This is a genomic window from Neorhizobium tunisiense, assembly GCF_039631515.1.
In the GTDB taxonomy this organism is placed as follows: domain Bacteria; phylum Pseudomonadota; class Alphaproteobacteria; order Rhizobiales; family Rhizobiaceae; genus Neorhizobium.
The window spans coordinates 1-901868 of sequence record NZ_JBDIUU010000001.1; the positions used below are offsets into that span (position 1 = coordinate 1).

The following is a 901868-nucleotide window of genomic DNA, read 5'->3' on the forward strand; positions in this document are numbered from 1 at the left end:
TCCGCGGCGATCGACTGTTCCGTCCCGGTCGCGTCAGTCCCGCCGGTTCGGGTCGTCAGGGTCGGGCTGCAGCTTGCCAGCAAGAACAGCGTCACGAGCAGCGACCGCCTTATCCACGCGCTTTCCATGGAGGTTCTCCAATTGGGCGAGCACCGCCGTTTCGATTTCCTTCTGCTTCGCCCGCTGCGCAAAGAACGCAGCGAGGGAGAGCAGGAGCTTGAGGATCGTCAGCGACGTGGAGATGGTCATTTTTCGACCGGCGGCTGCGGCTTGGCCAGGCCCGAGACGCCATCGCGGAAGACGTTGATGACCGTCTTCAGGACCGCCAGGGCCGTCACGGCAATGGTGGTATAGGTCGGGCTGATCCAGGAGGCGGAGCATTCGAGCGCGCCAGTCGGCAGCGTGGTGCAGCCGGTCGCCATCAAGAAGGCGGTGACGGCGCCCAGAACGGCGATGACGATATTGAGGATGTTGTGCCAGGCATTGGAGTTGAACACGGGATTTCCTTTCAGGCTTCGTTGCTGGATACCCGGCCGTCACTATTGACGACCGGAAGGTTGAAACGCTCTTCGTAGGGATAGATGCCAGGCCAGCGGTAGCCGGCCACGCGAGCGGTAGAGAACGGCTTGATATTGACGGCATCGCCCTGATTGCCGCCGAGCACCATAAGATTACCGTGCTGATCCTTGCCGACGACAAAGCCGACATGACCGCTCGCAGGGTTAGGAGGGCGATGGAAGACGACGACGCAGCCGACCGCCGGCTTGTCCAGCTTGACGGGGAGCTTCAGCCACGCCTTGGCCGACGCCCCACCAGAGACTGGCTTGATGCCAACCTCCGAGAGAACGCCGCCCGTGAACGCGCCGCACCAAGCGGTTTCATCGTCTTTGAAAGGGGCGCCAATGCTCTTCCACCATTTCAGGATATGAGGGTTGTGATGCGGGCCTTTGACTTCCTTGAGGCCAAGGTAAGCCTTCGCCGCTGCAATCCATGCAGGGTCGCTCATGTGTTTTCCTTTGTGTTGTGAACGGAAGTGACCGGGATCTGCCCGGTAGACGCTAGACGCAGGCCCTGATAAAAAGCCCCCTCAACCTCAGGAGGCCCATATGCAGGACACACAGCCGAAAGCGCAGGAGCGCACTCTGGAATCCATTTTCAGGGACATTCTTGCCGTGAACGACCGCCAACGGGATAAATGGTCTGATGACCATGCACTGAAGAACATCCTTGATCACCGGCCTACGATCGGGGAAATCCGGGCGCTCGTCGAACAATCCGGCGAGACAAAGACGACAAAGTGAAACTTGGCTACCGTCCGGACATCGATGGGCTGCGTGCGATCGCCGTTGCCGGGGTCGTTCTCTATCACTACGGCGCTACCTGGCTCCCAGGTGGCTTCACCGGCGTCGATGTCTTCTTTGTAATATCCGGCTTTCTCATTACATCGATCCTGCGAGCGGAGATCGAGCGAGATAAGTTTTCGCTCAAAGTCTTCTATCTGCGAAGACTGAGGCGGATTTTCCCGGCACTGCTGGTAATGTTGACCATACTCCTAGCGGCTGGCTGGTGGCTCTTGATGCCTGCCGACTATGTTGCCCTTGCGAAGAGCTCGAAATATTCAGCGCTCGGGTTGGCCAACTTCTATTTTCTTAGGAATACCGGATATTTCGATACGGCCGCTGATTTGCAGCCCCTTCTCCATATCTGGTCGTTAGGCGTCGAAGAGCAATTCTATTTTGTGTGGCCCCTGCTGCTATTTTTGGGGATGCGTACGCTTGGAACAGGAAGATCGTTCGTTGCAACTCTCGCGACGGTGGTCCTGTTCGGCTTCGCTTATGCGGTATGGAACGTCAGCCTCGATCCAAAGGGGGCGTTTTATCTCCCGCACGCAAGGGCTTGGGAACTTGCAATCGGGGCGTTGGTTGCGTTCCTGCCTGCCATCCAGTCTTCGCGTCTATCCAGGGTCGCCGCGGCCATTGGGGCACTGTTTGTGATCATCAGCCTCACCGCAATTCGTTCGAATTATGTGTTTCCCGGTATGAATGCAGGGTGGGCCGTTGTCGGCGCAGGCCTGATTGTGTGGCCGAAACGAGCGAACGCCGTGTCTTCGGTGCTGGCATGGCGCCCCTTCGTCGCGCTTGGCCTGATCTCCTATAGTCTGTACCTCTGGCACTGGCCGATCCTGGTGTACTTCCGTTACTTCAACCTGGAGCGCTCGCCGTCACCCACAGAAAGCGTGGTTCTCTTGACAATCGCGATTGCAGTGAGCATCGCAAGTTACTTCTTGGTCGAGAAGCCGTCTCGCCGCCAGATGCTCATCAATGCGATTGCTCCGAGCCTTGGCGCGGCCGCTGTAATCGGCGTGAGCATCATCATCCCATCGGCGAAAGGTTTCCCAATGCGAATGCCGGCTGACGTCGCACGGCTGGCGGATGCTGCGAATGACTTCAGTTCGCAACGATCCAGGTGCCACCGCGGCGACGACTTCACGCTTCCCCTTCAGGACAGCTGCAAATTTGGCATGAGTGAAACGCCTGATGTCGCCATGTGGGGCGACAGTCACGGTGTTGAGTTGGCCGAAGCAATCGGGTCGCAACTAGCAGCCGAACACAGATCAATCGTTAATTTGTCGTACAGCTCTTGCCCTCCGTCCATCGGGTATAGATCGCCGCTCCAAAAAGGATGCGAGGCATTCACGACGTCCGCCAGAGATTATCTGACGGCTAACAAACAGATCAGAACAGTGGTGCTTGCTGCGCACTATGAACTCTACTTCAGGGAGCCCGGAGGCGAGTTCGAACGAGGGTTCAGCCGAGCTGTTGAAGACCTTTTGGCATTCGGAAAACATGTCGTCATTATTGCGTCCACACCGAAAACCGGATTCTCTATCCCTCTGGCTGCCGCTCGGTTGGAAAGGATCGGACGGCTTGACCAATTGGTTCTTCCCATGGCGGAGCACCGAAAAGCCACGCGTCAGGCTTCCGACATGCTAAACAAGATCGCCGCCAAATTCCCAAGCGTTACAATCGTAGACCCCACAGATGCGCTTTGCTCTCGCGGCATTTGCAATATGGTGCAAGATGGACACCCCATCCTATTCGATGACAACCACCTAAGCCGTGCGGCCGCCTCGCAAGTGTCGGCTAAAATCAGCATAGATCGCATCTTCGCAAGCCGTGGAGATTGAGCGGTCGCCAGAGGCCACATCACGTATGGGCCTCTGGCGGTTCCGAGTTTATCGGACCTGATTATTCGGCGTAGATGAGGACGCCGTCAGGGCCGTCCGGCTGCGCAGTCGGGTTTGCCTTGAAGGCATTGATCAAGACCTGGGTCTGTGCTGCCGTCGCTTGGCAGATGATCGCGCCAGTCGTCAGCATGCCGATGACATTCGCCTCGTTGGGGATCGTGTTCCAGACCCATATCGGCTTACCGGGGGCGCCGTCGGGCTCGGTCTTGAGCTGCTGGTGCGCCACATAGCCCTCAAGTCCCGAATAGCAGGTCGGAATAACCGGTTGCATTTCGCCGTTGATCATCTTTTCCAGTACGAGCTTGCTCATTTCCATTTCTCCAACCTCAGAGGTTATAAAGCGAAAAGCCGAAGTGTGCGGGCGTGATAAGAGATCCCCCGGCGTGATCTCGAATTTCAATGGTTGCAAAGTCCCCGCCCCACTCGGCTACCGAAATGCTGACGCCGTTATTTGAGACGGCGAAAGGTTCGGCCTCCCCTAGGTGCTGGGTAAAGATCACGATGACCGTGCCGACGTCTGGCATCCACATGGCCGCGATGCGGAAAGACCCACCGAACCCGGTGACGTCCCCGCCGTCTGTGATGGCGTGAAGGACGCAGGCGATCTGGACTGGCGGCACGTCCAATGCCGGAACCTCCAAAATCGACCATGTTTCCGTGTCGAAGTCCCAGATCTGCCGAGCGTCGTCTGGCGCGGATGGAACGGCATGAAGGCCCGGAGGCGGGGTTGACCCGTCCCATCCTCCCTGATGCACGCCGTCGTCATTGACATAGTGAACGGTGCTCATGACAGCTTGGCCCTTATCACCAGACGCCAGCTCGAATTTGTAAGGGCGACGCCTGTGCCGGTTGTCTTGTTGGGGAGAGCAAACGTCGTGGCGGTCGAGCCGTATCGGACGTAGATGTTCGTCGCATCCGCCGTGATCACACACCCGCGCGACGTGTCGCCGAAATCAACGCACATCAATGGGACGATATCGTTGATCGAATAGCCATTTTCAGCCGTCGTGCAGACAAGCTCGGCCTGGAATATCGTCGGCCTCGCGCCCAATCCGTGGGCAAGCGTGAGCGCGCCAGCAGCCGTAATGGTCTGCTGCGAACTCACGAATGGTGCGGCGGCACTCCCAAGAGCGGCAATCGCAGCCGCGATCTGGGCGGGCGTAGGCATCCCTGGGGTCGTCTTGGTTCCCGTCGTCCAGTCGCTCGTCACAAGAGCGCCGCGATACCAGAGGATTCGCCAGATCGTCGTGCCTTCCGAGATGGCGAACATGACGTCATCCGCGGTCGTCGTGATATTCGCCCCGGTCGGGATGATGATGTTGGCGTTGTTCGTCAGCGTGAGAGCGGCAGCGAACTTGACGAGACGCACGGTGCCTGCGGTCGCGGTGCCCAAAGACGTGATGGTAGTTGTGCCGGTGATCCGCACACTCTGAGAAGCCACGCCTGCGATCGTGGTCGTGGTTGCGCTGGCGATGTCGGTGAAGGGGTTGAGCAAATCCGCCTTGGTGCTGATGCCTGCAGCGACAGCGGCCGCGATTGCCGCCGGGATGGTCGTTGACATTTTGTCGCTGAAGAAGGCTGATCCGGTAGAGACGATCAGGGCCGTATAGCCGTCCGGTATGGTTAGAGTTGCCGAGCCGTCGATGGTCTCGGCGGCATTCGGGTCGATGACGACGGCCCCGCCTTGGGCTGAAACCCACATGTGCCAATTCGCATCCAAGGTGGCTACGGCATCAATGGCGATCGTGATGGCCGCAGTGCAGCGCTGGAACGAGTCGTTGTCGTCGTTGCCCGCCGTGAACCCGGCCGCGCGGGACACGACAGTCATCTCCTGCGCTTCCGGCAAGACAATGCCATCCGAGAACGTAATGTCATCGGTCCCGACGACAACCGGGTTTTCTGCCGATACAATCCAGAGGGTGGTAGCGTTCACCGTCCCGTTGGTCACATAGACGATGGAGCCCTTGACGACATCCCGCGTCTTGTTGAAGTCCGTCGATCTGCGCCACTGGCCGGTGTCCACGACATAGACCCCGTTCTCCGAGGCGTCCGTCTGGTTCTTGACCAGCACCCGGTCGTCCTGCGCGAGCGCAACGCCGTCGATCGTCTGCAGGCCATAGAGGCTGATGTTTGCTGTCGTCGCGACCCGCGCGGGGCCTTTGATGGCAGCCGAAGACGAGAGCCCGTCGAGACGGTCAATTGCGGTAGAGGCCATTTGATTTTCCCATGGAAAAGGCCCCCGGAGAGGGAGCCTTGAGTTTCTTCAGGTTGTCGGGTAATTTCGGTCTACGAGGCGGCGATCTTGTTTGACCCTAAAGGGAACGCATGAACCATATGATCGCCAGTTTCGACTTCATCCCAAATCCGGTAGGCACGCCCTTGGACGACAGGACATTCCAGTCCTCCGCCATGGCGCAGCAGAGAGAACGCGAGATCGACGGGCAATATGTCCTGATGGTGCCGCTGCTTCTCGCGGTCCTGGCATTGTTCCTCCTCGTCCGGAGGTTCGGCCGGAGATGAGCAAGGACGTTTCGCAGTTCGCCAGATTTCTGGCTGCCATCTTCATTCCCGCCCTGATTTCCGGAATCATGCTCGACGCCGGAGCAAACGGCGGGGTCATTGCCGCCTTTTGGCTCGTGACCACGCTGCTTGCGGTCGGATACGTGGTTGACGGTCTGAAAGGCGCCAAAGCCCTATTGACCGGAACCCTGCATAGCTGGGCGATCCTGGTTATCGCAGGGCTTCTGATAGGGTTGCTGGCAATGGCGAAGTTTGGCCATAGTCCTTGAGGCGCGTCTTCCTCTGCCGGTTCGTATAACCGGGACTCGCCCAATTCTTCAGCGAGTTGATGAACAGGACGTCGAGCGCCGGACGGGTGTAGGCAAGGTTGATGAACGGCGTGTTGCTGAGTGCAAGGTTCAACAGATCGCCCGCCATCTTCGGCTTCTCGCCCTTCTCGATTGCAGTGCGCGCCTTCAAGGGCAGGTTGATCACGTCGCTCAATGTCCCGATGAAGGGGCCGGAGAATGTTTCGAGCGCTCCGGATCCGAACCGGTTTGCCTCTCCGAACAGGAAGTCGCCATAGATGCCGAGCGCACCGCCCTGCGTCAGTGCTGCTGTCATCACCTTCGGGTCGAGCGGATCGCGTGGCGGCCAGTATCCCTTTGCAGCGTCCTTCATCGTCATGGCCATGTAGCCGGCGACGGTCAGACCAGCCATAAGCGCCCCGAGGTGCGGGGCATTGTTCATGATGCGCTCGTATTTGGTCGCTCCCTTGCCGCCGAACAGCGCACGCCCGAGGATGCGTTGAGAGAACGCGATCGGAAACCCCTTGAACTGCATGACAAAGCGCGCTGCCTCGCCAGCGAACGTTCCCGGCCTTGTCCCGAGGGTAGAGATGCGCCGGCTTGCGGCGTCGGTCTCGACGATCGCGTAGTTGGTCTCGTCGGCCACGAAGCGCAGAAGATCGAGTTCAAGCTCCCGGCGCCCGTCGTTGAGGATCTCGGCCTTGCGCTCATCTGTCTTTGCCGTTGCCAGACGGTCCGACACGAGCGGCTCGATAGCGGTGTCCGGCAGATCACGGATTGCGTCAGGAGTGATATAGGACTTCCCGTCGATCTCGCGGGCGCCTGCCTGGCGCAGCGCTTCCCATTTCGGTTCGGTAATGCCATGCAGCCCGAGAACGTGGCGGTAATTGGCCGGCAAATCCCCGAAGGACGATCTGGATCGCATGCCCATCTCGGCCGCAACCGTGCGCCCCACGACAGAGCGCCCAACATCGGTCCACCAGTTGAGGCCGTTCCACTTGAAGAACGTCTCCTGCAGGCGGCTCAGTTTCCCGACCGGGCCATCACTGGCCATGCCGCGCGACATGACTTCCCCGATCAAGCTGTCAAAACCTTCGCCGAACAGGAATGAAATCTCTGCCTGCTCATTCTTCGGGCGTCCGCGAAAGATGCCGCTGACCTGTTCAACCATACCATTCCAGAAGCCGGAGCCGCGGAACATGGCGGATTGCGCAGCGCCGACGATATCGGTCGGCATTGCGGTCAGCACCGCGCCGCCCAGCTTGGCCATGCTCTGGACCGCCCGGATGTCGCCGGCAATCTTGGCGACCTTGACGCTGCCCGGCCTGGAGATGGCGCCGGACATCACATCGAAGGCACCGCGAAGCGCGCCGGCCTCGGCATTGAGCTTTTCGATCTCCTTGACCTTTTCGGACGGCGATAGTGTCTCGCTATCCCGAAGCTTCCGACGTTCCGCCTCGACGAGGCTGTTGAACATGATCTCCGGGTTAGGGCCGAAGACTTCCATCTGGCCGGCCATCTGTGCGGCGCGGCGCTGGTGGGCCATGACGCCATAGATGGAATTGCCGTAACCGAAGGCATCCCGGTAGACCAAGGCGCTTTCCGCATCCTTGAAATGCATGACACGGTTCTTGCCCAGGCTCTTGGCGAGATTGGCCGGGTTGACGCGCTGGCCCTTCTCTTTCCCCGTGGCTTTGTTCGGAACGCCCGTGATCAGGGTATCGTAGACGTCCCCGAGGATTTCCTTTACCTCGTTCGGGCCGCCGGCATCCGGAAAGGTGCGGTTGAGGTCGAGCAGCGGGGCGATGCTTTCGACCCAACTATCCTTGCCTGCCGCAATCATCTTCATGTCGTCATGGACCTGGGCGCCTGCCCATCCGTCCAGCTTGCCGATCGAGGCGCCGAGCTTGTTCAGTTCCGTGCGGCTCATCTCCGCATATTTGGCGAAGACGCCGGCCAGATACCTGGCATCGTCATTCCCGGTCACCCCCGGCTTGCCGCCTTCGCGAAGCTCGCCCATCTCACGGAAGACGTCGTCGGAAAGGCGCTTGTCGGATAGGGTGTTGACCAGATGCGGGCGTTCCCGCTGGATCTCGGACATCATGCCGCCGACATAACGGGCCTCATATCCAAGCGTGCGGGCATAGACCGAGTTGCGGGCGCCTGCCACGCCCTGCTGTGTGCCTTCCATGACGGCAAGCAGTGCATTGCGAGGGGAGAGGCCGGCAGCCTTGAAGGCTTCGATGGTCTGGTCAAGCTTGTCCCGGGCCAGAATGTTCAATGCGGCATGGCGCTTCTGGAGGGCGGCGGCGATCCGGGTTCGTTCAGCCAGACGCTCGGCGGCTTGCCTCACCTTCTCGTCAACCCCATCGGTCACGCCGGCATCCCGTAGGCGCTGGCGTTCCTGCTGCGCGGCGCGATAGGCAGCGGCCATGTCCCGTTCGGACAGTTCTTCGCCTGCCGCCTTTGCAGCATTTGCCGCAGCGGAATAGCAAGCGGAGCCTTTGAATTCATCAGCCATTCTACACCGCGCAGTTCGCGAAGGCTTTGACGGCTTCACCGTAAGCGTTCGCGGATTTCAATGTCTCGTCTGCGCTGTCGAGCGCGGCTCGGTCTTCTTCGGTGATCCGGCCGGCGGCGATAAGCTGGTCGAGCTCACCCTGTTCCGCGAACTCTCCGGTTTCCGGATTGACCCGATACTGCTCCGCGGCTTCGCGCGGCGCTTCCGGGCGTCCGACCCTTTTCATCGCTTCTGCAGGAGCGGGGTCGATAACAGGTGCCGGGGCGGCCTGTGCATTCGAAGCTTCCGCCGCCCGACGAACAGCCGGCGCCGGTCGCTCTGCCCAATAGCGCGCCTGTGCTTCAGATCGAAGCGCTGCAGCCTTGGCCGTTAGTTCGGCCCTCTCCCGGGCAACGGGTTCATTTGCGGTCCGTCGCGCGGCAAGAGCTGCGTCCACATCTTCAAGCTGCTGGACGGCGTTGTCATCGATCGTCGCAAGATGGCGGCGAAGATCCTCACGGGCCTTTTCCGCTCTTGTCGTTTCGATCTGGCGCTGTTTCTCTGTGGCCGCCTTCTGGAGCGCGTCGTCGGCATTCCGAACGCGTTCCGCCAGTCTGTCGGCCTCGATCATCGCGGCGCGCACCGGACCAAAGCGCCGGTTGTCCATCGTCTCGCCCTGAAGGCGCCGGATTTCAGCGTCGTTGATTTCGAATGTGCGGTTCAGATTGTCGAGGCGCTCGAATGCCGCCGTGTCGGCTTCCCGGGCCATCCGCTCGATAACCACCTTGGGGAGTTCGAGGTCGGCAACGCGAGCCACGACATCAGCACTTGCGGGAGAAACCTCAACCTCGCCCTTGTTGATCATCCCATCCAGGGCGTCATTCAGGGCGACACGCGCCTCCTGCACGTTCTGGAGCGTGGCGAGCTTGCTTTCCGCCTCCGCCCTTAATTCCGTTGGCGTTGCCCGCCCAAACCGACCAGCGACCGCGCCAAACGCCCCGCCGATCACGGCCGCCATGGCAACCTGAGAGATCGTCGATTGCCACGAGACATCGTCGCCAAGCGATTGCCGGATCGGGGCTGTGGCCAGTCCTGCAATCGCGGTATTCGCGGCCGCATCGATGGAGCTTGTCAGCGCTCGACCGGCAACCCGACCGAACCGCGCGACATTTGCCGCAGCCACCACCTCGCCGGCAACCGGGATATAGTTGATCGGGTCGAGAGCCTGGCCCCCGAGATTGCCGAAGAACGACGTGATCGGCCGTTTGCTGGCGTAGAACTGCCGGACCTTGCGGTAATCGTCCTGTTCAGCCAGTGCCGCGGCGCGCTCGGCCGTCATGCCGTTCTGCCACGGGATATCCTTGCGGAAGAATGGCGATGCCTTGTATGCATCCTCGCTCAATGCGCCGGCTTCCTCCTGCCGCTTCTGGAGTTCCTGTGGCGCTTCCGGTCTCGCCTGCAGGCTCAGCTCAGGATTGACGGATTCGAAGACCGTTCGCCGGCGGCGCATCTGCGGAGTATCAGGCACGAGAACGGGGCCGGTTCCTTCCGGTGGAGTGATCATCAGTTCGGGTTTCGTTGGCGCTTCCGCCGGCAGACTTCCCTCGCGGATAGCCGTGCCGAGGCCAAAGCTTTCGAGAATGCCGCCCTTTGCCTGATCGAAGAAGGTTGACCCGAGAGACATCGGCTGATCAAGGGAGGATTCGATCAGTGATGCGTTGTCGAGACCGGCGCCGAGCGGGTTCTGGATGAACTGGAAACTCACTGGCCTGTCCTGTTCTGGCGAGCGCGTCCGGCCCATCCGCCAAGAGGCCTTCCGGTAGTTGGCTGCGTGCGCTGGCTATCGTCCCAACCGGGAGCCAGCGATATCACTTCCTCCATGGAGAGCGTCAAAGGCTTGCCGTCTGGTCCGGCGACGAACTGCCCGGTATAGGGATCACGCAACCCGATACCGCCGCCGGTCTGGACGAAGACGCCATTGCTGACGATGTCGTTGATCCGGTTTTCGGTGGCGGTGTCGAGGATAGCCTTCTGCCCATCGGCGGCCGGAGCGTTCGTTCCTGAGACAATGCGGTCGCGCTGAGTGGCCAGAGCCTCGCGAAACACGTCTTTCGAGGCATTGAGGCCAGAATTCAAGGCTGCCTGGTCCACATCGGGATCAACTGCGATATCGGCATTCACGCCAGAGAAGCCGTCAAACACGACCTTGTCGCCGAACAGGTCTTTCTTCGCCCCGTCAACCGCCGTCTGCATATCCTCGCCTCGGGAAATCCGGAGACGGACGGCCTTGTTCAGGAGTTCCGTTCCGCGCTGGGCACGCTCCAAGCTGGACGCATCCCCATAGGAAAGGCCATAGGCGGTATACCCAACCTCTCCGGGAGCCCAGACATTGCTATAGATGTTCTCCGTGATGACGGCCGGCGTGTTCTCTCCACTGTTGGGGAGCTTGGCCGGGTCAACCGTGACCGCCTCCATCAGGCGGGTTGCCGCCCCCTGGTCACCGCGGGCGACGGCCTCGAAGACACCTTCCATGGTCTGGGGTAGCCCTGCATCGACGAGCTGCTTGAATACGGCCTGGCGCTGGGTCGGGTCCGGAGTGGAGAACACAAGGCCGGTGACAGCGTTCAACCGGTCCTGACCGGGCAACGTGCCATCCTTGAAATTGTTCACCGACTGATCGGCAACCGCCTTCGGCAGAAGCTGCATGTTCTGGATGCCAAGTTGCTGTTGCGCTGCGGCCATTGCCGTCATCGCCGGCTGATAGTTACCGCTGGCCTCTGCATCTTCCCAAGCTCTCCCTACACTCGGGAATACCTGCATGGTGTAGGCGGAAGGGTCGGCTTTGCGAGCCGCCAAAGTGGTCGCTGCTGCCTGCTGGAGAGCGCTGTATCGGGCGCCCTCCAGTGCGGCGTCATTGCCGCTTGACGTCGGAACGGCAGCTTCCACGACCTGCTGGATATCCTGTGCTGACAGAGTGCGGAAGTTGTACGACTGGTCAGCCACTTCAAGCGCGGTCGAGAACTTGGCATATCTCTGGGCACCCTCTTGCGGGCCATAGGCCTCCATGAATTGCTGCATGGAAGGCGTCGATCCAGAATAGCTGCCGGTATTCTGGATGGCGGCCGGGGCGTTCTGCACGACGTTTTCGATTGCGCCCTGCTGCTCCGCAGAAATCTGCCGCTTCCTAGTCTCCGCGGCATTCGTGGCAATCTGCCTCTGCTCCGGTGAGAGATCGTTCCACCATGAAGGCGCGGCCGACGCAACCCTTGTTCCTCCGCGAGTACCGGCATCCTCGATATGCCAATTTTCATTCCCGAGCGGGAACTTCAGTCCATACTGTGGGGCGTTTTCATGAACCCACTTGACGACTTCGGGCGGAGCGCCGGCAAGAGACTGACCGTTGTAAGACAGGTCGGCCGCGGTCCCATGATTGTGCTCGCTCTTGCCCGGAGGCGCTACCCACTTGCGGGCAGCTTCAGGCGAGCCGTATTTCTTCAAGGCCTCGTCCCATAGTTCCTGCTGACGATCGATCGTGCGAGCGCCGGAATAGATGCCGAGGCCAGCCTTGATTTCCGGAGGCGCGGCATCGAAGAACCGGGCGAGTTTGACGGAAAAGGTGTCGTTCAAACCCTGGATATGCGAGGCATCCTTGTCTGTGCGAGTCTGCAGGAAGGCCTTGGAGCGCTGGACGTCGGACGGGGAGATATCCATCTTGGATACACCGGTATTCGCCAGAACCTTCTTGTAATAGTCGGCGCTCTCCTTTGGGATGACCGAGTCATCGCGGCCGGACGATAGCCAATCATCCGCACGCTGCGCCCCGCCATTGTAGGCGATAAGCGCCGCTTCGGTGTCGCCGTCATAGCGTGCCAGCATCTTGCCGAAGTAGTGTGTGCCGTATTGGCGGCTGACCGTGGGGTTCTTGAGGTAGGCCTTCTGCTGCTCGATCGTGCCGCCGACCGGGAAATTCTTGTCTCCAAGCTCCCGCGCGATTTCGGCGCCGGTCTCCGGCATGACCTGCATAAGGCCGGACGCTCCCTTTGGGGATTCGGCGCCTGCATTCCCCGTGCTTTCGACCGTGGTGATGGAGTCAATGATGGACGGGGTTTTGCCGGACCAGTCCAGGATAGCGGAAGGATCTTTCTCAGCAAACAGCTTCGCCCGGCTGAACTCGGCGTTCTTGACATACTGGTCCCGGCGAGCGGCAGCCTGTTCAGGTGTCAGCAGTCCCTTCTCTTCGCCGATCTGGATAGCGCCCTCGATATCGGCGCGCGCCTTGGCTTTCGCCTCCTCAGGGGTCTCCGGATCGACATAGATGCGGCGGTTGGTTTCGAGCGCATCGTCGAAGGCTACTGTTTCCGCCTGCCGCCCGAGCGCGCGACCGCGGTCTCCGATGGAGTCGTTGGTGCGAACCGCGTCCGTCTCGGCGTTGATCTTCCACTTCTCGCGGAGCGCCGGGTTGCGGATCAGGTCGGCCGCCGTCTTGACGACGGTTCCCGTCCTTTCCGGAGCGCGCTTGTTGAACGTCGAATAGTCGCCGTCTTCGGAGAATTCGTTCGTGACGTCGATAAAGCCCTTGGTCTTGTAGGCTTCGGCGCGCGCGAGATCGACGGTATCCCGCTGCTGCTGGATTTCAGCACCGAGACCCTGCAGCGAGCCGCCAAGACTGGCGAGCCCTTTGCCGATCGCGGACGTATCGTATTCCGCAAGCATGCGCCCAGAGCGGCCGGAAGGCTGCTGACTGATGTCGTATCGGGTTGGGAGTTTTGCCATCAGCCGAAGCTTCCTTTCGGGAAGGCTTTCCCAATGCCGCTTGCAGCCTGGCCGAAGCCGGAGAGCACGCTACCCATCAGAGACGCCTTGCCGGCTGCCCTGCGGCCCTTGGCGCTGTCGTACAGCCCGGATCTGCGAGAGATGCCGCCATACATGGTCGTGCCGGCGTTCAACTCGCCCTGCCCCGCCGTGTCGCTCATGATCTTGACGATGGTCGGCGCATCCGTTCCAGCGCCACCACCGGAAGAGGCTGCGAGAGCCTGGGCGCGGGACATGGCAAGATCGGCTTCCTTGCGCTGCTGCCCGGCTTCGCGCTGCGATGCGGCAAATTCTTCCTGGCCGCGCATCTCTTCCTGCTTCGCCAGATAGTCTTGGTTCTTTTTCTCAGCCTGCCCGGCAGCAATCGTGCCAGCCGCGCCGAGGAGGGAGCCGACGAGTTCAAGTCCTGACATAGCGCCAAATCTCCACAGCCGGTCCATCAACAATTTGTTCGATGCCAAAAAACTCGAAACCGAGTACTTTCAAAAGCTTCTCCGATGTCGCATAGCAAGAGTCACGGGGCGTATAGACTTCCGTGTCGCCGAATTGGCGGGCTGTTTTGATCAAGGCCTTTGTCTTCCGCATCAGAGGGATTGCATATTCCGGCTTTGGCTTGTCGATCTGGAGCCAGATCCAGCATCGGCCCCCGCCCCAGGCGAGCCCGCCAACGCCCACGATATCGCCGTCATCCACGCCTACGAACGCGAGCGCCGGCAGATCCACCCGCACGCCAATGTTCGGAAAGGTCGGAGGAACCTGTTTGATCTCGAGCATCAGTTCGTTGTCAAAGCGAGCACGATCCCCAGGATGGTTGCCGGGTACGGGCTTTGTGTCTTGATGTGGAGGCGGGAGTCCGTGTTCCATTCCCCCGCAAAGGTGACAGGCTCTTCATCCCGGATGCTGCTCAGCACGATCTCAGGCTGCGTCTCGCCATCGGTCATCAATGGCAGGCTGTCCATGAAGTCGAAGGACGGGCCATATTTTATGCCGGCCCGCGCGAAGTCGGTCAGGATCAGGCCAAGCGAGTTGATTGCCTTCTTCTGGAGCATCGCCGTTCCCGCATCCCCGCCGTAAGCGAGGCGCGCGGACTTGTATCGAGCCTCGTATGGAAGGCCGGCGACCCAATCCGTCACCGCTTCTGGCACAGTGATGTTGCCGCTTCCATCCACAGTAAAGGTCGCAGGGACGCCATAGCTTGTCTCGATCGGAGCGCCATCGGCCCAGACCACGACGGATTCGCCGATAAGGTGGGTTCCGACATTGATCGTCGTCGAGGCCGGACCATTCGTCCCGGAGGCGAAGGCATCCATGATCTTGCACGTCGTGTCAGGCCGGGCTTCGGTATCGAGGGCCATCTTCTCGATATGCCTGACCGTGTTTCCGTTGACCGTGCGGCGGATGGAGAAATAAACCCGGTCCTGCACAAGAGCCGGGAGCACCGCCACGCTTTCGAAATAGCCATCGGTCTCGATCGGGATGAAGGCAAGCACCTGCTGATCCGGTTCATAGACCATGCAGACGCAGGAACCATCATCCATCACAAGCCAGATGCGGGTATCGGGGCGGCGCTGGATGGCCGTTGCCTTTACTCCAGACGAGAATATGTCCGTGGTCAGTTTGCTGATCTGGGTGGCGATGTATTCCGACGAGGAGCCGTCGAAGGTGAGTTCGAGCAAGGCAGTACCGGCCCGCTCGACAAAGATGCCGCGGGTATCGACCTTGATCGGGTCCAGCGAGGCGGCGCCGGTTGTCGAGGAATCCCTGATGCCGAAGTTCGTGGGGGTGAGCGGCTCATCGAGCGACGACGATTTGACCGTCGCAACCGTTCCCTCTGTCCCGACCAGAAGCCGTTGCAGAGACAGGAGCCACTTTGTTTCGTTGACACCGCCGGTCGCGATCGATCTTGAGATCGGCCCGCTGTCGCCTTCCTGTTCCTCGTCGAAGGAGGAAAAGGCATCGGAGATCGAGCCCCAGATACGATCTGCCCCAGACCACCACAGGCGCCCATCGGAGAGCGCGACGGCGGCCGGCCAGCCGAACCGGTCGGACCATTCGCCGGCCTGCCAATCGCGGGTGTAGACGGTGTTCTTGAACGGCGTCAGGACTTCCGCATCGACGGACGTCTCGGAATTGTAGGCCGTGATCCGGCAGATACCGAACCCACCACCACCGTCATAGGTAATGGTTATTGTCGCTTCGCCCGACGTCCAATTTCCAGGCAACACCGCAGCCCGGTAATAGTAGATCGCGTTGCTCGCCTGGTCGTCCTGCGGCCCCGACGTGTTTCCGGTAAAGTTCTGGATGGCGACATACCCGGCGTCCGGCTCGTCATAGGAACGCTGGAGGCTGACGGTCCCTGTCCATGTCCCCGTGATCGCGAACGTAAAGTCACGGTCACTGAGGCCGACAGTATAGATGCCAGTCACGCGGATCGGGTCTGAATAGACGTCCTCCTGGCCAAGCTTTTGAATGACGTTCTGGCCCGTATGGCTGAGCTTGAGCAGGCTCCCAACGTCGTCCGCCGTGAAATAGGGCGTGCTGGCGGTAATGGTGATGTTGCCTTCCAGCGCGCTCGGCTTGAGGCGCACCCGGCTTGTGTTGCTGACACGGAACGGCCCGTCGTCGGCCTGATACAGGCATACCGACCATGACCGCTGCGCCCGGCGCTCAATCCGTCTCTGCGCATATCCGTCGCATGCGACGAAACAGACGTCGGCCGATTGGGAAACCCTGATGTTCTCAATGTCCGCGAGAACCCAGGGGGTCGGCAATTCCATGATGCCGGCCGCTTCGACCTGAATGCTGTCCACGATCTTGTTGGACCGGGCTTTTGAGGCGAACTGGACGTAATAGGTGCCTGCCGGCGTGAAGGCCAGCGAATGTGTGCCGGTCGGCAGTTCCGTTTCCGAGATATAGTCGTCGCTGGTTGCCGCCGATCCGCACCGAAACACCACGGGGCCGCGGTCCACGATGATGCGCAGCGCATGCTCCGTGCCGGCGGTCGCCGTCGTGACCGAGCGCGAGCATTGCGCCACGCCTTCGACCGTCACGGCATTCATCGTCAGTTTGCCACCGGAGATCGTCGATGTGCCGCCACCGATGCCGGTCGTGGTCCAGCCGGCCGCAGACGAGAAGTCGCCGTTGGTCACGGTGCTGGAAACCGACGCGCGGGTGATCGGAACGTCATCGAGGACGACGCGAAAGCTCTGGTCGGTGAATTCCATCAGGGCGGCATCAGCAGCCCCAAACACGAATTCCTTTATCCTGGCTTCTGCGTTTCCGTCCGTGTTCGTGATGTATTGGAGGCCAGGCCGCAGAAAACCGGGACCGGTTGCCATGCACAACCAGTTTGTCTGCTCCTCGGCGGCAAGACGCATCCGCTCAAGATCGATACGAGGAAGCGCGCGCGCGTCCTGCTGTCCGACAGCCATGCTGTGGAGATAGGTTGAGACTTTACCCACGATAGCGGTCTCGCGGGCCGTTGGCAAAGCGGGCTCGGGTCCATCTGCCGGGGGGCTTCTCCCGCACCCGCTCGTCTACCGCGTCCTTGGACTTGGCATCGGAAAGGCGTTGCTTGAAGAGGTTGAACAGATCGTTCCGGTTGCCGCGATCGGAAGAGATGGGCAGCCCGCATTCGAACGCGAGATAGGCTTCAAGAGCCTTGGCAAACGCTTGGCGCCATGCCCCGACGTTCCAGCCATAGGCCTCGTCATTCGAGACGTAGCGGATATAGATCGTCTCCGGGTCGGCATGCCAGTAATTGGTCTCGTCCTCATAGCGGCGGATGCCTTCGCAGAAATCCGCAGTCTCCGAGATCGAGACCGTGCGAACCCAATCGGTCGGCTTGGAGAAAGCATGCTGGAACCCGAACAGCGGATCGACATCCTCGTCATAGGAAAGCTCGACAGTCCGGATGGAGAAGTTCCACATGCCCTGTTCGAGCATATAGTTGACGCTGTCGGTCCATGCGCCGTCCAGCGCCCGCTTCTCGGGAAGGTTTTCCGTGAGCGAGGCCAGATTGGAGGGACCGAGGAGTCGGAGGGCACCGCGGTAAATCGAGAGGCGGTCTGCCATAGCTTATTCCTCTCGATTGCCAGGTATGAGGTGGAGAATGCTCACGCAGCAATCCCGCTGGCACGCATGGCGTGGGCAACGGCCGTGTCGACGGCCTCGCTGCGAGTCTTGATGTCGCGCTTGACCTCGACACCGCCATCCTTCAGGCGAACACGCCAGAGGGTTTTCGGAGTGTGATCGACCACGTAGCCTTCGGGAACGTCCAGGTCCGGTGCGGGTTTGGAAGCAACGGCGACGTCGTCTGTCCATTTGCGCAGCAGCCGGGTTTCGACATAGCCGATGCCCTTGCCGGTGGCGCGAAGCTGAATATCGAAGTCCTGGCCGATGATATCGATCAGGTCGTTGATGCGGATCTTGTCGGTATGATGCGCCCAGAAACCGGGAACGAGCACGTCTTCGACGGTCACGCCGGGATCGACGACGATGTGCCAGATCGAGCGGGCATATTCGGCGGAATTGCGCAGTTTCGTGGGGTGGAGAGTTTTAGCCATGTCTTTGCCTCTTGCATGGGTTGGGAGGGGCCGGAGGACGAGCGGCAGCCAGGGAGGAAAGGCTGCCGCTCGTTTCCGGATCGGGTGGAGGCGCACCGCGAACCGAATTCGCGATGCTGCTATCAGGTAATGGCGGTCGGAGCGGCGACAGTCGAAAGACCGGTCGTCGCGCTGGAGGCCGAGCACTGGTAGAGCTTGTATTTCGGGCCGGTCGTCGCGATGACGTGCACGAGGTCGCCCGCGCGCATGCCCTTGCTGTAGCCGTCCGAGAAGTAGCCGGCGCCGACAATGGTAGCGTCGGCATCAGCAGCCGTGGAATACCGCCAGATGCGAGGGCCGTAGCCGCTGATCTGGGTATCCAGGAGGATCAAGGTGTCCGGAGTATAAGCCATCGTCAGATCTCCTTACGTGGCAACGAACGCAGAGCCGTCGTGAGTGATCTTCACGATGCCGTTGTTCTGGAGGATTTTGGCGCCGTGATAGACAGTCGCGCGGGACCACGAGGTGTCCTGCTTCTTGTCGTAGTCGGCCTCGATCTTTTCTTCGCCCACGTTCACTGCGTAGCCGATGGCGTTGCGGTGATACATGTAGCAAATCTCGGAAGCAGTCCCGAGACCGGTGATGCGGCTGGAGACGAGCCAGTTGATGCCCATCCAGCGGAACATCTTGCGGGCCGGACCGTTGAACGGCTTCATCTCGACATAGTCGCCGGAAGCAAATTCCGTCGTCTGCATGAGATAGCCGCGGAAGGCCGGGGAAATGACCGCGAACATGTTGTCTTCTTCTTCGACATCAACATCGTTGTTGCCGAGGATCGCCTGGGCGCCGGTCACGGTTGCCAAGGTGGCGGTGCCGGTACCGAAGTCCTGCGTTGCGTTGGCCAGTTCGGTCAGGAGCGTCAGGTCGATGTCACGGTTGATGACCGCGATCGACGAGTTGCGCATGATCTGGATCTGGTTGCCCTGCGAGGCGAAGACGTTGAAGCCGGTGAGCTCGTAGGGAGCGTGCTTCTCGACCAGGGTTGCCGTGACCTGGTTGTTCGTCGGGTTGCCGTAGGGGATCTGACCGTTCGTGCCGCGGGTGACAGCGGTATCACCGCCGGAACCTGCGACGAGGAAGGTAGCCTGGTTGCCGTTGAGAACGGATTCCTTCGTCGTGGTCAGTTTGAGCAGGCTCTGTTTCTGCTCGAACGCCGGAACGAAGTCTTTCCGATATTGGATAATCGCGGCTTCAATGGCCATGATCGTTTCCTTTCGAAGACTTGTTGAGGGGGTTGGAGCCGGAGCAATCGAGGGTGGCCGGAGGACATGCGGGGCCGTTGCCGGGGTGGCCGCTGTCGTTCCGGGGCTTTCACGCTATGGCGGGGTAGAGGGGTGCCGTTAGTCAGGGGCCGTTGCCGGGGTGGCCTTCATGCAGGCATAAAAAATCCCGCTCGAAAGCGGGTGATCACTGACGGGCTGTCAGATGAATGGGTGTCAGCGCTTGCCGCGCGCGAGTTCTTTCTCGATGATCTGGCGCATTTCCTTGTCCAGACCTTCGCTTTCGTAGCGTTCGAAGTTCGTATCGCGGATCTTTTCGATTTCCGCCTTACGGTTGTTGAACTTGGTCTCAGCGTCTCCCGAGGAGAACACGACGTCGCCGAAGCGCTCGCGGCCCTGATCGGACGACCACATGATGAATTCCGGAATGTTCCCGAGCTTACGGCCATCGGCAAGGCGGGCTTCCGAGAGACCTTCGACGCCGGAGGCTTCCCAGAAGCGCTTGGCGAGCTGAAGGCCGGGCTTGTATTCGTCGCGCGCCCAATTCTCGCGCAGCACGTCGTCGGCCTCCTCCTTGGCCTGCTCGTCACGCTGCGTGATCTGCTCGCCCATCTTCTCCTGAAGCTCGACATACCATTCGGTAGCCATCTCCACGAAAGAGGCCGGCGCGTTCTTGCTGTGGGCGAACTCGGTGAAGTCGGCCAGGATCGGCTTGTCTTCGTCGATGAGGCGCTTCTGGATGGGCTCCGGAATGACGTAGCCGTCCGGCTTGTCAGGGATACCCTGCTCCTTGCGCCATTCCGCCATTCCTTTTTCGTCTTTTGGATCAGGCATATCGCGCTTGATCTTCGCAGTCCGGATGAAGTCGTCCTTCTCCAGGAGAGCCTTGACGACGCCGCCGAGCGAGCCATAGCGGCTGATCAGCTTTTCGGCGCGGTCCTTCTGCTCCTTGTTGAAGCCGGCGCCTTCGAGACCAAGCTCGCGCCAGTTATCCGGAAGGGCTGGCTTGCCAGCGTCATCGGCCTTCTTGTCGGCACCGCCAGCGTCAGCATTGCCGGCGTCGGCCGCTGCACCATCGGTGACGGCCGCTTTATCCTGCGCCTTGTCTGCATTCTCGTTCGCGGCGGTATCGACGACCGCCTTGTCTGCGTGGCCGGTCTCGACCACTTCGATCTTTTCTGCTGCCTCAGTCATTCTTTGCCTCTGCTTTGGCCTTTCTGGGGGTGATGAGAGCCAAGGCCTCGGGCTCCCTCAGTCTCGCGATCTGCAGTCCTACGGAGCGCTCCCCCTCAAGGAATGCCGTTTCGCGGTCCGTTTCTGAAAAGCTGGCCATGCCGATGTGGCAGAGGTTCAGCAGCAACCATTCCATGGCCCGCTTCTGCTGCCCGTCGTTCGCCTTGCCATCGAAGAGCGCGCGGAAGGCGTAGAGCACTTCCTTGTCGTAGGCTGCCGGCTTGATCGTCATGCCGAAACCATCTTCATAAGCTCGGCGTAATCATCCTTGTGCATGATGACGGACGCCGAATGGTCCTTGCCGATCGCAATCGTCCAGATCATGTGATCGGCGCCGCTCGCCGGGATGAGAGCCCCATCCCTGTACGATGCAAATTCGATCTTGTCGGGCGCTCGGCTCGGCTGGCATGTCGAGACCAGGTAGCGAAGTAGCTCTTCCGTCATGCCACATGATCCGGAAGAATGAGCCGGCTCGATGCCGCGCTCCCGGTGATGGCCTGCGTGCCGTAATCCACGTTGGCGTCGGCCATCTTGCGAAGCTGGAACCGGTCACCCCTTGTCTTTGCCTGCCCGATTGCCGCGCCTGTCGTGAATGCAAGGCATCCGACGATCATGTCATGGGGCATCGGGTGTTGCTGCGTGAAGTGCTGGATGGTTTCGCCGAGAGCGAGCATGAGCTTTTCATGCCGCTCATCGACTTTGACTTTGGTGATTGCCATAGCTTTGCCTCTCTATGGTGTGGTAGAACTGGGCCTCCCTAATTCAGAGGCTTTGAACATGCTGTTCCGCGAACATCGCGCCGGATTGAGCCAGTCAATGGAGACCGTCGTTTCCTTTGAAAACAAAACCGACCTTATCCATGTGATCAATTCCCGCTATCCAGAGCTATCGCCAGTGGCTCTCGACGATGTCGAGGCGAGACCATATGGCTTTGATGGCCGGCTTGGCTGGAACACCCACATAGTTATCGTTCGTGGGCAAGCGGTTGGGTTCACTGATGCTACGGTTTAGACTACCGGGACTCCAGCAGCCTTAAGGCTCTGTGCCGCATCGCCGACCTGCTGGCCGACAGACGCGCCGGTCTGGAGCATGGCAGCCGCTGCAGCCAGGTTATCCACCTGCTTCTGCCTGTCGGCTTCCTCTGTCGCTTCCACCTCGTCCTTGAACCAATCCGCCGGAGCTCCCGTGCCCTTGACCGCATCCTTGGTCATCTTGGCGAAGTCCATGGTTGCCGGAATGGTGTCGTCGAACTGCGACGAGCCGGCCAGGATCTGCACGCTCTCCTGGAACGATGCGACGAGCGCCCGGCCTTCTGCCGTGTTCAGCGGGCTTTCGAACGTGAACGTGGTATCCGCGTCCTCCAGCTCGTCCGGCATGTCGCCGAAATCCATCTGCTGGTTGTGGATGGCAAGCTGGAAGCCGACGTCCAGAAGCGGCAGATGATATTCGCTTTCGATCGGGCCGAAGAACGGCAGTGCCGCACGGCGGAATTCCGCAACGCGCTGGCTTGTCTCGTATGCCGTCATTTCCCTTGTATCCGGAAGGAACAGCTTGTTGAGCAGGAACGCCTCGGCGATCATCTCGCGAACGTCCTGCTTCATCTCCATGCCGATCGAGACGTTGCCGCTCTCTATCGTCTGGAACACCTTGCGGATATCGTCGTCGTCCGTCAGATCGACGTGCGTATGGCCGCCGGCATAGAGGTTGATGGCGTCCCTGAAGATATCACCCTTGCCGATCGTCGGCGGGTCTACGGCCTTTTCACCCTGCTCAAGCAGGATGCGGGCCATGGACTGGATCATCCGGCCGTCCGGAAGCGAATTGATGGTGGCAGGCGAGAAGCCCTGTGCTATGTGGGACAGCGTGCGCCAGCGGGGAACAACATAGGTGAAGACGGGAAGGCCGCCCTCGCCCAGCAGATCATCATGGTCAGCATCGATATAGAGCGACAGATAGGGCGACTTGGCGAACTTCCTGCGCATCGCCTTGTCATCGCCGTACAGTTCCTCCATCGGCAGCACGACATGACGGATGTTGAATTCCTTGGACGGATCCTTCTCGGCAGCCTGGACTATGTCGGCGTGGACCTTGCCCTTGTATTTCCGATTGAGGTTGCGGGCCGTCATCTTCATCTTGCGCTGGAGATGGTCAACCTTGCCGATATCGTTCAGCATCCATGCGCAGTCTTTCGGATGCCATGCGTTGAACAGCATGTGGTCGCGGGTCGGGGATTCTCCGACCGACAGGACCGGATTGCCGAACGTCACCCAATCATGATCCGCCTCGATCGTTGCCGCGGTGAAGTTCGCCCGGCGATCATAGACCAGACGACGGTAGCGCTTCGTCGCAGCCTCAAGCCAGCGTGCATTGGAGGGGTTCTCGTCCACCTCTTCCACACCGGTCTTGATTGCGAACCAGTCGCCCTGCCGAAGCATCGCGTTGATCGAATTGCCGAGTGTCTCACGGGCCTGGACCGGATAACTTTCCATCAGGCCGGTCGCGAAGTCGTCGCCAAGCTCAAGCGTGCGGGTGAAGTCGCTGCGGAGCGGGTAATAGTTCTCGGCGATATCCTGGCACAGTGAATCGTACTGCTGCTTCTTCGAGAAGAGTGACGACCCGATCTGGCAAAGCGACTTGGCGCGGCTATCCACGATCAGTTAGCCTGGCCTAGAAGCGAGTTGTTGTACGCCCCGGTGCCTGGTGTTCCGCCCGTTCCACCCGCATTTGCGGCCGGCCGGCGCGTCAGGACGGTGGACGTCCGACCGGAGCGAGCCTGTTGCTGCTGAGCGGCGCGGCGCTTGGCTTCGAGCACTGCCGGGTCTTGCTCATCCGGCATGCGTGTCGGGGGTGTAGGCTGAGGCGTGGAACCGCCGCCGAAAAGTTTGCCCATGGGCTATCTCCTGTTTTTCAGTCGTGCATGGCCGAGATTAATCGTCGGCGGCCGGCGGGTATCGCGCCTGTCCTGCGCTGCTTTCGGGCGCTTCAAGCAGGCAAGACCAGATGCCGACAGCATGATTGTCGTATCGCCCTTGTCTGGGGATCGGCCGAGCTGTTCCCTCATTTCCTCCTTTGGAAGAACGAGGATCTCACCACCGCCTTTTTGACCGCTTGGCGTGAATTCGTATCGATACGCGCACAGGTCAGCCAACAACTCAGCATCGGGAGGGAGCGCGATCTGGGAACCGAAGTCCGGATCGAGCAGCTCCCTGAACTGCCACACGACCTGCGCCCGGAGGTTCTTGAACCGGTACAGACCGTTACGGGATGCAGACGACGACCCCTGCGAACCCTTGAAGCCGAAGCAATCGATATCCGCGTGGGCGAGCTGTGTAAGCGTATCACCGCCGTAACCACCGCCGGCATCGACGATAACCCGACAGCGGTCCCTCATCTTCTTGACGATCAGGGCCGCGACACTTGGCCCGTCTGGCGTATCGGCGCCCTTGTAGCTGTCGAACTGCGAGTACCAGTCGCCGTAGCGGGCCTGTATCTGCGTCTTGTCGCTGCCACCCTGGGCAACGTCCGCGGCGACTGCTGTCATCGGCATGGCTGGCGGAGCGGAAACCCACCGGGCCTGCGCCGCCCTCACCCATTTCGTTGGGATGGCCTGCCATTCATCGTCTTCGGATTCGCCGTCGAACTCGCCGTAGCGAAGCCGATCGCGCAATTCCTTCGGGAGCGCCTCAAGGTTGGAGGCATATCCCGTTGCCATCAGATCCGGGTTGTCTTCCAGACGAGACCTGATGAACGTCCTTGACCGAGGCAGTTCACCGCTTGGGCCCACGTAATCCTTTTCAACCTCGACATCTTCACCGTCGATCGTGGTGAACCACCGCAGTTCGCCGGGCTTGGCGGGGTTGGGGTGGGCCTTGTCGAGCCACGGACCCCAATAGCGCCGGACCCATTCGCCTGCGGCACTCGTCGGGGGGTTTCCCGTAGCGACGACACGACACCGCCGTCCCTGGGCATCACGCAGCCAGCCGATGATGTACCGGTATTGGCTTTCCGTGAACTGCGTTATCTCGTCGAATCCCTTCAGACGATGCGGCCGGCCCTGGTATTTCTCCTTGTCCTTTTCATTCGGGACACCGCCAAGCTCGATCGTCGCTCCGCTTGGGAGGCGCCAGATGTGGCTTTGCGAGTTGTAGCCGCCCCGTGTCCCGAGGATCCGCTCCAGCTCGTCCTCGATGCCTTTGACCTGCGTTGCTTCCCGGCGAAGGATGAGAGCAGGCTGATACTCGTCGATGGCAAGCCCGCAGAGCAATGCGGTTTTACCGCCGCCGGCCGCGCCACCGTAGAAGGTTTCATCAGCTTCCGAAAACCATGCCTCCGTCTGCGGGCCGACATTCGGAACGAACAGATTGCCCCTTGTCCCTTCGAGGGCGAGCGCCTCTAGTTCTTTCCGCTCATCGGCAGGCAGCGCATTGAAGGCCGCCAGAACCTCATTCAGGTTCATTCTGTTTAGCCTGGAGGCCCTTTGCCAGCATGAAGGCGATACGACGCGCCATTTCGTTGTCGCTGACTTCCTTGGTTTCTATCGGGCCGCCGTCTTTACCAGTCACTTCCGATCGGTCGGCGAGGCCAAGATCTCGCGCGATGATTGCCGGGTTCAGCAGGTCAGCAGAGGCGCCTTCGAACTTCTGGGCGCGGATTGTTTCCTCTACCTGGCCACAGACTACAGTAAAATCTTTGTTCTTCCGGTATTCGTCCCATGTCGGGCGAGCGATATCGAGGAAGATGCACAGCCCGCCGATCGACATTGCCCGCATCTTTGGGAACGTCTCTTTCGTCACGACGCCTTGGAATGCAAAGCCCTTCACTTCGTACAGTGGGTTGGCTTCTACCCATTCGAAATATTCAAGACATGCCGTCATCAGGTCATCGGGAGATGCGAAGATCGGCTTTCGGCCGTGAGAGCTCCGGGCCTTCCAGAACTCGTTACCGACAGGTGCAGACATCAGCGAACGGCCTTTTCTGCCTGCGGTCTATCGTACCATGCGACCCGGTAGCTTTCCGGATCTGGGGACTGACCGATGTGCGCCAGGTAACGACCCAACGCGAAGTGGAGATCCCTTACGGCTTCTTCGCTGCGCAGGCTCACCTGAACGCGCTCGACGTCATACCCAACACGCATTTCCAACGTTAGCTGCCCGTCCTGGCCTGTGAGAACGATGCGATCGAAGTCGCCTCCGATTGTCTTGGACCAACTGGTCATAGCTTGCTTTGCCTCCAAGCCGGTTTATTTGCGGGGCTGCGTGTGCTTCACGATGATCTGCATGTCAGACCATTGCCGGTCCTGGGACTGGCACGAGGTGAGGAGAATGATGATTGCCAGGACACGGGTCATTGGCTTCTCCTGAAGGCTCTGCCGAGAATGGTTTACCCGGCAGAGCATAGGGTGCCGCGCGTTAGGCGTTCGTGAGGGCCGAGGACATGACGATCCGACCGTTCGGGAGCCTTAGGCCGAGGTAGGCTGCCTCTGTGCCCGTGTCTGTCCACGTCAGATCGATATCGCCATCCGCTTCGGAGGTGGCGAGGAAGTATTTCTTGGCGACGACGGCCAGGAGCGCCCCATCCGTGCCGATCGCGATACCGGTAGAGCCGCCGGTGACGACGAAAGCCGTGCGCGCCGCATTGAGGAACATGATGATCTCGACAGTCTCGACGTAATTGATGTCGTTCCCGTCCGCGTCCTTGAGCTGGATCGTGATCGCCCGCGCATCGGACGCTTCAGCGCCGACCGTGATACTGGCATCGACACAAGGACGAGAAATGTCGATGCCCTTGGCGACGAGCTGTCCTTTGTCACCAAGACCGAGGCGGCGGCCGTGAATGGATGTGGTAACGCCCATTGGTATGCTCCTTTATGGTTGCTGTTGCTTGGAGGGGGCTAGTAGAGCGCCACGATGCCGGTGGCCGTGGTGCCGGTGACGCGGACCGCAATGATGGCGATGTCATAGACAACGCTGGCGGCAAGCGTGAGAGAGACGTCCGCGGAGTCGTCGGCGAACCTGACGGCCACAGTCCCGGCCCCGGAGCAGACGATGCCACGGGTCGGGGTGAATGTGGTCGAAGCGTGCGGGGTGATTGCGATGCCACTGGTCTTTGGCCCGAGGGCAGCGCCGGAACCACGGGCGATAGGACTGTTTGCCATCGTTCAAACTCCCCTTTGAGGGCAACTGGATTTGGTAGCTCTGAGACTTCGCCCGATCGGGCTTCAGGATTTCACGCCCGCCGACTTGAGAAGGGATTCGGCGCCCCGGATAATCCGGCCCCATTCCCGCTTGTTCTCGGGCTTCGCCTTCTTGGCTGCGGCAAGCTTTTGCTTCGCCTTGGCCAGTGATGGATTTTTCATGGCATATCCGCGCTCATTAGAATTCGGTTTCGCGTCTCCTGGTCCAGGCCCGGCGATTTTTGAGACTTGCTGGAATGGCTTTCTACCGGAGCAGACCGCTTGATGCGAGAATAGCTCCTATCGCCACCGGCGCCGCGGCAGACACCATCGCCATGAGCATGCAGAAACCCCGCTGCTGGCGTAGTTTTTCACTACGAGCCCGGATTGCCGCAAGCTTCGGGGCGTTCTCACGCCTAACAGCGTCAAGACGAGCCTGAGCCGCATCTGTTCGATGCCTTGCGTCAATAACATCCTGCCACGTTGTGGTCATTGTGTTCTCCGCCCTGTGAAGCGTTAGCTCCTGGCGTGGGATATCAATGGCTTAGGAGGCGTATCGGATGATGTTGACGATCTCTTTGCCGTGCATGATGACGGCCATTCCTTCCGGAACCATATCGTTTGCAACTACCTTGACGCCACAGAACTCGGCGCCTTTGATCGGCTTTTCCGCCGGGACAAGATCCACATCCTTCGACAAGGCGCCGACGAACCTGTCGAGATTATCGACCTTGATCGATACGTCGCTGGGCCGCTCGAACATGAGGCCGTTGATCTCGCGATGAATGTCAGCGAATGGGAAGCTCATGATATCCGCCTTTCGGCTGTGGTGGGTGGATATTCGCTAAAAAGGCGAAGGGCGAGGTTTCCCCCGCCCTTTAAGCAAGACCTACCCCGGCTCCATGCGCCGGATCAGTCGAGCGATACTAAGATAGTCTTTATCTTCGATATGGCAACCGAATCATGCGGTTGCCAACTAGTACTCATCACCAGCCGCCTGCTCTGGCGTGGATGCTGCCTCAAATGCCTGATCGCAACATCTGCAAGGCATGCCAGGCCCGCAATCACATGCTCTCTTGCTCGGGGAGCAGATTGCGGTGGGAAGATCCGGATGGTTCTCGCATACCCAGCCGCAGTCTTCGCAGTTATCGCATTTGAAGGTCATGGGCTTGGATAGGTCCCGCGGTTATTGCTTCGTCACAGCTTCCGGGAAAATGTCGATGAACAGAAAGCCATATTCCGGGTGCTCGACAATGCACTGGTCAGCGTCCTCTCCATCGTCGATCTCCTCATCGAGGCTGAGGTATGTGTCAATATCCAGCTTAAGACCGCCACGAAACAGAACGTATCCCTCGATAACGTCGATGACCTCTATGTCGATCGGGAAGCCTTCTGATGTCTCCAGGGGGTAAGCCATGTGCTGCTCTTGCATCGTAGGCCTCAGTGGCTTGCCGTTGTACCTTTAACGTCTTCCCCATCCTTTAAAACGGGGATTTCCTTCTTGGAATCAGGCCGCGGTGGCCTCCACCTCAAGTGTAGATTTACGCTTCGCGGCTACCCGTCGATCCTGCGCAGGCCGCGTTCCGGCCCGTAGAATGTTGATCGCAGCGTTGGTGTCGGCGCTCATAGCTGAACCGCAACCTGCGCATTCGTAAACCGCTTGGCTCTTGCGGTTCGTTTTTTCGTTTAATCCGCAGCATGAACAAGTCGTGCTGGTATATGCAGCGTTCACATGGCGGATTTCCCCGCCGGCAGCTACAATCTTGTAGGTCAGAAACTGCTCGAACTGATACCAACCAATCTCCATGATCGATCGGTTCAATCCTCTCTTCTGCGCAACATTCGTGCCAGGAGCATCAATTGTCCCACGAGCGCTGGCTGTCATGTTCCTGATCTTCAGTGCCTCTAGGCATATCACACCGAACATCCGTGCGAGGCGCGCTGTCTCGACATGGTTGAAGTGCGTGCGCACTCTGGCCAGCTTGGCTCGGTTTGCCGCCACACGCGCCTTTGCGACCTTGCGGCGGTTGGAACCCTTCTTGCCGCGAGAAGCCACCTGAGCCGCCTTGCGAGCCCTTTTGTCCAGCGCCTTGATCCGCGCAATCGGGAAATCAGCGAAGGTTCCGTCAGAGTAGGCGATCGGTTCCACGATCCCCCGATCGACACCGAGGGCGGGACGGAAGTTCGAAAGGACTTCGACATCCTGCTCCGTGGAGAAACTGACGTGCCAGCCGAGAGGATCGAGAATGATCGTAACGTTCTTGAGTTTGCCGGGAATGTCGCGGGTCCAGCGGAAACGGACGTCGCCTATCTTGGGCAGCTTTACGATGCCCCAAGACTTGTTGAGTCGGCGGAACGACACCTCCCGTCCTTGGAAGCGGAAGCTCTCGTTTATCCCTTTTTTGCGGAAGGACGGGTATTCAGATCGACCAGAAAAAAAATTCTGATACGCGCTTTGGACATCGCGCAGAGCCTGTTGTTGCGCCGTTAGTGATACGGCAGACAACCACTCGAATTCTGCGCGGAGTTTGGTCAACTCAAGACACTGCGTGGCAAAGGAAATAGGCCTGCCCATCGCCCTTTGGAATTGGCGATAATGGTCTCGTCGTTGTTCGACAGCGAGGTTATAGATCAATCGGCAGATGCTGGCGTGTTGCTCCATAGCCGCCATTTGGACGGATGTTGGCCGGAGCAAGAACTTGTAGCCGCGGTTGATCTGCATAGATCGACATTTCCCCGTGACATCTGTTAATGGGGTCGGGGGCCGGGATGCACTCCGGCTGTCAGACCCAATCCGGGGCGCGCTGCTGATGAGGCAGTCATGCCGGTTCCGGATTAATGGGCCATGGCTCACTTGCCAACCCCGATATCGTGAATGGGCTGACGGCAGCGCTGATTCTCTCCCCAGAGGCACGCTGCCGTCACTGCAACCTAACCATAGGGCGGCTAGGCATGAAGACACTTAGGGCCGCCAAACCCGGCAGGATTCGAACCTGCGACATCTCCTCAAGGAGCACTCTAACCAGACTGAGCTACGGGACCACCAGCTGATCAGGCTGGTGTGCGATATCTACCGCTTATGCGGCTTTGTTTGGCTCGGGAAGACCGGCTTTTCATGCCTAACGTCTGGCCAGACTAGGGGGCAGTTCCCGCATCAGTCTTCCAGATTGGCTTTGGAAAGAGGGAGATAGACCGCCAGCCGCCGAACGCCTTCACCTGCGGAGCCCTACCCTTTATGTCTCGTTTGTCTGCCCGCTAAAGCCAACATCGCGAGAACCATAAACGCCGAAGCGCCATTCCAAACTCGAAATTTAGGCGGTCTTTTCCCATGTGTCCCGGATCATCACCAGGACGTGGGCCGGCGATAACCGCTCTGCAACACCCACGATACGTTACGCGCAAATCAACTGCGCACAATCTAACTCGCCTGACGCAAACTTTCAAGCGGGATGTCAACACTTGCGAAGCCATTCAGTGTGTCAATCACAGCTTTCACCTTTCCGCGCGACGACGGCCCCAGAACGCGGGCTAGCATCCCCTCGAATGGGGCTCCATCCGCGATCCTGGCGATACTGTTGGCCGGGAACATCTCTTCCACCTCACGGCGCGTCACCTTGTTCAGGGCAGCTGCTTCCCGTTTGATGCGCTGCTCTCGACGGGCAACGAAGTTCTGATGGGCCTCGTCTTCAGCATCGCGTAACGCCTTGATGTCGCCGATGCTGAACCGGACGGGCGGCATATCCTTGACTGGCTTGAGGAGACACATAACCCCGTCGATCGCCCTCACCTCCTCGAAATTCATCCGAGGTAGGTGGACAAAGGTGTAGCCTACCAGCATCGGGAAGCGCTTCTCCATCCACTGTTTGGTGCGATGATGCTTTGTCTCGATGCTGAAGGCGGGCATGAAACACTCGACGCTCGCCTTCCTGAGATTGCGCTCGATCATGGTCTCCAGACGATATTGCTCATTCGCCGCATCCCACTTGGACGCCATGCGCTGATAGCCTGGTTTCGTTCGTATTGCGTACCAATGGGTATTTGCCGCCGCCATGGTGTTCCTCGCTGTTATGCCTGGTTCAGTTCGCCAAATTCATTGACATATTCGTTCGCGATCATCTTCGCGGCACTGGGCGTCCAGTCGTAATCCTTGTGCCCGAACGGCACTTCGATGTATTCTCGAAGCCACCGGACGGCCTCTTGTTTGGGAACGTCAGGCCATTTTTCCCGGAGCGCGAGTGCGAGCGCCCAATTGAAGCCGACTTCGCTCAGCGGGTCGTCCGGCTTATTCTTGAACCGATCAGCCAAAATTTCTTCGATGATGCCCGGGAGGCGACGGTCCAGTTCCTTTTCAAAGACTTCCTTCACCATGCCGGGGATGGCTTTTCTCAGGGCGCCCTCTGCGGCCTTCCGTCCCCACGATGCGAAGATGCTCATGCTACTCTCCTTCCTTGGGCTGTAGGGCGCGGAGGATGGCTATGCAGAGGGCGATGGCCGGCGTGGATTTGTGCCAATCGCTGCAAATACTGCTGTCATCGCTGACGACCGTTGCTCCGTAATCAGAATCGCCTCCAGCTTCCACAAGCCACAGCCACCCAGGCAGCACCCGTTCGCAGAGTTGCACTGCGGCGTCGATGGAGGATGTAAACATCCCGATCCCCAGATACCCGGCGCATATAAGAACGCCGTGATCGTTCTTGGTGCCAAAGAGCTCCGTGATCGCCTTGTCGATATCCCGATCCGGACAAGTTGCCTTCTCCAGCTTCTCGATAAGCTCTGGAATGGTCATGCGATCCACCCGTTACGAAGCGACTTCGCCACCAGATTGACCTTGTTGTAGGCGTTGATCTTGTAGCCGGCGCGCTGGGTGATGGTCCGCACTATGTCTTGGGAGATGCCCATGATAAGGCCAGTCTCGCCGGCTGTCTTTCCTTCGGCAGCCCACTTGATTACCTCGATCTCCCGCTCGTTGAACGGGCATTCGGTAGACTGCTCCTCGAAATGTATCTTCTGCGCTGCACTCATTTCCAAACTCCGATTTCTCTAAGCTTCTGCTGCGCCTGCTCGTCCCCCTTGCTTGCCTTGATGAAGAGCTTCATCTTCCAAGGGGCGACCGGTGGCGAAGAGGGCTTCTCCCTTGCCGGCGGCTCTATCTTCGGCCGGCGCTGGGCTGCGATCATGTTGGCCTCGTCTCGGCATCGATCGGCAAACTCTGCACAGGAAGGGGCGAAGCGGTTGTCTTCCCGCTTCACCTTGCCCTGCATGAAGGCCTTTGCCGCGTTCCTGATGGCCTCGTGCTCGACGCCATCGACCGCGACCATGTAGGCCCGGATCTGCATATCGACGTCAGTGCCGGCCGATGCTGGGAAACCCGAGAGCATCGCCGCGATAATCGAAACTGGCTTCAAGGTCTCTTGCTGCATCGCGAATTGTCCTGCGGTGGTTATTGTTAGCTGGGGGCTGGGGCTCATCGCTCCAGCGCTCCTGATTGAGCCATGTGGCCGGGTGCGGGATGAACTGCTGTTCCCTGCTGGCGTAATAAGCGAGCTGCCGGCGTATCCCGGCCATGATCTCTTCGAAGCTGGTGATCTTCAGCGCGCGCTCGAACTTTGATCTGGCGGCGCCCTTGCCGATGCGGCGCGGATACGTGCGCCAGAACGTCTCGAACTGATCCAATTGCTCTTTCGTCATGCCGCTTCCTCGTTCCATTCAAGTTCAACCTTGACCATCCCGGCTTTCTCGATCGGGCCGGCCAGCTTGTAAGTCGTCGTCCATTTGCTATCATCGACGCCAATCGCCATTGCGATCCCGTCTTGACCCGCCTTCATGCGGCCAATGAGGTTGTCCAGATCGAACCTCCTCCTGCTGGGAGGATAGAAGGTGTACCGTGCGGCGACCGTGTCCGCGGCGATCTTGCGGAGGCCAGCTTCCATGGCACGATAATAGGAGAATTCCTTCGTCTGCTTCTTCGCCCTCGCCAATGTCCGCCAATGAACCCGGGCGTTCGGGCTCAGCTTCTTGTCTGGCCATGGGAGGAAGAACTCGGCGTTCATCGGCTCTGCCCTCGCTCGATTTCGGGAGCGGTCTCGACGTACCGTTCAAACCGACCGAACCTCATCCGCATCTTCCCATCAACAACCGCAGTTGACAGCCACTTTCGTTTCGCACGCTTGTGGAAGTGTATTAGATACCGCTTATGGTCTTCGTTCAGCGGGAACCCATATTGGATATCGACTTCACGGAACGGCATTTTGGCGCCCCTCCCAGAACATGCGCGGCGTATAGCTTGCGCCCTTGCTGCCCCATACATACCAAGCATGGTCTTCAGTGCCGGTCGTGTCTCCGGGGAACCACTGGATTCTATCCACGAGGGCAATCTTCGCCCAGAACCGTTCGTTGCCTGAGAAAAGATCCGCCCGCGTTTTGCCGAAATCGAATTTTGCTGTAAGAAGAAGGGCGACTAAACCTTCGCACCGCTCCAGCGCCAACCGGGCGAATTTGACGGCGTCGCGGTTCCCCTTCCCGTATGGCGGGTTGGTAATGATGGCCTGAATGGTCGGCTCGTTGTGCGGACGATCGTTCAGGAAATCGAATAGTGCGTCATGCTGCCGATCATAGACCACGATGCCGGATGTCTTCACCGTCGCGCCTGCATCGCGCATAACGTCGGCCATGAGGTGGTTGCCGGCGGCCGGCTCCCATACCTTCAGGCCATTAACCGGGAACCGGCGCAGAAATGCTTCCGTTGCCCATGGCTCGGTTTGGTATAGGTCGTTTTCCTTGCGGGCGTAGTTCGATGCTACCACTGTCATTTGCTTGCCGCCTCTACGGTGACTGTCTTCTCTGTCGTGGATATGAGCCTGGTCATGCAAACATCTCCTCTTGCCGAGCGTCGTTTCGATCGAGCATGCGGAGGACCGTTTCGCCGCGATGGGCATTATCCCAGATGAACCAAGCGTTGAGCATCGGCGGTGCGCCCTGCCCCGTGAAATCGATCTTCCAGCGCATGAGGTAGACGCGGGCCGGCGGGTGAGCCGCATAGAAGTGCTTGAGGCCACCTGCCCCAGGCCATCCCCAATTCATCAGAAGGCCCATGTAATCGACCTTCAGGACGTCGAGCGCATGCTTCAGCCAGCGGGCTTTGCCATTGCCCCACCCGCATTCTGCGAACGGCGGATTCTCCAGGATTGCCGGCGCTGGAGCGGTGGTGTAATCATAGAAGCTGCGGATTTCAGCCCCCGCGCCGCGGTCGATCAGGTCGCTATCATAGGTCTGCAGGCCATGGTGCCGAAGCTCCTTGCCGATGACGCCAGTACCGCAAGCCGGTCCCCAAATCATCGGGAAGTCGCGTAGACGGTCCATCTCGGCATGAATGATTGCCCGAATCGGTTCTGCTGGCGTCGGATAGAATTCGTTAGGCTCACGCTCAAGCGCATCAACCTTGACGATCTCGCCATCCAGCAGAGTGAACACCGGCTTGCTGGTCTTGCCGGTCGCTCGAAACAAACCTCTCGCTGATACTGTCATCCGCATGCGCCTCGTTGATATGAAGGGGTAGAGGGGGTTAGGACTAGCTGCAGAGCCGTTCGAGCCGTCGAAGCGCACCCATAGCCATGCTCATGTCGGACGACGCCCGACGCGCTTCCTGGGCAATCTGCGGAAGAAGCCCGTCAGGCTCATATTCTTTGGTAGGGCTGGGGTCGGCCGTCGTCTCTGGCTGGCAACCGCACAGTTGATTGACGAGCGATTGAGCATAGCTCGAAAGTTCCCGAGCTTGCCGAAGAGCAGATCTTGCGATATCAAGCTCTGTCTCGCCCCTGGCGCCTATCGTCGCCGTGTTCGCCTTCATGAGTTCTTGCGAGTAGTGATCGTTCAATGTCGACATTGGCATGGTGATTTACCTTTCCTGTTGGGATTGATTGCTTCGGTTGGTTAGGGGAGATCTGAACCTTCCCCCTAAAGTTTCGGGTCGGCTTGTTTCTCATCCTTGATTTCCGGCGCGATGCGATAGGCCAAGTCTCTCGACAATCGCAGCAACGATCTCGCCAAGGAGATGCGAATTCTTGCCCCCAAGGAGAGCATCGGCTCGTTCGATTGCGTGTTCATGTTCCCGCATCTCCTCTCGTGCGTAGGTAAGACCGCTGACCGCCTCGACACGGAACAGCTCTTCAGGCTTGATCGAAATTCTGGGGTCGCCGTACCAAGCGTCCTTGGTGCGGGTGTACGACCATCCGAGTTCGCGAGCGGCGGACCTGATCCGCGCCTGCACGTTCCCGATGCTTGGCGGAGAAATTTCCGTCCTCAACGTTTGCTGGCAAAAGAACTCAACAGTAGACATTTCTGATTTCTCCGAAGCCTTTTTGGGCATTTCCGAAAACTCCTGTGCGATTGATCTCCTTGTGAAACGGAGGTGCTTTCAATGCACAGCACTCAAATCAATGACGAGGACACTGGCGCTCTTGCCGGAGTTTCAGTGCCCTCGTCCCGGTCCGCCTGGGCCGATAACGTAATTCCATTCCCCACCCTTTCGCCGCCGCCTTGGGCTGGGGATGACGAGGACGCCGATTGCTGGGAAAGCGTTGGCGTCCTCGCTGTCAGACTGCTAGGAACTTTTCAGTTCCCTCGATTGTTAGTGGTGCGACAGGACCTGGGGGCAGGTTGTGATCCCATCGCACCACCGTTCTGATCGCTCTGGGCGGGAGGAGGAGGGCCCGGCGATCAAACTGGATGGTGGAAAATCGGTACTTCCGTGCCAGTATCGGAGCCGGCCGACTTGGAGCGCTTCTTGGCGAACCAGACGGCACAGGCTGCAACGATGATGACCCATGGGAGGGCGATAAGAGCAGTCGTGAATGCACCGTAGGCGTTCATGGTGTTACTCTCCGTTGGTGAAGTGGTTGGGGGAAGCAAGCCGATAGGAAAGGATGTCCCCGCCGGAGCCTTTGTGGTCCCATCGAAGGGATCCGGCTCGCGACGGCGCGGCGAACCCGAAGAGCTTTCTCCAAAGCGCCTCATTCCGGCACTTGATGTCGACAAATGTTTCTTCGTCTACCGGCATCTCGCTTCCGTCGTGCTCAATCCAGTCGGCAGCTTCGAGCGCCTTCTCGTGTCTCTCGTTAGTCATGGTTCAGCTCTCCTCTGTGGAGGATGTTCGGTCGCCAGACCGGATGGAATTCGCTATTAATGCAGCCGCGAACCGCGTTTGACCGCCATTTCTCAGGTCCGTGGAGATGGCGCTGGCGATCTTGGCGCAGGCTTCACGTTCAGCAAGAACTGCCTCGTCGATCAATGCCTGGCAGGCGATATCACCACGGAGGTAATTGATGCGGACTGCTGCAGGGTCCTTGAGGAGGGCAAGCATCTTGGCCTCGGTTGTCTCGCGTTCAGCAAGGAGGGCACCATGAACGACGCTGATCGCAACCTGTCGCAACAGGTCCTTGTTGTCCGAAGCCTTCGCCAGCAGCAGATCCTCGCGGGCCGCGTCTACAGCCCGGATTGCTGCTTCCATCAGATCGTCGCTCTTCCCCTCAGGCATCGTTTGTATTCCTGTGTTCTTGGTCGGGTTGGTCATGCGGCGATACCGACAGGCTCTTGAAACGAGATGTGCGGAAGAAATCTCAAAGGCCTTCTTGAGGCAAAAACGACTTGGTTTTCACTCTCGGCGAGGACGCGGCAGGCATGGGCTCTAACCAGATAAAACCCCTTGGACCGAAGTCTCTCGATCTCGTCGGGGAGGAACCACTTGCCTATTCCAGAATGCCCTCGCGCGCCGCAGCCGATACTCCACCCGCGCAAGTCGGCCTGCGCCACAATCTTGGCGATGTCCTTGAATTCGTCCTGAACGGTCGGAGGAAGCGGACGAGCGCCTTCATCTTGGTTGACCCAAGATTTGGAGAACCCAGGCCTCCAAGGGCCTCGCCCGTACTTGTCTTGGATGCGGAGTATCCACCTCTCGCTCATTGGTCCTTCTCCACCTGCTTTGCTTTGGAAGACGAAAGATCGTGAACAACGCGATACGCGAAGATTTCTACGTCGAGCGGCGCCCCAGGACGCATCCAGTCCCAGCTTCTGGACCAATAATAGGCCCGATCCGGCTTAAGCGGATTGCCTTGGTAATCGTGCGTGTCTTCATACCCGTCGGGGAACCTTACATGGACCAGTATCTCGCCATCCACCGGCATCCCGTTGCCATCATGTTCGATCCACTCGCTCATTTCGCTTGCTCGTCTTTCTTGGCCTGCGCGGGAGGGGCGTCAGGATGAGACGGCCAAGCCTGCCATGCGCGGATTTCTTCACCGGCCTTGAAACCAGCCCACCGATTTTCCTTGGGGAGCCAATACGACTTGATGACCTTGCCGCACTTGCTGGCGAGGATGACGTCGTCGGCTTCGAATACCTCGAACGTCCTGGCCGAGCACTCGTCTCCGGCCTCCTTGCCGGGAACAAGCCTCTGATGAGAAACCGTCTTACCCTTCGGGGCTCTGGAGATATCGAAATCCCAATTGCCGTAGACGACAGGATGAACAGGGCCGTTGAATGCTTCGTACTCAGATATCTCGCTCATTCGTCCACCTGTTTGGTCTTGGCCTGCGCGTACCTGCTCGGGCCTTTTGGGTTATGAGGGTCTCTGGAGGTCATGCGCGCCCGCTCACCACTTGAACCAGTTGGTGAAATTCATGGCTAAGGCGAAGCCGAGACCAACCACCAGAAACGACGCCGGAAAGATGATCGCTTGAAACGTCTCGCTCATAGTTCGGCTGCCTCTGATTGCTTTGCTTTGGAGGCCCTTGGCTTGTGATGGCGCATGAAGTCCCTCACCCGCTGTTCAGTGTCGCTCTGGATGGGTCGGCCATCTCGAAGGCGCTTGACCAGTTCAGAGTTTTTCGCTGAGCGCTTGCCGAAATATGAAATGCTCATCCCCGTTTGAGAGAGATACGCTTCAATGTCAGCCAAGAGTTTTTCGGAGAATTGTGTTGCCATGTCCGCCATCATATCCTCTTTAGCGGATAGGTCAAGTGTCCGCTATGAAGGACGTGCAAAAATATCCGATTTAGCGGATATTGCCGGCATGGCAAAAGACGATTGGAAGAGTCGCCTTCTAGCGACCATCGAAGAAAGAGGCACATCGCAGCGCCGCGTATCGTTAGATGCGGGGCTTGGGCCTGGCTATGTGAACTCGTGGTTCAACAAAGAGCAGAAGGAACCGACTGTGGAAAACCTGCTAAAGGTTTGCGCGGTTCTGAATGTCAGCGTTTCCTATATCCTTTTCGGCGTCCAGATGTCGGCCGAGACGGAAGAGATCCTTCACCTTCTGGAGAAGAATCCTGAAACACGAGACGCTGTTCTGAAGATCCTGCGACCTGCAGCCTGATTTCCCGAAGACACTGCACTGCTTTTTCTGGGGTGAGGCCGTTTAATACGGCTATCAGCTCAGAGACCTTCATGGTGACCTCCCGCTAGGACTATTTTCTTATCATCGAACATAAAGAGAACAGACGCAAGCGGTTTTAGGAATAAAGCCCTCTCGGTCGAAATTCATTTATCTGATGGTTTTTTAGTCCGATCTCATATCACGCATATTCGGTTCGTCCGGTGCAAGACACAAATAGCTGAAGTTAGATCATATTAAACGGCTGGTTAATTTGTGTTCCAGCCAGTTATTTCAGGACATAGCTATCAATAAGACGAGGCTGAGGTTAGCAGTCCTCTCGTCCTATTCCATCGTTTACGCATGACTGGACACCGGCGCTTTATCGACCAGGATCTATCCCGGATGCTCCCGGGGTAAGTTAGGGTCCTGCACTCCCGTTGGTCGGCATTTGCGCCGGAACCTCAGCTCGATAGTCGTTTATCTCTGGCATTGCCTACCAGATAGGGCCGTCTTGATGCCCGCGCTTCCTTCCATATGCCTTTCCTAGATCCGGTTAGCCCGAAAACCGCGGCGTCTCGAATCCGTATGCCCCGAAAATTAGAAGGCTTCGGAACCTGGGGGGAGGTTTTTGGTTTGACGTAGACATTTGTGTATTGTAAAACACATATGTTCTTTGGCGGCGGAAAAACTTCCCGGTTCAAACCGCAACCAACGCCCCGGCAGGATCACTTCCTGACCGGGGCTTTCTCTTTTCTACGCCCTCCGAAAATGATTTGCAAATATTTTGTCCGTTTTAGCGGATGACTATTGCAATTGTCCGCTTTGGCGGATACATTCAAATCATCGAAGCGAAACAGACGCGCGGCAATTCCGCCAGCGCCGCCAGCCTTAAGGAGGCTCTCATGTCCGTTCCTTCCTTCTCCCGCACCGCTTTCTTCGTGAAGTCCGCCAACGAATGGCGCGGCCTCTCACGTCGCAAGAGCGTCGAGGGCGCGGCCAAGGCTTTCGCCAAGGCAAACATGGTCGCCGTCATCCATCGCGCCGACGATGGCGCGGTAGGTTTCTTCTACGACGTGGCGAACGATCGGGTCGCCAAGGTCACTTACTCACACGTGGAGTGGTCCGCTTAGGCGGAGTCTCTAAGGAGATTTGAAAATGTCGACCCCAATAAAAATCAAGAAGAAGTTGCCTAAATCCGATTTGATCTGCGTTCGTTGGAACCAGTGGTCGCACTGGACTCGCTGGTATGTGGCTCGTTTTAGACTTGCCAATGCCGTTCGCTACGACATTGGGCCTGTCACCGTCATGCATAGGGCTCCGTGGCTTGAGAATTCTTCTCGGCAACTTTACCCGCATCTCTTCGACACATTCGATCAGGAAGGAAATAACATGCCTACTATGACAACAACCCGCACGGCATCAGTTTCTGAAATCACGGCGGAAATGGACCGCCGTGGGTCTGTAATAGAGGCTTTGGAAGCAGAGCGGGACCGCTACCTTGAGGCACTCAAAAATATAGACTCGGTTGCCGTTGACTTCGGTCACTTCGAGACGGCAGCACGGACAATGCAAGAGCATGCCAGGAAGGCGCTGTCATGACCATTCGGATTCTCGTCAGGATCGATGACGCCAATATGGCCGCGCACGTAGGCGGCCCGGTCGTCACATCATACCGAACATTCGACATTATAGCGCCAGAGCTGGAGGAAGTCTTGCTCGGGGGCGGAAGGTCAAGCAACGAATTTAGCTACCGATCGGTCTGCGGTGCAGAAGTCATCGCTCCACAGATCTCCAATGACCATCAATAATTCGTCCGCTATAGCGGATATTTATGTTGACCGCATCCGCTAAAGAGGATACATTCATCTCAACACCACAGCGAGGCAAGACCTTCGCAAACGAGGAGATGACGATGAGCCACTGGGTTGACTACCTCCCCGAAGTAGGCCGGCCGACACAGAAGCTCGGTGAAGAGCAGATGCGCATCTCGGCTGAGATCGCCGCTCTCTACAAGCAGATCCAGGCGCTCGAACAGCAGCACCAGAAAGGCAAGGAAAATCTCCTAGCCCACGTGCGCCAGTTCTGGACGGCTGAGGAAATCGTCAAAGCCGAAACCCAGTGGGGCAAGGAGTTCTAGCTATGAGCAAGACCAATCCTAACCACAAGGCGCGCTTCACAATCATCGTCAATTGCGAATGCTCTTGTGGCTGGAAGGGCGCCGGTTGGTGCAATTCTGGAGCGAAAGCAAACGCGGCGGCAGAATGGCGCGGACATCGCGAAAAGTGCGAAGCGACCAGCGAGGAAAAGTCATGAAGACCGTCAAGTTAAGCCAGTTGTCCTCGCTCAAGATGGTCTCTGGCGGAGAGACGAGGCACCCAAAGGTGATCCTCGACGGCAACCTCAAGGAATGGGTCGGCTTCGGATGGATCGATGAAGGCCCCGCCTCTCCGGCTGACGAGAAGAAATACCCGACAGTCATCACGGATTAAACCCCCACCGGTCTGCAAGACCAGATCGATAAACGGAACTGGAGATGAAGATGGCAGCAACGGCCACATACCAGTGCAAGGAATGCAAAAAGCCCTTCGAGGCCCGCGCTGCAGACCGCGCTAGAGGTTGGGCGAAGTTCTGCTCCAAGTCCTGCAAGGCGATCAAGCAGACGAAGGCCAAGACCCGCAGAAGCAATTATCCCCGCCACGATGGGGTTTCGCCCATGAAACACAAGTTCTGTGAGGATTGCGGAGCGCCTGCGGTCAACGGCGTCCACGGCATGGACGGTCGCATTACCTGGCATTGCGCGCGCCACATGTTCGACGCGCAAGAGCATCCATTCAGTTCTGACGCCCTCGGGCAATGGTAGCCACCCCCTCCCTCGTAAGGAACGACACGATGTCAGACAGCAAGCAGCTTATCGGCGCCGACGATTTCCTCCTGAAGCTGGAGGAGTACAGCAGCGGTCGCCAGTTCATCAACGAGAGCCCGTTCAAGGGGCAGATCTTCGACAACGAGGACTTGATCCGCGAGCTTGGCGATAATGTCATCCGCGTCTTCAAGCTCAACTCGAACACGTTCGGCAAGCCGGTCGAGATTACCGAGGACTGCGCCATGGAATACCTCGTCCAGCGCTACCTTCACCTCTCCCAAGCCCGTCTGTCCGACGAGGAGACGTTCCCCGATTACGTCAAGAATAGCAGTGTATGGAGGGATTTCAAGGACGACGTGTCCATGCGCTGGCCTATTGAGGCACGCGATCACAAGCGCCGTCTGCGCGCCTATATCGACGCCGGTCCTCCCGCCCTTCCCCGTGGTGCCTCTCTTGCTGAGGAGGTGGCCCGGTGAGCAACGTAACCGTGACCAAAAAAACGACGATATCGGTTAGATCCGATGAAATCTCGGCGATCCTGAGAAACCACTTCAAGACCCCAGACGACGCTTGGGTGGAATACATCATCGTTGATTACGGCGATACGTTCGACAGAGCCGAAATGTCTTGGACAGTCGAGGACATCATCACCTCCCCCACCCTTCCGGTAGGAGGAAGCGATGAGTAACCCGGTTCAGAAGTTCAAATTTCCGACCGCCGAAGAGATCACGCGCGACTGGGGCGAACGATGCCCAGATGTCGATCAGGACTGCGGTTGCTGCCAGATGTGGAACACGTTCGATCTTCTCGCCGCCAAGGATGCTGAACTCGCCAAGCTGCGGGAGGCTCTGAACAGGCAGGCCGACAATATGGCATTCGTCATCAACCATGTGACATTGCCCGGCCAGTGGCTGGAAAAGTTCATGGTGGAACTGGATGCCGACCGCTCCGCTCTCAATCAGGGAGCTTCAGATGCGTAACCGGTTCCCAGGAATTTGCTATCGGTGCGGGAAAGAGGTTGGAGCCGGCGAAGGACATTTCGAAAGGTTCCGTGGCGCTTGGCGGACGCAACACGCTGAGTGCGCAATCGAGTTTCGCGGGGTTCCCGACCCGGAGCGCGATGCCGACCAGCATAGGCGATGGGAGCGATTGGCTGCAGGAACGGGGCGCGCTGCACAACGGGCTAGACGCCGGCTTCGCGATAAGGAGCAGACCGATGCGTGACACCCTCACCCAACAGATAGCCCTCGTCGGAACGTTCGCTCTCGTAGGCGCCCTTATCTGCTTAGGAGCTTCCTATGGGGCTGCTGAAAGCAAGAGGCTGGCACTCGTACATCAGGAGGACTCGGTTCATGTCCCGCGCCGCTGAAGCCCACATGGAAGGCGCTCGTGCCGCCCTGAAGCTGGCTGCGGAATATCGCGCCGAAGCTTTCGAGACGACCGACGAACACCGCCGCGCAGTGTGCGAATGGGAAGCCGAAGAGGCTGAGAAACGGGCCGCTTGGTATTCCGCACATGCCGCGATGTTCACCCCGAAACAGAAGTATAGGAAGGCAGCATAATGACCGGCTTTATCTTCCGTGACGCCCAGATCGTCAGAAACCAGATCAACGCGCTGATCGCAATCTATCCCGAACTGGAGGAGGACGCCACCCTTTTGGCCGACACCCTGTCTGGTGAGACCGAGCTTGAGCGCGTTATGGAAAAGCTCGTGTCGTTCGTCCGCGATGCCGAAACCATGGCGGCAGCAGTCAAGGCCCGCAAGGACGAGATAGCAGCCCGTCAGGAGCGTTTCGAGCGTCAGGGCAACAGCGGCCGCAAGATCATCCAGCAGCTCATGGAGGCTTCGCACCAGACGAGGCTGACGCTCCCTGAAGCAACCATCTCGATCACTGCGGCGCGGGAGAAGGCAGAGATCATCGATGCCGACGCCCTGCCCCAGGGCTTCTTCAAAACCGAGCGCAAGCCGCTCTCCAAGGAAATCCTGTCGGCCCTCAAGGCTGGCGAAAAGGTTCCCGGTGCCGAACTGGTGATCGGGGAAAGCGGATTAATGATCCGCACCAAGTGAACGGCCAAGCTCATCGCTACGGCCACAACCAAACCCAAAGGAACTCACATGAACATCAACGAAGCATTCCCGAGCAAATACCTCAAGGCTGCAGATATCGACGGAAACCCCACGGTCATCATCGACCAGATCGTCGAGGAAGAAGTAGGCAAGGACAAGGAGATGCGTCCGGTCCTCTACTTCCAGGGCGAGGACAAGGGGATCATCCTCAACAAGACCAACGCGACCAACATTTCGAAGCTCTACGGCTACGAGACGGACGATTGGGTTGGCAAGCGCGTGGTTCTCGGAACGACTTATGTCGATTTCCAGGGCCAGTCGGTCGAGGCCATTCGCATCTATCCGCCGAAGCAGCAGAAGGCGGCGCCCAAGCGGGAAATGGCAAGCGCCGGCGGCTTTGATGAGCGCAATCCCCCACCGCGCGATCTCGACGACGACATTCCTTTTTGATGCAGTGCAGCAGGAGGCGTCGGAAACGATGTCCGCCGCCTCCGAAGCTTTTCAGTTATCGCCCGTCTCTCTCAAGGTCATGATTTATGTCTACGATCAACCGAAGCATAGAAAATGAATATGAAAAGGAACTGCTCATCAGTTTCCTGCAGGCGAAAACGCCGCCGTTCACTGTTTCGATAGCGGATGGCAAGCACCGTTCGATAAAGCAGAACAAGACGCAGCGGCTATGGATGAACGAGATCTCGTCTCAGCTCAATGACCGGACACCAGAAGAAGTACGCGGCGAGTGCAAGCTGACGCTCGGGGTCCCAATCCTGAGAAACGAGAACGAAGTGTTCCGCATCCAATACGACAGGGTGGTCCGGCCGCTATCCTATGAGCAGAAGCTGGCGATCATGATGGAGCCGCTGGATATGCCGATCACCCGGCTCATGACCACGCGCCAGCATGCCGCATACCTCGAAAGCATCATCCGCCACTATTCGGCGCAGGGCATCGTTCTGACGATCCCGCCGGATATCGGCCTCACCATCTCAGGAAAGGCTGCAGCATGAACAAGATCCGCGTAGGAGCCTATGAGCGTTCCAAGCCAGAGAGGAAGCCAGATCCGTTGGCTTCGATGATCGAGGCCCGCAAGGCCGTTCTTCTCGGCAGATACCAGCCCATCCCGAAACGGGAGCAAAGCCGTCTACGCCGCACTCTGTTCTGGCTTGGCCGGATATGGGGGAAGTGATGGCCCGTACCGAATTCACCCGCAAGACCAAGCATCAGGCTCTTGAGCGCTCCGGCTATCGCTGCGAAGCGCAGGGCACTCGCTACGGCTTCGAGGAAGGTCAGCGCTGCAACTGCTCGCTCTCTGTCGGCGTCCAGTTCGACCACAACGTTCCTGATCAGCTCGGGGGCGACAACGGCCTGGATAACTGCATGGCGATCTGTGTGCAGTGCCATAAATTTAAGACCCGGAACGATGTCCGTCAGATCCGAAAGTCCGATCGCCAGAGGGACAAGGCATCCGGGGTCCTCCGCGCCGCCGGCAAGATCAAGTCCGCTGGCTTCCCCAAACCCGCAAAGGCTGAGCGCATGAACAAGCCGTCATTGCCGCCTCGCCAGCTATATCAGGAGCAGCCATGACCGCTACACCAGACCAAGTCATAGAGCAGATCCGGGAGGCTTTGGATTACGCCTGCAACAACGAGGGCACGAGCTCGCTAATATCCGAGTTCCTCCTTGTTCGCGACCAGCAGACGTCACAAGACGAACGGGACGAAGGCGAACGGGAGACCAGCGCCTTTTATATCGCTCAGATGGTGCGCCGTGATGCAATGAAGGCGATCCGAGAAAAGGTCAGGCCGATCCTCAAGGAGGCCGAAGCCGAAAGAGATGCGCTGCTGAAGGCGCTGGAGCCTTTCAGCAAGATTGCCGGCGAGATGTTCGCCCGCAACTGGAACGCCAAAGCCATCGTCGTCGCGCTCGATACACCAGAGGATTCCCACCGCCTCCTGGCCGGCGACTTCTTCCGCGCGCGCACTCTCTCAGGAGACAAGTCATGAAGATCACGAACGAGATGATCGCTGCGGCCGAACTGAAATTGGCCAAAGTGCTTTCCATGTGGCACTATGAAATGCCTCGCGACGGGATGGAGCAAGTTCTTTCCGCCGCCCTCCAGTCTGTCGTGACGGAAGAGATGGTGGAGAATGCCTGCCGTGCGGCGTACCCCGGCTGGGACGAGATCATTAGGGAGGCGGAACGAGTATGGAAGCGAAAGCAGATGCATTCTGCCCTCGCCGCCGCCCTCCAGTCAGCGGCAGACACACCCCCATCACCCTATGCACATGCGGCATCGACACAGACCGTCAAAAGCCTCTGCGAACTGCACGATAAGCTCCTTCGCGCATTGGACGAAAAGGTCGGCTTCAAGATGTTTTGGGCGAACGAAATGTCTGACATGGCGAGCCTAATTCTTGACGCTGCAACAGAGCTTGATAAGGCTTTTCGGCAGGCCCCATCGCCGCAACCGAGGGAATCTCCCCTTCCCCCTTCCAAGGTAAGGGAGGAGTAGATGAGCGATATCGTTGACCGATTGCGCCATGCAGACATCCACTCTCAACAACGGGTGTGGGGAAGTCGCATATTCGGGGAAGCCGCCGACTGTATCGAATCCCTCCGAGCAGAGCTTGCCCAGGCGAGGAACGCTGTGCTTGAGGAAGCGGCGAAGACCGTTGAAACCATGACCTTCCCAGATGGGGGAAATCCTCTTGAGGCAGGGATCATTCTCGCGGGGAAAATCGTGTGCCGCAACGCTGCTGCCGCTATCCGCGCCCTTCGAGAGGAGGAGTAGATGACAGATCCGGCTCTCGTCACGTCTGGCCCCAAGCGCGTCCGCGCCAGTGATCGTGCTTTGCGCATTGCCCTTAAGGCCATCCAGGACGCGGGGCTGCCTGTGGATAAGGTGTGCGTATCCGGTGGACAAATCGAGATCCACTGCGGCGCTCTTGAAGAGAAGCCGACGCGCAAAAAGGATGGCGGCCTCAAGCAATGGTGAGACCGTCCATGAAAGTGAACTATGCAGGGCTGTTGAGGGAGAAGATGCCTTCCGGCCAATACCGGTATCGGGTGCGACCCGAAGGAAAGCGGAAGCAGCGAATCCGCATCTATTGCGGGCCGGGCGACGAGGATTTCCAGCGCCAATATCTGGCAGCGCGCCGAGGGGAGCAACCGGAGCCGCTGAAGAAGGCGTCCGAATATGCGAAGCCGCGCTCGATCGCATGGCTCGTGAACAGCTATTATGAGTATCTGGAGGAGCGGGTCAAGGCCGGCACGACCAGTGCTAAAACCCTCAAGAAGAAGAAAAATCTCCTGAACCGACTGACCGTCGATCCCGACATGGTGATGCTCATCCCGAGGGAAAAGCTCATCGAGAAGCAAGATGAGATGGGGGCAACGCCTGCCCAAGCGGATGCCCTGATCGAAGCCATCGGCGTAATGTACGATTGGGCAATGGAACGGAAATACATAAATGAAAACACGGCTCGCGGGATAAAGCCGATCTACCGGAAAGGTGGTGGGGCTATTCCTTGGAAGGCCGCTGACGTGAAGAAGTTCTTTGCGTGTCACCAAGTGGGGACGAAGCCCTACGCCGCCATGTCCGTGCTTCTGTGGACCGGATGCCGGATCGAAGACCTGACCATTCTGGGCCGGAAATACGAATGCGTCATCGACGGCTTCGAAGCTCTACGGTGGACCCCGCTCAAGAAAGGGTCGTCCGAAGTCTGCATCCCTCTCCTGCCACCACTCAAGACGGCAACGCGCGCCGCGACGGTACAGGGGAACACATATGTCCTGGCGAAGGGAGGCAAGCCATTGTCCAGCGGGGACAGTGCATCAGCGATGTTCAAACGCTGGTGCCAGGATGCGGGCTTGGGGCATCTTTCTGCGCACGGGGTCCGCAAGGGACTGGCAGAAGTTCTCGCAGAGCTTGGCTGCAGCCAATACGAGATCATGGCGATTCTCGGCCATTCGGAAGCGAAAACCAGCGAGGTCTACACGAAGCGGGTCGAGCGCTGGAAGCTGGCGAAAGTCGCCTTGGACAGAGTCGAGGTGTCCCGCGCATGGTCTTGACGTGGGACACAAAGGCACAAAAAAAGCCGGAAAACCGGCTCTTTTCATGTTAAAATGGTGCGGTCGAGAAGACTCGAACTTCCACGTCTTGCGACACAGCGACCTCAACGCTGCGCGTCTACCAATTCCGCCACGACCGCATCGTGGTAGAGCCGACTTGCGCCGGCGGGGCTGCATGTAGCAAAAGCATTTGGGGTGCACAAGTCCGCCGTGACAGATTTTTGAAGGATAAAAATTCTTGCCCCGAATGCCTATATAAACAGGACCGAAAACCGGCCTCTTGCCGCACCCTTTTGTTTTTGCCAGAAGATTTTCCATGCTCACACGCACCGACCTCAATCTGTCCATGCTGCCGCAAGCCGGCGCCCCGCCGGTGCGCTGGCGAATCTCCGATGGCCTGGTTCCTTACGAGGAGGCGGTGGCCGAAATGGAACGGGAGGTGGCGGCGATCGCCGATGGCCGCGCCGACGAATTGGTCTGGCTGCTCGAACACCCGCCGCTCTATACCGCCGGCACCAGCGCCGACACGGCCGACCTGATCGAGCCGGACCGGTTCCCGGTGTTTTCCACAGGCCGCGGCGGCGAATACACCTATCATGGTCCCGGCCAGCGGGTGGCCTACGTGATGCTCGACCTCAAGCGCCGGCGCCAGGACGTGCGCGCCTATGTGGCGGCGCTCGAGGAACTGGTGATCCGCACCCTCGGCATGATGAACGTGCGCGGCGAGCGGCGCGAGGACCGCGTCGGCGTCTGGGTGCGCCGGCCGGAAAAACCGCTGCTGCCGGATGGCTCGATGGCGGAGGACAAGGTGGCCGCGCTTGGCATCCGCCTGCGCCGCTGGGTCAGCTTCCACGGCCTGTCCCTCAATGTCGATCCGGACCTCTCGCATTTCACCGGCATCGTGCCCTGCGGCATCAGCGCCTATGGCGTGACGAGCCTCGTCGATCTCGGTCTTCCTGTGATGATGGCCGATGTGGACATGCGCCTGCGCGAAGCCTTCGAGGAAATTTTTGGAGCCACAGCTTCCGATAGCGCCTCCTCCTGATCGCGCCTTGAACATTGCCGAACGCTGTGGTTGAAGAACCCGGTTCCACGAAAGTGCCGGGCATGCGCTCTTCCACATCTGAAAATCCGCTGAAGGGCATGGCCATCATGGCCACCTGCATGGTCATCCTGCCGCTGATGGATGCCATCGCCAAATACATGGCGACCTTCGAGGCGATGTCGCCCGGCCAGGTGACATTCTACCGGTTCTTTTTCCAGCTCGTCTGCATCCTGCCGCTCGCCGCCTTTACCGGGGCTGCCATCTTCCGGCCGAAACGCCCCTGGATGAACCTGTTGCGCGGCGGGCTGCATGCGGCGGCCAGCCTGATGTTCTTCGCGGCGGTCAAATACATGCCGCTTGCCGATGTCTTCGCCATCTATTTCGTCGAGCCCTTCATGCTCACCATGATGTCGGCGATCTTCTTGCGGGAAAAGGTCGGCTGGCGGCGGTGGCTGGCGATCGTCGTCGGTTTCGGCGGTGCCATGATCGTCATCCAGCCGAGCTATGCGATCTTCGGCTGGATGGCGCTGCTGCCGGTCGCCTGCGCCTTCCTCTTCACGCTCTACCTCTTCCTCAACCGCGCGATCGGCGAGGCTGATTCACCGCTCGTCATGCAGACCATGGCGGGCGTCGGAGGAACGCTGTTCATGGCCGCAACACTGGTGATCGGGGATGCCGCAGGGGCTGAGGATTTTGCGCCGTCGCTGCCCGCCTCCTGGCTCGGCCTCGTCCTGCTGATGCTGCTCGGCTCGATCTCGGGCTACATGCATCTGCTCGTGGTTCGGGCCTTCCGGCTGGCGCCGCTTTCACTGCTTGCGCCCTTCCAGTATTTCGAGATCATCTCGGCGACAGTGCTCGGCTACGCCCTGTTCGGCGATTTTCCGACCGCTTCCAAATGGCTCGGCATCGCCGTCATCGTCGCCTCCGGCCTGTTCATCATCTGGCGGGAGCGTTCCAAATCGAAGCAGCTGGAGACGGTTTGACGGCCTTGTTTCCTGCCCATTAACCCCGCTTCTTTGCCGCCCCTCAACTTCTCTCATTTATCCCCCACATTCAGTTTCATGATGAAACGGAGAAATGAAGATGAGCGGATTCCGCTTTTCTTTTCCGGCATGTGTCATCGCCGGGAAGGGTCGGATTGTGGCCGACGATATTCTGATGCTGCGCAAATACGCGTTCCCGGATGGCATTTGCTCCTCCGAAGATGCGCTCGCCCTTCTTGCGCTGAATGATTCCTGTTCCGAACAAAGCCCCGAATGGTCGACCTATTTCGTCGAAAGCCTGACGGCATATCTCGTGCGTGGAACGAAGCCGCCGGGACGCATCGACGACGCCAAGGCCAGCTGGCTGATGCGCACGATCGCCGCCGACGGCGCCGTTCATTCGGCCGTCGAGCTCGAACTGCTGCTGCATGCCATGGAAGTCGCGTCCGAGGTGCCGGAAAGCCTCTCGGCCTTTGCCCTCGACCAGATTCGCCTAGCCCTCGAGCCGGGCGCGCGCGGCGCCTACCATGCCACTCGTCCGGCCTCTGCCGGCATCACCACCTTTGATCTCGCCTATGTCTGGCGGGTGTTGCGCGGCGCGATGGAGCGTGGCCGGCTGATGCTTTCACCGCTTGAAGCGCGGGGCCTGCGCGAGATCGACGAACTGGCCGATCCCGAGGCCAATCATCCCGCCTGGCGGGAGATGATCGCGGCGGTGGCGACCTATGAGAGGCCGAGGGAGGTGCTGCGCTCCGGCCCGTGGCTGGTAACCGATGCCGGGCATCGCCTGACGCAAGAGGTGGCGGCCTCACGAATCGTCAGGTAGCAACCCGCGCACGGCGGCTCGTTCGCATTTTAGCGATTGGCTAAACCCCGTGGAAAATCAATCGGCCTAATGGTGTCTGTGATGATCGGCCAAAGCCAAGCCGACAGGCTCCGGAGGTCGACATGACGCCCATTGTTTCAGCCATCTTGCTGCTGACGATCAATCTCGGCCTTCTCTGGCTGCTGATGGCCGCACCCGTCGGCCGCCGCACCATCACGCTGCACCGGACACTTGAAGTCTCCCCGGAGCGCCTTTGGGGCGCCTTTCACCCGGGCGGCGAGGAGGCGAGCTGGAACCCTTCGGTCCTCTCTTCCGGATTGGAACAGAACTGCGGCGGCATCGAGATCGCCTACAGCCATCCCGACCGCCACGGCGCGCCGATCCGGCGGGTCTTCAAGGTGGAGGAGAATGTCGATCGCTTCAGGCACAGTTACGAGAGCCGCGCACGCGTGATCGACGATACCGCGCTCGATATTTCCGTCTGGCGCAATTTCGAGGAATATCGCGCCGTGTCGGCGGCGTCGGGCGGCTCGACGCTCACCCTTGCCCAGACGGACACCTATCGCGGACTGGCAGTCTACCTGTTTCGCTATTTCATGATCCGTCGCGAGCTTTCGTCGCTGACCGCCTGGCTGAAGAGCGGCCGGCCGAAGGCGGGCGGCATGATCGAACACCCCCTCACCCAGATATGCCTGGCCGTCCTGTCCACGCTGCTGCTCTGGCCGTTTTTCGGGCTCACTCCTGCCGGCCTGACGATCTCGGTCATCCTCACCCTGGTCATCGTGCTGCACGAACTCGGACATCTGGCGGCCTATCGCGCCTTCGGGCATGAGACGGTCCGGATGATCTTCGTGCCGCTGCTCGGCGGCCTGGCGATCGGCGGCAGGCCCTATAAGAGCCGATTCGAGGTGGCGACCTGCGCGCTGATGGGCGCCGGCATGTCGGCATTCCTGGTCCCGGTCGTGGTGTCCGCTTGTGACCTCGCAAACAGCCGCATTTTTCCCGTGGCGTTGCGGGAACCGGCGCTGGTTTTCCTGCTGATCCTCGGCGCCTTCAACCTCCTCAATCTTCTGCCCATGTACCGGTTCGACGGCGGCAGGGTGCTGAGGCAGATCTTTCCGACCCGCAGCCTGCTCGTCGCCGGCAGTTTCGGTATCACGCTCTTGATGCTCTGGGTCGGTTACCGGATCGGGCTGTCGCCGACCGCCCTGATCGCGGCACTTGCCGTCTTTACGCTGATGAGCCTGATGGGCATTTCGTCGGTCAAACCGCGCGAAAGCCTCGACCCCATGCATCCCGGCGAGCGGCTGATGGCGGGACTCGGCCTCTATGCAGCCGTCGCCATCCATTCCTATGGTATCATATACGCCTGCGACCGCCTTTTCGGCTGATCACCCGCTCTCGATATCACTTGCCATCGACGTCTCCGCCCATTGACATCAACCCGCCAAGCGGCTCCAAAGGTTACATGAAAAGCGAAAACCCCACTCTACCATCCGGCTATTCCGCCGTTCCCCCAGGCAAGATTGCGACCGTCGTGACCTGCCTCGAAATGCTGGGCAGGCCGCGCAGGAAAACCGCGCCCGCGCCGGACACCCTCACCCTGGAACGCTGGCAGTCTCCCGCGCTCGATGAATACCGCGCGCTGTTTCGGGCGGTCGGCGAGAACTGGATGTGGGTCTCCCGGCTGGTCATGGGGGATGACGAACTTGCCTCGGTCCTCAATGATCCGCAGGTCGAGATTTACGTGCTTCTAGACGGCGGCCGCCGCATCGGCCTGCTGGAACTCGATTTCCGGGAAAAGGGCGAATGCGAACTCGTCTATTTCGGTCTCGTTGCCGGTGCGATCGGCAAGGGCGCCGGCCGCTTCATGATGAACTGGGCAACCGAGAGGGCCTGGGCGCATCCGATCCGCCGTTTCTGGGTGCATACCTGTCATTTCGACCACCCCGCTGCCATGCAGTTCTACCAGCGCTCCGGGTTCACGCCCTACGCGCTGATGGTCGAAGTCCTCGACGATCCACGCCTGACCGGCCTGACACCGCGTACGACCTCGCCGCAGGTGCCCCTCATCGGACCTTGATCCGCTCACTGAAATGCGACCGCCGACGGCTGGTTCCGGCTTGAGCCGGTCCCCTCGCTTGTGCCAAGGTCGCGCCGAATCTATAAAGCCTCAAGGGAGAACATCATGGATGTCCGCGCCGCCGTCGCCGTTCAGGCTGGCAAACCGCTCGAAGTCATGACCGTGCAGCTCGAAGGCCCCCGCGCCGGTGAGGTGCTGATCGAGGTGAAGGCGACCGGCATCTGCCACACCGACGATTTCACCCTGTCCGGCGCCGATCCGGAAGGCCTCTTCCCGGCAATCCTCGGCCATGAAGGCGCTGGCATCGTCGTCGACGTCGGCCCCGGCGTCACCTCGGTGAAGAAGGGCGACCACGTCATCCCGCTCTACACGCCCGAATGCCGTGAATGTTATTCCTGCCTGTCGCGCAAGACCAATCTGTGCACCGCGATCCGCTCCACCCAGGGCCAGGGCCTGATGCCGGACGGCACCTCGCGCTTTTCGATCGGCAAGGACAAGATCCACCACTATATGGGCTGCTCGACCTTCGCGAATTACACCGTGCTGCCCGAAATCGCGCTTGCCAAGGTCAATCCGGCCGCTCCCTTCGACAAGATCTGCTATATCGGCTGCGGCGTCACCACCGGCATCGGTGCGGTCATCAATACTGCCAAGGTCGAAATCGGTTCGACCGCCATCGTCTTCGGCCTCGGCGGCATCGGCCTCAACGTGCTGCAGGGCCTGCGCCTTGCCGGCGCCGATATGATCATCGGTGTCGATATCAACAATGACCGCAAGGCCTGGGGCGAACGCTTCGGCATGACCCATTTCGTCAACCCGAAGGAAATCGATGGCGACATCGTCCCCCATCTCGTCAACATGACCAAGCGCAATGGCGACATGATCGGTGGCGCCGACTACACGTTCGATTGCACCGGCAACACCAGGGTCATGCGCCAGGCGCTCGAATCCTCCCATCGCGGCTGGGGCAAGTCGGTGATCATTGGCGTTGCAGGCGCCGGTCAGGAAATCTCCACCCGCCCGTTCCAGCTCGTCACCGGCCGCACCTGGATGGGCACGGCCTTCGGCGGCGCCCGCGGCCGCACCGACGTGCCGAAGATCGTCGACTGGTATATGCAGGGCAAGATCGAGATCGATCCGATGATCACCCACACCATGCCGCTCGAAGACATCAACAGAGGTTTTGAGCTGATGCATGGCGGCGAATCGATTCGCAGCGTAGTGATTTACTGAGCGATGTTCCAACACGCTCCGATACTGCGAATGGACCTAGGATTTAACTCCGTTTAATGTGAGGGACGCAGAGATGTACAAATTCGAAATCTACAAGGACAAGGCCGGGGAATACCGTTTCCGCTTCAAGGCCGCAAACGGTCAGACCATGTTCTCGTCCGAAGGCTATTCGGCCAAGGCTTCGGCCGTTTCGGCGATCGAATCGATCCAGAAGAACGCGCCCGGCGCAGCGATCGACGACCAGACGACCGCCGTAGCCTGAGGCGGCTTCCTGCACGCAGCCCGCCCTGTCGGGCTGCGTGGCTTCCCGCCGTTTGAGGCGCCGACCGGGCCGGGGCCGGAATATCCATCCATGATCTATGTCGACGCCGATGCCTGCCCGGTCAAGCCGGAGATCCTGAAAGTGGCTGAACGCCATGGCCTGGAAGTGACCTTCGTCGCCAATTCCGGCCTTCGTCCATCCCGCGACCCGATGGTCCACAATGTCATCGTCTCGGCGGGCTTCGATGCCGCCGACAACTGGATCGCCGAACGCGCCGGACCCGCCGACATCGTCGTCACCGCCGATGTGCCGCTGGCCGTACGCTGCGTTGCCGCCGGCGCGCTGGTGACCGGCCCGACGGGCCGTGTCTTCGACGAAACCAATATCGGCATGGCGAGCGCCATGCGCGATCTTGGGGCACATTTGCGGGAAACCGGCGAGAGCAAGGGCTACAACGCTGCCTTTTCGCCGCGCGACCGGTCGAAATTCCTGGAAACGCTGGACAGGCTCTGCCGCCGCGCCAAATCAGCCACGTGAGCGATCGGAAGACCTTGATGCCGAGCCCCTGGCACAGATTGACCTATCACCGGCATGGACCGTTCTTCGCCGGCACGATCGCCTCGCTCGCCTGCCTGCCGTTCCTGATCTTCTATGTGCCGGAGCTCGCGCCGGGTATTGCTGTCATCGTTTTCTTCCTGATCTATCTTGTCATGATGGCCGTGCGCATCCCCAAACTCGATGGCGGCACGCTGCGGGGCAAGGGGCAGAACGACGACGAGCCGGCGCCGGTCATTCTCGCCGTGACGTTGCTTGCGGTCGCCGCCGCCGTCGTTTCGCTGTTCGAGGCGTTGAACCGTTCGCAACCTGCGGGTCTTGCCGCCGTCTCGCTCGCCTTCGGATCGGTCGTACTCGGCTGGCTGACCATCCACACCATGTTCGCCATGCATTATGCCCATCTTTTCTGGCGGCCTGACGAGCAGGCGCAAGAGAACGAAGGAAAGCGCGGCGGGCTCGATTTCCCCGAAACAGACGAGCCCGGGGCCTATGATTTTCTGTATTTTTCCTTCGTGATCGGCATGACCGCCCAGACCTCCGACGTCCAGATCACCACGACCGGCATGCGCCGCATCAACCTTCTGCACGCGGTCGTATCCTTCTTTTTCAACACCGTCCTTGTCGCCGCGGCCGTCAACGCCGTCGTGTCGATGGGCAACTGATATCTTTCGAGGAGCACCGATGAAGGTCCTTTCCCAGAACACCGCCTTCGGCGGCATGCAGGGCGTGTTCATGCACCCGTCCGAGGCCTGCAAATGCGAGATGACGTTTGCCGTCTTCGTGCCCCCGCAGGCGATCAAGGAGCCCTGCCCGGTTGTCTGGTATCTCTCCGGCCTCACCTGCACCCATGCCAATGTCATGGAAAAGGGCGAATACCGGCGGATGGCCGCCGAACTCGGCCTCATCGTCATCTGCCCGGACACCAGCCCGCGCGGAAACGACGTGCCTGACGAGCTCACCAATTGGCAGATGGGCAAGGGCGCCGGATTCTATCTCGACGCCACGGAGAAGCCCTGGGCCGAAAACTACCAGATGTACACTTACATCACCGAGGAACTGCCGAATTTCGCCAGCCAGCATTTTCGCATGGACATGGACCGCCAGGGCATTTTCGGCCACTCGATGGGCGGTCACGGCGCGATGACGATCGCGCTTAAAAATCCCGACCGCTTCAGGAGCTGCTCCGCCTTCGCGCCGATCGTCGAGCCTTCGACCGCCGACTGGTCGGCCCCCGCCTTCGAGAAATATCTGGGGTCGGATCGCTCGGCCTGGCGTCCATACGACGCCTGCGCGCTGGTGGAGGACGGTGCCCGTTTCCCGGAATTCCTGATCGACCAGGGCAAGGCGGACGGTTTCCTGGAAACCGGCCTGCGCCCCTGGCTGTTCGAGGAGGCGGCGAAGGGAATCGGAATCGACGTGACGTTGCGCCTGCACGAGCGCTACGACCACTCGTATTATTTCATCTCGACCTTCATGGACGATCACCTGCGCTGGCACGCGGAGCGGCTTGCCTGACCCTCACTGAAACAGCGCTGTTGCCATCGTCGGGCGCCGTGTCCCGTCGAGGCGGAATTCGCTGGAGATGCGGTCGGCGATCTTTTCGGCGAGGTCACGGTCCGCCGTATCTCCGTCCAACAGGAAGATCGACGTCTTGAACGTCCCCTTGGCGATCGGTTCGCCGCTGTTGACCGAAATCGCCTGCACCGTCACCTTCGCCCCATGCCGGCTGCCGATCAGCATCGGAACATGCGACATCTCGTCGATCCGCACCGAGATGATCGTCCTCGGAAGGGCGATCGATCTGGTAGTCGCCCGGATCGCCTCGTCGACCAGCATGTCGGTGGCGATCACCAGCCCCTTCGGCACGTCGGGCCGTGCGGTCACGAAGGCGCCGCGCACGTCATAGAGAAGTTTTTCCTGCGCCGTGTTTGCCTGTTCCAGACGGAACGACATCAGCGGCAGGGCCGTCAGCACAATGAAAGCGAAACGAAACAGGCGACGGAACATGAACGGACCCGGAAAACGGCACGTCCCGATGTTCCAACGAACAGGGTTATAGAAGCATTAAACGGCGGGCTTCAAAGCAAGAAAAGTTTCGGTTGCTGCCCGCATTTCTTCAAGCCGTTTCGCTCGACGATGTTCGGCTTCCGCGTCCGTGCCCCAGTGCTCGTTGGTCCAATCCTCGTCGAGATGCGCAAGCGCCCAGGCCTCCTCGGCAGTGAGCTGGCCTTCCGCGAAGGCAAGCGCCAGGATTGCAGAACCGGTGAGCGTCGTCACCGTATGCAGGACGGCCAGTTCGATCGGCGTGTCGTATTTCTTCAGCGTCACCGCGAAGGCAGCGGTCGCCTCCTTCGGTTGCTCCTGCGGCATCACGCCTTCGACCAGGATGAAGCGCGCGCCGCGTTCGTTCGCGATCCAATCGACGACCGGATCCCAGAGTTCGTTCTGGCGTGCGACCAGGTTTTCCGGTGCCTCGGCGCGGTAGCAGAGCAGATCGCTCGAAGAGAACCGCAGGATATCCTCGAACACAGCCTGCGGGTCGGCGGCGATGCCGTCGATCGCGGTATTGACGAGCCGGGTCACCGGCATGGTGCCCGGATCGATCACGTCCACCTGATTGGCCCATTCGTCGCGGATCAGTTCGGCAAGCCGTGCCGTCGGGGCGACGAGGCCGTTCTTTGCCGGTGTTCTGACGGGCCGGCCATCAAGGTGGATGGCATGGCCGCCCTCGCCCTGGCCAATCGATACTTCCTTGTAGAAGCGCTTCGGCAGCGGCTTGTGCATCTGGATCTGAGCCCGCCGCGTCGGGTCGGGATGGCTCAGCGCCTCGGAGGGATCGGGAAACATGTCACGCATGGAAATAAAACCTCAGCCGATATGGCTCAGCAACTCGCTCGGATGATGGATGATCGCGTCGGCGCCGGCCTTGTTCAGCTCGTCCACCGAGGCATAACCCCAGGAAACGCCGATCGCCGTGGCGCCGGCCGCCTTCGCCATCTGCATATCGTAAATCGCATCGCCGATGACAAGAGTGTCGGAAGGTTTCATGCCGGTCTCGTCGCAGCATTCGGTCACCATCGCCGGGTGGGGCTTCGACGGGCAATCGTCGGCGGTGCGCGACACGGTAAAATACTTGTCGAAACCATGCGTCTCCATCACGAGCTTCAGGCCGCGCCGTGATTTTCCGGTCACCGCGCCGATCAGCAGGCCCTCGCGCGGACCGATCGCGTCGATCAGCTCGCGAATTCCTCCGAACAACGGCTCCTTGAAGCCGAGATCCTGGCGCACGACGGCAAACAGCGTCTTGTAATAGGCCATCATCTCGACGGCTTCGTCGTCCGCATGCGGCTTGCCCTGCATGCGGGCGATCGCGATGTCGAGCGTCAGCCCGATGATCGCCTTGGTGTCTTCCACCATCGGTTCCGGCTTGCCGAAATGGGCGAAGGTACGGCGCATGGTTTCATGGATCAGGTTGGCGCTGTCGACCAGCGTGCCGTCGCAATCGAAAAGGACCAGTTTCATTCGTCTTCGTCCCTGCGGCCGTTTTCCATGTCGAACCCGAGAAGGTTCCAGCTCTGCACCATATGCGGCGGCAGCGGTGCCGTGACCTTCAGCCGCCCTCCGTTCGGGTGCGGAATGTCGATATGCCGTGCATGCAGATGCAGCTTCTTCTGGATACCGCCCGGGAAATCCCAGTTGTGATCGTCGTCGAAATATTTCGGGTCGCCGATGATCGGATGGCCGATATGCAGGGCATGGACGCGCAACTGGTGGGTGCGGCCGGTATAGGGTTCCATCTCCAGCCAGCAGAGCGTCTGTGCCGCCATTTCCAGAACGCGGTAATAGGACACCGCGTGGTCGGCACCGTCCTCGCCATGTTTGGCGATCCGCATGCGGTCGCCATCCGGCGTCTGTTCCTTCACCAGCCAGGTGGAGATCTTGTCTTCGTGTTTGCGCGGCACGCCTTTGACCAGTGCCCAATAGGTCTTCTTGGTATCGCGCTCGCGAAAGGCGGCCGTCAGCTTCTGCGCAGCACCACGGGTGCGGGCGATCACCAGCACGCCGGATGTGTCGCGGTCGAGCCGGTGCACCAGCCGTGGCTTTTCGCCCTTCGGGCTGATCCAGCTGTCGAGCATCTGGTCGATATGGCGCGAGACGCCGGATCCGCCCTGCACCGCAAGGCCGGCCGGCTTGTTGAGCACGATGACCTTCTCGTCCTCGTGCAGAACCATGCGTGACAGCAGTTCGAAATCGCTGGAATGCTTGAGATCCTTGCCGGCGATCGGCCCCGCCTTCTTCGCATCCACATCCAGAGGCGGAATGCGTACCGTCTGTCCCGGCTGCACGCGGGCGTCGGATTTCACCCGTCCGCCGTCGACGCGCACCTGTCCTGAGCGCAGCAGTTTCTGGAGTGGCCCGAAGCCGAGGCCGGGGTAATGGATCTTGAACCATCGGTCGAGCCGCATGCCCGCCTCGTCCGCTTCGACGCGGATATGCTCGATGCCTGCCATCAAAGCTCTTTCATATCTGGATGTGGGCCAACGACCCTTTGCGCGGTCTTTAGAGCATTGCCCGCCCGAGCGCCAGTCCGGCGAAGACGGCGCCGAGCGAGATCGCCACGCTCGCGACGATATAGGTGACGCCGACCATGGTCGCGCCCCGCTCCAGCAGCGACACGACATCCAGCGAAAAGGCCGAGAACGTCGTAAAGCCGCCGAGAAAGCCGGTGATGATCAGCAGCCGCATCTCGGGCGACGCATCGAACCGCCGGACGATGAGTTCGGCGAGAAAGCCGATCGCGAACGAGCCGACGATGTTGACGGCGAGCGTTCCCCAGGGAAATGCCGACCCCCAAAGGCGTAGCGTCCAAAGCCCGACAAGATAGCGGCAGACGGAGCCGATCGCTCCGCCGATGGCGACGAGAAGCATGTTGGTCATGGAACTTTCTCTAGAACAGAAACGAGAATCGTCAAATCGATAAAATGCCGACGTTTTGTTTAAAGGGGAACAAATCAGGTCGCCGTAATTATATGTTTTGGGAAAACGGTGACAGGCGACATGACACAACTGGTCAGCATATCGGCGAGCACCGCCGCACTCGCCATCGAGGCCCTGAAGCCCGGCCGGCGCATCTCGGCCAAGGACCAGGTCAAGGACATCAAGGCCGACGCGGACCGTAACCAGCGCCGCGCTGAAAACGCCGGCGATCCCGGCGATACCGAATTCATGATCCCCGCCACCACCGTTTCGCTCGACATGCTCACCGCCGACCAGAACCCGCGCCAGCAGGTCACGTTCCGCCAGGCCGAGTCGGCCTATCGCGATCTGGAAGACTGATCTCATCCGGCCGGCCCTCAGGCCGCCACGCACCGGAAATTCTCCCGCCCGCTCCCCGAGCGGGCTTTTGCATTCCGGTGATAGTCGATGAAATCTGCGGCCGGCAGCGGTTTCGAAAACAGCCAGCCCTGGCCGAAATTGACGTCGTGGGCCTTCAGATAGTCCGCCTGCTCTTCCGTCTCCACGCCTTCGGCGACGATCTGCAGGTCGAGCGTCTTCGCCATTTCGATGATGTGACCGGTGACCGAGCTGGTGGCGCTGTTGCGGCCGATCGTATCGATGAAGGACTTGTCGATCTTAAGCGCATCCATCGGCAGCCCCTGCAAGTATTGCAGGCTGGAATATCCCGTGCCGAAATCGTCGATCGCCACCGAGTGGCCTCTCTGCCGAGCCTCTGTCAATGTCGTTCGCGCAGCCTCGATGTCGATGAAGCCGCGTTCGGTCGCCTCCAGCCAGATCTGCCCCGCCGCGATCCCAGTCTTCGCAAGTTTCCTGTCGAGCACATCTAGAATGCGGCCCGAGGTGACATCAGCGGCGGAAAGGTTGACGGCGATATGCAGCGAACTTTCCGCCCTCAGCAATCCCCCGAGATCGGTAATGATCGCTTCGATGACCTGGTCGGTGATTGGCTGAATGAGCCCGCTCTCCTCCGCAAGCGGAATGAACAGGTCCGGGCGCACCAGCGAGCCATCCGGCCGCCGCCACCGCACCAGTGCCTCGGCGCCGATGCAGATGCCGGTCTTGAGCTCGATGATCGGCTGATAGTGGACGATGAATTCGCGCTTGCGCACCGCGATCGCCAGCTCACCGAGCGGCGATAGTCTTTTCTTGGACAGCCAGACTACCACGCCGACGACGAAGATGGCGACGAAGGCGCCGACCGGCAGCAGCAGGAGCTGTTCCTCCCGCAGCCTGCCGGTCAGGTTGGAGCGCGGCTCCATCGCGATCGCGATCAGCCCGTTGTCGTGCGCCGCCGCATAGAGCGCCGATGAGGTCATGCCGTTCTTCGGCTCGTCGATCAGCGCCTTGACGAGGTCCGTTTCGGGGGAATTGAGTTCGTTGAGGACCATGCCCTGCTGATTGGCGAGCGCCAGGGATATGTCGGCGTCCGCCAGGATATCGACGAAACGGGCCGGATCGACCAGCACGTTGTAGGGGCCGTAATGGAGCGCCATCATCGGATTGCCCATGCTGACTGCCGGCTGCACGCGGGTCGCCACTTCCACACCGTCTAGCGTCATGTAGTCGATCCACGGCCTGTCGACCTTGCGCTCCTCGATCCCCCAGGAGGTGCATTTCAACAGTCCGTTCTCGAAATAACCGACTTCCTTGACCGAGGGCGTATTGAAGGCGATCACCCGCATGCGGGCGATATGCTGGTCAGAACAGGGCACCAGGCGCGGATAGGCGAGCGAATCGAGCGCCGCCCGCGCATCCTCGAACGTCCTGCTCGCACGCATGATCGTCTGCTCGGCGAGCCGTTCAAGATTGTTCTGCTGTTTCTCGACCGTGATGATCCACGAAATATAGACCATCGCGACAATCGGAACGATTGCCCCGAGCAGGCCGAGAAAAACGGCCGCCGCAATCACCCGAGAACGTCGCAGTTCCATTGCCGAAACCTTTGATGAGAGGTGTTGGGCGACATTCATCGCCGACTTCTGTTAAGATTCCTTGATGCAACTCGATCAGGTTGTATCGAAGCAACTTCTAAAACCCTGCCGGTTGCGGACCGCCGACGCAAATCGGGCCGAGTGCGCATCTCCGCCCGGGAAACCCGGGCAGCATGTTTATGTTCGCCTGCCCGCGAAACGCAGCGGAAGCCCGCCGAAAGCTTTGATTTCCTTCAGGACGAAGGTCGTCTGCATTTCCTTGATGCGCGGCAACCGCCGCAGCGTCGACATGGCGAAATCCGCATAGGCGTCGAGATCGGGCGAGACGACCTGCAGCAGGAAATCTGCGTCGCCCGCGATACTGTAACAGGCGACCACCTCGTCCAGGCCGATCACCTCCGCCGCGAACGCTTCCGCTTCTTCCTCGCTGTGGCTGTCGATCTTGACGCGGATGAAGGCAAGTACGCCGAGGCCGATCGCCTTTCGGTTCAGCACCGCCTTGTAGCCCTCGATAACCCCCGTCTCCTCCAGATGCCGCACGCGCCGCCAGCTTGGAGAGGTCGAAAGCCCGATCTTGTCGGCCAGCGCCTGATTGGTCAGGCGGCCATCGTCCTGCAACGCTTCCAGAATTCGTATATCGGCCGGCTCGACGTCGTTTTCCATCAAATTCTACCCATATCTCCAAGTCAGGAGGTAGACCCTACCCCAAAACCCAAAAAGAGAGAAGTAAAAGGCAGGATCGACCGGGCGATCCGGAGTAATCTGCAGGCCCTCTTCCACTGACGGATATCCTGCCTGCCCATGACCGACGACACCCGTATTGCCATTATAGTCAACCCAACCCTGCCGCTCGGGCTCCTTGCCAACACGGCCGGCGCCATCTCGATCGGCCTCGGCGCTCGCCTGCCTGCGCTCGCGGCTCGCCGGCTCACCGATCGCCAGGGCCGCACGATCGATATCAGTTCTTCCCTGCCGGTGCCGGTCCTGCAGGCGCAGGCAGATACGATCCGATCCCTGATGCTGAAGGCCATGAATCAGATCCAGCACCACGCAGTCGTGCCCTTTCCGGCTTTCGCCAGATCGCTGCACGACTACCGCGATTACGAGGCCGCCTTCCCCGATCGCGATCTCGCGGAAGAGGAGATCGACGGCCTTGGTCTCGCCGGGCCTTCGAAATGGATAAAGTCGCTGACCGGCAGCCTCAAGCTGCTGCGCTAGAGACGAAGAGCCCGCTCCGCAGAGCAGGCTCCATCGAATTTTACTTGTGCATATGGCCGCCCGGCCCCGCCGCCTCGACCGGCAGCGTGATATCCACCTTGCCGGCCTTTTCGAAGGTCAGTGTCACCGGCACTTTGCCGCCCTGCTTGAAGGGTTCCTTGACCTTGATGAACATCAGATGCAATCCGCCGGGCGTCAGTTCGACCGTCTTGCCAGCCGGGATTGATATGCCGGTATCGAGCTTGCGCATTTTCATCACCTCGCCCTGCATCACCATCTCGTGCATCTCCACGGTGCCCGAGGCCGGCGACGATACTGACACCAGCATGTCGTCGGACTTGCCGCTGTTCTTGATGGTGAGATAGCCGCCGCCAACCGGCTGGCCGGGCAGCATCGCCTTGGTGAAGGCGCTGGTGATTTCGAGGTCGGCGACCTTGGCGGGGGCATCTTGAGCGGCCGTAGCTCCCGCAATGACGATGCCGGTCGCAGCGAAAATGCCGAGGAAGGCGAGTTTGGTGAAAGTCTTCATGGAATATCCCCATACGGTGACAGCATCTGTGCCGATCGACCGCGATTGATCTGAGAGAGTTAGAACATCAGATCGAGATCGGCGGGGCACGAGACTTAGGCCGGGCGACGGCGGTCGTACCGAGCAGTTCGGAAAACTGGCGAAGGGGATTGGCAAGCGACGCGCGCGCTGTCGCAAGCCAGGCCTCGTCGTCCGGCGGCGGCAGGATGACCGACGCGGCAAGCAGGCAGACTTCGCAGAGCGGTTTTGCCGCCGGCATGGGATGCCCGCGTTCGCCTTCCGAGCAGATGTCGGCAAACGTGCTGTCCGGCAGGCGATAGGCCTCGCTGTAGGAATCGAGCGGCGCTGCCGCCTGGACCGGCTGATGGGCAAACCCCAGCAAAAGCAGGAGCATCGCGCAGAAAACGCGCGTTGGGTTCGCCGCCGTGTTGAGCCGTGCCGTCATCGTCTCGCCTGTCCGTATGCTTGCCGGAATAACCCAAATCGCGGCAAAGCGCAAAAGCCCTTTTTGCCGCGTGGTATCCGGCCATTTCGCCAGCCATTGCATTAGGTCAAATTGCGTTTGCTGCGCTGCGACAAAAATATTGTCCGGCGCGACATGGAGGGCTTGCCAAATGGCGATCCAGGCCGATAATACCGCCCAGACTCGCTGGGAGAAGCCGCTTCAATGCGGTGCCGAAGGAGCAACCGCCCCGGAAACTCTCAGGCAAAAGGACCAGCAGTCGACCGACAGGAACTCTGGAGAGAAGCCCGAACGGGGCTCGCCGAAGGGATAACAATCTCAGGCGACAAGGACAGAGGGGGCTCATAAACCGGTGCGTCACTGCGCCTGAATCTGAGCCGGCGCTTGGAAGCGCCAACCCTGGAGGCGTCCTTGGACGATCAGACCGTTCTCAAGACCACCCCGCTTCACGCCCTCCATCTGTCGCTCGGCGCCAGGATGGTACCATTTGCCGGTTACGACATGCCGGTGCAATATCCGGCCGGCGTGCTGAAGGAACACCTGCACACCCGCACTGCGGCCGGCCTGTTCGACGTCTCCCATATGGGCCAGGTCGTCATCCGTGCGAAGTCCGGCACTTACGAAGACGCGGCCCTTGCACTCGAAACCCTGGTGCCGGTCGATATCCTCGGCCTGAAGCCCGGCCGCCAGCGTTACGGCTTCTTCACCGAAGACAACGGCGGCATCCTCGACGACCTGATGATCACCAACCGCGGCGACCACCTGTTCGTCGTCGTCAACGCGTCGTGCAAGGACGCCGACCTCGCCCATATGCAGGCGCATCTGATCGGCTGCGACGTTACCCTCCTCGACGACCGCGCCCTTCTTGCCCTTCAGGGTCCCCGCGCGGAAGAGGTGCTGGCGGCGCTCTGGCCGGATGTGGTCGACATGAAGTTCATGGATGTGCGCGACGCGTCTCTTCACGATGCCGAGTGCATCATTTCCCGCTCCGGTTATTCCGGCGAGGACGGGTTCGAGATCTCGGTTCCGGCAGACCAGGCAGAGCAGATCGCCAAGGCGCTGCTCGAAGACCTGCACTGCCAGCCGATCGGGCTTGGCGCCCGCGATTCGCTGCGCCTCGAAGCCGGCCTCTGCCTCTATGGCAACGACATCGACACCACCACGTCGCCGATCGAGGCAGCGCTCGAATGGGCGATCCAGAAGCCCCGCCGCCTGGGCGGCGCCCGCGCCGGCGGTTTTCCGGGCGCTGCCCGCATTCTCGACGAACTGGCGAACGGCACCTCCCGCCGCCGCATCGGCTTGAAGCCGGAAGGCAAGGCGCCTGTCCGCGCTCATGCCAAGCTTTATGCGGACGCCGAAGGAACGACCGAACTCGGCGAAGTCACCTCCGGCACCTTTGGTCCCTCGGTCGAAGGCCCCGTCGCCATGGGCTACGTCCCGACCCGCTTTGCCGAACCCGGCTGCCAGATTTTTGCGGAGGTGCGCGGCAAATACCTGGCCCTCACCGTCTCCGCCCTTCCCTTCATCACCCCCACCTACAAACGATAATCCTCCGGAGAGAACCATGCTGAAATTCACCGCCGAACACGAATGGCTGAAGCTTGAGGACGGTGTCGCGACCGTCGGCATCACCTCGCATGCCGCCGACCAGCTCGGTGATCTCGTTTTCGTGGAACTGCCGGAGGTCGGCGCCGAGCTGACCAAAGACGGCAATGCCGCGACCGTGGAAAGCGTCAAGGCCGCCTCCGACGTCTATTGTCCGCTGGATGGCGAAGTCACCGAGGTCAACCAGGCGATCGTCGACGACCCCTCGATCGTCAATTCCGACCCCCAGGGCAAAGGCTGGTTCTTCAAGCTGAAGCTGAAGAACACCGCGGACGCCGACGCGCTGATGGACGAGGCCGCCTACCAGGACCTGATCGCATGACCACCGACAGCACCGATTTCCATTTCACCGACTACCAGCCCTACGATTTCGCCAACCGCCGCCATATCGGCCCCTCGCCGACCGAAATGGCCGAGATGCTGAACGTGGTGGGCTACAAGAGCCTCGACGCCCTGATCGACGCCACAGTTCCCGCCTCGATCCGCCAGACGGCACCGCTTAGCTGGGGGCCGGCGCTCACCGAACGCGAGGCGCTCGACAAGCTGCGCGATACGGCGAACCGCAACAAGGCGCTCGTCTCGCTGATCGGCCAGGGTTATTACGGCACCATCACGCCCCCCGTCATCCAGCGTAACATTCTTGAAAACCCCGCCTGGTACACCGCCTACACGCCCTACCAGCCGGAAATCTCTCAAGGCCGTCTCGAGGCGCTGCTCAATTTCCAGACGATGATCTGCGACCTCACCGGCCTCGACGTCGCCAATGCCTCGCTGCTCGACGAGGCGACCGCCGCCGCCGAAGCCATGGCGCTCTGCCAGCGCCAGGCGAAATCCAAGGCGACCGCCTTCTTCGTCGATGCCGCCTGCCACCCGCAGACCATTGCCCTCATCGAGACCCGCGCCGCGCCGCTTGGCTGGACCGTCGTCATCGGCGACCCGATGACCGATCTCGACCCGGTCGATGTGTTCGGGGCGATCTTCCAGTATCCCGGCACCAACGGCCATGTCCGCGATTTTTCAGGCCTGATCTCCCGCCTGCACCAGACCGGCGCGGTCGCCGCCGTCGCCGCCGATCCGCTGGCGCTGACGCTGTTGAAATCCCCCGGCGAAATGGGCGCCGACATCGCCATCGGCTCCTCCCAGCGGTTCGGCGTGCCGGTCGGTTACGGCGGCCCGCATGCGGCCTATATGGCGGTCAAGGATGCCCACAAGCGCGCCATGCCCGGCCGCCTGGTCGGCGTTTCGGTCGATAGTCGCGGCAACCGCGCCTACCGCCTGTCGCTGCAGACCCGCGAACAGCATATCCGCCGCGAAAAGGCGACCTCGAACATCTGCACCGCCCAGGTGCTGCTGGCCGTGATGGCCTCCATGTACGGTGTCTTCCACGGCCCGGACGGTTTGAAGGCGATCGCCCAGCAGGTCCACCGCAAGGCCGTGCTGATGGCCAAGGGCCTCGAAAAGCTCGGCTATGTCATCGAACCCGATACTTTCTTCGACACGATCACCGTCGAAGTCGGCCACATGCAGGGCCTGATCCTGCGCGCCGCCGTCGCCGAGGGCGTCAATCTCAGGAAGGTCGGCGAGACCCGTATCGGCATGTCGCTCGACGAGCGCACCCGCCCCGTGACGCTCGAAGCCGTCTGGCGGGCTTTTGGCGGCAATTTCAAGGTTTCGGACTTCGAGCCCACCTGGCGCCTGCCGACCGCGCTTCTGCGCAAATCCGACTATATGACCCACCCGATCTTCCACATGAACCGCGCCGAAAGCGAGATGACCCGCTATATCCGCCGGCTCTCGGACCGGGACCTGGCGCTCGACCGGGCGATGATCCCACTCGGCTCCTGCACCATGAAACTGAACGCCACGGCCGAAATGCTGCCGATCACCTGGCCGGAATTTTCCGACATCCACCCCTTCGTGCCCGCGGACCAGGCCCTCGGCTACAAGGAAATGATCGACGACCTGTCGCAGAAACTCTGCCAGATCACCGGCTACGACGCCTTCTCCATGCAGCCCAATTCCGGCGCGCAAGGCGAATATGCGGGCCTGCTCACCATCCGCAACTACCATCTCGCCAAGGGCGACACCCACCGCGACGTCTGCCTCATCCCGACCTCCGCGCACGGCACCAACCCGGCCTCGGCGCAGATGGTCGGCATGAAGGTCGTGGTCGTGAAGGTCCGCGACAACGGCGATATCGACCTCGACGATTTCCGCGCCAAGGCCGAGCAATATGCCGCCAACCTCTCGGCCTGCATGATCACCTACCCCTCGACCCACGGCGTCTTCGAGGAGACGGTGCGCGAGATCTGCGAGATCACCCATAAGCATGGCGGCCAGGTCTATCTCGACGGCGCCAACATGAACGCCATGGTCGGCCTGTCCCGCCCCGGCGACATCGGCTCCGACGTCTCCCACTTGAACCTCCACAAGACCTTCTGCATCCCGCATGGCGGCGGCGGTCCCGGCATGGGCCCGATCGGCGTCAAGTCGCATCTCGCCCCGCACCTCCCCGGCCACCCGGCGACGGACGGACGCGAAGGTGCCGTCTCGGCCGCCCCCTTCGGCTCGCCGTCGATCCTGCCGATCTCCTGGTCCTACTGCCTGATGATGGGCGGCGAAGGTCTGACCCAGGCGACCAAGGTGGCGATCCTCAACGCCAACTACATCGCCGCCCGCCTTAAAGGGTCCTACGACGTGCTCTACAAGTCGGAGGCCGGCCGCGTCGCGCATGAATGCATCATCGACACGCGCCCGCTCAACGTCTCGGCCGGCGTTTCCGTCGACGATGTCGCAAAACGCCTGATCGACTGCGGTTTCCACGCCCCGACCATGAGCTGGCCGGTCGCCGGCACGCTGATGATCGAGCCGACCGAAAGCGAGACCAAGGCCGAGATCGACCGGTTCTGCGATGCGATGCTGGCGATCCGCGAGGAAGCCCGCGCCATCGAGGACGGCCGCATGGACCGGTCGAACAATCCGCTGAAGAACGCCCCGCACACGGTCGAAGACCTGGTCGGCGAATGGGATCGCCCCTATTCCCGCGAACAGGCCTGCTACCCTCCGGGCGCCTTCCGCGTCGACAAATACTGGTCCCCGGTCAACCGCGTCGACAACGTCTATGGCGACCGCAACCTCGTCTGCACCTGCCCGCCGCTGGAGGCTTACGCGGAGGCAGCCGAATAAACGCGGGCGGCGGGCTTAGTCTGGCCCCCTCTTCACTCCGCCGCAGTCGTCACGCCGCAGCAGGCACCAGCCCGTAACGCGTCATGATCTCCTTGACCGTTGCGGGATGGGGCGGCCCGCCGGCGGCCATCAGTTCGGCGAGTTCCCGGAAATAGGCGGGCCCGAGCACGCCGGGCGTCAGGACGCTGAGCACGACCGCCGGCTCGTCGCCGTGATTGCGGAAGGAATGCACGACGCCGCGCGCAATGAAGACCGAGCCGCCCGGCCCGATCGCGTGGTCGGTTCCGTCAATCCTGAGAACCAGCGTGCCGGCAAGCCCGTAGACCGCCTCATCCCGGCTTTCGTGATAATGCGGCGCCGGCATTTTTGCCTTGGGCTGTACGGTCATGCGGAAGAGGTCCAAGCTCCCGACCGTATCGTCCTTGCTGTGCAGAAATTCGAGCGTCAATCCGCCGATCTTGATTGCATCCATGAGCATCCCCCTGTCCGGTTGCGGTCTCTGCAACCACCACGACACAGCATGCAGCGCGAATGCGACTGCCAATAACATCGCCAATGCCGAGACCGGCAGTTAGAACCGGCTGGCGGCCGAGTTCTCCTCGTTGCCGAACAGCAGCGTCTCCTTGAGCGTCACACCCTCCACCTCCCCGACTTCCCCCAACGGCTCCAATGTCGATTTGACAAGCGAAATGCTCGACGTCCTCGGCGCCGAACAAGGTTTCGCCGCCAATGCCTCGGTCTTCGAGACCGGCGCGGATGTCTGAGAGGTTTTGATAACGATGGTGCGGGATTAGGGTTTCGCAGGTCGGTGCGGCCCGCCGAGACCTCTCGCCGCCTGAAAGCTTTCGTCGATGATCTGCGGTTTGCGCTCGGTTGTCCGGCGTCTGCGCCAGGCCTCCCTTTCGCCTACTTGCTTCCAGGAGGGCGAAGGCGCAAAATGTGCTGCGTCGGACATTGAACCCCAACTGGGAGGAGACTATGATGAACGACGCTAAACTCATGACACTGCAGACCGGCCAGACCACGCTCAGCGGCGCGGCCATCGAAGCCCTCGCCATCCAGGAGCGCGGCCGGGTGCTCGCGCCAGACGATCCGGGCTACGATGAGGCGCGGACGATCTGGAACGCGATGACCGATCGCCGACCGGCGCTTATCGTTCAGTGCTTCGGCTGCGCCGACGTCATCCATGCCGTGGAACTCGCGCGAGATAACAATCTGCTCGTTGCGGTCAAGGGCGGCGGCCATAACATCGCCGGACATGCCGTTTGCGACGGCGGCCTGATGATTGACCTCTCGCCCATGAACCATGTGCGCGTCGATCTTGCCGCCGGCTGTGTCCGGGTGGGACCGGGCGCTACGCTCGCCGACATCGACAAGGAGACCAGCGCCTTCGGCATGGTCGTGCCGACCGGCATCAACTCTACCACGGGCGTCGGGGGGCTGACGCTCGGCGGCGGCTTCGGCTGGCTTACCCGCAAATACGGCCTCACCCTCGACTGCCTGATGTCCTGCGACGTCGTGACCGCAGACGGCCGGCTGCTGCGGGCGAGCGAAACTGAAAACAGCGACCTCTTCTGGGCGCTGCGCGGCGGCGGCGGCAACTTCGGGATCGTCACATCCTTCGAGTTCAAGCTCAATCCGCTCGGGCGGCAGATCATGGCCGGGCTGGTCGTTCATCCCTTCGCCGATGCGCGGCACGTCCTTGCCGAATATCGAAAGGCGCTCGAAGCCGCGCCCGACGAACTGACCTGCTGGGCCGTCATGCGCAAGGCACCGCCGCTTCCCTTCCTGCCCGCGGAGTGGCACGGCAAGGAGATCCTGGCACTTGCCATGTGCTATTGCGGCGGCATGGCGATCGCCGAAGAGGCCTGCGCGCAATTGCGCGGCATCGGCCAGCCGATCGCCGATATCGTCGCGCCGATGCCCTTCACCCAATGGCAGCAGGCCTTCGATCCGCTCTTGGAAAAGGGTGCGCGCAACTACTGGAAGAGCCACGATTTCGCATCGCTTTCGGATGCGACGATCGATATGCTGCTCCAGGCGATCGGCAAGCTGCCCGGTCCGGAATGCGAGATCTTTATCGGCCATGTCGGCGGGGCAGCGGGCCGCGTGCCGTCGGATGCCACTGCCTTCCCGCAGCGCAGTTCGCATTTCGTCATGAACGTGCATGCCCGCTGGCGCGACGCCTCGATGGACAAGGCGTGCATCGCGTGGGCTCGCGACCTCTACGAAAAGGCCAAGCCGCATGCGATCGGCACCGCCTATATAAACTTCATGCCGGCCGACGAGACCGACCGCGTGGAAGCCGCCTATGGCGGCAACTATCAGCGCCTGTCGCGGATCAAGAAAATCTATGATCCGCAGAACATGTTCCGGATGAACCAGAACATCTCTCCGGACATGGGCATGGCGCATTGAAGGGAACAAGACGGCGGCGTCCCGGCGGGCGCCGCCTTTCGTGGGCGTACGGCTATTCGGCGGCGTGAACCGTCGCCGCATCGATACCGACCGCCGCAAAGGCGGCCGCGATGACTTCCGGTCCGGCGCCCGGCCGGGTGGCGTCGGTGGAGAGGATCTGGCGAAACCGCCGCGCGCCGGCAAAACCCTGGAACAGCCCGACCATATGCCGGGTGACATGATGCAGCCGCCCGCCCCGGCCGATCAGTTCCGCCGCATAGGCCATCATCGTCTCGCTGAGCGCCAGCCAGTCGATGTCGGGGGTTCGAGCCGTCTCGACCGCACCAGACTTCAAAAACGCATCCACCCCGGCCAGCAATCCGGTATTGTGATAGGCGGCGCGGCCGAGCATCACGCCGTCCATGTGGCCAAGATGCCGGGCCGCCTGCTCGAGATCGGCGATGCCGCCGTTGATGCCGATGAACACGTCCGGGTTTTTCCGCTTCATGGCATAAACGAGGTCGTAGTCGAGCGGCGGGATTTCGCGGTTTTCCTTCGGGGACAGCCCCTGCAGCCAGGCCTTGCGGGCATGGATCCAGACGCCATCGGCGCCGGCGCCGATCACCCGGGCGAGGAAATCCGGCAGCACCTGCGTCGGCTCCTGGTCGTCGACGCCGATCCGGCACTTGACGGTGACCGGCACGCTCGACACCCGCTTCATCGCCGAAACGAGCTCGGCGACATGCCCCGGATCGCGCATCAGGCAGGCGCCAAAGGTGCCCGACTGCACCCGGTCCGACGGGCAGCCGACATTGAGGTTGATCTCGTCATAGCCGAAATCGGCCGCGATCCTGGCCGCCTCGGCAAGCTTTGCCGGATCCGAACCACCGAGCTGAAGCGCAACGGGATGCTCCTGCGGCGAATAGGACAGGAGCCGGTCGCGCGGCCCATGGATGATCGCGTCCGCCACCACCATTTCGGTATAGAGCAGCGCCGACTTCGACAATTGCCGATGCAGGAAACGGCAATGCCGATCGGTCCAGTCGATCATCGGGGCGACGGCAAAAACTGGAGCCTTGAAATATTCAGCTTTCTTAGCTGTTTGTGTCACTTTTTTCACCGTCTTCTTGACGCCCGGCCTCGCCCCGATCCGCCGTTTCGGGCCTGGATCCGGCGCAATCCGGCAAATGGAATTACCATGTGCCAAACGAGCAATCGGTCATCGGCACCACTGCGCCGAAGCAACCGCAGGCATGCCGGGTCGGCTTTCCCTACTCCATCGACCCCGCCTGGGTCAATTTCCGAGCTGCGCGGGATCTGCGGGAAAAATCCAAGATCGTCGTTAAATACATGGGAGAGACCGTTGCCCTCATCAGGCATCCGAAATGCCCTCCTCCTCGACGAATATTCCCCAGGCGGCGATGAAGAGAGCAGCGACGAGCGGTCCGATGACGAACCCGTTGATACCCATCAGAGAGATTCCGCCAATGGTGGAAATGAGGACGACATAGTCGGGAAGCTTGGTTTCCCTACCGACCAAGCGCGGTCTCAGAAGATTATCGACAAGACCAATGACCAGAGCGCCCACCGCGACCAGCACGATGGCCTTCACCCAAAAGCCGGCAAGCGCCAGGTAAACGGCCGTGGGCATCCAGATCAATGCAGCACCGACCGCCGGCAGCAGCGACAGGACGCTCATCAGAACGCCCCACAGCAAGGCCGGCTCCACCCCGAGTGCCCAGAATGCGATACCGCCGATCGAGCCCTGGATGATGGCGATGATGATGTTGCCCCGCACGGTGGCGTGGATGACAGCGGTGAATTTGGAGGTGAAGCGGCGGGTATGCGCGTCGCTGAGAGGCAGTGCTTTTCTGATCGTGCGGGCGAGCACCCGCCCGTCCCGGAACATGAAAAACAGCAGATAGAGCATCACGCCGAAGGCGACGAAGAACTGCAGGGTGTTCTGGCCAAGGCTCAGGGCGCGCCCGGCAAAGAAACCGCCGCCCTGCATCAGCGCCGTGGAGACGCGCTCCCGAAGCGTGTCGAAGCCCTCCAGCTCGATCCGCTCGATCCAGCCGCGGACGAACAGGGGCAGCGTCTCCTGCAGCTCCTGGAAAAACCTCCGCACGTCGATCTCGCCGTTGTCGATACGCGCATAAAGAAGGTTACCCTGCTGGATGAGCGAGCTGAGGACGATCAGCCCTGGAATGATGACGACGCAAAGGCAGATCAGGACGGAGAGCGCCGCCGCGATATTTCTGCGCCCACCCAGCCAGGCCTCGATGCGAGCATGAAGGGGGAAGAAGATGATAGCGAGGACGATTGCCCAGAATATCGCTGAATAAAACGGCAGGACGACTGCGACGAACGCAATGGTCACCAGGACCAAAAGCACATAGAAACTGACACGCTGAAGGGGCATTCGACCTTTCCGCTTTGAGACCGCTGGAATGGTAACACAATCCGGCGGCGACGTGGCCTCCGGTCTTTACCCCACTGTCCGGTTTTCGCGCGCACCACGATGGCCGCCGCATAGGCGACGAGAACCAGATCAGGTTGGAAACGCAGGAAACCTGCGTCTCGCACCGGATCGCGAAAGGTTGCTGACGCGATCCGGTCTCCCGGCCTTGCACCGTGATATACGTTATTCGTTGATCTCAGGCTCGACGACCCTTGCCAGGTTCCGCAGCGACTCCTGCCAGCCGAGATAACAAGCCTCGGGCGGGATGACGTCCGGTACGCCTGCCTGGGTTATATCCACCTCGGTGCCGACCGAAACCTTCTTCAGTTTTACCGTGACTTCCATTTCGCCCGGCAGGTTGGGATCGTCGAATTTGTCTGTGTAGCGGACGCGTTCGCCTGGGACGAGTTCGACAAATTCCCCGCCGAAGGCATGACTGTTGCCTGTCGTGAAGTTCCTGAAGGACATCCTGAACTTGCCGCCGACTTTCGGCTCCAAGTGATGCACGGTGCACAAAAAGCCGTTGGGCGGAAGCCATTTGGCGAGCGCGTCAGGCTCGATGAAAGCGCGATAGATCTTCTCCGGGCTGGTTGCCAGAACGCGATGCAGGCGTATGGTGTTCGGCATGGCCGTGATCCTTCTGATGGGGTGAAGTAGACGACTCTAGGACGAACGAGACTTTGCCGATCCGACATCCTATCGTCTCGAAAAAACGCTCCGTCTTCCGGGAATACCGGACGATGGCCCCCGATACCCGCCGGCCAGACCTCAGCCTTGAAAAAGCAATAGATCCCGGCAATTGTGTTAGCTGGCTAACATCTTGCGGCGCCAGTTCGATTCTCCGTCCGGCTGATTACTTACGGAAATACCATGCCCTTCATTATTGCAATCATTACCCTTGCCGGACACATAGCCCTCCTTCTATGGGGGACGCGGATGGTGCAGACGGGCATCCAGCGTGCTTTCGGCCCCAGTCTCAGGTCTTTTCTCGGCCGCGCTCTAAACAATCGGATAAAAGCCTTCTTTTCCGGACTGGGCGTCACCGCAATTCTTCAGAGCAGTACGGCGACCGGGTTGATGGCATCGGGGTTCGCGGCCGACGGGCTGGTCGATCTAGTCCCGGCGCTTGCCGTCATGCTGGGTGCCAATGTCGGCAGTACGCTCATCGTGCAGGTCCTGTCCTTTGACGTGGCCGCCGCGTCACCGGCTCTCGTATTGCTCGGCGTCCTGATGTTCCGCCGCACCCAAAATCCGCAGGTCCATGACCTCGGTCGTGTGTTTATCGGCCTCGGCTTCATGTTGCTCGCCCTGCATCAACTGCTCGGTGTGCTGACGGAATATGCCGATACGCCGGCCTTTGCCGCAGTTCTTTCAGCCATATCGACCACGCCGCTCCTCAGCCTTCTGCTCGCCGCCGCACTGACCTGGGCCGCCCATTCGAGCGTCGCAGTGGTCCTGCTCGTCATGTCGCTTGCGAGCCAGGGGCTGATCGATCCCTATCAGGCTTTCGCACTGACCCTCGGCGCCAACCTGGGGACGGCGATCAATCCGGTCGTCGAGGGGCAGTCCGCAAATGATCTTTCGGCCAGACGGCTTCCGATCGGTAATCTGATTACCAGAATTCTGGGCGTTTTGGCAGCGTTTGCGCTCCTCTCCCCGATTACGGCGCTGATGATCCAGATCGAGGGCGATGGTGCCCGGTTGGTCGCGAATTTTCACACGGCATTCAATCTCGTGGTCGCGGTCGTCTTCATGCCGTTCCTCTCGCCGTTCGCAAACGCTCTCGTCAGGCTGCTGCCGCGGCGGATCGACGAGAGCGATCCTGGCCATCCGCGATATCTCGATCCGTCAGCGAAGGAAACGCCGGTTGTCGCGCTGCAGGGAGCGGCGCGGGAAGTCCTGCGGCTGGTCGACGTGCTTGAGGAAATGCTGGCGGGAACGAAGGCTGCCTTGACGAGTACCGATCGCCGCGCCCTGGCGGAATTACGACGGAAGGACAATGTCCTCGACCGCCTGAATACGGCAGTCAAACGATATCTCACATCCATCGACCCGGAAGAACTCAGCGATATCGACCGGAGACGCCTTGACGAGATCCTGCTGTTCTCGACCGGCCTGGAACACGCAGGTGACGTCATCGACCAAAACGTGCTTCCCCATCTTGTCAAAAGACTGCGCCGAGGCATGACCTTTTCGAAGGAAGGCCAGCATGAGCTCAGCGGCCTGCTGGACCGCCTCTCCAACAATCTGCGCGCCGCCGCTGCGCTTTTCATGTCGCAGGACGAGCGCGTCGCACGCATGCTCGCCGACGAAAAAATCGTCTTCCGGCGGGCGGAGCGTGACGGAACCAACGCCCATTTCCAGCGGCTGCGCGAGGGCGATTTCGATACGGCGGAAACCAGCTCTGTGCACCTGGACCTGTTGCGGGATTTCAAGCAGATCAATTCGCACCTTGTCGCAGCCACGGCCTATCCGGTCCTGGAACGGCAAGGCGAGCTGCTGCAAAGCAGGACCACCCACCAAAGCGTCGGCGATCAGGTTCAGAATTAGCCGCGGTTGCGCTTCTTGCGACCCTGCGGCTGAAATTCGACGAGCAGCGACTTGAGCTCGATCTCGCGGACGCGTCGCGCCGCTTCATCGCGGCTGACCCATTCGAGAATGCGCTGCCCCTGTTCCTTGAAGCCAGCCGCGACCTCCGTGACTTCGATCTGGAATACGTCGACGATACAGGGGGCCACGTCGCCGTTGTCGAGTTCTTTCAGGTAGGTATAGCGGCCAACCGGCTTCTTCTTCACCGTCCCGCTCACGCCGGCTTCCTCCCAGGCTTCGGTCGCCGCCGCCTCGAACGGCTTTTTCCCCTTCATCGGCCAACCTTTCGGGATGACCCACCGCCCGGCCTCGCGCGAGGTGATCACCAGGACTTCAACATGGGGGCCGTCAACCCGATATCGAAAGCACAAAGCGCCATATTGTTGGCGAAACGCGCCGGCGAACAGGCTGCCGGGAACTGCCGCGAGTTGCTTGAGCAGCGTCTGGGATCTGTCCGGTCGCGGTTTGCCGCGTTTTTTTGTGGATTTCATGCGGATCAAACTGTCGATTTTGCGTGTTGCTTCAATTGCCAGAGCGTGTTTATGACACATTTATGACAGTCAGCCGCATGGAAGGTCGCACGGTATGATGAGTATTTTTCGGAAGCTGATGCCGCGTGAAGACCGATTCTTCGAAATGTTTTCCCAGCACTCAAAAACGGTCGTTGCAGCAGCCCACGCGCTTGACCAGCTCCTGAAAGGCAATGAGGTCGAGAAAAACTGCGAACTCATCGTCACCTTGGAGAATGAGGCCGACGACATCACACGAGACGTTCTTCTTGCCGTCCGGCGGAGCTTCATCACGCCCTTCGACCGCGGCGACATCAAGGACCTCATCCAGTCGATGGATGACGCGATCGACATGATGCATAAAACGGTCAAAACGATCAGGCTGTTCGAGCAATCCGGCTTCGATCCGCTTATGCAGCAGATGGGTGGCGAAATCGTCAAGGCGGCGAACCTCATTTCGGAAGCAATCCCCCTTCTCAACAAGGTTGGCTCCAATGCTCAACGCCTTGCAGCGATCGCTGAGGAGGTTACCCGCGTGGAAGGCCGGTCGGACGACCTTCATGACCAGGGCCTGAAAGACTTGTATCGGCGTCACGGGGCGAGCGGCAATGCGATGGCCTACATGATCGGCAGCGAGATTTATGGCGAGTTGGAGAAGGTTGTCGACCGTTTCGAGGACGTCGCCAACGAGATCAGCGGCATCGTTATCGAGAACGTTTGATGGATATCTCTCTCGCCTTGCCACTTCTCTTCGGGCTGATCGCACTCGCCCTGTTCTTCGATTTCCTCAACGGTCTTCATGACGCGGCCAATTCCATCGCGACGATCGTGTCGACCCGCGTCCTGCGGCCGCAATATGCGGTCGCGTGGGCGGCGTTCTTCAATTTCATCGCCTTCCTTTTCTTCGGCCTGCACGTGGCGGAAACACTGGGCACAGGCATCATCGATCCTGGAATCGTTTCGCCCCAGGTGATCTTTGCCGCCCTCATGGGGGCAATCATCTGGAATATTCTCACCTGGATTTTCGGAATACCGTCCAGTTCCTCGCATGCGCTCGTCGGCGGACTGGTGGGAGCCGGTCTTGCAAAGGTCGGCTTAAGCTCGATTGTCTGGAGTGGTCTCGGGAAGACCATCGGAGCGATCTTCCTGTCGCCAGCCATCGGCTTCCTGCTGGCGCTGCTGCTCGTGCTCCTCGTCTCCTGGCTCTTCGTTCGGCAAACGCCGTTCGCGGTCGACCGGACATTTCGCGTGATGCAGTTTATCTCCGCGTCGCTTTACTCCCTCGGCCACGGCGGCAATGACGCGCAGAAAACGATGGGCATCATCGCGGTGCTTCTGTTCAGCCAGGGATATCTCGGTTCGACCTTTTACGTGCCCTTCTGGGTGGTACTTTCCTGCCAATCCGCAATGGCGCTCGGCACTCTTTTCGGAGGATGGCGGATCGTCCATACGATGGGCTCGAAGATCACCAGGCTCAACCCGATGCAGGGTTTCTGCGCCGAAACGGGCGGAGCGCTGACACTGTTCGGCGCGACCTGGCTCGGCATTCCTGTCTCGACGACACACACGATCACCGGAGCGATCGTCGGCGTGGGCGCCGCCCGCCGGGTTTCAGCTGTACGTTGGGGGCTCGCCGGCAACATCGTGATCGCCTGGATCGTGACGATGCCGACAGCCGCAGCGATATCGGCGGCGTTCTACGGCCTCGCGGATTTGCTGCAATAATCGCACTGGGCCTACGTTATTCCCTGGCATCCGGGATGGTTGCCCGGAGTGCCTCCGAAAGCTGCCGCAGACTGTAGGGTTTCGGCAAGATCTCCACGCCTTCCGCGGTGGCGGCGCTCTTGAGCGCGTCCGCATAACCCGATGTGAGCAGGATTGGCAGTTTTGGATGTCTTTGTTTGACCTCCTTGGCGAGGTCCACCCCATTGATGCCGCCAGGCATCATGATGTCGGAGAACATCAAATCCGGCTCGGCATCGGACGCGAGCACGCTCAGCGCGGCGGCTGCCCCGTCGACGCGGGTTACCGAATAGCCAAGCTGGTCGAGCATGTCGTTGACCAGCATGGCGACGCTGTCGTCATCTTCCACGACCAGGATTTTTCCGGCGACGCTCCTGTCCGCCTCGCCGTGGGCGCGGGATGAATGGTTGCCGCTCGCCTCCAATGACGCCTCACTCGACCGGGGAAGCCAAAGGTCTACGGCCGTTCCGACCCCTGGTTCGCTGTTGATCTCGACCGATCCGCCGGAGGCTTCGACGAAACCGTAAACCTGCGCGAGCCCCAATCCTGATCCTTTGCCGACTTCCTTGGTGGTGAAGAACGGCTCGAATACCCGCTTGAGAACCTCGGGCTGCATTCCGATGCCGCCATCGGCGACGGTGATCTTCACAACCTCACCTCGTTTGCCCGAGGCATCGACGACGGAATTGGAGGCGCTGATGACGATCGTACCGCCCGTCGGCATTGCGTCGCGGGCATTGACGCAAAGGTTCAAAAGCACGAGCTCGAGTTCGGACGGGTCTGCCTGTACCGGCCACACTCCCGTATCGACGTCGACTTCGATGGTGATGTCCCCGCCGAGTGTCCGGTCGAGAAGTTCGCGCATCTGGGAAATCTGGTGGCGAAGATCGACGGGCTGCGGCTTCAATGGCTGCCGCCGGGCAAAGGTCAGCAATTGCCTTGTGAGCGATGCTCCGCGATTGACTGCCTGCAGCATGCCGCTTTTGATACGCTCCCGCCGCACCGGATCGTCGCGTTTGTCGAGGACATCCAATCCACCGGAGATGACCATCAGGAGGTTGTTGAAATCGTGCGCGACACCGCCGGTGAGCTGACCGATCACCTCCATCTTTTGAGCCTGGCGCAGCGTTTCCTGCGTCTTCCTCAGCTCGTCGTCGCGCGTCTTGTGGTCGGTGACGTCGCGAGCGCTGGAATAGAGCTTGTCATCGACGACGACAGCCACCCAGGAGAGCCAGCGATAGTCGCCTTCCCGGGTCAGACACCGGTTTTCGAAGTGAAGCACGGGCACGCCGCGTCGCGCCGCCTGCAGCGTAGTTTCGCTCGCGACAACGTCGTCCGGATGAAGAAGCGTCCGCAAAGGCGTACCCAGAAGTTTCTCCTCGTCCAAGCCGAGGGTTTTCTTCCAGGCGGGATTGGTCTTTTCGAATACACCTGTCTCGAAGTCAATCACCGAGAGCAGGTCCTGGCTATATTGCCAGGTCCGCCCCCGCTCGCGCGAATGTTCAAGAACGCGGCGCTCCAGATCCGCATTCAGCTCCTGAAGGCGCGCGGCGGTTTCTCTCAAAAGCATCTCGCGTCGATCCCGCGATAGCCTGATCAACGCCGCAATGCGCGCCACCAGTTCCCGGGCCGAAAAAGGCTTCACCAGGTAATCGTCTGCACCGGCGCCGATACCCTCCAGCCTGGCCTCTTCGCCGGCACGGGCAGACAGCAGGATGAAGGGCGTGTCCTTGAGGTCGCCATCCGCCCTTATCCTCGACAACAGACCAAATCCGTCGAGCCCAGGCATCATGACGTCGGAAACGATGAGGTCCGGCCGCCTGAGGCGCGCTGCGTCAAGTGCCACCTCGCCATCACCGGCTGTCTCGACCGTAAAGCCGGATATCGACAGCAGCCGCTCCACATAGGCACGCATATCCGCATTGTCGTCCGCCAGGAGGACATGCCCGGTCGGAGCGAGCGTTTCGGCCGTCTCCGTGCTCGCGGCTGGCGATATCGACACGGCGCCCGCAGCAGCGCCTGCCGAGAGCCACGACATGGCTTCATCGACGAAAGCCTGGGTTCTGCCGGCATTGCTCTCGACCGGCTGGGAAGTCCGCATCTGTTGCGAAGGGATATGCGCCTTTCCGAAGGGTATCGAGATCGAGAAGGAGGTGCCTTCACCAAGCCGGCTTTCGGCACGGATTTCTCCGCCCTGAAGATGCACCAGTTCCTGCACCAGGGCGAGGCCGATGCCGGAGCCCTCGAATGACCTTCCTTTTGCCCCCTCGATGCGGTGAAAGCGCTCGAACAGGCGCGGCAATTCTTCGGCCGCTATTCCCGTGCCGGTGTCGCGGATCGTGACTTCGGCATGTTCCATGTCGTCCGACGGCCGAACGGCTATGCGTATCTCTCCGTCGAACGTAAATTTAAACGCATTGGAAAGCAGGTTCAGGACGATCTTCTCCCAGAGATCCCGGTCGAGATAGACCGGCTGGGGCAAGTCAGCGATATCGACAACGAGCTTGAGCCCGGCCTGCTCGCACGCGGACCTGAAATTCGATGCCAGTTCGGCGGTCAGGATGCCGATATCGATCTGTTCGAAGGAGGCTTGCACGCGTTGCGCCTCGATCCTCGAAAAATCCAGCAGCGTGTTGACCAATTTCAACAGGCGAAGGCCATTGCGCTGGGCGACAAGAATTCGCTGTCTGTCTTCGAAGGAAAGCCCCTCGGGCTGTTGAAGCACGTCGGCGAGCGGCCCGAGTATCAGCGTCAACGGGGTGCGGAACTCATGGCTGACGTTCGAGAAGAACATGGTCTTGCTGCGATCGATTTCCGCCAGCGCCTCGGCCCGCCGCCGCTCGTCCGCACGCGCCCGCACGGCGTTTACGGCGGCCGAGATCGCGGTCGAAAGCAGTTCGTAGAAACCCATATAGGCATCATCGAACGGCAGCCGCGGCGAAGCTCCGGCCACCACGAAGACCGGAGGCAGATCCAGTCCGGGGACAGTGATCGGAAGAAGGAGCACACGCTCCGGAGGCTCCTGATAGGGGCCGGCACCCTTGAAGAGATCGGAAAACTCGGTGATCCCCAGAGTACTGTCCGTAGTCAGCACTTTCGCCATCAGCCAGGGCGTATTGGAATGTGCGTCGATAGCGGTGATGGATGCCAGGCTCCGAGCCGGCAGACCGTGATGCGCCGCCAGCACATAGGCGCTTCCATCCGGGGACAAATGGTAGAGAAGAAGAACCGGCAGATCGAACTCGAACTGGGCGAGCACTTCGACGATGCGCCGCAACAGGTCGTCCATGTCTTCTGCCAAAGTCACGCTGGCATTCAGATCCCGGAGCGCCCGCGTTCGTCGTTCCGACAACATGGTCGCAGTCGTCTCCGTCACTGGATGGAACAGGCCGCCGATCTCGTCGGTCTCGTCGCGGATCGGTGAAAGCGAGAAGGTGAAGAATGTTTCCTCCAGATAGCCGTTGCGGGTCAGAAACATCCGCTGGTTTTCGAGGAATGACGTATTGCCCTGGCGCGCTTGACGAAATGGCTCACCGATCGCGGGCCAGGCGCTCGACCACGTGACGCTGTAATCCTCCCCGAGCGCGCGTGGATGAGCCGAGCCGCACACGGTGCGATACCCGTCATTGTAGATCTGGACGTTGTCGTCGCCCCAGATCACGTTGATCGGAAAATTCGAGGCGAGACAAAGACTGACGGTTGTCCTGAGGCTTTGGGGCCATCGATCGATGGGCCCGAGCGGCGTGTTGCTCCAGTCCTTTGTCCGGACGAGCTCGGCCATTTCGCCACCGCCCGCCAGGAAGTCGCCGGTGAGTATCTGCTGTGTCGACAACCAGGTAGCCCCGTTCTGGCACCGGCTTGGGAACCTAACGCTTGATACAATGAGCCCCTCAGCTCAGCCGTTGTAATCTCCAACTGTGTTCGTGAGGCCGCTTGGATACCGCGGATCCAGGGCGCTATTGTTGACGAGTTTGGCCGCCGAAAGACCCGGCCAGTTTATTCAACGAATCACTGAAATAACCTAGCATGAACTATCGAGGGTTGAAATTGCGCTTCATGAAACCTTCCGCCGCGGGGCGCAAGCTTTTCCTGCGGTCTTGAAAAAGTGCTAGGATGAATCAGCGAATTGGGAGACAAAGGGCGCCGTCTTCATCGCCCGCGCACCACAGTTTTCCAGGATATCCTCCATGCTTGCGACCGTGATCCCCATGTCCGAAACCGTTCTTCTGCCGGTCGAGGGGCTAGCTGAGCGCTTTCCGGTGCGGCGGGTCTATTGCGTCGGCCGCAACTATGCCGACCACGCGATCGAGATGGGCGGCGATCCGTCCCGCGAACCGCCTTTCTTTTTCCAGAAGAATGCCGACAATCTTTATGTCGGCGACAGCTTCCCCTACCCCGCGCAGTCGAGCGACGTGCATTTCGAAGCGGAACTGGTGATGGCGCTGTCCGGCGGCGGTGCGGATATCGCACTCGAGGACGCGCTTTCCAAGGTCTACGGTTATGCCGCGGGCATCGACTTCACCCGCCGCGACCTGCAGGACAAGGCAAAAAAGATGAGCCGTCCCTGGGAGGCAGCCAAGGCCTTCGAGAAATCGGCCCCCGTCTCCGCCCTGGTGCCGGCGGCCAGGATCAGTCATCCGCAGGCAGGCGCCATCTGGCTCGACGTCAACGGCGCCCGCAAACAGTCCGGCGACCTGAACCAGATGATCTGGAAACTGCCGGAGATCATCGTCGAACTGTCGAAACTCTTCGTGCTCGCACCCGGCGACGTGATCATGACCGGCACACCGGCTGGCGTCGGCCCGGTCCTGCGCGGCGATCAGGTCACCTGCGGGATCGACGGAGTCGGAAAACTGTCGCTGACCGTCGTCTGACGCAAAAGCCCCGATACCAGATCGGCTGACGCACCAGCCTGGGAGGAGAACCATGCCGCTTTATGCTCTCGGAGAATTCGAACCGAAAACCCCCGGCCCCGATCGTTTCTGGCTGGCGCCGGACGCGATCGTCATCGGCAAGGTGGAACTCGGCGAGGATGTCGGCATCTGGTTCGGCTCGGTGCTTCGCGGTGATAACGAGCCAATCGTGGTCGGTGCGGGAACCAACATCCAGGAAGGTGTGATGATCCATACGGATCCACGCTATCCGGTGACATTGGGTGAAAACTGCACGATCGGCCACCACGCGATCATCCATGGCTGCACGATCGGCGACAATTCGCTGGTCGGGATGGGTGCGACGATCCTGAACGGCGCGAAGATCGGCCGGAACTGCCTCGTCGGCGCTAATGCGCTGATCACCGAAGGCAAGGAATTTCCCGACAATTCGCTGATCGTCGGCTCGCCTGCAAAGGTCATGCGGGTGCTGGACGATGAAGCCGTCGAGAAGCTGAAGCAGTCGGCAGTTCGTTACGTCGCCAACTGGAATCGGTTCGCCCGCGACCTGCGCCAACTTTAGGCGGCGCAGGCGCCGCACAGCCCGCGGATTTCGATCGTCGTCTTGGCAGGCTTGAAATTCTTCGCCTTCGCCCAGTCGCCGAGGCGGTGATCGACCTCGTGATCGTGGAATTCCGACACGTGGCCGCAGCTCTCGCAAATGGCAAACGCAACGGTGCCGTGCCCGTGGCCGTGCCCCTGGCCGCAGCATTCGCTTTCCGGATGGGCGCAGGCGACGAAGGCGTTGAGGCTCTCAAGCCGATGCACCATGCCGAATTCCAAAAGCTTGTCGAGTGCCCGGTAGACTTGCAGCGGGGCGCGAAAACCGTGGTCGCGCAGCCGGTCGAGGATCGTATAGGCGCTCATCGGCGCATCGGACCGGGTCAGAACGTCGAAGACGAGCGACTGGTTCTTGGTCAGCGCCGGAGCGGAGGTCGGTGTCGAGACTGGTGCGTTCATCATCGCACTCCTTGGTTGCCGGCCTTCTCGGCCGTGTTTTTACCCGCTGCCGGGAGCAGGCTTAATATGAAAAGTAAGAGCGCCGCCACCACAATGGAAGGGCCGGACGGCGTATCGTAGTGCAGCGAGCCGAACAGGCCGCCGATCACGGCGAGCGCGCCGATCACCGAGGCGAGCACCGCCATCAGCTCCGGGCTTGCCGAAAACCGCCGGGCCGTCGCCGCCGGAATGATCAGAAGCGCCGTGATCAGCATGATGCCGACGATCTTCATGGCGATGGCGATCACAAGCGCCATCAGCAGCATGAAGAGCAGCCTGGTCTGCGCCGGCTTCATGCCTTCCGCCTCCGCCACGTCCTCGCTGACGGTGGATGCGATCAGCGGCCGCCAGAGCCAGACGAGCGCCGCCAGCACCAGCACTCCGCCGCCCCAGATCAGCACGATATCGGCGCGCGTCACGGCGAGGATGTCGCCGAACAGGAAGGCGATCAGGTCGATCCTGACCCAGGTCATGAAGGCGACGAGCACGAGGCCGATCGCCAAAGCCGAATGGGAGAGGATGCCGAGCAGTGCATCCGCCGACAGCGACTGGAGCCGCTGCAGCGCCAGAAGCAGCAATGACACGACGACAGCGACGCCGAAGACGGCGACCAGCAGGTTGATCTGGAAGAACAGCGACAGCGCCACCCCGAGCAGTGCCGAATGCGCCATCGTATCGCCGAAATAGGCCATCCGCCGCCAGACGACGAAACAGCCGAGCGGCCCGGCGGTCAGTGCCACGCCGATCCCGGCGATGAGTGCCCGGGTGAAGAAGTCGTCAAGCACGGCCCTCTCCCTTCGCCTCGGCATGATCGCCGTGATGGTGGTGGTGATGCGAATGGTCGTGATCATCGCCGTCGTGATGATGGTGCCCGTCATCGGGATGGCAGTGATCGGTGACCGAACCGTCGCCATGCATCACCCGGCCATCCGGCAGATGCGTGTGATCGTGATGATGGCTGTAGACCGCCAGCGACCGCGAATTGCCGAAGAGTTTCAGGTAGTCGGCGCTCTGGCTCACCACTTCCGGCGTGCCGCGGCAGCAGACATGGCCGTTGAGGCAGATGACGGTGTCGGTTCCGGCCATCACCATATGCAGGTCGTGCGAGATCATCAGGATGCCGCAGCCGGTCGTGGTGCGGATCGAGCGGATCAGATCGTAAAGCGCGCTTTCGCCGGCGAAATCGACGCCCTGGACCGGTTCGTCGAGCACCATCAGATCCGGCTTGCGGGCGATCGCCCGGGCAAGCAGCGCCCGCTGGAACTCGCCACCGGAGAGGTGACGGACCTCGGCATCGATGAGATGGGAAATGCCAGTCGATGCCAGCGCCGCCAGAAGATCGGCGTCATTAAGCGGGCCGGTCAGCCGCATCAGCCGGCGCACGGAGAGCGGCATGGTCCAGTCGATCGACAGTTTCTGCGGGACATAACCCACGCGCAGGCCAGACAGTCTTGCGACAGATCCCTCGTCGGGGCGCAGCACCCCGATCGCCAGCTTTGCGGTCGTCGACTTGCCGGCGCCGTTCGGGCCGATCAGCGTCACCACCTCGCCGCGGCGGATCGAGAAATCGACGCCCCGCACCAACCATCGGCCATCCCGGCGAATGCCGGCATCGGCAAGCGATACCAATTGGCTTTCGGTTTTGGGGGCGCGAGCCCGATTGGACATCAGCATGTTTTTCCAGATTCCCTGTTGTCAGTGGCTATGACACACGTTATAGCATAACGCAATTGATGTAATAACATTACGATGCAATGCAAGGACGTGGCATGAAACTCGCTTCGATCTCCCTCCTCTCCGCCGTGGTGTTTTCCGCAGGCGCCGGCCCCGGCTTTGCAGCGCCGGACGTGGTGGTTTCGATCAAGCCGATCCACTCGCTCGTCGCCTCGATCATGAAGGGCGTTGGCGAGCCGAAACTGATCGTCGACGGCGCCGCTTCGCCACATACGTTCTCGCTGAAGCCCTCCAATGCAGCTGCCATCGAAGGCGCCGACGTCATCTTCTGGGTCGGCCCCGGCATCGAGGCCTTTCTCGAAAAGCCCCTGGATGCGCTGGCGGCCTCGGCAACGGTGGTCGAGCTTGAGGATGCACCTGGACTGCAAAAACTGTCGTTCCGCGAAAGCGGCGCCTTCGAGGCCCATGACGACGGGCATGAAGCGGCGGAGGCACACGAAGATGACGACCATCCACATGGCGACCATGACCAGCCCGCCGACGATCACGCGGACCACGACGATGACCATCATGATCACGGCGGCTTCGACACGCATCTCTGGCTCGATCCGATGAATGCCAAGGCGATGGCGGCGGAAATCGAAAAGACGCTGGTCAGTGCCGACCCGGCGAATGCCGCCGCCTATCAGGCAAACGGCGCCGCGCTGATGAAGGACATCGACGCGCTCGATACCGAGCTCAAGGCGACGATCGCTCCGGTCAAGGACAGACCTTTCATCGTCTTCCACGATGCCTATCAATATTTCGAGCATCGTTATGGAGTGAGCGTCGCGGGGTCGATCACCGTCAGCCCGGAGACCATGCCCGGGGCCGAACGCGTGGACCAAATCCACAAGAAGGTGAAGGAACTAGGCGCCACCTGCGTCTTCGCCGAACCGCAGTTCGAGCCGAAGCTTGTGGCGGTCGTGACCGAAGGCACGCCTGCCCGCTCGGGCACGCTCGATCCGGAAGCAGCGACGCTGAAGTCGGGTCCCGGCCTTTATTTCGAACTGATGCGGGGACTTGCCCGCTCGATGAAGGAATGCCTGTCGCAAGGGACCTGAGATCAGGCACCGAGAAACACGATCGCCGGTCGCATAGCGGCGAATGTGTGAGGCCTGCGGGAGGGAAGGCAAATACCCCCGCAGGCCGATCTTTCTCAGCGAGCCGCGATGAAGCTCGAAATCACGCCGCTTGCGACGCCGACCAGCAGGAAGTCGTTGTCGACCTTGACCCAGTGATAACCGCGCGGCGGGGCCGACAGGCGGTAACGGCGGTAATCCCGGATCTCCGCCATGCGGCGACGCTCGGCGGCCGTCATGCGATGCCCCTTCGACCAACGCGGCTTCACGACCACGACCTTCTTCTGAACCGTCACCGTGCGGGTCACGGTCCTGGTCCGCTCCGGACCGGAATGACGATCCTGCGCCTGGGCGGCAAGCGGAGCAGCAAGCACGGTTGCGGAAAGAAGGATTGCAAAGAACTTCTTCATCGGGTGTCTCCTCGTGTTGACCACGCCCGGAAACTAGGACCCGAATGATGAACCGTATGTGAATTGCCGCATTACATTTCGGTAATGAAATTATGGAGTTGTTGTAATTTTTTGATGTTCTGGATCGACTATTAGCGCCTCATAAACGAAACGGCCGAAATCCGCCGTCCTTGCTCGCCCCGACGTATCGAAGGCAAACATGCCCGCAAAGGCGCCGGTGAAGGAGCCGTGTTCGCCGCGGCCGCCTTCGTCCGAGATGACGCCGGCATCGAGTTTGGGGCCGAGTTCCTGCCACTCGTTGGAGCCGCCGGCGCGCCAGAGAAATTGCAGGTCGTTGTCACGGATCTCCATGGCGAGATGCACCGGCCCATCGGGGACGGAAACGCCGCTTCCGGCCGGAAAGCTCATGCGCCCATGCGGGAAATCACCGGGGCAGGAGAAGATCGTCACGACCCGGCCGAGCTTTTCGTGCAGGGTTACCACCAGCGAATGGAACTTGTGGCGATTGTAATAGTGGGTCAGGCCGGCGACCTGCTGATAGGTGTCGGGTGAAAAATCGACCACCGTCTCCGCCCGGAAGGAATGCTGCTCCTGGCGGCGGGCGACCAGCGATTGCTCGAACCAGGAACCGATGCTTTCGCGGCCGAAAAGGCGCAGATGCCCTGGGCGGTCGGCCAGGCTGAACAGACGTTCCGGATGCGGCGTGCGCAGCCACTGGAATTCCGGCGGCAGGGCCAAATCCTCGAAAGTGCGCTCGATGCGAGCGGGCCTCTCGATACGCCTGGCATCGCCCGGTGCAGGCACCTCGACATCCGGTACAACGCCGCCCTGGGCGAGATAGAGCCAGTCGTCCTCCCAGATGCAGCGCTGCAGCGCGGTCTCCCGGCCGAGCGTGCAGCGGCGTTTCGGGGCGAGCGGCCGGCCGCAGAGATGGGTGTGGTATGCGTCACCATCCGGCGTTTCGACATACTGCCCATGGCCGGCGCGCTGCAGCACGGCCTTCGGATGGTCCTTGGATGTGATCAGATGTGTCTGTGGATGCATTTCGTACGGCCCGTCGATCGAGCGGGAGCGGGCCATGGTGACGGCATGGTCGTAGCCCGTGCCACCCTCGGCGGTCGTCAGGTAATACCAGCCGTTGCGCTTGAAGACATGCGCTCCCTCGACCAGGCCGAGCGGGCTGCCGGCAAAGATGTTTTTGATCGGGCCTTTCAGCGCCTTCGTCTCGAAATCCCATTCCTGCAGCAGGATGCCGTCGAAGGCCGGATGTTTCGGCGCGCCGCCGTAACTCTCGGTGCGGTGGTTCCACTGCATGTTGAGGAACCACTTGCGGCCGTCGTCGTCATGGAAGAGCGTCGGATCGAAACCGGAGGAATTCACGTAGATCGGATCTGACCATTCGCCCTCGATGCTCGGCGAGGTGACGATGTAATTGTGGGCGTCCTTAAAATTGCCGTCGAAGCGCTTGACGTCCGTATAGACCAAGAAAAACAGCCCGTCGGAATAGGAAAGGCACGGCGCCCAGATGCCGCAGCTGTCGGGATTGCCACGCATGTCGAGCTGGCTCGCCCGCTCCAGCGGCCGACGCACCAGCGTCCAGTTCACCAAGTCGCGAGAGTGATGGATCTGTACGCCGGGATACCATTCGAAGGTCGAGGTGGCGATATAATAATCCTCGCCGACGCGGCAGATGGACGGATCGGGATTGAAGCCCGGCAGGATGGGGTTGTGGATCATGTCCTGTCTTCCTCCCAGTGACACATGAAAATGCCCGGCGGCGTTTGCCACCGGGCATGGGGATTAGCGTTGCGGCCCTGCCCGCTCGGCCGACTTGGCCCAGAGGTTGATGTCCGCATCCTTGGCATAGGTGTCGATCTCGGCGAGTTCGGCTGCCGTGAACTCCAGATTGTCGAGCGACTTGACGCAATCCTCGACCTGTTCCGGGCGGCTCGCGCCGATCAGCGCCGTGGTCACGCGGCCGCCGCGCAGGACCCATGCGAGCGCCATCTGCGCCAGCGTCTGGCCGCGCTTTTCGGCGATTGCGTTGAGCGCCTTGAGGTTGGCGATGTTCCGGTCGTTCAGGAAGGCCGGCCGCAGCGACTTGCCCTGCGCGGCGCGGCTGCCCTCCGGAATGCCCCCGAGATATTTCGAGGTCAGCATGCCTTGCGCGAGCGGCGAAAAGACGATCGAACCGATGCCCAGCTCTTCCAGCGTATCGAGCAGTCCGTCTTCCTCGACCCAGCGGTTGATCATCGAATAGCTCGGCTGGTGGATGAGAACAGGCGTGCCGAGTTGCCTCAGGATCGCCGTCGCTTCCCGGGTGCGTTTTGAATTGTAGGACGAGATGCCGACGTAGAGCGCCCTGCCCGAGCGGACGATATGATCGAGAGCGCCGCAGGTCTCTTCGAGCGGCGTATCCGGGTCGAAGCGATGCGAATAAAAGATGTCGACATAGTCGAGACCCATGCGCTTCAGGCTCTGGTCGCAGGAGGAGATCAGGTATTTGCGGCTGCCCCATTCGCCATAGGGGCCGGGCCACATGTTGTAACCGGCCTTCGACGAGATGATCAGTTCATCGCGAAAACCCTTGAAATCCTCGCGCAGGATCTGTCCGAAAGCGGTCTCGGCGCTGCCGGGCAGCGGGCCGTAATTGTTGGCAAGGTCGAAATGGGTGATGCCGAGGTCGAAGGCCTTGCGGGCGATCGCGACCTTGCGGTCATGCGGCGTGTCGTCGCCGAAATTGTGCCAGAGGCCGAGCGAGATCGCCGGGAGTTTTAGTCCCGAACGGCCGCAGCGGTTGTACTTCATGGTTTCGTAGCGGTTGGACGCTGGTTGCCAGGTCATGATCGTTTCCTCCGAATGAAATGCGGCGCACCTGGTCTCAAGCCGTGCGCGCCGCATTCATAACCGATCAGCGCAGAAGCGCCAGCGCCTCGTCGATGCCGAGCGCCGCCGGCTGGGTGCAGGTGGTCGAAAGTTCGATGAACCGCCCTTCCTCGCCGGATTTCAGGATCGAGGTCATCACGTCGACGCCGTGGAGCGTGCGCTCCAGCGAGCAGCGGGCATCGCGGCCTTCGATCAGGGCCATCGCCATGTCCGCCAGACCCGCCGTGCGATAGTTGGCGCGTGGCCCCTGCGGATGTTCCTGATTGTTGATGCCGAAGGGATGATCCCAGGGCTCCAGCGGCTGAATGTCCTTGTTGCGGCCGCTCGCCTCGACGGTGCCGCCGAAGAAGTTCGGATCGGGCACGAAGATCGAGCCCTCGGTGCCGTAGAGCTCCATATTGGCATGGCGGTGCGACCAGACATCCCAGCTTGCCGAGAGCGTGATCGTCGCGCCGCTGACGAATTCGAGCAGCGCATGGATGTTGGTCGGCGTCTCGACCGGGATCGATTGTCCTTTGAACGGTCCCTCACTGGTGACGTTGCGCGTCGGGCTCGCCATGGAGGTGAGTGCGCCGACCCGCTTCACCGGACCGATCAGGTTGATCAGGTTGGCGATGTAATACGGCCCGAGATCGAGGATCGGCCCGCCGCCTTCGAGGAAGAAGAATCCCGGATTGGGATGCCACATTTCCATGCCCGGGCTCATCACGTGGCAGGTGCCGGAGGTGATGCGCCCGACGCCGCCCTCGTCGATATATTTGCGGGCGAGCTGGTGCGCGCCGCCGAGAAACGTGTCCGGCGCGCAACCGACCGACAGGCCCTTCTCCTTGGCGAGCGCCTGCAGCGCCTTGCCTTCCTCCAGCGTGATCACGAGGGGCTTTTCCGAGTAGACGTGCTTGCCGGCTTCGAGGATCGCTTTCGAGACTGCGAAATGCGCCGCCGGGATGGTCAGGTTGACGATCACGTCGAGCTCGTCATTGGCAAGCATCTGCTCGATCGACTGCGCCTTGACGCCGTATTCCTCGGCGCGCATTGCGGCTGCCTGCTCATTGAGATCCGCGCAGGCGAGAACCTTCAGGCCTTTGAAGAGCGGCGACAGCTTGAAGTAGGTGGTGGAAATATTGCCGCATCCCATGATGCCGACGCCAAGTTCCTTGGGCATGGAAAACTCCGAAAATGCTGTGATCAATAGGTCTTGAAGGAAGCGATCGAGCGCGTCAGCAGCCGGTCGAGATCCTTCGGATTGTCGTGTTCGAGGACGTAGTGTTTTGCGGAGGTCTTCTTCAGCGCCGCCATCAGGTCCTTCCATGGAACGGTGCCGTGGCCGACATCGGCCCAGCCGTCCTCATCCTTGTTCTCGCCGGCCGGCGCGATGTCCTTGACGTGAACGGCGGTGATCCGCTTGGCATAGCTCTCGATCCAGGCAAACGGATCGGCGCCGCCGCGGATGACCCAGGCGATGTCCGCTTCCCAGGCAAGATCCGGCCCGCCGGCAAGAAGCTGTTCCTGAGGCGTCGAGCCGTCCGGCAGCGCCTTGAACTCGAAGTCGTGGTTGTGCCAGCCGAACGTGTAGCCGGCATCCCAATACCGTTTGCCGACACTCTGCAGCCGCTGGCCGAAAGCGAACCAGCCGGCGGCATCGGTCGGGCGCTGCTCGGCGATGAGATGCGGGCAATAGATCGCTTGGACGCCGAGCGTCCTGGCGATCAGCAGCGCCTGTTCCGGCTCCTTTTCGAGAAGGTCGATGCCGAAATGACCGGTCGGCATGGTCAGGCCGTTGGCATCGAGATCACCCTTGAGCGCCTTCAGGCCTGCTTCGTCGAGCGTCGCATAGATACCGCCAAAACCTTCCACCTCGGTATAACCCGCCTGGGCAACCTTTTTCAGGACATCGGAAAGCGGCGGAAAATTGCGGGCGCAATAAAGCTGAAAACCGAGTTTCGTCATGGTGTTCCTCCTTGATAAAGACCTCAACCTGCTGCCTGGCAGGAATAGAGGTCGTAGATGCGGAATTGCGGGGTCGCGTCCGTCGGTTCGGCGGGCGTGAAGCGGATGCTGCGGCTTTCGCCAGCGGCGAGATCGAAGGCGTTGTCGGAATAACGGCCGGGCGTGATACTCTCGACCAGCACGAAAAGGGCCAGGCCCTGGGCAGTGATCTTGAGCTCGAAGGCGCTGTCATCGGACGGAGATACGAGAAGCTCGAGGCCGGCCGGTTCAAGCTCCAAAGCCTTGTAATTGCCCGGGACATGATGCCCCTCGCCGCCCATGCCGTTCGATGCGGTGAAGGTCCAGGCGAGGATCGTTCCATCCGGAACATCCGCGGCCGGCAAGGTGAGCACGGTAACTGCGGCATCCGGCGTGCAGCGAGCTTCGAGGCTCCGAAGCGAGCTACGATAGCCCCTGAGGGTCAGCAGCGACAGGTTGAGCGTCGCCGTCACATCTTCCGCTGTGTCATTGACGACCGAGAAGCGAATTTCGCGGCCGTCGTCCGACAGAATCGCAGCGACAGCCACGAGCTGGAAAAAGCGCCGTGCCATGTAATGCAGCACCTTCCAGCTGCCGCCATAATCGAGGCTCGACCACGAAGCCACCGGCCAGGTGTCGTTGAGCTGCCAGTAGAGCGCACCCATGGTGTGCGGCTTCAGCGACCGCCAGAAATCGACGGCAGTCTTGATCGCCAATCCCTGTTGTACCTGGCTCAGATAGACGAAATTGGCGAAATCGGTCGGGAAGCGAAAATTGCGGAACATCGTGCCAGCAATGCGCTCGTTGCCGCCGGCATTCTTCTGATGGTGTTCCATGACCGGCGAGGCGATATTCATGTCCTTGAGCGCAGCATAGGTCTCGATGACCGGCAGCGAGGTATAGGACTGGAAGCCGAATTCAGAGCAGAAGCGCGGGCGAACGGAGCGGTAATCGGCGAACGGTTTGTTCTCGTGCCAGACGGACCAGTAATGCATGTCGCCCGAACCATCCGCATGCCAGGCGTCGCCGTAGTCGAGATAACCGGACGCAGGGCTGGACGGCCACCAGATCGCGTCGGGCGCGGCTTTGCTCAGGGCCTGTTCGATCACCCGGTTCAGCCGGTCGTAGGAGACCAGGTAACGGTCGCGGTTCTCGCGGGATTCCGGAAACCATGTCAGCGCACCGACCAGTTCGTTGTCGCCGCACCAGAGCACGATGGAGGGATGCGAGATCAGCCTGCGGGCCTGATAATCGACTTCCGCCGCGACGTTTTCGAGGAAATCGGTCGTCGAGGGATAGAGGTTGCAGGCGAACTGGAAATCCTGCCAGACCATCAGGCCGAGCTGGTCGCAGAGATCGTAGAACCAGTCCGCCTCATAAAAACCGCCGCCCCAGACGCGGATCATGTTCATGTTGGCGTCGATGGCGGAGCGCAGCAGATCCTCGGTTTTCTCCCGGCTCGAGAGAGAAAACAGCGCGTCGGCGGGGATCCAGTTGGCGCCGCGGCAGAAGATCTCGCGGTCGTTGATACGGAAGGCGAAACGGCTGCCTGCTTCGTCCGGATCGGTCAGCAGTTCGACGGTCCTGAGGCCGATCCTGCGGGTGACGGATTCTGTCGGGGTGCCCACCTTCAGGTCGTAAAGATCCTGCTCGCCACTGCCCGAAGGCCACCAGAGTTTCGGGTTTTCGACGTGGAAGACGTGGCTAACGACCGTCTCGCCGGCGCGCACGCCACAATCGAGCCGGACCCGTTCTTCACCGAGCGAAAAGAACACCGGCAGCACGCCCTGCCCTTCGGCATGGAACGTCACGCTGACTACGAGATCGACCGCGCCCGCCTCATGTCTCTGGCTGGTGACGACATGTTCGATACGGGCGGTATCGAGCCTCTTCAGGGCGATTTCGCCGTAGAGGCCGAGTGGCGCCAAAGCGACATTCCAGTCCCAGCCAAAATGGCATTGCGGTTTGCGCAGCATATTGCCGTTCGGGATCGGCGAATTGGTTTTGGAATAAGGAATGTAGAAGGGCTGCCGCGCCTGCCGCGCCGCCCCTTCCGCGATGCTGGAATGGAAAAGGATGCGGATCGTGTTCTCGCCAGCCTTCAGCGCCTTCGATACGTCCGGCCTGTAACGGCGGAAGCAGTTGTCTGCCTCAAGCACCGGGATGTCGTTGACGAAGACGGTCGCGACCGTATCGAGATCGGTGATGTCGAGATACCAGGAACCGGCCGGATCATCGAGCGTGAAACGCCGCTCGATCGTCCAGTCTGCGTTTGCGACCCATTGGACGTCGTTCTCGTTGCGGCCGAAATAGGGGTCGGGGATGATGCCGGCCGTCTTCAGCGCAGTATGAATGTCGCCGGGGATCGGCATCCCCGTGCGATGCGTTCCGTCGGCAGATGCGAGCTGCCAGGGGCCGGAGAGGTCGATATCCATTAGGATGCCCGCCCGCAAAATTCAGGGCGTGCCGGAGCAGCCCCCCTCTGCCCTGCCGGGCATCTCCCCCACAAGGGGGGAGATTGGCTGGGCGCGCCCGAGTCACTTCGACCGTGAGCCTCGAAGAGGGCGAGACTTTGCCACGAGTCGATCTCCCCCCTTGTGGGGGAGATGTCCGGCAGGACAGAGGGGGGTATTACCTGCCGCAACGACAATTGCCCCAAGGGCGATCGGCCCACCTGCAACTGGCTCGACGAAAACATCAGATGCGCTCTTCCGTCTCTGCATCGAACAGCGAGGCCATGGTCATGTCGAAGGCGAGGCGCACCTTGGCACCGACGGCGTAACGCCGTGCGCCGCCGATGCGAACCGACATCACGTGACCGGCATGCTTCAGCCAGAGCAGGTTGTCGGCGCCCATGGGCTCCTCGATATCGACGATCGCCTCATGCACTTCGCCGCCGGCGATGTCGCCATCCACCTTGATGTGTTCCGGACGGACCCCGAGGATGACCTTGCGTCCGCCCTTCAGCGGCTCGTAAGCATCGTAACCGTCGAGCGAGAAGCTGACGCCATTGGTCTTGAAGACGGTATGGCCGCCCTCCTCCGCCAGCTCACCGTTCAGGAAGTTCATCGACGGCGAGCCGATGAAGCCAGCGACGAAACGGTTCTTCGGCCGGTTGTAGATCGTCACCGGATCGTCGAGCTGCTGGATGACGCCGCTCTTCATGATGGCGATGCGGTCGGCCAGCGTCAGCGCCTCGATCTGGTCGTGGGTGACGTAGATCATCGTGTTCTTGAGCGCCTGGTGCAGCCGTTTGATCTCGACGCGCAGTTCCGAGCGCAGCTTCGCATCGAGGTTCGACAGCGGCTCGTCGAACAGGAAGACATCCACGTCGCGCACCAATGCACGGCCGATCGCGACGCGCTGGCGCTGGCCGCCGGAGAGTTCGGAGGGTTTGCGTTTCAGCAGCGGTTCGATCTGCAGGATGCCGGAGGCGCGTGCCACGCGGCGATCGATCTCGTCCTTCGGAACCTTGGCGACGCGCAGGCCGAAGGAGAGGTTTTTTTCCACCGTCATCTGCGGATAGAGTGCGTAGGACTGGAACACCATGCCGATGCCGCGGTCCTTGGGTTCTTCCCAGGTGACGTTCTTGTCCTTGATGAAGATTTGGCCTTCGGTGGGCTCCAGAAGGCCGGCGATGCAGTTCAGCAGCGTGGACTTGCCGCAGCCGGACGAGCCGAGCAGGACCAGGAACTCGCCGTCCTGGATGTCGAGGTTGAGATTTTCGAGCACCTTCACCGAGCCGAAGGACAGCGACAGTTCGCGGATGGAAACGCTGCTCTGAGTGCGCGCGGAAACATTGTTGAGCATCAGGCTTATCCTTTGACTGCGCCGGCCGCGATGCCGCGGACGAAAAGCCGGCCGGAAACGAAATAGACGATCAGCGGAACCGCACCCGTCAACAGCGTCGCCGCCATGTTGACGTTGTATTCCTTCACGCCCTGAACCGAGTTGACGATATTGTTGAGCTGCACGGTCATCGGGTAGGTATCCGGCCGGGTGAACACCACGCCGAACAGGAAGTCGTTCCAGATACCGGTGGTCTGCAGGATCATCGAGACGACGAAGATCGGCAGCGACATGGGCAGCATGATCCGGAAATAGATCTGCCAGAACCCCGCCCCGTCGATGCGCGCGGCCTTGAAGAGTTCTTCCGGCAGCGAGACGAAATAGTTGCGGAACAGCAGCGTCTGGATCGGCATGCCGAAAATCGAATGCACCAGGATGAGGCCGTAGAGCGTGCCGTAGAGGCCCATTTCGCGCAGCACGATGACGATCGGATAGATCATCACCTGATAGGGAATGAACGCGCCGACGATCAGGATCGTGAAGAAGATCTCCGAACCCTTGAACCGCCAGTTGGCAAGCGCATAACCGTTCACCGAGGCGATCGCGATCGACACGATCACCGATGGCACGGTGATCCGGACCGAATTCCAGAAGCCACGCGAAAGACCGTCGCAGTTCAAGCCCGTGCAGGCCTGCGCCCAGGCCTTCACCCAGGGCTCGAAGGTGATCTCCATCGGCGGCGAGAAGATGTTGCCGAGGCGGATTTCCGGCATGCCCTTCAGCGAGGTGACGACCATCACATAGAGAGGAATAAGGTAATAAATTGCCGCAAGGCCGAGCGCGCCATAGACGATGATATTGCGCGACGAGAGCGTTTTGCGGGGGCGTTTCCCCTGCGGTCCGGTTTCCAGCCGGGAACCGGCCGGATTGGAGATGGCGGGCATCGTGAGCGATTTATCCACGCTTGCGTCCTCCGAATTCGAGATAGGCCCAGGGCACGATGATGATGGCGACGGCGAGCAGCATCATCGTGGATGCGGCAAAGCCCTGGCCGAGGTTCTGGGCGAAGAACATGTAGTCGTAGACGTATTTGGCCGGCACGTCGGAGGCGATGCCGGGGCCGCCGCTCGTCTGTGCCACGACAAGGTCGTAGATCCTGACGATGCCGCTGGCGATAATGACCAGCGTGGTGACGAAGACCGGCCGCATCATCGGGATGATGATGAACAGATAGGTCTTCCACATCGGGATGCCATCGACGCGTGCGGCCTTCCAGATGTCCTCGTCGATGCCGCGAAGCCCGGCGAGCATCAGGCACATGACGAGCCCCGTCCCCTGCCACAGCGCGGCGATCAGGATGCCGTAGATGACGATGTCGGAGTTGTAGAGCGGATCGAAGGTGAAGCTCGTCCAGCCGAGCGAACGGACCACCGACTGCACCCCGAATTCCGGGTTGAGGATCCATTGCCAGACAAGGCCTGTGACGATGAAGGACAGCGCGAACGGATAGAGGAAGATCGTCCGGAACGTGTTTTCGAACCGGATCTTCTGGTCCATCAGCGCCGCCAGCAGGAAACCGATCGTCAGGCTGAAGATCAGCGACAGGCATCCGTAGGTCGCCAGGTTCTGGATCGAGACGATCCATCGCGGCGTATCCCAGAGCCGCTCATACTGCTCCAGGCCGACGAAGGACAGGCGTGGCAGGAGCTTGGAATTGGTGAAGGAATAAACAACGGTCCAGATCGTGCCGCCGAGAAAGATCACCACGGCCGTCAGCATCATCGGGATCGAGGCAATCTTCGAATTGAGATTGCGGAACAACTGGTTGGGTCGGCCGGGCTGAGTATGCGCCGCCATGGTCAACTCCTCTGGATAACAAAGGCTGCCGGAAGCAAGCCACCACCGGCCCCGCCCCTCTCGGACGCGGAGCCGGCTGTTGGATCGCTGTCTGTCGGATCAACCGGCCTTGGAGAAAATGGCGACGAAGCGCTTCTGGGCTTCCTCGGCCGTGATCGACGTATTGGCGAAGAACTGCGACATCAGGTCTTCCAGCTGCTTTTGCGTATCCTGCGTGATCAGCTGGTCGGTGCTGGTGACGACGTTGCCCTTGGCGAGGATTTCGAGACCCTTCTTCATGCAGTCGTTGGCGGCCGCAAGATCGACGTCGCCACGCACCGGCAGCGAGCCTTTCTTGAGGTTGAAGGCGACCTGCGTCTTGGCGTCGAGCAGCGTCGAGGCGAGCGCTTCCTGTGCCTTCGTCTTCGCCGCGTCCTTGAGGACCGGGAAGTAGAAGGCGTCGCCGGCCGTCGAGATCACCTCGTTGACGCCGAGGCCCGGCAGGCAGGTATAATCGACGCCGGCCTTCTTGCCGGCAAGCTGGAATTCGCCCTGCGCCCAGTCACCCATGATCTGACCGCCGGCCTTGCCGGTGATCACCATGTTGGTGGCCTGGTTCCAGTCCTGGACGTTGGTGCCCTTCGACATCTTGCGGGCATCGTCGGCCGCCTTGAAGACCTTGGCCATTTCCGGACCGGCCGCGACCTTTGCGTCCTTGTCGCCATAGACCTTCTGGTAAATCTCCTTGCCACCGATCGCGACCGTCAGCACGGCGAACAGACCGGTCGATTGCCAGGCCTGGCCGCCGACTGCGAGTGGCACGATGCCGGCCTTTTCAAGCGCCGGAGCGGCTGCGACATACTCGTCCCAGTTCTTCGGAACCGCAACGCCCGCCTTCTTGAAGGCGTCGTTGGAAAGCCACAGCCACTGCCAGGAATGGATGTTGAGCGGCACGCAGTAGATCTTGCCCTCGAACGTGCAGGATTTCAGCAGGCCCGCGGGACGGACGATCTTGTCCCAGCCTTCCTTCTTGGCGAGATCGGTGAAATCGCGCATCAGGCCTGCCTGGACCAGCTCCTCGGCTTGGCGGCCATGGTTGAACTGGGTGGCCGACATCGGATCGCCGCCGGTGATACGGCTGATCATGATCGGGCGGGCGGTGCCGCCGGAGCCGGCAATCGCGCCGTCAACCCACTTGTTGCCGGTTGCGTTGAAAGCCTTGGCGAGTTCCGCGACTGCGGCAGCCTCGCCTCCGGACGTCCACCAATGGGTGACTTCGAGATCTGTGGCATGAGCCGCGCCTAACGGCAGCATCACGGTTGCGGCAAGAACAGCCGCCATAGAACGAATATTCATGAGTCTCCTCCCTCACTGAAACGTTGCCGTAAAAACGTAAGGCAATCCCCCATGTCACGCAACCTGTTTTGGGAGAAAAAATTCTGGAGTCGCGAAAATACAATCTTAAGAAGAATCCAGAGAGGTATCGGCGACGCCGAAGCTCTGTCAATTCCTAGCAATATTGCCCGGTGTGTCCGACATAACGGGCAATATCAGGAAACCTAGCATTCGCGCCTGCACAAATCCATTTCGCATATGCGTTGTACAACCCAAGGCTATGGAACTCTGGCATTGATCAAAATTCCACTCGACTTTTTACCTGTATCGTTTCAGTTATTGATTTCGAGTGGAGGACAAGGGAGGTGTCGCGACGTTTCCGGGCAAGCTTCAGCCCTTTATAGTGGGCAACTGACTCGGGCAGCGACGGCAAACAATGGACGATAGCGGAAGATCAAAGACGGGCGGAACGCAGACGGCGGTCCGTGAACGTCCTACCTTGAAAACGATCGCCTATATGACGGGCCTCGGCATCACCACGGTCTCGCGTGCGCTGAAGGATGCGCCGGATATCGGCGCCGACACCAAGGAACGCGTCCGCCTCATCGCCAACCAGCTCGGTTATCAGCCGAACCGCGCCGGCGTGCGCCTCAGAACCGGCAAGACCAATGTCATCGCGCTGGTGCTCAGCATCGACGAGGAGTTGATGGGCTTTACCAGCCAGATGGTGCATGGCATTTCCGAAGTGCTGGGCGGCACGCAATATCACCTCGTGGTGACGCCGCATTCCTTCCAGAAGGACCCGATGGTGCCGGTGCGCTATATCCTCGATACCGGCTCGGCCGACGGAGTGATTATCTCACGCATCGAGCCCGACGACGCGCGGGTACGACTGATGACGGAGCGCAACCTGCCGTTCGTTACCCACGGTCGCACCGACATGGGGATAATCCATCCCTATCACGACTACGACAATGAGGCTTACGCCTATCAGGCCGTCCGCAAGCTGGTGGAAAAAGGCCGCCGGAGGATCGCGTTTCTGTCGCCGGGAAGCCGCTTCTCGTTCTACGTCCACAGCCGCATCGGCTTCGAACGCGGGCTTGCCGATTTTGGTGCTACCGAAGTGCCGATGGGCCGGGTGACCAGCGAGACGCCACTCGAAGAAACCCGCGCCTATGCGGAACGCATGATGCGCGCGGCCGAGCCTCCGGACGGGATCATCTCGATCAGCGGATCGGCGACGATCGCACTGGTGGCCGGGATCGAGGCCGCGGGCAAGAAGCTGGGGCACGACGTCGACATTGTATCGAAACAGTCGGCCGATTTCCTCAACTGGATCCGGCCGGAGATCTATACGGTGAGCGAGGATATCCGCCAGGCGGGACGGGAGCTCGCCAAGGCCCTGATGGCACGCATCGACGGCGTCGGTCCCGAACTGCTGCAGAGCGTCGCAAGCCCCGTCTGGTCGAAGATGGCGCCCAAGGACTAAGGCCTAAAAACTAGGGACCGAAAACAAAAATGCCCGCCGGATCCGGCGGGCATTTTTCGTCATACCGATGAAAATCAGGCGAACTCGCTCAGACCGCTGCCCCACGGGCCGTGGTGCTTGTCGACGCCGTCGAGGCGGTCGAAGCCGTGGGCGCCGAAGAAGTCCCGCTGCGCCTGGATGAGGTTCGCCGTGCCGCGGCCGCGACGATAGGCATCGAAATAGGAGAGCGCCGAAGCGAGCGCCGGAACCGGCAGGCCCGACAGAGCGGCGTAGGACACGACGCGACGCAATGGGGCGTCGGTATCCTTGACCATCTGCGCGAAGGCCGGCGTGACGATCAGGTTCGCCACATGCGGGTCCTTGGTGAAGGCCGAGGTGATCTCGTCGAGGAAGGCCGAGCGGATGATGCAGCCGGCGCGCCAGATCTTGGCGATCGTCGGCATCGGCAGGTTCCAGTTATATTCGACCGACGCCGCAGCCATGACCGCGAAGCCCTGCGCATAGGCGCCGATCTTGGCGGCGAGCAGCGCGCTTTCGAGGTCGGCGATGAAGGCCGCCTTGTCCTTCGGCGCTTCCGCGACCTTCGGCAGGCCGAAGATCTTTTCGGCAGCGAGGCGTTCGGTTCTCTGGGACGACAGGATGCGGCCGGCGACGGCGGCTTCGATGGCGGTTGCGGCAACGCCCATGTTCTGGGCTTCGATGACCGACCACTTACCCGTGCCCTTCTGGCCGGCGGCATCGACGATCAGATCGACCATCGGCTTGCCGGTGATCGGATCGGCGGCCTTCAGAACCGTCTGGCTGATCTCGATCAGATAGGAGTTCAGGCGGCCCTCGTTCCACTTGCCGAACACGTCGCCGATTTCGGACGCGCTCATGCCGAGGCCATCGCGCAGGATGCCGTAGATTTCGGCGATCATCTGCATGTCGGCATATTCGATGCCGTTATGGATGGTCTTGACGAAATGGCCGGCGCCGTTTTCGCCGAGCCAGGCGACGCAGGGCTCGTCGTTGAACTTGGCCGAGATCGAGGTCAGCACCTTCTCGACGCGCTTCCAGCTGTCCTCGGTGCCGCCGACCATGATCGACGGGCCGTGGCGCGCACCCTCTTCACCGCCCGATACGCCCATGCCGATGAAGGTCAGGCTCGAGTCTTTCAGATTGTCGAAGCGGCGCATCGTATCGCGGAAATTGGCATTGCCGGCATCGATCATGATGTCGCCGGCTGAGAGATAAGGCTTCAGGAGCTCCATCTGCTGATCGACCGGGTCGCCGGCCTTGATCATGATGATGATCGGCCGCGGCGGACGGATGGCGGCGACGAATTCTTCGAGTGTCTCGCAAGGGATAACCTGGCCCTGCAGTTCGCCGGCTTCGGCGTAGAACTTGCGGGTCGCTTCCGGAGACCGGTTGAAGACGGCGATCTTGTTGCCTTTTTCGGCGATGTTGAGGGAGAGGTTAGAGCCCATGACGCCGAGCCCGATAAGGCCGATTTCTGCCTGTTCCACGGATGTGCCTCCATATTGAGATTCGAGGGTGTTGTCGCATTCATATAGGGAAACGGCAAGGCGATGGCGACGCTAAACGATTAAATTTCAATGACACTCCGTCTTCTCCGTGGCAAGGCAGCGACCTGTTTTTTCCAAGCGGAACCGCGTCTTGCGACTGCCCAATTCGGATGCGACAAGGAGGGTACGAATACGGCCAGAGATATGCGTAGGGATTTGCCGATACTGGCTAAAGCCGGTTATGCCGATCAGGCGCATATGACGCGCGACGTGAAGGATCTGACCACTTTGACGCCGGGAGAGATTCGCGGGCAACTTTGCGGCTGATTGTCCGTTTTGTTCAAGAACCGCTGTTTCTCATCGGCTAGACCGAGGGAAAATCGAGGATCCCACCATATGACCACCCTGCCCGCCCGTATCATTCATATCGGCATCGAGAGACCTTGGCAGCATGTCTACGCCTTCGCGAGCCGGCCGGAAAACATGCCGCTCTGGGCATCCGGCCTTGCCGCCGGGCTGACCCGCGACGGCGACGACTGGATCGGCGACGGCGGACCGGTCGGCCTGGTGCGCGTGCGGTTCTCGCCTGACAATCCGTTCGGCATCCTCGATCACACGGTGACGATGGGAAACGGCCTCGTCGTCGAAAACCCGTTGCGCGTCGTGCCGAACGGCGATGGTGCTGAAGTCATGTTCACACTTTTCCAGCGCCCCGATCTTGACGACGCGGCTTTCGAGGCAGATGCCGCCCATGTGCGGAACGATCTCATGGCACTGAAAAGCCTGCTGGAAGAAAAGAAACAGGAGGGCCCGATGGGCACCAAGGAAGCCGATCGCAAGATCGACTATATCGAGTTCAACGTGAAGGATATCGAAGCCGCCAAGGCGTTCTACGGCTCGGCCTTCGGCTGGACTTTCACGGACTATGGACCGGACTACTGCGAATTCCAGGACGGAAGGCTGACAGGCGGCTTTGCGAAGTCGGCGGATGTAACGGCCAAAGGCGGTCCGCTCGTCATTCTTTTCGCAAACGATCTGGAGGATGCGCTATCGCGGGTCGAAAAGGGTGGCGGCAGGATCGTCAAACCGATCTTCTCATTCCCCGGCGGGCGGCGATTCCAATTTACCGATCCGGAGGGCTACGAGCTGGCCATCTGGTCCGACAGGTAAGGGTTAGGCAGCGGGGCGCCGGCGCCGGTCGGCGGTTTCCTGCATGACGAGAAGCGCGCCGATGAGCTGCGACGAGCCCGAAACGCAAGGTGACATGCGGCAGCGAAAGACGACCGTCTGGCCGTCGATCTGATCCGCGTAGGTGAGCGATATGCTCTCGCCGGCAAAGCATCGGTCGAGGTTGGGTTTGAAATCGTTCTTGAAGCGGTGGAGGCCGATAAATTCCGCGAAATGCCGGCCGATCAGATCGTCGCGCGCCAGATCGAGCCGGCGTGCGTTGGTCTCATTGGAATAAAAGATCCGATAGCCGGGTGCGATCACGACGATCCGGTCGGAGATGCGATTGAGCAGAGCGTCGTCGAGAAAACCGTCAACTGTCGCTTCGGCGATCACCGCATGCTCGGGCGGCTCCGGCTCCGGGCGGCGATTGGCCGACAGACCCATTTCCGGGACGACATAACGCTCCACAAGCATCTGCAGCAAATGTCCGTTGCGGCGGACGCAGCCGCGGTCATCGGCCTCCTCGTTCAGGAGGTCCAGCGCGAAGCGGAATTGAGCCTGGATGCTGGCCGGATCCTTGCTCTGGCTCGAAAAGACGGCCAGCAGAAGCGGATCGAGTTCACGATCGAGCAAAGCGGTCGCGGACACGTCATTGCGCTCGACCGCCTGCCGCAGGTCGGCATATTTTGACCAGAACAGATCGATCAACGCTTCCAAAATGCCCTCCCCTTGGTGCCGGAGATTACCGCCGATTCTTCCCCAAGATCGACGCCTCCAAATATTTAAATGCGAATCAGATTAATTTATCCCTCAAAAGCAGACCCGATTTGTAGCCGGTGACTTAAAGTAGAATGCAGTAACGCGGTCCGGAAAAGCTCAAAATCCGATTACAGATACCGTTTGATATGCCACCGGTCGTGGTACCAGAGCCATTGTTCGGGGTATTCGCGAACCCAGGTTTCCACCTTGTCGTTGAGGAGCTGCCCGGTGGCCTGGAGGTCGAGTTTGCCGTTCGCGTCGCGCGGCAGTTCGATCTTCGGCTCGATCTCCAGCCGGAAGCGGTTGCCCGGCAGTCGGATGCAGCGGGCCGGATAAACTTCCGCATCGAACTGCCGGACCAATTTTGCGAGCAAGGGGCTCGTTTGGACGGGCTGTCCGAAAAAGCTGGTCTTGAGACCCTTGCGGAATTTCTGATCCACAAGGACGCCAACGCCGCCGCCCGTTTCGAGCTTGCGCGCCAGAGCAAAGGACGAGCCGGCATGCGAAGGCACGAGCTGGCCCATGCGGGCGCTGCGGAAGGCAAAAACCTTGTCGGCGATATAAGGATTGTTCGGCGGCCGGAAAAGAACCGTCACTTCGAGGCCGAACGCATTGCCGGCGACCGGCAGCAGTTCGAAATTGCCCGTATGGGCCGTGAAGACGATGAACGGGCGCGGATTGTCGCGCAGGTCCACGAAGATCGGCACGCCCGAGACTTCCACCCTGCCCGGCTTGTCCTGTTCGGGATCGAAATCGAACAGCCTGTCGAGGAAAACGTATTCGGCGGCGAGCCGGCCCATATGGCCCCAGCTCGCTATGGCGATCTCTTCAAGTTCCTCGTCTGTCTTTTCCGGATAGGCATTGCGCAGGTTGACGAGCATCAGCTTGTGGCGGCCGAGCTTCGGCCCGATACGACGCGCCATCCGGTCGGCGAACCGGATGCCCGGATCCGCCGGAAAGATCTTCAGGAAATTGAGGAGCCCGAACGCGCTCTGCGCCACCAGCCATTGCTGGAAGTGGAGTAACGCCAGAGCGATCCGGGTCAGGAACATCTTCACGGGGGACGCCTCAGTCCATCCGGAGCACGATCTTGCCGAACACCTGGCGGGTTTCCATCCGTTCCAGCGCCTTGTCGATCTCGGCGAAGGTGACCTCCGTGTCGATCACCGGATGAACGATGCCTTGCGCCATCTTCTGCATGGCATTCGCCATGTTCTCCATGCGGCAGCCGAACGAGCCGAACAGCTTCAGCTGCTGCTGGAAGAGCATCATCAGGTTCATGTCGGTCGAGACGCCGGATGTGGAACCGCAGGTGACAAGGCGGCCGCCGCGCTTCATGCACAGCATCGAGCCGGCCCAGGTATCCTTGCCGACATGTTCGAAGACGACGTCGACGCCCTTCTTCTTGGTGAGCTTGCGCACGACGCCCTCGAAGCGGTCGGTGCGGTAGTTGATGACGTGATCGGCGCCGAGCGCCTTGGCCCGTTCGATCTTGTCGTCCGAGCCGACCGTGGTGATCACCGTACAGCCGATCTTCTTGGCGAGCTGGATCGCAGCCGTGCCGATGCCCGAGCCGCCGGCATGGACGAGAATGGTTTCGCCCGGCTGCAGCTTGGCATTGTCGAACAGCATGTGCTCTACGGTGCCGAAAGTCACCGGCGCCAGCGCTGCGGCAACCGCATCGACGCCCGGAGGGGCCGGCACCAGCAGGCGGGCCGGCAGGTTGGCCTTTTCCTGTGCAAAGCCGTCCAAATGGAACCCGTGCACGCCCGAAACGTGTTCGCAGAGATTGTCGCGCTTCTCGCGGCAGGGCTTGCAGAGACCGCAGGTGCGCGCGCCGTAGATCGACACGAGCTGGCCCGGCAGGACGTTCGAGACACCCGGACCGATCGCTTCGACCACGCCGGACGCTTCCGCTCCGATCGTCAGCGGCATCTTGCGCTTGGCGAATGCCATGCCGCGCCAGCCCCAGACGTCGATATGGTTGAGGGCGACGGCCTTGACCCGCAGCGTTACCTCGCCTGGGCCTGGGGCCTCCGGCTCGGGAATGTCCACCGCTTCGAGCTTCCGGTCATCGATCAGTTGCAGAGCGCGCATAATAGGTCTTCCTTCGCCCGGAGGCGTCCCAATTCGTCAAACGTGATTGGCGACGGTCTCTAAGCCGGTTCCAGCGTCATGACAAGGCTGGCGTTCTGTCCACCGAAGCCGAATGAGTTGGAAAGCACCGCCGTCGGCTGCCCGTCCCGCTTTTTGTTCGGCACGACATCGAGCACGATGGTCGGATCGGGGTTGGTATAGTTGATGGTCGGCGGCAGGGTTCCGGTCAGCATCGTCTGGATCGAGAACACGGCTTCGACGGCGCCGGCCGCAGTCAACGTATGGCCAATCATCGACTTGTTGGAGGAAACCGGGATTTCCTTCAGCCGGTCGCCGAAGACGGCGAGCATCGCGCCATATTCCATCTTGTCGTTTTCCGGCGTCGAGGTGCCATGCGCGTTGATGTAGCCGATGCCGCTTTCGTCCATGCCGGCATCCGCCAGCGCAGCACGAATCGTGGCGATCGCAGGGCCGCCGTCAGGCGACGAACGGGTGCGGTGGAAATGGTCGGCCTTCTCGCCGCAGCCCTTCATGATGCCGAGCACCTTGGCGCCGCGAGCGATCGCCGATTCGAGCGATTCGAGCACCAGGGTCGCCGCACCTTCGGCGATGACGAACCCGTCGCGGTCCTTGCTGAACGGCTTGGAAGCCTTTTCCGGCGGATCGTTCTGGGTGGACAGTGCCGAGAGAAGCGAAAAGCGGATCAGCGCCTCGGCGCTGACCGAACCGTCGGTCGCAACCACCAGCGAGCGGTCGGTACGGCCCTGGCGGATCGCCTCGACGCCGAGCTGGATGGCGGTCACGCCCGAAGCACAGGCCGTGGAAAGGGTGACGGGCAGGCCGCGAGTTCCGAACTTGTCAGCGAGGCGTTCGGAGATCGAGCCGAACTGGACGGCTTCGAGGAAGACCGGATCCGGACGCTCGCGCATGGCGGCGAGGAAACGGTCATAGGCGTCGCCCTCGGCCTTCGACGGCGGAGCGCGGTCGGCAAGCGCGAAACGATCGCTCCATTCCGGCTCGACCGGCGGTGCGGCAAGGAACAGCGGTCCGTCGAAATCGCCTGAAAGGCCCGACTGGGCGAGCGCCTCGGTAGTGGTCTCGCGGGCGAAGGCGAAGGAACGTTCGACGGAGTTTTCGGCCGGAACGGCGATGAAATCCACCGTGCCGCTGATCCGGGTGGACAGGCCCTCGGTCGGAAAACGGGTCACCTTGTGGATGCCGGACGTGCCAGACGTTAGCGCAGCCCAGTTGTCGGCCAGCCCCTGGCCGAGCGAGGTGATGACACCCATGCCGGTGATCGCGATGATCGGGCGGCCGAGATGATCCTTGAAGCGGTTGTCGCTCATCAAAATCTCCTTTACGCGGCCGAGAGGACTGCAAGGCCCTCGCCGCGCGTATAACCGACGGTCGTCACGACGGCGTGCTTCGCGGGCGCAGCCATCGGCTTCTCGTTCTCGGCGTCGAATGTGGGTACTGTGGACGCACCATCCAAGGTCAACGCCGCGAGCGCCAGACCCAGCGGGAACTGGGCTTCCATGCCGTGCCCGGTGACACCGCCAAATCCGCGGATCGCCGCTCCGGGGAATTCGGTCTCCAGCAGCGCCTTTTCCCGCGTCGCGAGATCGACGACGCCGCTCGCGCCGGAAAACACGATCGTATCGGCCTTCGAAATGCCGGAAGCATGGCCGGCAAGACGGGTGAGGCGCTTTTCGAGCCTGCCTTCATCGCGATTGCCACGATCGCCTTCGATCGCGTCGATAACGGCATAGATATGGGCGCCACGCGCTTCCGCATGGGCGCGCGATTCGAGCACCAGGAAGGCACCGACCGTGCCCATGATCATGCCGCCGCCGTTGTCGGCGGAACGCGACCAGAGCGGATGCCAGCCGCCCGTCGCATGCGCCTGGATGCCTTCGACCAGAAGGATGATGTCGGCGCGTTCAGCGACGAAGGCGCCGCCGACCAGGCTGTGGGTCGATTGGCCGGCCTTGATGCGGTGGAAGGCGGTCTCGACGGCGGAGATGCCGGCCGCCTCTTCGCCCATGAAGGTGCGCGACGAACCGGTGACCTTGTGGACGATCGAGATATTACCGGCGACGAGGTTGGAAAGCTGGGCTAGAAACAACGTCGGGCGGAGCTCGGTGGTCAGCTTCTCGTTCAAAAGCATTTCGCGGTCGTTGCGCTTCAGCGCTTCGTCGACGATCAGCGAATCGACCTTGATGTCGCGCTCGCCGCCGCCGGCGGCGACGATCATGTCCATGGAGGCGCAGGCTTCGGCGTCCGTCTTCAGGCCTGCGTCGTCGAGGGCAAGGCCGGCCGAAAAAACGCCTAGCCGCTGCCAGTTCTCCATCTGGCGCTGGTCGCCTCGCTTGGCGATCTGCGCCGACCAGTCGATCTCGGGCATCGGATGCACCGGATAGGGCGCGAAGCGGTCGGTTTCGACTTTCGGAGCGCCGGCTTCCGTCGACGACAGGAGCGCGATATGCGGCTCCTTGCCAACGCCCTGGCTGGTGACGATCCCGATACCGGTGATCACGACATCATTGTCAGACTTCATAATGTCCTCTTTGACCCACCGGCTTGAACGGGCGGGCTTTTATGCGCTTGCAGCAATCGCATCCATCAGGCCGACCTCTTCCGCGCGCTTGCGGATGACCGGCGCCAGCGGGATCTCGCTGAACGGCATGGTGCGCAGTTTGAGCTGCGCGTCACAGACCTTCTTGCCGTTACACGTGATCTTTGCCTTGGTCACCGCGTAACCGGATCCCTCATGCTCCAGAAACGCCTCGATGTCGAGAACCGCGTCGGGTTCCACAAAGGCGCGCATCTTGGCGCCGTCGACCGACATCAGGAACGGCATGGCGGCGAAATCGGTGGCGGCAAGCACCAGGAAACCGGAGGCCTGCGCCATGGTTTCGATCAGGAGCACACCCGGCACCAGCGGCATTCCGGGAAAATGGCCTTCGAAGACAGGGCTTTTGGACGGCACGACAGACCGCGCCTTCAACACCTTGGCCCCAAGATCGACCGCTTCGACGCGGTCGATCATCTGGAAATATTCGAGCAGCATGAGTTTGCCGGCCCGGGATGATCGGAGACGATCAGCCCTTGGCCGCCTTCAGCTCGTCGATCTTGGCACACAGGTTCTTCAGAACGAAGTACTCTTCGGTCGAAACCTTGCCTTCGTTCACTTCCTGGGTCCACTGTTCCAGCGGAATCTTGATCCCGAATTCCTTGTCGATGGCGAACACGATATCCAGGAAGTCCAGGCTGTCGATGCCCAGGTCATCGATCGTGTGGCTTTCCGGCGTGATGGTTTCGCGATCGATTTCGCTGGTTTCAGCGATGATGTCGGCAACTTTATCGAATGTAGCTGTCACGCCCATGTCCTTTGTCGAATATCAAAATCAAGGTTCCACATAGGGAAATCGATCACAAATGCCAATGGCCTCGTGTTCCCGCATGGAAATTTGCACCGGAACTGTTGCCTAAACAGCAATCGCCTAGGCTCCGGAGGCCCGGCTCTCGACCAGCGCGGCCCGGATCACCTCCAGAACCTCGCCTGATCGGATATCAGTGCAGACCCACTGGCTCGGCTGGCCGTCCCAGGCCGTGCCGACGAACTTGCGGGCGTTGTCCGGCGCCTGGATGGTTTCGCCGTCGGCAATGCCGCCGCAGACGACTCGCACCGGACCAGTGCGGAGGATGAAGAGATCAGGCCGTACCAGATAGACGCAGGCCGTGCTGTCATGCACCGCCATGCCGGAAATGCCGACACGGCTCTTGTAGAATTCGATATAATATTGCGACAGGTCGGAGAGCAGCTGCACCGACTTCTCACCCGACTTGGCCATGTCGGCGAGATACTCCCCGGTCATGATCGTCTTCATCGTCACGTCCAGACCGACGATCGTCACCTTCCACGGCGTGGTGAATATGATGTCGGCGGCTTCCGGATCGCCGTGGATATTGGCTTCCGCCGCCGGCGTGACGTTACCGTTCACATCGAAGGCGCCGCCCATGACGATGACTTCCTTGACGAGACCGGCGAAATCCGGATCGGCCTGCAGCGCCAGCGCCAGGTTGGTCATGCGGCCGACGGCGATCAGCGTCACCTCACCCGGATTGTCGCGGACGGTGTCGATTATGAACTGGTAGGCGGGACGCGGATCGAGCGGCCAGTCGATCGTCTCCGGCAGACCGATATTGCCGAGACCGTCGAGGCCATGCACGACGGAAGCGGCGCGATCGTCGCTGCGCAACGGATCGATCGTCCTGTCGGCGCCTTTGGCGATGGGGGCTGAAATCCCCCATTCCTGATGCAGGAACTGCGCATTGCGGGTCGTGAGATCGAGCGGAACATTGCCGAAGACGGTGGTCACGCCGAGAAGGTCGACCTCCGGGTGCCGGTGCAGAAAGAGCAGCGCCATTGCGTCGTCAACGCCGGGATCCGTGTCGAAAATCACCTTATGCATATGCTTTTTCCTCATTCCGGCTCTTCGAAAGCGGCGCACAATAACGCCAAACCGCTGATGCGCAATCCCGGAAGCGACATGGCTGCAGTTCGCGGAAGGCGGTTGCGATGACGACCGTTCGATGCGAAAAGCCCGCCGTGCCCGTCCGGGTGCGCTTCCGCTTACAGAGTCTCCTCCCCTTGACCGACCTCGCATTCCAGTTCCTCTTCCTGCTGTTTCTTGCAGCGATTTTTGCCGGTTTCGTCGATTCGATTGCCGGCGGTGGCGGGCTCATCACCATCCCGGTCATGCTGATCGCCGGCATTCCGCCGCTCGAATCGCTTGCCACGAACAAGCTGCAGTCGCAGTTCGGATCGGCTTCAGCGACGATCGCCTACGCCCGGCGAGGTCACGTGAACCTCAAAAGCCAGTTGCCGATGGCGGCGATGTCGCTGATCGGTGGGGCCGTCGGCGCCACCCTCGCGTCGCTGGTGCCGGCAGGCTGGCTTGCAGCGGCAATCCCGTTCCTGCTGATCGCCATCGCGCTGTTCTTCGCGGTCAAGCCCAACCTCAACGACGTCGACAGTCACCGGCGGGTGACGCCCTTGGTGTTCGGCGTGACGGTCGTGCCGTTGGTCGGCCTCTACGACGGCATATTCGGGCCTGGCGCAGGCTCGTTCTACATGCTGGGTTTCGTGCTGCTTGCAGGCTTCGGCATGCTGAAGGCGACCGCTCATACCAAGCTGATCAATCTTGGCTCGAATTTCGGCTCGTTCCTGGTCTTTGCGGCAACCGGGTCGGTACTGTGGAAGATCGGCCTGATCATGGGCGTTGGCCAGTTCCTCGGCGCCCAGGTGGGTTCTCGGCTGGCCATGAAGAACGGCGCGAAACTGATCAAGCCGCTTCTGGTCGTCTCCTGCCTGGCCCTGGCGCTGAAACTGCTCGCCGATCCGGCCCATCCCGTCCGAGTCTGGCTCGGCTTCTAGCCCTTCATCCTGAGGGGCAGGCCGGCGGCGATGAAGAAGACCTCGTCGGCCGATGCCGCGATCCGCTGATGCAGCCTTCCGGCATGATCCCTGAACTCCCGCGCCATCCTGTTGTCCGGCACGATGCCAAGGCCGACCTCATTGGAGACAACAATCAGTTTCGCCGAGAGGCTTTCGGACTGCCGTACAAGTGCGGCGGCGGCGGTGTCTATATCGCGCTCGTCCATCATCAGGTTGGTGAGCCAGAGCGTCAGGCAATCGACGAGGACGACCCTGCCCGGCGCATCGATGTCGCTCAGTCGCTCCACCAGATCGAGCGGCACTTCATGCGTGGTCCAGCCGTCTCCGCGATCGGCACGATGTCGGGCGATGCGCTCGCGCATCTCGTCGTCATAGGCACGACCGGTGGCGATGTAGTGCCGTTCCAGGCCGCTCTCCTTCGCAAGCCTTTCCGAAAAGCCGGATTTGCCTGAGCGGGCGCCGCCGAGGACAAGGGTAACGTGACCGTTGCGTGTCATGGAGAAAATGGCCTGAACCAGAGGGGACCGGACGATTCGTAGACAGGAGGCGTCCGGCCCTGTTGGTGATGATGTCTCTGGATTCGCATTGCCGGTAGATGGTGCAGCCATATACGCCGAGTGTCAACCAACACCCACTTGGCCGTCGCTCGGATTCATCGACGAAGGCAGCCTCGGCTGACCGGTCCGGTCAGCCGATTTCGGCCGCAAATCCGCATATTTGGCAAAGGAGGCCGTGGCCCCTATTTGACAGTCGCGAGTTTGACAACGATCGGAAGATGAAGTGTCCGCGGGCCAACAAACAGGGCCTGCCATCGGACGGCAAAGGCGACCGGTACGCACTACCTGATCCGGCGCCAAGCGCGAGCTAACCGCCCGCATGAAAAGCAATAACGCCACATTCTTACCGGATGGTTAGTGAACTCCGTAAGCTACGCGATTTTCTCATTTTTCCGTTCTTTTCCGAAAGAATGATGGAGTGGATAGCGGCGGCTACCGGAAAAAAGGCCCAGCCTGACGCGACACAACTTCGCAATCGGTGAATGTCTGCGTCCTTGGAAGTGGTGATCCTAGGAGGCGAAAACGTTGACCAGCGCAGATTGCGCCAGCCCGCGCGTGTTGATTTCTGATGAGGAAGACGTACCGTGATTTGAACTGACATAATAAATGCACACTATCCATGGAATGCTGTCGCAGATGCGAACGAGACCTATACTCGCGCAGGCCTGCTCAGACTGGATCCAACAGTGGCCACCACCTCGCGCTCGATTGAAGTCAACAGTGAAAGGAAAGACCGGGAGGTCCCTGAATGAAAAAAATCCTCGCTTCCACGGTCTTTGCTGCCGGTCTCTATGCTTTCGCAGGGTCAGCCTCGGCGGACTGCGGTACTGTCTCGATCGCCGAAATGAACTGGGCTTCGGCCGGCATTGCGGCCAATCTCGACAAGATCATCCTCGAACAAGGTTTCGGCTGCACGGTCCAGCTTGTCCCGGGCGACACGCTTCCGACCTTCACGTCCATGAACGAAAGAGGTCAGCCGGATCTCGCGCCGGAATTCTGGATCAACTCCGTGCGCACCACACTCGACAAGGCCGTTGCCGAAGGCCGCTTGGTGGTCGGTGCGGAAATCCTCTCCGACGGCGCCGTCGAAGGCTGGTGGATTCCGAAATTCCTGGCCGACGCCCATCCCGACATCAAGACCGTGCAGCAGGCACTGACCCATCCGGAACTTTTCCCGGCACCGCAGAAACCCGGAAGGGGGGCCGTCTATAACTGCCCTTCCGGTTGGAGCTGCCAGGTTTCGAGTGCCAACCTTTTCAGGGCGCTTGGGGCCGAGGAAAAGAAATTCGAGCTGATCGATACCGGCACCGCCGCTGGCCTTGACGGTTCGATCGCGGCCGCCTTCGAGAAGAAGACCGGCTGGCTCGGCTATTACTGGGCTCCGACAGCTTTTCTCGGCAAATACGAGATGGTGAAGCTCTCCTTCAACGTACCGCACGACAAGGCGGATTGGGACGCCTGCACCGCAGTACCGAACTGCCCGAACCCGAAGGTCAACTCCTATCCGACGTCTCAAGCCTTCACTCTGGTCACCAAACAATTCGCTCAGAAGGCCGAGGTGGCGATGGACTATATCAAGAGGCGCAAGTGGACCAATTCCGCGGTCAACAGCGTGCTTGCCTGGCAGGAAGCGAACAAGAGCACCAACGAAGCTGCCGCCAAACATTTTCTGGAAATCAGTCCGGATATCTGGACCAAGTGGGTCGCTCCCGACGTCGCCGACAAGATCAAGGCATCGCTCTGACGCGATTGTTCGAACCGGCGTTGCTGAAGCCGCCGGCGTCGCGAAGAGGCATGTGGCTGCGAGTTGCAATCATATAAAGGTTTCTTTATATGATATTTTCCTTGCAAGGAGCGCCGCCATGCCGACCGCCAACGCACTGACCGAACTTCTGGCCGAAAAGGGCGTGCTGCTGGCCGACGGCGCGACCGGCACCAATCTCTTCGCCATGGGCCTGGAAGCCGGCGAAGCGCCGGAACTGTGGAACGAGGCCGCGCCTGAAAAGATCGAGAAGCTGCATCAGGATTTCGTCGATGCGGGCGCCGACATCATCCTTACCAATTCCTTCGGCGGGACGCGCCAACGGCTGAAGCTGCACAGGGCGGAAGGCCGGGTGCACGAGCTCAACAGGCTTGCCGCCGAGATTGCCCGTAAGGTGGCAGACGGAGCGGGTCGCAAAGTGATCGTCGCGGGTTCGGTCGGACCGACCGGCGAGCTGCTCGTGCCGCTCGGTGCCATGACCTATGAGGATGCAGTCGCCGCCTTCGCGGAACAGATCGAAGGCCTGAAGGCCGGCGGCGCCGATATCGCCTGGATCGAGACCATGTCCGCGCCGGAAGAAATCCGCGCGGCGGCCGAAGCTGCCGTCAAGGTCGGATTGCCCTATATCTATACCGGCTCTTTCGATACGGCCGGCAGGACGATGATGGGTCTCGACCCCAAACAGATCCACGGCGTCGCCAAGGACGTCGGCGAAGGCCCGGTCGCGGTCGGCGCCAATTGCGGCGTCGGCGCATCCGATATCCTCTCCAGCCTGCTCGACATCACCGCCGCCGATCCTGACGCCGTCACCATCGTCAAGGGCAATTGCGGCATTCCGGAATTTCGCGGCTCCGAGATCTTCTATTCCGGAACGCCACCGCTGATGGCCGAATATGCGAGGCTCGCCCGCGATGCCGGCGCAAGGATCATCGGCGGATGCTGCGGCACGTCCTGCGAACATCTAGCCGCCATGCGTGCAGCACTCGATAGTTATACACCGCGGCCGAGGCCGACGATCGAGGAAATCGTCGACAAGATCGGCCCGCTGCGCAATAAGACCGCCAGCGAATCGGGCGGTGACTCCGGCCGGGAAAGACGACGCCGCCGCGGCTGACGCGTTGGGCTGAAGGACACAGACATGGCAAACATATCCCCGATCGGCAGCCGGGAAACGGTAGCGGAAAGCCTTTCGAGTTTCTCGGCCGAGAACCAGTCCTGGCTGACGCTGCTGATGGACAATCCGACATCCGACGAGCTGTTGCTCGACGGCCTGCATCTCTATCTCGACCAGGCTTCGGAAGCAAAATTCCTGAACTCGCTGAAGCTGCAGAAATGCGGCGAATGGATCGGCAATGCCGCCCCTGCCCGGCTGCAGATCCGGCTGATGGAAGCGGCCAAATCCAGCCAGCATCCGGCTTATTCGGCGTTTCGCGACGGACTGACCCGCTCCGGCGGCCTGGAGCGGGCGTACCCCAAGGCCTGATTTATCGGCGGTCGAGGGTCTCGGCGACCCGCACCAGATCGAGGAACCCGCTGCGATATCCGAACGCGTCCTCGCCGCGGGCATTGCGCGCCATATCGAGGATCAGGCGATAGGGATAGGCATCGAGCGCATCGGTGCCGCGCAGTTTCTGACCGAAGGCGGCAACGGCCGTGGCGAAACGCACGTCCTGTGACGCCGCCGAGAAGTCGCGCACCGCATTCATCTCGGTGACAACAGTGGTGATCAGCTTGCTGGTGTCGCCATCCGGCTGCTTGTAGCGGATTTTGACGAACGCCATTTCATCGGAGACCGCAACCGGCGCGGAGGGCGCTGCTGGGCCGTAACGCAGTGGCTCGTTGAGTGCCGAGGCGCTGCCCTTCGGCGTCACCTCGTAGATCGCCGTCACCGCATGGCCGGAGCCGATATCGCCGGCGTCCACCCGGTCATTGTTGAAATCCTCGCGTTTCAGCGCCCGGGTCTCGTAGCCGACCAGGCGGTATTCGGAAATCTGCTGCGGGTTGAACTCCACCTGGATCTTGACGTCCTTGGCGATCGGGAAAAGCGTCGAGCCGGCCTCGTCGACAAGCGCCTTCTGTGCCTCCGCAAGCGTGTCGATATAAGCGGCCGTGCCGTTGCCGTTCTGGGCGAGCGTCTGCATCAGGCTGTCGTTGAGATTGCCCTTGCCGAAGCCAAGAACCGACAGAAAAATGCCGTCCTTGCGGCGCTGCTCGATGATCCGCTTGAGCTCTTCGTCGCTGGAGGCGCCCACATTGAAATCGCCGTCGGTCGCCAGCATCACCCGGTTGACGCCGCCCTGGATGAAGGCCTGGCGGGCCAGCCGATAGGCCGCATCGATACCTTCAGCGCCAGCCGTCGAGCCGCCTGGCCGCAGATTGTCGATCGCGGCGAGGATCTTGTCCCGTTCCCGGGTAGACGTCGGTTCCAGCACCGTCCCGGCATTGCCGGCATAGGTGACGATCGAGACCTTGTCCTCCGGCTTCAGTTTGCCGACCAGCAGGCGGAAGGCGCTTTTCAGGAGCGGCAGCTTGTCCGGCGCGTTCATCGAGCCTGAGACGTCGATCAGGAAAACGAGATTGGCGGCAGGCTGCGAGGCCGGCGCCGTCTCGAAACCCTTGATCGCCACATGCATCAGCCGCGTGCCGGTATTCCACGGTGTCGGCGTGACGGTGACAGTGGTGCGGAACGGCTCGTCAACCGTCTGCGGCCGCGGCCAGTCGTAGGGGAAATAGTTGATCATCTCCTCCACCCGTACGCTGTCCCGATCGGGCAGCCGCCCTTCCATCAGCGAGCGGCGGACGAAGGCATAGGATGCCGTATCGACGTCGACCGAGAAGGTCGAGACCGGATCGGTTGCAACGCTTTTCACCGGATTGGTGTCGGCATTGGCGAAACGGTCGCGGCTTTCTTCGAGCGGCGGCAGGATTTCATGCTCAGTGGGCGCATAACGTGGAGCCGCCGCCAATGGCACCGCACGCTCAGCCAGGACAGGCGGCGGTGCCATGGGAGCGGGCGCTACGCTTCGTTTGGCCGCACCACCGGTGGCCTCCTGCTTGTTCAGCAGCCGGGCAATGTCCGACTCGACAAAATCGCTTTGTCTGGAGGGTTGAGCCGTTTGCGCAGCGTCACTCCCCCGCCCCGCTTCCGGCTGGCGCGGTTCAGCCGGCGCCGCGACTGACGGCACCGGAACCCGTTCTGCGGCAGGCTTCGGCGCGTCCAGGACTTGCGGCAGGGTGACCTGGCCCGAGTTCGGCAGGTTTCCGCGCGTCAGTTCGAAGGTCAGCAGGGCGGCTGCAGGGATGATCAGCATCGTCGCAAGTGCGGAGCCTGCGAGATAACGGTGTTGGGTGACCATGGGGGTGCTCCAGATCCGGTTGAGAACGGAGTTTGGACGCTGCCACCAGGAACTTCCTTTGCTGCGCGCTGCATTTTTTTCCGTCTCGTCGAACGCCTGCATGGCGGCGGCAAGCGCGCGGGCGCGTGCCGTGCTGGAAGCGCGGGGTGCCGGGGCTAAATTGCCGAGCTGGTCGAATTCGTCCGTCATGGTCAAACCGCCTCCTTCTTCAGAAGGTCCTTCAATCGTTTGCGAGCCTCGTGCAGATGCCAGGAGACCGTATTTTCACTGCACTCGAGAATGCCCGCCGCAGCCGCATGGGACAGTCCCTCGCTATGAACCAAGAGGACCGCATCCCGCTGCTTTTCCGGCAGCCGGCGCACCGCGGCCCACAGCCAGTCGCCGCGGTCGTCTTCCTCCGGCTCCAGGTGCGAAAAGAAGATCGGGTCGTTTGCGAGCCGGTTCTGGTCGCGCCGCTGCCGGGATAACCGGCGCTGATGGTCACGCACCGCATTCAGTGTCAGCGTGTAGAGCCAGGTGCGGAACGCGGACTGTCCCTTGAAGCTGCGGATCGCCTTGCCAAGCCGGATACAGACGTCCTGGGCAATGTCTTCCGCATCGCTTTGCGTGCCGCACCAGCGCCAGGCGACGGCGTGAATGAAATCGTAATGCGTCTCGACGAGCGCTGAGAACGCATTGCGATCGCCCTGGCATGCCTTATCGAGGATTTCCGCGCTCACTTATCCGCCCGCTTTTCCGTCGCTTAAGAGCTTAGACGTTTCGCTCAGGGAATTCCTTGGGGGAGCAAGAAAAAATTTTAAGTTCAGCGCATCAGCGCTTCCATGTGGAATTCGAGCTGCTTCGGCGGGTAGCGATACCTTGCACCGACCGGACAGGCATTGCGGGCGACACAGCCGGAAACCATGCACGTCGCCTTGCCCAGGTCGCTGGCAAGATAGGCTCGGCATCGAGGAATGTCGAAGCCCGACAGGCTGATCGCATTGACGGGACAGGCTGACACGCAGGGCTTATCCGCGCAGCTCTCGCAAGGATGCTCGGCCCCAGGCGAATTCTCTATCGCAAAGGGAAAACCGAGAGCGCCGCGATAACCGTGCCAGAGCCCGAACTGCGGATGGATGAGGATGCCGAGCGGCGACGACTTCAGGCCTTCGGCCTTCATCGCCCATTGCTGGAACGGCTGCCAGGGCGGATCGGACGGAAAATAGGCGGCGGCTCCCAGTTGTTCGGCGAGCGGCCGGATCAGCATCTTCGACCACGTATCGAGGGGATCGGGACCGTCACGGCCTTTTCGCCATTCCGTAAACGCCGGCCAGATCGAACCGCCGACATTGCCAAGCAATATGACGGCCCGCGCAAGGGAGCCGTCGCCCAGCAACGGTCCCTCGCCCGGCCCGAAATTCACCACGCCGCGGATCAGGATGCCGTGCCGTCCGAGCGACGCGGTAATCCGATCGAGAACTGAGGATGGCGGCCTCACCTAGGCCCCTGGTATCTGTAATGCGGTCGCCAGACCCCCTCCTGGATAAAATCGGCGACCAGCCTGGCCCCGCCTTGCTCCCTGGCGGCATCGGGCTCTCTTCAGGTGAAGGCGTCGGGCATCGAATCCTTGCGATCCTTGATGAAGGCGAGCAACGCCTCGTCGATCGCGGGATCGAGCGGCGGTGCTTCATAGCTGTCGAGCCAGGAGCGGCAGAGCGCGTTGGCGCGCTGCTCGATCCGCTTCTCGCCCTCGATCTCCCACTGTTCGAAGGAATTGTTGTCCATCAGTGCCGAACGATAGAAGGCCGTCTGGAAATGGGCCTGCGTATGGGCGCAGCCGAGATAATGGCTGCCCGGACCAACTTCGCGGATGGCATCGAGCGCCTGGCCTTCTTCGGACAAATCGATGCCCTGCGCCATCTTTTGCATCATCCCGAGCTGGTCCTGGTCGATCATGAATTTCTCGTAGGACGACACCAGGCCGCCTTCCAGCCAGCCGGCGGCATGCAGGACGAAATTGGTGCCGGCGAGCAGCGTCGTGTTCAGCGTATTTGCTGATTCGTGCGCCGCCTGGGCATCGGGCACTTTCGAGCCGCAGAGCGAACCGCCGGTACGGAACGGCAGGCCGAGGCGGCGGGCAAGCTGCGCCGCGCCGTAAGAGACCAGCGACGGTTCCGGCGTCCCGAAGGTCGGGGCACCGGACTGCATCGAGATCGAAGCCGCAAACGTACCGAACAGCACCGGCGAGCCCTTGCGGATCAGCTGCGTCAGCGCGGCACCGGCCAGCACTTCGGCAAGGATCTGCGTCAACGTGCCTGTCACCGTCACCGGGCTCATGGCGCCGGACAGGATGAAGGGCGACACGACGGAGGCCTGGTTGTGCCGCGCATAGACTTTCAGCGCACCAAGCATGGTTCCGTCGAACACCATCGGCGAGTTGGCGTTGATGAGGTTCAGGGTGACGCAGTTGTTCTCGACGAACTCGTCGCCGAACACCAGCTTCGCCATCGCGACCGTGTCTTCGGCGCGCTCCGGCGCGGTGACCGATCCCATGAACGGCTTGTCGGAATATTTGATATGGCTGTAGACCATGTCGAGATGCCGCTTGTTGACCGGCACGTCGACCGGCTCGCAGACCGTGCCGCCCGACGAATGCATCGACGGCGCCATATAGGCGAGCTTCACGAAATTGCGGAAATCCTCGATCGTCGCATAACGGCGCTTGCCGTCGAGGTCGCGCACGAAGGGAGGGCCGTAGACCGGCGCAAACACGGTCGCCTTGCCGCCGATCTGGACATTGCGCTCCGGATTGCGCGCATGCCAGGTAAATTCGCTGGGCGCGGTCTTCAGGAGTTCGCGGCAAAGCCCCTTGGGGAAATGCACCCGGTGGCCCCGGACATCGGCACCCGCCTTCGCCCAGAGATCGAGTGCTTCCTCGTCCTCGCGGAATTCTATGCCAATCTCTTCGAGAATGAGATCCGCATTGCGCTCGATGAGAGTAAGGCCCTCCTCGTCCAGCACCTCGTAGACGCCGATTTTCCGGGTGATATAGGGCAAGGAAAGGCCGGGACCGTTGCCTGCGCGGGCCGCGCGGCGGCCTGCCGCTCCGCGCTCGCCGCGGCCGCGTCTGGCCCCGCTGCCTGCCGGTTCCGTCTCTGGGGTCAAATCGTCCATGATGTTCCTCGCCTCCGCTTTGAAAAGCGCCTCAAGCTTTTTGATGCGCCATGCTAGGCTCAAGCGCAAGCACAGCCCCGCCTTTCTGCGTCACGGGTTTGTACAGGACAGACATCGCGCAGCGATCCACCGTCGTTTTTCCGACGCGCCGCTGTCGCATACGAAAGAAATTGCCAGACGAAATAAAGGTACAGATAGTCGGGACGGTAAACGTCTGATTTGCCGGCCTTCGAACCGGCCCCTCGAACGAAGGGAAACATTGCATGTCCGACGACGAAATCATCCTGGCGGAACTTTCCGACGAGGAACTCGTGCAGCAGATGCACGACGATCTTTACGACGGCTTGAAGGAGGAGATCGAGGAGGCGACCAACATCCTGCTCGCACGCGGCTGGACGCCCTATGACGTCCTCACGAAGGCGCTGGTCGAAGGCATGCGCATCGTCGGCATCGATTTTCGCGATGGCATCCTGTTCGTGCCGGAAGTGCTGCTGTCGGCGAACGCCATGAAGGCAGGCATGTTCATCCTACGGCCACTTCTGGTCGAGACCGGCGCTCCGAAACTCGGCAAGATGGTGATCGGCACCGTCAAGGGCGACATCCATGACATCGGCAAGAACCTCGTCGGCATGATGATGGAGGGTGCGGGCTTCGACGTCGTCGATCTCGGCATCAACAATCCGGTCGAAAACTATCTCGAGGCGATCGAGCGGGAACAGCCGGATATTCTCGGAATGTCGGCACTTTTGACCACGACCATGCCCTATATGAAGGTCGTCATCGATACGCTCAAGGAAAAGGGCATGCGCGACGACTATATCGTGCTGGTCGGCGGCGCACCACTCAATGAGGAATTCGGCAAGGCGGTCGGCGCCGATGCCTATTGCCGCGATGCGGCGGTCGCTGTCGAAACGGCAAAGGAATATATCCGCCGCAAGCACAACAGCCTTGCCGCCGGCGCCTGAGCGCCGAACGGCTTGCTGACGGCGACCTCTTAGCGCGCAGCGCGATCGACCCGGCGTCCCGCATCCTGCGTGGCATTGACGGTATTGGCCGCATCCTTGCCTATGCCGCGGATGGTATTGCCGCAGGAGGTGAGTGAAACCACCGTCGCGAGAAGAGCGGCGATTACCGTGACTGTCTTGACCGTCATGTTAGAATACTCCGATGGAGAGAGATGAAATCGTGGCGGAAATGAATTTTCCGGCAAAGGAACGTTCAACTCGCGAAAAAGTTCACGTGATCGCGTGCGGAGCGATCGCCAGGGAAATCCTTGCTGTTTCCAGGCAGCATGGCCTCGGTCATATCGATCTCAACTGCCTGCCGGCAATCTGGCACGCCTATCCGCAGAAGATCGTGCCGGGGCTCGAAAAAGCCGTTGCTCAGGCGCGGGAAGCAGGGTTCGAAAAGATCTTTTTCGCCTATGCGGATTGCGGAACCGGCGGCGACATCGACCGGCTCTGCGAACGCGAGGGTATCGCCCGCATCGAGGGCCCGCACTGTTATTCCTTCTTCGCCGGAAACGACGCTTTTGCCGCGAAAGCGGACGAAGACCTGTTCTCGTTCTTCCTGACAGACTTCCTCGCCCGCCAGTTCGAGGCCTTCGTCATCGAACCGCTCGGCCTCGACCGTCATCCGCAGCTGAAGGACATGTATTTCGGCAATTACCGAAAGCTCGTCTATCTCAGCCAGGAGGAGGATAAGGCTCTTCAGGAAAAGGCGCGTGGCGCCGCCGATTATCTCGGTCTGGAATACGAATATCGCTTCACCGGTTACGGCGACCTCACGCAGGCGTTACGCTCGGTTTAACCGTTTCTTCGGGCCTTCGGCGGAAAAGTGCGGCCCTGCGGTTGTGCGGAGGGATCGATGCAGGACGGGAATTCTCGGATCGTGGTGATGACATCAGGCGGGGCGAACCCGCAGGTGATGATCAATGCATTGGCAAAACACTTTCCCGACCTGCATGTTGTCGAGGAACAGCCGGAATCGAAAGGCACGCTGCTGAAACGCCGCGCCCGGCGGTTCGGCTGGTTCACCGCGCTCGGCCAGCTTGCGACGATGATCGCATCGCGGCTCACCAAAAGCGTTGCGGCAAGGCGCTCCGCCGAGATCATCCGCGACTACGGCCATTCCGCCGAACCGAACCCGGCGATCCCCGTGACGCACGTGCCCTCTCTCAACGATCCGGATTGCCACGCAGCGGTGACAACTCTGAAGCCCGCCGCCATCTTCACCATATCCTGCCGCATCCTGTCGCCCGCAACACTTGCCGCAATGCCCTGCCCCGTCATCAACTTCCATGCGGGCATCAACCCGATGTATCGCGGCCAGATGGGCGGCTACTGGTCGCGCGTCGAAGGTGACGAGAAGAATTTTGGAGCGACCGTGCATCTGGTCGACAAGGGCATCGATACCGGGGGGACGCTCTACGAGAACCGCGTGGACCCCGCGCGAAGCGACACGCTCGCCACCTATCCGCTGCTGATGACCGCCTCTTCCGTCGGTATCAGCGTCCGCGCGCTTCAGGATGCCATCGACGGAACGCTGAAGCCGTGCCAGCCGCAGGGCCCGTCCGCACTGCGTTTCCCGCCGCCGATCTGGACCTGGATATACCACGGGCTGACCCGGAAGATCTGGTAACCGGCATCCCGCCCGGCATCCGGCAAGGCAATCCCATCGCCGCGTCGTAATTGGCCGTGTGCGACGTCGTCGCAAGCGCAGTCTTATCCATCGTGCCCGTGCATGCTGCATCCAACACGGAGGAGTTCATGGCCGACCGAATCGTCGTCTTCTGGCGGGATATTCCGGCTCAGGTGATCATCAAGAAGGGCCGCCAGACCGCCAAGCGGGAATTGTCGCTGCGCTTCACAGAGGCGATCGACATGTGCGCGATGCGCAGCGGCGCCGCCGGCACCGACGACTACCTTGCAGAATGGCGCAAGGCCGAGCCGACCGCCGTTTCCGACGATCTTGAAGCCGAAGCCGACAGGGCGGCAGCCGAGCTCGAGGCAGCCTACGACAGGGAAAAACTCGTCGCGCTGCTGAAGACGGGCGGCCGCGAAACCGCCTGACGTTCAGACAATCACATCGTTTCGGCGCCGCATCGCGCGCCTGGAGGAAGACATGACCCGCACCATCGTCGCATCCGCAACCCGGGAGATCGTGATCGGCTTCGACCAGCCCTTTTGCGTGATCGGCGAACGCATCAACCCGACGGGCCGCAAGAAGCTCGCCGCGGAGATGATCGAAGGCAATTTCGACACGGTCATCAGGGATGCGCTGGAACAGGTCGCGGCCGGCGCCACCATGCTCGACGTCAATGCCGGGGTCACCTCGGTCAATCCCAACGAGACCGAACCGGGCCTTCTCGTGCAAACCCTCGAAATCGTCCAGGGCCTCGTCGACGTGCCGCTGTCGATCGACAGTTCGGTGACAGCCGCCATCGAGGCGGCGCTGAAAGTCGCCAAAGGCCGGCCGCTGGTCAATTCGGTCACCGGCGAGGAGGAGAAGCTCGAGGCGATCCTGCCGCTCTGCAAGAAATACGACGTGCCGGTCGTGGCGATCTCCAACGACGAGACCGGCATTTCCATGGATCCCGACGTGCGTTTCGCGGTCGCCAAGAAGATCGTCGAACGCGCCGCCGACTACGGCATCAAGCCGCACGACATCGTCGTCGATCCGCTGGTCATGCCGATCGGCGCGCTGGGCGATGCCGGCCGCCAGGTCTTCGCGCTACTGTATCGCCTGCGCAACGAACTCAAGGTCAACACCACCTGCGGGCTTTCCAACATTTCCTTCGGCCTGCCGCACCGCCACGGCATCAATGCCGGCTTTATTCCGATGGTGATCGGGGCCGGCATGACGTCGGCGATCATGAACCCCTGCCGGCCGCAGGAAATGGAAGCGGTGCGCGCCGCCAACGTGCTGAACGGCACGGATCAGAATTGCGGTAACTGGATTATGACCTATCGCGACTACAAGCCCGTCGAAGGCGGTGGAACTGCTGCGACGGCGGTACCTTCCGCTGCCAGCGGCCGACGCGGCGGCCGGGCAGCACGGGCCGGCGCCGGAGCGAGTATGGAGTAAGTACAGGTATCATGGCGGATATTTCCAAGAGAGATCCCCTCGTCCTCTTCATGCCATCCGGCAAACGCGGCCGGTTTCCGGTCGGCACCCCGGTGCTCGATGCCGCGCGCCAATTGGGCGTCTACGTGGAAAGCGTCTGCGGAGGGCGAGCGACCTGCGGGCGATGCCAGGTCTCGGTCCAGGAGGGACATTTCGCCAAGCACGGCATCACCTCGTCCGATGATCACCTCTCGCCGGTCGGCCCGAAGGAAGAGCGTTACGACCGCGTGCGCGGGCTGCCCGAAGGCCGCCGCCTCTCCTGCTCGACCCAGATTTTGGGCGACCTCGTCATCGACGTGCCGCAGGATACGGTGATCAATGCGCAGGTGGTCCGCAAGGCGGCCGACGAGCGGGTCTTCGACCGCAATCCGGCGATCCGCATGTGTTATGTCGAGGTGGAAGAGCCCGACATGGAAAAGCCGCTCGGCGATCTCGACCGGCTGAAGGCAGCGCTTGCAGCCGACTGGCATTTCGACGATCTCGACGTGGATTTCCATCTGATTCCCAAAGTGCAGCAGATCTTGCGCAAGGGCGAATGGAGGGTCACGGCGGCAATTCACAAAGATCAGGACGACGATCGCGCCCGCCTCGTCGCGCTCTATCCGGGCCTCAAGAACGAGGCCTATGGGATTGCCTGCGATATCGGCTCGACGACGATCGCCATGCATCTCTCCTCGCTTCTGTCAGGCCGCACCGTGGCGTCCGCCGGCACGTCGAACCCGCAGATCCGCTTCGGCGAAGATCTGATGAGCCGCGTCTCCTATGTGATGATGAACCCGGACGGCCACGAGGCAATGACATTGGCCGTGCGCGAGGCGCTGGACGGGCTGATCGACAAGGTCTGCACCGAGGGCGGCGTGTCGCGCACCGACATTCTCGACAGCGTCTTCGTCGGCAATCCGATCATGCACCATCTGTTCCTCGGCATCGACCCGACCGAACTCGGCGGGGCGCCGTTTGCACTTGCCGTCTCAGGCGCGGTCAGGGTGAAGTCCTCCGAGATCGGCCTGTCGATGAACGAGGGCACGCGCACCTATCTCCTGCCCTGCATCGCCGGCCATGTCGGCGCCGATGCCGCGGCGGCAACCCTGTCGGAAGGCCCGCACCGGCAGGAAGAGATGATGCTGCTGGTCGATATCGGCACCAATGCGGAAATCGTGCTCGGCAACTCGACCCGCGTCGTCGCAGCCTCCTCGCCGACCGGCCCTGCCTTCGAAGGCGCCGAGATTTCCTCCGGCCAGCGGGCAGCACCCGGCGCCATCGAGCGTATCCGCATCGATGCCGTTACCCTCGAACCGCGCTTCCGGGTGATCGGCGTCGAGCCCTGGTCGGACGAGCCGGGTTTTGCGGAGGCTGCTGCGGCGACCGGCATCACCGGCATCTGCGGCTCGGCAATCATCGAAGTGATTGCCGAAATGTACCTCGCGGGATTGATTTCGGAGGACGGCGTCGTGGACGGCGCAATGGCGCAGCGCTCACCGCGCATCCTGCAGAACGGCCGGACCTTCTCCTATCTCGTTCATGACGGCGAGCAGCGCATCACCGTGACCCAGAACGACGTGCGGGCCATCCAGCTCGCCAAGGCGGCGCTCTATGCCGGCGTCAAGCTGTTGATGGACAAACAGGGCGTCGACCATGTCGATCGCATCAGCCTTGCCGGCGCCTTCGGCACGTTCATCGATCCGAAATATGCAATGGTGCTGGGTCTCATCCCGGATTGCGACCTGGCCCGCGTCAAGTCGGTCGGCAATGCGGCCGGAACCGGTGCGCGCATGTGCCTGCTGAACCGCGGCTACCGTCGCGAGATCGAGGAGACCGTCCGCAGGATCGAAAAGATCGAGACGGCGCTCGAACCGAAGTTCCAGGAGCATTTCGTCCATGCCATGGCCCTGCCGAACAAGGTCGATCCCTTTCCGCATCTGGCATCGGTCGTGACGCTGCCCGAGCGCAAGGGGATGGCCGAGGCTTCGGGGGATGGCGGCCGCAGGCGTCGCCGCGGCCGCGAATAACATCAGGCCGCAGCGGCGACCATGGAGCCGAAGGCCTCGCGGATGCTCTCCGCCACCGCTTTGCCAGGCACCGAAAGCTGCGGTGCCGTCAACAGCCGGATATCGAAGTTGATCAATTCCGGCAGGCCTTCCTTGGGGCCGAGTATCTGCATGTCATCGGTGACGTAGGAACGCGGGAACGGCGCGATCGCGAGGTCGGACAAAACGGCGGCGCGCTGCGCCATCGTATGGGCGCTCGCATAGGCGATGCGATAGGTCCGCTTGTGCTTCTCGAGCTGGGCGATCGCATCCTGGCGCCAGACGCAGCCGTCCTCCCAGACCGAAATCGGCAGCGGATCGCGCAGGTAGGCCGTGCCGCATTTCGCGCCGGCCCAGACCAGTCGCTCCGTATGGATCATCTCGCCGGCCGTCGAGAAAGGCCGGGTGGCGCAGTTGATCAGCGCCAGATCCAGCCGCTGCTCGTCCATGCGCTTCCTGAGCGCCAGGCTCATGTCGACGGTCACATCGACCATGATGCCCGGAAAGCTCTCGCCGAAATCCTTGAGGACCTTCGGCAGAAGGCGTTCGGCGATATCGTCCGGCGCACCCAGGCGCACCACGCCGGAAAGTTCCGGCATGACGAAACGTGACACGGCTTCGTTGGAGAGCGCCAGCATGCGCCGTGCATAGGAGAGCAGCATCTCACCGTGCTGCGTCAGCGACACCGAGCGGGCATCGCGCAGGAAGAGCACCGTCTTCAGCTGCTCTTCCAGTTTCTTGATCTGCATCGAAACGGCCGAGGGCGTGCGCAGAACCGCATCGGCGGCGGTGGAGAAATTGCCGGTTTCGGCAATCGCCACGAACGTGCGCAATACATCGTTATCGAGCAGCGGAAGCGGCGGGCGGAATGGAACAGTCATATCAGCCTCTATCAATAATTCTGAACTTAATGACCATATCATTTCGTTTGATTGAATGTCAAACGCGCGGCATAGTCAAAAGCATCGGAAGCGAGCGTCGATACAGCACAGAATTTCATGAGACGCACAACACGCATCCGATTGATTGATGGATTGATGGCGTTCATTGTCCCGATTGAGCGTTGTCCCGTGAGACACCCAAGGAGAACCGACATGACTATGATCACCTATCAGGAGAGCGATCGCTCCCGGTTCCGGCCGTCCTCGTTCGCCTCGCTCATCCACCCTGCCCTGACTGTGGTGGTACGGCTTCGCGATCAATGGCGTCGCCGCCAGACCGAAAGAATGCTGGAAGGTTTGCCGGCAGAAATCCGCAAGGACATCGGATGGCCGACGACCAATGCCGCACCGCATCGCCGATAACCCTCCCGCTCCATGGCCCGCCCACGCATCCGTGAGACGGGCCATGCTGCCTGCGACACGCTTTTAGCCTACTCCCTCCGGCAATTACGTCTGCGACCCGCCCATGTCGCAAAAATGTTATCAGCCTGTCGTCAAAAGCCCTTCTCCGCCGACTTTCCCCGTGCCAATGTCGCTTTTGAAGAAAAGCGGGCCGCAATGCACGGCCACCAACAAGGGGAATGACGGCATGAATGTGATGACCAAAAACCCGGCGGCAAAGCGCTCTCTCGTCTTTTTTCTTGTTCCCCACTTCACCATGCTGCCTTTTGCTGCAGCGGTGGAGACCCTGCGAATCGCCAATCGCATGCTCGGCTACTCGGCCTATACTTGGCGGCTCTGTTCCGCCGACGGCGAAAAAGTCTATTCCTCGAGCGGCATCGGGATCGAGGTCAACTCCTCTCTCGCCGACGAACGTCGCAACCTCTCCGGCGAAAACCGTCCCAACATGGTCCTGGTCTGCTCGGGCGTCTACGTCGAGGAATTCAACAACAAGTCGGTCAACGCCTGGCTGAGAGAAACCTATAACCGCGGCATTGCCGTTGGAAGTCTCTGCACCGGGGCGCATGTGCTCGCCCAGGCCGGGCTGCTGAACGGCAAGCGTTGTGCGATCCACTGGGAGAACCTGCCGGGCTTTGCCGAGGCATTCCCGCAGGCGGAAGTCTATGCGGATCTCTACGAGGTCGATTCAAACCTCTATACCTGCGCCGGCGGCACCGCCTCTCTCGACATGATGCTGAACCTGATCAGCCAGGATTTCGGCGAGAACCTCGTCAACCGGGTCTGCGAACAACAGCTGACGGACCGCGTCCGCAATCCGCACGACCGCCAGCGCCTACCGCTGCGGGCGCGCCTCGGCGTCCAGAACGCCAAGGTCCTGACGATCATCGAGGTCATGGAAAACAACCTCTCCGAGCCGCTGTCGCTGGTCGAGATCGCTGACGACGCCGGTCTCTCCCGACGCCAGATCGAACGCCTGTTCCGCCAGGAAATGGGCCGCTCGCCGGCGCGCTATTATCTGGAGATCCGGCTCGACCGGGCGCGGCACCTGCTCGTACAGTCCTCGATGCCCGTGGTCGAGGTGGCGGTTGCCTGCGGTTTCGTGTCCGCGTCGCATTTCTCGAAATGTTATCGTGAGGTCTATAACCGTTCGCCGCAGCAGGAACGGGCCGAGCGCAAGCTCAACATGAATACGTCGCGCACCGGGGTCGTTGCCTGAACCGGGGATAACGGCGGGTCAGCCTGCCGTCTGCAGCGCGATCGTATAGTCGGAGAACACTCTATTCCGGCCATGGCTTTTCGCCATGAACAGGAATTGTTCTGCGGCATTGAGATAATTGTCGAACGTCTCCGGGCCGCAGACCTCGGCCAGTCCGATCGAAACGGTCATCGAAAAATCGACATCGCCGGACATGATCCTGACGTCGGCGATATCAAGCCGCAGCTTCTCGCAGAATTCCGTCGCAGCGGCTACGTCGAGACCGACCAGCAGCATGCCGAATTCTTCGTCACCCAGCCGCGCAAGAAAATGTCGGCTGCCGCGACACGCGGAACCAAGCCTGGCGGCGGTGGTCTTGACGACCTGAGCGACGGTTTCTTCGCAATGGACAACGTTCAACCGCCGGAAATGGTCGATGCTCACGATCGCGACGGCGCAGGATATCCCCTCGGAAAGACATTCCCTCACTACCGGTTCGCCAAGCCGGTAAAATTCCTTCAGGTTGGCAAAACCGGTCAACGGATCGGCAGTCGGACGGGCCGCCTCCATCTGGATCGGCAACGGCGCCGCCAAACCGTGGGTCAAGCGCTCCTTCTCCCGGAAATGCTGGCTTAGAAGGTACGGCATACGGAGTTCCTCTGGGATCAGGCGACGTTCTTCACCGCCGTTTCCTGACGTCTTGCCTGCATCGACCGGATCTGGATGAGCGTATCCAGGTTCTGGTTGACGCGGCAGTAAAATTCCTCGTCGATAAAGGGGCGCAGCATGAAGTCATTGCCGCCGGCCTTCAGGAAACGGGCCGAAAGCAGGCGGTTCGAAGAGGATGACACACCGATGATCCTGAGTTCGTGCGAACCGCGCACCGAACGAATGCGGCGGGTGAGTTCGAAACCGTCGATATCGGGCATGTTGTAGTCGGTAACGACGAGGCCGATATCCGGGTTCTTCTTGAGGATATCCAAGGCCTTGGCACCGTTCTCCGCAACGCTGACGCGGAAATTGTAGCGCTTCAGGCGGCTCGAGAGCAGCGCCCGGGCGGTCGGGCTGTCGTCGACGATCAAGACGTGGTGGCGATGATTGGTGAGGAACCGGCAGACCGATTCGGCCAGCATCTCAACCGCGAAGACATTGTCCTTGAGGATATAGTCGACAATGTCCTTGGTCAGCAGCTTGTCGCGGGTTTCTTCATGGAAGGTCCCGGTAAAGACAATGGTCGGGATCGACAGATCGACGAGATACTCCAGCGCTTCGCCATTTTCCGCGCCTGGCAGGTTGATATTGGAAATCGCCAGCATCACCGGCTCGACGGAGCGGTCATAAGCGAACTGCAATTCCTCGAAGTTGCGGCAGATCTCGACCTCGATGCCGAACAGCTCCTTGAGCCGGGTCCCGATCATCGACGTGAAGACGTTGGAATCCTCCGCAAGCAGGATGCGGGAGTTTGCCAGTGATTGGCCGGAATACTGCATCCCGGAGATACCGAGGAATGTCATGGTGCCCCTTATCGAATAAGATATTATCCCCTCTGATAACATCCGTAGTGGAAACGGTTTGCAGAACCGTTAATCGGAGCGGCGCTACGGTATCAAAACGGGACGGGCGGCCCGAGGACCGCCCGCTAATGTCAACGACTTCTTACTTGCAGTCGGTTTTCAGGCCCGTAGCGCCGTGTTGTCGGCGTCGAACGGGCTTTCCGGCACGACGCTGGCATTGTAGAGGCTGCCGAGAATCTTGATCTTGAGCCTGGTGCCGGTCTCTGCATAACCCGGCTTGACCATCGCAAGCGCCAAGGACTTGCCGATACGCCAGCCGTAGGCGCCGTTGGTGGCGCGGCCGATCAATTCGCCCGATTCGTTGTAGATCGCCTCCGAACCGCGGGCATCGACATCATTGGCGCCTTCGATGATCAGCGTGCAGAAATTCCACTTCAGCCCCTTTTCCCTGTAGGAAAGCAGGCCCTCTCTGCCGAGGAACTCCTTGTCGGTCTTGATGAACCGGTCGAGACCGGATTCAAAGGCATTGTACTCGATCGACATTTCGCGCGGGATGAGCCGGTAGGATTTCTCAACCGACATGGAGAGCATGGCACGGATGCCGAAAGGCTTGATGCCGAATTCGGCACCGGCTTCCATCAGCTTGTCGAAGATGTAGTTCTGCATCTCGATCGGGTGATGCAGTTCCCAGCCGAGTTCGCCGACGAAGTTGACGCGCAGCGCATGGGCTGACGCCATGCCGACAGATATCTCCTTGCCGGAAAGCCAGGGGAAATCCTTGTTGTCGAGGCTGGTGCGGGTGAGCTTCTTCAGAACCTGGCGGGATTTCGGCCCGGCCAGAACCAGCACGCCGAGCTTCTGGGTGATCTGGGTGAGCTTGACCGAGCCATCTGTCGGCGCGAGCTTACGCAGGTAGTCCTGGTCATGCGCCTCATAGGCACCCGCCGACACGAGATAGAAACGATTGGGCGCCCATTCGTAGACGGTGAATTCGGCGCGCACGCCACCCTGTTTCGTCAGAAGGTGGCAGAGAGCGATGCGGCCGCGCTTTTTCGGGATCGCATTGGCGAAGATCGAGTCGAGGAAAGCGCGTGCGCCGGGGCCTGAGACTTCCATCTTGGCGAAAGCCGACATGTCGAGCACGCCGACATTCTCGTGGACATTTTTGACCTCGTTGCCGACGTGGTCGAAATAATTCGAGCGGCGGAAGGACCATTTCTCGACGATCCGGCCATCTTCCAGCGCCGGCGCGTGATTGTGGGCCGTCAACACGTCGACGCCGACGCCGAGGTCTTCCGCAGGCACTTGATAACCTTCAGGCGCGAACCAGTTGGCGCGTTCCCAGCCGTAGACGGAGCCGAACACGGCACCCATCTTCTTCAGCCGGTCATAGACCGGCGTGGTCTTCAAGGGACGCGCGGCCGAACGCTCTTCATCAGGATAATGCATCGTGAACACATTGGCATAGGCCTCTTCGTTCTTCTCGATGAGGTAGCCTTCCGTTGCGTAAGGCCCGAAACGGCGCGGATCGACGCCCATCATGTCGACGGTCGGCTCGCCATCGACGATCCATTCCGCCAGCTGCCAGCCGGCGCCGCCGGCCGCAGTGATGCCGAAGGAATGGCCTTCGTTCAGCCAGAAGTTCTTGAGGCCAGGCGCGGGACCGACAATCGGCGAGCCGTCCGGCGTATAGGCGATCGCGCCATTGTAGACCTTCTTGATGCCGACCTCTCCAAACGCCGGCACCCGCACGATGGCAGTCTCGATATAGGGCATCAGCCGGTCGAGTTCCTCGTTGAAGAGCTCGTATTCGCTCTCGTCGGACGGACCGTCGACGTAACAGACGGGTGCTCCGACCTCGTAAGGCCCGAGCAGCAGGCCGCCATTCTCCTCGCGCATGTACCAGGAAGAGTCCGATTCGCGTAAGACCCCCATTTCCGGCAGGCCCTTGGCCTTGCGCTCCTGGATCGCCGGATGCGGCTCGGTGACGATGTACTGGTGTTCTACCGGGATGACCGGAATGTTGATACCGACCATCTCGCCGGTCTTGCGGGCGAAGTTGCCAGTGCAGGAAATGATGTGCTCGGCGGTGATCTCGCCCTTGTCGGTCGTCACCTTCCAGAGCCCGTCCGGCTGCTGTTCGATGGCGGTGACGGTCGTGTTGCGATAGATCGTGGCGCCGAGGTCGCGCGCACCCTTGGCAAGCGCCTGGGTGAGGTCCGCCGGCTGGATGTAGCCGTCGTCCGGATGCTGGATGGCGCCGAGAATGCCGTCCGTCTCACAGAGCGGCCAGATCTCCTTCACCTGTTCCGCCGTCAGGATATTGACCTTGACGCCGATCGTCTCGGCGATCCCGGCATAATACATGTACTCTTCCCAGCGGTCCTTGGTGCGGGCAAGACGGATGTTCGAGACTTTCGAGAAACCGACATTCATGCCGGTCTCCTCCTGCAGTTCCTGATAGAACCGCACGGAATATTTATGCAGCTGGCCGACCGAATAGGAGAGGTTGAAGAGCGGCAGGAGACCCGCCGCATGCCAGGTCGAACCGGAGGTCAATTCCTTGCGTTCGATCAGGATGGCATCGCTCCAGCCCTTTTTCGCCAGATGATAAAGCGTCGAAACACCGACCACGCCGCCGCCGATCACCACCGCCCGTGCATGTGTCTTCATGGAAAGAACCCCTCTTCGGCCTCGTGCGGCCTTTTCGCAAACTGCAGGGACTATGCAATTCCGACAGGCGGGCCAAACGCCTGATTACGACATGGCAAGAGCCAGCCCGCGACGGTTTTCAGAATGGCCGCGCGGGCTCGACCGGAGGGACGGTCATGCGCCCCCTCTTGCATCGCTCTCCGCCGGCAGGATCGGCTTGCCGCGATGAAAGATGATTTCCTGCTGCGGGAACGGGATCTCGATCCCCTCCTCCTTGAACCGCCTGAGGATGGCGATCCTCAGATTGTTGCGGATTCTCAAGCCCTCGCCCATGTCGGCCAGATGGAACCTCAGTTCGAAATTGAGCGACGACGGCCCGAAGCTCAGGAACTCCACATGCGGTTCCGGATTGCGCAGCACTTCCGGCACCTGATCGATCAGTTCCAGAAGGATATCCATCACCTTCTGCGGGTCGGCATGGTGGCTAACCGCGACCGGCACTTCGGAACGCCCGATCTTGTTGCGATGCGTCCAGTTGCCGACCGGCGAATTGATCAGGTCGGAATTCGGCACGATGATCGACTGCTTGCGGAACGTCTCGATCTCGGTGGCGCGCACCGAAATGCGCTTGACGATACCTTCCGTCGCCCCGGTCACCACATGGTCGCCCACCTTGAAGGGCCGTTCGACGAGCAGGATCAGACCGGACACGAAGTTCGAGACGATATTCTGGAGACCGAAACCGATGCCGACCGACAGGGCGGACGCGACCAGCGCGAAACTCGAGAGATCGATGCCCGCGGCCGAGACGCCGACAATCACCGCCAGCCCGATGCCGAGGTAACCGATACCGGTCTTGACCGAATTGCGCACGCCGAGATCCACCTGGCTGCGCGCCAGCACGTTGCCGTCGATCCACTTCTGTATCCAGCGCGTGACGACGAAACCGAGGCCGAAAAGCAGAATGCCGCCGAGAATGCCGACGATCGAGATCGAGATGTTGCCGATCCGGATCTGCGTAAAGAAGCTGTAGATCCAGGCTTCGATATCGGCGATCTGGAAACCCCAGGTCAACAGGATGAGGGGAATGCCGAGGATCAGCGCAAACGCATAGATGCCAAGTCCCGCGACAAGCCCAGCCTGGTCGAGCGAAACCTCACCGAAATCGAAGCTCTCGGCGAGCCGGCGACCGACAGCCGTATCCGTGAACGACCCCTGTTTCGAAATCGCCCTGCCCGACAGGAGCCCGATATAGATCAGCACGATCACCGCACCTGTCAGCACGATCTGGGTCGAGGCGAACCGGGCCAGCCCCACATATCCCGTCAGCACCGACAGGATCAGGAGCAGGCCCATGATACGAAGGAGCAGCGGAAAGAAGCGCGGCCACCGATGCCCGGGGCCGTCGGGATCCTCCCCCTCGACAAGCCGCGGCTGGATGAAGGAGATGGCGATCAGGATGAGGCCGATGATCACCGACGCGAGCAGGCTCTTGACGATGGTCAGAACCAGCGGCGAATTGAGCGCCTCGCTGATCGCGCCGAGCAGATAGTCGAGGCCGTTGACAATCGCCATGGCGAGTACGGCGAGCGTCAGCAGGCGGGCACCGCGATTGGTGATGCGGACGAGCCGCCACTCCGGCTCGCCCGGCGCCAATACCCCATAGGTGAGCTTCCAGACGAAATTGACGAACCAGACGAATGCGAAGAAGGTCACCACGATCGGCGTGATATCCGTCCGCAGCACGTTGAAGCCGTCGAGGAACAGGAAGGAAGCGAGCAGAAAAGCCGCCAGCGCCACGGTCTGGATCACCGTCGACCAGAAGGCCACCGACAATCGCCTTATATAGGAGGGATGTTCGTGGTCGTTTCGCCGGATGAAGCGCCCGAACAGCCGGTATCCTCCAGACAGGAAGAGCATGGCCGCGCCGAGCGACAACGCCAGGGCGCCCAGCAGCTGCAGCTTCTTGAATTTCCAGACGAAACTGATCCAGCCGCTGAAGGTGGAGCCGAAATTCCTGACCTCGGCGACGAACGCGTGGCCGGCATCGGCGAACAATTCCCCCGACAGCTCGGTGTGGCGGAACAGCGTCTGGGTAAACAGCGTGCGGCGCAGATTGGTGATCGTGTTGGCGACCTGGTTCGCGCTGTTGGAAAGCTGGCCGGCGTCGTCGACGATAAGATTGAGCTCCGAGCGCTCGTTCAGCAGCCGGTTGCGCTCCTCAACGACCGCGGGCGCTTCCGGCGGCTGGCCGGCTGCGGGCGGCTCGCCAAGTCCCTTGAGGCGGGCCTCGATCTGTTCGACACGCGTACGCATGGCATCCGATGCGGAGCGCATTTCGCCGACGATTGCTTCCGCCCTAACCCTGAGTTCCGCAAGACGTGCGTCGTCGTCGGCATCGCTCTGGATCCGGTTGCGGAAGGAATCGAGCTGCTGGCGGATCGCATCGATCTTGCCCTTCATGTCGGTATTGATGGAATCGACCGTGACGTCGGGCGCCACCTGTTCCTGTCGCTGTCCTTGTGCCTGCTGCTGCGCCTGTGCCGCCGCTTGCGACGGCAAGCCGAGCGGGGCGGCGATCATGAGTGCCGCCAGGAGCGCGCGCGCTATCCGCTGAATGGTCGAAGGGCCGGTCGTGCGAAGTTCTGTCAAAGGTCTGCTCTTTTGTCTTTCGATCGGATTCGCGCGCGAAAATAGAGTGACTTCTGGGCGAAGAAAAGGAATGCTGCAATCAGGTTCCAGGAATTGGAACAATTCCTGGAACCTGGACCATTTCTTCGCGTTTCCCCGTCCCAACAACCACTGAGGGTAAGTCATGGAACAGGCAGGTATCGGCTGGATCGCAGCCATCATCATCGGCGGCATTGCCGGCTGGCTCGCCGAAAAGTTCATGAAAAGCGACATGGGCTTGATCATGAACATCATTCTCGGCATTGTCGGCGCCATCATCGCCAATGCCATTCTCGGCGTCTTCGGCGTCGCGCTCGGCGGCTGGATCGGCTACCTGATTGCCGGCTTCATCGGGGCATGCATCCTGATCGCCGTCGCACGCATGTTCCGCCGATAGTTAATACAAGATCAGAAACCGGCGCCGGGCTTGGCCAGATATTCGAGTTCGGCGGCGGTCGATTCCCGGCCGAGCAGCGCATTGCGATGGGGGAAACGGCCAAATTCGCGGATCACCGTACGGTGACGTTCCGCATAATCCAGATATTCCGCATCACCCAGCAAGGCGAAGAGTTCCACCGACCGATCCTGATCGGCGAGCGTTTCCGAGTGTTCGAAGGGAAGGTAGAAGAAGCCACGCTGCTCGGGCAGAACCGCCATATCCGCGCCAGCCTCGATCGCCAGTCTGGCCTCGCGCAAAGCCAGCCAATCCGTTGCGAAGGCTAGCGGGGTGCCGCGATAGAGGTTGCGGGAAAGCTGGTCGAGCACGATCACTGCCGCGAGGCGATCTTCCGGCGACGTCCGCCAGGCGTCGAGCCCGCCGCGGGCGAGCGAAAGATGAGTCGCCGCGAAATGCCTGCGCATCGCCTCGTCGAGCGCCTCGTTCTTCTCGAACCAGTCCTTGCGGGTCAGTTCCCTGAACCAGAAGGTGAAAACTTCCTCGGGGGTTTTTATATCGGCCTGTGCCATTGCATATCTCCTTAGCCGAGACGGAGTGTGGAGATATCCTTGCCGGTCATCCGGGCAAGGGCTTCGACGACCATATTGTGATCCTCGCGCTGCGGCAGCCCGGATACGGTCACCGCCCCGATGCAGCCGACACCGGCGACCTTGATCGGAAAGCTGCCGCCATGCGGCGCGTGGTCCGCCGCGGAAATGCCGTATCGGTCTTCCACCGTATCGCCCTGGAGATCGAGCTTCCGTCCGATCCCGTAGCTCGATTGGAAAAAGCGGAGCACCAGATTGCGCTTGCGGCGTACCCAGTTTTCGTTGTCTGCGGTCGTGCCCGGCAATGCCGTGTAAAAGGCCGACATCGAGTGCAGCCGCACGTCGATGACGACGCTCAGGCCCCGCTCGACGGCCGTGTGGCGAAGCAGTGATCCGAGATCCCAGGCAGTCGTCAAGTCGAACCGGTCGAAGACGAGTGCCCGCTCCTGTTCCGCGATCTTCGCCATGTCTTCTTCGATCGTCATGCGCTCCCCTCCGATTGCGATGGCGGGGATTGATGACGACAAATCCGGCGAAAGTAAAGTTACTCGGCGGCGGCGAGTTCCCGGACGGGGAAGAAGGCGGCAAGCTCACCGACGGCAAAACCGATCCGTTGCTGCAGGGACTCCGAGACTATCCAATAATCGGCGAAATCGCGATCGGACGCGTAGACGGCCGTCGGCAATGTATGGGCCATGAAGAAGCCGAAGAGCGGCCGAAGCTGATGTTCGACCATCAGCGCGTGCCGGTCGCCGCCACCGGTTGCGGTGATCAGGATCGGCTTGGCGCGCAATTGTTCCGGATCGATCAGGTCGATGAAATGTTTGAACAGGCCGGGATAGCTGCCCTTGTAGGTCGGCGAACCGACGATCAGGAAATCCGCCTCCACCACATCGGCGAGCACGCTGGCGGCTGCCTCGTCGAGATCGCTCTGACGTTGTGCCTGACCGAGAGACGGCCCGACATCGGCGAGGTCGTGAAGCCGGACGTCGAATCCATAACGTTCGGCAGCAACGGCGGCGATATGTTCCACCAGCGCAAAGGTCTTGGATGGGCGGTTATAGCTTCCCGTAAGACCGACGAGTTTCAGGGCCATGGAAATTCCTCTCTGCGCAACGACTTTCCCCAGATTAGCGTCGGTACCGCAGCATGGAAGCAAGGAACCTGCCGCAGATATCCCGCCAGGAGAAAATCATGCTCAGGGAAAACCTGATCACGCGATGCGGGCCGTCCGCGGAGCAGCCCGGGCGACCTCCGTTCTGATCGTCTCGGCCAGCGCCTTCGCCTGGACCCGGATATCCGGCACCGCCGTGATCTCCCAGAACTGGCCGGCCGTGAGCGCTCCGGCTGCAAACAGGCCTGGTTGCGGCCGGCCGTCCGGATCGAGAACCCGAGACTGCTGATCAACGGAAATGCCGAGTCCGAGTTCGTCCATGGAGATCATCTGTCGATTGTGCATCTCGGTGAGCAGCGGCGAATGGCCGATTCCGGCGCGCTCCATGCCGGTGCAGTTGACGATCCAGTCGGCGTGGAGGGAGACGAGGTCCCGCGTGCCGCGCCGCCTGAACTGGACGCGCGCACCGTCGCCGTCCCTGTCTATCGAGCGGAGGAAGCCTGCATGCACGGTCACCGTGCCATCCTTCAGAAGCGCGTCGAAGCGCGCAAACACCTCCGGCGCGATACGGTGGCGGTGGACGTTCCACCACGCAAGCGCGTGCCGAAGGAAACGGGAGCGCTGAACGGCACTGAGGCTCTGCCACAAAGCCTGTGTCTGCGGTCGCAGGCCGTCGACGACGCCCCGCCAGTCGGCACCGTTCTCCACCTGCCGTCGCAAGGCGTGAAGCAGCGCGCTGATCTCCCGCGTATCGGGCAGGTCCGGCGTGACCGGAGCGGCGCGCCGGGTCGGATGCGAATGCGGCACCAGTCCGCGCCGCGACAGGACATGAATACGGCCGCGATGGCCTTGGGCACGCAGCGACAGGACCTGGTCGATCATGGTCAGCCCGGAGCCGAAGATACAGAGTTCGTCGGTGCGGCCGACACGCGAAAGCCAGCCCAGGCGCCAGGGATTGTCGACGATGCGGGCGCTGACGGCCGAATCGATACGATCCTTCGGCAGAGGCAGATCGGCATTGCCGACGCCGAGTGCAAGGATAACGGTACGGGCGCGCAGTTCGCCGGCATTGTCGAGATGGAAGACGAGCCCGTCCTGTTCGCAGTGGACGCAGGCGGTGGCTTTCGCCCGGATGAAATCCACATGCGCGCGCCGCTCGCGGGGCCTCAGCAGCGAGGCCAGCGTGTCGCGCAGGTAAAGACCGTAATCACCGCGGGAGGCGAAATCCTCCGGGAAGGCCGCCCTGCCCTGGCCGCGCAGCCACTCGACGAAATCGTCCGGCCGATCCGGAAACACGCTCATCCGCGCCGCCGGCACATTGAGGCGGTGCAGGTAAAATTCGGTGCGGTAGGCGGTGCCCCGCCCGAAGCCGGGATCATCGCCGACCACAGCGATCGAAGCGGAAGCCGGCAGGAAGCGAAGGAGATTGATAGTAAGGGCGATTGCGGAAAAACCGGAACCGACGACGGCGACATCATAAGTCATCAAGCACACTCCTCGTCCTTGTTTGCTTTGGGCGAAAGGCTGTCTTGGACGCCACAGGAAGCCGGTTTTGGATCTGCTTCCGTGGCCGTTTCAATGTCTACCAATTTAATAGAGATTGACGCAGAGTAAAGGCGTTTTCGCGTCTCTCTCAGTTGCATGCCTGTTCAGGGCGCGGCAGCGCGGGAGATTCGGCGCTTGGATTTGTATTGCTGGGCGTCCCCGGCGGCTGGCAGTGATCCTCCTGGTCGACGGTGCCCGTCGTGCTGTTGGTCGTCGTCGGATCGGCAACGCCGGGAAGCGTCGTGACCGTCAAGGTGCCGGCATTGGCTTGGGGTGGGGTCGTTGTCGTCCGGGGCAAGGTGGGAGTAGCTCCCGCGCCGGATGTCTGGGCCAAGACGGGTGCTGCGAGCGACAGCGAGAGGGCGGAAAACGCGATGAGCCTCTTCAGCATCTGAAAATTCCTCCGGTTGATCGGAGGAGATAACCGGAAGCGATGCCACTTGTTCCGGCGGTTCGTCTTCGACCCGGCACCTTCAGCCCGGCATCATCTCATGAATCGAGGACAGCAGCAGGTCGTGCTGATAGGGTTTGGGCAGGAACACCGTGTTGGCCGGCAGAAGCATCGGATCCAGGCTGACAACGCCCGACGTGATGATGATGCCGATGCTCGGGCGGATTGCGCGGATGCGCTGAGCAAGCTGAATGCCATCCATGGACCCGGCCATGTTGACGTCGGTGAAGATTATGTCGATATCGTCACGGTTGCGGAACAGCACCATCGCCTCGTCGGCATTGCCGGCTTCCAGCACGAGATGCCCGACCTCTTCCAGCGCATCGAGCGTGGTGAAGCGGATCAGCGGTTCATCCTCGACGACAAGCACAACGGCCTTCTGCGCCATAACGTCTCCTTCATCCTTTGGACCTTGTCCCACAGCTTCAACAGGCGCAAACGCTCCGTGAGTGGCAGGTTGGGACCCGCTCCGCCGTAAGGCCATATAGGAGACAGGTGAGTCGCGGCAAGTGGAGGCGAAGCCGGGGAAGGCCGCTCCTCACTCCCGGCCTTCCCTGGCACCCGGCTGTTTCAATAATGGACAATGCCATTTGACAGAATGCAAAATGGACTTGCCAAGCGCCCCGAAATATCCTGTAGCAATCTGCATAAACGTGACTAGCAGATCAGCATAGCCTCATACCCTCAATCTACTCCCGATTCAGGTTCACGCTTCATGATGGAACTCTTCACCGCAGGCGGCTTTGCGGCGCTTCTCGAGGTCATTGCCATCAACCTCGTTCTTTCCGGCGACAATGCCATCGTCATCGGCCTTGCTGCCGCCGGTCTTCCAGCCGCACTCCGCAAAAAAGCGATCATCTTCGGCATTTCCGCCGCCACCGTGCTGCGCCTCGTGTTTGCCGTCGTCGCCACCTATCTACTGGCGATCAAGGGGCTCCAGCTTGCGGGCGGCCTGCTGCTCGGTTGGGTCTGCTGGAAGATGTGGAGCGAACTGCGCGTAAACCAGAGCGGCGATGCACATGCCGCCGCCGAAGCAAATCAAAAGGCCGCCAACAAGACCTTTTTCCAGGCCGCCACCCAGATCGTCGTCGCCGACGTCTCCATGTCGCTCGACAATGTACTTGCCGTCGCCGGCGCCGCCAAGGAACATTCCATAGTGCTGATCGTCGGCCTGATCATCTCGATCGCGCTGATGGGCGTGGCGGCCAACTTCGTCGCTAAACTACTCTCCCGTTTCCGCTGGATCGCCTATGTGGGCCTGGCCGTCATCGTCTACGTGGCGCTCGACATGATTTACCAGGGCTCGATTGAAGTCCTGCCGCTGATCCAGGGCGTTTAAGGCTCCTTCAGGGACCGACCTCGGCGGCAACGGCTAACGCGGTCCGGGATGCAACCGGTAAGCGGCTGTTTGATCTGCCACTCACGCGGGAGAGGGTAAAGAAGGCCATCGGCGCGTGACAGTGCGTTGATTTGAAACAGGAAAGTTATACTTTCCTCACCAAGTCTTTGACATTTGTGACGTTCCCATTGATCATGTTCCTCAAGCAAAGCTACGTGGCCGCCAGCCGGCATGAAGCCGGTTAGGGGCTCGCGGACCCCCTACTCGCAAGAGTTGGTGAGCCCCGTCCTAGTCAATGAGAACGATCTTGAGTCATAGCCACGACGATCATCACCACCCTCATGACAATGACCATGACGGTCATTCCAACGTCGATTGGCGCGAGCACGGCGTGAAGGTCATTCCCGGCAATTCGCTCGATCCCAACACCGCCCAGACCCCGGGCATGAACCGTGCGACCGCGATCAACAACGCCCGCGCGGGCGCCGAGAAAATCTGGGCCGGAACGGTGACCATCCATGCCAACGCCAAGACCGGTGCCCATCACCACGGCGATCTCGAAAGCATCATCTACGTGCTGAAGGGAAAAGCGAGGATGCGCTGGGGCGACCATCTCGAATTCGTCGCGGAGGCCGGCCCCGGCGATTTCATCTACGTGCCGCCTTATGTGCCGCATCAGGAGATCAATGCCAGTCCGGACGAGACGCTGGAATGCGTGCTTTGTCGCTCCGGCCAGGACCCGGTCGTCGTCAACCTCGATATCGAACCCATCGAGAAGCCGGAAGAAGTCCTGTGGAAGGACCCGATCCACAAATAGGGACGGCATCTTCATGGTCTCATGCAGGCAGGTCGGCAAAAGCGCTGATTTCAGAGCCGCAATGCCGTGATCGGCGCAAATGCCGCCGCAATCTGCCGGTACGCTCCCGGCCTACTGGAGATTGACCGCCTCGAACCTCTCCTTTAGAAGGCGGCATTCCGTTCCGAAGCAAAGACTTCGGGATTTTTAACGCTCCGGAGCTGATGCGGATGGCGCTGTTTCCGCAGGACAAGCGGACGAGAGACCGACGCGAACAGGAAAGCCACCTGTCGCGCTGGCCGGTCTTTGCCGCCGCTCTGCTGATCGCCGCCCTGTTCGGCCTGCTGTCGAGCGTCGTCAAGGACGTGCAGTTCCCCCGCGGCATCCTTTCGGCTGACAGGACCAGCGACACTCCGCACCTGACCAAGCGCGAACCTTTGCGCGCACTGGCGGCCATGGACCGCAAGGACGCAACAGGCGCCCATTGGCACACGGGCGGCGGTGCGCTGGAAGCCCGTGCCATCGAGCTCACTTTCCCGATTTTCGTCCCGGCCTTCGCCTCGAAGCCGTCTTCCCATCCGGCGGCCTCCCCGTTCTGGCATGGTTCGCTGCCGCGCGCGCCGCCGGCCCGCGTCTGAGATATCGCGCGCCAAGCGCTTGAACAACATCAGCATTCTGCCCTAACCGCTCGACAGAGCGAGGCTTGGGCCCAACAGGATTAAACATATGAGAAATTCCCCATGGCTGGTGGCGAGCTATGCCGTCATCATCATTCTCGGCATTCTAGTCGCTCTACCGAACGTGATTCCCCAGTCGGCGCTCGACCGCATGCCGTCGTGGCTGCCGCATAGCCGCGTGGCACTCGGCCTCGACCTGCGCGGCGGCTCGCATCTCGTGCTCGAGGTAGACCGTCCCGACCTGATCAATGAACGCGTTCAGAGCCTGCTGCAGGACGCCCGCCGCGTGCTGCGCGACAAGAACATCAACACTTCGGCGATCCGCCGGTCCGGCGATACGATCACCGTTGCGGTGCGCGACGCGGCCCAGCGCGATGCAGCCGTGACGGAACTCCAGACGCTCGCCAACCCGATCGGCCTCGGCACGAGCGTCGGCGGCAGCGATCTCGCGATCACCACGCCGACCGACAACACGATCTCGATCGCCCAGACGGAAGCGGGCATCAACTCGCACATCACCGCGGCTGTCGAGCAGAGCCTTGAAATCATCCGCCAGCGCGTCGACCAGGTCGGGGTCGCGGAGCCGACCATCCAGCGCGTCGGTTCGGACCGCGTCCTCGTGCAGCTTCCGGGCGAGCAGGATCCGTCCCGCCTTCGCCAGCTCCTCGGCTCGACCGCCAAGATGAGCTTCCATCTGCTCGGCCAGCAGGGCGAGGCTGGCGTCACCATGCTCGCCGACGAGCGCGGCAACCAGTATCCGGTCCTCGACCGCGTCGAACTTTCCGGCGACCGCCTGACGGATGCCCGCGCCGCCTTCGACCAGCAGACCAACGAACCCGTCGTCAACTTCCGGTTCGACAGCGCCGGCGCCAACCGCTTCGCGCAGATCACCCAGCAGAATGTCGGCCGTCCCTTCGCGATCGTGCTCGACAACAAGGTTCTCAGCGCTCCGGTTATCCGCACGCCGATCACCGGCGGTTCGGGCCAGATCTCCGGCGGGTTCTCGGTTTCGGAAGCCAACACGCTGTCTGCGCTGCTGCGTGCCGGCGCCCTGCCCGCCAAGCTGACCGTCATCGAGGAACGCACAGTCGGTGCCGACCTCGGCGCCGATGCCATCGAAATGGGCATTTTCACCGGCATCATCGGCTTCGGCCTGGTGGTCGCCTTCATGCTGTTTCTCTACGGCACCTGGGGCATCCTCGCGAACGTCGCGCTGTTCATCAACGTCATCCTGACTTTCGCCGGCCTGACGCTGATCGGCTCGACGCTGACCTTGCCCGGCATCGCCGGCGTCGTGCTCGGCATCGGCCTTGCGGTGGACGCCAACGTCCTCATCAACGAACGCATCAAGGAAGAGACGCGCAAGGGCCGCAGCGCCTTTGCGGCGATCGACGCGGGCTTCAAGCGCGCCTATTCGACCATCGTCGACAGTAACGTCACCAGCTTGATCGCCACGGTCCTGCTCTTCTGGTTCGGTTCCGGTCCGGTGCGCGGTTTCGCCGTCACCATGGGCCTCGGCATCATGATCTCGATGTTCACGGCCGTGTCGGTCGTTCGCGTCGCGATGGTGTTCATCACCGCCCGCAGGAAGCTGAAGAAGATCGACATCAGGCCGCTGCTGCCGATCAAGCTCGTTCCGGACGGCACCCATATCCACTTCATGAAGGGCCGTTTCCTCGGTATCGGCGTCTCGGTCATCCTGTCGATCGCCTCGGTCGTGCTGTTCTTCACGCCGGGCCTCAACTACGGCGTCGATTTCCGCGGCGGCATCCAGATGGAAGTCACCACCGCACAACAGACCGACCTTGCGGCCTTCCGCTCCGGCCTTGGAGAGCTTGGCCTCGGCGAAGTGGCCCTGCAGGAATTCGGCGGCAACAACCGCGTGCTTGTCCGCGTCGAGCGCCAGCCCGGCGGCGAGCAGGCCCAGACGGAAGCCGTCGAGAAGCTGAAGGCGGAGATTACCAAGATCGACCAGACCGCCAAGGTGGAACGCACCGAAGTCGTCGGCCCGAAGGTCAGCGGCGAGCTTGCCACCGCCGGTTTCCTGTCGGTCGGTCTCGCCTCGATCGCCATGATGATTTACATCTGGGCGCGGTTCGAATGGCCGTTCGCCGTCGGCGCGATCGCGACGCTCGTCCTCGACGTGACGAAGACGATCGGCTTCTTCGCGCTGACCGGTCTCGACTTCAACCTGACGGCTATCGCAGCGCTGCTGACGCTGGTCGGTTATTCCGTCAACGACAAGGTCGTGGTCTACGACCGCATGCGTGAAAACATGCGGCTCTACAAGAAGATGTCGTTGCGCGACGTCATCGATCTGTCGATCAACGAAACGCTCGCCCGAAGCCTCTATACTTCGGCAACCGCCTTCCTGGCCCTGCTGCCGATGGCGATCTGGGGTGGTAGCGCGGTGGAAAGCTTCGCGGTGCCGATGGTCTTCGGTATCGCAGTCGCAGCGCTTTCGTCGGTCTTCATCGCAGCACCAATCCTGCTCTTCCTTGGCGACTGGCGCACCCGCCACAAGGCGCAGGCCGAAGCCGCCGTCGGCGACGGCGAGCGTCCAAGCCAGGCCTGAGTCTCCTTGTCATGAAAACAGAAAGGGCGGTTTTTCATCCGCCCTTTTCGTTTGCTCCGCTATAGGTCGACCATGTTCGATTTCGCCGCCTATGCGGGACTGTTCTCCGCCGCCTTCATTGCCGCCACGATCTTTCCGATGCAGTCGGAGGCGATCCTGGTCGGCCTTATCCTGGCCGACCGGTATTCGCTCGTCGGTCTGCTGCTGGTTGCCTCGGTCGGCAACACGGCGGGCGCCGCGGTCAACTGGCTGCTCGGTCGGGGCGTCGAGCGATTTCGCGACAGCCGCTGGTTTCCGGTCAGCGAGGAAAAACTGGACAAGGCGCAGGCCTGGTATCGAAAATATGGAAAATGGTCGCTGTTGCTGAGCTGGCTGCCGATCGGCGGCGACGCCATCACGGTCGCGGCGGGCGTGCTGAAGGAGCCGCTTCCGACTTTCCTGATCCTGGTGTTCATCGGCAAGGCGCTGCGCTACGTGGTGCTCGCCGCGGCGACGCTCAGCGTAATCTGATCAGCGCCCCTGCCCCTCGTTGCCGAAATCGGCAAGCGTCTTCCAGAAATCGCCGAAGAACTGATGCGCGAAGGTTTCGAGCGAGGTGCCCGGTGGTTGTTCGTTCCAGAGTTCTCCGGCCGCCCGCAAGGCGCCTATGACCACAGCGGCGAGCAGGCGCGCGCGCAGCCGCTCCTCGTCGCTCCGGCTTCGAGCCTTCAGCGCTTCCGTGAGTTTCATCTCGAGCTTGGCATATTTGAGCTGGTCGCGGGCCTTCAGCGTCGGCGTGCGGCGGATGAGTTCTCCGAGTGCCATCGCTCTTTCGTCAGTCGCCGAGACGATGGCGTTGACGAGTCCGTGTTGCACGGCCTTCACCGCCGGCTCGTCCGCCGGTCTCGACGCGATGGTCGCCATCAAGCGATCGGCAAAGCCATCCTGCCAGGCGAACACAACCTCTTCCTTGGAAGGAAAATAGTCGAAGAAACTGCGCTTCGAAACTTCGGCGCGCTCGGCAATTTCCTCGATCGTCGTGGCGTCGAAACCGCGCTCGAGGAACAGGCTCATCGCCGATTCCTCAATGCGTTCCCGGGTTTGCCGGCGCTTGATTTCCCGCCGGCCTTCCTTCGCGCCATCAATCGTCCTGGTCATTGCATCCGATTTTTTTAGCCGCCCGCTTCGTCGGCATTGTGGACCGGTCCAGCCTCTGCCTCGGCGCGATATCTGGAACGCTCCCGCGTCAAGTCCAGCGGCCTGCGGCGAGAAATCCGGTAAACGGCCGCCGGTGGCAGGTTGCGCACGGTGTGGCCGATATGCACGGCCTTCAGGCCGAGCCGGTCGAGAATCGGCCGCGGCACCGGGCAACGCGGACCGTAGGTGAACTGATAGAAGGAACCACCCGGGCGGATATAGGTAAAGGCGCCGCCGAGGATCGCGGTAATCTTGCGCGGCGACATGGAGAGCAGCGGCAGACCGCTGATGACCGCGCCGACCGGCTGGCCCTCGAAAATATCCTCATGGGCGAGCTTCGCCGCATCCATCTGCAGCACCCGCGCTTCCGGAAACCGCCGCTGCAGGCCCGGCACGAATTCCGGACCATATTCGATCAGGGTGAGGTCGGATTGGGCAACGCCGCGCGCCAGCAGCGCGCGTGTGAACACACCGGTGCCCGGACCGAGTTCGATAACCGGGCCGTCCAGCGGCGCGATCTCCTGGGTCATCAGCCGCGCGAGCGAATCCCCCGAAGGCGCCAGCGCCGCAACCCGCAATGGATTGCTGATCCAGGAACGGAAGAAATGCAGGAAATCGGAGAATGCGGCATCTGCTGTCATGGTCAGAGACTCACCGGTTCGAAAATGCAATCGAGTATTCCGCCGACCTTCACAGCCCGCATGGCAATTCCAAGGCATGGGAGCCTCCGTTCAGGAAAAATACGCAATCGGCTGCAGAATTGTCCAGTGCAGCCCCGACGCCCCCACACTTAAGCGATATTTGCATCGAGTGCAAGATTTTAGTGAAATTTTGCGTCAAGCCTTCGGGCTGAAGACGGAACGGCCTGAAACCTCTGCATTTTTCTCAGGAACAACCGGCGCTTCGACCCAGCCCGCCTGATGCCTAACCCTTGAGACGGACCGAAAGCCGTCCGTCCTCGCCGATATGCGGCACCACATCGAGGTAGCCGGGTATTTGCGAATGCCCGGTTTCGATGGGATGGGAATGGGTGGCGGTGATGACCATGACGTCGGCCCCTGCCGCCTCGCCCGCCTGGATGCCGGCAGGTACGTCCTCGAATACCAGCACGTCCGACGGGCTTACCCCGAGCCGTTCCGCACCCAGAATATAACCTTGCGGGTTGGGCTTCCCCACGGTGACGTCTTCAGCGGTCACCATGTAGCGCGGTTGCGGAATGCCAGCCGCGGCAAGCCGCACCTTGGCGAGTTCGATCGGAGAGGACGTGACGATCGCCCAGCGCTCCGGAGGAAGGGCCGACAGGAATTCCACTGCGCCCGGGATCGGCACGACCCCTTCGACATCCTCGATCTCGCCGCGCAGGATGCCCTCGGCCTCGGCGACCGGATCGATGCCGGGCAGGTTCAGTGCGCTGATCGTGTCGATCCCGCGCTTGCCATGCATGGTCGGCAGGAACGCCTCCACGTCGAAACCCATCTTCGCCGCCCAGCGTCCCCAGACGCGTTCGGCGGATGCGATCGAATTCAGGATCGTGCCGTCCATGTCGAACAGGAAAGCAGCATAGGTCTTTTCGGGAAGGGAGAGTTCGGCAGCAGGAAGAGGCACGGAAAATTCCTTTGGCGTCGCATTCCGACTCGGGAGATGGCCGGAACTGCCCTTTTCCGAGTAGATGCAATGATGCGGAAAGGCAATTCCTCGCAAAGAACCTCCGATCTGGGTGACGCTATTTCGATCGCGAACGCAGGAACTGGGAGACGGCGACGCCGATCGCGATGCCGACGGCAACACCGATACCAATGTTGTCGAAAACGGCTGTCCCGAGCACTGTACCAAGCCCGACGCCGACGGCTATTCCTGTCGCGATGGTCATGGCTCGACCATCGCGTCTTCAGATGGCGAGAGTTTGTCGGGCGTCCTTGTCTTCGCGCCTCGAAGCGTTAGAACTTGGCGACCAAGCCGGGCAAGGAGGGTATTTTGGCCGAAATTTCTATAACGCACGCGGATCTGGCCGATCGTGGCGTGCTGATCACCGGGGGCGGTTCGGGCATCGGCGCCGCCTTGGTGGAAGGTTTTGCGGCACAGGGCGCCAAGGTCGCATTCATCGATATTGCCGACGACCCTAGCCGCGAATTGGTGGAACGTCTTTCCAGGACCGCCCGGCATCCAGTCGTCTACCTTAAAGCCGATCTGCGCAACGTCGCGGAAACGAAAGCCGCCGTCGATAGGGCTGTGCAAGAACTCGGGTCGCTCTCGGTGCTGGTCAACAATGCCGGCTGGGACGACCGCCATGAATTCGAGACGGTGACCGAGGAATACTGGGACAACGCCCAGGCGATCAACATCAAGCAGATGTTCTTCGTCTCCCAGGCCGCGGTCCCGCACCTGCGCGAGGCCGGCGGCGGCGCGATCGTCAATTTCTCCTCGATCGCCTATCTGCTCAACATGGGCGGGCTGCCCGCCTATGCGACCGCCAAGGCCGGGATCATCGGCCTGACCAAGAGCCTCGCCGGAAAGCTCGGGCCGGAAAACATCCGCGTCAACGCCATCCTGCCGGGCATGATCGTCACCGAACGGCAGAAGAAGCTCTGGCTGAATGACGACAGCATCACGGCGATGGTCGCGCGCCAGTCCTTGAAGCGGGTGCTGGTGGCTGAAGACCTGGTCGGCCCCTGCCTGTTCCTCGCCTCGAATGCCTCCGCCGCCATGACGGCCCAGACGATGATCATCGATGGGGGTGCACTTTAGGCATAAAAATACCGCGCGGGTTCCCGGTGGAAAGAACCCGCGCGGCGCCGGAGGTAGACCTTACTCCGCTGGAGAGAGAGCGGGAGCCGCCTCCTCCGTACCGTGCTGCCGCAGAGGGCGGCTGCCGGTAAGCAAACGTGCCAGCATGTAGAAGACCGGCGTCATGAAGATGCCGAAGAACGTCACCCCGATCATGCCGGAGAACACCGCGATACCCATGGCGGAGCGCATTTCCGCACCCGCACCGGTCGATACCACGAGCGGTACAACACCCATGATGAAGGCCATGGACGTCATCAGGATCGGACGCAGCCGCAGCCGGCTTGCCTCGACCGCCGCCTGGAACGGCGTCCTCCCCTGGAACTCCAGTTCCCGGGCGAATTCCACGATCAGGATCGCGTTCTTCGCCGAGAGACCCACAAGGACCACGAGCCCGATCTGGGTGAAGATGTTGTTGTCTCCACCGGTGAGCCAGACCCCGGTCAAGGCAGCAAGGACACCCATCGGCACGATCATGATGATCGCGAGCGGCAGCGTCAGGCTCTCATACTGGGCAGCGAGCACCAGGTAGACGAGCAGCAGTGCCAGCGGAAAGACCACGATACTGGAATTGCCGGCGAGGATCTGCTGGTAGGTCAGGTCAGTCCATTCGTAGTCGATCCCCGAAGGCAGTGTCTCCGCGACAATCTTTTCGATCGCGGCCTGAGCCTGGCCCGACGAGAAGCCCGGTGCCGGACCGCCGTTGATATCGGCGGAGAGGAAGCCGTTGTAGCGGGTCGTCCGTTCCGGACCGGTCTGCGCGTCCACCTTCAGGAGAGCCGAAAGCGGGATCATCTGGCCGGACTGCGAACGAACCTTCAACTGGCCGATATCTTCCGGCTTGGCGCGGAATTGCGCATCCGCCTGAACCCGGACGCTGTAGGTGCGGCCAAAGGCGTTGAAGTCGTTGACGTAGAGCGAGCCCAGATAGACCTGCAGCGTTTCGAAGACATCGGTCACCGACACTCCGAGCTGTTCGGCCTTGGCGCGATCGAGATCGGCATAGAGCTGCGGCACGTTGATCTGGAAGCTCGAGAAGATGCCGGCGAGTTCCGGCGTCTGGTAGGCCTTGGCGATGACCGCCTTTGCCGCCTCGTCGAGCGTCTGGTTGCCCAGACCGGCGCGATCCTCGATCTGCAGCTTGAAACCACCCGTCTGGCCGAGGCCGTTGACCGGCGGCGGCGGGAACATCGCGATGAACGCATCCTGGATGCCAGAATATTTCTGGTTCAGCGCCATGGCGATGGCGCCGCCCGAAAGCTCCGGCGTCTTGCGCTTCTCGAAATCGTCGAGGATTGCGAAGACGATGCCGGCGTTCGAGCCGATCGTGAAGCCGTTGATCGACAGGCCCGGGAATGCGATGGCGTGCTCGACGCCAGGCTGCTCCAGGGTAATGTCGCTCATCCGCTTGATCACATCTTCCGTACGGTCGAGGGTTGCGCCGTCGGGAAGCTGAGCGAAACCGATCAGGTACTGCTTGTCCTGCGCCGGCACGAAACCGCCCGGCACCGCGTTGAACATGCTGTAAGTCATGGCGACAAGCGCAAGGTAGATGATCATCACCAGGCTCTTGCGTGACAGGAGCCCGCCGACTGTCCAGCCGTAGCCGTTCGAGGCGGCCCCGAAGGCGCGGTTGAAGCCGCGGAAGAACCAACCGAAGACCGCGTCCATGAACCGCGTCAGCCAGTCCTTCTTGGCGTGGTGGTCCTTCAGCAGAAGGGCAGCCAGCGCCGGCGACAGGGTGAGCGAATTGATCGCCGAGATGACCGTCGAAATGGCGATCGTCAGCGCAAACTGCCGGTAGAACTGGCCGGACAGGCCGCTGATGAAGGCGAGCGGCACGAAGACCGCGACCAGCACCAGCGCGATCGCAATGATCGGGCCGGAGACTTCCTTCATGGCCCTGTAGGTCGCGTCACGCGGACTGAGGCCGTTCTCGATATTGCGTTCGACGTTTTCGACCACCACGATCGCGTCGTCGACGACGATACCAATCGCCAGCACCAACCCGAACAGCGTCAGCGCGTTGATCGAGAATCCGAAGGCGTACATCACCGCAAACGTGCCGATGATCGATACGGGGACGGCAATCAGCGGGATGATCGACGCCCGCCAGGTCTGAAGGAAGAGGATGACGACGAGCACGACCAGCGCGATCGCTTCAAGCAGGGTCTCGATGACCTTCTCAATCGAAGCGCGCACGAACTTGGTCGTATCGTAGACGATCTCGTATTTGACACCTTCCGGCATCACCTTCTGCAGTTCGTCCATCGTGGCGCGGACGTTATCGGCGATTTCGATCGCGTTGGAACCGGGTGCCTGAAGAACGGCAACGGCGACGGCCGGCTGGCCATCAAGTAGCGAGCGCAGGGTATAATCCGCCGCGCCGAGCTCGATGCGGGCGACGTCGCGCAACCGCGTGATCTCGCCGTTTTCGCCGCTCTTGACGATAATGTTGCCGAATTCCTCCGGGGTGCGCAGACGCCCCTGGGCATTCACGTTGAGCTGCAGGTCGACACCCGGCCGGCTGGGCGATGCGCCGATAATGCCGGCCGCGGCCTGGACGTTCTGGCTCCGGATCGCGTTCGAGATGTCGCTTGCGGCAAGCGAGTGCTCGGCAGCCTTCTGCGGATCGATCCAGACGCGCATCGAATAGTCGCCGGCGCCGAACACCTGAACCTGGCCGACGCCCTGGATGCGGGTGAGCCGATCCTTGACGTTCAGCGTCGCATAGTTGCGCAGGTAGGTGATGTCGTAGCGGTCGGAGACGAGATTGACGACCATGATGAAGTCGGGCGAGCTCTTGACGGTCGTGACACCGAGCGCACGCACTTCCGCCGGCAGGCGTGGTTCCGCCTGGCTGACGCGGTTCTGCACTAGCTGCTGCGCCTTGTCGGGGTCAGTGCCCAGCTTGAACGTGACGGTCAGCGTCAGCACGCCGTCGGACGTCGCCTGGCTCGACATGTAGAGCATATCCTCGACGCCGTTCACCTGCTCTTCGAGCGGTGTCGCGACGGTCTCGGCGATGACGGTCGGGTTGGCGCCAGGATAGACGGCGCGCACGACGATCGATGGCGGCACGACTTCCGGATATTCGGAAATCGGCAGCGACCGCATGCCGATCAGGCCTGCGACCACGATGAGGATCGACAGCACGGCCGCAAAGACCGGTCTGTCGATGAAAAACCTGGAAATATTCATGTCAAAGCCCTCTCTCCGGGGTTGAACAAGAGGCGAAACGGCCCCGGCTCGCGGCCGACAAGGCCGCAAGCTCCACGAACCGGAACTGGATGAGTGTTGGAAAGCGGCGGACTAACCGCCGCTCAGAGCATTACTTGTTGGCGACTTTCGCCTCTTCCTGAGGCTGGACAACCGCGCCCGGACGGATGCGCTGCAGGCCGTTGACGACGATCCGGTCGCCCGGATTGAGGCCCTTCTCGACGATCCGCATGCCGTCGACCGCCGTGCCCAGCTCCACCTGCCGGTACGCAACGGTATTGGCTGCATCGACCACGAAGACGAACTTCTTGTCCTGGTCGGTGCCGACGGCCTTTTCGCTGACCATCAGGTGATCCTGCGCCTTCGGCTGGCCCATGCGGACCCGCACGAACTGGCCCGGGATCAGCTTGCCGCCCGGATTGTCGAAGACGGCGCGCACACGGATCGTGCCGCTCGAGGCGTTCACTTCGTTGTCGATCAACTGCAGCTTGCCGCGGATCGGCGTGCCGTTGGTAGCGAGCGTGCTCACCTCGACCGGCACCTGTTCGATCGCCGGTACGCCATCGACGAGTGGAAGGTCGGCGAGCGTGCGGGACACCAGTTCTTCACCGGCATCGAAGCTCGCATAGATCGGATCGGAGGAAACCAGCGTCGTCAGCGGGGCGGAGGCGGAACCTGCCGCGACCAGATTGCCGACCGTTATTTCCAACCGGCCGGCCCGGCCGGCGATCGGTGCCCTGATCTCGGTATAGTCGAGATTGAGCTGCGCCGTCTTCAATGCCGCCTTGGCGGATTGGAGATTGGCCAACGCCTCGCTCTGGGCGCTCTGGCGCTGGGCAAGATCGCTCTGAGAGATGGTGTTCTTGGAGACGAGGTTCTTGCCGCGATCGAGTTCGGTATTGGCAAGTTCGACCCTCGCCTGCGCCGAAGCCACCTGGCCTTCGGCCTGAGCGACCGCCGCCTGGTAGGGCTCCGGATCGATGCTGACGAGCAGGTCGCCCTGCTTCACCAGTCCGCCTTCGCGGAAATGTACCGACTGGATGGTGCCGGTGACCCGCGGCCGGACCTGGACGCGGTCGACAGCTTCCAACCGGCCGGAAAATTCCTGCCAGGTGGAAACGTTGCGCGGCTCGACGGTGGCGACCGTCACGGGGACGGCCGGAGCCGCAGCAGCAGCCGTCGCAGGCGCAGCATGGGCACCCTGCGGCAGATCGAGATAGACCGAGGCGCCGGCAATCAGTGCGGCCGTGCTCAGTCCAGTGCCCCAAAGGGCCCAGCTTTTGATCTTCGATGTCATCTGTAGTCTCCTTACGGCCTTGGGAGTTAGCCGTTATTTACCTTCAAATATGCTATGCTTCGGACTTAATTCTTGGACGAAATCAGTGAATTCGGCGCAGAGCGTCTTCATCCACTCGCCGTCGCCTTCTCTATAAATACCCGTCCAGCCGCAGCTGGCCGGGAAAATTTTCCGCCTGACCGAAACGCCGGCCTCACTCAGACGAACTGCATAACCGAGCGTTTCATCGCGCAGCGGATCGTCCTCCGATGTCACGACGAGTGCCGGCGCGACACCCGAAAGCCGCGAACAGAGGCAGGGTGCCGCATAAGGATGCTGGAACCCGCAATGGGAACCGAGATAATGGCTCCAGCCTTCCGCCCAGCGTTCGCCCATGCCAATCGCGTCCGCCTTGCGGAAAGACTGCGTCGTCATCATCGGGTCGATCATCGGCGACAGCAGAATCTGGCCGCTCAGTTCACCCGGCATCAGGTCGCGCGCCTTCAGCGCCACGCCCGCCGCGACATTGCCGCCCGCTTCGTCACCTGCGACGAAAAGGAGGGACTTCGCGCTGCCGAACTGCTTGCGTCGGCCGGCCAGGCACTGAAGCGCCGCAAACGCGCATTCCATCGCTTGCGGAAACATGTTTTGCGAGACGCTGCTGTAATCAGCTTCGAGTACGACGGCCCCGGATTCGGCCAGTGCTTTTGCAACTGGACGTTCGTTTTCGCCGCGCTGCTCATTGAGAAACGCCCCGCCTCGCAGATAAAGAACCAGCGGCGGAGCCTTAGCCTTGGCAGCTCCTTCGTAGACACGCATCGGAACAGCCGGCAGGCCCGACTTGTCAAATGCGATGTTTTCCCACTGCGCGGTCATTGAAAAATCCTCGGACAAACCCCCAGTTAAAGCGGGGTACTTGCCGTCAATCTTGGACCTGATATTATTATTCGGGTGAAAACACACAAGCTCACGGCATTCGACAACACTATTCCATATTTCGGAACAATGTTGCGGCGCAGCAGGAATCAAGACAATGGATCAGCTTTCGGCAATGCGGGTGTTCGTCCGCGTCGTGGAGACCGGTAATTTCACCCGGGCTGCGGCGACCCTCAACATGCCCAAAACGACGGTGACCAATCTCGTGCAGAGCCTCGAGAGCCATCTGCGCACGACGCTGCTCAACCGGACGACCCGCAAGGTGATGGTGACGACCGACGGCGCGCTCTACTATGAGCGGGCGATGCAGATAATCTCCGAACTCGACGAACTCGATGGCAGCATGTCGAATTCGCAGAGTCAGCCTTCCGGACGGCTGCGGGTGGAAATGGCCGGCGCCTTTGCCGATTTGCTGGTGATTCCGAATTTGTGCGATTTCCATACCCGTTTTCCGCAGATCAGGCTCGATATCGGCGTCGGCGACCGGCTGGTCGACTATATCGCCGAAAACGTCGACTGCGCCTTACGCGCCGGCACCCTGACCGACCAGTCGCTGATTGCCCGCAAGGTCGGCGAGATCAGCATGTCAGCCTATGCGGCACCGCTCTACATCCGCAAATTCGGCGCACCTGAACGCCCGCAGGATCTGGAGGAAGACCATCTAGCGGTCGGTTACCTGAATGCCCAGTCCAGCCGGGTGAGGTCACTGGAATTCCATCGCGACGATGAAACCGTGGAAATCACCCCCCGTTACGTGGTCTCAGTCAACGATGCCCGGACCTATGTGAACGCGGCCATCTCCGGCATGGGTATCGCCCAATCACCCCGATTTATGGTCAGGGAGGCAGTGGAGAAGGGCGAACTTGTCGAAGTGCTCTCCGACTGGCACTGCGGATCCCTGCCCCTCTACATCGTCTATCCGCAGACGCGCCACCTTTCCAACAAGGTGCGGGTCTTTGTCGATTGGCTCGCCAAGCTGGTCCAGAACCTCAAGGTCGAGGAGAGCCGCGAGCAGATGCGCAAAGCAGGTTAGGCGCAACTTACGAATGAGGCGGCGACGACCCTCAGTCGTTGCCTCGCCGAAACGGCGCATTACCCTGAACGCGATCCAGCCTTCGTTGAAGCTGCCGGAAGGGCGGTCACGTCTTGCCGTCGACCACCTCCACCCTGATCGGCTTTCGGAGCACCTCGATAGACAAGAATTCCGCCAAGGCGGTGGCCAAAAAATCATGCCCTCCGCGCAGGAATTTATGCCTCGACACGTACGGGGATGATAGAGCCCTGGGGAGTTTGTTCGATGATTGGAATACCGACAGCATGACTCGTTGGGGACATGTCACAATCGCTGTTCTCGGTGGCATCGCCGCTGCCCTGCATGTGGGCAAGGTGCCGCCCGCCATCCCCCTGCTGCGTTCAGAACTCGGCATCGATCTCGTGGCCGCCGGCTGGCTGATGGGGCTCTCAAGTGCGCTCGGCGCCGCCTGCGGCATTCTGATCGGCCGCTTCACCGATTACCTGACCCATCGTCGCGCCATGATCCTCGGTCTTGCCCTGCTGATCGCCGGCAGCCTGACCGGGGCCCTCACCCATTCGGAAACCGTGATCTTCGCCAGCCGCGTGCTCGAGAGCGTCGGCCTCATCATGGTCTCGGTCGCCGCCCCCGGCCTGATCGCTGCTTCAGTCGAGCTGCGCGACACCGGCCTTGCCTTTGCGCTCTGGGGTATCTGGATGCCGGTCGGCGTCGCGGTGATGATGATGATCTCGCCCTTCCTGCTTCCGAGCTTCGGCTGGCAGGGCTCATGGATTTTCGCCGCCATGCTCAGCGTCATCCCGATGGTCGCGCTGCTGACGATGAGCGTGCCGAAACCGCAGGCTGCAGGACATCCGGCAACCTCGCTGCTGACGGCCGTCAGCCTCACTGCCTCCCGGCCGATGTCGTGGATACTGTCAGGTATTTTTGCCGCTTACAGCGCCAGCTTCATGTCAGTCTTCGGTTTCCTGCCGACGCTGCTGATCGAGGAAATGGGGATCGGCCTCACGGCTGCATCCATCATGACCGCCTTCGCAGTGCTGGCGAACGGCGTCGGCAACGTCGTCGGCGGCGTCTTCGCCCGTTGGGGCGCCCCGCGCTGGGTACTGATCGCCGGCCCCTGCGTGATGCTGACGCTCACCGCCTTCGTCGTCTTCGGCCACAGTTTTCCGCTTTGGACGCGCTACGGAGCCTCGGTGCTTTACGCCGTGTCGGGCGGTGTCCTACCAGCCACCATCATGGGCTCGCTGCCCGTCTATGCGCCGCGCCGCGACCTCGTCGGCACGTTCAGCGGCTTCGTCATGCAGGGCTCCAATATCGGCCAGGTCTTCGGACCGATGCTGCTCGCCTCGATCGTTGCAGCATCCGGCTGGCAGGGCGCCCCGTTCTACATCGCCGCCGCCACCGGCCTCGGCCTGGTACTGGCACTCTTCCTGCGCCAGACCGAACGCCGCATCGCGGCAACGAGGCCGGAAATCGCCAGAACTGCGTGAGAACGACCGATCCACCAGATCAGGCGTCGCGGGCAAGCCGGGCGAGATTTGCGGACTGGCGTGCAAAGTAAAATCGGCTAGTCTCTCGCCTGACCAAACAAGAGAGCCAGCCATGAAACATCACGTCGCCGCCTCTTCCAAAACCTGCGCCTGGGGTTATTTCGATGCTGACCGGGAGCCGGTGCTGACCATCGACAGCGGCGACACGGTGGTGATCGATTCTGTATCCGGCCCTGCGGAAGTTCTGCCCAAGGAAGGGTTCACCATTCTTCCCGAACATCTCGAAATTCACGAAAACTGCCGGCCGATCATGCAGGGACATATCCTGACCGGCCCGGTCGCCGTGCGCGGAGCCAAGCCCGGACAGGTCCTGGAGGTGACGATCCTCGATGTCGAGCTGCGCCAGGACTGGGGCTACAACGTCATCCGTCCGCTTGCCGGCACCCTCCCTTACGATTTCGAGACGCCGCGAATGATCACCATCCCGCTCGACAAGCAGAGGAATGTCGGCCACCTGCCCTGGGGCCTCGACCTGCCGCTTGCGCCCTTCTTCGGGGTCATGGGCGTCGCTCCGCCGCCGAACTGGGGCCGCATTGCCTCGATCATGCCGCGTTCGCACGCCGGCAATATCGACAACAGGAACTGGTGGCCGGCACCACGCTTTATCTGCCGATCTTCAACGAAGGCGCGCTGTTCTCCTGTGGCGATGGCCATGGCGCCCAGGGTGACGGCGAGGTCTGCATCACCGCCATCGAAACTGCACTGCGCGGTACCTTCCGGCTCACCGTTCGTGAGGATCTCGATTTCATCTATCCCCGCGCTGAAACGCCGACGCACTACATCACCATGGGTATGGATCCGGATCTCGACCAATGCGCCGTGATGGCACTGCGCGACATGATCGTGCTGCTCGGCGAAAAAGGTGGCCTGTCGCGGGAAGATGCCTACACGCTCTGCAGCCTCGCCGGGGACCTTCGCATCACCCAGACCGTCAACGGCTGCAAGGGCGTGCATATGATGATGTCAAAAGCCCTCGTCGACCGCGCGATCTGAAGCCGCCCGTCAGCCGAAAGGCGATTGGCATTGGCGGCGCGGGCCGCCGGCAAAAGGCTGATAGCTGTTGTCCTCGGCCTGGTAGGACCGGTAACGGGCAAAACACCATTCCTCATGGGATCCGGCCGGAACGTCGGCATCGATTGCCTGCGACTGTGCATAGCCCGCCGCTCCGTCGTCGGCTCGTTGATTGGCGCGGGCAGCCGGCGTCTCCGGAAGCGGCTGCAATTCGTCTTGTATCTGCGGGGCTTGCGGCTGGTCAGGCACCGGTGCGGCGGCAACAGTCCCGGTCGCGGCAGCGCCCGGCGCCCGGCATTGCCGACGGGGGCCGCCCCTGAAGGGCTGGTAGCTGTTGTCTTCGATGCGATAGGACCTGTATCGCGCGAAGCACCAGTCCGCCTGCGCGGGATCGACCATGGCTTTCCGCTCTTCCTGCGTCTGCGGCAAGGTGGCCTGCGGCTGCGGCACGGCGGCCGGCTGCTGCGGATTGATGGACCCGGTCACTGTATTGTCGACGGCTACCCCTGCGGCGGCCTGCTGGACAGCTGGCGTTTCCGGCGTATCGGCTGCAACCGAAGCCGGAGGCGTCGCAGTAGGCAGGCGCTTATAATCCCGGCCGGCGGTGTCCACGGCCTTCGGTTTTGAAGTCCACAGATCGGGCGTATCCATATTGGCGAACTTATGGGGTTCGGGTTTGGCGATCACGTTGGCGGTGATGATCACGCCGCTCAGGAACACCAGGACGAGCAGGACAAGGCTGCCCAAAAGCAAAAGGATTGGCTTCATGACCGCGCTCCCATTTCGTCTTGCGGACCAAATGCCGATCAGGCGCCGGAGTTCCCGTCGGGGAGAAAAAGAAACAGGGTTGGAGATCACGGATGGATACAGGGCGACATGCCGCCCCTCTTCGTCCAACTCTTCGAAAGAGGAGATGGTGGGTGATGTAGGGCTCGAACCTACGACCCGCTGATTAAGAGTCAGCTGCTCTACCAACTGAGCTAATCACCCAAGAACCGGCTGTGCGAGGCGTGCTCGCCAGCGGTGTGAGGGGCGTATAAAGGGGATCGTTCGGCTTGTCCAGCGGCTGGGCCAAAATTATTCGCCCGACCGGGCAAAAAATCCGTCGGGGCGGATTTTACGTCTGAAGAACCGTCGCCACAGCTCAACAAACTGCGGGAAAGCGAAAAACTTCAAGGTCTTAGTGCGTCACAATATCGCAACCTTCGACACGACAGCGAAATTCAAAGATAGAGCGTGCCTTCCGCGACCTTGATTGCCTGGCCGCCAATGCGCGCCCTGGCGATCTCTCCCTCCTTCACGTCGATATGCAGATGGATCAAGGACGGCCGCCCCATCTCCACCCCCTGCTCCACCAGCACCGGGTGATGGCCGTCCGGGAGTGCATCGAAATGCCGGATCGCGCCGGAGAGTGCGGCAACAGCAGCGCCCGTGGCCGGATCCTCGGAAATCCCCATGTCCGGCGAGAACATCCGGGCATGGAATTTCGCCTGATGGTTCACGCCGCTGCGGCAATAGACGTAAGCCGACGCAAGCGAACCCTCGACGAACGGCGCTGCCTTTTCCCACAAAGCCGTGTCGAATTCGAGATTCTGCACCGTCGCCAGATTGTGCAGCGGAATCATCAGGAACGGCACGCCGGCGCTCCAGATGGAGGCGGCATGATTCTCGAAGCCGATATCCGTGGATTTTACGCTCAACGCATCGGCGAGCCCCTGCCGGTCGAGCGGAAGCTCGATCTGCACCGGCTTTCTCGGCAGGTCGAATTCGGCAAATCCCGCCTCGCCGGCACGAAGCCGCACGGCGCAGCGCACAGGGCCGACATTTTCCTCCAGCACGCAGACGAGATCCATGTCCGGCTGCCCGCCCCCCTGCCCCGAGCCATGATTGAGTTCGGCGAGCGCCACCGCCGTTCCAACGGTTGGATGCCCTGCAAAAGGCAATTCCCGGCCCGGTGTGAAAATGCGCAGACGGGCTGCATAGGCTGTATTCGCGGAAGGCTGAACGAACACCGTCTCGGAGAGATTCATCTCCCTGGCGATCGCCTGCATTTCGTCGTCGGCAAGGTCGTCTCCGTCGAGAATCACCGCCAGCGGATTGCCGGCAAGTCGTCTGTCGGTGAAGACGTCATAGATGCTGTAGCGACGGGCCAACCACACCTCCCCTTATTTCGATGGCGCCAAACTGCCCGACCGGTCGGCTCAAAGCAACCCTGTTCAGCGCATCGGCTGGCCGAAAAACAGGTCGAGAATCGGGAACATCAACGGGCTGTAGGGATGGGCGCCGCGATCGGCAGAGCGGATCGCCACGGCTCCGGCAATCTCCTGTTCCTCGTCGTGCACCATATGCTCGGCAATGCGCGCCAGCATCTCCTGCGCCGTAAGGTCGAATCGATAGAAGCGGAAGCCGACGACCCGGTGCCCGCTATAGCTGGCGAAGAGCTGCCGGTCCGCCTTTGCCTCGGCGAGATCGAGGCCGGTTTCTTCCCGCACTTCGCGGTGCATGTTGGCCTCGAGATCCAGCTTGCCGTCGACGATGTCCTGGAGATCAAGCGAACCGGCGGCGCAATAGACCTGGCCAGGATTGGCGGTCCTTTCGCTCATCCGGACGGCTATGATCGCCCCATCGGACGAGACGGGCACGGCGAAGCCGAAGAGGTGAAAGGCGCCGGTCGGATCGGGCTGTCTCCGCCACCATAAAAGCGTCGAATAGGGGATGACATGCGCCTCGCCGATGATCACGCCGTCCCGAAACGAAAGCCTGTTCTGCAGCACCATCTGGCCGTTGAACAGATACGGATTGGCCGCCGCTTCGCGCACCCAGTTCTCCTCGATCTCGTCCCGATGCGCGAGATAGATGGGATGCGCTCCGGGAAGGACCGAAAGATCGAAAGCCTCGACCTCGAAGACGGTATTTTCGGCGGGCCAGCCGCTGATCGCCTGGATGGTCATCGAAGCTCCAGCGACATCACGACGGGGCAATGGTCCGATGCCTTCGGCCGGTCCCAGCCGATGCGCGGAAACCGTTCGACTTCCTGTCCCGGCGGAAAGACGGTGCGATAGGGTTGGCCGCCGCGAATGATTTCCGGCACGCTATCGGCGTTGTGCTCGGCGAGCGTCGGCGACAGCCAGATATAATCGAGCTGGCAAAGATGCTGCTCCTCCGGACCGCGCGCATGGTAAAGCGTCCAGCGATCCATCACATCCCGACGCGTCGTCGGGTTCACCACGAAGTCGTCGTCGGTGAAGACGTTCAGCGCACTCACCTCTTCGCGCCGCGGCTCGAACCGGTATCCCTCGCGGCGGGTGCCGATCACCTGCACCTTTTCCTGATAATCGTTCATGTCGCCGCAGATGGCGAAGTTCTTGTCCGCCGTTCGCCCCTCGCCGAAACGGCGCTCAACGATCTGGCGCACCGCTTTCGCCTCCGCCATGCGGATCGCCATCGTGCCGGTACGGCCATCCTGGCCGTCGCGGGCATTGCCCATGGATTTGAAGTGCACGACGAACAGCGAGAATGGCTTGCCCCCGATCGTCAGCTCCAGTTCGAGGCAGTCGCGCTTGAAGATCTTGTCATGCGCCTGGTTGCTGAGTGCCAGTTCGTCGTTGAAGAGGCCGAGGTCCTGATAAGTCAGCATGGCGTGGCTGCGCACGTCCTGCACCTCGATTTTCTCGCCGCTGCGGGTCTCCTCGCGCATCAGCACGGCGACGTCGATGCCGCGCGAATCATTGCCCTCGACCAGGAATTTCTGGCGGTAGCCGTTGCCGACCATGCGGTAGAGATAGCCGTATTCGAAGGCCTGCAGCGCCGGCATGCTGTCGACCTCCTGGAGGCACAGGATGTCGGCGTCCGCCTCCGCGATCGCCAGCGCCGAAAGCTGCCGCGTGTCGTCGGTCTCGGCGATCATCCGGGCCTGTTCGAGCTGCTGATAGACCGCCTTGTCCTGCACGTCGTAGAGCCGCAGCACGCGGTCCTGCCGGAGCTGATTGCGCCAGCCGGAGAAATCGAAGCGCGTCATCAGGTTTTCGATGTTGAAGGTGCCGAGACGCAGCGACATGGGAGGGATTCCTTTTCTCGCCAGTACCATAACCATGGGAACGCCTGGCTACAATCTCCAGGCCGCGCGGATCACGATCGACAGACGATCGCCGACCTTGACCGGCTGGCGGCTGAAAGCACGCAATGCCTGTCCGTCCGGCAGAGCGAGACGCAGCGCATAACGCTCGCCCTCGAACAGCACCGAGAGAACGGTGGCCACCTGTCCTTCCGCCGCAATTTCGACGTCCTGCGGACGGACGAGGATATCGGCACGCGCTTCCTGTGCTGGCCCGGCGAGGATGTCCTGCATGGCGGGCCAGTCGAAAAGCCGCCTGTCACCGAACGGTGATGGAAGCGAGAGGATCGCCCCCTGCCCGACGAGACCGCCGACCAGCCGGCCCTCCGGGCGCGCATAGATCTCCTCCGGCGTCGCCACCTGCAGCAGCTTACCCTCGGACATCACGGCAACGTCGGTCGCAAGCGCCATCGCTTCCGCCTGGTCATGGGTGACATAAATCATCGTCGCGCCAGACCGGGCGTGAAACTCCCGGAACGTCTCTTCCATCTCCTGGCGCAGGTGCCGGTCGAGATTGGCGAGCGGTTCGTCGAGCAGCACCACGTCCGGCTCGGTAACGAGGCAGCGGGCCAGCGCCACGCGCTGGCGCTGGCCGCCGGAGAGATCGGCGGGGCGGCGGTCCGCATAAGTTTCGAGGTGGACGGCGGCAAGCGCCTCCCTCACCTTGCGGTCCCGCTTCTCGCCCGAAATGCCACGCACCTTCAGGGGATAGCCGACATTTTCCGCGACACTCATATGGGGCCAGAGCGCATAGGACTGGAAAACCATCGCCATGTTGCGGTGTTCGGGGGCCACCATCTCGCTCGCATCCGCGAGCACCCGCTCGCCGAGCAGGATCGAACCGTCACTCGGCTGTTCGAAGCCGGCGATCATCCGGAGCACCGTCGTCTTGCCGCAGCCGGAAGGTCCGAGCAACGCCAGGAAACCGCCTTCGCGCACGGTGAGCGACACGTCGTTGACGGCCGCCCGGCCACCCAGATCGAATGTCTTGGAGAGACGGTTGAGGATCAGCTTCGCCACGGGACCACACCTTTCGGCAGACGTTTCGCCATCAACTCCAGCACCACCATCATCGCGATCACCATGATGACCACGAGGACGGAGAGCGCGGCGGCGATGTTGAAACTGCCGCTGTCATCGAGATTGTAGATCAGCACGCCGAGCGTCTGCGTGCCTGCCGACCAGAGGAGCGCCGAGACTGTCAGTTCGTTGCAGGCGATCAGGAATACGAGGATCACCGAGGCGCCCGCCGCCGGCGCCACCAGGGGCACGACGATATCGGCAAGCCGGCGCGCAAAACCCGCTCCGGAAAGCCGCGCCGCCTCCTCGAGCGAAGGATCGAGCTGGCGGAAGGCGCTGACCACGGGCTTGAGGCTGACGGCGAAGAAACTCGAGAAATAGGCGATCAGGATGATCCAGATCGTCCCGTAGATCGAGATGCTGATCACCGGAATGGGGGCGGCGAACAGCAGGATGAAGGCGACAGCCAGCACGATGCCCGGCAGCGCATAGGGGATTTCCGCGAGCGCCGAAATGAGGCCCACAAAGCGGCTCTTGCTGCGTACCAGGAAATAGCCGGTCAGCACCGTCACCACCAGGAGACCGAAGGCGGTGGCAAGCGACAGCGAGAGGGAATTGGTGAAAGCGATGCGGGTCGCCGCCTGGCGGAACAGGATTTCCTCATAGGCCTTGATAGTGACGGTCGCGGGGCTGAGCGGCACGCCGTAAGCCGGCGCCAGCGAACTTGCGACGAGCGCGATCAGCGGCATGGCGAGGATCAGGAAGATCGTCAGCCAGAGCAGGAGCTCGGCAAGCCAGCGCCACGCGCCGAGCCGAAAGACGGCGACCTGCCCCGACAGGCCGATGACGCGATAGTCGCGGCCGCGCAGTACCCGTGCCTCGACCATCAGGCCGATCACCGACAGGATCGCAATCAGGCCGGACAGGACCGAGATATCGGCGAACGTGCGGGGACCAAAAGCCGCGAATTTCGAATAGATCAGGGTCGGCAGTGTATAGATCCCGGCCGGGATGCCTAGGATCGCCGGAATGCCGAAATTGCCGACGCAGGAAACGAAGGCGATTGCCGCGCCCGCCGCGAGACCCGGCAGCGACAAAGGCAGAATGACATCTTTCAGCACCTGAAAGGAGGATGCGCCGGAAAGCCTCGCCGCCTCCACCGCATCGCGCGGCAGCGCCAGAAGCCCGGCCCGGAGCGACAGGTAGACGAGCGCAGCATTCTGCGCGCCGTAGAGCAGCGCGATGCCGCCGATCGAATAGAGCGGCTGCGGTGAACCGAGCGGCGGCGCCAGCCCGATCGCCTTCAGCAGCGCGCTCGAAGGCCCGGTCATGCCGATCCAGGCAAGTGCCGTCACCTGCGGCGGGATCATCGTCGGCAGCATGAACAGGAAACCGAGGAGAGCCTTGCCACGGATGTCAAACAGCGTCAGCAGCAACGCAAAGCCGCCCCCCAGGACGACGGCGGCGATCATGCCGAAGAACGAGGTGGACAACGTGTCATAGACCGATCGCCACAGGCCCGGATCGGACAGAAGTTCGCTCGCCCCACCCCGAAAGGCGGACATGATTCCGGTCGCGGCGAGCCGGCCGAGCGGCAGCACGCTCAGGCAGAAGATCACGGTTACGACAAAAGGAAACAGCCAGCGTGGCTGGCTGTTTCCCCGATTCTGAGGTCGCATCATGAGGCGCTTATATCAGCCTTTGATGCCGAAGATATCCGCGAAACCCTTGACGTCCTTCTCGGAGTTCTTGAGCGCCTCGGCGGGATTGATCGGCAGGACCTTGATCGTCTCGCGCGCCGGGAAGCCGGCCGGTACGGCCATGCCGTTGCGGGCCGGAATGTAACCGAGCTTCAGGAAGCCTTCCTGGCCCTTCTGGGAAAGCACGTAGTCGATGAACTTCCTGGCATTTTCCGCGTGTTTGGTGGAAGCAAGGATCGCTGCCGGCTCGGTGACGGCGGATACGCCTTCCTTCGGGAAGACGAACTCGACGGGCGCACCTTTCGCCTTTTCGCGGATCGGCAGGTAATCGACGACGAAGCCGTAGGCCTTCTCGCCGGAAGCGACGGACTTCAGGATCGCGCCGTTGCCGCCGGCTGCCATCGCGCCGTTTGCCTTGAGGTTCTTGTAATAGTCCCAGCCGAGGCCGGGGACGCCGGAGAGCGTCTGTGCGTGGATGAGGGCCGCACCCGAGGCGAGCGGGCTCGGCATGGTGACGAGGCCTTTGGCTTCCGGCTTGGCAAGGTCCGCCCAGCTGGTCGGCTTCATCGCCGCCTGGGTGTTGTAGACGATGCCGGTGGTGATTAGCTTGGTCGAATAATAGAAACCGTCGGCGTCGTAGAGTGCCTTGTCGTAATTGGCGGCTTCCGGCGACTTGTAGGCCATCAGCTGGCCTGCCTGCTTCATCCGTTCGAGCGTCACCGTGTCGGCGATCAGGAGAACGTCGGCGGCCGGATTGCCGGCCTGGATCTCGGCATTGAGCTTGGCCATGATCTGCGGTGTCCCGTCACGCACCCACTGCACGTCGAGCCCCGGATTGGCGGCCTTGAAACCGTCGACGGTCGCCTGCGCGTCCTCGTTCGGCTGGCTGGTATAGAGCACGAGATCGGCGGCCTCGGCGGTGCCGGCAATCATGCCGAAGGCCACGAGGGCTGTGAAAGCGGAGAGAAGGTTCTTCATCGGAGCGTCCCTGTTCGAACAAAAGCTGCGGACGATAAGCATTCCTGCTTGACAGCCATGTGACAGACTGGAGGGCAACGCCGATCTTCCGGCGTGTTTTACCAGCGGCCGCCGAAATACGAAGACTAAATTTACTGTTATCCGATCATTCCCTCACGGTGGCGCCGCCGACCCCTCGACTTCAATTGTTTCGCAACCTAATCCTGCCATCTCGTGCTCCAGGGTATATTTTCGGGGGCACAGAATGAAAAACCGGGACAACTGGGGCGCACGATTGCGCTATGGGTTCGACAAGAGCATGGCGGGCGGCGCGATCGCGCTGATCGGCTGGCTGGCGCTGATATCGCTGATCGTCATCGTGATCGCCGGCGCGATACTCGCCGTAACCGGCATCGCTCCGGAAGGCGCCGAGTCGCTCGGCTTCATCGAAGGCACGTGGGAATCGCTGATGCGCACCTTCGATGCCGGTACGATGGGCGCCGACCAGGGCTGGAGCTTCCGCATCATCATGCTGCTGGTCACGCTCGCCGGCATCTTCGTCTTCTCCGCGTTGATCGGCGTCATCTCGTCCGGCCTCGAGGAAAAGCTCGACGAGCTGCGCAAGGGCCGCTCGCGGGTGCTCGAAACCGAACACACGATCATCCTCAACTGGTCGCCTTCGATCTTCGATGTCATCTCGGAACTCGTCATCGCCAACCAGAGCCGCCGCAATCCGCGTATCGTCATCATGGCGAACAAGGACAAGGTGGAGATGGAAGACGAGATCGCCACCAAGGTGACTGACCGTAAGAATACCAAGATCATCTGCCGCAGCGGCGACCCGACCGATCTCTACGATCTCGGCATCGTCAACCCGCAGACCTCGCGGTCGATCATCGTCCTGTCACCGGAAGGTGAGGACGCGGATCCTCAGGTAATCAAGACGGTGCTTGCGCTGGTCAACGATCCCAACCGACGGCCGGAGAAATACATGATCGCTGCGGAAATCCGCAACGCAGACAATGCCGAAGTGGCAAGGATCGTCGGCGGCGGCGAAATGCAGCTGGTGCTCGCCGACGACCTGATTGCCCGCATCGTCGTCCATACCAGCCGGCAGGCGGGCCTGAGCGCGGTCTATTCCGAACTGCTCGATTTCGACGGCTGCGAGATCTACACGCTCGAACAGCCCGGCCTCGTCGGAAAATCCTTCGGCAATGCGGTGCTCGCCTACGAGAACAGCACGCTGATCGGCCTCTGCGACAAGGACGGCGCCATTCATCTCAACCCCAACCCCAACCAGGTGATCGTCGCCAGCGACCGCGCGGTCATCATCGCCGAAGACGATGGTGCGATCAAAACCTGGTCCGGCGACATGGGCATCGACAAGAACGCCATCAAGGCTATCGTCAAGCGAACCAAGACCGCGGAGCGTACGCTGATCCTCGGCTGGAACCGCCGCGGCCCGATCATTGCGTCCGAACTTGTGCGCTACGTGGCGCCCGGCTCGCGGCTGACGATCGCGGCCGACACGCCGGAATTCGAAGACGAAATCGCAGCACTTAAACTCGACAAGGCACGGCTCGCCGTCGATCATCGAGTGATCGACACCAGCAGCCGCTCGGCGCTCGACGCACTCGATATCCCGTCCTACGACCATGTCCTGGTTCTCGGCTACAGCGACAGCATGATGGCGCAATCGGCCGATACGCGCACGCTGATCACCCTTTTGCAGCTTCGCAAGATCGGCGAGACGGCCGGCAAGCATATCAGCGTGGTCAGCGAGATGATCGACGTGCGTAACCGCGAGCTTGCGGAAGTCACCCGCGCCGAGGATTTCGTCGTCAGCAACAAGCTGGTCAGCCTGATGCTCGCCCAGGCCTCCGAAAACGAATCGATGGCGGCTATCTTCGACGAGCTTCTGGATGAGGCCGGTTCCGAAATCTACATGCGGCCGATGGGCGACTATGTGGATATCTCGAAGCCGGTGAACTTCTTCACCGTGGCCCTCGCTGCCCTTCGCCGCGGCGAGATCGCCATCGGCCACCGCCGCCAGCGGCCGGGCGATGCCGATACCAGAAATCTCGGCGGCGTGGTCGTCAATCCGCCTCGCTCCGAGAAGACCACCTATGCCGAGGGCGACATGCTTATCGTGCTGGCTGCCGACTAGCCGGACAGCGGAAAGCCTATATACCAACAAAAAAGCCTGCCGTTCTGCGGCAGGCTTTTTTACGCTCGAATGTCTTGATGATCAGGCCGCAGCGCGGATCGCGTTGGAGATCAGGCGGCCGAGCCGCTTGATACCCTCGTCGATCATCGCCTCGTCGGCGCAGGAGAAGCTCATGCGCAGCGTATTGGCATTGCTGCCGTCCGCATAGAACGCCTTGCCCGGAACGAAGGCGACCTTTTCGGTAGCAATCGATTTCGCCAGCAGTTCGGCGCCGTCCATGCCTTCCGGCAGTGTCACCCACACGAACATGCCGCCTTCCGGGCGGGTCCACGTCGTGTTCTTCGGCATGTATTTGTCGAGTGCCGAAAGCATCGCATCTCGGCGCTTGCTGTAGACGGCCCTGATCTTGGCGACCTGGGCGTCGAAACCGCGCGAGGCGACATGTTCGATGGCGATCTGGTTGATCGTCGAGGAATGCAGGTCGGCCGCCTGCTTCATCAGCACCAGCTTGCGGATGACCGGCATCGCCGCGACCACGAAGCCGACGCGCAGGCCCGGTGCCAGCGTCTTCGAGAAACTGCCGCTGTAGATCGTGCGGGTGTTTTCGATGCCGCCCCTGCGGGCAATATCGAGCGCCATGATCGGCGGAATGGCCTCGCCGTCATAGCGCAGATGCTGATAGGCGGCGTCCTCGAGGATCGCGATATCGAGTTCGTCGGCAAGTGCCAGCAGTTTTTCGCGGGCCGCCAAGTCGATCGTCTCGCCGGTCGGATTGGAGAAATCCGCAGACAGGTAGGCGAACTTGACGCTGCCGCCGGCCTTTGCCGCGGTGTCGCGATAGGCCTCCGGCGTGCGATTGCCGTTCAACGACAGCTGGTCGTAATTCGGCTCATAGGCATTAAAGGCCGACAGCGCGCCGAGATAGGTCGGCCAGGTAACCAGCGCCGTGTCGTTCGGCGACAGGAACAGCTTGCCGAGGTAATCGAGCGCCTGCTGCGAGCCCGACGTGATGAAAACGTTGTCGGGCGTGCAGTCGATGCCGATCTTGGCAACGTCCTTGGCGATCCACTCGCGCAGCGGCTTGTAACCTTCGCTGACGGAATATTGCAGTGCCGCGTTCACCTGCGGGCCGGAAAAAATGTCCGAATAGGCTTCCTTGAAGGCCACATCCGGAAACAGCGCCGGATCCGGAATGCCGCCTGCGAAAGAGATGATATCGGGCTGGTCGAGCAGCTTCAGCAGTTCGCGGATTTCAGAGGCGCGCATGCGGCTGGAGCGCGTCGCAAAGATCTGTTCCCAATCAAGCACGGGATGTTTCCTCTTATTTCAATTTTGTATGCGTCATCTTTACACAAAGATCGATAGGTCAGCAAGGCTGACCTATCGTGTTTTTTTCTGATTTTCCTTTGTTTAGCACCACCCGGACAGGCTTGCCAGAAGACCGAAGAAAAGACAGGTTCGGCACGAAGCGACGCAGTGCGCCCGAGGAGGAAAATATGCTCAAGAACATCGATCCGATATTAAATGCCGACGTGCTTCATGCCCTGCGCTCCATGGGCCACGGCGATACCCTGGCGCTCGTCGACACCAATTTTCCAGCCGATGCGGTGGCCCGGCAGACGATGCTCGGCAAACTGCTGAGGACGGACAACATCTCCGCGGCACGGGCGATGCGCGCAATCCTATCGGTACTGCCCCTCGACACGCCTCTTCAGCCTTCCGTCGGCCGGATGGAAGTCATGGGGAAGCCTGAGGAAATTCCCCTCATTCAACAGGAAGTTCAGGCTGAGATCGACGCCGTCGAAGGAAAATCGGCGCCAATGTACGGCATCGAGCGTTTTGCCTTCTACGAAGAGGCAAAGAAGGCCTATTGCGTCATCGCAACCGGGGAAACTCGCTTCTACGGCTGCTTCCTCCTCACCAAGGGCGTGATCCCCCCGGAAACTTGATATCGATGTTCGATGGATAAAAGTCGGCCACACCAATTAAGTCCGACAAACACAGCATATCTAAAAAAAGGCTCGGGAATCCGCCCGAGCCTTTTTCATTTCGCCGAATATTTGGGGCTTAGTTGACGCTCTTGTCGACCAGCTTGTTCTTGCCGATCCAGGGCATCATGCCGCGCAGCTTGGCGCCGACTTCCTCGATCTGGTGGCTGTCGTTCATGCGGCGGATGCCCTTGAAGCGCGAGCCGCCGGCGCGGTATTCCTGCATCCAGTCCGAGGTGAACTTGCCGGTCTGGATGTCCTTGAGGACACGCTTCATCTCGGCCTTGGTTTCTTCAGTGATGATACGCGGACCGGTGACGTATTCGCCCCACTCGGCCGTGTTGGAGATCGAGTAGTTCATGTTGGCGATGCCGCCTTCGTAGATCAGGTCGACGATCAGCTTCACTTCGTGCAGGCATTCGAAATAGGCCATTTCCGGTGCGTAACCGGCTTCGGTCAGGGTTTCGAAACCGGCGCGGATCAGCTCGACGAGACCGCCGCAAAGAACGACCTGTTCGCCGAAGAGATCGGTTTCGCACTCTTCGCGGAAGTTGGTTTCGATGATGCCTGAACGGCCGCCGCCGACGCCGCAGGCGTAGGAGAGCGCGAGTTCAAGCGCGTTGCCGGAAGCGTTCTGGTGAACGGCAACCAGGCAGGGAACGCCGCCGCCCTTCTGGTATTCGCCGCGAACCGTATGGCCCGGGCCCTTCGGCGCGATCATCACGACGTCGACGGAAGCTTTCGGCTCGATGAGGCCGAAATGGATGTTGAGACCGTGCGCGAAGGCGATCGCTGCGCCGTCGCGGATGTTGCCGGCAATCTCGGCCTTGTAGATGTCGGCCTGAAGCTCGTCCGGGGTCGCCATCATCATCAGGTCGGCCCACTTGGCGGCTTCGGCGACGGTCATCACCTTGAAGCCGTCGGCTTCGGCCTTCTTGATGGTCCCGGAACCGGCCTTGAGTGCGATCACGACGTTCTTGGCGCCCGAGTCCTTGAGGTTCAGCGCATGCGCACGACCCTGGCTACCGTAGCCGATGATGGCGACGTTCTTCGCCTTGATGAGATTGATATCGGCATCCCGATCATAATAAACGCGCATCGTTTTTCCCTTCCCTATGCTGAGGTTTGTTGATGTCTGTCATCGTCCAGCGGAGACGCCACGCGCGTCCGCCGATTGTTTTTGCGTGCCGTGCAGCGCGAGAAAGGCAACTACCGCCCTCTCCGCCTGGCGCGCATTGTCCTTGAGGCCGGGCTCGCCGAGCAGCATGCGGACATGCAGGTCGGACACGATCAGGCCGTAAAGCGTGTGATAGGCGGCGTCCGCATTGTCGAAGCGCAGCAGCCCTGCCCTTTTTCCCTGGTCGATCAGCGCCATGGCACGGCGGTCGATCTGGCGGCGGCCGTGTTCGAGCAGAAGCTTGCCGAGCTTCGATCCTTCCCGGGTCGCCTGGCCGATCGCCAGCCGGTTCAGCGCCAGTGAAACGTCGCCGGCCAGAACTTGCAGCAGATCGCGGGCAAAAAGTTCGAGGTGGTCACGCAGGAGATCGGCGGTCAGCCGTTCGCCGGAGCGCTCGAACGTGCGCACCTTGCTCGCCTGATGGGCAATCATCGCCGCCAGCAGGCCTTCGCGATCGCCAAACCACTTGTAGAGGCTTTCCTTGGAGCAATTGGCGGCCCGGGCAAGACCGGAGGTGGTCAGTGCCTTCTCGCCGCCTTCCACGAGCAGCCGAAGCGCCTGTTCCAGAACGGCGTTCTGGCGCGGCGAAAATTCGGGCATGTCGGTGGTATCGGCTCTCACGTTCTCAAATCCTTTTGCGTACCGTACGGTACGGTTCTGCCCGTATAAAGCATCCGCCGCTGCCGTCAAGCCTGTTTTTCGACGGTCGGTCATCAAGGATGAAGGATTTTAGGCTAGATCTTCTCAGACGCGATGCAATCGCCCGAACGATCAGGGGAGGATTCATGAACCGGGTACACTGCGCCTTTGCAGCCTTCGCTCTTCTCGCCCTTCCGGCTATGGCCCAAGCCGCCGAAAACCGCTGCGGCTGGATCCAGAACCCGACACCGGGCAACTGGTGGCTGGACGATGCGGAGGATACCTGGACGATCCGCACTCAGGGAAGCGAGGATGAACCGGAAGGCATGGACCTCATTCCGGATATTTCCGAACGCGACTACGTCAAGACGAACGGCAGCTATGGTTACGCCTGCGCCTGCATGAAGGTCGATACGGACGACAACGGGCAGATCACCAGAATCTATTCGTTCAAGCAGCTCAAGCTTGCCCAGTGCCGCAACGACAAGGCCCTGAAGTTCCCAGGCTGATCGCAGGCCTCTCGGATCTCTTCATTCCGCAGCAGCAAGGATCGCATCCACGTCACGCAGCGGTGACACGCCGTAGAGCCGGCTGTATTCGCGGCTGAACTGCGACGGGCTCTGATAGCCGACCCGGTGGCCGGCGCTGCCGACATCCAGCCCCTCCAGCAGCATCAGCCGTCGCGCCTCGTGCAGGCGCAGCTTCTTCTGGAACTGCACCGGCGTCATCGCCGTCACCGACTTGAAATGATGGTGCAGCGAAGACGGGCTCATGCCCACATGGTCCGCCAGGTCCTCGATCCGCAGCGTCCGGTGGAAATTCGCGCGCAGCCAGGCGACGGCGCGAGCGATGCGATTGCTGCGGCTTTCGGATGTCGCGATATGCAGAAGGCGCGCGCCGTCCGGGCCGGAAAGGACCCGATAGAGGATTTCCTCCTCGATGAGCGGCGCCATCGCCGCAATATCCGCCGGCCGGTCGAGGAGGCGAAGCAGACGCGTCGCCGCGTCGAGCAGTTCGGGCGGTGCGACATTGGAGACGATGCCGCGCATCGCGCCGGTGTCGGAACCCGGCCGCGGAACCTCGACCCGCTCCAGGAGCGCCGAAAGCCTTTCCGGATCGATGGCGAGGGCGAAACACAGATGCGGCATGTCCGGGCTTGCGACCGTGACGCGCGATGTCACCGGCAATTCGATAGAGGTGATAAGACAATCGCCGACGCCATATGCGATCGTCTCGTCCCCAAGCCTGACGCTCTTGGTGCCTTGCAGAACCAGGCAGATGCAGGGCCGGTAATCCATATAGAGCGGTGCGGTCGGGACCGACCGCCGCCCGAGCACGAGGTTTCCGATGGGCGTAAACACCTCCCCGTCCTTCTGAACGTGCCGTGCGGCAATCGAGGCGGCCTCGTAGTAGGGATTGAAGGGCAGTGTCATGGTGCCTCCGGGATCGGCGAGTGATTACTTTTCCTAAGCCGAATTCAGCCTCCGAGCCAACAGGCCGGCCATCACTTTTGCAGGATCGTGCAAAAACCTAGCAGGATCGCTCTAACGCTGTTGCGCGGCCGGGAGGCATAGTCCGCCCGTCCAATTTCCCTCCCAACCCAACAGATGAATGGAGCTTACCATGGCTATTGCAAGAGGCTATGCCGCTACCGACGCGTCGAAACCGTTGACGCCCTTCACCTTCGAGCGCCGCGAACCGAACGACGACGATGTCGTCATCTCGGTGCAGTATTGCGGCGTCTGCCATTCGGACATCCACCAGGCCCGCAACGAATGGGGCAATTCGCGCTTTCCGATGGTGCCGGGCCATGAAGTGGCCGGCGTCGTTTCGGCCGTCGGTTCCAAGGTCACCAAGTTCAAGGTCGGCGACCGCGTCGGCGTCGGCTGCTTTGTCAATTCCTGCGTCGGCTGCGCTACCCGCGATCTCGATTATGAACACTTCCTGCCAGGCCTGGTCCAAACCTACAACGACGTCGAGGCCGATGGCACGACGCCGACCTATGGCGGGTATTCGGATCAGATCGTCGTCAAGGAAGGTTATGTCCTCTCCTTCCCGGACAATATTCCGCTCGACGCCGGCGCCCCGCTGCTTTGCGCCGGCATCACGCTCTACTCGCCGCTGCGCCACTGGAAGGCCGGACCCGGCATGAAGGTCGCGATCGTCGGCATGGGCGGCCTCGGCCATATGGGCGTCAAGCTCGGTGCGGCCATGGGCGCAGATATCACCGTGCTCAGCCAGACGCTGTCGAAGAAGGAAGATGGCCTGAAGCTCGGCGCCAAGGATTATTACGCCACCAGCGATGCCGAGACCTTCACCAAGCTCGCCGGCACGTTCGACCTGATCATCTGCACGGTCGGTACGACGATCGACTGGAACGCCTATCTCGGCCTTCTGAAATTCGACGGCTCGATGGTGCTGGTCGGGGTTCCGGAACATGCGGTCCCGGTCCATGCCTTCTCGGTCATCGGCGGCCGCAAGAGCCTTTCGGGCTCGATGATCGGCTCGATCAAGGAAACCCAGGAAATGCTGGATTTCTGCGGCGAACACAACATCGTTTCGGAAATCGAGACGATCAACATCCAGGATATCAACGAAGCCTACGAGCGCGTCATCAAGAGTGACGTGCGCTACCGCTTCGTCATCGACATCGCCTCGCTGGCAGCCTGAAATAAAAAACGTCGAAACAGAAAGGGCGGTCCGCGGACCGCCCTTTCTTGCTATGCCGACCATTGCCGGCGCTGAGATGCCGGCGCTCGGCGTTCGAGGCGATTCCTTGATCGCTTCCTCGGCTGCGCCGGCCGCTTCGCTTCACTTCGGCAGCTTGTCGTCCACGCCCTCGATGTAGAAATTCATGCCGAGCAGGACACCGTCCTGAGCCTTTTCGCCGGCGGCCAGCCACGCCGTGCCGTCCTGCTTGTTGATCGGGCCGGTGAACGGATGCAGTTCGCCCGATTTGATCTTGGCTTCGGTCTCTTCCGCCATGGCCTTCACGTCGTCCGGCATGTTGGTATAGGGCGCCATGGTCAGGATGCCATCCTTCAGGCCGTCCCAAATCTGCTCGGACTTCCAGGTACCGTCGAGCAGCGCCTTGGCGCGTTTGATGTAGTAGGCGCCCCAGGTATCGACGATCGCGGTCAGCTGCGTCTTCGGACCCGCAGCGATCATGTCGGAAGCCTGGCCGAAGGCGAGGATGCCGCGCTCGGCGGCGACCTGCATCGGAGCGGTGGTATCGGTGTGCTGGGTCAGGATATCGACGCCCTGGTCGATCAGCGCCTTGGCGGCATCGGCTTCCTTGCCGGGGTCGAACCAGGTATTGGCCCAGACGACCTTCAGCTTGAAGTTCGGGTTGATCGACTTGGCGCCGAGTTCGAAAGCGTTGATGCCCATCACCACTTCCGGGATCGGGAAGGAGGCGATGTAGCCGGCGACGCCCTTCTTCGACATTTTCGCGGCGATCTGGCCCTGGATATAGCGGCCTTCGTAAAAGCGCGAATTGTAGGTCGCAAGGTTCGGCCCAGCCTTGAAGCCGGTCGCATGCTCGAACTTCACATCTGGGAATTTCGCAGCGACCTTGACCGTGGCATCCATGAAGCCGAAGGACGTGGTGAAGACCAGCGAGCAGCCGGAACGGGCCATGCGCTCGATGGCGCGTTCTGCATCCGGGCCTTCCGGCACGTTTTCGAGGAAGGGCGTTTCGACCTTGGCGCCAAGTGCCTTGTCGAGCTGCTGGCGACCGAGGTCATGCGCCTGGGTCCAGCCACCATCCGTCTTCGAACCGACGTAGATGAAACAGACCTTCTTCTTCTCCTGGGCCTCGGCGCCGGTCGAAAAACCGCCCATCAGGGCGGCCGATGCGGCAAGGGCGATAATCAGCTTCTTCATTTCCTAACCTCTATTGGCTTGAAGACGTTTTGTTTTTGGTTCCGCGGTCACCGGTCCGGGACAAAGGGTTTCCCGAGCGCGGCCGGCGTATTGATGAGCGTCGTGCGACGATTATGCGAAATGATGATCAGCACCACAATAGTCGCCGCATAAGGAAGTGCGGACAGGAACTGCGACGGGATGACGATGCCGAGGTTCTGCGCCACGATCTGCGCGTGCAGCTGGCCGATCCCGACGGCGCCGAACAGGTACCCGCCGGCCAGGACCCGCCATGGCCGCCAGGAGGCGAAGACGACGAGCGCCAGCGCGATCCAGCCACGGCCGGCCGACATGTTCTCCACCCATTGCGGCGTGTAGACGAGCGAAAGCTGAGCGCCGGCAAGTCCGGCACAGGCGCCGCCGAACATGACCGCCAGGTAACGGGTGCGGATGACGTTGATGCCGAGCGCATGGGCGGAGGCATGGCTGTCGCCGATCGCCCGCAGCTTCAGTCCGGTCCGGCTCCTGAACAGGAACCAGCTGATGCCGACGACAAGCGCGATCGATACGTAGAAGATCAGGTCCTGGCGAAAGAGGACGCGACCGAAAAACGGGATGTCCGAAAGGAACGGAAAGACGATCGGCTGCAGCTTGATGCCCGGCTGTCCGACGAAGGCCTCGCCGATCTGGCCGGAAAGCCCGAGACCGAGGATGGTGAGCGCAAGGCCGGTCGCGACCTGGTTGGCCACCAGCGTCAGCGTCAGGAAACCGAAGAGTAGCGAAAAGACCCCGCCCCCCAAAATGCCGGCGAGGATGCCGATATAAGGGGAGCCTGTCAGCTGCGCTGCCACGAAGGCGCAGGCAGCGCCCATGATCATCATGCCCTCGACGCCGAGGTTCAGGACGCCGGAGCGCTCGGTCACCAGTTCGCCGAGCGCGGCGACGACCAGCGGGGTCGATGCGGTGATGACGGTGAGAAGGATGGCCTCGAACATCAGCCCCTTACCTCCGCTGTTTTCGTGCCCGCAAAGATCAGCCGGATCCTGTAGTGGATCAGCGTATCGCAGGAGAGCACGAAGAAGAGCAGCAGCCCCTGGAAGACGCGGCTGACCTTGTCCGAAATGCCGATCGACAGCTGCGCCGCCTCGCCGCCGAGATAGGTCAGCGCCAGCACAAGGCCGGAGGCGATGATTCCGAGCGGATTGAGGCGCCCGAGGAAGGCAACGATGATCGCGGTGAAGCCATAACCGGGCGAGATGACCGGCTGGACGTGGCCGATCGAGCCGGAAACTTCGGAAATGCCGGCAAGCCCGGCAAGTGCGCCCGAGAGCAGCATCGAGAACCAGACCATGCGGCGGGCGGAGAAGCCCGCGAAACGCCCTGCCCGTTCCGATTGGCCGAGTACCGAGACCTCGAAGCCCTTCAGCATGAAGCGCATCATGAACCAGAGCGCCACGGCAGCTACGATCGCGAAGATGAACGCCCAGTGGGCGCGGCCGGACGAGGACAGAATTTCCGGCACGACGGCTTCGATCTGAAACGTCTTGGTGATCGGGAAATTATTGCCCTGCGGATCGCGCCAGGGACCGCGCACCAACCAGTCGAGATAGAGTTGGGCAATATAGACCAGCATCAGGCTGGTCAGAATCTCGTTGGTGTTGAAACGGGTCTTCAGGAGCGCCGGGATGCCGGCGTAAAGCGCGCCGCCCACCATGCCAAGGATCAGCATCAGCGGCAGGATGAGCGGCGAGTGCCAGGTGGGATACATCACCGGCAGGATCGAGCCGGTGATCGCGCCGATGGTGAACTGGCCTTCGGCACCGATATTCCAGTTGTTGGACCGGTAGCAGACCGACAGGCCGACCGCGATCAGAATAAGGGGTGCCGCCTTGATCGCCAGCTCGTGCAGCGACCAGACTTCCAGCAGCGGCTCGACGAAGAAACTGTAGAGAGCGCTCACCGGGTTCTTCCCGAGCAGCCAGAACATGATGGCGCCGAAGACGAGTGTCAGCGCCAGCGCCAGCAGCGGCGACAGGACCGAAAAAAGCGTCGAGACGCGGGCGCGCTTCTGGAGCTCAATGCGCATGCGCCGCCTCCGCAACAGAGTGGCTTTCATGGACGCCGCCCATCAGCAGACCGATGCGTTCCAGCGTCAGCGTGCCGGCCGGATAGGCCTCGGAGAGACGGCCTTCCGAGATCACGGCGATATTCGTCGCCACCTCGAAAATCTCGTCGAGATCCTGGCTGATCACCACAACCGCCGAGCCGGACCTTGCAAGATCGATCAGCGCCTGGCGAATGCGGCTTGCGGCACCGGCATCGACGCCCCAGGTCGGCTGGTTGACGATGAGCACGGAGGGCTGCCGGTCCAGCTCGCGCCCGACGATGAACTTCTGGAGATTGCCGCCCGAGAGCGAGCCTGCCTGCGGATTCTCGCCGCTCTTGCGGACATCCATCGCCTCGCAGATGCGGCGGGTGGCGGAGCGGATCGCATCGAAGCGGATGACGGAAAAGGCGCCGCCGGACAGGAAGGCCTTCTTGTCCGACTGGCTGCGGGCGAGCAGGAGATTGTCCGAAAGCGCCATGGCGGAAACGGCGGCATGTCCATGGCGCTCTTCCGGCACGAACCCGGCGCCAAGCAGGCGGCGGCCGTTGATGCCGGTGCGGCCGACCGCCTTGCCGCGGATGCGGATCGCCTCGTCTTCGGCGACCGGATATTCTCCCGAGAGCGCATCGAAGAGTTCGCCCTGGCCATTGCCCGCAACGCCGGCGATCGCCAGCACCTCTCCGGCGCGGACCTTCATGGTGATGTTCTTGAGCGATACGGCAAAGGGCGTGCGCGCCGGAACCGAAAGATTGCTGACCTCGACGCAGATATCGCCGAGTGCTGCCGCATTGTCCCGATGGACTTCGGCGACGTCGGAGCCGACCATCATGCGGGCGAGCGAGGCTGGGGTTTCCTGTTTGGGGTCGCAGGCGCCGGTGACCCTGCCATGGCGCAAGACCGTGGCACGATCGCAGATGCGGCGCACTTCCTCCAGCCTGTGGCTGATATAGAGAACCGACCGCCCCTCGGCCTTCAGCTTGAACAGCGTCTCGAACAGCCGGTCGGCTTCCTGGGGTGTCAAGACAGACGTCGGCTCGTCGAGGATGATCAGCTTGGGATTCTGAAGCAGCGCCCGGACGATCTCGATGCGCTGGCGTTCGCCGACGGAGAGGTCCGCCACATGCGCCTGGGGATCAAGCGGCAGGCCATATGCCTTGGAAAGCGACGCCGCTTCGTCCGAGATCCTGGCAAGGGAAATCTTCGGGTCGAGCGACAGCGCAATGTTCTCCGCGACCGTCAGCGCCTCGAACAGCGAGAAATGCTGGAAGACCATGCCGATGCCGAGCCGGCGGGCCTCGCCCGGCGAGGCGATCGTCACCGGTGCGCCTTGCCAGAGGATCTGGCCGGCGCTCGGTTGCAGCACGCCGAAGAGCATTTTCACGAGCGTCGATTTGCCGGCGCCGTTTTCACCGAGCAATGCGTGAATTTCACCGGGAGCGATATCCAAATCGATCGCGTTGCAAGCCGCGAAGCTGCCGAAAAGCTTGGTCAAACCTCGAACCGACAGAAGCGGAACGGTCGCCGGACCCTCGGATAACGTCACTGAACCCCCTCGTTCACCGCGGGCCTACCTTCTTCGAGGTTTTTCAGGGCGACGCAGCGTATTGACTTTGACGACATCCGGCGATCACTCCGGACATTCGACTGATATTGATACCGTTTTTGTTGCTTCGCACAACATTAAAAAAGGGGGTTTGCGGAACGCCCAACTATTTTCCAAGACTGGGGAAAAGCTGCAGAACACCGCCGATGCAATAGAGATAGATGCCGCTCAATACGACACCGTAGACGATCCAGTCGGGTGTCTCGAAATGCAGGAGCAGCGAGTAGCCGCCGAGTGCGCACCAGATGAGGCAGACGGCCAGATTGAGCGGACGGAGCCGCTTGACGCGGACGGGATGCAGGAAGTTGATCGGCAGGAAGGTCAAGACGACCGAGACAGAGACAACGACCAGGGCCGCCGTGGCGCTCGCATCGATGACGAATAACGTGAACACGACCATGTTCCAGACCACCGGAAAGCCGGAGAAAAAGTACTCGTCCGTCTTCATGCCCGTGTCGGCATAATAAACCGCGCTCGAAACGACGATCGCGCCCGCTGCCACGAAGGACCAGGGCTCGCCGATCATACCGCTCTGGTAAAGCGCAAACGCCGGCAACAGCACGTAGGTCACGTAATCGATGATGTTGTCGAGCGTATCGCCGGACCAGTTGGGCAGGACTTCCTTGACCCGCACCTTGCGGGCGATCGGTCCGTCGATGCCATCGACGAGGAGGGCCAGCCCCAGCCACCAGAACATGTCGACAAAGCGATGCTCGGCTGCCGCGACGACCCCGAGAAAAGCAAGGAACGAACCGGATGCCGTCAGGAGGTGAACCGAGAAGGCGCGAATTTCGGCATACGGAACTTTTCTGTAATTGAAGATTCGTCTAATCACGCGTCAGTCCCGCCTTTCCCTCATCCGGCGAGGTATGCGGCCAATCACCGCGCATTGCAACCGGCTTGGCCCCGCCACAAGACATGGAGCGTTGCTTTTTCCATGCTGCGCAGCCGTGCCCCATGGATATGCCCGCCGCGAAGCTCTAGATAATCGAGAGTACATTTTGAAAGAGCAGGACGACGGACATGCAGCATTTCGAGATCGCCGTGGTGGGCGGGGGACTGGCCGGATCGGTTGCCGCACTGGCGCTCGCGCGTGCCGGCCGCAAGGTGGCGATGATCGCGCCCTCCTCCGCGAAAACCGACGAGCGTACGACCGCACTGATGGACCACTCCATTCGCTTTCTTGAACGACTTGGCGTCTGGGAGGAGATAGCGCCTTCCGCCGCGCCGCTTTCGGTCATGCAGATCGTCGACGGCACCAAGCGGCTCTTGCGCGCGCCGACGGCACAGTTCCGGGCGCAGGATGTCGGCCTCTACGCCTTCGGCTACAACATACCGAACCGGGCGCTGTCGGAAACGCTGGATGCGGCGGTGGCAGCAGAACGCAATATTACCAACGTCGCCCAAACCGTCGAGACCTTCGATTTCTCGGCCGAGAGAGTGATGCTCACACTGTCGGACGGCACGATTGCCAGCGCCGATTTCGTCGTGGGTGCGGACGGGCGTCAGTCGAAAGCGCGGGAAACGGCCGGCATCGGCGTGCGCCGCTGGTCCTATCCCCAGTCAGCGGTGGTATTGAACTTCACCCATACCCTGCCGCACGGCAATGTCTCGACCGAAGTCCATACGGAAAGCGGACCGTTCACCCAGGTTCCCCTGCCCGGCCTGCGCTCCAGCCTCGTCTGGGTGGTGAAGCCGGATGAAGCCCGCCGTCTCGTCGAGCTTCCAACCGAGGACTTGTCGCGGCTGGTCGAAGACCGCATGCAATCGATGCTCGGCAAGGTGAAGGTCGAGGGCAAGGCACAGGCATGGCCACTCTCCAGCCTGATGGCGGAGCGGTTCGGCAAGGGTCGGCTGGCGCTGATCGGCGAGGCCGCGCATGCCTTTCCGCCGATCGGAGCACAGGGCCTCAACCTGTCGCTGCGCGACATCATCGCGCTTTCGGACCTGCTCGCCGCAGCCGGCGACCGGCCGATCCCGGCCGATGCCGGCGACCGCTTCAACCGGCGCCGCGGCCCAGACATCGTCAGCCGCACGGTCGGCGTCGATCTCCTCAACCGTTCGCTGCTGTCGGATTTCCTGCCCGTCCAGATGCTGCGCGCGGCGGGCCTGCACATCCTCACCAACGCGCCGCCGCTGCGAAACCTGCTGATGCGGGAAGGCATCGAGCCCGGCCGGGGGCTGCGCGCCGTCGTCGACGCCTTACGGAAAGAGATCCGGCGGTAAGGTACCGGAATTGATGAGGTAAAGCAGCACCGGCAGTGTTGCCACCGATGCGGCCGTAATAATCAGGATGCTCGCCGACGCCCTCTCCTGCCAGACGCCGTATTGCTGGCTGATGACAAAAACGTTGGTCGCCGTCGGCAGCGCCGAAAGCAAAGTCGCAGAATAGATCCACACGGGATCGAAATTGCCGATCAGCGACAGGACCGCATAGGTCGTCATCGGCAGCACGATCAGCTTGGAGACCGCGATATAGCTGATCTCCACCGGCACGCGCTTGATCGGCCGGAGCGCCAGCGTCACCCCCATGGCAAACAGCGCGCAAGGAGCCGCCGCCTGGGCGAGATAGTCGATGAGCCGCTGGAAGGCAGCGGGCGGCTGCACGGCAAATGCCGCGAAGCAGAATCCGAGCGCCGTCGAGATGATGAACGGGTGCAGTACGACTTTGCGGACGATATCGGCGACCACATGGCTGGCCGGACGTCTGTCGCCGCCGGCCACCGCCATCATCGCAGGCGCGACGATGAAATGCGCGGCGTTCTCGAAACAGACGATCAGCGCGACCGGCACCGCTGCCGCCTCACCGAAAGCCAGCAGCGCCAGGCCCGGCCCCATATAGCCGATATTGCCGTAAGCGCCGGCAAACGACTGGATGGTGCAATCTGCAAACGAATTGCGACGCAAGAAGAAGCCGATCAGGAAGAGAACGAAGAAGACCAGGTAGGTCGCCCCGATCTCGCCGAAGATGAAGTCGGCCCGGGTCAACTGCTCGACCGGAGTGCGGGAAACGAGCTTGAAGAAGAGCGCCGGCAGGGCCGCGTAGATGATGAAGGTATTCATCCAGCCGAGCGCTTCAGCCGGCTGCCTCGTCACCTTCGCGGCGAGATAACCGATGAAGATCAGGCCGAAGAAGGGCAGCAGCAATGCAATGATATCGGCCATCGGTTCCCTGCCCGAATGACCGGGCCGTATTGGAAGACGCTTTTCCGTTAGCCGATTTGCATCAGGATTGGAAAGGTCTGCTGGAACCAGATTGCGGCCGAAGTGACGAAACCGAAGATGAAAGCGAGCCCGGTCAGGATCAGGAAGACCCCCATGACCTTCTCGACCATGCCGAGATGGCGGCGGAAGCGGGTGAGGAACCGCATGAAGGCACCGGAGAAGCCGGCGGCGATCCAGAACGGCACGGCCAGGCCCAATGAATAGATGGCGAGCAGCGCCGCCCCCTCGCCGACCGTATCGCGGGATGCGGCAACGCCGAGGATGGCGCCGAGCACCGGGCCGATGCAGGGTGTCCAGCCGAAAGCGAAGGCAAGTCCCATGACATAGGCGCCGGAGAGCGTCGCCGGCTGGCCGCCGCCCTGGAAGCGCGCCTCGCGGGCGAGAAGGCCTATCCTGAAAACACCCAGAAAATTCAGGCCCATGACGATGATGATCAGGCCGCCGAGCTTCGACAGGAGATCGAGATGCTGACGCAGCAAAACGCCGATCGTCGAGGCGCCGGCCCCGAGCGCCACGAAAACTGTGGCGAACCCTAGCGTGAAGAACAGCGCCGACTTGAGTACCGCCCGCCGTGTTCCGCCTCGCGAATCGATCACCGCGACACCTCCGCCACCGCGGAACTGCTCGACCGAAATGCCGGCCATATAACAGAGATAGGGCGGCACGAGCGGCAGCACGCAGGGAGAGAGAAACGACAATGCGCCGGCAAGAAGCGCACTCAGCAGGGATATTTCGGCAATCGACACGTGTGGCTCCGAATGGCGGGCTTTCGGGAGCCCGCGTCCTTGCGCTTGAAGTAATGGCCGAACGCGGCGAAAGCCAATCACCTTTTCGCACCGCGGCGGAAAAGCGTCAGATAGCCGCATTTTTGCTGTTTTTGCGGGTTGACCGCAAGGGGGCACCTGCCTATGTTCCGCGCACTTTCAAGGACGCGCTTACCCGCGGCCCGCGGGAGAGCGTAGCTCAGTCGGTAGAGCAACTGACTTTTAATCAGTAGGTCCAGGGTTCGAATCCCTGCGCTCTCACCACAAATATATCTAATAAAATCAGTAATTTATGACAGTCTCCTGAGACGTTATATGCCGTTGATTTGTACCCCTAAGGGTCAGCAGTCTGAAAACCGTACATTATCCGCAGGCTGTTTAAGGGACCCAGCAACGAGCGAATCTCAGGCTTTTTGGTCGTGTTGACCGCTTGCCAACCTAGGCAGTCCAGGCAGCAACAAAGCCTGGCATATCAGCGGAGTCCTGGATTCCGAAGATTTCCTGACCCTTTTCTGGAGTCAGAGTGCCGTCGAGGATACCACGTCCCTCGGACGAAACCGGATTTCCACGTCATGTTCGCGAACAAGCCGTAGAGGTATCCGTAAGATCGCGCGCCTGTCCGGCGGCGAGCTTCGTGGCCGGATATAACGCCGCGCCGCCATGCGTCCGGACGTCCGCGACCTCACTCATAGCCGAGCCCCTAAAGCCACTGGCAAGCCACGTCATTCCTATAATAACCAAGAGCGTCCCAGCCACCGAAGCATTGCAGCCTCGGTAACTCCAGCCTTTCAAGAAAATTTTCTCGCCAGGAAAATTGGACGGCGGGCGTTGTCGATCATCGACCGCGTGACGCCGCCGAGGATGCGCGGGAAGCGCTCGCCCACCCGGCGCGCTGAAAAGCCCCCTTGGTCTTTTGGGAGAATGATAAAGTCCAACCGGAAAAGGCCATGATGCCCGTCCTGAACGGCGGCAACATCATTGGCTGCAAAATAGGCGAAGCTGGACGATCAGCCTCGCGCCACCGGACGGCGCATCGTCGATTTCCAGCGTCCCCCCGTGGGCTTCCGCCAGATTTCGGGCGACCGCGAGGCCGAGGCCGGCGCCACCGGTCTTGCGGGCTCGGGAGGTCTCGAGGCGCACGAAAGGTTCCATCAGGATCTCGCGCCGATCGGCGGAAATGCCCGGCCCCTCGTCATCAACCGTTACCCGCAACCACTCGGCTTCGATCGCGAGCGCCAGATGCGCTGCACCGCCATATTTGAGCGCGTTGTCGATGAGGTTGGCGAAAACCCGCCTGAGCGCCAGCCGGTCGCCGATCACCAGTGCCGTCTCGGGCGGCAGGGCGGCCAAGGTTATACGCGCACCGGCCGCGCGGCGGTCTGTGACCTCCGCTTCGAGAAGCGGCACAAGGTCCAGAAGTTCCTCGTCGAGCGCACCGACACCGGCGCGGCCGGCCAGCAGCGCATTGTCGAGAAGCTCGATCATGTCGTCGATGTCGGTCGCCGCCTTCTCTCGCTCCCTGACGTTCGGGATGTGCTCGACACGAAGTCTCAACCGGGTTGCGAACGTGCGCACGTCATGCTGGATGCCGCCGATCAGCGCCAGCCTGGCGCGGACGATGGCATGCAGGCGCGTCTGCAGCCGGTCGAAGGCTTTCAGCAGCGCCTGGGTTTCGGGCGCCGCGCCTTTCAGCTTCGGCAGGGCAACCGGCGCGCCGACTGGGTCGATCCGGTCGACAGCGGCTGCGAGCCGGGTCAGCGGGCGGATTTCCCGATGGAAGACGATCAGCGCCGCAACGCCGAACAACGTGCCAATCAGCCCGGCGCCGAGCCCCGCCGGCAGGCCGAACCAGGAGACGATGAACGGCGTGCGGGTTTCCATCACCAGAACCCGATCCGGCGCAAGGCGGACCCGGAACTGGACGGGGTTGAGCACACCTTGCAAGAGGCGCGGCCGCCGGAACCTGCGCTCCGGAACCAGAAGGCGGATCGACAACAGGTCGTCGCCGAGAACCTCCCGATAGATCCGGTATTCCGGATCTTCCCACAGATCGAGGGTGTTTTCGGGGGCCAAATCAATCCCGACAACGCTCAGATCGAGGATAGGCGAGCTCACCGCGTCGATCAGCGCCGGCCAACGAACGGAGGGTTCGGCCTTCAGGAGCGTGACGATCGCGGCGATCTGGCCGGGCGGTGGGTTGGAGGCGGTGCGGCTAAGGCCGTTTGCAAGATAGTAGAACGAAATCAGCGCAATCCACAGCGCCAGGAAACCCGCTCCTCCGATCGCCACGAGCCGCCTGGAAAGGCTCAGGCGAAACATCACGTCACCTGCCGCACCGGCACCGTCAGCAAATAGCCGCCGTTGCGCACCGTGCTGATCAGGTTGCTGCCTGGGCTTGCCGCCTCCAGCTTCTTGCGCAGCCGCGAGACGAGAAGGTCGACCGTGCGGTCGAAGGAATCGGCGGTGCGGCCATGGGTCCAGTCGAGGATCTGGTCGCGGGAGAGAACCCGGCGCGGCCTCAGCACGAAACAGGAGAGGAGTTCGAATTCTCCGCTCGTCAGCGAAACGACGCCTTCGAGCGTGGTCTCCAGTTGACGTGCATCGAGATCGGCGATGAAGCGATCGAAGGCATAACGCCGGCTCGGCGGCTGGAATACCTGCGGCGCAGCACGGCGCAACAGTGCCCGCACTCGCGCCAAAAGTTCGCGTGGGCCGAACGGCTTGACGAGATAATCGTCGGCGCCGAGTTCGAGGCCGACGACCCGGTCGGTCTCGTCGCTTTTCGCCGTCAGCATCAGGATCGGCAACGGCCGCGTCGCGCGGATGCGCCGGCAGACGGAAAGCCCGTCCTCGCCGGGCATCATCAGGTCGAGAATCATCAGGTCCGGCTCGCGCCGCCGAAGCACCTCGTCCATCGCACGCGCATCCTCGGCCGTTTCGATGGCAAAACCTTCGCGCGACAGCAGATCGCCGACGAGCTGCCTTATGTCGGCATCGTCATCGACGATCAGAATGGTGGGCATGGATCGGTCCATGGCGCGACCATGAACAAGCAATTTGCCGAAATCAAGCGCCGGCGGGCCGTTGATACAAAACGCTACAAATCGGCGACAAAGACCTACAAATCGAAACCGGCGCGACATAACCGGCATACATCGCGCCGCCATCCTCACCCATGTCGACGATCGATCCCCTGCTTTCGTCAACGCGGCGATCCACTTCGAAACGAGGATGAAACGATGACCAAGACACTGACGGCCGGCCTGCTTGCCTGCACTTTCGCTCTGCTTTCGGTCGGTCAGGCGAATGCCTGGACCCGCGACGGCTCGATCAGTGGTCCGCGCGGCACGGCATCCGTCCATGCGAATGGCGGCTGCGCCGGCGGCTCGTGCTCGCGCAGCATCAATCGCACCGGGCCGAACGGATACAGCATGTCGCGCAACGGCTCTGTGTCCTGTGACGGCGGTTATTGCTCCGGCTCCCGGACCACGACCGGCCCCCGCGGCAATACGGTTACCCGCTCAGGCAGCTTTCATCGCTACTGACCTGATGCGCGGCGCCCGGCGGCTTCCCGCCCCCAGCACGGGCCGCCGGGCAATCCTTTTCACGAGGCCCTCCCATGTTCCAGAGTTCCGTCGAACCATCGCTGCGTGTCGGTTTCCTCATCGTCGCGGTCTCCTTCATGCTGCTCGAATACCTGATCGGCAGGCTGGCGCGGCACGACACCCATAACCTCAAGGAATCGGCCGCGTCCTTCGGCGTCGCGGTGATCCATGGCCTGGTGCGTCCCCTCGAAGCCACCCTCGTCGCCATACCCTTCATGCTCGCCTATCGGCACCGCCTGTTCGACATCGACATCACCTCCGCGGCCGCGCTGCTGGCGCTCTTCGTGGCCGTGGAGTTCGTCTACTATTGGCATCACCGAGCCTCGCATCACATCCGCTGGCTCTGGGCAACCCATGCGGTGCATCACTCGCCGACCAAACTCAACCTGACGGCGGCGATCCGGCTCGGCTGGACCAGCAATATCTCCGGCCATTTCCTGTTCTTTCTGCCGCTTGCGTGGGCGGGCTTCCATCCGTTCGGCATCGTTGCCATGCTCGGTCTCAACCTCGCCTATCAGTTCTTTATCCATACGGAGCTTTCGCCGCGTCTCGGCCCGCTCGAATGGGTGCTGAACACGCCGGCGCACCATCAGGTGCATCACGCCTCCAATGCCGGCTGCCTCGACAAGAACTTCGGCGGTATCCTGATCGTCTTCGACAGGCTGTTCGGCACTTTTGCCGAGGCGCCGAAGACCGAGCCTTTGCGCTACGGTCTGCGCGGCCGCTCGACCTCGCTCAATCCGGGGCGGATCGCGCTTGGCGAGTGGGCCATCCTCTGGCGGGATTTCTGCCGTGCAACCGGCCCGGCCGCCAAGCTCCGGGTACTGTTCGGACCAGTCAGTCCCGCCCCGCGGCCAATCGAAAGACCTGCGAATGACAGTCTTCCGACACACGACAACACCACCACGAGAACCGAAGGACTATCGCCATGATCCGCAAACTCCTCGTTGCCCCAAGCCTGCTTGCCCTCTTCCTCGCGGCGCTTGCCGGCACAGCCTCGGCCCAGATGCAGGTCTCGCCCGAAATGCGGCAGCAGGCGATCAAGGTCGCCCGCGCCTGCCGCACCGACCTGAAAACCTATTGCGACGGCGTCGAGCGCGGCGAAGGCCGCATCGCCGCCTGCCTCAGAGACAATGCGCAAAAGCTCTCTCCGCCCTGCCGCACGGCATTGAACGACGTGATGCAGCACTGAGCTCTCACCATCGAAAGGACAAATCCGATGTTCAGGAAACTGCTTCTCACGCTCGCTATGCTTGCCGGCATGACCTCGGCCGCCGCCGCCGCCACGGCAGCGATCGCCACGGGCAACGTCAATCTGAGGGCCGGCCCCTCGACCGCCTATCCGGTCGTCACCGTCGTGCCGGCCGGCGCCCGCATCATCACCTACGGCTGCCTTGACGGCTACAGCTGGTGCGACATCGGGCTCGGCACCACGCGCGGCTGGGTTTCGGCAAGCTATATCCAAGTCGTCTATCGCGGCGCGCCCGTGGTGCTGACGCCGGCGCTTGCTCCCCGTATCGGCGTCGTGGTCGTCGGCTACAATCGCGCCTATTGGGATCGCTACTATGTGCGCTATCCGTGGTACTCGGCCTGGCGTTACCACCCGCCGGTCGTCGCGCCACGCGTCAATTCCTTCGACCGGACGGTGGAATGCGCAAACGGCGCCTGCACCGCCACACGCTCGACGACAGGCATCTATGGCGGCACGGCCACCCATAACCGCACCTGCGCCGGCGGCGAATGCACGGCGACCCGCGAAGTCGTCGGTCCCCGCGGAAACACCGCTTCGAGGGTGCGCAATTGCAGCCGGGCGGAACAGTCCTGCTCCGTCACCCGCACCGGCCCGCGCGGCAACAGCCATACCCGTTTCTTCGAGCGGTGATGCGGTGGGAGAGACCATGCGATCCCTACGTGCCGCGAGCCGCGGAATGCAGCGTCTCGCTACCCTCCTTCTGTTTGCGGCAGCCGGGACTTTCTCATCTCCGGCGGTCGCAGACGACTTCGAGGATGAACCGTTCGACGAGTTCTGCCTTCCGCAGGAAGACGGACCACAGATCTGCATAGCATTTTTCCTGGACGACGACGGGTACGAGCTCTGCCTGATGGATGAGAAAGACCGGATTGCCCGGTGCATGCGCTCCTGGCGCCTCGTACCGGACCAGAGGCCCGATAGCGATCCGCTTCGCACCGCTGCCTTGTTCGCCGTGGCGGGCAGGCTCGGTGGGTCGGCTTCGTCACAATGTGGGTGGACGAAATCCCGCCCATCTGTCAAAAGCCGATCCGGACGCGACTGCCGTTAGCTTTAGAACGGGGTCGGGCGACCGATTGACGTCACGTCGCTGCCACGAGATCACGTCGGCCGTCCATTCTTAGATCCGGCACGCGAAATCGCATCGCCAAAAGCCTCCCGTATCCATTACAATTTGCTCATCTTCGGGGCGAACGCCGTTCATTACAGCCAAGTCACGTTTGCAGCGGCAAAATGCGGACAGGTGAAAAGCCGGGTGGCGGCCTCAAGCCATTGAGATATCTCAATTTCGCGAGATGGTGAACATCCGTGGGGGCTAGGATTTGGCCGAAAATTCGGCAGATGAGGTCCTCCAAACCTTATTTATTGTTAAGCTGACCTTCGGCGTTTCGGGGCGTATTGCTGTCTTCAGGACTGAATGATGCCGACGGTCGGCAGTGCCGCGGCGGCAGAGCCAGTTTCAGAACCGTTCGCAGAAGGTGGAGCCCAGATATGCGCTCGCTTGCCCCAATAAATCAGCAATCCCCGGTGCCGCCGGCGCCCTGCCCGGTCATGCACCTCACCGGACCGCCCGGCAACCGACTTCGATAGTCAGGCGTTCAAGCCGCTTCCTGCCTCCCGGCGAACCGGTTCCTGAAGCAACGGTTTCCCCAAACGCCGGCTTTTCAGCTTCGTAAATCTCTAGAACCCCATCGACCGGCCGTGCTCCCTCGCGCGGCCCCGATCCTCTTCGCCCAATGCGCCGTCTCCCGGCGTCAGGGCCGCAGATTTGAAAGGAAGACCTCCATGTCCAATATCCTTCGCAGACATCGGATCGCGGCACTTCTTGGCGCCGCCATCGTCGCGGTCCCGCTCTCCGTGCCGGTCATTCTCGGCACCAACGCGGCGCATGCCGCAACCACGGCAACGTCCGTCACCGGTTCCGTTTCGGGCATCGTCGCACCGGGTGGTTCGTTCGCGCCGATCGTTTCAGCCGACAAGCCGGCCGTCGTCACCATCACAACCACGATGAAGGCTCAGAACGTCGCCTCGGACGACAGCTCGCCCCTCGACGACAATTCGCCGTTCGACGAGCAGTTCCGGCAGTTCTTCGGCCAGCAGGGCATTCCCATGCCGCGCCATATGCCGCAGCAGCGCCAGGCCCCCAGAACCGAAGCCCTCGGCTCCGGCTTTGTCGTCACGGCCGACGGCTACATCGTCACCAACAACCACGTGATCGACAACGCGATCGATATCAAGGTGACCCTTGACGAAGGGACGGAAGTCCCTGCCAAGCTCGTTGGAGCCGATCCGAAATCCGATCTCGCCGTCATCAAGATCAACGCGCCGAAGCCCTTGGCAACCATCGCCTGGGGCGATTCCGACAAGCTCAATGCCGGCGACCAGATTCTGGCGATCGGCAATCCGTTCGGCATCGGCACGACCGTCACCGCCGGCATCGTTTCGGCCCGAGGCCGCGATCTCCATAGCGGTCCCTATGACGATTTCATCCAGATCGACGCGCCGATCAATCACGGCAATTCGGGCGGTCCGCTGGTCGATCTCGAAGGCAAGGTCGTCGGCATCAACACGGCGATCTATTCCCCGAACGGCGGCAGCGTCGGCGTGGGCTTTGCCATCCCGTCCGACCAGGCTCAAAAAGTCGTCGCCAAGCTGATGAAGGACGGCACGATCGAGCATGGCTTCATCGGAGTACAGATCCAGCCGGTGACGGCGGATGTGGCAGGCGCCATAGGCCTCGACAAGCCTGAAGGCGCGCTGGTTGCCAATGTCAACGACGACACGCCGGCTGCCAAGGCCGGTATCCAGACCGGCGACGTCATCACCGCGCTCGGCGGCCAGGCGATCAAATCTCCACGCGACCTGTCGCGCATGGTCGCCGACCTCAAACCCGGCGCCAAGGAAGGCCTGACCGTCTGGCGCCAGGGTCAAAGCCGCAACCTGAGCATCACGGTCGGCGGCAACGAGCCCGACCAGCAGCAGGCTTCGGCCGACAATGGCGACAAGTCCACGCAGGGTGCGCAGCGCGTTCCAACCATCGGTATCGGCCTTGCGGACATCTCGCCGGATATCCGCCAAGCCCTCAACCTGCCGCGCCGGGAAAACGGCGTGGTGATCGAAAGCGTCGCTCCCGACAAGCCGGCTGCCGATGCCGGCCTGCAGCCTGGGGATATCATCCTCTCGATCAACCAGCAGTCCGTGAAGTCTGCCCGGCAGGCCAAGGCGGCGGTCGCGGAAGCCGGCAAATCAGGGCGCAAGTCCGTCCTGTTCCTGATCCAACGTGGCGAGAACCAAACCTTCGTCGCGGTCCCCTTCTCGATCGGCTGAACCTCGGCCTCGCCTTATCTTCTCGGCGCCGCCCGGTGTGAGCCGGGCGGCGATCGCTTTGCCCCGCCCATGTTCCGTGCGTCCTCCAGCGCGGCAACGAGTTCCGCAAATCTCGCCCTCGCCCGAGCAAGCACCGATGAATGGGCGATCGGTTTGTCCACCACGTCCTCCAGGGCCTGCACCTTCTGATGAAACCGCCACCGGAACCTTCATCGGCACAAGGCGTTTGCCCGGCCGAAGGAGCGTCTTTATGCGCATTATATTCGTGGTCATGATCGTTTCGGTGCTCAGCATCCTGGCATTCAAATATGCCGACCAGTCGCTTGGCGGTGGCGATATCCTAGCCTCTCCCATGGAGCTCTCTTCCCAGAACTGACCCGCTCGCGTGAAGCGGTTGATCTTTTCCGCGTGCTCCTCGGATCGGCTTGACCGCTCCGGCCTCATCGCCATATTCCTGCGGTCCCGCCCCAATCCATTTTCCAAACACGAGAGGTTTTCATGGCCAAGCCAAAGATTGCGATCATCATCAGCAGCACACGTGACGCGCGGTTCGGCGACAAGCCGGCACATTGGATCTATGATACGGCGTCCAAGCGCGACGACATGGAATTCGAGATCGTCGATCTGCGCGACTTCCCGTTGCCTTTCTTCAACGAAAGGGCATCGAACGCCTGGGTTCCCACGGAAAACGAAGTCGGCCAGCGCTGGCAGAAGAAGGTTGCCGAATTCGACGGCTATATCTTCGTGATCGCCGAGTACAACCGCTCGATCACGGCAGCGCTCAAGAATGCGCTCGACTATTCCTATCCGGAATGGAACCGCAAGCCGGCGGCAGCCGTCGGGTACGGCAGCGTCGGCGGCGCCCGTGCGGTCGAACACTTCCGCACGATCGCGGTCGAGCTCCAGATGGCTCCGACCCGCCCGGGCGTGCACATCCAGGGCGCCGACTTCTTCGCAGTCTGGCAGCAGGGCAAGGCGCTCTCGGAACTCACCCATCTGGAACCCGGCGTGAAGACGATGCTGGACGACCTTTCCTGGTGGGCCACCGCCCTCAAGACGGCCCGGGAAAAGGCCTGATCGGCCGTCGCGCCACATTGATCTCAAGGCTCCGGTTCCGGCCGGAACTTTCCGGTTTTCCGGGTGTTGTCAGGCTATGGAGGAGCTGTCGCCATGAGCGCCCAGAATGTCCTGATTGCCTTGGGATCCGCCATTGCGGGCGGCCTTGTCGTCGCCCTTCTAATGCATCCCGCCGGACCGACCGCCACCGCGAAATCGGATCGCCTCGGCGGCCCTCCGGCGGAGACCGCCTTCCTGCCGGAACGGTTCGGCGTTCCTGGTTCGACGCAGTGATCGCGCGGGATCTGAAATACGAACGGCCGGCGTCTCTTTCCAGGCGCCGGCCCTTTTTCATTGTACCCGATTAGTGAACGGCCTTGCCGCCCTGCTCCTCTTCGAATGTCACGGCGACATCGCCGTCTGCCGACAGGCGAACTCTGTCACCTTCGATATCGGCGACCAGCTCCAGCGGAATGAAGTGATGGTGGCCGCGATGGCCGCCCTCACCGCTGTCCTTTCTGGTCAGCTTGATGCGGCTGCCTTCGACGCGATCGACCGTTCCAACATGGACGCCATCCGCGCCGATGACTTCGGCGTGTTCCTTGATTCTTGCAGCATCGATCATGGGAAATCTCCTTTTCTGCGTTTCGACAACGCATGAATGAAGATATCGATGCATTCTCTTCGAAAATGGGGGCTATTCACAAACTCCCCCGCGGAGAACGACCGGAACTATTGGTACAGGGTATAGGTGCCCATTTTGCAGAAGTCCTGCGTATCTTCCATGTCTTGGAATCCTCCGAGAATTCGAAGCGCATGTCGTATTTGCAGGAACGGCGGCCATCGCGGATGGTGATCTTGATGCTCTGGCCCGGCTCCAGTACGTCATCGCCGAAACGTCTTCTTCCCAGTTATCCACGCCTTCCGGCGAGGTATAAAAGCGCCTCAAGTGTGCCCTTGGTTTTATTGATCAGGGTGAACACAAGATCGTTTGCGGCGTGGGCGGGCGTCAGAATAACTGCGTAAATGCCAGCCAACGCCGAGAATTTCTTAATCACAACACTACGCCTCTACCCGTCATTGCATGCTTTATTACTATCACTCGGTTCCTAAGGCATGGTGAAACGGCGGGTATTCAGACGTGCCGCAGGTTACCGATATTTAAGTTTTACCGCTTCCGGTTTTATGCCATTGAGAGAGAAGACGAATTCCGTCTGGCGACCACGCTTCCGACGGATTGCGCCGCATGACGGCGCGGCGGGAGATTTAGCCCCGGCTGTATCGCACCCCAGCAAAGGACGAACCGTTGAACGTGCAGAACACATCCGACCCGGCAACAAAGACCAGCGGCACGCCCGATCTCGCCGCGATCCTGGCCGCTTCGGGAAACCAGCGCAAGAAGCGCCGCTGGGTCTGGCCGACGGTCCTGATCGTTCTCGTAACTGCGGCGGCAGGCGCCTACAGCTATTTCGGCAGCAACGGCCCGCGCTACGACTACACCACCCAGCCGGCGAAGAACGGAGGCCTCTCGGTCATCGTCACGGCGACCGGGTCGGTCCAGCCGACGGATCAGGTGGATATATCGAGCGAACTGTCCGGCACCGTCCGCAAGGTCAATGTCAGCTATAACAGCGCGGTCAAACAGGGCGATGTGCTCGCCGAACTCGACACCAACAAGCAGGAAGCGGACGTTCAGAGCGCCCGCGCCCAGTTGGCTTCGGCAAGGGCCAACGTGCTGAAGGCCGAAGCGGAAGCGGCCTCGGCCAAGAATTCGCTCGACCGCCTGACCGGCCTCGTCAGCAACCGCATTTCGACCCAGCAGGAACTGGATGCGGCGAAATTCACTTATGATTCGGCACTTGCCACCAAAGCCGTCAACGAGGCCTCCGTTCTTTCCGCCGAAGCCAATCTGCGGCTGTCGGAGCTCAACCTTTCGAAGCTCAAGATCGTGTCGCCGATCGACGGCATCGTGCTGACCCGCGACGTGGACCCGGGCGCGACCGTCGCCTCTTCGCTGAATGCGCCGGTGCTCTTCACCATCGCCGGCGACCTGAAGCGCATGGAACTGCAGGTCGCCGTAGACGAGGCGGATGTCGGCCATGTCCAGGAAGGCCAGACGGCGAAATTCTCGGTCGATGCCTATCCCGATCGTAATTTTCCGGCCACCATCCAGGCGGTGCGCTTTGCATCCGAAACCGTCTCCAACGTCGTCACCTACAAGGCGATCCTGACGGTCGACAACGCCGATCTGCTGCTGCGTCCCGGCATGACGGCAACAGCCGACATCACCGTGCAATCGGTCACCGATGCGCTCCTCGTGCCGAATGCGGCGCTGCGCTATTCGCCGCCGACGACCGCGCGCAGCCGCGGCAATTTCCTCACCCGGCTTTTCACACCGCCGCGTCCGCGCGGCAATCGGGGGAGCGACAATGCCTCGAGTGCTGGCCGTGCCGTCTGGGTCCTGCGCGCCGGGGTGCCGACACGGGTTCAGGTCGAAACCGGTCCGACGGACGGGAAGTTCACGGTGCTGAAATCCGGCGAGGTCAGACAAGGCGATCTGCTGATCACGGACGCCGTCGCCCGGGCGAACTGAGGAGGGTTTTGATGACGCTCCCTCCCATCATCGCCTTCAGGCAGGTCTCGAAATTCTACGGGCACGGCGAAGCGACGATCCGTGCTCTCGATCACATCGACCTGTCGATTGCGGCGGGAGAGTTCGTATCGATCATGGGTCCGTCCGGCTCGGGAAAATCCACGGCGATGAACATCATCGGCGGGCTCGACGTCCCTTCATCCGGCGAATATCTGTTCCAGGGCATTCCGACGAGCGGCTTCGACCGCGCGCAACTGACGCTGCTGCGGCGTCACATGCTCGGATTCGTGTTCCAGGGATTCAACCTTCTCGCCCGCACATCCGCCGTGGAAAATGTCGAACTGCCGCTCGTCTATCGGGGCATGGATCACCGCGAGCGGCGCAGCCGGGCAATGACCGCGCTGGAACAGGTGGGCCTCAAGGGCCGCGAAGGCCATACGACCCAGGAACTTTCCGGAGGCCAGCAGCAGCGCGTGGCGATCGCGCGCGCCATCGTCACCGATCCCGCCGTGCTGCTCGCCGACGAACCGACCGGCAATCTCGACACCAGGACCAGCGCCGAGATCATGGAACTGATCACCCGGCTCAATCGCGACAACGGCATTACCATCATCATGGTCACCCATGAGGAGGATATCGCAGCCTATGGCAAGCGGCTCCTGCGGTTCGTCGATGGCCATCTCGCCTCCGATCAGGCGCAGGTGAAGGAGCATACCCATGTTCTTTGAGACGGCGAAACTGGCCTGGCGTGCAATCAGCCGCAACATGCTGCGCTCCTTCCTGACCGTGCTCGGCGTGGTGATCGGGGTCGCGGCCGTCATCGCCATGGTGACCGTCGGCAATGGCACGACGGCAAAGGTGCAGGCCGAGCTTTCCCGCCTCGGCACCAACACGCTTTTCGTCCGCCCCGGCCAGTGGGGGCCGGGACGCGCCAGCAGCGAGGCCAAGCGCTTCAGCGACAAGGATGTCCTGGCGATCCAGCAACAGGTGACCGGGCTTCGCGCCGTGGCGCCGCTGAACCGCGGCACGGCGACCGTGATTGCGGGCGGCGCCAACCATTCCTCGAGCGTGATCGGCACCACCAACGACTACCTGATCGCCCAGGACTGGGATCTGTCGCTCGGCCGATCGTTCCTTGCCAACGAGGACCGCGGCGGCCAGGCTGCCTGCATGATCGGGGAGACGGTGCGCAAGGAACTGTTTGGCGCGGCCAACCCGGTCGGGCAGAGTATCCGCGTCAGCAATGTCGCCTGCCCGGTCGTCGGCGTGCTTGCCGTCAAGGGCCAGTCCGGCATGGGCGACGATCAGGACGACACGGTCATCATGCCCTTGAAGCTCCACCAGCGGCGGATCGGCGGCACGACGACGATCAGCAGCATCATCCTGTCGGCGCAGGACGGCGTGGCGACCACCAAGGTCCAGTCGGACGTCGAAAGCCTGCTGCGCGAACGGCGCAGGATCGCCATCGGCCGCGAGGACGATTTCTCGGTCAACGACATGTCGCAGATCGCCGCGGCGATGACCGGCACGACGGTGCTGCTGACCGGCCTTCTCGGCGCCGTCGCTGCCGTCAGCCTGCTGGTCGGCGGCATCGGCATCATGAACATCATGCTGGTGTCGGTCACCGAGCGCACCCGCGAGATCGGCATTCGGCTGGCGATCGGTGCCCTCGAGCGGCAGGTGCTGACCCAGTTCCTCGTCGAGGCGGTGATGCTGTCGATCTTCGGCGGCGTCAGCGGCATCATTGCCGGCCTTGCGCTTGCCTATGGCGTCGTGAGCTTCCTCGGCGTGCCCTTCGTCGCAAGCCCGACGATCATCCTGCTCGCGTTTGCCTTCTCGGCAATGATTGGCATGGTGTTCGGCTACTTTCCGGCCCGCCGCGCGGCGCAGCTCAACCCGATCGAGGCGCTCCGCCACGAATGAACGGCGGCGCCTGGCGCTTCCACCGGATCGCCGGCAACTGTATCCCCTTGCCTGATATATCAGCTACCCTTGCTATTTCGAATGCGACATGGCACTCTGTGATATATCAGAGGGGGACGAGGCGCATGGCATCCGAGGCGGAATCGCTCAGCCGACAGGCCTATCGCCGGCTCGAAAACCTCATCGTCACCCTTCAACTTGCACCCGGCGCGCTGGTCACGGAAAAGCAGCTCATCCGCCTGGCGGGCCAGGGCCGAACGCCCGTGCGCGAAGCGATCCAGAAACTCGAATGGCAGGGGCTGATGCGGGTACGGTCTCGCGTCGGGCTGCAGGTCACCGAGATCATCGAGAGCGACCATGAAGCCATCATGCAGGCGCGGCGCCAGCTCGAACCGGTAGCCGCAGCGCTGGTCGCCGAACACGCCAACGAAGAGCAGCGCACCGCCCTGCTCGATTGCGCCAAGGCAATGGGCGCCGCTGCGGCGACCAGCGACATTCCCGGATTTCTCGAAGCCGACAAGCGTTTCGACGATATCCTGGAGGAAGCCTGCCCCAACCGGTTCCTGACGTCGGCGCTGGCGCCGCTCCAGACCCATTCCAGGCGGCGATGGTTTTCGAACGCCTCCATCGAGCGGATGGATCAGTCGGTCACGCAGCATGTCGCCGTCATCCGTGCTATCCGGTCGGGCGATGTCGAAGCGGCACAAAGAGCGATGGAAACGCTCCTCGCCTATCTCACGAATTCATAAGGGAAAGATCAGACGCGGGCTTCCGCTTCGCGCTGTTTTGCGAGCGCTGCAAGGTCCGCAGGTTTCAGCTCGACCGACTCGCCGCAGCCGCAGGCGGACGTCTGGTTGGGATTGACGAAGGTGAAGCCCGATCGCATCTGCGTGACTTCGAAATCCATCTGCGTGCCGAGGAGATAAAGCACGGCGGAAGGTTCGATCCAGACGCTCGCGCCGTCGTGCTCAATCATGTCGTCCTTGGCATTGGGTTCGGTGACGAGATCGACGGTATATTCCATGCCGGCACAGCCGCCCTTCTTGATCCCGACCCGCAGGCCCTTGGCGTCCGGTCCGGAATTGGCGACAAGCTGCTTGACCCGGGTCGCAGCGGCATCGGTCATGGTCATAATGGCGAAGCCCATCGGCTCATTCTCCTTCCGCACACGGATTCAAGGTCCGGTGTTTCATTCAACTATTTAATGTCGCCGCCCGATCAAAACAAGCAGACTTTAATTTTCCGTGGAAAGCGGCCAACGTTGAGCGCCGTGCAGAACGCGCAGAATGGCAACGTCATCCCCGACGGCATAAACAATCACATAGGGCGTTCTCAGAACGGGTAGTTCGCGTGTCCCCTCGACACGGCCAGTGCGACCCGAATAAGGGAATTCCAGCAAACGACTGGCCTGCCCATGGATTTCGTCGACGATCCTGATCGCCGCAGAAACGTCAAAGCCGGAAAGGTAATTCGCAAGGTTATCAACGTCGGCGTCGGCCTCTTCAGACCAGCGAAGTGCGATCATTTTCCGCCGCCGGCCCTTGCCAGAAGCTCAGCACGCCTGGTCCGCCAGCGTGAAAGGTGCTCCTCATGCGACATGAGGCGGGTCGCGCCGCTTGAAACACGATCCAGCGTATCCCGAACTTCCTTGCTGAACCAGGCATCGTGCTCTTCAGGCGTCATGGCCACCTTTGGAAAGAGTGAGCTGCTCTCCGTCTGCCTTTCCGCCCATTCACGCAAAGCATGCGCGATCACTTCATCCGCAGAGGCATATTCACCGGAATCGACCGCTTCGCTTACGGCCGCGGCGAGTTCGGGGGAAATATCGACGGTGATGCGATAGTTGTCGTCCATGCCACGACCTCCCGCAGGGATTCTATGTCATCTTGCAGCCGGCGGCAATCGACGATCCCTGGCAATCAATACCACCCGACGGAAACTTGCGCTTCTTCGGACATGCGCTCCGGTGTCCACGGCGGATCGAAGGTCATCTCGACTTCGACGCCGGACACGCCTTCGACGGCGCCGACGGCGTTTTCCACCCAGCCCGGCATTTCGCCGGCAACCGGGCAGCCGGGCGCCGTCAGCGTCATCATGATCTTCACCATGCGGTCGTCTTCGATATCGATCTTGTAGATCAGACCGAGTTCGAAGATGTCGGCCGGGATTTCCGGATCATAGACCGTTTTCAGCGCTCCGATGATGTCGTCGCTCAGGCGCGCCAGTTCATCGGCCGGGATGGCGGATTGGATGATCCCTTCGCGGGCATCCCATTTCAGTTCCGTTTCGTCGACAGCCATCACAAGGCTCCCCAAACAAGAAATTAGCCAAAGAAATTGCGGGCGTAGTCGAGCGCATCGGCCAGCGCATCCACTTCGGCACGGGTATTGTACATGCCGAACGATGCCCTGCATGTGGAGGTGACACCGAAGCGCTTCAAGAGCGGCATGGCGCAATGGGTGCCGGCGCGGACCGCAACGCCCTTGCGGTCGATCACCATCGAGACATCATGCGCATGGATGCCCGCAAGCTCGAAGGAGAAGATGCCGCCCTTGCCCGGCGCATTGCCGATGATGCGCAGCGAGTTTATCGCACCCAGGCGCTCCGCCGCGTAGGCGGCGAGATCCGCCTCGTGGCGGGCGATCGCCGCGCGGCCGATCTTGTCCATGTAGTCGAGCGCATAACCAAGCCCGATCGCCTGGACGATCGGCGGCGTACCCGCTTCGAAACGATGCGGCGGATCATTATAGGTGACGATGTCCTCGGTGACTTCGACGATCATCTCGCCGCCGCCCTGGAATGGACGCATCTGCCTCAGCCGATCCGACTTGCCGTAGAGTACCCCGATACCCGATGGGCCGTAGAGCTTGTGGCCGGTCATCACGTACCAGTCGCAATCGATGTCGCGGACATCGACCGGCATGTGCACGGCGCCCTGGCTGCCGTCGATCAGCACCGGGATGCCGCGCTCATGGGCGATGCGGCAGACCTCCTTGACCGGGACCACGGTGCCGAGCGCGTTCGACATATGTGTGATCGCGACCAGCTTGGTCTTTTCGGTCAGGCTTTTTTCGAAATCCTCGATATGGAAAGCACCCTCGTCATCGACCGGCACCCAGACCAGCTTGGCGCCCTGCCGCTCGCGGATGAAATGCCAGGGCACGATGTTGGAATGGTGCTCCATGATCGTCACGACGATCTCGTCGTCGGCACCGATATTCGGCATGCCCCAGCCGTAGGCGACCGTATTGATCGCCTCGGTCGAGTTCTTGGTGAAGACGATCTCGTCCACCGAACCGGCATTCAGGAACCGGCGCACCTTTTCGCGCGACGCCTCATAGGCTTCGGTCGCCGCATTCGAGAGGTAATGCAGGCCGCGATGGACGTTGGCATATTCGCTGGAATAGGCGTGGCTGATCGCGTCGATCACCACCTGCGGCTTCTGGGCCGAGGCGCCGTTGTCGAGATAGACCAGCGGCTTGCCGTGCACCATCGTCGACAGGATCGGAAAATCCCGTCGGATTGCTTCCACATCGTAGGTCATCGAGGGTGCACTCTGGTCCATATCAAGCCCCTTATCAGGCATGTCTTTCAAGCCAGGCCGAGATGACGCCTTCCAGCGCCTCGACCAGCGTCTCTTCCTCGAGTTCCTCGACGATCTCGGCGACGAAGGCGTTGACCAGCATGGCCCGCGCCTTGTTTTCCGGAACGCCGCGCGCCATCAGGTAGAAGAGATGGCTGCTCTCGATATCGGCAACCGTCGCGCCATGGCCGCAGACCACGTCATCGGCGAAAATTTCGAGCTCGGGCTTGGCCGAGAACCCGCCATCGTCGGTCAACAACAAGGTGTTGCAGGACATCTTGGCATCGGTCTTCTGGGCATCCGGAGCGACCCGGATCATGCCCTGGAAAACGCCGTTGGCGCGGTCGAACACGACATTGCGGATGATCTCCGTCGAATTGGTGTGCGGCACGTTGTGGCCGAGCACCAGCGTGACATCCGTATGGCTTTCGGCACCGAGAAGGTTGACGCCGCGCAGCATCAGTTCGGCACCCTCGCCGGCCACGTCGATCCGCAATTCCTGTCGCACCAGCTTGCCGCCGGCGTTGACGACGAACAGCCGCAGTTTGGCATCGGTGCCGAGCCGCACGCGGATCTGGCCGAGATGGGTATCGGCAGCCCCCTGTTGCTGCAGGATGATCCAGGTGATGTCGGCGCCGTCTTCCAGCGCAATGTCACTGATCGAAGATACGAGTGCGGCATCTTCCGTCACCGACTGGTGACGCTCGATGACCGTTGCCTTGGATGCGGCGCCGAACGAAACCGGGAAACGCGTATGGACCTGGCCCGCAGCATGCCGCGCCTGCAGTTCGATCGGTGCCTCAAGTTCGGTATTGGCCGGCACCGTGATCGCAAAACCATCGCGCACGAAGCTGCCATTGATGCGGCCGATCGCATCGTCCTTGTCGAGCGCCGTCAGGCCGGCAGCGGCCGAACCGTCGGCGAGCCTGTCCTTGAAGAGCGCGATCTCGATGCCTTCCACGGCGGCCTTTGCATCGGCAGCACCCTGCAGGATCGAAAGGACCCTCGATCCCTCGACCAGCGGCGCGACCGGATCGATGGCGGAAACCAGCGTGACCTCGGGTACGCTGCGCAGCAGGTTCTTGAGGTCGGTGTAATGCCAGGCCTCGATGCGGCGGGTCGGCAGGCCGGCCTTCTTGAGCTCGTCCAGAAGCCGGTCGCGCGTGCCGATCACCGCGCCATCGCCCGGCAGTTCACCGATCTGGGCGCCAAAGGCTTCGACCAACGCGGTTTCGGCAGCCGTGAGACGGCTTGTCGTCTGCATGTTCATGACAACATCCTTCCTCGGGCCGCTTAAGCCGCTTCCCCGATGATATCGGCATAGCCGTTCTCTTCCAGCTCCAGCGCGAGCGCCTTGTCGCCGGAACGGATGATCTGCCCCTTGTAGAGCACATGGACCGTGTCCGGCACGATATAGTCGAGCAGGCGCTGGTAGTGGGTGATGACGATGGTGGCGCGATCCGGCGACTTCAGCGCGTTGACGCCGTCGGCGACGATCTTCAGCGCATCGATGTCGAGGCCAGAATCCGTTTCGTCGAGAATGCAGAGCTTTGGCTCCAGCAGTGCCATCTGCAGGATTTCGGCGCGCTTCTTTTCGCCGCCGGAGAAACCGACGTTGAGCGGACGGCGCAGCATGGCCTGGTCGATCTTCAGCTTCTCGGCGGCGTCCTTGACACGGCGGATGAAGTCCGGCGTCGTCAGTTCCGCCTCGCCGCGCGCCTTGCGCTGCTCGTTCATTGCAACCTTCAGGAACTGCATGGTAGCGACGCCCGGAATTTCGAGCGGGTACTGGAAGGCGAGGAAGATGCCCTTCGACGCGCGTTCGGCCGGATCGAGCTCCAGAATGCTCTCGCCGTTATAGAGGATGTCGCCCTCGGTGACTTCGTAATCCTGGCGGCCTGACAGGATGTAGGAGAGGGTCGATTTGCCGGAGCCGTTCGGGCCCATGATGGCGGCGATTTCGCCGGCCTTCACAGTGAGGTTCAGGCCGCGGATGATCTCGGTGCCGTCTTCGGCAATACGGGCGTGCAGGTTCTTGATCTCAAGCATGGTCTCGTCTTTCGATTTTCTTGGGGAGCCGGGGAGGAATTAGTCCACCAGGTCCAATCTATTCTCGATACGGTCCAATCGGACCTTGATAGCCGCGATGTCGCTGTGGTCATGATCCTGAAGACTTGCAACACCGGTCATATGTGCGCGCATCGCAATCATTTCCGCACGAAGCGTGTGAATGTCGTCCGCCATCTTGCGCATGTCCGCGCGCATGGCCCGAAGATGTTCCAGGATCAGGTTTTCGACCTTCTCGTTCATCAGCCGACGCTCCCTTCGAGCGAGATGCCGATCAGCTTCTGGGCCTCGACGGCGAATTCCATCGGCAATTGTTGGATGACGTCCTTGACGAAGCCGTTGACGATCAAGGCGATAGCTTCCTCTTCGGGAATGCCGCGCTGCATGACGTAGAACTTCTGGTCCTCGGAAATCTTCGATGTCGTCGCCTCGTGCTCGATCTGCGCCGATGCGTTCTTCACGTCGATATAGGGCACAGTATGGGCACCGCACTGGTCGCCGATCAGGAGACTGTCGCAATTGGTGAAGTTGCGGGCATTCGAAGCCCGACGGTTGATCGATACCTGACCGCGATACGTGTTGTTCGAATTGCCGGCGGAAATGCCCTTGGAGATGATGCGGCTCGACGTGTTCTTGCCGAGATGGATCATCTTGGTGCCCGAGTCGATCTGCTGATAACCGTTGGAAACGGCGATCGAATAGAACTCGCCGCGCGAGTCGTCGCCGCGCAGGATGCAGCTCGGATATTTCCAGGTGATCGCCGAGCCGGTCTCGACCTGCGTCCAGGAAATCTTCGAACGGGCGCCGCGGCAATCGCCGCGCTTGGTGACGAAGTTGTAGATGCCGCCCTTGCCTTGCGCATCGCCCGGATACCAGTTCTGCACTGTCGAATACTTGATCTCCGCGTCGTCGAGGGCGATCAGTTCGACCACGGCGGCGTGCAGCTGGTTTTCGTCGCGCTGCGGCGCCGTGCAGCCTTCCAGATAGGAGACGTAAGAACCTTCTTCGGCGATGATGAGCGTGCGCTCGAACTGGCCGGTATTCTTTTCGTTGATGCGGAAATAGGTGGAAAGCTCCATCGGGCACCGTACGCCCTTCGGCACGAAGACGAAGGAGCCGTCGGTGAACACGGCGGCGTTCAGGGTCGCATAGAAATTATCCGAGGTCGGAACGACCGAGCCCAGATATTTCTTGATCAGCTCAGGATGTTCCCGGATCGCCTCGGAGATCGACATGAAGATCACGCCGGCCTTCTGCAGTTCCTTCTTGAAGGTGGTGACGACCGAGACCGAGTCGAAGACGGCATCGACGGCGACCCGCGGCGTCTCGACGCCAGCCAGAATTTCCTGTTCGCGCAGCGGAATGCCGAGCTTCTCGTAAACCCTCAACAGTTCCGGATCGACCTCTTCGAGCGACTTCGGGCCGGCGCTGCTTTTCGGAGCGGCGTAATAATAGAGGTCGTTAAAGTCGATCTTCGGATATTCGACGCGCGCCCAGGTGGGCTCTTCCATGGTCAGCCAGCGGCGATAGGCGTCGAGACGCCATTCCAGCATCCATTCCGGCTCCTGCTTCTTGGCGGAGATGAAACGGATGATATCTTCCGAAAGACCCTTTGGCGCCTTGTCCACTTCGATGACGGTTTCGAAACCGTATTTGTACTGGTCCACATCGATTAGGCGAACCTGATCGATCGTTTCCTGCACGGCAGCCATGTTCATACTCCAAATCTTGCCGGTTCAAATTCCGGCAATTCTTGTCATCAATCCGGGGGGACAGTTGCCTCCCTTATGTAGGCGCCAGAAGGCGGTTTTCATACCTTTTGGCAAGCGGAAATTTGCGCATGCGCAATTTTGGAGGCGGTCACGCCGCCTCGCCCGCCGGTTTTCGCCGGCCGGCAATCTTGGCGAAGGCGGCCAGCGCCCGCGCGATATCGTCTTGCGTCGTCTCGGGCCCGAGCGAAATCCGCAAAGCACCGAGCTTCGGATCATGCCCCATGGCCGTCAAAACATGGCTCTCGCCGACTTTTCCTGCCGAGCAGGCGGAGCCGGCGGACAACGCGATACCTTCGAGATCGAAAGCAATCTGGCCCGTCTCCGATTTCAGCCCCGGCAAAGTAAAAAAGCAGGTATTCGCTACGCGCAGAACTGCCTCGCCATGGATGACGGCATCGGGAGCGGCCTTACGCATTCCCGCCTCCAGCCGGTGGCGAAGCTCTTCGATCACCGCATTGCGTTCAGCGAGATCGTCGCGGGCAGCCTGGGCTGCGGCACCGAAGCCGACAATGGCATGGAAATTCTCCGTACCGGAGCGATGACCCTTTTCCTGGCCGCCACCGCGGATCAACGGCTTGGGCATCAGCACTTCGCCACGCGAGACGAGAGCCCCGACGCCCTTCGGGCCACCGATCTTGTGCGACGACAGGATCAGGAAGTCCGCATCCAGCGCATTGATGTCCACCGGAATGCGACCAACAGCCTGAACAACGTCTACCACCATCAAGCCGCCATGGGCATGGGCGATGGCGGCCGCTTCTGCCACGGGCTGAACGATGCCGGTCTCGTTGTTGACCAGCATCACTGCGACCATCGGCATGCCGGCGGTCCGATCATGTTCGGCGAGCAGCGCCTGGAGCGCAGAAAGATCGACGACACCCGCCGGCGTCACCGGCACCTCGGTCACCTGGGTCGGATCGAAGCGACCGCCCTCGCGGATCGCCGGATGCTCGATCGCCGAGACATAAACACGGCTCATCGCCAGGGGCGCCCGGCCCATGCGGAAATCCGGGGTCAGCACATGATTGGCCGCCTCCGTCGCGCCACTGACGAAGGTCACATGCGCAGGCTCCGCGCCGACCAGCGCCGCCACCTGCCGGCGCGCCTTGTCGACCGCGGCCCGGGCCGCCCTGCCCTCGCCGTGGACCGACGAGGCATTTCCGGGCAGTTGCAGCGCATCCAGCATGGCGGCGCGGGCCGGCGCACTCAAGGGCGCGGTCGCATTCCAGTCCAGATATGTGCGGTTCAGCGCCATTGCCTGATCGGCTTCCGTTTCTAGATAGAGGTTGAATTACACATGGGCAGACAGGGGACCCGCATTTTCCTTGAAATTTCCGTCAGCCTTGCCGTAAGAGACATCGCATCGGGCGCGCATCTGAATGCCGCCCAAAGTTTCGAATGGTTCTAAACTGAGTTTAGAAAAGCTGAGCGTCTTCGTCAAGTCAAACTCGACGCGATACTCGTTTGGAACCTGAACATATTGACCGGAGTACCGATGCCCGAAGTCATTTTCAACGGCCCAGCCGGCCGCCTTGAAGGTCGTTACCAGCCATCCAAGGAAAAGAGCGCCCCGATCGCCATCATCCTGCACCCGCATCCGCAGTTCGGCGGCACGATGAACAACCAGATCGTCTACCAGCTCTTTTACATGTTCCAGAAGCGCGGTTTTACGACACTCCGGTTCAATTTCCGCGGTATCGGGCGCAGCCAGGGCGAATTCGACCACGGCGCCGGAGAGCTTTCGGACGCAGCGTCGGCGCTCGACTGGGTGCAGAGCCTGCATCCCGATTCGAAAAGCTGTTGGGTCGCCGGTTATTCCTTCGGCGCCTGGATCGGCATGCAGCTGCTGATGCGCCGTCCCGAGATCGAGGGTTTCATGTCAATCGCGCCGCAGCCGAACATCTACGACTTCTCGTTCCTCGCCCCCTGCCCGTCATCCGGTCTGATCATCAACGGCGACAGCGACAAGGTTGCACCCGAGAAGGATGTCAACGGACTCGTGGAGAAGCTAAAGACGCAGAAAGGCATCCTGATCACCCACCGCATGGTCGAGGGCGCCAATCACTTCTTCAACGGTCAAGTGGAAACGTTGATGGGCGAATGCGAAGACTACCTCGATCGCCGCCTCAACGGCGAACTGGTGCCGGAACCGGCAGCCAAGCGCATTCGCTGATCGCTTTCAACCCCCCCTGGGAACGGCCGCTTCGGCGGCCGTTTTCATTTGACGGCTTTGATCGATTTCGGCTCTGGAGAGCCGATATGCCGCGCCTGCCTGACACGATTGCGGCCGGAGCGCTTGGCTTCATAGAGAGCGGCATCGGCGTCCCGCATCGCCCCTGCAAGATCGCCGCCCGGCGCAAGCTCCGCCACGCCGAAACTCGCGGTCACCGCGAAGGTGGACGGAAGCCCGCTTACAGCAATCTCCATCGTCCCGCCCCGGAGCGCCTGCGCAGACAGTGTCGCCATATCAAGCGTCGTGCTCGGCAGGAAGATCGCGAACTCCTCGCCGCCGATACGGCCAACCACGGCATTCTTGGAAGCGGTTGTCTGCAACAGATCGCCGAAGGCCTGGATCACCAGGTCGCCACCGTGGTGGCCATAGGTGTCGTTGATGCGCTTGAAATGATCGAGATCGCAGATGATAACCGCGTGCGCGGCCTTCGGCGCCAGCGCCATCGCGGCCTTGACGCCATTCTCGAAGCCGCGGCGATTGGCGAGACCGGAAAGCGCATCCCTTTCGGAATTGCTGCGCTCGTCCGCCATGATCTCCAGGACGAGAACCGACAGCAGCGTCAATCCGACCGCGACCATGAGCACCGCCGTCGAGCTTTGCGAGATCAGCGCGTAATTGGTGCCGATATAATCCTTGGCGGTCGTGCCCGCCCCTGCAATCACCGCAAGGCTCGCCTTGACGAAGAAATGCAGGCCGGTCGCCAGCAGCAGATAACCGAGCGCCCGGTCGATCGCCAGCCGGCGGGTCGATGAAAAGATGGCCGCCCCACTCGAAAGGAGCGCCAATGCAAACGGTGTCTGGTAGGAAAAGGCGTGTGCGGCCGTTCCGCGCGGCAGGTCGTAGATCAGCAGGTCGAGGCAGATGCCCGTCACCAGGAAACAGCCCGCCCAGACGGGCGCGACCTTCCGGCCATAGAGACTGCCGATACCGACCCTGAGCAAGGTCATGCCGCAGAGCACCGATGCGAAGGCGCAGATTGCCCAGAATTTCGTAAGATACGCATAGGCGACCAACAATTCACAGACTGACGAGAGCGAGGCGACGGTAAAAGCGGCGGCAAACCAGAGCGCAGCCGTCCGCGAGCGGCTGCGCGTGGAAACCACAACGAAAACCGCACCAAAGCATATGGCGATGATAAAATTCACCGCGAGGAAAAAGGCAGCCCCGTTCATCAGCCCATCAAGCAGGAGACCTGCACACCACCCGGTTACCGTATCCGGGCCGGATGTTAAAAGCGCATGAAACAAGAAACCGTTAATGCATAGTTGTCCTTCTCGCACCCGCAATTGCGTCCCGCGAAAACTGCCTGACCCGTTATTCGCTGCCGTCCATTCGGAGCGCTGATCACACCCAACATCACTTTTGAAGTGATTACCGGCAAAAACAGTGCTAGAGGCGCGGCCACATATCCCAAAACCCCACCCTGCCAGAGTTAGATCATGTCCAGGTTCAAGTCCGATTTCCTCCGCACGCTCGACGAGCGCGGTTTCATCCACCAGGTCTCAGACGAGACCGGGCTCGACGAACTGTTTTCCAAGGAAATCGTCACCGGCTATATCGGCTTCGACCCGACGGCGCCAAGCCTGCACGCCGGCAGCCTGATCCAGATCATGATGCTGCACTGGATGCAGCAGACCGGTCACCGGCCGATCTCGCTGATGGGGGGCGGCACCGGGATGGTCGGCGATCCCTCGTTCAAGGACGAAGCACGCCAGCTGATGACGATCGACACGATCGAAGGCAATATCGCCTCGATCAAGCGCGTCTTCTCGAACTACCTCGCCTATGGCGAAGGTCCGAGGCAAGCGCTGATGATCAACAACGCCGACTGGCTGCGCGGCCTCAACTACCTCGAGTTCCTGCGCGACGTCGGCCGGCATTTCTCGGTCAACCGGATGCTGTCCTTCGAGAGCGTCAAGACGCGGCTCGACCGCGAGCAGTCGCTGTCCTTCCTGGAATTCAACTACATGATCCTCCAGGCCTATGACTTCGTGGAACTCGCCAAGCGGACCGGCTGCCGGCTGCAGATGGGCGGCTCGGACCAGTGGGGCAATATCGTCAACGGCATCGACCTCGGTCACCGCATGGGGACGCAGCAGCTCTTCGCGCTGACCTCGCCGCTTCTGACCACGTCATCCGGTGCCAAGATGGGCAAATCGGCGACGGGCGCCATCTGGCTCAACCCGGACATGCTGTCGGCCTATGACTTCTGGCAGTACTGGCGCAATACCGAGGATGCGGACGTCCCGCGCTTCCTGAAGCTCTACACGACGCTGCCGATGGACGAGATCGCGAGGCTTTCGGCGCTCGGCGGCTCGGAGATCAACGAGGTCAAGAAGATCCTCGCGACCGAAATCACGGCCATCCTGCACGGTCGCACAGCGGCAGACGAAGCAGCAGAGACCGCCCGCAAGACGTTCGAGGAAGGTGGGCTTTCCGAAAACCTGCCGTCGGTCGAGGTTTCCACGGCTGATCTCGAAGCCGGGATCGGTCTGTTGTCGCTGATCGTGCGCGCCGGCCTTGCCGGTTCGAACGGCGAAGCGCGCCGTCACGTTCAGGGCGGCGCCGTGCGCATCAACGACCAGGCCGTCAGCGACGAACGCATGGTGATCGGCACGGGCGAAATCACCGGCGACGGAGTGATCAAGCTTTCGCTCGGCAAGAAGAAGCACATCCTGGTGCGTCCGGCCTGAACCGCCCCCGACTACGAATTGAACGGGCCGCATTTCGCGGCCCCTTTTTATTGGAATTCAAAGATCTGGCGGAAAATGCCGGGTGCGATCAGCGACAGCGGGTTGACGGTCAGCCTCGGCTTCTCGAACGGACCTTCGAGCTTGAAGGTGATGCCGAGCAGGCCGCGATCGCGGCCATTGCCGAGAATGGCGCCGATCAGCGGCAGCTCGCCGAAAAGCCGGTTCAGGCCGTAAGCCGGCATGAACGTTCCGGTCATCTCCATGTTGCCCTTGGCATCGCGCACCAGGCCCTGGAAGGTCGCACCGATCTGTTCGCCGCGCACAACACCGTTTTCTATGGCAAACGAACCATTCCGATAAAGCAGGCTTGCAAAACCGCGCTGGAACTTTGCCGAATTGACATCGATGTTCTTTTTCGTTGCCGTGTTCAGGCTGCGACCCTCCTGGTCCGGCGTCGCGACAAGAGACTGAAGCTTGGCTTCGTTGACCAGCGCGAAATTGCGCAGATCGATGGCTCCGGTCCACGCGTCGCCCTGCGCCTTCAAGCGCAGGTTCAGGAGCCCGCCGCGCATGTTGTCGTAGAGGTTCATGAAGCGGACGATGGCGCCCGCGTCGCCGCTGGTGATCGAGATCGTGTCGCCTGCATTCATCTCGCTGACGACCGCCTGCCCGCTTTCCGTCGAGCCGGAAAAATCGGCCGTCGAGATCTTGCCGCCGCGGCTTGAAAACAGGAACGACACGTTCGAGAGGGTCTGGTCGTTGAAGCCGATCATGCGGTCGAGCTTGCCGCGCACGGTGGCGTTGCTCGTATCGTCGTCACCACGCTTGGCGCCGCTGCCGGTCTTTCCGCCTGCCCGGATCTTGGTGACGACGGGCCGCATGTCGACGACGGAGCCGCTGATCGAGACGTCGAAATTGCCCTTGGCGCGTTTGACGCTCACCGCATAATTGTCGGAAGGCGAGAGCTGCATATGCGAGAAGTCCGCCGACGTCAGGCTGCCGCCATTGAGCGCAAGGCTGCCGCGCGCGCCAAAACCGTCGCCCGAGAGTTCGAAATTGCGGATATCGGTGCGCTCTCCCGTATCGGTCAGCTCGAATTGGGCCTTGGCCGGAATGCCCCCGCCCTTGGTCCAGCCAAGCCATGGCACGGAAAGAGTGGCCCGGCTGAGGTCGAGCGATACCGCCTGGCGGGTTTCGTCGATCCGCGTCAGCTGAGCCGTCACCGTACCGTCGATCACCTCGGAAAGACCGGGTGCGAGTTTCTCCCGCTGATCGTTGTTGAGAACGGTCTTGATGATCCGCTCGCGCTTTGTCGGAGATGCCGGATCGACCGGTTCGACCAGCGTGATGTCAGCCGGCACATTATCGATCGTGCCCTTGGCCCCGAGCCGCGCCGTCTGGTTGTCGATATTGAGCGTGCCATCCAAACCGGCGATCTTGCGACCGGAAAACTGCGGGCCGAGCGTGACGTCGTCCAGCTCGATATGGGCATTCCAGGTGGGCTTCGGCGGGTTGTGAGCCAATATCAGGCCCATGCGGGCCTTGAGATCGACGCGTGCATGGCCGGAAAAATCCTCCGGCTTGAACTCGGTCCCCTTCAAGGCATTGATCGGCCGGAAATTCGCAAGCTCCGTTATAGCATCGGCAGGCCCCGCAATCTTCAGCGAAAGGTCCGCCATCAGCGGCTTGGCATAGGTGGACGGGATCGAGAACCGGCCGCCTTCGATGGCGACGAACCGACCGGATGGGAAGAAGGACGAGGCGCGCGCGACATCGACCTGCATCACCTCCCCCTTCAAATCGAAGCGCCCGTCGATATCGCGCAAGGGAGGGACGTCGCCGGGCAGATTGATGCGGGCATTGGCAAGATCGAAACCGATCTGCAACTCGTTCTTGTCGAGTTCCATCGGAATGCCAGGCCCCTTCATCCGGCCGGCCGGAATGAAGACGGCGATCGAACCGTTGGTAATGGTGCCGCCGAACATATTGTCCATCACCCAGTCGCGTGGTTTCCGCGCCATCCAGAACGGCCAGAGCTGCTTGACCCCCGTCACTTCCATATGCGGCAGCTGCGCCCCGAAGCTGATCTCGGGAGACTGGTTGCCGAACCGTACCTTCAGGGAGCCGGCCATGCGGCCGAGGGGGCTGGAGACCGCCATTTCATCGAACTGAAGCTCGCGATCGGCCGACAGGTAACGCCCGTTCGCCTTGAGATCGAAGCGCGCCGGCTGCTCGCTTGTCGAGGCGCCAACAGCTGTTGCGCCGCTGATCAGAACGTCGAGACCGAAACCGGGACGCTTGTCGGCCGGATTGAGCCGGTTGAGATCGATCATCGCGCCTGTGAACGGCAGGATGGTCAGGCCGAAACGGGCCTCGGATTTCAGCAGTTCGATCGAATTCTTCGAAAAGTCGTAGGCCACATTGATATTGGCGCCGCTCAAGGTCTGCTGGATGCCGTCGAAATAGAAATGGCCGGGAGACTGGCGAAGCGTTGCGGTGATAGCCGGCTTTACGGCCTCGCGTGAGCGAACCGCCGAAAGATCGAGATCGAGGGAGCCTTCGATCCCCTCGCGCGGTTGACCGTTCTCTGTTCGCTGCAGCATGAAAGATGTCACCTCGAGGCCGGTCAGTTTGGCCGAGAGTGACGACGTGACCCCTTCGACGGTCTTCGACGCTGCCACCAGAACCGCCTTGCGGCCGTTGAGGCTGATCGCACCGTTGATCTCGACCTCGCCTTCGGCGCTCTGCGTCAGCTCGATATCGTCGACGACCAGCACGATCGGCTTGCGCCCAGGTGCTGCCGGCAGCAGGATTTCGATACCGGCGATGCTGACGGAACCCGTCCCGGTTCGCTCGATAAGCGCACGAGCTTCGTCGAGGCGCTGGAAAATCTCTTCCAGCAGCGCCGGCATGGCGTCGATGCGGACTTCCGAGATCGGCAACGGATCGCCGGATGGCAGCTGCGTGGTGTCGAGACGGATATGTTCCGCCTCCATATGCTTGATCGACACGCGGCCGCCGAGAAGCGCCAGCGGATCGACGGCCATGCGCATGGCACCGGCGCGGCTCAGGTGTTCGCCGGTCGCCTGTTCGACGATATCGACGTCACGCGCCTCCAGCGCAAGGCGTAACCCCGAATCGAACCGGATGGCGGTCGAGCCGACGGTGGCGACGTAACGCGGACCGATGGCATTGTTGATTGCGCTCTGGGCGCGCGACGAGAGTGTGCTGTCGACCATGCCGCTCTCGATCGCGAAAACGGCGCTGCCGATCGCGAGAAACACCAGCAGGAGGAAAAGCAGCACTGTCTTGGCGAATCGCCTGCCCCGCCGGCTTGGTAGCGGGCAATGGACGATGATCGGATCCTCGACCTGCGCGGAGGGCAATTCATGCAGCGGAACGAGTTCTTTCCGGCTGAAACTGACCCTTTCTCCGCGAATTTCCGACATCAGGTTGAGAACTCATCTTTCTGCATTCGCATTGGTGCCGGGTGCAACGGCTCTGGACGTCGCCCGGGCGACTATATACCGATTGCGGCGAATATCACTCAAGATACCGGCGAAAGAAAGGAAATCCATGGGCGACTTGACGATCGGCAATATCGCACCGGACTTCGAACTCCCGCGCGACGGCGGCGGCACCGTTTCCCTCAAGGCGTTTTCGGGAAAACGCGTCATCCTCTATTTCTATCCCAAAGACGATACCGAGGCCTGCACCAAGGAGGCGATCGCGTTTACGGGCCTTTTGCCGGAATTCGAAAAAGCCGGCGCTTCGGTCATCGGCGTGTCGCCCGACAGCGTCAAGAAGCATGACAAGTTTGCCAAGAAGCATGGCCTTTCGGTCATCCTCGCCGCCGACGAGGACACCTCTCTTGCCAATCTCTACGGTGTCTGGAAGGAGAAGAGCATGTATGGCCGCACCTATATGGGTGTGGAACGCACGACCTTCCTGATCGGCGCGGACGGGCGCATCGCTCGGATCTGGCCGAAGGTGAAGGTGGCGGGTCATGCCGAGGAGGTGCTTGAAAGCCTCAAGGCGTTGTAGGCAGGAGACAAATCAATGGCCGGCGAGTTTTCGATCACCTCGTTGAGAGGCGGCGCAACGGCGGCAATCCTGTCGGCCGATCTCGATATCAAGACGCGGCTGGCGCAGGAGACCGCCACCCGCTGGTTCGAGCGTCGGCTGTCGCTCCGCTCGCCGCTCGATCCGCCCCTGCCCGAGCGGCCCGGCCGGCCGGCGAAACCCGAACTGGTGCCGCCCAAGGCGGTCGGCAAGCGTTCGCTGCATACCGTCAACGGCCGCATCGCGACGCTGCATGCGATCGCCCATATCGAACTCAATGCCGTCGATCTGGCGCTCGACATCGTCGCCCGTTTTGCGACCGAGCCGGTGCCGAACTCCTTCTTCGACGGCTGGATGCAGGTGGCTTTCGAGGAGGCCAAACATTTCCGCATGGTGCGGGCTCGCTTGAACGACATGGGCGCCGACTATGGCGACATGCCCGCCCATGACGGGCTTTGGCAGGCGGCGCACTCCACCCGTAACGACCTCACCGCCCGCCTCGCCGTCGTACCGCTCATTCTGGAAGCCCGCGGGCTCGACGTGACGCCATCGCTGCAGGCCAAGATGCGCGAGACCGGCGATTTCGAAAGTGCGGCGGTTCTCGACGTGATCTACAATGACGAAAAGGGCCATGTGGCAATCGGTGCGAAATGGTTCCGCTTCCTCTGCGCCCGCGAACGCAAGGACCCGGCAGCGACTTTCCAGCAGCTGGTGCGCGCCAATTTCCGCGGATCGCTCAAGGCACCATTTAACGATATCGCTCGCGCCGAGGCGGGTCTGACGCCGTCATTTTACCGGTCGCTGACCTCCACCAGCTACGCCTGAGCGCCTCGATTAAAGCGTTCGTTAACCATATCCATGTGTAATCCCGACAATGGGAACAGCGGCCGGACGAGTCGCATCTCCGGGAGATCCGCGTGGCGAAGGGAACCGAAAACCGGGTATTTGGGAAGCGGGCACCTCAGCACGTTCTCATTTTCGCCAGCGGTGAAACGATCCGCCACATGACCATCCGGCCGTGGATGGCCGCATTGACCTTCTGTTTTCTCGGTGTTTTCGCGATCGGCTATCTCGGTGCCACCTCCTATCTGGTAATCCGCGACGACCTGATCGGCGCGACCATGGCGCGGCAGGCCCGCATGCAGCACGATTACGAGGATCGGATCGCCGCGCTGCGCGCCCAAGTCGACCGCATCACCTCGCGCCAACTTCTCGACCAGCAGGTGGTCGAGCAGAAGGTCGAGAAGCTGCTGGAACAGCAGAACGCCCTCTTTTCGCGCCACGGCAAACTCGGTTCGCTTCTGAACCGCGCCGAGGAGTCCGGCCTCACGACGCCGGAAACACCGGCACCGACCATGCTGCAGCCTCCGGCCAAGGAACGTCAGGCCTCGCTTACCGGTGGCAGCGGTGGCGTCAAGGCGATCGAGAAACTCCTCTCCGGCGAAACCTCCGCCACGCCGCTCCAGACGTCGACCGCGCTTGGTTATGCGCCGTTGCGCGAAAACATCGCCGACAGGGCCGATCGGGTCTTTTCCAAGGTGACACTGTCACTGAAGACCATCGAGAAGGAACAGCTTGCCAAGATCGCCAACCTGACGACGGGCGCCTCGGAAACCGCAGACGCGATCGCCGCAATCCTGAAGCGGACCGGCGTCGAGGTGGCATCCGCAGACAGGGTGACGGAAGACGCCGTGAACGGCGTTGGTGGCCCGTATGTCGCGCCGCAAACCAATATCGGTGCCTTCGATGCCTCGCTGGACGAGCTCGATGCCGCACTCAGCCGGCTGGAAGCCGTGCGCGAGACGGCGCGCGACCTGCCCTTCGGCAATCCCGCACCCGGCCGTCCGGTCACCAGCCGCTACGGCAACCGCATCGATCCCTTCCTCGGCCGGCTTGCGCTGCATGCGGGCATCGATTTTCAAGCCTCGACCGGCGACGACGTGAAAAGCACCGGCGCCGGCAAGGTGATTTCGGCCGGCTTCGCCAGCGGTTACGGCAATATGGTCGAGATCGACCATGGCCAGGGCATCACAACGCGCTACGGCCATATGTCGAAAATACTGGTCAAGGAAGGCGACGAAGTGGCCACCGGGGACTTGATCGGCAAAGCAGGCTCGACCGGCCGCTCCACCGGACCGCACGTCCATTACGAGGTCCGCCGCGACGGCAATCCGATCGATCCCGTTCACTTCCTCAATGCCGGCATGAAGCTCACGACCTACCTCAATTGAGCCGGGCATTCGGCAAGAAAGCAATTCTTTGCAGCCGGAACGGTAGCCGGCCTGCCCCGCGAGCGTCTTCATTCACCAATCCGGCGGCCAATCGCCTTGCTTTCCTTGACTTTTGGACATTTTGGTCCTATGTCGCGGGCCAGTTGTCGAGCAGCCATGCATCGGCTCCCATAGTGTTCGTACAGAACCGGAACGGAAACAGAATTCCCTTTGACCACATTTGCTGATCTTGGCCTGAGCCAGAAAGTCCTCTCCGCTGTCACAGACGCGGGTTATACGATCCCCACGCCCATCCAGGCAGGGGCGATCCCGCATGCGCTGCAGCGCCGCGATATCTGCGGCATCGCACAGACCGGCACGGGCAAGACGGCCTCCTTCGTTCTGCCGATGCTGACGCTCCTGGAAAAGGGCCGCGCCCGCGCCCGCATGCCGCGCACGCTGATCCTCGAGCCGACCCGCGAGCTCGCCGCCCAGGTCGCCGAAAATTTTGAAAAATACGGCAAGAACCACAAGCTCAACGTTGCGCTTTTGATCGGCGGCGTGTCCTTCGACGACCAGGACCGCAAGCTGGAACGTGGCGCCGACGTGCTGATCTGCACGCCCGGCCGTCTGCTCGACCACTGCGAGCGCGGCAAACTGCTGATGACCGGCGTCGAGATCCTCGTCATCGACGAGGCCGACCGCATGCTCGACATGGGCTTCATCCCGGATATCGAACGGATCGCCAAGATGATCCCCTTCACCCGGCAGACGCTGTTCTTCTCGGCCACCATGCCGCCGGAGATCCAGAAGCTCGCCGACCGCTTCCTGCAGAACCCGGAACGGATCGAAGTCGCCAAGCCTTCGTCGACCGCCAAGACTGTGACGCAGCGCCTCGTCGCTTCCCACAACAAGGACTATGAGAAGCGCGCCGTGCTGCGCGATCTCATCAAGGCCCAGGACGACCTGAAGAACGCGATCATCTTCTGCAATCGCAAGGTCGATGTCGCCGATCTTTTCCGTTCGCTCGAGCGGCACGGCTTCTCGGTCGGCGCGCTGCATGGCGACATGGACCAGCGTTCGCGCACGACGATGCTGCAGAATTTCCGTGACGGCAATATCCAGCTGCTGGTCGCCTCCGACGTTGCCGCACGCGGCCTCGACCTGCCCGATGTCGGCCATGTCTTCAACTTCGACGTTCCGATCCATGCGGAGGACTATGTCCACCGCATCGGCCGGACCGGACGCGCCGGCCGCTCGGGCCGTGCGTTTACCCTCGTCACCCGCTCCGACACCAAGTATCTCGACGCCATCGAAAAACTCATCAACGAGAAGATCGAATGGCTGAACGGCGACATCTCAGCGCTTCCTGCGCCGATGGAAAGCCATGAGAGCGAACGTGGCCGCAAGGGCCGCGATCGTGATAAGGAGCGCGGCCGCGGCAGACGAAGCGATTCGGGACGCGCGGATTCTGGGCGCGGCGATTCGAGTCACAAGGCTGACACGAAAATCCAAGATAATCCGATTGAAGCAGTCGAAGAGGCATTTGTGGAAGCTAGGGTGGAAACCGTGAAACCGGAACGCAAGGCAGACAGGAAGCCGCAGAGCAACGGCGGCAACCGCAATTCGCGGCCGACACCTGCACCGGCACCCGCAAACGACGACAATCGCGAGCGTCGCCAGCGTTACCACCGCGACCACGACGACGGCCCGACCCCGGTCGGCTTCGGCGACGACATCCCGGCCTTCATGCTGATCGTCGCGAACGCCGCCAAGGCTTAAATTTCCGTGGCCACACCCGGCATTGATTTTCCTGGCGTCGGTGCCGGGCTCGTCATCGTGCGTGACGACGGCAAGGTTCTGCTTTGCCGTCGCCTCAAGGCGCCGGAAGCGGGCTTCTGGAACATTGTCGGCGGTAAGGTCGATCCGATGGAACCTTCCTCGGAAGCCGCCCGCCGTGAGGCGGAAGAAGAGACGGGCCTGAAAATTGGCAGGGTCGAACTTCTCTGCACGGCCGAAGAGATCATCGAGGCCGACCGGCAGCACTGGGTCTCGCTGATTTATATGACGCGCGATTTCACCGGCGAGCCTTCGCTCACGGAGCCCGACAAACTGTCGGACATCGGCTGGTTCGATCCGAATGATCCGCCCCAGCCGCTCTCGGCCTTTTCTGCCAGGGCCTTTGCCCATCTTCCAAAATGAACCCAAACGAAAGCCGCTCCGGAGAACCGAAGCGGCCATCTTGATGAAATCATTTTGACAGAATTTCCGGACGCGACCCTGGTCGAGAGATTCGGCAGCCCACGCCCCTCAATACGAGGCGGACGGTATGCGCTTCGCATTCTGTCGAGCAAGATGCTAAATTTAGCACTGGGGGCCAGGTTCAGGATTTCGAGTTTGCACGCACGGCCGCGTCGAATGCAAGCCGCACCCATTTGCGCATCTCGTCGGGATCGTCGAAAGCGTCTTCCGGCACCGACCAGTAGGGCATCAGCACCGGTTTCCCCTTCTTTCCCTCATAGGACCATTGCCTGGCACCGGCCGCTTCGAATTCCGGCGCGCTGACCGCATCCACCTTCAGCATGATCTCGCCGCGCAGATCGATCGCGACGATCAAACCATCGTGATAGATGCCCTTGCCGCCGAACATGCGGCGGATGGAAACGGGGCCGAGCCCCTCGAACATGTCCTCGATGTCGGAATTGTCCATTCGGCTACCTTTTCAAAATCCCGCCGGCGGCGGTCACCGCCTCGGGTGTATCGACATCCAAATGCGCGGCGGGCCCTATGTCCACGTCGATCACCGAAAGCCCAGAGTTCTCGATGATCGCGCGGGCCCCGACATCGCCTTCCAGCCGCAATACGGCATCATAGGCAATTCGCGGGAGAATGATCGGGTTGCCGCGTTTTCCGTCCGAGACCGAACGGACCACGACACCGCCGCCGGCCTGACGGAAGGCGGCGATCAGCATGTTCAGATGATCCGTGGTGACGCCCGGCATGTCGGCCAGCATGACCAGGATGCCGTCCTTCGAGGTCAGTTCCGAGCTTGAAAACCCGGCAACCAGCGAGCTTGCCATGCCGGACCCATAGTCCGGATTGAAATGAGGGCGCAGATCGAGGCCGGCAAGCGCCGTCTCGATCTCGTCGCGCCGATGGCCGGTTACCGCGACGACCGGCGAAGCCTCCGACGCCAGCACTCTCTCTGCCGTGCGGCGGACGAGCGGGATGCCGTCGAATTCGGCGAGCAACTTGTGGGGGCCGCCCTTGCCCATGCGCCGCGCCTGGCCGGCGGCGAGCATCAGAGCGCCGACCGACAAGGTCGCCGCCTTTTCCGCCGTGGCATCGCGCGGGCGCGGTCGGGTCGGGATTTCCATCAGCAGTCCGCCTACCCCCATGCCGGTAATATCGAAGGAGGTCGGCGTCTCGCCGGCCATCAGCCGGTTCAGCACCCAGTCGAAACCGTTTTCCTTCGGCGAACGGGCGCAGCCCGGCGCACCCAGCACCGGAACATTGCCAATTCGCCCGAGAACCAGGAGATTGCCGGGATCGACGGGCATGCCGACCTGATCCACCCCGCCGCCCGCGCGGCGGATGGCGGCCGGAATGACGTCATCCGGATCGGCCACAGCCGATGCTCCGAAGACAATAATCATAGCCGGCTCATTAATTTTCTCGGGTCGAAGCTGCTGTAGAACCTCGGTAAGACGTTCGGCGGAATGGGGAATGCGGATCTCTTTTATTAGCCGGCTACCGGATGGCGCGAGCCTCTGCTCCAGCAGCTTCGCTGTCCGATCCATGACCGACGCTTTCAGCGAAGGAAGCTCGGTTGCGACCAGCGTCACCGCACGGGGACGGAAGGCTTTTACCTCAAAAGCGATCGATTCTGCCAGCAGAGCCGCCGCCGCGGCGACCTTTGCGCCGCCGACGGCAAGCGGAATGATCTTGACGGTCGCCACCATGTCGCCGGTCCGCACCGCCACATGGTCGGCAAGACAGGCAAGCGTGATCGCCGGGTCGATGCGGTTCAGCGCATCGACCACGACCTTGTTAGCGACGAAGAGCCCATCCACCTTGGCATAGATGTTGACCCGGCCGGTGGTCGCCTCCGAGAAACGCAGATTGTCCGGCGCGATCGCCTCGACAATCGCCTGGGCGGCGGCGTCCTCCAGCATGTCGCCCGGTTCGAGCCGGACCGCGACGACGGATTGGACGCCTTCGTCCGAAAGCCGGGCGATATCATCCGCCGACAACATCTGCCCTTTCGACATGCGGCCGGCCGGGAGCCGTATGCTATGCGCAAGGACCACGCCTTCCGCCTCGCCGAGTCCGAACGTCCCGTATCTCATGATGTCACCCTGCAGCGACAAGGTCGCGCCGGCGGAACGCCTGGACGATCTGGGCCAGCGTGGCGAGCGCGATTTCGGCAGGGCTTGCGGCCCCGATGTCGAGGCCGATCGGCGCGGCGATGCGGCCAATCTCGTTGTCGGTGCGGCCCATTTCCTTCAGCCGCTCCACACGCTTCGCATGGGTTTTCCGGCTGCCGAGCGCGCCGACGTAAAAGCACCCGACCCGCAGTGCTTCGGAGAGCGGGAAATCGTCGATCTTCGGATCGTGGGTGACGGCCGCCAGTGCCGTATAGGCGTCGAGCGGGCGATCCTTCAACACGTCTTCCGGCCAGTCGGCGATCAGTTCGACGCCCTCGAAACGTTCCTCCGTCGCGAAAGCCGTACGCGGATCGATGATCGTCAGGTCATACCCGGCGACCGGAGCCAGCCGGGCCAGCGCCTGGCTGATATGCACGGCGCCGATCACCACGATACGCGGCGGCGGCAGGTGCACGTTGAGGAACAGCGATCGACCCTCGACGTCGACCGTTCCCGCCTTGCCGCTGCGAAACGTCTTGGCGATCTCCTCGCCGAGCGGACCGGAGGTGGCCTCGCCCTCCAGGACGACCCGCGTGTCATCGCTCGCAAGATCGGTGACGACCACGGCAGCCCTGCGGGAGCGCCTTGCGGCGTTGAGTTTCGTCAGTACCTCGAGCTGCATCAGCCGAGCCTTTCCACATAAACCTGGATCCGGCCGCCGCAGGACAGGCCGACCCGCCACGCGGTCTCGTCGGCAACGCCGAATTCCAGCATTTTCGGGGCGCCGCTCTCGATGACGTCGAGCGCCTCCGTGATGACAGCGCCCTCGACGCAGCCGCCGGAGACTGAGCCTTCGAAATTGCCATCGCCGTCGATGACGAGATGGCTGCCGGTCGGCCGCGGCGCCGAACCCCAGGTCTCGATCACCGTGGCTATCGCCACGTCGCGGCCAGCCTGCTTCCAGCTCTCGGCGGTCAGCAACGGGTCCAGAATTTCGGAAACAGTCATGTGACCCTCCTCATGTCAATATAGCGCCGCGGGTCCGCGGCCTTTGTGTGATCACCCGACAACGCAATCGCCAAATCGGCAAGCGACTGCAGGTTATGGACGGCGCGAAACTCGTCCACATGCGGCAGCATGGCGCGCACGCCACGCGCCCGGGCCTCGAAACCATCGAAGCGCAACAGCGGGTTCAACCAGATCAGGCGGCGGCAGGAGCGATGCAGCCTATCCATTTCCCGTTCCAGTTCTTCGACGCCTTCACGCTCCAGGCCGTCGGTGATGAGCAGCACGACGGCACCCTGCCCCAGCACGCGGCGCGACCAGAGCCGGTTGAATTCGGCAAGCGTCGCGCCGATCCGCGTTCCGCCGGACCAGTCGCGCACCGCGTCGGTGCAGCCCGACAGCGCTTCGTCCGGATCGCGGCGGCGCATCTGGCGGGTGACGTTGGTCAGCCGGGTGCCAAACAGGAAGGTATGCACCCTGGTGCGCCTTTCCGTCAGCGCATGCAGAAAATGCAGAAAGATGCGGGTGTACTGGCTCATCGAGCCGGAAATATCGGCGAGCACGACCAGCGGCGGCGGCGCGGTCTTGCGTTCGCGAAACCGCGGCAAAATGAGATCGCCACCGCTCTTCATCGCCTGACGCATGGTGGCGCGCGGGTCGATCCTCGGCGGGCGGTTGGACGGCCGGAACCGGCGCGTCGCCACCTTGTCCAAAGGCAGAGCGAGCTTCATCAGTTGGCGCCGGGCTTCGGCCAGTTCGGCCGCGCTCATCTGGGCAAAATCCATCCGTTTGAGGATCTCGCCGGCAGAGGTCGTCAAGCGGGAGTCCACTTCGATCTCCGGCGGTTTCTTGCGGTTTGGGGACTCCGGCTGGTCGGCGGTGAGCGCCTCGCTGACGCGGGTGGCGCCGGCCTTCTGCTTTTCCCGTTCCCGATTGTCGGCGGCCTTCGGCGACATCATCGAGATCATCTTGCCGACCAGATCGCGGGAGCGCCAGAACAGGCGAAAGGCCTCGTCGAAGACCGGCTGGTCCTCGTGCCGCCTGACGAAGACGGCCGACAGCGCCGCGTGGAATTCTTCCCGCGAGCCGATGCCGATCGCATCGACGGCGGCAATCGCGTCGCCGGCAGCGGCCGGCCCGGTCTTCAGCCCGGCACGGCGCAATACGCGGGAGAAATAAACGAGGTTGTCCGCAAGCCGGCCATCGCCCGCGCCAAAGCCTCCAGCGCCCGCCGGAACCGGCGGGACGATCATTCCGTCGTCGCTCAAGCCTGCCATGGCCCCTATCCCGCTGCCAGCAATTCGGCCTTCACCTCGGAAAGCACCCGTTCGCCTTCTCCGCCTTTGATGCGGGCGATATCGTCCTGATATTTCAAAAGAGTCCCAAGCGTATCGGCGATAGTTTCAGGATCGAGCGCGATCCGGTCGAGCTCGGTCAGCGCCGTCGCCCAGTCGATGGTTTCGGCAACGCCGGGGTTCTTGAAGAGATCGACCGTTCGGAGCTTCTGCACATAGGCGACCACCTGCCGCGACAGCGTTTCCGAACATTGCGGCACCTTGCGGCGGATGATCTCCAGTTCCTGGGCCGCATCCGGATAATCCACCCAGTGATACAGGCAGCGCCGCTTCAGCGCGTCGTGGATCTCCCGGGTGCGGTTGGTGGTGATGATGACGATCGGCGGCTCTTGCGCCTTGATCGTGCCGAGCTCGGGGATCGTCACCTGGAAATCGGACAGCACTTCGAGCAGAAAGGCTTCGAAAGCCTCATCGGTGCGGTCGAGTTCGTCGATCAGGAAGACCGGCGCCGGGCCACCCGGCTGGCCAAGCGCCTGCAGCACCGGCCGGCGGATCAGGTGGCGTTCGGAAAACAGATCCGCCTCGATGCGGGTGCGATCCTTGATACCGGAGGCCTCCGAAAGCCGGATGTCCAGCATCTGGGCCGGATAGTTCCATTCGTAGACCGCCGAGGAGATATCGAGGCCTTCGTAACACTGCAGCCGGATCAGCGGCCGGTTCAGGGCCTTGGCCAGCGCCTTGGCGATCTCGGTCTTGCCGACGCCGGCTTCGCCTTCGAGGAAGAGCGGGCGCTTCATCTTCAGCGCCAGGAAGATCACCGTGCCGAGCGAGCGCCCGGCAAGATAATCCTCGGCGCCCAAAAGCGCGATCGTCTCGTCGATCGAGGTCGGCAAAGCGCTCGTTTTTCCTTCAGGCATGTTCACACCCTTTCAAACGGCATCCTATAAGCTACGAAAGCCGCGATCCAGATAGATGAGCGAGGGGTTCGCCTCGCCGAAATGCATGGCCTTCACCTCGCCGAACATGACGAAATGCGTCGAAACCCGTTTTATGTCGGTCAGCCGGCAATCAAAGCTGACGACGGCATCGACCAGTACCGGAGCGCCGGTCACCAGCGTCTTCCAATCTCCGAGCGCGAACCGCTCTTCGGCGGGAATGCCGCTCAACCCCGCAAAGCCCGTCGCGAGCGCCTGATGATGCGCCGCGAGCGAATTCAAAGCAAAGACGCCGCTCCTTTCAAAGATGGCATTGTTCACGTTGCTGCCGTTGAGGCAGACAAGCACGGTCGGCGGGTTGTCCGAGACCGAGCAGGCTGCCGTCACCGTCACGCCGCGCCGCACGCCTTCGAATTCCGTCGTCACAACCTGGACGTGGCCAGCATATCGTGCCATGCCGTTCCGGTAGTGGACGGGGTCGAGGAAAGGCTGGTCCGTCAAAGGCATCTCTTGAAAGGCATCCGAGGGCTGCTGTCAGCCCCGCATTACTCTTCGAGATATGGTGGCAAAAACCCTTGATGTCCACCGGAGTTGCGGCTTTTTACTTTCAAAAGCCGATTCTCTTTGACGGCTGCGATGAGAAAGCTAAATGTCGCTTCGAGAAAGAATCCCAGGAAAAACATGACAGCACGACGTTTCATCATCGCCGGACTGCTGGCTTCGTTTCTCGGATGCGGATCGGCACCGGCGGCAGTGATCGGAGTCGTCGCGCCGCGCTCCGGCCCATACGCACCGCTCGGCACCCAGGTCTTTCAGGGCGCACGCGCAGCAGCTGAAGCCGGCGGCGACACCCTCGTCGAGATCGATGAAAGCTGTGACGAAAACGGTGGCATTGCCGCGGCCAAAAACCTCACCGCTGCCAAGGTGTCCGCCGCTATCGGCTTCCTCTGCGTCGAAACGCTCTCCACCGCATTGCCACTGCTGAAGGCGGGCCAGATTCCGGCCGTCACCATTTCGGTGCGCTCGAAAATCCTGATGGAAGACACGCTGCGCAACGGCTGGCCGTTCTTCCGCATGGCGCCGGCCGAAGGCGACGAGGCGAAAAAACTGTCCGAAACCATCCTTGGCATCTGGAAGGCGGAGCCGATCGCGCTGGTCGAGGACGGCACGATCTACGGTCGCGAGCTTGCCAGCGCAATCCGCCAGCATCTGGAACCAATGGGCATCACGCCGATCTTCACCGACACGTTCCGACCTGGTCAGGAGCAGCAGGTGGCGCTGGTGCGCCGTCTCGCCAAGGCGGGCGCAAGCCACGTGTTCGTCGGCGGCGACCGCAACGACATGGCGATCATCGCCCGCGACGGCGCTTCCGAAAACTTTCCCCTCACCTTGCTGGGCGGCGACAACTTGCGTGCCGCCAACCGTCCGGTGCCCCTGCGCGAGGGCGTCCTGGCCGTCGCCCTCCCGGATTATGCCACCCTGCCCTCCGCGACCCCCGCTGTCGCAGCCTTGCGTGCGAAAAATCTCGACGCGGACGGCTATATGCTGCCTGCCTATGCCGCGACCGAGCTTGTTCACCAGGCGGCGACTGCTGCAGCAGGCCAGCCCCTGGTACAGACGATCGGCAGCCGCTCCTTCAATACCGTGATCGGGCCGATCGGCTTCAATCGGGGCCACGAACTGAAGGAAAATCCGTTCCGCCTGCTCGAATGGCGTGGATCGACGTTCGTGCTCTCGCGCGCCGCGACTGACTGACGATTGTTCCGCCCACGCCGCAATGTTAGAGGGACCTTCGACAACCGGAGACTTTCGACCCATGACGCTCGCCACCGCCCTGCCGATCCGTATCGCCCCGTCCATTCTCGCAGCCGATTTTTCAAAGCTCGGCCAGGAAGTGCGCGACGCCGTCGATGCGGGAGCCGAATGGGTCCATCTCGACGTGATGGACGGGCATTTCGTGCCGAACATCTCGTTCGGACCTGACGTCATCAAGTCGTTGCGATCTTACACTACAGCCTTTTTCGACTGCCACCTGATGATCTCGCCGGCCGATCCTTACCTCGAAGCCTTCGCCAAGGCCGGATGCGACGGCATTACCGTGCATGTCGAGGCCGGGCCGCACCTCCACCGCTCGCTTCAGACGATCCGCTCGCTCGGCAAGAAGGTCGGCGTCACGCTCAACCCGGCAACTCCGCTCTCGGCGATCGAAAACGTGTTGGACGATATCGACCTGATCCTGATCATGAGCGTCAATCCGGGCTTCGGCGGCCAGAAGTTCATTCCCGCAATGACGGACAAGATACGCGCTGCCAAGGCGATGATCGGCAGCCGGCCGATCGAGCTTGAAGTCGATGGCGGCATTACCGCCGACACGATCGGCGCGGCAACCGCTGCGGGCGCCAATGTCTTCGTTGCAGGATCTGCGGTTTACAAAGGCGAAGGAATCGCGGCCTATCGTGAGAACATCGCGCGGCTGAAAGCCGCGGCGGAGGACGGACGCAGATGATATCAGCCTTGCGATCTTCGGTTCCGGCATTTGCGGCGATGTTGTTCGCCGGCTCCACGTCCGCGGCCGATATCGCAAGCGTCCGCCCGATCGGCTTTTCCTCCGACGGCGCCGTTTTCGCCTTCGAGGAATACGGCGTCCAGGACGGATCCGGCTTTCCCTATGCCAATATCTACGCGCTCGACCTCAACAAGGATACCTACCTGCCCGGAACACCATACCGGGTTCGGCTGGAACAGGATGGAGCGACGATCGCCAAAGCCCGCTGGCAGGTCCACAATGACGCGGATGTGATGGTCGAAACCCACGAGCTCGCCAATCATCCGGGCGAACTCGTGGCCTTCAACCCGATCACCGAGATCGACAACGACCCCCATCAGCTCCGCTATCGCAGCGTGCCGGCCGTGCCGCCGGTCGGAGAGGCCAACACGCTTGTCCTCGACGAGGTCCCGCAGCCACTCGGCCCGCAATGTGAAGGCATAGTCGAAAAGACGGTCTCCATGCGCCTTCGTTTTACCGAACGGAACGGGAAGCCTGTCAATGACGTGGTCCACGAAGACCGGCGCATTCCGGCCTCGCGCGGCTGCGTCACCGGTTACCGGCTCGCCGGTGTCGTCAGCGGCTCGTCGCTCGAAGGCGCTCCGGTCGAAGTCGCGTTCATCATGGTCCTCAGCGCCGGTTTCGAGGGTCAGAACGGACGCTGGATCGCCGTTCCGATCAAGACGGCGCCCTAATCCTGTTTGATTGCCTCAAAAACTTGAGCTTGGCCGCGCTTCTTGCTACAGCGCAGCCAGCACACGTGAAGGAAACGACAAGCCCATGATCCCCCGTTACTCGCGGCCCGAGATGGTCGCCATCTGGTCGCCCGAAACCAAGTTCCGCATCTGGTTCGAGATCGAGGCTCATGCCTGCGATGCGCTTGCGGCGATCGGCGTGATCCCGAAGTCGGCAGCGGAGACGATCTGGGCAAAGGGCGGCTCGGCCACGTTCGACGTTGCGCGCATCGACGAGATCGAAGCCGTCACCAAGCATGACGTCATCGCCTTCCTCACTCATCTCGCCGAATTCGTCGGCCCGGACAGCCGCTTCATCCACCAGGGCATGACGTCCTCCGACGTGCTCGACACCTGCTTCAGCGTCCAGCTGGTGCGCGCCACGGATCTGCTGCTCGCAGATATCGACAAGCTGCTGGAAGCGCTGAAGCGCCGCGCCTTCGAGCACAAGGATACGGTCACGATCGGCCGCAGCCACGGCATCCATGCCGAGCCGACGACGTTCGGCGTCAAGCTCGCCCAGGCCTATGCGGAATTCGACCGCAACAAGACCCGCCTGCTCGAAGCCCGCGACGAGATCGCCACCTGCGCGATTTCCGGCGCCGTCGGGACCTTTGCCAATATCGATCCGCGCGTCGAGGAGCATGTCGCCGCCGCCATGGGCCTGAAGCCGGAGCCGGTCTCCACCCAGGTCATCCCGCGCGACCGCCACGCCATGTATTTCGCGATCCTCGGCGTCATCGCCTCGTCGATCGAACGGCTGTCGATCGAGGTCCGCCACCTGCAGCGCACCGAAGTCCTCGAAGCGGAAGAGTTTTTCTCGCCAGGCCAGAAGGGCTCGTCGGCAATGCCGCACAAGCGCAATCCGGTGCTGACCGAAAACCTGACCGGCCTTGCCCGCATGGTGCGTTCCTACGCATTGCCGGCCATGGAAAACGTGGCGCTCTGGCACGAACGCGACATTTCCCACTCCTCCGTCGAGCGGATGATCGGCCCGGACGCGACGGTAACGCTCGATTTCGCGCTGGCGCGCATGACCAGCGTGATCGACAAGCTGCTCGTCTACCCCGAGAACATGATGAAGAATATGAACAAGTTCCGAGGGCTTGTTCACTCGCAGCGGGTTCTGCTTGCGCTTACGCAGGCCGGCGTCTCCCGCGAGGACGCCTATCGTCTCGTGCAGCGCAACGCGATGAAGGTCTGGGAAGAAGGCAAGGATTTCCTCGAGGAGTTGCTGGCGGATCAGGAAGTCCGTGCCGCGCTGTCCGAAGAAGACCTGCGCGAGAAATTCGACCTCGGCTATCACACCAAGCATGTGGACACGATCTTCCGCCGGGTTTTCGGCGAGGCTTGATCTTGACCCTCGGCGAACACAGATAGGCGCCATGAAGGCATCCGAAGCAGATATATTGATCGTCCCCGGCTACACCAATTCCGGGCCGCATCACTGGCAGACCCGTTGGGAGCAGAAACTCACGACAGCCCGGCGGGTCGAGCAGGAGGAATGGTCGAAGCCGGTGCGCGAGGACTGGGTCACACGTGTCGCCGAAGAGGTGAACCGTGCGACACGGCCCGTTGTCATCGTCGCGCATTCGCTCGGCATCCCGACGGTCGTCCACGCCGTGCCGCTGTTCACGAAACCGGTGGCTGGCGCCTTTTTCGTGGCCCCGCCGGAAGTGGACAATCCCTCCATCCGGCCCAAACACCTGCTGACCTTCGGCCCCTACCCGCGTGATCCGCTCCCCTTCCCGTCGCTGACGGTCGCAAGCCGCAACGATCCATTCGGCTCCTATGAACATGCGGACGACATCGCATCCGCCTGGGGTTCGATGCTCGTCGATGCCGGGGAAGCCGGCCACATCAACCAGGAATCCGGTCACGGCCCCTGGCCGGAAGGCACAATGGTCTTCGCACAGTTCATCAGCCGCTTGAAGCCTTGAAAGCACAGTGGAAACGGCGTTGACCCATAATTTCCGGGTGCGTTAATTCGAACAGCATTTTTAAGCTGGATTTAATTGACACTTGTTAAGATGCCCGCTCGTTTTCCAGCGAGCCAGGCTGTGCCGATGCCGTCAAATGTTCTCTCACGCCTATTGGACTCCGGCCCAGGAGACGAGATCGGCGTTCTTGAGACGGTATTCCAGGCAGCTCCTTTCCCGATTGCCATCATCGATCATGCCGCTCGGCTGCTGTTCGCAAACAGCACATTCAAACGCGAATGGATTGGCGAAGGCCTGCCACCGACTGCCTTGTCGGCCCTCCTGCATCGCGATGACCAAGACAGTATCCCTCGGGCGATCCAGGGCCTGAACATCGATTCCCCGGCGGAACACCTCGAACTGCGCATCATGAACCCGGCCGGTTCGCAGCGATGGGTGGTGGCGACCGTCACGCCGCTCGGAAGAAATTTCAAAGACCAGTGTCTGTTTGCAGCCCACCTGACGGACATCACCGCCCAAAGACGGCAGTTCGAAGAACTTGCCGAACGCGAAAGCCGTTGGAACAACGCGCTGGTAAGCTCCGTCTCAGGCGTCTGGGACCATAACTACGCAACCGGCCAGAAATATTACTCGCCGGTGTGGCGGCAGATTCGGGGAATGTCGCCGGAGGACCCGCTGGCCGCCAGCACGGAGGATTGGCTAAAGCTTGTCCATCCTGACGACCATGCGCGTGTCGTCCATGCCATGGAGCGGCAGACCGCCGGGGATCCTGCCTACGCCGTTTTCGACTATCGCGAACGCCACAAGCAGGGGCATTGGGTCTGGATCGAATGCCGGGGCGCCTGCGTCGAATGGGACGCGAACGGCAAGGCCACCCGCGTCGTTGGCACCGACACGGACATCACCGCCCGCAAGGCCGCGGAGGAAACCACGGCGCAGATGTCGCGGCGGCTCGACATGGCACTCGAAATATCCGGCATCGGCGTCTACGAATCCGACTTTGCCACCGGCGAGGTTGAATGGGACGAACGGATGTTCCGGATCTACGGGCTGGCAAAGAGCGAGGAAGTGAAGATCGGCGGGCTCTGGGAAAGCTTGCTGCACCCCGACGATGCCGCGCGCGTTCAGGCAAACGTCCTTGCCAATATCGAAGAGGGCAAGCGCTTCTCGGACCAATACCGCGTGATACTGCGGGACGGTTCCGAACGCGTCGTGCGCACGCGCACCATGTCTTTCGTCGACGGCAACGGTCACCAGAAAATGGTCGGCGCCAACTGGGATGTCACGGCTGACGTTACGCTTCACCGCGAACTCGAACGGGCAAAGACGCTTGCCGAGGCCCGCAACCGCGAACTCGAGGCCGCCCGCACCAGCATCGAGCACAATGCGATGCACGACTACCTGACCGATCTCCCAAACCGGCGTTACCTCGACGAGATGCTGGACCGCGTTGCGGCGGAATGTGCCCGCGACGGACACGGCATCGCGATCCTCCACATCGACCTCGATCGCTTCAAGCAGATCAACGACACGCTTGGCCACAGTGCCGGCGACATGATGCTGAAGCATGCGGCGAAAATCCTCAAAGGCACGATCCGCAAGGGGGATTTCGTCGCCCGTATCGGCGGCGACGAATTTGTCATCCTGTCGAAATTCGAAGGCTCGCCGCGCAAGCTTTCGCATCTGGCCGACCGCATCATCAGGGAATTGCGCAAGCCGGTATCCTATGAGGGCCACGACTGCCGTTTCGGCGCCAGCATCGGCATCGCCTGCCATACGGGAGCGGATGTCGATGCGAGACAGCTTCTCCTGAACGCCGATATCGCCCTCTACAGGGCCAAGAACCGCGGCCGCAACCGGCACGAATTCTTCTCAGCAGACACCCAGAACGAGATCATCAGCACCAAGCGCATCTCAGACGAAATCCTTCTTGCTCTCGAGCGCGACGAATTCATTCCCTATTATCAGCTGCAATTCGATGCGCAGACGCTGGAGATCGCCGGCGTGGAAACGCTGGCGCGCTGGATGCACCCGGAACGCGGCATCCTGTCCCCGGACAAATTCCTCGATATGGCCGAGGAGCTCGACGTCGTCTCGGTGATCGATGGGACCATCCTCGACAGGGCGCTTGCCGATTTCCGGGACTGGCGCGCGCATGGCCTTTCGATCCCAAAACTTTCGGTCAACGTTTCCTACCGGCGGCTGCGCGATGCTTCGCTGTCGCGCAAGCTCAAGAAACTCAAGATCGAGCCGGGCACCGTATCCTTCGAGCTGCTCGAATCGATCTTCCTCGACGACTGCGACGAGGATGTCCTGAGCAACCTGGCGCACCTCAGGAAGCTCGGCATCGAGATCGAGATCGACGATTTCGGCACCGGCCACGCCTCGATCATCGGCCTCCTGCGGCTCAATCCGCGCGCCCTGAAGATTGACCGCGAACTGGTCCGCCTCGTCTCGCAGTCGCAAAAGCAACGGAAAATGGTCGGATCGATCATCGAGATCGGCAAGTCGCTGAATATCGAGGTTGTCGCGGAAGGCGTCGAGACCACGGAACAGATCCGTATCCTGCGCGATCTCGGCTGCGACGTCCTGCAGGGGTATGCGCTCGCAAGGCCGATGGCCCGCGCCGGCATTCCGGACTTCATACTTTCAGGCCGCTGGCGTCCCGGCGAAAGCCTACCAGCGGACAGCCGCAAGCGGCATCCCAGTGGCAGCTGAGAACCTGATTTCATCCACAGACAGAGAAAGCCGCGCCCACAGGACGCAGCTTTTATATATGAGGCGCTGCAATACGGCTTACTGGTTCTCGATCTGATCGACCGCCTGAGCCAGAAGCTCTACCATCTTGGTACGGATATCCTGGTCGGAGATGGAGACGCCGGCGGCATCGAGATCGCTGCGCAGCTTGCGGAATACATCCTCGTCGCCCGCCTCCTCGAAGTCGGCAACGACGACTTCCTTTGCATAAGCGTCAGCATCCGCCTTGCCAAGCAGACCGGCAGCCCAGAGGCCGACGAGCTTGTTGCGGCGGGCGAGCGCCTTGAACTTCAATTCCTGGTCCAGGGCAAACTTGTTTTCAAAGGCTTTTTCGCGATCGCTGAGGCCACTCATCTCGGGTCTCCCAAAGTGAACTTATATGGGACCCCATTAATCAAAAGACGAGCCAAGCGCAATCGGCGGGCTGTCGATTCCGGTCCGGACGGAAGCGGAATCGTGGCAGGCAATTGACGAATGCGATTTCCGCCTTGAGGAAAGCAGGCCTGGCATCGCCAATCGCAGTTCGTCACCTGGAATTGCGACACCGGCTGCGTCGAAATCATGACGCAATTTGATGGCTAAGTCCTGCTGAGCCTTGCCGTCGAGGGTGGAAAATCCCAAATCGCGGGCATAGGCGCCTGCATCGGCAATGCCGAGCAGCGATGCGGCCCATCGGCCCCTGCGGCGAGTTTGCGCGCGAAACCGCAAGCTTTGGTTACAGGTAAATTGGTCCTCAACGGCTTTGGCCCTGTCACGAAGAGCATATATGTCATGGGTCCCTGCTTTTCCTGTTTATTATTGCCCTTTCGGCCCGGACACCCCAGTTGCTAGAGCAAAACCTTCGAGAACCCGTGTAATCTGAAGCTCACTGATTCCTGGTTGAGCTTCGCCAACCCCTCGCCCACAAAGGTTTTGGAGCCCCGCATTGTGAAACCCTTTCTTTTCCGATAAGGGACCGCTCAACATCATCCATTGCGTCCGTCAGGGGCGCCAACAACGAGACAAGAATCATGAACCGTCGCCGCCGTATCTACGAAGGCAAGGCCAAAATCCTTTATGAAGGCCCCGAGCCCGGCACGCTCATCCAGTTTTTCAAGGACGACGCCACCGCCTTCAACAAGAAGAAACATGACGTCATCGACGGCAAGGGCGTCCTCAACAACCGTATCTCGGAATACCTCTTCACCCATCTGAACAAGATCGGCATCCCGACGCATTTCATCCGCCGGCTGAACATGCGCGAACAGCTGATCAAGGAAGTGGAGATGATTCCGCTCGAGATCGTGGTGCGCAACGTCGCCGCCGGATCGCTCTCGACCCGACTCGGCATCGAGGAAGGCATGGTCCTGCCGCGCTCGATCATCGAGTTCTACTACAAGTCCGATGCGCTCGCCGACCCGATGGTTTCCGAGGAACACATCACGGCTTTCGGCTGGGCGAACCCCGCCGAACTCGACGACATCATGGGGCTCGCCATCCGAGTCAACGACTTCCTCACGGGGCTCTTCCTCGGCGTCGGCATCCAGCTCGTCGACTTCAAGATCGAATGCGGCCGCCTGTTCGAAGGCGATATGATGCGCATCATCCTTGCCGACGAAATCTCGCCGGACAGCTGCCGCCTCTGGGATATCGAGACCCGCGAAAAGATGGACAAGGACCGTTTCCGGCGCGATCTCGGCGGGCTCGTTGAAGCCTATTCGGAAGTCGCTCGGCGTCTCGGCATCATCAATGAAAACGAACCGATCCGCGGGACCGGACCGGTTCTCGTCAAGTAATCTGGGGGTTGGATCAGTGATCAAGGCACGCGTAACGGTCACGCTCAAGAACGGCGTTCTCGATCCGCAGGGCAAAGCCATCGAAGGCGCGCTCGGCAGTCTCGGTTTTTCCGGCGTCGGCCATGTCCGCCAGGGCAAGGTCTTCGACCTTGAACTCGAGGGCACCGACAAGGCGAAGGCCGAGGCGGACCTCAAGGCCATGTGCGAGAAGCTGCTGGCAAACACTGTGATCGAGAACTATACTATCGCCCTCGACTGAAGGTTGCGGAGCGTGTGATGGCCGAGATCACAAGTGAATTGATGTATGAGCTCATGAAGCGCATGCACGCAGATATTACTGATTTGAAGATCGGTCAGCGCGAGCTCAAGCCTGAAATGAATGCGATGCGTGGGACAATGGTCTCCATGCATCAGGATATTCATAACATCTACATGACTTTGGAAAGGCACGGACAGCGCCTTGACCGTATCGAAAACCGCCTCGAACTGCGCGAGCTCGCCGAGGCCCAGGCAAGGTTTGAACCGCACCCATGAAATCCGCCGTCGTTCAGCTTCCCGGTCTCAATCGCGATCGCGACATGATCGCCGCCCTCACCAAGATTTCCGGCAAGGCGCCGATCACCATCTGGCAGACCGAGACCAATATTCCGGATGATGTCGACCTCATCGTCATTCCGGGCGGTTTTTCCTATGGCGATTACCTGCGCTGCGGAGCGATCGCGGCCCGCATGCCGGTCATGCAGGCGATCAGGGACAAGGCCGACAAGGGCGTCAAGGTGCTCGGTGTCTGCAACGGTTTCCAGATTTTGGTCGAAGCCGGCATGCTGCCCGGCGCCTTGATGCGCAATTCCTCGCTGAAATTCGTCTGCAAGGAAGTGAAGCTCGAAGTGGTCAATGCCGACACGGACTTCACCCGGGCCTATGAAAAGGGCCAGGTGCTCCGCTGCCCGGTCGCCCATCACGACGGCAACTATTTCGTCGATCCGGACACCCTGGCTGGCATGGAAGATCGTGGCGAAATCGTCTTCCGTTATGCCGAAGGCACCAACCCGAACGGCTCCCTGAACGACATCGCAGGCGTCATGAACACCCGCGGCAACGTGCTCGGCATGATGCCGCATCCGGAAAACCTGATCGAAGCCGCCCATGGCGGCAATGACGGGCGCGGCATTTTCGCCTCGGCACTCGATGTGATCGCGGCGACCGCCTGAACCTTCATCTTATCCGGATCGATCCCCAGAACGATCAAAACCACGTCAGGACGCTTGATGCCGTTCACTTATCGCCGGCTTGCTGCATTTCCTCTCGCCGCCCTCGGAATGGCGCTTTCCGCCTGCCAGTCGGATCGGCCGGCGGCGGTGACGGCGAACCGTGCGGCGCTGCCGACGATGGAGCGCGTGGCGATTGCCGCCAATAGCTGCTGGTTCAAATCGGGCGACGCGGCCTTCAAGCCCTATCGACTGGCACCGGAACTCAACTCCTTCTCCGGCCGGCCGCGCATTCTCGCCGTGCCGCGCAACAGTCCCGAATCGCGCCCGATGCTGGTGGTTCAGGCCGAGGGCAATCCGGCCCGCCTCGACGCGTTCGGTCCGATGATGAGCGGCCCGGATGGCGAGAGAATCAAGCGCGACGTGCTGCGCTGGGCCGGCGGCGCGAGCGGCTGCTGATATTAACCATTTGAATTTACATCTCTGTAAACAATCTGTTGCAGCTCTGCACCGGCCCGCCGAATCTTTCCATTTTTTTGCCACAAGTCATAATGGTCTGTGAACCGGCGCTGGACGGGGGCTAGCCGTCATTGTACCACTTTCGTCATCGAGAAGCGGGCGGCCCGTATCGGGATCACGCCAGCCGCAAAAATCGCGGCGCGTATGAGGGCGATGGAATGAACAAGGCATTTTTCGGATCCGTGGTCGGCGCAATCGTAGCGGCGTCGGCTCTGTTTTCTCCGGCCTTTGCGCAGGAGCGGCTGTTCGATGAAGTGCGAATCGGCGTTTCCGGTTCGATCCAGAGCAAGAGCACCTTCGAGAAGGGCGCATTTCCGTCCGCCACCGTCTTCTTCGACCCCTTCGACCAGCGCCATGCCCAGAGCTTCATGGACCATATGCTGCGTCCGCGCGTCCATGTCGGCGCGATCGTGTCGACGGCAGGCGAAGCGAGCCAGGTGTTCGCGGGCTTCACCTGGACGGCACCGATCACTGACAAGATCTTCGTTGATCTCGGCTTCGGCGGCGCCTTCAACAACGGCAACCTCGACAAGCCCAACGACGGTCCGAAGCTCGGCTGCCATGTGCTCTTCCATGAATCGCTCGGCCTCGGTTACAACATCACCAACAACTGGCGCGTTCTTGCGACCGTCGAGCACTCTTCGAACGCCGATCTTTGCGATCACAACGACGGCCTCTCCTACGCAGGCATCGCGGTCGGCTACAAGTTCTGATCCAGATCGCGTATTTTCTAACTGAGGCGCCGGTTTTCCGGCGCTTTTTGTTTTCCGGCCGCAACGCGGTAGCGCCGCATGGCAGTATTTTCCTGTCGCGCCGCTTAGCGACATAGGTTAAAGAGCGCCAAGAGCTTGGCCCTTCAATCCAGAGAAGATCATGACCATCCCGAACAGTATCGCGATCACCCCCGAACTCGTCGCCTCACATGGCCTGAAACCCGACGAATATCAGCGGATTCTCGATCTGATCGGTCGTGAGCCGACTTTCACGGAACTCGGCATCTTCTCGGCCATGTGGAACGAGCACTGCTCCTACAAATCCTCGAAGAAATGGCTGCGAACGCTTCCGACCAAGGGACCGCGCGTCATTCAAGGACCGGGCGAAAATGCCGGCGTCGTCGACATCGACGATGGTGACTGCGTCGTCTTCAAGATGGAGAGCCACAACCACCCCTCCTATATCGAGCCCTACCAGGGCGCGGCGACGGGTGTCGGCGGCATCCTGCGCGACGTCTTCACCATGGGCGCCCGCCCGATCGCGGCCATGAACGCGCTGCGCTTCGGCGCGCCCGATCATCCGAAGACCAAACATCTCGTGTCCGGCGTGGTTGCCGGTGTCGGCGGTTACGGCAATTCCTTCGGCGTACCGACGGTCGGCGGCGAAGTGGAGTTCGATCCGCGCTACAACGGCAATATCTTGGTCAACGCGTTTGCGGCCGGGCTTGCCAAATCCAACGCGATCTTCCTGTCGGAAGCTAAGGGCGTCGGTCTGCCGGTCGTCTATCTCGGCGCCAAGACCGGCCGCGACGGTGTCGGCGGAGCGACGATGGCGTCGGCCGAATTCGACGAGTCCATCGAGGAGAAACGCCCGACCGTTCAGGTCGGCGACCCCTTCACCGAAAAATGCCTGCTGGAAGCCTGCCTCGAACTGATGGCGACCGGCGCGGTGATCGCGATCCAGGACATGGGTGCGGCCGGCCTCACCTGCTCTGCCGTCGAAATGGGCGCCAAGGGCGACCTCGGCATCGAACTCTACCTCGACAAGGTGCCGGTGCGCGAAGACCGGATGACGGCCTATGAAATGATGCTTTCGGAGAGCCAGGAGCGCATGCTCATGGTGCTGCAGCCGGAAAAGGAAGACCAGGCCAAGGCGATCTTCGTCAAGTGGGGCCTCGATTTTGCGATCGTCGGCAAGACCACCGACGACCTGCGCTTCCGTGTGCTGCATCAGGGCGAAGAAGTCGCCAACCTGCCGATCAAAGATCTCGGCGACCAGGCCCCGGAATACGATCGGCCGTGGGTCCAGTCGAATGCCCGCGCGCCCCTGCCCGCCTCGCAGGTCGCGGCACCCGCTGACTATAATCAAGCCCTGTTGAAGCTCATCGGTTCGGCCAACCAGTCCAGCCGCCGCTGGGTCTGGGAACAGTATGACACGCTGATCCAGGGCAATTCGCTGCAGCGCCCGGGAGGCGATGCCGGCGTTGTGCGTATCGAAACCCATCCAACCAAGGCACTCGCCTTCTCCTCCGACGTCACGCCGCGTTATGTCGAGGCCGATCCGTTCGAAGGCGGCAAGCAGGCGGTCGCCGAATGCTGGCGCAACATCGTCGCCACCGGCGCCGAGCCGCTCGCGGCCACCGACAACCTCAATTTCGGCAATCCGGAAAAGCCCGAAATCATGGGCCAGCTGGTCGGCGCCATCAAAGGCATCGGCGAGGCCTGCAGGGCGCTGGATTTCCCGATCGTTTCCGGCAACGTATCGCTCTACAACGAGACCAACGGCGTCGCGATCCTGCCGACCCCGACGATTGCCGGCGTCGGCCTGCTGCCCGACTGGCAGAAGATGGCGAAGATCGGTTCTGCCAACGACGGCGACAAGCTGATCATGATCGGCGCGGACGGCAGCCATCTCGGCTCTTCGGTCTATCTGCGCGACATTCTCGACACGATCGATGGCCCGGCCCCGGAAGTCGATCTGAAGGCCGAGCGCCGCAACGGCGATTTTGTCCGCTCGCTCATCCGCAATGGCCAGGTGACGGCCTGCCACGACATTTCCTCGGGCGGCCTTGCGATCACGCTTGCCGAAATGGCGATGGCCTCGTCCAAGGGTATGAAGGTCAGCCTCAAGGAGCAGCGCGGCCCGGCCCATGCGTTACTGTTCGGCGAAGACCAGGCCCGCTACGTGATCGCGGTGCCGGCTGATCTCGCCAATTTCGTGCAGGCGAATGCTGAAGGCGCAGGTGTACCCTTCCGCACGCTCGGCACGGTCGCGGGCGACAGCCTCGTGGTCGACGACCTCATCAACGTTGCGGTCTTGCAGCTCACGGAAGCGCACGAAAGCTGGTTCCCGGCCTTCATGGCCTGATACCCGGCCCGAACGCACCGGTGCGATTTACCGCGGTCCAGGCATCGCGGTTTATCTGCACGCGTGAACAAACGTGAAGCGCAAGGGATTGATGGACTCGGGCTATCCGGGTAAGCATCGCTGTTTTCTGACATAGGAAAGTAAGCGCGCAAAAATGCTTATGCCGATTTTGACCTGGTTGAGGTCATCGGGCCCGACCTGGCACTACAAGCGCATCTGGCTCGATGCACTGATCATCACCCTTTGCCTGAACGTCCTGGCTTGGATGGCTTTTTCGAAGATGGGTATGACCACCCGCGATATCTTCAATGAAGACGGCCCCATCGAAGACATTCAGTCTGCTTCGCTTGCCATCACCGTCCTTTTTGCCGTCATGGCGGCATTGGGGACCCGGATACTGGCGCGTTTCGTCGCAATCACGACGGCCTGCATCTCCATCGTCTTCTTCATGCGCGAGATGCCAATATGCCGCGGAAGTGTGACAGTTTTTTGCGTATCGAAGACCTGGCTGCCGATTATTATCGGCGCAGCCGCCCTGATCCTGCTGATTGCGACGATCGTGTTCGAATATCGCCATAGAGGAGGTCTTCTCCGGGCCATTCATCCGCGCCTTTCCTGGCCGCTAGGCCTGGTTGCCGCCGTTCTCGGTTGCAGCCAGCTCGCCGAGCATTTCGATATTGTCGTGATGGAGGAGAGCATCGAATCCTACGGCTTCATGATCCTGACCCTCAGTTCCATCTGGCTTTTTCGCTTCTCCCGCACGCAGCATCTTCCCCCGCTCAGAACCCGGGCCAAAGCCAGCCTCCACAAGGTGAAACACGTATTCTTGCACCATTGAGGCGGAGCCGCTCGATCCTGCTTTGACCGGCGAGCAGCTTTGAGGCAGTGTATCCTGACAAAAGGTTCCGCGGTTTTGAGTCCGCGGAGGAGAAAAGGGATGACGTCATGGCTATGAGACCCGGTGAAATCGAAGACCTGATCAAAGCCGGCATTCCCGGTGCCAAGGTCACCATCCGGGATCTTGCTGGCGACGGCGACCATTATGCCGCGGAAGTGGTGGCGGAAGCGTTCCGGGGAAAGAGCCGGGTGCAGCAGCACCAGATGGTCTACGAGGCTCTGAAGGGCAATATGGGCGGCGTGCTCCATGCGCTGGCATTGCAGACTTCGGCTCCGGCGGAGTAGGCGATGGCTGACCTGATCAAGGAGATCGTGACCGGCCTTGTCGAAACCGCCCTGAAGGAACTTCTCGGCAAGTCGCACGGCCGCACGCCCGCCAAACGCAAGAAGCGGCAGGTCCGCTCGGCCACTACCGGACGTTTCGCCAAGAAGACCGCACGCACCAAGCCCGCAAGCACCCGTGCGGCGAAGCCGGCGACGAAACAGGTGAGCCGCCGGCGCACGACGGCAAGCCGCAGCAAGCAGCGCAGCCGCTGACCCTAACGTAACGGCCTAAGGCTTAGACAGCTGTCCTGCGACGCAATAAGCGCGTTCCTGCGGACTATTCCGCTGGAATTCCCGATGCCACATTGCTATTTAAGGGAAATGACGCAGCGCAGCGGCCCTTGAAACCGCATGTGAAAGGATAGGACATGAGCGGAATTACCGATTTTATCGCCAACGAAGTGAAGACCAATGACGTGGTTCTCTTCATGAAGGGCACCCCGCAGTTCCCGCAGTGTGGTTTCTCGGGCCAGGTCGTGCAGATTCTCGACTATCTCGGCCTGGACTACAAGGGCGTCAACGTGCTCGCCGATGCGGAAATCCGCCAGGGCATCAAGGACTATTCCAACTGGCCGACCATTCCGCAACTTTACGTCAAGGGCGAATTCATCGGCGGCTGCGATATCGTCCGCGAGATGTTCCAGTCCGGCGAACTGCAGACTCACCTGCAGGAACAGGGCATCAGCGTCCGCGGCGCGGCCTGAGATCTTCCGGGCTCGGTCCGGGATTTTTAGAAGACATTTTCAAGGCGCCGCTCCCAACGGCGCCTTTCACGTTGTTTTTAGGAAGCTGCTGTGACCAATCCCTCACAAACGGCCCCGGACCGCCTGCGTGGCATGGGCCGGGTCGAATTCATCGCGATGATGGCGATGCTGATGGCCATCAATTCGCTTGCCATCGACATCATGCTCCCCGGCCTGCAGGAAATCGGCGCCTCGCTCGGCGTCGCCAACGAGAACCATCGGCAATACGTAATCTCGGCCTATCTCTTCGGTCTCGGCGCCGCGCAGATCATCTATGGATCGATCTCCGACCGTTTCGGTCGCAGGAACCCGATGCTCTTCGGCCTCGGCCTCTATTTCGTCTGCGCGGTCGGCGCCGTCATCGCGCCATCATTCGGCGCACTGCTGGTCCTTCGCTTCATCCAGGGTGCAGGAGCGGCCGCAACCCGGGTGATTTCCGTTTCGATCGTGCGCGACGTATACGGTGGCCGCGCCATGGCGGAAGTCATGTCGCTGATCATGATGGTCTTCATGGTCGTGCCGGTCATCGCGCCAGCAACGGGCCAGGTGATCATGCTGTTCGGCAACTGGCACCTGATTTTCGTGTTCATGGCAATCGCCTCGCTCTGCATCGGCTTCTGGATGTATTCGCGCCTTCCGGAAACGCTCGATCCGGCCGATGTCCGTCCCTTCACCCTTTCCTCTATCCTGCGCGCCTTCCAGATGGTTCTGACCAATCGCCTCGCCCTCTGCTACACGATTGCCAGCACATTCATCTTCGGCGCCATGTTCGGTTTCATCAATTCGGCGCAGCAGATCTACGTCGGGATCTACGACCTGGGCGTCTGGTTTCCGCTGGTCTTCGCCTGCGTGGCGGTGTTCATGTCTGCGGCATCCTTCCTGAACGCCAGGTTTGTCGGGCGTTTCGGCATGCGGCGTCTTTCGCACGGCTCGCTGCTTGGCTTTATCGGCATCACATTGGTCTGGATGCTCGTGCAGATCTTCGGGCCTCAACCCATGCCACTGGCGATCTTCATCGTGTTTTTCGGGCTCGCCATGTTCCAGTTCGGATGGATCGGCTCGAACTTCAATTCGCTTGCCATGGAACCACTTGGACATGTCGCCGGAACGGCGTCCGCCGTCCTCGGCTTCATGAGTACGGTCGGCGGCGCGCTGATCGGCGTTGCGATCGGCCAGGCCTTCAACGGTACGGCGCTGCCCCTAGTCGCAGGCTTCTTCACCGTCTCGATCATCGGACTGATCTTCGTGCTGATCGGCGAAAAGGGAAAACTCTTCCAGCCGCATAATCCGAAGATCTGATCTCCCCCATTAAAAAGGCCGGAAAAAATCCGGCCTTTTTAGTGGAAATCGCCATTATTTCAGTGGCCGATGATCTCGTTGCGCAGCATCTGCCAGCTTTCCTTGTCGGTCGCGAGCAGCAACCCGCCATCGACATGGTGCGGCATGTAAGGTGAGCCGTCGAAGCGCGCCACGTAACCGCCCGCCTCCGTGCCGATCAGCGTGCCGGCAAGATGGTCCCAGGGCATCAGCTTGTTGTAGAGGACGAACTGCACGTGGCCGCCCGCAAAGGTTCGGTATTCATGGGCCGAGCAGCGATAGTTGGCGAAGAACCGGACCTTGGCGAGATTGCCGAGGATCCGCTCGCGCTCGCCGCCGAAGAAATATCCGGGCGACGCCATGCCGATCATCGCTCCGATCGGGCGGGATTCGGCGACAGAAAGCCGGATCGCCTCGCCGTCAGGCCGCCTCATGAATGCACCGGCGCCCTTTTCCGCCATCACCCAGTCGTCGCCCATCGGATCGTAGATGATCCCGGCGACCGTTTCGCCCTTCCAGACGACGGAGGCCATGACGCCGAAGGCCGGGATGCCCGAGGCGAAGTTGAAGGTGCCATCGACCGGATCGACGACCACCGCAAATTCCGCATCGACGAGCTTGGCGAGCAACGACGGATCGGCCGCCACCGATTCCTCGCCGACGAAGAGCGCGCCGGGCGCGAAGGCTTCGAGTTCGCGGCGGATCATCCGCTCGGCAGCCTCGTCGGCCTCGGTCACCAGGTCGGACGGCTCGCTCTTTGACCGCACATCGCCGCTGCCGAGCCGCCGGAACCGCGGCAGGATTTCCGCCTTGGCGGCAAGGCGCAGGAGATCGGCAAGCTTCGTGATGTCGAGCGGAAGGGTCATGGCAACGGTCTCTTGGGGGATGGTGCGGGAAGGCTGGGTTCGGGAAAAATTCAGAGGTTTTGAGCGGCTTGCAGGCCGGAGAAGTCGAAGAGTTTCGGATCGAGCAGGTGCGACGGGTTCACGTGGGCGAGCGCGCGCAGCATCGTGTCCTTGCGGCCCGGCATGCGGGCCTCGATATCGGCGAGCATCGCCTTCATGGAATTGCGCTGCAGCCCATCCTGCGAGCCGCAGAGATCACACGGGATGATCGGGAACTGCATGGCGGCGGCGAATTTGGCCAGGTCGTCCTCGGCGCAATAGGCGAGCGGCCTAAGCACCATTACGTAGCCCTCGTCGTTCAACAGCTTGGCCGGCATGCCGGCAAGCCGCCCACCATGGAAGAAGTTCATGAAGAAGGTTTCGAGTATGTCTTCCCGGTGATGGCCGAGCACCAGCGCATCGCACCCCTCTTCGCGGGCGATCCGGTAAAGGTTGCCGCGCCGAAGCCTGGAACAGAGCGAGCAATAGGTGGCGCCTTCCGGCACCTTTTCCTTCACGATCGAATAGGTATCGCGATATTCGATGCGGTGCTTCACGCCGATCGAAGTGAGGTAGTCCGGCAGAACGTGCTTAGGGAAATTCGGCTGGCCCTGGTCGAGATTGCAGGCAATCAGTTCGACCGGCAGCAGGCCGCGCCATTGCAGGTCGAGCAGAACCGCGAGCAGAGAATAGGAATCCTTGCCGCCCGAGAGGCCGACCAGCCAGCGTTTCTGGCCATTCAGCATGCCGAAATCGTCGAAGGCCTGCCGCACCTGACGCAGCAGACGCTTGCGCAGCTTGTTGAACGAGACGGAGCTCGGCGCATCCCGAAAGAGCGCAGGCACGAGGCCGTCGACGGCATCGTCCAGCTCATCGTCGATTTTGGCCGTCACGCCCATTCGCTCTTTCCTTGAAACCGAAAAGCGGGCCAAGCCCGCTTTTCCTGTCGATGATCAGGCGCCGAGAGCGGCTGCCACCGCGTCGAGCGCCTCGCTCGCCTTGGCGCCATCGGGTCCACCGGCCTGAGCCATGTCCGGACGGCCGCCGCCGCCCTTGCCGCCGAGCGCCACGGATGCGATGCGGACTAGGTCCACCGCGCTGAAGCGGTCGACCAGGTCAGGCGTTACCGCAACCACGGCGCTTGCCTTGCCGTCTTCCGAAACGCCGATCAGCGTGACGACGCCGGAGCCGAGGCTTGCCTTGCCTTCGTCTGCCAGACCCTTGAGGTCCTTGGCGTCGATGCCGTTGAGCGCCTTGCCCATGAACTTGACGCCGCCGATTTCGCGGAAGTCGTCAGCCGAACCGCCCTGCCCGCCGCCCATGGCAAGCCGGCGCCTGGCGTCCGCCAGTTCCTTCTCAAGCTTGCGGCGTTCGTCGATCAGCGCTTCGACGCGCGAAACCAATTCCGCCGGCTGCACCTTCAAGGCGCCGGCGAGCGTTTTCACCCGCTCATCCTGCTCGGCGAGATACAGACGCGCGGCCTCGCCCGTCACCGCCTCGACGCGGCGAACGCCGGCGCCGACCGCGCTTTCGCCAAGAACGCGGACAAGGCCGATATCGCCGGTCGCATTGACATGCGTGCCACCGCAGAGCTCGATCGAATAAGGCTTGCCGGCCTTCGGACCTTCGATCGCCTTGCCCATCGCTACGACGCGAACTTCGTCGCCGTATTTTTCACCGAACAGCGCCATGGCGCCCTCAGCGATCGCGTCGTCGACGCTCATCAGGCGGGTCGTGACCGGCGCGTTCTGAAGGATGATGGCATTTGCCATGTCCTCGACCTTCTGCAATTCCTCGGCCGACATCGGCTTCGGATGCGAGACGTCGAAACGCAGGCGCTCGGGCGCTACCAGCGAACCCTTCTGGGCCACGTGCGTGCCGAGCACCTCGCGAAGTGCCTCATGCAGCAGATGGGTGGCCGAATGGTTGGAACGCAGGCGCGAGCGACGGTCGTGATCGACCGTCAGCGCTGCGGCATCACCAACCTTCAACGTGCCTTCAGCGACGGTCGCGATGTGGACGAATACGCCCTCGCCCTTCTTCTGGGTATCCGAGACATTCAGCTTGGCATTGTCCGTCGCAATCACGCCGGTGTCGCCCATCTGGCCGCCGGATTCGCCGTAAAACGGTGTCTGGTTGACAACGATCTGGACCTGATCGCCGGCCGAAGCGCTGTCGATAGCCTTGCCGTCGCGGACGATCGCCTGCACGACGCCTTCGGCCGTTTCAGTGTCGTAGCCGAGGAACTCAGTCGCGCCGTGCTTTTCCTTAAGCTCGAACCAGATCGTTTCCGTCGCCTTGTCGCCGGAACCGGTCCAATGCGACCGGGCTTCCGCCTTCTGGCGCTGCATGGCGTCGGTGAATCCGGATATATCGACACCGATTTCGCGGGCGCGCAAAGCGTCCTGCGTCAGATCGAGCGGGAAACCGTAGGTGTCGTAGAGCTTGAAGGCGGTCTCGCCATCGAGCATGTCGCCCTTGTGAAGCGTGTTGGTCGCATCCGAGAGCAACGAAAGACCGCGCTCCAGCGTCTTGCGGAAGCGGTTTTCCTCGAGCTTCAGCGTTTCCGAAATCAGCGATTCAGCGCGCACCAGTTCCGGATAGGCGCGGCCCATCTGCTGGATGAGCGCCGGCAGCAGTTTCCAGAGCAGCGGATCGCGGGCGCCGAGCAGCTGCGCATGGCGCATGGCGCGGCGCATGATGCGGCGGAGCACATAACCTCGGCCTTCGTTCGAGGGCAGTACGCCGTCGGCGATCAGGAACGCGGAAGAGCGCAGGTGATCGGCGATGACACGGTGGCTGCCGCGATGCTCGCCTTCCGCCTTGACGCCGGTCGCTTCTTCCGAGGCCGAGATCAGCGCCCGGAACAGGTCGATGTCGTAATTGTCGTGCTGGCCCTGCAGGACGGCGGCAACACGCTCCAGGCCCATGCCGGTATCGATCGACGGGCGCGGCAGGTCGATCCGCTCTTCCTTGGTCACCTGCTCGTACTGCATGAAGACGAGATTCCAGATCTCGATGAACCGGTCGCCATCCTCCTCCGGCGAACCGGGAGGGCCGCCCCAGATATGCTCGCCATGGTCATAGAAGATTTCCGAGCACGGGCCGCAGGGACCGGTATCGCCCATCGCCCAGAAATTGTCGCTGGTCGGAATGCGGATGATTCTGTCGTCCGAAAGACCGGCGATCTTCTTCCAGAGGCCGAAAGCCTCGTCGTCGGTGTGATACACCGTCACCATGAGACGCTTGGCGTCGAGGCCGAATTCCTTGGTGATCAGGTTCCAGGCAAGCTCGATGGCGCGTTCCTTGAAGTAGTCGCCGAAGGAAAAATTGCCGAGCATTTCGAAGAAGGTGTGATGGCGGGCGGTATAACCGACATTGTCGAGGTCGTTATGCTTGCCGCCGGCACGAACGCATTTTTGGGCCGTCGCCGCCGTCGAATAGGGGCGTTTCTCAAGACCGGTGAAGACGTTCTTGAACTGCACCATGCCGGCATTGGTGAACATCAGCGTCGGATCGTTGCGCGGCACCAGCGGACTGGAGGAAACAACCTCGTGCCCGTTCTTTCGGAAATAGTCGAGGAAGGTCGACCGGATTTCATTCACGCCGCTCATGCTACGCCCTTTTTACCGCCGGATGCGGTCCTATTATTCGAAAACCAAAGGCTTGTATCGCCCACACCCCCAACTGTCCAGCCGCCCCGCCGCCTCACCGAACGAGAAACCGGCCGCGCATCTTTCCATGCGCGGCCGGTTCAAAAGCAATCAGCCGGAGAAAACTCCGAGTGCGGCGGGAAGGCTTACATATCTGCAGCCATGTCACCGTCGTCAGCGTCCGGGCCGCCATTCTGCAGGAAGCGGTCGGCGATGAGGCCGGCATTCTGGCGGAGCGACGTCTCGATCTCCCGGGCAAGCTCCGGATTATCGCGCAGGAACGTCTTGGCGTTCTCGCGGCCCTGGCCAAGGCGCTGGCTGTTATAGGAGAACCACGCACCGGACTTCTCGACGATGCCAGCCTTGACGCCGAGATCGATCAGCTCGCCGGTCTTGGAAACACCTTCGCCATACATGATGTCGAATTCGACCTGCTTGAAGGGCGGAGCCATCTTGTTCTTGACGACCTTGACGCGGGTCTGGTTGCCAACCACTTCCTCGCGTTCCTTGACCTGGCCAATGCGGCGGATGTCGAGGCGAACCGAGGCGTAGAACTTCAAGGCGTTGCCGCCGGTGGTGGTTTCGGGGGAACCGAACATCACACCGATCTTCATACGGATCTGGTTGATGAAGATCACCATCGTATTCGACTTGGAGATCGAAGCGGTGAGCTTGCGCAGCGCCTGGCTCATCAGGCGGGCCTGAAGGCCCGGCAGGCTGTCGCCCATCTCGCCTTCGATTTCGGCGCGCGGCGTCAGGGCTGCAACCGAGTCGATAACGAGGACATCGACGGCACCGGAACGGACCAGCGTGTCGGTGATTTCGAGCGCCTGCTCGCCGGTATCCGGCTGCGAGATCAGAAGGTTCTGGAGATCGACGCCAAGCTTGCGGGCATAGACCGGATCGAGCGCATGTTCGGCGTCGACGAAGGCGCAGATGCCGCCCTTCTTCTGGGCTTCAGCAATCGTCTGCAGCGCAAGCGTGGTCTTGCCCGAGCTTTCCGGACCATAGATTTCGATGATGCGGCCCTTTGGCAGACCACCGATTCCCAGCGCGATATCGAGGCTGAGAGAGCCGGTCGAAACCGTCTCGACCTCAACGATGCTCTCGTTCGCACCGAGCTTCATGATCGATCCCTTACCGAAGGACCGTTCGATCTGCGACAATGCTGCTTCCAGCGCCTTGCTCTTGTCCACGCCTTTATCCTCTACGAGCCGCAAACTATTCTGTGCCATCTGGTCCCACCTTTAGGTTATTGCCGCCGCGCGCGCAATGAAGCAGCTGATAAAGGTGATGTACCTATTTTGTTCTCATTTGGCAAGGGTCACTCAAGAGATTGAGTCAAAATAGATATTTCGATTTCGTTCTCAGGATGTTCACGCCCGCCTGGGTGTGGAAAATCCCCGTTTGAAATCAAGGCTGCGCCGCAATTCGACGAGGGAATCGCGGCGTTTGAAATTTATGAGAGACAATCCGATTCTCACTCCGAATCGAGCATTTCCCGGACCGCCACGGCAAGCTGCTTCAGCGAGAATGGCTTCGGCAGGAAGCCGAACTTGGCGTCGGCCGGCAGGTTGCGGGCAAAGGCATCCTCGGCATAGCCCGAGACGAAGATGAACTTCATGTCCGGATAGATCTTGCGCAGCTCGGTCAAAAGCGTCGGCCCATCCATTTCCGGCATGACGACGTCGGAGACGACGATATCGACCTTGCCCTGGAGCTCTTCCATGATGTCGAGCGCTTCGGTGCCGGAACCCGCTTCGTGCACGGTATAGCCGCGGGTTTCCAGCATGCGCTTGCCGCCGCGACGGACGGCCTCCTCGTCCTCGACAAGCAGGACGACCGCCGACTTGCCGGTGAGGTCGAGGTCGTCGGAAGCGGAGGTCGACACGACAGGCGCGAGAGCGGCCGGCTGCGCCTGCGGACCGGTTGCGGGAGCATCCTGGACGACGACAGGCGCTTCGGGAATGTGGCGGGGCAAGAAGATGCGGAAACTCGTGCCGCGTCCGACTTCCGATTCGGGATAGATATAGCCGCCGGACTGTTTGACGATGCCATAGACCATCGAGAGACCGAGGCCGGTGCCCTTGCCCACTTCCTTGGTGGTGAAGAACGGCTCGAAGATCTTGTCCATGATTTCAGGCGGAATGCCCGTGCCGGTATCGGAAACCTCGATCATCACGAAATCCTCGGCCGGCAGGTCCGTCTGGTGGAAACCGCCCGCGTCCTCGGCGGACACGTTGCGGGTCTTGATCAGGATCGTGCCGCCCTGGGGCATGGCGTCGCGCGCGTTGACACAGAGGTTGATCAGCACCTGCTCGAACTGCGAAAGATCGGTGCGCACCGGCCAGATATCGCGGCCGTAATCCACTTCGAGCTTCACATTGGTGCCGGAGATCAGCCGGTCCACCAGCATGCGCAGGTCGCCGACGACGTCGGTCAGGTTCAGCACCGCCGGCCGCATGGTCTGCTTGCGCGAGAAGGCCAGCAGCTGGCGCACCAGCACGGCGGCGCGGTTGGCGTTGCGCTTGATCTCCATCAGGTCGGCAAAACTCGCATCGGAGGGCCGCGCCTGCAGCAGAAGATGATCGGAGGACAGAAGGATAGCCGTCAGCACGTTGTTGAAGTCATGGGCGATGCCGCCCGCCAGCGTGCCGACCGCATTGAGCTTCTGGGTCTGGGCCATCTGGGTTTCGAGCGCCTTCTGCTCGGTCGTTTCGACGGCATAGACGATCGCGGCCTCTTCCGGCGCCTCGTCGCTTTCGTCGATCACGGCGTTCACATAGAAGCGTACATAGCGGTTCTCGTCACCCGGGTGGCGCGAATCGATCGGGGCGATATCGCCCTGTCCGTCCTTGGCAGCGGCAATCGCCTGCATCAGATGCTGGCGGGAATTGTCGTGCACGATGCGGTCGAGTTCGATACCGGCATCCACGTCGTCGCGGGAAACGACGCCGGCAAACAGTTTGAGGAACGGCGCATTGATGCGCAGGATCCGGCCTTCGCCGTCGACGGAGGCGATCGCCATCGGCGTGTTGTTGAAGAAACGCGTGAAGCGCATCGCGGAGGCGGACTGGTCGCCCTCGCCGCCCTTCGGCCGCGCCAGCACGATGGTGCGGCTTTCGCCCGGCGCGCCGTCGCGGGTGGCGCTGACATTGTGCACGAGGCGCACGGGCAGGCTCTGGCCGTTGGCGCGGCGCAGATCGAGGTCGAGCGTTTCGGTGCGCTTCAGACCGGGTGCTGCCTGCACCGACTGGATCAGCGCCATGCCCTCGCCCGCCACCAGATCGGCGATCGTCACCGAGCGCGGCACGAACTTGGTCAGGTCGATGCCGAGCCATTCCGCAAGCGTGGCGTTCAGGTAGAAGATTTCGCCCTTCTTGCCGGCGGAGAAGAAGCCGGCGGGCGCATGGTCGAGATAGTCGATGGCGTTCTGCAGTTCGCGGAAGAACCGTTCCTGGTCGTCGCGTTCCGAGGTGATGTCGGTGATCTGCCAGATATCGAGCTGGCCCTTGCGGCTGTCGGCAGGCGTCAGCAGCCGTGCCTTGAGACGGTACCAGTGGGCACCGGAACCGTTGCCGGTCGTGCGTCCGATCGGCTGGAGAAGCCGGAACTCCTCATGGCCTTCCCGGCCTTCGCGCAGAGCCGTCGTCAGCCTGTAAAGCGCCTCGGTCGATTCGCGGGTCTTGGACAGAAGCGCTTCGAGCGACTGCACGTTGCTCGCCTTGGTCGCGCCGGTCATCCGGCCATAGGCGGCGTTGGCGTAAAGAATACGACCCTTGGCATCGGTGATCAGAATGCCGTCGGGATGGTTGGCGAGGAAACCGCGGGCCAGCTCGTCGGAACGCGACTGCGGCATGACCTCGACGAGGCCGATGATCGACGACACCAGGAAGAAGATGCCGACCATCGCGAGAATGCCGAGCAGGCCGAGCACCAGCTCGTTGTCGAGCGCATGCTGGAACAGTACGAATCCGGCGGCCACGCCACAGAGAACGAGCGCCAGAAGGACGATCCGGATGATAGTGCCGCCACGCGTCCCTTTTTCCACCAGGGGCGCCTCGTAGTTGCCGCTCTGCTGCAACTTCGTCATCAATTCCTCGCATTTCGACCGGCGCCGCGGCCATGAACATTCAGGGATCAGGAATCCCGCGATTCCTTATTAGCAAGTTGCAGGTTAAGCAAAAAGCTCTGCTGAGCCACAAAACCCGGGACAGTTTGGCGGAGTGACCTATCTTTGCTTTTCTACGCTGTCTTTCAGCGCGGGACAGTGACAGTTAGCAGCTTGCTTCGGTAGGAAAAAAGTCGTTTTTTACCGCGGCTTTCACATGAGGAGTGGCAAGATATGTTGAATGACCTGATAGGCGCCTATGGAGGCAACCTCCTGATCGCAGTCGTCGGCGTCGGCATCGGGCTTCTCGTGCTCATCGGCGTGCTCTGGCTCATCCGCAGCCGTACTGGCCCTTCGCCCTTCGTGCGCGGCGGCAAAAACCGCCAGCCGCGGCTGCAGGTGCTGGATGCGGCAGCCGTCGATGCGCGGCGTCGGCTGGTTCTCATCCGCCGCGACGGGGTCGAACACCTGATCATGATCGGCGGGCCGACCGATATCGTCATCGAAAGCGGAATTTCCACGGCGGTACCTGCCATGCCGGCAACCCTTGCGACAGGGGCCAACCGGTTCCAGCCAATGGACATGACGGTTCCCGTCCAAGCGGCACCCGCCATGGAAGCCCGACCGGCTGCCGTTGCCGAACCACGCCCTGCCCCGATCCCACGTCCCGCAGCTCCGGAACCGCGCGTCGAGCCGGCCCGGGAAAGCGCCTTGCCGCAGCGAGAGACGCCGCGTGCGGCACCGGCGGCGGCTCCCACGACGGGGCCCATACCGATGAGCGGGACACTCGCCCCGCGCCCCGCGCCGCCTGCCCCGGCTCACAATGCCGCATCTCCCGAGCCGACCGCCGCCCCGAGGATCGAACCGCCGGCCCGTCAAGCCCCGGAGATAAAACCCGAACAGTTGCGGCCGATCGCGGCACTGGCGGCAGCTGCTGCACCGCCGCCTACCCCGGCTCCCGTCCAGGTTCCGGCCTTCGACGACGCAGCCGATGTGCTCGACGCCGCCCGTGGGCGGGTCTTCCAGGAAGCACCCGAGCCGCGCGTCGTGCCGGTCAGCGCCGCGATCGTGCCACCTGCCCTGCAATCGGCCGCCGACAAGCCGAAACAGCTCGGCAGCGACTTCGAACGGATTCTCGAAGAGGAAATGGCCAACAACCTCGCGGCCCGCGAGACTGCCGTCATCCCCCAGCCGAACCGTCAGATGCAGCCAAGGAACCCCGGCGTCCCGCCCGTCACCGGCGCCACGCCGGAACCGAGCCTGCAGTCGGAAGTCGCCCGCATATTCGGCGAGATGTCCGTCACCCGCGACAAGTGAGCCGGCCCGAGATTTGAATTTTCGGCCAAGAAAAAAGGCACGGAAAACCGTGCCTTGAATTCGTTTCCGACTGATCGGGCGGATTATTCGTCCCGATAGACCTTTTCGCGGCGCTCGTGGCGTTCCTGCGCCTCGATCGACAGCGTGGCGATCGGACGGGCGTCGAGACGCTTGAGGCCGATCGGTTCGCCCGTTTCCTCGCAGTAACCGTAGGTGCCGTCTTCGATGCGCTGCAAGGCGGCATCGATTTTGGAAATCAGCTTGCGCTGACGGTCACGGGCTCGAAGTTCGATGGCTCTGTCGGTTTCGGAGGAAGCCCGGTCGGCGAGATCCGGGTGGTTGGCGCTCTCTTCTGCCAAGTGACCCAGCGTTTCGCGCGCTTCTCTCAGGATATCGTTTTTCCAGGCGATAAGCTTTGCCCGGAAATACGCCTTCTGATTTGCATTCATGAACTCGTCGTTTTCCGAGAGCACATAATTGCTAAGATCGATCTTCTCACTCAACGCGATTCTCCTGAAGAACATCTCATGCGGCGCTCTATATCCTATCCCCCCATCCCGATTCAAGCCTCGCGCTCAGTATTAAGGCATTTTTAAAACTGTCATAAAAATCCGCTAAACGGCTATTTTTTAAGCTTTTATTCTGAACATCCGAAACTCTTCTCCACAGGAGGCTGCGGTCGGGCAGGCTATTTCAGAATATCTGCGGCAGTTGACGAGTCTCGTGCCGAAAGGCTACCCATCGCTTCCATCCTCTTAACAGCGGTGCCGGGCATGACGACGATCACTCCTCCTCCTTCCCGCATCTACCTGCTGCGCCATGCCAAGTCCGGCTGGGCGGAGCCCGGACAACACGATTTCGATCGGCCTCTCGACAATCAGGGCTTCGCACAGGCCGAGGTCGTTGCCGACAAGGCTGCCGATCGCAACTACCGGCCTGATATTCTTATCAGTTCCACCGCCACGCGATGCCGCCAGACAGCGGACGCGATCCGACGCGCGATCAGCGAGGAGATCGAGCCCGTCTTCATCGACGAACTCTACAACGGCTCGCTCGGCACCTATCTCGCCATCCTTGCAGGCCAGCGGGACAGCGGCTCTGTCATGCTCGTCGGCCACAACCCGACCATGGAAGAGGTCCTGGAAGGGTTGATCGGCGCCGACCAGATGGTGGCGGCAATCCCCGGCGGCTACCCGCCTGCCGGCCTTGCGGTGCTCGATTATCGCGGTTTTGTCGCCGGCTCGGATGCCGCCTGGACACTGACCGACTTCCTGACGGCCTGAACTGGACTCGCGCGACGGCTTTGCGGCCTCGCGACGGCTCCCTATATAGGCGTAAACTCTGGACCCGGAACGACGCCTTGCCGCCTTCGCTTACCAGCTTCTCGGATGACGCGCGCATCGCGCTCGACAATCTCGCCGACCGCGCCTCGGGCCTCGTGCATCCGACGATCAGGCTCGGCGTGACCGGCCTGTCGAGGGCCGGCAAGACCGTGTTCATCTCGTCCCTCGTCCACAATCTGCTGAACGGCGGGCGGCTGCCGCTCTTCGAAGCCATGCGCTCCGGGCGGATCTCGGCGGCGCGGCTCGAACCGCAGCCGGACGACGCCATCCCGCGCTTCCAGTACGAAGACCATATCCAGGCCCTGGTGCGCGACCGCACCTGGCCGGATTCGACCCGCGCGATCTCGGAACTGCGAATCACCCTCGACTACCAGAGTGCCAGCGGTTGGGGCCGGATGTTTTCGCGCGGCCGGCTGTCGATCGACATCGTCGACTATCCCGGGGAATGGCTGCTCGACCTGCCGCTGCTGGCGCAGGATTTTCGCACCTTCAGCGACAATACCGTAACCCTTGCCGGGACCGGCATCCGCGAGGAACTGTCGCGGGAATGGCTCGCCCTCGCAAACGGCATAGATGCGGACGCCCCGGCTGACGAAATGACCGCGAGGCGGTTGTCGGACGCCTTTGCGGGCTACCTCAAGGCCTGCAAGGCGGACGAACGGTCACTTTCGACCCTGCCGCCCGGCCGTTTCCTGATGCCCGGAGATCTCGAAGGCTCGCCGGCGCTGACCTTCGCGCCGCTGCCGAACATGCCCGAGACCAAAGCGCCGAAGGGCTCGTTGCGGGCGATGATGGAGCGCCGCTACGAGGCCTACAAGAACGTCGTGGTCAAGCCGTTCTTCCGCGAGCATTTCGCGCGGCTCGACCGCCAGATCGTACTGATCGACGCGCTGCAGGCGATCAATCGCGGGCCGGAAGCGGTGCAGGATCTCGAACGGGCGCTGACCGACGTGCTCGCCTGTTTCCGTCCCGGCCACAACAGCTTCTTCTCCTCCCTGATCGGCCGCCGGATCGACAAGGTCCTGGTCGCGGCCACCAAGGCGGATCACCTGCACCACGAAAGCCATGACCGCCTGGAACGACTCACCGGCCGGCTGGTCGATCGCGCCGTTCAGCGCATCGGCATGGCCGGCGCCGGCATCGAGGTGATGGCGATCGCATCGGTGCGCGCCACCCGCGAGGCGACCGTCAAGGAAGACAACCACCTCCTCCCGGTCATCGTCGGCACGCCGATTTCCGGCGAGATGATCAATGGCGAGCGCTTCGACGGACTTAAGAAAACTGCTATATTTCCCGGTGACTTGCCGGAAGATCCTGAAGCATTCTTTCAAAAACTCGATTCGGCCGGCGCCGAGCTTCCCGAGATCAATGTGGTGCGCTTCCGCCCTCCGGCGCTGGAGGAGGCGAATGGCGGTCTGAAGCTCTCCGTGCCGCATATCCGGCTCGACCGCGCCATGCAGTTCCTGTTCGGAGACCGCCTCGCATGAGACCGCCCGAATCACCTCAGAACAACAGGCGCAGACCCGCATCGTTCTCGGTCGAAGAGGAGAGCGCGTCCGGAAGCCAGGCCCTGCCTGTCCCTCGCCGCAGCCCGCGCAGCTTCGAGGATGGCGTCGTGGTGACGCCCGACGAAGAGGATCCGTTCGTGACGCCGCCTGAGCTCGCAGCAGAGGCGATCCCGGTCGCCGAGCCCCGGGCGCGCAAAAAATTCTCGTTCGTCAACCTGGCGGCGGCCGCCTTCGGTACCTTCCTGTCGCTCGCCTTCGGCCTGTGGGCCGATAGCGTCGTCCGCGACCTGTTCACCCGCGCCGACTGGCTGGGATATGCGGCACTTACCGCGCTTGCCATCGGGCTCCTCGCCGTCGCCGTGATCGTCGGCCGCGAAATCTTCGGCATGATACGGCTTTCCGCCGTCCAGACGCTGAAGGCCCAGGCGGAAGAGGCAATCCTTTCCCCTCGCCCGGCCGCTGCGCGTACCATCGTCACCACGCTCACCAAGATCCTCAGTCACCGGGCGGAGACCGCCAAGGGGCGCGCCAATCTCGACGCGACGAAGGACGAGATCATCGACGGGCCGCAGCTCATCGAACTGGCCGAACGGGAGCTCCTGGCACCGCTCGACCGCAAGGCCCGGGCGCTCATCCTCGGATCATCCAAACGTGTTTCGATCGTCACCGCCGTCAGCCCGCGCGCCATCGTCGATCTCGCCTATGTGCTTTTCGAAGTGACGCGGCTGATCCGCGCCATGGCCGAGCTTTACGGCGGCAGGCCGGGCACGCTCGGGCTCTTGAGGCTGATGCGGGATGTGATCGCCCATCTCGCCGTCACCGGCTCGATCGCCGTCGGCGACGGTGTCGCGCAACAGGTTCTGGGGCACGGTCTTGCCTCGAAGCTATCCAAGCGTCTGGGCGAAGGCGTGATCAACGGCCTGCTGACCGCGCGAATCGGCATCGCCGCCATGGACCTCTGCCGGCCGCTGCCCTTCCGGGCGGTCAAAAGGCCCGGAATCGGCGATTTTATCTCGGATATCGCGACTATAGGCGGGCGAAAAGATGAACAATAGAGTACCTGACCATGGCTCAGACCGGGTCATCGTCACCACTCGTTAACCATTCCCACCTAAATTACGGGATACTTAAAGTTGCTGCTCGTCAGGGGAAAGTTCATGTATTCGCGCTTCTTTTCGCTTCTCGGCGGGTTCGCCATTCTGACTGTCGCGGCGACCTCCGCCGTGGCGCCGCAGGCCGAGGCCGCTCCGCGCGACAAGGCTTTCTTCCAGTCGGTCGCGGGCGTCTGGAAGGGTCCCGGCGAAATCGTCGCCGGGAAGTACAAGGGCACCAAATTCAACTGCAACCTCACGGGTGCCGCGATCCCGGACAGCAATGTCGGCATCAAGCTCGACGGTACCTGCCGTGTCGGCGTGTTCCAGCAGCCGATGTCCGCCACCATCACCCAGAGCGGCCGCGGTTACACCGGCAAGTTCCTGGATGGCGCCGAGGGCAAGGGGCTGGACATCATTTCCGGTTCGGTCAGCGGCGACAAGGTCGTCATGGGCATCAACCGCAATCAGCTCAACGGCGCGATGGTCGCGAGCCTGCGCGGCGAGAACAAGATGAACATCACCATCTCGATCAAGGTCGAAGAGCAGATGGTTCCGGTGATCGGGCTCAGCCTCGACCGCGACATGGATTCGATCGCCGTCGGCTCGATCCAACAATAAGACACCAAGGGCGCCTCAGGCGCCCTGCCACCAGTCCTGGCTGTCCCGCGCGACCTTGATGCCGGTAATATCGGCTCCACCAAGCCAGTCGCGCACTTTCCTTCCCTTCACCAGAAGATTCGGGGCGATATCGGCAAGCGGCAACATCACGAAGCCGCGGTCGGTCATGCGCGGATGCGGCACTTCCAGTTTTTCGCTTCTCTGTTCCCGCGTCCCATAAGTCAGGATATCGATATCGATGGTGCGTGGTCCCCAACGCTCCAGGCGAACGCGCTTCATGCCGCGCTCTATCGACAAACAGACGTCCAGCAGGTCCTCCGGCTCCAATGAAGTCTCCACCAGGACGCAGCAGTTGAAGAAATCCGCCTGGTCGGTCTTGCCCCAGGGCGGGGTCGAATAGAGTTTCGAGACGGCGAGAACGCGGCAGTCTTCGCGCCCGTCGAGCTGCCTGAGCGCCTCGGCCATCGACGACGGCGGATCGCCGATATTGCCGCCGAGCCCGAGAGCCGCGACCTCGAACGTCATTTCAGGCGAAATGCTCAACACGCACCTCCGCATAGTCCAGGATGCCGGGGATTGGCACGCTCGGCTTGCGCACGGCGATCTCCACCCGGCGGATCTGCGGCGTCCAGGCACAGAGCGCCTTGGCGATTTCCTTGGCGAGCGTCTCGATGAGGTTGCGACGGTGGCCGGTCACCACCTTCTCGACGATTTCGTAGGCAATGCCGTAATGCACCGTGCTCGTGACATCGTCGTTTTCGAGTGCCTCGTCCGCCTCGACGTCCATGATGACATCGATGAAAAAACGCTGGCCGAGCGCGGCCTCCTGCTCGAAAGCGCCATGCTTGGCGTAGAACGCACAGTTCTTCAGCGTGATCGTGTAGGTCGCCATCAAAGGCCCTCTCTTGCGTTGTAAGCGGAGGCTGCGGCGAGAACCGCATCGGCCATCGCCAGCGCATCGCGGTTGGCGGCAACGTTGTGGACGCGGAAGATCGAGGCCCCCGCAAGGCGCAGGATTGCCGTGGTCGCGGCGGTGCCGACGTCGCGTTCGTTCGCCTTCTCGCGTCCCGTCAAGGCGCCGATGAAACGCTTGCGCGAGGTGCCGGCGAGCAGCGGAAAACCAAGCCTATGCAATTCGGCAAAACGCGCCATCAATTCGATGTCGTCGTCTCGGTCCTTGGCAAAGCCGAAGCCGGGATCAAGCACGATCGCTTCTTCGGAAATGCCGGCGCCGCGAGCGATCTCGAGCGATTGCCGCAGGAAAAATTCCTGGTCCGCGATACGATCGGGCCGCTTTTCCTGCTCGCGCCCGCGGCCGGTATGCATGATGCAGACGCCGGCAGATGTTTGGGCGGCAACGGTCGCGATCTCCGGCTCGCGCTGCAGGCCGTGGACATCGTTGATGATATGGGCTCCCGCGGCCATCGCCAGACGGGCGGTTTCGGCGCGGTAGGTATCGATCGAGATCAGCGCATCGGTCTCTGCGGCAAGTTTTTCGATCACCGGCAGGACCCGGTCCTGCTCTTCCGCCGCCGTCACCTCGGCCGCGCCAGGCCTTGTCGATTCGCCGCCGATGTCGAGGATAGCGGCGCCGTCGCTGACGCAGGCAACGGCATGAACCACCGCGGCATCCATGTTTGCGTACCTTCCGCCGTCGGAAAAGGAATCAGGCGTGATGTTGATGATCGCCATAATCTGGCCTTGGCGACCGAGTTCAAGGGCACGGCCCCGCCCGACACGCCAGGTGCTGTTGCGCTGCGATATCACCGGCCGGCCGTCTTTCGAAGGGTAACGCAAAATTTGATGCCTTTGTGTTGCGCTCAGGCTGGCTATGCCCCAAGGTCCCCATAAGTTCAACGTCGCAGGCCATAGAATGTTCTCCATGCGCAGAGTCCGCCGGTTTTTCGGTGTTTTTCTTCTCCTCTGCGTGTTCCCTGTGACGGCCATGGCAGAACCGATCATCAACAAGACCTATTCCTATTTCCGGATCGGCGGCCGCACGGCCGAGGACCTCGACAAGGAACTGGAAAACCGTGGTCCCCTCACCCGCGGCACCGGCCATCGCCATCCCGGCGCCACCGAAATCAAGTTCGGCGGCGACGTCACCTATGTGGAAAAGGGCGGGCGCTGCTCGGTCGGCGGCGCGCGGGTGACACTTCGAACCCATATCATCCTGCCGCGCTGGGGCAATCGCGGCCGTGCCACGGCCGATCTCGGCTTCATCTGGGATACTCTGTCGAAGGACATCAAGCGCCACGAGGAGCGGCATGCGGAAATCGCCCGCAACAACGCGCGCCAACTCGAACGGGAACTGCTTAGCCTCCCCGCCAACAGAACCTGCGATGCGCTGGAAAGACAGGTGGCGGAGACGACCCGCCGTGTTCTTGAGGCGCATGACCGGGAGCAGCTGCGGTTCGACCAGATCGAGGCGGCCAATTTCGACGCGCGGATGATGCGGCTGTTGCAGTACCGCATGAAGCGACCCGGCAATTAATCCGCTTTTGGGGGAGGTGAATCAGCCCCACCAACCGTCACCGAGCTTTTGCGAGGCTTGCGCTACCCCCCGTCAATGACGGGTGATTTATGGTGATAGTCTAAAATACGAATCTCGGATACAACCTAGGACATAGCTTATCTACCAACGCTCCGAAAAACGAAGCAAACGAGGTAGATAGCCGCAAGATCCAGCGTGCCCTTCCGGTCTCTGACCGACGTATCGCACGCAGTTGCTTCAGGTGTTCCTGAATTTTGGTTCCCTGTGTTTTTAGTTCCCCGTGTTTTTAGTTCTCCTGGCGCGTCTTCAAGCCGCAGGTGTTTCCTCCCTCCCCTGCCGGTGATGCGCCCGACTTGCCTCGCTTGCCCTTTGTGCGGAGCGAGGCTTTTTTTTGCCTGGAAACAGGAAAGCGGGAAATGAGGATCAGTCAGGCCTGTTGGTCAGGCCTGACGCTCTGGCACGTTGACCACGAGCCCGTCGAGATCCGCCTTGATCTTGATCTGACAGGAAAGGCGCGAGTTCGGCTTCACCTCGAAGGCGAAGTCGAGCATGTCTTCCTCCATGGGCGCCGGCGGGCCGACCTTTTCGGTCCAGGCCTCGTCGACATAGACATGACAGGTGGCGCAGGCGCAGGCGCCGCCGCATTCGGCCTCGATGCCGGGGACGGAATTGCGAACCGCATTCTCCATAACGGTGGAGCCTGGCTCGGCTTCGATATCGAAGCGTGTTCCGTCAAAGGCAACGATGGTCAGTTTCGTCATGATAGGGAAATCCGGGATGTTGAAGGGTCAGGGCAGATTATTTAAGCGCGCTGTCTTCCGATAAAACCCCGGCGCAGTCAACATTTTCGGGCGCCGCCGGCTATTCCATCGGCGCCGTGCGGAGCTGATTCGCCGAATCGCTTCAGCGGCAGAGCTTGTTGATGAAGTTTTCGGCCTCGACGACGGCGGCAGCGACCGCAGCCCGCAACGAAGCGTCGGAGCCATTGTCCTCGACGCGCTCGGCAGCGGCCGAAACCTTGAAAGCGCCGACAGCACCGGCAGCACCCTTCAGGCGATGCGCGGCCGCCATGACCTGGGCGGTATCGGCGTTCGCCATGTCATGGAGTGCGCGGCGCGCCTGGCGTGCGAACATCTGGAGCACTTCGACTTCCAGGTTCTTGTCGCCCATGGTCTGGGTCGCGAGATGGACGAGATCGATCGGACGGGACTGAGAAGGGCAACCGCCCCTCAACGTTTCTGGAGCTTCGAACGCGATACTGACCGCTGCCATTGCCATGAACCTGTTTTCCCTGTTGTTCTTCTGATAATGTCCCGAATTGTGCGGGCCAATCGCAGCTATCCCGTTAAATTCCGGCACAATCTGGGCCGGTTTCTTCCGGCATGGTTAATTTCTGCTAAGCTCCCGGGATTTTAGGAGTTTTGCATCTTCACATGGTTTAAATTCTGTTAACAACATTCCACGGCATCGTTCGAAGGCAGGCGTCATAATTGTGCAGGGTGGCCGAATGTGCCACTACAATACGCCTAAGGTGGCGAGGAATATCGTCCTTTTGCCCCGGATGGTAGGTTGGTAAGCTTTCATTATCATCCGTTTGAAAGAACGGCCATCCGACTTGAAAATGAATAGGAAACTGGAATTCCGCTTTGTGGGTGGAGAGTTTCCGGCAGGCAGCGTTCCATCTGTCGGTCTGCGGGCGGCAGCGCGTCAGATGGGATTTGCCGGGCGAGTATGTAACGAGGCGTAACCGCATGGCAAAGAACCCTAGCAGCGAGTCGATCGATGAGACGGCGTTCCAGGCGTTGGAAGATGCCCTAAAAATCAACTTCAACGATGATCAGTCGCGCCCTAGATCAGTGCCCCATGCCTCGGAGGCAAGAGTGTCAGACACTAACAAACCGCGTCAGACCCAGTACCAGGACGATGCCGCCGAATCATACAGATCGGCAGCCACCGAAACCGCCGCCAAGTCTCCCACATTCCAGCCCGCCAACGATGCGGGCAAGCGCAGTTCGACGGCGATCCTGCGGACGCTGGAAGGCGGCGCGATGCGCTCGTCGATCCGCAATGCGGTGATCGTCTCGATCCTCTGGGCAATCGGCGGCATCGCGCTCGGGCAGATGATCTACGGCAACCAGCTCTGGCAGATCACCTCGGTCGAAGGCGTTCTCGCCGCTCCCGGTATCGTCGCGCTCGCGGTCTGCATCCTCATTCCCATCATGCTGTTCTTCGCCTTTGCGATCATGATGGCCCGCGCCCAGGACTTGAGAACCGCCGCCCGTTCGATGGCCGAGGTGGCGCTTCGCCTGTCCGATCCGGAAACCGTCGCCTCCGAGCGAATCATGAGCGTCGGCCAGGCCGTGCGCCGCGAAGTCTCGGCAATGAACGAAGGCATCGAGCGCACCATCGCCCGCGCTGCCGAACTCGAGACGCTGGTCCATTCGGAAGTGAATGCGCTGGAGCGGAGCTTCACCGACAACGAATTGCGCGTTCGTGGCCTTGTCCACGAACTCGGCGCCGAACGCGACGCGATTGTCAACCACGCCGAGCGCATTCGCTCGTCGATCGTCGGAGCCCACGATCAGCTCAAGGAAGAGCTGTCGCTTGCGACCGAAGAAATCTCCATTCGCCTGGCGACATCCGGCGAAGCCTTTGCCTCGATGATCGAGACGCGCGGCGCGGCGCTGATGGAGAAGTCCAACGCCGCCGGCGAAGCACTCGGAAGCTTGCTGACCACAAAGACCGAAAACCTGCTGCAGACGCTCAACTCCTCCGGCTTCGCGCTGGCTCACGAGTTCGACGAGCGGATGGATGCGATCAACACCGTGCTCTCGCAGCGCGGCCAGGAGCTTCTCAACGAATTCCAGACGCGCGCCTCCTCGCTCGACGCCAATACCGAAAGGCTCAACGCAGCGCTCGCAGACCGCACCCGCCAGCTGAACGAGACGCTGCTTGCCAGGACCCGCGAGATCACCGACGGGCTTGCCGAAAGCGAACAGACGCTCACCGGTTCGCTCGGCGGCATCCTTGCGGCACTCAACAGTTCGCTCGAAGAAAAGAGCTCTTCATTCCGCCAGAGCCTGCAAAGCACCGTCGAAGACGTGGTCCTCGACCTCGACATGCGCTCCGGCTTCTTCGAAGAACGCCTGCAGACGACCGTCGGCCTGCTCAGCACGACCTTCGACGACAGCATTTCGCAATTCACCTCCGCCTTCGACCAGCGTGCAGGCACGCTCGACAGCAAGCTGATGGACAGCCTCGCCCGCATCAACGAGACGGTGGCAAGCGGTTCGGATGCGATTGAAAACATCCTCTCGTCCAGCGTCGAGCGCATCAGTTCCTCGCTGACCGACCAGTCGCTCGCGCTTGAGACGACGCTCGGCACCGGCCAGGAAATGCTGGATGCCATGCTCGGAAGCCGTTCGCGCGAACTGTCCGACGCATTGTCGGCCCGCAGCACCGAAATTCAGGATACGCTGGCCTCCCGCGCTACCGAGATCCAGGATGCGCTCGTGACGCACACGGGCGAACTCCAGGAGGTCCTCGGATCGAGGACCAGCCAGCTTCGGGATGTACTCGGGACACGCACCAGCGAACTCCAGTCCGTGCTCGTCTCGCGCACCGAGGAACTTCAGGAAGCCCTTGAAGCACGCACCAGCGAATTCCAGGACGTGATCGCCACGCGCACCGGCGCACTCCACGAAACACTGGAAACACGCACCACCGAACTCCAGGACGTGTTGACGACGCGCACCAGCGAACTCCAGGGCGTGCTCGCCTCGGGTACAGGGGAACTGCACGGAGTGCTCGGAACGGGCACCACCGAGCTTCAGGATGCGCTTGCATTGCGCACCGGCGAACTCAAGGACGTGTTTGCATCCGGCACCGGCGAACTTCACGCAGGCTTTGCCAGCGCGCGTCAGGACATCGAAACAACGATCGCCGACCGCAGCAGCAGCCTTCTCAGCACGCTTTCGGAAAACCAGGCGAAGTTCGAACAGAGCCTGGCCATCCGTTCGGGCGCCATTGTCGCTGCCCTTTCCGGCAGCCACGATCATCTGACAGAGGTGCTGAGCCAAAAGTCCAGCGCGATCGAAACGCTGATGTCCGGCGCGCCGGAGCGGCTCGCCGGCATGTTCGACGAAAAGTCGGAGCACATCTCCCGCACGCTCATTGCCAGCGAGCAGCGGCTCGGTGACGAGCTGGGTCGGCGCGCTTCCGAAATGCAGACGTCGCTCGATGCCAATCGCGAGCGGCTTTCCGAAATCCTCGAAGACAAGTCGATGGAGATCGCCACCTCCTTCGCGCTCGGCGAAGATCGCCTCGCCGGCATGCTCGAAGAGAAATCGGACTCCATCACGCGCGCACTTTCGGAAACCGAACAGCGCATGAGCGGAGACCTGGCCCGCCGCACTTCGGAAATCAACGAGGCGCTGAGCGTAAACCGGGACAGGCTCGCGGAAATCCTCGACGACAAGTCGATGGAGATCGCCACCTCCTTCGCGCTCGGCGAAGACCGCCTCGCCGGCATGCTGGACGAAAAGTCGACGGCAATCGCCAACACCTTCATCGATGCCGACGTCCGCATCGAGCAATCCTTCGCGGACCGGGCGGAAGCGATACGCAACGCCTATGCCGACAATCAGCTCAATCTCGACCTGTCGCTCGAAACCCGGACGGCCGAGCTCGCACGCCTCCTCGAAAGCGGCGGCGAACGCCTCGAACAGACCGTCGGCGGTGCAAGCAGCCGCATCGAAACGGCGCTCGCAACCGGCGCCCAGCGTTTCGAAACGGGCATGGCGGACGGACTGGAGCGCGTCGAAGCCGTGCTCGGCTCGACGCAGGAGCGCATTGCTGCAACCATCGGCCTTGGCCATCAGCAGCTCGAAACGACGCTCGGCTCCGGCTACGAGCAGATTCGTGATACTCTCCAAGAGCGCACCCACTCGATTGCCAGCACGCTCGGCGACGCACAAAGCCGGATCGGCTCGCTGATGGAAGATCAGGTGACGTCGCTTGGCACCTCGATTGCCGCAAGTGCCGGAATGCTGGAAATGTCGCTCGAAACCCAGCAGACTGCCCTACGCGACGCGATCGATACGGCAGGCCAGTCTCTCGAAGAACGTCTGCGCGACAATGTCGGCACGCTTGCCGAGCGGCTTTCCGACGCCGCCGGCGAGATCGGCCGCTCGGCCGACGCCTTCTCCAACCGCATCCGCCAAACCGTCGGTGGTGTCCAGGAGGCACTCGAGGAAACCGGCGGCCGCATCGAATCGACCTTCGGCGGGCTCGAAGGCCGGATCCGGGGCGAGATCCTCGAAGCGGCTCAGCTCGTCGACGAGGCCGGCGTCAATCTTTCCAGCACGCTCACCAACCGCACGGCCGACCTGGAACGTGTCGCCGCCGAGGCTTCTGACCGCATCACCGAGACCATGGACGGCCGCACCGCCCGTATCGAGGAGCGCCTCGGCACGATCGACCGCGCACTGACGATCGGCCTCGACAACGTCACCAAGACCATCGAAAGCAAGGCCGTCGGCCTCGCCTCGACACTGCGCGAAGCGGTCGGTGCCGCGGCCCAGAGCATGGACAGCGAAGCCACCCGCTCCGCCGAAGTGCTGGCGCGTGCCGGTGCGGAATTCACCGAGGAACTCACCAACCGCAACGCCGAATTCACCAAGGCGATCGAGGAACGTTCGACCCAGATCGTCGGCCGGATTTCGGAAACCCAGAACCGGCTTGCCGGCCAGGCGGCAACCGTAGCGCTTGCCTTCTCGGAAGCCGGCAATGCGATCGTCCACAAGGTCGCGGAGGCCGACAGCCTGGTGAAACGCCAGGTGACGGCAATCTCGGAGGCGCTGGACGAGGCGCAAAAGGCGCTCGACTCGCGCGGCGACGGCATCCGCGCCACGCTCGCCGATACCGCAAGCCAGCTCGACACCGCCATGGACGCCGTCGATCGGGCACTCGCGGCCCGCGGCGACGCCATCCACACGGCCCTCGATGACCGTGCACGCGATCTGAACTCCATGCTTGCCGGCCGCTCGGCGGAACTGGCGCGCCTTCTCGATGAGAAGGCAAAGCCCATGGTCGAGGAATATGCCGCGACCGGCCGCACCGCCATCGAGCAGATGACGACCGCTGCCCAGCAGGGTGCGGAGCGGCTCTCGGCCGTGGCGCAAGAAACGACGGCACGGCTGTCCTCTGCCGCAGACGAGACGACCGCGCGGCTTTCTTCCGCCACGGAAGAATCGACGGCACGCATCCGCAATGAGAACTCCGCGCTCGTCGATGCGATCGCCGCGCGGACCAACGAGACGCTCGCCGCCATCACCCAGCGGACCGAAAGTGCCGCCGGCACCATGCGTCACGTCGAACAGGGCCTGTCGTTCAGCGTCAACAGCCTCATCGACAAGCTGGCGGAAAGCAATTCGAATATTTCCGCGATGGTCCAGGAGACAGCGAAGGAACTCGGCAGTACCGCCGATGCCGTCGCCCACCACCTTTCGGAAGCCGATCGCAAGCTCAGCGTCACGGCCAACCGGTTCGTTCAGTCGGCAACCAACTCCGCCGATATCGTTTCCGGCTCGACCCGCATGCTCGAAGACAATATCGGGCGGATGTCGGACGTCTTCGGCAATACACTCGAGCAAGTCAGCAGCCTCGTCGGCCGTTTCGACGACCACTCAAGGGTGCTTGTCGAAGCATCCGAGCTCCTCGGCGCAGCACAGTCCAACCTCGTCAGCACGCTGGACGAACGCCAGAACGCGCTTCGCATCCTGTCGACCGGCCTGGTCAAGCGCTCCGAGGAAATCGAGACGACGATGCGCAGCCTGACGACCCTCGTCGACGGCGCTTTCGAACGGGCGGAAGAACGTTCGCTGCAGGTCGGCTCGCGGCTTCGCGAAAGCCTGCACGCCTCGTTTGCCGATATCGGCCGGACGCTCGGGGAAACCCAGCATCGCGCCGAAGTGACAGCCGATGCGATGCGCGAAGCGCTGATCAGTGCCGGCAGCGACGCCAACCACGCCATCGAGACGACGCTGGCGGACGCCGAGAGGCGCACCCGCGATCTTTCCGAGCGGATGCGCGGCAGCATTTCGCAGTCGCTGAGCGACGTCGAGCAGCTTCTCTCTGATGCGACCAGCCGCTCCGGCAGCGCCGCCGAACAGCTGCGCGATACGCTCAGGGAATCGGTCGAGGAAGCCATCAACCGCTTCGCCGGCGCGACCGACGAAATCCGCCGCTCGGCGCAGGATATCCGCCGCGAGCTGGATACGACCCGCACCGAACTCAAGCGCGGCGCGTTCGACCTGCCGGAAGAAGCCAAGGAAAGCGCAGCCGCGATGCGGCGTGCCGTCGCCGAGCAGATCAAGGCGTTGCAGGACATCTCGGCGCTGGTCGGGCGTTCGACCCAGAATTTCGAGATTTCCGAAGCTTCGGCACCGCGCCAGGCACCTGCTTCCGTTCCGCAGCCGGCCCCTGCCCGCCCGCAACCGCAGCCCGCAGCCGCGGCCATCCCGCAGCCGGCTCCGCCTGCACCCCGCAACGATCCGTATGCCGGAAACGCGCTGCGCGGCACGCTGCCGCTCGATCGGCAGGCGCCCGTTGCCCGCGCACCGGAGCCGCGCGGCACCGACGGCGGCTGGATCAGCGACCTGTTGCGCGGCGCATCGCGCGACGAGGTGACGGATACCCCGGCGGCACCCCGCCAGCAGCCACAGCCGGCACCGCGTGCCGCCGAACCGGCCCCCGCTCCACGCGGCGGCAATGGCGACAACCGCAACCCGCGCCATATGGTGGAATCGCTGAACTCGCTGTCGGTCGATATCGCCCGCGCCATCGACCACGACGCATCGGTCGACCTGTGGCGGCGTTACCAGCGCGGCGAGCGTGACGTCTTCACCCGTCGCCTCTACACGCTGAAGGGCCAGCAGACTTTCGACGAGATCAAGCGCAAGTACGACCGCGAGCCGGAATTCCGCACCGCCGTCGACCGCTATATCGCCGATTTCGAAAAGCTGCTCGCCGACGTCGCCCGCACCGACCGCGACAAGACTGTCACCCAGAGCTACCTCACCTCGGATACGGGCAAGGTCTACACGATGCTGGCCCACGCCGCCGGCCGGTTCAACTAAGAGCCGGATCGGAACAGCCGATAACTTAAAAGCCGCCTTTCGGGGCGGCTTTTTTGTTTGGAGCTAACGAAGTCTGGATCAGCGATTGATGTCGAGGAATGGCAAAGGCAGGCCGGATTTCCAGCCTCCTGGCAAAAAAGACATGCAAGGCTCCCGGAGGAGGCCTTCATGACCCGCCTTCGATCACAGAGCTTTGCCACTTGGCACCGATAGCATCGGCATGGACAAGCCACGGATGATGCTGCGAAGAGGTCTTCCTCTTTCGCACATTCATAAGAACGATTTTGCGGGATTGGACGCCGTCACTCGTCGCGTCGATCCGACGAGACAGGCGTCCCCGTCGGCGGTGTACTGGATCAAGTAGGGCCGGCCCGTGGAACTCAGAATATCCGCGAACCTGACTTTAGCCGTTGATGCCTCACATCGACTTCAGCGACCAGTCGACGATCTGGGCGCCGACCTTGGCGAAAGCGCGGTCCAGCGCCTCGATGAAATCGCGGTTCTCGGCGCCAGAGACCGGAGCGGTCGCCTTGAACACGCTCTGGGCGCGCACCGTGCCGTTGCGGTCATTGAGGATTTTTGCCGAGATCTCGACATTGGCGAGACGCGGGCTGCCGGCGGTGACCTCGAAGGCGCGGATATCGGTGACGACCTGGTAGTCGATCGCAAGGCCCTGCCCCGGCTTGCCGACGCCGCCGAGGCGGCCGGAGTTTTCGAAGGCTTCGACCAGCTTCGACTGAACGAGCGCCGGCAGGCGGTCGCCCCAGCGGGAATCGGCGAGATACTGGATTTCGGACGGCGAGACGCGCACCACGACCTGTTCGCTGTTGAGCAATTTCAGCGCCGTCGGTTCGGGCACGAGGATCTGCCGGTTGCGGGCGGAAACGCCCTGGCCGGACGGCGTAATCGACAGGTCGAACGTATCGTTGTTCGCCTTGCTGCCGCAACCGCTCAGCAGCGCCGCCACGAGCGGCAGCGCGAGCAGAACCGAGCCGCGGGCCGCCGCACGTCGCATCAAGAACCCAGAACCGGTCATCAAACCCCACTCTCCAACACTGGAAACGCCCAGCTTACCGCCGCGTCCTGCCGTCATATTCTTTCACCGTCTCGCCGCCGAAGATCAGCCGCTGCGGATTCTGGTCGAAATTGGTGATCGTCTGGTCGAGCGACTGCACCGTGCGGCGCGCGTCGTTGACCAGCGTCTGGATATCCCTCAGGCCGCTTGCCGAAAAGCGCGACAGATTGTCGGCGATCGGGCCGACCCGAGCATTGATGTTGTCGGCCACGGTGCGGAAGGATTCGAGCGTCTTGCGCGCCTCGGCGAACAGGCCTTGCGAATCGTCGCTCGAAACAAGCCCGTCCACCTTGGCGAGAATGCCGTCGACACGGCTCGAAGCATCGTTGAGCTTCTTGGCCAGATCGGTGAAATCGCCGATCGCGCGGTCGATATCGTCCTTGCGATGGGCGAAATTGTCGACAACGCTGCGGGCCGAGCCGATGGTCTGGCGGGCATCCTCGGAGGCGGCGGTGATATTGCGGATCGTCGTCGCGACCTGATCGGTATTGACGGCACTCAGCACGCCATCGGCACGCCTCAAAAGGGTCTGGGCGTCCGAACCCACCTTTTCGAGGTTGGCGGCAGCATTCCTGACATTGATCACCACGTCGTCAAATTTATCCGAGGCGATGGCGACATTGCGGGTGGCGCGCTCGGTATTGGAGACAACGGCGTTGATCTTTTCCGCGTCGATCGCCTTCACCAGCCGTTCGGCTGCGGCAAGGGTGGAGTTGAGCGTTCCGGAGACCCGGTCGATCGTCGCTGAGAGCGTCGAGAGGCTGTTCAGGAACTTGTCGATGCTGTCGGAATTCTGGGCGAGCGCCGAGGTGAAGGTTTCCACATTGCGGATGGTCTGGGTCAGCGGACCGCGCGCATCGGCGACAAAGCCCTGGATATCGCCAATCGCCGCGTCGGCGCGGTCGAGGATCTTGTCGGCGGTGGCGAGCAGGTTGGTGACGCTCGATTGCTCGGCGATCAGCACGGCCGGCCGGCCGTTCTCGATCGATTTCTGGAGGATGTTCTCTTCGCCCTTGGCGCCGCCGGAAAGCTCGATATAGGCAGCCCCCGTCAGGCCCTGCACTTCGAGTGCTGCCTGCGTGGACTGATAGACCGGCGCATCGGCGCGCACTTCGGTGAAGGCGATCGAATAACGGGGATCGTCCGGGTCGATGGTGAGGCTGCGCACCGAACCGACCGGAATGCCGTTGAAGCGAACCGGAGAGCCGACCGACAAGCCGTTCGCCGAGCCCGGGATGCGGATCGCCAGTTCGGCCGTCGGTCCACCGCGGCCGGATTGCGCCATCCAGTAGACGAAGCCGAACGCGGCAGCGATCACCAGTAAGGTGAAGAAACCGACAAGGGCGTAGTTGGCTCTGGTTTCCATAGATCAGGTCACTCTTCTACTTCTGCCGCAGGCTGCTTTTCTTGGACCACGACTGACCGCGCCCGCTTGCCGCGGAAATAGGACTGTACCCATGGATCGTCACAGGCAAACATATCCTCAAGCGTACCCTCGACCAAGACCCGTTTCTCTCCGAGCACAGCAATTCTGTCGCAGACCGAGAAAAGACTATCGAGGTCGTGTGTCACCATGTAGACGGTCAAGCCCAGCGTATCGCGCAGCCTGGCGATGAGCGCGTCGAAATCGGCAGCGCCGATCGGGTCGAGGCCGGAGGTCGGCTCATCGAGGAAAACGAGGTCCGGATCGAGCGCCAGAGCACGTGCAAGTGCGGCGCGCTTGATCATGCCGCCTGACAGTTCGGACGGATATTTGTCGGCCGCATCGGGCGGCAGGCCGACCATCTCGATCTTCAGGTAGGCGAGTTCGTCCATCAGCGACTGCGGCAGATCGAGATATTCGCGCATCGGCAGCTGGATGTTTTCCTTCACCGTCAGGGCCGAGAACAGCGCTCCGTGCTGGAAGAGCACGCCGAGCCGCGTGTCGAGCGCCATGCGCTCGTCTTCCGCGACAGTGTCGTAATCGGCGCCGAGAATGTGGATCGTGCCGGAACGGTGCGGCAACAGGCCGAGCACCGTTCGCATCAGCACCGATTTGCCGGTGCCGGACGCGCCGACGAATCCCAGGATCTCGCCGCGATAGATGTCCAGGTTCAGGTGGTCGAGCACCAGCTTCTCTCCGAAGCCGACCGTCAGGTCGCGGACCGACAGCACCACCTGCCGGCCATTCGACTTGTCCCTGATCACGGTCTGCGGCACCTCTTCCAAACCGTTCTCCATCAGAAATCGATTGCGGAATAAAAAAGCGCGAACATCGCATCCATGAAGATGACGGCGAAGATCGATTTTACCACCGAGGTGGTGACATGCTGGCCGAGCGATTCGGCGCTGCCGCCGACCTTCATGCCCTCGACGGCGGCAACGATGCCGATCGCCAGCGCCATGAACGGCGCCTTGATCATGCCGGAGGCGACGGAGGTGTGGTCGATCGCCTCATGAAGGCGCGACAGATACGTATCGAAGGTGATGCCGGAATAGGCAAGAGCGACGACGGCCGCCCCGAACAGGGCCGAAAAGTTGGCGATGATCGTCAAGAGCGGCAGCGCCACGGTCAGCGCCACGAGCCGCGGAAAGATCAGCACGCCGACCGGATTGAGGCCGATCACCGTCAACGCGTCGATCTCCTCGCGCATCTTCATCGAACCGATCTCGGCGGTAATCGCGCTGCCGGAACGGCCGGCGATCATGATCGCGGTCAGCAGCACGCCGATCTCACGAAGCTGCAGGATGCCGACCAGATCGACGACAAAAATCTCGGCCCCGAAATACCGGAGCTGGAAGGCGCCCTGCTGGGCGATGATCGCGCCGATCAGGAAGGACATCAGCACGATGATCGGCACCGCGCGCACGCCCATGCGGTCGATATGGGTGACGACGGACGCCGGCGATACGCCTGCGCCACGGCCGAGCTTCATCTGGGCACCGCGAACCGCCGAGCCGAGAATATGCATGGCCGCATAGAAATCACCGCCGAGCGAGACTATGACTTCGCCGACCGGAGCAAACAGGCGTTCGAACAGGTTTCCCTTAGCTCCGCCGTCCGCAGGCGGCGCAGGAACGTGTTCCGGCAAGACGCCGATCAATTCCCGGATCGGGCCTTCGCCGCCCACCAGGGCCGCTTCTGCGCCCTGCCCGCCCTTGGCGGTCATCAGCCGGCGGATGAGCCAGGCGCCGGCTGTATCGACGCCGGTGATACCGGAAAGATCGATCTCCACCTTGCCCCGTTTTGCGGCATTTTCGAACCGCTCGAACTCCTTGAGCACAGGTGCTATCGTCGGGCCGCGCCATTCGCCGGCCAGCACGTACCGTTCACCGCCGTCGCCGGGCAGATTTTCGGCCTTGATTTCGGCTGGCTGGAACGTCACGTGTTTCTTTCGCGCTTCAAGCTTGTCAGGAGTTTCAATACGATGCGGTTGATCGCACTTTCGAGACCGGCAATATAGCTGCGTCATAGGGATTTGCCACAACGGGACGCGTAAAACCATGAGCCGTCACCTCGAAGCCACAATAGAGACGTTTCCGATCTCCGGTTCCTTCACGATTTCCCGCGGCTCCAAGACCGAGGCGGAAGTCATCACCTGCATCGTCAGCGAGAACGGCTTTTCCGGCCGCGGCGAATGTGTGCCTTACAAGCGCTATGGCGAAAGCCTGGACGGTGTGATGGAGGATATCACGGCCATTGCTGACGCAATCCGCGCCGGTTTGACACGCGCGGAGCTGCAGAGACGGATGCCGCCGGGTGCTGCCCGAAACGCCGTCGATTGTGCGCTCTGGGACCTGGAGGCGAAGCTGAGCGGGCAGCGTGTCGCCGATGTGATCGGCGCTACCAGCCGCAAACCCTTCGTCACCGCCTTCACGCTGTCGCTCGGTGAACCGGAGGTCATGGCAGCGGAGGCGGCCCGGAATGCCTACCGACCGCTTCTCAAGGTCAAGCTCGGGACGGACAATGACGAAATGCGGCTGAGGGCCGTTCGTGACGCCGCGCCGGCCGCGCGGATCATCGTCGATGCCAACGAAGGATGGACCGAGGAAAACCTCGCCCACCACATGGCGATCGCCGCGGAAACCAATGTGTCGTTGATCGAGCAGCCATTGCCGGCCGGCCGGGATGCGGCGCTTGCCCGTATCCGCCGCCTCGTTTCCGTCTGCGCCGATGAAAGCGTGCATGCCACGGAGGACCTGGCAAACCTTCGCGACCGTTATGACGCCGTCAACATCAAGCTCGACAAGACCGGCGGACTGACCGAAGCGCTGGCGATGAAGGCGGAAGCACAGCGGCTTGGATTTGCCGTGATGATCGGCTGCATGGTCGGCTCCTCGCTCGCCATGGCGCCGGCCGTGCTGCTTGCCCAGGATGCGGACTACGCGGATCTCGACGGACCGCTGCTGCTTTCCCGCGACCGGCCGGACGGGCTGCGCTACGAGGGTTCCCTCGTCTACCCGCCGGAAGCGACCCTCTGGGGCTGAAGTCTTGCCGCAAGCGCGATGATCGACAGGCCAAGCAGCGCCAGGACAGACATGGCCACATAGCTCGTCGGGCCGAACTGGCGGTAAAGTACGCCGGAGAGCACCGTCGAAAGCGCGAGAAAAACGCCGTTGTAGAAGACATAGGCGCCCTGCATCGAGGCTTCCTGGTCCTCGCGCACCGCCTCGACCAGCCGGTGCTGGATGCCGATGTGGACAAAGGCGAAGGTGAACGCGTGGGTGGCCTGCAGCGCCAGATATCCCCAGAAATCGAGCGGCATCGGAAACAGTGTCCAGCGCAGCACCGCCACCGCACAACCGATTCGCATCAGCGTCCAGGGCGAGATCCTTCGGGCGATCCAGCCCGCTGCGAAGAAGACGATGATCTCCGACACGACGGCTGCGCTCCACAGGACGCCGATCGAGCCGCTCGAAAACCCGATCTGCTGCCAGTGTATGGTGCCGAACGTATAGAACATGCCGTGCCCTGCCTGCGCCACCGACGCTCCGATCATCAGCACGTGCAGGTCGAGCCTTTTCAGCGAGCTCGGCTGAGGCACCTTGTCCGGGTCAGGCCTTGCAACGGCCCGGCCGAGCTTGGGAGCCGCGAACGCAACGGCGACGGTCAGAAGAAAACCGACCGCTATCGCCGACGGTACGGCCTGGAAACCCCAGAAGCCGAGGAGCTCGCCGACGAATAGCACCACGGCCACGAAGCCGACCGACCCCCACACCCGCATCGAGCCATATTGGAAACCCCAGCGCCGGACCCCGCTCACGGCGATCGATTCGACGATCGGCGCATAGGGCGCGAAAACCGCCGCCTGAACGGCGACGACGATGAGAACCGGCCAGAAGTCGCGGGTGAAGAACATGGCGAATGCCGTCAACAACGACAGCGCGCCGGACCAGGCGAGCATCAGGGTGCGTTCCGTCATGCGGTCAGCAAGCAGGCCGGCAACAGGGGCTGCCACCACGCGCAGGAAAAGCTGCGAAGCGAGCACGATGCCGATTTCAAACTCGGTAAAGGCAAGCCCGTCGAGCCAGACGGGCAGATAGGGCAGAATCACGCCATTCACCCCGAGCGGCGCCCCATAGGCGATCGCACAGCGCAACTGGAAGAACCGGGGCGCTGTCTGCGCCGTATTTAAGGGAATCACGATTTCACGGGTGGGTTGCTGAAGTTTCAGCTTACCTAACACACACCCTTGTGCCTGCCTATGGCAAGATGTAGCCCTCTGACCGGCCTGTCCATCTGTCGCAGGCCACTCAGGCGGCCCGCATGTCCTCGATGGATTGTGGCGCCGGCAAGGCCTTGATCTCGGCCGTGGCGGCGATGTTCTGCCACGAGATCATCTCCAGAGTGCCGTCGAAGTTCTCGGCGATCGCCGTACAGCTTTCCACCCAGTCGCCGGTATTGACGTAGTGGATGCCGTCGATGTCTTCCATGACGGCGTGATGGATATGGCCGCAGATGACGCCATCGACATTGTTGCGGCGGGCTTCGTCGGCGACGACCCGCTGGAACTCGCCGATGAAATTCACGGCGTGTTTGACCTGCAGCTTGGCCCAGGCCGAGAACGACCAGTAGGGCATGCCGAGGCGTCGGCGGATGGCGGCAAGGCCGATATTGATGACGATGGCCGCGTCATAGGCCCAGTCGCCGAGATAGGCGAGCAGGCGGGCGTTGCGGACCACGACGTCGAATTCGTCGCCATGCAGGACCAGGTATTTCTTGCCGTCGGCCATTTCGTAGATTTCGCGCTCCGCGACTTCGATGCCGCCGAAATGGGTGCCCGGGAAGGAGCGCAGGAATTCGTCGTGGTTGCCGGGGATGTAGACGATGCGGGTGCCCTTGCGCGCCTTGCGCAGCAGCTTCTGGACCACGTCGTTGCAGCCCTGCGGCCAGTACCAGTTGCGCTTCAGCCGCCAGCCGTCGACGATGTCGCCGACCAGGAAGATGGTATCCGCTTCGTGACAACGCAGGAAATCCAGGAGGAAGTCTGTTCGGGCCGCCTTGGAGCCCAGATGAACGTCCGAAATGAAGAGCGTTCTGAAATGCCTTGTATCCATCTCACCGGTCACGAAGTCGTCCTTTCGCTGCCGCTTCTGGTGGCTTCAAAACCAGACTCGTGTTTCAGGATGATGACAGGGCGGGGAAAAGCCGGCCCCGGCGTTCCGATCGGCCATGTTCCAATTTCCGCCATCACCCCAAATTAGCTGCTGTCGCTGCCGATCGATTGATGTAAGGAGAGGTCTCTCCTTTCGACCCCTCAAAGACAGAACAAGCAAGCCAGGAGGAAACATGAACGCGCAGGACAAACCGAAGGCGCCGACCATGCCGGTCAGCGGCGATCTCGACGAGCAGGCGCTGTTCTTCCACCGCTACCCGCGGCCTGGCAAGCTGGAGATCCAGGCGACCAAGCCGCTCGGCAACCAGCGCGACCTGGCGCTTGCCTATTCTCCGGGCGTTGCAGCCCCATGTCTGGCGATCCGCGATAACCCGGATATGGCTGCGGACTATACCGCCCGCGCCAACCTCGTCGCCGTCGTCTCGAACGGTTCGGCCGTGCTTGGGCTCGGCAATATCGGCCCGCTGGCTTCAAAGCCGGTCATGGAAGGCAAGGCCGTCCTCTTCAAGAAATTCGCCGGCATCGACGTCTTCGACATCGAGATCGACGCGCCCGGCATCGAGGCGATGGTCTCGACCGTCTCGGCGCTCGAGCCGACCTTCGGCGGTATCAACCTCGAAGACATCAAGTCGCCGGAATGTTTCGAGGTCGAGCGCCGGCTGCGCGAAAAGATGAACATCCCGGTCTTCCACGACGACCAGCACGGCACCGCCATCATCGTCGCTGCCGCGATCCTGAACGGGTTGGAACTGGCGGGCAAGAACATCGCCGACGTGAAGATCGTGACGTCGGGCGCGGGTGCCGCGGCGCTGGCCTGCCTGCATCTCCTCGTTTCGCTCGGCGCGAAAAAGGAGAATATCTGGGTCCACGACATCGAAGGCCTTGTCTATGACGGGCGCAATACGCTGATGGACGAGTGGAAGGAAATCTACACCCAGAAATCCGACAAGCGCGTCCTTGCCGACAGCATCGGCGGTGCCGACGTGTTTCTCGGCCTCTCCGCCGCGGGCGTGCTAAAGCCCGAACTCCTGGCGCAGATGGCCGAAAAGCCGCTGATCATGGCGCTTGCCAATCCGACGCCGGAAATCATGCCGGAGCTCGCCCGCGCCGCCCGCCCCGACGCGATGATCTGCACCGGCCGTTCGGACTTCCCGAACCAGGTCAACAACGTGCTGTGCTTCCCCTACATCTTCCGCGGTGCGCTCGATTGCGGCGCCCGGACGATCAACGAGGAGATGAAGATGGCAGCGGTCAAGGCGATCGCAGCGCTTGCCCGCGAGGAAGTCTCCGACGTTGCCGCGCGCGCCTATTCCGGCGAGACTCCGATCTTCGGAGCCGACTATCTCATCCCCTCGCCTTTCGATCCGCGCCTCATCCTGCGCATTGCCCCGGCGGTTGCCAAAGCCGCTGCCGAGACCGGCGTCGCATCCCGGCCGATCCAGGATTTCGAGGCCTATCTCGACCAGCTGAACCGCTTCGTGTGGCGCTCCGGTTTCGTCATGAAGCCGATCTTCAGCGCCGCCAAGGTTTCGGAAAAGAACCGGGTGATCTTCGCCGAGGGCGAGGACGAGCGCGTCTTGCGCGCCGCCCAGGTTCTGCTCGAGGAAAAGACGGCGACCCCGATCCTGATCGGTCGTCCTTCCGTCATCGAGGCACGGCTTGCCCGTTTCGGCATCCGCATCCGCCCGAATGTCGATTTCGCCGTGGTCAACCCGGAAGACGATCCGCGCTATCGCGACTATGTCGACGAATATTTCGCCCTGGTCGGCCGCGAAGGCATCAATCCGGAAGCGGCGCGCACCATCGTGCGCACCAACAACACGGTGATCGGCGCGCTCGCGGTCAAGCGCGGCGATGCGGACGCGCTGATCTGCGGCGTCGAAGGCCGTTACGACAAGCATCTCAGCGACGTGAACCAGATCATCGGCAAGCGGCCGGACGTCTGCGCCTTCTCGGGCCTCAGCCTGGTCATCTCCCAGCGTGGTGCGATGTTCTTCACCGACACCTTCGTCAACTACAACCCGTCCGCGCAGGAAATCGCCGAGATCACGGTTCTGGCGGCCGAGGAAATCCGCCGCTTCGGCATCACCCCGAAGGCGGCGCTGATCTGCCATTCGAATTTCGGCTCGCGCGATTCGGAAAGCGCCCAGAAGATGCGGACCGCCCTGAAGCTGGTGCGCCAGCGGGCACCGGAGCTTGAAGTGGACGGCGAAATGCAGGGCGGTTCTGCCCTGTCGGAAACGCTGCGCAAGCGGGCCATGCCGAACAGTTCGCTGACCGGCGAGGCCAACCTGCTGGTTTTCCCGAACCTCGACGCGGCAAACATCTCGCTCGGCCTCGTGCGCAACCTGACGGACGCCTTGCATGTCGGCCCCATTCTTCTGGGAGCGGCCCAGCCGGCGCATATCCTGTCGTCCTCGGTCACGTCGCGCGGCGTCGTGAACATGGCGGCGCTGGCGGTTGTCGAAGCATCGCAGCCAAATCTGCAATTTCAATCTTAAATTGCAGATTCACCCGCACAGCGGTTTGAGCCCTGAACAGGGCTCGAACTCCCTGCTGCAGAAATGACCTGCGCCGGGTATTGCCCCGATTTTTGAGGGCGATGCCGGCGACTTTATGAGATTGTCAACCGGAACGTTCCATGATGCCATCTCCACTCTGGAGAGGATGCCGGAATTGCCGATACCGCTTCGCGGCCTGCTGACCATACCTCTGTTTTTTCTGCCGGCCGCAGCGCTTGCGGGGGACCCCGCCGTTTGTGCGGCACTCTACCGGAAACTTGGAAACAGCCCGCAGATCATCGGCAGCACCTCCGTGGCGCGCAGCTATGCCCAGCAACTCGGCGAATACAATGCCGATATCCGGGAGCTCAGGATCGACATGCGCCGCGCCGGCTGCGGCAACGGCAGCGTCGTGGTTCTGGGCGGCCCGAATGCCGAGGTCTGCGGCCAGATGCGGGATGCGCTGGACAGAATGGAGCAGAGCCGCGACGCGCTGGCAGCGGAACGGAACAGTTCGCGGCAGATGATCCTGCCCTCGGAAGAGCGCAATGCCATTCTCGCCGCCATTCGCGAACAGCGCTGCATCCCCTCTTTCGAGCCTCTGCCGCCTGTCGTCGACGACCGCCGAAAGGTGCCGGGGATCGAGCTGCCCAGGCAGGAGGAGCCCTATTCCGGGATCACCAAATTGCAGACGCATCCGCCGCAGGCCGCAGTCCAGCGGCCAGTGCTCACACCGCCACCGGAGCGAGCCTACGATCCGAACAAGAAGGTGCGCACCGTCGGGCCGACCTTCCTGCCCGATGAGAGTATCGATCTCAGCAATCCGCAATCGGCAGGACCGCAGCCGCAGCAATAGTCAGCGGTTTTCCCATCGGTCCTCAAAGATCAGTTCGTCCAGGGTCAGGCGCTGGCGCCAGCCCTTGAGCGCCAGCTCCGGCTCGCCATAGAGCCGGTCGACATAACCGAGGCAGAGCCAGGCGACGATCTCGATGCGGTCGGGAATGCCCAGCAGCCCGCGCACGTCCTCGTCGCGAAAAATGCTGACCCAGCCGACGCCGACGCCTTCGGCCCTGGCAGCAAGCCAGAGGTTCTGCACGGCGCAGACGGTCGAATAGGCGTCCATGCGCGGATTGTGGGTGCGGCCGAGCACGACCGGGCCTGCGCGATCCGGATCACAGGTGACGCAGATCGACAGCGGTGCCTTGCGGATGCCTTCGAGCTTGAGGCTGCGGTACAAATCACGGCTTTCCTCCGCAAACATTGCCTCCGCTTCGTCATTGGCGCGCGAAAAGGCGGCCCACGCTGCCTCCCGCACCGCCTGGTCTCGGATGAGGATGAAATTCCACGGTTGCATGAAACCGACCGAGGGGGCTGCATGCGCGGCGCCAAGCAGCCGCTTTACCAAGTCGTCCGGCAACGGATCGGGCAGGAACTGGTCGCGCACGTCGCGTCGCGTCTCGATCGCCTTGTAGACGGCCGCACGATCGGCCTTCGAAAATTCACCGGCAGGCAGCAAGGCATGCGCGAAAGGGTCAGGTCGCATCGTTTATCCCCAACAATGCCGTCGCTCCCCAACCTTTCGAAAGCAAGGAGAGGTCCGAAACCTTTCCGCCGTCCGCGCGGGTTCGGTCTATCGTGTCAGGCCGGTCTTCTGACTTGGCTTCGTCCGCTTCCCGCCGCAGCCTTCCCGGTTTCCCAGTGGCTAAATTCCTGCGGCCGGGCGTCCACCTCACAGCGTTGGGCACGTTCCGGATCCACCCCGGATTCCCGATTCTCCGGCTTTTGGCCGGCACCTGACAGGATCGGTTATGCCCTTACCCAATCCCCGGCGCAAGACGCTCATGCGACGGCGAAATAGCGCACCTAGGCGAATTCACTGCTGCGGGTGACCAGTTGGGCGCCTCGATCTGCGCGGGGCCATGATCCCTCTCCTACCGATCGCGGAAACGGTTGGTGATCGGGTAACGCCGGTCGCGGCCGAAATTCTTCTTGGTGATTTTGACGCCCGGCGCCGATTGGCGCCGCTTGTATTCGGCGAGATAGAGAAGGTGCTCGATGCGGTGAACGGTCGCGATGTCGTGGCCGCGGGCGATAATCTCCTCGGTGCCCATCTCCAACTCGACGAGGCACTCGAGAATGTCGTCGAGCACCGGATAGGGCGGCAGCGAGTCCTGGTCGGTCTGGTTGGGCCTCAGTTCCGCGGATGGCGCCTTTGAGATGATGTTCTTCGGGATCACCTCGCCGCTCGGGCCGAGAGCCGTCGGCGGCAGGTGTTGGTTGCGCCAGGCGGCCAGCGCATAGACCTGCATCTTGTAGAGGTCCTTGATCGGATTGAAGCCGCCGTTCATGTCGCCGTAGAGGGTCGCGTAACCGACCGACATTTCCGACTTGTTGCCGGTCGTCACCACCATCGAGCCGAACTTGTTGGAGATCGCCATCAGGATCGTGCCGCGCGCGCGGCTCTGGAGGTTCTCCTCGGTGATGCCCTCCTCGGTTCCCTCGAACAGCTCGGCCAGCGCCGACGAAAAACCATCCACCGGCTCGGCGATCTGGACGATATCGTAACGGCAGCCGAGCGCCCTGGCGCAATCGGCCGCGTCCTTCAGCGAATCCTCGGATGTATAGCGATAGGGCAGCATCACGGTGCGCACCCTCTCCTCGCCGAGCGCATCGACGGCGATCGCCGCGCAGATGGCGCTGTCGATACCGCCGGACAGGCCGAGCACGACCGACTTGAAACCGTTCTTGTTGACGTAATCGCGGAAGCCGAGCAGGCAGGCGCGGTAATCCGCCTCCTCCTTTTCCGGAATGCGCGCCATCGGGCCGCGTGCACAATGCCAGGTCTCGCCAATTCGTCTCCACTCGGTGACGGCAACGGCCGGCTCGAACTGGCTCATCTGGAAGGCGAGCGACTTGTCCACATTGAAGGCGAAGCTGGCGCCGTCGAAGACCAGTTCGTCCTGGCCGCCGAGCTGGGCCGCGTAGATCATCGGCAGGCCGGTCTCGATCACCTGTTTCAGCACGACCTGGTGGCGGATATCCACCTTGCCGCGATAGTAGGGCGAGCCGTTCGGCACGAGCAGGATTTCCGCACCGCTTTCCGACAGCGTCTCGCAGACGCCGAGATCGCCCCAGATATCCTCGCAGATCGGGATGCCGAGCCGGACGCCGCGAAAATTCACCGGTCCGGGCATCTCGCCGGCGATAAAGACGCGCTTCTCATCGAACTCGCCATAGTTCGGCAGGTCGATCTTGTCGCGCACGGCGATCACCCTGCCACCGTCGAGCACGGCGATCGAGTTGTGCCGGCCTTCCTCGCCCTGGCGGGGAAATCCGATGATGACACCGGGGCCACCATCCGCCGTATCGGCAGCAAGCTCCTCCACCGCCTTCAGGCAGGCCTTCAGGAAAGCCGGTTTCAGGACAAGGTCTTCCGGCGGATAACCGGACAGGAAGAGCTCCGTAAACAGGATGAGATCCGCCTCCTCGCGGGCAGCATCTCTTCGGGCTTCTCGGGCCAACGCCAGATTGCCGGCGATATCGCCGACGGTCGGGTTGAGCTGCGCGACGGCGATACGGAAAGTCTGGCTGATGTCCTGGGTCATGGTACCGATTTAGCGTCAGCCGCAGGCGGCGGCAACGTCGTTGCGAGAGTTTTTTGTCCGTCAGGCGGATGCAGGACGATCGCCCGGATAATGCGGCACGTCGTCCTCGGGCAATTCATAGAAATCCGCCTTCTCGGCGCAATAGATATGCTCGCCCATGACAAGCCCGCTCGGCTGGTCGAAGGCGCCCGCCAGGATCGAAATGCTCTGCGCGCCCTCCGCCTGCCAGAACAGCGCCGAGCCGCATTGCGAGCAGAAGCCGCGCCGCGCTTCGTCGCTGGCACGATACCAGCTGAGCCTGTCCTCGCCTTGAAGCGTCATGTTCTCGACGCACACGCTGGTGGCCGCATAATAGAGCCCGGTCTGGCGGCGGCATTGCGAACAATGACAGGCCGTGATCGTCCGCAACGGACCGACCGTCTCAAACCGGATCGCGCCGCACAGGCAACGACCGCTGTTTTTCTGCTCCATGCAACATCCCCGACGAAAGCAAGACGCAGTGTCGCGAGCGCGGGCCGCGGGGTCAAATCTATTCGGCTGATCATGCCATCAAAGGAAATAATAATAAAAAGGCCAGCGTCACCGCCGGCCTTCTCCGATTTTCAGCCATCGTGTGTGGCGGTTCAGCCGTTGACGACCATCCGCTTCTCGTCGCGGCCGCTCTTCATCCGCTCGGCGAGCAGGAAGGCCAACTCCAGCGCCTGGTCGGCGTTGAGACGCGGGTCGCAATGGGTGTGGTAACGGTCCTGCAGGTCGCCGGCCGTGACGGCACGAGCGCCGCCGGTGCATTCGGTGACGTCCTTGCCGGTCATCTCGATATGGATGCCGCCCGGATGGGTGCCTTCCGCACGGTGGATCTGGAAGAAACTTTCGACTTCCGACAGGATCCGCTCGAACGGCCGGGTCTTGTAGTTGTTGAGCGTGATCGTGTTGCCGTGCATTGGGTCGCAGGACCAGACGACCTTTTTGCCCTCGCGCTCGACAGCGCGGATCAGCTTGGGCAGGCTCTCGGCAACCTTGTCATGACCGAAACGGCAGATCAGCGTCAGGCGCCCGGCTTCGTTCGCCGGGTTCAGCGCGTCGATGAGCTCGATCAGGTTGTCGGCCTGCAGCGACGGGCCGCATTTGAGACCGATCGGGTTCTTGATGCCGCGGAAATATTCGACATGCGCGTGGTCGAGCTGGCGGGTGCGGTCGCCGATCCACAGCATGTGGCCGGACGTCGCGTACCAGTCGCCGGACGTGGAGTCGACGCGGGTGAAGGCTTCTTCGTAGCCGAGAAGCAGCGCCTCATGGCTGGTGAAGAAGTCCGTCTCGCGCAGGCTCGGCTGGTTTTCGGCGGTGATGCCGATCGCGGTCATGAAGTCCATGGTCTCGCTGATGCGGTCGGCGAGCTTGCGGTAGCGTTCGCCCTGGGGGCTGTCCTTGACGAAGCCGAGCATCCACTTGTGGACGTTTTCGAGATTGGCGTAGCCGCCCATCGCAAAGGCGCGCAAAAGGTTGAGCGTCGCAGCAGACTGGCGATAGGCCATCATCTGGCGTTCCGGATCGGGAATGCGCGACTCCGGCGAAAACTCGATGCCGTTGATGATATCGCCGCGGTAGGACGGCAGTTCGACGCCTCCCTGCACCTCGACATTCGACGAACGCGGCTTGGCAAACTGGCCGGCGATACGGCCGACCTTGACGACCGGAAGCTGGGCGCCATAGGTCAGGACGACGGCCATCTGCAGGAACGAACGGAAAAAGTCGCGGATATTGTCCGCACCGTGTTCGACGAAGCTTTCTGCGCAGTCGCCGCCCTGCAGCAGGAAGGCATTGCCTTCCGCGACGCTTGCGAGCTGCTTCTTCAGGCGGCGGGCTTCACCGGCGAACACGAGCGGCGGAAAGGTCGCGAGCTGAGCCTCAGTCGCCGCCAGCGCGGCCTTGTCCGGAAATTCAGGGACCTGCTGGATCGGTTTTTGCCGCCAACTGCTCGGGGTCCAGTTCTGTGCCATCTCGCTCACCTGTTTCAGCCTCGGCCATCCTCTGCCGGGCAAGTCTTTAAAATCGAGGCGGCTTATAGACCTTAACAGCCCCGTTGCATAGCCGTTTTGCCTGCTTTCACCGCCGGCTCGTCCCCCGCGATATGCCACGAATATCAAGCTGACGCCGCATCCGATCGGATCGCATGCAGTGTGAATTCAGGACATGGCGTGAATTTTAGTCCCGTTCTTAGCCACAATTTCACGAATTTGCGCGACGTTTCGCGCAGGGTTTTCTTGCTGGGGAGCAGGCGATGCATCCGATGACACGTTTCTGGAAGGATCGCCGCGGCAATTTCGGCGTCATGACCGCCTTTCTGTTGGTTCCGCTGATTGGAACAGCCGGCATGGCGCTTGATTTCGGCTATGCGCTCACCGTCAAGCAGCAACTCGTGGGCGCAGCCGATGCGGCCGCCGTCGGCGCCATTGCCGAGAAATCAAAGGCCGTCGCCCAGGCGATGCAACTGCCGGGGGATGGGAGCGTGGCGCTCGATCCGGCCGAGGCCCGAAGCATCTTCCTCGGTCAGATGTCCGGCGAGCTTTCCTCCCTGCCGGTCAATGTCGATATCGCGGTCGCGAAGAACAACGGCATCCTGACCTCGCGCGTATCGTTCAGCGCCACTTTGCCCACCACTTTCATGACGATCCTCGGCAAGGACGACATCACTGTTTCCGGCCAGGCCACCGCGCAGTACCAGACGCCGTCATTCCTCGACTTCTACATGCTGCTCGACAACACGCCGTCCATGGGCGTCGGGGCCAACTCGAAGGCCATCGACGACATGAAATACGCAACTCGCAACGGTGATAGCAAGGGCAACAACAAAGAGTGCGCCTTTGCCTGCCATATCGTTTTCGAGGACGGAAAAGAAGATCCAAACAGCTATTACAACGTCGCCAAGCAGAACCGCATCCCCATTCGTATCGATGTCGTCGCCGAAGCAACGGAAACTTTGATGAAAACGGCAACGGATACGCAGACCGTGCCCGGCCAGTTTCGTATGGCGGCCTACACCTTCGGGGAACGGGCGCAGGACGCAAAGCTCTTCAAGGTCGCCGAACTGAACGAAAACCTCACTACGGTCGGTGAAGCTACTGAAAAGATCAAGCTGATGAGCATTCCAAAGCAGAACTACAACAGCGATCAACAAACCAGCTTTGATGACGCTCTGACGCGCATTGGGGATGAGATCCTCAGTAAACCAGCGTATGGCCTACCGGGAAACGGCACGAGTAAGGCCGACCGCCAGAAGATTGTTTTCCTGGTGGCCGACGGTGTAGGCGATAGCTACAAACCGAACGGTTGCACCAGCGAGAAAGGTCTGGTGACGAACACAGCAGGCCGTTGTATCGAGCCTATCGATACAAAATTCTGTCAGAAACTGAAGGAAAAGAACATCCGTATTGCGGTGCTCTACACCACCTATCTGCCGCTACACAGCAATGACTTTTGGAAAAGGTGGGTAGAGCCGTTCGATGACAGCATTTCTACGAAGATGAAGGAATGCGCGAGCCCCGGTTATTTCTTCGAGGTCTCGCTCGAGCAGGGCATCGCGGACGCCATGAATACCCTTTTCCACAAGATCGTCAGCGCGCCGCGCATCACAAGCTAGCCCAGCGCCGAAGCCGGGAGCGCGTCAGACGCGCTCGCCATTCTTCACCCGGTAGCTCGGATTGTACATGGTGACCAGCTCTTCCGCTGCCGTCGGATGGACGGCCATGGTGCGGTCGAAATCATCCTTGGTGACGCCGGCCTTCAGCGAAATACCGAGAAGCTGCGCCATTTCGCCGGCGTCATGGCCGAGAATGTGGGCTCCGACCACCTTACGGCTTGCCGCGTCGACGACCAGCTTCATGATCATCTTCTCGGCCCGTCCCGAAAGCGTCGCCTTCATCGGCCGGAATTCGGCGCGGTAGACCTCGATCTCCGGATAGCGCTTGGCGGCCTCCTCTTCCGACAGCCCGACCGTGCCGATCTCCGGCTGCGAGAAGACGGCGGTGGCGATCAGGTCGTGGTCGGGAGCGGTCGGATTACCCTTGTATTCGGTTTCGATGAAGCACATCGCCTCGTGGATCGCCACGGGCGTCAGCTGTACCCGGTCGGTGACATCGCCGAGCGCATAGATATGCGGCACGCTGGTGCGGGAATATCTGTCGACGACGATGGCACCACGCTCGTTCATCTCGACACCGGCGGCCTCCAGGCCCAGCCCCCTGGTATTCGGATCGCGTCCGAGCGCCAGCATGATGGTGTCGACAGCGATCGTTTCGCCGCTCATTGTCCTGGCAACAAGCCCGCCGGCCGGCGCCTTGGTGACCTCCTCGATCACATCCGTCAGCACGATGCGGATGCCCTTCTCGACCATCGCCTTGTGCAGGCCCTGGCGCATGTCGTGGTCGAAGCGCGAGAGGATCTCCTTGCCGCGATAGATCAGCGTCACGTCGACGCCGAGGCCGTGGAAGATGTTTGCGAATTCGACAGCGATGTAGCCGCCGCCGGCGATCAGGATGGAGCGCGGCAGTTCCGGCAGGTCGAAGGCTTCGTTGGATGAGATGCAGAGCTCGTGGCCGGGCAGCGCCGCATGCGGGTTGGGCGCGCCGCCGGTCGCGATGACGATCTTTTCGGCGGTCACCGTCTTGCCGGTCTTCACGAGCCGGATCGTATGCGCATCGACCAGCTCGGCGCGGGTCTCGAGGATTTCCGCGCCGTTGTTTTCAAGACCCTTCCGATAAAGGCCTTCGAGGCGGGCGATCTCCCTATCCTTGGCGGCGATCAGCTTCTTCCAGTCGAACGTGCTTGCTCCGACCTCCCAGCCGTAACCGACCGCGTCCTCGAAATGCTCGTGATATTGCGATGCATAGACGAAAAGCTTCTTCGGCACGCAGCCGCGAATGACGCAGGTGCCACCGAAACGATATTCCTCAGCGATCGCCACCCGCTTGCCAAGCGATGCCGCCACGCGCCCGGCCCTCACGCCGCCCGATCCGCCGCCAATCACGAAGAGATCATAGTCATAGGCGGTCATAATATTCTCCTTGAGAGCAGGCGGCTGGATGTGGCTCACATATAGGGATGAGAGGCCCAAAAGGAAAAGCCCGGATTGCTCCGGGCTTCCTTAAAAATCGACAGATCAACGATGCTATCAGGGCTTCGGTGCGGGCGCCGGGGCCGGAGCAGGCTTGGCAGCCGGAGCGGCGGGCTTTGCCGGAGCGGTGGCGGCCGGAGCAGCGGGCTTGGCCGCAGGCGCAGCAGCGGGCTTGGCCGGGGCCGGCGGAGTAGCAGGCTTGGCCGGTGCGGGTGCGGCAGCCTGTGCTTCAGCCGGAGCCGGATCGACGACCGGCGCCTGGATCGGGTTTGCGTCGATGATGCCGCGCAGCTTTTCTGAGCTCTGGTTGGTCAGGTCGCGGGAAATCCCGTTTGCCCAGATTTCAGCGGCCTTGGTCAATTCACGGCTGACGAGCGGCTGGTTGGTCAAGAGCTTCTTGCCGGTATCCGTGTTGAAGAAGGTGGAAATCGACTTCAGTTCATCGATGGAGAAGCTCTTGGCGTAGATCGTCGCGGCTTCCCTTTCCAGATCGGCACGGCGCGGCGCAAGCGCGATTGCCTGCTCATCGACGACGTTGGAGATCTGGCCCTGGAAGTTCGGAGAGGCCTGGATGAACTGGGCCTTCAGACGCTCTGCCAGGTTGGGCAGGATATTGTCGTAGCGATCCGTGACGTTGAGTGCTGAGATCGCGTTGCGCGCAGCGGCAAGTTGGGCTTCCGAAACTTCCTGCGCGCGAGCCGATACCGTGAAGGCGCCGGAGAAGAGGATGGCCACAGCGGCGGCACGGCCGAGAAGCGCGAATCTGATCATGAGTTGGTTGCTCCTAGTTTACTTCGCCTCAAGCGTCCGCGCTCCAGCCTTACCGGCAATGATCGCTAAGGACGCCATATGAATGAACAGCCCGTGTTCCACGACACCGGGAATGAAATTAAGCTCCGCCGACAGTGCGTCTGCATCAGGAATGCGGCCAAAAGATGCGTCGAAAATGTAGTGGCCGCCATCTGTCGTGAAGACTTCAGCCCCCGATTTGCGCAGCTTCAACTCACCGGTCAATCCTAACCGGGAAGCGGCCTTTTCGATGGCAATCTGCGTCGCCGTCTGGCCGAAGGGATTGATCTCGATCGGCAGCGGATAGGCTCCGAGCATATCGACCAGCTTGCTTTCGTCGGCAATCACGATCATGCGGGCAGACGCCGCGGCGACGATCTTCTCGCGCAACAACGCGCCGCCGCCGCCCTTGATCAGGGTCAGGTTGGCATCGACTTCGTCGGCACCGTCGACCGTCAGATCAAGCTCCGGAAGCTCGTCGAGCGATTTCAGCGGGACACCGAGCTCGACGCAGAGCCTCGCGGTACGCTCGGATGTCGGCACGCCTTCGACCTTGAAGCCGCCGTGGACCTTTTCGGCGAGTAGCCTGACGAATTCGTCCGCCGTCGAACCGGTGCCGATGCCCAGCCTCATGCCGTCCTCGACATAGGCCAGTGCCGCCTGCGCCGCCTTGACTTTCATTTCCCGGGCGTCCATCCGCCAAAAGCTCCCGCTGTTTTCGCCGACCCGCTGTGTACACGCCTCTCCCGCCAAACGAAAGTCCCCTCGCGGCGGGTTTTACGAAGCCCCGGGTTTTAGGTAGCTATGGGTTTTACGAAGGTGGGCGAATCTCGCATATTTGCATTTCACGGCAGCATTGCTTAATCCGGGGCATCTCCCGAACGACGTTCACGAGGTTCCATTGATCGCTCCACTCGTCATTTTCGACCTCGACGGCACGTTGATCGACACCGCACCGGATCTTATCGACAGCCTCAATTATACGATCGAGGACATCGGCCTCCAGCCGGTGACCTTCGAGGACCTCACCCATCTCGTCGGCCAGGGCGTACGCGTGATGATCCGCCGCGCCTTCGAACTTCGCCGGGTTCCGCTCGACGAGCCGACGGCGGCAAGGCTGTTCGACCGCTATATGGAGCACTACGAGGCGCAGATGCCGGGCAGAAGCCGCCCCTATGACGGCGTCGTCGCGTGTCTCGACCGCCTCTCGGCGGCCGGCATGCGGCTCGCGGTCTGCACCAACAAGTCCGAACGGCTCGCCTTCCCGCTTCTCGAAAAGCTCGGCCTTCTGGATCGCTTCGTCGCGATGACCTGCGGCGATACCTTCGCCGTCCGCAAGCCGGATGCCCGGCATATTTTCGGTACCATCGAACGGGCCGGCGGCGATCCCGCGACGAGTATCATGATCGGCGACAGCGTCAACGACATCCTTGCTGCACAGAATGCCGGCATTGCCTCGGTCGCCGTGACCTTCGGTTATTCCGACGTCGCGGTCGACATGCTCAACCCGGATCGGGTGATCTGCGGTTATGACGAGCTGACCTTGGAGATGGTGGAAACGCTGATTTCCGCCGACGTGAAGCGGCTGACGGCGGCCAAATAAGAAGGCGGCACGAGGCCGCCTTCTTCTGCAATCCGAAACTCGTTTCAGCCCAAAAGCTGATCTTAACTCTGGGCTGCGCGGACCTTGGTCGTCGCGGCAAAAGCCTTGGCCGTCGCATCGTCGCGGCCATAGACGTCGTCGAAATACTCGACCTTGCCGTCCTTGTTCGGCCAGGCGGTGAAGTAGGCGACGTAGACCGGGATCCTGACCGGCACCTTGGCTGCGACGTTCTGGCCGGCGGCGATCCGTCCGTTCACGTCGTCGATCGTCGTGCCGAGTACGGCGGCCGCCATCTTGCGCGGTTCCGCGAGCCGCACGCAGCCGTGGCTCAGCGCCCGCATGTCGCGCTGGAAGAAGCTCTTCGAGGGCGTGTCGTGCATGTAGATCGCGTGGCTGTTCGGGAACAGGATCTTCAGGTCGCCGAGCGCGTTGTCACCCGACGGCGGCTGGCGCACGGAGATCTTCTCGGTGGAGCCGAACCAGTTGACGCTGCTCGACGGAACCGCCCTGCCGCCGATCGAGACCTCGTATCCCAGCCGATCGAGATAGCTCGGATCCTGGCGCAGATGCGGCAGCATCTCGTTGATGATGATCGACTGCGGCACGCCCCAATAGGGATTGAACTCGACCGTTTCGATTTCGTCCTGGAAGAAATAGGTCTGGTTGGACTTGCTGCCGACCACGACGCGCATCGAAAACTGTTCGGCACCACGGTCGTGATAATAGACCATGAAGGCCGGCTGGTTGATGAAGACGTAACGCTGGCCGAGATCGTCCGGCAGCCAGCGCGCCTGTTCCATCGCGACTTCGACCTTCTCGATCTTGTCCTTCGACGTATGCCCGACCATCTTGCGCACCGTCGCATTGCCGATGACGCCGTCGGCCTTGAGGCCCACTTCCGCCTGGAAGGATTTGACGACGTCGACGAGCTCCGGCGTGTAGTCGGGGGTCTGCTGGTAGGCCGTCAGCGTCGCCGCATGCTTGGTCTTCAGCGCTTCCGAACCGGTATGCTGGATGGCGGCGATGATGTTCGCCATATCCGCGCTGCTCTTGCCCGGCTTCAGGAGAATGTCGCTCGGCAGCGAGATCTGCGGACCGTCGTTGGCGGCTGCCGCGCGCAGCGTTGCAAGCTCGGCCTTCAGCGCCTGGAATTGAGATCCCTGTGGTGCCAGGCCTTCAAGATAGGCCGCGACGTCCGTGCCGGTCTGGGCGAAAGACAGGACGAGCGAGAGCTTGACGTCCTTGCGCTTGAAGTCGTGGAAACCGGACAGCTTGTTCGGGTCGATGCGGCCGCGCATCATGTCCTGCGCGAACGTCAGCACCTTTTCCGAGAGCGCCAGCTCGAACTGCATCAGCGCGCGATCGTGGCTGTCGGCGGCGGAAACCGGCGCTGATGTCGTTGCGGAGACATTGATGGGGGTCGCAGAATCCGTCGGCGCCGCGACGCTTGCCGTGGTCAGAGCCGGGACCGGAAGGATGTAGTCAGCCGGTTCGAGACCGTATTCGCCGGCCCGCTCGAAGAGCGACAGCACGCCCCTCGCCTTCTCATTGACGTCGCCTCCGGAAACCCACAAAGGCTCCGCGGCCTTGCTGTAGAAGGCTTCGAGAGCCGTCGCGATTTCCGCCGGTGCCGAAACACGCGCCTCGGTGAGGAGGCGCGTGCCGTCGGTCGCGGAGGCTGCAGCAAAGCCGGCCGTTTTTACAGCCCGCTCGGCATCCGGCTTGTAGGTGTAATATCGAGGACCGGAGACTTTCGGCAGCGGCTCGGGATCGGCGAGGCTTCGCTCGGTCGGCATGCCGGAATTGCCGCCGACGCCCGGCAGGCCGTTATCGGCGCGTCCTGCACGTTCTGCGCCCGGACCGCCGCGCAGGAGGTCGAGAAGTGTCACGGCATGGGCGGGAACGGCCGCACCGGTAAACATCGAGATGCCGGAGACGAGCGCCAATGCGATCGAAGTTTTTTTGTGTTTGTGCTGCAATGTCGTCCCCGTCACCTGCATCCGCGTCTTGATCCGCGGGCTCGAATATGTATCACGCCATCTAACCGATCACGTGAGGGATGGAAAGAAACGCCCGAGTGACCGGCGGGTTTCGGCTCCGCCGGAAACAGCATCGGTGCGCAGCCGGAAGGTTAAGAAACTATTCGTTAAATTTTTACTGACGGCGGCCAACAAGCACCCAACCGGAGAGTGGATTTCCCTATATAATTCCGCGGTCCGTGTCATAAAAGGCACGACGAAAGCGTACTAAAAAGCCTGTTTCGGCGACTTGCGGACATCCACCAATCGTATAGTAATGCCGCCGGCCGGCCCCGACGCGGTAACGCGTTGTTGATCTTGCAAGACACCGGCAGCGACCACGAGCAAAAAGAGGCAGCGAAGATGGCATCGACCCGCACCGAAACCGATACGTTTGGCCCGATCGAAGTTGCGAGCGACCGGTATTGGGGCGCCCAGGCGCAGCGCTCGCTCGGCAACTTCAAGATCGGTTGGGAAAAGCAGCCGCTTCCCGTCGTGCGTGCGCTCGGCATCGTCAAGCAGGCCGCCGCCCGCGCCAACATGGAACTCGCCGGCCTCGACGCCGGCCTCGGTAAGGCGATCATCGACGCGGCCCAGGAAGTCATCGACGGCAAGCTCGACGACCATTTCCCGCTGGTCGTCTGGCAGACCGGCTCCGGCACCCAGTCGAACATGAACGCCAACGAGGTGATCTCCAACCGCGCGATCGAAATGCTCGGCGGCGTGATGGGCTCCAAGAAGCCCGTGCACCCGAACGACCACGTCAACATGAGCCAGTCGTCGAACGATACCTATCCGACGGCCATGCACATCGCCTGCGTCGAGATCATCGTGCGCCACCTGATCCCGTCGCTGAAGCACCTGCACGAAGCGCTGGAAGTGAAAGTCAAGGCCTTCTCCCACATCATCAAGATCGGCCGCACCCATACGCAGGACGCCACCCCGCTGACGCTCGGCCAGGAATTTTCCGGTTATGCGGCGCAGGTCGGCTCGGCGATCGCCAATATCGAACTGACGCTGCCGGCGCTTTCCAAGCTCGCCCAGGGCGGCACGGCGGTCGGTACCGGCCTCAACGCCCCGGTCGGCTTTGCCGAAAAGGTCGCCGAGGAGATCTCGAAGATCACCGGCCTGCCGTTCGTCACGGCTCCCAACAAGTTCGAAGCACTCGCCTCGCACGACTCGATGGTTTTTGCGCATGGCGCGATCAACGCCGCCGCCGCCGCTCTCTTCAAGATCGCCAACGACATCCGTTTCCTCGGCTCCGGCCCGCGTGCCGGCCTTGGCGAGCTGTCGCTGCCGGAAAACGAGCCGGGTTCGTCGATCATGCCGGGCAAGGTCAACCCGACCCAGTCGGAAGCGCTCACCCAGGTCTGCGCCCACATCTTCGGCAACCATGCGGCGCTCACCTTCGCCGGCAGCCAGGGCCATTTCGAACTCAACGTCTACAATCCGATGATGGCCTATAATTTCCTGCAGTCGGTGCAGCTGCTCGGCGACGCTGCTGTCTCCTTCACCGACAATTGCGTGGTCGGCATCGAGGCCCGGGAAGACAATATCAGACGCGGCGTCGAAAACTCCCTGATGCTCGTCACCGCCCTTAACACGAGGCTCGGCTACGACATCTGCGCCAAGATCGCCAAGACCGCGCACAAGAACGGCACGACGCTGCGCGAAGAAGCGGTGGGCGGCGGATACCTGACGAACGAGGAGTTCGACCAGTATGTCCGCCCCGAAAACATGATCGGCCCTAAATAAGCCGATCCGCCTGACAATATAACGAGCAAGCCCGCCTTCCGAAAGGCGGGCTTTCTCTTTCGGTTAGCCCAGACGGGTTAATTCCGACAATATATCAACATTCTGCCGGTGAATAACTTTTCGGGATCGAAGTCTGTAAACCCAGTAATTTTGAGGGAAAAACGGGTATTTCAGAAATGCGAAATAAATTTAAGAACAAGCTCTTCATCTCGTACCCCTTAATTCTTTTCGAACATTTTTCACATACTACTTCATTTCATAGCATACAGGTGGGACCTAGTGGGGATCGTCGATGACGACGGCAGCGGCGCCGAGAGCGCAATCTAGCGATCTGATCGGCCAGATCATCTATGCGGTGCGATCGATGGGGGTCGCGCCGATCCCTCGCAATTATCAGCTTTTTTACGAGGCCTATATCGGTTCCAATCCCGACCTGACCCGCGATCTGGCGGCGCTCGGAAGCCGTGCCACACAGGAGGAGCTGGACGCACTTTCGCATCGCTATCTTGGAACCGGACAGGTGGCGGTCATCGAAGACGCCCATACCAGGCTTCTTGGCGAACTCGACGCGCTCCTGAAACTGTTGCGTCAGGAACAGAGCTCGCTCGAAAGCTATGGCAAACTGCTTGGCGAAACCGCTCAGCGGATCAACTCCAAGAGTAATTTTTCGAACGACCTGCTGACCAGCGCGCTGGCGCTCCTGAGCGAGGCGACGGGCAGCACCATGGCGCATGGCGAAACGACCGTGGGCGGCGTCGTCCAGCGCAGCCAGGAAATGGACCAGGTTCGCCGGGAACTCGATGAATACAAGCGTATCGCCAACACTGACTCGCTGACCCGGATCGCCAACCGCCGCGCCTTCGACGAGCGCCTTGCGGTGACTTACGACAATACGGCCCTCCTGCCGGTCACCGCGCTGGTGCTGGCCGATATCGACAACTTCAAGAAGATCAACGACAGCTACGGCCATCCGGTCGGCGACAAGATCCTCGCAACGGTTGCTTCCGTGATCCGCTCGAACGTCCGCAAGGATGTCTTCGTCGCCCGCTCCGGGGGCGAGGAATTCGCGATCATCGTCGAAGGCAATACGCCGGAAGAGGTGATGATCATTTGCGAGCGGATTCGCCGGGCGCTCGAAACCCGCATCTTCCGCAATTCGCGCTCCGGCATCGACTACGGCCCGGTCACCATCTCTCTCGGTTTTGCGATGGGCTCGCAGGCGAGCGATCCCGGCGAACTCTACGCCAATGCCGATACGGCCCTCTACAATGCCAAGAATTCCGGCAGGAACCGCTCGGTCTTCTTTGATGACGGCATGAAGAAGGATTATGTCGGCAAGAGCTGGCTGATCTACAGGAAGTAGATCTTCCCTGGGCCGCAGGTCGAGACGCCTGCGTCCTTCATGATCAGCCTGCGGTCGCGGCTCGCGTCGATCATCTCGGGATAGGCTTCGCGAGGGCCGCGATCTTCTCCCCCAGGAGCAATTCGCGCGGTGTCACCCGGGCTGCAGAAAACCCGGGCTGCAGAAGAGGACCGGCGGCACCACGGATGCCGCCTGAAGGACGAAACCCGCTAGCGGACCAGGACATTGACGTAGTCGCCACGGGGACCACGGAAAATCTGCACGTTGATCATGACATTTCCGCGAAGAATGGCGCTGCGGGCGCCGCGATCGATGGTGCCGCGGCTGATCATGCGCTCCACCAGTTCGCGATTGCCTGCATCGTCGAAGAAGCTGTCGCTCTGGTCGCCGCGCTGCGAGACGCCGAAGCGGTGAAAATTGGCGCGGTCCTGGCGGATGATCTGCCAGGGCTCCTGCAGGCGCACATTATTGGAATTGTAGAGGTCGTCCTCGCCGATGAAGGCGTTGTATTCCTCGATCAACTGGTCGGCCCGCACCGCATGGGCGCCGAACATCGTCGCGGCCACGATCACCGCCGCAAGGCCGGTTCCAAACTTCATCAAATCCCCCGTGCCCGTCCCCATCGGCGGGCCATTTCGATTGTCGCCCCGGCTGCCGGAAATGTCCATCCGGACACCTGGCAACCCTTTTCCACTTTTCGCCGAACAGCCGACCGAATGTCGTACCAAACTACCACATGGTCCTGGCGGCGCGCTCCGGCCATTCGCGGTCGTAAGTTTCCTTGTCGAAATCGGCCTTGGCGGCCTTCAGAAGCGTGCCGGGCGTCGGCAGGCTCTTGGGATCGACGAAATGTTCCGGGTTCCAGAGCTCTGCCCGCATCAGTGCGCGGGCGCATTGGAAATAGACCTCGTTGATGGCGATGACCGTGACGCTGCGCGGATGCCGGCCATCCATCTCGAAGCTGCCGAGCAGCGCAGGGTCCACGGAGACGACAGCGCGACCGTTGATGCGCATCGTCGTCGTCGAGCCGGGGACCAGAAACATCAGCGCCACGCGCGGGTCGCGGACGATATTGATCAGCGAATCGATGCGGTTGTTGCCGCGCCAGTCGGGCAGAAGCAACGTCGCTTCGTCCTGGATACGCACCGCGCCGCCAAGATCGCCGCGCGGCGAGCAGTCCAGCCCTTCCGGCCCGACGGTCGCGAATGCGACGAAAGGCGAGGCTTCGATCATCTGCCGGTATTCCGGGGTCAGCGTCTTCGTTACCTTGGCGAGCGAAGCTTCCGAGACACCGTCATAGATCGCCTTCAGTTCCTCGACGGATGTGATGATGGTCATGGCTCGCCCTTTCGATATCGGCGGGCCTTAGCCCGCGCGGGCGACACTATGATGACGTCCCCTGTGGATCAAGCAGCCGCGTCGTCGCCGGGATTTCCGACGGCGGAGGTCCCGCGCATCGGACGGCCATCATCCGCCAGGAAGCCGGCAATCGTCCTGATCACGCCGCGATCACTGACGATGCGGCGATGCCCGAGGCCATTTGCCCATTCGAGCCTTGCCGTGGCGAGCCCCTCGAAGCGCCGGGCGTGGTCGGCAGCAACCTCCTTGTCCTCCTCGGCATGCACGACCAGCAGGGGCGTTCCGAGCCGCGCGGCGCTCGCAACCGTATCGAAGTCGTCGAGCGAGGCGCCGGCTACCTTCTCCGCCCGCCGGATCAGCTGCACCTTGACGCGCGGCGGCAGGCCGACCATCCGCGAAAAATCATCGAACAGCCAATGGATATGGCTCGGTGCGCCGATCACCACCAGCTTCGAGGGGGAGATCGCGCCGGCCTCCTGCATCACCCCGCCGGCGGCGAGCATCATGCTCGCCCCGCCGAACGAATGGCCCACGGCCGCATCGAAATGGCCGAACCGCTTCTCCGCCGCAACGATCGCCTCGACGGCCTGGCGCATGTTGAGGCTGCGGCCGCTGGAAAGCCCGTGGCCTGGAAAATCGAGCACCACGACCTCGGCTCCGGTTTCGGCAAGACCCGCCGGCAGGGCAGCGATATAAGCGGCACTGGAGCCCCAGCCGTGCACGACCAGGTAACGCGGCCGGCCGGGCTTGCCGTCGCCGTTGAAGCGATAGGCCATCACGGTCGATCTTCCGACGGCAAGCGGGATCTTCTGGGCGGCCGAGAGCCGGGCCCTTCCCTCGTTCTCCATCGCCCTCGCCTTTTCGCCCTTGGCACGGCGCGAGGGCGTCAGGCAGAAGAGCCTAAAGGCGAGCCTGGCAGCGGTTCGGGGCAAAGGCCGCCCCACAACAGCAAATCCGAAACGGGTGACCTTGAGTGCAAAGGATGGCATAGTGTGAAAATCCGAAAATGTTCAATGCTGAACAATAAAGTACAACGATGAACAAAAATCAATCCCTCCCCTGGGATCATCCGCGTTTTCGCAGTTGGATTGCCGTCGCGCGCGCCTGCCAGTTGATGCAAACCGTGCTGACCCGCGAGCTCACCGAACTCGACATCAAGCCGCCGCATCTCGATATCCTGATCAATCTCTACCGGTTCGAGGGGATCTCGCAGCAGGAGCTTGCCCGCAAGCTGCTGGTGGGGCGCTCCAACATGAGCATGGCGCTGCCGCTGATGGAAAAGCGCGGGCTGATCGAACGGCGCGGCGACAAGCAGGACAAGCGCGTGCTGCGCCTCTACCTGACCGCAGAAGGCCGCTCTGTAACGGAAGCGGCGATGGGCATCCAGACGGCGCTGATCGAGCGGACGCTCTCCTCCGAGCCGCTGGATCAATGCATGGCAATGGCGGAGTCCATGGAACGACTGATCGTCACCCTGCAATCGGAAATCCGCGAGGACAGCCGCGAACCGGCCTGATCAACGCTTACCGCGTTCTCTGCGGCGGATCGCGGGAGAGGCCCTTTTCGGCGAGATCTCGCTCATAGTCGGCAAACAGTTCGGCTCCGCGCTCGCCGAGTTCGCGCAGGTATGGCCAGGTGAAGATGCCGCTGTCATGGCCATCGTCGAAGCGGATTCGCACCGCGTAATTGCCGGCCGGCGTGATCGCCGCGATGCCGACATTGCGCTTGCCGGGCACAGTGACCTTCTGGCCGGGACCATGGCCCTGCACTTCCGCCGAAGGCGAGAGCACGCGCATCGTTTCGGCCGGCAATGGAAAAGCCGCGCCGTCGCTGAAGGTAACATTCAGCGTGTGGCGGTCCTTGGAAACCCGCAGTTCCGTCGGCCAGATGTCGCTCATGCTTTTCAGGCTCCCGATTGTCATATGCCTGGCGGAGGATTATGAGCTACGACGTTTCGCCGCAAGCAGTTTTATGGCCGGCCTGTTCATCCAGACCAACTGTCGTATACTTGACGCCAAGGCTCGAAGCCCCCACTTTCGGGGTAAGGGAGATTATCACGTGAACAGTTTTGCAGGACCGGTCGCAGGTGCAGCGCCCATTATCGCCGACAAGGCGCCGATGATCGATCCGTTCGGCCGCGCGGTCACCTATCTGCGCGTCTCGGTCACCGACCGCTGCGATTTCCGCTGCACCTATTGCATGGCGGAAAACATGACTTTTCTGCCGAAAAGGGACCTGCTGACGCTGGAAGAGCTCAACCGGCTCTGTTCCGCCTTCATTTCCAAGGGTGTCCGCAAGATCCGCCTTACCGGCGGCGAGCCGCTGGTGCGCAAGAACATCATGTTCCTGGTGCGCGAGCTCGGCCAGCACGTGAAGGCTGGCGCTCTCGACGAACTGACGCTGACCACCAACGGCTCCCAGCTCGCGAAATACGCCGACGAGCTTTATGACAGCGGCGTGCGCCGGATCAACGTCTCGCTCGACACGCTGAACCCGGAAAAGTTCAAGGCGATCACCCGCTGGGGCGACTTTCACAAGGTCATGGAAGGCATCGATGCCGCCCAGAAGGCCGGGCTGAAGATCAAGCTGAATGCCGTGGCGCTGAAGGATTTCAACGAATTCGAGATCGCCGACATGCTGCGTTTCGCGCATGGCCGCGGCATGGATATGACGGTGATCGAGACCATGCCGATGGGCGAGATCGACGAGGACCGTACCGACCAGTATCTGCCGCTCTCCAAGCTGCGCGCCGATCTCGAAGAACAGTTCACCCTGACCGAGATCCCCTACAAGACCGGCGGCCCTGCCCGCTATGTCGAGGTGAAGGAAACCGGCGGCCGCTTGGGCTTCATCACGCCGATGACCCATAATTTCTGCGAGAGCTGCAACCGTGTGCGCCTCACCTGCACCGGCACGCTCTACATGTGCCTCGGCCAGAACGACGCGGCGGACCTGCGCACGGCACTGCGCGCCTCGGAGAACGACGACTATCTCTCGGCCGCGATCGACGAGGCGATCACCCGCAAGCCCAAGGGCCACGACTTCATCATCGACCGTACCCACAAACGCCCCGCCGTCGCTCGCCACATGAGCGTCACCGGCGGGTGATATCCGCGCCGACGTCAGGATCGCAGCGGCGACCGCTGCCGCCGGGGATCATCGCGATATATCGACATGGTGCACTCCGTGCGGCAAAGCCACCCGCCCGATCCGTTGCAGCGACGGCGTATCGCCCTTGATCACCCTGAAGACCTCGAGCCCTGCCCCGGCCTCGGGGCCTGCACCTTCATGTCCCTGAAAAACGGTTGCGAGCAAGTGATCGCCCGTCAGGTCGAAGGTTCCGCCTTCGGGCAATACGCCCTCGAATGTGTAGTCGCCAACCTTGTGCAGCCTGCCCGCGCCCGGATCGAACGTCAGAAGCGATACGGCCGCCTCGCGGCCATGACGCGCAGATCCGGGCGGAAAGGACGTTCCGCGCATGTTGATCGTCGCGACCAGCCGGCCATCCGGGCTCACCGCCATTCCTTCGGCCGAGACGCCGGTGTCGACTGTCATCAACCGCTCGTGCCGGGCTTCGGGCGCCTCGGGATCCGCCAGCCGAACCACGCTCATGGTGGAGGACGCATTCGGGATGCGGCCTTCGAGGGTGGTCGCCGTGAAATCGCGCCCCCAGTTCGATGTCAGATAGTGGCGGCCATCCGGCGTGAAGCGGCCGACAAAGGGATCCCTGCCCACCTCCACGACGTTGCCCCAGGGCTGCAAGGCAGGCTCCTGGTCGCTATCGGCAAATTCGAAGAACGCGACACGGTTCTGCGTGTTGATATTGGCCGCCAGAAACCGCCCGGAAGGATGCCATTGGACATTGGTCGCCGTCACGCCGCCCCGCGGAGCGTCCGCCGATCCGGAAATGCCGAGTTCGGCCAGATCGAAGCGGGCGACTTCGCCGAAGCGGCCACGGGCAAATTCGACGATCTGAAGCAGGGCCGCATCGGCGGTATTGGAGACGACCGCCACGCGCCGTCCGTCCGGGCTGACGGCCAATGCCTCCGGATTGCTGCCGATCTCCACCGTATCGGCGAGCCTCGGCATCGATGGATCGGAGAGATCGACGGCAAACAGCCGCCTGCCGGGCGGCAGATCCCTGACCGTTCGGCCGCCATCCGGCCGCTCGCCCAATCGCTCGGTCACGAAGGCCGTGCGCCCGTCCGGCGTCAGTTCCAGGATTTCGGGCGCCGCCGTCACCGAGTTCGAGATGGGGAGCGAACCTCTCGTCACGCGGCCATCGGTGATCGAAAGGATGGTGAGCAGGTCCCTGCGCCCGGCCTCCTTCGGAGCCAGTACGGAATCGGCATAGGTGCGCGCCAGATAGTCCCCGTCGGAGATGACGGCGACCCGACCGGCCGAGATCGCGCCCAGGATATCCGCCGATTGTGCGGCAGCAGTACCGGGCGCCACGGTCGCCAACGATAGGGCTGTGCCCGCGAGAAAAACCAAAGCCTTCATGATCCATTTTCCTTCCGAGAGGCGGCGACATTTGCCGCCTATTGCCTGAAGGGAGGATAGGATCCACTCTGATAGAGTTCCAATCGGAATTCCATTCTCTGTGATAGGCAAAACACATCAGGAATGTCGATGGATATACGCTCCATGGCCTGCTTCGTGGCGGTCGCCGAAGAATTGCATTTCCGCCGGGCGGCCGAGAGGATGCACCTCACCCAGCCCTCGCTCAGCCAGCGCATTCGTGCCCTCGAGCTGGAGATCGGCACGGACCTCTTTGCGCGCGATCGCCGGAGCGTCGCGCTGACGCCGGCCGGCCAGGCGTTCCTCGAACCCGCCCGGCGGGCGATCGAAAATGCCGACGTCGCCCGGCAGCAGGCGTTACGAGCCTTTCGTGGCGAAGTCGGCCGGCTGCGGCTGGGTTTCACGGTCATTGCCTTCTACGGCATCCTGCCGGAAGCGGTGCAGGCATTCCGGAAACGCTATCCACAGGTCGAGATAGAGCTTGTCGAGCTCAATTCCCCGTCGCTGGAAACCGCACTGATGACGGGGACGATCGATCTGGCGGTCCTGCATCCGCCGCTCGCCAATCCTGAACTCGCGATCCATGATCTGCCGGCCGAGCCTCTGGTGCTCGCATTGCCGGAAAGCCACCCCCTTGCGATGCGAACCGAGATCCGGATATCCGACCTGGCCAACGAACCTTTCCTCCTCGCACCCCGCTCCATCGGACCGAGCATCTACGACAGGGTCATCGCTCTCTTCCGGGATCAGGGCCTCAGCCCGCGCATCGTGCAGGAGGTTACGCCCATGACCACACTTGCAGGCCTGGTGGCGGCAGGGGTCGGAATGGGGTTCGTTACAGGCGGCCTGTCCCGCCTGCCGCGTCCCGGCGTCGTTTTCCGGCCAGTCACGCCGACGCCGCCATCCTTGCCGATGGCGGCGTCCTGGTTGAAACCGCAGCTTTCCGCAATCGGGCAGCGCTTCCTCGAAACGGTCTCGGCGCTTGCCTGACTGTCCGGAGCCTCAGGCCGCGTCGCTGCGGCGGAAGCCTCCCCGGCGTTCGTTGGCGCCGGCTTGGAAATTGAGGTTCGGATCGCGCGTCTTGAAGCGTTCGATCTTTTCCGACAACATTTCCACGCGCCGGCGCAGGCCATGGATCTCGGCATTGTTTTCCTCGACCATCGCCGCATTGCGCTGGGTGATCAGCTCGACTTCCTGCACGGCCTTGGTGACTTCGTTGATGCCCGTCGACTGCTCGCCGGTGGCCGCCGAAATCTGGGACACCAGTTTGCGGACATCGGTGATGTGCGTGATGATCTCGGTGAGGGCCGTACCTGTCTCCTCGACGAGATGCACGCCGTTGCTGACCTGTGTCGAGCTCGCCGAGATGAGGCCCTTGATTTCGCGGGCAGCACCGGCGCAACGCTGCGCCAGTTCGCGGACTTCCTGGGCAACGACCGCAAAGCCGCGGCCTGCCTCCCCGGCACGAGCTGCCTCGACGCCGGCATTCAGTGCCAGCAGGTTGGTCTGGAAGGCGATCTCGTCGATAACGCCGATAATGGTCGCGATCTTTTCGGAAGAACGGCTGATCTCGCCCATGGCGTCAACGGCGCGGGACACGACTTCGCCGGAGCGGACCGCGAAATCTTCCGTCTCGTTGACCGAGACGGATGTCTGCTTGGCGCTTTCGGCCGTCGAGCGGACGATCTCACTCAGATGGCGCAGTGCGCGCGAGCTCTGTTCGAGTGCTGCCGCCTGCTGTTCCGTGCGGCGGGCAAGATCGTCGGCCGAGGCGGCGAGATTGCCGGTGCCGCCGTCGATTTCTTCCGCGGTCGAGCGCACGTCGGCGAGCGTGGCACGGAGCGCCTCGACAGCCTGGTTATAGGTGCGCGCCATCTCGATGAAGTCTTCCGGCAGGTTTTCGTCCATGCTGCGCTCGAGGTCGCCCTCGGCAAGTTTGCCGAGCATGTCGTTGAGCGCGGTCAGCGCCTGGCGCTGTTCGCCGGCAATGCGGGCACGCTCGGAGGCGCGGCGCTCGGACTCGGCCGTCGAGAGCTCTCGGGCTGCGGCGGCGTCCTGTTCGAGACGGACATTTTCGACCGCGGCATCGCGGAAGACGGTGACCGAGCGAACCATGTCGCCGATCTCGTCGCCACGTTCGCGGCCTTCGATCTTGACCTCGAGATCGCCGTCGGCGAGCCGCTTCATCACTTCGGTGACGCGACGCAGCGGGCCGCGCAGCGTTTCCACCAGCATCAGGCCGCCGGCAATGGCAAGCAACGTACCGACCACCATGGCCACGAGCGACAGCTGGGCGGAACGCTCGCTGTCTTCCTTGCCGACCTCCTGGGCCTGGGCCACGAAATTCTTGAGGCCGGCCATGCCGCCCGTCAGAGTTTCGCCGGCGGCGGCGCGGGCTTTTTTCCATTCTGCGGCGATGGACAGAAGCTTGGCGGTATCCTCCTCGATCGACTTCAGGCGGGGCTGAAGCGTGGTCGAGAAGTCGCGCATGGCCGGGTTTCTGGCGAGTTCGGAAACTTCCGCGCTGGCAGCCTTCAGCTTTGCCATGACGTCGAGGACGACCTTGCGCGCGTCCTCCGTCTGGTTGGTGCGCAGCCGCTCGACGTAGAGCTGCATGGCGTCGATGAGGCGCAGCGATTCAGCGCTGCGATCGAGGAGCGTGCGCAGGCTCGCGACTTCGCCCTCGATGCTGGCGAAACGGCTGGCCGCGTTGCCGGCCTTGCTGGTGACCTCCGCTTCCATCTTGGCCTGGAACGTCTCCATGCCGGAAACGGTGTCACGCACGGCCTTTGCCTTTTCCGGAACGTCCTGACTACCCTTGATGGTGGCAGCAAGAGCAGCGATCGCATCGTTGATCGGCTTCAGCTGCTTGATACCGTTCGGGGTGAGGAAGGCCTGAACTTCCTGGAAGGTCTTGTCCAGAATGCCGAGATACATGTCGGCGGTGCTGATCGCGCCGTCGTCGGTACCGGTCTCCTTGACGGAATTGCGAAGCTCGCCGATCTGTTCGGCGATCGCCTTGTAGGCATAAGCTTCCAGCACCATGCCCTTTGCGAATTTTTCCTTGCCTTCGAACTGCTTGCGGACGTTGGCAACCTGATCGGAAACCCCCGTCGCGACGGTGCGGACATTGTCGATGCTGTCGTCGAGCGCTGCGGCGTTTTCGTCGCGCCTCTGCTTTATCTTCCAGAGCATGTCCGTATCGGCGCGCATCCTGGGCGCAAGCCCGGTCACCACGGCGATGCGCTCTCGGTCGCCGGCTGTCACGAGCAGCCCGCCGAGCACACGGACGCCGCTCTCCTGCTTGTCGATGGCCGCCTTGAGTGCTGTAAGCGATGCATTGTCGGGCTTGCTGTTGAATTCCTGGAGAACCGCCTGGAGATTTTCGAAATCGCCGATGTTCTCGATCGTCGCACGCGTCACCGTCATATGGCCGTTCAGCATGCTCGCGGTATAATAACCGGCCAGGCCGACGCCGGCGATCAAAAGCACCAGCGGGATGACGAACAGGAGGACCTTGGTGACGATCCTGCGGCTCTGAAGAAGACGATCGATGAAAGACATTTTTCCCCCAACTGCAAACCAGAAGCGGCTTCGCGTCAGCGCATTCGCGAAACGGCAACGGCACGATTCCAGCTTCATGCGGGAATGAATGGCCTTCACAATCGTCAAATTGAGTTGAACAACGGTTAATTCGGGACCCTTACAATTCATATTGTTACACAGTGTCGGATATCCGATCTTGCTGCCGCCATCCAAAAGAGTACCGCCCGGGAGGCAATCGGGCTGGCGACGCGTAAGCCGTTGCTTTAAGAGACCCGGTACCGGAGGAATCTCGCAGATGGCATGGTCTGAAAATTCGCGGGGCGCACTGTTCATGTCGCTCGCCATGGCGGCTTTCACCTGCAACGATGCGCTGGTAAAGTCGGTCACCCCGGAACTCAGCATCCCCCAGATCATGGCAGTACGCGGTGTCATGGCGACACTGCTGATCTACTGCGTAGCGCGCTACATGGGCGTCACCCTGTCGGCCAGGGCGGTCATGCATCCGCTGGTGCTGCTGCGCACGTTCTTCGAGCTCGGAGCCACCCTGACCTTCCTCTCGGCATTGGCCCTTATCGAATTTGCCGCGATTTCATCGATCTTGCAGGCACTGCCGCTCGCCGTGACGTTGGGGGCGGCACTCTTTCTGGGCGAGCCGGTCGGCTGGCGGCGCTGGACGGCGATCGGCATCGGTTTCCTCGGCGTGCTCATCATCATTCGCCCAGGCCCGGAAGGTTTTACGCCGGCAGCCCTGCTCGCCGTCATCGCCTGTTGTTTTACGGCATGCCGCGATCTCACCACCAAACGCATCAAGGCCGACATTCCTTCGTTGACGGTGACGCTCTTCACCTCCCTCGCCAACACCGTTGTCGGGGCAATCCTGGTTGTGCCGATGGGCGGCTGGCAGCCGGTCAGCGCTTATGCGCTGGGACACTTGGCATTTGCGTCCGTGCTGGTTTTCGCTGGCTACCAGGCGATCATCCAATCGATGCGGACGGGCGAGATCTCCTTCATCGCGCCCTTCCGCTATACCGGTCTGCTCTGGGCCTTGATCATTGGCATTTTCGTCTTCGGCGAACATCCGAACACCTATATGCTCGTGGGCGCGGCAGTCGTTATCGGTTCCGGCCTTTACACCTTCTATCGCGAGCGTAAGCGGCAGGGCATCACCACCGACAAGGCCGCTGCCGCCCCGCCGGCCTGAGGAAGAGCCGGAATGGAAGAACCGAAAGGCGGGCGTAAAAGGACAAGACGACGTGCAGCAAAGCCGATTTCTGGATAGACGAACCCCGCCCCATATCCTGACGCTCGTCGTCTGCGCCGGACTTGCCGCCCTGTCGCTGAATGTCTTCCTGCCGTCCCTTTCCGCCATGGCGATCCATTTCGGCACCGACTATGCCGTCATGCAGCTGGCCGTCTCCGGTTATATCGCCGGCACCGCCGTGCTGCAGCTGGTGCTCGGTCCGCTTTCCGACCTCTTCGGCCGCCGCCGGGTGATGATCGGCAGCATCCTGATCATGCTGCTCGGCACCGTGATCTGCCTGATGGCCGCAAACGTCACCGTCTTCATGATCGGAAGGCTGCTGCAGACGGCGGTCGTTGCCGGCTTCGTCCTGCCGCGTGCGATCATCCGCGACACGGTGCCGATGGAGAGCGCCGCCTCGATGATCGCCTATGTGACCATGGGCATGTCGCTGGTGCCGATGATCAGCCCGACGATCGGCGGCGCGCTCAACGACATGTTCGGCTGGGAGGCGAATTTCGCGCTGATGCTCGGCCTTGGCCTTCTGACCCTGACGCTCGTCTTCACCGATCTGGGCGAAACGAACCACGCACCGGCCGCCAGCTTCACCGCCCAGTTCCGCAGCTGGCCGGACCTTTTTCGCTCGCGCCGCTTCTGGGGCTATACATTCACATCGACATTCTCGTCGGGCGTGTTCTTCTCGTTCCTCGGCGGCGCGCCCTTCGTCGGCACGGCGATCTATCATCTGTCGCCGACCATGCTCGGCGCGCAATTCTTCCTGATCGCGGCCGGCTACATGATCGGCAACTTCATTTCGGGCCGCTATACCCGCCAGTTCGGCACGATGACGATGATGATCTCCGGCAGCCTGGTCAGCCTTGTGGGCGTTCTCATCACCGCCGGATTCCTCGTCGCGGAAGCGCCCTGGCCGCTCGCCTTCTTCGCGCCTCTGGCACTGACCGGCGTCGGCAACGGCCTCACCCTTCCGAGCTCCAATGCCGGCATCGTCAGCGTGCGACCGCACCTCGCGGGCTCCGCTTCCGGCCTCGGCGGCGCGATCACCGTCGGTGGCGGTGCCGCGCTGTCGACACTTGCCGCGGCGTTACTTAAGGAAGAGAGCGGCGCCATGCCGCTTCTCGTGGTCATGGGCGTCACGACCGTGCTTGCGCTCGCCGCCACCGTCTATGTCCGGCAGATCGACCGCCGCGAAGGCGCGATCCCGACCAGGGACGACGGCTGATGACAGCACCTGCCGCCCCTCCCATCCTGCCTCCCTGCCTGGTCCTTGCCGGCGGCAAATCGAGTCGCATGGGCACCGACAAGGCTTTTCTCACCATCGGCGGCGACACGATCCTCGGCCATGTGGTGCGGCGGCTGTTACCCCAGGTCTCGGAGATTGCCCTGAACGCGCCTTCGGGTTTCCCCAATCCGCTCGGTTTGCGCCTCCTGCCGGACCAAATTCCCGGCCAGATCGGCCCGCTTGCCGGCGTGCTCGCCGGCCTGCGCGACATCCGGACCTGCGGCCTTCAGGCAACCCATCTTCTCACGGTCCCCTCCGACAGCCCCTTTGTACCCGCCGATCTGGCGCGCCGGCTCGAATCTGAGGCGGGCGGTCCGAACGCGATCGTCATCCCCGCCTCCGACGGCCGAGATCATCCGGTCTTCGGGCTCTGGCCGGTTTCCATCTCCGACGATCTGGAAACCTGGCTCTCCGACCCCGGCAACCGGCGGATCAAGGCGTTCCTGCAGCGTCACCCCACGGTGCCCGTCGAGTTCCCGATGGTCGAGACGCCACAGGGATTGCTCGATCCCTTCTTCAACATCAACACGCCCGAGGATCTTCAAGAGGCGCGTCGTTTCGCCGAGGAGCTTTCATGACCCCTCCCCGCATCTTTGGCATTTCCGGCTGGAAGAACTCCGGCAAGACAGGGCTGGCGGTGCGGCTGGTGGCGGAGTTCACACGCCGCGGCTACGCGATCTCGACGATCAAACACGCCCACCACGATTTCGACATAGACAAGGTGGGGGCGGACTCCTTCCGCCACCGCCAGGCCGGAGCCCACGAAGTGGCGATCGTTTCCGGCACCCGCTTTGCGATCATGCACGAACTGCGCGGCGCGCCGGAGCCGAGCTTCGAGGCAATCCTCTCCCGCCTAGCCCCCTGCGATCTGGTGCTGATCGAGGGCTACAAACGCGAGCCCGTCCCGAAGATCGAAGCCCGCCGCCTCGAGGCGAACAACCGTGAACCGCTTGCGCCGAGCGATCCCCATATCGTCGCCATTGCCGCCGACCATCCGGTCCCGGATGCCGCCATCCCCGTCTTCGACCTCGACGATACGAACGCGATCGCCGATTTCATCGCACAGGTGACGGGGCTTGGCAGTTAGGCCTTGCCCTGGGCTCTACAAGGAAGCGTTCAATGTTTCAAACGCGGAGCAGCCGAGGTCGCCGCCGGAACACGCTCCGAGTCAGTCAGCCCCACGCCGAAGTGCGCCGCCACATCATCGAGCACATGCCGCAGATTCCCGATTGCACCGTCGAGCTTGTCCTGGTCAGGCCGGTCAGGAAGGCGCCCGGCATCCTTGGGGTAACGGTACGTTGTCGCATAGGCGGTCAAAAAAAGTAAGTTCGACGAAGCGTTGCTTGAACGTGTTCGCGTCTGGAAGCAGATCCCGCAAGACGTCGAGGCGGTGAGAATCCTTCCGTTCCGCACGGATACCTTCCGAGGTCAAAAGGGCGATCAGGATTTTCTCGGCAGCCTGCTGAGCATGGTAAGCATCATTTCGGTTACGGATTTTGGCGAGTGCCTCCGCGGCCTCGAGATCGTCGTGAGCCAGCCGAAGAGAGTTTGCGATGTGAAGCTCAGCGGACATCGAGGACGATACCGTCCTGCACGATATGACTCGCTGCAGAGTTAGCCACTTCCAGATCCGAGCGAAACTCGGATAGCCGCGCGCACGAAACGTCGGCATATACTCCGGAACCTTCTTGAATTTTCCACCCGAACATCGGGGAGAACAGACGATCTGGTGAGTCATCTGGAACGATGACCTTCAAGTCCCAATCACTGGTGCTCGTGGCTTCTCCCCGCGCACGGCTTCCATAGAGGATGACATCTATTGGCCTATATGCCTCTTCGATGCGCTTCAGCAACTTCGCCAGCTCAGGAAACTCGCCGGCCGGCAAGATCCTGCCATCCAAATGCTCGGCAACAACGCTCACATGGCTGCTCCATACCACTTTCCTGAATACCCAATATAGCCGCCCGGCCGCTATTTTCCAACGGCCGCAGCATATGACGCCATCACCTACGCAAAAAACCGCCGGATCGCTCCGGCGGCTTTGGCTTGAGGTACCCGAACCTTACTGGTTCGAAGCGACCGGTTTGACCAGCGGCGTGATGCGGCGCACGGTCACGCGGCGGTTTTCCTGTTCCGGACCGTCGGTGCGGACCTTGAGGTAACGTTCGCCGTAACCCTGGGTCGCCAGGTTTTCCGGCGGGATGCCGAATGCGTCCGTCAGCACCCGCGCAACGCTTTCGGCGCGCTCGTCGGAGAGGACGAGGTTGCTGTCGTCAGAGCCGACGGCATCCGTATGACCTTCGATCAGGAAGGTTTCGGAAGGATCCCGCTTCAGAACCTTGTTGATCGCATCGGCTACCTTGCGCAGCGAGCTCGCCTGGTTCATCGGGATTTCGGCACTGCCGGTGGCAAAGGTGATCGTATCCAGGTCGATACGCGGCACCTTGTCCCGGATGCGGGCGGAATAGCGGACTTCGTCCATCGAATAGACCCGCTCGACCCGCTCGACCGGCGGCTGCTCCAGGAACTCGTAATAATCCCGGTCCGGGTCGGTCGAGGTGTCGATGATGTAGTCGTCGAGCGGCACGCTCAGCCGCATCGGCGGCAGGTCGTCGCCCGGATCGCGCCAGACGTAGTCGCGGCCACGGCGGTTATCCATCAGCTCCGGCGAATAATAGAGAACGTATTCCTCGCCGCCCCTGACGATACGCGAGCGCTGGACGATCTCGCCATAGCTGTTGCGGACGGTAACGATCCGCGTACCGTCGTCGCGCACGATGATTTCGCGCACCCGGCCGTCGCGGAGCTGCTCGTATTGCGGCGCCCGATCGCGATCGTTGTAGAAGCGACGGCTGTCGTCATGGCGAACCACGGTCTGGTTGTCGATCGAGATGATCACGCGGCCGCCATCCCGGTCGCGGTCGCGAGCGCCGTTGCGGTCACGACCCGCCGTATCGCGGAACTCCCAGCCGCGGGGCCGTTCGAACTGCGGACGCTGGTCGAGGCGCTGGCCGCGCTCTTCGGACAGCTGACGAAACTCCTGCTGCTGCTCACGGGTGACACGCGTGCTGCCCTGAGCCTCTGCATCGGACTTCGGCGGTGCAAGCTGCTGCTGGTCGGCCTGCTGCGGAGCTTGACGGCGCGGACGCTCTCCATCCCGCAGCGGGCGTGCGGAAGGCGCCTCCTTGGCGCTGTCGAGCACGGCGGCACCGTTCTGAACGGGCAACACGACCTGCTCTCCGCTCTTGGCCGCAGCGGGATCCTTCGCGAGCTCCTTGGCGCGTTCGACCTGCTGGGGCGTAGTCGCAGTCTGGGGCGCGGTCGGCTGGGTGCCCGGCTGGGCTCCGGTCGCCTGCTGGCCCTGCGGCTGGCCCGGCACCGGCTGACCCTGAGGCACCACTGGCTGTCCGTCGGTGGTCTGTCGGCGCGGCGTCTCGCCGGCAGGCGGCTGGCCCGGGGCGGCCTGGTCATTTACCGGCGGCTGCTGGTTGCGCCTGTCCTGCGCGGTTCCGGTGCCCGGAGCCTGTCCGGGAACTTGTCCAGGTGCCTGGCCGGTTGCGTTGCCGCGAGCCGGATTTTCAGGTGCTGCCCCCGGAGCCGTGGCGCGATCGGTAGCCGGCGGCTGTGTCGGCTTTGGTGTTTCGGCCTGCTTTTCAGCGGGAGCTGCCTTGGGCTGCTGGGCATTGCCGCTGGCCGGCTTTTCAGGTGTCGCTTCCGGCGTCGCGGCACGATTGGTGGCAGGCGGCTGGGGCTTCGGGGTTTCGGCCTGCTTCTCGGCCGGCGCAGCCTTCGGCTGCTGGGCGTCGCGGCGCAAGGGAGCCTCAGGTGCTGCTTCCGGGGTTGCGGCGCGATTGGTTGCGGGCCGTTCCGGCTTCGGCGTTTCGGCCTGCTTTTCAGCCGGAGCTGCCTTCGGCTGTTGGGCTTCCTTTGCGGCCGGCGGCTCGGTCTGGGGTGTCGCCTGCTCGCGCTGGCGGCGCGGCTGAGCGTCGTTTCCGCCCTGACCTTGACCCTGGCCGGTCTCCTGCTGCTGGCGGCGCGGACGTTCCTGAGCGGGCGCCTCGGCTGCCGGACGCTCGACCTGCGGAGCCTGGCGAGGTGCGGCTTCGCGCGGAGCAGCCTCACGTGGGGCAGCCTCACGCGGGGCGGCTTCCGGCTCAGCCTTGCGCTGGCGCTGCGGCTGTTCCTGCTGTTGGGCCTGGGGCGGTGCCTGCGGTCGTTCGGCCTGCGGGGCCTGCTTTTGCTCCTCCTGCGGCTTGCGGCGCGGACGCGGCTGCCCCTCGCCTTCCTGCGCTTCCGGAGGGATGATGATCTGCTGCTGGACTTCGATGACGCCCGGCATCCGGCCCGCCTCGATGGCGGGTCTCGTCTCCATCGCGGGTTTCAAGGGGACAGCACCGGCCGGCTGAAGCATCAGCGGCAGCGACACGAAAGGTGCTGCGACACTGGCGAACAGTCTGAATTTTTTCGACATGGACATTTCCTCTTCTAGGGTGTCATCCCTTTCATGCGTGTCCTTTATTGCCGTTTTTCGGCGGACTTGCGCGGCGGCTCAACTGAATTGCACCAAAATGGTTCCCTTGCAGCCTGTTGCGGCGGGCCTGAACCTCGCATGAATGTGTTGTTCATCGACTGAGGGCAACTAGACGTGCACGTAAAATGCCGTTGCAATTTTTCCCGAGCAGGTATCTAAAAATCCATTCGGAGCGCGCCTCTACGCGTGCCCCGTCTCCCTGCGGCCGAAAAAGACCAACACCGCAGGTTGCCAACAGAGAGGATCAACATGAACATTTCCACCCGATTCCTTGCTGCCGCCTCGATCGCCGCCCTGTCGCTTTTCGCCGGTTCGGCGATGGCGCAGGAGAAACTCGTGATCGGCACCGAAGGCGCCTACCCGCCCTTCAACAACCTGGAAGCCAACGGTCAGCTCACCGGTTTCGACGTCGATATCGCCAAGGCGCTCTGCGACGAGATGAAGGTCACCTGCACCTTCGTCACCAATGACTGGGACGGCATCATCCCGGCGCTGCAGTCGAAGAAATTCGATGCGATCATCGCTTCCATGTCGATCACCCCCGAGCGGAAGGAGCAGGTCACCTTCTCCAAGAAATATTACAACACGCCGCCGGCCATCGCCGTCCCGAAGGATTCGCCGATCAAGGAAGCGACCGCCGCCGGCCTCAAGGGCAAGACGATCGGCGCGCAGGGCTCCACCACCCATTCGAACTATGCCGAAAAGCATATGCCCGACTCGGAGCTGAAGCTGTATCCCACGGCTGACGAATACAAGCTCGACATCACCAATGGCCGTATCGACGCCGTCATCGACGATATCGTCGTGCTGTCGCAGTGGATCAAGTCGGACGCCGGCAAGTGCTGCAAGATCCTCAGCCCCCTGCCGATCGACGTCGAGATCAACGGCGAAGGTGCGGGCATTGCGGTCCGCAAGGGCGAAACGGCGCTGGCCGACAAGTTCTCGGCCGCGATCCTCGCGATCCGCGCCAACGGCAAATACAAGGCCATCAACGACAAGTATTTCGATTTCGACGCCTACGGCCAGTAATCGACCGGAGAACCCGGTTACCGCGCGGCGGGAGGCTTGCCCTTCCGCCGTTTTTCTTTTTAATGGCGTCAACACAAGACAAAAGCGGCACACAAAAAGGCCGCAGGGGAAAACGACCTTATGAGCGGATTCTTTTCCGCCCTCTTTTCGGCGCTTGATCCGCTTTGCGGGCCTGTCGGGCTTTTTTCACTCCTTGGTTCCAATAGCCTGGTGGCCTGCGGCGAAGCCGGATGGGGCGACGAGATTGCGTTCGGCGTCAAGGTGACCATCACGCTCGCGCTGGCCACCCTTCCCGTCGGCCTGATCATCGGCTTCCTGATCGCGCTGGCCGCCCAGTCGGAAGAAAAGCTGCTCCGGCTTGCCGCCGGCATCTACACGACGATCTTCCGCGGTCTGCCGGAACTGCTGACCCTGTTCATCGTCTATTACGGCCTGCAGATCCTCATCCAGGCGGTGCTCGCCTTCTTCGGGTACGAGGGGCGCGTCGAGATCAACGCCTTTTTCGCCGGCATGGCGGCGCTCGCCGTCGTCTTCTCCTCCTATTCCTCCGAGGTCCTGCTGTCGGCCTTCAGGGCGATCCCGCGTGGCCAGTACGAGGCAGGCGATGCACTCGGTCTCCATCGTTCGCGCACCATGCTTCTCGTCATCCTGCCGCAGCTCATCCGCATCGCGCTGCCCGGCCTTACCAACCTCTGGCTGATCCTGCTCAAAGACACCTCCTATGTCTCGGTCATCGGGCTTGCCGACATCCTGCGCCAGACCGGCATTGCGGCGCGCGTCAGCAAGGAAGCCTTCTTCTTCTACAGCATCGCATGCCTGCTCTATCTGATCCTTGCGATGATCTCGTCCGTCGGCCTCGGCTTCGTCGAGCGCTGGGCGAAACGCTCGGAGGGGCCGCGATGAGTTACGTCAGGGAACTGATCCCGCCCCGCGCGCCTCCGGCCCTGGCCGTCAGGTCGCTAGCGCCGGCGCGTGTTGCCGGCATCGCCGTCCTCTTGCTTTGGGTAGCCCTTGCGATCGCGCTCGCCTTCATGATGATCAACGGCTGGGATCAGGACAAATTCCAGCGCTACGGCCCGCGTTACCTCCACGGCCTCTGGACCACCATCTCGCTGGTCGGCCTCGCCGTCATCCTCGGCGCCATCCTCTCGACCCCGATCGCCTTTGCGCGGATGTCGAGAAGCAAGACGCTGAACGGCATCGCCTATGCCTATGTCTACGTGTTTCGAAGCACGCCGCTGCTCGCCCAGCTCTTCCTGATCTATTACGGGCTGGGCAGCTTCCGCCCGCAGCTCGAATCCGTCGGCCTCTGGTGGTTCTTTCGCGAAGCCTGGTATTGCGGCCTTTTCTCGCTGACGCTCAACACCGCGGCCTACCAGGCGGAAATCCTGCGCGGCGCGATCGAAAGCGTGCCGCGCGGCCAGCACGAAGGGGCGGCCGCACTCGGTCTCTCGAAACGCAATGCTTTCCGCAAGGTCATCCTGCCCCAGGCGCTGATCGTCGCGCTGCGCCCTTACGGCAACGAGATCGTGCTCTTGATCAAGGGATCCGCCGTCGTCGCGATCGTTACCGTCTATGACCTGATGGGCGAGACGCGCTATGCCTTCTCGCGCACGTTCGACTACCAGAGCTACCTATGGGCGGCGATCTTCTATCTCGCCATCGTCGAGGCGCTGCGGCACCTCTGGGCCTTCATCGAGGCCCGTCTGACGCGCCACCTGAAGCGTTAGCAGCACTCACGGAGAAGAGCTGCTAACATACTGTAAATTATCGCGAATATGCTCTTAAGGTGCAATTGTAAAGCTTCGGTTAACCGTGGCATGCTCCCCTATCGGGTGACGCAACGACGTCAACTCGAAACAACAACGGGAACTGCTGCATGTCTGAAATGGAAATGATGCTGAAAGGATACGGGCTGACGACCGCCCAGATCTTCTACCGCATGCCGGACCATCCCGCGCTGCTGCAAAGCTATGTCTGGCAGAACTACGACCTCGCCCCGGATTTTCCGGAGATGAACGGTTTTCTGAAATTCTGGCAGGAGAAACTCGACGGCCCGCTGCATTCCGTCCGCTATGTCCACCGCAAGCTGATTTCGGCCAGCGAATGGCGGGCGGTGAAGGGCGAGATCATCCTGCACTAGAGAATAGCGGCCTCGCCCTTCAGACGTGCACTTCGCCATGGGCGAGTTCGCCGTCGTCCGGCTCGCGATGCAGGGCCGAGAAAATCACGGCGGCATAAAGGGCCGCGACGAGCGCAATCACGCTCCATCCCGGCAGCGGACCGAGTGCTGCGTTGTTGACCGCCTCCGACCATGAGAAGACGACATCCGCCTGGGTATCGTTGGGCAGGAGTTTGGGTGTCGAGATCTTCAGAAGCCACGCCATCAGCAGGATGGCATACATCCACACGTAATTGCGCCTTACCCGGCGAAACAACGCTTCCCGGTAGCTGATCAGGAAACAGGGATTGCGCAGGCTCGTGGCGATCGCCTGTGCCCAGTCTGGCTTGAGGTCCGCCTGCGGATAAAGCGCCTGCGCGAAATAATGGCGTTCCAACCTGCGAACCCTTGCGCGGTAGACGTCGAAAAAGCGGTAGCGCCGTGCTTCGATCAGGAGAAGCAGCGAGATCAGCAGCATCGCAAACAGAACCACGCCGTGATGCGAGGTCGGCGTCGACAACGAGACCGACAGCAGCGCTGCCACCACCGTGATCGACCAGTTCGTGGTGCGATCGATCCGATCGCGCCAGCTGGTCATCCGGCCAAGCTCGCCGCGATAATAATGGATGATCATGTTGGCCTTCTCGGCAGAGGTAATCGGCAGCGACGGCGCGCGTCGTTCGACATTCTGCTCCAGCACGCTCTGAGCCTGATCGGCAGGCATGACGTTCTCCCGAAGGCGTTTCCCAGATCTATCTCTTCAACGAATGAGCACCCGCCCTGTTCCGGCTGATGGACAAATGCCGGCCATCGGCTTAAAGCCGCTTGCGAAACGAAGGACGCGAGCCATGAAGAAGATCGACGAGGAAGCCCTGGCAGAGGCCTATAACCGTGCGCTGGCGCTGGAGAAGGCGGGCGATATCGACGCGGCCGTCGAGGCCTACGAGCAGGTGCTCGAACTCGATCCCGAGGACCATGGCGGTGCCGCCGTGCGCATCGCCGCCATGGGCCGCGGCGAGACGCCCCCCAAGGCGCCGGACGCCTATGTCGAAACTTTGTTCGACCAGCACGCCGAAAGCTTCGAGGACATTCTCGTCGAGCAGCTGGGTTACGCCGTGCCTGTGATCGTGCGCCAGCGCCTACAGGAGCTGAAGCTCGGGCCGTTCAAGCGGATGCTCGATCTCGGCTGCGGCACGGGGCTTACCGGCGGCACGCTGCGCGACATGGTCGACGACATTACCGGCATCGACATTTCCGAAAACATGGTTGAAATCGCGCACGAAAAGGATCTCTACGAGACGCTTTACGTCGCGGAAGTCGAGGATTTCCTCGAAGACAATGACGACGAGCCCTTTGACTTGGTGACCGCCACCGACGTGCTGCCCTATCTCGGCGCCCTGGAGCCGCTGTTCTTCGGCGCGGCAGAAAACATGGCTCCCGGCGGCCTGTTCATCTTCTCCTCGGAGACCCTGCCTGACGAGAGCTTTGCCGGCCGGCCCTACATCGTCGGCCCGCACCAGCGTTTCGCCCATTCCGAAACCTATATCCGCGAACGCCTCGCCGCCACCGGCTTCGATCTCCTCGAAATCTCCGACATCAACGTGCGGATGCAGGACGGCAACCCGACCCCGGGCCACCTAGTGATTGCGCGGCTGATCGTGAAGTCTTGATAATCGCGGGCTGAATCTCGGCCCATGATGTTCTCGATTGCTGGCCGTCACCGCAAACGGAGCAACTGACAGGCTTCCGGCGCGCGGATATCCGCGCCGGCCTTGACTTGCTCTATTTCCGGGTCGACACCGTCGGCCCGGCAAGCCTTCTGCCCGCGACATCATAAGCTCAGCAACCCATCTTCTCATCGTCCCTCTTCATCGATAGTTTGCCTCCGCAACGGAGGGATTCGGATGACGCCGCAGCGCTATCTTCTTGCCCAGGCCTATAACAATGCCTGGGCCAACCACCGGCTGCTGAAAGCCTGCGGAGAGCTTTCGCGCGAAGAGCTGGATGCGACGCGGGTCAGCTTCTTCCCGTCGATCATCCATACCCTCAACCATATCCTGACCGTCGATTGGCTCTATATCAGCGCGCTCGAAGGCAATTGCCTCGGCCCCGCCGCCTTCGAGCCGGAAATCCCGTGTCCCCTGTTTGCCGATCTCGATCGCGAACAGCGCGCCGCCGACCGCCGCCTCATCGATCACTGTCGAAGCCTGGATGAGAAAACCGTCGCCGAGGAAATCCGCATTCCCCGGGAGACCTTCGTGCAGGTCGAAGCTGCCGATCGCCTGCTGATGCATCTCTTCCAGCACCAGATCCATCATCGCGGCCAGGTTCACGCTATGCTGTCGGGAACCACCGTTCAACCGCCGCAGCTCGACGAGTTCTTCTGCGCGGGCGAAGACCAATTGAGAAAACAAGATTTTGCCGAACTGGGCTTCACCGAAGCCATGATCTGGAGTTGACCATGCTGTATTTCGTCATCAAGGCCCTGCACATTCTGTCCGACTTCCTGCTGATCGGCGGCATGCTGATCAACGCCTTCGTCATCGGCATGGTGCCGCCGACCATCCGCACCGGCGTGATCTCGGCGCTCAGGAAATACGACCGCACCGTCACCACGGCCGCTCTCGGCGGCGCCTGGCTGTTCGGCCTGTGGCTCGCCTTCGGCTACGGCTTCTATACGTCCGGCTGGTTCGGCTTTAAGTTCCTGATCGTCCTCATACTGTCGGCGCTGCATGGCATGCAGGGCGCCTGGATGCGCCGCATGGAAGCCGATCCGCATCTCGACCCGCCAGCCTTCGTGCGCGCCGGCCTGCCGATCGTGCTCGGCTCGGTCGTCGTCATCGTCGCGCTCGCGGTCATCAAACCGTTCTGAGCTGCGGCGGCCGGTCTCTGGCAATTTTCAGCGTCCGGCCAACGGAACCACCGCTCGAAATCTGCGCTTTTCACCGAACTGCGCTTTTCCGGACGGCCGCTTTGCTCTAATCCTCTGCCCAACAAAATTGTGGAGGTTCAGCATGGCGAAAGTGGCATTCATCGGTCTCGGGGTGATGGGTTATCCCATGGCCGGGCATCTCAAGGTCAAGGGCGGCCATGACGTGACCGTCTACAACCGCACGGCTGCCAAGGCCGATGACTGGGCAGCCAAGTTCGGCGGCAAGGCAGCAGCCACGCCGGCCGAAGCGGCCACGGATGCCGATTTCGTGTTCGTCTGCGTCGGCAATGACGACGATCTCCGCTCGGTGACAATCACCGAGACCGGCGTTCTCGCCGGCATGAAACCGGGCGCCATCCTGATCGACAACACCACCGCCAGCGCCGAAGTCGCCCGCGAGCTCGACGCCGCGGCACGGAAAAAGGGCGTCGGCTTTATCGACGCACCGGTCTCCGGCGGCCAGGCGGGTGCCGAAAACGGCGTGCTCACCGTCATGTGCGGCGGCGACGAGGCGGTGTTTGAAAAGGCCAAGCCGGTGATCGACGCCTATGCCCGCATGGTCGGCCTCATGGGTCCGGCGGGCAGCGGCCAGCTCACCAAGATGATGAACCAGATCTGCATCGCCGGCCTCGTCCAGGGGTTGGCCGAATCGATCCATTTCGGCAAGCAGGCCGGCCTCGACATCGAAAAGGTCATCGAGGTGATTTCCAAGGGGGCGGCCGGCTCCTGGCAGATGGAGAACCGCTACAAGACCATGAATGCCGGCAAATACGATTTCGGCTTTGCGGTCGACTGGATGCGCAAGGATCTCGACATCGTACTGACCGAAGCCCGCCGCAATGGCGCCAAGCTGCCGGTCACGGCCCTCGTCGACCAGTTCTACGGCGACGTTCAGGCGATGGGCGGCAAACGCTGGGATACGTCCTCGCTGCTCGCACGGCTCGAAAAGAAATAGGCCGGCCGTGCTCGGCCCCTCCTCCGACGTCGCCGGGATCATCGCGCATCTCGAAACGCTGCGCTCGGAGGAGAACATCTTGGGGATGGCCCGTTTCGGCATCGTCACCGACCGGGCCGTCGGCATTTCCAATCCCGACCTGCAGAAGATCGCGCGGGCGATCAAGCGCGACCACGGCCGGGCGCTGGATCTCTGGCGCACCGGCGTTCGCGAAGCCCGGATGCTCGCGATCTATACCGCCGATCCCGCGTCGCTGACGCCAGCCGAGGCGCGTGGATGGTCGGAGGATTTCGCCTCCTGGGAAATCGTCGATACCGCCGCCGACCTTTTTACCGAAACACCGTACTGGCAGGAACTGATCGCCGAATTCGCCGGGGACGAGCGCGAATTCATCCGCCGCACCGCGTTTGCGATGATCGCCGGTGCCGCCGTGCATCGCAAACAGGAGCCGGACGAAACCTTCATCGCCTATCTGCCGCTGATCGAGACGTGTTCTACCGACCCGCGCAATTTCGTCAGGAAGGCGGCCAACTGGGCGCTCCGCAATATCGGCAAGCGCAACCGCACCTGCCACGCCCCTGCCCTCAAGCTTTCCGAAAAACTCGCCGCTTCGAGCGACAAGACCGCCCGCTGGATCGGCAAGGATGCGGTGAAGGAATTGTCGGGCGAGAAGCTTCTGGCGCGGCTGAAGGCTTAGCCGGTTTTTCCAATCCGGTATTGCCGCGGCGTCGCACCTGCAAACGTCCTGAAGGCTTTGATGAAGGAACTCGTGCTTTCGAACCCGCAGGCGAGGCCGATTTCCGTGATCGGTTCCCGGCCGGCCAGCAACATTTCCTTGGCCTTCACCATCCGCGCCCGATGCCGGAAATCGCGAAAGCTCATGCCGAGCTCCGCATCGAACCGCCGCGCCAGCGTCCGTTCCGAAAGACGCGACGCTACCGCGAGGGAGCCAAAATCGAGATCCCGGTCGAGATGTTCCAGCATCCGGTCGATGGCGACCGCCATGCCAGGTGACCGCGGTTTCGGCAACCATGTCTCGTCCTCCTCCGCAGCCAGATTCCCCGCGACGGACGCGAGCGCCTTGAAGAAGGCATTCGCGGCTTCGCCGCCTGTGTCACGCCCGGCATCCCAGCGCATGACGTGCAGGATCATCTGCCGCGCCAGATCGGAAAGACCGAAGACACGGCAGGCCGGCAGCGGCGCTTCGAATTCGCTGTCGCCGAACAGGACGGAGGACGCCGTGGCCCGCCCCTTGCCGCGCACCGCAATTACCGTTCCCCGTGCGATCAGCGCCGCCCTTTGCGGCGGCAGCATCCAGCGGCGGTGGCCGATATCGAGAACGAAGGTGCCGGCCGATGCGTAGAGCAGGTAATCGGCATCGAAGGCCCGTTCGATCTCGAACGGCTCGTCGAACACCCGATGATAGGCATGAGAAATCATCGCCATCGCTGCCGGACTTTGCCCTATGCCGCCTGCTGTCCCCGCATCTGCTTTAGCAGTTCAGCGGTGTCGAGCAATGCGGAATGATGGACGATCTTGCCGTCCTTCAAGACGAAGGACCGATAGGCCCGTACCCGGATGGCATTGCCGGAGGGTTCGACGCCCTTGAAAGCCGCCTGGTGCGTGCCGCGCAATGTCAGCTCGCACATGACGCTATCGTCTTCGGCGGCCATCCGCTCGATCGTCCAGACAGCATCCGGCATGATCCGCTTCTGCACCGCCACCATGGCGCAGTGCCCTTCCGAACTGGCCGGCGAATAGGCGACCTCCTGATAGTCGGCTGCGAAAAAATCCCCGAAGCGGTCGATCAGGCCACGGTTCCAGATCTCTTCGATATATCCGCGGATGATCGCTTTATTGGCCCTGGCTTGGTCCTGCATGTCGAGCTCCATCTGTTTCGATGAAGCCCATGTAAAACCCAACGGGCCGTTTCAACTCGGCCCGTCCTGCCAGAAAATGATCCCGATCCGCCAAACGGCGAACTATTCTTCGCCCGATTTCTGGTTGTCCAGCATCATGTAGTCGAGCGGCAGTTCGGTCGTGTACTTGATCTGCTCCATCGCAAACACCGACGAAACGTCGCGGATTTCGATCTTGGCGATCAGCCGCTTGTAGAAGGCATCATAGGCGCCGATGTCCGGCACGACGACGCGCAGCAGGTAATCGACGTCGCCGCTCATGCGGTAGAATTCGACCACTTCCGGGAAATCGACGACGACTTCCGAAAACCGCTTCAGCCATTCGATTGAGTGGCTGGCGGTGCGGATCGAGACGAAAACCGTGACCTTGGTATTGACCTTGACCGGATCGAGCAGCGCGACGCGGCGACGGATGACGCCATCCTCTTCCATCTTCTGGATGCGGCGCCAGCAAGGCGTGGTCGAGAGGCCGACCTTCTTCGCGAGGTCCGCGACGGCGAGAGTGGAATCTTCCTGCAGAATGCGCAGTATCTTACGGTCGAGGCGGTCCATCAGAGTCCTTTCGAAATGATTTTTCGTTATACACCGAATTCGCGGCAGTTAACCGAAATTTGTTTCTCGTATCAAGCTATCCACATGCTGTCGCAGCACCGGCAGCAGATCCGCCTGGAACCACGGATTCTTTTTGAGCCAGCCGGTATTGCGCCAACTCGGATGCGGCAGCGGCAGGATCCTCGGTCCCTGGTTGGCAAAGAGATAATCGCGCCAGTTCTGGACCGTTTCCGTCATGCCTTTCCTGCGGCGGTCGCCCAGATGCCAGCCTTGAGCATAACCGCCGACCGCGAGAACCAGCTCGACCTGCGGCATCGCGGCGATCACCCGGGCGCGCCACAGCGGGGCGCATTCGAGCCGCGGCGGCAGGTCGCTGCCCTTGGCATCATAGCCCGGAAAACAGAAGCCCATCGGCACGATCGCAAACTTTTCCGGATCGTAGAACTCTTCGCGGGTCACCGCCATCCAGTCGCGCAGCCTGTTGCCGGAAGCGTCGTTGAAAGGCAGCCCGCTCTCGTGCACCCGAAGCCCCGGCGCCTGCCCGGCGATCAGCACCCGCGCCGTCTTCGATAACACGGCGACCGGCCGCGGCTCATGCGGCAGACGGTCGCCCTCGCCTTTCGCCGGCGCGTCGCGACAGATACGGCAGGCCGCGATCGCGCGGGTCAGCGCGTCGATATCCTCCTCGCTATCGACCATGCCATCCATGCTCATTGCCAGCCCGTCATCCGCTTCACCCAATCCATGAACGCTTGCACGAAGCTCATATCATCCATCATGCCGCGGCTGGCGCGCCAGTCGTGCGGGCTTTCGAACTGGCCGGCCCACAGCCCCAGCCGTTCTCGCCTCGCTGCCACCTGTTCCTGCGTGTAACGTCCCGAGGCGATGGCGAGGCCTTGCCGCACCAGCGTGCCGTTGATGCTGGTCGCGCCTGAATGGCAGCGCACCAGGAGCCGATGGTATTTGTCGCGCTCTCGGCCGAGGCACTCGACCTCGCCGCCTGCGACAAGGCGGATCAGCAGCCTTCTCGCTTCTACTCCGCAGGCCCATGGCCTGCCGCGGTCGTCCTCGCAGGTCTGGTCGAGTTCCGGTGCATCCATTCCCTGAAGCCTCAGACGCTCACCGCCCGCCGCGAGGGTATCGCCGTCGATCACATGGAATGGACCGCGCACGGTGCTGTCGGCCGCCTTGTCCAGCTTCGCGGCGATCAGCACCAGAAGGATGAAGAAGGCGGCGAGAACCGCGCCATCGCGAAAAACCCTGAACGTTCTGGCCACAATCCAGCCTTATTGGAAAACGGAAGCTTCAGGAAAATGGCAAACAAAACCTTTCCCGGCAGTACTCTCTTAAGGTTTTGGACATACTCTCTCAACACCCGGGGTATCAGTTTAGTGGCCATGAGTAGCGGCGTCAGCACATCGACCGACAAGAACATCGTTGATCGCTCGCGCGGCCACCGCAACAAGGCCGTCTCCAAAGCTGTTCGCGCCACCCGCGAACGCCTGCAGTCCAGCTCCCAGGGCAATCAGATCTTCGACCGCGACATGATCGCCATGCACGTCAACACCGTGCTGCAGGGCGCATCCGTCATGCCTCTCTTCATCGTCGTGGTGACGGCGATCGGCGTTTACCTCAATCCGAATGCCAATCTCTTCGCCTGGGCGCTGCTGATGTTCAGCGTCCATGCCATCAACGTGCTGCTCGCCCGCCGCGCGAGCCGCAAGGACATTACGGCGGCAGAGGTGCAGAAATGGCGGCGCAGGCTGCTTGCCGCGCAGATGATTGTCGGCAGCGGCTGGGCCCTGTTTGCGCTGCAGAACTGCGATGCCTGCTCCGGCGACAGCTATTATTTCTACAAGGGAGCGGTGCTCCTCTTTGCGATCTCGATCACCGCCATGAGCAGTTTCATGCTGCGCCTCGGCGTGCTGTTCGGCTTCCTGCCGATGATTCTCGCGCTGCTCGCCACCGCCATCCTGACGCGGAACGTGCTCGACATCGGCATGATCGCGATCTGCGCCACGGCGGTCGTCTTCTTCCATTATATCGCCGACCGGCTCTATCGTTCCAACCTGACGCTGATGTCGTATCAGTCGGAGAAGGACGACCTGATTGCCGAGCTGGAAGTGGCGAAATCCATGTCGGACGAGGCCCGCCGCCGCGCCGAAGAGGCGAACCTCGCCAAATCCCGCTTCCTCGCATCGATGTCGCACGAGCTGCGCACACCGCTCAACGCCATTCTCGGCTTTTCCGAAGTCATGAGTTCGGAGGTTCTGGGACCGCTCGCCAACCCGACCTACAAGGAATATGCCGGCGACATCCACCGCTCCGGCCAGCACCTCCTCAACCTCATCAACGAGATCCTGGACCTGTCGCGCATCGAAGCCGGCCGTTACGACCTTGCCGAGGAATCGCTGTCGCTGCTGGAGATCGCCGAGGATTGCATCGGCATGGTGCAGCTGCGTGCCAGCGCCAAGAACATCTCGATCAGCCAGCAGTTCGAACCGCAGCTGCCGCAGGTCTGGGTCGATGAAAAATCGATGCGCCAGGTCCTCCTCAACCTGCTGTCGAACGCCGTCAAGTTCACGCCCCAGGGCGGCGAGGTCACCGTCAAGGTCGGCTGGACTGCCGGCGGCGGCCAGTATGTAGCGATCAAGGACAACGGACCCGGCATTCCCGAGGAAGAAATCCCCGTCGTGCTCTCGGCCTTCGGCCAGGGCTCGATCGCCATCAAGAGCGCCGAGCAGGGCACCGGGCTTGGCCTGCCGATCGTCCAGGCGATCCTTGCCAAGCACGACGGCCAGTTCATCCTGCGCTCCAAGCTGCGCGAAGGCACCGAGGCGATCGCCATCCTGCCGGCGACCCGTGTTCTCCAGAGCGTGCCGGCCGTCGCCGACGCCCAGACGGTCGCCCGCCGCCGCAAGAGCTTCGCCTGAGGCGATCGACCTCTTTTGCACCGGCCGGTTTCGGTGCATAATGCGGCCATGACCAAACTTCTCGACCGCGCCATCGAAGCAGCCAAGGAGCTCCCTGCCGAAATGCAGGATGAGATTGCCAGGGTGATGCTCACACTCGTTGGCAAGGGAGAGCCGGTGCATCAGCTCACCGCCGAAGAGGAAGCGAGTTTCGCTAAATCGCTGGAACAGGCCGCGCGGCGCCAATTTGCGCCAGCCGAGCAGGTCCAAGCCATCTGGTCGAAATACACAGGGTGACGATTCGCTTCACCCCTGAAGCGGCCATCGAACTTGAGGACGTCCTCAGCTATCTAGCCGCTCATTCACCGGGAGGCGCCCGCAATGTGGGCGCGCGGATTCAGCAGGTATTGAGCAATCTCTCGGAATATCCACTGACCGGTATGCGCACCAGCCTTGAGCCGATGCGGCGTGTAGCCGTGACACCCTATCCCTATCTGATATTCTATCTGCCCGGCGAGGATGAGATCGTTGTCGTCGGCATCCGGCATGCCGCCCGTGATCCATCCTCAATGCCGGACCAATCCTGACGGGCGGTTACAACCACACGCTCCGCACCGCCACATAAAGCGCGAAAAACCCGTTGGCGCACAGCAGGCAGAAGACCGCGAAGGAGCCAAGGTCCTTGGCGTGGCGGCCGACGGTGGAGATTTCCGGGGATATGCGGTCGACAAGTTCCTCGATCGCGGTATTCAGCGATTCCACCGCGAACAGCACCAGCATCAGAATACCGAAGACGAAATAGTCGAGAGCGCCGGCGCCAACGACCGCAAAGAGCACGAGGGCTGCCGCGAAGGCGATCACCTCGTGGCGAAAGGCTTCCTCCTGCCACAGGCGCGCCAGCCCCTGCATGGAATAGCGGAATGCCGCGATCACCCGGCGAATGCCGGTCGCCCTTTCGATATGGCTGTCGATCGGCGTCTTTTCCATTCAGGGCTCAGTGGCTCTTATTGCTGACGCCGGCCTGCTCGAAGGTCGCCATGCCGGAATGGCAGGCGGCCGCCGCCTTGACGATGCCGGCGGCGAGCGCCGCACCGGTCCCCTCGCCGAGCCGCATGCCGAGCGCCAGAAGCGGCGTCTTGCCGAGCTGTTCGATCGCACGCAGGTGTCCCGGTTCGCCGGAGACGTGGCCGATCAGGCAGTGGTCGAGCGCCGCCGGATTGGCGGCCTTGAGGATCGCGGCCGCTGCCGTCACCACATAACCGTCGAGCAGGACCGGGATCTTTTCGACGCGCGCCGCCAGGATCGCACCGGCGATCGCCGCGATCTCACGGCCGCCGAGGCGGCGCAGGATTTCCAGCGGATCGCCCAGGTGGTCCTTGTGGAATTCGACGGCCGCCTTCACTGCGGCGATCTTGCGCTCCATGAACTCGCCATGCGAACCGGTGCCGGGTCCGACCCAGTCTTCCGCCTCGCCGCCATAAAGCGCGAGGTTGATGGCGGCTGCGATCGTCGTGTTGCCGATGCCCATTTCGCCGATGCAGAGAAGATCGGTACCGCCGGCGATGGCCTCCATGCCGAAGGCCATGGTCGCGGCGCAGTCGCGCTCGGACAGGGCTGCCTCGCTGGTGATGTCGCCGGTCGGGTAATCGAGCGCCAGATCGAAGATTTTCAGGCCGAGGTCATGGGTGACGCAGATCTGGTTGATCGCCGCACCGCCGGCTGCGAAATTCTCGACCATCTGCTGGGTCACCGACGACGGGAACGGGGTCACGCCATGCCGGGTCACGCCGTGATTGCCGGCAAAGATCGCCACCAGCGGCCGGTTGACCGCCGGCGCCCGGCCCGTCCAGGCGGCAAGCCAGAAGGCGATTTCCTCAAGGCGGCCCAGAGCCCCCGGCGGCTTGGTGAGCTGCGCATCGCGCTCGCGCGCCGCCACCAGCGCCCGCGGGTCCGGGCCGGGAAGGTTCTGCAGCAGGACACGGAAATCGTCGAAAGGCAGGCCGCTCACGCTCATGGAAAGTCTCTCTTGTAATTCGGTCTCGTATCGCGGCAGGAAAACTTGTCTTTCCCGGCAAATCGCGCTTCTGTGCGCAAACTCATAGTCGGGTCGCAACGGAGGAACAACTGCCAAACGCAACGGAATTCATCGCGGACCTTGCCCGATCGATCGGGTTCCTCAGCCGTGTGCCGGTCCCGGACCGGTTCTTCCGCGGCCATGACGGCACGATTTCGCGGGCAGTGCGGGCCTTTCCCGTCGCAGGGCTGATCATCGCGGCCCTGCCGGCGCTCGTTCTCCTCGTCCTTGAGTCCGGCGATCCGCTGCTCGTCAGCCTGCTTTCGCTTGCCGCGCTGACGGTCATGACCGGCGCGCTCCACGAAGACGGCCTCGCGGATGCGGCAGATGGTCTCGGGGGCGGGCGTGACAAGGACCACGCGCTTCTGATCATGAAGGACAGCCGCATCGGTGCTTACGGCGTCGTGGCGCTGGTGCTGTCTTTTGGCCTGCGCGCCTCGGCGCTCGCGGCATTGTTCCACGAGGATGCGGTCACTGCGGCACTCGCCGTGCTTGCCGTTGCAGCCGTCAGCCGCGCGATCCTGGTTGCCCATTGGCGCGCGTTGCCATCAGCCCGGGAAAACGGCGTCGCAGCCAGCGCCGGCTTTCCGGAGGATGGCGCCCGCAATATCGCGCTGTTTACCGGTGCCGCCTTCGCGCTTGTCCTGCTCGTCCCCGTTCTCGGCCTGCCGAAGGTTCTGTTGTCGCTGATCGTGGCAGCGCTCGCCGGTTTTGGCTTCACCCGTCTCGTGCGCCAGAAACTTGGTGGCCATACGGGCGATACGATCGGCGCCACTCAACAATTGAGCGAGATCGCCATGCTGGCCACTCTTGCTCTTGCCGCGTGAAACCCCGATATACTGGGGCATGATTTCGCCCTGTACCCTCGTCTGTTCGATCGACCTGAAGACCGGCTATTGCTTCGGATGCGGGCGGACGCGCGACGAGATCGCCGCCTGGATGGACTATACCGACATGGAGCGCCGCACGCTGATGGAGACGCTTCCTGCGCGGTTGGAAACCGTCGAGCGAAAGCCGCGGCGAGAGACACGCCGCCAGCGTCTCGCAAAGGAACGCGATACGGCATGAACGCGCTCACCGGCATCCTCATCGTCCTCGGCATCGGCCTGGCGTTCTTGATCTTCAATCACGATGCCGGGCAGACCTTCGGCATCGACAACGACGATTTCGGCCAGATCCTCTACCTCCTGCCGATCGCCGGCCTGCTCGCGGCCGGCATTCTCGCCGGCCGGCGCGGCCATGCCGGTGAGGTGCTGCGCAACATCGTCCTCTGGTTGCTGATCATCCTCGCGCTGGTCACCGCCTATCTCTACCGCGACGACGCCCGCAATGTCGCCGCAAGGGTGACCGCCGGCCTGCTGCCCGGCACGGCCGTGATCACGACGACGAGTGAAGGTCTCAATGAGGTCATCATTCACAAGACCCGGGGCAGCCATTTCCAGACCAATGTCAGGGTCCAGGGCAAGGTCCTGCCGATGCTGGTCGATACCGGCGCCAGCACCGTTGTGCTTTCCTACGACGATGCCCGCGCCATCGGCCTTAATCCGCAGAGCCTCGATTTTTCAGTGAGCGTGATGACCGCCAACGGCCGGGCGATGGCGGCGCCCGTCCGCCTCGACGAAATCGCCATCGGCCCGATCGTGCGGAAAAACGTCCGGGCGATGGTGGCGGAAGACGGAAGGCTTGGCGAGAGCCTGCTCGGCATGAGCTTCCTCTCCACCCTCGGCTCCCTGCAGATGCAGACCGACGAGCTGCGATTGCGGGACTGACCTCAGCCGAAATCCCTGACAGTTTCCACGTCACCCTTGTTGCGGAAATGGCTCGGCGGCGTGCCGATGATGCGTTTGAAGGCGCGGCTGAAGGAGGCTTCGGCATCGTAGCCGAGCCGTTCGGCGACCGTCGCGACCCGTTCGCCGTCACGCAGCCATTGCCGCGCCTGGTGCATGCGCACCCGCGCCACGTAGCGCGCCGGCGTTTCCCCGACCACGCGCAGAAACCGTTCGGCGAAACCCGACCGGGAAGCGCCCATCAGCCGGGCAAGCGAGGCGATGTTCCAGTCGCGTTCCGGCTGAAGATGAATGGCGGCCAGCACCCGGCCGACGTCGGGATTGCGCACCGCGGCGATCCAGCCGGTCGTGTCGCCGCAGCCGTGTTCGACCCAGGTGCGGATCAGCGTGGCGGTCAGGACGTCGGCGAGCCGCGCCAGAATACCGCCGGCGCCGACCCGGTCCATGTCCACCTCGCGCGCCATGGCATCGAGAAGATGCGGGATCGACGGCTCGTTCCTGGCGAGATCGCTGGTCAGCATCGCCTCGGGCATCAGTTGCAGCAGCGGATGCAGCTTGTCGATGTTGAAGCGCATCGAGGCCGTCAGCGCCACCGTGCCGCCGCAGGCATCGGCACATTGCACGTCGAAGACGCCCTGGCAGACCTCCTTGCGACCGAACCGGTCGAAGGGGAGCGGCGCCAGGCCCGGAAGGCTTGCGATCACATGTGCATCGCCGCGCGGCAGAAGCGCCGCATCGCCAGGCCGCAGTTGCAGCCATTCGCCAGACGGCGTCTGCAGCCATGCGTTGCCAGACGAAATGAAATGGAACCGGGCCGCCTCCTGGGCCGGAAAGGAGGTCGCCCAGGGCTCGGCGAGCCGGCAGCGTCCGTATTCGACGCCGTCGAGCCGTAACCCCCGCAACATCTCGGTGAGCGGATCGGAGACGTCTGACGGGGCTTCTTTGGACGAACGGTCAAGCATATCGGATTTTCTAGCATGGAAAGTACAGGTTGTCACGCCTAAGTCTGGTCCATCCTCCCGGTACGGTCTGCCGTGCCACCTCCCAAGACAGGACATGACCATGACTGACAGCACTTTCGAAGAGGACGATGCCGTGCGCGACGCATCGTCCCCGAACACATCGGCCAAGGCCCGTTGGGACGCGGTCATCGCGCTCACCCTCGGCGTTTTCGGCCTCGTGACGGCGGAGTTCCTGCCGGCGAGCCTGCTCACTCCCATCTCCGCCGATCTCGGCATCAGTCCCGGCGTCGCCGGCCAGACGGTGACGGTGACCGCCGTCGTCGCGGCGTTCGCCGGCCCCGCAGTCGTGATCGGCACCCGCAGCTTCAACCGGCGCTGGACGCTGTTCGGGCTGACCGCCCTTCTCATCCTCTCCTGCGCGCTTGCCGCCCTTGCCAATGGCCTGACCGTGCTTCTCGTCTCCCGCGTGCTGCTCGGCGTCGGGCTCGGCGGCTTCTGGGCCATGGCCGGGGCGCTTGCCATGCGGCTCGTACCGATGAACCACCTGCCGCGCGCCATGGCGATGATCTTCACCGGCGTCTCGGTGGCGACCGTGATGGCCGCACCGCTCGGCGCCTATATCGGCTCCACGCTCGGCTGGCGGGCGGCCTTCATGCTTGCCGGCGCGGTCGGCATACTGGCGCTGCTGGCGCAGGCCGTCACCGTGCCCTCGCTGCCGCCTGCCGGCCACGCCGGGCTCGGCACGCTGGCGGAGGTCCTCAAGCGGCCGAAAATCCGGATCGGCCTTATCGCGACGCTGCTGATCGTCGCCGGCCACTTTGCGGGCTTCACCTATATCCGCCCCTACCTGGAAGACGTTCCGCGGCTTAACGTCGAGATGATCTCGCTCGTCCTGCTCGCCTACGGCGTCGGCGGCTTCTTCGGCAATATCGCCGGCGGCATCATCACCGAACGCAGTTCGGCGCTCGGGGTCGTCTTCGCCTCCGGCCTGATCGCCGTGTCCGCCGTGATCCTCGTCTCGCTCGGAGCATCGACGACGGCCGCAGCTGTCGCCATCACGCTCTGGGGTTTTGCCTTCGGCGCGCTGCCGGTCAGCATCCAGAGCTACATCACCCGGGCCGCCCCCGACGAGGCGGAAAGCGCCGGCGCCCTGTTGCTGACGACCTTCCAGATCGCCATATCCAGCGGCGCCGTCCTCGGCGGCCTGCTGATCGACGCGCAAGGACCGCTCGGCGTCATGACCTTCCTCGGCATCGCATCCATCCTCGGTGCATCGGTGATGGTCGTGCGCGGCGGCCGCCAGGTGCAGCTCAGCCAGGGCTGAGCCGGCTTCAAACCGTTATCGGCTGCGGTCAGCTGCGCAGCCGATAACCCGTCTTGAAGATCCAGCCGAGGATCGACAGGCAGATGACCAGGAACAGGCCGATCATGCCGAGGCTGATCATCGGATTGACGTCGGCGATCTCGTAGAAACTCCAGCGGAAGCCCGAGACGAGATAGAGGACCGGATTGAAATGGCTGACCGTCTGCCAGAACGGCGGCAGCATGTTGATCGAATAGAAGCTGCCGCCGAGGAAGGTCAAGGGCGGCACGACCAGCATCGGGATGATGTTGAGCTGCTCGAAATTCTTCGCCCAGATGCCGATGATGAAGCCGAACATGCTGAAGGTGATCGCCGTCAGCACCAGGAAAAGCACCATCATGAACGGGTGTGCGATGCGGATCTCGACGAAGAAGGAGGCGGTGGCGAGGATGATCACGCCGATGATCAACCCCTTGGTCGCGGCCGCACCGACATAACCGATGATGATCTCGGTCATGGCAACCGGCGCCGACAGGATCTCGTAGATCGTGCCGGTGAATTTGGGGAAATAGATGCCGATCGAACCGTTGCTGATGCATTGGGTCAAAAGCGTCAGCATGATCAGGCCGGGCGTGATGAACGACCCGTAGGAGACACCCTCGACCGTCTGGATGCGCGAACCGATCGCGGTGCCGAAGACGATGAAATAAAGGGAGGTGGTGATGACCGGCGAGATGACGCTCTGCAGCAGCGTGCGCTGCAATCGAGCCATCTCGAAGACATAGATCGACTTGATCGCTTCGAAATTCATGCGTCTTCTCCAACCAGCGCCACGAAAATATCCTCGAGCGAGCTCTGTCGCGTGGAAAGATCGCGGAAATGAATGTTTGCTGCGGCAAGCGTCGACAGCAGCGCGGCGATCGTGCCCTGCCCCTCTTCGCCTTGGTATTCATGCACCAGTGCCGCTCCGTCTTCGGAAAGCGTAAGGTTATAGGCACTGAGGCTTTCGGGCAGTACCTTCAGCGGCTCCGACAGTTCGAGCCGGAGCTGCTTGCGGCCGAGCTTCTTCATCAGCGCCGCCTTTTCTTCGATCAGCAGCAGCTTGCCACCGTTGATGACGCCCACCCGGTCGGCGATCTCTTCCGCCTCCTCGATATAATGGGTGGTGAGGATGATGGTGACACCGCTCGCGCGCAGCTTCTCGACCAGCTGCCACATCTCGCGGCGCAGGTTGACGTCGACGCCGGCGGTCGGCTCGTCGAGGAAGAGGATTTGCGGCTCGTGGGCGAGCGCCTTGGCGATCATCACCCGCCGCTTCATGCCGCCCGAAAGCTCGCGCAACATGTTGTCCTTCTTGTTCCAGAGCGACAGTTCCTTCAGCACGCTCTCGACCAGCGCCGGATTGGGCTTCTTGCCGTAGACGCCGCGGGAAAAGTTCACGGTATTCCAGACCGTCTCGAACATGTCGGTCGTCAGTTCCTGCGGCACCAGGCCGATCAGCGACCGCGTCTGGCGAAAATCCCTGACGACATCATGGCCGCCGACCAGCACCTTGCCGGTCGAAGGATTGACGAGACCGCAGATGATCGAGATCAGCGTCGTCTTGCCAGCGCCGTTCGGGCCGAGAAGCGCCAGGATCTCGCCCTCCTCGATCTCCAGGTCGACGCCCTTGAGCGCCTGGAACCCGTTCTCGTAGGTCTTGGTGAGTTTATCTATGGAAACGACGGAGGCCATGCGGGACGGTCTTTTCAAGGAATCGATTTGCGGGATGCGCCGCGAATATAGGCACCCAAACCTTCGAAACCATCCCTCGTGGAAGAATATTGCTGACGGTTTCAGAGGATAATCGACGTGAAGAACTGCGCCGAGATGACGATCAGGAAGATGCCGAAGCCGATTTCGAGCTGCCGCTTCGACATGACATGCGCAAGCCGCGCACCGATCGGCGCCATGTAGAGCGTGATCGGAATCAGCAGCGCCACGGCAAGCCAGTTGATATAGCCGGTCGAGAACGGCGGCAGGCCCGGCTTCCCCCAGCCGCCCCAGACATAACCGGCAAGCCCCGGCAGCGAAATCAGCACGCCGACGCCCGAGGAGGTCGCCACCCCCTGGTGGATCGACCGGCCGTAGAGCGTCATGAACGTGTTGTTGAGGATGCCGCCGCCGATGCCCATCAGGCCGGACAGGATGCCGATGCCGGTACCGACCAGGAACTTGACGGGATTGCCCGGCAGGTCGTCGCCAAGCTTCCAGCTGGCGCGGTTGAAGATCATCCGGAAGGCGAGCACCAGCGCGATGACCGCGAAGATCAGCTGCAGTTCGGCGCTGGTCGCCTTGGCGGCGATAACGGTTGCGATCAGCGTGCCGAGGGGCACCGCGACGATCCAGCCCTTGAGCAGATCGGTATCGACCGCGCCGCGCTGCCGGTGCGCCATATAGGAGCGGATCGAGGTGGGCACGATGATCGCCAGCGACGTGCCGAGCGCCAGCTGCATGCGCACGTCCTCGGGAACGCCGAGCAGCCCGAAGACATGGAAGAAGATCGGCACCAGGATCGCACCGCCGCCGATTCCGAACATGCCGGCGAGAATTCCAGCGACCGCGCCGCCGGCCAGAAGCGCCAGTATGAAGGGGAAAAACGCTGCGATGGACAAGTTCCGGTCTCCAGTCCGACATCGGGTCCGAAGAAGGAGGTTCATCCACTGCCGTTGTCATTTTTCCGTGACGTTCTTACAGCATTGTCCCCATCAGGCAAGCAACGGTCCCGTCTTTTACGCCGCACGTAACCTCTCGCGCGACCGTCATGACCAGAGTGTTTCAGTCCTTTTCGTTTCCGCTTGCCGCATGTGTAGTGTTTTAAAGTACAAGCTCTTGAGTAACCGGAAGCACGGCTCCTCCCCGCGAGCCCCACCTCCACCCTCGCCGGCTCCCTGAGCCGGCTTTCTTTTTTGAAGGTGCTTCAAGCCGATCCGGTTCAGATGTGAGACCCGGCGTCTGCCATGGGCATAGGTCCGCACGCCGGGTCTCGTGCCGCAGCAGGGGTAAGCCGGGGGGCGGGCTGCGGCGTCACCACTCTTGCGTCGCAGCCGCTTATGGTTCCAGTTTGGTTGCCGGATATGGTTTATGGACGATTAATGTCCACAGGCTCACGGCCGCCCGTGTCTCGGGCGTATCGGGCCGGGGCAGTTCAGGCTCGGCGTCTGCCCGGAAGCGCATGCCGCCACGCCGTTTCCAGCGCGTCGCGGAGATCCGGCTCTTCCAATTCCGAAAGAACTGCCGTCGTCCAGCCCTGACGACCCCAAGCATTCTGTACCGGCGAAAAGGCGTTCGGCAGCATCTCGCATTTGATCTGCTGCTCGTCCGGCGTGAACTTGAAATTCGCGGTCAGGCCATCGGCCGCCAGCGTCACGTAGATGCGCCTGACCTTGAACGCCGCCCTGTCGAAATGCGGCGCTTCGGAGGTTCCCTCCAGGGAGAGGGCCAGGCTGCGGAGCATGTCGGCATCGGCCATCGTCGGACCTCAGTTGCAGTAGCGCTTGCCGCTCCTGCGGGAGCGCAGGTCGAAGTGGAAATGGTTCCAGTGTTCCGCATTGCTGCCGGGACCGAGCACGGTGTTGAAATATTTGCAGCTGTCGTTGCGCACCGCCTTCAGGAGACCGCCTTCGCGCATCGAGAACAGGCCCTTCTTGCGCACGTCGATCTCGTGGCCGTCCTTCAGCACGATCTGGCCGATATCGATGGCGTTGCCCTTGGCATGCTCGGACATCGGATTGTTGCGTTGATTGCTGTTGTTCATCCGCCGGCAGGAATAACCGCCCATCGGCACGATCTTCTGGATGCCGGTGAGATAGCGGTAACGGGCGGAGGGCGCGAGCTCATTCTTCACCCATTTGGCAAAGGCGAGTGTCGTCTGGCAGTTCAGGGTAACCGCCGGCTTGACGTCGATATTGCCGGAGAGGCCGGAGAGTTTCACCGGATAGGGCACCCTGCAGCTCGGGCCTGCGTCGATGGGCGGCCGGTCGTCGAATTCGACGCCGAGGCGCCTCAGTTCTGCGCGGCAGCTCACTTCCGACCGGGGCATCACATCGCGCTGCCAGGGCATGTCGCGCTGGCTCATCGGGCCGCTGTCGCTCATCGGGTTGTTGGGGCGCAGCATCGCCACCTGCTGCGTGCCGGCAGGCGCTCTGCTTGGCGGAATGACGCGCGACCCGTCGCTCCACGTCATATCATTGTTCGTCAGGTCGCCCTGCAGGCCGGCGCCCTGGCGCTTCGGCGGCACCAGCACGCGGTCGTCGTTCATGGGCTGCGAGATCGGCTGGCGGCGGGGCTGCAGCGCACGCGGATTGTCGGTGCCGATGCCGTCGACGACGGGCTGGTCGCCGACACCTTCGGCGATATCGGAATCCTCTTCCTCGGCAAGCCCCGTCACGTCGCTCTCGTCTGGGCCGAAACCGAGTTCGGCATCGATATTGACGCCCCCTTCCGGAATGGTCATCGGTCCGGCATTGCGGGTCGTGTTGCGGGTCGTATTGCGCTGGCCGGCGGATGCCTGCTGCTGCATCGCCTCGTCGCTGTCGATCATCGGCAAGCGGCCCTGACGGGCTGCAGGTGCCTGCTGCGACGTCGGCGCGTTCAGGGGCGCGGACTGCACCTGAGCCGGCGCCCGCAGATAATGGCCGCCGTCACTGGCGCCGGAACCTGGATAGGCCGAATTGGAATAGCCGGTGCCGGCGAGGTTCGGCGTGTTCGCGTAGTCGACGGCGCTCGCCTGCGAAACCGGAGCGGAATTTGTCGGATAAGGCTGCTGCGAGACGGGTTCGCGGGGTATGTCGCGCATCGGCTGGATCGCCCCGACGCGGCCGTTGTCGATCGGCGCGGGCGGAACGAGATCCCCGGCGGAACAGGCGGCCAGCATTGTCGGGATCACCAGCGAGCCGATCACCCGCCGAGAAAAGGAAGCATACGCCATACCAGTTGCCACTCTTCCGGTGCCGAAATGACACACGCTTCGAGTTTAGGCAAAGTCGGTAAATGAACCTTTGAGAAATCAAGGCCCTTTCGTGACCTTTCGGTGCAATTTGAGATCGTTTCAGGACGCCCGCCTCCCCATGGCCTCCATTCTGGCGATCCATTTCGCGCCATTGAAATTCCCGGCATTGACCGTGCCCACAAAGGCCGCGCGTACCGGGCGGATGCCGGCGAAGTGCAGGATGCCGATTTTCAGCGCCTTCAGGCTGTGGCAGCCGTAGACGATCCGGTAATACCAGGCGGGCATGCCCATGGTGATCACCACCCGCGCCGACTTGCCGCGCAGAAGGCCGCTGTCGAACGGTCCCCGCGACGTGTCGTAGGCAAAGCCCGGCCGCGCCACCTGTTCCAGGAACGCCTTGACCAGCGCCGGCATGCAGCCGAGCCAGAGCGGATAGACGAAGACGAGGTGATCCGCCCGTCTGATCTTCACCTGCGCGTCGAGGATCGGCGGGTTGAGCGTCCCGTGTTGCTGTTCCTTCTGCGAGGTCAGGAACGGCACGCCGATTCGGGCGAGCTCGATGCGCTCGACCGAATGCCCGCCGGCCTCGGCTCCCCTGGCATAGGCGTCGGCCAGCGCATGACAGAGGTGCGGCTCCGAGGCGTCCGGGTGTCCCTGGATGATCACGATCCTCGTCATCATAGTCTCCGTTGAAGGTGCCCCAGCGTTAGGGACAACGGAGGTTCGCGTATTTGACCCTGGTCAATGCGGCCGACATCAAAAGGCCGCCGGGCTTGTCGCGCCGGCGGCCTTTGTTTCTCAGCGGTGATCGGTGCTGATCAGGCGGCGCGGGCGCGCGACACATGACCGGAGGTCGCCCCACGGCCGCCGTCGGCAAGCCTGAAGGCCGAAAGAAGGCCCTGCAGGTGCAGGCTCTGTTCGGCAAGCGTCTGGCTCGCCGCGGTGGTTTCCTCGACCATCGCCGCGTTCTGCTGGGTCATCTGGTCCATGTGGTTGACGGAGGAATTGATCTCCTGAAGCCCGGTCGCCTGTTCGCGGGCGGCCGTCGCAATCGTGTCCACATGGGCGTTGACCCGCTCGACCAGGGTGGCGATCTCCACCAGCGCGTCGCCGGTGGAGCGCACCAGCGCCACGCCGCCTTCCACCTCGCGGGCGGAATTGCTGATCAGCGTCTTGATCTCCTTGGCGGCATTGGCGGAGCGTTGCGCCAGTTCGCGCACTTCCTGCGCCACGACCGCAAAACCGCGACCCGCCTCGCCCGCCCGCGCCGCCTCGACGCCGGCATTCAGCGCAAGCAGGTTGGTCTGGAAGGCGATTTCGTCGATCACCGAGATGATCTGGTTGATGCGGCTGGAGCTCTCCTCGATGCGGCCCATGGCGTCGATCGCATTGCGGACGATCTCGCCCGAACGGCCGGCGCTGTCCTTGGTCTCGCTGACCATGGTGCGGGCCTCGACCGCCCGTTCCGACGCGGTGCGGACGGTTGCGGTGATCTCGTCGAGCGCTGCTGCGGTCTCTTCGAGCGCCGCCGCCTGCTGCTCGGTGCGCTTGGACAGATGGCCCGTCGCTCCGGAAATGTCGGAAGCGCTGTCGCGTACGACAAGGCTGGTCTCGGAAATCGCCGCGATCGCCTGGTGCAGCGAGCTGACCGCGGCATTGAAGTCGTGGCGGAGTTTCGCATAGTCCTCGCCGATATCGGCAAGCGCCACGGAAAGATCGCCCCCGGCCAGCGCCTCGAGCGCCCGGCCGAGTTCGTTGATCGCGCGTCCCTGGCGTTCGGCGGCGGCCGTCATCGTGCGCTCGTTGTCGGAGCGCTCGCTGGCGATCATGCGGGCCTGTTCGGCCTCGCGCGCCTGCAATTGAGCGCGTTCATCGACCGAATCGCGCAGCACGGAAAGCGCCCGGGCCATGTCGCCGATCTCGTTCTTCTGTTCGGTGCAGGGCACGGTGACACCCGCCTCGCCCGATGCGATCGACTGCAGGGCCTGCTTGATCTTGCCGATCGGTCCGGTCACCGTCTTGACCACGAAGGTAGCGCCGGCGATCAGGACCAGCGCGCCGATGCCGAACATCGAGGCGAAGTTGATCGCGTCGCGACGGAACATGGCGTGCAGGTCGTCGACATAGACGCCGGTGCCGACGATCCAGCCCCAGGGCGCGAAACCGGCGACATGCGAATATTTCTCGACCGGCTGCTCGGCGCCGGGCTTCGGCCAGTAGTAGTCGACGAAGCCCTTGCCGGTCGAGCTTGCCTTGACGGCGTTGACGAACTCGACGAACAGGAACTTGCCATTCGGATCCTTGTCGTTCGACAGGTCCTTGCCGTTCAGCTCAGCCTTGATCGGATGCATGATCATCCGCGGATGCATGTCGTTGATCCAGAAATAGCCGCTGCCTTCGCCGTAACGCATCACCGAGATGACGGCCTTGGCCTCGCTCTGGGCCTGCTCGCGGGTCATGGCACCCGAAGCCTCCAGAGCCTGGTATTTCTTGAGCACCGTCAGCGCCACATCGTTCATCTGGGCAAGGCCCGCCTTCCGTTCCCGTTCCGACGAGGCGTAGCTCTGGAACAGGCTGAAGGTCATGGCGCCGCCCAGAATGACGAGCGACAGCAGCACGAGACTATAAAGGCGCCAGGAAATGGCGAGACGTTGCATGGGACCCCCCTTATGTGCAATTCGCCTTAAATTCTAATGGCCGATGGTTACCAGGTGGTGAAGCGCCCACAAATCGCGGCGAACGCGAATTAGCTCACCCTAAATTATTGATGTTGCACCATTTTTTCTTGGAGTTTCCTTCGCCCTCGCGTCCGGTTAGTCTCGCGGCGGGAGGAATCGCCCTGGCAACCGCTTCGAAAGAGAGATGACGATGACCGAAAATGCCAAGCCGACCGGCGAACTGACGCTCCGGACGCTCGCCATGCCGGCGGATGCCAATGCGGCCGGCGATATTTTCGGCGGCTGGGTGATGGCACAGATGGACTTGGCGAGCGGCATCCGCGCCGCCGAACGCGCCCGCGGCCGCGTGGTCACCGCCGCGGTCAAGGAAATGGCGTTCGAACTGCCGGTCAAGATCGGCGACACGCTGAACATCTACACGGAAATCACCCGCGTCGGCCGCTCGTCGATCACGCTGATGGTGGAGGCCTGGGCGCAACGGGCGCGCCACCGGATGATCGAGAAAGTCACCGCAGGAACCTTCATCATGGTGGCTCTCGACGAGGACGGCCGCCCGGTGCCGGTGCCGGCCGAGGAATAAAGCGAGGAACAGCGATGGACGCCGCCGCAACCGCCGCCGAGACCTTCACGCATATCCGCGTGGTCATGGGCATGGTGGTCAGCCTCAGCCTGGCACGGCTGCTGAACGGCCTCGCCGGCATCGTCCAGCATCCGCGCGCCGCCCGCATCTACCCCGTCCATCTCGGCTGGGTGGCGTTCATGTTCCTGTTCCTGGTGCATTTCTGGTGGTGGGAATACCGGCTGCACGCCCTGCCGGTCATCGGTTTTGCGGCCTATCTGTTCCTGATCGCCTTCTGCGCGCTGTTCTTCTTCCTCTGCGCCCTGCTCTTCCCGACCTCGATGCAGGATTACGATAGTTACGAACATTATTTCCTGTCGCGACGGACCTGGTTCTTCGGTTTCCTGGCGGGGATGCTCGTCACCGACATCATCGATACGGCGCTGAAGGGCTGGGATTATTTCACCTCGCTCGGGGTGGAATATCCGGCCCGCACGGCAATCTATTTCCTGCTCGCGATCATCGCCGCGACGACCGCAAACCGGCGCTATCACGCCGGTTTTGTCATCTTCGCGCTGGTCTACCAGCTCTACTGGATTTTCCGCGTCTACGATTTCCTGACCTAGGCGGGCTACCCCTTCAGATAGGCTGAGGACGTATCGAAGCTCAGCCCCGGAAACACCTTGGCCGTGAGAGTGTCGGGCTCGATGCCGAACTGCCTGGAGAGCATGGCGGCAGCGACCTCGCGCACGTCGCCGGTCGGCATCAGGTCGCGGCGGTCGAGCAGCTTGTCTTCGGAAAGGCCCGGCCATTTGCCCAGAACCTTGCCGCCCGGGATCGCCCCGCCGGCAAGCACCGCAAGCCCGCCGGTTCCGTGGTCGGTACCGTTGGTGCCGTTTTCGCGCGCCGTGCGGCCGAATTCGGTCATCGCCAGCACGACGGTCTTCTTCCAGGCGTCCTCGCCGAGCGCTGCCTTCAGCGCCACGATCGCGGTCGAAAGATCGCCCACCGCCTTCTTGAACTGCCCCTGCTGGCCCACATGGGTATCCCAGCCGTTGATCGAAAAGCTGGCGATCCGGTAGTCCTCGCGCAGCATGCCGCCGGCGAGTTTCGCCATATCGGCAATGCCGGCGCCCCGCTTGGCATCGCCATAAAGCGAGTCCGCCGACATGTCGGTCTTCTTCGCCTCCTCCATCGCCTTGGCAAACGCCGGGTCGCCGGCATACAGCCGGTCGAGAAAGGCGATCTCGTCCTGCGCCAGCGCGAAATTGCTCTGTGACGACCAGGAGTCGGCCTCGTTCGGACCACTGAGGATCAGTTCCATCGAGGTGTTGATGTCGATCGCCTTGCGGGCGTTCGAGCGCGGGATAACCGCCAGCGTGCGGTTCAGCCAGCCGGTGCGTTCGCCCTTGCCGTTGCCGCCGGTCTCCAGCATGTCCTGGCCATCGAAATGGCTGCGCTGGTCCCGATAGGGCGTCGAGACCGCGTGCACGAAGGAAAGTTCGCCTGCCTGCCACAACGGCATCAGCGCGGAGGCTGCCGGATTGAGTCCGAAGAAACCGTCGAGATCGATGAGGCCGGTATCCGGCCTCAAGCCGAGCTTCGGCCTCAGTGCCGCATAGGCCGGATCGCCGTAGGGCTGGACGAAATCGAGGCCGTCCATCGCGCCGCGCAGGATGATCGTCACGAAGCGGTTGTCGCCGGGCATGGCCGCGAAACTCACCGGTGTCAGGATAGGAGACGCCGCCACGCAGCAGGCGCCGGCCAGGAAGCCGCGGCGGGACAGCCGGAAGCCATTGTCAAAGCTCATCGTCTACCTCCTGTTGAACTCTGCGGACGCCAGCACCATCGTGATGCCGTGCACCTTGTTGGGCGCCTGGGCGATGATCCTGCTGGTTTCGGGATGGGCGGCATCGGCAAGTGCGGCCTGAAGGAAAACGGATGGCTCCATCTTCTGTCCGAAGATGCGCGCGACCATTCGCGACCATGAAATCCGCTCGCTCAGCTGGCTCGGGGTCAGCCATACGCTCGCTTCGTCCGCGAAACCCGCGGGGCTCGGCGGCTGCCAGATCGGCTGTCCCATGCGCTGCAGGGCGCCGAGCGTCAAGGCATTGGCGCGCCCCGCCTTTTTCTTGGTGTCTTCCCTCGCCGCCATGCCGGTCAGGTCCATGGCTTTCTGGACCGGACCTTCGTCTTCGTCGCCATCGTCCATGTCGCGCAGCAGATTGCCGAAATTCCTCTCCGGCAGATCGAGCGCGCGGAAACCGGAGACCACGAATTCGAACGGCTGCTTGATCTTCTGCCCGGGATCCGACCAGGCACGCGGATGGGCGAGCATGGCGCGATAAACCTCGGTCAGATTGCCACGGCTCTTCGTCCAGGCGGCAACCATCGCCGCGACCATCTCCGGGGGCGCGTCGTCGGCAATGAAATGCCGGACGAGCTTGCCGCAGATATGCTGCGCGGTCTTCGGGTTGGCGGCCAGATCTTCGAGCATCAGCACGTGGTCCTGACCGTCGCCCTCGTCGTCCCGATAGGTCCGGCCGAGCAGATCGACAGGCCCCGCCTCGGCGAACCGGGGCTGATAGACGACCTGCATGGCGCGATTGTCGACGGAAAGTCCCGTCAGGATCAGCGCCGCGGCCCGCACATCGTCCTGGGTGTAGCCGCTGCCGGCGCCCAGGGTGTGGAGTTCGAGCAGCTCGCGGCCGAGGTTTTCATTGAGCCCGCGGCCGTTCCTGCGGGCGGCAACGGAATCGGGTCCGACGCTCTGGTCCTGGTCGAGATAGATCAGCATGGCCGGGTGCAGGATGGCGGCGGACAGCAGCCTGGTGAAAGAACCGCCGAGATTGGGGCGGATCGCCTGCGCCTCGTAGAGCGGCACGATCATCCGCATCGGCAGCGACTTCATCACGCTGGTCGAAAAATGGTCGGTCCAGAAACTCGCGAGGCGCTCATAGAAGCCGAGCGGCGAATGGATCGCCTGGGCAAGCCGCGCCATGGCATCCTGCCGATAGATGTGTCGCGCCTCGTTCTGGGTTGCCTTGCGGACGTCTTCATTCGGATTGCCGGCCTTGCGGGCTTTCGCCTCGGCGGCGAGCAGCGAGACGACACGGGTTGCCGTGTCTAGCCGGCCAGCTATACCCTCGCGCGGGAAACGGGGCTTTTCGATAGCCCCTTCCTCGATCTGCCCCAGCAGCGCCTCGACATCACGGGGCGGCTCTTCGCCGGGACGAAGACCATAACCGTATCGGATGGCGGCCAGGGTCGGATTGGGAAGAGCCATTGAATCACTCCTCGTTGGACCCGCTCAGAGTCCCGAACAAATGTGGTGGAAACCAACAGGAATTGCGGCCATTTCGTGACATGGACAATTTGTAATTCGTGGCCGCCCTGGAAGTTCCAGCGCTGCACGAAAATTCGAATTTATTGCGGGATTTACCGAGGGATCGGAACAACCCGAAGGCATTCGCTCAATATCGAGGCGCGGACGGCGGACGATTACATCTTCATTTAGGATAAATTGGTCGGCGTGAGGAGGATCTCCCGAAAGCAAGACTTTCTTATCGTCGCCGTTCGATAGTGCTGGGATTGATCAGGAACTCCAGCCCGAGCAGATCGATGGAAGCCGAATTCAGAGCAGGTCAAATCGACCCGGCCCTCGCACTTGACGTGAAGCGTGCACAGGCTTCGACCATGCTCGAACGCCTCACCTCGACGCTCGCCACCAATGCCGCGATATCCGCTTCGGCGCTGTTCGTCACCACGATCGACCGCGGCCTGACCTTTTCGGCCGGCATCTGGTTCATGGCGGTGATCGCAAGCCTGGTCCTGCGCGTCATTCTGGCCTCGATCCTGATGCGTTGGGAGACCGTGGAACATGCTCCGCAACAGGCACTGCACGTCCTGACCTTCGGGGCGCTGGTCAGCGGCCTCGCCTGGGCGGCTCTTCCGCTGACCGTGCCCGATTTCAGCGCGCTTGGCGGAGATAGCGGCCTCTATCTGATCATGTGCGGCATGGCGACCGGCGCGGTGCTGATGGGCGTGGGACACAATCCGGTTTCTCTGGCCTTCGCGATACCGCCCAACATCTCCGTGATGGTCTCGCTTGCTGTCAGCGGCAGCGCGGGCGGCTGGCTCCTCACCATCGACGTCGTGGCGCTGACGCTGGTGCTGATCCGCAGCAGCCGCACCAGCGAGGCGACCTTCGTCGGCAACGTGCTCGGCAAACTGAAGGCGACGGCGCTTGCCGATTCGCTCTCCTGCGCCAACTCGGACATCCTGCGCGCCAACTACCGGCTGGAAGTACTCGCCAATTGCGATCCGCTGACCGGGCTTGCCAACCGTGCCGCCTTCAATGCCGCCCTCGGTGCGGGGATTTCCACCGCCCGGGCCACGGAGGAGCAGCTCGCGCTCCTCATCCTCGATCTCGACCGTTTCAAGATGGTCAACGATACGCTCGGCCACAGCGCCGGCGACGCCCTCCTCGTTGAAGTCAGCGACCGGCTGCGCTCGGCCGTCGACGGCAGGGGTACCATCGCCCGGCTCGGCGGCGACGAGTTCGCCATCATTCTCGGCGGTCCGGATGCGGGGGAACGCGCTCGCGATCTGGCCGCGCGCATCCTCGATCGCAGCCGGCAACCGGTCATGCTCGAAGGCCAGCCGACCGTGGTCGGCGCCTCGATCGGACTTGCGTTCTTCCCGCTGCATGCGGATACGTCCGAAGACCTGTTCATCAGCGCCGACATGGCGCTTTACAGGGCCAAGGACGGCGGCCGGCGCCAATGGCGCGAATTCGAGCCCGCCTTCCGCTCCCAGGCCGACCGCCAGAACCAGATCGAGCACGAACTCGCCGACGCGCTTGATGCCGGCGACGTCGAGGCCTGGTTCCAGCCGCAGGTCGACCTCGCCTCCCAGCAGATCACCGGTTTCGAGGCGCTGGTGCGCTGGCACCATCCCTATCTCGGGCCGATCGCGCCGCCGGAAATCGTCGCCGCCGCCCAGGCCGCCAATCTTGCCGACCGGCTGACCGCGACCATCGCCGAAGCCGCCTGCGGTCTCCTGAACCGCCTGCCTTCGCTCGGCCTGCCGCGCGCGACGGTCGCCATCAACGTCTCGCCGCGCGAGTTCGACCTCTATTCGGTCACCGACGTGCTCGACCGCATCACCAGTGCCCACCGCATCGACCCGGCGCTGTTCGAGATCGAGATCACCGAGGAGGCGATCCTCGATACGCTGGTCGCCGGCGAACAGCTGAAACGCATCGAGCGCTCCGGCTACAAGCTGGCGGTCGACGATTTCGGCGCCGGCCATTCCTCGCTCGCCTATCTCGTCGCCCTCAAGGTCGATCGGCTGAAAATTGACCGGCGCTTCATCACCGGCGTGCATCTCAGCCGCCAGAACCAGGAGATCGTCGGCGCCCTGGTCGGCCTCGGCCGGGCATTGTCGATGGAAGTGGTGGTCGAAGGCGTCGAGAGCGAGGAGGAGGCCAACTCGCTCTCCGCACTTGGCTGCGAGATCGCCCAGGGCTATTTCTTCGGCCGCCCGATGCCTGCCGAACGCATCCCCGGCTGGATCGAGAGCCGTCGCATGCTCGCCGAACGCCGGGTGGCGTAGGAAAACTGTCCAAACCTCATAGCAAGCCCTTGAGGTTGGCCGGAACCTAACGATAGGTTTGGCTCAACCAAGTATGGACACGGTATGGTCAAAGCCATTTTCTATCACAAACCCGATAGCGCGTATAAGGATGTAACCGGAGTCCAGTATCACTTTCCGAAGATGTACTTATCCAGGGTGCTCCAAACTGTCGGGGACTGGATCGTCTACTACGGCCCGATCCCCGGGATGGACAGCCGCTATTATTCCGGCCTTTCTCAGGTCGTTGCTGTTGAACCCGATCCGGATATGCCTGACCATCACTATGCGTTCCTCTCTGGCTACATGGATTTTGACCGGCCAATCGGCTACGTCGAGCAGGGCGGCTTCGAGAAAAAACTCGTCATGCCTGACGGCTCGATCAACAGCGGCCGAAGTGTCCAAGCCGTAAGGCTCATCGAGGATCGAGAATTCGCAGCCATTGTTGCAACCGGATTATCTGACCCAGACGAATGGCCGCAACGGACCGACTCGATCGATGGAGTCCACTCACCGGACGCGATGGAAGAGCCGGAACAAGCGCCCTATCTGGCAGGCGCCTATGAACGCCCAATCATCTCGCAGACCATCCACCGTCCATTCCGGGAGGCGAAGTTCCGCCAACATGTGCGCAAAATCTACGACCGAACATGTGCTTTTACCGGCCTACGCCTCATCAACGGTGGTGGGCGCCCCGAAGTTGAAGCAGCTCATATCATTCCGGTAGAACGTGGAGGCAACGATTCCGTGCAGAACGGTATCGCGCTCTCCGGCACCGTCCACTGGATGTTCGATCGCGGCCTGCTGTCGCTTTCGGACGAATATAGGATACTCTGCTCGCGGCAGCTAAATGCAGATGTGTCCCATCTCCTTGTCAGTGACTTGATGGCAAGAGTTCCATCAGAGAAGCGGCTTCGACCTCATCCGCACTATCTTGAATGGCACCGCGGGAATGTCTTCAAGCAATAAGGCTTTTGGGCCGACGAACGTCGGCGGCTACCCGTCTTACCCCCCAAATCCGTTTCCCTTTTGTACTCGTTTTGTGACTTGCCCCTCTTCACTTTCGCGACGAGTCTCTCCATATTCGCGGCATGGCCAGATCACCGAAAAAATCGCCCGCCTCGAACCCGGAAAACAACAGCGGTTTCGAGGAAGCCCCTCAATCGTCGTTCGAGGGCGCCCCCCTCGCCGGCAGCGTGTCCGACTGGGTGAGGCAGCTCGAAGCGGAGGCGGAGGCCTCCGGCGTCGAGACGCAGCGCGAGATCGCCTCCAAGGCCGGCAAGCACCGCAAGAAGATCGAGATCGAGGCGCGCAAGGAGGCCATGAGGGCTGCCTCGCCGACCACGGCCAAGAACACCACGGCCTCGAAGACCGCCCGCGGCGTGTCGATCGGCGCCTCCTCCGATCCGAAGACGCGCGCCCGCGCCGGGCTCAACCCGGTCGCCGGCATGGACACGTCGCTGGAGGATGCCGAAAACCTCGCCTCCGGCGCGGTCACCGCCACCGTGGAAGCCCTTTCGGCGCTGATCGAGAGCGGCAATCCGCTGTTCAAGGACGGCAAGCTGTGGACGCCGCACCGCCCCGCCCGGCCGGAAAAATCCGAGGGCGGCGTCACCATCCGCATGGCGTCCGACTACGAGCCTGCCGGCGACCAGCCGACCGCCATCCGCGACCTCGTCGAGGGGATCAATTCGGGCGAACGTTCCCAGGTCCTGCTCGGCGTCACCGGCTCGGGCAAGACCTTCACCATGGCCAAGGTGATCGAGGCGACCCAGCGCCCGGCCGTCATCCTCGCCCCCAACAAGACGCTGGCGGCGCAGCTCTATTCCGAGTTCAAGAACTTCTTCCCGGACAACGCGGTCGAATATTTCGTTTCCTATTACGACTATTACCAGCCGGAAGCCTATGTGCCGCGCTCCGACACGTTCATCGAGAAGGAATCCTCGATCAACGAGCAGATCGACCGGATGCGCCACTCCGCCACCCGCTCGCTGCTGGAGCGCGACGACTGCATCATTGTCGCCTCGGTCTCCTGCATCTACGGTATCGGCTCGGTCGAGACCTATACGGCGATGACCTTCCAGATGTCGGTCGGCGACCGATTGGATCAACGTCAATTGTTGGCGGACTTGGTGGCCCAGCAATACAAGCGCCAGGACATCAATTTCGTGCGCGGCTCCTTTCGCGTGCGCGGCGACACCATTGAAATCTTCCCGGCCCACCTGGAAGATGCCGCCTGGCGCATCTCGATGTTCGGCGACGAGATCGATTCGATCACCGAGTTCGACCCGCTCACCGGCCAGAAGACCGGCGACCTGAAATCGGTCAAAATCTACGCCAACTCGCATTACGTCACCCCGCGCCCGACGCTCAACGGCGCCATCAAGGCGATCAAGGAAGAGCTGAAGCAACGCCTCGCCGAGCTCGAAAAGGGCGGCCGCCTGCTCGAAGCCCAGCGGCTGGAGCAGCGCACCCGCTACGATATCGAGATGCTGGAGGCGACCGGCTCCTGCGCCGGCATCGAGAACTATTCGCGTTACCTGACCGGCCGCAATCCCGGCGAGCCGCCGCCGACCCTGTTCGAATACATCCCCGACAACGCCCTGCTGTTCATCGACGAAAGCCACGTCTCGGTCAGCCAGATCGGCGGCATGTACCGGGGCGACTTCCGCCGAAAGGCGACGCTTGCCGAATACGGTTTCCGCCTGCCCTCCTGCATGGACAACCGGCCCTTACGCTTCGAGGAATGGGATGCGATGCGCCCGCTCACCGTCGCCGTCTCGGCCACGCCCGGCAACTGGGAAATGGAACAGTCCGGCGGCGTCTTCGCCGAACAGGTGATCCGCCCCACGGGCCTGATCGACCCGCCGGTGGAGGTCCGTTCCGCCCGCTCCCAGGTCGACGACGTGCTCGGCGAAATCCGCGAGACCGCCGCCAAGGGGTATCGCACGCTCTGCACCGTGCTCACCAAGCGCATGGCGGAAGACCTCACCGAATACCTGCATGAACAGGGCGTGCGCGTGCGCTACATGCACTCGGACATCGACACGCTGGAGCGCATCGAGATCATCCGCGACCTCAGGCTCGGCGCCTTCGACGTGCTGGTCGGCATCAACCTTCTGCGCGAAGGCCTCGACATTCCCGAATGCGCCTTCGTCGCCATCCTCGACGCCGACAAGGAAGGTTTTTTGCGCTCGGAGACGTCGCTCATCCAGACCATCGGGCGTGCCGCGCGTAACGTCGACGGCAAGGTCATCCTTTATGCCGACAAGATCACCGGCTCGATGCAGCGCGCCATGGACGAAACCGCCCGCCGCCGCGAAAAGCAGATGGAATACAACACCGCCAACGGCATCACGCCGGAATCGGTAAAGGCACGGATCTCCGACATCCTCGACTCGGTCTACGAGCGCGACCACGTCCGCGCCGACATTTCCGGCGTCTCCGGCAAGGGTTTTGCGGATGGCGGCCACCTGGTCGGCAACAACCTGCAGGCCCATCTCAATGCGCTCGAAAAATCGATGCGCGACGCCGCCGCCGACCTCGACTTCGAAAAGGCCGCCCGCCTGCGCGACGAAATCAAACGCCTCAAGGCCGCCGAACTCGCCGTCATGGACGACCCGATCGCCCGCGACGAGGCCCGCGCCGTCGAAGGCGGCGCTGGCAAGGGCGGAAACGGCAAAGGCGGCGCAAAAGCCCGCCGCGAGTCTCCTTCTCCCCAGCGGGGAGAAGGTGCCCACAGGGCGGATGAGGGGGAAGCCCCACCCTCGACCTCCCTCTTCGCCAAACCCGGCCTCGATGACATGGGCCCGGGCACCGACACCGCGACTCCGCTCTTCCGTAAGCCGGACCTTTCCGACATGGGCCGCGACATCGCCGAGCCCTCAGCCTCGGGCCAGGCCCGAGGATCGCTGTTCCGCAAGAACGACCTCGACGAAATGACCGTCGGCCGCACCGAAAAACCGGTCATGGGCAAGGTTCCGCCAAAGCCCGTAACCTCAACCTCTCCGTCGTCATCCTCGGGCCCGACCCGAGGATCCACCGACGACCCCCGCCCTCTCGTGCGCGGCAAGGTCGGCGCGGGCAGTTATGAGGACGCTGGGGAGCAGAAGCGGAAGAGCCGGACGAAGGGGAAGACGGGGCGGCCGGGGCGGTAGTGGATGAAGGGCGCACCTCCATCTACCTTCGTAACGTCGCGTCCTGACTTATTCCTTCTTGTACATCAGAATGGCCCGCTACTCCTCAATCAAATTTGCGAGCTCACGATCGGATGAGGGTGTCTTCATCAAATCAAGTATCTTTTGCGAATCCACGTCGCTGAAGCGTGCCATGGTATCTGCGGCCACCTCTGCGAATAGACTTTTGTCTTTAGCAGAATCCCGCTTCCAGAAGGCTCGCATTATAAAATATTGCGCTACGCCAGTTCGGACAAAGCGGCTTGACGGAAGATGCTTTATATCTTTCTTAAGAAGAGGTACGCCTCTATCTGGATTTATTTCGCAGAGCCATATTGACCGCATCAATTCCTCAACTTTAGTAGAAGTCTCGGATTCCAGCACGCTCTTAAACAGGATAGCGCTTCTTGCGCCCTCACCAAGAGACGAAAGGATGAATGCGAAAGGTCGACTCATCGCCTCTAGTTCTGCAAAGTGAAACAATCGCTCCACCATTACCATGAACTCCTCGGAATCCTTCTTTCCCGCCTTGTCCTTATACTTTTGGAAGAAGGCGGAAGATCGAAAACCTTCCACAGCCCTTTCAATATCGAGTTCGTGTGTCCTCTTGAGCAAGAATGCTGTAATATAGCCGCCCAATCTAAGTATGACCCTAACTAGTTCCCGCTTATCCGTTGCTGACAGCGTCTCCGAGCCTGCCGATAATGTTATTATCGCTACCAGGTACTTGCTCACCGCAGAAACTACGAAATCGAAGTCCGTGTCTTCATCATCCGTCTTTTCGGCGTGACTGGCCATAGCGATGGAAGCTTCCGCTCTCGCTTCTTCATAAGCGTCGAGCATCTTCTGCTTTTCTTCGGTCTGCCCAGTGCCATCAACTAAGCGATGCAGACTATCGCTCATGGCTTTCTCTAACCGATCAGCCAGCGCGCTATCCCGTAAGATCTTGGGATTGATTTTTTCGGAGAAGTACATCTCAGGATCAAGCCCCTCCATTGCCTCAAACGTCTTGACGCATTTCGAAACGGATTCGAGCAACCGCTCGTAGAGTTGGTCCGATCTTCCCATCTCGCAGAAAACGTCATATGTCTGATGATCAAAAGCCGGTGAATCAAAGTCAAAATACTTCAGCGCATCAGCTTCCTTTGCCTTAAGCTCTTCAGCAAGAAGATATGACTTCACGAAAGGGAGGCTAAAGCTAACCCTCCCGGCCGCGTTACTTTCTAATATTCCAGCGGAATAGAAGCTATCGATGAACTTCATGATATCAATATCAAAGTCCATCTCGCGAGCATACTCCGTGGCATCTGCCACAAGAGACCCGGTAGTGATTTCTTTCAACTCCACATAGAGATCTGCAGCGAGCTTTCGCAGGAATTCTCGGCGAGTAGTAATACTTAGCTTCGTTCGTCCCTGATCAAGCAATCTTGAGTGAGTTATGTACCCAGAAACAGCAAGATTGATTAGCTCGGCCCGTCGATGTGCGCTAATTAATGCAGAGAGAGCTTCTCTGGAGATGGCAGCAAAGTAGGACGGATGCGGAGTTAGATCGAATTGAGCGAATGTTTCCTTTAAACGTAGAGCAATTACTTCCGCTTCAATTAGCTGAATCTCGAAATTCGATGAGAGGAATTTCGTGAGCGCTAGAAACGATACGTCCACGACGTTGTAGCTTTTCCTGAGTGTCGCCACTAATTGCGCGCTTGATATTTGTTCAAGCTCTGCAGTTGTGCCGAATAGAATAAATTTACTACTAGAGGAGCTAACAAATTCAGAAATGATGAACTCTAGCTTCTGCCTCCCCACCTCCTGAATGTTATAAATCAAGTATACAAATTCTGTCTTTCCGTTGATCTTTAGCCGATCAAGTTCACGAGAGAAACCTTTTGCCGGCGGACCTAGTGTCTCATAGTCAATGATAACTGGTAAGACGATCTTTCCATCCCATCCTCCTTTTATGAAGAAATCCGCGTAGATCCAGGGGAGACTCTTCTCAGGATAATTTATAGGAATCTCTATCAGCGATAGCCGACTTTTTGCAATTACTTCTCCTGGCTCTAGTGATTGTACGTTCTTCGACTTAGCGCTGATTTCCCGTACGCGAGGAACAGGAAGCTTGTACCCTTTCGGTTTTGCGCGATACTCCGCACTGTACTTCTTTAATTTTTCTTCAATTTCCTCCGTTAGTGAGGTTACGACCTCGTCAAACTTGTCGACTGGATCAGTTTTTACCTTTTCCGAGGCTGTTTCGACGAGAGATTTCAACTCCTTCTGGAAAAATTCATTTTTTAGGATGTTCTGGATAAGGAAACTGGCAGCGTTACGCGCCGCCACAGCTCTGAGTGCGTTCTTGAACTTTCCTTCAGTCTTGTTTTTGCTCTCATCGGCTAGATCTGAAATTCCTCGAATAGTTAGCATCGGGATGTTCTTTCTGGCCGCAGCGCGCGCTACCCCACCAGACTCCGTTTCAAGCGCAAGCATCTTCCGCTTTATCGCTCGGGCTTGTCTCTTGAACTTGCTGCTCTGCCCGACAGGGCCGGATAATATGGCACCGATCAAAAAGTTCGCACCATCGCTACATAAAGCTCGTGCGTCGGCTTCGTCTTGTACTCCAAGCTTGGCTTCCCTGAGAAATCTGTCCAAATTATTTATGGTATCAAGTTGCCATTCCCCTAGTAGCTGCGATAACTTTGGATGGGAGTGTAGAAAGGCTATCCGCTGGGCTAATTTCTCTGCTGGTTGGAATATATCGGTGTCGAAATGAGCGCCTTTATCCGTCAGTTTTTGTCTCTCTGACACATCGAAGATGGCATTCGACACAGCCACGTCTCCAATGTTCAAGTCGTCCGATATCGCTCCCGCGATACCAACGCAAAATATCACCCTTGTTCCTGTCCTCTCCAACAGCTCTTGTACAAGCATCTGGGATTCTGCGTTGCCCCACATTCTCGGCTTACAGAGCAGAAATCTCAGATCAAGGGGGGGTAATGTGGCAGTGTAACAGATCGTGTCAAACTCGGCGCTTAAGTCTTCCTCAAGTTTAAAGTAGGATGCAATCTGCGCGAATTCCTCGTCCATCGGAACAAAGATCATAACCTGGCAATTAATAGAAGACATCCAAGACCCCCGTACACATGGCTGATGTAAAAGGAGTAGCTGGGAGGTTGTCAATCGCTACCACTGGATGCAGACCGTAAATTTCTTGCACGCCAACAGAAATATTTATCTCTGCTTCGTCCCCTTCCCGATCCGTGCCTACAATCCCCCATTCCGTCTCGGAGTACCGCCATGCGCATGCCGGCCCTCGTCTTCGCCCTGCTCTTCCCCCTGCTGGCCGCAACCGCCGCCGAAGCCCGCACCTACGCCTCGCCGCAGGCGCTGATCAAATCCCTGTATGCCGACACGATCGACCCGGCCGAGGACGATGCGCCCTCGCCCTATTCCGCCTATTTTTCCGAGGCGCTCAACGAGAGCCTGGCGGCGAATGGCGAGGCGGTGGATTTCGATCCGATCCTTGCCGGGCAGGATGGCGTCGCCAGCAATGTCCGGCTTTCCCCGCCGATCATCCTCGGCGACACGGCCGAGCTGGAAGTGTCTTTCCGCAACGGCAAGCGATCGGCGACGCTCTTCTACACGCTGGTGCGCGAAAACGGCGGCTGGAAGGTGGACGACATCGCCGACCAGTCCGGCGACGACCCCTGGAGCCTTCGGGAGCTTTTGGGGCAATAGGGGGCGGGGTTTTACGCGGGGGGCGACTCGCCCTCTGTCTTTCTTTTGGGGCAGCATTTCTCCTCCGTCATCCTCGTCCTCGGGTTAAACCCGAGGACGACCCGAGGATCCAGCAGCGCCGCGTCGGCGGCGCGAGAGACTCTCTCGGACGCGACGCCTGATAAAAGGGGTGTCGCCGTGCGACCGCACGGCGACTGGATCCTCGGGTCAAGCCCGAGGATGACGGTGGAAAACGTCAACCCTGCCCCTAAGCGGGGATGCTCCCAAGCACCTCTTCCAACCCTTTCAACGCCTTACCCAAAATCTCCACCCTCTCTCATCCCCGCCTCCCAACCCGTGCCTACAATCCACCCGTTCCGTCACGGATACACCGGCAGGCGTGCCGGCGAGGCGGGACCGGCGCCGGGTGGCAGGAAACGACGTAAGTCCTTCCATTCGGGGTTCGCGGAAAATGGTCTCCCTCCGGCGACACGGGGAGAGACGAAGGCAAACGGACCGAGCCTTCGTCTCTTGAAGCCCGAAACAGCGCGCCGGGCGTGCCTGTGCGGCACACAGGGTGGCAAACCGGATGGTTTCGCCGGGCTTTGACAAGTCCGACCGATCCTCGGGATTAACCCGAGGGAATCGGAGAAACCGGCGGAGACCTGTGGAAGCCTTGCCGATAACTTGGTTCGGACGGGCGCCACGGGTCAGACGAACACCGTCCGGGAAGGCCACGGCAGAGGGGCCGAAGTCGCGGGCATAAACTGCCGAACGGGGCGCTGAGAGGTGTCACTTATTACTTACCTTACGAGGCAGCTTTCAGCGCCCCGTCCGAACTGAAAAATATCGGGATCGCCAAGGAGTTACCATGCCTTACGAAAAGCCGCCCATCGAAACCTATCTCGCCGCCCGCACCGCGGAAATGCTCGCCCTGCCCCACATGGCCTGCCGCCGACGTTCATGCCGCCGGCGGAATGCCTGCTACTGGCATTTCAAATCGAACAACGAACCCTGCTGCCTGCAGAACCTGGACGCCGCGCAGCGCCAGGTTTTCGATGCGGTCTACGATGAGGCGCGCGGCGCCCGCGATCACCTCGGCCGAAACGGCCTGATGTTCGCCTCGCGCCGGCCCGGCTTGCGGGCGCTGGAGGATGCCGGCGTCGAGATCGCCCGCACCGCCGTTCCGAAACCGGAGCGCAAATGCTGGAACGCCTATCGGCGCGAGCGGGAAAAGCTGCCGCCGCCGGAGGGAGGGTGATCAGGAATGTCGGGGAATGTGGAAATGGTGCAAGGGGGTCGAACATGCCGCACCGCCCCCCGGCCCTTCGCTTTGGCTCAGGGCGTTCGAGGCTCAAAACGCTCCACTGGAGCGTTTTGCCGGCCGCAGGCCGTCGCCTCTCACCCTACAAACGCCCTCTCGATGACGAACTCGCCGGGCTTGTTGTTAGACCCTTCGACGAGGCCGGCCTTTTCGAGCAGGTCCTTGGTGTCCTTCAGCATCGCGGTCGAGCCGCAGATCATGCCGCGGTCGACGGCGGGGTCGAGCGCAGGCACGCCCAGATCGGCGAACAGTTTGCCGTTCTCGATCAGGTCGGTGATCCGGCCCTTGTGGGAAAATTCCTCGCGGGTCACGGTCGGGTAGTGCTTGAGCTTGTCCCCGACCAGCTCCGCCAGGAATTCGTGGTTCCTGATCTCTTCCATGAGGTCGAAGCCGTATTTCAGTTCGGCGACATCGCGGCAGGTATGGGTGAGGATGACCTCCTCGAATTTTTCGTAGGTTTCCGGATCGCGGATCAGGCTCGCGAAGGGCGCAATGCCGGTGCCGGTCGAGAACATGTAGAGCCGCTTGCCGGGCGTCAGCGCGTCGAGCACCAGCGTGCCGGTCGGCTTCTTGCGCATCAGCACCGTGTCGCCGGGCTTGATCAGCTGCAGGTGCGAGGTCAGCGGACCGTCCGGCACCTTGATCGAGAAGAATTCCAGCTCCTCGTCCCAGGCGGGGCTTGCGATCGAATAGGCGCGGTAGACCGGCTTGTCGCCGACCATCAACCCGATCATCGCGAACTCGCCCGAACGGAAGCGGAAACCGGCCGGCCGCGTCATGCGGAAGCGGAACAGGCGGTCGGTATAATGCTCGACGTCGAGCACCGTCTCGGCGTAGACGCCGTCCGGGATCTTGGCCGGAGCCTGGGCCACTGCGAATTCTTCCGTCTTTGCTGGAGCGTTCATGCCTATCGGTCTCTTCGTCTGATCGTTTTTCGCACAAGCGAAATATACCATATGGGCCCGCATTTGAAGGCATCCGCGTGCCTTTGTCGCGGAGCTTCAGGAAAATACGTGCGGGAAATTCACCTTTCGGCGGGTTCGTCCCCTGGGCCTCAGGCCGTCACAGTGCGGCGCCGCCAGCTGTAACCCTCGCCCTTTTCGGCGTGGCGGGCCGTCGGCTGGTAGTGCTCGGCGATGCCCGGCAGCCGGCCCTCCTCGAGCCGCTTCAGCGCCGTGGCGTTCTTCACCGAAAAACTGTCTATGCCACAACGCAGCATCAGTGGCACCTGGTCGATCAGCACGTCGCCGACCGCGCGCAGCTCGTTCCTGTAGCCGAGCCGGTCGCGCAACAGCGAGGCGTGGCTAAAGGCGCGTCCGTCGTTGAAGGCCGGGAAATCCACCGCGACGACCTCGATGCGGTAGAGATAGGGTTCGAGCTTGCGCACGTCGTCCGCCGGGCGGATCAGCACGCCGAGGCCGACGTCGTTGCTCTCCTCGGCCCTTGCGATCATCTCGTCGAGCGGCAGCAGCGCCTTCTGGTCTTCGGTCGCCTTCACCTCCTCGGTCTCGATCACCCAGGGGTCGTTCTCGACGAAGCCGGTTTCTCTCCAGATACGGGTCATTTATGCGGCCTCCGCCTTGGCATCACCGTAGAGCGCATCCTTGAAAGGTTGCGGCCCGACGCGGCGATAGGCTTCGAGGAAGGTCTCCTCCTTCGAGGTGCGAAGGCCGAGATAGGTGTCGACGATGGTTTCCACCGCGTCGGTCACCTTGTTCGGCTCGAAACCGCGGCCGATGATTTCGCCGATCGAGGTGTTCTCGTCGCCGGAACCGCCGAGCGTGATCTGGTAGAGCTCGGCGCCCTTCTTCTCGACGCCCAGCAGGCCGATATGGCCGACATGGTGATGGCCGCAGGCATTGATGCAGCCCGAGATTTTTATCTTCAGCTCGCCGATTTCGGCCTGGCGCTCGGCCGCGCCGAACCGGGAGGAGATTTCCTGCGCAAGCGGGATCGAACGGGCGTTCGCCAGCGCGCAATAGTCCAAGCCGGGACAGGCAATGATATCGGTGATCAGCCCGGCATTGGCAGTCGCGAGGTTGTGGGCCACCAGCGCCCGGTAGAGCGGCTCAAGGTCGGCCAGCGCCACATGCGGCAGGATGACGTTCTGCTCGTGGCTGATGCGGATCTCGTCGAAGGCGAATTCTTCCGCCAGATCGGCGATCGCGTCCATCTGCACGTCGGAGGCATCGCCCGGAATGCCGCCGATCGGCTTCAGGGAGATGGTCACCATGCCGTAGTCGGGATGCTTGTGCGGTTGCACGTTCTGATCGACCCAGCGGGCGAAGTTTTCGTCGCTCTTTTTCCAGCCGGCGAGCTGCGGCCAGCCCTCGGCACGGTCGGCCAAGGCCGGCGGCGCGAAATAGGCGGCGATCGCCTGGATGTCCGTCTCCGGCAGCTTCAGCTCGGTGCCCTGCAGATGGGAAAATTCCTCCTCCACCTGGCGGGCCAGCTCCTCGGCACCGGTCTCGTGGACGAGGATCTTGATGCGCGCCTTGTACTTGTTGTCGCGGCGGCCATGCAGATTGTAAACGCGCATGATCGCGGTCGTGTACGAGAGCAGGTCTTCCTCGGGCAGGAAATCCTTGATCTTTTTGGCGATCATCGGGGTACGCCCCTGCCCGCCGCCGACATAGACGGCAAAGCCGATTTCGCCGGCCTCGTTCTTCTTCAGATGCAGGCCGATGTCATGCACCTGGATCGCGGCACGGTCGCGCTCGGCGCCGGTGACGGCGATCTTGAATTTGCGCGGCAGGAAGGAAAATTCCGGGTGGACCGAAGACCACTGGCGCAGGATTTCGGCGTACGGCCGCGGATCGGCGACCTCATCGGCAGCAGCGCCGGCGAAATGGTCGGCCGTGACGTTGCGGATGCAGTTACCCGACGTCTGCAGCGCGTGCATCTCGACGCTGGCGAGCTCGGCCAGGATATCCGGCGTGTCCGAGAGCTTCGGCCAGTTGTACTGGATGTTCTGGCGGGTGGTGAAATGGCCGTAACCGCGGTCATACTTGCGGGCGATATGGGCGAGCATCCGCATCTGCTTGCCGTTCAGCGTCCCATAGGGGATCGCGACGCGCAGCATGTAGGCGTGCAGCTGGAGGTAGACGCCGTTCATCAGGCGCAGCGGCTTGAAGGCATCCTCGGCCAGTTCGCCGGCGAGGCGGCGGCCGACCTGATCGCGGAACTGCTCCACGCGGCTCGAAACAAAAGCGTGGTCGAATTCGTCGTAACGGTACATGACTTCCTCAAACTGCGATGAAGGCCGGGTCGGCGGGGCGGTAGCCGGCAGCATATTCCATGGTCGGGCCCTGGGCACGGATCCGTTCGCGAAGGCGCAGCGGCCAGAGCTTGCCGTCCTGTTCCTGCACGTCGACGACGGCAACGTCAACGACACGGTTTTCGGCAAAGTCGCGCTTGCCGATCGCCTCCAGCGAGGCCACGGCCTCGGCGTGGCGTGCGACGATCGCGTCCTGCAGGTTTTCGACCCAATGGCCGTTCGCGTCGAGCCACACGGCGATGCCGTCGGACAGGCGGTTGGCGGTCAGAACCTTGTCGGTCATCTTTTACAGTCCCACTTCCTCGCGAACCAGAACCTTCCCGGCGGAAAGCGGTTCGGACTTCTTGAAATTCGCACCGGCGACGGCTTCGCCGATGATCACCATGACCGGGCCGGAAAGATCGTCGCGGGCTTCCAGATTCGGCAACTCGCTCAAGACCCCGTGAAAAAGCCGGCGGTCGGCGCGGCTGGCATTTTCGATCACCGCGACCGTGGTTTCCGGGGCAAGGCCGGCACCCATCAGGCGTTCGGCGACAGAAGCTGCGACCGTGCGGCCCATATAGACGGCAATCGTCGCGCCGGAGATCGCAAGGCTTACCCAATCTGGGAGGACGTCGCCGGTGAGATCATGGCCGGTGGTGAAGATCAGCGACGAGGCGACGCCGCGCAGCGTCAGCGGCAGGTCGAAATCGGCGGCGGCGGCAAAGGCAGAGGTGATACCGGGCACGATCTCATAGGTGACGCCGGCTTCGCGCAGCGCCCCCATTTCCTCGCCGGCGCGGCCATAGACGAGCGGGTCGCCGGACTTGAGGCGCACGACGCGCTTGCCTTCGCGGCCGAGCCTGACCAGCAGCTTGTTGATCTCGTCCTGGGACTTCGAATGGCAGTTCTTGCGCTTGCCGACCGACAGGCGCTCGGCGTCGCGGCGGCCCATGTCGACGATCGCCTGCGGCACCAGCGCGTCATAAACGATCGCGTCGGCTTCCATCAGCACGCGCTGGGCCCGCAGCGTCAAAAGATCCTCGGCGCCCGGGCCGGCGCCGACCAGCCAGACATGGCCTGCGGCGCGACCGCTGGTCGATAGCAGCGCATTGGCCGAGCGGCGGGCGGTGGCGATATCGTTGGCAGCGACGGCGCTTGCGACATCGGCGGAGAAGAAGCGGCGCCAGAAGATGCGGCGCGATACGCCGCGCGGCACCAGGCGTTCGGCAGCATCGCGATATTCGGCTGCAAGGCGCGCCAGAAGCCCAAGCGACGGCGACAGCATCTGGTCGATGCCGGCACGGATCATCTGGGCGAGTACCGGGCCGGCACCTTCCGTGCCAATGGCGATGGCGACCGGTGCCCGGTTGACGAGTGCCGGTGTATAGAAATCGCAGAAATCCGGCTGATCGACGGCATTGGCGGGCACTTTTTCGGCGCGGGCGGCAGTGACGATCGCACGATCCAGCGCGGCATCGCCGGTCGCGGCGAACACCATTACCGCGTCCTTGATCTGGTTTGAGACCTGATCCGGCGAGAAGTCCGAATGAACGATCTCGATGCCCTGAGCGGCCAGCCAGCCGGCATAATCCTGATCCGGTGCCGAGGCATAGGCAACGATGTCCGCATCGGTGTTGCGCAACAGCCGGGCCTTGGCATAGGCTTCGTCACCATTGCCAAATACGACAACGCTCCGTCCGCTGACGCGGAAGAAAGCCGGAAAGACCGACAGGCGTTGTTGGCTTGGAGACATGCGCATATCCTGAATCATATGACAGCAATATCCACAATAACGCATCGGAATTGAAGGAATGGATATTCGAAGTGGATTGCGAGCCGGTATTTCTGTTTTACGATCAACCGGTTCTTGAGCAAAAGCCACCGCGAACGATATTTCTCTAGTATTTCTGTAGACTAAAGTGTTTTTTGCCTCGATCCCCTCGTTCCGAGCCATAAACTGCCTAGACACCTTGCAACAAAGAGTTCCCATGACAATCGCCGCCCGCCTTCTCGACGTCATCGAAAGCGACATATTGCCTCTCACGGAAAAGGGCGTTGCCACCGGCAACAAGGTTTTCGGCGCGGCGATCCTCCGGAAATCCGATCTGTCGCTGGTGATTGCCGAAACCAACAACGAGCTCGAAAATCCGCTGTGGCACGGCGAGGTGCATACGCTGAAGCGCTTTTATGAAACCACGCGAGATCTTCCCACCAAGGATTTGATTTTCCTATCGACTCACGAACCGTGCACGATGTGCATGTCGGCAATCACCTGGGCCGGGTTCGACAATTTCTACTATTTTTTCAGCCACGAGGATTCGCGCGACGCCTTCGCCATCCCGCATGACCTGAAGATCCTCAAAGAGGTGTTCGGGCTGGAGCCCGGCGGCTACCGGCGCAACAATGCCTTCTGGCATTCCTATGCCATTGCCGACCTCGTCGAGAGCGAAGACGAGCCGCTTCGCACCGCGCTCAAGGCGCAGACGACCCGTATCAAGGCGCGCTATGAGGGGCTTTCTGGCGTCTACCAGTCGTCCAAGGACAAGAACAGCATTCCGCTCGCCTGACATTCCGACATTGAAGGACCAAGAAGATGGAAGCATCGAAGGATATTTCGCGGCTGATCGAGATCATGGCTGCACTACGCACGCCGGTCACCGGCTGCCCCTGGGACCTCGAGCAGAATTTTGCGACCATCAAACCCTATACGATCGAGGAGGCCTATGAGGTGGCCGATGCGATCGAGCGCAACGACATGGACGATCTTTGCGAGGAACTGGGCGACTTACTGCTGCAAGTGGTCTTCCATGCCCGCATGGCCGAGGAAGCCGGCGAATTCGCCTTCGGCGACGTGGTGCAGGCGATCACCAAAAAGATGATCCGCCGGCACCCGCATGTCTTTGCCGTTTCGGATGCCGCGACGCCGGATGCCGTGAAGCTGCAATGGGACGACATCAAGACGGAAGAGAAGCGCGAGCGGGCAGAGCGGCGGGCACGACGGGGCATTACGGAAGATTTCAAGGCTGGTTATCTCGGCAGCGTCCACCGCGCCCAGCCGGCGCTGACCGAAGCGCTGAAGCTGCAGCAACGGGCGGCGAAGGTCGGCTTCGACTGGTCTGAGGCCGAGCCCATCCTCGACAAGATCGAGGAAGAGGTCGGCGAACTGCGCGAGGCGCTGCGCGACGGAAACCAGGGCAAGATCTCGGACGAACTCGGCGACCTGATCTTCGCGCTGGTCAATATCGGCCGGCATGTGAAGGCCGATCCGGAAGAGGCGCTGCGCGGCACCAATACGAAATTCAGGCGGCGATTCAATTACATCGAGACCTCACTTGAAAAGTCGAGTCAGACGCTGGAAGAGGCAACCCTGGAGCGCATGGAAGAGCTCTGGCAGGCGGCAAAGGCGATCGAGCGGCAGATCGGCTGACGGTCCGTTCCGACCTCTTGATCGCCGCGGTCAGAAGATTATCTAGATTTCGCTCATTAGATCTGGACAGTGACATGCAGGAGCAAAGCAATCGGCTCGGCCTGCGAACGGCCAAAGTCACCGCAATCTTCATGGCCTTCCTGGCAATCCTGATATTCGCTTGCGCGGGCACATTGGACTACTGGCAGGCCTGGCTCTACCTGGCAAACTTCACCGCATGGACGATCGGAACGGGCTGGTATGTGGTGACGCACAGCCCCGAGCTTGCGGAGAAGCGGCTGAGCGCCGGGCCGGGTTCGGAAACGCTGCCCGCGCAGAAGCGCATCCAGGCATATAACAGCGTGGTGATGCTAGCGCTCTATGTGGTCTCCGCTCTGGATTACCGCTTTTCATGGTCGTCCACGCCGGTTGGCCTCGTCATCATCGGAAACATCCTGACGGCGCTCGGATTTGCAGGCTGTCTCGCCGTCTTCCGGCAGAACTCCTATGCCTCGGCGACCGTGGACGTCCAACCCAGCCAGAGCGTCGTCTCCGACGGCCTCTACGGTCTTGTGCGACATCCGATGTACAGTTCCGCCATGTTTCTTTTCGCAGGCGCCCCGCTGGCGCTCGGATCGCTCTGGGGACTGCTACTCGTGCCACCCATCGTCGGCGGGCTGGTCGCCAGGCTGATCGGCGAGGAAAGGCATCTGCGGGCCGAGTTGCAGGGTTATGCCGCCTATTGCGAGCGCGTCAGATACAGGCTGGTCCCGGGGGTCTATTAGGCCGCTATCTGCGGCTCCCTATGCTGTTCGGCCGGCGGCGACGACTTTCTCCATGCGGTTCTGGAAGAGACGATTGAGCGCCTTCCGTGAGGGTTTCTCCACGAGATAAAAGCTCGCCAGCGCGGTTGCCAATGCAGCCAGAAGCAACACAGGCGTCGGCGCCGCCCCTTCGCGGTAGAGCTTGTAGAAGGGCTGCTGCCACAGATAAAGCGAGAAGGACCATAGTCCGGCATAGGTGAGCACCTTGGTCGACAGCACCTTGCGGAAGACCGGCGCCGCGCTGTCGATCGTGGTGATCGATAATGCCAGCATGGCGGTCGACAGGCCGAATGAGAGGACCTGGAATGGCATACCCTTCGCCGCAACCGCGATCAGCAGCGCCAGCGGCGAGACCCACCAAGGGGCCTGGCGGTTGCGCAGGAACAGCCAGAGACCGCCGGCGATGAATATCCCGGCAACGGAGACGTCGCTGCGCCAGTGGGTATAGAGAACGCTGGCGCCGAGTTCGGTGCGGACGATTCCGTTCAGCATGGCAGCAGTGCCAAGCGCTATGATGATCGCTGCGACGGAGAACAGCCGGCGGCGGGACAGGAAGGCGATACCGGCCAGAAGAATATAGGCATGTTCCTCGACGCATAACGACCAGAGGTGATCAAGCAGTGCCACCGGATGCGTATAGACCATGGCGTAGTTGAGCGTGAACGTCAGGGCCAGCACCGCCGCGACAGGGCCGTGCGAGATCCCGGTGCCCTGGAAGGCAAGCGTGGTGATGACGACGAATGCGAAGAGTGCCGGGTAAATTCGCGAGAAACGCCTGAAGAAGAAGGTCGGCAGCTCCGCCCGTTTGACGAACAGGATTTCCGACATCAGCCGGCCGGACAGAACGAAGAACAGGTCGACCCCGAACGTACTCGCCCCCGGCCAGAAATCATCGAGCCAGAAATGGCCGACGATCACGCAGATGACCGCAATACCTCGCCACCCATCGAGATAGTCCAGGTGCTTTCCGGTCTCTTCGTGCGGCCGACTCTGCATCATTGCGCCACCCCTGTTGCCGGCCGGTGAATGATATTGCGGGAATCGTGGCCGTCCTCGTCGGCTCATGTTGCACCGCAAAAAGCAGGCAACATCATGGCGCCCGCTCGACGCGGCAATCGCGTATGGCGCGCTCGTTACCGTTCCCAGTCTTCCTTGGCTGCCTTCGGGCCGTCGCCGAGCTTGCGCTCCGTCGTCGGCAATCAAATCCGGATAAACCGAGTCACTTCAAGCCAACAGGTTCCGAACCCTTTGGACAAATGGGTAGTATTCGGCAGATCATAACCACTTCGATCCGCCCGTCTTCAGATGGGACCAAGAAGATTGTTTCCTTTTCTTTGGTAACTAAAATTGCAGATCCGGAGGTGATGTAGAGATGAGCCCCATCTTCCAACTGCTTCTTTATGTCATTGGGATCAACTGAAGGCCCAGTCTTACCAAAAACTCCGTAGACTGCTTCTAATTGGCTTGAAGACCCTGATAAAGCAGTTACCTGAGGCTTGTACCCTGAAAGATCACCCAGGAAACTGCTCTGCGCGAACGCCAAAGAGCAATTCGCTAAAAGCGCGAATAGTGCTAAGATATATCCTTTCATTTCGGCACTCTCCTTGTTTGAAGAACAAACCAAACACCTATGCAGAAAATCCCAACAAACCCAGCGACCAAGTCGATCCAAACAAGAACCAACAAATACTTTCGATGACAATTCATAAAAAATGTAGCCGGCTCACCATCCGTCGGCAGCTTGCAACCGCTAAAAGGTGTAGTACGCAACAGTTCCACCGAAAAATTAAGAGAGACGTTCTGAGCAACAAATCCAGCAACGACCATTGCCAAGCCACTAATACCGGCGGCCAGTATCAGCTTTACGTTGGCAATCTTTGCAATTCCATCATCGCTCACCAGTCCGAACGCCCTGACTATAAGGAAAATAGCAGCACCAAAAATCGCGCCTCCAAGTGAGGACGTCGTTTCAAAAAAACGAAGATACCCCTCCAACGCTGCTTGCAAAGTATCGGAAAGCTCACTCTTCACCTGCCCTCCAATTGCTGAATTACGCAACCCTAGGAGAGGATATACTTAGTATACAATTAAAAAAAAGAGCTATCTGAAGGATTCAGAAATTAGTGCCGTCATGCGAACAGGTGGATCTCTGACTGATCCGACCTTACCGCTCCCAGTCTTCCTTCGCCGCCTTCGGTCCATTGCCGAGCTTGCGCTCGAATTCGGCGGCCTCGGCTTCGGACATGCGGACGTCCAGGGTGACGGAACCGTCCTCGTTGTCCTCGCGGCCGTCGACGACGGCATTGCTGTAGACCCAGGAGACGATGGAGAGCTGATCCGCCGGTATGACGATCGAGGTTTCGGTGAGCACGCCGGAGAGACGTTTCGAGATCTCGTCCATCAGGGCATCAACGCCCTCGCCCGAGATCGCCGAGACCGCCATGACGTTCTCGCGACCAGCAGCGCGCTCGGCAATCGCCTCATGGGCTTCCGGGTCGAGCCGGTCGATCTTGTTCCAGACCTCGATGATGCGTTTGGCGGCTTCCTTCTCGTCGATGCCGAGATCGGAAAGGATGCGCATGACGTCGCCGGCCTGGGCGGCGTTGTCCGGGTCGGACATGTCGCGCACATGCAGGACGAGATCGGCTTCCAGCACCTCTTCCAGCGTGGCGCGGAAGGCCGCGACCAGATGGGTCGGCAGATCGGAGATGAAGCCGACCGTATCGGAGAGGATCACCGTGCGGCCATGCGGCAGCTTCATGCGGCGCAGCGTCGGATCGAGCGTCGCAAACAGCATGTCTTCGGCCAGCACGCCGGCACCGGTGATGCGGTTGAACAGCGTCGACTTGCCGGCGTTCGTATAACCGACCAGCGCCACGATCGGGTGCGGCACCTTGCGGCGCTTGGCGCGGTGGAGCTGGCGGGTGCGCACGACCTGTTCGAGCTCGCGCTCCAGCTTGACGATGCGCTCCTGCAGCAGCCGGCGGTCGGCCTCGATCTGGGTTTCACCCGGGCCGCCCATGAAGCCGGCACCACCGCGCTGGCGTTCAAGGTGGGTCCAGCTGCGGACCAGACGGCCCTTCTGGTAATTCAGATGCGCCAGGTCGACCTGCAGCGTGCCTTCCTTGGTGGAGGCGCGGCGGCCGAAGATTTCGAGGATCAGGCCGGTCCGGTCGATGACCTTGGCCTGCCATTCCTTTTCGAGATTACGCTGCTGCACGGGCGTCAGCGGATGGTCGACGATGACGAGGCCGGCATCGTGCTCGTCGAGCAGCGCCTTGATCTCCTCGATCTTGCCGCTGCCCATCAGCGTGCCCGGACGCGGCTGGCTGATCGGCACGATCAGCCCCTGCATGATCTCAAGGTCGATTGCCTTGGCAAGGCCGATCGCCTCTTCGAGGCGGGCTTCGTTGGAGCGCTGCGGTGCGGGCGCCTGGCTTGCATCGCCCTGCCCCGCCTTCGACCGTCCCTGCTTGAGGACCGGCACGATGACGAGTGCGCGCATATCGTCCCGGTGCTTTTCAGCCTCCGGGACCATGGATTCGTTGGAAGTATCGCGATTTGAAATCTGTTCTGTCCTGTTAGGCCGCATTCTCTTCGGTTTCGAACATCTGCATGGGCTGGCCCGGCATGATGGTCGAGATCGCGTGCTTATACACGAGCTGAGAGTGGCCGTCACGGCGAAGAAGGACGCAGAAGTTGTCGAAAGAGGTTACGACACCTGTCAGCTTGACCCCGTTGATCAGGAAAATCGTCAGGGAAATCTTCTGCTTGCGAACGGTATTAAGAAATAAATCCTGCAGGTTCTGAGAACGTTCCGCCATAGCGCCGCTTCTTTCTTTTTTGCCGGCCGATAGCCGGGATCATGATCAAGCTTGATAAAAGACGACCGGAAAGCGCCCCGTGCTTTCCCTTCCCCGATGTTTGACTATCAAATCGCCGTCTTTTCCGCAACGTCGAAAAAGGCGTCGCGAATACTTGACGACACGGTGCCCGGATGGCCGTTGGCGACCGGCTTGTTGTCGATTTCGACGATGGGCACGCAGATTCCGGTGGCGGAGGTGAAAAACACTTCGCGGGCCGCCAGCATCTCCTCCGTCCCGAACTCGCGCTCCACCACCTTGAGGCCGAGCTTCTTGGCGACATCGATGAGCGTCGTGCGGGTGATTCCCTTGAGGATGCCGTGTTCGGCCGGCCGGGTAACCAGCTCGCCATCCCGCGTCACGATCCACACGTTCGAAGAGGCGCCTTCCATGACGATGCCGTTGCGGTCGATGAAGATCGCGTCCTGGGCGCCGGCCTCCTTCGCCTGCTGCTTGGCGAGCACGTTCGGCAGCAGGCCGACCGTCTTGATGTCGACGCGGTCCCAGCGGTTCTCGGGCAGCGTGATGACCTTGATACCGTTCGCATATTTCTTCGCGGCAGCGGAGGGATCGGTGCTTTTGGCGGTAATCGTGATGGTCGGCGGCGTGCCTTCGGCGGGGAAAAAGTGATCGCGGCGGGCGGCACCGCGGGTCACCTGCATGTAGAAGATGCCGTTCGTCACCCGGTTGCGGCGCAGCACCTCGCGGATGACGAAGGTCAGTGCGGCGCGGCTCATGGGCGACGCCATCCTCAGTTCGCTCAGCGACCGGTCGAGGCGGTTGAGATGCCGGGTCAGATCGACGATCATGCCGTGACGGACTTCGCAGACCTCGTAGACGCCGTCCGCGAACTGGAACCCGCGATCCTCCACATGCACCGCGGCTTCGGAATGGCGAACATATTGTCCGTTCACATAGGCAATTCTCGACATCGATATCCCCTGCTCTTTCAGAAACGCTGGTCAGAAATACTGGATGGAAACGCGGAAAAGCTGCTCCACATGGCGCACGGCTTCGGCGGTGGCAAACAGCACCACCCGGTCGCGCGCCTTGATCTTCGTGTCGCCGTTCGGGCGGATCACCGCCTCGCCCCGGTATATGGCGCCGATACGCACGCCGTCGGGCAGGTCGAGTTCGCGGAACGGCCGGCCGACCAGCGGCGACGTTTCCAGCGCCTCTGCCTCGATGATCTCGGCCGCCCCGTTCTGCACCGCATAGACCGAGCGGATGCGGCCCTTGCGGACATGCTGCAGCACGCGCGAGATCGTCACCGCGCGCGGATTGATCTGCGCATCGATGCCGAGCGCGTCGGTGACCTGATGGAACGAGGTGGAGTTGATCAGCACGAGGTTCGACTTGCAGCCGAGCGATTTGGCCAGGACGGCGCCCAAAATGTTGATCTGGTCGCTGTTGGTCAGGGTTATCATCAGGTCCGTGTCCTGGATATCGGCCTGGGTCAGGATGTTCTGGTCGAGCGCCGAACCGTGCAGCACGATCGTGTTGCGCAGCTTTTCGGAGACGACCAGCGCCCGCTCGCGGTCGCTCTCGATGATCTTCAGCCGCGTTTTCGGCTGGTGTTCCTCGATGGTTCGGGCGACGTAATATCCGATATTGCCGCCGCCGGCGATGATGATGCGGCGCGCCTCCTGCTCCTCGTGGCCGAACAGGCCGAGGGTGCGGCGGATGTGTTCGCACTGGCAGACGACATAGGCGAGATCGCCGACTTCGAGCTGATCGACGGAGCGGGCGACGGTCAGGACGCCACCCCGGACGATGCCGACCACCGTCGCCATCAGGTCAGGGAAGAGATCGGAGAGCTGATGCAGTGGCGTCGCGACGACCGGGCAGTCCTCCATGCACTCGATCGCCACCATGGCGATGTGATCGTCGGCAAAACGGACGACATCGGTGGCGCCGGGAAAGGAGATCCGTCTCAGCACCATCTTGCCGACCTCGATCTCCGGCGAGATCGTCACGTCGATCGACATGTTCTGGCGGCTGAAGAGATCGGCATATTCCGGCTTCAGATAGTTCTGGGCTCGGATGCGGGCGATCTTGGTGGGCACGGAAAACAGCGCCTGCGCGACCTCGCAGGCGACGATGTTCACCTCGTCGTAGAGCGTCACGGCGATGATCATGTCGGCGTCCTCGGCACCGGCCTTTTCCAGCACGTCCGGATGGGCGCCGTGGCCGACATAACCCTTGACGTCGAGGGTTTCGGTGATCGCGGCGATCAGGTTCGCCGAGGTATCGATGACGGAGACGTCATTGTCCTCCTGAGACAGCCGTTCGGCAATGCCGTAGCCCACCTGTCCCGCGCCGCAGATAATCACTTTCATAGGCTACACACCGAGCGATTTCAGCTTGCGGTGGAGTGCCGAGCGCTCCATTCCGACGAATTCCGCGGTGCGGGAAATATTGCCGCCGAAACGGTTGATCTGGGCGATCAGGTAGTCGCGCTCGAACATTTCGCGCGCTTCGCGCAGCGGCAGCGTCATGATGTGGTAGTCGCCCTTGGCGGAAACCTTGGGCAGCATGTCGCCGAGATCGGTCGGCAGCATGTCGGCGGAAATTGGCGAATCCGGGCCGTCGGAGCGGGCGAGGATCATCAGCCGCTCGATATTGTTGCGCAGCTGGCGGATATTTCCCGGCCAGTCATGGGCCTGGAGGACCGCCATGGCATCCTCGCCGATCTTGCGGGGGCGGATACCGGCCTGTTCGGAAATCTGGCGCATGAACATGTCGACGAGGAACGGAATGTCCTCGCGACGCTCGGCCAGCGCCGGCACCTTGACCGGCACGACGGCCAGACGATGGTAGAGATCCTCGCGGAACGAACCGTCGGCGATCAGGCTTTCGAGATTGTAGGCGGTCGACGAGATGATGCGGACATCGACCTTGACGCGCTTGGAACCGCCGACGCGCTCGAACTGCTGATCGACCAGCACACGAAGGATCTTGTTCTGGGTCTCGCGCGGCATTTCGCCGACCTCATCGAGATAGAGGATGCCGCGATGGGCCTCTTCCAGTGCGCCGATCTTGCGCGCCTGGCCGGGGCCACCTTCGGTGCCGAACAGCGCGATCTCCATGCGGTCGGGCGTGATCGTTGCGGCGTTCAGCGCCACGAACGGACCGGCCGCGCGTGAAGAACGCTTGTGGATCATCCGCGCCACCAGTTCCTTGCCGGAACCGGAGGGGCCGAGGATCATCACGCGGCTGTTGGTCGGCGCGACCTTTTCGATCGTCTGGCGCAGCTGCGAAACGGCAACCGAGGTGCCGACCAGTTCGGCCGCGTCGCCAGTGCGCTTCTTGAGCTCGGTCACCTCGCGCTTCAGCTTGGAGTTTTCGAGCGCCCGCTCGGCGATCAGGATCAGCCGGTCGGCCTTGAACGGCTTTTCGATGAAGTCAAAGGCGCCGCGCTTAATCGCGGACACCGCAGTCTCGACATTGCCGTGGCCGGAGATCATCACGACGGGCAGATCGGGATGCCGGCTCTTGACTTCGTCGAGCAGCGCCAGGCCGTCGAGCCTGGAGCCCTGCATCCAGATGTCCAGGAAAACCAGCCGCGGCACACGATCGGATATCGCTGCCAGAGCGCTATCGCTGTCGTGCGCCGTGCGGGTTTCATGGCCCTCATCGGACAAAATACCTGAAACGATATCGCGGATATCCGCCTCGTCATCTACGACCAGAATATCAGACGCCATAAGCCAATTCCTTGTTATTATCCGTTCCCGGCACCGCCGCCTGCTCCAGATGCGGCAGCAGCACCCTGATCATGGCGCCCTTGCCATGATCGAAATCGGCGGGAGCATCGTGGAGTTCGAGCTGCCCGCCGTGTTCTTCGATGATCTTCTTGACGATGGCGAGCCCCAGACCGGTGCCCTTGTCGCGCATGGTCATGTAGGGCTCGAGGATGCGGTGCCGGTTTTCGGTCGGAAGACCGCTGCCATTGTCGATGATGTCGACCACATAAGTGTCGCTGGCCTCATCGTAGACCGAGCGCACCTTGACCTTTCGGCCATCGCGTTCCTGATCGCTCGGGACCGCCTCGATCGCCTCGACGGCGTTCTTGATGAGGTTCCCGAAGGCCTGGCCGAGCATCCGCGCATCGAACATGCCCTTCAGCGGCTCGTCACCCAGCTCGCGGATGAAATCCACATGGGTCGTGCCCATTTCGCGCAGGAAGATCGCGTCGCGCAGGATATCGCGCAGGTCGGCCTCTTCCTTGGCGGGTTTGGGCATGCGGGCGAAGGAGGAAAACTCATCGACCATCCGGCCGATATCGCCGACCTGACGCACGATCGTATCGGTGCACTGGTCGAAGACGGCGCGGTCGTCCTCGGCGATCTGCTTGCCGTAGCGACGCTTGAGGCGTTCGGCCGAAAGCTGGATCGGGGTCAGCGGGTTCTTGATCTCGTGGGCGATGCGGCGGGCGACATCCGCCCATGCGGTCGAGCGCTGGGCGATGACGAGATCGGTGATATCGTCGAGCGTCACCACGTAGCTGTCATGGGCGGCGCGCTGTTCCTCGCGGGTAACCTGGACCGACAGCGTCCGCTCCTTGCCGCCGCGGATCAGGTTCACATGCTTGCGGAACTCGCCGCGGGCTCTGCTGCGCGCCTCGGTCAGGACCTGGTCGATTTCGGGGGCGACATCCTGCAACTTCTCGCCCATCAGCTGTTCGGCGGGAACGCCGAGGAAATGCTCCGCCGACGGATTGACGATGGTAATGCGGCGGTCTTCCTCGACGCCGATGACGGCGGCGGTGACGCCCGACAGCACTGCCTCGATGAAGCGGCGGCGGTCGTCGACTTCATCCTTGGCCTCGAGGATCTCGTCGCGCTGGCTGCGGATTTCCGAAATCATCTTGTTGAAAGTGCGCGACAGGCTGCCGACGTCGCCATCGGCGGCGCGCACCGGCACCACGACATTGAGATTGCCGGTCGCCACGCTGTCGGCGGCGCTGATCAAGAGCCGGATCGGCCGGACGATGCGGTCGGCGACCGCGATCGCGGTCCAGATCGCCGCGAGCAGCACGATCAGCGCAAAACCGAGGTAGAGCACGGCAAAGGCGATCTGCAGCGAGGTGCGGCCGGCCTCCATCGCCTGGTATTCGGCGGTGTTCTCCTCCATCAGGCGCATCGCCGAGATGACCTTCGGATCGACGGCGCGGATCGTATAGAGATAGGAGCCCGGAATGGCGTCGAGCTTGATGACGGCGCCGACGAGGTTGGTGACGCCTGGCGGGATCAGGGTCGGCTGGCCGGCCGCCGCCGTCTTCAGCGCATCCTCCGGAATCGCCGGCAGCGGCTTTTCCGTCTTGATGTCGGCCTGGACGATCGCCTGCCCGTCTTCGCGCACCAGGAAGGCTCCGAGCATGCCGCGGCCCCGCGCCTGGCGGGTCATCAGGTCCACGAACCCCGTACGATCGAGATAGAACATCGGCCGGTTGCGCTCGAGGTCGTTCGACATCGACACGGTCTGGCCCTGAAGGTAGCTGGCATTCTCGAGCATGTAGGCACGTGCCACGTCCTGGGACGACTGCACGATCGACTGCGTCCGCAGCGAAAACCAGCGATCAAGGCCGACATTGAGCGTGAGGCTGGCGAAAATCGCCACCAGGACGGCCGGCGTGATCGCCACGATCGAGAACAAAACGACGATACGGACATGCAGGCGGGCGGCGGCACGGCCGCGGTTGCGCGCCTTCACCAGCCGGACGATCTCGCGGCCGATCAGATACATCAGGCCGAGGATGAAAAGCGAATTCAGTGCAGCCGAGGCGATCACGACATTGGTGGTCGGGGCGATCGGCGTCAGGCCGAGCAGGATGAACAGCGTCACCGACGCGCAGATCAAGGCTCCGCCGGCGAGCAGAAGGCCGGGGAGCGCAAACGACGCGCGCCGATCCTGCACTGACACCGCTGGCTCGTCTTCGGCCGTCGGCGCTGTTACGCCTTCCGTCATCGAATCCACTCCGATCCCCAAAACCCTCGCGGGAGATCGATCCAACCCGGTCAGACCGGGCGAAGCGACAGCCACTTTCCAGAAAAGGGCTGGCCCTACCCCATCAACGGCCGCCACTCCGTCGAGCCTTCACCAAACCCTGCGTGACCTTTAAGCAACGCAATGTGGCGAAAATGCAACGATGAGCGGATGGTGTCAAGCAGTCGGGAACAAACTAACCATCAAGCGCCACGAGAGCTGCGATAGACCGAGACGCCCAGTTCCCGGATCTTCTTGCGAAGCGTGTTGCGGTTAAGGCCGAGGAGATCGGCCGCCTTGATCTGGTTGCCGCGGGTGGCCGTCAGCGCCGCCAGGATGAGCGGATATTCCAGTTCCGTCAGCACGCGATCGTAGAGGCCCGGCGGCGGCAGGTTTTCGCCGAAGCTCGCGAAATAGGTGCGCATGTTTTCTTCCACGGCCTGCGCGATGGTGAGCGAACCGCTGCGGGTGCCCATCTTGTCGATCGGGCTGTCGGGAACATCCGAGCGCAGTTCCGATTCGATGATCTCGCGGCTGATGACCTCCTGCGGATAAAGCGCCATCAGGCGGCGGACGAGGTTTTCCAGCTCGCGGACGTTGCCCGGCCAGGCATAGGCCTTCATCAGATCCAGCGCTTCGCTGTCGAAACGCTTGGCGTCCAGCCCTTCCTTTTCGGCCATCTGCATGAAGTGGCGAACGAGGTCCGGAATGTCCTCGGCGCGGTCGCGCAGCGGCGGCAGGCGCAGCGGCACGACGTTGAGGCGGTAATAGAGGTCCTCGCGGAAGAGGCCCTGATTGATCAGGTGCTTCAGATCCTTGTTGGTGGCCGCCACGATGCGCACGTCGGTGCGGATGGGCGTCCGGCCGCCGACGGTGGTGTATTCGCCCTGCTGCAGGACGCGCAGGAGACGCGTCTGGGCGTCCATCGGCATGTCGCCGATCTCGTCGAGGAAAAGCGTGCCGCCCTCGGCCTGCTCGAAGCGGCCGGTGGAGCGGTTCTGGGCGCCGGTAAAGGCGCCCTTCTCGTGGCCGAAGAGTTCCGATTCGATCAGGTCGCGCGGAATGGCGGCCATGTTGATGGCCACGAACGGACCGTTGCGGCGCTTGCCGTAATCATGCAGCGCGCGGGCGACCAGTTCCTTGCCCGTGCCGGACTCACCGGTGATCATCAGCGTCAGGTCGGTCTGCATCAGGCGCGCCAGCACGCGGTAGATTTCCTGCATGGCGGCGGAGCGGCCGACGAGCGGCATGCCGTCCTGCATGTCGTCGTCGAGGCGGGCAGGCTTGCGCTTCGGCTCGGCGAGCGCCCGGCCGATGATGGCGATCAGCTCGGTCAGGTCGAAGGGCTTCGGCAGATAGTCGTAGGCGCCTTTCTCGGACGCCTTGATGGCGGTCATGAAGGTGTTCTGGGCGCTCATGACGAGTACGGGCAGCTCGGGCCGCGCCTTCTTGATGCGCGGCAAAAGGTCGAAGGCGTTCTCGTCGGGCATGATCACGTCGGTGACGACAAGGTCGCCCTCGCCGGCCGAGATCCAGCGCCACAGGGTGGCGGCATTGGAGGTGATGCGCACTTCATAGCCTGCCCTGGTCAAGGCCTGGTTGAGAACGGTGCGGATGGCCGCGTCGTCGTCGGCGACAAGGATCGTGGCAGTCATTTAACGTTTCCTGTGGAGTTCAAGGCGCGGCCGTCCATGGCCTCTTCCTTGTGCATGGGCATCAGAACACGGAATATCGTCCGGCGCGCCTGGCTGTCGCATTCGACGATGCCGCCATGGCCGCCGATGATCTTGGCGACCAGGGCGAGGCCCAGGCCGGAGCCGTTCGTCTTGGTGGTGATGAAGGGATCGAAGAGATGCGGCACGAGATCGGTCGGAACGCCCGGGCCGTTGTCGATGACGCAGAATTCGAGCGGCAGGGAAATCTTGTCCCGCGTGCCGGCAACCGAAAGCTTGATGCCGGGGCGATAGGCGGTGGTCAGCATGATTTCGCCGTCCGGCTGGTCGCCGACGGCTTCTGCCGCATTCTTGATGAGGTTGAGGAAGACCTGCACGAGCTGGTCGCGGTTGGCGAAGACCGGCGGCAGCGACGGGTCGTACATTTCGGAAATCTTGATATTCCGCGCAAAACCGGCCTTGGCGACCGCCTTCACGTGATCGAGCACCGAATGGATGTTGAGGGCTATGCGATCGACCGGCCGTTCGTCGGAAAAGACTTCCATGCGATCGACCAGCGAGACGATCCGGTCGGTCTCGTCGCAGATGAGCTGGGTCAGCGCCCGGTCGTCGTCGGGAACGACACTTTCCAGAAGCTGGGCGGCGCCGCGAATGCCCGAGAGCGGGTTCTTGATCTCGTGGGCGAGCATGGAGGCCAAACCGGTCACCGAACGAGCCGCGGCGCGATGGGTGAGCTGGCGGTCGATCTTGTCCGCCATCGACCGCTCCTGGAAGACGACGACCACCGAACCCGGCTCGCTGACAACAGGCGCAACATAGAGATCGACCAGCTTGTCCTGGCCGAGACGTGGCGACGACAGGTCGACGCGGTATTCGTTGACGGGCGCCTTTCGCTCGCGCACCTGGTCGATCAGGGCGAGCAGCGGGCTGCCGAACGGAATGAAGGTGGAGATCTTGTTCTTGGCAAGATGGGAGGCGCTGGCGCCGAAGAAGGCCTCCGCCTCCCAGTTCGCGAACGCGACCTTGCCCGCCGCATCGACCAGGATCACCGGGTTCTGCACCGAGTTGAGGACAGCCATGGCGAGCGCGTTGCCAATCGTGGCATCCTGCGCCTGGGACTTGCTCATGCGGCCTCCTTCTGAGCGGCGGCGGCTTGCCCGCCAAGCGCTGCAATCATCCGGCGCGAGACATCGGCCGGGTCTTTCGAAATCATGATGGCGGCCTTTTCTTCGACCGGCAGATCCACTGCATAGCGATCGAGATACCAGCCGAGCTGTTTTCGTGCATGCCGAAGGCCGGCCTCGCGGCCGTAGAGTTCCAGCATCGCTTCATAGTGTTCGACGACCAGATCGGGTATCTCGGCCGGCGACGGCGCGGCATGACCGGCAAGCCAGCCGATATGCCAGGGCCTGCCTTGCGCGCCGCGGCCGACCATGACCGCATCGGCGCCGGAGCGCGAAAGGATACCTTGAGCATCCTCGGGCGTTTCGACATCGCCATTGGCGATCAGCGGGATGGAGATCGCCTCGCGCACCGCGCGGATCGCATCCCAGTCCGCCCTGCCCTCGTAGAACTGCATGCGGGTGCGGCCGTGGATGGTCACCAGCCGGACGCCGGCCTGCTCGGCGCGGCGGGCGATCTCCGGCGCGTTGATGGAGTTTTCGTCCCAGCCGAGCCGCATCTTCAGGGTTACGGGCACGCTGACGGCGTTGACGGTCGCCTCGATCATGGACAGCGCGTGATCCGGATCGCGCATCAGCGCAGAGCCGGAATAACCGCCCGTTACCTTCTTGGCCGGACAGCCCATGTTGATGTCGATGATGTCGGCGCCGTTATCGGCGGCGATCTTCGCGGCCTGAGCCATCGGCTGCGCCTCGCGGCCAGCAAGCTGGACCATGTGCGGCGAAATGCCGGCGCCCTTCAGCCGCGCCCATGATTCGCCGCGGTTGAGAATGAGTTCACCGCTGGCAACCATTTCCGTCACCACGAGCCCGGCTCCATAACGCCAGGCAAGCTGCCTGAACGGCAGATCGGTGACGCCGGACATCGGTGCCAGGACGACGCGATTGCGAATGGCGACAGGCCCGATCTGAAAAGGCTTGGCGAGATCTTGAAAACTCAAATGATGATCTTTCGGGCACATGAGGTAGTTGCACTATTTTTATTCAGGTCTCGGGCGTTTGCCAAGAGCAATTCCGGAACTGCGTTATTTTTGAGCGGCGTGCTGGAATTCAGGCTTTTGGTCCTATAGTTCTGCGCCTGTCAATCCAAAACGAATTACGGGTCGGGGACGACAAATCCATGACAATCGGTTCCAAGACAATCGGTATCGTCATCGTCGCCGCAGGCCGCGGGGAACGGGCAGGCTCTCCTGAGGACGGCCCCAAACAGTACAGGCGGATCGGCGACAGACCGGTCATTGCCCATACGCTCGAACGGTTTCTGACCTGGCCCCGCAGCGGCCCGATCGTCGTCGTCATCCATCCGGACGACGAAGCGCTGTTCGCCGCGGCGACCGTTGGCGTCAGGGGGGCGGCGGGCGTGATCACCACGTTCGGCGGCGAAACACGGCAGCGCTCGGTCTATGAAGGGTTGCGCGCCCTTTCCGGTACCGAGGCCACACACGTGATGATCCACGATGCGGCGCGACCCTTTGTCGACCACGGCGTGCTCGAGCGGGTGGCGCGGGCGCTCGACGAGGGACAGGACGGCGTGCTGCCGGCCGTTCTGGTCAGCGACACGCTGAAGCGCGGCGGTTCCGACGGGCTGGTACACGAAACCGTACCGCGCGCCGGCCTTTATGCCGCCCAGACGCCGCAGAGCTTTCTTCTCTCCGAGATCCGCACCGCCCATGAAAAGGCGGCGGCACTGCGGCGCGAGGATTTCACCGACGATGCTTCGATCGCCGAATGGGCCGGCCTGCCGGTGACGCTGGTGGAAGGATCGGTCGACAATATCAAACTCACCGTGAAGCGGGACATCGCCATGGCCGACGAAAAACTCTCGCGGAACCGGGCCACGGCCACCCTCCCCGACGTGCGCACCGGCAACGGCTATGACGTGCACCAGCTGGAGCCCGGCGATGGGATGACGCTCTGCGGCGTGTTCATTCCGCACGACCAGAAGCTCAGCGGCCATTCGGATGCCGATGTCGCGCTGCATGCGTTGACAGACGCGTTGCTTGCCACCTGCGGTGCCGGCGATATCGGCGACCATTTTCCGCCGTCCGACATGCAGTGGCGTGGCGCGCCGTCGAAGATCTTCCTCGACCATGCGGCAAAGCTCGTCCGCGAACATGGCGGCACGATCATGAATGCGGATATCTCACTGATCGCCGAAGCGCCGAAGATCGCCCCGCACCGCCAGGCGATGCGCGAGACCCTCTCCGAGATTCTGGGCATTTCGCTCGATCGCTGCTCGGTCAAAGCGACCACCAACGAGAAGATCGGCTTCATCGGCCGCCGCGAGGGTATTGCCGCCATCGCCACGGCGACTGTCGTTTATCGCGGAGACGCCGCGTGAGCCTGTTTCCCGCCGATATCGAGGACCAGGCCAGGCGGATCATCACGGATTTTACCGCGCGCGGACTGATGGTCTCGACCGCGGAATCCTGCACCGGCGGACTGATCGCCGGGGCGCTGACGGAGATTTCGGGGTCGTCGGCCGTCATCGATCGCGGTTTCGTCACCTATACGAACCAGGCGAAGATGGACGTGCTCGGGGTAACCGCCGCCACTCTGGCGACGCATGGGGCGGTATCGAAGGAAACGGCGCTGCAGATGGTGCATGGTGCGCTTTATCGCTCACAAGCCGCCGTGGCGGTCGCGGTGACCGGGATCGCGGGACCCGGCGGCGGATCAGCGGAAAAGCCGGTCGGGCTGGTGCATCTGGCTGCGAAAAGCCGATCGGGGAAAATCCTGCACCGGGAAATGCGCTACGGCGATATCGGCCGAACCGAGGTCAGGCTTGCAACGGTGCGCACTGCGCTCGCGATGCTGACCGAGGTGGCCGCTCAGGCATAGATCTTGTCGGCCCGGGTCTCGAAGGCTTCGGCGAACATGCGGAAGGCGCGGTCGAACATCGAGCCCATCAGGGCGCCCAGGATCATGCTCTTGAATTCGTAATCGATGTAGAAATGCACGATGCAGCCCTCCGGGCCGGCATTCGGCGAGCCGTCGGCCGCCGGCTCGAAGCTCCAGCGGTTGTCGAGATATTTGAACGGTCCCTCGATATATTTCACGTCGATGATCCGCTCCGCCGGGTTGAGCAGGACCTGGGTGGTGAAGGTCTCCCGGATCGCCTTGTAGCCGACTGTCATGTCGGCCACGAGAAGCGTCTTGCCGTCGCGCTCCTTGGAGGAACGTACGGTCAGCGCTTCGCAGAGCGGCAGGAATTGCGGATATTTTTCGACATCGGCAACGAGCGCGTACATCTTTTCAGCGCTGTGCTTGACGGAACGGCGGATTTCGAACTTTGGCATGATTTTCAGTTAAGCGCCCGCTCCGACAAGATCAAGAAGATCGCGCATTTCACGACGGGATTTCAACACCAGAACCGGCTTCCGGCAACGTGCGCCGCCAACCCGGCAAGTACGCGCGGGCCATAAACCTTCTCCCAGGTCCAGACGAAGCGGAGGAAATCGAAATCTATCTTCTCCGGGCAACCAGGTGCCATCTCCGGACGGATACCGCCCCTGTTCGCGATCCAGCGGCTGAGGATACCCCAGACGCACAGCCAACGCGGCATGCGCACCCAGATGACGAGATCGCTGCGCGGCACGCGAATGTCGAACGTAGAGGTATTGGTGCCGTCCATGATCCAGCGTTCGCCGGCGGTCAGCGCGACGATGAGCCGGTGCTGTTCCGGTTTTTCCCTCTGCACCCAGCCCGGCAGCCAGAGCACGTCGCGATCGATCGAAATATAGGCGAGCCCGAAGCGGCGGGCGATCTTCTGCGACAGCGTCGATTTACCGCCACCGGAACAGCCGACGACCAGGATTCGGTCGGCATTCCGGACCTTGTCGGCCGCTGCCGTAATTCCTACGTAACGGATCGCATTCGGGCCAGATTCTATGTCCATCATGATCTCCCGTGAATCAGGATCGCGGTATTGTGACTGGCGGTAGCCGCCGATGATGACAGGAGGATTTCAATGTCAGGCAGACGACGCTATAGAGATTGCCGAATGCGTTTGTGACAGGCCGTCGACAGGGCCTCAAATCGGCCGGTTCAACCGCCAGTCAATTTGTTGATGTCAGATGGCATTCAGATTGATAAGATTTAATGTAGGATCTATTCGGTTGCATGATCTATTGCCGCTCACGAGCGTACAATAGCAATCTTCAACCGACACCAGAGCGGGCGCACCCGAAAGAAGCATCCATGGACGATTTCTCGCAGATGATAAAGCTGCTCGAATCCGCAAAGCAGCTCGCAGACATGAACCAGCTCCCGATGCTGGTCTATCTTATTGAAATGGCGAAGAGTGAGGCGCGCGGACACCGTTTCACGCTGCGCGAACGCCGGCGTGGCCAGGACAGACACGAAAAGGTTCAGGCCGCCGAATAAGACTTACACCCGGCTCGCCGCCCTACTCGGCGGCGGCCAGGATCTTCTTCTCGCGTGCAGCCCTGAGGCGAGCGAAATCGTCGCCGGCATGATGCGAAGACCGGGTCAGTGGGCTCGACGACACCATCAGGAAACCCTTGGCATAGGCCACCGTCTCGTAGGACTTGAATTCGTCCGGGGTGACGAAGCTCTCTACCTTATGGTGTTTGCGGGTCGGCTGCAGATACTGGCCGATGGTCAGGAAATCGACGTCCGCGGTGCGCAGATCGTCCATCAGCTGCAGCACTTCGTTACGTTCCTCGCCCAGCCCCACCATGATGCCCGACTTGGTGAACATGGTCGGATCCAACTCCTTCACCCGCTGCAGCAGCCGGACGGAGTGGAAATACCGGGCGCCGGGGCGCACCGTCAGATAGTTGCCGGGCACGGTTTCCATATTGTGGTTGAACACGTCCGGCTTGGCGGCGACGACTCGCTCCAGCGCACCGGGCTTCTTCAGGAAGTCGGGCGTCAGGATTTCGATCGTCGTTGCCGGCGACGCGGCACGGATCGCCCAGATCACCTTCTCGAAATGCTCTGCGCCGCCATCTGCCAGGTCGTCGCGGTCGACGGAGGTGATGACAACGTGGGACAGGCCCATCTGCTTGACCGCCTTGGCGACGTTTTCGGGCTCTTCCATATCGAGCGCGTTCGGCTTGCCGGTCGCCACGTTGCAGAAGGCGCAGGCGCGGGTGCAGATCTCGCCCATGATCATGAACGTGGCGTGCTTCTTGTCCCAGCACTCGCCGATATTGGGGCAGCCCGCTTCCTCGCAGACCGTCACCAGCTTGTTTTCCTTCACGATCGAGCGGGTTTCCTGGTAGCCCTTGGAGACCGGCGCCCGGACGCGGATCCATTCGGGCTTGCGCATCACTTCCTGGTCGGGACGGTGCGCCTTTTCCGGGTGACGGACGCGCTTTTCATCGCCGGATGCGATCGTGTCGAGAATGGTGACCATAGATACCTGCTTTCAACCGCTTGGAACGCGGGTTTCGTCAACGCCTGACGAGCTTGGCAACAAATAGCAAAATGCAGGAGCCGATGAAACCTGCAACCAGGTAACCCAGCCATCCGTCTGCAACATGGATGTTGAACCTGTTGAAGATGCCGTTGGCGAGAACCGCGCCGACGATGCCGATGACGATGTTCATGAAAATGCCGAAACGGACATCCATCAGCTTGCCGGCGAGCCAACCCGCCAGGCCGCCGATGATGATCGCCGCAATCCAACCTACACCCATGAGAACCCCCGTTGAAACCAAGTTCGAAAGATATGGGCGGTTACCCGCCCGTTCGCAATATTGGTGGACAGGCCGGCCCCACCTAAATCGTCACCCTCGGGTCAAGCCCGAGGACGACGGCGGATGGGGCACCTCCCCACCCATCCCAAACGCAGGTAGCGGGCAATGCAGAGCCTATTACGCGTTCAGCGCCCGGCCATAGGCGTCGAGCACGCTTTCCTTCATCGTTTCGGAGATGGTCGGATGCGGGAAGATCGTGTGCATCAGGTCCTCCTCAGTCGTCTCCAGGTTCATGGCGACGACGAAGCCCTGGATCAGTTCGGTGACTTCGGCGCCGACCATGTGGGCGCCGATGAGTTCGCCGGTCTTCTTGTCAAAGATGGTCTTGACGAGGCCCTGATCCTCGCCGAGCGCGATGGCCTTGCCATTGGCGACGAACGGGAACCGGCCGACGCGGATATCGCGGCCCTGCTCCTTGGCCTTCGCTTCCGTCAGACCGACCGAGGCGACCTGCGGATTGCAATAGGTGCAGCCCGGGATTTTCAGCTTGTCCATCGGGTGAACGTTGGGCAGGCCAGCGATCTTTTCGACGCAGATGACCGCTTCATGCTCGGCCTTGTGGGCGAGCAGCGGCGGGCCGGCGACGTCGCCGATCGCATAGAGGCCGGGCACGTTGGTCTTGCCGTAGCCGTCGATGACGATGAAGCCGCGGTCGGTCTTCACGCCGACGGCCTCAAGGCCGATGCCTTCGATATTGGCCTGGACGCCGACCGCCGAGATCATCCGGTCGGCAGTGATCTCTTGCGTCTTGCCGTCCTTGAGTTCGATCGTCGCGGTGACCGAGTTGGCACCCTTCACGACCTTGGCGACCTTGGCTTCGAGCAGGATCTTCATGCCCTGGCGCTCGAACTGCTTCTTGGCAAGTGCGGAGATGTCCGCATCCTCGACCGGCATGACCTGGCTCATGATCTCGACGACTGTGACCTCGACGCCCATGGTGCGGTAGAAGCTTGCGAACTCGATGCCGATGGCGCCCGAGCCCATGACCAGCAGCGATTTGGGCATCTCTTCCGGTTTCATCGCCTCGAAATAGGTCCAGATCAGCTTGCCGTCCGGCTCGATGCCCGGAAGCGCGCGCGGGCGGGCGCCTGTCGCGATGATGATGTGCTTGGCGGTATAGGTGCCCTCGCCGAGTGTGTTCTTCGGGATCGGCCCCTGCGGCTGAACAACCGGCTTGGTCGACTTGCCGACAACGATTTCACCGGGCTTGGTGATCTTCGCCTCGCCCCAGATGATGTCGACCTTGTTCTTCTTGAACAGGAAACCGACGCCGTTGTTCATGCGGTGGGCAATGCCGCGCGAGCGGTCGACGATCGCCTTGACGTCCGGCTTGATCGTGCCTTCCAGCGTCAGGCCGTAGTCTTTCGCATGGGTCGCGGTATGCATCACGTCGGCGGAGCGCAGCAGCGCCTTGGTCGGGATGCAGCCCCAGTTGGAGCAGATGCCGGCGAGGTGCTCGCGCTCGACGACCGCGACCTTCAGCCCGAGCTGGGATGCCCGGATGGCGGCGATATAACCGCCCGGACCGGAACCGATAACGATGACGTCGTAGGATTGAGCCATTGCTTTCCTGCCTTTAACTTGGGGGGCCAGCTTCAAGCGGCCCGCCTCGGGAAATCTTGTTCTACAGGCCCAGCATCATCCGGACGACAGGCTCGAGGCCGCGTCCGATGGCACGGGTATTTTCTGCATCGAGATGCACGCCGTCGATCGGCGTCGTTTTCGCCACCGATCCCGCATCGAAGAAACCGCAGCCGGTTTCATCGGCGAGATCCCGGTAGAGCGATGCGAGCATCGACGACTGCTCGATGCCGCCCCGAAACAGCGCTCCGGTCATCGGGTTTGCGGTTTCGCACAGCGTCGGCGGCGACACGATGAGGATTTCCGGCGTCTCGCATTCGCGCCCCCAATCGTGGAAGCGAACGAGGCTGACCAGCTTTTTCACGCCTGCCCGGGCGCCGATCGCCGTGCCGTGGATGATCGGCTTCAGGTCGTTGGTGCCGAGCATGATGATCACCAGCTCGAGCGGACCGTGGCTATGAAGGACGGTCGGCAACAGCCGCGCGCCGTTGCGGTCGCAATCGGCAAGCCCGTCGTCATAGGCCGTGGTGCGGCCGCCGAGACCCTCGGCGACCACATTCACCGTGGGACCAAGCGCTGCCTGCAGAACGCTCGGCCAGCGATCCTCGAAGGCATGGCGACCCCCGGTCGCGGCATCCGTGCCCCAGGTCAGTGAATCGCCGTAGCAGAGAACGGTTTTCATCGAAGTGCTCACAGTTCCCCTCCCTCTTGCGGGGAGGGGCTAGGGGTGGGGGTGGCAAGGGCTACCGCCAGATTTCTCAGCACGGACGGCATCTCCCGCATCACCTTTTCGTTCGAAAACCTCAGCACGCGAAAATTCTCACTCCGCAGATAGGCATCACGCTCGGCATCTCGAAGTCGTTGATCGGGCACATCGTGAAATTTCCCATCTACCTCGACAATAAGCCGATGCCTTAGACACACAAAATCTACCACATACGGCCCAATCGCCATCTGTCGCCGGAAATGCGTACCTGGTGTTTCCGGCATTTCCTTCCGAAGCGCAGTCCAGAGACGGCGCTCCGCATCCATCATAGATTTACGCAGGCGCGGGCATTGCTTGCGGCGCTGGTGCTGGGCGGATTTGGATTTTCTCGGTTCCAGGCCATCAGCGTCACCGCGTGTTGCACCACCCCCCGTCCGCTGACGCGGACACCCTCCCCGCAAGGGGGAGGGATAGTCCCCATATAAGTCGCGCTAGACCAGCATCGCCATCGGGTTTTCGATGTAGCGCTTGAAGGCGGATGCGAGTTCCGCACCGAGCGCGCCGTCGATGACGCGGTGGTCGAAGGCGAAGGTTGCGGTCATCACCGTGCCCACCTTGATCTCGCCGTTCTTGACGATCGGCTTCTCGACGCCTGCGCCGATCGAGACGATCGAGGCCTGCGGCAGGTTGACGATCGAGGTGAAGTTGGAGACGCCGAACATGCCGAGGTTCGACACGGATGTCGTGCCGCCCTGGTATTCTTCCGGCTTCAGCTTCTTGTCGCGGGCGCGCCTGGCGAGATCCTTCACCTCGTTGGAGATAGCGGACAGCGTCTTCGTTTCCGCCTTGCGGACGATCGGGGTGATCAGCCCGTCCGGGATGGATACGGCCACGCCGACGTCGGCATGCTTGTGCAGCACGCGGGCCGTCGAGGTCCAGGAAGCATTCGCCATCGGGACATCGCGCAGAGCGAGCGCCATCGCCTTGATGATGAAGTCGTTGACCGACAGCTTGAAGGCCGGAACCTCGCCCTTGTCGGTCTTCTTCATCGGCGAAGACTTGTTGATCTCGGCGCGCAGCTTCATCAGCGCGTCGAGCTCGCAATCCATCGAGACGAAGTAGGACGGAACCGTCTGGCTCGACTCGGTGAGGCGCGAGGCGATCGTCTTGCGCATGCCGTCATGCGGCAAAAGCTCGTACGAACCCTCGGGGAAAAGCTTCAGGACGGTATCGTCCGCCGGCCCCTTGGCAAGGGCCGGAGCCGGTGCGCCGGCAGTTGGCTGAGCTGCAGCCGGAGTAGCCTTCGCGCCGCCGGAGGCAACTGCCTTTTCGATATCGGCCTTGACGACACGGCCGTGCGGGCCGGAGCCGGAAACGGCCGAAAGATCGAGCCCTGCCTCCTTCGCGAGGCGACGGGCGAGCGGTGAGGAGAAGGTCTTTGCGCCGGACGACGATGCCGGCGCAGCGGCCGGGGCCGGTGCGGCGACAGCAGGTGCCGGCTCGGACACCTTCGGAGCCGGTGCGGCTTCCGCCTTCGGGGCGGGTGCAGCCTCGGCCTTCGGAGCCGGGGCAGCAGCGCCACCGGCGGCGGCAGCAGAGACATCCTCTCCATCGGCGGCGAGGATGGCGATCAGCGCGTTGACCTTGACGCCCTCGGTGCCGGCCGCAACGACGAGCTTGGCAACGGTGCCCTCATCGACGGATTCGACTTCCATGGTCGCCTTGTCGGTCTCGATCTCGGCGAGCACGTCGCCGGACTTGACCTTGTCGCCTTCCTTGACCAGCCACTTGGAAAGATTGCCCTCTTCCATGGTCGGAGACAGGGCAGGCATGGTGATGTTGATCGGCATCGAAACATCCTCCCCTTATTTGTAGCAGACGGTTTTCACCGCCTGGACGACTTCGCCGACATTCGGCAGCGCCAGCTTTTCGAGATTGGCCGCATAAGGCATCGGCACGTCCTTGCCGGCGATCGTCAGGATCGGCGCATCGAGATAGTCGAAGGCCTGCTGCATGACGCGGGTGGCGATTTCGGTGCCGACCGAGTTCTGCGGATAACCCTCCTCGACCGTGACGAGGCGACCGGTCTTCTTGACCGACTCGATGACGGTCGGCAGGTCCATCGGGCGCAGCGTGCGAAGATCGATCAGCTCGACGTCGATGCCTTCCTTTTCCAGCTCGGCGACCGCCTTCACGGCATAGGTCATGCCGATGCCGAAGGAAACGATGGTGACGTCGTTACCCTTGCGGTGGATGCGCGCCTTGCCGATCGGCAGGACGAAATCGTCGAGCTTCGGCACTTCGAACTGGTGACCGTAGAGGATTTCGTTTTCCAGGAAGACGACCGGGTTCGGATCGCGGATGGCGGCCTTCAGCAGGCCCTTGGCGTCGGCAGCCGTGTAGGGCATGACGACCTTGAGGCCCGGGATCTGGCTGTACCAGGAGGCATAATCCTGGCTGTGCTGGGCGCCGACGCGGGCGGCGGCACCGTTCGGGCCGCGGAACACGATCGGCGCACCCATCTGGCCGCCGGACATGTAGAGCGTCTTGGCGGCCGAGTTGATGATCTGGTCGATCGCCTGCATGGCGAAGTTGAAGGTCATGAACTCGACGATCGGCTTCAGGCCCGCCATGGCGGCACCGACGCCGACGCCGGCAAAGCCGTGCTCGGTGATCGGCGTGTCGACGACGCGGCGGGGTCCGAATTCCTGCAGCAGGCCTTGCGTGATCTTATAGGCGCCCTGGTATTCGGCGACTTCCTCGCCCATGACGAAGACGTCCTCGTCGCGGCGCATTTCCTCGGCCATCGCGTCGCGGAGCGCTTCGCGAACCGTGGTCATGACCATCTCGGTGCCGGCCGGGATATCCGGGTCGGCGGCGGCCTCCGCCTTGGGCTGGGCCGGGACCGAGGCTTGAGCCGGAGCAGCGGCCGGCTTTTCTTCCGGGGCAGGCTGTGCTTCAGCCTTCGGAGCCTCCTTGGCAGGAGCCGAAGACCCGATCGCATCGGCGCTCTCGCCATCTTGCAGGAGCACGGCGATCTTGGTGTTGACCTTGACGTTTTCGGTGCCGGCGGCGATCAGCAGCTTGCCGATCACACCTTCATCGACGGCTTCCACTTCCATGGTCGCCTTGTCGGTCTCGATTTCAGCGATGACATCGCCGGAGGTGACCTTGTCACCTTCTTTTTTCAGCCACTTGCTGAGCGTGCCTTCCTCCATGGTCGGAGAAAGGGCGGGCATCAGGATATCGATTGGCATTGGGTTCCCTCCCCGCGATCAGAGCAGAATGTCGGTGTAGAGCTCGGACGGATCCGGCTCCGGATCGGCCTGGGCGAAATCGGCGCTATCCGAAACGACGTCGCGGATATCCTTGTCGATCGCCTTCAGCTCGTCCTCGGTGGCCCAGCCCTTTTCGAGGAGGCGCAGGCGCACCTGCTCGATCGGGTCGTGCTCGGAGCGCATCTTCTGCACTTCGTCCTTGGAGCGATATTTCGCCGGGTCGGACATGGAGTGACCGCGATAACGGTAGGTGAGCATTTCGAGAATGATCGGGCCCTGGCCGGAACGGCAGTGCTCGAGCGCCTCGTCGCCGGCGGCCTTCACGGCGCGAACGTCCATGCCATCGACCTGGATGCCGGGGATGCCGAAGCCGGAACCACGCAGCGAATAGTTCGACTGCGCCGTCGCACGGGCCGTCGAGGTGCCCATCGCATAACGGTTGTTTTCGACGATATAGACGATCGGCAGCTTCCAGAGGGCAGCCATGTTGAAGCTCTCGTAGACCTGGCCCTGGTTGGCCGCGCCATCGCCGAAATAGGCGACCGAGACGCTGTCATTCCCGCGATACCTGTTGGCGAAGGCGAGACCGGTTCCGAGCGAAACCTGGGCGCCGACGATGCCGTGGCCGCCGTAGAAATGCTTCTCCTTGGAGAACATGTGCATCGAGCCGCCCTTCCCTCGGGAATAGCCGCCCCTGCGTCCTGTGAGTTCCGCCATGACGCCACGCGCACTCATGCCGGTTGCCAGCATATGCCCATGGTCGCGATAGGCGGTGATAACCTGATCACCCTCCTGCTGCGCCATCTGCATGCCGACGACGACAGCTTCCTGGCCGATATAGAGGTGACAGAAACCGCCGATGAAGCCCATGCCGTAGAGCTGGCCGGCCTTTTCCTCGAAACGGCGGATGAGCAGCATTTCACGATAAGCGTGAAGATCCTGATCCTTGCCGAAATCCGGGGTGTTCTTGCCCGTAAACTCCTTGGCGGAGGATTTCGAGGCCGATTTGATTGCAGACTTTGCCGCTGGTTTGCGGCCGGATACAGACGCGGTTTTTGTCGGCGCCATTCATCCCTCCCTTTGAGTTCTGCGTTGAGAGCGAGATTGCGCCCTGACGTGTATCGCCAGATTCCCACTCTGGTTTCGGGGCGTACCATAGGCAAGAAAGCCTGCCCCAGCAATGCCATAAATGCATGGCTCACATTCCGCACAACCCACTGAAAAGGTTATAGAAATGTAAAATTAACTGAAATTCGGTTAATTTAGAAGTAGTTGTTGAAGATGACGATTTCGTCGCTGCGGGAAATATTCAGCTGATAGCGGGCGATCTCGTCCAGCATGTCCTTGTCGAGCGAACCGTCGCTCATCAGCTGAACCTGCCGCTCCAGCGTTTCGCGCCGGGCGGTCAGCTTGGCCAGTTCCTCCGCACGCGCCTGCCGCTGACGCTCGAATTCCTCCGTGGCGATCAGACCGAGATCACCATGGATGGAATGATAGCCGAAGTAGGACAGAAACGCGACTGTGATGGCGGGAAGGACAAAACGGCCGAATTTTCTTTTCTTATGATGCTTTGTCCACATGCCGCTCTAACGCCTTGCCACGCTTACGGGATCTCAAATCGGATCCGAAACAGAGCTTCAAATTCGCAGAACTTGCTTAAGCAATCGTTGACCAGAATCGAGTCCGAAAAAAGCCCGCGTCTTTCGGCGCGGGCTTTGGAATTATGATGCAATGATTTGCTGGCCCTTCGCTTGGGCTCAGGGCGTACGTCCTTCGAAACGATCACTGGATCGTTTCGTCGGCTTCGCCAAACAGTCCTTAACCCTTCAGGATGCCGCGACCGGCATAGACCGCCTGCGGGCCCAGCATTTCCTCGATGCGGATGAGCTGGTTGTACTTGGCAAGCCGGTCGGAGCGCGACAGCGAGCCGGTCTTGATCTGTCCGCAATTGGTGGCGACGGCGAGATCGGCGATGGTCGAATCTTCCGTTTCGCCCGAGCGGTGCGACATGACGGCGGTATAGCTCGCCTTATGTGCCGTCTCGACGGCATCGAGCGTTTCCGACAGCGAGCCGATCTGGTTGACCTTGACGAGGATGGAGTTGGCGACGCCCATCTTGATGCCGTCGCGCAGGCGGGCCGAATTGGTGACGAACAGGTCGTCGCCGACCAGCTGGCACTTAGCGCCGATCTTGTCGGTCAGGTACTTCCAGCCGGCCCAATCGTCTTCGGCCATGCCGTCTTCGATCGAAATGATCGGATACTTGGCTGCAAGCTCGGCCAGATAGTCGGCCATGGCTTCCGGCTCGAGCGTGCGGCCTTCGCCTTCCATTTCGTACTTGCCGTTCTTGAAGAATTCGGTCGAAGCGCAGTCGAGCGCCAGGCATACGTCGTCGCCCGGCTTGTAACCGGCCTTTTCAACCGATTTCATGATGAAGTCGAGAGCTTCGGACGCACTCTTCAGGCCCGGTGCGAAACCGCCTTCGTCGCCGACATTGGTGTTGTGGCCCTGGGCCGCCAGTTCCTTCTTGAGGACGTGGAAGATCTCCGAGCCCATGCGCACGGCGTCCTTCAGCGTATCGGCGCCGACCGGCATGACCATGAATTCCTGGAAGTCGATCGGGTTGTCGGCATGGGCGCCGCCGTTGATGATGTTCATCATCGGCACCGGCAGGACATGGGCGTTCGGGCCGCCGACATAACGGTAGAGCGGCAGGCCGGACGTTTCGGCGGCGGCCTTGGCGACGGCGAGCGAGACGCCGAGGATGGCATTGGCGCCGAGGCGCGACTTGTTCGGCGTACCGTCGAGCGCGATCATCGTCTTGTCGATATGGATCTGGCTTTCGGCATCGAAGCCGCCGATCGCATCGAAGATCTCGGTATTGACGGCTTCGACCGCCTTCTCGACGCCCTTGCCGTGGTAGCGCTTGCCGCCGTCACGCAGTTCGACGGCTTCGTGCGCGCCGGTGGAGGCGCCCGACGGAACGGCCGCGCGGCCCATCGATCCGTCTTCCAGATAGACATCCACCTCAACGGTCGGATTGCCGCGGCTGTCGAGGATTTCGCGGGCGATGATATCGGTGATGGCGGTCAAGGGTCTCTCCCTGGGTTTGGACTTGACGTCACGAGGTCACTGAAAATGTCTCATAATCAATGACGCGAAAATTACAATCGAAGCAGTTTGCGCGCTTTTAGTGAGCGGGCTCAAGCCGCCTTGGCGATGGCATCGAGAGCGAGCAGCTTTTCGAGCAGCCGCGGCATGTCCTTCAGATACACCATGTTGGGGCCGTCCGAGGGCGCGTTGTCCGGATCCTGGTGGGTTTCGAGAAAGACGCCGGCGACACCGACCGCGACGGCCGCGCGCGCCAGCACCGGCACCATGGTGCGGTCGCCGCCCGTCGAAGCGCCCTGCCCGCCCGGCTGCTGCACCGAATGTGTCGCATCAAAGATGACCGGAGCGCCGAGCGACGCCATGATCGGCAGCGAGCGCATGTCGGAGACCAGCGTGTTGTAGCCGAAGGAAGCACCGCGCTCGCAGAGCAGCACGTTCGGATTGCCGCTCTGGGTGAACTTGGCAAGCACGTTCTTCATGTCCCAGGGCGCCAGGAACTGGCCCTTCTTGACGTTGACGACGCGACCGGTCTTGGCGGCTGCGACAAGCAGGTCCGTCTGGCGGGAGAGGAAAGCCGGGATCTGCAGGATGTCGACCGTCTCCGCGACAACGGCGCATTGCTCTTCCGTGTGAATGTCGGTCAAAACCGGAAAGCCGAATTCCTTCTTGAGGTCGGCAAAGATCTCCATGGCGGTTTCGAGCCCGATGCCGCGCTTGCCGGAAATCGACGTGCGGTTGGCCTTGTCGAAGGAGGACTTATAGACGAGGCCGATACCGAGCTTGCCGCAGAGTTCCTTCAACGCGCCTGCCATCATGAAGGCGTGGTCGCGGCTCTCCATCTGGCAGGGGCCGGCGATCAGCGACAGCTTTGCATCCTGCGCGAAAACCACCTTGCCGTCTCCTTCGCCGACGGAGACGCGTGGATTGGCGGTAACTTCCATGAACCTATTCCTCGAAGCCGAACAAAACACCCTGGCCGGGCGCCGCCGAGACGAGAACACGGCCCTCCCGGCGGACGAATGCGACGTCATTAGCAGCAAGGGTGATCTCTGTCACGGCAAGATCGGTCGTCTTGAAGATGATCACCCGGCCGCGCAGCCCCTCGGCACCCGGCGTCGACGGCAGGGCGAATTCCGCTTCGAGTTGGTGATCCTGCAGGATGCGAATGCGGGCATTGGCAGCGGCAAGCTCGATCGACGCGGCCTCCGGCTTGGCCTTCGTCAGCAGCACCTGCTCCGCCAGGGGTACGAAGTCGGAGGGTGCCGAGGCCGACAGGATGATCTTGCTCAGCCCCGTGACGGCATTGGAATGGCGCTCCAGTTCGCCGCGATCGGCCGGCAGGGGATTGATCCGCTGGCACGAAAACATCAGGAAATCAGGTGCGCGGTCATCACCCGCAAAAGCCAGCCGGAAGCTCGCCTGCGTTTCGGAACCATCGGCCAAGGTCATGCCGCGGGAAAATTCCAGCACGTCGCCTGCCGAGATGCCACGCATCTTGAAACGCGCGTGATCGGCCATCGCGTCACCCGTGGCGATAACGAGCGCGGAGAACCCCTGCCTGTCGCGCCCGTTGCGGAAGGCCAGATCGCGTGCCGTAAAAACGTTACCGCGTTTGGCGGCAGCGCTTGCATGGCGGCGATTGGCAAGAGCCAGCGGCTCCAGGTAGCTGCCATCCGAGAAGAACACGCAAGCATTGGCTGTGCCGAAAGGATGAAAAGCGTCCGGCGCAACTGTAAAACCAAGCTTCGTGAGCCGGGAACGCGCAGCGGCAAGTCCCGCCACCGGCAGCACGAGATGATCGATCGGTCTTGCGTTCAAGCGAGGCCCCCCGGAATTGGAATCGCAAAGCTACTTTGGCAGCGGGCTCGCGCCGCGCAAGTGGTGTGACACGAGATATCTGGCACGCATCTATGAAGAAAAAATCTTCATACTTCACAGAAATTTAGGGACTTGCAGAACACATATGGAACATATAGTGTCCGTTCTGGATTTGTTTCCGACTCTGAGGGTGCCAAAAGATGCTCACGCGCAAACAACAGGAATTGCTTCTGTTCATTCACGAACGCATGAAGGAATCCGGCATCCCGCCGTCATTCGACGAAATGAAGGACGCTCTCGACCTCGCGTCCAAATCCGGCATCCACCGGCTGATCACGGCCCTCGAGGAACGCGGCTTCATCCGCCGCCTGCCGAACCGGGCCCGTGCGCTCGAAGTCATCAAGCTGCCGGAAGCCTATTCGCCGAGCATCCAGCCCCGCCGCGGTTTTTCGCCGAGCGTCATCGAGGGCAGCCTCGGCAAGCCGCAGCCCGTCGCGGTGCCTCCAAAGCCCGCCGCCAACGACGACCCATCGAACGCCACGACCGTTCCGGTCATGGGCCGCATCGCTGCCGGCGTGCCGATCTCGGCGATCCAGAACAATACGCACGACATTGCCGTGCCCGCCGAAATGCTCGGCTCAGGCGAACATTATGCGCTGGAGGTCAAGGGCGACTCGATGATCGAGGCCGGCATTCTCGACGGCGATACGGTGATCATCCGCAACAGCAATACGGCCAATCCGGGCGATATCGTCGTGGCGTTGGTGGACGACGAGGAAGCGACGCTGAAGCGTTTTCGCCGCCGCGGCGCTTCGATCGCGCTCGAAGCCGCCAACCCCGCCTACGAAACCCGGATTTTCGGGCCGGACCGGGTGAAGATCCAAGGCAAGCTCGTCGGCCTCATCCGCCGGTATCACTGATCATCTGCCGGACCGGTTCCGGCAATGACCTGTCAAAACCACGGCTTCGCCAATCATAGTGGCGGTGCCTGCTCCAGGGTCGATCCTCGCCCGCCATGGCGGCACGGATCTGCCAGCGCCGAACGTCGGTCGCGCCGTTGAGGAATATCTCCATGGCGCCCGCCTTGCGAAGCGTGGCGCCGTTGATCATCGGCGCGCCGGACCGGCATTGGTCGAAGCGGGCGCGCGGGGCAATGACAAGATTGGCGGCGTCGCAGGCGGCACCGGCATAACGGCTGTCCTCGACAGCGATAACGATGCCCTTGCCCGTGCGTGCCGCGCACCAGGCCTTCTGCTCACAGGTGAAGCGGCCGGCAGGCGCTCGTTTCATTTGCGACTTTGCCGTTTCGAGTTCCGCTGGGGCCAGCTCGCGCCGCTCGTTGGCTTTCTCGCCGGGAGGCTTGTCGTCGGGCGGCTTTTCCCTGGATGGCGACATTTCAGGCTTGGTGGGATCGCCGAGCAAAAGGGCCCTCTTCCATTGGTCGTAGATGAAGTCGGGCGGGCGGGCGCGATTGATGGCGACCCCCTCCCCATCTAGAACGGCGACCGTGGTCCCGTCTTCCGAGATCAGTATATCCGGCAGGGGCATCGACCGCTCATGCCAGGAAAGCAGCAGAGCAGTCATCATCAGTGGCAGCCCGATCAATCTCAGTCTCGTCCTCAGCAGCGTCAGCAGCAGAAAACCTGCGGTCGAGACGGTCAGGAACCAGGGATGCTGTCGTCCTGTGCCGACATCGCCGCCCCAGGCGGCAACGTGGTTGGCAATGGCGATCACCCACTCCAGGCCGAGGCCCATGAGCTTCATGAAGGGAGCATCGAGGCCGAACGGCATCAGCAACATGCCGGCCAGCCCGGCCGGCATGACCACGAAGGAGATGATCGGCATGGCGGCGAGGTTCGCTGCAAGGCCGTAGGTGGCGATACGGTGGAAATGTTCGACCGAGAACATTGCGGTCGAAATGCCGCCGATCAGCGAGGTCACGAAGATGCCGGCCGCGAAATTCCAGGACGTCAGAACGGGCGTCACCAGAGGGTGACGGAACGGCAGAGGTTCGGGATCGCGGCCTTCCGCCCTATGTTTCCAGAGCGCGTAGCCGGCAACCAGGGCAGCGGTGGCGGCAAACGACATCTGAAAGCTCGGCCCCAGTATTTCCGAGGGCGACATGGCGATGATGGTGAGCGCAGACAGCGCCACATTGCGCAGGCTGATCGATGGCCGATCGAAAAGGACCGCCACCAGCATGATCGCCATCATGATATAGGCCCGCTCGGCCGAAACGCCGAAACCAGAGATCAGGTAGTAGGCCGTCGCCATCATCAGGGCACCAAGTGCGGCGATCTTCTTGACCGGATAGGCCTGGGCGAAGCCCGTGAAGACGGAAAGCACGGTACGCACGCCGACAAAAAAGATGCCGGCAGCGAGCGCCATGTTCAGCCCGGAAATGGCGACGATATGGGCGAGGCCCGACAGTCGCAGCGCCTCGGTGGTGTCTTCGGAAATCGCCCGGCGCTCGTCCGTGACGATCGCCGCGGCAAAGGCGCCGGGATCTCCGGGCACGGTCTCCCGGATACGGGTTGCGATTGCGCTGCGCAGATCGAAAAGCCGGGTTTCGACGTCCGCAATCCAGCCCCGGGTTGAATGGGCGGCAGCCTGCTTTTTCGGTGCTCCATAGAAAAACCCAACAGCGCCGATGCCGTCGAAATAGGACGAAAAGGCAAAGTCGTTGAGGCCCGGCAGGGCCGGTCCCGACGGGGGTGAAATGCGGGCGCGGCCGCTGATCGTTTCGCCGGTTTTGGCCGGTTCATGGCGGGACCTTGAAAGCAGAGATACACGCTGCGGTGGGCGCCTGACTTCCGGATTGGAGGTCCGCGCGATGCGGACGATATAACGCCAACGACCCTGGGCATCGATCTCTCGACGCTCGACCACGCCGGCAAGCTCGGTCGTCACCGGCGTATCGAGAATGACAGTGGAGCGCCTCCAAGTCTCGAACTGCGCCAGCATCATGCCTGCCAGAAAGAGTGTGAGAGCGAGCGGCAAGAGGTGCGTGGTACCGGACCGGTAGCGCGAGGCGATCACAAATATCGCGCAGTCGCAAAGGAGGAGGAAATACGGCCAGAAAGCCGGGGTCTGCGGCAGCGCGAACCAGCAGGCGGCCCCTGCCCCGACGACAACGGGCAGAAAAAGGAAGCCATGGCCATAGACCGCCTCCTCCTCCAGCATGACCGGCAGACGGCGCCGCAGCCGGTCAAGCCGTCGGCTCGTGGAGCGGCGAAAGGGGCCGCCTGACGTATGAACCGGCGGGCGGCGTTCGATCGCGGGAAAAAGCTCGGCCAGATCCCGGACCTTGACCGAGTCGGATGCGCCTCCATTTATGCGGGGGTCCGGCGGCCGGGATATCAGCTTCCCTGCCTCGGCACGCGTCGGAAATGCATTTTCCTCCGGCATGAAACGCTCTATTCGCCCCACCGCCAAACATGCGGCAATGCAACCTGCGCGCTTCCTCCCCGGCCGTCAACCGGCGGTTAAATATCGGGAATTCCGAAGCGTGAAAGAGGCCTGCAACAGGAAGTTGGACATCCAAGCAAACGCCGCTGCCCAATAATTTTTCGCGCTGCACAAAATGCCGTCACGACAGCTTGGCATCAGCTTTCGGATCATATAGCTAAACTGTGGACGCTTAATTCTTGTGGCGCTTTTAGGGCGCCATGCCGCCAAAAGGTTGGAGGATCAGCATGACGGAAACAAGCGCAAATCTGGTAATCGGTGACAGAAAAGTCGATCTGCCGGTCAAGTCGGGCACCATCGGTCCCGACGTGGTCGATATCGGCGCTCTTTACAAACACACCGGCACCTTCACCTACGACCCGGGCTTCACCTCGACGGCGTCTTGCGAATCCAAGATCACCTATATCGACGGCGACGCGGGCATCTTGCTGCATCGCGGCTATCCGATCGAACAGCTGGCCGAGCATGGCGACTTTCTGGAAACCTGCTATCTGCTGCTTTACGGGGAACTGCCGACCGCAGCCCAGAAGAAGGACTTCGACTATCGCGTGACCCATCACACGATGGTGCATGAGCAGATGAGCCGCTTCTTCACCGGCTTCCGCCGCGACGCCCATCCGATGGCCGTCATGTGCGGCTGCGTCGGGGCACTGTCGGCCTTCTATCACGACTCGACCGACATCACCGATCCGCACCAGCGCATGGTCGCTTCGCTGCGCATGATCGCCAAGATGCCGACGCTTGCCGCGATGGCCTACAAGTACCATATCGGCCAGCCCTTCGTTTATCCGCAGAACAACCTGGACTATGCGTCGAATTTTCTGCGCATGTGCTTTGCCGTTCCGTGCGAAGAGTATGTGGTCAATCCGGTTCTGTCGCGCGCCATGGACCGCATCTTCATCCTGCATGCCGACCACGAGCAGAACGCTTCGACCTCGACGGTCCGCCTCGCCGGTTCCTCGGGTGCCAACCCGTTCGCCTGCATCGCGGCCGGCATTGCCTGCCTCTGGGGCCCGGCCCATGGCGGCGCCAACGAAGCAGCGCTCAACATGCTGACGGAAATCGGCTCGGTCGACAAAATCCCGGAATACATCGCCCGCGCCAAGGACAAGAACGATCCTTTCCGCCTGATGGGCTTCGGCCACCGCGTCTACAAGAACTACGATCCGCGCGCCAAGATCATGCAGAAGACCACGCATGAAGTGCTCGGCGAACTCGGCCACAAGGACGATCCGCTCCTGCAGGTGGCGATGGAACTGGAGCGCATCGCGCTCACCGACGAGTATTTCATCGAGAAGAAGCTTTACCCGAATATCGACTTCTATTCGGGCATCACGCTGAAGGCGATGGGCTTCCCCACCACCATGTTCACCGTGCTCTTCGCTCTCGCCCGCACCGTCGGCTGGATCGCCCAGTGGGCCGAAATGATCGAAGATCCGCAGCAGCGCATCGGCCGCCCGCGTCAGCTCTATACCGGCGAAGCGCAGCGTGACTACGTTCCGGTTTCCAAGCGTTAATCGAACGCTGAACCCAACAAAAAACCCGGTCAGAGATGGCCGGGTTTTTTAGTGTCCAGAACCTGGAGAACGATGCCGGCGGCGGCCTCGCCGGGCGGCACGGGCACCTGCAGCCGCTCCCAGGTGAGATCGAAACCTTCGATCATGGCGCGACGCTGCAACGTGTCGGAGGACAGGCGTTCGGCCCAACGGCAAAGACTTGCCGGACGCACCACGTCGTTGACGTATTCCGGTACCACCGCGTAATCGGCGATCAGGTTCGGCAGGGCGCCGGACCAGGTCTTGATGCGTTTCGCGAGCATGGTGATCAGCCAGTCGGTCTTGTAGGCCGAGACGACCGGAATTCCGGCAAGGCCGAGTTCGAGGATTACCGTGCCCGAGGCCGCAAGCGCTGCATCGGCCTCGGTGAAGGCTGCCCATTTGCCATCCGAACTGACGCTGATCTCCGGCTTGACCTCGAAACCGGCGGCGATCTCGCGCACCAGCTTTTCTAGGCGGGGAACCGTCGGCAGCACGAAGCGGGTCGGCCCGTTGCGGGCGACGAACTCGCGGGCCGCCTCGCCGAAAACCGGCAGCAGCGCCTTGATTTCCGCCGAACGGGAGCCCGGCAAAAGCATGATCGTCTTTTCTTCCCCCGGCTCCTTCACCGGGCGTCCGGCCCGGATGCCGCGGACCTTGAGGAGCGACGGATCGGCTGTCAGACGGTGGCCGACGAAGGTGGTTTCCGGCCCGCCGAGGCGCTTCATGGCCTCAGGCTCGAACGGCAGCACAGCCAGGACATGATCGACATAGGCGAGCATCGCCTTGGCGCGGTATTCCTTCCACGCCCAGACGCTCGGGCAGACATAATCGACGATGGGCAGGTCCGGCAGAGCGGCGCGCACTTTCCTGGCGACGCGATGGGTGAAATCGGGGCTGTCTATGATGATCAGCACATCCGGCCTTGCCGAGACGATGGCCGCCGCCGTCTGGTTGATCCGCCTGATCAGGTTCGGCAGGCGGGCGATTACCTGGGTCAGACCCATGATCGACAGTTCGGAAAAGTCGAAAAGCGAGGTGAGGCCTTGTGCCTCCAAACTTTCGCCACCGACGCCGACGAGGTCGACCGGGCCGTCATGGGCTGCCTTCAAGGCTGCGATCAGATCGCCGCCGAGCAGATCGCCGGATACTTCGCCGGCGATGACACCAACCTTCAAGGTCCTGACCATCACAATCCTCCTTGCGGCAGGCCGGGATCTATGCCGCAGACGAAAATACCGGCGGCATCGGCCGCGGCAATCATCTTGGATTCTTCCAGCACCAAAGCGCGTCCCGCCTCCACGGCGATGCCGGCGAGACCGGCATTGATGGCGTTTTCGATGGTCGACGGGCCGATCGTCGGCAGATCGGCGCGCATGTCCTGCTGCGGTTTGCAGAGCTTGACGAGCACGCCCTTGCGGCGGGCCGAAATGCGGCCTTCGGCGCGCAGTGCCGCCACCCGCTCCAGCATCCGGTCCGTGCCCTCGACGCCTTCCAAAGCCACGACGCGGCCGCCGACGCTGACCGCGCCCTGGCCAATGTCGAGTTCGCCGAGACGCTTGGCGGCTTCGGACGCCCGGTCGATGTCGCGGCGGTCATCGTCCGAGGGCACATGGGCGCCGAGCGGTCCGGTCTTGGCAAGCAGGCCGGGCACGATGTCGTGGGCCCCCAGCACCTCGCAACCCATCGCCTCGATGAGCTTGATGACCATCTGGAGCACCGAGTCGTCGCCGCCGGAAAGGAGCGTGCGGACAACCGAGGGGACTTTCAGGATCGTCCGGAAGGTCGGATGGATGTCGCGCCAGTCGGGCCTTCGGGCGACACCGCCCGACAGGATGACGCGGGTGATACCCATTTCGCGGAACAGACGTTCGATTGCCGAAAGATCGCCGACGCCAACGGAAACCGCTTCGAAACCATCGAAGCTCTGATCGGATTCATTTGCGAGTGCTAGGATCAGCGGTGTTTCACCGGCCTGCTGCGCTGCTTTCGCCACATAGAGGGGCAAAAACCCCTTCCCGGCGATGATTGCCAGCCGGCCCTTCGGCGCAAGGCTCGGGAGGCCGGCCATGCGGGATCAGCCCTTGCCGCGGAAGGTCGAGGAAATGGCACGATCGCTCTCGACCGCGATGAAATCGAGGATTTCCATCGCTTCCTTGCAATCGGCGTAGTCGTTGCGGATCGCCGCGGCGTTGGCGCGGATGTTGCTCTCGCCCTCGAATATCTGCTTGAAGGCACGGCGAACGGTATGGATCGTTGCGCGCTCGATGCCGGCCCGGGTCATGCCGACCACGTTCAGGCCGCCGAGGACGCCCGGATTGCCGTTCAGCATGCCGTAGGGAATGACGTCGTAGTTGACCGCCGAAAGCCCGCCGATAAAAGCCTGGCGGCCGATGCGGGTGAACTGGTGCACGGCACAGCCGCCGCCGAGGATTGCTCGGTCCGCCACATGGACGTGGCCGGCGAGCATGACGTTGTTCGACATGATGATGTCGTTGCCGAGCTGACAATCATGCGCGACGTGCGAATTGGCGAGAAACAGGCAGTTGTTGCCGACCACCGTCTTGCCGCCGCCGCCGACCGTGCCGCAATTCATCGTCACGCCTTCGCGCATGACGCAATTGTCGCCGACCGTCAGCGTCGAATCCTCGCCTGCCTCATGAAGGCTCTGGGAAACGCCGCCGATCACCGCCATCGGAAAGATACGGCAGTTGCGGCCGATCTCGGTGCGACCGCTCACCACGGCATGCGACAGCAGTTCGACGCCATCCTTCAGCACCACCCGCGGGCCCACATGCGAAAACGGTCCGACGACGACGTTCTCGCCGATGACGGCGCCGTCCTCGATCAAAGCTAACGGATGGATGCGCGCGCTGGCTGCAATGCTGCTCATTCTTCTTCCTTGCGCCGGATCATTGCGCCGATATCGGCTTCGGCAACAAGTACGCCGTCCACCTTCGCGTCACAATGGAATTTCCAGATATTGCCGCGCTGTTTCTGCTTGGTGACGTGGAACTCGACCCGGTCCCCGGGCACGACCGGCTTGCGGAAGCGGGCATTGTCGATGGTCATGAAGTAGACGAGATTGCCGCCCTCGCCTTCCTTCCTGGCGCAGATGGCGCCGGCGGTCTGCGCCATGCCTTCGACCAGAAGCACGCCCGGCATGATCGGCCGCTCCGGGAAATGCCCGGTGAAATGCGGCTCGTTGGCGGTGACGTTCTTGATGCCGATCGCGGAATTGTCGCCGTCGATCTCGACGATCTTGTCGACCAGGAGAAAAGGATAGCGGTGCGGCAGCAGCTTCATGATTTCCTGAATATCGGCCGCGCCGAGCATCGGCTTGGTCTCATCAGTCATTCTTTTTCTCTCCTCTGCGTTTCGCCCGCTCATCCGAACGCATCAAGACTTCCGCGGTATCGCGGAGGAAATCCGGCATCGGGCGGGCAGGAATACCACCATAACGCGCGCCAGCCGGAATATCCGACACCACGCCGCTCATCGCAGCAATCTGAACGCCGTCACCAATCGAGATGTGTCCATTAATACCGGATGCGCCGCCGATCAATACGCCGTCGCCAATCCGTGTCGAACCGGCAATGCCGGCCCCGCTCGCAATGCCGCAATGACGGCCGATGCGCACGTTGTGGGCGACCTGGACCTGATTGTCGATCTTGGTGCCTTCACCGATCACCGTATCGTCCATGGCGCCGCGGTCGACCGTCGTGTTGGCGCCGATCTCGACATTGTCCTGGATGATGACGCGGCCGATCTGGACGATCTTCAGCATGCCTCGCGGACCCGGCGCAAAACCGAAGCCGTCCTGGCCGATGCGGACGCCATTGTGAATGATCACGCCATTGCCGATCAAAGCCGCGACGACGCTCGCCCCTGCGGCGATCGTGCAATCCCGGCCGATCTTGACGTCGGCACCGATGACAGTCCCAGCGCCGATGCGGGTGCCGGCGCCGATTTCCGCCCGCGCGCCGATCACGGCCATAGGCTCGATTTCGACGCCGGGTTCGAGCCTGGCGGTTGGATCCACGAACGCAGCCGGCGAAATGCCCGGCGGAAACGAGGTGATTGGAGACGGCCGCATCGCGATCGGGTGCAGGAGAGCACCCGCCTGTGCAAACGCCGTGTGTGGCGTCTTGGTCAGCAGAACCGGGATATGGGCCGGAATGATCGAACGGATCGCCGTGTCACAAATAATCGCGGAAGCCTTGCAGCTTTCCAGTTCGTGCCGGCTTTTCCGGGACAGGATATAACAGACTTCACCCTCTCCGGCCCGCGCAACGGGTGCAACGGAACGGATCAGCCGATCGCCGGCGCTGCCATCAAGCAGTTCAGCCCCAAGAAGGGCGGCCAACTCGCGCAGGCTCACGCCATCATGGGGCGGAAAGAATTCATTGTGGTCCATAAAGCCAAAGCTCCAGAACAGATTTCCGCCCGCCATCGCGAGCGGAAATAATCAGAACTGGTTCGCCATGCTGAACCGGAATTCCTGGGTTTCGTCGAAATCTTCCTTCACGACGGGATGCGCGTAGTCAAAGCGGATGTTGCCGAACGGCGACGCCCACATGATGCCCGCACCAACCGAAGCACGCCAGTTCATGCTGGTGCCCTGCGCGGTGCTGGTGCCGAGCGGAACATCATTGCCGTAAAGAGTGCCGGCATCGGCGAAGACGGCAGCACGCAGACCGAAGTCTTCCGGAACAGCCGGCATCGGCATCGACATTTCGGCGGAAGCCGTGAAGTAGGTCGTACCGCCGAGTGCGTCGCCGTGATCGGTCGTGCGCGGACCGATACCGTCATTCTCGAAGCCGCGGATCTGACGACCGCCGATCGTGAACTGGTCGAAGACATGCAGATTGTCGCCGGTGGAAACCACATGGCCGGCGCCTACCGCGATGGATCCGATCAGATCGGCCTCGGTCGACAGAAGCTGGAAATAACGGGCACGGCCGGAAATCTTGTAGAAGTCGGAGTCGCCGCCGAGACCGGCATATTCATGCGTGATCGTCGCGTAGATGCCTTCGCGCGGCAGCGTCTGGCTGTCGAGCGTGTTGTAGGTCAGCGTCTGCGAAATCGACGACTGAACGAACTTGCCGTTATCGATCATCGAAATGTAGGGCGACGAAAGGTTATCGTCAGCGGTGCCGGGAAGACCGTCACTACCGAAGGCGCCGTCGTTCTCGTACTGAATTTCCTTGTAGGTGTAGCGGAATGTGGTTGCCAGATCTTCGGTGATCGGCGCCGTCACACGCAAGGTGACACCCTGTTCTTCATAGTCGTAATAGCTGTTCGAAGAGGTCGAGCTCTTGAACAGGTCGAAACCGGCCGCCAGACGGTAACCGAGGAAGTAGGGCTCGGTGAACGAAAGGTTGTAGCTGCGGGCTTCGTCAAGACCACCGCCGACTGCGACGCGGATGAACTGGCCGCGGCCGAGGAAGTTCTTTTCTTCGATCGAAGCTTCGAGCAGGAAGCCGTCGCCGCCAGCAGAATAACCGGCGCCGATACCGAACGAACCGGTCGGCTGGTCTTCGACATCGACAACGATGACGACGCGGTCAGGCGAAGTGCCCTGCGAGGTCGAGATATTCACGGAGGTGAAATAACCGAGTGCCTCAAGGCGACGCTTGGCGCGCGAGATCATTTCCTGGTTGAAGGCGTCGCCTTCGCTGAAATCGAATTCGCGGCGGATGACATAGTCACGCGTGCGGGTGTTGCCACGGATCTCGATGCGTTCGACATAGGCGCGCTCGCCCTGGTCGACCAGGTAGGAAACACCGACCGTGTGGCTTCCCATGTTGCGGTCGCCGCGCGGCGTGACGCGGGCGAACGGATAACCGGCCGCAGCGACGCGCTTGGAGATCGCTTCCATCGTCTTCTGGATCTCGCGGGCATTATAGACGTTGCCGGCGCGGGTCTGAACCAGGCCTTCGAGGTCCTGGCTGCTGATGCCCTCGACCGTGGATTCGACCGAGATGTTGCCGTACTCGTAACGCTGGCCTTCCTCGACCGTGAAGGTGATGTTGTACTTGTTGCCCGATGCGTCGAGCACGGCTTCCGACGAGATGACGCGGAAGTCCGGATAACCATGGTTGTAGTAGAACTGACGCAGCGCTTCCTCGTCGGCGCGCAGCTTGTCCTCGCTATAGACGTCCTTGCGGGTCAGGAAGGACAGCGGACCGGATTCCTTGGTGATGATCACCGACTGCAGGCGGCCATCGCCATAAGCCTGATTGCCGACGAAATTGATGTCAGCGATCTTCGTGCGGTCACCTTCGTTGATGACGAAGGCAAGGTTGACGCGCCCCTGGCCGACGTCGGCGGTCTGGGTGGTGATCTGAACGTCGCTGCGGCCGATCGCGCGATAGGCTTCACGCAGGCGCTGGATATCTGCATCGACCAGTGCCTGATTGTACGGGCCGAGCGGCTGGGTCTGAACCACTGCCTGAAGCTTGTCGTCGGTGATCTTGCGGTTGCCGTTGAACACGACCTGGTTGATGAGCTGGTTTTCGCTCACCGACACGACGAGCGTGCTGCCGGAAACACTGATTTTGACATCCGAGAAATAGCCGGTCGAATAGAGCTTGCGGACCGATTCATCGATGTCGTTATTGGAGAAGTTGACACCCGGGCGGATGGTCAGGTTGGAACGGACAGCCTCCTCGCCGGCGCGCTGTGCGCCGCGGACCTGAACACTCCGGATAACCGCCGCTTCGGCAGAAAGTGCGGAAGCAAGTACCAGTACACCTGCGCCCGATGCAACAACACTAGCAGACAGCGCAAACGCCGACACTGCGTTCAAAAACTTTGAACCAGCCTTCATTTCAATTCTTACCTTTTCCCGTTGTCCCTCGGCGGGTGGTGCCCGACTCCGGCCACGTGTGTCGTTTTACCTTCTTTTGACCTACAAGCAAGGCATCGCGTTAATTTCTGTTTACTTACTTCCCTTGCGTGACCCAATGGCCACGCAACTGTTGGAAACATGGTGAATAAACGGTTTCTTTTACGATTTGAAGGACATCAACCGATCAGATTGCTGATGTCGTTGAAGGTGGCGAACACCATCAGGCTCAAAACCATCGCAAGCCCGATACGGAAGGCGATCTCCTGCGCACCCGCGCCGAGCGGCCGGCCGCGGATGGCCTCGATCGCGTAGAAGACGAGATGGCCGCCGTCCAGAACTGGCACAGGCATGAGGTTCAAAAGCCCGATCGAGACGGAAAGAACCGCCGCAAGCTGGACCACCGCCGCAAAGCCGAGCGTCGCCATCTGGCCCGATGCCTGAGCGACCCTAACCGGTCCGCCGAGCTGGTCCGCCTTCATCCGGCCGGTCACCAGATTGCCGATATAGCGGAAGGTGCCGGTGACGATATGGCCGGTCTCGGTGACGCCTTCGGCAACGGCCTGCAGCGGCGTGAAGGTCTCGAGGCGGAAATTGCCGCGCTGTTCGTTGGTGACGATGCCGATCAGGCCGAGCTCGACCTTGTTGCCGAACTGGTCGGTGACCTCGGAGCGCTTCGGCACCATCGGCAGATCGAGATCCCGGCCGTTCCGCTCGACCGTCACGACGATCGGAGTGTCCGGCCTGATGCTGACATAACGCCGTACATCGTCGAAAGTGCGGATGCGCGAACCGTCGAGCGCCACCAGACGATCACCGGGCTCAACGCCGGCGGCAAGGGCGGCGCTGCCCGGCTGGACTTCGGCGACCACGGGATCGGCGACAACCTTGCCATAAACGCTGAAGAGCACGGCGAAGATGGCAATCGCCAGGATGAAATTGGCGATCGGGCCGGCCGCGACGGTGGCGGCCCTCTTCCAGAGCTTGGCGCCGGCCAGCGTCTGGGCCTTTTCTTCCTCGCTCATGCCCGCAAGTCCGCTCGCATCCGGCAGGCTCACGGCATCCTCGTCGCCGAAGAACTTGACGTAGCCGCCAAGCGGGATCGCCGATAGCTTCCAGCGGGTGCCATGACTGTCGGTGAAGCCGACCAATTCGGGACCGAAGCCGACCGAGAAGGCGGTGACCCGGATGCCGCACCAGCGTCCGATAAGATAGTGGCCCATCTCATGCACGAAGACGAGCAGGGACAGGACCAGCACGAAGGGGATGATATAGCCGGTAAGGAAGCTGAGGATGGCCATCAAAATTTCCGTTTCAACATTGTACCGGCCGCCCAGTCCTCAAAACCCGAAGAGGAAGCCCGCAACCGATACATTAAGATGGCCCGTCGTGGCCGTATAAACAAGCGTCAGCAGGAACGCTGCGAAACAGGCGAAAACGAGGCCATCGACACGATCCATGACGCCGCCGTGCCCCGGAATGAGGTGGCTGGAATCCTTCACGCCGAACCGGCGCTTGATGAAGGACTCGAACAGGTCGCCGACCTGGCTTGCGACGGAAAGCAGAAACGCGATCGTCACCGTCCAAATCGACAACCGGGAAAAGACGCCGAGCGTCAGGGCGGAGCTTGCGATCACGCCCGACACCGTGCCGCCGATCGCACCGGACCAGGTCTTGCCGGGCGAAATGCGCGGCGCAAGTTTCGGCCCCTTGAGAGCGCGGCCGACGAAATAGGCGAGGATATCGGTTGCCCAAACGACCGCGAAGATGAAGAGGGTCGCGACGAACCCCGCCTGGTCCTCGGCACGGATCGCCGCCAGCGAGATGCCGCTCAAGCCGGCGTAAAAGATGCCACCCGGCAGCCACCAGCTGCCCTTGCGCAGCAGCACGAGAAGAAGGGCGGTGACGGTTGCGCCGCCGAGGATCGGCACCGAGAGCTCACCTTCGTCAACCAGCAGGTCGATGGCGATCAGAAAAACCGCAACCCAGCCGAAGGCGTTCGCACGAAAATCGCGCTCCGCCAGCCGGGTGATCGTCGACCATTCGTAGTAGATCAGCACCGCAATGGCGGCGGCCACGACGCGGAACGGCAGGCCGCCATACCAGGTGGCCGTCAGGACCACGACCGCCAGAACCAGTGCAGATGCGATGCGGCGCTTCAGTTCAGCGCTCATCAACCACCCACCGCTATCGTCTTGTTCGACAGGCCGCCGAAGCGCCGGTCGCGGGACGCGTAGATCTTCAGGGCGTCAAGGAAGAGTTTCCGATCGAAATCGGGCCAGTAGTCGGGCAGGAAGACAAGTTCGGAATAGGCCGCCTGCCAGAGCAGGAAGTTCGAAAGCCGCTCCTCGCCGCTGGTGCGGATGATGAGGTCCGGATCGGGAATGCCGGCGGTATCCAGCTTTGCGCTGATCTTGTCCGGGTCGATCTCGGAGGCCTTGAGGATACCGGCCTCGACGTCCCGGGCGAGCATGGCGACCGCACGGGCGATCTCGTCTCGCGCGCCGTAGTTGAAGGCGATGACCAGCGTCAGTGCCGTATTGAACCTTGTCGTTTCCTCGGCTTCGAGAAGAAGCGGAAGGATGTCGCTGCGCAGCTTCTCGCGTTCGCCAATCACCCGGATGCGGACGTTCTCGCGGTGCAATTCGGCCAGATCCTGGCGGATGAAGCGCCTGAGAAGACCGAGGAGATCCCTCACCTCGGTTTCAGGCCTGCTCCAGTTCTCCGAAGAAAACGCAAAGAGCGTCAGATATTTGACGCCAGCGTCGCCGGCAGCCCGCACCGTTTCGCGAACCGCTTCGACGCCCTTGCTGTGTCCGACCGTACGAGGAAGCCCGCGCTTGTTGGCCCAGCGTCCATTGCCATCCATGATAATGGCCACGTGTTGGGGAATGATTGCAAGCTCGGGGTTCACCATATTCTACGCGGCTCCTTTGGCCGCCGGAATATGGCGGCAAACCAGGCCTAAATTAGACCTGCATGATTTCCTTTTCCTTGTCGCCAAGCAAGCGGTCGACTTCGGAAATCGTATCGTCCGTCATCTTCTGCACTTTTTCCGACTGCGAGCGGCTCTCGTCCTGGCCGATGTCGCCGTCCTTTTCGGCCTTCTTCAGGCCGTCCATGCCATCGCGGCGGACGTGACGGACAGCAACCTTCGCCTTCTCCGCATAGTCATGCGCAACCTTGACCAGAGACTTGCGGCGCTCTTCGTTGAGCTCGGGGAGCGGAATGCGCAGGTTCTGGCCATCGACGATCGGGTTGAGGCCGAGGTTTGATTCGCGGATCGCCCGATCGACGGCGCCGACCATCGACTTGTCCCAGATGGACACGCCGAGCATGCGCGCCTCCGGCACGGTGATGTTGGCCACCTGGTTCAGCGGCACGCGCGAACCATAGGCTTCGACCATCACCGGATCGAGAATATTGGCCGAGGCGCGGCCGGTACGCAGCGACGCGATATCGCTTTTGAACGCGTTGATCGCGCCTTCCATGCGGCGCTTGATGTCGTTGAGGTCGATTCCACTCATCCGTCTACTCCCGTATGTTGTCTGGGCGGCCCGCGACGCCGCGCCTCAATTGTCCGCTACGATGGTCTTGCGGCCGCCGCCGGTCAAGATTTGGGCGAAGCCGCCCTTCTCATGGATCGAAAAAACAATGATCGGGATGGAATTTTCGCGGGCAAGCGCCACCGCCGCCACATCCATCACCGCCAGACCCTTTTCGAGCACCTCGCCATGCGTCAGCGTGTCGAACCTGGTTGCCGTCGGGTCCTTCTTGGGATCGGCCGAATAGATGCCGTCCACCTGGGTTCCCTTGAAGATCGCTTCCGCACCAATTTCCGCCGCACGAAGCGCGGCCGCCGAATCGGTCGTGAAGAACGGATTGCCGGTGCCGCCGGCGAAGATCACCACCCTGCCCTGCGCCATGTGGTGCACCGCCTGGCGCTGCGAAAAGCTCTCGCAGATCTCCGGCATCGAGATCGCCGACAGAACCACGGTGTCGACGTTCAGCTTGCGCAGCGACGTGGCGAGCGCCAGCGCGTTGATCACCGTGCCGAGCATGCCCATATGGTCGCCGGTCACCCGGTCGCCACCCTTGGACGCGACGGCGACGCCGCGAAAGATATTGCCGCCGCCGACGACCACGCCGACATCGACGCCCATGGCGCGCGCTTCGGCGATATCGGAGGCGACCCGGTCGGCAACTTCAACATCGATGCCGAAACCCTGGCTGCCCATCAGAGCTTCACCGGAGGCCTTGAGCAAGACACGCTTGTAGAGAGGCTGAGGCGACATGGGGGCTCCTTGAAAATCGAAATGCAATGCGGAGGGTCAAACGGGTTGCGGATACACGAAGGGCACCGGCTTGTCACCGGTGCCCTTGCGGTTTCGACATCTTTCGCTAACGAATATCAGCCTTTGGCGACCGCTGCGACTTCAGCGGCGAAATCCGATTCTTCCTTTTCGACGCCTTCGCCGAGCAGCAGGCGAGCCATGCCGGTGACTTCGATCGAAGCGCCGGCGAGCTTTTCAGCATCCTTGACGGCCTGGCCGACGGTCACGTCCGGGTTGATGACGAAGGCCTGCGACAGAAGGGCAACTTCCTCGAAGAACTTGCGCATGCGGCCATCCACCATCTTTTCGATGATCGCTTCCGGCTTGCCGGAAGCGCGCGACTGCTCGATGAAGACGTTGCGCTCGCGCTCGGCCACGGTTGCGTCGACTTCTTCGGCGCGGATGGCGAGCGGGTTGGTGGCGGCGATGTGCATGGCGACCTGACGGCCGAGCGAGGTCAGGACTTCCTTGTCGCCGACCGACTTCAGGGCGACCAGAACGCCGAGCTTGCCGATGCCGTCGCCGGCAGCGTTATGGACGTAGGTCGCGACGACGCCATGCTCGACCTGCAGCAGGGCGGAGCGACGCAGTGTCATGTTCTCGCCGATCGTGGCGATCGCGTCCTTGATCGTGTCGGCAACCGGCTTGCCGGAAGCCGGATAGGTGGCAGCCGAGATCGCTTCGACGGAACCGTCCGTCGTCAGGGCGACGCTGGCGATACCGCGAACGAGGTCCTGGAACGCGTCGTTGCGGGCAACGAAATCGGTTTCCGAGTTGAGTTCGATGACGACGGCCCTGTGGCCGGCGCTGGCGATGCCGATCAGGCCCTCGGCTGCGGTGCGGCCGGACTTCTTGTCGGCCTTGGAGATGCCCTTGGCGCGCAGCCAGTCGATCGCCGCTTCGATGTCGCCGTTCGTTTCAGTCAGCGCCTTCTTGCAGTCCATCATGCCTGCGCCGGACTTTTCGCGCAGTTCCTTTACCAGTGCAGCGGTGATTTCAGCCATTGTTTTGCCTCTTGTCGGTTCAAGTGCTTGTCGCCGGAAAAACGTCGGCGGACTCAAAAGTTTTGGGACGAATGTACCCGGAATCATGACAGCGTGATGAAGACATCACGCAAGCGATCGCCTCAACGACGGAGCGGTGGCGGCTCGCCTTGAAACGACCAAGGCCAGGGATCGGTATCTCTGGCCTCGATCGAATTTCAGAAAGGAGGAGCGGGCAAGCCGCTCCATCCCGCCTTTAAGCTTCAGCTTCTGCTTCGCCTTCGAGCGCCGGCTCGATCGGAGCTTCGGAAGAAGCGCCGATGTCGCGGCCCGAAGCGCCCTGCTGACGAGCGATGCCGTCGATGGCAGCGCGGGCGATCAGGTCGGTATAGAGAGCGATGGCGCGCGAGGCGTCGTCGTTACCCGGGATCGGGTAGTCGATGAGGTCCGGATCGCAGTTCGAATCGATGATGGCAACGACCGGAATACCCAGGCGCTTGGCTTCGTCGATGGCGATCTTTTCCTTGTTGGTGTCGATGATGAACATCAGGTCCGGAGTGCCGCCCATGTCGCGGATACCGCCGAGAGCCTTGTCCAGCTTCTCGCGTTCGCGCTCGAGGTTCAGGCGTTCCTTCTTGGAATAGCCGGACTGTTCCGAGTTCAGGATCTCGTCGAGCTTGCGCAGACGCTGGATCGAGTTCGAAATGGTCTTCCAGTTGGTCATCATGCCGCCGAGCCAGCGGGAGTTGACGTAGTACTGGGCCGAACGCTTGGCCGAGTCGGCGATCAGTTCGGACGCCTGGCGCTTGGTGCCAACGAACAGAACGCGGCCGCCGCGGGCGACGGTGTCGGACACGACCTGAAGGGCGCGCGACAGCATCGGAACGGTCTGGGCCAGATCGATGATGTGGATGTTGTTACGGTCGCCGAAGATGTACGGCTTCATTTTCGGGTTCCAGCGGTGAGTCTGGTGGCCGAAGTGAACGCCTGCCTCAAGAAGCTGGCGCATAGAAAAATCGGGCAATGCCATGCCTAGTTATCCTTTTCCGGTTGAACCTCCGCAAGGCGAACAGCACCCTCTTCGAGAATGCCACCGGGCGGAACGGTCCGGATTTCTCCCGGACAATCCCATGCCTTACGTGTGGAATGCGGCTGGCCATACATTCGATTTGCCGCAAAAGCAAGTGCTTTGCCGGAAATTGCCTCAGCGGGCCGGCGAGTGACTGGCAATTACCGAAGGATAGCTATTTGGCCGGCGCCGGGCACGGGTCCTGCTGCGGCTTCAGAAGCTCCAGCTTGACCAGGCTGCCGGACAGCACGAAGTCGCCGTAGTCCATGGTGAGATCGCGGGTGATACCGTTTTCATAGAGCTTGAACGACATGTTGTAGACAGGGGTCGGGTCACCGACCGCGTTCTCGTTGAAATAGGCGATCGTCACCGGCCAGAAGGAGGTCTTTGCAAACTCGCCCGCCTTGTCGGCATCGACGTCATCGCTCTGCGCTGTCTGCGGCTTGCCGATCACCGTCGTGGTCAGCAGCGCCTGGTCGCCGTTTTCCGAACCGTCGAAGACCCGCGCCTCGAAAAAACTCTTGCCCTGCTTGGCATTCGCGATGACGTCGAGCATATGGCTGGTTGGGAAATCGCTCGACGGCAATTCGATCTCACGGCCGTCGGGCTGGGTGATTTCCACCTTGACGCCCTTTTCGACGATCGACGCATCGCCGCTCAGCTGCTTGTCGAGCTGCTCGTCGGTGAAGGACTTGGTCTCGAAATGGAACTGGTTTGCGGCCATGTCCTCGAAGGTGGTGGTCTGCTGGTCGCTGAGGCGCGTCTCCTCGCCCGTATTGATCTTGGTCACCAGCCGGAAATTGGTGGAAAAACCGGTGCAGGCCGAGCCCGTGAACTCATAGACCATGCGGCCGAACATGCCTTCGATGCCGGAGCGTTCCGAGGCTTTCTTGAGCTTCAGGTCGTAAATGGCGCGATGCGGGACGAGCAGCCGGGCAGCAGCGTCGGTAGTCGCGTCCGCGGAGGTGGCGCCCAAAAGGCTCAGACCGCCGGCAAGGATCACCCCGAGGCTCATTCGCAACATTCACATTCTCCTGTTGGACTCAGTTGGTGATGTTATAAGAACGCCATCTGACCAAGCTAAGGCCTTGATGCAGGATTTTTGAAGATTTTACAACAAAACGGGAGTCGAAAATGACCGAAGCCATCGAAGGCCGTCTGCAGGAACTGGGGATCGTGCTTCCCGTCGCGGCAGCACCCGCCGCCAATTACCTGCCCTATGTGATCACCGGCAACCTGCTGTTCATCTCCGGCCAATTACCGAACGAAAACGGCAAAGTGGCCGTCACGGGCCTTGTCGGTACGGACGTCGACGTGGCGGCAGCCAGCCGCGCTGCAGAGCTCTGCGCCATCAATATCCTCGCCCAGGCGAAGGCGGCGTTGGGCGGCGATCTCGGCCGGATCAAGCGGGTGGTCAAGCTTTCGAGCTTCGTCGCCTCGGCGCCGGGCTTCGCCGAACAGCATATCGTCACCAACGGCGCATCGAACCTGATCGCCAACGTTCTCGGCGACGCCGGCAAGCATGCGCGCGCAGCCGTCGGCATGGCCGCGCTGCCGCTCAACGCTTCCGTGGAAATCGAAGCCATCATCGAGATCGAAGCATGACCGACGCCACCTGGATCAAGGACCTTCCGGTCGCCCATCGCGGCTATCACGACATGAACCGCCAGGTCTGGGAAAACACGCTCTCGGCGTTTTCCCGGGCAGTCGAAGCCGGCTTTGCGATCGAATGCGACGTGCAGCTCGCCGCCGACAGCGTGCCGGTGATCTTTCACGACCATGACCTCGAACGGCTTTGCGGCATCAAGGGCGACATCCGCGAGAAGACCTCTGCCGAGCTCGGGATGCTCGCTGTCGGCGGTACTAAGGATAAAGTCCCGACCCTGAAGCAGATGCTCGCGCTCGTTGCCGGCAAGGTACCTCTCGTCATCGAGATCAAGGGGCGCGAAGGCGACGGCGAGGACGACGGGTTTGCCGAGGCGGTGCTGGAGGTTCTCGAGGATTATCAGGGCAAGGTGGCGCTGATGAGCTTCGACTACCACATCCTGCGCGACCTGAAGACTGCCGGCTCGCCCTACCCGCTCGGCCTCACCGCCATGGGCGACAAGCCGGAAGAGTTCTTCGAGCATGACGAAGCCATGCAACTTGGCCTCGACTTCATTTCCTACCACTATCCTCACCTGCCAAACACGTTCATCACAGCTCAGCGAGCAACCGGAATTCCGGTCATTACCTGGACCGTGAGGGATGCAAACGGCCGCGAACATACCTATAAATATGCCGACCAGATGACCTTCGAAGGTTTTGATCCGCGGGAGGCTCCCTCCCCCTCCCTGTAAAGCAGCGTATGACCGGCAATCTTACCATCCGTATCGAAAAATCGTTCTGCGCGATCAGCCCGGCAAGCTGGTCGCGCCTTTCGGGCACCTCCAAGTCCTCTTCTTCGGAAACGCCCTACAATCCGTTCCTGTCGCATGCCTTCCTGTCTGCGCTCGAAGAATCCGGATCCGCAACCGCCAAGACAGGCTGGCTCGGCCATCATCTGCTGCTCGAAGACGACAAGGGCACGCTGATCGGCGCGGTTCCCGGTTACCTCAAGAGCCACAGCCAGGGCGAATATGTCTTCGACCACGGTTGGGCCGATGCTTTCGAGCGGGCCGGCGGGCGTTATTATCCGAAACTGCAATGCACCGTGCCGTTCACGCCGGCGAGTGGACCGCGCTTGCTCGTCTGCGAAGGTTACGACAGGGATTCGATGGAGCTGACGCTTGCGGCCGGTCTCCAGGAGGTGACCCGCCAGCTCGGCATCTCGTCGGCACATGTAACCTTCGTCGCGGAAGACCAGGTCGCCGCCTTCGAGGAAGCCGACTACCTGCATCGCACCGACAAGCAGTTCCATTTCATCAATAAAGGTTACGAGAACCACGATGCCTTCCTCGAAACGCTTGCCTCGCGCAAGCGCAAGGCGCTGAAGAAGGAACGGCGGGCGGCCTTGGAAAACGGCATCAGCATCGACTGGCTGACCGGCAAGGACCTGACCGAGGACATCTGGGACCAGTTCTTCGAGTTCTACATGGATACCGGCGGCCGCAAATGGGGCCGCCCTTACCTGACGCGAAAATTCTATTCGCTGATCGGGGAGCGGATGCCCGAAGACGTCCTGCTGGTGATGGCGAAACGCGAGGGCAAATATGTCGCGGGCGCGATCAACTTCATCGGCGGCGACGCGCTTTACGGCCGGCACTGGGGCTGTATCGAGGACCACCCCTTCCTGCATTTCGAGGTCTGCTACCATCAGGCGATCGATTTCGCGCTCGCCAAGGGCTTGAAGCGGGTCGAAGCGGGCGCGCAAGGGGAACACAAGCTGGCGCGCGGTTACCTGCCTGTCACCACCCATTCGATGCACTATATCGCCCATGCGGGACTGAGGCGCGCGATCGCCGACTATCTGGAGCACGAGCGCGAAGACGTGGAGCAGATGACCGATTATCTTGCCGGGCACAGCCCGTTCCGCAAGGGCGAGCGCCAGCAGGAACAGGACTAGAGCCCGGATAGATCGGGCCGAAAAACAAGGAGAGGACATCGCGATGAGCGGCCAAGTTTACGACAGCAACAATATTTTCGGAAAGATTCTTCGCGGCGAAATCCCGTGCCACCGGGTCTACGAGGATGACGATACGCTCGCCTTCATGGATGTCATGCCGCAGTCTCCCGGGCATCTGCTGGTCGTTCCAAAGGCGCCGTCGCGCAATATCCTCGATGCCGATCCCGCAGTGCTCTCCAAGGTGATCCCGGTGGTGCAAAAGCTTGCCAAGGCCGCCAAGGAGGCTTTCGAGGCAGACGGCATCTCCGTCATCCAGTTCAACGAGCCGGCCGCCGGCCAGACGGTCTACCACCTGCATTTCCACGTCGTTCCGCGCTACGAGGGACAGCCGCTGAAACCTCATTCGGGCCAGATGGAGAATAATGACGTGCTGGCGGCAAACGCCGAGAAGATCATCGGCGAACTGGGCAATTAAGGCTTTCTAAAAGCCGCCCCACCAGAGGCCGGCGACCAGCAGCGCCATCGGCACCGCAACCCCGATCCAGACCTTGCGGCCGGTCGCCAGGAAGACGGCAAAACCGATGCCGGCCGCCCCCAGCCTCAGCCAGAGCGGCGAGCCGGCGAGCGTGCCGTTCGGGAAGACAATCAGTTTGGCGGTGACCGCCATGACCAGCGCGGTCGCCACCGCCCTCACCCAGTAAAGCGCCTCGGAATCCTCGTCGAGGCGATTGCCGGTGAAGACGCCCAGCCAACGCCAGATATCGGTCGCCAGGAAGCCGGCGATCACGATCACGATAAAGGTCCAGTATTCCGCAATCATCGCCGGTCACCCTTGCCCGCGCGCAACCTCTCGCGCCGTATCCGATCGACAAGATAAGCGATCGTTCCGCCGCCAAGACCCGCGCACAGCACGTCGAATTTCGGGGTGACCAACGCCAGCGTCGGGCCGAGAACGACGCCCATGACGAATGCGATCTTGACCACAGGCTGGCGGGCGCTCGCCCATATGGAGGCGTTGAAATAGACCGGTGTCAGGAAGAAGAGTACGCCCGCGACGACCGGCGGAAAGGCTGAGACGATATCGTAGAAGACCGCAACGACCAGCGTGCCGGTCAGGGTCAGCGTCACGCCGAAACCGGCGAAATAGATCGCCCGATGCTCGCGCGGCACGTTGCGAAGCGTGGTGATCGCGAAGACCCAGGACGTGATGGCGATGAAATGCGAAAGGATCAGCAGCAGCCAGATCGGCGTGCGCCTTGTACGCATTTCCGGAATAACCGAGGCGACCATCGGCGTCATGCGGATCGAGGAGAGCGTCACCGCCAGGAAGCAGGCGGCGATGTTGGCGCCGCTTGCCATCGTGCCGACCAGGATGACCTGCGCCGGCAGCGCCCAGATCGCAAAGGACATGAACACGGCCTCCGCGCGCGTCAGGCCCGATTCCAGCGCAAAGGCGCTGAAGCCGACGATCGAGGTGAGCAGGATGAGCGCCGGCAGGGACAGGAGGCCCCGCATGCCGGTAAAGAACCAGGATAGGGCGTTGCGGTCGTCACTGTCTGGAGACATCGGTATTCCGGATATGCGCGAAACAAAGGCGAGTCGTCAAAAACGACGATGCCGGGACAAGCCCGGCATCGCAAGAGCTCAATCCGAAAGCCTATTTGGTCTTCGGCACGCGCGGCACCGTGGTGCCCTTGCGTGGCGTCTTGGGCGCGTCTTCCGAAGCGATCACGTCCGCATCGACCATGGCGCGAGCCCGTGTGTGACCGCCGTCCTTGTCCTTCGGCGCCGACTTCTTGGGCGCCTTGGGCTTCACGACCTTGGCCTCGGCCTCCTCGGCGGCCTCTTCCACCTCGGCCTCCGGCTTAGGCTTCACGGGCGTCGCTTCGGAAATCGAGTCGAGGATGAGCTTGTCCTTGCCATCCTCGCCCTTGCCGACGGTAACGCGAACCACACCACCCTTGCGCAGCTTGCCGAACAGGATCTCGTTGGCGAGCGGCTTCTTGATGTATTCCTGGATAACGCGCGAGAGCGGGCGGGCGCCCATCTTCTCGTCGTAACCCTTTTCCGCAAGCCAGGCGATCGCGTCCTGATGCAGGTCGAAAGTGACGTTGCGTTCCGAGAGCTGCGTCTCGAGCTGCATGACGAACTTCTGCACGACCTGATGGATGACGTCCGTCGGCAGCGGTGCGAACTGGATGATCGCATCGAGGCGGTTGCGGAATTCCGGCGTGAACAGGCGGTTGATCGCCTCTTCGTCTTCGCCGGTGCGCTTGGACGAACCGAAGCCGATGGCGGCCTTGGCCATTTCCGACGCGCCCGCATTGGTCGTCATGATCAGGATGACGTTACGGAAGTCGATCTTCTTGCCGTTGTGGTCGGTCAGCGAACCGTGGTCCATGACCTGCAGCAGGATATTGTAGATATCCGGGTGCGCCTTCTCGATTTCGTCGAGCAGGACCACGCTATGCGGATGCTGATCGACGCCATCGGTCAGGAGACCGCCCTGGTCGAAGCCGACATACCCGGGAGGTGCGCCGAGCAGCCGCGAGACCGTGTGGCGTTCCATATATTCCGACATGTCGAAACGCAGTATCTCGACGCCGAGCGAGGCGGCAAGCTGCTTGGCGACTTCCGTCTTGCCGACGCCGGTCGGGCCGGAAAAGACGTAGGAGCCGATCGGCTTGTTCGGTTCGCGAAGGCCGGCACGGGCAAGCTTGATCGCCGTCGACAGGGCTTCGATGGCCGCATCCTGGCCGTAGACGACCGAACGCAGTTCCTTTTCCAGGTTGGCGAGAACCATCTCGTCATCCTTGGAGACGGTCTTGGCCGGAATCCGCGCCATGGTGGCGATCGTTGCCTCGATCTCCTTCTCGGTGATCAGCTTGCGGCGCTTGGAGGCCGGCAGCAGCATCTGGGCCGCACCGGTCTCGTCGATCACGTCGATCGCCTTGTCCGGAAGCTTGCGGTCGGAGATGTAGCGGGCCGACAGCTCGACAGCCGACTTGATCGCCTCGTTGGTATAACGCAGCTTGTGATAGTCCTCGAAATAGGGCTTCAGGCCCTTCATGATCTCGATCGCATCCTCGATCGACGGTTCGTTGACGTCGATCTTCTGGAAGCGGCGAACCAGAGCGCGGTCCTTTTCGAAGAACTGGCGGTATTCCTTGTAGGTGGTCGAACCGATGCAGCGGATCGCGCCCGAAGACAGAGCCGGCTTCAACAGGTTGGAGGCATCCATCGCGCCGCCGGATGTGGCACCGGCACCGATGACCGTGTGGATCTCGTCGATGAACAGAACCGCACCCGGATACTCTTCGAGTTCCTTGACGACCTGCTTCAGACGTTCTTCGAAGTCGCCGCGATAACGGGTACCGGCCAGGAGCGTGCCCATGTCGAGCGAGAAGATGGTGGCGTCGGCGAGAGCCTCCGGCACTTTGCCTTCGATGATCCGCTTGGCCAGACCTTCGGCGATCGCCGTCTTGCCGACGCCCGGATCACCCACGTAGAGCGGGTTGTTCTTGGAGCGGCGGCACAGGACCTGGATGGTGCGGTTGACTTCGGCATGGCGGCCGATCAGCGGGTCGATCCGGCCGTCGCGGGCCTTTTCGTTCAGGTTGACGCAATAGGCCTTGAGGGCATCCTGCGGCTTCTTGGCGGACCCTTCTTCCTGGTCGCGGGAAGAGGGCTTGGCTTCCGGCTCGCTGTCGTCGGCGCCGCGCGGCGTGCGGGTCTGGGAGGAACCCGCGCGCTTGCCGATGCCGTGAGAAATATAGTTTACCGCGTCGTAGCGGGTCATCTCCTGCTCCTGCAGGAAAAAGGCCGCATGGCTTTCCCGTTCCGCGAAGATCGCGACGAGAACGTTGGCGCCGGTCACTTCCTCGCGGCCGGAGGACTGGACGTGGATGACGGCGCGCTGGATGACGCGCTGGAAGCCGGAGGTCGGCTTGGAGTCTTCGTCATAACCAGTGATCAGGTTGGCAAGTTCGTTATCGACATAGTCGGTGACGGTCTTGCGCAGTGTTTCCAAATTGACGTTACAAGCTCCCATGACCGCGGCTGCATCGGCGTCGTCGATCAACGCCAAAAGCAGGTGCTCGAGCGTGGCATATTCGTGATGCCGCTCGTTGGCAAAGGTCAGTGCCTGATGCAGCGCCTTTTCTAAACTAGGCGAAAATGTTGGCACGTCGGGTTCCTCACTTCTTTTCCATGACACATTGCAGCGGATGCTGGTGTTGCCGGGCGAAGTCCATGACCTGGGACACTTTGGTTTCCGCTACTTCGTATGTAAATATTCCGCATTCTCCCACGCCGTGATTGTGGACATGGAGCATGATACGCGTTGCCGCTTCCCTGTCCTTCTGAAAGAAACGCTCCAGAATGTGGATGACGAACTCCATGGGCGTATAATCGTCATTCAGCAGCAGTACGCGGTAGAGATTTGGCTTCTTGGTTTTTGGCTTCGTGCGGGTAATGACGGAGGTGCCGCGATTTGCGTTGTCTCCGTCGCCACCCTTTTCAGCTTGCATCAAGATCGGCAGTGCGATCATCTTCATTCATTCCCCAGTCATCCGGCGGGTTCGTCCGAATGGCCGAACGGCCGGACTTCAGTCTTCCTAACTTAGTTCATTGAACGCGGATTTTAAGCCCCCTTTGCGGCCACGCAATCACTATTCCGCTAAAGAGATCATCGAACATGCCGAAAATCGGGAATTTCCGCATTGGCATGAATCAAAAAGGCCGGCAGCGCTGAACGCCGCCGGCCTTCTGTGGTGAAGGCGTCGCTTGGAGGGGCCGCTATGCGCGTTACGCGGCGTTTTTTGCGGCGACCACGGCGGTCGACTTGGCGACCGGCGTTTCGTAGGGTTTGTAGGCCGTCTTGGCGAGATCGGCATACATGTCGGTGATCTTGGCCGACTCGGCAATAAAGCCTTCGTAGGCCGACTTCACGTACTTGGTCTGGAGTTCGAAGACCGCCTCGACACTGCGGGTGGAAGCGAGCGCCTCCACGAAACCCGCCATGTCCTGGAAGGACTTCTTGGAATAATCGGTGGTCTCGGTCGCAATCGCCTGAAAACCCTTGGCGATCTCGGAATAGCTCTTCAGCATGCCGTCCATCGCTTCCTTGCTCTTCTTGTTGGCTTCATCAAAATTGAACATCGCCTGTCCCTTTTGTTCTATTCGGATTTGCTGATTGAAGGCGGCCCGCCGATAAAAGTCAAGGCGAATTGTGCATCGCAAAATCACCTTTGGTTGCAACGGAATCCATGCAAATGCATGGATCGATTCAGGCTTCTGATTTTGCGAAGATATATCAGCGCATAGCACACCGCCGCGCAAAAACGCCGCAGCCATTTTCTTTCGAGGCGCCACCGCTCACCGCGAATCAAAAACGGGCCCGTGAGCCCGCCTTCAAGCCTTGCGATCACGCCGGTCAGAGATCGACGTGGAGGAGATCGATCAAAGATCGACGTCCAGGATCGCCATGGAAAAGTTATAGGAACGGTCGCCGTCCTCGTCATCGATGTAGATGACGCCGAGAAACTCGTCGCCGAGGTAAACTTCGGCCGAATCGTTCTTGCGCGGACGCGCCTTGACGATCGCCTGCGGATTGATCACGCGCTTGAAATAGGCGTCGAGCTTCTTGATTTCGTCCGGTTTCACGTTTCTCTCCGTCAGCGGTTCTCGGTTGCGGCGCTTTTGGCATGGGACGAAGGCGAAAGTAAAGCCGCCAGAAATAGCCTTTACCGCTCTTTTCGATGTTCGTTGGGGCCGATGTTCAGCGCGCCCCAAACGTCGACAAGCGGCAGGCAAACGCAGACGAATCAGTCGTCGGCACCAAGAATCTGGTCCATCAGGCGCGACGGCTCCGAACACCCGGCACTCCCGACCACCTTCGCCGGCACGCCGGCGACGGTGGATTTCGGCGGTACGGCCTTCAGGACCACCGAGCCGGCGGCGACGCGCGAGCACGACCCAACCTCGATATTGCCGAGGATCTTGGCGCCGGCGCCGATGAGGACGCCGTTGGCGATCTTCGGATGCCGGTCGGCGCCTTCCTTGCCGGTGCCGCCGAGCGTCACGCCGTGCAGGATCGAGACGTTGTCGCCGATGACGGCAGTCTCGCCGACCACGAGGCCGGTGGCGTGGTCGAGGAAGATGCCCTTGCCGATGCGAGCTGCCGGGTTGATGTCCGTCTGGAAGACGCTGGAAGAGCGGCTCTGCAGATAGAGGGCGAAGTCGCGGCGGCCGCGCATGAACAACCAATGCGCCAGCCGGTGCGTCTGGATCGCGTGAAAGCCCTTGAAATAGAGAACCGGCTCCATGAACCGCAGGCAGGCAGGATCGCGGTCGTAAACGGCCTGGATGTCGACGCGCATGATGGCGCCCCATTCCGGCCAGTCGGCCAGCATTTCCATGAAGGTCTGGCGCAGAAGGACGTCCGGAATATCCCCATGGGCGAGGCGTTCGCAGATGCGGTGCACGACGCATTCCTCGAGCGAGCGATGGTTGAGCACGGCAGAATACAGAAATGCGGCGAGTAGCGGGTCCTGCTCGGTTGCCGCGCGCGCCTCCTGGCGCAGCGTATCCCAGATGGGATCCATCGTCGCGACCGGCTCCTGGCGGATTTCAGTTCTTGCGGCCATCGCCGTCTCCTCGTTTGCCTACGGCAGAGCTTCGTGCAGCACTATATAGAATAAGTTTACGCCAAGACCAATGGCCGCAAAACCGCATTCCGTTGATCGTAAGAATGAGGAAACCTACGGCCTTGCGGAGAGTTCCGCGTAGAACTCCAGAACCGCCTTCTTGAACACGCGGTCGCCGACAGCAAGCATGTGGTCGCGGCCGGGGATATCCAGCGCAATCGCATGCGGCATCAAGGCCGCCAGCTCCTGCGCGGAACCGGCGATGTCGTCCGTGGTGCCGACCCCGATCAGCGTCGGCGCGTCGATACGCCCCATGTCTGCGCGGCTCACCAGATCCCGCGAACCACGGATACAGGCGGCCAGGGCTTGCTTGTCGCTCTTCGTCTGGTCGGCAAAGGCGCGGAACATGCGGCCGCGGGCATGGGCGACGTCATCGAGGGACGGAGCGAGCAAGGCGTCGGCGATCGGGTCCCAATCCCCTACCCCGTCGGTCATGCCGATACCGAGACCTCCAAGGACCAGGGAACGTACCCGATGCGGATGGGCGAGCGCGGAAAAGACCGAGATGCGGGCGCCCATCGAATAACCGAAAAGATGCGCTTCCGGGATCCTCAAGTGATCGAGGAGCGCCATCGAATCGTCGGCCATCACCCATGGCCGATACGCTTCCGGATCACGCGGCTTGCCGCTTGCCCCATGCCCGCGATTGTCCATGGCGATTACCCGATAACCGGCGTCGCCAAGCGTCTTCAGCCAACCCGGATGTACCCAGTTGACCAGCGCACTCGAGGCAAACCCGTGGATGAGCAGTACCGGATCGCCCGACGGATCGCCCTCGTCGAAATAGGCAAGATCGAGACCGTCATGGGAAAACGTGGAAAAGGCAGGCGCGTTGAGATTCATCGGGGCAGTCCTCATTGACGCCGGGAACATAAGGGATGAACCGCGGCGTTTGAACCCGTGACCAAGACGAAATCGACGCGCCTGCGGCGGTTTTCCCACTACACAATCGCCAAGCGGGCGGCTAATGTCCGGCGCAAATCAGACACGCCGCATTTCAGTATCGGAGACCAGCATGGCCGGGCACAGCATTCCCCACTTCCAGAACGATGGCGGGCATCGCTTGATCCAGATCGGCGTCAAGGAATTCATGTGCACCGGCGCTTCGGTTCCCTTCGACCATCCGCACATCTTCATCGACATGGGCGACGACAACGAGAAAGTCTGCTCCTACTGCTCGACCCTCTACCGCTACAATCCGACGCTGAAGGCCGAGCAGACCGATCCGCCGGGCTGCGTCTTCCACGTCAAGGCCGCCTGATCGGCATTCCGACATGTCCATTGAAAGAGTAGCGATCATCGGTGCCGGCATGGCCGGGCTGACGGCCGCGCTCTCGTTTGCCCGCCATGGCGTCGCGTGCGACGTTTTCGAGGAGGCCGCCGCCCTGATCGAGGTCGGTGCCGGCCTGCAGGTCTCGCCGAATGCATCGCACGTGCTCTCCGAACTTGGCGTCCTGCCCGCGATAGAAGCCGTCTGGACCGAGCCTGAGCGGATCGCCCTCGTTTCCGGGACCTCGCTCAGACCGCTTGCGCATGTGCCGGCCGGGCGTTTTGCCCGCGAGCGCTGGGGCTCACCTTACGGCGTCCTCCATCGCGCCACGCTTCAACAGGCATTGCTTGCCGCGGTCGAACGGAACCCGCTTTGCAGCATCCATCTGGACACGCCTGTCCGCAAGAATCCGCACGGGACGCTGACTGGGATAACGGACAGAACCTATCCCCTGATCGTCGGCGCCGACGGCGTGTGGTCCAATCTGCGCGCCGCCATACCGGACAGTCCGGAGCCGGATTTTTCGCGCAATGTCGCCTGGCGCTTCACAATCCCCGGCAGCGCCAGGCCCGACTGGCTGGACGCGGGCCAAGTCACCGCCTTTCTCGGCCCCTCGACCCATGCGGTTGCCTATCCGCTCAAGGAGATCGACGGGTTCAATATCGTCGCAATCGCGTCGGGCATCAGCCCCGGCAAGACATGGGACGCGCAAGCCGGCGACGCCCAGCGGCGCATGCTGCTCGGCCAGTTCCATCGCTGGGACAGGCGCATCGTTCAACTGATCGAAACGGCCGACCGGCCGACCTTCTGGCCGCTTTACGAGGTGGGTGCCGGGCGCTGGCACAATGGCCGCGACATGGTGCTGATCGGCGATGCGGCGCATGCGATGATGCCGTTCGCGGCCCAGGGCGCATCGATGGCGATCGAGGATGCCTTCGTGCTGGCAAACCGGGTGGCCGGCCCCCTGCCCCTTGCGCAGGCGCTGACGGAGTTCGAGAGCGAACGTACGCAGCGGATCGCCAAGGTGCGTGCCCGCGGCCTGTTCAACCGTTTCGCCTATCACGCCCGCGGCCCGATCCGGCTCGGCCGCGATATCGTCCTGTCGCTGCGTCCGCCGCAATCGCTCGCGGCGGATTTCGACTGGCTTTACGGCTTCAAGGCGCGGTGATCAGATCTCGGCCGCGGCCGCGAAACCGATTTCCAGATCCTTCTTGAGGTCAGCCACATCTTCGAGGCCGATCTGCAGGCGGATGACCGGCCCCTCCGGCGGCGCCTTGCGGATGGTGCGATCCGACAGGTTGACCGGCACGGCGAGGCTCTCGTAACCACCCCAGGAATAACCGAGGCCGAAGAAGGACAGCGCATCCAGGAAAGCATGCGCCTTGGCTTTCGCCTTGTCGCCCTGCGCCTTCAGCACGAAAGAGAAGACGCCGCTGGCGCCCTTGAAATCGCGCGTCCAGATCGCGTGGCCAGGAAAGCTCGGCAGCGCCGGGTGCAGGACCCGCGCAACGTCGTTGCGGCCCTCCAGCCATGTGGCGATATCGAGCGCGCTCTTCTGATGATGTTGGAGACGCACGCCCATGGTGCGCAGGCCGCGCAGGATCTGGTAGGAATCATCCGGTGAGCCGCAGATCCCGAGGGAGATACGGGCTTCTTCGAGCTTGGGCCAGTGCCTGGCATTGGCCGAAACCGAGCCCATGATGATGTCCGAGTGGCCGGACGGATATTTCGTCGTCGCATGGATCGAGACGTCCGCGCCGAAATCAAGCGGCCGGAAATAAAGCGGCGTCGCCCAGGTATTGTCCATGGTGACGACGCAGTCATGCCGGTGGGCCACCTCGGCGATCGCCCTGATATCCTGCATCTCCATGGTGTTGGAGCCTGGCGCTTCGGTGTGGATCAGCCTGGTGTTCGGCTTGATCAGCGCCTCGATGCCCGCACCGATCTCCGGATCGTAATACTCGACCGTGACGCCCAGGCGCTTCAGCATCGTGTTGCAGAAATTGCGGCATGGTGTGTAGACGGAATCGACGATCAGAGCGTGGTCACCGGCCGAGAGATAGGCCAGAAAGGGTATCGAGATGGCCGCAAGCCCCGAAGGAACGAGGATGGTGCCGGCCGAGCCTTCCAGTTCGTCGAAGGCCGCACAGAGCGCATCCGTGGTCGGCGTGCTCCGGGTCCCGTAGGTGTATTTCTGGGCCCGCTTCTCCATCGTCGCCGCATCGGGAAACAACACGGTCGAAGCGTGAACGACCGGCGGATTGACAAAACCGTGGTAGTCGGAGGGATCGTTGCCCATATGGGCGAGACGCGTGTTGGGGCCAGCACCGGTGAACAGGGACTCGTTGGTCTTTTTCATGTCGGGGAGAGCTTTCATTGGCAACGGAGGCGCAAAGTTTTGCCGCCGGAGCACGGCTCGGTCAACCCCGCGAAACGAGCTTGGATCAGATACATCAGGCTGCCTGCCACATCGCGGAAAACGCACGTCTTTTGATCATGCGCTGCCCAAACTTTGGGTAAGTGGGCGTTTTCTGAGCCGGGTTAACGAATTTACCTCATTTCGGACGCAATTCGAAAAGGCGACACTTGACCCTGCGTTGTTTTGCGAATGAGATAGCAACGCCTGCACCGGGAGGGTTAGCGGGCGGCCGGCCGTATTCGAAAAAACAGGGGAGCGGCCCGGTGCCATCAAGTCACAGAAAACCACAGATAAAGGTTGGGAAAATGAAAAAGACGCTTCTGTCAGCCGCGATTGGCGCAGCGGTCCTTGGCTTCGCATCGGCGGCATCGGCCGCTACGCTTGATACCGTCAAGTCCAAGGGTTTCGTTCAGTGCGTCGTCAACACCGGTCTCGCCGGCTTTGCCGCACCGGACGCATCGGGCAACTGGTCCGGTTTCGACGTTGACTACTGCAAAGCCGTTGCAGCTGCCATTTTTAATGACGCAACGAAGACGAAATATACCCCGACCACTTCGCAGACCCGCTTCACGGCGCTGCAGTCGGGCGAAGGCGACGTCCTGTTCCGCAACACGACCTGGACGATCAACCGCGATACCGCGCTCGGCTTCAACTTCCGTACCGTCAACTACTACGACGGCCAGGGCTTCATGGTGCCGAAGAGCCTCAACGTGAAGTCGGCTCTGGAGCTTTCCGGCGCTGCCGTCTGCGTTCAGTCCGGCACCACGACCGAGCTTAACCTTGCCGACTACTTCAAGGCCAACAAGCTCGAATACAAGCCGGTCGTCTACGAAAAGCTGCCGGAAGTGAACCAGGCCTATCAGGAAGGCCGTTGCGACGTTTACACCACCGACCAGTCCGGCCTCTATTCGCTGCGCCTGTCGCTTTCAAACCCGGATGAACACATCATCCTGCCGGAAATCATCTCCAAGGAGCCGCTCGGCCCGGCCGTTCGCCAGGGCGACGACCAGTGGTTCGATATCGTTTCGTGGACGCATTACGCACTGGTGCAAGCTGAAGAGTTCGGCATCACCAAGGCCAATGTCGACGACATCCGCAAGTCCTCCACCAACCCGGATGTCCGCCGCTTCTTGGGCGTCGAGAAGGATACCAAGATCGGTACCGATCTTGGCCTGACCAACGACTGGGCCTACAACATCATCAAGGCCGTCGGCAATTACGGCGAAGTGTTCGAGCGCAACATCGGCCAGAACACCCCCCTCAAGATCCAGCGTGGCCTGAACGCGCTCTGGACCAAGGGCGGCCTGCAATACGCTCCGCCGGTTCGTTAATCGGCCAGACCAGGACGGGATAAGGCGGCCGATGCCGCCTTATCCCCGCAAAAAACAAAACGCATAAAAAGAAAAAGATCTCAAAAACGAGGTCACAGGGGAAAAGGCCAGCATGACAGATCACGCTGCAATTGCGCCTTCCGAAGCGCGTACTCTCAGATCCTACGTGTACGACCCCAAGATCCGGGGTATTTTTTTCCAGGTCCTCACGCTCGTCGTCGTCATCGGTGTCGGCTGGTCGATTTTCGACAACACCGTCGCAAACCTTGCACGTTCCGGTACCGCTTCCGGGTACCAGTTCCTGAAAGGCCGCGCCGGTTTCGATATCGGCGCCTCGCTGATCGAGTACTCGAGCGATTCGACCTACGGCCGCGCCATCCTCGTCGGCTTCCTCAACACGATCCTGGTGGCGTTCTTCGGTATCGTCACCGCCACGGCCATCGGCTTCATCATCGGTATCGGACGTCTTTCGAAGAACTGGCTGATCGCCAAGCTCTGCACCGTCTATGTGGAAGTCTTCCGCAACATCCCGGTGCTGCTGATCATCTTCTTCTGGTACAAGGGCGTGCTTTCGTCGCTGCCGCAGGTTCGGGACTCGCTCAAACTGCCGCTGGGCATGGTGCTCAACAACCGCGGCCTCGCCTTCCCGAGACCCGTCTGGGGCGATACCGCGTGGGTCATCCCCATCGCATTGCTGATTGCCATCGTTGCGGCTTTCATCGTGGCGCGCTGGGCAAAACAACGGCAGATGCGGACCGGCCAGCAGTTCCATACGATCTGGACGGTGGTCGGGTTGATCATCGGCCTGCCGGTCCTCGCCTTCCTTGCCGCCGGCGCTCCGCTGACCTTCGATTTCCCGATCGCGGGCCGCTTCAACCTGTCCGGCGGATCTGTGATCGCCCCGGAATTCGTGGCCCTCTATCTGGCCCTGTCCTTCTATACGGCTTCGTTCATCGCCGAGACGATCCGCGCCGGCATCCGGGCCGTGGCCAAGGGACAAAGCGAAGCGGCGGCAGCACTCGGATTGCAGCCCAGCACCACGACCCGTCTCGTCGTCGTGCCGCAGGCGATGCGCGTCATCATCCCGCCGCTCACCAGCCAATATCTCAACCTCACGAAAAACTCGTCGCTCGGCATCGCGGTCGGGTTCCCGGAACTGGTCGCCACCGGCGGCACCACGATGAACCAGACCGGGCAGGCAATCGAAGTGGTGTCGATCTGGCTCGCCGTCTATCTCAGCATCAGTATCACCACCTCGCTGTTCATGAACTGGTTCAACGCCAAAATGGCCCTGGTGGAGAGGTAAGATCATGAACACGAAAAACCTTGCCTATGTCCGTAGCGAGATGATTAGCCCGGCGCCTGCCCCGCTCAGCACCAAGAGTGCCTCGGGCTGGGTGCGCACCAATCTTCTGGCCACGCCGAAAGATGCCGCGCTGACGATCCTTGCGGTTGCCCTCCTGGTCTGGACGCTGCCAGGCATGATCAACTGGCTGTTCGTCCAGGCGGCGTGGTTCGGGACCGACCGTTCGTTCTGCACCACCGCCGTGCAGGGCGGCATCAAGCCGGACGGCTGGAGCGGCGCCTGCTGGGCTTTTGTCGGCGACCGCTTCCAGCAATTCATGTTCGGGCGCTATCCGATCGACGAGCGCTGGCGGCCGATGCTGGTGGCGATCCTGTTCATCGGCCTGCTCGTGCCGATCCTGATGCCGAAACTGCCGCGCAAGGGCCTGAATGCGCTGCTGCTCTTCGTCGGCCTGCCGATCGTCGCATTCTTCCTGCTGCATGGCGGCGTGTTCGGGCTCCAGAGGGTCGAGACACCGCTCTGGGGCGGCCTGATGGTGACGCTGATCCTGTCCTTCGTGGGCATTGCCGTCTCGCTCCCCGTCGGTATTCTGCTGGCGCTCGGACGACGCTCGACAATGCCCGTGATCCGGGTCATCTGCGTCACCTTCATCGAGGTCATCCGTGGCGTGCCGCTGATCACGGTGCTGTTCATGGCCAACGTCATGCTGCCGCTCTTCCTGCCGACCGGCTGGACGATCGACAACTTCCTGCGGGCGCTGGTCGGCGTGGCGATCTTCGCCTCGGCCTACATGGCGGAAGTCGTTCGCGGCGGCCTGCAGGCCATCCCGAAAGGACAGTTCGAAGGCGCCGATTCGCTCGGTCTCAGCTATTGGCAGAAGATCCGGCTGGTCGTTATGCCGCAGGCGCTGAAACTGGTCATCCCGGGCATCGTCAACACCTTCATCGGCCTTTTCAAGGACACGTCGCTGGTGTCGATCATCGGCATGTTCGACCTTCTCGGGATCGTGCAGCTGAACTTCACCGACACGACCTGGATCAGCCCCGTCACACCGATCACGGGCCTCATCTTCGCAGGCTTCATCTTCTGGCTGTTCTGCTTCGGCATGTCGCGCTACTCCGCCTTCATGGAGCGGCATCTCGACACCAACCTGACGCGTTAAGCGGCCACAAACGATAACAAAGGGGATAAAAATGGCAGATGCCCAACCCAAGAAAATGACCGTCTCGGCTACCGACGTTGCCGTCGAAATCATCGGCATGAACAAGTGGTACGGCGATTTCCACGTGCTGCGCGACATTAACCTGAAGGTGATGAAGGGCGAACGCATCGTCATCGCCGGTCCGTCCGGCTCCGGCAAGTCGACGATGATCCGCTGCATCAACCGCCTCGAGGAACATCAGGCCGGCAACATCATCGTCGACGGCATCGAGCTCACCAACGACCTGAAGAAGATCGACGAAGTGCGCCGCGAAGTCGGAATGGTGTTCCAGCACTTCAACCTCTTCCCGCACCTGACGATCCTGGAAAACTGCACGCTTGCGCCGATCTGGGTCCGCAAGATGCCGAAGAAGCAGGCGGAAGAGATCGCCATGCATTATCTCGCCCGCGTCAAGATCCCGGAACAGGCCAACAAATATCCGGGCCAGCTCTCCGGCGGCCAGCAGCAGCGCGTGGCGATCGCCCGCTCGCTGTGCATGAAGCCGAAGATCATGCTGTTCGACGAGCCGACCTCGGCGCTCGATCCGGAAATGGTCAAGGAAGTGCTGGATACGATGGTGAGCCTTGCCGAAGAAGGCATGACCATGCTGTGCGTCACCCACGAAATGGGCTTTGCCCGCCAGGTCGCCCATCGGGTGATCTTCATGGACCAGGGCCAGATCGTCGAGCAGAACTCGCCGGCGGAATTCTTCGACAACCCACAGCACGAGCGCACGAAACTCTTCCTCAGCCAGATCCTGCACTGATCGGCCTTACGGGGACGCAATCATGGGGCGCTTCGGCGCCCCATTTTCGTTTCACCAGCGGAAGGAATAACGGGCGTTGACGCTCGTGACAGGTCCGGGCGCATCGGAGGTCCGATCGAACGCGCCGCTGACCGTCATGTACCGGCCGAGCCGCTTTTCCACGGCGACGCCTGCTGCGAGCGTGCGAAACCCGTTGCTGCCGCTTGCCCGTCCGACCAGCGCCGTGCGGCTTGGACTATGTGACAGGCGAACCGACTGGCTCGCATCGAGGCCGCGCCATTCTCCCGAGGTCCCGTCATACCGCAGGCCGTAGCTGCTGCGCCTTTCGATATCGATCGTCGACGTGGCGATTTCCTTTTCGTAATAATTCATGGTGATCCCGGCGCTGCCGGTATTGCCGTCGAGATCGACACCGACGTCGCGGTTCAGCTGATAGGCGGGCGTCTGGATCTTTTCCGCCGTGAAATTGCTCCAGAATTTGATGGGCGTATCCAGCGGGGTTCCGCTCGCCGACGTATCGACGCCCATCGACACGCCGGCTTCGGTTTCGAGCCGGGTCGGCAGCTTCAGGCCCAGCTTGACGGAGTAGCTGGTATCGGAATTGCGGATCGGGCTCCAGATCAACGGCTTGTCTTGCGCAAACCCTGGACCCGCCGTCAGAAAACACGTGAGCGCCAGAACCACGCCACGGGATGATATCCTTATCATATGAATCCCACTCGAAGCTCAAAACAAGCAAAGGGTCCGGGCAATTCGAACTGCCCGAATGAAACCATTTCAATGTGTTGAAGGCGTTTGCCGAGGGGCCATGGCCGCTCTATCGCCGGTCTGTCTTCCGCCCGCATAACGCCACGGGACTGACAACACCCATCATACGAAACAATGCGGCCATTCCGAATCCGCAATGCGGCAAGAATGGGGTTTCGCAGGCACCGCCATTTTTTTGGCGGCCGCGGCGGACTACCTTTCAGGTGTTACTCAAAACGCTCGTCTATGTGTTGCACCGACGCCGATATGACATTGTCGATGACGACGTGGGACAGAAGTATTGGTCCTACGGCCCAAAGCGCTCGCATATGATCGGTATCCTCATGTCGACGGTGAGCTTCCTCACTGGTGAAGGCTTCCGCGAGCAGGATCTTGTCGGGATGATCCGGCATCGGCACCAGTTCGATATAAAGACAATCGGGATCGAGCCGGCTTTTCTCCAGATGATCACGCGCCGCCTCGAGATATTGCTCACGCTTGCCAGGTTTGGTTGTGAAAAACCCAACGATGCACTTCATCTTCCCCTCCCAAGGCAGAACCACGCCAACCGGCGATACGCCGGCTTGGAGTATAGGCGCACACAGCTCAGGAACAAATCGCCTGACATCGCGTTCAACGCGGCATCCTATCAAGCGGAGAGCGAACAGATGAACCTAAAGCTCGCATTGGGCGCGGCACTTGGCCTGGCCTGCACATCGATGGCGGCTGAAGCCCGGTCGGATTTTCGGCTCTACGGAGCCGTGCCTGTGGAAAGCAGCCCCCGGCTCATGCAGGCCTACAACAGGGCGCTGGCGCGATGCCTCCCCGAAGCCGGCCTAGCAGAGGCCGGAGCGATCGCTGAGGCCAGCCTGCCTGCGGTGCGGCTGCGGGGTTGTTTGTATCGCAAAGGGTTCTTCTACCGGGGCGTCTATGCATACCCGGTGGCCATGTCTGTCTACCGCATCAGGTAGTCTCGCGGGGGGGGCCGTGGCCTGACATGGCCTCAAATTGCTATCTGAAGGGCGATAAGAGGACACGATCAACCACCATGAAGAAGACGTCGACACTCGGCAGTAAGAACAGCCCCGCACCAAAGATCATCAAACCGTTGCTGAGAATGCTCGCAAACCACCGGGTCCTATTCATAGCTTCGAAGTAGGCTGCCAAACCGGGAGAAACCGTGCCTTGCGGTTTCGCCCCACTGAAAACTTCGTACCGAGACCTAAAACCTAGTGTGAACCTCACAGCGTTGTAGATTGCCTGAGCAGGGAATTCGTTAAAGTAAAGCTCGTCACCCTCTTTCGGTTGCCCCTCTAGCAGCGATACCATTGCCCGGTTCATGTCACCGATCTGCCGGTAATCCGAGGTTTCCATGACGTGGCGGATATATTCTGTGCGAGTTTTGTACTGCCGTATGATCGACGGGCAGAAGACGTAGAAGATGATCAAGCCAGCCAACACACAAAGGCCTCCGGCATAGAGGAGGCAGATACGCTGAAACGGCGTGAACAACACGTCAGACCCGAGCGACGTAAACTGCATGACAAGGTTCTGGAATTGATCTCCATACAGAATGGCGTACCCCAGCACGGGAACGAGGCTGACCACCTGCGGAAGCTTTGTCTGGGCGAGCGCCGCATTCGTTGACCACCTCACCGAATAATAGTCCGTATCCTTCACGATGTGCTTTCCGAGCGAGGGGCTTTGGGGAGTGAGCACTTCGGGCGAGGCCCTATCTCTTCCTGAAAGCCGTGAAATCGATTTTAACAGGTGTGGGGGAGACTGGCCCGAACCTATTCTATTATATGACCGATCTATCTTGACCCCTGTAAGAAATAATAGAATGGAGCTTGGCCAGTCTAATTGTGGGTAAAGATAAGATCGGTCATTCTTCGATGCAGCGGCTCAACCGCCTAGGTGGGGGGCTGTAGCCTGCTCCTGTCGGTCCATTACGTATAGCTCTACCGCCTCTCCGCCCACCCGCTGCGCATATCGCGACGTTCTCACCCGCCATGAATGCGGGCCAGTCAGCTAGCACGGTCTCGATAATATCGATCTGGGATACTGCGATGACGAGACATGCAAGCGTGGCGACCCCTGCAGGACTCGAACCTGCGACCTGCTGCTTAGAAGGCAGTGAATCGGACCCTTCACGACCCTTCATAGCTTTTCAACAGCTTTGCTGAAGCCCCTGATTCATAAGGGCTTGCGCTGGTAATGATCGGTCGTGCATTGTCACGACCTTGCACGGCCTGCCGGCCAATTCTGTTACCCCAGCGTTACCCCGAGAATTCCCCAATGGCAAAAGCTCTGACCGCAAAAGCAATCGAGGCGATGAAGCCGACCGCAACGAGACAGGAAATCCCTGACGGCGGTTTGCCGGGGCTCTACCTGATCATTCAGCCGAAGCGCGAACGCCACGGGAAGGAACTGCCGGCGGCGATGAGCTGGGCAATCCGATACCGCTTTGACGGCCGGCCGAAGAAACACACGATCGGATCATATCCAGCCTATTCGCTGGCGCAGGCTAGGGAGGAAGGGGGGAAAGCGCTAAGGGCCGTCTCTGAGGTGCGAGACCCGGCCGCGGAGAAAGCCGCAAGGAAGGAGCGCAAGCTTGACCTTGTGGAAGACGCGATTGACGAATTCATCAAGCGTCACGTCGAGAAGGAGAACCGCCCGAACACGGTCAGGGAGCGAAAGCGGCTATTCGAGAAAGAGGTCAAACCGAAATGGCGCGGCCGGAACATGCAGACTATCACCCGCCTGGAGATTATCCAGTTCATAGACAAGACTGCCGATCGGGCGCCCGTGCTGGCGAACCGGCTGCTTGCCCTGCTTCGGAAGTTCTTCGGCTGGGCCGTCGAGCGCGACATTATCGAAGTGTCGCCTATGAACAAAAAAATAAGGCCCCCAGGTCAGGAGACCACAAGGGACCGGATCTTGACCGACGATGAAATCAGGCTGCTGCTGCTGGCTGCCGACAAGCAAGGCTATCCTTTCGGCCCCATGGTCAGGATGCTGCTTTTGACCGGCCAGCGGCGCAGCGAGGTAGCAGACGCTGAATGGATCGAGTTTGAGCTAGGCGGCAATAATCAGCTATGGGTGATCCCGCCTGAGCGCTCGAAGAACCGCAAGGAACATTTCGTTCCCCTGCCAGCCTTCCTGCTTTCGATCATCGAAGCCCTGCCCCGCATCAAGCCGTCAAACGACGACAAGGCAAAGCCGGTCTACCTGTTCACGACAAGCGGCACGACGCCCGTGTCTGGCTTCTCCAAGGCCAAGACGCTCTTGGATGCCGCCATGCTGGAGATAGCCAGGAAGGAGGCCACAGAGCGCGGCGATGATCCGAAGGCCGTGACGATCGAGCCTTGGACGTTCCACGACCTGAGACGCACCGCGGCGAGCGGAATGGCCCGCCTGAGTGTCCCGGTTCATGTCGTCGAGGCCGTGCTTAATCACCGATCGGGATCGATCAAGGGGGTTGCCGCCGTCTATAACCGCTATGACTATGCCGATGAGAAGAGGGCCGCGTTGACCGCCTGGGCCGCGCGCGTTGCCGAGCTTATGCCCCAGCCTTAGGAGAGACTACCGGCCCGGGCGCCCCTGCTGCACCGCCTCCATCCGAAGCAATATCTCTTTGACCACCTGAAGATCTGAGGCCTGCTTGTTGAAGCCGGTCTGGAGGTCTTTAATGGATGATGTGACGCTGACCGCCGATTGTTCCGCCACCGTGACGCGATAGGTGAGGTTATCGATCTTCCGCTCTACCTCGTTGCCCTTGACTTCCTCGGCGCGAAGCCGCTCGTTGACACTGGCAGCAATGGCCCTTGTCTCTGCCAGGCGCTCCTTGTGGTATTCCTCATGGGACAGGCGCCACTTCATGAGGTCTTCGATGTCGCGCGTCGTGTTGGCCCAGATATAGACACCGCCCGCCAGCATGCCGACAAGCGTCAGCAGGTTCAGGATCGTGTTCAGGTTCCAATTGTGCCAGGTAGGCGACTTCTTTGGAAATTGCATATCATCTGGTCCCGCCATCCAACTTTCTTCCATGCCATGCTTTTTAATGAATACGGAACCAGTCGCAGGATAACGTTTATCCAGCCGTCTGCGATCCAACGAATCTCAGGTGGTCAGATCCGGCGCGATGCTCTAACAGCGCGTCGGGTCGTCTCGTTCTCAAGCAGAGCAGTAAGCCTTTCGCGCCTCGTTGTTCGCGCGTACCTGAAGCTGTGTCTCCGGAGTGTCCCGGCTGGAATAGCTCACTGCCTTCCATGCGCGGCAAACGTCCGCGGCGATCGACTGTTCCGTCCCGGTCGCGTCAGTCCCGCCGGTTCGGGTCGTCAGGGTCGGGCTGCAGCTTGCCAGCAAGAACAGCGTCACGAGCAGCGACCGCCTTATCCACGCGCTTTCCATGGAGGTTCTCCAATTGGGCGAGCACCGCCGTTTCGATTTCCTTCTGCTTCGCCCGCTGCGCAAAGAACGCAGCGAGGGAGAGCAGGAGCTTGAGGATCGTCAGCGACGTGGAGATGGTCATTTTTCGACCGGCGGCTGCGGCTTGGCCAGGCCCGAGACGCCATCGCGGAAGACGTTGATGACCGTCTTCAGGACCGCCAGGGCCGTCACGGCAATGGTGGTATAGGTCGGGCTGATCCAGGAGGCGGAGCATTCGAGCGCGCCAGTCGGCAGCGTGGTGCAGCCGGTCGCCATCAGGAAGGCGGTAAGGGCGCCAAGAACGGCGATGACGATATTGAGGATGTTGTGGAAGGTATTCGAGTTGAACACGGGATTTCCTTTCAGGACTCTTTGGTTGAAATTCTGCCGTTGAACACGGTCAGCGGCATTTGCTGGGTTGGGAACGGGTAGGTCGCCGGGAAGCGCATCCCGGTAATCTGGTCCTTGCGGATCTTCACGACGCTGATGCTGTCGCTCTGATTACCGCCGGCCGCGTGAACGTGCGTCTTGTCGTGGCCGACGATGGTAAAGACGTGATTTCCGCCCGTGCGGGCTTTCACGCCAATGGCGCCGAGGTAATATTCCCCCTGCTTGACCGGGACGCCGAAGCGCAGCCAGTTCGCAGCCCAATAGGGGTTGGCAATCATCGGCTCTTTCGGGAGCGATACGGCGATGATGGTTTCCATTAGGTCGCCGCACCAGGGCAGCTTTGCCGGATCGCCCAGGGCGTGGCCGTCACTCTTAAGGAACTCGCTCAGCTCCTTCTTGTCGCGGGTTTCATGCAGGCCCATCTTGCGCTTGACCAGATCGACCCATGGCGGGACCAAGGCGGACGGAGGATTATCGATCTCCAGCGCCTTGAGCGTCTTCGGACCGATGGTTCCCGGATACTTGATGTCCAGCTTTCTATCGGCCTGGAACTTGGCAACAGCCGACGCCGTGAAGCGTCCGGTATCACCATCAGCGCCACCCGGGCCGAGGTCATAACCGAACGCAATCAAGCGCCGCTGCACCGCTTGCACGGTGGCGTTCATGTCTTTTTCCTTGTGGGGATTGGGTAGTCTCGAAGCCCTAAGGCTTACTCGGCGTAGATGAGAACGCCATCAGGACCATCGGGCTGGGCGGTCGGGTTTGCCTTGAAAGCGTCGATCAGCACCTGGGTTTGTGCTGCCGTCGTCTGGCAGATGATTGCGCCTGTGGTCAGCATCCCGACGACCTGCGAAATATTGGGAATGGTGTTCCAGACCCAAATAGGCTTTCCAGGCGCACCGCCGACTTCATTCTTGAGCTGTTGGTGCGCGGCAATCGCCTCGACGCCTGAATAGCATGTCGGTGTCACCAGCACGGTTTCGCCGTTGACGGTCTTCTCTAGTACGAGCTTGCTCATTGTCATGGTTCTCCAACCTCAAAGACTGTAGAGTGAAAAGCCGAAGTGCGAGGGCGTGATAAGAGACCCTCCGGCATGGTCTCGAATTTCTATGATTGCGTAGTCTCCGCCCCACTCGGCAATCGAGATGCTGACGCCATTGTTCGATATGGCGAAAGGCTCGGCGTCTCCGAGATGCTGGGTGAATATCGTGAGAACCGTTCCAACGTCGGTCATCCACATGGCCGCGAAGCGATAAGACCCCCCAAACGCCGAAATGTCTCCGCCTTCTGTGATGGCATGCAGGACGCACGCGATTTGCACCGGCGGCGTGTCGAGCGCAGCAGGGGGAGGATCTTCCGGGAAGACAATATCCGCGATGCTCTTGATCTCGTAGCCGAGCCCCGCAGGCACGTCCTTGGCGGCGATATCCTCAATCGACAACGCGCAATCTTCCGGGCGGGGAAGATAGATAACATGCTGGTTTCCTTCGAGGTCGAGGAAAACGATTGCCTTGCTTTGATCGATCGCAGTCATCTCAGGATCTCCACGCTGATATCGTCCATGTCGATGACCGTTGGCCCCGAGCTGTTCGTCACAAGGATTTCGACCCATGCGACATTTTTGGCGAAGGTCTTACCGGCCTGCGCAGCGGTAGAGGCGCTCATGCCAACGCTGATAAAAGTGGCGTAGTTTGTGTCAGCCATGGACGCGGTGAAATTCACTCGGAAGTACCCCGTTCCGAGATCGGTGATGGACGAGACATTGCGGCTGCTGCGAATTGCGGGCGTACCTGTTCCGTTGAAATTCACGAATGCCTTGATGTCAGGCGTGATGATATCGCCCAAGTTGACGTTCGCGTTGGGCATCGTGATTGCACGATCGGCCGTCAGCGCCGTGGTATCGAAGGTCAGGGCTCGCGGAGTGCCGGCGGCGTTGAAGAGCTTAAAAGACGCGCTTGCGAACTGTGCACTTGCGATAGTCCGCGCCGTGGTGAAGATGCTGGAAATGAGCCCCAAAAGGGTGCCCCTCTTCGCCGTCGCGCCGTCCAGGTAGATAAGCTCGTTTGCGTCGGCAAAGGTATCGTCCGAGGTCGCGCCGGTAAGAACTGCAGCCGCCGCACTGGCAGCATTCGACGCACTCGTTGCAGCCGCGCTTGCTGATCCAGCAGCGAGGCCGGCAAAGCCAAAGGCGTTCGTCTCACTCGTTGCGGCGGCCGAGGCGCTGGCAGCAGCAGCGGCGACGTAGGCGTTCAGGCCCGCGATCGAGAACACGACCACGAACTTGACGCCATCGAAGAGCAGGACGCTTTGCCGCCCCGTTGCGAACTCGCCAGACAGCAGATCCGAACCGTCACCATACTTTGCTGCATAGGTTCCGACGCCCGCGACTTGGATAGTTACCGCGGTCGTATTGTTGGCAGTCGGGGTGATGAGATAGAGCCGATCGGCCTTGAAGCCAGACGGCTCAGACACGACAACCGCGTTCCCCGTGCCGCCTGTCACGGTAAGAAGTCCGACAGCCGCGCGGCCGAACAGGCGATCGAACGTCATCGGCACCCAGGAGGCGCCGGTTGCGTCCCATTCCTTCAGAACGGCAGGATCAAAGTTCTTGTCGAGCCACAGCTTATCGGTCGCTGGCGCGCTCGTTCCATCGACCATATTATCAAGGACGCCGGCCGCCCTCAGGGCAGCCAAGGTCAGTTCTGACATTCGGACCCGCATAACCGTGGTGGAGTCCAGCCGGTTCGGGTTCGTCAGAAACAGGCCATAGTGTTCTGAATCGTCAAATTCAGTTACGGGCATCGTTTACCTCAACGGGAAATAGGCCGGGGTGCGACCTTGCATTGATGGGGATTTCGGAGTTTTATGGCGCCTTCCACAAAGGAGCCTTTGAGAATGGTCGCCTTAAGCGCGTTACTGATCGCTCAGATTACAGATCCGATCCGCATTGCCGGCGTTCTGCTCGGGATGTGGTTCGTTTGGAGTTCCTACGAGGGCAAGCGTCGGTTACTCCCGCTTGTCGTCGCGCTTGTCGTGGTTGCAGTTCTTTCCGCATTGATGCTTAGCCAGATGCGAGAACTTCGGCTTCCGTTCTCCTATCATGCCTTCACCACGGCCACGGGCTTTGTTGCAAATTGCATCATCGCTGGAGCGGCCTACGGCATCACGCGGCTTTTCAAATCAAAATCTAAAGTCGCGACGAGGCGTTAGTTCCCCGTCCCTTCCATCAGCGCAGGCTTGAGGCCTACGTTGATTCCAGTTCTGAACCCGGGCAGCGTTGCGCCGGGAAGCTGACGAACAGCGGCATTCACGCCGGACTTCTTAATGTCCCCGCCGATGAGCTGGTCAAGGATTGTCGTCAGATCCTCGAACGTGCCGACCGTTGGACCGGCAATTGCGCCGAAGCGCCCCCGGCTGGCATAGCGGGAAGCCCCGCCACCCTGGTCCTTGTCGCCAGCAATGAGCTGTGACGCCGAGGTAATGCCAGGAACGCCCCACTTCTCAACCGTGTTGCTGATCTCGAAGGGTATGGACAGGACGCCCGATCGATCGACGCCGTTTGCGATCCAGAGCCCGGGGTTTTCAAGCAGGCGTTCGGCCTCGTCGAAGTCCCCACGCTCTACATATTTCAGGTAGCTGATTAGCATCCCCAATGTCGTGCCAAAGATGAGCTGTTCAGCAAGCCTGTGCTGGCGCTGCTGCAGGCCGGCGATCAATACCCGCTGATGGCTGGCGAGCATGAAGCTTTTGAACTGGAAAAACAGCTTGCCGACGTTGGATTTCATCCAGAGCGGGTTATCGGCTACGCCCTTCATGATGATGGTCATGTCAGCGCTCTTGTTCAGAGCCGCCGCCCAGGTGCGGGCCGCCAGGTCGTCTTCCCATTGTGTTGCGTTCGGGCCATAGATGCCGTCTTCGACCATCCCGAATTTGCGCTGCTGGTCAGCAATCCGAGCCGCCATGTTCTCGTCTATACCGAGGCTGGCAAGATGGGCCTTCTCTGCAGGGTGGATCTTGGCGAAGTCGATCCGGCCGGTTGCCTCGTCCAGGGCGCCGAAGATGTTTTTCATCAGGCGGTTTTGCGACATGACGCCGACGATCGAGCGAAGCCCGTCATTCCAGTAGCCGAGGCCGGTTGCTTTCGTGAACACGTTGGAGGTGTTCGATAGGAACCGCTCAAAGGTGGAGCCGTAGCGGTATGGATCTTGAAGCTCCGCCAGGTTCGCAAGCCGGGACTGAAGGACGCGCTCAGTCACGACGCCAAGTTCCCTAGCGTCTTCCATCGAGATCCGGAGCGCCTTGTTGCCCTTGAGCTTTGCCGCGAACATCTTGGCCGGTTCCGTCAGGGTCGCCCGCATCCCGAACTTGCCGAGGACTGAGGCAGCGTCCGTTATGCTGGTCAGGGTTACGCCGCCCATCATCCGGATATAGTTCCAGGTCAGGGCCGCCCGGGTTATTGCACTCCAGGAACTTCCCTCGTCCGCCGCGCGGTAGGTGCCGCGGATCATGTCACGGAAGGCCTTGAGGTTGCCGAGGTCCCGCCTTTCCGCCTCGTTCAGCTTCTCCAGATCGGCCGCCGACTTGGCGCCCTTGCGAAGCTCCGCATATTCCCGAACGATTTCGTCAAGCTGCTCCTGCATGTCGGCGCGGCCGAACCGGTCGGTCAACTCGACTTCCGCCGCCATGGTGCGGGCATAGCGGCGCAGGATCAATTCCGCGTCGTTCTCCAGGAAGTCTTCGACCTGATCGTCAGCGATGTTGAAAACACGATCCTTGAGCGGCCCACGCTTTACCGGGACAAGCCATTCCGGAACATCGGTCGCACCCTTGCCAGTCAGGTTGTTGAAGACCGACGAAACGATTTCCTCGACATAATCGGCGCGGTCGCCCTCATCCACGAAATCCGGGATTTCCTCTTTCTGCTTCGGAAGGAAGGGCTTCAGCTTTTCGGAAGTCGCGTTGGCCTTGGCAAGCCGAACCTCAACCTCCTTGGCCTCCTTTGCCAGGACGTTCAGTTCCGCTTCAAGCTCAGGCGTCAGACGGCCTTCAGCGTCCACGCGTTTGATTGCGTCGGTCCTCGCCTTGATCCGGGTTTGGTCATAGCGGGCCTTGCCATAGTCGCGACGGGAGCGGGCATAATCGACCATGCGCTTGATGGCCGGCGACTGCTTCACCTGGTCAACGTTCGCGTTGATCTCGTCCTCAAGATCCTGAAGCTCTTTCGCAACGTTCTTGGCCTGGGCTTCCGACACCAGACGCTCATTGCGAAGCCCGTCAGTCGCCTTGTCGAAGTCGTCGATTTCCTGGTTCAGCCGAGAGATGCGGCTGTCCACGTCATCCAGCACCTTTTCGGGCCGCAGCTTTTCGGCCATGATTTCGCGGATCTCCCGGATAGTCGAGTTTTCGTCGATCCCCACGCTCTTCAGCCATTCCGAAACGTTGGCGCCGAGGGCGTCGGCATTGGCAAGCTCGTTCTCCTGGGCCGCCGATCGGAGAGCGTTGCCGCTGACTTCAGCACGAATAGCATCCATCAGGGCGTTTTCATCGACATAGCCGTTGGCATCAGTCGGCAGGCTATCGAATAGCTCGAATTCAGACCCGACGATATTGTCAGCAGAGCCGCGCCCGCCTTCCTTCTTGAAGAGACCGGGAACAGTCTTCGGTGTAACGCCCATGGCCCGCAGGTTCGCGTCAAGCGATGAGCCGATCCGGACACCGCCGCGGCGCTTGAGGATCGTCAGCACAGGGGTTTTCGCGAGACGCACGTTCTCAGCCGTCCGAGCTTCCTTCACGGCCTTGACCAGGCTATCGCCGGCCTGTGCTTCGCGCAGCGCGGTCACAACCTCTTTCGGCGCCCGATCCTTCAGCACATCGAAGCGGCGGCTTTCCTCGCCACGAACGCGGCCGAGCATCGCATCGCGTGTCTTCTGGCGAGCGGCAAGACGATCCTCAACATTCTGGAGTCGGGTGAACGCCTTGTTATAGCGGTCATCGACAAACATCGTGTCAACGACCTTGTTGCCGATCTTGCGCTCTTCCTGCCTCAGAATGGCCTGGTCTAGCTGTTCCGAGAAATAGCGACGGGCAATGTCACGGAAGCGGGTTTCCTCGCCCATGAGACGCTGACGGTTCCAGAGGCGCGTCACGTAGCTTGCCGCGGTCGTTACCTTCACGTCTTCCGGCAGCAGGCCAGAGCGTTTCGCACGTTCGAGGAGCGGATCGAAGACCTTCGAGCGGGCTTCCTGTGCAGCGCGGGTGACGAACTCGTTCCCGCCCTCGTCGATATCGCCACGACGGCCGGCCCGAGCTACAGCCGTGTTGAACTCGCCTATCGTCCCCGTGAAGCCATTCTTTCGAGCATCGCGATAGAGAGCCCTGGACGACTTCAGCCAGGAGGCAACCGCGCCGCGCTCATAGAGCTTCACAAGGTTTTCCACGTCGGCGCCGAGCGTCTTCCCTTCCATGTTCATGCGCGTCATGATCGGGTTATCGACCATCTTCGCATAGACTTCGCGGACCCGCTTGGAGGGGGAAAGCATGGTCTGAACGCCGGGATTGATTCGAGCCGCAGCAGTCGCCCGCGCGACCAGCTCCGCAGCCTTGGAACCGCCGATCCCTAGATCTTCGAGATTGATGTTATCGGAAGCAGCGGCACCGGCCGACTGCATGCGCTGCACAATCGTTTGCGTCAGCTCCTCAGGATTGGGAACGTCATCAGCCAAATCTGTTTCGAGCTGGCGAGCCGCCGCGTCCCACTCCCCTTTGCTGAAGAACTTCGCGCCGGCCATCCCAATGACGCCACCCAGGATAACCGAACCGCCGATATTCATAGCGCTTTCGCCGGCAGTGCGGGTTTCTTGCGTTGCCTGCAGCGCGCCTTCCTGGACAGCAGCCCCGACGCCAGCAGCCACGCCCACGGAAGCCGCCGAACGCACACCACTGTAGCCAAGGCGAGCGCCCTTCACGAACTCACCGCCAGGAAGGAGGATTGTCGGGTCGAGAACGGTAGAAATCGCAGCAGCGCCGAGCCAGGGAACCCAGCCGCTTGCCTTGAGAGTGGCGGCATCCTGCTTTTCTCGTTCGATATCCAACCGAACGACATCCGCCGCCTTGCGGTTATAGATCGTTTCGAAGCGTTCCGGATCTGCCTTCACCAGGTCGGCAAAGTCAGGGTCTTGATAGACGTTGTACGTCTGATCAATCTTCGAAAGCTCTTCAGCGGAGCCATCGAGATACGCACCTGACGCCGCCGATCCAAGAGGGTTATTCAGGCTCAGGGTAGACTTCAAGGTTTCGAGGAACGTCGGGTCCGGCTTGTCATACTGCGAGAGGATAAGCGGGCCGGCACCTTCAACCATACTGTTCATATCGAGAGGCATCAGTAACCACCCCCGCCGCCGGCCTTGTCATTCGTCGATGGGCTTTCCTTCATGATCGGCCCACCGAACGCCTTGTCCATCCGCTGTTTTTCGACAGCCGTTTCAGCCGCCCGCGCCTTCATCCAGTCTGTTCCGACCGGATCGGCAAGAGCGCGATCGACCGCCTGCTGTTCGTTCACGTCCTGAGTGCGCTGTTCAATCATGCGGGTTTCGGCATCCTTGATTTGCTTGGCAGCCTCTTCCTTGGCCTTGGCTTCAGGAGCCGCAGGATCGGCCTGGAAATATCGCGGGGAAAGCTGCAGCCCCTCGTCTGTCTCGACAAACACGCGATAGCGTGGCGGCCGACCGGCACGAATATCCTTTTCCGTCTCCCCGTCAGGCTGGAGATAGATGTTTTCCACGTTCTGCAGGCCGAGGCCCTTCATGTCTTCGATTGCCTGTTCCCGGATATAGTCGTGGGTTCCGTCAGCCGCAGCCGGATAGCTCGCCTCAGGCGGGTTGCGAATGATGACGTTCGAGCCGAACACAGTGAACTGAGAAGGCCCGTGCCGCTTGGCAAACCGCTTCTTGGCAACCTCTTTCGCCGCCGCCTCGTTGCCGTTGGTATCAACCAGCGCCTCACGGAACGCTTCACGGTAGTCTTCCACCAGGACGGCTTCAGCTTCGGAATTGACCCCCACCTTGATTTGCTCAGGAGTTGCCAGCCCACCCACGGAAGGCGAAGACCAGCCCTTTGAAAACTCGCTCGCAACCGTGTCCGCGTCGATCCCGTCAATCAGCTTCTTGATCGGCTTCGAATCCAGGAGGGCGTCACGTGCCCGCACCTTGTCAGGGTCGTTGCCGTCGATGAGGCGCCGAGCGGCTTCCTCAGGCGTAAAGCCGAGGTCATTCGTATATGTCCGGAACAGATCGAGGTTCTTCCGCACCGCCTCGCCACCAGGGAAGGCACCGAACGCGATCGGGGCGTTCTTCTGCAGAACGTTGGCCGCAGTCATCGCCTGCCCCATGGAGGCAACGTCGGTCGATGCGGCACCGCGGCGCAAGTCCGCCTGAACCTGCTTCGGAATGTATTTCGTGCCGGCGACGAACCCGGAGGCAACAACCGCCTGCTGGTCATCCGGAGCGCCGGCAACCATCTTCTCATAAGCCTTGTCCGCGACCTTGGTTTCGTCGGGATCGAACGGGTTGACGTTCGCACCGCCGCCAGCCAGAGAGCGGATAAAGCCGTTGACCTCCCCGGTATCCTTCATGGCGGTGCGGAGCGAGTTGATCAGCGCGGCCTTGTCGCCGTCGTCGATCGTGTTATCCCGCAGGATGACATTCGCATCGACTTCCTCAGGCTTGGACGCGATCAGGAGGTTATAGCTATCCTTTACCCTCGTCCGCTCAAGAGTGCGTTGCTGGCTGTATTCCGTCTCGCCCCAATTCGCGAGCTGTTCGCGCCGGTCATAGGGAATGGCATCGAGATCCGGATCAACAGGCGCCGCCTTCCCGCCCCGAGTGCTGGCGTCTTCGATATGCCAGTTCTCATTCGCAAGCGGGAACTTCAGGCCATATTGCGGCGCATTCTCATGGACCCATTTCACGACGTTCGCGGGCGCATTCTTCAGCGATTGGCCGTTGAACGCGACATCGGCAGCCCGTGCTTTTTGGCCGTCCTTTGCGTTGTGGTTGCTGTGGCCTGGAGGCGCTACATTCCTTCTGGCTTCGTCGATCGAGCCATATTTCGCAAGGGCTTCCTTCCAAAGCTCAGCCTGTCGCTCATTCGACCGGGCGCCGGAATAGATTCCGAGGCCTGCCTGAATTTCAGGGGGCGCAGACTGGAACATGCGGGCCAGCTTGACGGAGAAACCATCGTCCAGCCCGTCAATGTGTGTCGCGTCCTTGTCCGTCCGAGACTGTAGAAAAACTTTAGCCTGGGAAGCGTCCTGTGACGTGAAGGTGGAGACCTTGGCCTTGCCCAGCACCTTCTTGTAATAGTCGGCGCTTTCCTTGGGGATCACTGAATCGTCACGGCCGGCGGCAATCCACGCGTCCGCCCTCGTCTGTCCGCCATTGTAGGCGATCAGCGCGGCTTCCTTGTCTCCGCTATAGCGGGTGAGCATCTTCTTATAGAAATGCTCCCCATACTTTTTGCTGACATCGGGATTTTTCAGATAGGCCTTCTGCTCTTCGACCGTGCCGCTTGTCGGGAACGCACCGTCGCGCAGCTCGCCCGCAATCTCGGCGCCGGTTTCCGGCATGACCTGCATCAGGCCCGAAGCGCCCTTGGACGACTCCGCATTCGGATCACCGGAGCTTTCAACTTCCTGCATGGACGCCAGGACGGCATCAGTCCCGCCCGTGCCGCGGATCTCGTCTAGCGCCTGCTGGGGAGCGTTCTGGAACTTCCAGCGCCATTTGCTTTCGGCCGCGTCGGCTTCCCATTCCTGCCGGCGGATAGCCTTCCAGGTTTCCGGCATGTCGGCGCTGTTGATCGCTTCGAGGCCCTGAACCTTGAGCTGGTCGAAAGGCGCAGCGCTGTTGCGGATCTGCTTGCGAACGTTATCCAGGCTGCTGTTTGTGTTCCGGTCGTAATAGAGCGTTTTCGCCTTGGTCTCGTAGTCATAGGCCTTTTCATAAAGGCTGTTGCCACGGCCCAAAAGCGTGTTGTTGTACTTCGTCTGATCGTCGTCGTTGAGACCGGCAAAGTTTGCCTTGGCGAAGTCATCCGCCCGCTTCTGATACCCTTCGATATACTGGCGAGTGAAGCCGATCCCGCTTTCGGTCGAGCCGTCGCGAGCCTTCAGGAACCCTTCTTCCTCGCTATTGAGGAAGTTCGTCAAGGCGGTTGAAACGTCGTTGCCGCGCTTGTTGCTAAGCTCCTGGACTTCCTTGTCCGCCAGGTCTTTCAGGTTGAAGGCGGATTGAACAAGATCCTGCCCAAAGCCGGCCATCGCCGCCCCGACGTTTGAGACCGGACCAGAATTCGCAATGCGGCCTGAGCGGGTACTATCGCGCGAAATATCTCGTGCTGTAGGGATTTTCACTATCAGCTATCCTTAGGACTTTGAGCCGTATGGAGTGCGAACGCTGGGAGACGGAGCGCTCTTCTGAGGAGCCCCGAACCTTGAAAACATGCTGGTCACGCCGCTGAAGAGAGCGCCGGCCGCATTGTAGTAGGAAGCCTGTCGCGCCGCCTTCCCCTCGTATCTGGAGACCTTGGCAGCGTCGTTATAGCCGCGCGCCTGCTGCTCGCCCTTGTAGATCGAGGTCTCTGCCGAAAGAGCCGTTTCGCCGGCCGTCTCGCCCATCATGTCGATAACGGACGGATCGTTTACGCTGCCGCCGCTGCCGGCAATCGCCGCGCGCTGCTGGCTAAGCATGTACTGGCCTTGGCGGTACTTCTCGGATGCCTCCCGCTGCGAAGCCGCTTGAGCTTCATCGGCCTGCTGCTCTTGAACCTTGGCCTCGTATTTGGCTTTCGCTTCGGCGTCCTTGCCCTGCTGGAGCGCGCCGGAAACGGACATGATAGTCCCGGCCACCCCGGCAATACCCGAGACGATCGAACCGATTGCGGCTAGTTCTGCCATTTCCAAAGAACCTTTCCGTTGACTGTCTCGTCGGTCGGCTCGAAGCCAAGCCGCCGCATCAGTTCCTCAGCGCGGGGGATTGAGGTGTCGCAAACTGCCTTGATGACCGTCGCCCCCTCCTCTTTCACCCGCTCGAAGCCTTCGAGCACGTGCCGGTACAGAGACGGCTTCCGTTCCGAGTTGGGGATTTCGAGGAAGGCGACCCATTCGCCAGCAGCCGTTTCGATCGCGCCGCCGAAGCCAGCGACCAGGAGGCCGCGCCGCATCGCCTTCCCGATCCATCGAGCTTGACACTCGTTGCCGTGATAGTACCGGGCAAAGTCTTGGTCATTCGCCCAGGCTATCTTAGCCATTGGTGCGGGTATCCAGAACGAGAGCCGAGGCTGTGAAGGGATAGGGAGCCCGACACTCAATGCAGATCCGGCTATCCGTGTCCCAATCGCTGCTGATGCTCATCAGGTCGGCATCGAAGTTTGCGAAAAGCTGGCCGGCAACAATCGGCTTGTCGCCCTTCGTGGTCGTGAACCGCCGCAGCGTGTCGAAATCCTTGCCGACCCGGAGGCCGTCGAGAACCGTGTTCAGCAGGTACAGACCTAGCTTGGAAATCTTCTTGCGCTGGAATAGCGCCGTGCCGCCTGCAGCCCCATAGGCAAGTTTCGTTGACCGCCACCGCGCATTGTAGGGCAGCCCGATCACGACGTTGCTCGCAGCCGTTTCAAGAACGACCTGACCCGAGGCGACCGTATAGAGGTCATCCTGATCATGCACAGCGGCGCCATCGGCCCACACAACCACGTCCAGCCCGTCCAGTTGAGGAACTGAAAACGTCGTGGTTGCCGAACCCGTAAACCGAGTGAAGCCATCAGCAACGCAGTTGATCGCGCCGCCCCTGCAGTCATTGAGGTTTGCTAGCCGTTCGAGCCTTTGCGTCCCGTTCCGGACGACGGCGAAATAGACCGAATCCTGGTTGGAGCCGCGGCTTGTCGAAACGCTCTTGAACTCGCCATCCGTCAGGACGCGGGACCAGGCTATGACCTTTTCGGCCGGCTCATAGGTCAGTGCCCGGGCTTCACCGTTCGCCAGAATGAACCAGACGACAGTATCAGGCCGGCGCTGGACTGCCATGTCCACGACCTGCGACCCGTCAAACAGCTCTTCGTGCATCGCGAGCAGATCAGTTGACGTGTAATCGACGCCCTGGGCATCGGGGGAAATGCGGAAGACGCCCGTTCCCGAGGCCTGGACGAACACGCCGTCCTTGTCCGCCTTCACCGCCCGAATGCTGGCACAGCCACGCGTCGAGGCATCGACGGGGAACCAGCTATCGGCGGTAAGAGGTTCATCGAAGGAGGAGGCCTTGACCGAGATTTCGGACATGTCGGTTCCGGCAATCAACCGCTGCAGGCCGAGCAGCCACAGGATGCCCCGCGCCGAGCTGGAGTTGACGGATCGGGCAATCGGAGCCGACGCCCCTTCGACTTCATCGTCAAAGCTCTTGAAGGCATCGGGAACGGAACCATGGATGAGATCCACGCTCGCCCAATAGAGGCGCCCGCCGAACGTCTCGACAGCGGCCGGCCAGCCGTCATGATCCGACCAGGTAGAGCTATCCCATTCGAAGGACGCGACGGTCGAATAGAGACGGCTAAGGACTTCGGCCGAAACCACGGTCTTGCTCGTGTAGCCTGTTACGCGGACGACGCCGGACTGGCTGCCCCCGCTATAGGTCAGGTTGGTGACGATCGAGCCGCTGGTATAATCGCCGCTGCCGAGGGCGAAGCGGAAGAACTTGACCACGTTATTGTCAGGATCGGTATAGGTGGAGCTGACAGCCCCCGTATGGCTCGATAGCGTGGTCCAAGCGGTAGGATTGCCCGAGCCGTCATCAACCGAAACCTGCAGCCTAGCAGTTCCGGAAAAGGTTCCCGAGACCGAATAGCTGAAGGCGCGAGCGCTACCGACGCCGGCCACCCGGATAAAGGCGCCGTTTGCCGGAGCACTCGTGAACGTTTCGTCGATCGTCTGCCCGCTCTGGAAAAGCCGGAAGAGCTTCCCGACCATCGTTGCCGCGAAATAGTCGCGATTGGCCGTGAGCGTGATGTTGCCGACAAGCCCGCTGGGCTGGAGAGAGACCAGACCGTCAGAGGTGACGAACGGCCCGTCGCTCACCTTGTAGCGCTGGATACCCCATGACGCATCGCCGCGGCGCTGGATTTCACGCTGCTGGTAGACGCCGGAAGCGACGTACAGCACGTCTTTGTTCTGCTTGTAGCGGAGGATGTTGTCTTCGAGGTCGTCGTCAGTCCAAGGCGTCGTCAGGACCATGACGCCAGCCGCTTCAATCTGGCAGGACGACATAATCGCAAGGCGCGGCTGTTCGTTGATCAGTTCAAGGAAGATGCTTGCCGTCGTCGGAGTGAAGGCGATCGAATGAACGCCATCGTCTAGGACTGCTTCAAGGATAAGGTCATCTGAACCGGCAGTGGAGCCCAAACGAACCTTGATCGGGCCGCGCGTCACGTCGAAGCGCATGGCGTGTTCAACATTCCGATCGGCCAACGCGACGGAAATCGTCTGTTTCGCCCATGCCCTGGACTGTGTTGCGCCCGTAAGCTGGAGATCCCCGCCCGAGACCGAGGCGGAAGCCGTGCCCGTGCTGGCATTGGTCCAACCGGTGAAGGAGGCAAAAGCCCCATTCGTCACGGTCGTGGCTACGGCAGCGCGAGAGATCAGCGCATCGCCCTTTACGACCCTCAGAGCCTCATCGGAGAGAACCGGAACGAAAGTCGAGCCGCCGGAATAGGAATGTTCGAGAAGCTGGACCTGTCCAAAGTCGATATTGGTTATATGTTCGAGGCCCGGGCGGAAGGTCATGGAGCCAATCACGCGCGGCAAGGCGTTCTCATAGAGCGAGCCCGCAAACTGCTGACCTTCGAGATCGAGACGGGCAAGAGCCTCGTCACCAACCTCGCCACCGTTCAGCGAATAGACTGGAGCGTTTACGGTCGGCATTAAACGTCACCCTCGCCCGGGCTGATTTCGCCGCCGACAAGCGTTCCACCGCGACCATAGCCGTCACCGTACCCATAACCACCTTGACGCGCTCGCAGCCAGGAGCCGGTTCCGATAACCTTGTTGTTCTCGTTGCGGGCATCGACGCTTTTCGCCTTCCTCAGAGCCTTGTCGAGCTTCTTGTCTAGCTTCGCTTCGAGCGTGTCGCCGGACGTGAGCTTACCCACCGTCTCAAAGGCGAGCTTTACCGCCACATAGCGCCAGAACATGGTCGGCCACGTGTCAACATCGGTCATCTTGGTCTTGGAAATGTACCGCAGGAACATCGGGTTCGTGTTCGAGTGCAGATAGCCGCCCTCGTCCGCATACTCCCGGAACCCGCTGCGAAAGTCCGGCACGTTGGAGACGGCGACAGTCCGAGAGTAATCGTCCGGATAGTCGAAGACATACGCCCAGCCGAGCGCCGCCGTCCCCGTTACGCTTTCCTCCAGGGCAACAGAGACCTTGAACGCGTTCCAATCGCCCGCGCTGAAAGCCTCCTCGACAACGCCGGTCCAGGCATTATCGAGAACATAGCGAGCCTCGACATCATCCGTCAGGGTGACAATGGATGCCGCCTGAAGGTGAATGAGCGCCTGTTTGTAGACCTGGAGTTTGTCGACCATTACTGACCCTTCAAAATCTCGAAGTATTTCGTGGCAGCGGTCTCCGCATCGGCCTTCGAATGGAAGCCGTGTTGGATAACCTCCCCGTTATGGATGAAGCGCCACTGGTGTTTCGGTCCACCGTGGGAGACCACCGGCTCCTTGACATCGGCGGCCCGAACTTCCGGAGCGTTTTCGGCATCGAACACCCGCAGGACGCGGACCTTTGCCGAGGTTTTGGTCACGGATACGACCCGGAGGTCACAGTCCAGCGCCATGTCGTCCGAAACCACGGCGATGTGCATACCGGGCTTCAGAACACTGAGGTGGTTGGAGAAGAATTGCGGATGCGTCACGTCGTCGAGCGTCGTTTCGGACGGGACAGTCGCTGCATAACGGCCGATCGAGTAATCCGCCTGCATGAAGCGGCCACCCGAAAGCTTAGGATTGCTCACTGGCAGATCCATGATTTTCACCTATGGGAAAGAGAAATGGAAAAGGGGTACGCTCAGGTTCGAGCGCACCCCCGGGACACGTTAGTCAGTGTCGGTTGCGGTGACGGCCAGGCCGTCAGTCAGATCCACGCCGAGCGTATCGGTGCCCGTCGCTTCGTCGATGACCCAGCAGATATGCACTGCCGTCACAGCGCCCGACAGCGTGCTTGTGCGGGTACGGACCAGCACAATGTCACCCTGCCGAGCGCCCTTCTTGTAACCGTCCGACACATAGTTGGACGTGTTGACCGTCGCGATGGCGTCGGTCGAGTCGAGCAGCCAGATATTGGTCATCCCAACACCGGAGAGGCTGCCAATGAGGAGCTTGAAGCCCTGAGATACATAAGCCATGTGTGCGCCTCCTTAGCTGAACGCTGCGGTGTCGTCGGTGACGACTTCGATCACACCGGCCTGCTGCAGGATGGTGGCGCCGTCGAAAATGGTATGACGCGAGAACGAATAATCGTCCTCGTCGTTGTACCCGACGCCGACCTGGATATTGTCCTGAGCAATGGCATGACCGACTGCCGGCTTGGCGAAGATGAAGTTCGAAGCCGTAGCCGTGCCCTTGCCGGGAAGGCCGTTGTGCATGATGTGCTTCGCGCCGAGCCAGATCTTCGGACGGTCAAGCGTCATGCCGACGAGAACCTTTTCGTCAACATAGTCCGCCGACTTGAATTCCTGGAACGTCAGAAGCCGCGCCCATGCCTTCGGGGTCCAAAGGCATGTGATCTGGTTGCCGACCATGACATCTGCTTCGAAGAGCTCGGAGAGCGCATCGACGGTCTTGCCATAGGTCAGGGTGATTGCAGAGCCGCTGTTGTACTGGTTCGTTGCGGTCGCGAGGGCATCGATGATGGTGTAATCGATTTCGCGAGCTGCAGCGTTGGCGCCGGCATTCTGCATCGCTTCGCGAACGTTCGCGGGAGCGGTGAACACGTCGAAGCCGGTGCGGGTTTCCTTCGAATGCTTTTCTTCGAGGGTAACAGTCGGCTGCGTGTCGGTGCGGTTCCGGGACGGAATGAGACCGTTCGTGCCGCGGGAGGTCATGCGGCCGGCGGCTGCCTGCAGAGCAAACTTTGCAGTGAGGCCGGAAAGCACTTCTTCGGTTGTGACCGATTCCTTGAGGTAGGTTTCGCCCCGCTGGAAGGCGACAACCCATTCTTCAACGAACTGGTCTTTAGTGATGGGATAAGCCATGCACCTAGATCCTTGTATTGATTGATGGGATTGGGGGTTTCCAGCCGTTGGACAGGGTGCCGTCATGCTCTTTTGCGGGATGCCCTGGACATGCCAGAGGGCCGCAAGGCCGAGCCAGACGGGGCTTTCTCATCAGCTTTTCATTTCAGAAGGGTTGCGGGGCCGTTGCCGGGATGCCGCGGGGTAGTCAGAAGGGACCGCTTACTTGCGGGCCTTAAGCTTGGTGCGTTGAGCATAGAGCTTCGTAAGTTTGCCCTGCACTTCATCGCTGAAATACTTCTTCGAATCCGAAGCGCGGAGCTGCATAAGCTCGTTGATTCGTTCTTCGACGGTCTTGGACGTGGTTTCCACATCGCCCGTGATAATGGCGTTGCCGCCGTAATAGTCGGAGCCGATCTGCGCCATCATCTTGACGAACTCGGGCTTGTCCTGGAGCCGGGAGCCGTCCATGAGGCGTAGCCCCATCATGTTTTCGAAGCCCTCTTCCCCGAGGTGCGTCGTCATGATCTGCGCTGCGGCGCTGACATTGCCGTCGTATTCGCCGCCCCATTCAGTGCGGAGAGCCGCTTGCGTGGCCTTGGCCGTCTTCGCCATGTTGCCGTCAAGCTCTTGGCGCTGCGCAACCGCGAAGTCCTGGAACCAGTCGATCGCAGCCGCCGCCGTCTTCGGATCAGCATGCTTTCCGTGCATGTGTTCCTTGAAGGAGGAGAGCGCTTCCGTGTCGAACTCGGAGGCCTCGAAATCCTGCCTGAAGGATACCGGATAGGCCGCCGGATCGTCAGGGATGCCGACCGCCTCGCGATAGGCCTTGATTTCCTCAGGCGTTGACTTGTCCGTCAGGGGAGAAACGCCCTTGCCGGCATTCTTCGCCACCTGGGCAGCTTCGCGAACGGCCTTGGAAATCGCTTCCTTGGACTTGTACCGTTCGAGCTGCTTCAGAAACTTCTCATCACCGCCCGCCAGCATCTCGCGGAAGGTCTGCAGCTCGCCCACGTCAGAGGCACCAGCAGCGCCGGCATCATCGGAAGCGGCAGCAGCAGCCCCAACAGGCTCTTTGCCCGCCTGTGCGCCAGGCTTGGCAGCAGTGGCAGCGTTGCCGCCCTTGCCGGTATCAGCCGACCCGCCTTGAACGGGTGACGTTGCGCTCGTCTGCTGGTCGTCCGCTGCTGCGGTCGTGTTCTCGTCCGTCATGTTTCTCACCTGTGAGCAAATTCAAAGGAAAAGTGACGAGCTTTCGAAGCTGAAAGCCCACGTGCTGCTTGCCGCCGGCAAAGGTGGTGTCCCTATCGCCGCCAAGCTCTTCCGGCATCCACACCATGTCGTTGCACCCTGTAATGAACAGGATCGCCGCCCATGCGCGTTTCTGCTGGTCTTCACTCGCAACGCCGGCCGCGAGCGCCTGGAGCGCCACGCAATCAGCTTTGCGGATTTCGAGATTGTTTTCGGGCGCCATGTTGTCAGGTCTGACCTGGACAGGATGCCACGGACGATAGGCGCGCTTGGTTTCACGGTCTGCCATCGATCACCTATGAAACGGAAAACCGGGATACCGACCCGGCACGGTCAAACGACTTCGGCCGCCTGGAGCTGCTGGGCAGCGTTGCCGACCTGTCCGGCGACTTCGGCGCCCTGCCCTACCTGCTGCATCATGGATTGCTGCGCTTGCGCTGCTTGCGCTTGAGCGCGGCTTTGAGCAGCCTGTTCAGCATCGACCAGCCAGTCAGCATGACCGCCGGGAACGGACTGGAACGCATCACGGAAGGACTGGCGAGCGTCCACCTCGACGACCATCGTCGGATCAAGCTGCATGGCCTTGGCGATCAGTTCGCCGCTTTCATGGTATGCGTTGATTGTCTGGCGGTCGCGGGCTTCCTTGAGCGAGTTGTTGAACTCATACACGAGGTTTTGCCCCAGCAGCTCTTCGGGCATATCGACGGGAACGCCGTTCGCATCGACGGGGCCATAGCCGCCCGCCCGCATAACCTTCTCTGTGACGAGATCCAGCGTCCGGCCGGTCCATTCGTCCTCGATGGGCTCGAACAGCGGCAGAGCATTGCGGATATACTCCGCCACGACCTGAGACGCCTGATAGGCGGTAATGTCCCGGCCCTGAAGTGAAGCCATCGGCTGAAGCTTGTTAATGTAGAAGGCATCCGCCAGCAGGCCACGGGCATCCGTCAGGGCATCGACGCCGAGGCCTGGGTTCTTCCCGAAATCAACGGTGCGGATCGCAGGGCCAAGGCGTTCGTCATACTCGCTATCGATGTATGTCACGCCGCGGGAACTGAGGTCGATCGGAGAAGTCACGACATCTTCCATCGCGATAACCGGAGGATCGAGCGTCTTTTCGGCCGCTTCGATGATGGACATCATCATGCGTTGGATCATGCGAGCCTGCGGCAAGGCAATGATGGTTGCCGGCGAGACAGCGTAGAACGCGCCGCTCACGGTCTGCCAACGTGGGACGATGTAGTCAAAGGTGAAAGCCGGCTGCTCCTGAAGGATCTTGCCCCCCTCAGTTACATAGACATCGGCCCATTTCGCGCCTTTCGGGAACTTCCGATAAGGATCGTATTTGTCAACGGGGATGAAGATATGACGCAGCTTGAACTTGCTGGTCGTGTCCTTCTTCTTCAGCGCGTTCTTGACCGGCTGGGGCAGCTCCGATTCACCGAACCAGTATGCCATTGCATGCGCCGTCATATCGCATTTGCGGTGCACGTGATCAACACGACCGTCAGGCCCCTCAGAGCCGGCGCAGTCCTTGCCGTGGTGCGTCCTGAACATCAGGTTATCACGGGCTTTGTTGTACGACACCTGCGTCCAGCCCATGCCGAACGTTGCAAAATCATGCTCGTTCTGACTGGCGGCTTTGCGATAATTGCTGTCGTTGGAATAGAGGATCGAGCGGTTGACCGTCGTCATGAACTCCAGGAACATCGAGGGACCGCGGCGCCGAGCAACATCGGGATTGGATGTTGCGGCCTTGAACCATTCCCGGTCAGCAGGCCGGACCATGGTGCCGATAGCGTTCCCAAGTTCGCGACGGACCAGGACCGGATAGAAGTCCGTCAGGTGAGAAGCGAACTCCTGCCCATAGGTGATTTCTTGCGTGAAGTTCGCCCGCTCTGGATAGAAGAACTCGGCAATCTCCTGATGGAGGCTGTCAATACTCTCCTTGGCCGCGAACATGCGACCGTCGATTTCCAGCAGATCACGGCCGGCCTTGTCGAACGACATCAGCGAGCACCAAGCGTTGAGCGCGAGAACTCACGGCCGATCGTGCCAGGCACAGGGGCGAGCCGATCGGCCGCCTGAGAACTGCCCGTCCGAATCTGCCTGTTGTTCTGCTGGCGCTTGCGCTTTGCCAGCGGATCGTCCGCGTCCGGCATCGGAGCCGGCGGCTCGGGATCGGGCATCTTTGCTGAAGCTGGCTTGGAGAAGAGTGCACCCATCTAGCGTTTACCTCGCAGTTTGTCTTTCATGGCACTGTTGGACGTGACGGATTTGAATTGCCTCTGGCGCATATCCCGGCGCTCTTGTGCGGCTTTCGGGCGTCTGAGGCCCCCCATCTTCGAGGCCGACAGCATGACAGTCGTGTCGCCCTTGTCAGGCGAGCGGCCGAGCAGTTCCTTTTGCTCTTCCTTCGGCAGGACCAGGATCACTTCACCAGCGCCAGAAGGCACAATGTCGAAGCGGTATGAGCAGAGGTCCGCCACCATTTCAGGATCAGGCGGAAGAGCGATGCGAGAGCCGTATTCAGGATCAAGCTGCTCACGTAGCTGCCAGACCGCTTGCGCCCTCAGGTTCTTGAACCCGTACATGCCGTCACGAGTATGCGACGTTGAGCCCGAACCGCCTTTGAAGCCGTAGCAATCGACATCGCTATGAGCGAGCTGGGTAAGCGTGTCCCCGCCATACCCGCCGCCAGCATCGACGACGACGCGGCAGCGGTCCCGCATTTCCTTGACGATCAGACCGGCAACGGTTGGCCCGTCCGGAGTGTCAACGCCCTTGTAGCTGGTAAACCGGGAATACCACCAATCGCGCCGGGACTGGATTTGCGTCTTGTCAGGGCCGCCCTGGGCAACGTCGGCGGCAACGGCAGTCATCGGCACGTCTTCAGGCGGAGTTTCCGTCCAGCGAGCTTGCGCAAGCTTTATCCAGCGTGTCGGGATAACCTGCCAATCGTCATCGTCGCCATCGACAGAGAAGTTACCATCCCTCAGGCGGTCTCGAAGCTCTTTCGGCAGCGCTTCCAGGGTAGAGGCATAGCCGGTTTCCATGAGATCCGGATTGTCTTCGAGCCGCGACCGGATGAAGGTTCGCGACCTGGGAAGCTCACCCTTCGGGCCGATGTAATCCCGGCCGACTTCAACGTCTTCCCCGTCGATCGCCGTGAACCATCGCAGTTCGCCGGACTTGGCAGGATTTGGATGCGACGGCTCAAGCCATGGCGCCCAATACTTGATCACCCATTGGCCTTGCGAGGAGGTCGGAGGGTTGCCCGTTGCGACCACGCGGCACCGCCGGCCGAGAGCATCGCGAAGCCATGCGATGATGTAGCGATATTGGGATTCCGAGAACTGCGTTATTTCGTCGAAGCCTTTGAGCCTATGCGGCCGACCCTGATACTTCTCTTTGTCCGCCTCGTTCGGGACACCGCCTAGTTCGATCGTGCCGCCACCAGGGAGGCGCCAGATATGTGACTGGCTGTTGTACCCGTCACGAGTGCCGAGGATGCGGGAAAGCTCGTCCTCAATGCCCTTGACCTGCGTCGCCTGCCTTCGGAGGATCAAGGCCGGCTGGTATTCGTCTGCAGCCAGGCCACAGAGCAGCGCCGTCTTGCCCCCGCCAGCCGAGCCACCATAGAAGGTTTCATCAGCTTCGGAGAACCAGGCGTCGGTCTGAGGCCCGAGGTTAGGAACGAATATCTGATCCTTTGTCCCCTCAAGGGCCAGCGCCTTCAATCCAGCCTGTTCTTCCGGTGACAGCGCGTTAATCGCCGCCAGAACATCGCTAAGCTCCACTGGACGCCTTGGCCGACATCAGGCCTTTTGCGAGCATGAAGCCGATACGACGGGCCAGTTCATTATCGCTGACTTCCTTCGTCTCGATCGCGCCGCCATCCTTGCCGGTCACTTCCGACCGATCAGCCAAGCCGAGGTCACGGGCGATAATCGAAGGGTTCAGCAGGTCGGCAGAGGCGCCTTCGAACTTCTGGGTCCGGATAGTTTCCTCTACAGCCTCACAGACTGGCAGGAAATCTTCGCGCTTGCGGTACTCATCCCAGGATCGCCGGCCGATATCGAGGAAGATGCAAAGCCCACTGATCGACATTGCCCGCATCTTCGGGAACGTCTCTTTCGTCACGACGCCCTGAAAGGCAAAGCCCTTCGTCTCATAGAGAGGATTAGCTTCGACCCACTCGAAATATTCGAGGCATGCCGTCATCAAATCATCCGGGGAGCCGAAGATTGGCTTCCGACCGTGTGAGCTGCGAGCCTTCCAGAACTCGTTACCGATAGGCGCGCTCATTAGGAGGCGTCCTTGACGATGCTGACCATATGGCGGCGCATGACTTCCCGGAGGGCGATAAGCCGTTCAGGCAGATAGATGGTCCAGTCCCCGGAGGCGTTCGCCGCTGCGATCAGTTTGGACGCCTCGATAGATGCCGCCTGATACGACAAGCCCGCATATTCGCGAAAGCTGTGTTCGATAGGTCCAGCGAGGCCCCCGAGAACCTTCGGTGAAAGCGGCCGGGGCACGTCCTGGATTATAAGAAAGTCGTCGCCATCGGGCATTGCGGCTGCTGTTGCATCCGTCATCTCATCACCTCGTAAATTGAAAACCGCTTTGCCCGCGGCAGGGCTTAGATTGCCAACCCCTCAGATTGAGGAGTTGCAATGCGTCCACTTCCGGACACATCACCCGAACGCTATCGGCTCTCGCTGTCTTCGATCTCGTCGATGATGCGGCCGAGGGCGTATTGTAGATCCTTCAGGTCTTCGAGCTGGAGACCGTGGATTTCCTTGTCGCCGTCGCTACGGATCGTGATCCATACCGGATGCGGCTGCGATGCTTCCACTTCGAACCGGCCGACGCGCTTCTTGGCGGGGAGCGACATCAGAGGAAGTTCCCGCATGGGAAGGCGACGACCATCGAGGCGCCAGGCTTCAGCGTCACGCGACCAATGCGGCAGCGCCAAGCCGGATCAGCGAGCATCATCGAGAACGCAGTCATGTTCAGCCCCCAGGCGCTTAGCCAAAGCTATTGCAGCGAAGACGTAGGAGAACGGGCCGAGGCGTAGATTCGCGTACATGATTTCACGCTCTGCCCTGCTCTTCCCCCGCGCATGCTGGAGGATCACCCGAGCGTTCGACCGGATGATTTCCCCCTTGTCTGTCATGGTCGGACGAGGATGGCGAACGCGGCGGAAAAACCTGTCGCCCAGGACATCATTGCCAGAGCAGCGCCGGCCGTCAGCAGTTCGCTATAGTAGTCGCTGGCATCGCCGCGGCGGGAAGCCGTGTTGCGAACCTCTTCCGAGAAGAACGCGAGCGCGGCTGTGATGCCGGCGAAGATCCATGCCGTATCGATCCCCTTGACCAAGCCGGCAGCGGCGATGATCGAGAGAAGGAGAGCGCTGAAGATTGCCTGAGAGGTCTGCATGTCGGTCTCCAAATTTAAAGGGGGTGTAACGCGTTACGTGCGTTACGGTCACGTTACCGTAACGTTACAAGGCGCTTTCGCTCGGCTCAGTTTTGAGCCCGTCGATTGCGTGGCCTTGGCTATCGGCAATGAAGGAGACGAACATTCCGCCGCCGATGCCGGTAAGCTCACGAGCGATGCCGGGAAGGATTCGCCGGGACTTGCCCACCGCCGCCTTGTCCTTGTGGCTGTCCTTCGAGACATGAAGCCATCCAGGTTCGTCCGAGGTGACGAGCATCAGATCATGAGAGCCGGGAAGCTTTACGCCGAATGCGCCACTGGTTAGCTCGATCGGCTTTGGACCCATGGCCGGGAAGCCCCGTCCGCCAGCATGTCCGAGTTCGAGGAAGCATGTCATTGCGCTATTCCCTTCTTGGGCTGCGTATGATCGATGACCGTTGCCACGTCACTCCAATATCGATCCTCTGCCGACTGGCAGGCGCATAGGGCGATGAGAATGCAGATGACGATTAGCCGGACGGCCATGTCTTCACCTCGCGGCTATGGAGATTTTCGGGTTGTCAGGAGGGTTCGCAATCTTTGCGAAGGCTCGACTGCAGGTGCCCCCAGATCTGGGGAGAGCTTACGAGCAGAATTTTGGGCGCATTTCTGGGGAGGGTGGAAAGGCGACTAGCCTTCCCGTGGCCCCGTGGGTGATCCTTAGACCCCCAACTGCAAATCAGGCCAAATCAAGTTGTGCACAATCTAAGCTGCAAGCCTCAGATTTGCAATACGGAGTTCAATTTCCCGCATGTTCTCAACATTTTCGATGATTGCCATCACGGCGCGCTTGCCGGAGCCCTTGGCTCTGGTGACGCGGGCGAAGGCGCCGGCGAGCGGGCCGGACTCAATCTTGACCCTGACATCGGCCGCGAACGAGGAGGCCGGTGGCGGGCGCAGGATATCGTATTCGCCGCGGTTCTGCGCCTCGCATAGAGCAATGACGTTTTGCGTCGGGATCGGGATCGGCCCATCACTTCCGCCGAGGACCGCCTGAACATGATCCATCTTGCGGAGAACATCGAAATCAGCCTCGCCATGGAGGCAGGCGAACACATAGCCGCCGAACAGTGGAAACCGCCTCATTGACCAGCTCTTGGTCTGATAATGCATGACTTCCCGCCTGATGACCGGGGCGATTGCATCGATGCCGATTGCTTCCAATTCATCGAGAGCCTGGGATTGACGGCCTGGAGCCGTCCGCAAGACAAACCACATTCTGAACCTCTACCGTCCCGTTATGATCTAACGTTACCATAACAAATTCCCAGCAAAATGATAGCAAAAGCTTGGCATTTGCTGGGATTCGCACCTTTGTTTTCAGTGGGTTAAGCTAAAAATCCCCGATCATTCGGCCATCAGTCGGCGGTACTCTTCCGACAGATAATCACCGATTTCCTCAGGCTGTCCCGGGACTGTCACGTGACATAGCGTGATGTCACGTGACGTAACGTGACCTATGCCCATCATCGAAAGCTCGTCCGCCCGTTCGTTGCCGACGATACCGCTATGCCCTTTGCACCAGGTCAGCTTCAGGGGGTAGATCGTCAAAACCTCGTCCAGGGAGCGCCAGAGCCCCGGGTTCTTGATCTCCTCCTTGCCGCGCTTCCAGCCCTTGGCCTTCCACTTGTGCCGCCAGTCGTTGCAGCCATCGACCACATAACGCGAATCCGAGAGCAAGGACGCCTCCCGGCCGGCGCAGTTCACCGCCATCCAGGTCAGAGCCCGCAGGGCGCCTTCCAGTTCCATCCGGTTGTTTGTGGTCTCGGGATCGCCGCCGAACTCGCTATGGATCTCTGCTCCATCCTGATAGGCGACGAAACCCCAGCCGCCTACGCCGGGGTTCGGTTCGCATCCGCCGTCCGAAAAGACTTCGATCAAAGCTCAAGTCCTTTCAAAGCGCGGGGACCGGGCAGTTCGCCCATCATCTCCGAAAAGAGCAGGACGTTCGAATAGGCGTGGCCCCAAGCCCCGTTCGCCCGGATCTTCACGACGTTGCCCGACTTCTTCATCTCCAGCTCTGCGAAGATTGATTCCCCCGATCGGAACCACTGCTTGAGAATGTCTATGTTGCCAGCGCTGAAGAACTGCCTGGTATCCGCCGCCAGGTTGCGCAGCTCGGGGAGCCTCTTCAGCAACGAATAGGCCTCCTTGCCCCGCTTCGTGATTTCGTCGAAGGTCGGATGATGGCCGGTTCCATCCACGGGCAGCGGCGGCAAGTCCTTTTGAAGGTCCGCAAGTATCCTGCTGATCTTCACCAGTTCGGAGACAGGCCGGAAGCTCGGGCGAACGAACTCGAAGCCGGCCAGCGTTCCGATGCTGCCTTTCTGCAGCACCTTCCGGCCGCTGCCGTCCCGAATGTTGAAGTCTTGCGCGATGCGGATTTCGCCCTGGCTCCACTTCAGCTCCCTGTAAAGACGCTCGGCAAACAGGGGCGCGTCTTTGTCCAGGCGTTCCCGTACCCACTGGACAGGCTTTAGAACCCGCTCGACTTTCGAAAAGTAGTCGGTCAGATCCGGGAGCATCTTTTGCAGCTCAGGCCACGCCCGCGCGAAGCGCCGGCTTTCGCTCTGCTTCCGCCATAGGTCATCGGCCTTCTCATAGTCGCTGATATGCGTCGAGGCGCATCGATGCCCGATAATCGCGACGGTCTTTTCGTGGGGGAAGTAGCTGAGCCGCCCGCGCCGGAACTTCGGCGTCGTCGGGCTGCATAGCGGACACGGGATCTCCGATCGGAACCGGGTTATCTCGGTCAGCAGAACTAGGCCGTCCATATTCGCCGGCTTGTCGGTCGAAATCCCCTCAAATTCCACGGGATCTCCGCCGTGATCGACATGCGACCGCCACCGCTCGACAAACGCGATCGAAGGGGTTGCATCAAAGATTGCTAAATGGCGAGCTTCGGTCATGAGGCACCTCCAGGCAGATCGTTGTTCCCATGCGGCCGCTCGTAGGACCGCTTCAGCATCTCCGCATCGACAGCCAACCAGAATGCCCGAACGTGCTTATCGATTTCCGACGAGGCCACACCACACTTGGCAAGGCCGTCCGACATCTTTCGGGTTTGGGCTTTCCAGTAGCCGTCCGCGTCTGGGCCTCGCTTGCTTTCAAGCACTTCTGCAGCGCGGCGAATTTTTCCGACGCGGGCTGTTAGGGGGAAAACGATGACTTTCGTCGGCGCTTTCCAGTCGAACAGTGGAAGAGAAGGATTGCAGTCACGCTCCATGACGTTGTGCTCCTCGCTTCAGAGGGTCGGCACTGCTCCAGAGAGATCCCCGGAAGATCCTGACCGTATGGTAATATCTATATGTGTCCCGCTGATCGTACTGTTCATCACCAGAAATAGGCCTGACGGTCCCTGTAATCGTACTGTCAAGCATTGGCAGCCTCCCTTTTAAGGTCCCACTGTCCCTGTGGTCGGACTGTGTGTCCCTGTGGCCGTACTGTTGTTTTTTCCGACGCCTCTTTTGACCACCTCATGAAATCTTTGGTCGGCAGTTCGCCTGTGACGTTGCAGACGTATTCCGTCAGCCGCCATTCTGCGGTCTCACGGCTCTTCATACTGAACCCGCTGGCCTTCACCTTGGCGATGAGGCCGAGTTGGGCGAGGTGATCAAGCGCGCGCTTTCCAGTGTCCTTGCTGGACTTGCCAATCGCCGCTGCTGCCTCACGAGCGCCGAGGCCAATCTTACCGTTGTTGTTTCCATCGTAGCGCCATTTGATTTCCAGATAGACGGCTTTGTCATTCGCGGTCAGCTCAGGCCAGACCGGGGATTTGACGACATAGCTTTCGATCATGATGAACTTGGCGCGGCGGTTCTTCTTCCACTTGCTGCTCACGCGTGAGTACCCCGCCCGATTCGAATTTCCTGTGCTACTCGGCAAGCCTCACAGGCCTGCAGGGCGTTGAGCGAGAATTTCCCGCGAATGGCAGTTATGGGGTTGGGCGGTGCGACCGTCTGCTCTGAGAGCCAGCGCGCCGCGGCGCTGACCCCGCTGTTGTCCTGGGCGTCAACCATCAAGCCGCAGCCCTCACCATGTCGGACAGGATATGAAGCTTGCTATGAAGCTTGTACCGAGCATGTGAGCCCGGGAAATCGCCCCCATGCTTTTCATGCACTGTCTCGATCGCGAACCCGTATCCGCGAAGCTTGTAGACGTAATGTGATGTGCGAGGCCCGATGTTATCCAGGCTGGACACGCCTTTGTCGGCGGCATCGATCAGCTTGCGGAGAGTCCAGCACTCCCGGCCGATGACTGTGATTGGGCTGCTGGTAACCTCGTTATTGTCGTCCAAAATCTGGACTCTCATCGAGAACGTGTTATTACGGTCTGGCATCGATGGTCCTTCCGTTGATGCATTGGGAGTGACGCCGGAAACGGCGTTATTGCGATCGAGGCAGCGGGGCTTTGCTTGCAGGCTGGTGCCCTGCTGCCTTTCGTTGTTGAGGCTCTTCATGCAGCCTCCGGGGAGCGTCTCTTCTCCCATTCAGTCAGCTTTGCTTCATCAAACAGCTTGCGCCGCTTGACCTTCATCGGCTGTGGGAACTCCAGATCCTTGTCCCGGGTCCACCGAAAAAGCGTGGCATCCGAAATCTTGAACCGGTCGCGCACTTGGGCGCTCGTCATGTAGGTCATCAGTCTGATCTTCCTTTCTTGGACTGTGATCGGTCAGCAACATTCTTAATCTATCATAAACGATTTGCGAGAGACTGGATAGAGTCGCGCTATCCCCAGATAATTGATTTCCAGTGGGAAAACCCTCAAATATTTCCGGTAGATAGGCCGGTTTCGTGAACCAAAACCGAACGACGTTCGTTCAAGGTTTGTTCTTCGGAGATTTCGAGTCGATTCGAATGTCAATCGGCCTTCGGTTTCGCCAGCCGGACGCCAACGCCGCCACCATTTTCAGAGATGAAATTAACGCCGGCCGCTTCGAGCGCCTTCCTCACCTTCTGCACATTCTCTAGCGAACTCCTGCCCGTGTCCTGGACTTCCATGCGCTTGATCGTCGGGACGGATAGCCCCGCAGCCGCCGCCAGCTCCGTTTGCGTGATCCCAAGCAGAGCCCGCGCCGCCTTCATCTGATTACCCGTCATCATTGCTATAAGTCCCTTCCGTGATACCAGTCGTATCTTTTATTACACTAATGTGTTGACAGCCGCAATGGCTCGTCTATGATCCCTAAAGCATCACGGATGATGCGTCTAGGATGATTGACGATTATCAAGTCGGGAGTTGAGACTATGGTTAATTTTCTGGGAAGCGCCTTCAACATCAGCGCTCGCCGCGTCGGCGGGATCAGGTTTCTGAAGGTCGGAAGACTGACGTTCGCGTTCAGCGTCTCGCGCGCTTATCGCCCCATCGGAGCCCGCTAAAGCGGAGCGGATCAGGAAGTGGTTGCACCCGCTTCCCGATCCAGGATCACAACGAAACCCTTCAAGGAAACGAACATGACCAGCAACAAAGTTATCACAATCGCCGCCGCCCTGGAACCCACGATGAGCCGCCGCCGCCTGCTTACCGGCATCGCCGCCGCATCGGCTTCCGTCGCGGTCGTCGCAACGCCTGCCCCGGCGAAGTCTGCAGCCGCTTCCACCGCCGAGAACCCGGAACTGCTGCAGGCTCACGCTGAACTGCTGGCAGCCCGCGCCGAGCATGAACAGGCAAAGACGGCGCTGGAATGGCTTGTCGATGAATGGCGGCACCTGTGGCCGCTCGCACCCGAAGACCTGCTGGGCTGCGCCAATGCGCATTCCGGCTATGGCGCGAAGAATATTGGCGAGCGAGACATCGCCGGCCGGTATCTTCTGCGGGACACGACTGTCCTCACCAAGCGGCTTACCGCCAAGCAACGCGCAAAAGGGGAAAAGACATGTTTCGATGTGCTGACCGCGGCGGGCGTCGAGGACAATCTTTCCTATTGGCAGGAGACCAAGCCAACCGGCCGGACTGAAAGGTCTCGCGCTCGCAACCGCGCCACCAAAGAGGAAATGATCCGAAAATATCGGGAGCTGTTGCCGGTAGCCCAAGCCTATGAGGCAGAAACCGCCCGCCTTCGGGAGGCATCAGGCGTCGAGCTTGCCAAACGAAGAGTGACCCTCGCAGAAGCAGAAACCATCATAGCCGCTTCGAAGGTATGCCGCGCTCCAGCATTCACCCATGAGGGATTGAGCCTCCAGGCGGCGGCGCTGTCGTCTAGCCCGATATTCTCAGTCGATCATACCGGCATCCTTGGGGATCTCGCACGGTTCATCCAGGCAGTGCAAAAGATGGGCGGGAGGGCGTGAACATGAAGACCAACGACGCCATTACTCAGGATGATGTAGCCCGCAGCTATCTCATAATCGCCTTGCTGCAGGTTACCCGGGATGCGGCGGATTATCTCAACGACCACGGGGAGCCCGTGGGCAAGCTTGGGGAACGCTCTGGCAGCATCGCGGCGGTTCTCGACCATATAGGTGAACTGCAGGGCGAATTGCACGACGCCTTGGAGCGCGCCACCCGCGAAAGCGATGGAGAAGCCGAATGAGCATCGGCCTGAAGAAGCGCAAGCAGCTCGACCAGTTCATGAGCCACGTCATGGAGCCCCTTCCCCAGGGGGCTCTAACCGACTTCGAATATAACCGCCTGCTTCGGGACGCGCGCCGGACGGCATGGCACAAGGGCGAAGCCACTCTGAGGCTCCATCATGCGCGCCTTGAAATCCATGACGCCATGCTGATCTTTGATCGCGTCGTGGCCGAGCAGCATCTAACGGATGAGGATGAGGTTGCGATATACAGCAAGCGCGATCGGATGCTTGCCAACATGAAAGCGGCGACCGAGAGACAGATCAGGACGCCCGCGCCAGATCAGGCCGCTATTGAATGGAAGCGGCGGAGGATGGCAGACCTGTATTCGACCGCTCGAATCAGTCGGGAGGAGATTGCCGAGTTGATCGCGGCCGACGAGGCGTTCCTTGCGGCCCATCCGATCAAGAAGGGCCGAGCCTCGTAAGTCGCCAAGTTGGCGACTTACATCAGCCTAACCGTTCCCTGCCCTGCCCGCTTCGCGAATGGAGCGGGCTTTTTTTCGCCGTCGTTACCCCAGACGTTACCCCAAAATTGACGCCTAAGTTTTCAGGGCTGCTATCTGCTTGATATTGTTGGCGACCCCTGCAGGACTCGAACCTGCGACCTGCTGCTTAGAAGGCAGCTGCTCTATCCAGTTGAGCTAAGGGGCCGATCTCGGCAGCGGCGCCCGGGAAAGCCCGAGCGGCTAAAATCAATGCGTCCAGGGCTGGCTGCGGTTGAAACGGAAATTGTCGGTGTAGGAAACGATCTGGCGATTCGGATCCTTCGGCTGGATGACGCGGTATTCGATGCCTTCGCGCTTGGCATAGGCTTCCGCCTGTTCCTGGCTCTCGAAGGTCAGGCGAAGCTGCTGCTTCATGTCGCCGGACGACGTATAGCCAAGGATCGGATCGATGCGGCGCGGCTGTTCCTGGTCGAATTCCAGCACCCAGAGATGGGTCTTGGCCTTGCCGGACTGCATGGCGGTCTTTGCGGGACGATAGATCTTGGCGGCCATTCCTGTAACGCTCCATGGGCTGGAACGGATGAGGAGCTCTTCCTGAAAGCGTGGTCGGAGTGGAGAGATTCGAACTCCCGACCCTCTGGTCCCAAACCAGATGCGCTACCAGACTGCGCTACACTCCGTTCCTACGTTGGTTGCGAGATACACGGTTCCCCCCTGTGCCGCAACAGCAAAATGGAACCGCGATGCCGCTAAAGCAAACAAGCCGAGGATAACCACAGGCGATAACCACTGGGGATCACCACTGATTGCCGATGCGTTTGCTGATCACCTTGTCGCCCACCTTGATCCCGAGCGACTTCGCGCGGCCGGCATTGAGCTCCAGCACAAATTTCACCGGTCCGCGCGAATCGATGATGTCACGCGAATAGGGCACAGCGTTCTCGCGGATATGCGAGATCGTGCCGTCGCCCTGGATGAACAGCATGTCGAGGGCGAGGATAGTGTTCTCCATCCACATCGAGACCGGCCGCGGTGTGCCGAAATCGAAGAGCATGCCGGCATCCGGCGCCATCACCTTGCGGTACATCAGCCCCCGCTCGCGCTGGGCATCGGTAAAGGCCAGCTCGACGGAGAACTTGTAGGTCTGGCCGGCTGCCGTCTTGATCGAAAGCTCGTCGCGCGGAAAAGTCACATCCTGCGCAACCGCGCCGCCCGCCAGGATGAGAAAAAGCGCCGCAAGGGCGCTTTTCAGAAACGATGGAAACGAGAAACGCATCAGTGCGACCGGCTCACGGGATTGGGATTGTCGGGGTGGATTTCCGCCGCCATCAGGCCCTTGTCACCCGGTCCGAAGCGCACCAGCACGACCTGGCCCGGACGAAGCTCGGTGAGGCCGAACCGGCGCAGCGTTTCCATGTGGACGAAGATATCTTCCGTCCCCTCGCCGCGCGTCAGGAAGCCGAAACCCTTGGTGCGGTTGAACCATTTCACCAGAGCCCGCTCAAGGCCGCTGGTTGCAGTTACCTGGACGTGCGTGCGCACCGGTGGAAGATCCGAAGGGTGGACGGCGGTGGACTGATCCATGGACAGGATGCGGAACGCCTGGTAGCCGCGATCCCGCTTCTGGATCATCGCGACGATGCGCGTGCCTTCCAGGATGGTCTGGTATCCGTCTCGGCGAAGGCAGGTGACATGCAGAAGCACGTCCTGCATGCCGTTGTCCGGAACAATGAAGCCGAACCCCTTCGCCACATCGAACCATTTGACGACGCCGGTGATTTCGATCAGCTCGACCGGTTCGCCCGGAAGCTCCTCGAAACTGCCAACGTCCTTCGATGACATTCTGTCTGCCATATCCTGTCGGCCCCTCGATTACGCGTTACGACGTGACGATCAACTGATTCTTAGAGGATAGATTAACATCCTGCTAACCATGCAGCGCAAGTCCCTGCCTTGGTTTTATCCACGTTCATCTCTATCCAGAATGGCTTGCTCCGGGCTTGCGTCTGCGCCATATCCAGCACGGACCCGAACGCGGTCTATCGGCGACTGGATTTATCGGAGGAAGACACCATAATGCGTTATCTTCATACCATGGTCCGGGTGAAAGACCTGGACGCCTCACTTCATTTCTACACCACCGTTTTCGGCCTGAAAGAGATCCGGCGCATCGACAACGAGAAGGGCCGCTTCACGCTGGTCTTCCTCGCGGCCCCCGACGATCTCAGCGAAGCCAAGGACGTTCTCGCCCCCTGCGTCGAGCTGACCTACAATTGGGACACCGAGGATTATACCGGCGGTCGCAACTTCGGTCACCTCGCCTATGAGGTCGATAACATCTACGATTTCTGCCAGCACCTTTCGGACAACGGCATCACCATCAACCGTCCGCCGCGCGAAGGCCGGATGGCGTTCGTCCGCTCGCCGGACGGCATTTCGATCGAACTCCTCCAGAAGGGCGACAACCTGCCGGTCGCCGAACCCTGGGCCTCAGCACCGAATATCGGCAGCTGGTAAAACTTTTCAACGCGGCGGCTTCTTTTTTACTCAACCGCCGCGTTCTTTCCCAACCTTGCCCCAGGCTGACCTCGCCTGCCCCGGCCGGCTTGTCCATGGCGCCCTTCCGCGAGATGCTCGGGCACGATGATTCGCGGCATGACGGCCGCGATACGAGCCGACGGGGCATGCCTTTGCCAAAAACGCCTTTCCTTTGTTCGAACGTTCCCATGACGCTGGCGATCGTCTGCCTTTCCGCGCTGACGATCAGCGGCTGCACCACCACCAAAAAGACCGCTGACGCCACGACGCCGGCGCCGCGCACCACGGTGGCGGCAAGCGCCAAGGGCATCCTCGCCAAGGGCAGCACCACGGCCTCGAACCGCCGTACCGATCCGGCCGTCCCCAAGGCGGAGGCGCAGGCAGCCCAGGCACCGGCGGCAATCGCACCGGCCGCCGTTCCCACCGCGGAAAATACGTTCCCGCCGGCACCTGCACAGCCACAGCAGGCCTCGATCGCCGGCCTTGCCACGCAATCGACCGGCGTGCGCGCCGACAGCGCTACGATCTTTTCGGCGAACCCGCCGATGGCTGCGGCCGCCCCATCCGGCAACGGCCCGGTTCCGGCCAATCTGCCGCGGCGGAATTTCAACGCCACCACCGCCAGCGTCTACAGCATGCCGCAGGCCACGCCCGCCGCAGCCTGCGGGACAGACGCTCAGGGCACTCCTTTAAGCTGCTGATTTGACGCAGTTTTCATTCGAACAGCCGGCGCGGGAAAAGCCGTCATTTTTTTGTAAAAAAGATGGCTTTGGCGCTTGCAGGAAAGAAATCCCCTCTCTATAAGAGCGCCACGAAGCGCAGGCGCCCTTCGTCTATCGGTTAGGACACCAGATTTTCATTCTGGGAAGAGGGGTTCGACTCCCCTAGGGCGTGCCACTTCCACCTCCCCCAAGCTTTTGTTTTTGTTCCTGTATCCAGCCTTCGCACGCCATTTTGCAGCTGCGCGATTTTTTGCGTCTGCAAGCGCTGGAAAATGCAATTTTGCGCTTGCGGGATAGAAACACCCTGACTATAAGGGCGCCACCACGAAGCGCACGCGCCCTTCGTCTATCGGTTAGGACACCAGATTTTCATTCTGGGAAGAGGGGTTCGACTCCCCTAGGGCGTGCCACTTCCTCTCTCCGCAAAAGCGGACACCACCCCAAAAAATAGACCCGCATCCTACGGCGCCTTCACGGCGTCCAGCAGGCGAAGCTGCATACGCCGCGTGCCCTGCCATTGGTCGGCGCTGAGGCAGCCGGCGGCGTGGATCTGCGCGCCTCTGGAATTGAGCAGCATATTGCCGAGCGGCGTTTCGGCGGCGCGGAAGGCTATGCCTTCCAGCCGTGAGCCGTCGGCCGCTTCCAGCGTCACCTTGATATGCGCGGTCCCGACCAGGCGGGCATCCTTCAGCCGGTGGGCGGGGATGGCAAAGACCGGCTGCGAATGACCGGAACCATAGGGGCCGGCCTGTTCGAGCTGGTCGAAGAGTTCGAGTGTCGCGCCGGACGCAGATAGCGCACCGTCGATCTTCAGAACATGATTGGCAACCAGTGCCGGCACGCCCTCGCCTGCCATCTCCTCGAAGAAGGCACGCAGACGGCCCAAATTGCTGCGCTCGACCGTCAACCCGGCTGCCATGGCGTGGCCGCCGCCCTTGACGAGCAGGCCCGTATCCACCGCCGCGCGCACCATGCGGCCCATGTCGAAGCCATTGATCGAACGGCCGGAACCAGTCCCCTTGCCGGACGGATCGAAGGCGATCGCGAAAGCCGGCCGCTTGAATTTCTCCTTCAGCCGCGCCGCGATCAGCCCGACAATGCCCGGGTGCCATTTGTCGCGCGCCGTGACGATGACGTTTGCCCCCTCGCCGTTGCCGTATTCAGCAAGCACCTCGGCCTCGGCCTCGGCGAGCATGGCGGCCTCCATGGCCTGCCGCTCGCGGTTGAGATCGTCCAGCCGGCCGGCGATCTCCTCCGCCTCGATCGGATCTTCCAGTGTCAGCAGGCGGCTGCCGAGAGCCGCATCACCGATGCGTCCGCCGGCATTGATGCGCGGGCCGATCAGGAAGCCGAAATGATAGGGCGTCACGGGGCCGCCAAGCCCCGCCTTGCGAAACAGCGCCGAAAGCCCGGCATTGCCCATATGGCGGGCCGCAAGCAGCCCCTTGACCACATAGGCGCGGTTGAGCCCCTTCAGCGGCACCACGTCGCAGACGGTCGCCAGCGCGACGATATCGAGCCAGGCGAGCAGGTCGAGCGATTTGGCGCGCGGATCGCCGATCTGGCGCATGTGGCGCGCGGCCGCTACCAGAACCAGGAAAACGACGCCGGCGGCGCAAAGATGACCCTGGCCGGAAAGATCGTCCTCGCGATTCGGATTGACGAGCGCCAGGCACGGCGGCAGTTCGTGGCCGAGCTGGTGGTGATCGATAACCACCACGTCGCAGCCTTCGTCGCGGGCCGCAGCAAGCGCATCATGGCTGGTGGAGCCGCAGTCGACGGTGACGATCAGGCTTGCGCCATTGGCGATCAGCTGGCGGATCGCCGTCGGATTGGGGCCGTACCCTTCGAAGATGCGGTCGGGAATATAGATTTCCGCCTCGACGCCGAAATGGCGAAGGAACCGGTAGAGCAGTGCCGAGGAGGATGCGCCGTCCACGTCGTAATCGCCGAAGATCGCCACCTTCTCATGGCCGGCGATCACAGCGGCGAGCCGCAGCACCGCCTTTTCGCAATCGGTCAGCGTATAGGGATCCGGCATCAGCGAGCGGATGGTCGGATCGAGGAAAGCCGGAGCATCGTCGAGCGCCACGCCGCGGCCGGCAAGCACCCGGGCGACGAGATCGGGAATGCCGTGGATCTGGGCGATCGCCAAGGCCCGGTTCTGGGCTGCCTGATCAAGACGCGATACCCACCGCTGATCACCCGCGGAGCGTTCGACGCCGAGGAATGCGCGCGGGACGGGATCAACCGTTTCCGCCGAGGATGAAAGCGCGGAGAAAATTCTGGTCATGGAGCGCTTCTAGCGTATCGCGGGTGCGAGAGGAATCGATTTGACGAGATCGGCGGATGGATCGGGCCGTCTTTCGATTGGCGACCCATCACAGCAGCGACCAGACAAATGCCGAGCCGCTGATGCTGGCCGCAGCCGCGAAGAAGACAAGCAGGAAGGCAAAACTCCATCGCCCGTCAAAACCGTCGCCGCTCGCCTGATCGTTGGCGTGGACAAGACGAACGGGCCGGCAGCCATGTGGCCCGGGTCGGGCCTCGCCGAGTTGCAGCCGGTACCCCTTGTTCCGCGTGCTGATTTTCCGCGTATCCATAGCCCGCGTATTCATGGGATCGCGCAAGCCTCCTCGACGGTGATTGCCACTGACAATCTACGCCCGGAGGCCCCTCAGCAGCCAGCCGGGGAGCCTTTGCGGCATTCGTTTTCGCAGACGTTCTTGAAAGGTTCCTGCGTTTCCCACAGGAAACGGCAGGATCGGCTTGGGAACGCTGCCGTTTTTAGAAAGCCTTGGGCCGCTCGATGCGAATCACCTGGGGCTCGCCGACGAGATAACTCTCGGCCTTGATCGCATCGACCGCCTTGCGGACCGAATCCTCGGTGGTCGCATGGGTGACGAGAATGATCGTCTTGGGCGTGTCGGTCGCGGCATCCGGCTTGGGGCGCTGCATGATCGATTCCAGCGAGATGCCGTTTTCCGCCATGCGGGTGGCGATGCTGGCAAAGACACCGGTGCGGTCGGCGACCGTCAGGCGGATGAAGTAACCGCCCTCGTGGCTCTGCATGCGGGCGCGCTTGTAAGGCGCCAGGGAAGCAGCCGGGGTGCCAAGGACCGGAACGCGCTGCGCGCCCGGGCTGCTCTTGGCGATGTCGGCGATATCGCCGAGAACGGCAGAGGCGGTCGCATCGCCGCCGGCGCCGGGGCCGACCATCAGCAGTTCGCCGAGGATATCGGACTCGATCGCCACCGCATTGGTGACGCCGTCGACCTGGGCAATGACCGAGTCATGCGGCACCATGGTCGGATGGACGCGCTGCTCGATGCCGCTGTCGGTCAGTTGGGCGACGCCGAGCAGCTTGATGCGGTAACCGAGGTCGGCCGCGGCGTGGATATCCTCGATCGAGATATTGGTGATGCCTTCGAGATAGATCTCGTCGGCGGCAATCTGCGTGCCGAAGGCGAGCGTCGTCAGGATGGCGAGCTTGTGGGCCGTGTCGTTGCCCTCGATGTCGAAGGCCGGATCGGCCTCGGCATAACCGAGCCGCTGCGCTTCCTTGAGGCAATCGGCAAACGACAGGCCTTCCTTCTCCATCCGGGTCAGGATGTAGTTACAGGTGCCGTTCATGATGCCGTAGACGCGCGACACCGTGTTGCCGGTCAAGGACTCGCGAAGCGCCTTGATGACCGGAATGCCACCGGCGACGGCCGCTTCGAAATTGAGGAGGACGCTCTTCTCTTCGGCGATCCTGGCGAGTTCGACGCCAGAAGCGGCGAGCAGCGCCTTATTGGCCGTCACCACATGGAGACCGCGGGTCAGCGCTGCCTTTACGGAATCGGCGGCAGCGCCCGAGGCACCGCCTATCAATTCCACGAAGACGTCGATATCGGCCTCGGCGGCCAGCTTTTCAGGCGTGTCGAACCAGGTGATGCCGGAAATGTCGATACCACGGTCGCGAGACCTGTCGCGTGCCGTGACCGCAGTAATCTCGATCGCACGGCCGCATGTGGTCGCCAATTCGTTCGCGCGGTTCTGGATGATCCGGACGAGGGAGGCACCCACAGTGCCGAGACCCGCAATGCCGACTTTGAGGGCATCTGCCATGCTATTCTTCCTGATTGCCTGGGAGGTGGCGGCCCGCATGGGCCGCCGGAAATGCTGGTCCGATCAGCGGCGCGTGTTGAGCGAGATGACGTTGTGCATCGTCTCGTCGGCCGTCGACAGGAACTTCTTGATGCTGCGGGCCGCCTGGCGGATGCGGTGTTCGTTCTCGACCAGTGCCAAACGAACGTAGTCGTCGCCCATTTCGCCGAAACCGATGCCCGGTGCGACCGCGACGTCGGCCTTTTCGACGAGAAGCTTCGAGAACTCGAGGCTGCCGAGGTGGCGGAATTTTTCCGGGATCTTCGCCCAGGCGAACATGGTGGCGGCCGGCGGCGGCACTTCGAAACCGGCCTTGCCGAAGCTGTCGACCATCACGTCGCGGCGGCGCTTATAGACGTTGCGGACTTCCGCGATGTCGGAACCGTCGCCGTTGAGCGCATGGGTCGCGGCAACCTGGATCGGCGTGAAGGCGCCGTAGTCGAGGTACGACTTGACGCGGGTCAGCGCCGAGATCAGCCGCTCGTTGCCGACCGCAAAACCGATGCGCCAGCCGGGCATGGAGAAGGTCTTCGACATCGAGGTGAACTCGACGGCGATATCCATCGCGCCCGGCACCTCCAGCACGGATGGTGGCGGCTCGCCTTCGAAATAGATTTCCGAATAGGCAAGGTCCGACAGCACGATGATGTCGTGCTTCCTGGCGAAGCTTACCACCTCTTTATAGAAGTCCAGCGAAGCGACATGCGCCGTCGGGTTGGACGGGTAGTTGAGGATCAGCGCCAGGGGCTTCGGGATCGAATGCTTCACCGCGCGTTCGAGCGGCGGGAAGAAGCTATCGTCCGGCTCGACCGACATGGAGCGGATCACGCCGCCGGCCATCAGGAAGCCGAAGGCATGGATCGGATAGGTCGGGTTCGGGCAGAGGATCACGTCGCCAGGCGCGGTGATCGCCTGCGCCATGTTGGCGAAGCCTTCCTTGGAGCCGAGCGTCGCAACGACCTGGGTATCAGGATTGAGCTTCACGCCGAAACGGCGGGCGTAATAGGCGGCCTGGGCGCGGCGCAGGCCCGGAATGCCCTTGGAAGAGGAATAACGATGGGTGCGCGGATCCTGCACCACTTCGCACAGCTTGTCGACGATCGCCTTCGGGGTCGGAAGGTCGGGATTGCCCATGCCGAGATCGATAATGTCCGCGCCACCCGCTCGCGCGCTGGCCTTCAAACGGTTGACCTGTTCGAAGACGTATGGCGGCAGGCGTCGGACTTTATGAAACTCTTCCATCTTTCTCCCCGTGGAGGGCGCGCAGCGTCGAACGCGACGCGCCGGTGTCGCATGATTGGCGATTTTTTGCTTTGCGACCAAAAGCGCCGAAACGCAAGTGCTAATTGCCGATACCGATCGCCCAGATGACCTGGTTTGTCCGGACTACTTGGCGATATTGGCCAATGCGTCCTTGCCGTGCTCGGCGGCGAGCTTGCGATATTCGGCGACCCGGCGCTGATATTCGGCTTCCGAGATCGAGCCCGACCTGCGCAGGCGGGCGAGCGACGCAAGGCGCGGCTCGGTCTTGTTGTAATCCTCGTCCTCGATCTGCTCGGCCGCGGCGCGCAGCGTCGGATCGAAGCTCGGATAGACACCGGTGTTCTGCCTGGTGACAGGGCCTGGTGGCGGCGCGGTCTTGTTCTGGACGATGACGGCCGGCGGTGCGGTGTTTGGAATACCGTCATCCAGAGCAAAGGTGTTGCTGTTGCAGCCGGCCAGCAGAGAGAGCGCGCCAAGACCGATGAAAAGCGGTAAGCTGCCGACCCGATGCCTCAGTTTTTCCATTTCCGTAACCCAGTTTCCGTCATCGGCCAATGCACCTGAAGGCGCCGATCGCTGGCACTTGTATTCGCTTTCAGGCACAATGTACAAACGAAAACAACCAACAAACTGTGGGGAGGCTGCACGTGGCGGAAAAGACCGACGATAAAGGGCAGGCCGGACAGGAATTTCCGGGATTCGACCCCAAATCGGTCGAGGCCTATGTGATCAAGGACCCGCAGGCGCTCGCCATGAACTTCGCCCGGGCGCTCGAAAATCTCGGCAAAGCGGCATCGGAATGGCTCGGCCCCCGCGAACGCGGCGAGATCGGCGATTCGGTCGCGGATCCGGTGACCGACCTTGTGAAGACCCTTTCCAAGGTCACCGAATACTGGATCTCGGATCCAAAGCGGACGCTCGAGGCGCAGACCCTGCTCTTCTCCAGCTATATCGGCATCTGGACGCGCACGCTCAATCAGTTTTCGGGGCAGCCGGTCGCGCCTGAAGCCGATACCCTGCCGAAGGACAAGCGTTTCGCCGACGATGACTGGATGAAGAACCCGTTCTTCGCCCTCCTGCGGCAGCTCTATCTGGTCACCGCCTCCTGGGCAGACAAGTTGGTCACCGAAGCCGACGGGCTTGACGAGCACACGCGCCACAAGGCCACCTTCTACGTGAAGCAGATCACCGCTGCCCTTTCGCCGGCCAATTTTGCGCTCACCAATCCGGAAGTCTATCGCGAGACGGTAGCCAGCAACGGCGCCAACCTGGTGGCCGGCATGAAGATGTTCGCCGAAGACATCGCCGCCGGAGGTGGTGACCTCAGGCTGCGCCATACCGACGCGACCAAGTTCGCGATCGGCCGCAACATGGCGCTGACGCCGGGCAAGGTGATCGCCCAGAGCGAGGTCTGCGAGGTCATCCAGTACGAGCCCTCGACCGAAACGGTGCTGAAGCGCCCTCTCCTCATCTGCCCGCCGTGGATCAACAAGTTCTATATTCTCGACCTCAACCCGCAGAAAAGCTTCATCAAGTGGTGCGTCGACCAGGGACATACGGTGTTCGTGATCTCCTGGGTCAATCCGGATGAGCGGCATGCGAAGAAAGACTGGGAATCCTACATGCGCGAGGGGATCGACTTCGCGCTGACGACGATCGAGAAAGCGACCGGCGAAAAACAGGTCAACGCGATCGGTTATTGCGTTGGCGGCACGCTGCTTGCCGCAACCCTTGCCTATCATGCCCAGAAGAAGAACAGCCGCATCGCCTCGGCGACCTTCCTCACCACCCAGGTGGATTTCACCCATGCGGGGGATCTCAAGGTCTTTGTCGACGAAGAGCAGATCGCGGCGATGGAAAAGCAGATGAACGCGGTCGGTTATCTCGACGGTTCGAAGATGGCGACCGCCTTCAACATGCTGCGCGCCTCCGAGCTAATCTGGCCCTATGTCGTCAGCAACTACCTGAAGGGCAAGGAACCGATGCCCTTCGACCTGCTCTACTGGAATTCCGACAGCACGCGCATGGGGGCGGCCAACCACGCCTACTACCTGCGCAACTGCTACCTCAACAACAACCTCAGCAAGGGCGAGATGAAACTCGCCGGCAAGACGATCTCGCTGAAGGACATCAAGATTCCGATCTACAATCTCGCAACCCGCGAAGACCACATCGCGCCGCCGAAATCGGTTTTCCTCGGCTCCTCGCTGTTCGGTGGACCTGTGGATTTCGTGCTGACCGGTTCGGGCCACATCGCCGGCGTCGTCAACCCGCCCGACAAACAGAAGTACCAGTACTGGACCGGCGGCAAGGCCGAAGGGCAATACGAGGACTGGACGGCGGGTGCGAACGAGAACAAGGGCTCGTGGTGGCCGCACTGGCATGCCTGGGTCGAGGCCAAGGACGACAGCCGTGTGCCGGCTCGCAAGCCCGGCGGCAAGGCGCTGAATGCGATCGCGGATGCGCCCGGCACCTATGTGCTCGAACGCATCTGATCATTTCGCCGATGCGCTTCGATCCGCCGCTGGTGCCTGCGACCCTCCTGCAACGCTACAAGCGTTTCCTGTTCGACGCCGTGCTGGAGGACGGCACGCCGTTTACCGGGTCCTGCCCCAATACCGGTTCGATGCGCGGGCTGACGACGCCGGGCTCGAAAATCTGGGTGTCGTTGCATGACAGCCCGACCCGCAAGTACCGGCACATGTTCGAGATGGTCGAGGTGGACGGCGAGCGCATCGGCATCAATACCGGCCTGCCGAACCGGCTGGCGGAAGAAGCGATCCGCGCCGGGCTGATCTCGAGCCTTGCCGGCTACGAGACAATCCTGCGCGAACAGCGCTACGGCCGCAATTCCCGCATCGACTTCCTGCTTCTGGGCGGTGAATTGCCGAACGCCTATGTGGAGGTCAAGAACGTCCATTTCTGCCGCGAGCCCGGTTTGGCGGAATTTCCCGATACGGTCACCAAGCGCGGCGCCAAACATCTGGAGGAGCTGGGCGACATGGCGGAGGCCGGTCACCGGGCGGTGATGATCTACCTCATCCAGCGGCACGACTGCTCGCGTTTCCGGATCTGCGGAGATCTCGACCCGTTCTATGCGCTCGCCTTCGAGCGTGCCAAAGCCCGCGGCGTCGAGGCCTATGCGGTGCATTGCCGCGTTTCGCCGGAGGAAATAACGCCTGCGGGGCTGATCCCTGTCGAGGATCTTGGCTATCGCTTTTCGGCCGCCTTATAGACCGCGTCTCGATCTCGCCGGCCGATGGCGATCACCAGTACGACTAGTTGCGTATCTCGAACCTCATAGACGAGACGATAGCCAATCGCGCGCAGCTTAATCTTGTAACGGTTCGTGGATCCATGAAGCTGGGCGGCAGCGACGCGCGGATTTTCGAGACGCTCGGTCAATTTCTTCTTGAACTGCTCACGGATATTTGAGTCCAGCTTGCGCCATTCCTTTAGCGCGACATCCAGAAACGCGAGCTCATAGCTCATCCAGCGTTACCTTGATGACAGTCTCGCTTGCGCGGCTGTCGGCCAGTGCGTTCAGCTCAAGGTCCTCCAACCGGTCCATCATCGCTTCGTAAGCCTTTGCAGGCACACAGTAGAAGGCGGGCTCGTTGCGATTGAGGATGGCGACGGGAGCTCCGTCTCCTGCTGCGACGGTACCCATAGGATTGCGCTTCAATTCGGAAACGCTGGCGGTGACTTCGGCGAGGACGATGCTGACCATGATGGCTCTGATGCTCCAAATCGCACTTTATATAAACCTATGAGAAGCACTTTAAAAGACTCGCTTCAGATCATCCCGTTCGGATTATCGGGAAGAAAAGCGCTGAAATCTCCGATCTAGATGGACGAACCGGGCCCGGCTGCTTTATGAACGGAGAGATTGCGAGAGAAGAACCATGGTCAACTATATCGAGGCGGTTTCCGCCCCCCTGAAGAATACGGGTGCGATCCGCCTCTATAGCGCGGAGGACTTCGCCGGCATGCGCAAGGCCTGCCTGCTGACGGCGCGCTGCCTCGACGAGCTTGCAACGATCGTGCAGCCCGGCGTCACCACAAACGCGATAGACCGCTTCGTTTTCGAGTTCGGCATGGACCACGGCGCGCTGCCGGCGACGCTGAACTATCGCGGTTATACGAAATCCTCCTGCACCTCGATCAATCACGTCGTCTGTCACGGCATTCCGGATGACAAACCGTTGCGCGAAGGGGACATCGTCAATATCGACGTCACCTATATCCTCGACGGATGGCACGGGGATTCGAGCCGTATGTATCCGGTGGGCGGGATCAAACGCGCCTCCGAGCGCCTGCTGGAAGTCACTTATGAATGCCTGATGCGCGGCATCAAGGCCGTGCGTCCCGGCGCCCGCACCGGCGCGATCGGCGAAGCGATCCAGACCTATGCGGAAGCGGAGCGCTGCTCGGTGGTGCGCGATTTCTGCGGCCATGGCGTCGGCCGGCTTTTCCACGATTCGCCGAACATCCTGCATTACGGCCGCGCCGACGAGGGTCCGGAGATGAAGGAAGGGATGATCTTCACCATCGAGCCGATGATCAATCTCGGCAAGCCGCACGTAAAGGTGCTTTCCGACGGCTGGACGGCGGTCACACGTGACCGCTCGCTGTCAGCACAATACGAACACGCGATCGGCGTCACCGCCACCGGCTGCGAGATCTTCACCTTGTCGCCCGGAGGTTTCGACCGACCCGGCCTGCCGCCGCTTTCGAGGTAAGGGATGGCCAGCCGCTCCGCTCCTCCACCGGACGAACAGACGTCCTTCATCGAGGACGAGCGCGGCTTTTTCGCCGAACAACTAACCAAGCCGAAAGCCATAAAGAAACCGGCCTCGATGGACGACGACGAGCCGGGCGCGCATTACCACGGTCACCGCGAGCGCCTCAAAACCAAGTATCGGGAACATGGCGATACCGGGCTTGCCGACTACGAGATCCTTGAACTCCTGCTGTTCCGGTCGATCCCGCGCCGCGATACGAAACCGCTTGCCAAGGCGCTGATCGCCCGGTTCGGAACGCTTGCCGGCGTTCTGGGAGCACCGCTCGGATTGCTGCAGGAGGTCAAGGGTGTCGGCGAGGCGGTGGCGCTCGACCTGAAACTCGTCGCGACCGTCGGTCATCGGATGCTGAAGAGCGAGCTGCGCGGCAAGCAGGTCCTGTCGTCGTGGTCTTCCGTCATCGATTACTGCCACGCGATAATGGCCTACGAGCCTCGCGAACAGTTCCGTATCCTCTTCCTCGACAAACGCAATGCGCTGATCGCCGACGAAGTGCAGGGCCACGGTACCGTCGACCATACGCCGGTCTATCCGCGCGAAGTCGTGCGCCGGGCGCTCGAACTATCGGCGACCGCGATCATCCTCGTCCACAACCACCCGAGCGGCGATCCGACGCCATCGCGCGCCGATATCGACATGACGAAGACGATCGTCGACACCGCAAAACCTCTCGGCATCACGGTGCACGACCACATCATCATCGGCAAGGACGGGCATGTCAGCCTGAAGGGGCTGAGGCTGATCTGAGTTTTCACGGCCTCAGGCCCCCCGCCCTCACGCCACCTGCACCATGTGGCCAGCGGAAACCTCGCGATACTGGCGCGCCAGCGGCTGGAAACCCATCGGACGAACCGGGCTCTTCAGCTCGTCGTTGGAAATGCCCCGGCGGATGCCGCGGCGGGCCGGATCCGGCACTGGGACGGCTGCCATCAGCTTTTTCGTATAGGGATGCTGCGGGTTGTCGAAGACCGCGGCTCGCGGGCCGATCTCGACGATCTCGCCGAGATACATCACCGCGACGCGATGGCTGACGCGTTCGACCACCGCCATGTCATGGCTGATGAACAAGAAGGCGAGGTTGAGGCTCTGCTGCAGGTCGAGGAGCAGGTTGCAGACCTGCGCCTTGATCGAGACATCGAGCGCCGAGACGCTTTCGTCGGCGACGATCACCTTCGGATCGAGCGAGAGGGCACGGGCGATGGCGATGCGCTGGCGCTGGCCGCCGGAGAACTCATGTGGATAGCGGCCCGCCATATCCGGCGACAGGCCGACCTTGCGGAGCAGGTCGGCGGTCTTTTCCTTTGCGTCCTTGGCGTTGCCGAGCTTGTGCTTGACGAAGGGTTCGGAGATTGCGGCGCCGACCGTCATGCGCGGGTTGAGCGACGAGAACGGATCCTGAAAAATCATCTGGATGGTCTTGCGCATGTCGCGCAGGCCGACCTGGTCGAGGCGCAGGACATCGTAGCCATCGAGTGCCACATCGCCGCTGGTCGGCTCGATCAGCCGCATGATCGAGCGGCCGGTGGTCGACTTGCCGCAGCCGGATTCGCCGACCAGTGACAAGGTCTCACCCTGAAACAGATCGAAGGAAATATTCTCGACGGCATGGACGGCGCCGGTCTGCGTCGCAAAAAGGCCGGAACGGACCGCGAAACGGGTGACGAGGTTCTTAACGGCCAGAACCGGGGTCTTGCGGGTATCGACGGTGCCGGCAACTTCCTTCGGCTCGGTGGCCTCGCCGGTATTGATGTCGACCACCGGGAAACGGGTCGGCCATTTGCGGTTCTGCATCGAGCCGAGCCGCGGCACGGCGGAAAGGAGCGCGCGCGTATAAGGGTGCTTGCCGCGGTGGAAGATTTCCTCGGTCGGACCGCTCTCGACCGCCTCGCCGCGATACATGACGATGGTACGATCGGCGATTTCGGCGACGACGCCCATGTCATGGGTGATGAACAGCACCGACATGCCCTCCTCTTCCTGCAGCACCTTGATCAGGTCGAGGATCTGTCCCTGGATGGTGACATCAAGCGCGGTGGTCGGTTCGTCAGCGATCAGCAGCCTCGGCTTCGATGCGAGCGCCATGGCGATCATCACGCGCTGGCGCATGCCGCCGGAGAACTGGTGGGGATAGTCGTCGAACCGCGCGCCGGCATTCGGGATACGGACCTTTTCGAGCAGCCGCACGGTTGCGGCGCGTGCCTCGGATTTCGACATGCCCTTGTGCCGTGTCAGCACCTCCGAGATCTGCCGCCCGATCGTGAAGATCGGGTTGAGCGATGTCATCGGCTCCTGGAAGATCATCGAGGCGTCGTTGCCGCGCACGCCGCGCATCTCTTTTTCGGAGATCGACAGAAGGTCCTTGCCGGAGAGCATGATGCTGCCCTCGATCCTGCTGGTGCTTGCGGCCAGCAGCCGCATGATCGACAGCGAGGTGACGCTCTTGCCGGAGCCGGATTCGCCAACGATCGCAACCGTCTCGCCCGGGTGCACGTCGAAGGAGATGTCGCGGACGACGCTTTTCCATTCGCCATCGACCAGGAAGGATGTCGTCAGGTTCCTGACGGAAAGAACAGGTGTCTCGGTCATCGGGGCTTGCCTCATTGGGGCTTCCAGGGGGTGGCAAAGGAGGCGGACGCGCGGCCTTCCGCCTCGCGGGCGGCTTCCAGCTCGGCGATCTTCTGGTCGATGACCCGGCGGTCGATCATGCCATGCGGGTTTTCGCGGGTGGGCATGGTCTCCGTGACATGCAGGAAACGCTCCTGCGCTACCGCATAAAGCCGCCGCAACTCACCGAGCGGATCGCTATGGTCGTCGGCATTGATGCGCAGCCAGGGGTAATCCTGGTCGCGATAGAGAACCATCGCGGCGGACTGCCTGCCGCGCTTGTCTCCGCCGGCTGCCTCGCCAGCATCCATGGCGGCGAGCAGGCGCTCGGCAAGAGGCGCACCTTCTGCGGCCTTTTCCTTGTAGACCCGCAATGTCTCGGCGATCACCTGCGGGCCGGCCAGCATGTTGCCGGCGACAGAGACGTTGTCGTCAACCAGATGGCCGGCCCAGTCGACGCAGATCTCGCCGGTATAGGCGGCATTGCGGCCATTGGCGTCGATCAGATGAAACTGGCGCTGGCGGCGGCCATCGTCGCGCGCTGTCAACGTCTCGATGATCTCTTCCGGCGACTTGCCCTCTTCGAGCAGTTTCAGCCCATCCGTGCCGTAGAGGGGGCTGACGAAGGCCTGGGTTGCGACGGCGCCCACCCTGCCCTTGATATGCGGCACCGCGGCACCGACCGCAAAGAAGCGGCTGGCAACCGAGATCCCCAAATGACCCGTCTCCGGATCGCGTGCGACGATCGACCATGTCATGGCTTATCTCCCGACCGCATAGGCCTGCATGAGGCGCGGCGTTGCGGCTGCCCGCATCAAACCGTCCGCATCACGGCGCGCCGCGGTCAAACGGCCGACACTCCAGGGATCCGCGACCGTGATCTGGTGGCCGCGGCGGCGCAGCTCGGCGAGCACGTCGGCGCCGATATTGCTTTCCACCATGATGTTTGCCGGCTGGCTGGTGCGCGGATAGAACGAGCCCGGGAAATGGGTGGTGTGGAACAGCGGCATGTCGATCGCCGCCTGCAGGTTCGGCTTGTGGTGGACATAACGCAGGAAGAAAGGCAGCTGCCACTGGTCCTGCTGGTCGCCGCCGGGCGTGCCGAACACCAGCGTCGGGCGACCCTGATGCAGGGCGAGCGACGGAGTGAGCGTCGTACGCGGACGTTTTCCCGGTTCGAGCGAGGTTGGCAGGCCGGGTTTCAGCCAGAACATCTGGGCGCGGGAATTCAGGGCGAAACCGAGGCCGGGCACGATCGGCGAGGACTGCAGCCAGCCGCCCGAAGGCGTGGTCGATACCATGTTGCCCCAGCGGTCGATGACGTCGATATGGACCGTATCGCCGCGCTTTTCCGTGAGATGCGACATGGTCGGCTCGTAGACCGCGCCCTTGCCGCTGACTTCGGCGAGCATTCCCATGGTGAGGTCGAACTGGTGGTCGTAACCGGGCACGCGACCGGGGCGCAGCTCGAGCGAAGCTTGGCTGCCGATCAGCTTGCGGCGCTCGGCATTGTAGCCTTCCGACAGCAGATATTCGGTCGGGATCTGCGCGAAATCCGGGTCGCCGTAATAGACTTCGCGGTCGGCGAAGGCGAGCTTCATGGCCTCGACGACAACGTGCACGAAATCCGGTCCGGCGGGATCCATCGCCGAGAGGTCAAAGCCCTTCAGCAGCGCCAGCGATTGCAGGAGTACAGGCCCCTGCCCCCAGGCCGGTGTCTTGGCAACGGTCCATTCGTGATAGTCGTAGGTCTGCGGCGCCTCGACGGTCGCCCGCCAGTTGGCCATGTCGTCTGCGGTCAGCACGCCCTTGTGGCGGGCGCCGCTCGCATCCATCACCTCAGCCGTCGAGACATAACGGTCGATCGCCTCAGCGACAAAGCCGCGATAGAAGGCATCGCGGGCGGCTTCGATCTGGTTTTCGCGGCCAGTCCTGGCTTCGGCCTCGGCGATGAGGCGCTTCCAGGTCTCGGCAAGCACCGGGTTCTTGAAATTGCTCTGCGCTTCGGGAGCGACGCCGCCCGGAAGCCAGGTCGCGTGGGAGGTCGGCCACTCGCTCTCGAAGAAGCCCGCCAGCCCCTTGATGGTCGCGGAAACGCGGGCAAGCATCGGGTGGCCATGCTCGGCGTAATAGATCGCCGGCTCGAGCACGTCGCGCACACTCATCGTGCCGTAGTCGCGCAGCATCAGCATCCAGCCGTCGAAGGCACCGGGGATGACGGTCGCGAGCAGGCCATCGCCGGGGATCAGCTTCAGGCCTTCCGACGTGTAGTGCTCGATCGTGGCACCCGCCGGTGCAGGCCCCTGCGCGCAGATGACTTCGACCTTGTCCTTTTTCTTCGAATAGAAGACGGCCGGCATGTCGCCGCCAGGGCCGCAGAGGTGCGGTTCGACGATCTGCAGCACGAAGCCGGTCGCGACGGCCGCATCGAAGGCATTGCCGCCTTTTTCGAGGATCGCCATGCCGACGGCCGAAGCGATCCAGTGGGTCGAGGTGACGACCCCGAACGTGCCGAGGATTTCCGGCCGTGTGGTGAACTCAGTCATGGGTATTGGTCCTTTCAAATCATGCTTGGCGCGGCCGTCATGCCTCGCGAGGATCCAGCGCATCGCGCAGGCCATCGCCAAGGAGATTGAAGCCGATGACGACGAGAAAAATCGCCGCGCCGGGCCACATCGCCATCCAGGGCGCCTGGCTCAAGAAATTCTTGGCAACGTTCAGCATCGAGCCCCAGGAAGGGGCCGGCGGCTGCTGGCCGAGGCCGAGGAAGGAGAGGCTCGCCTCGGCGATGATCGCCGTTGCGATCGTCAGCGTCGCCTGGACGATGATCGGCGCGAAAACGTTGGGCAGGATGTAGCGGGTCATGATTTCGAAGTGGTTCAGGCCGACGGCGCGCGCGCCTTCGACATAATCCTCGGTCTTGACCGCCAGAACCTGGCCGCGGGTCAGCCGCACGAAGATCGGCATGGCGGACAGGCCGATGGCGATCATCGCGTTCATCAGGCTCGGGCCCAGAAATGCCGCAAGCGCGATCGCCATGATCAGGAAGGGCATAGCGAGCAGCGCCTCGGTGATCCGCGAGATCACCATGTCCACCCAGCCGCCGAAATAACCGGAGATGAGGCCGAAGGGCACGCCGATGCCGACGGCAATCGCGACCGAGAACACCCCGGCCATCAGCGATGCCCGAGCGCCCCAGATCATGCGGGACAGAATGTCTCGGCCAAGATCGTCGGTGCCGAGCCAGTACATGGCTGACGGCGCCTTGCGGATCGCCGTCCAGCTCGTGGCGACCGGATCGATGATCGGCAGGACCGGCGCGCAGGCTGCCAGGATCGTGAAGAACAGCACGATGACGGCGCCGACGAGCGCGCTCCTGTTCTTCTTCATCTTGCGCCAGGCGCGGCTCCTGTCGCGCTTGGCTGCCGCCACGGGCGGTGCTTGGTCGATCGTGGTCATAGGGTGGCCCTCAGACGCGGATTGAGGAGGACATAGAGGACGTCGGCGAACAGGTTCATCAGAATGAAGCCGACCGCCGTGCACAGCACGACGCCCTGCACCACCGCATAGTCGCGGTTGAAGACGGCGTCGACGATCAGCTTGCCGAAGCCCGGGATGGTGAAGATCTGCTCGGTCAGCACCGCGCCGGCGAGCAGTTCCCCGAACAGCAGCGCCGACAGCGTCACGACCGGCAGCAGCGCATTGCGGAAACTGTGGCTGAGGATGACTTCCCGCGGAGAAAGCCCCTTGGCGCGGGCGGTGCGGATATAGTCAGCGCTGAGCACGCCGATCATCGCCGAGCGGGTATGGCGCATCAGCGTCGCGGCGAGCGCATTGCCGAGCACGAAGGCCGGCATGATCATAGTCTGCAGGGATCGGACGGGATCGACGAAGATCGACTCGAAGCCCGAGGCCGGCAGCCAGCCGAGCTGCACCGAGATCAACAGGATGAGCATGATGCCGAGCCAGAAATTCGGGATCGACAGGCCGGTCAGCGCCAGCACGTTGGCGATGTAGTCGATGAACGTGTTCTTCTTGACCGCCGCCAGGATGCCGATCGGAATGCCGATCAGCATGGCAAAGAACATTGCCATCACCGCCAGCTGGATCGTCACCGGCAGCTTCTGGAGGATCAGTTCCAGGACCGGCTGGTTGGTGCGCAGGGAAATGCCGAAGTCGCCGGTCAACACGCCGCCGAGCCAGTAGAAATATTGCACCACGACCGGATCATTCAGCCGGTATTTGTCGCGCAGGAATTCGATGACCGCAGGGTCGCGCTCCTCGCCGGCCATCGCCAGGATCGGATCGCCGGGGAGCAGTTTCTGCAGTGAGAAGACAAAGATGGAGATGATCAGCAAGGTCGGGATGGCGACCAGCAGACGCTTTCCGATGTAGACAGGCATGACGCCGTCCCCCGTTGAGCAGTGTTGCTACAAAGTGATGCGGGAAAAAATGCCGCATGGGTCCACTCCCATGCGGCACGGGAGGTTTAGCCCTTCTTGACGCCTTGCAGGCGGATCATGCCGTCCGGGCTGGCCACGAAACCGGTAATGTTCTTCTTGTAGGCCCAGATCCAAGACTGATGACCGAGATAGATGACCGGCATGTCTTCGTTGAGGATCACGGAAGCTGCATCGTATTTCTGCTTGCGGACCGTATCGTCGGTCGAGGCGCGTGCTTCGTTGAGCAGCTTGTCGACGTCCGGATTGCAGTATTTCACGTCGTTGATGCCGCCCTTGCAGCTGACGAACTGATGGATATTGCCATCAGGATCGACACGGCCGGACCAGTCGGAGCGGCTGAGCTGGAAGTTGCCACGGGTCTGCTCTTCAAGCAGGGTGGCGAACTCGGTCGACTTGAGGCTGACGTCGAAACCTGCTTCGGCAACCATGGACTGCAGGATCTGCATCATCTGCTGGGCGACCGGGTTGTTCGGGATCTGCAGCTCGACCGGGACGCGGTCGAAGCCGGCGGCCTTGATCAGAGCCTTGGCCTTGGCGACGTCGCGGGCGGGAACCGGGATCGCCTTGTTGAACCACGGGCTGTTCGGCGGGAACGGCTGGTTGCCGCCGACGGCGGTGCCTTCGTAAACGATCTGGTTCATCGCATCGCGGTCGATCGCCAGCGAGAAGGCCTGGCGCAGGCGCTTGTCCTTGCCGAACGGGTTGTCGGCTCGGGGACCGTTGCCGACGTTGGCGTAGAGAGCCATGTAACCGATGTTGACGGTCGCGTCGTATTTCAGGCCCGAATTGCCCTTGACGGCGGCAACGTCGGTCGGAGCCAGGCGCTCGATGAAGTCGAGATCGCCCGACTGCAGGTTGGCGAGGCGGACGGTCGTATCCGGGATCGGCAGGTAGGTAACCTTGTCGACGAAGATCTTGTCCTTGTTCCAGTAATCCTTGAATTTTTCGAGCACGATACGGTCCTGCTGGACGCGCTCGACGAACTTGAACGGGCCGGCGCAGACCGGCTTGGAGCCGAAATTGGCGCCGAGCGCCTTGGCGGCGGTCGGCGATACGATCATGCCGGCGCGGTCGGAGAGCTGGGCGAGCAGCGTCACATCCGGGGACTTCAGCGTGAACTTGACTTCCAGCGGGCCGGCCGCCTCGACCTTGGCGACGGAGGTCAGTTCGCTCTTGCGGCGGGATTCCGGCAGCGTCATGTTGCGTTCGATGGTGGCAACCACGGCTGCGGCGTCGAGCGGGGTGTCGTCATGGAACTTGACGCCCTCCCGGAGCTTCATCGTCAGTTCCTTGCCGTCGGCGGACCATTTCCACTCGGTGGCGAGCTGCGGAACGATCTTCAGGTCAGGCGAAACATCGACCAGCTTGTCGCACAGCGCGGTGTAGACGATACGGCCGACGAAGGTGCGGGACTGGGCCGGGTCGAGAACGTCGGCATCGTCCTGCAGGCCGATGCGCAAATCGACCGCAAGCGCCGGAAAGGCGAAAAGCGCGCCGGCCAGCAGCGCGGTCGTAAGCTTGGTAATTCGCTTCATTATGTGAATTCCTCTCTGTTTTCAGGTTCCTGTTTTTAGTCTTGACCGGTTTTCCGGCTTCTGGTCGGGGCGGCCGCGCGACGGCCGTTCAGCTTACCTGGCTCAGCGGCCCCGGCTCCATGGAGCCGAGGGATGTTGCCCGAATCAGCCGCTCCTGGAGCATCAGCAGATGTTCGCGCATCGCCTCCCCCGCCCGCACCGGATCACGGGCGGCGATCGCCTCGATGATGGTCTGGTGCTGAGCAAAGGAGATGTTGACCGCATTGCCGCTCGAACGGGCGCGTTCGCGGATCACCTGCCATGCCTCGTCCTGGCGGACACGATTGATGACGTCGAAGATCGACAGGAAAAGCTGGTTGCCGGCGCTCTGGGCAATCAGCCGGTGCAACGTCCCGTCCCACAATTCGCGGGCATCGGCATCGCTGCTCTCGGTGATCTTCAAGGCGATGTCGTGCATCTTGGCGATATCCGCCGGCTTGGCCCGCATCGCAGCCAGCTGGGCGAGTTGCGGTTCGATCCTCAAACGGACTTCCATGATCTCCATGAAGTCCGTGCCGGCGACGATCGCGCCCACATGGTTGCTCCATTCGCTCGGTCTTTCGCCGACAAAGGTGCCTGAGCCCTGGCGACGCCAGATGAGACCTTCGGATTCAAGCACTTCGAGTGCTCGCCGGACCGCGCGGCGGCTGATGCCGAGCATATCGCTCAAAGCCCGCTCGGTCGGCAGGCGGCCCTCGGAACCGAATTCCCCCGCCCTTAGAAGCTCTCTCAAGCGGTCCAGCGCGTAGCTCGAATTATCATGAGCCTCGCCGGCCTTATCCTGTACCATTTTTCGTACCAATTTCTAATTGGTCCAAATGGACGGCATTTCCTGACTTGCCGTCAAGTTAATTTTTCGGCAATTTCTGCAATGCACAAAATTGATGCATTGAGGTTGAAATCAAGGCTTGGACGAGCCGCAATCAAAACTTTAGAATAGGCGGCTACAAAGGGATTCGTGAGTGCTGCTGCATCGCGGCAGCCGTCAGATTCGGAGCGGAGCATCCCATGAACCAATACGACCTCATCGTCGTCGGCAGCGGACCGGCCGGTCGCCGCGCGGCCATCCAGGCAGCCAAGCTCGACAAAAAGGTTCTGGTCGTCGAACAGGGCAAACGGGTCGGGGGCGTTTCTGTCCATACGGGCACGATCCCGTCCAAGACCCTGCGCGAAACGGCCCTCAACCTGTCCGGCTGGCGCGAACGCGGGTTTTACGGCAAGGCGTACCGGGTCAAGCAGGAGATCAGTGCAGAGGACCTGCGCCGTCGCCTGCTGATCACGCTCGATCATGAAGTCGAAGTGCTCGAACATCAGTTCGCCCGCAACCGCGTCCAGAGTATCCGTGGCAAGGCGACTTTCGTCACGCCCGACACGATGGCGATCGCCAAGGACGACGGCGACGTCATGCACGTCATGGGCAAGTCGATCCTGCTCGCGGTCGGCACGAAGCCCTTCCGCCCCGATTACATTCCCTTCGACGGCAAGACGGTTCTCGACAGCGACGAGCTGCTCGAAATCGACCAGCTCCCTCGTTCGATGGTGGTCATCGGCGCCGGCGTTATCGGCATCGAATATGCGACGATCTTCAGCGCGCTGGATACCGCAGTCACCGTCATCGACCCGAAATCGACCATGCTGGACTTCATCGACAAGGAAATCGTCGAGGACTTCACCTACCAGCTGCGCGACCGCAACATGAAGCTGCTGCTCGGCCAGAAGGCGGACAAGGTGGAGCGCCTGGACGACGGCAAGGTTATGGTGCACGTCGACAGCGGCCGCCGCATCGTCACCGACATGGTGCTGTTCGCCGCCGGCCGCATGGGCGCGACTGATACGCTGAACCTCGCCGCAGCCGGCCTCGAGGCCGACAGCCGCGGCCGCCTCAAGGTCAATCCGGAAACCTTCGAGACCTCCGTTTCCAACATCTATGCCGCCGGCGACGTCGTCGGGTTTCCGAGTCTTGCCTCGACCTCGATGGAACAGGGACGCGTCGCGGCGCGCGTCGCCGTCGGCGCGATCGCCAAGGAACCGCAGAAATATTTCCCCTACGGCATCTATGCCGTGCCGGAAATCTCCACCTGCGGACTCACCGAAGAAGAAATGAAGGAGCGCGGCATTGCCTATGAATGCGGCATCGCCCGCTTTCGCGAGACCTCGCGCGGCCACATCATGGGCCTCGACACCGGCCTTCTGAAACTAATCTTCTCCTTGAAGACCCGCCGCCTGCTCGGCGTCCATATTGTCGGCGAAGGCGCTACCGAACTCGTCCACATCGGCCAGGCGGTGCTGAACCTCAAAGGCACGGTCGAATATTTCGTCGAGAACACCTTCAACTATCCGACGCTCGCCGAAGCCTACAAGATCGCCGGCCTCGACGCCTGGAACCGCATGGGCGAAGGTCCGAAGGAAGCGCCAGTCGCAACTTCGCAGTCCACAGACACGACCGCGACCACTACGGAACCTGCCTTCGAGAAGAAAAAAGCCGCCTCAAAGTGAGGCGGTCGTTCCGACCAACCGTCCGATCAAACGAAAAAAGCCGCCCCGAAAGGCGGCTTTTCTTTGGTGTCGCTGAACCGCCCCGAAGGGCAATTCATCAACGCGAGTAGAATTCGACGACCAGCTGCGGTTCCATGATGACGGCGTAGGGAACGTCCGTCAGGCCCGGAACGCGGGCGAAGGTGGCAACCATCTTGTTGTGGTCGACTTCGATATAGTCCGGAACGTCGCGTTCAGCGAGCGAAACGGCTTCGAGAACCGTGACGAGCTGCTTCGACTTCTGGCGGACTTCGATGACGTCGCCAGCCTTGCAACGGTAGGAACCGATGTTGACGCGGACGCCGTTGACGGTGACGTGGCCATGGTTGACGAACTGGCGGGCAGCAAAGACCGTCGGAACGAACTTGGCGCGGTAGACGATCGCGTCGAGGCGCGATTCGAGCAGGCCGATCAGGTTCTCCGAAGTGTCGCCCTTGCGGCGGTTGGCTTCGTCATAGATGGCGCGGAACTGCTTTTCGCGCAGGTCGCCGTAATAGCCCTTGAGCTTCTGCTTGGCGCGCAGCTGCACGCCGAAGTCGGAAAGCTTGCCCTTGCGGCGCTGGCCGTGCTGGCCAGGGCCGTATTCGCGGCGGTTCACCGGGGACTTCGGACGGCCCCAGATGTTTTCGCCCATACGGCGGTCGATCTTGTATTTGGACGATTCGCGCTTGCTCATCGTATTTCCTTATCAAACGGTTACACCGACTTGTTGCCAAGCCGGATCAAGGAAACACGCCCTCCTCTGAGCTCTGATTTAAGAGCTCTGACAGGTCTCTCACGAAAGCGTCCGGAGAAAACCACGGGACATGTCAGTGAAACACCGGGTCTTGTCGCCCGGCGTTGGCGCGGTGTTTAGGCGGATGTCACAGGAATGTCAACCGCACCACGCTCTTAACCTTTCGGCAAGGCTGTCTGCAGGCTTTTTTGACGCGGCATGGCGTTGGCACCATCTTAAGGAAAGGAGGTGTCGTGTCATGAAATCGAAACTCTGGAGCAGCCCGATCAGGATTGAAAACCCCGAAACCGGCGTGGTCCGCACAGTCAAGACGGCACGCGATGCGAAGACTGTCCTCGACCGCTTCTGGCCAGCCTATCACGGCAGTCAGCATCATCTGGCGGAACAGGTCTGCGACGAGGCGCTGAAGGGGAAATCGAAGCCTTCGGAAGCGCGGCGCGCCTTTATCGCCGCGGCGGTGGAAGCGCATTTTCACATCCACTGACGGCCTATTCGGCGGCGGCCCTCGCCTCGCCCTCATCCGGCGCGTCGGCACTACCCGGCGCGGTTTCCGCCTGAAGATCCGGGAAGGCAACGATGCGTTTGCCCGAAAAGTCTGAATGCACGACGATCAGACCCTGTTCCTCGAAATAACCGAGCAGGCGACGGGCGCGACGTGCCGAATGAGTGCCGTAGGCACGGGCAATCCGTGCGTCCGATGGGCATGGTTCCCCGCCGATCGCCGCCTTCGCCATCAGCAGGAATACGCCCTGGAGGTCGTCCGAGACGCCCGATGACAGCGACAGCGCCGTCGCCCAGGCCTCGCTCGAAGCAGTTTCAACATCGACGCCGGAGCGCGCTATCGCCACGCGGCGGCGGAATTCGCCGAGCGACAGCGGCGGTCCGGGCAGGCGCCGCATCCGGGCGCGCACCAGAAAATCCTGATAGAGGACGGAATCCGTCCGATAGGCGGATTGCGGATCGTCGAGAACTTCCGAAAGTACGGCGGACAGCCGTTCCTCGCGCTCTTCGGCAGACAATTCCGGTTGGGCGACGCGCGGCTCCTGCGGCGCCGGCATGGCAGACGGAGTCGAGCGCGACAGTTCGGCGAGGATATCCGTTGTCGGCCGCGGCGCTGGCGGAGCACGGCGGACGATCGGCCGGGTGAATTCCTCCGGATCCGGGGTGAAGATCAGGTCCTCGACGTCCTGCGGGGCGTCCGGCAGCGGCATCAGCTTCGGGCTCGAAGAGCGCGCCGACGTCTCGACCGTGCCGATGACGATCGGCAAGGGACGGCGCGACAAAGCCGGGCCGAGGGCGACGAAATTGCCGCGCTTCAGGTCACGGAACATTTCCGCCTGGCGGCGATCCATGCCGAGCAGGTCGGCGGCGCGGGCCATGTCGATATCGAGGAAGGTGCGGCCCATCAGGAAGTTCGACGCTTCCGCCGCGACGTTCTTGGCGAGCTTTGCCAGCCGCTGGGTGGCGATGACGCCGGCAAGCCCGCGCTTGCGGCCACGGCACATCAGGTTGGTCATCGCACCAAGTGAAAGCTTTCTGGCGTCTTCCGACACATCGCCGCCGACCGACGGCGCAAACATCTGCGCTTCATCAACCACGACCAGGACCGGATACCAGTATTCACGGTCGGCATCGAACATGCCGTTCAGGAAGGCGGCGGCAGCGCGCATCTGTTCTTCGAGATCGAGGCCTTCGAGCGTCAGGACGCAGGAGACGCGATTCTTGCGGATACGGTTGGCGATGCCGGCAAGCTCGGCCTCGCTCCGCTCGCCATCGACCACCACGTGGCCGAATCTCTCCGACAGCGTGACGAAATCGCCTTCCGGATCGATCACCACCTGCTGCACCCAGGGAGCGGATTGTTCGAGCAGGCGCCGCAAGAGATGCGACTTGCCGGAGCCGGAATTGCCCTGCACGAGCAGACGGGTCGCCAGCAGCTCTTCGATATCGAGCTTGGCCGGATCGCCCCCGGACACAATTCCCATATCGATGCCGACCTGCAATGCACTTACCCCGTATGCTGTCTCTTCGCGGTGACCGTTAGAAGCCGCGACTCCTGAACTCTAACAGAGATCGGGATTCGTTTCGCCGGGCAAGATCGAAAATGCACAGGCCTTTGCGAAACCACTCAGGATGCGGCGCGACGATAGAATGCCAGCGAGCCGGCAAGCGCCAGAAGCGCCCCGCCGCAGAGCCTGTCAAGCCAGAGCGCACCCTTCTTCTTCAGGAGATGCACAGCCCGCGAGCCGAGCAGCGCATAACCGAACATGACGGCGAAATCGATCAGCGCGAAGACGAGCGCCAGGATCGCATATTGCTGAAACTGCGGCGCATCGGGGACGATAAATTGCGGCAGGAAAGCCGAGAAGAACAGGTACCCCTTGGGATTGGTCACCGCCACGAGGAAGCTCTTCAGGAAGACTGATGTTGCGGCACCCGAACCGGCTGCAGCATCGCCTGGCGTTACGTCAAGCGAGCCTTTCGAGCGCAGAAGCATGAACCCGAGAAACGTGAGATACCCGGCGCCCAGCCATTTGACGACCGAGAACCAGAATTCGGAGGCCGCCAGCAATGCGCCAAGGCCAAGAGCCACGGCGCCGATCAATACGAAATCGGAGATCATTGCGCCGGCCATACCCGGCAGAGCGCGGCGAAGGCCATAGCGCGAGCCATTGGTGAGCGCGAGAAGCACGGTCGGCCCGGGTGTGGCGATGCCGATGAACGCAACGATCGCGAAAGCAAGCAGGGTGACTTCATTCATCGCTCGTCTCCTACCAGAGGTGCCGGCCGTCGATGACCGTATGAGGCCATTCCTCGGCGTCGAAATCGTCGAACAATCGGGCATTCACGCCAATGCGCCGGGTCTTGCCGTCCCAGGTGCCGTCCATCTGGAAATCCGGGCTGTCGCTATAGGTGGTGCAGCCGCAGGTGCCGCAGAAATGATGGGCTACCATTTTCGAATTCCAGCGATAGACCCTGTCACTCGCGGCATCGGCCGTAACCTTCACCTGCTTCGGCTCGTAATAGGCATGCAGCGCGCCGCGCCGCGAGCAGAAGGTGCAGGTGCAGCGGGTAAGCGCCTGCGGCAGTTCACCCTTGATCTCGAATACGGTCTCGCCGCAATGGCAACGCCCGGTGATCATCCGCTATTCCTCCCCTACGAAGCTCACGCGGCCGCGCGCTTGAAGCCGACCGACAGCAGCCCGGCACCGATCATCAACGAGCCGCCGGTGCGGTTGACGATCCGCTGGACCTTCGGCTTGCGGATCGTGTTGCGCGCCATCGAGGCCAGCAGGCCGTAGAGCGTGGCGTTCAATGTCGCGAGCACCAGGAAGGTCACTTCGAAGACGGCCATCTGGAAGAACAGCGGCTGGCTGAGATCGAGGAACTGCGGCAGGAAGGCCACGAAGAAGACGATGCTCTTCGGGTTCAGTGCGGTGACCACATAGGTGTGCAGGAAAATCCTGAAAGGCTTTACCGATGTCACCTCGGTCTCGCCGAGATCGGCGGCCCGTTCAGAAACCGGCGCGCGCCAGAGCTTGATGCCCAGATAGATGAGGTAGGCTGCACCCACCCATTTCAGCACGGTGAAGAGCGCAGCAGAGGTCGCAAGCAGCGCGCCGAGACCAAGCATGGACGCGGTCATCGCCGTGAAGTCGCCAAGCGCCGTGCCAGCCACGGTGGCGGACGCCACCTTGCGGCCATGGCTCAGCGCGTAGGAAATGACGAGCAGGATCGTCGGCCCCGGAATGGCCAGGAGAACCGACGAAGCGGCGACGAAAGCGAGCCAGTGTTCAAGCGACATGCGGATTCTCCTCCATAACTGAAGCGAGCAAGCCACCGATTTTTCCGGTTTGCAAGCGGTGTTTATTCAGTCGTTATGCGCCAGCGATAGAGCACGTCGGGCTCTTTTTCTTCGTTGGCCGTGCCATCGGTCTGCCTGATCTCTACAAAGCCGCGCGCTTCATAAAAACGGCGGGCGGCGGCATTGCGCTGGAAGGTCCAAAGGGAGAGCTTCGGATATGCTGCCTTGGCGATATCGACAAGTCGGGTGCCGATCCCCTGCCGTTGCGCGTTCGGCAGGATATAGAGTTGGTCGATCCAGTCCTCCCGAAAGGCGATGATGCCGAGCAAAGCGCCGTCCCGTTCGGCACCCCAGATGTCGCACGTCGCGAAGAGATGTCCGCTCCAGTGTCCGCGGTCCTCCTCCGGCGTGTGAAGCTGAGCCAGCCAGGGTAGCCGCATATCGAAGGAAGTGCGATGAACCTTAGCCGCGGCGGGCATATCGTCACGGTCAAGTTTACGAAATACGACCATCATTTTCTGAGCCCCAAAGCCTCGCATCCTCGCAGGTAAGGTCCCGGCGGCGAACCGCCGGAGACCCGGTGCCTGTCCACTCACAGCCGGATATCCCAAGGGGTGAACCGGACATTTCGGCGGTCGTCCTCGAGTTCGGGGAACCCGACATCGCGGCGCATCCGATTGGAAAGATCAGAGATTTGGTTCTTCTCCGCGCGGTGTCTCCAGGCTGCCAGGAGCAATGCACCAGCAGTCTTCCAGACGCCATGTTCGCGGCAGAGTTCATGAACCGCAGCCGAAAGGGTATCAGCAACTATAAATTGTGATTCACACATGATTTTATGTCCCGGCGCATGTCGCGACCAGGTCCTCTGAGATGAAGGAAGACGTGCGGATGCGGACGAGGAAACGCGGTAAACCGCGTCGTCAGCCGGTCACGTCAGATCAATGGGAAAAGTGCCAAAACGGCGGAAATCCAGTCTTATACAGCCTGGAAGCACATGCCGGCCGGCATCGATGTGCGAGACACCGAGGCCACAATAGCCGCTCCGCCAGAAAGGCGCATAAACATGGTAATGGACTTCATTTCACGCCTCCTGTGTTCGATTTGCGGAATGGATAAATAATACACGAGATCGCCGCATGAGCAAGCGCACAATCGCGAATTGCAGTCATCACGAAAAAAGCGTGGCAAATAAGCCACACCGCTGGTTGGCGCTCAGGTCCTCAGACCAAAACCCTGCATCAGGCGGCGGGTGGCGAAGTCGGGATTGCCGGAGGTGAAGACGGCAAAGTCGTAGTTGTCGGGGTGCTCGGCGCCCTCGACCAGCGGCACTTTTCGACGCGCCTGCCGTGCGATCGCCTCGGCGGGGTCGAGCCAGTCGACCGGCCAGGGGGCAAGCCGGCGGAAGACATTTGCCATGAAAGGATAGTGGGTGCAGGCGAGCACGACGATATCGGTTTTCCTGTCGTCCTTCTCGACGAAACAGGGGGCGATCTCGGCCAGAACAGCTTCGTCGGAAATCGTCTCGCCGCGGATATAGGCTTCCGCCATGCGCGCAAGGTTCTGCGAACCGACGAGGCGCACGTGACATTGGGTGGCGAAGAACTGGATGAGATCGCGAGTATAGGCGCGTTTGACCGTGCCCGGCGTGGCAAGCACGGAGACGAGGCCGGAGCGGGTGCGTTCGGCCGCGGGCTTGATCGCCGGAACGGTGCCGACGAAGGTCATCTTCGGAAAGGTTTCGCGCAGATCCGCGCCGACCAGGGTGAAAGCGGTATTGCAGGAGATGACGCAGACTTCGGGATCGTATTCGTCAAGGAGCTTTGCGAAGAGCGAGATGATCCTCTCGCGCAATGCCGGTTCCTCCCAGTCACCATAGGGAAAACCGGCATCGTCGGCGACATAGATGAAGCCGCGCTCTGGGATCAGCACGCGTGCCTCGCGCAGCACCGTCAGCCCGCCAATGCCCGAATCGAACATCAGCACAGGCTTCGATTCATTCGTTTTCGTCATTCCCCGTCTTCTCCCCCGGTACCCCTTTGGACAGATCAGCCTTTTCAGGCTTCGGCCCGTCCTTTTTCGACCATCCGCGGGGAAAGCGATCGAGCGAGTTGATAACGCCCCGGAACACGCTGATCTCCTGTTCCGTAAAACCGCGCCGCGAGATGACGGCGCGGAGGTTGTCGATCATTCTTGGCTTTTTCGCGGGCGGATGGAAATAATTGCGGGCGTCCAACGCCTCTTCCAGGTGTTCGAACAGACCGATGACCTGTTCCTTGGTGGAAGGACGCTGCTCGATCGGCAGAAAGACCGTCTCGGCAAGATCGTCGATGCCGGATTTCATCCATTCATAGGACATTAGCAGCACGGCCTGGGCGATGTTCAGCGAGGCGAAGGCGGGGTTGACCGGAAAGGTGACGATCTCGTCGGCGAGCGCCACTTCCTCGTTGGTGAGGCCCCAGCGTTCGCGGCCGAAGAGAATGCCGGTCTTCTCGCCCGCCTTGAACTTGGCGCGCAGGGTCTCGGCGGCGGTCACCGGCGAGCGCACCGGCTTGAAGCCGTAACGCTCGCGCGCCGTCGTCGCATAGACGAAGTTGAGGTCGGCGATCGCCTCCTCCAGCGTCTCGAACACCTTCGTGCCGTCGATCACATGATCGGCCTTGGAGGCGGCGGAGCGGGCTTTTTCGCTCGGCCAGCCGTCGCGCGGGTTGACGAGGCGCAGTTCCGCGAGGCCGAAATTGGCCATGGCGCGCGCCACCATGCCGATATTCTCGCCGAGCTGCGGCTCGACCAGGATGACCGCTGGTCCTTCGGCTATGAGTTCGCGCTCGCTATTGGTGCCTGACATTTCTGTTTCCGTATCCAAATCCAGGGCCGCAATACCGGTGACCAGGGCAATCGGCAAGCCTTATGCGGCTGCGGGATAAAGCCTGCCCAGCATGGTGCCGATCATTTCGACACCAACGCGGCTGCCGTGCTTGAAGATCGGCAGATGGCGGCTGGCGCCTCGATTCAGTTTGCGCTTTACCACGAAACATTCCGAACCGCGGGCCGAAAGCGCCCCGACATTGTTCAATACCTCCTCCAGCGCGGCCAGCACCTCGCCTTCCGGCTTGTGCCCCGCCTGAACCGCGTTGCGGGCGAAGATCCGCGCCCAATAGGTGGCGCCGAGGAAGATGGCGAGCGTCTGGCGGACCTGTCCCGGCCGAGTGACCACCGACCAGCTCGTGCCGAGCGGGCGGGCGGCGAGCGTGACTTCGCGGTAGGCGGCATCGAGTTTACGGGAGAGAGCGATGATCTCGAAACCGCTCCTGCCCTCTTTCACCGCGGAAAGAAGCTCGCGCAGCCCGTCGAACCAGCGCCCGAGCGCGAGATCGAGGGACGAGCGGGTCGGTGCCGGGAAGACGAGGAAGGCAACGACGGTGCCCGCGAGCGCGCCGATCAGCGTTTCCTCGATCCGGAGCCGCAGGAGGTCTAGGGTCAGCACGCCGGTCATGCCGTAGACCAGGCAAAGCACGATCGAGATAAAGAAGGTCATCCCCGCGTAGGAAATCTGCAGGCAATAGAAGCCGAGAAAGATGGAGAGCACAGCGATCGGTGCGGCAAGAAGCGGATAACCGCCGATCAGGGTCGCAAGCACCAGACCGGCCGCGATGCCGAGCAGCGTTCCGATCGAACGCTGCAATGCCCTGATCGCCGTATCGCCACGGGACTTGGTGTTGGTGAAGATCAGGAAGGCGGTCAAAACGGCCCAGAACCATCGGTCACGCGACAGCATCAGGCCGAAGACCATTGCAAGGCTTGAGGCAACAGTGATCTGGACCGCGGACCGCATCACCGGATTCGTCAGCGAGAAATCGATGTTCACCGGGGCCGGCGAGGCCGCGGCATCCGCGATCGAGCGGAAGCGGTCGCGCCGCCCTTCCTCGATGGATTCCGCCAGCGCCGCCCTCGCTTCCTGCAGCCACATCAGGGCGCGGGCGCTCTCCGCCGCCCGGTCGTCGCCAGTAACCGCGGTGCTGGCCGCGATCTTCTCGGCCATATCCTGATCCTCTTCGATCAGCGCGTGGACGAGCATGAAGGGCGGCAGCGCTTCGAACGACAGAACGATCGCGCTTTCTGCAGCGAGATGCACGTCGAAAATCCTCATCGTGAGGGCGGTGACCGCCTCGTCTTCCGGATCGATCGTGCCGTCTCCCGTGCGCGGCAGGAACCCTTCCGCCATCAGCACCACGTCTTTCAGCCGCTCCTCGAGCTGCCGCAGGTCGCGCCGGTCGCCGTCGGTCATGGTCCCGCCGCTCGACAGAACCGCGAGCTTCATCAGGATGTCGCCCACCCTGCCCTGGATCGCCACCAGCGACTGCAGGAGATCACGCCGCCAGTCGTCCGGCAGGAGATAGGTGCGGACCTGATGGCCGGTGACGACGGCGATCACCGGACCGATGGCCCCGAGCGGAAGGTCGGAAAGGTTTGGTTTCAGGTAGGCGCCCATGAAATAGGACGTAAATGCGAACATGCCGACTGCAAATCCGCGCGGCCCGTAGACGCGCCCGACGGTAGCGCCGGCAATGACGACCAGGAACATCGCATCGGAAATATAGCGGTAGTCTTCGAGGACGGTAGCCAGCCCGACGCAGACGAGGCTGACCGCGCCGCCGATCAGACGTGTCTTCAGCTGGTCGGACGGCAGCCGGTCGCGCACCGCGACGCCGCCCTCGATCGAGAGGATGATCGCAAGCCCGTAAGCGATCGTCGGCAGCGCAAGGCCGGCGATGTGGACGAGCGCAAGGCAGGCCACCGAGGCGATGACGGTCAGCGTTACGCGTCCGCCCATGCGCAGGCGCGACAGCGCCGGGTCGTTGGCGAGCAGCCAGTCTCGGATCTTAGCGGCAAAGGTCATCGACCACCCCTGGCGGGTGCCGACACCCGCTTCTGGCCGCCGAATATATCGCCGGGGCAGAGTTTGGCGATACCGTGCATAGGCCTGGGGGCTACGATCGAGAGAGCGGCGCGCCGCCCGATCACCGGCGAGTTACTCGCCCTTGGCGATCGACTGCATCTCTTCGATCACCGAATCCCGCTCGCCATCTGCGACACGGTGGATGTCGTCGATAACAGGCTTGCCGGCTTCCTGGATAACGTCGAAATGCAGTTCGTTGACGCTGTCCTTCACCGCCGCCTCGTCGACGCAGGTCCACATCTTGAAGGTCACGGTCACATCGGTCATGCCGTTGGCGCCCGGCGCCGAGGTCGTCTTGATGTCCTTCAGCGGACAGCCGTCCTGCGACGAAGTGATGACGTCGTAGCCGAAGGGGTCGCCTGGCTGGTTGTTCTCCGTATCATAGGCCGGGTGCTTGGCGGCTTCCGCATAGGCGCCCCGGAATTTCTTGCTGAACAGGCGCGCCAAGGGATCGGCCTCGAAGATGTATTTCCATTCGCTATCGACGGTATTCCAGTTGTCCTCGGTGATCTTCATCACCTCTTTCACGGGATCGGTAACATCGGTCGCCGCGGCGAAGGTCGAGACTAGTGAAAAGGCAAGGGCAAGCGGCAAGGTCCGCATAAGATCAGATCCGGCTGTTGGAGAGCGATTTGGCGGGACATTAATCTGGCTTTGTGGTTTGGCAAGGGCAATCGTCCGCCGGTCCGAAGGCATGGCGATTTCTCGCACGAAAAGCCGCATATGATGGCCTCAATGCCTTTGCGTTCCAGCCCGGCGATGTTATAGCGCACCCACTGGTGTCCACCCCTCGGGACCTTGAGGTCCCTTCTACGTCCAAGAGGAATTCCATGCAAAAGATCAAGGTAGCCAACCCGGTCGTCGATCTCGACGGCGACGAGATGACCCGCATTATCTGGCAGCTCATCAAGGACAAGCTGGTCCTTCCCTATCTCGATCTCGACATCGAATATTACGACCTCTCGGTCGAGAACCGCGACGCCACCAACGACCAGGTGACGATCGACGCCGCCAACGCCATCAAGAAGCACGGCGTCGGCATCAAGTGCGCGACGATCACCCCGGACGAAGCGCGCGTCAAGGAATTCAACCTCAAGGAAATGTGGAAGAGCCCGAACGGCACGATCCGCAACATTCTGGGCGGCGTCATCTTCCGCGAGCCGATCATCTGCAAGAACGTGCCGCGCCTGGTTCCGGGCTGGACCAAGCCGATCGTCGTCGGCCGCCACGCCTTCGGCGACCAGTACAAGGCGACCGACTTCAGGTTCCCGGGCAAGGGCACGCTGTCGATCAAGTTCGTCGGCGAAGACGGCCAGGTGATCGAGAAGGAAGTGTTCAAGGCTCCGGATGCCGGCGTGGCCATGGCCATGTACAACCTCGACGAATCGATCCGCGATTTCGCCCGCGCTTCGTTGAACTATGGCCTGATGCGCAAGTGGCCGGTCTACCTGTCGACCAAGAACACCATCCTCAAGGCCTATGACGGCCGCTTCAAAGATATCTTCGAGGAAGTCTTCAACAACGAGTTCAAGGCTCAGTTCGACGAACTGAAGATCACCTACGAACACCGCCTGATCGACGACATGGTCGCAGCTGCGCTGAAGTGGTCCGGCGGCTACGTCTGGGCCTGCAAGAACTATGACGGCGACGTCCAGTCCGACATCGTCGCCCAGGGCTTCGGCTCGCTCGGCCTGATGACCTCGGTTCTGCTTTCGCCGGACGGCCGCACGGTCGAAGCCGAAGCAGCCCACGGTACCGTCACCCGCCATTACCGCCAGCACCAGAAGGGTCAGGAAACTTCGACGAACTCGATCGCCTCGATCTTCGCCTGGACCCGCGGCCTCGCTCATCGCGCCAAGCTCGACGACAATGCTGCCCTTGCAAAGTTTGCCGCGACGCTCGAAAAGGTCTGCGTCGACACCGTCGAAGCCGGCTACATGACCAAGGATCTGGCGCTGCTCATCGGTCCGGATCAGCCATGGCTCTCGACCACCGCCTTTCTCGACAAGGTGGACGAAAATCTCAAGGCGGCCATGGCTGCCTAAGTCCGAAAAATCGGCTAATCATTCGACGGCGGGGAGCAATCTCCGCCGTTTTCTTTCGTGAGGGAGTTTCGCATGACCATCACCGTCCGCCCGCTCGAGCCGTCCGACCATGCCGCCTGGGAGCCGCTCTGGGAAGCCTATCTGCGCTTCTACGAGACCGTATTGCCGAAGGAGATGTACGATCTCACCTGGAGCCGGTTTCACGATCCGGCCGAGCCGATGCATGCCCTCGGCGCGTTCGACGAGACCGGCAAAATGATCGCCATCGCGCATGTCATCTTCCACCGATCCTGCTGGCTGCCCGAATGGACCTGCTATCTGCAGGACCTTTATGTCAAGAACACCCTGCGCGGTCGGGGAACCGGCGCAGCCCTGATTGAAGCGGTGGCAGACCTCGCACGGGCAAACGGAGCCGGCCGGCTCTATTGGCTGACGCAGGAGAGCAATGCCGCCGCGCGGCGGCTCTACGACCGCATTGCCCAGAATTCCGGCTTCATCCAATACCGAAAGGCGCTCTAATTCGCCCTGGCGCCTTGATTGAAAGGCAATCTGCCCCAGAACATAGCCATTCACCGCCCGGAGGACCACATGTCAGATGAACTTGTGCTTTACACGAATCCGATGTCTCGCGGCCGGATTGCCCGCTGGATGCTGGAAGAGGTCGGCGTCCCTTATCGGACTGAAATCCTGCATTTCGGCACCACGATGAAGGGCGATGTCTATAAGAGCGTCAACCCGATGGGCAAGGTGCCGAGTATCGCGCACGGCAAGACCATTGTAACCGAATGCGCGGCGATCTGCGCCTATCTGGCGGATGCCTTTCCGCAGGCGGGTCTTGCCCCCGCCCCCGCCAAGCGAGCCGATTATTACCGCTGGATGTTCTTTGCTGCCGGTCCGCTGGAAGCAGCCGTCAGCAACCGCGTGCTCGGCTTCGAAGTGCCGAAGGAACGCGAGCGGATGGTCGGTTACGGCACCTATCAGGACGTGATGGATACGCTGGAATCTGCCGTCCGGGCGAACGCCTATATCGCCGGCGATACGTTCAGCGCCGCAGATGTCTATGTCGGCTCGCAGCTCGGTTACGGCCTGCAGTTCGGCACGATCGAAAAACGCGCCGCATTCGAACAGTATTTCGGACGGCTCGCTCTGCGGGAGGCTTATCGGCGGGCCAACGACAAGGACAATGCCGCGGCTGCCGAGTTGCAGAAGGTAGGGTAAGCTTTTAGCGATCAGCGGTCGACACCGGCTGGCGATCGTTTTGGCGACGGTGTCGGTATCGGTTTGGCGTTGCCGGTGTCGAAACGCAGCATCCACTCATTGCTCATGGAGCTGGCAAGGATCACAGGCGCGACAGAAGGCTTTGCAGGTTGAGTTCCGGCCGGCTGGATGCTGGCGGAACGGATCGCCAGGGGATCCGGCCGTTCGATCGGAACCGGCACATTCATCGCCACCATCGAATCCGGGCCGGGGGCCGTCGTCGCCGGGATCGACGCAACGTCGATTTCCTTCGCCTGGATCAGGCTGAACGGGTCGGGATTGCTCTGCACCAGCGCGAGCACGTATTCATCTACGGGCTTCGGCGGTGGCGTTTGCAGGTCCCCGTCCCTGTCGCGCTTCTCGTAGAACGCATTGCCGCCGGCAACCGTGACATAATGCATGTTCTGGTAGGGGAAGCGTAAGCCGGCCGTGTGAAAGAACATGGCATCCTTGACTTCCGGGTTCCGCTCGCCGCGAATGATCGCATCGACGGCGGCATCGAGTTCCGGAACCGTTGCCTCGTTCATCGCCCGGGTCAATACGCCCGGTGCGAATTGCCGTTCCTGGGCGACGATGCCGCAAATAGTGGGTGGGTAGGCATCGGAGGTCAGCCTGTTCATGATCACGGTGCCGACTGCCATCAACCCTTCACGACTCGACCGCTGCGACTCGAAATACATTGCCCGCTTCATGCAATCGCGATCAGCCGGCGTGTAGTGGTAGACCTGTTTCTTCGAGACCGGTGCCGGTTTCACCGTCGTGGTGGCGGGAGAAATGGACGCCGTCGTCTGCGCCGACGTGCATGCCGACAGGAACATCATTCCAACCAGACCGATTGCCGGTCGGAGAAAGGCCTTATCGCTCGCCGTCATGAATATCCCCCCTTGCGGTATAATTCCAGAAATCGCTACGGCGCGAAAAGGGATACCTTAAAAATTGATTCAGATCAAACGACATATGAGACAATCAAAACTGTGCAGAAAATCGTTCCGGATGCAGGTCGGCCTTACGGTAAGCCCCTTCGAACCGAGGTCTTTCCGCGCGTGCCGGAACGACGTCTTACGACGGTCTTCCTAACGGAGAGTTGACTTCCCGCCCTGCCGTTCACGGATATCCGGCGTACAACAGTTCTGGATCCAAAGCGTCCGGAGTTGGGATCCGCGGCGACAAGCGATAGAGGGAGGCAGACGCTCCGCCTCTGCCTTGACCCTCAGCTCCGCAACCCCGGCGCCTCGTAACCGGTGCGTTCCACATATTCCGTATAACCGCCGTCATAACGGTGGATGCCATCGGGTGTCAGTTCGAGCACGCGATTCGACAGTTCGGCGAGGAAATGCCGGTCGTGGCTGACGAACAGCATGGTGCCTTCGTATTCCGACAGTGCCTTGATCAGCATCTCCTTGGTATCGAGGTCCAGGTGGTTGGTCGGCTCGTCGAGGACGAGGAAATTAGGCGGGTCGAACAGCATGGCCGCCATCACCAGGCGCGCCTTCTCGCCGCCGGAAAGCACCCGGCATTTCTTCTCGACGTCGTCGCCTGAAAAGCCGAAACAGCCGGAGAGCGCCCGGAGTGCACCCTGCCCCGCGCGCGGAAACTGTTCCTCCAGCCATTCGAAGACGGTCAGGTCGCCGTCGAGCAGATCCATGGCGTGCTGGGCGAAATAGCCCATCTTGACGCTGGCTCCGATCGCAACGCTGCCTTCGTCCGGCTCGGTCGAGCCCGTTACCAGTTTCAGCAGCGTCGACTTGCCGGCACCATTGATGCCCATGATGCACCAGCGCTCGCGCCGCTTCACCATGAAGTCGAGACCTTCGTAGATCGAGCGGCTGCCATATCGCTTGGCGACATTCCTGATGTTGACCACATCCTCGCCGGAACGCGGCGCCGGCTGGAATTCGAAGGCGACTGCCTGGCGGCGCTTCGGCGGCTCGACGCGTTCGATCTTGTCGAGTTTTTTCACCCGGCTCTGCACTTGGGCTGCATGGCTGGCGCGCGCCTTGAAGCGCTCGATGAACTTGATTTCCTTGGCCAGCATCGCCTGCTGGCGCTCGAACTGGGCCTGCTGCTGCTTTTCGTTCTGGGCCCGCTGCTGCTCATAGAAACCGTAGTCGCCCGAATAGGTGGTGAGCGACCCGCCATCGATCTCGATGATCTTGGTGACGATGCGGTTCATGAACTCGCGGTCGTGCGAGGTCATCAGCAACGCGCCGTCATATCCTTTGAGGAACTGTTCCAGCCAGATCAGGCTTTCGAGATCGAGATGGTTGCTCGGTTCGTCGAGCAGCATGACGTCCGGGCGCATCAGCAGGATACGGGCGAGCGCTACGCGCATCTTCCAGCCGCCGGACAGCTTGCCGACATCTCCGTCCATCATCTCCTGGGTGAAGCTCAGGCCGGCGAGCACCTCGCGTGCGCGGCCTTCGAGGCCGTAGCCGTCGAGCTCCTCGTAACGCGCCTGCACCTCGCCGTAACGCTCGATGATCTGGTCCATCTCGTCCAGGCGGTCCGGATCGACCATCGCCGATTCGAGCTCGTGCAGTTCGGCGGCGACGGTGCTCACCGGACCTGCACCATCCATCACCTCGGTGACCGCGCTGCGGCCGGCCATTTCGCCGACATCCTGGTTGAAATATCCGATCGTGACGTTCTTCTCGACGGAGACTTGCCCCTCGTCCGGCATTTCAGAGCCGGTGATCATCCGGAAGAGCGTCGTCTTGCCAGCGCCGTTCGGGCCGACGAGGCCGATCTTCTCGCCACGGTTCAGCGCCGCGGAAGCCTCGATGAAGAGGATGCGGTGGCTGTTCGATTTGCTGATATTTTCGATACGGATCATGGGCGGCGAACTCGGGAGGTTTCATCACAACAAAAAGCCGGGTCGTCGCCGACCCGGCTTTCCTACACAATCAATGCGAAGCTTATTCGGCGCTGTCTTCAGCAGCCTTCTTCTTCGGTGCAGCCTTCTTCTTCGGAGCGGCAGCTTCTTCGCCTTCGGCGGCTTCGCCAGCAGCCTCGGCCTTCGCGGCCTTCTTCGGAGCAGCCTTCTTCTTGGCCGGCTTTTCAGCGCTTTCCGAGCCTTCCTCGTCTTCAGCCATCAGCTCTTCCTTGGTCACGACCTTGTCGGTGACCTTGATCTCGGAGAGCAGCTTGTCGACGACCTTCTCTTCGAAGATCGGCGCGCGCAGCGAAGCCGATGCGCCGGGGGTGTTGCGGAAGAAATCGAGGATTTCCTTCTGCTGGCCCGGGAACTGCTGGAGCTGCGCATAAAGGGCGCGCTGCATTTCTTCCTCAGTCACTTCGACGCCGGCCTGTTCGCCGATCTCGGAGAGAACCAGGCCGAGACGAACGCGACGTTCGGCGAGCTTGCGGTATTCAACGCGCGCATCTTCCTCGGTCGTCTCTTCGTCTTCGAAGGTCTTGCCGGACTGCTGCAGGTCGGTGTTGATCTGGCGCCAGATGTTGTCGAACTCGGCGTCGACCAGGCCCTGCGGGGTGTCGAACTGGTACATGCCGTCGAGCTGGTCGAGGATCTGACGCTTGACCTTCTGGCGGGTGACGTTGCCGTACTGGCTTTCGATCTGGCCGCGGACGATCTCCTTCAGGCGATCAACGGATTCGATGCCGAGCTTGGAGGCGAGTTCGTCGTTGATCTCAAGGGCGGCAGGAGCCGCGACTTCCTTGACGGTAACGTCGAAGGTGGCTTCCTTGCCGGCAAGGTTCGCTGCCGGATATTCGGCCGGGAAGGTCACGGTGATGGTCTTCTCGTCACCGGCCTTGACGCCGACGAGTTGGTCTTCGAAGCCCGGGATGAAGCGGCCGGAGCCGAGAACCAGTTCGGCATCTTCGGCGGTACCGCCATCGAAGGCAACGCCATCGACCTTGCCGAGATAGTTCATCGTGACGCGGTCGCCATCGGCGGCCTTGCCGGTCTTGGTTTCGAAGGTGCGGGCGCTTTCGGCGATCTTCTCGATCTGCTCGTTGACTTCGTCTTCGGTGACTTCGACGACTTCACGAATGACGGAAAGACCGTCGGTCGGCTGCAGTTCGATCTCCGGAATGACTTCGTAGGACAGCGTGAATTCGAAATCGACCTCGGCGTTGAGGATCTTTTCCGCTTCCTTCTCGTCCTCGGTCATGGCGACCGACGGCTGGGTCGCCGACTTCTCGCCGCGGTCGGTGAGGATCTCGGTCGGGCGCTCGCGAACGATCTCGTTGACGAGATCCGCCATGATCGACTTGCCGTACATCTTCTTCAGATGGGCGATCGGCACCTTGCCCGGACGGAAACCGTTGATGCGGACCTTGTCCTTGGCGTCGGCGAGGCGCACGTTCAGCTGCGCTTCCATTTCCCGCTGGGGGATAACAACCTTGATTTCGCGCTTCAGCCCTTCAGCGAGCGTTTCGGTAACCTGCATTTTCATACCTTCATATCGTGGCGGCGGTGCTCAGACAGCCGTTGGTTTCAATGAGCACACGCCGGAATCTATTGACCGGCCGCGGCAAGCGCTCACCAGATACCTTCCCGATCGGCTCGCGCCACTATCGTGAGCATCTGGTGCGGGTAGAGAGACTCGAACTCCCACGCCGAAGCGTTGGTACCTAAAACCAATGCGTCTACCAATTCCGCCATACCCGCGCTTCAAACCGCGTCGAAAACCCTCGCGCTGAGGCCTTCCGGAGCGCGCGTCTCTATATCACCCGTTTCAGCCCACGCAAAGGGAAAATGACGCTTTTTTGGCAGTTCAAAAAAAGCCCGGGAAAGCGGCAATTCGGCACCTCTTCCGGCATGCCGAAGTCGTGCCGAGAACCGGATCATTAACTTTTTATTAAATTCTAATGTGTACATTGGAACCTATCGGCAATGGGAGTCATGCAAGGTTCGCATATCATCCATTCTGATATTGCACTGCACAATGTCGCTGAAATCTCATAATGTGCAAATGCAGGGATTGATTGGAAGGTTTCGATCTCTCTGTTTCGGACGGCTTGGCACCCGTGCGAATGTGCAAGCGCCCTCGGGAAGTTTCCCGTGACAGGAATTCGAGCCGCGCACTCCTCCTCCCAGCGCGGGCTTGATGGGACTGGCGATCCTCCTCCTCCCAAATCGCCGGTCGTTACAAATGACGCCCACCGGACCTCCTCCCCCGGTGGGCGTTATTTTTTTGCTCTGCAAAATGCGAACTGCCTAAAACGCGCGCAAAATTTCAGCACTCCTGCATGGTAAACGATCTCGTAATGCACCGAATGCATAGGTGGCATACCGAATAGGCGCTGTTACTTTTTGCGGCGCAACATATATTACCGGTCATGAGATTGAAGTCAGCGCCGAACGGGCCGCTGGCAAGGGCCTAGAAAGGGACAAGATCATGAACATCGCACAGAAGCTCACCACCTGGCGCAAGTACCGCGAAACCGTCAACGAGCTCGGCCGCATGAGCGACCGCGAACTCAGCGACCTCGGCATCGGCCGCGCCGATATCCGCCGCGTTGCCCGGACTGCCGTCGGCTTCTAAGCCTCGCGCAGACATCGCTGCACCGTTCCAAAAGCGCCTCCTTCGGGGGGCGCTTTTCTTTTTGTTCATGCAAATTTAACGCTTCAAATACCTGCCTGATTTTCAGACTGAGCTGTAAAATTCGGCAATCCCCTGCACATTTGCATGGCAGTCGCACATTTTTTGCACTGCACATTCTTATTATGCGGATGTATAAGACCCTCATCGCTGATGACGACAGAGCATCAGGAAAATCTTGAGGAAACAACCATGAACCCGATCCGTATCGCCAAGAACTGGATCAGCTACCGCCGTACGATGAATGAGCTTGGAAATCTTTCGAGCCAGGCCCTCAGCGACATCGGTCTGACCCGCTACGACATCCGCCACATCGCGGCCCGCTCTTTCCGCTAATCCGCGTCTCGCAGGCGGACCCGCACGGTATGAGGCCGCTGCGGCGAGAATATGCGGCCCGAGAGGACACCCAAGGACGTATCGAAGGCACCTTCTCGGGTGCCTTTTTGATTCCGGTCCGGCAAATGGCGTGATAATGAGCCGGCCATGAGCAACATTTCTTCCTCCTCCACCTATCCTGCCATCCATGTCGTCGGCGGCGGCCTTGCAGGTTCCGAAGCCGCCTGGCAGATCGCCTCGGCCGGCGTGCCGGTGATTCTCCATGAAATGCGCGGCGTGCGCGGCACCGACGCCCACAAGACGGACGGACTTGCCGAGCTCGTCTGCTCGAATTCCTTTCGCTCCGACGATGCGACGGCGAATGCTGTCGGCGTCATCCATGCGGAGATGCGGCTTGCCGGTTCGCTGATCATGGCATGTGCCGACAGACACCAGGTGCCGGCGGGCGGCGCACTTGCCGTCGACCGCGACGGGTTTTCCGATGCGGTCACCGAAGCCATCGAAAAACATCCGCTGATCACCATCGTGCGCGAGGAGATCCAGGGTCTGCCGCCGAAGGAATGGGATCTGGCGATCATCGCCACCGGCCCCCTCACCTCGCCGGCGCTTGCGGCCGCGATCCAGGCGGAGACGGGCGAGGACCATCTCGCCTTCTTCGACGCCATCGCGCCGATCGTGCACCGCGATTCGATCGACATGAATATCTGCTGGTACCAGTCACGCTACGACAAGGTCGGCCCCGGCGGCACCGGCAAGGACTATATCAACTGCCCGATGGACGAGGCGCAGTACAATGCCTTCGTCGATGCGCTGATCGCAGGAGACACGGTCGGTTTCAAGGAATGGGAAGGCACGCCCTATTTCGACGGCTGCCTGCCGATCGAGGTGATGGCCGAACGCGGCCGCGAAACGCTGCGTCACGGGCCGATGAAGCCGATGGGCCTCACCAATGCCCACAATCCGACGGTCAAGGCCTATGCGGTCGTGCAGCTGAGGCAAGACAACGCGCTCGGCACGCTCTACAACATGGTCGGCTTCCAGACGAAGCTGAAATACGGTGCCCAGGCGGATATCTTCCGGATGATCCCCGGGCTGCAGAATGCCGAATTCGCAAGGCTCGGCGGCCTGCATCGCAACACCTATATCCACTCGCCCGTGCTGCTCGATAAATCAGTGACGCTGAAAAGCCGGCCGGGCCTCAGATTCGCCGGCCAGATCACCGGCTGCGAAGGTTATGTGGAAAGCGCGGCGATCGGGCTTCTCGCCGGCCGGTTCGCGGCTGCCGAACGCAAGGGCGAAACGCTCTCCGCACCGCCTGCGACGACCGCACTAGGCTCGCTGCTCGGCCATATCACGGGCGGACATCTGGTTTCGGAGGACGAGCCCGGCAAGCGCTCGTTCCAGCCGATGAACGTCAACTTCGGGCTGTTTCCCGAGCTGGAGCCGGGATCGATCGTCAAGCCGGAGGGCGTCAAGCGTTTCCGCGGCAAGGACAAGACGGTGATGAAACGGCAGTTGCTCTCCGCCCGCGCGCTTCAGGATTGCGCTAATTGGCTCGGTCGGGGCTGACATCCCCGGAAGGCGTCTCCGGCTTTTCCTCCAGACCGCGATCGGCAACGCTGACATAGTTGTCGAGCAGCCAGAGGGCGACTTCGGCCGCCTCCTTTTCCGTGGAAAAGAGGTAGGTGCCGTTCTGTGTCGATGCGTCGAGGAACTCGACGGTGAATCCTTTGGCATCTGGGAGGGGCGAGACCCGCACCCGGCCTGGCTCGATCAGAAAGCAGGCGTAATGATTGCGGTGGCTGCGCATGAAGCCGGCCTTGTTGTCGTGCAGGCGTACGAAGATCGCTTCGCCGTTGGCCGTCACATGCAGGCTGCGGATGGCTTCATTGGGGAAGGCTCGGCCGAACTCGAGGATGGCCATGCCCGTATCGTGCAGGTTACCGTCCTTGTCCCGGTCCTTGCCCGACATCCGCGTAATGTAATAGGCGAGCGCCATGAGGAGCACGAAGATGATCGACCAGACGACGATGGGGCTCACACCATTTCTCCTTACGAGGGCACCGGATTTCTATTTCGTTCCTTAGGCGGCGAGCCTTGCGCGAATTTGGCGTCCATCAAAAGCGCCTGGTGACGGAAGCCTTCATGAGCCGCAATTGGCGCCGCCACTGCGGCAGCTGCAGGGTCGAATCGAGTACCGAGGCACCGGCGCGCGCCGCGCGGCGCAGCACCGGTTCGGCAAGCGCCACGGGCAGATAGGCCGGAAAGACCGCCGCCGGAATAGTTCCGGACTTTCTCGCCTTGGCCAGATGCTCCAATCCAAGTCCGGCAAAGGCCTCGATTGCGGCCGAAATGCGCGGCCTGTCCTCGCCGCGCAGAAATGTATCACGGTCGAGCCCGGTCGCCGAGAGAATATCGAGCGGCAGATAGAGCTGGTGACGACGGCGATGGATCGGCATCAGGAGCAGGAAACCTGCGATCGCCTGCGCAACACCCGCATGGCCTGCCGATTCCGCAGATCTTGCCGCATCGGCGGGAGAGAGAATCAGGCTCGCGAGCTGGATGAGTGCGGAAGCGGTCTCGCCGGCATAACCTTCGAGCGCGTTCCGATCGGTCAATGGATCGTCGTAAAGATCGAAAATACGCGCCTCGATCATGTCGACGAGCGTCTGGCGCGGCAGGCGGTAGGTCTCTATTGCCTCAAGCAGCCCGGCGGCAATCGGGTTGCCGGTGCTGTCGCCCTGGGCGTTCCCTTCGAGGAGGTCGCGCCACCATTGCAGGCGGATTTCACCTGGCAGCGGTTCTCGCACCACATCGCGGACACGGGCGATCTCGGCGTTGAAGGCATAGAGGGCCGCAAGCGTGCCGCGTTTGTCCTGCGGCGACAGAAGACAGGCGAGATAACGGTCACGGTCGGTATCCCTGAGCGTCGCGAGGCAGATATCGCCGTTCTGTCTGGCTGAGTCGGCCATCTGTCAGACGGCAATCAGGGCTGCCGCGACGGCGCGCGATTCGGCCAGCATGATGTTGAAGGTGCGCACGGCGGCACCCGTGCTCATCGGGTCGGAAGCGATGCCCCTGGCCTTCAGCGCCGCCTTCACATCAGGCGGAATGGGCTTGAGGTTGGCGCCCATGCCGACAAGCAACACTTCGATCTCAGCTGATTCGGCGAGCACCTTCATCAGTGAAGCGACCGTCAGCGGTTCGCCTTCCTGCAGTTCCCAGCCGTGGATACCCGAGGGAAGGCAGAGCAGTGAGCCTCGATGCGACATGTCGGCAAAACGGAAACCGCCATTGCCATAGGCATCGATCGGAGCACGACCGGGGAAATGGGCGTCGCGGATTTCGATGCCTTTCGCCATGGGTCACATGCCTTCTCGAAGAGGTTGCGAGCCGGAGATGATCCGGCTCTTTGAGTCCAAGGCCCCGTAGCAAACAGGGCCTTGCCTCGGCGAAGCTTTAGGACGCCGTTCCCGTCTTTGCCGGTTCGGTCTTGACGGGCTCGCCCTTGACACGGACTTCGGCGATATAGGCGCGCATGGCACGGATTTTTACGCCTTCGGCGATTTCAACTTCCACTTCGGCGTCGTCGATAACCTTCGTCACCTTGCCGGTGATGCCGCCACCGAGAACGACCTGGTCGCCGCGGCGGACGTTGGACAGCGTTTCCTGGCGCTTCTTGGCCTGGGCGCGCTGCGGACGGATCAGGAAGAAGTACCAGACCACCATCAGGGGCGCGAAGAGGAAGAGCATCTCAAGGCCGGAGCCGAACGCGGAGGCTCCCGGTGCTGCGGCTGGGGCCTGGGCGAATGCTTCGGTAATGAACATCGAAAACTCCTAAGATTACCGGAGACGCCAGGCCCCCGTTACAAGCCGCCGGAATATAGTTGCGATAAGCCGGAATGCAACAGAAACACGCCGTCCGGCGTACCGAATCCACGGCTCTCAGGCTTTTGATGCACTAACGAGCATGTTACCGCAGCGAAAAGGCTCAAGAACTGGCCGATGCGACTGGAGAAACACCATGAGCGAAGACTTCAACACCCTGATCCTTGCAGAGGTCCGCAGACTTGCGGATGCGCTGGAACGGCTCGCCGGCCCCCCACCCGCCGTCAACGACTGGAACGCTGCCGACTGCTTCGTCTGGGTACCGGCAAACCAGCGCCTGCAGCCGGTGCCGCGTCCGAACCGGGTGGCCCTGACGCTGATCCGCGGTGTCGACCACGTGCGCGACATCCTGCATGAAAACACGCTGCGGTTCGCGGAAGGTTTTGCGGCCAACAACGTGCTGCTCTGGGGCGCCCGCGGCATGGGCAAATCCTCCCTGGTGAAAGCCGTCCATGAGGACGTGCGGGCCGCGACCGGCATTTCGCTGAAGCTCGTCGAGGTGCATCGCGAGGATATCGCCTCGCTCCCCGCCCTGCTCGATATCCTGAAAGCTTCCGGCCAGCGCGTCATCGTCTTCTGCGACGATCTCTCGTTCGATCATGACGACACCGCCTACAAGTCGCTGAAGGCAGCGCTCGACGGCGGCATCGAAGGCCGGCCCGATAATGTTCTGTTTTACGCGACATCCAACCGTCGCCACCTCCTGCCGCGCCACATGATGGAGAACGAGCAGTCGACGGCGATCAACCCGTCGGAAGCGGTCGAGGAAAAGGTATCGTTGTCGGATCGTTTCGGCCTATGGCTCGGTTTTCACAAATGCAGCCAGGACGACTATCTGACGATGATCGATGGTTACGCCGAATATTTCGAACTTGGTCTCGACCAGGAAACCCTGCATCACGAGGCGCTCGAATGGGCGACCACCCGCGGCGGGCGCTCGGGCCGTGTCGCCTGGCAATATATCCAGGATCTCGCCGGGCGGCTGAGGAAGCCGCTTTCCCGAGATTGAAACCCCAAAAAGCGCTGAGAACGCAAAAAGCCCGGCACTGCCGGGCTTTTCTCCGTCCCCTGAAACGCACTACTTATTCAAGGAAGGTAATCGGGTTGACCGGGGTCGCGTCCTTGCGGACCTCGAAGTGGACCTGCGGGCGCTTCGCGTCGCCGCTCATGCCGGAGGCGGCGACCGTCTGGCCGCGGGTGATCTTCTGCCCGCGCGTGACGTTGATGCTGCCGGCATGGCCGTAGACGGTGACCTTGCCGTCGTCGTGACGGACGAGAACCGTGTTGCCGAGCTGCTTCAGACCGTTGCCCGCATAGATGACCACGCCGTTTTCGGCAGCCTTGATCGGCGTGCCTTCCGGAACCGAGATGTCGATACCGTCATTGCGGTTGCCGTCGACGTTCTGGCCGTAGCCGGCGATAACCGCGCCGTTGACCGGCCAGCGATACTTGCCGATGCCGGTCGACTGCGGCGCCACCGAGGCGACGTCCGACTTCTTCTCGACGTCGGAGACGGAAGCGTTGTCGACGGCGGCCTTGGCTGCGGCCGGTGCCACAGACACCTGGGCGACCTGCGCAGGTGCTGCGGCGGCAGCCGGCTTCGGCGCGGCGGCCGCGGCCTTTTCGACCGGCTTCTGCGGAATGGACGCTGTCTTGACCGAATCTGCAACCGGAGCCGCAGTGCCGTTCGCGACCTTGAGCGTCTGACCGATCCGTACGCCGCCCGATGTCAGGTTGTTGGCGGCCTTCAGCTGATCGATCGGCGTGCCGGTTTCGCGGGCGATCTTTGTGATCGTGTCGCCCGGCTTGACCACATAGGTGCCGCCGACGGGCTTGCCGCCCGGAGGCGTCAGCTTGGCGGGTTCGGCAATCGCCTTGTCGCGCGCCGGGGTCGGCAGGACAGCGAGTTTCTGATCGGGCTCCCGGGCAGGCGCCGGACCCTTGTTCTGAAGGTCGATCGTGCCGGCGGCGTTCTTGGCCGAATTCTGTGCCGTGCCGAAGGTCGGGATGAGGACGGATTGGCCGGGGGCAACGGCGCCGCCGTTTGCCTTCAGGATTTCCTTTTCCGGAACGCCGTAACGCTTGGAAAGCGTGGAAACCGTTTCGCCGGGCTTCAGCGTCACCTTGGGAGCGTTGACCGTGGACCAGCCGGACATCGGCTTCGGAGTAGCACCGGTGACGACATTGTCGGCCTTCAGCGTCGAGGCGGACGGAGCGACAAGCGTGTTGGCGGCCGGCTGACGGCCCGGAAACGGCTGGGCGAGCGCCTCCTGGCGGGTCGCCGGATCGCGACCCAGCGGAGCGGCGTTACGCTGCGCCGTGGCGCCGGTCGGGGCAGCGAGTTCGGAGCGTTGCACGGCAACAGGAGCGGATGCGGTGCGCGCCGGAGAGGTGTAGCCGCCGGAATTGCCGGGATAAGGCTGGGCCATGGCGGCGTTGCGCGAGCCATAGTCGTTCTGCGGGATCGGCGGCAGCGCCTGAGCCTGGCCGGATCCGAGATCGGCCTGCGGCGTTGGTGCGCGGCCATAGGCCCCACCGCCCTGTCGCTGGGGAATGGACGCCGTCGTTATGTTGTCGGATTTCGAAAAGAGCCCCGAGAACCGCGTTGCGTCCGAACTGCACCCGGTCGCCGCACTGGCAAGCAGTGCCGCAACGGCAAATTTGATTACGGATTTTCCGAATTTCGGAGAACTCTTCATACGCATGACTCGCCTACACAGATACGCCACCATCGTGAGAGTCATTAAAACGCGTTAGTCTTACTGCACCGTTAAAGGGCAGACATTCTCCTAAAATTTTAGGGAAATTGATAACCATGACGGCCCGAAGCGCCGTCTCGGCATGGAGCAAAGCGGCCTAAAGCGCCGCCGCGATATGCGGAATGATCGGCAGAAAGGGCACGGGGAACAGATCCTCGCGCTCGAATCGGCTGCCGGTCTTGGTCAGGCGCACCATCATGCAGTCTTCGCCATCCATCAGCGGGGCGAGCATCGAGCCGCCATGGGTGAGCTGCTCGGCATAGAATCGCGGCAGTGACGGGAAGGCTGCCGTGACGAAAATGCGGTCGAACGTGCCCTCACCCGGCATGCCGTTGCCGCCGTCCGCCTGGCGCACGACGACATTGCGCAGTCCCAGCGCATCCATGCGGCTCTGGGCGGCGGTGACCAGGGTGCGGTATCGCTCGACGGTCAACACCCGCTCGGCAATCCGGGCGATGACGGCAGCGGTGAAGCCGCTGCCGGTGCCGATTTCGAGCACCCGATGCCCGGGCTTGACCTGCAGGCGATGCAGCAGCCGCACGGCGAGATCCGCGCCTTCCATGAAGGAACCGCAATCGATCGGCACGGTGCGGCTGGAATAGGCGTCCTCGGCAAGCGATGGCGGCACGAACTGCGAGCGCGGCGTCTGTTCAACGGCCGTCAGCAGATCGAGGTCGGAAATGCCTTCCGACCTGAGGCGCAGCACGAGCGCGGCAAAACCCTCTTTTTCGACCATGCCCGATTTCAATCGGCAGCTCCGAATCCCAATGCTCTCGCCACGCGATCCTGAACCGAATGATCGGTCAGGTCCAGTTTCAGCGGCGTTACGGAGATCTTGTTTTCCTTGACCGCTTGAATATCGGTGCCGTCGCGGAAATGGCCCGTCCGTTCGCCGAATCGCAGCCAGTAATAGGGCAGACCGCGACCGTCATTGCGGGCATCGATCGTCAGGCCGAAATCGAGCTTGCCCTGCGACGTCACTTCGACACCCTGCACATCGGCGGGTTCGCAGTTCGGGAAGTTCAGGTTGAGGAAGGTACCGTCCGGCAGGTCCACGTCGATCAGCTTGCGGATGAGGTCCGGAGCATAGGACTCGGCGACTTCCCAGGGGGCGTAACGACCGTTCTCCCGACGCACCGCCTGGCTCAGGGAGAAAGAGCGCACGCCCTGGAGCGTCCCCTCGATGGCGCCGGCAATCGTACCGGAATAGGTGACGTCATCGGCCATGTTGGCGCCGTCGTTGACGCCGGAAAGCACCAGGTCCGGCCTTTCGGGCAGGATTTCGCGGATGCCCATGATGACGCAATCGGTCGGCGTGCCGCGCAACGCGAAATGCTTCTCGCCCACCTTGCGAAGGCGCAGCGGCTCGGAGAGCGTCAGCGAATGGGCAAGCCCGCTCTGGTCCGTTTCCGGCGCAACGATCCAGACGTCGTCCGAAAGTTTGCGGGCGATTCGCTCGAGAACGGCGAGACCCTCGGCGTGAATGCCGTCATCATTGGTCAGAAGTATCCGCATCAGACCGCCCGCTCGATCTTGGTCAGGCCACCCATATACGGCAGGAGCGCGTCCGGAATTGTGACCGAACCGTCCTCGTTCAGGTAATTTTCCATGACGGCGATCAGGCAGCGGCCGACCGCGACGCCCGAGCCGTTCAGCGTGTGAACGAACTTCAGCGCCTTGTCGTCCTTGGCCCGATAACGCGCATTCATGCGGCGCCCCTGGAAGTCGCCGCAGACGGAGCAGGACGAGATTTCGCGATAAGTGTCCTGGCCGGGCAGCCAGACCTCGATGTCATAGGTCTTGCGCGCGCCAAACCCCATGTCGCCCGTGCAGAGCGTCATGGTGCGGAAATGCAGGCCGAGACGCTTCAGCATGTTTTCGGCGCATTCGGTCATCCGTTCGTGCTCGGCGATCGACGATTCCTGGTCGGTGATCGACACGAGTTCGCACTTCCAGAACTGGTGCTGGCGCAGCATGCCGCGCGTGTCGCGGCCGGCGGAACCGGCTTCCGAGCGGAAGGACGGCGTCAGCGCCGTGAAGCGCAGCGGCAGCTTTTCCTGTTCAAGCATTTCCCCGGCAACGAGGTTGGTGAGCGTCACCTCCGCCGTCGGGATCAGGTAACGGCCGTCCGTCGTCTTGAACAGGTCTTCCTCGAACTTCGGCAGCTGGCCGGTGCCATACATGGCGTCGCCCTTCACCATCAGCGGCGAAGAGACTTCCGTATATCCGTGCTCTGTCGTGTGCATGTCGATCATGAACTGTCCGAGAGCCCGCTCAAGCCTGGCGAGCTGGCCGGTCAGCACCGTGAAACGCGAGCCTGAAAGCTTCGTGGCACGCTCGAAATCCATCATCCCGAGCGCTTCGCCGATCTCGTAGTGCTCCTTGGCCGCATGGTTCCAGCGCGGCTTTTCGCCAACGACGTGCTTGACCACGTTGTCGTGCTCGTCCTTGCCGACCGGTACGTCGTCAAACGGTATGTTCGGGATACGCGACAGGGCGTCTTCGAGGGCCGCAACGGCGTCGCGCTCCTCCTGCTCGGCGACCGGCATCGTCTCCTTGATGGTGGCGACTTCGGCCTTCAGCTTTTCGGCAAGCTCTGAATTCTTCTGTCCCAGCGCAATGCCGATCTCCTTGGAGGCGGCGTTGCGGCGGGACTGCATGTCCTGGAGCTTCTGGATGACGGAACGGCGCTTGTCGTCCAGCGCCAGGAGGGTTGCCGCCATGGGCTCTGCGCCGCGCTTGTTGAGCGCTGCATCCAAAGCCCCTTCGTTTTCACGGATCCATTTGATATCGAGCATCTTGCCTTGCCTTTAGAGCGGAACGCCGCGGACTCGCGAGGCAGGCCGGAAGGCTTCAGGCCTTGTCCGTCTCCGCAACATCCGAAGGTTCCTGCTCCGAAAGCTTGTCCTCGGCACGTTTGCGCTCGACGAGTCGTGCGGCGTAGATGGAAATCTCGTAGAGAAGGATGGTCGGCAGTGCAAGACCGATCTGGGACATCGGATCGGGCGGGGTCAGCACGGCCGCGACCACGAAGGCCAGCACGATCGCGTATTTGCGCTTCTCCCGCAGCCAGTCGCTGGTGAGGATGCCGACGCGGGCGAGCAGCGTGGTGACGACCGGAAGCTGGAACACCAGGCCGAAGGACAGGACCAGCGTCATGATCAGGCTCAGATATTCCGAAACCCGTGGCAGAAGCGAAATGCCGACTTCACCTTCGGTCGGCGCCTGCTGCATGGCAAGGAAGAACCACATGACCATGGGAGTGAAGAAGAAATAGACCAGCGCCCCGCCCATCAGGAAAAGGATCGGCGAAGCGATCAGGAACGGCAGGAAGGCCGCCCGCTCGTTCTTGTAGAGGCCCGGCGCCACGAACTTGTAGATCTGCGAAGCGATCACCGGGAAGGCGATCACCAGCGCGCCGAACATCGCCACCTTCACCTGGGTGAAGAAGAATTCCTGCGGCGCCGTATAGATCAGTTCGGACTTGGCAAGATCGAGATGGGCCCAGAGGACCGCCCATTTGTAGGGAACGACAAGCAGGTTGAAGAGCTGCTTGGCGAAGAAGAAACAGACGACGAACGCGACGAAAAATGCGCCGATCGACCACATCAGCCGGGTGCGCAGTTCCATCAGATGCTCGATGAGCGGCTGCGGCTTGTCTTCGATGTCACCGCTCATGCGTCGTCCTTCGGAGTATCGGTCTTTTTCGGCGTGCGCTTGCGGACCGGAGCCTTGACGATCGCCTCATCCACGGCCTGGGCGACCGGTGCCGGTTTGGCCGCCGCGCGGGCACGCTTCGGTTTTTCGACGACGGCGACCGGAGCCGCGGCGGTCTCGACGACGGGTTTTACCCTGGCGGCGGTCTTGCGGACCGGCTTCGGCTTCTCCACGACGGTTGCCGCCGCCTCAGGTGAGGCAGGCGCGGACTTGGCTGGAGCCGGAGTCGGGACAGGTGTCGAGGATGAAGGTGCTGCCGACGGGAAGTTTGCGGGGATCTCGGGCGTATCGGCGGTCGACGTGCCCTCGACAGCCTGCTGTGCCTCGATATCGGTCTGGCTCACGGGTGCCGTTGGCATCTGCGTCGCCTTCTGCAGGTCGGCGCGGATTTCCTGGCCCATCTGCCGGAGCGGGTTGATCGCATCTCTCAGCGCATTTGTCGGGTTCAGCCGCTGCGCATCCGAAATCGTCTTGCGCACGTCGTCGAGTTCCGACTCCTTCAGCGCCTCGTCGAATTGCGAGCGGAATTCCCCGGCCATCTTGCGCAGATTGGTCGTCATCTTGCCAAAGGCCCTGAGCATGGGCGGCAAATCCTTCGGACCAACCACAACGATCAATACGATCGCAATGACGAGAAGCTCGGTCCAGCCGATATCTAACATTCAACGAGGCTCCTGGAACCCGCCACTCGGACATTACGACCGAGTGGTTTCCTTGGCCTCTTCAGCCTTGAGATCAACGGTCTTCGTCGTGGTCGTCGCGCCGTTCGCCTCCGGGGCGTCCTCGTCGCTCATGCCCTTCTTGAAGCTCTTGATGCCCTTGGCGAAATCGCCCATCAATTCCGGAATCTTGCCGCGTCCGAAGAGGACAAGCACGATGACCAGAACGATCAGCCAATGCCACACACTGAAAGAACCCATAAGTCCAACTCCATTAGTACCGTTTCATCGATGTAAGCTCTTTATGATGCTTTTTCAAACACCAAAATGTCGTCGATGGACACCGTTGTCGGGACGTCCTTAACCCTGAGCGACAATTCGTCGGCGCCGATCCAGCCACGACCCGGCTGACCGGCCCCTGCGAACCACGAGCATCAGGAACTCGACGCCGCCGAGGAACCGTGGCGGCAAGATGCGCGCCGCGATCTACCCGCTTTCGAGCGTTACGCCGGCATCGCCCAGCATCGGTTCGGATCGTGTCCTTTAGCCGAGAAACGAGGCCGGAAAAGGGCTCGCAGCATTGCCGCGTGCCGCAGGCGAGCGCATTCGGGCGTTTCTGCGCATGGTGCGACACACCGACGCGCACCAGGGCCGCACTCGCTTCGGCGGGTCATTCCTCCGCTTCGCCGCCCGGCGTCAGGAGGCCAAGTTCCTCGAGGTCGAGTTGCGTGATCGGGTCCTCGTCCTCGGAAAGATCGTCGGCATTGATCGGGAGGGGTATCGCAAAGCCTGGCGGGATGCGGCCGGACAGCAGACCGGCGCCCTTCAATTCTTCGAGACCGGGGAGATCGCGCAGCTCCTCAAGGCCGAAATGGTCGAGGAAATCGGGGGTCGTGGCGAGCGTCACCGGCCGTCCCGGGGTGCGGCGGCGGCCTCGGAAGCGGACCCAACCCGCCTCCATCAGCACGTCGAGCGTGCCTTTGGACGTCTGCACGCCGCGGATCTCCTCGATCTCGGCGCGGGTGACCGGCTGGTGATAGGCAATGATGGCCAGCACTTCGAGTGCGGCGCGCGACAGCCTCTTCGTCTCGTTGTCTTCGTTACGGATGACGAAGGAGAGATCGGCAGCAGTGCGGAAGGCCCAGCGGTCGCCGGTCCGGATCAGATTGACGCCGCGCGGCGCATAGACCTCCGCCAGCCGCTGCATGACGGCATTGACATTGGTGCCGCGCGGCAGGCGTTCGGCCAGAAACGCCTCGGAGACCGGCTCGGCGGAGGCGAAGACCAACGCTTCCGCGATCCGCTCGACTTCCGCCGACGAGAAGGATGGGAGCTCCGCCTCTTCTTCCGCAGCAATCGGCAGATCGTCGTCCTCTTGCGGCGTCAATCAACGCCTCCCTCGGCGGGCTGCGGCAGAGCGGGCTGTTGCGGTCCGGTTCCCTTGCGCAGAAAGATCGGCTGGAAGGCGCCGTCCTGGCGGATTTCGAGCTTGCCTTCGCGCACCAGTTCGAGCGACGCGGCAAAGGCACTGGCGGTTGCCGTGACGCGATCCTCCGGCGGCAGATAGGGCAAGAGATAGTGTTGCAGCGCCGTCCAGTCGACGATCTCGCCGAGCATGCGGGTCAGCAACTCGCGGGCATCGACCAGCGACCAGACCTTGCGCCTCTCGATCGTCACCTGGGTGACTGCCGTGCGCTGGCGCAGGTTCGCATAGGCCGAGAGAAGGTCGTAGAGCGTCGCGTCATAGGCGGATTCGACGCGATGGGGGATATGTTCCGGTGCCCCGCGGGCAAAGACGTCGCGGCCGAGGCGATTGCGGTTGACCAGCCGGGTCGCCGACTCCCGCATCGCCTCAAGGCGCTTCAGGCGGAAAGCGAGCGTTGCGGCCAGTTCCTCGCCGCTCGGGCCGTCGTCGCCCTTGGCCTGCTGCGGAATGAGCAGCTTCGATTTGAGATAGGCGAGCCAGGCGGCCATGACGAGATAGTCGGCGGCAAGCTCGATGCGGACCCGGCGGGCGCTGTCGATGAACAACAGATATTGCTCGACCAGTGCCAGAACGGAGATGCGGGCGAGATCGACCTTCTGGGTGCGAGCCAGATGAAGCAGCAGGTCGAGCGGACCTTCGAAACCGCTGACATCGATGACAAGCGCCGGATCGTCCGTCGCGCGTTCGGCGCCGGCATCCTGCCACAACTTGTCCATCGGAATGGCGTTCTGCGGTGTCGTCGTTGCCATTCCCCAACCTCTTGCTGTCGACCGCCGTCAGGAGACGGCGAGAAGACCCTGGAACTCCGCGCGGACCGCCTCCTCGCTCAAGCCGTCGCCCCGGCCGAAGGCCGCTTCCACCGCCTTCGCACGCCGCAACGCTTCGCCGCCGAGCGGTATCGCTTCCTTCACGACGGCCTTCATTTCGTCCATCACGCCGTTGCAATGCAAGACAATATCGCAGCCGCCCCCAACGATTCTTGCCGCGCGCTCGCCGATCGTGCCCTTCAGTGCATTCATCGACGTGTCGTCGGACATCAGCAGCCCGTCGAAGCCGATATGGCCGCGGATGATTTCGTCGATCACCTTGCGTGAAATGGTCGCCGGCTCGTTCGGGTCGATAGCGGTGAAGACGATATGGGCGCTCATCGCCATCAGCTCGTCCTTCATGGCGACGAAGGGCAGGAAGTCGTGCGCTTCGAGTTCTGCGCGCGAGACAGTGACCACCGGCAGTTCGTGATGGCTGTCGGCCATTCCGCGGCCATGACCCGGCATATGCTTCATCACCGGCAGCATGCCGCCCGCCTTGAGACCGTCGGCGGCAGCCTGACCCATTTCGGCAACCGTCTTCGGATCGAAACCGTAGGCGCGATCGCCGATGACGTTGCTTGCCCCTTCGATCGGTACGTCGAGTACGGGCAGGCAATCGACATTGATGCCGAATTTCATCAGGTCGAAGGCATGCAGGCGCGACATCAGCCAAGCTGCCCGCAGTCCCTTCTCGCGATCCTGCCGGTAAAGCTCACCGAGCACGGCGGCCGAGGGATAACGCTCGATCATTGGCGGGCGGATGCGCTGGACGCGGCCGCCCTCCTGGTCGATCAGCACTGGCGCATCCGGCCGGCCGACGGCATCGCGCATGGCGGCGACGAGATCGGTGATCTGCGACGGCTCGACGCAATTGCGGGCAAACAGGATGAAGCCCCAAGGTCGTTCATCCCGATAAAGCGCCACTTCGTCTGCGGTGAGGGTCGGGCCGCTGGAGCCCAGGATCATTGCTTTTGATTCGCTCATGGCTCGATCTTAGATCATTGGGGGGCCAACGAAAAACGGGGCGCCCAGGCGCCCCGTCCGGTTTCTTCGCTTTTTCGGCGCTTACCGGCCGACCAGGCAGGTGCCGCCGGCGGCGCGATACCGTTCGCAGAGTGCCACGGCGTCGTTCTTGCTGCCGGCCGGAATACGGACGCGGTAGAACGTGCCCTTGCCGGCGATCTCAGCAGCCTTGATATCGACACCGCGCCCGCCGATGACGCTGCCGAACTTGGCCGACAGGCTCTGGTAGGATTTCTGGGCTTCCGCCTGGGACGGCAGCGAGGCGATCTGGATTATGTAGTCACCGGAACCCAGCGAAGCGACCTGGTTTTGTGCAGATGCCGGAGCGGCGGCTGACTGCTGGCCCGGAGCACGGACATTGCCCTGATCGGTGACGGCTGCGACCACATTGACCGGCTGTTCGGACGGACGTGCGATCGGAACCGGAGCCTTCGCCGCAGGTGCAGAAGCCTGAACCGGAGCGACAGGCGCCGGAGCCTGCGCGGCAGCAGGGGCCGCGGCGACCGGGGTCGGCTGGGCGGGAGCGGCTGCGACGGGCGGCGTGACCGGGTTCGTTCTCACCACGTTGACATGCTCGGCCGGAGCCGCCGGATTGGCGGGTGCCGAAACCGGAACGATACCCCCAGTGCCGGCATTCGAGTTGGCCGGCTGGGGTTGCGTACGGACCGGTGTCGCCGGCACGGACGCCGGGACCTTCTCGGGGAAGGCAGCCGCCGTTTCAACCGGCTTTGCGCCGGCGGCGGGCAGCTTGGCGGTTTCCGGCGCGGCAAGCGCCGGGGCTGCAATTTCCTGCTCGACCAGCTTGCCGTCGGGGCGGACGATCATCGTCTTGACCTTGCGCGGCATGACGGTCACGGGCTGCTGCTCGGAAGAGGCATTGTTTTGCGCGGTCTGATCTTGCGGCAGGAGGCGCGGATCCTGCGTCTCGCCGACATCGGTCGGCTCGATATCGTTCTCGCCTTCGAGCGGCAGCGTATCGGGCATCAGGGTCTTCTGTACAACGTCGATAGGCTCCTCATTGGAGGAGATCAGGGTGCGTTGCTTCGGATCCTTCGGCGAAACGCCGGCGACGCGGTCGTAGACCGCCTTGTCCTGGTTGGGGACGGTCTTGCCGCCCGGATTTTCCGGAGCAATCTTGATCGGTTCGTTGTCGGCCGCAATGATGACCGGTTCGCCGCCTGATACGACACCGGACACGCTGCTGCCGAAGAACGCGTAGGCGCCGACACCTCCAAGGATCACAACCCCGGCAAGGACCAGCGGCACGGCCCAACTGCGGACGGAACGACGGGCGTTCTCGACGGTCGCGACATAGTCGGCGTCGGAATAGTGCAGTTCCTCATGCTCGGCGGCCGGCAGCGGCGTCGTCAGGCTGCGGCGGAAGTCCTCTTCCAGAGCCCGCTCGAAATCGTCGAGATCGGTATAGGCCGGCGAACGGCCGGCTTCGGCCGCAGCCTGCTGGCCCCTCGGCGCGATATCGATCTCCGGCTTGCGTGCCGGCGCCGAGGCCGGCTTGCCGGGCGCGGCCAGCAGCGTCGCAAGCTCGGCATCGATGTCGAGTTCGTAATCGGGACGATAGGCCGGCGGCTGTTCCGGCTCCTCCGCCGGCAGCGACGGTACGTCGAGTTCGGCGATGGCCTCCACCTGGTCTTCCGAATCGGCAATCTGGGTCGGATCGAACGGCAGGTCGGCAATCGCTTCAGGCTCTTCTACGACCTGCGTCTCCACGACCGGTGCCGCCATAGCGGGGACGGGCGCAACGCGCGCGACCGGCACCATGGAAGGAGCGGCGGCAGGCGCAGGTTCCGCTATCGCAGGGGCAACCGCCGGAGACGGTGCCTGAACCTGATGTGCCTGCGCTTCTTCGACAACGATCTCGGCAAGGTCGAGTTCGAGACCATCGAGCGCCAACTCGAATTCTTCATCGGAGAACGGATCCGTCTCGTCCAGAGAATTCAGTTCGGCAACCGGGGGCTTGGCAACCGGCGCATTGGCAACAACGGGGGCAGCGGACGCCACGGATGCGGCGGGGTGCGTGACGGCCGGCTCTGGCCTAGCCGCAGGGGTCGCGAGCGGCTGCCCGTTCGAGGTGGGCAGCGTATAGCGCTGGACGTCGTAGATCAGTTCGTCAAGCGCGGAGAACCTATCCTTTTGCGGCGCAGCGGCTGGTATGGCGGCGATCGGCGCAACGGTGACGGGCGCAGGCTGCAGTTCCTGGGCCTGCGGTTCCGGGGCTTTTACGGAAACCTGCGGACCGGCAGCCGGTGCCGGCTCGATCTTCGGGCTATCTTCCAGAACCTGAGGCTCGAAAGCATATTCGTTCGGTGCAGGTGCTGCCGCTTGAGAAGTGGTTACAGCCGCCTGTGCGGAAGCCGCAGAGACGTCTCGTGCCACGCTGAAATTGCTGAGCGGCATCCGGAAGCCGGGAATGTAGGCACCCTTGCCCCTCTCCGTCTTTGGCTCCGGCTCAAACTTCGCTTCGGGTTCTAATTTCGCTTCAGGCTCGAATGCCGCCTCGGGCTCAGGGGCTGCCTCGGGTTCGAATGTCGCCTGAGGCACGAACCGGACCTCCGGCTCGAATTTCGCTTCGGGCTCGAACGTCACTTCGGGCTCGACTGCCGCATAGGGCTCCGCCGCGATCGAGGTTTCCAACTCCGCAGCGAGATCGAACTCCTCCGCCGGGTCTTCCATCGACGCGGCGGGCGACATCGAACCTGCTGCGGGGAAATCGGGCAGATCGAAAATGGGCTCCATGCGCGCGGTTTCGACAGCCGGCTCGAATTCCGGCTCCGCAGCAACACTCTCGTCGATGGCATCAACCGCCAACGGCGGTTCCTCGTCACCGAAAAGCTCAGCGCGCGCGCCGACAGCACTATCGGCCGGCAGGAAGGCCTGCGGCACTTCTACCGCGGCAGTTTCTACCGCGGCAGTTTCGGACGGAACGAACTCCAGTTCCTCCGGCTCTACCGGTGGCGCGGCGACCGCGATATCGGGCGCAGGCTCAGTGAAAAACTGAGGGACATCGTCGATCGCAATATCGTGAACGGGATCAAGGTGCGGCGCGTCATAGCGTTCGAACTCCTGAAGAAGCTCGTCTTCGAGATTAAACGCCGGCTCCCGCCGCGCAGATGATAACGTATCCGCAGAAGATGATCCGGGCCTGGCTGCGACGGGAAGATCGTCGTAGCCTACGATGCGGGCGAGTTCTGCCAGCGGGTCATCATCGGCAAAGAAGTCCGGTAAATCATTCCGGCTACGCGCAAGGTTGTTATCGGCCATTACCTCGTCCACTCACCTACATTACAACGCATATGCCAGTGCAATGTGGGGAAATGGTGGCGATATCTACCGCATTTCTTCCGGTGCCGCGGTGCCCGTGATCCCAAGTCCTGACTTCAAAACAGAGGCGACAGCATGCACCAGCCCAAGCCTGGCAATACTCAATTCTCGGTTTTTATCGTTAACAAAGCGTAATTCCGGTTGTTCTTTACCTTTATTCCAGTGCGCATGGAAGAAACTTGCCAGATCGTAGAGGTAAAAAGCAAGCCGGTGCGGCTCCTGCGCCTGGGCCGCAGCCTCAATGATCCTGGGGTATTCCGCAAGCTTGGCTACCAGCTGCATCTCGTTCGGATCGTTGATCAGGCTGCTTGAGCCTTTGAGGTCGAGCGAATCAAAATCGAGACCCGGGAAGGCTTCCTTTGCCTGCCGGAACACCGACGAGCAGCGCGCATGGGCATACTGCACGTAGAAGACCGGATTGTCCTTCGACTGTTCGGTCACCTTGGCAAAGTCGAAGTCGAGCGGCTCCGAGCTCTTCCTGTAGAGCATCATGAAGCGCACCGCGTCGCGGCCGACCTCGTCGACCACCTCGCGAAGGGTCACGAAGTTGCCGGAGCGCTTCGACATCTTCACCGGCTCGCCATTCCGGTACAGTTTGACGAGCTGGCAGAGGAGCACGGTGAGCTTGGCCTTGCCGGCGGAGACGGCGCGCGCGACGGCTTCCAGGCGCTTGACGTAGCCGCCATGGTCGGCGCCGAGCACATAGATCATCTCGTCGTAACCACGATCGAACTTGTCCTTGAAGTAGGCAACATCGGCCGCAAAATAAGTATAGCTGCCGTCCGACTTGATCAGCGGCCGATCCATATCGTCGCCCACATCGGTGGAGCGGAACAGCGTCTGCTCGCGGTCCTCCCAGTCTTCCGGCAATTGGCCCTTGGGCGGCGGCAAGGTGCCCTTGTAGACGTGCCCCTTGAAGGTGAGGTCGTTGATCGCCTGGCGGATGCGCTGCGCGCCATTGGCATGCAATGCCCGCTCCGAATAGAAGACGTCGTGATGGACGTTGAGGGCTTCAAGATCGTCGCGGATCAGCGCCATCATCGCGTCGATCGCCTTGTCCTTGACGATCGGCATCCAGGCATCTTCCGGCATGGCGTGTAGACGCGGGCCGTATTCCTCTGCGAGAGCCTGACCGACCGGCACGAGGTAGTCGCCCGGATAAAGGCCCGAGGGGATTTCGCCGATCGTCTCTCCGAGAGCCTCGCGGTACCGCAGGAAGACGGACCGGGCCAGAACATCGATCTGGCTGCCGGCATCGTTGATATAGTATTCCTTGGTCACGTCGTAGCCGGCGAATTTCATCAGGTTCGCCAGGGCATCCCCCACCACCGCGCCACGGCAATGGCCGACATGCATCGGGCCGGTCGGGTTGGCCGAGACGTATTCGACATTCGCCTTTTTCTCTGCACCAACCTTGGAACGGCCGTAGTCCGTGCCCTCGGCAATCATCGAGGCGAGCAGGCGCTGCCAGTAAGGGGCGCCAAGACGGATATTGATGAAGCCGGGACCGGCGACAGAAACCTCGCTGACATCGGCATCCGTACGCAGCGCTTCGGCGATGATATCGGCAAGCGCACGCGGATTGGTGCCGAGCGGTTTTGCCAGAACCATGGCGGCATTGGTCGCCACATCGCCGTGGCTCTGGTCCCGCGGCGGCTCAACTGCGATACGGCTAAAATCAAGCTCGCTTCGCTTTTCCTTGATGATATCAAGGCTTTCCAAAGCGTTCTTAATTCTTGTTTCGAAGTCGGCAAAAAGATTCATGTTCAATCATCCCCGAGACGCGCCCGAGGACCCTTGCTGGCCAGTGTCATTGGTGGCGGTGCCTAGCGCAAATCCGGAGTCTGGTCAAACAGCTCCCCATGCGCCTTGATCGCAAACGTATCTGTCATTCCCGCGAGATAATCGCCCACGTGGCGCGCCCTCGCCGTCTCGCCGAGCCCGGCAATATGGTTGACCCAATAGTGGCTGCGCATCAGCGACGGATCATTCATATAGGCACTGAAGAGATCGGTGACGATCTGCGAGGCGCCAGCGCGGATGCGCATGATGTCCGGATGCCGGTAAATGCGCGAGAACAGCAGCTTCTTGATGCAGCGGTCGGTCTCGGCCATCTCCTCAGAGAACGTGGCGATGACATGCCCCGCGGCACGGACGTCGGCGGCGCTCTGCGGATCCACCTTGCCGAGATTGTTCTGTGCCACGTCGATGACGTCCTCGACCATGTGGGTGATCTGCCGGCGCATGATCTCATGGGCGAAACGGCTCGGTTCGAGATGCGGATAACGCGCCCTCACCTCCGCCATCAGTCTGGCGAGGAACGGAACCTCATCCAGCATCTCGAAGGTCAGCAGGCCGGAGCGCAGTCCGTCGTCTATGTCATGGGTATTGTAGGCGATATCGTCGGCGATCGCCGCGACCTGCGCCTCCAGGCTGGCATAGCTGGCGAGCTCCAGGTCATGCAGCTCGCAATAGTCGCGGATCGGCTGGGGCACCGGTGCGCTCGTCCCTTCACCAGTCTGGGTCAGGAGCGGACCATTGTGCTTGACGAGGCCTTCGAGGCTTTCCCAGGTGAGGTTGAGCCCATCGAAATCCGCATAACGGCGCTCCAGCTTGGTGACGATGCGCAGCGACTGGGCATTGTGGTCGAAGCCGCCATAGGGCTTCAGCATCTCGTCCAGCGCGTCCTCGCCGGTATGGCCGAATGGGGTGTGGCCGAAGTCGTGGACCAGCGCCACACCTTCGGCGAGATCCTCGTCGAGTTTCAGGGCACGGGCGAGCGCCCGGGCGATCTGCGCCACCTCAACCGTGTGGGTGAGCCTTGTGCGGTAATGGTCGCCGTCGGGGCTGATGAAGACCTGCGTCTTGTGCTTCAGCCGCCGGAATGCGGTCGTGTGGACGATGCGGTCGCGGTCGCGCTGGAATTCGGAACGCGTCAGGCTGCTATCCTCGGGAAACAGCCGACCTCGCGATGCCCAGGGATTGGCGGCATAGACCGCCCGCTCGCCACTGCCGAAACCCAGTGCCCTGGTATCGATCGTCATGCCGTCACCCGTTTGTTCATCCGCAGCCTGCCGCCCATTGACGTGCCCTTCACGTCTTCATACCTATAGTGAAGCTGTGCGCAATGCCGGTGACAGGAATCTCTCCGGGCCTTGAACCCGGCAGGAGGCGGATAATATGGAAACAAATGTAACTCTTTCGAATGCGGCGGCCAAGCGCATCGCCGAAATCGTCGGCAACGAAGCCGGCAAGCAGGCGCTGCGCGTCTCGGTCGAAGGCGGCGGCTGTTCGGGCTTCTCCTACAAGTTCGATCTCGCCGAGGCGCCCGGGGACGACGACGTGGTGATCGCCAATGGCGACGCCAAGGTGCTGATCGACAGCCTGTCGCTCGTCTACATGGCTGGCTCCGAGATCGACTTCGTCGACAACCTGCTCGGCCAGTCCTTCCAGATCAAGAACCCCAACGCGGTCGCCAGCTGTGGCTGCGGCACCAGCTTCTCGATCTGATAACCCTTCTTCCCACGCAGTTCGCCCTTCCCAACGCTTCCTCTTTCGCTAAAAGAGGAAGCGAACATGGAGGCAAGGGCCGATGAAGATCGCCACCTGGAACATCAACGGCGTCAAGGCGCGTATCGACAACCTGCGCCAGTGGCTGACCGATTCCTCCCCGGACATCGTCTGCCTGCAGGAAATCAAATCCGTCGATGAAACCTTCCCGCGGCTCGAGATCGAGGCGCTCGGCTATCACGTCGAGACCCACGGCCAGAAGGGTTTCAACGGCGTCGCGCTGCTGTCGAAGACCAAGCCCGACGAGGTGATGCGCGGCCTGCCGGGCGGCGAAGGCCCGGACGGACAGACGGACGAGCAGTCGCGTTACATCGAAGGCGTGTTTTCGGTGCCGGGGGGCGCGATCCGCGTCGCCTCCATCTACCTGCCGAACGGTAACCCGGCCGACGACCCGGTCAAATATCCTTACAAGCTCGCCTGGATGGAGCGGTTGCGCCAGCACGCGCAGAACTGCCTTCTACTTGAAGAACCGCTCATCCTTGCCGGCGACTACAATGTCATTCCCGAGCCGCATGACTGCTTCGACCCGGCCGTCTGGGCAACGGACGCGCTTTTCCTGCCGCAGACCCGTGCCGCTTTCCGCAGGCTCGAAAATCTCGGTCTCATCGATGCCGTCCGCGCCACGACCGACGCGACCAAGCTCTACTCCTTCTGGGATTACCAGGCCGGTGCCTGGCAGAAGAACAACGGCATCCGCATCGACCATCTCCTGCTATCGGCGGAAGCCGCCGACAGGCTGAAATCCACGGCGATCGAGAAACATGTCCGGGCCTGGGAAAAGCCGTCCGACCACGTACCCGTCATTGGTATGTTCGATTTTAGCTGACCGTCAAGAATAACGGCGAGGCGTCGGTTATTCGACGCCTCGGGCGAACTCCTGCGACAGGGCGACCGCACCGCGGCGATCCTCTTCGCCGACGACCGAGAATGCCTGTTCCTGCAATTGCTGCATCCAGATACATTCCTTGGCGGTGCACTTGTCCAACGCCGCGGTCATGAAGGCGAGCCCGCGCACCGTCTGGCCTTCCTGGAAGAGGACGTTGCCGAAAACTGCCATGGCGCCCGGGTGGCCGCTCTTGCGGGCCTGATTCAGCCATTTCTTTGCCTGCTGGATATTGGCGGTTCCGCCCTCGCCGGCCAGAATCATCCGGGCGAGCTGAAACTGTGCTTCCGCCACGCCGAACGTGGATGCCGCCTGGAAATAGAGTTGTCGCGCCTGCGACAGATCGGGCTTGACCGGGCTGCCGGGAATGCCGCGTCGATAATAGTTCGCCAATGACAGAAGCGCGTTGATGAAGAAGCCGGTATCTTCCGAGCCGGGTTCGACACCTTGCGATGCAATTTCGTTATAGATCTTGAAGGCCTCGAAATCGTCCTTCGCGACGCCGTCGCCATAGGCGTACATATTGGCTAGCGCCCAGCGCGAACCGGTATGGCCTTTTTCGGCGGCGTAGCGATAGGCTTCGACCGCATCTTCCTTCTGGCCGTTCTTATAGGCTTTGAAGCCGAACTTGAAGAGATCGAAAGGGCCCGACTCCTTCGTCACGCCGGACTTGATGTCGAAGGCCGCCGCCGATCCCGCCAAAATCGAGGCGAGCGACGCTCCAAGAAGCAATACTCTCATGGATCCAAAAACAGACTTCGACATGGTTCAGTTTCTTTCACTCCGCGCGCGACGACCCGCCGCAGCCCGAGCATCGCTCGCTGCCGGAACAAGATTTGTCCGGGGATATCCCGTGCCTGCTCCTCCCGAGAGACGAATGAAACTGTAGCCGCCGTTTTCGGCAAGACTAGGACCCAGAACCGCAACAATTGCGGCAGGACAGCACGGCATCAAAATCCGCCTGCCTGAGCGCAAAAAGCCCGGCTTTTCATAAAGAAACCCGCCCATGATACTCCAATTACGCGCCCCGCCCCCGCGTTCCGCGCCTGTTCTTCCTCTATCGCTGCTCCCCGTTTGTGGCGGGAAGTGGACAGAAACGCCCCTCGCAAGAGGCCTGACAATAGTCTCGAAAAAGTGTTGCTAAATCGTCACAAGACGGAATGACTAAATCCGGGCCGGCCGACTTGGACAACTGTTCAGAAACCGTGCGGCCGACAATCGGCGCCGGATAGGATAGTCTGGCTATCCATGCCCGACACCGATCTTCATCTCAGACTTCTTAGAACTTGATGTTGTAGCTGGCCGCCAGTGCATAAGCCCAGTCGCCATCTGCCGTGGCGTTGAAGCCCGCGCCCTTGGCGACCGATTGGCTACCCGAGGTCAGATAGCTGATACCACCTCCGACGCGGAGCTGACCCGGGCCACAGTCAATGGAAGCACCGACGCCAAGTGTCCAGGTGTCGGTCATGATGTCGGCGCCGCTACCGACGCCCTTGTCCCAGCGAACGTTAACCGTGCCCGCGATCTTGTCCGTGAACTGGTGACCGACGCCGCCCACAATGGTCCAGCCGTCACGCCAATTGTAGACGTCCTGGCGAGCCCCGAGAACATTAATGTTATAATTCAGCGTCTGCAGAACGCTCCAATCTGTCCATTCTACTGAACCGTAGACCAACCAACCGGGCGCGACACCGCTTTGCAGATTAAGCTTTACCGACTGAGGCAAGGAACCATAGCCAGTGGCACCAAGTACTGCCCCGCTGCCAGCCACAGTAAAATCGCCATCTGCCTCATGTTTGACTTGCGACCGATACATCAACTGCGCACGAAGCGCATATTCAGGGATGTCGTAGCCGATGCCTATGCGGTAGCCGAAGGCCGAATCGTCTTGGAGCCTGAGAGTTCCGATGTTAGCAACCGCTTCGTAGTCGAAATCCTGCATGAAACCGCCGCCGATGAAATGCAGCCGGCCCTTGCCGAGTTCGAAACTGACGTCGCATGTGCCGCCATACTCATTGGTATGGAACTTCTTGCTGCTATAAGCTGTTGGCGGGCTTGAAGCCAAATCAGCCGCTTGCGCCTGAGGGCCGTATTTCGAGTCGCCGCCGAACGGTCTTGTATAAGTGAACGCACAAGCAAAAGTATCCGAGAGACGCCCCATGACAGCGATATCCGGAATGAAATAATCCTGCGAGAAACGGCTGTCAGAAGCACTTGCACCGCTGATCGTATCGTATTTCCGATGTGGATTGACGTAGATCACACCGGCTTCGACCGCCACGTTCTTCCGCTCATACAGAATGTCCGTACTAGCCTCGCCCCAAGAGAAACCACCTGCGTGGGCCTGAGTTTGCCCGAAACTCGCCGCGGCAAGAGCTAGGAGGCTCCCCGTGATAAACTTGCTTACCATAAAATCTCCCACTCCCTGGTAAGTGACCGAAATCACTCTAGATGGTTCGCTCTAATTGACAACTTTCGGCTGTCCGGCGCTTCGCGGCGCAAACGCCCAACGGATTTACGTAAGCAAACCAGGAACCTGGGCTTTGATGCCGATTTCGGCACAAAATTGCTCTTTCTCTCTAAATGGATTCGGTAAAATTAGAATTTTATTATTTTAAGCCGGCTATCTGTGTCAATGTGGCAACAATGCGGCTTTCTGCAAGTGAGCAGTTGCACACATGGAAGACAGGACCAACAATGGTTGCGAAAGCGAAATGCCGCGTCCGTTTCCGGCGCGGCTATTCCCCTGATTCACAAATGAAGACCGTCAGCCAGCTTCGCTGATGCGCAGCAGAGCGGTCTTCAGGTTCGCCATCTGAACTTCGAGCTCCGCGAAGCGTTCGCGCTCGGCAGCAACCACCTCGGGATCGGCATTGGCGACGAACCTCTCGTTGGCCAGTTTCTTGCCGATACGGTCCATCTCGGCCTCGGTCTTGCCGACTGCCTTCTCGATGCGCGCCTTCTCGGCCACGAGGTCGATCAGGTTGCCGAGCGGCAGGCAGGCGGTTGCCTCGCCGACGACGATCTGGGCTGAACCCTTCGGCGCTGCATCGGCAAGCTCGATGGTCTCCACGCGCGCAAGGCGGCGGACGGCCGCCTCGTGACGGCGCAGACGCGCCTGGGTCAGCTCATTGGCGCCGACGACGATCAGCGGCGCAACGGCCGATGGCGGCACGTTCATCTCGGCGCGGGCCGAACGCAGGCCGGTCACCAGGTCGACCAGCCAGTTGATCTCCTCCGCAGCCGCCGGATCGGCGAATTCCGGTGCCGGCCAGTCAGCGTGGCAAAGCAGGCCGTCGCGCGTTTCCGTATGGGCCCAGAGTTCCTCCGTCATGAACGGCATGAACGGATGCAGGAGCTTGTAGGTTTCTTCCAGCACGTAGGCCGCACAGGCCTGGGCCTCCGCCTTGGCCTTCTCGTCTTCGCTCGCGAAGATCGGCTTCAGGAGTTCCAGATACCAGTCGCAGACCTGGTTCCAGACGAAACGGTAGAGCGAACCCGCCGCTTCGTTGAAGCGCTGGGTCTCGATCGCCTCCGTGACGTCGCGGATGGTCTCGGAAAGCTCCGTCAGGATCCAGCGGTTGACGGTCAACGCCGTCGTCTCCGGCAGGAAGGCCGGATCGCGCTTGACACCATTCATCTCGGCAAAGCGGGTAGCGTTCCAGAGCTTGGTGCCGAAATTGCGGTAACCGGCGATGCGGGCCGGATCGAGCTTCACGTCGCGTCCCTGGGCCGCCATGATCGCCAGCGTGAAACGCAGCGCGTCGGCGCCGTATTCGTCGATCAGGTCGAGCGGATCGATGACGTTGCCCTTCGACTTCGACATCTTCTGACCGTTCTTGTCGCGAACGAGCGCGTGGACATAGACGGTATGGAAGGGCTCGACCGGATTGCCGTCCTCGTCCTTCATGAAGTGAAGGCCCATCATCATCATGCGGGCGACCCAGAAGAAGATGATGTCGAAGCCGGTGACCAGCGTGCTGGTCGGATAGTATTTTTCGAGCTCCCTCGTCTGGTCGGGCCAGCCGAGCGTCGAGAACGGCCAGAGCGCCGACGAGAACCAGGTATCGAGCACGTCCTCGTCGCGGGTCAATATCTCGCCCGGCTTGAAATTCTCCAGGAGATCCTCAACGAGGGCCTTCATCGGGCCTTCGTGCGAGAGGTAATGCTGGATGGCGGCCTGCAGCGCCTCCTCCTCGGTCTTTTCAACGAAGACCTGGCCGTCCGGACCGTACCAGGCCGGGATCTGGTGCCCCCACCAGAGCTGGCGCGAGATGCACCAGGGCTGGATGTTCTCCATCCATTCGAAATAGGTCTTGTCCCAGTTCTTGGGCACGAACTTGGTGCGCCCTTCCTTGACGGAAGCGATCGCCGGCTGCGCCAGGGTGTGGGCGTCGACATACCATTGTTCGGTCAGCCTCGGCTCGATCGGCACCCCCCCGCGGTCGCCATGCGGAACCATGTGCTTGTGCGGCTCGACCTTGTCGAGCAGGCCTGCTTCCTCGAAAATCTCGACGACGATCTTGCGGGCGGTGAAACGATCCTGGCCCTCGAGACGGTCCCAGGCGCCGTGAAGAGCGGCTGGATGGTCGAGGCCTTCGAGGAAGTCCTCGTTGTCCTTGAGGGTGATCGTGCCGTCGATATTCATGATGTTGATGGCGCGCAGCCGTGCCCGCTTGCCGACCTCGAAGTCGTTGAAGTCGTGCGCGGGGGTGATCTTGACGGCACCGGTACCGGCGGTCGGATCGGCATAGTCGTCCGCAACGATCGGGATCCTGCGGCCGACGATCGGCAGGATGACGTGCTTGCCGACGATAGCCCTGTAGCGCTCGTCCTCGGGGTTCACCGCAATGCCGGTATCGCCGAGCATGGTTTCGGGACGCGTCGTCGCGACGACGATATAGTCACGCGTCTCGAATTCGGTCGCATTGCCGTCTTCGTCGAATGTGACCGGATACTGGTAGGTGACGCCTTCTTCCAGCGGATAGCGGAAATGCCAGAGATTGCCGTTGACCTCGTGCTGCTCGACTTCGAGGTCGGAGATCGCCGTCAGCAGCTTCGGGTCCCAGTTGACGAGGCGCTTGTCCTTGTAGATCAGGCCCTGCTTGTAGAGCGTGACGAAGACTTCCAGGACCGCGGCCGACAGGCCCTCGTCCATGGTGAAACGTTCGCGCGACCAGTCACAGGAGGCGCCGAGGCGCTTCAGCTGGTTGAAGATCAGGCCACCGGATTCCTCTTTCCATTCCCAGACCCGGTCAATGAAGGCCTCGCGGCCCATTTCGCGGCGGCCCGGAAGCTGGCGCTCCATCAACTGGCGCTCGACGACCATCTGGGTGGCGATGCCCGCATGGTCCATGCCCGGCTGCCACAGCACGTCCTTGCCGCGCATCCGCTCGAAGCGGATCATGATGTCCTGCAGCGTGTTGTTGAGCGCGTGGCCCATGTGCAGCGAACCGGTCACGTTCGGCGGCGGGATCACGATCGTGAAGGTTTCCGCGCCCGGCTTGGCGTTGGCGCCGGCGCGAAAAGCATCGGCCTCGTCCCAGGCCTTGGCGATCCTCGGTTCTACTTCTGCGGAATCATAGGTCTTTTCGAGCATTTCCTGACCCGTTTTTGTTCTTTGAGAGCTATCGGGGTGTAAATAGGATGGGGTGTTCCAAGTCAATAAAAAAGCCGCCCCGTCGCCGGAGCGGCCGTCTTGGTCGACCTCAAGAACGGTTTAGCGGCGCGTGCCGCGGGACACGCGTTCGATTTCCTCGCGCACGAGGCGCTCGACCAGCGTCGGCAGGTTGTCGTCAAGCCATTCCTGCAGCATCGGGCGCAGCATGTCGCCGGCCATGTCTTCGAGCGAGCGGCGCTCCATGCCGTTGAACACCGAGGCGAGCTCGCTGAAGGATTTTGCGACCTGGGCGCCTGCCTCGGCGGACAGCAGGTTCGCGGTCTCCTCTATCTTCGCCGGCAGGCTGCGCGGGGCCGGTTCTGCGGCGAGTTTCGGCTCAGGCTTCGGTTCAATCTTCGGTTCCGGCCGAACCGCCGTTTCAGCTCTGAGCGGGGCCGACAGCGGCGGGTCGAAGACCGGCATCATGACGCGCTGAACCGGCTCCGGCTGCGGTGCAGCCGTCTGCGAAGCCGGAGCGGCCTGCGTGACGGGGGCGGCCTGGGCGACCGGTTCGCGGAATTCGGGCATGCGCGGCATCTGCGGACGAAGCGGAGCCGGCTCCTGACGTGCCATCGGTGCGGGCGAAGACAACGTCTGTGCCGAGGGGGCCGGAGCCGGCGCAGTCGAGGCGGACGAAAGGCGCACCGTGCCGGTCTCCTGCTGGCGGGTCGAAGCGGCCCGGACCCTTGCGGCGACATCGGCGAGCGACAGTGTACGATCCTGCTGCGCCGTCTGGCCGGGCGATCCGGACGCGTAGTTCATCGGCTCGCTGCGCGATGGAGCGCCGCGGTCATTGGCAGCCATCTCGGGAACAAAGCCCGTCTCTTCGCCGTCTTCCATCTCATCGTCGCCATACACGGGGGGGAGCTGGCCGCTGGGCGCGTTCTCGGCATTCGGCTCATTGCTTTCAATGATCCGGCGAATGGACGCCAAGATTTCTTCCATGGAGGGTTCACGCGCTACATTTGGCTGAGCCATTTTCATCCCCGCTGTTACCGGCACTCGAATCGGCCCCGTGGAGGGTGAACCGAATCGACGTTACTCTAAGGTGTTGGGGGGGCTGGAAACAATGACAAGTGCCCCAGGCCTTCTACCGATACACAGTTTTGTTGGCCTTGTGAATCCCGTAAGTCACACTTGCCGGAAACAGGTGACACTGGCGTGAAATAAACAGATGGCACCGCCGGAAACGACAAAGGGGCCGCAAGGCCCCTTCCCGTTCATGCCGTTCGAACCGCGCCGATCGATCAGAACACGAATTCCTTCGCCTTGCGGAAGCCCGGAAGCGGCTTCACGGAGGCGTTGAAATAGGTGTTCTCGGAGATCGCACCCTGCTCCTTCACCAGCACCTTTGCCTGCGCGGCATTGCCATAACCGACGACCGCGACCAGCCGGCCGCCATCGCGCAGCTGTTCCAGAAGAGCGGAAGGCACTTCCTCGACGGCGCCGTTGATGAAGACCAGATCATAAGGGGCCTCGGCGGCAAATCCCTTTTCGAGCTCGCCGTTGACGATTGCAACATTGTCATAGCCGAGCGCGGAAAGCGTTGCAGTTGCCTGCGCGGCCAGCGCCTCATCCGCCTCCAGCGAGACAACCGAGCCGGCGATCAGCGACAGGACGGCGGTCGCATAGCCGCTGCCGGTGCCGATTTCGAGCACGACGTCGTCCTTGGTGATTGCCGCAAGCTGCAGAAGCTTGGCAAGCGGCGAAGCCTCCATAAGATAGCGACCGGGGGCAATTTCGATGTCCGTATCGATATAGGCGAGCGACTTTGCCTTTGCCGGCACGAAGGCTTCGCGCGGAACATTGTAAAAGGCCCGCAGAACCGAATGCGACGTGACATCGGTGGTGCGGATCTGATTTTCGACCATCTTCGTCCGTGCTGCTTCGAAATCCATCATTTCAGTCGTCCCAAATCATTCGGCGATGCGCCGGTTCACGCATGACCGTCTTACTGACGGCAAGACATGCTTTCAAGACACTGGCCGGTTTCGAAGCAAAAAAGCGCAGGAGACAGCCTCCCTCTCCGCGGGCGCAACCCTGGCGGGCCAGGCTCAAGCGTAGGCCGGCGGCGCTTCTTCCAGCTTGCGGATGGTCACGTAGTCCCGACCATAGGAGGAACGCAGGCTGTGGTCCTTGTCGAAGGCGGACTGCTCGGCGGAGGTCAGCGGGAACATGCCGTCGGCGAATGTGCCGGTGCCTTCGACCTCGTTGGTCGCCTGACGGTGTACGTTGATTATCCTGGTGATCATGCGCCTTCCCTCCGTTCCACCCCGTAATTGCTGAGCGGGCCTTTCTGTTCCGAGCCTAGGAGGAGAAAGTTAAAAATTAACCATGTTGCAGTGCACACAAAAACGCGTGGTAAATGCTTGGTATTAAAGCACGTTTGGATTTGAGGAATAGGTCCGCACAGAAGGGGAATTGGAGGCCTCGCCGAGAATCGAACTCGGGTGCAAGGATTTGCAGTCCTCTGCGTCACCACTCCGCCACGAGGCCGTCCGAACGCATAAAGAGCGAGTGGTGTCGGGCGTTTAGAACGAATCGAATAACGGCGCAAGCGGGTTTGGCCCGTTTGTCATTTTTTTCCTGCATGAGGCGAAAAAGGCCGCTGCCGACAGGTCGATAATCGCCTCGCAGCCGGCGCCCGGCGTACCCGGGGACGAGCGCCGGCGGCATCCCCGGGCGGGTTTCATAAAAAATTCACCAAACCCACGGAACCAAATCCGTCCGGATGAGTTCTCCACGCCGCAATGCAAGGTGTGGACATGACGAGTAGCGTAACTGAAACAGATGATGCCGTGTGGAGTTCCCCGGTCAGAGTACGCGTTGGATACGGTTTCCCCGAGACGATCCACGGGCCAAAAGAAGCCCTGGAGTACCTCAACTGGCGCTGGCCGGTGCGCGAAGGCACCTATTACATCAAGGCCCTGAAGGAATGCGCCGCCTGCCTGCAGCGCAAGCTCCCCCTGGAAAAGGTGCGGGAAACCTTCATTCTCGCCAGTATCGAAGCGAAGATGCTGAACTGACTTCGATCCGATGCGGGTTCATGAGGCGAAGCCTTCGGCCGGCGATGATTCAAATTGAACCTCGGTGTTTCTAACGCCGTAGCGGCGTGCGCAATCGTTGGTTCGCTTTCCGGCATTCCGCATGTAGGGCATCTTTTCATGACCCTGTTTTAAAGCCTGCCGATCGCACGGCGGCGCTTACGCCGGCCAGTAGTAGTCGGAACGATAATCAGCCGGAATGTCGGCCAATCTGGCGATGGCTTCGGCCACGAAACCGATCTGCATGGCCAGATAACGGATTTCGCGCGGCACCGGTATGCCGGTCATTGTTTCGCGATTGCGCCAGGTTTCGTACCCGGTCGACCTGATCCGCCGCTCGGCCTCGCGAAGCACGTCATCGCGGCTCGGCGTGTTGCCCTCAGCCAGATCGGCAGGCGTCGCCGCGCAGGCCACAAGCCCGCCCTCGATCACTCTCAGACCCATGTTCACCCTCGTCTTCAATCCCGGCAGCAATCCTAGTGATTCGAGGAGAGATGCGCCAGAGTCCCTGCGGTAACACTAAAGTAGCGACAGCTCAGCGACTATGGTACAATTAGGTTGTTGCCGGGTGGGGGAGCACCGGGCGGCGAACATGCGGTAGGAGGAGACCGTGCTGCAGTATCTGGAATTCATCACCACGCTCAATCCGGTGGTCCTGGCGGTCCTCGCAATCGTGCTGGCCTGCGGCGCGTACGATTATTGGGCACAGTCCTGATAGCCGACTGCCGGACTGCGTAGCCTTTTGATTTCATGAGACGCCGGGCGTTCACGTTTCCGGCAGGTTGTGGCTCGCGCCTTTGCGAGGACACGGTTTGTTGATATCCATGCCGCTCAATTGAAGCGGAATGGAGAAACGAAGAGTGAGCGCAAGCATCGAGTTCGACGATACCTCAACCTCGCTGAGCGGCACGCTGCGGCAGCTTATCGACGGCATCACGGGTCAGTCGGTGACGCTGCGCCAGTTGATGGATGCGGTCGGCGAACAGGGGCTGCTGCTCATCTGCGCCGTCGCCTCCCTGCCCTTTCTCCTCCCTGTGTCTATCCCCGGCGTCAGTACCGTGTTCGGGGCGGCGATCATCCTGATCAGCCTGGCGATCACCGCAAACCGGCTGCCGTGGCTGCCGAAGAAAATCCTCGACCGTGAGCTCGATACGAAGAAACTGCTGCCGGCGCTGGAAAAAGGCGTCAGCATCGTCTCGCGGCTGGACCGGTTCCTGAAGCCGCGCATCTCCGCCTTGACCACCGGGCGGCTCGTCAACCGGGTGAACGGCCTGGCGATCACGGTCGGTGGCGTGCTCCTGATGTTTCCGCTGGGTCTGGTGCCCTTCTCCAATACGCTGCCGGCGATCGCAATCCTGCTTCTGTCGACCGGCATGATCCAGCGCGACGGGCTGGTCGTGCTCGGCGGCTACCTCTTCAACGTCGTGACGGTGATCTATTTCGCCGTGCTTGCCTACCTGGCATTCAGCGCCGGCCAGGGTATCGCGTCAATGTTCGCCTGATCGGGCAGCCTCACGGCTCCCCGGTCTTGGACGCCCGCCGCCTTGCCCACCAGAGCGCCACGCGGCGCCGCTGACGCCGCACGAAGGGCAGATCGTGCGAGAGCACCAGGAAGCCCAGCGGCAGCATCCAGAAGCCAAGGATCGGCAGGAAGCCGAGCACACCGCCGGAAATCAGGCCGAGACCGACGACGACCCGGCCGATCCGCGAGCGCGGCATGGGAATCTGTGCGCTGCCGACCGCCAGCTTGCCGCTCTGCGGGTCCATTCCAAATCGCTTCGGTTTCCGTTCGCCTGCCACTCTCGATTATCCTCGCCGGTTCAAGGCCTTTCTTTGCCCGGGAAATGGGGCTTTACCGGGGATAAAACAATCAAGTTTGATTTTTTTGCAAAAACCGCTTGGCAAAAGCGAAAAGCATTTGTATTACCCGCCGCACACGCCGCGGCCCTTCGCGGATGATCCCTGGTAGCTCAGCGGTAGAGCATTCGACTGTTAATCGACAGGTCGCCGGTTCGAATCCGGCCCGGGGAGCCATTTTCAACAAAAGCGCGCTTTTTGGCGCGCTTTTGTCGTTTCAGGCCCGATAAATTCCGGCTTCTACTCCCGTCCCTGCCATACTGACCGGCGCGGTATCGGCGTCCGGACCTCGATGAGATCGTGATTCTTCAGCATTTTACACGGGGCCTGATCGCAATCCGGCTGCCGAACAAATCGGTGCTCGGTTCGCTCAGAGTTCCAAGACGAGATAGTCGTCATCGACGGAGATCTTGAAGACCTCCGCGCGATAGGTCCCCTCGACGAGCCTGGCGCCGTGTTCCACGGCGACGTCGTAGCTCTTGACCCTCGTCCGCGCCGGGTCGCACCAGGATTTTCCCGAACGCAGGTCGAATTCCCAGCCGTGCCAGGGACAGCGCACCAGCTCGCCGCGACGGCTCATCCTGACGACACCAGGCTCGTCGGACTCGAAGAGCGAGAGGAGCTTGCCCTTGCACAGGTCAGCCCCTTCGTGCGGACAGCGGTTGGCGATGGCCATGAACTCGCCCGCGACATTGAAGATCGCGATGTCCCGGCCTTCCACATGCACCAGCCTGGAAGCGCCCGACGCGATCTCGTCGACACGAGCGACTACGTGGCGGGCGGGCGGGCGCTTTTCCCGGGTCGGGTTCTCTGCCGTGCTCATTTCAGGCCAAACAAGTCCACCGCGTTGTCGCGGAAGATCGCGGAGCGCTCGGCCTGCGTCAGCGGCACCTTGAAGGCGAAGCGTGGGTCGTCGAAATCCCAGTGCGGATAGTCGGTCGAGAACATCAGCCGGCCGGTGCCGATCCAGCGCAGGATATCGAGGAGATGCCGGTTGTTCTCCGGCTCCTCGATCGGCTGGGTCGTGTACCAGAAATTCTCGCGCACATATTCGGACGGCTTGCGCTTCACATGCGGAACCTCGTCGCGCATGCGCTTCCATTCGCGGTCGAGGCGCCAGACGAGCGACGGCAGCCAGGAGAAGCCGCCTTCGACCAGCACGATCTTCAGCTTCGGGAACTGCTCGAACACGCCTTCGAGGATCATGCTCGATAGCACGGTCTGGAGGCTGTTGGAGGCGGCATAGTGCTCCTCCAGATAAAACGAGCTCCAGCCGGACGGCGTGTTGGGGCGGTAGCCGAAGGCGCTGGTATGCAGCCCGATCGGCAGGCCGTAATGCTCGGCCGCCTCGTAGATCGGCCAGTAGCGGCGGCGGCCGCAGGGTTCCAGCGTGCGCGGCGGCATGGCGATCTGCACAAAACGGCGGTCGGTGACGCGCCGGTCGATTTCCGCAACCGATTCCCTCGCGTCCTCCTGGGGTACGCAGATAGACGCTTTCAGGCGCGGCTCAGGTCCGGCAAACTTGTCGATCTGCCAGTCGTTGAGGGCCGCACAAAGCGCTGCCCCGAGCTCCTGGTTGAAGGCGACACTGCCGGCGGCGAGCGGCTGAAGGATGCCGTAGTCGATGTTGCACTGGTCAAGCAGCTGTTGCTGCAGGAATGCCAGATCCGATGCCGGCGGGCCGCCGTTCGGCGGCCAGGAATCGCGGCGCATGCCGTTGCCCGGCGTCATGCGCGGATAGGGCAGCGTGCCGAGCAAAGGGTTTGCCGTGCGCACCGCGAAATCCCGCACATGCGTTTTCCACCGTTCGGGCAGGTAGTCGAGCAGCTGGTCCGGCCGGGAGAAGGCCGGATGGACGTCGCAGTCCACGACACCCTGTGTCTGGGCTTTTTCCTGGCCGCGTTCGAGTACTGGGGTTTCCATGGGAATCAGCCTCCAAATCTCGGATAAGTAGCGAGAACGTTGTCGCGAAGGATCTTGTTCACCTTCGCTTCCGGCAGGCCCTCGGGCAGCACGTCCAGTCCCTCGAAATGCCAATGCGGATAATCCGAGGAGAACAGCAGCATATCATCGCTGAGCAGATGGTCGAGCGTCTTGGCGACATCCTCGACGTCGTCCGGTCCGTCGAAGGGCTGCGATGTCATGCGGATATGCCGGCGGATGATGTCGGCAGGCGCGTCCTTGACCCAGGGCACCTCGATGCGGGTACCGCGCCAGTCCTTGCTCATGCGCCACATCAGCGCCGGCATCCAGGTAACACCGGATTCGATCATCACGGCCTTCAGCTTCGGATATTTGACGAAGACACCCTCGGAAATCAGGCTCGCGACCTGAGTGGAGAAACCCTGCGGCTGCACCACATGGTCCTCGATCAGGAAGGAGTGGAAGCCGCTATGGCTCGGCGCATGGCGGAAATTCGATCCCGCATGAATGCCGATCGGCAGGCCGTGTTTTTCGGCCGCCTCGTAGATCGGCCAGTAGGTGCGCCGGCCGAGCGGAAGCTCGGTCATCGCGAGCGTCAGGACCTGCACGAAGCGCTTGTCCTCGGCGCGACGCTCGATCTCCTCGACCGCGGCCTCGACATTCTGGAACGGCACCAGCATCGATGCCCTGAGGCGCCTATCGCGGCTCAGCCACTTGTCGGCGAGCCAGTCGTTGGTGGCGCGGCATATGGCGGCTGCGAGGTAAGGATCGAACAGGGCGTGGGCGCCCGAAACCACGTTGAGGATGGCGCCTTCGAGGCCGAGCGGGTCAAGAAGGTTCTTCTGCATCTGCGCGAGCGGATCACCACTCCACGTCCAGTCCGGACGCATATAGGGACGCGTTCGCTCGGGGTATCCCATCAGCTCCAGCACGTCGACTTCGCGTGAAGTGACGATCTCCTGCCAGTAGTCGTCGAGATAGGGAATGAGGTCGGCGCGACGCGGTGTCGGCGGATGGACGTCGCAATCGATCGCCCCGGCGGTTTCGAATCTAGCCATTTTCGTATGCGTCTCGCTCATCGTTGACATCTGTGCTGCTTTCCTGAGCCCGGCTCATGCCGCCTGCGCCCCCGCCTTTTCCTCGCGGATGAAATCCGCCGCCTTTTCCGCGATCATCACGGTCGGGGCCTGGGTATTGCCGGAAACGATGGTTGGCATGATCGAGGCGTCGATAACGCGCAGGCCTGTGAGGCCGTGTACCCGCAGCCGGTCGTCCACCACCGCCATCCGGTCGCGGCCCATCTTGCAGGTGCCGACGGGGTGGAAGGTGGTATTGAGGGTTTGGCGGGCGTAATCGAGCATGTCGTCGTGGGATTGCACGGCTGCCGTCGGCGCGATTTCCTCCGGCTCGAAAGGGGCCATGGCGGGGCTCGCAGCGATCCTCCGGACTGCCTCGATCGACCGTATCAGGATCTCCCGGTCGGCCTCCTCTTTCAGGAAATTATGCAGGATGCGCGGCTGGGCCGAAGGATCACTCGTCCCGACATGGCAATGACCGCGGCTTTCCGGCCTGAGGATGCAGGCCGACGAGGTAATGCCCGGAAACGGATGCATGGCGCCGCCGAAACTCGGCGAGGTGGAGCCTGAGACGTGGATCTGGATTTCCGGCGCCGGCGCATCCGGCGTGGTCTTGAGAAAGGCGCCCAATAGCGTCGGCGAACCGCCGAGCGGCCCGCGTTTGGTCGCAAGATACTGCATGCCGAGCAGCATCCTCCCGAGCCGCGTACGGGCGCGGGTATTCAGCGTATGGGTGTTGTAAAGACGGTGCTGTACCCGGATGTGCCAGTGGTCCTGCAGGTTTTCGCCGACACCCGGCAATGCGTGAAAAACCTCTATCCCGGCAGATGCGAGCACATCCGGCGCACCGACACCGGAGCGTTCGAGAATGGCCGGCGAGCTATAGGCTCCGGCCGACAGAATGACCTCGCGCCCGGCCCTCGCCTCCTTGGCCTGGCCGTCGAGGCTGAACATGACGCCGCTGGCCCGGCTGCCGTCGAAAGTGACGCGATCGACCAGTGCGCCGGTGACGACGGTCAGGTTGCGGCGTTTGCGGACCGGATCGAGAAATGCGCGGGCGGTGGAATGGCGCATACCGTTCCTGATGGTGGCGACGAAGAAGGCGACGCCTTCATTGTCGCCGGAATTGTAGTCGGCGGCGGCGGGGATACCCTGCTCTATCGCCGCCCGGCGATAGGCCTCCAGGGCCTCCCAGCGCACATTGGGATCGGAAACCGCCCATTCGCCCTGCGTGCCGTGAACCTCCGAATCGTCCCGATGGAAGGTTTCGGAGCGCTTGAAATAGGGCAGCACGCTTTCCCAGGACCAGCCGCGATTGCCGAGCTGCGCCCATTGGTCGTAATCGTAAGCATGGCCGCGCACATAGATGAGGCCGTTGATGGCGGAACTGCCCCCGAGCATTTTTCCACGCGGTAGTGCGAGTTGACGGCTGTTGAGATAGGGTTCGGGTTCGCCCTTGTAGAGCCAGTCATATTGGGGCCTGCCGATGAGATAAGCGAGACCGAGCGGCATGTCGACGTAGAAGCCCCGCCCCTCGCCGCCGCCCTCGATCATCAGCACCTCGACCGTCGGGTCCGCCGATAGCCGGTTGGCCAGAACGCAGCCTGCCGTACCGCCGCCCACGATGACGTAATCGTAGGTACGGGAATGCTCGAACGCACCCATGATCTCTCCTCCACTTTCCGCAGGCACCGCCGCCTGCCTCGCGGTTGCGGTGCCGGACCAAGCACCGAAAGAGCAAAGGACACAGCGGCCGCGCCATCGCAGCCTCCCATACAACCATGGCACATGGGCCGGTGGGAAGGAAGTCATTTGCTGCAAAAACCGAATGCAAAAGTATACATCAGCTTCCTCCTGATGTAGGTTTTCCCTACGGCACGTTGTCGCAATTCGGGAGGAGGAAGCCGAATTGCGGGCGCAATGTATGCATCACCGGCCTTGCCGGCAGGAGTTTGTTTCATCAATTCGTTTCATTGGGGAGGAGCCCAAAGATGAGCAAGACGAAGGACGGCGTGCCGTCCATCATCCACAACGGCAGGATCAACCGGAGAACGCTTCTGGCGTCCGGCGCGACGCTGGGAGGCGCGCTGCTGCTGCCCGGGAAGATGTTTGCCCAGACGCCGCAGCCCAAACCGGGCGGCACCTTGCGCATCGCCATGCCGTTCAACCCGGCCGCGCTCGACCCGATGACCGGTCGCAACGTGCCGGACTTCAACGCGCTTTATGCGCTGTTCGACGCGCTGATCGCTTTCGACCCGGCGACGCTCGAGTTGAAGCCGATGCTCGCCAAGGACTGGACCTTCGCGGATCCAACGACGCTGGTGCTCAACCTCGTCGATGGCGTGAAATTCCATGACGGCACGCCTTTCAACGCCGAGGCCGTGAGGTTCAACCTCGACCGCTTCATCAGCGACCCGCGCTCCAACGTGAAATCGGACTTGGTCTCGGTCGCGTCGGTGGCCGTCACCGGTCCCAGCCAGGTGACGCTCAAGCTCAAGCAGCCGAACTATTCGCTGCCGACCATCCTCACCGGCCGCGTCGGCTGCATCGTCTCGCCCGCCTCCATCAAGGCGGCCGCCGACGGCAATGTCGATCGCAATCCCGTCGGCACCGGACCGTTCAAGTTCGCCGAGTGGCGCGACAACGACCTGATCCGCGTCGAGAAGAACCCGAACTACTGGCAGCCGGGGCTGCCCTATCTCGACGGCATCAATTTCCGCATCATCAACGAGCTGAACACGGCGGCTCGCACGGTGACGGCCGGCGAAACCGATCTTGCGCTCAACATGGCCGCGCAGCAGATCGCGACCGCGCGCCGCGTGCAGGACCTCACCGCCGAAGCCAATCCTTCGATGATCTTCTTCACCCTGATGATGAACTTCGCCAAGCCGCCGCTCAACGACATCCGGGTCAGGCAGGCCATGAACTACGCCATCAACCGCGACGAACTGAACCAGATCCTGATGCTTGGCCTGGGCGAGCCGACGTCCACCATGTTCCCAAAGGATTTCTGGGCGGTGGATGCCGATACGGCGCATTTCTACAAGCATGATCCCAACAAGGCGCGCAGCCTGCTGGCCGAGGCCGGGCATCCGAAGGGCTTGGAAGTCGAAACCTGGAGCTGGCCTGACCAGACATCGATGCAGCGCATGGAACTGGTCGGCAACCAACTCGAACAGGTCGGCATCCGCCTCAAGGTCACTCCCTCGCCGCCGCAGGTGGTCAACCAACGCTTCTACATCGAGGGCCAGGGCGCGATGATCCTCAATCCGCAGGGCGGCTGGCTCGACCCGAGCCAGACCTACGAGCGGCTGTTCGGGGCGACCGGCCAGTTCAACGCCGGCAAAATAGAGGATCCGCAGTTCCGCAAGCTACTCACCGCGACCGGCACCTCGGCTGATGCCGGCGAACGCAAGAAGGCATTTGCCGCGCTTCAGCGCTTTGTCGTTGAGCAGGCCCTGCATCTGCCGCTGGTGACCTCGGCCGCCATGTCCATCCGCAACAAGAAGGTCAAGGATTTCAAGTACGACCGGCTGCACTCGCCGCGGTTCCATCGCGTCTGGCTCGACCAGACCGCGTGATCGGCCAGGACATGATTGACGCAACGAACAGCCCGGCCGCGAGGCCGGGCTATTTCGCATCTAAAATTGGGAATTACCGACGCTTGATGGTCGGATCGAGAAGGACGCGGATCGACTCGCCGAGCGTGTTGAAGGCGAGCGCCGTGAACAGGATGGCAAACCCAGGCGCATACATCTGCTCGGGCGCCACCTCGACATAGTGGTAGGCGCGCGCCAGCATGCCGCCCCAGCTGGATTCCGGCGGCTGGACGCCCAGCGACAGGAAGCTCAATCCGGCTTCCGCCAGAAGCGCCACGGCCAGCATCAGGGTCACTTCGACGATCACGGGCTGGATCGCATTGGGCAGGATATGGCGCAGGATCAGATGCAGGCGCGAGGCGCCAAAACCGGTCGCCGCCTCGACATAGAGCGCATTCTTCACCACCACCGTCTGCGCCCGCATCGTGCGGGCAAGCACCGGCGCAAAGGCGAAGCCGACGGCGATCATCGCATTGGTTAGGCCGATGCCGAGCGCGCCGGTCACGGCGACGGCCAGCACGAGCGGCGGAAAGGCAAGGACGCCATCGATGATACGGCTGCCGACCTGGTCGACCCAGCCGCCGACAAAACCGATGAAGACGCCAAGCGGCACACCGATCGCCACGCCGATGCCGACGGCAAGGCTCGCGGCATAAAGCGCGTTGTAGGAGCCATATATCAGCCGGCTCAGCGTATCGCGGCCAAGGTCGTCGGTGCCGAGCCAGTGTGCGCCGCTCGGCGGCGCCAGAAGGTCCATCAGGTTCTGCTTGTTCGGCGCATAGGGCGCGATCACCGGCGCGAAGATCGCCGCCAGGACCAGAACGGAGAGATAGGCAAGGCTGATCAGCGCGCGCTTGTCGCCCCACAGCCAGGCCCAGAAGCGGAAGCGGGCGGGAGGCGGCAGGGTCTGCCGGGTAACCGGCGCGGCAGCGGTCTGGGTCATCGCGGTCATGTTCGTATCGGTCATGTGGAGGCTGCCACTCTGGGGTCGAAAGTCGCGTTGAGCACGTCGACCAGAAGATTGGTGAGGATCACCACCAGCACGAGCACGAGCGCCACGCCCTGCACGACCGGGAAATCCTTGTTGAGCGCCGAATAGCTGATGAGGTTGCCGACGCCGGGGATGGCGAACACGGCCTCGATGATGACGGCGCTGGAAAACAGCCGGTTCACCTGCAGGCCGGCAATCGTCAGCATCGTCGCCGCCACGTTGCGGAGCCCGTGCTTCCACAGGATGGCGCCGGAACCGAGCCCCTTGGCGCGCAGCGTGCGGATATATTGCGAGCCCAGCACCTCGAGCAGCGCGCTACGCACCTGCCTTGCCAGAACGGCGACCACGCCGGTCGAAAGCGCTATCGCCGGAAGGGTCGCGTAGTAGAGCGACTCCAGCGGCTTTTCGAAGACGGATACCGCGCCGGTCGCCGGAAACCAGCGATAGCCGAGCGAAAACAGCGTCACCAGAATGATGCCGAGCCAGAAATTGGGAACCGCAACGCCAAGCGATGCCACGCTGGTGATGATTTTGTCGAGCGTGGTGCCCTGGCGGGTGGCGGCAAGAATGCCGAGCGGAATGCCGAGCGCCGCACCGAGAACCAGCGCATAAAGCACCAGCAGGATCGTATGCGGCAGGCGAGAGAAGATCAGCCGCAGGACGGATTCGTTCGAGAACAGCGAATGGCCGAGATCGCCCTGCACGGCATTTCCCAGCCAGAAGAAATACTGCACCAGCATCGGCCGGTCGAATCCATAAATCTGGCGGATTTCCGCGATCCGTTCCGCCGTCGCATAGTCGCCCGCGATCATCATGGCCGGGTCGCCGGGCATCATGTAGACGAGGGAAAACACCACGAACGTGGCCACGATCATCACGGGCACGAGCTGCAAGAGCCTTTGCGCAATCATCCCGGGAACGCCGTACATCATTGATACTCCGTCAATCCGCAATTGACGCCGGCCAGTTCAATGGCCCGCGCGGGAACACCGGAGGAACAAGCCCTGCCTTCCGATGCGGCCGGAGCGGCAGGGCGAACCCATTCCGCTCCGTTTTTCGGGCGATCTCCCGACGCAACCGGCGCATCGGGAATCGCATCCTGGGCTCAGGCCTCCATCCAAACCTTGTGGAAGCGCGGGCGCTGCAACAGGCTGAAGTTGAAGCCGTGCACTTTTGGCGTACGGATGATGATCCCGGCCGACGAGAATTGCGGAAGATGCAGCGCGTTCTCCAGCACGAAACGCTGCATCTTGAAGAGCACGTCCTTGCGCTTGGAGTTGTCGAACGTGTTCATCGACGCATCCATCAGTTCGCGATAGCCCGGCAGTTCGATCTTCGCCGCATTGCGATAAGCCGTCGCCGAGAACTGGCGATCATAGGCGGTTGCCGGATCCGGAAGGCCGCCGGTCGGGGTCATCAGCATGTGACCCTTTTTCTCGGTGAGGAAGTACTGCATCGTCTGCGCCGGCTGCGCCGGAGTGACCTTCAGCCGGATGCCGGCTTCGGCAAGCTGGGCGCCGAGGACTTCCTGACGCTGCACCGCCGCCTGGTCGGCCCAGGTGAAAGTGGAGATCTCGATGCCGTTAGCAAAACCTGCCTCCTTCAACAGCGACTTGGCGCGGTCGAGGTCCAGCTTGTAATAGTTTTCGGTCGCCGGATCGTTGGCCCAGAACCCAGACGGGAACATGCTGCAATGCCCGCCACCGAGGCCGCCCCACAGGACCTGATTGAGCACCGGCCGGTCGAGCGCCCAGTTCATTGCCTGGCGAACACGGACGTCTTTCAGCGGCCCCTCGCCGTAGTTCAGGAAAGCGGTGTAGTAGATCATCGACGGCGTCGCTTCGGCGACCAGTTTCGGGTCGCGCTTGGCCACGGCCATCTGCTGCGCGCTCATGTTGAGGACGATATCGGATTCACCGGCGGTCACCGTGCGCACAGCCGTATTGAACTCGTTGACGATGCGCATGTCGACGCCGTCGAGATAGGGCTTGTCGCCCCAGTAGTTGGCGTTTTTTACCACCTTGATCAGGGTGTTGTCCTGCCATTCGACGAACTTGAACGGCCCGGTGCCGACCGGCGCACGGTCGACATTGCCGCCGGCGGCGGCCTTGACCGAAGCGGGCGACAAGATGAGGCCGGCACGGTCGGTCAGGATAGCCGGCAGGGTGGCGTCCGGATATTTCAGCTTGATCGAGACCTGATAGGGGCCGGTCGCTTCGACCTTGTCGACGACAGCAAGGTCCGATTTCACGTTCGAGCGATCGTAGGTGCTGCAGCGCTGCAGGTGGAAGACCACCGCCTCGGCGTTGAACGGCGTGCCGTCATGAAACTCGACGCCCTGGCGCAGTTCGAGAACCAGCGTGGTGGGGTCCGTGAACTTCCACGAGGTCGCCAGCATCGGCTGCAGTTCGAGCGTCTGCGGATCGAAGCCGATCAGCGCGTCGAACATCAGGAGAAGGGCATTGAAGTCGGGATTGTTGCGACCCGTCAGGGGGTCGAGTGCCGCCGGATTGAACGGCATCACGGCCCTTAGCGTCCCGCCGGATCTCGGCTGGGGGGCCTGAGCCCGCGCCATTGCCGGCAACAGGACCAGGCCGCCTGCGGCGGCCGTGCCGGCGAGCAGCGAACGACGGGTAATATCCGGTATCTTTCCAAATAGATCTGTGGTCACGTCTTCTCCTCCATCATCCATGACCGGCCGTGCTCGACCGCTATATCAGCGTCACATCATGTCAGCGCCCTGTGTGGCGGTGGCGCCTTGATGGGCGCCGCCCCGTCCCGCAAGATCAAGACTTCTCCTCTCCTTTTCGCCCAGCATTTCCTCGGCGAAATGGCATGCGACATGCCGCCCGGGCAGCAATTCCCGCTGCCGGGGTTCTTGCGTGCGACAGATGTCGCGCACCCGCGGACAGCGCGTATGAAAGCGGCAACCGCTCGGCGGCGTGATCGCGCTCGGTATCTCGCCCTGCAGGATGATCCTCTTCCGGGCGCCAGCCGCCGCCGGGTTGATCTCCGGTTCGGCCGAACGCAGCGCCTCCGTATAGGGATGCAGCGGCGTTTCGATCACGGCGTGGGCGGGGCCGACTTCGACGATCTTGCCGAAATACATCACCGCGACACGGTCGCTGATATGGCTGACCACCCGCAGATCATGGCTGATGAAGACGTAGGTGAGGCCGAACTGCTCCTGCAGGCGAGCAAAGAGGTTGAGCATGTCGGCCTGGATCGACACGTCGAGCGCCGCCACCACCTCGTCGCAGACGATCACGTTCGGATCGAGCATCAGCGCCCGCGCGATATTGGCGCGCTGCTTCTGGCCGCCGGAAATCTCATGCGGATAGCGGTTGGCCATCTCCGCCGACAGCGACACCCGGTCGAGCATCGCGAAAGCCTTTTCGCGCCGCTCGGCTCTCGTCCCCTCGCCGGCTATGTTCAGGGGTTCGCAGATGCTCTGGAGGATGGTCATGCGTGGATCGAAGGCCGCATTCGGGTCCTGCGAGACGATCTGATACTTGCGCCGGTGGCGGTTGAGTTCGCGGCGGGAGAATTTGAACGGATCGATACCGTCATGCAGAACGTCGCCGCCGCTTGGGCTGAGCAGGCCGACGAGACAGCGGCCGAGCGTCGATTTGCCGGAACCGGACTCGCCGATCACGCCAAAAATCTCGCCCTTGCGGACGCTGAAGCTGACGCCGTCAACCGCGCGGATCAGCGAGCCGCGCCGGGGATTGCCGAAGCTGACATGCAGATTATCGACCTTGAGCGCGGTCTGATCCGAAGCAGCGCCGGCACTCATGCTCCTACCCCCCTCAATTCGAGTTCTTCCCAACGGTTGCAACGCACTTCCCGGCGATCGACGTCCTCGATGCCCTCGTTCTCTATGCTCTGGGGCAGTTCGCAGGGCTGCGTGGAATAGGAACAGCGCGGCCCGAAGCGACAGCCCTTCGGCATGTGACGCAGGGACGGAACACGGCCGGCGATCGAGGGCAGCGTGCCCCGCGCGCGGTTGCTGTCGGGGATGGAATGCAGAAGTCCGGCCGTATAGGGGTGGCGGGGGCCGGCGATGACGCCCCTCACCGGGCCACCTTCCACGACCTGCCCTGCATACATCGTCACCATCCGATGACAGCTCTGCGCCACCAGTCCGAGATTATGGGTGATGAACATGATGGCCGTACCGGTACGGTCGGCGAGGCCCAAAAGCAGGTCCATGATCTGCGCCTGGATGGTTACGTCCAGCGCCGTGGTCGGCTCGTCGGCGATCAGCAGGCGGGGCTCGCAGACCAGCGCCATGGCGATCATCACCCGCTGGCGCATGCCGCCGGAAAGGTTCATCGGATAAAGCGTGGCGACGTGGCGGGGCGATGCGATGCCGACCGAATCCAACGCCGCGACGGCGCGCTCGGTCGCCTCTTTGCGATCGAGCCTGAAATGCCGCCGAAGGGTTTCTTCGATCTGGTAACCCACAGTGAATACCGGGTCCAGCGCGCTCATCGGCTCCTGGAAAATCATGCTGATGTGCCGGCCACGAATACGATTCATCTGCGATTCAGAACAGGAGACGAGGTTCTGGCCGCCGAACATGATCTTGCCGCCAAGACGGGAATCGCGCGGCGGCAGGAGGCGCAGGATCGAGAGCGCGGTCATCGACTTGCCGCAGCCACTTTCGCCGACCACACCGAGAATTTCCTTCGGCTTTACCGAAAACGAAACATTGTTGAGGACTTCGACCCAACCCGATTGGTCACGCAGTGACAATGTCAGGTTCTGGATATCCAGAAGCGTGTCCTGGCTGGCCGTCGTGGTCTCGGCAAGCTGCTGCATCCGCCCTGATCCTCCCTTATCGGCCCGCTGCCCGCGTGGTCAGCATGTGACATGCAGGCAGCTAATATGCATTCTCCTCACCGCGCCAAAGACCCCATCAGGGATCCTGATACGCGATGCAGACTCCTCCCGAGAGCCTAGCTGTGTATACATTACACGTCACGATGGCGAAAGCCAGAATGAAAATCACTCTCCTCCGAAAGCCCGGTTTTCACCCCAGGCTTTCGCGAATAGCCTCCCAGCTCGCCGCATCGGGCGCAAGCAGCAGCCGCCCTTGCGTCATGGCGGGCCGATAGGCCGCGCCGCTCAGGAGGCCGCTATGGCCGCCCGCTTCGCGGTGAATCAGCTCGCCCGCCGCATGGTCCCAGGGGTTCATGTCGGCATTCAGCGAGAAGCTCATCGCTCCGGTCGCCACCATCCGGTATTCGAAGGCGGAGCATCGCCACGTAGTGGTGCGGCCGAACCGCAGGACCCGCGGCGCGAACACCGCCCGCTCTTGCGGAGAGAACATGTGCAGCGGCACGAAGCCACTCATTTCGGCGACCGGGACTGCGGCGGCAACGCTGAGGCGGGTGCGGGCGCCATCACGGGCGATATGCCAGGCGCCCTCGCCCGGACGGGCCGCGAGAAAATCGCCGGTCAGCGGATAGTGGATCAACCCGGCGACGGTCTTTCCCCCGGACACGATCGCCACGATCATGCCGAACAGCGGCACGCCATGAGCGAAATTCCAGGTCCCATCGACCGGATCGATGATCGCCGCAAGTTCGGCATCCGCCAGACGGTCGAGCAGCGTCGGATCGGCGGAGACCGCCTCCTCGCCGACGATCAGCGCTTCGGGAAAATGTACGGAGAGTGCCGCGGAAAGCCGGCGTTCGGCTCCCAGATCGGCATCGGTGACGATGTCGTCCGGGACGGTCTTGGCGCGGATCCCTTCGGCAGTGACGCCGAGGAAACGGGGCAGAACCTCCGCCAGCCCCGCCTGGCGCATATCCTCCATCAGGGACCGGAGGGTGGCCTCGGAAATGATCGTCATGCCTGGCGAGCCTTTATGTAGGATTTCAGCGCGGCGGGCTGGTCCGTCTGGATGACGCTGATGCCCGCGTCCATCAACCGACCCCAGATGAGATCGGGGTTGGCGAGAGCCGCACTGTCCGTCCATTCGCCGCTGCCCGGCTGGTCGAGCGTGTTGACCCAAAGCGCCATGCGGGCTCTCGCGAAAGCCTCGCGATGGTGGGCGATCGTTTCGAGACTGTCGAAGCGGATTTCGCACATGAAGGGCGCGAGTTCGGCGAGTATGGCAAGTGCGTCGCCGGTGTTTTCGGCGGTGAAGCGCGCCATGCCCATGAACGGCACGCCGTCGATGTTCTGGTCGCGCACCCAGTGGACATCCGCCAGGCTGTGGACTTTGGTCTTGAGATCCACGCCGGCTTGGGCGCCCATTTCCCGCGCGCAGGCGGCGACTTCAGAGAAAAGGCCGCGATCCTTGAGATCGAGATCGGCGAAGATGCGACCGCGGATGACCTCCAGCGCCTGTTTCAGCGTCGGAATGGGCTGGTCGCTTGCGGCACGCCCTTCGCCGCCGTCGCTCTCGCGCAGCCTGATCGCCTGAAGTTCAGCCATGGTCATGCTCTCGGCGTCGCGGTCGATGCCGGCCATACGTTCGAGCGTATCGTCATGCATCAGGAAGAGCTCGCCGTCGGCGCTCTTGCGCACGTCGAGTTCAACGATCTCGCAGCCGAGCGCAATGGCGTTCTCGATGGCCGCCAGGCTGTTTTCCGGGGCGTTGTGCCAGGCACCACGATGGGCAACGACGGCGCAGCTGCGCGCCGGATCGGCGATGAAGTCTTTGTAGTTCATATGGGCTTCTTTCATATGGCGCCTTTGGCGCCGGGCTTTCATTGGGCGCCGAGGGCACCGGGTATGGCCCGGCCCGTCGCTGCATCGAAGAGATGCAGTCGCGAGGTCGGGAAGTTCAGGAGAAGTTCGAGCCGGTCGACGATATCCATGCCGAAGGGCGTCGCGATGCGGACAATCGAGCCGCCGAGATCGGCGGCCAGCACCGAATGGGAACCGAGATCCTCGCGGAACCGGAGTGCCGCCTTGACGGCATGGCCATCCGCCTTGCCGTCAACGACAATATCCTCGGGCCGGATGCCGAGCTGATAGGCGCCGGTCAGCGGGGCGTTCGCCACCACCTGCCCGTCGGCAAGCCTCAGCGCCGACCCGTCTCCAGTCACAGCTAAGATGTTCATCGGCGGGGCACCGATGAACTTGGCGACGAAGACCGAGGCCGGATGGTGGTAGATCGCCTTCGGAGTATCGAACTGCTCGATACGGCCCTTGTTGAGGATGAGGATGCGGTCGGCGAGCGTCATCGCCTCCACCTGGTCATGGGTGACGAAGACGGTGGTGGCGCCGATGCGGCGATGCAGGTCGGCCAGTTCGACGCGCATGTCGTGCCTGAGCTGCGCATCGAGGTTGGACAGCGGCTCGTCGAACAGCAGCACGCCCGGCTCTCGCACGATTGCGCGGCCGATCGCGACACGCTGGCGCTGACCTCCGGAAAGCTGTCCCGGCTTGCGGTGCAGATAGTCGGCGAGGCCGAGCATCCTGGCGACCGCCGCCACCCGCTCGGCGCGCTCCGCCTTCGGCGTGCCGGAGACCTTGAGGCTGTAGGCCATGTTCTCGAACACGGTCATGTGCGGATAAAGCGCATAATTCTGGAACACCATGGCGCAGCCGCGATGTTTCGGCTCGAGATCCTGCACTTCGCGGGTACCGATCAGGATCTTGCCGCCCGTCACCCGTTCGAGCCCGGCGATCATCTGCAGCAGCGTGGACTTGCCGCAGCCGGAAGGGCCGAGCACGACGGTGAATTCGCCCGCCTTCAGCTCGACATCCATCGGCGGAATGACCACCGTCTGGGGATCGTAGGCCTTGGTCAGATCCTTGACCGTGATGCTCGCCGCGGCGGCGCGGATGGCTGTATCGATGGCGTTCATCGTCATTTCTCCGAAAGCACGAGGCCCTGCACCAGATACCGCTGCAAGAGCGCGATCATCAGGAGGGGCACGAGGGAAACGATCACGGCGCCGGCCATGATCATCGGAAAGTCCGGCACTTCGCCTTCCGAATCCGGCAGCAGCCGCGCCAGGCCGACGACGGCGGTCTGCATGTCGGGGGTGGAGGAGGCGACGAGCGGCCAGAGATACTGCGTCCAGCCGCTCAGGAAGGTCAGCACGAACAGCGCCGCGAAACTGGTGCGCGACAACGGCAGCAGGATATCGACCATGAAGCGGATCGGCCCCGCCCCATCCATGCGGGCGGCCTTGAACAGATCGCCCGGCAGGGTGCGGAAAAACTGGCGGAACAGGAAGGTTCCGGTGCCATGCGCTGCCAGCGGCGCGATGAGGCCGAAATGGGTGTTCAGCACGCTCAACTCGAGCTGCACCGGTGCGCCGAAAATCCCTGCGATCAGCCCGTTGAGGCCCGAGACGTCGAGCAGCGCATTGACCGGCGAAAACACGTTCGACGCCACCTGATAGGTGGTGATGACGCGGATATCGACCGGCAGCATGATCGTCGCGAGGATCAGCGCGAAGGCAACGCCCGCCCAGCGGATTCGGAAATAGACAATCGCATAGGCCGACAGGAAGGATAGGATGCAGGTGGCGATCGCCAGGCTGAATGCCACGGCAAGGCTGTTGAACATCTGGATCGGGATACGCGTCTCGGTGAAGATGCGCGCCACGTTGTTGAAGAACTGGTCGCCGGGATACCAGGCAAGCCCGTTGCGCAGCAGGAATTCGTAGGATTGCGTTGCCGTCGCGAGCGTCAGGTAGAGTGGCCCGAGAATATAGACCATGCCAACGAGCAGGATCAGGCTGGCTACGATGTTGAGGGAGCGTGCGTTCTCGATCATCTGTCAGCGCTCGTAGTTGATGCGCCGGCCAAGGAAGACGAACTGGGCGGCGGTGAGAAGGATGACGAAGACCATCAGGATCGCGGTCTGGGTGGAGGCGCCCGACAGGTCGTAGCCGCTAAAGCCGTCCTTGTAGATCTTGTAGACGAGCAGCGTCGTGGCGCCGCCCGGACCGCCATGGGTGATCGTGTCGATCAGCGCGAAGGCCGAGGTGACGCTTTCGGTAAATTCCAGCACCAGCGTCAGGAAGAGCTGCGGCATGATCAGCGGCAGCTGCACATCGAAGATCCGCCGCCAGGGCCCTGCCCCGTCCATCGCCGCCGCCTGGTGCATGGTGCGCGGGATCGATTGCAGCCCGGCCAGAAGGATGACGAAATTGAACGGGATGCCGCCCCAGACATGCGCGGCGATCAGCGTGATGAAGGCGTCCGTGCCGTCGATGCCCGGTGCCCAGATGCCCGGAAAAGCCTTGTTGAGCGGTGCGAGGATGCCGACGAACGGATTAAAGACGAAGGCGAAAACCACGCCGATCGAGGCGCCCGCGACGCCCTTCGGCCAGACCAGCACGTTGCGGGCTGGCAGCGACAGGCGGATCCTGCGATCGGCAGCGACCGCTAATATCAGCGGGATCAGCACGGCGAGCGACGACGCCGTCACCATGAATACGATGGTGCGCCAGCCCGCCTGCCAGAATTCCCGGTCGGAAAGGACACGCGCGAAATTGTCGAGGCCCACGAACATCGATCCGCCGCCGAACGGCTGTTCGAGAAAGAAGGACCAGTAGAAGGCCTGGAAGATCGGCACGTAGAAGAAAAGGACGATCAGCAGCATGAACGGCGCGACCAAGAGGACCGGCAGCCAACGATTGCTGAAGAGAGTGGATTCGGAGGTCATGGGAAAAGCCCGCAGTGAGGGATCGGCACGGACAGGACTTGTCCCGCCCGCGCCGATCAAGCTTGGATCAAGGCAGCTTGACGCCCTTGTAGGTCTGCTCGAAGCGGCGCAGCAGCTCGTCGCCACGCTTCTTGGCATTGTCGAGCGAGACCTGCATGGTCTGCTGGCCGCCATAGGCCTTCTGGGTCTCTTCCATGAAGATCTCGCGGAACTGCACGTAGAAGCCGAGGCGAATGCCGCGGCTGTCGGCGGTCGGCGGCTGGTTCATCGATTCGATGCCGATGGCCGCGGTTGCGTATTTCGCAGCCTTCGCATCGCCGCTCTTGTTGATTGCGTCGAGGACGTCGTTGGTGACCGGCACGTAGCCGGTCGCGGCGGTGAATGCCATCTGCTGCTCGGGCTTGCGCAGGAAGTCGAGGAAGGCCTTGGCGCCTTCGACTTCGGCCTGGTCACGACCCTTCATGACGTAGATCGAAGCGCCGCCGACGAGCGTGTTATGGCGCTCGTAGCCCTTGTACATCGGCGCCATGTTGACGGTAAGCTGGTACTTGCCGTCGAAAGCCTTGGTGGAGGCGGCGTAGGAGCCGGAAGAGCCTTCCATCATCGCGCATTCGCCTGCGTTGAAGGCGGCCGTATAATTGCCGGCCTTGGTATCGGCGTTGAGCCTGACGAGGCCTTCCTTGCGCCAGTCGACCAGGTTCTGGAGGTGCTTGGCGACGAAGGTGGTATTGAAGACATATTCGGCGTCGAGGCCGTCATAACCGTTGTGCCTGGAGGCGATCGGCAGGCCGTGGCGGGCGGAGAACTGCTCCAGCACGCGCCAGGTATCGCCATCGGTGACGAACGGGCATGCATGGCCGGCAGCCTTCAGCTTGCGGGCCGCATCGATCACCTCTTCCCACGTGGTCGGGGTCTGGGTGATGCCGGCCTTCTCGAGCTCGGTCCTGTTCGTATAGAACAGCAGCGTCGAGGCATTGTAGGGCTGCGCGAAAAGCTTGCCGCCGGACGTTTCGTAGTAGGCGCGGGTACCGGCGATATAGTTGTCCCACTTGACGTCGGGCAGGATCTCCTGGACCGGAACCACGGCGTTCGACAGCATCAGGTCGAGCGTGCCGGCGTCGAAGAACTGGATCAGCACCGGGTGGTTCTTGGCGCGATAGGCGGCAATCGCCTTCTGCATCGACACTTCGTAGCTGCCCTGGCCGACGCAGGTGACCTTATGCTGGGTCTGTGCGGCATTAAACGCATCGCACTGGGCCTTGATGGCCGTCTCGACGCTGCCCGTGTTGCCGTACCAGAATTCGATATTGGCGGCCTGCGCGGAACACGCGCCCGCCATCAGGGCGGCCGCGGCCGCCAGAATGGAAATCTTCATCATTGCCCTCGCCTGTTTTGGATCGGCCGAGTGAGCTCGGCATCGGAACGACGGGATTACTACACTTTATGTGTAACAATTGAATGACGGATGGAAGCCCTTGTCGCGAAAGGGATTTCCATTTAGTCAAAGGAAAATTCGAGGTAGATGGTGGCGAGGTCGCCGCAAATATTACACCTCTATGGTAATTGTTGGCGACGGAGGTGGATCAATGGCCTATTTCCCCGAAGCTCAGATCCCGCCGCAATTCCTGCGCGCCGGCGAAGGTGTCGTCTCTTCGAACGAGCGCAGTCTGCTCAAGCTTATCTGGCGTCACCCCGGCCTTTCCCGTTCGGAAGTGACGGATCATACCGATCTCACCCAGCAATCTGTCTATCGGATCATCGATCAGCTGGCGGAACGCGGCGTCGTCTCGCTCGGCTCTCCGAAACCGGGTGTCGGCCGCGGGCAGCCGAGCCCGACGATCCGGCTGAATGCCCGCTACGCCTATTCCTGCGGCATCTCGGTCAACACCGACGTCATCGGCATCTGCCTGATGGATCTTGCCGGAAATGTTCTGGCCGAAAGCAGCGTGACGCTGCGCGAACACACGATGGCCCAGTCTCTCGATCTGGTCAGGGCGCGGCTCGTGGAGGCGCAGAAACTCAACGACCTATCCCCGGAGGCCTTTTTCGGCATCGGCTTTGCGATTGCCGGCTATCATGTCGGCGGAACCCGCTACAACGCGCCCTTGCCGCTGCACGAATGGTCACTGATCGAGCTCGGTCCGCTGCTGGCCGAGTATTTCGGCAAACCGGTCTGGGTGCACAATGGCGCCAATACTGGGTCGATCGCCGAAGCCATGTTCGGCGTCGGGCGTTATATCAAGCATTTCGCTTATCTGAGCTTCAACTACGGTTTCGGCGGCGGATTGATCAGCGACGGGGAACTGCTGCTTGGCGGCAATGGCAATGCCGGGGAATTCTCCGGGATTTACGACGCGGAAGAATCGAAACACCGGCCGGCGCTGCAGTACCTGATCGAGCGACTGAACCGCAACGGCGTCGACGTGCCGTCGATCAGCTACATGCGCAAACATTTCGACCGGAACTGGCCAGGCGTTACTGAATGGGTGGACGAGGTGACGCCCGCCTACAATCGCCTCATCAATGCCATCCGGGCTATCGTCGATCCGCAGGCGATCGTGTTCGGCGGCCAGATTCCGTCGGACCTGGCGCAGATGATGGTCGATCGGACGCGCATCTATGATCGACCGCGCTATGGCGTGCACCGCCCCGGCCCCAAGCTGATCATCTCGGAAATCGCCAGCGACGCATCTGCGATGGGCGCTGCGGTGACCCCGTTCCACTCGACCTTCTACTGAGACACGGGCGGAAGGCCTACCTTTCGTGTGCCCGGATCACCTCCAGGAAGGCATCGCCGTAACGCTCGAGCTTCGACTGTCCGACGCCGGAAATGCCAAGCAGCGCGTCCCGGCTGGTCGGACGCTCAGTCGCAAAGGCGACCAGCGTCGTATCGGGAAACACGACATAGGGCGGCACCGCAAGCTCCTTGGCGATCGCCAGGCGCGCGACCCGCAGTGCCTCGAAGAGTTCGGCATCGGCCCCTTCCAACGCGGACCGGGCGCTCGCCGCACTCGACGATGCGCTTCTCGATGCCTTGCCGGTCGTCGGGCGGTCCTTGCGGAAACGGACCTCGCGTTCACGCTTGAAGACGGCACGCGCCTCCGGTTCCAGCTTCAGGGCGCCGAAGGCAGCATGATCGACGCTGACCAGGCCGGCGGCCAGCAATTGACGGTAGACCGACTGCCAGGTCTTTGACGGGATATCCTTGCCGACGCCGAAGACCGGCATGTCCGCATGGCCGAAGCGGGTGGTCTTTTCGTTGCGGTTTCCGAGCAGCACGTCGATCAGGTGGCCCGTCCCGAAACGCTCGCCGGTCCGGTAGATCGCCGCCAGCGCCTTGATGGCGGCCTCCGTCCCGTCCCAGGTTTCCACCGGCTTGAGGCAGGTGTCGCAGTTGCCGCACTGGCCGCCATGCGCCTCGCCGAAATGCGCCAGGATCGCCTGTCTTCGGCAGCCGGGCGTTTCGCAGATGCCGAGCAGCGCATTCAGCTTGGCGCGTTCGACCCGCTTCACATCGTTGCCCGACGTGCCCTCGTCGATCATCCGGCCGCGCTGGATGACATCGGCCATGCCATAGGCCATCCAGACGTCGGACGGCAGACCGTCGCGACCGGCTCGGCCTGTCTCCTGGTAATAGGCCTCGACGGAGCCGGGCAGATCGAGATGCGCGACGTATCGCACGTTCGGCTTGTCGATGCCCATGCCGAAGGCGACGGTGGCGACAAGGCAGAGATCCTCCTCCTTCAGGAACGCGTCCTGGTTGGCGTCGCGGATGCTGCGGTCCATGCCGGCGTGATAGGCAAGCGCGCGAATGCCCTGCCCGTTCAGCCATTCGGCCGTATCCTCGACCTTGGCGCGCGACAGGCAATAAACGATGCCGCTCGAGCCCTTGTGACGGGAGAGGAAACGCAGGAGCTGCTGGCGCGGCTGGTCGCGCTCGACGATTTCATAGGCGATGTTCGGGCGGTCGAACGAGGTGGTGAAGACTTCGGCGGAGCGCAGCGCCAGCTTGTCGATGATGTCGTCGCGGGTGTGCGGGTCGGCCGTCGCGGTCAGCGCCATGCGCGGCACGCCGGGGTATAGCTCGGCGAGGTTGCCGAGCTCGCGATATTCCGGGCGGAAATCATGGCCCCATTGCGAAACGCAATGCGCTTCGTCGATCGCGAACAATGCAATCCTCGCATTGCCGATCATCTCCTTGAAGGCAGGCGTGACGATACGTTCTGGCGTCACATAGAGAAGATCGAGATCGCCATTGACGATCGCCCGGCGAACATCGAGAAATTCTTCGCGTGTCAGGGATGAGTTGAGGGCGGCGGCCCGCACGCCGAGCTGCTTCAAGGCCTCCACCTGATCGCGCATCAGCGCGATCAGCGGTGAAACGACGATGCCGACGCCATCGCGGCAGAGGGCGGGGATCTGGAAGCAGAGCGACTTGCCGGCACCGGTCGGAAACAGCACGACGGCGTCGCCGCCCGACACGACCTGTTCGACGACCGCGGCCTGCTTGCCCCGGAACGAGGAATAACCGTAGACGCGTTTCAGCACATCGAGCGGGTTTTTCGTGCCCTCGTTGTCGAACAAGGGAGCGAGGCGGTTTTGGGTCGGCTGCATGGAATCGCTTTCATGAGAGAGCGTGGACTATGGCACAGGTCCAGCGCCCGTCGCGAGTGTATGCGAACATTGAGCTTGGATGGGCATGGCATGGATGAAACCTGATGCCACTATACCGCTGCCACTTCTGCTTGCAAGTCATGCGGCTTGAAGCGTCTTCCGCACACGTATAAGCCTCGTCTACCGTTTCTCGCCCCTTCACTCATATCGATATCCAGCATGGCCGCAGACTCCGAACCGGATCAACGCAATGACGACAAACGCGATCATGCCCGCGTGGCGATCAAGGTCGATATCGTCGTGATCGGAGCAGGCCAGGCGGGTTTGTCGTCGGCCTATCATTTGCGGAAGCTCGGCCTCGCACCGGACAGGGACTTCGTCACCTTCGACCAGTCGCCGGAGCCCGGCGGGGCCTGGCAGTTTCGCTGGCCGTCCCTGACGCTCGCAACCGCCAATCGCGTTCACGATCTTCCCGGAATGCGCTTCGACGAGGTGGTCGATACTTCAGCCAACCTGGTGAAGGCGTCAGTCGCCGTGCCGCAATATTTTGCGGCTTACGAGCAAGCCTTCGATCTGCGTGTCCATCGTCCCGTCAAGGTGACGGTTGTCTGCAACCGGGGAGAGCGGCTGAGGGTCGAAACCGACCGCGGCGCCTTCTCGGCGAAAGGCTTGATCAACGCCACCGGCACATGGGAATCACCCTATATTCCCGATTATCCCGGCGCTGACCGTTTCCATGGGCGACAGCTCCATACGCGGGATTATCGCACCGCCGAGGAGTTCGCCGGCCAGCATGTCGTGGTGGTCGGCGGCGGGATTTCGGCGATCCAGCTGCTCGACGAAATCTCCCGCGTCACCTCGACCACCTGGGTGACGCGACGGGAACCGAAATTCCGCGACGAGCCGTTCACGCCGGAAGCGGGACATGCTGCCGTTGCGCTGGTGGAAGATCGCGTCCGCCAGGGCCTTCCGCCGGGCTCGGTTGTTTCGGTGACCGGCCTGCCTGTTACGCCGGCGATCCAGGCGGCGCGCGAACGGGGCGCACTGAAAAGGCTGCCGATGTTTTCCGAAATCACCGAATACGGCATCCGCTGGGCGGACGGCTCCGAGCAACGGGCCGACGTGATCCTTTGGTGTACGGGTTTTCGCAGTTCGCTCGACCATCTCGCCCCGCTGCAACTGCGCGAGACGAGCGGCGGCATCCTCATGACCGGCCGGCTGGCGACGCAGGTCGCCAGGGATCACCGCATTCATCTGGTCGGTTACGGCCCATCCGCTTCAACCATCGGGGCGAACCGGGCGGGCGGCGCGGCCGCGCGGGAATTGACGGGCTTCCTCGGCAATCCAGTCAAGACATAGTCAATGATGCAGCCTAAACAGAGCGTCTCGCCAGCTTACCCTCTTCCGCCTTGTAGAAATACTGACTCGCCACCAGCCAGCCTTTGAGGGGCCGAAGAGGCGGGATACAGGTCAGAAGCATGAAGGGCAGTGTCACCAGCAGGTGGACCCACCAGGCCGGCTGGAACTGCACTTCCAGCCAGACGCCGAGAAGCACGCTCGGCACGCAGGCAAAGCACATCACGAAAAAAGCCGGGCCATCGGCGGGGTCGGCGAAGGAATAGTCCAGTCCGCAAGCTTCGCACTTCGGCTTGAGCGTCAGGAAGCCGTTGAACAGATGCCCCTGACCACAACGCGGGCAGCGCCCGCGGACACCGGTCTGCATGGGCGGGAGAGGAGGCCATTCGTGATCCATGATCATCGTCCTTGGGAGCAAAGCGATCAAGTTTAGTATTGATTGCATTCATTATATAGATTGATGCATTCAATGCGTCGATTAGCCAGAATGCCGCAGGCATTCCGGCCACGGATCGCGGAGGATGGATCAGAAGAAGGAGCCGGCCATTTCGGGCGAACTTTCCAGCGCATGTCCCATGAATTCCAGGGCGGCCTTCAGCACAGGCCGCTGGATAGGACCGCCGAGGCATACGCGTACCGCTTCGGGAGCCGGGCCGTCGACGGTGAAAGCGTCGCTCGCCACAACCCCGATGCCGGCGGAGCGCATGTGGCTGCCGAACGTAGAGCGGGTCCAGCCCTGCGCCAACGGCAGCCAGATATTGAAGCTGAGCGGGTCGCCGCGATAGCTGCCCTGCGGCAGTATGCCTGCGACCAGCGCCTGGCGGGCCATCGCTTCGGTCCTGACGAAGTGCAGGATATTGTCGGCCGTGCCGTCCTCGATCCAGCGGGTGGCGAGCGCTGCCGACAGCGGCGACGCCATGACGTTGTTGGCGCGCATGGCGCTGACGAACGGCCAAGCGGCCCTGGTGTCCGGGGCGACGACATAGGCGAGCCTGAGCCCGGCGCCGAGAGATTTGGAAAGCCCGCCGATGTGCCAGGTCAGGTCCGGAGCTATCGCCGCCAGCGGTACCGGGGCACGCAGAGGCATGAAGCCGTAGGCATCGTCCTCGACGATGGGCACGCCATATTTTCGCGCCACGGCGCAGATCTCCTCGCGACGCCGTTCCGGAACGGTCAGCGTCATCGGGTTCTGCAGAATCGGATTGAGATAGAGTGCCTTCGGTGTGTTTCTCTCGCAAGCCTCGGCAAAGGCTGCCGGCAGAATGCCTTCGTCATCCATCGGCAGGCCGACAAGGCTCAGCCGGAGCTGCGCGGCGATCGAACGCATGCCGGGATAAGTGATGTTTTCCGCCAACACCGTCTCACCCGGCTTTGCCAGCATCCCGAAGATCGCCAGCAGCGACGGATGCGCGCCGGGCGTGAGGAAGATACGCTCCTGCGACGGGACCAGGCCACGACGGCCGAGCCAAACCGCCGCGGCCTCCTTGTCGATGCCAGCACCGCCGAAACCCTGATAACGCAGCAAAGGCACGAGGTTGGTGGCGACGGTGGTTAGCCCTCCCTGCATCCGGGCAATCAGTTCCGGATCATCCGGTTCCGGCGGCATGTTCATGGAAAAATCGACGATCGAGGCTCGGCGCGGATCGGGCGCGGCGTCGGAGATGAAACCCCGGCGCTCCTTGTCGGCACCGCCGGTCACGAAGGTGCCGCGTCCCACATGCGAACTGACCAGACCACGCTTCTGGGCTTCCAGATAACCGCGCGCCACGGTGGTAAAGTCGACGTTGAGCACCTTGGCCAGCTCGCGCTGCGGCGGCAACCGATCACCGACCACGAGGTTGCCGCTCCTCAGGTCCATCTCGATGACATCGGCGATCGCCATGTAGCGCGGGGAGCGGCTGCGGGTCAGGTCAGGCTTCCAAGTCTTCATCCGTGACGTCCGATAGTTGGTCCTGGATTGACTGTATATTGTTGCTCACTGAGTCTGTCATCAGTAAAGAACGGGCATTGCGCCGCAGCCCACGGACCGGAGATATCGACAGCCACCAACCGTTGCCGGGCGCCCTACCCGCTCCGGGTATCGCTCTCGCTTAGGACGTCCCGGGCGGCCTGGCTCTTGTTCGGTTTGTCCGGAACATTGCCGTTGTCTTCCGCACGATCGCGGTGGAGAGCCGCGCGGGCGAGCAGCATGAAGGTGATCGGGGTCGTCACCGTGACGAAGATGCCGATCAGCAGTTCGTGGATGACCGGACGCCCCGAAGACACCGTGAAAAAGATCATCGAGGCCAGCATGACGCCGCCGATCCCCCAGCTGGTGCCGAGTGTCGGGGCGTGGATGCGCTCGTAGAAGGTCGGCAGGCGCAGGAAGCCGATCGCGCCGATCAGCGCCAGACCGGAACCGATCAGCAGGAAAAATGCAACCGCAATTGCTGCCCAGACGGGCATGTCGGCGGCGGACTGCATCATTCGATCACCTCCCCGCGCATCAGGAATTTTGCGAGCGCCACGGTCGCCACGAAGCCCAGCATTCCAATGACCAACGCCGCCTCGAAATAGATCACCCGGCCGGTGCCGACGCCGAAGGTCACCAGCAGCAGCATGGCGTTGATATAGAGCGTGTCGAGGCCGATGATGCGGTCCTGCGCCCTTGGGCCCCGGAACATGCGCACCGAAGCGATCGCCATCGCTGCCGCCAGCATCAGCTGGGCAAGCGAGACCGCACTGAAGAGAATGATGGCGCTCATGCGAATATCTCCATCAGCAGCTTCTCATACCTGTTCTTGATCGTGTTGCGCCATTCCGCCTCGTTGTCGATATCGAGCACATGCAGCAGCACCGTCCGGTCGTTGGAATCGTATTCCAGCCAGGCCGATCCCGGCGTGCTGGTCAGCACCACGGCGAGTACCGCAATCGCAGTGTGGTTCTCGATGTCCAGCGGGACCGTCAGGAAGCCGGGATTGTGGCTGCGCCGGCTGCCCCTGAGAATAATCCGCGCCACCGCAATATTCGATTTGGCAATATCGTAGAGCACGATCCCGAACAGTTTCGGTAGCAGGTACCATTTGGCGAGCTTCGGCTTGTCCGGGCGCAGCGACGCCATCGCCCAGGAGGCGAAGACGACGACCAGGACGCCAAGCACGAGATGGCCAGCCGTAAAACCGTTGAGCAGCAGCCACATCAGGATCAGCGACAGGGTGAGCAACGGATAGGGCAGCATCACTTGCTCCCTGCATTGGTCGAGGCTACCCCGTCGTAATCGGGAACGGGCGCTGCATTGCGCACGGCGTCGATATAGATCCTCGGGTTGCCAAGGCTGCGGATCGTGGTGTCCATGTACTGCATCGCGGGTCCGGCCTGGACAGTCAGAGCCAACGTCAGGAAAAGCAGGAACATTACCGGCACAATCTCGATGACGAGGACGCGCGGGACGGTTCCTTCGATCGAGCTCCAGAAGGTGCGGATGCCGGCGCGTGTCATCGAAATCAGCGCTGCGATGCCGGAGAGGATGACGAGGAAGACCAGGACCCAGACGGCCGCCGTCGGCGGCACGCCGATCGCACCCGTGCCCATCATCGCCGACAGCATCGCGAACTTGGCAACGAAGCCCGAGAGCGGCGGCAGGCCCGAGAGCAGGATGCCGCAGGCGGCAAAGCAGATGCCGAGGATCGCCATCGTGCCCGGCATGGTGACGCCGTCGCCCTCCTCCGGTTCGTCCTCGTCCGCGTCGCCATAGGCCTCCATGGTGACGGCGAGCACGATCGCGCCGGCATCCTGGCCGCGTTCGACAAGCTCGATCAGCATGAAGAAGGCGCTGATCGTCAGCGTCGAGCTGACGAGATAAAGCAATGCGCCGGACGAGATCGCCCCGTCATTGATGCCGAGCACCATCAGCAAGGTTCCGGACGAGACGAGAACCGAGAAGCCCGCAAGCCTTCCGAGCGCCTGCGACGCCAGCACGCCGATCGTTCCGAATATGATGGTTGCCATCCCGCCGTAGAGCAGCACGTCGGCGCCGAATCCGGCGGACGGGCCCTCGCCGAAAAGCAGCATCGTCAGCCGCAGGATGATGTAGATGCCGAGCTTGCTCATGATCGCGAAGATGCCGGCGACCGGAGCCGACGCCGCGCTATAGGCTGTCGGCAGCCAGAAGCAGAGCGGCCACATGCCGGCCTTGATGAGGAAGGCGATGCCGAGCACGCCCGCTCCCGCCTCCATCAGCATCCGGCGGTCCGGCTCGATGTCGGGAATGCGGGCGGCGAGATCGGCCATGTTGAGCGTGCCGGCGGTGCCGTAGATCAGGCTTACCCCGATCAGGAACAGAAGTGCCGCGGCGAGGTTGACGGCGATATAGTGCATGCCCGCCTTGACGCGCAGCGGACCGGAGCCGTGCAGCAGCAGCCCGTAGGATGCCGCCAGCATCACCTCGAAGAAGACGAAGAGGTTGAAGAGATCGCCGGTCAGGAAGGCGCCGTTCAGCCCGACCAGAAGAAGCTGGAACATGGTGTGGAAATGCGCGCCCACCGCATGCCAGCGGGCAAGCGAAAAGACCAGTGCGGCGACCGAGAGCAGTGCCGTCAGCAGCAGCATCAGCGCCGAGAGCGCATCGAGAACGAGCACGATGCCGAACGGCGCGGCCCAGTTTCCGAGAAGGTAGACGCCGTTGAAATCGTTCGGTCCGCTTTCGATCCGCAGAAGCGCGAGCGAGACCCCAACCAGGATCAGCGTCGATGCGAGGCTGATCATCGCCTTTACGACGCGCTGGCGCTCGTCGAAGAACAACAGGAGCGCGGCGACGACCAGCGGCACGAGGATCGGCGCGATGATGAGGTGATGGGTCCAGCCATTCATTTCGGCTCGTTCCTCCCATCGACATGGTCTGTGCCGGTCAGTCCCCGGGAGGCCAGCAGCACGACGAGGAACAGAGCGGTCGTCGCGAATCCGATGACGATGGCCGTCAGCACCAGAGCCTGCGGCACCGGATCGGCAAGCGTCGCATTGGGAACTCCGTCGACGAGGATCGGCGGGACATTGGTCTTCACGCCGCCGACGCCGAAGATGAACAGGTTGACCGCATAGGAGAGAAGCGAAAGGCCGACGATGACCTGATAGGTGCGCGGACGCAGGATGAGCCAGACGCCGCAGCCTGTCATCACGCCGATTGCAGTGGCAAGAACGAGTTCCATCAGCCCTCCTCCGTCCGCGCCGCGTCGATCGCCCGCAGGCGGTTAATGCGGATCGACTGGTGCGCCAGCGCCACGAGAATAAGGACCGTGGAGCCGACCACCAGCGAGAACACCCCGAGATCGAAGAGCAGTGCCGTGGCGGCGGGCATCTTGCCGATCAGCGGCAGCTCGACATACTGGAAATGCGAGGTCAGGAACGGGTAGCCGAAGAACCAGGCGCCGATGCCGGTGGCGGACGCGGTGAGTATGCCCGCCCCCATCCAGCGCAGCGGCAGGATGCGCAGGCGATCTTCCGCCCAGCGCGTGCCTCCGGCCAGATATTGCAGCAGGAAGGCGATCGACAGCGTCAGCCCGGCCGAAAAACCGCCGCCCGGCATGTCGTGACCGCGCATAAAAATGTAGACGGCAAAGGTGATGATGACCGGGAAAAGCCAGGTCATGATGACGGAGGGCACGAGCAGGTAGTCGCGCACCGTATCGCCGGCCGAACGCTCGGGACGATCCTCATCGAAACTGTTCTGGATCCGCTGCTGTTCCGGCAGGTCCATGCTGTCGTCGGCGGGGCGGAAACGGCGAAGCAATGCGAAGACCGTCAACGCGACGACGCCGAGCACCGCGATCTCGCCAAGCGTGTCGAAGCCGCGGAAATCCACCAGGATGACGTTGACGACGTTGCGCCCACCGCCTTGCGAATAGGCGTTTTCGAGGAAGTAGTTGGCGATCGCATCCGGCACCGGCATGGTCATCACGGCATAGGCGATGAAGGCCATGCCGATGCCGCAGACGACGGCGAGCGCCAGGTCCCGGAAGCGGCGGAAACGGGCGCGCAGGGTGATGAACTCGGCCAGTCCCTCCGTCCGCTTCGGCAGCCAGCGCAGGCCGAGAAGGATGAGGACCGTCGTGACGATCTCGACGAGGAGCTGGGTGATCGCAAGATCCGGCGCCGACAGCCAGACGAAGGTGATGCAGACGATCAGGCCGACGCCGCCAAGCATGACGAGTGCTGCGAGGCGATGATACTTGGCGAGATAGGCGGTGCCGAAGGCAAGGCAGATACCGAGCAGCCAGATCGCCGCGAAGGCGGGATCGATGCCGGAGAAGGCGATGTCGCGCGTTTCGAAACCGGAGAGGTAGAGCGGCAGCAAACCGGCGAGGAAACCGGTCGCCACCACCCAGCGAAGCTGCGGCTGGAGATTGCGGGTGCCGAAGCGCCGTTCCAGCGTCCTGGCCCAACGCCAGGACACTTCAACGAGAATACGCTCGAAGATGCGCTGGCCCTTGAGGTTGCGCAGGATCGGTGGCCCGTCTTCGCAGGTGGCGAGATATTTCCGGAGCGCCAGGTAAAGCAGCGTGCCGCCGACCAGCGCGATCGCGCTCATGATCAGCGGCAGGTTGACGCCATGCCAGATGGAGAGGCTGTATTCCGGCGTCTCGGGGCCCAGCACGCTGACGACGGCGGTATGGAGGAAAGGTCCGATCGAAATCGCCGGGATGATGCCGACGATCAGGCAGGCGACGACCAGAAGCTCGATCGGAGAGCGCATCCAGCGCGGCGGCTCATGCGGCTTCGGCTTCGGCAGATCGGTCGGCGGCGGTCCGAAGAAGACGGTGTGGATGAAGCGCAGCGAATAGGCGACGCTGAAGGCGCTGGCGAGCGTCGCCACATAGGGCAGGATGCGGTCGAGAATGGAATCCGCATGGGTTTCGACCGCTTCCGCGAAGAACATTTCCTTCGACAGGAAGCCGTTCAGCAGAGGAACACCAGCCATGGCGGCACTTGCCACCATGGCCAGCGTGCCCGTGATGGGCAGATACCGGAAAAGCCCGCTCAATCGTCGCATGTCGCGCGTGCCGGTCTCATGGTCGATGATGCCGGCCGCCATGAACAGCGATGCCTTGAACGTCGCGTGGTTGACCATGTGGAAGATCGCCGCGACCGTCGCGAGCGGACTTCCGAGGCTTAAGAGCGTGGTGATGAGGCCGAGATGGCTGATCGTCGAATAGGCGAGCAGGCCCTTCAGGTCCTGCTGGAACATGGCGAAATAGGCGCCGAGCACCAGCGTGATGACGCCCGCCAGTCCGACCAGATAGAACCATTCATAGGTTCCAGACAGGGCCGGCCAGAACCGCACCAGCAGGAAGACACCGGCCTTCACCATGGTCGCCGAATGCAGGAAGGCCGACACCGGGGTCGGCGCCGCCATGGCATTGGGCAGCCAGAAATGGAACGGAAACTGGGCGCTCTTGGTCAGTGCGCCAAGCAGAATGAAGACCAGCGCCGGCACGTAGAGGGAATGGCCGCGGATGACGTCACCGGCGACGAGGATCTTGTCGAGGTCGTAGCTGCCGACGATGTTGCCGAGCAGCAGCAGCCCGATCAGCAGGCAGAAACCGCCGATCCCGGTGATCGTCAATGCCATGCGGGCGCCGTCGCGGGCGGCGGCATTGTTGTGCCAGTAGCTGATCAGCAGGAAGGAGAAGATGCTGGTCAGTTCCCAGAATACCGACAGGAGGATGACGTTGCCGGAGATGACGATGCCGAGCATCGCGCCCATGAAGGCGAGCAGGAAGGAGAAGAAACGCGGTACCGGATCGTCTTCCGACATGTAGTAGCGGGCGTAGACGACCACCAGAAAGCCGATGCCGGCAATCAGCATGGAGAAAAGCCAGGCGAAACCGTCCATGCGCAGGGTAAAGTTGAGGCCGAGTTGCGGCAGCCATGTGCCTTCGAAGCGCAGCACGCCGCCATTGGTGACGCCCGGATAGAAGGACGCGACGATCAGCAGGGAGAGGAGCGCGGTGGCGCCGGCCACCCAGGACGGCAGGACGCGCGAACGGGTTCGCAGCAGAAATACGGAGACCAGGCTTCCAAGGAAAGGCAGGACCAGAAGGATAAGAAGAAGATATGGTCCTGACGTTATCCCAATGCTCCGGCCTTTCCATGTGCTGCGCTTCGCCCAGCGCCTGCTGCGAAGATGCCTGCGAATGCCCCATCTAGCAATCGAATCCAAATTGCCATATATGAGAGATATTGACCAATATGGGCAGTTTGGTGAGATGGGTCAAGCCGCAAAGAATGCAATTTTGACGCCGGCCCTGTGCCGCGCCGCCCGGGGGTTTCTGGATTGGACGCAGACCGATCTCGCCGACCGTTCGGGCGTGTCGCGCAGCACCATCCGCGATTACGAGGGCAGCCGGCACGACCTCCACCGCGCGACGGAGGCGCAGCTGCGCCTCGCCTTCGAAGAGGGAGGCGTTGCCTTCGTCCATATGGAAGGTGGCCATTTCGGCGTCTGCCCGAGAGCCGCGCAGACACCGCAATAAGTCGAGCGGAGCGCGGCTCTAAGCCGGCATCACCAGTTGGTGACGGAGCCATCCCGGCGCTTGAGATGCGGAGCCCTCCACAATTGACGCCCCGTTCCGTAGAGGACCCGAGAGGCGCCGCTCAAACCCTCGGCATGCCTTCCGGCCGAAGCGCCTTCTTGAGCGCGGCGATGCGGAAGATGGCGTTCGGGGCGCCGTAGCCGCGATAACCGCGCCGTTCGACGATCTCGAAGAAGAAACCCTCGCCATAGGTCATGCTGTAGAGCTGGAAATATTCGCCATGCTCGTCGCGGTCGTAGAGGATGTTCTCTTCCTTCAGCCGTTCCGAAAGCTCCGCATCGAGACCGAAACGGGCTTCGACGTCGCCGTAATAGTTGGGCGAGATGGCAAGCGGCTTGAACCCGTTCTTGCGCAGTGCCGCGGCCGTCGCAAAGATGTCGTCGGTGTGGAAGGCGAGATGCTGGACGCCGGAACCGAATTTTTCGGCAATGAAATGCCCCGCCAGCGTGCGGCGGTTCTCGGCGCCGTTCAAAGTGATCCTGAGCGTGCCGGAGGCGTTTTCGACCACCTGGCTGCGCACCACCCCGGCCGGATCGATGATGTCGACCATCGGCGTCTTCTGCGTTTCGAAGATCGAGGTGTAGAAGAGCAGCCAGGTGAGCATCTCCTCGTAGGCGACCGTCTGGGCGATATGGTCCACATGCCTCAGATGCGCCGGCGCCACCTCGGCCTTGCCCTCTTCGCTGACGGGCTGGAAGTCGATCTCGGAAAAGCGGCCGAGATTGCTGTTGTCGTCGATCAGGTAAACGAGCCCGCCGCCGACGCCGCGGATTGCCGGTATCTGCACCTCGCCCTCTGCGACCTGCTGCCGGAACGGTTCGGCCCCGAGCGCCACGGCCCGCTCGAACGCCTGCGCGGCATCCTCGACGACGAGCGCCATCGCATAGGCCGAGGTACCGTGGACGGCAAACGAAGCATTGGCGAACCCCTTTTCGTCGGTGTTGACGAGGAGGCGGATATCGCCCTGGCTGTAGAGGCTGACCTTCTTCGTCCTGTGTTTCGCCGTCTTGCGGAAACCGAGCGTTCGAAGGATCGCGGCAAGATCCGCTGCATCCTTCTCGTCGGAAGAGAACTCAACGAAACCGACGCCTTTGACTTTTGCGCGGTCCGGCATATCCGGTACGGTCAATGCCGATGCATTCGGGCTGCGCCGCACCTGGTCGCCGAGATAGATCAGCGAACGGTAGCCGTCATCGGCAATCGCCCGGCTGGAGCCGCCGCGGAACTGGTCGTTGAAGATTTCCAGCGAGAAATACCCGTCGTAGCCGGTCTCGGCGATCGCGGTGGTAAAGGCGGTCACCGGCAGATCGCCCTCGCCCGGCATGTTGCGGAAATGCCGCGACCAGTAGAGCAGGTCCATGTCGATCAGCGGCGCATCGGCGAGCTGGACGATGAAGATCTTGTCCTTGGGGATGGAGCGGATCGAATTGATGTCTATCTTACGCGACAGCGTGTGAAAGCTGTCGAGGATCAGGCCGATGGCGGGATGGTCGGCACGCCGCACGATCTCCCAGGCGTCGCGGTGGTCGTTGATATGCCGGCCCCAGGCGAGCGCCTCGTAACCCACCTTCAACCCGCGCCTGGCGGCCCGTTCGCCGAGTTCGTGGAAATCGGCGGCCGCCCGGTCGATGCCGCCAAGCGACACCGGCGAGACGTTGGAGCAGACGAGCACGAGATCGGTGCCGAGTTCCTGCATGACGTCGAACTTGCGTTCGGCGCGATCGAAGGTGCGGCTCCGATGCGAGGCGGGCATGCCCTCGAAGTCGCGGAACGGCTGGAACAGGGTGATCTCCAGCCCGAAATCCCGGACCATCCTGCCGACATCCTTCGGGCTGCCGTCGAAGGCGAGGAAATCGTTCTCGAAGATCTCCACCCCATCGAAACCGGCCTTGGCAATCGCTTCCAGCTTCTCCGGCAGTTCCCCGCTGATCGAAACCGTGGCTATCGACGTTTTCATGGGTTCGCTCCCTCCCTGCCCTCCGATTTGCTGCGGAGGCTCCTCGGTTGGTCCGGCGAGCGACCTCCCGCTCCATGCCGGCACCAGATGCGCCATTTTGTACTAAATAGTTCGTAACATCAAATGGAAGATTTTGGGGACCGCTTTTCTCGATGTCACCGACTGGAGATTTCCGCACCCATGCTCCCTGCGCACCATCAACGTAGCGGGATGAGAGACTTTAACCCGCTCAGATCTTCAACTTTCCCGTCCAGGCGAGCACGGTTTCCGCCATCGCCGCGAGATGGTCTGCGGTGGAAAAGCCGGAAATTTTCTTGCGCGGCTTCAGGTCGTGGTCGCCGTCCTCAAGCCAGCGGATTTCGATGGTTTTCGAGAGTTCGTAGCCGCTTACCTCTTCGCGGGTGCCGAATTCATCGCGGGTTCCCTGGCAGATCAACGCAGGAGCCTTGAGACCTTTCAGATGTTGGGTGCGCAGCTGCTCCGGCTTTCCCGGAGGATGGAACGGGTAACCGAGGCACAGCAGACCGGCGATCTTACCTCCTGCGTATAGCTCGTCGGCGACCATGCTCGCCACCCGTCCGCCCATCGACTTGCCGCCGATGATCAGCGGTCCTTTCGCGCCGAGTTCGACGACCGCCGCCAAGTATTCGGGATTGAGTGTCTCGGCCCGCGGCGGCGGTTTGCGGTCACCGGAGGTACGCCGCGCCGCCATGTAGCCGAACTCGAAACGCGCCACGCGAAAACCCTTGGCCGACAGGGCTTTCGCCGCCGCCGTCATCGATGCGGAATCCATCGGCGCCCCGGCGCCGTGCGCAAACAGGATCGTGACATGTGCGTCTTCCGGTCCCTCGATCAGAAATCGCCCTGGCATCTTGCTTCCTCAATTCAGATTCACTTTTCACAGGCGCCTGTCGGACCACACCGTTGACGCACGTCCTTTGTATGGGCGAGCCATGGCCGCCCGCAATTTGGCGACTATATCAACGAGAGCAAGGCCAAGTCTCCTGCCCGACCATTACAGATGGAGGAATGTCATGGATATGCAGAGCCTCACACCAGCAGTCGAACTCGCCAAGAAGAACGGCGTTCACTTCCCCAACGAAAGCGCGGCCTACAGGGAGGCGCGGGATGCGCTTCTTGCCGAGGAAATCGAGCTCCGCCGCCATATCGAGCGCGTCGCCGAGCAGAGACGCCACCTGCCGCCGGGCGGGCATGTGCCGAAGAACTACACGTTCGAGGGCGTGAACGGCACGATCTCGTTCGAAGAACTGTTCGCGGACAAGGAAACGCTGGTCATCTACAGCTATATGTTCGGCCCGGAGCGCGAGCGGCCCTGCCCGATGTGCACGTCGCTGCTCTCCTCCTGGGACGGCGAGGTTCCCGACATCCAGCAGCGCGTCGCGTTCGCGGTCGTCGCACGTTCGCCGCTGCAGCGCCTCACCGATTTCGCACGCGAGCGGGGCTGGCGCCATCTGCCGCTTTATTCGGATACGAGCGGCGAGTTCAGCCGGGATTACCATGCGCTCGGCAAGGACGGCAGCGATGACGCCGCCTTCAACGTGTTCACCCGCCGGGACGGAACGATGCGGCATTTCTGGAGCGGCGAGATGGGCGGCGCCACCGCCGACCCGGGCCAGGACCCGCGCGGCGCACCCGATCTGATGCCGATCTGGACGATCCTCGACTCTACCCCGGAAGGCCGGGCGCCGCATTGGTATCCCAAACTGTCCTATTAGGACTTAAGTCCGGTGCGCCCATCGCAGCGGAACGAAAGATGATGTCGTCACGTTCTCCGGCCACTTCAACCGAAAGGAAGTGACCATGAAAAAGCTCATCATTTTCTCCGTCGCGACCGGTCTCCTGGCGACCGGCGCAATGGCCCAGCAGAGCACCGTCAACGGCGCCGTGGGCGGTGCGGTCACCGGTGCGATCGTCGGCGGTCCGGTCGGCGCTGCCGTGGGTGGCGTGGTCGGCGCAGTCGCCGGCACGGCGCTAGATCCGCCGCCGGAACGGGTCGTCACCTATGTGCGCCAGCAACCGGTAGAGCAGTCCGTCGTGGTGCAGGAGCGCGTCGTCGTCGGCCAGCCGATCCCGCAGCAGGTCGTCCTAACCCCCATCCCGGAATCGCCGACCTATGCCTATGCGATCGTCAACCAACAGCGGGTCATCGTCGATCCGCGCACCCATACGGTGGTTCAGGTCGTCGAGTGATCGTTTCCGCATTGCTGATGGAAAGCCGTCGTACCGAGAGGTGCGGCGGCTTGTTTCTTGAGATCATTTGCGGCGCGGTCAAAAAATTTTAAAATCTGACGGAACCAAATGCCGGCTGGCTCGTTTTTCAAGGTTGGTATCCAGGGAGGAAACGAAAGATGCCGCAGGCAAGTTGGCAAAAACCGGTGCGCGTCGCCTTCGGGCAACTCGGTACTGAGGTCATCAACGGACCGTTCGAGGCGCTTGCGCTGTTGACGGATCGGTGGCCGGACATGCGCGGACCACACTTTGTCAAGGCGCGCAGCGTCTGCCGGGCAGCGCTCGATGGGCGCAGATCACCGGAGGAAGCGCGCCAGCAATTCGAAGAAGCGGTCAGCGAAGCGCAACTGCATCTGAACTGAACGAATGGGCTGGCGGTCGCCGGCCTTGATGGTTTCAGAGACCGATGAGATCGCCGAAAAGCCGGAGGGTGGAGCCGGAAAGGGCGATCGGCGCAAACAGCACGGAGAAACACAGGCACGGCCCGCGCTTACCCGCGATCGGCCGATGGTTGAGCATTTCGTCTGCGATCGAGACATCACCCTCGCCGAAATTGCCGCGATGGTCGTGAAATTCGCCCTCCAGCACCAATGTCAATTCAAGCCCCTGATGGCCGTGCTGGGGCAGCGCCCTTCCCGGCCGTACCCATAAAAGGATTGCCTCGACATCCTTCGACTTTTCGATGACGTGGTGACGCAGTCCCGGGAGTTTCGTTTTCCATCTGATATCGGCGAGGTCCCTGCCGGCATAAGCACGCAGTGACGCGGGAAACTTCGATTTTTCGAAGATTCTTGCGGGAGGCTCCGCTGGGCCAGCGGAGGCGAAAATCTCGGCCAACCGTCGCTTGCGGGCCGACAATGCCACGGGCGGTGTCGTATGCAGGGTCTCACCGGCAAAGCCCTCCAGGAGACGGGCCAGTTTCGCGGCCGAAGCCTGCATTTCCAGATGCGAACCGACGAGAACGTGAGCCGGCTCCGGAAGAGAGCCGGACACGTAATGCGCGATCAGAAGATCCAGCCGTTCGAGGTTCTGCAGCATGTCCAAATGCCAGTTTTACGCAAGAAATCCGGTTAAAACGCAGTCCAATCGACGCGCAACACAGTTCCGTATCTGCTTTAATTGTATGTCTATACGCATGGAGAGAAATTTGGATTACTACTTCCAATATAATAGGGCCGATTTTTTTAAGGGCTTGTCGATACATTAGAGGATGGTGCTCGCAGCCCTCTTTCGGCCGTCCCTCGCAACCGCAGATCCGGCTCCGGAAAGATGGATTTTACCGGGGCCAACCCTTTCCGGAAACAGAATTTCTTGCCCTCGGGTCCTTGTCCGCCGAAAAGACCCTGTTTACATGTGCGATGAACAAGAAGGCACTCCCGATGACCTCCCATTCCTCCGTCCTCGACGTGATCGGCAACACGCCCCTCATCCGGCTGAACGCCGCTTCCGAAGCGACCGGCTGCGAAATCCTCGGCAAGGCGGAGTTTCTGAACCCCGGCCAGTCGGTCAAGGACCGCGCCGCGCTCTACATCATCCGCGACGCTGAGAAGAAGGGCCTGCTGCGCCCCGGCGGCGTCATCGTCGAAGGCACGGCCGGCAATACCGGCATCGGCCTGACGCTGGTCGCCAAGGCGCTCGGCTACCGCACGGTCATCGTCATCCCGGAAACCCAGAGCCAGGAAAAGAAGGATGCGCTGAAACTGCTCGGCGCCGAACTGGTCGAGGTGCCGGCGGTCCCTTACAAGAATCCCAACAACTACGTGAAGATTTCCGGCCGGCTTGCCGAGGAGCTGGCAAAGGCCGAGCCCGCTGGCGCGATCTGGGCGAACCAGTTCGACAACGTCGCCAACCGGGAAGCGCATATCCAGACTACCGCACCCGAGATCTTCGAGCAGACCGGCGGCAAGGTCGACGGTTTCATCTGCGCGGTCGGTTCAGGCGGGACGCTTGCCGGCGTCGCCTTGGGCCTCAAGGCCCGCAACCCGGATATCAAGATCGGCATCGCCGATCCGGAAGGTGCCGCCCTTTATGAGTTCTATGCCCATGGCGAGTTCAAGTCGGAAGGCAATTCGATCACCGAGGGCATCGGCCAGGGCCGCATCACCGCCAATCTCGAAGGTTTCAAACCGGACTTCGCCTACCGCATCCCGGATGCCGAAGCGCTGCCCTATATTTTCGATCTCGTCGAGCACGAGGGTCTTTGCCTCGGCGGTTCGACCGGCATCAATATCGCCGGCGCCGTTCGGCTCGCCAAGGATCTCGGTCCCGGCCACACGATCGTGACGGTGCTTTGCGACTACGGCAACCGCTACCAGTCCAAGCTCTTCAACCCGGACTTCCTGAAGTCGAAGGGCCTGCCGGTGCCGGCCTGGCTGACGCAGAAGCGGCAGATCGACATTCCCTTCCAGACGGTCTGATACCTTCAAAGAACAGAGTGATGCATGCCCGTTGAAGCTCTCTACCGCGACGATTTCTATCTATCGACAGCAGAAGCGGTGGTGACGGCCATCCACGAGGATGGCGGCATCGAGCTGGATCGCACCTGTTTTTATGCGGCATCCGGCGGCCAGCCGGGCGATACCGGCTTTCTCGAACGCGCCGACGGCACGAAAATCCGGCTCGGCGAGACCCGGCACGGCGCCACCAAGGATATCGTCATCCACGTGCCGCTCGAAGGCGAGGCGCAGCCGCTGGCCGGTGAAAATCTGGTCATGCATATCGACTGGCAGCGCCGCTACAGGCTGATGCGCATGCACACCGCCTGCCACCTTCTCTCTGTCGTCTGCCAGTATCCGATCACCGGTGCCGCGGTCGGCGAGGAGGAGTCGCGCGTCGATTTCGACATGGCCGACACGATCGACAGGCAAGAAGTCACGGCCAAGCTGATGGAGCTGGTTGGCCAGAACCACCCCGTCTACGTGCAGTGGATCACCGACGAAGAGCTTGCCGCCAATCCGGGCATCGTCAAGTCGAAGAACGTCCGCCCGCCGATCGGCCTCGGGCGCGTCAGCCTCGTCTGCATAGGCGAAAATTCCAGCGTTGACAGCCAGCCCTGCGGTGGAACACATGTCTCCGAAACGCAGGAGGTCGGGGCGATTCACATCGCCAAGATCGAGAAGAAGGGCAAGGAAAACCGCCGGTTTCGCATCCGGTTCGGCGAGCCCGGCGCAGAGGCCTGATATCGGGCCCAAAGGAGATTTGACATGAGTGAAACCAGCCGTTTCGTCGTTTCGTCCGAGTGGCTTCACAACGAGCTCGGCAGTCCCGACCTCAAGATCCTCGACGCTTCCTTCTACCTGCCCGCGCAGAACCGCGATGCCGACGCCGAATATGCGGCCGGCCATATCCCCGGCGCGATCCGCTTCGACCACGACAAGGTCGCCGACCATTCGACCGGCCTGCCGCACATGGTGCCGGCGCCGGACGTGTTTGCCGAGGCGGTCGGCCGGATGGGCATCTGCGAGAACGACCGGATCGTCATCTATGACGGTCCCGGCATCTTCTCCTCGCCGCGCGGCTGGTGGCTGTTCCGGATCATGGGCGCCGGCCAAGTCTTCGTACTCGACGGCGGGATCGACGGCTGGAAGGCCGAAGGCCGTCCGCTCGACACCACCGTCCCCTCGCCCGAACCGGTCACCTTCACCCCCAATTTCCGGGTGGACAAGGTGATCGACTTCCAGACCATGCTGTCGATCGTCAGCGACGGCACGCGCCAGATCGCCGATGCGCGGCCGGCCGGCCGCTTCGCCGGCACCGACCCGGAACCCCGCGCCGGCATGCGCTCTGGCCATATGCCCGGCGCCGCCAGCCTTCCGTCCGGCACGTTCTCGGTCAACGGCAAGCTGCGTTCGCTGCCCGAACTGCAAAAGGCGATCGAGGATGCCGGCATCGATTTCGGCCGGCCGGTGGTGACGAGCTGCGGTTCGGGCATCACCGCCGCCATCATCACTCTGGCGCTCGAATCGCTGGGCCATGAGGATAACGCACTCTACGACGGCTCGTGGACCGAATGGGGCAGCCGTCAGGATACGCCAGTGGTCACCGGTCCGCCCTCTCCAAAAGCGGCTTGAGCACCATGGCCAAGAAGCCCGTTGCCCTCAAAGCCCATGTCACCAGCCTGGAAATGACCGCCCCGCCGAAAACCAGCCTGGCGGTGCCGGTCAACATCCAGACGGCGATCATCCGCGCGCCGGAAATCCCGCTTCACTATTACCGCTATCTCTACCGGCAGGTGGGAAAACGCTGGCACTGGTACAAGCGGCTGCGCATGAGTGACGAGGAACTTGCGGCGACCATCCACAATCCGCGCACTTCCGTTACGGTGCTCTACGTCAACGGCGCGCCGGCAGGCTTTTTCGAGCTGTTCAAGGAAAGCGACGAGATCATCGAACTCTCCTATTTCGGGCTGTTCGAGCGGGCGATCGGGCTCGGCATCGGCAAGTGGTTCCTGCTGCAGGCGCTCTATGCCGCCTGGCAGGACAATCCGCAGAAGGTGACCGTCACCACCAATACGCTCGACCATCCGCGCGCCCTGCAGCTCTATCAGATGATGGGCTTTTCGCCGGTTTCGACCTATGAGGCGCTGGTTCCGCCGATGACGGATGCCGAGCTCCTGAAAGCGCTCGACGGCTGATGTCGACACCTTTGCCGACCGATCTCGTCCCTGCAAATCTGATCCGCCCGCCGGTAGCCGGCAATTGACACCCGTCCACCGGCGCGACGGATTTTCATATTCTTGACCGGCGGCAAGTATCGGGTGGCGGGGCGCGTCCTGCAGGCGCATCTCTTGTGTAACACGCACAGGAGAAAGCCATGACCATCGCCTTCATCGCCATGCCCACCGCCGATGCCGAGCACCTCTGGAACGGTGGCGCCGATGCCTACGGCCGCCAGCCCGAAACGATGACCTCCGACGGCCCCGGTTATCCCTGCCGCCACTGCCTCAAGAATATCGGTGCCGGCGAGGAATTGCTGGTTCTCGCCTACCGGCCCTTCCCCGAGTTGCAGCCCTATGCGGAAACCGGCCCGATCTTCCTGCACAAGCAGCCCTGCCGGCGTTACGCCGCGGAAGAGGTCCTGCCGCCCATGCTGGCGAGCACGGACTATATCGTCCGCGGCTACGGCCGGGACGACCGGATCGTTTATGGCAGCGGCGCAGTCACGCCGACAGAGAGGATCGCGTCGCGCGCCGAGGAACTACTCTCCCGCGACGACATCGCCTATGTGCATGTCCGCTCGGCCCGCAACAATTGCTACCAGTGCCGGATCGACAAGGTCGATATACCGGCATTCGCGGATGCCGCACTGGCGATCTGAAATGCGAAGGCGCGCCGTTCTACCGCAACGGCGCGCCATCATGGTCGTCCTCAGGCCTGCTCAGGCTTCAATTCTGGGTATTGTCGCCCTGCTCGTCGTCGCGTTCGAGGTCTTCGGCGAAATCGAGCAGCAGCCTGACGATCTCGCCGCCCTTCTTTTCGTCACCCTCGAGCTTGCGGGCGATCACCTCGCGAAGGTTGAGCAGGGCGGAATCGACGCTGCGCGGCAATGACGGACCGCTGTCGCGGCCGCGCTCGTGGCGTTCCTGCCGCTGCTTGATGCGCTCGGCAAGCTGCGACAGCCGGTCGAGGATGGTCGCGGCAAAGCTGCGGTTCTCGTCGAGATATTTGCGGCCTTCGTCGGTAATCGCATAACGCTTCTTGTTCCCGTCGGCCTCGGCGACGACGTAGCCCGCCTCTTCGAGATAGGTCAGCGTCGGGTAGATGACGCCGGGGCTCGGCGCGTAGAAGCCATAGGTGAGATCCTCGATATGCTTGATGATCTCGTAGCCGTGGCGCGGCTCCTTCTCGATCAGCGCCAATACGACGAGGCGCAGGTCGCCCTGCATCAGGAAACGGCCGATACGGCCATCGCCGTCGTCGCCGAAACCGCGGCCGCCGGGACCGCCCCGGCCGCCGCGTCCAAATCCTCCGCCAAACGGGCCGCCGCGCGCGGCGAACACTTCCTCGAAACCCTTGCGGTCGCCGCGATCGCCGCAGCCATTTCTTCCCTCAAACCTATGCTTGAACATTCTTGTCTCCTCAGACTGTCTTTCGATATATCTAAAGATAGCAGGCGCCAGGTTTTCGTCAATGACTTAGATATATCTAAATCATATCTGATTGATTTTGAACATAGAAAAACGCCGGACGCATAACGCCCGGCGTCTCTCAGCCCCCTAACTGATAGCTCGGCCGCCCTCAGCTCTTCCGGTCACGCGACGCTGAGCAGGCTTTCCGGCGCAAAGGCCTCGTAGCCCAGAGCTTCCGCGACCGGCTTGTTGGTGACGCGGCCCCTATGGATGTTGAGGCCGTTGCGCAGGTGCCTATCTTCGGCGATCGCCCGCAGGCCACGGTCGGCAAGTGCCAGGCCATGCTGCAGCGTCGCATTGTTCAGCGCATGCGCAGACGTTACCGGAACGGCGCCCGGCATGTTGGCGACGCAATAATGCACGATGCCATCGACCTCGTAGGTCGGCTCGGAATGGGTTGTCGCATGCGAAGTCTCGAAGCAGCCGCCCTGGTCGATCGCGACATCGACCATGACCGCGCCCTGTTTCATGCCGGACAGCATTTCGCGGCTGACTAGTTTTGGAGCCGCGGCGCCAGGGATCAGCACGGCACCGATGATGAGGTCGGCAGAGAAGACCTCCTCCTCCACTGCATCGATTGTCGAATAGCGGGTGTGTACGCGGCCGTTAAAGATGTCGTCGAGCTGGCGAAGACGCGGCAGCGACCGGTCGATGATCGAGACATCGGCGCCGAGGCCGGCGGCCATCCGGGCCGCATGCAGGCCGACGACACCACCGCCGATGACAGCCACCTTGGCCGGCAACACGCCGGGCACGCCGCCGAGCAGGATGCCGCGGCCGCCATTGGCCTTCTGAAGCGCAGTCGCGCCCGCCTGGATTGCGAGGCGTCCGGCGACCTCCGACATCGGAGCGAGCAGCGGCAGGCCGCCGCGGTCGTCGGTCACGGTTTCATAGGCGATGGCGGTGACGCCGGACGCGAGCAGGCCCTTGGTCTGTTCCGGATCGGGCGCGAGATGGAGATAGGTATAGAGAAGCTGGCCGTCGCGGAGCTGCGCCCATTCGGAGGGCTGCGGTTCCTTGACCTTGACGACCATGTCGGACTTTTCGAAGATTTCCTTGGCCGAACCGACGATCCTGGCCCCGGCTGCCATATAGGCGCCGTCATCCGCGCCGATGCCGGCGCCGGCCTTGGTTTCGATCAGCACTTCATGGCCATGGGCCACGTATTCACGTACCGCGCCGGGGGTAAGCCCTACGCGATATTCATGGTTTTTGATTTCCTTCGGGCATCCGACACGCATTCAGCGTTCCTCTCAGTTGTGGCTCTCGCCGTTGATGTTCCCGACCCAAAGCAAACCAGAAAATCGCCGGAATGTCCTTGCGAAGACGAATTGCGGAATATCGAATTTTCGCAGATAATTGCAAAACTGAACAATTTTTCGAAGGATCTGCGAATGAGCGCATTGGATGCCATCGATCTTGCGATCATGCGGACCTTGCAGCAGGAAGGCCGCATCTCCAATGCCGAGCTTGCCGAGCGGGTCGGGCTGTCGCCATCCGCCTGTTCGCGTCGGCTCGACATCCTCGAAAAGAACGGCACGATCAGCGGGTATCACGCCCGACTTTCCAACAAGGCGCTCGACTACAAGATGATGGTGATCGTCCACATCTCGCTGTCCGGCCAGTTCGCAAAGACGCTCACCGAGTTCGAGGCGGCGGTGAAACTCTGTCCGAACGTGCTGGTCTGCTACCTGATGTCGGGCGAATACGACTACATCCTGCGGGTCGCGGCCAAGGATCTCGAAGACTACGAGCGCATCCACCGCGACTGGCTGTCAGCGCTGCCGCATGTGGTGAAGATCAATTCGAGCTTTGCGCTGCGCGAAATCATCGACAAGCCGAATGTGGGGCTATGATCGGAATCGCTCGACTTTTACGGATCGTCCTAAAGGGATTTCAAGAGGGGGCGTGTATCCTTCGCCCTTAAGAAATAACGAGGAACAGGACCATGGCCGCAATCACCGGACGGATGAAGACCCGCAGCACCGAGCGCAAGAAGACCCGTATCCTGGGGACGGTCAAATATTTCAACCAGGCGGTCCAAGGTCGCGTCACCAACCTTTCGGCGACCGGCATGGCGCTCGATCTGGGCGGACGCGTCCTGCATGCCGCCGACGGCAGCCCGGTCAGGGTCGAAAGCGAGGAGCTTGGTATCCTGGAAGGGACCGTGAAGTGGCGGCGCAGCGGCCGGCTCGGCGTGCAGTTCAGCGTCAACAGCAACGCGATTGCGCAGGTCTCGTCCTATTTCCGCTTTTTTCACAAGGAAGTCCCGGCCTCGCGTTGAGACGGACTGCAGTCTTTTTCGCAGGACATCCCATTTTCAACACATTCGCGATCCGGCGAATCACCCGATGCATAAACTTGATCAATGTAAAGGCCGCCAGAGCGTGAAATATCTAACCGTCACTGGCATTTACCGAATATTTACTACTTGCCGTTGAGTCCACAAGTGATAATGTCCTAATTTATTCAGAGCAAACAAACTAAAAACCGTCCTCGTTAAGAGTAGCGGCTGTTCAAGCGTCCACGTTTTTCCCGCCTGCATTGAGCTGATAGCCACGGCGCGCAGGCAAGACCAAGGATGCTTCGATGGTTGCAGTTCCCTTTACCTCACCGTCCCCGACATCGCGGGCGCCCCGCCGGCTCGCGACCCTCGTTATGTGGTTGGCAATGGCGCTGCTGGCGCTGGGCCTTCTGGCCGCCTCCGACGGATCGACCCATCCGGGCTTCCCTTTGGGGGAGGTAATCGTTCTCCTGGCGCTTGCAACTGCTTTGTTCGCAGCCTCTGTCTGGGCAAAGCGGAAGATACAGCGCGATATCGATGCAAAACTCTATCGGCTCGAAAGGTTCACGCAGGCGTTCGGGCAGACCCAGGGCACGTTGCGCAGCCTCGACGGCAGGATCGTGTTCTGGGGGATCGGCGCTGAACGCCTGTACGGCTATTCGGAAAAAGAGGCCCTGGGAAAAAACGCGCTCGACCTCCTGCAGACCCGCTGCCCAGTCTCTCTCGTGGAAATCAATGCAATTCTCGTCCGCGACGGCGAATGGCAGGGTGAGCTTACGCGCCGCCACAAGGATGGCAGTGAGATCCATCTCATCAGCAAATGGTCACTGGACCGCGACGACGCCGGAGAGCCGGAAGTTGCAATCGAGATCAGCACCGACATCACCTCCATCAAGCTCGCCGAACGACAACTCCATCAGACCAATGCCCTCTTGCGCGCCATTCTGGAGACTGCGCCGGGGCTGATCTATGCCAAGGACATGCAGGGCCGCCTCATCCTGGCCAATGTCTCGACGCTGGATTTGATCGGCAAGCCATGGTCCGAAGTCGAGGGCCGCACGGACCTCGAATTCCTGGACAGCAAAACCCAGGCCGAGTTCGTGATGGCCAATGACCGCCGGATCATGGATCAGGCGAGAACGGAAGAATTCGAAGAGGCCATCAGCCGCGAGGGCCGCCATCCCCGGGTCTGGTCGTCTACCAAGGCCCCCTTGCGCGATGCCGATGGCAAGGTCATCGGCCTGGTGGGCGTCTCGGTCGAGATCACCGAGAGAAAACGGATCGAAGAGCGGCTGCAACTCATGGTCAACGAGTTGAACCACCGCGTCAAGAACACGCTTGCGACCGTCCAGGCCATCGCCTCCCAGACCCTGCGGGGCGGCGACCCGATCGTGCGCCAGAATCTGGAACGGCGCCTCATGGCGCTGGCCGCTGCCCATGACGTGCTCACCCGCGAAAATTGGGAGGGGGCCAATATCGATGACGTGGTGAACGGTGCGCTGGCACCGTTCGGCGAGGGCGGGGACTATCGCTTTGCCGTCTCCGGGCCGTCGCTCCGGCTGCTGCCGCGGGCAGCACTCGCGCTTGCCATGGGTTTGCACGAACTGACGACCAATGCCCTCAAATACGGCGCGCTCTCGACGATTACAGGCCAGGTCGCGATAAACTGGCAGATTATCGAGGGCGCCAAACCTCTGCTGCGATTGACATGGACAGAAAGCGGTGGCCCGCTGGTGATTGCGCCCTCGAGACGGGGGTTCGGCGTCAGGCTGATCGAGCGCAGCCTTGCCCAGGATCTCGGCGGCAAGGCATCGGTGATATTCGATCAGCCTGCGGGAATCATCGGTACGATCGAAGCCCCGCTGGCCGACGTCGCCGTTTCGGCGGAGGTGACGCCTTTCGTGCAAATGGGTGCAAGGTGAACGACACCCATATCTTCGCCGGAATTCGCGTCCTCATCATCGAAGACGAGGCACTGGTTTCGATGATGCTCGAAGAATTCCTGGAGCAGATCGGATGCAAGATGGTCGGCACCGCCTCGCGGCTCGACGATGCGATCATCAAGGCCCGATCGCTTCCCGTAGACATGGCGCTGCTCGACGTAAACCTCGCCGGCGAAGCCAGTTTTCCGGTCGCCGAGATTCTCACCGCGCGGGACATTCCGTTCATTTTCGTGACCGGATACGGCGCGCTCGGCCTGCCCGCGGAAATGCGCCATATCCCCGTCCTCCCCAAACCCTTCCATATGGCGCAACTGATCGACGCGATGCGCATGGCGGCCTATTGACGCCTGGCTTTCGGATCTCATCCGGGCGGCATCCGGGATAGAGACGGCGACCGTATATTCCTCTCCTCCAACGCTTCAGAATCCGCTTGGAAATACAATGCACGCGGGTCAATATGGCGCCGAATTGTCGCTCACCGGTCCGTTCCAAGGAGGCTGCCCATGTCGTCGCTTAACGATCTTCATCCGATCACCCGCCGCTCGCTGCTCGGAGGTTTTGCCGCCTCCTCGGCGCTCGTGATGCTGCACCCGTTTGCCGCCCGCGCGGCCGGCAATCAGGCGCATCTGCGCATCATGGAAACGACCGATATCCACGTCCACGTCTTCCCCTACGACTACTACGCCGACAAGCCGAACGACACGCTCGGCCTTGCCCGCACCGCCTCGATCATCGACGCGATCCGTGCCGAAGCCGGCAATTCCATGCTGATCGACAATGGCGACTTCCTGCAGGGCAATCCCATGGGCGACTACATGGCCTATGAGCGCGGCATGAAGGACGGCGACAAGCATCCGGTCATCAAGGCGATGAATGTGCTCGGCTACGACGCGGGCACGCTCGGCAACCACGAATTCAACTATGGACTGGACTTCCTGTTCAAGGTCCTGGCCGGTTCCGGCTTTCCGTATGTCTGCGCCAACCTCACCAAGGGCCAGCTCGCCTCAGACGCCAAGAAGGACGAGCTTTTCCTGAAGCCCTACGTGATCGTCGAAAAGCAGATCCGGGACGGTTCGGGCGCCACGAGCCCGGTCAAGGTCGGTTTCATCGGCTTCGTGCCTCCGCAGATCATGACATGGGACGCAAAGAACCTCGAAGGCAAGGCGCAGACCCGAGACATCGTCGATGCGGCCAAAGCCTGGGTGCCGGTCATGAAGGAGGAAGGCGCCGACATCGTCATCGCCCTCTCCCATTCCGGCATCGACGGAGGCGGACAGAGCGAGCGGATGGAAAACGCCTCGCTCTATCTCGCGGGCATCCAGGGCATCGATGCGATCTTCACCGGCCACCAGCATCTGGTCTTCCCCGGCACCAAGGATTTCGACGGCATTGTCGGCGCCGACACCAAGAAGGGCAAGCTGATGGGCAAGCCCGCCGTCATGGGCGGCTTCTGGGGCTCGCATATGGGCCTGATCGACCTTTTGCTCGAAAAGGATGGCAAGACCTGGAAGATCGTCGATTCGACCTCCGAAGCCCGGCCGATCTACCACCGCGACGAGGCTCGCAAGATCGTCGCCGACGTCAAGGACAAGCCGGAAGTTATCGCCGCTGCCAAGGAAGAGCATGAGGCCACACTTGCCTACGTGCGCCGCGCCGTCGGCAAGAGTTCGGCACCGCTCTACTCCTACTTTGCGCTGGTCGCCGATGACCCCTCGGTACAGATCGTCTCCAATGCCCAGACCTGGTACATCAAGGACATGCTGAAAGAGGGCCAGTACAAGGACCTGCCCGTCCTGTCTGCTGCCGCTCCCTTCAAGGCGGGCGGCCGCGGCGGCGCCGAATATTTCACGGATGTCCCGGCGGGCGACATCGCCATCAAGAACGTCGCCGACCTCTATCTCTATCCGAACACGGTGCAGGCGGTGCTGATCACGGGAGCGCAGGTCAAGAACTGGCTCGAAATGTCGGCCGGCATGTTCAACCAGGTGACCTCAGGCGCCAAGGACGCGCCGCTGCTCAACAACGATTTCCCGTCCTACAATTACGACGTCATCGACGGCGTGACCTACCAGATCGACCTGTCGCAGCCGACCCGGTTCGACAAGGACGGCAAGCTGATCAATGCGAACTCCAACCGCATCGTGAACCTGCAGTACAACGGCAAGCCGATCGATCCGGCGCAGAAATTTGTGGTCGCGACCAACAACTACCGCGCCGGCGGCGGCGGCAAGTTCCCGGAGATCGCCGGCGACAAGGTGATCTTCGTGGCGCCCGACACCAACCGCGACGTGATCGTGCGCTATATCGTCGAACAGGGCACGATCAACCCGTCGGCCGACGCCAACTGGTCGTTCAAGCCCCTGCCCGGCACAAGCGCCATCTTCGAAACCGGCCCCAAGGCCCGCCAGTACGCGACCGCGGTCAAGGGTGCCAAGATCGAGGATGCCGGCGACGGCGAGAACGGTTTTGCGAAATTCCGGCTCGTTCTGTAACGGCCGATATCACCTTCCGGCAATATTTGGACGGCAGCCTTGGCTGCCGTCTTTCTTTTCAACTGCATGAGGCAAGGCAATGCCGAAATTCTCCTTCCAGCAGGTCGACGTCTTCTCCAGCCAGCCGATGCGCGGTAATCCGCTTGCCGTAGTGATCGGCGCCGACGCATTGAGCGACGCGCAGATGCAGTCCTTCGCCAACTGGACCAATCTCAGCGAAACGACATTCCTGCTCGAGCCGACCGATCCGAAGGCAAACTACCGGGTCAGGATTTTCACACCGTCGCAGGAACTGCCTTTCGCCAGCCATCCGACGCTCGGCAGTGCGCATGTCTGGCTCTCGCAGCAACAGACGTCACCGGCCGGGGATATCGTGCAGGAATGCGGCGCGGGCCTTATCCGCATCCGCCGTGACGGCAATCGGCTTGCGTTTGCGGCACCGCCGCTTACGCGCAGCGGCCCGGTGGAGCCGGCGCTGGTGGAGCGGATCGCCAAGGCGCTCAGCCTGCCCACCAGCCTGATCGAGGATTCCAACTGGTGCGAGAACGGCCCGGACTGGATCGGCGTGCGTCTGCCCTCGCGCGCCGATGTGCTGGCGGTCAAGCCGGACTATTCCGCTCTCGCAGGCAGACGCGTCGGGCTCGTCGGACGCTTCAACCCCGACCTTGACGGCAAGGACGCCCAATTCGAGGTGCGTGCCTTTACCCGCAACGGCTACGAGGATCCGGTCACCGGCAGTCTGAACGCCGGCCTTGCCCAATGGCTGATCGGATCCGGTGTCGCCCCGGAAAGCTACGTTGCGGCCCAGGGCACCGTGCTTGGCCGCGCCGGCCGGGTGTATGTCGACAAGGTCGGCGACGATATCTGGATCGGTGGAGACGTGGTCACATGTATTCAGGGTGCGCTGGAACTCTGATCCTGTCGGAGATGCCATCGGCAGGGAAAATCCCGACCGATGGCTTACGGTTCCCGATGTAGACCGTCCGCAATGGGCCGACTAACGGTTATGCCGCCTTTGCCCTGGCGGGACCGATCCGAGACAACAGCAGCTTCAATTCCGCCGGCGGTTTCTGCTCGATCCGGCGGTATTCCCGGCCGTCGCGGGTGCGCTGGACGAGACCGAAGTCGAAGAGGTCGCGACGCAGCATTGCGGCATCGCCGAAGAGGTGCAGCGTGTTCAACAGCTCGCTGATCTGGCGCTCGTTGAAATCGCGGCCCGCCGGTATCTTCGACCACAGGAACCAGAGACAGATTTCCTGCTGCCCCCGCTTGCCGGGCCAGCGAATGAGCCTGCCCTCCTCGTCGAAATGCCGGGCGGTCTTCAGCACCCGCGCCTCATCGGGCGGCGGTGTGTCGTCCAGCACCGGGCGCCATTCCGCGAGGACGTCGGCCGTCTTGGCGATGGCGCGAAAATGCTGGTAGTTGCGGAAGCCCGCGGCCCGGGTCAGGAGATTGAGCATCTCCAGATGGCTCGGCTTGTGATCGAATTTGTCGATCTCGCCGCGGACGGATCTGGCGAAAGCCGAAAGGTCGGCGATCTCCATGGGAAAGATGGATCTCGGCATGTCTTATCCTCGAACGCGCCGTTCCCCAAAAAATCGGGGTGTCGCTGGTCGCCGGCTTGTCGACTCTGGCACGGGATAAGTGCTGATCATCTTTGTCTATGCAGGTTTAGCTTCCCTTTCGGGACGGCGACGCCTCGGTGAACTGCAGACCGTGGCGCCGTTATAGCAGAGGTTGAAACAGCGTCAACTCGCAGCCGATGCGCTTCGCTCGTTCCTCGTTCTGAAGGGAATGGTTACACTTCTTGGGCAAGATATTTGCTGGTAAAATCGATCGAAAACCGCGTGAGGAGGAGGCCCATCGATGCTTGATAAGGCAAAGACCGCGGTAAGCTACGGAGACGAGCCCGGCCTGCGCTTCGCCCTTGTCCTTGACGGGCACGGCGGCTGCAGGACGATGAACATGGCCGAGGCCTGCAGCTGGAAGCCGGGAGACGGTCTCGTCTGGCTGCATTTCGAGCGCGATCATCCGGCAACGGCGGATTGGATCAATACCAATGGCGGCTTCGATCCGCTGGTGGCGGAGGCGCTTCTTGCAGAGGATTCTCGCCCGCGTGTCGAGCCTCTGGACGACGGGTTGCTGATCATCCTGCGCGGTGTCTGCGCCGCTCCGCCGGAAGAGGCTGAGAAAAGCTCCGACGAGATCGACCTCGTCCCCCTGCATATCTGGGTGGACGAGCACCGACTGGTGACATTGCGCGACAGCGGTCACTATATCACCGCGCTGCGCGATATCCGGCGGGCGCTTGACAACGGCAAGGGTCCCCGGCAGGCGGGAGAACTGCTGGCTCTCGTCAGCGACAAGCTCGTCCGCGATCTGGAGCCGGTGCTCGACGACATGGACGAAGAGGTCGACGAATTAGACGAGCTGATTTTCAAGGGGGAAGCGAGCGAGGTCCGCCAGAGGCTCAAGCTGCTGCGCCGTCGCGCCGTCCAGCTACGCCGTTACCTCGCGCCGCAACGCGATGCGCTCAACAGGATCGAGCACGACGACGCGCCATGGCTCAAGGAACGGGACAAGCTCCGCTTTCGCGAGGTGATCGACAAGCTGATGCGGTTCATCGAATATCTCGACGCGATCCGCGACCGGACCGGCATCCTTCACGACGACCTTTCCACGGTGATCAGCGAGCGGATCGCGCGCAATTCCAACAGGCTTGCCGCGTTGGCAGCCCTGCTCCTGCCGCCGAGCGTCGTCGCCGGCCTGTTCGGCATGAATGTCGGTGGCGTTCCCGGCGTCAACGAGACTTGGGCTTTCCTGATCATCGTTGGGCTCGTCATCGTTATTTCCGCGGGCACGCTGTGGATCCTCAAGCGTATCGAGTGGCTTTGAACTCCGCTTCGGTAAGCCCCGGCCAGCGCCGCTTCGGCTATTCGGCGGCTTGAGGGATTCCTTCCCGAGGTTCGATGCCGAGCATCTGCTTGAAGTCGTCATGGCTCGGGCAGGTGGAAAGCCGGCGCTCCATGGCATCGACTAGCCACCGGCCCGCAGGTCCCAGCGGATTTGCGGCCTTGCGCATGGCGTAGAGCGGGTACTGGCTCTGCTCGTAGGCTTCGAGATCGAGCGCGACGAGAGTTCCGTCCATGATGTCCCTTCCGGCGACAGACGCGGGCAGACCGCCCCAGCCGAGACCACCCTTGATCAACTGGTGCTTTGTGGCGATGTCGCTGACGTGCCATGTCTTGTAGGACAAGACATTGAAATCGCGGCCTTTCGTCAGGCCGGACGTATCCGTGACCACCATCTGGACTTCCTCGCGCACGTCTGCAAGCGTCAGGGGCCGGCCCAATTTTGCAAGCGGATGTTCGGCGGCGGCGACGGGAATCATGAACGAATAGCCGATCTTCTGCATCACCAGGGCGTCGTCCTGCCGAAGGATCGACCCGCCTATGCCAATATCGGCCTTTCCGGCGATCACCATCTCCATGACCATGCCCAGCTCGCCGACATTGAGGTTCAGCGAGACGCTCGGAAACCGGTCGCGAAATTCCCTGAGCTCCTCGACGACGGCATCCGAGGGCACCATCACGCTCAGCGCCACCGACAGTTCCGCTTCCAGCCCCTGCTTGATGCTCTTTGCCCGGGCGCGCATCACCTGCAGGTCGGCGACGATCCGGCGTGCGTCAGTCAGCATCGCCTTGCCGGCTTCCGTCAACTTCGGCTGGCGGGCGCCGCTGCGCTCGAAAAGCGGCACTTCGAGCTGGGTTTCCAGATTGCCGATCGTATAGCTCACCACCGATTGGGCCCGGTTCAGCACGCGTGAGGCGGCGGAAAAGCTGCCTGTCTCGGCAACCGCCAGAAATACCTGCAACTGATCGAGGGTGGGGTTGGCATCCATGGTCATCATCCAAATTTTCGATAGATAGCTTCGAGATTATCTCAGTTTTATCGATGGGCGTCCACGCCTATCTAAACTCTCGAACACTGCGGATCCACCCGCTCCCGAATCCTTCTGCGAAGCCCAAGACTGCAGATAAGATCTCCAGATAAGGAAAAAAGCATGTCCTCCATCCTCCTCGTCACTTCCAGCCCCCGCGGCGACGATTCGCTCTCCAGCAAGGTCGCCCACGACCTCGCCAACGAACTGAGCGCCCGCGACAACGGCACGTCGGTCGTCCATCGCGACCTCGGCGCCAACCCCATCCCGCATCTCGACAGTGTCACCACCTCCGCCATCCGCAAGCCTGCGGCCGACCGCACCCCGGCAGAAGCTGCCGCCGCGGACTATTCGGACAAGCTGGTCGCCGAACTGCTGGCAGCCGATACGGTGGTCATCGCCACCGGCCTCATCAACTTCAACATCTATTCGACGCTGAAGAGCTGGATCGACAACATTGCCCGCGCCGGCCAGACGTTCCGCTATACGGCTGAAGGCCCGGAAGGCCTCGCCAAGGGCAAGAAGGTCTATATCGTGCTCGCATCCGGCGGCGTCTATTCCGAAGGCCCAGCCACCGGCATGAACCATGCCGTCCCCTACCTGACGACCGTGCTCGGCTTCCTGGGTATGACCGATGTGGAAGTCATCTATGTCGAAGGCCTCGCCTTCGGTCCGGAGGCTGCTGAAAAGGCGATCGCCACCGCCCAGCAGCGCAATAGGCAGCTCGCTCTCGCCGCTTAAGCCGTCCCTGCGCCTGACGGGGCAAGCCTGCCATGACGGCCGTGGACATTGTCCCGGCCGTCATTTTTTGCGCGGTAGAGCCGTTCGTCGGCGCGCCCGAGCAGCGTATCGAGGGCGTGTCCGTCTTCCGGAGCCGTGGCTACGCCCATCGATACCGTCACGCATTGGCCGTCGGGACGAATGACCGAACGGCCGATTGCGGTCCGCATGCGTTCTGCGATTATCAGGGCGCTGTCGTGGTCGGTATCGGGCAGGATCAGCACGAATTCCTCACCGCCAAAGCGGGAGAGATGGTCGCTCGGGCGGGAGCCGGCTTGCAGGCATACCGCAACCTCCTTCAGCACCTCGTCCCCCTTCAAATGCCCGAAAAGATCGTTGACCTGCTTGAAATGATCCGCATCGACGATGATCAGGCTGAGCCCTGTTCCCCGATCGAGACAGCGGTGAATGAGCTTTGGAACATCCGCCTCCAGCCGGCCGCGGTCGAAAAGACCGGTCAGGCCATCAACCCCGCTCTTGGCGAGCAGCGCCTGATAACGTTCGCGAAAGGTCAGGTCGTTGAAGATATCGGCAAGCTCGCGCGTCGATCTGGCAAGCCGCGGGATCTGCTCGATCTTGAGATAGACGGCAAAGAGCAGCGAATAGAGCACCACGGACAGGAGCTTGGCATACCACCCGCCGAAGAAGACCGAAGGCGGCGCACCGAAGAGGATGTTCAGCCCCGCGTAAAAGCCGATCTGGTCGAAGGTCAGGACAGCTGCGCCGCTGATCGCGAAACGCAGCACGACATTGCTGTGCAGCACCCGGCCCAGCCGTTCGTAGAGCAGGATAATGCCGATTGCATCGACATAGAGCAGCGCCGTGCCCCACACCATCAGCCAGCCCATCTCGCTCAAGAACACCATGTCCGCGGCGCGGCCGCCCGGCAGCGCCACGACTTCATGCGCCTGGAGAAGCTGGGCGATGCCGACCGTCAGGAGATTGCCCAGGAAAAGCCCGTAGATCGGCTGGCGAACAACCGCCGCGTCCTCCTTCAGGTAGAGGAGCAGGATCATCATCAGCTTTCCGGCAAAAAAGACCGATGAGCCTGGTGAAACGGTGCCGAATGGAAGATCGATGTAGAAGACCGCGGCAAGGTAGGTTTCCATGAAATGCATGACGCCGAGTGCGGTCAGGAACACGCCAAGGCCGAGCTGACGACGGAAATGCAGGAACGTCGTCATGACAGAGAAGTAGATCACCGCTTCCAGAAGGAAGAGGGCCAGATTGAACGCTTGCATCTCGATCCGTTCCACCCCCTGAAGGTGCTATACCGCTGTAACGGCTATCGTTTTACGTGCTCCAACCCCATGAGGATTATGGCCATTATGCATGACTATGCAATAACGGCTGGTAGGTTTCCCCTTCGAACGTCGGGTAATCCTGGATCTCGGGCAGCTTCTTCGGCACGTTACGGAGCTGAGTGGCGATCGCCGGATCGATTTCGCGCGTGATCTCGCTTAGTTTCCGGGGCTTGCCGAGAAGATAACCCTGCAGTTCGTCGCAGCCCGCATGAGCGAGGAACAGCGCCTGCTCCGTCGTTTCGACGCCTTCCGCCACCACCTTCATGCCGAGGCCGGTGCCCAGGTCGATGATGGTGCGCACGATGATCTGCGCGTTATCGACCAGGTTCAGGTTGTTGACGAAGCTGCGGTCGATCTTGATCGTGTCGAACGGGTAGCGGCTGAGATAGCTCAGCGACGAATAACCCGTGCCAAAATCGTCAAGTGCGATGTGGAAACCCATGCGCTTCAGATCGTTGAGAATCTGCACGGCGCGCTTGTCGTCCTCGATCAGCACGCTTTCGGTGATCTCGAGCTCGATCCGGCGCGGATCGGCGCCGGTGCTTTTCAGCAGATCTGCAAGATCGGCGACGAAATCCGCATGGCGGAACTGCAGCGGGCTGACGTTGACGCTGATATGGCCGTCGATATCGTCCAGGATCCTGCAGGCTTCGGCGAGCACCCACGCGCCGAGCCGGATGATCTTGCCGGACGCTTCGGCGACCGGAATGAAATCGGCGGGGCTGATCATTCCGCGCTTCGGATGAACCCAGCGCAGCAGCGCCTCGTAACCGATGATGATGGCGCTTTCCGCCTCGACGCGCGGCTGCAGGTACAGTTCGAATTCGCCCCGCTGCAGGGCGATCTCCAGATCGACTTCCAGTGCCCGTCGCTTTTCGATCAGTTCGTTCATGCCGGGCTTGAACGTTCGGCAGGCGTTCCGGCCGGCATTCTTGGCGTGATAGAGCGCGACGTCGGCGCAACCGATCAGCGCGTCCACGTCCCCTGCATTGTCGGGGCACAGGGCACCGCCGATGCTGACGCTGATATTGACCTGTTCGCCATGGCCGATATCGATCGGATAGGCCATCGCGGCAAGCAGCCGATCGCCGAACCTCTCAAGCTCATCGATATCGGACCTGTGGCCAATGATGACGGCGAACTCGTCTCCACCCAGCCGGGCGACGATGTTGTCCGCACCGGCATCGGCCGCAAGGCGTGCGGCGGTCTCGCGGATCACCGCGTCGCCGGCCTGGTGGCCATGGATGTCGTTGATGTCCTTGAAGCGGTCGAGATCGACCATCAGGACGCCGCAACCCTTGCCGTTTCCGGCCTCCTTCACCAGTTCGGTCAGCCGCTCGGAAAACAGCACGCGGTTCGGCAACCCGGTCAGCGGATCGTGCAGCGCGAGGTAGCGCATGCGGCTCTCCGCGAGCTTCCGCTCCGTAAGGTCGACCAGGCAGCCGATACGAGCTTTTTCGCCACGATAAAGGATGTCGCGGCCACGCGCCTCGACCGGGATTTCCTCGCCGTTCGCCAGCCTCACGACGATCTCGTGGCTGTTGTCGTCGTTGAGCTTCATCAGGTCGGCCACGCGGATCGTCTCGCCGTCGTGCAGGATATCGAAAACGGACCGGCCGATGATCTCGATAAGCGGCAGGCCGACCATCTTGCCGAGCTGTTCGTTGCCGTCGACGATGATGCCGCCCCGGTGGATCAGGATCGCTTCGAACGTGGCATTCGCAAGCGCTGCGACGCGCTCGGAATCCTCGTTGTTGTGGCGGAGCTCCATCAGCTCTCCGCGGCTGCGTTCCTCTTCCTCGATGTTGTCCATCAGCCGGTTGAAGAGCCCGGTCAGCTTTTCGGCCTCGTCGCCCTTCACCACGGGGAGGCGTTGGCGCAGGTCGGCATTACCGCCGAGAAGATCGGCCAGAGCGTCCTCCACATGTCCGACGCCGAGGCGCGTCGCATGTTCGGCAAGGTTCAGCCCGTCCTCTTCCTCCTTGGCCGAAACGCGGATCCGCATCAGCCGGTCCGCTGCCCAGAAGAAGGCATAGCCGAGACCGAAGGACCAGTAGAAATTGACGCCGACGCCGACGAGCTGCACGTGCAGCTGCGCCAGCCTACCGCCGGCCGGCAGCTGATCGACCGGGGCGAGCAGCGCCAGAAGCAGTGTACCAGTGACGCCGGCGAAGGCGTGCACGCCGATCGCGCCGACCGCGTCGTCGATCCTGAGGGTTCTCTCGACGAACGCATTGCCGAAGATCGCCACCGCGCCGCCGATCGCGCCGACCATCAGCGCGTTTGCCGGATCGAGGATATGGCAGCCGGCGGTGACGGCAACCAGACCGCCGAGCATGCCGGAGTTCGACTTTTCGGGAAGGATGACACCGTCCTGGTAGAAGCCGATGACATAACCGACGCAGGTGCCCATGCCGCCGGCCAGAACCGTGTTCATGATGATCGGCGCCACATGGTCGGAAACGCCGAGCGTCGAACCGCCGTTGAACCCGATCCAGCCGATGAAGAGCAGCAGCGCGCCGGTGGTCGACAGAACCGGGCTATGGCCGGCGATCCTGACCGGCGTGCCGTCGGCATTGAACTTGCCGATACGCGGGCCGATAACCATGCAGGCCGCAAGCGCCACCCAGCCGCCGGTCGAATGAACGACCGTGGAGCCGGCGAAATCGACGAAACCCATCTGCGACAGGAAAGCCGATGCATTCGGGAACAGTGCCGAACCCCAGGCCCAATGAACGAACACCGGGTAGATCAGCGCCGACATGAACAGCGAGCCGAAAACGTAGGCGGACAGCTTCATGCGCTCGGCAACGGCACCGGATACGATCGTTGCCGCCGTGCCGCAAAACATCACCTGGAAGACGAAAAACGCCGACTGCCAGCTGTCGAGATCGCGCAGGAAATAGAACTCGCTCTGCCTCCCGAACAGGAAACCGTTCGAACGGCCGAAGGCGATCATGAAGCCGACCGCGGCGAAGGCGACGACGCCGAAGACGAAATCGAGAAGGTTTTTCTGGGCTACGTTGATCGAATTCTTCGAGCGCACCATGCCGGCTTCGAGCAGAAGGAAACCGACCTGCATCATCATCACCAACCCGGCGGCGACGAGCACCCATGTCATATCCAGCCGGGAGGTGCGCGAAAGGAGATCATCCGCGAAGGCAAAGCGTGGAACAAGGCTGCCGGAAGCGCCGGAGCCGATAAAAAGCATAAAATATAACCAGCGAGATCGCATTAACAGTCGACCGCAGAAAAGACATCGGAACAGATGCTTCAAGCTATCGCTAATGCTTTAATTTTGAGTGTGACTCGCAATATCTGCAATCACAATGCGGAACGCAGGTCACGCGGAGCGCGACTTCTCCCCATCCGAAAACAGCGACGGACCATTCTGGTCGATGATCTGCTGCGCCTTGCGGACGGTATATTCGACCGCGTCGTCCATGGAGGTGAAGACGTCGGCGCGGACGAAATTGCGCACCAGCGTCTCGCCGTCGACGTCCTTCTCGATCCGTCCGGCCAGCCGGAACTGCGAACCTTCGCGGATCGGCGCCGGGTGGATGATGCAGCCGCCATGCTCAACAGGCTTGGCGGAAGCAGCAGGTGCCTCGGCGGATTTGCCGCTACCGGAGAATATCGAGAATATATTGGACAGAAACGAAGCCATGTCGGCTGCCTAGCATATTCCTGCACGGGCCGGAAGCAGGGTACCCAAGGAAAAGTCACGGTCCAGCGTCTCATAGCCACCCGTACGATTTAGGAGCCCGACCGCATGAAATGGAAGATCGCCACAGCATCCCTCCTCGCTGTCATCGCCGCGCTTTGGGTCGGCAATACCTCCCTGTTCTCCCGTTTTCCAAACGACAAGCCGCTCAGGATCATTGCCCACCGCGGCCAGCACCAGCTTTTCGATGCCGCCGATGTCAGGAACGACACCTGCACCGCGAGCCTGATGCTGCCGCCGACGCATGCCTATCTGGAAAATACCGTGGCAGGCATGAAGGCGGCCTTCGATGCGGGTGCCGACGTGGTCGAACTCGACGTACATCTGACGCCGGACAGACAGTTCGCCGTCTTCCACGACTGGACGCTCGATTGCCGCACCGAGGCCAAGGGCGTCACGGAACAGACACCGATGCCGGTCCTGAAAACGCTCGACATCGGCTACGGTTACACAGCCGATGGCGGCCGGACCTTTCCGTTCCGCGGCCAAGGCAAGGGGTTGATGCCGACCTTGCCGGAGGTTTTTGACGCCCTGCCGGGGGGCCGTTTCCTGATCAATTTCAAGAGCCGCCGGGCGGAGGAAGGCGAAGCGCTCGCGACCGTTCTCAATACCGACCCCGCCGCCCGGGCCGCGGCTTTCGCCGTCTACGGCGGCAACGAGCCGACCGAAAGGGCGGTCGCGCTGGTCGCGGACCTTCCCGGTTATTCCAATCGCACGGCAAAATCCTGCCTCCTCAATTACCTGGCTCTCGGCTGGAGCGGACACGTGCCGGAGACATGCCGCAATACGCTGGTGCCGGTCCCCGCCAATCTCGCCTTCCTGCTCTGGGGCTGGCCGGAGCGCTTCTACGACCGGATGCGGGCGGCCGGCTCGGATGTGGTGCTGATCGGCCCCTTCGAGGCCGGAGACGCCGGCTCGTCCGGCATAGACGACCGCGACACGTGGGACATGGTGCCCTCCGGCTTTCCGGGCCTCGTCTGGACCAACGTGATCGAGAAGACCCGGCCGGAGGTGGAGCGCCGCGGTTTCTGCGCGCTGCCCTCCAAGCCGCTGATCTGCAGCAGATAGACTTTCCGCCGTCACGAAGCCCGCTTATGATCTCCATTGCTTCGGAGGGAGTGCCGGATGCGGAGGAGATTCTTGTCATGGCGGACGCTCGGTTATGCCTGCGCGATCCTGATCACCGCCTTCGGAGTGCTATTGATGCCCGGCCCGCGCATGCCCGCTGACGGTTTTCCGGCTTTCGACAAGGCCCGCCTCGGCGCCGACATCGATGCTTACCTTGCCGCGAGCGAAAGCCGCTTCACCGATATCCGAACGGGTGCCGCAAAACGCATCATCTGGGCCGATCCGGCGACCAAAACGAAGACGCCTTTCGCCGTCGTCTACCTGCACGGCTTTTCGGCTTCGGCCGAGGAGATACGCCCCCTGCCCGACCGGGTCGCGGCAGCGTTCGGCGCCAATCTCTATTTCACGCGGCTTGCCGGCCACGGCCGCAGCGGCAACGCCATGGGCGAGCCAAGCCTCGACGACTGGCTGGCGGATTTTTCGGAGAGTCTCGCGATCGGCGAAGCGATCGGCTCCGGGGTGATCGTCATCGGCACCTCGACCGGCGCCTCGCTCGCGACGCTCGCGCTTGCCGACCCGAAGATCGCACCGCGCATCTCGGCGGCCGTGTTCATATCGCCGAACTACGGCATCAACAGCTTTGCCGCGTTTCTGCTGACAACACCGGTCGCGCCGCAGCTATCACGGCTGCTGCTCGGCGAAAACCGCGGCTTCACGCCCTATAACGACCGCCACGGCGCCCACTGGACGACCCGCTATCCGACAAGCGCGCTGCTGCCGATGGCCGCCCTCGTCAAGCTCTCAGTCAAAAGCCCGGTCGAGCAGGTGAGGACGCCGGCGCTTTTCCTCTATTCGTCGCTCGACCAGGTCATCCGGCCCGACAGGGTGCGCGCGGTTGCCGGCCGCTGGGGCGGCCCTCATGAGATTTTCGATGTCGGCAGGACCGGCGATCCCGGCAACCACGTGATTGCCGGCGACATCGTCTCGCCGGCCACGACCGGGCCGCTTGCGGACCGGGCCGTCGCCTGGCTGCAGACCACGCTCAGATGACGAGGTTCGCCAGGATTTCGTTCTCGGTGATGTCCTGATAACCCATGCCGGCGGCATCGAACCTTTCGAGCAGGCCGGCGAAATTCTCCGGTCTTGCGGTTTCGATGCCGATCAGGATCGAGCCAAAATTGCGCGCCGATTTCTTGAGGTATTCGAAGCGGGCGATATCGTCTTCCGGGCCTAGGAGATTGAGGAAGTCGCGCAGCGCGCCGGGGCGCTGGGCAAGCCGCAGCACGAAATATTTCTTGAGACCGGAATAGCGCATGGCGCGTTCCTTGACGTCCGGCAGGCGCTCGAAATCGAAATTGCCGCCCGAGACGACGCAGACCACCGTCTTGCCGACAAGCTTTTCGCGTCCCAGCATCTCCAGTGCGGTGATCGACAGGGCGCCCGCCGGTTCCAGCACGACACCTTCGACATTCAGCATTTCGATGATGGTGACGCAGATGGCGTTTTCCGGCACCAGCAGGACCTGATCCGGCGAAAAGCCCTTCAAAGCCTCGAAATTCAGGTCGCCGATCCGCGCCACCGCCGCGCCATCGACGAAATTGTCGAGCTTGGCGAGCGTGATCGGCTCGCCGGCTTCGAGGCTCTTCTTGAGGCTCGGTGCCCCCTCCGGCTCGGTGAACAGAAAATCTTCCCGCGCAACGATATCCTTCAGGTAACCGGTCGTCCCCGACGAAAGCCCGCCGCCGCCGACCGGCAGGATGACCAGATCGGGCGTCACGCCTTCCGGCAATTGCTCGACGAGCTCGGCCGCGACGGTTGCCTGGCCCTCGATGATGTCGGCGTCGTCGAAAGGCGGCACCATGACGCCGCCGGTCTCTTCCACATGGGCGCGGGCCGCCGCATAGCACTGGTCGAAAATGTCGCCGACCAGCCTGATGGTGATGAACGGGCCGCCGAACATGCGGGTCTTGTCGATCTTCTGCTGCGGCGTCGTCACCGGCATGAAGACCACGCCCGGCACCTCGAAATGCCGGCAGACGAAGGCGAACCCTTGCGCGTGATTGCCGGCCGAGGCGCAGACGAAGGTCTTGCCCTTCGCGCCCGAGGCGATCGCCTTGCGCAGGAAATTGAAGGCGCCGCGGATCTTGTAGGAGCGGACCGGCGACAGGTCCTCGCGCTTCAGCCAGATTTCGGCACCGTAACGGCGGCTGAGGTGCTCGTTCATCTGCAGCGGCGTTTCGGGAAAGATCTCCCGCATCGCAACTTTCGCTTCGTCCACCGCCGCTTTCGTCACGCCTGCCTTGGTCACACCTGCCTTGGTCACATCGGCCATCCATTGAATTTCAAGAATGGTCCCGCTATGCCATAGGCCTACGGCTGAGACAAAGCTTCTTTCAGTTGCCGCGAACTTCGGGACAACCATTTTTTGAACGCCAATCTTCTTCGGTCGGTCATCTACATGACGGCGCTCTGCGCGCTCTACCTGTCGCTCGCCATGTTCCTGCCGGCGATGGTGGACCTTTATTACGGGCATCGCGACTGGCAGGTGTTTGCGATGTCCGGCTTCATGGTCGGCGGGCTTGCGGCGGCAGCGGCGCTCGCGACCCATGGTCCCCCGCCGGTCTTCAACAAGCGTCTCGGCTTCCTGCTGGTCAACGTCCTTTGGGCGATGTTTTCCGTGGTCGGCGCCATCCCGCTTTTCCTTGCCGAACACGAGCTCTCGTTTGCACAGGCGCTGTTCGAATCGATTTCCGGCATCACCACCACCGGCTCGACCGTGATCGTCGGGCTGGACAACATGCCGCCCGGCATCCTGCTCTGGCGCTCGCTTCTCTGCTGGTTCGGCGGCATCGGCATCGTCGGCCTGGGTCTGTTCGTCCTCCCGTTCCTGAAAGTCGGCGGCGCTTCGATCTTCAAGCTCGAATCGTCGGAGACCAACGACAAGCCGTTCGCCCGCCTTGCGAGCTTCACCCGGGCGTTCCTGATCGTCTACGTCCTGCTGACGCTTGCCTGCACCATCGCTTACGATCTTGCCGGCATGGACCATTTCGATGCGCTGAACCATGCGATGACGACGATCGCCACGGCCGGTTTCTCGACCCACGACAATTCCTTCGCCTTCTTCGACAGCAGCGCAATCCTGGTGATCGGCACGGTCTTCCTGGCAATCTGCAGCATGCCGTTTTCAGTGCTGATCCTGCTTGCCGTGCGAGGTCGGCTGGATACGCTGCGCGATCCGCAGATCCTGGTTTTCCTCGGTTATCTCTGCGTCATCTCGATCGGCGTTGCGGTCTATCATCACCTGAGGAACGGCATCGAACTCGACGACGCGCTGATACACTCGTTCTTCAACATGACCTCGATCCTGTCGACCGGCGGCTTTGCCAGTGACGACTATACGCTGTGGGGGCCGTTCGCGGTGCTCGTCGCCTTCTTCGCCACCTTCATGGGCGGCTGCTCCGGTTCGACGGCCGGCGGCATCAAGGCCTATCGTTTCGTGGTGATGGTCAACGTCATCCGCGCGGGGCTCAACAAACTCGTCTATCCGAACGCCATCTATCCCGTGCGTTACGGCAGCCTGACTGTGGATGCCGAAACGCAGCGTGCGGTCTTCCTGTTCGTCAGCCTCTATATTTTCCTCTGGGTGGTCGGCAGCATCGGCATGACGCTGTTCGACTACGACATCCTGACCGCCACCTCCTCGGTCATCACCGCGCTGTCGAATGTCGGCCCCGGCATCGGCCCGATCGTCGGTCCTGTCGGCAATTTCTCGACGATCAGCGATCCCGCCCTTTACCTGCTCTCGCTGATGATGCTGCTCGGCCGTCTCGAAATCCTGACCGTGCTCGTGCTCCTCACCCCGGTCTTCTGGCGCTACTAGCCGGACACGCGCAGGAACCGGATCGGCCCGCCCGGCTCGTCGTCGTCGAAGACCGCGCAGGTCAACTCGCCGCCGAAGACGCAGCCGCTGTCGATATTGGTGCGGTTGCCGATCGTCTGCGGATTGCCGGGAAGCGGCGTGTGGCCGTGGCACAGGTGTCGACCCCAGAATTCGCCGCCCTCGTCGCTGGCAAACCGCTTCCAGATCAGGTCGCGCTCCCGCTGCCCGTCCAGCGGCAGCGTCTCGTCGACGCCGGCATGTACGAAAATGCGGTGCGCGTCGACATGGATCAGCGGACGATGCGCGCACCATGACAGCATCTGCGGCGGCACGTAGCCGTCGAAGGAAACCATCGTCTCGCGGCCGCCATTGTCGAGCCACATGATCTCGTCGTGACCGCGGTTCTGGTGCGCGCGGACCATCATGTCCTCATGATTGCCCTTGAGCGCCGTCCAGCGCCAGCCTTCCTTCTTCGGCCCGGCCATGACGAGGTCGAGCACGCCCCGGCTCTTCGGACCGCGATCGATATAGTCGCCGATGAACACCACATGTCCGGAGGGCGCGTGATTCTCCACCTGGCCGAGCAGTTCCTTCAACTGCGCCAGGCAGCCGTGGATATCGCCGATCGCAAAGGTAAAGCTCAAAGCACGCCTCCATCGAAGTGGATATCAAACGGTCTTCATCGCAAACGGTTGCAGACAGGGTCAGGCCTGGTGCGGACGGCGGGGATCGAACCCGCATGACCAAAGGCCGAGAGATTTTAAGTCTCTTGCGTCTACCAGTTTCGCCACGTCCGCCTGGGCGTCCTGTTTCTTGAACTTGCGGCGCGTCGTCAAGCACCCAAATTGCGGAAGCGGTTCGCCCGCCGTGAAAAAACATGGCACGACGCAAAAGGGCGCGGCGATATCCCGCCGCGCCCTTCCCATTAGGTGTATGTGAATTCGATCAGCCGGCGAGCTTGGCGGCCAGCTTGGCGACGTAGGCGCCCTGGAATTTCGCGCCTTCGAGTTCGATCTCCGAAGGCTGGCGCGAACCGTCGCCGTTGGTGATCGTGCTGGCGCCGTAGGGCGAACCGCCCTTGACTTCCTCGGTGCCCATCTGGCCTGCAAAGGCATAGGGCAGGCCAGCCACGGCCATGCCCTGGTGCAGGAAGGTGGGCAAGAAGCCGAGGATGGTCGATTCCTGGCCGCCGTGCTGGGTGGCGGACGAGGTGAACACCGAGCCGAGCTTGCCGACCAGCTTGCCCTGCGCCCAGAGGCCGCCTGTCTGATCCCAGAAATTGCGCATCTGCGAGGCGACCGTGCCGAAACGGGTGCCGGCGCCGACGATGATCGCGTCGTATTCGGTCAGTTCCTCGACGGTCGCGACCGGTGCCTGCTGGTCCATCTTGTAATAGGAGGCCTTGGCGACCTCTTCCGGAACCAGTTCCGGGACGCGCTTGACCGTCACGTCGGCGCCTGCCGACTTCGCGCCTTCCGCAACGGCATAGGCCATCTTTTCGATGTGGCCGTAAGCGGAATAATAAAGCACGAGAACCTTAGCCATGATCTTCTCCATTGGAATGTCTGATGTGTGAACAAGGCCGTCTGCGGCCAGAACCGAGCTCACATGTAACGGCTTCACGCGGGAACGACAGCCCTCGCCGGGTCTACGCACTGTTCAGCATCTGGAGACGATATTTCGCTTGCGGATCATAAATTCGTAACAGACGCGGTTTCTGCGTCCCTCACGACAAAATTGCTTCTGCCTTGAAAAAATTGGGCTTAGGAGTGTGGCACTTACGGAGGAATATCCATGTCTGAAGCGTCGCAACCGTCCTTGATCGTCACCGCCGCCATGCTCGCCATCGGCGACGAACTTTTGTCGGGCCGGACCAAGGACAAGAATATCGGCCATCTCGCCGATCTCCTGACGCTTTCCGGCATCGACCTCAAGGAAGTGCGGATCGTTGCCGACGAGGAGGATGCGATCGTCGAGGCGCTGAATGCGCTGCGCTCCCGCTACGACTACGTCTTCACCTCGGGCGGCATCGGCCCGACCCATGACGACATCACCGCCGATGCGATCTCGAAGGCTTTCGGGGTACCCTGCATCCACGATCCCGATGCGATGAAGCTGCTCGCCGACATGTACAAGCGCCGCGAGATGGAATTCACCGAAGCCCGCCAGCGCATGGCCCGCATGCCCGAGGGCTCCAAACATATCCCCAACCCCGTCTCGACCGCACCGGGCTTCATCATCGGCAATGTCTATGTGATGGCCGGCGTGCCGCAGGTCTTCCAGGCGATGGTCGACAACGTGCTGCCGATGCTGCGATCGGGCGCGAAAATGCTGTCGCGGGCGCTGCCCTGCCCCTATGGCGAAGGCGATATCGGCACGCTGCTGTCGGCCGTGCAGAAGGCTCATCCTGAGACCAGCATCGGCTCCTATCCGAAATATGACGGGCAGCGGTTCTCGACCGAGATCGTCGTGCGCGCCCGCGACCCGCAGGTCCTGGACGCGGCCGCCCAAGCCGTGGCGGAGATGATCGCCAGCATCGACCGGGCCAAGATCGCCACCAATCCGACGGCGGATGCCTGACCCGCGGCACCCTGCCTTTCCTTCTATCGACGGCCACTCCTTGACCGGGATCAAGGCGCGACACACGTATTTATCAGATACTGGCTCCCAATTCCGCAGAACCAGTTGATGAGGAGATACAGCCATGGCCTACAAGACCATTCTCGCCGTTCTCGACACCCCTCAAAACGCCCGGCCGATCACCGATTACGGGATCGCGCTCGCCGAACGCTTCTCCGCCCACCTGATCGGCGTCCACGCTGAAACCCTGGCAGCCGTGCCGCTGATCGCGCCGATGGAAATTCCGGACCCTTCCGCCGTGCAGATCCTGCAGGAGGCGGCGCAGAAAGAGACGGCGGAGGTGGAGCGGATCTTCAGGCGGCAATCGACCCGCGAGGGGCTTTCCGTCGAGTGGCGCAGTTTCATGTCGTCGGCGGGTTACGGCTCCCATTCGGTGATGGACACCGCCCGCTCCGTCGATCTGATCCTCGCCAGCCAGAGCGATCCGGCGCATGCCGATCACCGCGCCGATCTGGAGACTTTCCTGTTCGACAGCGGCCGGCCGATGCTGCTCGTCCCCTATACGATGAAAGTGCCTCAGCCAATCAAGCGGGTGATGGTCGCGTGGAACGGGTCGCGGGAAGCGGCGCGGGCGACCTTCGATTCGATGCCGTTCCTCAAAGCAGCCGACAGCGTCGAGGTATTCTGCGTCGATCCGAGCGACCGTGGCGGCCAGACGCCGGAAATGGCAGGCGCCGAAATCGCGACGACCCTTGCCCGGCACGGCGTCAACGTGACCCTGTCGACGCAGGGAAAGAGCGGCATCTCTGCGGCAGCGGCGATCGAGAACCACCTGTCGGAAGGCAGCGTGGATCTTCTGGTGATGGGCGGCTATGGCCATTCGCGCTGGTGGGAAATGCTGTTCGGCGGCGTCACCCGCAGCCTGCTCGATTCGATGACGGCGCTGACTTTGCTTTCCCGCTGACAAATCCTTGCGTCACCGGGCGAATTGCCGCTATTAGCGAGAGCCAACAACATGCTTTCGCTAATGGTGGCCAGCCTCATGTCTCTTCCCGAAAAAGCCTTCCCCGTTTCCTGGGATCAATTCCACCGCGACGCCCGGGCGCTTGCCTGGCGTCTTGCAGGCCTGAAACAGGATTTCCGCGCGATCGTCTGTATCACCCGCGGCGGCCTGGTGCCGGCGGCGATCATTTCGCGCGAACTCAATATCCGCCTGATCGAGACGGTCTGCATCGCCTCCTACCACGACTACGTCAATCAGGGCGAGATGAACCTGCTCAAGGGAATCACCCCCGAACTGACGGTCGACGAAGGCGCCGGCGTGCTCGTGATCGACGACCTGACCGATACCGGCAAGACGGCATCGGAAGTGCGCACCATGTTGCCGAAGGCGCATTTCGCCTGTGTTTATGCGAAACCCTCAGGCGTGCCGACCATCGACACTTTTGTCACCGAAGTCAGCCAGGACACCTGGATCTATTTCCCCTGGGACATGGGCTTCACCTATCAGGAGCCGATCGCCAAGGCGGACCGCGGCTAACCTGTAGCGGCCAGTTTCAGGCGGGCGCGAGCCGGGTTTGTGGATGGCAGGAAAAGGAGCGGCAGGGAACCCTCGCCGCAGGAGCGCTTGGGCGCGGGCCAGCGGCGGATTCGGCGCGTTCGGAAGGACTGCCGTTAATAGTTCATTTCGGCATCGCCGAGCTCGATGAGGCCTCCGCGCGGCTCGAATTTGGCATTCATCAAGGAATTCGCGCCGATTTCGTCCCAGGCGCTATATTTCTCCGCTTTCCTCATGAGGGCGTCCTAATTTTATTTTTTCTTCATATAAAGAAGGAACACTGTCGTCCGTAGGCTTTGCCTGGCAATGGCGACGCGGGCATGATGCCTGCCGTGTAATACTCTCAGCGTACGATGTCCGAGTTCAATCCGCCAGACTGGGATCTCCCGGTCGCGTCTGCATGACATCGAGGCCCTGGATGCGTGATTTTTTGAATAGGATGCCGCTCACCACCAAACTGGCGGCGCTTATCGTCGCGGTCAACATTTGCGGCGTTTCCGCATTGGCAACCTATACCTGGATATCGGAAACACGCTTGCTGATCAGCACGGCGACGACACAGTGGTCACGCGGCGCGGAGCAATTCGCATCGGTTGCGGCCGGCGGCGTGAAATGGGGCAAGGTCAATGCGGTGCGGGAAGCCTACGCCTTGTCGCGCGACAATCCGGCACTCAACCTGGTCCAGTTCGCCGCGTTCAACGCCGAACTCGCCCCGGTCGACATCTGGGCACGCGAAGGCGTGCCAGGCGTCCTGTCCTCCGCCGAATTGGCCCAGGCGATCAGTCGGAAACCCGACGAAACGGTTGTCGATACGACACTGGCTTCCAGAGGTCTGGTCGGGATCATTGTGCCCCTGCCTCCAGACAAATCCGGCAAGGTCACAGGCTATCTCTTCACCGCCTGGTCGGTGGCGAAAATCCTCGCCACGGCACAGCAGGAGGTTTTGAATACGCTGCTTATCCAATTGCTCGTCATCACCGTAGCGGTAACAGCTTTCCTCTTTGCAATGCGCAGACTTGTCGGACGCCCCGTCAGGAACCTCAGTGCGCGCATCATCGCTTTGCAAGCCGGCGACCTCACCTCCCCGGTCGAATACCAGCGCAATGGCGACGAGATAGGCGTTCTCTCGCGCGCGCTGGAAGTGTTCCGCGGCGAGGCTATTGCGAAGGTCGAAGAAGAGCGTATCGCCGCCGAACAGCGCCAGTCGCTTGACGAGGAACGCGCCCGCAATACGAGGATCACCGAGGAAACCAGCAACACGCAACGGGCCGTCATGGCACAGCTCGGACACGCGCTGGAGAGGCTTGCCGGAGGCGACTTTTCGACTCATCTCGATGGTCTCGGCCCGGATTTCGAAAAACTGCAGCAGGACTTCAACAACATGGTCGAGGCGGTTGCCGCCGCCCTGACGGAGATCAAGGAAGCCTCTCACCAGGTGGAAGATCGCTCCAGCGAGCTTGCCGGCGCCGCCGACCAGCTGGCCCAGCGCACGGAACGGCAGGCCGCGGCTCTTCAGGAGACCGCCGCCTCCCTTGGCCAGGTCACAACAACGGTCAAAACCTCTTCACAGAAGGCCGAGAGCGCCGGGCACCTCGTCGAGGAGACGAAGAAGGGTGCTCATTCGTCGGCAACCGTCGTCCGCAATGCGATCGGCGCGATGGACCGTATCCAGGCCTCGTCCAGCCAGATCGGCCACATCATCGGCGTCATCGACGAGATCGCCTTCCAGACCAATCTCCTGGCGCTGAATGCCGGCGTCGAGGCGGCCCGCGCGGGCGAGGCCGGCAAGGGTTTTGCAGTCGTTGCTCAGGAAGTGCGCGAGCTGGCCCAAAGATCGGCCAATGCGGCCAAGGAAATCAAGGTTCTGATCACCAGCTCCAATCAAGAGGTCGCTGCCGGCGTCGGGCTTGTCAACGACACGGGCGACGCCCTTCTCCAGATCGGCGACCAGATCAACCGCATCAGCGACAGCATCGTTTCGATCGTCCAGTCCTATCGGGAACAGGCCATGGGTCTGCAGGAGATCAACACCGCCATCAATCAGATGGATCACGCGACGCAGCAGAATGCGGCAATGGTGGAAGAAACCAATGCCGCCTGCCAGGAACTGCTTTCTCAAGGCCGTCTGCTGCTGAGTTCGGCCAGCAGTTTCATCGTCGGACAACCAGCCGGGAATGGCGCCCAGGTCCATCCCGGATCGGGGAGGCATCAATCTCTCTCCGACGAAAGAGCCAGCTTTGCCGCTCCGTTCAGACAAGCGTCCTGAAGACGCCTCTGCGGCGGCATGACCTCATAAACGTCAGCAACCTATGGAAGGGAAACATCTATGCATAAAATCATCGTCATGCTCCTTCTCGGCAGCACCGTACTCGCCCTGCCCCTTGGCACGGCTCTGGCGGAGGAGGCCCACGTCGCGCCGGTGACCGAATATGTCACCGCTAAAGTAAAGCCCTGGCTCACCGACACCGTGGTCATCTCGGCGATCAAGGCCCAGAATGCGACCAATGCCAAGCTGAGCGACGCCGATATCCTGGCGCTCGACAAGAAATGGCGCGCCGAGGTCGACAGCTCCAATCGTGCGACCATCGACAGCGTGCTGAACAACGCCTTGTCGAAACTTCTCGTGGAGAAGAAGGAAAAGTCCGAAGGGGCGATTACGGAAATCTTCGTCATGGACGCCAAGGGCCTCAATGTCGGCCAGAGCGACATAACCTCCGACTATTGGCAGGGCGACGAGGCAAAGTTCAAGAAGTCCTTCGGTGCCGGCAAGAACGCGCTCTTCGTCGACGAGGTCGAAAAGGACGAATCGTCCCAGACGCTGCAATCGCAGGCAAGCGTGACGATTTCCGACGAGAGCGGAACGCCGATCGGCGCCGTGACGATCGGGATAAACGTCGATTCTCTCTGAGCCGGGCGAGATTGCTTCGGCGCTGTGGCACCGTTGAGGCCGCAGCGCCGGGACACATAAACCAGACTCTGGACCCGCCGATGACGAACGTGTTCGGCAAACGTCCTCTAAGCGGCCAGCGTTCTTGGGCCTAAGCCAGTCAAGACGCCTGAGTCTGTTTCCTGGACGGAGCTCCACCCCGTCAGGGGCCGTTCGCCAAGGACTGATTCTCGTCAGCCCCTTCCAAAAATCCCGGTATTTGTCATCAGCCCGCGCGGTCCAAAACCGGCGCGGGCTGATCTATTACTAGTGGCTGTGGATTCTTGAAGTGCCTCAATATGGTACGGCCGGACCTTCAAAACCCCGCCGAGCCGGGTTTGTCGTAGGGTATGGCTGTCACGAAATATTTCGGCACCTTCCTACGCAAGCTTCAAGCCATCCTCGCAACTGCCTGAGATTCCTTGGCTATTTTTCCATCCCCGTTATCCACAGCCTGATAGGCACAATATCTTGTGGTTATAAAAGCGTAGCGATCTACGCCTTGACGAATCTCTCGGGTCGTCCGACAGTGTTCCTTACGTTGCGGCGGCGACTGGACCGGAATTACGAGGCCGGTTCTTCTTCGAGTTTGACGGGAAAAGACCATGCAGTCCGGCTATGAGGGGCGGGCTGCAAGAACGGTCTCCGTGCGTGCTCGATTTTCCGCTCCGGAACAACGGTTGGGACTGGCGGAAAGATTCTGTTAATACTATATGTAGTAGTGTTGCAGCCGTTATCACCACAACATACAGGTTGGCATCTACGGATGATCACCTGGGATCGGGAACATTCAACCGGCTGCGCGCGTCGAACGTGTGGGCTGGAGCGGCACATCTGCGCCTTACCAACGGGCGCCAACTGACGAGGGATTTAAGGCAATGCGCATCGAACGTCGTTTCACCAAGCCGGCCACAGGCGCTTACGGGGAAATCGAATTCCGCAAGGGGATCAGCGAGATCCGCAATCCGGACGGCTCGATCGTCTTCCGGCTTGCCGACATCGACGTGCCGGCGCAGTTCTCCCAGGTCGCGACGGACGTTCTGGCCCAAAAATATTTCCGCAAGGCCGGCGTTCCCAAGATTCTGAAAAAGGTCGAAGAGAATGACGTCCCCTCCTTCCTGTGGCGCTCCGTCGCTGACACGGAAGCGATGAAGGCGCTGCCGAAGGAAGAGCAGTACGGTTCCGAAACCGATGCGCGTCAGGTTTTCTCCCGTCTTGCCGGCACCTGGACCTATTGGGGCTGGAAGGGCGGTTATTTCACCTCCGAAGAAGACGCGGCCGCCTTCATGGACGAGCTTGCCTATATGCTCGCCACCCAGCGCGTCGCGCCGAATTCCCCGCAGTGGTTCAATACCGGCCTGCACTGGGCCTATAGCATCGACGGCCCCGGCCAAGGCCATTTCTATGTCGACCCGTTCACCGGCAAGCTCACCAAGTCCAAGTCGGCCTATGAGCATCCGCAGCCGCATGCCTGCTTCATCCAGTCGGTCGAGGACGATCTCGTCAACGAAGGCGGCATCATGGACCTGTGGGTGCGCGAGGCGCGCCTCTTCAAATACGGCTCCGGCACCGGCTCCAACTTCTCGATGCTGCGCGGCGAAGGCGAAAAGCTGTCCGGCGGCGGTCGTTCTTCCGGCCTCATGAGCTTCCTGAAAATCGGTGACCGCGCGGCGGGCGCCATCAAGTCGGGCGGCACCACCCGCCGCGCCGCCAAGATGGTCGTGGTCGATATCGACCATCCGGATATCGAGGAATACATCAACTGGAAGGTCAAGGAAGAGCAGAAGGTGGCGGCCCTCGTCACCGGCTCGAAGATCGTCTCCAAGCACCTCAAGGCGATCATGAAGGCCTGCCTCAACTGCGAAGGCGGTGGCGGCGACGATTGCTACGATCCCTTGAAGAACCCTGCCCTCAAGCGCGAAATCAAGGCCGCCAAGAAGGACCAGGTTCCGGAAAACTATATCGGCCGCGTCATCCAGTTCGCCCGCCAGGGCTACAAGGACCTGGAATTCAAGACCTATGACACGGACTGGGATTCGGAAGCCTACCTCACCGTCTCCGGCCAGAACTCCAACAACTCCGTCTCGCTGAAGGACGACTTTTTGCGCGCCGTGGAGCAGGATGGTGACTGGAACCTCACCGCCCGCAAGGACGGAAGGGTGATGAAGACGCTGAAGGCCAAGGACCTCTGGGAACAGATCTCCTACGCCGCCTGGGCGTCCGCCGATCCGGGCATCCACTTCAACTCGACGATGAACGACTGGCACACATCGCCGGCCGGCGGCCCGATCCGCGGCTCGAACCCGTGCTCGGAATACATGTTCCTCGACGACACGGCCTGCAACCTCGCCTCCATGAACCTGCTGCAGTTCAAGGACAAGACGACTGCCCGCATCAACATCGCCGACTACGAACATGCGACCCGCCTGTGGACCGTCGTGCTCGAAATCTCGGTGATGATGGCGCAGTTCCCCTCGCGCCAGATCGCCGAACTCTCCTACCAGTACCGCACGCTCGGCCTCGGCTACGCCAATATCGGCGGCCTCTTGATGTCGACCGGCATCGCCTATGACTCTCCGGAAGGCCGTGCCATCGCCGGCTCGCTGACCGCGATCATGACCGGCATTTCCTATGCGACCTCGGCCGAAATCGCCTCCGAGCTCGGCCCCTTCCCGAACTATGCCCCGAACCGCGACAGCATGCTGCGGGTCATCCGCAACCATCGCCGCGCCGCCCATGGCGAGACCTCCGGTTATGAGGCGCTCTCGGTCAACCCGGTCGCCCTGATCCATTCGGAAAACCCCGACCAGGATCTCGTCGCCCATGCCAAGGCTGCCTGGGACAAGGCGCTCGCGCTCGGCGAACAGCACGGCTACCGCAACGCCCAGGTCTCGGTCATCGCCCCGACCGGTACGATCGGCCTCGTGATGGATTGCGACACGACCGGCATCGAGCCCGATTTCGCGCTCGTCAAGTTCAAGAAACTTGCCGGCGGCGGCTACTGGAAGATCATCAACCGCGCCGTTCCGGAAGCGTTGCGCACGCTGGGTTATTCGGAAAGCCAGATCGCCGAGATCGAGGCCTATGCCGTCGGCCACGGCAACCTCAACCAGGCGCCCGGCATCAACCCCGGCTCGCTGCGCGCCAAGGGCTTCACCGACGACAAGATCGAAGCCATCAACGGCGCCACCAAGGCTGCCTTCGACATCAAGTTCGTCTTCAACCAGTGGACGCTTGGCGCCGACTTCCTGAAGAACACGCTGAAGGTCACCGACGAGCAGCTCGCCGACATGAGCTTCAACCTGCTCGAACATATCGGCTTCTCGAAGAAGGACATCGAAGCCGCCAACATCCATGTCTGCGGCGCGATGACGCTGGAAGGCGCGCCCTTCCTGAAGGCCGAGCATCTTCCGGTCTTCGATTGCGCCAATCCCTGTGGCAAGATCGGCAAGCGTTACCTCTCGGTCGAAAGCCACATCCGCATGATGGCGGCCGCCCAGCCGTTCATCTCGGGTGCGATCTCCAAGACGATCAACATGCCGAACGACGCGACCGTTGAGGATTGCGGTTCCGCCTACATGCTCTCCTGGAAGCTCGGCCTGAAAGCCAACGCGCTTTATCGCGACGGCTCGAAGCTTTCCCAGCCGCTCAACTCGTCGCTGATTGCCGATGATGACGCGGAAGACGCCGTCGAGGAACTGCTGGCCCAGCCGGCAGCCGCCCAGGCCGTGACGATCACCGAAAAGATCGTCGAGCGGATCATCGAAAAGGTCGTCCGCAGCCAGGAAAAGCTGCCCGGCCGCCGCAAGGGTTATACCCAGAAGGCAAAGATCGGCGGACACACGATCTTCCTGCGCACCGGCGAATACGACGACGGCCGCCTCGGCGAAATCTTCCTCGACATGAACAAGGAAGGGTCGGCGCTACGCGCCTTCATCAACAACTTCGCGATCTCCGTCTCGCTCGGCCTGCAATATGGCGTGCCGCTCGAGGAATATGTCGACGCCTTCACCTTCACCAAGTTCGAACCGGCCGGCATCGTCACGGGCAATGACGCGATCAAGAACGCCACGTCGATCCTCGACTACGTGTTCCGCGAACTGGCGATCTCCTATCTCGGCCGCCACGACCTCGCGCATGTCGACACGTCGGACTTTTCCAACACCGCGCTTGGCCGCGGCGTCTCGGAAGGCAAGGCGGACGTGGTCTCCAAGGGCCTGACCCGCGGCTATAAGCCGACCCTCGTTTCCGGCACCGGCGGCGACCGCCCGGCAGCCGACATCAAGGGTGCAGCCACCGCCGCCCCTGCCCGCGCTTCGACCGGCACCAACGTAACCGCCTTTGCCGGTGCCGCCGCCCGCAAGCTGGAACCGACGGTCGCCATCTCCACTTCCGAAATCGTCTCCTTCAAGCGGGACTATGAGGAGCGCGCCAAGGAACTCGCCGAAGAGATCGTCGAGGAACTGGCCGAGGAACAGGCGGCCACCACCGCCCTCTTCTCCGACAAGGCCGCCGACGAGGCAGCAACGGCGAAGACGGAAGCCAAGAAGGTCGAAAACGAACGCCGCATGCGCTCGATTGCCCAGGGGTATACGGGCAACATGTGCGGCGAGTGCCAGAACTTCACGATGGTCCGGAACGGGACTTGCGAGAAGTGCGACACTTGCGGTGCGACGAGCGGTTGCAGCTGATTTTTGTGAATAGCTGAAGGAAAACAGCCCGAAGGAAACTTCGGGCTGGACTACTAAAGAGAACAAAACGAGACTCAGGTGAAGTGATTTGCGTGCATTGGAAATGACAAAGCCGGAGTCCTTGGACCCCGGCTTTGGATACCGCGAAAAAGCCGAAGCTCACGCGGGGCGAAGAGACTCACATCCCTTGCCTGTAGCATGGTTAATATATGGGATTTGAGAAATCAGAGTCGAGGTAGCTTTGGCAGTTTAGAGCCATCGGAGATGATCATGGCACGAAATACTGGTGATAACTTTCGACGTGGTGCGGTTACCGGACGCACTCAATTCGAACGCCCTGACGGGCATTTCCAGAAGCGCGATGAGCGCACTGGCCACTTCATGGAAGTGAAGCAATCCGACGGAAAGTTTAAAGGTGTGGCGACGGAGCCTGATGGTCGGGATACCGACAACTCCTAGCGACAAACTACTGGAAACCCGTAGTTTCCCATGCTAAACTTCGAATGGGATGATCAGAAGGCTGCGGCAAACCTCGCTAAACACGGCGTTGGCTTTGCCGCGGCCACTGCCGTTTTTCGCGATCCATTCGCCTTCGATACCGAAGACAGATCGATGGATTACGGTGAGATCAGACGACGCATCATCGGACTCGGCAACGGTCGCTTCCTGACTGTTATCTATACCGAGCGCGGTGAAACGATCCGGCTCATATCGGCCAGAAAAACAACGCGGGCGGAGCGTCGGGAGTATGACGATGCCAGGTAATAAAAAACAACAATCGAACTGGGCTCGCTTTGACGCCATGAGCGACGATGAAGCGGAAGCCAATGCGCTCGCGGACCCGGACAACCCACCTATGACGAGCGAGCAGCTCCGCTCCGCTCCCCGCATGCCGCAGGTCAAGGTCATCCGACGCGCACTCGGCCTGACCCAGGAAGAGTTTTCCGGCCGCTACCAGATCCCGCTCGGGACGTTGCGCGACTGGGAGCAAGGCCGATCCGAACCGGACCAGCCGGCAAAGGCATATCTGAAGGTGATTGCGGTTGACCCGGAAGGCACGGCGAAGGCGTTGGTAAAAGGCGCTGCATAGTTCATAGCCCGCAATTGCAGGCAGCAGACGCCCTATCCCCCCTGTCGGGGAGATAGGAATTTCAACATCTTAGCGCAGCTAAGTGTTAGAAATTCCAAGAGAGGGGCCCGACATCTGCGCCAACCGCAAATCCCTCACCTGAAAAATCTGCGGCACCGTTGCGGCAAAATGATGAAGCAGCGTGAGACGAGGCATCGCTGCCCAGCAACCAGCCAACCTCAAAAAAACCATCTGTGGCTGTGGTCGGTTCGTAGAGCCACGCATCGGAATCGCTTAGCTATTCCCTCGTCTAGCGACGGGAGGACGGATATGGCGGCGTGCAGGGATACGAATGGTGACACCTGGGAGATTTACCAGAGCGGCACCCAGTGGCGTTGGAAGCGTACAGCATCCAATGGCAAGGTCGTCGGGGCCTCGACGGAATCTTACGTGAATAAAGCGACTGCATTGCCAATGCCAAACGGAACGGCATGACGTGTAGCCCGGTCTGAGCGGTCGGGTGTCGGTCTCTCTTGAGGCACCCAGCCAACTTGGTACATCCTCATTCCTGTGCTTGTCACAGGAATCCAGCAGCGCCGCGTCTGCGGCGCGACAGACTCTCTTCAAATTTGGCAACGCGAGAGACGGAGACGTCCCTTCCCGCCGTGCAGACGCGCGGCGGCTGGATCCCTGTGACGAGCACAGGGATGAGGGAGGGGAGCTCATCTCCCGTCAACAAACAGCCCACCTGCCTGCTTCGCCCCGCTCGCCCCCATGAGACCAAGGTCCCCACCCCACCGGACCTTGGTCCCGAATGCAGGCTCATTGGTCCTAATCCCATGGATTTATATCGGCCGCTGCTCCAGAATGCGCGGAATCTGAAAAGCACCCAAGCGCGGAGCGTCTCCCGGCTTGGGCAGGGCATATGGAGATCGGTAAATATGAACAAGGTCCTCAAGAACGGCATCGTTGTCCTGGCGCTTGCTGCAGTCTCCGTCGGCGGGGTAACCGGATTTTCAGACCTCGCTTTCGCCAAAGACGGAAATGGCGGCGGCAACGGCGGCGGTAATGGTGGCGGCCATGGCGGTGGAAACGGCGGCGCCGATCGCGACAATCTCTCGAACCACGGCCAATCCGGCAAGAGCCGGTCGACGTCGGCCAGTCTCGGCTCCGGCAAGGAGCGGGCGAAGAAGGATGCCGACCGCAAGGTCTCCAAAGCAACGCCAGCGGAGAAAGCCAAGCCGCAGGCCGCAAAAGTGGCAGGCCTCAGCTCCCTGAAGCGCAATTACCACGCCTATCTCAACACAAGCGATCCGCGGATGGCCTCGCTCTCGGCCTACGTGAAGGCCTATGCCCAGTACGAACTGACAAACGGCATCGATCCTGCCGTCACGGATCCCGAGCTCGGCGAAGCTGCGCTGCGCGATGCGCTGGAGGATTTCGCGGGCGCCCCGGTGAGCGACGAGGCCTTCGGATGGGCGCAGGACCAGCTTGGAGTAGGCCCCGCAGTCGGCAAGATCGACCAGGTCCGTGACCAACTCGATACGGACGCGGCTCTCTGAGAGCTTCCCGTCGAAACCGGCAGCGCCGTACGCCTCCCGGCATACGGCGCTTTGCAGATTGTCGAACCGCAACGATACCGTCTCCAGATCCGATGGATCCGGAGAGTCTGCGGCACTAGAACTTGTAGTTCACGCCAGCCTTGAGCGTCTGATCCCGCACATCGGTGCGGGAGGAAACACCGCCCGACGAGCTACGGACGTCATTGGTCATGGTGTAATTGTATTCGAAGCGGGCCGACAGGTTGTCGGTGAGCTTCTGCTCGACGCCGGCGCCCAGGACCCAGCCCGGCTTCCAGCCGTCCGGACCGGACGTACCGTTCTTGCCGCCGAAGCTGGTGAGCGCGACGCCGGCGGTGCCGTAGACGAGCGTCTGGTTCAAGCCGACGCCGGCCTTGGCCTTGGCGGCCACGCGGCCCTTTTCAGTGATCTTGCCGCCTGGCACGCGGCTTTCCACGTTGCCGAGATGGGAGGCTTCGATTTCCGCGCCGACGACGCCGGAATCGAGGTCCATGTTGTAACCGCCGTGAGCGCCGAGAACGAGGCCCTTGTCGCCATCGAACGGGTTCAGCTTGCGGGATGCCATGCCGAGATCGGCACCGACATAGGCACCGCCCCAGCCGGCCTTCGGCGCGCCGGCAGGTTCGTTATAGGCCGGAGGTTCGGAATAGGAGGTAAGGTCGGCAGCCCAGAGGGGCGTGGCAGCGAATGCGGCGAAGATCGCCAGGGCGAAGGGCTTCTTGTTCATGGTCTTGGCTTTACTCCGTACAGCACCTGCGTCGCGAACACATGCAGGCGGTTACTCAAAGGTTACGCACCGCGCGGCAGTCACGGTCACACCACCCAAGCCCCTCAGGCCCGGACTGCCGGCAAGTATCCATTCATTTTTCACGAATTCATAAACACTTCCTTAACTTGCCGACCGCTTCCGCGGGCCACGCGATCAACAAGTGTAACAGTGTCGAGAGAGGAACCGGAGTCGCGGATAAAAACCGCCGAACGAGGCGCTGGGAGGTGTCACTTATTACCTACCTTACGAGGCAGCTTTCAGCGCCCCGTCCGATCCTCGGGTCTCGTTTTGCTCGCCCGAGGATCACGAAAGGGAACCGAGGATCGCCAGGGGATGAGTGTGTCTGATGAAACCGTCCACCCGCTCCTCCTCAATCCGTTGCAGCCGCGAGAATCTGGCCGCCGTTGCGTTCCTGAACGATGACAGCCCGTTTCTGGCCGGATTTTCCCGAAGCGACCGGCAGGCTTTGCGCCTTGCCGTTCCAGAACCCGAGATGCGTCAGTTCGCGCACCACATGCGCGTGCGGCAAGGTCTCGCCGGCGTTTTCGCCGCGGGCGACAGGAACCTTCACGAGGCCCGCATCGTAACGGACCAGCCAGATATCAGCGGTCGAACCGGGTTTGCCGCCGCCGTCGATCGAGACCGTATCGCCCTTCAGGCTGACCGCAGGCCCGGCGAGCGGCTTTTCGGCGGCGATCAGCCCGCGAACCTCGCCGAGATCCTGGCCGACTGTCGAGGTGCGGCCATTGATGACCATCTGCGGCGTGAACGGGCTCGAATGCCCCAGCGCCGGCTCGTAGGTCACCTGGCGCCGGGTGAATTCCTCGCGGCCGAAGATGTCTTTCCAGCCGAGATAATCCCAGTAGGTCACGGCGAAGCTGAGCGCCAGGATGTTGGGATCGCCGCTCAGCTTGACCAGATTGGCATTGGCGGGCGGACAGGACGAGCAGCCCTGGCTGGTGAACAACTCGACCACGACCGGATTTTGCGCGCCGGCCAAGGCAGGGGCGGCGCCGATCAGGCCAAGCGATGCGGCGGCGATCGCGATACGGAACGAATTCAGGTTTTTCACGGGGATGCTCCTTGCAGCATTGCCATCGCAGCTTCATTCGCGCGGGCTCGCGCCCCGGTTACAGGCTCACGGTTTAGTGACCCCTCGGAATCCGGCCGAGCCGTTCGCAAGCGCCGCCGCACGTCGTGCCGGCGGCCGGCAAACCATCCGGCGGTTGCGAAAAACCCTAAATATTCACAGGTCAGGAACCAATGGGCAGCCGGCGTGTTGGAAGAGCGCAATTTCAAACCAACAAACCCTTATCTTTCAGGAGGTTCACCATGGGACGCGGCATTCTGCTCTGGCTTCTCGGCATCCCGCTGCCGATCGTCATCCTTCTCGTTCTCTTCATGCGTTGAGGAGGCGGGAAATGCCCATTTCATCCATAGGCTCCGCGGTCGCAACTCCCGTGGAATCGTCGAAATCCGCGATCGCGTGGGGGCCGATTTTCGGCGGCGCGGTAGCTGCCACCGGTATCAGCCTCATCCTCATCCTTTTCGGCTCCGGTCTCGGTCTCACCATGGTCTCCCCCTGGTCGGGTGAAAGCAGTTCGGCCGCCACCGTCGGCATCAGCGCGGCAATCTGGCTGGTGGTGGTGCAATGGCTGTCGGCAGCGCTCGGCGGATATCTGACCGGCCGGCTGCGCACCAAATGGGCCGCCGTTCACACCGACGAGGTATTCTTCCGCGATACCGCCCATGGTTTCGTATCCTGGGCCGTGGCGACGGTCTTCGTCGCGGGCTTCCTGGCCTCGTCGCTCGGCTCGCTCGTCGGCGCCGGCGCACAGGCCGTGGGTTCGGCGGCGGCAACCGCCGGAGTTGCGGGATCGGCAGCGGCGGCGTCCGCCTCCGGCGATGCGTCGGGAAGCACAGACATGGCGACGTCCTATTTCACCGATGCGCTCCTGCGTCCACAACAGGCCCAGGCCCGCGCCCAGAACGACGATGGGGCGGCAACCGCGGAAGTGTCGCGCATTCTGCTCAACGGCGCCGTCCAGGGCGGCGTGCCGGAAGACGACAAGGCCTATCTGGCAACGATCGTCGCGGCCCGTACCGGCCTTTCGCCGCAGGATGCCCGCGCTCGCGTCGATGCGGTCCTGAAGCGGATCGAGGATGCCAAGGTCGCCGCCCAGAAGGCCGCGGACGAAGCCCGCAAGGCAGCCGCCACGACCGCAATGGTCGGCTCGCTGTCGCTGCTCGTCGGCGCGTTCATCTCCTGCGCCGCCGCCGCACTCGGCGGCCGTCAGCGGGACGAGGAGGAAGACCTGCTCGTCGCGACACGCTACTGAACACCACGATCACGATGGAGCGGTCGTGTGGAAACGCGGCCGCTCTTTTTTCGTCTCAAGGCTTGCCGGCGCGGATATGCAGGAAGATCGGCGCAACGCGGGTATCGGCGACGACCGGTTCTGCCAGCGCCAGTTCTTCCGACGCCATCGGCTCGCCAAACGCCTCGATCACCAGCCCCGCCTCGACGATCATCGAAACCCAGGTGGTCAGCGTCCGGTGGAAACGCGGCACCGAAAAGGGCGTCAGCTTCGCCTGCTCCTCGGCGGGGATTTCGGAAAACAGCCAGCGCTCGATCCGATCCGTCTCGTCGAAATAGTCGGCGATCTGCACGGCCACCGCCTCGCCCGCATCATCGCGGATATTCTTGCGCGTCGGCGGCACGAAGCAGGGATGCAGGATCGAGAACTGCAGGAAACCGCCGGGCTTCAGGACGCGATAAACGCCCTTCAGCACCTCGCGCTGGTCGGCCATGTCCATCATCGACATGAAGGCGGTGACGAAATCGAAGCTCTCGTCCGGAAAATCAATCCCCTGCCCGTCGCCGAGCACATAAGTGATGCCGAGCGGTTCGCTCTCCTCGGTTTCGCGGGCATAGCGGATGAAGGTCGGGGCGATGTCGAGGCCGGTCATCTCCGCCCCGCGCCGGGCGACGTCGCGGGTATTGGTGCCCTCGCCGCAGCCGAGATCGAGGCCCTTCAATCCGGCAACCGGCGGCAGCATGTCGAGAAAGGCCGGCGTGTTCAGCGCATCCCGATATTTGTCGTAACCGGCCCGCGAATAGATCGTCCAGGTCTCGGCATTGCTCTCCCAGTGGGCGCCGACAACAGTCGCATCCATGCTCGTCTCCTCTCAATCGTCGGTTGGGGGGCGAGCTATATCCGCGACGGAGGACAAAGGGAAGACGGCGAAAGCAAAAGAAAAACCTTCCGGCAGCACAACCGCCGAAAGGTTCTGATTGGAACGGTCTAAGGGTCAGACCCCGGAAAAGCGGTCGCGGTGGAAACGGTACACGTCTTCGCGAAATCCGATATCCCGAAGCAGGTGCTCGTCGATCATGGGCAACCTCTTGAGCCTCGCCCGGCCGCGCTCGCCATCGGCATCCTTCACCGTGGCGAGCGGACTGAGCCAGCGGCCGGAAATCACGGCGATGGCGCCCAGCAATGTCGTTGCAGGCATGCTCCTCCCTCCCCCTCAGGCCGCGACCGCCGGCAGGCAGGCGTCGCAGATCGCCTGCAGATGCCGATGGTCGGTGCCGCAGCAGCCGCCGAGCACCCGCATTGCCGGATAGTTCTGCCGGAGCGAGCGGTAGCGGGCGCCGAGGTCGAGCGGGTCGCCGATATCCAGTTCCGTCGACTCGTCGAGTTCCTGATGGCTCTTGGCGGACGCGTTGGCGCGGATGCCGGAGATCCGCTTCACCCAGTTTTCGCCGCGGGAAAGCGCGTGCTCGAAATGGGTCGGGTGGGCACAATTGACCATGTAATAGGCCGCGTAGCCCTCCGTCGCCGCATCGGTCTCCTCGATCGCTGCCCGCAATGTCTTGCCGTTCACCAGCCGGCCGTCCGTCTCGACTGTGAAGGACACGATACAGGGCATGCCGACGCGCCTCGAGGCCCGGACGATGCCGATCGCCTCGCCGATATTGTTCATGGTGATCGCCGAGATCATGTCGGCCTCGCTCTCGGCAAAGGCTTCAGCCTGGAAAGCGTGATAGTCTTCCGCCGCATGAGGCTCCATGTTGCCGTCCTTGTAGCCGTCGCCGCGGGGTCCGATGACGCCGTTGAGGACGATCGGCCGGCTCGGCCGCTCCCAGAGACGGCGCAGCTTTTCGACGTATTCCACCGAGCGGATATTGACCGCCCTCAGAGCGTCGCGATCGTAACCGAGCTGCGGCCCCCAGTCCGCATTTGCCCGCCAGGTCGGCGTATCGAGGATGAAGCCGAGGCGGTGTTCGCGGGCGATCGCCAGATAGGTTTCATAATACGCGGTCAATTCTTCGCGGCCTGCCGCGTCGTCGAGCAGCGGAAAAGCCGCGAAGGCCGGAAGGTCGATGACGCGATGGAAGACCAGCGTCGTTTCCAGCCCTCCGTCAGAAAGAAAATCGCCGCTCTTGATCTGCGGCAGGTCGTGGCGATACTTGGCCATCGTCTGTCTCCTGTGGTAAACATGGCAAGCGGGTCCGGATGTTGTTCCCGGCCGCTCGGTGAATGACCGTTTTTCGCAGGTTTAGGTGCGAGGCTTCTAGTAAGCTCATGGTACAGCCGAGCACGTTTTTAAAATTTGTCTGAATTTACGGGAGGTTAGCATGTCTGAAAGGGCGGAAGATCTCGACGCTGCCGCGCTGAGGCAGCGCGAAACTGTACCAACGGTCAAGTCTTCGGAAACGCGCAAGGGCGCAGCCACCCGTGATCGCATCATGGAAATTGCGGAAGCGTCCGTGCTCGCCAAGGGGTTTGCCGCCACATCGATCGACGAACTGATCGCCGAAGCCGGCATTACCAAGAGCGGGTTCTTCTACCATTTCAAGGACAAGAACGAGCTGGCGCGCGAGATGCTGCGCCGCTATGTCGCCGAAAACGACCAGGTCTTCGACGACATGTTCGGTCGGGCCCGGGAACTCAGCGACGATCCGCTGCAGGCTTTTCTATTGGGGCTGAAGTTCCTGAGCGAGCTGGTGCGCGATCTGCCGGGCGGCCATCCAGGCTGCCTGATCGCCGCGGTCTGCTATCAGGAGCGGCTCTTCGATCATGAAGTATTGAAGCTGAACTCGGATTCGATACGGTCCTGGAACGCGCGGTTTCTCGAATATATCGAGGAGATCGCAGAGGTCTATTCGCCCCGCGAACCGGTCGCTCTGGCAGATGTGGCGAACATGCTGTCCTGCATCATGGACGGGGCGATCATCATGTCGAAAGCGCTGAAGGATCCCCGGCAACTGGAGCGGCAGATTCTTGCCTACCGCTCCTATATAAAACTGCTGTTCTCGAGATAAGCGAACCGGGACGTTACTGCAGCGTACGCTGGAAAGTCTGCATGTCCGCCGGGGTGCCCGGAGCCACGCCCGCTTCGCCGCCATCGAGGCCGGTCGCCACCACCGAGACCCGGAACTTGCCGTCGAGGCTGCGGTCGAAGATCGCGCCGACGACGATGTCGGCATCGTCCATCACCTCGTCGCGGATGCGGCTTGCCGCTTCGTCCACCTCGAACAGCGTCATGTCGGAGCCGCCGGAGATCGAGATCAGCACGCCCTTGGCGCCCTTCATCGAGATGTCGTCGAGCAGCGGGTTGGCGATCGCGGCTTCGGCGGCGAGCAGTGCGCGGCCGTCGCCGGAGGCTTCGCCGGTACCCATCATCGCCCGGCCCATGCCCTTCATCACCGATTTCACGTCGGCGAAATCGAGGTTGATCAGGCCTTCCTTGACGATCAGGTCGGTAATGCAGCCGACGCCGGCAAACAGCACCTTGTCGGCGGTCATGAACGCGTCGGCAAACGTGGTCTTGGCATCGGCGATGCGGAACAGGTTCTGGTTCGGGATGACGATGACGGTATCGGCAGCGCGGCGCAATTCCTCGATGCCGGCATCGGCCGTCTTCATGCGGCGGTTGCCTTCGAAGGTGAAGGGCTTGGTGACGACGCCGACGGTGAGGATGCCGGCATTGCGGGCAGCATGGGCGATGACCGGTGCGGCACCGGTGCCTGTGCCGCCGCCCATGCCGGCGGTCACGAAGCACATGTGCGAGCCGGAGAGGTGATCCATGATCTCATCGATCGACTCTTCCGCGGCAGCCCGACCGATCTCCGGCAGCGAGCCTGCGCCGAGGCCTTCGGTCACATGGGCGCCGAGCTGGATACGCCGCGATGCCTTGGACGTTGCGAGAACCTGCGCGTCGGTATTGGCAGCGATGAAATCGACGCCCTCCAGCTCCTCGGCGATCATGTTGTTGATGGCGTTGCCGCCGCCGCCGCCGACGCCGATCACGGTGATCTTCGGCCGCATTTCGGTGATCTGGTATTTTTTGGCGTCCGTCATCGCAATCTCCTTGGCATCGGCACCCGCCGGCCGGGCGGCCTCGTGGCACCCGAATCACTTGTATTTTAGCTCGGCAACAAGGCAGAGGCTTGGCGAAAGAACAAGCTTGGTGTTGCAGAAAGCGGCCGAATGAAATTTTCCACAGGTTGGGTGGAACCTTTTCCGGTCATAGCAATTGTGAACAGTCGATCACAAAAGAGAGAGGAGCACCGCGTACCATGCCTACGTCCGCTGCACGTACGTCCATCGCCCCGCCGGATGACCATATCCTCACCGTTCAGGAGGCTCTCGAACCGCTCTTTCTTGCGCTCGAAGAGGAAGCGGAGATCAAGATGATCGCCGCCGCCGTCAAGGCCGGCTGGTCGGTGGAGGACGCTGTCACGGCGATCGACGAGCTTCGCCGGACAGAGCTCGTGTCCGACAGCTGGGCCCATTGATCCATCACAAAAACTCGTTCGCCCGCGCGCCGAAGATGTCCTAGACCTGCGCACCGCATATAGCTCTGGCGAGGACATCATGACCATCAGGAATATCTGCATCTATGGGGCCGGCGCTCTCGGGGGCGCCTTCGCGACGAAGATCGCGAGCGGCCTCGGCGCGGAGGCGAATGTCTCCGTCGTGGCGCGCGGCGCACATCTTGCCGCCATTCGCGAAAATGGCCTGACCGTCGAGCGGGGCGGCGATGCCGCGCCGCTCCATGCGCGTGTCACCGCCACCAGCGACCCGTCGGAACTGCCGAAACAGGACCTGATCGTCACCGGCCTCAAAGGACACCAGCTTGCGGATGCAGCCGAGGGCCTTGCCGGCCTTCTCAAGCAAGGCACGCGGGTCATCATGATCCTCAACGGCATTCCCTGGTGGTATTTCCATCGGGATTCCGAAAGCGGGCACGCGGAACGACAGCTCCCGGAACTCGATCCGGAAGGCAAGCTCTGGCGGCTGGTCGGCCCGGAACGCGTTATCGGCTGCGTTGCCTATCAGGGCGCCGAGGTCACCGAACCCGGCACCATTCGCCTCAATGGCGACGGGCGCTTTTTCCTCGGCGAACCTTCCGGCGAGCTTTCGCCCGACCTGGCGTCGATCTGCGAGCTTCTTGGACGCGCCGGCCTCAATATCATCCCGACCGAGCGGATCCGCGATGCGATCTGGACCAAACTGATGGGCAATGCCGCCTACAACCCGATCAGCGCGCTTACCCGCGGCCGGATGAACAGCATCATGGACAATGCGCCGCTCGCCGCACAGATCGGCAAGGTGATGACCGAAACCAGGGCGGTCGGCGAGGCGCTCGGCGCGATATTCAGCGGCAGCGTCGAAGAACAGCTCAGCCGTTCTGGCGGTTTTGGTCCCGTCAGGACTTCGATGCTGCAGGACCTGCTTGCCGGAAAGGCGCTGGAGATCGTGCCGCTGACCGGCATGGTGGTGGCGCTCGGCAAGCTCGCCGGCGTGCCGACACCGACCTGCGAAACGGTGCTGGCGCTGGCCATCCAGCTCGACCGCGAAAACCTCAGAAACTGATTCAAGTCCTTCCGAACGAGATTCCGCAGATTCCGGCAAGTGCTTGAAACCGCAGCCATGCCAGCCTTTCGGCCGGCATGGCATTGACTACGATTTACTTCTTCACCTGCTCCGCCCAGTTCGGCGCGTTGCTCTTGCCGTCGAGGAAAGGCAGCACGGTCGGCGCCAGGGCCGGCGATGCAAATGCCTCGTAATGGGTGAGATCGGGCAGGATCGCCAGCCGGTTCCTCGGCATGTTTTCCCGCATCCAGCCGGCATCCTTCAGGCCGCCGCCGAGCTTCTGATAAAACTCGACGATATGCTCCGGGCGCACCATGTCGCTGTCGCCGAAGACCAGCATGACCGGCATGGGCAACCTGGCGACCGTATCGGAGAAATCGTAGTCCCGGCGCATCAGGTCGCCCATCGCATCGAGGAGCCTTGGGAATTCGGAAACATCCGGAGCCACGGCCTTGTAGGAGATGAACATCGGCGTGTCCTTCATCATCTCGGCCATGGCACCGGTGACGGACTCCTGCTGCGGGATCATTTCCGGAAAGAAGCCGCTTTTCGCGAAAGGCGCCGAGGCGATGACGAGCCGCCGCACCTTTTCCGGCGCCTGAGCCGCCATCTGCAGGGCGATGCCGCCGCCCATGGAATAACCGAGCACATCGACCTGGCGGTAGCCGAGCTCGGAGACGATCTTGCCCATGTCGGCGCCCATGGCTTCCAGGCTGATCGGACGCTTGCCGAGCGAGGTGCGGCCATGGCCCTGGAGGTCGACGGCGATGACCTGGCGGTGCTCCGTCAGCGCCGGCATGATCGGTGCGAACATGTCGATGGAGCCGAGACCGCCATGGAGCAGCAGGAGCGGTTCGCCTTCCCCGCGGACCTCGTAATAATAGCTGATGCCGCCGGCCTCGACACGGCCCTTCTTCGATGGCTCGGCGGCGGTGGCCTGCGGGGCGGCCGATCTCGGCTCCTGCGCTTCGGCGAATGCTGGAACGAGCGATGCGGCAAGGGCTGCGATTGCGGTGGCGATTATCCTGATCGACATGACGTCCTCCTCGGGAATTTGGTTGGTGGTGATGCCCCAAGGACGAAGAGGAAGAGCCCGGGCCTACAATCCGCGCCAAAAACTCTGGCGCAAAGAAAATCCCGCCGCGAGGAGACGGCGGGACAGGCAGATTGGAGGTCAAAATATTATTCTTGTACGGCGGTTGCAGGGGACCAAAGCCGCCTGATTGTCTTCGGCGCGGCATGGGGATTGTGCCGGCTGAAGTTGGTCTTCAGAGAACTAAACACATAGGTAACCGCAATGTTCCACCATTCGTTAACGACACATTGTTAAGATTGATGAACTTCTATGCTGGCATCAATGAGGCAGGAATGGCCGTCCCGAATTTCCGCTTTACCCACTACGATCTCAAACCGCAGCGCGCGGGGACGACGATCGAGGTGACGTTGAATGCGGTGAATAACGTGCGCCTGATGAACGCCGCCAATTTCCAGCGCTTTACCGAACTTCTCGATTTCAAATATGTCGGGGGCGTTGCCAAGCGATCCCCTATCCGCCTGGTGATCCCCGAGGCTGGCCACTGGCACGTCATCGTCGACATGGAAGGTCATCACGGGCTGGCGGAATCCTCCGTCAGGCTGATCGGGGCGCCAGCCAACGTCGTGGCCCAGAAACAGGCCTCCTGATCGGTTTCAGCAGAGGGTCTACTTGGGGTTTCGTTCCTTGCGAAGCTTGGCCCACCAGTCGAGCCGCTTGCGGATGTCACGCTCGAAACCGCGCTCCGGCGGGTCGTAGAACGTCTGCCGGCCCATTTTCTCCGGAAAATAATCCTGACCTGAAAAAGCATCCGGCTCGTCGTGGTCGTAGCGATAACCGTCGCCATACCCCTCGCCCTTCATCAGCTTGGTCGGGGCATTCAGGATATGCTTGGGCGGCAGAAGCGAACCGTTTTCCTTGGCGGCCCGGGTTGCCGCCTTGAAGGCGGTATAGACCGCGTTGGATTTCGGCGCGGTCGCCAGATAGACGCAAGCCTGAGCGAATGCCAGTTCGCCTTCCGGTGAACCGAGATAGTCATAAGCATCCTTGGCGGCATTGCAGACGACCAGCGCCTGCGGATCGGCAAGGCCGATATCCTCGACCGCCATGCGCACCAGCCGGCGGCCGAGATAAAGCGGATCCTCGCCGGCATCGAACATGCGGGCCAGATAATAGAGCGCAGCATCGGGATCAGAACCGCGCACAGACTTGTGGAGCGCCGAGATCAGATTGTAATGCCCGTCCTGCGCCTTGTCGTAGACCGGGGCGCGGCGCTGGACGATCTGGGTGAGGCCCGTCGTATCGAAGACCTCCCCTTCCCGCGCGGCGCGCCAGACTTCTTCGGCAAGCGTCAGCACCGCGCGGCCATCGCCATCGGCCATGCGGATGAGGCTGGCGCGTGCATCCTCGTCGAGCGGCAGCGGCCTGCCTTCGGCCTGTTCGGCGCGGGTGAGAAGCTCGCTCAGGCTTTCCTCGTCATGGCTGCGGAACGTCAGCACCCGGGCCCGTGACAGAAGAGCGGCGTTGAGTTCGAAACTCGGGTTCTCGGTCGTCGCACCGACCAGGATGACGGTGCCGTCCTCCATGACGGGCAGGAAACTATCCTGCTGGGCGCGGTTGAAGCGATGGATTTCGTCGACGAAGAGCAGCGTCTGGCGGCCGTCCATGCGGCGCAGGCGCGCCGTCTCGAACACCTTTTTCAGGTCCGCAACGCCGGAAAAGATTGCCGAGATCTGTTCGAAGGCAAGTCCCGCCTCACCGGACAGCAGCCTGGCGACAGTGGTCTTGCCCGTGCCGGGCGGCCCCCAGAAGATCATCGAGCCGAGCGAGCCGCTGTCGATCATCCGCCGCAGCGCCCCGTCCTCGCCCGTCAGGTGCGGCTGGCCGGTCACTTCGGCAAGCGACTTCGGCCGCAGGCGATCGGCGAGCGGCCGCCGGTTGGCGACCTCTTCCGGAACCTTGGGCGCGAAGAGATCACCGTTCATCGGAAGAACTGCCTTATACGCTGGCCGCCACGCTCGATCTCGACACGCCAGAAACCCGGATCGTCGTCGAGCATGGTTTCCATGCCCTTGGTGCTGGTGACGGCGGTGCCGTTCAGGGAGATCAGGATGTCCTTCGGTTCGAAACCGAGGCGGGCGGCGGGAGAGTTGCGCGTCACGTCGGTCACGACCACGCCGGTCTTTTCAGCCGGGATGCGCAGTTCGGTCGCGAGCTTCGGCGACAGGTTGGCAACGCGAAGGCCGGCAAACGGATTGCGCCCCTCGATCAGCCGCTCGTCGCGCGGCGTGGTTTCCGGGGCGGTGTTGAGCGCCAGGTTCACCTGCCGCTGGCCGTCGGCGGTCTGGACGGTTAGCACCGCCTGCCTGCCGAGACCGGCGGTGGTCAGCCGGTAACCCAGCGCATCGGGATGCTCGACCGAAATGCCGTTGACGGCGGTCACCACTTCGCCGGGCTTCAGGCCGGCCTTGTCCGCCGGTCCGCCCTCGACAACGCGTGTCACCAGCGCGCCGCGGGCGGTCTTGAGGCCGAGCGCTTCGGCCACATCCGAATTGACGGCATCGAAACTCGCGCCGACGAATGGGCGTTCGAAGCTTGTCTTGCCCTGGGAAGCGGCGGCCAGAAAGACTTTCACGAGATTGGCGGGGATCGCGAAACCAATGCCGTTCGAACCGCCGCCGCGTGAAAAGATCGCGGTGTTGATGCCGATCAACTCGCCGTTCATGTTCATCAGCGCGCCGCCGGAATTGCCCGGATTGATCGAGGCGTCGGTCTGGATGAAGAAGCCGAAATCGCCCGTGGTGACCTGGTTGCGGGCAAGTGCCGAGACGATGCCGCTCGTCACCGTCTGGCCGACGCCGAACGGGTTGCCGATCGCAAGCACCAGATCACCCACTTCAGTCCGATCGGAATCACCGACGGCGAGAACCGGAAAATGCTCCTTCGACTTGATGCGCAGCACGGCCAGGTCGATGCTCTCGTCCTTCAGCACCACGTCGCAGGGGAATTCGCGGCCGTCGGCGAGCGCGATCTTGATATCGTCGGCACCTTCGATCACGTGGTTGTTGGTAACGACGAGGCCGTCCGCCGCAAGGATGACGCCGGAGCCGAGCGACGACTGCTTTTCCGAACGGTTCGGCATGCGCTGGCCGAAGAACTGCTCGAAGAAGGGGTCCCCCGCAAACGGATTGAGGCGCTGCACCACCCGTTCGGCATAGACGTTGACGACGGCGCCGGCGGTCTGCTTGACCAGCGGCGAGAAGGAGAGTTGCATTTCCTGGCGGCTCTGCGGCACGACCTTCTCCTGGGCGAGTGCCGCCACGGGCATCAGGAGAGCAAGGGCGAGAAGGCCGGTCGACACGCGTTTCGGCATGGTCAGCATGTAAGTCCTCATGAGAAAATCCGGATCGATTTGTAGCGCGGGACGCTAGAAAGGAAAGGTGGCGGAACAACGGAAATGATGGCGAAAACCGTCAAGCTTTTCACACTATATAGGGCCGATATGCGGAGAAAGACATGACTTGGTTGGCACGTGCAAAAGGCTGGGCGAAACGGCTGAAACGCGACATCCTGGCGTTGTGGCTCGCTTCGCGCGATCGCCGCGTGCCTTGGCATGCCAAGCTGATCGCGGGCTCGGTCGCAGCCTATGCGCTGTCGCCGATCGATCTCATTCCCGATTTCATCCCGGTTCTCGGTTATCTCGACGACCTGCTGATCGTGCCGCTCGGCATCATGCTCGCCGTCAGGCTCGTCCCGGAGCCGTTGATGAGCGAGTTCCGACAAGAGGCCGAGCGTTGGGCGGAACGCCCTACCAGCCGTACCGGTTTCGCCTTCATCATTGCCGTCTGGCTCTGTTGTCTCGCCTTCGCCCTCTGGAGCCTCTGGGAACTGAGGTGATCTCCAGGCGTTGCGCATGGAGATCTGGAGTGCTGCCATGAGACGTTCTACCATCGCAATCGCCTTGACGACCAACCTTCTTCTCGGCCTGACGCTTTCAGGCCTGCCCCGAACCGCAGCCGCGGCGAGTTTCGACTGCGAACGGGCAGACCTTGCGGCCGACGAGAAGGTGATCTGCGACACGCGCACACTCAACGATGCCGACGTGAAAATGGTAACCACCTTCGACATCCTCACCGGCCTGATGGCGATGGGAAACCGCGGCAAATTGCAGGACGAGCAGAGCTCCTGGCTGAAGAGGCGGCAGGCATGCGGCGAGGATGTCGAATGCATCCGGGCGGCCTATGGCGAGAGGCTGAGGCAGCTCGACGAGGCTTACAAAAATTTGAACCGGCCGCTCTAGGATATCCAACCCTCACAAGCGTCAGAATTATCATTGACAACATGCTGTCAATTTGACAGTATGCTGCCATGAAAGACGATGTTGATGAAATGGTCACCACGCTTGCCTTGACGGTTTTTCGCGCCAATGGCGCACTGATCGCCGCGGGCGACAGTCTCACCGCTCCTTTCGGCTTGTCCAGCGCCCGCTGGCAGGTGATGGGCGCTGTCGAGCTTGCTGGCCAACCGCTCACGGTCGCGCAGATCGCCCGCAACATGGGCCTCGCACGGCAATCGGTACAGCGGTTGATCGATGAACTCGAGCGGGATGGCATCGTGGCGCTTGACGAAAACCCGCATCACAAGCGGGCGCGGCTCGTTCGCCTCACCCTCCAGGGACGGGAGGCCTATGCGGCGATCATGAAAGAATGGCATGCCATGGCCGCCAGATTGGCGGAAGGAATGAATGCCACCGGGCTTCGTGCCGCGATCGGCAGTCTCGAACAGCTTTCAGCCGGCCTCGACGCCCAGCGCCCGCCGACTAACCTCCTCTAAGGACCAAATCGATGAAAGTTCTTCATCCCGCCGCCGGGGCACTGGCGCTGGCGACTATGCTCGCCTTCTGGTTATCGACCGCATTCGGCGAAATCTCCGGCAATATGGAAGTGATCCGCTCGGTCAAGCTTGCCATTCCCTGGGGATTGCCGTTGCTGATCCCGGCGCTCGCCTTTGCGGGGTTCAGCGGCTTCCGACTCGGCGGGCGCTGGAATCATCCGGCCGTTGCCGCCAAAAAGAAGCGGATGCCCCTCATCGCGCTCAATGGATTGCTCGTGCTTGTTCCTTGCGCGCTTGTATTGCGGCAGCTTGCGGTCAACGCTGACTTCGGCGCGATATTCTATGCCGTGCAGGCACTGGAACTCTGTGCCGGCGCGACGAACATCGTCCTTCTGGGGATGAGTTTTCGAGACGGCTTGCGACTCAAACGCAGGATACGCGCCTGAGCCGCGATACCCGATTTACTCCGGCAAGATCCGCACGGCGCCCTTGTCAGCGCTCGCAGCAAACGCGGCGTAGGCCTTCAGGGCCGTCGTGACATTGCGCTTGCGGGGATGCGAGGGCTTCCAGCCCAAGGCGTCCTGCTCTTTGCGGCGCTCGGCGAGTTCGGCTTCCGAGACCGCCAGGTTGATCGTGCGGTTCGGGATGTCGATCTCGATCTTGTCCCCTTCCCGCACCAGGCCGATCGTGCCGCCATTGGCAGCTTCGGGAGAAGCGTGACCGATCGACAGGCCGGACGTGCCGCCGGAGAAACGTCCGTCGGTGATGAGCGCGCAGGCCTTTCCGAGGCCCTTCGACTTCAGGTAGCTGGTCGGATAGAGCATTTCCTGCATGCCTGGGCCGCCCTTCGGGCCTTCGTAGATGATGACCACAACGTCGCCCGCGACGATCTCGTTGGAGAGGATCGCCTTGACGGCGGCATCCTGGCTCTCGAAGACGCGGGCCGGACCGGTGAACTTCAGGATCGAGTCATCGACGCCGGCCGTCTTCACGATGCAGCCGTCGATGGCGATATTGCCCTTGAGGACTGCCAGGCCGCCGTCCTTCGAGAACGGATGTTCGACGGACCGGATGACGCCCGCCTCGCGGTCGGTATCGAGCTCGTCCCAGCGGGCGTCCTGGCTGAAGGCGACCTGGGTCGGGATACCGCCCGGCGCCGCACGGAAGAAGTTGCGGACGGTTTCGCTGTTGGTGCGGGTGATGTCCCAGCGGTCGATCGCATCGCCGAGGGTTTCGGCATGGACCGTGTAGCAATCACGGTTGAGCAGCCCGCCCTTATCCAGTTCGCCGAGGATCGACATGATGCCGCCGGCACGGTGGACGTCCTCCATGTGGACGTCGGCCTTGGCCGGCGCGACCTTGGAGAGGCACGGCACCTTGCGCGACAGCTGGTCGATGTCGTCGAGGGTGAAATCGACCTCGCCTTCATAGGCGGCAGCAAGGATGTGCAGCACGGTATTGGTCGAACCGCCCATGGCGATATCGAGCGCCATGGCGTTCTCAAAGGCCTGCTTGGTGGCGATCGAGCGCGGCAGGACGGAATAGTCTTCCTGCTCGTAATGGCGGCGGGCGAGATCGACGATCAGGTGGCCGGCCTCGACGAACAGGCGCTTGCGGTCGGCATGGGTGGCGAGCGTCGAGCCGTTACCGGGCAGCGACAGGCCGAGCGCTTCGGTGAGGCAGTTCATCGAATTGGCGGTGAACATGCCCGAGCACGAACCGCAGGTCGGACAGGCCGAGCGCTCGATGACCTTGACGTCCTCGTCGCTCATCTTGTCGTCGGCGGCCGCGACCATGGCGTCGATCAGGTCGAGCGAATGGGTCTTGCCCTTCAGGACGACCTTGCCGGCCTCCATCGGGCCACCCGAGACGAAGACCGCCGGGATGTTGAGGCGCATCGCGGCATTCAGCATGCCGGGAGTGATCTTGTCGCAGTTGGAGATGCAGACCATGGCGTCGGCGCAGTGCGCGTTGACCATATATTCGACCGAGTCGGCGATGATTTCGCGCGACGGCAGCGAATAGAGCATGCCGTCATGGCCCATGGCGATGCCGTCGTCGACGGCGATCGTGTTAAATTCCTTGGCGACGCCGCCGGCCGCTTCGATCTCGCGGGCAACGAGCTGGCCCAAATCCTTCAGGTGCACGTGGCCGGGCACGAACTGGGTAAACGAGTTGACCACCGCGATGATCGGCTTGCCGAAATCGCTGTCCTTCATGCCGGTCGCGCGCCAAAGCCCGCGCGCGCCTGCCATGTTGCGGCCGTGGGTCGTGGTTCTCGAGCGGTAAGCTGGCATGGTGTTGTCCTCGATCTCTTGTTCGGGCCGGCGCAGTCTACCCCTTTCGGGAGACGCGCGCAAAAGCCCATGGTTTTGCGGCTTTCCTAGCGCAAAGTGCCCAGAGTGTCACTATCACGACAGGCCAAAGCGGTACGGTTGGGAAGACCGGTGGAGGGTGCTGCCTCACCTCTCCCGCAGTTCGTCGGGATGGATGCCGAAGTGGTCGAGGATCATCTGGACGTTGCGGCGGTGCGACTTGAAGAACAGGTCGAAGACGTCGCCCGCCAGCGGCACGCTGCCGACGATGGAATCGGTGGCGATATTGCCGAGCATCCGGGCGAGTTTTGCGGGTGGCAGGCCGAGCCTGCGGGCTTCGTTGACGATGTAAAGGCCGACCAAGGCGCCGCCCGCATCGCCCACGAGCGGGATCAGGCCGAAGACGGAATCGGCGCCGAAACGGATGCGGGTGCCCGGAATGCCGATCGCCGTGTCCATCAGCCGCGCGATGCCGGAAAGGCGGCGCAGGCGCCGCAACCTTTCGGCGCGGTCGGCGAATGTTTCGTTGCTTCCGGCATCCCATGTGCGTGCCGTCATCTGCAATCTCCTCTTATTCGGCAAACGGCCCTGCGATGAGAACTGTAGAACTCGAAATGGGGTTCCATCGATTGCATTTCCATCCGCAACCCTCCGGCTTTTTTCACGCAAACGTGGTTCGAACCAATCTTCGCACCGCTGTGAAACCTTTCGGTTCCGCGTTACGTATAGGAGCAAGAAGGCACCCGTTGCCGCAGAGGAGATTTTCGACATGCCCGCCTATCGTCCGCCGCATATTCCGGCTTCCGAAATCACCCCCCGCGACATCTACATGTCGCGGCGGTATTTTATGGGCGCTGCGGCCGTCGCCGGACTTGCCTTTGCGGGCGCCGACAGCGCATTTGCCGCACCGCTAACGGCCAGCCCCAGCGCCTACAAAGTGGACGAGAAGCTGACCCCGAAGGAGGCGGTCACCACCTACAACAATTTCTACGAATTCGGCGTCAACAAGGACGATCCCGCCGCCAATTCCGGCGACTTCAAGCCGACGCCCTGGTCGGTGAAAGTGGATGGCATGGTCGGCAAGCCGAAGGAATTCGGGCTTGAGGAACTGATGAAGATGAACCTCGAGGAGCGTACCTACCGGATGCGCTGCGTCGAGGGCTGGTCGATGGTGATCCCGTGGATCGGCTTCCCGCTTTCGGCTCTTCTGGATCAGGTCGACGTGCTCGGCAGCGCCAAATACGTGGCGTTCGAGACCGTGGTGCGGCCGGAGGAAATGCCGGGGCAGAAGGGCTTTTTCCAGCCGCTGCCCTGGCCCTATATCGAGGGCCTTCGCCTCGATGAGGCCCGCCATCCGCTGGCGATCCTCGCGGTCGGGCTCTACGGAGAGACGTTGCCGAACCCGAACGGCGCGCCGATCCGGCTCGTCGTGCCGTGGAAATACGGCTTCAAGAGCATCAAATCGATCGTCAGGATCTCGCTTGTCGAAAAACAGCCGGAGACCACCTGGAAGAACGCCAACGCCCGCGAATACGGTTTCTACTCCAACGTCAATCCGGCGGTCGACCATCCGCGCTGGAGCCAGGCGACGGAGCAGAGGATCGGCGAAGGCGGCTTCTTCGGCGCCAACCGCCGGCCGACGCTTCCCTTCAACGGTTATGCGGACCAGGTGGCAAGCCTCTATAGCGGGCTCGACCTGAAAGCGAATTACTGATGGCCTCGATCCCCGCCCTGCCCCGCCGCTACCACAAGGCAAGCGTCTGGGCGCTCTACGTGATCGGGCTCATTCCGGCCGTCTGGTATTTCTATCTCGGGCTGACGGGCGGGTTGGGCTTCAATCCGGTCAAGGAGTTCGAGCATCAGCTCGGCATCTGGGCGCTGCGCTTCATCATCGCGACCCTCACGATCACGCCGTTGCGCGATCTCGCGGGGATCAACTGGGTGCGGTATCGGCGGGCGCTCGGGCTGATCGCCTTCTACTACGTGCTCCTGCATTTCTCGGTCTATGTATCGCTTGACCTGCGCTTCAATTTTGGCGCGGTGGGCGGCGATATCGCCAAGCGGCCCTATATCACCATCGGCTTTGCCTGCCTGCTGATGCTGATCCCGCTTGCCGTCACCTCCAACAACTGGTCGATCCGCAAGCTGTCTCAGGCCTGGAACAGGCTGCACAAGCTGATCTACCTGATCGCCGCCGGTGGGGCGCTTCACTACGTGCTGGCGGTCAAATCGGTGACACTGGTGCCGTTCATTCACATCGCGCTGATTGCCCTGTTGCTGGTCTATCGATCCCTCAGACGACCGATCCTGAACTGGAAAAGGGGCAATAACAAACCGACAAAACCCGTCGTTTCCCAGAGGGCAAGGCAAATCGGTTGACGCGACGGGCGGATCCGGTACCGCCGTCCGCATGAATGCCCTCAACGCAAAAGAGCCGGATCCATCGATCCGACTCATCTTATATTCGGCAGCCGTTCGGGCTACTCAGAAGTGCTTGCGGAAAAGCAGCTTGTCGAGCGACAGGTAACCTCCTCCGAAGGCGGCGTAGAGGAAGGCGCCTCCGGTCCAGAACAGCGATGCCAGTTCTGCCTTACCCTGAACCTGCTCCAGGAAGACATGCCCGCCGTCCTTCAGCCGCACCAGGGCCTGCGGCGTGAACAGTTGCTGGCCGCCGGCTTTCAGCGCCTCGATGCCGGCAGGCGTCAGGAAGGCCTCGCCATAGGGGTGCGTGACGTGGAACCAGAGCGTGATGGCCAGCATGACGCCATTGGCGAGCGCCACGGGCCGGGTGAACAGGCCGGCGGCGATGAACATGCCGCCGAAGAACTGCAGGGCGGCCAGGAAGGGCGACCAGAACCAGCCGGGATACATGCCGAGATTTTCGACGAAGCCGACCTGCGCGAACGGCGCGATGATCTTCGGCCATCCTTCGATCACCAGCATGCCGCCGACCGCCAGCCGGAATATGCTCCAGGCCATGGGCTGCGCCAGCTTGTCATAGACAGGGGCCAAAGCGGGAATGACGAGTTCGTCCTTTGCGTTATCAAAAACTACCTGTTCAACCATTTTCCTTACCTCACGATTTTGTCTCAATGCCGAGACCTTATCGCTTTGGCGGAGGAAGCTCTTGACACAGGTCAAGCTGTGCGGTCGATCGGTGAGGTGGCTACCATGGTTGGCCCGAAACACGAAAAAGCCGGGCGTCTCCACCCGGCTTTTTCAATTCCGACGACGCAGAAAATTATGCGGCTTCGGCAGCGTCTGCTTCAGCGGCAACACGAGCCTTGTCGGCTGCGCCCTTGGCGTCAACATCGCGTTCAACGAACTCGATGACGGCCATGGCAGCGTTGTCGCCCTGGCGGAAGCCGGCCTTCATGATGCGCAGGTAACCGCCGTTGCGGGTTGCGTAACGCGAAGCGATGGCGTCGAACAGCTTCTTGACGGCGTCCTGGTCCTGTATCTGCGAGATCGCCTGACGACGAGCGTGCAGGTCGCCGCGCTTGCCCAGCGTGACGAGCTTTTCAACGATCGGACGGATTTCCTTCGCCTTCGGAAGGGTCGTGACGATCTGCTCATGGGTGATGAGCGAAGCCGCCATGTTGGCGAACATCGCCTTGCGGTGGCTGGCGGTACGATTGAGCTTGCGGCCGGCTACTCCGTGGCGCATGGCTATTCTCCTTTAATGCAGGGACCCAGTTCTTTTCGGGCCTGCCGTTTCCTGGCACATACGGGCACTCATCTCTTCCGATCAGAGGCCCGCTGTTTGACGGGGAAAGGCAGTCAAAACCTGCCTTTGTTGATTTCAGTACTGGTCTTCGTAACGCTTGGCGAGATCTTCGATGTTTTCCGGCGGCCAGGCGGGAACTTCCATACCCAGATGGAGGCCCATGGATGCCAGAACTTCCTTGATCTCGTTCAGCGACTTGCGACCGAAATTCGGAGTGCGCAGCATTTCCGCCTCGGTCTTCTGGATGAGGTCGCCGATGTAAACGATGTTGTCGTTCTTCAGGCAGTTGGCCGAACGGACAGACAGTTCCAGTTCGTCCACCTTCTTGAGAAGCGCCGGGTTGAACGCGAGTTCGGTAACCGATTCTTCTTCGACGTCCTTCTGCGGTTCGTCGAAGTTGACGAAGACCGACAGCTGGTCCTGAAGGATACGGGCGGCGAAGGCAACGGCGTCTTCACCCGTGACCGAGCCATCGGTTTCGATGGTCATGGTCAGCTTGTCGTAGTCGAGAACCTGGCCTTCGCGGGTGTTTTCCACCTTGTAGGACACTTTCTTGACCGGCGAATAGAGGCTGTCGACCGGGATGAGACCGATCGGAGCATCTTCAGCACGGTTACGATCGGCCGGGACATAACCCTTGCCGTTGTTGACCGTGAATTCCATGCGGATTTCAGCGCCCTCGTCGAGGGTGCAGATGACATGGTGCGGGTTGAGGATCTCGATATCGCCAACCGTCTGGATGTCGCCGGCGGTTACCGAGCCCGGGCCTTGCTTGCGCACGACCATGCGCTTTGCGTCATCGCCATCCATCTTGATGGCGATTTCCTTGATGTTGAGCACGATGTCCGTCACATCTTCCCGGACGCCCGGGATGGAGGAGAACTCATGCAATACGCCGTCGATCTGCACGGCGGTCACAGCCGCGCCGCGCAGAGACGACAGAAGCACGCGGCGAAGCGCGTTACCGAGCGTCAGGCCGAAGCCGCGCTCGAGGGGTTCGGCAACCAGGGTTACCTTGGTACGGCCGGAGGAGGAAAATTCCACCTTGTTCGGCTTGATCAGTTCCTGCCAGTTCTTCTGAATCATCACTTGATACCTTCCGTTCGTTGCCACCATCCAATCGTGGCAACCGAGCATGAGGAGCACCGATCGGGACAACGCCCACCGGCGATATGGGTAAAGCCGCCGAACCTCCAGGGAGGGTCAGGCGGCTATTCCCGAGTTCAGGCAGAGGCCGCCCCAATCCCAAAACGAGATCCGGCAGCCTCTCAATTTCCGACGATCAGACGCGGCGCTTCTTGCGCGGGCGGCAGCCGTTGTGCGGGATCGGGGTCACATCGCGGATCGAGGTGATCATGAAGCCGGCAGCCTGCAGAGCGCGCAGAGCCGATTCACGGCCGGAACCCGGGCCGCAGACTTCGACTTCCAGCGACTTCATGCCATGCTCCTGCGCCTTCTTGGCGCAGTCTTCGGCAGCGATCTGAGCGGCGAACGGGGTCGACTTGCGCGAACCCTTGAAGCCCTTTGCACCAGCGGACGACCAGGCAATCGCATTGCCCTGAGCGTCGGTGATGGTGATCATCGTGTTGTTGAAGGTAGAATTGACGTGGGCAACGCCCGACGTGATGTTTTTACGCTCGCGTCTACGGACGCGGGTGGCTTCCTTGGCCATTTTATCCCTTTCGTTGATCTCTGCACCGCCGTAATTCCAGCGGCTCCACCTTGGAGTGAGCAGTCATTGATCGTCAGTGCGCGGGATCAGATCACCACCCACCGACGACTGCTCCCCCAAAATTACTTCTTCTTACCAGCGATCGCCTTTGCCGGGCCCTTGCGGGTGCGGGCATTGGTGTGCGTGCGCTGACCGCGGACCGGGAGGCCACGGCGATGACGCAGGCCGCGGTAGCAGCCAAGGTCCATCAGACGCTTGATGTTCATCGCGGTTTCGCGACGAAGGTCACCTTCGACCTGGTAGTCGCGGTCGATGGTTTCACGGATCTGCAGGATTTCCGAGTCCGTCAGCTGATGGACGCGCTTTTCAGCCGGAAGACCGACCTTCTCCATGATTTCCGATGCGAATTTCGGGCCGATCCCGTGAATGTAGGTCAGCGCGATGACAACGCGCTTCGCAGTCGGGATGTTGACGCCAGCGATACGTGCCACGCCTATTCTCCTTGTTCCAGTTGCCATCCGGCAAGTGGTACTTCTTCCATGAAAGCAGCCGAGTATGGCCGCCAGTTCAAACACCATACGGAACAGGCCAAAACGACCAGTCCCGGATGTCCTTGCGGGAAATCCGCGCCGATCGCTTAAAGCTGTCGCGAGTTGGCGCGGTGTTTAACGGAATCAGCGCTCAAAAGCAACCGTTCCGCCCAAGATTCTTTAACAGATCGATGACGGCTCAAAGAGCCGCCAGGATATTTTCGATATCGGCCGTGACCTTGTCCATGTCCGCCATGCCATCGACAGCCTTGAGCTTGCCCTTGGCATGATAATAACCGATCAGCGGCGAGGTTTCCTTGTAGTAGACCTCGAGGCGCTTGGTCATGGTCTCGGCATTGTCGTCGGGACGGCGCTTGAAATGCGTCGAACCGCACTTGTCGCAGACGCCCTCCTGAGACGGCTTCTTGTCGGTATCGTGATAGGTCGTACCGCAGTTCGCGCAGGAATAACGGCCGGAGACGCGACGCACGAGTTCCTTGTCGTCGACACGCAGTTCGATGACCACGGAAAGATCAAGGCCCTTCGCCTTCAGCATCGCCTCGGTGGCATCCGCCTGCACCAGGGTGCGCGGGAAACCATCGAGGATGAAGCCGTTGGCGCAATCGGGCTGGTCGATACGCTCGGAGACGATCGCATTGACGATCTCGTCGGAGACAAGGTTGCCGGCATCCATGACGGCCTTGGCGCGCTTGCCGACTTCCGTCTCGGCGGCAACCGCTGCACGCAGCATGTCGCCCGTGGAGAGCTGCGGGATACCGTGCTTCTCCACGATCCGCTGGGCCTGGGTCCCCTTACCCGCGCCCGGCGGCCCCAAAAGAATCAGTCTCATCGTCCCCTCTTTCCTCCGCGCAGTTTCGACTTCTTGATCAGACCCTCATACTGCTGCGCAATGAGGTGCCCTTGAATCTGTGCTACCGTATCGAGGGTTACACTGACAACAATCAAAAGCGAAGTACCACCAAGGGCTAATGGCACGCCGCTGCGGGCCACCAGGAATTCCGGCAGGATGCAGACGAAGACAAGGTAGATCGCGCCGACAACCGTGATGCGGGTCAGCACGTAATCGATGTATTCGGCCGTGCGTTCGCCCGGACGAATGCCCGGAATGAAGCCGCCATGCTTCTTCAGATTGTCGGCGGTGTCCTTCGGATTGAAGACGATCGCCGTGTAGAAGAAGGCGAAGAAGGCAATCAGCAGGCCGTAGAGCAGCATGAACAGCGGCTGGCCGTGGCCGAGCGCCGAGATGATCATCGTCGCCCAGTCCGGCAGCCCGCTATTGCCGGCAAAGCCCGCAGCGGTCGCCGGCAATAGCAGCAGCGACGAGGCGAAGATCGCCGGAATGACGCCCGAAGTGTTGAGCTTCAGCGGCAGGTGCGACGTATCGCCCTGGAACATGCGGTTGCCGACCTGGCGCTTCGGATACTGGATCAGAAGGCGGCGCTGGGCGCGTTCGACGAAAACGATGAGGGCGATAACGCCGATCGCCACCACGATAACGGTGAGAATCAGCGCAGTCGGGAGCGCACCGGTGCGGCCGAGCTCCAACGTACCGGCCAGCGCGGTCGGAAGACCTGCGGCGATACCTGCGAAGATGATCAGCGAAATGCCGTTGCCGATGCCGCGCGAGGTGATCTGCTCACCGAGCCACATCAGGAACATGGTGCCGCCGAGCAGCGTCACGACCGTCGAAATCTTGAAGAACCAGCCCGGATCCAGCACCAGGCCCTGGCCGCTCTCGAGGCCGGCTGCAATGCCATAGGCCTGCAGCGTACCGAGCAGCACCGTGCCGTAGCGGGTGTACTGGTTGATGATCTTGCGGCCGGCTTCGCCTTCCTTCTTGAGGTTTTCAAGCGAAGGAACGACCGAGGTCATCAGCTGCACGATGATCGATGCAGAAATGTAGGGCATGATGCCGAGCGCGAAGATCGCCATGCGCTCCACTGCACCGCCCGAAAACATGTTGAAAAGTCCGAGGATGCCACCGGCCTGGCCGCGGAAGGCCTGCGCATAGGCTTCGGGGTTCAAGCCCGGAAGCGGAATATGGGTACCGAGGCGATACACGAGAAGTGCCGCGAGGGTAAACCAAAGCCGCTTCTTGAGATCCTCCGCTTTTGCGAAAGTCGCAAAATTCAGATTGGAGGCAAGTTGTTCCGCTGCAGAAGCCATGCAATTCTCCGCCTGACCAATTCTCCGGCGGCGGGGGGAATGCCGGGTCCGGAAAGCAGTCTAAAAATTCTGGTTCAAAAAACCGGGCGCGCGAGATTGCCAATGCAATCGGATGCCTCACCCTGTTTTCCGTATGATCCCGGTCAGGCGACCAACAGGATCGCTTCGGGATCGTGAGGCTCACATATGGAGATAAAATCGCCCGGTGTGAAGCACAAACCGGGCGATTTCAAAACGATTTATTCGGCCGCTGCTTCGGCTACGACGAGCAGCTTGATGGAAGCGCCGGCCTTCTCGATCTTCTCGACGGCAGCCTTGGAGGCGCCGGCAACTTCGATCGAAACCTTCGTCGTCAGCTCGCCGTCGGCGAGGAGACGAACGCCGTCCTTGGGACGACGGATGACGCCTGCAGCCTTGAGGGCAGCAGCATCGATCGTTGCCTTCGGGTCGAGCTTCTTGGCATCGATCGCGGTCTGGATACGGCCGAGCGAAACGGTGGCGTAGTCAGTCTTGAAGATGTTGGTGAAGCCGCGCTTCGGCAGGCGACGATAGATCGGCATCTGGCCGCCTTCGAAGCCCTTGATGGCGACGCCGGAACGGGCCTTCTGACCCTTCACGCCGCGACCACCGGTCTTGCCCTTGCCCGAACCGATACCGCGACCTACGCGGATACGGTCCTTGGAAGAGCCTTCGTTGTCCTTGATCTCATTCAGTTTCATGGTCAATTCCTCCGTCTCACTTCTCGTCGACGACGCGAACGAGATGCTGGACAGCCCGGATCATGCCACGAACGGAAGGAGTATCTTCCAGCGTACGGGTCCGGTGCATCTTGTTGAGGCCGAGACCGATCAGCGTCTGACGCTGTACGGCCGGGCGGCGGATGGGGCTACCGGTCTGCTCGACCGTAACCGTCTTCTTGGCTTCTGCCTGAGTGGCTTTCTTGGCCATTATCGCTCTCCTTATTCTTCCTGCGCATTGCCGGAAGCGGCGCGGCGAGACTGCAGCGTTGCATACTTGATGCCGCGCTGAGCTGCTACGTCCTTCGGATGCACCTGATGCTTCAGGGCGTCGAACGTGGCGCGAACCATGTTGTAAGGGTTCGACGAACCGGTCGACTTGGCAACGACGTCATGGACGCCGAGCGTTTCGAATACGGCGCGCATCGGGCCGCCGGCGATGATGCCGGTACCAGCCTTGGCCGAGCGCAGCAGAACCTTGCCGGCGCCGTGACGGCCGTTGACATCATGATGCAGCGTACGGCCATCACGCAGGGGAACGAAGATCAGATCGCGCTTTGCACTTTCGGTCGCCTTGCGGATGGCTTCCGGCACTTCGCGTGCCTTGCCATGGCCGAAGCCGACGCGGCCCTTCTGGTCGCCGACGACGACGAGAGCTGCAAAACCAAAACGACGGCCGCCCTTGACGACCTTGGCGACGCGGTTGATCGCGACCAGCTTGTCGACGAATTCGCTATCGCGCTCTTCGCGGCTCTGGCGATCTTCGCGCTGGCCTCTTCTTTCTTGTGCCATTGTTCTTTTCCTTTTTCTTTTCCGGGTGCAATGGGCAATTTCCGGGAGCCAACCATCCCCTGCCCATGAAGGACTAGGATGGGACGACTGATGCGTGCGGCGAACCGCATTTCGCCCGCCTCCCCTTCTTCAGGGATGCGGGCGAAAATTCTTAGAAGCTCAGGCCGCCTTCGCGGGCAGCTTCGGCCAGGGCCTTGATACGGCCGTGATAGATGAAGGCGCCGCGGTCGAACACGACTTCCGTCACGCCGGCCTTGGTGGCGCGTTCTGCAACCAGCTTGCCGACAGCGGCAGCAGCCGCAACGTCAGCACCGGTCTTCAGCGACGTGCGCAGACCGGCATCGAGCGTGGAGGCGGCAGCAAGCGTGCGGCCGGCCACGTCATCAATGACCTGGACATAGATGTTCTTGGACGAGCGGTGAACCGACAGACGCGGACGGCCGTTTGCGACCTTCTTGATCTGGCGGCGAACACGGCTCGCACGCTTGGTGAGTGCTTCTTTTCTGGTAGCCATGATCCGTCGTCCTTACTTCTTCTTGCCTTCCTTGCGGACGATCCGTTCCTCAGCGTACTTGACGCCTTTGCCCTTGTAAGGCTCTGGACCGCGGTATTCACGGATCTCCGCGGCAACCTGACCGACCTGCTGCTTATTGATGCCGGTGACGACGATTTCCGTCGGCTTCGGCACGGCAATGGTGATGCCTTCCGGGGTCTGATAGACCACGTCGTGGGAAAAACCGAGCGCCAGCTGCAGGTTCTTGCCCTGCAGAGATGCGCGGTAACCAACGCCGTTGATTTCAAGCTTACGCTCAAAACCGTCCTTCACACCCTTGAAGATGTTTTCGATCATCGTGCGGGACATGCCCCACTTCGAACGAGCATCCTTGCTGTCGTTGACCGGGGTCACCGAGACAGCGTTGTTTTCGAGTTCCAGCTTGATCTCGTCGTTTGCGACGAAGAAAAGCTCACCCTTCGGGCCCTTGGCAGTCACTTTCTGGCCATCAACAGTGGCCGTGATCCCTGCAGGAACCGGAACGGGTTTTTTACCGATACGAGACATGTTTCAATCCTGTCTGTTCGCTATGGAGTTCCCCTACCCTGCCTTAGAAGACAGAGCAGAGAACCTCACCACCAACGTTCTGTTCGCGAGCCTGGTGATCGGCCATCACACCCTTCGGAGTCGAAAGGATGGTGATGCCGAGGCCGTTCGCGACCTGCGGAATGGACTTTACCGAGACATAAACCCGGCGGCCCGGCTTGGACACGCGGCCGATCTCACGGATCACCGACGCGCCTTCGTAGTACTTGAGTTCGATTTCGATCTCGGCCTTGCCGTTACCGTAGTCGATTTCCGAATAACCGCGGATATAGCCTTCAGCCTGCAGAACGTCGAGGACGCGGGCACGCAGCTTGGAAGCAGGCGTGGAAACGGTCGACTTGCGGCGGGCTGCGCCATTGCGGATACGGGTGAGCATATCGCCCAAGGGATCAGTCATGGTCATCTAACGATCTCCTTACCAGCTCGACTTGACGATGCCCGGCACCTTGCCGAGATTGCCGAGCTCACGAAGCGCGATACGCGACATCCTGAGCTTGCGATAGAAAGCGCGCGGGCGACCGGTGACTTCGCAACGGTTGCGGATACGCGTCTTCGAGCCATCGCGCGGCAGAGAAGCGAGCTTCAGGGTTGCCTTGAACCGTTCTTCGATCGAAAGTTCCTGGTTCATGATGGTCGCCTTCAGGGTCGCACGCTTGGCGGCCTGGTTGGCAACTGTCTTGCGGCGGCGCTTGTTCTTTTCAACTGCGCTGGTTTTCGCCATATGGGAGTTCCTTCTAAACGCTCGTCGTTACGGTTACTGGCGGAACGGGAAGTTGAACTCTTTCAAGAGAGCCCGTGCTTCGTCGTCCTTGGTAGCCGTCGTGCAAACGATGATGTCCATGCCCCACATCTGATCAACCTTGTCGTAGTTGATCTCTGGGAACACAATGTGCTCCTTGATGCCCATGGCGAAGTTGCCACGGCCGTCAAAGCTTTTCGGGTTCAAGCCACGAAAGTCGCGAACGCGCGGAAGCGCGATGTTGATCAGACGGTCCATGAATTCGTACATGCGGGCGCCGCGAAGCGTGACCTTTGCACCGATCGGCATGAATTCGCGAACCTTGAAGCCCGCGATGGAATTCCGTGCCTTGGTGATGATCGGCTTCTGGCCGGCAATGGCGGCTAGGTCGGCAGCAGCCACGGAAGGCTTCTTCGAGTCAGCCGTCGCTTCGCCAACACCCATGTTGATGACGATCTTGTCCAGCCTGGGGATCATCATGTCGTTGGAGTAGGAGAACTGCTCCTTCAGCGCGGCGCGGATACGGGAATTGTATTCCACCTTGAGCCGCGGCTCATATTTTGCCTCAGCCATCGATCACATCTCCCGTACGCTTGGCTACACGCACCTTCTTGCCGTCGATGACGGAGAAGCCAACGCGGGTCGGCTTGCCGTCTTTCGCGACGATCGCGATGTTCGACAGGTGAATGGACGCTTCCTTGTTGATGATGCCAGCTTCCTGCGTCTGAGACTGACGCTGGTGGCGCTTCACCATGTTGATGCCACGCACGACGGCGCGGTCTTCCTTCGGCATAACCTGAAGGACTTCGCCGGTACGGCCCTTGTCCTTGCCGGCGAGTACGACGACGCTGTCGCCCTTCTTGATCTTGTTCATCGCATGAGCTCCTTACAGTACTTCCGGAGCCAGCGAGATGATCTTCATGTGGTTCTTGGCGCGAAGTTCGCGCGGAACCGGTCCGAAGATACGGGTGCCGATCGGCTCTTTCTTGTTGTCGATGAGGACCGCTGCGTTGTTGTCGAAGCGGATGACGCTGCCGTCCGGACGACGGATGTCCTTGGCGGTACGCACAACAACCGCCTTCATCACGTCACCCTTCTTGACGCGGCCGCGCGGGATGGCTTCCTTGATCGAAACGACAATGATGTCGCCGATGGAAGCGTACTTGCGCTTGGAGCCGCCCAGCACCTTGATGCACATGACACGACGTGCGCCGGAATTATCCGCCACGTCGAGGTTTGTTTGCATCTGAATCATGTCAGGTCGCCTTTTTCTAATGACCGAAACGACCGGGCGTTAGAAACGCCCCGTTTCGGCTTATGGACAGAATCTCGTTGTGCGCGGGTGGGGTCTTGCCAAGGCGGTTTCCTCAAAAGGACCTTCCCTGCGCTCAAAGCAAAAGAACGCTCGTTTCCGAGCGTCCTGCGCCAGTGGGGTGCTTCTTACAGGATTCTACGCCGGGCGCAAGGCCCAGACGTAGGTCCGAAGCAAATTAAGCCTGGGCGGAAACGACCGTCCAGGTCTTGTCCTTGGAGATCGGCGCGCATTCCTGGATGGAAACGACGTCACCTACCTTGTACTGGTTGTTCTCGTCATGCGCCTTGTACTTCTTGGAACGGCGGACCGTCTTCTGAAGCAGCGGATGCGCGAAGCGGCGCTCGACCCGGACAACAACGGTCTTCTCGTTCTTGTCGGAAACTACGACGCCCTGCAGAATGCGTTTCGGCATATTATTTTTCCTTAGGCCTTGGCTTCTGCCGCCTTCTGGCGGGCAATGGTTTTCACACGGGCGATGTCCTTGCGAACTTCGGTGATGCGCGAGGACTTCTCGAGCTGGCCGGTTGCCTTCTGGAAGCGCAGGTTGAACTGCTCCTTCTTCAGGTCGGCGAGCTTGTCCTTGAGCTGATCGGCCGTGAGGCCGCGAACGTCTTCGGCTTTCATGTGCCTTGCTCCTTACTCTGCGATGCGCTGTACGAAGCGCGTCTTGACCGAGAGCTTGGCAGCACCGAGACGAAGCGCCTCGCGGGCGAGCTCCTCGGAAACACCGTCGATCTCGAACATCATGCGACCGGGCTTGACCTTGCAGGCCCAGTATTCGACGCCGCCCTTACCCTTACCCATGCGGACTTCGGTCGGCTTTGCGGTGACCGGAACGTCCGGGAACACGCGGATCCAGACACGGCCGGCGCGCTTCATCGCGCGGGTGATCGCGCGGCGGGCCGCTTCGATCTCGCGGGCGTTGACGCGGTTGGGTTCCTGGGACTTCAGACCAAATTCACCGAAGGCCAGGTCGAAGCCGCCCTTGGCCACACCCTTGATGCGACCCTTGAACTGCTTGCGGTACTTGGTACGCTTTGGCTGCAACATTTTCTTACTTCTCCGAGCTTATCTTTCGCCAGCGTTGATCAAGCGTTTTCGCGGCGGCGATCGCCACGGTCACCACGATCGCCGCGTTCGCGGCTTGCGGGACCCTGGGCATCGCCTTCCATGGCGCGACGTTCAGAAGCCATCGGATCGTGCTCAAGGATTTCGCCCTTGAAGATCCAGACCTTGATGCCGCAGATGCCGAATGCGGTTTCGGCTTCCGCCGTACCGTAGTCGATGTCTGCACGCAGCGTATGAAGCGGAACGCGACCTTCGCGGTACCATTCGGTACGGGCGATTTCAGCACCGCCGAGACGGCCGGCGCAGGTGATCTTGATGCCTTCGGCGCCGAGACGCATGGCCGACTGAACGGCACGCTTCATCGCACGGCGGAAAGCCACGCGACGCTCGAGCTGCTGGGCGATCGACTGGGCGACGAGCGTCGAGTCGATTTCCGGCTTGCGCACTTCAACGATGTTGAGATGCGTTTCCGAATTGGTCATCGTCGCGATCTTCTTGCGAAGCTTCTCGATGTCCGCACCCTTCTTGCCGATGATCAGACCCGGGCGAGCCGAGTGGATCGTGACGCGGCACTTCTTGTGCGGACGCTCGATGACCACCTTGGCGATGCCGGCCTGCTTCAGCTCCGACATCAGGTAGGCGCGGATCTTCAGGTCCTCATGGAGGAGCTGACCGTATTCCGCGTTGTCGGCGAACCAACGGCTGTCCCAGGTGCGGTTAATGCCGAGGCGGAAACCGATCGGATTAATTTTCTGGCCCATTATGCAGCCTCCCCTTTTTCCTCGACTTCGCGAACGACGATCGTCAGATGCGAGAAAGGCTTCTCGATCCGCGATGCACGGCCGCGGCCGCGAGCGTGGAAGCGCTTCATCACGATCGACTTGCCGACATAGGCTTCCGAAACGATCAACGCGTCGACGTCGAGGTCATGGTTGTTTTCGGCATTGGCGATTGCAGACTCAAGGGTCTTCTTCACCGTGCCAGCGATGCGCTTGCGCGAGAATTCGAGTTCTGCAAGCGCGCGTTCGACCTTCTTGCCGCGGATCATGGCGGCAACGAGGTTCAGCTTCTGGGGGCTGACGCGGAGCGTGCGGGCAACTGCCTGCGCCTCGTTATCCTTCAGCCGGCGTTCGGTCTTAGCCTTCGCCATGATTACTTCCTCTTCGCCTTCTTGTCCGCGCCGTGACCGTAATAGGTACGGGTGGGAGCGAATTCACCGAACTTGTGTCCGACCATGTCTTCGTTGACGCTGACCGGAATGTGCTTGCTGCCGTTGTAGACGCCGAACGTCAAGCCAACGAACTGCGGCAGGATGGTGGACCGACGGGTCCACATCTTGATTACTTCACTCCGTCCGCCTTCGCGCACCTTCTCAGCCTTCTTGAGAAGATAGCCGTCAACAAACGGACCTTTCCATACTGAACGAGCCATTAGTGACTTCCTCTCTTACTTCTTGCGCTGGTGGCGCGAACGCATGATGAACTTATCCGTGGACTTGTTCGAACGTGTGCGCTTGCCCTTGGTCGGCTTGCCCCAGGGGCTGACCGGATGACGGCCACCCGAGGTGCGGCCTTCACCACCGCCGTGCGGATGGTCGACCGGGTTCATGACGACGCCGCGGTTATGCGGACGCTTGCCGCGCCAGACGGTACGACCGGCCTTGCCGTCATTGATGTTGCCGTGGTCCGGGTTGGAAACCGCACCGATCGAAGCCAGGCAGGAGCCCGGGACGAGGCGCTGTTCGCCGGAGTTGAGGCGCAGGATCGCCATGCCGGCATCGCGGCCGACGAGCTGAACGTAGGTGCCGGCGGAGCGAGCCATCTGGCCACCCTTGCCCGGCTTCATTTCGACGTTGTGAACGATCGAGCCGACCGGGATGTACTGCAGCGGCATGGTGTTGCCGGGCTTTACGTCGACGGCCTTTTCGGACGCGATCACCTTGTCGCCGGCAGCAAGACGCTGCGGAGCCAGGATGTAGGCCTGCTCACCGTCGGTATAGGTGACGAGAGCGATGAACGCCGTACGGTTCGGGTCGTATTCCAGACGCTCGACCGTGCCTTCGACGTCGAACTTGCGACGCTTGAAGTCGATCAGGCGATAGGTACGCTTGTGACCGCCGCCGATAAAGCGGGCGGTGATGCGGCCGTAGTTGTTGCGACCGCCGCTCTTGGAGAGACCCTCGGTGAGCTTCTTGACGGGCTTACCCTTCCAGAGGCCAGACCGGTCGACGATGACCAGCTGACGCTGGCTCGGGGTCGTCGGGTTGTAGCTTTTCAATGCCATTATCTTATACCTCAGAGACCGGTGGAGACGTCGATCGTCTGACCTTCGGCCAGGGTGACGACAGCCTTCTTGACGTCCTTCTGCTTGCCGATGAAGCCGCGGAACCGCTTCACCTTGCCCTTGCGGACAAGCGTGTTGACGGCCGTGACCTTCACACCGAACAGCGCCTCTACGGCAGCCTTGATTTCCGGCTTGGAAGCAGTCTTGGCAACGTTGAAGACGACCTGGTTCTGTTCAGATGCCATGGTCGACTTTTCGGTGATCGAGGGAGATACGATCACATCATAGTGGCGGATGTCGGTCACTTGAAACGCTCCTCTAGAGCTTCCACCGCGGCCTTGGAAAGCACCAGCTTGCCGCGACGCAGGATGTCGTAAACATTGATGCCCTGAACCGGCAGAACATCGACGTTCGGGATGTTCTGGGCTGCGAGCTTGAAATTGCTGTCGAGCTCAACGCCGCCGATGAACAACACGTTGGTTAGGCCGAGCGAAGCGAACGAACCGGCAAGTGCCTTGGTCTTTGCTTCGGCGGCAACCAGGTTGTCGACGATGATGATGTCTTCAGCCTTCATCTTTGCAGAGAGGGCGTGACGGAGAGCCAGCGCACGAACCTTCTTCGGAAGGTCATGCTCGTGGCTGCGAACGACCGGGCCGTGAGCCTTGCCGCCGCCGCGGAACTGCGGAGCGCGAGCCGAATGGTGACGAGCGCGGCCCGTACCCTTCTGCTTGTACATCTTGGCGCCGGTGCGGGAGACTTCAGCACGACCCTTGGTCTTGTGCGTGCCCTGCTGCTTCTTGGCGAGCTGCCAACGAACCATACGGGCCAGAATGTCTTCGCGGGGATCGAGGCCGAAAATCTCGTCCGACAGGGCTACCTTGCCGGCGTCTTTTCCCTCGAGGGTCTTGACGTTAAATTCCATGTGCTTGGCTCCCTTACTTCGCGGCCGACTTGACGGCATCGCGAACGACGATCCAAGCGCCCTTGGAGCCGGGAACGGCACCCTTGACGAGGATCAGGCCACGGTTCTCGTCGGTGGAAACGACTTCGAGGTTCTGGGTGGTGATACGCGTCTGGCCCATATGACCAGCCATGCGCTTGCCCTTCCAGACCTTGCCCGGATCCTGGTTGTTACCAGTCGAACCATGCGAACGGTGCGAAACGGACACACCGTGCGTGGCGCGGAGACCACCGAAGTTATGGCGCTTCATGGCGCCGGCGAAACCCTTACCGATCGAGGTACCGGTGACGTCCACCAGCTGACCCGCGGTGAAGTGACCTGCCGTCAGCTCGGTGCCGACGTCGATCAGGTTGTCTTCGGAAACGCGAAACTCGACGAGCTTCGCCTTCGGCTCGACTTCGGCAACGGCGAAATGGCCGCGCAGCGCCTTGGTCGTGTTCTTCACCTTGGCGGTGCCGGCACCCAGCTGAACGGCAGTGTAGCCGTTCTTGTCTACGGTGCGCTGAGCCACGACCTGGCAGTTTTCCAACCGCAATACGGTTACAGGGACATGCTCGCCTGCGTCGTTGTAGACGCGCGTCATTCCCACCTTCTGTGCAATTACACCTGAACGCATCGGTTCAATCCTTCTCACTCAGCCCGAGACAAAAGTCTCAGAGCTTGATCTCAACATCGACACCAGCGGCGAGGTCGAGCTTCATCAGCGCGTCCACCGTCTGCGGTGTCGGGTCAACGATATCGAGAAGGCGCTTGTGCGTGCGCATCTCGAACTGCTCGCGGCTCTTCTTGTCGATGTGGGGGGACCGGTTTACCGTAAACTTCTCGATGCGGGTCGGAAGCGGAACGGGGCCCCGGACGCTTGCGCCGGTGCGCTTCGCCGTCGACACGATCTCGCGCGTCGACGCGTCGAGAATGCGGTGATCGAACGCCTTCAGGCGAATGCGGATATTTTGGCCGTTCATTCGACGTTATCCTTGTTGTCTGTTTATCCACGTGCCAACCCAATAGGGCACGGGTTGTTCTCTTACCTTAAGGCGGACCACCGGTTTCAAAGATCGAAGGGGACACCGAAATACGGCGTCCCTTTCCAGTCTTCGGGCCTCTGGCCCACCTTGTTTGTTCCTTGCCCGCCTCGAACCCGAAGCAGACGGCAAATCACGCTCGCGCGCCATTTGCTACATTTTTGTGTCATACGCAAGCGGCCAGGGCCGCTTGCGTTAAAACTTACTCGATGATCGAGGCGACGATGCCGGCGCCGACGGTGCGGCCGCCTTCGCGGATCGCGAAACGCAGCTTTTCTTCCATCGCGATCGGAACGATCAACTCGACGGCAACCGTGACGTTGTCGCCCGGCATGACCATTTCCGTGCCTTCCGGCAGCGACACGATGCCCGTCACGTCCGTCGTGCGGAAGTAGAACTGCGGACGGTAGTTGGTGAAGAACGGCGTATGACGGCCGCCTTCTTCCTTCGTCAGGATGTAGGCTTCGGCCATGAACTTCTTGTGCGGCTTGACCGAACCCGGCTTGCAGAGAATCTGGCCACGCTCGACGCCGTCACGGTTCACGCCGCGAACCAGTGCACCGATGTTGTCGCCGGCCTGGCCCTGATCGAGCAGCTTGCGGAACATTTCAACGCCGGTCACCGTCGTCTTCGAGGTCGGACGGATGCCGACGATCTCGACTTCTTCGCCAACCTTGACGATGCCGCGCTCGACGCGGCCGGTCACGACCGTACCACGACCCGAGATCGAGAACACGTCTTCGATCGGCATCAGGAACGGCATGTTGATGGGACGCTCAGGCGTCGGGATGTAGGCGTCGACGGCAGCCATCAGCTCGCGGATCGAATCCTCGCCGATCTTCTTGTCGGAATCTTCGAGGGCGGCCAGCGCCGAACCCTTGATGATCGGAATGTCGTCGCCCGGGAAGTCGTAGGACGACAGAAGTTCGCGCACTTCCAGTTCGACGAGCTCGAGAAGCTCGGCGTCGTCGACCTGGTCGACCTTGTTGAGGAACACGACGATCGCCGGAACGCCGACCTGACGGGCGAGCAGGATGTGCTCGCGGGTCTGCGGCATCGGGCCGTCGGCCGCCGAGCAGACCAGGATCGCGCCGTCCATTTGGGCCGCACCGGTGATCATGTTCTTGACGTAGTCGGCGTGGCCGGGGCAGTCGACGTGGGCATAATGGCGGGCAGGCGTCTCATATTCGACGTGGGCCGTCGAAATGGTGATGCCGCGAGCCTTCTCTTCAGGAGCCGCGTCGATCTGGTCATAGGCCTTGTACTCGCCGAAGTACTTCGTGATCGCGGCCGTCAGCGACGTCTTGCCATGGTCAACGTGACCGATCGTGCCAATGTTGACGTGCGGCTTGTTGCGCTCAAACTTGCTCTTTGCCATTTCCGGCTTCTCCGTTCTTATCCCCGTCAGGGGTTATTCTCTAATTGATTGGGCGGGGTTACCCCGGTCACTTCTGACCGGAGTACTTAGCCTGGATTTCGTTTGCGACGTTGGTCGGAACCGGTGCGTAGTGATCGAAGGTCATCGAGTACTGCGCGCGGCCCTGGGACATGGAGCGCAGGTTGTCGACGTACTTGAACATGTTCGCGAGCGGCACGTGGGCGTTGATCACGACGGCGATGCCGCGCGATTCCTGGCCCTGGATCTGGCCGCGACGGGAGTTCAGGTCGCCGATGACGTCACCGACGTAATCTTCCGGCGTGACGACTTCGACCTTCATCATCGGCTCGAGGAGCTGGGCACCGGCCTTCTTGGCTGCTTCACGGAAGCAGGCGCGGGAGGCGATTTCGAATGCCAGAACCGACGAGTCGACGTCGTGGAAGGCGCCGTCGATGAGGGTCGCCTTGACGCCCAGCATCGGGAAGCCAGCCAGCGGGCCGGAAGACAGAACGCTTTCGATGCCCTTCTGGACGCCCGGGATGTATTCCTTCGGAACAGCACCGCCGACGATCTTGGACTCGAACTTGAAGTCGTCGCCATCCGGGTTCGGTTCAAAGACGATCTTGACGCGCGCGAACTGGCCGGTACCACCGGACTGCTTCTTGTGCGTGTAGTCTTCTTCATGCTTGCGCGTGATGGTTTCGCGGTAAGCAACCTGCGGAGCACCAACGGTGGCTTCGACCTTGAACTCGCGACGCATGCGGTCGACGAGAATGTCGAGGTGAAGTTCACCCATGCCGGCGATGATCGTCTGGCCGGATTCCTCGTCGGTCTTGACGCGGAAGGACGGGTCTTCGGCAGCCAGGCGGTTGAGCGCGAGGCCCATCTTTTCCTGGTCGCCCTTGGACTTCGGCTCGATGGCGATCTGGATGACCGGCTCGGGGAATTCCATGCGCTCGAGGATGACCGGCTTCAGCGGATCGCAGAGCGTGTCGCCCGTGGTGGTTTCCTTGAGGCCTGCGAGAGCGACGATGTCGCCGGCGAAGGCTTCTTCGATGTCTTCACGGGAGTTCGAGTGCATCTGCAGCATACGGCCGACGCGCTCGCGCTTTTCCTTGACCGTGTTCAACAGAGCGGCACCCTTTTCGAGCTTGCCCGAGTAGATACGGCAGAAGGTGAGCGAACCGACGAAGGGGTCGTTCATGATCTTGAAAGCGAGCATCGAGAGAGGCTCGTTGTCATCGGCATGACGGTCGATTTCGGCTTCGGTCTTGACGTCGATGCCCTTGATCGCAGGAATGTCTGCCGGGGACGGCAGGAATTCGACAACCGCGTCGAGAAGCGGCTGAACGCCCTTGTTCTTGAAGGCGGAACCGCAGAACATCGGGAAGAACTTGACGTCGATGGTGCCGCGACGGATGAGCGCACGGATCTTATCGTTGTCCGGCATGACGCCGTTCAGATAGTTTTCCATGGCTTCTTCGTCGATGTCGACAACCGTCTCGATCATCTTTTCGCGGAATTCTTCGGCACGAGCCTTCAGGTCTTCCGGGATTTCGACGACGTCCCACTGGGCGCCGAGCGACTCGTCGCGCCAGACGAGAGCGTTCATCTCGATCAGGTCGACGATGCCCTTGAACTCGGTCTCAGCGCCGATCGGCAGCTGGCAGACAACCGCAGTCGCGCCGAGGCGCGTCTTGATCATCTCGACCGAGCGATAGAAATCGGCGCCGGTCTTGTCCATCTTGTTGCAGAAGATCAGGCGCGGAACGTTGTACTTGTCGGCCTGGCGCCAGACGGTTTCCGTCTGCGGCTCAACGCCGGCATTGGCGTCGAGAAGAGCGACAGCACCGTCGAGCACGCGCAGCGAACGTTCGACTTCGATGGTGAAGTCGACGTGGCCGGGGGTGTCGATGATGTTGAAGCGGCGCATCTTGCCGTCGCGACCCTTCCAGAAGGTCGTGGTCGCGGCGGAGGTGATCGTGATGCCACGCTCCTGCTCCTGCTCCATCCAGTCCATCGTGGCTGCGCCGTCGTGAACTTCGCCGATCTTGTGCGACTTGCCGGTGTAATAAAGGATACGCTCGGTGGTCGTGGTCTTGCCGGCGTCGATATGCGCCATGATACCGAAATTGCGGTAGTCTTCGATTTTATATTCGCGAGCCATAGGACTGCCTTTCGAAATTCGATCGGGTGAAGATTACCAACGGTAATGCGAGAATGCGCGGTTGGCGTCGGCCATCTTGTGCGTGTCTTCACGCTTCTTGACGGCGCTGCCACGGTTGTTTGCAGCATCCATAAGTTCACCGGAAAGGCGATCGACCATCGTCGTTTCGTTACGCTTGCGGGCAGCAGCGATCACCCAACGGATCGCGAGAGCCTGACGGCGCTCGGGACGAACGTCGACCGGAACCTGGTAGGTCGCACCACCAACGCGGCGCGAACGAACTTCGACATGCGGCGCGACATTGTCGAGCGCCGAATGGAAGATACCCAGCGGGTCGGCCTTGGCCTTGCCCTGCACGACGTCGAACGCGCCGTAAACGATGTTTTCAGCTACGGACTTCTTGCCGTGGAGCATGATCGCATTCATGAACTTCGTGACGACCAGATCGCCGAACTTCGGGTCCGGATTGATCTCACGCTTCTCTGCACTATGGCGTCGGGACATACTTCTCGTCTCTCAATTGTTGCGGGCGCTTTACCACGCGGAGAACCTCGCGCAGCGCCGGATAATCAGAATTCCGAATTACTTCGGACGCTTCGCACCGTACTTGGAACGGCGCTGCTTGCGGTTCTTGACGCCCTGGGTGTCGAGAACGCCGCGGATGATGTGGTAACGAACGCCCGGCAAGTCCTTGACGCGGCCGCCGCGGATCATCACGACGGAGTGTTCCTGCAGGTTGTGGCCTTCACCCGGGATATAGCCGATGACTTCAAAGCCGTTGGTCAGGCGGATCTTGGCGACCTTACGCAGAGCCGAGTTCGGCTTCTTCGGGGTCGTCGTGTAAACGCGGGTGCAAACGCCGCGCTTCTGGGGGTTTTCCTGCAGAGCAGGAACCTTGTTACGCTTTACGTTCGCCTGGCGAGGCTTGCGGATCAGCTGGTTTACGGTAGGCATTCAACCATCCCTTACGTTTTTCTCAGTACCCTTTCGGGCCGATCTGATGCCGTTTCCGGCGGCGGCACACACATTTCCTCATGCGCAAAACGTGGCCCGATCCGCTTTTCGGATGGACCACAGAAAGCAGAGGACGCATTCCTCATGCGTCGTGCGTGCAGCATTCGTGTCTTCAACGTGCGTATGGAACCGTGTCTGAGGCGTACTCCGGGACGAGTCGTTCCGAACGGGCAAGCCTCACATCGCTTCCGATGCGGGGCGTTTACTGTTTTCCCCCCTGCCCGTCAAGACCAAATCCTAAATTATTGCCCCAAACCCTTGGTTTCGGGGCCAAATGGAGGGTTTTGAGACAGGGTTTCCAGAAATATGAGATGGCCTCGCGGATAATGTTTGGGAATCATCGCCGATCACACTAAAGAGTGCGGGAACCTTCCGTTCCGCCTCGTCTTCGGACGATACCAGGGAATCGCTTGCGGAGATGACCATGATCGCCACACCCGACAATGACAACAACCTCGACGGGCCGATGGTCTTCATCATCATCGGCAAGGGCTACGAGACGAAGGGCGCCGAAGGCATCGAGCTGCATATCATGCTGCGCGCGCCGGACGACGATTCCGCCGTCCGCGAGGCACTCAACGCCCTCTCGGAAGAAGGCTTCATCGAGGCCGACCTCGACCAGATCGGCGTCCTGACCGACGAACCCACCGAGGAACCGCATGCCTCGGCCTACCAGGGCGCCCTCGAAGGCGAAGTGGCGATCATCCGGTTCGAGTAGTCTCGATCTTCGAAGAAGCGTGGGCCCTCGCCTCTTCCCCGCTTGCGGCTTGCAAGAGTGCGGACGTGTCCGTTCCAGCCTATCCCTTCCTCCCCTCGCCGATCGCGACGCTTGCGCGTTTCGCCAAAGCATGCACGAAGCCGCCGAACTATTCCGGCGGCTTTTTTGATGTCCGCTCCCTCACCACGCGAAAAGAAAAAACCGCCAGGATCGCTCCGGGCGGTTTTTGATTTCAATCGGCAGCAGCCGGATTATTCGGCGGCCGGAGCCTTTTCGCCGGCGAGGTCCTGAAGCATCGGGGTGGCGGACGATGCGCCCGAACCCTTCTTGCGTTCTTCCAGGATGAGCTCGTCGCGCGACGTGGCGATGCGGCGGATCTGGGTCATGGTGCCGCCGGTACCGGCCGGGATGAGACGACCGACGATGACGTTTTCCTTGAGGCCCTGCAGCGTGTCCGTCTTGCCGGCGATTGCAGCTTCCGTCAGCACCTTGGTCGTTTCCTGGAAGGACGCGGCCGAGATGAAGGACGGGGTCTGCAGCGACGCCTTGGTGATGCCGAGCAGAACCGGTTCGCCGTAAGCAGGCTTCTTGCCTTCTTCGACGAGACGCTCGTTGGCTTCGTCCAGTTCGATCCGGTCGACATTGTCACCGACGATATACTGGCTGTCGCCGGCATCGGTGATCTCGACCTTCTGCAGCATCTGACGGACAATCACCTCGATGTGCTTGTCGTTGATGACAACGCCCTGCAGGCGGTAGACTTCCTGGATTTCGTTGACGAGGTAGGAAGCGAGTGCTTCCACGCCCTTGATCGCCAGGATGTCGTGCGGCGCAGGATTGCCGTCGAGGATATAGTCGCCCTTTTCGATGTAGTCGCCTTCCTGAAGATGGAAGGGCTTGCCCTTCGGGATCAGGTATTCGACCGGTTCGACACCGTCTTCGGCAGGCTCGATCATGACGCGACGCTTGTTCTTGTAGTCGCGGCCAAGGCGGATCGTACCATCGATCTCAGCGATGATGGCGTGATCCTTCGGACGGCGGGCTTCGAAGAGCTCGGCGACGCGCGGCAGACCACCGGTGATGTCCTTGGTCTTGGCGCTTTCCAGCGGCACGCGGGCGAGAACGTCGCCCTGGCTGACCTTCTGACCCGGCTCGACAGACAGGATGGCGTCGACCGAGAGGTTGAAGCGGGCTTCGCCACCGCGGGCCAGCTTCATGATGCTGCCCGAAGCGTCCTTGATGACGATCGCCGGCTTCAGGTCGACACCGCGCGGCGTCGAACGCCAGTCGATGACCTGACGCTTGGTGATGCCGGTGGATTCGTCGGTGGATTCCGAAACCGAGATCGAGTCGACCACGTCTTCGAACTGAACCGTACCTTCCACTTCCGTCATCATCGGGCGTGTGTAGGGATCCCACTCCGCCAGACGCTGACCGCGACGAACCTTGTCGCCATCATCCACGAACAGCTTCGAACCGTAGGCGACGCGCTGCGAGGAACGCTCGACGCCGCGCTCGTCAAGAATGGTGACCGCCATGTTGCGGCCCATCGCCACGAGAACGCCTTCGGAGTTCCGCAGCATGTTGCGGTTCTTGATCTGGATCGTGCCTTCGTACGATGCTTCCAGGAACGACTGGTCGACCACGTTTGCCGTACCGCCCAAGTGGAAGGTACGCATGGTGAGCTGGGTTCCCGGCTCGCCGATCGACTGAGCCGCGATGACGCCGACCGCTTCGCCCATGTTGACCGGCGTACCACGGGCCAGATCTCGGCCGTAGCAGACCGAGCAGACGCCCGTCTGGACTTCGCAGGTCAGTGCCGAACGGATACGGATCGACTGGATACCAGCCTTTTCGATCTCGATGACATCCGGCTCGAGGATCATCTTGCCGGCATCGACGATACGGGCACCCGTGACCGGGTGATCGATATCGTCGAGTGCGGTACGACCAAGAACACGAGCGCCGATGGAGGCCACGACCTGGCCGGCGTCAACGATCGCCGTCATGGTGAGACCGCTTTCGGTGCCGCAATCGACCAGGTTGACGATGCAGTCCTGCGCCACGTCGACGAGACGACGGGTCAGGTAACCGGAGTTCGCGGTCTTCAAGGCGGTGTCTGCAAGACCCTTACGGGCGCCGTGGGTCGAGTTGAAGTACTCGTTCACGGTCAGGCCTTCCTTGAAGTTCGAGATGATCGGCGTTTCGATGATCTCGCCCGACGGCTTGGCCATCAGGCCACGCATGCCGCCCAGCTGGCGCATCTGGTTCGGAGAACCACGGGCACCCGAGTGCGACATCATGTAGATGGCGTTCATCTGCTTCTGGCGACCGGTTTCCGGATCGAACTCGACGGCCTTAATGCGGGCCATCATGTCTTCCGCAACCTTTTCGGTGGCCTTGCCCCAGGCGTCGACGACCTTGTTGTACTTTTCGCCCTGAGTGATCAGGCCGTCATTGTACTGCTGCTCGTATTCCTTGACCAGGGATTCGGTATCACCGACGATCTTCGCCTTGGTTTCCGGGATGATCATGTCGTCCTTGCCGAACGAAATGCCGGCCTTGCACGCATGCGTGAAGCCGAGCTGCATGATCCGGTCGCAGAAGATCACCGTGTCCTTCTGGCCGCAGTGCCGGTAGACCGTGTCGATCATCTTGGAGATGTTCTTCTTGGTCATTTCCTGGTTGCAGGTCTCGAACGGCACGTTGACGTTCTTCGGCAGAAGTTCGCCGATGATCATGCGGCCGGGGGTCGTTTCATAGATCTTCGAAACCAGCTTGCCGTCGGCATCCATGGTCTTGAAGCGACCGCGGATCTTGGCATGCAGGGTGACGACCTTGTTCTCCAGGGCATGGTGCAGTTCGCCCATGTCGGAGAAGGCCATGCCTTCACCCGGCTCGTTCTGGTTCATGATCGCCAGATAGTAGAGACCGAGAACCATGTCCTGCGACGGAACGATGATCGGCGCGCCGTTTGCTGGATGCAGGATGTTGTTGGTCGACATCATCAGCACACGGGCTTCGAGCTGGGCTTCGAGCGACAGCGGCACGTGAACGGCCATCTGGTCGCCGTCGAAGTCGGCGTTGAAGGCCGTGCAGACGAGCGGATGCAGCTGGATGGCCTTGCCTTCGACCAGGATCGGTTCGAAGGCCTGGATGCCCAGGCGGTGCAGCGTCGGTGCGCGGTTCAGGAGAACCGGATGCTCGCGGATGACCTCGTCGAGGATATCCCAGACTTCCGGCTTTTCCTTTTCAACCAGCTTCTTGGCCTGCTTGACGGTCGAGGAATAACCCTTGGCGTCGAGGCGGGCGTAGATGAACGGCTTGAACAGTTCGAGCGCCATCTTCTTCGGCAGGCCGCACTGGTGCAGCTTCAGTTCCGGACCGGTCACGATGACCGAACGACCGGAATAGTCGACGCGCTTGCCGAGCAGGTTCTGACGGAAGCGGCCCTGCTTGCCCTTCAGCATGTCGGACAGCGACTTCAGCGGGCGCTTGTTGGCGCCGGTGATGACGCGGCCGCGGCGGCCGTTGTCGAACAGCGCGTCCACAGATTCCTGCAGCATGCGCTTTTCGTTGCGGATGATGATGCCCGGAGCGCGCAGTTCGATCAGGCGCTTCAGACGGTTGTTACGGTTGATGACGCGGCGATAGAGATCGTTCAGGTCGGAGGTCGCGAAGCGGCCGCCATCCAGCGGAACCAGCGGGCGCAGGTCCGGCGGGATCACGGGCACGACCTTCATGATCATCCATTCCGGGCGGTTGCCGGATTCCATGAAGTTCTCGACGATCTTCAGGCGCTTCATCAGCTTCTTCTGCTTCAGATCCGACGTCGTGTCGGCCAGTTCCGAACGCAGGTCGCCGGCGATCTTTTCGAGATTCATCGAGGCCAGCATCTCATAGATGGCCTCGGCGCCGATCATCGCCGTGAACTGATCTTCGCCGAACTCGTCGACGGCGATCATGTATTCTTCTTCGGAAAGAAGCTGGTTTTCCTTGAGCGAGGTGAGACCCGGCTCAGTGACGATGTAGTTCTCGAAATAGAGGACGCGCTCGACATCCTTCAGCGTCATATCGAGAAGGGTCGAGATGCGCGACGGAAGCGACTTCAGGAACCAGATATGGGCGACGGGAGCGGCGAGCTCGATATGGCCCATGCGCTCGCGGCGAACGCGCGACAGCGTCACTTCGACGCCGCACTTTTCGCAGATGATGCCCTTGTACTTCATGCGCTTGTACTTGCCGCACAGGCACTCGTAGTCCTTGATCGGCCCGAAGATGCGGGCGCAGAAAAGGCCGTCGCGCTCAGGCTTGAAGGTACGGTAGTTGATGGTCTCCGGCTTTTTGATCTCGCCGTAGGACCAGGAGAGAATCTTCTCCGGAGACGCGATCGAGATACGGATCGAGTCGAAGTGCTGTGCAGGCACCTGCGGATTGAAAAGATTCATGACCTCTTGGTTCATGCCTATCTCCTTTAGGGGCGGAAGCCCTCAGCTTGCGATCGGAGCAGTCCAAATTCCCGGGACGGACCGTCCGATGCTTTAAAACGGTATTAGCCGCGAAATGCGGCGAAAGTTTCCCTATCCTGCCGGCGGATACCGGCGGAGGGAGCAGCGCGCGCCTTCAATCGGCGCGCGCCTTGTTATGATCATTCGGCTGCGTCGGGCAGCTGGCCGGCGTTCGCGTCGTCGATCTTCGAGTTCTCGAGCTCGACGGACAGGCCGAGAGAGCGCATTTCCTTGACGAGAACGTTGAAGCTCTCCGGAATGCCTGCCTCGAACGTGTCGTCGCCGCGCACGATCGCTTCGTAGACCTTGGTACGACCTGCCACGTCGTCCGACTTCACGGTCAGCATTTCCTGCAGCGTGTAGGCGGCGCCGTAGGCTTCGAGCGCCCAGACTTCCATTTCGCCGAAGCGCTGGCCGCCGAACTGCGCCTTGCCACCGAGCGGCTGCTGGGTGACCAGCGAGTACGGACCGATCGAACGCGCGTGGATCTTGTCGTCCACGAGGTGGTTCAGCTTGATCATGTACATGTAGCCGACAGTCACCTTGCGGTCGAACTGTTCGCCGGTACGACCGTCGTAGAGGACGGACTGACCGGACGGGTTGAGGCCTGCCCTGGTCAGCATCGCTGCGACGTCCGGCTCATGCGCGCCGTCGAAGACCGGCGTTGCGATCGACAGACCACGCTTGGACTGCTCGGCCAGACGAACGAGGGACTCGTCGTCGAAGCTGGCAACTTCAGCGTTTGCCTCACTCTCGTAGGCTTCGGTCAGCTCTTTCTTCAAGTCCGTGATGTCGTTCGACTTCCGGTACTCTTCAAGCAACGCACCGATGCGCTTGCCCATGCCGGCGCAAGCCCAGGCCAGGTGCGTCTCGAGGATCTGGCCGACGTTCATGCGCGAAGGCACGCCGAGCGGGTTCAGAACGATATCGACATGCGTGCCGTCTTCGAGGAACGGCATGTCCTCGACCGGTACGATGCGCGACACGACGCCCTTGTTGCCGTGACGGCCGGCCATCTTGTCGCCCGGCTGGATCTTGCGCTTCACAGCGACGAAGACCTTGACCATCTTCATGACGCCCGGAGGCATTTCGTCGCCGCGCTGCACCTTTTCGACCTTGTCCATGAAGCGCTGTTCAAGGCGCGACTTGGATTCGTCGTACTGGCCGCGGAGCGCTTCGATCTCGCCCTGCACCTTTTCGTCCTCGACTGCGAACATCCACCACTGCGAGCGGGGGTATTCGGAGACGACGGCATTGGAGAGCTCGACGCCCTTCTTGAAGCCCTTCGGACCGGCAACCGACATCTGGCCGCGCAGCATGTCCATCAGACGGCCGTAGACGTTACGGTCGAGGATGGCCTGTTCGTCGTCGCGGTCCTTGGCGAGGCGTTCGATTTCCTCACGCTCGATCGCCATGGCGCGTTCGTCCTTCTCCACGCCGTGGCGGTTGAAGACGCGAACTTCGACGATGGTGCCGAAGGTCCCCGGAGGCATGCGCATGGAAGTGTCGCGGACGTCGGACGCCTTTTCACCGAAGATGGCGCGCAGAAGCTTTTCTTCCGGCGTCATCGGGCTTTCGCCCTTCGGGGTGATCTTGCCGACCAGGATGTCGCCCGGCTGGACTTCGGCGCCGATGTAGACGATGCCGGCTTCGTCGAGGTTCTTCAGCGCTTCTTCCGACACGTTCGGAATGTCGCGCGTGATTTCTTCCGGACCAAGCTTGGTGTCGCGCGCCATCACCTCGAATTCCTCGATGTGGATGGACGTGAACACGTCGTCGGCAACGATACGCTCGGAGAGCAGGATCGAGTCTTCGTAGTTGTAGCCGTTCCAGGGCATGAACGCGACGAGCGCGTTGCGGCCGAGCGCCAGGTCACCGAGGTCCGTGGACGGGCCGTCGGCGATGATGTCGCCCTTGTTGAGGATGTCACCGACGGAAACCAGCGGACGCTGGTTGACGCAGGTGTTCTGGTTCGAACGCTGGAACTTCATCAGGCGATAGATATCGACGCCAGACTTCGACGGATCGAGGTCTTCGGTGGCGCGGATAACGATACGGGTCGCGTCGACCTGGTCGACCACGCCGCCACGACGGGCAGCGATGGCGGCGCCGGAGTCGCGGGCGACGACCGGTTCCATGCCGGTACCGACGAACGGAGCTTCAGCGCGTACCAGCGGCACGGCCTGACGCTGCATGTTCGAGCCCATCAGAGCGCGGTTGGCGTCGTCGTTTTCCAGGAACGGGATCAGAGCGGCCGCAACCGAGACAAGCTGCTTCGGCGAGACGTCCATCAGGTTGATGGTGTCGCGCGGGGACAGCATGACTTCGCCGGCATGACGGCAGACGACGAATTCTTCGACGAAGGCACCTTCCGGCGTCAGCTCCGAATTGGCCTGGGCAACGTAGTACTTGGCCTCTTCCATGGCGGAGAGGTAAAGCACTTCCTTGGTCACGACGCCGTCGATGATCTTGCGGTACGGGCTCTCGATGAAACCGTACTTGTTGACGCGGGCAAACGTCGCAAGCGAGTTGATCAGACCGATGTTCGGGCCTTCCGGCGTTTCGATCGGGCAGATACGGCCGTAATGGGTCGGGTGAACGTCGCGGACTTCGAAGCCGGCGCGCTCACGGGTCAGACCACCCGGGCCAAGCGCCGAAAGACGGCGCTTGTGGGTGATTTCCGAAAGCGGGTTCACCTGGTCCATGAACTGCGACAGCTGCGAGGAGCCGAAGAATTCACGAACCGCGGCAGCAGCCGGCTTCGCGTTGATCAGATCCTGCGGCATGACGGTGTCGATTTCGATCGACGACATGCGTTCCTTGATGGCGCGCTCCATGCGTAGCAGGCCGAGGCGATACTGATTTTCCATCAGTTCGCCGACAGAACGGACGCGGCGGTTGCCGAGGTTGTCGATGTCGTCGATCTCGCCCTTGCCGTCGCGCAGTTCGACCAGCATCCGGACCACGGCCAGGATGTCGTCCTTGCGGAGCGTGCGGACGGTGTCGGCGACTTCGAGGTCGAGACGCATGTTCATCTTGACGCGGCCGACGGCGGAGAGGTCGTAACGCTCCGCATCGAAGAACAGCGAGTTGAACATCGCTTCGGCCGATTCCATCGTCGGCGGTTCGCCCGGGCGCATGACGCGGTAGATGTCGAACAGAGCGTCCTGACGGTTCTCGTTCTTGTCGGCGGCAAGCGTGTTGCGGATATAGGCGCCGACATTGATATGGTCGATGCCGAGAACCGGAATCTCGTCGAAACCTGCATTGAGGATGATCGGCAGGGTCTTTTCGTCGATCTCGTCGCCGGCTTCCAGATAGATCTCACCGGTCTGGAAGTTGACGATATCTTCGGCCAGATAGTTGCCGTAGAGGTCGTCGTTGGTCGCCTTCAAGGCCTTCAGGCCCTTGTCCGTCAGCTGACGGAGAATGCGCGGCGTGAGCTTCTTGCCGGACTCGACGACCACTTCGCCGGTATCGGCGTCGATCATGTCGGAAAGGGTCTTGGCACCCTTCAGGGTTTCCGGCTGGAACGGAATCCGCCAGCCGTCGCCGTCACGCTGGTAGGACGACTTCGTATAGAAGGTCGACAGAATTTCTTCGCCGTCCATGCCGAGCGCCATCAGCAGCGAGGTCACGGGAATCTTGCGACGGCGGTCGATACGGGCGTAGACGATATCCTTGGCATCGAACTCGATGTCGAGCCAGGAACCGCGATACGGAATGACGCGGGCTGCGAAGAGCAGCTTGCCGGAAGAGTGGCTCTTGCCCTTGTCGTGGTCGAAGAAGACGCCCGGCGAACGGTGCATCTGGGAGACGATCACGCGCTCGGTGCCGTTCACGATGAACGTACCGTTGTCGGTCATGAGCGGCATGTCGCCCATGTAGACCGACTGTTCCTTGATGTCCTTGATCGACTTCGCGCCCGTATCCTCGTCGATATCGAACACGATGAGGCGCAGCGTCACCTTCAGCGGCGCTGCATAGGTCAGATCGCGCTGACGGCATTCTTCCACGTCGAACTTCGGCAGTTCGAATTCGTAGGACACGAATTCGAGCATGGAGGCACCGGAAAAATCGGTGATCGGGAAGACCGACCGGAAGACAGCGTTCAGACCTTCGTCCGGACGACCGCCTTTCGGCTCTTCAACCATCAGGAACTGGTCATAAGATGCCTTCTGAACCTCGATGAGGTTCGGCATCTCTGTGACTTCGGGGATTTTTCCAAAAAACTTGCGTACGCGCCTGCGACCATTAAAGGAAAGGGTCTGAGCCATCGTCGCTCCTTCAAACTTGCATCCGGGCCTGCAACGGACGGGGTTCGCTGGCCAGTCGATCCCGTCGATCAATGGGTATTCTCAATCTCGTCCCACCTCTCGAACACGCCAGGCCGGATTGCCTTTTCGGTTCGATTCGGGACCATCCTCTTGAGAACCCATTACCCAGGAACCGTTTTGACGGTTCCTGGGTAATATGTTCGGAGGAAACCGGCGGGAGAGGAGACCTCTCCCGCCGCATTCCGATATTACTTAACGTCGACCTTGGCGCCGGCGTCCTCAAGCTTCTTCTTGAGGTCAGCGGCTTCAGCCTTGTTGACGCCTTCCTTGACAGCCTTCGGAGCGGCTTCAACGAGATCCTTGGCTTCCTTGAGGCCCAGGCCGGTGATGGCGCGGACTTCCTTGATGACGTTGATCTTGTTGGCGCCGGCATCAGCGAGGATGACGTCGAACTCGGTCTTTTCTTCTTCAGCCGGAGCAGCGGCACCAGCAGCGCCACCAGCAGCAGCAACAGCTACCGGAGCAGCTGCGGAAACGCCCCACTTCTCTTCGAGCAGCTTGGAAAGCTCAGCAGCTTCCAGAACGGTCAGAGCAGAGAGGTCTTCAACGATCTTTGCGAGATCAGCCATTTTGATAGTTCCTTATATTCGGTTCGAACTTGATTTGGGTATGAACAGCGAAAAACCGCCTTAAGCGGCTTCCTCGTCCTTCTTGGCGTAGGCCGCGAACACGCGGGCAAGCTGGCTTGCCGGTGCTGCAACAACCGTAGCGACGCGGGTGGCCGGGGCATTCAAGAGGCCCAGCAGCTTGCCGCGAAGCTCGTCCAGCGAAGGCAGGGTCGCAAGCGACTTGACCGCATCCGCAGTGAGCGTGGTTGCACCCATGGAACCGCCCAGGACAATGATCTTGTCATTGGTCTTGGCGAAATCCATGACGACCTTCGGAGCCGTTACCGGGTCTTCGCTGAATGCGATCAGCGTCTGACCCTTGAAGAGATTGGACATCCCTTCCGACTCCGTACCCTGAAGAGCGATCTTGGCCAGACGGTTCTTCGCGACTTTGACGGTGCCGCCAGCAGCGCGCATCTTCGAACGAAAATCGTTCATCTGCGCAACTGTGACACCAGCATAGTGGGCCACGACAACCGAACCGGAAGCCTTGAAGACTTCGTTCAGCTCCGTGACAAATTCGCGCTTTTCCGCTCTTTCCACTGTCTGTCTCCAGTTGACGGGACCGCAATCCTGCAGGCCCCATCGGGTTGCCTTTGCCTCAAGGGATCCCTTGTTTAGGACCCCAAGCGACGCTTGAGGATCCTGTCCCCTCGCTCTGTCGCCGTAAGGCTCCAGGCACAAGGCACACTAGGCTCGAACCGAACTTAGGAGGCGCATAGCACCTCAAAAATCTCGGGTCTTACCCGTCTCATGCAGGCAAAAGTGATTAAGGTATAACCACCTGCAATCTCGGACAGGAATTCCGGATTTCTCCGGAAATTCCCGGTCCCGAAGGACCGGGAATTCATGCGACCGGAGCCCGAAAGCTCCGGCAAATCTTTAAGCCGTGACCGTCGACGGGTCGATCTTGACGCCCGGGCCCATGGTCGAAGAGATGGCTACGCGCTTGACGTAGTTGCCCTTGGCGCCAGCCGGCTTGGCCTTGATGACCGCATCGGCAAAAGCCTTGATGTTCTCTTCGAGAGCCTTGGCTTCGAACGAGGCCTTGCCGATACCGGCATGGATGATGCCAGCCTTCTCGACGCGGAACTCGACAGCACCGCCCTTGGAAGCCTTGACGGCGCCCGTGACGTCCATGGTGACGGTTCCGACCTTCGGGTTCGGCATCATGCCGCGGGGGCCAAGAACCTTACCGAGACGGCCGACGAGCGGCATCATGTCCGGGGTGGCGATGCAACGATCGAAGTCGATCTTGCCGCCCTGGACGATTTCGACGAGGTCTTCGGCGCCAACGATGTCCGCACCGGCAGCTTTCGCTTCGTCAGCCTTGGCGCCACGTGCGAAAACGGCGACGCGAACGTCACGGCCGGTGCCATTCGGCAGGTTGACCACGCCGCGGACCATCTGGTCTGCGTGACGCGGATCGACGCCGAGGTTCATGGAGATTTCGACGGTTTCGTCGAACTTGGCGGTGGCACGAACCTTGACCATCGAGATGGCTTCCGTCAGGGCAACCAGCTTGGTCGGATCGACGCCTTCGCGGATCTTCTGAATACGCTTTGCAAGCTTTGCCATGTTAAGCCACCACTTCCAGGCCCATGGCGCGGGCGGAGCCCTCGATCATGGCCATTGCGCCTTCGAGATCGGCAGCGTTCAGATCCTTCATCTTCGCCTGGGCGATGGTCTGGATCTGAGCCTTGGTCAGAGTGCCAGCCTTGGCGCCCTTGCCCGGGGTCTTGGAACCCGAAGTGATCTTCGCTTCCTTCTTCAGCCAATAGCTGACCGGAGGCTGCTTCATCGCAAACGTGAAGGACTTGTCCTGGAAATAGGTGATGACGACCGGGATCGGCATGCCCTTTTCCATTTCCTGCGTGGCGGCGTTGAATGCCTTGCAGAATTCCATGATGTTGATGCCGCGCTGACCAAGTGCAGGACCGATCGGCGGGGACGGATTGGCCGACCCTGCCTTTACCTGCAACTTGAGCTGGCCCATAACTTTCTTAGCCATTACTCTCTGCCTTTCGAGAGACCGGTTACCCGGCTCATTAGAGACCGGTTTCCCGGCCCGACATGCCGGCTTTCGCCGGCGGCTGCGGTTGCGTGGTTCGGCCAGAGTGCCCGGCTAAGGCACCGCTCCTCCCACGCGCTTGCGGCAAACGCCGCACGAGGCCCGCTGAACAAACAGCAGGCCCCATTTCGAAACTCATCAGACCTTTTCGACCTGAGCGTATTCCAGCTCGACCGGGGTCGCACGGCCGAAGATCGAGACCTCGACCTTGAGGCGCGAACGCTCCTCGTCAACGTCCTGAACGGTACCGTTGAAGGACGCGAACGGACCGTCCGATACGCGAACCTGCTCGCCGATCTCGAAAGTGATCGACGACTTCGGCCGCTCGACACCTTCCTGGACCTGACCCAGGATACGCTCGGCCTCGAAGTCCGGGATCGGAACCGGCTTGTTGTCGGAGCCGAGAAAGCCGGTGACCTTCGGCGTGTTCTTGATCAGGTGATAGGCTTCATCGGTCAGGTTGGCCCGGACCATGACGTAACCCGGAAAGAACTTGCGCTCGGAATCGACCTTGCGGCCGCGACGCACCTCAACCACCTTCTCCGTCGGCACTAGGATCTTCTCGAACAGATGCTCAAGCCCCTTCTGGCGAGCCTTGTTCTCGATGTCCTCAGCCACCTTCTTCTCAAAATTAGAATATGCGTGGACGATGTACCAACGCGCCGCCATCTTTATTCTCCAGAAATCAAACGCTGACGTTCAGTACGAGACGGAGCAACCATCCCATGAGCTGGTCTGCAGCGAAGAAAAACAGCGCGGCGAACACAACCATAACCAGAACCATGGCCGTGGAAATCATGGTCTCGCGACGCGAGGGCCAATGGATTTTCGACGCTTCGGATCGCACCTGGCGCAGAAACGCAACTGGATTGGTCTTGGATGCCATTGATTGCCCACGCAATTACGGCGCGTAAAGCTGAACTTGCTCAGCCCCACGCACCGCGTGTCTGTTTTGACCTACATAAACACCCCTTCCCCTTTACACAAGAGGGAAAACAGTGTTCGATGAAATTTCGCCGTTTTGCACGGCAGCCATTTTCCGACAATTCCGCTGCGGATAATCTCGCGCCAATCATCTGAAAATGGCAGGGGCGGCCGGGCTTGAACCGACGACCTGCGGTTTTGGAGACCGCCGCTCTACCAACTGAGCTACACCCCTTCAACCCTGGCGGAACCGAAAACCGGAAACTCCGGCTCGCCGCCAACTGGCTAGGCGCTCCCTTTAAGGGGATGCGCTGCGCTTTGCAAGAGCATTTTTGATATCCGGACCGTTCTATCCGAGCTTTCCCCCGTACCCGTCAGGTGCGTCGGCAGAGCGAACGCCTGGAAGCGCCGTTCCGGCGCGGCCTTCGCCTATTTTCGCCCGGGAGCAGGCCGGAGGAACGGGTCTTCAAGGCCGGGAGCCGTCAGAAAGTTGCGACCGCCGCTCCGCAGAAGCTTCCGAATGATCGACAGAGGCTCCCCGGGAATCGGCCGGCGGACGATTCGCAACGGGAGGCGGTTGATGGCGCCGCGCTTACACCCGTCGAATTGCCCCCCCCGACGGGCATTTGCGCTTTCTCCGCTATAAGTCACCGGGCGGCGACCTGTCGGTTCGGCGCATGCCTGCCGCCTGCCCCGCCGGAATTCGTCAATGGCACGCTCGGTCTGACAGCGCTTGGCTGAAGCGGACCTGTCATCGCCTGAGGCCCGGCAATCTGCGACCTGCCGGACCGCGGCAAAACGCATTTCCGTTACCGAAGCGAGCTTTTTCCAAGACTGACTCAGGGTGAGCCGCGCGATTGACTCAAGGTCAGGGCTTAAAAGCGAAAGGCCCCGCCGTTGCCGGCAGGGCCTTTGCTATTTGATGTCGCTATCGATTACTCGATGATCGAGGCGACGATGCCGGCGCCGACGGTGCGGCCGCCTTCGCGGATTGCGAAGCGCAGCTTTTCTTCCATCGCGATCGGAACGATCAGCTCGACGGCAACCGTGACGTTGTCGCCCGGCATGACCATTTCCGTGCCTTCCGGCAGCGATACGATGCCCGTCACGTCCGTCGTGCGGAAGTAGAACTGCGGACGGTAGTTGGTGAAGAACGGCGTATGACGGCCGCCTTCTTCCTTCGTCAGGATGTAGGCTTCGGCCATGAACTTCTTGTGCGGCTTGACCGAACCCGGCTTGCAGAGAATCTGGCCACGCTCGACGCCGTCACGGTTCACGCCGCGAACGAGAGCACCGATGTTGTCGCCGGCCTGGCCCTGATCGAGCAGCTTGCGGAACATTTCAACGCCGGTCACCGTCGTCTTCGAGGTCGGACGGATGCCGACGATCTCGACTTCTTCGCCAACCTTGACGATGCCGCGCTCGACGCGGCCGGTCACGACCGTGCCACGACCCGAGATCGAGAACACGTCTTCGATCGGCATCAGGAACGGCATGTTGATCGGACGCTCAGGCGTCGGGATGTAGGCGTCGACAGCAGCCATCAGCTCGCGGATCGAATCTTCGCCGATCTTCTTGTCCGAATCTTCGAGAGCGGCAAGCGCCGAACCCTTGATGATCGGAATGTCGTCGCCCGGGAAGTCGTAGGACGACAGGAGTTCGCGCACTTCCAGCTCGACGAGTTCGAGAAGCTCGGCGTCGTCGACCTGGTCGACCTTGTTGAGGAACACGACGATTGCCGGAACGCCGACCTGACGGGCGAGCAGGATGTGCTCGCGGGTCTGCGGCATCGGGCCGTCGGCAGCCGAGCAAACCAGGATCGCGCCGTCCATCTGCGCCGCACCGGTGATCATGTTCTTCACATAGTCGGCGTGGCCGGGGCAGTCGACGTGGGCATAGTGGCGGGCCGGCGTCTCATATTCGACGTGCGCCGTCGAAATGGTGATGCCGCGGGCCTTTTCTTCAGGAGCCGCGTCGATCTGGTCATAGGCCTTGTACTCGCCGAAGTACTTCGTGATCGCGGCCGTCAGCGACGTCTTGCCATGGTCAACGTGACCGATCGTGCCAATGTTGACGTGCGGCTTGTTGCGCTCAAACTTGCTCTTTGCCATTGAATGCTTCCTGTGAACATAAGGGTGGACCCGGCGACCGGGTTTGGTGTCGCCGTTTAAGGCTTTCCACTAGAATGCGCAAGACATAATTACGACGCGCGTCCGGACAAGGGGAGCAGGCGAAATCGGCTTGAAAATGCCCCGGAGACGACCGCTTGAGCGCGCGCTCGGTTCAAGTTCCAGACCGGCTCCAACTCCGGGCTTCATCAAGCCGCGCGATCACCCGACCTGCTTCGGCAGGGACGCAGGAAAGCGCTGCACCGAATGGCACGTCGTCTTTATAATCATGGAGATTATGGAGCGGGTAGCGGGAATCGAACCCGCGTATTCAGCTTGGAAGGCTGCTGCTCTACCATTGAGCTATACCCGCGGTGTGGTGTCCGATCAGAGACGAATGGTGGAGAGAGTTGGATTTGAACCAACGTAGGCTGAGCCAACGGATTTACAGTCCGTCCCCTTTAACCACTCGGGCATCTCTCCAGTTTTTCGTCCGGATCGTGAGACCAAGTTCGTCAGATCTTGGAAGCTTGCCGCCCCTCGATCTGCGCCGCGTATATGACCGCCTCGTTCTCGTCTGTCAACACGAGGAAGACGCAAAAATGACGAAAATAAATCAGTCGCTCTTTCGACCCGCCTCCCCGTCGAGGGCTTTGCCCGGAGAGCGAGGATGGCTATAAGGCCTGATGAGCAAGGACGACAAACAAGACAAATCCACCCGCGACACGCATTACGCAACGCTCCGGCGCGCCGTGCGCGATGCCAAGCGCGAACGCGGAGATATTCCGACGCCACCGCTGAAGCGGCCGAAATCCAACAAGGACTGGAAACCGCCGCAGCTTCAGCCGGAACAGGTCTTCCTTTATGGCCTGCACACGGTGCGTGCCGCCCTCGACAACCCCGAGCGCAAGCTCATCAAGCTGTCGGTGACGCAGAACGCCTTCGCGCGGCTCGATATCGGCGAACCGGAGACGCTGTCCTTTCCGGTCGAATTCGTCTCGCCCCAGGATATCGACAAGGTGCTCGGCCCCGAGGCCATCCACCAGGGTGTGATGCTGGAAACACGCCCCCTGCCCGTGCGCCGGCTGGAAGCCTTGAAAGCAAGTCCGCTGCTGCTGGTTCTCGACCAGGTGACCGACCCTCACAACGTCGGCGCGATCATGCGCTCGGCCGTCGCCTTCGGGGCCGGCGCAATCGTCACCACCCAGAGACACAGCCCGACCGAATCCGGCGTGCTCGCCAAATCGGCGTCCGGGGCGCTTGAGCTGATACCTTATATACAGATTACCAATCTCGCCGACGCGATCGAGGAACTGCACCGGCTCGGCTTCCAGACGATCGGGCTCGATTCGGAAGGCCCCGCGCCGCTCGAAGGCACGTTTGCCGGCGGCCGGATCGCCCTGGTGCTCGGCTCCGAGGGCAAGGGCCTGCGCCAGAAGACCCGCGAGACGGTCAACGCGCTCGCCCGCCTCGACATGCCGGGCGCCATCAAGTCGCTCAACGTTTCGAACGCCGCCGCCATCGCCCTCTACGCGACACAGCAGCATCTCGCCAAGGTGAGTTGACCTGCGCCGTTTAAGACTCCCAAGCGCGGGGCAAACGTGTCATGGGAAGTCTACGCAACCGACGTGACCAGCCGCCATGGAATTCATGCTCGCTACATTCGAAAAAGCCGCGCTGCTCGCGGGCAAGGCCATCCTGGACATCTACAGGGCCGGGCCGAACACCAGCTACAAGGCCGATCGGTCCCCGGTCACCGAGGCGGACGAGCGGGCTGAAGAGATCATCCTCGCCGAACTCGCCCGAGCCTTTCCGGAGATTCCGGTCATCGCGGAAGAATCGGTGGCGATGGGGCGTATCCCGTCGATCGAAGGGGGGGCTTTCATCCTTGTCGATCCGCTCGACGGCACCAAGGAGTTCATCAACAACCGCGAGGATTTCACGGTCAACATCGCACTGATCGAGAACGGCGCGCCGATCCTCGGCGCCGTTTATGCCCCCGCCCTCAAGGTCGCCTATCTCGGCGGCGGGGGACAGGCGGAAAAACTCGTCGTCGACGACGATTTCGCGGTGACGAGCCGGGAACCGATCGTCGCAAGGCCGGTCGGGAGCCGGCCGATCTGCGTTGCGAGCCGCTCCCACAATTCCGCGGAGACCGAGGCCTTTCTCGAAAAGGCCGGGGCTGCCGACATCCGCTCGATCGGCTCCTCGCTGAAATTCTGCCTGCTGGCGGAGGGTGTCGCCGATCTCTATCCCCGCTTCGGCCGGACCATGGAATGGGACACGGCCGCCGGAGATGCCGTATTGCGCGCTGCGGGCGGCAGCACGGTCACGCTCGACGGGGCGCCGCTTACCTATGGCAAGACCGGCCGCGCAGACATGCTGGATTTCGCCAACCCGGATTTCATCGCCTGGGGATCGCGGCCTGCAAAGTCGTAGCCGTCGTCCTGTTGTCGTCACCCGGTAACATTGGCCAGTCAGGGCGACCGGCTGGGGTAACGCCTGGCCCAAGCCTGATGCGGACAGCCAAGCCGACGCGTTGCATTCCCTTTCGGATGCGCTTAGGAAACCGCTGCGCGTGAGATTGCCGGACAAGGATGAGGATTATTGATGCGTATCGTGATGGTTGGATCGGGTTATGTCGGCCTCGTGTCGGGAGCCTGCTTTGCGGATTTCGGACATGACGTGATCTGCGTCGACAAGGCGGCCGAAAAGATCGAGGCCCTGAAAAAGGGCGTTATCCCGATCTTCGAGCCGGGCCTCGAGGCGCTGGTCGAATCGAACGTCAGATCCCGTCGCCTTTCCTTCACCACGGATCTCGGCCCGGCCGTGGCCGATGCCGATGTCGTCTTCATCGCGGTCGGCACGCCGTCGCGCCGTGGCGACGGCCATGCCGATCTCGGTTATGTCCATGCCGCCGCACGCGAGATCGCCGAGGCGCTGACCGGCTTTACCGTCATCGTCACCAAATCGACCGTGCCGGTCGGCACCGGCGACGAGGTGGAGCGGATCATCCGCGAAACCAATCCGGATGCGGATTTCGCCGTCGTCTCCAACCCCGAATTCCTGCGCGAAGGCGCTGCGATCGAGGATTTCAAGCGTCCGGACCGGATCGTCGTCGGCCTTTCCGACGAGCGCGCCCGCGGGGTGATGACCGAAGTCTACCGTCCGCTCTATCTCAACCAGTCGCCGCTCCTCTTCACCAGCCGCCGCACGTCCGAACTGATCAAGTATGCCGCGAACGCCTTCCTGGCGATGAAGATCACCTTTATAAACGAGATGGCCGACCTCTGCGAGCGCGTCGGCGCCGACGTTCAGGACGTTTCGCGCGGTATCGGCCTCGACGGCCGCATCGGTTCGAAATTCCTGCATGCCGGCCCCGGGTATGGCGGCTCCTGCTTCCCGAAGGACACGCTGGCGCTCGCAAAGACCGCCCAGGACTACGACAGCCCTGTCCGCCTGATCGAAACCACCATCGCCGTCAACGACACCCGCAAGCGCGCCATGGGCCGCAAGGTGATCGCGGCCGCCGGCGGCGACGTGCGCGGCAAGAAGGTCGCTGTCTTCGGGCTGACCTTCAAGCCGAACACCGACGACATGCGCGACAGCCCCGCCATCGCCGTCGTCCAGACGCTGCAGGATGCGGGCGCGATCGTCTCCGGCTATGATCCGGAAGGCATGGAAAACGCCAGGCAGATGATGGATATCGAATTCGCGAGCGGTCCCTACCAGGCAGCGGAGGGAGCGGATGTCGCGGTTCTGGTCACCGAATGGAACGAATTTCGCGCACTCGATCTCGAGCGGTTGAAGTCCGTCATGAAGAGCCCCGTCCTCGTCGATCTGCGCAACGTCTATCGCGCCCGGGAAGTCGAAGCGCACGGCTTTGCCTATTCCGGCGTCGGAAAACTGCGCTAGAATAGTCGCCAAGACGGCGGGCCGGCGGGAACCTCGGGCTCAGCCCAGGGATTGTGTCGCATGACCACGCAAGCGAAAATCGTCTGGGCCACGGCCGCGGTGCTGACCGCATCGCCGTCGGCGCTGGCCCAGACCCAGCCGATACGCTCTGCCGAACAACACATATCGTGTTCGGCCTTCTATTCGATGCGCAAGATCATGGCCAAGGAGTTCGGCAAGAGCGACACGGCCGAGGGCAGCGTTTCCCGCGACGAAGAGCATATGCATGCGGCGCTGATGATCCTGCAGGACAATCACTATCCGCGCGACAAAGCGACGGCGCTTTTCGAGAGACAGACGCAGCAGATGCTGGAAAAGACCCAATCGATGGCGGAAGCCGATTTCGTCGCGTTGGACCAGTCCTGCCAATCTCTTCTGGAGCAATCCAGGCGATAGGCATTCCGGTCGCCTGTTCCTGCCGCCGAAGGCTTTCAAGCCGGGACGTGATTGGGCATATTGCATGTCGATGATGTTTCGCCGTCTCATGCAAACAGGTTTGGGCCAAACAGGTTTGGGCTTGTCTTTGGCCGTCGCTCCCTTTGGCGGGAGCATCCATGCTGCGGAAGAGACGGCCGCCCCCGAATGCCGATACGAGCGTGCGGCGTCGGATGAGGTCGGCCGATTGTGCATTCGCCCCCACGCCTACAACGAGGATCTCTGCCACGTCATGGAGCGGCTGGCGGTCATGAACGGGCTGCCGCCGGAATTCTTCGCGCGCCTGATCTGGCGGGAGAGCCTGTTTCGGCCGAACGCGGTGAGCCCGAAAGGCGCCGAAGGCATCGCGCAGTTCATGCCGGCGACCGCGAAGATCCGCGGCCTGCAAAACAGCTTCGATGCCATAGAAGCCCTTGCCGCGTCCTCGCTCTATCTCAGGGACCTGCGCGACCGTTTCGGCAATCTCGGCCTGGCCGCTGCGGCCTATAACGCCGGCGAAGCCGGGCTGGAAACATTCCTGAAGGTCGGCCGGCTGCCGATCGAGACGCGCGACTACGTGTTTGCGATTACCGGTCACTCGGCAGAGACATGGAGGGATAATCCGCCGAAGACCGCGGCTCAGGCCCTCACCCCGCAAAAGAACTTCATCGACGGATGCGTACAGCTCGCAGCGACGAGGCGCCTCAACGAGACCGTCCTGATCGCCTCGGCGGATTGGGCGCCGTGGGGCGTGCAGCTTTCCGCGCACTATAATTCGAACATCGCCAGCCAGCTGTTTGTGAAGACGATCGGTCGGCTGCCGGCGCCGCTCAACTCGGAACGGGCGCTCGTCGTGCGGCAGAAACGCGGCAATTTCGGCTATCGCCCACGCTATGCGGCGCGGATCGGCCGCGCCACCAGAGCCGAGGCGACCGACTTGTGTTCGAAGATCAGGGCACATGCCGTGCCCTGCACGGTTTTCAGGAACTGAAGCGGCATGCGGCAAGCAGAAGAAGGCCTTCCACTTGCCGCACATGGTTCTCGATCAGCAGTTTTGTGCCTGCCCGGGCGCGAGAGTTCCATCCGCATTCGGGGTCGCGGAGCCGGTGCCCTGCGGCAGGTTGTTGGTCGTGGCGGAGCCGGAACCCTGCGACAGATTGCCGGGCGGGCATTTCGAACCGCCGGAATCGCCGGTCGTGCTACCGGTCGTATTGGAATCAAGCGCGCCTGACCCGGCGCCATTCAGCGGAGTCGTGGTATTGCCGTTGAGCGTGCCGGAACCGCTGGCGCCCGAACCCGGAACGGCTCCGCTGGTTCCCGCAGAACCTGAGCCCGAAACGCTGCCGGATCCTGATCCGGTTCCCGAGCCCGACTGGGCGACCGCGGCAGTGGCGAGACCGAGCGACAGTGCGCCAACGGTGAGTATCTTTACAAACATTGGGTTTCCTCTCGTGGGACTTTCCAAACATGCCCTACGGCTGCCTAACCCCGCCGACCGCATAAGGTTTCCGATATTCTGCACAGACCTCTCAGGTCTGCGGGCAATGGCGAGGCAAAAGCCGGCGCTGCCGCAGGCATCGGCAGGTCCGCCGCAGACGCTACCGCGACCTCGATGAGGAGAAATTGACACTAATGCCAGGAAAGAAATGGTGCCCCCGCCAGGGTTCGAACCCGGGACCCCCTGATTACAAATCAGGTGCTCTACCAACTGAGCTACAAGGGCACTTTCGACTGGGGAGTTACCAGATTTTCCCCTCCTGTAAAGAGAAAATCGCTGCAACATGAGATACCGTTCATTCGAGCTGCGTTGTTTCACTCACCGGCGATGGCGCAAGGCGCTTGTCCAAAAGCCTGTTTTTCCTGTACTTAATGCCGTCGCGCCGGCATGCTCCTGTCACAGGATCGTGTTAGCTCACCTGGTTACAGCCTCCCTTGCGCGCCCCATCGGGCGGCGGCACCCTTAAAGGCCCGTGTTCATGTCGTTCCAGACGAACAAGCTCTCCATCATCGCCTCCACCGCCCCTGAAGCACAATCGGCGCTGGAAGAGCTTGTGCGGCTTTATGGCAACGTGCCGACCGCGGATGCCGACGTCATCGTCGCGCTCGGCGGCGACGGTTTCATGCTGCAGACACTGCACGACACGATCCATACGGGCAAACGAGTCTATGGGATGAATTGCGGCTCGGTCGGCTTCCTGCTGAACGACTATCGCGCCGAGAAACTCCACGAACGGGTGGCCGAATCGGTCGAGAACGAATTTCATCCGCTCAAGATGACGACAGTGAACGAAGATGGCTCGACATCCGTGGCGCTTGCCATCAACGAGGTCTATCTTTTCCGGCAATCCTATCAGGCGGCAAAGCTCAGGGTCGAGATCGACGGCCATGTGCGGCTGGAAGAGCTGATCTGCGACGGGCTGATGATCGCGACGCCCGCCGGTTCGACCGCCTACAATTTGTCGGCACACGGGCCGATCCTGCCGCTGGAAGCGCCGCTGCTCGCCATGACGCCGGTCTCGGCCTTCCGTCCGCGGCGCTGGCGCGGCGCGCTGCTGCCGAACCACGTCTGCGTCGATATCCACATCCTCGAACCGGAAAAGCGGCCGGTCAATGCGGTTGCCGACAATACCGAGGTGAAGTCGGTGCTGAAGGTGCGGGTAGCGCAATCGACTGAAATCACCGCCCGCATCCTGTCCGATCCCAACCATTCCTGGTCCGACCGGATTCTCGCCGAGCAGTTCAACAACTGACTCAGCGTCAGCGTGCGTGACACAGCGTCAACGCATGCGAATAAAGCCCCTTGCGCTGACGTAAAGCTCAGCGCCTCGGGGCAAAGGCGCGCAAAAAAGTGCGGGTGGCGTTCGCAGCCATCTGGTCGATTTCCGATTCCGGCGTCTGGCGGCCCATCTGCTGGTCGTAGCGAAGGTCGGCCGCCAGAAGCGCCATATACTGGCGGGCGGCGAGCGTCGGATCGTCGATCTCGAGATAACCGCCATGGGCGAGTTGCGCCAGACGTGCCGCAATCGCCGGATATTTCTTGCCCGGCCCGTATTCCTTCCAGGTTTCGAAAAGCTCAGGGAAGCGGGCGCCCTCCGTTTCGACCACCTTGCGCAGCCAGCGGCCGTTCGGGTCGCAGATCGCCTTGCGCAGGAGCTGGGCCGAGAAATGCGTCAGTTCCGTCTCGATATCCTGCGGTGCCACGGGGAAAGTATCGAGCACGCGAAAGAAACCGGCGCTGGAGCGGTCGGTGATTTCGGCGACCACGACCTTGAAAAGATTATCCTTGTCGCCCAGCTGATTGTAGATGGTCTGGCGCGACACCCCTGCCCTTGCCGCGATCGCGTCGATGCTGGCGCCGCCAAAGCCTTCCTGGGCAAAAACATCGGCCGCAGCGTTGAGGATCGCCTGGCGCTTGTTCCGCGCCGGCGGCCAGGTGTCGTAATCGCGCGGAAGTTCGGCAGACGAATTTTTCATGACATCACTATAACGGGGCTTGACGGATTGGACAATTGTGTCCAAAATATTTTACATGATTGTTTAGGCCTATCCTCCCAAACGCGGCCGGCTCTCATATTCATCTCCCATAATCGTCCTCGCCCTGCCGTTACCACGGCAGATGTGGTGACGGGAAAGGTATTTTCCAAATGCAAAGCAGAGCTCCTTCGCATGCCCTGTCGCTCGGGCTGCTCTCCGCTATAGGGCTTTTCGCCCTCGACATGTATCTCCCGGCATTGCCGACCATCAGCGTAAATCTCAATGCCGACAGCCATGAGGTGCAGGCGAGCCTGATCTCCTTCTTCGCCGCCATGGCGGTTTCGCAGATCGTCTACGGTCCGCTCTCCGACATGTTCGGCCGCAAGAAGCCGCTCTATGTCGGTCTCGCCCTTTATGCCATCGGGGCTGTCGGCTGCGCGCTGTCGCCGTCGATCGAGTGGCTGATCGCCTTCCGGTTCCTGCAGGGCATGGGGGCGTGCGCCGGCGTTGTCATCTCCCGCGCCATCGTCCGCGACCTGCATACCGGTCCGGCTGCGGCCCAGCTGATGTCGCGGCTGATGCTGGTGTTCAGCGTCTCGCCGATCCTCGCCCCGCTTGCCGGCAGCATCGTCACCGTGTTCGGCGACTGGCGGCTGATCTTCTGGGTCATGGTCGGTGCAGGTGCCGTCGGGGCCGTGGTTGCGGTGTTTTTCCTTGAGGAAACCCGCCTGCCCGCCGCGCGCAGTGAAAGCAGTCTCGCCGGCGCGCTCAGGTCCTATGGCACGCTGCTGCGGGATCCCTACTATCTCGGGCTGGTGCTGATCGCCTCCTTCGGCATGTCGAGCTACATGATCTACGTGGCGAACTCGTCCTTCGTGCTGATCCAGCATTACGGCCTGTCGCCGACCTTCTACAGCATCGTCTTCTCGTGCAATGCGGTCGCCTTCATCGGCATGTCACAGCTGAACGGCTGGCTCTCCCGCAAGATCGGGCTTCGCAAAGTGATCCGCGGCGCGGTGTTCGGTTATTCGACGATGATGATGCTGCTGGCACTGGTCACCTCGCTGGGCGTCGATCGTCTCGACGTCATGGCAGCCTTCCTGTTCGGCGGCTACGGGTTCCTGGGCATGATCATTCCGACGGCGGCGGTGCTGGCGCTCGAACACCATGGCCGGATCGCGGGAACGGCGTCGGCGATGATGGGTACGATCCAGTTCGTGACGTCTGCGGTCGTGATCGGCCTCGGCGGCATGTTCGTCGACGGAACTTCGCTGCCGATGGTCACGGTCATCGCGGTGTGCTCGGTCATCGTCTTCCTGCTGTCGCTTGTCGTGCTGCGCAGCCGCCAAGGCGCCATGGCGGCCGCGGCGGAATAACCAGCCTACCCATACAACGGAAAGCGGCCGGACTTTGCTAAGTCCGGCCGCTTTCGTTTGTGATTCTTCCACGGATCGTCAATCGACGTCAGCGACGTCCACATCCGGCTTGCCGCTGATGCGATGCGCCAGGGCCGCTTCCATGAACGGATTGATATCTCCGTCCAGCACGTCGTCGGGGGCGGTGCTGGTCACGCCCGTGCGCAGGTCCTTGACCATCTGGTAGGGCTGCAGAACGTAGGAGCGAATCTGGTGACCCCAGCCGATATCGGACTTGGAAGCCGCCTCAGCGTTCGCCGCGTCCTCGCGCTTCTTCAACTCCGCTTCGTAGAGCCGCGCACGCAGCATGTCCCAGGCCTTGGCCTTGTTCTTGTGCTGCGAGCGTTCCTGCTGGCACTGCACCACGATGCCCGAGGGAATGTGGGTGATGCGCACCGCCGAGTCGGTGGTGTTGACGTGCTGTCCGCCGGCGCCCGAGGACCGGTAGGTGTCGATGCGGCAATCGCTCTCGTTGATCTCGATGTTGATCGAGTCGTCGATGACCGGGTAAACCCAGATGGACGAGAACGAGGTGTGACGACGGGCGTTGCTGTCATAGGGCGAAATGCGGACCAGGCGGTGAACGCCCGATTCGGTCTTCAGCCAGCCATAAGCATTGTGGCCCTTGACGAGGATGGTCGCGGACTTGATGCCCGCTTCTTCGCCGTCATGCACTTCCAGCAGCTCGACCTTGAAACGCTGGCGTTCGGCCCAGCGGGTGTACATGCGCAGAAGCATGTTCGCCCAGTCCTGGCTTTCCGTGCCGCCGGCGCCGGAATGGACTTCGACATAGGTGTCGTTGCCGTCCGCCTCGCCCGAGAGCATGGCTTCCACCTGGCGCCGGCCGGATTCCGCCTTCAGCGCCTTCAGCGCGTCCTCGGCTTCCTTGACGATCGCTTCGTCGCCTTCTTCCTCGCCGAGTTCGATGAGCTCGATATTGTCGTTGAGCTGTTGCTCCATGGCCTTGACGCCATTGATGCCGTCTTCGAGCTGCTGGCGCTCGCGCATCAGCTTCTGCGCCTCGGCGGCATCGTTCCAGAGGTTGGGATCCTCCGACTTGTTGTTCAACCAGTCCAGTCGTCTTACCGCCTGATCCCAGTCAAAGATGCCTCCTCAGCAGGCTTATGGCCTGCTTGATTTCGTCGACTACATTGATGATTTCCGCACGCATGGCGCTTGTTCTTCGCTCTTTGTGTTGGGGTTTTAGATTGCCCGTGGACATAGTTGTACCAGACCCGGATGTAAAGGCCCGGGCCTCTGGCGCAATCCGCTTCGAATGGGATCAGAAGAGACCCGGCATGCCCGAGGTGACGGCCTGCTGCGCCTGGGGCGAGTTGGTGAAGATCTGGTCCTGGGTCATGTATTCGCCGTCGCCGATGACCTGGAAGACGTCGGCCGGGCCGGTGCCGGGCTTGAAGGCCTCGACGATCGTGTCCGGCTGGCCTTCCATGGCCGCCATGCCGGTCTTGCGGTTGACGGCGACGAGCTGCATGCCCTCCGGCACGTGGAACTTCTCGGCCGGCGTCAGCTTGGCCGCCTGGGCGAGAAACTCGCCGAAAATAGGCGCGGCAAGGCCGCTGCCGGTGCCCGCACGGCCGAGCGGTGCCGGCGTGTCGAAGCCGATGTAAAGACCGGCGACGAGGTTCGGCGTGAAGCCGACGAACCATGCATCCTTTTCATCGTTGGTGGTGCCGGTCTTGCCAGCGACGTCGCGGTCCTTGACCGGGATCTTGCCGGCGGCCGTGCCGCGCAGGACGACGCCCTGCATCATCGACGTGATCTGGTAGGCGGTCATCGGGTCGAGAACCTGCTCGCGGTTGTCGACGATGCTCGGTTCTTCCTGGTTGGCCCAGTCATTGAAGTTGCAGCCGTCGCAGGCGCGTTCCTCGTGACGGAAGATGGTCTTGCCGTAGCGGTCCTGGATGCGGTCGATGACGGTCGGCTTGATCTGCTTGCCGCCATTGGCGATGACCGCGTAGGCGGAGACCATGCGCATGACGGTCGTTTCACCCGAACCAAGCGACATGGCGAGAACCGGCAGCATCTTGTCGTAGATGCCGAAACGCTCGGCATATTCGGCAACCAGTTCCATGCCCATGTCCTGCGCCAGGCGAACGGTCATCTGGTTGCGGGATTTTTCGATGCCGGTGCGCAGCGTCGAGGGGCCGCCCGAGTCGCCGCCGTAATTGTCCGGCCGCCAGACCTGACCGCCCGAGACGATCTCGATCGGCGCGTCGAGAATGACCGATGCGGGCGTATAGCCGTTATCGAGCGCGGCCGAGTAGACGAAGGGCTTGAACGACGAACCCGGCTGGCGCATTGCCTGGGTGGCGCGGTTGAATTCCGATTGCGCATAAGAGAAGCCGCCGGCCATCGCGAGAACGCGGCCCGTGTTCGGATCCATCGCGACGAGGCCGCCCTGGACCTTCGGCGGCTGGCGCAGCCTGTAGGTCTTGGCCTGCGGATTGATCGGCTCCACGTAAACGACGTCGCCCGGCTTCAGCACGCCGTCCGGCGATTTCGCCGGCTTGCGGGTATCGGTCGAGTCCCGATAAGCCCACTTCATGTCGTCGGCATTGATCGTGCCCGTCTCGCGGGCCGCATCGACCTTGCCGGCCGCATCCGTCGAGGGCTGCAGGCCGATCGTGGCGGACTTTGCCGAAACCTCGATCACCACCGCGAGCTTCCATTCCGGCACGTCCGAAAGCGACTTCTGCTTGGCGAGTTCCGGTCCCCAGTCCGAGCTTCCAAGGGCGCCGGTCATGGCGATCTGAGCGATCGGTCCATGGAAACCACGGCGCTGGTCATATTCCACCAGACCGTTCTGGAGGGCGCTGCGGGCGATGACCTGAAGGTCGGGATCGAGCGAGGTGCGCACCGAAAGACCGCCTTCGTAGAGCGACTTGTCGCCGTAACGCTCGATGATCTGGCGTCGCACTTCTTCCGAGAAATAATCCGATGCGAAGACATGGGCGCCGGTACGGCGCTGCTTGACGCCGAGCGGCTGCTTCTTGGCGTCCTCGGCATCGGCCTGGGTGATGTAGCCGTTCTCGGCCATGCGGTCGACGACCCAGTTGCGGCGCTCGAGCGCTGCCTTTTCGCGGCGGAAGGGATGGTAGTTGGCAGGCCCCTTCGGAAGGGCGGCAAGATAGGCGGCCTCGGCCGTGGTCAGCTCGGTCACCGACTTGTCGAAATAGGTGAGTGCTGCGCCCGCGATGCCGTAGGAGTTGAGGCCGAAGAAAATCTCGTTCAGATAAAGTTCGAGGATCTTGTCCTTCGAATAGGTCTGCTCGATGCGGAAGGAGAGGATTGCTTCCTTGACCTTGCGGTCGATCGTCTGGTCGGCAGAGAGAAGGAAGTTCTTCGCCACCTGCTGGGTGATCGTCGAGGCGCCTTCGGGGCGACGGCCGGAACCGAGGTTCTGGAGGTTCGAGAGGACGGCTCGCCCAAGACCTGTGATGTCGATGCCGGGATGGCTGTAGAAATTCTTGTCTTCAGCAGACAGGAAGGCCGCCTTGACCCGATCCGGCACCGCCTGAATGGGCAGGAAGAGGCGCCGTTCGCGGGCATATTCCGCCATAAGGGCACCGTTGCCGGCATGAACGCGGGTAGCGACCGGCGGCTCGTAGGAGGCAAGTACCTCGTAGTTCGGCAGGTCCTTGGTCATCCCGGTGAGGTAGATACCCACGCCGGCAGCCACGACCAGAAACAGGACGCAGGCCAAACCAAAGAGATAACCAATCAATCTTACCATATCGGAGCTACCGTTCAGCTTTCATTCGGCGCGTGAAACACACCATCGCATGGTTAGAGGCGTTTTGCACGGTGATTGCACCAGCGCAAGGCGAAAGCGGATCAATTGCCCCTCGTCCATTGCGCCTGGTAATCATCGAGTAACCGCCCGAATGTGAGTAAAATAGGGCTCTTATCTGCAATTTCCGGTAACCGGCATCCCCTGCGCCATATTCGCAAGCGCCTGTGGCACCCGCGCCACGCGCGCCAGCCAGAATCAGCCGCCGTTCGCCACCGCGCGATCCCGATAGCGCCTGATCGCATCGACCATGCGGTCGATCACCTTCGAGCGCCACGACTCATCCAGCAACAGCTTTTCATCCTCGACATTGGACAGGAAGCCAAGTTCGAGGAGCACGGAGGGAATGTCCGGCGCGCGCAGAACCTGGAAGCCCGCATAACGGTGGGGATTGTTGATGAGCCCGATCTGCCCTTCGAAGGACTGGACGACATTGGTGGCGAGCGCGATCGAAAACGCCTGGGTCTCGCGCCGGGTCAGGTCGAGCAGGATATCGGCGACCTCGGGCGGGCCGCTCTGGAGCGTGTAGCCCGCGAGCTCGTCGGACAGGTTTTCGCGCGCGGCAAGATTTTCGGCCATGCGGTCGGAGGCCTTGTCAGACAGGGTATAGACGGTCGCGCCGCGAATGTCCTTCTGGCCGAGCGTATCGGCATGCAGGGATACGAAGAGATCGGCATGGCCCTGGCGGGCAAGCGTCACACGCTCGGAGAGCGACAGGAACGTATCGTCGTCGCGGGTCAGGAAGACCTTGATCCCCTCGACCTTCTTCAATCGCTCGGCAAGCGTCCTGGCGAACGCAAGCGTGATGGTCTTCTCCGGCGTCTTGGTGCCCGCCCCCGTCGCGCCGGCATCGATCCCACCATGCCCGGCATCGACCGCAACGGTAAAGACATTGTCCTTCTCGGTCATCATCAGCGCGTCCGGAGCCGCCGCAGTCGATATTGCCCAGTTCTGGGTCTTCACCAGATCGGCAAAAACCTCCTTGGAGGCCATTTCCGCATCGAGGACGAGCCGGTAGCTGCCGTTGTCATTCGACTGAACCTCGGCGATCGACAGTTTCACCGGCCTCTTGGCGGTGAGCACGATACGGGCGCTCGACTCGCCCATCGTGCCGTAGCGGATATCCTTGAAGAGACCCCGCGCGGACAGATCCTCGGCGGGAAAACCGAAAGCGGTCGCCGGCAGGTCGACGATCACCCGTTCCGGCGCGGCGACGTAGTGGACGGAGAATTCCGGCTTTTTCTCGAACTCGATGACGATCCGGGTGCGCGCCTCGTCGCCAGCGACCCGCGCGCTGAAGGCGAGAAGCGGCGGTTGGGGCGTAGCGCGGGCGGAACTCAGGGGAAAGGTCACGGCGAAGGCTAACAAGAGAAGAACCGCGCAAGCGATTCGCGCAAAAAAACGCTGCGGGCTTCCGCCGCAGGCTGTCGCTGCGCTTGCCTTTACATCCGCCCTCAAAACGCCACTCGCATTCAAAGCCCCGCCGCCTGTCGGACAACCCGCATCAAAGTGCCCGTTTTAGAAGGCATTTGCATGTCAAAAGATGCGAATCATCCACCCATTCCCTGCCATCCATAAGGGGTCTAATTCCATCGAGAATATGGCAAACTTGGCTTTTCCCTTGCTATTGTGACAGATAAACCATACAACGCCCGTGAGGGTTAAAGTGTTGACGGGATAGTCTGCCGATAGGCTGGCCAGCCTCTTCAGGACCTGGCGCCGAAGACCGACAGTCATCCGCCGTCGCTACACTTTTTCCTGATACACGATCCAACCGGCGGTGGCCGGAATAATACCGGGTGGCACGCCACCCACCGCTCATGCGGAGCACATTCATCGGGCCCATGCGGGCCTATGGTATCGTCATTCTCGTTTGGTTTTTGATGTCGCGGCACAATTTTCAGAACCTGGAGAGACCGAGGGAGCAACACGCCCCGTCATCTTTCCGGTTGCCGTCACAAACGCGCCCGGCGGGAACATCTTTATCCGGCGCAACGACCGCATTGCATGACAGGCCCGTCCTTGTGGCAGCCTTTTCTGCACTCCCCCGGCGGCGCCGAGGAGCAGAATTTCAATGGCAGACAAAATGCTTATCGACGCGTCTCACGAAGAGGAGACGCGCGTAGTTGTCGTTCGCGGTAACCGGATCGAGGAGTTCGATTTCGAATCGCAGCATAAGAAACAGATACGCGGCAATATCTATCTGGCGAAGGTGACGAGGGTCGAACCCTCACTGCAGGCCGCCTTCGTCGACTACGGCGGAAACCGTCACGGCTTCCTCGCCTTTGCTGAAATCCATCCCGACTATTATCAGATCCCGCTTGCCGATCGTCAGGCGCTGATGCAGCAGGAAGCCGAGGATCAGCGCAAGATCGCCGAGGCGGAAGCTGCTGATCCGGTAGTCGACCTTGCCCACCAGGAACAGCCGGATATCGGCATTTCCACCCCCCCAGCCGCCGCCGAGCCTCTAAGCGAAGCCGGCGCGGAAGCAACGGAAGCGAGCCCGGCCGAGGCCGTCGCTGCTGAAGAGGCCGAAAAGCCGAAGGCCAAGCCGCGCCGCAGTCGCGCCCGCAAGAAGCCGGCAGACGAAGCGCCCGCCGCGGAAGCCGCAGCATCCGAGGGCGAAAGCGCCCCCTCCTCCGAAAACAATGACGTCGACGGCTCGACGCCCGGCGAAATGGCCGCGATGGTCGATACCGATTCGATTTCGGAAGATGTCGATGCCCGCCGTGGCGGCCGCAACGACGATTTCGATGACGACGACGATGACGATCACGGCGAGAAGGAAGTGATCGAGTCGGTCGGTGCCGAAGACGCCATGGAAGAAGTTCCGGACCGCGTCGTGCGCAAGCCGCGCAAGCAGTACCGCATCCAGGAAGTCATCAAGCGCCGCCAGATCCTGCTCGTGCAGGTCGCCAAGGAAGAGCGCGGCAACAAGGGCGCGGCTCTCACCACCTATCTTTCGCTCGCCGGCCGTTATTCGGTGCTGATGCCGAACACGGCGCGTGGCGGCGGCATTTCCCGCAAGATCACCCAGCCGCAGGACCGCAAGCGCCTGAAGGAGATCGCCCGCGAACTCGACGTGCCGCAGGGCATGGGCGTGATCCTGCGCACCGCCGGTGCCAACCGCACCCGCGTCGAAGTCAAGCGCGACTTCGAATACCTGATGCGCCTTTGGGAAAACGTCCGCACTCTGACGCTGAACTCGACCGCGCCCTGCCTGGTCTATGAAGAAGGCTCGCTGATCAAGCGCTCGATCCGCGACCTCTACAACAAGGACATTTCCGAGATCATCGTGTCCGGCGAAGAAGGCTATCGTGAAGCGAAAGACTTCATGAAGATGCTGATGCCGAGCCACGCCAAGGTGGTCCAGCCCTATCGCGACCTGCATCCGATCTTTGCCCGCTCCGGCATCGAAGCGCAGCTCGACCGCATGCTGCAGCCGCAGGTGACGCTGAAGTCCGGCGGCTACCTGATCATGAACCAGACGGAAGCTCTCGTCGCCATCGACGTCAACTCCGGCCGTTCGACCCGCGAACACTCGATCGAGGAAACCGCGCTCCAGACCAACCTGGAAGCTGCCGAGGAAGTCGCCCGCCAGCTTCGCCTGCGCGACCTTGCCGGCCTGATCGTCATCGACTTCATCGACATGGAAGAGAAGCGCAACAACCGCGCCGTCGAGAAGAAGCTGAAGGATTGCCTGAAGAACGACCGCGCCCGCATCCAGGTCGGCCGCATCTCGCATTTCGGCCTGCTCGAAATGTCGCGCCAGCGCATCCGCGCTTCGGTTCTCGAATCGACGACGCAGATCTGCACCCATTGCGGCGGCACCGGCCATGTGCGCTCGCAGTCGTCGGTCGCCCTGCACGTGCTGCGCGGCGTCGAGGAATATCTGCTCAAGAACACCACGCATGACATCACCGTGCGCACCACGCCGGAGATTGCGCTCTATCTCCTCAACCACAAGCGTTCCAGCATCGTCGATTACGAGAACCGCTTCGGCGTCTCGATCTTCATCGAATCGGATGTCAGCATCGGCTCCAGCCACTTCGCGATCGATCGCGGCGAGCCGGTCGAAAACCCGGTCAAGATCGAAAGCCTGATGCAGTTCGCGGCCATCCCCGTCGAAGAGGACGATGACGACATCATCATCGAAGCCGACGAGGAAGAAGAAGATGAGACGGTCGCAGCGCCGGCGCAGCCGGCAGCTGCCAACGCCGAGCGCACCCAGCAGCAGGGCGATGACCCGAACGGCCGCAAGCGCAAGCGCCGCCGGCGTCGTCGCAACCGTGGCGGAGAAAAGGGCGGTGACGCCCAGACCGCCCAGGGCGGCAATGACGACATGGCCGACGGCGACGAGGACGGCGACGAAGGCGAGGACGACGTTTCCGAAGCCGGCGAAGCTTCCGACGCAACGGTTGCCGCCGATTCGGACTCGGAAGAAAACCGCCGCAAGCGCCGTCGCCGCGGCAAGCGCGGTGGTCGTCGCAATCGCAACGGTGAGGACGGACAGGAACTGAGCGCTTCGGAGGACAGCGAAGCAGCCGACGAAGACGCATCCAGCGAAGACGTCGCCGCCGTGCCGGCAGCAGCCGTAGCGGAAGCCTCTGAAGAGGTCGCAGCCGAGGCTGTGCCGGCTCTCGCAGCGGTTGAAGCGGCACCTGGCGGCAAGCCGGAAGCCAAGCCGCGCCGTTCGCGTCGTGGCAAGGCGGCGACTGCGGCCGACGCATCGGCTGCGGAAGAGGTCCCGGCTGCGGAAGAAGTTCAGGTGACTGTCGCCGCTCCGGCTCCGGTGGAAACCGTCGTCGAGCAGGTCGAGGCAGCACTCGGCGAAGAGCCGCAGGCCCCCGAGGCAGCTCCGGTCGCACAGACTCCCGTCGAAGAGACTCCCGCCGCAGCAGCCGAGCAGGCAGATGCCGGCGAAGCGAAGCCGGCCCGCGCCAACCGCGCGTCCAACATCTCGTCCTCAGCCGAGGCGGTGGTGAAGAGTTCCGACCCGGTGGCAGCGCCCGAGGCCGAAAACGACCCGTCGAAGCCAAAGAAAGCCGGCTGGTGGCAACGCCGCGGCTTCTTCTGAGCCTAACGAGAATCGATGAAACGGCCGCGCAAAACGCGGCCGTTTCTGTTTTTACGCCGCCTTCAGACTGAGAAACTGCATCAACGTCCTGCAGCAGCGAATCCGAAAACGCGGCCAGCCCCTTGAAATCAGACTCCATTCCCCGTCGGGTCCACCGGCCGGCCAAGCCTCATACGCAGTTGTGAACAGGTGGAAACCGGGCGGAAATGATTTTGAGGTTTTTTGGAAAGCCCGACTGGCTTACTTTGGGCACAAATCGCAACAATGGTGCGCGGGATTCGTGTGCCCGACCCAAGAGGATATGGATGACCCGCCTGTTCAAGACGCCCGTTTTCAAGACATTGGCCGCCGGCTCGATGCTGGCCCTGGCACTTTCCGCGGCCGCCCCGGCCGTCGCCCTGGACGACCAGCAGAAGAAGGAAATGGGAGAGTTCATCCGTCAATACCTGATCCAGAACCCCGAGGTGCTGGTCGAGGTCCAGAACGCGTTGGAAGCCAAGCAGCAGACCCAGCGCGTCGACCAGTCGACAAAGGCCATCGCTGACAACAAGCAGGAGATCTTCTCCTCGCCGAGCGACATCACGCTGGGCAATCCGAAAGCCGACGTCACGGTCGTCGAGTTCTTCGATTACAATTGCGGCTACTGCAAGCGGGCGCTTTCCGACATGGACGGCATCCTTTCCAAGGACAAGAACGTCCGCTTCATCCTGAAGGAATTCCCGATCCTCGGTCCGGACTCGATCGCCGCCCACCGGGTCGCCAACGCCGTACGCCTGGTCGCGCCTGAGAAATATGCGGAGTTCCACCGCGAACTGCTCGGCGGCAAGCCTCACGCCTCGGAAGCGACGGCCATCGCGGTCGCCAGTGCGCTCGGCGTCAAGGAGGCGGCGATCCGCAAGTCCATGGCCGACCAGCCGAACGACGACCTAGTGCGCGACGCCTACCGGCTCGCCAATGCGATCGGCATCACCGGCACGCCGACCTACGTGGTTGGCGACGAAGCCGTGTTCGGCGCTGTCGGCCTCGAGGCGATCGAGCAGAAGGTCGCAAACGTACGTGCCTGCGGCAAGGCGACCTGCTGACAGGGCAAGCCCTGACCAATAGATGTTCCATCGCAGTGGACTTGCGGCCTTTCGGCGCAGCGGGGGGCTTTCCCTTGCCGCGTCGGCGGTCTATAGGTGGCCCCTGAATTTCTGCATGGAACAATAGATCAGTGATGAGCAAGACGATCTTCGTCCTCAATGGCCCCAATCTCAATATGCTGGGCAAGCGCGAGCCGGGCATCTATGGCGCGGCCACGCTGAAGGACGTCGAGAAGGATTGTATCGCTGCCGGCAGGGAACTCGGCTTCGATGTCGATTTCCGCCAGAGCAATCACGAAGGCGTGCTGATCGACTGGATGCACGAGGCCAATGAAAAGGCCGTCGGCGTCGCCATCAACGCAGGCGCCTATACTCATACCTCGATCGCATTGCACGACGCCATCAAGGCGATCTCCGTGCCGGTGATCGAGCTTCATATCTCGAATGTCCACGCGCGGGAGGAATTCCGCCATCATTCGATGATCGCACCGGCGGTAAAGGGCGTGATCTGCGGTTTTGGCACCGCGAGCTACATTCTGGCGCTGCACGCCTTGAAAACCATTACCGCCTGACAAGATAAACAGAACAATAGGGTTTGCCATGTCTGACAAGAAGAACGGTATCGACAAGGGACTGATCCGCGACCTCGCGAACATCCTCAACGATACCGACCTCACCGAGATCGAAGTCGAACAGGACGATGTGCGTATTCGTGTGTCGCGCGTTGGTACGACTCAATATGTCCAGGCCCCGGTCGCAGCGCCCGCCTATGCCCCGGCTGCAGCGCCCGTAGCCGTCGCAGCGCCCGCAATCCAGGATAACAAGAACGCGGTCACTGCGCCGATGGTCGGCACCATCTACCTCTCCCCGGCCCCGGGTTCGCGCGCCTTCGTCGAAGTCGGTGCCACCGTCAAGGAAGGCCAGACGCTGCTGATCATCGAGGCCATGAAGACGATGAACCAGATCCCGTCGCCGCGCTCCGGCAAGGTCACGGAAATCCTGGTCAACGACGCTCAGCCCGTCGAGTATGGCCAGCCGCTCGTCGTCATCGAGTAAGGCGCATCCATGATTTCCAAGATCCTCATAGCCAACCGCGGTGAAATCGCGCTTCGCGTGCTTCGCGCCTGCAAGGAACTCGGCATCGCGACCGTCGCGGTCCATTCCACCGCGGACGCCGACGCCATGCACGTCCGGCTCGCCGACGAAAGCGTCTGCATCGGCCCGCCGCCGTCGCGCGACAGCTATCTGAACATCCATCAGATCGTCGCCGCCTGCGAAATCACCGGCGCCGACGCCGTGCATCCGGGCTACGGCTTCCTGTCGGAAAACGCCAAGTTCGCGGATATCCTCGACGCGCACGGCATCACCTTCATCGGCCCGACCGCCGACCATATCCGCATCATGGGCGACAAGATCACCGCCAAGCAGACTGCGCAGGAACTCGGCATTCCCGTGGTTCCCGGCTCGGATGGCGAAGTGAAGCCCGAGAACGCCATGGAGATCGCCCGCAAGATCGGTTTCCCGGTACTGATCAAGGCGACGGCCGGCGGCGGCGGACGCGGCATGAAGGTCGCCAAGACCGAGGCCGATCTCGACGAGGCCGTATCGACCGCCCGTTCCGAAGCGCTGGCCGCATTCGGCAATGACGCCGTCTACATGGAAAAGTATCTCGGGAAGCCCCGCCATATCGAAATCCAGGTGGTCGGCGACGGCGAAGGCAATGCCATTCATCTGGGCGAGCGCGACTGCTCGCTGCAGCGGCGGCACCAGAAGGTCTGGGAAGAAGCCAATTCCCCTGCCCTCAATGTCGAACAGCGGATGAAGATCGGCGAGATCTGCGCCGACGCGATGCGCAAGCTGAAATACCGCGGCGCCGGCACGATCGAGTTCCTCTACGAGAACGGCGAGTTCTATTTCATCGAAATGAATACCCGCCTTCAGGTCGAGCACCCGATCACCGAAGCGATCACCGGCATCGACCTCGTCCACGAACAGATCCGCGTCGCCTCCGGCGGCGGCCTGTCCGTCAAGCAGGAAGACATCGTGTTCTCCGGCCATGCCATCGAATGCCGCATCAATGCCGAGGACCCGCGCACCTTCGTGCCGTCGCCCGGCACGATCACGCATTTCCATGCACCGGGGGGCCTTGGCGTGCGTGTCGATTCGGGCGCCTATGCCGGCTACAAGATCCCGCCCTATTACGACAGCCTGATCGGCAAGCTGATCGTGCATGGACGCACCCGCGTCGAGTGCATGATGCGCCTGCGGCGCGTGCTGGACGAGTTCGTCGTGGACGGCATCAAGACGACGCTGCCGCTTTTCCAGGACCTCGTCGACAATCCGGATATCGCCAACGGCGATTATGACATACACTGGCTGGAGAAATATCTCGCCGGCGACAAGACGCATTAGGGAGATCGATGGCAGGGCGACGCGGCAGATATTACCCGGCGATAACCCCGGAAATCCTGTTGCGCGCCTATTCCATCGGCCTTTTCCCGATGGCCGAATCCGCCGATGACCCGGAAATCTTCTGGGTCGAACCGGAAATGCGCGGCATCCTGCCGCTCGACGCCTTCCATCTCTCCAAAAGTCTCGCCAAGGCGGTTCGCAGGACACCGCTCGACATCCGCTTCGACACGGCTTTCGAACGGGTGATCGCCTTCTGCGCCGAGCCGGCCGGCGACCGGCCGAGCACCTGGATCAACTCCACGATCCGCAAGCTCTACAACGAATTGCACCGCATGGGCCACGCGCACAGCGTCGAGGCCTTCGAGGGCGATGAACTGGTCGGCGGTCTCTATGGCGTCTCGCTCGGATCGGCCTTCTTCGGCGAGAGCATGTTTTCGAGGCGCACGAACGCCTCCAAGATCTGCCTCGTACATCTGGTGGAACGGCTTAGGAAAAACGGCTTTACCCTGCTCGATACGCAGTTCACGACCGAACATCTGAAGACGTTCGGCGCAATCGACATCCCCAAGAACGACTATCTCAAGCTGCTGAGGGTTGCGGTCGATTCACCGCACCTGAAATTCTAGAGAAAATCAGTTGGTCGCCTTTGGTGGCGGCACGTCGGATTTCTGTTTGCAGCCGGTCAGCCAGACGTCATAGATCGGATGTTCCACTGCATTGAGGCCGGGGCTGTCGGCGAACATCCAGCCGGTGAATATCCGGCGGATCTTGCGGTCGAGGGTGATCTCGTCGACTTCCACGAAACCGTCGATCTTCTGGGCTTCCGTCTCGTCGCGGGAATAACAGACCTTTGGCGTCACCTGCAGAGCGCCGTATTGGACGGTCTCGTTGACATAGACGTCGAATGTGGTGATGCGGCCGGTGATCTTGTCGATGCCGGCAAAGACCGCGACCGGGTTGTTCAGCCGCGCCGCAGATACACCATCCGCCGCAAGCACGGATGCCAGCGCGATCAACGCGCCGATCATTTGCTTGCGTGGAGAAACCGTCATCAATCCCATATGCTTCCCGTCCCGGCGATCCCGTCGGCGTCGAGACCTAGAGTGCGATTGTGGCCAAAACAGGTGTCAGTTGCCAGGCGTCCAGGCGTCGTAGTCGCCGGTGACGCGGGGGCGTTCGCCGGTGGCGGCAAGCGAGCCCTGCGGACGATAAGCAAGCGGCGTGCCGGTGCCGTTAGCCTTGTGCGCCTTTTCCCATTCGCGGGCCTTGTAGTCTTCCTTGGACGGCGGGACATCCGTGCGATAGTGCATCCAGCCATGCCAGCCGGGGCCAATCGCGGAGGCTTCGGCGTAATCCTTGTAGATCACCCAACGCTTCGGCTTGCCCCAGGAGGTCATCGGACCTTCGTAATAGACATTGCCGAGCTCGTCTTCGCCGACCTTCTTGCCGAAACGCCAGGTGAAGAACCGGGTGCCCATGGTCTGTCCGTTCCACCAGGTGAAGATCTGCAGCAGGAGGTTTTTCATGGATGTTCCGTCGGCTTGGCAAACAGGATGACGATCGAATTGGTTGATCCGCTTATGCCGCTTGGCGCCTTCGATGTCCAGTGATTCCAAATGTCGCGCACGGTCATTTGAGCTTCATCTTGAAGCCGAAATGGCTTTTGGCGAAACCGAGCCGTTCATAGAAGCGATGCGCATCGGTGCGGGCCATATTGGAGGTGAGTGCGACCTGGCGGCAATCGCGGCGCCTGGCTTCCTCTATCGCCTGTCCGATCATCTGGGCGCCGATGCCCTTGCCGCGCATGTCGCCGCGCGTCTGCACCGCCTCGATGATCATCGACAGCGATCCCCTGCCCGTCAGCGTGCGATTGAAGAGGATCTGGAACGTGCCGACCACCTCGCCTCCCAGCTCGGCGACGAAAAGCTGTTCGTTCTGAGAGGCATCGATGACGTTGAAGGCGCGCAGGTAGTCGTCGAAGGCGGCCTCGTCGGTCGTGTCGCCATGGCCGCCGAGATTATCCGCCGCAAACAGGGCGATGAGTTCGGGAAGATCGGCTTGCCGCGCCCTGCGGATCACGATGTCGGCCATGCAGGCTCCTCTTCGGGGTCAGGATCTAGCGCGACTCCAGCCGCTTCTCCATGATGATCGCCGGCAGACCGGAATTGGGAGCGCCCCATTCCTCCATCCGGTCGACCTCGGAAAACCCAAGCCGCTCGTAGAAATACATCGCGCGCACATTCGGCAGCGCTACCTCGACCCGCATGATCTCGGCATCCGGAAAACAGGTTTCGAGCTCGGCGAAGATATCGCGGCCAATGCCTTCGTTCTGGCAGGACGGCTTGACGTAGAGTTGGTGCAGCATCGCCGTCTTTGCCATTTTCGGATACATGGCCGCATAACCGATGCCGCCGATATTCTTGCCGTCGTCGGCGACCAGGAACTCGCCACCGCGCTTTTGGATGCGCGCCTTGACGGCGCCAGCAGAATGCCAGCCGTCGACCATTCTCCTGACCTTGTCGGCCCCGTAGAACGGATCATAGGTATCGTGAAAGGTCGCCGCCAGCAGCGCACGGATCTGCTCGACGTCAGCTTCACCGGCGGTGCGGACGAAGTAGACCATCGGGCCTACTCCTCTTCGATCCCGAGCTTGGCCTTGACGAGCGCCTGGACGGCCTGCGGATTGGCCTTGCCGCCGGTCGACTTCATCACCTGGCCGACGAACCAGCCGGCGAGCGTGGGCTTGGCCTTGACCTTGGCGACCTGGTCCGGGTTGGCGGCGATGATCTCGTCGACAGCGGCCTCGATTGCGCCGGTATCGGTCACCTGCTTCATGCCGCGGCTCTCGACGATTTCGGCCGGGTCACCGCCTTCGTTGAGCACGATCTCGAACAGGTCCTTGGCGATCTTGCCGGAGATCGTCTCTGCCTTGATGAGGTCGATGATGGCGCCGAGCTGGGCCGGAGAAACCGGAGTCTCTTCAATGTCTTTGCCGGTTCTGTTCAAGGCGCCCAGCAGGTCGTTGATCACCCAGTTGGCGGCAATCTTGCCGTCGCGGCCTTCGGCAACCGCCTCGAAATAATCGGCGATCGCCTTTTCGGACACCAGCACCGAGGCATCGTAGATCGACAGGCCGAGTTCGCGCACGAACCGGGCCTTCTTGTCGTCCGGCAGTTCCGGCAGGTGCCGTTCCAGCTCGGCGATGAAGGCATCGTCGAATTCGAGCGGCAAGAGGTCCGGGTCGGGGAAATAACGGTAGTCGTGCGCGTCTTCCTTGGAGCGCATCGAGCGTGTTTCACCCTTGTTCGGGTCGAACAGCCGGGTTTCCTGGTCGATCGAGCCGCCGTCCTCGAGAATGCCGATCTGGCGGCGCGCCTCGTATTCGATCGCCTGGCCGATGAAGCGGATGGAGTTGACGTTCTTGATCTCGCAGCGGGTGCCGAATTCGGCGCCCGGACGGCGCACCGAGACGTTGACGTCGGCGCGCATCGAGCCTTCGTCCATGTTGCCGTCGCAGGTGCCGAGATAACGCACGATCGAGCGCAGTTTGGTCATATAGGCCTTGGCTTCGTCGGAGGAGCGCATGTCGGGCTTGGAGACGATCTCCATCAGCGCCACGCCGGAGCGGTTCAAGTCCACATAGGACATGGTCGGATGCTGGTCGTGCATCGACTTGCCGGCATCCTGTTCGAGATGCAGGCGCTCGATGCCGATCTCGATATCCTCGAACTGGCCCTGGCGATCCGGACCGAGCGAGATGACGATCTTGCCCTCGCCGACGATCGGGTCCTTGTACTGGGAGATCTGGTAGCCCTGCGGCAGGTCCGGATAGAAATAGTTCTTGCGGTCGAACAGCGAGCGCTTGTTGATCGCGGCCTTCAGACCCAGGCCGGTGCGGACCGCCTGCTTGATGCATTCCTCGTTGATCACGGGCAGCATGCCGGGCATGGCCGCATCGACGAGCGAGACGTTGGAATTGGCCGGCTTGCCGAACTCGGTCGAGGCGCCGGAGAAGAGCTTGGAATTGGAGAGAACCTGGGCGTGCACCTCCATGCCGATGATGACTTCCCAATCGCCGGTGGCGCCGGGGATGAAGCGTTTCGGATCGGGCGTGCGGACGTCGACAAGGGTCATCTGATGCTCGTGAAATGGTCTCGATTGGGTTTCTGGAGGTAGAGCAAATGGCGCGGAGGTGCAAGGCTTGCTGCGCGTCGGTATCACTGTGGAATACCACAGTTCAGCCGGCTTTAACCAGACTCTGGTGAAATCGCGCAATGGAGCCATCAACCCCACTCGCGCTGTTTATCCTGTATCTCCTCCTGAACGTCCTCGCATTCTGCGTTTACTGGTGGGACAAGCAGGCGGCTCTCGATGGCACATGGCGGATCAGCGAGCGCACACTCCTGGGTATAGCCTTCGTCGGCGGCAGCCTGGGCGCCGTAACCGCACAGCAGATGCTGCGACACAAGACCCGCAAGGAACCTTTCCGTACGTTGCTGATGATTATAGTCACCCTTCACACGCTCGGCGCGGCGTCATGGCTGCTTGCTCCGGACTTGACGCGGCGGGTGGTCGCGGTCATCGCCGGGGCGATTTAGAAGCTCGGCCCGTAAGTGTCGGGCGCTTCCGCGACGAGGCGCTTCGACAGGCCGACCGACTGAACGTCCCGGTCGATCTTCGGCGAATAGATGGTCGAGAGCCAGTTGATGGAATAGCCCAGCTTCTCGAAGAAGCCGACCGCCTCGGCATTGCGGGCGTGGGTCTCGATACGGGCGACCTCGAACCCCTGGTGGACGATCTCGGCCTCGATCTCGACGAGAAGCGCCCGGCCGAAGCCGTGGCCCTGGAAGGCCGGATCGATCCAGAAGTCGGAGATCAGCTCGTCGAGCTTTTCGCGCGCCGCCCAGCCGGCAAGGTTGCCGGCCTGCTCGACGACGGTGATGGTGAGCCAGGAGGAGCGCGTGAAATTCTGGAAGGCAGTACGGGCGCTGGAGCGCATATCGGTCATCTCGCCGATCGAAATCATGGCCTTCTCCCAGGAGCGGAAGCCGATTTCCGCCAGGATATCCACCTCGTCCTCACGCGCATTGCGAATATGGGCCATAGCTTCCCCTGTTGGAGATGGCAGTAGAACACTGAGTCTGCGCTTTGACCAGTGCAACATCTAGGGCGTTTCGGTCAGGTGCTTGACGGCTGGGGAAAACCCGCCTAGTGCGGATTTCGCATTGATGGAGTTTTGATGTTCTCCTCCGTAGAGACCCGCTAAGGGGCCGGCCCCGCGTTAAGCCGCGCCGGCCCAGACAAAAACGAGAGCCCCGGCGTTTCGCGACGCCGGCAACGTTTTTGCGCGCTCCTCTCCGAGCGCTTCTCCGGACATCAAGACAATGGATATTTCCCGCGCCGAACAGCGCATCCTCCACCTGCTCGCCCAGGGCGGCAGGATCGAGATCACACGCGACGACAATAGAAAAATCGAAAAGCTGCTACTCGTCACCCGCGAAGGCTGGGCTTTTTCCGGTTTAGACCTCGTCACCTTCCGCAAGCTCAAGCAGAAGAAGGCGATCAAGTCCCAGGGCGGCAGGCCCTACCGCATTACCGAAAGAGGACTGGTGCTGGTGAGGGCCGAGCAGGATAATCGGTAGGAAGACGAAAGCCGGTCTCCATTGCCAGGAGATCGGCTTCCGTCGACGAGCAAATGCGATTGGACTTTGGCGCTATTCGCGTTATTTTACAGGGATGAGCGATCTACGGGAAAAAATCAGCTTCAAGGAACTAACCGAGCCTCACGCGGCTGCGGCCAGCGACGAGCAGTACGATTCCTGGAAGGAAGAAAAAATCCGGCACGCGCTCAAGCAGTCCGAGGACCGCTCCAAGATGACCCCAGCGCGAAAAGTCTGGGAGCGCTTCGGCTTTGAACGTTAATTTCACGCCGCAAGCCATCGCGGACCTCAGTGAAATTCATACCCATATCGCACAATTCGACCGAAATGCCGCCGATCGCGTCTTATCGCGCATCCGGCAAGTTATCGAGATATTCGAGAGTTTTCCGCTTCTCGGTCGGGAAGGCGGTGTCGAGGATACGCGCGAATTCGCCATTTCCGGCCTGCCTTATACGATTGTTTACCGGATACTGTCGGCAAGCGATCTCGATATCCTGACGATCGTCCACCAGCGCAAGCTCTATCCTCCATTGGAAGATTGAACGGTCCTCAGGCCTGAGCCGAAATCTCCGCCCGCATCGCAGCCCACTCGTCGGCCATCGAGCCCGAGCGCTTTTTGCCCGCGCGGCGGTACCAGTAGTCGGCGTTCCAGTCGTCGCCTTCAATGCGGTGGCAGAGGGCGTGGCCCCAGTCAAAGGGCTGCTCGCCTTCATGGGCCTGGCAGATCTCGTGCACCGCCTGCCAGTCGGCACCCATGGTGAAACCATTGGCCGCGAGGCGATCAAACGCCTCGATCAATCCTGCCAGATCCGTCTTAGCCATGAACCACCCCCCTGGCGACCGCCCGATGATCGGCGGACGTCATTTTCCGGATGATCCGCTTACCACCACTTCGCCGGCGTGAACCGGCCGGCGGCCTGTTCGATGACATGGGCGGTGCGGAACAGTGTTTCTTCCTCGAACGGCTTGCCGATCAGCTGCAGGCCGAGCGGCAGGCCCTTGGCGTCGAGGCCGGCGGGAACGGCGATGCCCGGCAGGCCGGCCATGTTGACCGTCACCGTGAAGATGTCGTTGAGGTACATCTTGACCGGATCGGAAGCGAGGTCCTCGTCGGCGATGCCGAAGGCCGAGGACGGCGTGGCGGGCGTCAGGATCGCATCGACGCCGGCGTTAAAGACGATCTCGAAGTCGCGCTTGATGAGCGTACGGACCTTCTGGGCCTGCAGATAATAGGCGTCGTAATAACCGGCCGACAGAACATAGGTGCCGATCATGATGCGGCGCTTGACCTCGGTGCCGAAACCGGCGGCGCGGGTCTTTTCGTACATGTCGACGATGTCCTTGCCGTCGACGCGCAGGCCGTAGCGAACGCCGTCGTAACGGGCGAGGTTCGACGAGGCTTCGGCAGGGGCGACGATATAGTAGGCCGGCAGCGCGTATTTGGTGTGCGGCAGGGTGATGTCAACGATCTCGGCACCGGCATCCTTCAGCCAGGCGATGCCCTGGGCCCAGAGCTTCTCGATCTCTTCCGGCATGCCTTCGACGCGGTATTCCTTCGGAATGCCGATCTTCATGCCCTTGAGCGACTGGCCGAGCGAAGCTTCGTAATCCGGCACCGGCAGGTCGACCGAGGTCGTGTCCTTGGCGTCGACCGATGCCATCGACTTCAGCATGATCGCCGCGTCGCGCACGTCGCGGGCGATCGGACCGGCCTGATCGAGCGAGGAAGCGAAGGCGACCGTGCCCCAGCGCGAGCAGCGGCCATAGGTGGGCTTGATGCCGACGGTGCCGGTGAAGGCGGCCGGCTGGCGGATCGAGCCGCCGGTATCGGTGGCGGTAGCACCAGCGCAGAGGAATGCGGAGACCGCAGCGGCCGAGCCGCCCGACGAACCGCCCGGCACCAGCTGCTGGTTCGAGCCGTTCGCCTTCCACGGGTTGATCACCGGGCCGTAATGGGAGGTCTCGTTGGAGGAGCCCATCGCGAACTCGTCCATGTTGAGCTTGCCGAGCATGACCGCGCCGTCATCCCAGAGGTTCTGGGTGACGGTCGATTCGTATTTCGGCAGGAAGCCGTCGAGGATGTGGCTGCAGGCCTGGGTATGGACGTCGCGGGTGGCGAACAGGTCCTTGATGCCGAGCGGAATGCCTTCGAGCGCACCGACCTGGCCGCTTGCACGGCGCGCGTCGGAGGACTTTGCCATGTCGAGCGCCTTTTCCGGCGTCACGGCCACATAGGCGTTGAACACCGAGTTGGCGGCATCGATCGCGGAAAGATAGGCCTCAGTCAGCTCGACCGAGGTGAATTCCCTGGCTTTGAGCTTTTCGCGGGCTTCGGCAATGGTAAGGCTGGTGAGTTCGGTCATGGTCTCTTCAAACGGTTCGAAACAAGGAGGAGGTTCGGCGGGGCGCTATCCAGCGCTCACTCGACGACCTTCGGCACCAGGAAAAAGTTATGGTCGGTAGAAGGCGCGTTGGCGACGATATCGTCGGCCTTGTCGCCGTCGGTGACATTGTCGGTGCGTTTGCGCATGTCCATCGGGGTGACCGAGGTCATCGGCTCGACGCCTGAGACATCGACTTCGGAAAGCTGCTCGACGAAATTGATGATGCCGTTCAGCTCGCCGACCATGCGATTGGCATCTTCCTCGGTGACCGCAATGCGGGCAAGGCGCGCGACGCGCTTGACGGTGGCGAGATCGACGGACATGGCATAACTCCGATGGGAAATTTCCCCTTCGCTATAATGGCCATGCCCGCCCTTCGCAACAGGGAGCGCGCCTCAATTTGCGAAGGCGCGCCGACTGAAAGGATGCGACTTAGAAGGTCAGGCTGCCGCCCGGCACCGGTGTCTCGACCCGGGTGCGGGAGCCTTCCATGCCCTTGACGAACTTTTCCGGCGTCTGATCGACGCCCGGCAGGCCGTAATGGCAAGGCAGCGCATGCTTGAAGTCGAAGAAGCGCTGGCAGGCCAGTGCCGCCACGGCCCCGCCCATGGTGAAACGGTCGCCGATCGGCACGATGCCGATATCCGGCTGGTGCAGCTCGTTGATCAGCGCCATGTCGGAGAATATGTCGGTATCGCCCATGTGAAGGACGGAAGGCTCGTCGTCGAAATGCAGCATCAGGCCGTTGGCATTGCCGAGGCAGTGCGAAACGCCGTCTTCGGTCAGCGAGGCGGACGAATGCAGGGCATTGGTGAAGGTGGCGGTGAAACCCTCGAAACCGATCGTGCCGCCGGTATTGCCCATTTCGAGCTTCTCGACGCCCTTCTTGGCCAGCCAGACGCCGAGGTCGTAGTTGGCGAGAACGACGGCACCGGTTTCCTTGGCGATCTGCACGGTATCGCCAATGTGGTCGCCATGGCCGTGGGTGAGGAGGATATGGGTCAGGCCCTCGGCGGCGGCCTTGATGTCCTGGCCGGCAAAGGCCGGATTGTAGGTCAGGAAGGGGTCGATCAGGATCTTGGCCTTGGCGGTCTCGATGCGGAAGGCGGAATGGCCGAGCCAGATGATCTTCATGGAAAACTCTCCTTCAATATATGCGGGATGGTAACGACACATAGCCGATATGAGGCTAAAGGGAAGTGGGACAGAGGGTGGGACAGAACCCTCTCCGGCCCACCCTATTGTATCCCGGGGATGAAGAACGCATGACAGTGATGACGATCGAGGAACTGGCCGAGGCCCTTCAACCTGGACAGGCGATTGCCGGCCTCGACCTCGGCACCAAGACGATCGGGCTCGCCATGTCGGATCTCGGCCGGCGTTTCGCCTCACCCCGCCCGGTCATCAAGCGGGTGAAATTCACCAAGGATGCCGAAGTGCTGCTTGCCTTTGCCGAAAAGGAAAAAGTGGCGGGCTTCGTCATCGGCCTGCCGACGAACATGGACGGCTCGGCCGGGCCGCGCGTTCAGGCGACGCGAGCCTTCGTGCGCTCGATGTCGGAAAAGACCGCCCTGCCCTTCGTCTACTGGGACGAACGGCTGTCGACGGTCGCTGCCGAGCGGGCGCTTCTGGAAATGGACGTGTCGCGGGCCAAACGTGCCGAGCGGATCGATTCCGCCGCGGCAAGCTTCATTCTTCAGGGCGCTCTGGACAGGCTCTCGTCGCTCGGCAGGGAGACGGATTTCGCCAGTTGACGCTTCCCCCACCAGGCGGCGATCTCGCGGCGCTTGCGGAAGGCGACAATCGCAAACACGACCAGACTGTCGAACGCGATGGCGCGCGCCACCAATGGCGGAATGGTTTCCGGCGGGATACCGAGAATATTGCCGTAGACCTGGAAGACCAGGTCATGTGTCTGGCGGGTCAGCATGAAGAAGCCGAAGCTCATGTCGTAGTAGGAAAGCCCGTACCAGCTGGCCAACAGCAGGACCGGACCGGCCCACAAAATCAGGAACCACTTCATGCAGTTCTTCCTCTCGGCTCTACCGGATACAGTTCCACAGACACAAGCCATCTCGATAGAGCCATAAGGCTCAGGGCCACGGCAGGGATGGCAATGTCCATGGCTAGCGCCGCGAAGACCGTCGTCATGACGATCAGCAATGCTATATTCCGGATTTCAGTTCCCATACGCGGATACTCGGCGAACGTCGTAGTTAACAGTGCGTTAACGCCGAACTTAAGCCCGCAGGGATTTACCGCAACGGAAACCGGGGGAGATGGTTAATTTCGCAAGGCCGCCTGTGGATAAAGCAGGTCAGGCTGCCGGCGACTTCGGTTTCTTCGGAATATAGGGACCGCCGGTTTCGCCCCATCCCCATTGCGGCATCGGCGCATGTTCGTAAACCTTGGCTCCGGGCTGCGAATTGGCGACCGCAAGCCGCGTTCCCCATTCGAGATAACCGACCAGCGCGGATGTGAACTCCGGGTCTGCCGGAAGTTCCAGATCCGTATAGGTATCCAAGAGGATATTGATCCATCGCCGGCGCATCGGCTCGTTCAGGTGCCTTTCAAGATGATGGCGTACCATCGCCGGATGACCGCCACGCTGCTCCGAGTAGAGCTTTGGTCCGCCAATGACCTCGGCGATGAACATGGCGACGTGCTGCGGATGTTCCTGGTCCATCCCGGAAAAGACCGGACCGAGCAGTTCATCCGTCGGAACGCGCCGATAAAATTCGGTCGTGAGACGCAAGAGTGCGTCGAAGCCGCCTATCCATTCGTAAAGCGTTGGCACCGTCATGGCGTTCCCTCCCGTATCTCTACAAGAGATACGGAGCGTCGATCATCGCTTCAATCCCTGACTTCGAGCAACGGACGAACGTCTGCGGCGAAAAGGTCAGCCGTAGATCGCGCGGACCAGGCGGCGGAGCGCGTTGCCGACCTTGTCCCAGTCCTTCTCGGTCTTGAGCGTCAATCCGGCGAACTGGCCGCTGACGGCGGCTGATATCACCAGGTGCTGGATGGCTGCAAACAGCAGCGCATTGGTGGTCGCGGCATCGACGCCCTTCGGCGGCGTCAACGAGCCGCGCATCTTTTCGAGCCATTTGCCGAGCGCCTTGGTGCGCGCTTCCGACAACCGGCGGACCTGCGGCGTGTCCTGCGAGACCTCCCAGGCGACGATCTTGCAGACCAGCGGGTCGTCACGCAGCGCTTCCATGAAATAGATGGAGAGCTTTTCCATCAGGTCGCCATAGGTCAGCAGGAACATGCCGCCGGTATCTTCCGGGATGCGATCCCTGACCCAGGTGCCGAGATCGGCGCCGATCGCCTCGATCAGCCCGTCGAGGCCGCCGTAGTACCGGTAGATGAGCTGCTTGTCGCAACCGGCCCGGCGCGCCACCGCATTGATGCCGAACCCCTGAAAACCCTGCTCCGCTAGAAGGGCGCGGGCCGCCAGGAAGATCGCCCGCTCGGTGCCGGCGCGGCTGCGCACTTTCGCGACCGAACCTTCTTGCGCTGTGACTTCAGGGATCTGGAGCATTTTTCGCCTGTTTCGGTTTCAATCTTGATCAACCGCGATAGTCCGGGCGATCAGCCGCCGCAAGCAGTCTTGATGCCCATGCACAGGATTGCGCGCGCAGCACTTGAATTCGCAGGGTCTTGCATTGCACTATCGGCATGGGAGGACTAACGAGATCCTGTTCTCCCACCGACGTGCCCTCCTCCATGCTCATCGTCTTCCAAAGCGTCCTGCCGATTTTCCTGCTGGTTCTCCTCGGCATGGGATTAAAACGCGCGCCGATCATCAATCCCGATTTCTGGGACGGGCTCGAACAGTGCAGTTACTGGGTGCTGTTTCCGGCCCTGCTGTTTTCCACCATGGCCAAGGCTGATTTCTCCAATACCGAGAACCTGACGGTCAGTTTCGCAGCGATCGTTTCTGTTCTGGTGATGTCGGGCGGGTTGCTGCTGGCATGGCCTCTGCTGCGGAACCTGCGCGTCGGCGGGCCGGCCTATACCTCACTGTTTCAGACGGCGACGCGCTGGAACGCGTTCATGGCGCTGGCGATCGCCGCCAAGACCTACGGCCAGCAGGGGCTGACCATGGTCGGCCTGGTGATGGCGGCAATCATCATTCCGCTGAACTTCATCAATGTGACCGTGCTCCTGTGGTTCTCCGGCCATGACCGGAACTACAGGGCTATTCTCTATAGGGTCTGTACCAATCCGCTGATCCTCTCGACGGCGCTCGGCATCGTCGTCAACGTTGCCGGCGTTCCGATCTACGAACCGGTGATGGTGGCGGTCGACCTGTTGTCGCAGGCGTCGCTCAGCCTCGGCCTGATCACGGTCGGCGCAGGCCTGCGGGTCATGGACGCGCTCAAGCCGAGGCCGATCACTCTTCTCGCCGTCTTTTTGAAGCTGATCGCTTTCCCGATCGTCGCAGTCGGTGTCGGCGCGCTGTGCGGAATCCAGGGCAGCGCCCTCGTGCTTCTGGCACTGAGTGCCGCGGTTCCGACCGCGATGAACGGTTATCTGTTGGCAAAACAGTTGAACGGCGATGCGGACATGTATGCGGCGGCGGCGACCCTGCAGGTCGTCGCCTCGTTCCTCACCATTCCGGTGGTGATGACGGCGGTCGCCTACGTCGCGGCGGGATAAAGCAGGTCGACGATGTAGCGCGCGTCGAACCGGGCATCCAGCATGCCGTAGGTCGAGCGCCAGCCGCCGGCGAGGCGCGTTTCCAGGAAGGCATCGGCGATCTTGCCGGCGCCAAGCCGCACCAGCTCCGACGCCGCTGCCGCAAGTGCAAGCTGCTCTACGAGAAGCCGGGCAGCACCTTCGTCGGTTTCGCAGAGCGCCATCGCGGCGCGCAGAACCTCGACCGTCTTGCGGCCCGCAGGACCGAGATCCCGTTCGAAACCGGCGAGCACCGTGTTGAACAGGTCCCGCCCACGCGACAGCACCCGGAGCACGTCGAGTGCCATCACATTGCCCGATCCTTCCCAGATCGCGTTGACCGGGGCCTCGCGGTAATGCCGGGCGATCGGGCGTTCCTCGATATAGCCGTTGCCGCCGATGCACTCCATCGCCTCGTAGATCAGCGCAGGCGCGATCTTGCAGTTCCAGTATTTGATGACCGGCGTCATGACGCGGGCGAAAGCCGCGTCGGCCGGGTTGCTGGCCGCCCGATCGAAGGAGTCGGCGAGCCGGAAGCTGAGCGCCGTCGCCGCGGCGACATCGAGCGCCATGTCGGCCAGGACACGCGTCATCAGCGGCTGATCGACGAGCTTCTTGCCGAACACGCTGCGGCCGCGGGTGTGGTGAACCGCTTCGGCGAGCGACGCGCGCATGATGCCGGCGGATGCCAGCGCGCAATCGAGCCGCGTCAGGGTGACCATGTCGAGAATGGTGCGGATGCCGCCGCCGGGCTCGCCCAGCAGATAGCCGAAGGCATCGGTGAATTCGACTTCGGAGGATGCGTTCGAGCGGTTGCCGACCTTGTCCTTCAGGCGCTGGAACTGCAGGCCGTTCGCCGACCCGTCCTCCAGCAGCCGCGGCACAAGAAAACAACCGATCCCGTCGCCGGTCTTGGCCAGCATGACGAAGCCGTCGCTCATCGGCGCCGACATGAACCACTTGTGGCCGGAGAGCCGGTAGATGCCCTCGCCGACCCGCTCGGCGGTCGAGCGGTTGGCGCGCACGTCGGTGCCGCCCTGCTTCTCGGTCATGCCCATGCCGAGGGTCACCGCGCTCTTCTGCAAGGCCGGACGATTCGTCGAATCGTATTTGCGCGACAGGATCTTTGGCGCCCATTCCTTCTGGACGCGCGGCGAGGCCATCAGCGCGGCAATCGAGGCGCTGGTCATGGTCAGCGGGCAGAGATGGCCGCATTCGAGCTGCGCCGAGAGATAGAATCGCGTCGCCCGCGCCTTGTGCTCGTGGCCCTTGGCTTCGGGGATGTTTTCCCAGACGGAGGAATGCAGGCCGGTCTGCATCGAACGACGCATCAGCGCGTGCCAGGCGGGATGGAACTCGACGACATCAAGCCGTTCGCCGCGCGGACCATGGGTCTTCAGCTTCGGCGGGTTCTCGTTCGCCATGCGCGCCAGTTCCTGCGCCTCCGGCGAGGTGACGTAACGGCCGAGCTGGTCGTATTCCTCGCGGATAGTGCGGTTCAGCGTGCTCGTCAGGTCGACGACCAGCGGATCGGATCGGTAGGCATTGATGCCCGACCAGGGTTTAGGCTGGTTCAGTTCGGCAAATTTTTCTTCGGCGCGCGACATCTGGTTCATGAAACGGGTTCTAGCGGAAGTTACCGGGCCTGGGAACGGCGCCCAATCAGGAATCCGGGCGTTCTCAACAAAAGGCCGCACCCGCGTCAAGAAACCTTCTTGTCGCTATCCTCTCAAACAAGCAGTGAGATAAGTCCCTCGCCCGCTTGCGGCTCCTGCCGTCAGACCTTATAGACCGCCGAACGCAAGCGGAGACGTGTCCATGGTCTTCTTCCCTCATCGCCATCTGATTGGCATCAAGGGCCTTACCGAACAGGATATCACCTTTCTTCTCGACAAGGCCGACGAGGCCGTGAAGATTTCCAGGCAGCGGGAGAAAAAGACCTCCACGCTGCGGGGCCTCACCCAGATCAACCTGTTCTTCGAAGCTTCCACCCGCACCCAATCGTCCTTCGAGCTCGCCGGCAAACGCCTCGGCGCCGACGTGATGAACATGTCGGTCGGCAATTCCTCGGTCAAAAAGGGCGAGACGCTGATCGATACGGCGATGACGCTGAACGCCATGCGCCCGGACGTGCTGGTGCTGCGCCATTCCTCGGCCGGTGCCGCCGCGCTTCTGGCGCAAAAGGTTGCCTGCTCGGTGATCAATGCCGGCGACGGCCAGCACGAACATCCGACCCAGGCGCTGCTCGACGCGCTGACCATTCGCCGCTCCAAGGGCAAGCTGTCGCGGATCATCGTCGCCATCTGCGGCGACGTACTGCATTCGCGCGTGGCGCGCTCCAACATACTTCTTCTCAACGCCATGGGCGCGCGGGTCAGGGTCGTGGCGCCTTCGACGCTGCTGCCCTCCGGCATCAGGGACATGGGCGTCGAGGTCTTCCATTCGATGGAAGAGGGTCTGAAGGACGCCGACGTGGTGATGATGCTGCGCCTGCAGCGCGAGCGCATGGCCGGCGCCTTCGTGCCGTCGGTGCGCGAATATTTCCGCTTCTACGGGCTCGACGCCGAAAAGCTTAAAGTCGCCAAGCCGGATGCGCTGGTCATGCATCCCGGTCCGATGAACCGCGGCGTCGAGATCGCCTCCGAAGTGGCGGACGGCCCGCAGAGCGTCATCGAGGAACAGGTGGAAATGGGGGTCGCGGTGCGTATGGCCGTGATGGAGGCCCTGCTCGTCTCCCAGAACCATGGAGAACGCGCATGACCCCGACAATCCTCAAGAATCTGCGCATCATCGACCCGTCGCGCCAACTCGACGAGACCGGCACGATCATCATCGGCGCCGACGGCCGCATTCTCGCGGCAGGCAAGGGCGCTCAAAATCAAGGCGCACCGGAAGGTGCGACGGTCCGGGACTGCAAGGGCCTCGTCGCGACGCCGGGCCTCGTCGACGCCCGCGTCTATGTGGGCGAACCGGGCGCCGAACATACCGAGACGATCGAATCGGCAAGCCGGGCTGCGGCTGCCGGCGGCGTCACCTCCTTCATCATGATGCCCGACACAGATCCGGTGCTCGATGACATCGCCCTGGTCGAATTCGTGCAGAAGACCGCCCGCGACAAGGCGGTCGTCAACGTCCATCCGGCCGCCGCCCTTACCAAGGGGCTTGCCGGCAAGGAGATGACGGAGATCGGCCTCCTGCAGCAGTCCGGCGCCGTCGCCTTCACCAACGGCAGGCACGGGCTTTCCGACACGCTGCTCTTGCGCAGGGTGATGACCTATGCCCGCGAATTCGACGCCGTGGTTTCTCTGGAACTGCGCGAAAAATATCTCGGCAACGGGGTGATGAACGAAGGCCTGTTCGCAAGCTGGCTCGGCCTGTCGGGCGTGCCCAAGGAAGCCGAGATCATCCCGCTTGAACGGGACTTGAGGATCGCCGGCCTGACGCGGGCGAAATACCATGCGGCCAAGATTTCCGTGGCGGAATCGGCCGAAGCGATGCGGGTCGCCCGTGCCCGCGGGACCAACGCCACCTGCGGCGTCTCGATCAACCATCTGGCCCTCAACGAGAACGACATCGGCGAATACCGCACCTTCTTCAAGCTCTCGCCGCCGCTGCGCTCCGAAGACGACCGTGTCGCGATGGCCGATGCGGTGGCCGACGGCACGATCGATATCATCGTCTCCTCGCATGACCCGCAGGATGTCGACACCAAGCGCCTGCCGTTTGCCGATGCCGAGGACGGCGCGATCGGACTGGAAACGCTGCTCGCCGCCGCCCTTCGCCTGCATCACGACGGCCGCGTGCCACTGATGCGGCTGATCGATGCGATGTCGACCCGGCCGGCGCAGATTTTTGGCCTCGATGCCGGCACGCTGAAGCCCGGCGCCAAGGCCGATATCACGCTGATCGATCTCGACGAGCCTTGGATCGTGTCGAAGGATATGATCTTGTCGAAGTCGAAGAACACGCCGTTCGAGGACGCGCGATTCTCGGGCCGCGCCGTCGCGACGTATGTGGCCGGCAAGTGCGTCTACACGCTTTAAGGGGAGCAAGGGCGTGAATGAACTCTTCAACTGGCAGATCACCCTGCCGATCGCGCTGGCCGCACTGGCGTTCGGTTATCTGCTCGGCTCCATTCCCTTCGGCCTGATCCTTACCCGGGCGGCGGGGCTCGGCGACATCCGCTCGATCGGCTCGGGCAATATCGGCGCCACCAACGTGCTGCGCACCGGCAACAAGAAGCTTGCCGCAGCCACCCTGCTGCTCGACGCGCTGAAGGCCACCGTCGCGGCGCTGGTCGCCTGGTATTTCTTCGGGAAGGAAGCGGGGCTGCTTGCCGGTTTCGCGGCCTTCATGGGCCATCTTTTCCCGGTCTGGCTCGGCTTCAAGGGCGGCAAGGGTGTCGCCACCTATATCGGCACGCTGCTCGGCGTCGCTCCCTGGATGGTGCTGGTGTTTGCTGCAATCTGGCTCGGCGTCGCCAAGATCAGCAAATATTCGTCGCTCTCCGCTCTGGTTGCAACCCTTGTCATTCCGGTTGTGCTGTGGTTCTTAAACGAACCGAAGATCGCGCTCGTGATGGCGGTCATGACCGCCATCTCCTGGTGGAAGCATGAAGAAAATATCAAGCGGCTGATCGCCGGCACCGAAAGCAGGATCGGCCAAAAGGGATAGACCGGGGGAAACAATGCCGGACGGCAGCGCGAGACGAACAGGAATTGCGCTGACGGAGAGGCAGAGGATCGCCTGGCTGCGGCTGATCCGCTCCGACAATGTCGGCCCCGCCACGTTTCGAGATCTCATCAATCATTGCGGCTCGGCGGAAAACGCTCTTGCCATGCTGCCCGAACTCTCTGCTCGCGGCGGAGCGACGAGGGCGATCCGGATTGCCGGCGTGCAGGAAGCCGAACGCGAACTCGAAGCGGCCCATCGGTTTGGCGCCCGCTTCGTCGGCATCGGCGAACCCGACTATCCGCCGGCGCTGCGCCAGATCGAAGGCGCGCCACCGCTTCTTGCCATGAAAGGCGACCTTTCCGCCGCAACTCGTCCGTCAATCGGGGTCGTCGGATCGCGCAATGCCTCGATATCGGGCGCCAGGTTCGCGGCGATGATCGCAAGGGATTGCGGCCGAGCCGGTTATACGGTGACGTCAGGTCTTGCCCGCGGCATCGATACCGCAGCCCACCGCGCCAGCCTTGAGACCGGAACGATTGCAGTGCTCGCCGGCGGTCTCGACCAGCCCTACCCGCCGGAAAACATCCCCCTTCTCGACGAGATCACCGAGGGTGCAGGCCTTGCCGTCAGCGAAATGCCGTTCGGCTGGGAGCCCCGCGCACGGGATTTTCCCCGTCGCAACCGGCTGATATCCGGCATTTCGCTCGGCGTCGTCGTGGTGGAGGCGGCGGAGCGTTCCGGCTCGCTGATTACCGCCAGGATGGCGACCGATTTCGGACGGCTCGTCTTCGCCGTTCCCGGCTCGCCGCTCGATCCGCGCTGTCACGGCACGAACGGGCTTCTCAAACAGGGCGCGATCGTCACAACCGGGTCGGCCGACGTAATCGAAGCGCTGGCGCCACTCTCGCAACTTGATCTCTTCAACGGTCCGGTGGTGGAAGAGCCAAAGAAATTCAGCGAGATACTGCCGCCCAATGATGACGACCGGGCGATCATCGTTTCGGCGCTGGGGCCGACGCCGGTCGAGGTGGACGACATCATCCGCCATACGGGACTGCCCGCCTCCACCGTTTATCTCATCCTGCTGGAACTCGATCTCGCCGGCCGGCTGCATCGGCATGTCGGCGGTCTCGTCTCAATCGCGATGGATGCCTGAGTCGCGATGGAAGACTGAGCGGGGACGTCGGCCTGCCTGTACGTCCCCCGCCTCCACATAGGCCATCTCGATGAGATAACAGAGCATATCGGCTCCCTCTCCCAAGGCGACCTGCCGGAGTTCCCCGAGCATCTGCCTTATATAGGCGATATTTTCCCTGGTATCGTCCTCGCGCCGGCCGTTTGTCTCGCTCCGAGAAATCATATTCGATCCTGTCAAAAAAGTCGGCCACCGGTCCAAATAAATTCACCTTGAGGTATGCGAGGGACCATATCGCATTTATTTAAGATTGCAACCAATTGCAAATCTTCTTCAGGTTGCATCTCGTTGTACCCTATAATTTGGCATACGCCCCTTGACCGCGAGGCAAACGCCCTCCATGTCGGGAGGTCAAGATTTCCGCCTGGACCGCAAGGGTTCCGGGCCAAGCCTCTATTGCAGAGAAGCAAAATGAATGTTGTCGTCGTAGAATCTCCCGCCAAGGCCAAGACAATCAACAAGTATCTCGGCTCCGGCTACAAGGTTCTCGCCTCTTTCGGCCATGTACGCGATCTTCCGGCCAAGGACGGTTCAGTACTTCCCGACCAGGACTTCGAGATGCTGTGGGAAGTCGATAGCGCCTCCCAGAAGCGCATGAAGGATATCGCCGACGCCCTGAAAGGCTCGGACGGCCTGTTCCTCGCGACCGACCCGGATCGCGAAGGCGAAGCCATTTCCTGGCACGTGCTCGACCTCCTGAAGAAGAAGAAGCTGATCGGCGACAAGCCGGTCAAACGCGTCGTCTTCAACGCCATCACCAAGAAGGCGGTGCTCGATGCGATGGCCAATCCGCGCGATATCGACGTGCCGCTGGTCGACGCCTATCTCGCCCGCCGAGCCCTCGATTATCTTGTCGGCTTCAACCTTTCGCCGGTTCTGTGGCGCAAATTGCCAGGCGCCCGCTCCGCCGGCCGCGTGCAGTCGGTTGCGCTGCGCCTCGTCTGCGACCGCGAGTCGGAGATCGAGCGTTTCGTCTCCGAAGAATACTGGAACCTGTCGGCGCTGCTGCGCACCCCGCGCGGCGACGAGTTCGAGGCCCGCCTCGTGTCTGCCGACGGCAAGCGGTTGCAGGGCCGCTCGATCAAGAACGGCGAGGACGCCAACCGCCTGAAGGCGCTTCTCGACGGCGCGACCTATGTGGTCGATACTGTCGAGGCCAAGCCCGTCAAGCGCAATCCCGGCCCGCCCTTCACCACCTCGACCCTGCAGCAGGCCGCCTCCTCCAATATCGGCTTCAACGCCTCGCGCACCATGCAGGTGGCGCAGAAACTTTATGAAGGCGTCGATATCGGCGGCGAGACGGTCGGTCTCATTACCTATATGCGTACCGACGGCGTGCAGATGGCGCCGGAAGCGATCGACGCTGCCCGTAGCGCCATCGTCGATCAGTTCGGACAGCGTTACCTGCCGGAAAAGCCGCGCTTCTATTCCACCAAGGCGAAAAACGCCCAGGAAGCCCACGAAGCTATCCGCCCGACCGATTTCACCCGCACGCCGGACCAGGTACGCCGTTATCTCGATGCCGACCAGGCCCGTCTTTATGAGCTGATCTGGAAGCGCGGCATCGCCAGCCAGATGGCGTCCGCTGAGATCGAGCGCACCACGGTCGAGATCCTTGCCGACTACAAGGGCGAGAAGGCGGGCCTGCGCGCCGTCGGCTCGGTGATCCGTTTCGACGGCTTCCTTGGCGCCTACGTGGATAACCGTGAGGATGCCGAAAAGAGCGAGGACGACGATGAAGATGGTCGCCTGCCCGAGATCAACGCCCGCGAAAAGCTCGACAAGAACAAAGTGAATGCCAGCCAGCACTTCACCGAGCCGCCGCCGCGTTATTCGGAAGCCTCGCTGATCAAGAAGATGGAAGAGCTCGGCATCGGTCGGCCGTCCACCTATGCCGCGACGCTGAAGACGCTGAGCGACCGCGAATATGTGACGATGGACAAGCGCAAGCTGATCCCGCATTCCAAGGGCCGGCTGGTGACGGCGTTCCTGGAAAGCTTCTTCACGAAATACGTGGAATACGACTTCACCGCCGATCTTGAGGAAAAACTCGACAAGATTTCTGCCGGCGAGCTCGACTGGAAGCAGGTTCTGCGCGAATTCTGGCAGGATTTCTTCGCCCAGATCGAGGACACCAAGGAACTGCGTGTCACCAACGTGCTCGATGCGCTGAACGAGACGCTCGCGCCACTGGTTTTCCCGAAGCGGGAAGACGGCAGCGATCCGCGTATCTGCCAGGTCTGCGGCACCGGCAACCTGTCGCTGAAGCTCGGCAAATACGGTGCCTTCGTCGGCTGCTCGAACTATCCGGACTGTAACTACACCCGCCAGCTTTCCTCCGAAGGCGGTGCGGACGCGGAGGCGAATGCCCTCAGCGAACCGAAGGCGCTCGGCGCCGATCCGCATACGGGCGAGGAACTGACGCTGCGTTCGGGCCGGTTCGGGCCCTATATCCAGCGCGGCGAAGGCAAGGAAGCCAAGCGTTCGTCGCTGCCGAAGGGCTGGAAGCCCGAGGATATCGACCACGAAAAGGCGCTCGCCCTGATCAACCTGCCGCGCGACGTCGGCAAACATCCGGAATCAGCCAAGATGATCTCGGCCGGGCTTGGCCGTTACGGACCGTTCCTGCTCCATGACGGCAGCTATGCCAATCTGGAAAGCATCGAGGACGTGTTCTCGATCGGCCTCAACCGCGCCGTGACCGTGCTCGCCGAAAAGCAGAGCAAGGTGGCGGCTGGCGGCGGCCGCGGCCGTGGCACGCCCGCGGCGCTGAAGGAACTCGGCGACCATCCGGACGGCGGTTCGATCACCGTGCGCGATGGCAAGTACGGCCCTTACGTCAACTGGGGCAAGGTCAACGCGACGCTGCCGAAGGGGCTCGACCCGCAATCGGTGACGATGGAACAGGCGATGGCCTTCATCATCGAAAAGGGTGGCAAGGCACCATCGGCCAAGGCAAAGCCGAAGAAGGCCGCCGCCAAGGCAACCACCGATACCAAGAAGGCGGCGCCGAAAGCCAAGACGGCCGCGAAGGCTAAAGCTCCGGCGAAAAAGACTGCAGTTGCACCGAAGGCGAAGAAGACAGGCACGTGAGAGAACCACGCGATAGATCGAGACATCAGGGAAAACGCCCCGAAAAGGTTGCCCGCGGTCACGCCGCTTCCGCAACGGAGAAGCCGGTGATCATCCACGGTGCCGTGCCGCCGCGTGATGTCCTGCTCGAATTCATCGCCGAAAATCCGGACAAGGGGTCGAAGCGGGAGATCGCCAAGGCCTTCGGGCTGAAGGGCGACACCCGCGTCGAACTGAAAGACCTGCTGCGGACGCTGGAGGAGGAAGGCCTTCTCAAGAAGAGCCGCAAGTCGCTGACCCGTCCCGATGCGCTGCCGCCGGTCACCGTGCTCGACATCACCACCCGCGACAAGGACGGCGAACTGATCGCCCGCCCGGCCGAATGGCCGGAGGAACTGGGCGCTGCACCGGCGGTGCTGATCCGCCAGTCGTCGGACAGCCGCGGCAAAGGCAGGGTGACTGCCGCCGGGCTCAACGACCGGGTGCTGGCAAAGATCTTCCCGAACAAGGACCGGACCGGTCCTGCCTATACCGCCCGCGTCATCAAGATCATCGACAAGCGCCGCGGCGCCTCGCTCGGCATCGTCCACAAGCTTGACGACGGCGAGCTGCGCCTGCTGCCGATCGACCGGCGTGGCGAGGAAATGGTGATCGAGCCCGCCGATATCGGCGAGGCCAAGGACGGCGACCTGGTCGAGACGGAAGTCGTCCGTTCCGGGCGTTTCGGCCTGCCCCGCGCCCGTGTCCTGTCGATCGTCGGCACGATCGGCTCGGAAAAGGCAATCTCGATGATCGCCGTCTATTCGCACGGCATTCCGCATATCTTCCCGAAACAGGTGATGGACGAGGCTGAAGCGGCCAAGCCCGCCACCATGGCGCAGCGCGAGGACTGGCGCTCGCTGCCGCTGATCACCATCGACCCGGCGGACGCCAAGGACCATGACGACGCGGTCTATGCCGAGCTCGATCCCTCGCCCGACAATCCGGACGGCGTCATCGTCACCGTCGCGATCGCCGACGTCTCCTGGTATATCCGCACCGGTTCACCGCTCGACCGCGAGGCGCTGAAGCGCGGCAACTCGGTCTATTTCCCGGACCGCGTCGTGCCGATGCTGCCCGAACGTATCTCCAACGACCTCTGCTCGCTGCGCGAAGGCGAGGACCGGCCCGCACTTGCGGTGCGGATGGTGTTTTCGAAGGAAGGCCGCAAGGCCGGCCACACCTTCCACCGGATCATGATGAAGAGCGCCGCCAAGCTGTCCTACCAACAGGCGCAGGCCGCGATCGACGGCAAGCCGGACGACAAGACCGGGCCACTGCTCGACCCGATCCTGAAGCCTCTCTGGCATGCCTATGAGGTGATGAAGCGCGGCCGCGACCGCCGCCAGCCGCTCGAACTCGACATGCCAGAGCGCAAGATCATCCTGAAACCCGACGGCACCGTCGACCGGGTCCATGTGCCGGAACGGCTCGATGCGCATAAGCTCATCGAGGAAATGATGATCCAGGCGAACGTCGCCGCCGCCGAGACGCTGGAAAAGAGACGGCAGGCGCTGATCTACCGCATCCACGACACGCCCTCGCTCGCCAAGCAGGAGACACTGCGGGAATTCCTCGCGACATTGGGCATCCCGATGGCCAAGGGCGGCCAGATGCGCGCCAACTCGTTCAACGGCATCCTCGCCAAGGCCGAAGGCACCGCGCACCAGGTGATGGTCAACGAGATGGTGCTGCGCTCCCAGAGCCAGGCGATCTACAGCCCCGAAAATATCGGCCATTTCGGCCTCAACCTGATGAAATACGCACATTTCACCTCGCCGATCCGCCGTTATGCGGATCTGATCGTGCATCGCGCTCTGGTCGGCTCGCTCGGCTTGGGCGAAGGCGGCATCAAGCCGGAAGAAGAGGCGCAGCTCGACGATATCGCCGCCGAGATCTCGACCTTCGAGCGCCGCGCCATGGCCGCCGAGCGCGACACGATCAACCGGCTGATCGCCCACCACTTGAGCGAGCGGATCGGCGAGGAATTCGTCGGCCGCGTCTCCGGCGTCACCAAGGCGGGACTATTTGTCTCGCTTCCGACCTATGGTGCGGACGGATTCATCCCTATATCCACGCTCGGCAACGACTACTTCATCTACGACGAGGCGCACCAGGCGCTTTCCGGAGAGAAGACCGGTCTCGGCTACCAGATCGGCGATACGGTCGATGTGCGGCTGAAGCAGGCCATCCCGCTTGCCGGCGCGCTGCAGTTCGAAATGCTGAGCGAGGGCAAGAAATTGCCGACCGCGATCCGCTCCTTCCATAAATCGGGGCGGCGCGGCCGGACCCAACCCGGCACGCGGCCTCCGCGGAGCGGCCGAAGGAGATAGGAATGCAGAAACAGGGCGAACAGACCGTCCGATATGGTGGGACACAGGAGGCGGAAAGGCCGCTCGGCCGTTCCATCAAGCGGGGCTTGCTCTCTACCTGTCCTGCCTGCGGCACCGGCCGCCTGTTCCAGGCCTTCCTGAAACCGGTCGATACCTGCGCCGTCTGCGGCGAGGAAATCCATCATCACCGCGCCGACGACCTGCCGGCCTATCTGGTCATCGTCGTCGTCGGCCATGTGCTGATGACCGGCTACATGCTGACCGACATGACGCTCAGGGTCTCGCCATGGGTGCATCTCGCCATCTGGGTGCCGCTGGCGATACTCGCGGCGCTTCTGACCATCCAGCCGATCAAGGGCGGCGTCATCGGCTTCCAGTGGGCGCTGAAGATGCATGGCTTCGGTGGCAAGGAGGATGAGGCAGTCGATCCGGGTCGGGGCGGACCGATCGGATGACATCGTCTGCCGAGGAACACGCTCCGTTCGCTATGGACGCGCCGAAGCATGCGCGCGTTGCCGGCGTGACGCCAAAGGACGCGGCGTCGCTGATCCTGATCGACCGCTCGGACGCGGCTCCCCGGGTCCTCATGGGCCGGCGCGGCAGCGGACATGTGTTCATGCCGGACGTCTACGTGTTTCCCGGCGGCCGGCGCGATGCCCGCGACCACGCCCTTCCCTTCAGCGCCGATCTCGACCGGCTCGTTTTCGAAAAGCTGGCTGCCGGCACCACGGCCCGCATGACCTCGGCCCGCGCCCGGGCCTTGGCGCTCGCGGCGCTTCGGGAACTCCATGAGGAGACCGGGCTTTCGGGAGGCGGCGCCGCCGATCTCTCCCGCCTGCGCTATGTCGCCCGCGCCATCACGCCACCCGGCAATGTCAGGCGCTACGATACGCGCTTCTTTCTCGCATTCACCGACGAAACCCTCTTCGACATGGCGCGCCTAGGCGACTCAAGCGAACTTCAGGACGTGCGCTGGCTTGACATTGCCGAGCTTTCGGGTCTGAAACTCCCGCGCATCACCCAGGCGGTTATGGAGGACGTGAAAAACCTGATGGCATCCGATCCGTCTTTACCGTTTGGAAGCCCGGTGTCCTTCTACTTCATGCGTCATGGACGATTCGTCCGCAGCCGACTGTAAGGAATATTGAATGGCTCAGCCGACGACAGACGCCAACGGCCATGTCGAAAAGATTCACTGGCCATCGCTGATCGCCGCCATATCCGCCATCAGTGCCGTGGGCATCGCCATCGGCCTCGGCCTGCCGCTCCTCAGCATCATTCTTGAAAAGCGCGGAATTTCCTCCACCCTGATCGGCCTCAACGCCGCCATGGCCGGTATCGCCTCGATGGTCGCGGCGCCGATCACCACCAAGATAGCCCATGACTGCGGCGTGGCGCGGACCATGATGTTCGCGGTACTCGTCGCCGCCATCAGCGCCATCGGCTTCTATTACGCGGATGCCTTCTGGATGTGGTTCCCGTTGCGCTTCACCTTCCACGGCGCCACGACGACGCTTTTCATCCTGTCGGAATTCTGGATCAACGAGGCGGCCCCGCCACGCCGCCGTGGGCTCGTTCTCGGCATTTATGCCACGGTGCTCGCCATCGGCTTCGCGATCGGCCCCCTGCTCTTCTCCGCGCTCGGCAGCGACGGCATCCTGCCCTTCCTGGTCGGGGCGGCGATCATCATGCTGGCGATCATCCCGATCTTCATTGCCCGCAATGAAAGCCCTGTCCTGGACACCAAGCCCGACCGGCATTTCTTCCACTATATCTTCCTGGTCCCGACCGCGACGGCGGCGGTGTTCGCCTTCGGCGCGGTATCGGCGGGCGGACTGTCGCTGTTCCCGATCTATGCATTGCGTTCCGCACTGACCGAACCCCAGACCGCCGTGCTGCTGACGGTGATGGGGATAGGCAACATGGCCTTCCAGATCCCGCTCGGTCTCTATTCCGACAAGCTGAGGGACCGGCGGCCGCTCCTGACCGCCATGGCCGTTCTCGGCGTTGCAGGGTCGCTGGCACTGCCCTTCCTGATCCAGAACTGGATCATGATGGCGGTGGTCCTGTTTTTCTGGGGCGGCTGCGTCTCCGGCCTCTATACGGTAGGCTTGGCGCATCTGGGGTCGAGACTCAGCGGCGCCGACCTTGCCGCCGCCAACGCAGCCTTCATCTTCTGTTATGCGGTCGGCACGGTTGCCGGTCCGCAGGGCATCGGTGCAGCCATCGATATCGCCGGCAATGACGGTTTTGCCTGGGCATTGGCGGGATTCTTCGGCTTCTATGTGCTGGTTTCCCTCTGCCGGATGCTTTTCCGGTCAAAACGGAGTTGACTTTTCGGGCGCGATTTGTAATTTCGCGCCAGATTTTGCCGTGGACCCAACCCGCGTCCGCGGCTTCATTTTTTCTTAGAGGCAGAACACCATGGCGAAAGCTACGACCATCAAGATCAAGCTGCTGTCGACGGCTGACACCGGTTTCTTCTACGTCACCACGAAGAACAGCCGCACGATGACCGACAAGATGACCAAGACCAAGTACGACCCGGTCGCCAAGAAGCATGTCGAGTTCAAGGAAACCAAGATCAAGTAAGTCTTGACCTAAGGGTTTGTCGAAGGGCGCCAGCCGATAGGGCTAGGCGCCTTTTCTTTTGGGCTTCACCCTGGTGGCGTGATCCAGAGCGGGACAGGCTGCGTAGAAACGGAAAAGCGCCGCTCCAGAGACTGGAAGCGGCGCTTTCAAATGGGGGTCGACCAGCCTGCAATCACGGCACGAGGAACCGCTTTGGTATGCCTGCCAGTCGACCGACCCCACGACCCAGGAGATGCGGCGGACCTGAGCATCATGGGGTATCTGTGTACCATCTGAGGTACACTGTCTGGTCGCGGTCAAAATTGCGCAAAACGAAAAGAAAATCAACACAATCTTAATCTCAAACCGATTCCATCACTGTTGTTGGTTAAAATCCGCGACTGCTACTGATATTTCTCCGGTTTTCCTGGCATAAATCCGAAGTTACTCCCGCCGCTTTATATGCTTACTTCGATCTAGCTCTTAGAAATGCCTTCTAAGTTTCAAGCACATCCTGGGCGAGCGCTGTCTATCTTCTCAGCCATGCAAAAAATTCAAAGCCAATTCAAACAGCTATTCTCTATCGGCAGACCTGAAAATGCGCCGATACATTCGAAATTTCTTGAATGCGCTGCAGCAGTCCCGTTAACTGACTGCTGTTCATGAAATTCTTCCATTAATTAGCACCTGTAAAAAGTTGGGTTCCGTCCAAAAATAACTGGGGACCGGATGCCTTGTCTCGGTGTTTTCGCCGTCAGGGAAGGCGGACGGGAATTTCAGGATTTACTGATTCTCTACGCGGCCGCGGCAACCACTCGGTTGCGCCCGCCGTTTTTCGCTTCATACAGCGCGCGGTCGGCCTGCTTCAGGAGCTGTTCCGGCGTCTCGGCGCCCTGCATGCTGCAGGCGAGGCCGAGCGAGGCGGTGATATTGAGCATGATACCCGCCGCCTTCAGATGGAAAGGCTGGCTCTCGATGATGCTGCGCAGCCGTTCGGCAATCGTGGCGGCCGACGTAGCGTCGGTATCGGGCATGACCACCACGAATTCCTCACCTCCGTAACGGCAGGCAAGATCGGCTCCCCTGACCGTCGAGCGCACGCGGGCAGCGAACTCCTTCAGCACTTCGTCGCCGGCATCATGGCCGTAGACGTCGTTGACCGACTTGAACCGGTCGATATCGGTGATGCAGACGGACAGCGGCCGTGAGCGTGCGGCAGCCCGGTTGAACAGCACCTTCAGGTGATTGTCGAGATAACGCCGGTTGTTGAGGCCGGTCAGCCCGTCGGTGACGGCAAGCTCGATCGTCTGGCGCACGCTCATGCGCAGGCGGTCGTTGTAGCGCTTGCGCTTGATCTGGGTGAGCACGCGGGCCACGAGCTCGTTCGGGTCGATCGGCCGGACGATATAATCGTTGACGCCGAGGTCGAGCGCCCGCACGATCAGATCGTCGGCGCCCATTTCGGTCACCAGCAGCAGCGGCAGGAAGCGCGTGCGCTCCAGCGAGCGCAGCTGCGAGCAGAGCCTCAGCGGATCATATTCGTCGAAATTGGCGTTGACGATCACCATATCGACCGGGCTCTCCGCCGCTTCGAAAAGTGCTGCCTGCGGATCGGACATGGCAATGACGCCGGCGACCGGCTTCAGGGCCTTGATGATGCGTTCCTGCGAGCTTGCGCGTCCATCGACGAGCAGAACCTGGGCCGTCTCTTCACGGCCGTCGGCGCCCTTGAGCATGTCTTCCAGCCCGATATTGCTGGCAGTGTCGGCGCGGATGCGCAGTTCGTCGCTGAGCGTCTTCAGCCTTACCAGGCTTTTCACGCGCGAAATGAGCTGCAGGTCGTTGACCGGCTTGGTCAGGAAATCGTCGGCACCGGCCTTCAGGCCACGCACGCGGTCGGAAGGCTGGTCGAGCGCGGTGACCATGACGACCGGAATATGAGCGGTACGCGGATTGGCCTTCAGCCGTTCGCAGACCTCGAAACCGTCGATGCCGGGCATCATGATGTCGAGCAGGATGAGGTCCACATGAGTGCTGTCGCAGATCGCCAGAGCCTTGTAGCCGTCGTCGGCGGTCAGGACGTCGAAATATTCGGCGAGAAGCCTGGCTTCGAGCAGCTTCACATTCGCCGGAATATCGTCGACTACCAGTATCCGCGCCGTCATGAGTTCCGTCCCGTTTTCACGCGTCGCCGAGATATGTTTTTATTGTCTCGATAAACTTCGGCACTGAGATGGGTTTCGAGACATAGGCCTCGCAGCCACCCTGGCGAATGCGTTCCTCATCGCCCTTCATGGCAAAGGCGGTGACCGCGATCACGGGGATGACGTGCAATTCATCGTCTTCCTTCAGCCATTTGGTGACTTCCAGGCCCGAAACCTCGGGCAGCTGGATGTCCATCAAAATCAGGTCGGGGCGATGTTTGCGCGCAAGATCAAGCGCTTCCATACCATTGCGGGTCTGGATGGTATCGTATCCCGATGCTTCGATCAGGTCGCGGAAGAGCTTCATGTTCAGCTCGTTGTCCTCGACGATCATGACCCGTTTGGGCATGGCGATCCGTTCCTTAAATCCCGGCTTGCATGAGTGCCTTCAGTATATAAGCTCCCGGAACGGCCGATTCCACGGAGCGCCTATCAGGCACGGTAAAGCCAACTAGTTGAAAAAGAGGTAACTCGGCGGACAATGCGGCGCGATCCCGGTAATGCTCGAAGCAACGAAGCCAAGGCTGAAGAGACGGCGGGCGCCATTCTCGGATGGCTCGCCAACGAACCCGACATGCTGGGCCGGTTCCTCGCCCTTTCCGGCGCACAGCCCAACCAGTTGCGCAATGCGGTAAACGATCCGGGCTTTCTCGCCGGGATGATCGATTTCCTGATGGGTCATGAGCCGACACTGCTGGCCTTCTGCGAGGCGACGGGTACAAAGCCCGAGATCGTGGCGGCGGCCTGGCAGCATTATTCCGGTCCAGGGCTCGATTCCGGCGACTATTGAGATGACCGGGATCCTCGACCTTTCCCATGTGCGCCTCGGCGACCGGCCGCTCGTCGTCTGCGATGTCGACGACGTGGTGCTGCATTTCGTTGTACCCTTCCAGGAGTTCCTGCGGGGCGAAGGTCATGAGCTCTTGCCGCGCTCGTTCCGGCTCACCGGCAATATCGTTTCCATAGAGACCCAGATCGCGCTCGAACATCCGGACGTGCGTCGGTTGATCGAGGCTTTCTTCGAGGCGCAGGAGAACTGGCAAATCCCCACCGACTTCGTCGTCCAGACGCTCGACGCGCTGTCGAAGGATGCCGACGTCGTGTTCCTCACCGCGATGCCGCCGCGCTACCGGGATCACCGCCGCCGGCTTCTCGACCAGATCGGCCTCACCTTCCCGATGATCGCCAGCGAAGAGCCCAAGGGACCGATCATGCAGCGCCTGCATGCCGGGCGCCCCCTGCCCTCCGTTTTCATCGACGACATGGCGCATAATCTTCATTCCGTGCGGGATCATGTCACTGAGTGCCTCCTCCTCCACATGATGCCCGACTCACCCTTGCACCTGCTTGCGCCGAAACCGGACGAAGGCATCGTCCGGGCAACCGACTGGGCTCATGCCGCCGAGCTGATCCGTCGCCATATCCAGCCCAAAGCCGCCTGACATCTAAAGTTCCAGCCGCATCAGCGGCCGTCCGTCCTTGCGGCGCTCCATCACCTCGAAGCCGGCAGCGTCGAAGATCGCCGTCGAGCCGATGCACAACGTCACCGATTTCGACTGCTTCACGTGATCGATCGGACAGGCATCGACGAAACGTGCTCCCATATGCCGAGCATATTCCACTGCGCCGGACAGCAGACGGTGGCTCAGTCCCTTGCCCCTGAGTTTCGGTTTCAGGAAAAAACAGCTGACCGCCCAGACCGAGGGATCGGTTGCATCTGCCTCCTCCAGCGGACGCGAGACCGTGCGCGGCGAATTGAACTGCGGCACATCGTGGCGCGGCCCGACCTGCACCCAGGCCACAGCTTCACCCTCCGAATAGGCCAGAATGCCGGGCGGCGGACCGGCGGATATGCGGCCGCGGATATGGTCCTTGCGCTCCTGCGGCTGCATTTTCGTGCGCACCGCATGCGGCAGCCGCAGCGCCACGCACCAACAGTTATAGAAGGCGCCTTGCGGGCCGAAGAGCATTTCAAAATCCTCCCAGCGCTCTGCCGTTACAGGTTCGAAACGAAGACCGATATCCACTCCAGACCTCCCTGCTCTCCCTTGTGACTCATAAGTTTAGGGCTTAACGTCGAAGTGTTCAATCTTTGTTCTCAGCCATGACGCCCACGCCTGACAAGACGCCCGGCTTCTGTCGCGACTGCCTTGCGGAGCAGAAGGCGGAAGTGCGCCGTTGCCGCGCCTGCGGCAGTCCGCGTCTCGTCTATCACAAGGAACTCTACGCGCTGACGCTGGCGCATATCGATTGCGACGCCTTCTATGCGACGATCGAAAAACGCGACAACCCGGAACTCGCCGACAAGCCCGTGATCATCGGCGGCGGCAAGCGCGGCGTCGTCTCGACGGCCTGTTATATCGCCCGCATCAATGGCGTGCGCTCCGCGATGCCGATGTTCAAGGCGCTGGAACTCTGCCCCGACGCCGTGGTCATCCCGCCGAACATGGAGAAATATGTGACCGTGGGGCGGCAGGTGCGCTCCATGATGCACGATCTGACGCCGCTGGTTCAGCCGCTGTCGATCGACGAAGCCTTTCTCGAACTTGCCGGCACCGAACGACTGCACCATGCCCCACCGGCGCGAATTCTGGCCAAGTTCGCCAAGCGGGTGCAGGATGAGATCGGCATCAGCGTTTCGGTCGGCCTCTCCTATTGCAAGTTTCTCGCCAAGGTCGCCTCGGACCTGCAGAAACCGCGCGGTTTTTCGGTGATCGGCCAGGAAGAGGCGCTGGAATTCCTGGCGACCCGGCCCGTCACCACCATCTGGGGCGTCGGCAGGGCGTTCAACGCGACGCTGGAAGCGGACGGGATCCGCACCATCGGCCAGCTCCAGACCATGCAGGAAGCCGACCTGATGCGCCGCTACGGCTCGATGGGCCAGCGGCTCTATCGCCTCTCGCGCGGCATCGACGATCGCGAAGTGCATGTCAACGACGCCGCGAAGAGCGTTTCGGCCGAGACTACCTTCTTCGATGACATATCTCGTTACGACGACTTGGTACCGATCCTGCGGCGGCTTTCGGAAAAGGTCTCGGCACGGCTGAAGAAACACGGCATCGCCGGGCAGACCGTCGTCCTCAAGCTGAAGACCGCTGACTTCAAGAGCCGCACCCGCAACAAGCGGCTGGAGGACCCGACCCAGCTCGCCGACCGGATTTTCAGGACCGGCCTGTCGCTGATGGAACGCGAAACCGACGGCACCAAATTCCGCCTGCTGGGCATCGGCGTCACCGATCTCGGCGATCCGACACTTGCCGATCCGCCCGACCTCGTCGACCGCCAGGCCGGCCGCCGGGCGGCCGCGGAAGCGGCGATGGACAAGCTGCGCGACAAGTTCGGCAAGGCTGCGGTCGAGACCGGATATACTTTCGGAAGCCGCCGGCGGGATCAATGAAACGTGATCCGTTATTAACCATAACGTTAAAACTACTCGCGACGCGGATAACCTTCCTTAAACCTCATACGCTAATGTGCCGGTCCATGTATTGCGTATGGGGTCGGTCATGTTGCGTCGCCTGGTGTTCGGGTTAGGTCTTTTGTCTGCGACCATGTTGTCGCATGCGGCTTTTGCGGAAGGTGCCCGCACGCTGCAGATCATCGTTTCCAAGGACAAGCAGTCGCTCGTCGTTTATGACGGCGAAACGGTCCTCACGACCTCGAAGGTATCGACCGGCAAGCAAGGCCACACGACGCCGAGCGGGATCTTTTCGATCCTCGAAAAACAGAAATATCACGAATCCAACCTCTATTCGAACGCGCCCATGCCGTGGATGCAGCGCCTGACCTGGTCGGGCATCGCGCTTCACGAATCCAACAGCGTGCCGAATTATCCGGCCTCGCATGGCTGCGTGCGCATGCCGGGCGCCTTTGCCAAGTCGCTCTTCCAGATGACCGAGCGCGGCGCCCATGTGATCATCACCGATGCGCAGGTCGTGCCGCAGCTGATCGAGAACGCCAACCTGTTCCTGCCGCGCAAGCCGCTGCCGAGCGGGCCGCTGCTTTCCGATGTCCAACTGCGAACCTCGTCGATCGGCAGCAGCCAGAAGCCGGTCGAAGTGGCGATGAACGTCGTTCCGAACAATCCCTCGATCGTCCATCCGACGACCGACGCGCGGCCGGCTCCGACCCAACCGGCCATTGCCGCGAAAGAGGATGTCGCACCGCTGCGCATCCTCATCACCCGCCGCGGCGAGCGCGAGACATTGATGGATGCCCAGATCCTGCTGCAGCAGCTCGGGTTCGACACCGGCGGCGGCGACGGCTTTGCCGGTCCGATGACCCGCAGCGCGATTGCCGGCTTCAAGCGCTGGAAAAACCTGTCGCCGAAGGGCGCGCTGGTGACGCCGGAATTCCTGGATTCGCTTTACGAGACCGCCGGCAAGCCGCGGCCGCCGATGGGCCAGATCATGGTGCGCCAGAATTTCCAACCGCTGTTCGAGGCCCCGGTCGGCATCAAGGATCCCGAAATCGCGCTCGGCACGCATTTCTTCAGCGTCGACAAGGTCGAGCGCAAGGAAGAGACGGCCGAATGGCACAGCGTCACGGTTCCCAACGGCCTCAGCCCCGCGATGAAACAGCGGCTCGGGATCACCGTCGCCGACGATCCTTACGCGCCGGGCGCCGCGGCACAGGCTCTAAACCGTATCGAAATCCCGGCCGACATCCGCGACCGGATCGAAACGCTGATCAGCGACGGATCGTCTCTGACGATCAACGATCAGGGCATCGGCCAGGAAACCGGCGACGGCACCGATTTCATCACCGTCACCCAGCCGGTGCAGCGGATGGCCGAAGCGCAGGCCTCCATCACCAGGCCGCAGCCGGTCAGCCAGCGGCGGACGGCGGCAAGGCCCCGCGCCTACGGTCTCTACTGAAGTTAGACCAGCTCGACGTCCAGAACGCCCGGCGCTGTCCGAAGCGCCGCGGCGATTTCCGGCGAGATGCGGTATTTTTCCGTCAGCTCCACCTCGATTTCCCGCTTGCCGTCATCCTTGATGACCACAAAGGACACCAGCCCGTCGCCCCGGGCGTTAAGGTGCCGCGCGACGGCGCGCAAGGGGCCTGAATCGCGCACGAAAACGCGCAGCGCCTTCTGCATCTGTACCGACTTTTCCTCGAGCGACTGCGCGGTCTGGATGCGCAGGCCGATACCTTCCGGCCGCTCTTCCGCCTGCACGGTGATGACCAGCGACTTGCCGGGCTCCAGCAGGTCGCGATATTGCGCCAACCCTTCCGAAAACAGCACCGCCTCGAACTGGCCAGTCGCATCCGAGAAGGTGACGATGCCCATCTTGTTGCCGGTGCGGGTCTTGCGCTCCTGCTTGCCGGTCACCGTTCCGGCCAGCCGGCCGGCGGTAGCGCCCTGTTTCACGGCCGCCGAAAAATCCGCGAAGTTCTGGACGCGCATCTTGGCGAGTACATTGGCATAGGCATCGAGCGGGTGGGCGGAGAGATAGAAGCCGAGCACCTGGTATTCGCGCATCAGCATTTCGGAGGGCATCCATGGCGTGAACGCCGGGAAGATCAGCGTTTCCGGCCCGGAGGCGGAGGACGAGCCGAACATGTCGTGCTGGCCGCTGACCTTCTCCCCTTGCGCACGCTGGGCATAACCGATGATGCGGTCGAGGCCGCCGATCAGTTCCGCACGGTCGCGGCCGAAACAATCGAAGGCGCCCGCCGAAATCAGGCTTTCCATGACGCGGCGGTTGACCTGTTTGGGATCGATCCGCAGGCAGAAATCCTCGATGCTGACGAACGGCACGTCGCCGCGCACCTCGGTGATGTGATCGACCGCCGACTCGCCAACGCCCTTGATGGCGGCCAGCGCATAATAGATCCGGTTGTCGCCGGTCTCGAACTGCCGGAACGAAGTCTGCACCGACGGCGGGATGACCGCGATGCCGAGGCGGCCGGCATCCTGCCGGAAGTCGTTGAGCTTCTCGCTGTTCGACATATCGTAGGTCATCGAGGCGGCGAGGAACTCGACCGGGTAATGCGCCTTCATGAAGGCGGTCTGGTAGGAGACGATGGCGTAGGCCGCGGCGTGCGATTTGTTGAAGCCGTAATTGGCGAACTTGGCGAGCAGTTCGAAAATGTTGTTGGCCTGTGGCTTGGAGACGCCGTTCTTGATGGCGCCGGAGACAAAGCGTTCGCTCTGCTGGTCCATCTCCGCCTTGATCTTCTTGCCCATTGCGCGGCGCAGCAGGTCGGCCTCGCCGAGCGAATAGCCCGAGAGCACCTGGGCGATCTGCATGACCTGCTCCTGGTAGACGATAACCCCCTGGGTCTCCTTCAGGAGATGGTCGATCATCGGATGAATCGACTCGATCTCCTCCTCGCCGTGCTTGCGGGCATTGTAGGTCGGAATGTTTTCCATCGGGCCGGGACGATAAAGCGCCACCAGCGCGATAATGTCCTCGATGCAGTCCGGCCGCATGCCGATCAGCGCCTTGCGCATGCCCGCACTTTCCACCTGGAACACGCCGACCGTCTCGCCGCGCGAGAGCATTTCGTAGGTCTTGGTGTCGTCGAGCGGGATCTTGGCGAGATCGATCTCGATGCCGCGCTTGCGGCAGAAATCGACGGCGGTCTTCAGCACCGTCAGCGTCTTCAGGCCGAGGAAGTCGAACTTCACGAGGCCCGCCTGCTCCACCCATTTCATGTTGAACTGGGTGACCGGCATGTCCGAGCGCGGGTCGCGATACATCGGCACGAGCTTAGACAGCGGCCGGTCGCCGATGACGATGCCGGCGGCGTGGGTCGAGGCGTGGCGATAGAGGCCTTCGATCTTCTGGGCGATATCGAGGAGGCGGGCGACGACCGGCTCCTTGTCGGCCTCCTCCTGGAATTTCGGATCCTCCTCGATCGCCTTCGAGAGCGGCGTCGGGTTGGCCGGGTTGTTCGGCACCAGCTTGCAGATCTTGTCGACCTGGCCATAGGGCATTTCGAGTACGCGGCCGACGTCGCGCAAGGCGGCGCGCGCTTGCAGCGAACCGAAGGTGATGATCTGCGCCACCTGCTCGCGGCCGTATTTCTGCTGCACGTAGCGGATCACCTCTTCGCGGCGATCCTGGCAGAAATCGATGTCGAAGTCCGGCATCGAGACGCGGTCGGGGTTGAGGAAGCGCTCGAACAGAAGCGAGAAGCGCAGCGGATCGACGTCGGTAATGGTCAGCGCATAGGCGACCAGCGAGCCCGCACCGGAACCACGGCCGGGGCCGACCGGAATGCCCTGCTGTTTCGCCCATTTGATGAAGTCGGCAACGATCAGGAAGTAGCCCGGGAACTTCATTTTCTCGATGACGCTGAGCTCGAAATCCAGCCGGTCGCGATAGTCCTGTTCCGTATAACCGCGCGTCATGCCGAGCGTCGCGATACGCTCTTCGAGACCTTCCACGGACTGGCGGCGCAGTTCCTCCGCTTCGGCGCGCTCGGCTTCCGCCGGATCGTCGGTGGCGCCGGTGAAGCGCGGCAGGATCGGGTTGCGGGTCTTCAGCACGAAGGAGCAGCGGCGGGCGATCTCGACCGTGTTTTCGAGCGCCTCAGGAAGGTCGGCGAACAGCTTCGCCATCTCGGCGCGGCTCTTCAGATAATGGTCCGGCGTCAGGCGGAAGCGGGTGTCATCCGAGACGATCGCGTTGTGGGCAACCGCCATCAGCGCGTCATGGGCATCGTAATCGGCCTTGGTGGGAAAGAAAGCCTCGTTGGTCGCGACCAGCGGCAGGTCGTGGTCGTAGGCAAGCCTGACGATCTTGTGCTCGTGGCGCCGGTCGTAGGCGCCATGGCGCTGCAATTCGACATAAAGCCGATCGCCGAAGATCTCCTTGAGCTTCAAGAGCCTTGCCTCGGCAAGCGTGGCATTGCCTTCCTTGAGGACCGTGTCGACCGGACCGGTGCCGGCACCGGTCAGCGCGATCAGCCCCTCGGTGCCGCCCTCTTCCAGCCAGGAGCGGCAGATATGGGTCGACTGATGCCCCTCGCCGCCGAGATAGGCGCGGCTGACGAGATCGACGAGCCGTTCGTAACCGACGGCATTGGCAGCCAGCACGACGATCGCCGGCAGCTTGGCAAGCTGCTGATGGCTGTTGCGGCGCTCGTCCGACTGGTCTTCCATATCGATCGAAAGCTGGCAGCCGATGATCGGCTGCAGGCCGTCACCAATCGCCTTCTGGGCAAATTCCAGCGCGACGAAGAGATTGTTGGTGTCGGTTATCGCGATCGCGGGCTGATTGTCCGCGATCGCCTTCGAGAGGATCTTCTTGAGCGGCAGCGCGCCTTCCAGAAGCGAATAGGCGGAATGGACGCGAAGGTGAACGAATTGAGGGGTGGTCCCCAGCTCTTCCGATCCCGATTTTACGTCCGCTGTATCTGCCATGTCTGCGCCTTACCCGTTTGATGAAGCGGGAACCATTTCATGAATCAGGCTATTGTCCGGCGCAGGGCTTTGAGAGTCCAGTTCGGATTTCCCCCCTCAACCGCTTTCGGCCGAGGGCCTGGATCACATGGCCATCATGATCATGGAGAGGCTTGCCACGAAAGTGGCGATGGAAGCGAATGCGGCAATGTCACGAAGCAGGTCAGTCATCGTCGTCTCCCGTGTTCTCTTATGTTTTTAATTTGTTCTCATTTTGTTTGAGAGTCAATAAAAGAACAGACCGGAAACAAACATATCGCGATATCCTCCCTCTCCTGGTAAACGGGATGTTAACGTCGGGGTTTAAGGCATGCCGAGCATCCGGACTTGGGTGACCAATCCGGTGATGACCATGTTCGGACGGGGTGCTGAAAGCTGTCTCGTAAGGTAAGTAATAGGTGACACCTCTCAGCGCCCCGGTCGGCGGTTATTATCCGCGACTTCGGTCCCTCTGCGATGACGGGGGTTGTGGGAACGGTTGCGTGCCCCTCCGAAAGAGGGCGTCATGCACGCTCCCAGGCCACGATGCCGCAGGCCATGACCGCCGCCCGGCATCGTCTTCCACCTGCGCCGCACATCCGGGTTTTTCAAAAGCCCTCGGACGCCGCACGGCGCGGCCCCATCACCCTATATGCCTGACAGGCACGCCCGGCGCTCGATGATGGAACGAATATGAGAAGTCGGTCCGACAGCTTCTCACCCGTCCCACGTCGCCGGAGAGAGGCCATTTTCCGCGAACCCGGACGCCAAGGTTTTGCGTCTTGCCCCTGACGTCCGCGCCGGTCCCGCCTCGCCGCAACGCCTTGCGGTGTATCCGTGACGGAACGAAGAGATTGTAGGCACGGGCCGGGAGGGCGGGGATGAAGGGGGATGGATTATCGCGCAAGCCTTTTGATTCTCAATCGAAGCCGCCGAAGGTTATCCCCGGGAGCACATCGGATCAGAAGCCTTGGAACAGAAAGTCCGTGGCCGCGACGATTTCATCCGAATGCGCGGAAACGTCCACCACCTTGACGCCCAATTCCCCAACAGGGACCGCAGCGAGAAATTCTGTCATCATGATATAGGGCGTATCGTTCACCTGAAAGCGCGGGTTGAGGCGATTGACGATACGTTTCACATCCCTTTCAGGCACCAGTGGTACAACCACCCGCGTGTGCAATGCGTCCAGCAAGTTCGTCTGCACATCCAGCGCCAGATCAGTCCCCATTCGATAGACTTGGAAACGCGCCATCAAAATTGCCGGAAGCGGGCAAGCGGCAGACCATGCTTTTCGACATATTCGTTCGCGGCCTTGATTGCCTCGGCATTCTCGATTCTCCAAAGCCGTTCCTTTTCGGCTCTGACTGCACGGGCAACGCCCTCCTCGGCGGCGCGGCTGATATTGATGTTCAGCTCGCGCGCTTCCGACAAGAGACCGGAGTCGAGGGAGAGATTGGCAGGTCTGCGAACGGCCGACGGCATGGGAATTCCTCCGCGTCATGCGCAAATTATATGCGCATTGGGCAAAACCGCAAGCCGGCCTTGGCTACATCTCCACGACCTTGCCGCCCTCGATCGTCACGCGGCGGTCCATGCGGCTGGCGAGGTCGTGGTTGTGGGTGGCGATGAGGGCCGCGAGGCCCGACTGGCGCACCAGCGCCTCCAGCGCGTCGAAAACGTAGGATGCGGTCTTGGGGTCGAGATTGCCGGTCGGTTCGTCGGCAAGGAGCACGCGCGGGGCGTTGGCGACAGCACGGGCGATCGCCACGCGCTGCTGCTCGCCACCGGACAGTTCGGAAGGACGGTGCTCGGCGCGGTGGCCGATGCGCATATAGTCCAGAAGCTGGCTTGCCCGCTCCTTCGCCTCGGCCTTGGAGAGGCCCGCGATCAGCTGCGGCATCATGATGTTCTCGACGGCGGAAAACTCCGGCAGGAGATGGTGGAACTGGTAGACGAAACCGATCTGGTTGCGGCGCATCGCGGTACGCTCCGCATCGGGAAGCCCGTTGCAGGCCTGCCCGGCGAGAAAGACCTCCCCGGCGTCCGGATGTTCGAGCAGGCCGGCGAGATGCAGGAGCGTCGATTTGCCGGTGCCCGACGGAGCGACCAGCGCAACGATCTCGCCGGTCTTCAGGTCGAAATCAGCCCCCTTGAGGATCGAAAGCGTGGTCTCGCCCTGGCCATAGTGACGTTCGACGCCCGAGAGCTGCAAGACGGTTTTGGGTGCCATGAAGGATTTCGGTCCTATTCGTATCGAAGGGCCTGGACAGGATCGAGCCGGGAGGCCCGCCATGCCGGGAAGATGGTGGCGATGAAGGAGAGGACGAGCGCCATCATGACCACCGAGAAGGTCTCGCCAAAGCTCATCTCCGCCGGCAGCTGACTGAGGAAATAGAGCTGCGGATCGAAGAGGATGGTGCCCGAGATCCAGGAGAAGAACTGGCGGATCGATTCGACGTTGAGACAGACGACCACGCCGAGCAGGACGCCCGCAAACGTTCCGACCAGGCCGATCGCCGCCCCGGTCATGAAGAAGATGCGCATGATCGCGCCGGCGCCCGCGCCCATGGTGCGCAGGATGGCGATATCGCTGCCCTTGTCCTTCACCAGCATGATCAGGCCCGAGATGATGTTGAGCGCCGCCACCAGCACGATCAGGGTCAGGATCATGAACATGACGTTGCGCTCCACCTGAAGGGCGGAGAAGAAGGTCTGGTTGCGCTGCCGCCAGTCGGTGATGAAGATCTGGCGGCCGGCCGCCGCCTCGATCTTCGGGCGCAGGTCATCGACATTGTCGGGATTGTCGATGAACAGCTCGATCGACTGCACCAGGCCCTCGGCATTGAAATAGAGCTGCGATTCCTCGAGCGGCATATAGATGATCGTCGCGTCGTATTCCGACATGCCGATCTCGAAAATGCCGGAGACCGGATAGGATTTGACGCGTGGATTGACGCCCATCGGCGTCACGTCGCCTTCAGGCGAGATCAGGGTAATCTGGTCACCGGCGGAAAGGCCGAGCTGCGCCGCAAGCCTGGAGCCGACCAGCACGCCCTGCCCCGAGGCAAAACCGACCATATCGCCGGATTTTACGTTGCCGGCGACTTCGGAGATCTTTTCGAGATCCTCGGGACGGACGCCGCGCACCAGCGCGCCTGAACCTGCACCGCCGCGGCCCGATGCCAGCGTCTGGCCCTCGACCAGCGGCAGCGCCATCCGCACACCCGGGACGGCCGCGAATTTCTGGGTGAGCTCGGCGTAGTCGGTGAGCGGCCCGTCGATCGGCTGGACGATCATATGGCCGTTGATGCCGAGAATGCGCGAGATCAGCTCGGTGCGGAAACCGTTCATCACGGCCATGACGATGATCAGCGTCGCGACGCCGAGCATGATGCCGATGAAGGAAAACCCCGCGATGACCGAGATGAAGGCTTCCTTGCGGCGCGAGCGCAGGTAACGCCAGGCGACCATCCGCTCGAAGGCCGAGAAAGGACCGGCCGCAGGCGAACCGCCCGCCTTTTCCGCTTCACTATTCGCCGCGACGCTCGCCATGCCGTTCCTCACCCTGCCATCGGCGGGACATCCGCCGTGATACGCCTCACCGGCTTATCGGCCGGCGAGCCTGTTCATGGCCGCCTCGACGGTCAGCGTTTCGCGCTCGCCGGTCTTGCGGTCCTTGACCTCCACCTCGCCTGACGCGGCGGAGCGGGGTCCGACAATCACCTGGACCGGCACGCCGATCAGATCGGCGGTCGCGAACTTGGTGCCGGCGCGCTCGTCCGTATCGTCGTAGAGCACGTCCTTGCCGATCGTTTCGAGGCCTCCATAGAGCGTTTCGCAGATGCGGTCGCAGGCCTCGTCGCCGGGCTTCATGTTGATCACCACGACGTCGAACGGCGCGACCGATGCCGGCCAGATGATTCCGTTGTCGTCATGCGATGCTTCGATGATGGCGGGAACAAGGCGTGTCGGGCCGATGCCGTAGGAACCCATGTGGACGAGGTGTTCCTTGCCGTCCGGTCCCTGCACCTTGGCGCCCATCGGCTCGGAATATTTGGTGCCGAAATAGAAGATATGGCCGACCTCGATGCCGCGGGCGGAGAGACGGTCGGTCTCGGGAATGGCGTTGAACGCTTCCTCGTCGTGCATTTCCGAGGTCGCGGCATAGACGGAGGTCCACTTGTCGAACACCGCCTGCATCACCTCGACGTCATCGAAATTGGTATCGGTGCTCGGGATGTCGAAATTGACGAAATCCTTGTGGGAAAACACCTCCGACTCGCCCGTCTCGGCCAGGATGATGAACTCGTGGGACAGGTTGCCGCCAATCGGGCCGGTATCGGCGCGCATCGGGATTGCCCTGAGGCCCAGCCTGGAGAAGGTGCGCAGATAGGCGGTGAACATCTTGCGATAGGAATGCTCGGCATCTTCCTTCGTCAGGTCGAAGGAATAGGCGTCCTTCATCAGGAATTCGCGCGAGCGCATGGTGCCGAAGCGCGGACGGATCTCGTCGCGGAACTTCAGCTGGATGTGGTAGAGGTTGAGCGGCAGGTTCTTGTAGGATTTGACGTAGGACCGGAAGATGTCCGTGATCATTTCCTCATTGGTGGGGCCGTAGAGCATCGGCCGCTCCTGGCGGTCCTTGATGCGCAGCATTTCCTTGCCATAGGCGTCGTAACGGCCGCTTTCCTGCCAGAGTTCGGCGGACTGCAGCGTCGGCATCAGCACCTCGATGGCGCCGGCGCGGTTCTGCTCCTCGCGGATAATGGCGTTGACCTTGTCGAGCACGCGCTTGCCGAGCGGCAGCCAGGAATAGATGCCCTGGCTCTGCTGGCGCACCATGCCGGCACGCAGCATCAGCCGGTGGGACACGATTTCCGCTTCCTTGGGGTTTTCCTTCAGGATGGGCATAAAATAGCGGGACAGGCGCATCGAGATTTCCGCGGTTGCCGGGCCTATCCCTCAATCCAGGAATCGCCCGTTTCTTCAGTGATATGGCGAGGGTACATAGCCGTTCCGGGGCTCCAAGGGAACCCGCCCCCGCATGAATCGCACGATGTCACGATTACGCGCCCGGCGTCTGCAGACCCGGTAAAAACGGGGATTTCGTGGCAAATGTGCGACATTTATGTCGACTGAAAAATTTTATCGAAGTGTAGCAAAAATACAAAAAAAGCGGATGACAAAGCACATCCTTTGAGCTAGGTTCAGCTCACAAAAGAGGCAAGGAGTTCAAATTCTTGCCATTTCGCGGTCAAGTCTTGGGAGGATCAGATCTTAGGCGCGCTTGTCGCAGCCCCGGTAACGGTTAAGGATCACGCGAAACTAGAAACAAGGCTTAACCGCCTTGTTTTTTTTTGCTTTCTCGCCGGCAGAACAGCTGGCGCTAGCGTCTTCGCTGCCGCTCCTATGCCCGGAAATCATGACAGGGAAATGACAGGCTCCCGATGATCCTGCCTTATTCCAGCGCTTCAGTCGAAGGTCGGCACGATAACGGGAATATCGGCAATGCCGACGCCGAAATAAACGGATGCGACGTGGTAGCCGGCATAAAGCAGGGTCGAGATCACCGTCGTCAAAAGCACGACGCGGCCGCCGCGAAACTTGCTCGGGGCGCTTTCCACGGTCCCACTGGTCACTTCACCATCTTCCTGCTGGCTGCGATAACCGAGCGGAAGGACGATGAAGAGCACGGTCCACCAGATGATGAAATAGATGGCCGCGACCGTCAACAGAGGCATGATTTCGACTCGATTCCGGTTCGAAGAATTGGCGCCCTTATAGGCTGAAAGGCAGGCAAGCTCAAACCTGAAGGCCCTGACGTGATGTCACAGCTGTGGGAATCATACCTGTTCGAGCTCGACCAGGGTGCCGTTGAAGTCCTTCGGATGCAGGAAAAGCACAGGTTTTCCATGGGCTCCAGTCTTCGGACTACCGTCTCCGAGGACCCGCGCACCGGCCGCTTTCAGCGCGTCACGCGCAGCGATGATATCGTCCACCTCGTAGCAGATATGGTGCATGCCGCCGGACGGGTTCTTCTCGAGGAAGGCCGCAATCGGCGAATCGACCCCAAGCGGCTCGAGCAATTCCACCTTGGTGTTGGGGAGCTCGACGAAGACCACGGTGACGCCGTGCTCAGGCAAGGCTTGCGCCTGCGAGACGCGGGCGCCGAGCGTATCGCGATAGGTCGAGGTCGCCGCGGCAAGGTCCGGCACGGCGATGGCGATGTGGTTTACGCGTCCGAGCATGGTTTGGTCCTCCCGAGTGTTGGTTCGTCGCCTATGGGACTGCCGCATATGGAGATGCGATGCAAGACAGTGCGGTGGGCTCCCGGTAATCTCCCCCCTTGAGGGGGAGATGTTACCGAAGGTGACAGAGGGGAGTGGCGACGGTGCGCAGATCAGGTGGCCGATGAACGTATGGAGAGGTTACCCCCTCTGCTCTGCCGGGCATCTCCCCCTCAAGGGGGGAGATCGACTCGTGGCATCGTCTCATTCCAAAAGTGGCAGCCCTCGCCCCTCAAAGCCGCGTAACGAACACCGTCACGATCGGTTTCTTGCCCCAGGCCTCGTTGGCGGCGGAGCGGACCGCGCGGCGGATCGCCTCGCGGACCATGTCGAGATCCTTGCGGCGGGCGCGCGGAATGCTCTCGACGGCGCCGAGCACGGCGTCATAGAGCGTATCCTCCATGTCCTCGCCCTCGTCGTCGAATTCCGGCAGGCCGAAGGCGATGAGGTCCGGGTCGGTCACGAAGTCGTAGCGGGCGTCGAGCAGGACGTTGACGGAGACGTGGCCGACGAAAGAGAGCTTGCGGCGGTCGCCGATGCCCATTTCCTCGAAGTCGCCGATCAGCTTGCCGTCCTTGAAGATGCGGCCATGCGGCGCCTCGTCGATGACTTCGGCCGGGCCGGGCGCGAGGCGCAGGATATCGCCGTTGCGGACGCGCGGGATGCTCTTGATGCCGGCGGATGCGCCGAGCTCGGCCTGCGCCGTCAGGTGGGCCGCCTCGCCGTGAACGGGCACGAGGATCTGCGGGCGGGTCCACTCGTACATCTGCACCAGTTCGCTGCGGCGCGGGTGGCCGGAGACGTGAACGAGGGCGTCGCTGTCGGTGACGATCTTGATGCCCTGCTCGATCAGGCCGTTCTTGATCTCGATGATCGCCTTTTCGTTGCCGGGAATGGTGCGCGAAGAGAAGACCACCGTATCGCCTGACGTCAGCGCCACGTGGCGCATCTCGTCGCGGGCGATCTTGGCAAGCGCTGCGCGCGGTTCGCCCTGGCTGCCGGTCAGGATCACCACGATCTTGTCGCGCGGGATATAGCCGTATTCGTCCTCCGCGATGAACGGCTTCAAACCCTCCATGATGCCGATATCGCGGGCGACGCCGACGACGCGCTTCAGCGACGAACCGAGCAGCAGCACTTCGCGGCCGGCTGCGTCCGCGGCCTGGGCGATCGAGCGAATGCGGCCGACATTCGACGAGAAGGTGGTGATCGCCACCCGGCCCTCGGCGGCCTCGATGATCTGGCGCAGGCCTTCGGAGACTTCCTCCTCGGAGGGCGAAACGCCCTCGCGCATGGAGTTGGTGCTGTCGCACATCAGTGCCAGCACGCCCTCGTCGCCGATCTTGCGGAAGCGGGCCTCGTCGGTGAACGGTCCGAGCGACGGCGCATGGTCGATCTTCCAGTCGCCGGTATGGACGACGTTGCCGAGCGGCGTGCGGATGACCAGCGACATCGGCTCGGGGATCGAGTGGTTGACGCCGATCGCCTCGATCTCGAACGGGCCGATATTGACGCGGTCGCCGGCCTTGAAGATCGTCACCGGGATTTCGGCGCGCGAACCTTCGTAATTGCGTTTCGCCTCCAGCATGCCGGCGGTGAACGGCGAGGCATAAACGGGCACGTTGAGGCCCGGCCAGAGGTCGTTCATCGCGCCGTAGTGGTCCTCATGCGCATGGGTGATGATCATCGCCTTGAGGTTGTTGCGCTGGCTGGCGAGGAAGCGGATGTCGGGCAGCACGAGATCGACGCCCGGCAGGTCAGGCCCCGGAAAGGTCACGCCGCAATCGACCATGATCCACTGGCGCTTCTCCGGCGTTCCATAGCCGTAGAGGGCGAGGTTCATGCCGATCTCGCCCACGCCGCCGAGCGGCAGAAAAACCAGTTCTTCTTGGTTTGCCATTTTCTTTGTCTATTCCATTCCTTGAAAAAATACATCACCGGCGGCGATCGGCTTAAGCGCGCCCAGTCCGGTATCGAGCAGCAGAAATCCTTTGTCATCGATACCTGCGAATGTGCCAACAAGCGAGCGATCCGGCAGGTTCACGGTGATTTTTTCGCCGATGCCGCAGGCGACCTCGCGCCAGCGCCGGCTGATTTCGGGCGTGCCCCGCCCCTCATCCCAGGATTCCAGAACCTGCGCCATCTCCCTGAAAAGATGCGCGAAAAGCTCCTCCGGCGAGATGTTGGCGCCGTGGTCGGCAAGCCGCGTGACCGCGTAAGCCGCACTGTCAGGCATGTGGCGGATATTGATGCCGATGCCGATCACGAGCGCGCGGCGGCCATCCGGCAGCCCCTCGCCTTCCAGCAGAATACCACAGGTCTTCCTGCGGCCGATCAGGATATCGTTCGGCCATTTGACATCGAGCGGCTCGCCGCCCGGCGGCAGAACGGATCTGATGGCGGCATGGACGGCGACGGCGACGGCGAGCGGCAACGAGCCGATGCGCTCCGGTGGCGCGGGATCGATCAGCAGCAGGGATGCATAGAGATTGCCGGGTTCGGACGTCCAGGCCCTGCCACGGCGGCCGCGGCCGGAGACCTGGCGCCTTGCCGTCAGCCACAACAAACCGGAATCGCCCGCGCGAGCGCGGGCGAGACATTCGCTATTGGTGGATCCGACTTCGTCGAGCGCCTCGTGGCGGAACGCATCGAGCGAGAAACGGCCCCTTGCTCCCGGCATTCTCAGAAGAAGGACTTCGCGGCAGCACTCGCCGCCGTACCGATCGGTCCGCCGATCAGCACATAGGCCGTGACGAAGAGGCCGGAGAGGCCGAAGACCAGACGCAGTTCGCCGGAGATGCGGGCGAACTCGCCCTTCGCTTCATCGAACCACATCAGCTTGACGATGCGCAGGTAATAATAGGCGCCGACGACGGAGGAAAGTACGCCGATGATCGCCAGCGCATAAAGCTTGGCTTCGATCGCCGCGACGAAGACGAAATACTTGGCGAAGAAGCCCGCGAGCGGCGGAATGCCGGCCATCGAGAACATCAGCGCGGTCAGCACCACGGCCATGAACGGCTTAGTGGAGGAGAGGCCGGCGAGATCGTCGACATTCTCGACATTGCCGCCTTCCTTGCGGCGCATCGCCATGATGCAGGCGAAAGTGCCCAAGGTCATGACCATGTAGATGGTCATATAGAGGACGACGCCGGAGACGCCGGTTTCGGTGCCGGCTGCGAGGCCGACGAGCGCGTAGCCCATGTGGCCAATCGAGGAATAGGCCATCAGTCGCTTGATGTTGCGCTGGCCGATCGCGGCGAACGAGCCGAGCAGCATGGAGGCGATCGAGACGAAGACGATGATCTGGCGCCAGTCGGCCACGAGCGGCAGGAAGGCATCCGAAACGATGCGAACCAGGATCGCCATGGCGGCAACCTTGGGGCCGGCTGCGAAGAAGGCGGTGACCGGGGTCGGGGCGCCTTCATAAACGTCCGGCGTCCACATGTGGAACGGTACGGCGGAGATCTTGAAGCAGGCGCCGGCGAGCACGAAGACCATGCCGAAGATGAGGCCCATGCCCCGAGTTTCGGCGGAGAGAACCTTGGCGATGCCCTCAAAGCCGGTATTGCCGGTGAAGCCGTAGACCAGCGACATGCCGTAGAGCATCATCCCGGAGGAAAGCGCACCGAGGACGAAGTATTTCAGGCCGGCTTCGGTCGAGCGCAGGCTGTCCCGATTGAAGGCAGCGATGACGTAGAGCGCCAGCGACATCAGTTCCAGCGCGAGATAGAAGGCGATCAGGTCGTTCGCAGAGATCAGCAGCAGCATGCCGAGCGTCGAGAGCACCAGCAGGACCGGGAACTCGAAACGGTTGAGCTGATCCGACTTGGCATGCCCGACGGACATCACCATGGCGGTGATCGAGCCGATCAGCGCCAGCACCTTCATGAAGCGGCTGAAGGCGTCGAGCTTGAAGGCGCCGCCATAGGCCACGCCCTCGCCGGGCATGAAGATCAGCCAGAGGCCGGCGACCGCCAGCAGCGCGACTGCAAGCCCCGTCACCGTCGGTGCGGACTTGTCGCCGGAAAAGACGCCGATCATCAGAAGAGCGAGCGCGCCCACGGCCAGGATGATCTCCGGCATCGAGAGCTGCAGGCTTAGGGAAAGAATTTCAGCGGTCATGTCCAGTCGTGTCCCGTCTCAGTGCGCGTTGAGCGCAAGCGTTTTCGCTGCTGCCAAGGCTGCGGAATAATTGTTCACCACGAGGTCTACGGAAGCCGCCGTCGCATCGAAGATCGGCGCAGGATAGAAGCCGTAGAAGATGGTGACCGCGATCAGCGGATAGAGGATGAGCTTTTCGCGGCCGGAAAGGTCGAGCAGGCCTTTAAGGCTTTCCTTTTCGAGCGCCCCGAAGATCACCCGGCGATAGAGCCAGAGAGCGTAGGAGGCCGAGAGGATGACGCCGGTCGCCGCAAACAGAGCTACCCAGGTGTTGACCCGGAAGACGCCGATGATCGTCAGGAATTCGCCGATAAAGCCGGACGTGCCGGGCAGGCCGACATTGGCCATGGTGAAGATCATGAAGGCGACGGCGTATTTCGGCATGTTGTTGACGAGGCCGCCATAGGCCGAGATTTCGCGGGTGTGGAGCCGGTCGTACACGACGCCGACGCAGAGGAAGAGTGCGCCGGAGACGATGCCGTGCGACAGCATCTGGAAGATCGCGCCCTGCACGCCCTGCACGTTCGCCGCAAAGATGCCCATGGTGACGTAGCCCATGTGGGCGACGGACGAATAGGCGATCAGCTTCTTGATGTCGTCCTGCATCATCGCCACCAGCGAGGTGTAGATGATAGCGATGACCGACAGCGAGAAGACCAGCGGCGCGAAATATTCCGAGGCGATCGGGAACATGGCGAGCGAGAAGCGGATCATCCCGTAGCCGCCGAGCTTCAGCATGACGCCTGCCAGGATGACCGAGCCTGCGGTCGGGGCCTGAACGTGAGCGTCCGGAAGCCAGGTATGGACCGGCCACATCGGCATCTTGACCGAGAAGGCCGCAAAGCAGGCGAGCCAGAGCCAGGTCTGCATGCCGGCCGGGAAGCCGTATTTCAGGAGTTCGGTCATGTCGGTCGTGCCGGCCTGCCAGTACATGGCCATGACAGCGAGCATCATCAGCACCGAGCCAAGCAGCGTATAGAGGAAGAACTTGTACGACGCGTAGACGCGGTCCTTGCCGCCCCACACACCGATGATGACGAACATCGGGATGAGGGTCGCCTCGAAGAAGACGTAGAAGAGCACCACATCGAGCGAGACGAAGACGCCGGTCATGACCACTTCCAGGAGCAGGAAGGCGATCATGTATTCCTTGAGACGCTTTTCGATCGTGTTCCAGCTGGCGAGCACGCAGAAGGGCATCAGGAAGGTCGTCAGGATGACGAACAGCATGGAGATGCCGTCGACGCCGAGATGATAGGAGATGCCGGTGCCGAGCCAGTTATGTTTCTCGACCATCTGGAAGCCGGCATTCGAATTGTCGAAGCCGATCCAGATGAAGAGCGAGACGATGAAGGTGAAGACCGTCGTGAACAGCGAGACGTTCAAGATGTTGCGGCGCCCGAAGGGGCCGTCTTCCCGTGTCAGAAGCAGCAACAGCACGCCGACCAGCGGCAGAAAGGTGACCGTCGAGAGAATTGGCCAGTCGGTCATTAGATTGAGCTCCCGAGCATCATCCAGGTGACGAGGGCGGCGATGCCGATCAGCATCGCGAACGCATAATGATAGAGATAACCGGACTGCAGCTTGACTACCCGGTTGGTGACGTCGACCACGCGGGCGGCAACGCCGTTCGGGCCGTAGGTATCGATGACGCCGACATCACCCTTCTTCCACAGGAACCGGCCGAGCGCCTTGGCGGAGCGGACGAAGAGGAAGTCGTAGAGCTCGTCGAAATACCACTTGTTGAGCAGGAACTCGTAGAGGACCTTCTGCGAAGCGGCCAGACGACGGGGCGTCGAGGGCGACTTGATGTAGAAGTACCAGGCGGTGACGAAACCGATCAGCATGGCGATGAAGGGGCTGAGGGCCACCAGCGCCGGCACATGATGGAATTCGTGCAGCAGTTCGTTGTGTTCGGAGGTGAACAGCGCGCCCTTCCAGAATTCGAGATATTCCTCGCCGTAGAAGTAACCTTCGAAGAGGACGCCGGCCAAAACCGCGCCGAGTGCCAGGAGATAGAGCGGGATCAGCATGACGCTCGGCGATTCATGCACGTGGTGCATGACATCGGCGGACGCGCGCGGCCTGCCGAAGAAGGTGAGGAAGGCAAGGCGCCAGGAATAGAAGCTGGTGAACAATGCGGCGATCACCAGGAGCGTGAAGGCGAAACCCGAGACCGGCGAATGCGAGGCATAGGCGGCTTCGATGATCACGTCCTTGGAGAAGAAGCCGGCAAAACCGATCGGCGTGAACGGAATGCCGACGCCGGTCAGCGCCAGGGTACCGATCGTCATCATCCAGAAGGTGATCGGGATGTGTTTGCGAAGGCCGCCCATGTAGCGCATGTCCTGCTCGCCATCGACGGCATGGATGACCGAACCGGCGCCAAGGAACAGCAGCGCCTTGAAGAAGGCGTGGGTGAAGAGATGGAAGATCGCCGCGCCATAGGCTCCGACGCCGAGCGCCACGAACATGTAGCCGAGCTGCGAGCAGGTCGAATAGGCGATGACGCGTTTGATGTCGTTCTGGACGAGGCCGACGGTCGCCGCGAAGAAGGCGGTGATCGCGCCGATGACGGTAACGACCAGCAGGGCGTTGGGCGATAGTTCGAAAATCGGCGACATGCGGGCGACGAGGAAGACGCCGGCGGTGACCATGGTCGCGGCATGGATGAGCGCCGAAACCGGGGTCGGGCCTTCCATTGCGTCCGGCAGCCAGGTGTGCAGCAGGAATTGCGCCGATTTGCCCATCGCGCCCATGAATAGCAGCAGGCAGACGACGGTGACGGCATTGGCCTTGTCGAGCGACATGCCGAAGATGTTGACGATCGCCTGGGCGGCTTCCGGCGACCCTTCGGCCGGCAGATAGGTGGCGGCTGCGGCGAAGATCGTCTCGAAGCTGATCGAACCGAACAGCACGAAGACGCCGGCAATGCCGAGCACGAAGCCGAAGTCGCCGACGCGGTTGACGATGAAGGCCTTTATCGCGGCAGCCGAGGCCGAGGGCTTCTTGTACCAGAAGCCGATCAGCAGATAGGACGCCAGGCCTACGCCTTCCCAGCCGAAGAACATCTGGGCGAGGTTGTCCGACGTGACCAGCATCAGCATCGCGAAGGTGAAGAGCGACAGGTAGGCGAAGAAGCGCGGGCGATGCGGGTCGTGGTGCATGTAGCCGATCGAATAGACATGCACGAGCGTCGAGACGGTATTGACGACGACGAACATGACCGCCGTCAGCGTGTCGATGCGGAACGCCCATTCGACGTCGATGCCGCCGGACTGGATCCAGCGCATCACCGGGACCTTGATCACCTCGCCGGCTTCGCCATGCGCAAGACCCACTTGCAAGAAGACGATCCAGGAGAGCACGGCCGCGATGATCATCAGGCCGCTGGTGACGTATTCGGATGCCTTAGCGCCGATCGAACGGCCGAAAAGGCCGGCGATCAGGAAGCCGATCAGGGGTAGGAAGACGATTGCCTTGTAGATCATGACCCGATCAGCCCTTCATCATATTGACGTCTTCGACGGCGATCGAACCGCGGTTGCGGTAGAAGACGACGAGAATTGCAAGACCGATGGCCGCTTCAGCGGCCGCCACGGTCAGAATGAACAATGCGAAGACCTGGCCGACGATGTCGTTCAGGAAGGAGGAGAAGGCCACCATGTTCAGGTTGACCGAGAGCAGGATGAGCTCCACCGACATCAGGATGATGATGACGTTCTTGCGGTTCAGGAAGATGCCGAAAACGCCGAGCGTGAAGAGGATGGCGCTGACCGTGAGATAATGGGAAAGTCCGATTTCCATTGCTTTAATCCTTTTTCCCGCCTCAGACGCCTTGACCCGGCTTGACCTTGACCACCTCGACGGCGGTCGCGGGCGTGCGGGCAACCTGCCTGGAAATATCCTGCCGCTTGATGTTGGTGCGGTGACGCAACGTCAGCACAATCGCGCCGATCATCGCCACCAGAAGCACCAGGCCGGCGATCTGGAAGAAGTAGACGTAATTCGTATAGAGCACGTCGCCGAGGGCGGCCGTATTGGTGCGGCTCGCCGGGTTTGGGATCGGCATGGTGATCGACTTCGCCGCCCCCGGGGTCAGCACGCTGCCGCCGACGACAACCACCAGTTCCGCAGCCACGATAAGGCCGACCAATATGCCGATCGGGGCATATTGCAGCACACCCGAGCGCAGTTCCGCAAAGTCGATATCGAGCATCATCACGACGAAGAGGAAGAGGACCGCCACCGCGCCGATATAGACGACCAGCAGGATCATCGCCAGGAATTCGGCGCCCGTCAGCAGGAAGAGGCCGGCTGCGTTGAAAAAGACCAGGATGAGGAACAGCACCGAGTGCACCGGGTTCTTGGCCGAAATGACCATGAACGCCGACGCCACCGCGATGAACGCGAAAAGATAAAAGAAGATTGCCTGCAGACCCATCGTGGTGCCTTTTCGTCCCTCACCGGGATCGGGGCGAGTGCCCCTACCCGTCGAAACCCGGCCTTGTGATAGGCGCCGGGCATTTCATCCAGATCTCACCGGCGCCAGGAGGGCACCGGAAAGCGCCCCGCCTCAGCGGTAGGGCGAATCGATTGCGATGTTGCGAGCGATTTCACGCTCCCAGCGGTCGCCGTTTTCCAGCAGACGCGCCTTGTCGAAATAGAGTTCTTCGCGCGTCTCGGTCGAGAATTCGAAGTTCGGGCCTTCGACGATCGCATCCACCGGGCAGGCTTCCTGGCAGAAGCCGCAATAGATGCACTTCACCATGTCGATATCGTAACGCACCGTGCGGCGGGTGCCGTCGTTGCGGCGCGGGCCGGCCTCGATGGTGATCGCCTGGGCAGGACAGATCGCCTCGCACAGCTTGCAGGCGATGCAGCGTTCCTCGCCGTTCGGATAACGGCGTAGCGCATGCTCGCCGCGGAAGCGCGGAGAGACGGGGCCCTTTTCGAACGGATAGTTGATCGTCGCCTTCTGCTTGAAGAAGTAGCGCATCGACAGGAAGAACGCCCCGACGAACTCCTTCAGGAACAGCGAATTCACGGCCTGGCCGAGACTTGCCATGTTTATTCTCCAATAATGCCGGAAGCGTGGATGGTCATGCCCATCCCATCAGCTTCAGCACGAATGCGGTGATGACGACCATGGCGAGCGACAGCGGCAGAAAAATCTTCCAGCCGAGGCGCATGAGCTGGTCGTAGCGGTAGCGCGGTACGAAGGCCTTGACCATGGCGAACATGAAGAAGACGAGCATCGACTTCAGCATGAACCAGACGATGCCCGGCACCCAGTTGAGAATCCAGATATCGACCGGCGGCAGCCAGCCCCCGAGGAACAGGATGGTCGTCAGCGCGCACATCAGGCAGACGGCCGCGTATTCGCCGAGCATGAACATCATGTATGGCGAGGAGCCGTATTCGACCATGAAGCCGGCAACCAGTTCCGATTCCGCCTCGGGAAGATCGAAAGGCGGGCGGTTGGTTTCGGCGAGTGCCGAGATGAAGAACACCACGAACATCGGGAACAACGCCAGCCAGTGCCAATCGAGGAACGAAGCGGGCAGGCCCATCATCGTGCCGAGGCCGTCATGCTGGGCATTGACGATGTCGGTTAGATTAAGCGACCCGACACAGAGCAGCACGGTGACGATGACGAAGCCGATCGAGACTTCGTAGGAGACCATCTGCGCCGCCGAGCGGAGCGCGCCGAGGAACGGGTATTTCGAGTTCGAAGCCCAGCCACCCATGATGATGCCGTAGACTTCGAGCGAGGAGATCGCAAAGATATAGAGGATGCCGACATTGATGTTGGCGATCACCCATCCATCTGCAAGCGGCACCACGGCCCAGGTCGACAGGGCCAGAAGCACGGCAACCAGCGGTGCGAGCAGGAAGACGGCCTTGTTGGCGCCGGCCGGAATGATCGGCTCCTTGAAGACGAACTTCAAAAGGTCGGCAAAGGACTGGAACAGGCCGAAGGGACCGACGACGTTCGGGCCGCGGCGCAGCTGGACGGCTGCCCAGATCTTGCGGTCGGCAAGCAGGACATAGGCGATGAAGACGAGCAGGCAAACCAGTAGCAGCAGCGACTGTGCCACCATGATGAGGCCTGGCCAGACATAGATGGAAAAGAACGAATCCATGTTCAAAATTACTCCGCCGCAGCCTGGAAATTGTTGCGGGCCAATGCCGAGCATTCCGCCATGACGGCAGATGCGCGGGCGATCGGGTTCGTCAAATAGAAGTCTTTGATCGGCGACGCAAACCCGGACTTCGTCATAGCAGCAGCTTTTTGGCCAAGTGCGGCAATTTCGTTCACCGAGCCCGCTGCGATCTCGTCGATGGCGGCGAAATGCGGGTAGTCCGCATAGAGTTTCGCGCGCAGGGCGCTCAGCGAATCGAAGGGCAGTTTGCTTCCGAGGACGTCGGAGAGCGCGCGGATGATCGCCCAGTCTTCGCGGGCCTCGCCCGGCGCGAAGCCGGCACGGTTGCCCATCTGGACGCGGCCTTCGGTGTTGACCCAGGTGCCCGACTTTTCCGTATAGGCTGCCCCCGGCAGGATGACGTCGGCATTGTGCGCGCCGGCATCGCCGTGGCTGCCGATATAGACGGTGAACTTGGCGCCCTTCTTCGAGAAGTCGAGTTCGTCGGCACCGAGCAGGAAGAGGACATCCATGCCGGCGACCATTTTGGCGGCATTGGCGCCCTTTTCACCCGGCACGAAGCCGAGGTCGAGGCCGCCGACGCGGGCAGCGGCGGTGTGGAGGACGGCAAAGCCGTTCCACTCGTCGGTCAATGCGCCGACCGACCCGGCAAGCTGGGCGGCGGCGGCGAGGATGGCGGCACCATCCGGGCGGGCGAGAGCCCCCTGCCCTACGATGATCATCGGATTTTTGGCAGCGCGCAGCTTGTCGGCAAAACCGTTCGCTCCGGAGGCGAGGTCGGACAGCGTTTCGGCGCCGGCACCGAGATAATCGTAGACATAACGCAGTTCGCTGACTTCGCCGATCACGCCGATCGGGAAGTTGCCGCGGCGGAAGCGCTTGCGGATGCGGGCGTTAAGGACGGCTGCCTCGAGGCGTGGGTTGGCGCCGACCAGAAGCAGAGCGCCGGCCTGTTCGATGCCCTCGATAGTCGGGTTGAAGAGGTAGCTTGCGCGGCCGAGCGACGGATCAAGCGCCGTCCCGTCCTGGCGACAGTCGAGGTTTTCCGATCCGAGCGACCGGACCAGCTCCTTCAGAGCGTACATTTCCTCGACCGAAGCCAGATCGCCGGCGATCGCGCCGATCTTTGCGGCAGAGGTGCCGGAAACCGCAGCCCTGATGGCGCCGAAGGCTTCGCCCCAGGACGCGGCCTGAAGGCGGCCGCCCTTGCGGACGTAGGGGCGATCGAGGCGCTGGGTCTTCAGGCCGTCCCAGATGAAGCGGGTCTTGTCGGAGATCCACTCCTCGTTCACCTGCTCGTTGACGCGCGGCATGATGCGCATCACCTCGCGACCGCGGGTGTCGACGCGGATCGCCGAGCCGACGGCGTCCATGACGTCGATCGATTCGGTCTTGTTGAGTTCCCATGGACGGGCGGTGAAGGCGAAGGGACGCGAGGTCAGTGCGCCGACCGGGCAAAGGTCGATGACGTTGCCCTGCAGCTCCGAGGTCATGGCGCTTTCGAGATAGGTGGTGATCTCGGCATCCTCGCCGCGGCCGATCAGGCCGAGTTCGGAAATGCCGCCGACTTCGGTGGTGAAGCGGACGCAGCGCGTGCAATGGATGCAGCGGTTCATCACGGTCTTGACCAGCGGGCCGATATACTTGTCTTCGACGGCACGCTTGTTTTCCGTATAGCGGGAACTGTCGATGCCGAAGGCCATTGCCTGGTCCTGCAGGTCGCATTCACCGCCCTGGTCGCAGATCGGGCAATCCAGCGGGTGGTTGATCAGCAGGAATTCCATCACGCCTTCGCGAGCCTTCTTGACCATTGGCGTGTTGGTGAAGATTTCCGGCAGTTCGCCGTTCGGGCCGCCGCGCACGTCGCGCACGCCCATGGCGCAGGAGGCTGCCGGCTTCGGCGGTCCGCCCTTCACTTCGATCAGGCACATGCGGCAATTGCCGGCAACCGAAAGACGTTCGTGGAAACAAAAGCGCGGGACCTCGGCGCCGGCTTCTTCGCATGCCTGCAGCAGCGTGAAATGATCCGGAACTTCGACCTCTTTGCCGTCAACCTTCAGCTTAACCATCGTCTCACTTACGTCCTTGGTTCCATCCTTTGGGTCTCCTGGGGGCAGGCGACTCGGGGACATATTCTTTTATTTCAACAGGGCTTTCGCCTGGCCGACCCAATCGTCGCGGCCGATGCGTCCGTCGAGCCCCAATTCCTTGTCGAAGCGGGCAATATCGGCTTCGCTCCAGGCTGCGACCTCAGCGAGGCTCGTCACACCCAATCCGTTCAGCACTTCCACCAGCTTCGGACCGACGCCCGAAATCTGTTTCAGATCGCCGCCGGCAGATGCCTTGGCCTTGACCGCCTTCGCCTTGGGCGCCGTTACCGTCTTCGCCTCGACTAGCGGCTTTGCCGGAGCCTTCGGAGCCACGGCCTTTGCCGTCGCAACCTTGGCCTTGGCGGCCGGCTTCTTGACCGATTCGGCCTTGGGCGCTGTTACAGTCGCCTTGCGAGCCGGCGCGGCCGGCTTTGCCTTCGGCTTTTCAACGATCGGCGCGGGTTCTGAGACCGCGGCCGCGGCGGTCGGGGCCGGCACTGGAGCCGGCGTTTCCGTGACAGCGGGCGCCTCAACCGGAGCCGCCGCGGACGGAGCTTCTTCAGCAGCCTTCTGACGGTTGCCCGCTTCCATCGCGCCCTGCAGCGCACCCAAGAAGACTCCGGCCATCTGCGCGGCGATGCCGAAGCCAACTGCCGTCGCGGCCGCCATATTCGCCATCAGCGGATTGTGCTTCATCGCCTCGGAAAAATCGGGCATTCGCGCCGGATCGAGCGCCGGACGATCCGTCGCCTCCCCTTCATGCTCTTTGCCCAGCTTGATCACGTGGCTACTCCGCAGCTTCCAGGACGGCGCCATGCGCCGTCGCGTTTCGGGTATACTGGTCGATACGCGCTTCGATCTCCGGACGAAAATGCCGGATCAGGCCCTGAACCGGCCAGGCCGCCGCATCGCCGAGCGCACAGATGGTGTGGCCTTCGATCTGCTTGGTCACCTGGAACAGCATGTCGATTTCGCGCTTCTGGGCATTGCCCTTGACCATGCGCTCGAGCACCCGCCACATCCAGCCGGTGCCTTCGCGGCACGGCGTGCACTGGCCGCAGCTCTCGTGCTTGAAGAAGGCCGAGATGCGGGCGATCGCCTTGATGACGTCGGTGGACTTGTCCATGACGATGGCGCCTGCCGTGCCGAAGGAGGAGCCGACGGCGCGCAGGCCGTCGAAATCCATCTGGCAGTCCATGATGTCCTTGGCCGGCACGATCGGGCAGGACGCGCCGCCCGGAATGACCGCCAGCAGATTGTCCCAGCCGCCGCGGATGCCGCCGGCATGCTTGTCGACCAGTTCACGGAAGGTGATGCCCATCACTTCTTCGACGGTGCACGGCTTGTTGACGTGGCCGGAGAGCATGAACAGCTTGGTGCCGACATTGTTCGGGCGGCCCATGGACGAGAACCAGCCGGCGCCGCGGCGCAGGATGGTCGGGGCAACCGCGATCGATTCGACGTTGTTGACCGTGGTCGGGCAGCCGTAGAGGCCCATGTTTGCCGGGAACGGCGGCTTCAGGCGCGGCTGGCCCTTCTTGCCTTCGAGGCTTTCGAGCAGCGCGGTCTCTTCGCCGCAGATATAGGCGCCGGCGCCGTGATGGAGGTAGATGTCGAAATCCCAGCCGAGCTTGCTGTTGCCCCCGAGAAGGCCGAAATCATAACATTCGTCGATCGCCGCCTGCAGCGCTTCGCGTTCGCGCATGTATTCGCCACGCACATAGATGTAGGCGGTATGCGCGCCCATGGCGAAACCGGCGATCACGCAGCCTTCGATCAGCGTATGCGGATCGTGGCGCATGATGTCGCGGTCCTTGCAGGTGCCGGGCTCGGATTCATCGGCGTTGACCACGAGGTAGTGCGGGCGGCCGTCGCTCTCCTTCGGCATGAAGGACCACTTGAGACCGGTCGGGAAGCCTGCGCCGCCACGACCGCGAAGGCCGGACGCCTTCATCTCGTTGATGATCCAGTCCCGGCCCTTCTCGAGGATTTCCTTGGTGCCGTCCCAATGGCCGCGGCTCATCGCGCCTTTCAGGGACTTGTCCTTGAGGCCGTAGATATTGGTAAAGATGCGATCCTGATCTTTCAACATGATCTATTCCACAAGTCCGTCGCGATTAAGCCGGTTGCCAGTCGATATATTGCAGCCTTTTTCAAAGGCCGCACACAAATTCTCAAATGTCACGACTCACCTTCAGTCGTGGTCTTGCGCCGTGTGCGCTTCGGCTTCAAGTCCCCGGAGACCGCGCCGGGTTCCGGCGGCGCGCCTTCCGCTGCACTGCCGGGCGTCTTCGGAGCCGGTTTGCTCTTTGCGGTCGCCGAGGGCTGCTTCTCTGCGGCCTTGGCATTCGCGGCCGCCGCCGCCGGGGCGGTGGCAGGGGTCTTCAGTTTCGGGTCCGTCTCCGGCGCCGTGTCCTTCGGACGAGCGGCATCGGCCGGAGGAATGCTTGCCGCGGCAGCCGCCTCTTCGGCGCTCGGATGCGGATCGAGATTGGTGCGGACCGGCTTGATCTCGTCGTTCAACGTCTGCGGACCGCCCACGGGGGCCGAGAAGATGCGGTCGATCTGCGGGCCTGGCTTGATTTCGTGGCCCTTGCCAGCTTCGAAAGCATCGATGATCTCTTCGAGGCGCTCGGGCGTCAGGTCCTCATAGGCATCCCTGAAGATGATGACCATCGGCGCGTTGACGCAGGCGCCCTGACACTCGACCTCTTCCCACGACAGCGTGCCGTCGGCGTTCAGCGCAAACGGATCGTGATGGATCTTGTGCTGACAGACCTTCATCAGGTCCTCGGCGCCGCGCAGCATGCAGGGGGTGGTGCCGCAGACCTGGATATGGGCGCGAGTGCCGACCGGCTTCAGCTGGAACTGGGTGTAGAAGGTCGCGACTTCGAGGACGCGGATATAGGGCATGTCGAGCTTGTTTGCGACGAACTCGATCGCCGCGCGGGTCACCCAGCCATCCTGTTCCTGCGCACGCATCAGAAGCGGGATGACAGCCGATTGCTGCCGGCCTGCCGGATATTTCCTGATCGTTGCCTCGGCCCAGACGGAATTCTCGTCATTGAAGGCGAATATTGCCGGCTGCACCTGGTCTTCGGCTAATCGACGAACGGACATTCTTTTCCACGCCTTATCAGTTTATGGATCCACACCGCGATTTCGTGAGCGACACGAATTCGCAGGCATAGGCAGACTTGTCTTTCTGCATGAACACTATGAACTTTGTTCCACTGGGAACGGAGGTTTTGATCTCATATCCTTCGGACAGGAGATCGCGCATCGATTTCGATCCGCCGCCTTGCGTCGAAATCGCACCATCCGTCTGAGCCTGCTGCGCGAACGCAACCGGGGCAGCAGAGATAACGGCAGCGAAAACGACGGCGCGCAGCATCAGCGGTCTACCTCACCGAACACGATATCGATCGAGCCGAGCACCGCCGAGACGTCAGCCAGCTGGTGACCCCGACAGATGAAATCCATGGCCTGGAGATGGGCGTAACCCGGCGCGCGGATCTTGCAGCGATAGGGCTTGTTGGTGCCGTCGGCGACCAGGAAGACGCCGAATTCGCCCTTCGGGGCTTCAACCGCCGCGTAAACCTCGCCGGCGGGCACGTGATACCCTTCGGTATAGAGCTTGAAGTGATGGATCAGCGCTTCCATCGACCGCTTCATCTCGCCGCGCTTCGGCGGCACGACCTTGCCGTCCGTAGACGAGAACGGGCCGGTCCTGGCATCACCGAGCAGGCGGTTGACGCACTGCTTCATGATCTTCACCGATTCGCGCATCTCAATCATGCGGATCAGGTAACGGTCGTAGCAGTCGCCGTTCTTGCCGATCGGGATGTCGAATTCCATCTCCGAATAGCACTCGTAGGGCTGCGCGCGGCGCAGATCCCAGGCCGCGCCCGAACCGCGGACCATGACGCCGGAAAAGCCCCAGGCCCAGGCGTCTTCGAGCTTGACGACGCCGATATCGACGTTGCGCTGCTTGAAGATGCGGTTGCCGGTGAGCAGATCATCGATGTCGTCGAGCTTTGCCGGGAACTCATCGCACCACTTGCCGATATCCTCGACCAGTTCCGGCGGCAGGTCCTGATGGACACCGCCCGGACGGAAATAGGCCGCATGCATGCGAGAGCCGGAGGCGCGCTCGTAGAATACCATCAGCTTTTCGCGCTCTTCGAAACCCCAGAGCGGCGGCGTCAGCGCACCGACGTCCATGGCCTGCGTCGTGACGTTCAAGAGATGCGAGAGGATGCGACCGATTTCCGAATAGAGCACGCGGATCAGCTGGCCGCGGATCGGGATCTGGATATCCAGGAGCTTTTCGACGGCAAGCGCGAACGCATGTTCCTGGTTCATCGGCGCGACGTAATCGAGGCGGTCGAAATAGGGAATCGCCTGCAGATAGGTCTTGGTCTCGATCAGCTTCTCGGTGCCGCGGTGAAGCAGGCCGATATGCGGATCGACACGCTCGACGATTTCGCCATCAAGTTCCAGGACGAGGCGCAACACGCCATGCGCCGCCGGATGCTGCGGTCCGAAATTGATATTGAAATTGCGGACGTTATGTTCAGTCATTCTGCTTACTCCATGCCGGGCGGAGCGGCGCACCGGGCGGGAAAGAAGTGCGGACGGACGGCGCGACTGCGCCGATCCTTAAGCTTTCGCCTTTTCATCCCCGGGAAGAACGTAATCCGTCCCTTCCCATGGGCTCAAGAAATCGAAACTGCGGAATTCCTGGCGCAGCTCGACGGGTTCGTAGACGACGCGCTTGGCGTTGTCGTCATAGCGAACCTCGACGAACCCGGTGGTCGGGAAATCCTTGCGCAGTGGGTGGCCCTCGAAACCGTAATCCGTCAGGATGCGGCGCAGGTCCGGGTGGCCGGTGAAGAGGATGCCATACATGTCCCAGGCTTCGCGCTCGAACCAGTCGGCGCCGGGATAGACCGGGCAGGCCGACGGAACGGGCTCGTCCTCGGCGGTCGCGACCTTGATGCGGATACGCTGGTTCTGGCGGGGCGACAGGAGATGGTAGACGACGTCGAAACGCTTTTCGCGCGCCGGATAGTCCACACCGCAGATATCGATGAAGCTGATGAACCCGCACTGCACATCGTCACGCAGGAAGGCGAGCAGCGGCAGCAAGGTTTCCGCCGTCGCAGTCAACGTCAGCTCGCCATAGGCGACCTGCGCATCGGCCACGAGGGACGGGCGCGCTTCGCGGATGTAGGTCGAAAGCTCGTTCAGGGCTTCACTCATGATCTTGTCCAATTACCCTTGGCCTGTGGCCCTCAGCGCTCGATCGTGCCGGTCCGCCGGATCTTCTTCTGCAGCAGAAGCACGCCGTAGAGCAGTGCCTCCGCCGTGGGGGGACAGCCCGGAACATAGATGTCGATCGGCACGATGCGATCGCAGCCGCGCACCACTGAATAGGAATAGTGGTAATAACCGCCGCCATTGGCGCAGGAACCCATCGAAATGACGTAACGCGGCTCCGGCATCTGGTCATAGACCTTGCGGAGCGCCGGCGCCATCTTGTTGGTCAGCGTGCCGGCAACGATCATCACGTCCGACTGGCGCGGCGAGGCGCGGGGCGCGAAACCAAAGCGCTCGACGTCGTAACGCGGCATCGAGAGCTGCATCATCTCGACCGCGCAGCAGGCGAGGCCAAAGGTCATCCACATCAGCGACCCGGTGCGGGCCCAGGTGATCAGCTCGTCGGTGGAGGTAACGAGAAAACCCTTGTCGGCGAGCTCATTGTTGATCTCGCCGAAGAACGCGTCGTCGCTGCCGATGGGCTTGCCGGTATTCGGATCGATAATGCCCTTGGGTTGCGGCGCGACGAGAGTGCTGCCGGTGTCGACTACTCCCATTCCAGCGCTCCTTTCTTCCATTCATAGATGAAGCCGATCGTCAGAACGGCGAGGAATACCATCATCGACCAGAAGCCGAACCAGCCAATCTCACCGAAGGACACGGCCCACGGGAAAAGGAAGGCGACTTCGAGGTCGAAGATGATGAAGAGGATCGAGACGAGGTAGAATCGGATGTCGAACTTCATGCGCGCATCGTCGAAGGCGTTGAAGCCGCATTCGTAGGCCGACAGCTTTTCCGAATCGGGCGCCTTGTAGGCGACGGCGAAGGGCGCAACCAGAAGCGCGATGCCGATCACCAGAGAAATGCCGATGAAAATCGCGATCGGGATATAGGAAGTGAGGAGTTCACTCATTGTATTCGATCCCAGCTTGCCTGAAGCGTCGGGAGACGACGCCTAATATCAATGCACAGGCAAAGCGAACGTGCATTGCAACAAGCCGTGGTTAGCGCAGCCGAAGCCGCGGCGCAAGCGTTTTGAATGTCGCATCCTGTGCCAAAATAGAGCATTTCAAACGATTACCGGCGGCTGTATCACGGCGACAGCCAAAGACGACGAGCAGGAAGGCCGATGAAAGCCAAATCGTTTTCAGTGAATACGGTTTTCCGAGTGATAAATGGCGCGAGTGACGGGGCTCGAACCCGCGACCTCCGGCGTGACAGGCCGGCACTCTAACCGACTGAGCTACACCCGCGCATATTGCCGACTGGCGGCACGCCCTCTACGCAAAGAGCGCAAAAAGCGGGTTGTTCGAAGAAGAGAATGGCGCGAGTGACGGGGCTCGAACCCGCGACCTCCGGCGTGACAGGCCGGCACTCTAACCAACTGAGCTACACCCGCGCATTTCTCTTGAGGTCGAAACCTCCTCACCGGGCGACCTCGATCGCTCGGTTGAGCGGCTAACTAAGAGGTTCGGGATCGGGTGTCAAGCGCGTTTCAAGACAAAAGGATGACGTCCCGTCGCTTTCCCCTCCCCCGCCCCCGTCCAGTCGGCTCTTCCCCAAAATTTTCAAAAAAACATCATGAAAGGCCTTGCGGTTTTTCCGCGATCCGCATAGATCACGGCCACCGACGCGGCGGGCTTCACGGCTCCGCAAACGCGAACGGGCGATTAGCTCAGTTGGTAGAGCGCCTCGTTTACACCGAGGATGTCGGGAGTTCGAGTCTCTCATCGCCCACCATTCCCAATTTTCTTCTCATGTCATTTCGGCTTTTTTGCCAAAACAGAACCTCGCGCATTCCGGTTTTCGGCCGAGCATATGCAGTCCCGCTCGATTCTCCTGGCTATCGCGGGGAAGAACATCTGCCGTGAGCGCGACGGCTCGTTCCATTTCGGCCACCCCAGAACATCCGATCCGTGAGGCATATCAGGCGCTTCACTACCGGACGCTTCCGCGTGCCATCGATCATTCATCGAATCTTTTCCGCCATTTCGTCCCCGCTCCTCAACCCGTTCCTAAAATCGGGTTCTGAAACGCCCGCCTGCGGATAGTCGCCTGGCGGCTCGGAGCCCGAGGAGATCGGAATGGGAAAACAGCACTTCAGACACGGAATCAACGCGGCGGGCGCCGGATGTGCTCGCATCGGCGGGAGCCGGCTGGTCGGCGTTCGCGGCGGGAGGGGATGATGCTGGATCTCGGACTGTCCCTGACAGGCCCCGGCGCCTTTCCCATCGGCGGCGGTGAGCCGCCCGAGGAGGACGGGCTCATCCTGACGGATGCAGACGGCAATACGCTTGCCGACGCGCAAAACAATCAACTCACGATCAGCCAACTCACCGGTCCGGAGGACTGAACGATGCCATCGCGCCAGATTCCGAAACTCTACATTCCTTCCGATGCCACCGAGGCGGCGATCCGGGCCGTGCATGCGGCAGCGGTCGCGGCAGGCGGCGGGGGCACCATTCTGCTGCCGGATGCGGTGATTGCGCTGACGGAGCCGCTCCCGGTCGCTTCCGGCATCGGTTATCAGGGGGTGCAGCCGGTGCTCGACTATCTCAACGACACCGTGCCGGACAGCGGATGGGATTTCGCCGGCGGCACCGTGCTTGCCGGCGACGGGTCGTTTCCGGCGTTTGCCGCCAACGATGCCGATCTCGGTTCGCCGCCCGCTTACATCACCGACGACTGCATCACCGGCTGGCGTTGCGAACATATCGGCTTTACCGGATTCACACGGGCGATCAGCATCGGGGCCGTGAACAATATCGGCCTGCAGTTTTCCACCATCCACGATCTCTTCATTCGCGAGTGCGGCGACTGGGGCCTGTTCCTCGCCAACTTCATGCACACGGATGTCTCGCGCATCTGGACGCATCTGTGTGAGAACGGCCAGTACTACAGCGCCCTGCTGCCGGCCTCGACACTGATGCCCGGAAATAGCCGCTTCGATTCGCTCTTCAACATCATCCCCGCCGATGGCCGGGACAACCGGCTCTGCCGGGGCATCGTGTTCGAAGCGGGCGGCAACGGCACGCATCTCAACGAGATCTATGCCGACCGCATCCAGAACAACGCCTTCAACCGGACCGAACTTCTGGTGAACGCGACATTCTCGAACGGCTCGGCGAATATTGCCGTTCCGGACGGCGGCAAGTTCCGCCCGCGCATGCCGGTCACCTTCACAGGCAGCAATTACGGGATCACGGCCGGGCGGATCTATGTCGTCAAGTCGGTGAGCGGCAACACGATCCAGATCGGAAACGCATTTACCTCCCCGGCCTTGACCGCGTCCGGCAGCGGCTCGCTGACCCTCTCGTCCTGGGGCATGTCCTGTTTCGAGCTGAGTTCCCGCAACGACGGCGCATTCGTCTCCAATTCGCGATTTCTCGGCGTGGACGCGGAGGGTGGCTCCGGCGCGGGTGTCTATGTCGAGAACGCGCAGGGCTGCGACCTCAACATTTCCGAAGTGCCCGGGGACAAGAATGCCGATATTGTCGGGCGTGCCGCCGGCTTCAGCCGGTTCTACAGCAGCAATACGACGGTGACGGATTTCGATACGGCCTCGGCCACCAGCCAGTTTCACGGCGCACGCGGGATTGGCCGTCAAGCACTGCTGTCGGGCCTGTGGACAGACCAGACCCGCGGCGGATTGGCGGCGTTCAACATTCGTGGCGATGCTTGGGAGAACCAGGGCGATTTGGAAGTCAGGGGCGGCAACAGCTTCATCTATCCCCGCTTCGGGATGGGAATGAAATCGACGCTCAAGACTGAGAACACGGTGCTCCATCCGCTGGATGCCGGCCTCGTCACCTTCGATGGCTCGTCGACGCTCGTCTGCACGCTGCCCGCGATCACGAATTCGTCGGATACGTCCTCGCTGGTAGGATTGCCGTTTCATATCGTCAACGCCGGATCGGCGGATCTGGCGGTCAATACCAACGGCACACAACTCTTCAACAAGGTATCAGGCAAAACCGGCTATATGTTGAATGCCGGCGAAAGCCTGCTGGTGGTCGCCGCCGAAGGAGCGGGCTCGACGCTCTTCTGGGCCGCGTTTCCAAGCGGAGGGGTTGCCTGAACCGCTGTGCTTCACGGGCTGTCGCCTTAGAGCGGCAGTCCTGTCAATCGTGCCAGCGCCGCGCGCTTTTCGTCAGGCGTTGCCAGCGAGCGGATCGACCGGTCGAATTCCATGACCTTCGCGCCGACGAGGAAACGATACCAGTAACCTTGCAGGACATGGTAGATCAGCCCTTCGCGGCCATCGAGGAAGCCCAACTGGCCGACATAGCGGAACAGGAAATAACCGAGCGCAGCGACCAGAAACGGAAACCGGTTATAGATCTGCTCTTTGATGCGCCGTTTAATGGAGGCCTGACGTGAGGAGACGGCTTGCGAACCGGCAGGTTGTTTCAAAAACAGGCCATGGCGCCGGCCGAGCACGTCAACGGCTTCAAGGGTCGCATAGCCGTTATGCTTGCCCGTGAAGAAGCCGAGATCGTTGAGATTGTGATCCGAAAACGGCGCATCGAAAAGCACTGTACGTCCCTTCACGACGATGTGCTCATCCATCCAGCGGTCTTCGACATGCCCCTGTCCCCGCCGCCAGATGCGGGTGAGGATGAGCGGATAGCGACCGCCATGGCGAATCCAGCGTCCCAGAAAAATGTGTTTTCTCTTCAGGTTGACGCCTGCGACATCGGCGGCAAGAGAGGGGAGCTTCTCAGCGATCTCGACCGCCAGTTCGGGTTCGATCACCTCATCCGCATCGAGCCGCATCACCCAGTCGGCGGTGATCGGCGCATGGTCGAGGCCCCACTGGAACTGTCTGGAGTAATTGACCCAGGCATTGCTCAGAACCGTTGCGCCGAGCGACCGGGCGATTTCGACCGTGCCGTCGGTCGAGAAACAATCGATGACGAAGACCTCGGACGCGAATGGCGCGACGCTTTTCAAGGCCCGGGCGATATGGCGCTCTTCGTTGTAGGTGAGGATGAGGACGGCGAGGTTTGTCATTCGATGATTTGTCCCGGTTACAAGCGCAACCGCGCCGGGAGGGTGGCGGGCGCGTCTTTCTCTAAGCGCCGCCGCAATTTTCCCGCTGGATTGCCGGCATAGATCGTCCAGGGTTCGAGAGGGCGAAACGTGACGGCGCGCGCGCCGAGCACGGCCCCCTCCCCGACGGCAACGCCCGGCCCGACAAACGCTTCCGCCGCGATCCAGGCATTCGCACCGACGGCGATGGGTTTCGTAACCAGCTGGAAATCCGCATCGTCGACATCATGCGTGCCGGTGCAGAGATGGGCTCCCTGTGAGACGATGGCGTGGGTGCCAAGCTCGATGCGATCCATGCAGTAACAGTTCACGCCTCTTCCGAGACAGGAATACGCGCTCATGGCAAGGTTCGGCGGATACCAGACCTCGACGCCGGGATAGATTCGCGCCGTGCGGTCGATCCGGGCTCCGAAACGGCGCAGCAGAAACCGGCGCCATGCAAACAGCGGCACCGGCGTCCAGCGGCCGAAAAGGCTCCAGACGAGGTTCCACGCGAACCGGAACAACCGATGTCTCAGCGGGAAGCTCGGGGCTCCCGCCCGCGGATTGTACGTCTTCGCGTCAAGCGGCTTCATGAAGGCCTCGTGCGGAGATGGAGTGCAGGATGGTGATGAGATCGCGCGCCGCCGCCTCGATGCGGAAATGCCGTTCGAAGCCCGCGCGGGCATGGGCGCGCATGGCGCTTTTGGCGTCGTCGGGGAGAGCGAGCCAGGACCGGAGCAGGCTTTCGATGCCCTGCGATGTGTCGGTTCCGACGAGGCCGCCACCGCTCGCCTTCACTTCACGCCAGATATTGACCTTGTCGGTCAGCAGGACCGGCGTTGCGCAGGCCATGGCTTCCGCGACGACGATGCCGAAGTTCTCCTGATGCGACGGCAGGACAAAGGCCTCGGCGGCCCGGAAGCCACCCCACTTGGCATCGCCTGCCACCATGCCCGGCCAATGGACACGATCGGTCATGCCCGCCTTCGCGGCTTGCGCCAGCAGTTTCGACTTCAGCCCGGATTGATCCGGCCCCGCCATCACCAGGTCGAGATCAGGCTGGAGCGCGGCGATCCTCGCGAAGGCTCCAACAAGAAGATCGCAGCCCTTCTTTGCATGGAAACGGCTGAGGAACAGCAGGAACCGTTTGTCCTTCAATTCCGGCAAAAGCCGGTGGAATGCGGCAAGCTGGTTCTCCGCGCCGGCTGGCGGATCGGCCGTGCCGAAGGCGACGACCCGCTCCGGGTAACCATGCCCCCGGAAAACGCCGCGCGCCCGGCGGCGCTCTTCTTCGCAGGTAAAGAGCACCGCCGCTGCATCCCGGAGAACCCTGCCCTGCCAGGCAAGCCAGAACGCCTGCTTGGTAATGTGCTTGAACGGATGGGTTTCGCGGAACCATGGATCCATCATGCCATGGGCGAAGACGACATAAGGCAGGCCGGCCCGCCGCACTGCCGACCATCCGCCGACGGAAGCATGGTTCCAGAGCCCGTGGATGATCGCGGCATCGAAACGATGGGCGTTCGCGGCGATCCAGCGCGCTAATTCCGGCGTATACCCGTATCTTCGGGCCCATCGCCCGCACGCATGAACGGGAAAGGGAAACTCTCCCGCATAGGGCGCCGAAGGCTTGTCCAGCGTGACGGCTTCCACCGCATGGCCCAGACGCGCCATTTGCAGGCCGGTCAGCCGCAGCGCTTCGATCGGGCCTCCGGTTTCGGGATCGGCGCTCGCAATGATGTTGAGGATTCTCATGGCAGCTCCGCGATGATTTTTCCGAGATTTTCCTTGAAATGTTCCATGAGATAGCCGGAGCGGACTTTTTCCGCCCCCGCCTCTCCCATCGCCGCTGCCATGTCCGGCTGGGCGAGAAGCATCGCCATTTTCTCGGCAAGCGTTTCGATATCCCCAGGGTCCACGGCAAACCCGTCGGCTCCATCGGTAATGATCTCCGCCGCGGCATCCTGCGTGCCGCAGATCACCGGCAGGCCGTGCAGCCAGGCCTCCAGGAAAACGATACCAAAGCCTTCCTTGGACGAGGGCATCGCGAAAAGAGAGGCTTGGGCGTAGATCCCGGTCAGGCTCGCATCCGATACGCGGCCAAGGAATTCGACCCTGTCTTCGACCGCAAGCTCACGGGCCAACGACGCCAGTTCCGGCTTGAGCGGCCCTTCGCCGACGACCTGGAGAATGCATTCCACATTCCGGCGCTTGAGCAGAGCCACCGCCTTGATCAGGGCGTCGATATTCTTGCCTCGGTCATGCCGATCCAGCCGAGCGACCGTCAGAATGTTGCGACCGCTCTTTTTGGGCTGCCGGTCGATGTCGTCGACTGCGTTCGGAAAGAGCGTGAACATCTCTGCGGGAAGCGTGAACGCCTTCCGCATCCTGTTTGCAGTGAAGGCGCTGACGGAGGCAATGCGATTGAGCGCTCTCGCCATAAGCGGTTCATAAAACCGCATGCGGCGATAGGCAGGGTCGTTCCAGACCTCGTCGCCATGGACGAAAAGCACGAGTTTGATTCTCGGAGCGACCAGCTTGCAGATGAGCCCGACGGGCAGGAGGTTGATATGCCCGAGAAACAGGATGCGGCAGTGACGGGAAGCGGCAGCGGAGTGAAGGATGAAGTCCAGGCGCCGAGAGCCAAAGGCGCGGATTGCGGCCGACGTGGCTTCGGGAATGTCGGCGTTAGCATCGCGCATGATGTGTACGACCGGCCGCTTCCAGCCCCGGTCGCCGCAAATCTCCGCCAGGGCAGCGGCAACTCTTCGATTGAAGCGCTGAATACCGCCTATCCGGCCATAGGTGTTCAGGGCCAGGAACAGAATGCCGCGATTGTGGGCCTCCACCTTCCTCATCGCGCGCCGCCTTGCGTTATCCCAGCAACCTGCTCGACGATCCGGCGAGCCAGGACCTCGTTGTAGGTCCCGTTCGCGAACGACCGCCGGTGCCCGGCATCGGCAATCGTTTGGCGCCAGCTGTCATCCGCCAAAAGCCGTTTGCAAGCCTCTGCGCAGTCATCCGCTCCGTCGAAGAAGACGGCTTCCTCACCCTCCTTATAGAGCTGTTGATGATGCGGAGTGCGGGGAGCGCACATGGCAGTGCCGATGGCGGGGATTTCGGCGGATCGCGTCGTATGCAGGTCGGCATTTTGGCCGTTCAGCAGAACCAGAGCGATTTTGGCGCTGGCAATTGCCAGGGTGTAGTCGGACCCTTCAAGATAATCGGAGCGGATGAATGGACTGAGCAGCTTATATTCCGGCGCCCTGTTCCAGCGCGGGCCGTGGATCGTCAGCGGCACGCCCTTCTCGATCAGCCGCGCCATGAAGGCGCCGCGTCCTGGCATCCATGTGCCGACGAAGACGACATCGGACGACCGGCGGCCTTTCTCCTCCAGCGGCGGCGAGAGAGGGCGGTGCACGACCTCGTCCGCGCACTGCCAGATCGTGTCTATCCGTCTTGCACCTCTCCTCGCCATCATCGCCTCGATGCCGTCACGGCGCACGGCGACGACCAGATCGTAGTGCGGAAGGGCGCGGTGAAGGATGCGCCAGCGGAAGCGTTCCGGAGACGGGTCCAGATAGGGATTGTCGGCGTTGTAGTTGACGATGATCGGTGCCGTCTTGCGGATGGCGTCCTGGGCGGCCGGTCCGACCACGTCGCCGCAATCCACCACGGCGAGATCGAGGCACCGGCCGGCGATCCGTCTGCCGAGCCCGTTTGCCACGAGGCGATCGATGCCGGCGCCGCCTGCCCTGTTCAGCCATGGCGCCCAATGGGGCGGCAGGTGGGAATAGGGCGACAGGTGCAGAACATCGACCCCGATGCGCCGGAACGCCGCTGCCCGCTGCTGGCTGGTCCCCGATTCTGCACCGACATAGAGGAGCCTCATCGCAGCTTCACGCCCCTCGTCAGCCAGAACATCAGCGCATAAAGCAGCACGGTCTGCGGCAGCGCCCGGACAAGGTTGCCGGCCTGGACCGCGACGGATTCGTCCATGAGACCGTTCATGAAGAAGCGGACCATGCAGATGCAGGCCAGAGCCGAAAACAGCACGTGTCCGTCCCGCATCCGGATCGCGAGCGCGTCGCCGATAGTGAAATTCGCGAAGGCGAAGATGGCGAACACGACCACATAAAACGCGCCGAGAACAACGAAGCCGTCGGCGATCGACGAGCCGGTGCGGTACCCTCCCAGCTCATCGCCGGTGACCAGAAAGTTGTAATAATCGCCGGACGAAAAGGCGTTGCCGGATTTATCGAGTTCGGGCGCGAAGAGATTGAGAACCGGCGTCGGAAGCAGCAACAACAGCTGATTGATGGCGTTCTCCCGCGCAAGCCCCTCGCCGGTCTGCGACAGCGAAAGTCCGAGCGCGACGTTCCGATCGATGTATTTGGTGGACACGAAGCGCGCCAGAAGCGGGTTGTCGATGTAGATTTCGTTATAGCTGCCCTCGGCCAGGAGCCGCTCCATCTCCCGCCGGAACAGCAGCGCCTCCCGATCGAAATACGTGCCGATGGTCGAGAGGACGAGATCCTGCGACGAGATGTCGGAGCGTTCGTCACGGGCAATGACCATGGCGGTCGCAAGATCCGAGAGGATGCCCGCCGGAATGGGGCTGAGCAGGACGGCGACCGCGAGCCAGATCACACGCCGCCTCGTCAGGATGAAGCGCCCGATCACTATTGCAACGAAGAGGCAGATCAACACGGTCAGGACGTTGACCGCGAACACGCCGCGGCTGTTGCGCGCCAGCGCGATATAGAGCGCCAGGGCGCAGTAGGCTGTCAGCACGAGCCAGTTGACCGAGCGCTTTTGGTCCGGTGGGTCGATGAGGTAGCCCGCAACCGGGATCAGGAAGGGGGCGACCGAGAAGTGTGACAGGCCGGCGAGCAGCTTGAAGGCGATATCGCCGAAATTGTCCTCGCCCCATCGGTCGGCATGCGTGTACCAGGAAGCGAACGAGCCGATGAGCCCCATCCACCATAACTGCCGGTTTGTTGGGGCGAGATAGAGGCCGAGCGGCGTCGCGATTTTCCGACGAATCGCGACAGTGATCGCCTGCATGACCCGCGACTGCGTATAGAACCAGTGCAGCGCCACCACCCATAACTGCAGAAGTGCCAGGATGGAAAACGTGGTTGCCGGTGCTTCGAGGTTGAAGGTGAGCGGTTTCCAGGCGAAGGTCTGGACGATCAGGGCGGCCAGGCTCGAATGGACCTGAAAGCCGAGCACCATCAGCGTCGAGATTGGGCACCGTTCGATCCGTCTCGGCTTGGTGCAGTAGGAAAATACTAGGATGCCGATCAGTCCGGCTGAAACGGCACAGAACATGTTGGCCGTAAGAGGCGATATGGCCAACTGGATTGCCGTGCAGAGCAGGACCGCAATCGCCACGCCCCAGCGGGCTTTGGTGACGTAGCGGGAATTGCCGCGAGGTTGCCGTTGTACCGAGCGCCTGCCGAATACCGCATCGCCGCCCGCCAGACCTCCGCTCCCCGTCATGGCCCGACTCCCGCGAGAGCGGCACGCTTGCGGGTGAGGCTTGGAAAATGACTCGAGAGAGCGGCCCGCATGTTGGCTGGCAAGGACCGATAGGCCATCCACGCCGCCAGCAGCGAGCCCATCACGGCCGGAATGGATGCCCAGCCGGCCGATTGAGGCCAGACCGCCATGGCGAACAGCCCGGCGATAGCCGAGAGGCCACCGCAAACGGATACTCTGAAGGCATGGATTGGTATGCGCAACCGCAGCTTTCGGAGCACGACGCCGGCAGCCGCGGCGTAGATCAGGAAACTGGCGATTTCGGCCGCCAGAAGCGAGAAGCCGGCGCCCGGCAGCCCCCATGGGCTCAAGGTCAGATAACAACCGATCACCGTGATCAGCAGAGACATGCCGCTCGCGACGACCTGCGGCAGCAGGATATTGGTTCCCCGGACGATCGAAACCAGCGGCTGGGCGAAACCGTAAACGATGATGCAGGTGCAGAGCGAGCCGAACAGCAGCGGGTCCAGGTGGAAGTTGCCGCGGGTCCACCAGAGGAAAAGGCTGGGTGTCACCCATTGGAGCAGAAGGCAGGCGGGGCTGATGATGACCAGCACGAAAACCCAGCTTAGAGTGACCACGGCTTCCGCCGCACCGGCCTCCCCCTCCCTCAGATAACGCAAGAGCTCGGACTCGACCGGACCTGCAAGCGCATTGATGCCCTGTGTCGCGAGATTGGACAGCGTCCGGGTCGCGGTGAACGCGCCGAGAAGACCAACGCCGGCGAGCGGCGCGATCAGCAGCCGGATGCCCTGCTGGTTTCCGATTGCGAGCAGTTCGCGGAGCGACACGATCAGGCTCCTCGCGAGGTTGGACCAACCCCTGCGCAGATCCGGCACGGCAAAGCCGATTTCCTCGCGCCGCCAGAGACGAAAGCAGTCGAGATGAATGGCGATATTGACGGCCACGTTGGCGACCGACGAGAGGACCACGGCGTCGAGGACGTCACCGCCGGAAAGGACTGCGGCGAGCATCGCGAGGTTGACGACGACCAGCAGCGCAAACCGCCACCACGCCATTCTCGCGTAATAGCCGAAGGGGACGAGCGCCCGCCCGAGGATGCCGCCCACGGAGCTGGTGACGAGCCAGGTGAGCGCATAGACGATCATCGAGGCTGTGAGCTCGTCCACCAGCTCCACAGGAACGAAATCTCCGAACACTGCACCGGTCAGTCCGAAGGTCGGGACAGTCGTCCAGAAGCACAGGAGTGTGCTTCCAAGGAGAAGGGCGACGGGGATGGACGAGGCGAAGTCGCGCCTGACGGCATCCCTGGTGGCGAGGCGTTGGAACTCGTAGCCGAGGTAGTTCTGATGGCCGAGGTCGAACACGACAGACAGGGAATGGAGCGTCTGCAGCAGGATCCAGAGCCCGAATTGCTGCGCGGACCACCAGCCGAGCATGACCGGCACGCTGATCGCCTGGATCAGGATATTGCCCGCAATGAACGCCCCATTGGCGATCGAGCCCGAGATTAGCCGTACTGACACACTCATCGAAAACGCGACCTACGGCTACACGGTTGACCTTCTCAATAATTTCCGCGCGACGATGCGGACGTCCGTCGCACGGTCGGCAAGCATGTTTTCCAGGAAATCGACAAAACCGAGCGGCGCGGTTTCCTGGCTCGGGTTCATGAAAGAAGAGGCGAAGGCGGGCTGCCTGCCGGGAAAGCGGATCGCCTTTGGCCAGAACAGCGGAGTGACCGGATGGAGGTAGGAATGGGCGGGCGTCCATCCCAGCCATTTCAGGCGGAACCATTTTTGCGCATTCACCTGATGCGCGTGGCCCCAGCTGGTGATCTTTTCCCACATCTCGGCATCGCTCATGACGTAACCGTAGTGGTAGCAGGGCGCATCGACGAGGATAGTCGCAGCCGGGGTTGTCTTTCGCGCCATATCGAAGCGAACGCCGCTTTTGCAGCGGATCGCAAAACCCGCGTTCACGTCCCTGATCGAGCCATCGCTGGCGGTGAGCACCAGTTCAGGCGTTTTCCAGAAATTGTGCCATGGGGTCAGGATGCGGTCATGCCTGCGGTCCGCCGCCATGAATTTGAGCAGTGTTTCCCAGCCGCTATCCGGATAGAACTCGTCGGCATCCTGAATGACCAGCCAGTCGTAACCTTCGCGGATCGCCCGGTCGAGGCAGTCGTTGCGGCTGTCCTCCTCGGTCTCGAAATCGCTGCAGATCACCTCGATCTCGCAACTCGCGCCTTTTGCGCGGGCGAAGGCGATCGCCTCGTCCACCTTTTCCCTGGTCGTGGGGTTTGTCCTCGTGGCGCGCGAGCCGGGCAGATAGACCCAGGGACGCTCGGGGCGGACGATGAAGATCTTATCGACGAAACGGCCACAGTTCTCGACGACGTGCGGCAGAAAACGATCAACGTTGTAGGCGAGGACGTGACCGGCGACCCTCATGGCGCACCGCTGTCGATGAGCTGCCTTATGGCGATGATGGCCGGCCGTTTCGACAGTTTCTGCACGAGAGCATCCTGGGAATGCGGCTGCCATGCGTCCCGCTCGGACATCGCACGGACAATACAGGCCGCCAGGTTTTCCGGATCGTTCGGCGGCGTCAGATAGACCGCGTCCTCGACGAACCGCGCAAGTTCCGTTCCCTGGTCGGCGGTGACAAGGACAGGCCGTCCGGAAGCAAGCATGCCGCCCAGTTTGGAGGGCAGCGTCAGGTCGGCGGCATTCCTGTCCTGCGGCAGCACGTGCAGATCCGGCATGTTGAGGAACGCGTTCAGCCGGGAATAGGGCTGGAAGGCCAGGAAACGGAGATTCTCGAGATGGCCGTAACGGGCTTCGAGTTCCGGCTTTTGCGGCCCCTCGCCGGAGATCACGAAATGAATGCGCCGCTCGTCCTTGAGACGCTCGGCCGCATCGAGCAGCACGTTCAGGCCCTGCTTGGCACCGATACTGCCCGAATAGAGGACGACGAAATCGTCGCGGCCGAAGCCAAGCTCCGCACGATAGGGGCTGACGTCTTCCATGGGATGGATCTGCGCAAGATCCACCCAGTTGCGGACGACGGACAGTTTTGCGTTCGGCACGCCTTTCCTGACGAGGCTTTCCGCCATGCGGTTGGAGATTGTCACCAGCCGGTCGAACCTGGCAAGCACGCCGCGCTCGAAAACGTGGCCAAGCCTCTTCAGCCAGGCCCTGGAGCTCAAATGCCCGACCGCGAATGCGGCATCCACCTCGAGGTCGTGAACATGCAGCACGGTCCGCGCGCCGACACATTTGGCGGCAAGCTGCGCGACAGGAGCGGCAAACAGCGTCGGCTCGACGCAGAAGACGGTGACCGGGCGGCGGCGCAGGATTAGCCAGAAGACCAAAGGCGCCGAGGTGAGCGCGAAGGAGAGCGGCGCGAGGAGCCGCCAGATGCCGCTCATCTTCCGCCGCAGCATCAACGGCGCTCTCAACACCGAGATACGGCCCTCGATCTTCGAGGAATAGCGGTTCCGATATCCGGGCTGGACCGCCCAGCCGGGGTAATGCGGCGGGGTGGTCACCACCGTGACGTCCATGCCCTCGGCGGCGAGATATTCGGCGATTTCACCGGTATATCTGCCGACGCCCGCCGTTTCGGGCGCGTAGTTCATCGCATAAACGACCACGCTTTTTCGTGGCGATGTGGCAGCTGCCGTGGCCAGCCCCGGTGCGGCGTCGAACGTTTGTTCGCATTCGTCGCTGAGGGGCTGGGCGGTTGCTGTCATCAGGCAGCATCTCCGCGTTTGCGCTCGAGATACTCGCCCTTGAGGAACGCTTGGTAGGCGTCGGTTATGCCTTGCTCCAGGCCGATCCTCGGTGACCAGCCGAGCGCCCGCAGCTTGGCGGCACTCATCAACTTGCGCGGCGTGCCGTCGGGTTTGGTGAGATCATGGACGATATTCCCCTCGAAACCGACGACCTTGGACACCAGTTCGGCGAGCTCCAGGATGGTCACGTCCTCGCCGGACCCGACATTGACATGGGTCTCGGCCGAATAGGTCTTCATCAGATGGACGCAGGCGTCGGCGCAATCGTCGACATGCAGGAATTCGCGGCGCGGCGTGCCGGTGCCCCATACGGTGATGTCCGGAAGGTGGCCGGTCTTGGCCTCATGCGCCTTGCGGATCAGCGCTGGCATCACATGGCTGGATTTCAGGTCGAAATTGTCGCCGGGGCCGTAAAGGTTGGTGGGCATGGCCGAGATGAAGTCATGGCCGTGCTGCTTGCGATAGGCCTGGCAGAGCTTGATGCCGGCGATCTTGGCGATCGCATACCATTCGTTGGTCGGTTCCAGCGAACCGGTCAAAAGCGACTCCTCGACGATCGGCTGGTCGGCGAATTTCGGATAGATGCAGGACGAGCCGAGGAACATCAGCTTCTCGACGCCGACCTTGTGGGCGGCCTCGATGATATTCGCCTCGAGGATGAGGTTGTCGTAGAGGAAATCGGCCGGATAGGTGTCGTTGGCAAGGATGCCGCCGACCTTGGCGGCCGCCAGGAACACCGCGTCCGGGCGGTTCTTCTCCATCCAGGCCTCGACTTCCGCCTGGCGCGTCAGATCGGCATCGCCGCGCGACGCCGTCAGGATCTCGCAGCCCTCCGAGGCCAGACGGCGGACGATCGCCGAGCCGACCATGCCGCGATGCCCCGCGACATAGACCTTCTTTCCCGCAAGGCTGTAGATCGTCTCAGGCATGGGAGAGACCCTTGTTGCCGCCCGAGGTCGGTACATTGCGCGCCATCACCTTCAGGTCCTCCCGGACCATTTCGGCGATCAGCTGATCGAGGTTGGTCTCATGCTTCCAGCCGAGCTTCCGGTGCGCCTTGGTGGGGTCGCCGATCAGGAGGTCGACTTCCGTTGGACGGAAATAACGCGGGTCGATCGCCACGACGCATTCGCCTGATGTCGTGTCATATCCCTTCTCTTCGACACCCTCGCCGCGCCACTCGATCGGCATGCCGACCTTGGCGAAGGATTTTTCGACAAAAGAGCGCACCGTATGGGTCTCGCCGGTCGCGAGCACATAGTCGTCCGGCTCGTCCTGCTGCGTCATCAGCCACATGCCGCGCACGTATTCGCGGGCATGACCCCAGTCGCGCTTGGCGTCGAGATTGCCGAGAAAGAGGCGTTCCTGAAGACCGAGATGGATGGCGGCGGCCGCGCGCGTGATCTTGCGGGTGACGAAGGTTTCGCCGCGGATCGGGCTCTCGTGGTTGAAGAGAATGCCGTTCGAGGCATGCAGGCCATAGGCCTCGCGATAGTTCACGACGATCCAATAGGCGTAGAGCTTGGCAACCGCATAGGGCGAACGCGGATAGAAGGGCGTCGTCTCGCTCTGCGGCACTTCCTGGACCTTGCCGTACAGTTCCGAGGTCGAGGCCTGGTAGAAGCGGGTCTTCTTGGAAAGACCGAGGAGCCTGATCGCCTCGAGCAGGCGCAGCGTGCCGGTGCCGTCGGCATTGGCGGTATATTCCGGCGTCTCGAAGGAGACCTGCACGTGGCTCTGGGCGGCCAGGTTGTAGATTTCGTCCGGCTGGGCTTCCTGCACGACGCGGATGAGGTTGGTCGAATCCGTCATGTCGCCGAAATGCAGGATGAAACGCGGGTCTGCCACATGCGGATCTTCGTAGAGATGCTCGATGCGGTTGGTGTTGAAGGAGGAAGAGCGCCGCTTGATGCCGTGGACAGTATAGCCCTTGGACAGCAAGAGTTCCGCAAGGTAAGCGCCGTCCTGGCCCGTTACCCCGGTGATCAATGCTACCTTGCCGTTGCTCTTCACATTTCCAGTCATCATATCCCCCTAACGGAACCCGTCAGTCTTTAAGTGAAACGTGCACGTCTATCCGCGCAATGTGCCAGTCGCAAGCACTGAGAACACCATTGTGATGTCCCCCGGAATGCGGCGAATCCGAGACATACAGTGATTCGTAGCATCCCGGGCTTATGCCAAACATTGCAGTGAAACGCTTCAGAAAAGATCATCGGCTGTCGTCAGGCTTCTCCCTTGCCGTTTTCATCCTGCTTGCGGCGCCGGTGGAAACCGGCATCGGGTCAGGATGCGCTTCATGGTAATAGTGCGTGTAACGCGATGCATAATAGTCCGAGGAACCATATCCCTCATAAAGCTTCATCCTAGCGGCGTCGACCTTGTTGAGGACTACGCCGAGGCAACGGCCGGCGATCTGGGGTTCCGCATTCAGGGTATCCTTCACGGCTTTTCGAGATGTCCCGCCCCATTCGACGACCATGATGAAGCCATCGACACGTGGCGCGATGGCCCTCGCATCGACGACGGGGCCAAGCGGCGGCAGGTCGAGAACGATATAGTCGAATTCAACTGCCACCTGTGCCAGCAGCCTGCCCATCGCTGCCGATGCCAGCAGTTCCGACGAATGGGGTGTCCGCCGCTTTACGACTGCTGGGAGAAATCTCAGGCCGGTATCGGGATCGGTCAACATCGCGGAGGCGGGCGCACGCCCTTCCAGCAGAACGTCGAGCAACCCCTCTTGCGCATGCGGACCCAGCGTCCTGGTGGCACCCGGATTGCGAAGATCCGCATCGATCAGCAGCGTCCGGGCACTCCCGGCCAGGGTCCGGGCGAAATTCATGGCGATCGTCGATTTACCCTCGCCCGGCAGCATCGAGACGATGCCGATGACCTTGTGGGCCCTGTCGATATGGACGTCCGCCGCGATCCGGGCGCTGCGCAACGTTTCTGCAAAGGAGGAAGACGGATGCGCGGTCGCAAAGGCCGATAGCCCGTTCTTCCTCCAGACCTCCCCCTTCAAGGGCTCCGCCGGGGGGCTTCCGCCCGGCTGCGGTTCCACCAGCGGGACCGACCCGAGATATTCGAGGCCGAGAACATCCCTCACCTGTTCGCCGGTGCGGAAGAACCGATCCCGGAACTCGCGGAATGCCCCGACCGCTCCGCCGACGCCGCATCCGAGTGCGAGGCAAAGCGCAAGCACCAGCGACGGCCGCGGCTCGCTGGCGGCCGACGGCGGCGTGGCACGGGAAATGATCCGCGCCTCCGTGACGGGGAAAGACTGCTGCTGCAACGCTTCCTGATAACGCTGCAAAAAAGTCTGGTAGAGGTTCCGGTAGGTTTCGGCGGCCCGTTCGAGCTCCCGCAACTGCACCTGCGTTTCTCCCGCAGCGACGCTGATATCGGTGGCGCTTCGCACCCCTTGGGTGATCTGGCGCTCGCGCGACCGGGCGACTTCCAGCTCGCTTTGGTAGCTCCTGGCGATCCGCCTGATCTCGTCGAACATCAGCCGGTCGTATTCCGCCATATCCTGTCGAAGGCGGGCCGCCTGGACATGGTCAGGCCCCAGCCGCCTCGATATCTCGGCCTCCCGCTTCGACGACTCCAGGTACTTTTCCCGCAACGAGCTGATCACGGAACTGTCCAGCGCGTCGGTGACGATCGCGTCCCTCTCGCCGCTCGCGATGATCGCTTCGATCCGCTCGGAACGCGCCCGGGTTCTGGCCGTATCGGCACGCGCTACCGTCAGGGCGCTGTTCATTTCGGTAAGCTGCTGGTCGGAGACGAGCTTGTCATTGGCAACAACGAGGCCGTTTTCGGCGCGAAATCTCTGGACCGCCAGGTCGGATTCCAGCGAGCGCTGCCGCAGTTCCTCGATGCGCTCCTGCAGCCAGTTGCCGGCTCGCCTTGTGGCATCGTATTTGGCGTCCAGCTTGTCGGTCAGATAGGCATCCGCGATCGCGCCGGCGACGGCTGCGGCAAGCCCCGGCGATGTGGCCGTGAAAGCGATTTCCAGGACATAGGAACGCCCGACGCGCGAAACTTTCATATTGTCGAGAAGCCTCACCAGCGCCTGGCGGCGTTGCGCCTCGCTCTCATCGGGGCGTACCGGGCCATCGCCTCGCAGCCATCGCCGAACATCGAGCATCGACCGTATTTCGGATGCGGCGGCGAGCAGCGGATTTCGGCGTCCGCCCATGAATTCCGGATCGTCCTGCAGCTTCAGCCTGTCGACCGCCGACAGGCCTATCGTCTCCGAGCGCAGTAGCTCGACCTGGCTGAGGACCGACGCCTCGTCGTCCATGACCCCGCCGATCGTCGACAATTGCTCGACGACCTGCCGGTTGCCGCGGTCGATCAGCACGCTGGTCCTGGCGGTATATCGAGGCACGGCCGTGAGGAGGTATCCGATGCCAAGCGCCAGGAACACCGCGACGCAGAGGCCGACCACCCGCCACTGCCGCCGGACGATGGCGATCAGGCCATCCATGTCCAGTTCCGGAGCTTCCTCGTCGCGAGGTTCCCGCTGGTGGCGAGCGGGAAAAACGGGCCGCTGGTTCATCGCGTCACCCAACCGATGTGCGCTAGGCTCCGAACCGACCCGGGGCGGCCGCAAGCGGCCTGAATGTCAGTCGCGCCACGCATCATGACTACTCGCGATATCCCGGGTGGAGGCGGTGACCGAATTGAGGATTGTAAGGAATTTTACAAGCTCGACCGCATCGGCCGTCGATACATAGATCACGTCCTTGTCCTGCATGGGAAATTGCTGGACGGCGAAGAATGCGGCCGGGTCCCGCAAATTGGCGCGGAAGATCACCGGCACGTCTCTGGTTCTGAACCGGCTGACGTCGAGGCCGATATTGCGCAGGAGATCGCGCTCCACGAGGCGGTAGAGCAGGACCGATTGCGGCTCGGCCTTGTCATCGAGCAATCCGCCGGCCTTCGCCAAGGCCTCCCCTAGCGACAGATTGGCATCGTCGAAATCAAAACGTCCGCTTTCACCCGTCAGGCCGAAGGCCAAGAAGGTCCGGCGATTGCGATCGACGAAGATCGTGTCGCCCGGCTGCACATAGATATTCTCCTGCGGACGCTCGCTCAGCGTCCTGTAGGCGACGGTGACGCTACGGCCTCGACGCTGGAGCGTCACCGTCGCCTCCTCCTTGGGGACACTCAAACCGCCGGCCTCGGAAATCACGTCGATGATGCGGTCGCCGGCGGGGCTGAGTTCGATCTTCTTCGCCTGCTTGACGTCGCCAAGCACCGACGCCCCCATCGAACGGCTCGTCACCGTCGAGATGACTACCTGGGGCTCGATGGCGCGGTTGGCCAGCCGCTCGGTAATATCGAGCTGCACGGCATCGACCGAACGGCCCGCGGCCTTGACCTTGTCCGCGTATGGGATGCTCAATGTGCCGTCGCGGCCGATCGTCTGGTTCGGCAGGGTGATGTAATTGCCCGGGCGGGCGCCGGCATCGGCAGGAATGAATAGGCCGCCGCTCTGCGCCTCGAAGACGGAGACCTGAACGACATCGCCAACACCGAGGGTGAGTGGCGGCGGACCACTGCTGCCAGAGCCGAAACCGGCGCTCAAGCCAGGCCCTGCCGATTTCGGCAGATGGGCCAGGACTGCCTTGTTGATGTCGACGAGCGCGTAGTCGATCCCGGCCTTGTTGCCGGCGGCGGAAAAAGCCTTCACGGTTGCATTGGCCTCAACGGCGTGCGGATCCGGGCCGGACCTCGGCAGTCCCGTGCAGCCGGACAGAAACGCAATAGTAGCAAGCGTTAAAACAGCACCCAAGGAACTAAACATACGCCCCGCCATACAACCCAAAGTATGGTATCGGTTTAGCCGATGAGGGGACCCGGTGATTCTGAGGGGTAACCCAAGGGCGAATCGAAAATCCGCATGCTGTGGCAAATCAACAACATGGTTGGTTAATCATTTATTATCCACAGAATACAGACGCTTCGCTGCCAACGCTGTCGAACGGCCTTGTCCGCCTGTGGAATTGTCCCACAGATGGCGGCGCAGCGATTACCGATACCCGTTTCCAAAAGTCCGGCGCTTCGGACGTTGTTAACACTCCTTGGGGCATCCACTTCTCATTGGCGGCGGGATCATACATATCAGGCGGATGGCGGTAAGCATGCGAAAGTTGACGGACTGGTTTTGGGGACGCCGGCCGGCCAGACCGATCCGGCCTCGCCGCCGCCGGATCGATCTCGGTCAGACCCCGCCCCCCTATCCGATCTATGCGATCGGCGATGTGCATGGCTGCCTCGACCTGCTTCGGGATGCGGAGGCGCGCATCGCTCACGATATGGAAGAGAACCGACGTCCCGGCATGGTTATCCTGCTCGGCGACTATGTCGATCGGGGGCCGGCTTCGAGCCATGTCCTGGAACACTTGATCAGGCCGAGCGAGTACGGCCTGAGGCGGATAGCGCTCTGCGGCAATCATGACGATATCTTCATGAGGTTCGTGGACGATCCGGAACGTTATTCCGAATGGCTGGGAATGGGCGGCGAACAGACGCTGCTGTCCTACGGCATGGACCCATACCAGTTCGGCGCGCGGGGCAGGAAGCGCGGCTCCAAGTTCGGCGATCTGCTGATGGAAGCCGTGCCGGTGCCGCACAGGAAATTCCTCGCCAATCTCCCGGCCAGCCTGACGATCGGCAAGCTCGTCTTCGTCCATGCGGGCCTGAGGCCGGGGGTTCCGCTCAAACAGCAGACCGAGGAGGACATGCTCTGGATCCGCGAGGCGTTTCTTGCCTCCGGGCCGCAGCTGCCGCTTCTCGTCATCCACGGCCATACGCCGCAGCCGGAACCGGATTTCGGACCCGGCCGGATCGGCATCGACACGGGCGCCTATTTCTCCGGCAGGCTGACCGTCCTCAAGATCGACGGCGGACGCTTCTCGTTCCTTTGAACGACAGACAATACCCGGCGAGCCAAAGCCGATACCGCCGGCACAGCAGAGGCTTGCAGTGCCGTCCGATCGGCATAAGCTTCCGCCTACCGCATAGTGATTGAGCAGTTTGAGGTTGGCCCATGTTATGTTGCGGAGGGGGCCGAACGCGGGCCGTCCTCGATCGGGAACGGAGCCATGCCGGAAGAGGATAAGGCAGACAGACAGACGCCAGCCGATCGCCGCCGCAGGCAGCGTCCGGCGGTTCTGGTTTTCGGCTTTTTCCTTGCGGTCGTGCTGGCCGCCCTCACGACGACCGTGCTCGCCGTCAACAACGGCCGGAACTACAAGCGGCTGGTCCGGCAATTCGCGTTGGAGCAATACCTTCTTCCCGCCCCACCGGCGCCGCCCTTGCGGGTCAGCAGGCATAAATCGCTACCGCCGGCGAGACACTATCCGCCCTGGCTTCTCAAGGCGGGCCTCGAGCGGATGGCGGTGTTTGAGAAGACCGAGGCGCTTTCGGCCGAGGAGCGCTGCGACCTGCTGCGGGACGACAGAGGCACAGCGCCGACCTTCAGCCGTTCGGGCGACGAGTGGGAATGCCTGTTCTTCGAGGAATTCGGAAATGCGCCGGAACCGGCTGCGCTGTTCATCCAGGCGCGCGGCACGGAGCCCGACATCATGAGCAGCTTCCGCATCAAGGTCAGCCTGACGGATCTGACCACGGAGCTTGCGCTGCTCAGCGAAGCGATCGGGGCCACCGAGCGTTTCGGCCTGCCGATGACGCCGGAGACGCGCAGCTATCTGATCGAGAAACTGGCGGGACGCATCGAGTTCAGCTCGATCGTCGAAAACTACCGGATGACGTTCAGCCGGGAGATCACCGACGCGCGGCGCTACAATCTGCTGATCCTGCCGCGCCGCCAGACGGCCGGTTGCGGCGAACGCCCGTCACCCCCGCCAGACAGATGGACGACGCCGGTCTATCGCATGCCGGTTGGTTGCCTGGCGCTGCGCAGCCTGTCTCAGCCGCAATCCGCCTCTTAAGCCCGCTCCAACTGGACGAGGTCCAGCCCGTCCCCCAGTTCGCGCCGCGCCGTCTCGACCAGGCTCATCTGGTGGGTGAAGAGCACCGTCTGGAATTTTTCGCCCGCCGCCGCGAGCGTCCGGATGCCGGCCGCGGTCCGCTCGTCGTCGAAGGTCTGGAATATGTCGTCGAGGATCAGCGGCGCCGGTTCGTTGCGGCTGCAATAATCCTCCAGGAAGGCGAGCCGCAGCGCCAGATAGAGCTGATCGCCTGTGCCTTCGCTCAAGCCGTCAAGCCTCACCTGCTCGCCGGTTTGCCGTTCGACCGCAAGCTGCAGTTCGTCGCGCTCGTCATAAACCTGGACGAGGCGCGAAAAGCGGCCGCCGGTCAAATCGGCGAAGACCTTCCCTGCCCGCTGCATGACCGGATCGGCCTGGCGTTCGCGATAGGCTTCCATAGAGCTCGCCAAAAGGCCGGCGGCGAGCTTCAGCACTACCCAGCGCCGTGCCAGTTCCTTTGCCTCCGTCTCGGCAGCGAACTTCTGGAAGACGGCGCGTTCGGCACCGATGCCGGTTTCCAGCTCACGGCGGCGGCGTTCGCTATCGGCCTGGGCAATGCCGAGCACCTTCATGCGTTCGACCTGCCGGGCATCCTCGGCATCCAGCCGCTCGATTTCCAGGCCGGCGGCGATCCTGTCGAACCCGACAAGCGCGGCGCGTGCCTCGTCCTCGGTCGCACCGTCCGCCTGTTCGGCAAAGCGGCTGCGGCATTGCGAGAGGCTCGCTTCCAGCCGGTTGCGGTCTCGAAGGTCACGGAGAAGGCCATCGGCCTCCTCGATATCCTTGGATGCGGCGGAGGCGAGCCCCCGGAGATCCGCCACAAGTCTTTCCGCGTCGGCCGCGTGCCGGGCCACGGCAAGCTCCGCGCGCTCGAGCGCCGTGGAGAGCGTGGCTTGCTGGTTGGCGGCAGTCCGGGCGCCCATGGCGCGATCGTTGAGCATGCCGGCGGCGACATCGGCAGGCAGCGAGACCAGATCCGGTGCCACCGCGGCGGCGAGCGCCTTCACCTCCGCTTCGAAATCCTCCATGTCCCGCGCCATGACCTTTACGCGGCGGTCCCGGTTTTCGCGTTCGGAGAGGAGATCGGGAACGGTGCGCCAGACATCCAGCGCCGCGAGAGCCATCTCGGTCGTCGCGTCTTCCGAAAGGCCAGCCAGGACCGCAGCATTTGAGAATGCGGAGCGCCAGCGTTCGATATCCCGGCGCAAACCGGTTTCACGCTCCTCCAGCTTTTCCAGCGCCTCCTCGGCGGAATGGCGTTTGCCTTCCAGCGACCGGCTTTCGGTCCAACGCTCGGTCAGTTCCCCGATCCGGCGCTCCAGCCCGCGTGCAAGCGCGAGAGGCGGAAGTGCGGAGGCGGCGAGACCAATCGCATCGGCCAGCGCCAGCAAAGCCGGCTTGAGCTTTTCCTCTCTGAGGCGAAGCGTCTCCAGCCCGTCGCGCGCATCGTTCAATGCACCCGACAGCAGGGAAAGTCCGTCGACGGTACGGCGCCATTCGATCATCCGCTCCGGTGTGGACGGCGCAACCGGGGCTGCGTGGAAAAGGTCCTCGAATTCGGTGACCGCGTCGGCGGCGGCAATGCCGCTTTCCTTGGCAGTGATCTCGGCAGCGCCGAGCGCCTGTTGCAGTTCCCGCTGCCGCAGGGTGAGCTGGGCATGGCGCGAGACACGTTCGGCATCGGCGAGCGCCGTATCAGCCAACCGGTCCGCATCCTCCACGGCGATCTTCAGTTCGCTGAGTTTTTCGGCCGACGGCTTTGCCCTGAGCGCATCGATCTTCTCGTCGCGGCCGGCTCTTGCCGCTGCGATGTCCTCGCGGGAGACGATCCGCCCCTGCCCTTCGAGCGCCGCAAGCTGGCCGGTGATCGCCGTGACTTCATCGCGGATGACGGCGAGTTTCTGGGCCGCCTGAGCACTCTCCGCCTTGGCCGCTTCGATCAGCCGGCGATGGTGCGTGAGCGTCGCGATGTCCGGTAGCGGCGCCGAGAGAAGACGGTCGATATCCTTGACCGGCGGGTCCAGGCGCGCGGCCGCGGCGGCAAGATCACTTTCGGCACGGGCGACGCGCACTTGCAGGGCCTCGATGCCAGAGAGCTCGCTGATATCGGGGCGCAGCGCGGCGAGCTGTTCCGTCCAAGGTTTCGGGTCGATCAGGCGGCCATCCGGGCCGTGGTCTCCGAGCCGCCGCAAGACATCCTGGGCGTCCTCGATCTGCTGGCGAAGCTGTTTTACGCCGCGATCGAGTTCAGTGCCCTCCTCGACCAGTTTTCGCAAGCGTACGAGATCGGCGTCAGTGGGCTGGGCGCGCTGAAGTTCCTCGAATTTACCAAACCCGAGTCGGCGGGCCGACTGGGCGATACGCTGGTCGAAATCGCTCACTTCGCCGCGTACCCGGGAGATATCTTCGCGCGCGTTTACGTAAGCGCCCTTGTCCGCATGGGCGGCAAGGATCCTGGGCGCCGCGGCGATCAGTGCCTCATCGACATGCACGGCGCTGATTTCGTCGTGCAGACGCGATACCTCGGCCTCCGCCGCCCTGAGCGCTTCGGCGTTCTTATGCTCCGCCTCCAGAGCCCCTGCCAGCCTCTCCTCGAAACCAACCGGCAGCGCAGCCAGCGCCTCGTATTGCGTGAGCAATTGCCGCTCGCGGTCGATCTCCCGCAGCACCGGTTCCAGCCGCAGCAGTGTCCGCAAGCGATCGAGGGCGCGTTTCGTTTCCTGCCGCTCGGCCTGCACCGTGGCGAGATCGGCTTCGATCTCGGCCTGTTCGCCAAGCAGTTTTTTCCAGTCGCCGGATTTCAGTTCGTTGTCGCGTTCGGCCTTGCGCGCCTCGTCATGGCTGTCGAGCACCTGATAAAACAGCCGGTCCTTGGAGCGACGGGGCGCATAGATGCCGTCGGCTTCCGCATCGAGCGACTTGCGCAGGTCCGAAAGCCCCGTCAGGCCGGAGGCTGCGGAAAACAGCAGGCTGCCGATCTCGCCGCCGCTTTTCAGCATCGTTTCGCCGCCAGCCCTCAGAGAGGCGGAATCGAGCCCGAAGGCGCGTTCGAACACATCGCGGGACAAGGTGCCGAGGAACGGCGCCAGGGCATCCTCGGCCATGGCCTCTTCCGCCTCGCTGGCAGCCAGCAGCGTGTTCTTGCGGCCACGGCGGCGGCGGAATTCGAGCGTCTGGCCATCACGGGCGGTGATCGCGGCACCGACGCGAAGCGCGGTCGGGTCATGCAGGAAGCTGTATTCGGCGGCGGTCGGAAACCCGAACAGCAGGTCGGAGATCGCCGACAGCGCCGAGGACTTTCCGGCCTCGTTGGGGCCGTAGATCACATGCAGCCTGGCATCCGAGCGGAAGGTGAGCGTCCGGTCGGTCAGCGCGCCGTAGCGCAGAATATCGAGACGGTTGAAGCGCATGGATCAGCCCGCCCTCGCCGCACGCGAGAGCAGGAGATCGCGAGCCTCCGCCAGCAGCGCTTCGGCATCATCGCCGAGCGCCAGATCGCCGGCGCCGATGCCGCCCGGCAGGCGGGCGGTGATCTCGGCGATCTTGGCGTTGGCATCGGCGAGCAGTTCCGGGGCGAAGCCGCCCATCGGAATGAGGCCTTCGAGGCCGAGCATGTCGGTCGCGACGCTCGTCCCGTTGATTGCCGGTTCGAGCCGCATCTCCAGCTTTTCGAGCCAGATATCCTGGTGGGAACGGTGGCAGGCGGCCTGGACCTCGTCGCGAAAATCCTCGGCGCGGGCCATGACCTCGTTGCGGAAGCGGCTTTTGCCCGTGAGACGGATGCGCAGCGCCAGCGGCCGGCCTTCCATCCGCTCGACGACATCTTCCAGTGCATTCTCGGTGCGGCGCAGGATCGTCGGGATGTTGTCGTCCGGTTCGACCGCGACCACGAGCTCGGCAAAGCGGGCGCTGTCGGTGATGATCCGCTCATGGGTGATACGGCCGTCCTCAACCGTCACCAATACCGCGCCCTTCGCCCCCTGCTCGCGGATCGAGCGACCCTGGAGGTTGCCGGGGAAAACAACCAGCGGGTCCTCGGCGACGATCTCGAAGTCATGCACATGGCCAAGCGCCCAATAGTCGTAACCGCGCGAGCGCAGGTCCTCGACCGAGCACGGCGCATAGGGCGCATGCGGCTCGCGGCCGGTGAGCGACGTGTGCAGCACGCCGATATTGAACCAACCCCCTTCGGGCTTCGGATAGGCCAGCGCCAAGTTATCAACCGCGGAACGTTCTGCAAACCCCTGGCCGTGCAGCGCCACCTTCAGATGATCGAGCCTGAAGCTGCCCGGCTTGTTGACCGGAAACTCGCTGACATTCTTCGGCAGCGTGATCGTTTTGGTGATGACGCTTTCGGCGTCGTGATTGCCCTTCAAGAGGAAGACCGGGATGCCGGCGCGCTCCAGCCGCGCCACCTCGCGGTTGAAGAACAGGCCGATCTTGTTGTCCTTCCAGTCACCGTCATAAACGTCGCCTGCGACGATGAAGAAATCCACCTTCCGCTCGACCGCCTGATCGATCAGCACGGAAAAGGCCCGGCGGCTCGCCTCGATGAACAGTTCGGCGAGCGCGGCATCCTTCAGCGCCAGCCCCTGGAAGGGACTGCCGAGATGCAGGTCGGCGGCGTGCATGAACTGGAAGGAGGTCATCGAATCGCTTGTTTCGGTTGCCGGAGCTGATCAGGTGTTTTAGGCAAATGCCGGGCACGAAGAAAGCTCAGGGTTCCGCAGCCTGTGGATAGCCCAATCTTATTCAGAGGACATCATGAGAAACCACGCGTTCGGACGCACATCCTTCACCGTCAGCGAAATCGGCTTCGGCGCCTGGCAGATCGGTGGCTCCTGGGGCAATGTCAGCGAAGCGGATGGGGCCAAGGCGTTGGAAGCGGCGCTCGATGCCGGCGTCACCTTCATCGACACCGCCGACGTCTATGGTGACGGGCGCTCGGAAAAGATCATTGCCGGCGTCCTGGAATCGCGCGGCGGCGATCGGCCGATGGTCGCGACGAAGGCAGGCCGGCGCCTGAGCCCGCATGTCGCGGACGGTTATACCAAGGCCAATCTCGAAGGGTTCATCGACCGCAGCCTGAAGAACCTCGGCATCGACAGCCTCGACCTCGTGCAGCTGCACTGCCCGCCGACCGAAGTCCTCTACCGCCCGGAAGTGTTTGGCGCGCTCGATGATCTTCGCCGTGCCGGCAAGATCAAAAACTATGGGGTCAGCGTCGAGAAGGTCGAGGAAGCGTTGAAGGCGATCGAATACCCCGACGTCACCAGCATCCAGATCATCTACAACATCTTTCGCCAACGCCCGGCGGACCTGTTCTTCAGGGAAGCGAAGCGCAAGAACGTCGCGGTCATCGTCCGCGTGCCGCTTGCAAGCGGGCTGTTGTCGGGCAGGATTTCTCGCGATACCGCATTCGCCAAGGATGACCATCGCAACTTCAACCGGCATGGCGATGCCTTCGATGTCGGCGAGACCTTTGCCGGCGTGCCGTTCGAAGTCGGCCTTGAGGCGGTCGAGGAAGTCCGCAAGCTGGTCCCGGCGGGAGCGTCGATGGCGGCCTTTGCGTTGAAATGGATCCTGATGAACGAGGCGGTCACCGTCGTCATTCCAGGCGCCCGCAACGAGGCACAGGCTAGGGGCAATGCGGCGGCGGCCGACCTTGCCGCACTGTCGGCCGACGTGATGACCGCGACCAAGGAAATCTATGCACGGCTGGTTGCCCCGCACGTGCATCAGCGCTGGTAGGGAGAGCCACGCCATCACCCGGGCGTCGTCGCCCTGGAAAGAGAGCGTTCCGGACTCTTCAAACGCAAAAGGCCGGGTCGAACCCCGGCCTTTCCCTATTCGGCATTCGTGAACGCTCAGTTCGTACCCTTCAGGTCAACCGGGAAGAACAAGGTCTCGCCGGAGCTGTCATCGACGCCGTCGTTGTCGGTGACGGCGAAGGCCTTGCCGGACTTGTCGAAGGTGAAACCTTCGAGCTTGTCGACGATATAGCCGTTCGATGCCTTCAGATCCGGGATGAAATCGTAGGCTTCCTGCTTCTTGACCATCGGCAGTTCGGTGCCGATCTTGGCCGGCTTCAGGTCGGCGATCGCCACCCGATAGAGCTTCTTCAGCTTCGCGGCATCGCCGATCTGGTTGTCGCGCTCGATGATGTAGACATAGTCGCCATGGGCGGTGATTTCCGAAAGGCCAACCCAGCCTGCCCCGGCCTTGTCGAGCGGGTAGCGCACGGCGCCCCATTCCTTCGACTTCGGCTTGTAGGAGACGAGCTTGACGGTCCCTTTCGGGTCGTCCTTCCACTCGCGCTGCATCGCCATCCACAGAACCATGTCGTCACCTGACCCAACCGTCGTCACGCCTTCGAAACCGAAGCGGGTCTCGCCGGCGAGCAGGTCCGCGGGCAGGCCGATCTCGGCCTTGATCTCGCCCTTGGCATCGACGTTGTAGAGGCCATGGCCGGTCAACTTGGCAGAGTCGCCTTCCGAGGCCAGCCAGAAACCGCCCTTGCCGTCGAGCGCGATGCCCTCGATATCGAGTTTCTGGGCCGGCTGGCCGCCGCGGGTGATGCGCAGGACACCGGTGATTTCAGCGGGCTTCCTGGTGGTGTCGATGGTGAAGATCGACGGCTGCATGGTGTAGACCGAGTCGCTGACGGCATAGAGGATGCCGTCCTTCTGGGCGTCGCCGACCAGGCCCGAGAGAGCGCCCCAGCCGAGCACGTTGCCGTCAACGTCCTTGGAAACAAGCTTCGGATAGTTGGCCACGCCTTCTTCCAGGGCGTAGATCATCACATGCGAACGGGCGCCGCCGTCTTTGCCGAGATCGACTTCATTGGCGGTGGCGAAGAGATTGCGGCCCGGAATGGCAACGGCGCCTTCCGGCGAGATGCCCGAGGGCAGGATCTGCATGAGCTGCGGTTCGGCACCGGTGTCCTTGTAGACGGCGACAACCGAGGCGCGTTCGGCGAGCAGGAAGAAATACTTCTGGCCGTTGAAGGTCGCGGCTTCCATGCCTTCGACTTCGATACCCTTCGAGCGCGCGCGCTTTTCCGGGAAATGGCCGAGGCGGGCAACCGCGCGCTCCAGCGAGGCGCCTGATTCGTAGAGAACCTTGCCGGTGCGGTCGAAGATGGTGAAGCCGCGCGAACCGCCCTTCCAGTCGCCTTCATTGGCGACGACCAGACGGTTGTTGTCGAGCCACTTGACGGCGTCAGGCTCGCGCAGCGCCGAAGCCTTGCCGGTGAAGGACAGCTGGCCATCGGTCTTATTGTCGATGCCTTCGAGATCGGCCTTGCCGGCGGAGAAGTGGCCGGTGACCTGGCCGGTCTTGCCGTCGATGATGACGATCTCGTTGTTCTCCTGCATTGTCACGGCGATTTCGCCATTGTCGTTGATAGCGACGAATTCCGGCTCCGGATCTTCCGGCGCGATACCGGCGAGGCCGGTCAGCGTCACGTGCTTGATCGAGGCGCAGTCGGCCGTGCCGTCCTTCAGGGAGACGATCACCAGGTCGCCGGCCGGCATCTGCGGGAGGGCGCCATCGTTGACGTCCTCGTCGCGCTCGTTCTCGATGGCGATCGCGGCAAAGGTCTTGTCCTTGGAAACGGCGATCGAGTCCGGCTGGCCGCCGAGATCGCAGGTCAGGTCGATCTTCTTCGTCGCGATATCGACGACGGCAAGCATGCCGGTCGGCTTCTGCTTGCTTTCGCCGGTGTTGACGGCGGCGAGAACCTTCTTGCCGACCGACGCAACCGAGGTCGGCTCGCCCTTGAAGGTGAGCGCGCCCAGCGCCTTCGGGGCCTTCGGATCGGTGATGTCGATGAAGCCGATCGCGCCGAGCGGGCTATCGGTATAAATGAGCGTCATGCCATCTTCGCTGGCGGTGACGATTTCGGCCGAGCTGGCGCTCAGCTTGTCCTTGTCGGCAGGCATGTTGCCGGCGACCGGGAAAGATGCGATGCGGTTGAAAACCTGCTCGGCGCTCGCCGGCACGGCAACCGAAGCAAGAAGTGCTGCGGTCAACGCGGCACGAAGTGAAAACGTCATGGGAAGCCCTCCTGTCCATGAAACACAGTTGGCTTGTGAGCCACAGTCGTGACAGGCGGATGACAGTTTTCGCATCCAGGGTCGTGGCGGGCGGAGATTAGCGGCTCTTAAAAAAGGCCCGGGAAACCCGGGCCTTTTCAGATGCGAGACTGTAACAGGGTGCCACGAAGGCAGCGCGTTAGCTGTTGACTGCGTCCTTCAGGCCCTTGCCGGCCGAGAACTTCGGCACGTTACGTGCCGGGATGTCGACTTCGGCGCCGGTCGACGGATTACGACCCTTGGACGCTTCGCGACGGGAAACGGAGAAGCTGCCGAAACCGGCAAGACGGATATCGCCGCCCTTCTTCAGTTCAGCCTGTACGGTCTCAAAAACGGCGTCTACAGCGGATGCGGCATCAGCCTTGGAGAGGCCGGCCTTCTCGGCCACTGCGGATACCAACTCATTCTTATTCATGTTTCCACCCCTTTCAAACGGTTTTGGAACGACTCATGTAATCGGGGCAGACAATAGTCAGGCGCCCGCCCGTGGCAACCCAAAAGCTCCGCAATCGCCTGAAAAACAAGGGGTCCGCGTTATTTTTCACAAAAAAAGCCGGCGTTGTGCCGGCTTTTTTCATTGCTGGTGCCAATTTGGCATAACCAAAAGGCTAACGATCAGTGCGCTATGGTTACGCCTGCGTCGTCCACACCTTCCACCGTGGTGATCAGCGGCGTTTCCACTGTGCCATCCCATTCGATCGCTTCCGGCTGACGGACGAGCGCGTGACGGATCACCTCGCCCATGCGGGAAACCGGAATGATCTCCATGTTGTTCTTCACGTTGTCCGGAATCTCGGCCAGATCCTTGGCGTTTTCTTCCGGGATCAGAACGGTCTTGATGTTGCCGCGAAGGGCGGCAAGCAGTTTTTCCTTGAGGCCGCCGATCGGCAGCACGCGGCCGCGAAGGGTGATCTCGCCCGTCATCGCCACGTCCTTGCGGACAGGAATGCCGGTCATGATCGAGACGATCGCGGTTGCCATGCCAACACCGGCGGACGGGCCGTCCTTCGGGGTCGCTCCTTCGGGAACGTGGACGTGGATGTCCGACTTGTCGAAGCGCGGCGGTTCGATGCCGAAATCCACGGCTCTGCTGCGGACATAGGACGCCGCCGCCGAGATGGATTCCTTCATGACTTCCTTGAGGTTGCCGGTGACCGTCATGCGGCCCTTGCCCGGCATCATCACGCCTTCGATCGTCAGCAACTCGCCACCGACTTCCGTCCATGCGAGACCCGTGACCACGCCGACCTGATCCTCGCCCTCGGCTTCGCCATGGCGGAACCGCGGAACGCCGAGGTAGTCGGAAATGTTGGCCGCGGTGATCGCAACCGACTTGGTCTTGCCCTTGATGATCTCGGTGACCGCCTTGCGGGCGAGCTTCATCAGCTCGCGCTCGTAGCTACGAACGCCGGCTTCGCGCGTGTACTGCTGGCTGATCGCCATCAGGGCATCGTCGGTGACCGAGAATTCGTTCGGCTGCAGGGCATGTTCCTTGATCGCCTTCGGCAGAAGGTGACGCTTGGCGATCTCGCGCTTCTCATCCTCGGTGTAACCGGCGATGCGGATAATTTCCATACGGTCCATCAGCGGCGCCGGGATGTTCAGCGTGTTCGCCGTGGTGATGAACATCACATCGGACAGGTCGTATTCCACTTCCAGGTAGTGGTCCATGAAGGTCGAGTTCTGCGCCGGATCCAGCACTTCGAGCAGGGCCGAAGACGGGTCGCCGCGGAAATCCATGCCCATCTTGTCGATTTCGTCGAGCAGGAAGAGCGGGTTGGACTTCTTGGCCTTCTTCATCGACTGGATGACCTTGCCGGGCATCGAGCCGATATAGGTGCGGCGGTGACCGCGGATTTCGGCTTCGTCACGGACGCCGCCGAGCGCCATGCGCACGTATTCGCGGCCGGTCGCCTTGGCGATCGACTGGGCGAGCGAGGTCTTGCCGACGCCCGGAGGGCCGACGAGGCAGAGGATCGGACCCTTGAGCTTGGTCGCGCGGGCCTGCACGGCGAGATATTCGACGATGCGCTCCTTGACCTTGTCGAGGCCGAAGTGATCCGCTTCGAGGATCTTCTCGGCATTGTTGAGGTCGGCCTTGACCTTCGACTTCTTGCCCCACGGAATGCCGAGCAGCCAGTCGAGATAGTTGCGCACGACGGTGGCTTCCGCCGACATCGGGCTCATCTGCTTGAGCTTCTTCAGCTCGGCATCGGCCTTTTCCTTGGCTTCCTTGGACAGTTTGGTCTTGGAGATGCGCTCTTCCAGTTCGGCCATCTCGTCGCGGCCTTCCTCGCCGTCGCCGAGCTCCTTCTGGATCGCCTTCATCTGTTCGTTGAGGTAGTACTCGCGCTGGGTCTTCTCCATCTGGCGTTTTACACGCGAGCGGATTCGCTTCTCGACCTGCAGAACCGAGATCTCGCCTTCCATGAAGCCGAGTGCCTTTTCGAGGCGGAGCTTGACGCTGACCGTCTCGAGCATTTCCTGCTTTTCGGTGATCTTGATCGACAGATGCGATGCGACCGTATCGGCCAGCTTCGAATAGTCCTCGATCTGGCTTGCGGCGCCCACCACTTCCGGCGAGATCTTCTTGTTGAGCTTCACGTAGTTTTCAAACTCAGAAACCACGGAGCGCGACAGGGCTTCGACCTCGACCGCATCCTCGTCGGGTTCGGCAAGAACGCTGGCCGTCGCTTCGTAGAACTCTTCGCGATCGGTATAGCCGTCGATCTTGGCGCGCGAGCGGCCCTCGACCAGAACCTTGACGGTACCGTCAGGAAGCTTCAGGAGCTGCAGCACGTTGGCGACGGTGCCGACCTTGTAGATTGCCGAGGGTTCGGGATCGTCGTCGCCGGCGTTGATCTGGGTGACCAGCATGATCTGCTTGTCGGAACCCATCACCTCTTCGAGCGCGCGAATAGACTTCTCCCGTCCGACGAACAAAGGCACGATCATATGCGGAAAGACCACAATGTCGCGCAACGGCAGGACCGGATAGGTTTCACCGCCGGGTGCTGCAGACGTTGAATTCGTCATTTCATTTCCTTTCCATCGTCCCGTTTCCGGGATACGTCCCGGGCAAATCACCCGGGCACTTCACTCTCGCCCAAAGTGGAGTTTTCGAAATTTGATTTCAAGCCTTGCAAGGCCGCCGCCGCTGGGATTGTGACAGGGCTATTACAAAGCGTGCGCACACTACGCCACGCGAAACGCCAAAGGACACGGGACGCGACTGACCGGAACTGCCCGCCTGCGATCATATGCAGGCGAAGCAGTCCAAACTCCGATGATCTTCCCGCACCGTCTCTAATGCAAGACGAATATGGTGCAATTCTTCGCGAGGCAAAAGTGGTGGAAAAATCGAAATAAGCAAGGCTATCCACCAACATAAAAAAGAGGCCCCGATAGGGCCTCTTCACGGTGTCGTCCGGAACGGGCGGATCACGCCGAAACGTTCGCCTTTTCATCCTGCCGGTCGGCATAGATGTAGAGCGGCCGGGCGTTTCCACGCACGACGTCGTCCGAGATGACCACTTCGCGCACGCCTTCGAGCGTCGGCAGTTCGAACATGGTGTCGAGAAGGATCTTCTCCATGATCGAGCGCAGGCCGCGGGCGCCGGTCTTGCGGGTGATCGCCCGCTTGGCGATCTCGCGCAGCGCATCCTCGTGGAAGGTCAGATCGACGTCTTCCATCTCGAACAGGCGCTGGTACTGCTTGATCAGCGCATTCTTCGGCTCGGACAGGATCTGGATCAGCGCGTCCTCGTCGAGGTCTTCGAGGGTCGCCAGAACCGGCAGACGGCCGATGAATTCCGGAATGAGGCCGAACTTGACCAGATCTTCCGGCTCCAGTTCGCGCAGCACTTCGCCGACACGACGGTCTTCCGCCGACTTGACGGAGGCGCCGAAGCCGATCGAGGTCTTTTCGCCGCGGGCCGAGATGATCTTGTCGAGACCTGCAAAGGCGCCGCCGCAGATGAACAGGATGTTCGTCGTGTCGACCTGCAGGAATTCCTGCTGCGGATGCTTGCGGCCGCCCTGCGGCGGGACCGAGGCAACCGTGCCTTCCATGATCTTCAGAAGCGCCTGCTGCACGCCCTCGCCCGACACGTCGCGGGTGATCGACGGGTTGTCGGACTTGCGGGAAATCTTGTCGACTTCGTCGATGTAGACGATGCCGCGCTGGGCGCGTTCGACATTGTAATCCGCAGCCTGCAGGAGCTTCAGGATGATGTTTTCGACGTCCTCGCCGACATAGCCGGCTTCGGTCAGCGTCGTGGCATCGGCCATCGTGAAGGGAACGTCGATGATGCGGGCGAGCGTCTGGGCAAGATAGGTCTTGCCGCAACCGGTCGGGCCGACCAGCATGATGTTCGACTTCGCAAGTTCGACGTCGCCGCCCTTGGAGGCGTGCGCCAGGCGCTTGTAATGGTTATGCACCGCGACCGACAGGATGCGCTTGGCCTGCTTCTGGCCGATGACGTATTCGTCGAGGACCTTGATGATGTCCTGAGGCGTGGGCACGCCGTCGCGGGACTTGACCATCGAGGTCTTGTTCTCTTCGCGGATGATGTCCATGCACAGCTCGACGCATTCATCGCAGATGAATACGGTCGGTCCGGCGATCAGCTTCCGGACTTCGTGCTGGCTCTTTCCGCAGAAAGAGCAATATAGGGTATTCTTGGAGTCGCCGCCGTTGCTGCCGCTGACTTTGCTCATATCACTTTCCTTCCAGCACTCCGCACTCACGTCAAAACGGGCGCGGTCCACTCTACCGCTTGCCGGCGCGCGCCCGACGGGCCTTGCGCGCCTGCCTTGCCTTAAGGGTACTCTACCGATCCTGCGCACATCATGCCGGATCAGCGGCAACGAAACCCCTAAGAAACGAATGCTATGTCACAAAAGTTCAACACAGCATTAATAAGTACTAATAGCGCTTTCCGTGCGACTTGAAACCCCTTTTTGCTCACATCGGGGTGAGGCGCACGGGTCGCGCCATCAGACTCAGTCTGCGGAGCCACCTTCCATTTCCTGACGCGATGTCAGGATCTTGTCGATGACGCCCCAATCCTGGGCTTCGTCGGCCGTCATGAAGTGGTCGCGGTCGAGGGTCTTTTCGACTTCCTCCAACGTGCGGCCCGTATGCTTCACGTAGACCTCGTTAAGACGCCTTTTCATCTTCAATATGTCACGAGCATGACGCTCGATATCGGACGCCTGGCCCTGGAAGCCGCCGGAGGGCTGGTGCACCATGATGCGCGAGTTCGGGGTCGCAAAGCGCATGCCCTTCTCGCCGGCGCACAGGAGCAGCGAGCCCATGGAAGCGGCCTGGCCGATGCAGAGCGTCGAAACCGCCGGCTTGATGAACTGCATCGTATCGTAGATCGCCATGCCGGCGGTCACGACGCCGCCGGGCGAATTGATGTAGAGGGCGATTTCCTTCTTGGGGTTTTCCGCTTCGAGGAAAAGAAGCTGGGCGCAGATCAGTGACGCCATATAGTCTTCGACAGGCCCCGTCAGGAAGATGATGCGCTCTTTCAGAAGACGCGAATAAATGTCGTAGGAGCGCTCACCGCGATTGGTCTGTTCGACGACCATCGGCACCAAGGCCATTGCGGTATCAACTGGATTTCTCATGTCCGTCCTTTGTCAAGCACTTGCCGAAGGCGGATAGGCGCTCCGGAATCAAATGGAATGGGTCATCCCTACATAGAGTGTCAACGCCCGGTACTTCAAGACGGAGCATCCGATATCCTTAACTGCCCGGGGATGCGCGAGGCTGACCGCTATTACGATTCTTGCTCGGCCACAGCCGGCTGGCGCGCCGTTTTGCCTGATGGCACAGGTTTTTGCGCGATCAGGGTAAAGCAGGCGTGAATACCGTCTCGAAAATTCCGCCGCGACCGCTCCGGGCGCCGGATTTTCTGCGATCCGTGCAACGTCGTCTTAAAGACTGCATGGCATTCTTGCCGCGCTCGACATCGAGTATGGGAGTTTCGGGTGGATATTTTAACAGGCCTGATGATCTGGGCGGCCGAAGCGCTGACGCTCGCCGTCCTCCTGTGCTCACGCTGGTATTACGAGCGGGACCGCTTCTATTTGAGCTGGGGCAGCGGTTTTGCGCTGCACGGCATCGGTGTCGTGCTGGTCACGTTGCGCGGCGATATCCCCGATTTCATCTCCATCCAGATCGCCAATACGCTGGTACTCGCCGGTGTCGGCCTGTGGATCGCCGGCCTCCTGCAGTTCGACCGGAAGCCCGTTGAAGCCTACATCGCCATCCCGGCACTTCTTTGGGTGGCCGGCATGTTCCTTTATCCGATACGCGAGAACTTCGCCCACCGGGTGGCCCTTCACAACGGCGCGACCATGGTCGGCCATGCAATCATGATCTATATCCTTCTGAGCAACGACGGCGCGTCGAAGGTAACGCGACGGGTGCTGTCGGCATTCCTCGCCATACAATTTTGCGCGAACGGCATAGTGGCCGTTCTGGCGGTCACCGGTGAGGCGAAATCGTTTGGCACGGCGCCGCAATCCCCCTGGCTGCTCTTCCCGGCGGCAATCTGTTTCATCGCCAGCATCATGACCGGTGCAAAGCTGCTGACCGAGCGGTCGGAGGACAAACTCAAGACGCTTGCCGTCACCGACCCCTTGACCGGCGTTCTCAACCGGCGCGGCCTGATCGACCAGTTCCATGCCTTGAAGAAGCTCGATAACGCGGAGAAGCCGTTGATCGCGCTCCTGCATTTCGACCTCGACAACTTCAAGCAGATCAACGACCGTTGCGGCCATCAGGCAGGCGATTCGGTGCTGATCGCCTTTTCGCAGGTCGGCCAGACGTCGCTGCGTGGCCGCGGCTTCTTCGGACGCATGGGCGGAGAGGAATTCGCCTCCATCCTGCGCGTCGGCGACATGATCGAGGCCGCGAGCATCGCCGAGGCGATCCGCCTGACGCTCAAACGCCAGACCATCGTCACGGGCGAGCATAGTATCACGGTCACCGTCAGTGCCGGCATCGCGCTCGCACCAGCCGAAACCGCCGACCTCGACCTCCTACTCAGCGCTGCCGACCGGGCGCTCTATATCGCAAAGGACTGCGGTCGCGATCGCACGGCGATCGATACCGGCACCGAAGCCTCGGTCGTTCCGGCCGTCGACCGACAGGGTGAGGACGAGGCACCAAGCGACGTACGTGCCAGCCATCAGGTTGCAGCCCTCAAACGCCTGGCGTCGCTTGGCAAGCGCTGACGTCCTCTTGTCCTCGCCATCCTGAAACCCACATTCGTCCGCAGGGATAACCGCGGAGGGTGCATCATGCGGGCGCGACTTTTCATCGGCATTGTTCTTTCTTCGGCGCTTTCGGGCGTGATGTTCTCGGCCGGTGCGACGCTGGCGCAGCAGGCGTCCGACACGGTTGCCCCGGAACGCGCGACCGGGTTCACCTCGGCCAAACGCGTCGAGGCGAAAAACTTCATGGTCGCCGCAGCCAATCCGCTGGCGGCCGAAGCCGGGCGCGACGTGATCGCCAGCGGCGGCAATGCGGTCGACGCGCTGATCGCCGTGCAGACCGTGCTCGGCCTTGTCGAGCCGCAGAGTTCCGGTCTCGGCGGCGGCTCCTTCCTCGTTTATTACGATGCTGCCACCGGCAAGCTCAGCACGTTCGACGGCCGCGAGACGGCGCCGATGGAGGCAACGCCAAAACTCTTCCTCGATGCGCAGGGCCAACCGCTGAAATTCATGGATGCGGTGGTCGGCGGCCGTTCGGTCGGCACGCCAGGTACCGTTCGTCTCCTCTCCGAAGTCCATAAGCGCTACGGCAAGGCCGACTGGGCGAGCCTGTTCGAACGGGCGGAGAAGCTTGCCGCCGACGGCTTCCAGGTCTCTCCCCGTCTGGCTTCGCTGATCGCCGCCGAAGGTGAGCGGCTGAAGAAATACGACGGTCCGCGGGGCTACTTCTACGACGCATCGGGCGCGCCGCTGAAGGCCGGCACGGTGCTCAGGAACCCAGCCTATGCGGAGACGCTGAAGGCGATTGCGACCGGCGGCGCGGATGCCTTCTACAAAGGGCCGATCGCCGAGGCGATCGTCAGGACGGTGCGCGAGGCACCCGGCAATCCCGGCGTCCTGTCGCTCGCTGACCTCGCCAATTACCGCATCAAGGAACGCGAGCCGGTCTGCGCCGCCTACCGGGCGCTCGACGTCTGCGGCATGGGGCCGCCCTCCTCCGGCGCGGTCGCGGTCGGCCAGATGCTTGGGCTGATCGAGAATTTCGACATCAAGGGCCTCGGCCCCCGCAACGCCGACAGCTGGCGGATCATCGGCGACGCGCAGCGCCTTGCCTTTGCAGACCGCGAAAGGTATCTCGCCGACCCGGATTTCCAGCCCTTGCCGATCAAGGGCCTGTTGAAGAAGGACTATCTCGGCAAGCGCGCCACCCTGCTCGACGGCACCAAAGCTCTTGTCTCCGACCAGGTGAAGGCCGGCGAGCCGGAATGGGACCATGCACTGCTGTTCGGCCGCGACGCGGCGATCGAGATGCCTTCCACCAGCCATTTCGTCATCGTCGACAGGCAGGGCAATGTCGTGTCGATGACCACGACGATCGAAAGCGGTTTCGGTTCGCGGCTGATGACCAACGGTTTCCTGCTCAACAACGAACTCACCGACTTCTCCTTCAAGACCCATGACGGCAACCTGCCCGTCGCCAACCGCGTCGAGCCGGGCAAGCGGCCGCGTTCCTCGATGGCGCCGACGATCGTGATGAAGGACGGCAAGCCGCTGCTCGCGATCGGCTCGCCGGGCGGCAGCCAGATCATCGGCTATGTGGCGCAGGCTCTGATCGCCTATATCGACTGGGGCATGCCGGTGGAGCAGATCGTCGCCCAGCCGCATTTCATCAACCGGTTCGGACCTTACGAGATCGAGGCCGGCACCGAGGCCGAAAAGCTTGCCGAGCCATTGAAGGCGCTGGGTTACGAGGTGAAGCCGGGCGAAATGAATTCCGGCCTGCATGCGATCGAGATCACCGCGAACGGACTTGCGGGCAGCGCCGACCCGCGCCGCGAGGGCGTGGCAGTTGGTGAGTGATCAATCGGCGCCGTAAACGAGTGCCGTCTTCGTCCTGCCTTTCGGATCGACGAACAGCGAACCGCTGAGCACGGCCATCGCCGTCCAGGCGTTGCGGACCACCTTGGCATCCGCCTCGCCGTCATCGAGGGGAAAACGAAAGCTGAATTCGGCGGCGATCGGCTCCAGCGCCTCGTCTTCCTTCCACCAGAGGATCAACGCGCATTCGGCTTTCACCTTTTTCGAGAAGCCCAGCCAGCCATCCTCGAAGACGTGCTCGATCACTTTCAGGCCCGAAACGGTCTCAACCTCTTCCTTCAGCGGCGGCAGCGACGCGCCGTCGAGTTTCTCGAAAGGAGCAAGGCAGGCGCCAACGGTCTGGAGTTTTTTCCGAGGGCCGACCCCGGCCTCGACGGAGCGGCTGAACAGCGCCCAGAAGCCCGGCATTCCGGATCGCGGAACCGCCTTGACGTCCTCTTCGAACTTACCCCGTCCGCGCCCCTCGCGCAGCCGGAACGCCTGCGCTCCGGCAAGCAGACGGTCCCCATGGCGGAATTTCAGCGTCGCATCCCAATCACCTTTCGAGGCGACCGGCCGTCGCAACCGGAAAACGAGGTCAGAGCGCTCGTAGAGGACCTGGTCAGGCGTATCGAGGAAAAACACGTTTCGCTGCTTGTCCGGCTCTAGCAGATTCAACTTGCCGCTTGCGCCGATCCCGGCTTCGCCAAGCCGATTGACCGTGTCCGTCCAGAAATCCGCGGCCTTCGAACGGCAGGCGGCTTCGTCGCCGGCAAACGCCTGCGCGTACAGCGTCAGCTTGTATTCGCGAGACGATAGCTTCATCTATTCCCCTCCCCCAAGGCCGCGGCACGCCGTGCATCACCGACCATGCGCACAATCCTGAATAGTGTCAATTCGGCCCACTTTCCCCACCCGCTGAAATTCGCTAGGTCTCCGGACATGAGCATTCTGCCCGATTTTCTCCGCATCGATCCCGACACCCGCCGCGTCTCGCTGGACGGCCGCAACCCGGCTTTCTACAGCGACCCGAACCGCGTCTACGCCCTCCTCCACGAGCAATGTCCGACGTTCTATTGGGAAGAACAGCGGCAATGGTTCTTCACCGGCTACGACCATGTGAGCGGGCTGTTGCGCGACCGGCGGTTCGGACGCCAGGTCCTGCATATCGCCAGCCGCGAGGAACTCGGGCTTCCCGAACCCCTGCCGCATCTCGAAAACTTCGATCTCGCCGAGCGGTATTCGCTGCTGGAGCTCGAGCCGCCTGAGCACACCCGGCTTCGCACGCTCGTCAACCGCGCTTTTGTCTCGCGGCATATCGAAAGGCTCCGGCCGGAGATCGCAGAACTTGCCGAAAGGCTGATCGACGGGTTCGAGGCCCAAGGCGAAACGGAACTGCTTTCCTCCTTCGCCGACATCATCCCGGTGACGATGATCGCCCGGATGATCGGCATCCCGGACGAGATGGGGCCGCAGCTTCTCAAATGGTCACATGCCTATGTCGGCATGTACATGTTCAAGCGGACCGAGGACGACGAACATGCTGCCAACCGCGCGGCTAAGGAATTCGCGGAATACGTCAAGAGCCTGATCGCCGAGCGCCGCCGGCAGCCGCGCGAAGATCTCCTCACCCACATGATCCATACGGAGCATAAGGGCCAGTATCTCACGGACGACGAGCTGGTCTCGACCACCATCGTGCTGCTCAATGCCGGCCACGAGGCGACGGTGCACCAGATCGGCAATTCGGTGCGGGTGATCCTGGAGAGCGGCCTTCCGCCGGCAGACCTTTTCCGCGACGAGGCGGCGACCGAGCGGACGGTCGAGGAGACGCTGCGCATCTGTGCGCCGGTGCACATCTTCCAGCGCTGGGCGCTCGAGGATGTCCAGATCGACGGGCTCGATTTCAAGCGCGGCGACAAAGTGAGCCTCATCCTTGCCGCCGCCAATCTCGATCCGAAGAAATTCTCCGATCCGCTGGCCTTCAGGCCCGAGCGGCAGGAAGCGCCAAACCTCTCCTTCGGCGCCGGCATCCATTTCTGCATCGGCGCGCCGCTCGCAAGGCTGGAACTCAACACCGTGCTGCCGATTCTCTTCCGGCGGCTGCCCGGGATGCGGATCGCCCAGACACCGGTGGTAAAGGACGTCTACCATTTCCACGGGCTGGAGCGGCTGGACCTGGCCTGGGAACGGGCAAGCCCGGGCCTTTGAACTGTTCCCGGCGTTCGGCTGCGGACGGTGCCGCAGCCGCACTTCGCAATCAGACCCCGACGGAAACGCCGTAACGGGTCGCCGGTTTGTTGAGCGACAGATAGGGGCGCAGCCCGCCGCGGGCGGTCGTGTAGGTCTCATAAAGCTGCGTATCGGCAAGCGACGGCATGGTGACAAGTTCGCCGCGGTCGAGACCCACAAGCGCCGCGTCGACAAGGTCGCCGACTTCCATGACGGAGTTCGGGTCGAGACTATCCATCGAGCCGCCGACGCGATCGAAGATTTCGGTGCGGGTATAACCGGGCAGGACTGCCTGGATCGTGACCCCGGTGTCCTTCAGCTCGGAAGCAAGGGCTTCCGTCAGAGCAAGCACGAAGGCCTTGCTGGCGGCATAGGTGCCGCTGAAGAATTCCGCGGCGAGTGCGACGGCGGAGGCGATGTTGACGATAGCGCCCTTACCCCGGGCGGCAAAGGCCTGGGCTGCCGCGACAGCGAGACGGTTGGCGGCGGTGACGTTGAGATCGACCATCTGGTCGAGATAATCCGAATCGGCCTTCAGCAACGGGCCTTTCGGGCCGATGCCGGCATTGTTGACGAAGAGCGTGATCGAGCCGTCCTCGCGCAGGCGCTTGTCGACGATGAGCACGTCGGCGCGCTGGCTGAGATCGGCGCGCAGCACATCCGCCCTGACGCCATGTTCGCTCGCCAGCCGGCCGGCAAGCGCCTTCAGGCGATCCGCGTCGCGGGCGACGAGGACGAGATCATAGCCGCGCTTGGCGAGCTTTTCCGCATAGGTCGCGCCGATGCCCGACGATGCGCCGGTCACGAGTGCGGTTCCGAGTTTCGAATTGTTGGTCATGGTCCATCTCCTTTGGTTTCGACTGGGATTCTGGCCGGTATTCCGGCACCTGGAATTTGCTGGTATATGCCACTATATATGAAAGGCACGATTTGAAGCTGCAAGGGGCGAGCGCAAATTTTTCATCGGAGTGGAAGGGCCAGACAAAAGCGGGCATTGTCCCGCGACAGGATCGGAACAAGACATGACGGGCAAAAACAAGCAGGACAAGCAAGGGCAGATCGAGGACGGCATCTGGCTTCATTGCAGCAACAGTGCGGTGCGCCGCGCGTCGCGGCAGCTCGGCCAGCTCTACGAGGATGCGATGGGTGATACTGGCCTCAAGGGAACGCAGTTCTCGCTGATGTCGCAGATCGCCGGATCCGATGAGCCGACACTGAAAAACCTCGCCGACGCGATGGTCATGGACCTCTCGGCGCTCGGCCATACGCTGAAGCCGCTGATCCGCGACGGGCTGGTGGAACTGGTGCCCGATGCCCAGGACCGCCGCGCCAAGCGCGTCCGCCTGACGGACACAGGCGCGGCGACGCAGCTCGACCTTACCACCCGCTGGCAGGTGGCCCAGGACCGTTTCGACAAGGCGTTCGGCAAGGACAAATCAGAGGAATTGCGGCGGACGCTGGCGTTCATTTCCTCAGGCGAATTCGCGAAGGCCTTCAATGGGAATGAAGACGCCTGATCCTCAAACCCTGATCACGTAATCCTTGCGAGTCGTTTCAACGACTTCCCAGGTTCCCTTGAACCCCGGTCTGAGGATCATGCTGTCGCCGGTCTTCAACCGGACCGCCTCGCCACCCTCTTCGGTCACGATCGAATGGCCGGAGAGGATGTGGAAATATTCCCACTCCTCGTAGACGATCCGCCACTTGCCGGGCGTCGCTTCCCAGATGCCGGCATAGAGCCCGCCTTCGGCTTCCTCGAAACTCCAGGTGCGGAATGTCGGGGTACCGGAGACCAGCCGGTCCGATGCCGGGGCGCCTTCTTCCGGCGCGATGGTGGAGAGGTCGAATTTGATCCAGGCGCTCATTGTCCGATCTCCTTCAAATGACGGGAAAGCTGATTGGAGGCGATTGCGGCCAGTGCGCGCAGGCGATCTGTCGGCACGCCGTTGCGGGCGCTTGCCGAGAGGCCGGACATCGCCATCATGATGTAGTCGGTGATGAGTTCGGCACGCTGGGGTTCACGGCCTGCGATTGCGGCGTGGATGACCTTGCGGCTCATGTCCAGCATGCGCCGGGCCTGGTCGGAGGCCTGCGGGTCAACCGTGCCTCTTGCTCCCTCGATCACCATGCAGCCCGGCGCGTCACCGCTGCCGTAGTTGTCGGCGGCCTGCCTCAGCAGCGCGGCCACACCCTCGTCGAGTGGCTTTTCCGCTGCCAAGGCGCTCGGAACATCCAGGCCCTTCCTTTCCTCATAGCGTTTCAAGACAGCGCCGTAGAGTTCCGCCTTGCTGCCGAAGGCGGCATAAAAACTCGGCGGATTGATGCCGATCGCCTCGGTGAGATCGGCGACGCTCAACGCGTCGTATCCCTTCGCGTGGAACAGCGCCTGGGCCTTTGCCAGCGCCTCCTCCTTGTCGAAAGCGCGGGGCCGGCCGCGCGACAAGTTCTTTTTTGTAGTGTCCATTACAAAATCCTTGACTGCATTGCCCGTTCGAATTATGTAGCGCTCACTATATTAAATCAAGCCTCAATCAAGGAGACACGACAATGACCGACTTCCATGGAAAGAAAGTGCTGGTGCTGGGCGGCAGCCGCGGCATCGGTGCTGCAATCGTCCGCCGCTTTGCCGATGACGGCGCCGACGTGACGTTCACTTATGCAGGTTCCAAGGATGCCGCAGACGCTCTTGCCGTCGAGACCGGCGCCAAGGCCGTCCGGTCGGATGCGGCAGACCGCACGGCCGTGATCGGCACGGTGCGTGAGGCCGGCCCGCTGGACATTCTGGTCATCAGTGCCGGCACGCTGGCGCTCGGCAACCCGCTGGAACTCGACGCCGACGCGGTCGATCGGATGATCGACGTCAATGTCCGGGCACCCTACCATGCGGCGGTTGAAGCCGCCCGCAGCATGCCAGACGGCAGCCGGATCATCATCATCGGCTCGGTCAACGGCGACCGCATGCCGTTTGCCGGCGGCGCTGCCTATGCGCTGACCAAGTCGGCAATGCAGGGCATGGCGCGCGGTCTCGCCCGTGATTTCGGCGACCGCAACATCACCGTCAACGTCATCCAGCCCGGCCCGACCTCCACCGACATGAACCCGGAAGACGGCCCGATGAGCGACTTCATGCACGGTTTCATGGCCATCAAGCGCCATGGCCAGCCGGGCGAGATCGCCGGTCTTGCCGCTTATCTCGCCGGGCCGGAAGCCGGTTTCGTCACCGGCTCCCTTCAGACCATCGACGGCGGTTTTGGCGCCTGACGCCAAGATCCTCCCTCAGATCTTCGACAAGGCCTGGTCGAGGTCGGCGATGATATCGGCGGCATCCTCGATACCGACCGACAGGCGCACCACGTCCGGTCCGGCGCCGGCGGCGATCTGCTGTTCTTCGCTCAGCTGCCGGTGCGTCGTCGAGGCCGGATGGATGACCAGCGAGCGGGTGTCGCCGATATTGGCGAGGTGGGAGAAAAGCTGCAAGCTTTCGACCAGCGTCTTGCCCGCCTCGTAACCGCCGGTAACGCCGAAGGTGAAGACCGAGCCGGCGCCCTTCGGCGAATACCGCCTCTGCAGGGCGTGGTTGGGATCGTCTTCCAGGCCGGAATAGCTGACCCAGGCGACCTTCGGATGCACCTTCAGCCATTTGGCGACGGCCGCGGCATTGTCGGAATGTTTCTGCATCCTGAGCGGCAGCGTCTCGATGCCGGTCAGGATCATGAAGGCGTTGAAGGGCGAGATCGCCGGGCCGATGTCGCGCAGGCCAAGCACGCGGCAGGCGATGGCAAAGCCGATATTGCCGAAAGCCTGGTAGAGGACGATGCCGCCATATTCCGGGCGCGGCTCCGAGAGCATCGGATAGTTTCCCGATTTCGACCAGTTGAACGTGCCCCCGTCGACGATCACGCCGCCCATGGAATTGCCGTGGCCGCCCATGAACTTGGTCAGCGAATGGATGACGATGTCGGCACCGTGTTCGAGCGGCCGGACGAGATAGGGGCTCGCCATCGTGTTGTCGACGATCAGCGGAATGCCGCGCCGCTGCGCCACCTCGGCGATCGCCGCGATATCCACGAACGTGCCGGCGGGATTGGCGAGGCTCTCGATGAAGATCGCGCGGGTGCGCTCGTCGATGCCGGCCTCGAAGCTCGCCGGATCGTCGGTATCGGCCCAGCGCACCTGCCAGTCGAAGTTCCTGAACGCATTGCCGAACTGGTTGATCGAGCCGCCATAGAGCTTTCGCGCCGCGATGAAATTGTCGCCCGGCTGCATGATCGTGTGGAATGTCAGCATCTGCGCCGCATGGCCGGAGGCGACCGCGAGCGCCGCGGTCCCCCCTTCGAGGGCCGCCACCCGTTCCTCCAGCACTGCCTGGGTCGGATTCATGATGCGGGTGTAGATATTGCCGAATTGCTGCAGGCCGAAAAGCGCGGCGGCGTGGTCCGCGTCGTTGAAGACGAAGGACGTGGTCTGGTAGATCGGCGTCGCCCGCGCCCCGGTCGTCGGGTCGGGCTGCGCCCCCGCATGCACGGCCAGCGTCGAAAACCCCGGATTGAGTTTCGGCATTTTAGTCCCTCCCCTTGAAATGGCGCTCGCTTTGATAGCGCTGCAACAGACCCCGGCGGTTGATCACGATCAAGGTATATCGTTCCCCGGAACCTATCCTCCCAGGAAATAGAGAGGAGTTCACAATGGGCAACACGATCCCTACCCCGGAAAATCTTACCGGCAGGCTGAAGCGCTGGTGTTCCGCCACATGGGCGGCGATCAACGAGGCGAAGCTTCTCGCCAGCCTCGACGACGAGACCGTCAAGCTGTTGGCGCAGGACAACGCCTTGTCGGAGCAGGAACTGCGCGAACTGATCGCCAAAGGCCCGCATGCGGCCGACGAGATGCTGGCGCTGATGAAGCTGCTCAACATCGATCCGGAGGAAGCCAGACTGGAGGATCCGGCGGAATTCCGAGACATGCACGTCACCTGTGTCCATTGCGGCGAGAAGACCCGCTGTCGGCGCGAACTTGCCGACGGCCGCGCCGCCGCCGACTTCGCAAGCTATTGCGGCAATGCCGAGCTGCTCGACGATATGCGCAGCCGACCGGAACTGCTCGCTAAATAACACCGGCTTAGGTGGACGTCTCAGGCAACCAGGCGGGGATACTCGATCGCCGGGCAGCGGTCCATGACGACTTTGACGCCGGCGGCTTCCGCCTTTTTGGCGGCCTTGTCGTCACGCACGCTGAGCTGGCCCCAGATCACCTTCGGCCTGGTTTCGAGCCCTATCGCCTCGTCCACGACACTGTCCAGATATTCAGCGGCGCGAAAAACGTCGACCATGTCGACCGGCTGCGGCACGTCCGCAAGCGTCCTGTAGACCGTCTGCCCCAGGATCTGCTTGCCGGCCTGGCCGGGATTGACCGGAAACACCGTATAGCCCTTGGAGAGCAGGAACCCCATGACCCGGTTGCTTGGCCTGTCGGCATTCGGGGAGGCGCCGAGAAGCGCGATCGTCTTGGTGCCCTTCAGGATGTCGGCGATATAGGCATTGTCGTAATGGTCATGGTTCATGACGGCGGCTCCCGCAATAGTGCGCCTCTGGCGGCGCGGTGCTTCTGCGCTATGTAAGTCCGTATCTCGTCAAAAGGGATGAGGATCATGAAAAAAATTCTCGGCTGTCTTGCGATCATGGCCTCCGGCACCCTCCTCTCGAGCGAGCCGGCCGCAGCGATATCGCGCTACAATTCCACCGGCATGTCCTGCGCCGCCGTGCAGCGGGCGATCGGCCGGGAGGGCGCGGTGATCCTGCGTTATCCCTCCCGCAACAAGGCGCGGATGACACTCTACGACCGCTATGTCATCGACAGCGGCTACTGCGACGGCCATGAGTTCGCTGACCGGGTGACGGTACCGACGGCCGACACGCCGAGCTGTCCCGTTCGGGCCTGCAAAAGAAGACCCGATCCGGAAGATTGTTTTCCTCTCCAGGCAGGCTGCCTGAGATTTTAGGCGGCTTCTTGAGTGAAAAAATCGAGAATGCTCAGCATGCTGATGTTCTTCGAATGTTCAGATTATACTCCCTCTTTGTACCCGCACATATTAGCACCATCTTATGGTTGAATTAGAAAGCGCTACTAGATTTTGCTGAGGCAAACTTATTTCTCTGAACATTTGTCAGTTTCCCTCCTGATTGCGCATGCTGTTGAAATGTGAGCACGTGACAACTATCCGCGGCGGCGGAATCCGCATAAAACTTTCAAAAAAGGTATCGACCTCGCCAATTCGGCTCTTACTCGCCATCTTTTCGTCAACACAACCACTGATATATATAGAACGAGCAATAAGCACGATGGGTGGGCAACTCACCCTGCCATCTCGACAGGTTTTCCCGGGCTTCCGACAGCCGTTCCCAAGCCGGATTTGCCGCCGGGCCGAATTCCGGCTTGCGGGTATATGATGGGTTTTCTTTCCCATTAGAAGAGACAAAAAGACAGCGGCCGAACGTCTGGTTTGACTGCCGCGACGGGCTGGGCCAGCAATTTGGCATAACCAGCCTTCGATTTTGCTCGAAAAATGTGGTATCACGGAACCACATCGATAAGCCATTGATTTTACTTGATCTATTTTTCAGCCCGGCAAAATCGTCACCTTGACGCTTTCGGTCTCCCTCGGTATAAGCCGCCCCAGATCGCGGACCCTCTCGGCCCGCTTTCTTTTTGCCGGCCTCGGCCAAGGCAATCCAAGCAACAAGAAACGCCCTGCACTCGAACCTTTCGAGTGTCACGGGTTCTAGATGAAAGAGCTGAAAACATGTCAACCTTCGTTCAGAAGCCTGCAGAGGTGGTGAAGAAGTGGGTGATCATCGATGCCGAAGGCCTCGTTGTCGGTCGCCTCGCCACCATCGTTGCCAACCGTCTGCGCGGCAAGCACAAGGCCACCTTCACCCCGCACGTCGATGATGGCGACAACGTCATCATCATCAATGCGGAAAAGTGCGTCCTCACCGGCAAGAAATATTCCGACAAGACCTATTACTGGCACACCGGTTACCCGGGTGGCATCAAGGAGCGCACTGCGCGCCAGATCATCGAAGGCCGCTTCCCGGAGCGCGTCATCGAGAAGGCTGTCGAGCGCATGGTTCCCCGTGGTCCGCTCGGCCGTCGCCAGATGAAGAACCTGCGCGTCTACGCCGGTTCCAACCATCCCCATGAAGCACAGCAGCCGGTCGCTCTCGACGTGGCATCGCTGAACAGCAAGAACGTAAGGAGCGCCTGATAATGGCCGATCTTTCCTCCCTGAAGGACCTCGCGCCGGCTTCCGAAGCTGCCGCTCCGGTCTATGTCCGCAAGGTCGACAGCCTCGGTCGCTCCTACGCGACCGGCAAGCGCAAGAACGCCGTCGCCCGCGTCTGGGTCAAGGCCGGCACCGGCAAGATCACGATCAACGGCCGTGACTTCTCTACCTACTTCGCCCGTCCCGTCCTGCAGATGATCCTGCAGCAGCCGGTTATCGCCGCTGCCCGCACCGGCCAGTTCGACATCGTTGCGACCGTCACCGGTGGTGGTCTCTCCGGCCAGGCCGGCGCCGTTCGTCACGGCGTCTCCAAGGCCCTCACCTACTTCGAGCCGGGCCTTCGCGGCGTGCTCAAGAAGGGTGGCTTCCTGACCCGCGACAGCCGCGTGGTCGAGCGTAAGAAGTACGGCAAGGCCAAGGCCCGCCGCTCCTTCCAGTTCTCCAAGCGTTAATCGCTTCCGGATTACGGACCTTCAAAAGGCGGGGCTTCGGCTCCGCCTTTTTCGTTTGCGGGCATTTTTCAAATCGGCAGCTCGGTGGTCGATTTCAGTTCGCGCAGGACGAAGCTGGACACCACGTTGCGCACATGCGGGTTGCGCATCAGGTGGCGGGTCATAAACGCCTCGTAGGCTTCGACATCGCGCGCCCGGATCTTCAGCATATAATCGAAGGTTCCCGACAGCGCGTAACACTCCATGATCTCCGGCCGGTCGCGCACGACCGCCGCAAAGGCCTCGATCGCCTCCTCGTGGTGGTCCTCGAGCGTCACATGGGCGACGATGCAGAGCTTGAGGTCGAGCTTTGCCGGATCGAGAAGCGCAACCCGCTTTCGAATGACGCCCTCGGCCTCCAATTCCTGGATCTTGCGCCATGCGGTGCTCTGCGACATGCCCGCCTTCTCCGCCAGTTCGGCGAGCGATGCACCGTCGCCTGCCTGTACAAGCTGCAGAAGCTTGCGGGCGGCTTGCAGGTTTTCTTTCATGATGATCTCCCCTCCCGAAATATCCTCCCATTATTTACGCTCACTTCGGCAAAGCTGAAATGATTACCCGCGCTTTCGGAGATATAATGGTGATCCGACAGCCGGCGGCTGGAGCACCCGGCTTATTCCATCACCGAACGGGAGGTCGCTGATGACCAAGCAAAGCACCTATACGGCAAACCTGCCGGATGCGGACGGCGTCTATCACTACACGAGCGAAGAAGACCGGATCTGGAACGAGCTCTATCAGCGCCAGATGACGCTGCTGGCCGACAAGGCCTGCCGGGAATATCTGGAGGGCGTCAAAGCGCTCGGACTGAAACCGGACAAGGTGCCCCAGCTTCGCGATATCGACCGGCGCCTGAACGAGACCACCGGCTTCGGCGTGGAGGGCGTGCCGGCGCTCATTCCGCCATCGCGCTTCTACGAACTGCTGTCGCAGGGTAAGTTTCCGCTGGCGACCTTCATCCGCCGCCGCGAGCACATCGACTATATCGAGGAACCGGACATTTTTCACGAGGTCTTTGGCCACTGCCCTCTCCTGACCAACCAGAGCTATGCCAATTTCGTGCGCCGCTTCGGCGAAAAAGCCGTGGGGCTCGGCCGAGAATATTCCTGGCACCTGTTCCGGATATTCTGGTTCACGGTCGAGTTCGGCCTGATCGACACGCCGCAGGGACGCCGCTGCTTCGGCGCCGGCATTGTTTCCTCTCCCAACGAGACACGGGCTGCTATGGAAGGCAAGGAAGCCGAATTCCGGCCCTTCGACCTGATGACGGTGCTCAGAACCCCCTACCGCATCGATATCGTCCAGCCGATCTACTACGTCATCGACAGTTTTGCGCAGCTGGAATCGATCATCGAGGAGGATATCGGTGCGCGCATCGGGCAAGCCAAGGCACTGGGGGATTTTCCGCCCGCGTTCGAAGCCAAGGCCTCCTGAGCGGGGGAATTTTACTCCCTACGGCTTGCCTTGTCGGGCCTTATTGTCCAACGTCCCGCCACCTGATTATGGGGGGGACGCCATGGCAGAAAAGTCGATCGACCATGCCTTCACTGCAAAAAGCCTGAACTCGGCCGCCTCGGACCCGACCTTTGCCGGGGCCCTGTCGTTCATGCGCCGCCGCTTCACCAAGGATCTGGCGGGTGTCGATGCTGTCGTCTGGGGCATTCCCTTCGATGCCGCGACCTCCAACCGGCCGGGCGCCCGGTTCGGGCCGCAGGCGATCCGGCGGGCGTCGGCGATCTTCGACAATGATCCGCAATATCCGTTCCAACGCGATCTCTTTGCCGAGATGGCCGTCATCGACTACGGTGACTGCCTCATCGACTACGGCAACCATCAGAAAACGCCTGATGCGATCGAGGCCCAGGCGAATGTCATCCTCGACGGCGGTGCGTTTCTGCTGACACTCGGGGGCGACCACTATGTCACCTGGCCGCTGCTCAAAGCGCATGCCGCCAAGCACGGGCCGATGGCGCTGGTGCAGTTCGACGCCCATCAGGACACGTGGCTCGACGACGAGGGACGCATCGACCACGGCTCCTTCGTCGCGCGGGCGGTGCGGGCCGGCATCATCGATCCCGCCCGGTCGATCCAGGTCGGTATCCGCACCCATGCGCCGGAGGATTTTGGCATCCGCCTGCTCTACGGCCATGAGGTCTACGAGATGACCTCGGCCGGGATTGCCAAAACGATCCTCGATCATGTGGGGCAGACGCCGACCTATCTCACCTTCGACATCGACTGCCTCGACCCGGCCTTCGCACCGGGTACCGGCACGCCGGTCGCCGGCGGGCCTTCGAGCGCGAAAATCCTCTCGGTCCTGCGCCAGCTTGGACCCCTCGATATCCGCGGCGCCGATGTCGTCGAAGTGGCGCCGGCCTATGACCATGCGGATATCACCGCCATTGCGGGAGCGACCGTTGCGATGTATATGCTCGGCCTGCGCGCCGAACGACGCGCGGCCCGTTAATTTTCTGAATCAACTTGCTGGTAAACTGAATCCGGCATCCAATCCAAGGCACTGATCTAACAGGACAATGACCATGACAGCGAAAATCTTCATCGATGGCGAACACGGCACCACGGGACTGCAGATCCGCACCCGCATGGCCGGCCGCCGCGACGTCGAATTGCTGTCGATCCCGGAAGCGGAGCGGCGCAATGCCGCCATGCGCGAGGATCTCCTGAACAGCGCCGATATCGCCATCCTCTGCCTGCCCGATGATGCGTCGCGGGAAGCCGTGAAAATGCTTGCCGGCAACAACAGGGTGCGGGTTATCGACACCTCGACCGCCTTCCGCGTCGATCCGTCCTGGGCCTATGGCTTTGCGGAAATGGACAAGACGCAGGCCGACAAGATCAAGGCCTCCCGGCACGTCGCCAATCCGGGCTGCTATCCGACCGGCGCGATCGGCCTCATCCGGCCGCTGCGCGCCGCCGGCATCCTGCCCGACGGTTATCCGGTCACGGTCAATGCCGTTTCCGGCTATACGGGCGGCGGCAAGCAGATGATCGCGCAGATGGAAGACTCGTCCAGAGAAGACGCCATCTCGGCCAACAATTTTCTCTACGGCCTGCCACTCAAGCACAAGCACGTGCCGGAGATGAAGATCCACGGCCAGCTCGACCGCGCGCCCCTCTTCTCGCCGTCGGTCGGCCGCTTCGCACAAGGCATGATCGTGCAGGTGCCGCTCTTCCTCGAAGATCTCCAGGAAGGCACGACGATCGAAGGCATCCACAAGGTGCTGGTCGAGCACTATGCCGGCCAGGACATCGTCACCGTCGTGCCGCTCGAAGAGAGCAAGGCGCTTGCCCGCGTCGATGCGGAAGAGCTGGTCGATACCGACACGATGAAGCTTTTCGTGTTCGGCACGCCGGGCGGCGCGCATGTCAATCTTGTGGCCTTGCTCGACAATCTCGGCAAGGGTGCCTCGGGTGCCGCCGTCCAGAACATGGACCTGATGCTTTCGGCCTGATGGCGGGAAGCTTTTCCTTTCCTGGCGATTGGCGGATCGAAACCGCCAGACAGATCGCCGATACGGTCGTCGGCACCGTCCATGAAGTGACGCGTGCCGGCGGCGAGATCGATATCGTCAAAGTGCTGAAACCCAGGGCATTGGAAGACAGTCTTCGCGGGGCCGATTTCATGGCCTGGCGGGATGGCGTCGGCTGCATTCGGCTGATCGCGCGTTCCGGCAACCTCCTGCTGATGGAACACGCAGGCACGATGACGCTGCGCGATCATATGGAAACCCATGGCGACGAGCACGCAACCCGGATCGCCGCCGAGGTCCTCGCGGAGTATCATCGGGCGTCCGACATGGCTCCGCCCGCAAGCCTGATGCCGCTTTCCCGCTATTTCAAAAGCCTGTTCGAGAAGGCCGAGGCAGACCACCGCGACGGTGTTGCCAGCCCGTTCATCGCGGCGGCGGAATTGGCGGAGACGCTGATCGCCGATCAGCGGGACATCAAGCCGCTGCATGGCGACCTGCATCACGAAAACATCATGCTTGGCCCGCGTGGCTGGCTGATCATCGATCCGGCTGGCCTCATCGGCGATGCCGCGCTCGATGTCGCCAACATGTTTTCCAATCCGCTCGACCGCTTCGACCTCACCCGGAATGAAGAACGCATTGCCTCCATGGCCGGCGTATTTGCCGAAACGCTTGGCCGCGACGTCCGCACCATCCTTAAATACGCCTTCGCCTATGGCTGCCTGTCGGCCGCCTGGCATGAAGAGGACGGCAATGCGAAAGACCGCGACGACGAGCTTGCCGTCGCCGCCGCGGTCCAACGTGTGCGGCAACAGGCCTAAGCGAGCGTCCGCTTCAAACCCAGATGGACGGCGAGTTTCTCGCCGGGGCCATGCACGGCGGCGAAGAGCAGGCCGGCGAGGAAGGTGAAGTGGTCGACGAAGAAGCCGAACTCCGCCTGGTTGGCTTGCCAATGGCTCGGGCCATGGAAGGCGAAGGCCAGGAAGATGACGTAGGCGCCGGCAAGTAGCGCCGCTTCGGAGAAAAAGGCGCCGGTCAGGAATGCGAGAGCCAGCCCCACCTCGAAGATCGCCGCGATCCAGGCGAGAAACAGCGGAAACGGAAATCCGGCGCCTGAGATGAAGACGGCCGTCGCCTGCATGTCGAGAAACTTGAACGTCGTCGCCATGACGAACAGGCCGCCGAAGATCAGCCTTGCGACGAGAATTGCGATTGTCCTTGCCATAACCCTACCCTCTCCTTGGCCGAAGCCTTTGAACTATGTCTCGAGGACGGGCGAAGGACACTGTCGCCGACATCGGGCCGCAGATTTTTCGCAGAAAAAAAGCGGACGGAAATCGATCCGCCCGCCTTCCGAAGGTTTTCACTCCACTCGGGCATCAGCCGCCTGTGACGATCGCGGTTTCCGGCGGATATTCGCCGACGAAGGCGCGCCAGTGGGCGACGGCGAAGCCGAGCACGACCAGCGCGGCGGCCTGGTGCGTCAGCGCCAGATCGAGCGGCACCTGCATGACGAGCGTCGAGATACCGATGACGGCCTGTAGCGTCACCAGACCGAACAGCAGGACGGAACGGCGGGCATGGGTCGAGCCGGGGGCCAGCCGGAGAGAAACGATCATGTGCGCGAGAGTAGCGGCCCACAGAACATAGGCGCCGCAGCGGTGCACGAACTGCACCGTCTTCGGGTTCTCGAACAGATTGATCCACCAAGGCTGCTGGACGAAGAGATCGCCGGGGACCAGAGCACCGTCCATCAGCGGCCAGGTGTTATAGGAAAGGCCGGCATCGAGCCCGGCCACCAGGGCGCCAAGATAGATCTGGAAGAGGACCAGGAAGGCGATGCCGCCAGCCGCCCATTTGGATCTTGCCGTCGGCGGAAGGTCACGGCTGTGCGGCGCCAGCCCGCGCATGATCCAGATACAGGCGGCGAAGATCAGACAGGCGATGACCAGATGCGTGGCGAGCCGGTATTGCGAGACGCTGACCAGTTTGGTGAGGCCGGAAGACACCATCCACCAGCCGATGAAACCCTGGAAGCCGCCGAGCGCCAAAAGGCCGACGAGCGGACCGCGCAGGCGCTTTTCGATACGGCCGGTGAGCCAGAAGAAGATCAGCGGCAGGGCGAAGACCAGGCCGATCGAGCGGGCCAGGAACCGGTGCGCCCATTCCCACCAGAAGATCGACTTGAATTCCTGGACGGTCATGTCCTTGTTGATTTCCTGATATTGCGGAATGCGCTGGTAAAGGCGGAACTCCTCGTCCCATTCCGCAGCCGACAGCGGCGGGATAACGCCGTGGATCGGCTTCCATTCGGTGATCGACAGGCCGGAGTCGGTAAGCCGCGTCGCGCCGCCGACCAGGACCAGACAGAACAGCGTAAAAACGACGACGCCGAGCCAGATGCGCACGGCCTTGCGGTCGCGCTTGCGGCGCCTGGTATGGTTCAGGACATCGATGATCACAGCATCGGTTGCCGACATGGGTATGCTCCTGTCGCTCAAGCCAAAAGGACGCGGCACATGGCAAGCATCCATCAAGCATTTCGCGTTGCTTTGCCCCATCAACCCATGCAAAACAAGCCCCGGCGCTTTGCGGCATGCGGTCGCGGATAGGAGAAGACGTCTTGGTCCCGCGTTTGAGAAGTTTCATCGGCACCATCCTGATCATCATCCTGGTGATCTTCTATGCGCTTGCCGCGACGACCTTCGCGACGCTGCTGCTTGGCACCGCGCCCTGGTGGGTGCATTTCCTCTACTTCCTGATCAGCGGCCTCCTCTGGATCCTGCCAGCCATGCTGATCATCAAATGGATGGCCGGGCCACGGCCGAAACCTTGAACGGTTTTACCGGCGGTTAACCAGCGGCAACGGTTTCGCGGGGCTCAAGCCCGGCGGTAAACCGATTTTTGGTGCGCTCCCTCTATCTTGCCGGCCAAACGGGATGAGCGGGCGAGGCCATGCAGCAGCGGAAAATCCAAAACGAAGAGCAGACCGAGGAAGAGAGCTTTCCCGGAACCAGTGATCCGACAATCCGGTTCTGCGACCTCACCCTCGTTTTGAGCAACGATCTACGCTCCGTGGAAGCGGAATGGCGGCGCCTCGAAAGCCTGGCCAAGAACTCCTTGCATCAGGGTTTCGAGTGGTGTTTCGCCTGGGCCCAGGCGCATCAAAGCGAACTCGTGATCGTTCAAGGCGTCGTCGATGGTCGCACGCTTTTCATCCTGCCGCTGGAAATCATCCAGGAACGCCGCGCCCGGATCGCCCGCCTGCTTGGGCACCGGTTCAACAACGTCAATACAGGCCTCTTCGATGCCGAACTCGCCGCACCCGATGCGGAAGAACTTCAGAACTTCGGCTATAGCCTAAGGCTCGCCCTCTCCGACAAAGCGGACTTGGTCGTCCTCGACAATATCCCGCTCGTCTGGCGGGGCATGCGACATCCGCTGTCCGCGTTCGCTTCGATCGAGAACCAGAACCATTCCTTCCAGCTGCCGCTCTTTCCAAATTTCGAGGCGACGCTGGCGCAGCTCAATGCGAAAAGCCGCCGCAAGAAGTTCCGCTCGCAGAGCCGCAAGATCGAGGCGATCGGCGGTTATGACCATTTCACCCCGACCGATCCCGCCGAAAAACACGCCCTGCTCGACATCTTCTTCCGCCAGAAAGGCGAACGGCTGAGACTGTTCGGACTGCCTGACGTCTTTCAATTGCCCGGCATCCAGGATTTCTTCCACCGCCTCATGGATGTTCCGGTCAACGGAACCGACACGCCGCTGATGCTGCATGCCATCCGGTTGCGCGGCGAGCATGACGGGCATATCGCGGCGATCGCCGGCCTGTCGCGCAAAGGCGATCATGTCATCTGCCAGTTCAGCTCGATCGACGAGACGGTCTGCCCGGAGGCGAGCCCCGGCGAATTGCTGTTCTGGCTGATGATCGAGCAATCCTGCCGCGAGGGCGCCTCGGTGTTCGATTTCGGCGTCGGCGACCAGCCCTACAAACGCAATTGGTGCACCCAGGAAACGGTTCAGTACGATATGCTGATACCGCTGACCTGGAAAGGTTCGGTGATGCGGCCGCTCCTGGTCGGAGTGACCAAAGGGAAGGCGGCAGTCAAGCGCAGTCCGCATCTCTATGCGATGGTGCAACGCTGGCGGTCCCGCCGGTGCCCGAAGGCGTCGGAAGCTCCCGCCTCCGACGCAGAACCGTCAGCCGAATAATCAGGCAGCGCGGCGTTTGCCGGGGCGTGGCGAATGCCGGTCGGCGGTCTGCGCCATGACCAGCAGGTTGCCGTAACCGGCCGCCTCGAAATCCGTCACCAGTTCGGCGACCTCCTCATCCTTGAAGCCCGGAACCGACAGGATAATTTCTGCCATCGCGTTGCGGGTCAGGCGGGAGATGCCGGCAATCTCGGCCGGACCGCATTCGATCAGCACCAGGTCATAGGCATCCGCCAGCGCATCGATGATCATCGACAGGCGATCGACGCCGCGCATCGCACGCGCCGGGTCCGAGGCGCCGTGCGGGATGATATGCGCGTCGGAAAGCCGGTCCGGATGGATCGCGTCGCCGAAGGCGGTTTCGCCGCAGAGGAGGTCGGTAATGCCGGGCAGTTTCGGATTTTCCGCCATCATCTGCGTCGGAGTGGCAGAACCGGTCATGTCGACGAGCACGATGGTGCGGCCGCTCTCGGCAATCTCGCGGGCAAGCATGACGGTCGCGGTCGAGCCCTCGTCACCGCCTGGTGAAATGGCGACCGCGACAGGCACATCGTGGCGCTGCAGGTAATGCGCGACGGAGCCGATGGTGAAGCCTCGGTCATCGACCTCCGTTGCGGCTTCCTCTGCCTCGCCTTCCTTCTCCGAGAGCGACTGTTCGGCGATCTTGGCATAGGCGAGTGCTGCAGCGTGCTTCGGATTTTCGCGAGCCGGTTCCGGCCGGTCGAAACGGGCGGCCTCGGCCTGCATCTGATGGACCGGCAGCGGAGCGGCTGTGGCTGGAGCGGATGCGGCAGGTTCCACCATGATGTCATCCTCGACATCACGAACACCCGACGGTCGCAGCGCGCGGCCGGAGAAGAGCTCGATGACGATGACGATCAGGCAGCCAAAAATGAAAGTCGCGAGCGAGACGACGATGACGATCGGGATGATCTTCGGGAAATAGGGTTCCGACGGTTCGACGGCTTTCGAGACGACGCGTGCATCGGCCGGGCTCGAATTGCCCTCGAGGCGGGAGCTCGCCTCGCGGTAACGGGCGAGATAGGTTTCGAGCAGCTGGCGCTGGGCGGCGGCCTCGCGTTCCAGCGCGCGCAGGCCGACTTCCTCTTCGCCCGCCTTGGCGGAATCCGCCTTCAACCCGTTGAGCTGGCCCATCAATTGGCGCTCGCGGATGCGCGACATCTCGGCTTCGTTTTCCAGGCTCGCGAGGATCTTCTTGGTCTCGCTTTCGATCTGCTGACGGATGCCGGAAAGCTGGCCGCGCAGGCCTTTCAGCCGCGGATGACCTTCGAGCAGCGAGGTCGCGGAGTCGGAGATCTGCGCCTGTAGGTTGGCTTCCGCTTCCTTCAGCCGCTGGATGACCTGCGAACCGACGACATCGCTCAGCGTGTCGGAAGCGCGGCCGGCCTTCAGCGCCGTCCGAACGTTTTCGGCGCGCGCCTCGGCATTGGCCCGCTCGCCGCGGATACGGGCAAGTTCGGTCGAGATGTCGTTAAGCTGCTGGGTCGAGAAGCTGTTGGTCTCGGTGGTCTGGAACAGGCCGTTGGAGGAGCGGTAATCCGCCACCTTCTTTTCGGCCTCCTGGACCTTCCGGGTCAGGCTGGCAATTTCCGGCTGTAGCCATTTGGCGGTCTCGGAATGCGTGTCGAGCTTGGCACCGCTCTGGAGCTGGAGATAGACCTCGGCCATCCTGTTCGGGATGTCGGCGGCAAGCTTCGGATCGCGCGAGGAGAACTCGATGGCGATGACGCGCGAATTCTCGACCGCGTAGACATTCAGCTTGTCGCGGAATTCCTGGATGACCCGGTCTTCCGGATCGAGCTTCATCGGATCCTGTTTCAGGCCGATCAGAACCAGCGGATCAGGCAGGAAGGACTGCGCAGCCGGATCGAATTCCTTGAGCTTGGCGAGGTTGAGGTCGCGGGCGACCCGCTTGATGAGATCGGTCGATTGCAGCAGCTGTGCCTGGCTGGTGATGTTGAGCGAGTCCAGCAGCGGGTCGTTGGCCTGTGCGGCCGCGTCCCCTCCCGAGAGGTTCGGCGAGCGGGATTCGATCAGCAGCCGCGTCTCGCCCTTGTAGCTGGGCTTCATCAGGCTCGTTCCGACCAGTGCGATCGCGGCTGCGACGATCGTCGCGCCCAAGATCCTGCCCTTGCGTTCCCAGACCGCCGAGATGACCCGCCCGAGGTCGATATCCACGTCCTGATTGCCACCGTTTACGCCTGACATGATACGCTCCAACTGATCCGGTTTCGGCGAACAGTAAAGGATCATGGTAACGCGAGGGTTAATGGCCAAGTACAGTGGCAGCACCTCGAAGAAAATCCCCAAATTCCCGGCCTCTTTACCGGGCATTAACCCTAACGGATCGATAACGGGGACAGATGGTATGAACAGCCGGAGCCTCGACCGCGGAAATGTCCTTCGCCCCCTTCAAACGCGTGATGGCCAAACAGGTGCTGGCGTTAGCCCTCGCTGCGACGGCGCTTGCCGGCTGCTCGAGCTACGCGCCCGCTCCGAAAAGCTTCCAGCAGGCAACCATTCAGCCGTACAGGCTGGATAGCGGCGACCGGCTGCGCGTCAGCGTCTTTGAGCAGCCCGGCCTCACCAATACCTATACGGTCGACCAGGCCGGTTATATCGCCTTCCCGCTGATCGGCCAGGTGGCAGCTCGTGGCCAGACGCTGCCGGCGCTCGAAGGCTCGATCGCGTCGCGCCTGAAGCAGGGTTATCTGCGCGATCCGGACGTTACCGCCGAGATCGACCGCTATCGTCCCGTCTTCGTCATGGGCGAAGTCGGCCGGCCGGGGCAATATTCCTATGTGCCGGGGATGACCGCCCAGAACGCGATCGCGATCGCCGGCGGCTTCACCTCCCGCGGCAACCAGCGCGATGTCGACGTCACCCGCAAGATCAACGGCCAGGTGATCACCGGCCGCACCGTCATCTCTTCCACGGTGCTTGCCGGCGACACGATCTACGTCCGCGAGCGGCTGTTCTGACCGGTCCATGGCGGAAGGCGCTCCCCTGCGGATACTCCACTGCTTCAGGTCGCCCGTCGGCGGGATTTTTCGCCACGTGCGCGACCTCGTCGAGGAGCATCGGGCTGCCGGCCATGAGGTCGGCATCCTGTGCGACAGCTCGACCGGCGGAGCCCATGAGGACCGCCTCTTCGACAGCATCCGGCCGCTGCTTTCGCTCGGCCTCACCCGCATTCCGATGCGCCGCGCCATCGCTCCTTCCGATTTCGCCGCCATCTACAGGAGTTACAAACATATCAAGAGCTTGCAGCCGGACATCTTGCACGGGCACGGCGCCAAGGGTGGCGCCATTGCCCGGCTGATCGGCTCAGCCCTGCGGGTCAACAGGTATCGCGTAGCCCGCCTCTATTCGCCGCATGGCGGCAGCCTGCATTTCAACCGGTCGAGCCTTTCCGGCCAGGCCGTGCTGCGGCTGGAACGTTTCCAGGAACATTTCGGCGACGCGCTCGTCTTCGTCTGCGACTATGAGCGGCGCACCTACGAGGCCAAGGTCGGCAAGCCGCGCAAGGTATCGCGCGTCATCTACAACGGCATCAAGGATGCCGAGTTCGAGACGGTCGCCACCGACCCGGCGGCACCGCATTTTCTCTATATCGGCATGCTGCGCGACCTGAAGGGGCCGGATGTCTTCATCGACGCCTTCGCCCGCACCGAAAGGGCGGTCGGTCATCCGCTTTCAGCCCTGATGGTCGGCGACGGCCCGGATCGCGACCGCTACGAGGCGATGATGGCCGAGCGCGGGCTTGGCCGCCGTATCCAGATGAGGCCCGCCATGCCGGCGCGTGACGCGTTCGCCATGGCGAAGATCGTCGTCGTCCCCTCCCGTGCCGAAGCGATGCCCTATATCGTGCTTGAGGCGCTGGCGGCCGGCAAGCCGGTGATCGCCTCCCGAGTCGGCGGCATTCCGGAAGTGCTCGGCGAAACCAGCGCAGCGCTTGCCCTTCCCGGCGACGCCGGGGATCTGGCCCGCGTCATGACGGAGGCAGTCACGACGCCCGGCTGGCAGGATGCCGTGATGCCCAAACCTGAAGCCTTCAAGGCGGTGTTTTCCGCTTCGGTCATGGCCCGCGCGATGCTCGGCCTGTATCAAGACCTGACAGGTTCGAAGCCCGATCCGGGCCGCGGCTAAAGGCTTCCTTCACCTCTTTTTGCTAAGCGTTTCCCATTGCTTCCAGCATCACCGGGGCTTCCAGCGCCGCCGGGCGTGGAAGGCCAAAGGGATCGGTCCATGAACCAGCCGAACAAGTCCGAGCAGTTCGATGTCGAAAGCCTTCGCAAGAAGGTTTCGGAGCTCCGCGCAGCCGACGAAAAGCACGATCCGGCGAACGCCACCGTGCTCAATCCGTTTGCCCGCCAGATCGCCGAGCAGTTCCGCAACGACAGCTATTCGCCGACGATGCTGATCGGCCTGTTCCGGTTGTTCGAGCTCCTGGCGATGCTTGCCATCGGACTTGGCGTCGGGGCGCTTTTCGCGCCGATCGATCTCACCGGCTTTTTCGCCCGCTTCGCCCTCATCGCCTGGGGCTCGACACTCACAGTGCTGCTTCTGCAGGTGGCCGACACCTACCAGATCCCGTCGCTGCGCGGCGCCTCGCGCACCGCTAGGCGGGTTTTCGTCGGCTGGACTATCGGTTTCCTGCTGACCGCATCGACCCTCTATCTCGTCGAACCCAAGCCCTACCCGCTTGCCGGCCTTTTCGCCTGGTTGGTCACCGGCGCCTCTTTCCTGTTCCTCGAACGGCAGCTCACGGCCTTTGCCATCCGCCACTGGGGCCGCAATGGCGTGATGGAACGCCGCGCCATCATCGTCGGCGGCGGCGAACCGGCCAAGCAGCTCGTCCGCCAGCTCGAACAGCAGCCCGACAACGACATCCGCATCTGCGGCATCTTCGACGACCGCAACAGCGAGCGTTCTCCGACCGTGGTCGCGGGTTACCCGAAGCTCGGGACCTTCGCGGAACTCATCGAATTCGCCCGCCTCGCCCGCATCGACATGCTGATCATCGCGCTGCCGGCAACCGCCGAGGCCCGCATCCTGCAGCTGCTGCGCAAACTCTGGGTTCTGCCGGTCGATATCCGGCTGGCCGCCCACGCGAACAGGCTCCGCTTCCGCCCCCGCTCCTATTCGCATGTGGGCGCGGTGCCGATGTTCGACATTTTCGACAAGCCAATCCGCGACTGGGATTCGGTCGCCAAGCGTGTCTTCGACATCGTCTTTTCGGTGGTCGGCCTCCTCCTCACCTGGCCGATCATGCTGGGCGCGGCAATCGCCGTGAAGACGACATCGAAGGGGCCGATCCTGTTTCGCCAGAAGCGCCATGGCTTCAACAACGAGATCATCGACGTCCTGAAGTTCCGTTCGATGTACACCGACCTCAGCGACCAGACGGCGGTCAAGGCCGTCACCAAGGGCGATCCGCGCGTCACCCGGGTCGGCCGCTTCCTGCGCAAATCCTCGATCGACGAACTGCCGCAGCTGTTCAACGTGCTGCGCGGCCAGCTTTCGCTGGTCGGCCCCCGCCCGCATGCGGTGCTCGCCCAGACGGGTACGCGCAAATATGTCGACGTGGTCGAGAGCTATTTTGCCCGCCACCGGGTCAAGCCGGGCGTGACCGGCTGGGCCCAGATCAATGGCTTACGCGGCGAGCTCGACAGCGACGAAAAGATCCGCGCCCGCACGGCCTATGACCTCGACTATATCGAGAACTGGTCGCTGCTCTTCGACCTGAAGATCCTGTTCCTGACGCCGATCCGGCTGCTCAACACGGACAACGCCTATTGAGCACGCTCGACTATAGCCGCGCAGGCGGCCACCCGGCGGGTTTCGACGGCCGGCTTGCCGCCGTGAAGCTGGCCGGTTCCGGCCTGATCGCCTTTGGCGTCTTCCTGTCCGGCTTCGTCATTTCCGAGCCTGCCCCTTACGAACTGATCATGGTGATCCAGATCGGCATCTGGTTCCTGCTCGGCCTGAAGATATCGCGCACCGTCGCGCCGCTTCTCGTGATGCTGCTGACGTTCAACATGAGCGGCCTGTTCTCCATGTTCGTCATGAAGGACATGAGCGAGGCGCCGATGTATTTCGCCGTCTCCACCTTCCTGGCGCTGAGCTCGGTCTTTTATGCGGCGATCATCGAGAACGACCACCGGCGCCTGAACCTGATCTTCAAGGCCTGGGTGGCGGCGGCGATCATCACCTCGCTGCTTGGCGTTCTCGGCTATTTCAACGCCTTTCCGGGCTCGCATGTGTTCACCCGCTACAATCGCGCCATGGGCGCCTTCCAGGACCCGAACGTCTTCGGCCCCTATCTCGTCGCCCCCCTCCTCTACCTCCTCTACCGGTTGCTGACCGGACCGCTGATGAAGGCGCCGTTGCTGATCGCCGGCATCCTCATTCTCGCGCTCGGCATCTTCCTCTCCTTCTCGCGCGCCGCCTGGGGCCTGCTGGTGTTCGCCGGTATCGCGCTCGTCATCGTCATGCTGCTCAAGGAGCGCACGACCGTCTTCCGGTTCAAGATCCTGGCGATCGCGGGAGGGGCTGCGATCTTCCTCGTCCTGGCGCTGGCAATCGCGCTGCAGTTCCCGCAGATCTCCGACCTGTTCACGAACCGCGCCAAGCTGGTGCAGGACTATGACGGCGCGCGCCTTGGCCGCTTCGAGCGCCACAAGATCGGTTTCCTGATGGCCATGGAACGGCCGCTTGGTCTCGGCCCCATGGCCTTTGGCAAGATCTTCGGCGAGGACGAGCACAATATCTGGCTAAAGACGCTGACCACCTACGGCTGGCTCGGTGCGATCACCTATCAGATCATGATCTGGTCGACGCTCTGGTTCGGCCTCCGCTACATGCTGCGTGAACGCCCGTGGCAGGCCTATCTGATGATCGCGTGGGTAATGATATTGGGCCATGCGATCATCGGCAACGTTATCGACACCGACCACTGGCGGCATTTCTACCTCCTGCTCGGCGTCGTCTGGGGCTGCATTGCGCTGGAACACCGCTTCATCCGGTCGCAGCGACGATCCCCTTCGCCGACGCCCAAGACCGCTTGACTTTGAGGCCCGGCGCTCCAGATTTCCTACTATGCTAACGGTTTCTCAACTCCGCGCCGCACGCGCGATGACAGGAATGACGGTTGAGGAACTCGCCGCCGCATCCGGGCTTTCCAAATCCGTGATCGAAGAAGCCGAGGCCTCGCATGTCTTCGCGAACGCAGCCGTCACCGATCGGCTACGCTCGATATTTGAATCAAAGGGCGTGCTTTTCCTCGGCGCGGGCGAGGACGATGCAGGCGCCGGGCCGGGGCTGAGGCTACGACAGCAGTTTCATGACGAGGGAATCCGCCCCCAGAACCTCAACGCCGCCAACGACGACTGAAATCGCTGCGACACGGGAACTCTTTGAGATCTCACGCGTTTCCCCGCCATCAGACGATATGCAGGGGGCTATGCATGACACGCACGAACAATCTCTATCTGGTTATCGGCGCTTTGCTCGTGGCCGTCGTCGGGCTTAGTTTTTACGTCTATCGCGAAGAAACGAAGCCAAAGGGCGTCGAGCTCAGCATCGGCCAAGATGGTATAAAAGTCCAAGAGAAGTGAGGGTTCGTTAGAGGATACATTATTAACGATAGAAGCTCAGAGTTGTCCGGAACAAAATTCACCGAGTGAGTTTAGTTTCAAATAAGCAAGAAAGGGGATACTTATGACCACGCATATGAATCTCGACGAGATCGACAGTAAAGGCTTGAAGAAAGTCTGGAGCGTTGCCGAATTCGCCAAGCGCTATCGCCTTGACCGTGGCGAGGAAACCCGCCTGCTGAAGCTTCTCGGGCCGTTTGCGTCCCAGCAGGAACTGCTGATGAATGCAAGCCGCGCGCCGCGTTTCCGCTAGGCGTCCCTTCGATATCCCGTTCGACTTTTTGCCCAGCTTCCATGCAGAAGTCGAGAGCATGTGTTGCCTCGGCTTACACGCGAGATCTCCCCTCGCAGGAACCTTTATCATCCTCTTCCAGTTGGTCTTACATGAACCAATTCGCACCCCGGCGGTTTGGACCGCTGGGCATAAGGAGGATAACCATGATCAGACTGATTTCGAATACCGGGCTTGCCGTTGCCCTTTCGTTGGGCGCCATCGGCGCCTTCTCCGTTCCCGCTTCCGCACAGGATATCCAGCTGCGCGTCGGACCAGATGGCGTGCGGCCGATGATCCGCGACCGGGACCGTGATTATGATCGTCGCGGCTGCAGCCCCGGTGAAGCCCGTGCCGCAGCCCGCGACGAAGGTTTTCGTGACGCCCAGGTCGTCCGTGTGACGAGCCGCAGCATCACCGTGGAGGGCTTCACGCGCAACGGGCCGGATCGCATCACCTTCGCCAACCGCCGCGGCTGCCCGGAAATCTGACCTGCCGCCGAGGCTGATCGCGCAACCGACTTCGAAAGCCGCGCCCGAATTCGGGACGCGGCTTTTATGTTCACCCGCACATTCTTGTGCCGACCATCCTCTTTTTCTTCCGATCAAGGGATTTTGAGCTTGCGCCGGGAAAGCGGAGCGACTAGGGAAAACATGCTCATTGAGCAGGTCGGGGCGTAGCGCAGCCCGGTAGCGCACTTGACTGGGGGTCAAGGGGTCGTCGGTTCAAATCCGGCCGCCCCGACCAATTAAATCCCCTTGAAATCTCAGTCAGATCAAAAGCCTTTTCCGAGAACCGGGACTTCCCGACGCAATTTACCCGCCCCACCGGATGGGCAGGGCGGGCTTAAGGTTTTCATCCGGCTCAACGGATATCAGTAGGGCGAATAGCACCGCTGGCGCGGGCCGTAATAGGGCTGGAACGTATTGTCATAGGCCCTGTAGGACCGGTAGCGTGCATAGCACCAGTTCACGTGCGCATTACCACGGCTTATATAGCGCCGGGGCGGGTAATAGCGCGGTGCGTATCTCCGCTCATAGCGCGGCTGTGCCAGCGCTCCGCCGATGATCGCGCCGAGCGCAAGCCCGCCGATGATCGCACCGGCATCCGGGCCCCGGCGGTGGCGGCGGTAGTAACGGTCGCCGTAGTAGCGGTCGCGGTAATAACGACGCCCTTCCCAGCGGTCACGGTCGCGCCAGTACTGCACCTGCTGGATATCCTGAGATCTCTCGATGCGCGGAGCACCGATCGACGGAAACGCCTGGGCGGGAGCAACGCCACTAAAAGCCGTGATCAGGGACAAAACGACGACGGCGAGCTTTTTTTTCATAATTCACCTCCTCTGATTTTCCTCATGAAGAAATGATCCTCCATTTCTCCTGAACCAGAGGTGAATGGTAAATTTTGCTTAACGTTGCTGTATGTTGAGTTAGCGAACCTGATCCAAGAGGCGCTTGCATTCCAAAAGGTCGAAGAGCGCTTCCTGCAGCAAGGCACGGTCTTCCTTGCCGACGCTGGACTTGCCGATCGACACTTCCATGTCGTCCTCATGGGAGGCGCCGAACCCGAAAAAGCGGCCGCTCGGCTTTACCTTCGGGCGACCGACGATCTGGTCCTCTTCGGCCGTACTGATCTTCGGCTCGGCCTGCTTTTCGCTGTTTGCCGCCATGATCGCTTCCATCGTGGCGAGATCGCCTGATGCAATCGCAGAGACGAACTTGTTGCCGTTCGTCTTCAGAAGCTTCTGCACGCCTTTTATGGTGTAACCGTGATCGTAGAGCAGGTGCCGGATGCCCTTCAGGAGATCGACGTCTTCGGGACGATAATAACGACGCCCGCCGCCGCGCTTCATCGGCCGGATCTGCGGGAACCGCGTTTCCCAGAAGCGCAGCACATGCTGCGGCAGGTCGAGGTCGTCGGCGACCTCGCTGATCGTACGAAAGGCGTCCGGGCTCTTCTCCAAAGTTCATACTCCAAACGGCAGGCTGCCCATGCCCCAAGGGCAGACTCATAGCCTCCGATACATGCGCGGATTATGCGCCGAATCGGACATATCTCAACGGTTTAAGCCGGGAGATTCAAGCATGTTCACAGGATTGCGGAAAAGGTGGCGGCTTCAGGCAACCGGGCTTGCGGGCTTCAGTTTCGCCTTTCGCGCCGTGTGCGCCTTGAGGATACGGCTCTTCAGTACGTTGGAGGCCTTGAACGTCATGACCCGACGCGGAGAGATCGGCACTTCCTCGCCGGTCTTCGGATTGCGGCCGATGCGCTCGTTCTTGGAGCGCACCTGGAAGGTCGCGAAGGAGGAAAGCTTGACCACCTCGCCCCTGACGATCGCATTGCAAATTTCGTCTATGACCGTCTCGACGAGCTCGGCCGATTCCGTCCGCGAAAGCCCGACCTTGCGGAAAACCGATTCCGCCAGATCCGCGCGTGTTACTGTCTTGCCGGCCATGATCCCCGCCCAATTTTCGAAATTGATCTTATCAAAGCCGATAGAGAGTATTTTGCTTGAGCGCGAGGGTCAAGCGCCTGTGCTCAATCGCTTATTTACGTTTCGGCCGATCGTTGCCGCCCTACCAGCGGACCAGCAATGCGCCCCACGTAAAACCGCCGCCCATGGCTTCGAGCATCACCAGATCACCCTTCTTGATGCGCCCGTCGGAGGCGGCAACCGAAAGTGCCAAAGGAATCGATGCAGCCGAGGTATTACCATGCAGATCGACCGTCACGACGACCTTTTCCAAAGGAATGCCGAGTTTCTTCGCCGACCCGTCGATGATGCGGCGATTGGCCTGGTGCGGCACCAGCCAGTCGAGATCGTCCGCCGTCGTGCCGGTCGCCGCGAACGCGCTGTCGATCACGTCGGTGATCATGCCGACCGCATGTTTGAAGACCTCGCGGCCCTCCATGCGCAGGTGCCCCACCGTGCCCGTCGAGGACGGGCCGCCATCGACGTAGAGCTTGTCCTTGTGGGAACCGTCGGAACGCAGATGCGCGGTCAGCACGCCGCGATCGGCGATCGTCCCCTCGCCTTCCGCCGCTTCGAGCACCAGCGCGCCTGCGCCGTCGCCGAACAGCACGCAGGTGGTGCGGTCCTTCCAGTCGAGAATGCGGGAGAAGGTCTCGGCGCCGATGACCAGCACGCGCTTTGCCATGCCGCCGCGAATATGCAGGTCGGCGGTCGCCATCGCATAGACGAAACCGGTGCAGACGGCCTGCAGGTCGAAGGCGTAGCCATGGGTCATGCCCAGCCGGTTCTGGATATTGACGGCGGTCGCCGGAAAGGTGTTGTCGGGTGTCGAGGTCGCGACCAGCACCAGATCGATGTCACCCGGCGTCAATCCGGCATTCTCGAGCGCCGCACGCGCCGCCTGCTCGCCGAGGGAAGCGGTCGTCTCACCTTCTCCGGCAATATAGCGCTGACGAATGCCCGTGCGCTGCACGATCCATTCATCGGAGGTCTCGACGATGTCTTCCAACTCGCGATTGGTCACTACCCGCTTGGGGAGCGCTGCCCCGTAACCGCGAACCACTGAACGGATCATTCTTAACTCACATCCTGTCGTCATGCCGCTTCGGGGCCAGCCGGCGGCTGGCGGCGCGCATGGTAAATTGCCAGATCCTGCCGGATCTTGGCGTTGAGATCATTGCGTGCCATGTCATAGCCGACATCGATCGCGGCAGCAAAACCGTCGGGATTGGCACTACCATGGCTCTTGATGACGATGCCGTTCAAGCCCAGGAACACGCCGCCATTGACCTTGTTCGGATCCATCTTCTCGCGCAGCCTGTCAAAGGCCGGCTTGGCGAGAAGGTAGCCGATCCTGGCCAGCAGCGTGCGCGACATCGATTCGCGCAGAAGCGTGGCGATCTGCCGGGCCGTGCCCTCCGCCGCCTTCAGCGCGATATTTCCGGTAAAGCCTTCGGTCACCACCACATCGACGGTGCCCTTGCCGATGTCGTCACCCTCGACGAAACCGTGATAGGCGATGGTCGGCAGGTTGGCCTCGCGGATCAGCCGCCCGGCCTCCTTGACCTCTTCCTGGCCTTTCACCTCTTCGACGCCGACGTTCAGAAGCCCGACGGTCGGCCGGTCCACCTCGAAAAGCGAGCGCGCCATGGCGCCGCCCATGATCGCAAAATCGAGAAGTTGCTGGGCGTCGGCACCGATCGTCGCGCCGACATCGAGAACGATGCTTTCACCCTTCAAGGTCGGCCAGATGCCGGCGATCGCCGGGCGTTCGATATTGGCCATGGTGCGTAGACAGAACTTCGCCATCGCCATCAGGGCGCCGGTATTGCCGGCGGAAACCACGACCTCCGCCTCGCCGAGCTTCACCGCCTCGATCGACCGCCACATGGTGGAGATATAGCGGCCGCGGCGAAGTGCTGCACTCGGCTTCTCCTCCATGCTGACGGCGAGTTCGCATTCGTGGAAGACGGACTTATCCCGCAGCTTCGGATATCTCGCCAGAACCGGCTCACACTGGGCCTTCAGGCCGTAGATGAGGAAGGTCACATCCGGGTGGCGTTCCAATGCCTTGGCGGCACCGGCAATGACGACCTCGGGACCAAAATCGCCGCCCATGGCATCGATAGAAATTCTGATCACGCGTCCCTGATCCTTATCTTCGCCGAACGCACCACCCTTGTCGGTCATGCGCCAGTTCTCACGTCTCCAACGGCCTTTCGCTCCTCATGCGGGGCCGTGTCGGCGAATTCGTGGCCAAAATATAGTTTTTGCTGTCGCTTACAACCCGTCCTCAATCCTTTTTCCAGTCCTTAAGGACGGCAAAGGGATTGGTGCGTCCGGACTTTTCATCCGCATCGCCTTCCAGGTGATCGGCAAACTCGGCGCCCGGTTCGCGCGGATAGGCATCGATCGCAAGGGCTGCGAATTCGGCCACCACTTCGCCGACATCGATCGTGTCGCCGACAAACATTTCGGGAAGATCGGGACCATCGGGATCGATCACCATCTCCGCGGTATCGCTGGTGACAATCCGCGCGAGCTTCGATCCTTCAGGCACGAAGATCTGCTCGAACTCTTCGTTTATCTTCGATGCGACCGGCTCGAGCGTGACGACCGAGGACTGGACGATATCGGCCTCGACGCGCCCCTTGAGGCGCACGCCGTCCTTCTTCCACCGGGCGATCTGCAGCTCCGCCTTCAGCGAACCGACCGAAACGACCTGCCACAGCTTTGCCAAACCCTCGAGTTCGCGCGCATCGGCTTCGAGCTTCACGGTCACCGCATTGGCGGAAATATTCCCGACCTTGACGGGATAGGAAAAGGGAGGCTTTTCGCCTGCGCCACTATCGTTCTTCATCAAACCTCACTCTTCTCGCGGCAGCGGGGCCGGCAGGGGCAGAACCGCGTGGCCGCGAGAAATCTCATCTTCGGAAATGCCGGCGAGCGCCGTCTCCGCAACAATCATCCAGTCCGCAAGCCCCCGCATCCCCGGCGCATCCTCCGTCTTGGGATAGATATTCCGGCTAAGGGCTGCGGCAAGCGCCTCGGTGTCCTTGGCTTCGAGAGCAGCGGCATAGGTTTCCACTCGGCCGTAGAACATGCCGGCCAGTTTTTTCATGCGCTTCGGCACGCTCTGGTCGCCAATGCCGAGTTCGCGGATCGAATGGTCGATATCCTGAAAAAACGCGTCGACGATCTCCTGGGCCAGTTCCTGACCGCTCGAATCGGATTTCGCCGTTCGCCTGAAGAACAGGATCATCACGATCGAAAGCATCTCGAAACGACCCATGACCGTGTCCGGCACGTCCAGATCGCTGTAGAAGAACGGAACGCGCGCCAACGACGTCAAGGTCGAATACTGGCGGTCAACGATCGCCTGGTTCTGGTTTTTCTTCTTGAAAAGGCCGAAGATCATCTGAATTCCCGTTATTTGCCTCCAGGAACGCCCTGGCCTGCCACTGGCCATGTTGCATGGAAACGAAAGCTGGTTTACCGAAGCAGGCACGAATTGCAATGCCGTTCCGCCGGATCAGCGAACGGGGTGGGATGTTCGCGGCCTTAACATCCAGGCCGGGATCGGGTCCTATGTCCCTGAATAGCCACAATGGTAGGGTCAGCAGGGGCAGGTTGAGTTTGGGGGATGCCGTTGAACAAGCGGGTTTTCGGATACGAGATGACATTCTTGAGTAAAACCGCGATGGCAATGGTCGTCGCATCCATCACCGTTTCGGGTTGCACGTCCATGCAGATCGGCGACACCATGTATAACGGCTATGTGGTCGACCAGAAGTCGCTGGAGCTCATTCCGGTCGGGTCGAGCCGCGAGCAGGTGCTGCTGACGATGGGTACGCCCTCGACGACGGCGACCTTCGATACCGAGGTGTTCTATTACATTTCGCAGAAACGCACGCGCGCTGCGGCCTTCATGAAGCCGAAGATCGTCGATCAGACGGTGCTCGCCATCTATTTCGACAAGGACGGTGTCGTCGCCCGCCGCGCCAACTATACGATGCAGGACGGCAAGGTGTTCGACACGATCTCGCGCACGACGCCGACCGGCGGCCGCGACCTCACCTTCCTGCAGCAACTGCTTACCGGCGGTTCCAGTGCCGGCGGGGCAGCAGCCCGCAGCATTCTGTCGAACTTCGGCAGGTAAGCACAGGACACGAAATACAAAAGCCCGCGGGGATCGCTCCCCGCGGGCTTTTTGTTTGGCCTGGTTCAGAGATCAGCCGGCAAGCACCGCCAGCAGCAGAAGCGCCACGATATTGGTGATCTTGATCGCCGGGTTGACGGCAGGGCCTGCCGTATCCTTGTAGGGGTCGCCGACGGTATCGCCGGTGACCGACGCCTTGTGGGCTTCGGACCCCTTCATGTGGCGGGTGCCGTCCTTGTCAACGAAACCGTCCTCGAAGCTCTTCTTGGCATTGTCCCAGGCGCCGCCGCCCGAGGTCATGGAGATCGCCACGAACAGGCCATTGACGATGACGCCGAGCAGCGATGCGCCGAGGGCCGCAAAGGCGGAAGCCTTGTCACCGCCGGAGATCAGCAGGACGCCGAAATAGACGACGATCGGGGCCAGAACCGGCAGCAGCGACGGAACGATCATCTCGCGGATAGCAGCCCGGGTCAGGATGTCGACGGCGCGGCCATAATCCGGCTTTTCGGTCCCCGCCATGATGCCGGGCTTTTCGCGGAACTGCTTGCGCACTTCCTCGACGATGGAGCCCGCGGCGCGGCCGACGGCGGTCATCGCGATGCCGCCGAACAGGTATGGGATAAGGCCCCCGAAGATCAGGCCGGCGACGACGTAAGGGTTGGAGAGGTCGAAATCGATTTCGCCGACGCCGTTGAAATACGGATACTGGGCACTGTTTGCCGCGAAATATTTGAGATCGTTGGAATAGGCGGCGAACAGAACCAGCGCGCCGAGGCCGGCAGAACCGATCGCATAACCCTTGGTGACGGCCTTGGTGGTGTTGCCGACCGCGTCGAGCGCATCGGTCGACTTGCGCACTTCCGGCGGCAGGTGCGCCATTTCGGCGATGCCGCCGGCATTGTCGGTCACCGGGCCGAAGGCATCGAGTGCGACGATCATGCCGGCAAGGCCGAGCATGGTGGTGACGGCGATGCCGGTGCCGAACAGGCCGGCGAACTGGTAGGTGGCGATGATGCCGCCGACGATGACGATCGCCGGAAGGGCGGTGGATTCCAGAGAGACCGCGAGGCCCTGGATGACGTTGGTGCCGTGGCCGGTCACCGAGGCCTGGGCGATCGAATTCACCGGGCGCTTGTTGGTGCCCGTGTAGTATTCGGTGATGACGACGATCAGCGCCGTCACCACGAGGCCGAGCAGGCCGCAGATGAACAGAGCCGTGCCGGTGATCGGCTTGCCGGCGACAGTGCCGATCGTGCCCCAGCCGATGGTCAGCGAAGTCGCCGCGCCAAGACCGAGGATCGACAGGAGGCCGGTGACGATCAGGCCCTTGTAGAGCGCGCCCATGATCGAGCCGTTGGAGCCGAGCTTGACGAAGAAGGTGCCGATGATCGAGGTGATGATGCAGGCGCCGCAGATCGCCAGCGGATAGACCATGACGGTCGCGAGGATCGGCGCGCCGGCGAAGAAGATCGCCGCAAGCACCATGGTGGCGACGACGGAGACCGCATAGGTTTCGAAGAGGTCGGCCGCCATGCCGGCGCAATCGCCGACATTGTCGCCGACGTTATCGGCGATCGTCGCCGGGTTGCGCGGATCGTCTTCCGGAATGCCGGCTTCGACCTTGCCGACGAGATCGCCGCCGACGTCCGCACCCTTGGTGAAGATGCCGCCGCCGAGACGGGCGAAGATCGAGATCAGCGACGCGCCGAAGCCGAGCGAGACGAGCGCGTCGATGACTTCACGCGAGCCGCTCGGATGGCCGAGACCGGCCGTCAGAATCCAATAATAAATCGAGACGCCGAGGAGAGCGAGGCCTGCCACCAGCATGCCGGTGATGGCGCCGGATTTGAAAGCGATGTCGAGACCGGCCGCGAGGCTTTGGGAAGAAGCCTGGGCGGTGCGTACGTTGGCGCGGACCGAGACGTGCATGCCGATGAACCCGGCGGCGCCCGAGAGTACGGCACCGATGACGAAGCCGATCGCAGCGGTGCCGGACAGCAATACCCAGGCCAGGATCGTTACGACGACGCCGACGATTGCAATGGTCATGTATTGGCGCGCCAGATAGGCCTGTGCGCCTTCACGGATATATCCGGCGATCTCCTGCATGCGGATACTGCCCTGATCGGCAGCCAGCACGGAACGCGTCGCCCAGGCGGCATAGATGATCGATAGCAACCCGCACACGATCACACCCATAATTACAGTCATTCGCTTTTCCTCTCCCTTAGCGCCGGGTGGTCCATACCCTCCGGCCGTGCACCCCTGCAGCGGCACACATCCACGAGATGAGCAAGACCGCCGCAATACTCCATAGTGCGCATTCCCGCGCAGCCGACCGCTCCCCTCCCAAGGAATCCGGGATCGCCTGCGCGGACGGGAGATTGCGGTGGAGATGAATTGGCGTCAAGCCCGAAGGGACAAGACTCTAAGCGGATTTCACGGAAGAGCGCTTGAACATCAGCGCCAGCACCAGGCCGAGGCAGACGATCGTGACCGGCCAGATGATCAGGTTCATGAAGGACCAACCGTAGGCAGTGAACACCTTGCCCGAGGAGAAGGAGGACAGCGCCACCGTGGTGAACAGGATGATGTCGTGAAAACCCTGCACCTTGTCCGCCTCATGCGGGCGATAGCTGGAGGCGACAATGGCAGTCGAGCCGATGAAGGCGAAATTCCAGCCGATGCCGAGCAGCACCAGCGCGCCCCAGAAATTCCAGAGCTCGATGCCCATATGGGCGATCACGGCACAGCCCATCAGGATCAGCAGCCCGGCCGCGACGATCTTCTCGACGCCGAAGCGTGAAATCAGCATGCCGGTGAAAAAGCTCGGCGCGAACATGGCGAGCACGTGCCACTGGATGCCGAGCGTGGCCATTTCCGAAGGGAACCCGCAGCCGATCACCATCGCAAGCGGCGCGCCGGTCATCATGAAGGTCATCAGCGCGTAGGAGGAGATGCCGCAGATCATGCCCGTCAGGAACCGCTGGGTGACGACGATCTCGCCCAGTGACCGTGCCGGCGCCGAAGACGCGTGACCGCCGCTCATCTGTGGCAGTTTCAGCGGCGCCAGCATCAACAGGGCGATGAGATAAAGCGGAATGACGGCGACGAACGCACCGGCGAACAGCACGGGCGACAGCAGGTCCTTGGTCCAGATCGCAAGCTGCGGCCCGAGGACCGCCGAAACTATGCCGGCCGCGAGTATCCAGGAGATCGCCTTCGGCTTGTAGAACGATGGCGACGCATCTGCTGCGGCGAAACGGATCTTCTGGGTGAAGCCATTGCAGAGGCCGATCAACAGCAGGCCGACCGCAAAAAGCCAGAAGCTCGAATGGAACAGCGCGATCGCCGCGGTGGCGGCCCCAGCCGCTCCGAGGACCGCGCCCAGCATGAAGCTCGCCTTGCGGCCGAGGAACCGGGAGGCGACGGCAACCGCGACGGCGCCTGCCGCCATGCCTATATTGAAGCCGGTCAGCGGAGCGGTCGCCAGCGACTTGTCATCACCCAGCAGCTGGTAGCCGACGAGACCGCCGAGCGCGAACACCAGAGGCGGCGCCGAACCGAGGACGGCCTGAGCGCCGGCAAGCAGAGCGACACTGCGCCGGGCGGTGCTCATCTGTGTCTGAAGACCGTCTACCGCGCCGTCCATGCTGCCCCCACCCTGTCTTGCCGTTGACCTGTTATTTCTTGGTTTCGCCGCGTACCTGCTTGGCGATGCGGTCGAGGACGGCGTTGACGATGCGCGGCTCTTCCTCTCCGAAGAAGGCGTGAGCGATCTCGACATATTCGGTAACGATCACGGCGACAGGCACGTCCTTGCGTTCGAGAATCTCGAACGTACCGGCACGCAGGATAGCCCGCAGCGTCGAATCGAGACGCGACAGCGGCCAGTCTTCCTGCAGCGAGGCGCGGATCAGCGGGTCGATCTTGACCTGGTCGCGCACGACGCCGGCAACGATCGAGCGGAACCATGAGGCGTCGGCCTTCAGGTAGGTGTCGCCGTCGAGTTCCTGACCGAGGCGATGGGCCTCATATTCGGCCACGACTTCCAGCACGCCGGTCCCGCCGACATCCATCTGGTAGAGCGCCTGCACGGCCGCCAGGCGGGCTGCGCCGCGCTGATTGGCCGGCTTGACCGGGTGTTCGCCTTCCTTGGCCATCAAATCAACCGCCGTTCATCTTTTCACGCAGCGCGATCATGGTCAGCGCAGCGCGGGCGGCAAAACCGCCCTTGTCCTTGTCCGAACGGCGGGCGCGCGCCCAGGCCTGTTCGTCATTCTCGCAGGTGAGGATGCCGTTGCCGATCGCAAGCGATTCCGACACGGCGAGGTCCATCAGGGCACGGGAGGATTCGTTCGAGACGATATCGAAGTGATAGGTCTCGCCACGAATGACCATACCGAGCGCGACGAATCCGTCATAGTCGGTGCCGCCCTCTTCCGCCGCATCGAGTGCCATGGCAATCGCCGGCGGGATTTCGAGGGCACCGGGAACGGTGACCACGTCATAGGTCGCCCCGGCCGCCTTCAGCGCATGGGTCGCGCCTTCGAGCAGCGCATCGGACATATCGTCGTAGAAACGCGCCTCGACGACGAGGAGGTGTGGAGCGGTTTCGCGTGACATGATTCACCTTTGTTCAAATCGGCCCAGCATGAGATCGATATCGCCTCAAGGCGGGCCGATAGTCATATGGGTCTCGGGCAGGTGGCGGTCAAAACACGCTCTGAGGGGAATGGCAAGCAATTTTCGCTGAACGCAGCGATGCGAATCGGGAATAGCTGGGCAAGCGACGATAAAGATCAGTGCCAACACCGGACCATGGAGCCCGCCATGACCACCATTCCGACTCTCGAAACCGACCGACTGATCCTGCGCCCTCACCGGCTGGAGGAGTTCGAGACCTATACGGAATTCTGGGCCGACCCGGACGTGGTTCGCTACATATCCGGTATCCCCTCGTCCCGCGAGAACAGCTGGAGCCGTATGCTGCGCGTCACCGGCATGTGGCATCTCATGGGTTTCGGCTTCCTGGCGATCGAAGAAAAGGCCACCGGCCGTTTTCTCGGCGAAGCGGGTTTCCAGGACATGCGCCGGGAGTTTCAACCCTCGATCGAAGGGACGCTGGAGACGGGCTGGGCACTCATCCCGTCCGTCCACGGCCGCGGTTATGCCACCGAAGCGGTGGATGCGATGATCTCCTGGGGCGAAGCCCATTTCCCAGACCGCCGGATGACCTGCATCATCAGCCCGGAGAATGCCGCCTCGCTCAGGGTGGCGGCAAAACTCGGCTTCCGCGAGTTCGCTCGCGCCGATTACCACGGCCCGATCGTGGTGCTGGCTCGCGAAAACTGATCGCCGGGCGAGCCGTCAACCTTTCGCCGGGAATTCCGCGAGCCGTGCCGCGTAACGCGCCATCGTATCGACTTCGAAATTGACGAAATCGCCCGCGTTGCGGTCGCCCCAGGTGGTGACGGCGAGCGTATGGCGGATCAGCAGCACGTCGAAATCGGTGCCCTCGACTGCGTTGACCGTCAGCGACGTGCCGTCCAGAGCGACCGAGCCTTTCGGTGCGACGAAGCGGGCAAGCGCTTCCGGCGCGCGAAGACGGATGCGGACCGCCTCGCCTTCATGTTCGATGCCGAGAATTTCAGCCTTGCCATCCACATGGCCGGAGACGATATGGCCGCCGAGCTCGTCGCCGATCTTCAGCGCCCGCTCCAGATTAACCCGCGTGCCCTCGGTCCAGGCGGCGATCGTCGTCAGCCGCAGCGCCTCTTCCCAGGCCTCGACCTCAAACCAGCGCTCGTTGCTGCCCGCGTCCGGCAGCCTGGTGACCGTCAGGCAGACGCCGCCATGGGAAATCGAAGCCCCCATGTCGATGGTCTTCGGGTCGTAGTTGGTGGCGATCCTGAGCTTGACGCCCTCGTCCATCGGTGTCGTTGCCGCGACCGTGCCGACATCGGTGACAATTCCGGTGAACATCAGAAACCTCTTTCGTATTCAAAACAGCGGTCGGGGCCGAAGGTATTCTCGCCCACGAGCTTGAACCCTGGCGGCATATCGGATGGCGTCAAGGGCGATTCAAGTCCGCCTTCGCCGACAATGCCGGTGCCCTGGAAAAGGAGGATGCGGTCTACGAGGTTTGCGTCGAGGAAAGCTCTTGCGGCGCTCGCGCCGCCTTCGACCAGAAGCGAGGAGATGCCGCGAACCGCAAGAATCGCCAGCAGGATATCGAGTTCGGTGGCGTCCATGATCTCGACGCCGGCAGCTTGGAGCGCGGCGATCTTCGAGGCCAGATCACCTACTAGCCTCGGAGCCAGATCGCCCCCCTCTGCCCTGCCGGGCATCTCCCCAACGGGTGGGGAGATCGGGGATGAGCCGCCCTGCCCCACACTCGCCGATGGCGCTGCAGAAACGGGTTCGGAGCCCGAATTGGCCAAATGAGCCCGCCGCGATTCAATCTCCCCCCTTGTGGGGGAGATGCCCGGCAGGGCAGAGGGGGGTGCCGCCGCAGTCTCAACCGGCAAGGCTGAACCCGGCGCAGCCACCACAATCACCGGCACGTCCCGCGCCGTCCGCACCAGCTTGGACGTCAACGGCAATTGCAAATGCCGGTCGAGCACGATGCGGATCGGAGAGCGTTTCTCCAGTCCGGGAATGCGCACCGTCAGCTCCGGATCATCCGACAGCGCCGTGCCGATGCCGACGAGAATCGCATCCGCCTCGGCCCGCAGCCGGTGCACTTCCGCCCGCGCCTCGGGTCCGGTGATCGAAACTTCTTCACCCCGCCGTCCAAGCATCCCGTCGGCGGAAACCGCAAGCTTCAGAGTCACATGCGGCCGGCCCTTCGTCTGGCGGGTGAGGTAGGCGGCGAGCGCGCGGCGCCCCTCCTCCTCCATCAGCCCCGTCTCGACGACGATCCCGGCATCGCGCAGGATCGCAATCCCGCGGCCGGAAACGCGCGGATCTGGATCGGTCAATGAGATTACGACGCGGGCGACGCCGGCTTCGACCAGCGCATTGGCGCAAGGCGGCGTGCGGCCGTAATGCGAGCAGGGTTCGAGCGTGACGTAGGCCGTCGCTCCCCTCGCCTTTTCGCCGGCGACATCGAGCGCCTGGGTTTCCGCATGCGGCCGGCCGCCGGGCGCGGTGACGGCGGAGCCGACGACCTCGCCGTCCCTGACGATGACGCAGCCGACCGAAGGATTGGTGCCTGTCTGACCGGTATGAAGACGCGACAGACGCAGCGCCGACGCCATGAACCACCGGTCTTCGGCAGCGCTCGTCATGGCTACGGCTCGATGCCGGGATCGCGGGCGATCTTGGCGTTGATCTCCTGGATCACCTTTTCGAAGTCCTCCGCATGGGAGAAATCGCGATAGACGGAAGCGTAGCGCACGAAGGCAACGTCATCGAGGCTCTTCAGGGCTTCCAGCACCTGCAGGCCGATTTCTTCCGACGAGATCTCGTTCTCGCCGGAGCTTTCGAGCCGGCGCACGATGCCCGACACCGCCCGCTCGATGCGGTCGTTGTCGACCGGCCGCTTGCGTAGCGCGATCTGGAAGGACCGCACCAGCTTGTTGCGGTCGAACGGCACCTTGCGGCCGGTCTTCTTGGTGACCATCAGTTCGCGAAGCTGGACGCGCTCGAAAGTGGTGAAGCGGCCGCCGCAATCCGGGCAGATACGCCGCCGGCGGATGGAGGTGTAATCCTCCGCCGGACGACTATCCTTGACCTGCGTGTCTTCCGAACCGCAATAGGGGCAGCGCATCGCCTCTCCTTAGGCTTGCCAATAGGGGATCGCCCAAGCGGCGACCCAAGAATCACATGTAGGGATACATGGGGAAGCGGCCGGTGAGCGCCACGACCTTCTCGCGCACGCCGGCTTCCACCGTCGCATTGCCTTCGTCGGAATTGGCGACCTTCAGTCCGTCGAGAACCTCGATGATGAGATTGCCGATTTCCCTGAATTCCGCCTCCTTGAAGCCGCGCGTCGTGCCGGCCGGGGTGCCGAGGCGGATGCCCGAGGTGACGAAGGGCTTTTCCGGATCGAAGGGGATGCCGTTCTTGTTGGTGGTGATGTAACCGCGGCCGAGGGCCGCCTCGGCGCGCTTGCCGGTAGCGTTCTTCTTGCGCAGGTCGACCAGCATCAGGTGGTTGTCGGTGCCGCCGGAAACGATGTCGAGGCCGCCGGCCATCAGCGTTTCGGACAGCGCCTTGGCATTCTTGACGATCTGGGCGGCGTAGTCCTTGAAGTCCGGCTGCAGCGCCTCGCCGAAGGCGACCGCCTTGGCGGCGATGATGTGCATCAGCGGGCCGCCCTGGAGGCCCGGGAAGACCGCCGAATTGAACTTCTTTGCCAGTTCCTCGTCATTGGTGAGGATGACGCCGCCGCGCGGGCCGCGCAGCGACTTGTGGGTGGTCGTGGTGGCGACATGGCAATGCGGGAACGGCGACGGATGCTGGCCGCCGGCGACGAGGCCGGCGATATGGGCCATGTCGACCATCAGATAGGCGCCGACCGAATCGGCAATCTCCCGGAAACGCTTCCAGTCCCAGATGCGGGAATAGGCGGTGCCGCCGGCGATGATCAGCTTCGGCTTGTGTTCTTCGGCCTTGCGCTGCACCTCGTCCATGTCGAGCAGGTTGTCGCCTTCGCGCACGCCGTAGGACACGACGTTGAACCATTTGCCCGACATGTTGACCGGCGAACCGTGGGTGAGATGCCCCCCGGAGTTCAGGTCGAGACCCATGAACGTGTCGCCCGGCTGCAACAGCGCCAGGAACACCGCCTGGTTCATCTGGGAACCGGAATTCGGCTGGACGTTGACGAAATCGACGCCGAACAGCTTCTTGGCGCGCTCGATGGCGAGTTCTTCGGCGATATCGACGAACTGGCAACCGCCGTAATAACGCTTGCCCGGATAACCTTCCGCATATTTGTTGGTCATGATCGAACCCTGCGCCTCAAGCACGGCGCGGGAGACGATGTTCTCCGATGCGATCAGCTCGATTTCGTGGCGCTGGCGACCCAGTTCCTTCTCGATCGCGCCAAAGATTTCCGGATCGGATTCAGCCAGCGGGCGGGAGAAGAAGACGTCGGTGTTCGACATGTGCGAGGCTCCTCAAAGGGGTGGGCATTGCAATGTCGCGTCTTAGCCTTACGCCTTCCCCAGAGCAATACGGGGAACGACATTTGCTCGCCGGAAGACGCGGAGATGCCCCTAGAAACGAAAAAGCCGCACCCCTGGCGGATGCGGCTTCCCGTAAACGGAAGATGAGGCCGGTCTTATTGCGGCAGCAGATCGTCGTCGGCGGCGCCGGCCGGCTTTTCGATGCCGGTGGTCGTCTGCAGTGCCAGTTCCTGGTTGCCGTCACGCTCGTAGATGTCGTCGCGGAACTGCACGACGCGGTCCTTCGCCGACCAGGCGGTGATATAGACGATATAGACCGGGACTTCCTGGGTCAGCTTGATCGGGGTGTTCTGACGCGTCGAGATCACCCGTTCGATCTCCTGGCGGGACCAGCCGGTCGTGTCGCGCAGAAGCCAACTGATGAGGTCGCGGACGTTCTGGACGCGCATGCAGCCCGAGGATTCGAAACGCATCAGCTTGTTGAACAGGCCCTGCTGGGGCGTGTCGTGCATGTATTCGTTGTTCGGATTGTGGAAATTGATCTTCGTCGAGGCCATGGCGTTGATCTTGCCGGGGTCCTGCCGGAACATGAAGTTCGGCGCCTTCGGCGCGAACCAGTCGACCGTTTCCGGCGCAACCTCGTTGCCCTTGCCGTCGATCAGGCGGATGTTGTTGCGCGTCAGATAGGTCGGGTCCTTGCGCATCAGCGGCACGATGTCCTTCTCGACGATCGAGCGCGGCGCGGTCCAATAGGGATTGAGGATAACCTCGTAGATCTTCGAATTGATGGCATGCGTCGGACGGTCGATGCGCCCGACAACGGCATTGGTGCGCAGCGCCACGCGGTCGTTTTCCACCGCCTCGATATAGGCGGCCGGAATGTTCACCATCACATAGCGGGGGCCGAGATCGCCGGACATGGACTGCAGGCGCACCAGGTTGGTGCCCAGTTGGCGCAGGCGCACGTCGGCCGATATGTTCATCGCCTTGACGGTGAACTCGCCCATCACGCCGTCGGCTGGCAGGCCGTGACGGGCCTGAAAACGCTTCACCGCGCCATCGACATAGCTATCGAACGAGGAGGACATGCCCGCTTCGCGCGGCAGGTCGCCTGAAATCATCAGGCGCTGGCGCAACTGCTGGACGGAAGGATCGACGACGCCGAGGCGCAGGCGCTGCTGGCCGGGATTGACCTCGGGCCAGCCGCCGTTGGAGACGATCTGCTGGTAATCTATGATCGCCTGCTGGATGTTCGCCGGTCCGCCGGCGCCGAGCACCGGATTGTTGGAGACGACGTTGACCGCGGTTCTGGATGCAGCCTTGGCGTCGAACTGGTCGTCCCAGGTGCCGCGGCGCGGCGCATTGATCAGATCATCCATCGCCGTCTGGGCGAATGCGGGCGCTGCAAGTGCGGCAGCACCGGCAGAGACGGCCGTGCGAAGCAAGGCACGGCGGGAAAGAGCTTCAGATCCGATTTTCTTCGACATCATAGTACCCATCTGGTCCCGAGCAGCATCAACGACGCCTACAGGGATATGGTTAAGAACGCGCAAAAAGTTAGCGCAGCCGCAAAGGGCTTCGTCGTCATCGCAATGTTATGAAAGCGCGAATTCCCGCCGGCCCGTTGCATCCAGCCGGTCCCATAGCAATATGGCCAATTCGTGTCAGGTACTTGCGCGTCACAAAGCCGTGTTGGCACGTGATTTTTTCACGCGGCATATAGGCCACACCGCGGACCGCAAGCGATCCCGGGACGTGCGAGATGGTCGGTTGAGATCCGCCCTTCGATAAAAACCGGCCAGGCCGCTTGGGCATCGCCCCCTTGCCGAATGCAAAGGCCGTAAGCCTGGGGCAAGCGGGCTGGCTAAAAATTATCCCTCATTCATGAGGAATTTGAGATTTGAACTGGTACCCGATCGAAGCGCTTGAGCCTGGAAAGCTGGTCGTCCTGCATTTTCGCGATGAGACCGCACCACAATGCGTCGGCTATGTCGAACAGGACGGCGTCTGCGGGTGGCCGGAAAAGGTGACGGGCCGCAGACCTGACGGCTGGCTCGACCTCTCCTCGATGTTTGCGGGCATGACAACTGAAATTCGCCGGGTTGTGGCGGCGACCTTATAGGCAGATATCCTGATAGGCAGATATCCTGGCGCAAACGGATGTATCGGAACGTATTTCCGACGCTCATGGCAGAATTTGTCTATCTACCCGGGCTCCATACTGGTAGGCACCCCGTACATCACCCATTGGAGAGCTACCGTGACCCTGGACGAAAAGTACCAAATTATTGTCAATGCTTTCCAGAACAACAAGTTTGGCGTCTCGCCGACCTCCACACGGGGAGCCGTCCAGAATTACTGCAAAAAGCACGGCCTCCAGGGCGAAGACTATACAGAGACACTCGCAGCGGCGATGTCCGCCGGTTTGATTGCGCAGATGGCGGACTCCGGCACTCACCATCAGAAACGCCGGCCGCGCCCTGCTGGCCCAGCGATAACCCCTATCCGCCAGAGGCGGCTACCCAGCCGGCGCGCAAACGAGCGTAACGGTGCGTCTTTCGACACCCCGTTACGCTTTTGCGTAGCACCGCATGACTGGAGGTAATGGAGTGTTTCGCAAGCCCCCGGTGGATCAAAGGCGGTAAAGGATCTGGTCGTTCCAGAAGCGGTCGAGGCGCTGGAGCAGCTTGTTCATCTGGGAGAACTCGCCCTCGCCGATGCCGCCGACCTTTTCGATCGAGCCGATATGGCGTTCGTAGAGCTTGCCGACGGCCTCGGCGATCTCCTGGCCTTCCGGCGTCAGGCTGATACGGACCGAGCGGCGGTCGATGCGCGAGCGCTGGTGGTTGATGAAGCCGAGATCGACCAGCTTCTTGACGTTGTAGGAGACGTTGGAGCCGAGGTAGTAACCGCGGGAGCGCAGTTCGCCGGCCGTCAGTTCCGAATTGCCGATGTTGAACAGCAGGAGCGCCTGGACGGCGTTGACGTCGTCGCGACCCTGGCGGTCGAACTCGTCCTTGATCACATCGAGAAGGCGGCGGTGCAGGCGCTCGACCAGATGCAGCGACTCCATGTAGAGGGCGCGAATGGTGTCTTCATGCGGATCTGCTACTGCCGGTGCCGCCTGCGGCTTCAGTTTCGTGTTCATCATGACTGCCTCATCCTGTTTTGTTTGGCGGTGTTTGTTTCTTCCCGCCTTGAGACAGACACTATCCAATACGCATAAAATTCGACTTAAAACATAGGCTTAACAAGTGCTTAACGCGTTCCGTTGAATTCCTTCGACACGTCACCGACTGGAACCGCCACCACGCAGATTTAAAATAAATCAATGACTTAGCATGGAATTTTCGGTCAAATCCGGCCGTCAAAGCTTTAATTTCAGGGTGAATCAATCCTTACCCGCTCCGCCTTGCGACGCGCCTCGATCCATAAGGAGAGCCGAAATACGACGTAAAGCGCGGCGACGAGGCCGTGCATGAGGGGAACGAGACGGTTGTGTCCGAAGATCTCCGGCCAGACGATATACATCGACACTTGCGAGATTGCGGCAATCGCCCAGAGCACGGGGCCCCAGGACACGGTGAGCCAGAGGCCGAGCGAGGCGACCGGAAACAGCACGGCAAGCGAAGACGCCGCCACCTTCCAGGGAAGTGACAACAGATCGAAGCGGGCCATACCCTTCAGCGAATAGCCGACCAGCATCGCCCAATATTGCAGGCCGAACCAGAAACAGGCGACCGCGACCAGCCTGAGGAAGACCACGTAGAGAATTTCGGTCAGCGTGCGCTTCGGCACCGTGAGTGAATCGGGTTCCATGGGACTACACTAGCCGCCACGGCCGCCGACCGCCAGTACCGGCCTCTCGCCTGCACGATCGTTCAAGAGCCCCGTGGCTCGTCCTGATAGGGTCTTGCCTCCAATCAAAGGAGACGACATGACCGATCGGAACTTTTCACATACGCCGATAAACCTCGCCGAGAAGCTGGCCCGGATACCCGATCTCTGGCAGCAGCGCGTCGTCGCCGAAATGAACGACTACCAGTTCAAGCTCGTCCGCATTGAAGGCGATTTCATATGGCACGATCATCCGGAAACGGATGAAGCCTTCATCGTCATCGAAGGCCAGTTACGGATCGACTTCCGCGATGGCAGCGTTCACATCGGCCCGGGCGAAATGTTCGTCGTGCCGAAGGGCGTGCAGCACAAGCCGTTCGCCGAAAAGGAAGTGAAGATGATGGTTATCGAGCCGCGTGGCGTTTTGAACACCGGCAACGAGGGCGGCGAACGTACCGCTCGGAACGATCTCTGGATCTAGGTGCCCAAGCCTCATTGAGGCGAGACCATAGCGAGGAAGTTGGCGGCGGGCTTGTCATATCGGGTGGGAACGTCGCGGAAATGCTTCAGCTTGGACACCGCAAGTTTATCTCCCCTTGGGCGCAGCCCAATGCTATCGTTACCGTAATAGGAGACGGAGCAAGACAATCATGGATTTGGCAATTCCCAGCGCAACGAATCTCAGCCTGTTCGTCAGCGCCACGCTCGTGCTGCTTCTCGTACCGGGACCAGCAGTCCTTTACATCTTCGCGCGCTCGGTCGAGCAGGGCCGCTCTGCCGGCCTCGTTTCAATCCTTGGCATCCACACGGCCACACTGGTTCATGTCGCCGCCGCCGCTGTGGGGTTGTCGGCGCTCCTGGCATCGTCTGCGCTCGCCTTCAGCATAGTGAAGTATGCCGGCGCGGCCTACCTGATTTGGCTTGGCCTCAAGAAGCTCTTCGGCCCGTCGGACATTCCCGACATCGAGAGCGGTTTACCGACGCGCAGCCGTATGCGGCTCTTTTGTGAGGGCTTTATAGTCAACCTCCTCAATCCGAAGACCGCGCTGTTCTTTCTGGCCTTCCTGCCACAGTTCGTTGAGGTCGACCGTGGCCATGTGGTAATGCAGATCGTTTTTCTCGGGATTCTCTTCACAGCGATTGGCATTCTGACGGACGGTGCCTATGCGCTTGCTGCCGGCACGGCCGGCAACTGGCTAAAGCGTAGTCCCGTCTATCTCAAGGCTGAACGCTGGGTTAGTGGTTTCGTCTATATCGGCCTTGGCTTGACGGCCGCTTTTGCGGGCAATCAAAAGAAATAGACCGTCTGGGTCCACTGCCTAGCCCCGCACTCAACTGCGGCGATCGTTCCCATTCGCAAATGGCGTGCTGCATGATAATGACGCGCACACCGGAAGAGAAGTTGGAGACGCAGCCCCATGGACAAGACGCATCTGGTCGACGAGATCACCGGCCATCGCCGTATGCGGCGCAACCGCAAGGCCGACTGGACGCGCCGGCTCGTGCAGGAGAACCGGCTGACGGTGGACGACCTGATCTGGCCGATCTTCATCGTGCCCGGCACCGGCATCGTCGATCCGATCGCCGCCATGCCGGGCGTCAACCGGATGAGCGTCGACAAGGCGGTCGAGGCGGTGAAGGAGGCGGCCGATCTCGGCATTCCGGCGATCGCCACCTTCCCGGACATAGAGATAGAGTTGCGCGACGAGACCGGCTCCAACAGCCTCGTCGCCAACAACCTGATCAACCAGGCGACTGCCGCCTTCAAGAAGGCCGTGCCGAATATCGGCATCATCACCGACGTGGCGCTCGATCCGTTCACCAGCCACGGCCATGACGGGATCCTGCGCGACGGTATCATCGTCAACGACGAGACGGTCGACCAGATCGTCCGCGCCGCCGTCATGCAGGCCGATGCCGGCGCCGACATCATCGCGCCGTCGGAAATGATGGACGGTCGTATCGGCGCCATCCGCCGCGGGCTCGACGCCGCCGGCCACCAGGATGTCGGCATCATGTCCTATGCGACGAAATTCTCGTCCGGCTTCTACGGCCCCTATCGCGAGGCAATCAACACCAGCGGCCTCTTGAAGGGCGACAAGAACAGCTATTACATCTCGCCGGCCAACGGCACCGAAGCTCTCCGCGACGCGGCTCTCGACGTCGAGGAAGGCGCCGACATGCTGATGGTCAAGCCCGGCATCGCCTATCTCGACATCTGCTGGCGCATCAAGGAGGCGTTCGGCCTGCCCGTCTTCGCCTACCAGGTCTCCGGCGAATACACCCAGATCAAGGCCGCGGCGATGAACGGCTGGATCGACGGCGACCGGATCATGATGGAAACGCTGCTCTGCTTCAAACGCGCCGGCTGCGATGGCATTCTCTCCTATTTTGCGATGGACGTGGCGAAGAAGCTGGCGAAAAACGGATAAGTCTTGTTGCCGAGGCGGTTTCTTCCCATATCAATGTGCGAGAAACAGGAGATGTTGAACGATGAGCCTCGACCCGAACCCGACTTATGCCGCACCGGACGATTGGCGCGCCTATAGCGGCGTTCTTTCGCGCCGGGTGTTCGCCTTCATCATCGACTACGTGATCGTGCTCCTGCTGTGTATTCCGGCCGCGGTTGTCGTGTTCTTCCTCGGCATCATCACGCTCGGCCTCGGCTTCATGCTCTATCCGGTCCTGTTCGTGATCGTCGCGCTTCTCTATTTCGGGATGACGCTCGGCGGCGCGGCCCAGGCCTCGCCCGGCATGCGCGCCATGGGGCTCGCCATGGTGCGGCTCGACGGTCGGCGGATGGATTTCCTCACCGCCATGGCCCATACGGTGATCTTCTGGATCATCAATTCGGTGCTGACGCCGCTCATCCTGCTCGCAGGTTTGTTCATCGAGCGTTCGCGCCTCGTGCACGACCTGTTGCTCGGCACGGTCGTCGTGCGCACCTCGTGACGATCACGCTACTGGCCAAAAGTTTATGGTACAAGCCGGCTGCGCGTCGCAGCATGTGGTTGACGTTTTACTTTTATGCGCCATGGTATGACATTTACGATCATAGAGACCGGACTGCCACGACGCAATGAACACCCAGGCAACGCCCTCACCGCAGTTCTACCTGACGGCCCCGGCAGTTTGTCCCTATCTCTCGGGTGAAATGGAGCGAAAGGTCTTCACTCACCTGGTGGGCTCTCGCGCCGCCGAGATGAACGACCTACTGACCCAGGGCGGTTTCCGCCGTTCGCAGAACATCGCCTATCGGCCGGCCTGCGAATCATGCCGCGCGTGCATTTCCGTGCGCATCCTCGCTCACGAATTCGAGCCCGTGCGCTCGATGAAACGGGTTCTCGCCACCAATCGCGACGTGATCGCCACGGTCTACCCCGCGCAGCCCTCGACCGAACAGTTCTCGCTCTTCCGCCGCTATCTCGACGACCGCCATCAGCGGGGCGGCATGTCGGACATGTCGGCGCTCGATTATGCGATCATGGTCGAGGACACGCATGTCAACACCCGGATCATCGAGTACCGCCGCCGCGAGCCTGGCTCCGGCATCAGCGCCGAGCCGAAGGGCGAACTGCTTGCCGTTGCGCTCACCGACATGATGAGCGACGGCCTGTCGATGGTCTATTCCTTCTTCAATCCCGAGTATGAAAAGCGCTCGCTCGGCACGTTCATGATCCTCGACCATATCGCCCGTACCAGGACGCTCGGCCTACCGCACGTCTATCTCGGTTATTGGGTGAAAGGTTCGGCGAAGATGGGCTACAAGACCCGCTTCCTGCCCCAGGAACACCTGACCCCGCGCGGCTGGGAAATCTTCGATCCCGCCACGGACATCTGAAATCATCCCCATGAATGATCATAAAAAGGGCCTCGTGCTCACCGCTATCGGCGGCCTTGCGCTCTCCTTCGACGTGCCGCTCGTGCGTCTCGGGCATGGCGAGATGTGGTCGACGGTGGCGCTGCGGAGCACGGCGACCTTTGTCGCCGCTATCGTCCTGTGGCTGCTCGTCCGCCGCTTCGGCACCAGCCGCCCGGTGCTGATCCCCGGCAAGGCGGGCCTTGCCGCAGGCTTCTGTTACGGCATTTCGACGATCGCCTTCCTCGGCGCCGTCTTCAACACGGCGACTGCCAATGTCGTCTTCATCGTCGCCTTCACGCCGATGTGCGCCGCCATTCTCGGCTGGCTGGTCCTGAAGGAGCGCCCCTCACCTTCTACGCTCGTCACCATGCTGGTGATGTTTTTCGGCGTCGGCCTGATCGTCTCGGGCGGCCTTACGGGCGGCCATCTCCTCGGCGATATCCTGGCGGCAACGGCCTCGTTCCTGCTGGCTTTAGCAATCACATTCAGCCGGGTAGCGCGTATCGACATGGGCTTCGTGCCGCTGGTCGCGACCATCATTCCGGCAACGATCGGACTTTCCTTCGTCGGCGCATCCGCCCTTGCCGGCACGGGCGGCTTTTCGGTCGCGGACCCCATCTGGGTGGTGTTCGACGGCGCGATCATGATGCCGCTCGCCTTCTGGTGCCTGGCGACCGGCCCGAAATATCTCTCCGGCCCCGAAGTCGGCATGTTCTACCTGCTCGAAACCATCCTCGCACCGATCTGGGTCTGGCTGATTTTTACCGAAGTCCCTTCCGCCCGTACCCTGCTCGGCGGCTCGATCCTCGTGCTGGCGCTGATCGGTTATTCCGCGTGGCAGATGCGGCGGGCGGAGCGGATGCGGGCCAAGGCGGCGTGAGTTTCAGCTATTCAAAAAGCGGCGTCCATGTTATAACAACGTTGCAACATCAGGATTGAGCTATGAACGTCGCCATTCGTAAAATCGGCAATTCCGAAGGAATCATCATCCCGAAGGAAATTCTGGACCGCATGGGCCTGAAGGCGGGAGACAATGTGAATTTGGCCGAAGAAGCAGGGCAGCTGGTTCTGAAACCGATCGACGACGATTTTGCACGTCAGCTCGAGCACGCAGAACGCTTCATGGATAAATACAAGGTCGCGCTCAAGAAATTGGCTGAATAATGCCGTTCAATTTCCTGTCGCGGCCGGTTGTCGAGCATCTGCATCGAAGGCAGATCGAAAAATTCGGCGGCTCTTACGGCTTGCGTGACGCAAGTGCCTTGGAATCTGCTTTGATGCGCCCCCTCAACAAGGTTGCCTATGGTTGCAATGACCTAATCGAACTGGCCGCCGCGTATCTTTTCGGCCTAGCCATGAATCACGCCTTTGTCGATGGCAATAAACGGATCGCCATCGTCGCCGCGGGTGTGTTTCTCATGGATAACGGTTATCTCATCGAAACTGATGAGACCATTCTTTATAAATTCGTACTCGCAGTTGCAGCAGGCGAGATCGATGAAGAAGGTGCGACACGCTTCCTGCGCGATCTCACCGTTCCCCTCCCCTGATCACCCCGCAAACTTCCCACTCCGCGGAAAGCCCTTCGGAACGGCGCGGCCGGCGGTGGCGCGGTCGGCGATCCATTCCAGCAGTTCGTCCTTGTTGCGGGTGAAGGAGCGGCCGGCGCTGTCTTCCCAGGAAAGGCCGTCGGCCATGGTGAAGCAGCGGATGTCCGAAATGCCGCCGTCCTTGTAGCGCTGCAGGCGCACGCCCTTGCCGCGGGTCATTTCCGGCAGCTGGGCCAGCGGGAAGACCAGCAGCTTGCGGTTCTCGCCGACGACCGCGACGTGGTCGCCCGACACCGGTACGACCAGCTTCGTCTCGTCGGGCATCGCGACGTTCATGATCTGCTTGCCCTTGCGGGTATTGGCGATCATCTCGCTTTCAGCAACGACGAAGCCGTTGCCGGCCGTCGAGGCGATGATCAGCTTGCGTTGCGGATCGTGGACGAAGGCGGTCAGGATGTCCTGGTCGTTCTCCATGTCGACGATGATGCGGATCGGCTCCCCATGGCCGCGGCCGCCCGGCAGCTTGTCGGCACCGAGCGTATAAACCTTGCCGCCCGTGGTGACGAGCAGCAGCTTGTCCGTCGTCTGCGCCGTGAACGCGATCTTGGGCCCGTCGCCTTCCTTGAAGGTGAGCGTCGAGGTATCCGAGATGTGGCCCTTCAGCGCGCGAATCCAGCCCTTCTGGGAAACGACGACGGTGATCGGCTCCTTCTCGATCATCGCCTGGTTGATCGCGTCGATATCGGCATCCGGCGCATCGGCGAAAGTCGTCAGGCGCGCATAGGGCTTGCCCCGGCCCTTGGCGAAATTCTTGCGGACGTCCTGGATCTCGTGCTCGATCACCCGCCATTGCTTGTCCTCGGAGGCGAGCAGCGATTCGATATCCGCCTTCTCCTTGGTAAGGTTCTCATGCTCGGTGCGGATCTCGAATTCTTCGAGCTTGCGCAAGGCGCGTAGCCGCATGTTGAGGATCGCCTCGACCTGAATGTCGGTGAGCGACCAGCGCTCCATCATGACAGGCTTCGGCTCGTCCTCCTCGCGGATGATGCGGATCACCTCGTCGATATTGAGGTAGGCGATCAAGAGGCCGCCGAGGATTTCCAGGCGCCTGTCGATCGCCGCCAGCCGGAAGCGCGAGCGGCGGACCAGCACCTCGCGGCGGTGCGCCAGCCATTCCAGCAGCACTTCATTGAGCGCCATCACCTTGGGCACGCGGCCCATCGAGAGCACGTTCATGTTGAGCGGCAGGCGGGTTTCCAGCTCGGACAGCTTGAACAGCGATTCCATCAGCAGCGTCGCATCCACCGTGCGGCTCTTCGGCACCAGCACGACGCGCACGTCTTCGGCCGATTCGTCGCGCACGTCTTCGAGCAGCGGCAGCTTGCGGGCGAGCAGCAGCTCGGCGATCTTTTCGATCAGGCGAGACTTCTGCACCTGGAACGGAATTTCGGTGACGACGATCTGGTAACCGCCGCGACCGAGATCCTCGATCACCCAGCGGGCACGGACGCGGAAACCGCCGCGACCGGTCTTGTAAGCCTCGACGATCGATTCCCGGCTGTCGATGATGATGCCGCCGGTCGGAAGATCGGGGCCTTCGATACCGCCCTTGGCCGGCTCGGCCGGATCCGCCATCAGGTCTTCGACTGATGCCGTCGGATGCTTGATCAGGTGCAGTGCCGCATCGCACAACTCATGAACGTTGTGCGGCGGGATCGACGTCGCCATGCCGACCGCGATGCCGGAGGTGCCGTTGGCGAGCAGGTTCGGGAAGGCGCCGGGAAGCACGACCGGTTCGGAATTCGATTCGTCGTAGGTGTCGCGGAAATCCACCGCGTCCTGGTCGATGCCTTCGAGCAGCAGTTCGGAAACCGCCGTCATCTTGCTCTCGGTATAACGCATCGCGGCGGGGCTATCGCCGTCGATATTGCCAAAATTGCCCTGGCCGTTGACGAGCGGATAACGCTGCGAGAAATCTTGCGCGAGGCGCGCCAGCGCGTCATAGATCGACTGGTCGCCGTGCGGATGGAAATTACCCATCACCTCGCCGACGATCTTTGCGCATTTGCGGAAGGCGGCGTTGGGGCGCAGGCCCATCTCGCTCATCGCGTAGACGATGCGGCGGTGGACGGGTTTCAGGCCGTCGCGCACGTCCGGCAGCGCGCGGTGCATGATGGTGGAAAGCGCATAGGCGAGATAACGCTCTTCGAGCGCTGCTTTCAGATCGACCGGCAGGATATTGTCGCCGCCGTCGCCGCCGGGTGGTGTCAGATTTTTTCCCATGGGCCTTGACTAGCGGAAAGCCCGATTCTCGGCAAGAAACTACCGGCGACAGCCTGTGGATGAAGGCTTTTCCCAAGCTGAAATCAGTGTTTGATTTACCCTTTATCGTCAGCCGCAATTTTGACGAAAGGAATGTGGAACACATCCATAAACCTTTTACCCGGCTTGCCTATAAGGTGCCGCGAACAAGTACACCGAACTACCGACAACCCTAAACAATCGCGGGCAGGCCCGTGCCCCGCCAGGAGGAACTCCGATGCAATACTCCACCAAGACCCGGCTTCTGCTCGCCGGCGCAGCGCTTTCGACGTTCGCCGGCCCGGCGTTTGCGCTCGACGGCAACGATCTCGTCGCCAAGATCAACAGCGCGGTTTCGATCCAGGGCGGCTCCGGTTTCTCGGCGGAAAAGGCAACCGTCAACGGCTCGGACGTCACCCTCACCAATGCCAAGTTACTGGTCGAAGCCGGCAAGCAGAGCCTGCCGCTCGGCACCGTCAAGTTCGAGGGCGTCGAAGAGGATAACGGCGGCTATACGGTCGGGAAAGTCACGTTCGACAATATCAACGTCACGGAGGACAAGACTACCTTCACCGCTTCCGATATCTCGATCAGCGGCCTCACCGTGCCGGCCAACGCGACCGGCGACGGCCTCGATGCGATCCTGCTCTATGACGAAGCCCATGTCGGCAAGATAACGGCCACCGTTGACGGCAAACCGGCCTTTACGGTCGACGAGGCGAACGTCACCACCGAGGTCGCGGACGACAATTCCTCCGTCGGCTTCGACCTCCAGGTCAACGGCATCAAGAGCGACCTCAGCCTCGTCGAAGATGCGCAGGCCAAGGACACTCTGCAGCAGCTCGGCATCACCTCGCTTGACGGCAAGGTTGCCATGTCCGGCGCCTGGACCCTCGAGGACGGCACACTCGATATCGATGAATACGCTCTCGATTTTGCCAAGGTCGGCAAATTAAACCTCGCCTTCAGCATGTCGGGCTATACGCTCGACTTCATCAAGGCGGCGAACGAGACTGCCAAGGCGATGGAAGCCAATCCGAACAAGGAAGAAGCCCAGCAGGCAGCCGGCCTTGCGATGCTCGGCCTGATGCAGCGCCTCACCTTCAACAGCGCCGAGATCCGCTTCGAGGATGCCGGCATCACCAAGAAGGCGCTCGACTATGCCGGCAAGAGCCAGGGCACCACGGGCGAAGCCATGGCGCAGATGCTGAAGGGCATGACGCCGATGATGCTGGCGCAATACAACGTGCCGGAACTGCAGAACATGGTGAGCGCCGCGGTCAACACCTATCTCGACAAGCCCGGCAGCTTCACGATCACCGCGGAACCGGCCGATGCCGTCCCCTTCCCGATGATCATGGGCGCCGCGATGGGCGCTCCGAACACGCTGCCGAAGGTCCTCGGCGTCAAGGTCACCGCCAACGACTGAGGTCTCGAAGACTTGAATCAGAAAGCCCCGGCAAGCAATTGCCGGGGCTTGTCCTTAGTGGGCTGACGAATTTGCCATCGAGACATGATCCTTGTCATGCAGCGCGAAGCGATCGATCATGCCGGCACTCGCCTCGTTGGCGCCGCGCACAGTCACGCCCACGCCTCTGCGGCGGAACTTGAGGACGACATCGTCCAGCGCGCCGACCGCGGAAATATCCCACAGATGCGCGCCGCCGACGTCGATCATTACCATTGCGACAGGCTCCTCGAAGTCGAAGGACTTGAGCAGGTTTTCGGCGGAGGCAAAGAAGATCTGCCCTTCCACATGGTAGGTCCGAACCTCGCCGTCCGAAGAAAGCTCGGAACGGACGCGGAAGAGCCGGGCGACCTTGCCGGCGAAGAAAATGCCTGAAAGCAGGACGCCGACAAGGACGCCCTTCGACAGGTCCTGGGTGGCAAGAACCGTTGCGACGGTCGCCAGCATGACGATCGACGAAGTTCCGGGATGGCGCTTGATATCGACGACGGACTTCCAGGAAAATGTGCCGATCGACACCATGATCATCACCGCCACGAGTGCGGCCACCGGCACCACCCGCAGCACCTCGTCGAGCACGAGCAGCAGCACCAGCAGAAAAGCGCCAGCGACGAAGGTCGAAAGCCGCCCTCGCCCACCCGACGTGACGTTGATCACCGACTGGCCGATCATGGCGCAGCCGCCCATGCCGCCGAACAGCGCAGCGACGATATTGCCCGAGCCCTGGCCGAAACACTCCCGGCTCTTGCTGCTTGTCGTATCCGTCATGTCATCGATGATCTGGGCCGTCAGCAGGGATTCCAGGAGGCCGACGGCCGCAAGCGCGACCGAATAGGGAAAGATGATCTGCAGGGTCTCGAAGGTCAGCGGCACCTGCGGCCAGCCGAAGGCAGGCAGCGCGGTTGGCATTTCCCCGAGATCGGCGACCGTGTGGACATTAATGCCGAAGACGAGTGCCACGACCGTCACCACGATGATTGCGACCAGCGGCGACGGGATCACCTTCGTCACGTAGGGGAACAGGTAAATGACCGCAAGCGCCACAGCGATCAGCACATAAGTCACGTTCGGAACGTTGATGAGCTGCGGGATCTGGGCGACGAAGATCAGGATCGCCAGCGAATTGACGAAACCGGTCATCACCGAGCGCGACACGAAACGCATCAGCCGCCCGAGCTTCAGGAAGCCGGCGAGGATCTGCAGCAGCCCCATCAGGATCGTCGCTGCAAACAGATACTGGATGCCGTAGTCGCGAACCAGCGGGCTCATCAGCACGGCCGTCGCTGCTGTCGCGGCTGAGATCATTGCCGGGCGGCCGCCGGTCAGCGCGGTTACGCAGGCGATTGCCACGGAGGCAAACAGGCCGACCTTGGGATCGACGCCAGCGATGACCGAAAAGCCGACGGCTTCCGGGATGAGCGCCAGCGCCACGACGATGCCGGAGAGAACGTCGCCGCGAATATTGGAAAACCATTCGCGGCGGTAAGCTGAAATTCTGTTCATGAGAAAAAGTTCGCAAAAAAATCGCATCCGCCGGGAGGATTATCCAGGTGTGACCAGACGTAAATGAGGCTGATGCTTTGCGTTGTCCGGCGGATCGGCGGCCGGAAGAGCCACTCGGGAGTCACACCCGAGTCCTTGTGATGGCAAACCATAGAGGGTCGGATGCTGCGGCGCAATATCACGAACAGAAAACCCGGCGATCGCTCGCCGGGTTCTTGTTGCTCGAAAAGAGCCGGATGAAATTATTCCAGAACCTGGATGACGGTTCGGGTCTGCGGATTTACGATGACGCGTCGATCGTTGACTACAGTGTAGGCGTAGTCGTCGTAACCCTCGACCCTGCGCACCTCTACCGTCTCCGGCAGGGCGGCGCCGACAGCGATCTCTCCCTCGTAGGAGATTGATGGAACGCTCTGCTCCATGACGTAGGTGCGGACTTCGCCGGGCAGGACGACCGTCGAATTGGTGGTGACCGGATCCTGGGTGACGATCGTCGTCTGGGCGTAAGCCGCGCCCGAGAGGGCGACCAGGACCGCCGATGCGGCCAGTAGGGTCTTGCGCATATCTTTTTCTCCCTGTGCTTCTGCTGTTCTAACAACACAAGCGCGCGGATATGGTTCCCCTATTCGCTTGACGCACGGGACGTCGGAACGGCATCCTGACGCCCCCAGGCAGGCACGAGCGACACCATTGCGGTGACGAGGCAGGGACCGGCAACCAGGCTATAGGCAGATGTTTTTTATCGCTCACAGGATCGTCCCTCTCCGAGGCGACCCTAGATAGCCGTGTTTTTAGCGGAGGTTTTGCCCGATGAATTTGCCAATCCAGCCATCGACCCGGATATCCTGCCCCACGATCGACGCGGCGATCGATGATGCCCTCGCGGCAAAACGGCTCGTCGGCACCGTCGTGATGGTCGCCAGGGATGGCGAAATCGTCTACCGCCGCGCCGCAGGATTGGCGGACCGGGAAGCGGGCCTGAAAGCCAGCGAGAACACGATCTTTCGCCTCGCCTCGATAACCAAGCCGATCGTCACCATCGCCGCCATGCGGCTGATCGAACAGGGCCGCATCGGCCTCGACGATCCGGTGACGAAATGGCTGCCGGATTTCCGGCCGCGCCTCGAAGACGGCTCAGAACCGGCGATCCTGATCCGCCATCTCCTCACCCACACGTCCGGCCTGAGCTATGGTTTCCACCTGGAAGATGGTCCCTATGTCCGGGCCGGCGTTTCCGACGGCCTCGATCAGCCGGGCCTCTCGCTCGCGAAGAACCTGCGGCGCATCGCTTCCGTGCCGCTGCTCTTTGCCCCCGGCACCGGCTGGCAATATTCCGTCTCCATGGACGTCATCGGCGGTGTCATCGAGAAGGAAACCGGCAAACGCCTCGGCGAGGCGGTTACCGAGCTGGTGATGCGGCCGCTCGGCCTTTCCGATACCGGCTTCACCGTCACCGACCGCAGCCGGCTTGCGGCACCTTACGCCGACGGTTCGCCGGAACCGAAGCGGATGGGCGAGACGGAAAGGGTGCGAGCCCTCGATGGCTCGGTAACGTTCGTGCCGGACCGGATCTTCAACCCGGACTCCTTCCACTCCGGCGGCGGCGGTATGGCAGGGACCGCGTCCGACGTGTTCACCGTGCTAGAGACCATCCGCAAGGGCGGCGCTCCGCTGCTTTCGGAAAAGACCGTCAAGGCGATGATGACCAACCAGATCGGCGATCTTCTCGAACCGGCACGGCCGGGCTTCGGCTTCGGTTTCGGCTGGGCGATCGTGCGCGATCCGGCAAAGGCAGGCCTGCCGGTTTCCCCCGGCTCGCTGCAATGGGGCGGCGCTTACGGCCACCATTGGTTTATCGATCCGGCAAGGAAGATCACGCTGGTGGGCCTGACCAATACCACGCTCGAAGGTATGTGGGGCCAGTTCACGCTCGACCTGAAAAAGGCTGTCGCCGCCGACCTTTAAGGCGGGCATCCTCAGTTCGACTTTGTACATTATGCGGCGAAGCAAATTGCCTGTGTCATGCGTGTGAGCCGACTTGGTGGAATTTTATGAATGTCCGGGTCTGACGGGCACTGTCGATAAATGTCCTGGCTCCACAAAACCATGCGGGCTGATCTTGGCCCCGGTTGACTTGCCACCTCGAAGGACTACTCTTTTAGTGACCGCAAACATATCCACGCGAAGATGACGGTGGATGATGCGGCGATTGGGCAACCTTGAGGAGGATGAGGTTTGCCATGACCTATCGTGTTGTTCTGTTGATCGGCGCGTCCATCGTCGCCGTTTCGTCGTTTGATGCCCGAGCTCAGGAAGGTGACGCGACGGCGGGCGCCACCATTTTCAAGAAATGTGCGACCTGTCATGTCGTCGATTCCGATACGAACAAGGTCGGCCCGTCGCTGAACAAGCTGTTTGGCCGAAAGGCCGGAACCCATCCCAATTTCGCCTATTCGACCGGGATGAAAGAGGCCGGAGACGGCGGCCTCGTCTGGGACGAGGCGACACTGCGCGACTATCTGCACAATCCAAAAGCGAAGGTGAAGGGCACCAAGATGGCCTTCGTCGGCGTGAAGGACGAGCAGGAGATCACCAATCTCATCGCCTATCTCAAGCAATATTCCCAATGACCGGCCGAGAGGCGGCCGGGATGGGCATGCCTAAATTGCAGTAATTGCCGATCTTTTCCATTCGTGCGATAGTAAATCCGGTATTTTTGCGGAACGCGGTTTCACGGTCGACCTGCTCAGGGAGGGGCGGAAATGGCTGTTGTGCTGATTCTCGTCTTGATTGTTGTCGGCTCCGTGCTGTTCCATGTGCTGAGCCCGTGGTGGTGGACGCCGATCGCCTCCAACTGGAACTATATCGACAGCACGCTTGTCATCACCTTCTGGATCACCGGCATCGTCTTCGTGGCGGTGGTTTCGTTCATGGCCTATTGCGTCTTCCGCTTCCGGCACAGGCCCGGCAACCGCGCAGCCTATGAGCCGGAGAACCGCAGGCTGGAGGTGCTGCTGGCGGGGGGAACGGCGGTCGGTGTCGCGGCGATGCTGGCGCCCGGCCTGGTGGTGTGGAACCAGTTCATTACGGTGCCTGACGATGCCGTGCCGGTCGAGGTCGTCAGCCAGCAGTGGCTGTGGAACTTCCGCCTGCCGGGCGCGGACGGAAAGCTCGGCCGCGCGGAGACGCGCGACGTGAGCCCCGACAATCCGCTCGGCCTGAACAAGAACGACGCAAACGGCCTCGACGACGTGATCATCGAGGGCGGCGAGTTGCATCTGCCGATCGGCAAGCCGGTGCGCATATTGCTGCGCTCCGTCGATGTCCTCCACGATTTCTACGTGCCGGAATTCCGCGCCAAGATGGACATGATCCCCGGCATGATCACCTATTTCTGGCTCACGCCGACGCGGACGGGAAGTTTCGAGATTCTCTGTGCCGAGCTCTGCGGCGTCGGCCATGGGCAGATGCGCGGGACCGTCGTGGTCGAAGAGGATGCGGACTATCAGACCTGGCTCGGGCAGCAGCAGACATTCACCCAGCTTATGGCGTCATCGGGAGAGCCGCCGCCGGCAAACTGAACCGACGGGGAAAGGGAAGAGACATCATGGTCGAGATTCCATCCGGAAGTGCAGGCGCCATCCCCTCCGCCGAAGTCGAGGATGTCGAGCTTTATCATCCGAAAAGCTGGTGGACGAAATATGTGTTCAGCCAGGATGCCAAGATCATCGCCGTGCAATATTCGCTGACCGCCATTGCGATCGGCCTTGTGGCCCTTGTGCTCTCCTGGCTGATGCGGCTGCAGCTTGCCTTTCCCGGTTATTTCGCCTTCATCGATGCCGACCACTATTATCAGTTCATCACCATGCACGGCATGATCATGGTGATCTATCTGCTGACCGCGCTGTTCCTCGGCGGCTTCGGCAATTACCTCATTCCACTGATGGTCGGCGCGCGAGACATGGTGTTCCCCTATGCGAACATGCTGAGCTACTGGATCTATCTGCTGGCCGTCCTGATCCTGGCCGCGGGCTTTTTCGCCCCCGGCGGCCCGACAGGGGCCGGCTGGACGCTCTATCCCCCGCAGGCCGTTCTGTCAGGCACGCCGGGCGGCAAGGACTGGGGCATCCTCCTCATGCTCACCTCACTGATCGTCTTCATCATCGGCTTTACCATGGGGGGCCTGAACTATGTGGTGACCGTGCTGCAGGGACGCGCGCGCGGCATGACGCTGATGCGCATGCCGCTCACCGTCTGGGGCATCTTCACCGCCACCGTGATGGCGCTGCTCGCCTTCCCTGCCCTGTTCGTCGCCTGCGTCATGATGCTGTTCGACCGCCTGCTCGGCACGAGCTTCTTCATGCCTGCCATCGTCGAAATGGGCGAGCAGCTGCAGCATGGCGGCGGCAGCCCGATCCTGTTCCAGCACCTGTTCTGGTTCTTCGGGCATCCGGAGGTCTATATCGTCGCGCTGCCGGCCTTCGGAATCGTCTCGGACCTGATCAGCACGCATGCGCGCAAGAACATTTTCGGCTACCGCATGATGGTCTGGGCGATCGTCATCATCGGCGCGCTCAGCTTCATCGTCTGGGCGCACCACATGTATGTCAGCGGCATGAACCCGGCCTTCGGCTTCTTCTTCGCCACCACGACGTTGATCATCGCCGTACCAACGGCGATCAAGGTCTACAACTGGGTGCTGACGCTGTGGCGCGGCGACATCCACCTGACGCTGCCGATGCTCTTTGCGCTCGCCTTCATCGTCACCTTCGTCAACGGCGGCCTGACGGGCCTGTTCCTCGGCAATGTCGTCGTCGACGTGCCACTGTCGGACACGATGTTCGTCGTCGCGCATTTCCACATGGTCATGGGGGTAGCGCCGATCCTCGTCATCTTCGGGGCGATCTGTCACTGGTATCCGAAGGTGACGGGACGCATGCTGAACGAGACGCTCGGCCAGATCCACTTCTGGATCACCTTCCTCGGCACCTATGCGATCTTCTTCCCGATGCATTACCTCGGCCTGCTGGGCGTGCCGCGCCGCTACTTCGAGATGGGAGAGACGGCCTTCGTTCCGCCTTCGGCCCATACGCTGAACATCTTCATAACGGTCATGGCGCTGATCGTCGGGGCCGCGCAGATGGTTTTCCTGTTCAACCTGGTCTGGAGTCTTTTCCGAGGAAAAGAGGCGGGCGGCAATCCATGGCGGGCAACGACGCTGGAATGGCAGACGCCACAGACGCCGCCCGCCCACGGCAACTGGGGCAAGGAACTGCCGGTGGTCTACCGCTGGGCCTATGACTACAGCGTGCCGGGAGCGGCCGAGGACTTCATTCCGCAGACAGTGCCGGCAAGCGGCAGCGTCACACGGGAGGTTCCGGCATGAACGTCACGCTGATCTTCCTTGCCGTCATCGGCGCCATCATCGTCTGGTGGCTGGCCGGACAGCGGCTGACCTCGAAACCCTGGCTCGAAACCGGGTCCGTGCAGCTGCCGGATCATCACGGCGCCGATCGGCAACAGCCGCCCGTGCCGGCGGTAAAAATCGGCCTCTTCGTGTTTCTCGGCGTCGTCGGCGCACTCTTCAGCCTTGCCGTCAGCGCCTATTTCATGCGCATGGCGTCGGCGGACTGGTGGGCCACACCCGTTCCCCGGCTGCTCTGGGTCAATACCGCAGCACTCGCCTTAAGCAGTGTCGCGTTGCAATGGGCGAGAAGAGAAGCGGAGCACGGCCGCATGGAAGGCCTGCGGCCGGTGCTTTCCGCCGCCTTTGCCCTAGCCGTCCTCTTTCTCGTCGGACAGGTCCAGGCATGGCGGGAACTGACGGCGGCCGGCTACGTGCTGGCCGATAATCCCGCCAACAGCTTCTTCTATATGCTCACCGGCCTGCACGGCCTTCATATCCTCGGCGGGCTCGCCGTGCTCGCTCACACGACGGTCAGGGCATTCGCGCGTGACGTTCAGCCGGACAGGCTGCGCCTCAGCATCGATCTATCCGCCATCTATTCGCATTTCATGCTCGCCGTCTGGCTCCTGCTCTTTACGCTCTTTGCCGGGTGGGCGAATGATTTCGTCGATCTCTGCCGCACATTGCTGACCTAGGGGCCGAACCAAGGGAGCTCAACCAGGAGATTTGCAGATGGCACAGACTATCGGGACACATGGCGAGCCGGACCTCAGGCCAGCGGGCCTGCGTGGAGTCGCTGCCGATTTCAGCTCGGATCAGCGCGCCTTCAAGACCGCCTCCTGGGGCAAGGCGATGATGTGGATCTTTCTACTCAGCGACACCTTCGTCTTCGGTTGTTTCCTGATCGCCTACATGACCGCCCGCATGTCGACGCCGGTCGCCTGGCCCAATCCGAGCGAGGTCTTCGCGCTGCATATCGGCGGCCAGGACGTGCCGCTGATCCTGATCGCAATCATGACCTTCGTGCTGATCTCGAGCAGCGGCACCATGGCGATGGCGGTCAATTTCGGCTATCGCCGCGAACGCCACAGGACCGCGATGCTGATGATGCTGACGGCGCTTCTCGGGGCATGCTTCGTCGGCATGCAGGCCTTCGAGTGGACGAAGCTGATCACCGAAGGCGTGCGCCCCTGGGAAAACCCCTGGGGAGCTGCACAGTTCGGATCGACCTTCTTCATGATCACCGGCTTTCACGGCACCCATGTCACGATCGGCGTCATCTTCCTCCTCATCGTCGCCCGCAAGGTCTGGCGGGGCGATTTCGATGAGGAACGGCGCGGCTTCTTCACCAGCCGGAGAGGCCGCTACGAGGCCGTCGAGATCATGGGCCTCTACTGGCACTTCGTCGATCTGGTCTGGGTCTTCATCTTCGCATTCTTCTACCTGTGGTGAGGTCGTCATGAACGAGACAACGGCGCATGCACACATCCAAGCTGGACAGCAGCTCCAAACCGGACAGCAGCATCCGATCCGGCTCTACCTCTTCGTCTGGGGCCTGCTCTTCGTGCTCAGCGCCTTTTCCTACATGGTCGATTATCTCGGCCTCCAGGGTTATCTCAGGTGGACGCTGATCCTGCTGTTCATGATGCTGAAAGCCGGGCTGATCGTTGCCGTCTTCATGCACATGGCCTGGGAACGGCTGGCGCTCGTCTACGCCATCCTGCTGCCGCCGCTGCTGGTGCTGGTTTTCGTCGCGCTGATGGTATCGGAAGCCGACTATACGATCTTCACCCGACTCACCTTCTTCGGCACTGCTCCCTGACGGGCAGTGCCGAATCCGGTTTCCGGCGTACCGACCGCTGCTACTTCCCCAAGCCGGCTTCCGGTTCAACGACCTTGCGATACAGATGCCAGGTCGCGTGGCCAAGTACGGGGATCACGATAGCCAAACCGGCAAAGAACATCGCAAAACCGGCGAACAGAAGCACCGCCACGATGAGACCCCAGAGTATGAATTCCATGGGATTGACCGCGAAGGCTTTCATCGAGGTGTAGACCGCTGTCGCCGCACCGGTGTCACGATCAAGAAGCAGCGGAAATGCAATGACTGTGGTGCAAAGCACGGCCAGAGCGAAGAGGAAGCCGACGGCATTGCCGTAAAGGATCAGCTGCCAACCCCTGCTCGTCGAGAATACCTCGTTGAAGAAAGTCATCAGCGATTCCGGCCGTTCCGGCCCGAACAGGCTGACATAGAGCGACTGCGCCGTCAGAAGCCACAGGATAAAAATCACCGCCAGCATAAGGCCGATGGCAAGGATTGCCGGGACCGCCGGGGAATGCCGGATTTCGAGCGCATGCTGCCAGGAGGTGTCAAGGCCGAGCTCCCGCCGGCGACTGATTTCATAAAGACCCAGCGCCGCTATCGGACCGACCAGGGCAAAGCCTGACATCAGCGGAAACAGCAGCGGCAGCGCATTGGCACCGGATGTCCAATAGGCGAGGACCACGCCGGCCACAGGGTAGATCAGGCAGAGAAAGACGTAGTGCGACGGCTTGGTCCAGAAATCATCCAACCCCTGACGCAGCGAGGTGAAGACATCGGCCACATTGATGCGCCGCACAGTGGGATAGGCAGCCTTCCTGTTGCCTCCCGCGATCACGTGAAAATGCGCCATAACAATTCCTCTCCATTTCTTGTCACAGACAACAACGATCACAACGGATATCCGCGTGAAGAACGGCGCCATCGGACCGAACCTGCACGTGTGGAGATTATACGCCCATGCTCGAAACTTGACCAGCGGCCCACGCCACGGCGCAGAATTACTGCGCATCCAGGTGTTGTCACATAAACCATGTGTCAGTCAGCGGGGCATGGAGTTGTCGCCTTATCGAGCGATGATCGAACGATGCCGCTGCTGTCTGCGATCGGGCGGAGTTGCCGTCTACATCGCTTCCGCAGCATGGTACGAGAAACAGATTTTCCCTTCTCCGATGCCATCGGAGCGGTCCGCTTCGCCGCATAATGTACAAAGTCGAGCTCGGAGATTGAATCAAAAAGCCCGGCGCTTGGCCGGGCTTTTTCAGTTCAGCGTCCGAAACGCTCAGTCCTTCTTCGGCGTCGGCATCACCCGGATCGCCAGTTCGCGCAGCTGCTGGGGCGTTGCCGGCGACGGGGCGCCCATAAGCAAGTCCTGCGCCTGCTGGTTCATCGGGAACAGCGTCACTTCGCGCAGGTTCTTGGCGCCGACGAGCAGCATGACGATACGGTCGATGCCGAAGGCAGCGCCGCCATGCGGAGGCGCGCCGTACTGGAAGGCACGGTACATGCCGCCGAACCGGTCCTCGACATCCGCCTGGCTGAGGCCGACTTTTTCGAAGGCCTTGACCATCAGTTCCGGCGACTGGTTGCGGATCGAGCCCGAAGCGATTTCGAAGCCGTTGCACACCGCGTCATACTGGTAGGCCTTGATCGTCAGCGGATCCTGGTTTTCCAGCGCCTCGATGCCGCCCTGCGGCATGGAGAAGGGGTTGTGGGCGAAATCGATCTTCTTTTCTTCCTCGCTCCATTCGTAGAACGGGAAGTCGACGATCCAGCACATTTCGAAACGGTCGCGGTCGACGAGGTTCAGTTCCTCGCCGGCGCGGGTGCGGGCTTCGCCTGCGAACTTGTAGAACTTGGCCGGGTCGCCGGCGACGAAGAAGCAGGCGTCGCCGTCATCGAGGCCGAGCTGGGTGCGGATCGCCTCGGTGCGCTCCTCGCCGATGTTCTTGGCGAGCGGGCCGGCGCCTTCGAGCTTGTCGCCTTCCTTGCGCCAGAAGATGTAGCCGAGGCCCGGCTGGCCGGTCGACTGCGCCCAGGCGTTCATGCGGTCGCAGAAGGCGCGGCTACCGCCGGTCTTGGCCGGGATCGCCCAGACTTCGACCTTCGGGTTCGAAGCGATCATGCCCGCAAACACCTTGAAGCCGGAGCCGGCGAAATGTTCGGTGACGGCCTGCATCTCGATGGGGTTGCGCAGGTCCGGCTTGTCGGAACCATATTTGCGGATCGCCACGTCATAGGGGATGCGCGGCCAGTCCTTGGTGACCGGCTTGCCTTCGGCGAACTGCTCGAACACGCCGGTCATCACAGGACCCATCGTGTTCCAGACGTCTTCCTGGGTGACGAAGCTCATTTCGAGGTCGAGCTGGTAGAACTCGCCCGGCAGGCGGTCGGCGCGCGGGTCTTCATCGCGGAAGCAGGGGGCGATCTGGAAATAGCGGTCGAAGCCGGCCACCATCAGCAGCTGCTTGTACTGCTGCGGCGCCTGCGGCAGGGCGAAGAACTTGCCTTCATGGATGCGGCTCGGCACCAGGAAGTCGCGCGCGCCTTCCGGCGACGACGCGGTCAGGATCGGCGTCGAATATTCGGCGAAACCGATCTCGCCCATGCGGCGGCGCATGTCGGAAATGATCTGGGTGCGCTTGACGATGTTCCGGTGCAGGGTTTCGCGGCGCAGGTCGAGGAAGCGGTATTTCAGGCGCACGTCTTCCGGATAGTCCGGCTCGCCGAACACCGGCAGCGGCAATTCCTTGGCCGCGGAGAGCACTTCGATCTCCTGGGCATAGAGTTCGATCTCGCCGGTCGCCATGCCCTTGTTGACGGTCTCTTCCGAGCGGGCCTTGACGAGGCCGTCGATGCGGATAACCCACTCGCCGCGGACGATCTCGGCGGTCTTGAAGGCCGGGCTGTCCGGATCGGCGACGACCTGGGTCATGCCGTAATGGTCGCGCAGGTCGATGAACAGCACGCCGCCGTGATCTCGCACGCGATGCACCCAGCCGGACAGGCGGACGGTCGATCCGACGTCGGACTTCTTGAGGGCGGCACAGGTATGGCTGCGGTAACGGTGCATTTCGGTATCCTGGACGGTTGTGTTTTGCGGTCTTTCGGCGTGCGAAGCACGGCCTGCCGGCTTTATGGAAAATCGGCGGGACAAGCGCATGGCCCGCCCCATTTGTCAAGGCTTGGCGGCGGAGCCTGCCGTGAGCGGCGCAGCCGCGGCGGCGTCCACAACCAGATTATCCGCCATAAAATCCACAAAGGCGCGGATTTTCGGCGACAGAAAACGGCCCGTGGGCCAAAGCACGCGGAAGGTTCCCGTCTGGACGACATGGTCGTCCAGCAAGGTGATCAGGCGCCCGTCCCCGAGCTGCGGCCCGATGACGAAGGGAGGAAGGCAGGCTATGCCGAAACCCTCCTCGGCAAGATGGATGATCGGTTCAAGCGTGCTGGCGGTGACGGAGACCGGCAAGACCAAGCGCGCACCGCCATCTTCAATGGCGAGCGGCCAGGGTTCGAGCTTTCCGGTGCTGGGATAACGATGGTGCAAGCATTTGTGATCCAGAAGGTCCGGCGGCACCGCAGGCCGACCGCATGCCCGGAGATAGCCGGGCGAGGCGACGATCCGATGACGGAACGAGCCGAGCTTGCGGCTCATCAAACGTGTGTCCCGGACTTCGCCGGTGCGGATGACCGCGTCGAACCCCTCTTCGATCACGTCCACCAGGCGATCGGTAAAGTCGAGATCCATGGTGATTTCGGGATAGGCGCGCATGAAGGCCGAGATGGTCGGCATCAGGAGCATGCCAACCAGCGGTAGGCTGACGCGCAGCATGCCGCGAGGGGCGGCGCGCAACCGCGACAGCTCCGATTGCGCTACATCCAGTTCCGACAGGATACGCCGGCACGTATCCAGAAAATAACTGCCCTCCTCCGTCAGCGTCATGCTGCGCGTGGAACGGTGGAAGAGGCGCACGCCCATCTCCTGCTCCAGCCTCGCCACCGCCTTGCCCACGGCGGAACTCGATATCCCGAGCCGCCGCGCGGCGGCGACAAAGCTGCCACCCTCCGCCGCCTGAACGAAGATGCCGAGTGTTCCCAACCTGTCCATCACCACTCCAATTACGGAACTTATATCCGCACTGTTACGAATATCGGATTATTTATCCGTCATCATCACGCCAGTATCCAGTTGCGGCGCGGCTCAGACCGCCTCCCGACCGAAAGGACCTAAAAGATGGATACGATTCTTACCGCCGGCTTCTCTGCAACGCCGAAACCGACCACTTTCATCGTCAACGTCATCCACGCTCATCCCGGCAAGCAGGAAGAAGCCTTCCGCATCATTCAGGATGTCGTTCACTACGTCGCGGAACGGAAGGAAGGCTTCCTCTGGAGCAACCTCGCCAAAAGCACGGACGGCAAGACCGTGGTGAATATCGAAGCCATCCGCGATGCCGGCAACGTCGACGATTTCTTCTCCGATCCGGTCTTCCGCGAAAAGTTCCGCAAGCTCGACGAAGTCTCCACGTTCGAGTTCCACACCTATGGCGTCGACGATCTCATCCTGCCCAAGCTTGGCCAACAGGGTTAGCACCACCTTGGCAGAAGCCCCGACCGCGGGGCTTCTGCATCCAAGCACAAACTCCCGCGCGAGAGGGCCGGGCAAGGTCGTTTATGACTGTATTGGACAGCGCTGACGCGATAGAAACGCATTGTCATCTCCGACAGCGATTCTCTTCCCCCGGCACCCATGAGCCATATCCGTCCGTTGATCCCCCTCCTCGTCACCGCAGGCATCCTGATCGGCGGCAACGGGTTGCAGGGCACCTATATCGCACTGCGCGGCTCGGCTGAGGGCTTTTCGCCCTCGACGATCGGCATGATCGGCGCGGGCTACAGCATCGGGTTTGCCCTCGGCTGCATGTACGTGACACGGCTTTTGCGCCAGATCGGCCATATCCGCACCTTCTCGGCGATGGCCGCGGTGACGGCGTCCGCTTCGATCGGCATGTCGATGATCGTCGACCCGACCTTCTGGTTCGCGATGCGCTTCGTGACGGGCATTGCCGTCGCCAGCCTGTTTGCGACGGTCGAGAGCTGGATCAACGCCAAGGTCACCAATGCCAACCGGGCGCGCACGCTCTCCATCTACCGTTTCGTCGATCTCGGCTCAGTGACGGTGGCGCAATACATCATCCCGACCGTCGGCATCGAAGGCCCGTTCATCTTCAACATCATCACAATCGCGCTGATCCTGTCGCTGGTGCCGATCTCGATCGCCGACAAATCCAGCCCCGCGCCGCCGCAGGCAATCGCCTTCGACCTCAAGGCCGTCTGGCGGATCTCGCCGCTCGCGGTGGTGGGCGTCATCTCGGTCGGCCTGTCGATGGCAGCCTTCCGCAATATCGGGCCGATCTATGCGGCAGAGATCGGCATGAGCATCACCTCGATCGCCACCTTCATGAGCGCCGGCATCATCGGTGGCGTGGTGCTGCAATATCCGCTCGGCCTCTATTCAGACCGGCTCGACCGGCGCCGTGTCATCCTGTGGACGACGATCGGCTCGATCATAACAGGCGCCTACCTCTCCTTCGGGGCGGGTACCAACGAGACCGCCAATATCGTCAGCGTCTTCCTGTTCGGCGCCTTCTCGATGCCGCTCTATTCGCTGTGCTCGGCGCATGGGAACGATTATGCCAAGCCTGGCGAGCATGCGCTGGTTTCGGCCGGCCTGCTGTTCTACTGGTCGGTCGGCGCGACGATCGGGCCGCTGCTCGCCTCGATCCTGCTGCAATATTTCGGCCCTCGGGCCTTCTTCGCCTATACCTCGTTCATCTTCCTGGGCTTCATGATCTTCACGCTGAGGCGCATGCAGGCGCGTCCCTCCGTGCCTCCTTCGGAACGTTCCTGGCGCTTCCGCTCGCTGCTTCGGACATCGGCCTATTTCAACCGGCTCGCCGGCCCGCCCGATAAAGACGAGCGCGAGTAACGCTTAAACACCGTTGCGTATTGACATATGCGGCCGGAAGGAGAAGGAAGGTTGATCACCCTCACGTGAATGAAACGATGATCCAAACGACCGCTGCACTCGAAGAAGCCTGCATCCAGCTGGCCCAATCGGACTTCATCACCATCGACACCGAATTCCTCAGGGAAACGACCTTCTGGCCTGAGCTGTGCCTCATCCAGATGGCAAGCCCGACGGTGGAGGTGCTTGTCGATCCCCTCGCCAAGGGGCTGAGCCTGAAACCCTTCTTTGAGCTGATGGCCAATCCCGCCGTCACCAAGGTGTTTCACGCCGCCCGACAGGACATCGAAATCATCCACCATCTCGGCAATCTGGTGCCGCATCCGATCTTCGACACCCAGGTCGCCGCCATGGTCTGCGGCTTCGGGGATTCGGTCTCCTACGACCAGCTCGTCAGCCGCATCAAGGACGTCCATATCGACAAGTCGTCGCGCTTCACCGACTGGAGCCGCCGGCCGCTTTCCGACAAGCAGCTCGAATATGCGCTGGCCGACGTCACCCACCTGCGCGACGTCTATCTCTTTCTCAAGGCCCAGCTCGAGCGCGAAGGCCGCGCCCTGTGGCTGACCGAGGAAATGGCCGTGCTGGAATCGCCCGGCACCTATGATCTGCATCCGGACGACGCCTGGCAGCGCCTCAAGTCGCGGCTGCGCAAGCCGACCGAACTCGCCGTCCTGAAATTCGTCGCCGCCTGGCGCGAGCGCGAAGCGCGCAGCCGCAACGTGCCGCGTTCCCGCGTGCTGAAGGACGACGCGATCTACGAGATCGCCCAGCAGCAGCCGAAGGACGTGGAAGCCATGTCGCGGCTGCGCACCATCCCGAAGGGCTGGGAACGCTCCGCCTCCGGCACCGCGATCATCGAAGCGGTCAATGCAGCACTTGCCCTGCCGAAGACCGAGATGCCGCATGCGCCGAAACATGTGCATGTCCCGGAAGGCACCGCCGCCGCCGTCGAGCTGCTGAAGGTTCTCCTGAAGCTGATCTCCGACAAGCAGGGCGTCGCCGCCAAGATCATCGCCAACACCGACGATCTCGAAAAGATCGCCGCCGAGGGTGAGGCCGCCAATGTCGGTGCCCTTTCCGGCTGGCGCCGCGACCTGTTCGGCGAAACGGCCTTGAAACTGATCAGTGGCGGCGTGGCCCTGCGCTTCGTCAACAAGAAGGTCGAGGCAGTGGAGCTTTAGAGCTTCCACGCCGCAGTGAAACAATCAGCCAGCGTTGAATTTATGCCGGCTGCCCGGGGCTTTGCGCAGCTTGCAGATCTGGCAGCAAGACGTCAGTTAAAATCTGCTCTATTTCGGCCTCGACGCTTCGCCCGTTCTTGTCGGCGCGCGCTTTGAGCAACCGCATCAGTTCATCGGACAGATTGATGGTGATAGCATTCATCATAGCCCCCGCCCGATCCATTCATTCATCCACGATACCGCCGGATCAAAAGCTTTTCAACGCGAGCCCAGCCCATGTCCCAATCCCTCCTCCCGGAAACCGGCCGGGATTTTGTGACAAGACCCCGACCCCATATCGCCGGGGGCCATATGGGCGAGTGCCGGCGGGCGGGTTTCTCTACCTTGGCGCCGGAAGGATGGACGGCACGATGAGGTTTCCCTCTTCCCGCGTGCTGGTTGCGATCGTCATCCTGCTGTCGCTGCTGCTTGTCGTTATTATGGAATCAGCTGGACTGGGTGCCTTCCCCCTGCCCTGGGTCCGCCCCATCACCCGGACCCTATGCGCCGCCAACCTGATCGTGGCGCTGGTGGGTCTAGGATCCCCGCGATCGGCTGCCTGGATCAACTACCTGCTCCTCAGCATCGCCACTTATATCTTGGCCTCGGCCACGCCGATCGCCGCGCTCTGGATCATTCCGAAGAATATGTTCTTCGCAGTCACTTATGCATTTTCGAGCCTTTGGTAATCTTGTCGGCGATCTTCTTTTCGGCCCTGAGCGCGATGCCGACCAGTTTCGCATCCTCCGGCGCAAACTGCGCGAAGACCTCGCGGTTGGCCGCGTCATGACCAGTCGAGAACATCTCCTCGACATAGGCCGATATCGTCACCTCCCGTTCCAGCGAGCGACGGTGGATGGTGCGCAGCGTCTCCCGGTCGGCGGTCAGCACCACGATCGGCTGGATGCTCATCGGATTGTAGACATGACCCGCCGCATCCCGATATGGTTCACCGATGATCGCGGGATTTTGCGCGATGATGCCGCTTGTCAGGAAGGCGGTCACGTTGAGCTCCTGCCAGGGGGCGAGGTCATCGCGAAGCACGATCGCGATCTTGGTATCGAACATGAAAAACAACTCCGTGGAAGGTTATGCGGGAACTGACGGGATAACGGCGGCCGGTGCCCCGGGTCTTGAACGTTCGTGCAACTCGGGAGCCACGGCCGAAGGCAGCGCAAGAGGCGCGCCTGACGACAGCGCAAGGGGCGCGCCTGATGGCATCGTCCAGGCGCCCTCGTCGCGCGGCATCGAGCGGATCGAGGCTCGCTTCCACGGCAACGGTTTCGAGCCCCATCGCCACGATACCTACGCACTCGGCGTGACGCTTTCCGGCGTCCAGACTTTCCAGTATCGCGGTGCCGCCCGCGCCAGCCTGCCCGGCAATGTCATCGTGCTGCATCCGGACGAGGTGCATGACGGGGCGGCCGGCACCGATGCCGGCCTGCGCTACCGAATGCTCTACCTGCCGCCGGAGCGGCTGATCGAGGCGGCCGGCGGTTCGCGCGGTCTGCCCTTCGTGCCGGATCCCATCATAGCGGATGCGGAATTCCGGCAGTGTCTTGCCGAAGCTCTGGACGATCTCGAAGCCGAGCCGCAGGACCTGCTGCTTGACGACCTGATCGCCCGCATGGCGACATACCTCTGGCGCCACGCGGACGGCAAGGGCGGTGCGGCGGGCACGGCGCGCGCGCAGCAGGCGGTTCTGCGCTGCCGCGATTACCTGCAGGCGAACGCTGACCGGACGGTTTCTTCGGAGGAACTGGAGGAAGTCAGCGGTTTCGATCGCTATACGACCGCCAGGCAATTCCGCAAGCTTCTGGGAACCAGCCCGCACCGCTATCTCGTCATGCGCCGGCTCGACCGGGCGAAAGTCCTGCTGTCACAAGGCGGCAGCCTGGCGGAGATCGCGGCCGATACGGGCTTTGCCGACCAGGCGCATTTCACCCGGCATTTCAAGAAGACGTTCGGCATGACGCCGGGCCGCTGGATGGCGCTTCGCAGAAGCGCGTAAAGCCTCCATGCGCCTGTAAAATTTCAGTCATCAAAGCTTCATCGAAGCGTCAATCATCCATCACCTCCCCGTCACGCACTCGCCTTAACCGGTTGGCGTCTTTGACACGCCAACCAACAGGTGACCCCATGACCAAATTTCTGCTCGCTACCCCCGTAGTGATTGGCGCGCTCGCTGCGCTGATCGGTGGCCCCGCTTCTGCTGACGACAAGGTTTTCCCGGCCAAGCTCACCGGCCAGGCGATCCTGCCCGCCAACACGGTCGTTCCGGCTCCGGCCGACGCGCCGGCGTTCCTCAAGACCTCCGGCAAGTTCACCACCGCCGACCGCAAGCGCACGGAAGCCCTCGGCACCCTGCCGGGCAAGGACGGCGCCCGCGTGACAGACGTCAAGCTGCCGCTCGACGGCCAGCCGGTGCAGGGTTTCTCCGGCATTAAGACAATGGCTGACGGCACCTTCTGGACGCTGTCGGACAACGGTTTCGGCGGCAAGACCAATTCCTCCGACGCCATGCTGTTCCTGCACCAGATGAAATTCGACTGGGCCGCCAACAAGGCCGAAGTCGTCAAGAATGTCTTCCTCTCCGACCCGAACAAGATCGCGCCGTTCCCGATCGTCACGGAAGCTTCGGAAACCCGTTACCTCACCGGCGCCGATTTCGACATCGAATCGATCCAGCCGGTTGCCGACGGCTTCTGGCTCGGCGACGAATTCGGCCCCTACCTGATCAAGGTCGACATGCAGGGTCGGCTGACCGACGTCGTCGCTACCACGGTCGACGGCAAGCCGGTCACGTCTCCCGACAGCCCGCTCGTCCAGCTGCAGGCGAACCCGATCGCCAAGGCACCGGTCTTCAACGTGAAGCGTTCCGGCGGTTATGAAGGCCTTGCAATGTCCAAGGACGGGGCCAAGCTCTACGGCCTGCTCGAAGGCCCGCTCTACAAGGAGGACGGCAAGGTCGAAGACGCAGAGGGGCTGACTGCGCTGCGCGTCATCGAGTTCGACATCGCCTCCAAGAAATGGACCGGCCGCTCCTGGCTCTACCCGCTCTCCAAGGGCGGCGAGGCGATCGGCGACTTCAACATGATCGACGCGACCACCGCTCTCGTCATCGAGCGAGACAACGGCGCCGGCACCGCCGACAAGCCCTGCGCCGACCCGGCAAAACCCGAGCCGACCTGCTTCAACGCGCCTGCCAAGCACAAGCGCGTCTACAAGATCGAAATGACCGACGCCAATTCCGGCAAGGCGGTCCGCAAGATCGGCTATATCGACCTGATGAACATCCAGGACCCGGACAACAAGAAGAAGGCCGGCAGTGTCGCCGGCGTCTACGACATGCCGTTCGTGACGATCGAGAACGTCGACGTCATCGACGCCACCCGCATCATCATCGGCAACGACAACAACCTGCCCTTCTCGGCAGGCCGCGCCGTCGACAAGGCCGACAACAACGAGTTCAGCGTGCTCGAAGTGGGTGAATTCCTGTCTGCCAAGTAAGCAGCAGACGTCCCAAAAGCAAAGAGCGTCCGGTGAACGCCGGGCGCTCAGGTCCGCGACCGCTATGCGGGCCGAGATTCTCCCCTAAGTCTGGATATCGCGTCGGCATCGATGGCTCTTATCTGATCTGCGATATCCGAAGGTGCTTCCAACGCCTTCACTGTCGCAGGGTCGGCGGTCATGGGCGATCCGGCGAATGGAGGTTCAGGCGCATATTCCATCATCAACTGGATTTTCCGCGCTACCTCTTCACCTGCCAGTTTGGCGGCCATGACCAAGCCAAGATCGATACCTGCCGTCACGCCGCCACCGGTGGCCCGCGTCCGGTCAAATACGACCCGCCGGTTTACGGGAATTGCTCCGAAAGCTGAGAGCCGATGCAGCGCCGTCCAGTGAGTGGTGCACTCGTAGCCCTGAAGCAGACCGGCGGCAGCAAGCACCAGCGTACCCGTGCAGGCCGCCATCAGGAACTGGCAGCCTGGCTCCTGACGCTTTAGAAACGAGAGAAGGCGTTCGTCCTGCATCGCATCCAGATGACCGGGCCCGCCCGGAACAACCACGATGTCGAGCTGACCGCATGCTTCAAGCGGCATGCTTGGGACAATACTCAGTCCGCTCGCACTTCGAACGGGAGCGTGACCGTCAGCCACCAAATGGCAACGGGTATCGGGCAGCCGCGTCAGAACTTCCCAAGGCCCAGTCAAATCGAGCTGCGTCAGTCCGGTAAACAGGACAAAGCCGATCTCACGAGGGCGCGCATTCAGAGACATCGAATCTTGCTCAGCCGATTAAACGGGTAATGTCAGTTCGCGAGCATACACGAGAAAATACTGTTGGACGCAACCTGACAATTTCTGATGCCCTGCCGCGAGGCAGCCGCTCTCCTGCCCTCTCCCGCGAGCCCGCCCTACTCGAACCGGAACGCCAGCCGTTTGCCTGTCAGCCTCGCCAGCTGCTGCAAACGCCCGTCCAGCCGCTCCCCAGCAAAATCGCGGTAGGCGGAGGGCACCACGAATTCGAGGTCGAGGTCCGGCTCGGAGGACGGGCGGAAGGTCAGGTTGTGGACGAGGCCCGGCATCGAGGCCGAGAACAGGTAGACGACCCGGAGCAGCCCGCCGAGCAGTTTTGCAAGGTCGAGCAGGCGTGGCGTGGCGATCGTCGCCAGCGGACCGGTCGCGCCGTCGTCGTGCAGTCCTTCGAAACGGTAGTAGTTGGCGAGCGCCAGATAGGCGCGGCCGGCATGGGTGATGCCGACGAAGGAGGAGTGGGCGATCAGGTTCAGCGCCTGCAGGCCGCGATAATCCGGATGGGCCCGCCAGCTGATATCGGCGAGCAGGCAGGCGGCCTGGCGATAGCGGCTTTCCTCCTCCGTCTCGACGATCCCGAAAGCAGGCACCATGCGGCCGGTCCAGTCGGCGAGCTCGCGGGCGTGTTCGGGCGACCGGGCGCGCAGGATGGCGAGCTGGTCGGCAGCGACCAGCAGCGGATCGCCCGCCTTCTCTTCGTCGGAAAGCAGCGAATAGAGATAACCTTCGCGGACGCCCTGCGCCGAAAAGCTCACCCTGGCGGGCTTCATCACCGCCAGGACTTCCTGCATGGCGATGGCGCCGAAGGGCAGCAGCGAACGGCGGCTCTTGGAAACGGCCTGCCAGGCGGGATCCTTGCTGTCCTTGGCGGCGATCACCTCGTCGAGGAATTTCTGCATATCATCGAGAGACAGCTCGTAGCCCTGCATCATGTGCAGCGGATACTTGCTTATTTCCATGTGCAGCTTGGCGATGTTGCGCCAGGTGCCGCCGACGGCATAGAAGGTGCGGCCCGCGCCGTTCTCCAGGAACCGCGCCGTGTTCACCTGCTTGCGGGCGAAGGTGCGTGCCTTGGAGAGCGAATTGCCGGAGGATTCCGACAGCCGCAGGCCACCCAGCGGCAGGGTGATGCCCTTGCCGAATTCCGTGCCCTTGATATCGATCAGCTCCAGCGAGCCGCCGCCGAGGTCGCCGGCAATGCCATCGGGATCATGAAACCCGCTGATGACGCCGAGCGCCGAATACCGCGCCTCTTCCTCGCCGGACAGAAGCTGGACCTCCTGGCCGAGGATCTTTTCCGCCTGGGCGATGAAATCCGGCCCGTTCGACGCTTCGCGGGCGGCTGCGGTCGCCAGCACGTAGACTTCGGTTGCCTGGGCCTGACTGGAGAGCGCCCGAAAGCGCTTCAGAGACAACAGTGCGCGCGCCACGCCCTCGTCGTCCATGCGGCCGTTCGAACCCAATCCCTTGCCGAGGCCGCACAGCACCTTCTCGTTGAAGAGGACGGTCGGCGCGCGGGAAAGGCCTTCGTAGATGACGACGCGGACGGAGTTCGAGCCGATGTCGATGACGGAGACAGGAGCGATCCCCGGAAGGCGCCCCTGGGCTTCTGATCGTACCATATTGCCTATTTCTTGCGTCCGGACACCAGGCCGGCGATAAGTTTCGGAGCACTCGACTTCAGGGCTTCACCGCGCCCCGAGAGGCTCGGATTGGTCATGAAATAGTGCTGCGCGTTAAAAGGTTCCTCGCCCTTGCGCACTTCCATGCGCCGCGACGTGCCGTCGGCCAATATCTCGTAGCTCTGCTGGTTGTCAATCAGGTTGCCCAGCATGATCTGTGAAAGCACTTGCTCATGCACAGTCGGATTGAGAAGCGGCACCAGCGTTTCGACGCGGCGATCGAGGTTGCGCGGCATCATGTCGGCCGAACCGATATAGACCAGCGCCTTGTCGGACGGCAGGCCGAAACCGTTGCCGAAGCAGAAGATGCGGCTGTGTTCCAGGAAGCGGCCGACGATCGACTTGACGCGGATATTGTCGGAGAGGCCGGCCACCCGCGGACGCAGGCAGCAGATGCCGCGCACCACGAGGTCGATCTCGACGCCGGCGCGGCTGGCGCGATAGAGCGCGTCGATGATTTCCGGATCGACCAGCGAATTCATCTTCATCCAGATCGCCGCCGGCTTGCCTTCCTGGGCATGGCAGATCTCTTCCTCGATATGGCGCAGGATGCGCGGCCGAAGCGTATAGGGCGAGACCGCCAGCTTCATGCTTTCGGCCGGCTCGCCGTAACCGGTGATGAAGTTGAAGATGTTCGCCATGTCGTGGGCGATCTTCGGGTTGCAGGTGAAGAAGGACAGATCCGTATAGATCTTGGCGGTGATCGGGTGATAGTTGCCGGTGCCGAGATGGCAATAGGTCCTGAGCTTGCCGTCCTCGCGGCGCACCACCATCGACATCTTGGCATGCGTCTTCAGTTCGATGAAACCGAAGACCACCTGCACCCCGGCGCGCTCCAGGTCGCGCGCCCAGCGGATATTCGCCTCTTCGTCGAATCGGGCCTTGAGCTCGACCAGCGCCGTCACCGACTTGCCGGCCTCGGCCGCGTCGATCAGCGCCCGGACGATCGGGCTGTCGTTCGAGGTGCGGTAGAGCGTCTGCTTGATGGCGAGCACGTCCGGGTCGCGCGCCGCCTGCAGAAGGAACTGCACAACCACGTCAAAGGATTCGTACGGATGATGGACCACCATGTCCTTTTCGCGGATGGCGGCGAGGCAGTCGCCGGCGTGTTCGCGGACCCGTTCGGGAAATCGGGCATTGTAAGTCTCGAAGCGCAGGTCGTCGCGCGGCGCCTTGGTGATTTCCGACATGGTGTTGAGCGCCAGGAGGCCCGGCAGCACCGCGACGCGATTGTCCGGCACACCGAGTTCCTGCACCACGAACTGGCGCAGCGACGCCGGCATTTCCGAATCGGTCTCGATGCGGATGACCTTGCCGCGGCGGCGGCGTTTCAGCGCCGTCTCGAAGAAGCGCACCAGATCTTCGGCCTCTTCCTCGACTTCGATATCGCTGTCACGGATGATGCGGAACGTGCCGGCGCCCTTCACCTCATAACCGGGGAAGAGCCGGTCGGTGAACATGCCGACCACATCTTCCAGCGTGATGTAACGGATCGCGGTGTTGAGGTCCGGCAGGCGGATGAAGCGGTCGAGCGTGGTCGGCAGGCGAAGCAAGCCCGTCATAGGCTCCTTGCCGTGCTTGCTGTGCAGCTGCAGGCCCATCGAGAAGCCGAGATTGGGGATGAACGGGAACGGGTGGGCCGGGTCGATCGACAGCGGCGTCAGGACCGGGAAAAGCTCGTCGTCGAACGAGTTCGACAGCCAGGCGCGATCCTCGGCCGAGAGCGCTGCCGGCCTGACGATCAGGATGTCTTCCTTGGCGAGATATTGCTGCAGCACGGCGAGCGAGGCCTGCTGCTCCATCTGCAGGTTGTCGATCTCCTGCAGGATATTGTCGAGCTGTTCGGCCGGCGTCTTGCCGTCGGGTGAGCGGATGACGATGCCCTGCCGCACCTGGCCTTCGAGGCCGGCGACGCGCACCATGAAAAATTCGTCGAGATTGGCGGCCGAGATCGACAGGAAGCGGACCCGCTCCAGAAGCGGATGGGCGGTGTTCAGCGTTTCCTCGAGAACGCGGCGGTTGAACTGCAGCCAGGAAAATTCACGATTGATGAACCGGTCCGGACTGGTCATCAGGTCGAGGTCGGTATTAGCCGCCTCCAGGCCGGGCTCGCGCGTCTCAGTCGTGATCGAATCCATCTCATCCATCCCATGCTGACCCTTGGCCATGCTAACCCTAAGGGCTGCTTACAGTTTGACGAGGGAACTGTCACAGTCAATCGTCAGAACCGGCGCCGGTTCCGGAATTCCCAAAATCATTCAGCACTTCGGCCGCGAGCGGTCGGGTGATGCGCGTGCCCCGCGCCAGCGCCAGGCGGTCCAGCCGCTCGACGATCGTCTGCGCCGCACCGAGCGACCGCTCCATCCGGTTGACGATGTAGCCAACCAGCTTGTCGTCGATATAAAGCTGGCGGTCGGCGAACAGTTTTACGATCACCTGCGCCAGCAGGTCCTCATCGGGCTCACCGATCTCCACGACCGTCGCGGCCTTCAGCCGGGATTTGAGGTCCGGCAGGGTGACGCCCCACGAAACCGGCCAGAGGCGCGAGGTCATCAAAAGGCTATGGCCGTTCTCGCGCACGCTGTTGATGACGTGGAAGAGTTCGGTCTCGTCGAAACCGCGGCGTTCGGCATCCTCGAATAGGACCGGACCTGCCGCGGCAACCGTCGCGGCATTCGAACCGGTGAGAGGATGGATGTCGGCAGCACCCGCCTTTTCCCGCCAGATATGCGCCAGGTGCGATTTTCCCGACCCCACCGGGCCTGCCAGCACGACGACCGGCGACGGCCAGGCCGGCCATTCGTCGACGATCGCCACCGCCGCAGCCAGCCGTTCGGACACCAGGAGATCATCCCGGGTTCTCGCCGCATCATGGGTGAATTGCAGCGGCAACTGCTCTTGCCTGCGCCGCTCGCGCTCGCTCGTCTCGGTCATTGGTCTTTCAAATGCTCTTCTGAGAGGCATTCGCTTGAGAATCATCCGGCGCGTGAGGATCATTCGGGGCGTTTACCTCTGCACCGTTTCCGGCATGCTCCAGCACCTGCGGCGGCTCGGCTTCTTGCCAAGGAAGAACGGCCGCCCGGCCGTAATAGATGTCGCTGTCAAGATACCGCGACAGCACGAAGCGGACAAGCACGCCGACGACTGCGGCCGCCGGCACGGCGATCAGCAGGCCGACGAAGCCGAATATCGCGCCGAAGGCGAACAGCGCGAACATCAGCCAGACCGGGTGCAGGCCGACGCTTTCGCCGACCAGCTTCGGCTGAAGAATATTGCCCTCGATGAACTGGCCGACGAAGAAGACGCCGGCGACGGTGAGGATCCACGGATAATCCGGCCAGAACTGCACCAGCGCCACGCCGACAGAGAGCACCAGGCCGATCAGCGAACCGATATAGGGAATGAAGCTGATCATGCCGGCGACGAACCCGATCAGAAGCCCGAAATTGAGCCCGACCACAGACAGGCCGACCGCATAGAAGATGCCGAGAATGAGGCAGAGCGAGCCCTGGCCGCGAATGAAACCGGCGACCGATTCATCCATTTCCCGGGCAATCTCGCGGACCGTCGCCACCTGGTCGCGCGGCACCCAGCTATCCACCTTGGCAACCATGCGGTCCCAGTCGAGCAGGATATAGAAGGCGACGACGGGGGTGACGATCAGAAGCGACACGACGTCGATGATCGCCTTGCCGGAATTCCAGATCTGGGTGAGCAGCGAACCGACGAAACCGGCACCCTGGCTCAGCACTTCGGAGAAATTCTGCTTGACCGTCTCGATCTGGGCGCTGATCCAATGCGGCAGGAACGAGCTTTCCGGGCTCGATATGATCTGCTGCAACTGGGAAATATAGCCCGGCAGGGCGGCCGCGAACTCGGTGAACTGGTTGATGATGATCGGGATCACCAGCATCAACGACAGCGCGAAGACCAGCACGAAACAGACAAGGATCACCACCGTCGCCATCAGCCGGCTCAGGCCTCGCCGTTCCAGCCAGTCGGCCACCGGATCGAGGAAATAGGCGAGAGCCATGCCTGCCACGAAAGGCAGGAGAATGGAGCGGAAGAACCAGAGAAACACCACGAAGACAATGAGAACGCCGACCCAGAAGAAGACGTAGCGCTTCAGGCTCGCGCCGCTGATATGATATGCCATCGCCGCTTCCTCTGAATTGCCCGGGCAAAAAAGGGATAGGGAAGCCCGCAACCCAGGTCAAGGGTTTGGAAGCGGTGCAGCAAGACCTGTGAAAAGCCTTCAAAACCGCGTCCAACGCTTGCATCCGGCGCCATGTCGTGCAATTGCGGGCCGCTACAACGATCATTGGAGATGAACGATGAGCGAGGCGGGCAAGAACGGTCTCACCTATAGCGATGCCGGTGTTGATATCGACGCGGGCAACCTCATGGTCGAGAAGATCAAGCCGGCGGTGCGCTCCACCCGCCGCCCCGGCGCCGACGGCGAGATTGGTGGCTTCGGCGGCCTCTTCGATCTGAAGGCCGCAGGTTTCACCGATCCGATCCTGGTTGCCGCAAACGACGGCGTCGGCACCAAGCTGAAGATCGCCATCGACGCCGATTTCCACGACACGGTCGGCATCGACCTCGTCGCCATGTGCGTCAACGATCTGGTGGTCCAGGGCGCCGAGCCGCTGCTGTTCCTCGACTATTTCGCGACCGGCAAGCTCGATCCGGACCAGGGCGCGGCAATCGTCTCCGGCATTGCCGCCGGCTGCCGCGAAGCGGGCTGCGCGCTGATCGGCGGCGAGACCGCCGAAATGCCCGGCATGTATTCCGACGGCGACTACGATCTGGCCGGCTTTGCGGTCGGTGCCGCCGAACGCGGCCAACTGCTGCCGGTCGGCGACATCGCGTCCGGCGACGTCATCCTCGGCCTCACCTCGTCGGGCGTCCATTCCAACGGCTTCTCGCTGGTCCGCAAGATCGTGACGCTTTCGGGCCTGGCATGGGACGCACCCGCCCCCTTCCGTGAGGGCATGACTCTGGGTGAGGCGCTTCTGACGCCCACCCGCATCTACGTAAAGCCGCTCCTGAAGGCGATCCGCGAGACGGGCGCGCTGAAGGCCCTCGCCCACATTACCGGCGGCGGTTTTCCGGAAAACATTCCCCGCGTGCTGCCGAAACACCTGGCGGCCGAAGTCGATCTTGACAGCATTCCCGTGCCGCCCGTCTTCTCGTGGCTCGCCAAAACCGGCGGCGTCGAGGCGAAGGAAATGCTGCGCACCTTCAACTGCGGCATCGGCATGATCGTCGTGGTCGCGCCGGAAAACGCCCAGGCGGTCGTCAACATCCTGACCAATGAAGGCGAGATCGTCGTGCCGCTCGGCCGTATGGTCGAACGTCCCGAAGGCGGCGCCGGCGTGATCTACCAGGGCACGCTCGGCCTATGAGCACATCCGCGGCAGAAACGGCGCGCAAGAAGCGCGTCGCCGTGTTCATCTCCGGCGGGGGCTCCAACATGCTGGCGCTCGCCGAAGCCTGCGCCGCGCCGGATTTTCCTGCCGAAATCGTCGCGGTGTTCTCCGACAAACCGGCGGCCGGCGGCATCGAGAAGGCGCAGGCGCGCGGCATCAAAACCTTCGTCTTCGAGCGCAAGGTTTTTTCCGGCAAGCCCGAACACGAGGCGGCGATCCTTGCAGCACTCGAGGAGGTCCAGCCCGACATTCTCTGCCTCGCCGGCTACATGCGGCTTTTCTCCGCCGAATTCATCAGCCGCTACGAAGGCCGCATCCTCAACATCCACCCTGCCCTGCTGCCGCTCTTCCCGGGCCTCCACACCCATGAACGCGCCATCGAAGCCGGCGTGAAGATCGCCGGCTGCACGGTGCATTTCGTCACCGAAGGCATGGACGAAGGCCCGATCCTTGCCCAGGGCGCCGTCCCGGTGCTTGCCGACGACACCGCCGAAACCTTGGCCGCCCGCGTGCTGACCGTCGAGCACAAGCTCTATCCGCTGGCGCTGAGGCTGCTGGCGGAAGGCAAGGTGCGGATGGAGAGTGGCAAAGCAGTCTTCGAGGGCCTTTCAGCGGCCGGCGAGGCCAGGCTGATCTCGCCCGAGTTGCCGTAATTGACTGCAACGGCAACTGCGATCATCATTGCTGCCGGTCTACGGGAGCGCGGACATGACGATCACGGTGAATATCAGCGACACTAGTCTTGCCGAACTGCTGGCAAAGGTGGAAGCCGGCGAAGAGATCATCCTCGCGCGCGGTGACGTTCCCGTTGCAAGAATTGCTCCGGTCGCTATCGGTGACAACGAGCGGCGCAAGAAGGCGATCGAGGATATACTCGCCTTTCGGGCGAGGATGCCAAAGATCACCCAGGAAGAAATCGCCGAATGGAAGGCAATCGGCAGACGCTGATGGCTGATTTCGTCGTCGACGCGTCGGTCGTATGCAGCTGGGTTTTGCCCGATGAAAATTCGCCGGTGGTCGTGGCCGCCTTCGAGAAGCTACAAACCGCGAACGCCATCGCTCCGGATGTTCTCTGGCATGAGGTGCGCAACGTCCTCATGATGGCACGAAGACGCAAGTGCATCGATTTTGCGGCAGTCCGCGAGGGCATCGGCCTGTTGCGTCAACTCAACATCGTGACACGTCCGTCGCCAGGCGACGGACGTCATCCTCGACCTTGGCGGAACGCCACAAGCTGACCGCTTATGACGCCGCCTATTTCGCGCTGGCCGTCGAGACGAAATTGCCGCTGGCAACGCTGGACCGCCAGTTGATCGACGCAGCGGCACAGGACGGCGTACCGCTGCTGGCTTAGCTTTACGCCGCCAGCGCCCGGAGCGGATGCAGCGTGCCGTCGCTGTAGACGAAGCGGCCGGCGCGGAAGGTGGCGCGGATGCGGTGCACATCGCCCTTTTCCACCACGACCAGGTCGGCGCGCTGGCCGATGGCGATCTCGCCGCGGTCGGTCAGGCCGGCGGAACGGGCGGCATTGCCGGTCGCCATGGCGACGGCCGCCGGCAGGCCGCCTTCGGACACGTCCGCCAGCTTGAAGACGCCGGGCACAAAGGCGGCAGGGTGGTAATCGGCGGCAATTACCGTCAGCAGGCCGGCCTTGGCGGCGTCTTGGGCGCTCAGATTGCCGGACATGGACTGGCCGCGCAGTGCGTTCGGCGCGCCCATCAGCGTCCAGAGCCCGCGGCGGCGGGCTTCTTCGGCGGCCGGCAGCGTCACCGGAAACTCGCTGATCGTGACGCCGAGATCGAACATCTCGGCCACCTTCTCGACGCTGTCGTCGTCATGGGAGGCGAGCGACAGGCCGTGTTGCAAGGACAGCGAAACGATTTCCTTCAGCTTCACCTCGATCTCCGGATTGTCGCGCATGGCAATGCGCTTCTGAACAATCTCGGCCGCCATTTCCTCGGAGATCGCCCGGCGTTCAGAGATGCTCGCGACATAGGCGGCGATATTGTTGTACTGGCCCTGGCCCGGCGTGTGGTCGGTCAAGGAGACCATGTCGATCTCGTCGGCCCTCAGCAGCCGCTCCAGCGTCGGGGCAGCGCCAATATTGGTGATCTCGTAGCGCGCATGGACGCGGTGATCGATCAGCAGGTTGCCGCGCAGGCGATTGATGCCTTCGATGATGGCCGAGGTCGTCTCCAGCGAGCGGACATGGCCGTAGACGCTTTCGGTGGCGAAGGAAACGGCGGCATAGGCCGTGGTGACGCCGGCCGCGGCCAGCTTCTTGTCGAGCTCATGGATGCCGAAATCGATCGGCATCTGGGCGTTCGGCCGCGGCGCGATCTCTCGCTCGATCATGTCGCCATGCAGATCGACGAAGCCCGGCATCAGCAGCCGCCCGCCGCCGTCGATCAAGGCGTCCGGTACCGGCTCCGGGCGGATCTCAGCGATCATGCCATCTTCAATCCGCACAGAACCTGAGTTCACTACCTCGTTCGGCAGAACGAGGGTGAAATTGCCGAGCCACATGGCTTTCTCCTGACCATATAAGGATGATTATCAAGAGGCAGCGCTTAGCCGCCATTCGTGACATTCATGTGAAATCGGCGCGGCACCAGGTCAAGTCACAATCAAACGGCGGCTGAAACAACAGGCGAGCAGATAATTTTATCGCTCCCGCCGTCAGGCTGTGAGCGATGCCCGATTGATCACCGCCCATTGCAGCAGCATGATCGTCTTGGCATCGATGATCTCGCCGGAGCTGATCATCGCCACCGCCTCGCCGAGTGGCAGTTCCAGCACCTCGATATCCTCGTGCTCCTCGGCCAGACCGCCGCCACCATTGACACGGTCGGAGAGGTCGATCGGCGCATGGAAGAAATGCACAAGCTCGGTAATCGCCCCGGGCGACATGAACGCCTTGAAGAGAAACCGCACATCTCTCAAGCGGTAGCCGGTTTCCTCCATCGCTTCGCGCCGGATCGCATCCTCCGGATGGTCCTCGTCAAGCAGTCCGGCGGGTACCTCGACAATCCATGCCGGCTTGCCGGAGAGATAGGCGGGCAGGCGAAACTGCTTCACCAGCACGACCGTGTCGCGCCTGGCATCGTGGAGAAGGATGCAGGCGGCTTCGGACTTATGGTAGATCTCCCGGTGCAGGCGATGCGTCTCGCCGCTGCGATCGGTGTAATCGAGCTCGTAGTTCGAAAGCCGCGTCCAACCGTCGGACAGCGTCTTTTCGCTGGCGATCTTCACCCGATCATTCCCCTCGGTCATGCCAGTTCCTTGCGAAGCCATACCTTGTTGTCGTGGAAGGCGGCGCCGCCATAGGGCGCCACGGCATCGGCGCCGGTCAACACGTTGATGCCCTCGCCGTCGAGATGTTTGTGGTTCGGCCACAGGCCCTCGGCGATCAGCACGCCCGGCCGGGCACCGACCACGAGTTTCGCATGCAGACGGATTTCGCCGCGCGCGTTTCCGAGCCGGACGATATCGCCATCGACGATGCCGAGACGTGCGGCATCGGTCGGCTCGACCATGACTTCCGGCCGCCCTTCCCGCTCGTAGGAACTCTTTGTCTCGGTAAAGGACGAATTGAGGAAGCTGCGGGCCGGCGAAGTCGCCAGCCGGAATGGATGGGCCTCGTCGGTCACCTCGATGACGTCGACCTGGTCGGGGAACACCGGCAGTTCGGCGATCGGTCCCAGCGGCCCGACGTTTTTCGGCGGCTTGTCCGGCGACGGCCCGTTCGACCAGTCCGGACGAAAGCGGAATTTGCCGTCTGGATAACCGAAGCCCTTGATGTAATGCGCGGTTTCGAAATCCGGCTGCGCGTCGATCCATTTTTCGCGCGCCAGATCCTCGTAGCTTCCCCAATGGCTGGCTTTCAGGATGCGGTCGATATGCTGGCGTTCGTCGAGGCCAAAACCGGGGAAATGATCGACGCCGAGGCGTTTTGCCAGCTCCTCGACGACGAAGAGATTGGTGCGTACCGTCGATGGCGGCTCGACCAGCTTCGGCCCGAGCAGGATATGCTGCTGCCCACCTGCGCGGTAGAGGTCGTCATGCTCGACGAACATGGTGGCCGGCAGCACGATATCGGCGACCTCGGCCGTGTCGGTCATGAACTGCTCGTGCACGGCCACGAACAGGTCGCTCCGCAAAAAACCCTGGCGGACGAGGCGCTGTTCCGGCGCGACGTTCATCGGGTTGGTGTTCTGGATCAACAGCGCCGTCACCGGCCCGCCGTGGCGTAGCGCTTCCGCATCGCCGGTCAGCACCCGGCCGATCTGCGACTGGTCGAGCTGGCGGATATCCGGGTCGGCATAGGCCGTGCCCATCAGTTCCGACTTGTTGAGCCGGAAAATCTCGCCATTGTTGTGGAAGGCGCCGCCGCCCTCGTATTGCCAGGCGCCGAGTACGGTGGCGATCGACAGCGCCGCGTGCATGGCGACCGTGCCGTTGCGCTGGCGGGCAAAACCGTAGCCCAGCCGGAAGAAGGTCTTTTGGGTCGTACCGACGAGGCGGGCGAAGGTCTCGATCTCTTCGACCGACAGACCGGTAATGGCGGAGGCCCATTCCGGCGTCTTCGCCTTCAGATGCGCTTCGAGCCCCGCGGGATCGTCGGCATATTTCGCCATATAGGCCCGGTCGGCATAGCCGTCACGAAAGGCGATGTGCATCACGGCGCAGGCAAGTGCCGCATCGGTGCCGGGGCGCACCGTCAGCGCCATGTCCGCCTGTTTCATGGTCGGGTTGTCGTAGATGTCGATGACGACGATCTTGGCGCCGCGTTCCTTGCGGGCCTTGACCGCATGCGTCATGACGTTGACCTGGGTGGAGACGGCATTGGTGCCCCAGATCACCACGCAATCGGATTTCGCCATCTCGCGCGGATCCGGGCCGCGAAGCGCGCCGGTGCCCATCACGTAGCCGGTCCAGGCCATGTTGGTGCAGATCGTCCCGAAGAAGCCGGAATACTTCTTGGCATGCCGCAGCCGCTCGATCGAATCGCGCTGCACCTGCCCCATCGTGCCGGCATAGAAATAGGGCCAGACCGCCTCGGACCCGTGTTTCGCCTCGGCCTTGACGAAGGCATCGGCGATCTCGTCGAGGGCGGCCTCCCAGGAAATCTCCTGCCAGCGCCCCTCGCCCTTGGCGCCGACCCGGCGCTTCGGGTGCATCAGCCGGCCGGCATGGTAGAGCCGTTCGGTATAGCGGGCGACCTTGGCGCAGATGACGCCGGCCGTATAGCTGTTGTCGGCGGCACCCCGCACGCGGCCGATACGGCCGTCGGCGGTGAGATCTATGTCCAGCGCACAAGCCGACGGACAGTCGTGCGGACAGACGGAGTGTCCGACGGAATTGTGGCCGGACTTTTCTGGGGCGATTGGGGTTTTCGCGGTAATCGGGGTCGCAACGTTCATGGCTTTTCTATATTGCAAGCTGACGCCCGCAAAAAGCGTGATTTGCAGCGCATCAATTTAATTCAAGCGAGACACCAGCAACGATGAACTACCGGCATATCTATCACGCGGGCAATTTCGCCGATGTCCTCAAACACGCGGTCCTGGCGCGGTTGATCCGCTATGCCCAGAACAAGGACAAGGCGTTTCGTGTGCTGGATACCCATGCCGGCATCGGGCTCTATGACCTGTCCTCCGAGGAGGCGCAAAAGACCGGCGAATGGCGCGACGGCATCGGCCGGCTGATGGAAGCGGAACTGCCGGCAAAGGTCGCGGACTTGCTGGAGCCCTATCTGACGGCCGTCAGGGAATTGAACCCCACCGGCCCGTTGAAACTCTATCCGGGCTCGCCGAAACTTGCCCGCATGCTGTTTCGCCCGCAGGACCGGTTGTCGGCGATGGAACTGCATCCGGAGGATTTCAACCGGCTGCACAATCTGTTCGAAGGCGATTTCCAGGTGCGCGCCACCGAACTCGACGGCTGGCTGGCGCTCGGCGCCCATCTGCCGCCGAAGGAAAAGCGCGGAATCGTGCTCGTCGATCCGCCTTTCGAGGAAGAAGGCGAATACAAGCGGCTGGTGAAGGGCCTGTCGACCGGCTGGCGCCGCTTTCAGGGCGGCACCTTCTGCCTCTGGTATCCGATCAAGAAGGGCGCACCGCTCAGGGCCTTCCATGACGAGTTGAAGGCGCTGGAAATCCCGAAGATGCTGTGTGCCGAATTGACCGTTCGAAGCGACCGCGAGACGTCCGGGCTCTCAGGCTCCGGCCTCATCATCGTCAACCCACCCTTCACGCTGAAGGACGAGTTGCACGCGTTCCTGCCGGTCTTGAAAACCATTCTGGCGCAGGATCGTTTCGCCTCGCAACGGGCCTTCTGGCTGACCGGCGAAACCGCCGACAACGACCTCGATTCGGAGTCTTGACCGGGCGGGCCTTCCCGCCCATGGTGCCGCGCATTGCAGGGGGCCGGCCGATGACCAACCGATTTATCGCTTTCCTTTTTCTCGCGTTTTTTGCGTCCGCGGCATCCGCCCAGGAGCGCCGCCCGGATTATGCGGGGCAGTTCGATTTCTACGTCCTGTCGCTTTCCTGGTCGCCGACCTTCTGCGCTTCCCAAAGCGGGGGCCAGAGAGGCGGCAAGAACGACCAGCAATGCAGCACGGACAAGGACTTCCGCTTCATCGTCCACGGGCTGTGGCCGCAATACGAAAAGGGCTATCCGGATTTCTGCGAAACGAAGGAACCGGGCCGCGTGCCGCAATCGCTCGGCCAACCGCTCTTCGACATCATGCCGTCGATGGGCCTGATCGGCCATCAGTGGCGCAAGCACGGAAGCTGCACCGGGCTCAGCCAGCGTGATTATTTCGGCAAGCTCCGCGACGCATTTTCGCGGGTCAAACTGCCCGCCGACCTGTCCCGCGGCGATGCAGCCGTGACGCTGTCGGCCGACCAGATCGAAGAGAAATTTCTTGCCGCCAATCCGGGCATGAGCCGCCGCGGCATTTCGACGAGCTGCGAGGGCCGGCAGCTGGAGGAAGTGCGCATCTGCCTCAGCAAGGACCTGCAATTCCGCGATTGCGCCGAGGTCGACCGTGACGGCTGCCGGATCAGCCAGATCACCCTGCCGCCCGCACGCTGACATTTATCGAGAAGGACACGACCATGAAGCTGCTTTATTCCCCGGCCTCGCCCTATTCCGCCAAGGTGCGCATGGCGGCGCGCCATCTTGGCATAGAGATCACCGAGGTGAAGACCGATACCAACGCCGCCCCGCCGGAACTCATCGACAACAACCCGCTGGGCAAGATCCCGGTTCTGATCCGCAAGGGCGAGCCGCCGATCTACGACAGCGTCGCGATCATGCACTGGCTCGACCGCCAGTCGGGCGGCAAGCTCTATCCGAAGAAGGACGTCAAGCGCACCGAGGCCGAAGTGCTGGAAGCGCTCTGCGACGGCATCATGGATTGCCTGCTGGCGATCGTCTACGAACGCCGCTCGCGCGAAGAAAGCAAGGTCCACCAGCCCTGGATCGACAAGCAGTGGAGCAAGGTGGTGCGCGGCCTCGACTACCTGGAAAACAACCTGCCGAAAACGGGCAAGAAGCTGCATGGCGGCCATTTCGCGCTGGCCGCATTGATCGGTTACCTCGACCTGCGCTTCAACGGCCAATGGGCCGAGGGCCGGCCGGAGCTTGCCTCCTGGCCGGATGTCTTCACCAAGCGCTTCGCCTCCTACACCGCCATGAAATCGGCAGCCTGAAACAAAAAAAGCCCGGACCGAAGCCCGGGCTTTCCCCAGCCTGTTAAGGCTATCGAAATTAGAACTTCACGCCGATACCAACCTTGACGCTGTGGTCGTCGAAGCCCTTCGAAACCGAACCGGAATCGAGCGAGTAGCTGTCCGAACCGTAGTCCGTGTAACGGTATTCGACACGAGCGGTGATGTTGTTGGTGACGAAGGCTTCGGCACCGGCACCGACCGTGTAACCGACGGCGGTCTTGTTGTCGGACGAAGTCGCGTCGCGCAGTTCGTTGTCCTGCAGGGCGACACCGGCCGTACCGTAGATCAGGAAGGGGTTGAGGTCGTAGCCGACGCGGCCGCGAACAGAGCCGTTCCAGCCGGCCTTGCCTTCAAAGCCATCATCCGTGGTGCTCTTCGTGCCGTTATAACCGACGTCTGCTTCGACACCGTAGACGATCGAACCGCTCTGGAAGTTGTAGCCCGTATAGGCACCGCCGCCGAACTGGCCGTCACGGTCGCCGCTACCGAAGCGACCCCAGTCATACTGACCGTAACCACCGAGATAGAAACCCTGCCAGCTGGCGGCCGGGGCCGGCTCTTCGACTGCAACCGGGGCCTGCGGAATTTGTTCGACGGCATCAGCGGCATTGGCCGCAGAGATGGCGATGAAGCTGGCTGCCGAGGCCATCAGAGTTGCGATGAGAGTACGCATACATTTTCTCCTTTTACTGCTGCGCCGGGAATTCGCCGCGACAACATGGTTGGCGACACATTTGTTCCCTGCCCGCTGAAACGGAATGTGGAGGTCAATTGAGGAATAGAAAGAGCCGAAATGTGAATTGATTGTGGCGCGCAGAAGGCCAAAATTTGATGTTGCTGTATCGCAACACACGATTGATTAACCTTAATCAATACTTATTTGGAATATAAATATTTTTACATTCATAAATTACTTCTTAATACGGAAGAACAACTCAGTCAATACACATACCGACATGAGCCGCCGCCGCCGACGGTCGCCAAGTTCCATTTGTATTCGCAGCAAAACCGGATCAGCCGCTTGTAGAAACCGAAATCTGAGCAGAAACACGGACGTATTTCCCCCTCTTCGCAGGTGGGCGGCGGGAGTCGACAGCGCCTGCCGCCGGATTTCTGCCTTAAATATTCCACCACGGGAACGGCCATTTCGGCCCTCGTCAAGAGCACAGGGCGGAATTCTCGCCAGCGCTTTCAAAATCCGCCTCGACACACTATTTCTCCGGCAGCGGCCTTCGTGCAGGGAATCGGGCTGCTTCAGCGCAATATTTTGACAAGCTGCCGCTCGCCGGCACATGTCATGGGCGCATGGTTCGAATCGGTGATGGCCGGATGTCGATATCCGGCGGAGACTATGGAATGAACGGAACGAAGCTGCCCGACGGCGGCGTTCTCTATGACGAGACGGAAGAAGACGACGATGATGTGGTCGTGGCAGAACCGAGCCAAGGCCCCGCTGCGTCGATCGATTGGAACGAGGGCTGGAAGAACGAGACGGGGCTGAAGGGCGCCGACCTGATCGCCGAATTCGTCAAGCACCTGCCGAATGCGCCGGGCGTCTACCGCATGTTCAACGATGCGCAGGACGTGCTTTATGTCGGCAAGGCGCGCAGCCTCAAGAAGCGCGTCGGCAATTATGCGCAGGGCCGCGTCCATTCCAACCGCCTCGCCAAGATGGTGCGCGAAACCACCCATATGGAATTCGTCACGACGCGGACGGAAACCGAAGCCCTGCTGCTCGAAGCCAACCTCATCAAGCGCTTGCGGCCGCGCTTCAACGTGCTGCTGCGCGACGACAAGTCCTTCCCCTATATCATGATCACCGGCGACCACCGGGCTCCGGCGATCTTCAAGCATCGCGGCGCACGCGCCCGCAAAGGCGATTATTTCGGCCCGTTCGCTTCGGCTGCCGCCGTCGGCCGCACCATCAACTCGCTGCAGCGAGCCTTCCTGCTGCGCACCTGCACCGACAGCGTGTTCGAGACCCGCACCCGCCCCTGCCTGCTCTTTCAGATCAAGCGCTGTTCGGGGCCCTGCACCCATGAGATCAGCGACGAGGGTTATGCGGAACTGGTCGGCGAGGCCAAGGACTTCCTTTCCGGCAGGAGCCAAAACGTCAAGTCGGCGATCGCCCATCAGATGGCGGAAGCCTCCGAGGACCTGGATTTCGAGCGCGCGGCGATCTATCGCGACCGGCTGGCGGCACTTTCCCACGTCCAGAGCCACCAGGGCATCAACCCGGCCGGTGTCGAGGAGGCGGACGTCTTCGCCATCTACAGCGAGGGCGGCCTCTTCTGCATCCAGGTGTTCTTCTTCAGGACCGGCCAGAACTGGGGCAACCGCGCCTATTTCCCGAAGGCCGATCCGCAACTCTCGGGCGCGGAAGTGCTCAATGCCTTCCTCGCCCAGTTCTACGATGACAAGCCGGTGCCGAAGCAGATCCTGCTGTCGGAAACCGTCGAGGAGCAGGACCTGCTGGCGCTCGCCTTTTGCGAAAAGGCCGGCCACAAGGTGACGATCTCGGTGCCCCAGCGCGGCGAGAAGAAGGACCTGACCGACCATGTGCTTGCGAACGCCCGCGAGGCGCATGGCCGCCGGCTTGCCGAAACCTCGTCGCAGGGCCGCCTCTTGCAGGGGCTCGCGGAAACCTTCGGCCTTTCCTTCGTGCCGCGCCGCATCGAGATCTACGACAACTCGCATATCATGGGCACCAATGCGGTCGGCGGCATGGTCGTGGCGGGGCCGGAAGGTTTCGTGAAGAGCCAGTACCGCAAGTTCAACATCAAATCGACCGACATCACCCCCGGCGACGACTTTGGCATGATGCGCGAGGTAATGACCCGCCGCTTCAGCCGTCTCATCAAGGAAGAAGGCATTCCGGACCGCACCGCCGCCGGCGCCAGCGCCGAGGACGCGGCCGACGCCGCCTTCCCCGCCTGGCCGGACGTGATCCTGATCGACGGCGGCCAGGGCCAGATGACGGCCGTTCGTGCTATCCTGGATGAACTCGGCATCCGCGACGTGGTGACCGCGATCGGCGTCGCCAAGGGCGTCGACCGCGATGCCGGCCGCGAGCGGTTCTTCGCCGACGGGCGATCCGACTTCTCGCTGCCGCCGCGCGATCCGGTGCTCTATTTCATCCAGCGCATGCGCGACGAGGCGCATCGTTTCGCGATCGGCTCGCACCGGGCGCGGCGCAAGAAGGAGATGGTCAAGAACCCGCTCGACGAGATTTCCGGCATCGGACCCGGGCGCAAGCGCAAGCTGCTCCAGCATTTCGGCACGGCGAAGGCGGTGTCGCGGGCGGGCCTGACCGACCTCATGGCGGTCGAGGGAATTTCGGAGGCCGTTGCCAAGCAGATCTACAACCATTTCCACGAAAACCGGGCGGGATGAGGAATTATTCGCCGCCGATCAGCCACCCGAACCCGTCCGGCGCAATCGGCTGCAAAAAAGCCGCGAAACCCTGTTGACGCTTCGACCTCAACACATCAACTAGGAGCAAACATCCGGAAGGCTCCCCATGGCGTCGCGCGCGTACAATATTCCCAATCTTCTGACCTATGCGCGCATCGTGGCAGTTCCGATCATCGTCGGCTGCTTCTTCATCGAGGGACAGCTTGAAAGCTCGGACGTGGCACGCTGGACGGCGCTTATTCTCTTCGCCGTCGCCTCGATCACCGACTATCTCGACGGTTATCTCGCCCGCATCTGGAACCAGACGTCGAATATCGGCCGCATGCTCGATCCGATCGCCGACAAGCTGCTGGTCGCCGCAGTGCTGCTGTTGCTCGCCGCCGACCAGACGATCGCCGGCTGGTCGCTCTGGGCGGCAATCACCATCCTCTGCCGCGAAATCCTGGTGTCAGGCCTGCGCGAATATCTGGCTGCGCTGAAGGTCTCCGTGCCGGTGACCCGCATCGCCAAATGGAAGACGACGATCCAGATGGTGTCGATCGCCTTCCTGCTTGCCGGGCCTGCCGGCGACAAGATCTTGCCCTACACCACCCAGATGGGCATCGTGCTTCTCTGGCTCGCCGCGTTCCTGACCTTCTACACCGGCTACGACTACTTCAAGGCCGGCGTCAAACACCTGGTGGACGAAGAATGACCGTCAAACTCGTCTATTTCGCCTGGGTGCGCGAACGGATCGGCAAATCCGAGGAAGACCTCGACCTGCCGGCAAGCGTCGTCACGGTCAATGATTTGCTCGCGCATCTGGCAACACTCGGCGAGGAATACGAGAACGCGCTGCAGTTCCCTGACGTCATCCGCGTCGCCATCAACCAGGAACACGCCGAACACGACGAGCCGATCGCCGGCGCCCGCGAGATCGGCATCTTTCCGCCGATGACCGGAGGGTGATTGGGATGAAGGAGCGAACCACGCGCTCCCTCATTCCTGTGCTTGTCACAGGAATCCAGCGCGCCCAAGTCCTTGGGCGCAGAAAACCCGCCCCTGTGAAAACGTTCGTTCACGGCGCAGGCGCGCCGGGGCTGGATTCCTGTGACAAGCACAGGAATGAGGGAGTATTCTGGTCAGGCATCACAGCCTACGGTGAGACATTCAGATGACCGCTCCCACCATCCGCGTCCAATCCACCGACTTCGACCTGCAGGCCGAAGTCACGGCACTGACCGCCGACCGCAAGAATATCGGCGCCGTCGTCACCTTCACGGGCCTGTGCCGCGACGAACAGGGTGCATTGTCGGCGCTGGAACTCGAACACTATCCGGGCATGGCGGAAGCGGAGATGTTTCGTATCGGCGAACTGGCGATCGAGCGTTTCTCGCTCATCGGCCTCACCGCCATCCACCGCTTTGGCAAGATCATGCCCGGTGAAAACATCGTGCTGGTCATCGCCGCCGCCCCTCACCGGCAGGCGGCTTTCGACGGCGCCAATTTCGTCATGGATTTCTTGAAGACCTCGGCCCCGTTCTGGAAGAAGGAACATGCCGCCGACGGCCAGCAAGGCGACTGGGTCGCCGCCAAGGATGCGGACGACACCGCGCGGGACAAATGGCGGTAGAGCTCACCGTGGAGATACCTGGCCCGTCACCACAGGCGGGTCAGGCCTGGAAGCGTGTCGAAGATCTCGTCGGCGGATATAAGCGGAATGGAAGCCTGCAACGCGCCTACTGCAAGAAGCCGATCGAACGGATCGCGGTGATCCCAGGGCATCACGGCGGCCTGCAGACATATCTGCGGTGTTAGCGCCGCCGCCCGACCGCCCTGCTCTTCTAGCAATGCCGGCAGATCATCGACGTAAGGAGCCATCTGAGGCCATTTGCCAATCCGCACCTTCTGGCCGATCTCGAAAAAGCTGATAGGACTTACAAACACGCTGTCCGCGTCCAGGATTGCCGCCACAGCCTTTTCCGATAGCCGCTCATCGCCGGTCAACGACCAGGCCCAGGCATGGGTATCGAGCAATATCGCGCTCAAACCTTGCCTTCCCAGAGTTCGAGCTCATCTTCGGCCATCGGTTCGAAGAAATCGGGGCCGCCCCTTTCGATCTTGCCCTTCAGTAAGCCGATCGTGAAACTCTTCTGCGCAATCGGAACGATCCTCGCAACCGGTGTTTTTCCTTTTGCGATCACGACTTCCTCGCCAGCTTTCGCCAGCTCGATGAGCTTTGACAGGTTCGTCTTGGCGGCATGGACAGTGAATTGCATGGGAAATTCCTTAGCTAGTTTGGCTAAGTTAGCTAATTCAGCTCTGCAAGTCTAGTCCTGGCGAAATCCGGGATGGCCGTGATAGCAGGCGCATCTAAGGCACTACCCGCTCCCGCCGGCTCATCACCAGCACCATTACCAGGGCAGCGACCACGAAAAGGTCGCGCCAGACGATCGGGCCGTAGCCGCTCCAGAGCGTTTCGGCAAAGCCGATCACGGCAGCCCCTGCCGCCGAGCGCAGCGGGTTGGAATAGCCGCCGGCGGCTGCGATCAGCACGACTTTCAGACCGAAAAGCAGGCCTGCGCCAAAATCCATCGTGCCGTAATGGGAAGTGGCGAGCACGCCGCAGATCGAGGCGTAGAGCGCCGCCGCCGCATAAGCCACGACGAAGACCCGCGCGGAATTAGTGCCGGAGAGTTCCGCCGCGAGCGGATCGTCGGAAACCGCCCGCCACATGCGGCCCCAATGGGTGTACGCCAGCACCAGATAGCCCGCTCCGATGGCCGCCAGCATGATGGCGATGTTGAGGAGTTGGATCAGCGTCAGCGCCACCGGAAAGCCGTCTGCTTGCCAGAAGACGATCGCGTCGTTGAGAAACGGCGGCAGCCAGAGTTCGCGGGTATCGGCGGCGATCCGGGCGCCTTCCATCAGCACCATCAGAACGCCGAGCGATGCGACGATCACCGCATTCGGCGAGATCTTTGCAAGCGGCCGCATCACCAGCTGCCCGATCGTCACCCCTGCCCCGATGCCGCCAACGATACCCGCCGCAGCGCCCAAAGCCAGAGCCGCCGGCAGGACAAGCCACAACTGGTTCCAGCCGAAATGGGCAAAGAGCAGGTAGAGATGGCCGGAAAAGGCGAAGATCGCCCCGTAGGTGATGTCGGCCCTCCGGGTCACCGCAAAGGCAATCGAATATCCGAAGGCGAGCGTCGCATAAAGCGCCGCCAGCGGAAACGCATTCGCCAGTTGCTGCAGCAGATAGGCCATGGGCACTCCGATAGCGGCAACGAATATAACTGGTCAATGGCAGTTTACCAGTTATAATATTGCCATGAGCTTTTCCTGGACCCCGCATCGTTTTGCCGGAGGCGCGCTGGCGCTGGATGTCGCCAACAGCGTTATCCTGCGCTTCGACCCGACACGCAGCATCGACCGGTTCGCCGAGCCGCAACAGATGGATGCCTTTCCGAAGGCGGCCGAGAAATTCTCCGCCGAACGGGCGCTGTTCGGCGATCTCGCACCTGTGGAGCCCGACAACCACACGCCGTTCATTGCGCTGCGTGAAGCCATAGACCGCTATTTTCGCGCCCGGGTGCTGGGCGACGATGCACAGGCATTGCTTGCCGATTTCCTCGAAGCGACGGCGGCCATCCTGCGCCGTGCGGAAAGGAATTCACTGGAGGCGGCCACCGCCCATTCGGCGCTCAGGCTGCTTGCCGACGAAGAGATCTCGCGGATGAAGATCTGCGGCAATTGCGGCTGGCTGTTCATAGACCGCAGCAAAAACCGCAGCCGCACCTGGTGCGACATGGCGGTGTGCGGCAACCGCGTCAAGGCCAACCGCCATTATCATCGCAGGAAGAAGGAGGCCGTGTCATGATCCGACGGCTTGTGGTTTTCAGCCTTGCAGTGTTTGCCCTTTCAGCCTGCCAGCGCGAGGCGGAAAAACTGGTCGAAGTGAGCGGGCATATCTTCGTGTTCAATTACCGGGTCGCCAGCGCCACCTATCTCGTGACGCTGAACAAGACCGGCCCGATCCCCGAGGGAACCGTGGTGATCGCCAAATTCGACGACCCCGCCGGTGGCGATCCGATCGTCATCAATGAAAAAATCTTCCCCGCCTGGAACAAGATCACACTGCAGAGCCCCAATGTCCGGTGCGTGCGCAAGGACAAGCCGTATTTCGTCGACATCAGGCTGGTGGATGCGAGCGGCGGCACATTGCAGGAATTGAGGACCCAGCTCGTCTCCGACGTCGATCAATCGGTGCTTCCCAGCAAGCCGCTGGTGCTCGGAGCCGGTTATGAACCCAACCCAGAGGTTTTCAAGCCGGACGGGACGGTGGACTATGGCCACGATGCCGACTGTCCGGCGTGAGGCGGTAGATGCCAGCCGAATATCCAAAAACGAAAAAACCGGGGCCAATACCCCGGTTTTATCAAGTCTTCCGTCGAGACGGGCTTAAATCAGCCGACGATCTCGGTTTCGGAGAACCAGTAGGCGATTTCCTGGGCGGCGGTTTCCGGAGCGTCGGAACCGTGAACCGAGTTCTCGCCGATCGAGAGAGCGAAGGTCTTGCGGATGGTGCCTTCGTCGGCGTTTGCCGGGTTGGTGGCGCCCATGATCTCGCGGTTCTTCAGGATGGCGTTTTCGCCTTCCAGAACCTGGACGATGGTCGGGCCTGAGGTCATGCCTTCGACGAGTTCGCCGAAGAACGGGCGTTCCTTGTGAACGGCGTAGAAGCCTTCGGCTTCGCGCTTGCTCATCCAGACGCGCTTGGAAGCGATGACGCGCAGGCCATTGTCTTCAAACACCTTGGTGATGGCGCCCGTGAGGTTGCGCTTGGTGGCATCCGGCTTGATCATCGAAAACGTGCGTTCAATCGCCATTGTTCTATCCTTCGTTTCCTGTGGCCCGTGAATAAGGGGGAAAGTGCGGGGTCTTTACCCGCCCCTTTCACTGGAAACAAGGGGGTTCCGGCAATTTCACGCCGCTGTCACACTGCGCCCGACGCCATTATGCAGGTCGAGGCAGCGTTCGAACCACAGCCCGACCGGATCGTTATCGGAAAACACCTTGGCGCCGGCGGTGATGCGCATCCATTGCAGCGCGCCGAACAGGATGTAATCGACGAAAAGCGGGCCGTCGCCGCCAATAAAGTCATGATATTTCAAGGCGTGGCGGATCGGCTCCAGTTTTGGCGCAAAGCCGTCGATCTCGGCCTGGCGGCTCGCTTCCATCTCTTCCAGCGTCCTGCCGAGCCGGGCCTCACGGCTGGTGCGGAAATAGACCTGATCCGTCTCGCCGAGCATGTCATGAATGTTCTTGACGGCGATCTTGGTGATCGCCGTATGGACCACCATCTGGGAAAAACCCTCGACGAAACGGGCGAGCGCCTTGCCGGCCGGTCCACCGAACAGCGTCGGCCGGTCCGGATAGGCCTCCTCCAGATAAAGCGCGATCTCGAAACTGTCACGGATCAGCTCGTTGCCGTCCCTGAGGATCGGCACCGTCTTCGAAAACCCGCCTTCGAGGCTGGGGATCTCGGTAAACGGCGTCGGCTTCTCGATGAAATCGAGGCCCTTGTGGGCGAGCGCCTGCACGACTTTCCAGCAATGCGGCGAAAACGGGCGGCTCTCGTCGGTGCCGCAGAGCGAATAGAGAATACGGGTCATGGCAGGCTCCTGATCCGGATGGTCGGCTGGTGATATTGAAAGCAAATTCTCTTTTGAATCCAATCAGGAAATTTCATGGATCGCATTCGATCGATTGTCTCGACGATCCCTTAACCGTGACTACCGACAATTCCGCCCTTTTCAGCAAATGTTAAAAGCCGGTCCCGCATGACTTGTCGCACTATCGAACAAACGGATCAACCTGCGGGGACGAGAGATGGCGGGCGAAGCGAGCAGAACGGCACAGGATCGCGGCCTGCAGGCTGTCGTCCAGCTCATGGCAAAGCTGGACGTGAGCGGCCTGCCGCGCAATTACGAGCTCTTCCACGAGGCGCTGCTCGGCGCCGACCCCGCCCTTTCGCGCGAAGTGCTGGCGCTCCCGCCCGGCCCTTCCCAGACGGTGCTCGACGAGATGGGACTGCGCCATCAGCTCTCGGCTTTCGTCGCGCTCATGCCCGTCAGGGGGCGCGATCAGGAGATAAAACTGCTGCTGGAGCTCCAGGACAAGATGGCCAGCGGCGTCACCCAGAAAAAGGGCTTCAGCCGTGTGCTGGAAACCGTCGCCCGCAGCCTGCGACAGGACAGCAATGCGGGACCTGAGGATATTCTGGCCGAGATCGAATACCTGAGCGTCTCGCTTTCCGATGCCGTGGTCGCCGAAACCGAACTGGAAGCCATTCTTCGCGCCGGTGCCGATCGTCTCGTCAAGGCCGAACGCGAGGCATCCGCCGCCCGTTCGGTGACGCTGCGCGACCGGCTGACCTCGCTGCCGAACCATGCCGCTCTCGCCGAACGGCTGGAGGCGCTTTACGGCGTCGATGCCGACAGCCACGATACCGCGCTGTTCCTGGTGACGATCCCCGACCTGCCGCACCTCGCCCGCACCTACGGCGAACCGGCTGTCAACCGGATCGTCAAGAAGGCCGCCTCGATCTTCCGCAAGGCAATCAAGAAGAACGATTTCCTGGCGCGCATCGGCAAGGGCGATTTCGCCTTCGTCTTCCGCGACGTCAGCCGCGACAGCGTGCAGCCGATCGCCGAACGGCTGCACGCCTCGATCACCGACAATCTCGTCTTTGCCGCCTCCGACGGCACGAACGGAATCGGTCTCTCGGTCGGGGCGGCGCTCACCGCCGACGCCTTCTCACCGCAGGAACTCCGCCTCCAGGCCGGTACGGCGCTTGAAGCAGCCAAGGCCAACCCACGCCTGATCGTCGCACTTCACGGCGGTGCGACGAAACGGGCGTCCTAGGACGGTATATCTCCCAGCCCAGAAGGCCGCGGTTCCCCGCGGCCTCCAGTTTGTGAACGAGGACCGGTTGCCGGCTGGGGTAACGCGTCCGACCACCCGAATCCTGTTGAAAAGCCGACGGCGGGCAGCCGGAGGCGTTATGCGGGCATGAACTGGTTCTGCTGCGTGAACCGCACGGAGACATCCGTGACGCCGGTAAAGCTCACCTCATAGGCCGACGAAGAGGTGGCCGTGTCGATAACCTGGCCTTCGACGAAAGAGCCGGCGAGAATGTAGTATCTCGGTTTCGGAGTGAACTGATAGACGAGGTTGGGCTCGAGCTGGACGGCGATGGTCGGCTTGCGGGCCATGGCGATGCCGACATTGACGTAGACGCTCTTGCTGGCCTGCACCGGGACGGCCGGAATGGTGCCGTCCGCCTTGGCGACGATGAGACCCTTGACGCCGTCGGAGGGACCCTCCGGGAAACCGGGGGCGCCGTAGGGGAACGGCCCCTGATAGGTCACCGGCACCGTATTCTGGCTGTCGATCATGACGCCGACCGAGCTTGCGGTCTGGAAGGAACGCGGCGAGCCCGCGGAACCCAGCTGCTGGATGTAGCCGACCGTCAGGGAGTAGTCGATCGTCCAGTTGAACGACGACGTGCTCGGCTGGTCGGGGCTGCCAGCCGCGGCGCCGCCGACCATCCAGGCAAGCGACAGCGGATCGACCGACGGCCCGATGACCTGGGGGATCGTCTGGAACAGGGCAAACTGCTGCCATTTCGCATTCTCGTTCAAAACCGTGAGGCTGTAGGGCTGGCCCGCAGCCTGCGCGCTGAAGGCCTTGATCGCGTTCTGGCCCATATAAATGGTCATAATACCTCTCCTCTTTGGGTTTGCCGCGACCACACCACGCGGTGACGGCGTCTATGCTTGCGAGCACCAGCGTCTCTGAGTGCCGCTTGCACCAACACAACCTAGGATATTTAAATCGCAAAATATGTCACATAGGTAACAACCCTGATTTGCATTGTCGCTAAATATCAATCCCACCGACGGCAACCAAGTTTCCGATCTCAGGGTGGTCATGAGCAGATGAAAACAACAAAGAATTTGACGATCTCAGACGAGATCAGAAAAATGGAGCTTTTCAGCGCCGCCGATGACCATGTAATTTCATCGTTCGCGAACCGGATAAATATAAATACATATAGAGACAAAAGAACACTATTTATGAATGGAGATGCATGCGATACTCTTTACATTATACTCTCCGGCGGCATTTATCTTTATTTTATATCCGAGGAGGGCAACGAAGTGATTTTTTCAGAACTTCAACCGGGAGACGCAGTCGGCGAGATCGAGTTCGCCCTCAACTACCGGCATTCCTCGAATGCGGCGATCTGTGGCGCGACACGGCTGCTGGAAATCGACCGGAAGACATTCAACGAACTCTCGGCAATCCCGCAGGTATCTTCATACCTCATGCGAACGATCGCCCGGAAGCTCCATCACACCATCATGTTTGCGGAAGGAATGGCGCTTTACCCGCTGGAGACTCGCCTTGCGCGTCTTCTGCTCAATCTCGGTGCATCCCACGGACGATCGACCAGCGACGGCATCCTCATCGAAAAACCGATATCACAGAGCCGTATGGGCCAGCTGATCAATGCCAGCCGGCCACGCATCAATGCGCAGCTACAAGCATGGAAGAGCGAGCGGCTGATCGGCGTGCGACAGCACCGAATCGTCATCTTCAACAAGAGATCGTTGCAGATCATCTCGCGTCATTCAGACCCGGCGGCCTGAACGACGCGGATGCCTCTGCGGCGCCGGGCCGATGTTCGACCCGCCGGTCCGGATCCTGCGGCTCACGGGCAGCCATTCTTGACTATCGTGACCAAGTCGGCGGTGTCCTGCGTGAAACTCGGACCATAGACTCCGTCGGGTGCACCGCTGGAGACAACGCTGACCGCCTTGTGGACATTGTCGGCGGTGACGAACCACGCCCCGCCGCTGGCACCACCGCCATACATGGGATGCGGACGGGCGTCGTAGGCGGTGCCGGCCTGCGCCGCGATACGGGCCGTTTCCCGGTACATATACGCGCCGCCGTCAAGCCGCGAAGGGTAACCGGTGATCGTCACATCCTCGCCCACCCCGGCGCCGGCTATCCCGAGTTCATATTTTCCGACTGCGGAAGCTGCGGTGGTCCGCATCACCGAATAGTCGAACTGCGACCGCGCTAAGCTCGGGGGATTACCTGCCACCTCGGTCCAGCGCAACAGCACCGCCACCCTGTCGATATGGTAAAGAGTTCCGCCACCGCCTGCATAGCCCTGATAGAACCGGATATTGGTGGCCTGGTTTCCGTTCCCCCAGGCAGAATGAGCGGCACCCATGACTATTCTGTCGTCCGCGACAAACTGGGCGCTGGCCTGGTAACCAATACCACCCAGCGTAAAAAGCAGCTTGCCTCCGAATTTATAAGGCACCTCATCGATCGGCGCGCGCTCGGCCTCGGAATCCTTGAGGTTACGCAGTTGCCCAGGAAAACCGCCCTCGCCCGGAGGGATCGTCTCACCAAACGGAATTGCATTGGCAATTCTCTCCGGCGTCCAGTATTCGGCGGCCCCCGCCACCAGACCCGCGCCGCCCGGGTTCCAGCACGTAAACTCCACCGCACCCGCGCTGAACGGCATCATCAGGGCGGATGCCGACAGCAGCATCGACCACGTCCATCTTCTCATTCTCATGGCATTCGCTCTCCCGATTGAAATTCAGCGTGACCACGCACGCCTGACGGCAGTGCCGCCGCAATCGTCTACCAGAGCGCGCAATCGCCTTCTGTTTCCCTCGGAACAGCGAGATGCCGATTCATTGGCGCCCTTTCATCGGCGCCCTTGCCAAAAAACCGGGTTTCGGCCAAAACCCCGGCCATGATCACCATTTCCGAACTTTCAGCACGCATCGCCGGGCGCCTCCTCCTCGACAATGCCAGCGTGACGCTTCCTGCGGGCACCAAGGCTGGGCTCGTCGGCCGCAACGGCGCAGGCAAATCCACGCTGTTCAAGGTCATCACCGGTGAGCTCGGCTCGGAAACCGGTTCGGTCTCCTATCCGAAAAACGCGCGTCTCGGCCAGGTGGCGCAGGAGGCACCGGGTACCGAGGATTCGCTGATCGAGATCGTGCTTTCCGCCGACAAGGAGCGTGCCGCGCTGCTGGCCGAGGCTGAAACGGCAACCGACCCGCATCGCATCGCCGACATCCAGATGCGGCTCGTCGATATCGACGCGCATTCGGCAGAGGCGCGCGCGGCCAGTATTCTCGCCGGTCTCGGCTTCTCCCAGGAAGCGCAGTCCCGCCCTGCCTCGTCGTTTTCGGGTGGCTGGCGGATGCGCGTGGCGCTCGCCTCCGTCCTGTTTGCCGAGCCCGACCTGCTGCTGCTCGACGAACCGACCAACTATCTCGATCTCGAAGGCACGTTGTGGCTGGAGGATTATATCCGGCGTTATCCGCATACCGTCATCATCATCAGCCATGACCGCGACCTCCTCAACAACGCGGTCAATGCCATCGTGCATCTCGACCAGAAGAAGCTGACCTTCTACCGCGGCGGCTACGACCAGTTCGAGCGGCAGAAGGCCGAGGCCGACGAATTGCAGACCAAGGCCAAGGCCAAGAACGAGGCGGCCCGCAAGCACCTGCAGAGCTTCATCGACCGCTTCAAGGCCAAGGCCACCAAGGCCCGGCAGGCGCAGAGCCGCGTCAAGGCGCTGGAGCGCATGGGTACGGTCGCTGCGGTGATCGAGGATCACGTGCAGCCGATCACCTTTCCGGAGCCGGAAAAACAGCCAGCCTCGCCGATCGTTGCGATCCAGAGTGCCGCCGTCGGTTACGAACCGGGCAAGCCGATCCTCAAGAACATCACGCTGCGCATCGACAATGACGACCGCATCGCCCTGCTCGGTTCGAACGGCAACGGCAAGTCGACCTTCGCCAAGTTCATCGCCAGCCGCCTCAAGGCGGAGAGCGGCGATATCCGCCTCGCGCCCAACCTGAAGATCGGTTTCTTCGCCCAGCACCAGCTCGACGATCTCGTGCCGGCGGATTCGCCCGTTGCCCACGTGCGCCGGCTTATGCCGGATGCGCCCGAGGCCAAGGTTCGCGCCCGCGTGGCGCAGATGGGGCTTGCGACGGAAAAGATGGCGACGGCGGCAAAAGACCTGTCAGGCGGCGAAAAGGCGCGACTGCTGATGGGCCTTGCCGCCTTCCACGCGCCCAACCTCCTGATCCTCGACGAACCGACCAACCATCTCGACATCGACAGCCGCCGGGCGCTCATCGAGGCGCTCAACGACTACGAAGGCGCCGTCATCCTGATCAGCCATGATCGTCACCTGATCGAGGCCACCGTCGACCGGCTGTGGCTGGTCAACAACGGCACCGTGTCGAATTTCGAAGGCGACATGGAGGAATACCGCAACCTGATTGTCAGCTCCGGCAAAAAAAAAGACGAAAAAGTTGAGCTGACCGAAGATCTGTCCTCGAAGGCGGACCAGCGCAAGGCGAATGCCGAAAAGCGCGCATCGCTCGCGCCGCTCAAGAAAAAGATCAACGAAATCGAGGCTGTAACCGCCAAGCTGGAGAAACTGATCAAGGCTCTTGATAAAGAACTTGCGGACCCCGCCCTCTACGAAAAAACGCCCGCCAAGGCGGCACAGAAGGCCAAGGAACGCGGCGAAGCCGCCGCAAAGCTCTCCGCCGCCGAAGAGGAATGGCTGATGCTGTCGTCGGAATACGAAGAGGCGATGGCGGGGTAAGCACGCCGTAGAAAGGTGCATTGCACGAATACGCAACCCTTGATAGCCTCATCTCGTGAACGGTTGGGGGCTTCAGTGTTTCACGGCAATGTTTCCTTGGAGATAGCGCAGGGTCTAAAGACGTTGCAGGGTCGCATCGAGAAGGCCAAGATACCGGCCTCGAAGCTCGATGAAACTTTGAATATAGCAACCTGGAACATCCGCGAATTCGGCAAGAAGCGGCGTACCAAAGCCGCTCTCCACTATATCGCTGAGATTATCGGACAGTTCGACCTCGTTGCGATCGTCGAACTGCGTGACAATCTCGCTGACCTGCAACAGATCCTGCCGATCCTCGGGCCGTACTGGGACGCGATCTATTCTGACGCAATTCTTGATTTTGGCGGGAATCGTGAGCGGGTCTGCTACGTTTATGATCAGCGTGCGGTCACCTTCAACGGACTGGCCGCCGAGGCCAGTCCTCCCAGGAAAAAACGCGGGAAGGAATATCTTCCGGAAACCAGCTGGTGGCGCGCGCCCTATGTGGCCTCGTTCAAATCAGGCAATTTCGACTTTCTCGCCTTTACGACACACGTGCGCTGGGGGGACGACAACAGCAAGCGACAGGAAGAAATCCAAGGTTTGGCCAACTGGATCTACGCCAAGATGAACGAGCCGAACGGCGAGGACAAGGACATCATTGTCATGGGCGATTTCAATATCCCGAATCGCAACGACCCAATGTTCAAGGCGCTGACCTCACGCGGATTGAAACTGCCCGCCGCCCTCATTGCCGATGAGTTCGGCAGCAATCTCGCTCGCGACAAACGATACGACCAGATTCTCCATTCGCCGCGCATACCGGAAAATTTCGCCAATGCTGGCGGCGTTCTCGACTTTTATTGCGAAGACCATAAGCCTCTGTTTCCGGATCTGGACAAGGCGCAATTCACCTACCAACTTTCGGACCATCTTCCGATGTGGATGCAGATCAAGACCGATATCGACGGCTTCGTACTCGATCAGCTTATCCAGCGGAAACGCAGCGGCTCATAGACGTCCACAGAACCGACCTTCCGGTCATCAAAGTTTTCCGGTCGAAGCCATCCTCATAACCAGCCATTAACCATAATCGGCGAATGTGACTTCGCTTCAACTCCTTAGTCACTTTTTAGCCGAGTCCTCCCCATGTCCGTCCGCGTCCTTTGCGTCGCCGCTGCCGTCGCGTGCCTTCTTTCCTCCTGCGCCGGTCGCAGCCAGACCGAGAGCGGCTCGCTTGCCACTTCATTTGCGCCCGCCAAGGCGCTCTCCTCAACCAAGCCGGCCAAGAAGGCCGAGGCGGATTCGCCGGTGGCGCTGACGCCGGTCGCCTGGGGGCGTTTCAACAATCCTGGCAGCCTTTCCGGCCGCACCCTCACCGTCTCGTCGCTGTCCGACCTGAAGCTCGCCAACAAGGAGGTCGTGCTGACCTTCGACGACGGCCCGATGCCGAAGAAGACCGAGAAGATCCTCTCCATCCTCGACGAATACGACGTCAAGGCGACCTTCCTGATGGTCGGGCAGATGGCCAAGGCCCATCCGGAGATCGCTCGCAAGGTCGTCAATGCCGGCCACACGATCGGCAGCCATACCTATCGCCATGCCGACCTGCAGCACCTTTCCTTCGATGCGGCCATCGCCGAGATCGAAAAGGGGCGGGATGCGGTGACCAGCGTCACCCACGAGGATGCCGGCTTCTTCCGCTTCCCCTACCTCGCCGATACAAGCCGTCTGCGCCAGTGGGTCGGCTCGAACGGCATGGTCGTGCTGGACGTGCAGATCGATTCCAAGGACTATTTCGGCGTTTCTCCCGCCGCCGTCGCGACACGAACGATGAATTCGCTGCGCGCCAACGGCAAGGGCATCATCCTGCTGCACGACATCCATGCCCGCACCGCGGCCATGCTGCCGGCTCTGCTGACGCAGTTGAGCGCCGAAGGCTACAAGGTGGTTCGCCTGCGCCACAACAATTCGTCGATGATGATGGCCTGGCTGAACTGAGGGGCAAGAACGCGCAGGGTCAGGCTTTCTTGACCCAGCGCCCCTCTTCCGACTGCTGCCAATAGGTCAGCGCATGCCCCTCGCCCTTCAGCTTCTTCCACTGGGCGCGGGCATTGTCGACCTGGACGGTATCGTAGCCGTCGAACATAAAGACGATCCGGTCATAATCTGCAATCGGCGGCGGCTCGGCACCGTCCACCAGAAAACGAACCGTCGCACCATTGCCGTTTTCGGCAGCCGACGTCAGCAGCACCGGCTGCGCCTCGGCCATCGGCGAGGCATCGGTGCCATGCGGCAGGAAACTGTCCTCGCGAAAGGTCCAGAGATGCGCGTCGAGAAAATCCCGACGCACATCCCCGCTCGTCTGCACCGCCACCTTCCAGCCGCGCTCGACGCTCTTTTCAAGGAGCGCCGGCAGCGCGTCTTCCAGCTTGGATTCGGTCAGATGGTAAAAGAGAACCTCAGTCATCAGCTCTCGTAGTGCGCCCGCACGAGTTCGTCCAGCAGCCGCACGCCGTAACCCGATCCCCAGGACTGGTTGATCTCGTTCGACGGCGAATTCATCGCCGTGCCGGCAATGTCGAGATGCGCCCAGGGCGTCTCGCCGACGAAGCGCTTCAGCAGCTGCGCCGCGGTGATCGACCCTGCATTGCGGCCGCCGGTATTCTTCATGTCGGCGAATTTCGAATCGATCAGCTTGTCGTAGTCCTTGCCGAGCGGCATGCGCCACAGACGCTCGCCTGTCACCTGGCCGACGCCGGTCAATTGGCCGGCAAGCGTGTCGTCGTTGGAAAACAGGCCTGCCTGGAGATTGCCAAGCGCCACCAGAATCGCACCGGTCAGGGTGGCGAGATTGATCATGAAACGCGGCTTGAAGCGATCGTTGCAATAGTGAAGCGCATCGGCAAGCACGAGGCGGCCTTCCGCATCGGTGTTGATGATCTCGATCGTCTGGCCCGACATGGTGGTGACGATGTCACCCGGCCGCTGGGCATTGCCGTCCGGCATGTTCTCGACGAGGCCGAGAATGCCGATCGCGTTGACCTTGGCCTTGCGGGCGCCAAGCGTATGCATGAGCCCGATGACGGCGGCCGCGCCGCCCATGTCGCCCTTCATGTCCTCCATGCCCGCACCCGGCTTGATGGAAATGCCGCCGGTGTCGAAAACGACGCCCTTGCCGATGAAGGCGACCGGCGCATCCTTAGGCTTGCCGCCCTTCCATTGCATGATGGCGAGCCGCGGCGGCCGCACCGACCCCTGCGCCACGCCGAGAAGCGCGCCCATGCCGAGCTTCTTCATGTCCTTTTCGGTAAGGATTTCCACCTCGACGCCGAGTTTTTCGAGCTCCTTCGCCCGATCCGCGAACTCGACCGGCCCGAGCACGTTCGGCGGCAGGTTGACGAGCTCGCGGGCCAAAAGCACGCCGCCGGCAATCGCTTCGGATTCGGCAAAGGCCTTCTTGGCGGCCGCATGCTCGGCGGTGACGATCGTCACCTTCACCGTTTTCGGCTCCTTTTCCTCGTCGTCGCCCTTCTTGGTCTTGTAGGTGTCGAAACTATAGGCCCGCAGCAGCATGCCGAGCGCGAAGCCGGCCAATTCGGCCGCGCCGACTGCAAGGCCAGGCACATCCGCAAAGATCGCCACCTTGGTCATCGACTTGACCGTGGACGCAGCGATGCCGCCCGCCTTCAGCCAGTCGTAGGCGGTCAGGCTCTCGGCCTTGCCCAGCCCCAGCACGACCAGCCGGTCGGCCGGCGATCCTTGCGGCGCAATGAGGTCCAGCGTCGACATCGGCTTGCCGGAAAACTTCGCGATCTCCGCCGCCCGGGGCACGATGCCGGCGGGGTCGGCATCGGCAGCACCTGCCGCCGGCCCGTCGCCGGCAAGCTTGAGCTGGATGGCAAGGCCACCGTCGATCTTGGCGGACTTGGCGAAGGAGATATCGAATTTCACGGACATTGCGACTCCAGGAGGCTTTCGTAAACAACGCGGCGATCATCGCCGTTTCGGCTTGAAGCGCAAGGGCGAGATGTCACAACCGCGTCAACCGGTTCGCTGCCCCTTCTCCGACGCGTCAAAAAGCCTGATTTCAGGAGCGGACATTCCCTTCTATCGGCAGCCGGCCCTGTTCAAATCCGGCGCGCCATGCTCTAGGGTCGCGCCGCCCGACGACCAACGGATCAGTTCGCATGACCTCGCCTTCCCAAACCGTTTCCGAATGGCTTGCCGCCATGCGACGATTCTTCGCCAGGCCGAAGGGATGGTTCATCGTGCTGATGGCACTCTGGTGGGTGCTGCTGGCGGTCTTCTACCTGGTGCCCCAGATCGACCTTGCGGTGGCGCGCGCCTTCTTCGCCCAGGCCAACTGCGGCAACGCCATCGAACAGGGCCGGGTCTGCGGCAGCTTCCCCTATGGTACCGAAACCCTGTTCGTCCTGATCCGGCGCATCCTCTTCTACCTGCCGGCGCTGGTTGCGATCTGGATCCTCTATCGGCTGATCGCCAACCTGCAGCACCATGGCACGACCTACAGCCCCCGCAAGACGCGGGATTATTCCATCGCCCTGGTTTCCTTCCTGATCGGCCCCTATGTGCTGGTCAACCTGATCCTGAAGCAGGTCTCCAACCGGCCCCGCCCCTACGAGACCGACTTTTTCGGCGGCAAGGACGTGTTCACGCCGGCCGGCGATTTCGGCGGTGCCTGCGTCGGCAACTGTTCCTTCATTTCCGGCGAGGCGGCGGGCGCCGGATGGCTGGCCTGCCTGATCGTTTTGCTGCCGAAACCGCTGCGTCCGGTGCTCGGGCCCCCGCTGATCGCCATCTCGCTGATCTCGCCGGCGCTCAGGACCTCCTTCGGCGGCCATTACTTTTCGGACGTGACGCTCGGCTGGTTGTCGTCGCTGGTGGTCTATGCGGGCGTCGCTGCGTGTTTCGAAATGTCACAGCGAAGAAGAAAACGGAATTCGCAAACAAATTTGTGACGCGAGCCCTGTCGCAATGCTGATACCAATCGCTTAGATAGGCGCGACCGTCATCTCGGGGTAACTAGCTGTCACCACTCCCCGGGTGACGTTGTGCAAGGTATCTAGGCCGGAATGAAGCTTCTCGAAGTCTACATATTGCGCCGGATTTTCCAGATGTTCCTGGTGACGCTGCTGCCGGTGCTCACCATCATCTGGACCATCCAGGTGCTAGGACGCATCAACCTGGTCACCGATACCGGCCAGTCGATGGGCTCGTTCGCGACTCTTGCCACCTATATCCTGCCGACCATCATCCCCGTCGTGCTGCCCTTCGCGCTCGTCATCGGCATCACCCAGACGCTGACGGCGATGAATAACGATTCGGAACTGCCGGTCATCGACGCGGCCGGCGCATCGCGCAACATCATCTACCGGCCGGTGCTGATGCTCGGCATTGCGCTCAGCATGTTCTCCTTCCTGGTGACCAATTTCGTCGAGCCGCCGTCTCGCGTCGCGGCCCGCCAGATGGTTGCCGCCGCCTACGCCGACCTCCTCTCCTCCGTCATCGAGGAAAAGACCTTCCGCAGTATCGAGCCGGGTCTCTACGTGCAGATTTCGGAGCGCCATTCCGGCCGGGTGCTCAAGGGCCTGTTCGTCGTCGATTATCGCGACCCGAATTTCGATCTCATCTATTACGCCCGCGAGGGATCGATCGACGAAAGCGGCACGTCGCTCACCATGCGTGACGGCGAAGTCCATCGTAAATCCGCCGACGGGCGCATCTCGATCATCAAGTTCGTCTCCTATGCCTTCGATTTGTCGGCGATGGCGAAGGCGGAAGGCGGGCTGCCGCAATATTCGTCCGACCGCAGCCTCGCCTTCCTGCTGAACCCGGATCCGAACGACCCGCTCTATCAGAAGTCGCCGGATGCCTACCGGTCGGAACTGCACAGGCGCTTGTCCGACTGGCTTTTCCCGATCACCTTCGCGCTGATTTCGCTGGTCATTGCCGGCAGCACCCGCTCTCACCGGCAGACCCGGGTCCACCCAATGGTGTTTGCGCTGTTCCTCGCCTTCGGCGTGCGCTGGCTCGGGTTCTCGGCCACCAACATGGTCGAACGCCATCCGCTCTACATCCCGCTCCCCTACGCGGTGCCGATCGTCTTCTCGCTGATCTCGATCTTCATGCTTGCCACCAACCGGCAGTTCTCGGCGCCGCGCTTCATCGCTCGCGGCATGTCGCGCCTGGGCAGCAGCCTGCAGCGGCGCATGCCAGCCTCGCGGACTTCGGACGGAGGCACGGCATGATCTTCACCACGCTCGGCCGGTATTTCTTCCGTCGTTATATCATCACAGCGCTCTGGTTCCTGCTCGGCGTCGGCGCCATCATCTTCCTCGCCGACTTCAGCGAAACCAGCCGCCGCATGTCGGGCTTCAGCGGCTACACTGTGTCGGCCGGGCT

At 61.7% G+C, this 901868-nt stretch carries 916 protein-coding genes, 19 tRNA genes, 5 pseudogenes, 3 riboswitches and 1 other annotated feature (1 of these 944 running past the window's edge); of the genes and pseudogenes, 362 read left to right on the forward strand and 578 right to left on the reverse strand.

What is annotated here, in order from left to right; genetic code table 11:
• Positions 1-33 precede the first annotated feature (33 nt).
• The 3 genes from ABCW43_RS00005 to ABCW43_RS00015 are packed head-to-tail and all read right to left on the reverse strand — an operon-like array spanning position 34 to position 1006.
• The gene (locus ABCW43_RS00005; protein WP_345921558.1) at positions 34-249 is read right to left on the reverse strand and encodes a hypothetical protein; all 216 of its coding nucleotides are present in this window, start codon (positions 247-249) and stop codon (positions 34-36) included.
• A complete protein-coding gene (locus tag ABCW43_RS00010) occupies positions 246-497 on the reverse strand; it encodes a hypothetical protein (RefSeq protein ID WP_345921559.1) in 252 nt (83 codons plus the stop codon). Before ABCW43_RS00010 ends, ABCW43_RS00005 begins: the two co-directional genes overlap by 4 nt.
• Before the next feature lie 11 nt (positions 498-508).
• A complete protein-coding gene (locus ABCW43_RS00015; RefSeq protein WP_345921560.1) occupies positions 509-1006 on the reverse strand; it encodes a TIGR02594 family protein in 498 nt (165 codons plus the stop codon).
• 100 nt (positions 1007-1106) lie between these two features.
• Here ABCW43_RS00015 and ABCW43_RS00020 point away from each other — a divergent pair, with 100 nt between their 5' ends.
• Together ABCW43_RS00020 and ABCW43_RS00025 are read left to right on the forward strand one after the other, a co-directional pair.
• A complete protein-coding gene (locus tag ABCW43_RS00020) occupies positions 1107-1301 on the forward strand; it encodes a hypothetical protein (protein WP_345921561.1) in 195 nt (64 codons plus the stop codon).
• Positions 1298-3187, forward strand: coding sequence for an acyltransferase family protein (locus ABCW43_RS00025; protein ID WP_345921562.1), 1890 nt, complete (start codon positions 1298-1300; stop codon positions 3185-3187). The genes ABCW43_RS00020 and ABCW43_RS00025 overlap by 4 nt, the downstream gene beginning before the upstream one ends.
• A gap of 61 nt (positions 3188-3248) precedes the next feature.
• Here the strand turns inward: ABCW43_RS00025 and ABCW43_RS00030 are convergent, their stop codons facing one another.
• Genes ABCW43_RS00030 through ABCW43_RS00040 form a run of 3 tightly spaced genes read right to left on the reverse strand, consistent with a single transcriptional unit; the run spans position 3249 to position 5462 of the window.
• Complete coding sequence (locus ABCW43_RS00030; RefSeq protein ID WP_345921563.1) at positions 3249-3557, reverse strand: hypothetical protein; 309 nt, start codon at positions 3555-3557, stop codon at positions 3249-3251.
• A 16-nt stretch (positions 3558-3573) separates the two neighbouring features.
• Positions 3574-4035, reverse strand: coding sequence for a hypothetical protein (locus ABCW43_RS00035; protein WP_345921564.1), 462 nt, complete (start codon positions 4033-4035; stop codon positions 3574-3576).
• Positions 4032-5462 (reverse strand): hypothetical protein, encoded by a 1431-nt coding sequence (locus tag ABCW43_RS00040; protein ID WP_345921565.1) that lies wholly within the window; start codon positions 5460-5462, stop codon positions 4032-4034. Before ABCW43_RS00040 ends, ABCW43_RS00035 begins: the two co-directional genes overlap by 4 nt.
• A 110-nt stretch (positions 5463-5572) precedes the next feature.
• On the opposite strand from ABCW43_RS00040, the gene ABCW43_RS00045 reads away from it, so the two are divergent.
• Together ABCW43_RS00045 and ABCW43_RS00050 are read left to right on the forward strand one after the other, a co-directional pair.
• On the forward strand, positions 5573-5767 hold the full coding sequence (locus ABCW43_RS00045) for a hypothetical protein (protein WP_345921566.1): 195 nt from the start codon (positions 5573-5575) through the stop codon (positions 5765-5767).
• On the forward strand, positions 5764-6036 hold the full coding sequence (locus ABCW43_RS00050) for a hypothetical protein (RefSeq protein WP_345921567.1): 273 nt from the start codon (positions 5764-5766) through the stop codon (positions 6034-6036). The genes ABCW43_RS00045 and ABCW43_RS00050 overlap by 4 nt, the downstream gene beginning before the upstream one ends.
• Here the strand turns inward: ABCW43_RS00050 and ABCW43_RS00055 are convergent.
• From ABCW43_RS00055 to ABCW43_RS00120, 14 genes are all read right to left on the reverse strand, one after another.
• Complete coding sequence (locus ABCW43_RS00055) at positions 5978-8575, reverse strand: hypothetical protein (RefSeq protein ID WP_345921568.1); 2598 nt, start codon at positions 8573-8575, stop codon at positions 5978-5980. The genes ABCW43_RS00050 and ABCW43_RS00055 overlap by 59 nt on opposite strands.
• A 1-nt stretch (position 8576) precedes the next feature.
• A complete protein-coding gene (locus tag ABCW43_RS00060) occupies positions 8577-10319 on the reverse strand; it encodes a hypothetical protein (RefSeq protein WP_345921569.1) in 1743 nt (580 codons plus the stop codon).
• Positions 10316-13327, reverse strand: coding sequence for a transglycosylase SLT domain-containing protein (locus tag ABCW43_RS00065; protein WP_345921570.1), 3012 nt, complete (start codon positions 13325-13327; stop codon positions 10316-10318). The genes ABCW43_RS00060 and ABCW43_RS00065 overlap by 4 nt, the downstream gene beginning before the upstream one ends.
• Positions 13327-13779 carry a hypothetical protein gene (locus ABCW43_RS00070; protein WP_345921571.1) on the reverse strand — a complete coding sequence of 151 codons (453 nt, stop codon included), beginning with the start codon at positions 13777-13779 and terminating at the stop codon, positions 13327-13329. Before ABCW43_RS00070 ends, ABCW43_RS00065 begins: the two co-directional genes overlap by 1 nt.
• The gene (locus ABCW43_RS00075; RefSeq protein ID WP_345921572.1) at positions 13766-14140 is read right to left on the reverse strand and encodes a hypothetical protein; all 375 of its coding nucleotides are present in this window, start codon (positions 14138-14140) and stop codon (positions 13766-13768) included. Before ABCW43_RS00075 ends, ABCW43_RS00070 begins: the two co-directional genes overlap by 14 nt.
• On the reverse strand, positions 14140-16827 hold the full coding sequence (locus ABCW43_RS00080; protein ID WP_345921573.1) for a phage tail protein: 2688 nt from the start codon (positions 16825-16827) through the stop codon (positions 14140-14142). Before ABCW43_RS00080 ends, ABCW43_RS00075 begins: the two co-directional genes overlap by 1 nt.
• Complete coding sequence (locus ABCW43_RS00085) at positions 16820-17440, reverse strand: phage connector family protein (protein WP_345921574.1); 621 nt, start codon at positions 17438-17440, stop codon at positions 16820-16822. The genes ABCW43_RS00080 and ABCW43_RS00085 overlap by 8 nt, the downstream gene beginning before the upstream one ends.
• Before the next feature lie 41 nt (positions 17441-17481).
• Entirely contained in the window at positions 17482-17931 is a 450-nt protein-coding gene (locus tag ABCW43_RS00090; protein WP_345921575.1) for a hypothetical protein, read from the reverse strand.
• Between the two features lie 122 nt (positions 17932-18053).
• Entirely contained in the window at positions 18054-18323 is a 270-nt protein-coding gene (locus tag ABCW43_RS00095; protein ID WP_345921576.1) for a hypothetical protein, read from the reverse strand.
• A gap of 12 nt (positions 18324-18335) precedes the next feature.
• Entirely contained in the window at positions 18336-19172 is an 837-nt protein-coding gene (locus ABCW43_RS00100) for a phage capsid protein (RefSeq protein ID WP_345921577.1), read from the reverse strand.
• A 234-nt stretch (positions 19173-19406) separates the two neighbouring features.
• Positions 19407-20384 carry a hypothetical protein gene (locus tag ABCW43_RS00105; RefSeq protein WP_345921578.1) on the reverse strand — a complete coding sequence of 326 codons (978 nt, stop codon included), beginning with the start codon at positions 20382-20384 and terminating at the stop codon, positions 19407-19409.
• Positions 20377-20655, reverse strand: a complete 279-nt coding sequence (locus tag ABCW43_RS00110) for a Bbp19 family protein (protein WP_345921579.1) — start codon at positions 20653-20655, stop codon at positions 20377-20379. The genes ABCW43_RS00105 and ABCW43_RS00110 overlap by 8 nt, the downstream gene beginning before the upstream one ends.
• Positions 20652-20867: a hypothetical protein gene (locus ABCW43_RS00115; RefSeq protein WP_345921580.1), complete on the reverse strand. Its 216-nt coding sequence runs from the start codon at positions 20865-20867 to the stop codon at positions 20652-20654. Before ABCW43_RS00115 ends, ABCW43_RS00110 begins: the two co-directional genes overlap by 4 nt.
• A complete protein-coding gene (locus tag ABCW43_RS00120; protein ID WP_345921581.1) occupies positions 20864-21142 on the reverse strand; it encodes a hypothetical protein in 279 nt (92 codons plus the stop codon). The genes ABCW43_RS00115 and ABCW43_RS00120 overlap by 4 nt, the downstream gene beginning before the upstream one ends.
• A 58-nt stretch (positions 21143-21200) precedes the next feature.
• On the opposite strand from ABCW43_RS00120, the gene ABCW43_RS00125 reads away from it, so the two are divergent.
• Entirely contained in the window at positions 21201-21434 is a 234-nt protein-coding gene (locus ABCW43_RS00125) for a hypothetical protein (RefSeq protein ID WP_345921582.1), read from the forward strand.
• Here ABCW43_RS00125 and ABCW43_RS00130 read toward each other — a convergent pair.
• The 27 genes from ABCW43_RS00130 to ABCW43_RS00260 all read right to left on the reverse strand — a co-directional run bounded on the left by ABCW43_RS00130 (position 21431) and on the right by ABCW43_RS00260 (position 37572).
• Complete coding sequence (locus ABCW43_RS00130; protein WP_345921583.1) at positions 21431-23074, reverse strand: portal protein; 1644 nt, start codon at positions 23072-23074, stop codon at positions 21431-21433. The two genes, ABCW43_RS00125 and ABCW43_RS00130, sit on opposite strands and share 4 nt — an antisense overlap.
• A 242-nt stretch (positions 23075-23316) precedes the next feature.
• Complete coding sequence (locus ABCW43_RS00135) at positions 23317-24879, reverse strand: terminase (protein ID WP_345921584.1); 1563 nt, start codon at positions 24877-24879, stop codon at positions 23317-23319.
• Positions 24866-25381: a terminase small subunit gene (locus ABCW43_RS00140; RefSeq protein WP_345921585.1), complete on the reverse strand. Its 516-nt coding sequence runs from the start codon at positions 25379-25381 to the stop codon at positions 24866-24868. The genes ABCW43_RS00135 and ABCW43_RS00140 overlap by 14 nt, the downstream gene beginning before the upstream one ends.
• Entirely contained in the window at positions 25381-25638 is a 258-nt protein-coding gene (locus tag ABCW43_RS00145) for a hypothetical protein (RefSeq protein ID WP_345921586.1), read from the reverse strand. The genes ABCW43_RS00140 and ABCW43_RS00145 overlap by 1 nt, the downstream gene beginning before the upstream one ends.
• Before the next feature lie 193 nt (positions 25639-25831).
• Positions 25832-26275, reverse strand: a complete 444-nt coding sequence (locus tag ABCW43_RS00150) for a hypothetical protein (protein WP_345921587.1) — start codon at positions 26273-26275, stop codon at positions 25832-25834.
• Positions 26276-26313: 38 nt separating this feature from the next.
• Positions 26314-26577 carry a spike base protein, RCAP_Rcc01079 family gene (locus ABCW43_RS00155; RefSeq protein WP_345921588.1) on the reverse strand — a complete coding sequence of 88 codons (264 nt, stop codon included), beginning with the start codon at positions 26575-26577 and terminating at the stop codon, positions 26314-26316.
• 63 nt (positions 26578-26640) lie between these two features.
• Positions 26641-26778, reverse strand: a complete 138-nt coding sequence (locus tag ABCW43_RS00160) for a hypothetical protein (RefSeq protein ID WP_345921589.1) — start codon at positions 26776-26778, stop codon at positions 26641-26643.
• A gap of 361 nt (positions 26779-27139) precedes the next feature.
• On the reverse strand, positions 27140-27403 hold the full coding sequence (locus tag ABCW43_RS00165) for a hypothetical protein (RefSeq protein WP_345921590.1): 264 nt from the start codon (positions 27401-27403) through the stop codon (positions 27140-27142).
• A gap of 378 nt (positions 27404-27781) precedes the next feature.
• Positions 27782-28012 carry a hypothetical protein gene (locus tag ABCW43_RS00170; RefSeq protein WP_345921591.1) on the reverse strand — a complete coding sequence of 77 codons (231 nt, stop codon included), beginning with the start codon at positions 28010-28012 and terminating at the stop codon, positions 27782-27784.
• Between the two features lie 90 nt (positions 28013-28102).
• Positions 28103-29317 (reverse strand): RNA-guided endonuclease InsQ/TnpB family protein, encoded by a 1215-nt coding sequence (locus ABCW43_RS00175; protein ID WP_345921592.1) that lies wholly within the window; start codon positions 29315-29317, stop codon positions 28103-28105.
• Between the two features lie 696 nt (positions 29318-30013).
• Positions 30014-30646 (reverse strand): transcription termination/antitermination protein NusG, encoded by a 633-nt coding sequence (gene nusG / locus ABCW43_RS00180; protein WP_345921593.1) that lies wholly within the window; start codon positions 30644-30646, stop codon positions 30014-30016.
• A 14-nt stretch (positions 30647-30660) separates the two neighbouring features.
• Positions 30661-31029 (reverse strand): hypothetical protein, encoded by a 369-nt coding sequence (locus ABCW43_RS00185; RefSeq protein WP_345921594.1) that lies wholly within the window; start codon positions 31027-31029, stop codon positions 30661-30663.
• 1 nt (position 31030) lies between these two features.
• Positions 31031-31381, reverse strand: a complete 351-nt coding sequence (locus tag ABCW43_RS00190) for a hypothetical protein (RefSeq protein WP_345921595.1) — start codon at positions 31379-31381, stop codon at positions 31031-31033.
• Positions 31378-31617: a helix-turn-helix transcriptional regulator gene (locus tag ABCW43_RS00195; protein WP_345921596.1), complete on the reverse strand. Its 240-nt coding sequence runs from the start codon at positions 31615-31617 to the stop codon at positions 31378-31380. The genes ABCW43_RS00190 and ABCW43_RS00195 overlap by 4 nt, the downstream gene beginning before the upstream one ends.
• On the reverse strand, positions 31614-31931 hold the full coding sequence (locus ABCW43_RS00200; protein WP_345921597.1) for a hypothetical protein: 318 nt from the start codon (positions 31929-31931) through the stop codon (positions 31614-31616). Before ABCW43_RS00200 ends, ABCW43_RS00195 begins: the two co-directional genes overlap by 4 nt.
• A 7-nt stretch (positions 31932-31938) precedes the next feature.
• Positions 31939-32283 carry an LvrA C-terminal domain-related protein gene (locus tag ABCW43_RS00205; RefSeq protein ID WP_345921598.1) on the reverse strand — a complete coding sequence of 115 codons (345 nt, stop codon included), beginning with the start codon at positions 32281-32283 and terminating at the stop codon, positions 31939-31941.
• Positions 32280-32645 carry a RusA family crossover junction endodeoxyribonuclease gene (locus ABCW43_RS00210; RefSeq protein ID WP_345921599.1) on the reverse strand — a complete coding sequence of 122 codons (366 nt, stop codon included), beginning with the start codon at positions 32643-32645 and terminating at the stop codon, positions 32280-32282. The genes ABCW43_RS00205 and ABCW43_RS00210 overlap by 4 nt, the downstream gene beginning before the upstream one ends.
• Positions 32646-32828: 183 nt before the next feature.
• A complete protein-coding gene (locus ABCW43_RS00215; RefSeq protein ID WP_345921600.1) occupies positions 32829-33404 on the reverse strand; it encodes a hypothetical protein in 576 nt (191 codons plus the stop codon).
• A gap of 52 nt (positions 33405-33456) precedes the next feature.
• Positions 33457-34119, reverse strand: coding sequence for a hypothetical protein (locus tag ABCW43_RS00220; protein WP_345921601.1), 663 nt, complete (start codon positions 34117-34119; stop codon positions 33457-33459).
• Positions 34120-34573: 454 nt separating this feature from the next.
• On the reverse strand, positions 34574-34960 hold the full coding sequence (locus tag ABCW43_RS00225) for a hypothetical protein (RefSeq protein ID WP_113130844.1): 387 nt from the start codon (positions 34958-34960) through the stop codon (positions 34574-34576).
• 350 nt (positions 34961-35310) lie between these two features.
• Positions 35311-35463, reverse strand: a complete 153-nt coding sequence (locus tag ABCW43_RS00230) for a hypothetical protein (protein WP_345921602.1) — start codon at positions 35461-35463, stop codon at positions 35311-35313.
• A gap of 4 nt (positions 35464-35467) precedes the next feature.
• Positions 35468-35716, reverse strand: coding sequence for a hypothetical protein (locus ABCW43_RS00235; protein ID WP_345921603.1), 249 nt, complete (start codon positions 35714-35716; stop codon positions 35468-35470).
• A 3-nt stretch (positions 35717-35719) separates the two neighbouring features.
• The gene (locus ABCW43_RS00240) at positions 35720-36163 is read right to left on the reverse strand and encodes a hypothetical protein (RefSeq protein ID WP_345921604.1); all 444 of its coding nucleotides are present in this window, start codon (positions 36161-36163) and stop codon (positions 35720-35722) included.
• Complete coding sequence (locus ABCW43_RS00245) at positions 36160-36552, reverse strand: hypothetical protein (RefSeq protein ID WP_345921605.1); 393 nt, start codon at positions 36550-36552, stop codon at positions 36160-36162. Before ABCW43_RS00245 ends, ABCW43_RS00240 begins: the two co-directional genes overlap by 4 nt.
• On the reverse strand, positions 36549-36806 hold the full coding sequence (locus ABCW43_RS00250; protein WP_345921606.1) for a hypothetical protein: 258 nt from the start codon (positions 36804-36806) through the stop codon (positions 36549-36551). Before ABCW43_RS00250 ends, ABCW43_RS00245 begins: the two co-directional genes overlap by 4 nt.
• A complete protein-coding gene (locus tag ABCW43_RS00255) occupies positions 36803-37156 on the reverse strand; it encodes a hypothetical protein (RefSeq protein ID WP_345921607.1) in 354 nt (117 codons plus the stop codon). The genes ABCW43_RS00250 and ABCW43_RS00255 overlap by 4 nt, the downstream gene beginning before the upstream one ends.
• A 182-nt stretch (positions 37157-37338) precedes the next feature.
• Positions 37339-37572 (reverse strand): hypothetical protein, encoded by a 234-nt coding sequence (locus ABCW43_RS00260; RefSeq protein ID WP_345921608.1) that lies wholly within the window; start codon positions 37570-37572, stop codon positions 37339-37341.
• Here ABCW43_RS00260 and ABCW43_RS00265 point away from each other — a divergent pair.
• The 21 genes from ABCW43_RS00265 to ABCW43_RS00365 all read left to right on the forward strand — a co-directional run bounded on the left by ABCW43_RS00265 (position 37571) and on the right by ABCW43_RS00365 (position 46965).
• Positions 37571-37963 carry a helix-turn-helix domain-containing protein gene (locus ABCW43_RS00265; protein WP_345921609.1) on the forward strand — a complete coding sequence of 131 codons (393 nt, stop codon included), beginning with the start codon at positions 37571-37573 and terminating at the stop codon, positions 37961-37963. The two genes, ABCW43_RS00260 and ABCW43_RS00265, sit on opposite strands and share 2 nt — an antisense overlap.
• 902 nt (positions 37964-38865) lie before the next feature.
• Complete coding sequence (locus ABCW43_RS00270; protein ID WP_345921610.1) at positions 38866-39093, forward strand: hypothetical protein; 228 nt, start codon at positions 38866-38868, stop codon at positions 39091-39093.
• A gap of 25 nt (positions 39094-39118) precedes the next feature.
• Positions 39119-39562, forward strand: a complete 444-nt coding sequence (locus tag ABCW43_RS00275; protein ID WP_345921611.1) for a hypothetical protein — start codon at positions 39119-39121, stop codon at positions 39560-39562.
• 313 nt (positions 39563-39875) lie between these two features.
• A complete protein-coding gene (gene kleA / locus ABCW43_RS00280; RefSeq protein WP_345921612.1) occupies positions 39876-40100 on the forward strand; it encodes a stable inheritance protein KleA in 225 nt (74 codons plus the stop codon).
• A gap of 2 nt (positions 40101-40102) precedes the next feature.
• On the forward strand, positions 40103-40276 hold the full coding sequence (locus tag ABCW43_RS00285; RefSeq protein WP_345921613.1) for a hypothetical protein: 174 nt from the start codon (positions 40103-40105) through the stop codon (positions 40274-40276).
• Complete coding sequence (locus tag ABCW43_RS00290) at positions 40273-40452, forward strand: hypothetical protein (RefSeq protein WP_345921614.1); 180 nt, start codon at positions 40273-40275, stop codon at positions 40450-40452. Before ABCW43_RS00285 ends, ABCW43_RS00290 begins: the two co-directional genes overlap by 4 nt.
• Positions 40453-40496: 44 nt before the next feature.
• Complete coding sequence (locus ABCW43_RS00295; protein ID WP_345921615.1) at positions 40497-40823, forward strand: hypothetical protein; 327 nt, start codon at positions 40497-40499, stop codon at positions 40821-40823.
• Positions 40824-40852: 29 nt separating this feature from the next.
• Positions 40853-41302: a hypothetical protein gene (locus ABCW43_RS00300; RefSeq protein ID WP_345921616.1), complete on the forward strand. Its 450-nt coding sequence runs from the start codon at positions 40853-40855 to the stop codon at positions 41300-41302.
• On the forward strand, positions 41299-41514 hold the full coding sequence (locus ABCW43_RS00305; RefSeq protein WP_345921617.1) for a hypothetical protein: 216 nt from the start codon (positions 41299-41301) through the stop codon (positions 41512-41514). Before ABCW43_RS00300 ends, ABCW43_RS00305 begins: the two co-directional genes overlap by 4 nt.
• Positions 41507-41806 (forward strand): hypothetical protein, encoded by a 300-nt coding sequence (locus ABCW43_RS00310; protein WP_345921618.1) that lies wholly within the window; start codon positions 41507-41509, stop codon positions 41804-41806. Before ABCW43_RS00305 ends, ABCW43_RS00310 begins: the two co-directional genes overlap by 8 nt.
• Positions 41807-42178: 372 nt before the next feature.
• Entirely contained in the window at positions 42179-42388 is a 210-nt protein-coding gene (locus ABCW43_RS00315) for a hypothetical protein (RefSeq protein ID WP_345921619.1), read from the forward strand.
• Positions 42388-42894 (forward strand): siphovirus Gp157 family protein, encoded by a 507-nt coding sequence (locus ABCW43_RS00320; protein WP_345921620.1) that lies wholly within the window; start codon positions 42388-42390, stop codon positions 42892-42894. The genes ABCW43_RS00315 and ABCW43_RS00320 overlap by 1 nt, the downstream gene beginning before the upstream one ends.
• Positions 42895-42942: 48 nt before the next feature.
• The gene (locus ABCW43_RS00325) at positions 42943-43344 is read left to right on the forward strand and encodes a hypothetical protein (RefSeq protein WP_345921621.1); all 402 of its coding nucleotides are present in this window, start codon (positions 42943-42945) and stop codon (positions 43342-43344) included.
• Between the two features lie 86 nt (positions 43345-43430).
• Complete coding sequence (locus ABCW43_RS00330; protein WP_345921622.1) at positions 43431-43901, forward strand: NinB/YbcN family protein; 471 nt, start codon at positions 43431-43433, stop codon at positions 43899-43901.
• Entirely contained in the window at positions 43898-44080 is a 183-nt protein-coding gene (locus ABCW43_RS00335) for a hypothetical protein (RefSeq protein WP_345921623.1), read from the forward strand. The genes ABCW43_RS00330 and ABCW43_RS00335 overlap by 4 nt, the downstream gene beginning before the upstream one ends.
• Positions 44080-44478, forward strand: a complete 399-nt coding sequence (locus ABCW43_RS00340) for an HNH endonuclease (RefSeq protein ID WP_345921624.1) — start codon at positions 44080-44082, stop codon at positions 44476-44478. Before ABCW43_RS00335 ends, ABCW43_RS00340 begins: the two co-directional genes overlap by 1 nt.
• Positions 44475-44897 (forward strand): hypothetical protein, encoded by a 423-nt coding sequence (locus ABCW43_RS00345; RefSeq protein ID WP_345921625.1) that lies wholly within the window; start codon positions 44475-44477, stop codon positions 44895-44897. The genes ABCW43_RS00340 and ABCW43_RS00345 overlap by 4 nt, the downstream gene beginning before the upstream one ends.
• Entirely contained in the window at positions 44894-45406 is a 513-nt protein-coding gene (locus tag ABCW43_RS00350) for a hypothetical protein (protein WP_345921626.1), read from the forward strand. Before ABCW43_RS00345 ends, ABCW43_RS00350 begins: the two co-directional genes overlap by 4 nt.
• Positions 45407-45685: a hypothetical protein gene (locus ABCW43_RS00355; RefSeq protein ID WP_345921627.1), complete on the forward strand. Its 279-nt coding sequence runs from the start codon at positions 45407-45409 to the stop codon at positions 45683-45685.
• On the forward strand, positions 45686-45889 hold the full coding sequence (locus ABCW43_RS00360) for a hypothetical protein (RefSeq protein ID WP_345921628.1): 204 nt from the start codon (positions 45686-45688) through the stop codon (positions 45887-45889).
• 8 nt (positions 45890-45897) lie between these two features.
• A complete protein-coding gene (locus ABCW43_RS00365) occupies positions 45898-46965 on the forward strand; it encodes a tyrosine-type recombinase/integrase (protein WP_345921629.1) in 1068 nt (355 codons plus the stop codon).
• 55 nt (positions 46966-47020) lie between these two features.
• Here the strand turns inward: ABCW43_RS00365 and ABCW43_RS00370 are convergent.
• Positions 47021-47105 (reverse strand) — tRNA-Leu (locus ABCW43_RS00370).
• Positions 47106-47281: 176 nt separating this feature from the next.
• Here ABCW43_RS00370 and lipB point away from each other — a divergent pair.
• The 10 genes from lipB (at position 47282) to fghA (ending at position 55467) form a co-directional block, all read left to right on the forward strand.
• Complete coding sequence (gene lipB, locus ABCW43_RS00375; protein ID WP_345921630.1) at positions 47282-48010, forward strand: lipoyl(octanoyl) transferase LipB; 729 nt, start codon at positions 47282-47284, stop codon at positions 48008-48010.
• Positions 48011-48072: 62 nt separating this feature from the next.
• Positions 48073-48993 carry a DMT family transporter gene (locus ABCW43_RS00380; RefSeq protein ID WP_345921631.1) on the forward strand — a complete coding sequence of 307 codons (921 nt, stop codon included), beginning with the start codon at positions 48073-48075 and terminating at the stop codon, positions 48991-48993.
• Between the two features lie 157 nt (positions 48994-49150).
• On the forward strand, positions 49151-49819 hold the full coding sequence (locus ABCW43_RS00385) for a hypothetical protein (protein ID WP_345921632.1): 669 nt from the start codon (positions 49151-49153) through the stop codon (positions 49817-49819).
• 122 nt (positions 49820-49941) lie between these two features.
• Complete coding sequence (locus tag ABCW43_RS00390) at positions 49942-51210, forward strand: zinc metalloprotease (protein ID WP_345921633.1); 1269 nt, start codon at positions 49942-49944, stop codon at positions 51208-51210.
• A gap of 77 nt (positions 51211-51287) precedes the next feature.
• Positions 51288-51902: a GNAT family N-acetyltransferase gene (locus ABCW43_RS00395; RefSeq protein ID WP_345921634.1), complete on the forward strand. Its 615-nt coding sequence runs from the start codon at positions 51288-51290 to the stop codon at positions 51900-51902.
• Positions 51903-52007: 105 nt separating this feature from the next.
• On the forward strand, positions 52008-53135 hold the full coding sequence (locus ABCW43_RS00400; protein ID WP_345921635.1) for an S-(hydroxymethyl)glutathione dehydrogenase/class III alcohol dehydrogenase: 1128 nt from the start codon (positions 52008-52010) through the stop codon (positions 53133-53135).
• 73 nt (positions 53136-53208) lie between these two features.
• The gene (locus tag ABCW43_RS00405) at positions 53209-53397 is read left to right on the forward strand and encodes a YegP family protein (RefSeq protein ID WP_210009530.1); all 189 of its coding nucleotides are present in this window, start codon (positions 53209-53211) and stop codon (positions 53395-53397) included.
• Between the two features lie 90 nt (positions 53398-53487).
• Positions 53488-53934 carry a YaiI/YqxD family protein gene (locus ABCW43_RS00410; RefSeq protein ID WP_210009532.1) on the forward strand — a complete coding sequence of 149 codons (447 nt, stop codon included), beginning with the start codon at positions 53488-53490 and terminating at the stop codon, positions 53932-53934.
• 17 nt (positions 53935-53951) lie between these two features.
• A complete protein-coding gene (locus tag ABCW43_RS00415) occupies positions 53952-54614 on the forward strand; it encodes a DUF1345 domain-containing protein (protein ID WP_345921636.1) in 663 nt (220 codons plus the stop codon).
• 19 nt (positions 54615-54633) lie between these two features.
• Positions 54634-55467, forward strand: coding sequence for an S-formylglutathione hydrolase (gene fghA, locus ABCW43_RS00420; RefSeq protein WP_345921637.1), 834 nt, complete (start codon positions 54634-54636; stop codon positions 55465-55467).
• A gap of 3 nt (positions 55468-55470) precedes the next feature.
• On the opposite strand, the gene ABCW43_RS00425 is transcribed toward fghA, so the two are convergent.
• From ABCW43_RS00425 to crcB, 5 genes are read right to left on the reverse strand one after another with little or no spacing between them, the layout of a single operon-like run.
• Positions 55471-55959 carry a hypothetical protein gene (locus ABCW43_RS00425; protein ID WP_345921638.1) on the reverse strand — a complete coding sequence of 163 codons (489 nt, stop codon included), beginning with the start codon at positions 55957-55959 and terminating at the stop codon, positions 55471-55473.
• A gap of 57 nt (positions 55960-56016) precedes the next feature.
• Entirely contained in the window at positions 56017-56808 is a 792-nt protein-coding gene (locus ABCW43_RS00430) for an ATP12 family chaperone protein (protein WP_345921639.1), read from the reverse strand.
• Positions 56809-56820: 12 nt separating this feature from the next.
• A complete protein-coding gene (locus ABCW43_RS00435; protein WP_345921640.1) occupies positions 56821-57474 on the reverse strand; it encodes an HAD family hydrolase in 654 nt (217 codons plus the stop codon).
• A complete protein-coding gene (locus tag ABCW43_RS00440) occupies positions 57471-58463 on the reverse strand; it encodes an RluA family pseudouridine synthase (protein WP_345921641.1) in 993 nt (330 codons plus the stop codon). Before ABCW43_RS00440 ends, ABCW43_RS00435 begins: the two co-directional genes overlap by 4 nt.
• A 49-nt stretch (positions 58464-58512) precedes the next feature.
• Positions 58513-58890: a fluoride efflux transporter CrcB gene (gene crcB / locus ABCW43_RS00445; RefSeq protein ID WP_345921642.1), complete on the reverse strand. Its 378-nt coding sequence runs from the start codon at positions 58888-58890 to the stop codon at positions 58513-58515.
• Positions 58891-59010: 120 nt separating this feature from the next.
• On the opposite strand from crcB, the gene ABCW43_RS00450 reads away from it, so the two are divergent.
• Positions 59011-59289 carry a hypothetical protein gene (locus tag ABCW43_RS00450; protein ID WP_345921643.1) on the forward strand — a complete coding sequence of 93 codons (279 nt, stop codon included), beginning with the start codon at positions 59011-59013 and terminating at the stop codon, positions 59287-59289.
• A gap of 17 nt (positions 59290-59306) precedes the next feature.
• Here the strand turns inward: ABCW43_RS00450 and ABCW43_RS00455 are convergent, their stop codons facing one another.
• Positions 59307-60902 (reverse strand): EAL domain-containing protein, encoded by a 1596-nt coding sequence (locus ABCW43_RS00455; protein ID WP_345921644.1) that lies wholly within the window; start codon positions 60900-60902, stop codon positions 59307-59309.
• Positions 60903-61079: 177 nt separating this feature from the next.
• Positions 61080-61565 carry an Lrp/AsnC family transcriptional regulator gene (locus tag ABCW43_RS00460; RefSeq protein ID WP_345921645.1) on the reverse strand — a complete coding sequence of 162 codons (486 nt, stop codon included), beginning with the start codon at positions 61563-61565 and terminating at the stop codon, positions 61080-61082.
• Positions 61566-61703: 138 nt separating this feature from the next.
• Between ABCW43_RS00460 and ABCW43_RS00465 the strand changes: the two genes are divergently transcribed.
• Entirely contained in the window at positions 61704-62120 is a 417-nt protein-coding gene (locus tag ABCW43_RS00465) for a DUF2000 domain-containing protein (protein WP_345921646.1), read from the forward strand.
• Positions 62121-62160: 40 nt separating this feature from the next.
• Here ABCW43_RS00465 and ABCW43_RS00470 read toward each other — a convergent pair whose 3' ends face one another.
• On the reverse strand, positions 62161-62649 hold the full coding sequence (locus ABCW43_RS00470) for a copper chaperone PCu(A)C (RefSeq protein ID WP_445738874.1): 489 nt from the start codon (positions 62647-62649) through the stop codon (positions 62161-62163).
• A gap of 67 nt (positions 62650-62716) precedes the next feature.
• Positions 62717-63094 carry a hypothetical protein gene (locus ABCW43_RS00475; RefSeq protein ID WP_345921647.1) on the reverse strand — a complete coding sequence of 126 codons (378 nt, stop codon included), beginning with the start codon at positions 63092-63094 and terminating at the stop codon, positions 62717-62719.
• Positions 63095-63289: 195 nt separating this feature from the next.
• Positions 63290-63377: riboswitch (glycine riboswitch) on the forward strand.
• Positions 63378-63457, forward strand: a riboswitch (glycine riboswitch).
• A gap of 66 nt (positions 63458-63523) precedes the next feature.
• On the opposite strand from ABCW43_RS00475, the gene gcvT reads away from it, so the two are divergent.
• The 3 genes from gcvT to gcvP are packed head-to-tail and all read left to right on the forward strand — an operon-like array spanning position 63524 to position 67903.
• A complete protein-coding gene (gene gcvT, locus ABCW43_RS00480) occupies positions 63524-64660 on the forward strand; it encodes a glycine cleavage system aminomethyltransferase GcvT (protein WP_345921648.1) in 1137 nt (378 codons plus the stop codon).
• Positions 64661-64676: 16 nt separating this feature from the next.
• A complete protein-coding gene (gcvH, locus tag ABCW43_RS00485) occupies positions 64677-65039 on the forward strand; it encodes a glycine cleavage system protein GcvH (RefSeq protein WP_345921649.1) in 363 nt (120 codons plus the stop codon).
• Positions 65036-67903 (forward strand): aminomethyl-transferring glycine dehydrogenase, encoded by a 2868-nt coding sequence (gcvP, locus tag ABCW43_RS00490; protein ID WP_345921650.1) that lies wholly within the window; start codon positions 65036-65038, stop codon positions 67901-67903. Before gcvH ends, gcvP begins: the two co-directional genes overlap by 4 nt.
• Before the next feature lie 49 nt (positions 67904-67952).
• On the opposite strand, the gene ABCW43_RS00495 is transcribed toward gcvP, so the two are convergent.
• Positions 67953-68375, reverse strand: coding sequence for a cupin domain-containing protein (locus tag ABCW43_RS00495; RefSeq protein WP_345921651.1), 423 nt, complete (start codon positions 68373-68375; stop codon positions 67953-67955).
• A 151-nt stretch (positions 68376-68526) separates the two neighbouring features.
• On the opposite strand from ABCW43_RS00495, the gene ABCW43_RS00500 reads away from it, so the two are divergent.
• The gene (locus ABCW43_RS00500) at positions 68527-68667 is read left to right on the forward strand and encodes a flagellar basal body rod C-terminal domain-containing protein (RefSeq protein ID WP_345921652.1); all 141 of its coding nucleotides are present in this window, start codon (positions 68527-68529) and stop codon (positions 68665-68667) included.
• 217 nt (positions 68668-68884) lie between these two features.
• Positions 68885-70321: an FAD-binding oxidoreductase gene (locus tag ABCW43_RS00505; protein ID WP_345923261.1), complete on the forward strand. Its 1437-nt coding sequence runs from the start codon at positions 68885-68887 to the stop codon at positions 70319-70321.
• A 52-nt stretch (positions 70322-70373) separates the two neighbouring features.
• Here the strand turns inward: ABCW43_RS00505 and dusA are convergent, their stop codons facing one another.
• The 3 genes from dusA to ABCW43_RS00520 form a co-directional block, all read right to left on the reverse strand.
• Positions 70374-71351, reverse strand: coding sequence for a tRNA dihydrouridine(20/20a) synthase DusA (gene dusA / locus ABCW43_RS00510; RefSeq protein WP_445738910.1), 978 nt, complete (start codon positions 71349-71351; stop codon positions 70374-70376).
• Positions 71352-71672: 321 nt separating this feature from the next.
• Positions 71673-72722, reverse strand: a complete 1050-nt coding sequence (locus ABCW43_RS00515; protein WP_345921654.1) for an AI-2E family transporter — start codon at positions 72720-72722, stop codon at positions 71673-71675.
• Between the two features lie 222 nt (positions 72723-72944).
• Entirely contained in the window at positions 72945-73388 is a 444-nt protein-coding gene (locus ABCW43_RS00520) for an SRPBCC family protein (protein ID WP_345921655.1), read from the reverse strand.
• A gap of 243 nt (positions 73389-73631) precedes the next feature.
• Here ABCW43_RS00520 and ABCW43_RS00525 point away from each other — a divergent pair, with 243 nt between their 5' ends.
• Entirely contained in the window at positions 73632-75311 is a 1680-nt protein-coding gene (locus ABCW43_RS00525) for a Na/Pi cotransporter family protein (protein ID WP_345921656.1), read from the forward strand.
• Here the strand turns inward: ABCW43_RS00525 and ABCW43_RS00530 are convergent.
• Positions 75308-75841: an NUDIX hydrolase gene (locus tag ABCW43_RS00530; protein WP_345923263.1), complete on the reverse strand. Its 534-nt coding sequence runs from the start codon at positions 75839-75841 to the stop codon at positions 75308-75310. The genes ABCW43_RS00525 and ABCW43_RS00530 overlap by 4 nt on opposite strands.
• A 94-nt stretch (positions 75842-75935) precedes the next feature.
• Here ABCW43_RS00530 and ABCW43_RS00535 point away from each other — a divergent pair, with 94 nt between their 5' ends.
• Entirely contained in the window at positions 75936-76580 is a 645-nt protein-coding gene (locus tag ABCW43_RS00535; RefSeq protein ID WP_345921657.1) for a DUF47 domain-containing protein, read from the forward strand.
• Positions 76580-77584, forward strand: coding sequence for an inorganic phosphate transporter (locus ABCW43_RS00540; RefSeq protein ID WP_345921658.1), 1005 nt, complete (start codon positions 76580-76582; stop codon positions 77582-77584). The genes ABCW43_RS00535 and ABCW43_RS00540 overlap by 1 nt, the downstream gene beginning before the upstream one ends.
• A 16-nt stretch (positions 77585-77600) precedes the next feature.
• Here ABCW43_RS00540 and ABCW43_RS00545 read toward each other — a convergent pair whose 3' ends face one another.
• Entirely contained in the window at positions 77601-81434 is a 3834-nt protein-coding gene (locus ABCW43_RS00545) for an ATP-binding protein (protein ID WP_345921659.1), read from the reverse strand.
• Between the two features lie 355 nt (positions 81435-81789).
• Here ABCW43_RS00545 and ABCW43_RS00550 point away from each other — a divergent pair, with 355 nt between their 5' ends.
• Together ABCW43_RS00550 and ABCW43_RS00555 are read left to right on the forward strand one after the other, a co-directional pair.
• The gene (locus ABCW43_RS00550; protein ID WP_345921660.1) at positions 81790-82476 is read left to right on the forward strand and encodes a fumarylacetoacetate hydrolase family protein; all 687 of its coding nucleotides are present in this window, start codon (positions 81790-81792) and stop codon (positions 82474-82476) included.
• Between the two features lie 52 nt (positions 82477-82528).
• Positions 82529-83056 (forward strand): gamma carbonic anhydrase family protein, encoded by a 528-nt coding sequence (locus tag ABCW43_RS00555; protein WP_345921661.1) that lies wholly within the window; start codon positions 82529-82531, stop codon positions 83054-83056.
• Here ABCW43_RS00555 and ABCW43_RS00560 read toward each other — a convergent pair.
• Genes ABCW43_RS00560 through ABCW43_RS00570 form a run of 3 tightly spaced genes read right to left on the reverse strand, consistent with a single transcriptional unit; the run spans position 83053 to position 85206 of the window.
• Positions 83053-83493, reverse strand: coding sequence for a Fur family transcriptional regulator (locus ABCW43_RS00560; protein ID WP_345921662.1), 441 nt, complete (start codon positions 83491-83493; stop codon positions 83053-83055). The two genes, ABCW43_RS00555 and ABCW43_RS00560, sit on opposite strands and share 4 nt — an antisense overlap.
• Complete coding sequence (gene znuB / locus ABCW43_RS00565) at positions 83493-84317, reverse strand: zinc ABC transporter permease subunit ZnuB (RefSeq protein ID WP_345923265.1); 825 nt, start codon at positions 84315-84317, stop codon at positions 83493-83495. The genes ABCW43_RS00560 and znuB overlap by 1 nt, the downstream gene beginning before the upstream one ends.
• Positions 84310-85206, reverse strand: a complete 897-nt coding sequence (locus tag ABCW43_RS00570; RefSeq protein WP_345921663.1) for an ATP-binding cassette domain-containing protein — start codon at positions 85204-85206, stop codon at positions 84310-84312. The genes znuB and ABCW43_RS00570 overlap by 8 nt, the downstream gene beginning before the upstream one ends.
• A gap of 95 nt (positions 85207-85301) precedes the next feature.
• On the opposite strand from ABCW43_RS00570, the gene ABCW43_RS00575 reads away from it, so the two are divergent.
• Positions 85302-86309, forward strand: coding sequence for a zinc ABC transporter substrate-binding protein (locus tag ABCW43_RS00575; RefSeq protein ID WP_345921664.1), 1008 nt, complete (start codon positions 85302-85304; stop codon positions 86307-86309).
• Positions 86310-86404: 95 nt separating this feature from the next.
• Here ABCW43_RS00575 and ABCW43_RS00580 read toward each other — a convergent pair whose 3' ends face one another.
• The 10 genes from ABCW43_RS00580 to ABCW43_RS00625 form a co-directional block, all read right to left on the reverse strand.
• Positions 86405-86737 carry an RcnB family protein gene (locus ABCW43_RS00580; RefSeq protein ID WP_345921665.1) on the reverse strand — a complete coding sequence of 111 codons (333 nt, stop codon included), beginning with the start codon at positions 86735-86737 and terminating at the stop codon, positions 86405-86407.
• A 90-nt stretch (positions 86738-86827) separates the two neighbouring features.
• On the reverse strand, positions 86828-88474 hold the full coding sequence (locus tag ABCW43_RS00585; protein ID WP_345921666.1) for a glycoside hydrolase family 43 protein: 1647 nt from the start codon (positions 88472-88474) through the stop codon (positions 86828-86830).
• Positions 88475-88537: 63 nt separating this feature from the next.
• Positions 88538-89581, reverse strand: a complete 1044-nt coding sequence (gene mgrA, locus ABCW43_RS00590; RefSeq protein ID WP_345921667.1) for an L-glyceraldehyde 3-phosphate reductase — start codon at positions 89579-89581, stop codon at positions 88538-88540.
• A 67-nt stretch (positions 89582-89648) separates the two neighbouring features.
• Positions 89649-90785 carry a Gfo/Idh/MocA family protein gene (locus tag ABCW43_RS00595; protein ID WP_345921668.1) on the reverse strand — a complete coding sequence of 379 codons (1137 nt, stop codon included), beginning with the start codon at positions 90783-90785 and terminating at the stop codon, positions 89649-89651.
• Positions 90786-90808: 23 nt separating this feature from the next.
• Complete coding sequence (locus tag ABCW43_RS00600; protein ID WP_345921669.1) at positions 90809-91570, reverse strand: sugar phosphate isomerase/epimerase family protein; 762 nt, start codon at positions 91568-91570, stop codon at positions 90809-90811.
• Positions 91571-91593: 23 nt separating this feature from the next.
• Positions 91594-94023: a beta-mannosidase gene (locus ABCW43_RS00605; RefSeq protein WP_345921670.1), complete on the reverse strand. Its 2430-nt coding sequence runs from the start codon at positions 94021-94023 to the stop codon at positions 91594-91596.
• Positions 94024-94285: 262 nt separating this feature from the next.
• A complete protein-coding gene (locus tag ABCW43_RS00610) occupies positions 94286-95398 on the reverse strand; it encodes an ABC transporter ATP-binding protein (RefSeq protein WP_345921671.1) in 1113 nt (370 codons plus the stop codon).
• Positions 95399-95403: 5 nt separating this feature from the next.
• Positions 95404-96321: a carbohydrate ABC transporter permease gene (locus ABCW43_RS00615; protein WP_345923267.1), complete on the reverse strand. Its 918-nt coding sequence runs from the start codon at positions 96319-96321 to the stop codon at positions 95404-95406.
• Between the two features lie 10 nt (positions 96322-96331).
• Positions 96332-97234, reverse strand: a complete 903-nt coding sequence (locus tag ABCW43_RS00620) for a carbohydrate ABC transporter permease (protein ID WP_007760323.1) — start codon at positions 97232-97234, stop codon at positions 96332-96334.
• Between the two features lie 99 nt (positions 97235-97333).
• Positions 97334-98569, reverse strand: a complete 1236-nt coding sequence (locus tag ABCW43_RS00625) for an ABC transporter substrate-binding protein (RefSeq protein ID WP_345921672.1) — start codon at positions 98567-98569, stop codon at positions 97334-97336.
• 415 nt (positions 98570-98984) lie between these two features.
• Between ABCW43_RS00625 and ABCW43_RS00630 the strand changes: the two genes are divergently transcribed.
• On the forward strand, positions 98985-100037 hold the full coding sequence (locus ABCW43_RS00630) for a LacI family transcriptional regulator (protein WP_345921673.1): 1053 nt from the start codon (positions 98985-98987) through the stop codon (positions 100035-100037).
• A gap of 74 nt (positions 100038-100111) precedes the next feature.
• On the opposite strand, the gene gnd is transcribed toward ABCW43_RS00630, so the two are convergent.
• Entirely contained in the window at positions 100112-101545 is a 1434-nt protein-coding gene (gene gnd / locus ABCW43_RS00635; RefSeq protein ID WP_345921674.1) for an NADP-dependent phosphogluconate dehydrogenase, read from the reverse strand.
• A gap of 396 nt (positions 101546-101941) precedes the next feature.
• Here gnd and ABCW43_RS00640 point away from each other — a divergent pair.
• Positions 101942-102337: pseudogene (locus tag ABCW43_RS00640) on the forward strand (SRPBCC family protein); the annotation flags it as partial.
• Between the two features lie 21 nt (positions 102338-102358).
• Positions 102359-102715 carry a VOC family protein gene (locus ABCW43_RS00645; RefSeq protein ID WP_345923269.1) on the forward strand — a complete coding sequence of 119 codons (357 nt, stop codon included), beginning with the start codon at positions 102359-102361 and terminating at the stop codon, positions 102713-102715.
• 3 nt (positions 102716-102718) lie between these two features.
• Here ABCW43_RS00645 and ABCW43_RS00650 read toward each other — a convergent pair whose 3' ends face one another.
• The 8 genes from ABCW43_RS00650 to ABCW43_RS00685 form a co-directional block, all read right to left on the reverse strand.
• On the reverse strand, positions 102719-103432 hold the full coding sequence (locus tag ABCW43_RS00650; protein ID WP_345921675.1) for a PAS domain-containing protein: 714 nt from the start codon (positions 103430-103432) through the stop codon (positions 102719-102721).
• Between the two features lie 170 nt (positions 103433-103602).
• A complete protein-coding gene (locus tag ABCW43_RS00655) occupies positions 103603-104532 on the reverse strand; it encodes a lipid A biosynthesis lauroyl acyltransferase (RefSeq protein ID WP_038587275.1) in 930 nt (309 codons plus the stop codon).
• Between the two features lie 10 nt (positions 104533-104542).
• The gene (locus ABCW43_RS00660) at positions 104543-105571 is read right to left on the reverse strand and encodes a zinc-binding dehydrogenase (protein WP_007760295.1); all 1029 of its coding nucleotides are present in this window, start codon (positions 105569-105571) and stop codon (positions 104543-104545) included.
• 59 nt (positions 105572-105630) lie between these two features.
• Positions 105631-106917 (reverse strand): beta-ketoacyl-ACP synthase, encoded by a 1287-nt coding sequence (locus ABCW43_RS00665; protein WP_046626404.1) that lies wholly within the window; start codon positions 106915-106917, stop codon positions 105631-105633.
• Positions 106918-106928: 11 nt separating this feature from the next.
• The gene (locus ABCW43_RS00670; RefSeq protein ID WP_345921676.1) at positions 106929-108128 is read right to left on the reverse strand and encodes a beta-ketoacyl-ACP synthase; all 1200 of its coding nucleotides are present in this window, start codon (positions 108126-108128) and stop codon (positions 106929-106931) included.
• 39 nt (positions 108129-108167) lie between these two features.
• On the reverse strand, positions 108168-108641 hold the full coding sequence (locus ABCW43_RS00675) for a 3-hydroxyacyl-ACP dehydratase FabZ family protein (protein WP_037082199.1): 474 nt from the start codon (positions 108639-108641) through the stop codon (positions 108168-108170).
• A 31-nt stretch (positions 108642-108672) separates the two neighbouring features.
• Entirely contained in the window at positions 108673-108957 is a 285-nt protein-coding gene (locus ABCW43_RS00680; protein ID WP_092662234.1) for an acyl carrier protein, read from the reverse strand.
• 117 nt (positions 108958-109074) lie between these two features.
• Positions 109075-110046 carry a nucleoside hydrolase gene (locus ABCW43_RS00685; protein WP_345921677.1) on the reverse strand — a complete coding sequence of 324 codons (972 nt, stop codon included), beginning with the start codon at positions 110044-110046 and terminating at the stop codon, positions 109075-109077.
• A 179-nt stretch (positions 110047-110225) separates the two neighbouring features.
• Between ABCW43_RS00685 and ABCW43_RS00690 the strand changes: the two genes are divergently transcribed.
• A complete protein-coding gene (locus ABCW43_RS00690; protein ID WP_345921678.1) occupies positions 110226-111011 on the forward strand; it encodes a TSUP family transporter in 786 nt (261 codons plus the stop codon).
• On the opposite strand, the gene cobU is transcribed toward ABCW43_RS00690, so the two are convergent.
• On the reverse strand, positions 111008-111529 hold the full coding sequence (gene cobU, locus ABCW43_RS00695; protein ID WP_345921679.1) for a bifunctional adenosylcobinamide kinase/adenosylcobinamide-phosphate guanylyltransferase: 522 nt from the start codon (positions 111527-111529) through the stop codon (positions 111008-111010). The genes ABCW43_RS00690 and cobU overlap by 4 nt on opposite strands.
• Before the next feature lie 808 nt (positions 111530-112337).
• On the opposite strand from cobU, the gene ABCW43_RS00700 reads away from it, so the two are divergent.
• The 3 genes from ABCW43_RS00700 (at position 112338) to ABCW43_RS00710 (ending at position 114834) form a co-directional block, all read left to right on the forward strand.
• A complete protein-coding gene (locus tag ABCW43_RS00700) occupies positions 112338-113333 on the forward strand; it encodes an ABC transporter substrate-binding protein (protein WP_345921680.1) in 996 nt (331 codons plus the stop codon).
• 118 nt (positions 113334-113451) lie between these two features.
• Positions 113452-114465: a betaine--homocysteine S-methyltransferase gene (gene bmt / locus ABCW43_RS00705; RefSeq protein WP_345921681.1), complete on the forward strand. Its 1014-nt coding sequence runs from the start codon at positions 113452-113454 to the stop codon at positions 114463-114465.
• A gap of 24 nt (positions 114466-114489) precedes the next feature.
• Complete coding sequence (locus tag ABCW43_RS00710) at positions 114490-114834, forward strand: hypothetical protein (RefSeq protein ID WP_345921682.1); 345 nt, start codon at positions 114490-114492, stop codon at positions 114832-114834.
• Position 114835: 1 nt separating this feature from the next.
• Here ABCW43_RS00710 and ABCW43_RS00715 read toward each other — a convergent pair whose 3' ends face one another.
• The 4 genes from ABCW43_RS00715 to ABCW43_RS00730 form a co-directional block, all read right to left on the reverse strand.
• Positions 114836-116902, reverse strand: coding sequence for a vWA domain-containing protein (locus ABCW43_RS00715; protein WP_345921683.1), 2067 nt, complete (start codon positions 116900-116902; stop codon positions 114836-114838).
• Positions 116899-117426, reverse strand: coding sequence for an RNA polymerase sigma factor (locus tag ABCW43_RS00720; RefSeq protein ID WP_345921684.1), 528 nt, complete (start codon positions 117424-117426; stop codon positions 116899-116901). Before ABCW43_RS00720 ends, ABCW43_RS00715 begins: the two co-directional genes overlap by 4 nt.
• Before the next feature lie 83 nt (positions 117427-117509).
• Positions 117510-118184: a ferredoxin gene (locus tag ABCW43_RS00725; RefSeq protein WP_345921685.1), complete on the reverse strand. Its 675-nt coding sequence runs from the start codon at positions 118182-118184 to the stop codon at positions 117510-117512.
• A gap of 101 nt (positions 118185-118285) precedes the next feature.
• The gene (locus ABCW43_RS00730; protein WP_345921686.1) at positions 118286-119860 is read right to left on the reverse strand and encodes a trimethylamine methyltransferase family protein; all 1575 of its coding nucleotides are present in this window, start codon (positions 119858-119860) and stop codon (positions 118286-118288) included.
• Positions 119861-120123: 263 nt separating this feature from the next.
• On the opposite strand from ABCW43_RS00730, the gene ABCW43_RS00735 reads away from it, so the two are divergent.
• On the forward strand, positions 120124-120825 hold the full coding sequence (locus ABCW43_RS00735; protein WP_210009604.1) for a cobalamin B12-binding domain-containing protein: 702 nt from the start codon (positions 120124-120126) through the stop codon (positions 120823-120825).
• Positions 120826-120854: 29 nt separating this feature from the next.
• Here ABCW43_RS00735 and ABCW43_RS00740 read toward each other — a convergent pair whose 3' ends face one another.
• Positions 120855-121013, reverse strand: a complete 159-nt coding sequence (locus ABCW43_RS00740) for an entericidin domain-containing protein (RefSeq protein ID WP_345921687.1) — start codon at positions 121011-121013, stop codon at positions 120855-120857.
• A 14-nt stretch (positions 121014-121027) separates the two neighbouring features.
• Between ABCW43_RS00740 and ABCW43_RS00745 the strand changes: the two genes are divergently transcribed.
• The 5 genes from ABCW43_RS00745 to ABCW43_RS00765 all read left to right on the forward strand — a co-directional run bounded on the left by ABCW43_RS00745 (position 121028) and on the right by ABCW43_RS00765 (position 125994).
• Entirely contained in the window at positions 121028-121669 is a 642-nt protein-coding gene (locus ABCW43_RS00745; protein ID WP_345921688.1) for a DUF1638 domain-containing protein, read from the forward strand.
• A 57-nt stretch (positions 121670-121726) separates the two neighbouring features.
• Entirely contained in the window at positions 121727-122500 is a 774-nt protein-coding gene (locus ABCW43_RS00750; protein ID WP_345921689.1) for a formyl transferase, read from the forward strand.
• A gap of 128 nt (positions 122501-122628) precedes the next feature.
• On the forward strand, positions 122629-122931 hold the full coding sequence (locus ABCW43_RS00755) for a virulence factor (RefSeq protein WP_345921690.1): 303 nt from the start codon (positions 122629-122631) through the stop codon (positions 122929-122931).
• Positions 122932-122983: 52 nt separating this feature from the next.
• Positions 122984-123946: a methyltetrahydrofolate cobalamin methyltransferase gene (locus tag ABCW43_RS00760; RefSeq protein WP_345921691.1), complete on the forward strand. Its 963-nt coding sequence runs from the start codon at positions 122984-122986 to the stop codon at positions 123944-123946.
• An 11-nt stretch (positions 123947-123957) separates the two neighbouring features.
• The gene (locus tag ABCW43_RS00765; protein WP_345921692.1) at positions 123958-125994 is read left to right on the forward strand and encodes an ASKHA domain-containing protein; all 2037 of its coding nucleotides are present in this window, start codon (positions 123958-123960) and stop codon (positions 125992-125994) included.
• A 2-nt stretch (positions 125995-125996) separates the two neighbouring features.
• Here the strand turns inward: ABCW43_RS00765 and ABCW43_RS00770 are convergent, their stop codons facing one another.
• The gene (locus ABCW43_RS00770) at positions 125997-126935 is read right to left on the reverse strand and encodes a LysR family transcriptional regulator (protein WP_345921693.1); all 939 of its coding nucleotides are present in this window, start codon (positions 126933-126935) and stop codon (positions 125997-125999) included.
• 171 nt (positions 126936-127106) lie between these two features.
• Between ABCW43_RS00770 and ABCW43_RS00775 the strand changes: the two genes are divergently transcribed.
• Positions 127107-127316 (forward strand): hypothetical protein, encoded by a 210-nt coding sequence (locus ABCW43_RS00775; RefSeq protein WP_306869893.1) that lies wholly within the window; start codon positions 127107-127109, stop codon positions 127314-127316.
• Positions 127317-127551: 235 nt separating this feature from the next.
• Positions 127552-128571: a GlxA family transcriptional regulator gene (locus tag ABCW43_RS00780; RefSeq protein ID WP_046667158.1), complete on the forward strand. Its 1020-nt coding sequence runs from the start codon at positions 127552-127554 to the stop codon at positions 128569-128571.
• A gap of 18 nt (positions 128572-128589) precedes the next feature.
• On the opposite strand, the gene ABCW43_RS00785 is transcribed toward ABCW43_RS00780, so the two are convergent.
• The 4 genes from ABCW43_RS00785 to ABCW43_RS00800 form a co-directional block, all read right to left on the reverse strand.
• The gene (locus tag ABCW43_RS00785; RefSeq protein WP_345921694.1) at positions 128590-129198 is read right to left on the reverse strand and encodes a GGDEF domain-containing protein; all 609 of its coding nucleotides are present in this window, start codon (positions 129196-129198) and stop codon (positions 128590-128592) included.
• Positions 129199-129215: 17 nt separating this feature from the next.
• On the reverse strand, positions 129216-130064 hold the full coding sequence (locus tag ABCW43_RS00790) for a response regulator (RefSeq protein ID WP_345921695.1): 849 nt from the start codon (positions 130062-130064) through the stop codon (positions 129216-129218).
• A gap of 159 nt (positions 130065-130223) precedes the next feature.
• Positions 130224-132737, reverse strand: coding sequence for a GcvT family protein (locus tag ABCW43_RS00795; RefSeq protein ID WP_345921696.1), 2514 nt, complete (start codon positions 132735-132737; stop codon positions 130224-130226).
• Between the two features lie 153 nt (positions 132738-132890).
• Positions 132891-135368: a mechanosensitive ion channel domain-containing protein gene (locus ABCW43_RS00800; protein ID WP_445738875.1), complete on the reverse strand. Its 2478-nt coding sequence runs from the start codon at positions 135366-135368 to the stop codon at positions 132891-132893.
• A 163-nt stretch (positions 135369-135531) separates the two neighbouring features.
• Between ABCW43_RS00800 and ABCW43_RS00805 the strand changes: the two genes are divergently transcribed.
• The gene (locus ABCW43_RS00805) at positions 135532-135783 is read left to right on the forward strand and encodes a GlsB/YeaQ/YmgE family stress response membrane protein (protein WP_037082159.1); all 252 of its coding nucleotides are present in this window, start codon (positions 135532-135534) and stop codon (positions 135781-135783) included.
• An 11-nt stretch (positions 135784-135794) separates the two neighbouring features.
• Here the strand turns inward: ABCW43_RS00805 and ABCW43_RS00810 are convergent, their stop codons facing one another.
• From ABCW43_RS00810 to ABCW43_RS00835, 6 genes are all read right to left on the reverse strand, one after another.
• Complete coding sequence (locus tag ABCW43_RS00810; protein ID WP_345921697.1) at positions 135795-136352, reverse strand: DUF924 family protein; 558 nt, start codon at positions 136350-136352, stop codon at positions 135795-135797.
• Positions 136353-136363: 11 nt separating this feature from the next.
• Complete coding sequence (locus ABCW43_RS00815) at positions 136364-136855, reverse strand: heme-degrading domain-containing protein (RefSeq protein ID WP_345921698.1); 492 nt, start codon at positions 136853-136855, stop codon at positions 136364-136366.
• Between the two features lie 59 nt (positions 136856-136914).
• Positions 136915-137466, reverse strand: a complete 552-nt coding sequence (gene msuE / locus ABCW43_RS00820) for an FMN reductase (RefSeq protein ID WP_345921699.1) — start codon at positions 137464-137466, stop codon at positions 136915-136917.
• 117 nt (positions 137467-137583) lie between these two features.
• Positions 137584-138969 (reverse strand): FAD/NAD(P)-binding protein, encoded by a 1386-nt coding sequence (locus ABCW43_RS00825; RefSeq protein ID WP_345921700.1) that lies wholly within the window; start codon positions 138967-138969, stop codon positions 137584-137586.
• Positions 138970-139117: 148 nt separating this feature from the next.
• Positions 139118-139420: a hypothetical protein gene (locus ABCW43_RS00830; RefSeq protein WP_345921701.1), complete on the reverse strand. Its 303-nt coding sequence runs from the start codon at positions 139418-139420 to the stop codon at positions 139118-139120.
• A gap of 82 nt (positions 139421-139502) precedes the next feature.
• Positions 139503-139868: a response regulator gene (locus tag ABCW43_RS00835; protein ID WP_345921702.1), complete on the reverse strand. Its 366-nt coding sequence runs from the start codon at positions 139866-139868 to the stop codon at positions 139503-139505.
• 330 nt (positions 139869-140198) lie between these two features.
• On the opposite strand from ABCW43_RS00835, the gene ABCW43_RS00840 reads away from it, so the two are divergent.
• The 5 genes from ABCW43_RS00840 (at position 140199) to ABCW43_RS00860 (ending at position 145377) form a co-directional block, all read left to right on the forward strand.
• Positions 140199-140819: a YjbE family putative metal transport protein gene (locus ABCW43_RS00840; RefSeq protein ID WP_345923275.1), complete on the forward strand. Its 621-nt coding sequence runs from the start codon at positions 140199-140201 to the stop codon at positions 140817-140819.
• Positions 140820-141126: 307 nt separating this feature from the next.
• Positions 141127-141636, forward strand: a complete 510-nt coding sequence (locus ABCW43_RS00845) for a cupin domain-containing protein (RefSeq protein ID WP_445738876.1) — start codon at positions 141127-141129, stop codon at positions 141634-141636.
• A gap of 209 nt (positions 141637-141845) precedes the next feature.
• Positions 141846-142253: a hypothetical protein gene (locus ABCW43_RS00850; protein WP_345921703.1), complete on the forward strand. Its 408-nt coding sequence runs from the start codon at positions 141846-141848 to the stop codon at positions 142251-142253.
• Between the two features lie 88 nt (positions 142254-142341).
• On the forward strand, positions 142342-144867 hold the full coding sequence (secD, locus tag ABCW43_RS00855; protein WP_345921704.1) for a protein translocase subunit SecD: 2526 nt from the start codon (positions 142342-142344) through the stop codon (positions 144865-144867).
• Between the two features lie 72 nt (positions 144868-144939).
• Positions 144940-145377 (forward strand): YqaA family protein, encoded by a 438-nt coding sequence (locus ABCW43_RS00860; protein WP_345921705.1) that lies wholly within the window; start codon positions 144940-144942, stop codon positions 145375-145377.
• Here ABCW43_RS00860 and ABCW43_RS00865 read toward each other — a convergent pair whose 3' ends face one another.
• The 4 genes from ABCW43_RS00865 to ABCW43_RS00880 all read right to left on the reverse strand — a co-directional run bounded on the left by ABCW43_RS00865 (position 145378) and on the right by ABCW43_RS00880 (position 147913).
• A complete protein-coding gene (locus ABCW43_RS00865) occupies positions 145378-146004 on the reverse strand; it encodes a TetR family transcriptional regulator (RefSeq protein ID WP_345921706.1) in 627 nt (208 codons plus the stop codon).
• Positions 146005-146018: 14 nt separating this feature from the next.
• Positions 146019-146684, reverse strand: a complete 666-nt coding sequence (locus ABCW43_RS00870; RefSeq protein WP_345921707.1) for a class I SAM-dependent methyltransferase — start codon at positions 146682-146684, stop codon at positions 146019-146021.
• Positions 146685-146967: 283 nt separating this feature from the next.
• Positions 146968-147648 (reverse strand): HAD family hydrolase, encoded by a 681-nt coding sequence (locus ABCW43_RS00875; protein WP_345921708.1) that lies wholly within the window; start codon positions 147646-147648, stop codon positions 146968-146970.
• Positions 147649-147766: 118 nt separating this feature from the next.
• Positions 147767-147913, reverse strand: a complete 147-nt coding sequence (locus ABCW43_RS00880; protein ID WP_345921709.1) for a glycine zipper domain-containing protein — start codon at positions 147911-147913, stop codon at positions 147767-147769.
• A gap of 104 nt (positions 147914-148017) precedes the next feature.
• Here ABCW43_RS00880 and ABCW43_RS00885 point away from each other — a divergent pair, with 104 nt between their 5' ends.
• Positions 148018-148788, forward strand: a complete 771-nt coding sequence (locus ABCW43_RS00885; protein ID WP_345921710.1) for an SDR family NAD(P)-dependent oxidoreductase — start codon at positions 148018-148020, stop codon at positions 148786-148788.
• Between the two features lie 60 nt (positions 148789-148848).
• On the opposite strand, the gene ABCW43_RS00890 is transcribed toward ABCW43_RS00885, so the two are convergent.
• The 3 genes from ABCW43_RS00890 to ABCW43_RS00900 all read right to left on the reverse strand — a co-directional run bounded on the left by ABCW43_RS00890 (position 148849) and on the right by ABCW43_RS00900 (position 154198).
• Positions 148849-152028, reverse strand: a complete 3180-nt coding sequence (locus ABCW43_RS00890) for an efflux RND transporter permease subunit (protein ID WP_345921711.1) — start codon at positions 152026-152028, stop codon at positions 148849-148851.
• 130 nt (positions 152029-152158) lie between these two features.
• Positions 152159-153343 carry an efflux RND transporter periplasmic adaptor subunit gene (locus tag ABCW43_RS00895; RefSeq protein WP_345921712.1) on the reverse strand — a complete coding sequence of 395 codons (1185 nt, stop codon included), beginning with the start codon at positions 153341-153343 and terminating at the stop codon, positions 152159-152161.
• A 33-nt stretch (positions 153344-153376) separates the two neighbouring features.
• Positions 153377-154198, reverse strand: a complete 822-nt coding sequence (locus tag ABCW43_RS00900) for an alpha/beta hydrolase fold domain-containing protein (protein ID WP_345921713.1) — start codon at positions 154196-154198, stop codon at positions 153377-153379.
• Positions 154199-154355: 157 nt separating this feature from the next.
• On the opposite strand from ABCW43_RS00900, the gene ABCW43_RS00905 reads away from it, so the two are divergent.
• The 3 genes and pseudogenes from ABCW43_RS00905 to ABCW43_RS00915 all read left to right on the forward strand — a co-directional run bounded on the left by ABCW43_RS00905 (position 154356) and on the right by ABCW43_RS00915 (position 157834).
• Positions 154356-155291 (forward strand): LysR family transcriptional regulator, encoded by a 936-nt coding sequence (locus ABCW43_RS00905; RefSeq protein ID WP_345921714.1) that lies wholly within the window; start codon positions 154356-154358, stop codon positions 155289-155291.
• A 284-nt stretch (positions 155292-155575) separates the two neighbouring features.
• Positions 155576-156781, forward strand: coding sequence for an MFS transporter (locus tag ABCW43_RS00910; protein WP_345921715.1), 1206 nt, complete (start codon positions 155576-155578; stop codon positions 156779-156781).
• Between the two features lie 112 nt (positions 156782-156893).
• A pseudogene (locus ABCW43_RS00915) lies at positions 156894-157834 on the forward strand (acetamidase/formamidase family protein).
• A 9-nt stretch (positions 157835-157843) separates the two neighbouring features.
• Here the strand turns inward: ABCW43_RS00915 and ABCW43_RS00920 are convergent.
• The 8 genes from ABCW43_RS00920 to ABCW43_RS00955 all read right to left on the reverse strand — a co-directional run bounded on the left by ABCW43_RS00920 (position 157844) and on the right by ABCW43_RS00955 (position 165664).
• Entirely contained in the window at positions 157844-158620 is a 777-nt protein-coding gene (locus ABCW43_RS00920; protein ID WP_345921716.1) for a BA14K family protein, read from the reverse strand.
• 146 nt (positions 158621-158766) lie between these two features.
• Positions 158767-158842 (reverse strand) — tRNA-Lys (locus ABCW43_RS00925).
• A 233-nt stretch (positions 158843-159075) separates the two neighbouring features.
• A complete protein-coding gene (locus ABCW43_RS00930; RefSeq protein WP_345921717.1) occupies positions 159076-160005 on the reverse strand; it encodes a PhzF family protein in 930 nt (309 codons plus the stop codon).
• Positions 160006-160068: 63 nt separating this feature from the next.
• On the reverse strand, positions 160069-160803 hold the full coding sequence (locus tag ABCW43_RS00935) for an NUDIX hydrolase (protein WP_345921718.1): 735 nt from the start codon (positions 160801-160803) through the stop codon (positions 160069-160071).
• The gene (locus ABCW43_RS00940) at positions 160800-161909 is read right to left on the reverse strand and encodes an endonuclease/exonuclease/phosphatase family protein (protein ID WP_345921719.1); all 1110 of its coding nucleotides are present in this window, start codon (positions 161907-161909) and stop codon (positions 160800-160802) included. The genes ABCW43_RS00935 and ABCW43_RS00940 overlap by 4 nt, the downstream gene beginning before the upstream one ends.
• A gap of 48 nt (positions 161910-161957) precedes the next feature.
• Complete coding sequence (locus ABCW43_RS00945; RefSeq protein WP_345921720.1) at positions 161958-162986, reverse strand: ABC transporter ATP-binding protein; 1029 nt, start codon at positions 162984-162986, stop codon at positions 161958-161960.
• On the reverse strand, positions 162974-164668 hold the full coding sequence (locus ABCW43_RS00950; RefSeq protein WP_345921721.1) for an ABC transporter permease: 1695 nt from the start codon (positions 164666-164668) through the stop codon (positions 162974-162976). Before ABCW43_RS00950 ends, ABCW43_RS00945 begins: the two co-directional genes overlap by 13 nt.
• Before the next feature lie 12 nt (positions 164669-164680).
• On the reverse strand, positions 164681-165664 hold the full coding sequence (locus ABCW43_RS00955; protein ID WP_345921722.1) for an ABC transporter substrate-binding protein: 984 nt from the start codon (positions 165662-165664) through the stop codon (positions 164681-164683).
• 244 nt (positions 165665-165908) lie between these two features.
• Between ABCW43_RS00955 and ABCW43_RS00960 the strand changes: the two genes are divergently transcribed.
• Complete coding sequence (locus ABCW43_RS00960) at positions 165909-167810, forward strand: CASTOR/POLLUX-related putative ion channel (protein WP_345921723.1); 1902 nt, start codon at positions 165909-165911, stop codon at positions 167808-167810.
• 81 nt (positions 167811-167891) lie between these two features.
• Here the strand turns inward: ABCW43_RS00960 and ABCW43_RS00965 are convergent, their stop codons facing one another.
• Positions 167892-169118 (reverse strand): aminotransferase-like domain-containing protein, encoded by a 1227-nt coding sequence (locus ABCW43_RS00965; RefSeq protein WP_345921724.1) that lies wholly within the window; start codon positions 169116-169118, stop codon positions 167892-167894.
• A gap of 188 nt (positions 169119-169306) precedes the next feature.
• Here ABCW43_RS00965 and ABCW43_RS00970 point away from each other — a divergent pair, with 188 nt between their 5' ends.
• Complete coding sequence (locus tag ABCW43_RS00970; RefSeq protein WP_345923279.1) at positions 169307-169759, forward strand: RbsD/FucU family protein; 453 nt, start codon at positions 169307-169309, stop codon at positions 169757-169759.
• Between the two features lie 118 nt (positions 169760-169877).
• Here the strand turns inward: ABCW43_RS00970 and ilvC are convergent, their stop codons facing one another.
• Entirely contained in the window at positions 169878-170897 is a 1020-nt protein-coding gene (gene ilvC, locus ABCW43_RS00975; RefSeq protein ID WP_345921725.1) for a ketol-acid reductoisomerase, read from the reverse strand.
• 39 nt (positions 170898-170936) lie between these two features.
• Positions 170937-171575, reverse strand: coding sequence for a TetR/AcrR family transcriptional regulator (locus ABCW43_RS00980; RefSeq protein ID WP_345923281.1), 639 nt, complete (start codon positions 171573-171575; stop codon positions 170937-170939).
• A gap of 185 nt (positions 171576-171760) precedes the next feature.
• Here ABCW43_RS00980 and ABCW43_RS00985 point away from each other — a divergent pair, with 185 nt between their 5' ends.
• A complete protein-coding gene (locus ABCW43_RS00985; RefSeq protein WP_345921726.1) occupies positions 171761-172123 on the forward strand; it encodes a DUF4087 domain-containing protein in 363 nt (120 codons plus the stop codon).
• A gap of 21 nt (positions 172124-172144) precedes the next feature.
• On the opposite strand, the gene ABCW43_RS00990 is transcribed toward ABCW43_RS00985, so the two are convergent.
• The gene (locus tag ABCW43_RS00990; protein ID WP_345921727.1) at positions 172145-173047 is read right to left on the reverse strand and encodes an AraC family transcriptional regulator; all 903 of its coding nucleotides are present in this window, start codon (positions 173045-173047) and stop codon (positions 172145-172147) included.
• A 190-nt stretch (positions 173048-173237) separates the two neighbouring features.
• On the opposite strand from ABCW43_RS00990, the gene ABCW43_RS00995 reads away from it, so the two are divergent.
• Entirely contained in the window at positions 173238-174284 is a 1047-nt protein-coding gene (locus ABCW43_RS00995) for an NAD(P)-dependent alcohol dehydrogenase (protein WP_345921728.1), read from the forward strand.
• A gap of 141 nt (positions 174285-174425) precedes the next feature.
• Here the strand turns inward: ABCW43_RS00995 and ABCW43_RS01000 are convergent, their stop codons facing one another.
• The 5 genes from ABCW43_RS01000 to pcsA form a co-directional block, all read right to left on the reverse strand.
• Positions 174426-175499 (reverse strand): BMP family ABC transporter substrate-binding protein, encoded by a 1074-nt coding sequence (locus tag ABCW43_RS01000; RefSeq protein ID WP_345921729.1) that lies wholly within the window; start codon positions 175497-175499, stop codon positions 174426-174428.
• Positions 175500-175546: 47 nt separating this feature from the next.
• On the reverse strand, positions 175547-176473 hold the full coding sequence (locus ABCW43_RS01005; RefSeq protein WP_345921730.1) for an ABC transporter permease: 927 nt from the start codon (positions 176471-176473) through the stop codon (positions 175547-175549).
• Positions 176473-177564 (reverse strand): ABC transporter permease, encoded by a 1092-nt coding sequence (locus ABCW43_RS01010; RefSeq protein WP_345921731.1) that lies wholly within the window; start codon positions 177562-177564, stop codon positions 176473-176475. The genes ABCW43_RS01005 and ABCW43_RS01010 overlap by 1 nt, the downstream gene beginning before the upstream one ends.
• On the reverse strand, positions 177554-179128 hold the full coding sequence (locus ABCW43_RS01015; protein WP_345921732.1) for an ABC transporter ATP-binding protein: 1575 nt from the start codon (positions 179126-179128) through the stop codon (positions 177554-177556). Before ABCW43_RS01015 ends, ABCW43_RS01010 begins: the two co-directional genes overlap by 11 nt.
• Before the next feature lie 166 nt (positions 179129-179294).
• A complete protein-coding gene (gene pcsA / locus ABCW43_RS01020) occupies positions 179295-180023 on the reverse strand; it encodes a phosphatidylcholine synthase (RefSeq protein WP_345921733.1) in 729 nt (242 codons plus the stop codon).
• A gap of 188 nt (positions 180024-180211) precedes the next feature.
• Between pcsA and ABCW43_RS01025 the strand changes: the two genes are divergently transcribed.
• Positions 180212-181414: a UbiH/UbiF family hydroxylase gene (locus ABCW43_RS01025; protein WP_345921734.1), complete on the forward strand. Its 1203-nt coding sequence runs from the start codon at positions 180212-180214 to the stop codon at positions 181412-181414.
• Here the strand turns inward: ABCW43_RS01025 and ABCW43_RS01030 are convergent.
• Both ABCW43_RS01030 and ABCW43_RS01035 read right to left on the reverse strand, forming a co-directional pair.
• On the reverse strand, positions 181391-182353 hold the full coding sequence (locus ABCW43_RS01030) for an AEC family transporter (protein ID WP_345921735.1): 963 nt from the start codon (positions 182351-182353) through the stop codon (positions 181391-181393). The two genes, ABCW43_RS01025 and ABCW43_RS01030, sit on opposite strands and share 24 nt — an antisense overlap.
• Positions 182354-182400: 47 nt before the next feature.
• The gene (locus ABCW43_RS01035) at positions 182401-183159 is read right to left on the reverse strand and encodes a cytochrome c biogenesis CcdA family protein (RefSeq protein WP_345921736.1); all 759 of its coding nucleotides are present in this window, start codon (positions 183157-183159) and stop codon (positions 182401-182403) included.
• A 206-nt stretch (positions 183160-183365) separates the two neighbouring features.
• On the opposite strand from ABCW43_RS01035, the gene ABCW43_RS01040 reads away from it, so the two are divergent.
• Positions 183366-183441: transfer RNA gene (locus ABCW43_RS01040), tRNA-Lys, on the forward strand.
• Between the two features lie 711 nt (positions 183442-184152).
• Here ABCW43_RS01040 and ABCW43_RS01045 read toward each other — a convergent pair.
• Both ABCW43_RS01045 and ABCW43_RS01050 read right to left on the reverse strand, forming a co-directional pair.
• Positions 184153-185496: a sensor histidine kinase gene (locus ABCW43_RS01045; RefSeq protein WP_345921737.1), complete on the reverse strand. Its 1344-nt coding sequence runs from the start codon at positions 185494-185496 to the stop codon at positions 184153-184155.
• On the reverse strand, positions 185496-186200 hold the full coding sequence (locus tag ABCW43_RS01050; RefSeq protein WP_345921738.1) for a response regulator: 705 nt from the start codon (positions 186198-186200) through the stop codon (positions 185496-185498). The genes ABCW43_RS01045 and ABCW43_RS01050 overlap by 1 nt, the downstream gene beginning before the upstream one ends.
• Positions 186201-186416: 216 nt before the next feature.
• On the opposite strand from ABCW43_RS01050, the gene ABCW43_RS01055 reads away from it, so the two are divergent.
• The 8 genes from ABCW43_RS01055 (at position 186417) to ABCW43_RS01090 (ending at position 192708) form a co-directional block, all read left to right on the forward strand.
• On the forward strand, positions 186417-186722 hold the full coding sequence (locus ABCW43_RS01055; protein WP_345921739.1) for a hypothetical protein: 306 nt from the start codon (positions 186417-186419) through the stop codon (positions 186720-186722).
• Positions 186723-186796: 74 nt separating this feature from the next.
• Positions 186797-187714 carry a sterol desaturase family protein gene (locus ABCW43_RS01060; RefSeq protein WP_345921740.1) on the forward strand — a complete coding sequence of 306 codons (918 nt, stop codon included), beginning with the start codon at positions 186797-186799 and terminating at the stop codon, positions 187712-187714.
• Positions 187711-187974: a cysteine rich repeat-containing protein gene (locus ABCW43_RS01065; protein ID WP_345921741.1), complete on the forward strand. Its 264-nt coding sequence runs from the start codon at positions 187711-187713 to the stop codon at positions 187972-187974. The genes ABCW43_RS01060 and ABCW43_RS01065 overlap by 4 nt, the downstream gene beginning before the upstream one ends.
• Positions 187975-188001: 27 nt before the next feature.
• Positions 188002-188664: an SH3 domain-containing protein gene (locus tag ABCW43_RS01070; RefSeq protein ID WP_345921742.1), complete on the forward strand. Its 663-nt coding sequence runs from the start codon at positions 188002-188004 to the stop codon at positions 188662-188664.
• Positions 188665-189816: 1152 nt separating this feature from the next.
• Positions 189817-191358: a DegQ family serine endoprotease gene (locus ABCW43_RS01075; protein WP_345921743.1), complete on the forward strand. Its 1542-nt coding sequence runs from the start codon at positions 189817-189819 to the stop codon at positions 191356-191358.
• A 250-nt stretch (positions 191359-191608) separates the two neighbouring features.
• Positions 191609-191734, forward strand: coding sequence for a hypothetical protein (locus ABCW43_RS01080; RefSeq protein WP_281068601.1), 126 nt, complete (start codon positions 191609-191611; stop codon positions 191732-191734).
• A gap of 122 nt (positions 191735-191856) precedes the next feature.
• Positions 191857-192435: an NADPH-dependent FMN reductase gene (locus ABCW43_RS01085; RefSeq protein ID WP_345921744.1), complete on the forward strand. Its 579-nt coding sequence runs from the start codon at positions 191857-191859 to the stop codon at positions 192433-192435.
• A gap of 93 nt (positions 192436-192528) precedes the next feature.
• Positions 192529-192708 carry a hypothetical protein gene (locus ABCW43_RS01090; RefSeq protein WP_345921745.1) on the forward strand — a complete coding sequence of 60 codons (180 nt, stop codon included), beginning with the start codon at positions 192529-192531 and terminating at the stop codon, positions 192706-192708.
• Between the two features lie 70 nt (positions 192709-192778).
• Here the strand turns inward: ABCW43_RS01090 and ABCW43_RS01095 are convergent, their stop codons facing one another.
• Positions 192779-193039 carry a DUF2171 domain-containing protein gene (locus ABCW43_RS01095; protein ID WP_345921746.1) on the reverse strand — a complete coding sequence of 87 codons (261 nt, stop codon included), beginning with the start codon at positions 193037-193039 and terminating at the stop codon, positions 192779-192781.
• Positions 193040-193146: 107 nt separating this feature from the next.
• Positions 193147-193472 (reverse strand): annotated as a pseudogene (locus tag ABCW43_RS01100) (hypothetical protein).
• 248 nt (positions 193473-193720) lie between these two features.
• On the opposite strand from ABCW43_RS01100, the gene ABCW43_RS01105 reads away from it, so the two are divergent.
• The 4 genes from ABCW43_RS01105 (at position 193721) to ABCW43_RS01120 (ending at position 197679) form a co-directional block, all read left to right on the forward strand.
• Entirely contained in the window at positions 193721-195007 is a 1287-nt protein-coding gene (locus ABCW43_RS01105; RefSeq protein WP_345921747.1) for an efflux RND transporter periplasmic adaptor subunit, read from the forward strand.
• A gap of 11 nt (positions 195008-195018) precedes the next feature.
• Positions 195019-195735, forward strand: coding sequence for an ABC transporter ATP-binding protein (locus ABCW43_RS01110; RefSeq protein ID WP_345921748.1), 717 nt, complete (start codon positions 195019-195021; stop codon positions 195733-195735).
• Positions 195725-196930 carry an ABC transporter permease gene (locus ABCW43_RS01115; RefSeq protein WP_345921749.1) on the forward strand — a complete coding sequence of 402 codons (1206 nt, stop codon included), beginning with the start codon at positions 195725-195727 and terminating at the stop codon, positions 196928-196930. Before ABCW43_RS01110 ends, ABCW43_RS01115 begins: the two co-directional genes overlap by 11 nt.
• Positions 196931-197055: 125 nt before the next feature.
• A complete protein-coding gene (locus tag ABCW43_RS01120; protein WP_345921750.1) occupies positions 197056-197679 on the forward strand; it encodes a GntR family transcriptional regulator in 624 nt (207 codons plus the stop codon).
• A gap of 8 nt (positions 197680-197687) precedes the next feature.
• Here the strand turns inward: ABCW43_RS01120 and sufA are convergent, their stop codons facing one another.
• From sufA to ABCW43_RS01170, 10 genes are all read right to left on the reverse strand, one after another.
• Positions 197688-198077 (reverse strand): Fe-S cluster assembly scaffold SufA, encoded by a 390-nt coding sequence (gene sufA, locus ABCW43_RS01125; RefSeq protein ID WP_345921751.1) that lies wholly within the window; start codon positions 198075-198077, stop codon positions 197688-197690.
• 87 nt (positions 198078-198164) lie between these two features.
• Positions 198165-198455: a type II toxin-antitoxin system RelE/ParE family toxin gene (locus ABCW43_RS01130; protein ID WP_345921752.1), complete on the reverse strand. Its 291-nt coding sequence runs from the start codon at positions 198453-198455 to the stop codon at positions 198165-198167.
• Positions 198452-198784: a ribbon-helix-helix domain-containing protein gene (locus ABCW43_RS01135; RefSeq protein WP_345921753.1), complete on the reverse strand. Its 333-nt coding sequence runs from the start codon at positions 198782-198784 to the stop codon at positions 198452-198454. Before ABCW43_RS01135 ends, ABCW43_RS01130 begins: the two co-directional genes overlap by 4 nt.
• Before the next feature lie 65 nt (positions 198785-198849).
• Entirely contained in the window at positions 198850-199230 is a 381-nt protein-coding gene (locus ABCW43_RS01140) for an SUF system Fe-S cluster assembly protein (RefSeq protein ID WP_345921754.1), read from the reverse strand.
• 23 nt (positions 199231-199253) lie between these two features.
• Positions 199254-200495: a cysteine desulfurase gene (locus ABCW43_RS01145; protein ID WP_345921755.1), complete on the reverse strand. Its 1242-nt coding sequence runs from the start codon at positions 200493-200495 to the stop codon at positions 199254-199256.
• Positions 200496-200508: 13 nt separating this feature from the next.
• On the reverse strand, positions 200509-201783 hold the full coding sequence (sufD, locus tag ABCW43_RS01150; protein ID WP_345921756.1) for a Fe-S cluster assembly protein SufD: 1275 nt from the start codon (positions 201781-201783) through the stop codon (positions 200509-200511).
• A 23-nt stretch (positions 201784-201806) separates the two neighbouring features.
• Positions 201807-202562, reverse strand: a complete 756-nt coding sequence (sufC, locus tag ABCW43_RS01155; RefSeq protein ID WP_007752089.1) for a Fe-S cluster assembly ATPase SufC — start codon at positions 202560-202562, stop codon at positions 201807-201809.
• Positions 202563-202601: 39 nt separating this feature from the next.
• Positions 202602-202823: a hypothetical protein gene (locus ABCW43_RS01160; protein ID WP_345921757.1), complete on the reverse strand. Its 222-nt coding sequence runs from the start codon at positions 202821-202823 to the stop codon at positions 202602-202604.
• The gene (sufB, locus tag ABCW43_RS01165) at positions 202823-204292 is read right to left on the reverse strand and encodes a Fe-S cluster assembly protein SufB (protein ID WP_345921758.1); all 1470 of its coding nucleotides are present in this window, start codon (positions 204290-204292) and stop codon (positions 202823-202825) included. The genes ABCW43_RS01160 and sufB overlap by 1 nt, the downstream gene beginning before the upstream one ends.
• Positions 204293-204440: 148 nt before the next feature.
• Positions 204441-205607, reverse strand: a complete 1167-nt coding sequence (locus ABCW43_RS01170) for a cysteine desulfurase family protein (protein WP_345921759.1) — start codon at positions 205605-205607, stop codon at positions 204441-204443.
• Positions 205608-205847: 240 nt separating this feature from the next.
• Between ABCW43_RS01170 and ABCW43_RS01175 the strand changes: the two genes are divergently transcribed.
• A complete protein-coding gene (locus ABCW43_RS01175) occupies positions 205848-206525 on the forward strand; it encodes an alpha/beta hydrolase (RefSeq protein WP_345921760.1) in 678 nt (225 codons plus the stop codon).
• 44 nt (positions 206526-206569) lie between these two features.
• On the opposite strand, the gene ABCW43_RS01180 is transcribed toward ABCW43_RS01175, so the two are convergent.
• Complete coding sequence (locus tag ABCW43_RS01180; protein WP_345921761.1) at positions 206570-207757, reverse strand: GGDEF domain-containing protein; 1188 nt, start codon at positions 207755-207757, stop codon at positions 206570-206572.
• Between the two features lie 267 nt (positions 207758-208024).
• On the opposite strand from ABCW43_RS01180, the gene tyrS reads away from it, so the two are divergent.
• Entirely contained in the window at positions 208025-209278 is a 1254-nt protein-coding gene (gene tyrS, locus ABCW43_RS01185) for a tyrosine--tRNA ligase (RefSeq protein WP_345921762.1), read from the forward strand.
• A 47-nt stretch (positions 209279-209325) separates the two neighbouring features.
• On the opposite strand, the gene ABCW43_RS01190 is transcribed toward tyrS, so the two are convergent.
• Positions 209326-212727: a YhdP family protein gene (locus ABCW43_RS01190; RefSeq protein ID WP_345921763.1), complete on the reverse strand. Its 3402-nt coding sequence runs from the start codon at positions 212725-212727 to the stop codon at positions 209326-209328.
• 127 nt (positions 212728-212854) lie between these two features.
• Between ABCW43_RS01190 and ABCW43_RS01195 the strand changes: the two genes are divergently transcribed.
• The 5 genes from ABCW43_RS01195 (at position 212855) to ABCW43_RS01215 (ending at position 217752) form a co-directional block, all read left to right on the forward strand.
• On the forward strand, positions 212855-213322 hold the full coding sequence (locus ABCW43_RS01195; protein ID WP_345921764.1) for a peroxiredoxin: 468 nt from the start codon (positions 212855-212857) through the stop codon (positions 213320-213322).
• Between the two features lie 15 nt (positions 213323-213337).
• Positions 213338-214165, forward strand: a complete 828-nt coding sequence (locus ABCW43_RS01200; protein ID WP_345921765.1) for a ferritin-like domain-containing protein — start codon at positions 213338-213340, stop codon at positions 214163-214165.
• A gap of 92 nt (positions 214166-214257) precedes the next feature.
• On the forward strand, positions 214258-215571 hold the full coding sequence (locus ABCW43_RS01205) for a M23 family metallopeptidase (RefSeq protein ID WP_345921766.1): 1314 nt from the start codon (positions 214258-214260) through the stop codon (positions 215569-215571).
• A 210-nt stretch (positions 215572-215781) separates the two neighbouring features.
• The gene (locus ABCW43_RS01210; protein ID WP_345921767.1) at positions 215782-217332 is read left to right on the forward strand and encodes a DEAD/DEAH box helicase; all 1551 of its coding nucleotides are present in this window, start codon (positions 215782-215784) and stop codon (positions 217330-217332) included.
• A 6-nt stretch (positions 217333-217338) separates the two neighbouring features.
• Positions 217339-217752 carry an NUDIX domain-containing protein gene (locus ABCW43_RS01215; protein WP_345921768.1) on the forward strand — a complete coding sequence of 138 codons (414 nt, stop codon included), beginning with the start codon at positions 217339-217341 and terminating at the stop codon, positions 217750-217752.
• Positions 217753-217933: 181 nt separating this feature from the next.
• On the opposite strand, the gene ABCW43_RS01220 is transcribed toward ABCW43_RS01215, so the two are convergent.
• From ABCW43_RS01220 to ABCW43_RS01250, 7 genes are read right to left on the reverse strand one after another with little or no spacing between them, the layout of a single operon-like run.
• Positions 217934-218260, reverse strand: a complete 327-nt coding sequence (locus ABCW43_RS01220; RefSeq protein ID WP_345921769.1) for a TfoX/Sxy family protein — start codon at positions 218258-218260, stop codon at positions 217934-217936.
• A 4-nt stretch (positions 218261-218264) separates the two neighbouring features.
• On the reverse strand, positions 218265-219899 hold the full coding sequence (locus ABCW43_RS01225; protein ID WP_345921770.1) for an NTP transferase domain-containing protein: 1635 nt from the start codon (positions 219897-219899) through the stop codon (positions 218265-218267).
• Positions 219900-219903: 4 nt separating this feature from the next.
• Positions 219904-220599 carry an XdhC family protein gene (locus tag ABCW43_RS01230; protein WP_345921771.1) on the reverse strand — a complete coding sequence of 232 codons (696 nt, stop codon included), beginning with the start codon at positions 220597-220599 and terminating at the stop codon, positions 219904-219906.
• Positions 220599-220925, reverse strand: a complete 327-nt coding sequence (locus ABCW43_RS01235; RefSeq protein WP_345921772.1) for an XdhC family protein — start codon at positions 220923-220925, stop codon at positions 220599-220601. Before ABCW43_RS01235 ends, ABCW43_RS01230 begins: the two co-directional genes overlap by 1 nt.
• Positions 220922-222199, reverse strand: a complete 1278-nt coding sequence (locus ABCW43_RS01240) for a vWA domain-containing protein (protein WP_445738877.1) — start codon at positions 222197-222199, stop codon at positions 220922-220924. The genes ABCW43_RS01235 and ABCW43_RS01240 overlap by 4 nt, the downstream gene beginning before the upstream one ends.
• Before the next feature lie 5 nt (positions 222200-222204).
• Entirely contained in the window at positions 222205-223134 is a 930-nt protein-coding gene (locus ABCW43_RS01245) for an AAA family ATPase (protein WP_345921773.1), read from the reverse strand.
• A 24-nt stretch (positions 223135-223158) separates the two neighbouring features.
• A complete protein-coding gene (locus ABCW43_RS01250) occupies positions 223159-223659 on the reverse strand; it encodes a flavin reductase (RefSeq protein WP_345921774.1) in 501 nt (166 codons plus the stop codon).
• Positions 223660-223833: 174 nt separating this feature from the next.
• Between ABCW43_RS01250 and ABCW43_RS01255 the strand changes: the two genes are divergently transcribed.
• From ABCW43_RS01255 to ABCW43_RS01280, 6 genes are all read left to right on the forward strand, one after another.
• A complete protein-coding gene (locus ABCW43_RS01255) occupies positions 223834-224907 on the forward strand; it encodes a branched-chain amino acid ABC transporter substrate-binding protein (RefSeq protein ID WP_345921775.1) in 1074 nt (357 codons plus the stop codon).
• Positions 224908-224968: 61 nt separating this feature from the next.
• Positions 224969-225658 (forward strand): ribulose-phosphate 3-epimerase, encoded by a 690-nt coding sequence (rpe, locus tag ABCW43_RS01260; RefSeq protein ID WP_345921776.1) that lies wholly within the window; start codon positions 224969-224971, stop codon positions 225656-225658.
• A complete protein-coding gene (locus ABCW43_RS01265; protein WP_345921777.1) occupies positions 225655-226392 on the forward strand; it encodes a DUF2259 domain-containing protein in 738 nt (245 codons plus the stop codon). Before rpe ends, ABCW43_RS01265 begins: the two co-directional genes overlap by 4 nt.
• Positions 226393-226477: 85 nt before the next feature.
• Positions 226478-227785 (forward strand): adenylosuccinate lyase, encoded by a 1308-nt coding sequence (gene purB / locus ABCW43_RS01270; RefSeq protein ID WP_345921778.1) that lies wholly within the window; start codon positions 226478-226480, stop codon positions 227783-227785.
• Positions 227786-227816: 31 nt separating this feature from the next.
• The gene (locus ABCW43_RS01275) at positions 227817-228371 is read left to right on the forward strand and encodes an RBBP9/YdeN family alpha/beta hydrolase (protein WP_345921779.1); all 555 of its coding nucleotides are present in this window, start codon (positions 227817-227819) and stop codon (positions 228369-228371) included.
• Between the two features lie 126 nt (positions 228372-228497).
• On the forward strand, positions 228498-231089 hold the full coding sequence (locus tag ABCW43_RS01280) for a sensor domain-containing protein (protein WP_345921780.1): 2592 nt from the start codon (positions 228498-228500) through the stop codon (positions 231087-231089).
• Positions 231090-231167: 78 nt separating this feature from the next.
• On the opposite strand, the gene ABCW43_RS01285 is transcribed toward ABCW43_RS01280, so the two are convergent.
• A complete protein-coding gene (locus ABCW43_RS01285) occupies positions 231168-231482 on the reverse strand; it encodes a DUF1476 domain-containing protein (protein WP_210009709.1) in 315 nt (104 codons plus the stop codon).
• Positions 231483-231518: 36 nt separating this feature from the next.
• Positions 231519-231896, reverse strand: coding sequence for an ATPase inhibitor subunit zeta (locus tag ABCW43_RS01290; protein ID WP_345923285.1), 378 nt, complete (start codon positions 231894-231896; stop codon positions 231519-231521).
• Between the two features lie 242 nt (positions 231897-232138).
• On the opposite strand from ABCW43_RS01290, the gene purC reads away from it, so the two are divergent.
• The 12 genes from purC to ABCW43_RS01350 all read left to right on the forward strand — a co-directional run bounded on the left by purC (position 232139) and on the right by ABCW43_RS01350 (position 240974).
• Entirely contained in the window at positions 232139-232903 is a 765-nt protein-coding gene (gene purC / locus ABCW43_RS01295) for a phosphoribosylaminoimidazolesuccinocarboxamide synthase (protein WP_210009711.1), read from the forward strand.
• Between the two features lie 16 nt (positions 232904-232919).
• On the forward strand, positions 232920-233162 hold the full coding sequence (gene purS, locus ABCW43_RS01300) for a phosphoribosylformylglycinamidine synthase subunit PurS (RefSeq protein ID WP_007770062.1): 243 nt from the start codon (positions 232920-232922) through the stop codon (positions 233160-233162).
• A 17-nt stretch (positions 233163-233179) separates the two neighbouring features.
• Positions 233180-233437: a hypothetical protein gene (locus ABCW43_RS01305; RefSeq protein ID WP_345921781.1), complete on the forward strand. Its 258-nt coding sequence runs from the start codon at positions 233180-233182 to the stop codon at positions 233435-233437.
• Positions 233434-234114 (forward strand): phosphoribosylformylglycinamidine synthase subunit PurQ, encoded by a 681-nt coding sequence (gene purQ, locus ABCW43_RS01310; protein WP_210009712.1) that lies wholly within the window; start codon positions 233434-233436, stop codon positions 234112-234114. Before ABCW43_RS01305 ends, purQ begins: the two co-directional genes overlap by 4 nt.
• 57 nt (positions 234115-234171) lie before the next feature.
• Entirely contained in the window at positions 234172-234570 is a 399-nt protein-coding gene (locus ABCW43_RS01315; RefSeq protein ID WP_345921782.1) for a hypothetical protein, read from the forward strand.
• 218 nt (positions 234571-234788) lie between these two features.
• On the forward strand, positions 234789-235343 hold the full coding sequence (locus ABCW43_RS01320; RefSeq protein WP_345921783.1) for an acyloxyacyl hydrolase: 555 nt from the start codon (positions 234789-234791) through the stop codon (positions 235341-235343).
• Positions 235344-235503: 160 nt separating this feature from the next.
• Positions 235504-237711 (forward strand): phosphoribosylformylglycinamidine synthase subunit PurL, encoded by a 2208-nt coding sequence (gene purL / locus ABCW43_RS01325; protein ID WP_345921784.1) that lies wholly within the window; start codon positions 235504-235506, stop codon positions 237709-237711.
• Positions 237712-237871: 160 nt separating this feature from the next.
• The gene (locus ABCW43_RS01330; RefSeq protein WP_345921785.1) at positions 237872-238549 is read left to right on the forward strand and encodes a hypothetical protein; all 678 of its coding nucleotides are present in this window, start codon (positions 237872-237874) and stop codon (positions 238547-238549) included.
• A 107-nt stretch (positions 238550-238656) separates the two neighbouring features.
• Positions 238657-238893: a BolA family protein gene (locus ABCW43_RS01335; protein ID WP_007770085.1), complete on the forward strand. Its 237-nt coding sequence runs from the start codon at positions 238657-238659 to the stop codon at positions 238891-238893.
• A 3-nt stretch (positions 238894-238896) separates the two neighbouring features.
• Entirely contained in the window at positions 238897-239145 is a 249-nt protein-coding gene (locus tag ABCW43_RS01340) for a hypothetical protein (RefSeq protein ID WP_345921786.1), read from the forward strand.
• Between the two features lie 155 nt (positions 239146-239300).
• Positions 239301-239636 (forward strand): Grx4 family monothiol glutaredoxin, encoded by a 336-nt coding sequence (gene grxD, locus ABCW43_RS01345; protein WP_007770088.1) that lies wholly within the window; start codon positions 239301-239303, stop codon positions 239634-239636.
• Between the two features lie 90 nt (positions 239637-239726).
• Positions 239727-240974 carry a multidrug effflux MFS transporter gene (locus ABCW43_RS01350; RefSeq protein WP_445738878.1) on the forward strand — a complete coding sequence of 416 codons (1248 nt, stop codon included), beginning with the start codon at positions 239727-239729 and terminating at the stop codon, positions 240972-240974.
• 59 nt (positions 240975-241033) lie between these two features.
• Here ABCW43_RS01350 and ABCW43_RS01355 read toward each other — a convergent pair whose 3' ends face one another.
• From ABCW43_RS01355 to cckA, 5 genes are all read right to left on the reverse strand, one after another.
• Positions 241034-241858 (reverse strand): inositol monophosphatase family protein, encoded by an 825-nt coding sequence (locus tag ABCW43_RS01355; protein ID WP_345921787.1) that lies wholly within the window; start codon positions 241856-241858, stop codon positions 241034-241036.
• A 50-nt stretch (positions 241859-241908) separates the two neighbouring features.
• On the reverse strand, positions 241909-242775 hold the full coding sequence (gene ttcA / locus ABCW43_RS01360) for a tRNA 2-thiocytidine(32) synthetase TtcA (protein ID WP_345921788.1): 867 nt from the start codon (positions 242773-242775) through the stop codon (positions 241909-241911).
• Positions 242776-242829: 54 nt separating this feature from the next.
• A complete protein-coding gene (alaS, locus tag ABCW43_RS01365) occupies positions 242830-245490 on the reverse strand; it encodes an alanine--tRNA ligase (RefSeq protein ID WP_345921789.1) in 2661 nt (886 codons plus the stop codon).
• Between the two features lie 185 nt (positions 245491-245675).
• Complete coding sequence (gene recA, locus ABCW43_RS01370; protein ID WP_345921790.1) at positions 245676-246764, reverse strand: recombinase RecA; 1089 nt, start codon at positions 246762-246764, stop codon at positions 245676-245678.
• A 245-nt stretch (positions 246765-247009) separates the two neighbouring features.
• On the reverse strand, positions 247010-249622 hold the full coding sequence (gene cckA / locus ABCW43_RS01375; protein WP_345921791.1) for a cell cycle histidine kinase CckA: 2613 nt from the start codon (positions 249620-249622) through the stop codon (positions 247010-247012).
• A gap of 252 nt (positions 249623-249874) precedes the next feature.
• Between cckA and ABCW43_RS01380 the strand changes: the two genes are divergently transcribed.
• On the forward strand, positions 249875-250957 hold the full coding sequence (locus ABCW43_RS01380; protein WP_345921792.1) for a flagellar biosynthetic protein FliO: 1083 nt from the start codon (positions 249875-249877) through the stop codon (positions 250955-250957).
• A gap of 83 nt (positions 250958-251040) precedes the next feature.
• Here ABCW43_RS01380 and dksA read toward each other — a convergent pair whose 3' ends face one another.
• Positions 251041-251460 (reverse strand): RNA polymerase-binding protein DksA, encoded by a 420-nt coding sequence (dksA, locus tag ABCW43_RS01385; RefSeq protein WP_007771163.1) that lies wholly within the window; start codon positions 251458-251460, stop codon positions 251041-251043.
• A gap of 270 nt (positions 251461-251730) precedes the next feature.
• On the opposite strand from dksA, the gene ABCW43_RS01390 reads away from it, so the two are divergent.
• From ABCW43_RS01390 to ABCW43_RS01405, 4 genes are all read left to right on the forward strand, one after another.
• Complete coding sequence (locus ABCW43_RS01390) at positions 251731-252240, forward strand: SixA phosphatase family protein (protein ID WP_345921793.1); 510 nt, start codon at positions 251731-251733, stop codon at positions 252238-252240.
• Between the two features lie 77 nt (positions 252241-252317).
• Positions 252318-253787 (forward strand): YcjX family GTP-binding protein, encoded by a 1470-nt coding sequence (locus ABCW43_RS01395; protein ID WP_345921794.1) that lies wholly within the window; start codon positions 252318-252320, stop codon positions 253785-253787.
• Positions 253784-254863 carry a YcjF family protein gene (locus ABCW43_RS01400; RefSeq protein WP_345921795.1) on the forward strand — a complete coding sequence of 360 codons (1080 nt, stop codon included), beginning with the start codon at positions 253784-253786 and terminating at the stop codon, positions 254861-254863. The genes ABCW43_RS01395 and ABCW43_RS01400 overlap by 4 nt, the downstream gene beginning before the upstream one ends.
• 102 nt (positions 254864-254965) lie before the next feature.
• Positions 254966-255520 (forward strand): hypothetical protein, encoded by a 555-nt coding sequence (locus ABCW43_RS01405; RefSeq protein ID WP_345921796.1) that lies wholly within the window; start codon positions 254966-254968, stop codon positions 255518-255520.
• A gap of 15 nt (positions 255521-255535) precedes the next feature.
• Here ABCW43_RS01405 and folK read toward each other — a convergent pair whose 3' ends face one another.
• From folK to folP, 3 genes are read right to left on the reverse strand one after another with little or no spacing between them, the layout of a single operon-like run.
• Positions 255536-256045 (reverse strand): 2-amino-4-hydroxy-6-hydroxymethyldihydropteridine diphosphokinase, encoded by a 510-nt coding sequence (gene folK / locus ABCW43_RS01410; RefSeq protein WP_345923289.1) that lies wholly within the window; start codon positions 256043-256045, stop codon positions 255536-255538.
• A gap of 1 nt (position 256046) precedes the next feature.
• Positions 256047-256412, reverse strand: a complete 366-nt coding sequence (gene folB, locus ABCW43_RS01415; RefSeq protein ID WP_345921797.1) for a dihydroneopterin aldolase — start codon at positions 256410-256412, stop codon at positions 256047-256049.
• On the reverse strand, positions 256412-257212 hold the full coding sequence (folP, locus tag ABCW43_RS01420; protein WP_445738879.1) for a dihydropteroate synthase: 801 nt from the start codon (positions 257210-257212) through the stop codon (positions 256412-256414). Before folP ends, folB begins: the two co-directional genes overlap by 1 nt.
• A gap of 181 nt (positions 257213-257393) precedes the next feature.
• Between folP and ABCW43_RS01425 the strand changes: the two genes are divergently transcribed.
• Entirely contained in the window at positions 257394-258014 is a 621-nt protein-coding gene (locus tag ABCW43_RS01425; RefSeq protein WP_445738880.1) for a DUF922 domain-containing Zn-dependent protease, read from the forward strand.
• A 440-nt stretch (positions 258015-258454) separates the two neighbouring features.
• Here ABCW43_RS01425 and ABCW43_RS01430 read toward each other — a convergent pair whose 3' ends face one another.
• Both ABCW43_RS01430 and ABCW43_RS01435 read right to left on the reverse strand, forming a co-directional pair.
• Positions 258455-258775 (reverse strand): 2Fe-2S iron-sulfur cluster-binding protein, encoded by a 321-nt coding sequence (locus ABCW43_RS01430; protein ID WP_046640358.1) that lies wholly within the window; start codon positions 258773-258775, stop codon positions 258455-258457.
• Between the two features lie 142 nt (positions 258776-258917).
• Positions 258918-259286: an Hpt domain-containing protein gene (locus ABCW43_RS01435; protein ID WP_445738911.1), complete on the reverse strand. Its 369-nt coding sequence runs from the start codon at positions 259284-259286 to the stop codon at positions 258918-258920.
• 479 nt (positions 259287-259765) lie between these two features.
• Between ABCW43_RS01435 and ABCW43_RS01440 the strand changes: the two genes are divergently transcribed.
• A complete protein-coding gene (locus ABCW43_RS01440) occupies positions 259766-266152 on the forward strand; it encodes an apolipoprotein A-IV repeat region-like domain-containing protein (RefSeq protein WP_445738881.1) in 6387 nt (2128 codons plus the stop codon).
• A 418-nt stretch (positions 266153-266570) separates the two neighbouring features.
• Here ABCW43_RS01440 and ABCW43_RS01445 read toward each other — a convergent pair whose 3' ends face one another.
• Genes ABCW43_RS01445 through ABCW43_RS01460 form a run of 4 tightly spaced genes read right to left on the reverse strand, consistent with a single transcriptional unit; the run spans position 266571 to position 270592 of the window.
• Positions 266571-267188: an ABC-type transport auxiliary lipoprotein family protein gene (locus ABCW43_RS01445; RefSeq protein WP_345921802.1), complete on the reverse strand. Its 618-nt coding sequence runs from the start codon at positions 267186-267188 to the stop codon at positions 266571-266573.
• 34 nt (positions 267189-267222) lie between these two features.
• The gene (locus ABCW43_RS01450; RefSeq protein WP_345921803.1) at positions 267223-268593 is read right to left on the reverse strand and encodes an MlaD family protein; all 1371 of its coding nucleotides are present in this window, start codon (positions 268591-268593) and stop codon (positions 267223-267225) included.
• Between the two features lie 8 nt (positions 268594-268601).
• On the reverse strand, positions 268602-269447 hold the full coding sequence (locus tag ABCW43_RS01455) for an ABC transporter ATP-binding protein (protein ID WP_345921804.1): 846 nt from the start codon (positions 269445-269447) through the stop codon (positions 268602-268604).
• On the reverse strand, positions 269447-270592 hold the full coding sequence (locus ABCW43_RS01460) for an ABC transporter permease (protein ID WP_445738882.1): 1146 nt from the start codon (positions 270590-270592) through the stop codon (positions 269447-269449). Before ABCW43_RS01460 ends, ABCW43_RS01455 begins: the two co-directional genes overlap by 1 nt.
• Positions 270593-270710: 118 nt before the next feature.
• On the opposite strand from ABCW43_RS01460, the gene dgcA reads away from it, so the two are divergent.
• Complete coding sequence (dgcA, locus tag ABCW43_RS01465) at positions 270711-271694, forward strand: N-acetyl-D-Glu racemase DgcA (RefSeq protein ID WP_345921805.1); 984 nt, start codon at positions 270711-270713, stop codon at positions 271692-271694.
• On the opposite strand, the gene ABCW43_RS01470 is transcribed toward dgcA, so the two are convergent.
• Positions 271664-272851, reverse strand: coding sequence for an MFS transporter (locus tag ABCW43_RS01470; RefSeq protein ID WP_345921806.1), 1188 nt, complete (start codon positions 272849-272851; stop codon positions 271664-271666). The two genes, dgcA and ABCW43_RS01470, sit on opposite strands and share 31 nt — an antisense overlap.
• Before the next feature lie 109 nt (positions 272852-272960).
• Positions 272961-273764 (reverse strand): UDP-2,3-diacylglucosamine diphosphatase, encoded by an 804-nt coding sequence (locus tag ABCW43_RS01475; protein WP_345923293.1) that lies wholly within the window; start codon positions 273762-273764, stop codon positions 272961-272963.
• Between the two features lie 232 nt (positions 273765-273996).
• On the opposite strand from ABCW43_RS01475, the gene ABCW43_RS01480 reads away from it, so the two are divergent.
• Together ABCW43_RS01480 and ABCW43_RS01485 are read left to right on the forward strand one after the other, a co-directional pair.
• Positions 273997-276324 carry an NADP-dependent malic enzyme gene (locus tag ABCW43_RS01480; protein ID WP_345921807.1) on the forward strand — a complete coding sequence of 776 codons (2328 nt, stop codon included), beginning with the start codon at positions 273997-273999 and terminating at the stop codon, positions 276322-276324.
• 115 nt (positions 276325-276439) lie between these two features.
• Positions 276440-277180 carry a hypothetical protein gene (locus ABCW43_RS01485; RefSeq protein WP_345921808.1) on the forward strand — a complete coding sequence of 247 codons (741 nt, stop codon included), beginning with the start codon at positions 276440-276442 and terminating at the stop codon, positions 277178-277180.
• Here ABCW43_RS01485 and bluB read toward each other — a convergent pair whose 3' ends face one another.
• The 4 genes from bluB to ABCW43_RS01505 all read right to left on the reverse strand — a co-directional run bounded on the left by bluB (position 277181) and on the right by ABCW43_RS01505 (position 281926).
• Complete coding sequence (bluB, locus tag ABCW43_RS01490) at positions 277181-277867, reverse strand: 5,6-dimethylbenzimidazole synthase (protein WP_345921809.1); 687 nt, start codon at positions 277865-277867, stop codon at positions 277181-277183. It abuts the gene before it with no gap.
• Between the two features lie 81 nt (positions 277868-277948).
• Positions 277949-278136: riboswitch (cobalamin riboswitch) on the reverse strand.
• 119 nt (positions 278137-278255) lie between these two features.
• A complete protein-coding gene (locus ABCW43_RS01495; protein ID WP_345921810.1) occupies positions 278256-279929 on the reverse strand; it encodes an NAD+ synthase in 1674 nt (557 codons plus the stop codon).
• A 60-nt stretch (positions 279930-279989) separates the two neighbouring features.
• Positions 279990-280400 (reverse strand): GFA family protein, encoded by a 411-nt coding sequence (locus tag ABCW43_RS01500; RefSeq protein ID WP_345921811.1) that lies wholly within the window; start codon positions 280398-280400, stop codon positions 279990-279992.
• 152 nt (positions 280401-280552) lie between these two features.
• Positions 280553-281926: a class II 3-deoxy-7-phosphoheptulonate synthase gene (locus tag ABCW43_RS01505; RefSeq protein WP_345921812.1), complete on the reverse strand. Its 1374-nt coding sequence runs from the start codon at positions 281924-281926 to the stop codon at positions 280553-280555.
• 281 nt (positions 281927-282207) lie between these two features.
• On the opposite strand from ABCW43_RS01505, the gene ABCW43_RS01510 reads away from it, so the two are divergent.
• Positions 282208-283566 carry a pilus assembly protein TadG-related protein gene (locus ABCW43_RS01510; RefSeq protein WP_345921813.1) on the forward strand — a complete coding sequence of 453 codons (1359 nt, stop codon included), beginning with the start codon at positions 282208-282210 and terminating at the stop codon, positions 283564-283566.
• A 24-nt stretch (positions 283567-283590) separates the two neighbouring features.
• On the opposite strand, the gene gor is transcribed toward ABCW43_RS01510, so the two are convergent.
• The 3 genes and pseudogenes from gor to rpiA all read right to left on the reverse strand — a co-directional run bounded on the left by gor (position 283591) and on the right by rpiA (position 286524).
• Complete coding sequence (gene gor, locus ABCW43_RS01515; protein ID WP_345921814.1) at positions 283591-284979, reverse strand: glutathione-disulfide reductase; 1389 nt, start codon at positions 284977-284979, stop codon at positions 283591-283593.
• Between the two features lie 252 nt (positions 284980-285231).
• Positions 285232-285810 (reverse strand): annotated as a pseudogene (locus ABCW43_RS01520) (DUF2059 domain-containing protein); the annotation flags it as partial.
• 18 nt (positions 285811-285828) lie between these two features.
• Positions 285829-286524: a ribose-5-phosphate isomerase RpiA gene (gene rpiA, locus ABCW43_RS01525; RefSeq protein WP_345921816.1), complete on the reverse strand. Its 696-nt coding sequence runs from the start codon at positions 286522-286524 to the stop codon at positions 285829-285831.
• Between the two features lie 205 nt (positions 286525-286729).
• Here rpiA and ABCW43_RS01530 point away from each other — a divergent pair, with 205 nt between their 5' ends.
• A complete protein-coding gene (locus tag ABCW43_RS01530) occupies positions 286730-287431 on the forward strand; it encodes an HAD family hydrolase (RefSeq protein ID WP_445738883.1) in 702 nt (233 codons plus the stop codon).
• A 62-nt stretch (positions 287432-287493) separates the two neighbouring features.
• Here ABCW43_RS01530 and ABCW43_RS01535 read toward each other — a convergent pair whose 3' ends face one another.
• Complete coding sequence (locus tag ABCW43_RS01535; protein WP_445738884.1) at positions 287494-289431, reverse strand: L,D-transpeptidase family protein; 1938 nt, start codon at positions 289429-289431, stop codon at positions 287494-287496.
• A 381-nt stretch (positions 289432-289812) separates the two neighbouring features.
• On the opposite strand from ABCW43_RS01535, the gene fumC reads away from it, so the two are divergent.
• Together fumC and ABCW43_RS01545 are read left to right on the forward strand one after the other, a co-directional pair.
• Complete coding sequence (gene fumC, locus ABCW43_RS01540; protein ID WP_345921817.1) at positions 289813-291204, forward strand: class II fumarate hydratase; 1392 nt, start codon at positions 289813-289815, stop codon at positions 291202-291204.
• A 292-nt stretch (positions 291205-291496) separates the two neighbouring features.
• The gene (locus tag ABCW43_RS01545) at positions 291497-292567 is read left to right on the forward strand and encodes a GGDEF domain-containing protein (RefSeq protein WP_345921818.1); all 1071 of its coding nucleotides are present in this window, start codon (positions 291497-291499) and stop codon (positions 292565-292567) included.
• A gap of 209 nt (positions 292568-292776) precedes the next feature.
• On the opposite strand, the gene ABCW43_RS01550 is transcribed toward ABCW43_RS01545, so the two are convergent.
• The 3 genes from ABCW43_RS01550 to ABCW43_RS01560 form a co-directional block, all read right to left on the reverse strand.
• Complete coding sequence (locus ABCW43_RS01550; protein ID WP_345921819.1) at positions 292777-293166, reverse strand: hypothetical protein; 390 nt, start codon at positions 293164-293166, stop codon at positions 292777-292779.
• A gap of 130 nt (positions 293167-293296) precedes the next feature.
• Complete coding sequence (locus ABCW43_RS01555; protein WP_345921820.1) at positions 293297-293905, reverse strand: pyridoxamine 5'-phosphate oxidase family protein; 609 nt, start codon at positions 293903-293905, stop codon at positions 293297-293299.
• Positions 293906-293973: 68 nt separating this feature from the next.
• Positions 293974-294915 carry an alpha/beta fold hydrolase gene (locus ABCW43_RS01560; RefSeq protein ID WP_345921821.1) on the reverse strand — a complete coding sequence of 314 codons (942 nt, stop codon included), beginning with the start codon at positions 294913-294915 and terminating at the stop codon, positions 293974-293976.
• A gap of 47 nt (positions 294916-294962) precedes the next feature.
• Between ABCW43_RS01560 and ABCW43_RS01565 the strand changes: the two genes are divergently transcribed.
• Positions 294963-295442 (forward strand): MarR family winged helix-turn-helix transcriptional regulator, encoded by a 480-nt coding sequence (locus ABCW43_RS01565; RefSeq protein WP_345921822.1) that lies wholly within the window; start codon positions 294963-294965, stop codon positions 295440-295442.
• 7 nt (positions 295443-295449) lie between these two features.
• On the opposite strand, the gene ABCW43_RS01570 is transcribed toward ABCW43_RS01565, so the two are convergent.
• The gene (locus tag ABCW43_RS01570) at positions 295450-295824 is read right to left on the reverse strand and encodes a gamma-butyrobetaine hydroxylase family protein (RefSeq protein ID WP_046636147.1); all 375 of its coding nucleotides are present in this window, start codon (positions 295822-295824) and stop codon (positions 295450-295452) included.
• A 220-nt stretch (positions 295825-296044) separates the two neighbouring features.
• Between ABCW43_RS01570 and moaA the strand changes: the two genes are divergently transcribed.
• Positions 296045-297034: a GTP 3',8-cyclase MoaA gene (gene moaA / locus ABCW43_RS01575; protein ID WP_345923300.1), complete on the forward strand. Its 990-nt coding sequence runs from the start codon at positions 296045-296047 to the stop codon at positions 297032-297034.
• A 48-nt stretch (positions 297035-297082) separates the two neighbouring features.
• Here moaA and ABCW43_RS01580 read toward each other — a convergent pair whose 3' ends face one another.
• Positions 297083-298429 carry a lactonase family protein gene (locus tag ABCW43_RS01580; RefSeq protein WP_345921823.1) on the reverse strand — a complete coding sequence of 449 codons (1347 nt, stop codon included), beginning with the start codon at positions 298427-298429 and terminating at the stop codon, positions 297083-297085.
• A 129-nt stretch (positions 298430-298558) separates the two neighbouring features.
• Here ABCW43_RS01580 and ABCW43_RS01585 point away from each other — a divergent pair, with 129 nt between their 5' ends.
• Positions 298559-299437, forward strand: a complete 879-nt coding sequence (locus tag ABCW43_RS01585) for a LysR family transcriptional regulator (protein ID WP_345921824.1) — start codon at positions 298559-298561, stop codon at positions 299435-299437.
• A 12-nt stretch (positions 299438-299449) separates the two neighbouring features.
• Here ABCW43_RS01585 and ABCW43_RS01590 read toward each other — a convergent pair whose 3' ends face one another.
• Entirely contained in the window at positions 299450-302011 is a 2562-nt protein-coding gene (locus ABCW43_RS01590) for a methyl-accepting chemotaxis protein (RefSeq protein WP_345921825.1), read from the reverse strand.
• 277 nt (positions 302012-302288) lie between these two features.
• On the opposite strand from ABCW43_RS01590, the gene ABCW43_RS01595 reads away from it, so the two are divergent.
• The 4 genes from ABCW43_RS01595 to mobB are packed head-to-tail and all read left to right on the forward strand — an operon-like array spanning position 302289 to position 305620.
• Entirely contained in the window at positions 302289-303194 is a 906-nt protein-coding gene (locus ABCW43_RS01595; protein ID WP_345921826.1) for a DMT family transporter, read from the forward strand.
• 52 nt (positions 303195-303246) lie between these two features.
• A complete protein-coding gene (locus ABCW43_RS01600; RefSeq protein WP_345921827.1) occupies positions 303247-304473 on the forward strand; it encodes a multidrug effflux MFS transporter in 1227 nt (408 codons plus the stop codon).
• Positions 304473-305111, forward strand: coding sequence for a molybdenum cofactor guanylyltransferase MobA (mobA, locus tag ABCW43_RS01605; RefSeq protein WP_345921828.1), 639 nt, complete (start codon positions 304473-304475; stop codon positions 305109-305111). Before ABCW43_RS01600 ends, mobA begins: the two co-directional genes overlap by 1 nt.
• Positions 305108-305620: a molybdopterin-guanine dinucleotide biosynthesis protein B gene (gene mobB, locus ABCW43_RS01610; RefSeq protein ID WP_345921829.1), complete on the forward strand. Its 513-nt coding sequence runs from the start codon at positions 305108-305110 to the stop codon at positions 305618-305620. Before mobA ends, mobB begins: the two co-directional genes overlap by 4 nt.
• 174 nt (positions 305621-305794) lie before the next feature.
• On the opposite strand, the gene ABCW43_RS01615 is transcribed toward mobB, so the two are convergent.
• The 3 genes from ABCW43_RS01615 to ABCW43_RS01625 all read right to left on the reverse strand — a co-directional run bounded on the left by ABCW43_RS01615 (position 305795) and on the right by ABCW43_RS01625 (position 309005).
• Positions 305795-306106, reverse strand: a complete 312-nt coding sequence (locus tag ABCW43_RS01615) for a HEPN domain-containing protein (RefSeq protein WP_345921830.1) — start codon at positions 306104-306106, stop codon at positions 305795-305797.
• Positions 306096-306455, reverse strand: coding sequence for a nucleotidyltransferase domain-containing protein (locus ABCW43_RS01620; RefSeq protein WP_345921831.1), 360 nt, complete (start codon positions 306453-306455; stop codon positions 306096-306098). The genes ABCW43_RS01615 and ABCW43_RS01620 overlap by 11 nt, the downstream gene beginning before the upstream one ends.
• A 141-nt stretch (positions 306456-306596) precedes the next feature.
• Entirely contained in the window at positions 306597-309005 is a 2409-nt protein-coding gene (locus tag ABCW43_RS01625) for an OmpA family protein (protein ID WP_345921832.1), read from the reverse strand.
• 309 nt (positions 309006-309314) lie between these two features.
• Between ABCW43_RS01625 and ABCW43_RS01630 the strand changes: the two genes are divergently transcribed.
• The 4 genes from ABCW43_RS01630 (at position 309315) to ABCW43_RS01645 (ending at position 312237) form a co-directional block, all read left to right on the forward strand.
• Entirely contained in the window at positions 309315-310094 is a 780-nt protein-coding gene (locus ABCW43_RS01630) for an ABC transporter substrate-binding protein (protein ID WP_345921833.1), read from the forward strand.
• A 120-nt stretch (positions 310095-310214) separates the two neighbouring features.
• A complete protein-coding gene (locus tag ABCW43_RS01635) occupies positions 310215-310997 on the forward strand; it encodes an ABC transporter permease (protein ID WP_345921834.1) in 783 nt (260 codons plus the stop codon).
• On the forward strand, positions 310994-311824 hold the full coding sequence (locus ABCW43_RS01640) for an ABC transporter permease (protein ID WP_345921835.1): 831 nt from the start codon (positions 310994-310996) through the stop codon (positions 311822-311824). Before ABCW43_RS01635 ends, ABCW43_RS01640 begins: the two co-directional genes overlap by 4 nt.
• A 149-nt stretch (positions 311825-311973) precedes the next feature.
• Positions 311974-312237, forward strand: coding sequence for an usg protein (locus ABCW43_RS01645; RefSeq protein WP_345921836.1), 264 nt, complete (start codon positions 311974-311976; stop codon positions 312235-312237).
• Between the two features lie 19 nt (positions 312238-312256).
• Here ABCW43_RS01645 and ABCW43_RS01650 read toward each other — a convergent pair whose 3' ends face one another.
• On the reverse strand, positions 312257-312979 hold the full coding sequence (locus ABCW43_RS01650; protein WP_345921837.1) for a DUF2270 domain-containing protein: 723 nt from the start codon (positions 312977-312979) through the stop codon (positions 312257-312259).
• A gap of 124 nt (positions 312980-313103) precedes the next feature.
• Here ABCW43_RS01650 and ABCW43_RS01655 point away from each other — a divergent pair, with 124 nt between their 5' ends.
• The 5 genes from ABCW43_RS01655 (at position 313104) to ABCW43_RS01675 (ending at position 316839) form a co-directional block, all read left to right on the forward strand.
• Positions 313104-313925, forward strand: coding sequence for a class I SAM-dependent methyltransferase (locus ABCW43_RS01655; RefSeq protein ID WP_345921838.1), 822 nt, complete (start codon positions 313104-313106; stop codon positions 313923-313925).
• A gap of 234 nt (positions 313926-314159) precedes the next feature.
• The gene (locus tag ABCW43_RS01660) at positions 314160-314714 is read left to right on the forward strand and encodes a DinB family protein (protein WP_345921839.1); all 555 of its coding nucleotides are present in this window, start codon (positions 314160-314162) and stop codon (positions 314712-314714) included.
• Between the two features lie 2 nt (positions 314715-314716).
• Positions 314717-315127: a CopD family protein gene (locus ABCW43_RS01665; protein ID WP_345921840.1), complete on the forward strand. Its 411-nt coding sequence runs from the start codon at positions 314717-314719 to the stop codon at positions 315125-315127.
• A 142-nt stretch (positions 315128-315269) separates the two neighbouring features.
• Positions 315270-316142: an NAD(P)-dependent oxidoreductase gene (locus ABCW43_RS01670; protein WP_345921841.1), complete on the forward strand. Its 873-nt coding sequence runs from the start codon at positions 315270-315272 to the stop codon at positions 316140-316142.
• Positions 316143-316149: 7 nt separating this feature from the next.
• A complete protein-coding gene (locus tag ABCW43_RS01675; protein WP_345921842.1) occupies positions 316150-316839 on the forward strand; it encodes a DNA alkylation repair protein in 690 nt (229 codons plus the stop codon).
• On the opposite strand, the gene ABCW43_RS01680 is transcribed toward ABCW43_RS01675, so the two are convergent.
• The 5 genes from ABCW43_RS01680 to ABCW43_RS01700 all read right to left on the reverse strand — a co-directional run bounded on the left by ABCW43_RS01680 (position 316836) and on the right by ABCW43_RS01700 (position 319890).
• Positions 316836-317588, reverse strand: coding sequence for an AraC family transcriptional regulator (locus ABCW43_RS01680; protein WP_345921843.1), 753 nt, complete (start codon positions 317586-317588; stop codon positions 316836-316838). The two genes, ABCW43_RS01675 and ABCW43_RS01680, sit on opposite strands and share 4 nt — an antisense overlap.
• A 17-nt stretch (positions 317589-317605) precedes the next feature.
• The gene (locus ABCW43_RS01685) at positions 317606-318022 is read right to left on the reverse strand and encodes an ester cyclase (protein WP_345921844.1); all 417 of its coding nucleotides are present in this window, start codon (positions 318020-318022) and stop codon (positions 317606-317608) included.
• A gap of 102 nt (positions 318023-318124) precedes the next feature.
• The gene (locus ABCW43_RS01690; RefSeq protein WP_007771498.1) at positions 318125-318613 is read right to left on the reverse strand and encodes an Lrp/AsnC family transcriptional regulator; all 489 of its coding nucleotides are present in this window, start codon (positions 318611-318613) and stop codon (positions 318125-318127) included.
• A gap of 48 nt (positions 318614-318661) precedes the next feature.
• On the reverse strand, positions 318662-319327 hold the full coding sequence (locus tag ABCW43_RS01695) for a uracil-DNA glycosylase family protein (RefSeq protein WP_345921845.1): 666 nt from the start codon (positions 319325-319327) through the stop codon (positions 318662-318664).
• Entirely contained in the window at positions 319324-319890 is a 567-nt protein-coding gene (locus ABCW43_RS01700; protein WP_345921846.1) for a thermonuclease family protein, read from the reverse strand. The genes ABCW43_RS01695 and ABCW43_RS01700 overlap by 4 nt, the downstream gene beginning before the upstream one ends.
• 120 nt (positions 319891-320010) lie before the next feature.
• On the opposite strand from ABCW43_RS01700, the gene ABCW43_RS01705 reads away from it, so the two are divergent.
• Genes ABCW43_RS01705 through ABCW43_RS01715 form a run of 3 tightly spaced genes read left to right on the forward strand, consistent with a single transcriptional unit; the run spans position 320011 to position 322112 of the window.
• Entirely contained in the window at positions 320011-321546 is a 1536-nt protein-coding gene (locus ABCW43_RS01705; RefSeq protein ID WP_345921847.1) for a sensor histidine kinase, read from the forward strand.
• Positions 321547-321594: 48 nt separating this feature from the next.
• Positions 321595-321822: a hypothetical protein gene (locus tag ABCW43_RS01710; RefSeq protein WP_345921848.1), complete on the forward strand. Its 228-nt coding sequence runs from the start codon at positions 321595-321597 to the stop codon at positions 321820-321822.
• Positions 321819-322112, forward strand: coding sequence for a type II toxin-antitoxin system RelE/ParE family toxin (locus ABCW43_RS01715; RefSeq protein WP_345921849.1), 294 nt, complete (start codon positions 321819-321821; stop codon positions 322110-322112). Before ABCW43_RS01710 ends, ABCW43_RS01715 begins: the two co-directional genes overlap by 4 nt.
• Before the next feature lie 7 nt (positions 322113-322119).
• Here ABCW43_RS01715 and ABCW43_RS01720 read toward each other — a convergent pair whose 3' ends face one another.
• On the reverse strand, positions 322120-322512 hold the full coding sequence (locus ABCW43_RS01720) for a diacylglycerol kinase (RefSeq protein WP_345921850.1): 393 nt from the start codon (positions 322510-322512) through the stop codon (positions 322120-322122).
• A 7-nt stretch (positions 322513-322519) separates the two neighbouring features.
• A complete protein-coding gene (cobT, locus tag ABCW43_RS01725) occupies positions 322520-323539 on the reverse strand; it encodes a nicotinate-nucleotide--dimethylbenzimidazole phosphoribosyltransferase (RefSeq protein WP_345921851.1) in 1020 nt (339 codons plus the stop codon).
• Between the two features lie 110 nt (positions 323540-323649).
• Between cobT and ABCW43_RS01730 the strand changes: the two genes are divergently transcribed.
• From ABCW43_RS01730 to ABCW43_RS01740, 3 genes are read left to right on the forward strand one after another with little or no spacing between them, the layout of a single operon-like run.
• The gene (locus ABCW43_RS01730; RefSeq protein ID WP_345923302.1) at positions 323650-324426 is read left to right on the forward strand and encodes an adenosylcobinamide-GDP ribazoletransferase; all 777 of its coding nucleotides are present in this window, start codon (positions 323650-323652) and stop codon (positions 324424-324426) included.
• A 19-nt stretch (positions 324427-324445) separates the two neighbouring features.
• Complete coding sequence (locus tag ABCW43_RS01735) at positions 324446-324667, forward strand: DUF1289 domain-containing protein (protein ID WP_345921852.1); 222 nt, start codon at positions 324446-324448, stop codon at positions 324665-324667.
• Positions 324664-325368, forward strand: a complete 705-nt coding sequence (locus ABCW43_RS01740) for a TIGR02281 family clan AA aspartic protease (protein WP_345921853.1) — start codon at positions 324664-324666, stop codon at positions 325366-325368. The genes ABCW43_RS01735 and ABCW43_RS01740 overlap by 4 nt, the downstream gene beginning before the upstream one ends.
• A gap of 2 nt (positions 325369-325370) precedes the next feature.
• On the opposite strand, the gene ABCW43_RS01745 is transcribed toward ABCW43_RS01740, so the two are convergent.
• Positions 325371-326348: an AraC family transcriptional regulator gene (locus ABCW43_RS01745; RefSeq protein WP_345921854.1), complete on the reverse strand. Its 978-nt coding sequence runs from the start codon at positions 326346-326348 to the stop codon at positions 325371-325373.
• Between the two features lie 100 nt (positions 326349-326448).
• Between ABCW43_RS01745 and ABCW43_RS01750 the strand changes: the two genes are divergently transcribed.
• Positions 326449-327672 (forward strand): MFS transporter, encoded by a 1224-nt coding sequence (locus ABCW43_RS01750; protein ID WP_345921855.1) that lies wholly within the window; start codon positions 326449-326451, stop codon positions 327670-327672.
• A gap of 28 nt (positions 327673-327700) precedes the next feature.
• Here the strand turns inward: ABCW43_RS01750 and ABCW43_RS01755 are convergent, their stop codons facing one another.
• From ABCW43_RS01755 to ABCW43_RS01785, 7 genes are all read right to left on the reverse strand, one after another.
• Complete coding sequence (locus tag ABCW43_RS01755) at positions 327701-328462, reverse strand: ABC transporter permease (RefSeq protein ID WP_345921856.1); 762 nt, start codon at positions 328460-328462, stop codon at positions 327701-327703.
• Positions 328459-329385 carry an ABC transporter ATP-binding protein gene (locus tag ABCW43_RS01760; protein WP_345921857.1) on the reverse strand — a complete coding sequence of 309 codons (927 nt, stop codon included), beginning with the start codon at positions 329383-329385 and terminating at the stop codon, positions 328459-328461. Before ABCW43_RS01760 ends, ABCW43_RS01755 begins: the two co-directional genes overlap by 4 nt.
• Before the next feature lie 101 nt (positions 329386-329486).
• The gene (locus tag ABCW43_RS01765; RefSeq protein ID WP_345921858.1) at positions 329487-330305 is read right to left on the reverse strand and encodes a sulfite exporter TauE/SafE family protein; all 819 of its coding nucleotides are present in this window, start codon (positions 330303-330305) and stop codon (positions 329487-329489) included.
• Positions 330306-330838: 533 nt separating this feature from the next.
• Positions 330839-331162, reverse strand: coding sequence for an MmcQ/YjbR family DNA-binding protein (locus ABCW43_RS01770; RefSeq protein ID WP_345921859.1), 324 nt, complete (start codon positions 331160-331162; stop codon positions 330839-330841).
• Between the two features lie 9 nt (positions 331163-331171).
• On the reverse strand, positions 331172-332620 hold the full coding sequence (locus tag ABCW43_RS01775; RefSeq protein ID WP_345921860.1) for an extensin-like domain-containing protein: 1449 nt from the start codon (positions 332618-332620) through the stop codon (positions 331172-331174).
• Positions 332621-332740: 120 nt separating this feature from the next.
• Positions 332741-333319, reverse strand: coding sequence for an NAD(P)H-dependent oxidoreductase (locus tag ABCW43_RS01780; protein ID WP_345921861.1), 579 nt, complete (start codon positions 333317-333319; stop codon positions 332741-332743).
• Between the two features lie 140 nt (positions 333320-333459).
• Positions 333460-335298 (reverse strand): methyl-accepting chemotaxis protein, encoded by a 1839-nt coding sequence (locus ABCW43_RS01785; RefSeq protein WP_345921862.1) that lies wholly within the window; start codon positions 335296-335298, stop codon positions 333460-333462.
• 211 nt (positions 335299-335509) lie between these two features.
• On the opposite strand from ABCW43_RS01785, the gene ABCW43_RS01790 reads away from it, so the two are divergent.
• Together ABCW43_RS01790 and ABCW43_RS01795 are read left to right on the forward strand one after the other, a co-directional pair.
• Positions 335510-335899 (forward strand): acyl-CoA thioesterase, encoded by a 390-nt coding sequence (locus ABCW43_RS01790; protein WP_046606422.1) that lies wholly within the window; start codon positions 335510-335512, stop codon positions 335897-335899.
• Positions 335900-335913: 14 nt separating this feature from the next.
• Positions 335914-336504: a hypothetical protein gene (locus ABCW43_RS01795; protein WP_345921863.1), complete on the forward strand. Its 591-nt coding sequence runs from the start codon at positions 335914-335916 to the stop codon at positions 336502-336504.
• A gap of 5 nt (positions 336505-336509) precedes the next feature.
• Here ABCW43_RS01795 and ABCW43_RS01800 read toward each other — a convergent pair whose 3' ends face one another.
• Positions 336510-337688: a DUF1501 domain-containing protein gene (locus tag ABCW43_RS01800; protein WP_345921864.1), complete on the reverse strand. Its 1179-nt coding sequence runs from the start codon at positions 337686-337688 to the stop codon at positions 336510-336512.
• A gap of 3 nt (positions 337689-337691) precedes the next feature.
• Positions 337692-339164 carry a DUF1800 domain-containing protein gene (locus tag ABCW43_RS01805; RefSeq protein ID WP_345921865.1) on the reverse strand — a complete coding sequence of 491 codons (1473 nt, stop codon included), beginning with the start codon at positions 339162-339164 and terminating at the stop codon, positions 337692-337694.
• A gap of 335 nt (positions 339165-339499) precedes the next feature.
• On the opposite strand from ABCW43_RS01805, the gene ABCW43_RS01810 reads away from it, so the two are divergent.
• The 3 genes from ABCW43_RS01810 to uvrB all read left to right on the forward strand — a co-directional run bounded on the left by ABCW43_RS01810 (position 339500) and on the right by uvrB (position 345669).
• Positions 339500-341494 carry a putative bifunctional diguanylate cyclase/phosphodiesterase gene (locus ABCW43_RS01810; RefSeq protein ID WP_345921866.1) on the forward strand — a complete coding sequence of 665 codons (1995 nt, stop codon included), beginning with the start codon at positions 339500-339502 and terminating at the stop codon, positions 341492-341494.
• Between the two features lie 84 nt (positions 341495-341578).
• Entirely contained in the window at positions 341579-342481 is a 903-nt protein-coding gene (locus ABCW43_RS01815; RefSeq protein ID WP_345921867.1) for an HNH endonuclease, read from the forward strand.
• A gap of 122 nt (positions 342482-342603) precedes the next feature.
• On the forward strand, positions 342604-345669 hold the full coding sequence (gene uvrB / locus ABCW43_RS01820) for an excinuclease ABC subunit UvrB (RefSeq protein WP_345921868.1): 3066 nt from the start codon (positions 342604-342606) through the stop codon (positions 345667-345669).
• A 78-nt stretch (positions 345670-345747) separates the two neighbouring features.
• Here uvrB and ABCW43_RS01825 read toward each other — a convergent pair whose 3' ends face one another.
• Positions 345748-348804, reverse strand: a complete 3057-nt coding sequence (locus ABCW43_RS01825; protein WP_345921869.1) for a 5'-methylthioadenosine/S-adenosylhomocysteine nucleosidase family protein — start codon at positions 348802-348804, stop codon at positions 345748-345750.
• Positions 348805-348975: 171 nt separating this feature from the next.
• Between ABCW43_RS01825 and ABCW43_RS01830 the strand changes: the two genes are divergently transcribed.
• Positions 348976-349416, forward strand: a complete 441-nt coding sequence (locus ABCW43_RS01830; RefSeq protein WP_345921870.1) for a DUF3828 domain-containing protein — start codon at positions 348976-348978, stop codon at positions 349414-349416.
• 850 nt (positions 349417-350266) lie between these two features.
• Positions 350267-350656 (forward strand): hypothetical protein, encoded by a 390-nt coding sequence (locus ABCW43_RS01835; RefSeq protein ID WP_345921871.1) that lies wholly within the window; start codon positions 350267-350269, stop codon positions 350654-350656.
• A gap of 140 nt (positions 350657-350796) precedes the next feature.
• Here ABCW43_RS01835 and ABCW43_RS01840 read toward each other — a convergent pair whose 3' ends face one another.
• The 5 genes from ABCW43_RS01840 to cysG form a co-directional block, all read right to left on the reverse strand.
• Positions 350797-351624 carry a ferredoxin--NADP reductase gene (locus tag ABCW43_RS01840; protein ID WP_345921872.1) on the reverse strand — a complete coding sequence of 276 codons (828 nt, stop codon included), beginning with the start codon at positions 351622-351624 and terminating at the stop codon, positions 350797-350799.
• 149 nt (positions 351625-351773) lie between these two features.
• On the reverse strand, positions 351774-352283 hold the full coding sequence (locus ABCW43_RS01845) for a DUF934 domain-containing protein (protein WP_345921873.1): 510 nt from the start codon (positions 352281-352283) through the stop codon (positions 351774-351776).
• Entirely contained in the window at positions 352284-353957 is a 1674-nt protein-coding gene (locus ABCW43_RS01850; protein ID WP_345921874.1) for a nitrite/sulfite reductase, read from the reverse strand.
• A gap of 7 nt (positions 353958-353964) precedes the next feature.
• The gene (locus ABCW43_RS01855) at positions 353965-354279 is read right to left on the reverse strand and encodes a DUF2849 domain-containing protein (protein ID WP_046641432.1); all 315 of its coding nucleotides are present in this window, start codon (positions 354277-354279) and stop codon (positions 353965-353967) included.
• Positions 354280-354282: 3 nt separating this feature from the next.
• Positions 354283-355731 carry a siroheme synthase CysG gene (cysG, locus tag ABCW43_RS01860; RefSeq protein ID WP_345921875.1) on the reverse strand — a complete coding sequence of 483 codons (1449 nt, stop codon included), beginning with the start codon at positions 355729-355731 and terminating at the stop codon, positions 354283-354285.
• A 235-nt stretch (positions 355732-355966) separates the two neighbouring features.
• Between cysG and ABCW43_RS01865 the strand changes: the two genes are divergently transcribed.
• The 3 genes from ABCW43_RS01865 (at position 355967) to ABCW43_RS01875 (ending at position 358169) form a co-directional block, all read left to right on the forward strand.
• Complete coding sequence (locus ABCW43_RS01865) at positions 355967-356545, forward strand: nucleoside deaminase (protein WP_345921876.1); 579 nt, start codon at positions 355967-355969, stop codon at positions 356543-356545.
• Positions 356546-356571: 26 nt separating this feature from the next.
• Complete coding sequence (mazG, locus tag ABCW43_RS01870) at positions 356572-357405, forward strand: nucleoside triphosphate pyrophosphohydrolase (RefSeq protein WP_345921877.1); 834 nt, start codon at positions 356572-356574, stop codon at positions 357403-357405.
• A gap of 74 nt (positions 357406-357479) precedes the next feature.
• Positions 357480-358169: a methyltransferase family protein gene (locus ABCW43_RS01875; RefSeq protein WP_345921878.1), complete on the forward strand. Its 690-nt coding sequence runs from the start codon at positions 357480-357482 to the stop codon at positions 358167-358169.
• A gap of 18 nt (positions 358170-358187) precedes the next feature.
• Here ABCW43_RS01875 and ABCW43_RS01880 read toward each other — a convergent pair whose 3' ends face one another.
• The 12 genes from ABCW43_RS01880 to dusB form a co-directional block, all read right to left on the reverse strand.
• Positions 358188-359207, reverse strand: coding sequence for an acyltransferase family protein (locus ABCW43_RS01880; RefSeq protein ID WP_345921879.1), 1020 nt, complete (start codon positions 359205-359207; stop codon positions 358188-358190).
• 220 nt (positions 359208-359427) lie between these two features.
• Positions 359428-359799, reverse strand: a complete 372-nt coding sequence (locus tag ABCW43_RS01885) for a hypothetical protein (RefSeq protein WP_345921880.1) — start codon at positions 359797-359799, stop codon at positions 359428-359430.
• Positions 359796-360239 (reverse strand): hypothetical protein, encoded by a 444-nt coding sequence (locus ABCW43_RS01890; RefSeq protein ID WP_345921881.1) that lies wholly within the window; start codon positions 360237-360239, stop codon positions 359796-359798. Before ABCW43_RS01890 ends, ABCW43_RS01885 begins: the two co-directional genes overlap by 4 nt.
• A gap of 133 nt (positions 360240-360372) precedes the next feature.
• Entirely contained in the window at positions 360373-361713 is a 1341-nt protein-coding gene (gene hflX, locus ABCW43_RS01895) for a GTPase HflX (RefSeq protein WP_445738885.1), read from the reverse strand.
• Positions 361714-361789: 76 nt separating this feature from the next.
• Positions 361790-362032: an RNA chaperone Hfq gene (gene hfq / locus ABCW43_RS01900; RefSeq protein WP_007757453.1), complete on the reverse strand. Its 243-nt coding sequence runs from the start codon at positions 362030-362032 to the stop codon at positions 361790-361792.
• A 107-nt stretch (positions 362033-362139) separates the two neighbouring features.
• Positions 362140-363003 (reverse strand): D-amino-acid transaminase, encoded by an 864-nt coding sequence (locus ABCW43_RS01905; RefSeq protein WP_345921883.1) that lies wholly within the window; start codon positions 363001-363003, stop codon positions 362140-362142.
• Between the two features lie 30 nt (positions 363004-363033).
• The gene (trkA, locus tag ABCW43_RS01910; RefSeq protein WP_345921884.1) at positions 363034-364410 is read right to left on the reverse strand and encodes a Trk system potassium transporter TrkA; all 1377 of its coding nucleotides are present in this window, start codon (positions 364408-364410) and stop codon (positions 363034-363036) included.
• 3 nt (positions 364411-364413) lie between these two features.
• A complete protein-coding gene (ntrX, locus tag ABCW43_RS01915; RefSeq protein WP_345921885.1) occupies positions 364414-365778 on the reverse strand; it encodes a nitrogen assimilation response regulator NtrX in 1365 nt (454 codons plus the stop codon).
• The gene (locus ABCW43_RS01920; protein WP_345921886.1) at positions 365768-368041 is read right to left on the reverse strand and encodes a sensor histidine kinase NtrY-like; all 2274 of its coding nucleotides are present in this window, start codon (positions 368039-368041) and stop codon (positions 365768-365770) included. The genes ntrX and ABCW43_RS01920 overlap by 11 nt, the downstream gene beginning before the upstream one ends.
• A 221-nt stretch (positions 368042-368262) precedes the next feature.
• On the reverse strand, positions 368263-369714 hold the full coding sequence (ntrC, locus tag ABCW43_RS01925) for a nitrogen regulation protein NR(I) (RefSeq protein ID WP_046606310.1): 1452 nt from the start codon (positions 369712-369714) through the stop codon (positions 368263-368265).
• On the reverse strand, positions 369711-370859 hold the full coding sequence (locus ABCW43_RS01930) for a two-component system sensor histidine kinase NtrB (protein WP_345921887.1): 1149 nt from the start codon (positions 370857-370859) through the stop codon (positions 369711-369713). The genes ntrC and ABCW43_RS01930 overlap by 4 nt, the downstream gene beginning before the upstream one ends.
• Positions 370856-371875, reverse strand: coding sequence for a tRNA dihydrouridine synthase DusB (gene dusB / locus ABCW43_RS01935; protein ID WP_345921888.1), 1020 nt, complete (start codon positions 371873-371875; stop codon positions 370856-370858). The genes ABCW43_RS01930 and dusB overlap by 4 nt, the downstream gene beginning before the upstream one ends.
• Positions 371876-372033: 158 nt before the next feature.
• Here dusB and ABCW43_RS01940 point away from each other — a divergent pair, with 158 nt between their 5' ends.
• Together ABCW43_RS01940 and ABCW43_RS01945 are read left to right on the forward strand one after the other, a co-directional pair.
• Positions 372034-373254 (forward strand): bifunctional 2-C-methyl-D-erythritol 4-phosphate cytidylyltransferase/2-C-methyl-D-erythritol 2,4-cyclodiphosphate synthase, encoded by a 1221-nt coding sequence (locus ABCW43_RS01940; protein WP_345921889.1) that lies wholly within the window; start codon positions 372034-372036, stop codon positions 373252-373254.
• Complete coding sequence (locus ABCW43_RS01945; RefSeq protein WP_345921890.1) at positions 373251-373754, forward strand: CinA family protein; 504 nt, start codon at positions 373251-373253, stop codon at positions 373752-373754. Before ABCW43_RS01940 ends, ABCW43_RS01945 begins: the two co-directional genes overlap by 4 nt.
• Here ABCW43_RS01945 and ABCW43_RS01950 read toward each other — a convergent pair.
• On the reverse strand, positions 373745-374212 hold the full coding sequence (locus ABCW43_RS01950; RefSeq protein ID WP_345921891.1) for a type II toxin-antitoxin system RatA family toxin: 468 nt from the start codon (positions 374210-374212) through the stop codon (positions 373745-373747). The two genes, ABCW43_RS01945 and ABCW43_RS01950, sit on opposite strands and share 10 nt — an antisense overlap.
• A gap of 9 nt (positions 374213-374221) precedes the next feature.
• Positions 374222-374811, reverse strand: a pseudogene (locus tag ABCW43_RS01955) (P-loop NTPase family protein).
• 302 nt (positions 374812-375113) lie between these two features.
• On the opposite strand from ABCW43_RS01955, the gene ABCW43_RS01960 reads away from it, so the two are divergent.
• Entirely contained in the window at positions 375114-375299 is a 186-nt protein-coding gene (locus tag ABCW43_RS01960) for a hypothetical protein (protein ID WP_210009814.1), read from the forward strand.
• Between the two features lie 22 nt (positions 375300-375321).
• Here ABCW43_RS01960 and lipA read toward each other — a convergent pair whose 3' ends face one another.
• The 12 genes from lipA to ABCW43_RS02020 form a co-directional block, all read right to left on the reverse strand.
• Positions 375322-376296 carry a lipoyl synthase gene (lipA, locus tag ABCW43_RS01965; protein ID WP_345921892.1) on the reverse strand — a complete coding sequence of 325 codons (975 nt, stop codon included), beginning with the start codon at positions 376294-376296 and terminating at the stop codon, positions 375322-375324.
• A 37-nt stretch (positions 376297-376333) separates the two neighbouring features.
• The gene (locus tag ABCW43_RS01970) at positions 376334-376579 is read right to left on the reverse strand and encodes a GlsB/YeaQ/YmgE family stress response membrane protein (protein ID WP_210009816.1); all 246 of its coding nucleotides are present in this window, start codon (positions 376577-376579) and stop codon (positions 376334-376336) included.
• 177 nt (positions 376580-376756) lie between these two features.
• Entirely contained in the window at positions 376757-378202 is a 1446-nt protein-coding gene (gene lpdA / locus ABCW43_RS01975) for a dihydrolipoyl dehydrogenase (RefSeq protein ID WP_345921893.1), read from the reverse strand.
• Between the two features lie 61 nt (positions 378203-378263).
• Positions 378264-378902, reverse strand: coding sequence for an SGNH/GDSL hydrolase family protein (locus tag ABCW43_RS01980; RefSeq protein ID WP_345923303.1), 639 nt, complete (start codon positions 378900-378902; stop codon positions 378264-378266).
• An 8-nt stretch (positions 378903-378910) separates the two neighbouring features.
• Positions 378911-379387, reverse strand: coding sequence for an endonuclease domain-containing protein (locus ABCW43_RS01985; RefSeq protein ID WP_345921894.1), 477 nt, complete (start codon positions 379385-379387; stop codon positions 378911-378913).
• Positions 379388-379417: 30 nt separating this feature from the next.
• Complete coding sequence (locus ABCW43_RS01990) at positions 379418-380776, reverse strand: pyruvate dehydrogenase complex dihydrolipoamide acetyltransferase (RefSeq protein ID WP_345921895.1); 1359 nt, start codon at positions 380774-380776, stop codon at positions 379418-379420.
• Positions 380777-380791: 15 nt separating this feature from the next.
• Complete coding sequence (locus ABCW43_RS01995; protein ID WP_345921896.1) at positions 380792-382183, reverse strand: pyruvate dehydrogenase complex E1 component subunit beta; 1392 nt, start codon at positions 382181-382183, stop codon at positions 380792-380794.
• Between the two features lie 18 nt (positions 382184-382201).
• Positions 382202-383272 (reverse strand): pyruvate dehydrogenase (acetyl-transferring) E1 component subunit alpha, encoded by a 1071-nt coding sequence (gene pdhA, locus ABCW43_RS02000; RefSeq protein WP_345921897.1) that lies wholly within the window; start codon positions 383270-383272, stop codon positions 382202-382204.
• A gap of 194 nt (positions 383273-383466) precedes the next feature.
• Positions 383467-383784 carry an FtsB family cell division protein gene (locus tag ABCW43_RS02005; RefSeq protein WP_046630592.1) on the reverse strand — a complete coding sequence of 106 codons (318 nt, stop codon included), beginning with the start codon at positions 383782-383784 and terminating at the stop codon, positions 383467-383469.
• Positions 383785-384022: 238 nt separating this feature from the next.
• Positions 384023-385297 carry a phosphopyruvate hydratase gene (eno, locus tag ABCW43_RS02010; RefSeq protein WP_345921898.1) on the reverse strand — a complete coding sequence of 425 codons (1275 nt, stop codon included), beginning with the start codon at positions 385295-385297 and terminating at the stop codon, positions 384023-384025.
• 110 nt (positions 385298-385407) lie between these two features.
• Entirely contained in the window at positions 385408-386256 is an 849-nt protein-coding gene (gene kdsA, locus ABCW43_RS02015) for a 3-deoxy-8-phosphooctulonate synthase (RefSeq protein WP_345921899.1), read from the reverse strand.
• 4 nt (positions 386257-386260) lie between these two features.
• Entirely contained in the window at positions 386261-387133 is an 873-nt protein-coding gene (locus tag ABCW43_RS02020; RefSeq protein WP_345921900.1) for a VOC family protein, read from the reverse strand.
• 200 nt (positions 387134-387333) lie between these two features.
• Between ABCW43_RS02020 and lexA the strand changes: the two genes are divergently transcribed.
• Positions 387334-388053, forward strand: a complete 720-nt coding sequence (gene lexA / locus ABCW43_RS02025) for a transcriptional repressor LexA (protein ID WP_345921901.1) — start codon at positions 387334-387336, stop codon at positions 388051-388053.
• Here the strand turns inward: lexA and ABCW43_RS02030 are convergent.
• Entirely contained in the window at positions 388034-390541 is a 2508-nt protein-coding gene (locus ABCW43_RS02030; RefSeq protein ID WP_345921902.1) for a ComEC/Rec2 family competence protein, read from the reverse strand. The genes lexA and ABCW43_RS02030 overlap by 20 nt on opposite strands.
• 287 nt (positions 390542-390828) lie before the next feature.
• Between ABCW43_RS02030 and gltA the strand changes: the two genes are divergently transcribed.
• Positions 390829-392118, forward strand: coding sequence for a citrate synthase (gene gltA / locus ABCW43_RS02035; RefSeq protein WP_345921903.1), 1290 nt, complete (start codon positions 390829-390831; stop codon positions 392116-392118).
• Between the two features lie 29 nt (positions 392119-392147).
• Here gltA and lpxB read toward each other — a convergent pair whose 3' ends face one another.
• The 14 genes from lpxB to ABCW43_RS02105 all read right to left on the reverse strand — a co-directional run bounded on the left by lpxB (position 392148) and on the right by ABCW43_RS02105 (position 406396).
• Positions 392148-393326, reverse strand: coding sequence for a lipid-A-disaccharide synthase (gene lpxB, locus ABCW43_RS02040; RefSeq protein WP_345921904.1), 1179 nt, complete (start codon positions 393324-393326; stop codon positions 392148-392150).
• A complete protein-coding gene (locus ABCW43_RS02045) occupies positions 393326-394207 on the reverse strand; it encodes an LpxI family protein (protein WP_345921905.1) in 882 nt (293 codons plus the stop codon). The genes lpxB and ABCW43_RS02045 overlap by 1 nt, the downstream gene beginning before the upstream one ends.
• Before the next feature lie 6 nt (positions 394208-394213).
• Positions 394214-395029: an acyl-ACP--UDP-N-acetylglucosamine O-acyltransferase gene (lpxA, locus tag ABCW43_RS02050; RefSeq protein WP_345921906.1), complete on the reverse strand. Its 816-nt coding sequence runs from the start codon at positions 395027-395029 to the stop codon at positions 394214-394216.
• Complete coding sequence (gene fabZ, locus ABCW43_RS02055) at positions 395026-395493, reverse strand: 3-hydroxyacyl-ACP dehydratase FabZ (RefSeq protein ID WP_345921907.1); 468 nt, start codon at positions 395491-395493, stop codon at positions 395026-395028. Before fabZ ends, lpxA begins: the two co-directional genes overlap by 4 nt.
• Positions 395486-396553 carry a UDP-3-O-(3-hydroxymyristoyl)glucosamine N-acyltransferase gene (lpxD, locus tag ABCW43_RS02060; RefSeq protein WP_345921908.1) on the reverse strand — a complete coding sequence of 356 codons (1068 nt, stop codon included), beginning with the start codon at positions 396551-396553 and terminating at the stop codon, positions 395486-395488. Before lpxD ends, fabZ begins: the two co-directional genes overlap by 8 nt.
• Before the next feature lie 51 nt (positions 396554-396604).
• The gene (gene bamA, locus ABCW43_RS02065) at positions 396605-398968 is read right to left on the reverse strand and encodes an outer membrane protein assembly factor BamA (protein WP_345921909.1); all 2364 of its coding nucleotides are present in this window, start codon (positions 398966-398968) and stop codon (positions 396605-396607) included.
• Between the two features lie 197 nt (positions 398969-399165).
• On the reverse strand, positions 399166-400287 hold the full coding sequence (rseP, locus tag ABCW43_RS02070) for an RIP metalloprotease RseP (protein ID WP_345921910.1): 1122 nt from the start codon (positions 400285-400287) through the stop codon (positions 399166-399168).
• A gap of 39 nt (positions 400288-400326) precedes the next feature.
• Entirely contained in the window at positions 400327-401160 is an 834-nt protein-coding gene (locus ABCW43_RS02075) for a phosphatidate cytidylyltransferase (protein ID WP_345921911.1), read from the reverse strand.
• Positions 401160-401903: an isoprenyl transferase gene (locus ABCW43_RS02080; protein ID WP_345921912.1), complete on the reverse strand. Its 744-nt coding sequence runs from the start codon at positions 401901-401903 to the stop codon at positions 401160-401162. The genes ABCW43_RS02075 and ABCW43_RS02080 overlap by 1 nt, the downstream gene beginning before the upstream one ends.
• 52 nt (positions 401904-401955) lie before the next feature.
• On the reverse strand, positions 401956-402513 hold the full coding sequence (gene frr, locus ABCW43_RS02085) for a ribosome recycling factor (protein ID WP_007758351.1): 558 nt from the start codon (positions 402511-402513) through the stop codon (positions 401956-401958).
• A 45-nt stretch (positions 402514-402558) separates the two neighbouring features.
• Positions 402559-403281 carry a UMP kinase gene (pyrH, locus tag ABCW43_RS02090; protein ID WP_210009838.1) on the reverse strand — a complete coding sequence of 241 codons (723 nt, stop codon included), beginning with the start codon at positions 403279-403281 and terminating at the stop codon, positions 402559-402561.
• 116 nt (positions 403282-403397) lie between these two features.
• The gene (tsf, locus tag ABCW43_RS02095) at positions 403398-404324 is read right to left on the reverse strand and encodes a translation elongation factor Ts (protein WP_046606277.1); all 927 of its coding nucleotides are present in this window, start codon (positions 404322-404324) and stop codon (positions 403398-403400) included.
• Between the two features lie 235 nt (positions 404325-404559).
• Positions 404560-405333, reverse strand: a complete 774-nt coding sequence (rpsB, locus tag ABCW43_RS02100) for a 30S ribosomal protein S2 (protein ID WP_046641402.1) — start codon at positions 405331-405333, stop codon at positions 404560-404562.
• A 214-nt stretch (positions 405334-405547) separates the two neighbouring features.
• Entirely contained in the window at positions 405548-406396 is an 849-nt protein-coding gene (locus ABCW43_RS02105) for a cell envelope integrity EipB family protein (RefSeq protein ID WP_345921913.1), read from the reverse strand.
• A 110-nt stretch (positions 406397-406506) separates the two neighbouring features.
• On the opposite strand from ABCW43_RS02105, the gene ABCW43_RS02110 reads away from it, so the two are divergent.
• The 4 genes from ABCW43_RS02110 to ABCW43_RS02125 are packed head-to-tail and all read left to right on the forward strand — an operon-like array spanning position 406507 to position 409391.
• On the forward strand, positions 406507-406977 hold the full coding sequence (locus ABCW43_RS02110) for a RidA family protein (RefSeq protein ID WP_345921914.1): 471 nt from the start codon (positions 406507-406509) through the stop codon (positions 406975-406977).
• Complete coding sequence (locus ABCW43_RS02115) at positions 406974-407711, forward strand: glycerophosphodiester phosphodiesterase (protein ID WP_345921915.1); 738 nt, start codon at positions 406974-406976, stop codon at positions 407709-407711. The genes ABCW43_RS02110 and ABCW43_RS02115 overlap by 4 nt, the downstream gene beginning before the upstream one ends.
• An 8-nt stretch (positions 407712-407719) precedes the next feature.
• Positions 407720-408916, forward strand: a complete 1197-nt coding sequence (locus ABCW43_RS02120) for a GNAT family N-acetyltransferase (protein ID WP_345921916.1) — start codon at positions 407720-407722, stop codon at positions 408914-408916.
• 43 nt (positions 408917-408959) lie between these two features.
• Positions 408960-409391, forward strand: a complete 432-nt coding sequence (locus tag ABCW43_RS02125) for an HIT family protein (protein ID WP_345921917.1) — start codon at positions 408960-408962, stop codon at positions 409389-409391.
• A gap of 6 nt (positions 409392-409397) precedes the next feature.
• On the opposite strand, the gene ABCW43_RS02130 is transcribed toward ABCW43_RS02125, so the two are convergent.
• The 8 genes from ABCW43_RS02130 to ABCW43_RS02165 all read right to left on the reverse strand — a co-directional run bounded on the left by ABCW43_RS02130 (position 409398) and on the right by ABCW43_RS02165 (position 416466).
• Entirely contained in the window at positions 409398-409736 is a 339-nt protein-coding gene (locus tag ABCW43_RS02130) for a branched-chain amino acid transport AzlD family protein (protein ID WP_345921918.1), read from the reverse strand.
• Positions 409733-410482: an AzlC family ABC transporter permease gene (locus tag ABCW43_RS02135; protein WP_345921919.1), complete on the reverse strand. Its 750-nt coding sequence runs from the start codon at positions 410480-410482 to the stop codon at positions 409733-409735. Before ABCW43_RS02135 ends, ABCW43_RS02130 begins: the two co-directional genes overlap by 4 nt.
• 91 nt (positions 410483-410573) lie before the next feature.
• Positions 410574-413102, reverse strand: a complete 2529-nt coding sequence (gene clpA / locus ABCW43_RS02140) for an ATP-dependent Clp protease ATP-binding subunit ClpA (protein ID WP_345921920.1) — start codon at positions 413100-413102, stop codon at positions 410574-410576.
• 10 nt (positions 413103-413112) lie between these two features.
• The gene (gene clpS, locus ABCW43_RS02145) at positions 413113-413466 is read right to left on the reverse strand and encodes an ATP-dependent Clp protease adapter ClpS (protein ID WP_007758328.1); all 354 of its coding nucleotides are present in this window, start codon (positions 413464-413466) and stop codon (positions 413113-413115) included.
• 256 nt (positions 413467-413722) lie between these two features.
• On the reverse strand, positions 413723-414076 hold the full coding sequence (locus ABCW43_RS02150) for a phasin family protein (RefSeq protein ID WP_345921921.1): 354 nt from the start codon (positions 414074-414076) through the stop codon (positions 413723-413725).
• A gap of 300 nt (positions 414077-414376) precedes the next feature.
• Entirely contained in the window at positions 414377-414580 is a 204-nt protein-coding gene (locus tag ABCW43_RS02155; RefSeq protein WP_037087332.1) for a DUF3126 family protein, read from the reverse strand.
• A 161-nt stretch (positions 414581-414741) separates the two neighbouring features.
• Positions 414742-415563: a serine O-acetyltransferase gene (gene cysE, locus ABCW43_RS02160; protein ID WP_345921922.1), complete on the reverse strand. Its 822-nt coding sequence runs from the start codon at positions 415561-415563 to the stop codon at positions 414742-414744.
• A 114-nt stretch (positions 415564-415677) separates the two neighbouring features.
• Complete coding sequence (locus tag ABCW43_RS02165; protein ID WP_345921923.1) at positions 415678-416466, reverse strand: alpha/beta fold hydrolase; 789 nt, start codon at positions 416464-416466, stop codon at positions 415678-415680.
• Between the two features lie 172 nt (positions 416467-416638).
• Here ABCW43_RS02165 and ABCW43_RS02170 point away from each other — a divergent pair, with 172 nt between their 5' ends.
• Both ABCW43_RS02170 and ABCW43_RS02175 read left to right on the forward strand, forming a co-directional pair.
• Positions 416639-416884, forward strand: a complete 246-nt coding sequence (locus tag ABCW43_RS02170) for a zinc-finger domain-containing protein (protein ID WP_210009854.1) — start codon at positions 416639-416641, stop codon at positions 416882-416884.
• Positions 416885-416897: 13 nt separating this feature from the next.
• Positions 416898-418061 (forward strand): FAD-dependent monooxygenase, encoded by a 1164-nt coding sequence (locus tag ABCW43_RS02175; protein ID WP_345921924.1) that lies wholly within the window; start codon positions 416898-416900, stop codon positions 418059-418061.
• On the opposite strand, the gene ABCW43_RS02180 is transcribed toward ABCW43_RS02175, so the two are convergent.
• Positions 418062-419270 (reverse strand): cystathionine beta-lyase, encoded by a 1209-nt coding sequence (locus ABCW43_RS02180; RefSeq protein ID WP_445738886.1) that lies wholly within the window; start codon positions 419268-419270, stop codon positions 418062-418064.
• A 347-nt stretch (positions 419271-419617) separates the two neighbouring features.
• On the opposite strand from ABCW43_RS02180, the gene ABCW43_RS02185 reads away from it, so the two are divergent.
• The 4 genes from ABCW43_RS02185 to ABCW43_RS02200 all read left to right on the forward strand — a co-directional run bounded on the left by ABCW43_RS02185 (position 419618) and on the right by ABCW43_RS02200 (position 423916).
• A complete protein-coding gene (locus tag ABCW43_RS02185) occupies positions 419618-420643 on the forward strand; it encodes an amino acid ABC transporter substrate-binding protein (RefSeq protein WP_007763138.1) in 1026 nt (341 codons plus the stop codon).
• Positions 420644-420755: 112 nt separating this feature from the next.
• The gene (locus tag ABCW43_RS02190) at positions 420756-421949 is read left to right on the forward strand and encodes an amino acid ABC transporter permease (RefSeq protein WP_345921926.1); all 1194 of its coding nucleotides are present in this window, start codon (positions 420756-420758) and stop codon (positions 421947-421949) included.
• Positions 421950-421989: 40 nt separating this feature from the next.
• Positions 421990-423111, forward strand: a complete 1122-nt coding sequence (locus ABCW43_RS02195) for an amino acid ABC transporter permease (RefSeq protein ID WP_445738912.1) — start codon at positions 421990-421992, stop codon at positions 423109-423111.
• Positions 423112-423142: 31 nt separating this feature from the next.
• A complete protein-coding gene (locus ABCW43_RS02200; RefSeq protein ID WP_038542553.1) occupies positions 423143-423916 on the forward strand; it encodes an amino acid ABC transporter ATP-binding protein in 774 nt (257 codons plus the stop codon).
• Positions 423917-423967: 51 nt separating this feature from the next.
• Here the strand turns inward: ABCW43_RS02200 and ABCW43_RS02205 are convergent, their stop codons facing one another.
• Positions 423968-424540: a hypothetical protein gene (locus ABCW43_RS02205; protein ID WP_345921928.1), complete on the reverse strand. Its 573-nt coding sequence runs from the start codon at positions 424538-424540 to the stop codon at positions 423968-423970.
• Positions 424541-424890: 350 nt separating this feature from the next.
• The gene (locus ABCW43_RS02210; RefSeq protein WP_345921929.1) at positions 424891-425202 is read right to left on the reverse strand and encodes a putative quinol monooxygenase; all 312 of its coding nucleotides are present in this window, start codon (positions 425200-425202) and stop codon (positions 424891-424893) included.
• 129 nt (positions 425203-425331) lie between these two features.
• Here ABCW43_RS02210 and ABCW43_RS02215 point away from each other — a divergent pair, with 129 nt between their 5' ends.
• Entirely contained in the window at positions 425332-425634 is a 303-nt protein-coding gene (locus ABCW43_RS02215) for a hypothetical protein (protein ID WP_345921930.1), read from the forward strand.
• Positions 425635-425674: 40 nt separating this feature from the next.
• On the opposite strand, the gene ABCW43_RS02220 is transcribed toward ABCW43_RS02215, so the two are convergent.
• The gene (locus tag ABCW43_RS02220) at positions 425675-426343 is read right to left on the reverse strand and encodes a hypothetical protein (protein WP_345921931.1); all 669 of its coding nucleotides are present in this window, start codon (positions 426341-426343) and stop codon (positions 425675-425677) included.
• Between the two features lie 618 nt (positions 426344-426961).
• Between ABCW43_RS02220 and ABCW43_RS02225 the strand changes: the two genes are divergently transcribed.
• Positions 426962-428242 carry a tyrosine-type recombinase/integrase gene (locus ABCW43_RS02225; protein WP_445738913.1) on the forward strand — a complete coding sequence of 427 codons (1281 nt, stop codon included), beginning with the start codon at positions 426962-426964 and terminating at the stop codon, positions 428240-428242.
• Positions 428243-428248: 6 nt separating this feature from the next.
• On the opposite strand, the gene ABCW43_RS02230 is transcribed toward ABCW43_RS02225, so the two are convergent.
• From ABCW43_RS02230 to ABCW43_RS02260, 7 genes are all read right to left on the reverse strand, one after another.
• Positions 428249-428698, reverse strand: a complete 450-nt coding sequence (locus ABCW43_RS02230) for a hypothetical protein (RefSeq protein ID WP_345921933.1) — start codon at positions 428696-428698, stop codon at positions 428249-428251.
• Positions 428699-428981: 283 nt separating this feature from the next.
• Entirely contained in the window at positions 428982-429197 is a 216-nt protein-coding gene (locus ABCW43_RS02235) for a hypothetical protein (RefSeq protein ID WP_345921558.1), read from the reverse strand.
• Positions 429194-429445 carry a hypothetical protein gene (locus ABCW43_RS02240; protein WP_345921934.1) on the reverse strand — a complete coding sequence of 84 codons (252 nt, stop codon included), beginning with the start codon at positions 429443-429445 and terminating at the stop codon, positions 429194-429196. The genes ABCW43_RS02235 and ABCW43_RS02240 overlap by 4 nt, the downstream gene beginning before the upstream one ends.
• Before the next feature lie 11 nt (positions 429446-429456).
• Positions 429457-430149: an NlpC/P60 family protein gene (locus ABCW43_RS02245; protein WP_345921935.1), complete on the reverse strand. Its 693-nt coding sequence runs from the start codon at positions 430147-430149 to the stop codon at positions 429457-429459.
• Positions 430150-430193: 44 nt separating this feature from the next.
• A complete protein-coding gene (locus tag ABCW43_RS02250) occupies positions 430194-430502 on the reverse strand; it encodes a hypothetical protein (RefSeq protein WP_345921936.1) in 309 nt (102 codons plus the stop codon).
• Positions 430503-430520: 18 nt separating this feature from the next.
• On the reverse strand, positions 430521-431018 hold the full coding sequence (locus tag ABCW43_RS02255; RefSeq protein ID WP_345921937.1) for a hypothetical protein: 498 nt from the start codon (positions 431016-431018) through the stop codon (positions 430521-430523).
• Positions 431015-432286 carry a hypothetical protein gene (locus ABCW43_RS02260; protein WP_345921938.1) on the reverse strand — a complete coding sequence of 424 codons (1272 nt, stop codon included), beginning with the start codon at positions 432284-432286 and terminating at the stop codon, positions 431015-431017. The genes ABCW43_RS02255 and ABCW43_RS02260 overlap by 4 nt, the downstream gene beginning before the upstream one ends.
• A gap of 93 nt (positions 432287-432379) precedes the next feature.
• On the opposite strand from ABCW43_RS02260, the gene ABCW43_RS02265 reads away from it, so the two are divergent.
• Entirely contained in the window at positions 432380-432694 is a 315-nt protein-coding gene (locus ABCW43_RS02265) for a hypothetical protein (RefSeq protein ID WP_345921939.1), read from the forward strand.
• On the opposite strand, the gene ABCW43_RS02270 is transcribed toward ABCW43_RS02265, so the two are convergent.
• The 27 genes from ABCW43_RS02270 to ABCW43_RS02400 all read right to left on the reverse strand — a co-directional run bounded on the left by ABCW43_RS02270 (position 432691) and on the right by ABCW43_RS02400 (position 457580).
• Positions 432691-436851 (reverse strand): hypothetical protein, encoded by a 4161-nt coding sequence (locus ABCW43_RS02270; protein ID WP_345921940.1) that lies wholly within the window; start codon positions 436849-436851, stop codon positions 432691-432693. The two genes, ABCW43_RS02265 and ABCW43_RS02270, sit on opposite strands and share 4 nt — an antisense overlap.
• Positions 436852-436862: 11 nt before the next feature.
• On the reverse strand, positions 436863-439799 hold the full coding sequence (locus ABCW43_RS02275; RefSeq protein WP_345921941.1) for a transglycosylase SLT domain-containing protein: 2937 nt from the start codon (positions 439797-439799) through the stop codon (positions 436863-436865).
• Between the two features lie 105 nt (positions 439800-439904).
• Positions 439905-440435 carry a hypothetical protein gene (locus ABCW43_RS02280; protein ID WP_345921942.1) on the reverse strand — a complete coding sequence of 177 codons (531 nt, stop codon included), beginning with the start codon at positions 440433-440435 and terminating at the stop codon, positions 439905-439907.
• Positions 440423-440701 (reverse strand): hypothetical protein, encoded by a 279-nt coding sequence (locus tag ABCW43_RS02285; protein ID WP_345921943.1) that lies wholly within the window; start codon positions 440699-440701, stop codon positions 440423-440425. Before ABCW43_RS02285 ends, ABCW43_RS02280 begins: the two co-directional genes overlap by 13 nt.
• Before the next feature lie 79 nt (positions 440702-440780).
• Positions 440781-443447 (reverse strand): phage tail protein, encoded by a 2667-nt coding sequence (locus ABCW43_RS02290; protein ID WP_345921944.1) that lies wholly within the window; start codon positions 443445-443447, stop codon positions 440781-440783.
• Positions 443447-444112, reverse strand: a complete 666-nt coding sequence (locus tag ABCW43_RS02295) for a phage connector family protein (RefSeq protein ID WP_345921945.1) — start codon at positions 444110-444112, stop codon at positions 443447-443449. The genes ABCW43_RS02290 and ABCW43_RS02295 overlap by 1 nt, the downstream gene beginning before the upstream one ends.
• On the reverse strand, positions 444112-444558 hold the full coding sequence (locus ABCW43_RS02300) for a hypothetical protein (RefSeq protein WP_345921946.1): 447 nt from the start codon (positions 444556-444558) through the stop codon (positions 444112-444114). Before ABCW43_RS02300 ends, ABCW43_RS02295 begins: the two co-directional genes overlap by 1 nt.
• 69 nt (positions 444559-444627) lie before the next feature.
• Positions 444628-444936, reverse strand: coding sequence for a hypothetical protein (locus tag ABCW43_RS02305; protein ID WP_345921947.1), 309 nt, complete (start codon positions 444934-444936; stop codon positions 444628-444630).
• A gap of 12 nt (positions 444937-444948) precedes the next feature.
• The gene (locus ABCW43_RS02310; protein ID WP_345921948.1) at positions 444949-445785 is read right to left on the reverse strand and encodes a phage capsid protein; all 837 of its coding nucleotides are present in this window, start codon (positions 445783-445785) and stop codon (positions 444949-444951) included.
• A 201-nt stretch (positions 445786-445986) separates the two neighbouring features.
• Positions 445987-446976 carry a hypothetical protein gene (locus ABCW43_RS02315; protein WP_345921949.1) on the reverse strand — a complete coding sequence of 330 codons (990 nt, stop codon included), beginning with the start codon at positions 446974-446976 and terminating at the stop codon, positions 445987-445989.
• A complete protein-coding gene (locus tag ABCW43_RS02320) occupies positions 446897-447304 on the reverse strand; it encodes a hypothetical protein (protein WP_345921950.1) in 408 nt (135 codons plus the stop codon). The genes ABCW43_RS02315 and ABCW43_RS02320 overlap by 80 nt, the downstream gene beginning before the upstream one ends.
• A gap of 44 nt (positions 447305-447348) precedes the next feature.
• Positions 447349-449025 carry a portal protein gene (locus ABCW43_RS02325; protein WP_345921951.1) on the reverse strand — a complete coding sequence of 559 codons (1677 nt, stop codon included), beginning with the start codon at positions 449023-449025 and terminating at the stop codon, positions 447349-447351.
• Positions 449025-449240, reverse strand: coding sequence for a hypothetical protein (locus tag ABCW43_RS02330; protein WP_345921952.1), 216 nt, complete (start codon positions 449238-449240; stop codon positions 449025-449027). Before ABCW43_RS02330 ends, ABCW43_RS02325 begins: the two co-directional genes overlap by 1 nt.
• Positions 449241-450815 (reverse strand): terminase large subunit domain-containing protein, encoded by a 1575-nt coding sequence (locus ABCW43_RS02335; protein WP_345921953.1) that lies wholly within the window; start codon positions 450813-450815, stop codon positions 449241-449243. It abuts the gene before it with no gap.
• Positions 450805-451323 carry a terminase small subunit gene (locus ABCW43_RS02340; RefSeq protein ID WP_345921954.1) on the reverse strand — a complete coding sequence of 173 codons (519 nt, stop codon included), beginning with the start codon at positions 451321-451323 and terminating at the stop codon, positions 450805-450807. The genes ABCW43_RS02335 and ABCW43_RS02340 overlap by 11 nt, the downstream gene beginning before the upstream one ends.
• Positions 451323-451613: a hypothetical protein gene (locus ABCW43_RS02345; RefSeq protein ID WP_345921955.1), complete on the reverse strand. Its 291-nt coding sequence runs from the start codon at positions 451611-451613 to the stop codon at positions 451323-451325. The genes ABCW43_RS02340 and ABCW43_RS02345 overlap by 1 nt, the downstream gene beginning before the upstream one ends.
• Before the next feature lie 110 nt (positions 451614-451723).
• Entirely contained in the window at positions 451724-451912 is a 189-nt protein-coding gene (locus ABCW43_RS02350) for a hypothetical protein (protein WP_345921956.1), read from the reverse strand.
• A 278-nt stretch (positions 451913-452190) separates the two neighbouring features.
• Positions 452191-452457 carry a hypothetical protein gene (locus ABCW43_RS02355; RefSeq protein ID WP_345921957.1) on the reverse strand — a complete coding sequence of 89 codons (267 nt, stop codon included), beginning with the start codon at positions 452455-452457 and terminating at the stop codon, positions 452191-452193.
• 64 nt (positions 452458-452521) lie between these two features.
• Complete coding sequence (locus ABCW43_RS02360) at positions 452522-452854, reverse strand: hypothetical protein (protein ID WP_345921958.1); 333 nt, start codon at positions 452852-452854, stop codon at positions 452522-452524.
• 347 nt (positions 452855-453201) lie between these two features.
• A complete protein-coding gene (locus ABCW43_RS02365) occupies positions 453202-453714 on the reverse strand; it encodes a transcription termination/antitermination NusG family protein (protein ID WP_345921959.1) in 513 nt (170 codons plus the stop codon).
• Between the two features lie 129 nt (positions 453715-453843).
• Positions 453844-454377 (reverse strand): ribonuclease H family protein, encoded by a 534-nt coding sequence (locus tag ABCW43_RS02370; protein ID WP_345921960.1) that lies wholly within the window; start codon positions 454375-454377, stop codon positions 453844-453846.
• Entirely contained in the window at positions 454374-455405 is a 1032-nt protein-coding gene (locus ABCW43_RS02375) for a hypothetical protein (RefSeq protein ID WP_345921961.1), read from the reverse strand. Before ABCW43_RS02375 ends, ABCW43_RS02370 begins: the two co-directional genes overlap by 4 nt.
• The gene (locus ABCW43_RS02380) at positions 455402-455722 is read right to left on the reverse strand and encodes a DUF6074 family protein (RefSeq protein ID WP_345921962.1); all 321 of its coding nucleotides are present in this window, start codon (positions 455720-455722) and stop codon (positions 455402-455404) included. Before ABCW43_RS02380 ends, ABCW43_RS02375 begins: the two co-directional genes overlap by 4 nt.
• Before the next feature lie 146 nt (positions 455723-455868).
• A complete protein-coding gene (locus ABCW43_RS02385) occupies positions 455869-456336 on the reverse strand; it encodes a hypothetical protein (RefSeq protein WP_345921963.1) in 468 nt (155 codons plus the stop codon).
• A gap of 178 nt (positions 456337-456514) precedes the next feature.
• Positions 456515-456955, reverse strand: a complete 441-nt coding sequence (locus ABCW43_RS02390) for a winged helix domain-containing protein (RefSeq protein ID WP_345921964.1) — start codon at positions 456953-456955, stop codon at positions 456515-456517.
• The gene (locus ABCW43_RS02395) at positions 456952-457134 is read right to left on the reverse strand and encodes a helix-turn-helix domain-containing protein (protein ID WP_345921965.1); all 183 of its coding nucleotides are present in this window, start codon (positions 457132-457134) and stop codon (positions 456952-456954) included. Before ABCW43_RS02395 ends, ABCW43_RS02390 begins: the two co-directional genes overlap by 4 nt.
• Positions 457135-457355: 221 nt before the next feature.
• Positions 457356-457580 (reverse strand): helix-turn-helix domain-containing protein, encoded by a 225-nt coding sequence (locus ABCW43_RS02400; RefSeq protein ID WP_345921966.1) that lies wholly within the window; start codon positions 457578-457580, stop codon positions 457356-457358.
• 369 nt (positions 457581-457949) lie between these two features.
• Between ABCW43_RS02400 and ABCW43_RS02405 the strand changes: the two genes are divergently transcribed.
• Genes ABCW43_RS02405 through ABCW43_RS02415 form a run of 3 tightly spaced genes read left to right on the forward strand, consistent with a single transcriptional unit; the run spans position 457950 to position 459495 of the window.
• Positions 457950-458786: a hypothetical protein gene (locus ABCW43_RS02405; protein ID WP_345921967.1), complete on the forward strand. Its 837-nt coding sequence runs from the start codon at positions 457950-457952 to the stop codon at positions 458784-458786.
• 2 nt (positions 458787-458788) lie between these two features.
• Positions 458789-459028 (forward strand): hypothetical protein, encoded by a 240-nt coding sequence (locus tag ABCW43_RS02410; RefSeq protein WP_345921968.1) that lies wholly within the window; start codon positions 458789-458791, stop codon positions 459026-459028.
• Positions 459025-459495, forward strand: a complete 471-nt coding sequence (locus tag ABCW43_RS02415) for a hypothetical protein (RefSeq protein ID WP_345921969.1) — start codon at positions 459025-459027, stop codon at positions 459493-459495. Before ABCW43_RS02410 ends, ABCW43_RS02415 begins: the two co-directional genes overlap by 4 nt.
• A gap of 149 nt (positions 459496-459644) precedes the next feature.
• Here ABCW43_RS02415 and ABCW43_RS02420 read toward each other — a convergent pair.
• The 5 genes from ABCW43_RS02420 to ABCW43_RS02440 form a co-directional block, all read right to left on the reverse strand.
• Positions 459645-459721 (reverse strand) — tRNA-Arg (locus ABCW43_RS02420).
• Between the two features lie 41 nt (positions 459722-459762).
• Positions 459763-460068, reverse strand: a complete 306-nt coding sequence (locus ABCW43_RS02425) for an ETC complex I subunit (protein WP_345921970.1) — start codon at positions 460066-460068, stop codon at positions 459763-459765.
• A gap of 51 nt (positions 460069-460119) precedes the next feature.
• Positions 460120-460196, reverse strand: a tRNA-Pro gene (locus ABCW43_RS02430).
• A gap of 116 nt (positions 460197-460312) precedes the next feature.
• Complete coding sequence (locus ABCW43_RS02435) at positions 460313-460792, reverse strand: DUF192 domain-containing protein (RefSeq protein ID WP_345921971.1); 480 nt, start codon at positions 460790-460792, stop codon at positions 460313-460315.
• Positions 460792-461370 (reverse strand): cold-shock protein, encoded by a 579-nt coding sequence (locus tag ABCW43_RS02440; RefSeq protein WP_037084473.1) that lies wholly within the window; start codon positions 461368-461370, stop codon positions 460792-460794. Before ABCW43_RS02440 ends, ABCW43_RS02435 begins: the two co-directional genes overlap by 1 nt.
• A 222-nt stretch (positions 461371-461592) precedes the next feature.
• On the opposite strand from ABCW43_RS02440, the gene gloA reads away from it, so the two are divergent.
• From gloA to ABCW43_RS02460, 4 genes are all read left to right on the forward strand, one after another.
• The gene (gloA, locus tag ABCW43_RS02445) at positions 461593-462033 is read left to right on the forward strand and encodes a lactoylglutathione lyase (protein WP_046606257.1); all 441 of its coding nucleotides are present in this window, start codon (positions 461593-461595) and stop codon (positions 462031-462033) included.
• 209 nt (positions 462034-462242) lie between these two features.
• Positions 462243-462755, forward strand: coding sequence for a hypothetical protein (locus ABCW43_RS02450; protein WP_345921972.1), 513 nt, complete (start codon positions 462243-462245; stop codon positions 462753-462755).
• A gap of 121 nt (positions 462756-462876) precedes the next feature.
• Positions 462877-462951: transfer RNA gene (locus ABCW43_RS02455), tRNA-Glu, on the forward strand.
• A gap of 160 nt (positions 462952-463111) precedes the next feature.
• Positions 463112-463186: transfer RNA gene (locus ABCW43_RS02460), tRNA-Glu, on the forward strand.
• A 50-nt stretch (positions 463187-463236) separates the two neighbouring features.
• Here the strand turns inward: ABCW43_RS02460 and recJ are convergent.
• The 5 genes from recJ to ABCW43_RS02485 form a co-directional block, all read right to left on the reverse strand.
• Positions 463237-465069 carry a single-stranded-DNA-specific exonuclease RecJ gene (recJ, locus tag ABCW43_RS02465; protein WP_345921973.1) on the reverse strand — a complete coding sequence of 611 codons (1833 nt, stop codon included), beginning with the start codon at positions 465067-465069 and terminating at the stop codon, positions 463237-463239.
• 88 nt (positions 465070-465157) lie between these two features.
• Positions 465158-465394, reverse strand: coding sequence for a hypothetical protein (locus ABCW43_RS02470; protein ID WP_345921974.1), 237 nt, complete (start codon positions 465392-465394; stop codon positions 465158-465160).
• A 169-nt stretch (positions 465395-465563) separates the two neighbouring features.
• Positions 465564-466886, reverse strand: a complete 1323-nt coding sequence (locus ABCW43_RS02475; protein WP_345921975.1) for a homoserine dehydrogenase — start codon at positions 466884-466886, stop codon at positions 465564-465566.
• Between the two features lie 63 nt (positions 466887-466949).
• Positions 466950-468167: an LL-diaminopimelate aminotransferase gene (locus ABCW43_RS02480; protein ID WP_345921976.1), complete on the reverse strand. Its 1218-nt coding sequence runs from the start codon at positions 468165-468167 to the stop codon at positions 466950-466952.
• A 144-nt stretch (positions 468168-468311) separates the two neighbouring features.
• Entirely contained in the window at positions 468312-468713 is a 402-nt protein-coding gene (locus ABCW43_RS02485) for a hypothetical protein (RefSeq protein ID WP_345921977.1), read from the reverse strand.
• Positions 468714-468835: 122 nt separating this feature from the next.
• Between ABCW43_RS02485 and ABCW43_RS02490 the strand changes: the two genes are divergently transcribed.
• Positions 468836-470683: a PHA/PHB synthase family protein gene (locus ABCW43_RS02490; protein ID WP_345921978.1), complete on the forward strand. Its 1848-nt coding sequence runs from the start codon at positions 468836-468838 to the stop codon at positions 470681-470683.
• Between the two features lie 11 nt (positions 470684-470694).
• Positions 470695-471423, forward strand: coding sequence for a DNA/RNA nuclease SfsA (gene sfsA, locus ABCW43_RS02495; protein ID WP_345921979.1), 729 nt, complete (start codon positions 470695-470697; stop codon positions 471421-471423).
• On the opposite strand, the gene ABCW43_RS02500 is transcribed toward sfsA, so the two are convergent.
• Together ABCW43_RS02500 and ABCW43_RS02505 are read right to left on the reverse strand one after the other, a co-directional pair.
• Positions 471399-471680, reverse strand: coding sequence for a type II toxin-antitoxin system RelE family toxin (locus ABCW43_RS02500; RefSeq protein WP_345921980.1), 282 nt, complete (start codon positions 471678-471680; stop codon positions 471399-471401). The genes sfsA and ABCW43_RS02500 overlap by 25 nt on opposite strands.
• Positions 471670-471918: a type II toxin-antitoxin system Phd/YefM family antitoxin gene (locus ABCW43_RS02505; RefSeq protein WP_007760034.1), complete on the reverse strand. Its 249-nt coding sequence runs from the start codon at positions 471916-471918 to the stop codon at positions 471670-471672. Before ABCW43_RS02505 ends, ABCW43_RS02500 begins: the two co-directional genes overlap by 11 nt.
• 175 nt (positions 471919-472093) lie before the next feature.
• On the opposite strand from ABCW43_RS02505, the gene map reads away from it, so the two are divergent.
• Together map and radC are read left to right on the forward strand one after the other, a co-directional pair.
• The gene (map, locus tag ABCW43_RS02510) at positions 472094-472930 is read left to right on the forward strand and encodes a type I methionyl aminopeptidase (protein WP_345921981.1); all 837 of its coding nucleotides are present in this window, start codon (positions 472094-472096) and stop codon (positions 472928-472930) included.
• Between the two features lie 3 nt (positions 472931-472933).
• The gene (gene radC, locus ABCW43_RS02515; protein WP_345921982.1) at positions 472934-473737 is read left to right on the forward strand and encodes a RadC family protein; all 804 of its coding nucleotides are present in this window, start codon (positions 472934-472936) and stop codon (positions 473735-473737) included.
• Between the two features lie 27 nt (positions 473738-473764).
• On the opposite strand, the gene ABCW43_RS02520 is transcribed toward radC, so the two are convergent.
• The 8 genes from ABCW43_RS02520 to ABCW43_RS02555 form a co-directional block, all read right to left on the reverse strand.
• A complete protein-coding gene (locus ABCW43_RS02520) occupies positions 473765-475576 on the reverse strand; it encodes an ABC transporter ATP-binding protein (protein WP_345921983.1) in 1812 nt (603 codons plus the stop codon).
• Positions 475577-475587: 11 nt separating this feature from the next.
• Positions 475588-476352: a DUF1028 domain-containing protein gene (locus ABCW43_RS02525; RefSeq protein WP_345921984.1), complete on the reverse strand. Its 765-nt coding sequence runs from the start codon at positions 476350-476352 to the stop codon at positions 475588-475590.
• A gap of 3 nt (positions 476353-476355) precedes the next feature.
• Positions 476356-478140 (reverse strand): gamma-glutamyltransferase family protein, encoded by a 1785-nt coding sequence (locus tag ABCW43_RS02530; RefSeq protein ID WP_345921985.1) that lies wholly within the window; start codon positions 478138-478140, stop codon positions 476356-476358.
• A gap of 37 nt (positions 478141-478177) precedes the next feature.
• Positions 478178-479053, reverse strand: coding sequence for an ABC transporter permease (locus ABCW43_RS02535; protein ID WP_345921986.1), 876 nt, complete (start codon positions 479051-479053; stop codon positions 478178-478180).
• Positions 479050-479997: an ABC transporter permease gene (locus ABCW43_RS02540; RefSeq protein ID WP_345921987.1), complete on the reverse strand. Its 948-nt coding sequence runs from the start codon at positions 479995-479997 to the stop codon at positions 479050-479052. The genes ABCW43_RS02535 and ABCW43_RS02540 overlap by 4 nt, the downstream gene beginning before the upstream one ends.
• Before the next feature lie 86 nt (positions 479998-480083).
• Positions 480084-481592 carry an ABC transporter substrate-binding protein gene (locus ABCW43_RS02545; RefSeq protein WP_345921988.1) on the reverse strand — a complete coding sequence of 503 codons (1509 nt, stop codon included), beginning with the start codon at positions 481590-481592 and terminating at the stop codon, positions 480084-480086.
• 88 nt (positions 481593-481680) lie between these two features.
• A complete protein-coding gene (locus ABCW43_RS02550) occupies positions 481681-482421 on the reverse strand; it encodes a FadR/GntR family transcriptional regulator (protein WP_345921989.1) in 741 nt (246 codons plus the stop codon).
• Between the two features lie 53 nt (positions 482422-482474).
• Complete coding sequence (locus ABCW43_RS02555; RefSeq protein WP_345921990.1) at positions 482475-482636, reverse strand: hypothetical protein; 162 nt, start codon at positions 482634-482636, stop codon at positions 482475-482477.
• Between the two features lie 3 nt (positions 482637-482639).
• Between ABCW43_RS02555 and sthA the strand changes: the two genes are divergently transcribed.
• Positions 482640-484127, forward strand: a complete 1488-nt coding sequence (gene sthA, locus ABCW43_RS02560; protein WP_345921991.1) for a Si-specific NAD(P)(+) transhydrogenase — start codon at positions 482640-482642, stop codon at positions 484125-484127.
• 97 nt (positions 484128-484224) lie between these two features.
• Here the strand turns inward: sthA and rpsD are convergent, their stop codons facing one another.
• The gene (gene rpsD / locus ABCW43_RS02565) at positions 484225-484842 is read right to left on the reverse strand and encodes a 30S ribosomal protein S4 (protein WP_345921992.1); all 618 of its coding nucleotides are present in this window, start codon (positions 484840-484842) and stop codon (positions 484225-484227) included.
• Positions 484843-485140: 298 nt separating this feature from the next.
• Here rpsD and ABCW43_RS02570 point away from each other — a divergent pair, with 298 nt between their 5' ends.
• The gene (locus ABCW43_RS02570) at positions 485141-485386 is read left to right on the forward strand and encodes a DUF982 domain-containing protein (protein WP_345921993.1); all 246 of its coding nucleotides are present in this window, start codon (positions 485141-485143) and stop codon (positions 485384-485386) included.
• 4 nt (positions 485387-485390) lie between these two features.
• On the opposite strand, the gene ABCW43_RS02575 is transcribed toward ABCW43_RS02570, so the two are convergent.
• The 9 genes from ABCW43_RS02575 to ABCW43_RS02620 form a co-directional block, all read right to left on the reverse strand.
• Positions 485391-486905, reverse strand: a complete 1515-nt coding sequence (locus ABCW43_RS02575) for a helicase HerA domain-containing protein (protein ID WP_345921994.1) — start codon at positions 486903-486905, stop codon at positions 485391-485393.
• 125 nt (positions 486906-487030) lie between these two features.
• Positions 487031-487663, reverse strand: coding sequence for a LysE family translocator (locus ABCW43_RS02580; RefSeq protein ID WP_345921995.1), 633 nt, complete (start codon positions 487661-487663; stop codon positions 487031-487033).
• Between the two features lie 10 nt (positions 487664-487673).
• Positions 487674-488045, reverse strand: a complete 372-nt coding sequence (locus tag ABCW43_RS02585; protein WP_345921996.1) for a GFA family protein — start codon at positions 488043-488045, stop codon at positions 487674-487676.
• Between the two features lie 23 nt (positions 488046-488068).
• Positions 488069-488707, reverse strand: coding sequence for a LysE family translocator (locus tag ABCW43_RS02590; RefSeq protein ID WP_345921997.1), 639 nt, complete (start codon positions 488705-488707; stop codon positions 488069-488071).
• Between the two features lie 62 nt (positions 488708-488769).
• Positions 488770-489222 carry a GNAT family N-acetyltransferase gene (locus ABCW43_RS02595; protein ID WP_345923305.1) on the reverse strand — a complete coding sequence of 151 codons (453 nt, stop codon included), beginning with the start codon at positions 489220-489222 and terminating at the stop codon, positions 488770-488772.
• A gap of 697 nt (positions 489223-489919) precedes the next feature.
• Complete coding sequence (gene murI / locus ABCW43_RS02605) at positions 489920-490717, reverse strand: glutamate racemase (protein ID WP_345921999.1); 798 nt, start codon at positions 490715-490717, stop codon at positions 489920-489922.
• Positions 490701-491552 carry an RNA methyltransferase gene (locus tag ABCW43_RS02610; protein WP_345922000.1) on the reverse strand — a complete coding sequence of 284 codons (852 nt, stop codon included), beginning with the start codon at positions 491550-491552 and terminating at the stop codon, positions 490701-490703. Before ABCW43_RS02610 ends, murI begins: the two co-directional genes overlap by 17 nt.
• Positions 491553-491612: 60 nt before the next feature.
• Positions 491613-493604, reverse strand: coding sequence for an FUSC family protein (locus tag ABCW43_RS02615; RefSeq protein ID WP_345922001.1), 1992 nt, complete (start codon positions 493602-493604; stop codon positions 491613-491615).
• Between the two features lie 132 nt (positions 493605-493736).
• On the reverse strand, positions 493737-494267 hold the full coding sequence (locus ABCW43_RS02620; protein WP_345922002.1) for a hypothetical protein: 531 nt from the start codon (positions 494265-494267) through the stop codon (positions 493737-493739).
• Between the two features lie 227 nt (positions 494268-494494).
• Between ABCW43_RS02620 and ABCW43_RS02625 the strand changes: the two genes are divergently transcribed.
• The 3 genes from ABCW43_RS02625 to ABCW43_RS02635 all read left to right on the forward strand — a co-directional run bounded on the left by ABCW43_RS02625 (position 494495) and on the right by ABCW43_RS02635 (position 496927).
• A complete protein-coding gene (locus ABCW43_RS02625; protein ID WP_345922003.1) occupies positions 494495-495709 on the forward strand; it encodes an NADP-dependent isocitrate dehydrogenase in 1215 nt (404 codons plus the stop codon).
• Between the two features lie 72 nt (positions 495710-495781).
• Positions 495782-496228, forward strand: coding sequence for a GNAT family N-acetyltransferase (locus ABCW43_RS02630; protein ID WP_345922004.1), 447 nt, complete (start codon positions 495782-495784; stop codon positions 496226-496228).
• A gap of 69 nt (positions 496229-496297) precedes the next feature.
• Positions 496298-496927 (forward strand): glutathione S-transferase family protein, encoded by a 630-nt coding sequence (locus tag ABCW43_RS02635; RefSeq protein ID WP_345922005.1) that lies wholly within the window; start codon positions 496298-496300, stop codon positions 496925-496927.
• Between the two features lie 11 nt (positions 496928-496938).
• Here the strand turns inward: ABCW43_RS02635 and ABCW43_RS02640 are convergent, their stop codons facing one another.
• From ABCW43_RS02640 to ABCW43_RS02655, 4 genes are all read right to left on the reverse strand, one after another.
• Positions 496939-497838 (reverse strand): cell wall hydrolase, encoded by a 900-nt coding sequence (locus ABCW43_RS02640; RefSeq protein ID WP_345922006.1) that lies wholly within the window; start codon positions 497836-497838, stop codon positions 496939-496941.
• Positions 497839-498176: 338 nt separating this feature from the next.
• The gene (locus ABCW43_RS02645; RefSeq protein ID WP_345922007.1) at positions 498177-499799 is read right to left on the reverse strand and encodes an ABC-F family ATP-binding cassette domain-containing protein; all 1623 of its coding nucleotides are present in this window, start codon (positions 499797-499799) and stop codon (positions 498177-498179) included.
• 82 nt (positions 499800-499881) lie between these two features.
• A complete protein-coding gene (tig, locus tag ABCW43_RS02650) occupies positions 499882-501378 on the reverse strand; it encodes a trigger factor (protein WP_345922008.1) in 1497 nt (498 codons plus the stop codon).
• A 138-nt stretch (positions 501379-501516) separates the two neighbouring features.
• A tRNA-Leu gene (locus ABCW43_RS02655) sits at positions 501517-501599 on the reverse strand.
• A 730-nt stretch (positions 501600-502329) separates the two neighbouring features.
• Between ABCW43_RS02655 and ABCW43_RS02660 the strand changes: the two genes are divergently transcribed.
• The 3 genes from ABCW43_RS02660 to trmFO all read left to right on the forward strand — a co-directional run bounded on the left by ABCW43_RS02660 (position 502330) and on the right by trmFO (position 504438).
• The gene (locus tag ABCW43_RS02660; protein WP_065814416.1) at positions 502330-502476 is read left to right on the forward strand and encodes a DUF1127 domain-containing protein; all 147 of its coding nucleotides are present in this window, start codon (positions 502330-502332) and stop codon (positions 502474-502476) included.
• 249 nt (positions 502477-502725) lie between these two features.
• On the forward strand, positions 502726-502869 hold the full coding sequence (locus ABCW43_RS02665; protein WP_007762204.1) for a DUF1127 domain-containing protein: 144 nt from the start codon (positions 502726-502728) through the stop codon (positions 502867-502869).
• Positions 502870-503016: 147 nt separating this feature from the next.
• Positions 503017-504438, forward strand: a complete 1422-nt coding sequence (gene trmFO, locus ABCW43_RS02670) for a methylenetetrahydrofolate--tRNA-(uracil(54)-C(5))-methyltransferase (FADH(2)-oxidizing) TrmFO (RefSeq protein ID WP_345922009.1) — start codon at positions 503017-503019, stop codon at positions 504436-504438.
• On the opposite strand, the gene ABCW43_RS02675 is transcribed toward trmFO, so the two are convergent.
• From ABCW43_RS02675 to yajC, 4 genes are all read right to left on the reverse strand, one after another.
• A complete protein-coding gene (locus ABCW43_RS02675) occupies positions 504416-504910 on the reverse strand; it encodes a hypothetical protein (RefSeq protein WP_345922010.1) in 495 nt (164 codons plus the stop codon). The two genes, trmFO and ABCW43_RS02675, sit on opposite strands and share 23 nt — an antisense overlap.
• Positions 504911-504986: 76 nt before the next feature.
• Positions 504987-505841 carry a phytoene/squalene synthase family protein gene (locus ABCW43_RS02680; protein WP_345922011.1) on the reverse strand — a complete coding sequence of 285 codons (855 nt, stop codon included), beginning with the start codon at positions 505839-505841 and terminating at the stop codon, positions 504987-504989.
• Between the two features lie 3 nt (positions 505842-505844).
• Positions 505845-506231, reverse strand: a complete 387-nt coding sequence (locus ABCW43_RS02685; RefSeq protein WP_210009912.1) for an Mth938-like domain-containing protein — start codon at positions 506229-506231, stop codon at positions 505845-505847.
• A gap of 97 nt (positions 506232-506328) precedes the next feature.
• The gene (gene yajC / locus ABCW43_RS02690; RefSeq protein WP_007754668.1) at positions 506329-506697 is read right to left on the reverse strand and encodes a preprotein translocase subunit YajC; all 369 of its coding nucleotides are present in this window, start codon (positions 506695-506697) and stop codon (positions 506329-506331) included.
• A 196-nt stretch (positions 506698-506893) separates the two neighbouring features.
• Between yajC and ABCW43_RS02695 the strand changes: the two genes are divergently transcribed.
• Complete coding sequence (locus ABCW43_RS02695; RefSeq protein WP_345922012.1) at positions 506894-507766, forward strand: ATP-binding protein; 873 nt, start codon at positions 506894-506896, stop codon at positions 507764-507766.
• Between the two features lie 73 nt (positions 507767-507839).
• Here the strand turns inward: ABCW43_RS02695 and ABCW43_RS02700 are convergent, their stop codons facing one another.
• From ABCW43_RS02700 to ABCW43_RS02760, 13 genes are all read right to left on the reverse strand, one after another.
• Positions 507840-509462, reverse strand: a complete 1623-nt coding sequence (locus tag ABCW43_RS02700; protein WP_345922013.1) for a peptidoglycan DD-metalloendopeptidase family protein — start codon at positions 509460-509462, stop codon at positions 507840-507842.
• A gap of 151 nt (positions 509463-509613) precedes the next feature.
• Entirely contained in the window at positions 509614-510264 is a 651-nt protein-coding gene (locus tag ABCW43_RS02705) for a protein-L-isoaspartate(D-aspartate) O-methyltransferase (protein ID WP_345922014.1), read from the reverse strand.
• Positions 510261-511031 carry a 5'/3'-nucleotidase SurE gene (surE, locus tag ABCW43_RS02710; protein WP_345922015.1) on the reverse strand — a complete coding sequence of 257 codons (771 nt, stop codon included), beginning with the start codon at positions 511029-511031 and terminating at the stop codon, positions 510261-510263. The genes ABCW43_RS02705 and surE overlap by 4 nt, the downstream gene beginning before the upstream one ends.
• Positions 511031-512314 carry a serine--tRNA ligase gene (serS, locus tag ABCW43_RS02715; RefSeq protein ID WP_345922016.1) on the reverse strand — a complete coding sequence of 428 codons (1284 nt, stop codon included), beginning with the start codon at positions 512312-512314 and terminating at the stop codon, positions 511031-511033. Before serS ends, surE begins: the two co-directional genes overlap by 1 nt.
• Before the next feature lie 55 nt (positions 512315-512369).
• Positions 512370-513194: a twin-arginine translocase subunit TatC gene (tatC, locus tag ABCW43_RS02720; RefSeq protein ID WP_345922017.1), complete on the reverse strand. Its 825-nt coding sequence runs from the start codon at positions 513192-513194 to the stop codon at positions 512370-512372.
• Positions 513191-513895 carry a Sec-independent protein translocase protein TatB gene (gene tatB, locus ABCW43_RS02725; RefSeq protein WP_345922018.1) on the reverse strand — a complete coding sequence of 235 codons (705 nt, stop codon included), beginning with the start codon at positions 513893-513895 and terminating at the stop codon, positions 513191-513193. Before tatB ends, tatC begins: the two co-directional genes overlap by 4 nt.
• Positions 513896-513928: 33 nt before the next feature.
• The gene (locus ABCW43_RS02730; protein WP_037084545.1) at positions 513929-514153 is read right to left on the reverse strand and encodes a twin-arginine translocase TatA/TatE family subunit; all 225 of its coding nucleotides are present in this window, start codon (positions 514151-514153) and stop codon (positions 513929-513931) included.
• A 409-nt stretch (positions 514154-514562) separates the two neighbouring features.
• A complete protein-coding gene (gene scpB / locus ABCW43_RS02735; protein ID WP_345923307.1) occupies positions 514563-515255 on the reverse strand; it encodes an SMC-Scp complex subunit ScpB in 693 nt (230 codons plus the stop codon).
• Between the two features lie 20 nt (positions 515256-515275).
• On the reverse strand, positions 515276-516127 hold the full coding sequence (locus ABCW43_RS02740; RefSeq protein WP_445738887.1) for a segregation and condensation protein A: 852 nt from the start codon (positions 516125-516127) through the stop codon (positions 515276-515278).
• 27 nt (positions 516128-516154) lie between these two features.
• Positions 516155-517171, reverse strand: a complete 1017-nt coding sequence (gene nagZ / locus ABCW43_RS02745; RefSeq protein ID WP_345922019.1) for a beta-N-acetylhexosaminidase — start codon at positions 517169-517171, stop codon at positions 516155-516157.
• An 81-nt stretch (positions 517172-517252) separates the two neighbouring features.
• Positions 517253-520489 (reverse strand): SPOR domain-containing protein, encoded by a 3237-nt coding sequence (locus tag ABCW43_RS02750; protein ID WP_345922020.1) that lies wholly within the window; start codon positions 520487-520489, stop codon positions 517253-517255.
• A 66-nt stretch (positions 520490-520555) separates the two neighbouring features.
• Positions 520556-522313: an arginine--tRNA ligase gene (gene argS, locus ABCW43_RS02755; protein ID WP_345922021.1), complete on the reverse strand. Its 1758-nt coding sequence runs from the start codon at positions 522311-522313 to the stop codon at positions 520556-520558.
• 62 nt (positions 522314-522375) lie between these two features.
• Positions 522376-523593, reverse strand: a complete 1218-nt coding sequence (locus tag ABCW43_RS02760; RefSeq protein WP_345922022.1) for a deoxyguanosinetriphosphate triphosphohydrolase — start codon at positions 523591-523593, stop codon at positions 522376-522378.
• 136 nt (positions 523594-523729) lie between these two features.
• Here ABCW43_RS02760 and erpA point away from each other — a divergent pair, with 136 nt between their 5' ends.
• Both erpA and xth read left to right on the forward strand, forming a co-directional pair.
• Entirely contained in the window at positions 523730-524059 is a 330-nt protein-coding gene (erpA, locus tag ABCW43_RS02765; protein WP_037084555.1) for an iron-sulfur cluster insertion protein ErpA, read from the forward strand.
• Between the two features lie 82 nt (positions 524060-524141).
• Complete coding sequence (xth, locus tag ABCW43_RS02770) at positions 524142-524945, forward strand: exodeoxyribonuclease III (RefSeq protein WP_345922023.1); 804 nt, start codon at positions 524142-524144, stop codon at positions 524943-524945.
• Between the two features lie 27 nt (positions 524946-524972).
• On the opposite strand, the gene exoR is transcribed toward xth, so the two are convergent.
• From exoR to ABCW43_RS02805, 7 genes are all read right to left on the reverse strand, one after another.
• Positions 524973-525767 (reverse strand): exopolysaccharide production regulator ExoR, encoded by a 795-nt coding sequence (gene exoR, locus ABCW43_RS02775; protein ID WP_345922024.1) that lies wholly within the window; start codon positions 525765-525767, stop codon positions 524973-524975.
• 514 nt (positions 525768-526281) lie between these two features.
• The gene (locus ABCW43_RS02780; RefSeq protein ID WP_345922026.1) at positions 526282-527412 is read right to left on the reverse strand and encodes an OmpP1/FadL family transporter; all 1131 of its coding nucleotides are present in this window, start codon (positions 527410-527412) and stop codon (positions 526282-526284) included.
• A 357-nt stretch (positions 527413-527769) separates the two neighbouring features.
• Positions 527770-530601 (reverse strand): valine--tRNA ligase, encoded by a 2832-nt coding sequence (locus ABCW43_RS02785; RefSeq protein WP_345922027.1) that lies wholly within the window; start codon positions 530599-530601, stop codon positions 527770-527772.
• A 120-nt stretch (positions 530602-530721) separates the two neighbouring features.
• Positions 530722-531639 (reverse strand): DUF2497 domain-containing protein, encoded by a 918-nt coding sequence (locus ABCW43_RS02790; protein ID WP_345922028.1) that lies wholly within the window; start codon positions 531637-531639, stop codon positions 530722-530724.
• Positions 531640-531908: 269 nt separating this feature from the next.
• Positions 531909-532562 (reverse strand): protein-L-isoaspartate O-methyltransferase family protein, encoded by a 654-nt coding sequence (locus tag ABCW43_RS02795; protein WP_345922029.1) that lies wholly within the window; start codon positions 532560-532562, stop codon positions 531909-531911.
• 153 nt (positions 532563-532715) lie between these two features.
• On the reverse strand, positions 532716-532913 hold the full coding sequence (locus ABCW43_RS02800) for a hypothetical protein (protein ID WP_255740646.1): 198 nt from the start codon (positions 532911-532913) through the stop codon (positions 532716-532718).
• A gap of 170 nt (positions 532914-533083) precedes the next feature.
• Positions 533084-533157: transfer RNA gene (locus tag ABCW43_RS02805), tRNA-Cys, on the reverse strand.
• 269 nt (positions 533158-533426) lie between these two features.
• Here ABCW43_RS02805 and ABCW43_RS02810 point away from each other — a divergent pair.
• Positions 533427-533687 (forward strand): DUF982 domain-containing protein, encoded by a 261-nt coding sequence (locus tag ABCW43_RS02810; protein ID WP_345922030.1) that lies wholly within the window; start codon positions 533427-533429, stop codon positions 533685-533687.
• A 177-nt stretch (positions 533688-533864) separates the two neighbouring features.
• Here the strand turns inward: ABCW43_RS02810 and ABCW43_RS02815 are convergent, their stop codons facing one another.
• Positions 533865-534149 carry a hypothetical protein gene (locus ABCW43_RS02815; protein WP_345922031.1) on the reverse strand — a complete coding sequence of 95 codons (285 nt, stop codon included), beginning with the start codon at positions 534147-534149 and terminating at the stop codon, positions 533865-533867.
• Between the two features lie 401 nt (positions 534150-534550).
• On the opposite strand from ABCW43_RS02815, the gene ABCW43_RS02820 reads away from it, so the two are divergent.
• Positions 534551-535207 (forward strand): exopolysaccharide biosynthesis protein, encoded by a 657-nt coding sequence (locus ABCW43_RS02820; RefSeq protein WP_345922032.1) that lies wholly within the window; start codon positions 534551-534553, stop codon positions 535205-535207.
• 10 nt (positions 535208-535217) lie between these two features.
• Here the strand turns inward: ABCW43_RS02820 and ABCW43_RS02825 are convergent, their stop codons facing one another.
• Positions 535218-535472: a hypothetical protein gene (locus ABCW43_RS02825; RefSeq protein WP_345923311.1), complete on the reverse strand. Its 255-nt coding sequence runs from the start codon at positions 535470-535472 to the stop codon at positions 535218-535220.
• Between the two features lie 192 nt (positions 535473-535664).
• Between ABCW43_RS02825 and ABCW43_RS02830 the strand changes: the two genes are divergently transcribed.
• Positions 535665-535739 (forward strand) — tRNA-Asn (locus tag ABCW43_RS02830).
• Between the two features lie 193 nt (positions 535740-535932).
• On the opposite strand, the gene ABCW43_RS02835 is transcribed toward ABCW43_RS02830, so the two are convergent.
• From ABCW43_RS02835 to ABCW43_RS02850, 4 genes are read right to left on the reverse strand one after another with little or no spacing between them, the layout of a single operon-like run.
• Entirely contained in the window at positions 535933-536385 is a 453-nt protein-coding gene (locus tag ABCW43_RS02835; RefSeq protein ID WP_345922033.1) for a Rieske (2Fe-2S) protein, read from the reverse strand.
• A complete protein-coding gene (locus tag ABCW43_RS02840; protein WP_345922034.1) occupies positions 536382-537485 on the reverse strand; it encodes an amidohydrolase family protein in 1104 nt (367 codons plus the stop codon). Before ABCW43_RS02840 ends, ABCW43_RS02835 begins: the two co-directional genes overlap by 4 nt.
• A gap of 5 nt (positions 537486-537490) precedes the next feature.
• Complete coding sequence (locus tag ABCW43_RS02845; RefSeq protein ID WP_345922035.1) at positions 537491-538543, reverse strand: amidohydrolase family protein; 1053 nt, start codon at positions 538541-538543, stop codon at positions 537491-537493.
• A gap of 54 nt (positions 538544-538597) precedes the next feature.
• Positions 538598-540226, reverse strand: a complete 1629-nt coding sequence (locus ABCW43_RS02850; protein ID WP_345922036.1) for a GMC family oxidoreductase — start codon at positions 540224-540226, stop codon at positions 538598-538600.
• 326 nt (positions 540227-540552) lie between these two features.
• Here ABCW43_RS02850 and ABCW43_RS02855 point away from each other — a divergent pair, with 326 nt between their 5' ends.
• Positions 540553-542142, forward strand: coding sequence for an ABC transporter substrate-binding protein (locus ABCW43_RS02855; RefSeq protein ID WP_345922037.1), 1590 nt, complete (start codon positions 540553-540555; stop codon positions 542140-542142).
• Between the two features lie 73 nt (positions 542143-542215).
• Here the strand turns inward: ABCW43_RS02855 and ABCW43_RS02860 are convergent, their stop codons facing one another.
• From ABCW43_RS02860 to ABCW43_RS02910, 11 genes are all read right to left on the reverse strand, one after another.
• Complete coding sequence (locus ABCW43_RS02860; protein ID WP_345922038.1) at positions 542216-543127, reverse strand: ABC transporter permease; 912 nt, start codon at positions 543125-543127, stop codon at positions 542216-542218.
• Positions 543124-544083, reverse strand: a complete 960-nt coding sequence (locus ABCW43_RS02865) for an ABC transporter permease (protein WP_345922039.1) — start codon at positions 544081-544083, stop codon at positions 543124-543126. Before ABCW43_RS02865 ends, ABCW43_RS02860 begins: the two co-directional genes overlap by 4 nt.
• A gap of 173 nt (positions 544084-544256) precedes the next feature.
• Positions 544257-545822 (reverse strand): ABC transporter substrate-binding protein, encoded by a 1566-nt coding sequence (locus ABCW43_RS02870; protein WP_345922040.1) that lies wholly within the window; start codon positions 545820-545822, stop codon positions 544257-544259.
• Positions 545823-545873: 51 nt separating this feature from the next.
• The gene (locus ABCW43_RS02875) at positions 545874-546947 is read right to left on the reverse strand and encodes an ABC transporter ATP-binding protein (protein WP_345922041.1); all 1074 of its coding nucleotides are present in this window, start codon (positions 546945-546947) and stop codon (positions 545874-545876) included.
• Complete coding sequence (locus ABCW43_RS02880; RefSeq protein ID WP_345922042.1) at positions 546944-547975, reverse strand: ABC transporter ATP-binding protein; 1032 nt, start codon at positions 547973-547975, stop codon at positions 546944-546946. The genes ABCW43_RS02875 and ABCW43_RS02880 overlap by 4 nt, the downstream gene beginning before the upstream one ends.
• A gap of 211 nt (positions 547976-548186) precedes the next feature.
• Positions 548187-549011 (reverse strand): inositol monophosphatase family protein, encoded by an 825-nt coding sequence (locus ABCW43_RS02885; RefSeq protein ID WP_345922043.1) that lies wholly within the window; start codon positions 549009-549011, stop codon positions 548187-548189.
• Entirely contained in the window at positions 549008-549835 is an 828-nt protein-coding gene (locus ABCW43_RS02890; RefSeq protein WP_345922044.1) for a glycerophosphodiester phosphodiesterase family protein, read from the reverse strand. Before ABCW43_RS02890 ends, ABCW43_RS02885 begins: the two co-directional genes overlap by 4 nt.
• A 38-nt stretch (positions 549836-549873) precedes the next feature.
• Positions 549874-550980: an ABC transporter ATP-binding protein gene (locus ABCW43_RS02895; RefSeq protein ID WP_345922045.1), complete on the reverse strand. Its 1107-nt coding sequence runs from the start codon at positions 550978-550980 to the stop codon at positions 549874-549876.
• 2 nt (positions 550981-550982) lie between these two features.
• A complete protein-coding gene (locus ABCW43_RS02900) occupies positions 550983-551900 on the reverse strand; it encodes an ABC transporter permease subunit (RefSeq protein WP_345922046.1) in 918 nt (305 codons plus the stop codon).
• A 3-nt stretch (positions 551901-551903) separates the two neighbouring features.
• Positions 551904-552794 carry a carbohydrate ABC transporter permease gene (locus ABCW43_RS02905; RefSeq protein ID WP_345922047.1) on the reverse strand — a complete coding sequence of 297 codons (891 nt, stop codon included), beginning with the start codon at positions 552792-552794 and terminating at the stop codon, positions 551904-551906.
• Positions 552795-552861: 67 nt separating this feature from the next.
• On the reverse strand, positions 552862-554169 hold the full coding sequence (locus ABCW43_RS02910; RefSeq protein ID WP_345923313.1) for an extracellular solute-binding protein: 1308 nt from the start codon (positions 554167-554169) through the stop codon (positions 552862-552864).
• Positions 554170-554380: 211 nt separating this feature from the next.
• Between ABCW43_RS02910 and ABCW43_RS02915 the strand changes: the two genes are divergently transcribed.
• Complete coding sequence (locus tag ABCW43_RS02915) at positions 554381-555532, forward strand: ROK family transcriptional regulator (protein ID WP_345922048.1); 1152 nt, start codon at positions 554381-554383, stop codon at positions 555530-555532.
• 16 nt (positions 555533-555548) lie between these two features.
• Here ABCW43_RS02915 and recQ read toward each other — a convergent pair whose 3' ends face one another.
• Positions 555549-557408 (reverse strand): DNA helicase RecQ, encoded by a 1860-nt coding sequence (gene recQ / locus ABCW43_RS02920; protein WP_345922049.1) that lies wholly within the window; start codon positions 557406-557408, stop codon positions 555549-555551.
• A gap of 219 nt (positions 557409-557627) precedes the next feature.
• On the opposite strand from recQ, the gene ABCW43_RS02925 reads away from it, so the two are divergent.
• The gene (locus tag ABCW43_RS02925; RefSeq protein ID WP_345922050.1) at positions 557628-558767 is read left to right on the forward strand and encodes an NAD(P)-binding domain-containing protein; all 1140 of its coding nucleotides are present in this window, start codon (positions 557628-557630) and stop codon (positions 558765-558767) included.
• Between the two features lie 13 nt (positions 558768-558780).
• Here the strand turns inward: ABCW43_RS02925 and ABCW43_RS02930 are convergent, their stop codons facing one another.
• The 8 genes from ABCW43_RS02930 to ABCW43_RS02965 all read right to left on the reverse strand — a co-directional run bounded on the left by ABCW43_RS02930 (position 558781) and on the right by ABCW43_RS02965 (position 566868).
• Positions 558781-559161, reverse strand: a complete 381-nt coding sequence (locus ABCW43_RS02930) for a DUF983 domain-containing protein (protein WP_345922051.1) — start codon at positions 559159-559161, stop codon at positions 558781-558783.
• Between the two features lie 129 nt (positions 559162-559290).
• Positions 559291-560694, reverse strand: a complete 1404-nt coding sequence (locus ABCW43_RS02935) for an aminotransferase-like domain-containing protein (protein WP_345922052.1) — start codon at positions 560692-560694, stop codon at positions 559291-559293.
• A gap of 134 nt (positions 560695-560828) precedes the next feature.
• The gene (gene mnhG / locus ABCW43_RS02940) at positions 560829-561230 is read right to left on the reverse strand and encodes a monovalent cation/H(+) antiporter subunit G (RefSeq protein ID WP_345922053.1); all 402 of its coding nucleotides are present in this window, start codon (positions 561228-561230) and stop codon (positions 560829-560831) included.
• Complete coding sequence (locus ABCW43_RS02945; RefSeq protein ID WP_345922054.1) at positions 561227-561508, reverse strand: K+/H+ antiporter subunit F; 282 nt, start codon at positions 561506-561508, stop codon at positions 561227-561229. Before ABCW43_RS02945 ends, mnhG begins: the two co-directional genes overlap by 4 nt.
• A complete protein-coding gene (locus tag ABCW43_RS02950; protein ID WP_345922055.1) occupies positions 561505-561981 on the reverse strand; it encodes a Na+/H+ antiporter subunit E in 477 nt (158 codons plus the stop codon). The genes ABCW43_RS02945 and ABCW43_RS02950 overlap by 4 nt, the downstream gene beginning before the upstream one ends.
• On the reverse strand, positions 561981-563612 hold the full coding sequence (locus ABCW43_RS02955) for a monovalent cation/H+ antiporter subunit D (protein ID WP_345922056.1): 1632 nt from the start codon (positions 563610-563612) through the stop codon (positions 561981-561983). The genes ABCW43_RS02950 and ABCW43_RS02955 overlap by 1 nt, the downstream gene beginning before the upstream one ends.
• Positions 563609-563947, reverse strand: a complete 339-nt coding sequence (locus tag ABCW43_RS02960; protein WP_345922057.1) for a Na+/H+ antiporter subunit C — start codon at positions 563945-563947, stop codon at positions 563609-563611. Before ABCW43_RS02960 ends, ABCW43_RS02955 begins: the two co-directional genes overlap by 4 nt.
• On the reverse strand, positions 563947-566868 hold the full coding sequence (locus tag ABCW43_RS02965; protein ID WP_345923315.1) for a monovalent cation/H+ antiporter subunit A: 2922 nt from the start codon (positions 566866-566868) through the stop codon (positions 563947-563949). Before ABCW43_RS02965 ends, ABCW43_RS02960 begins: the two co-directional genes overlap by 1 nt.
• A 91-nt stretch (positions 566869-566959) precedes the next feature.
• Here ABCW43_RS02965 and ABCW43_RS02970 point away from each other — a divergent pair, with 91 nt between their 5' ends.
• Positions 566960-567271, forward strand: coding sequence for a helix-turn-helix domain-containing protein (locus ABCW43_RS02970; protein ID WP_345923317.1), 312 nt, complete (start codon positions 566960-566962; stop codon positions 567269-567271).
• A gap of 121 nt (positions 567272-567392) precedes the next feature.
• On the opposite strand, the gene ABCW43_RS02975 is transcribed toward ABCW43_RS02970, so the two are convergent.
• Together ABCW43_RS02975 and ABCW43_RS02980 are read right to left on the reverse strand one after the other, a co-directional pair.
• Entirely contained in the window at positions 567393-569288 is a 1896-nt protein-coding gene (locus ABCW43_RS02975; RefSeq protein WP_345922058.1) for a bifunctional sugar phosphate isomerase/epimerase/4-hydroxyphenylpyruvate dioxygenase family protein, read from the reverse strand.
• A 229-nt stretch (positions 569289-569517) separates the two neighbouring features.
• The gene (locus ABCW43_RS02980; RefSeq protein ID WP_345922059.1) at positions 569518-570159 is read right to left on the reverse strand and encodes an alpha/beta hydrolase family protein; all 642 of its coding nucleotides are present in this window, start codon (positions 570157-570159) and stop codon (positions 569518-569520) included.
• 163 nt (positions 570160-570322) lie between these two features.
• Between ABCW43_RS02980 and ABCW43_RS02985 the strand changes: the two genes are divergently transcribed.
• The 3 genes from ABCW43_RS02985 (at position 570323) to ABCW43_RS02995 (ending at position 571900) form a co-directional block, all read left to right on the forward strand.
• Entirely contained in the window at positions 570323-571024 is a 702-nt protein-coding gene (locus ABCW43_RS02985) for a DUF899 family protein (protein WP_345922060.1), read from the forward strand.
• An 85-nt stretch (positions 571025-571109) separates the two neighbouring features.
• Complete coding sequence (locus ABCW43_RS02990; RefSeq protein ID WP_345922061.1) at positions 571110-571499, forward strand: DUF1236 domain-containing protein; 390 nt, start codon at positions 571110-571112, stop codon at positions 571497-571499.
• 158 nt (positions 571500-571657) lie between these two features.
• On the forward strand, positions 571658-571900 hold the full coding sequence (locus ABCW43_RS02995; protein ID WP_007772754.1) for a DUF982 domain-containing protein: 243 nt from the start codon (positions 571658-571660) through the stop codon (positions 571898-571900).
• Positions 571901-571934: 34 nt separating this feature from the next.
• On the opposite strand, the gene ABCW43_RS03000 is transcribed toward ABCW43_RS02995, so the two are convergent.
• Positions 571935-572576, reverse strand: coding sequence for a ChrR family anti-sigma-E factor (locus tag ABCW43_RS03000; protein ID WP_345922062.1), 642 nt, complete (start codon positions 572574-572576; stop codon positions 571935-571937).
• Positions 572577-572917: 341 nt separating this feature from the next.
• On the opposite strand from ABCW43_RS03000, the gene ABCW43_RS03005 reads away from it, so the two are divergent.
• From ABCW43_RS03005 to ABCW43_RS03025, 5 genes are all read left to right on the forward strand, one after another.
• On the forward strand, positions 572918-573955 hold the full coding sequence (locus ABCW43_RS03005) for a cysteine synthase A (protein WP_345922063.1): 1038 nt from the start codon (positions 572918-572920) through the stop codon (positions 573953-573955).
• Between the two features lie 24 nt (positions 573956-573979).
• Positions 573980-574717, forward strand: coding sequence for an alanyl-tRNA editing protein (locus ABCW43_RS03010; RefSeq protein WP_345922064.1), 738 nt, complete (start codon positions 573980-573982; stop codon positions 574715-574717).
• Between the two features lie 24 nt (positions 574718-574741).
• Entirely contained in the window at positions 574742-575608 is an 867-nt protein-coding gene (gene sseA / locus ABCW43_RS03015) for a 3-mercaptopyruvate sulfurtransferase (protein ID WP_345922065.1), read from the forward strand.
• A 5-nt stretch (positions 575609-575613) separates the two neighbouring features.
• Positions 575614-576171, forward strand: coding sequence for a GNAT family N-acetyltransferase (locus ABCW43_RS03020; protein ID WP_345922066.1), 558 nt, complete (start codon positions 575614-575616; stop codon positions 576169-576171).
• Positions 576172-576350: 179 nt separating this feature from the next.
• A complete protein-coding gene (locus tag ABCW43_RS03025; protein ID WP_345922067.1) occupies positions 576351-576854 on the forward strand; it encodes a DUF1203 domain-containing protein in 504 nt (167 codons plus the stop codon).
• Between the two features lie 67 nt (positions 576855-576921).
• On the opposite strand, the gene ABCW43_RS03030 is transcribed toward ABCW43_RS03025, so the two are convergent.
• Positions 576922-577605, reverse strand: coding sequence for a PadR family transcriptional regulator (locus ABCW43_RS03030; protein WP_345922068.1), 684 nt, complete (start codon positions 577603-577605; stop codon positions 576922-576924).
• Positions 577606-577787: 182 nt separating this feature from the next.
• A complete protein-coding gene (ald, locus tag ABCW43_RS03035; protein WP_345922069.1) occupies positions 577788-578906 on the reverse strand; it encodes an alanine dehydrogenase in 1119 nt (372 codons plus the stop codon).
• Positions 578907-579059: 153 nt separating this feature from the next.
• On the opposite strand from ald, the gene ABCW43_RS03040 reads away from it, so the two are divergent.
• The 6 genes from ABCW43_RS03040 to ABCW43_RS03065 all read left to right on the forward strand — a co-directional run bounded on the left by ABCW43_RS03040 (position 579060) and on the right by ABCW43_RS03065 (position 585300).
• A complete protein-coding gene (locus ABCW43_RS03040) occupies positions 579060-579521 on the forward strand; it encodes an Lrp/AsnC family transcriptional regulator (protein WP_345922070.1) in 462 nt (153 codons plus the stop codon).
• Between the two features lie 92 nt (positions 579522-579613).
• Positions 579614-579949 carry a PilZ domain-containing protein gene (locus tag ABCW43_RS03045; protein ID WP_345922071.1) on the forward strand — a complete coding sequence of 112 codons (336 nt, stop codon included), beginning with the start codon at positions 579614-579616 and terminating at the stop codon, positions 579947-579949.
• 305 nt (positions 579950-580254) lie between these two features.
• Positions 580255-581871: a sensor histidine kinase gene (locus ABCW43_RS03050; protein ID WP_345922072.1), complete on the forward strand. Its 1617-nt coding sequence runs from the start codon at positions 580255-580257 to the stop codon at positions 581869-581871.
• The gene (locus ABCW43_RS03055) at positions 581868-582236 is read left to right on the forward strand and encodes a response regulator (protein ID WP_345922073.1); all 369 of its coding nucleotides are present in this window, start codon (positions 581868-581870) and stop codon (positions 582234-582236) included. Before ABCW43_RS03050 ends, ABCW43_RS03055 begins: the two co-directional genes overlap by 4 nt.
• A gap of 159 nt (positions 582237-582395) precedes the next feature.
• A complete protein-coding gene (locus tag ABCW43_RS03060) occupies positions 582396-584384 on the forward strand; it encodes a bifunctional 2',3'-cyclic-nucleotide 2'-phosphodiesterase/3'-nucleotidase (protein ID WP_345922074.1) in 1989 nt (662 codons plus the stop codon).
• Positions 584385-584463: 79 nt separating this feature from the next.
• Positions 584464-585300 carry a PhzF family protein gene (locus ABCW43_RS03065; protein WP_345922075.1) on the forward strand — a complete coding sequence of 279 codons (837 nt, stop codon included), beginning with the start codon at positions 584464-584466 and terminating at the stop codon, positions 585298-585300.
• A gap of 88 nt (positions 585301-585388) precedes the next feature.
• Here ABCW43_RS03065 and ABCW43_RS03070 read toward each other — a convergent pair whose 3' ends face one another.
• Complete coding sequence (locus ABCW43_RS03070) at positions 585389-585949, reverse strand: DUF2087 domain-containing protein (RefSeq protein WP_345922076.1); 561 nt, start codon at positions 585947-585949, stop codon at positions 585389-585391.
• A 301-nt stretch (positions 585950-586250) separates the two neighbouring features.
• Between ABCW43_RS03070 and ABCW43_RS03075 the strand changes: the two genes are divergently transcribed.
• Positions 586251-587279 carry a zinc transporter ZntB gene (locus ABCW43_RS03075; RefSeq protein ID WP_345922077.1) on the forward strand — a complete coding sequence of 343 codons (1029 nt, stop codon included), beginning with the start codon at positions 586251-586253 and terminating at the stop codon, positions 587277-587279.
• Between the two features lie 37 nt (positions 587280-587316).
• Here the strand turns inward: ABCW43_RS03075 and ABCW43_RS03080 are convergent, their stop codons facing one another.
• The gene (locus ABCW43_RS03080) at positions 587317-588285 is read right to left on the reverse strand and encodes a LysR family transcriptional regulator (protein ID WP_345922078.1); all 969 of its coding nucleotides are present in this window, start codon (positions 588283-588285) and stop codon (positions 587317-587319) included.
• A gap of 162 nt (positions 588286-588447) precedes the next feature.
• Between ABCW43_RS03080 and ABCW43_RS03085 the strand changes: the two genes are divergently transcribed.
• Entirely contained in the window at positions 588448-589065 is a 618-nt protein-coding gene (locus ABCW43_RS03085) for an FMN-dependent NADH-azoreductase (protein WP_345922079.1), read from the forward strand.
• Here the strand turns inward: ABCW43_RS03085 and ABCW43_RS03090 are convergent.
• From ABCW43_RS03090 to ABCW43_RS03100, 3 genes are all read right to left on the reverse strand, one after another.
• On the reverse strand, positions 589062-590345 hold the full coding sequence (locus tag ABCW43_RS03090; RefSeq protein ID WP_345922080.1) for a GGDEF domain-containing protein: 1284 nt from the start codon (positions 590343-590345) through the stop codon (positions 589062-589064). The genes ABCW43_RS03085 and ABCW43_RS03090 overlap by 4 nt on opposite strands.
• A gap of 85 nt (positions 590346-590430) precedes the next feature.
• The gene (amt, locus tag ABCW43_RS03095; RefSeq protein WP_345922081.1) at positions 590431-593619 is read right to left on the reverse strand and encodes an ammonium transporter; all 3189 of its coding nucleotides are present in this window, start codon (positions 593617-593619) and stop codon (positions 590431-590433) included.
• Between the two features lie 132 nt (positions 593620-593751).
• Positions 593752-594075, reverse strand: coding sequence for an HlyU family transcriptional regulator (locus ABCW43_RS03100; protein ID WP_345922082.1), 324 nt, complete (start codon positions 594073-594075; stop codon positions 593752-593754).
• A 105-nt stretch (positions 594076-594180) separates the two neighbouring features.
• Here ABCW43_RS03100 and ABCW43_RS03105 point away from each other — a divergent pair, with 105 nt between their 5' ends.
• Entirely contained in the window at positions 594181-595200 is a 1020-nt protein-coding gene (locus tag ABCW43_RS03105; RefSeq protein WP_345922083.1) for a glycerophosphodiester phosphodiesterase family protein, read from the forward strand.
• A gap of 57 nt (positions 595201-595257) precedes the next feature.
• Positions 595258-596250: an alpha/beta hydrolase gene (locus tag ABCW43_RS03110; RefSeq protein ID WP_345922084.1), complete on the forward strand. Its 993-nt coding sequence runs from the start codon at positions 595258-595260 to the stop codon at positions 596248-596250.
• Here the strand turns inward: ABCW43_RS03110 and ilvA are convergent.
• Positions 596243-597457 (reverse strand): threonine ammonia-lyase, encoded by a 1215-nt coding sequence (ilvA, locus tag ABCW43_RS03115; RefSeq protein WP_445738914.1) that lies wholly within the window; start codon positions 597455-597457, stop codon positions 596243-596245. The two genes, ABCW43_RS03110 and ilvA, sit on opposite strands and share 8 nt — an antisense overlap.
• Before the next feature lie 168 nt (positions 597458-597625).
• Between ilvA and ABCW43_RS03120 the strand changes: the two genes are divergently transcribed.
• Positions 597626-599080, forward strand: a complete 1455-nt coding sequence (locus ABCW43_RS03120) for a TrkH family potassium uptake protein (RefSeq protein WP_345922085.1) — start codon at positions 597626-597628, stop codon at positions 599078-599080.
• On the opposite strand, the gene ABCW43_RS03125 is transcribed toward ABCW43_RS03120, so the two are convergent.
• The 3 genes from ABCW43_RS03125 to wrbA form a co-directional block, all read right to left on the reverse strand.
• Positions 599077-599724: a metallophosphoesterase family protein gene (locus tag ABCW43_RS03125; protein WP_345922086.1), complete on the reverse strand. Its 648-nt coding sequence runs from the start codon at positions 599722-599724 to the stop codon at positions 599077-599079. The two genes, ABCW43_RS03120 and ABCW43_RS03125, sit on opposite strands and share 4 nt — an antisense overlap.
• A gap of 67 nt (positions 599725-599791) precedes the next feature.
• Positions 599792-599877 (reverse strand) — tRNA-Leu (locus ABCW43_RS03130).
• 148 nt (positions 599878-600025) lie between these two features.
• The gene (gene wrbA / locus ABCW43_RS03135) at positions 600026-600625 is read right to left on the reverse strand and encodes an NAD(P)H:quinone oxidoreductase type IV (protein ID WP_345922087.1); all 600 of its coding nucleotides are present in this window, start codon (positions 600623-600625) and stop codon (positions 600026-600028) included.
• Positions 600626-600874: 249 nt separating this feature from the next.
• Between wrbA and ABCW43_RS03140 the strand changes: the two genes are divergently transcribed.
• The 10 genes from ABCW43_RS03140 to ABCW43_RS03185 all read left to right on the forward strand — a co-directional run bounded on the left by ABCW43_RS03140 (position 600875) and on the right by ABCW43_RS03185 (position 613466).
• Positions 600875-601660 carry a competence/damage-inducible protein A gene (locus tag ABCW43_RS03140; RefSeq protein WP_345922088.1) on the forward strand — a complete coding sequence of 262 codons (786 nt, stop codon included), beginning with the start codon at positions 600875-600877 and terminating at the stop codon, positions 601658-601660.
• Positions 601661-601784: 124 nt separating this feature from the next.
• On the forward strand, positions 601785-602624 hold the full coding sequence (locus ABCW43_RS03145) for a putative universal stress family protein (protein ID WP_345922089.1): 840 nt from the start codon (positions 601785-601787) through the stop codon (positions 602622-602624).
• Positions 602625-602702: 78 nt separating this feature from the next.
• Positions 602703-603200: a xanthine phosphoribosyltransferase gene (gpt, locus tag ABCW43_RS03150; RefSeq protein WP_345922090.1), complete on the forward strand. Its 498-nt coding sequence runs from the start codon at positions 602703-602705 to the stop codon at positions 603198-603200.
• Between the two features lie 436 nt (positions 603201-603636).
• Positions 603637-605484 carry a methyl-accepting chemotaxis protein gene (locus ABCW43_RS03155; RefSeq protein WP_345922091.1) on the forward strand — a complete coding sequence of 616 codons (1848 nt, stop codon included), beginning with the start codon at positions 603637-603639 and terminating at the stop codon, positions 605482-605484.
• Between the two features lie 60 nt (positions 605485-605544).
• Positions 605545-606126: a hypothetical protein gene (locus ABCW43_RS03160; RefSeq protein ID WP_345922092.1), complete on the forward strand. Its 582-nt coding sequence runs from the start codon at positions 605545-605547 to the stop codon at positions 606124-606126.
• Between the two features lie 896 nt (positions 606127-607022).
• A complete protein-coding gene (locus tag ABCW43_RS03165) occupies positions 607023-610835 on the forward strand; it encodes a vitamin B12-dependent ribonucleotide reductase (protein ID WP_345922093.1) in 3813 nt (1270 codons plus the stop codon).
• A 270-nt stretch (positions 610836-611105) separates the two neighbouring features.
• On the forward strand, positions 611106-611294 hold the full coding sequence (locus ABCW43_RS03170) for a hypothetical protein (protein ID WP_345922094.1): 189 nt from the start codon (positions 611106-611108) through the stop codon (positions 611292-611294).
• Positions 611295-611324: 30 nt separating this feature from the next.
• On the forward strand, positions 611325-611600 hold the full coding sequence (locus ABCW43_RS03175) for a BrnT family toxin (protein WP_345922095.1): 276 nt from the start codon (positions 611325-611327) through the stop codon (positions 611598-611600).
• Complete coding sequence (locus ABCW43_RS03180; protein ID WP_345922096.1) at positions 611584-611925, forward strand: helix-turn-helix domain-containing protein; 342 nt, start codon at positions 611584-611586, stop codon at positions 611923-611925. The genes ABCW43_RS03175 and ABCW43_RS03180 overlap by 17 nt, the downstream gene beginning before the upstream one ends.
• Positions 611926-612845: 920 nt before the next feature.
• Positions 612846-613466 (forward strand): hypothetical protein, encoded by a 621-nt coding sequence (locus ABCW43_RS03185; RefSeq protein WP_345922097.1) that lies wholly within the window; start codon positions 612846-612848, stop codon positions 613464-613466.
• A 115-nt stretch (positions 613467-613581) separates the two neighbouring features.
• Here the strand turns inward: ABCW43_RS03185 and ABCW43_RS03190 are convergent, their stop codons facing one another.
• Positions 613582-614211, reverse strand: coding sequence for an outer membrane protein (locus ABCW43_RS03190; RefSeq protein ID WP_345922098.1), 630 nt, complete (start codon positions 614209-614211; stop codon positions 613582-613584).
• A gap of 412 nt (positions 614212-614623) precedes the next feature.
• Entirely contained in the window at positions 614624-615325 is a 702-nt protein-coding gene (locus ABCW43_RS03195; RefSeq protein ID WP_345922099.1) for a DUF1223 domain-containing protein, read from the reverse strand.
• Between the two features lie 349 nt (positions 615326-615674).
• On the opposite strand from ABCW43_RS03195, the gene ABCW43_RS03200 reads away from it, so the two are divergent.
• The gene (locus ABCW43_RS03200; RefSeq protein WP_345922100.1) at positions 615675-616592 is read left to right on the forward strand and encodes a hypothetical protein; all 918 of its coding nucleotides are present in this window, start codon (positions 615675-615677) and stop codon (positions 616590-616592) included.
• 55 nt (positions 616593-616647) lie between these two features.
• Here ABCW43_RS03200 and ABCW43_RS03205 read toward each other — a convergent pair whose 3' ends face one another.
• From ABCW43_RS03205 to ABCW43_RS03215, 3 genes are all read right to left on the reverse strand, one after another.
• Complete coding sequence (locus ABCW43_RS03205; protein ID WP_345922101.1) at positions 616648-617430, reverse strand: class I SAM-dependent methyltransferase; 783 nt, start codon at positions 617428-617430, stop codon at positions 616648-616650.
• A gap of 135 nt (positions 617431-617565) precedes the next feature.
• Positions 617566-617769 (reverse strand): hypothetical protein, encoded by a 204-nt coding sequence (locus ABCW43_RS03210; RefSeq protein ID WP_345922102.1) that lies wholly within the window; start codon positions 617767-617769, stop codon positions 617566-617568.
• A 15-nt stretch (positions 617770-617784) separates the two neighbouring features.
• Positions 617785-618735, reverse strand: coding sequence for a homocysteine S-methyltransferase family protein (locus tag ABCW43_RS03215; protein WP_345922103.1), 951 nt, complete (start codon positions 618733-618735; stop codon positions 617785-617787).
• Positions 618736-618895: 160 nt separating this feature from the next.
• Between ABCW43_RS03215 and ABCW43_RS03220 the strand changes: the two genes are divergently transcribed.
• Positions 618896-619582 (forward strand): TetR/AcrR family transcriptional regulator, encoded by a 687-nt coding sequence (locus tag ABCW43_RS03220; RefSeq protein WP_345922104.1) that lies wholly within the window; start codon positions 618896-618898, stop codon positions 619580-619582.
• A 13-nt stretch (positions 619583-619595) separates the two neighbouring features.
• On the opposite strand, the gene ftsZ is transcribed toward ABCW43_RS03220, so the two are convergent.
• Positions 619596-620621 carry a cell division protein FtsZ gene (gene ftsZ / locus ABCW43_RS03225; RefSeq protein WP_105401094.1) on the reverse strand — a complete coding sequence of 342 codons (1026 nt, stop codon included), beginning with the start codon at positions 620619-620621 and terminating at the stop codon, positions 619596-619598.
• Between the two features lie 218 nt (positions 620622-620839).
• Between ftsZ and ABCW43_RS03230 the strand changes: the two genes are divergently transcribed.
• Both ABCW43_RS03230 and ABCW43_RS03235 read left to right on the forward strand, forming a co-directional pair.
• Positions 620840-621058: a hypothetical protein gene (locus tag ABCW43_RS03230; RefSeq protein WP_210011584.1), complete on the forward strand. Its 219-nt coding sequence runs from the start codon at positions 620840-620842 to the stop codon at positions 621056-621058.
• A 79-nt stretch (positions 621059-621137) separates the two neighbouring features.
• Positions 621138-622139, forward strand: a complete 1002-nt coding sequence (locus ABCW43_RS03235; protein WP_345922105.1) for a ketopantoate reductase family protein — start codon at positions 621138-621140, stop codon at positions 622137-622139.
• A gap of 94 nt (positions 622140-622233) precedes the next feature.
• Here ABCW43_RS03235 and ABCW43_RS03240 read toward each other — a convergent pair whose 3' ends face one another.
• Positions 622234-623175, reverse strand: coding sequence for an alpha/beta fold hydrolase (locus ABCW43_RS03240; protein WP_345922106.1), 942 nt, complete (start codon positions 623173-623175; stop codon positions 622234-622236).
• A gap of 332 nt (positions 623176-623507) precedes the next feature.
• Between ABCW43_RS03240 and ABCW43_RS03245 the strand changes: the two genes are divergently transcribed.
• Positions 623508-623822, forward strand: a complete 315-nt coding sequence (locus tag ABCW43_RS03245) for a DUF1883 domain-containing protein (protein WP_345922107.1) — start codon at positions 623508-623510, stop codon at positions 623820-623822.
• Between the two features lie 18 nt (positions 623823-623840).
• Here the strand turns inward: ABCW43_RS03245 and ABCW43_RS03250 are convergent, their stop codons facing one another.
• Together ABCW43_RS03250 and ABCW43_RS03255 are read right to left on the reverse strand one after the other, a co-directional pair.
• On the reverse strand, positions 623841-625157 hold the full coding sequence (locus ABCW43_RS03250) for a replication-associated recombination protein A (RefSeq protein WP_345922108.1): 1317 nt from the start codon (positions 625155-625157) through the stop codon (positions 623841-623843).
• A complete protein-coding gene (locus ABCW43_RS03255; RefSeq protein WP_345923320.1) occupies positions 625154-626554 on the reverse strand; it encodes a DegQ family serine endoprotease in 1401 nt (466 codons plus the stop codon). Before ABCW43_RS03255 ends, ABCW43_RS03250 begins: the two co-directional genes overlap by 4 nt.
• A 134-nt stretch (positions 626555-626688) precedes the next feature.
• Here ABCW43_RS03255 and ABCW43_RS03260 point away from each other — a divergent pair, with 134 nt between their 5' ends.
• The 4 genes from ABCW43_RS03260 (at position 626689) to ABCW43_RS03275 (ending at position 628451) form a co-directional block, all read left to right on the forward strand.
• Positions 626689-627069, forward strand: coding sequence for a YkvA family protein (locus tag ABCW43_RS03260; RefSeq protein ID WP_345922109.1), 381 nt, complete (start codon positions 626689-626691; stop codon positions 627067-627069).
• Positions 627070-627106: 37 nt separating this feature from the next.
• Positions 627107-627472 (forward strand): lysozyme inhibitor LprI family protein, encoded by a 366-nt coding sequence (locus ABCW43_RS03265; RefSeq protein ID WP_345922110.1) that lies wholly within the window; start codon positions 627107-627109, stop codon positions 627470-627472.
• A 68-nt stretch (positions 627473-627540) separates the two neighbouring features.
• Positions 627541-628005 carry a MarR family winged helix-turn-helix transcriptional regulator gene (locus tag ABCW43_RS03270; protein ID WP_345922111.1) on the forward strand — a complete coding sequence of 155 codons (465 nt, stop codon included), beginning with the start codon at positions 627541-627543 and terminating at the stop codon, positions 628003-628005.
• 11 nt (positions 628006-628016) lie between these two features.
• Positions 628017-628451, forward strand: coding sequence for a hypothetical protein (locus tag ABCW43_RS03275; RefSeq protein WP_345922112.1), 435 nt, complete (start codon positions 628017-628019; stop codon positions 628449-628451).
• A 15-nt stretch (positions 628452-628466) separates the two neighbouring features.
• Here the strand turns inward: ABCW43_RS03275 and ilvD are convergent, their stop codons facing one another.
• Positions 628467-630302 carry a dihydroxy-acid dehydratase gene (gene ilvD / locus ABCW43_RS03280; protein WP_345922113.1) on the reverse strand — a complete coding sequence of 612 codons (1836 nt, stop codon included), beginning with the start codon at positions 630300-630302 and terminating at the stop codon, positions 628467-628469.
• A 165-nt stretch (positions 630303-630467) separates the two neighbouring features.
• The gene (locus ABCW43_RS03285) at positions 630468-630878 is read right to left on the reverse strand and encodes a DUF4112 domain-containing protein (protein ID WP_345922114.1); all 411 of its coding nucleotides are present in this window, start codon (positions 630876-630878) and stop codon (positions 630468-630470) included.
• 211 nt (positions 630879-631089) lie between these two features.
• Here ABCW43_RS03285 and msrP point away from each other — a divergent pair, with 211 nt between their 5' ends.
• Positions 631090-632034, forward strand: a complete 945-nt coding sequence (gene msrP / locus ABCW43_RS03290) for a protein-methionine-sulfoxide reductase catalytic subunit MsrP (protein ID WP_345922115.1) — start codon at positions 631090-631092, stop codon at positions 632032-632034.
• Positions 632034-632699, forward strand: coding sequence for a protein-methionine-sulfoxide reductase heme-binding subunit MsrQ (msrQ, locus tag ABCW43_RS03295; protein WP_345922116.1), 666 nt, complete (start codon positions 632034-632036; stop codon positions 632697-632699). Before msrP ends, msrQ begins: the two co-directional genes overlap by 1 nt.
• A 105-nt stretch (positions 632700-632804) precedes the next feature.
• On the opposite strand, the gene ABCW43_RS03300 is transcribed toward msrQ, so the two are convergent.
• The 32 genes from ABCW43_RS03300 to rpsL form a co-directional block, all read right to left on the reverse strand.
• Positions 632805-633386: a DoxX family protein gene (locus tag ABCW43_RS03300; RefSeq protein WP_345922117.1), complete on the reverse strand. Its 582-nt coding sequence runs from the start codon at positions 633384-633386 to the stop codon at positions 632805-632807.
• Positions 633387-633561: 175 nt separating this feature from the next.
• A complete protein-coding gene (rplQ, locus tag ABCW43_RS03305) occupies positions 633562-633987 on the reverse strand; it encodes a 50S ribosomal protein L17 (RefSeq protein WP_007766870.1) in 426 nt (141 codons plus the stop codon).
• A gap of 135 nt (positions 633988-634122) precedes the next feature.
• Positions 634123-635133: a DNA-directed RNA polymerase subunit alpha gene (locus ABCW43_RS03310; protein ID WP_007766867.1), complete on the reverse strand. Its 1011-nt coding sequence runs from the start codon at positions 635131-635133 to the stop codon at positions 634123-634125.
• A 196-nt stretch (positions 635134-635329) separates the two neighbouring features.
• Entirely contained in the window at positions 635330-635719 is a 390-nt protein-coding gene (gene rpsK, locus ABCW43_RS03315; protein WP_007766864.1) for a 30S ribosomal protein S11, read from the reverse strand.
• Positions 635720-635841: 122 nt separating this feature from the next.
• Positions 635842-636210 (reverse strand): 30S ribosomal protein S13, encoded by a 369-nt coding sequence (gene rpsM, locus ABCW43_RS03320; protein WP_037084707.1) that lies wholly within the window; start codon positions 636208-636210, stop codon positions 635842-635844.
• 238 nt (positions 636211-636448) lie between these two features.
• The gene (locus ABCW43_RS03325) at positions 636449-637099 is read right to left on the reverse strand and encodes an adenylate kinase (protein ID WP_046635338.1); all 651 of its coding nucleotides are present in this window, start codon (positions 637097-637099) and stop codon (positions 636449-636451) included.
• Entirely contained in the window at positions 637096-638436 is a 1341-nt protein-coding gene (gene secY / locus ABCW43_RS03330; protein WP_037084710.1) for a preprotein translocase subunit SecY, read from the reverse strand. The genes ABCW43_RS03325 and secY overlap by 4 nt, the downstream gene beginning before the upstream one ends.
• Before the next feature lie 239 nt (positions 638437-638675).
• The gene (gene rplO / locus ABCW43_RS03335; RefSeq protein ID WP_345922118.1) at positions 638676-639155 is read right to left on the reverse strand and encodes a 50S ribosomal protein L15; all 480 of its coding nucleotides are present in this window, start codon (positions 639153-639155) and stop codon (positions 638676-638678) included.
• A 16-nt stretch (positions 639156-639171) separates the two neighbouring features.
• Complete coding sequence (rpmD, locus tag ABCW43_RS03340) at positions 639172-639384, reverse strand: 50S ribosomal protein L30 (protein ID WP_037084714.1); 213 nt, start codon at positions 639382-639384, stop codon at positions 639172-639174.
• 11 nt (positions 639385-639395) lie between these two features.
• Positions 639396-639965, reverse strand: a complete 570-nt coding sequence (gene rpsE / locus ABCW43_RS03345; protein ID WP_037084719.1) for a 30S ribosomal protein S5 — start codon at positions 639963-639965, stop codon at positions 639396-639398.
• A 151-nt stretch (positions 639966-640116) separates the two neighbouring features.
• A complete protein-coding gene (rplR, locus tag ABCW43_RS03350) occupies positions 640117-640479 on the reverse strand; it encodes a 50S ribosomal protein L18 (RefSeq protein ID WP_024164298.1) in 363 nt (120 codons plus the stop codon).
• Positions 640480-640491: 12 nt separating this feature from the next.
• Positions 640492-641025, reverse strand: a complete 534-nt coding sequence (gene rplF / locus ABCW43_RS03355) for a 50S ribosomal protein L6 (RefSeq protein ID WP_046635340.1) — start codon at positions 641023-641025, stop codon at positions 640492-640494.
• A gap of 43 nt (positions 641026-641068) precedes the next feature.
• The gene (rpsH, locus tag ABCW43_RS03360) at positions 641069-641467 is read right to left on the reverse strand and encodes a 30S ribosomal protein S8 (protein WP_037084724.1); all 399 of its coding nucleotides are present in this window, start codon (positions 641465-641467) and stop codon (positions 641069-641071) included.
• Between the two features lie 12 nt (positions 641468-641479).
• Complete coding sequence (gene rpsN / locus ABCW43_RS03365; RefSeq protein ID WP_007770129.1) at positions 641480-641785, reverse strand: 30S ribosomal protein S14; 306 nt, start codon at positions 641783-641785, stop codon at positions 641480-641482.
• Between the two features lie 33 nt (positions 641786-641818).
• Positions 641819-642376: a 50S ribosomal protein L5 gene (gene rplE / locus ABCW43_RS03370; protein WP_345922119.1), complete on the reverse strand. Its 558-nt coding sequence runs from the start codon at positions 642374-642376 to the stop codon at positions 641819-641821.
• Positions 642369-642677 carry a 50S ribosomal protein L24 gene (gene rplX / locus ABCW43_RS03375; RefSeq protein ID WP_046635342.1) on the reverse strand — a complete coding sequence of 103 codons (309 nt, stop codon included), beginning with the start codon at positions 642675-642677 and terminating at the stop codon, positions 642369-642371. The genes rplE and rplX overlap by 8 nt, the downstream gene beginning before the upstream one ends.
• A gap of 12 nt (positions 642678-642689) precedes the next feature.
• On the reverse strand, positions 642690-643058 hold the full coding sequence (gene rplN, locus ABCW43_RS03380) for a 50S ribosomal protein L14 (protein WP_007770138.1): 369 nt from the start codon (positions 643056-643058) through the stop codon (positions 642690-642692).
• Between the two features lie 235 nt (positions 643059-643293).
• A complete protein-coding gene (gene rpsQ, locus ABCW43_RS03385) occupies positions 643294-643530 on the reverse strand; it encodes a 30S ribosomal protein S17 (protein WP_007770140.1) in 237 nt (78 codons plus the stop codon).
• An 11-nt stretch (positions 643531-643541) separates the two neighbouring features.
• Complete coding sequence (gene rpmC, locus ABCW43_RS03390) at positions 643542-643742, reverse strand: 50S ribosomal protein L29 (protein WP_007770142.1); 201 nt, start codon at positions 643740-643742, stop codon at positions 643542-643544.
• Positions 643743-643754: 12 nt separating this feature from the next.
• Positions 643755-644168, reverse strand: coding sequence for a 50S ribosomal protein L16 (gene rplP / locus ABCW43_RS03395; protein WP_007770145.1), 414 nt, complete (start codon positions 644166-644168; stop codon positions 643755-643757).
• A gap of 38 nt (positions 644169-644206) precedes the next feature.
• Positions 644207-644947, reverse strand: coding sequence for a 30S ribosomal protein S3 (rpsC, locus tag ABCW43_RS03400; RefSeq protein ID WP_007770147.1), 741 nt, complete (start codon positions 644945-644947; stop codon positions 644207-644209).
• Positions 644947-645336, reverse strand: coding sequence for a 50S ribosomal protein L22 (gene rplV, locus ABCW43_RS03405; protein WP_007770149.1), 390 nt, complete (start codon positions 645334-645336; stop codon positions 644947-644949). The genes rpsC and rplV overlap by 1 nt, the downstream gene beginning before the upstream one ends.
• 2 nt (positions 645337-645338) lie before the next feature.
• Positions 645339-645617 (reverse strand): 30S ribosomal protein S19, encoded by a 279-nt coding sequence (gene rpsS / locus ABCW43_RS03410; protein WP_007770151.1) that lies wholly within the window; start codon positions 645615-645617, stop codon positions 645339-645341.
• 15 nt (positions 645618-645632) lie between these two features.
• The gene (rplB, locus tag ABCW43_RS03415; RefSeq protein ID WP_037084730.1) at positions 645633-646469 is read right to left on the reverse strand and encodes a 50S ribosomal protein L2; all 837 of its coding nucleotides are present in this window, start codon (positions 646467-646469) and stop codon (positions 645633-645635) included.
• An 11-nt stretch (positions 646470-646480) separates the two neighbouring features.
• A complete protein-coding gene (locus ABCW43_RS03420; protein WP_037084732.1) occupies positions 646481-646774 on the reverse strand; it encodes a 50S ribosomal protein L23 in 294 nt (97 codons plus the stop codon).
• Positions 646771-647391 carry a 50S ribosomal protein L4 gene (gene rplD / locus ABCW43_RS03425; protein ID WP_037084733.1) on the reverse strand — a complete coding sequence of 207 codons (621 nt, stop codon included), beginning with the start codon at positions 647389-647391 and terminating at the stop codon, positions 646771-646773. The genes ABCW43_RS03420 and rplD overlap by 4 nt, the downstream gene beginning before the upstream one ends.
• A gap of 13 nt (positions 647392-647404) precedes the next feature.
• Positions 647405-648046, reverse strand: a complete 642-nt coding sequence (gene rplC, locus ABCW43_RS03430; protein ID WP_037084734.1) for a 50S ribosomal protein L3 — start codon at positions 648044-648046, stop codon at positions 647405-647407.
• Positions 648047-648083: 37 nt separating this feature from the next.
• On the reverse strand, positions 648084-648392 hold the full coding sequence (gene rpsJ, locus ABCW43_RS03435) for a 30S ribosomal protein S10 (protein WP_003547547.1): 309 nt from the start codon (positions 648390-648392) through the stop codon (positions 648084-648086).
• 262 nt (positions 648393-648654) lie between these two features.
• Complete coding sequence (gene tuf / locus ABCW43_RS03440; RefSeq protein ID WP_037088622.1) at positions 648655-649830, reverse strand: elongation factor Tu; 1176 nt, start codon at positions 649828-649830, stop codon at positions 648655-648657.
• 67 nt (positions 649831-649897) lie between these two features.
• Positions 649898-651997: an elongation factor G gene (gene fusA / locus ABCW43_RS03445; RefSeq protein WP_210011568.1), complete on the reverse strand. Its 2100-nt coding sequence runs from the start codon at positions 651995-651997 to the stop codon at positions 649898-649900.
• 33 nt (positions 651998-652030) lie between these two features.
• On the reverse strand, positions 652031-652501 hold the full coding sequence (rpsG, locus tag ABCW43_RS03450; RefSeq protein ID WP_007755828.1) for a 30S ribosomal protein S7: 471 nt from the start codon (positions 652499-652501) through the stop codon (positions 652031-652033).
• Positions 652502-652579: 78 nt separating this feature from the next.
• Positions 652580-652951 carry a 30S ribosomal protein S12 gene (gene rpsL, locus ABCW43_RS03455; RefSeq protein WP_003547537.1) on the reverse strand — a complete coding sequence of 124 codons (372 nt, stop codon included), beginning with the start codon at positions 652949-652951 and terminating at the stop codon, positions 652580-652582.
• A gap of 484 nt (positions 652952-653435) precedes the next feature.
• Between rpsL and ABCW43_RS03460 the strand changes: the two genes are divergently transcribed.
• Positions 653436-653729 (forward strand): hypothetical protein, encoded by a 294-nt coding sequence (locus ABCW43_RS03460; protein ID WP_046635345.1) that lies wholly within the window; start codon positions 653436-653438, stop codon positions 653727-653729.
• A 251-nt stretch (positions 653730-653980) separates the two neighbouring features.
• Here the strand turns inward: ABCW43_RS03460 and rpoC are convergent, their stop codons facing one another.
• The 12 genes from rpoC to ABCW43_RS03520 all read right to left on the reverse strand — a co-directional run bounded on the left by rpoC (position 653981) and on the right by ABCW43_RS03520 (position 668768).
• On the reverse strand, positions 653981-658192 hold the full coding sequence (rpoC, locus tag ABCW43_RS03465) for a DNA-directed RNA polymerase subunit beta' (protein ID WP_210011566.1): 4212 nt from the start codon (positions 658190-658192) through the stop codon (positions 653981-653983).
• A 185-nt stretch (positions 658193-658377) separates the two neighbouring features.
• The gene (rpoB, locus tag ABCW43_RS03470) at positions 658378-662514 is read right to left on the reverse strand and encodes a DNA-directed RNA polymerase subunit beta (protein WP_345922120.1); all 4137 of its coding nucleotides are present in this window, start codon (positions 662512-662514) and stop codon (positions 658378-658380) included.
• A gap of 248 nt (positions 662515-662762) precedes the next feature.
• Positions 662763-663143, reverse strand: a complete 381-nt coding sequence (gene rplL, locus ABCW43_RS03475) for a 50S ribosomal protein L7/L12 (RefSeq protein ID WP_210011564.1) — start codon at positions 663141-663143, stop codon at positions 662763-662765.
• A 60-nt stretch (positions 663144-663203) separates the two neighbouring features.
• Positions 663204-663725, reverse strand: a complete 522-nt coding sequence (rplJ, locus tag ABCW43_RS03480; protein ID WP_037088453.1) for a 50S ribosomal protein L10 — start codon at positions 663723-663725, stop codon at positions 663204-663206.
• Positions 663726-664064: 339 nt separating this feature from the next.
• A complete protein-coding gene (gene rplA / locus ABCW43_RS03485; protein ID WP_007770611.1) occupies positions 664065-664760 on the reverse strand; it encodes a 50S ribosomal protein L1 in 696 nt (231 codons plus the stop codon).
• A gap of 1 nt (position 664761) precedes the next feature.
• Entirely contained in the window at positions 664762-665193 is a 432-nt protein-coding gene (rplK, locus tag ABCW43_RS03490; protein ID WP_046635350.1) for a 50S ribosomal protein L11, read from the reverse strand.
• Positions 665194-665391: 198 nt separating this feature from the next.
• Positions 665392-665922 (reverse strand): transcription termination/antitermination protein NusG, encoded by a 531-nt coding sequence (gene nusG, locus ABCW43_RS03495; RefSeq protein WP_007770615.1) that lies wholly within the window; start codon positions 665920-665922, stop codon positions 665392-665394.
• A 16-nt stretch (positions 665923-665938) separates the two neighbouring features.
• Entirely contained in the window at positions 665939-666139 is a 201-nt protein-coding gene (gene secE, locus ABCW43_RS03500) for a preprotein translocase subunit SecE (protein ID WP_345922121.1), read from the reverse strand.
• A gap of 197 nt (positions 666140-666336) precedes the next feature.
• A tRNA-Trp gene (locus tag ABCW43_RS03505) sits at positions 666337-666412 on the reverse strand.
• A 700-nt stretch (positions 666413-667112) separates the two neighbouring features.
• The gene (gene tuf, locus ABCW43_RS03510; protein WP_037088622.1) at positions 667113-668288 is read right to left on the reverse strand and encodes an elongation factor Tu; all 1176 of its coding nucleotides are present in this window, start codon (positions 668286-668288) and stop codon (positions 667113-667115) included.
• 296 nt (positions 668289-668584) lie between these two features.
• Positions 668585-668658: transfer RNA gene (locus ABCW43_RS03515), tRNA-Gly, on the reverse strand.
• 25 nt (positions 668659-668683) lie between these two features.
• Positions 668684-668768 (reverse strand) — tRNA-Tyr (locus ABCW43_RS03520).
• Positions 668769-668971: 203 nt separating this feature from the next.
• Here ABCW43_RS03520 and rlmB point away from each other — a divergent pair.
• From rlmB to ABCW43_RS03545, 5 genes are all read left to right on the forward strand, one after another.
• Positions 668972-669850, forward strand: a complete 879-nt coding sequence (gene rlmB / locus ABCW43_RS03525; RefSeq protein WP_345922122.1) for a 23S rRNA (guanosine(2251)-2'-O)-methyltransferase RlmB — start codon at positions 668972-668974, stop codon at positions 669848-669850.
• Between the two features lie 85 nt (positions 669851-669935).
• Positions 669936-670724 carry a 3'(2'),5'-bisphosphate nucleotidase CysQ gene (gene cysQ / locus ABCW43_RS03530; protein WP_345922123.1) on the forward strand — a complete coding sequence of 263 codons (789 nt, stop codon included), beginning with the start codon at positions 669936-669938 and terminating at the stop codon, positions 670722-670724.
• A 171-nt stretch (positions 670725-670895) separates the two neighbouring features.
• Positions 670896-672200, forward strand: a complete 1305-nt coding sequence (locus ABCW43_RS03535; protein ID WP_345922124.1) for a UDP-glucose dehydrogenase family protein — start codon at positions 670896-670898, stop codon at positions 672198-672200.
• A gap of 60 nt (positions 672201-672260) precedes the next feature.
• Positions 672261-672635 (forward strand): hypothetical protein, encoded by a 375-nt coding sequence (locus ABCW43_RS03540; protein ID WP_345922125.1) that lies wholly within the window; start codon positions 672261-672263, stop codon positions 672633-672635.
• A 115-nt stretch (positions 672636-672750) separates the two neighbouring features.
• Positions 672751-673644 (forward strand): transglycosylase SLT domain-containing protein, encoded by an 894-nt coding sequence (locus ABCW43_RS03545; RefSeq protein WP_445738888.1) that lies wholly within the window; start codon positions 672751-672753, stop codon positions 673642-673644.
• A 54-nt stretch (positions 673645-673698) separates the two neighbouring features.
• Here the strand turns inward: ABCW43_RS03545 and ABCW43_RS03550 are convergent, their stop codons facing one another.
• Positions 673699-674091: a hypothetical protein gene (locus ABCW43_RS03550; protein ID WP_345922126.1), complete on the reverse strand. Its 393-nt coding sequence runs from the start codon at positions 674089-674091 to the stop codon at positions 673699-673701.
• Positions 674092-674300: 209 nt separating this feature from the next.
• Positions 674301-674376, reverse strand: a tRNA-Thr gene (locus ABCW43_RS03555).
• A gap of 247 nt (positions 674377-674623) precedes the next feature.
• Between ABCW43_RS03555 and ABCW43_RS03560 the strand changes: the two genes are divergently transcribed.
• Positions 674624-675403, forward strand: a complete 780-nt coding sequence (locus ABCW43_RS03560; protein WP_345922127.1) for an NAD kinase — start codon at positions 674624-674626, stop codon at positions 675401-675403.
• Positions 675404-675470: 67 nt separating this feature from the next.
• Here the strand turns inward: ABCW43_RS03560 and ABCW43_RS03565 are convergent, their stop codons facing one another.
• Complete coding sequence (locus ABCW43_RS03565) at positions 675471-676127, reverse strand: TetR/AcrR family transcriptional regulator (RefSeq protein WP_345922128.1); 657 nt, start codon at positions 676125-676127, stop codon at positions 675471-675473.
• 170 nt (positions 676128-676297) lie between these two features.
• On the opposite strand from ABCW43_RS03565, the gene ABCW43_RS03570 reads away from it, so the two are divergent.
• Complete coding sequence (locus tag ABCW43_RS03570) at positions 676298-677503, forward strand: multidrug effflux MFS transporter (RefSeq protein WP_345922129.1); 1206 nt, start codon at positions 676298-676300, stop codon at positions 677501-677503.
• A gap of 78 nt (positions 677504-677581) precedes the next feature.
• On the opposite strand, the gene prfB is transcribed toward ABCW43_RS03570, so the two are convergent.
• The 3 genes from prfB to ABCW43_RS03585 form a co-directional block, all read right to left on the reverse strand.
• Positions 677582-678713, reverse strand: a protein-coding gene (gene prfB / locus ABCW43_RS03575; protein WP_345922130.1) for a peptide chain release factor 2 whose coding sequence is annotated in 2 segments (ribosomal slippage) — positions 677582-678643 and positions 678645-678713 — 1131 coding nt in all. Because the reading frame shifts where the segments join, the coding sequence is not laid out codon by codon here.
• Positions 678714-678824: 111 nt separating this feature from the next.
• Positions 678825-681296, reverse strand: coding sequence for a penicillin-binding protein 1A (locus ABCW43_RS03580; RefSeq protein ID WP_345922131.1), 2472 nt, complete (start codon positions 681294-681296; stop codon positions 678825-678827).
• Between the two features lie 255 nt (positions 681297-681551).
• Positions 681552-682721: an N-acetylmuramoyl-L-alanine amidase gene (locus ABCW43_RS03585; protein WP_345922132.1), complete on the reverse strand. Its 1170-nt coding sequence runs from the start codon at positions 682719-682721 to the stop codon at positions 681552-681554.
• A 706-nt stretch (positions 682722-683427) separates the two neighbouring features.
• On the opposite strand from ABCW43_RS03585, the gene ABCW43_RS03590 reads away from it, so the two are divergent.
• The 6 genes from ABCW43_RS03590 (at position 683428) to aat (ending at position 690550) form a co-directional block, all read left to right on the forward strand.
• On the forward strand, positions 683428-686430 hold the full coding sequence (locus ABCW43_RS03590; protein ID WP_345922133.1) for an Rne/Rng family ribonuclease: 3003 nt from the start codon (positions 683428-683430) through the stop codon (positions 686428-686430).
• Positions 686431-686735: 305 nt separating this feature from the next.
• Entirely contained in the window at positions 686736-687512 is a 777-nt protein-coding gene (locus ABCW43_RS03595; protein WP_445738889.1) for a DsbA family protein, read from the forward strand.
• Between the two features lie 134 nt (positions 687513-687646).
• Positions 687647-688084, forward strand: a complete 438-nt coding sequence (gene aroQ / locus ABCW43_RS03600; RefSeq protein WP_345922134.1) for a type II 3-dehydroquinate dehydratase — start codon at positions 687647-687649, stop codon at positions 688082-688084.
• A gap of 28 nt (positions 688085-688112) precedes the next feature.
• The gene (gene accB, locus ABCW43_RS03605; RefSeq protein ID WP_345922135.1) at positions 688113-688568 is read left to right on the forward strand and encodes an acetyl-CoA carboxylase biotin carboxyl carrier protein; all 456 of its coding nucleotides are present in this window, start codon (positions 688113-688115) and stop codon (positions 688566-688568) included.
• A gap of 9 nt (positions 688569-688577) precedes the next feature.
• Entirely contained in the window at positions 688578-689924 is a 1347-nt protein-coding gene (accC, locus tag ABCW43_RS03610; RefSeq protein WP_345922136.1) for an acetyl-CoA carboxylase biotin carboxylase subunit, read from the forward strand.
• 8 nt (positions 689925-689932) lie between these two features.
• Positions 689933-690550: a leucyl/phenylalanyl-tRNA--protein transferase gene (gene aat / locus ABCW43_RS03615; protein ID WP_345922137.1), complete on the forward strand. Its 618-nt coding sequence runs from the start codon at positions 689933-689935 to the stop codon at positions 690548-690550.
• 6 nt (positions 690551-690556) lie between these two features.
• On the opposite strand, the gene ABCW43_RS03620 is transcribed toward aat, so the two are convergent.
• The 5 genes from ABCW43_RS03620 to gatB form a co-directional block, all read right to left on the reverse strand.
• Positions 690557-690985 (reverse strand): DUF2155 domain-containing protein, encoded by a 429-nt coding sequence (locus ABCW43_RS03620; protein ID WP_210011549.1) that lies wholly within the window; start codon positions 690983-690985, stop codon positions 690557-690559.
• Positions 690986-691051: 66 nt separating this feature from the next.
• Complete coding sequence (locus ABCW43_RS03625) at positions 691052-691450, reverse strand: NADH:ubiquinone oxidoreductase subunit NDUFA12 (RefSeq protein ID WP_345922138.1); 399 nt, start codon at positions 691448-691450, stop codon at positions 691052-691054.
• 103 nt (positions 691451-691553) lie between these two features.
• Positions 691554-692015 carry a GNAT family N-acetyltransferase gene (locus ABCW43_RS03630; RefSeq protein ID WP_345922139.1) on the reverse strand — a complete coding sequence of 154 codons (462 nt, stop codon included), beginning with the start codon at positions 692013-692015 and terminating at the stop codon, positions 691554-691556.
• A gap of 25 nt (positions 692016-692040) precedes the next feature.
• Positions 692041-692547 (reverse strand): GNAT family N-acetyltransferase, encoded by a 507-nt coding sequence (locus ABCW43_RS03635; RefSeq protein ID WP_345922140.1) that lies wholly within the window; start codon positions 692545-692547, stop codon positions 692041-692043.
• A 5-nt stretch (positions 692548-692552) separates the two neighbouring features.
• Positions 692553-694058 (reverse strand): Asp-tRNA(Asn)/Glu-tRNA(Gln) amidotransferase subunit GatB, encoded by a 1506-nt coding sequence (gene gatB / locus ABCW43_RS03640; RefSeq protein ID WP_345922141.1) that lies wholly within the window; start codon positions 694056-694058, stop codon positions 692553-692555.
• 140 nt (positions 694059-694198) lie between these two features.
• Between gatB and ABCW43_RS03645 the strand changes: the two genes are divergently transcribed.
• The gene (locus tag ABCW43_RS03645) at positions 694199-694522 is read left to right on the forward strand and encodes a DUF1294 domain-containing protein (RefSeq protein WP_345922142.1); all 324 of its coding nucleotides are present in this window, start codon (positions 694199-694201) and stop codon (positions 694520-694522) included.
• Here ABCW43_RS03645 and ABCW43_RS03650 read toward each other — a convergent pair.
• Positions 694519-695028 carry a GNAT family N-acetyltransferase gene (locus tag ABCW43_RS03650; protein WP_345922143.1) on the reverse strand — a complete coding sequence of 170 codons (510 nt, stop codon included), beginning with the start codon at positions 695026-695028 and terminating at the stop codon, positions 694519-694521. The genes ABCW43_RS03645 and ABCW43_RS03650 overlap by 4 nt on opposite strands.
• 280 nt (positions 695029-695308) lie before the next feature.
• Between ABCW43_RS03650 and ABCW43_RS03655 the strand changes: the two genes are divergently transcribed.
• The 3 genes from ABCW43_RS03655 to ABCW43_RS03665 all read left to right on the forward strand — a co-directional run bounded on the left by ABCW43_RS03655 (position 695309) and on the right by ABCW43_RS03665 (position 696126).
• Entirely contained in the window at positions 695309-695566 is a 258-nt protein-coding gene (locus tag ABCW43_RS03655) for a YjhX family toxin (protein WP_345922144.1), read from the forward strand.
• A gap of 94 nt (positions 695567-695660) precedes the next feature.
• Positions 695661-695846: a hypothetical protein gene (locus ABCW43_RS03660; RefSeq protein WP_345922145.1), complete on the forward strand. Its 186-nt coding sequence runs from the start codon at positions 695661-695663 to the stop codon at positions 695844-695846.
• Complete coding sequence (locus ABCW43_RS03665; RefSeq protein ID WP_345922146.1) at positions 695836-696126, forward strand: type II toxin-antitoxin system RelE/ParE family toxin; 291 nt, start codon at positions 695836-695838, stop codon at positions 696124-696126. Before ABCW43_RS03660 ends, ABCW43_RS03665 begins: the two co-directional genes overlap by 11 nt.
• Before the next feature lie 7 nt (positions 696127-696133).
• Here ABCW43_RS03665 and ABCW43_RS03670 read toward each other — a convergent pair whose 3' ends face one another.
• The 4 genes from ABCW43_RS03670 to ABCW43_RS03685 all read right to left on the reverse strand — a co-directional run bounded on the left by ABCW43_RS03670 (position 696134) and on the right by ABCW43_RS03685 (position 699102).
• Positions 696134-696406 carry a hypothetical protein gene (locus ABCW43_RS03670; protein WP_345922147.1) on the reverse strand — a complete coding sequence of 91 codons (273 nt, stop codon included), beginning with the start codon at positions 696404-696406 and terminating at the stop codon, positions 696134-696136.
• Positions 696407-696465: 59 nt separating this feature from the next.
• Entirely contained in the window at positions 696466-697947 is a 1482-nt protein-coding gene (gatA, locus tag ABCW43_RS03675; protein WP_345922148.1) for an Asp-tRNA(Asn)/Glu-tRNA(Gln) amidotransferase subunit GatA, read from the reverse strand.
• Between the two features lie 56 nt (positions 697948-698003).
• Entirely contained in the window at positions 698004-698291 is a 288-nt protein-coding gene (gene gatC, locus ABCW43_RS03680) for an Asp-tRNA(Asn)/Glu-tRNA(Gln) amidotransferase subunit GatC (RefSeq protein WP_345922149.1), read from the reverse strand.
• A 109-nt stretch (positions 698292-698400) separates the two neighbouring features.
• Entirely contained in the window at positions 698401-699102 is a 702-nt protein-coding gene (locus ABCW43_RS03685) for a metal-dependent hydrolase (RefSeq protein WP_345922150.1), read from the reverse strand.
• Positions 699103-699233: 131 nt separating this feature from the next.
• Between ABCW43_RS03685 and ruvX the strand changes: the two genes are divergently transcribed.
• On the forward strand, positions 699234-699722 hold the full coding sequence (ruvX, locus tag ABCW43_RS03690; protein WP_007761087.1) for a Holliday junction resolvase RuvX: 489 nt from the start codon (positions 699234-699236) through the stop codon (positions 699720-699722).
• Here ruvX and ABCW43_RS03695 read toward each other — a convergent pair.
• From ABCW43_RS03695 to ABCW43_RS03705, 3 genes are all read right to left on the reverse strand, one after another.
• Positions 699665-699991 carry a DUF6105 family protein gene (locus tag ABCW43_RS03695; RefSeq protein WP_345922151.1) on the reverse strand — a complete coding sequence of 109 codons (327 nt, stop codon included), beginning with the start codon at positions 699989-699991 and terminating at the stop codon, positions 699665-699667. The genes ruvX and ABCW43_RS03695 overlap by 58 nt on opposite strands.
• A gap of 294 nt (positions 699992-700285) precedes the next feature.
• A complete protein-coding gene (locus tag ABCW43_RS03700; RefSeq protein WP_345922152.1) occupies positions 700286-700771 on the reverse strand; it encodes a group II truncated hemoglobin in 486 nt (161 codons plus the stop codon).
• Between the two features lie 96 nt (positions 700772-700867).
• Positions 700868-701512 (reverse strand): TetR/AcrR family transcriptional regulator, encoded by a 645-nt coding sequence (locus ABCW43_RS03705; RefSeq protein WP_345922153.1) that lies wholly within the window; start codon positions 701510-701512, stop codon positions 700868-700870.
• Between the two features lie 185 nt (positions 701513-701697).
• On the opposite strand from ABCW43_RS03705, the gene ABCW43_RS03710 reads away from it, so the two are divergent.
• Positions 701698-702633, forward strand: a complete 936-nt coding sequence (locus tag ABCW43_RS03710; RefSeq protein ID WP_345922154.1) for an AEC family transporter — start codon at positions 701698-701700, stop codon at positions 702631-702633.
• Here ABCW43_RS03710 and ABCW43_RS03715 read toward each other — a convergent pair.
• The gene (locus ABCW43_RS03715) at positions 702615-704267 is read right to left on the reverse strand and encodes an acyl-CoA dehydrogenase family protein (protein ID WP_105401050.1); all 1653 of its coding nucleotides are present in this window, start codon (positions 704265-704267) and stop codon (positions 702615-702617) included. The two genes, ABCW43_RS03710 and ABCW43_RS03715, sit on opposite strands and share 19 nt — an antisense overlap.
• A gap of 202 nt (positions 704268-704469) precedes the next feature.
• Here ABCW43_RS03715 and ABCW43_RS03720 point away from each other — a divergent pair, with 202 nt between their 5' ends.
• The 4 genes from ABCW43_RS03720 to dprA are packed head-to-tail and all read left to right on the forward strand — an operon-like array spanning position 704470 to position 708481.
• Complete coding sequence (locus tag ABCW43_RS03720) at positions 704470-705411, forward strand: aspartate carbamoyltransferase catalytic subunit (protein ID WP_345922155.1); 942 nt, start codon at positions 704470-704472, stop codon at positions 705409-705411.
• Positions 705408-706694 (forward strand): dihydroorotase, encoded by a 1287-nt coding sequence (locus ABCW43_RS03725; protein WP_345922156.1) that lies wholly within the window; start codon positions 705408-705410, stop codon positions 706692-706694. Before ABCW43_RS03720 ends, ABCW43_RS03725 begins: the two co-directional genes overlap by 4 nt.
• Positions 706663-707325: a glycerol-3-phosphate 1-O-acyltransferase PlsY gene (plsY, locus tag ABCW43_RS03730; protein WP_345922157.1), complete on the forward strand. Its 663-nt coding sequence runs from the start codon at positions 706663-706665 to the stop codon at positions 707323-707325. Before ABCW43_RS03725 ends, plsY begins: the two co-directional genes overlap by 32 nt.
• Before the next feature lie 13 nt (positions 707326-707338).
• Positions 707339-708481, forward strand: a complete 1143-nt coding sequence (gene dprA / locus ABCW43_RS03735; protein ID WP_345922158.1) for a DNA-processing protein DprA — start codon at positions 707339-707341, stop codon at positions 708479-708481.
• Here the strand turns inward: dprA and ABCW43_RS03740 are convergent.
• Entirely contained in the window at positions 708461-708685 is a 225-nt protein-coding gene (locus ABCW43_RS03740; RefSeq protein WP_245363419.1) for a hypothetical protein, read from the reverse strand. The genes dprA and ABCW43_RS03740 overlap by 21 nt on opposite strands.
• 246 nt (positions 708686-708931) lie before the next feature.
• Between ABCW43_RS03740 and topA the strand changes: the two genes are divergently transcribed.
• The 6 genes from topA to rpmG all read left to right on the forward strand — a co-directional run bounded on the left by topA (position 708932) and on the right by rpmG (position 716556).
• Entirely contained in the window at positions 708932-711613 is a 2682-nt protein-coding gene (topA, locus tag ABCW43_RS03745) for a type I DNA topoisomerase (protein WP_345922159.1), read from the forward strand.
• Positions 711610-713964 carry a ribonuclease R gene (gene rnr, locus ABCW43_RS03750; RefSeq protein ID WP_345922160.1) on the forward strand — a complete coding sequence of 785 codons (2355 nt, stop codon included), beginning with the start codon at positions 711610-711612 and terminating at the stop codon, positions 713962-713964. The genes topA and rnr overlap by 4 nt, the downstream gene beginning before the upstream one ends.
• Before the next feature lie 2 nt (positions 713965-713966).
• Complete coding sequence (locus ABCW43_RS03755; RefSeq protein ID WP_345922161.1) at positions 713967-714419, forward strand: DUF983 domain-containing protein; 453 nt, start codon at positions 713967-713969, stop codon at positions 714417-714419.
• Complete coding sequence (locus ABCW43_RS03760; RefSeq protein ID WP_445738890.1) at positions 714416-715102, forward strand: NUDIX hydrolase; 687 nt, start codon at positions 714416-714418, stop codon at positions 715100-715102. The genes ABCW43_RS03755 and ABCW43_RS03760 overlap by 4 nt, the downstream gene beginning before the upstream one ends.
• 10 nt (positions 715103-715112) lie before the next feature.
• Entirely contained in the window at positions 715113-716297 is a 1185-nt protein-coding gene (locus ABCW43_RS03765) for an MFS transporter (RefSeq protein ID WP_345922162.1), read from the forward strand.
• A gap of 91 nt (positions 716298-716388) precedes the next feature.
• Positions 716389-716556 carry a 50S ribosomal protein L33 gene (gene rpmG / locus ABCW43_RS03770; protein ID WP_003547442.1) on the forward strand — a complete coding sequence of 56 codons (168 nt, stop codon included), beginning with the start codon at positions 716389-716391 and terminating at the stop codon, positions 716554-716556.
• 773 nt (positions 716557-717329) lie between these two features.
• Here the strand turns inward: rpmG and ABCW43_RS03775 are convergent.
• Both ABCW43_RS03775 and ABCW43_RS03780 read right to left on the reverse strand, forming a co-directional pair.
• Entirely contained in the window at positions 717330-718700 is a 1371-nt protein-coding gene (locus tag ABCW43_RS03775) for a PleD family two-component system response regulator (RefSeq protein WP_345922163.1), read from the reverse strand.
• A 16-nt stretch (positions 718701-718716) separates the two neighbouring features.
• Entirely contained in the window at positions 718717-719088 is a 372-nt protein-coding gene (locus ABCW43_RS03780) for a response regulator (protein ID WP_007765577.1), read from the reverse strand.
• A gap of 132 nt (positions 719089-719220) precedes the next feature.
• Here ABCW43_RS03780 and ABCW43_RS03785 point away from each other — a divergent pair, with 132 nt between their 5' ends.
• Together ABCW43_RS03785 and ABCW43_RS03790 are read left to right on the forward strand one after the other, a co-directional pair.
• Positions 719221-719529, forward strand: coding sequence for a DUF3572 domain-containing protein (locus ABCW43_RS03785; protein ID WP_345922164.1), 309 nt, complete (start codon positions 719221-719223; stop codon positions 719527-719529).
• 1 nt (position 719530) lies between these two features.
• A complete protein-coding gene (locus ABCW43_RS03790) occupies positions 719531-720181 on the forward strand; it encodes a hypothetical protein (RefSeq protein WP_345922165.1) in 651 nt (216 codons plus the stop codon).
• 3 nt (positions 720182-720184) lie between these two features.
• Here the strand turns inward: ABCW43_RS03790 and ABCW43_RS03795 are convergent, their stop codons facing one another.
• Positions 720185-720766: a GNAT family N-acetyltransferase gene (locus ABCW43_RS03795; protein WP_345922166.1), complete on the reverse strand. Its 582-nt coding sequence runs from the start codon at positions 720764-720766 to the stop codon at positions 720185-720187.
• Positions 720767-720843: 77 nt separating this feature from the next.
• Here ABCW43_RS03795 and ABCW43_RS03800 point away from each other — a divergent pair, with 77 nt between their 5' ends.
• Both ABCW43_RS03800 and ABCW43_RS03805 read left to right on the forward strand, forming a co-directional pair.
• Complete coding sequence (locus tag ABCW43_RS03800; RefSeq protein ID WP_345922167.1) at positions 720844-722136, forward strand: DNA polymerase IV; 1293 nt, start codon at positions 720844-720846, stop codon at positions 722134-722136.
• A 109-nt stretch (positions 722137-722245) separates the two neighbouring features.
• Complete coding sequence (locus tag ABCW43_RS03805; RefSeq protein ID WP_345922168.1) at positions 722246-723616, forward strand: L,D-transpeptidase; 1371 nt, start codon at positions 722246-722248, stop codon at positions 723614-723616.
• Positions 723617-723618: 2 nt separating this feature from the next.
• Here ABCW43_RS03805 and dnaE read toward each other — a convergent pair whose 3' ends face one another.
• From dnaE to ABCW43_RS03945, 28 genes are all read right to left on the reverse strand, one after another.
• Positions 723619-727116 (reverse strand): DNA polymerase III subunit alpha, encoded by a 3498-nt coding sequence (dnaE, locus tag ABCW43_RS03810; protein ID WP_345922169.1) that lies wholly within the window; start codon positions 727114-727116, stop codon positions 723619-723621.
• Positions 727117-728095: 979 nt separating this feature from the next.
• Positions 728096-728389: a CcdB family protein gene (locus ABCW43_RS03815; RefSeq protein ID WP_345922170.1), complete on the reverse strand. Its 294-nt coding sequence runs from the start codon at positions 728387-728389 to the stop codon at positions 728096-728098.
• The gene (locus tag ABCW43_RS03820; protein ID WP_345922171.1) at positions 728389-728619 is read right to left on the reverse strand and encodes a type II toxin-antitoxin system CcdA family antitoxin; all 231 of its coding nucleotides are present in this window, start codon (positions 728617-728619) and stop codon (positions 728389-728391) included. Before ABCW43_RS03820 ends, ABCW43_RS03815 begins: the two co-directional genes overlap by 1 nt.
• Positions 728620-728683: 64 nt before the next feature.
• Positions 728684-729367 (reverse strand): ABC transporter ATP-binding protein, encoded by a 684-nt coding sequence (locus tag ABCW43_RS03825; RefSeq protein ID WP_345922172.1) that lies wholly within the window; start codon positions 729365-729367, stop codon positions 728684-728686.
• A 14-nt stretch (positions 729368-729381) separates the two neighbouring features.
• Positions 729382-730689, reverse strand: coding sequence for a lipoprotein-releasing ABC transporter permease subunit (locus tag ABCW43_RS03830; RefSeq protein ID WP_345922173.1), 1308 nt, complete (start codon positions 730687-730689; stop codon positions 729382-729384).
• Between the two features lie 54 nt (positions 730690-730743).
• Complete coding sequence (proS, locus tag ABCW43_RS03835) at positions 730744-732069, reverse strand: proline--tRNA ligase (protein WP_345922174.1); 1326 nt, start codon at positions 732067-732069, stop codon at positions 730744-730746.
• Positions 732070-732608: 539 nt separating this feature from the next.
• A complete protein-coding gene (locus tag ABCW43_RS03840; protein WP_345922175.1) occupies positions 732609-732878 on the reverse strand; it encodes a DUF1467 family protein in 270 nt (89 codons plus the stop codon).
• 102 nt (positions 732879-732980) lie between these two features.
• Entirely contained in the window at positions 732981-733385 is a 405-nt protein-coding gene (gene mce, locus ABCW43_RS03845; protein ID WP_345922176.1) for a methylmalonyl-CoA epimerase, read from the reverse strand.
• A gap of 271 nt (positions 733386-733656) precedes the next feature.
• Complete coding sequence (locus tag ABCW43_RS03850) at positions 733657-735324, reverse strand: ribonuclease J (RefSeq protein ID WP_345922177.1); 1668 nt, start codon at positions 735322-735324, stop codon at positions 733657-733659.
• A 9-nt stretch (positions 735325-735333) separates the two neighbouring features.
• Positions 735334-736104, reverse strand: coding sequence for a biotin--[acetyl-CoA-carboxylase] ligase (locus ABCW43_RS03855; protein ID WP_345922178.1), 771 nt, complete (start codon positions 736102-736104; stop codon positions 735334-735336).
• Positions 736105-736106: 2 nt separating this feature from the next.
• Positions 736107-737549 (reverse strand): NADH-quinone oxidoreductase subunit NuoN, encoded by a 1443-nt coding sequence (gene nuoN, locus ABCW43_RS03860; RefSeq protein ID WP_345922179.1) that lies wholly within the window; start codon positions 737547-737549, stop codon positions 736107-736109.
• A gap of 18 nt (positions 737550-737567) precedes the next feature.
• Positions 737568-739079: an NADH-quinone oxidoreductase subunit M gene (locus ABCW43_RS03865; RefSeq protein WP_345922180.1), complete on the reverse strand. Its 1512-nt coding sequence runs from the start codon at positions 739077-739079 to the stop codon at positions 737568-737570.
• Positions 739079-741079 carry an NADH-quinone oxidoreductase subunit L gene (gene nuoL / locus ABCW43_RS03870; protein ID WP_345922181.1) on the reverse strand — a complete coding sequence of 667 codons (2001 nt, stop codon included), beginning with the start codon at positions 741077-741079 and terminating at the stop codon, positions 739079-739081. Before nuoL ends, ABCW43_RS03865 begins: the two co-directional genes overlap by 1 nt.
• Positions 741080-741086: 7 nt before the next feature.
• Entirely contained in the window at positions 741087-741395 is a 309-nt protein-coding gene (gene nuoK / locus ABCW43_RS03875; RefSeq protein ID WP_007772674.1) for an NADH-quinone oxidoreductase subunit NuoK, read from the reverse strand.
• A 22-nt stretch (positions 741396-741417) separates the two neighbouring features.
• The gene (locus ABCW43_RS03880; protein ID WP_345922182.1) at positions 741418-742032 is read right to left on the reverse strand and encodes an NADH-quinone oxidoreductase subunit J; all 615 of its coding nucleotides are present in this window, start codon (positions 742030-742032) and stop codon (positions 741418-741420) included.
• A gap of 132 nt (positions 742033-742164) precedes the next feature.
• Positions 742165-742656: an NADH-quinone oxidoreductase subunit NuoI gene (gene nuoI / locus ABCW43_RS03885; protein WP_113131579.1), complete on the reverse strand. Its 492-nt coding sequence runs from the start codon at positions 742654-742656 to the stop codon at positions 742165-742167.
• 34 nt (positions 742657-742690) lie between these two features.
• Positions 742691-743734, reverse strand: coding sequence for an NADH-quinone oxidoreductase subunit NuoH (gene nuoH, locus ABCW43_RS03890; RefSeq protein ID WP_345922183.1), 1044 nt, complete (start codon positions 743732-743734; stop codon positions 742691-742693).
• An 8-nt stretch (positions 743735-743742) separates the two neighbouring features.
• On the reverse strand, positions 743743-745824 hold the full coding sequence (gene nuoG / locus ABCW43_RS03895; protein WP_345922184.1) for an NADH-quinone oxidoreductase subunit NuoG: 2082 nt from the start codon (positions 745822-745824) through the stop codon (positions 743743-743745).
• A 69-nt stretch (positions 745825-745893) separates the two neighbouring features.
• On the reverse strand, positions 745894-746628 hold the full coding sequence (locus ABCW43_RS03900; RefSeq protein ID WP_345922185.1) for a helix-hairpin-helix domain-containing protein: 735 nt from the start codon (positions 746626-746628) through the stop codon (positions 745894-745896).
• Positions 746629-746632: 4 nt separating this feature from the next.
• Positions 746633-747937, reverse strand: a complete 1305-nt coding sequence (gene nuoF / locus ABCW43_RS03905) for an NADH-quinone oxidoreductase subunit NuoF (protein ID WP_345922186.1) — start codon at positions 747935-747937, stop codon at positions 746633-746635.
• A gap of 89 nt (positions 747938-748026) precedes the next feature.
• Positions 748027-748965 carry an NADH-quinone oxidoreductase subunit NuoE gene (nuoE, locus tag ABCW43_RS03910; RefSeq protein ID WP_345922187.1) on the reverse strand — a complete coding sequence of 313 codons (939 nt, stop codon included), beginning with the start codon at positions 748963-748965 and terminating at the stop codon, positions 748027-748029.
• Positions 748966-748981: 16 nt separating this feature from the next.
• Complete coding sequence (locus ABCW43_RS03915) at positions 748982-749239, reverse strand: hypothetical protein (RefSeq protein WP_345922188.1); 258 nt, start codon at positions 749237-749239, stop codon at positions 748982-748984.
• Positions 749239-750429 (reverse strand): NADH-quinone oxidoreductase subunit D, encoded by a 1191-nt coding sequence (locus tag ABCW43_RS03920; RefSeq protein WP_345922189.1) that lies wholly within the window; start codon positions 750427-750429, stop codon positions 749239-749241. Before ABCW43_RS03920 ends, ABCW43_RS03915 begins: the two co-directional genes overlap by 1 nt.
• Positions 750430-750507: 78 nt before the next feature.
• Complete coding sequence (locus tag ABCW43_RS03925; RefSeq protein ID WP_345922190.1) at positions 750508-751110, reverse strand: NADH-quinone oxidoreductase subunit C; 603 nt, start codon at positions 751108-751110, stop codon at positions 750508-750510.
• A gap of 32 nt (positions 751111-751142) precedes the next feature.
• A complete protein-coding gene (locus ABCW43_RS03930; RefSeq protein ID WP_345922191.1) occupies positions 751143-751724 on the reverse strand; it encodes a NuoB/complex I 20 kDa subunit family protein in 582 nt (193 codons plus the stop codon).
• The gene (locus ABCW43_RS03935; RefSeq protein WP_210011501.1) at positions 751715-752080 is read right to left on the reverse strand and encodes an NADH-quinone oxidoreductase subunit A; all 366 of its coding nucleotides are present in this window, start codon (positions 752078-752080) and stop codon (positions 751715-751717) included. The genes ABCW43_RS03930 and ABCW43_RS03935 overlap by 10 nt, the downstream gene beginning before the upstream one ends.
• Positions 752081-752343: 263 nt before the next feature.
• Positions 752344-752420 (reverse strand) — tRNA-Asp (locus tag ABCW43_RS03940).
• Positions 752421-752489: 69 nt separating this feature from the next.
• Positions 752490-752566 (reverse strand) — tRNA-Asp (locus tag ABCW43_RS03945).
• 265 nt (positions 752567-752831) lie between these two features.
• Here ABCW43_RS03945 and ABCW43_RS03950 point away from each other — a divergent pair.
• The 3 genes from ABCW43_RS03950 (at position 752832) to ABCW43_RS03960 (ending at position 755245) form a co-directional block, all read left to right on the forward strand.
• Positions 752832-752907 (forward strand) — tRNA-Val (locus ABCW43_RS03950).
• A gap of 442 nt (positions 752908-753349) precedes the next feature.
• Positions 753350-753520, forward strand: a complete 171-nt coding sequence (locus tag ABCW43_RS03955) for a hypothetical protein (RefSeq protein ID WP_345922192.1) — start codon at positions 753350-753352, stop codon at positions 753518-753520.
• A gap of 3 nt (positions 753521-753523) precedes the next feature.
• Positions 753524-755245, forward strand: a complete 1722-nt coding sequence (locus tag ABCW43_RS03960; protein ID WP_345922193.1) for a hypothetical protein — start codon at positions 753524-753526, stop codon at positions 755243-755245.
• A 26-nt stretch (positions 755246-755271) separates the two neighbouring features.
• Here ABCW43_RS03960 and ABCW43_RS03965 read toward each other — a convergent pair whose 3' ends face one another.
• From ABCW43_RS03965 to ABCW43_RS04025, 13 genes are all read right to left on the reverse strand, one after another.
• On the reverse strand, positions 755272-756180 hold the full coding sequence (locus ABCW43_RS03965; RefSeq protein WP_345922194.1) for a glycosyltransferase family 2 protein: 909 nt from the start codon (positions 756178-756180) through the stop codon (positions 755272-755274).
• Between the two features lie 17 nt (positions 756181-756197).
• Positions 756198-756794, reverse strand: coding sequence for an LbetaH domain-containing protein (locus ABCW43_RS03970; RefSeq protein ID WP_345922195.1), 597 nt, complete (start codon positions 756792-756794; stop codon positions 756198-756200).
• Entirely contained in the window at positions 756781-757956 is a 1176-nt protein-coding gene (locus ABCW43_RS03975; RefSeq protein ID WP_345922196.1) for a glycosyltransferase, read from the reverse strand. The genes ABCW43_RS03970 and ABCW43_RS03975 overlap by 14 nt, the downstream gene beginning before the upstream one ends.
• Entirely contained in the window at positions 757953-759059 is a 1107-nt protein-coding gene (locus ABCW43_RS03980; protein ID WP_345922197.1) for a glycosyltransferase family 4 protein, read from the reverse strand. The genes ABCW43_RS03975 and ABCW43_RS03980 overlap by 4 nt, the downstream gene beginning before the upstream one ends.
• Positions 759056-760093 carry a CgeB family protein gene (locus ABCW43_RS03985; protein WP_345922198.1) on the reverse strand — a complete coding sequence of 346 codons (1038 nt, stop codon included), beginning with the start codon at positions 760091-760093 and terminating at the stop codon, positions 759056-759058. Before ABCW43_RS03985 ends, ABCW43_RS03980 begins: the two co-directional genes overlap by 4 nt.
• Complete coding sequence (locus ABCW43_RS03990; RefSeq protein ID WP_345922199.1) at positions 760090-761706, reverse strand: hypothetical protein; 1617 nt, start codon at positions 761704-761706, stop codon at positions 760090-760092. The genes ABCW43_RS03985 and ABCW43_RS03990 overlap by 4 nt, the downstream gene beginning before the upstream one ends.
• Positions 761703-763238 carry a lipopolysaccharide biosynthesis protein gene (locus tag ABCW43_RS03995; RefSeq protein WP_345922200.1) on the reverse strand — a complete coding sequence of 512 codons (1536 nt, stop codon included), beginning with the start codon at positions 763236-763238 and terminating at the stop codon, positions 761703-761705. Before ABCW43_RS03995 ends, ABCW43_RS03990 begins: the two co-directional genes overlap by 4 nt.
• A gap of 18 nt (positions 763239-763256) precedes the next feature.
• The gene (locus ABCW43_RS04000) at positions 763257-764159 is read right to left on the reverse strand and encodes a hypothetical protein (RefSeq protein ID WP_345922201.1); all 903 of its coding nucleotides are present in this window, start codon (positions 764157-764159) and stop codon (positions 763257-763259) included.
• Positions 764156-765463: a WcaI family glycosyltransferase gene (locus ABCW43_RS04005; RefSeq protein WP_345922202.1), complete on the reverse strand. Its 1308-nt coding sequence runs from the start codon at positions 765461-765463 to the stop codon at positions 764156-764158. Before ABCW43_RS04005 ends, ABCW43_RS04000 begins: the two co-directional genes overlap by 4 nt.
• Positions 765463-766434 (reverse strand): GDP-L-fucose synthase, encoded by a 972-nt coding sequence (fcl, locus tag ABCW43_RS04010; protein ID WP_345922203.1) that lies wholly within the window; start codon positions 766432-766434, stop codon positions 765463-765465. Before fcl ends, ABCW43_RS04005 begins: the two co-directional genes overlap by 1 nt.
• Positions 766427-767533, reverse strand: coding sequence for a GDP-mannose 4,6-dehydratase (gene gmd, locus ABCW43_RS04015; protein WP_375797056.1), 1107 nt, complete (start codon positions 767531-767533; stop codon positions 766427-766429). Before gmd ends, fcl begins: the two co-directional genes overlap by 8 nt.
• 184 nt (positions 767534-767717) lie before the next feature.
• Positions 767718-769994, reverse strand: coding sequence for a polysaccharide biosynthesis tyrosine autokinase (locus ABCW43_RS04020; protein WP_345923330.1), 2277 nt, complete (start codon positions 769992-769994; stop codon positions 767718-767720).
• A gap of 138 nt (positions 769995-770132) precedes the next feature.
• On the reverse strand, positions 770133-771203 hold the full coding sequence (locus ABCW43_RS04025; protein WP_345922204.1) for a polysaccharide biosynthesis/export family protein: 1071 nt from the start codon (positions 771201-771203) through the stop codon (positions 770133-770135).
• Between the two features lie 451 nt (positions 771204-771654).
• Between ABCW43_RS04025 and ABCW43_RS04030 the strand changes: the two genes are divergently transcribed.
• Together ABCW43_RS04030 and ABCW43_RS04035 are read left to right on the forward strand one after the other, a co-directional pair.
• Positions 771655-772440, forward strand: coding sequence for a metallophosphoesterase (locus tag ABCW43_RS04030; RefSeq protein WP_345922205.1), 786 nt, complete (start codon positions 771655-771657; stop codon positions 772438-772440).
• A 177-nt stretch (positions 772441-772617) separates the two neighbouring features.
• Entirely contained in the window at positions 772618-773466 is an 849-nt protein-coding gene (locus ABCW43_RS04035; RefSeq protein ID WP_345922206.1) for a DUF6030 family protein, read from the forward strand.
• Here ABCW43_RS04035 and ABCW43_RS04040 read toward each other — a convergent pair.
• Together ABCW43_RS04040 and ABCW43_RS04045 are read right to left on the reverse strand one after the other, a co-directional pair.
• Positions 773463-776915 carry an AAA family ATPase gene (locus ABCW43_RS04040; protein ID WP_345922207.1) on the reverse strand — a complete coding sequence of 1151 codons (3453 nt, stop codon included), beginning with the start codon at positions 776913-776915 and terminating at the stop codon, positions 773463-773465. The two genes, ABCW43_RS04035 and ABCW43_RS04040, sit on opposite strands and share 4 nt — an antisense overlap.
• Positions 776916-776918: 3 nt before the next feature.
• Positions 776919-778154 (reverse strand): metallophosphoesterase family protein, encoded by a 1236-nt coding sequence (locus ABCW43_RS04045; RefSeq protein WP_345922208.1) that lies wholly within the window; start codon positions 778152-778154, stop codon positions 776919-776921.
• A 115-nt stretch (positions 778155-778269) separates the two neighbouring features.
• Between ABCW43_RS04045 and ABCW43_RS04050 the strand changes: the two genes are divergently transcribed.
• Positions 778270-779256, forward strand: a complete 987-nt coding sequence (locus tag ABCW43_RS04050; protein ID WP_345922209.1) for an aldo/keto reductase — start codon at positions 778270-778272, stop codon at positions 779254-779256.
• Between the two features lie 116 nt (positions 779257-779372).
• Here ABCW43_RS04050 and ABCW43_RS04055 read toward each other — a convergent pair whose 3' ends face one another.
• The 5 genes from ABCW43_RS04055 to clpP all read right to left on the reverse strand — a co-directional run bounded on the left by ABCW43_RS04055 (position 779373) and on the right by clpP (position 787238).
• Positions 779373-781562, reverse strand: a complete 2190-nt coding sequence (locus ABCW43_RS04055) for an esterase-like activity of phytase family protein (protein WP_345922210.1) — start codon at positions 781560-781562, stop codon at positions 779373-779375.
• Positions 781563-781740: 178 nt separating this feature from the next.
• Positions 781741-782016: a DNA-binding protein HupB gene (gene hupB, locus ABCW43_RS04060; RefSeq protein WP_007753405.1), complete on the reverse strand. Its 276-nt coding sequence runs from the start codon at positions 782014-782016 to the stop codon at positions 781741-781743.
• A 200-nt stretch (positions 782017-782216) separates the two neighbouring features.
• Positions 782217-784637, reverse strand: a complete 2421-nt coding sequence (gene lon, locus ABCW43_RS04065) for an endopeptidase La (RefSeq protein WP_345922211.1) — start codon at positions 784635-784637, stop codon at positions 782217-782219.
• Positions 784638-785042: 405 nt separating this feature from the next.
• On the reverse strand, positions 785043-786320 hold the full coding sequence (clpX, locus tag ABCW43_RS04070) for an ATP-dependent Clp protease ATP-binding subunit ClpX (RefSeq protein ID WP_007753415.1): 1278 nt from the start codon (positions 786318-786320) through the stop codon (positions 785043-785045).
• A gap of 285 nt (positions 786321-786605) precedes the next feature.
• Positions 786606-787238 carry an ATP-dependent Clp endopeptidase proteolytic subunit ClpP gene (gene clpP / locus ABCW43_RS04075; protein WP_345922212.1) on the reverse strand — a complete coding sequence of 211 codons (633 nt, stop codon included), beginning with the start codon at positions 787236-787238 and terminating at the stop codon, positions 786606-786608.
• 363 nt (positions 787239-787601) lie between these two features.
• On the opposite strand from clpP, the gene ABCW43_RS04080 reads away from it, so the two are divergent.
• Positions 787602-788852: a GGDEF domain-containing protein gene (locus tag ABCW43_RS04080; protein WP_345922213.1), complete on the forward strand. Its 1251-nt coding sequence runs from the start codon at positions 787602-787604 to the stop codon at positions 788850-788852.
• Positions 788853-788972: 120 nt separating this feature from the next.
• Positions 788973-790691, forward strand: coding sequence for a gamma-glutamyltransferase (ggt, locus tag ABCW43_RS04085; RefSeq protein WP_345923332.1), 1719 nt, complete (start codon positions 788973-788975; stop codon positions 790689-790691).
• Here the strand turns inward: ggt and ABCW43_RS04090 are convergent, their stop codons facing one another.
• On the reverse strand, positions 790692-791513 hold the full coding sequence (locus ABCW43_RS04090; protein WP_345922214.1) for a hypothetical protein: 822 nt from the start codon (positions 791511-791513) through the stop codon (positions 790692-790694).
• 117 nt (positions 791514-791630) lie between these two features.
• Here ABCW43_RS04090 and ABCW43_RS04095 point away from each other — a divergent pair, with 117 nt between their 5' ends.
• Positions 791631-792899 carry a cytochrome P450 gene (locus tag ABCW43_RS04095; RefSeq protein ID WP_345922215.1) on the forward strand — a complete coding sequence of 423 codons (1269 nt, stop codon included), beginning with the start codon at positions 791631-791633 and terminating at the stop codon, positions 792897-792899.
• 49 nt (positions 792900-792948) lie between these two features.
• Here ABCW43_RS04095 and ABCW43_RS04100 read toward each other — a convergent pair whose 3' ends face one another.
• On the reverse strand, positions 792949-793758 hold the full coding sequence (locus ABCW43_RS04100) for an SDR family NAD(P)-dependent oxidoreductase (protein ID WP_345922216.1): 810 nt from the start codon (positions 793756-793758) through the stop codon (positions 792949-792951).
• A 184-nt stretch (positions 793759-793942) separates the two neighbouring features.
• Here ABCW43_RS04100 and ABCW43_RS04105 point away from each other — a divergent pair, with 184 nt between their 5' ends.
• Entirely contained in the window at positions 793943-794437 is a 495-nt protein-coding gene (locus ABCW43_RS04105) for a MarR family winged helix-turn-helix transcriptional regulator (protein WP_345922217.1), read from the forward strand.
• A 3-nt stretch (positions 794438-794440) separates the two neighbouring features.
• On the opposite strand, the gene ABCW43_RS04110 is transcribed toward ABCW43_RS04105, so the two are convergent.
• Both ABCW43_RS04110 and ABCW43_RS04115 read right to left on the reverse strand, forming a co-directional pair.
• On the reverse strand, positions 794441-794785 hold the full coding sequence (locus tag ABCW43_RS04110) for a cupin domain-containing protein (protein WP_345922218.1): 345 nt from the start codon (positions 794783-794785) through the stop codon (positions 794441-794443).
• Entirely contained in the window at positions 794782-795384 is a 603-nt protein-coding gene (locus ABCW43_RS04115) for a TetR/AcrR family transcriptional regulator (RefSeq protein ID WP_345922219.1), read from the reverse strand. Before ABCW43_RS04115 ends, ABCW43_RS04110 begins: the two co-directional genes overlap by 4 nt.
• An 83-nt stretch (positions 795385-795467) precedes the next feature.
• On the opposite strand from ABCW43_RS04115, the gene bdcA reads away from it, so the two are divergent.
• Positions 795468-796181 carry an SDR family oxidoreductase gene (gene bdcA, locus ABCW43_RS04120; RefSeq protein ID WP_345922220.1) on the forward strand — a complete coding sequence of 238 codons (714 nt, stop codon included), beginning with the start codon at positions 795468-795470 and terminating at the stop codon, positions 796179-796181.
• Positions 796182-796196: 15 nt separating this feature from the next.
• Here bdcA and ABCW43_RS04125 read toward each other — a convergent pair whose 3' ends face one another.
• Complete coding sequence (locus tag ABCW43_RS04125; RefSeq protein ID WP_345922221.1) at positions 796197-797480, reverse strand: O-acetylhomoserine aminocarboxypropyltransferase; 1284 nt, start codon at positions 797478-797480, stop codon at positions 796197-796199.
• A gap of 125 nt (positions 797481-797605) precedes the next feature.
• Between ABCW43_RS04125 and ABCW43_RS04130 the strand changes: the two genes are divergently transcribed.
• Positions 797606-798031 (forward strand): DUF6455 family protein, encoded by a 426-nt coding sequence (locus ABCW43_RS04130; RefSeq protein WP_345922222.1) that lies wholly within the window; start codon positions 797606-797608, stop codon positions 798029-798031.
• Between the two features lie 20 nt (positions 798032-798051).
• Here ABCW43_RS04130 and ABCW43_RS04135 read toward each other — a convergent pair whose 3' ends face one another.
• Positions 798052-798480, reverse strand: coding sequence for a CoA-binding protein (locus ABCW43_RS04135; protein WP_345922223.1), 429 nt, complete (start codon positions 798478-798480; stop codon positions 798052-798054).
• Positions 798481-798567: 87 nt separating this feature from the next.
• Here ABCW43_RS04135 and ABCW43_RS04140 point away from each other — a divergent pair, with 87 nt between their 5' ends.
• The gene (locus ABCW43_RS04140) at positions 798568-798918 is read left to right on the forward strand and encodes a hypothetical protein (protein ID WP_345922224.1); all 351 of its coding nucleotides are present in this window, start codon (positions 798568-798570) and stop codon (positions 798916-798918) included.
• A gap of 298 nt (positions 798919-799216) precedes the next feature.
• On the opposite strand, the gene ABCW43_RS04145 is transcribed toward ABCW43_RS04140, so the two are convergent.
• Positions 799217-799642 carry a hypothetical protein gene (locus ABCW43_RS04145; RefSeq protein WP_345922225.1) on the reverse strand — a complete coding sequence of 142 codons (426 nt, stop codon included), beginning with the start codon at positions 799640-799642 and terminating at the stop codon, positions 799217-799219.
• Between the two features lie 77 nt (positions 799643-799719).
• On the opposite strand from ABCW43_RS04145, the gene rplM reads away from it, so the two are divergent.
• Both rplM and rpsI read left to right on the forward strand, forming a co-directional pair.
• Positions 799720-800184, forward strand: coding sequence for a 50S ribosomal protein L13 (gene rplM, locus ABCW43_RS04150; RefSeq protein WP_037080613.1), 465 nt, complete (start codon positions 799720-799722; stop codon positions 800182-800184).
• 2 nt (positions 800185-800186) lie between these two features.
• A complete protein-coding gene (gene rpsI / locus ABCW43_RS04155; RefSeq protein WP_345922226.1) occupies positions 800187-800654 on the forward strand; it encodes a 30S ribosomal protein S9 in 468 nt (155 codons plus the stop codon).
• A gap of 68 nt (positions 800655-800722) precedes the next feature.
• On the opposite strand, the gene ABCW43_RS04160 is transcribed toward rpsI, so the two are convergent.
• Positions 800723-801184, reverse strand: a complete 462-nt coding sequence (locus ABCW43_RS04160; RefSeq protein WP_345922227.1) for an Lrp/AsnC family transcriptional regulator — start codon at positions 801182-801184, stop codon at positions 800723-800725.
• A gap of 151 nt (positions 801185-801335) precedes the next feature.
• Between ABCW43_RS04160 and ABCW43_RS04165 the strand changes: the two genes are divergently transcribed.
• The 4 genes from ABCW43_RS04165 (at position 801336) to ABCW43_RS04180 (ending at position 805005) form a co-directional block, all read left to right on the forward strand.
• Positions 801336-802127 carry a phenylalanine 4-monooxygenase gene (locus ABCW43_RS04165; protein ID WP_345922228.1) on the forward strand — a complete coding sequence of 264 codons (792 nt, stop codon included), beginning with the start codon at positions 801336-801338 and terminating at the stop codon, positions 802125-802127.
• Positions 802128-802209: 82 nt separating this feature from the next.
• Positions 802210-803160 (forward strand): agmatinase, encoded by a 951-nt coding sequence (speB, locus tag ABCW43_RS04170; RefSeq protein ID WP_345922229.1) that lies wholly within the window; start codon positions 802210-802212, stop codon positions 803158-803160.
• 73 nt (positions 803161-803233) lie between these two features.
• Positions 803234-804166, forward strand: coding sequence for an N-acetyl-gamma-glutamyl-phosphate reductase (gene argC, locus ABCW43_RS04175; RefSeq protein WP_345922230.1), 933 nt, complete (start codon positions 803234-803236; stop codon positions 804164-804166).
• Complete coding sequence (locus ABCW43_RS04180) at positions 804166-805005, forward strand: aminoglycoside phosphotransferase family protein (RefSeq protein WP_345922231.1); 840 nt, start codon at positions 804166-804168, stop codon at positions 805003-805005. Before argC ends, ABCW43_RS04180 begins: the two co-directional genes overlap by 1 nt.
• Here ABCW43_RS04180 and ABCW43_RS04185 read toward each other — a convergent pair.
• The gene (locus tag ABCW43_RS04185) at positions 805002-805409 is read right to left on the reverse strand and encodes a DoxX family protein (protein ID WP_345922232.1); all 408 of its coding nucleotides are present in this window, start codon (positions 805407-805409) and stop codon (positions 805002-805004) included. The genes ABCW43_RS04180 and ABCW43_RS04185 overlap by 4 nt on opposite strands.
• A 154-nt stretch (positions 805410-805563) precedes the next feature.
• Positions 805564-806664 carry a COX15/CtaA family protein gene (locus tag ABCW43_RS04190; protein ID WP_345922233.1) on the reverse strand — a complete coding sequence of 367 codons (1101 nt, stop codon included), beginning with the start codon at positions 806662-806664 and terminating at the stop codon, positions 805564-805566.
• 143 nt (positions 806665-806807) lie between these two features.
• On the opposite strand from ABCW43_RS04190, the gene ABCW43_RS04195 reads away from it, so the two are divergent.
• A complete protein-coding gene (locus tag ABCW43_RS04195) occupies positions 806808-807020 on the forward strand; it encodes a DUF2842 domain-containing protein (protein WP_210011459.1) in 213 nt (70 codons plus the stop codon).
• Positions 807021-807139: 119 nt separating this feature from the next.
• Positions 807140-808399, forward strand: coding sequence for a GNAT family N-acetyltransferase (locus ABCW43_RS04200; RefSeq protein WP_345922234.1), 1260 nt, complete (start codon positions 807140-807142; stop codon positions 808397-808399).
• On the opposite strand, the gene ABCW43_RS04205 is transcribed toward ABCW43_RS04200, so the two are convergent.
• Positions 808400-810628, reverse strand: a complete 2229-nt coding sequence (locus tag ABCW43_RS04205; protein ID WP_345922235.1) for a GumC family protein — start codon at positions 810626-810628, stop codon at positions 808400-808402.
• Positions 810629-810843: 215 nt separating this feature from the next.
• Between ABCW43_RS04205 and ABCW43_RS04210 the strand changes: the two genes are divergently transcribed.
• The 9 genes from ABCW43_RS04210 to ABCW43_RS04250 all read left to right on the forward strand — a co-directional run bounded on the left by ABCW43_RS04210 (position 810844) and on the right by ABCW43_RS04250 (position 817096).
• Entirely contained in the window at positions 810844-811401 is a 558-nt protein-coding gene (locus ABCW43_RS04210; protein WP_345923334.1) for a polysaccharide biosynthesis/export family protein, read from the forward strand.
• Between the two features lie 7 nt (positions 811402-811408).
• Entirely contained in the window at positions 811409-812569 is a 1161-nt protein-coding gene (locus ABCW43_RS04215; protein ID WP_345922236.1) for a glycosyltransferase family 4 protein, read from the forward strand.
• 99 nt (positions 812570-812668) lie between these two features.
• Positions 812669-814222, forward strand: a complete 1554-nt coding sequence (locus ABCW43_RS04220) for an undecaprenyl-phosphate glucose phosphotransferase (RefSeq protein ID WP_345922237.1) — start codon at positions 812669-812671, stop codon at positions 814220-814222.
• On the forward strand, positions 814219-815490 hold the full coding sequence (locus tag ABCW43_RS04225; protein WP_345922238.1) for an O-antigen ligase family protein: 1272 nt from the start codon (positions 814219-814221) through the stop codon (positions 815488-815490). The genes ABCW43_RS04220 and ABCW43_RS04225 overlap by 4 nt, the downstream gene beginning before the upstream one ends.
• A gap of 76 nt (positions 815491-815566) precedes the next feature.
• Positions 815567-815815 carry a DNA-binding protein gene (locus tag ABCW43_RS04230; RefSeq protein ID WP_345922239.1) on the forward strand — a complete coding sequence of 83 codons (249 nt, stop codon included), beginning with the start codon at positions 815567-815569 and terminating at the stop codon, positions 815813-815815.
• Between the two features lie 74 nt (positions 815816-815889).
• Entirely contained in the window at positions 815890-816039 is a 150-nt protein-coding gene (locus tag ABCW43_RS04235; protein ID WP_345922240.1) for a hypothetical protein, read from the forward strand.
• A 103-nt stretch (positions 816040-816142) separates the two neighbouring features.
• Complete coding sequence (locus ABCW43_RS04240; protein ID WP_105402980.1) at positions 816143-816331, forward strand: hypothetical protein; 189 nt, start codon at positions 816143-816145, stop codon at positions 816329-816331.
• A gap of 185 nt (positions 816332-816516) precedes the next feature.
• Entirely contained in the window at positions 816517-816840 is a 324-nt protein-coding gene (locus ABCW43_RS04245; protein WP_345922241.1) for a hypothetical protein, read from the forward strand.
• Between the two features lie 179 nt (positions 816841-817019).
• Positions 817020-817096 (forward strand) — tRNA-Pro (locus ABCW43_RS04250).
• A gap of 127 nt (positions 817097-817223) precedes the next feature.
• Here the strand turns inward: ABCW43_RS04250 and ABCW43_RS04255 are convergent.
• From ABCW43_RS04255 to ABCW43_RS04285, 7 genes are all read right to left on the reverse strand, one after another.
• Positions 817224-817679 (reverse strand): BA14K family protein, encoded by a 456-nt coding sequence (locus ABCW43_RS04255; RefSeq protein ID WP_445738891.1) that lies wholly within the window; start codon positions 817677-817679, stop codon positions 817224-817226.
• A gap of 99 nt (positions 817680-817778) precedes the next feature.
• The gene (locus tag ABCW43_RS04260; protein ID WP_210011375.1) at positions 817779-818312 is read right to left on the reverse strand and encodes a MerR family transcriptional regulator; all 534 of its coding nucleotides are present in this window, start codon (positions 818310-818312) and stop codon (positions 817779-817781) included.
• A 153-nt stretch (positions 818313-818465) separates the two neighbouring features.
• Positions 818466-818804, reverse strand: coding sequence for an integration host factor subunit alpha (locus ABCW43_RS04265; protein WP_007770264.1), 339 nt, complete (start codon positions 818802-818804; stop codon positions 818466-818468).
• Between the two features lie 121 nt (positions 818805-818925).
• Positions 818926-819897 carry a beta-ketoacyl-ACP synthase III gene (locus ABCW43_RS04270; RefSeq protein WP_345922242.1) on the reverse strand — a complete coding sequence of 324 codons (972 nt, stop codon included), beginning with the start codon at positions 819895-819897 and terminating at the stop codon, positions 818926-818928.
• A 20-nt stretch (positions 819898-819917) separates the two neighbouring features.
• Positions 819918-820964 carry a phosphate acyltransferase PlsX gene (plsX, locus tag ABCW43_RS04275; RefSeq protein WP_345922243.1) on the reverse strand — a complete coding sequence of 349 codons (1047 nt, stop codon included), beginning with the start codon at positions 820962-820964 and terminating at the stop codon, positions 819918-819920.
• A gap of 151 nt (positions 820965-821115) precedes the next feature.
• Positions 821116-821682 carry a YceD family protein gene (locus tag ABCW43_RS04280; protein WP_345922244.1) on the reverse strand — a complete coding sequence of 189 codons (567 nt, stop codon included), beginning with the start codon at positions 821680-821682 and terminating at the stop codon, positions 821116-821118.
• Positions 821683-821688: 6 nt separating this feature from the next.
• Positions 821689-822240 (reverse strand): ubiquinol-cytochrome C chaperone family protein, encoded by a 552-nt coding sequence (locus ABCW43_RS04285; protein WP_345922245.1) that lies wholly within the window; start codon positions 822238-822240, stop codon positions 821689-821691.
• Positions 822241-822465: 225 nt separating this feature from the next.
• Here ABCW43_RS04285 and ABCW43_RS04290 point away from each other — a divergent pair, with 225 nt between their 5' ends.
• Entirely contained in the window at positions 822466-822981 is a 516-nt protein-coding gene (locus ABCW43_RS04290) for an outer membrane protein assembly factor BamE (RefSeq protein ID WP_345922246.1), read from the forward strand.
• Between the two features lie 72 nt (positions 822982-823053).
• On the opposite strand, the gene ABCW43_RS04295 is transcribed toward ABCW43_RS04290, so the two are convergent.
• From ABCW43_RS04295 to ribH, 4 genes are all read right to left on the reverse strand, one after another.
• Positions 823054-825195 (reverse strand): sodium-translocating pyrophosphatase, encoded by a 2142-nt coding sequence (locus tag ABCW43_RS04295; RefSeq protein ID WP_345922247.1) that lies wholly within the window; start codon positions 825193-825195, stop codon positions 823054-823056.
• 217 nt (positions 825196-825412) lie between these two features.
• On the reverse strand, positions 825413-826636 hold the full coding sequence (locus ABCW43_RS04300) for an MFS transporter (RefSeq protein ID WP_345922248.1): 1224 nt from the start codon (positions 826634-826636) through the stop codon (positions 825413-825415).
• A 31-nt stretch (positions 826637-826667) separates the two neighbouring features.
• Positions 826668-827147, reverse strand: a complete 480-nt coding sequence (gene nusB, locus ABCW43_RS04305; protein WP_038593118.1) for a transcription antitermination factor NusB — start codon at positions 827145-827147, stop codon at positions 826668-826670.
• A gap of 4 nt (positions 827148-827151) precedes the next feature.
• Entirely contained in the window at positions 827152-827610 is a 459-nt protein-coding gene (gene ribH, locus ABCW43_RS04310; protein ID WP_345922249.1) for a 6,7-dimethyl-8-ribityllumazine synthase, read from the reverse strand.
• Between the two features lie 207 nt (positions 827611-827817).
• Between ribH and ABCW43_RS04315 the strand changes: the two genes are divergently transcribed.
• Complete coding sequence (locus ABCW43_RS04315) at positions 827818-828339, forward strand: GNAT family N-acetyltransferase (protein WP_345922250.1); 522 nt, start codon at positions 827818-827820, stop codon at positions 828337-828339.
• Between the two features lie 15 nt (positions 828340-828354).
• Here ABCW43_RS04315 and ABCW43_RS04320 read toward each other — a convergent pair whose 3' ends face one another.
• The 5 genes from ABCW43_RS04320 to ABCW43_RS04340 form a co-directional block, all read right to left on the reverse strand.
• On the reverse strand, positions 828355-828969 hold the full coding sequence (locus ABCW43_RS04320; RefSeq protein WP_345922251.1) for a riboflavin synthase: 615 nt from the start codon (positions 828967-828969) through the stop codon (positions 828355-828357).
• Positions 828969-830276, reverse strand: coding sequence for a bifunctional diaminohydroxyphosphoribosylaminopyrimidine deaminase/5-amino-6-(5-phosphoribosylamino)uracil reductase RibD (ribD, locus tag ABCW43_RS04325; protein WP_345922252.1), 1308 nt, complete (start codon positions 830274-830276; stop codon positions 828969-828971). Before ribD ends, ABCW43_RS04320 begins: the two co-directional genes overlap by 1 nt.
• Before the next feature lie 2 nt (positions 830277-830278).
• A complete protein-coding gene (nrdR, locus tag ABCW43_RS04330) occupies positions 830279-830758 on the reverse strand; it encodes a transcriptional regulator NrdR (protein ID WP_007771094.1) in 480 nt (159 codons plus the stop codon).
• A 52-nt stretch (positions 830759-830810) separates the two neighbouring features.
• Complete coding sequence (gene glyA, locus ABCW43_RS04335) at positions 830811-832100, reverse strand: serine hydroxymethyltransferase (protein ID WP_345922253.1); 1290 nt, start codon at positions 832098-832100, stop codon at positions 830811-830813.
• 176 nt (positions 832101-832276) lie between these two features.
• A complete protein-coding gene (locus ABCW43_RS04340) occupies positions 832277-833608 on the reverse strand; it encodes a L,D-transpeptidase family protein (RefSeq protein ID WP_345923338.1) in 1332 nt (443 codons plus the stop codon).
• Positions 833609-834021: 413 nt separating this feature from the next.
• Here ABCW43_RS04340 and ABCW43_RS04345 point away from each other — a divergent pair, with 413 nt between their 5' ends.
• Positions 834022-834243, forward strand: coding sequence for a hypothetical protein (locus ABCW43_RS04345; RefSeq protein ID WP_210011361.1), 222 nt, complete (start codon positions 834022-834024; stop codon positions 834241-834243).
• 510 nt (positions 834244-834753) lie between these two features.
• Here the strand turns inward: ABCW43_RS04345 and ldtR are convergent.
• On the reverse strand, positions 834754-835269 hold the full coding sequence (gene ldtR, locus ABCW43_RS04350; RefSeq protein ID WP_037081118.1) for a transcriptional regulator LdtR: 516 nt from the start codon (positions 835267-835269) through the stop codon (positions 834754-834756).
• Between the two features lie 233 nt (positions 835270-835502).
• Positions 835503-835940 (reverse strand): DUF6163 family protein, encoded by a 438-nt coding sequence (locus ABCW43_RS04355; RefSeq protein WP_345922254.1) that lies wholly within the window; start codon positions 835938-835940, stop codon positions 835503-835505.
• Positions 835941-836058: 118 nt separating this feature from the next.
• Here ABCW43_RS04355 and ABCW43_RS04360 point away from each other — a divergent pair, with 118 nt between their 5' ends.
• The 8 genes from ABCW43_RS04360 (at position 836059) to ABCW43_RS04395 (ending at position 841370) form a co-directional block, all read left to right on the forward strand.
• On the forward strand, positions 836059-836439 hold the full coding sequence (locus ABCW43_RS04360) for a cupin domain-containing protein (RefSeq protein ID WP_345922255.1): 381 nt from the start codon (positions 836059-836061) through the stop codon (positions 836437-836439).
• Between the two features lie 169 nt (positions 836440-836608).
• Positions 836609-837259 (forward strand): LysE family translocator, encoded by a 651-nt coding sequence (locus ABCW43_RS04365; RefSeq protein WP_345922256.1) that lies wholly within the window; start codon positions 836609-836611, stop codon positions 837257-837259.
• A 117-nt stretch (positions 837260-837376) separates the two neighbouring features.
• Positions 837377-838390, forward strand: coding sequence for a porphobilinogen synthase (hemB, locus tag ABCW43_RS04370; protein ID WP_345922257.1), 1014 nt, complete (start codon positions 837377-837379; stop codon positions 838388-838390).
• A gap of 61 nt (positions 838391-838451) precedes the next feature.
• Complete coding sequence (locus ABCW43_RS04375) at positions 838452-838910, forward strand: RDD family protein (RefSeq protein WP_306865203.1); 459 nt, start codon at positions 838452-838454, stop codon at positions 838908-838910.
• 127 nt (positions 838911-839037) lie between these two features.
• Positions 839038-839799 carry an arginyltransferase gene (locus tag ABCW43_RS04380; protein ID WP_306865201.1) on the forward strand — a complete coding sequence of 254 codons (762 nt, stop codon included), beginning with the start codon at positions 839038-839040 and terminating at the stop codon, positions 839797-839799.
• A gap of 10 nt (positions 839800-839809) precedes the next feature.
• Positions 839810-840700, forward strand: a complete 891-nt coding sequence (locus ABCW43_RS04385; RefSeq protein ID WP_345922258.1) for a DMT family transporter — start codon at positions 839810-839812, stop codon at positions 840698-840700.
• A 62-nt stretch (positions 840701-840762) separates the two neighbouring features.
• The gene (locus ABCW43_RS04390) at positions 840763-840984 is read left to right on the forward strand and encodes an AbrB/MazE/SpoVT family DNA-binding domain-containing protein (RefSeq protein WP_345922259.1); all 222 of its coding nucleotides are present in this window, start codon (positions 840763-840765) and stop codon (positions 840982-840984) included.
• Positions 840984-841370: a type II toxin-antitoxin system death-on-curing family toxin gene (locus ABCW43_RS04395; protein WP_345922260.1), complete on the forward strand. Its 387-nt coding sequence runs from the start codon at positions 840984-840986 to the stop codon at positions 841368-841370. The genes ABCW43_RS04390 and ABCW43_RS04395 overlap by 1 nt, the downstream gene beginning before the upstream one ends.
• Here ABCW43_RS04395 and parC read toward each other — a convergent pair whose 3' ends face one another.
• On the reverse strand, positions 841371-843653 hold the full coding sequence (gene parC / locus ABCW43_RS04400) for a DNA topoisomerase IV subunit A (protein WP_345922261.1): 2283 nt from the start codon (positions 843651-843653) through the stop codon (positions 841371-841373).
• A 256-nt stretch (positions 843654-843909) separates the two neighbouring features.
• On the opposite strand from parC, the gene ABCW43_RS04405 reads away from it, so the two are divergent.
• On the forward strand, positions 843910-845100 hold the full coding sequence (locus ABCW43_RS04405; protein ID WP_345922262.1) for an aq_1923 C-terminal domain: 1191 nt from the start codon (positions 843910-843912) through the stop codon (positions 845098-845100).
• Positions 845101-845154: 54 nt separating this feature from the next.
• Here the strand turns inward: ABCW43_RS04405 and ABCW43_RS04410 are convergent, their stop codons facing one another.
• Both ABCW43_RS04410 and ABCW43_RS04415 read right to left on the reverse strand, forming a co-directional pair.
• Positions 845155-846642 carry a SulP family inorganic anion transporter gene (locus ABCW43_RS04410; protein ID WP_345922263.1) on the reverse strand — a complete coding sequence of 496 codons (1488 nt, stop codon included), beginning with the start codon at positions 846640-846642 and terminating at the stop codon, positions 845155-845157.
• Positions 846643-846722: 80 nt separating this feature from the next.
• Positions 846723-846780, reverse strand: a sequence feature (sul1 is cis-regulatory element that is thought to sense ions involved in sulfur or methionine metabolism; They are found in Alphaproteobacteria).
• Positions 846781-846884: 104 nt separating this feature from the next.
• A complete protein-coding gene (locus tag ABCW43_RS04415) occupies positions 846885-847205 on the reverse strand; it encodes a DUF1236 domain-containing protein (protein ID WP_345922264.1) in 321 nt (106 codons plus the stop codon).
• Between the two features lie 247 nt (positions 847206-847452).
• On the opposite strand from ABCW43_RS04415, the gene ABCW43_RS04420 reads away from it, so the two are divergent.
• The 7 genes from ABCW43_RS04420 to ABCW43_RS04450 all read left to right on the forward strand — a co-directional run bounded on the left by ABCW43_RS04420 (position 847453) and on the right by ABCW43_RS04450 (position 853871).
• The gene (locus tag ABCW43_RS04420; protein WP_345922265.1) at positions 847453-848607 is read left to right on the forward strand and encodes a serine hydrolase domain-containing protein; all 1155 of its coding nucleotides are present in this window, start codon (positions 847453-847455) and stop codon (positions 848605-848607) included.
• A 275-nt stretch (positions 848608-848882) separates the two neighbouring features.
• On the forward strand, positions 848883-849272 hold the full coding sequence (locus ABCW43_RS04425) for a c-type cytochrome (protein ID WP_345922266.1): 390 nt from the start codon (positions 848883-848885) through the stop codon (positions 849270-849272).
• Between the two features lie 132 nt (positions 849273-849404).
• Positions 849405-850223, forward strand: a complete 819-nt coding sequence (locus ABCW43_RS04430; RefSeq protein ID WP_345922267.1) for a cytochrome c oxidase subunit II — start codon at positions 849405-849407, stop codon at positions 850221-850223.
• 26 nt (positions 850224-850249) lie between these two features.
• Entirely contained in the window at positions 850250-852028 is a 1779-nt protein-coding gene (gene ctaD, locus ABCW43_RS04435) for a cytochrome c oxidase subunit I (RefSeq protein ID WP_345922268.1), read from the forward strand.
• Positions 852025-852744, forward strand: a complete 720-nt coding sequence (locus ABCW43_RS04440; RefSeq protein WP_345922269.1) for a cytochrome c oxidase subunit 3 — start codon at positions 852025-852027, stop codon at positions 852742-852744. The genes ctaD and ABCW43_RS04440 overlap by 4 nt, the downstream gene beginning before the upstream one ends.
• A gap of 37 nt (positions 852745-852781) precedes the next feature.
• Positions 852782-853501, forward strand: a complete 720-nt coding sequence (locus ABCW43_RS04445) for a heme-copper oxidase subunit III family protein (protein ID WP_345922270.1) — start codon at positions 852782-852784, stop codon at positions 853499-853501.
• Positions 853502-853508: 7 nt separating this feature from the next.
• The gene (locus ABCW43_RS04450) at positions 853509-853871 is read left to right on the forward strand and encodes a cytochrome C oxidase subunit IV family protein (protein WP_345922271.1); all 363 of its coding nucleotides are present in this window, start codon (positions 853509-853511) and stop codon (positions 853869-853871) included.
• Between the two features lie 40 nt (positions 853872-853911).
• On the opposite strand, the gene ABCW43_RS04455 is transcribed toward ABCW43_RS04450, so the two are convergent.
• The 3 genes from ABCW43_RS04455 to ABCW43_RS04465 form a co-directional block, all read right to left on the reverse strand.
• Entirely contained in the window at positions 853912-854724 is an 813-nt protein-coding gene (locus ABCW43_RS04455) for a DUF2189 domain-containing protein (RefSeq protein WP_345922272.1), read from the reverse strand.
• Between the two features lie 429 nt (positions 854725-855153).
• Positions 855154-856944, reverse strand: coding sequence for an aspartate--tRNA ligase (gene aspS, locus ABCW43_RS04460; RefSeq protein WP_345922273.1), 1791 nt, complete (start codon positions 856942-856944; stop codon positions 855154-855156).
• Positions 856945-857049: 105 nt separating this feature from the next.
• Positions 857050-857982 (reverse strand): LysR family transcriptional regulator, encoded by a 933-nt coding sequence (locus ABCW43_RS04465; protein ID WP_345922274.1) that lies wholly within the window; start codon positions 857980-857982, stop codon positions 857050-857052.
• Between the two features lie 126 nt (positions 857983-858108).
• On the opposite strand from ABCW43_RS04465, the gene ABCW43_RS04470 reads away from it, so the two are divergent.
• From ABCW43_RS04470 to rnd, 3 genes are all read left to right on the forward strand, one after another.
• Complete coding sequence (locus ABCW43_RS04470; protein WP_345922275.1) at positions 858109-858465, forward strand: antibiotic biosynthesis monooxygenase; 357 nt, start codon at positions 858109-858111, stop codon at positions 858463-858465.
• A gap of 159 nt (positions 858466-858624) precedes the next feature.
• The gene (locus ABCW43_RS04475) at positions 858625-859863 is read left to right on the forward strand and encodes an MFS transporter (protein WP_345922276.1); all 1239 of its coding nucleotides are present in this window, start codon (positions 858625-858627) and stop codon (positions 859861-859863) included.
• A gap of 77 nt (positions 859864-859940) precedes the next feature.
• Positions 859941-861086 (forward strand): ribonuclease D, encoded by a 1146-nt coding sequence (rnd, locus tag ABCW43_RS04480; RefSeq protein WP_345922277.1) that lies wholly within the window; start codon positions 859941-859943, stop codon positions 861084-861086.
• A 40-nt stretch (positions 861087-861126) separates the two neighbouring features.
• On the opposite strand, the gene ABCW43_RS04485 is transcribed toward rnd, so the two are convergent.
• On the reverse strand, positions 861127-861291 hold the full coding sequence (locus tag ABCW43_RS04485; protein ID WP_345922278.1) for a FitA-like ribbon-helix-helix domain-containing protein: 165 nt from the start codon (positions 861289-861291) through the stop codon (positions 861127-861129).
• Positions 861292-861496: 205 nt separating this feature from the next.
• On the opposite strand from ABCW43_RS04485, the gene ABCW43_RS04490 reads away from it, so the two are divergent.
• Positions 861497-861814 carry a hypothetical protein gene (locus ABCW43_RS04490; RefSeq protein WP_345922279.1) on the forward strand — a complete coding sequence of 106 codons (318 nt, stop codon included), beginning with the start codon at positions 861497-861499 and terminating at the stop codon, positions 861812-861814.
• Here ABCW43_RS04490 and ABCW43_RS04495 read toward each other — a convergent pair.
• Positions 861786-862193 carry a DUF2000 family protein gene (locus ABCW43_RS04495; RefSeq protein ID WP_345922280.1) on the reverse strand — a complete coding sequence of 136 codons (408 nt, stop codon included), beginning with the start codon at positions 862191-862193 and terminating at the stop codon, positions 861786-861788. The two genes, ABCW43_RS04490 and ABCW43_RS04495, sit on opposite strands and share 29 nt — an antisense overlap.
• Here ABCW43_RS04495 and ABCW43_RS04500 point away from each other — a divergent pair.
• Positions 862192-863136 (forward strand): AraC family transcriptional regulator, encoded by a 945-nt coding sequence (locus ABCW43_RS04500; protein WP_345922281.1) that lies wholly within the window; start codon positions 862192-862194, stop codon positions 863134-863136. The genes ABCW43_RS04495 and ABCW43_RS04500 overlap by 2 nt on opposite strands.
• A gap of 128 nt (positions 863137-863264) precedes the next feature.
• Positions 863265-864635 carry an esterase-like activity of phytase family protein gene (locus tag ABCW43_RS04505; RefSeq protein WP_345922282.1) on the forward strand — a complete coding sequence of 457 codons (1371 nt, stop codon included), beginning with the start codon at positions 863265-863267 and terminating at the stop codon, positions 864633-864635.
• 62 nt (positions 864636-864697) lie between these two features.
• Here the strand turns inward: ABCW43_RS04505 and ABCW43_RS04510 are convergent, their stop codons facing one another.
• From ABCW43_RS04510 to ABCW43_RS04530, 5 genes are all read right to left on the reverse strand, one after another.
• Positions 864698-865405: a DJ-1/PfpI family protein gene (locus ABCW43_RS04510; protein ID WP_345922283.1), complete on the reverse strand. Its 708-nt coding sequence runs from the start codon at positions 865403-865405 to the stop codon at positions 864698-864700.
• Positions 865406-865542: 137 nt separating this feature from the next.
• Complete coding sequence (ppx, locus tag ABCW43_RS04515) at positions 865543-867063, reverse strand: exopolyphosphatase (RefSeq protein ID WP_345922284.1); 1521 nt, start codon at positions 867061-867063, stop codon at positions 865543-865545.
• Between the two features lie 5 nt (positions 867064-867068).
• A complete protein-coding gene (locus ABCW43_RS04520; protein ID WP_345922285.1) occupies positions 867069-869261 on the reverse strand; it encodes an RNA degradosome polyphosphate kinase in 2193 nt (730 codons plus the stop codon).
• Positions 869262-869337: 76 nt separating this feature from the next.
• Positions 869338-870057, reverse strand: a complete 720-nt coding sequence (hdaA, locus tag ABCW43_RS04525) for a DnaA regulatory inactivator HdaA (protein ID WP_345922286.1) — start codon at positions 870055-870057, stop codon at positions 869338-869340.
• 7 nt (positions 870058-870064) lie between these two features.
• Positions 870065-871279, reverse strand: a complete 1215-nt coding sequence (locus tag ABCW43_RS04530; protein ID WP_345922287.1) for an AI-2E family transporter — start codon at positions 871277-871279, stop codon at positions 870065-870067.
• 178 nt (positions 871280-871457) lie between these two features.
• On the opposite strand from ABCW43_RS04530, the gene purM reads away from it, so the two are divergent.
• From purM to ABCW43_RS04555, 5 genes are read left to right on the forward strand one after another with little or no spacing between them, the layout of a single operon-like run.
• The gene (purM, locus tag ABCW43_RS04535; protein ID WP_345922288.1) at positions 871458-872531 is read left to right on the forward strand and encodes a phosphoribosylformylglycinamidine cyclo-ligase; all 1074 of its coding nucleotides are present in this window, start codon (positions 871458-871460) and stop codon (positions 872529-872531) included.
• Complete coding sequence (gene purN / locus ABCW43_RS04540) at positions 872528-873208, forward strand: phosphoribosylglycinamide formyltransferase (RefSeq protein WP_345922289.1); 681 nt, start codon at positions 872528-872530, stop codon at positions 873206-873208. Before purM ends, purN begins: the two co-directional genes overlap by 4 nt.
• A 55-nt stretch (positions 873209-873263) precedes the next feature.
• A complete protein-coding gene (locus ABCW43_RS04545; protein WP_345922290.1) occupies positions 873264-873503 on the forward strand; it encodes a type II toxin-antitoxin system Phd/YefM family antitoxin in 240 nt (79 codons plus the stop codon).
• The gene (locus tag ABCW43_RS04550) at positions 873503-873793 is read left to right on the forward strand and encodes a type II toxin-antitoxin system VapC family toxin (protein ID WP_345922291.1); all 291 of its coding nucleotides are present in this window, start codon (positions 873503-873505) and stop codon (positions 873791-873793) included. The genes ABCW43_RS04545 and ABCW43_RS04550 overlap by 1 nt, the downstream gene beginning before the upstream one ends.
• Positions 873772-873909, forward strand: a complete 138-nt coding sequence (locus ABCW43_RS04555) for a type II toxin-antitoxin system VapC family toxin (RefSeq protein ID WP_345922292.1) — start codon at positions 873772-873774, stop codon at positions 873907-873909. The genes ABCW43_RS04550 and ABCW43_RS04555 overlap by 22 nt, the downstream gene beginning before the upstream one ends.
• Before the next feature lie 2 nt (positions 873910-873911).
• On the opposite strand, the gene ABCW43_RS04560 is transcribed toward ABCW43_RS04555, so the two are convergent.
• The 3 genes from ABCW43_RS04560 to ABCW43_RS04570 all read right to left on the reverse strand — a co-directional run bounded on the left by ABCW43_RS04560 (position 873912) and on the right by ABCW43_RS04570 (position 877978).
• Positions 873912-875081 carry an alpha-D-ribose 1-methylphosphonate 5-triphosphate diphosphatase gene (locus tag ABCW43_RS04560; RefSeq protein WP_345922293.1) on the reverse strand — a complete coding sequence of 390 codons (1170 nt, stop codon included), beginning with the start codon at positions 875079-875081 and terminating at the stop codon, positions 873912-873914.
• Between the two features lie 153 nt (positions 875082-875234).
• The gene (locus ABCW43_RS04565; protein WP_345922294.1) at positions 875235-875828 is read right to left on the reverse strand and encodes an NUDIX domain-containing protein; all 594 of its coding nucleotides are present in this window, start codon (positions 875826-875828) and stop codon (positions 875235-875237) included.
• A complete protein-coding gene (locus ABCW43_RS04570) occupies positions 875825-877978 on the reverse strand; it encodes a molybdopterin-containing oxidoreductase family protein (protein WP_345922295.1) in 2154 nt (717 codons plus the stop codon). Before ABCW43_RS04570 ends, ABCW43_RS04565 begins: the two co-directional genes overlap by 4 nt.
• 83 nt (positions 877979-878061) lie before the next feature.
• Here ABCW43_RS04570 and ABCW43_RS04575 point away from each other — a divergent pair, with 83 nt between their 5' ends.
• From ABCW43_RS04575 to ABCW43_RS04585, 3 genes are read left to right on the forward strand one after another with little or no spacing between them, the layout of a single operon-like run.
• On the forward strand, positions 878062-878940 hold the full coding sequence (locus tag ABCW43_RS04575; RefSeq protein WP_345922296.1) for a 23S rRNA (adenine(2030)-N(6))-methyltransferase RlmJ: 879 nt from the start codon (positions 878062-878064) through the stop codon (positions 878938-878940).
• A gap of 50 nt (positions 878941-878990) precedes the next feature.
• A complete protein-coding gene (locus ABCW43_RS04580) occupies positions 878991-879656 on the forward strand; it encodes a ribonuclease T2 family protein (RefSeq protein WP_345922297.1) in 666 nt (221 codons plus the stop codon).
• Between the two features lie 23 nt (positions 879657-879679).
• Positions 879680-880276, forward strand: coding sequence for a glutathione S-transferase (locus ABCW43_RS04585; protein WP_345922298.1), 597 nt, complete (start codon positions 879680-879682; stop codon positions 880274-880276).
• A gap of 58 nt (positions 880277-880334) precedes the next feature.
• Here ABCW43_RS04585 and ABCW43_RS04590 read toward each other — a convergent pair whose 3' ends face one another.
• The gene (locus ABCW43_RS04590) at positions 880335-880970 is read right to left on the reverse strand and encodes an outer membrane protein (protein WP_345922299.1); all 636 of its coding nucleotides are present in this window, start codon (positions 880968-880970) and stop codon (positions 880335-880337) included.
• 683 nt (positions 880971-881653) lie between these two features.
• On the opposite strand from ABCW43_RS04590, the gene uvrC reads away from it, so the two are divergent.
• From uvrC to ABCW43_RS04610, 4 genes are all read left to right on the forward strand, one after another.
• Positions 881654-883690 carry an excinuclease ABC subunit UvrC gene (uvrC, locus tag ABCW43_RS04595; RefSeq protein WP_345922300.1) on the forward strand — a complete coding sequence of 679 codons (2037 nt, stop codon included), beginning with the start codon at positions 881654-881656 and terminating at the stop codon, positions 883688-883690.
• Between the two features lie 127 nt (positions 883691-883817).
• Positions 883818-884405 carry a CDP-diacylglycerol--glycerol-3-phosphate 3-phosphatidyltransferase gene (gene pgsA, locus ABCW43_RS04600; RefSeq protein ID WP_345922301.1) on the forward strand — a complete coding sequence of 196 codons (588 nt, stop codon included), beginning with the start codon at positions 883818-883820 and terminating at the stop codon, positions 884403-884405.
• Positions 884402-884659, forward strand: a complete 258-nt coding sequence (moaD, locus tag ABCW43_RS04605; protein WP_345922302.1) for a molybdopterin converting factor subunit 1 — start codon at positions 884402-884404, stop codon at positions 884657-884659. Before pgsA ends, moaD begins: the two co-directional genes overlap by 4 nt.
• Before the next feature lie 205 nt (positions 884660-884864).
• A complete protein-coding gene (locus ABCW43_RS04610; protein ID WP_345922303.1) occupies positions 884865-885323 on the forward strand; it encodes a molybdenum cofactor biosynthesis protein MoaE in 459 nt (152 codons plus the stop codon).
• A gap of 26 nt (positions 885324-885349) precedes the next feature.
• Here ABCW43_RS04610 and ABCW43_RS04615 read toward each other — a convergent pair whose 3' ends face one another.
• The 3 genes from ABCW43_RS04615 to ABCW43_RS04625 all read right to left on the reverse strand — a co-directional run bounded on the left by ABCW43_RS04615 (position 885350) and on the right by ABCW43_RS04625 (position 886960).
• On the reverse strand, positions 885350-885739 hold the full coding sequence (locus ABCW43_RS04615; RefSeq protein ID WP_345922304.1) for a type II toxin-antitoxin system VapC family toxin: 390 nt from the start codon (positions 885737-885739) through the stop codon (positions 885350-885352).
• On the reverse strand, positions 885736-885969 hold the full coding sequence (locus tag ABCW43_RS04620; RefSeq protein ID WP_345922305.1) for a type II toxin-antitoxin system Phd/YefM family antitoxin: 234 nt from the start codon (positions 885967-885969) through the stop codon (positions 885736-885738). Before ABCW43_RS04620 ends, ABCW43_RS04615 begins: the two co-directional genes overlap by 4 nt.
• A gap of 94 nt (positions 885970-886063) precedes the next feature.
• Positions 886064-886960, reverse strand: a complete 897-nt coding sequence (locus ABCW43_RS04625; protein ID WP_345922306.1) for a branched-chain amino acid ABC transporter permease — start codon at positions 886958-886960, stop codon at positions 886064-886066.
• Positions 886961-887024: 64 nt separating this feature from the next.
• On the opposite strand from ABCW43_RS04625, the gene ABCW43_RS04630 reads away from it, so the two are divergent.
• Together ABCW43_RS04630 and ABCW43_RS04635 are read left to right on the forward strand one after the other, a co-directional pair.
• Positions 887025-887573 (forward strand): CGNR zinc finger domain-containing protein, encoded by a 549-nt coding sequence (locus tag ABCW43_RS04630; protein WP_345922307.1) that lies wholly within the window; start codon positions 887025-887027, stop codon positions 887571-887573.
• Complete coding sequence (locus tag ABCW43_RS04635) at positions 887570-888070, forward strand: hypothetical protein (protein ID WP_345922308.1); 501 nt, start codon at positions 887570-887572, stop codon at positions 888068-888070. The genes ABCW43_RS04630 and ABCW43_RS04635 overlap by 4 nt, the downstream gene beginning before the upstream one ends.
• A gap of 89 nt (positions 888071-888159) precedes the next feature.
• Here the strand turns inward: ABCW43_RS04635 and ndk are convergent, their stop codons facing one another.
• Both ndk and ABCW43_RS04645 read right to left on the reverse strand, forming a co-directional pair.
• Positions 888160-888582: a nucleoside-diphosphate kinase gene (ndk, locus tag ABCW43_RS04640; protein ID WP_007769585.1), complete on the reverse strand. Its 423-nt coding sequence runs from the start codon at positions 888580-888582 to the stop codon at positions 888160-888162.
• 96 nt (positions 888583-888678) lie between these two features.
• Positions 888679-889368 (reverse strand): glutathione S-transferase family protein, encoded by a 690-nt coding sequence (locus ABCW43_RS04645; protein WP_345922309.1) that lies wholly within the window; start codon positions 889366-889368, stop codon positions 888679-888681.
• A gap of 217 nt (positions 889369-889585) precedes the next feature.
• Between ABCW43_RS04645 and ABCW43_RS04650 the strand changes: the two genes are divergently transcribed.
• Positions 889586-890620, forward strand: a complete 1035-nt coding sequence (locus ABCW43_RS04650; RefSeq protein ID WP_345922310.1) for a GGDEF domain-containing protein — start codon at positions 889586-889588, stop codon at positions 890618-890620.
• 137 nt (positions 890621-890757) lie between these two features.
• Here the strand turns inward: ABCW43_RS04650 and ABCW43_RS04655 are convergent, their stop codons facing one another.
• Positions 890758-891477 (reverse strand): RhiA family protein, encoded by a 720-nt coding sequence (locus ABCW43_RS04655; RefSeq protein ID WP_345922311.1) that lies wholly within the window; start codon positions 891475-891477, stop codon positions 890758-890760.
• Positions 891478-891696: 219 nt separating this feature from the next.
• Between ABCW43_RS04655 and ABCW43_RS04660 the strand changes: the two genes are divergently transcribed.
• Positions 891697-892410, forward strand: coding sequence for a Crp/Fnr family transcriptional regulator (locus tag ABCW43_RS04660; protein ID WP_345922312.1), 714 nt, complete (start codon positions 891697-891699; stop codon positions 892408-892410).
• A gap of 62 nt (positions 892411-892472) precedes the next feature.
• Here ABCW43_RS04660 and ABCW43_RS04665 read toward each other — a convergent pair whose 3' ends face one another.
• Complete coding sequence (locus ABCW43_RS04665; protein WP_345922313.1) at positions 892473-893330, reverse strand: hypothetical protein; 858 nt, start codon at positions 893328-893330, stop codon at positions 892473-892475.
• 210 nt (positions 893331-893540) lie between these two features.
• Here ABCW43_RS04665 and ABCW43_RS04670 point away from each other — a divergent pair, with 210 nt between their 5' ends.
• The 3 genes from ABCW43_RS04670 to ABCW43_RS04680 all read left to right on the forward strand — a co-directional run bounded on the left by ABCW43_RS04670 (position 893541) and on the right by ABCW43_RS04680 (position 897443).
• Positions 893541-895424: an ATP-binding cassette domain-containing protein gene (locus tag ABCW43_RS04670; RefSeq protein WP_345922314.1), complete on the forward strand. Its 1884-nt coding sequence runs from the start codon at positions 893541-893543 to the stop codon at positions 895422-895424.
• 75 nt (positions 895425-895499) lie between these two features.
• Positions 895500-896459 (forward strand): endonuclease/exonuclease/phosphatase family protein, encoded by a 960-nt coding sequence (locus ABCW43_RS04675; RefSeq protein WP_345922315.1) that lies wholly within the window; start codon positions 895500-895502, stop codon positions 896457-896459.
• A gap of 132 nt (positions 896460-896591) precedes the next feature.
• Positions 896592-897443: a polysaccharide deacetylase family protein gene (locus ABCW43_RS04680; RefSeq protein ID WP_345922316.1), complete on the forward strand. Its 852-nt coding sequence runs from the start codon at positions 896592-896594 to the stop codon at positions 897441-897443.
• A 19-nt stretch (positions 897444-897462) separates the two neighbouring features.
• Here ABCW43_RS04680 and ABCW43_RS04685 read toward each other — a convergent pair whose 3' ends face one another.
• Both ABCW43_RS04685 and ABCW43_RS04690 read right to left on the reverse strand, forming a co-directional pair.
• Positions 897463-897912 (reverse strand): DNA polymerase III subunit chi, encoded by a 450-nt coding sequence (locus ABCW43_RS04685; RefSeq protein WP_345922317.1) that lies wholly within the window; start codon positions 897910-897912, stop codon positions 897463-897465.
• The gene (locus tag ABCW43_RS04690; RefSeq protein WP_345922318.1) at positions 897912-899402 is read right to left on the reverse strand and encodes a leucyl aminopeptidase; all 1491 of its coding nucleotides are present in this window, start codon (positions 899400-899402) and stop codon (positions 897912-897914) included. The genes ABCW43_RS04685 and ABCW43_RS04690 overlap by 1 nt, the downstream gene beginning before the upstream one ends.
• 230 nt (positions 899403-899632) lie before the next feature.
• Between ABCW43_RS04690 and ABCW43_RS04695 the strand changes: the two genes are divergently transcribed.
• The 3 genes from ABCW43_RS04695 to lptG all read left to right on the forward strand — a co-directional run.
• Positions 899633-900424, forward strand: a complete 792-nt coding sequence (locus tag ABCW43_RS04695) for a phosphatase PAP2 family protein (protein ID WP_345922319.1) — start codon at positions 899633-899635, stop codon at positions 900422-900424.
• Between the two features lie 114 nt (positions 900425-900538).
• Positions 900539-901714 carry an LPS export ABC transporter permease LptF gene (gene lptF / locus ABCW43_RS04700; protein WP_345922320.1) on the forward strand — a complete coding sequence of 392 codons (1176 nt, stop codon included), beginning with the start codon at positions 900539-900541 and terminating at the stop codon, positions 901712-901714.
• A protein-coding gene (gene lptG, locus ABCW43_RS04705) for an LPS export ABC transporter permease LptG (RefSeq protein WP_210011307.1) crosses the window boundary here: on the forward strand, positions 901711-901868 show its 5' end (the start). It continues 931 nt past the right edge of the window; 158 of the gene's 1089 nt are visible here — the first part of the coding sequence; the start codon lies at positions 901711-901713; its stop codon lies off the right edge, out of view. The genes lptF and lptG overlap by 4 nt, the downstream gene beginning before the upstream one ends.

Excerpts from the sequence above, each read along its gene's own strand:
- ABCW43_RS04580 (WP_345922297.1), top strand. The coding sequence starts at position 878,991 with ATGACCAACCGATTTATCGCTTTCCTTTTTCTCGCGTTTTTTGCGTCC.
- ABCW43_RS02900 (WP_345922046.1), bottom strand. The coding sequence starts at position 551,900 with ATGATCGAGAACGCACGCTCCCTCAACATCGTAGCCAGCCTGATCCTG.
- ggt (WP_345923332.1), top strand. The coding sequence starts at position 788,973 with ATGTTCTCGGCCGGTGCGACGCTGGCGCAGCAGGCGTCCGACACGGTT.
- ABCW43_RS02685 (WP_210009912.1), bottom strand. The coding sequence starts at position 506,231 with ATGGCGAAAGGCATCGAAATCCGCGACGCCCATTTCCCCGGTCGTGCT.
- moaD (WP_345922302.1), top strand. The coding sequence starts at position 884,402 with ATGACCGTCAAACTCGTCTATTTCGCCTGGGTGCGCGAACGGATCGGC.
- ABCW43_RS02615 (WP_345922001.1), bottom strand. The coding sequence starts at position 493,604 with ATGACCTTTGCCGCTAAGATCCGAGACTGGCTGCTCGCCAACGACCCG.
- rplX (WP_046635342.1), bottom strand. The coding sequence starts at position 642,677 with ATGAACAAGATCAAGAAGGGCGACAGCGTCGTCGTACTCGCCGGCAAG.
- rplC (WP_037084734.1), bottom strand. The coding sequence starts at position 648,046 with ATGCGTTCAGGTGTAATTGCACAGAAGGTGGGAATGACGCGCGTCTAC.
- ABCW43_RS01855 (WP_046641432.1), bottom strand. The coding sequence starts at position 354,279 with ATGACCGACAAGGTTCTGACCGCCAACCGCCTGTCCGACGGCATCGCC.
- ABCW43_RS03075 (WP_345922077.1), top strand. The coding sequence starts at position 586,251 with ATGCTTGATAAGGCAAAGACCGCGGTAAGCTACGGAGACGAGCCCGGC.
- sufB (WP_345921758.1), bottom strand. The coding sequence starts at position 204,292 with ATGGCTGCCGTGCAGGAAACGATCGATCAGGTTCGCCTAATCGATGTG.
- nuoH (WP_345922183.1), bottom strand. The coding sequence starts at position 743,734 with ATGGATTCGTTCTTTTCCATCTATGTCTGGCCAGGCCTCATCATGGTG.
- ruvX (WP_007761087.1), top strand. The coding sequence starts at position 699,234 with ATGACAGTGATGACGATCGAGGAACTGGCCGAGGCCCTTCAACCTGGA.
- ABCW43_RS02570 (WP_345921993.1), top strand. The coding sequence starts at position 485,141 with ATGAAATCGAAACTCTGGAGCAGCCCGATCAGGATTGAAAACCCCGAA.
- ABCW43_RS01800 (WP_345921864.1), bottom strand. The coding sequence starts at position 337,688 with ATGAGCTTTGACAATGGCTTCCGGCTGTCCCGCCGCGGCTTCCTGGCC.
- ABCW43_RS00730 (WP_345921686.1), bottom strand. The coding sequence starts at position 119,860 with ATGGACGATTTGACCCCAGAGACGGAACCGGCAGGCAGCGGGGCCAGA.
- ABCW43_RS03790 (WP_345922165.1), top strand. The coding sequence starts at position 719,531 with ATGACCGGGATCCTCGACCTTTCCCATGTGCGCCTCGGCGACCGGCCG.
- ABCW43_RS01865 (WP_345921876.1), top strand. The coding sequence starts at position 355,967 with ATGACAATCGCCGCCCGCCTTCTCGACGTCATCGAAAGCGACATATTG.
- ABCW43_RS03200 (WP_345922100.1), top strand. The coding sequence starts at position 615,675 with ATGCCCATTTCATCCATAGGCTCCGCGGTCGCAACTCCCGTGGAATCG.
- hemB (WP_345922257.1), top strand. The coding sequence starts at position 837,377 with ATGGACAAGACGCATCTGGTCGACGAGATCACCGGCCATCGCCGTATG.
- ABCW43_RS00155 (WP_345921588.1), bottom strand. The coding sequence starts at position 26,577 with ATGGCAAACAGTCCTATCGCCCGTGGTTCCGGCGCTGCCCTCGGGCCA.
- cobT (WP_345921851.1), bottom strand. The coding sequence starts at position 323,539 with ATGAGCGTGAGCGGCCTGCCTTTCGACGATTTCCGTGTCCTGCTGCAG.
- ABCW43_RS00790 (WP_345921695.1), bottom strand. The coding sequence starts at position 130,064 with ATGACATTCCTCGGTATCTCCGGGATGCAGTATTCCGGCCAATCACTG.
- ABCW43_RS03715 (WP_105401050.1), bottom strand. The coding sequence starts at position 704,267 with ATGAACCAGATGTCGCGCGCCGAAGAAAAATTTGCCGAACTGAACCAG.
- ABCW43_RS04385 (WP_345922258.1), top strand. The coding sequence starts at position 839,810 with ATGAATGATCATAAAAAGGGCCTCGTGCTCACCGCTATCGGCGGCCTT.
- ABCW43_RS03935 (WP_210011501.1), bottom strand. The coding sequence starts at position 752,080 with ATGAGTGAACTCCTCACTTCCTATATCCCGATCGCGATTTTCATCGGC.
- ABCW43_RS04115 (WP_345922219.1), bottom strand. The coding sequence starts at position 795,384 with ATGGACACTACAAAAAAGAACTTGTCGCGCGGCCGGCCCCGCGCTTTC.
- ABCW43_RS03235 (WP_345922105.1), top strand. The coding sequence starts at position 621,138 with ATGACCATCAGGAATATCTGCATCTATGGGGCCGGCGCTCTCGGGGGC.
- rpsG (WP_007755828.1), bottom strand. The coding sequence starts at position 652,501 with ATGTCCCGACGCCATAGTGCAGAGAAGCGTGAGATCAATCCGGACCCG.
- ABCW43_RS00335 (WP_345921623.1), top strand. The coding sequence starts at position 43,898 with ATGAACAAGATCCGCGTAGGAGCCTATGAGCGTTCCAAGCCAGAGAGG.
- ABCW43_RS03550 (WP_345922126.1), bottom strand. The coding sequence starts at position 674,091 with ATGTTTGTAAAGATACTCACCGTTGGCGCACTGTCGCTCGGTCTCGCC.
- accB (WP_345922135.1), top strand. The coding sequence starts at position 688,113 with ATGTCTGACAAGAAGAACGGTATCGACAAGGGACTGATCCGCGACCTC.
- ABCW43_RS02365 (WP_345921959.1), bottom strand. The coding sequence starts at position 453,714 with ATGTGGTTTGTCTTGCGGACGGCTCCAGGCCGTCAATCCCAGGCTCTC.
- ABCW43_RS02945 (WP_345922054.1), bottom strand. The coding sequence starts at position 561,508 with ATGAGCGCCATCATTCTCTTCAGTGCGGTCTCGCTTGCCCAGCTGATG.
- ABCW43_RS00685 (WP_345921677.1), bottom strand. The coding sequence starts at position 110,046 with ATGCATAAGGTGATTTTCGACACGGATCCCGGCGTTGACGACGCAATG.
- ABCW43_RS01960 (WP_210009814.1), top strand. The coding sequence starts at position 375,114 with ATGGACGATTTCTCGCAGATGATAAAGCTGCTCGAATCCGCAAAGCAG.
- ABCW43_RS01685 (WP_345921844.1), bottom strand. The coding sequence starts at position 318,022 with ATGCAGGACCAAGCCAGGGCCAATAAAGCGATCATCCGCGGATATATC.
- ABCW43_RS00325 (WP_345921621.1), top strand. The coding sequence starts at position 42,943 with ATGAACATCAACGAAGCATTCCCGAGCAAATACCTCAAGGCTGCAGAT.
- ABCW43_RS00530 (WP_345923263.1), bottom strand. The coding sequence starts at position 75,841 with ATGAAATCCACAAAAAAACGCGGCAAACCGCGACCGGACAGATCCCAG.
- ABCW43_RS00350 (WP_345921626.1), top strand. The coding sequence starts at position 44,894 with ATGAAGATCACGAACGAGATGATCGCTGCGGCCGAACTGAAATTGGCC.
- ABCW43_RS00595 (WP_345921668.1), bottom strand. The coding sequence starts at position 90,785 with ATGCCCAAGGAACTTGGCGTCGGCATCATGGGATGCGGCAATATTTCC.
- ABCW43_RS00415 (WP_345921636.1), top strand. The coding sequence starts at position 53,952 with ATGCCGAGCCCCTGGCACAGATTGACCTATCACCGGCATGGACCGTTC.
- ABCW43_RS04450 (WP_345922271.1), top strand. The coding sequence starts at position 853,509 with ATGAACGAGACAACGGCGCATGCACACATCCAAGCTGGACAGCAGCTC.
- ABCW43_RS03955 (WP_345922192.1), top strand. The coding sequence starts at position 753,350 with ATGATGCTGGATCTCGGACTGTCCCTGACAGGCCCCGGCGCCTTTCCC.
- ABCW43_RS01435 (WP_445738911.1), bottom strand. The coding sequence starts at position 259,286 with ATGGCAGCGGTCAGTATCGCGTTCGAAGCTCCAGAAACGTTGAGGGGC.
- ABCW43_RS01115 (WP_345921749.1), top strand. The coding sequence starts at position 195,725 with ATGTTCTTTGAGACGGCGAAACTGGCCTGGCGTGCAATCAGCCGCAAC.
- ABCW43_RS03060 (WP_345922074.1), top strand. The coding sequence starts at position 582,396 with ATGTCGTCGCTTAACGATCTTCATCCGATCACCCGCCGCTCGCTGCTC.
- ABCW43_RS04185 (WP_345922232.1), bottom strand. The coding sequence starts at position 805,409 with ATGGCAAGGACAATCGCAATTCTCGTCGCAAGGCTGATCTTCGGCGGC.
- ABCW43_RS03185 (WP_345922097.1), top strand. The coding sequence starts at position 612,846 with ATGAACAAGGTCCTCAAGAACGGCATCGTTGTCCTGGCGCTTGCTGCA.
- ABCW43_RS01335 (WP_007770085.1), top strand. The coding sequence starts at position 238,657 with ATGGCTATGAGACCCGGTGAAATCGAAGACCTGATCAAAGCCGGCATT.
- ABCW43_RS00295 (WP_345921615.1), top strand. The coding sequence starts at position 40,497 with ATGAAGATGGCAGCAACGGCCACATACCAGTGCAAGGAATGCAAAAAG.
- ABCW43_RS04005 (WP_345922202.1), bottom strand. The coding sequence starts at position 765,463 with ATGACAGCAACCGCCCAGCCCCTCAGCGACGAATGCGAACAAACGTTC.
- ABCW43_RS03840 (WP_345922175.1), bottom strand. The coding sequence starts at position 732,878 with ATGCCTCTGTTGACGGTCGCGGCCATCTATTTCATCATCTGGTGGACC.
- ABCW43_RS02260 (WP_345921938.1), bottom strand. The coding sequence starts at position 432,286 with ATGCCCGTAACTGAATTTGACGATTCAGAACACTATGGCCTGTTTCTG.
- ABCW43_RS04265 (WP_007770264.1), bottom strand. The coding sequence starts at position 818,804 with ATGGCCGGCAAGACAGTAACACGCGCGGATCTGGCGGAATCGGTTTTC.
- moaA (WP_345923300.1), top strand. The coding sequence starts at position 296,045 with ATGATCGATCCGTTCGGCCGCGCGGTCACCTATCTGCGCGTCTCGGTC.
- rpsJ (WP_003547547.1), bottom strand. The coding sequence starts at position 648,392 with ATGAACGGCCAAAATATCCGCATTCGCCTGAAGGCGTTCGATCACCGC.
- ABCW43_RS04415 (WP_345922264.1), bottom strand. The coding sequence starts at position 847,205 with ATGCGCAAGACCCTACTGGCCGCATCGGCGGTCCTGGTCGCCCTCTCG.
- recQ (WP_345922049.1), bottom strand. The coding sequence starts at position 557,408 with ATGCAGCCGACCCAAAACCGCCTCGCTCCCTTGTTCGACAACGAGGGC.
- ABCW43_RS00095 (WP_345921576.1), bottom strand. The coding sequence starts at position 18,323 with ATGGCTTATACTCCGGACACCTTGATCCTCCTGGATACCCAGATCAGC.
- ABCW43_RS04490 (WP_345922279.1), top strand. The coding sequence starts at position 861,497 with ATGAGGTTTCCCTCTTCCCGCGTGCTGGTTGCGATCGTCATCCTGCTG.
- ABCW43_RS00755 (WP_345921690.1), top strand. The coding sequence starts at position 122,629 with ATGGCCGACCGAATCGTCGTCTTCTGGCGGGATATTCCGGCTCAGGTG.
- gor (WP_345921814.1), bottom strand. The coding sequence starts at position 284,979 with ATGACCGCCTATGACTATGATCTCTTCGTGATTGGCGGCGGATCGGGC.
- ABCW43_RS01550 (WP_345921819.1), bottom strand. The coding sequence starts at position 293,166 with ATGAAGTTTGGAACCGGCCTTGCGGCGGTGATCGTGGCCGCGACGATG.
- murI (WP_345921999.1), bottom strand. The coding sequence starts at position 490,717 with ATGACGAAAACGAATGAATCGAAGCCTGTGCTGATGTTCGATTCGGGC.
- ABCW43_RS01905 (WP_345921883.1), bottom strand. The coding sequence starts at position 363,003 with ATGTCGAGAATTGCCTATGTGAACGGACAATATGTTCGCCATTCCGAA.
- ABCW43_RS02750 (WP_345922020.1), bottom strand. The coding sequence starts at position 520,489 with ATGGCCGATAACAACCTTGCGCGTAGCCGGAATGATTTACCGGACTTC.
- ABCW43_RS01815 (WP_345921867.1), top strand. The coding sequence starts at position 341,579 with ATGGTCAAAGCCATTTTCTATCACAAACCCGATAGCGCGTATAAGGAT.
- ABCW43_RS01475 (WP_345923293.1), bottom strand. The coding sequence starts at position 273,764 with ATGGATACAAGGCATTTCAGAACGCTCTTCATTTCGGACGTTCATCTG.
- ilvA (WP_445738914.1), bottom strand. The coding sequence starts at position 597,457 with ATGCGGGAGATCTTTCCCGAAACGCCGCTGCAGATGAACGAGCACCTC.
- fabZ (WP_345921907.1), bottom strand. The coding sequence starts at position 395,493 with ATGACTGATGAGACCAAGCCGATGCTCGGCGCGGCCGATATTCAGGAA.
- ABCW43_RS04245 (WP_345922241.1), top strand. The coding sequence starts at position 816,517 with ATGATCAGACTGATTTCGAATACCGGGCTTGCCGTTGCCCTTTCGTTG.
- ABCW43_RS02595 (WP_345923305.1), bottom strand. The coding sequence starts at position 489,222 with ATGATGGTCGTATTTCGTAAACTTGACCGTGACGATATGCCCGCCGCG.
- ABCW43_RS00440 (WP_345921641.1), bottom strand. The coding sequence starts at position 58,463 with ATGGCAGGCATCGAGCATATCCGCGTCGAAGCGGACGAGGCGGGCATG.
- ABCW43_RS00980 (WP_345923281.1), bottom strand. The coding sequence starts at position 171,575 with ATGCCCGAATTTTCGCCGCGCCAGAACGCCGTTCTGGAACAGGCGCTT.
- ABCW43_RS01665 (WP_345921840.1), top strand. The coding sequence starts at position 314,717 with ATGCTGTATTTCGTCATCAAGGCCCTGCACATTCTGTCCGACTTCCTG.
- ABCW43_RS02635 (WP_345922005.1), top strand. The coding sequence starts at position 496,298 with ATGTCAGATGAACTTGTGCTTTACACGAATCCGATGTCTCGCGGCCGG.
- ABCW43_RS02235 (WP_345921558.1), bottom strand. The coding sequence starts at position 429,197 with ATGACCATCTCCACGTCGCTGACGATCCTCAAGCTCCTGCTCTCCCTC.
- ABCW43_RS00860 (WP_345921705.1), top strand. The coding sequence starts at position 144,940 with ATGTTCGATTTCGCCGCCTATGCGGGACTGTTCTCCGCCGCCTTCATT.
- pyrH (WP_210009838.1), bottom strand. The coding sequence starts at position 403,281 with ATGTCGCCTCAGCCTCTCTACAAGCGTGTCTTGCTCAAGGCCTCCGGT.
- ABCW43_RS00250 (WP_345921606.1), bottom strand. The coding sequence starts at position 36,806 with ATGAGCGAGTGGATCGAACATGATGGCAACGGGATGCCGGTGGATGGC.
- ABCW43_RS02390 (WP_345921964.1), bottom strand. The coding sequence starts at position 456,955 with ATGAAGAGCCTCAACAACGAAAGGCAGCAGGGCACCAGCCTGCAAGCA.
- ABCW43_RS03995 (WP_345922200.1), bottom strand. The coding sequence starts at position 763,238 with ATGAGTGTGTCAGTACGGCTAATCTCGGGCTCGATCGCCAATGGGGCG.
- gcvH (WP_345921649.1), top strand. The coding sequence starts at position 64,677 with ATGCTGAAATTCACCGCCGAACACGAATGGCTGAAGCTTGAGGACGGT.
- ABCW43_RS01030 (WP_345921735.1), bottom strand. The coding sequence starts at position 182,353 with ATGGCCGATATCATTGCATTGCTGCTGCCCTTCTTCGGCCTGATCTTC.
- ABCW43_RS04200 (WP_345922234.1), top strand. The coding sequence starts at position 807,140 with ATGCAGCAGCGGAAAATCCAAAACGAAGAGCAGACCGAGGAAGAGAGC.
- rplO (WP_345922118.1), bottom strand. The coding sequence starts at position 639,155 with ATGAAACTGAATGAGATCAAGGACAACGAAGGCTCTTCCAAGGACCGT.
- ABCW43_RS01535 (WP_445738884.1), bottom strand. The coding sequence starts at position 289,431 with ATGCAGGTGACGGGGACGACATTGCAGCACAAACACAAAAAAACTTCG.
- frr (WP_007758351.1), bottom strand. The coding sequence starts at position 402,513 with ATGAGTGGAATCGACCTCAACGACATCAAGCGCCGCATGGAAGGCGCG.
- ABCW43_RS00355 (WP_345921627.1), top strand. The coding sequence starts at position 45,407 with ATGAGCGATATCGTTGACCGATTGCGCCATGCAGACATCCACTCTCAA.
- serS (WP_345922016.1), bottom strand. The coding sequence starts at position 512,314 with ATGCTCGATATCAAATGGATCCGTGAAAACGAAGGGGCTTTGGATGCA.
- purM (WP_345922288.1), top strand. The coding sequence starts at position 871,458 with ATGAGCGAGGCGGGCAAGAACGGTCTCACCTATAGCGATGCCGGTGTT.
- ABCW43_RS01240 (WP_445738877.1), bottom strand. The coding sequence starts at position 222,199 with ATGGCAGGCTTGAGCGACGACGGAATGATCGTCCCGCCGGTTCCGGCG.
- ABCW43_RS01560 (WP_345921821.1), bottom strand. The coding sequence starts at position 294,915 with ATGCCATCCTTTGCACTCAAGGTCACCCGTTTCGGATTTGCTGTTGTG.
- ABCW43_RS02450 (WP_345921972.1), top strand. The coding sequence starts at position 462,243 with ATGACGCTGGCGATCGTCTGCCTTTCCGCGCTGACGATCAGCGGCTGC.
- ABCW43_RS01845 (WP_345921873.1), bottom strand. The coding sequence starts at position 352,283 with ATGACCCGTATCTGGAGAGAAACCGGCTTCGTCGAGAACGACCCCTGG.
- sufD (WP_345921756.1), bottom strand. The coding sequence starts at position 201,783 with ATGAACATGCAGACGACAAGCCGTCTCACGGCTGCCGAAACCGCGTTG.
- ABCW43_RS00120 (WP_345921581.1), bottom strand. The coding sequence starts at position 21,142 with ATGGCAATCACCAAAGTCAAAGTCGATGAGCGGCATGAAAAGCTCATG.
- ABCW43_RS04665 (WP_345922313.1), bottom strand. The coding sequence starts at position 893,330 with ATGCTGCTGTCGGCATCCGCCCTGATGATGCCGTTCAGCGCGGGTGCG.
- ABCW43_RS01065 (WP_345921741.1), top strand. The coding sequence starts at position 187,711 with ATGATCCGCAAACTCCTCGTTGCCCCAAGCCTGCTTGCCCTCTTCCTC.
- ABCW43_RS03970 (WP_345922195.1), bottom strand. The coding sequence starts at position 756,794 with ATGAAGCCGCTTGACGCGAAGACGTACAATCCGCGGGCGGGAGCCCCG.
- ABCW43_RS02995 (WP_007772754.1), top strand. The coding sequence starts at position 571,658 with ATGCCGCAGGCAAGTTGGCAAAAACCGGTGCGCGTCGCCTTCGGGCAA.
- ABCW43_RS03755 (WP_345922161.1), top strand. The coding sequence starts at position 713,967 with ATGCAGAAACAGGGCGAACAGACCGTCCGATATGGTGGGACACAGGAG.
- ABCW43_RS02320 (WP_345921950.1), bottom strand. The coding sequence starts at position 447,304 with ATGGCAGACCGTGAAACCAAGCGCGCCTATCGTCCGTGGCATCCTGTC.
- ABCW43_RS01595 (WP_345921826.1), top strand. The coding sequence starts at position 302,289 with ATGGCATGGTCTGAAAATTCGCGGGGCGCACTGTTCATGTCGCTCGCC.
- ABCW43_RS03285 (WP_345922114.1), bottom strand. The coding sequence starts at position 630,878 with ATGACGGCACGCACATGGGATGCCGGAAGCAACGAAACATTCGCCGAC.
- ABCW43_RS02645 (WP_345922007.1), bottom strand. The coding sequence starts at position 499,799 with ATGATCCGTATCGAAAATATCAGCAAATCGAACAGCCACCGCATCCTC.
- ABCW43_RS03720 (WP_345922155.1), top strand. The coding sequence starts at position 704,470 with ATGGTCTTCTTCCCTCATCGCCATCTGATTGGCATCAAGGGCCTTACC.
- ABCW43_RS00020 (WP_345921561.1), top strand. The coding sequence starts at position 1,107 with ATGCAGGACACACAGCCGAAAGCGCAGGAGCGCACTCTGGAATCCATT.
- hflX (WP_445738885.1), bottom strand. The coding sequence starts at position 361,713 with ATGCGCGCACTCGTCATCGTGCCGGTCCTCAAGCAGGGACGGTCGAAG.
- ABCW43_RS02610 (WP_345922000.1), bottom strand. The coding sequence starts at position 491,552 with ATGTCAGGCACCAATAGCGAGCGCGAACTCATAGCCGAAGGACCAGCG.
- ABCW43_RS04390 (WP_345922259.1), top strand. The coding sequence starts at position 840,763 with ATGAACGTCGCCATTCGTAAAATCGGCAATTCCGAAGGAATCATCATC.
- ABCW43_RS03080 (WP_345922078.1), bottom strand. The coding sequence starts at position 588,285 with ATGGATGCCAACCCCACCCTCGATCAGTTGCAGGTATTTCTGGCGGTT.
- mobA (WP_345921828.1), top strand. The coding sequence starts at position 304,473 with ATGACAGCACCTGCCGCCCCTCCCATCCTGCCTCCCTGCCTGGTCCTT.
- ABCW43_RS04410 (WP_345922263.1), bottom strand. The coding sequence starts at position 846,642 with ATGAACAGAATTTCAGCTTACCGCCGCGAATGGTTTTCCAATATTCGC.
- ABCW43_RS04355 (WP_345922254.1), bottom strand. The coding sequence starts at position 835,940 with ATGGAACCCGATTCACTCACGGTGCCGAAGCGCACGCTGACCGAAATT.
- ABCW43_RS01340 (WP_345921786.1), top strand. The coding sequence starts at position 238,897 with ATGGCTGACCTGATCAAGGAGATCGTGACCGGCCTTGTCGAAACCGCC.
- ABCW43_RS04655 (WP_345922311.1), bottom strand. The coding sequence starts at position 891,477 with ATGACCATTTATATGGGCCAGAACGCGATCAAGGCCTTCAGCGCGCAG.
- ABCW43_RS03180 (WP_345922096.1), top strand. The coding sequence starts at position 611,584 with ATGACGATGCCAGGTAATAAAAAACAACAATCGAACTGGGCTCGCTTT.
- rplB (WP_037084730.1), bottom strand. The coding sequence starts at position 646,469 with ATGGCATTGAAAAGCTACAACCCGACGACCCCGAGCCAGCGTCAGCTG.
- ABCW43_RS00200 (WP_345921597.1), bottom strand. The coding sequence starts at position 31,931 with ATGCAGATCCGGGCCTACATGGTCGCGGTCGATGGCGTCGAGCACGAG.
- ABCW43_RS00555 (WP_345921661.1), top strand. The coding sequence starts at position 82,529 with ATGCCGCTTTATGCTCTCGGAGAATTCGAACCGAAAACCCCCGGCCCC.
- lpxB (WP_345921904.1), bottom strand. The coding sequence starts at position 393,326 with ATGGTCAGGACCTTGAAGGTTGGTGTCATCGCCGGCGAAGTATCCGGC.
- ABCW43_RS00870 (WP_345921707.1), bottom strand. The coding sequence starts at position 146,684 with ATGACAGCAGATGCCGCATTCTCCGATTTCCTGCATTTCTTCCGTTCC.
- ilvC (WP_345921725.1), bottom strand. The coding sequence starts at position 170,897 with ATGCGCGTTTATTATGATCGGGATGCCGATATCAATCTCATCAAGGCG.
- ABCW43_RS03270 (WP_345922111.1), top strand. The coding sequence starts at position 627,541 with ATGAAAGACGATGTTGATGAAATGGTCACCACGCTTGCCTTGACGGTT.
- ABCW43_RS00505 (WP_345923261.1), top strand. The coding sequence starts at position 68,885 with ATGAACGACGCTAAACTCATGACACTGCAGACCGGCCAGACCACGCTC.
- ABCW43_RS02525 (WP_345921984.1), bottom strand. The coding sequence starts at position 476,352 with ATGACATGGTCGATCGTCGCACGCGATCCGGAGACGGGTCATTTGGGG.
- ABCW43_RS00900 (WP_345921713.1), bottom strand. The coding sequence starts at position 154,198 with ATGACCGCGCAGTGGGAAAACATCGCATTTGACAAGTCGGGCCTGCCG.
- ndk (WP_007769585.1), bottom strand. The coding sequence starts at position 888,582 with ATGGCGATTGAACGCACGTTTTCGATGATCAAGCCGGATGCCACCAAG.
- nuoN (WP_345922179.1), bottom strand. The coding sequence starts at position 737,549 with ATGACCGCTGAAATTCTTTCCCTAAGCCTGCAGCTCTCGATGCCGGAG.
- ABCW43_RS02405 (WP_345921967.1), top strand. The coding sequence starts at position 457,950 with ATGACCAGCAACAAAGTTATCACAATCGCCGCCGCCCTGGAACCCACG.
- lptF (WP_345922320.1), top strand. The coding sequence starts at position 900,539 with ATGAAGCTTCTCGAAGTCTACATATTGCGCCGGATTTTCCAGATGTTC.
- ABCW43_RS00895 (WP_345921712.1), bottom strand. The coding sequence starts at position 153,343 with ATGACATCGAAGATCAAAAGCTGGGCCCTTTGGGGCACTGGACTGAGC.
- ABCW43_RS00150 (WP_345921587.1), bottom strand. The coding sequence starts at position 26,275 with ATGGGCGTTACCACATCCATTCACGGCCGCCGCCTCGGTCTTGGTGAC.
- ABCW43_RS03915 (WP_345922188.1), bottom strand. The coding sequence starts at position 749,239 with ATGCTGCGCGCCGTCGTTTTCGCTGCCGTTATCTCTGCTGCCCCGGTT.
- ABCW43_RS00190 (WP_345921595.1), bottom strand. The coding sequence starts at position 31,381 with ATGACCATTCCAGAGCTTATCGAGAAGCTGGAGAAGGCAACTTGTCCG.
- ABCW43_RS03240 (WP_345922106.1), bottom strand. The coding sequence starts at position 623,175 with ATGTCGATCAGGATAATCGCCACCGCAATCGCAGCCCTTGCCGCATCG.
- ABCW43_RS02625 (WP_345922003.1), top strand. The coding sequence starts at position 494,495 with ATGCAAAAGATCAAGGTAGCCAACCCGGTCGTCGATCTCGACGGCGAC.
- ABCW43_RS02330 (WP_345921952.1), bottom strand. The coding sequence starts at position 449,240 with ATGGGTGCACTCTTCTCCAAGCCAGCTTCAGCAAAGATGCCCGATCCC.
- ABCW43_RS04295 (WP_345922247.1), bottom strand. The coding sequence starts at position 825,195 with ATGACTGTAATTATGGGTGTGATCGTGTGCGGGTTGCTATCGATCATC.
- ABCW43_RS04685 (WP_345922317.1), bottom strand. The coding sequence starts at position 897,912 with ATGACTGAGGTTCTCTTTTACCATCTGACCGAATCCAAGCTGGAAGAC.
- ilvD (WP_345922113.1), bottom strand. The coding sequence starts at position 630,302 with ATGCCAGCTTACCGCTCGAGAACCACGACCCACGGCCGCAACATGGCA.
- ABCW43_RS01590 (WP_345921825.1), bottom strand. The coding sequence starts at position 302,011 with ATGTCTTTCATCGATCGTCTTCTTCAGAGCCGCAGGATCGTCACCAAG.
- ABCW43_RS00245 (WP_345921605.1), bottom strand. The coding sequence starts at position 36,552 with ATGAGCGAGAGGTGGATACTCCGCATCCAAGACAAGTACGGGCGAGGC.
- ABCW43_RS00425 (WP_345921638.1), bottom strand. The coding sequence starts at position 55,959 with ATGTTCCGTCGCCTGTTTCGTTTCGCTTTCATTGTGCTGACGGCCCTG.
- ABCW43_RS04055 (WP_345922210.1), bottom strand. The coding sequence starts at position 781,562 with ATGACGTTTTCACTTCGTGCCGCGTTGACCGCAGCACTTCTTGCTTCG.
- rpoB (WP_345922120.1), bottom strand. The coding sequence starts at position 662,514 with ATGGCTCAGACCCTTTCCTTTAATGGTCGCAGGCGCGTACGCAAGTTT.
- ABCW43_RS03110 (WP_345922084.1), top strand. The coding sequence starts at position 595,258 with ATGCGGAGGAGATTCTTGTCATGGCGGACGCTCGGTTATGCCTGCGCG.
- ABCW43_RS02355 (WP_345921957.1), bottom strand. The coding sequence starts at position 452,457 with ATGCAGACCTCTCAGGCAATCTTCAGCGCTCTCCTTCTCTCGATCATC.
- dnaE (WP_345922169.1), bottom strand. The coding sequence starts at position 727,116 with ATGGCAGATACAGCGGACGTAAAATCGGGATCGGAAGAGCTGGGGACC.
- ABCW43_RS00810 (WP_345921697.1), bottom strand. The coding sequence starts at position 136,352 with ATGGCACAGGCCGATATAAAAACCCCCGAGGAAGTTTTCACCTTCTGG.
- ABCW43_RS04575 (WP_345922296.1), top strand. The coding sequence starts at position 878,062 with ATGAACTACCGGCATATCTATCACGCGGGCAATTTCGCCGATGTCCTC.
- ABCW43_RS03205 (WP_345922101.1), bottom strand. The coding sequence starts at position 617,430 with ATGGATGCGACTGTTGTCGGCGCCCACTGGGAGAGCAATGCCGAGACC.
- rpsS (WP_007770151.1), bottom strand. The coding sequence starts at position 645,617 with ATGGCTCGTTCAGTATGGAAAGGTCCGTTTGTTGACGGCTATCTTCTC.
- ABCW43_RS01025 (WP_345921734.1), top strand. The coding sequence starts at position 180,212 with ATGCAGCATTTCGAGATCGCCGTGGTGGGCGGGGGACTGGCCGGATCG.
- uvrB (WP_345921868.1), top strand. The coding sequence starts at position 342,604 with ATGGCCAGATCACCGAAAAAATCGCCCGCCTCGAACCCGGAAAACAAC.
- ABCW43_RS00740 (WP_345921687.1), bottom strand. The coding sequence starts at position 121,013 with ATGACGGTCAAGACAGTCACGGTAATCGCCGCTCTTCTCGCGACGGTG.
- ABCW43_RS03705 (WP_345922153.1), bottom strand. The coding sequence starts at position 701,512 with ATGCTCCAGATCCCTGAAGTCACAGCGCAAGAAGGTTCGGTCGCGAAA.
- ABCW43_RS03760 (WP_445738890.1), top strand. The coding sequence starts at position 714,416 with ATGACATCGTCTGCCGAGGAACACGCTCCGTTCGCTATGGACGCGCCG.
- ABCW43_RS02535 (WP_345921986.1), bottom strand. The coding sequence starts at position 479,053 with ATGACCACGATCGACCAAGCACCGCCCGTGGCGGCAGCCAAGCGCGAC.
- ABCW43_RS01740 (WP_345921853.1), top strand. The coding sequence starts at position 324,664 with ATGAACGCGCTCACCGGCATCCTCATCGTCCTCGGCATCGGCCTGGCG.
- ABCW43_RS00610 (WP_345921671.1), bottom strand. The coding sequence starts at position 95,398 with ATGCTCAACAATGTTTCCGCGCGCACTCAGAGCAGCGTTTCCATCCGC.
- ABCW43_RS00710 (WP_345921682.1), top strand. The coding sequence starts at position 114,490 with ATGGCAAACATATCCCCGATCGGCAGCCGGGAAACGGTAGCGGAAAGC.
- ABCW43_RS01480 (WP_345921807.1), top strand. The coding sequence starts at position 273,997 with ATGAACGCGCAGGACAAACCGAAGGCGCCGACCATGCCGGTCAGCGGC.
- ABCW43_RS03535 (WP_345922124.1), top strand. The coding sequence starts at position 670,896 with ATGCGTATCGTGATGGTTGGATCGGGTTATGTCGGCCTCGTGTCGGGA.
- ABCW43_RS00775 (WP_306869893.1), top strand. The coding sequence starts at position 127,107 with ATGACTATGATCACCTATCAGGAGAGCGATCGCTCCCGGTTCCGGCCG.
- ABCW43_RS00265 (WP_345921609.1), top strand. The coding sequence starts at position 37,571 with ATGTCCGCCATCATATCCTCTTTAGCGGATAGGTCAAGTGTCCGCTAT.
- ABCW43_RS04420 (WP_345922265.1), top strand. The coding sequence starts at position 847,453 with ATGAATTTGCCAATCCAGCCATCGACCCGGATATCCTGCCCCACGATC.
- fghA (WP_345921637.1), top strand. The coding sequence starts at position 54,634 with ATGAAGGTCCTTTCCCAGAACACCGCCTTCGGCGGCATGCAGGGCGTG.
- ABCW43_RS03570 (WP_345922129.1), top strand. The coding sequence starts at position 676,298 with ATGCAAAGCAGAGCTCCTTCGCATGCCCTGTCGCTCGGGCTGCTCTCC.
- ABCW43_RS01005 (WP_345921730.1), bottom strand. The coding sequence starts at position 176,473 with ATGTTCGAGGCCATCCTTCTCACCGTCATCACCGCATCGACCCCGCTG.
- ABCW43_RS01220 (WP_345921769.1), bottom strand. The coding sequence starts at position 218,260 with ATGGACAATTCCGACATCGAGGACATGTTCGAGGGGCTCGGCCCCGTT.
- recJ (WP_345921973.1), bottom strand. The coding sequence starts at position 465,069 with ATGACCAGAATTTTCTCCGCGCTTTCATCCTCGGCGGAAACGGTTGAT.
- ABCW43_RS04645 (WP_345922309.1), bottom strand. The coding sequence starts at position 889,368 with ATGACCCGTATTCTCTATTCGCTCTGCGGCACCGACGAGAGCCGCCCG.
- ABCW43_RS00300 (WP_345921616.1), top strand. The coding sequence starts at position 40,853 with ATGTCAGACAGCAAGCAGCTTATCGGCGCCGACGATTTCCTCCTGAAG.
- ABCW43_RS04510 (WP_345922283.1), bottom strand. The coding sequence starts at position 865,405 with ATGTCTCTGAATGCGCGCCCTCGTGAGATCGGCTTTGTCCTGTTTACC.
- ABCW43_RS01510 (WP_345921813.1), top strand. The coding sequence starts at position 282,208 with ATGCATCCGATGACACGTTTCTGGAAGGATCGCCGCGGCAATTTCGGC.
- rpmC (WP_007770142.1), bottom strand. The coding sequence starts at position 643,742 with ATGAAAGCCGAAGACGTTCGCGGCCTCACGGCCGATCAGCTCAAGGAC.
- nuoG (WP_345922184.1), bottom strand. The coding sequence starts at position 745,824 with ATGGTTAAGCTGAAGGTTGACGGCAAAGAGGTCGAAGTTCCGGATCAT.
- ABCW43_RS00205 (WP_345921598.1), bottom strand. The coding sequence starts at position 32,283 with ATGACGAAAGAGCAATTGGATCAGTTCGAGACGTTCTGGCGCACGTAT.
- rpsK (WP_007766864.1), bottom strand. The coding sequence starts at position 635,719 with ATGGCCAAGGAAGCCACCCGCGTCCGTAGACGCGAGCGTAAAAACATC.
- ABCW43_RS03325 (WP_046635338.1), bottom strand. The coding sequence starts at position 637,099 with ATGAGACTGATTCTTTTGGGGCCGCCGGGCGCGGGTAAGGGGACCCAG.
- rplK (WP_046635350.1), bottom strand. The coding sequence starts at position 665,193 with ATGGCTAAGAAAGTTATGGGCCAGCTCAAGTTGCAGGTAAAGGCAGGG.
- nagZ (WP_345922019.1), bottom strand. The coding sequence starts at position 517,171 with ATGAGCGAATCAAAAGCAATGATCCTGGGCTCCAGCGGCCCGACCCTC.
- nrdR (WP_007771094.1), bottom strand. The coding sequence starts at position 830,758 with ATGCGCTGCCCCTATTGCGGTTCGGAAGACACGCAGGTCAAGGATAGT.
- ntrX (WP_345921885.1), bottom strand. The coding sequence starts at position 365,778 with ATGGCGTCTGATATTCTGGTCGTAGATGACGAGGCGGATATCCGCGAT.
- ABCW43_RS02890 (WP_345922044.1), bottom strand. The coding sequence starts at position 549,835 with ATGAACTACAAAGACTTCATCGCCGATCCGGCGCGCAGCTGCGCCGTC.
- ABCW43_RS04255 (WP_445738891.1), bottom strand. The coding sequence starts at position 817,679 with ATGAAAAAAAAGCTCGCCGTCGTCGTTTTGTCCCTGATCACGGCTTTT.
- ABCW43_RS02865 (WP_345922039.1), bottom strand. The coding sequence starts at position 544,083 with ATGATGTACGGCGTTCCCGGGATGATTGCGCAAAGGCTCTTGCAGCTC.
- ABCW43_RS01580 (WP_345921823.1), bottom strand. The coding sequence starts at position 298,429 with ATGAAGGCTTTGGTTTTTCTCGCGGGCACAGCCCTATCGTTGGCGACC.
- ABCW43_RS00585 (WP_345921666.1), bottom strand. The coding sequence starts at position 88,474 with ATGATCCACAACCCCATCCTGCCGGGCTTCAATCCCGATCCGTCCATC.
- ABCW43_RS00380 (WP_345921631.1), top strand. The coding sequence starts at position 48,073 with ATGCGCTCTTCCACATCTGAAAATCCGCTGAAGGGCATGGCCATCATG.
- ABCW43_RS03565 (WP_345922128.1), bottom strand. The coding sequence starts at position 676,127 with ATGAAAAATTCGTCTGCCGAACTTCCGCGCGATTACGACACCTGGCCG.
- ABCW43_RS00145 (WP_345921586.1), bottom strand. The coding sequence starts at position 25,638 with ATGACCAGTTGGTCCAAGACAATCGGAGGCGACTTCGATCGCATCGTT.
- ABCW43_RS03595 (WP_445738889.1), top strand. The coding sequence starts at position 686,736 with ATGACCCGCCTGTTCAAGACGCCCGTTTTCAAGACATTGGCCGCCGGC.
- ABCW43_RS00890 (WP_345921711.1), bottom strand. The coding sequence starts at position 152,028 with ATGAATATTTCCAGGTTTTTCATCGACAGACCGGTCTTTGCGGCCGTG.
- ABCW43_RS00435 (WP_345921640.1), bottom strand. The coding sequence starts at position 57,474 with ATGAAACTGGTCCTTTTCGATTGCGACGGCACGCTGGTCGACAGCGCC.
- ABCW43_RS02435 (WP_345921971.1), bottom strand. The coding sequence starts at position 460,792 with ATGCGTTTCTCGTTTCCATCGTTTCTGAAAAGCGCCCTTGCGGCGCTT.
- clpS (WP_007758328.1), bottom strand. The coding sequence starts at position 413,466 with ATGATCGCACTGCCGATCTTGATGCAAGCTGAAAAGGGTGGCGACGGA.
- ABCW43_RS02885 (WP_345922043.1), bottom strand. The coding sequence starts at position 549,011 with ATGACGATCATTTCCGAGGCCACCCTCCGGTCCCTGATGGAGGATATG.
- purL (WP_345921784.1), top strand. The coding sequence starts at position 235,504 with ATGACCATCCCGAACAGTATCGCGATCACCCCCGAACTCGTCGCCTCA.
- ABCW43_RS04000 (WP_345922201.1), bottom strand. The coding sequence starts at position 764,159 with ATGAGGGTCGCCGGTCACGTCCTCGCCTACAACGTTGATCGTTTTCTG.
- ABCW43_RS03310 (WP_007766867.1), bottom strand. The coding sequence starts at position 635,133 with ATGATTCAGAAGAACTGGCAGGAACTGATCAAGCCGAACAAGGTGGAA.
- rpsQ (WP_007770140.1), bottom strand. The coding sequence starts at position 643,530 with ATGCCGAAACGCATTCTGCAGGGCGTCGTAGTTTCCGACAAGAACGAG.
- ABCW43_RS01250 (WP_345921774.1), bottom strand. The coding sequence starts at position 223,659 with ATGCCTTTGACGGACCAGCCTTTCCTCGACCCCGTCCACTACCGGAAC.
- ABCW43_RS01785 (WP_345921862.1), bottom strand. The coding sequence starts at position 335,298 with ATGCAACGTCTCGCCATTTCCTGGCGCCTTTATAGTCTCGTGCTGCTG.
- ABCW43_RS04315 (WP_345922250.1), top strand. The coding sequence starts at position 827,818 with ATGACCACCATTCCGACTCTCGAAACCGACCGACTGATCCTGCGCCCT.
- ABCW43_RS00905 (WP_345921714.1), top strand. The coding sequence starts at position 154,356 with ATGGATCAGCTTTCGGCAATGCGGGTGTTCGTCCGCGTCGTGGAGACC.
- ABCW43_RS02135 (WP_345921919.1), bottom strand. The coding sequence starts at position 410,482 with ATGTCTCCAGACAGTGACGACCGCAACGCCCTATCCTGGTTCTTTACC.
- ABCW43_RS02225 (WP_445738913.1), top strand. The coding sequence starts at position 426,962 with ATGGCAAAAGCTCTGACCGCAAAAGCAATCGAGGCGATGAAGCCGACC.
- ABCW43_RS01135 (WP_345921753.1), bottom strand. The coding sequence starts at position 198,784 with ATGGACGACAACTATCGCATCACCGTCGATATTTCCCCCGAACTCGCC.
- ABCW43_RS02925 (WP_345922050.1), top strand. The coding sequence starts at position 557,628 with ATGGCCGCAGACTCCGAACCGGATCAACGCAATGACGACAAACGCGAT.
- ABCW43_RS02485 (WP_345921977.1), bottom strand. The coding sequence starts at position 468,713 with ATGGAAAAACTGAGGCATCGGGTCGGCAGCTTACCGCTTTTCATCGGT.
- hdaA (WP_345922286.1), bottom strand. The coding sequence starts at position 870,057 with ATGACCGAGACGAGCGAGCGCGAGCGGCGCAGGCAAGAGCAGTTGCCG.
- ABCW43_RS04680 (WP_345922316.1), top strand. The coding sequence starts at position 896,592 with ATGTCCGTCCGCGTCCTTTGCGTCGCCGCTGCCGTCGCGTGCCTTCTT.
- ABCW43_RS00285 (WP_345921613.1), top strand. The coding sequence starts at position 40,103 with ATGAGCAAGACCAATCCTAACCACAAGGCGCGCTTCACAATCATCGTC.
- ABCW43_RS00680 (WP_092662234.1), bottom strand. The coding sequence starts at position 108,957 with ATGGGCGTGACAGCTACATTCGATAAAGTTGCCGACATCATCGCTGAA.
- ABCW43_RS03655 (WP_345922144.1), top strand. The coding sequence starts at position 695,309 with ATGGATATTTCCCGCGCCGAACAGCGCATCCTCCACCTGCTCGCCCAG.
- ABCW43_RS03725 (WP_345922156.1), top strand. The coding sequence starts at position 705,408 with ATGACCCCGACAATCCTCAAGAATCTGCGCATCATCGACCCGTCGCGC.
- ABCW43_RS00040 (WP_345921565.1), bottom strand. The coding sequence starts at position 5,462 with ATGGCCTCTACCGCAATTGACCGTCTCGACGGGCTCTCGTCTTCGGCT.
- ABCW43_RS00090 (WP_345921575.1), bottom strand. The coding sequence starts at position 17,931 with ATGGCTAAAACTCTCCACCCCACGAAACTGCGCAATTCCGCCGAATAT.
- msrP (WP_345922115.1), top strand. The coding sequence starts at position 631,090 with ATGCCCGCCTATCGTCCGCCGCATATTCCGGCTTCCGAAATCACCCCC.
- ABCW43_RS02110 (WP_345921914.1), top strand. The coding sequence starts at position 406,507 with ATGACCGAAGCCATCGAAGGCCGTCTGCAGGAACTGGGGATCGTGCTT.
- gpt (WP_345922090.1), top strand. The coding sequence starts at position 602,703 with ATGTCTCTTCCCGAAAAAGCCTTCCCCGTTTCCTGGGATCAATTCCAC.
- ABCW43_RS02860 (WP_345922038.1), bottom strand. The coding sequence starts at position 543,127 with ATGACCGATACGAACATGACCGCGATGACCCAGACCGCTGCCGCGCCG.
- tuf (WP_037088622.1), bottom strand. The coding sequence starts at position 668,288 with ATGGCAAAGAGCAAGTTTGAGCGCAACAAGCCGCACGTCAACATTGGC.
- ABCW43_RS00210 (WP_345921599.1), bottom strand. The coding sequence starts at position 32,645 with ATGAACGCCGAGTTCTTCCTCCCATGGCCAGACAAGAAGCTGAGCCCG.
- ABCW43_RS03090 (WP_345922080.1), bottom strand. The coding sequence starts at position 590,345 with ATGCAAGCGTTCAATCTGGCCCTCTTCCTTCTGGAAGCGGTGATCTAC.
- ABCW43_RS02045 (WP_345921905.1), bottom strand. The coding sequence starts at position 394,207 with ATGGCCGGCCTCCCGAGCCTTGCGCCGAAGGGCCGGCTGGCAATCATC.
- ABCW43_RS01400 (WP_345921795.1), top strand. The coding sequence starts at position 253,784 with ATGAGACCGCCCGAATCACCTCAGAACAACAGGCGCAGACCCGCATCG.
- ABCW43_RS03765 (WP_345922162.1), top strand. The coding sequence starts at position 715,113 with ATGGCTCAGCCGACGACAGACGCCAACGGCCATGTCGAAAAGATTCAC.
- pdhA (WP_345921897.1), bottom strand. The coding sequence starts at position 383,272 with ATGGCGCCGACAAAAACCGCGTCTGTATCCGGCCGCAAACCAGCGGCA.
- ABCW43_RS03830 (WP_345922173.1), bottom strand. The coding sequence starts at position 730,689 with ATGGCGAGCGTCGCGGCGAATAGTGAAGCGGAAAAGGCGGGCGGTTCG.
- ABCW43_RS01780 (WP_345921861.1), bottom strand. The coding sequence starts at position 333,319 with ATGACGAGGATCGTGATCATCCAGGGACACCCGGACGCCTCGGAGCCG.
- aspS (WP_345922273.1), bottom strand. The coding sequence starts at position 856,944 with ATGCACCGTTACCGCAGCCATACCTGTGCCGCCCTCAAGAAGTCCGAC.
- ABCW43_RS00365 (WP_345921629.1), top strand. The coding sequence starts at position 45,898 with ATGAAAGTGAACTATGCAGGGCTGTTGAGGGAGAAGATGCCTTCCGGC.
- ABCW43_RS04230 (WP_345922239.1), top strand. The coding sequence starts at position 815,567 with ATGACGGTTGAGGAACTCGCCGCCGCATCCGGGCTTTCCAAATCCGTG.
- ABCW43_RS00400 (WP_345921635.1), top strand. The coding sequence starts at position 52,008 with ATGGATGTCCGCGCCGCCGTCGCCGTTCAGGCTGGCAAACCGCTCGAA.
- ABCW43_RS01285 (WP_210009709.1), bottom strand. The coding sequence starts at position 231,482 with ATGAGTGGCCTCAGCGATCGCGAAAAAGCCTTTGAAAACAAGTTTGCC.
- ABCW43_RS02475 (WP_345921975.1), bottom strand. The coding sequence starts at position 466,886 with ATGGCAGATGCCCTCAAAGTCGGCATTGCGGGTCTCGGCACTGTGGGT.
- ABCW43_RS03920 (WP_345922189.1), bottom strand. The coding sequence starts at position 750,429 with ATGACTGAACATAACGTCCGCAATTTCAATATCAATTTCGGACCGCAG.
- ABCW43_RS03975 (WP_345922196.1), bottom strand. The coding sequence starts at position 757,956 with ATGAGAATCCTCAACATCATTGCGAGCGCCGATCCCGAAACCGGAGGC.
- ABCW43_RS03985 (WP_345922198.1), bottom strand. The coding sequence starts at position 760,093 with ATGAGGCTCCTCTATGTCGGTGCAGAATCGGGGACCAGCCAGCAGCGG.
- ABCW43_RS01175 (WP_345921760.1), top strand. The coding sequence starts at position 205,848 with ATGCCCGAAGTCATTTTCAACGGCCCAGCCGGCCGCCTTGAAGGTCGT.
- ABCW43_RS00055 (WP_345921568.1), bottom strand. The coding sequence starts at position 8,575 with ATGGCTGATGAATTCAAAGGCTCCGCTTGCTATTCCGCTGCGGCAAAT.
- ABCW43_RS00675 (WP_037082199.1), bottom strand. The coding sequence starts at position 108,641 with ATGCTGCTCGAATATTTCCAGATGATCGACCGCGTCGAAGCGGTCGAT.
- ctaD (WP_345922268.1), top strand. The coding sequence starts at position 850,250 with ATGGTCGAGATTCCATCCGGAAGTGCAGGCGCCATCCCCTCCGCCGAA.
- ABCW43_RS04670 (WP_345922314.1), top strand. The coding sequence starts at position 893,541 with ATGATCACCATTTCCGAACTTTCAGCACGCATCGCCGGGCGCCTCCTC.
- ABCW43_RS04620 (WP_345922305.1), bottom strand. The coding sequence starts at position 885,969 with ATGCAATTCACTGTCCATGCCGCCAAGACGAACCTGTCAAAGCTCATC.
- ABCW43_RS02545 (WP_345921988.1), bottom strand. The coding sequence starts at position 481,592 with ATGAAGCGAATTACCAAGCTTACGACCGCGCTGCTGGCCGGCGCGCTT.
- ABCW43_RS02215 (WP_345921930.1), top strand. The coding sequence starts at position 425,332 with ATGAACCTAAAGCTCGCATTGGGCGCGGCACTTGGCCTGGCCTGCACA.
- xth (WP_345922023.1), top strand. The coding sequence starts at position 524,142 with ATGAAGATCGCCACCTGGAACATCAACGGCGTCAAGGCGCGTATCGAC.
- ABCW43_RS03165 (WP_345922093.1), top strand. The coding sequence starts at position 607,023 with ATGCGCATCGAACGTCGTTTCACCAAGCCGGCCACAGGCGCTTACGGG.
- ABCW43_RS00430 (WP_345921639.1), bottom strand. The coding sequence starts at position 56,808 with ATGCGTGACATGTTTCCCGATCCCTCCGAGGCGCTGAGCCATCCCGAC.
- ABCW43_RS02730 (WP_037084545.1), bottom strand. The coding sequence starts at position 514,153 with ATGGGTTCTTTCAGTGTGTGGCATTGGCTGATCGTTCTGGTCATCGTG.
- bamA (WP_345921909.1), bottom strand. The coding sequence starts at position 398,968 with ATGAAGGCTGGTTCAAAGTTTTTGAACGCAGTGTCGGCGTTTGCGCTG.
- ABCW43_RS02480 (WP_345921976.1), bottom strand. The coding sequence starts at position 468,167 with ATGGAAGAGTTTCATAAAGTCCGACGCCTGCCGCCATACGTCTTCGAA.
- ABCW43_RS00865 (WP_345921706.1), bottom strand. The coding sequence starts at position 146,004 with ATGACCAGGACGATTGATGGCGCGAAGGAAGGCCGGCGGGAAATCAAG.
- ABCW43_RS04475 (WP_345922276.1), top strand. The coding sequence starts at position 858,625 with ATGAGCCATATCCGTCCGTTGATCCCCCTCCTCGTCACCGCAGGCATC.
- ABCW43_RS01315 (WP_345921782.1), top strand. The coding sequence starts at position 234,172 with ATGCCGTTCACTTATCGCCGGCTTGCTGCATTTCCTCTCGCCGCCCTC.
- ABCW43_RS04165 (WP_345922228.1), top strand. The coding sequence starts at position 801,336 with ATGACCAAGCAAAGCACCTATACGGCAAACCTGCCGGATGCGGACGGC.
- secE (WP_345922121.1), bottom strand. The coding sequence starts at position 666,139 with ATGGCATCCAAGACCAATCCAGTTGCGTTTCTGCGCCAGGTGCGATCC.
- ABCW43_RS01920 (WP_345921886.1), bottom strand. The coding sequence starts at position 368,041 with ATGACGGAAGGCGTAACAGCGCCGACGGCCGAAGACGAGCCAGCGGTG.
- ABCW43_RS00830 (WP_345921701.1), bottom strand. The coding sequence starts at position 139,420 with ATGCTGAAGAGGCTCATCGCGTTTTCCGCCCTCTCGCTGTCGCTCGCA.
- ABCW43_RS04035 (WP_345922206.1), top strand. The coding sequence starts at position 772,618 with ATGCCGGAAGAGGATAAGGCAGACAGACAGACGCCAGCCGATCGCCGC.
- ABCW43_RS01000 (WP_345921729.1), bottom strand. The coding sequence starts at position 175,499 with ATGAAGAAGCTGATTATCGCCCTTGCCGCATCGGCCGCCCTGATGGGC.
- ABCW43_RS03785 (WP_345922164.1), top strand. The coding sequence starts at position 719,221 with ATGCGGCGCGATCCCGGTAATGCTCGAAGCAACGAAGCCAAGGCTGAA.
- ABCW43_RS04215 (WP_345922236.1), top strand. The coding sequence starts at position 811,409 with ATGGCGGAAGGCGCTCCCCTGCGGATACTCCACTGCTTCAGGTCGCCC.
- ABCW43_RS03780 (WP_007765577.1), bottom strand. The coding sequence starts at position 719,088 with ATGCCCAAACGGGTCATGATCGTCGAGGACAACGAGCTGAACATGAAG.
- tig (WP_345922008.1), bottom strand. The coding sequence starts at position 501,378 with ATGCAGGTTACCGAAACGCTCGCTGAAGGGCTGAAGCGCGAAATCAAG.
- ABCW43_RS00340 (WP_345921624.1), top strand. The coding sequence starts at position 44,080 with ATGGCCCGTACCGAATTCACCCGCAAGACCAAGCATCAGGCTCTTGAG.
- parC (WP_345922261.1), bottom strand. The coding sequence starts at position 843,653 with ATGGGAAAAAATCTGACACCACCCGGCGGCGACGGCGGCGACAATATC.
- lipB (WP_345921630.1), top strand. The coding sequence starts at position 47,282 with ATGCTCACACGCACCGACCTCAATCTGTCCATGCTGCCGCAAGCCGGC.
- gltA (WP_345921903.1), top strand. The coding sequence starts at position 390,829 with ATGACGGAAACAAGCGCAAATCTGGTAATCGGTGACAGAAAAGTCGAT.
- ABCW43_RS02520 (WP_345921983.1), bottom strand. The coding sequence starts at position 475,576 with ATGACCGAGACACCTGTTCTTTCCGTCAGGAACCTGACGACATCCTTC.
- ABCW43_RS00615 (WP_345923267.1), bottom strand. The coding sequence starts at position 96,321 with ATGCCCGCCATCTCCAATCCGGCCGGTTCCCGGCTGGAAACCGGACCG.
- ABCW43_RS01545 (WP_345921818.1), top strand. The coding sequence starts at position 291,497 with ATGACGACGGCAGCGGCGCCGAGAGCGCAATCTAGCGATCTGATCGGC.
- ABCW43_RS03540 (WP_345922125.1), top strand. The coding sequence starts at position 672,261 with ATGACCACGCAAGCGAAAATCGTCTGGGCCACGGCCGCGGTGCTGACC.
- ABCW43_RS00100 (WP_345921577.1), bottom strand. The coding sequence starts at position 19,172 with ATGGCCATTGAAGCCGCGATTATCCAATATCGGAAAGACTTCGTTCCG.
- ABCW43_RS01830 (WP_345921870.1), top strand. The coding sequence starts at position 348,976 with ATGCGCATGCCGGCCCTCGTCTTCGCCCTGCTCTTCCCCCTGCTGGCC.
- ABCW43_RS00805 (WP_037082159.1), top strand. The coding sequence starts at position 135,532 with ATGGAACAGGCAGGTATCGGCTGGATCGCAGCCATCATCATCGGCGGC.
- rplQ (WP_007766870.1), bottom strand. The coding sequence starts at position 633,987 with ATGCGCCACGGAGTAGCCGGCCGCAAGCTCAATCGTACCGCCAGCCAC.
- ABCW43_RS01430 (WP_046640358.1), bottom strand. The coding sequence starts at position 258,775 with ATGACGAAACTGACCATCGTTGCCTTTGACGGAACACGCTTCGATATC.
- ABCW43_RS03620 (WP_210011549.1), bottom strand. The coding sequence starts at position 690,985 with ATGGGATTGATGACGGTTTCTCCACGCAAGCAAATGATCGGCGCGTTG.
- ABCW43_RS04240 (WP_105402980.1), top strand. The coding sequence starts at position 816,143 with ATGACCACGCATATGAATCTCGACGAGATCGACAGTAAAGGCTTGAAG.
- ABCW43_RS00470 (WP_445738874.1), bottom strand. The coding sequence starts at position 62,649 with ATGAAGACTTTCACCAAACTCGCCTTCCTCGGCATTTTCGCTGCGACC.
- ABCW43_RS03825 (WP_345922172.1), bottom strand. The coding sequence starts at position 729,367 with ATGGCACCCAAAACCGTCTTGCAGCTCTCGGGCGTCGAACGTCACTAT.
- ABCW43_RS01160 (WP_345921757.1), bottom strand. The coding sequence starts at position 202,823 with ATGAACGAGAAGGTCGAAAACCTGATCCTGGAACATCTTCGGGCCATG.
- ABCW43_RS02180 (WP_445738886.1), bottom strand. The coding sequence starts at position 419,270 with ATGAAAGCTCTCCCCGACATGAAAAAGACCAACGAGTCCCTGTTCACC.
- ABCW43_RS02800 (WP_255740646.1), bottom strand. The coding sequence starts at position 532,913 with ATGATCACCAGGATAATCAACGTACACCGTCAGGCGACCAACGAGGTC.
- ABCW43_RS03220 (WP_345922104.1), top strand. The coding sequence starts at position 618,896 with ATGTCTGAAAGGGCGGAAGATCTCGACGCTGCCGCGCTGAGGCAGCGC.
- ABCW43_RS02580 (WP_345921995.1), bottom strand. The coding sequence starts at position 487,663 with ATGAATGAAGTCACCCTGCTTGCTTTCGCGATCGTTGCGTTCATCGGC.
- ABCW43_RS01810 (WP_345921866.1), top strand. The coding sequence starts at position 339,500 with ATGGAAGCCGAATTCAGAGCAGGTCAAATCGACCCGGCCCTCGCACTT.
- rnd (WP_345922277.1), top strand. The coding sequence starts at position 859,941 with ATGATCCAAACGACCGCTGCACTCGAAGAAGCCTGCATCCAGCTGGCC.
- ABCW43_RS02360 (WP_345921958.1), bottom strand. The coding sequence starts at position 452,854 with ATGACATGCTTCCTCGAACTCGGACATGCTGGCGGACGGGGCTTCCCG.
- ABCW43_RS00360 (WP_345921628.1), top strand. The coding sequence starts at position 45,686 with ATGACAGATCCGGCTCTCGTCACGTCTGGCCCCAAGCGCGTCCGCGCC.
- sfsA (WP_345921979.1), top strand. The coding sequence starts at position 470,695 with ATGCGCTTCGATCCGCCGCTGGTGCCTGCGACCCTCCTGCAACGCTAC.
- ABCW43_RS00990 (WP_345921727.1), bottom strand. The coding sequence starts at position 173,047 with ATGACACTGCCCTTCAATCCCTACTACGAGGCCGCCTCGATTGCCGCA.
- ABCW43_RS00955 (WP_345921722.1), bottom strand. The coding sequence starts at position 165,664 with ATGAAGAACCTTCTCTCCGCTTTCACAGCCCTCGTGGCCTTCGGCATG.
- ABCW43_RS03660 (WP_345922145.1), top strand. The coding sequence starts at position 695,661 with ATGAGCGATCTACGGGAAAAAATCAGCTTCAAGGAACTAACCGAGCCT.
- ABCW43_RS03815 (WP_345922170.1), bottom strand. The coding sequence starts at position 728,389 with ATGGCGCGTTTCCAAGTCTATCGAATGGGGACTGATCTGGCGCTGGAT.
- ABCW43_RS02265 (WP_345921939.1), top strand. The coding sequence starts at position 432,380 with ATGGTCGCCTTAAGCGCGTTACTGATCGCTCAGATTACAGATCCGATC.
- ABCW43_RS01615 (WP_345921830.1), bottom strand. The coding sequence starts at position 306,106 with ATGTCCGCTGAGCTTCACATCGCAAACTCTCTTCGGCTGGCTCACGAC.
- purB (WP_345921778.1), top strand. The coding sequence starts at position 226,478 with ATGATCCCCCGTTACTCGCGGCCCGAGATGGTCGCCATCTGGTCGCCC.
- ABCW43_RS01440 (WP_445738881.1), top strand. The coding sequence starts at position 259,766 with ATGGCAAAGAACCCTAGCAGCGAGTCGATCGATGAGACGGCGTTCCAG.
- ABCW43_RS02210 (WP_345921929.1), bottom strand. The coding sequence starts at position 425,202 with ATGAAGTGCATCGTTGGGTTTTTCACAACCAAACCTGGCAAGCGTGAG.
- ABCW43_RS04235 (WP_345922240.1), top strand. The coding sequence starts at position 815,890 with ATGACACGCACGAACAATCTCTATCTGGTTATCGGCGCTTTGCTCGTG.
- ABCW43_RS02255 (WP_345921937.1), bottom strand. The coding sequence starts at position 431,018 with ATGACTGCGATCGATCAAAGCAAGGCAATCGTTTTCCTCGACCTCGAA.
- ABCW43_RS02780 (WP_345922026.1), bottom strand. The coding sequence starts at position 527,412 with ATGGTAAGCAAGTTTATCACGGGGAGCCTCCTAGCTCTTGCCGCGGCG.
- aroQ (WP_345922134.1), top strand. The coding sequence starts at position 687,647 with ATGAGCAAGACGATCTTCGTCCTCAATGGCCCCAATCTCAATATGCTG.
- ABCW43_RS00540 (WP_345921658.1), top strand. The coding sequence starts at position 76,580 with ATGGATATCTCTCTCGCCTTGCCACTTCTCTTCGGGCTGATCGCACTC.
- ABCW43_RS00670 (WP_345921676.1), bottom strand. The coding sequence starts at position 108,128 with ATGAAGTCTGACAATGATGTCGTGATCACCGGTATCGGGATCGTCACC.
- rpsC (WP_007770147.1), bottom strand. The coding sequence starts at position 644,947 with ATGGGCCAGAAAATTAATCCGATCGGTTTCCGCCTCGGCATTAACCGC.
- ABCW43_RS00735 (WP_210009604.1), top strand. The coding sequence starts at position 120,124 with ATGTCCGACGACGAAATCATCCTGGCGGAACTTTCCGACGAGGAACTC.
- ABCW43_RS02075 (WP_345921911.1), bottom strand. The coding sequence starts at position 401,160 with ATGAGCGCTGAACTGAAGCGCCGCATCGCATCTGCACTGGTTCTGGCG.
- ABCW43_RS03145 (WP_345922089.1), top strand. The coding sequence starts at position 601,785 with ATGGCCTACAAGACCATTCTCGCCGTTCTCGACACCCCTCAAAACGCC.
- rplA (WP_007770611.1), bottom strand. The coding sequence starts at position 664,760 with ATGGCAAAGCTTGCAAAGCGTATTCAGAAGATCCGCGAAGGCGTCGAT.
- ABCW43_RS03230 (WP_210011584.1), top strand. The coding sequence starts at position 620,840 with ATGCCTACGTCCGCTGCACGTACGTCCATCGCCCCGCCGGATGACCAT.
- rpoC (WP_210011566.1), bottom strand. The coding sequence starts at position 658,192 with ATGAACCAAGAGGTCATGAATCTTTTCAATCCGCAGGTGCCTGCACAG.
- ABCW43_RS02590 (WP_345921997.1), bottom strand. The coding sequence starts at position 488,707 with ATGTCGCTTGAACACTGGCTCGCTTTCGTCGCCGCTTCGTCGGTTCTC.
- ABCW43_RS04360 (WP_345922255.1), top strand. The coding sequence starts at position 836,059 with ATGACCGATCGGAACTTTTCACATACGCCGATAAACCTCGCCGAGAAG.
- ABCW43_RS00260 (WP_345921608.1), bottom strand. The coding sequence starts at position 37,572 with ATGGCAACACAATTCTCCGAAAAACTCTTGGCTGACATTGAAGCGTAT.
- ABCW43_RS03265 (WP_345922110.1), top strand. The coding sequence starts at position 627,107 with ATGAGACGTTCTACCATCGCAATCGCCTTGACGACCAACCTTCTTCTC.
- ntrC (WP_046606310.1), bottom strand. The coding sequence starts at position 369,714 with ATGACTGCCACGATCCTTGTCGCCGACGACGACGCGGCCATCCGCACC.
- ABCW43_RS02665 (WP_007762204.1), top strand. The coding sequence starts at position 502,726 with ATGAACCCGATCCGTATCGCCAAGAACTGGATCAGCTACCGCCGTACG.
- ABCW43_RS04160 (WP_345922227.1), bottom strand. The coding sequence starts at position 801,184 with ATGAAAGAAAACCTGCAAGCCGCCCGCAAGCTTCTGCAGCTTGTACAG.
- ABCW43_RS02325 (WP_345921951.1), bottom strand. The coding sequence starts at position 449,025 with ATGTCGTTCGACAAGGCCGGCCGTGATCTGCTGGAAATCGACGGTCGC.
- ABCW43_RS00215 (WP_345921600.1), bottom strand. The coding sequence starts at position 33,404 with ATGACAGTGGTAGCATCGAACTACGCCCGCAAGGAAAACGACCTATAC.
- ABCW43_RS00850 (WP_345921703.1), top strand. The coding sequence starts at position 141,846 with ATGGCGCTGTTTCCGCAGGACAAGCGGACGAGAGACCGACGCGAACAG.
- ABCW43_RS01085 (WP_345921744.1), top strand. The coding sequence starts at position 191,857 with ATGGCCAAGCCAAAGATTGCGATCATCATCAGCAGCACACGTGACGCG.
- ABCW43_RS03140 (WP_345922088.1), top strand. The coding sequence starts at position 600,875 with ATGTCTGAAGCGTCGCAACCGTCCTTGATCGTCACCGCCGCCATGCTC.
- rplP (WP_007770145.1), bottom strand. The coding sequence starts at position 644,168 with ATGTTGCAGCCAAAGCGTACCAAGTACCGCAAGCAGTTCAAGGGTCGC.
- ABCW43_RS03880 (WP_345922182.1), bottom strand. The coding sequence starts at position 742,032 with ATGGGTCTGCAGGCAATCTTCTTTTATCTTTTCGCGTTCATCGCGGTG.
- ABCW43_RS03710 (WP_345922154.1), top strand. The coding sequence starts at position 701,698 with ATGCTCATCGTCTTCCAAAGCGTCCTGCCGATTTTCCTGCTGGTTCTC.
- ABCW43_RS00660 (WP_007760295.1), bottom strand. The coding sequence starts at position 105,571 with ATGCGCGCTCTGCAACTGATCGATGACCGGAAGCTCGAAGCGGTGGAC.
- ribH (WP_345922249.1), bottom strand. The coding sequence starts at position 827,610 with ATGTCACGCGAAACCGCTCCACACCTCCTCGTCGTCGAGGCGCGTTTC.
- ABCW43_RS01745 (WP_345921854.1), bottom strand. The coding sequence starts at position 326,348 with ATGCTTGACCGTTCGTCCAAAGAAGCCCCGTCAGACGTCTCCGATCCG.
- gatA (WP_345922148.1), bottom strand. The coding sequence starts at position 697,947 with ATGACCGAACTCACCAGCCTTACCATTGCCGAAGCCCGCGAAAAGCTC.
- ABCW43_RS01645 (WP_345921836.1), top strand. The coding sequence starts at position 311,974 with ATGTCTGAAATGGAAATGATGCTGAAAGGATACGGGCTGACGACCGCC.
- ABCW43_RS00045 (WP_345921566.1), top strand. The coding sequence starts at position 5,573 with ATGAACCATATGATCGCCAGTTTCGACTTCATCCCAAATCCGGTAGGC.
- ABCW43_RS00920 (WP_345921716.1), bottom strand. The coding sequence starts at position 158,620 with ATGAAGCCAATCCTTTTGCTTTTGGGCAGCCTTGTCCTGCTCGTCCTG.
- ABCW43_RS01825 (WP_345921869.1), bottom strand. The coding sequence starts at position 348,804 with ATGTCTTCTATTAATTGCCAGGTTATGATCTTTGTTCCGATGGACGAG.
- ABCW43_RS02840 (WP_345922034.1), bottom strand. The coding sequence starts at position 537,485 with ATGGAAACCCCAGTACTCGAACGCGGCCAGGAAAAAGCCCAGACACAG.
- ABCW43_RS01950 (WP_345921891.1), bottom strand. The coding sequence starts at position 374,212 with ATGCCAAAGTTCGAAATCCGCCGTTCCGTCAAGCACAGCGCTGAAAAG.
- ABCW43_RS00115 (WP_345921580.1), bottom strand. The coding sequence starts at position 20,867 with ATGACGGAAGAGCTACTTCGCTACCTGGTCTCGACATGCCAGCCGAGC.
- trkA (WP_345921884.1), bottom strand. The coding sequence starts at position 364,410 with ATGAAAGTGATTATCTGCGGCGCGGGACAGGTGGGCTACGGCATTGCC.
- ABCW43_RS00840 (WP_345923275.1), top strand. The coding sequence starts at position 140,199 with ATGGAACTCTTCACCGCAGGCGGCTTTGCGGCGCTTCTCGAGGTCATT.
- ABCW43_RS00195 (WP_345921596.1), bottom strand. The coding sequence starts at position 31,617 with ATGAGTGCAGCGCAGAAGATACATTTCGAGGAGCAGTCTACCGAATGC.
- ABCW43_RS04380 (WP_306865201.1), top strand. The coding sequence starts at position 839,038 with ATGAACACCCAGGCAACGCCCTCACCGCAGTTCTACCTGACGGCCCCG.
- ABCW43_RS04570 (WP_345922295.1), bottom strand. The coding sequence starts at position 877,978 with ATGAACGTTGCGACCCCGATTACCGCGAAAACCCCAATCGCCCCAGAA.
- ABCW43_RS02270 (WP_345921940.1), bottom strand. The coding sequence starts at position 436,851 with ATGAACAGTATGGTTGAAGGTGCCGGCCCGCTTATCCTCTCGCAGTAT.
- ABCW43_RS03040 (WP_345922070.1), top strand. The coding sequence starts at position 579,060 with ATGAGCGCATTGGATGCCATCGATCTTGCGATCATGCGGACCTTGCAG.
- ABCW43_RS01010 (WP_345921731.1), bottom strand. The coding sequence starts at position 177,564 with ATGCGCATTGAGCTCCAGAAGCGCGCCCGCGTCTCGACGCTTTTTTCG.
- rpiA (WP_345921816.1), bottom strand. The coding sequence starts at position 286,524 with ATGGACGCCCGGGAAATGAAAGTCAAGGCGGCGCAGGCGGCACTGGCC.
- ABCW43_RS02530 (WP_345921985.1), bottom strand. The coding sequence starts at position 478,140 with ATGACTGAGTTCACCACACGGCCGGAAATCCTCGGCACGTTCGGGGTC.
- ABCW43_RS04110 (WP_345922218.1), bottom strand. The coding sequence starts at position 794,785 with ATGAGCGCCTGGATCAAATTCGACCTCTCCACCATCGCGCCGGAAGAA.
- ABCW43_RS04130 (WP_345922222.1), top strand. The coding sequence starts at position 797,606 with ATGGGCAACACGATCCCTACCCCGGAAAATCTTACCGGCAGGCTGAAG.
- ABCW43_RS01720 (WP_345921850.1), bottom strand. The coding sequence starts at position 322,512 with ATGGAAAAGACGCCGATCGACAGCCATATCGAAAGGGCGACCGGCATT.
- ABCW43_RS01585 (WP_345921824.1), top strand. The coding sequence starts at position 298,559 with ATGGATATACGCTCCATGGCCTGCTTCGTGGCGGTCGCCGAAGAATTG.
- ABCW43_RS01320 (WP_345921783.1), top strand. The coding sequence starts at position 234,789 with ATGAACAAGGCATTTTTCGGATCCGTGGTCGGCGCAATCGTAGCGGCG.
- ABCW43_RS00525 (WP_345921656.1), top strand. The coding sequence starts at position 73,632 with ATGCCCTTCATTATTGCAATCATTACCCTTGCCGGACACATAGCCCTC.
- ABCW43_RS02190 (WP_345921926.1), top strand. The coding sequence starts at position 420,756 with ATGACAGATCACGCTGCAATTGCGCCTTCCGAAGCGCGTACTCTCAGA.
- ABCW43_RS00030 (WP_345921563.1), bottom strand. The coding sequence starts at position 3,557 with ATGAGCAAGCTCGTACTGGAAAAGATGATCAACGGCGAAATGCAACCG.
- ABCW43_RS00110 (WP_345921579.1), bottom strand. The coding sequence starts at position 20,655 with ATGACGATCAAGCCGGCAGCCTACGACAAGGAAGTGCTCTACGCCTTC.
- glyA (WP_345922253.1), bottom strand. The coding sequence starts at position 832,100 with ATGTCGAACACCGACGTCTTCTTCTCCCGCCCGCTGGCTGAATCCGAT.
- ABCW43_RS02620 (WP_345922002.1), bottom strand. The coding sequence starts at position 494,267 with ATGCGGACCTTGCCGCTTGCCCTTGCCTTTTCACTAGTCTCGACCTTC.
- ABCW43_RS04100 (WP_345922216.1), bottom strand. The coding sequence starts at position 793,758 with ATGACCAACAATTCGAAACTCGGAACCGCACTCGTGACCGGCGCATCG.
- ABCW43_RS04565 (WP_345922294.1), bottom strand. The coding sequence starts at position 875,828 with ATGACCGAGGGGAATGATCGGGTGAAGATCGCCAGCGAAAAGACGCTG.
- ABCW43_RS02500 (WP_345921980.1), bottom strand. The coding sequence starts at position 471,680 with ATGAGCTATGAGCTCGCGTTTCTGGATGTCGCGCTAAAGGAATGGCGC.
- ABCW43_RS04505 (WP_345922282.1), top strand. The coding sequence starts at position 863,265 with ATGACCAAATTTCTGCTCGCTACCCCCGTAGTGATTGGCGCGCTCGCT.
- ABCW43_RS04440 (WP_345922269.1), top strand. The coding sequence starts at position 852,025 with ATGAACGTCACGCTGATCTTCCTTGCCGTCATCGGCGCCATCATCGTC.
- dusB (WP_345921888.1), bottom strand. The coding sequence starts at position 371,875 with ATGTGCCCGAAAGATCATCATTTGAGTTTTCAAGATCTCGCCAAGCCT.
- fcl (WP_345922203.1), bottom strand. The coding sequence starts at position 766,434 with ATGCCTGAGACGATCTACAGCCTTGCGGGAAAGAAGGTCTATGTCGCG.
- ABCW43_RS02350 (WP_345921956.1), bottom strand. The coding sequence starts at position 451,912 with ATGTCGCTCCCCGCCAAGAAGCGCGTCGGCCGGTTCGAAGTGGAAGCA.
- lpdA (WP_345921893.1), bottom strand. The coding sequence starts at position 378,202 with ATGGCTCAATCCTACGACGTCATCGTTATCGGTTCCGGTCCGGGCGGT.
- ABCW43_RS04180 (WP_345922231.1), top strand. The coding sequence starts at position 804,166 with ATGGCGGGAAGCTTTTCCTTTCCTGGCGATTGGCGGATCGAAACCGCC.
- ABCW43_RS00570 (WP_345921663.1), bottom strand. The coding sequence starts at position 85,206 with ATGCTGATGTCCAATCGGGCTCGCGCCCCCAAAACCGAAAGCCAATTG.
- ABCW43_RS02630 (WP_345922004.1), top strand. The coding sequence starts at position 495,782 with ATGACCATCACCGTCCGCCCGCTCGAGCCGTCCGACCATGCCGCCTGG.
- folB (WP_345921797.1), bottom strand. The coding sequence starts at position 256,412 with ATGGCGACCTACACGATCACGCTGAAGAACTGTGCGTTCTACGCCAAG.
- ABCW43_RS01200 (WP_345921765.1), top strand. The coding sequence starts at position 213,338 with ATGGCCGGCGAGTTTTCGATCACCTCGTTGAGAGGCGGCGCAACGGCG.
- ABCW43_RS03160 (WP_345922092.1), top strand. The coding sequence starts at position 605,545 with ATGCATAAAATCATCGTCATGCTCCTTCTCGGCAGCACCGTACTCGCC.
- ABCW43_RS02285 (WP_345921943.1), bottom strand. The coding sequence starts at position 440,701 with ATGCGGCGCGGCCTCCTGGTCGCTGGCTTCGGCGGCGCGATCGAAACG.
- ABCW43_RS02425 (WP_345921970.1), bottom strand. The coding sequence starts at position 460,068 with ATGGCCGCCAAGATCTATCGTCCCGCAAAGACCGCCATGCAGTCCGGC.
- ABCW43_RS00770 (WP_345921693.1), bottom strand. The coding sequence starts at position 126,935 with ATGATATGGTCATTAAGTTCAGAATTATTGATAGAGGCTGATATGACT.
- ABCW43_RS03930 (WP_345922191.1), bottom strand. The coding sequence starts at position 751,724 with ATGGGAGTAGTCGACACCGGCAGCACTCTCGTCGCGCCGCAACCCAAG.
- ABCW43_RS01255 (WP_345921775.1), top strand. The coding sequence starts at position 223,834 with ATGACAGCACGACGTTTCATCATCGCCGGACTGCTGGCTTCGTTTCTC.
- ABCW43_RS01680 (WP_345921843.1), bottom strand. The coding sequence starts at position 317,588 with ATGGCGATGATTTCTCATGCCTATCATCGGGTGTTCGACGAGCCGTTC.
- rpsE (WP_037084719.1), bottom strand. The coding sequence starts at position 639,965 with ATGGCACAAGAAAGAAGAGGCCAGCGCGAAGATCGCCAGAGCCGCGAA.
- accC (WP_345922136.1), top strand. The coding sequence starts at position 688,578 with ATGATTTCCAAGATCCTCATAGCCAACCGCGGTGAAATCGCGCTTCGC.
- ABCW43_RS01570 (WP_046636147.1), bottom strand. The coding sequence starts at position 295,824 with ATGAGCGACATCTGGCCGACGGAACTGCGGGTTTCCAAGGACCGCCAC.
- ABCW43_RS01635 (WP_345921834.1), top strand. The coding sequence starts at position 310,215 with ATGAGCGGATTCTTTTCCGCCCTCTTTTCGGCGCTTGATCCGCTTTGC.
- ABCW43_RS02960 (WP_345922057.1), bottom strand. The coding sequence starts at position 563,947 with ATGGAACTCGTTCTTGCCACTGCAATCGGCGTGATGACAGGCTGCGGC.
- mobB (WP_345921829.1), top strand. The coding sequence starts at position 305,108 with ATGACCCCTCCCCGCATCTTTGGCATTTCCGGCTGGAAGAACTCCGGC.
- ABCW43_RS02785 (WP_345922027.1), bottom strand. The coding sequence starts at position 530,601 with ATGCTCGAAAAGACCTATGATTCCGCAGAAGTAGAACCGAGGATCGCC.
- exoR (WP_345922024.1), bottom strand. The coding sequence starts at position 525,767 with ATGTCGAAGTCTGTTTTTGGATCCATGAGAGTATTGCTTCTTGGAGCG.
- ABCW43_RS03025 (WP_345922067.1), top strand. The coding sequence starts at position 576,351 with ATGACCATCGCCTTCATCGCCATGCCCACCGCCGATGCCGAGCACCTC.
- ABCW43_RS02910 (WP_345923313.1), bottom strand. The coding sequence starts at position 554,169 with ATGAAGATTTCCATTCTGGCGGCCGCGGCCGCCCTGATGGCGGGCGCG.
- ABCW43_RS00970 (WP_345923279.1), top strand. The coding sequence starts at position 169,307 with ATGCTCAAGAACATCGATCCGATATTAAATGCCGACGTGCTTCATGCC.
- ABCW43_RS00520 (WP_345921655.1), bottom strand. The coding sequence starts at position 73,388 with ATGCCGAACACCATACGCCTGCATCGCGTTCTGGCAACCAGCCCGGAG.
- ABCW43_RS00560 (WP_345921662.1), bottom strand. The coding sequence starts at position 83,493 with ATGAACGCACCAGTCTCGACACCGACCTCCGCTCCGGCGCTGACCAAG.
- ABCW43_RS03250 (WP_345922108.1), bottom strand. The coding sequence starts at position 625,157 with ATGAACGGTGATCTCTTCGCGCCCAAGGTTCCGGAAGAGGTCGCCAAC.
- ABCW43_RS01195 (WP_345921764.1), top strand. The coding sequence starts at position 212,855 with ATGGGCGACTTGACGATCGGCAATATCGCACCGGACTTCGAACTCCCG.
- ABCW43_RS00065 (WP_345921570.1), bottom strand. The coding sequence starts at position 13,327 with ATGGCAAAACTCCCAACCCGATACGACATCAGTCAGCAGCCTTCCGGC.
- rpsL (WP_003547537.1), bottom strand. The coding sequence starts at position 652,951 with ATGCCTACCGTAAACCAGCTGATCCGCAAGCCTCGCCAGGCGAACGTA.
- ABCW43_RS01225 (WP_345921770.1), bottom strand. The coding sequence starts at position 219,899 with ATGAGATACGGGACGTTCGGACTCGGCGAGGCGGAAGGCGTGGTCCTT.
- secD (WP_345921704.1), top strand. The coding sequence starts at position 142,342 with ATGAGAAATTCCCCATGGCTGGTGGCGAGCTATGCCGTCATCATCATT.
- recA (WP_345921790.1), bottom strand. The coding sequence starts at position 246,764 with ATGGCACAGAATAGTTTGCGGCTCGTAGAGGATAAAGGCGTGGACAAG.
- ABCW43_RS01980 (WP_345923303.1), bottom strand. The coding sequence starts at position 378,902 with ATGAAAACCGTTCTCTGCTACGGCGATTCACTGACCTGGGGCACGGAT.
- ABCW43_RS02880 (WP_345922042.1), bottom strand. The coding sequence starts at position 547,975 with ATGCAGCAGCTTGCCGAGACCACGACGGCCAGCCAGGACACGCTTCTG.
- ABCW43_RS04585 (WP_345922298.1), top strand. The coding sequence starts at position 879,680 with ATGAAGCTGCTTTATTCCCCGGCCTCGCCCTATTCCGCCAAGGTGCGC.
- ABCW43_RS01850 (WP_345921874.1), bottom strand. The coding sequence starts at position 353,957 with ATGTACCGTTACGACGAATTCGACCACGCTTTTGTTTCGAGCCGCGTG.
- ABCW43_RS00405 (WP_210009530.1), top strand. The coding sequence starts at position 53,209 with ATGTACAAATTCGAAATCTACAAGGACAAGGCCGGGGAATACCGTTTC.
- ABCW43_RS03050 (WP_345922072.1), top strand. The coding sequence starts at position 580,255 with ATGGTTGCAGTTCCCTTTACCTCACCGTCCCCGACATCGCGGGCGCCC.
- bluB (WP_345921809.1), bottom strand. The coding sequence starts at position 277,867 with ATGCGACCTGACCCTTTCGCGCATGCCTTGCTGCCTGCCGGTGAATTT.
- ABCW43_RS02695 (WP_345922012.1), top strand. The coding sequence starts at position 506,894 with ATGAGCGAAGACTTCAACACCCTGATCCTTGCAGAGGTCCGCAGACTT.
- ABCW43_RS02305 (WP_345921947.1), bottom strand. The coding sequence starts at position 444,936 with ATGGCTTATGTATCTCAGGGCTTCAAGCTCCTCATTGGCAGCCTCTCC.
- ABCW43_RS03635 (WP_345922140.1), bottom strand. The coding sequence starts at position 692,547 with ATGGTCTACTTCGTCCGCACCGCCGGTGAAGCTGACGTCGAGCAGATC.
- kleA (WP_345921612.1), top strand. The coding sequence starts at position 39,876 with ATGAGCCACTGGGTTGACTACCTCCCCGAAGTAGGCCGGCCGACACAG.
- ABCW43_RS02700 (WP_345922013.1), bottom strand. The coding sequence starts at position 509,462 with ATGCGTATGAAGAGTTCTCCGAAATTCGGAAAATCCGTAATCAAATTT.
- purN (WP_345922289.1), top strand. The coding sequence starts at position 872,528 with ATGAGCACATCCGCGGCAGAAACGGCGCGCAAGAAGCGCGTCGCCGTG.
- ABCW43_RS00050 (WP_345921567.1), top strand. The coding sequence starts at position 5,764 with ATGAGCAAGGACGTTTCGCAGTTCGCCAGATTTCTGGCTGCCATCTTC.
- ABCW43_RS03820 (WP_345922171.1), bottom strand. The coding sequence starts at position 728,619 with ATGCCGTCGGCCGTTCGCAGACCTGCCAATCTCTCCCTCGACTCCGGT.
- ABCW43_RS02310 (WP_345921948.1), bottom strand. The coding sequence starts at position 445,785 with ATGGCTTATCCCATCACTAAAGACCAGTTCGTTGAAGAATGGGTTGTC.
- ABCW43_RS02680 (WP_345922011.1), bottom strand. The coding sequence starts at position 505,841 with ATGGCCGACTCAGCCAGACAGAACGGCGATATCTGCCTCGCGACGCTC.
- ABCW43_RS01080 (WP_281068601.1), top strand. The coding sequence starts at position 191,609 with ATGCGCATTATATTCGTGGTCATGATCGTTTCGGTGCTCAGCATCCTG.
- kdsA (WP_345921899.1), bottom strand. The coding sequence starts at position 386,256 with ATGGAAGTTACCGCCAATCCACGCGTCTCCGTCGGCGAAGGAGACGGC.
- ABCW43_RS02540 (WP_345921987.1), bottom strand. The coding sequence starts at position 479,997 with ATGCCTGTCTACATCGGAAAGCGTCTGCTGGTCGCCATCCCGACCTTG.
- dgcA (WP_345921805.1), top strand. The coding sequence starts at position 270,711 with ATGAGCCGTCACCTCGAAGCCACAATAGAGACGTTTCCGATCTCCGGT.
- ABCW43_RS00165 (WP_345921590.1), bottom strand. The coding sequence starts at position 27,403 with ATGAGCTTCCCATTCGCTGACATTCATCGCGAGATCAACGGCCTCATG.
- ABCW43_RS01505 (WP_345921812.1), bottom strand. The coding sequence starts at position 281,926 with ATGGCACAGAACTGGACCCCGAGCAGTTGGCGGCAAAAACCGATCCAG.
- ABCW43_RS02415 (WP_345921969.1), top strand. The coding sequence starts at position 459,025 with ATGAGCATCGGCCTGAAGAAGCGCAAGCAGCTCGACCAGTTCATGAGC.
- alaS (WP_345921789.1), bottom strand. The coding sequence starts at position 245,490 with ATGAGCGGCGTGAATGAAATCCGGTCGACCTTCCTCGACTATTTCCGA.
- ABCW43_RS00745 (WP_345921688.1), top strand. The coding sequence starts at position 121,028 with ATGGAGAGAGATGAAATCGTGGCGGAAATGAATTTTCCGGCAAAGGAA.
- fusA (WP_210011568.1), bottom strand. The coding sequence starts at position 651,997 with ATGGCTCGCGAATATAAAATCGAAGACTACCGCAATTTCGGTATCATG.
- ABCW43_RS01755 (WP_345921856.1), bottom strand. The coding sequence starts at position 328,462 with ATGAATTTCGAAGCGATCAAGTCGATCTATGTCTTCGAGATGGCTCGA.
- ABCW43_RS01075 (WP_345921743.1), top strand. The coding sequence starts at position 189,817 with ATGTCCAATATCCTTCGCAGACATCGGATCGCGGCACTTCTTGGCGCC.
- ABCW43_RS01875 (WP_345921878.1), top strand. The coding sequence starts at position 357,480 with ATGCAGGAGCAAAGCAATCGGCTCGGCCTGCGAACGGCCAAAGTCACC.
- ABCW43_RS00940 (WP_345921719.1), bottom strand. The coding sequence starts at position 161,909 with ATGTCGCTGCGTCTCGGCACCTTCAACATCGAAAACCTGATGACGCGC.
- sthA (WP_345921991.1), top strand. The coding sequence starts at position 482,640 with ATGAACCAATACGACCTCATCGTCGTCGGCAGCGGACCGGCCGGTCGC.
- ABCW43_RS02170 (WP_210009854.1), top strand. The coding sequence starts at position 416,639 with ATGGCCGGGCACAGCATTCCCCACTTCCAGAACGATGGCGGGCATCGC.
- ABCW43_RS01455 (WP_345921804.1), bottom strand. The coding sequence starts at position 269,447 with ATGGAGAACGGTTTGGAAGAGGTGCCGCAGACCGTGATCAGGGACAAG.
- ABCW43_RS01130 (WP_345921752.1), bottom strand. The coding sequence starts at position 198,455 with ATGATCGCACTTCGCTGGTCTGAAGAGGCCGACGCCGACGTTGATAAC.
- gatB (WP_345922141.1), bottom strand. The coding sequence starts at position 694,058 with ATGACCCTTGTCGACGTCCGCACGCCCGATCCGAAACGCTTCATCCCC.
- ABCW43_RS01485 (WP_345921808.1), top strand. The coding sequence starts at position 276,440 with ATGAGATTGTCAACCGGAACGTTCCATGATGCCATCTCCACTCTGGAG.
- ABCW43_RS00330 (WP_345921622.1), top strand. The coding sequence starts at position 43,431 with ATGTCTACGATCAACCGAAGCATAGAAAATGAATATGAAAAGGAACTG.
- ABCW43_RS01305 (WP_345921781.1), top strand. The coding sequence starts at position 233,180 with ATGGCCGAGATCACAAGTGAATTGATGTATGAGCTCATGAAGCGCATG.
- rpsD (WP_345921992.1), bottom strand. The coding sequence starts at position 484,842 with ATGAGCAAGCGCGAATCGTCCAAATACAAGATCGACCGCCGTATGGGC.
- rseP (WP_345921910.1), bottom strand. The coding sequence starts at position 400,287 with ATGGCCATCCTCAGCTTCCTTACCGGCTATATCATCCCCTTCGTGCTG.
- ABCW43_RS03695 (WP_345922151.1), bottom strand. The coding sequence starts at position 699,991 with ATGAAGTGGTTCCTGATTTTGTGGGCCGGTCCGGTCCTGCTGTTGGCC.
- ABCW43_RS01450 (WP_345921803.1), bottom strand. The coding sequence starts at position 268,593 with ATGGAAACCAGAGCCAACTACGCCCTTGTCGGTTTCTTCACCTTACTG.
- ppx (WP_345922284.1), bottom strand. The coding sequence starts at position 867,063 with ATGGTACGATCAGAAGCCCAGGGGCGCCTTCCGGGGATCGCTCCTGTC.
- ABCW43_RS03740 (WP_245363419.1), bottom strand. The coding sequence starts at position 708,685 with ATGATTTCTCGGAGCGAGACAAACGGCCGGCGCGAGGACGATACCAGG.
- pgsA (WP_345922301.1), top strand. The coding sequence starts at position 883,818 with ATGGCGTCGCGCGCGTACAATATTCCCAATCTTCTGACCTATGCGCGC.
- ABCW43_RS02760 (WP_345922022.1), bottom strand. The coding sequence starts at position 523,593 with ATGACGATCGATACCAGGGCACTGGGTTTCGGCAGTGGCGAGCGGGCG.
- gcvP (WP_345921650.1), top strand. The coding sequence starts at position 65,036 with ATGACCACCGACAGCACCGATTTCCATTTCACCGACTACCAGCCCTAC.
- ABCW43_RS00310 (WP_345921618.1), top strand. The coding sequence starts at position 41,507 with ATGAGTAACCCGGTTCAGAAGTTCAAATTTCCGACCGCCGAAGAGATC.
- ABCW43_RS02195 (WP_445738912.1), top strand. The coding sequence starts at position 421,990 with ATGATTAGCCCGGCGCCTGCCCCGCTCAGCACCAAGAGTGCCTCGGGC.
- rpsB (WP_046641402.1), bottom strand. The coding sequence starts at position 405,333 with ATGGCATTGCCCGATTTTTCTATGCGCCAGCTTCTTGAGGCAGGCGTT.
- ABCW43_RS01405 (WP_345921796.1), top strand. The coding sequence starts at position 254,966 with ATGTATTCGCGCTTCTTTTCGCTTCTCGGCGGGTTCGCCATTCTGACT.
- ABCW43_RS03685 (WP_345922150.1), bottom strand. The coding sequence starts at position 699,102 with ATGAAGATCATCTGGCTCGGCCATTCCGCCTTCCGCATCGAGACCGCC.
- ABCW43_RS02875 (WP_345922041.1), bottom strand. The coding sequence starts at position 546,947 with ATGAGTGCCGGCGCTGCTTCGGATCAGACCGCGCTCAAGGTCGATAAT.
- ABCW43_RS03800 (WP_345922167.1), top strand. The coding sequence starts at position 720,844 with ATGACGCCCACGCCTGACAAGACGCCCGGCTTCTGTCGCGACTGCCTT.
- ABCW43_RS02115 (WP_345921915.1), top strand. The coding sequence starts at position 406,974 with ATGACCGACGCCACCTGGATCAAGGACCTTCCGGTCGCCCATCGCGGC.
- ABCW43_RS02250 (WP_345921936.1), bottom strand. The coding sequence starts at position 430,502 with ATGAGCAAGCTCGTACTAGAGAAGACCGTCAACGGCGAAACCGTGCTG.
- tuf (WP_037088622.1), bottom strand. The coding sequence starts at position 649,830 with ATGGCAAAGAGCAAGTTTGAGCGCAACAAGCCGCACGTCAACATTGGC.
- ABCW43_RS00785 (WP_345921694.1), bottom strand. The coding sequence starts at position 129,198 with ATGCCGTACCTTCTAAGCCAGCATTTCCGGGAGAAGGAGCGCTTGACC.
- ABCW43_RS01140 (WP_345921754.1), bottom strand. The coding sequence starts at position 199,230 with ATGGCTGTCGACGAAACGGAACTGAAATGGGATGCCCGCGAAGGGATC.
- ABCW43_RS01445 (WP_345921802.1), bottom strand. The coding sequence starts at position 267,188 with ATGACCGGTTCTGGGTTCTTGATGCGACGTGCGGCGGCCCGCGGCTCG.
- ABCW43_RS01070 (WP_345921742.1), top strand. The coding sequence starts at position 188,002 with ATGTTCAGGAAACTGCTTCTCACGCTCGCTATGCTTGCCGGCATGACC.
- ABCW43_RS03210 (WP_345922102.1), bottom strand. The coding sequence starts at position 617,769 with ATGCCTGCAACGACATTGCTGGGCGCCATCGCCGTGATTTCCGGCCGC.
- ABCW43_RS02975 (WP_345922058.1), bottom strand. The coding sequence starts at position 569,288 with ATGAAAACGTCGATAGCCACGGTTTCGATCAGCGGGGAACTGCCGGAG.
- secY (WP_037084710.1), bottom strand. The coding sequence starts at position 638,436 with ATGGCTTCTGCAGCGGAACAACTTGCCTCCAATCTGAATTTTGCGACT.
- ABCW43_RS02340 (WP_345921954.1), bottom strand. The coding sequence starts at position 451,323 with ATGAGCGCGCCTATCGGTAACGAGTTCTGGAAGGCTCGCAGCTCACAC.
- tatB (WP_345922018.1), bottom strand. The coding sequence starts at position 513,895 with ATGTTAGATATCGGCTGGACCGAGCTTCTCGTCATTGCGATCGTATTG.
- ABCW43_RS04030 (WP_345922205.1), top strand. The coding sequence starts at position 771,655 with ATGCGAAAGTTGACGGACTGGTTTTGGGGACGCCGGCCGGCCAGACCG.
- ABCW43_RS00515 (WP_345921654.1), bottom strand. The coding sequence starts at position 72,722 with ATGCCCCTTCAGCGTGTCAGTTTCTATGTGCTTTTGGTCCTGGTGACC.
- ABCW43_RS03010 (WP_345922064.1), top strand. The coding sequence starts at position 573,980 with ATGCCCGTTGAAGCTCTCTACCGCGACGATTTCTATCTATCGACAGCA.
- ABCW43_RS01275 (WP_345921779.1), top strand. The coding sequence starts at position 227,817 with ATGAAGGCATCCGAAGCAGATATATTGATCGTCCCCGGCTACACCAAT.
- ABCW43_RS00320 (WP_345921620.1), top strand. The coding sequence starts at position 42,388 with ATGACCGGCTTTATCTTCCGTGACGCCCAGATCGTCAGAAACCAGATC.
- nusG (WP_345921593.1), bottom strand. The coding sequence starts at position 30,646 with ATGGCGGCGGCAAATACCCATTGGTACGCAATACGAACGAAACCAGGC.
- clpX (WP_007753415.1), bottom strand. The coding sequence starts at position 786,320 with ATGAGCAAAGTCAGCGGCAGCAACGGCGGCGACTCCAAGAATACCCTA.
- ABCW43_RS04455 (WP_345922272.1), bottom strand. The coding sequence starts at position 854,724 with ATGGCGCATTTTCACGTGATCGCGGGAGGCAACAGGAAGGCTGCCTAT.
- ABCW43_RS00825 (WP_345921700.1), bottom strand. The coding sequence starts at position 138,969 with ATGACTTATGATGTCGCCGTCGTCGGTTCCGGTTTTTCCGCAATCGCC.
- ABCW43_RS00935 (WP_345921718.1), bottom strand. The coding sequence starts at position 160,803 with ATGACCATCCAGGCGATCAGCGGCTGGCCCGCCGAAAATACCGTCTTC.
- ABCW43_RS00390 (WP_345921633.1), top strand. The coding sequence starts at position 49,942 with ATGACGCCCATTGTTTCAGCCATCTTGCTGCTGACGATCAATCTCGGC.
- ABCW43_RS01425 (WP_445738880.1), top strand. The coding sequence starts at position 257,394 with ATGTTCTCCATGCGCAGAGTCCGCCGGTTTTTCGGTGTTTTTCTTCTC.
- ABCW43_RS00275 (WP_345921611.1), top strand. The coding sequence starts at position 39,119 with ATGTCGACCCCAATAAAAATCAAGAAGAAGTTGCCTAAATCCGATTTG.
- ABCW43_RS00135 (WP_345921584.1), bottom strand. The coding sequence starts at position 24,879 with ATGAACCTGAATGAGGTTCTGGCGGCCTTCAATGCGCTGCCTGCCGAT.
- uvrC (WP_345922300.1), top strand. The coding sequence starts at position 881,654 with ATGAACGGAACGAAGCTGCCCGACGGCGGCGTTCTCTATGACGAGACG.
- ABCW43_RS00395 (WP_345921634.1), top strand. The coding sequence starts at position 51,288 with ATGAAAAGCGAAAACCCCACTCTACCATCCGGCTATTCCGCCGTTCCC.
- ABCW43_RS00035 (WP_345921564.1), bottom strand. The coding sequence starts at position 4,035 with ATGAGCACCGTTCACTATGTCAATGACGACGGCGTGCATCAGGGAGGA.
- argC (WP_345922230.1), top strand. The coding sequence starts at position 803,234 with ATGACAGCGAAAATCTTCATCGATGGCGAACACGGCACCACGGGACTG.
- rplN (WP_007770138.1), bottom strand. The coding sequence starts at position 643,058 with ATGATTCAGATGCAAACAAACCTCGACGTGGCGGATAATTCCGGCGCA.
- ABCW43_RS04320 (WP_345922251.1), bottom strand. The coding sequence starts at position 828,969 with ATGTTCACCGGAATTGTCACCGATGTCGGCACGGTCGCGGCAACGACA.
- ABCW43_RS00985 (WP_345921726.1), top strand. The coding sequence starts at position 171,761 with ATGAACCGGGTACACTGCGCCTTTGCAGCCTTCGCTCTTCTCGCCCTT.
- trmFO (WP_345922009.1), top strand. The coding sequence starts at position 503,017 with ATGAGCAACATTTCTTCCTCCTCCACCTATCCTGCCATCCATGTCGTC.
- rpe (WP_345921776.1), top strand. The coding sequence starts at position 224,969 with ATGACGCTCGCCACCGCCCTGCCGATCCGTATCGCCCCGTCCATTCTC.
- ABCW43_RS00700 (WP_345921680.1), top strand. The coding sequence starts at position 112,338 with ATGAAAAAAATCCTCGCTTCCACGGTCTTTGCTGCCGGTCTCTATGCT.
- clpP (WP_345922212.1), bottom strand. The coding sequence starts at position 787,238 with ATGAGAAATCCAGTTGATACCGCAATGGCCTTGGTGCCGATGGTCGTC.
- ABCW43_RS03590 (WP_345922133.1), top strand. The coding sequence starts at position 683,428 with ATGGCAGACAAAATGCTTATCGACGCGTCTCACGAAGAGGAGACGCGC.
- ABCW43_RS01660 (WP_345921839.1), top strand. The coding sequence starts at position 314,160 with ATGACGCCGCAGCGCTATCTTCTTGCCCAGGCCTATAACAATGCCTGG.
- ABCW43_RS02175 (WP_345921924.1), top strand. The coding sequence starts at position 416,898 with ATGTCCATTGAAAGAGTAGCGATCATCGGTGCCGGCATGGCCGGGCTG.
- ABCW43_RS00460 (WP_345921645.1), bottom strand. The coding sequence starts at position 61,565 with ATGGAAAACGACGTCGAGCCGGCCGATATACGAATTCTGGAAGCGTTG.
- ABCW43_RS03965 (WP_345922194.1), bottom strand. The coding sequence starts at position 756,180 with ATGACAAACCTCGCCGTCCTCATCCTCACCTACAACGAAGAGCGCCAT.
- speB (WP_345922229.1), top strand. The coding sequence starts at position 802,210 with ATGGCAGAAAAGTCGATCGACCATGCCTTCACTGCAAAAAGCCTGAAC.
- ABCW43_RS02555 (WP_345921990.1), bottom strand. The coding sequence starts at position 482,636 with ATGCTCCGCTCCGAATCTGACGGCTGCCGCGATGCAGCAGCACTCACG.
- ABCW43_RS01805 (WP_345921865.1), bottom strand. The coding sequence starts at position 339,164 with ATGGCTCTTCCCAATCCGACCCTGGCCGCCATCCGATACGGTTATGGT.
- ABCW43_RS04590 (WP_345922299.1), bottom strand. The coding sequence starts at position 880,970 with ATGCGTACTCTCATCGCAACTCTGATGGCCTCGGCAGCCAGCTTCATC.
- ABCW43_RS04365 (WP_345922256.1), top strand. The coding sequence starts at position 836,609 with ATGGATTTGGCAATTCCCAGCGCAACGAATCTCAGCCTGTTCGTCAGC.
- ABCW43_RS02150 (WP_345921921.1), bottom strand. The coding sequence starts at position 414,076 with ATGTTCAATTTTGATGAAGCCAACAAGAAGAGCAAGGAAGCGATGGAC.
- purQ (WP_210009712.1), top strand. The coding sequence starts at position 233,434 with ATGAAATCCGCCGTCGTTCAGCTTCCCGGTCTCAATCGCGATCGCGAC.
- nuoK (WP_007772674.1), bottom strand. The coding sequence starts at position 741,395 with ATGGAAATCGGACTTTCCCATTATCTCACGGTCAGCGCCATCCTCTTC.
- ABCW43_RS00535 (WP_345921657.1), top strand. The coding sequence starts at position 75,936 with ATGATGAGTATTTTTCGGAAGCTGATGCCGCGTGAAGACCGATTCTTC.
- cysQ (WP_345922123.1), top strand. The coding sequence starts at position 669,936 with ATGCTCGCTACATTCGAAAAAGCCGCGCTGCTCGCGGGCAAGGCCATC.
- rplV (WP_007770149.1), bottom strand. The coding sequence starts at position 645,336 with ATGGCGAAGGCTAAGACCGAACGCCGGCTGAAGGATAACGAGGCGCAG.
- ABCW43_RS04430 (WP_345922267.1), top strand. The coding sequence starts at position 849,405 with ATGGCTGTTGTGCTGATTCTCGTCTTGATTGTTGTCGGCTCCGTGCTG.
- ABCW43_RS04530 (WP_345922287.1), bottom strand. The coding sequence starts at position 871,279 with ATGGCATATCATATCAGCGGCGCGAGCCTGAAGCGCTACGTCTTCTTC.
- ABCW43_RS01095 (WP_345921746.1), bottom strand. The coding sequence starts at position 193,039 with ATGATCGATGCTGCAAGAATCAAGGAACACGCCGAAGTCATCGGCGCG.
- ABCW43_RS03100 (WP_345922082.1), bottom strand. The coding sequence starts at position 594,075 with ATGGCTTCGTTTCTGTCCAATATATTCTCGATATTCTCCGGTAGCGGC.
- ABCW43_RS01265 (WP_345921777.1), top strand. The coding sequence starts at position 225,655 with ATGATATCAGCCTTGCGATCTTCGGTTCCGGCATTTGCGGCGATGTTG.
- ABCW43_RS00160 (WP_345921589.1), bottom strand. The coding sequence starts at position 26,778 with ATGAAAAATCCATCACTGGCCAAGGCGAAGCAAAAGCTTGCCGCAGCC.
- purC (WP_210009711.1), top strand. The coding sequence starts at position 232,139 with ATGAACCGTCGCCGCCGTATCTACGAAGGCAAGGCCAAAATCCTTTAT.
- ABCW43_RS04045 (WP_345922208.1), bottom strand. The coding sequence starts at position 778,154 with ATGACCTCCTTCCAGTTCATGCACGCCGCCGACCTGCATCTCGGCAGT.
- ABCW43_RS03105 (WP_345922083.1), top strand. The coding sequence starts at position 594,181 with ATGAAATGGAAGATCGCCACAGCATCCCTCCTCGCTGTCATCGCCGCG.
- ABCW43_RS04500 (WP_345922281.1), top strand. The coding sequence starts at position 862,192 with ATGAAAAACAACTCCGTGGAAGGTTATGCGGGAACTGACGGGATAACG.
- nusB (WP_038593118.1), bottom strand. The coding sequence starts at position 827,147 with ATGGCCAAGGAAGGCGAACACCCGGTCAAGCCGGCCAATCAGCGCGGC.
- ABCW43_RS02835 (WP_345922033.1), bottom strand. The coding sequence starts at position 536,385 with ATGAGCACGGCAGAGAACCCGACCCGGGAAAAGCGCCCGCCCGCCCGC.
- ABCW43_RS02080 (WP_345921912.1), bottom strand. The coding sequence starts at position 401,903 with ATGGTGAACCCCGAGCTTGCAATCATTCCCCAACACGTGGCCATTATC.
- ABCW43_RS04635 (WP_345922308.1), top strand. The coding sequence starts at position 887,570 with ATGATCCGACGGCTTGTGGTTTTCAGCCTTGCAGTGTTTGCCCTTTCA.
- ttcA (WP_345921788.1), bottom strand. The coding sequence starts at position 242,775 with ATGGGCGTGACGGCCAAAATCGACGATGAGCTGGACGATGCCGTCGAC.
- ABCW43_RS03775 (WP_345922163.1), bottom strand. The coding sequence starts at position 718,700 with ATGACGGCGCGGATACTGGTAGTCGACGATATTCCGGCGAATGTGAAG.
- ABCW43_RS00070 (WP_345921571.1), bottom strand. The coding sequence starts at position 13,779 with ATGTCAGGACTTGAACTCGTCGGCTCCCTCCTCGGCGCGGCTGGCACG.
- ABCW43_RS00005 (WP_345921558.1), bottom strand. The coding sequence starts at position 249 with ATGACCATCTCCACGTCGCTGACGATCCTCAAGCTCCTGCTCTCCCTC.
- ABCW43_RS01060 (WP_345921740.1), top strand. The coding sequence starts at position 186,797 with ATGTTCCAGAGTTCCGTCGAACCATCGCTGCGTGTCGGTTTCCTCATC.
- ABCW43_RS01055 (WP_345921739.1), top strand. The coding sequence starts at position 186,417 with ATGACCAAGACACTGACGGCCGGCCTGCTTGCCTGCACTTTCGCTCTG.
- sufC (WP_007752089.1), bottom strand. The coding sequence starts at position 202,562 with ATGCTTGAGATCAAGAACCTGCACGCCCGTATTGCCGAAGACGGCACC.
- ABCW43_RS02740 (WP_445738887.1), bottom strand. The coding sequence starts at position 516,127 with ATGGCAACGACGACACCGCAGAACGCCATTCCGATGGACAAGTTGTGG.
- ABCW43_RS01630 (WP_345921833.1), top strand. The coding sequence starts at position 309,315 with ATGAACATTTCCACCCGATTCCTTGCTGCCGCCTCGATCGCCGCCCTG.
- ABCW43_RS01625 (WP_345921832.1), bottom strand. The coding sequence starts at position 309,005 with ATGTCGAAAAAATTCAGACTGTTCGCCAGTGTCGCAGCACCTTTCGTG.
- lpxA (WP_345921906.1), bottom strand. The coding sequence starts at position 395,029 with ATGAGCAGCATTGCAGCCAGCGCGCGCATCCATCCGTTAGCTTTGATC.
- ABCW43_RS00815 (WP_345921698.1), bottom strand. The coding sequence starts at position 136,855 with ATGACGATCGAAGAAGACATGGCGAAGATCGCGGAACAGGAGCGGGCA.
- ABCW43_RS01930 (WP_345921887.1), bottom strand. The coding sequence starts at position 370,859 with ATGAGCAAGTCCCAGGCGCAGGATGCCACGATTGGCAACGCGCTCGCC.
- nuoE (WP_345922187.1), bottom strand. The coding sequence starts at position 748,965 with ATGTCCGTTCGTCGATTAGCCGAAGACCAGGTGCAGCCGGCAATATTC.
- ABCW43_RS01245 (WP_345921773.1), bottom strand. The coding sequence starts at position 223,134 with ATGCCTGAAGGAAAAACGAGCGCTTTGCCGACCTCGATCGACGAGACG.
- lexA (WP_345921901.1), top strand. The coding sequence starts at position 387,334 with ATGCTCACGCGCAAACAACAGGAATTGCTTCTGTTCATTCACGAACGC.
- ABCW43_RS03085 (WP_345922079.1), top strand. The coding sequence starts at position 588,448 with ATGTCCTCCATCCTCCTCGTCACTTCCAGCCCCCGCGGCGACGATTCG.
- ABCW43_RS02640 (WP_345922006.1), bottom strand. The coding sequence starts at position 497,838 with ATGACGGCGAGCGATAAGGCCTTTCTCCGACCGGCAATCGGTCTGGTT.
- ABCW43_RS01235 (WP_345921772.1), bottom strand. The coding sequence starts at position 220,925 with ATGACTGTTTCCGAAATTCTGGACCCGTTGCTGACCGCCGAGAGCTGG.
- ABCW43_RS00475 (WP_345921647.1), bottom strand. The coding sequence starts at position 63,094 with ATGACGGCACGGCTCAACACGGCGGCGAACCCAACGCGCGTTTTCTGC.
- ABCW43_RS01790 (WP_046606422.1), top strand. The coding sequence starts at position 335,510 with ATGACCGAAAATGCCAAGCCGACCGGCGAACTGACGCTCCGGACGCTC.
- map (WP_345921981.1), top strand. The coding sequence starts at position 472,094 with ATGGTCAACTATATCGAGGCGGTTTCCGCCCCCCTGAAGAATACGGGT.
- ABCW43_RS00105 (WP_345921578.1), bottom strand. The coding sequence starts at position 20,384 with ATGACTGAGGCAGCAGAAAAGATCGAAGTGGTCGAGACCGGCCACGCA.
- ABCW43_RS00315 (WP_345921619.1), top strand. The coding sequence starts at position 42,179 with ATGTCCCGCGCCGCTGAAGCCCACATGGAAGGCGCTCGTGCCGCCCTG.
- ABCW43_RS03215 (WP_345922103.1), bottom strand. The coding sequence starts at position 618,735 with ATGGCCAAGTATCGCCACGACCTGCCGCAGATCAAGAGCGGCGATTTT.
- ABCW43_RS04050 (WP_345922209.1), top strand. The coding sequence starts at position 778,270 with ATGAGAAACCACGCGTTCGGACGCACATCCTTCACCGTCAGCGAAATC.
- ABCW43_RS04695 (WP_345922319.1), top strand. The coding sequence starts at position 899,633 with ATGACCTCGCCTTCCCAAACCGTTTCCGAATGGCTTGCCGCCATGCGA.
- ABCW43_RS00750 (WP_345921689.1), top strand. The coding sequence starts at position 121,727 with ATGCAGGACGGGAATTCTCGGATCGTGGTGATGACATCAGGCGGGGCG.
- ABCW43_RS03045 (WP_345922071.1), top strand. The coding sequence starts at position 579,614 with ATGGCCGCAATCACCGGACGGATGAAGACCCGCAGCACCGAGCGCAAG.
- ABCW43_RS00170 (WP_345921591.1), bottom strand. The coding sequence starts at position 28,012 with ATGGCTTACCCCCTGGAGACATCAGAAGGCTTCCCGATCGACATAGAG.
- ABCW43_RS03805 (WP_345922168.1), top strand. The coding sequence starts at position 722,246 with ATGTTGCGTCGCCTGGTGTTCGGGTTAGGTCTTTTGTCTGCGACCATG.
- ABCW43_RS02955 (WP_345922056.1), bottom strand. The coding sequence starts at position 563,612 with ATGAATGGCTGGACCCATCACCTCATCATCGCGCCGATCCTCGTGCCG.
- rpmD (WP_037084714.1), bottom strand. The coding sequence starts at position 639,384 with ATGGCCAAGAAAGCCACTCAGGCAGAAGCCAAGAAGACGGTTACGGTC.
- ABCW43_RS02345 (WP_345921955.1), bottom strand. The coding sequence starts at position 451,613 with ATGACGGATGCAACAGCAGCCGCAATGCCCGATGGCGACGACTTTCTT.
- grxD (WP_007770088.1), top strand. The coding sequence starts at position 239,301 with ATGAGCGGAATTACCGATTTTATCGCCAACGAAGTGAAGACCAATGAC.
- tatC (WP_345922017.1), bottom strand. The coding sequence starts at position 513,194 with ATGAGCGGTGACATCGAAGACAAGCCGCAGCCGCTCATCGAGCATCTG.
- ABCW43_RS02855 (WP_345922037.1), top strand. The coding sequence starts at position 540,553 with ATGAGCAAGACGAAGGACGGCGTGCCGTCCATCATCCACAACGGCAGG.
- ABCW43_RS03850 (WP_345922177.1), bottom strand. The coding sequence starts at position 735,324 with ATGGCAAACCAAGAAGAACTGGTTTTTCTGCCGCTCGGCGGCGTGGGC.
- ABCW43_RS04630 (WP_345922307.1), top strand. The coding sequence starts at position 887,025 with ATGAGCTTTTCCTGGACCCCGCATCGTTTTGCCGGAGGCGCGCTGGCG.
- ABCW43_RS04040 (WP_345922207.1), bottom strand. The coding sequence starts at position 776,915 with ATGCGCTTCAACCGTCTCGATATTCTGCGCTACGGCGCGCTGACCGAC.
- nuoF (WP_345922186.1), bottom strand. The coding sequence starts at position 747,937 with ATGTTGAAAGATCAGGATCGCATCTTTACCAATATCTACGGCCTCAAG.
- ABCW43_RS04140 (WP_345922224.1), top strand. The coding sequence starts at position 798,568 with ATGAAAAAAATTCTCGGCTGTCTTGCGATCATGGCCTCCGGCACCCTC.
- ABCW43_RS00270 (WP_345921610.1), top strand. The coding sequence starts at position 38,866 with ATGTCCGTTCCTTCCTTCTCCCGCACCGCTTTCTTCGTGAAGTCCGCC.
- ABCW43_RS03630 (WP_345922139.1), bottom strand. The coding sequence starts at position 692,015 with ATGGCCGACATCGTGATCCGCAGGGCGCGGCAAGCCGATCTTCCCGAA.
- ABCW43_RS00880 (WP_345921709.1), bottom strand. The coding sequence starts at position 147,913 with ATGACCATCGCGACAGGAATAGCCGTCGGCGTCGGGCTTGGTACAGTG.
- ABCW43_RS02985 (WP_345922060.1), top strand. The coding sequence starts at position 570,323 with ATGGATATGCAGAGCCTCACACCAGCAGTCGAACTCGCCAAGAAGAAC.
- ABCW43_RS03000 (WP_345922062.1), bottom strand. The coding sequence starts at position 572,576 with ATGCTGCAGAACCTCGAACGGCTGGATCTTCTGATCGCGCATTACGTG.
- proS (WP_345922174.1), bottom strand. The coding sequence starts at position 732,069 with ATGCGCCTGTCCCGCTATTTTATGCCCATCCTGAAGGAAAACCCCAAG.
- ABCW43_RS04340 (WP_345923338.1), bottom strand. The coding sequence starts at position 833,608 with ATGTCGAAGAAAATCGGATCTGAAGCTCTTTCCCGCCGTGCCTTGCTT.
- ABCW43_RS02005 (WP_046630592.1), bottom strand. The coding sequence starts at position 383,784 with ATGTGGACAAAGCATCATAAGAAAAGAAAATTCGGCCGTTTTGTCCTT.
- ABCW43_RS03580 (WP_345922131.1), bottom strand. The coding sequence starts at position 681,296 with ATGGTAAGATTGATTGGTTATCTCTTTGGTTTGGCCTGCGTCCTGTTT.
- ABCW43_RS02230 (WP_345921933.1), bottom strand. The coding sequence starts at position 428,698 with ATGGCGGGACCAGATGATATGCAATTTCCAAAGAAGTCGCCTACCTGG.
- ABCW43_RS01840 (WP_345921872.1), bottom strand. The coding sequence starts at position 351,624 with ATGAACGCTCCAGCAAAGACGGAAGAATTCGCAGTGGCCCAGGCTCCG.
- ABCW43_RS03245 (WP_345922107.1), top strand. The coding sequence starts at position 623,508 with ATGGCCGTCCCGAATTTCCGCTTTACCCACTACGATCTCAAACCGCAG.
- ABCW43_RS02400 (WP_345921966.1), bottom strand. The coding sequence starts at position 457,580 with ATGAAGGCGGCGCGGGCTCTGCTTGGGATCACGCAAACGGAGCTGGCG.
- ABCW43_RS03065 (WP_345922075.1), top strand. The coding sequence starts at position 584,464 with ATGCCGAAATTCTCCTTCCAGCAGGTCGACGTCTTCTCCAGCCAGCCG.
- ABCW43_RS04470 (WP_345922275.1), top strand. The coding sequence starts at position 858,109 with ATGGATACGATTCTTACCGCCGGCTTCTCTGCAACGCCGAAACCGACC.
- ABCW43_RS04545 (WP_345922290.1), top strand. The coding sequence starts at position 873,264 with ATGACGATCACGGTGAATATCAGCGACACTAGTCTTGCCGAACTGCTG.
- yajC (WP_007754668.1), bottom strand. The coding sequence starts at position 506,697 with ATGTTCATTACCGAAGCATTCGCCCAGGCCCCAGCCGCAGCACCGGGA.
- ABCW43_RS04610 (WP_345922303.1), top strand. The coding sequence starts at position 884,865 with ATGACCGCTCCCACCATCCGCGTCCAATCCACCGACTTCGACCTGCAG.
- gmd (WP_375797056.1), bottom strand. The coding sequence starts at position 767,533 with ATGATGACTGGAAATGTGAAGAGCAACGGCAAGGTAGCATTGATCACC.
- bmt (WP_345921681.1), top strand. The coding sequence starts at position 113,452 with ATGCCGACCGCCAACGCACTGACCGAACTTCTGGCCGAAAAGGGCGTG.
- ABCW43_RS04300 (WP_345922248.1), bottom strand. The coding sequence starts at position 826,636 with ATGGACGGCGCGGTAGACGGTCTTCAGACACAGATGAGCACCGCCCGG.
- ABCW43_RS01110 (WP_345921748.1), top strand. The coding sequence starts at position 195,019 with ATGACGCTCCCTCCCATCATCGCCTTCAGGCAGGTCTCGAAATTCTAC.
- rpsI (WP_345922226.1), top strand. The coding sequence starts at position 800,187 with ATGGCCGATCTTTCCTCCCTGAAGGACCTCGCGCCGGCTTCCGAAGCT.
- ABCW43_RS00410 (WP_210009532.1), top strand. The coding sequence starts at position 53,488 with ATGATCTATGTCGACGCCGATGCCTGCCCGGTCAAGCCGGAGATCCTG.
- ABCW43_RS04280 (WP_345922244.1), bottom strand. The coding sequence starts at position 821,682 with ATGAAGAACGATAGTGGCGCAGGCGAAAAGCCTCCCTTTTCCTATCCC.
- ABCW43_RS03155 (WP_345922091.1), top strand. The coding sequence starts at position 603,637 with ATGCGTGATTTTTTGAATAGGATGCCGCTCACCACCAAACTGGCGGCG.
- ABCW43_RS03275 (WP_345922112.1), top strand. The coding sequence starts at position 628,017 with ATGAAAGTTCTTCATCCCGCCGCCGGGGCACTGGCGCTGGCGACTATG.
- lpxD (WP_345921908.1), bottom strand. The coding sequence starts at position 396,553 with ATGGACCACAATGAATTCTTTCCGCCCCATGATGGCGTGAGCCTGCGC.
- ABCW43_RS01735 (WP_345921852.1), top strand. The coding sequence starts at position 324,446 with ATGATTTCGCCCTGTACCCTCGTCTGTTCGATCGACCTGAAGACCGGC.
- ABCW43_RS03700 (WP_345922152.1), bottom strand. The coding sequence starts at position 700,771 with ATGACGGTGCCAACGCTTTACGAATGGATAGGCGGCTTCGACGCACTC.
- ABCW43_RS02380 (WP_345921962.1), bottom strand. The coding sequence starts at position 455,722 with ATGGAGCGTGACTGCAATCCTTCTCTTCCACTGTTCGACTGGAAAGCG.
- ABCW43_RS01650 (WP_345921837.1), bottom strand. The coding sequence starts at position 312,979 with ATGCCTGCCGATCAGGCTCAGAGCGTGCTGGAGCAGAATGTCGAACGA.
- ABCW43_RS01775 (WP_345921860.1), bottom strand. The coding sequence starts at position 332,620 with ATGGCGTATGCTTCCTTTTCTCGGCGGGTGATCGGCTCGCTGGTGATC.
- ABCW43_RS04650 (WP_345922310.1), top strand. The coding sequence starts at position 889,586 with ATGGCGGGCGAAGCGAGCAGAACGGCACAGGATCGCGGCCTGCAGGCT.
- ABCW43_RS02790 (WP_345922028.1), bottom strand. The coding sequence starts at position 531,639 with ATGGCTCAGCCAAATGTAGCGCGTGAACCCTCCATGGAAGAAATCTTG.
- tyrS (WP_345921762.1), top strand. The coding sequence starts at position 208,025 with ATGTCCAGGTTCAAGTCCGATTTCCTCCGCACGCTCGACGAGCGCGGT.
- ABCW43_RS02990 (WP_345922061.1), top strand. The coding sequence starts at position 571,110 with ATGAAAAAGCTCATCATTTTCTCCGTCGCGACCGGTCTCCTGGCGACC.
- ABCW43_RS01990 (WP_345921895.1), bottom strand. The coding sequence starts at position 380,776 with ATGCCGATCAACATCACCATGCCTGCCCTGTCTCCGACCATGGAAGAG.
- ABCW43_RS00290 (WP_345921614.1), top strand. The coding sequence starts at position 40,273 with ATGAAGACCGTCAAGTTAAGCCAGTTGTCCTCGCTCAAGATGGTCTCT.
- ABCW43_RS02905 (WP_345922047.1), bottom strand. The coding sequence starts at position 552,794 with ATGACCTCCGAATCCACTCTCTTCAGCAATCGTTGGCTGCCGGTCCTC.
- crcB (WP_345921642.1), bottom strand. The coding sequence starts at position 58,890 with ATGACCAACATGCTTCTCGTCGCCATCGGCGGAGCGATCGGCTCCGTC.
- ABCW43_RS02165 (WP_345921923.1), bottom strand. The coding sequence starts at position 416,466 with ATGAATCTCAACGCGCCTGCCTTTTCCACGTTTTCCCATGACGGTCTC.
- ABCW43_RS00220 (WP_345921601.1), bottom strand. The coding sequence starts at position 34,119 with ATGACAGTATCAGCGAGAGGTTTGTTTCGAGCGACCGGCAAGACCAGC.
- ABCW43_RS01500 (WP_345921811.1), bottom strand. The coding sequence starts at position 280,400 with ATGGAGCAGAAAAACAGCGGTCGTTGCCTGTGCGGCGCGATCCGGTTT.
- dprA (WP_345922158.1), top strand. The coding sequence starts at position 707,339 with ATGCCGGACGGCAGCGCGAGACGAACAGGAATTGCGCTGACGGAGAGG.
- ABCW43_RS02850 (WP_345922036.1), bottom strand. The coding sequence starts at position 540,226 with ATGGGTGCGTTCGAGCATTCCCGTACCTACGATTACGTCATCGTGGGC.
- ABCW43_RS00465 (WP_345921646.1), top strand. The coding sequence starts at position 61,704 with ATGACCGACGACACCCGTATTGCCATTATAGTCAACCCAACCCTGCCG.
- ABCW43_RS03190 (WP_345922098.1), bottom strand. The coding sequence starts at position 614,211 with ATGAACAAGAAGCCCTTCGCCCTGGCGATCTTCGCCGCATTCGCTGCC.
- mgrA (WP_345921667.1), bottom strand. The coding sequence starts at position 89,581 with ATGACCTGGCAACCAGCGTCCAACCGCTACGAAACCATGAAGTACAAC.
- rpsH (WP_037084724.1), bottom strand. The coding sequence starts at position 641,467 with ATGACCATGACTGATCCCTTGGGCGATATGCTCACCCGTATCCGCAAT.
- ABCW43_RS02980 (WP_345922059.1), bottom strand. The coding sequence starts at position 570,159 with ATGCCAGGGCGATTTCTGATCGAGGGACCGGAAGACGCACATGTCACG.
- ABCW43_RS02375 (WP_345921961.1), bottom strand. The coding sequence starts at position 455,405 with ATGACCGAAGCTCGCCATTTAGCAATCTTTGATGCAACCCCTTCGATC.
- ABCW43_RS02290 (WP_345921944.1), bottom strand. The coding sequence starts at position 443,447 with ATGCCGACCGTAAACGCTCCAGTCTATTCGCTGAACGGTGGCGAGGTT.
- ABCW43_RS02795 (WP_345922029.1), bottom strand. The coding sequence starts at position 532,562 with ATGATGGATTTCGAAGCAGCACGGACGAAGATGGTCGAAAATCAGATC.
- ABCW43_RS00620 (WP_007760323.1), bottom strand. The coding sequence starts at position 97,234 with ATGGCGGCGCATACTCAGCCCGGCCGACCCAACCAGTTGTTCCGCAAT.
- ABCW43_RS03030 (WP_345922068.1), bottom strand. The coding sequence starts at position 577,605 with ATGTTCAAGCATAGGTTTGAGGGAAGAAATGGCTGCGGCGATCGCGGC.
- ABCW43_RS02810 (WP_345922030.1), top strand. The coding sequence starts at position 533,427 with ATGACGAGTAGCGTAACTGAAACAGATGATGCCGTGTGGAGTTCCCCG.
- ABCW43_RS02470 (WP_345921974.1), bottom strand. The coding sequence starts at position 465,394 with ATGAATACGCGGGCTATGGATACGCGGAAAATCAGCACGCGGAACAAG.
- rplR (WP_024164298.1), bottom strand. The coding sequence starts at position 640,479 with ATGGCTACCAGAAAAGAAGCACTCACCAAGCGTGCGAGCCGTGTTCGC.
- ABCW43_RS04690 (WP_345922318.1), bottom strand. The coding sequence starts at position 899,402 with ATGTCCGTGAAATTCGATATCTCCTTCGCCAAGTCCGCCAAGATCGAC.
- ABCW43_RS03070 (WP_345922076.1), bottom strand. The coding sequence starts at position 585,949 with ATGCCGAGATCCATCTTTCCCATGGAGATCGCCGACCTTTCGGCTTTC.
- ABCW43_RS02315 (WP_345921949.1), bottom strand. The coding sequence starts at position 446,976 with ATGACGGACGAGAACACGACCGCAGCAGCGGACGACCAGCAGACGAGC.
- ald (WP_345922069.1), bottom strand. The coding sequence starts at position 578,906 with ATGCGTGTCGGATGCCCGAAGGAAATCAAAAACCATGAATATCGCGTA.
- ABCW43_RS00185 (WP_345921594.1), bottom strand. The coding sequence starts at position 31,029 with ATGAGCATCTTCGCATCGTGGGGACGGAAGGCCGCAGAGGGCGCCCTG.
- ABCW43_RS00255 (WP_345921607.1), bottom strand. The coding sequence starts at position 37,156 with ATGAGCGAGATATCTGAGTACGAAGCATTCAACGGCCCTGTTCATCCT.
- mazG (WP_345921877.1), top strand. The coding sequence starts at position 356,572 with ATGGAAGCATCGAAGGATATTTCGCGGCTGATCGAGATCATGGCTGCA.
- ABCW43_RS00085 (WP_345921574.1), bottom strand. The coding sequence starts at position 17,440 with ATGGCAGACCGCCTCTCGATTTACCGCGGTGCCCTCCGACTCCTCGGT.
- ABCW43_RS00765 (WP_345921692.1), top strand. The coding sequence starts at position 123,958 with ATGGCGGATATTTCCAAGAGAGATCCCCTCGTCCTCTTCATGCCATCC.
- ABCW43_RS00075 (WP_345921572.1), bottom strand. The coding sequence starts at position 14,140 with ATGCTCGAGATCAAACAGGTTCCTCCGACCTTTCCGAACATTGGCGTG.
- ABCW43_RS04135 (WP_345922223.1), bottom strand. The coding sequence starts at position 798,480 with ATGAACCATGACCATTACGACAATGCCTATATCGCCGACATCCTGAAG.
- ABCW43_RS00835 (WP_345921702.1), bottom strand. The coding sequence starts at position 139,868 with ATGGCGCAGAAGGCCGTTGTGCTTGTCGTCGAGGATGAACCGCTGATC.
- folP (WP_445738879.1), bottom strand. The coding sequence starts at position 257,212 with ATGGCGATCATCAACATCACGCCTGATTCCTTTTCCGACGGCGGAAGG.
- ABCW43_RS02105 (WP_345921913.1), bottom strand. The coding sequence starts at position 406,396 with ATGTTGCGAATGAGCCTCGGGGTGATCCTTGCCGGCGGTCTGAGCCTT.
- ABCW43_RS04095 (WP_345922215.1), top strand. The coding sequence starts at position 791,631 with ATGAGCATTCTGCCCGATTTTCTCCGCATCGATCCCGACACCCGCCGC.
- ABCW43_RS03650 (WP_345922143.1), bottom strand. The coding sequence starts at position 695,028 with ATGGCCCATATTCGCAATGCGCGTGAGGACGAGGTGGATATCCTGGCG.
- ABCW43_RS03020 (WP_345922066.1), top strand. The coding sequence starts at position 575,614 with ATGGCCAAGAAGCCCGTTGCCCTCAAAGCCCATGTCACCAGCCTGGAA.
- ABCW43_RS02895 (WP_345922045.1), bottom strand. The coding sequence starts at position 550,980 with ATGAACGCCATCGATACAGCCATCCGCGCCGCCGCGGCGAGCATCACG.
- ABCW43_RS04220 (WP_345922237.1), top strand. The coding sequence starts at position 812,669 with ATGAACCAGCCGAACAAGTCCGAGCAGTTCGATGTCGAAAGCCTTCGC.
- rplL (WP_210011564.1), bottom strand. The coding sequence starts at position 663,143 with ATGGCTGATCTCGCAAAGATCGTTGAAGACCTCTCTGCTCTGACCGTT.
- ABCW43_RS02935 (WP_345922052.1), bottom strand. The coding sequence starts at position 560,694 with ATGAAGACTTGGAAGCCTGACCTGACCCGCAGCCGCTCCCCGCGCTAC.
- ABCW43_RS03260 (WP_345922109.1), top strand. The coding sequence starts at position 626,689 with ATGACTTGGTTGGCACGTGCAAAAGGCTGGGCGAAACGGCTGAAACGC.
- sseA (WP_345922065.1), top strand. The coding sequence starts at position 574,742 with ATGAGTGAAACCAGCCGTTTCGTCGTTTCGTCCGAGTGGCTTCACAAC.
- ABCW43_RS00795 (WP_345921696.1), bottom strand. The coding sequence starts at position 132,737 with ATGAAGACACATGCACGGGCGGTGGTGATCGGCGGCGGCGTGGTCGGT.
- ABCW43_RS04090 (WP_345922214.1), bottom strand. The coding sequence starts at position 791,513 with ATGAAGCTATCGTCTCGCGAATACAAGCTGACGCTGTACGCGCAGGCG.
- ABCW43_RS02280 (WP_345921942.1), bottom strand. The coding sequence starts at position 440,435 with ATGGCAGAACTAGCCGCAATCGGTTCGATCGTCTCGGGTATTGCCGGG.
- ABCW43_RS03925 (WP_345922190.1), bottom strand. The coding sequence starts at position 751,110 with ATGAGTGAAGCCCTGAACGAGCTTTCGACCTACATCCGCGAAGCGCGC.
- ABCW43_RS03300 (WP_345922117.1), bottom strand. The coding sequence starts at position 633,386 with ATGGTTGAACAGGTAGTTTTTGATAACGCAAAGGACGAACTCGTCATT.
- ABCW43_RS02245 (WP_345921935.1), bottom strand. The coding sequence starts at position 430,149 with ATGAACGCCACCGTGCAAGCGGTGCAGCGGCGCTTGATTGCGTTCGGT.
- ABCW43_RS03645 (WP_345922142.1), top strand. The coding sequence starts at position 694,199 with ATGGAGCCATCAACCCCACTCGCGCTGTTTATCCTGTATCTCCTCCTG.
- ABCW43_RS04290 (WP_345922246.1), top strand. The coding sequence starts at position 822,466 with ATGCCGTTGAACAAGCGGGTTTTCGGATACGAGATGACATTCTTGAGT.
- ftsZ (WP_105401094.1), bottom strand. The coding sequence starts at position 620,621 with ATGACGGACGCCAAAAAATACCAGATCACCGAAATGCGGCCGAAGATC.
- ABCW43_RS01090 (WP_345921745.1), top strand. The coding sequence starts at position 192,529 with ATGAGCGCCCAGAATGTCCTGATTGCCTTGGGATCCGCCATTGCGGGC.
- ABCW43_RS04465 (WP_345922274.1), bottom strand. The coding sequence starts at position 857,982 with ATGGACAGGTTGGGAACACTCGGCATCTTCGTTCAGGCGGCGGAGGGT.
- ABCW43_RS04625 (WP_345922306.1), bottom strand. The coding sequence starts at position 886,960 with ATGGCCTATCTGCTGCAGCAACTGGCGAATGCGTTTCCGCTGGCGGCG.
- ABCW43_RS01880 (WP_345921879.1), bottom strand. The coding sequence starts at position 359,207 with ATGATGCAGAGTCGGCCGCACGAAGAGACCGGAAAGCACCTGGACTAT.
- ABCW43_RS03980 (WP_345922197.1), bottom strand. The coding sequence starts at position 759,059 with ATGAGGAAGGTGGAGGCCCACAATCGCGGCATTCTGTTCCTGGCCCTG.
- ABCW43_RS03460 (WP_046635345.1), top strand. The coding sequence starts at position 653,436 with ATGATCGCCACACCCGACAATGACAACAACCTCGACGGGCCGATGGTC.
- ABCW43_RS01565 (WP_345921822.1), top strand. The coding sequence starts at position 294,963 with ATGAACAAAAATCAATCCCTCCCCTGGGATCATCCGCGTTTTCGCAGT.
- argS (WP_345922021.1), bottom strand. The coding sequence starts at position 522,313 with ATGAATCTTTTTGCCGACTTCGAAACAAGAATTAAGAACGCTTTGGAA.
- ABCW43_RS04560 (WP_345922293.1), bottom strand. The coding sequence starts at position 875,081 with ATGTGGCTCGGCAATTTCACCCTCGTTCTGCCGAACGAGGTAGTGAAC.
- ABCW43_RS00780 (WP_046667158.1), top strand. The coding sequence starts at position 127,552 with ATGACCAAAAACCCGGCGGCAAAGCGCTCTCTCGTCTTTTTTCTTGTT.
- plsY (WP_345922157.1), top strand. The coding sequence starts at position 706,663 with ATGTGGCCGGCAAGTGCGTCTACACGCTTTAAGGGGAGCAAGGGCGTG.
- cysG (WP_345921875.1), bottom strand. The coding sequence starts at position 355,731 with ATGTCTCCAAGCCAACAACGCCTGTCGGTCTTTCCGGCTTTCTTCCGC.
- ABCW43_RS04445 (WP_345922270.1), top strand. The coding sequence starts at position 852,782 with ATGGCACAGACTATCGGGACACATGGCGAGCCGGACCTCAGGCCAGCG.
- ABCW43_RS04495 (WP_345922280.1), bottom strand. The coding sequence starts at position 862,193 with ATGTTCGATACCAAGATCGCGATCGTGCTTCGCGATGACCTCGCCCCC.
- ABCW43_RS03005 (WP_345922063.1), top strand. The coding sequence starts at position 572,918 with ATGACCTCCCATTCCTCCGTCCTCGACGTGATCGGCAACACGCCCCTC.
- ABCW43_RS02395 (WP_345921965.1), bottom strand. The coding sequence starts at position 457,134 with ATGACCTACATGACGAGCGCCCAAGTGCGCGACCGGTTCAAGATTTCG.
- ABCW43_RS00175 (WP_345921592.1), bottom strand. The coding sequence starts at position 29,317 with ATGCAGATCAACCGCGGCTACAAGTTCTTGCTCCGGCCAACATCCGTC.
- ABCW43_RS00960 (WP_345921723.1), top strand. The coding sequence starts at position 165,909 with ATGAAAAACCGGGACAACTGGGGCGCACGATTGCGCTATGGGTTCGAC.
- hfq (WP_007757453.1), bottom strand. The coding sequence starts at position 362,032 with ATGGCGGAACGTTCTCAGAACCTGCAGGATTTATTTCTTAATACCGTT.
- ABCW43_RS02825 (WP_345923311.1), bottom strand. The coding sequence starts at position 535,472 with ATGGACCCGCAGAGCGGCAAGCTGGCGGTCGGCAGCGCACAGATTCCC.
- ABCW43_RS00495 (WP_345921651.1), bottom strand. The coding sequence starts at position 68,375 with ATGGATGCAATCAAGATCGGCGGATTGACGCTCGAATTTCTGCACAGC.
- ABCW43_RS03625 (WP_345922138.1), bottom strand. The coding sequence starts at position 691,450 with ATGAAAAACCTCCTGCTGCAGATCTTCACCTGGTGGAACGGACAGACC.
- cckA (WP_345921791.1), bottom strand. The coding sequence starts at position 249,622 with ATGACGAAGTTGCAGCAGAGCGGCAACTACGAGGCGCCCCTGGTGGAA.
- rpmG (WP_003547442.1), top strand. The coding sequence starts at position 716,389 with ATGGCGAAAGCTACGACCATCAAGATCAAGCTGCTGTCGACGGCTGAC.
- ABCW43_RS02820 (WP_345922032.1), top strand. The coding sequence starts at position 534,551 with ATGGAGAAACGAAGAGTGAGCGCAAGCATCGAGTTCGACGATACCTCA.
- ABCW43_RS02200 (WP_038542553.1), top strand. The coding sequence starts at position 423,143 with ATGGCAGATGCCCAACCCAAGAAAATGACCGTCTCGGCTACCGACGTT.
- ABCW43_RS00240 (WP_345921604.1), bottom strand. The coding sequence starts at position 36,163 with ATGACCAACCCGACCAAGAACACAGGAATACAAACGATGCCTGAGGGG.
- tsf (WP_046606277.1), bottom strand. The coding sequence starts at position 404,324 with ATGGCTGAAATCACCGCTGCACTGGTAAAGGAACTGCGCGAAAAGTCC.
- ABCW43_RS00760 (WP_345921691.1), top strand. The coding sequence starts at position 122,984 with ATGACCCGCACCATCGTCGCATCCGCAACCCGGGAGATCGTGATCGGC.
- gatC (WP_345922149.1), bottom strand. The coding sequence starts at position 698,291 with ATGTCCGTCGATCTCGCCACCGTCAAGCGCGTCGCGCGCCTTGCCCGC.
- ABCW43_RS02915 (WP_345922048.1), top strand. The coding sequence starts at position 554,381 with ATGGCCTATTTCCCCGAAGCTCAGATCCCGCCGCAATTCCTGCGCGCC.
- rlmB (WP_345922122.1), top strand. The coding sequence starts at position 668,972 with ATGAGCAAGGACGACAAACAAGACAAATCCACCCGCGACACGCATTAC.
- ABCW43_RS01330 (WP_345921785.1), top strand. The coding sequence starts at position 237,872 with ATGCCGATTTTGACCTGGTTGAGGTCATCGGGCCCGACCTGGCACTAC.
- ABCW43_RS00630 (WP_345921673.1), top strand. The coding sequence starts at position 98,985 with ATGGACGATAGCGGAAGATCAAAGACGGGCGGAACGCAGACGGCGGTC.
- ABCW43_RS04270 (WP_345922242.1), bottom strand. The coding sequence starts at position 819,897 with ATGATCCGTTCAGTGGTTCGCGGTTACGGGGCAGCGCTCCCCAAGCGG.
- gloA (WP_046606257.1), top strand. The coding sequence starts at position 461,593 with ATGCGTTATCTTCATACCATGGTCCGGGTGAAAGACCTGGACGCCTCA.
- aat (WP_345922137.1), top strand. The coding sequence starts at position 689,933 with ATGGCAGGGCGACGCGGCAGATATTACCCGGCGATAACCCCGGAAATC.
- ABCW43_RS00125 (WP_345921582.1), top strand. The coding sequence starts at position 21,201 with ATGCTGTTCCGCGAACATCGCGCCGGATTGAGCCAGTCAATGGAGACC.
- ABCW43_RS02120 (WP_345921916.1), top strand. The coding sequence starts at position 407,720 with ATGACCGGCAATCTTACCATCCGTATCGAAAAATCGTTCTGCGCGATC.
- ABCW43_RS01885 (WP_345921880.1), bottom strand. The coding sequence starts at position 359,799 with ATGAAAGGATATATCTTAGCACTATTCGCGCTTTTAGCGAATTGCTCT.
- ldtR (WP_037081118.1), bottom strand. The coding sequence starts at position 835,269 with ATGAACACGAAACTGAAGCCGCAGGCGGCACCGGCAGTAGCAGATCCG.
- ABCW43_RS02295 (WP_345921945.1), bottom strand. The coding sequence starts at position 444,112 with ATGGTCGACAAACTCCAGGTCTACAAACAGGCGCTCATTCACCTTCAG.
- ABCW43_RS02300 (WP_345921946.1), bottom strand. The coding sequence starts at position 444,558 with ATGGATCTGCCAGTGAGCAATCCTAAGCTTTCGGGTGGCCGCTTCATG.
- erpA (WP_037084555.1), top strand. The coding sequence starts at position 523,730 with ATGGAAACAAATGTAACTCTTTCGAATGCGGCGGCCAAGCGCATCGCC.
- ABCW43_RS04660 (WP_345922312.1), top strand. The coding sequence starts at position 891,697 with ATGAAAACAACAAAGAATTTGACGATCTCAGACGAGATCAGAAAAATG.
- ABCW43_RS04375 (WP_306865203.1), top strand. The coding sequence starts at position 838,452 with ATGAGCCTCGACCCGAACCCGACTTATGCCGCACCGGACGATTGGCGC.
- ABCW43_RS00235 (WP_345921603.1), bottom strand. The coding sequence starts at position 35,716 with ATGACTAACGAGAGACACGAGAAGGCGCTCGAAGCTGCCGACTGGATT.
- topA (WP_345922159.1), top strand. The coding sequence starts at position 708,932 with ATGAATGTTGTCGTCGTAGAATCTCCCGCCAAGGCCAAGACAATCAAC.
- rplE (WP_345922119.1), bottom strand. The coding sequence starts at position 642,376 with ATGGCTGAGGCAAAATATGAGCCGCGGCTCAAGGTGGAATACAATTCC.
- msuE (WP_345921699.1), bottom strand. The coding sequence starts at position 137,466 with ATGGCCCTGAAACTCGTCGGTCTTACGGGAAGCTATAACCGCCCATCC.
- ABCW43_RS01970 (WP_210009816.1), bottom strand. The coding sequence starts at position 376,579 with ATGGGTGTAGGTTGGATTGCGGCGATCATCATCGGCGGCCTGGCGGGT.
- rpsN (WP_007770129.1), bottom strand. The coding sequence starts at position 641,785 with ATGGCGAAAACCAGCGCAGTTGAAAAGAACAAGCGCCGCCGCAAGACA.
- ABCW43_RS04425 (WP_345922266.1), top strand. The coding sequence starts at position 848,883 with ATGACCTATCGTGTTGTTCTGTTGATCGGCGCGTCCATCGTCGCCGTT.
- ABCW43_RS01770 (WP_345921859.1), bottom strand. The coding sequence starts at position 331,162 with ATGGCCGATGCCGACATGCTCCGCAGCCTGGCCCTCTCCCTGGAGGGA.
- ABCW43_RS04205 (WP_345922235.1), bottom strand. The coding sequence starts at position 810,628 with ATGTCAGGCGTAAACGGTGGCAATCAGGACGTGGATATCGACCTCGGG.
- cysE (WP_345921922.1), bottom strand. The coding sequence starts at position 415,563 with ATGGCCGCAAGAACTGAAATCCGCCAGGAGCCGGTCGCGACGATGGAT.
- ABCW43_RS01655 (WP_345921838.1), top strand. The coding sequence starts at position 313,104 with ATGAAGAAGATCGACGAGGAAGCCCTGGCAGAGGCCTATAACCGTGCG.
- ABCW43_RS04520 (WP_345922285.1), bottom strand. The coding sequence starts at position 869,261 with ATGGATTCGATCACGACTGAGACGCGCGAGCCCGGCCTGGAGGCGGCT.
- ABCW43_RS04285 (WP_345922245.1), bottom strand. The coding sequence starts at position 822,240 with ATGATCTTCGGCCTTTTCAAGAAGAAAAACCAGAACCAGGCGATCGTT.
- ABCW43_RS01750 (WP_345921855.1), top strand. The coding sequence starts at position 326,449 with ATGACTGACAGCACTTTCGAAGAGGACGATGCCGTGCGCGACGCATCG.
- ABCW43_RS00910 (WP_345921715.1), top strand. The coding sequence starts at position 155,576 with ATGACTCGTTGGGGACATGTCACAATCGCTGTTCTCGGTGGCATCGCC.
- ABCW43_RS00580 (WP_345921665.1), bottom strand. The coding sequence starts at position 86,737 with ATGAAGAAGTTCTTTGCAATCCTTCTTTCCGCAACCGTGCTTGCTGCT.
- ABCW43_RS04105 (WP_345922217.1), top strand. The coding sequence starts at position 793,943 with ATGACGGGCAAAAACAAGCAGGACAAGCAAGGGCAGATCGAGGACGGC.
- ABCW43_RS02930 (WP_345922051.1), bottom strand. The coding sequence starts at position 559,161 with ATGGATCACGAATGGCCTCCTCTCCCGCCCATGCAGACCGGTGTCCGC.
- rplM (WP_037080613.1), top strand. The coding sequence starts at position 799,720 with ATGTCAACCTTCGTTCAGAAGCCTGCAGAGGTGGTGAAGAAGTGGGTG.
- ABCW43_RS01995 (WP_345921896.1), bottom strand. The coding sequence starts at position 382,183 with ATGCCAATCGATATCCTGATGCCCGCCCTTTCTCCGACCATGGAGGAA.
- ABCW43_RS02125 (WP_345921917.1), top strand. The coding sequence starts at position 408,960 with ATGAGCGGCCAAGTTTACGACAGCAACAATATTTTCGGAAAGATTCTT.
- ABCW43_RS01190 (WP_345921763.1), bottom strand. The coding sequence starts at position 212,727 with ATGTCGGAAATTCGCGGAGAAAGGGTCAGTTTCAGCCGGAAAGAACTC.
- nusG (WP_007770615.1), bottom strand. The coding sequence starts at position 665,922 with ATGGCGGCGCGTTGGTACATCGTCCACGCATATTCTAATTTTGAGAAG.
- ABCW43_RS03255 (WP_345923320.1), bottom strand. The coding sequence starts at position 626,554 with ATGCTGACCATGCCGAAACGCGTGTCGACCGGCCTTCTCGCCCTTGCT.
- ABCW43_RS00600 (WP_345921669.1), bottom strand. The coding sequence starts at position 91,570 with ATGACGAAACTCGGTTTTCAGCTTTATTGCGCCCGCAATTTTCCGCCG.
- ABCW43_RS02030 (WP_345921902.1), bottom strand. The coding sequence starts at position 390,541 with ATGCCGGAGGAAAATGCATTTCCGACGCGTGCCGAGGCAGGGAAGCTG.
- ABCW43_RS04125 (WP_345922221.1), bottom strand. The coding sequence starts at position 797,480 with ATGCCGAAACTCAATCCGGGGTTTTCGACGCTGGCCGTGCATGCGGGG.
- ABCW43_RS00995 (WP_345921728.1), top strand. The coding sequence starts at position 173,238 with ATGGCTATTGCAAGAGGCTATGCCGCTACCGACGCGTCGAAACCGTTG.
- ABCW43_RS04395 (WP_345922260.1), top strand. The coding sequence starts at position 840,984 with ATGCCGTTCAATTTCCTGTCGCGGCCGGTTGTCGAGCATCTGCATCGA.
- ABCW43_RS00665 (WP_046626404.1), bottom strand. The coding sequence starts at position 106,917 with ATGAGCGACAACCGCTTCAAGGATCATCTCGGCCGCCCGATCATCGCG.
- ABCW43_RS04020 (WP_345923330.1), bottom strand. The coding sequence starts at position 769,994 with ATGGATGGCCTGATCGCCATCGTCCGGCGGCAGTGGCGGGTGGTCGGC.
- ABCW43_RS03855 (WP_345922178.1), bottom strand. The coding sequence starts at position 736,104 with ATGCCGGGAGCAAGGGGCCGTTTCTCGCTCGATGCGTTCCGCCACGAG.
- ABCW43_RS01760 (WP_345921857.1), bottom strand. The coding sequence starts at position 329,385 with ATGGCCTCCGTCGTTTCCATAGATAAACTCACCAAGACCTACGAGAAC.
- ABCW43_RS02585 (WP_345921996.1), bottom strand. The coding sequence starts at position 488,045 with ATGATCACCGGGCGTTGCCATTGCGGCGAGACCGTATTCGAGATCAAG.
- ABCW43_RS02440 (WP_037084473.1), bottom strand. The coding sequence starts at position 461,370 with ATGGCAGACAGAATGTCATCGAAGGACGTTGGCAGTTTCGAGGAGCTT.
- ABCW43_RS00645 (WP_345923269.1), top strand. The coding sequence starts at position 102,359 with ATGGGCACCAAGGAAGCCGATCGCAAGATCGACTATATCGAGTTCAAC.
- ABCW43_RS01705 (WP_345921847.1), top strand. The coding sequence starts at position 320,011 with ATGAGTAGCGGCGTCAGCACATCGACCGACAAGAACATCGTTGATCGC.
- ABCW43_RS01940 (WP_345921889.1), top strand. The coding sequence starts at position 372,034 with ATGACAATCGGTTCCAAGACAATCGGTATCGTCATCGTCGCCGCAGGC.
- ABCW43_RS02845 (WP_345922035.1), bottom strand. The coding sequence starts at position 538,543 with ATGGCTAGATTCGAAACCGCCGGGGCGATCGATTGCGACGTCCATCCG.
- ABCW43_RS01170 (WP_345921759.1), bottom strand. The coding sequence starts at position 205,607 with ATGGCGCTGAACCGCACATATCTGGACTGGAATGCGACCGCGCCCTTG.
- nuoL (WP_345922181.1), bottom strand. The coding sequence starts at position 741,079 with ATGATCTACAAGGCAATCGTCTTCCTACCCCTGATCGGCTTCCTGATC.
- bdcA (WP_345922220.1), top strand. The coding sequence starts at position 795,468 with ATGACCGACTTCCATGGAAAGAAAGTGCTGGTGCTGGGCGGCAGCCGC.
- radC (WP_345921982.1), top strand. The coding sequence starts at position 472,934 with ATGGCCAGCCGCTCCGCTCCTCCACCGGACGAACAGACGTCCTTCATC.
- ABCW43_RS01380 (WP_345921792.1), top strand. The coding sequence starts at position 249,875 with ATGTTGAATGACCTGATAGGCGCCTATGGAGGCAACCTCCTGATCGCA.
- fumC (WP_345921817.1), top strand. The coding sequence starts at position 289,813 with ATGGCATCGACCCGCACCGAAACCGATACGTTTGGCCCGATCGAAGTT.
- mnhG (WP_345922053.1), bottom strand. The coding sequence starts at position 561,230 with ATGATGCAGTCCGCCGCCGACATGCCCGTCTGGGCAGCAATTGCGGTT.
- ABCW43_RS02275 (WP_345921941.1), bottom strand. The coding sequence starts at position 439,799 with ATGGCCGGCTTTGGGCAGGATCTTGTTCAATCCGCCTTCAACCTGAAA.
- ABCW43_RS04550 (WP_345922291.1), top strand. The coding sequence starts at position 873,503 with ATGGCTGATTTCGTCGTCGACGCGTCGGTCGTATGCAGCTGGGTTTTG.
- ABCW43_RS04485 (WP_345922278.1), bottom strand. The coding sequence starts at position 861,291 with ATGATGAATGCTATCACCATCAATCTGTCCGATGAACTGATGCGGTTG.
- ABCW43_RS01495 (WP_345921810.1), bottom strand. The coding sequence starts at position 279,929 with ATGACCCAGGACATCAGCCAGACTTTCCGTATCGCCGTCGCGCAGCTC.
- ABCW43_RS01390 (WP_345921793.1), top strand. The coding sequence starts at position 251,731 with ATGACGACGATCACTCCTCCTCCTTCCCGCATCTACCTGCTGCGCCAT.
- ABCW43_RS00605 (WP_345921670.1), bottom strand. The coding sequence starts at position 94,023 with ATGGATATCGACCTCTCCGGCCCCTGGCAGCTCGCATCTGCCGACGGA.
- lon (WP_345922211.1), bottom strand. The coding sequence starts at position 784,637 with ATGACGAATTCAACGTCTGCAGCACCCGGCGGTGAAACCTATCCGGTC.
- ABCW43_RS03175 (WP_345922095.1), top strand. The coding sequence starts at position 611,325 with ATGCTAAACTTCGAATGGGATGATCAGAAGGCTGCGGCAAACCTCGCT.
- ABCW43_RS03865 (WP_345922180.1), bottom strand. The coding sequence starts at position 739,079 with ATGACCGACTGGCCAATTCTCTCGACGGTCACCTTTCTGCCGCTGGTC.
- ABCW43_RS03170 (WP_345922094.1), top strand. The coding sequence starts at position 611,106 with ATGGCACGAAATACTGGTGATAACTTTCGACGTGGTGCGGTTACCGGA.
- ABCW43_RS01640 (WP_345921835.1), top strand. The coding sequence starts at position 310,994 with ATGAGTTACGTCAGGGAACTGATCCCGCCCCGCGCGCCTCCGGCCCTG.
- ABCW43_RS00225 (WP_113130844.1), bottom strand. The coding sequence starts at position 34,960 with ATGCCCAAAAAGGCTTCGGAGAAATCAGAAATGTCTACTGTTGAGTTC.
- lipA (WP_345921892.1), bottom strand. The coding sequence starts at position 376,296 with ATGGTCACCATTCTCGACACGATCGCATCCGGCGATGAAAAGCGCGTC.
- ABCW43_RS01710 (WP_345921848.1), top strand. The coding sequence starts at position 321,595 with ATGACCAAACTTCTCGACCGCGCCATCGAAGCAGCCAAGGAGCTCCCT.
- ABCW43_RS01835 (WP_345921871.1), top strand. The coding sequence starts at position 350,267 with ATGCCTTACGAAAAGCCGCCCATCGAAACCTATCTCGCCGCCCGCACC.
- ABCW43_RS00230 (WP_345921602.1), bottom strand. The coding sequence starts at position 35,463 with ATGAACGCCTACGGTGCATTCACGACTGCTCTTATCGCCCTCCCATGG.
- ABCW43_RS01670 (WP_345921841.1), top strand. The coding sequence starts at position 315,270 with ATGGCGAAAGTGGCATTCATCGGTCTCGGGGTGATGGGTTATCCCATG.
- ABCW43_RS00140 (WP_345921585.1), bottom strand. The coding sequence starts at position 25,381 with ATGTCTGCACCTGTCGGTAACGAGTTCTGGAAGGCCCGGAGCTCTCAC.
- ABCW43_RS04190 (WP_345922233.1), bottom strand. The coding sequence starts at position 806,664 with ATGTCGGCAACCGATGCTGTGATCATCGATGTCCTGAACCATACCAGG.
- ABCW43_RS02505 (WP_007760034.1), bottom strand. The coding sequence starts at position 471,918 with ATGGTCAGCATCGTCCTCGCCGAAGTCACCGCCAGCGTTTCCGAATTG.
- ABCW43_RS00550 (WP_345921660.1), top strand. The coding sequence starts at position 81,790 with ATGCTTGCGACCGTGATCCCCATGTCCGAAACCGTTCTTCTGCCGGTC.
- mce (WP_345922176.1), bottom strand. The coding sequence starts at position 733,385 with ATGCTCGGACGCGTAAACCACATCGCCATCGCCGTGCCGGACCTTGCC.
- ABCW43_RS01050 (WP_345921738.1), bottom strand. The coding sequence starts at position 186,200 with ATGCCCACCATTCTGATCGTCGATGACGATGCCGACATAAGGCAGCTC.
- ABCW43_RS01045 (WP_345921737.1), bottom strand. The coding sequence starts at position 185,496 with ATGTTTCGCCTGAGCCTTTCCAGGCGGCTCGTGGCGATCGGAGGAGCG.
- ABCW43_RS01355 (WP_345921787.1), bottom strand. The coding sequence starts at position 241,858 with ATGACCCTTCCGCTCGACATCACGAAGCTTGCCGATCTCCTGCGCCTT.
- dusA (WP_445738910.1), bottom strand. The coding sequence starts at position 71,351 with ATGATCGACTGGACCGATCGGCATTGCCGTTTCCTGCATCGGCAATTG.
- ABCW43_RS01795 (WP_345921863.1), top strand. The coding sequence starts at position 335,914 with ATGGACGCCGCCGCAACCGCCGCCGAGACCTTCACGCATATCCGCGTG.
- ABCW43_RS00450 (WP_345921643.1), top strand. The coding sequence starts at position 59,011 with ATGACACAACTGGTCAGCATATCGGCGAGCACCGCCGCACTCGCCATC.
- ABCW43_RS01695 (WP_345921845.1), bottom strand. The coding sequence starts at position 319,327 with ATGAGCATGGATGGCATGGTCGATAGCGAGGAGGATATCGACGCGCTG.
- msrQ (WP_345922116.1), top strand. The coding sequence starts at position 632,034 with ATGGCCTCGATCCCCGCCCTGCCCCGCCGCTACCACAAGGCAAGCGTC.
- ABCW43_RS00575 (WP_345921664.1), top strand. The coding sequence starts at position 85,302 with ATGAAACTCGCTTCGATCTCCCTCCTCTCCGCCGTGGTGTTTTCCGCA.
- ABCW43_RS03990 (WP_345922199.1), bottom strand. The coding sequence starts at position 761,706 with ATGACGGGGAGCGGAGGTCTGGCGGGCGGCGATGCGGTATTCGGCAGG.
- ABCW43_RS00345 (WP_345921625.1), top strand. The coding sequence starts at position 44,475 with ATGACCGCTACACCAGACCAAGTCATAGAGCAGATCCGGGAGGCTTTG.
- ABCW43_RS01555 (WP_345921820.1), bottom strand. The coding sequence starts at position 293,905 with ATGACCATCATCACATCCGTCGAGGAACTGAAGGCGATCTATGACGGT.
- ABCW43_RS02550 (WP_345921989.1), bottom strand. The coding sequence starts at position 482,421 with ATGGTACAGGATAAGGCCGGCGAGGCTCATGATAATTCGAGCTACGCG.
- ABCW43_RS02410 (WP_345921968.1), top strand. The coding sequence starts at position 458,789 with ATGAAGACCAACGACGCCATTACTCAGGATGATGTAGCCCGCAGCTAT.
- ABCW43_RS03670 (WP_345922147.1), bottom strand. The coding sequence starts at position 696,406 with ATGGCTAAGACGGATCTGGCAGGATTGATCGAGGCGTTTGATCGCCTC.
- ABCW43_RS01180 (WP_345921761.1), bottom strand. The coding sequence starts at position 207,757 with ATGAACGGGGCTGCCTTTTTCCTCGCGGTGAATTTTATCATCGCCATA.
- ABCW43_RS02185 (WP_007763138.1), top strand. The coding sequence starts at position 419,618 with ATGAAAAAGACGCTTCTGTCAGCCGCGATTGGCGCAGCGGTCCTTGGC.
- ABCW43_RS01690 (WP_007771498.1), bottom strand. The coding sequence starts at position 318,613 with ATGGACCGCCTCGACCGTAAGATACTGCGCATTCTGCAGGAAGATTCC.
- ABCW43_RS02660 (WP_065814416.1), top strand. The coding sequence starts at position 502,330 with ATGAACATCGCACAGAAGCTCACCACCTGGCGCAAGTACCGCGAAACC.
- ABCW43_RS02815 (WP_345922031.1), bottom strand. The coding sequence starts at position 534,149 with ATGGGTCTGAGAGTGATCGAGGGCGGGCTTGTGGCCTGCGCGGCGACG.
- ABCW43_RS01280 (WP_345921780.1), top strand. The coding sequence starts at position 228,498 with ATGCCGTCAAATGTTCTCTCACGCCTATTGGACTCCGGCCCAGGAGAC.
- rplD (WP_037084733.1), bottom strand. The coding sequence starts at position 647,391 with ATGGAATTTAACGTCAAGACCCTCGAGGGAAAAGACGCCGGCAAGGTA.
- ribD (WP_345922252.1), bottom strand. The coding sequence starts at position 830,276 with ATGACGAGCGCTGCCGAAGACCGGTGGTTCATGGCGTCGGCGCTGCGT.
- ABCW43_RS00015 (WP_345921560.1), bottom strand. The coding sequence starts at position 1,006 with ATGAGCGACCCTGCATGGATTGCAGCGGCGAAGGCTTACCTTGGCCTC.
- ABCW43_RS04210 (WP_345923334.1), top strand. The coding sequence starts at position 810,844 with ATGGCCAAACAGGTGCTGGCGTTAGCCCTCGCTGCGACGGCGCTTGCC.
- ABCW43_RS02950 (WP_345922055.1), bottom strand. The coding sequence starts at position 561,981 with ATGCTGCCCTATCCGTTGCTCACCCTGTCGCTGATCCTGATGTGGCTG.
- cobU (WP_345921679.1), bottom strand. The coding sequence starts at position 111,529 with ATGACACGCAACGGTCACGTTACCCTTGTCCTCGGCGGCGCCCGCTCA.
- nuoI (WP_113131579.1), bottom strand. The coding sequence starts at position 742,656 with ATGGCAAGTCTCGGCCAGGCCGTGAATTCGCTGTTCCTGAAGGAGTTC.
- folK (WP_345923289.1), bottom strand. The coding sequence starts at position 256,045 with ATGACGTTCGAGGTCGCGGCTCTCGGGCTCGGCGGCAATATCGGCGAT.
- ABCW43_RS04405 (WP_345922262.1), top strand. The coding sequence starts at position 843,910 with ATGCAATACTCCACCAAGACCCGGCTTCTGCTCGCCGGCGCAGCGCTT.
- ABCW43_RS01145 (WP_345921755.1), bottom strand. The coding sequence starts at position 200,495 with ATGGACCAGAGTGCACCCTCGATGACCTACGATGTGGAAGCAATCCGA.
- ABCW43_RS01120 (WP_345921750.1), top strand. The coding sequence starts at position 197,056 with ATGGCATCCGAGGCGGAATCGCTCAGCCGACAGGCCTATCGCCGGCTC.
- amt (WP_345922081.1), bottom strand. The coding sequence starts at position 593,619 with ATGCTTTTTATCGGCTCCGGCGCTTCCGGCAGCCTTGTTCCACGCTTT.
- ABCW43_RS02130 (WP_345921918.1), bottom strand. The coding sequence starts at position 409,736 with ATGATTGCGGAATACTGGACCTTTATCGTGATCGTGATCGCCGGCTTC.
- sufA (WP_345921751.1), bottom strand. The coding sequence starts at position 198,077 with ATGGGCTTCGCCATTATGACCATGACCGATGCCGCTGCGACCCGGGTC.
- ABCW43_RS00950 (WP_345921721.1), bottom strand. The coding sequence starts at position 164,668 with ATGATGCGACCTCAGAATCGGGGAAACAGCCAGCCACGCTGGCTGTTT.
- rplF (WP_046635340.1), bottom strand. The coding sequence starts at position 641,025 with ATGTCTCGTATCGGTAAAAAACCCGTTCCGGTTCCTGCAGGGATCACG.
- surE (WP_345922015.1), bottom strand. The coding sequence starts at position 511,031 with ATGCGGATACTTCTGACCAATGATGACGGCATTCACGCCGAGGGTCTC.
- ABCW43_RS01230 (WP_345921771.1), bottom strand. The coding sequence starts at position 220,599 with ATGCAGCTCGAGGTACTGACGAAACTCAACGCCGCAAGGCGCTCCCGC.
- wrbA (WP_345922087.1), bottom strand. The coding sequence starts at position 600,625 with ATGGCTAAGGTTCTCGTGCTTTATTATTCCGCTTACGGCCACATCGAA.
- hupB (WP_007753405.1), bottom strand. The coding sequence starts at position 782,016 with ATGAATAAGAATGAGTTGGTATCCGCAGTGGCCGAGAAGGCCGGCCTC.
- ABCW43_RS03960 (WP_345922193.1), top strand. The coding sequence starts at position 753,524 with ATGCCATCGCGCCAGATTCCGAAACTCTACATTCCTTCCGATGCCACC.
- ABCW43_RS00625 (WP_345921672.1), bottom strand. The coding sequence starts at position 98,569 with ATGAATATTCGTTCTATGGCGGCTGTTCTTGCCGCAACCGTGATGCTG.
- ABCW43_RS00455 (WP_345921644.1), bottom strand. The coding sequence starts at position 60,902 with ATGGAACTGCGACGTTCTCGGGTGATTGCGGCGGCCGTTTTTCTCGGC.